The organism is Frigoribacterium sp. PvP032 (assembly GCF_017833035.1).
In the GTDB taxonomy this organism is placed as follows: Bacteria; Actinomycetota; Actinomycetes; order Actinomycetales; family Microbacteriaceae; genus Frigoribacterium.
Window position 1 is genome coordinate 2,449,571 of the sequence record NZ_JAFIBM010000001.1, and the last position, 878,138, is coordinate 3,327,708.

The 878,138-nt window shown below is 72.5% G+C and carries 815 protein-coding genes, 13 tRNA genes, 5 pseudogenes and 3 riboswitches (1 of these 836 cut by a window edge); of the genes and pseudogenes, 303 read left to right on the forward strand and 530 right to left on the reverse strand.

The window, feature by feature from the left end; genetic code table 11:
- Window positions 1–726, forward strand: the 3' portion of a protein-coding gene (locus JOE35_RS11255; protein ID WP_209561141.1) for a YihY/virulence factor BrkB family protein. The gene continues 456 nt to the left of window position 1, outside the view; the window shows 726 of its 1,182 coding nt (coding positions 457–1,182); its start codon lies off the left edge, out of view; it ends in the stop codon at window positions 724–726.
- A gap of 175 nt (window positions 727–901) precedes the next feature.
- On the opposite strand, the gene JOE35_RS11260 is transcribed toward JOE35_RS11255, so the two are convergent.
- Both JOE35_RS11260 and JOE35_RS11265 read right to left on the reverse strand, forming a co-directional pair.
- Window positions 902–4,912 (reverse strand): Ig-like domain-containing protein, encoded by a 4,011-nt coding sequence (locus JOE35_RS11260; RefSeq protein WP_209561142.1) that lies wholly within the window; start codon window positions 4,910–4,912, stop codon window positions 902–904.
- 284 nt (window positions 4,913–5,196) lie between these two features.
- Entirely contained in the window at window positions 5,197–5,622 is a 426-nt protein-coding gene (locus JOE35_RS11265) for a cytidine deaminase (RefSeq protein WP_209561143.1), read from the reverse strand.
- A gap of 105 nt (window positions 5,623–5,727) precedes the next feature.
- Here JOE35_RS11265 and JOE35_RS11270 point away from each other — a divergent pair, with 105 nt between their 5' ends.
- Window positions 5,728–6,348 carry a GNAT family N-acetyltransferase gene (locus JOE35_RS11270; RefSeq protein ID WP_209561144.1) on the forward strand — a complete coding sequence of 207 codons (621 nt, stop codon included), beginning with the start codon at window positions 5,728–5,730 and terminating at the stop codon, window positions 6,346–6,348.
- Here the strand turns inward: JOE35_RS11270 and JOE35_RS11275 are convergent.
- The 6 genes from JOE35_RS11275 to JOE35_RS11300 all read right to left on the reverse strand — a co-directional run bounded on the left by JOE35_RS11275 (window position 6,315) and on the right by JOE35_RS11300 (window position 12,913).
- Complete coding sequence (locus JOE35_RS11275; RefSeq protein WP_307803052.1) at window positions 6,315–7,967, reverse strand: endo-1,4-beta-xylanase; 1,653 nt, start codon at window positions 7,965–7,967, stop codon at window positions 6,315–6,317. The genes JOE35_RS11270 and JOE35_RS11275 overlap by 34 nt on opposite strands.
- Before the next feature lie 161 nt (window positions 7,968–8,128).
- Window positions 8,129–9,028, reverse strand: a complete 900-nt coding sequence (locus JOE35_RS11280; protein WP_209561145.1) for a hypothetical protein — start codon at window positions 9,026–9,028, stop codon at window positions 8,129–8,131.
- Window positions 9,025–9,672 (reverse strand): response regulator transcription factor, encoded by a 648-nt coding sequence (locus JOE35_RS11285; protein WP_209561146.1) that lies wholly within the window; start codon window positions 9,670–9,672, stop codon window positions 9,025–9,027. Before JOE35_RS11285 ends, JOE35_RS11280 begins: the two co-directional genes overlap by 4 nt.
- Window positions 9,665–10,957 (reverse strand): sensor histidine kinase, encoded by a 1,293-nt coding sequence (locus tag JOE35_RS11290; RefSeq protein WP_209561147.1) that lies wholly within the window; start codon window positions 10,955–10,957, stop codon window positions 9,665–9,667. The genes JOE35_RS11285 and JOE35_RS11290 overlap by 8 nt, the downstream gene beginning before the upstream one ends.
- 92 nt (window positions 10,958–11,049) lie before the next feature.
- A complete protein-coding gene (locus JOE35_RS11295) occupies window positions 11,050–11,493 on the reverse strand; it encodes a hypothetical protein (RefSeq protein ID WP_209561148.1) in 444 nt (147 codons plus the stop codon).
- A gap of 94 nt (window positions 11,494–11,587) precedes the next feature.
- A complete protein-coding gene (locus JOE35_RS11300; RefSeq protein WP_209561149.1) occupies window positions 11,588–12,913 on the reverse strand; it encodes an LCP family protein in 1,326 nt (441 codons plus the stop codon).
- Between the two features lie 265 nt (window positions 12,914–13,178).
- Here JOE35_RS11300 and JOE35_RS11305 point away from each other — a divergent pair, with 265 nt between their 5' ends.
- Window positions 13,179–14,063, forward strand: a complete 885-nt coding sequence (locus tag JOE35_RS11305; RefSeq protein ID WP_209561150.1) for a hypothetical protein — start codon at window positions 13,179–13,181, stop codon at window positions 14,061–14,063.
- Window positions 14,064–14,128: 65 nt separating this feature from the next.
- Here the strand turns inward: JOE35_RS11305 and JOE35_RS11310 are convergent, their stop codons facing one another.
- Window positions 14,129–15,760: an aspartate ammonia-lyase gene (locus JOE35_RS11310; RefSeq protein ID WP_307803053.1), complete on the reverse strand. Its 1,632-nt coding sequence runs from the start codon at window positions 15,758–15,760 to the stop codon at window positions 14,129–14,131.
- Between the two features lie 271 nt (window positions 15,761–16,031).
- Here JOE35_RS11310 and JOE35_RS11315 point away from each other — a divergent pair, with 271 nt between their 5' ends.
- Window positions 16,032–17,558 carry an MFS transporter gene (locus JOE35_RS11315; protein ID WP_209561152.1) on the forward strand — a complete coding sequence of 509 codons (1,527 nt, stop codon included), beginning with the start codon at window positions 16,032–16,034 and terminating at the stop codon, window positions 17,556–17,558.
- A 754-nt stretch (window positions 17,559–18,312) separates the two neighbouring features.
- On the opposite strand, the gene JOE35_RS11320 is transcribed toward JOE35_RS11315, so the two are convergent.
- The 3 genes from JOE35_RS11320 to JOE35_RS11330 form a co-directional block, all read right to left on the reverse strand.
- The gene (locus JOE35_RS11320) at window positions 18,313–18,525 is read right to left on the reverse strand and encodes a hypothetical protein (protein ID WP_209561153.1); all 213 of its coding nucleotides are present in this window, start codon (window positions 18,523–18,525) and stop codon (window positions 18,313–18,315) included.
- Window positions 18,522–19,853: an inorganic phosphate transporter gene (locus JOE35_RS11325; RefSeq protein ID WP_209561154.1), complete on the reverse strand. Its 1,332-nt coding sequence runs from the start codon at window positions 19,851–19,853 to the stop codon at window positions 18,522–18,524. The genes JOE35_RS11320 and JOE35_RS11325 overlap by 4 nt, the downstream gene beginning before the upstream one ends.
- Before the next feature lie 114 nt (window positions 19,854–19,967).
- Window positions 19,968–21,515, reverse strand: a complete 1,548-nt coding sequence (locus JOE35_RS11330) for a carboxylesterase/lipase family protein (protein ID WP_307803054.1) — start codon at window positions 21,513–21,515, stop codon at window positions 19,968–19,970.
- A gap of 223 nt (window positions 21,516–21,738) precedes the next feature.
- Here JOE35_RS11330 and JOE35_RS11335 point away from each other — a divergent pair, with 223 nt between their 5' ends.
- Window positions 21,739–23,451 carry a sodium:proton antiporter gene (locus JOE35_RS11335; RefSeq protein ID WP_209561156.1) on the forward strand — a complete coding sequence of 571 codons (1,713 nt, stop codon included), beginning with the start codon at window positions 21,739–21,741 and terminating at the stop codon, window positions 23,449–23,451.
- A 61-nt stretch (window positions 23,452–23,512) separates the two neighbouring features.
- On the forward strand, window positions 23,513–24,841 hold the full coding sequence (locus JOE35_RS11340) for an ABC transporter permease (protein WP_209561157.1): 1,329 nt from the start codon (window positions 23,513–23,515) through the stop codon (window positions 24,839–24,841).
- Window positions 24,842–24,927: 86 nt separating this feature from the next.
- On the opposite strand, the gene JOE35_RS11345 is transcribed toward JOE35_RS11340, so the two are convergent.
- Window positions 24,928–25,233: a hypothetical protein gene (locus JOE35_RS11345; RefSeq protein ID WP_209561158.1), complete on the reverse strand. Its 306-nt coding sequence runs from the start codon at window positions 25,231–25,233 to the stop codon at window positions 24,928–24,930.
- Window positions 25,234–25,389: 156 nt separating this feature from the next.
- Window positions 25,390–25,872, reverse strand: a complete 483-nt coding sequence (locus JOE35_RS11350) for an 8-oxo-dGTP diphosphatase (protein WP_209561159.1) — start codon at window positions 25,870–25,872, stop codon at window positions 25,390–25,392.
- A gap of 71 nt (window positions 25,873–25,943) precedes the next feature.
- Here JOE35_RS11350 and JOE35_RS11355 point away from each other — a divergent pair, with 71 nt between their 5' ends.
- From JOE35_RS11355 to JOE35_RS11370, 4 genes are read left to right on the forward strand one after another with little or no spacing between them, the layout of a single operon-like run.
- Window positions 25,944–26,294, forward strand: a complete 351-nt coding sequence (locus JOE35_RS11355) for a hypothetical protein (RefSeq protein WP_209561160.1) — start codon at window positions 25,944–25,946, stop codon at window positions 26,292–26,294.
- A gap of 52 nt (window positions 26,295–26,346) precedes the next feature.
- Entirely contained in the window at window positions 26,347–27,192 is an 846-nt protein-coding gene (locus JOE35_RS11360; RefSeq protein WP_209561161.1) for a hypothetical protein, read from the forward strand.
- A gap of 44 nt (window positions 27,193–27,236) precedes the next feature.
- The gene (locus JOE35_RS11365) at window positions 27,237–29,345 is read left to right on the forward strand and encodes a S9 family peptidase (RefSeq protein WP_209561162.1); all 2,109 of its coding nucleotides are present in this window, start codon (window positions 27,237–27,239) and stop codon (window positions 29,343–29,345) included.
- A gap of 6 nt (window positions 29,346–29,351) precedes the next feature.
- Window positions 29,352–29,933, forward strand: a complete 582-nt coding sequence (locus JOE35_RS11370) for a DUF1697 domain-containing protein (protein ID WP_209561163.1) — start codon at window positions 29,352–29,354, stop codon at window positions 29,931–29,933.
- 149 nt (window positions 29,934–30,082) lie between these two features.
- On the opposite strand, the gene JOE35_RS11375 is transcribed toward JOE35_RS11370, so the two are convergent.
- Window positions 30,083–30,856 (reverse strand): CYTH domain-containing protein, encoded by a 774-nt coding sequence (locus JOE35_RS11375; RefSeq protein WP_209561164.1) that lies wholly within the window; start codon window positions 30,854–30,856, stop codon window positions 30,083–30,085.
- An 88-nt stretch (window positions 30,857–30,944) separates the two neighbouring features.
- On the opposite strand from JOE35_RS11375, the gene JOE35_RS11380 reads away from it, so the two are divergent.
- The gene (locus JOE35_RS11380) at window positions 30,945–32,300 is read left to right on the forward strand and encodes a hypothetical protein (protein ID WP_209561165.1); all 1,356 of its coding nucleotides are present in this window, start codon (window positions 30,945–30,947) and stop codon (window positions 32,298–32,300) included.
- A gap of 393 nt (window positions 32,301–32,693) precedes the next feature.
- Here JOE35_RS11380 and JOE35_RS11385 read toward each other — a convergent pair whose 3' ends face one another.
- Window positions 32,694–34,451 carry a pyruvate dehydrogenase gene (locus JOE35_RS11385; protein WP_209561166.1) on the reverse strand — a complete coding sequence of 586 codons (1,758 nt, stop codon included), beginning with the start codon at window positions 34,449–34,451 and terminating at the stop codon, window positions 32,694–32,696.
- Between the two features lie 126 nt (window positions 34,452–34,577).
- Here JOE35_RS11385 and JOE35_RS11390 point away from each other — a divergent pair, with 126 nt between their 5' ends.
- On the forward strand, window positions 34,578–34,850 hold the full coding sequence (locus tag JOE35_RS11390; RefSeq protein ID WP_209561167.1) for a mycoredoxin: 273 nt from the start codon (window positions 34,578–34,580) through the stop codon (window positions 34,848–34,850).
- 110 nt (window positions 34,851–34,960) lie between these two features.
- Here the strand turns inward: JOE35_RS11390 and JOE35_RS11395 are convergent, their stop codons facing one another.
- The 3 genes from JOE35_RS11395 to JOE35_RS11405 all read right to left on the reverse strand — a co-directional run bounded on the left by JOE35_RS11395 (window position 34,961) and on the right by JOE35_RS11405 (window position 39,266).
- Complete coding sequence (locus tag JOE35_RS11395) at window positions 34,961–35,356, reverse strand: VOC family protein (protein WP_209561168.1); 396 nt, start codon at window positions 35,354–35,356, stop codon at window positions 34,961–34,963.
- A 177-nt stretch (window positions 35,357–35,533) separates the two neighbouring features.
- On the reverse strand, window positions 35,534–37,666 hold the full coding sequence (locus JOE35_RS11400) for a DEAD/DEAH box helicase (protein WP_209561169.1): 2,133 nt from the start codon (window positions 37,664–37,666) through the stop codon (window positions 35,534–35,536).
- A 334-nt stretch (window positions 37,667–38,000) separates the two neighbouring features.
- Window positions 38,001–39,266, reverse strand: coding sequence for an aminoglycoside phosphotransferase family protein (locus JOE35_RS11405; RefSeq protein ID WP_209561170.1), 1,266 nt, complete (start codon window positions 39,264–39,266; stop codon window positions 38,001–38,003).
- A gap of 94 nt (window positions 39,267–39,360) precedes the next feature.
- On the opposite strand from JOE35_RS11405, the gene JOE35_RS11410 reads away from it, so the two are divergent.
- Window positions 39,361–40,527: an aromatic acid exporter family protein gene (locus tag JOE35_RS11410; RefSeq protein WP_209561171.1), complete on the forward strand. Its 1,167-nt coding sequence runs from the start codon at window positions 39,361–39,363 to the stop codon at window positions 40,525–40,527.
- Window positions 40,524–41,507 carry an alpha/beta fold hydrolase gene (locus JOE35_RS11415; protein WP_209561172.1) on the forward strand — a complete coding sequence of 328 codons (984 nt, stop codon included), beginning with the start codon at window positions 40,524–40,526 and terminating at the stop codon, window positions 41,505–41,507. Before JOE35_RS11410 ends, JOE35_RS11415 begins: the two co-directional genes overlap by 4 nt.
- Here JOE35_RS11415 and JOE35_RS11420 read toward each other — a convergent pair.
- The gene (locus JOE35_RS11420) at window positions 41,482–42,294 is read right to left on the reverse strand and encodes a triacylglycerol lipase (RefSeq protein ID WP_209561173.1); all 813 of its coding nucleotides are present in this window, start codon (window positions 42,292–42,294) and stop codon (window positions 41,482–41,484) included. The genes JOE35_RS11415 and JOE35_RS11420 overlap by 26 nt on opposite strands.
- 24 nt (window positions 42,295–42,318) lie before the next feature.
- Window positions 42,319–42,705 (reverse strand): hypothetical protein, encoded by a 387-nt coding sequence (locus JOE35_RS11425; RefSeq protein ID WP_209561174.1) that lies wholly within the window; start codon window positions 42,703–42,705, stop codon window positions 42,319–42,321.
- A gap of 285 nt (window positions 42,706–42,990) precedes the next feature.
- Here JOE35_RS11425 and JOE35_RS11430 point away from each other — a divergent pair, with 285 nt between their 5' ends.
- Window positions 42,991–43,497, forward strand: coding sequence for a Dps family protein (locus JOE35_RS11430; RefSeq protein WP_209562027.1), 507 nt, complete (start codon window positions 42,991–42,993; stop codon window positions 43,495–43,497).
- Window positions 43,498–43,602: 105 nt separating this feature from the next.
- Window positions 43,603–44,829: an NAD(P)/FAD-dependent oxidoreductase gene (locus tag JOE35_RS11435; RefSeq protein ID WP_209561175.1), complete on the forward strand. Its 1,227-nt coding sequence runs from the start codon at window positions 43,603–43,605 to the stop codon at window positions 44,827–44,829.
- Between the two features lie 83 nt (window positions 44,830–44,912).
- On the opposite strand, the gene JOE35_RS11440 is transcribed toward JOE35_RS11435, so the two are convergent.
- Complete coding sequence (locus JOE35_RS11440; RefSeq protein WP_209561176.1) at window positions 44,913–45,788, reverse strand: SMP-30/gluconolactonase/LRE family protein; 876 nt, start codon at window positions 45,786–45,788, stop codon at window positions 44,913–44,915.
- A gap of 123 nt (window positions 45,789–45,911) precedes the next feature.
- Here JOE35_RS11440 and JOE35_RS11445 point away from each other — a divergent pair, with 123 nt between their 5' ends.
- The 3 genes from JOE35_RS11445 to JOE35_RS11455 all read left to right on the forward strand — a co-directional run bounded on the left by JOE35_RS11445 (window position 45,912) and on the right by JOE35_RS11455 (window position 50,618).
- Entirely contained in the window at window positions 45,912–47,855 is a 1,944-nt protein-coding gene (locus JOE35_RS11445) for a glycoside hydrolase family 15 protein (protein WP_307803055.1), read from the forward strand.
- Window positions 47,855–50,266 carry a phosphoketolase gene (locus tag JOE35_RS11450; RefSeq protein ID WP_209561177.1) on the forward strand — a complete coding sequence of 804 codons (2,412 nt, stop codon included), beginning with the start codon at window positions 47,855–47,857 and terminating at the stop codon, window positions 50,264–50,266. Before JOE35_RS11445 ends, JOE35_RS11450 begins: the two co-directional genes overlap by 1 nt.
- A gap of 76 nt (window positions 50,267–50,342) precedes the next feature.
- Entirely contained in the window at window positions 50,343–50,618 is a 276-nt protein-coding gene (locus JOE35_RS11455; protein WP_209561178.1) for a Rho termination factor N-terminal domain-containing protein, read from the forward strand.
- Between the two features lie 24 nt (window positions 50,619–50,642).
- Here the strand turns inward: JOE35_RS11455 and JOE35_RS11460 are convergent, their stop codons facing one another.
- A complete protein-coding gene (locus JOE35_RS11460; RefSeq protein ID WP_209562029.1) occupies window positions 50,643–51,671 on the reverse strand; it encodes a Ku protein in 1,029 nt (342 codons plus the stop codon).
- Between the two features lie 92 nt (window positions 51,672–51,763).
- Between JOE35_RS11460 and JOE35_RS11465 the strand changes: the two genes are divergently transcribed.
- The 3 genes from JOE35_RS11465 to JOE35_RS11475 all read left to right on the forward strand — a co-directional run bounded on the left by JOE35_RS11465 (window position 51,764) and on the right by JOE35_RS11475 (window position 56,898).
- Window positions 51,764–52,651, forward strand: a complete 888-nt coding sequence (locus JOE35_RS11465) for an SDR family oxidoreductase (RefSeq protein ID WP_209561179.1) — start codon at window positions 51,764–51,766, stop codon at window positions 52,649–52,651.
- 283 nt (window positions 52,652–52,934) lie between these two features.
- Window positions 52,935–55,481, forward strand: coding sequence for an ATP-dependent DNA ligase (locus JOE35_RS11470; protein WP_209561180.1), 2,547 nt, complete (start codon window positions 52,935–52,937; stop codon window positions 55,479–55,481).
- Window positions 55,482–55,503: 22 nt separating this feature from the next.
- Window positions 55,504–56,898, forward strand: a complete 1,395-nt coding sequence (locus tag JOE35_RS11475) for an MFS transporter (RefSeq protein ID WP_209561181.1) — start codon at window positions 55,504–55,506, stop codon at window positions 56,896–56,898.
- Window positions 56,899–56,985: 87 nt separating this feature from the next.
- Here JOE35_RS11475 and JOE35_RS11480 read toward each other — a convergent pair whose 3' ends face one another.
- Window positions 56,986–57,630 carry a MerR family transcriptional regulator gene (locus JOE35_RS11480; protein WP_209561182.1) on the reverse strand — a complete coding sequence of 215 codons (645 nt, stop codon included), beginning with the start codon at window positions 57,628–57,630 and terminating at the stop codon, window positions 56,986–56,988.
- 114 nt (window positions 57,631–57,744) lie between these two features.
- On the opposite strand from JOE35_RS11480, the gene JOE35_RS11485 reads away from it, so the two are divergent.
- The 4 genes and pseudogenes from JOE35_RS11485 to JOE35_RS15670 form a co-directional block, all read left to right on the forward strand.
- Entirely contained in the window at window positions 57,745–58,248 is a 504-nt protein-coding gene (locus JOE35_RS11485) for a DUF4188 domain-containing protein (protein WP_209561183.1), read from the forward strand.
- Between the two features lie 183 nt (window positions 58,249–58,431).
- Window positions 58,432–59,022, forward strand: coding sequence for a GNAT family N-acetyltransferase (locus JOE35_RS11490; protein ID WP_209561184.1), 591 nt, complete (start codon window positions 58,432–58,434; stop codon window positions 59,020–59,022).
- Between the two features lie 68 nt (window positions 59,023–59,090).
- Window positions 59,091–59,174: pseudogene (locus JOE35_RS15665) on the forward strand (DivIVA domain-containing protein); the annotation flags it as partial.
- A gap of 60 nt (window positions 59,175–59,234) precedes the next feature.
- A pseudogene (locus JOE35_RS15670) lies at window positions 59,235–59,348 on the forward strand (DivIVA domain-containing protein); the annotation flags it as partial.
- An 8-nt stretch (window positions 59,349–59,356) separates the two neighbouring features.
- Here JOE35_RS15670 and JOE35_RS11500 read toward each other — a convergent pair.
- Complete coding sequence (locus tag JOE35_RS11500; RefSeq protein WP_209561186.1) at window positions 59,357–59,941, reverse strand: gluconokinase; 585 nt, start codon at window positions 59,939–59,941, stop codon at window positions 59,357–59,359.
- Between the two features lie 260 nt (window positions 59,942–60,201).
- Here JOE35_RS11500 and JOE35_RS11505 point away from each other — a divergent pair, with 260 nt between their 5' ends.
- From JOE35_RS11505 to JOE35_RS11520, 4 genes are all read left to right on the forward strand, one after another.
- Window positions 60,202–60,513 carry a hypothetical protein gene (locus JOE35_RS11505; protein ID WP_133738628.1) on the forward strand — a complete coding sequence of 104 codons (312 nt, stop codon included), beginning with the start codon at window positions 60,202–60,204 and terminating at the stop codon, window positions 60,511–60,513.
- 4 nt (window positions 60,514–60,517) lie between these two features.
- Window positions 60,518–61,267, forward strand: a complete 750-nt coding sequence (locus tag JOE35_RS11510) for a 4'-phosphopantetheinyl transferase superfamily protein (RefSeq protein WP_209561187.1) — start codon at window positions 60,518–60,520, stop codon at window positions 61,265–61,267.
- 102 nt (window positions 61,268–61,369) lie between these two features.
- Window positions 61,370–65,395, forward strand: coding sequence for a Pls/PosA family non-ribosomal peptide synthetase (locus JOE35_RS11515; protein ID WP_209561188.1), 4,026 nt, complete (start codon window positions 61,370–61,372; stop codon window positions 65,393–65,395).
- Between the two features lie 68 nt (window positions 65,396–65,463).
- Window positions 65,464–66,807, forward strand: coding sequence for a M1 family metallopeptidase (locus JOE35_RS11520; RefSeq protein ID WP_307803056.1), 1,344 nt, complete (start codon window positions 65,464–65,466; stop codon window positions 66,805–66,807).
- Window positions 66,808–66,830: 23 nt separating this feature from the next.
- Here JOE35_RS11520 and JOE35_RS11525 read toward each other — a convergent pair whose 3' ends face one another.
- Together JOE35_RS11525 and JOE35_RS11530 are read right to left on the reverse strand one after the other, a co-directional pair.
- Complete coding sequence (locus JOE35_RS11525) at window positions 66,831–67,307, reverse strand: MarR family winged helix-turn-helix transcriptional regulator (protein ID WP_374099724.1); 477 nt, start codon at window positions 67,305–67,307, stop codon at window positions 66,831–66,833.
- Between the two features lie 35 nt (window positions 67,308–67,342).
- On the reverse strand, window positions 67,343–67,630 hold the full coding sequence (locus JOE35_RS11530) for a hypothetical protein (protein ID WP_209561189.1): 288 nt from the start codon (window positions 67,628–67,630) through the stop codon (window positions 67,343–67,345).
- Between the two features lie 116 nt (window positions 67,631–67,746).
- Here JOE35_RS11530 and JOE35_RS11535 point away from each other — a divergent pair, with 116 nt between their 5' ends.
- A complete protein-coding gene (locus JOE35_RS11535) occupies window positions 67,747–68,646 on the forward strand; it encodes an SDR family oxidoreductase (protein ID WP_194613504.1) in 900 nt (299 codons plus the stop codon).
- Between the two features lie 91 nt (window positions 68,647–68,737).
- On the opposite strand, the gene JOE35_RS15675 is transcribed toward JOE35_RS11535, so the two are convergent.
- The 10 genes from JOE35_RS15675 to obgE form a co-directional block, all read right to left on the reverse strand.
- Window positions 68,738–69,484, reverse strand: a complete 747-nt coding sequence (locus JOE35_RS15675; protein ID WP_245186100.1) for a general stress protein — start codon at window positions 69,482–69,484, stop codon at window positions 68,738–68,740.
- A gap of 324 nt (window positions 69,485–69,808) precedes the next feature.
- Window positions 69,809–69,881 (reverse strand) — tRNA-Ala (locus tag JOE35_RS11545).
- Window positions 69,882–69,989: 108 nt separating this feature from the next.
- Window positions 69,990–70,697 carry an AAA family ATPase gene (locus JOE35_RS11550; RefSeq protein ID WP_209561190.1) on the reverse strand — a complete coding sequence of 236 codons (708 nt, stop codon included), beginning with the start codon at window positions 70,695–70,697 and terminating at the stop codon, window positions 69,990–69,992.
- A gap of 63 nt (window positions 70,698–70,760) precedes the next feature.
- Window positions 70,761–71,168, reverse strand: coding sequence for a ribosome silencing factor (rsfS, locus tag JOE35_RS11555; RefSeq protein ID WP_123548626.1), 408 nt, complete (start codon window positions 71,166–71,168; stop codon window positions 70,761–70,763).
- 45 nt (window positions 71,169–71,213) lie between these two features.
- The gene (locus JOE35_RS11560) at window positions 71,214–72,437 is read right to left on the reverse strand and encodes a hypothetical protein (protein ID WP_209561191.1); all 1,224 of its coding nucleotides are present in this window, start codon (window positions 72,435–72,437) and stop codon (window positions 71,214–71,216) included.
- A complete protein-coding gene (nadD, locus tag JOE35_RS11565; protein WP_209561192.1) occupies window positions 72,434–73,069 on the reverse strand; it encodes a nicotinate-nucleotide adenylyltransferase in 636 nt (211 codons plus the stop codon). Before nadD ends, JOE35_RS11560 begins: the two co-directional genes overlap by 4 nt.
- Window positions 73,070–73,086: 17 nt before the next feature.
- Window positions 73,087–73,305, reverse strand: a complete 219-nt coding sequence (locus JOE35_RS11570; protein WP_209561193.1) for a hypothetical protein — start codon at window positions 73,303–73,305, stop codon at window positions 73,087–73,089.
- 34 nt (window positions 73,306–73,339) lie between these two features.
- Entirely contained in the window at window positions 73,340–74,620 is a 1,281-nt protein-coding gene (locus JOE35_RS11575; RefSeq protein WP_209561194.1) for a glutamate-5-semialdehyde dehydrogenase, read from the reverse strand.
- 59 nt (window positions 74,621–74,679) lie between these two features.
- A complete protein-coding gene (gene proB, locus JOE35_RS11580; RefSeq protein WP_209561195.1) occupies window positions 74,680–75,516 on the reverse strand; it encodes a glutamate 5-kinase in 837 nt (278 codons plus the stop codon).
- Window positions 75,513–77,048 (reverse strand): GTPase ObgE, encoded by a 1,536-nt coding sequence (gene obgE / locus JOE35_RS11585; protein WP_209561196.1) that lies wholly within the window; start codon window positions 77,046–77,048, stop codon window positions 75,513–75,515. The genes proB and obgE overlap by 4 nt, the downstream gene beginning before the upstream one ends.
- A 271-nt stretch (window positions 77,049–77,319) precedes the next feature.
- On the opposite strand from obgE, the gene JOE35_RS11590 reads away from it, so the two are divergent.
- Complete coding sequence (locus tag JOE35_RS11590) at window positions 77,320–77,592, forward strand: DUF4031 domain-containing protein (RefSeq protein ID WP_209561197.1); 273 nt, start codon at window positions 77,320–77,322, stop codon at window positions 77,590–77,592.
- A gap of 93 nt (window positions 77,593–77,685) precedes the next feature.
- Here the strand turns inward: JOE35_RS11590 and JOE35_RS11595 are convergent, their stop codons facing one another.
- Genes JOE35_RS11595 through JOE35_RS11610 form a run of 5 tightly spaced genes read right to left on the reverse strand, consistent with a single transcriptional unit; the run spans window position 77,686 to window position 84,837 of the window.
- Window positions 77,686–79,092: a hypothetical protein gene (locus tag JOE35_RS11595; RefSeq protein WP_209561198.1), complete on the reverse strand. Its 1,407-nt coding sequence runs from the start codon at window positions 79,090–79,092 to the stop codon at window positions 77,686–77,688.
- Window positions 79,073–79,921: a TIGR03943 family protein gene (locus tag JOE35_RS11600; protein WP_307803057.1), complete on the reverse strand. Its 849-nt coding sequence runs from the start codon at window positions 79,919–79,921 to the stop codon at window positions 79,073–79,075. The genes JOE35_RS11595 and JOE35_RS11600 overlap by 20 nt, the downstream gene beginning before the upstream one ends.
- Before the next feature lie 52 nt (window positions 79,922–79,973).
- Complete coding sequence (locus tag JOE35_RS11605; RefSeq protein WP_307803058.1) at window positions 79,974–81,029, reverse strand: permease; 1,056 nt, start codon at window positions 81,027–81,029, stop codon at window positions 79,974–79,976.
- A gap of 58 nt (window positions 81,030–81,087) precedes the next feature.
- Window positions 81,088–81,894 (reverse strand): hypothetical protein, encoded by an 807-nt coding sequence (locus JOE35_RS15680; protein ID WP_245186101.1) that lies wholly within the window; start codon window positions 81,892–81,894, stop codon window positions 81,088–81,090.
- Window positions 81,895–81,912: 18 nt separating this feature from the next.
- Entirely contained in the window at window positions 81,913–84,837 is a 2,925-nt protein-coding gene (locus tag JOE35_RS11610) for an Rne/Rng family ribonuclease (protein ID WP_307803059.1), read from the reverse strand.
- 445 nt (window positions 84,838–85,282) lie between these two features.
- On the opposite strand from JOE35_RS11610, the gene JOE35_RS11615 reads away from it, so the two are divergent.
- Window positions 85,283–85,915, forward strand: coding sequence for a vitamin K epoxide reductase family protein (locus tag JOE35_RS11615; protein ID WP_307803060.1), 633 nt, complete (start codon window positions 85,283–85,285; stop codon window positions 85,913–85,915).
- Window positions 85,916–85,985: 70 nt separating this feature from the next.
- A complete protein-coding gene (locus tag JOE35_RS11620) occupies window positions 85,986–86,909 on the forward strand; it encodes a thioredoxin domain-containing protein (RefSeq protein ID WP_209561201.1) in 924 nt (307 codons plus the stop codon).
- 80 nt (window positions 86,910–86,989) lie between these two features.
- On the opposite strand, the gene ndk is transcribed toward JOE35_RS11620, so the two are convergent.
- The 4 genes from ndk to ileS all read right to left on the reverse strand — a co-directional run bounded on the left by ndk (window position 86,990) and on the right by ileS (window position 92,570).
- On the reverse strand, window positions 86,990–87,406 hold the full coding sequence (ndk, locus tag JOE35_RS11625; protein WP_123548247.1) for a nucleoside-diphosphate kinase: 417 nt from the start codon (window positions 87,404–87,406) through the stop codon (window positions 86,990–86,992).
- 75 nt (window positions 87,407–87,481) lie between these two features.
- Window positions 87,482–87,892, reverse strand: a complete 411-nt coding sequence (locus JOE35_RS11630) for a DUF4233 domain-containing protein (RefSeq protein WP_209561202.1) — start codon at window positions 87,890–87,892, stop codon at window positions 87,482–87,484.
- Complete coding sequence (locus tag JOE35_RS11635; RefSeq protein WP_209561203.1) at window positions 87,889–89,292, reverse strand: folylpolyglutamate synthase/dihydrofolate synthase family protein; 1,404 nt, start codon at window positions 89,290–89,292, stop codon at window positions 87,889–87,891. The genes JOE35_RS11630 and JOE35_RS11635 overlap by 4 nt, the downstream gene beginning before the upstream one ends.
- On the reverse strand, window positions 89,289–92,570 hold the full coding sequence (gene ileS / locus JOE35_RS11640; protein WP_209561204.1) for an isoleucine--tRNA ligase: 3,282 nt from the start codon (window positions 92,568–92,570) through the stop codon (window positions 89,289–89,291). The genes JOE35_RS11635 and ileS overlap by 4 nt, the downstream gene beginning before the upstream one ends.
- 282 nt (window positions 92,571–92,852) lie before the next feature.
- On the opposite strand from ileS, the gene JOE35_RS11645 reads away from it, so the two are divergent.
- Entirely contained in the window at window positions 92,853–93,839 is a 987-nt protein-coding gene (locus JOE35_RS11645) for a cation diffusion facilitator family transporter (protein WP_209561205.1), read from the forward strand.
- Window positions 93,840–93,924: 85 nt separating this feature from the next.
- Here the strand turns inward: JOE35_RS11645 and JOE35_RS11650 are convergent, their stop codons facing one another.
- Window positions 93,925–95,121 (reverse strand): LPXTG cell wall anchor domain-containing protein, encoded by a 1,197-nt coding sequence (locus tag JOE35_RS11650; RefSeq protein ID WP_209561206.1) that lies wholly within the window; start codon window positions 95,119–95,121, stop codon window positions 93,925–93,927.
- A 260-nt stretch (window positions 95,122–95,381) separates the two neighbouring features.
- Here JOE35_RS11650 and JOE35_RS11655 point away from each other — a divergent pair, with 260 nt between their 5' ends.
- Window positions 95,382–95,882 carry a GtrA family protein gene (locus JOE35_RS11655; RefSeq protein WP_245186641.1) on the forward strand — a complete coding sequence of 167 codons (501 nt, stop codon included), beginning with the start codon at window positions 95,382–95,384 and terminating at the stop codon, window positions 95,880–95,882.
- On the opposite strand, the gene JOE35_RS11660 is transcribed toward JOE35_RS11655, so the two are convergent.
- The gene (locus JOE35_RS11660; protein WP_209561208.1) at window positions 95,879–96,511 is read right to left on the reverse strand and encodes a TetR/AcrR family transcriptional regulator; all 633 of its coding nucleotides are present in this window, start codon (window positions 96,509–96,511) and stop codon (window positions 95,879–95,881) included. The genes JOE35_RS11655 and JOE35_RS11660 overlap by 4 nt on opposite strands.
- A 90-nt stretch (window positions 96,512–96,601) precedes the next feature.
- Here JOE35_RS11660 and JOE35_RS11665 point away from each other — a divergent pair, with 90 nt between their 5' ends.
- The 4 genes from JOE35_RS11665 to JOE35_RS11680 are packed head-to-tail and all read left to right on the forward strand — an operon-like array spanning window position 96,602 to window position 101,856.
- A complete protein-coding gene (locus tag JOE35_RS11665; RefSeq protein WP_209561209.1) occupies window positions 96,602–98,239 on the forward strand; it encodes an ABC transporter substrate-binding protein in 1,638 nt (545 codons plus the stop codon).
- The gene (locus tag JOE35_RS11670) at window positions 98,217–99,239 is read left to right on the forward strand and encodes an ABC transporter permease (protein ID WP_209561210.1); all 1,023 of its coding nucleotides are present in this window, start codon (window positions 98,217–98,219) and stop codon (window positions 99,237–99,239) included. The genes JOE35_RS11665 and JOE35_RS11670 overlap by 23 nt, the downstream gene beginning before the upstream one ends.
- Window positions 99,236–100,102, forward strand: coding sequence for an ABC transporter permease (locus JOE35_RS11675; RefSeq protein WP_209561211.1), 867 nt, complete (start codon window positions 99,236–99,238; stop codon window positions 100,100–100,102). The genes JOE35_RS11670 and JOE35_RS11675 overlap by 4 nt, the downstream gene beginning before the upstream one ends.
- Window positions 100,099–101,856, forward strand: a complete 1,758-nt coding sequence (locus tag JOE35_RS11680; RefSeq protein WP_307803061.1) for an ABC transporter ATP-binding protein — start codon at window positions 100,099–100,101, stop codon at window positions 101,854–101,856. The genes JOE35_RS11675 and JOE35_RS11680 overlap by 4 nt, the downstream gene beginning before the upstream one ends.
- A 132-nt stretch (window positions 101,857–101,988) precedes the next feature.
- Here the strand turns inward: JOE35_RS11680 and proP are convergent, their stop codons facing one another.
- A complete protein-coding gene (proP, locus tag JOE35_RS11685; protein ID WP_209561212.1) occupies window positions 101,989–103,530 on the reverse strand; it encodes a glycine betaine/L-proline transporter ProP in 1,542 nt (513 codons plus the stop codon).
- Window positions 103,531–103,753: 223 nt separating this feature from the next.
- Between proP and valS the strand changes: the two genes are divergently transcribed.
- Together valS and JOE35_RS11695 are read left to right on the forward strand one after the other, a co-directional pair.
- Window positions 103,754–106,417 (forward strand): valine--tRNA ligase, encoded by a 2,664-nt coding sequence (valS, locus tag JOE35_RS11690; RefSeq protein ID WP_245186102.1) that lies wholly within the window; start codon window positions 103,754–103,756, stop codon window positions 106,415–106,417.
- Complete coding sequence (locus JOE35_RS11695; RefSeq protein WP_209561213.1) at window positions 106,417–106,677, forward strand: hypothetical protein; 261 nt, start codon at window positions 106,417–106,419, stop codon at window positions 106,675–106,677. Before valS ends, JOE35_RS11695 begins: the two co-directional genes overlap by 1 nt.
- Window positions 106,678–107,163: 486 nt before the next feature.
- Here JOE35_RS11695 and JOE35_RS11700 read toward each other — a convergent pair whose 3' ends face one another.
- Window positions 107,164–107,577 (reverse strand): hypothetical protein, encoded by a 414-nt coding sequence (locus tag JOE35_RS11700; protein WP_209561214.1) that lies wholly within the window; start codon window positions 107,575–107,577, stop codon window positions 107,164–107,166.
- A gap of 84 nt (window positions 107,578–107,661) precedes the next feature.
- Window positions 107,662–108,480 (reverse strand): methyltransferase domain-containing protein, encoded by an 819-nt coding sequence (locus JOE35_RS11705; RefSeq protein WP_209561215.1) that lies wholly within the window; start codon window positions 108,478–108,480, stop codon window positions 107,662–107,664.
- Between the two features lie 35 nt (window positions 108,481–108,515).
- Here JOE35_RS11705 and JOE35_RS11710 point away from each other — a divergent pair, with 35 nt between their 5' ends.
- Window positions 108,516–110,558, forward strand: coding sequence for a M3 family metallopeptidase (locus JOE35_RS11710; protein ID WP_209561216.1), 2,043 nt, complete (start codon window positions 108,516–108,518; stop codon window positions 110,556–110,558).
- A 240-nt stretch (window positions 110,559–110,798) separates the two neighbouring features.
- On the opposite strand, the gene clpX is transcribed toward JOE35_RS11710, so the two are convergent.
- The 5 genes from clpX to JOE35_RS11735 form a co-directional block, all read right to left on the reverse strand.
- The gene (clpX, locus tag JOE35_RS11715) at window positions 110,799–112,079 is read right to left on the reverse strand and encodes an ATP-dependent Clp protease ATP-binding subunit ClpX (protein WP_209561217.1); all 1,281 of its coding nucleotides are present in this window, start codon (window positions 112,077–112,079) and stop codon (window positions 110,799–110,801) included.
- 165 nt (window positions 112,080–112,244) lie between these two features.
- Window positions 112,245–112,907, reverse strand: coding sequence for an ATP-dependent Clp protease proteolytic subunit (locus JOE35_RS11720; RefSeq protein ID WP_123548230.1), 663 nt, complete (start codon window positions 112,905–112,907; stop codon window positions 112,245–112,247).
- 40 nt (window positions 112,908–112,947) lie between these two features.
- On the reverse strand, window positions 112,948–113,535 hold the full coding sequence (locus JOE35_RS11725) for an ATP-dependent Clp protease proteolytic subunit (RefSeq protein ID WP_209561218.1): 588 nt from the start codon (window positions 113,533–113,535) through the stop codon (window positions 112,948–112,950).
- A 161-nt stretch (window positions 113,536–113,696) separates the two neighbouring features.
- Complete coding sequence (gene tig, locus JOE35_RS11730) at window positions 113,697–115,019, reverse strand: trigger factor (protein WP_209561219.1); 1,323 nt, start codon at window positions 115,017–115,019, stop codon at window positions 113,697–113,699.
- 62 nt (window positions 115,020–115,081) lie between these two features.
- Window positions 115,082–115,154: transfer RNA gene (locus tag JOE35_RS11735), tRNA-Pro, on the reverse strand.
- Window positions 115,155–115,306: 152 nt separating this feature from the next.
- Here JOE35_RS11735 and JOE35_RS11740 point away from each other — a divergent pair.
- Window positions 115,307–115,377: transfer RNA gene (locus tag JOE35_RS11740), tRNA-Gly, on the forward strand.
- 89 nt (window positions 115,378–115,466) lie between these two features.
- Window positions 115,467–116,246: an SGNH/GDSL hydrolase family protein gene (locus JOE35_RS11745; RefSeq protein ID WP_209561220.1), complete on the forward strand. Its 780-nt coding sequence runs from the start codon at window positions 115,467–115,469 to the stop codon at window positions 116,244–116,246.
- A gap of 27 nt (window positions 116,247–116,273) precedes the next feature.
- On the opposite strand, the gene JOE35_RS11750 is transcribed toward JOE35_RS11745, so the two are convergent.
- Both JOE35_RS11750 and JOE35_RS11755 read right to left on the reverse strand, forming a co-directional pair.
- Entirely contained in the window at window positions 116,274–116,912 is a 639-nt protein-coding gene (locus JOE35_RS11750; protein ID WP_209562036.1) for a response regulator transcription factor, read from the reverse strand.
- 36 nt (window positions 116,913–116,948) lie between these two features.
- The gene (locus tag JOE35_RS11755; RefSeq protein WP_209561221.1) at window positions 116,949–118,346 is read right to left on the reverse strand and encodes a histidine kinase; all 1,398 of its coding nucleotides are present in this window, start codon (window positions 118,344–118,346) and stop codon (window positions 116,949–116,951) included.
- A 182-nt stretch (window positions 118,347–118,528) separates the two neighbouring features.
- On the opposite strand from JOE35_RS11755, the gene JOE35_RS11760 reads away from it, so the two are divergent.
- Window positions 118,529–119,020: a Dps family protein gene (locus tag JOE35_RS11760; RefSeq protein ID WP_123548224.1), complete on the forward strand. Its 492-nt coding sequence runs from the start codon at window positions 118,529–118,531 to the stop codon at window positions 119,018–119,020.
- A gap of 114 nt (window positions 119,021–119,134) precedes the next feature.
- Here JOE35_RS11760 and JOE35_RS11765 read toward each other — a convergent pair whose 3' ends face one another.
- The 5 genes from JOE35_RS11765 to JOE35_RS11785 all read right to left on the reverse strand — a co-directional run bounded on the left by JOE35_RS11765 (window position 119,135) and on the right by JOE35_RS11785 (window position 123,548).
- Window positions 119,135–120,715 carry an amidohydrolase gene (locus JOE35_RS11765; protein ID WP_209561222.1) on the reverse strand — a complete coding sequence of 527 codons (1,581 nt, stop codon included), beginning with the start codon at window positions 120,713–120,715 and terminating at the stop codon, window positions 119,135–119,137.
- On the reverse strand, window positions 120,712–121,335 hold the full coding sequence (locus tag JOE35_RS11770; RefSeq protein ID WP_209561223.1) for an FMN-binding negative transcriptional regulator: 624 nt from the start codon (window positions 121,333–121,335) through the stop codon (window positions 120,712–120,714). Before JOE35_RS11770 ends, JOE35_RS11765 begins: the two co-directional genes overlap by 4 nt.
- A gap of 4 nt (window positions 121,336–121,339) precedes the next feature.
- On the reverse strand, window positions 121,340–122,314 hold the full coding sequence (locus tag JOE35_RS11775) for an Fpg/Nei family DNA glycosylase (RefSeq protein WP_209561224.1): 975 nt from the start codon (window positions 122,312–122,314) through the stop codon (window positions 121,340–121,342).
- A gap of 100 nt (window positions 122,315–122,414) precedes the next feature.
- Entirely contained in the window at window positions 122,415–122,900 is a 486-nt protein-coding gene (locus JOE35_RS11780) for a ribose-5-phosphate isomerase (RefSeq protein WP_209561225.1), read from the reverse strand.
- 21 nt (window positions 122,901–122,921) lie between these two features.
- Window positions 122,922–123,548, reverse strand: coding sequence for a DsbA family protein (locus tag JOE35_RS11785; RefSeq protein WP_209561226.1), 627 nt, complete (start codon window positions 123,546–123,548; stop codon window positions 122,922–122,924).
- Window positions 123,549–123,656: 108 nt separating this feature from the next.
- Here JOE35_RS11785 and pepN point away from each other — a divergent pair, with 108 nt between their 5' ends.
- The 3 genes from pepN (at window position 123,657) to JOE35_RS11800 (ending at window position 127,803) form a co-directional block, all read left to right on the forward strand.
- Window positions 123,657–126,197, forward strand: a complete 2,541-nt coding sequence (pepN, locus tag JOE35_RS11790; RefSeq protein ID WP_209561227.1) for an aminopeptidase N — start codon at window positions 123,657–123,659, stop codon at window positions 126,195–126,197.
- Window positions 126,198–126,337: 140 nt separating this feature from the next.
- Window positions 126,338–127,345 carry a mechanosensitive ion channel family protein gene (locus tag JOE35_RS11795; RefSeq protein ID WP_245186103.1) on the forward strand — a complete coding sequence of 336 codons (1,008 nt, stop codon included), beginning with the start codon at window positions 126,338–126,340 and terminating at the stop codon, window positions 127,343–127,345.
- Between the two features lie 62 nt (window positions 127,346–127,407).
- On the forward strand, window positions 127,408–127,803 hold the full coding sequence (locus JOE35_RS11800) for a globin (RefSeq protein ID WP_209562038.1): 396 nt from the start codon (window positions 127,408–127,410) through the stop codon (window positions 127,801–127,803).
- Here JOE35_RS11800 and JOE35_RS11805 read toward each other — a convergent pair.
- Entirely contained in the window at window positions 127,784–128,449 is a 666-nt protein-coding gene (locus JOE35_RS11805; protein WP_209561228.1) for a hypothetical protein, read from the reverse strand. The two genes, JOE35_RS11800 and JOE35_RS11805, sit on opposite strands and share 20 nt — an antisense overlap.
- A gap of 21 nt (window positions 128,450–128,470) precedes the next feature.
- Here JOE35_RS11805 and JOE35_RS11810 point away from each other — a divergent pair, with 21 nt between their 5' ends.
- A complete protein-coding gene (locus JOE35_RS11810; RefSeq protein ID WP_209561229.1) occupies window positions 128,471–129,343 on the forward strand; it encodes an acyl-CoA thioesterase II in 873 nt (290 codons plus the stop codon).
- A gap of 10 nt (window positions 129,344–129,353) precedes the next feature.
- On the opposite strand, the gene JOE35_RS11815 is transcribed toward JOE35_RS11810, so the two are convergent.
- From JOE35_RS11815 to msrA (JOE35_RS11840), 6 genes are all read right to left on the reverse strand, one after another.
- Complete coding sequence (locus JOE35_RS11815; RefSeq protein ID WP_209561230.1) at window positions 129,354–129,827, reverse strand: thioesterase family protein; 474 nt, start codon at window positions 129,825–129,827, stop codon at window positions 129,354–129,356.
- Window position 129,828: 1 nt separating this feature from the next.
- Window positions 129,829–131,514, reverse strand: a complete 1,686-nt coding sequence (gene ettA, locus JOE35_RS11820; protein ID WP_209561231.1) for an energy-dependent translational throttle protein EttA — start codon at window positions 131,512–131,514, stop codon at window positions 129,829–129,831.
- 27 nt (window positions 131,515–131,541) lie between these two features.
- Window positions 131,542–132,003: a hypothetical protein gene (locus JOE35_RS11825; RefSeq protein ID WP_209561232.1), complete on the reverse strand. Its 462-nt coding sequence runs from the start codon at window positions 132,001–132,003 to the stop codon at window positions 131,542–131,544.
- A gap of 85 nt (window positions 132,004–132,088) precedes the next feature.
- A complete protein-coding gene (locus tag JOE35_RS11830) occupies window positions 132,089–132,682 on the reverse strand; it encodes a single-stranded DNA-binding protein (RefSeq protein ID WP_209561233.1) in 594 nt (197 codons plus the stop codon).
- 113 nt (window positions 132,683–132,795) lie between these two features.
- A complete protein-coding gene (locus tag JOE35_RS11835) occupies window positions 132,796–133,047 on the reverse strand; it encodes a methyltransferase (RefSeq protein ID WP_209561234.1) in 252 nt (83 codons plus the stop codon).
- 61 nt (window positions 133,048–133,108) lie between these two features.
- A complete protein-coding gene (msrA, locus tag JOE35_RS11840) occupies window positions 133,109–133,636 on the reverse strand; it encodes a peptide-methionine (S)-S-oxide reductase MsrA (RefSeq protein ID WP_209561235.1) in 528 nt (175 codons plus the stop codon).
- Between the two features lie 34 nt (window positions 133,637–133,670).
- Between msrA (JOE35_RS11840) and JOE35_RS11845 the strand changes: the two genes are divergently transcribed.
- The 3 genes from JOE35_RS11845 (at window position 133,671) to JOE35_RS11855 (ending at window position 136,154) form a co-directional block, all read left to right on the forward strand.
- Window positions 133,671–134,690: an aldo/keto reductase gene (locus tag JOE35_RS11845; RefSeq protein WP_209561236.1), complete on the forward strand. Its 1,020-nt coding sequence runs from the start codon at window positions 133,671–133,673 to the stop codon at window positions 134,688–134,690.
- Window positions 134,691–134,833: 143 nt separating this feature from the next.
- Window positions 134,834–135,142 carry a hypothetical protein gene (locus tag JOE35_RS15685; protein WP_245186104.1) on the forward strand — a complete coding sequence of 103 codons (309 nt, stop codon included), beginning with the start codon at window positions 134,834–134,836 and terminating at the stop codon, window positions 135,140–135,142.
- Window positions 135,143–135,311: 169 nt separating this feature from the next.
- A complete protein-coding gene (locus tag JOE35_RS11855; protein WP_209561237.1) occupies window positions 135,312–136,154 on the forward strand; it encodes a hypothetical protein in 843 nt (280 codons plus the stop codon).
- Between the two features lie 14 nt (window positions 136,155–136,168).
- Here the strand turns inward: JOE35_RS11855 and JOE35_RS11860 are convergent.
- The 3 genes from JOE35_RS11860 to JOE35_RS11870 all read right to left on the reverse strand — a co-directional run bounded on the left by JOE35_RS11860 (window position 136,169) and on the right by JOE35_RS11870 (window position 136,921).
- Window positions 136,169–136,241: transfer RNA gene (locus tag JOE35_RS11860), tRNA-Arg, on the reverse strand.
- A 49-nt stretch (window positions 136,242–136,290) separates the two neighbouring features.
- Entirely contained in the window at window positions 136,291–136,551 is a 261-nt protein-coding gene (locus JOE35_RS11865) for a thioredoxin family protein (RefSeq protein ID WP_209561238.1), read from the reverse strand.
- Between the two features lie 85 nt (window positions 136,552–136,636).
- Window positions 136,637–136,921, reverse strand: a complete 285-nt coding sequence (locus JOE35_RS11870; protein ID WP_209561239.1) for an oligoribonuclease — start codon at window positions 136,919–136,921, stop codon at window positions 136,637–136,639.
- Window positions 136,922–137,052: 131 nt separating this feature from the next.
- On the opposite strand from JOE35_RS11870, the gene JOE35_RS11875 reads away from it, so the two are divergent.
- From JOE35_RS11875 to JOE35_RS11895, 5 genes are all read left to right on the forward strand, one after another.
- Entirely contained in the window at window positions 137,053–137,490 is a 438-nt protein-coding gene (locus JOE35_RS11875) for a MarR family winged helix-turn-helix transcriptional regulator (protein ID WP_192041219.1), read from the forward strand.
- A gap of 62 nt (window positions 137,491–137,552) precedes the next feature.
- On the forward strand, window positions 137,553–138,758 hold the full coding sequence (locus JOE35_RS11880) for an MFS transporter (RefSeq protein WP_307803144.1): 1,206 nt from the start codon (window positions 137,553–137,555) through the stop codon (window positions 138,756–138,758).
- 97 nt (window positions 138,759–138,855) lie between these two features.
- A complete protein-coding gene (gene orn / locus JOE35_RS11885) occupies window positions 138,856–139,476 on the forward strand; it encodes an oligoribonuclease (RefSeq protein ID WP_209561241.1) in 621 nt (206 codons plus the stop codon).
- Between the two features lie 40 nt (window positions 139,477–139,516).
- A tRNA-His gene (locus tag JOE35_RS11890) sits at window positions 139,517–139,592 on the forward strand.
- A gap of 379 nt (window positions 139,593–139,971) precedes the next feature.
- Window positions 139,972–140,376, forward strand: coding sequence for a metallopeptidase family protein (locus tag JOE35_RS11895; RefSeq protein WP_209561242.1), 405 nt, complete (start codon window positions 139,972–139,974; stop codon window positions 140,374–140,376).
- Here JOE35_RS11895 and JOE35_RS11900 read toward each other — a convergent pair.
- From JOE35_RS11900 to JOE35_RS11920, 5 genes are all read right to left on the reverse strand, one after another.
- Entirely contained in the window at window positions 140,373–140,990 is a 618-nt protein-coding gene (locus JOE35_RS11900; RefSeq protein WP_245186105.1) for an ATP-binding protein, read from the reverse strand. The genes JOE35_RS11895 and JOE35_RS11900 overlap by 4 nt on opposite strands.
- Window positions 140,983–141,777: an energy-coupling factor transporter transmembrane protein EcfT gene (locus JOE35_RS11905; RefSeq protein ID WP_209561243.1), complete on the reverse strand. Its 795-nt coding sequence runs from the start codon at window positions 141,775–141,777 to the stop codon at window positions 140,983–140,985. Before JOE35_RS11905 ends, JOE35_RS11900 begins: the two co-directional genes overlap by 8 nt.
- Window positions 141,774–143,252: an ABC transporter ATP-binding protein gene (locus JOE35_RS11910; protein WP_307803062.1), complete on the reverse strand. Its 1,479-nt coding sequence runs from the start codon at window positions 143,250–143,252 to the stop codon at window positions 141,774–141,776. The genes JOE35_RS11905 and JOE35_RS11910 overlap by 4 nt, the downstream gene beginning before the upstream one ends.
- Before the next feature lie 19 nt (window positions 143,253–143,271).
- Window positions 143,272–143,955, reverse strand: coding sequence for an ECF transporter S component (locus JOE35_RS11915; protein WP_209561244.1), 684 nt, complete (start codon window positions 143,953–143,955; stop codon window positions 143,272–143,274).
- Window positions 143,947–144,057: riboswitch (TPP riboswitch) on the reverse strand. Its footprint overlaps the gene before it by 9 nt.
- A 154-nt stretch (window positions 144,058–144,211) precedes the next feature.
- Window positions 144,212–145,171, reverse strand: coding sequence for an NAD(P)-dependent oxidoreductase (locus tag JOE35_RS11920; protein WP_209561245.1), 960 nt, complete (start codon window positions 145,169–145,171; stop codon window positions 144,212–144,214).
- 150 nt (window positions 145,172–145,321) lie between these two features.
- Between JOE35_RS11920 and glgX the strand changes: the two genes are divergently transcribed.
- From glgX to treZ, 3 genes are all read left to right on the forward strand, one after another.
- Window positions 145,322–147,520 carry a glycogen debranching protein GlgX gene (glgX, locus tag JOE35_RS11925; RefSeq protein ID WP_209561246.1) on the forward strand — a complete coding sequence of 733 codons (2,199 nt, stop codon included), beginning with the start codon at window positions 145,322–145,324 and terminating at the stop codon, window positions 147,518–147,520.
- Window positions 147,517–149,904 carry a malto-oligosyltrehalose synthase gene (gene treY, locus JOE35_RS11930; RefSeq protein WP_209561247.1) on the forward strand — a complete coding sequence of 796 codons (2,388 nt, stop codon included), beginning with the start codon at window positions 147,517–147,519 and terminating at the stop codon, window positions 149,902–149,904. The genes glgX and treY overlap by 4 nt, the downstream gene beginning before the upstream one ends.
- A 136-nt stretch (window positions 149,905–150,040) precedes the next feature.
- Window positions 150,041–151,798 (forward strand): malto-oligosyltrehalose trehalohydrolase, encoded by a 1,758-nt coding sequence (treZ, locus tag JOE35_RS11935; RefSeq protein ID WP_209561248.1) that lies wholly within the window; start codon window positions 150,041–150,043, stop codon window positions 151,796–151,798.
- Between the two features lie 170 nt (window positions 151,799–151,968).
- On the opposite strand, the gene JOE35_RS11940 is transcribed toward treZ, so the two are convergent.
- From JOE35_RS11940 to JOE35_RS11970, 7 genes are all read right to left on the reverse strand, one after another.
- Window positions 151,969–152,775, reverse strand: coding sequence for a polyprenol monophosphomannose synthase (locus tag JOE35_RS11940; protein WP_307803063.1), 807 nt, complete (start codon window positions 152,773–152,775; stop codon window positions 151,969–151,971).
- A 124-nt stretch (window positions 152,776–152,899) separates the two neighbouring features.
- Window positions 152,900–153,616 carry a class F sortase gene (locus JOE35_RS11945; RefSeq protein ID WP_209561249.1) on the reverse strand — a complete coding sequence of 239 codons (717 nt, stop codon included), beginning with the start codon at window positions 153,614–153,616 and terminating at the stop codon, window positions 152,900–152,902.
- Window positions 153,613–154,791, reverse strand: coding sequence for a glycosyl hydrolase family 8 (locus JOE35_RS11950; protein ID WP_209561250.1), 1,179 nt, complete (start codon window positions 154,789–154,791; stop codon window positions 153,613–153,615). The genes JOE35_RS11945 and JOE35_RS11950 overlap by 4 nt, the downstream gene beginning before the upstream one ends.
- Window positions 154,792–154,890: 99 nt before the next feature.
- Entirely contained in the window at window positions 154,891–155,775 is an 885-nt protein-coding gene (locus JOE35_RS11955) for a DUF4397 domain-containing protein (RefSeq protein WP_209561251.1), read from the reverse strand.
- A 98-nt stretch (window positions 155,776–155,873) separates the two neighbouring features.
- A complete protein-coding gene (locus JOE35_RS11960) occupies window positions 155,874–157,877 on the reverse strand; it encodes a hypothetical protein (protein WP_209561252.1) in 2,004 nt (667 codons plus the stop codon).
- Window positions 157,874–159,367 (reverse strand): glycosyltransferase, encoded by a 1,494-nt coding sequence (locus JOE35_RS11965; RefSeq protein WP_307803064.1) that lies wholly within the window; start codon window positions 159,365–159,367, stop codon window positions 157,874–157,876. Before JOE35_RS11965 ends, JOE35_RS11960 begins: the two co-directional genes overlap by 4 nt.
- 87 nt (window positions 159,368–159,454) lie before the next feature.
- A complete protein-coding gene (locus tag JOE35_RS11970) occupies window positions 159,455–160,003 on the reverse strand; it encodes a GtrA family protein (protein WP_209561253.1) in 549 nt (182 codons plus the stop codon).
- A gap of 144 nt (window positions 160,004–160,147) precedes the next feature.
- Here JOE35_RS11970 and JOE35_RS11975 point away from each other — a divergent pair, with 144 nt between their 5' ends.
- A complete protein-coding gene (locus tag JOE35_RS11975; RefSeq protein ID WP_209561254.1) occupies window positions 160,148–161,152 on the forward strand; it encodes an aldo/keto reductase family protein in 1,005 nt (334 codons plus the stop codon).
- 171 nt (window positions 161,153–161,323) lie between these two features.
- Entirely contained in the window at window positions 161,324–161,875 is a 552-nt protein-coding gene (locus JOE35_RS11980; RefSeq protein WP_209561255.1) for a YceI family protein, read from the forward strand.
- 115 nt (window positions 161,876–161,990) lie between these two features.
- On the opposite strand, the gene yidC is transcribed toward JOE35_RS11980, so the two are convergent.
- Window positions 161,991–162,737, reverse strand: a complete 747-nt coding sequence (gene yidC / locus JOE35_RS11985) for a membrane protein insertase YidC (RefSeq protein ID WP_209561256.1) — start codon at window positions 162,735–162,737, stop codon at window positions 161,991–161,993.
- Between the two features lie 63 nt (window positions 162,738–162,800).
- Complete coding sequence (locus JOE35_RS11990) at window positions 162,801–163,112, reverse strand: DUF6412 domain-containing protein (RefSeq protein WP_209561257.1); 312 nt, start codon at window positions 163,110–163,112, stop codon at window positions 162,801–162,803.
- A 136-nt stretch (window positions 163,113–163,248) separates the two neighbouring features.
- On the opposite strand from JOE35_RS11990, the gene JOE35_RS11995 reads away from it, so the two are divergent.
- Together JOE35_RS11995 and JOE35_RS12000 are read left to right on the forward strand one after the other, a co-directional pair.
- On the forward strand, window positions 163,249–163,806 hold the full coding sequence (locus JOE35_RS11995; protein WP_209561258.1) for a TIGR03086 family metal-binding protein: 558 nt from the start codon (window positions 163,249–163,251) through the stop codon (window positions 163,804–163,806).
- Between the two features lie 87 nt (window positions 163,807–163,893).
- On the forward strand, window positions 163,894–165,597 hold the full coding sequence (locus JOE35_RS12000; protein ID WP_209561259.1) for a long-chain-fatty-acid--CoA ligase: 1,704 nt from the start codon (window positions 163,894–163,896) through the stop codon (window positions 165,595–165,597).
- A 20-nt stretch (window positions 165,598–165,617) separates the two neighbouring features.
- Here JOE35_RS12000 and lepB read toward each other — a convergent pair whose 3' ends face one another.
- The 3 genes from lepB to JOE35_RS12015 form a co-directional block, all read right to left on the reverse strand.
- Complete coding sequence (gene lepB / locus JOE35_RS12005; protein ID WP_209561260.1) at window positions 165,618–166,223, reverse strand: signal peptidase I; 606 nt, start codon at window positions 166,221–166,223, stop codon at window positions 165,618–165,620.
- Window positions 166,224–166,248: 25 nt separating this feature from the next.
- Entirely contained in the window at window positions 166,249–167,166 is a 918-nt protein-coding gene (locus JOE35_RS12010) for an oxygenase MpaB family protein (RefSeq protein WP_209561261.1), read from the reverse strand.
- Window positions 167,167–167,320: 154 nt separating this feature from the next.
- Window positions 167,321–168,139: an SDR family oxidoreductase gene (locus tag JOE35_RS12015; protein ID WP_209562125.1), complete on the reverse strand. Its 819-nt coding sequence runs from the start codon at window positions 168,137–168,139 to the stop codon at window positions 167,321–167,323.
- Window positions 168,140–168,275: 136 nt separating this feature from the next.
- On the opposite strand from JOE35_RS12015, the gene JOE35_RS12020 reads away from it, so the two are divergent.
- Together JOE35_RS12020 and JOE35_RS12025 are read left to right on the forward strand one after the other, a co-directional pair.
- Entirely contained in the window at window positions 168,276–169,958 is a 1,683-nt protein-coding gene (locus JOE35_RS12020) for a long-chain-fatty-acid--CoA ligase (RefSeq protein WP_307803065.1), read from the forward strand.
- A 58-nt stretch (window positions 169,959–170,016) separates the two neighbouring features.
- A complete protein-coding gene (locus JOE35_RS12025; protein ID WP_209561263.1) occupies window positions 170,017–171,420 on the forward strand; it encodes a serine hydrolase in 1,404 nt (467 codons plus the stop codon).
- On the opposite strand, the gene JOE35_RS12030 is transcribed toward JOE35_RS12025, so the two are convergent.
- From JOE35_RS12030 to JOE35_RS12050, 5 genes are all read right to left on the reverse strand, one after another.
- Window positions 171,417–171,872 (reverse strand): SRPBCC family protein, encoded by a 456-nt coding sequence (locus JOE35_RS12030; protein ID WP_209561264.1) that lies wholly within the window; start codon window positions 171,870–171,872, stop codon window positions 171,417–171,419. The genes JOE35_RS12025 and JOE35_RS12030 overlap by 4 nt on opposite strands.
- Window positions 171,869–173,335, reverse strand: coding sequence for an NAD(P)/FAD-dependent oxidoreductase (locus JOE35_RS12035; RefSeq protein WP_209561265.1), 1,467 nt, complete (start codon window positions 173,333–173,335; stop codon window positions 171,869–171,871). The genes JOE35_RS12030 and JOE35_RS12035 overlap by 4 nt, the downstream gene beginning before the upstream one ends.
- Entirely contained in the window at window positions 173,332–174,360 is a 1,029-nt protein-coding gene (locus JOE35_RS12040; protein WP_245186106.1) for an SDR family oxidoreductase, read from the reverse strand. The genes JOE35_RS12035 and JOE35_RS12040 overlap by 4 nt, the downstream gene beginning before the upstream one ends.
- A 75-nt stretch (window positions 174,361–174,435) precedes the next feature.
- Complete coding sequence (locus JOE35_RS12045; RefSeq protein WP_209561266.1) at window positions 174,436–175,194, reverse strand: hypothetical protein; 759 nt, start codon at window positions 175,192–175,194, stop codon at window positions 174,436–174,438.
- Window positions 175,195–175,312: 118 nt separating this feature from the next.
- Window positions 175,313–176,020, reverse strand: a complete 708-nt coding sequence (locus tag JOE35_RS12050) for a DedA family protein (RefSeq protein ID WP_209561267.1) — start codon at window positions 176,018–176,020, stop codon at window positions 175,313–175,315.
- 236 nt (window positions 176,021–176,256) lie between these two features.
- Here JOE35_RS12050 and JOE35_RS12055 point away from each other — a divergent pair, with 236 nt between their 5' ends.
- Window positions 176,257–176,580 carry an ATP-dependent DNA ligase gene (locus JOE35_RS12055; protein ID WP_209561268.1) on the forward strand — a complete coding sequence of 108 codons (324 nt, stop codon included), beginning with the start codon at window positions 176,257–176,259 and terminating at the stop codon, window positions 176,578–176,580.
- Window positions 176,581–176,613: 33 nt separating this feature from the next.
- Here the strand turns inward: JOE35_RS12055 and JOE35_RS12060 are convergent, their stop codons facing one another.
- The 10 genes from JOE35_RS12060 to mnmA form a co-directional block, all read right to left on the reverse strand.
- Window positions 176,614–176,994, reverse strand: coding sequence for a DUF3054 domain-containing protein (locus JOE35_RS12060; protein ID WP_209561269.1), 381 nt, complete (start codon window positions 176,992–176,994; stop codon window positions 176,614–176,616).
- Window positions 176,991–177,641 (reverse strand): spermidine/putrescine ABC transporter substrate-binding protein, encoded by a 651-nt coding sequence (locus JOE35_RS12065; protein ID WP_209561270.1) that lies wholly within the window; start codon window positions 177,639–177,641, stop codon window positions 176,991–176,993. The genes JOE35_RS12060 and JOE35_RS12065 overlap by 4 nt, the downstream gene beginning before the upstream one ends.
- Before the next feature lie 191 nt (window positions 177,642–177,832).
- Complete coding sequence (locus JOE35_RS12070; protein WP_209561271.1) at window positions 177,833–178,672, reverse strand: DUF3097 domain-containing protein; 840 nt, start codon at window positions 178,670–178,672, stop codon at window positions 177,833–177,835.
- Window positions 178,665–179,465: a hypothetical protein gene (locus JOE35_RS12075; RefSeq protein WP_209561272.1), complete on the reverse strand. Its 801-nt coding sequence runs from the start codon at window positions 179,463–179,465 to the stop codon at window positions 178,665–178,667. The genes JOE35_RS12070 and JOE35_RS12075 overlap by 8 nt, the downstream gene beginning before the upstream one ends.
- A 37-nt stretch (window positions 179,466–179,502) precedes the next feature.
- Window positions 179,503–181,002: an Asp-tRNA(Asn)/Glu-tRNA(Gln) amidotransferase subunit GatB gene (gene gatB, locus JOE35_RS12080; protein WP_209561273.1), complete on the reverse strand. Its 1,500-nt coding sequence runs from the start codon at window positions 181,000–181,002 to the stop codon at window positions 179,503–179,505.
- Window positions 181,002–182,552, reverse strand: a complete 1,551-nt coding sequence (gatA, locus tag JOE35_RS12085) for an Asp-tRNA(Asn)/Glu-tRNA(Gln) amidotransferase subunit GatA (protein WP_209561274.1) — start codon at window positions 182,550–182,552, stop codon at window positions 181,002–181,004. The genes gatB and gatA overlap by 1 nt, the downstream gene beginning before the upstream one ends.
- 2 nt (window positions 182,553–182,554) lie before the next feature.
- Window positions 182,555–182,854: an Asp-tRNA(Asn)/Glu-tRNA(Gln) amidotransferase subunit GatC gene (gene gatC, locus JOE35_RS12090; RefSeq protein ID WP_209561275.1), complete on the reverse strand. Its 300-nt coding sequence runs from the start codon at window positions 182,852–182,854 to the stop codon at window positions 182,555–182,557.
- Between the two features lie 121 nt (window positions 182,855–182,975).
- Window positions 182,976–184,445, reverse strand: coding sequence for an alpha/beta hydrolase (locus JOE35_RS12095; RefSeq protein ID WP_209561276.1), 1,470 nt, complete (start codon window positions 184,443–184,445; stop codon window positions 182,976–182,978).
- 107 nt (window positions 184,446–184,552) lie between these two features.
- Complete coding sequence (gene ligA, locus JOE35_RS12100; protein ID WP_209562045.1) at window positions 184,553–186,856, reverse strand: NAD-dependent DNA ligase LigA; 2,304 nt, start codon at window positions 186,854–186,856, stop codon at window positions 184,553–184,555.
- 65 nt (window positions 186,857–186,921) lie between these two features.
- On the reverse strand, window positions 186,922–188,043 hold the full coding sequence (mnmA, locus tag JOE35_RS12105) for a tRNA 2-thiouridine(34) synthase MnmA (protein WP_209561277.1): 1,122 nt from the start codon (window positions 188,041–188,043) through the stop codon (window positions 186,922–186,924).
- Window positions 188,044–188,089: 46 nt separating this feature from the next.
- Here mnmA and JOE35_RS12110 point away from each other — a divergent pair, with 46 nt between their 5' ends.
- The 3 genes from JOE35_RS12110 (at window position 188,090) to JOE35_RS12120 (ending at window position 190,361) form a co-directional block, all read left to right on the forward strand.
- A complete protein-coding gene (locus JOE35_RS12110; protein WP_209561278.1) occupies window positions 188,090–189,361 on the forward strand; it encodes an MFS transporter in 1,272 nt (423 codons plus the stop codon).
- Window positions 189,362–189,424: 63 nt separating this feature from the next.
- Window positions 189,425–189,506, forward strand: a tRNA-Leu gene (locus JOE35_RS12115).
- Window positions 189,507–189,611: 105 nt separating this feature from the next.
- Window positions 189,612–190,361: a DedA family protein gene (locus JOE35_RS12120; RefSeq protein ID WP_209561279.1), complete on the forward strand. Its 750-nt coding sequence runs from the start codon at window positions 189,612–189,614 to the stop codon at window positions 190,359–190,361.
- A 130-nt stretch (window positions 190,362–190,491) separates the two neighbouring features.
- On the opposite strand, the gene JOE35_RS12125 is transcribed toward JOE35_RS12120, so the two are convergent.
- The 3 genes from JOE35_RS12125 to murI are packed head-to-tail and all read right to left on the reverse strand — an operon-like array spanning window position 190,492 to window position 192,751.
- Window positions 190,492–191,094 carry a non-canonical purine NTP pyrophosphatase gene (locus JOE35_RS12125; RefSeq protein WP_209561280.1) on the reverse strand — a complete coding sequence of 201 codons (603 nt, stop codon included), beginning with the start codon at window positions 191,092–191,094 and terminating at the stop codon, window positions 190,492–190,494.
- Window positions 191,091–191,837, reverse strand: a complete 747-nt coding sequence (rph, locus tag JOE35_RS12130; protein WP_209561281.1) for a ribonuclease PH — start codon at window positions 191,835–191,837, stop codon at window positions 191,091–191,093. The genes JOE35_RS12125 and rph overlap by 4 nt, the downstream gene beginning before the upstream one ends.
- A 56-nt stretch (window positions 191,838–191,893) precedes the next feature.
- The gene (gene murI, locus JOE35_RS12135; protein ID WP_209561282.1) at window positions 191,894–192,751 is read right to left on the reverse strand and encodes a glutamate racemase; all 858 of its coding nucleotides are present in this window, start codon (window positions 192,749–192,751) and stop codon (window positions 191,894–191,896) included.
- 120 nt (window positions 192,752–192,871) lie between these two features.
- On the opposite strand from murI, the gene JOE35_RS12140 reads away from it, so the two are divergent.
- Entirely contained in the window at window positions 192,872–194,125 is a 1,254-nt protein-coding gene (locus tag JOE35_RS12140) for a nicotinate phosphoribosyltransferase (protein WP_245186653.1), read from the forward strand.
- 49 nt (window positions 194,126–194,174) lie between these two features.
- Here the strand turns inward: JOE35_RS12140 and JOE35_RS12145 are convergent, their stop codons facing one another.
- From JOE35_RS12145 to JOE35_RS12155, 3 genes are read right to left on the reverse strand one after another with little or no spacing between them, the layout of a single operon-like run.
- Window positions 194,175–194,435 (reverse strand): DUF3039 domain-containing protein, encoded by a 261-nt coding sequence (locus tag JOE35_RS12145; protein ID WP_209561284.1) that lies wholly within the window; start codon window positions 194,433–194,435, stop codon window positions 194,175–194,177.
- A 24-nt stretch (window positions 194,436–194,459) separates the two neighbouring features.
- Window positions 194,460–196,025 (reverse strand): ABC transporter permease, encoded by a 1,566-nt coding sequence (locus tag JOE35_RS12150; RefSeq protein ID WP_209561285.1) that lies wholly within the window; start codon window positions 196,023–196,025, stop codon window positions 194,460–194,462.
- Window positions 196,001–197,521, reverse strand: a complete 1,521-nt coding sequence (locus JOE35_RS12155; protein ID WP_245186107.1) for an ABC transporter ATP-binding protein — start codon at window positions 197,519–197,521, stop codon at window positions 196,001–196,003. The genes JOE35_RS12150 and JOE35_RS12155 overlap by 25 nt, the downstream gene beginning before the upstream one ends.
- Window positions 197,522–197,883: 362 nt before the next feature.
- Between JOE35_RS12155 and JOE35_RS12160 the strand changes: the two genes are divergently transcribed.
- The 5 genes from JOE35_RS12160 to JOE35_RS12180 all read left to right on the forward strand — a co-directional run bounded on the left by JOE35_RS12160 (window position 197,884) and on the right by JOE35_RS12180 (window position 201,422).
- Complete coding sequence (locus JOE35_RS12160) at window positions 197,884–198,594, forward strand: phosphocholine cytidylyltransferase family protein (protein WP_307803066.1); 711 nt, start codon at window positions 197,884–197,886, stop codon at window positions 198,592–198,594.
- 64 nt (window positions 198,595–198,658) lie between these two features.
- Window positions 198,659–199,456, forward strand: a complete 798-nt coding sequence (locus JOE35_RS12165; RefSeq protein WP_209561286.1) for an ABC transporter permease — start codon at window positions 198,659–198,661, stop codon at window positions 199,454–199,456.
- Complete coding sequence (locus JOE35_RS12170; RefSeq protein ID WP_209561287.1) at window positions 199,456–200,217, forward strand: ABC transporter ATP-binding protein; 762 nt, start codon at window positions 199,456–199,458, stop codon at window positions 200,215–200,217. Before JOE35_RS12165 ends, JOE35_RS12170 begins: the two co-directional genes overlap by 1 nt.
- Before the next feature lie 9 nt (window positions 200,218–200,226).
- Entirely contained in the window at window positions 200,227–201,015 is a 789-nt protein-coding gene (locus JOE35_RS12175; protein WP_245186108.1) for a hypothetical protein, read from the forward strand.
- 122 nt (window positions 201,016–201,137) lie between these two features.
- Window positions 201,138–201,422 (forward strand): hypothetical protein, encoded by a 285-nt coding sequence (locus tag JOE35_RS12180; protein WP_209561288.1) that lies wholly within the window; start codon window positions 201,138–201,140, stop codon window positions 201,420–201,422.
- Here JOE35_RS12180 and JOE35_RS12185 read toward each other — a convergent pair.
- The 6 genes from JOE35_RS12185 to JOE35_RS12210 form a co-directional block, all read right to left on the reverse strand.
- A complete protein-coding gene (locus JOE35_RS12185) occupies window positions 201,412–201,720 on the reverse strand; it encodes a helix-turn-helix domain-containing protein (protein ID WP_209561289.1) in 309 nt (102 codons plus the stop codon). The two genes, JOE35_RS12180 and JOE35_RS12185, sit on opposite strands and share 11 nt — an antisense overlap.
- 95 nt (window positions 201,721–201,815) lie before the next feature.
- On the reverse strand, window positions 201,816–203,096 hold the full coding sequence (locus tag JOE35_RS12190) for a CDP-glycerol glycerophosphotransferase family protein (RefSeq protein ID WP_307803067.1): 1,281 nt from the start codon (window positions 203,094–203,096) through the stop codon (window positions 201,816–201,818).
- Between the two features lie 60 nt (window positions 203,097–203,156).
- Complete coding sequence (locus tag JOE35_RS12195) at window positions 203,157–204,020, reverse strand: glycosyltransferase (RefSeq protein ID WP_307803068.1); 864 nt, start codon at window positions 204,018–204,020, stop codon at window positions 203,157–203,159.
- A gap of 20 nt (window positions 204,021–204,040) precedes the next feature.
- Window positions 204,041–204,847, reverse strand: coding sequence for a CDP-alcohol phosphatidyltransferase family protein (locus JOE35_RS12200; RefSeq protein ID WP_209561290.1), 807 nt, complete (start codon window positions 204,845–204,847; stop codon window positions 204,041–204,043).
- An 8-nt stretch (window positions 204,848–204,855) separates the two neighbouring features.
- Complete coding sequence (locus JOE35_RS12205; RefSeq protein ID WP_209561291.1) at window positions 204,856–205,899, reverse strand: glycosyltransferase family 2 protein; 1,044 nt, start codon at window positions 205,897–205,899, stop codon at window positions 204,856–204,858.
- 147 nt (window positions 205,900–206,046) lie between these two features.
- Entirely contained in the window at window positions 206,047–207,798 is a 1,752-nt protein-coding gene (locus JOE35_RS12210; RefSeq protein WP_209561292.1) for a S1C family serine protease, read from the reverse strand.
- A 159-nt stretch (window positions 207,799–207,957) separates the two neighbouring features.
- Here JOE35_RS12210 and JOE35_RS12215 point away from each other — a divergent pair, with 159 nt between their 5' ends.
- Window positions 207,958–209,157, forward strand: coding sequence for an aminotransferase class I/II-fold pyridoxal phosphate-dependent enzyme (locus JOE35_RS12215; RefSeq protein ID WP_209561293.1), 1,200 nt, complete (start codon window positions 207,958–207,960; stop codon window positions 209,155–209,157).
- A 25-nt stretch (window positions 209,158–209,182) separates the two neighbouring features.
- On the opposite strand, the gene JOE35_RS12220 is transcribed toward JOE35_RS12215, so the two are convergent.
- From JOE35_RS12220 to JOE35_RS12235, 4 genes are all read right to left on the reverse strand, one after another.
- A complete protein-coding gene (locus JOE35_RS12220) occupies window positions 209,183–210,340 on the reverse strand; it encodes a glycerate kinase (RefSeq protein WP_209561294.1) in 1,158 nt (385 codons plus the stop codon).
- 87 nt (window positions 210,341–210,427) lie between these two features.
- A tRNA-Met gene (locus JOE35_RS12225) sits at window positions 210,428–210,504 on the reverse strand.
- Between the two features lie 155 nt (window positions 210,505–210,659).
- Window positions 210,660–213,563 carry a UPF0182 family protein gene (locus JOE35_RS12230; protein WP_374099706.1) on the reverse strand — a complete coding sequence of 968 codons (2,904 nt, stop codon included), beginning with the start codon at window positions 213,561–213,563 and terminating at the stop codon, window positions 210,660–210,662.
- Window positions 213,564–213,730: 167 nt separating this feature from the next.
- Window positions 213,731–214,834, reverse strand: a complete 1,104-nt coding sequence (locus tag JOE35_RS12235; RefSeq protein WP_209562050.1) for a PDZ domain-containing protein — start codon at window positions 214,832–214,834, stop codon at window positions 213,731–213,733.
- A gap of 105 nt (window positions 214,835–214,939) precedes the next feature.
- Between JOE35_RS12235 and JOE35_RS12240 the strand changes: the two genes are divergently transcribed.
- Window positions 214,940–216,316, forward strand: coding sequence for a zinc-dependent metalloprotease (locus JOE35_RS12240; RefSeq protein ID WP_209561296.1), 1,377 nt, complete (start codon window positions 214,940–214,942; stop codon window positions 216,314–216,316).
- A gap of 589 nt (window positions 216,317–216,905) precedes the next feature.
- A pseudogene (locus tag JOE35_RS16145) lies at window positions 216,906–217,193 on the forward strand (hypothetical protein); the annotation flags it as partial.
- 4 nt (window positions 217,194–217,197) lie between these two features.
- On the opposite strand, the gene JOE35_RS12245 reads toward JOE35_RS16145, so the two are convergent.
- Both JOE35_RS12245 and nudC read right to left on the reverse strand, forming a co-directional pair.
- Window positions 217,198–218,910, reverse strand: coding sequence for an ATP-dependent helicase (locus JOE35_RS12245; RefSeq protein ID WP_209561297.1), 1,713 nt, complete (start codon window positions 218,908–218,910; stop codon window positions 217,198–217,200).
- Complete coding sequence (gene nudC / locus JOE35_RS12250) at window positions 218,907–219,839, reverse strand: NAD(+) diphosphatase (protein WP_209561298.1); 933 nt, start codon at window positions 219,837–219,839, stop codon at window positions 218,907–218,909. Before nudC ends, JOE35_RS12245 begins: the two co-directional genes overlap by 4 nt.
- Window positions 219,840–219,913: 74 nt before the next feature.
- Here nudC and JOE35_RS12255 point away from each other — a divergent pair, with 74 nt between their 5' ends.
- On the forward strand, window positions 219,914–220,909 hold the full coding sequence (locus JOE35_RS12255) for a phosphotransferase (RefSeq protein ID WP_209561299.1): 996 nt from the start codon (window positions 219,914–219,916) through the stop codon (window positions 220,907–220,909).
- A gap of 9 nt (window positions 220,910–220,918) precedes the next feature.
- Here JOE35_RS12255 and JOE35_RS12260 read toward each other — a convergent pair whose 3' ends face one another.
- Both JOE35_RS12260 and JOE35_RS12265 read right to left on the reverse strand, forming a co-directional pair.
- Window positions 220,919–224,206, reverse strand: a complete 3,288-nt coding sequence (locus JOE35_RS12260) for an ATP-dependent DNA helicase (RefSeq protein WP_307803069.1) — start codon at window positions 224,204–224,206, stop codon at window positions 220,919–220,921.
- Window positions 224,203–227,391, reverse strand: coding sequence for an ATP-dependent DNA helicase (locus JOE35_RS12265; protein WP_209561300.1), 3,189 nt, complete (start codon window positions 227,389–227,391; stop codon window positions 224,203–224,205). The genes JOE35_RS12260 and JOE35_RS12265 overlap by 4 nt, the downstream gene beginning before the upstream one ends.
- Before the next feature lie 121 nt (window positions 227,392–227,512).
- Between JOE35_RS12265 and JOE35_RS12270 the strand changes: the two genes are divergently transcribed.
- Window positions 227,513–227,737 carry a DUF3107 domain-containing protein gene (locus JOE35_RS12270; protein ID WP_209561301.1) on the forward strand — a complete coding sequence of 75 codons (225 nt, stop codon included), beginning with the start codon at window positions 227,513–227,515 and terminating at the stop codon, window positions 227,735–227,737.
- Window position 227,738: 1 nt separating this feature from the next.
- Window positions 227,739–228,029 (forward strand): hypothetical protein, encoded by a 291-nt coding sequence (locus JOE35_RS12275; RefSeq protein WP_209561302.1) that lies wholly within the window; start codon window positions 227,739–227,741, stop codon window positions 228,027–228,029.
- 42 nt (window positions 228,030–228,071) lie between these two features.
- On the opposite strand, the gene JOE35_RS12280 is transcribed toward JOE35_RS12275, so the two are convergent.
- Window positions 228,072–228,791, reverse strand: coding sequence for a ferritin-like fold-containing protein (locus tag JOE35_RS12280; protein ID WP_307803070.1), 720 nt, complete (start codon window positions 228,789–228,791; stop codon window positions 228,072–228,074).
- Window positions 228,792–228,878: 87 nt separating this feature from the next.
- Here JOE35_RS12280 and JOE35_RS12285 point away from each other — a divergent pair, with 87 nt between their 5' ends.
- The gene (locus JOE35_RS12285; protein WP_209561303.1) at window positions 228,879–230,345 is read left to right on the forward strand and encodes a DEAD/DEAH box helicase; all 1,467 of its coding nucleotides are present in this window, start codon (window positions 228,879–228,881) and stop codon (window positions 230,343–230,345) included.
- Window positions 230,346–230,541: 196 nt separating this feature from the next.
- On the opposite strand, the gene JOE35_RS12290 is transcribed toward JOE35_RS12285, so the two are convergent.
- Window positions 230,542–231,396, reverse strand: coding sequence for a PHP domain-containing protein (locus JOE35_RS12290; protein WP_209561304.1), 855 nt, complete (start codon window positions 231,394–231,396; stop codon window positions 230,542–230,544).
- 85 nt (window positions 231,397–231,481) lie between these two features.
- On the opposite strand from JOE35_RS12290, the gene JOE35_RS12295 reads away from it, so the two are divergent.
- Both JOE35_RS12295 and JOE35_RS12300 read left to right on the forward strand, forming a co-directional pair.
- Window positions 231,482–232,510 carry an endonuclease/exonuclease/phosphatase family protein gene (locus JOE35_RS12295; RefSeq protein WP_209561305.1) on the forward strand — a complete coding sequence of 343 codons (1,029 nt, stop codon included), beginning with the start codon at window positions 231,482–231,484 and terminating at the stop codon, window positions 232,508–232,510.
- A gap of 75 nt (window positions 232,511–232,585) precedes the next feature.
- Window positions 232,586–234,079, forward strand: coding sequence for an aminopeptidase P family protein (locus tag JOE35_RS12300; protein WP_209561306.1), 1,494 nt, complete (start codon window positions 232,586–232,588; stop codon window positions 234,077–234,079).
- 99 nt (window positions 234,080–234,178) lie between these two features.
- On the opposite strand, the gene JOE35_RS12305 is transcribed toward JOE35_RS12300, so the two are convergent.
- The 3 genes from JOE35_RS12305 to JOE35_RS12315 all read right to left on the reverse strand — a co-directional run bounded on the left by JOE35_RS12305 (window position 234,179) and on the right by JOE35_RS12315 (window position 236,549).
- Window positions 234,179–235,006, reverse strand: coding sequence for a copper resistance protein CopC (locus JOE35_RS12305; RefSeq protein ID WP_307803071.1), 828 nt, complete (start codon window positions 235,004–235,006; stop codon window positions 234,179–234,181).
- Complete coding sequence (locus JOE35_RS12310) at window positions 235,003–235,818, reverse strand: YcnI family protein (protein WP_209561307.1); 816 nt, start codon at window positions 235,816–235,818, stop codon at window positions 235,003–235,005. The genes JOE35_RS12305 and JOE35_RS12310 overlap by 4 nt, the downstream gene beginning before the upstream one ends.
- A gap of 113 nt (window positions 235,819–235,931) precedes the next feature.
- Window positions 235,932–236,549: a hypothetical protein gene (locus JOE35_RS12315; protein WP_209561308.1), complete on the reverse strand. Its 618-nt coding sequence runs from the start codon at window positions 236,547–236,549 to the stop codon at window positions 235,932–235,934.
- A 190-nt stretch (window positions 236,550–236,739) separates the two neighbouring features.
- Between JOE35_RS12315 and JOE35_RS12320 the strand changes: the two genes are divergently transcribed.
- Window positions 236,740–237,792, forward strand: coding sequence for a hypothetical protein (locus tag JOE35_RS12320; protein ID WP_209561309.1), 1,053 nt, complete (start codon window positions 236,740–236,742; stop codon window positions 237,790–237,792).
- Between the two features lie 54 nt (window positions 237,793–237,846).
- Here the strand turns inward: JOE35_RS12320 and JOE35_RS12325 are convergent, their stop codons facing one another.
- Window positions 237,847–238,344 carry a general stress protein gene (locus JOE35_RS12325; protein WP_209561310.1) on the reverse strand — a complete coding sequence of 166 codons (498 nt, stop codon included), beginning with the start codon at window positions 238,342–238,344 and terminating at the stop codon, window positions 237,847–237,849.
- Window positions 238,345–238,415: 71 nt separating this feature from the next.
- Between JOE35_RS12325 and JOE35_RS12330 the strand changes: the two genes are divergently transcribed.
- The 3 genes from JOE35_RS12330 to JOE35_RS12340 all read left to right on the forward strand — a co-directional run bounded on the left by JOE35_RS12330 (window position 238,416) and on the right by JOE35_RS12340 (window position 241,468).
- Window positions 238,416–239,753 (forward strand): magnesium transporter MgtE N-terminal domain-containing protein, encoded by a 1,338-nt coding sequence (locus JOE35_RS12330; RefSeq protein ID WP_209561311.1) that lies wholly within the window; start codon window positions 238,416–238,418, stop codon window positions 239,751–239,753.
- Entirely contained in the window at window positions 239,740–240,282 is a 543-nt protein-coding gene (locus JOE35_RS12335; protein WP_209561312.1) for a DUF1003 domain-containing protein, read from the forward strand. The genes JOE35_RS12330 and JOE35_RS12335 overlap by 14 nt, the downstream gene beginning before the upstream one ends.
- A 64-nt stretch (window positions 240,283–240,346) precedes the next feature.
- Window positions 240,347–241,468: an Mrp/NBP35 family ATP-binding protein gene (locus tag JOE35_RS12340; RefSeq protein WP_307803145.1), complete on the forward strand. Its 1,122-nt coding sequence runs from the start codon at window positions 240,347–240,349 to the stop codon at window positions 241,466–241,468.
- A 250-nt stretch (window positions 241,469–241,718) separates the two neighbouring features.
- Here JOE35_RS12340 and JOE35_RS15890 read toward each other — a convergent pair whose 3' ends face one another.
- Window positions 241,719–241,841: a hypothetical protein gene (locus JOE35_RS15890; RefSeq protein WP_255515952.1), complete on the reverse strand. Its 123-nt coding sequence runs from the start codon at window positions 241,839–241,841 to the stop codon at window positions 241,719–241,721.
- Window positions 241,842–242,085: 244 nt separating this feature from the next.
- Here JOE35_RS15890 and JOE35_RS12345 point away from each other — a divergent pair, with 244 nt between their 5' ends.
- Complete coding sequence (locus JOE35_RS12345; RefSeq protein WP_123548134.1) at window positions 242,086–243,000, forward strand: LysR family transcriptional regulator; 915 nt, start codon at window positions 242,086–242,088, stop codon at window positions 242,998–243,000.
- A gap of 26 nt (window positions 243,001–243,026) precedes the next feature.
- On the opposite strand, the gene JOE35_RS12350 is transcribed toward JOE35_RS12345, so the two are convergent.
- Window positions 243,027–243,428: a Sec-independent protein translocase TatB gene (locus tag JOE35_RS12350; protein WP_123548342.1), complete on the reverse strand. Its 402-nt coding sequence runs from the start codon at window positions 243,426–243,428 to the stop codon at window positions 243,027–243,029.
- Window positions 243,429–243,496: 68 nt separating this feature from the next.
- Between JOE35_RS12350 and JOE35_RS12355 the strand changes: the two genes are divergently transcribed.
- Window positions 243,497–244,123 (forward strand): O-methyltransferase, encoded by a 627-nt coding sequence (locus tag JOE35_RS12355; RefSeq protein ID WP_209561313.1) that lies wholly within the window; start codon window positions 243,497–243,499, stop codon window positions 244,121–244,123.
- Between the two features lie 126 nt (window positions 244,124–244,249).
- Here the strand turns inward: JOE35_RS12355 and JOE35_RS12360 are convergent, their stop codons facing one another.
- The 3 genes from JOE35_RS12360 to dapE all read right to left on the reverse strand — a co-directional run bounded on the left by JOE35_RS12360 (window position 244,250) and on the right by dapE (window position 246,841).
- Window positions 244,250–244,420, reverse strand: a complete 171-nt coding sequence (locus JOE35_RS12360) for a DUF3117 domain-containing protein (RefSeq protein ID WP_123548132.1) — start codon at window positions 244,418–244,420, stop codon at window positions 244,250–244,252.
- 85 nt (window positions 244,421–244,505) lie between these two features.
- A complete protein-coding gene (locus tag JOE35_RS12365) occupies window positions 244,506–245,780 on the reverse strand; it encodes a hypothetical protein (RefSeq protein ID WP_307803072.1) in 1,275 nt (424 codons plus the stop codon).
- Complete coding sequence (gene dapE, locus JOE35_RS12370) at window positions 245,765–246,841, reverse strand: succinyl-diaminopimelate desuccinylase (protein ID WP_209561314.1); 1,077 nt, start codon at window positions 246,839–246,841, stop codon at window positions 245,765–245,767. Before dapE ends, JOE35_RS12365 begins: the two co-directional genes overlap by 16 nt.
- Window positions 246,842–246,912: 71 nt before the next feature.
- Here dapE and dapD point away from each other — a divergent pair, with 71 nt between their 5' ends.
- Entirely contained in the window at window positions 246,913–247,881 is a 969-nt protein-coding gene (gene dapD / locus JOE35_RS12375) for a 2,3,4,5-tetrahydropyridine-2,6-dicarboxylate N-succinyltransferase (protein ID WP_209561315.1), read from the forward strand.
- A gap of 93 nt (window positions 247,882–247,974) precedes the next feature.
- On the opposite strand, the gene JOE35_RS12380 is transcribed toward dapD, so the two are convergent.
- Genes JOE35_RS12380 through JOE35_RS12395 form a run of 4 tightly spaced genes read right to left on the reverse strand, consistent with a single transcriptional unit; the run spans window position 247,975 to window position 252,107 of the window.
- The gene (locus tag JOE35_RS12380) at window positions 247,975–249,270 is read right to left on the reverse strand and encodes a citrate synthase (RefSeq protein ID WP_209561316.1); all 1,296 of its coding nucleotides are present in this window, start codon (window positions 249,268–249,270) and stop codon (window positions 247,975–247,977) included.
- A 16-nt stretch (window positions 249,271–249,286) separates the two neighbouring features.
- On the reverse strand, window positions 249,287–250,390 hold the full coding sequence (dapC, locus tag JOE35_RS12385; RefSeq protein WP_374099725.1) for a succinyldiaminopimelate transaminase: 1,104 nt from the start codon (window positions 250,388–250,390) through the stop codon (window positions 249,287–249,289).
- Window positions 250,391–250,400: 10 nt separating this feature from the next.
- Window positions 250,401–250,727 carry a ferredoxin gene (gene fdxA / locus JOE35_RS12390; RefSeq protein WP_209561318.1) on the reverse strand — a complete coding sequence of 109 codons (327 nt, stop codon included), beginning with the start codon at window positions 250,725–250,727 and terminating at the stop codon, window positions 250,401–250,403.
- 39 nt (window positions 250,728–250,766) lie between these two features.
- Entirely contained in the window at window positions 250,767–252,107 is a 1,341-nt protein-coding gene (locus JOE35_RS12395) for a PIG-L family deacetylase (RefSeq protein WP_209561319.1), read from the reverse strand.
- A gap of 135 nt (window positions 252,108–252,242) precedes the next feature.
- On the opposite strand from JOE35_RS12395, the gene efeU reads away from it, so the two are divergent.
- The 3 genes from efeU to efeB are packed head-to-tail and all read left to right on the forward strand — an operon-like array spanning window position 252,243 to window position 255,708.
- The gene (efeU, locus tag JOE35_RS12400; RefSeq protein ID WP_209561320.1) at window positions 252,243–253,148 is read left to right on the forward strand and encodes an iron uptake transporter permease EfeU; all 906 of its coding nucleotides are present in this window, start codon (window positions 252,243–252,245) and stop codon (window positions 253,146–253,148) included.
- Window positions 253,145–254,338, forward strand: coding sequence for an iron uptake system protein EfeO (gene efeO, locus JOE35_RS12405; protein WP_209561321.1), 1,194 nt, complete (start codon window positions 253,145–253,147; stop codon window positions 254,336–254,338). Before efeU ends, efeO begins: the two co-directional genes overlap by 4 nt.
- A 20-nt stretch (window positions 254,339–254,358) precedes the next feature.
- On the forward strand, window positions 254,359–255,708 hold the full coding sequence (efeB, locus tag JOE35_RS12410; RefSeq protein WP_209561322.1) for an iron uptake transporter deferrochelatase/peroxidase subunit: 1,350 nt from the start codon (window positions 254,359–254,361) through the stop codon (window positions 255,706–255,708).
- A gap of 48 nt (window positions 255,709–255,756) precedes the next feature.
- Here the strand turns inward: efeB and JOE35_RS12415 are convergent, their stop codons facing one another.
- The 6 genes from JOE35_RS12415 to JOE35_RS12440 form a co-directional block, all read right to left on the reverse strand.
- Window positions 255,757–256,284, reverse strand: a complete 528-nt coding sequence (locus JOE35_RS12415; RefSeq protein ID WP_209561323.1) for a hypothetical protein — start codon at window positions 256,282–256,284, stop codon at window positions 255,757–255,759.
- 276 nt (window positions 256,285–256,560) lie between these two features.
- Window positions 256,561–258,471, reverse strand: coding sequence for a translational GTPase TypA (typA, locus tag JOE35_RS12420; RefSeq protein WP_123548121.1), 1,911 nt, complete (start codon window positions 258,469–258,471; stop codon window positions 256,561–256,563).
- Between the two features lie 151 nt (window positions 258,472–258,622).
- Complete coding sequence (locus JOE35_RS12425) at window positions 258,623–260,380, reverse strand: ABC transporter ATP-binding protein (protein WP_209561324.1); 1,758 nt, start codon at window positions 260,378–260,380, stop codon at window positions 258,623–258,625.
- The gene (locus JOE35_RS12430) at window positions 260,377–261,333 is read right to left on the reverse strand and encodes an ABC transporter permease (RefSeq protein ID WP_209561325.1); all 957 of its coding nucleotides are present in this window, start codon (window positions 261,331–261,333) and stop codon (window positions 260,377–260,379) included. The genes JOE35_RS12425 and JOE35_RS12430 overlap by 4 nt, the downstream gene beginning before the upstream one ends.
- Window positions 261,323–262,252, reverse strand: coding sequence for an ABC transporter permease (locus JOE35_RS12435; RefSeq protein WP_209561326.1), 930 nt, complete (start codon window positions 262,250–262,252; stop codon window positions 261,323–261,325). Before JOE35_RS12435 ends, JOE35_RS12430 begins: the two co-directional genes overlap by 11 nt.
- 144 nt (window positions 262,253–262,396) lie before the next feature.
- Entirely contained in the window at window positions 262,397–264,019 is a 1,623-nt protein-coding gene (locus JOE35_RS12440; protein ID WP_209561327.1) for an ABC transporter substrate-binding protein, read from the reverse strand.
- A gap of 379 nt (window positions 264,020–264,398) precedes the next feature.
- On the opposite strand from JOE35_RS12440, the gene JOE35_RS12445 reads away from it, so the two are divergent.
- The gene (locus JOE35_RS12445; RefSeq protein WP_307803146.1) at window positions 264,399–265,130 is read left to right on the forward strand and encodes a CPBP family intramembrane glutamic endopeptidase; all 732 of its coding nucleotides are present in this window, start codon (window positions 264,399–264,401) and stop codon (window positions 265,128–265,130) included.
- Window positions 265,131–265,446: 316 nt separating this feature from the next.
- Here the strand turns inward: JOE35_RS12445 and gcvP are convergent, their stop codons facing one another.
- From gcvP to JOE35_RS12465, 4 genes are all read right to left on the reverse strand, one after another.
- Window positions 265,447–268,380: an aminomethyl-transferring glycine dehydrogenase gene (gene gcvP / locus JOE35_RS12450; protein WP_209561329.1), complete on the reverse strand. Its 2,934-nt coding sequence runs from the start codon at window positions 268,378–268,380 to the stop codon at window positions 265,447–265,449.
- Window positions 268,377–268,754: a glycine cleavage system protein GcvH gene (gene gcvH, locus JOE35_RS12455; RefSeq protein WP_123548114.1), complete on the reverse strand. Its 378-nt coding sequence runs from the start codon at window positions 268,752–268,754 to the stop codon at window positions 268,377–268,379. Before gcvH ends, gcvP begins: the two co-directional genes overlap by 4 nt.
- A gap of 97 nt (window positions 268,755–268,851) precedes the next feature.
- On the reverse strand, window positions 268,852–270,180 hold the full coding sequence (gene gcvT, locus JOE35_RS12460) for a glycine cleavage system aminomethyltransferase GcvT (protein ID WP_209561330.1): 1,329 nt from the start codon (window positions 270,178–270,180) through the stop codon (window positions 268,852–268,854).
- Window positions 270,181–270,411: 231 nt separating this feature from the next.
- Window positions 270,412–270,516, reverse strand: a riboswitch (glycine riboswitch).
- Between the two features lie 144 nt (window positions 270,517–270,660).
- Window positions 270,661–271,116 (reverse strand): SseB family protein, encoded by a 456-nt coding sequence (locus JOE35_RS12465; RefSeq protein ID WP_209561331.1) that lies wholly within the window; start codon window positions 271,114–271,116, stop codon window positions 270,661–270,663.
- 111 nt (window positions 271,117–271,227) lie between these two features.
- Between JOE35_RS12465 and JOE35_RS12470 the strand changes: the two genes are divergently transcribed.
- Complete coding sequence (locus JOE35_RS12470) at window positions 271,228–271,659, forward strand: hypothetical protein (RefSeq protein ID WP_209561332.1); 432 nt, start codon at window positions 271,228–271,230, stop codon at window positions 271,657–271,659.
- A gap of 15 nt (window positions 271,660–271,674) precedes the next feature.
- Here JOE35_RS12470 and JOE35_RS12475 read toward each other — a convergent pair whose 3' ends face one another.
- On the reverse strand, window positions 271,675–272,598 hold the full coding sequence (locus tag JOE35_RS12475; RefSeq protein WP_245186109.1) for a putative protein N(5)-glutamine methyltransferase: 924 nt from the start codon (window positions 272,596–272,598) through the stop codon (window positions 271,675–271,677).
- Here JOE35_RS12475 and JOE35_RS12480 point away from each other — a divergent pair.
- The 6 genes from JOE35_RS12480 (at window position 272,573) to JOE35_RS12505 (ending at window position 278,159) form a co-directional block, all read left to right on the forward strand.
- Window positions 272,573–273,055 (forward strand): FBP domain-containing protein, encoded by a 483-nt coding sequence (locus tag JOE35_RS12480; RefSeq protein ID WP_209561333.1) that lies wholly within the window; start codon window positions 272,573–272,575, stop codon window positions 273,053–273,055. The genes JOE35_RS12475 and JOE35_RS12480 overlap by 26 nt on opposite strands.
- A gap of 44 nt (window positions 273,056–273,099) precedes the next feature.
- Window positions 273,100–273,444: an antibiotic biosynthesis monooxygenase gene (locus JOE35_RS12485; RefSeq protein WP_209561334.1), complete on the forward strand. Its 345-nt coding sequence runs from the start codon at window positions 273,100–273,102 to the stop codon at window positions 273,442–273,444.
- A 213-nt stretch (window positions 273,445–273,657) separates the two neighbouring features.
- Window positions 273,658–274,797, forward strand: coding sequence for a DUF2092 domain-containing protein (locus JOE35_RS12490; RefSeq protein WP_209561335.1), 1,140 nt, complete (start codon window positions 273,658–273,660; stop codon window positions 274,795–274,797).
- 30 nt (window positions 274,798–274,827) lie between these two features.
- Window positions 274,828–275,796 carry an ATP-binding cassette domain-containing protein gene (locus tag JOE35_RS12495; protein ID WP_307803073.1) on the forward strand — a complete coding sequence of 323 codons (969 nt, stop codon included), beginning with the start codon at window positions 274,828–274,830 and terminating at the stop codon, window positions 275,794–275,796.
- Entirely contained in the window at window positions 275,783–276,649 is an 867-nt protein-coding gene (locus tag JOE35_RS12500; protein ID WP_209561337.1) for an ABC transporter permease, read from the forward strand. The genes JOE35_RS12495 and JOE35_RS12500 overlap by 14 nt, the downstream gene beginning before the upstream one ends.
- A 31-nt stretch (window positions 276,650–276,680) precedes the next feature.
- Complete coding sequence (locus tag JOE35_RS12505; RefSeq protein WP_307803074.1) at window positions 276,681–278,159, forward strand: hypothetical protein; 1,479 nt, start codon at window positions 276,681–276,683, stop codon at window positions 278,157–278,159.
- Between the two features lie 17 nt (window positions 278,160–278,176).
- Here the strand turns inward: JOE35_RS12505 and JOE35_RS12510 are convergent, their stop codons facing one another.
- The 7 genes from JOE35_RS12510 to JOE35_RS12540 form a co-directional block, all read right to left on the reverse strand.
- On the reverse strand, window positions 278,177–279,103 hold the full coding sequence (locus JOE35_RS12510) for an acetamidase/formamidase family protein (RefSeq protein ID WP_209561338.1): 927 nt from the start codon (window positions 279,101–279,103) through the stop codon (window positions 278,177–278,179).
- Window positions 279,100–279,855: a GntR family transcriptional regulator gene (locus JOE35_RS12515; RefSeq protein WP_307803075.1), complete on the reverse strand. Its 756-nt coding sequence runs from the start codon at window positions 279,853–279,855 to the stop codon at window positions 279,100–279,102. The genes JOE35_RS12510 and JOE35_RS12515 overlap by 4 nt, the downstream gene beginning before the upstream one ends.
- Before the next feature lie 75 nt (window positions 279,856–279,930).
- The gene (locus JOE35_RS12520; protein WP_209561340.1) at window positions 279,931–281,607 is read right to left on the reverse strand and encodes an ABC transporter ATP-binding protein; all 1,677 of its coding nucleotides are present in this window, start codon (window positions 281,605–281,607) and stop codon (window positions 279,931–279,933) included.
- Window position 281,608: 1 nt separating this feature from the next.
- Window positions 281,609–283,474: a gamma-glutamyltransferase gene (locus JOE35_RS12525; RefSeq protein WP_307803076.1), complete on the reverse strand. Its 1,866-nt coding sequence runs from the start codon at window positions 283,472–283,474 to the stop codon at window positions 281,609–281,611.
- Between the two features lie 5 nt (window positions 283,475–283,479).
- Window positions 283,480–284,358: an ABC transporter permease gene (locus JOE35_RS12530; RefSeq protein WP_209561341.1), complete on the reverse strand. Its 879-nt coding sequence runs from the start codon at window positions 284,356–284,358 to the stop codon at window positions 283,480–283,482.
- Window positions 284,358–285,311: an ABC transporter permease gene (locus tag JOE35_RS12535; protein WP_209561342.1), complete on the reverse strand. Its 954-nt coding sequence runs from the start codon at window positions 285,309–285,311 to the stop codon at window positions 284,358–284,360. Before JOE35_RS12535 ends, JOE35_RS12530 begins: the two co-directional genes overlap by 1 nt.
- Window positions 285,312–285,314: 3 nt before the next feature.
- Complete coding sequence (locus JOE35_RS12540) at window positions 285,315–286,982, reverse strand: ABC transporter substrate-binding protein (RefSeq protein WP_209561343.1); 1,668 nt, start codon at window positions 286,980–286,982, stop codon at window positions 285,315–285,317.
- Window positions 286,983–287,270: 288 nt separating this feature from the next.
- On the opposite strand from JOE35_RS12540, the gene JOE35_RS12545 reads away from it, so the two are divergent.
- Window positions 287,271–287,762 (forward strand): MarR family winged helix-turn-helix transcriptional regulator, encoded by a 492-nt coding sequence (locus JOE35_RS12545; RefSeq protein ID WP_209561344.1) that lies wholly within the window; start codon window positions 287,271–287,273, stop codon window positions 287,760–287,762.
- A gap of 45 nt (window positions 287,763–287,807) precedes the next feature.
- Here the strand turns inward: JOE35_RS12545 and JOE35_RS12550 are convergent, their stop codons facing one another.
- The 4 genes from JOE35_RS12550 to JOE35_RS12565 form a co-directional block, all read right to left on the reverse strand.
- Entirely contained in the window at window positions 287,808–288,488 is a 681-nt protein-coding gene (locus tag JOE35_RS12550; protein WP_209561345.1) for an SDR family oxidoreductase, read from the reverse strand.
- Between the two features lie 165 nt (window positions 288,489–288,653).
- Complete coding sequence (locus JOE35_RS12555) at window positions 288,654–289,493, reverse strand: ABC transporter ATP-binding protein (RefSeq protein WP_245186672.1); 840 nt, start codon at window positions 289,491–289,493, stop codon at window positions 288,654–288,656.
- A gap of 11 nt (window positions 289,494–289,504) precedes the next feature.
- The gene (locus JOE35_RS12560; RefSeq protein ID WP_209561346.1) at window positions 289,505–290,575 is read right to left on the reverse strand and encodes an iron chelate uptake ABC transporter family permease subunit; all 1,071 of its coding nucleotides are present in this window, start codon (window positions 290,573–290,575) and stop codon (window positions 289,505–289,507) included.
- The gene (locus JOE35_RS12565; protein ID WP_209561347.1) at window positions 290,572–291,645 is read right to left on the reverse strand and encodes an iron ABC transporter permease; all 1,074 of its coding nucleotides are present in this window, start codon (window positions 291,643–291,645) and stop codon (window positions 290,572–290,574) included. The genes JOE35_RS12560 and JOE35_RS12565 overlap by 4 nt, the downstream gene beginning before the upstream one ends.
- Window positions 291,646–291,727: 82 nt before the next feature.
- Between JOE35_RS12565 and JOE35_RS12570 the strand changes: the two genes are divergently transcribed.
- Window positions 291,728–292,732 carry an iron-siderophore ABC transporter substrate-binding protein gene (locus JOE35_RS12570; protein ID WP_209561348.1) on the forward strand — a complete coding sequence of 335 codons (1,005 nt, stop codon included), beginning with the start codon at window positions 291,728–291,730 and terminating at the stop codon, window positions 292,730–292,732.
- A gap of 15 nt (window positions 292,733–292,747) precedes the next feature.
- Window positions 292,748–293,668, forward strand: a complete 921-nt coding sequence (locus JOE35_RS12575) for a siderophore-interacting protein (protein WP_209561349.1) — start codon at window positions 292,748–292,750, stop codon at window positions 293,666–293,668.
- 453 nt (window positions 293,669–294,121) lie between these two features.
- Here JOE35_RS12575 and JOE35_RS12580 read toward each other — a convergent pair whose 3' ends face one another.
- From JOE35_RS12580 to JOE35_RS12595, 4 genes are all read right to left on the reverse strand, one after another.
- Window positions 294,122–294,364 (reverse strand): hypothetical protein, encoded by a 243-nt coding sequence (locus tag JOE35_RS12580; RefSeq protein WP_209561350.1) that lies wholly within the window; start codon window positions 294,362–294,364, stop codon window positions 294,122–294,124.
- A gap of 228 nt (window positions 294,365–294,592) precedes the next feature.
- Window positions 294,593–295,186 (reverse strand): MarR family winged helix-turn-helix transcriptional regulator, encoded by a 594-nt coding sequence (locus JOE35_RS12585; RefSeq protein ID WP_209561351.1) that lies wholly within the window; start codon window positions 295,184–295,186, stop codon window positions 294,593–294,595.
- A 121-nt stretch (window positions 295,187–295,307) separates the two neighbouring features.
- Window positions 295,308–296,933, reverse strand: coding sequence for an ABC-F family ATP-binding cassette domain-containing protein (locus JOE35_RS12590; protein WP_209561352.1), 1,626 nt, complete (start codon window positions 296,931–296,933; stop codon window positions 295,308–295,310).
- A 387-nt stretch (window positions 296,934–297,320) separates the two neighbouring features.
- On the reverse strand, window positions 297,321–297,482 hold the full coding sequence (locus tag JOE35_RS12595) for a hypothetical protein (RefSeq protein WP_209561353.1): 162 nt from the start codon (window positions 297,480–297,482) through the stop codon (window positions 297,321–297,323).
- Between the two features lie 123 nt (window positions 297,483–297,605).
- Between JOE35_RS12595 and msrA (JOE35_RS12600) the strand changes: the two genes are divergently transcribed.
- Entirely contained in the window at window positions 297,606–298,160 is a 555-nt protein-coding gene (gene msrA / locus JOE35_RS12600; protein ID WP_192041115.1) for a peptide-methionine (S)-S-oxide reductase MsrA, read from the forward strand.
- Window positions 298,161–298,257: 97 nt separating this feature from the next.
- Window positions 298,258–299,466: a cysteine desulfurase-like protein gene (locus JOE35_RS12605; RefSeq protein ID WP_209561354.1), complete on the forward strand. Its 1,209-nt coding sequence runs from the start codon at window positions 298,258–298,260 to the stop codon at window positions 299,464–299,466.
- Between the two features lie 87 nt (window positions 299,467–299,553).
- On the opposite strand, the gene JOE35_RS12610 is transcribed toward JOE35_RS12605, so the two are convergent.
- From JOE35_RS12610 to ychF, 4 genes are all read right to left on the reverse strand, one after another.
- The gene (locus JOE35_RS12610; protein WP_209561355.1) at window positions 299,554–300,120 is read right to left on the reverse strand and encodes a hypothetical protein; all 567 of its coding nucleotides are present in this window, start codon (window positions 300,118–300,120) and stop codon (window positions 299,554–299,556) included.
- Between the two features lie 176 nt (window positions 300,121–300,296).
- Window positions 300,297–301,211 (reverse strand): patatin-like phospholipase family protein, encoded by a 915-nt coding sequence (locus JOE35_RS12615; protein WP_209561356.1) that lies wholly within the window; start codon window positions 301,209–301,211, stop codon window positions 300,297–300,299.
- 151 nt (window positions 301,212–301,362) lie between these two features.
- Entirely contained in the window at window positions 301,363–301,944 is a 582-nt protein-coding gene (locus JOE35_RS12620) for an LON peptidase substrate-binding domain-containing protein (RefSeq protein ID WP_209562059.1), read from the reverse strand.
- An 87-nt stretch (window positions 301,945–302,031) separates the two neighbouring features.
- Complete coding sequence (gene ychF, locus JOE35_RS12625) at window positions 302,032–303,105, reverse strand: redox-regulated ATPase YchF (RefSeq protein WP_209561357.1); 1,074 nt, start codon at window positions 303,103–303,105, stop codon at window positions 302,032–302,034.
- Between the two features lie 108 nt (window positions 303,106–303,213).
- Here ychF and JOE35_RS12630 point away from each other — a divergent pair, with 108 nt between their 5' ends.
- Both JOE35_RS12630 and JOE35_RS12635 read left to right on the forward strand, forming a co-directional pair.
- Window positions 303,214–303,846: an exonuclease domain-containing protein gene (locus tag JOE35_RS12630; RefSeq protein ID WP_209561358.1), complete on the forward strand. Its 633-nt coding sequence runs from the start codon at window positions 303,214–303,216 to the stop codon at window positions 303,844–303,846.
- A 97-nt stretch (window positions 303,847–303,943) separates the two neighbouring features.
- On the forward strand, window positions 303,944–305,272 hold the full coding sequence (locus JOE35_RS12635) for a DNA recombination protein RmuC (RefSeq protein ID WP_209561359.1): 1,329 nt from the start codon (window positions 303,944–303,946) through the stop codon (window positions 305,270–305,272).
- 5 nt (window positions 305,273–305,277) lie between these two features.
- On the opposite strand, the gene glpX is transcribed toward JOE35_RS12635, so the two are convergent.
- Entirely contained in the window at window positions 305,278–306,270 is a 993-nt protein-coding gene (gene glpX / locus JOE35_RS12640) for a class II fructose-bisphosphatase (protein WP_123548080.1), read from the reverse strand.
- A gap of 147 nt (window positions 306,271–306,417) precedes the next feature.
- Between glpX and fbaA the strand changes: the two genes are divergently transcribed.
- Window positions 306,418–307,446 (forward strand): class II fructose-bisphosphate aldolase, encoded by a 1,029-nt coding sequence (gene fbaA, locus JOE35_RS12645; protein ID WP_209561360.1) that lies wholly within the window; start codon window positions 306,418–306,420, stop codon window positions 307,444–307,446.
- Window positions 307,447–307,537: 91 nt separating this feature from the next.
- On the opposite strand, the gene JOE35_RS12650 is transcribed toward fbaA, so the two are convergent.
- Together JOE35_RS12650 and JOE35_RS12655 are read right to left on the reverse strand one after the other, a co-directional pair.
- Window positions 307,538–308,200 carry a DUF6264 family protein gene (locus JOE35_RS12650; RefSeq protein WP_209561361.1) on the reverse strand — a complete coding sequence of 221 codons (663 nt, stop codon included), beginning with the start codon at window positions 308,198–308,200 and terminating at the stop codon, window positions 307,538–307,540.
- Window positions 308,197–309,273 (reverse strand): 4-hydroxy-3-methylbut-2-enyl diphosphate reductase, encoded by a 1,077-nt coding sequence (locus JOE35_RS12655; RefSeq protein ID WP_374099707.1) that lies wholly within the window; start codon window positions 309,271–309,273, stop codon window positions 308,197–308,199. The genes JOE35_RS12650 and JOE35_RS12655 overlap by 4 nt, the downstream gene beginning before the upstream one ends.
- A gap of 119 nt (window positions 309,274–309,392) precedes the next feature.
- Here JOE35_RS12655 and xseA point away from each other — a divergent pair, with 119 nt between their 5' ends.
- From xseA to JOE35_RS12680, 5 genes are all read left to right on the forward strand, one after another.
- On the forward strand, window positions 309,393–310,682 hold the full coding sequence (gene xseA / locus JOE35_RS12660) for an exodeoxyribonuclease VII large subunit (protein ID WP_209561362.1): 1,290 nt from the start codon (window positions 309,393–309,395) through the stop codon (window positions 310,680–310,682).
- 9 nt (window positions 310,683–310,691) lie between these two features.
- Entirely contained in the window at window positions 310,692–310,937 is a 246-nt protein-coding gene (locus tag JOE35_RS12665) for an exodeoxyribonuclease VII small subunit (protein WP_146904035.1), read from the forward strand.
- Entirely contained in the window at window positions 310,934–311,623 is a 690-nt protein-coding gene (locus JOE35_RS12670; protein WP_209561363.1) for a DUF4245 domain-containing protein, read from the forward strand. The genes JOE35_RS12665 and JOE35_RS12670 overlap by 4 nt, the downstream gene beginning before the upstream one ends.
- Window positions 311,620–312,249, forward strand: coding sequence for a carbonic anhydrase (locus tag JOE35_RS12675; RefSeq protein ID WP_307803077.1), 630 nt, complete (start codon window positions 311,620–311,622; stop codon window positions 312,247–312,249). Before JOE35_RS12670 ends, JOE35_RS12675 begins: the two co-directional genes overlap by 4 nt.
- Window positions 312,250–312,314: 65 nt before the next feature.
- Window positions 312,315–313,709 (forward strand): class II fumarate hydratase, encoded by a 1,395-nt coding sequence (locus JOE35_RS12680; protein WP_209561364.1) that lies wholly within the window; start codon window positions 312,315–312,317, stop codon window positions 313,707–313,709.
- Between the two features lie 136 nt (window positions 313,710–313,845).
- Here JOE35_RS12680 and JOE35_RS12685 read toward each other — a convergent pair whose 3' ends face one another.
- From JOE35_RS12685 to JOE35_RS12700, 4 genes are all read right to left on the reverse strand, one after another.
- Window positions 313,846–314,508, reverse strand: a complete 663-nt coding sequence (locus JOE35_RS12685) for a prepilin peptidase (RefSeq protein WP_209561365.1) — start codon at window positions 314,506–314,508, stop codon at window positions 313,846–313,848.
- Between the two features lie 256 nt (window positions 314,509–314,764).
- Window positions 314,765–316,129, reverse strand: coding sequence for a PhoH family protein (locus JOE35_RS12690; RefSeq protein ID WP_123548072.1), 1,365 nt, complete (start codon window positions 316,127–316,129; stop codon window positions 314,765–314,767).
- Between the two features lie 227 nt (window positions 316,130–316,356).
- The gene (locus JOE35_RS12695) at window positions 316,357–317,484 is read right to left on the reverse strand and encodes an aminotransferase class V-fold PLP-dependent enzyme (protein ID WP_209561366.1); all 1,128 of its coding nucleotides are present in this window, start codon (window positions 317,482–317,484) and stop codon (window positions 316,357–316,359) included.
- 105 nt (window positions 317,485–317,589) lie between these two features.
- On the reverse strand, window positions 317,590–318,378 hold the full coding sequence (locus JOE35_RS12700; RefSeq protein ID WP_307803078.1) for an isoprenyl transferase: 789 nt from the start codon (window positions 318,376–318,378) through the stop codon (window positions 317,590–317,592).
- A gap of 75 nt (window positions 318,379–318,453) precedes the next feature.
- On the opposite strand from JOE35_RS12700, the gene JOE35_RS12705 reads away from it, so the two are divergent.
- Window positions 318,454–319,191: a hemolysin III family protein gene (locus tag JOE35_RS12705; RefSeq protein WP_209561367.1), complete on the forward strand. Its 738-nt coding sequence runs from the start codon at window positions 318,454–318,456 to the stop codon at window positions 319,189–319,191.
- Here JOE35_RS12705 and JOE35_RS12710 read toward each other — a convergent pair.
- Window positions 319,188–319,523 carry a hypothetical protein gene (locus tag JOE35_RS12710; RefSeq protein ID WP_209561368.1) on the reverse strand — a complete coding sequence of 112 codons (336 nt, stop codon included), beginning with the start codon at window positions 319,521–319,523 and terminating at the stop codon, window positions 319,188–319,190. The two genes, JOE35_RS12705 and JOE35_RS12710, sit on opposite strands and share 4 nt — an antisense overlap.
- Complete coding sequence (gene mca / locus JOE35_RS12715; RefSeq protein ID WP_209561369.1) at window positions 319,520–320,413, reverse strand: mycothiol conjugate amidase Mca; 894 nt, start codon at window positions 320,411–320,413, stop codon at window positions 319,520–319,522. The genes JOE35_RS12710 and mca overlap by 4 nt, the downstream gene beginning before the upstream one ends.
- A 78-nt stretch (window positions 320,414–320,491) precedes the next feature.
- Here mca and JOE35_RS12720 point away from each other — a divergent pair, with 78 nt between their 5' ends.
- Window positions 320,492–320,950: a DUF4307 domain-containing protein gene (locus tag JOE35_RS12720; RefSeq protein WP_245186680.1), complete on the forward strand. Its 459-nt coding sequence runs from the start codon at window positions 320,492–320,494 to the stop codon at window positions 320,948–320,950.
- 136 nt (window positions 320,951–321,086) lie between these two features.
- Window positions 321,087–321,581, forward strand: a complete 495-nt coding sequence (gene greA, locus JOE35_RS12725; protein ID WP_209561371.1) for a transcription elongation factor GreA — start codon at window positions 321,087–321,089, stop codon at window positions 321,579–321,581.
- A gap of 124 nt (window positions 321,582–321,705) precedes the next feature.
- Here the strand turns inward: greA and ilvA are convergent, their stop codons facing one another.
- On the reverse strand, window positions 321,706–322,944 hold the full coding sequence (ilvA, locus tag JOE35_RS12730) for a threonine ammonia-lyase (protein ID WP_209561372.1): 1,239 nt from the start codon (window positions 322,942–322,944) through the stop codon (window positions 321,706–321,708).
- Window positions 322,937–324,115, reverse strand: a complete 1,179-nt coding sequence (locus tag JOE35_RS12735) for an AI-2E family transporter (RefSeq protein ID WP_209561373.1) — start codon at window positions 324,113–324,115, stop codon at window positions 322,937–322,939. The genes ilvA and JOE35_RS12735 overlap by 8 nt, the downstream gene beginning before the upstream one ends.
- Window positions 324,116–324,254: 139 nt before the next feature.
- On the opposite strand from JOE35_RS12735, the gene JOE35_RS12740 reads away from it, so the two are divergent.
- A complete protein-coding gene (locus JOE35_RS12740) occupies window positions 324,255–325,493 on the forward strand; it encodes a winged helix-turn-helix domain-containing protein (RefSeq protein WP_209561374.1) in 1,239 nt (412 codons plus the stop codon).
- Here JOE35_RS12740 and JOE35_RS12745 read toward each other — a convergent pair.
- Both JOE35_RS12745 and JOE35_RS12750 read right to left on the reverse strand, forming a co-directional pair.
- Window positions 325,490–326,401 (reverse strand): M48 family metalloprotease, encoded by a 912-nt coding sequence (locus JOE35_RS12745; protein ID WP_209561375.1) that lies wholly within the window; start codon window positions 326,399–326,401, stop codon window positions 325,490–325,492. The genes JOE35_RS12740 and JOE35_RS12745 overlap by 4 nt on opposite strands.
- Before the next feature lie 27 nt (window positions 326,402–326,428).
- On the reverse strand, window positions 326,429–327,010 hold the full coding sequence (locus JOE35_RS12750; RefSeq protein WP_197980644.1) for a LemA family protein: 582 nt from the start codon (window positions 327,008–327,010) through the stop codon (window positions 326,429–326,431).
- A 250-nt stretch (window positions 327,011–327,260) separates the two neighbouring features.
- Here JOE35_RS12750 and JOE35_RS12755 point away from each other — a divergent pair, with 250 nt between their 5' ends.
- On the forward strand, window positions 327,261–329,525 hold the full coding sequence (locus tag JOE35_RS12755) for a hypothetical protein (RefSeq protein ID WP_209561376.1): 2,265 nt from the start codon (window positions 327,261–327,263) through the stop codon (window positions 329,523–329,525).
- Between the two features lie 117 nt (window positions 329,526–329,642).
- Here JOE35_RS12755 and JOE35_RS12760 read toward each other — a convergent pair.
- The 13 genes from JOE35_RS12760 to JOE35_RS12820 form a co-directional block, all read right to left on the reverse strand.
- A tRNA-Leu gene (locus JOE35_RS12760) sits at window positions 329,643–329,716 on the reverse strand.
- An 86-nt stretch (window positions 329,717–329,802) separates the two neighbouring features.
- Window positions 329,803–331,359, reverse strand: coding sequence for an FAD-dependent oxidoreductase (locus tag JOE35_RS12765; RefSeq protein WP_209562062.1), 1,557 nt, complete (start codon window positions 331,357–331,359; stop codon window positions 329,803–329,805).
- Window positions 331,360–331,399: 40 nt separating this feature from the next.
- Entirely contained in the window at window positions 331,400–332,674 is a 1,275-nt protein-coding gene (locus JOE35_RS12770; RefSeq protein WP_209561377.1) for a S8 family serine peptidase, read from the reverse strand.
- 5 nt (window positions 332,675–332,679) lie between these two features.
- On the reverse strand, window positions 332,680–333,285 hold the full coding sequence (locus JOE35_RS12775; protein WP_209561378.1) for a DUF501 domain-containing protein: 606 nt from the start codon (window positions 333,283–333,285) through the stop codon (window positions 332,680–332,682).
- The gene (locus JOE35_RS12780) at window positions 333,282–333,818 is read right to left on the reverse strand and encodes a septum formation initiator family protein (RefSeq protein WP_209561379.1); all 537 of its coding nucleotides are present in this window, start codon (window positions 333,816–333,818) and stop codon (window positions 333,282–333,284) included. Before JOE35_RS12780 ends, JOE35_RS12775 begins: the two co-directional genes overlap by 4 nt.
- A 132-nt stretch (window positions 333,819–333,950) precedes the next feature.
- A complete protein-coding gene (gene eno, locus JOE35_RS12785; protein WP_209561380.1) occupies window positions 333,951–335,231 on the reverse strand; it encodes a phosphopyruvate hydratase in 1,281 nt (426 codons plus the stop codon).
- 105 nt (window positions 335,232–335,336) lie between these two features.
- Complete coding sequence (gene hisS, locus JOE35_RS12790; protein WP_209561381.1) at window positions 335,337–336,581, reverse strand: histidine--tRNA ligase; 1,245 nt, start codon at window positions 336,579–336,581, stop codon at window positions 335,337–335,339.
- 190 nt (window positions 336,582–336,771) lie between these two features.
- Window positions 336,772–337,350 (reverse strand): TetR/AcrR family transcriptional regulator, encoded by a 579-nt coding sequence (locus tag JOE35_RS12795; protein ID WP_209561382.1) that lies wholly within the window; start codon window positions 337,348–337,350, stop codon window positions 336,772–336,774.
- A gap of 330 nt (window positions 337,351–337,680) precedes the next feature.
- Window positions 337,681–338,364, reverse strand: coding sequence for a MazG nucleotide pyrophosphohydrolase domain-containing protein (locus JOE35_RS12800; RefSeq protein WP_209561383.1), 684 nt, complete (start codon window positions 338,362–338,364; stop codon window positions 337,681–337,683).
- A 71-nt stretch (window positions 338,365–338,435) separates the two neighbouring features.
- Complete coding sequence (gene mfd, locus JOE35_RS12805) at window positions 338,436–342,077, reverse strand: transcription-repair coupling factor (protein WP_209561384.1); 3,642 nt, start codon at window positions 342,075–342,077, stop codon at window positions 338,436–338,438.
- Window positions 342,078–342,160: 83 nt separating this feature from the next.
- Entirely contained in the window at window positions 342,161–342,748 is a 588-nt protein-coding gene (gene pth / locus JOE35_RS12810; RefSeq protein ID WP_209561385.1) for an aminoacyl-tRNA hydrolase, read from the reverse strand.
- A gap of 99 nt (window positions 342,749–342,847) precedes the next feature.
- Window positions 342,848–343,483, reverse strand: coding sequence for a 50S ribosomal protein L25/general stress protein Ctc (locus tag JOE35_RS12815; RefSeq protein ID WP_209561386.1), 636 nt, complete (start codon window positions 343,481–343,483; stop codon window positions 342,848–342,850).
- Between the two features lie 238 nt (window positions 343,484–343,721).
- Window positions 343,722–344,258 (reverse strand): gluconokinase, encoded by a 537-nt coding sequence (locus JOE35_RS12820; RefSeq protein ID WP_307803079.1) that lies wholly within the window; start codon window positions 344,256–344,258, stop codon window positions 343,722–343,724.
- 210 nt (window positions 344,259–344,468) lie between these two features.
- On the opposite strand from JOE35_RS12820, the gene gndA reads away from it, so the two are divergent.
- Window positions 344,469–345,872 carry an NADP-dependent phosphogluconate dehydrogenase gene (gndA, locus tag JOE35_RS12825; RefSeq protein WP_245186688.1) on the forward strand — a complete coding sequence of 468 codons (1,404 nt, stop codon included), beginning with the start codon at window positions 344,469–344,471 and terminating at the stop codon, window positions 345,870–345,872.
- Window positions 345,873–345,999: 127 nt separating this feature from the next.
- Here the strand turns inward: gndA and JOE35_RS12830 are convergent, their stop codons facing one another.
- The 5 genes from JOE35_RS12830 to JOE35_RS12850 all read right to left on the reverse strand — a co-directional run bounded on the left by JOE35_RS12830 (window position 346,000) and on the right by JOE35_RS12850 (window position 349,761).
- Entirely contained in the window at window positions 346,000–346,506 is a 507-nt protein-coding gene (locus JOE35_RS12830) for an SRPBCC family protein (RefSeq protein ID WP_209561388.1), read from the reverse strand.
- A gap of 10 nt (window positions 346,507–346,516) precedes the next feature.
- Window positions 346,517–347,494, reverse strand: a complete 978-nt coding sequence (locus JOE35_RS12835) for a ribose-phosphate diphosphokinase (protein ID WP_209561389.1) — start codon at window positions 347,492–347,494, stop codon at window positions 346,517–346,519.
- 41 nt (window positions 347,495–347,535) lie between these two features.
- The gene (gene glmU / locus JOE35_RS12840; protein WP_209561390.1) at window positions 347,536–348,969 is read right to left on the reverse strand and encodes a bifunctional UDP-N-acetylglucosamine diphosphorylase/glucosamine-1-phosphate N-acetyltransferase GlmU; all 1,434 of its coding nucleotides are present in this window, start codon (window positions 348,967–348,969) and stop codon (window positions 347,536–347,538) included.
- A gap of 132 nt (window positions 348,970–349,101) precedes the next feature.
- A complete protein-coding gene (locus JOE35_RS12845; RefSeq protein WP_209561391.1) occupies window positions 349,102–349,596 on the reverse strand; it encodes a hypothetical protein in 495 nt (164 codons plus the stop codon).
- A 93-nt stretch (window positions 349,597–349,689) separates the two neighbouring features.
- A tRNA-Gln gene (locus tag JOE35_RS12850) sits at window positions 349,690–349,761 on the reverse strand.
- Window positions 349,762–349,983: 222 nt separating this feature from the next.
- On the opposite strand from JOE35_RS12850, the gene JOE35_RS12855 reads away from it, so the two are divergent.
- Window positions 349,984–350,577, forward strand: a complete 594-nt coding sequence (locus tag JOE35_RS12855; protein WP_209561392.1) for a MarR family winged helix-turn-helix transcriptional regulator — start codon at window positions 349,984–349,986, stop codon at window positions 350,575–350,577.
- Between the two features lie 115 nt (window positions 350,578–350,692).
- Here the strand turns inward: JOE35_RS12855 and JOE35_RS12860 are convergent, their stop codons facing one another.
- The 5 genes from JOE35_RS12860 to glp all read right to left on the reverse strand — a co-directional run bounded on the left by JOE35_RS12860 (window position 350,693) and on the right by glp (window position 355,434).
- Window positions 350,693–352,507: an ABC-F family ATP-binding cassette domain-containing protein gene (locus JOE35_RS12860; protein ID WP_209561393.1), complete on the reverse strand. Its 1,815-nt coding sequence runs from the start codon at window positions 352,505–352,507 to the stop codon at window positions 350,693–350,695.
- Between the two features lie 76 nt (window positions 352,508–352,583).
- A complete protein-coding gene (locus JOE35_RS12865; protein WP_209561394.1) occupies window positions 352,584–353,144 on the reverse strand; it encodes a molybdenum cofactor biosynthesis protein MoaE in 561 nt (186 codons plus the stop codon).
- A complete protein-coding gene (locus JOE35_RS12870) occupies window positions 353,137–353,652 on the reverse strand; it encodes a molybdenum cofactor biosynthesis protein B (protein ID WP_209562064.1) in 516 nt (171 codons plus the stop codon). Before JOE35_RS12870 ends, JOE35_RS12865 begins: the two co-directional genes overlap by 8 nt.
- On the reverse strand, window positions 353,649–354,191 hold the full coding sequence (gene moaC, locus JOE35_RS12875; RefSeq protein ID WP_209561395.1) for a cyclic pyranopterin monophosphate synthase MoaC: 543 nt from the start codon (window positions 354,189–354,191) through the stop codon (window positions 353,649–353,651). The genes JOE35_RS12870 and moaC overlap by 4 nt, the downstream gene beginning before the upstream one ends.
- Window positions 354,184–355,434 (reverse strand): gephyrin-like molybdotransferase Glp, encoded by a 1,251-nt coding sequence (glp, locus tag JOE35_RS12880; protein WP_209561396.1) that lies wholly within the window; start codon window positions 355,432–355,434, stop codon window positions 354,184–354,186. The genes moaC and glp overlap by 8 nt, the downstream gene beginning before the upstream one ends.
- 38 nt (window positions 355,435–355,472) lie before the next feature.
- Here glp and JOE35_RS12885 point away from each other — a divergent pair, with 38 nt between their 5' ends.
- The 5 genes from JOE35_RS12885 to JOE35_RS12905 all read left to right on the forward strand — a co-directional run bounded on the left by JOE35_RS12885 (window position 355,473) and on the right by JOE35_RS12905 (window position 359,716).
- On the forward strand, window positions 355,473–356,363 hold the full coding sequence (locus JOE35_RS12885; RefSeq protein ID WP_209561397.1) for an MTAP family purine nucleoside phosphorylase: 891 nt from the start codon (window positions 355,473–355,475) through the stop codon (window positions 356,361–356,363).
- 20 nt (window positions 356,364–356,383) lie between these two features.
- Window positions 356,384–357,451, forward strand: a complete 1,068-nt coding sequence (locus JOE35_RS12890) for an NAD(P)-dependent oxidoreductase (protein WP_209562065.1) — start codon at window positions 356,384–356,386, stop codon at window positions 357,449–357,451.
- A gap of 188 nt (window positions 357,452–357,639) precedes the next feature.
- Complete coding sequence (locus JOE35_RS12895; protein WP_209561398.1) at window positions 357,640–358,308, forward strand: glycosyltransferase family 2 protein; 669 nt, start codon at window positions 357,640–357,642, stop codon at window positions 358,306–358,308.
- Window positions 358,305–358,976 carry a DUF2064 domain-containing protein gene (locus JOE35_RS12900; RefSeq protein WP_209561399.1) on the forward strand — a complete coding sequence of 224 codons (672 nt, stop codon included), beginning with the start codon at window positions 358,305–358,307 and terminating at the stop codon, window positions 358,974–358,976. Before JOE35_RS12895 ends, JOE35_RS12900 begins: the two co-directional genes overlap by 4 nt.
- Before the next feature lie 2 nt (window positions 358,977–358,978).
- Window positions 358,979–359,716 carry a bifunctional 2-polyprenyl-6-hydroxyphenol methylase/3-demethylubiquinol 3-O-methyltransferase UbiG gene (locus JOE35_RS12905; protein WP_209562066.1) on the forward strand — a complete coding sequence of 246 codons (738 nt, stop codon included), beginning with the start codon at window positions 358,979–358,981 and terminating at the stop codon, window positions 359,714–359,716.
- 103 nt (window positions 359,717–359,819) lie between these two features.
- On the opposite strand, the gene JOE35_RS12910 is transcribed toward JOE35_RS12905, so the two are convergent.
- Window positions 359,820–360,260: a hypothetical protein gene (locus JOE35_RS12910; protein WP_209561400.1), complete on the reverse strand. Its 441-nt coding sequence runs from the start codon at window positions 360,258–360,260 to the stop codon at window positions 359,820–359,822.
- Window positions 360,261–360,310: 50 nt separating this feature from the next.
- Entirely contained in the window at window positions 360,311–361,657 is a 1,347-nt protein-coding gene (locus tag JOE35_RS12915) for a molybdopterin-dependent oxidoreductase (protein ID WP_209561401.1), read from the reverse strand.
- Between the two features lie 66 nt (window positions 361,658–361,723).
- Here JOE35_RS12915 and JOE35_RS12920 point away from each other — a divergent pair, with 66 nt between their 5' ends.
- The 7 genes from JOE35_RS12920 (at window position 361,724) to JOE35_RS12950 (ending at window position 368,110) form a co-directional block, all read left to right on the forward strand.
- Complete coding sequence (locus tag JOE35_RS12920) at window positions 361,724–363,178, forward strand: glycosyltransferase 87 family protein (RefSeq protein WP_209561402.1); 1,455 nt, start codon at window positions 361,724–361,726, stop codon at window positions 363,176–363,178.
- A 34-nt stretch (window positions 363,179–363,212) separates the two neighbouring features.
- Window positions 363,213–363,698, forward strand: a complete 486-nt coding sequence (locus JOE35_RS12925; RefSeq protein WP_209561403.1) for a molybdopterin-binding protein — start codon at window positions 363,213–363,215, stop codon at window positions 363,696–363,698.
- Window positions 363,695–364,549: a molybdate ABC transporter substrate-binding protein gene (modA, locus tag JOE35_RS12930; protein WP_209561404.1), complete on the forward strand. Its 855-nt coding sequence runs from the start codon at window positions 363,695–363,697 to the stop codon at window positions 364,547–364,549. The genes JOE35_RS12925 and modA overlap by 4 nt, the downstream gene beginning before the upstream one ends.
- Window positions 364,550–364,559: 10 nt before the next feature.
- Entirely contained in the window at window positions 364,560–365,432 is an 873-nt protein-coding gene (locus JOE35_RS12935) for an ABC transporter permease (RefSeq protein ID WP_307803081.1), read from the forward strand.
- Window positions 365,429–366,583 carry a sulfate/molybdate ABC transporter ATP-binding protein gene (locus JOE35_RS12940; RefSeq protein ID WP_209561406.1) on the forward strand — a complete coding sequence of 385 codons (1,155 nt, stop codon included), beginning with the start codon at window positions 365,429–365,431 and terminating at the stop codon, window positions 366,581–366,583. Before JOE35_RS12935 ends, JOE35_RS12940 begins: the two co-directional genes overlap by 4 nt.
- Window positions 366,584–366,725: 142 nt before the next feature.
- Window positions 366,726–367,838: a GTP 3',8-cyclase MoaA gene (gene moaA, locus JOE35_RS12945; protein ID WP_209561407.1), complete on the forward strand. Its 1,113-nt coding sequence runs from the start codon at window positions 366,726–366,728 to the stop codon at window positions 367,836–367,838.
- A gap of 2 nt (window positions 367,839–367,840) precedes the next feature.
- Window positions 367,841–368,110, forward strand: coding sequence for a MoaD/ThiS family protein (locus JOE35_RS12950; protein ID WP_209561408.1), 270 nt, complete (start codon window positions 367,841–367,843; stop codon window positions 368,108–368,110).
- A 174-nt stretch (window positions 368,111–368,284) separates the two neighbouring features.
- On the opposite strand, the gene JOE35_RS12955 is transcribed toward JOE35_RS12950, so the two are convergent.
- Window positions 368,285–369,514: a ThiF family adenylyltransferase gene (locus JOE35_RS12955; protein WP_209561409.1), complete on the reverse strand. Its 1,230-nt coding sequence runs from the start codon at window positions 369,512–369,514 to the stop codon at window positions 368,285–368,287.
- Here JOE35_RS12955 and JOE35_RS12960 point away from each other — a divergent pair.
- Window positions 369,513–371,210 (forward strand): hypothetical protein, encoded by a 1,698-nt coding sequence (locus JOE35_RS12960; protein WP_209561410.1) that lies wholly within the window; start codon window positions 369,513–369,515, stop codon window positions 371,208–371,210. The two genes, JOE35_RS12955 and JOE35_RS12960, sit on opposite strands and share 2 nt — an antisense overlap.
- A gap of 92 nt (window positions 371,211–371,302) precedes the next feature.
- Here JOE35_RS12960 and JOE35_RS12965 read toward each other — a convergent pair whose 3' ends face one another.
- From JOE35_RS12965 to metG, 5 genes are all read right to left on the reverse strand, one after another.
- The gene (locus JOE35_RS12965; RefSeq protein WP_209561411.1) at window positions 371,303–372,241 is read right to left on the reverse strand and encodes a 4-(cytidine 5'-diphospho)-2-C-methyl-D-erythritol kinase; all 939 of its coding nucleotides are present in this window, start codon (window positions 372,239–372,241) and stop codon (window positions 371,303–371,305) included.
- Between the two features lie 13 nt (window positions 372,242–372,254).
- Complete coding sequence (locus tag JOE35_RS12970) at window positions 372,255–372,590, reverse strand: hypothetical protein (RefSeq protein ID WP_209561412.1); 336 nt, start codon at window positions 372,588–372,590, stop codon at window positions 372,255–372,257.
- A 200-nt stretch (window positions 372,591–372,790) separates the two neighbouring features.
- Window positions 372,791–373,630, reverse strand: a complete 840-nt coding sequence (rsmA, locus tag JOE35_RS12975; protein WP_209561413.1) for a 16S rRNA (adenine(1518)-N(6)/adenine(1519)-N(6))-dimethyltransferase RsmA — start codon at window positions 373,628–373,630, stop codon at window positions 372,791–372,793.
- Window positions 373,630–374,604, reverse strand: coding sequence for a TatD family hydrolase (locus JOE35_RS12980; RefSeq protein ID WP_245186111.1), 975 nt, complete (start codon window positions 374,602–374,604; stop codon window positions 373,630–373,632). The genes rsmA and JOE35_RS12980 overlap by 1 nt, the downstream gene beginning before the upstream one ends.
- On the reverse strand, window positions 374,601–376,169 hold the full coding sequence (metG, locus tag JOE35_RS12985) for a methionine--tRNA ligase (RefSeq protein ID WP_209561414.1): 1,569 nt from the start codon (window positions 376,167–376,169) through the stop codon (window positions 374,601–374,603). The genes JOE35_RS12980 and metG overlap by 4 nt, the downstream gene beginning before the upstream one ends.
- 276 nt (window positions 376,170–376,445) lie before the next feature.
- On the opposite strand from metG, the gene JOE35_RS12990 reads away from it, so the two are divergent.
- A complete protein-coding gene (locus JOE35_RS12990) occupies window positions 376,446–377,378 on the forward strand; it encodes a type IV toxin-antitoxin system AbiEi family antitoxin domain-containing protein (RefSeq protein WP_209561415.1) in 933 nt (310 codons plus the stop codon).
- Between the two features lie 369 nt (window positions 377,379–377,747).
- Here JOE35_RS12990 and rsmI read toward each other — a convergent pair whose 3' ends face one another.
- Complete coding sequence (gene rsmI, locus JOE35_RS12995) at window positions 377,748–378,578, reverse strand: 16S rRNA (cytidine(1402)-2'-O)-methyltransferase (RefSeq protein WP_123548018.1); 831 nt, start codon at window positions 378,576–378,578, stop codon at window positions 377,748–377,750.
- Window positions 378,579–378,635: 57 nt separating this feature from the next.
- Here rsmI and JOE35_RS13000 point away from each other — a divergent pair, with 57 nt between their 5' ends.
- From JOE35_RS13000 to JOE35_RS13010, 3 genes are all read left to right on the forward strand, one after another.
- On the forward strand, window positions 378,636–380,378 hold the full coding sequence (locus JOE35_RS13000) for a dolichyl-phosphate-mannose--protein mannosyltransferase (protein ID WP_209561416.1): 1,743 nt from the start codon (window positions 378,636–378,638) through the stop codon (window positions 380,376–380,378).
- Between the two features lie 106 nt (window positions 380,379–380,484).
- Entirely contained in the window at window positions 380,485–381,777 is a 1,293-nt protein-coding gene (locus JOE35_RS13005) for an O-acetylhomoserine aminocarboxypropyltransferase/cysteine synthase family protein (protein WP_209561417.1), read from the forward strand.
- Between the two features lies 1 nt (window position 381,778).
- Window positions 381,779–382,366, forward strand: a complete 588-nt coding sequence (locus JOE35_RS13010) for a CoA-binding protein (protein ID WP_209561418.1) — start codon at window positions 381,779–381,781, stop codon at window positions 382,364–382,366.
- Between the two features lie 7 nt (window positions 382,367–382,373).
- Here JOE35_RS13010 and JOE35_RS15900 read toward each other — a convergent pair whose 3' ends face one another.
- Entirely contained in the window at window positions 382,374–383,834 is a 1,461-nt protein-coding gene (locus JOE35_RS15900) for a right-handed parallel beta-helix repeat-containing protein (RefSeq protein ID WP_209561419.1), read from the reverse strand.
- A 100-nt stretch (window positions 383,835–383,934) separates the two neighbouring features.
- On the opposite strand from JOE35_RS15900, the gene JOE35_RS13020 reads away from it, so the two are divergent.
- Both JOE35_RS13020 and JOE35_RS13025 read left to right on the forward strand, forming a co-directional pair.
- Window positions 383,935–385,083: an acyltransferase gene (locus JOE35_RS13020; protein WP_209561420.1), complete on the forward strand. Its 1,149-nt coding sequence runs from the start codon at window positions 383,935–383,937 to the stop codon at window positions 385,081–385,083.
- A 56-nt stretch (window positions 385,084–385,139) separates the two neighbouring features.
- Window positions 385,140–386,015, forward strand: coding sequence for a sulfurtransferase (locus JOE35_RS13025; protein WP_209561421.1), 876 nt, complete (start codon window positions 385,140–385,142; stop codon window positions 386,013–386,015).
- Window positions 386,016–386,153: 138 nt separating this feature from the next.
- Here JOE35_RS13025 and JOE35_RS13030 read toward each other — a convergent pair whose 3' ends face one another.
- The 12 genes from JOE35_RS13030 to JOE35_RS15700 form a co-directional block, all read right to left on the reverse strand.
- Window positions 386,154–388,202 carry a thioredoxin domain-containing protein gene (locus JOE35_RS13030; protein ID WP_209561422.1) on the reverse strand — a complete coding sequence of 683 codons (2,049 nt, stop codon included), beginning with the start codon at window positions 388,200–388,202 and terminating at the stop codon, window positions 386,154–386,156.
- Between the two features lie 9 nt (window positions 388,203–388,211).
- Window positions 388,212–389,402: a bifunctional 2-methylcitrate synthase/citrate synthase gene (locus JOE35_RS13035; RefSeq protein ID WP_209561423.1), complete on the reverse strand. Its 1,191-nt coding sequence runs from the start codon at window positions 389,400–389,402 to the stop codon at window positions 388,212–388,214.
- Window positions 389,403–389,514: 112 nt separating this feature from the next.
- Entirely contained in the window at window positions 389,515–390,414 is a 900-nt protein-coding gene (gene prpB, locus JOE35_RS13040; RefSeq protein ID WP_209561424.1) for a methylisocitrate lyase, read from the reverse strand.
- Window positions 390,414–392,069 carry an MmgE/PrpD family protein gene (locus tag JOE35_RS13045; RefSeq protein WP_209562068.1) on the reverse strand — a complete coding sequence of 552 codons (1,656 nt, stop codon included), beginning with the start codon at window positions 392,067–392,069 and terminating at the stop codon, window positions 390,414–390,416. The genes prpB and JOE35_RS13045 overlap by 1 nt, the downstream gene beginning before the upstream one ends.
- 13 nt (window positions 392,070–392,082) lie before the next feature.
- The gene (locus JOE35_RS16150) at window positions 392,083–393,081 is read right to left on the reverse strand and encodes a DMT family transporter (RefSeq protein ID WP_209561425.1); all 999 of its coding nucleotides are present in this window, start codon (window positions 393,079–393,081) and stop codon (window positions 392,083–392,085) included.
- A 181-nt stretch (window positions 393,082–393,262) separates the two neighbouring features.
- A complete protein-coding gene (locus JOE35_RS13055) occupies window positions 393,263–394,894 on the reverse strand; it encodes a long-chain fatty acid--CoA ligase (protein WP_209561426.1) in 1,632 nt (543 codons plus the stop codon).
- Window positions 394,895–394,984: 90 nt separating this feature from the next.
- Window positions 394,985–395,911, reverse strand: a complete 927-nt coding sequence (locus tag JOE35_RS13060) for a carbohydrate ABC transporter permease (RefSeq protein WP_307803082.1) — start codon at window positions 395,909–395,911, stop codon at window positions 394,985–394,987.
- A 13-nt stretch (window positions 395,912–395,924) separates the two neighbouring features.
- Window positions 395,925–396,836: a carbohydrate ABC transporter permease gene (locus JOE35_RS13065; RefSeq protein WP_209561427.1), complete on the reverse strand. Its 912-nt coding sequence runs from the start codon at window positions 396,834–396,836 to the stop codon at window positions 395,925–395,927.
- The gene (locus JOE35_RS13070; RefSeq protein WP_209561428.1) at window positions 396,836–398,128 is read right to left on the reverse strand and encodes a sugar ABC transporter substrate-binding protein; all 1,293 of its coding nucleotides are present in this window, start codon (window positions 398,126–398,128) and stop codon (window positions 396,836–396,838) included. The genes JOE35_RS13065 and JOE35_RS13070 overlap by 1 nt, the downstream gene beginning before the upstream one ends.
- Window positions 398,125–399,231 carry a phosphotransferase enzyme family protein gene (locus JOE35_RS13075; protein ID WP_209561429.1) on the reverse strand — a complete coding sequence of 369 codons (1,107 nt, stop codon included), beginning with the start codon at window positions 399,229–399,231 and terminating at the stop codon, window positions 398,125–398,127. The genes JOE35_RS13070 and JOE35_RS13075 overlap by 4 nt, the downstream gene beginning before the upstream one ends.
- A 452-nt stretch (window positions 399,232–399,683) precedes the next feature.
- Window positions 399,684–400,310, reverse strand: coding sequence for a helix-turn-helix transcriptional regulator (locus JOE35_RS13080; RefSeq protein WP_209561430.1), 627 nt, complete (start codon window positions 400,308–400,310; stop codon window positions 399,684–399,686).
- Between the two features lie 157 nt (window positions 400,311–400,467).
- Entirely contained in the window at window positions 400,468–401,013 is a 546-nt protein-coding gene (locus JOE35_RS15700; protein WP_245186112.1) for a hypothetical protein, read from the reverse strand.
- A 140-nt stretch (window positions 401,014–401,153) separates the two neighbouring features.
- On the opposite strand from JOE35_RS15700, the gene hrpA reads away from it, so the two are divergent.
- The gene (gene hrpA, locus JOE35_RS13085; RefSeq protein WP_245186113.1) at window positions 401,154–405,155 is read left to right on the forward strand and encodes an ATP-dependent RNA helicase HrpA; all 4,002 of its coding nucleotides are present in this window, start codon (window positions 401,154–401,156) and stop codon (window positions 405,153–405,155) included.
- Window positions 405,156–405,304: 149 nt separating this feature from the next.
- The gene (locus tag JOE35_RS13090; protein ID WP_209561431.1) at window positions 405,305–406,321 is read left to right on the forward strand and encodes a LacI family DNA-binding transcriptional regulator; all 1,017 of its coding nucleotides are present in this window, start codon (window positions 405,305–405,307) and stop codon (window positions 406,319–406,321) included.
- Between the two features lie 85 nt (window positions 406,322–406,406).
- On the opposite strand, the gene JOE35_RS13095 is transcribed toward JOE35_RS13090, so the two are convergent.
- Window positions 406,407–407,357, reverse strand: a complete 951-nt coding sequence (locus JOE35_RS13095; protein ID WP_307803083.1) for a PhzF family phenazine biosynthesis protein — start codon at window positions 407,355–407,357, stop codon at window positions 406,407–406,409.
- A gap of 155 nt (window positions 407,358–407,512) precedes the next feature.
- Between JOE35_RS13095 and JOE35_RS13100 the strand changes: the two genes are divergently transcribed.
- From JOE35_RS13100 to JOE35_RS13115, 4 genes are all read left to right on the forward strand, one after another.
- A complete protein-coding gene (locus JOE35_RS13100; RefSeq protein WP_209561432.1) occupies window positions 407,513–408,904 on the forward strand; it encodes an extracellular solute-binding protein in 1,392 nt (463 codons plus the stop codon).
- A gap of 84 nt (window positions 408,905–408,988) precedes the next feature.
- The gene (locus tag JOE35_RS13105; protein WP_374099708.1) at window positions 408,989–409,972 is read left to right on the forward strand and encodes a carbohydrate ABC transporter permease; all 984 of its coding nucleotides are present in this window, start codon (window positions 408,989–408,991) and stop codon (window positions 409,970–409,972) included.
- Complete coding sequence (locus tag JOE35_RS13110) at window positions 409,969–410,916, forward strand: carbohydrate ABC transporter permease (protein ID WP_245186114.1); 948 nt, start codon at window positions 409,969–409,971, stop codon at window positions 410,914–410,916. Before JOE35_RS13105 ends, JOE35_RS13110 begins: the two co-directional genes overlap by 4 nt.
- Window positions 410,917–411,036: 120 nt before the next feature.
- The gene (locus tag JOE35_RS13115) at window positions 411,037–412,572 is read left to right on the forward strand and encodes an alpha-N-arabinofuranosidase (RefSeq protein WP_209561433.1); all 1,536 of its coding nucleotides are present in this window, start codon (window positions 411,037–411,039) and stop codon (window positions 412,570–412,572) included.
- A 58-nt stretch (window positions 412,573–412,630) separates the two neighbouring features.
- Here JOE35_RS13115 and JOE35_RS13120 read toward each other — a convergent pair whose 3' ends face one another.
- The gene (locus JOE35_RS13120; protein WP_209561434.1) at window positions 412,631–413,053 is read right to left on the reverse strand and encodes a hypothetical protein; all 423 of its coding nucleotides are present in this window, start codon (window positions 413,051–413,053) and stop codon (window positions 412,631–412,633) included.
- 51 nt (window positions 413,054–413,104) lie between these two features.
- Window positions 413,105–413,764 carry an FMN reductase gene (gene msuE, locus JOE35_RS13125; RefSeq protein WP_209561435.1) on the reverse strand — a complete coding sequence of 220 codons (660 nt, stop codon included), beginning with the start codon at window positions 413,762–413,764 and terminating at the stop codon, window positions 413,105–413,107.
- A 72-nt stretch (window positions 413,765–413,836) separates the two neighbouring features.
- Between msuE and JOE35_RS13130 the strand changes: the two genes are divergently transcribed.
- Genes JOE35_RS13130 through JOE35_RS13140 form a run of 3 tightly spaced genes read left to right on the forward strand, consistent with a single transcriptional unit; the run spans window position 413,837 to window position 417,002 of the window.
- Window positions 413,837–414,610: a class I SAM-dependent methyltransferase gene (locus JOE35_RS13130; protein WP_307803084.1), complete on the forward strand. Its 774-nt coding sequence runs from the start codon at window positions 413,837–413,839 to the stop codon at window positions 414,608–414,610.
- Window positions 414,611–414,633: 23 nt separating this feature from the next.
- The gene (locus JOE35_RS13135) at window positions 414,634–415,704 is read left to right on the forward strand and encodes a hypothetical protein (RefSeq protein ID WP_209561436.1); all 1,071 of its coding nucleotides are present in this window, start codon (window positions 414,634–414,636) and stop codon (window positions 415,702–415,704) included.
- A 50-nt stretch (window positions 415,705–415,754) separates the two neighbouring features.
- On the forward strand, window positions 415,755–417,002 hold the full coding sequence (locus JOE35_RS13140; protein WP_209562074.1) for an aminotransferase class V-fold PLP-dependent enzyme: 1,248 nt from the start codon (window positions 415,755–415,757) through the stop codon (window positions 417,000–417,002).
- A gap of 12 nt (window positions 417,003–417,014) precedes the next feature.
- Here JOE35_RS13140 and JOE35_RS13145 read toward each other — a convergent pair whose 3' ends face one another.
- Window positions 417,015–418,067 carry a LacI family DNA-binding transcriptional regulator gene (locus JOE35_RS13145; protein ID WP_209561437.1) on the reverse strand — a complete coding sequence of 351 codons (1,053 nt, stop codon included), beginning with the start codon at window positions 418,065–418,067 and terminating at the stop codon, window positions 417,015–417,017.
- An 87-nt stretch (window positions 418,068–418,154) separates the two neighbouring features.
- Between JOE35_RS13145 and JOE35_RS13150 the strand changes: the two genes are divergently transcribed.
- The 4 genes from JOE35_RS13150 (at window position 418,155) to JOE35_RS13165 (ending at window position 423,471) form a co-directional block, all read left to right on the forward strand.
- A complete protein-coding gene (locus JOE35_RS13150) occupies window positions 418,155–419,096 on the forward strand; it encodes a carbohydrate ABC transporter permease (protein WP_209561438.1) in 942 nt (313 codons plus the stop codon).
- Window positions 419,096–420,043, forward strand: a complete 948-nt coding sequence (locus JOE35_RS13155) for a carbohydrate ABC transporter permease (RefSeq protein ID WP_209561439.1) — start codon at window positions 419,096–419,098, stop codon at window positions 420,041–420,043. Before JOE35_RS13150 ends, JOE35_RS13155 begins: the two co-directional genes overlap by 1 nt.
- 101 nt (window positions 420,044–420,144) lie before the next feature.
- Window positions 420,145–421,500 (forward strand): sugar ABC transporter substrate-binding protein, encoded by a 1,356-nt coding sequence (locus JOE35_RS13160; RefSeq protein ID WP_209561440.1) that lies wholly within the window; start codon window positions 420,145–420,147, stop codon window positions 421,498–421,500.
- Between the two features lie 192 nt (window positions 421,501–421,692).
- Complete coding sequence (locus JOE35_RS13165) at window positions 421,693–423,471, forward strand: beta-galactosidase (protein ID WP_307803085.1); 1,779 nt, start codon at window positions 421,693–421,695, stop codon at window positions 423,469–423,471.
- A gap of 122 nt (window positions 423,472–423,593) precedes the next feature.
- Here the strand turns inward: JOE35_RS13165 and JOE35_RS13170 are convergent, their stop codons facing one another.
- From JOE35_RS13170 to nrdH, 6 genes are all read right to left on the reverse strand, one after another.
- Window positions 423,594–424,724: a CPBP family intramembrane glutamic endopeptidase gene (locus JOE35_RS13170; RefSeq protein WP_209561441.1), complete on the reverse strand. Its 1,131-nt coding sequence runs from the start codon at window positions 424,722–424,724 to the stop codon at window positions 423,594–423,596.
- Between the two features lie 209 nt (window positions 424,725–424,933).
- The gene (locus JOE35_RS13175; protein ID WP_209561442.1) at window positions 424,934–425,071 is read right to left on the reverse strand and encodes a hypothetical protein; all 138 of its coding nucleotides are present in this window, start codon (window positions 425,069–425,071) and stop codon (window positions 424,934–424,936) included.
- A 397-nt stretch (window positions 425,072–425,468) separates the two neighbouring features.
- Window positions 425,469–426,494 carry a class 1b ribonucleoside-diphosphate reductase subunit beta gene (nrdF, locus tag JOE35_RS13180; protein ID WP_245186116.1) on the reverse strand — a complete coding sequence of 342 codons (1,026 nt, stop codon included), beginning with the start codon at window positions 426,492–426,494 and terminating at the stop codon, window positions 425,469–425,471.
- A 158-nt stretch (window positions 426,495–426,652) separates the two neighbouring features.
- Window positions 426,653–428,764, reverse strand: coding sequence for a class 1b ribonucleoside-diphosphate reductase subunit alpha (gene nrdE / locus JOE35_RS13185; RefSeq protein WP_209562076.1), 2,112 nt, complete (start codon window positions 428,762–428,764; stop codon window positions 426,653–426,655).
- 20 nt (window positions 428,765–428,784) lie between these two features.
- On the reverse strand, window positions 428,785–429,201 hold the full coding sequence (gene nrdI, locus JOE35_RS13190; RefSeq protein ID WP_209561443.1) for a class Ib ribonucleoside-diphosphate reductase assembly flavoprotein NrdI: 417 nt from the start codon (window positions 429,199–429,201) through the stop codon (window positions 428,785–428,787).
- A gap of 87 nt (window positions 429,202–429,288) precedes the next feature.
- Window positions 429,289–429,522 carry a glutaredoxin-like protein NrdH gene (gene nrdH / locus JOE35_RS13195; protein ID WP_123547992.1) on the reverse strand — a complete coding sequence of 78 codons (234 nt, stop codon included), beginning with the start codon at window positions 429,520–429,522 and terminating at the stop codon, window positions 429,289–429,291.
- 364 nt (window positions 429,523–429,886) lie between these two features.
- Between nrdH and JOE35_RS13200 the strand changes: the two genes are divergently transcribed.
- The 3 genes from JOE35_RS13200 (at window position 429,887) to JOE35_RS13210 (ending at window position 432,835) form a co-directional block, all read left to right on the forward strand.
- Window positions 429,887–431,095: an MFS transporter gene (locus tag JOE35_RS13200; protein ID WP_146903824.1), complete on the forward strand. Its 1,209-nt coding sequence runs from the start codon at window positions 429,887–429,889 to the stop codon at window positions 431,093–431,095.
- A 111-nt stretch (window positions 431,096–431,206) separates the two neighbouring features.
- Complete coding sequence (locus JOE35_RS13205) at window positions 431,207–432,037, forward strand: aldo/keto reductase (protein WP_209561444.1); 831 nt, start codon at window positions 431,207–431,209, stop codon at window positions 432,035–432,037.
- Window positions 432,038–432,310: 273 nt separating this feature from the next.
- Window positions 432,311–432,835, forward strand: a complete 525-nt coding sequence (locus JOE35_RS13210) for a ribonuclease H (protein ID WP_209561445.1) — start codon at window positions 432,311–432,313, stop codon at window positions 432,833–432,835.
- A gap of 51 nt (window positions 432,836–432,886) precedes the next feature.
- On the opposite strand, the gene JOE35_RS13215 is transcribed toward JOE35_RS13210, so the two are convergent.
- The 4 genes from JOE35_RS13215 to JOE35_RS13230 form a co-directional block, all read right to left on the reverse strand.
- A complete protein-coding gene (locus JOE35_RS13215; RefSeq protein ID WP_123547988.1) occupies window positions 432,887–433,648 on the reverse strand; it encodes an SDR family oxidoreductase in 762 nt (253 codons plus the stop codon).
- Between the two features lie 118 nt (window positions 433,649–433,766).
- Window positions 433,767–436,352 (reverse strand): RNA helicase, encoded by a 2,586-nt coding sequence (locus JOE35_RS13220; RefSeq protein ID WP_209561446.1) that lies wholly within the window; start codon window positions 436,350–436,352, stop codon window positions 433,767–433,769.
- Between the two features lie 396 nt (window positions 436,353–436,748).
- Entirely contained in the window at window positions 436,749–437,729 is a 981-nt protein-coding gene (locus tag JOE35_RS13225; protein ID WP_209561447.1) for a hypothetical protein, read from the reverse strand.
- A gap of 48 nt (window positions 437,730–437,777) precedes the next feature.
- Complete coding sequence (locus tag JOE35_RS13230; protein WP_209561448.1) at window positions 437,778–437,966, reverse strand: hypothetical protein; 189 nt, start codon at window positions 437,964–437,966, stop codon at window positions 437,778–437,780.
- Between the two features lie 185 nt (window positions 437,967–438,151).
- On the opposite strand from JOE35_RS13230, the gene JOE35_RS13235 reads away from it, so the two are divergent.
- Window positions 438,152–439,093, forward strand: coding sequence for an NAD(P)-dependent oxidoreductase (locus tag JOE35_RS13235; protein WP_209561449.1), 942 nt, complete (start codon window positions 438,152–438,154; stop codon window positions 439,091–439,093).
- A gap of 16 nt (window positions 439,094–439,109) precedes the next feature.
- Here the strand turns inward: JOE35_RS13235 and JOE35_RS13240 are convergent, their stop codons facing one another.
- The 6 genes from JOE35_RS13240 to galU form a co-directional block, all read right to left on the reverse strand.
- The gene (locus JOE35_RS13240; protein ID WP_209561450.1) at window positions 439,110–439,826 is read right to left on the reverse strand and encodes a hypothetical protein; all 717 of its coding nucleotides are present in this window, start codon (window positions 439,824–439,826) and stop codon (window positions 439,110–439,112) included.
- Window positions 439,827–439,927: 101 nt separating this feature from the next.
- Complete coding sequence (locus JOE35_RS13245; RefSeq protein WP_307803086.1) at window positions 439,928–441,496, reverse strand: methyltransferase; 1,569 nt, start codon at window positions 441,494–441,496, stop codon at window positions 439,928–439,930.
- 240 nt (window positions 441,497–441,736) lie between these two features.
- Window positions 441,737–441,812 (reverse strand) — tRNA-Ala (locus JOE35_RS13250).
- A gap of 76 nt (window positions 441,813–441,888) precedes the next feature.
- Window positions 441,889–442,944, reverse strand: a complete 1,056-nt coding sequence (locus JOE35_RS13255) for a DUF3040 domain-containing protein (RefSeq protein WP_209561452.1) — start codon at window positions 442,942–442,944, stop codon at window positions 441,889–441,891.
- Between the two features lie 112 nt (window positions 442,945–443,056).
- Entirely contained in the window at window positions 443,057–443,704 is a 648-nt protein-coding gene (locus JOE35_RS13260) for a GNAT family protein (RefSeq protein ID WP_307803087.1), read from the reverse strand.
- Window positions 443,705–443,715: 11 nt separating this feature from the next.
- On the reverse strand, window positions 443,716–444,609 hold the full coding sequence (gene galU / locus JOE35_RS13265) for a UTP--glucose-1-phosphate uridylyltransferase GalU (protein WP_209561453.1): 894 nt from the start codon (window positions 444,607–444,609) through the stop codon (window positions 443,716–443,718).
- 66 nt (window positions 444,610–444,675) lie between these two features.
- Here galU and JOE35_RS13270 point away from each other — a divergent pair, with 66 nt between their 5' ends.
- From JOE35_RS13270 to JOE35_RS13290, 5 genes are all read left to right on the forward strand, one after another.
- Complete coding sequence (locus JOE35_RS13270; RefSeq protein ID WP_209561454.1) at window positions 444,676–445,254, forward strand: 5-formyltetrahydrofolate cyclo-ligase; 579 nt, start codon at window positions 444,676–444,678, stop codon at window positions 445,252–445,254.
- 39 nt (window positions 445,255–445,293) lie between these two features.
- Window positions 445,294–445,677: an FmdB family zinc ribbon protein gene (locus tag JOE35_RS13275; RefSeq protein ID WP_209561455.1), complete on the forward strand. Its 384-nt coding sequence runs from the start codon at window positions 445,294–445,296 to the stop codon at window positions 445,675–445,677.
- Between the two features lie 85 nt (window positions 445,678–445,762).
- A complete protein-coding gene (gene mscL, locus JOE35_RS13280) occupies window positions 445,763–446,272 on the forward strand; it encodes a large conductance mechanosensitive channel protein MscL (RefSeq protein ID WP_209561456.1) in 510 nt (169 codons plus the stop codon).
- A gap of 183 nt (window positions 446,273–446,455) precedes the next feature.
- A complete protein-coding gene (locus JOE35_RS13285; RefSeq protein WP_209561457.1) occupies window positions 446,456–447,550 on the forward strand; it encodes a glycosyltransferase in 1,095 nt (364 codons plus the stop codon).
- The gene (locus tag JOE35_RS13290) at window positions 447,547–448,527 is read left to right on the forward strand and encodes a hypothetical protein (RefSeq protein WP_209561458.1); all 981 of its coding nucleotides are present in this window, start codon (window positions 447,547–447,549) and stop codon (window positions 448,525–448,527) included. The genes JOE35_RS13285 and JOE35_RS13290 overlap by 4 nt, the downstream gene beginning before the upstream one ends.
- A 27-nt stretch (window positions 448,528–448,554) precedes the next feature.
- Here the strand turns inward: JOE35_RS13290 and JOE35_RS13295 are convergent, their stop codons facing one another.
- On the reverse strand, window positions 448,555–448,806 hold the full coding sequence (locus JOE35_RS13295) for a hypothetical protein (RefSeq protein ID WP_209561459.1): 252 nt from the start codon (window positions 448,804–448,806) through the stop codon (window positions 448,555–448,557).
- A 4-nt stretch (window positions 448,807–448,810) separates the two neighbouring features.
- Window positions 448,811–452,578 (reverse strand): AAA family ATPase, encoded by a 3,768-nt coding sequence (locus JOE35_RS13300; RefSeq protein WP_209561460.1) that lies wholly within the window; start codon window positions 452,576–452,578, stop codon window positions 448,811–448,813.
- 409 nt (window positions 452,579–452,987) lie between these two features.
- On the opposite strand from JOE35_RS13300, the gene JOE35_RS13305 reads away from it, so the two are divergent.
- On the forward strand, window positions 452,988–453,431 hold the full coding sequence (locus JOE35_RS13305; protein WP_209561461.1) for a hypothetical protein: 444 nt from the start codon (window positions 452,988–452,990) through the stop codon (window positions 453,429–453,431).
- Window positions 453,432–453,681: 250 nt separating this feature from the next.
- A complete protein-coding gene (locus tag JOE35_RS13310; RefSeq protein ID WP_209561462.1) occupies window positions 453,682–453,888 on the forward strand; it encodes a DUF1508 domain-containing protein in 207 nt (68 codons plus the stop codon).
- A gap of 145 nt (window positions 453,889–454,033) precedes the next feature.
- Here the strand turns inward: JOE35_RS13310 and JOE35_RS13315 are convergent, their stop codons facing one another.
- Window positions 454,034–454,948 carry a sulfurtransferase gene (locus JOE35_RS13315; RefSeq protein WP_209561463.1) on the reverse strand — a complete coding sequence of 305 codons (915 nt, stop codon included), beginning with the start codon at window positions 454,946–454,948 and terminating at the stop codon, window positions 454,034–454,036.
- 35 nt (window positions 454,949–454,983) lie between these two features.
- On the opposite strand from JOE35_RS13315, the gene JOE35_RS13320 reads away from it, so the two are divergent.
- Window positions 454,984–455,637 carry a DUF4166 domain-containing protein gene (locus JOE35_RS13320; RefSeq protein ID WP_209561464.1) on the forward strand — a complete coding sequence of 218 codons (654 nt, stop codon included), beginning with the start codon at window positions 454,984–454,986 and terminating at the stop codon, window positions 455,635–455,637.
- A complete protein-coding gene (locus tag JOE35_RS13325; protein WP_209561465.1) occupies window positions 455,634–456,599 on the forward strand; it encodes an epimerase in 966 nt (321 codons plus the stop codon). The genes JOE35_RS13320 and JOE35_RS13325 overlap by 4 nt, the downstream gene beginning before the upstream one ends.
- Window positions 456,600–456,618: 19 nt before the next feature.
- On the opposite strand, the gene JOE35_RS13330 is transcribed toward JOE35_RS13325, so the two are convergent.
- Both JOE35_RS13330 and JOE35_RS13335 read right to left on the reverse strand, forming a co-directional pair.
- Entirely contained in the window at window positions 456,619–457,851 is a 1,233-nt protein-coding gene (locus tag JOE35_RS13330; RefSeq protein ID WP_245186117.1) for a DUF418 domain-containing protein, read from the reverse strand.
- A gap of 65 nt (window positions 457,852–457,916) precedes the next feature.
- Window positions 457,917–458,171, reverse strand: a complete 255-nt coding sequence (locus JOE35_RS13335) for a glutaredoxin domain-containing protein (RefSeq protein WP_123547970.1) — start codon at window positions 458,169–458,171, stop codon at window positions 457,917–457,919.
- A 115-nt stretch (window positions 458,172–458,286) separates the two neighbouring features.
- Here JOE35_RS13335 and JOE35_RS13340 point away from each other — a divergent pair, with 115 nt between their 5' ends.
- Window positions 458,287–459,039 carry a YoaK family protein gene (locus JOE35_RS13340; RefSeq protein ID WP_307803088.1) on the forward strand — a complete coding sequence of 251 codons (753 nt, stop codon included), beginning with the start codon at window positions 458,287–458,289 and terminating at the stop codon, window positions 459,037–459,039.
- A gap of 10 nt (window positions 459,040–459,049) precedes the next feature.
- Here JOE35_RS13340 and JOE35_RS13345 read toward each other — a convergent pair whose 3' ends face one another.
- Entirely contained in the window at window positions 459,050–459,592 is a 543-nt protein-coding gene (locus JOE35_RS13345) for a 2-oxo-4-hydroxy-4-carboxy-5-ureidoimidazoline decarboxylase (RefSeq protein WP_209561466.1), read from the reverse strand.
- A gap of 69 nt (window positions 459,593–459,661) precedes the next feature.
- On the opposite strand from JOE35_RS13345, the gene JOE35_RS13350 reads away from it, so the two are divergent.
- Both JOE35_RS13350 and JOE35_RS13355 read left to right on the forward strand, forming a co-directional pair.
- Entirely contained in the window at window positions 459,662–460,564 is a 903-nt protein-coding gene (locus tag JOE35_RS13350; RefSeq protein ID WP_209561467.1) for a carbon-nitrogen hydrolase family protein, read from the forward strand.
- Between the two features lie 90 nt (window positions 460,565–460,654).
- Window positions 460,655–461,965, forward strand: a complete 1,311-nt coding sequence (locus JOE35_RS13355; protein ID WP_209561468.1) for an amidohydrolase — start codon at window positions 460,655–460,657, stop codon at window positions 461,963–461,965.
- Between the two features lie 243 nt (window positions 461,966–462,208).
- On the opposite strand, the gene JOE35_RS13360 is transcribed toward JOE35_RS13355, so the two are convergent.
- From JOE35_RS13360 to JOE35_RS13380, 5 genes are all read right to left on the reverse strand, one after another.
- The gene (locus tag JOE35_RS13360; protein ID WP_307803089.1) at window positions 462,209–463,321 is read right to left on the reverse strand and encodes a BMP family ABC transporter substrate-binding protein; all 1,113 of its coding nucleotides are present in this window, start codon (window positions 463,319–463,321) and stop codon (window positions 462,209–462,211) included.
- A 132-nt stretch (window positions 463,322–463,453) separates the two neighbouring features.
- Window positions 463,454–464,206, reverse strand: coding sequence for a response regulator transcription factor (locus tag JOE35_RS13365; protein ID WP_307803090.1), 753 nt, complete (start codon window positions 464,204–464,206; stop codon window positions 463,454–463,456).
- Window positions 464,194–465,465 carry a sensor histidine kinase gene (locus JOE35_RS13370; RefSeq protein ID WP_209561469.1) on the reverse strand — a complete coding sequence of 424 codons (1,272 nt, stop codon included), beginning with the start codon at window positions 465,463–465,465 and terminating at the stop codon, window positions 464,194–464,196. The genes JOE35_RS13365 and JOE35_RS13370 overlap by 13 nt, the downstream gene beginning before the upstream one ends.
- A gap of 192 nt (window positions 465,466–465,657) precedes the next feature.
- On the reverse strand, window positions 465,658–468,333 hold the full coding sequence (locus JOE35_RS13375; protein ID WP_209561470.1) for a phosphoenolpyruvate carboxylase: 2,676 nt from the start codon (window positions 468,331–468,333) through the stop codon (window positions 465,658–465,660).
- 100 nt (window positions 468,334–468,433) lie between these two features.
- On the reverse strand, window positions 468,434–468,820 hold the full coding sequence (locus JOE35_RS13380; protein ID WP_209561471.1) for a hypothetical protein: 387 nt from the start codon (window positions 468,818–468,820) through the stop codon (window positions 468,434–468,436).
- A gap of 82 nt (window positions 468,821–468,902) precedes the next feature.
- On the opposite strand from JOE35_RS13380, the gene JOE35_RS13385 reads away from it, so the two are divergent.
- Entirely contained in the window at window positions 468,903–469,478 is a 576-nt protein-coding gene (locus JOE35_RS13385; RefSeq protein ID WP_307803091.1) for a GrpB family protein, read from the forward strand.
- Window positions 469,479–469,509: 31 nt separating this feature from the next.
- Window positions 469,510–469,863, forward strand: coding sequence for a DUF2200 domain-containing protein (locus JOE35_RS13390; RefSeq protein ID WP_209561473.1), 354 nt, complete (start codon window positions 469,510–469,512; stop codon window positions 469,861–469,863).
- 27 nt (window positions 469,864–469,890) lie between these two features.
- Here JOE35_RS13390 and JOE35_RS13395 read toward each other — a convergent pair whose 3' ends face one another.
- Complete coding sequence (locus JOE35_RS13395) at window positions 469,891–470,649, reverse strand: NUDIX domain-containing protein (protein WP_209561474.1); 759 nt, start codon at window positions 470,647–470,649, stop codon at window positions 469,891–469,893.
- A gap of 80 nt (window positions 470,650–470,729) precedes the next feature.
- Between JOE35_RS13395 and JOE35_RS13400 the strand changes: the two genes are divergently transcribed.
- A complete protein-coding gene (locus tag JOE35_RS13400; RefSeq protein ID WP_209561475.1) occupies window positions 470,730–471,329 on the forward strand; it encodes an NAD(P)H-dependent oxidoreductase in 600 nt (199 codons plus the stop codon).
- Between the two features lie 166 nt (window positions 471,330–471,495).
- Window positions 471,496–471,990, forward strand: a complete 495-nt coding sequence (locus tag JOE35_RS13405; RefSeq protein ID WP_245186118.1) for an Hsp20/alpha crystallin family protein — start codon at window positions 471,496–471,498, stop codon at window positions 471,988–471,990.
- 218 nt (window positions 471,991–472,208) lie between these two features.
- Here JOE35_RS13405 and JOE35_RS13410 read toward each other — a convergent pair whose 3' ends face one another.
- Entirely contained in the window at window positions 472,209–473,687 is a 1,479-nt protein-coding gene (locus tag JOE35_RS13410) for a cation:dicarboxylate symporter family transporter (RefSeq protein WP_209561477.1), read from the reverse strand.
- A gap of 153 nt (window positions 473,688–473,840) precedes the next feature.
- On the opposite strand from JOE35_RS13410, the gene JOE35_RS13415 reads away from it, so the two are divergent.
- Genes JOE35_RS13415 through JOE35_RS13425 form a run of 3 tightly spaced genes read left to right on the forward strand, consistent with a single transcriptional unit; the run spans window position 473,841 to window position 476,758 of the window.
- Window positions 473,841–474,161, forward strand: a complete 321-nt coding sequence (locus JOE35_RS13415) for a hypothetical protein (protein ID WP_245186119.1) — start codon at window positions 473,841–473,843, stop codon at window positions 474,159–474,161.
- A gap of 27 nt (window positions 474,162–474,188) precedes the next feature.
- Window positions 474,189–475,991 (forward strand): ATP-binding protein, encoded by a 1,803-nt coding sequence (locus JOE35_RS13420; protein ID WP_209561478.1) that lies wholly within the window; start codon window positions 474,189–474,191, stop codon window positions 475,989–475,991.
- Window positions 475,988–476,758: a response regulator gene (locus tag JOE35_RS13425; RefSeq protein ID WP_307803092.1), complete on the forward strand. Its 771-nt coding sequence runs from the start codon at window positions 475,988–475,990 to the stop codon at window positions 476,756–476,758. The genes JOE35_RS13420 and JOE35_RS13425 overlap by 4 nt, the downstream gene beginning before the upstream one ends.
- Window positions 476,759–476,919: 161 nt before the next feature.
- Here JOE35_RS13425 and JOE35_RS13430 read toward each other — a convergent pair whose 3' ends face one another.
- The 8 genes from JOE35_RS13430 to JOE35_RS13465 form a co-directional block, all read right to left on the reverse strand.
- Window positions 476,920–479,154: a glycoside hydrolase family 36 protein gene (locus JOE35_RS13430; RefSeq protein ID WP_209561479.1), complete on the reverse strand. Its 2,235-nt coding sequence runs from the start codon at window positions 479,152–479,154 to the stop codon at window positions 476,920–476,922.
- A gap of 1 nt (window position 479,155) precedes the next feature.
- The gene (locus tag JOE35_RS13435) at window positions 479,156–480,079 is read right to left on the reverse strand and encodes an ABC transporter ATP-binding protein (RefSeq protein WP_209561480.1); all 924 of its coding nucleotides are present in this window, start codon (window positions 480,077–480,079) and stop codon (window positions 479,156–479,158) included.
- Window positions 480,076–481,029 carry an ABC transporter ATP-binding protein gene (locus JOE35_RS13440; protein ID WP_209561481.1) on the reverse strand — a complete coding sequence of 318 codons (954 nt, stop codon included), beginning with the start codon at window positions 481,027–481,029 and terminating at the stop codon, window positions 480,076–480,078. The genes JOE35_RS13435 and JOE35_RS13440 overlap by 4 nt, the downstream gene beginning before the upstream one ends.
- Entirely contained in the window at window positions 481,026–482,006 is a 981-nt protein-coding gene (locus JOE35_RS13445) for an ABC transporter permease (protein WP_146903700.1), read from the reverse strand. Before JOE35_RS13445 ends, JOE35_RS13440 begins: the two co-directional genes overlap by 4 nt.
- A 70-nt stretch (window positions 482,007–482,076) precedes the next feature.
- Window positions 482,077–483,066, reverse strand: a complete 990-nt coding sequence (locus JOE35_RS13450) for an ABC transporter permease (protein ID WP_146903697.1) — start codon at window positions 483,064–483,066, stop codon at window positions 482,077–482,079.
- Window positions 483,067–483,112: 46 nt separating this feature from the next.
- Window positions 483,113–484,816 carry an ABC transporter substrate-binding protein gene (locus JOE35_RS13455; RefSeq protein WP_209561482.1) on the reverse strand — a complete coding sequence of 568 codons (1,704 nt, stop codon included), beginning with the start codon at window positions 484,814–484,816 and terminating at the stop codon, window positions 483,113–483,115.
- Window positions 484,817–485,106: 290 nt separating this feature from the next.
- Complete coding sequence (locus tag JOE35_RS13460) at window positions 485,107–485,985, reverse strand: LacI family DNA-binding transcriptional regulator (protein WP_209561483.1); 879 nt, start codon at window positions 485,983–485,985, stop codon at window positions 485,107–485,109.
- Window positions 485,986–486,074: 89 nt separating this feature from the next.
- Complete coding sequence (locus tag JOE35_RS13465) at window positions 486,075–488,654, reverse strand: glycoside hydrolase family 2 protein (RefSeq protein ID WP_209561484.1); 2,580 nt, start codon at window positions 488,652–488,654, stop codon at window positions 486,075–486,077.
- Window positions 488,655–488,745: 91 nt separating this feature from the next.
- Here JOE35_RS13465 and JOE35_RS13470 point away from each other — a divergent pair, with 91 nt between their 5' ends.
- Together JOE35_RS13470 and JOE35_RS13475 are read left to right on the forward strand one after the other, a co-directional pair.
- The gene (locus JOE35_RS13470) at window positions 488,746–490,068 is read left to right on the forward strand and encodes an ROK family transcriptional regulator (RefSeq protein WP_209561485.1); all 1,323 of its coding nucleotides are present in this window, start codon (window positions 488,746–488,748) and stop codon (window positions 490,066–490,068) included.
- Window positions 490,065–491,096 carry a Gfo/Idh/MocA family protein gene (locus JOE35_RS13475; protein WP_209561486.1) on the forward strand — a complete coding sequence of 344 codons (1,032 nt, stop codon included), beginning with the start codon at window positions 490,065–490,067 and terminating at the stop codon, window positions 491,094–491,096. The genes JOE35_RS13470 and JOE35_RS13475 overlap by 4 nt, the downstream gene beginning before the upstream one ends.
- A 143-nt stretch (window positions 491,097–491,239) precedes the next feature.
- Here JOE35_RS13475 and JOE35_RS13480 read toward each other — a convergent pair whose 3' ends face one another.
- From JOE35_RS13480 to JOE35_RS13495, 4 genes are all read right to left on the reverse strand, one after another.
- Window positions 491,240–492,295, reverse strand: coding sequence for a diacylglycerol kinase family protein (locus JOE35_RS13480; RefSeq protein ID WP_307803093.1), 1,056 nt, complete (start codon window positions 492,293–492,295; stop codon window positions 491,240–491,242).
- A gap of 194 nt (window positions 492,296–492,489) precedes the next feature.
- A complete protein-coding gene (locus tag JOE35_RS13485) occupies window positions 492,490–493,308 on the reverse strand; it encodes a hypothetical protein (protein ID WP_209561487.1) in 819 nt (272 codons plus the stop codon).
- Entirely contained in the window at window positions 493,305–493,898 is a 594-nt protein-coding gene (locus JOE35_RS13490; protein WP_209561488.1) for a sigma-70 family RNA polymerase sigma factor, read from the reverse strand. The genes JOE35_RS13485 and JOE35_RS13490 overlap by 4 nt, the downstream gene beginning before the upstream one ends.
- 135 nt (window positions 493,899–494,033) lie before the next feature.
- On the reverse strand, window positions 494,034–495,230 hold the full coding sequence (locus JOE35_RS13495) for an FAD-binding domain-containing protein (protein WP_209561489.1): 1,197 nt from the start codon (window positions 495,228–495,230) through the stop codon (window positions 494,034–494,036).
- 209 nt (window positions 495,231–495,439) lie between these two features.
- Here JOE35_RS13495 and JOE35_RS13500 point away from each other — a divergent pair, with 209 nt between their 5' ends.
- Together JOE35_RS13500 and JOE35_RS13505 are read left to right on the forward strand one after the other, a co-directional pair.
- Entirely contained in the window at window positions 495,440–496,183 is a 744-nt protein-coding gene (locus tag JOE35_RS13500; protein ID WP_245186120.1) for a CHRD domain-containing protein, read from the forward strand.
- 89 nt (window positions 496,184–496,272) lie between these two features.
- Entirely contained in the window at window positions 496,273–496,932 is a 660-nt protein-coding gene (locus JOE35_RS13505; protein WP_307803094.1) for a class F sortase, read from the forward strand.
- 697 nt (window positions 496,933–497,629) lie between these two features.
- Here the strand turns inward: JOE35_RS13505 and JOE35_RS13510 are convergent.
- From JOE35_RS13510 to glsA, 3 genes are all read right to left on the reverse strand, one after another.
- A complete protein-coding gene (locus JOE35_RS13510; RefSeq protein WP_209561491.1) occupies window positions 497,630–499,117 on the reverse strand; it encodes an Ig-like domain-containing protein in 1,488 nt (495 codons plus the stop codon).
- Between the two features lie 249 nt (window positions 499,118–499,366).
- Window positions 499,367–499,939, reverse strand: a complete 573-nt coding sequence (locus tag JOE35_RS13515) for a YdeI family protein (protein WP_209561492.1) — start codon at window positions 499,937–499,939, stop codon at window positions 499,367–499,369.
- 86 nt (window positions 499,940–500,025) lie between these two features.
- Complete coding sequence (gene glsA, locus JOE35_RS13520) at window positions 500,026–501,021, reverse strand: glutaminase A (protein ID WP_307803095.1); 996 nt, start codon at window positions 501,019–501,021, stop codon at window positions 500,026–500,028.
- 265 nt (window positions 501,022–501,286) lie between these two features.
- Between glsA and JOE35_RS13525 the strand changes: the two genes are divergently transcribed.
- The gene (locus JOE35_RS13525) at window positions 501,287–501,817 is read left to right on the forward strand and encodes a GNAT family N-acetyltransferase (protein WP_209561493.1); all 531 of its coding nucleotides are present in this window, start codon (window positions 501,287–501,289) and stop codon (window positions 501,815–501,817) included.
- 267 nt (window positions 501,818–502,084) lie between these two features.
- Here JOE35_RS13525 and JOE35_RS13530 read toward each other — a convergent pair whose 3' ends face one another.
- The 6 genes from JOE35_RS13530 to JOE35_RS13555 all read right to left on the reverse strand — a co-directional run bounded on the left by JOE35_RS13530 (window position 502,085) and on the right by JOE35_RS13555 (window position 508,389).
- Entirely contained in the window at window positions 502,085–502,849 is a 765-nt protein-coding gene (locus tag JOE35_RS13530; protein WP_209561494.1) for a ThuA domain-containing protein, read from the reverse strand.
- Window positions 502,846–504,051 carry a Gfo/Idh/MocA family protein gene (locus tag JOE35_RS13535; protein ID WP_209561495.1) on the reverse strand — a complete coding sequence of 402 codons (1,206 nt, stop codon included), beginning with the start codon at window positions 504,049–504,051 and terminating at the stop codon, window positions 502,846–502,848. Before JOE35_RS13535 ends, JOE35_RS13530 begins: the two co-directional genes overlap by 4 nt.
- Before the next feature lie 212 nt (window positions 504,052–504,263).
- Window positions 504,264–506,474 carry an NADP-dependent isocitrate dehydrogenase gene (locus tag JOE35_RS13540; protein ID WP_209561496.1) on the reverse strand — a complete coding sequence of 737 codons (2,211 nt, stop codon included), beginning with the start codon at window positions 506,472–506,474 and terminating at the stop codon, window positions 504,264–504,266.
- A 153-nt stretch (window positions 506,475–506,627) separates the two neighbouring features.
- On the reverse strand, window positions 506,628–507,026 hold the full coding sequence (locus tag JOE35_RS13545) for a hypothetical protein (protein ID WP_209561497.1): 399 nt from the start codon (window positions 507,024–507,026) through the stop codon (window positions 506,628–506,630).
- Window positions 507,023–507,610 (reverse strand): hypothetical protein, encoded by a 588-nt coding sequence (locus JOE35_RS13550; protein ID WP_209561498.1) that lies wholly within the window; start codon window positions 507,608–507,610, stop codon window positions 507,023–507,025. Before JOE35_RS13550 ends, JOE35_RS13545 begins: the two co-directional genes overlap by 4 nt.
- Window positions 507,607–508,389 (reverse strand): sigma-70 family RNA polymerase sigma factor, encoded by a 783-nt coding sequence (locus JOE35_RS13555; RefSeq protein ID WP_307803096.1) that lies wholly within the window; start codon window positions 508,387–508,389, stop codon window positions 507,607–507,609. The genes JOE35_RS13550 and JOE35_RS13555 overlap by 4 nt, the downstream gene beginning before the upstream one ends.
- A 125-nt stretch (window positions 508,390–508,514) precedes the next feature.
- On the opposite strand from JOE35_RS13555, the gene JOE35_RS13560 reads away from it, so the two are divergent.
- From JOE35_RS13560 to JOE35_RS13595, 8 genes are all read left to right on the forward strand, one after another.
- Window positions 508,515–509,519, forward strand: a complete 1,005-nt coding sequence (locus JOE35_RS13560; RefSeq protein ID WP_209561499.1) for a helix-turn-helix domain-containing protein — start codon at window positions 508,515–508,517, stop codon at window positions 509,517–509,519.
- A 199-nt stretch (window positions 509,520–509,718) separates the two neighbouring features.
- A complete protein-coding gene (locus JOE35_RS13565; RefSeq protein ID WP_123547932.1) occupies window positions 509,719–510,147 on the forward strand; it encodes an Asp23/Gls24 family envelope stress response protein in 429 nt (142 codons plus the stop codon).
- Between the two features lie 20 nt (window positions 510,148–510,167).
- Window positions 510,168–510,335 (forward strand): DUF2273 domain-containing protein, encoded by a 168-nt coding sequence (locus JOE35_RS13570; RefSeq protein ID WP_369878311.1) that lies wholly within the window; start codon window positions 510,168–510,170, stop codon window positions 510,333–510,335.
- Complete coding sequence (locus JOE35_RS13575; RefSeq protein WP_133738387.1) at window positions 510,332–510,685, forward strand: hypothetical protein; 354 nt, start codon at window positions 510,332–510,334, stop codon at window positions 510,683–510,685. Before JOE35_RS13570 ends, JOE35_RS13575 begins: the two co-directional genes overlap by 4 nt.
- Entirely contained in the window at window positions 510,682–511,263 is a 582-nt protein-coding gene (locus tag JOE35_RS13580) for a DUF6286 domain-containing protein (RefSeq protein WP_209561500.1), read from the forward strand. Before JOE35_RS13575 ends, JOE35_RS13580 begins: the two co-directional genes overlap by 4 nt.
- Window positions 511,260–511,865: a hypothetical protein gene (locus JOE35_RS13585; protein ID WP_209561501.1), complete on the forward strand. Its 606-nt coding sequence runs from the start codon at window positions 511,260–511,262 to the stop codon at window positions 511,863–511,865. Before JOE35_RS13580 ends, JOE35_RS13585 begins: the two co-directional genes overlap by 4 nt.
- Window positions 511,866–512,073: 208 nt before the next feature.
- Window positions 512,074–513,138, forward strand: coding sequence for an Asp23/Gls24 family envelope stress response protein (locus JOE35_RS13590; protein ID WP_209561502.1), 1,065 nt, complete (start codon window positions 512,074–512,076; stop codon window positions 513,136–513,138).
- A 60-nt stretch (window positions 513,139–513,198) separates the two neighbouring features.
- Window positions 513,199–513,600, forward strand: coding sequence for a hypothetical protein (locus JOE35_RS13595; protein ID WP_209561503.1), 402 nt, complete (start codon window positions 513,199–513,201; stop codon window positions 513,598–513,600).
- Between the two features lie 251 nt (window positions 513,601–513,851).
- Here the strand turns inward: JOE35_RS13595 and JOE35_RS13600 are convergent, their stop codons facing one another.
- The 4 genes from JOE35_RS13600 to JOE35_RS13615 all read right to left on the reverse strand — a co-directional run bounded on the left by JOE35_RS13600 (window position 513,852) and on the right by JOE35_RS13615 (window position 515,875).
- On the reverse strand, window positions 513,852–514,253 hold the full coding sequence (locus JOE35_RS13600; RefSeq protein ID WP_209561504.1) for an arsenate reductase ArsC: 402 nt from the start codon (window positions 514,251–514,253) through the stop codon (window positions 513,852–513,854).
- A 141-nt stretch (window positions 514,254–514,394) separates the two neighbouring features.
- Window positions 514,395–514,769, reverse strand: a complete 375-nt coding sequence (locus JOE35_RS13605; RefSeq protein WP_209562088.1) for a CrcB family protein — start codon at window positions 514,767–514,769, stop codon at window positions 514,395–514,397.
- Window positions 514,769–515,251 carry a CrcB family protein gene (locus tag JOE35_RS13610; RefSeq protein ID WP_374099709.1) on the reverse strand — a complete coding sequence of 161 codons (483 nt, stop codon included), beginning with the start codon at window positions 515,249–515,251 and terminating at the stop codon, window positions 514,769–514,771. Before JOE35_RS13610 ends, JOE35_RS13605 begins: the two co-directional genes overlap by 1 nt.
- Before the next feature lie 126 nt (window positions 515,252–515,377).
- A complete protein-coding gene (locus JOE35_RS13615; RefSeq protein WP_209561505.1) occupies window positions 515,378–515,875 on the reverse strand; it encodes a pyridoxamine 5'-phosphate oxidase family protein in 498 nt (165 codons plus the stop codon).
- A 219-nt stretch (window positions 515,876–516,094) separates the two neighbouring features.
- Between JOE35_RS13615 and JOE35_RS13620 the strand changes: the two genes are divergently transcribed.
- A complete protein-coding gene (locus JOE35_RS13620; protein WP_209561506.1) occupies window positions 516,095–516,526 on the forward strand; it encodes a hypothetical protein in 432 nt (143 codons plus the stop codon).
- A gap of 117 nt (window positions 516,527–516,643) precedes the next feature.
- Here the strand turns inward: JOE35_RS13620 and JOE35_RS13625 are convergent, their stop codons facing one another.
- Window positions 516,644–516,883, reverse strand: a complete 240-nt coding sequence (locus tag JOE35_RS13625; RefSeq protein WP_307803097.1) for a helix-turn-helix domain-containing protein — start codon at window positions 516,881–516,883, stop codon at window positions 516,644–516,646.
- Between the two features lie 7 nt (window positions 516,884–516,890).
- Here JOE35_RS13625 and JOE35_RS13630 point away from each other — a divergent pair, with 7 nt between their 5' ends.
- Entirely contained in the window at window positions 516,891–517,301 is a 411-nt protein-coding gene (locus JOE35_RS13630) for a RidA family protein (RefSeq protein ID WP_209561508.1), read from the forward strand.
- An 80-nt stretch (window positions 517,302–517,381) separates the two neighbouring features.
- Here the strand turns inward: JOE35_RS13630 and JOE35_RS13635 are convergent, their stop codons facing one another.
- A complete protein-coding gene (locus JOE35_RS13635; RefSeq protein WP_209561509.1) occupies window positions 517,382–518,209 on the reverse strand; it encodes a phosphatase PAP2 family protein in 828 nt (275 codons plus the stop codon).
- 4 nt (window positions 518,210–518,213) lie between these two features.
- Window positions 518,214–519,095 carry a hypothetical protein gene (locus tag JOE35_RS13640; RefSeq protein WP_209561510.1) on the reverse strand — a complete coding sequence of 294 codons (882 nt, stop codon included), beginning with the start codon at window positions 519,093–519,095 and terminating at the stop codon, window positions 518,214–518,216.
- Between the two features lie 197 nt (window positions 519,096–519,292).
- On the opposite strand from JOE35_RS13640, the gene JOE35_RS13645 reads away from it, so the two are divergent.
- Window positions 519,293–520,468, forward strand: coding sequence for an ATP-binding protein (locus JOE35_RS13645; RefSeq protein WP_209561511.1), 1,176 nt, complete (start codon window positions 519,293–519,295; stop codon window positions 520,466–520,468).
- A gap of 71 nt (window positions 520,469–520,539) precedes the next feature.
- On the opposite strand, the gene JOE35_RS13650 is transcribed toward JOE35_RS13645, so the two are convergent.
- The 10 genes and pseudogenes from JOE35_RS13650 to JOE35_RS13690 all read right to left on the reverse strand — a co-directional run bounded on the left by JOE35_RS13650 (window position 520,540) and on the right by JOE35_RS13690 (window position 528,693).
- Complete coding sequence (locus JOE35_RS13650) at window positions 520,540–521,706, reverse strand: RtcB family protein (RefSeq protein ID WP_209561512.1); 1,167 nt, start codon at window positions 521,704–521,706, stop codon at window positions 520,540–520,542.
- Window positions 521,707–521,842: 136 nt separating this feature from the next.
- Entirely contained in the window at window positions 521,843–521,977 is a 135-nt protein-coding gene (locus JOE35_RS15915; protein WP_280870036.1) for a hypothetical protein, read from the reverse strand.
- Between the two features lie 160 nt (window positions 521,978–522,137).
- A pseudogene (locus JOE35_RS13655) lies at window positions 522,138–522,716 on the reverse strand (XRE family transcriptional regulator); the annotation flags it as partial.
- A gap of 13 nt (window positions 522,717–522,729) precedes the next feature.
- Window positions 522,730–523,962, reverse strand: coding sequence for a PrsW family intramembrane metalloprotease (locus JOE35_RS13660; protein ID WP_209561513.1), 1,233 nt, complete (start codon window positions 523,960–523,962; stop codon window positions 522,730–522,732).
- Window positions 523,959–524,588, reverse strand: coding sequence for a hypothetical protein (locus JOE35_RS13665; protein ID WP_209561514.1), 630 nt, complete (start codon window positions 524,586–524,588; stop codon window positions 523,959–523,961). The genes JOE35_RS13660 and JOE35_RS13665 overlap by 4 nt, the downstream gene beginning before the upstream one ends.
- A 43-nt stretch (window positions 524,589–524,631) precedes the next feature.
- A complete protein-coding gene (locus JOE35_RS13670; protein ID WP_209561515.1) occupies window positions 524,632–525,471 on the reverse strand; it encodes a CPBP family intramembrane glutamic endopeptidase in 840 nt (279 codons plus the stop codon).
- Between the two features lie 217 nt (window positions 525,472–525,688).
- Window positions 525,689–525,760, reverse strand: a tRNA-Arg gene (locus JOE35_RS13675).
- A gap of 153 nt (window positions 525,761–525,913) precedes the next feature.
- Window positions 525,914–526,408: an HNH endonuclease gene (locus JOE35_RS13680; RefSeq protein ID WP_209561516.1), complete on the reverse strand. Its 495-nt coding sequence runs from the start codon at window positions 526,406–526,408 to the stop codon at window positions 525,914–525,916.
- 329 nt (window positions 526,409–526,737) lie between these two features.
- Window positions 526,738–527,736: a C40 family peptidase gene (locus JOE35_RS13685; protein ID WP_209561517.1), complete on the reverse strand. Its 999-nt coding sequence runs from the start codon at window positions 527,734–527,736 to the stop codon at window positions 526,738–526,740.
- Window positions 527,737–528,000: 264 nt separating this feature from the next.
- On the reverse strand, window positions 528,001–528,693 hold the full coding sequence (locus JOE35_RS13690) for a metal-dependent transcriptional regulator (protein ID WP_209561518.1): 693 nt from the start codon (window positions 528,691–528,693) through the stop codon (window positions 528,001–528,003).
- 87 nt (window positions 528,694–528,780) lie between these two features.
- On the opposite strand from JOE35_RS13690, the gene serC reads away from it, so the two are divergent.
- Window positions 528,781–529,893: a phosphoserine transaminase gene (serC, locus tag JOE35_RS13695; protein WP_209561519.1), complete on the forward strand. Its 1,113-nt coding sequence runs from the start codon at window positions 528,781–528,783 to the stop codon at window positions 529,891–529,893.
- A gap of 116 nt (window positions 529,894–530,009) precedes the next feature.
- Here the strand turns inward: serC and JOE35_RS13700 are convergent, their stop codons facing one another.
- Both JOE35_RS13700 and JOE35_RS13705 read right to left on the reverse strand, forming a co-directional pair.
- A complete protein-coding gene (locus JOE35_RS13700; RefSeq protein ID WP_209561520.1) occupies window positions 530,010–530,747 on the reverse strand; it encodes a DUF3027 domain-containing protein in 738 nt (245 codons plus the stop codon).
- A complete protein-coding gene (locus JOE35_RS13705; RefSeq protein WP_123547905.1) occupies window positions 530,740–531,117 on the reverse strand; it encodes a cold-shock protein in 378 nt (125 codons plus the stop codon). Before JOE35_RS13705 ends, JOE35_RS13700 begins: the two co-directional genes overlap by 8 nt.
- Before the next feature lie 93 nt (window positions 531,118–531,210).
- Here JOE35_RS13705 and JOE35_RS13710 point away from each other — a divergent pair, with 93 nt between their 5' ends.
- The 6 genes from JOE35_RS13710 to JOE35_RS13735 all read left to right on the forward strand — a co-directional run bounded on the left by JOE35_RS13710 (window position 531,211) and on the right by JOE35_RS13735 (window position 538,266).
- Complete coding sequence (locus JOE35_RS13710) at window positions 531,211–531,489, forward strand: hypothetical protein (protein WP_209561521.1); 279 nt, start codon at window positions 531,211–531,213, stop codon at window positions 531,487–531,489.
- A gap of 39 nt (window positions 531,490–531,528) precedes the next feature.
- On the forward strand, window positions 531,529–533,388 hold the full coding sequence (locus tag JOE35_RS13715) for a helicase-associated domain-containing protein (RefSeq protein ID WP_209561522.1): 1,860 nt from the start codon (window positions 531,529–531,531) through the stop codon (window positions 533,386–533,388).
- A gap of 44 nt (window positions 533,389–533,432) precedes the next feature.
- Window positions 533,433–535,067, forward strand: a complete 1,635-nt coding sequence (locus tag JOE35_RS13720; RefSeq protein WP_209561523.1) for a DNA repair helicase XPB — start codon at window positions 533,433–533,435, stop codon at window positions 535,065–535,067.
- Window positions 535,064–535,633 (forward strand): hypothetical protein, encoded by a 570-nt coding sequence (locus tag JOE35_RS13725; protein WP_209561524.1) that lies wholly within the window; start codon window positions 535,064–535,066, stop codon window positions 535,631–535,633. Before JOE35_RS13720 ends, JOE35_RS13725 begins: the two co-directional genes overlap by 4 nt.
- A gap of 124 nt (window positions 535,634–535,757) precedes the next feature.
- Window positions 535,758–536,450 carry a response regulator transcription factor gene (locus tag JOE35_RS13730; RefSeq protein ID WP_123355366.1) on the forward strand — a complete coding sequence of 231 codons (693 nt, stop codon included), beginning with the start codon at window positions 535,758–535,760 and terminating at the stop codon, window positions 536,448–536,450.
- A gap of 67 nt (window positions 536,451–536,517) precedes the next feature.
- A complete protein-coding gene (locus JOE35_RS13735; RefSeq protein WP_209561525.1) occupies window positions 536,518–538,266 on the forward strand; it encodes a HAMP domain-containing sensor histidine kinase in 1,749 nt (582 codons plus the stop codon).
- 569 nt (window positions 538,267–538,835) lie between these two features.
- Here JOE35_RS13735 and groL read toward each other — a convergent pair.
- From groL to JOE35_RS13760, 5 genes are all read right to left on the reverse strand, one after another.
- Window positions 538,836–540,455, reverse strand: coding sequence for a chaperonin GroEL (gene groL, locus JOE35_RS13740; protein ID WP_192040916.1), 1,620 nt, complete (start codon window positions 540,453–540,455; stop codon window positions 538,836–538,838).
- A gap of 133 nt (window positions 540,456–540,588) precedes the next feature.
- Window positions 540,589–540,792 carry a cold-shock protein gene (locus JOE35_RS13745; RefSeq protein WP_192040915.1) on the reverse strand — a complete coding sequence of 68 codons (204 nt, stop codon included), beginning with the start codon at window positions 540,790–540,792 and terminating at the stop codon, window positions 540,589–540,591.
- 209 nt (window positions 540,793–541,001) lie between these two features.
- Window positions 541,002–541,616 carry a LytR C-terminal domain-containing protein gene (locus JOE35_RS13750; protein WP_209561526.1) on the reverse strand — a complete coding sequence of 205 codons (615 nt, stop codon included), beginning with the start codon at window positions 541,614–541,616 and terminating at the stop codon, window positions 541,002–541,004.
- A 26-nt stretch (window positions 541,617–541,642) separates the two neighbouring features.
- Window positions 541,643–541,936 (reverse strand): DUF3263 domain-containing protein, encoded by a 294-nt coding sequence (locus tag JOE35_RS13755; protein ID WP_307803098.1) that lies wholly within the window; start codon window positions 541,934–541,936, stop codon window positions 541,643–541,645.
- Between the two features lie 124 nt (window positions 541,937–542,060).
- On the reverse strand, window positions 542,061–543,023 hold the full coding sequence (locus JOE35_RS13760; protein ID WP_209561527.1) for a DUF2332 domain-containing protein: 963 nt from the start codon (window positions 543,021–543,023) through the stop codon (window positions 542,061–542,063).
- A 184-nt stretch (window positions 543,024–543,207) separates the two neighbouring features.
- On the opposite strand from JOE35_RS13760, the gene msrB reads away from it, so the two are divergent.
- Together msrB and JOE35_RS13770 are read left to right on the forward strand one after the other, a co-directional pair.
- A complete protein-coding gene (msrB, locus tag JOE35_RS13765; protein ID WP_209562091.1) occupies window positions 543,208–543,636 on the forward strand; it encodes a peptide-methionine (R)-S-oxide reductase MsrB in 429 nt (142 codons plus the stop codon).
- The gene (locus JOE35_RS13770) at window positions 543,636–544,202 is read left to right on the forward strand and encodes a nitroreductase family protein (protein WP_209561528.1); all 567 of its coding nucleotides are present in this window, start codon (window positions 543,636–543,638) and stop codon (window positions 544,200–544,202) included. The genes msrB and JOE35_RS13770 overlap by 1 nt, the downstream gene beginning before the upstream one ends.
- Before the next feature lie 16 nt (window positions 544,203–544,218).
- Here JOE35_RS13770 and JOE35_RS13775 read toward each other — a convergent pair whose 3' ends face one another.
- Window positions 544,219–544,401, reverse strand: coding sequence for a hypothetical protein (locus JOE35_RS13775; protein WP_123547894.1), 183 nt, complete (start codon window positions 544,399–544,401; stop codon window positions 544,219–544,221).
- A gap of 166 nt (window positions 544,402–544,567) precedes the next feature.
- On the opposite strand from JOE35_RS13775, the gene JOE35_RS13780 reads away from it, so the two are divergent.
- Window positions 544,568–544,641 (forward strand) — tRNA-Thr (locus tag JOE35_RS13780).
- A 50-nt stretch (window positions 544,642–544,691) separates the two neighbouring features.
- Here the strand turns inward: JOE35_RS13780 and JOE35_RS15705 are convergent.
- The gene (locus JOE35_RS15705) at window positions 544,692–545,219 is read right to left on the reverse strand and encodes a MarR family winged helix-turn-helix transcriptional regulator (RefSeq protein WP_209561529.1); all 528 of its coding nucleotides are present in this window, start codon (window positions 545,217–545,219) and stop codon (window positions 544,692–544,694) included.
- A gap of 127 nt (window positions 545,220–545,346) precedes the next feature.
- Here JOE35_RS15705 and JOE35_RS15920 point away from each other — a divergent pair, with 127 nt between their 5' ends.
- Entirely contained in the window at window positions 545,347–546,420 is a 1,074-nt protein-coding gene (locus tag JOE35_RS15920) for an FUSC family protein (RefSeq protein ID WP_209561530.1), read from the forward strand.
- Between the two features lie 135 nt (window positions 546,421–546,555).
- Here JOE35_RS15920 and JOE35_RS13795 read toward each other — a convergent pair whose 3' ends face one another.
- Window positions 546,556–546,807 carry a hypothetical protein gene (locus JOE35_RS13795; RefSeq protein WP_209561531.1) on the reverse strand — a complete coding sequence of 84 codons (252 nt, stop codon included), beginning with the start codon at window positions 546,805–546,807 and terminating at the stop codon, window positions 546,556–546,558.
- Window positions 546,808–546,891: 84 nt separating this feature from the next.
- Between JOE35_RS13795 and JOE35_RS13800 the strand changes: the two genes are divergently transcribed.
- The 4 genes from JOE35_RS13800 to JOE35_RS13815 all read left to right on the forward strand — a co-directional run bounded on the left by JOE35_RS13800 (window position 546,892) and on the right by JOE35_RS13815 (window position 552,530).
- A complete protein-coding gene (locus tag JOE35_RS13800; protein ID WP_209561532.1) occupies window positions 546,892–547,173 on the forward strand; it encodes a hypothetical protein in 282 nt (93 codons plus the stop codon).
- A gap of 428 nt (window positions 547,174–547,601) precedes the next feature.
- Entirely contained in the window at window positions 547,602–548,564 is a 963-nt protein-coding gene (locus JOE35_RS13805) for a 3-oxoacyl-ACP synthase III (RefSeq protein WP_245186722.1), read from the forward strand.
- Window positions 548,561–551,404 (forward strand): alpha/beta fold hydrolase, encoded by a 2,844-nt coding sequence (locus tag JOE35_RS13810; protein ID WP_374099710.1) that lies wholly within the window; start codon window positions 548,561–548,563, stop codon window positions 551,402–551,404. Before JOE35_RS13805 ends, JOE35_RS13810 begins: the two co-directional genes overlap by 4 nt.
- Before the next feature lie 142 nt (window positions 551,405–551,546).
- Entirely contained in the window at window positions 551,547–552,530 is a 984-nt protein-coding gene (locus tag JOE35_RS13815) for an NAD(P)-dependent oxidoreductase (protein WP_209561533.1), read from the forward strand.
- 209 nt (window positions 552,531–552,739) lie between these two features.
- Here JOE35_RS13815 and JOE35_RS13820 read toward each other — a convergent pair whose 3' ends face one another.
- Complete coding sequence (locus JOE35_RS13820) at window positions 552,740–556,228, reverse strand: bifunctional proline dehydrogenase/L-glutamate gamma-semialdehyde dehydrogenase (RefSeq protein ID WP_209561534.1); 3,489 nt, start codon at window positions 556,226–556,228, stop codon at window positions 552,740–552,742.
- 216 nt (window positions 556,229–556,444) lie between these two features.
- On the opposite strand from JOE35_RS13820, the gene JOE35_RS13825 reads away from it, so the two are divergent.
- Together JOE35_RS13825 and JOE35_RS13830 are read left to right on the forward strand one after the other, a co-directional pair.
- Window positions 556,445–557,503: an ATP-binding cassette domain-containing protein gene (locus JOE35_RS13825; protein ID WP_209562094.1), complete on the forward strand. Its 1,059-nt coding sequence runs from the start codon at window positions 556,445–556,447 to the stop codon at window positions 557,501–557,503.
- Window positions 557,500–558,348 (forward strand): ABC transporter permease, encoded by an 849-nt coding sequence (locus tag JOE35_RS13830; protein WP_209561535.1) that lies wholly within the window; start codon window positions 557,500–557,502, stop codon window positions 558,346–558,348. The genes JOE35_RS13825 and JOE35_RS13830 overlap by 4 nt, the downstream gene beginning before the upstream one ends.
- Window positions 558,349–558,421: 73 nt before the next feature.
- Here the strand turns inward: JOE35_RS13830 and JOE35_RS13835 are convergent, their stop codons facing one another.
- Complete coding sequence (locus tag JOE35_RS13835) at window positions 558,422–559,078, reverse strand: TetR/AcrR family transcriptional regulator (RefSeq protein WP_209561536.1); 657 nt, start codon at window positions 559,076–559,078, stop codon at window positions 558,422–558,424.
- A 76-nt stretch (window positions 559,079–559,154) separates the two neighbouring features.
- Here JOE35_RS13835 and JOE35_RS13840 point away from each other — a divergent pair, with 76 nt between their 5' ends.
- Complete coding sequence (locus JOE35_RS13840; RefSeq protein ID WP_209561537.1) at window positions 559,155–560,435, forward strand: MFS transporter; 1,281 nt, start codon at window positions 559,155–559,157, stop codon at window positions 560,433–560,435.
- Between the two features lie 20 nt (window positions 560,436–560,455).
- Here JOE35_RS13840 and JOE35_RS13845 read toward each other — a convergent pair whose 3' ends face one another.
- From JOE35_RS13845 to JOE35_RS13875, 7 genes are all read right to left on the reverse strand, one after another.
- Window positions 560,456–560,692, reverse strand: coding sequence for a hypothetical protein (locus JOE35_RS13845; protein WP_209561538.1), 237 nt, complete (start codon window positions 560,690–560,692; stop codon window positions 560,456–560,458).
- Window positions 560,693–560,704: 12 nt separating this feature from the next.
- Window positions 560,705–560,911 (reverse strand): DUF2945 domain-containing protein, encoded by a 207-nt coding sequence (locus JOE35_RS13850; RefSeq protein WP_209561539.1) that lies wholly within the window; start codon window positions 560,909–560,911, stop codon window positions 560,705–560,707.
- Window positions 560,912–561,037: 126 nt separating this feature from the next.
- Window positions 561,038–561,520, reverse strand: a complete 483-nt coding sequence (locus JOE35_RS13855; RefSeq protein ID WP_209561540.1) for a YdeI/OmpD-associated family protein — start codon at window positions 561,518–561,520, stop codon at window positions 561,038–561,040.
- Between the two features lie 127 nt (window positions 561,521–561,647).
- A complete protein-coding gene (locus JOE35_RS13860; RefSeq protein ID WP_209561541.1) occupies window positions 561,648–562,412 on the reverse strand; it encodes an SDR family oxidoreductase in 765 nt (254 codons plus the stop codon).
- A gap of 152 nt (window positions 562,413–562,564) precedes the next feature.
- On the reverse strand, window positions 562,565–562,969 hold the full coding sequence (locus tag JOE35_RS13865; protein ID WP_209561542.1) for an SRPBCC family protein: 405 nt from the start codon (window positions 562,967–562,969) through the stop codon (window positions 562,565–562,567).
- A 78-nt stretch (window positions 562,970–563,047) separates the two neighbouring features.
- Entirely contained in the window at window positions 563,048–563,290 is a 243-nt protein-coding gene (locus JOE35_RS13870) for a hypothetical protein (protein WP_209561543.1), read from the reverse strand.
- A gap of 192 nt (window positions 563,291–563,482) precedes the next feature.
- Entirely contained in the window at window positions 563,483–564,235 is a 753-nt protein-coding gene (locus tag JOE35_RS13875) for a LysR family transcriptional regulator substrate-binding protein (RefSeq protein WP_209561544.1), read from the reverse strand.
- A 318-nt stretch (window positions 564,236–564,553) separates the two neighbouring features.
- On the opposite strand from JOE35_RS13875, the gene JOE35_RS13880 reads away from it, so the two are divergent.
- The 3 genes from JOE35_RS13880 (at window position 564,554) to JOE35_RS13890 (ending at window position 567,173) form a co-directional block, all read left to right on the forward strand.
- A complete protein-coding gene (locus JOE35_RS13880; protein WP_209561545.1) occupies window positions 564,554–565,003 on the forward strand; it encodes a DUF5997 family protein in 450 nt (149 codons plus the stop codon).
- Between the two features lie 106 nt (window positions 565,004–565,109).
- Window positions 565,110–566,006 (forward strand): neutral zinc metallopeptidase, encoded by an 897-nt coding sequence (locus JOE35_RS13885; protein ID WP_209561546.1) that lies wholly within the window; start codon window positions 565,110–565,112, stop codon window positions 566,004–566,006.
- Between the two features lie 165 nt (window positions 566,007–566,171).
- Window positions 566,172–567,173: an NADP-dependent oxidoreductase gene (locus tag JOE35_RS13890; protein ID WP_209561547.1), complete on the forward strand. Its 1,002-nt coding sequence runs from the start codon at window positions 566,172–566,174 to the stop codon at window positions 567,171–567,173.
- Here JOE35_RS13890 and JOE35_RS13895 read toward each other — a convergent pair.
- Window positions 567,170–568,060, reverse strand: a complete 891-nt coding sequence (locus JOE35_RS13895) for a PfkB family carbohydrate kinase (protein WP_209561548.1) — start codon at window positions 568,058–568,060, stop codon at window positions 567,170–567,172. The genes JOE35_RS13890 and JOE35_RS13895 overlap by 4 nt on opposite strands.
- Window positions 568,061–568,160: 100 nt before the next feature.
- Between JOE35_RS13895 and JOE35_RS13900 the strand changes: the two genes are divergently transcribed.
- Both JOE35_RS13900 and JOE35_RS13905 read left to right on the forward strand, forming a co-directional pair.
- Window positions 568,161–569,132, forward strand: coding sequence for an ROK family protein (locus JOE35_RS13900; protein WP_307803099.1), 972 nt, complete (start codon window positions 568,161–568,163; stop codon window positions 569,130–569,132).
- 156 nt (window positions 569,133–569,288) lie between these two features.
- The gene (locus JOE35_RS13905) at window positions 569,289–570,332 is read left to right on the forward strand and encodes an NAD(P)-dependent alcohol dehydrogenase (protein ID WP_209561550.1); all 1,044 of its coding nucleotides are present in this window, start codon (window positions 569,289–569,291) and stop codon (window positions 570,330–570,332) included.
- 168 nt (window positions 570,333–570,500) lie between these two features.
- Here JOE35_RS13905 and JOE35_RS13910 read toward each other — a convergent pair whose 3' ends face one another.
- The 4 genes from JOE35_RS13910 to JOE35_RS13925 form a co-directional block, all read right to left on the reverse strand.
- Window positions 570,501–571,043, reverse strand: a complete 543-nt coding sequence (locus JOE35_RS13910) for a MarR family winged helix-turn-helix transcriptional regulator (RefSeq protein WP_209561551.1) — start codon at window positions 571,041–571,043, stop codon at window positions 570,501–570,503.
- The gene (locus tag JOE35_RS13915; protein WP_374099711.1) at window positions 571,024–573,030 is read right to left on the reverse strand and encodes an MDR family MFS transporter; all 2,007 of its coding nucleotides are present in this window, start codon (window positions 573,028–573,030) and stop codon (window positions 571,024–571,026) included. Before JOE35_RS13915 ends, JOE35_RS13910 begins: the two co-directional genes overlap by 20 nt.
- A gap of 199 nt (window positions 573,031–573,229) precedes the next feature.
- Window positions 573,230–574,372, reverse strand: coding sequence for an AI-2E family transporter (locus JOE35_RS13920; RefSeq protein ID WP_209561552.1), 1,143 nt, complete (start codon window positions 574,370–574,372; stop codon window positions 573,230–573,232).
- Window positions 574,373–574,455: 83 nt separating this feature from the next.
- Window positions 574,456–575,265 carry a glycosyltransferase family 2 protein gene (locus tag JOE35_RS13925; RefSeq protein ID WP_209561553.1) on the reverse strand — a complete coding sequence of 270 codons (810 nt, stop codon included), beginning with the start codon at window positions 575,263–575,265 and terminating at the stop codon, window positions 574,456–574,458.
- A 31-nt stretch (window positions 575,266–575,296) separates the two neighbouring features.
- Here JOE35_RS13925 and JOE35_RS13930 point away from each other — a divergent pair, with 31 nt between their 5' ends.
- The gene (locus JOE35_RS13930) at window positions 575,297–575,848 is read left to right on the forward strand and encodes a metallophosphoesterase (protein ID WP_209561554.1); all 552 of its coding nucleotides are present in this window, start codon (window positions 575,297–575,299) and stop codon (window positions 575,846–575,848) included.
- On the opposite strand, the gene JOE35_RS13935 is transcribed toward JOE35_RS13930, so the two are convergent.
- Window positions 575,845–576,828, reverse strand: a complete 984-nt coding sequence (locus JOE35_RS13935; RefSeq protein WP_209561555.1) for a thioredoxin domain-containing protein — start codon at window positions 576,826–576,828, stop codon at window positions 575,845–575,847. The genes JOE35_RS13930 and JOE35_RS13935 overlap by 4 nt on opposite strands.
- 276 nt (window positions 576,829–577,104) lie before the next feature.
- Between JOE35_RS13935 and JOE35_RS13940 the strand changes: the two genes are divergently transcribed.
- Complete coding sequence (locus tag JOE35_RS13940; protein ID WP_123547868.1) at window positions 577,105–578,205, forward strand: ABC transporter ATP-binding protein; 1,101 nt, start codon at window positions 577,105–577,107, stop codon at window positions 578,203–578,205.
- Window positions 578,206–578,410: 205 nt separating this feature from the next.
- On the forward strand, window positions 578,411–579,721 hold the full coding sequence (locus JOE35_RS13945) for a DUF4032 domain-containing protein (protein ID WP_146903294.1): 1,311 nt from the start codon (window positions 578,411–578,413) through the stop codon (window positions 579,719–579,721).
- Between the two features lie 116 nt (window positions 579,722–579,837).
- On the opposite strand, the gene rlmB is transcribed toward JOE35_RS13945, so the two are convergent.
- The 4 genes and pseudogenes from rlmB to JOE35_RS13965 form a co-directional block, all read right to left on the reverse strand.
- Window positions 579,838–580,878: a 23S rRNA (guanosine(2251)-2'-O)-methyltransferase RlmB gene (rlmB, locus tag JOE35_RS13950; protein ID WP_146903291.1), complete on the reverse strand. Its 1,041-nt coding sequence runs from the start codon at window positions 580,876–580,878 to the stop codon at window positions 579,838–579,840.
- On the reverse strand, window positions 580,875–582,293 hold the full coding sequence (gene cysS, locus JOE35_RS13955) for a cysteine--tRNA ligase (RefSeq protein ID WP_209561556.1): 1,419 nt from the start codon (window positions 582,291–582,293) through the stop codon (window positions 580,875–580,877). Before cysS ends, rlmB begins: the two co-directional genes overlap by 4 nt.
- Window positions 582,294–582,418: 125 nt before the next feature.
- Window positions 582,419–583,738: pseudogene (gene ispD, locus JOE35_RS13960) on the reverse strand (2-C-methyl-D-erythritol 4-phosphate cytidylyltransferase); the annotation flags it as partial.
- Window positions 583,728–584,210: a CarD family transcriptional regulator gene (locus tag JOE35_RS13965; RefSeq protein WP_043597211.1), complete on the reverse strand. Its 483-nt coding sequence runs from the start codon at window positions 584,208–584,210 to the stop codon at window positions 583,728–583,730. The pseudogene ispD and the gene JOE35_RS13965, both read right to left, overlap by 11 nt.
- Before the next feature lie 135 nt (window positions 584,211–584,345).
- On the opposite strand from JOE35_RS13965, the gene JOE35_RS13970 reads away from it, so the two are divergent.
- Window positions 584,346–584,975: a hypothetical protein gene (locus tag JOE35_RS13970; protein WP_209561558.1), complete on the forward strand. Its 630-nt coding sequence runs from the start codon at window positions 584,346–584,348 to the stop codon at window positions 584,973–584,975.
- Window positions 584,976–585,067: 92 nt separating this feature from the next.
- Here the strand turns inward: JOE35_RS13970 and JOE35_RS13975 are convergent, their stop codons facing one another.
- Complete coding sequence (locus JOE35_RS13975; protein ID WP_209561559.1) at window positions 585,068–585,754, reverse strand: response regulator transcription factor; 687 nt, start codon at window positions 585,752–585,754, stop codon at window positions 585,068–585,070.
- Complete coding sequence (locus JOE35_RS13980) at window positions 585,751–586,941, reverse strand: cell wall metabolism sensor histidine kinase WalK (RefSeq protein WP_209561560.1); 1,191 nt, start codon at window positions 586,939–586,941, stop codon at window positions 585,751–585,753. Before JOE35_RS13980 ends, JOE35_RS13975 begins: the two co-directional genes overlap by 4 nt.
- Before the next feature lie 193 nt (window positions 586,942–587,134).
- Between JOE35_RS13980 and phoU the strand changes: the two genes are divergently transcribed.
- Window positions 587,135–587,788: a phosphate signaling complex protein PhoU gene (gene phoU / locus JOE35_RS13985; RefSeq protein WP_209561561.1), complete on the forward strand. Its 654-nt coding sequence runs from the start codon at window positions 587,135–587,137 to the stop codon at window positions 587,786–587,788.
- Between the two features lie 133 nt (window positions 587,789–587,921).
- Window positions 587,922–588,455: an AAA family ATPase gene (locus tag JOE35_RS13990; RefSeq protein WP_209561562.1), complete on the forward strand. Its 534-nt coding sequence runs from the start codon at window positions 587,922–587,924 to the stop codon at window positions 588,453–588,455.
- 63 nt (window positions 588,456–588,518) lie between these two features.
- Here JOE35_RS13990 and JOE35_RS13995 read toward each other — a convergent pair whose 3' ends face one another.
- Entirely contained in the window at window positions 588,519–589,262 is a 744-nt protein-coding gene (locus JOE35_RS13995; protein ID WP_209561563.1) for a phosphoglyceromutase, read from the reverse strand.
- 41 nt (window positions 589,263–589,303) lie between these two features.
- Here JOE35_RS13995 and JOE35_RS14000 point away from each other — a divergent pair, with 41 nt between their 5' ends.
- On the forward strand, window positions 589,304–590,080 hold the full coding sequence (locus tag JOE35_RS14000) for a class I SAM-dependent methyltransferase (protein ID WP_209561564.1): 777 nt from the start codon (window positions 589,304–589,306) through the stop codon (window positions 590,078–590,080).
- 19 nt (window positions 590,081–590,099) lie between these two features.
- Here JOE35_RS14000 and JOE35_RS14005 read toward each other — a convergent pair whose 3' ends face one another.
- The 4 genes from JOE35_RS14005 to JOE35_RS14020 form a co-directional block, all read right to left on the reverse strand.
- Window positions 590,100–591,215 carry an aromatic acid exporter family protein gene (locus JOE35_RS14005; protein WP_245186124.1) on the reverse strand — a complete coding sequence of 372 codons (1,116 nt, stop codon included), beginning with the start codon at window positions 591,213–591,215 and terminating at the stop codon, window positions 590,100–590,102.
- An 8-nt stretch (window positions 591,216–591,223) separates the two neighbouring features.
- Window positions 591,224–592,372: a folate-binding protein YgfZ gene (locus JOE35_RS14010; RefSeq protein WP_209561565.1), complete on the reverse strand. Its 1,149-nt coding sequence runs from the start codon at window positions 592,370–592,372 to the stop codon at window positions 591,224–591,226.
- Window positions 592,365–593,000 carry an FABP family protein gene (locus tag JOE35_RS14015; protein WP_209561566.1) on the reverse strand — a complete coding sequence of 212 codons (636 nt, stop codon included), beginning with the start codon at window positions 592,998–593,000 and terminating at the stop codon, window positions 592,365–592,367. Before JOE35_RS14015 ends, JOE35_RS14010 begins: the two co-directional genes overlap by 8 nt.
- 214 nt (window positions 593,001–593,214) lie before the next feature.
- Window positions 593,215–593,508: a hypothetical protein gene (locus tag JOE35_RS14020; protein ID WP_209561567.1), complete on the reverse strand. Its 294-nt coding sequence runs from the start codon at window positions 593,506–593,508 to the stop codon at window positions 593,215–593,217.
- A gap of 119 nt (window positions 593,509–593,627) precedes the next feature.
- On the opposite strand from JOE35_RS14020, the gene JOE35_RS14025 reads away from it, so the two are divergent.
- The 4 genes from JOE35_RS14025 (at window position 593,628) to JOE35_RS14040 (ending at window position 596,759) form a co-directional block, all read left to right on the forward strand.
- On the forward strand, window positions 593,628–594,308 hold the full coding sequence (locus JOE35_RS14025) for a winged helix-turn-helix domain-containing protein (RefSeq protein WP_123547852.1): 681 nt from the start codon (window positions 593,628–593,630) through the stop codon (window positions 594,306–594,308).
- On the forward strand, window positions 594,305–595,135 hold the full coding sequence (gene mshD / locus JOE35_RS14030; protein ID WP_209561568.1) for a mycothiol synthase: 831 nt from the start codon (window positions 594,305–594,307) through the stop codon (window positions 595,133–595,135). The genes JOE35_RS14025 and mshD overlap by 4 nt, the downstream gene beginning before the upstream one ends.
- A gap of 91 nt (window positions 595,136–595,226) precedes the next feature.
- A complete protein-coding gene (locus tag JOE35_RS14035; protein WP_209561569.1) occupies window positions 595,227–596,372 on the forward strand; it encodes a hypothetical protein in 1,146 nt (381 codons plus the stop codon).
- A gap of 168 nt (window positions 596,373–596,540) precedes the next feature.
- A complete protein-coding gene (locus tag JOE35_RS14040; protein ID WP_209561570.1) occupies window positions 596,541–596,759 on the forward strand; it encodes a hypothetical protein in 219 nt (72 codons plus the stop codon).
- Window positions 596,760–596,788: 29 nt separating this feature from the next.
- Here JOE35_RS14040 and JOE35_RS14045 read toward each other — a convergent pair whose 3' ends face one another.
- Window positions 596,789–597,409 (reverse strand): TetR/AcrR family transcriptional regulator, encoded by a 621-nt coding sequence (locus JOE35_RS14045; protein ID WP_209561571.1) that lies wholly within the window; start codon window positions 597,407–597,409, stop codon window positions 596,789–596,791.
- Window positions 597,410–597,443: 34 nt separating this feature from the next.
- Here JOE35_RS14045 and JOE35_RS14050 point away from each other — a divergent pair, with 34 nt between their 5' ends.
- The 7 genes from JOE35_RS14050 (at window position 597,444) to pstB (ending at window position 606,129) form a co-directional block, all read left to right on the forward strand.
- On the forward strand, window positions 597,444–598,433 hold the full coding sequence (locus JOE35_RS14050) for a DMT family transporter (RefSeq protein ID WP_209561572.1): 990 nt from the start codon (window positions 597,444–597,446) through the stop codon (window positions 598,431–598,433).
- A 149-nt stretch (window positions 598,434–598,582) separates the two neighbouring features.
- The gene (locus JOE35_RS14055; RefSeq protein ID WP_209561573.1) at window positions 598,583–600,751 is read left to right on the forward strand and encodes an RNA degradosome polyphosphate kinase; all 2,169 of its coding nucleotides are present in this window, start codon (window positions 598,583–598,585) and stop codon (window positions 600,749–600,751) included.
- A complete protein-coding gene (locus JOE35_RS14060) occupies window positions 600,748–601,692 on the forward strand; it encodes an NUDIX domain-containing protein (RefSeq protein WP_209561574.1) in 945 nt (314 codons plus the stop codon). Before JOE35_RS14055 ends, JOE35_RS14060 begins: the two co-directional genes overlap by 4 nt.
- Before the next feature lie 274 nt (window positions 601,693–601,966).
- Window positions 601,967–603,064 carry a phosphate ABC transporter substrate-binding protein PstS gene (locus tag JOE35_RS14065; protein WP_374099712.1) on the forward strand — a complete coding sequence of 366 codons (1,098 nt, stop codon included), beginning with the start codon at window positions 601,967–601,969 and terminating at the stop codon, window positions 603,062–603,064.
- Window positions 603,065–603,203: 139 nt separating this feature from the next.
- On the forward strand, window positions 603,204–604,166 hold the full coding sequence (gene pstC, locus JOE35_RS14070) for a phosphate ABC transporter permease subunit PstC (RefSeq protein WP_209561575.1): 963 nt from the start codon (window positions 603,204–603,206) through the stop codon (window positions 604,164–604,166).
- Complete coding sequence (gene pstA / locus JOE35_RS14075) at window positions 604,166–605,263, forward strand: phosphate ABC transporter permease PstA (protein WP_209561576.1); 1,098 nt, start codon at window positions 604,166–604,168, stop codon at window positions 605,261–605,263. Before pstC ends, pstA begins: the two co-directional genes overlap by 1 nt.
- A gap of 86 nt (window positions 605,264–605,349) precedes the next feature.
- Window positions 605,350–606,129 (forward strand): phosphate ABC transporter ATP-binding protein PstB, encoded by a 780-nt coding sequence (gene pstB, locus JOE35_RS14080; RefSeq protein WP_123547836.1) that lies wholly within the window; start codon window positions 605,350–605,352, stop codon window positions 606,127–606,129.
- 80 nt (window positions 606,130–606,209) lie between these two features.
- Here pstB and JOE35_RS14085 read toward each other — a convergent pair whose 3' ends face one another.
- The 3 genes from JOE35_RS14085 to JOE35_RS14095 form a co-directional block, all read right to left on the reverse strand.
- A complete protein-coding gene (locus JOE35_RS14085; protein ID WP_209561577.1) occupies window positions 606,210–607,121 on the reverse strand; it encodes an anti-sigma factor domain-containing protein in 912 nt (303 codons plus the stop codon).
- Window positions 607,118–607,714, reverse strand: a complete 597-nt coding sequence (gene sigK, locus JOE35_RS14090; RefSeq protein WP_209562097.1) for an ECF RNA polymerase sigma factor SigK — start codon at window positions 607,712–607,714, stop codon at window positions 607,118–607,120. The genes JOE35_RS14085 and sigK overlap by 4 nt, the downstream gene beginning before the upstream one ends.
- 634 nt (window positions 607,715–608,348) lie before the next feature.
- Window positions 608,349–608,978, reverse strand: a complete 630-nt coding sequence (locus tag JOE35_RS14095) for a DNA-directed RNA polymerase subunit beta (RefSeq protein ID WP_209561578.1) — start codon at window positions 608,976–608,978, stop codon at window positions 608,349–608,351.
- A 134-nt stretch (window positions 608,979–609,112) separates the two neighbouring features.
- On the opposite strand from JOE35_RS14095, the gene JOE35_RS14100 reads away from it, so the two are divergent.
- Window positions 609,113–609,185 (forward strand) — tRNA-Lys (locus JOE35_RS14100).
- Window positions 609,186–609,612: 427 nt separating this feature from the next.
- Here the strand turns inward: JOE35_RS14100 and JOE35_RS14105 are convergent.
- Window positions 609,613–610,587 (reverse strand): aldose 1-epimerase family protein, encoded by a 975-nt coding sequence (locus tag JOE35_RS14105; RefSeq protein ID WP_209561579.1) that lies wholly within the window; start codon window positions 610,585–610,587, stop codon window positions 609,613–609,615.
- A gap of 112 nt (window positions 610,588–610,699) precedes the next feature.
- Window positions 610,700–611,587, reverse strand: a complete 888-nt coding sequence (locus JOE35_RS14110) for a DeoR/GlpR family DNA-binding transcription regulator (protein ID WP_209561580.1) — start codon at window positions 611,585–611,587, stop codon at window positions 610,700–610,702.
- Between the two features lie 167 nt (window positions 611,588–611,754).
- Between JOE35_RS14110 and galT the strand changes: the two genes are divergently transcribed.
- Together galT and galK are read left to right on the forward strand one after the other, a co-directional pair.
- On the forward strand, window positions 611,755–612,855 hold the full coding sequence (gene galT, locus JOE35_RS14115) for a galactose-1-phosphate uridylyltransferase (protein WP_209561581.1): 1,101 nt from the start codon (window positions 611,755–611,757) through the stop codon (window positions 612,853–612,855).
- Window positions 612,855–614,123, forward strand: a complete 1,269-nt coding sequence (galK, locus tag JOE35_RS14120; RefSeq protein WP_209561582.1) for a galactokinase — start codon at window positions 612,855–612,857, stop codon at window positions 614,121–614,123. The genes galT and galK overlap by 1 nt, the downstream gene beginning before the upstream one ends.
- A 417-nt stretch (window positions 614,124–614,540) precedes the next feature.
- Here galK and JOE35_RS14125 read toward each other — a convergent pair whose 3' ends face one another.
- Both JOE35_RS14125 and glyA read right to left on the reverse strand, forming a co-directional pair.
- A complete protein-coding gene (locus tag JOE35_RS14125) occupies window positions 614,541–615,434 on the reverse strand; it encodes a bifunctional methylenetetrahydrofolate dehydrogenase/methenyltetrahydrofolate cyclohydrolase (protein WP_209562098.1) in 894 nt (297 codons plus the stop codon).
- A 101-nt stretch (window positions 615,435–615,535) separates the two neighbouring features.
- Complete coding sequence (gene glyA / locus JOE35_RS14130) at window positions 615,536–616,855, reverse strand: serine hydroxymethyltransferase (RefSeq protein ID WP_209561583.1); 1,320 nt, start codon at window positions 616,853–616,855, stop codon at window positions 615,536–615,538.
- A 63-nt stretch (window positions 616,856–616,918) separates the two neighbouring features.
- Window positions 616,919–617,003: riboswitch (ZMP/ZTP riboswitch) on the reverse strand.
- Between the two features lie 103 nt (window positions 617,004–617,106).
- Between glyA and clpS the strand changes: the two genes are divergently transcribed.
- A complete protein-coding gene (clpS, locus tag JOE35_RS14135) occupies window positions 617,107–617,409 on the forward strand; it encodes an ATP-dependent Clp protease adapter ClpS (protein ID WP_209561584.1) in 303 nt (100 codons plus the stop codon).
- Window positions 617,406–617,867, forward strand: a complete 462-nt coding sequence (locus tag JOE35_RS14140; protein ID WP_307803100.1) for a DUF2017 domain-containing protein — start codon at window positions 617,406–617,408, stop codon at window positions 617,865–617,867. The genes clpS and JOE35_RS14140 overlap by 4 nt, the downstream gene beginning before the upstream one ends.
- 63 nt (window positions 617,868–617,930) lie before the next feature.
- Here the strand turns inward: JOE35_RS14140 and JOE35_RS14145 are convergent, their stop codons facing one another.
- A complete protein-coding gene (locus JOE35_RS14145; RefSeq protein ID WP_209561585.1) occupies window positions 617,931–618,116 on the reverse strand; it encodes a PspC domain-containing protein in 186 nt (61 codons plus the stop codon).
- A 257-nt stretch (window positions 618,117–618,373) separates the two neighbouring features.
- Between JOE35_RS14145 and JOE35_RS14150 the strand changes: the two genes are divergently transcribed.
- The 3 genes from JOE35_RS14150 (at window position 618,374) to JOE35_RS16155 (ending at window position 622,388) form a co-directional block, all read left to right on the forward strand.
- On the forward strand, window positions 618,374–619,204 hold the full coding sequence (locus JOE35_RS14150; protein WP_209561586.1) for a hypothetical protein: 831 nt from the start codon (window positions 618,374–618,376) through the stop codon (window positions 619,202–619,204).
- Window positions 619,205–619,449: 245 nt separating this feature from the next.
- Complete coding sequence (locus tag JOE35_RS14155; protein ID WP_209561587.1) at window positions 619,450–621,150, forward strand: ABC-F family ATP-binding cassette domain-containing protein; 1,701 nt, start codon at window positions 619,450–619,452, stop codon at window positions 621,148–621,150.
- Window positions 621,147–622,388: an SGNH/GDSL hydrolase family protein gene (locus tag JOE35_RS16155; protein ID WP_209561588.1), complete on the forward strand. Its 1,242-nt coding sequence runs from the start codon at window positions 621,147–621,149 to the stop codon at window positions 622,386–622,388. The genes JOE35_RS14155 and JOE35_RS16155 overlap by 4 nt, the downstream gene beginning before the upstream one ends.
- A 19-nt stretch (window positions 622,389–622,407) precedes the next feature.
- Here the strand turns inward: JOE35_RS16155 and JOE35_RS14165 are convergent, their stop codons facing one another.
- The 3 genes from JOE35_RS14165 to JOE35_RS15720 form a co-directional block, all read right to left on the reverse strand.
- Window positions 622,408–623,016, reverse strand: a complete 609-nt coding sequence (locus JOE35_RS14165; protein ID WP_209561589.1) for a hypothetical protein — start codon at window positions 623,014–623,016, stop codon at window positions 622,408–622,410.
- A gap of 531 nt (window positions 623,017–623,547) precedes the next feature.
- Window positions 623,548–624,885, reverse strand: coding sequence for an MFS transporter (locus JOE35_RS14170; RefSeq protein WP_209561590.1), 1,338 nt, complete (start codon window positions 624,883–624,885; stop codon window positions 623,548–623,550).
- A gap of 176 nt (window positions 624,886–625,061) precedes the next feature.
- On the reverse strand, window positions 625,062–625,757 hold the full coding sequence (locus JOE35_RS15720; protein WP_209561591.1) for a DUF805 domain-containing protein: 696 nt from the start codon (window positions 625,755–625,757) through the stop codon (window positions 625,062–625,064).
- Window positions 625,758–625,867: 110 nt separating this feature from the next.
- On the opposite strand from JOE35_RS15720, the gene JOE35_RS14180 reads away from it, so the two are divergent.
- The 3 genes from JOE35_RS14180 to JOE35_RS14190 are packed head-to-tail and all read left to right on the forward strand — an operon-like array spanning window position 625,868 to window position 627,073.
- The gene (locus tag JOE35_RS14180) at window positions 625,868–626,263 is read left to right on the forward strand and encodes a DUF2256 and DUF3253 domain-containing protein (RefSeq protein WP_209561592.1); all 396 of its coding nucleotides are present in this window, start codon (window positions 625,868–625,870) and stop codon (window positions 626,261–626,263) included.
- On the forward strand, window positions 626,260–626,634 hold the full coding sequence (locus JOE35_RS14185; protein ID WP_209561593.1) for a DUF202 domain-containing protein: 375 nt from the start codon (window positions 626,260–626,262) through the stop codon (window positions 626,632–626,634). Before JOE35_RS14180 ends, JOE35_RS14185 begins: the two co-directional genes overlap by 4 nt.
- Window positions 626,635–626,647: 13 nt before the next feature.
- Complete coding sequence (locus tag JOE35_RS14190; protein WP_209561594.1) at window positions 626,648–627,073, forward strand: DUF202 domain-containing protein; 426 nt, start codon at window positions 626,648–626,650, stop codon at window positions 627,071–627,073.
- A gap of 108 nt (window positions 627,074–627,181) precedes the next feature.
- Here the strand turns inward: JOE35_RS14190 and JOE35_RS14195 are convergent, their stop codons facing one another.
- Window positions 627,182–627,706, reverse strand: coding sequence for a DinB family protein (locus JOE35_RS14195; RefSeq protein WP_209561595.1), 525 nt, complete (start codon window positions 627,704–627,706; stop codon window positions 627,182–627,184).
- A gap of 159 nt (window positions 627,707–627,865) precedes the next feature.
- Between JOE35_RS14195 and JOE35_RS14200 the strand changes: the two genes are divergently transcribed.
- The gene (locus JOE35_RS14200) at window positions 627,866–629,149 is read left to right on the forward strand and encodes a hypothetical protein (protein ID WP_209561596.1); all 1,284 of its coding nucleotides are present in this window, start codon (window positions 627,866–627,868) and stop codon (window positions 629,147–629,149) included.
- Window positions 629,150–629,255: 106 nt separating this feature from the next.
- Here the strand turns inward: JOE35_RS14200 and bla are convergent, their stop codons facing one another.
- A complete protein-coding gene (gene bla, locus JOE35_RS14205; RefSeq protein ID WP_209561597.1) occupies window positions 629,256–630,245 on the reverse strand; it encodes a class A beta-lactamase in 990 nt (329 codons plus the stop codon).
- A 149-nt stretch (window positions 630,246–630,394) separates the two neighbouring features.
- Window positions 630,395–630,940, reverse strand: a complete 546-nt coding sequence (locus JOE35_RS14210) for an MOSC domain-containing protein (RefSeq protein ID WP_209561598.1) — start codon at window positions 630,938–630,940, stop codon at window positions 630,395–630,397.
- A 78-nt stretch (window positions 630,941–631,018) separates the two neighbouring features.
- Here JOE35_RS14210 and JOE35_RS14215 point away from each other — a divergent pair, with 78 nt between their 5' ends.
- Entirely contained in the window at window positions 631,019–631,978 is a 960-nt protein-coding gene (locus JOE35_RS14215) for a hypothetical protein (protein ID WP_209561599.1), read from the forward strand.
- 46 nt (window positions 631,979–632,024) lie between these two features.
- Here the strand turns inward: JOE35_RS14215 and JOE35_RS14220 are convergent, their stop codons facing one another.
- Complete coding sequence (locus JOE35_RS14220; protein WP_374099713.1) at window positions 632,025–632,600, reverse strand: GIY-YIG nuclease family protein; 576 nt, start codon at window positions 632,598–632,600, stop codon at window positions 632,025–632,027.
- Window positions 632,601–632,675: 75 nt separating this feature from the next.
- Entirely contained in the window at window positions 632,676–632,906 is a 231-nt protein-coding gene (locus JOE35_RS14225; protein WP_209562126.1) for a hypothetical protein, read from the reverse strand.
- Window positions 632,907–633,078: 172 nt separating this feature from the next.
- Here JOE35_RS14225 and JOE35_RS14230 point away from each other — a divergent pair, with 172 nt between their 5' ends.
- The 5 genes from JOE35_RS14230 to JOE35_RS14250 all read left to right on the forward strand — a co-directional run bounded on the left by JOE35_RS14230 (window position 633,079) and on the right by JOE35_RS14250 (window position 636,526).
- On the forward strand, window positions 633,079–634,227 hold the full coding sequence (locus JOE35_RS14230; RefSeq protein ID WP_209561600.1) for a hypothetical protein: 1,149 nt from the start codon (window positions 633,079–633,081) through the stop codon (window positions 634,225–634,227).
- Window positions 634,224–634,925 (forward strand): hypothetical protein, encoded by a 702-nt coding sequence (locus JOE35_RS14235; protein WP_209561601.1) that lies wholly within the window; start codon window positions 634,224–634,226, stop codon window positions 634,923–634,925. The genes JOE35_RS14230 and JOE35_RS14235 overlap by 4 nt, the downstream gene beginning before the upstream one ends.
- 102 nt (window positions 634,926–635,027) lie before the next feature.
- Window positions 635,028–635,474, forward strand: coding sequence for a MarR family winged helix-turn-helix transcriptional regulator (locus JOE35_RS14240; RefSeq protein WP_209561602.1), 447 nt, complete (start codon window positions 635,028–635,030; stop codon window positions 635,472–635,474).
- 60 nt (window positions 635,475–635,534) lie between these two features.
- Complete coding sequence (locus JOE35_RS14245; protein WP_209561603.1) at window positions 635,535–635,975, forward strand: OsmC family peroxiredoxin; 441 nt, start codon at window positions 635,535–635,537, stop codon at window positions 635,973–635,975.
- A gap of 308 nt (window positions 635,976–636,283) precedes the next feature.
- A complete protein-coding gene (locus tag JOE35_RS14250) occupies window positions 636,284–636,526 on the forward strand; it encodes a hypothetical protein (RefSeq protein WP_209561604.1) in 243 nt (80 codons plus the stop codon).
- 16 nt (window positions 636,527–636,542) lie between these two features.
- On the opposite strand, the gene JOE35_RS14255 is transcribed toward JOE35_RS14250, so the two are convergent.
- Window positions 636,543–637,247: an HAD family hydrolase gene (locus JOE35_RS14255; RefSeq protein WP_209561605.1), complete on the reverse strand. Its 705-nt coding sequence runs from the start codon at window positions 637,245–637,247 to the stop codon at window positions 636,543–636,545.
- A gap of 116 nt (window positions 637,248–637,363) precedes the next feature.
- Here JOE35_RS14255 and JOE35_RS14260 point away from each other — a divergent pair, with 116 nt between their 5' ends.
- Window positions 637,364–638,041: an NADPH-dependent F420 reductase gene (locus tag JOE35_RS14260; protein ID WP_209561606.1), complete on the forward strand. Its 678-nt coding sequence runs from the start codon at window positions 637,364–637,366 to the stop codon at window positions 638,039–638,041.
- A 177-nt stretch (window positions 638,042–638,218) separates the two neighbouring features.
- Here JOE35_RS14260 and JOE35_RS14265 read toward each other — a convergent pair whose 3' ends face one another.
- The 7 genes from JOE35_RS14265 to JOE35_RS14295 form a co-directional block, all read right to left on the reverse strand.
- The gene (locus tag JOE35_RS14265; protein WP_209561607.1) at window positions 638,219–640,306 is read right to left on the reverse strand and encodes a hypothetical protein; all 2,088 of its coding nucleotides are present in this window, start codon (window positions 640,304–640,306) and stop codon (window positions 638,219–638,221) included.
- 123 nt (window positions 640,307–640,429) lie between these two features.
- On the reverse strand, window positions 640,430–641,443 hold the full coding sequence (locus JOE35_RS14270) for a glycosidase (protein WP_209562101.1): 1,014 nt from the start codon (window positions 641,441–641,443) through the stop codon (window positions 640,430–640,432).
- Between the two features lie 70 nt (window positions 641,444–641,513).
- Window positions 641,514–642,347: a carbohydrate ABC transporter permease gene (locus tag JOE35_RS14275; protein ID WP_123547795.1), complete on the reverse strand. Its 834-nt coding sequence runs from the start codon at window positions 642,345–642,347 to the stop codon at window positions 641,514–641,516.
- 1 nt (window position 642,348) lies between these two features.
- Entirely contained in the window at window positions 642,349–643,323 is a 975-nt protein-coding gene (locus tag JOE35_RS14280) for a carbohydrate ABC transporter permease (RefSeq protein WP_209561608.1), read from the reverse strand.
- Window positions 643,324–643,328: 5 nt separating this feature from the next.
- A complete protein-coding gene (locus tag JOE35_RS14285; RefSeq protein ID WP_307803101.1) occupies window positions 643,329–644,618 on the reverse strand; it encodes a sugar ABC transporter substrate-binding protein in 1,290 nt (429 codons plus the stop codon).
- Window positions 644,619–644,686: 68 nt separating this feature from the next.
- The gene (locus JOE35_RS14290; protein WP_209561609.1) at window positions 644,687–645,898 is read right to left on the reverse strand and encodes a hypothetical protein; all 1,212 of its coding nucleotides are present in this window, start codon (window positions 645,896–645,898) and stop codon (window positions 644,687–644,689) included.
- A gap of 218 nt (window positions 645,899–646,116) precedes the next feature.
- The gene (locus JOE35_RS14295; RefSeq protein WP_307803102.1) at window positions 646,117–647,223 is read right to left on the reverse strand and encodes a LacI family DNA-binding transcriptional regulator; all 1,107 of its coding nucleotides are present in this window, start codon (window positions 647,221–647,223) and stop codon (window positions 646,117–646,119) included.
- Between the two features lie 211 nt (window positions 647,224–647,434).
- On the opposite strand from JOE35_RS14295, the gene JOE35_RS14300 reads away from it, so the two are divergent.
- Window positions 647,435–648,682, forward strand: a complete 1,248-nt coding sequence (locus JOE35_RS14300; protein ID WP_209561611.1) for an AI-2E family transporter — start codon at window positions 647,435–647,437, stop codon at window positions 648,680–648,682.
- Window positions 648,683–648,694: 12 nt separating this feature from the next.
- On the opposite strand, the gene JOE35_RS15725 is transcribed toward JOE35_RS14300, so the two are convergent.
- From JOE35_RS15725 to JOE35_RS14340, 8 genes are all read right to left on the reverse strand, one after another.
- Complete coding sequence (locus JOE35_RS15725) at window positions 648,695–648,847, reverse strand: hypothetical protein (RefSeq protein WP_245186125.1); 153 nt, start codon at window positions 648,845–648,847, stop codon at window positions 648,695–648,697.
- A 194-nt stretch (window positions 648,848–649,041) separates the two neighbouring features.
- Complete coding sequence (locus tag JOE35_RS14310) at window positions 649,042–649,512, reverse strand: prevent-host-death protein (protein ID WP_209561613.1); 471 nt, start codon at window positions 649,510–649,512, stop codon at window positions 649,042–649,044.
- A gap of 240 nt (window positions 649,513–649,752) precedes the next feature.
- Window positions 649,753–650,136 carry a D-ribose pyranase gene (rbsD, locus tag JOE35_RS14315; protein ID WP_209561614.1) on the reverse strand — a complete coding sequence of 128 codons (384 nt, stop codon included), beginning with the start codon at window positions 650,134–650,136 and terminating at the stop codon, window positions 649,753–649,755.
- Window positions 650,133–651,188 (reverse strand): ribokinase, encoded by a 1,056-nt coding sequence (locus tag JOE35_RS14320; RefSeq protein ID WP_209561615.1) that lies wholly within the window; start codon window positions 651,186–651,188, stop codon window positions 650,133–650,135. Before JOE35_RS14320 ends, rbsD begins: the two co-directional genes overlap by 4 nt.
- A complete protein-coding gene (locus tag JOE35_RS14325; RefSeq protein ID WP_209561616.1) occupies window positions 651,188–652,135 on the reverse strand; it encodes a substrate-binding domain-containing protein in 948 nt (315 codons plus the stop codon). The genes JOE35_RS14320 and JOE35_RS14325 overlap by 1 nt, the downstream gene beginning before the upstream one ends.
- A gap of 72 nt (window positions 652,136–652,207) precedes the next feature.
- The gene (locus tag JOE35_RS14330; RefSeq protein ID WP_146903122.1) at window positions 652,208–653,179 is read right to left on the reverse strand and encodes an ABC transporter permease; all 972 of its coding nucleotides are present in this window, start codon (window positions 653,177–653,179) and stop codon (window positions 652,208–652,210) included.
- 62 nt (window positions 653,180–653,241) lie between these two features.
- Window positions 653,242–654,765 (reverse strand): sugar ABC transporter ATP-binding protein, encoded by a 1,524-nt coding sequence (locus tag JOE35_RS14335; protein WP_209561617.1) that lies wholly within the window; start codon window positions 654,763–654,765, stop codon window positions 653,242–653,244.
- A 2-nt stretch (window positions 654,766–654,767) separates the two neighbouring features.
- A complete protein-coding gene (locus JOE35_RS14340; RefSeq protein WP_209561618.1) occupies window positions 654,768–655,799 on the reverse strand; it encodes a LacI family DNA-binding transcriptional regulator in 1,032 nt (343 codons plus the stop codon).
- A 205-nt stretch (window positions 655,800–656,004) separates the two neighbouring features.
- Between JOE35_RS14340 and JOE35_RS14345 the strand changes: the two genes are divergently transcribed.
- The 4 genes from JOE35_RS14345 to nagA all read left to right on the forward strand — a co-directional run bounded on the left by JOE35_RS14345 (window position 656,005) and on the right by nagA (window position 659,084).
- On the forward strand, window positions 656,005–656,412 hold the full coding sequence (locus JOE35_RS14345) for a DUF1304 domain-containing protein (protein ID WP_209561619.1): 408 nt from the start codon (window positions 656,005–656,007) through the stop codon (window positions 656,410–656,412).
- A gap of 30 nt (window positions 656,413–656,442) precedes the next feature.
- Window positions 656,443–657,336, forward strand: coding sequence for a formyltetrahydrofolate deformylase (gene purU, locus JOE35_RS14350; protein WP_209561620.1), 894 nt, complete (start codon window positions 656,443–656,445; stop codon window positions 657,334–657,336).
- A gap of 153 nt (window positions 657,337–657,489) precedes the next feature.
- Entirely contained in the window at window positions 657,490–657,876 is a 387-nt protein-coding gene (locus tag JOE35_RS14355) for a YrdB family protein (RefSeq protein WP_209561621.1), read from the forward strand.
- On the forward strand, window positions 657,873–659,084 hold the full coding sequence (gene nagA / locus JOE35_RS14360) for an N-acetylglucosamine-6-phosphate deacetylase (protein ID WP_209561622.1): 1,212 nt from the start codon (window positions 657,873–657,875) through the stop codon (window positions 659,082–659,084). Before JOE35_RS14355 ends, nagA begins: the two co-directional genes overlap by 4 nt.
- A 181-nt stretch (window positions 659,085–659,265) precedes the next feature.
- Here the strand turns inward: nagA and JOE35_RS16160 are convergent, their stop codons facing one another.
- Window positions 659,266–660,120, reverse strand: a complete 855-nt coding sequence (locus tag JOE35_RS16160) for a M23 family metallopeptidase (RefSeq protein ID WP_209561623.1) — start codon at window positions 660,118–660,120, stop codon at window positions 659,266–659,268.
- A 458-nt stretch (window positions 660,121–660,578) separates the two neighbouring features.
- Between JOE35_RS16160 and JOE35_RS14370 the strand changes: the two genes are divergently transcribed.
- Complete coding sequence (locus JOE35_RS14370) at window positions 660,579–661,355, forward strand: GntR family transcriptional regulator (protein ID WP_245186126.1); 777 nt, start codon at window positions 660,579–660,581, stop codon at window positions 661,353–661,355.
- Window positions 661,356–661,403: 48 nt separating this feature from the next.
- Here JOE35_RS14370 and JOE35_RS14375 read toward each other — a convergent pair whose 3' ends face one another.
- Both JOE35_RS14375 and JOE35_RS14380 read right to left on the reverse strand, forming a co-directional pair.
- The gene (locus tag JOE35_RS14375) at window positions 661,404–661,865 is read right to left on the reverse strand and encodes a PTS glucose transporter subunit IIA (protein ID WP_209561624.1); all 462 of its coding nucleotides are present in this window, start codon (window positions 661,863–661,865) and stop codon (window positions 661,404–661,406) included.
- Window positions 661,862–662,095, reverse strand: coding sequence for a glucose PTS transporter subunit EIIB (locus JOE35_RS14380; protein WP_209561625.1), 234 nt, complete (start codon window positions 662,093–662,095; stop codon window positions 661,862–661,864). Before JOE35_RS14380 ends, JOE35_RS14375 begins: the two co-directional genes overlap by 4 nt.
- Window positions 662,096–662,305: 210 nt before the next feature.
- On the opposite strand from JOE35_RS14380, the gene JOE35_RS14385 reads away from it, so the two are divergent.
- On the forward strand, window positions 662,306–663,562 hold the full coding sequence (locus JOE35_RS14385) for a PTS transporter subunit EIIC (RefSeq protein WP_209561626.1): 1,257 nt from the start codon (window positions 662,306–662,308) through the stop codon (window positions 663,560–663,562).
- 3 nt (window positions 663,563–663,565) lie between these two features.
- On the forward strand, window positions 663,566–664,354 hold the full coding sequence (nagB, locus tag JOE35_RS14390; RefSeq protein WP_209561627.1) for a glucosamine-6-phosphate deaminase: 789 nt from the start codon (window positions 663,566–663,568) through the stop codon (window positions 664,352–664,354).
- Between the two features lie 251 nt (window positions 664,355–664,605).
- On the opposite strand, the gene JOE35_RS14395 is transcribed toward nagB, so the two are convergent.
- The gene (locus JOE35_RS14395; RefSeq protein WP_209561628.1) at window positions 664,606–666,333 is read right to left on the reverse strand and encodes an AMP-binding protein; all 1,728 of its coding nucleotides are present in this window, start codon (window positions 666,331–666,333) and stop codon (window positions 664,606–664,608) included.
- Window positions 666,334–666,545: 212 nt separating this feature from the next.
- On the opposite strand from JOE35_RS14395, the gene JOE35_RS14400 reads away from it, so the two are divergent.
- Window positions 666,546–667,502 carry a copper homeostasis protein CutC gene (locus tag JOE35_RS14400; protein WP_209561629.1) on the forward strand — a complete coding sequence of 319 codons (957 nt, stop codon included), beginning with the start codon at window positions 666,546–666,548 and terminating at the stop codon, window positions 667,500–667,502.
- Window positions 667,503–667,580: 78 nt separating this feature from the next.
- Window positions 667,581–668,561 (forward strand): NAD-dependent epimerase/dehydratase family protein, encoded by a 981-nt coding sequence (locus JOE35_RS14405; protein WP_209561630.1) that lies wholly within the window; start codon window positions 667,581–667,583, stop codon window positions 668,559–668,561.
- A 150-nt stretch (window positions 668,562–668,711) separates the two neighbouring features.
- Here JOE35_RS14405 and JOE35_RS14410 read toward each other — a convergent pair whose 3' ends face one another.
- The gene (locus tag JOE35_RS14410) at window positions 668,712–669,062 is read right to left on the reverse strand and encodes a hypothetical protein (RefSeq protein WP_209561631.1); all 351 of its coding nucleotides are present in this window, start codon (window positions 669,060–669,062) and stop codon (window positions 668,712–668,714) included.
- 498 nt (window positions 669,063–669,560) lie between these two features.
- Window positions 669,561–670,973: an alanine racemase gene (locus tag JOE35_RS14415; RefSeq protein WP_307803103.1), complete on the reverse strand. Its 1,413-nt coding sequence runs from the start codon at window positions 670,971–670,973 to the stop codon at window positions 669,561–669,563.
- A gap of 116 nt (window positions 670,974–671,089) precedes the next feature.
- Here JOE35_RS14415 and JOE35_RS14420 point away from each other — a divergent pair, with 116 nt between their 5' ends.
- Complete coding sequence (locus tag JOE35_RS14420; protein ID WP_209561632.1) at window positions 671,090–671,494, forward strand: RidA family protein; 405 nt, start codon at window positions 671,090–671,092, stop codon at window positions 671,492–671,494.
- A 28-nt stretch (window positions 671,495–671,522) separates the two neighbouring features.
- Here the strand turns inward: JOE35_RS14420 and JOE35_RS14425 are convergent, their stop codons facing one another.
- The 7 genes from JOE35_RS14425 to JOE35_RS14455 form a co-directional block, all read right to left on the reverse strand.
- Window positions 671,523–672,143 carry an NAD(P)-dependent oxidoreductase gene (locus tag JOE35_RS14425; RefSeq protein ID WP_209561633.1) on the reverse strand — a complete coding sequence of 207 codons (621 nt, stop codon included), beginning with the start codon at window positions 672,141–672,143 and terminating at the stop codon, window positions 671,523–671,525.
- Window positions 672,144–672,394: 251 nt separating this feature from the next.
- Window positions 672,395–673,993 (reverse strand): amidohydrolase family protein, encoded by a 1,599-nt coding sequence (locus tag JOE35_RS14430; protein WP_209561634.1) that lies wholly within the window; start codon window positions 673,991–673,993, stop codon window positions 672,395–672,397.
- Between the two features lie 134 nt (window positions 673,994–674,127).
- Complete coding sequence (locus JOE35_RS14435) at window positions 674,128–675,804, reverse strand: beta-N-acetylhexosaminidase (protein WP_209561635.1); 1,677 nt, start codon at window positions 675,802–675,804, stop codon at window positions 674,128–674,130.
- A gap of 4 nt (window positions 675,805–675,808) precedes the next feature.
- Window positions 675,809–676,795: a carbohydrate ABC transporter permease gene (locus JOE35_RS14440; protein WP_209561636.1), complete on the reverse strand. Its 987-nt coding sequence runs from the start codon at window positions 676,793–676,795 to the stop codon at window positions 675,809–675,811.
- A complete protein-coding gene (locus JOE35_RS14445) occupies window positions 676,792–677,754 on the reverse strand; it encodes a carbohydrate ABC transporter permease (protein ID WP_209561637.1) in 963 nt (320 codons plus the stop codon). Before JOE35_RS14445 ends, JOE35_RS14440 begins: the two co-directional genes overlap by 4 nt.
- 140 nt (window positions 677,755–677,894) lie before the next feature.
- Window positions 677,895–679,217, reverse strand: coding sequence for an extracellular solute-binding protein (locus JOE35_RS14450; RefSeq protein ID WP_209561638.1), 1,323 nt, complete (start codon window positions 679,215–679,217; stop codon window positions 677,895–677,897).
- Between the two features lie 181 nt (window positions 679,218–679,398).
- Window positions 679,399–680,634, reverse strand: a complete 1,236-nt coding sequence (locus JOE35_RS14455) for an ROK family transcriptional regulator (protein WP_209561639.1) — start codon at window positions 680,632–680,634, stop codon at window positions 679,399–679,401.
- A gap of 344 nt (window positions 680,635–680,978) precedes the next feature.
- Between JOE35_RS14455 and JOE35_RS14460 the strand changes: the two genes are divergently transcribed.
- From JOE35_RS14460 to JOE35_RS14475, 4 genes are all read left to right on the forward strand, one after another.
- Window positions 680,979–681,914 (forward strand): ROK family protein, encoded by a 936-nt coding sequence (locus tag JOE35_RS14460; RefSeq protein ID WP_209561640.1) that lies wholly within the window; start codon window positions 680,979–680,981, stop codon window positions 681,912–681,914.
- A gap of 66 nt (window positions 681,915–681,980) precedes the next feature.
- Window positions 681,981–682,454 (forward strand): GNAT family N-acetyltransferase, encoded by a 474-nt coding sequence (locus tag JOE35_RS14465; protein ID WP_209561641.1) that lies wholly within the window; start codon window positions 681,981–681,983, stop codon window positions 682,452–682,454.
- Window positions 682,451–682,843 (forward strand): MGMT family protein, encoded by a 393-nt coding sequence (locus JOE35_RS14470; RefSeq protein WP_209561642.1) that lies wholly within the window; start codon window positions 682,451–682,453, stop codon window positions 682,841–682,843. Before JOE35_RS14465 ends, JOE35_RS14470 begins: the two co-directional genes overlap by 4 nt.
- 34 nt (window positions 682,844–682,877) lie before the next feature.
- Entirely contained in the window at window positions 682,878–683,294 is a 417-nt protein-coding gene (locus JOE35_RS14475) for a hypothetical protein (RefSeq protein WP_209561643.1), read from the forward strand.
- A gap of 145 nt (window positions 683,295–683,439) precedes the next feature.
- Here the strand turns inward: JOE35_RS14475 and JOE35_RS14480 are convergent, their stop codons facing one another.
- From JOE35_RS14480 to sucC, 7 genes are all read right to left on the reverse strand, one after another.
- Entirely contained in the window at window positions 683,440–685,407 is a 1,968-nt protein-coding gene (locus JOE35_RS14480) for an ABC transporter ATP-binding protein (RefSeq protein WP_245186127.1), read from the reverse strand.
- A complete protein-coding gene (locus JOE35_RS14485) occupies window positions 685,404–687,236 on the reverse strand; it encodes an ABC transporter ATP-binding protein (RefSeq protein WP_209561644.1) in 1,833 nt (610 codons plus the stop codon). Before JOE35_RS14485 ends, JOE35_RS14480 begins: the two co-directional genes overlap by 4 nt.
- A 512-nt stretch (window positions 687,237–687,748) precedes the next feature.
- The gene (gene purH, locus JOE35_RS14490) at window positions 687,749–689,422 is read right to left on the reverse strand and encodes a bifunctional phosphoribosylaminoimidazolecarboxamide formyltransferase/IMP cyclohydrolase (RefSeq protein ID WP_209561645.1); all 1,674 of its coding nucleotides are present in this window, start codon (window positions 689,420–689,422) and stop codon (window positions 687,749–687,751) included.
- Window positions 689,419–690,012, reverse strand: a complete 594-nt coding sequence (gene purN, locus JOE35_RS14495; protein ID WP_209561646.1) for a phosphoribosylglycinamide formyltransferase — start codon at window positions 690,010–690,012, stop codon at window positions 689,419–689,421. The genes purH and purN overlap by 4 nt, the downstream gene beginning before the upstream one ends.
- 52 nt (window positions 690,013–690,064) lie before the next feature.
- Window positions 690,065–692,002, reverse strand: coding sequence for a DUF6350 family protein (locus JOE35_RS15735; protein WP_245186128.1), 1,938 nt, complete (start codon window positions 692,000–692,002; stop codon window positions 690,065–690,067).
- 195 nt (window positions 692,003–692,197) lie between these two features.
- Entirely contained in the window at window positions 692,198–693,085 is an 888-nt protein-coding gene (gene sucD / locus JOE35_RS14505; RefSeq protein ID WP_123547757.1) for a succinate--CoA ligase subunit alpha, read from the reverse strand.
- Between the two features lie 17 nt (window positions 693,086–693,102).
- Window positions 693,103–694,266 (reverse strand): ADP-forming succinate--CoA ligase subunit beta, encoded by a 1,164-nt coding sequence (gene sucC, locus JOE35_RS14510; protein ID WP_209561647.1) that lies wholly within the window; start codon window positions 694,264–694,266, stop codon window positions 693,103–693,105.
- A gap of 316 nt (window positions 694,267–694,582) precedes the next feature.
- Between sucC and JOE35_RS14515 the strand changes: the two genes are divergently transcribed.
- From JOE35_RS14515 to JOE35_RS14525, 3 genes are all read left to right on the forward strand, one after another.
- Window positions 694,583–696,319, forward strand: a complete 1,737-nt coding sequence (locus JOE35_RS14515) for a RecQ family ATP-dependent DNA helicase (protein WP_209561648.1) — start codon at window positions 694,583–694,585, stop codon at window positions 696,317–696,319.
- A 104-nt stretch (window positions 696,320–696,423) separates the two neighbouring features.
- Complete coding sequence (locus tag JOE35_RS14520; protein ID WP_209561649.1) at window positions 696,424–696,834, forward strand: ester cyclase; 411 nt, start codon at window positions 696,424–696,426, stop codon at window positions 696,832–696,834.
- Window positions 696,835–696,890: 56 nt separating this feature from the next.
- Complete coding sequence (locus tag JOE35_RS14525; RefSeq protein WP_209561650.1) at window positions 696,891–697,124, forward strand: hypothetical protein; 234 nt, start codon at window positions 696,891–696,893, stop codon at window positions 697,122–697,124.
- Window positions 697,125–697,268: 144 nt separating this feature from the next.
- Here the strand turns inward: JOE35_RS14525 and JOE35_RS14530 are convergent, their stop codons facing one another.
- The 4 genes from JOE35_RS14530 to JOE35_RS14545 form a co-directional block, all read right to left on the reverse strand.
- On the reverse strand, window positions 697,269–697,946 hold the full coding sequence (locus JOE35_RS14530) for an ABC transporter ATP-binding protein (protein ID WP_209561651.1): 678 nt from the start codon (window positions 697,944–697,946) through the stop codon (window positions 697,269–697,271).
- On the reverse strand, window positions 697,943–699,226 hold the full coding sequence (locus JOE35_RS14535; RefSeq protein WP_209561652.1) for a hypothetical protein: 1,284 nt from the start codon (window positions 699,224–699,226) through the stop codon (window positions 697,943–697,945). The genes JOE35_RS14530 and JOE35_RS14535 overlap by 4 nt, the downstream gene beginning before the upstream one ends.
- Window positions 699,223–700,137, reverse strand: coding sequence for a hypothetical protein (locus JOE35_RS14540; RefSeq protein WP_209561653.1), 915 nt, complete (start codon window positions 700,135–700,137; stop codon window positions 699,223–699,225). Before JOE35_RS14540 ends, JOE35_RS14535 begins: the two co-directional genes overlap by 4 nt.
- 62 nt (window positions 700,138–700,199) lie before the next feature.
- A complete protein-coding gene (locus tag JOE35_RS14545) occupies window positions 700,200–700,613 on the reverse strand; it encodes a hypothetical protein (protein ID WP_209561654.1) in 414 nt (137 codons plus the stop codon).
- Between the two features lie 136 nt (window positions 700,614–700,749).
- Between JOE35_RS14545 and JOE35_RS15925 the strand changes: the two genes are divergently transcribed.
- The 3 genes from JOE35_RS15925 to JOE35_RS14555 all read left to right on the forward strand — a co-directional run bounded on the left by JOE35_RS15925 (window position 700,750) and on the right by JOE35_RS14555 (window position 703,326).
- On the forward strand, window positions 700,750–700,875 hold the full coding sequence (locus JOE35_RS15925) for a hypothetical protein (RefSeq protein ID WP_280870097.1): 126 nt from the start codon (window positions 700,750–700,752) through the stop codon (window positions 700,873–700,875).
- A gap of 48 nt (window positions 700,876–700,923) precedes the next feature.
- Entirely contained in the window at window positions 700,924–701,157 is a 234-nt protein-coding gene (locus JOE35_RS14550) for a hypothetical protein (protein ID WP_209561655.1), read from the forward strand.
- Window positions 701,158–701,397: 240 nt separating this feature from the next.
- On the forward strand, window positions 701,398–703,326 hold the full coding sequence (locus tag JOE35_RS14555) for a thioester domain-containing protein (protein ID WP_209561656.1): 1,929 nt from the start codon (window positions 701,398–701,400) through the stop codon (window positions 703,324–703,326).
- Window positions 703,327–703,358: 32 nt separating this feature from the next.
- Here JOE35_RS14555 and JOE35_RS14560 read toward each other — a convergent pair whose 3' ends face one another.
- The 6 genes from JOE35_RS14560 to JOE35_RS14585 all read right to left on the reverse strand — a co-directional run bounded on the left by JOE35_RS14560 (window position 703,359) and on the right by JOE35_RS14585 (window position 711,662).
- The gene (locus JOE35_RS14560; protein WP_209561657.1) at window positions 703,359–707,603 is read right to left on the reverse strand and encodes an FtsK/SpoIIIE domain-containing protein; all 4,245 of its coding nucleotides are present in this window, start codon (window positions 707,601–707,603) and stop codon (window positions 703,359–703,361) included.
- Window positions 707,604–707,761: 158 nt separating this feature from the next.
- Window positions 707,762–708,367, reverse strand: a complete 606-nt coding sequence (locus tag JOE35_RS14565) for a hypothetical protein (protein WP_209561658.1) — start codon at window positions 708,365–708,367, stop codon at window positions 707,762–707,764.
- Window positions 708,368–708,461: 94 nt separating this feature from the next.
- A complete protein-coding gene (locus JOE35_RS14570; RefSeq protein ID WP_209561659.1) occupies window positions 708,462–709,124 on the reverse strand; it encodes a hypothetical protein in 663 nt (220 codons plus the stop codon).
- 556 nt (window positions 709,125–709,680) lie between these two features.
- Window positions 709,681–711,006 carry a hypothetical protein gene (locus tag JOE35_RS14575; protein ID WP_209561660.1) on the reverse strand — a complete coding sequence of 442 codons (1,326 nt, stop codon included), beginning with the start codon at window positions 711,004–711,006 and terminating at the stop codon, window positions 709,681–709,683.
- Window positions 711,006–711,296: a hypothetical protein gene (locus JOE35_RS14580; RefSeq protein ID WP_209561661.1), complete on the reverse strand. Its 291-nt coding sequence runs from the start codon at window positions 711,294–711,296 to the stop codon at window positions 711,006–711,008. Before JOE35_RS14580 ends, JOE35_RS14575 begins: the two co-directional genes overlap by 1 nt.
- Before the next feature lie 72 nt (window positions 711,297–711,368).
- Window positions 711,369–711,662 (reverse strand): WXG100 family type VII secretion target, encoded by a 294-nt coding sequence (locus tag JOE35_RS14585; protein WP_209561662.1) that lies wholly within the window; start codon window positions 711,660–711,662, stop codon window positions 711,369–711,371.
- Between the two features lie 182 nt (window positions 711,663–711,844).
- Here JOE35_RS14585 and JOE35_RS14590 point away from each other — a divergent pair, with 182 nt between their 5' ends.
- Window positions 711,845–712,441, forward strand: a complete 597-nt coding sequence (locus JOE35_RS14590; RefSeq protein WP_245186751.1) for an FHA domain-containing protein — start codon at window positions 711,845–711,847, stop codon at window positions 712,439–712,441.
- A 60-nt stretch (window positions 712,442–712,501) separates the two neighbouring features.
- Here the strand turns inward: JOE35_RS14590 and JOE35_RS14595 are convergent, their stop codons facing one another.
- From JOE35_RS14595 to JOE35_RS14605, 3 genes are all read right to left on the reverse strand, one after another.
- Entirely contained in the window at window positions 712,502–714,925 is a 2,424-nt protein-coding gene (locus tag JOE35_RS14595; protein WP_209561664.1) for an ATP-dependent helicase, read from the reverse strand.
- A gap of 65 nt (window positions 714,926–714,990) precedes the next feature.
- A complete protein-coding gene (locus JOE35_RS14600) occupies window positions 714,991–715,617 on the reverse strand; it encodes a hypothetical protein (protein WP_209561665.1) in 627 nt (208 codons plus the stop codon).
- A gap of 10 nt (window positions 715,618–715,627) precedes the next feature.
- Window positions 715,628–716,614 carry a glycerophosphodiester phosphodiesterase family protein gene (locus JOE35_RS14605; RefSeq protein WP_209561666.1) on the reverse strand — a complete coding sequence of 329 codons (987 nt, stop codon included), beginning with the start codon at window positions 716,612–716,614 and terminating at the stop codon, window positions 715,628–715,630.
- A gap of 243 nt (window positions 716,615–716,857) precedes the next feature.
- On the opposite strand from JOE35_RS14605, the gene JOE35_RS14610 reads away from it, so the two are divergent.
- A complete protein-coding gene (locus JOE35_RS14610) occupies window positions 716,858–717,703 on the forward strand; it encodes a Bax inhibitor-1/YccA family protein (protein WP_209561667.1) in 846 nt (281 codons plus the stop codon).
- Between the two features lie 206 nt (window positions 717,704–717,909).
- Here JOE35_RS14610 and guaA read toward each other — a convergent pair whose 3' ends face one another.
- The 7 genes from guaA to JOE35_RS14645 form a co-directional block, all read right to left on the reverse strand.
- On the reverse strand, window positions 717,910–719,496 hold the full coding sequence (guaA, locus tag JOE35_RS14615; RefSeq protein WP_209561668.1) for a glutamine-hydrolyzing GMP synthase: 1,587 nt from the start codon (window positions 719,494–719,496) through the stop codon (window positions 717,910–717,912).
- Window positions 719,493–719,936, reverse strand: a complete 444-nt coding sequence (locus tag JOE35_RS14620) for a DUF3817 domain-containing protein (RefSeq protein WP_123547737.1) — start codon at window positions 719,934–719,936, stop codon at window positions 719,493–719,495. Before JOE35_RS14620 ends, guaA begins: the two co-directional genes overlap by 4 nt.
- A gap of 108 nt (window positions 719,937–720,044) precedes the next feature.
- Window positions 720,045–720,860, reverse strand: a complete 816-nt coding sequence (locus JOE35_RS14625) for an SURF1 family protein (RefSeq protein ID WP_209561669.1) — start codon at window positions 720,858–720,860, stop codon at window positions 720,045–720,047.
- 89 nt (window positions 720,861–720,949) lie between these two features.
- Window positions 720,950–722,455, reverse strand: a complete 1,506-nt coding sequence (locus JOE35_RS14630) for a cation:proton antiporter (protein WP_209561670.1) — start codon at window positions 722,453–722,455, stop codon at window positions 720,950–720,952.
- A 6-nt stretch (window positions 722,456–722,461) separates the two neighbouring features.
- Window positions 722,462–722,974 carry a cation:proton antiporter regulatory subunit gene (locus tag JOE35_RS14635; RefSeq protein ID WP_233569095.1) on the reverse strand — a complete coding sequence of 171 codons (513 nt, stop codon included), beginning with the start codon at window positions 722,972–722,974 and terminating at the stop codon, window positions 722,462–722,464.
- 231 nt (window positions 722,975–723,205) lie between these two features.
- Window positions 723,206–725,065, reverse strand: coding sequence for a glycerol-3-phosphate dehydrogenase/oxidase (locus tag JOE35_RS14640; RefSeq protein WP_209561671.1), 1,860 nt, complete (start codon window positions 725,063–725,065; stop codon window positions 723,206–723,208).
- Window positions 725,066–725,182: 117 nt separating this feature from the next.
- Window positions 725,183–726,304 carry a GuaB3 family IMP dehydrogenase-related protein gene (locus tag JOE35_RS14645; protein WP_209561672.1) on the reverse strand — a complete coding sequence of 374 codons (1,122 nt, stop codon included), beginning with the start codon at window positions 726,302–726,304 and terminating at the stop codon, window positions 725,183–725,185.
- Window positions 726,305–726,545: 241 nt separating this feature from the next.
- Between JOE35_RS14645 and JOE35_RS14650 the strand changes: the two genes are divergently transcribed.
- A complete protein-coding gene (locus tag JOE35_RS14650; RefSeq protein ID WP_209561673.1) occupies window positions 726,546–727,496 on the forward strand; it encodes a type IV toxin-antitoxin system AbiEi family antitoxin domain-containing protein in 951 nt (316 codons plus the stop codon).
- 87 nt (window positions 727,497–727,583) lie between these two features.
- Here JOE35_RS14650 and guaB read toward each other — a convergent pair whose 3' ends face one another.
- The gene (gene guaB / locus JOE35_RS14655; protein WP_209561674.1) at window positions 727,584–729,086 is read right to left on the reverse strand and encodes an IMP dehydrogenase; all 1,503 of its coding nucleotides are present in this window, start codon (window positions 729,084–729,086) and stop codon (window positions 727,584–727,586) included.
- Between the two features lie 285 nt (window positions 729,087–729,371).
- Between guaB and JOE35_RS14660 the strand changes: the two genes are divergently transcribed.
- The 4 genes from JOE35_RS14660 (at window position 729,372) to JOE35_RS14675 (ending at window position 733,696) form a co-directional block, all read left to right on the forward strand.
- Window positions 729,372–730,739, forward strand: a complete 1,368-nt coding sequence (locus tag JOE35_RS14660; RefSeq protein ID WP_233569094.1) for a branched-chain amino acid ABC transporter permease — start codon at window positions 729,372–729,374, stop codon at window positions 730,737–730,739.
- 11 nt (window positions 730,740–730,750) lie between these two features.
- Complete coding sequence (locus JOE35_RS14665; protein WP_123547729.1) at window positions 730,751–731,737, forward strand: branched-chain amino acid ABC transporter permease; 987 nt, start codon at window positions 730,751–730,753, stop codon at window positions 731,735–731,737.
- 94 nt (window positions 731,738–731,831) lie between these two features.
- The gene (locus JOE35_RS14670; RefSeq protein WP_209562106.1) at window positions 731,832–732,911 is read left to right on the forward strand and encodes an ABC transporter ATP-binding protein; all 1,080 of its coding nucleotides are present in this window, start codon (window positions 731,832–731,834) and stop codon (window positions 732,909–732,911) included.
- A 17-nt stretch (window positions 732,912–732,928) separates the two neighbouring features.
- Window positions 732,929–733,696 (forward strand): ABC transporter ATP-binding protein, encoded by a 768-nt coding sequence (locus JOE35_RS14675; RefSeq protein ID WP_146903628.1) that lies wholly within the window; start codon window positions 732,929–732,931, stop codon window positions 733,694–733,696.
- 457 nt (window positions 733,697–734,153) lie between these two features.
- On the opposite strand, the gene JOE35_RS14680 is transcribed toward JOE35_RS14675, so the two are convergent.
- The 3 genes from JOE35_RS14680 to groES all read right to left on the reverse strand — a co-directional run bounded on the left by JOE35_RS14680 (window position 734,154) and on the right by groES (window position 737,110).
- Window positions 734,154–735,491, reverse strand: a complete 1,338-nt coding sequence (locus JOE35_RS14680) for an ABC transporter substrate-binding protein (protein ID WP_209561675.1) — start codon at window positions 735,489–735,491, stop codon at window positions 734,154–734,156.
- 108 nt (window positions 735,492–735,599) lie between these two features.
- Window positions 735,600–736,640: an EamA family transporter RarD gene (gene rarD, locus JOE35_RS14685; protein WP_209561676.1), complete on the reverse strand. Its 1,041-nt coding sequence runs from the start codon at window positions 736,638–736,640 to the stop codon at window positions 735,600–735,602.
- A gap of 173 nt (window positions 736,641–736,813) precedes the next feature.
- Complete coding sequence (gene groES, locus JOE35_RS14690; RefSeq protein WP_123355202.1) at window positions 736,814–737,110, reverse strand: co-chaperone GroES; 297 nt, start codon at window positions 737,108–737,110, stop codon at window positions 736,814–736,816.
- A gap of 141 nt (window positions 737,111–737,251) precedes the next feature.
- Between groES and JOE35_RS14695 the strand changes: the two genes are divergently transcribed.
- Window positions 737,252–738,439 carry an SAM-dependent methyltransferase gene (locus JOE35_RS14695; protein ID WP_209561677.1) on the forward strand — a complete coding sequence of 396 codons (1,188 nt, stop codon included), beginning with the start codon at window positions 737,252–737,254 and terminating at the stop codon, window positions 738,437–738,439.
- Between the two features lie 54 nt (window positions 738,440–738,493).
- Here the strand turns inward: JOE35_RS14695 and JOE35_RS14700 are convergent, their stop codons facing one another.
- The 6 genes from JOE35_RS14700 to JOE35_RS14725 form a co-directional block, all read right to left on the reverse strand.
- Window positions 738,494–738,922, reverse strand: a complete 429-nt coding sequence (locus JOE35_RS14700; RefSeq protein WP_209561678.1) for a hypothetical protein — start codon at window positions 738,920–738,922, stop codon at window positions 738,494–738,496.
- 635 nt (window positions 738,923–739,557) lie between these two features.
- On the reverse strand, window positions 739,558–739,932 hold the full coding sequence (locus tag JOE35_RS14705) for a DUF4190 domain-containing protein (RefSeq protein ID WP_209561679.1): 375 nt from the start codon (window positions 739,930–739,932) through the stop codon (window positions 739,558–739,560).
- Between the two features lie 101 nt (window positions 739,933–740,033).
- Window positions 740,034–741,128 (reverse strand): tRNA (adenosine(37)-N6)-threonylcarbamoyltransferase complex transferase subunit TsaD, encoded by a 1,095-nt coding sequence (gene tsaD, locus JOE35_RS14710; protein WP_307803104.1) that lies wholly within the window; start codon window positions 741,126–741,128, stop codon window positions 740,034–740,036.
- Window positions 741,125–741,667, reverse strand: coding sequence for a ribosomal protein S18-alanine N-acetyltransferase (gene rimI / locus JOE35_RS14715; RefSeq protein WP_307803105.1), 543 nt, complete (start codon window positions 741,665–741,667; stop codon window positions 741,125–741,127). The genes tsaD and rimI overlap by 4 nt, the downstream gene beginning before the upstream one ends.
- Window positions 741,664–742,338 (reverse strand): tRNA (adenosine(37)-N6)-threonylcarbamoyltransferase complex dimerization subunit type 1 TsaB, encoded by a 675-nt coding sequence (gene tsaB, locus JOE35_RS14720; protein WP_209561680.1) that lies wholly within the window; start codon window positions 742,336–742,338, stop codon window positions 741,664–741,666. The genes rimI and tsaB overlap by 4 nt, the downstream gene beginning before the upstream one ends.
- Window positions 742,339–742,536: 198 nt before the next feature.
- Entirely contained in the window at window positions 742,537–743,283 is a 747-nt protein-coding gene (locus JOE35_RS14725; RefSeq protein ID WP_209561681.1) for an SDR family oxidoreductase, read from the reverse strand.
- 159 nt (window positions 743,284–743,442) lie between these two features.
- Between JOE35_RS14725 and JOE35_RS14730 the strand changes: the two genes are divergently transcribed.
- On the forward strand, window positions 743,443–744,291 hold the full coding sequence (locus tag JOE35_RS14730) for a helix-turn-helix transcriptional regulator (protein WP_209561682.1): 849 nt from the start codon (window positions 743,443–743,445) through the stop codon (window positions 744,289–744,291).
- A gap of 81 nt (window positions 744,292–744,372) precedes the next feature.
- Here the strand turns inward: JOE35_RS14730 and JOE35_RS14735 are convergent, their stop codons facing one another.
- Window positions 744,373–746,829 (reverse strand): right-handed parallel beta-helix repeat-containing protein, encoded by a 2,457-nt coding sequence (locus tag JOE35_RS14735; protein WP_209561683.1) that lies wholly within the window; start codon window positions 746,827–746,829, stop codon window positions 744,373–744,375.
- Window positions 746,830–747,129: 300 nt separating this feature from the next.
- On the opposite strand from JOE35_RS14735, the gene JOE35_RS14740 reads away from it, so the two are divergent.
- The 4 genes from JOE35_RS14740 to JOE35_RS14755 all read left to right on the forward strand — a co-directional run bounded on the left by JOE35_RS14740 (window position 747,130) and on the right by JOE35_RS14755 (window position 755,126).
- Window positions 747,130–748,554 (forward strand): hypothetical protein, encoded by a 1,425-nt coding sequence (locus JOE35_RS14740; protein ID WP_209561684.1) that lies wholly within the window; start codon window positions 747,130–747,132, stop codon window positions 748,552–748,554.
- A 9-nt stretch (window positions 748,555–748,563) separates the two neighbouring features.
- Window positions 748,564–749,232, forward strand: a complete 669-nt coding sequence (locus JOE35_RS14745; protein WP_209561685.1) for a hypothetical protein — start codon at window positions 748,564–748,566, stop codon at window positions 749,230–749,232.
- A gap of 138 nt (window positions 749,233–749,370) precedes the next feature.
- Window positions 749,371–754,089 (forward strand): PKD domain-containing protein, encoded by a 4,719-nt coding sequence (locus JOE35_RS14750; protein ID WP_209561686.1) that lies wholly within the window; start codon window positions 749,371–749,373, stop codon window positions 754,087–754,089.
- The gene (locus JOE35_RS14755) at window positions 754,086–755,126 is read left to right on the forward strand and encodes a glycosyltransferase (protein WP_307803106.1); all 1,041 of its coding nucleotides are present in this window, start codon (window positions 754,086–754,088) and stop codon (window positions 755,124–755,126) included. Before JOE35_RS14750 ends, JOE35_RS14755 begins: the two co-directional genes overlap by 4 nt.
- Before the next feature lie 2 nt (window positions 755,127–755,128).
- Here the strand turns inward: JOE35_RS14755 and JOE35_RS14760 are convergent, their stop codons facing one another.
- On the reverse strand, window positions 755,129–756,115 hold the full coding sequence (locus JOE35_RS14760; protein ID WP_307803107.1) for a glycosyltransferase: 987 nt from the start codon (window positions 756,113–756,115) through the stop codon (window positions 755,129–755,131).
- Between the two features lie 88 nt (window positions 756,116–756,203).
- On the opposite strand from JOE35_RS14760, the gene JOE35_RS14765 reads away from it, so the two are divergent.
- The gene (locus tag JOE35_RS14765) at window positions 756,204–757,136 is read left to right on the forward strand and encodes a glycosyltransferase family 2 protein (protein ID WP_209561688.1); all 933 of its coding nucleotides are present in this window, start codon (window positions 756,204–756,206) and stop codon (window positions 757,134–757,136) included.
- Window positions 757,137–757,163: 27 nt separating this feature from the next.
- On the opposite strand, the gene JOE35_RS14770 is transcribed toward JOE35_RS14765, so the two are convergent.
- The 9 genes from JOE35_RS14770 to glmS all read right to left on the reverse strand — a co-directional run bounded on the left by JOE35_RS14770 (window position 757,164) and on the right by glmS (window position 767,547).
- Window positions 757,164–758,177 carry a glycosyltransferase family 4 protein gene (locus JOE35_RS14770; protein WP_209561689.1) on the reverse strand — a complete coding sequence of 338 codons (1,014 nt, stop codon included), beginning with the start codon at window positions 758,175–758,177 and terminating at the stop codon, window positions 757,164–757,166.
- A complete protein-coding gene (locus JOE35_RS14775; RefSeq protein WP_209561690.1) occupies window positions 758,174–759,769 on the reverse strand; it encodes a lipopolysaccharide biosynthesis protein in 1,596 nt (531 codons plus the stop codon). Before JOE35_RS14775 ends, JOE35_RS14770 begins: the two co-directional genes overlap by 4 nt.
- Complete coding sequence (locus JOE35_RS14780; protein ID WP_209561691.1) at window positions 759,766–760,884, reverse strand: glycosyltransferase family 4 protein; 1,119 nt, start codon at window positions 760,882–760,884, stop codon at window positions 759,766–759,768. Before JOE35_RS14780 ends, JOE35_RS14775 begins: the two co-directional genes overlap by 4 nt.
- Complete coding sequence (locus JOE35_RS14785) at window positions 760,881–762,389, reverse strand: polysaccharide biosynthesis tyrosine autokinase (protein ID WP_209561692.1); 1,509 nt, start codon at window positions 762,387–762,389, stop codon at window positions 760,881–760,883. The genes JOE35_RS14780 and JOE35_RS14785 overlap by 4 nt, the downstream gene beginning before the upstream one ends.
- Before the next feature lie 71 nt (window positions 762,390–762,460).
- Window positions 762,461–763,030: a tRNA (adenosine(37)-N6)-threonylcarbamoyltransferase complex ATPase subunit type 1 TsaE gene (gene tsaE / locus JOE35_RS14790; RefSeq protein ID WP_374099726.1), complete on the reverse strand. Its 570-nt coding sequence runs from the start codon at window positions 763,028–763,030 to the stop codon at window positions 762,461–762,463.
- A gap of 2 nt (window positions 763,031–763,032) precedes the next feature.
- Complete coding sequence (gene alr, locus JOE35_RS14795; protein WP_209561693.1) at window positions 763,033–764,196, reverse strand: alanine racemase; 1,164 nt, start codon at window positions 764,194–764,196, stop codon at window positions 763,033–763,035.
- Window positions 764,193–765,281, reverse strand: coding sequence for an alanine racemase (gene alr / locus JOE35_RS14800; protein ID WP_209561694.1), 1,089 nt, complete (start codon window positions 765,279–765,281; stop codon window positions 764,193–764,195). Before alr (JOE35_RS14800) ends, alr (JOE35_RS14795) begins: the two co-directional genes overlap by 4 nt.
- Window positions 765,278–765,658, reverse strand: a complete 381-nt coding sequence (locus JOE35_RS14805; protein ID WP_209561695.1) for a holo-ACP synthase — start codon at window positions 765,656–765,658, stop codon at window positions 765,278–765,280. The genes alr (JOE35_RS14800) and JOE35_RS14805 overlap by 4 nt, the downstream gene beginning before the upstream one ends.
- A gap of 29 nt (window positions 765,659–765,687) precedes the next feature.
- Window positions 765,688–767,547, reverse strand: a complete 1,860-nt coding sequence (glmS, locus tag JOE35_RS14810; protein WP_209561696.1) for a glutamine--fructose-6-phosphate transaminase (isomerizing) — start codon at window positions 767,545–767,547, stop codon at window positions 765,688–765,690.
- Between the two features lie 114 nt (window positions 767,548–767,661).
- Here glmS and coaA point away from each other — a divergent pair, with 114 nt between their 5' ends.
- On the forward strand, window positions 767,662–768,606 hold the full coding sequence (coaA, locus tag JOE35_RS14815) for a type I pantothenate kinase (protein WP_209561697.1): 945 nt from the start codon (window positions 767,662–767,664) through the stop codon (window positions 768,604–768,606).
- A 46-nt stretch (window positions 768,607–768,652) separates the two neighbouring features.
- On the opposite strand, the gene JOE35_RS14820 is transcribed toward coaA, so the two are convergent.
- The 13 genes from JOE35_RS14820 to infA all read right to left on the reverse strand — a co-directional run bounded on the left by JOE35_RS14820 (window position 768,653) and on the right by infA (window position 780,073).
- The gene (locus JOE35_RS14820) at window positions 768,653–769,690 is read right to left on the reverse strand and encodes a YdcF family protein (RefSeq protein ID WP_209561698.1); all 1,038 of its coding nucleotides are present in this window, start codon (window positions 769,688–769,690) and stop codon (window positions 768,653–768,655) included.
- 59 nt (window positions 769,691–769,749) lie between these two features.
- The gene (gene glmM, locus JOE35_RS14825; RefSeq protein WP_209561699.1) at window positions 769,750–771,111 is read right to left on the reverse strand and encodes a phosphoglucosamine mutase; all 1,362 of its coding nucleotides are present in this window, start codon (window positions 771,109–771,111) and stop codon (window positions 769,750–769,752) included.
- Window positions 771,112–771,136: 25 nt separating this feature from the next.
- On the reverse strand, window positions 771,137–771,622 hold the full coding sequence (gene rpsI, locus JOE35_RS14830) for a 30S ribosomal protein S9 (RefSeq protein ID WP_123547710.1): 486 nt from the start codon (window positions 771,620–771,622) through the stop codon (window positions 771,137–771,139).
- Between the two features lie 32 nt (window positions 771,623–771,654).
- Window positions 771,655–772,101, reverse strand: coding sequence for a 50S ribosomal protein L13 (gene rplM / locus JOE35_RS14835; RefSeq protein WP_146902850.1), 447 nt, complete (start codon window positions 772,099–772,101; stop codon window positions 771,655–771,657).
- 210 nt (window positions 772,102–772,311) lie between these two features.
- On the reverse strand, window positions 772,312–772,794 hold the full coding sequence (locus JOE35_RS14840) for a GNAT family N-acetyltransferase (RefSeq protein WP_209561700.1): 483 nt from the start codon (window positions 772,792–772,794) through the stop codon (window positions 772,312–772,314).
- Window positions 772,791–773,717, reverse strand: coding sequence for a tRNA pseudouridine synthase A (locus JOE35_RS14845; RefSeq protein ID WP_307803108.1), 927 nt, complete (start codon window positions 773,715–773,717; stop codon window positions 772,791–772,793). The genes JOE35_RS14840 and JOE35_RS14845 overlap by 4 nt, the downstream gene beginning before the upstream one ends.
- A gap of 128 nt (window positions 773,718–773,845) precedes the next feature.
- Window positions 773,846–776,644 (reverse strand): ExeM/NucH family extracellular endonuclease, encoded by a 2,799-nt coding sequence (locus JOE35_RS14850; protein ID WP_209561701.1) that lies wholly within the window; start codon window positions 776,642–776,644, stop codon window positions 773,846–773,848.
- Between the two features lie 228 nt (window positions 776,645–776,872).
- Complete coding sequence (rplQ, locus tag JOE35_RS14855; protein WP_209561702.1) at window positions 776,873–777,424, reverse strand: 50S ribosomal protein L17; 552 nt, start codon at window positions 777,422–777,424, stop codon at window positions 776,873–776,875.
- A 50-nt stretch (window positions 777,425–777,474) separates the two neighbouring features.
- Entirely contained in the window at window positions 777,475–778,467 is a 993-nt protein-coding gene (locus tag JOE35_RS14860) for a DNA-directed RNA polymerase subunit alpha (protein ID WP_123547705.1), read from the reverse strand.
- A gap of 188 nt (window positions 778,468–778,655) precedes the next feature.
- The gene (rpsK, locus tag JOE35_RS14865) at window positions 778,656–779,054 is read right to left on the reverse strand and encodes a 30S ribosomal protein S11 (RefSeq protein ID WP_055799944.1); all 399 of its coding nucleotides are present in this window, start codon (window positions 779,052–779,054) and stop codon (window positions 778,656–778,658) included.
- A gap of 44 nt (window positions 779,055–779,098) precedes the next feature.
- Window positions 779,099–779,473, reverse strand: coding sequence for a 30S ribosomal protein S13 (gene rpsM / locus JOE35_RS14870; protein WP_056057338.1), 375 nt, complete (start codon window positions 779,471–779,473; stop codon window positions 779,099–779,101).
- A 193-nt stretch (window positions 779,474–779,666) separates the two neighbouring features.
- Entirely contained in the window at window positions 779,667–779,783 is a 117-nt protein-coding gene (gene rpmJ / locus JOE35_RS14875; protein WP_043593327.1) for a 50S ribosomal protein L36, read from the reverse strand.
- A 68-nt stretch (window positions 779,784–779,851) separates the two neighbouring features.
- On the reverse strand, window positions 779,852–780,073 hold the full coding sequence (gene infA / locus JOE35_RS14880) for a translation initiation factor IF-1 (protein WP_043593329.1): 222 nt from the start codon (window positions 780,071–780,073) through the stop codon (window positions 779,852–779,854).
- Window positions 780,074–780,252: 179 nt separating this feature from the next.
- Here infA and JOE35_RS14885 point away from each other — a divergent pair, with 179 nt between their 5' ends.
- On the forward strand, window positions 780,253–781,518 hold the full coding sequence (locus tag JOE35_RS14885) for an LCP family protein (RefSeq protein WP_209561703.1): 1,266 nt from the start codon (window positions 780,253–780,255) through the stop codon (window positions 781,516–781,518).
- An 8-nt stretch (window positions 781,519–781,526) separates the two neighbouring features.
- Here JOE35_RS14885 and map (JOE35_RS14890) read toward each other — a convergent pair whose 3' ends face one another.
- From map (JOE35_RS14890) to JOE35_RS15095, 42 genes are all read right to left on the reverse strand, one after another.
- Complete coding sequence (gene map / locus JOE35_RS14890; RefSeq protein ID WP_209561704.1) at window positions 781,527–782,360, reverse strand: type I methionyl aminopeptidase; 834 nt, start codon at window positions 782,358–782,360, stop codon at window positions 781,527–781,529.
- Between the two features lie 5 nt (window positions 782,361–782,365).
- The gene (locus JOE35_RS14895; protein ID WP_209561705.1) at window positions 782,366–782,986 is read right to left on the reverse strand and encodes an adenylate kinase; all 621 of its coding nucleotides are present in this window, start codon (window positions 782,984–782,986) and stop codon (window positions 782,366–782,368) included.
- Window positions 782,983–784,305, reverse strand: coding sequence for a preprotein translocase subunit SecY (gene secY / locus JOE35_RS14900; protein ID WP_123547701.1), 1,323 nt, complete (start codon window positions 784,303–784,305; stop codon window positions 782,983–782,985). The genes JOE35_RS14895 and secY overlap by 4 nt, the downstream gene beginning before the upstream one ends.
- A 69-nt stretch (window positions 784,306–784,374) precedes the next feature.
- Window positions 784,375–785,001, reverse strand: coding sequence for a 50S ribosomal protein L15 (rplO, locus tag JOE35_RS14905; protein ID WP_209561706.1), 627 nt, complete (start codon window positions 784,999–785,001; stop codon window positions 784,375–784,377).
- Window positions 785,001–785,186 (reverse strand): 50S ribosomal protein L30, encoded by a 186-nt coding sequence (rpmD, locus tag JOE35_RS14910; protein WP_123547699.1) that lies wholly within the window; start codon window positions 785,184–785,186, stop codon window positions 785,001–785,003. The genes rplO and rpmD overlap by 1 nt, the downstream gene beginning before the upstream one ends.
- A complete protein-coding gene (gene rpsE, locus JOE35_RS14915) occupies window positions 785,186–785,953 on the reverse strand; it encodes a 30S ribosomal protein S5 (RefSeq protein WP_307803109.1) in 768 nt (255 codons plus the stop codon). Before rpsE ends, rpmD begins: the two co-directional genes overlap by 1 nt.
- Window positions 785,950–786,321, reverse strand: coding sequence for a 50S ribosomal protein L18 (gene rplR / locus JOE35_RS14920; RefSeq protein ID WP_123355181.1), 372 nt, complete (start codon window positions 786,319–786,321; stop codon window positions 785,950–785,952). The genes rpsE and rplR overlap by 4 nt, the downstream gene beginning before the upstream one ends.
- 2 nt (window positions 786,322–786,323) lie before the next feature.
- Complete coding sequence (gene rplF / locus JOE35_RS14925) at window positions 786,324–786,860, reverse strand: 50S ribosomal protein L6 (protein ID WP_123547697.1); 537 nt, start codon at window positions 786,858–786,860, stop codon at window positions 786,324–786,326.
- Window positions 786,861–786,866: 6 nt separating this feature from the next.
- Window positions 786,867–787,265: a 30S ribosomal protein S8 gene (gene rpsH, locus JOE35_RS14930; RefSeq protein ID WP_123547696.1), complete on the reverse strand. Its 399-nt coding sequence runs from the start codon at window positions 787,263–787,265 to the stop codon at window positions 786,867–786,869.
- Between the two features lie 141 nt (window positions 787,266–787,406).
- Window positions 787,407–787,994 (reverse strand): 50S ribosomal protein L5, encoded by a 588-nt coding sequence (rplE, locus tag JOE35_RS14935; RefSeq protein WP_123547695.1) that lies wholly within the window; start codon window positions 787,992–787,994, stop codon window positions 787,407–787,409.
- The gene (gene rplX, locus JOE35_RS14940) at window positions 787,994–788,353 is read right to left on the reverse strand and encodes a 50S ribosomal protein L24 (RefSeq protein WP_133738230.1); all 360 of its coding nucleotides are present in this window, start codon (window positions 788,351–788,353) and stop codon (window positions 787,994–787,996) included. Before rplX ends, rplE begins: the two co-directional genes overlap by 1 nt.
- A 3-nt stretch (window positions 788,354–788,356) precedes the next feature.
- The gene (gene rplN, locus JOE35_RS14945) at window positions 788,357–788,725 is read right to left on the reverse strand and encodes a 50S ribosomal protein L14 (protein ID WP_043593350.1); all 369 of its coding nucleotides are present in this window, start codon (window positions 788,723–788,725) and stop codon (window positions 788,357–788,359) included.
- A 34-nt stretch (window positions 788,726–788,759) separates the two neighbouring features.
- Window positions 788,760–789,056 carry a 30S ribosomal protein S17 gene (rpsQ, locus tag JOE35_RS14950; RefSeq protein ID WP_133738229.1) on the reverse strand — a complete coding sequence of 99 codons (297 nt, stop codon included), beginning with the start codon at window positions 789,054–789,056 and terminating at the stop codon, window positions 788,760–788,762.
- Window positions 789,056–789,388, reverse strand: a complete 333-nt coding sequence (gene rpmC / locus JOE35_RS14955) for a 50S ribosomal protein L29 (RefSeq protein ID WP_123547692.1) — start codon at window positions 789,386–789,388, stop codon at window positions 789,056–789,058. The genes rpsQ and rpmC overlap by 1 nt, the downstream gene beginning before the upstream one ends.
- On the reverse strand, window positions 789,388–789,807 hold the full coding sequence (gene rplP / locus JOE35_RS14960; protein ID WP_056259714.1) for a 50S ribosomal protein L16: 420 nt from the start codon (window positions 789,805–789,807) through the stop codon (window positions 789,388–789,390). The genes rpmC and rplP overlap by 1 nt, the downstream gene beginning before the upstream one ends.
- A gap of 2 nt (window positions 789,808–789,809) precedes the next feature.
- On the reverse strand, window positions 789,810–790,589 hold the full coding sequence (gene rpsC / locus JOE35_RS14965) for a 30S ribosomal protein S3 (RefSeq protein ID WP_123547691.1): 780 nt from the start codon (window positions 790,587–790,589) through the stop codon (window positions 789,810–789,812).
- Entirely contained in the window at window positions 790,589–790,981 is a 393-nt protein-coding gene (gene rplV / locus JOE35_RS14970) for a 50S ribosomal protein L22 (protein ID WP_123547690.1), read from the reverse strand. Before rplV ends, rpsC begins: the two co-directional genes overlap by 1 nt.
- A 24-nt stretch (window positions 790,982–791,005) precedes the next feature.
- Window positions 791,006–791,287: a 30S ribosomal protein S19 gene (gene rpsS, locus JOE35_RS14975; protein ID WP_123547689.1), complete on the reverse strand. Its 282-nt coding sequence runs from the start codon at window positions 791,285–791,287 to the stop codon at window positions 791,006–791,008.
- A gap of 12 nt (window positions 791,288–791,299) precedes the next feature.
- Complete coding sequence (gene rplB, locus JOE35_RS14980) at window positions 791,300–792,139, reverse strand: 50S ribosomal protein L2 (protein WP_209561707.1); 840 nt, start codon at window positions 792,137–792,139, stop codon at window positions 791,300–791,302.
- Between the two features lie 19 nt (window positions 792,140–792,158).
- Window positions 792,159–792,458, reverse strand: coding sequence for a 50S ribosomal protein L23 (gene rplW, locus JOE35_RS14985; protein ID WP_123547687.1), 300 nt, complete (start codon window positions 792,456–792,458; stop codon window positions 792,159–792,161).
- Window positions 792,455–793,117: a 50S ribosomal protein L4 gene (gene rplD / locus JOE35_RS14990; RefSeq protein WP_209561708.1), complete on the reverse strand. Its 663-nt coding sequence runs from the start codon at window positions 793,115–793,117 to the stop codon at window positions 792,455–792,457. The genes rplW and rplD overlap by 4 nt, the downstream gene beginning before the upstream one ends.
- A 3-nt stretch (window positions 793,118–793,120) precedes the next feature.
- Window positions 793,121–793,771, reverse strand: coding sequence for a 50S ribosomal protein L3 (rplC, locus tag JOE35_RS14995; protein WP_191330343.1), 651 nt, complete (start codon window positions 793,769–793,771; stop codon window positions 793,121–793,123).
- Window positions 793,772–793,788: 17 nt separating this feature from the next.
- The gene (gene rpsJ / locus JOE35_RS15000; RefSeq protein WP_043593369.1) at window positions 793,789–794,097 is read right to left on the reverse strand and encodes a 30S ribosomal protein S10; all 309 of its coding nucleotides are present in this window, start codon (window positions 794,095–794,097) and stop codon (window positions 793,789–793,791) included.
- Between the two features lie 441 nt (window positions 794,098–794,538).
- Window positions 794,539–795,369, reverse strand: coding sequence for a DarT ssDNA thymidine ADP-ribosyltransferase family protein (locus JOE35_RS15005; protein WP_209561709.1), 831 nt, complete (start codon window positions 795,367–795,369; stop codon window positions 794,539–794,541).
- 115 nt (window positions 795,370–795,484) lie between these two features.
- Entirely contained in the window at window positions 795,485–796,459 is a 975-nt protein-coding gene (locus JOE35_RS15010) for a DNA topoisomerase IB (RefSeq protein WP_209561710.1), read from the reverse strand.
- Window positions 796,460–796,570: 111 nt separating this feature from the next.
- Window positions 796,571–796,783, reverse strand: coding sequence for an Rv0909 family putative TA system antitoxin (locus JOE35_RS15015; RefSeq protein WP_209561711.1), 213 nt, complete (start codon window positions 796,781–796,783; stop codon window positions 796,571–796,573).
- Window positions 796,784–796,956: 173 nt separating this feature from the next.
- Window positions 796,957–798,150 (reverse strand): elongation factor Tu, encoded by a 1,194-nt coding sequence (gene tuf, locus JOE35_RS15020; RefSeq protein ID WP_209561712.1) that lies wholly within the window; start codon window positions 798,148–798,150, stop codon window positions 796,957–796,959.
- Window positions 798,151–798,276: 126 nt separating this feature from the next.
- Window positions 798,277–800,391 carry an elongation factor G gene (gene fusA / locus JOE35_RS15025; RefSeq protein WP_209561713.1) on the reverse strand — a complete coding sequence of 705 codons (2,115 nt, stop codon included), beginning with the start codon at window positions 800,389–800,391 and terminating at the stop codon, window positions 798,277–798,279.
- 84 nt (window positions 800,392–800,475) lie between these two features.
- On the reverse strand, window positions 800,476–800,946 hold the full coding sequence (gene rpsG, locus JOE35_RS15030) for a 30S ribosomal protein S7 (RefSeq protein WP_123547680.1): 471 nt from the start codon (window positions 800,944–800,946) through the stop codon (window positions 800,476–800,478).
- Complete coding sequence (gene rpsL / locus JOE35_RS15035) at window positions 800,946–801,320, reverse strand: 30S ribosomal protein S12 (protein ID WP_043593380.1); 375 nt, start codon at window positions 801,318–801,320, stop codon at window positions 800,946–800,948. Before rpsL ends, rpsG begins: the two co-directional genes overlap by 1 nt.
- A gap of 334 nt (window positions 801,321–801,654) precedes the next feature.
- On the reverse strand, window positions 801,655–802,209 hold the full coding sequence (locus tag JOE35_RS15040; RefSeq protein WP_209561714.1) for a DUF6121 family protein: 555 nt from the start codon (window positions 802,207–802,209) through the stop codon (window positions 801,655–801,657).
- A gap of 155 nt (window positions 802,210–802,364) precedes the next feature.
- Complete coding sequence (locus JOE35_RS15045; protein ID WP_209561715.1) at window positions 802,365–803,150, reverse strand: hypothetical protein; 786 nt, start codon at window positions 803,148–803,150, stop codon at window positions 802,365–802,367.
- Window positions 803,151–803,154: 4 nt separating this feature from the next.
- Window positions 803,155–803,817, reverse strand: coding sequence for a hypothetical protein (locus JOE35_RS15050; RefSeq protein ID WP_209561716.1), 663 nt, complete (start codon window positions 803,815–803,817; stop codon window positions 803,155–803,157).
- Window positions 803,814–804,863, reverse strand: coding sequence for a type IV pilus assembly protein PilM (gene pilM, locus JOE35_RS15055; protein ID WP_209561717.1), 1,050 nt, complete (start codon window positions 804,861–804,863; stop codon window positions 803,814–803,816). The genes JOE35_RS15050 and pilM overlap by 4 nt, the downstream gene beginning before the upstream one ends.
- A 31-nt stretch (window positions 804,864–804,894) precedes the next feature.
- Window positions 804,895–805,740, reverse strand: coding sequence for an A24 family peptidase (locus JOE35_RS15060; protein WP_209561718.1), 846 nt, complete (start codon window positions 805,738–805,740; stop codon window positions 804,895–804,897).
- Window positions 805,740–807,527 carry a hypothetical protein gene (locus JOE35_RS15065; protein WP_209561719.1) on the reverse strand — a complete coding sequence of 596 codons (1,788 nt, stop codon included), beginning with the start codon at window positions 807,525–807,527 and terminating at the stop codon, window positions 805,740–805,742. Before JOE35_RS15065 ends, JOE35_RS15060 begins: the two co-directional genes overlap by 1 nt.
- A gap of 12 nt (window positions 807,528–807,539) precedes the next feature.
- On the reverse strand, window positions 807,540–808,208 hold the full coding sequence (locus tag JOE35_RS15070) for a type II secretion system protein J (RefSeq protein WP_209561720.1): 669 nt from the start codon (window positions 808,206–808,208) through the stop codon (window positions 807,540–807,542).
- Complete coding sequence (locus JOE35_RS15075) at window positions 808,205–809,590, reverse strand: carboxypeptidase-like regulatory domain-containing protein (RefSeq protein ID WP_209561721.1); 1,386 nt, start codon at window positions 809,588–809,590, stop codon at window positions 808,205–808,207. The genes JOE35_RS15070 and JOE35_RS15075 overlap by 4 nt, the downstream gene beginning before the upstream one ends.
- 83 nt (window positions 809,591–809,673) lie before the next feature.
- Window positions 809,674–810,147 carry a type II secretion system protein gene (locus JOE35_RS16165; RefSeq protein WP_209561722.1) on the reverse strand — a complete coding sequence of 158 codons (474 nt, stop codon included), beginning with the start codon at window positions 810,145–810,147 and terminating at the stop codon, window positions 809,674–809,676.
- A 258-nt stretch (window positions 810,148–810,405) separates the two neighbouring features.
- On the reverse strand, window positions 810,406–811,638 hold the full coding sequence (locus JOE35_RS15085; protein ID WP_209561723.1) for a type II secretion system F family protein: 1,233 nt from the start codon (window positions 811,636–811,638) through the stop codon (window positions 810,406–810,408).
- Entirely contained in the window at window positions 811,638–813,521 is a 1,884-nt protein-coding gene (locus tag JOE35_RS15930; protein WP_280870154.1) for a type IV pilus twitching motility protein PilT, read from the reverse strand. The genes JOE35_RS15085 and JOE35_RS15930 overlap by 1 nt, the downstream gene beginning before the upstream one ends.
- Window positions 813,522–813,642: 121 nt before the next feature.
- Window positions 813,643–815,316 (reverse strand): GspE/PulE family protein, encoded by a 1,674-nt coding sequence (locus JOE35_RS15095; RefSeq protein ID WP_209561724.1) that lies wholly within the window; start codon window positions 815,314–815,316, stop codon window positions 813,643–813,645.
- A gap of 325 nt (window positions 815,317–815,641) precedes the next feature.
- On the opposite strand from JOE35_RS15095, the gene JOE35_RS15100 reads away from it, so the two are divergent.
- Window positions 815,642–816,400, forward strand: coding sequence for a hypothetical protein (locus JOE35_RS15100; protein WP_209561725.1), 759 nt, complete (start codon window positions 815,642–815,644; stop codon window positions 816,398–816,400).
- Between the two features lie 47 nt (window positions 816,401–816,447).
- Here the strand turns inward: JOE35_RS15100 and JOE35_RS15105 are convergent, their stop codons facing one another.
- Window positions 816,448–816,987: a GNAT family protein gene (locus JOE35_RS15105; RefSeq protein WP_307803110.1), complete on the reverse strand. Its 540-nt coding sequence runs from the start codon at window positions 816,985–816,987 to the stop codon at window positions 816,448–816,450.
- Between the two features lie 168 nt (window positions 816,988–817,155).
- On the opposite strand from JOE35_RS15105, the gene map (JOE35_RS15110) reads away from it, so the two are divergent.
- Window positions 817,156–817,926 carry a type I methionyl aminopeptidase gene (map, locus tag JOE35_RS15110; protein ID WP_209561726.1) on the forward strand — a complete coding sequence of 257 codons (771 nt, stop codon included), beginning with the start codon at window positions 817,156–817,158 and terminating at the stop codon, window positions 817,924–817,926.
- Window positions 817,927–817,950: 24 nt separating this feature from the next.
- On the opposite strand, the gene JOE35_RS15115 is transcribed toward map (JOE35_RS15110), so the two are convergent.
- The 3 genes from JOE35_RS15115 to rpoB all read right to left on the reverse strand — a co-directional run bounded on the left by JOE35_RS15115 (window position 817,951) and on the right by rpoB (window position 826,695).
- The gene (locus JOE35_RS15115; protein ID WP_209561727.1) at window positions 817,951–819,072 is read right to left on the reverse strand and encodes an N-acetyltransferase; all 1,122 of its coding nucleotides are present in this window, start codon (window positions 819,070–819,072) and stop codon (window positions 817,951–817,953) included.
- A gap of 200 nt (window positions 819,073–819,272) precedes the next feature.
- The gene (locus JOE35_RS15120; protein ID WP_209561728.1) at window positions 819,273–823,154 is read right to left on the reverse strand and encodes a DNA-directed RNA polymerase subunit beta'; all 3,882 of its coding nucleotides are present in this window, start codon (window positions 823,152–823,154) and stop codon (window positions 819,273–819,275) included.
- A gap of 49 nt (window positions 823,155–823,203) precedes the next feature.
- Window positions 823,204–826,695, reverse strand: coding sequence for a DNA-directed RNA polymerase subunit beta (gene rpoB / locus JOE35_RS15125; RefSeq protein ID WP_209561729.1), 3,492 nt, complete (start codon window positions 826,693–826,695; stop codon window positions 823,204–823,206).
- A 349-nt stretch (window positions 826,696–827,044) separates the two neighbouring features.
- Here rpoB and JOE35_RS15130 point away from each other — a divergent pair, with 349 nt between their 5' ends.
- On the forward strand, window positions 827,045–827,902 hold the full coding sequence (locus tag JOE35_RS15130; protein WP_133738214.1) for a spermidine synthase: 858 nt from the start codon (window positions 827,045–827,047) through the stop codon (window positions 827,900–827,902).
- A gap of 114 nt (window positions 827,903–828,016) precedes the next feature.
- Here JOE35_RS15130 and csrA read toward each other — a convergent pair whose 3' ends face one another.
- The 13 genes from csrA to JOE35_RS15750 form a co-directional block, all read right to left on the reverse strand.
- The gene (gene csrA, locus JOE35_RS15135) at window positions 828,017–828,307 is read right to left on the reverse strand and encodes a carbon storage regulator CsrA (RefSeq protein WP_209561730.1); all 291 of its coding nucleotides are present in this window, start codon (window positions 828,305–828,307) and stop codon (window positions 828,017–828,019) included.
- A 125-nt stretch (window positions 828,308–828,432) separates the two neighbouring features.
- Window positions 828,433–829,638 (reverse strand): hypothetical protein, encoded by a 1,206-nt coding sequence (locus tag JOE35_RS15140; RefSeq protein ID WP_209561731.1) that lies wholly within the window; start codon window positions 829,636–829,638, stop codon window positions 828,433–828,435.
- 1 nt (window position 829,639) lies between these two features.
- On the reverse strand, window positions 829,640–831,691 hold the full coding sequence (locus tag JOE35_RS15145) for a flagellar biosynthesis protein FlhA (protein ID WP_209561732.1): 2,052 nt from the start codon (window positions 831,689–831,691) through the stop codon (window positions 829,640–829,642).
- The gene (locus JOE35_RS15150; protein ID WP_209561733.1) at window positions 831,691–832,956 is read right to left on the reverse strand and encodes a flagellar biosynthesis protein FlhB; all 1,266 of its coding nucleotides are present in this window, start codon (window positions 832,954–832,956) and stop codon (window positions 831,691–831,693) included. The genes JOE35_RS15145 and JOE35_RS15150 overlap by 1 nt, the downstream gene beginning before the upstream one ends.
- Window positions 832,957–832,958: 2 nt before the next feature.
- A complete protein-coding gene (locus tag JOE35_RS15155) occupies window positions 832,959–833,678 on the reverse strand; it encodes a flagellar biosynthetic protein FliR (protein WP_209562114.1) in 720 nt (239 codons plus the stop codon).
- Between the two features lie 39 nt (window positions 833,679–833,717).
- Window positions 833,718–833,993 (reverse strand): flagellar biosynthesis protein FliQ, encoded by a 276-nt coding sequence (fliQ, locus tag JOE35_RS15160; protein ID WP_209561734.1) that lies wholly within the window; start codon window positions 833,991–833,993, stop codon window positions 833,718–833,720.
- Window positions 833,993–834,877, reverse strand: a complete 885-nt coding sequence (gene fliP, locus JOE35_RS15165; RefSeq protein WP_245186773.1) for a flagellar type III secretion system pore protein FliP — start codon at window positions 834,875–834,877, stop codon at window positions 833,993–833,995. The genes fliQ and fliP overlap by 1 nt, the downstream gene beginning before the upstream one ends.
- 233 nt (window positions 834,878–835,110) lie before the next feature.
- Window positions 835,111–835,818 carry a flagellar biosynthetic protein FliO gene (locus tag JOE35_RS15745; protein WP_307803111.1) on the reverse strand — a complete coding sequence of 236 codons (708 nt, stop codon included), beginning with the start codon at window positions 835,816–835,818 and terminating at the stop codon, window positions 835,111–835,113.
- Window positions 835,819–835,820: 2 nt separating this feature from the next.
- On the reverse strand, window positions 835,821–836,564 hold the full coding sequence (gene fliN / locus JOE35_RS15175; RefSeq protein WP_209561735.1) for a flagellar motor switch protein FliN: 744 nt from the start codon (window positions 836,562–836,564) through the stop codon (window positions 835,821–835,823).
- Window positions 836,561–837,508, reverse strand: coding sequence for a flagellar motor switch protein FliM (locus tag JOE35_RS15180; protein ID WP_307803112.1), 948 nt, complete (start codon window positions 837,506–837,508; stop codon window positions 836,561–836,563). The genes fliN and JOE35_RS15180 overlap by 4 nt, the downstream gene beginning before the upstream one ends.
- A 46-nt stretch (window positions 837,509–837,554) precedes the next feature.
- The gene (locus JOE35_RS15185) at window positions 837,555–838,604 is read right to left on the reverse strand and encodes a flagellar motor protein MotB (protein ID WP_307803113.1); all 1,050 of its coding nucleotides are present in this window, start codon (window positions 838,602–838,604) and stop codon (window positions 837,555–837,557) included.
- Window positions 838,601–839,425: a motility protein A gene (locus JOE35_RS15190; RefSeq protein WP_209561736.1), complete on the reverse strand. Its 825-nt coding sequence runs from the start codon at window positions 839,423–839,425 to the stop codon at window positions 838,601–838,603. Before JOE35_RS15190 ends, JOE35_RS15185 begins: the two co-directional genes overlap by 4 nt.
- Window positions 839,425–839,820 (reverse strand): flagellar FlbD family protein, encoded by a 396-nt coding sequence (locus JOE35_RS15750; protein ID WP_245186130.1) that lies wholly within the window; start codon window positions 839,818–839,820, stop codon window positions 839,425–839,427. The genes JOE35_RS15190 and JOE35_RS15750 overlap by 1 nt, the downstream gene beginning before the upstream one ends.
- A gap of 277 nt (window positions 839,821–840,097) precedes the next feature.
- Here JOE35_RS15750 and JOE35_RS15200 point away from each other — a divergent pair, with 277 nt between their 5' ends.
- Both JOE35_RS15200 and JOE35_RS15205 read left to right on the forward strand, forming a co-directional pair.
- Window positions 840,098–840,901 carry a YitT family protein gene (locus JOE35_RS15200; RefSeq protein ID WP_374099714.1) on the forward strand — a complete coding sequence of 268 codons (804 nt, stop codon included), beginning with the start codon at window positions 840,098–840,100 and terminating at the stop codon, window positions 840,899–840,901.
- A 122-nt stretch (window positions 840,902–841,023) separates the two neighbouring features.
- Complete coding sequence (locus tag JOE35_RS15205) at window positions 841,024–841,308, forward strand: DUF4190 domain-containing protein (RefSeq protein WP_209561737.1); 285 nt, start codon at window positions 841,024–841,026, stop codon at window positions 841,306–841,308.
- Window positions 841,309–841,614: 306 nt separating this feature from the next.
- Here the strand turns inward: JOE35_RS15205 and JOE35_RS15210 are convergent, their stop codons facing one another.
- From JOE35_RS15210 to JOE35_RS15245, 8 genes are all read right to left on the reverse strand, one after another.
- Window positions 841,615–842,892 (reverse strand): mannosyltransferase family protein, encoded by a 1,278-nt coding sequence (locus JOE35_RS15210; protein ID WP_209561738.1) that lies wholly within the window; start codon window positions 842,890–842,892, stop codon window positions 841,615–841,617.
- 346 nt (window positions 842,893–843,238) lie between these two features.
- Window positions 843,239–844,411 (reverse strand): flagellar hook protein FlgE, encoded by a 1,173-nt coding sequence (locus JOE35_RS15215; RefSeq protein WP_209561739.1) that lies wholly within the window; start codon window positions 844,409–844,411, stop codon window positions 843,239–843,241.
- A 103-nt stretch (window positions 844,412–844,514) separates the two neighbouring features.
- Complete coding sequence (locus tag JOE35_RS15220; RefSeq protein ID WP_123547645.1) at window positions 844,515–844,955, reverse strand: flagellar hook assembly protein FlgD; 441 nt, start codon at window positions 844,953–844,955, stop codon at window positions 844,515–844,517.
- 76 nt (window positions 844,956–845,031) lie between these two features.
- On the reverse strand, window positions 845,032–846,747 hold the full coding sequence (locus tag JOE35_RS15225) for a flagellar hook-length control protein FliK (RefSeq protein ID WP_209561740.1): 1,716 nt from the start codon (window positions 846,745–846,747) through the stop codon (window positions 845,032–845,034).
- On the reverse strand, window positions 846,747–847,538 hold the full coding sequence (locus tag JOE35_RS15230) for a C40 family peptidase (protein ID WP_209561741.1): 792 nt from the start codon (window positions 847,536–847,538) through the stop codon (window positions 846,747–846,749). The genes JOE35_RS15225 and JOE35_RS15230 overlap by 1 nt, the downstream gene beginning before the upstream one ends.
- A 5-nt stretch (window positions 847,539–847,543) precedes the next feature.
- Complete coding sequence (locus JOE35_RS15235) at window positions 847,544–848,062, reverse strand: flagellar FliJ family protein (protein ID WP_209561742.1); 519 nt, start codon at window positions 848,060–848,062, stop codon at window positions 847,544–847,546.
- A complete protein-coding gene (locus JOE35_RS15240; RefSeq protein ID WP_209561743.1) occupies window positions 848,062–849,399 on the reverse strand; it encodes a FliI/YscN family ATPase in 1,338 nt (445 codons plus the stop codon). The genes JOE35_RS15235 and JOE35_RS15240 overlap by 1 nt, the downstream gene beginning before the upstream one ends.
- On the reverse strand, window positions 849,396–850,208 hold the full coding sequence (locus JOE35_RS15245) for a hypothetical protein (protein WP_209561744.1): 813 nt from the start codon (window positions 850,206–850,208) through the stop codon (window positions 849,396–849,398). Before JOE35_RS15245 ends, JOE35_RS15240 begins: the two co-directional genes overlap by 4 nt.
- Before the next feature lie 229 nt (window positions 850,209–850,437).
- Between JOE35_RS15245 and JOE35_RS15250 the strand changes: the two genes are divergently transcribed.
- Entirely contained in the window at window positions 850,438–850,881 is a 444-nt protein-coding gene (locus JOE35_RS15250; protein WP_209561745.1) for a hypothetical protein, read from the forward strand.
- On the forward strand, window positions 850,878–851,270 hold the full coding sequence (locus JOE35_RS15255) for a transcriptional regulator (protein WP_209561746.1): 393 nt from the start codon (window positions 850,878–850,880) through the stop codon (window positions 851,268–851,270). Before JOE35_RS15250 ends, JOE35_RS15255 begins: the two co-directional genes overlap by 4 nt.
- A 590-nt stretch (window positions 851,271–851,860) precedes the next feature.
- On the opposite strand, the gene fliG is transcribed toward JOE35_RS15255, so the two are convergent.
- Genes fliG through flgB form a run of 5 tightly spaced genes read right to left on the reverse strand, consistent with a single transcriptional unit; the run spans window position 851,861 to window position 855,753 of the window.
- Window positions 851,861–852,898, reverse strand: coding sequence for a flagellar motor switch protein FliG (fliG, locus tag JOE35_RS15260; RefSeq protein ID WP_307803149.1), 1,038 nt, complete (start codon window positions 852,896–852,898; stop codon window positions 851,861–851,863).
- Window positions 852,899–852,939: 41 nt separating this feature from the next.
- The gene (fliF, locus tag JOE35_RS15265; RefSeq protein ID WP_209561748.1) at window positions 852,940–854,634 is read right to left on the reverse strand and encodes a flagellar basal-body MS-ring/collar protein FliF; all 1,695 of its coding nucleotides are present in this window, start codon (window positions 854,632–854,634) and stop codon (window positions 852,940–852,942) included.
- Window positions 854,634–854,999, reverse strand: coding sequence for a flagellar hook-basal body complex protein FliE (fliE, locus tag JOE35_RS15270; protein ID WP_209561749.1), 366 nt, complete (start codon window positions 854,997–854,999; stop codon window positions 854,634–854,636). The genes fliF and fliE overlap by 1 nt, the downstream gene beginning before the upstream one ends.
- Window positions 854,999–855,394 carry a flagellar basal body rod protein FlgC gene (locus JOE35_RS15275; protein WP_209561750.1) on the reverse strand — a complete coding sequence of 132 codons (396 nt, stop codon included), beginning with the start codon at window positions 855,392–855,394 and terminating at the stop codon, window positions 854,999–855,001. The genes fliE and JOE35_RS15275 overlap by 1 nt, the downstream gene beginning before the upstream one ends.
- On the reverse strand, window positions 855,394–855,753 hold the full coding sequence (gene flgB / locus JOE35_RS15280; protein ID WP_209561751.1) for a flagellar basal body rod protein FlgB: 360 nt from the start codon (window positions 855,751–855,753) through the stop codon (window positions 855,394–855,396). Before flgB ends, JOE35_RS15275 begins: the two co-directional genes overlap by 1 nt.
- Before the next feature lie 181 nt (window positions 855,754–855,934).
- Between flgB and JOE35_RS15285 the strand changes: the two genes are divergently transcribed.
- Window positions 855,935–856,525 carry a DJ-1/PfpI family protein gene (locus JOE35_RS15285; protein WP_209561752.1) on the forward strand — a complete coding sequence of 197 codons (591 nt, stop codon included), beginning with the start codon at window positions 855,935–855,937 and terminating at the stop codon, window positions 856,523–856,525.
- Between the two features lie 66 nt (window positions 856,526–856,591).
- Here JOE35_RS15285 and JOE35_RS15290 read toward each other — a convergent pair whose 3' ends face one another.
- Together JOE35_RS15290 and JOE35_RS15295 are read right to left on the reverse strand one after the other, a co-directional pair.
- Window positions 856,592–857,233 (reverse strand): response regulator, encoded by a 642-nt coding sequence (locus JOE35_RS15290; RefSeq protein ID WP_209562118.1) that lies wholly within the window; start codon window positions 857,231–857,233, stop codon window positions 856,592–856,594.
- A gap of 71 nt (window positions 857,234–857,304) precedes the next feature.
- The gene (locus tag JOE35_RS15295) at window positions 857,305–859,140 is read right to left on the reverse strand and encodes a sensor histidine kinase (RefSeq protein ID WP_307803114.1); all 1,836 of its coding nucleotides are present in this window, start codon (window positions 859,138–859,140) and stop codon (window positions 857,305–857,307) included.
- A gap of 161 nt (window positions 859,141–859,301) precedes the next feature.
- Between JOE35_RS15295 and JOE35_RS15300 the strand changes: the two genes are divergently transcribed.
- Entirely contained in the window at window positions 859,302–860,825 is a 1,524-nt protein-coding gene (locus tag JOE35_RS15300) for a CitMHS family transporter (RefSeq protein WP_209561753.1), read from the forward strand.
- 122 nt (window positions 860,826–860,947) lie between these two features.
- Here the strand turns inward: JOE35_RS15300 and JOE35_RS15305 are convergent, their stop codons facing one another.
- The 6 genes from JOE35_RS15305 to JOE35_RS15330 all read right to left on the reverse strand — a co-directional run bounded on the left by JOE35_RS15305 (window position 860,948) and on the right by JOE35_RS15330 (window position 866,865).
- Entirely contained in the window at window positions 860,948–861,289 is a 342-nt protein-coding gene (locus tag JOE35_RS15305; RefSeq protein ID WP_209561754.1) for a hypothetical protein, read from the reverse strand.
- The gene (gene fliS / locus JOE35_RS15310) at window positions 861,279–861,953 is read right to left on the reverse strand and encodes a flagellar export chaperone FliS (RefSeq protein WP_209561755.1); all 675 of its coding nucleotides are present in this window, start codon (window positions 861,951–861,953) and stop codon (window positions 861,279–861,281) included. Before fliS ends, JOE35_RS15305 begins: the two co-directional genes overlap by 11 nt.
- Window positions 861,953–863,335, reverse strand: a complete 1,383-nt coding sequence (fliD, locus tag JOE35_RS15315) for a flagellar filament capping protein FliD (protein ID WP_209561756.1) — start codon at window positions 863,333–863,335, stop codon at window positions 861,953–861,955. The genes fliS and fliD overlap by 1 nt, the downstream gene beginning before the upstream one ends.
- A 268-nt stretch (window positions 863,336–863,603) precedes the next feature.
- Window positions 863,604–864,545 carry a flagellin gene (locus JOE35_RS15320; protein ID WP_280870167.1) on the reverse strand — a complete coding sequence of 314 codons (942 nt, stop codon included), beginning with the start codon at window positions 864,543–864,545 and terminating at the stop codon, window positions 863,604–863,606.
- Between the two features lie 140 nt (window positions 864,546–864,685).
- Window positions 864,686–865,507: a sigma-70 family RNA polymerase sigma factor gene (locus tag JOE35_RS15325; protein WP_209561757.1), complete on the reverse strand. Its 822-nt coding sequence runs from the start codon at window positions 865,505–865,507 to the stop codon at window positions 864,686–864,688.
- 401 nt (window positions 865,508–865,908) lie between these two features.
- Window positions 865,909–866,865 (reverse strand): DMT family transporter, encoded by a 957-nt coding sequence (locus tag JOE35_RS15330; RefSeq protein ID WP_209561758.1) that lies wholly within the window; start codon window positions 866,863–866,865, stop codon window positions 865,909–865,911.
- A gap of 107 nt (window positions 866,866–866,972) precedes the next feature.
- Between JOE35_RS15330 and JOE35_RS15335 the strand changes: the two genes are divergently transcribed.
- The gene (locus tag JOE35_RS15335; RefSeq protein ID WP_209561759.1) at window positions 866,973–867,533 is read left to right on the forward strand and encodes a CGNR zinc finger domain-containing protein; all 561 of its coding nucleotides are present in this window, start codon (window positions 866,973–866,975) and stop codon (window positions 867,531–867,533) included.
- Window positions 867,534–867,557: 24 nt separating this feature from the next.
- Here JOE35_RS15335 and JOE35_RS15340 read toward each other — a convergent pair whose 3' ends face one another.
- The 8 genes from JOE35_RS15340 to JOE35_RS15375 all read right to left on the reverse strand — a co-directional run bounded on the left by JOE35_RS15340 (window position 867,558) and on the right by JOE35_RS15375 (window position 877,283).
- Window positions 867,558–869,768 (reverse strand): Ig-like domain repeat protein, encoded by a 2,211-nt coding sequence (locus JOE35_RS15340; protein WP_209561760.1) that lies wholly within the window; start codon window positions 869,766–869,768, stop codon window positions 867,558–867,560.
- A gap of 107 nt (window positions 869,769–869,875) precedes the next feature.
- The gene (locus JOE35_RS15345) at window positions 869,876–870,676 is read right to left on the reverse strand and encodes a DNA-formamidopyrimidine glycosylase family protein (RefSeq protein ID WP_209561761.1); all 801 of its coding nucleotides are present in this window, start codon (window positions 870,674–870,676) and stop codon (window positions 869,876–869,878) included.
- A 173-nt stretch (window positions 870,677–870,849) separates the two neighbouring features.
- Window positions 870,850–872,664 (reverse strand): copper homeostasis protein CutC, encoded by a 1,815-nt coding sequence (locus tag JOE35_RS16170; RefSeq protein WP_209561762.1) that lies wholly within the window; start codon window positions 872,662–872,664, stop codon window positions 870,850–870,852.
- Window positions 872,661–873,740 (reverse strand): asparaginase, encoded by a 1,080-nt coding sequence (locus JOE35_RS15355; protein WP_307803115.1) that lies wholly within the window; start codon window positions 873,738–873,740, stop codon window positions 872,661–872,663. The genes JOE35_RS16170 and JOE35_RS15355 overlap by 4 nt, the downstream gene beginning before the upstream one ends.
- A 35-nt stretch (window positions 873,741–873,775) precedes the next feature.
- On the reverse strand, window positions 873,776–874,708 hold the full coding sequence (locus JOE35_RS15360) for an amino acid ABC transporter permease (protein ID WP_209561763.1): 933 nt from the start codon (window positions 874,706–874,708) through the stop codon (window positions 873,776–873,778).
- Window positions 874,705–875,349 (reverse strand): amino acid ABC transporter permease, encoded by a 645-nt coding sequence (locus JOE35_RS15365; RefSeq protein WP_209561764.1) that lies wholly within the window; start codon window positions 875,347–875,349, stop codon window positions 874,705–874,707. The genes JOE35_RS15360 and JOE35_RS15365 overlap by 4 nt, the downstream gene beginning before the upstream one ends.
- A 162-nt stretch (window positions 875,350–875,511) precedes the next feature.
- Window positions 875,512–876,471, reverse strand: coding sequence for a glutamate ABC transporter substrate-binding protein (locus tag JOE35_RS15370; RefSeq protein WP_245186131.1), 960 nt, complete (start codon window positions 876,469–876,471; stop codon window positions 875,512–875,514).
- Window positions 876,472–876,554: 83 nt separating this feature from the next.
- On the reverse strand, window positions 876,555–877,283 hold the full coding sequence (locus tag JOE35_RS15375) for an amino acid ABC transporter ATP-binding protein (protein WP_209562123.1): 729 nt from the start codon (window positions 877,281–877,283) through the stop codon (window positions 876,555–876,557).
- Window positions 877,284–877,514: 231 nt separating this feature from the next.
- Here JOE35_RS15375 and JOE35_RS15380 point away from each other — a divergent pair.
- Window positions 877,515–878,138: ROK family transcriptional regulator (locus JOE35_RS15380; RefSeq protein WP_209561765.1), on the forward strand; the 624-nt coding region annotated here is incomplete at its 3' end.

Here is an 878,138-nt window from a genome sequence, read left to right on the forward strand (position 1 = left end):
TCGTTCGCCGTCATCGCCGCGCTGCTGCTCGTGACCCCGACGCTCTTCGTGGGCATCGGCGAGGCCGCGGGCTTCGGCGAGCCCTGGTTCACCCTCTACAACGTCGTGAAGTGGCCGGTGATCGCCGCCCTCGCGGTGTTCGCCGTCGCGATGCTCTACTACTTCTCGCCCAACGTGCGGCCGCCGCGGCTGCGCTGGGTGTCGTACGGCGCGATGTTCGCGCTCGTCATCTGGGCCGTCTGCACGCTCGGCTTCGCCCTCTACGTGTCGACCGTCTCGAACTACGACCGCTTCTACGGCTGGCTCGGCGGCGTCGTGGTCGTGCTGCTCTACTCGTACATCAGCAACTTCGTGCTCGTCATCGGCGGCGAGCTCGACAGCGAGGTGCTGCGGATGCGCCAGCTGCGCCGCGGGGTCAAGGCCGAGGAGGTCATCCCCCTGCCGATGCGCGACACCGCCCGCAACCACATCCTCGCGCGCAACAGCGCGTGGGACGTCCGCGTCGGCCGCGCGCTGCGCGAGCGCGCCCTGCGCGAGAACGGCGGGGTGCTCGACGCCGACGAGCTCCGGCACCTGCACGTGCGGGGCGAGCGGCTGCAGGTCACCGACCGCGACCACGCGCACTCGGCGGCGCTCGAGCTCGACCTGGACGGCGACGGCAGCCGGGAGCCGGAGCGGACGCCCGAGGTCGACGCCGCACGTTCGCCCGAGCCGTCCACGTCCTAGTCGCTGCCGCCGCGGCTGGTTCCGGCTAGCGCTCCGGCGCTGCACCCCGGAGTGGACGATGCACCCCGTCGTGTCGGGGGTGCGTCGTCCACTCCGGGGTGTTCCGGCGACGGGCGGACGCGCAGGAGGCGCGGTGCCGGTCGACCGGCACCGCGCCTCCTCGAAGGGGGTCGCGTCAGCTGCGCCGACCCACCCGTCGACGGATGACCAGGGCCGTGCCGAGGACGAGCAGGCCGAGGCCCGCCGCGAGCACGACGCCGAGCGCCGGGCCGGACCCGGTGAACGCGAGTCGACCGTCGTCGGCCGTGACGACCGGCGACGTGCCGGGCTGCCCCGTCCCGACCGAGGGCGAGCCCCCGGAGCCCGAGCCGGAGCCGGCTCCCGGTCCCGTGCCCGGTGCCGTCGGGTCGCCGCCCGTGCCGGGTCCGGTCGGGTCGCCTCCCCCGACGGGCGGGTCGACGGGTGCGGCGAGGATCGTCACGCCCGCGGTCTCGACCGGCTCGGCGTCGACGAACCCGGCCGCGGTCGCCGTGACACGTGCCGTGACGACGCTGCCCTCGGCACCCTCCGGCACCGTGAAGGCACCGGCCAGGACGGCGGCCCTGGTCGACGGGCCGGCCGCGGCAGCCGGGGCGACGGCCTCCCCGTCGACGAACCACTCGACGGTGACGGCCGCGTCGCCGGGGTCGACGTCGACGCTCACCCGCAGCTCGGAGCCGACCCGCGGCTCCCCCACGACGACCGCCGAGGTCGTCGCGACCTGGCGCTCGACGCGCACGGCGTACTCGGTCGTCGTCGATCCGTCCGGCGACGTGATCCGCACCCTGGCGACGCCGCCGTTCGTGGCGTCCGCCTGCGTCGTCGTGACGGTCGACGTCGTGTCGGTCGCGATCGCCGACACGACGGGCCAGCGCGAGCCCTGGGTGACCACGTCGTACGACCCGGCCGCCGGGTCGAAGCCCTCGACCTCGACGCCGTCGACGCGCAGGGTCGCGGCCGTGCTCACCGCCGAGTCGGAGGCGACGGGCTCGAAGAGCTGCACCTCGCTGACGGTGAGGTGGGTGTTCGCGTACGCGTCCATGACGACGCGGACACCCGACGTGCTGACGGTCGGGAACTCCGCCGTCACGACGGGGGCGCCGGCGGTCGGCACCGCGACGGGCTGCGGCGTCTCGTACCCGGGCAGCGGCTGCCAGGTGCCGTCGGCCGCCTGCTGCTGGAGCTGGATGCTCTCGGCCCAGCTGCGGGCAGAGCCGTCCGCGTAGAACTGGACGGCGACCTGCGACACGTCACGCGGTGCGTCGAACGAGTAGGTCAGCGTGCTCTGCGCCGGTTTGCCCGACGACACCCAGTTCGACCAGCCCTTGTCGCCCGACACCCCGTTGCGGGTGCGGTCGGCCGGGTAGCCCGACTCGGTCGACGAGGCCGTGGCCGCGACTCCCGCGTCGGGGGCGAAGTTGCGGAGGGTCGAGTCGGTGACGATCAGCGACAGCCGGGCCGGCAGCGTGCCGCCGTCGACCGTGGCCGTGCCGGTCAGGGGCACGACGCCCACTGGGACGAGGTCGTCGTCGGCCAGGTCTGCGGCGTCCCAGGTGACCGGGACGTCGAAGGTCTGCTCGGAGGCGGCCACCCGTGCGGGCACCGTCTCGGGCAGGGCCGCGACGACGCCCGCCGAGGGGCTGCCCACGGCGACCGTGAGCGACACCGGGTCGGTGACCGTCAGGCCGCCGACGTCGACGAGCGCGGTGACCGCGAACGACTGCCCGAAGACGTCGGTCGCCGTGCCGGTCACCTCGACGCGGCCGGGCGTCTGCCAGGCAGCTGCGTCGACGGCGTCCCAGGTCACCGGCGCCGCGGCCCCGGTGCCCCACGAGTAGCGCGCCACGACCGTGGCGGGCAGCGCAGGAGGCACGCCAGCGTCGGTCCGGACCGCGACGGTCTGGCCAGCGGCCGGCTCGAGGTCACGGACGGCCCAGCGCTGGTTCGCGCCGCCGTTCGTGCCGTACACGCCGACCGGGGCGCCCTCGGCGGTCGACTGGCCGCCGACGTCGAGTGACTGGGCGACGCCGTCGCCGACGAACGAGAAGGTCCCGCCGTCGGTCGTCGTCACCCACCAGCGCGTGGCCGCGTCGGCGGCAGCCGCCGAGGCGTCGACCGCGCGGAGCTCGGTGCCGCGGGAGGTCGCCGCGAGGAACCGGCCGTCGCCCGCCTGCAGGGTCACCCTGCGGACGTCGCCGGACGCGGTGGGCACGGCGCGGGCGGTCCAGGACTGGCCGGCCGCCGCCTCCGTCGTGGTGGCCGAGGAGGCGAGGGCGGGGCCGGTCGAGCCGGCCGCGGCACCCAGCGCCTTGCCGCTCTGGACGCCCACGAACTGGTACTCGTGGCCGTCGACGACTGCGGGTGCGTCGGCGGCGACGCCGGAGACGCCGCTCACCTCGAAGGTCGTGATCGACTTCGCCGGCACGGTCAGGGTCGCGGTCCCGGCGGCGACGTCGACAGCGACGGGCGTGCCGGGCACGACGCCCGTCGAGGTGACCTCGGCGCCCTCGGGAGCCTCGGTGGTCGTGTACGGCGTGACCGACGCCTCCTGGTCGATCGCCCCGAAGCGGGACAGGTCGATCGTGACCGTGCGGTCGACGCTCGTCGTGTTGCGGTGCACGAGCGTGGCGCCGTCGCCGTCGGGGCGCACGGCGGCGGTGGTGTCGACGTCGTCCACGGCGACCAGGCGGTCGCCCTCGTGGATGAACTTCGTGAAGTTGCGGAGCGCGGAGAACTTCGAGTTCACCTCGACCGAGCAGGGCTCGACCGCTGTCGAGTCGCCCCCGGCGTCGGCGACGCGACGCTCGCTCTTCCAGACCTCGGCGCCGTCCTCGGTGAACGGGACGCAGTCGAGGTCGATGAACATCGAGCCCCAGTTGAGGTCCTCGCCCTGCGGCTCCATGTTGTAGAGGTCCTCGACGGGCTGCCAGAGCACCCAGGCGTCGGGCTCGAGCTCGCGCAGGTCGTCCGTCACGCGGCCGGCCATGCCGAGGCCGTTCTCGATGTTCGCCGGGTCCCAGCCGTTCACCCAGCTGCCCTCGATCTCGCTCATCCAGAGCGGCGAGTCCGCCTGCTTGGCGAGGTCGCGGACGCCGAGACGACCGCTCGTGCCGTAGGTGTGCACGTTGAGGCGCTCGACCGCGTCGCGGGTCGCCTGGGGGTACGCCGCCCAGTTCGTGGCGAAGATGCCGGGGTTCGTCTCGTCCATCGCCGCGATGAACGCGTCGGTGGTCGTGCCGGACTCGGCCAGCTCGGCCTGCAGGGCGGCGATCACGCGCACCTGCTGGTCGGGCGAGACGTGCATGCCCTCCTGGCGGCCGGTCGGCTGGCCGTCGCGGATCGTCGTGCCCCAGTAGTTCGTGTTCGGCTCGTTGAACGGGTCGATCGACTCGACCTCGATGCCCGAGGTCTGCTCGAGCTGCTCGGTGACCCGGGTGAGGTAGCTGACGAAGTCGGCCTCCGACGTGGTCCTCAGCTGCTGCGCCGTCGAGTTGAACCCGCCCGACACGTAGCCGCTCTCGGTCATGAAGTACGGCGCCGAGTTGGCGAACGTCTCCCAGTGCGTGATCTGGTCGTCGGCCGCCAGGCGGTCGACCCACCAGCGCTGCGTCGCGTCGGCGTCGAGGTCGTACTGCGAGAGGTCGTCGGCGTCGAAGGCCGCGCGCACGGCCTCGCGGTCGGCGTAGGCCGTGGAGGCGCCTCCGTAGACGCCCGCGCTGCCGTCGGCGTCCGGGGCCCACCAGCCGTCGACCGCGCCGCCGGGCCGCAGGTAGTCGACGACGTCGCTCGCGTTGCCGCCGCCGATGTTGTACCGGGCGATGTTGAGGTCGAGCCCCTCCTCGCCGAAGACGGCCTGGTAGAGGTCCTCGCGGAGCTCCTCGGGGTAGCCGCCGGTCGCGTTGGCGAACCAGACGAGGCTGGTGCCCCAGCCCTGGAACGGGTCGCCCGCGTACCAGGGGTTCGGCGTGAGGGTCACCCCCTCCGCCGCCGCAGCCGCCGCCTGCGCTGCGCCTGCCGTCGTCGCTGCGCCTGCTGGCTCGGCGGTCGGCAGCGCCGTGGCCAGCCCGACGGCGACCAGCGCCGTGGCGCTCGCCCCCGCCAGCAGCCGTGTCGCCGCGCGTCGTACAGATCGTGATCGTCGCATCATCGTCGATGCAGCCCCTCTGTCGAACTGACGGCCGACCCTGACGTCGACCGTGGGGTCGTCGTCGACCCTCTCGTCGACCCTACGATGTTTGCGCAAACACGGCTAGGGGCGGTTCGCTTTCCGTCGCCGGACGCCGGACGCCGGACGCCGCACCCCGCGCGCGGCACCCCGCACCCCGTGCGCGGCACCCTGCACCCCGGATCTCGCACCGGCGGCACCGCGTCCGCCCGGCCTCGAACCCCTCAGTGGACGATGCACCCCGTCCTGGCGGGGTGCATCGTCCACTACGGGGTGCTCCGCGGGCGAGGCAGCTCCGGCTCGGGCCACTCCCACTCCGGGAGAAGGTCGCGGAGCGGTGCCACCCTGCCGTGGCCGAGGACGATCGACGTGTCGAGGTTGGACGGGTCGATCTGCCGGATGAACTCGCGGCAGCGGCCGCAGGGTGCCAGAACCGTGAGCCGGTCTCGGTCGTCCCGCCACACGGCGACGATCCTCGCTATCGCGTACTCGCCGCTCGTCACCATCGAGGCGACGGCCGCGTGCTCGGCGCAGAAGCCGGTGCCCGAACCGGTGTCGATGCAGACGCCCGTGTGGATCGCGCCCGTGGTCGTCTCGAGCGCGGCCGCGACGTCGCCGAAGAGGCGATCGCCCGCCCGATGCGGGTTGATCGTGCGGTGAGCCACCTCGATGAGATCGTCATGGTCCGTCATCGCCCCAGGATAGGCAGGGCCGATCTCTCGGCCGTCCGGTGCTGACAGCCCGGGGCATCCGCCGCTGCTGCGGCTGGCGACTGGCGATGCAGGAGGATCGAGGCCATGGACTCGGACACGGTGACCACTACACCTCGACTGGCGCTACGCCTCCATCGCTCGAGCGATCTGGAGCGGCTCGTGGCGATCCACTCCCGGCCGGACGTCGCGAGGTACCTCCTGCAGGAGCCGTGGACCCTCGAAGACGGGAAGGCACAGCTCGAACGGCGCCTGCTCCGGACGGACCTGGCCGAGCCCGTCGGGGCCCTGGCACTCGTGATCGAGCGTGAGGGCCTGCTGATCGGCACGGTGTCGCTCTGGCGCACCGAGCAGGAACGACGCACGGTCGAGCTCGGCTGGACCCTCGATCCCGAGCACGGAGGCGCCGGCTACGCGAGCGAGGCGGTCGCAGCCGGCCTGCGTCTCGCGTTCGGACAGCCCGACGTCCATCGCGTCACCGCGCAGCTGGACGCTCGCAACACGGCCTCCGAGCGTCTCGCTGCGCGTGTGGGCCTGCGGCGGGAGGCACACCACCGGCAGGACTTCTGGAGCAAGGGCGAGTGGACCGACACCCTGGTCTTCGCGCTGCTCGCGGACGAGTACCGCGCGCAGTCGGGATCCGGTCAGGCGGGCTTCGAGCAGCCGGGCTCCGGTCAGTCCGCGAGCACCGACCGCACCGCGTCGTAGGCGGGCGTCGCCTCGCCGTCGTCGAAGAGCAGGTCGTGGCCCTGCTCCACGCCGTCGTCGTCGACGAAGAAGTCGTACCGGTCGTCCACTCCCCACGTCGTGTACGAGACGCAGGTCTCCGAGCCGAGGCAGGTCGAGAGGATCGTGGCGAACTGCTCTGCCTGGGCGGCCTGCCCCTGAGCGTCCGTGACGTCGTTCTCCGAGATCCGGACGAGCAGCCCGGCGTCCTCGAAGCTGTCGAGGGTCTCGCCGAGGTCGTCGGCCGAGACGGCGTCGGTGTCGAGGTCGTAGACGTGGGCCTGGAGGCCGACGCCGTCGACGTGACCACCCGCAGCGTTCGTGTCGAGGACGAGCTGCCGCAGGGCGTCCTGACGTGGCCCCGGCACGTCGGCGCCGTTCTCGTTGACGAACTGCCGCACGTCCGGGTCCGCGTCGTGGACCGCCTGCGAGACGACCACGGGATAGTCCTCCCCGAAGACCCGCAGCCAGGTGTTCTCCTGCAGCTCCGTCCCCTGGTCGACGTCGAACGGCTCGTTGACGACGTCGAGCGAGTCCAGCCGACCCCGGAAGTGCGTGACCACGGTCGTGACGTAGTCGAGCAGGGCGTCGGCGCTGGCCTGGCGCTCCTCCTGGGTGTCGCTGGGCAGGTCCTGCATCCAGCGCGGCATCGCCTCGGAGAAGGCGATGGTGTGGCCGTGGACGGCGATGCCCTTGCTCTCTGCGAGGTCGAGCAGGGCGTCCGCCTCCTCGAAGACGTACTCTCCCTGGCGCGGGGAGAGCGCCTGCGGCTTCATCGCGTTCTCGGGCGTGAGGGCGCCGAACTCGCCCACGAACTCGTCGGCGTAGTCCACGTCCGAGACGAGTGGGCCGAGTGCCACGGCGGCGCCGACGAGGAACTCCGGACGTGAGCGGGCGGCGAGCGCCTGCAGGCCGTCGGGAGACGGCTCGGCATCGGCGGCCACGGGGCCCGCGGCGGCGAGGTCGCCTCCGGCCGCCGCCGAGGCCGTCAGCGACTCGACCGTGAAGGTCCCCTCTGCGCTCGACAGCCCCAGCCAGAGCTCGCCCGAGCCGAGGACGTCGCCGAGCGCCAGGGTCGACACCGTCTCACCGTCGCTCGTGATCTCGAGCCGATCGCCGCGACGGTCCACGGCGAGCTCGGCCTCGGGATCGGAGATCGTGACGTGCTCGTCCTCGGCCGGCTCGGGGTCGCCCACGTCGTCCGGGGACGAGCCGTCGAAGACGGTGATGCGCAGGTCGTCGCCGCTGAGGGTGAGGTGCAGCCCGGCGGGCTCGAGGCGGAACTCGTCCGCGATCACCGGCGGGCTGCCGAGGAGGGACAGGGTCGCGTCGGCGGTGACATCCGTGAAGGAGGCGCGGAGCGAGAAGTCCTGCACGCCCACCAGGTGGGTCCCCGCGAGGTCCACCGGCGGGTCCGGCCGGCCGCCCCCGCCGTCCTGCTGGACGATGCTCCGGCCGGTCGCGGACACCCGCAGTTCGTCGCCGTCCACGACGACCCCCGGGACCTGCTGCCAGCCCCCGTGCAGCAGGTCGATCACGGTGTCCCGCTCGGGTGCCGGGTCCGTCGAGCTGCAACCGGCCAGGGCGACGCAGAGACCCACGGCCACGACGCTCACGACGCGGCGGCGTCGGACGGACCGGCCCGCCGTCAGCACGCGTCGACCGCGAGGACCGGACTGAGGGGACCGTGTGGAACGTGCGCCGGCATGCCCCCAGTATCCCTGCGCGCATCGCCGCTCGCGGACGGGGGCCGACGGTTCGTCTACGGTCTCGCCTCGAGCAGGAGGCTGCGGACCGCGTCGGCCGTGCGCGCGACGCGTTCGGCTCGCGGCGACGAGAACAACGCCGCGTCGTCGCTCGTGACCACCGCCTCCTCGTGCCACTGCGCGTCGTAGAGGGCCGATCGATAGCCCGACGACACCTGGCAGCCGACGTCGGCCGAGGCGAACTGGCGGCCTGCGTCGGTGACCGGCACGGGCACGGAGTCGACAGCGGGTGTCAGCAACTCCATCGGGTCGTCGGGCAGATCGTCGCTCGACGCGGGCGCGGCCTCCGTCAGGCACGCGCGCCAACGCTCGGCTGCGGCTACCACGTCGCCGTCGGCGAGGGCGTCTCGGCGAGCGACGAGTCTGAGTTCCCGGGCACGGGACTGCACATCCTGGCCGTCGAAGGGCGTCCCCCAGGAGGTGCCGCGCACCTCCGGGAGGCAGCTGTCGAGAGCGCGTCCCAGCTCCGCATCGGCGTTGTGCTGCCGCGCCCAGGTGCTCCAGGCCACCTCGGAGTCGTCGGTGACGGGCCCGTGGCCGAAGCGCTCGGCTCGCTCCGCGTCGAGCGGCGGCACCACGGCCGAGTCGTCGCGCCAGGTGTCCGCGGCGAGGAGGATCGTGGGATCGCGATCGGGAGCCGTGGCCGTCCAGCCCTGCTCGGCGAGGCACGGACGGAGGCGCAGGTCCTCGGCCCACGACTCTGCGTCTGGGGTGACACCGACAGCGGCGTCGAGGGGCATGCTCCACGCCGCGACGTCACGCTGAGGCTGGTGAGGCACAGGCGTCGAGGGCGCTGCCGGCCAGTTCGCGACGGCCACGCCGACGAGGCCGACGGCGACGGCCAGCGCGACTGCGCGGCGGCCGACCGCGGCGGCGGTGCGGGGTGATGACGTCATGCTCTGACCAGTCCTTCCTCATGGGCGAAGACGACGACCTGGAGGCGGCTGCGCAGCTCGAGCTTCGCCAGCACCGCCCGGACGTGCGTCTTCACCGTCGCTTCCGAGACGAAGGACGCCTCGGCGATCTCGGTGTTCGTGAGGCCCTTGGCCAGCAGCAGGAACGTCTCGCGCTCCCGCGGGGTGAGCACCGCGAGCACGTCGGGGCGGGGTCGTGTCGGCGGCGGTCCGAAGTCGCGGAGCAGCTGCTCCGTGTCGCCGACCGCCTCGCCGACCGCCGCCGCGCGGACGGTCGCGAGCAGCACCTCCGGCCGGGCGTCCTTGGTCAGGAACGCGGTGGCCCCGGCGCGCGCCGCGAGGTAGACCGCCTCGTCGTGCCGGATGGTGGTCAGGACGACCACGCGCGGGGCGTCGGCCCCGTCGTCACGGAGGGCCGCAGTCGCGGCGAGGCCGTCGAGCACGGGCATGCGGATGTCCATCAGCACGACGTCAGGCCGTTCGCGGCGGACGAGCTCGAGGCCGGCCACCCCGTCGGAGGCGGTACCCACGCACGTGAGGTCGTCGGTCGCGTCCAGCTGCATGCGGATCCCGAGTGCGAAGAGGGCCAGGTCGTCGACGACGGCGACGCGCACGAGATCAGGCACGGGTCCGGTCCTCACCCGCACCGGACGCAGCACGGGGCAGTGCCCGCTCGCCGACGCCCGTCCCGACGCTGCCGCCGCCGCTGCCACCGAACGGCAGGTACGCCGTGACGACGAAGTCTCCTGCGTCACCTGGCTCCGCAGTGAGCCACCCGCCGCTGATCGCGGCTCGCTCCGCCATGCCGGTGATGCCCGCGCCGGGACCGGCCAGCGAGCCACGAGCGATCAACGGTGTGCCCCCCGACGAGTGCACGAGGAGGGCGAGCCCACCGCCGCGCCAGTCGAGGACGACGGACGCTCGGCTGGCCTGGCCGCCGTGCTTGAGGGCGTTCGTGAGGCTCTCCTGGACGAGCCGGTAGACCGTCAGCTGCTGGGCGGGCCGCAGCCCGGGACGCTCCCCCAGCTCCTCGACGACAACGGTCATCCCGACCCCGCGCATCCGCTCGACCAGGGCGGGCACGTCCGACAGCGACACCAGCTCGTCCCCGGGCTCGGTGATGCGCTCGACGAGACCGCGCACGTCGGCGAGGGCCTCCCGCGCGACACCGCTGACAGCGGCGAGCACGACGTCCACCACCTCGGGCTCTCGGCGGTGCAGCGCCGTGGCTCCCTCGGACTGCGCGACCACGATCGTCAGCGCGTGCGCCACGGAGTCGTGCACGTCGCGGGAGATGCGCGACCGCTCCGCCCCGAGACGCAGCTCGAGGTCCGTCTCCGCGAGGCGGTCCTCCGTCTCCGACAGGACGCTGTCGAGGCGGCGGAGGCGCCCGGCCGCACCGATGCCGTACCCGGTGCCCCAGGCGAGCACCACCAGCCCGACGCCGGCGAGGAGGAGCACCGTCAGCGAGTCGCGGATCGGGTGCGATCCCGAGAACGAGCTCGTCCAGGACGTCCACCTGTACGGCTCGGCGTCGGTCGGGACGGTCATGTTCGCGACGGCCAGGGTCGTGGCCAGGAGCGCGGCGGGCAGGGCGAGGAGGCGTTCTCGTCGAGCTCCGGTCGCGGCGACGACGAGAGCCACGAGGCAGACGGCGAAGTACATCGGCCACGTGGTCTCGCTCGTTGCGGGCGCTATGCCGACGAGCTGCATCGCCGGGAGGACGGCGACCACGGCGAGCGCGACGAGCGGGGCGAACACGCTGAGCCCGATGGCGAGGCCGAGGACGGCCGCCACGGTCACGACGCCCGCGAGCCCGGACCGGCCGGCCTCCGCGATCGTCCAGAGGGCGATGAAGGAGGCGCCACCGGCCGGGGCGACGACGTGAGCGACGAGGCGGAAGGAGGTCATGCACCGACAGTAGGAGCGACGCGGGCGCGTTCCGGCCAGGTCGCGTGAACCTCATCCTGACGAGCGAGGCGCTCAGGACGGACGAAGGCCCTTCAGGACCGGGGAGCCTCCGGCTGCAGGCGCTGGCGGACGTCGTCGACCTGGTGACCCTGCAGCCCGAGCTGGAGGGTCCCGCGATCCGTCTCGACCTCGACGACGTGCAGCGCCGGGTTGACCGACCACAGCTGCTTCTTCGACGGACGCCGTCCCGTGTCCTCACCCACCGCGAGGACCTCGTACTGCGTCGGCGACCCAGAGATGAACCTGACCTGCCACTTGTAAGGCGTGAACACCAGGCGACCAGGCGCCGCGTCCACCCTGCCGTGCTGCCACCGGGTCTCCCCCGCTGGCCGGAGTGCCAGCTCGAGGCGCTGCCCGAACACGCGGCGCCCGATCAGGAGGCCGACGAAGGTCGCTCCCAGCGCCAGGACGAGCGCGCCGGCACCGATCCCGATCAGCACGCCCACGGGGACGGGTTCGTCCGTGGCGACGGTCATGACGATCAGGACGATGCCGAGACCGAGCACCAGCCCGACGCCGATGCTGGCGAAGCGGACGCCCTGCCCCTTGACGAGCGGGGCCTCTGCCCGCTCACTTCTTGACCGCGCAGGTGACCTGGTCCGCGCTCTGGCCGGAGACCGACGAGGGAAGCGGGACCGAGGTGACCGTGGGGGAAGGTGCGGCGGGAGCGCCAGAGGGACCGGTCGTCGGGCCGGTCGTCGTGGGGGTCTGCTCGGCCGTCGGGTCGTCCCCGGCGGCGGACGGCGTCGGTGCTGGCGCGTTCGGGTCCACGATGGCGGACCGGCCCAGGCTGTCCTCGGCCAGGACCACCGGCTGGTTGGCCTGGAGCGTCGCGTTGAGGAGCTCGGCGGCGGTCGCGTCGACGACGACACGGTTCCTGTTGGCCGGGTCGTCGGCGACCGGGTACTGCAGGAACACCATGTCGGACAGGCCGACGGTGTTCACGGCGATGGCGATCTGGGCGAGGGTCGTGGGGCTCGAGAGCGTGTCCGAGAGGGTCATGTTCTCGAACGCGGTCCGCGCCAGGCGGAGGACCTTCGTCGGGTCCGTCAGGGTGCCTGCGGAGACGACCTGTCGGGCGAGCGCGGACATGAAGGTCTGCTGGTTGCTGATCCGGCCGAGGTCGCTCGCGTCGCCGACTCCGTGTCGGGACCGGAGGAACGCTCCGGCCTCCGCGCCGGTGAGGTTCTGCGTGCCGGCGGGCAGGTCGAGGGCGGGCGTGACGTCGTTGTCCTTGATCGGGGTCGCGAGGCACACGTCGACTCCCCCCACGGCGTCGGCCATGGAGACGACGCCGCCGAAGGCGATGCTGCCGGCGTAGTCGATCTGCAGCCCGGTGAGCTGGCTGATCGTGCTCGCCACGCAGGCGAGGCCGTACTGCTCGCCGCCGCGGGCCAGCACGGTGTTGAGCATGGCCTTCGAGGAGGCGGGGGTCGTCTCGCCGGCGTCGTTCGTGCAGGCGGGAACCGGGAGCATCAGGTCCCGGGGGAAGCTGATCACGGCCATGTTCGTGTGGTCCTCGGAGATGTGCACGAGGACGGTCGTGTCGTTGTTGCCGACGCCCAGGCTGGCGGCCTGGTTCGCCGGGTCGTCGAAGCCGGCGCCCTGGTCCTGGCGGGTGTCCGTCGCGACCAGGAGCATGTTCACCTCGCCGGACTGAGCCGTGAGCTCGGGGACGGGATCGGCCGTCACCCCGGGGACGGCGAGCGACACGGTCGGCTTCGCGGCGCCGAGGACCTGCCACGTCGCGATCGCGGCCACGGAGGTGGAACTCACCAGGACGACCGCCAGGGCTGCGGCCAAGCCGCGGACGACCACGCCGGCCGGGCCCCGCTTCTTCAGTCGCCCGTGCCGGGCGACCCCGCCCCGGTTCTCCGGCGCTCCGTCATCGCTCATGTCTGCCCCTCGCCCCTCGCTCCCCTGTCGGGGTCTCCCTGGGCATCATGCCTCATCGCCGTCACGCTCCCCTGACTCCGCGACCGCGGCGGTGCGGTCCACAGCACCCGCACCCGGAGCGGACGGCCGCCCTGGGGCCCGGTGACCGTGTCCGGTCCCTCGCCTGTGGTGACGCCCGAGTGGGCTTGTCCTCCTAGTCGTGGACCGCTTAGCTCATCCCCGTGACGTACGCCGCGCCTCCTTCCACTGGTCCGAGAGCGCCTCGATGAGCATCGACGAGGTGCAGACGCTCCCTGGCAAGACCCTGACGGCCGTGGTGAGCCCCTGGACCGGTCACGACGCCCGCGAGCTGCAGCGGCGTCGGGCCGAGACCGTGTCGTTGAACTCGTCGCACGGGTTCCGCGAGCCGACGCTCGACCTCGTCCGGGACCTGCCCGCGACCGTGACGAGCATCGTCGTGCTCGCTCGCTGGATCGACGACCTCACGCCCCTGTACGACCTCGGTCGTCGCCTGACGTCGCTGCACCTCCACGTGGCACCCGGAGCGACCATCGACCTGAGTCGTCTGCCCGGACTCACGTCGCTCTCGGCCGACTGGCCCACGGTCGAGGGATCGCTGCACGCCGCGACGGGGCTCGACGACCTCTACCTCGGGCACGTCGAGGCCAAGGACCTGACACGTCTCTCCTCGCTCCGGCACCTGCGCCGGCTGAGCATGAAGGACCGGCCGGCCCTGACCTCCCTCGCGGGCCTCGACGCCCTCGAGTCGCTGCGCTCGCTCACCGTCGCGGGAGGCAGGTACCTGGTCGACATCACGGACCTCGCGGGCCCCGTCGGTGGTCGACTCGAGGAACTCGACCTGGACAGCTGCCGACACATCCACGACCTGGACCCGCTGACGCATTGTGGGTCGCTCACCGAGCTCTGTCTGGCCAACATCGGCGACGTCCCCAGCGCCGCTCCGCTGAGGAGCCTCACGGAACTGCGCAGGCTCTTCCTGCACGAGTCGACACGCTTCTTGGACGGCGACCTGAGTGCCATCGCCGGGCTGCCGCACCTGCACACGCTCAGCCTGATGAACCGTCGCCACTACCACCCCGACCGGCGCGAGCTCGAGGCGTCGCTTGCCTCGAGCCCCGACGGGGGCTGACGGCGGGAGCACCGAGCCCCGGCCACATCGGTGCCGCCGGCACCGCGCCTCCTGCGGACCGGAGGTCAGCCCGCGGTCTCGTCGCCCGGGTTGCGCACGCCGGTCGCGTTCGCCGCCCGGGCCACGGCGGCGGCCGGGTCGTCGACGTCGATGACGGGGATGGCGCTCGTGACGGCCTCGAGGCCGGAGAGGCGGGCCGGCGACAGCACCTTCTGGACCTGTTCCTCACTCATCAGGCCCGCCGCGACGACGAGCCGTGCGATCGGCGCGTTCGTCGTGAGCGCCGTGTGCGCGATCGCCGCGGCGGCCGAGTAGCCGATGTAGGGGGTCAGGGCGGTGACGCTGCCGACGTTCGTCTCGACCTGCTGCGTGAGGCGGGCGCGGTTCGCCTCGATGCCGTCGACGCAGTTCACCCGCAGCGTGCGGCAGGCGTACGTCATCCACTGGAGGCTCTGCATCACCGAGTGCGTGATGACGGGCTCGAACGCGTTCAGCTGGAGCTGGCCCGCCTCGGCCGCCATCGTGACCGTCACGTCGGCACCGGCCACGGAGAACGCGACCTGGTTGACGACCTCGGGGATCACCGGGTTGACCTTGCCCGGCATGATCGACGAGCCAGCCTGGCGCGGCGGCAGCGTGATCTCGCCGATGCCGGCCTGCGGACCGGACGACAGCAGGCGCAGGTCGTTGCAGATCTTCGACAGCTTGATGGCGCTGCGCTTGAGGGCGCCGCTCAGCGTCATGAACACGCCGGTGTCGCTCGTCGCCTCGATCAGGTCGGGAGCCGTGACGAGCTCCATGCCCGACAGCTCGCTGAGGTGCCGACGCACGGCGTCCGCGTACTGGGGGTCGGCCGTGATGCCCGTGCCGATCGCCGTGGCACCGAGGTTGATCTCGCCGAGCAGGGGGATGACGTCACGGAGGCGCTGCACGTCCTCGCCGAGGGTGTGCGCGAAGCCGACGAACTCCTGGCCGAGGGTCATCGGCACGGCGTCCTGCAGCTGGGTACGGCCGACCTTCAGCACGTCGTGGAACTCGGCGCCCTTGGTCGCGAACGCCGTGGCGAGCAGGTCGAGCTCGTCGAGGAGGCGGCGGAGCGTCAGGACCATCGCGATCTTCACCGAGGTCGGGTACGTGTCGTTCGTGCTCTGGCTGCGGTTGACGTCGTCGATGGGGTGCAGGTGCGCGTAGTCGCCCTTCGGGTGGCCCATCAGCTCGAGGGCCCTGTTCGCGATCACCTCGTTGCTGTTCATGTTCGTGCTCGTGCCCGCGCCTCCCTGGATCACCCCGACCGCGAACTCGTCGTGCAGCGCTCCCCCGCGGATCTCGACGCAGGCCTGCTCGATGGCGTCGGCCTTGTGGCGCTCGAGCACGCCGATCTCGACGTTCGCCCTGGCGGCGGCCTGCTTGACGAGCGCGAGCGCGATCACGAGGTCGGGGTAGACCGAGATGGGCCGCTGGCTGATCGGGAAGTTCTCGAGAGCCCGCGCCGTGTGGATGCCCCAGTAGGCGTCGGCAGGGACCTCGCGGCTGCCGAGGGAGTCGGTCTCGGTGCGCGTGCTCGGGCCGGCGGCACGTCGCCCCCGCGAGACGGGCTGCTCGCCCGTCTGGTCGGCGGGCCGCTGGTCGGGCCGCCCGTCGAGGTCGTCGGTGCCGGCGTCGTGCCGGTCGTCGGTGCGGGAGCTGTCGGTCGTCACGGTGTCGTGCCTCCGTCGTCGTCGTCGTTCGCCGCCGCGACCTCGTGAGCCGTGACGGTCGGCCGCTGCCGAGCCTACCGAGCCGAGGAGGCGCGGGCCGGGTCGAGCACACATCGTCGACACGTGTCGACCAGCGTCCCGAACCGTGGGAAGCTTCTCGACGCCAGCCGAGTTGCAGCCTCTGCACCGATGGACAGATGCACCTCAGGACCGCAGCGCCGCGTGCCGCCCCACCCGACCGCCGCCCCCGGGCCGCCAGCCGAGAAGACGCATGACCACCACGACGCACGACGACGCCCGCCCCGACGCACCCGAGGGCGACCCCGCGCCCGGAGGCTCGTCGTCGCTCACCCCCGCCGAGCGCCTTCGACTCACGCGGACGCCCGACCCGCGCGTCGTCACCGCGGTGCTCGCCTTCTCGGGCCTCGTCGCGGCCCTGATGCAGATGCTGGTCATCCCCATCGTCCCGTCGTTCCCCGAGCTGCTCGACGCCGACCCTGCCGACACGACCTGGATCATCACCGCGACCCTGCTCGCCGGAGCCGTCGTCACCCCGATCGCCGGCCGCCTCGGCGACCTGATGGGCAAGCGCCGCATCGTGCTCGCCCTGGTGATCGTGATGATCGTCGGGTCGATCATCGCCGCCTCCACGTCGGAGCTCGTGCCCCTGATCGTCGGACGAGCGCTGCAGGGCACCGCACTCGGCATCATCCCGCTCGCGATCAGCATCCTCCGCGACACGCTGCCCGCCGAGCGTCTCGGCGGCGCCGTCGCCCTCGTCAGCGCCACCCTCGGCTTCGGCGGCGCCGTAGGCCTGCCGCTCAGCGCCTGGATCTCGGTCACCTTCGACTGGCACGTCCTCTTCTGGACCGCCGCCCTGCTCGGCGTGGTCGTCTTCGCCCTCGTGGCCTGGCTCGTGCCCGCCAGCACCCTCCGGACCGAGGGCCGCTTCGACCTGCCGGGAGCGATCGGCCTCGCGATCGGCCTCACGGGCGTCCTGCTCGCGGTCTCGAAGGGCAACGACTGGGGCTGGCTCAGCGGCTCGACCCTCGCCTCCGGCCTGACCGGCCTGGGCGTGCTCGTGCTGTGGGGCTTCTACCAGCTGCGGGTCAGCAGCCCGCTGGTCGACCTGCGCGTCGCGGTCCGCCCTGCCGTGCTGCTCACGAACCTCGCGTCCGTGGCGCTCGGCTTCGCGCTCTTCGGCAGCAACGTGTCGCTGCCGCAGCTGCTCGAGCTGCCCGCCGAGACCGGGGTGGGCCTCGGCCAGAGCATCATGGTCGCCTCGCTCTGCCTCGCGCCCTCCGGCGTCGTCATGATGTTGATGGCGCCAGTGGCCGCCCGTGCGACGGCGCGCTTCGGCGCCCGCCTCTGCCTGATCGTCGGCGGGTCGATCATCGTCGTCAGCTACGCGGTCGCGGCCGTCGCCTTCGACCAGGTCTGGCAGATCGTGCTCGTCTCGGTGCTGATCGGCTTCGGCATCGGACTCGCCTACGCGGCCATGCCGACGCTCATCATGCACGCCGTTCCGGCGACCGAGACCGCCGCGGCCAACGGCCTCAATACGCTGATGCGCTCGCTCGGCACGACCAGCGCGTCGGCCGTCGTCGGGCTGCTGCTCACCGCCAACTCGATGCCGTTCGGCGGCGTCTCCGTGCCGACCGAGGCCGGGTTCCGGCTGACGTTCGTCCTCGGCGCGGCCGTCGCCCTGCTCAGCGTGCTGCTCGCGGTCGCGATCCCGCGGCGTGAGCCCGTGTACGCGGACGCGGCGCTGCCGACCGGGCCGGTGCGCACGCGCTGACCCGCGCCTCCTCGACTCTGCGCTGCCTCTGCGCCCCTGCTCTCTCCTCATTCAGGAAGTTCAGTCCTGATCTGCGCGGGCGGGGGCACGCGAGTCCTGAATCGTGCACGAAGCAGGAGTTCACGACGCCCGGGTCCTGAATTGCGTCGGGTCTGAGCGGAGCTCCCGCACGGTCCCGGTTTCTTGCTCCCGCGTTCTGCTCCCGCGTTCTGCTCCCGCGTTGCCGTGCGCTGCGCTGCTGTCCCCGTTCCAGGAACCTCGATCCTGAGAACGCGAGGCGCAGGAGCGCGAGTCCTGAACCGTGCACGACACAGGACATCGCTACGCGTGGGTCCTGGATTGGGAAAGGTCTGAGCGAAGATTCCGCTCGGTCCTGCGTCCTGCTCCCGCCTTGCCCTGCGCTGCCTTGCGCTGCGCTGCTGTCCCCTTTTCAGGAACCTCGCTCCTGACAACGCGTTGCTCAGGAGCGCGAGTCCTGAATTGTGCACGACACAGGAGATCGCGACGCGTGGGTCCTGAATTGTGCGCGGATTGTGAGCAGGCGGCTGCGCACGATGCGGATCGACCGCCAGGCCCCCGAGGAGGCGCTTGCGAGCGAACTCGTTCGAGCGCGCGGCTCCCCGGTGCCACGTAGCCGCCGAGGGCGGGTCAACGTGGTCGAGGGCGGGTCGCCAGCTACCCGCCCTCGGCGCGAGCGACCCGCCCTCGAGCAACAGGCGGGCGGAGGGCGGCAGACGGGCCGGCCGCGACGCGATCAGCGGTGCAGCGCCGGGACGATCAGGTAGATGCCGTAGAGGACTCCGAGTCCGCAGAGCACGAAGCAGGCCCAGCCCGCGACCGTCCGCACGGTGCTGCGGTCGTCGACCGTGAGGAGGCGGAGCCCCAGCGAGTAGACCGTCACCAGTGCGGCGGCGGAGAACAGCGACACCAGCGCGACGGTGACGAATGCGGACCAGTCGATGTTCATCGGGTCGTCCCGTCGTCGGTGCGGTCAGTGCGGTCGGTGCAGTCAGTGCGGTCGCCGCGGTCGGCACGCTCGGCGCGGTCGACGGTCGCCGTCGCGGCGGCGGGCGGGTCGTCCAGGCGCACGAACGGCGCCTCGACTCCCCCGGCGGGAGTGTCGACGCGGCCCTTCTTCTCGGCGCGGCGAGCTCGCCGGCGCGAGAGCACGCTCGTCGCGGCGACGTCCACCTCCATCGCGGCCGACTGGTCGTGGGGGCGACGACGCGAGAGCAGGAAGATCCCGGCGATCACGGCGACTCCGACGACGGCGTCGACCACGAGCCCGACGATGCCCGCCGCGGCGATGAACGCCGCGACGGCGCCGACGGCGGCGCTCGCGGGCAGGGTGATGAACCAGGCGGCGACGATCTTGCCGGCGGTGCTCCACTGGATCTTGGCGCCGCGGCGGCCGAGACCGGCTCCGATGATCGAGCCGCTCGCGACCTGCGTCGTCGACAGGGCGAAGCCGAGATGGCTCGACGCCAGCACGGTGGCCGTGGTCGACGCCTCGGCGGAGAAGCCCTGGGTCGGCTTGACCTCGGTGAGGCCGCCTCCCATGGTCTGGATGATGCGCCAGCCGCCGGTGTAGGTGCCGAGCGCGATGGCGAGGGCGCAGACCACGACGACCCAGAGCGGCGGGCCCGAGCCGGCGCCGAGCGCGCCCGAGGCGATGAGGGTCAGGGTGATGACGCCCATCGTCTTCTGGGCGTCGTTCGTGCCGTGGGCCAGGGCGACCAGCGACGACGTGAAGATCTGGCCGTAGCGGAAGCCGCCCCGCTCGCTCTTGTCGTCCTTGCGACGCGTGATCCGGTAGGCGAGCCGGGTGGCCGTGTAGCCGACGAGGCCCGCGATGAGCGGCGCCAGCAGCGCCGGCAGCACGACCTTCGAGAGCACGACCGAGAAGTCGACCGAGCTGAGGCCCGCCCCGACGACGGCGGCGCCGATCAGGCCGCCGAAGAGCGCGTGCGACGAGCTCGACGGCAGGCCGCGCAGCCAGGTGAACATGTTCCAGACGACCGCGCCGATCAGCCCGGCGAAGATCATCTCGGGCGAGATCTGCACCCCGCCGTCGCCCTCGCGGATGATGCCGCCCGACACCGTCTTGGCCACCTCGGTGCTGAGGAAGGCGCCGACGAGGTTGAGCACGGCCGCCACCGTCACCGCGACCTTGGGCTTCATCGCCCCCGTCGCGATCGGGGTCGCCATGGCGTTGGCCGTGTCGTGGAACCCGTTGGTGAAGTCGAAGAAGAGGGCCAGGACGATGACCAGGACGACGATGAGCGTGAGATCCACCGGGCAACACTCGCACCCCGGTGAACGGCGGTCAACTCGGAGGTGCACGGCACGCAACGAGGAGGTGGACGGCAGGTGTCCGAGGACGACGCGCGCCAGGTCCGCACGCCGGCCTCAGACGTGCGGCACGAACTCCTGCCAGGCGCGGCGGCGGTCGCCGCGCGGGTCCTCCTCGATCCGGTCGACCTCGTCGATGACGAGCGTGCGGCGGCGCTCCGGCTCGTAGGTCGGCCAGTCGGCGACCGCTCCCGTCAGGACGAACTCGACCCAGCGGGCGCGCATGCGGTCGGCCGTGCGGAGGAACGCGCGACGACCGCCGAGCAGGCTCATCGCCCAGCCGAAGGGCGTGCGCATCCGGTCGTACAGCGCCCACAGCTCGAGGCCGTGGAACGCGTCCACCCCGGCGACTCGGAGGATGCGCGGTGCCGCGTCGAACCGGTAGAAGCGCACCGGCTGGTGGCGGGCGTGCCGCTCGGCGACCTTGATCGACGGGAACCAGAACGCGTAGTCGCCGCCGAAGTCGAGGGCCGCCGGGCGGTCGGGCAGCCCCGGGTACAGCTTCTTCAGGGCCTTGCGCGACGGCTTGGCGGTCGCGGCGAAGATCGCGCGGATGCGCGGCTTGGTCGTCGCGAGGATGTCCCGCCGGCCGGTGAAGACCGAGCCCTCGCGGTCGTTCGTCCCGATGATGAGCGGCACCGGGTGGGCCCGGCCCGCCTTGAAGGCGTCGAGGGGCCGCTCCGGCAGCACGTCGCCGTCGATCACCGGGCAGAAGCAGATCGTGCCCGGCTCCTCGTCCGGGGTGCGGAGCTGCAGCTCGGCCGCAGCCCGCACGATCGAGGCGACCGGCGCCTCCTCGAGCATCTGCGCCGCGTCGTCGAGCGAGGTCGACTCGACGTCGTCGTCGCCGACCTGGTGGCTCAGCAGCTCGAGGAACTCGCCTGCCCAGCGCTGCGTGACCTCGGGCAGGTAGACGGCGTTCGTCGGCGAGCTCTGGGCGATCGCCCGGGCGAAGAGGCCGCGGGCCGACGGGACGGTCATCAGGGTCGTGACCGCGTTGCCGCCCGAGCTCTCGCCGGAGAGGGTGACCGCGCCGGGGTCTCCCCCGAAGGCCGCGACGTTGTCACGCACCCACTCGAGCGCCGCGACCTGGTCGCGGAGGCCCAGGTTCGACTCGACCGGGCGCTCTGGCGTCGACCAGTGGGAGAGGTCGAGCCAGCCGAGCGCTCCCAACCGGTAGTTGATGCTCACGTAGACGATCCCGGACTGGCGCACCAGCGTCTCGCCCTGCCTCGGGTACTCGCGCGACGAGCCGACGCTGTAGGCGCCTCCGTGCACGTAGACGAGCACCGGGAGGCGGTCGCCCGGCTGCGAGCCCCTGGGCGCGAGGACGTTGACGGTCAGGCAGTCCTCGTCGAGGGGCGTGCGGCGGTCGACGCCGACGAACTGGCCCCTGTCCTGCGGGGCCGCCGGCCCGAACTCGGCCGCGTCGCGGACGCCCTGCCAGGGAGCGGCCGGGACCGGCGCCCGGAACCGGCGAGCGCCCGTCGGGGCCGCCGCGTACGGGATGCCGCGCCAGGCGAGCACGCCGCGCTCGCGCACCCCGCGGACGAGGCCGCCGGCAGTCTCGCGCAGCAGGGGGTCGTCGTCGGGGGCAGGGGTCACCACCCGACTCTACGAGCAGGAGGCGGACGCTGCGGGCACGGGTCGCTGGCCCGCCACGCACCCGTCGCGCACCCGTCGGCCGCCCGACGACCGTCGTTCATCCGGAGTTCTCCGAGGTGCCGCCTGAGAGACTGGTGAACGACTTCACACACTGCACATCTGCAGGCCCGCACACTTCTGCGGGCCTGCCCAGCCGCGCCGACGGAACGGGGACTCACGCCGCATGGAACTCGCCGAAGTGCTGATCATCCTCTCGGGCTCGCTCCTCGTCACCGGCTTCGCGCGCTGGAAGGGCCTGCCGGCCCCGCTGCTCACGGTCGCCGTGGCGCTCGCCGTGTCCTTCATCCCGGGGGTGCCCGACATCCAGATCGACAGCGAGGTCATCCTCACGGTCGTGCTGCCGCCGCTGCTCTACTCGGCGTCGCTCGACGTGTCCCTGCTGAACTTCCGCGAGAGCCGGGTGCAGATCCAGCGGCTGGGCATCGGCGCGGTCGTCGTGACCGCGTTCGTCGTGGGCGGTGTCGCCTACCTGCTGATCCCCGACATGACGTGGCCGGCCGCCGTGCTCGTCGGCGCCGTCGTCGCCCCGCCCGACGCGGTCTCGGCCGCCGCGATCGGCCGCAAGCTCGGCCTGCCCCGCAAGGTGATGACCGTCCTGTCGGGCGAGAGCCTGATCAACGACGCGGCGTCCCTGACGCTGGTGAAGGTGTTCCTCGCGATCGTGGGGGGCGCCTCCTTGACTCTGTGGGAGGACCTCGGGATCTTCGGCCTCGCGATCGGCGTGGGCGTCGCGGTCGGCCTCGTGCTCGGCTTCGTCGCCCATCGCGTGCGGATGCGCATCGACGACCCCGTGATCGAGAACGTGATCGGGCTGCTGCTGCCGTTCATCGCCTACATCACCGCGGAGGAGCTGAGCGGCTCCGGCGTGCTCGCCGTCGTCGCCGCCGGGCTCTACGTGGGCTTCAACTCGCCCCGCACCGGCTACGCGACCCGCCTGCAGGAGCGCCCGTTCTGGGCCGCGGCCGACGTGCTGCTCGAGGGCTTCGTCTTCGCCCTCATCGGGCTGCAGCTGCGGACAGTCGTCCAGGAGGTGGCCGAGAGCGACCGAGGACTGTCACAGAGCGTCGGGGTCGCCTTCGTGGTCCTCGCGGTGGTGGTGCTCGTCCGGCCGGCCTTCGTCTTCGCCAGCTACTACGCGGCCCGTGTGCTGCGCTACCTGCTGTTGTCGCGCCTCCTGCGGGGGATGCGGCGGGTGCCGGCGCTGCGACGCGTGCGGTACCACCCGCAGCCCCGGCTCGACTGGCGGCAGCTGACCGTCATCTCGTGGACGGGCATGCGCGGGGTGGTGACGCTCGCCGCCGTCGTGTCGATCCCGGCAGTGACGGAGAGCGGGGTGCCCGTGCCGGCCCGCGACACGATGTTCCTGATCGCGTTCGTGGTGACCGTCGGCACTCTGCTGCTGCAGGGGCTGACGCTGCCGGCCGTGATCCGCCGGCTCGGCGTCCAGGACACCAGCCAGCGCGACCGAGACCTCGCCGCCGAGCTCGCGCTCTTCGCGACGAGCACCGCCGAGACGCTCGAGCACGTCGAGGCGCGTCGCGCGGCGTGGACGGCGCAGTACGGCCCCGAGCTGACCGAGCGGGCGATCCAGGCGGCCACGGCGCGGCTCGTGCGACAGAACGACGCACTGCAGCGCGGCGCCGTCGAGGACGCCTCCGACCGGACCGTCACGGGCGCCGAGCGCGACCGCCGACGAGAGGTGCCGCGGGCGATCAGCAAGATCCGGCGCGAGCTGCTCGACAAGCGGCGCGAGGTGGTGCTGCGCGAGCGCGACGCCGGCGCCCTCGACGAGGAGGTCATGCGCCACGTGCTGCTCGGCATCGACGCGGAGGAGCTCGCCATGGACACGAACGCGATGTCGAGCACCCGGTCGTGAGCACGCCTGGCGCGGCCGCCGCCTCCGCGCGTATCGTGACGACGACCGAGAAGGAGCACGCGTGACGTCGACGAAGCCCGAGCCGGGCCGCTTCCGCCGCTGGTACTCGACCCTGCACCCGTCGCTGCAGCTGATCGGCCTGCAGCTCTGGCTGCCGCTGTTCTTCATCGTCGGCTTCTGCCTCTGCTACATCGCCGCCTTCCACGCCCCGCACCCGCACGACGTGCCGATCGCGGTCGTCGGGTCGTCGTCCGAGCTGCAGCAGGCGCTCGACGAGGCCGACCCCGGCGTCTTCGTCGTCCGCGGCGAGACCAGCGTCGAGGAGGCGCGCGAGGCGGTGCGCACCGGTCACGCGGCCGTCGCGTGGGACCCGGCCGACTCGACGATCTACAAGGCGAGCGCACATCAGTACCAGGTGTCCGCCCTCATCCCCGCGATGATCACGCCGGTGCTCCAGGCAGGAAGCGCGACCCCCGTCGTGCAGGACCTCGCGCCCCTGCCTGCCTACGACGAGTACGGCACGGTGTCGCTCTACCTCATGCTCGCCTGGTGCATCGGCGGCTACATGGTCGCGATGTTCATCGGCCTGATGGGGGCGCCGCTGCGGCACCGCACCCGGGTGTCGGTGATCGTCGTCGGCGCGCTGCTGATCTCCCTGATCACGAACACGCTCGCCGGGCCGGTGATCGGCGCGGTGCAGGGGCACTGGGGCGAGCTGGTGCTGCTCGGCTGGGCCTGGATCACGGCCATCGGGCTCACGGTGAACGGGATCAGCTACTTCGCGGGGCGCTTCGTCGCCCTGCCGGCCATGATCGTGTTCGTCTTCCTGTCGATGCCCGCCTCCGGCGGCGCCTACCCGTCGTGGTTCATGCCGCAGCCCTTCGCCTGGCTGAACGCCGTCGTCGTCGGCAGCGGCATCACCGAGATGTTGAAGCGGGTCCTCTACGACGTCGGCCCCGGCTACGGCCGCGGCCTGACGATGCTGATCAGCTACGCCGTCGCCGGGGTCGTGCTGATGATCGTCGGCAAGGCGTGGTGGGAGCGGCGACGCATCCGCCGGATCGTCACGGGACGCACGACGATGTTCGCCGACGCCCAGGCCGCGAACCGCGAGTTCCTCATCAGCGAGCGCGACGACGTGCTCGCGCGGCACGGGCTGGTCGCGACCGACACGGGCAGCATCGACACGGTGCCGGAGGACGAGCGGCGGCGGTACGAGGCGGGCGCGGACGACGGCTCGGACGTCGACGGCGACGTGCACGGCGACATGTTCCTGGGGGCTCCGGGCGGGCTCGAGGACACCGGGCTGGACACGCGTCCGGTGCGCGTCGTGCCGCGGCGGGGCGAGAACGACGGCGAGCGCGACGGCGACCGCGTCCGCGACCGCTAGGAGCGCCGGCCACCGGGCCGGGGACGACGACGGGCCCGTGTGCAGTGCACACGGGCCCGCGTCGCGGTCGGCCGTCGGTCGCCTGGTCAGCGGCTCCCGGCAGCGACCGCAGCCGCTTCGCGCCTGGCGAGCAGGGCCTGTTCGGCGACCCGGTCCGAGTGCGCAAAGCGGACGGCGACGACCGCGAAGCGCGTGAGCACCGCGGCGGTGCCGATCAGGGAGAGTGCGAGTCCCGTGCTCCCCAGCACGGCGCCCACGACGATCGCGGAGATGGCGGCGGCCCACCCGAGGGCCACCACCCATCGCGGTGTCGTCAGGGACAACTCGGCCCACCGCCGCGTGCCACCCGTCGTGCGTGTCGCACGGATGGTGACCGCCTGGTGTCCGCTCATGTCGCACTCTCTCCTGATCGTGTTGATCTGTCACCCGAATGACTCGTCGCGATCGACTGTAGAGATCGCGCCCGGAGCGTGCGTCCCCCTCTTGCGGGGGCACCCGAGAGGGGGCAGAACGCGCCGGAGTCCTCCGTTCTGCGGACCTGCGAGCCCTCAGGAGGCAGGCAGTGGCCGATCGGAGACCACCGTCGCGAGGTCGTCCCCGAAGGTGAACTCGTGCGCCACGTGTCCCCCGGCGAGCACCCCGGGCAGCCAGCGCCGGGCGTCGTCCCACATCTCGCCGAGGGGCAGGTCGGCCGCGTCGTGCCAGGCCGGCACGAGCTCGTCGCTCTCGGCAGGCTCGCCCTGCCAGCGGGTCGTCACGAACACGGAGGAGCGCTGGCTCCACGCTTCGCGGTGGGGGAAGAGGTAGAGCAGCTCGCCCCGGGGGTCGAGGTCGACAGGGTCGACCGTCACCCCCGCCTCCTCGGCGATCTCGCGGACGGCGGCGTCGAGGGCCGTCTCGTGGGGCTCGAGCTTGCCGCCGAGGCCGACGTGGTAGCCGGTGCCGAGGCCGGTCTTCTTGCGGCCGAGGAGCACCTGCGCGACCCCGTCGCGCTCGCGGAGCAGGTACGTGACGCAGACGCGGTAGGGCATGGCGCCCACAGTACCGAGGCCGAGGAGGCGCGGAGCAGGCACCCAGGGACTGCCCGCGTAGGGTCGTCGTCATGTCCGAGACGCCCGACGCACCCCGCGGGGGCGTGCCGGAGTTCCGCGGGGCCGGCCGAAGCCTCGAGGTGCTGCGGGCCGAGGCGCACGACGAGCTGGCCGCCCTGATCGAGCTGCGCTGCCGCGGCGGCGAGGACCCCTGGGACGTGGTGCCGTCGCTGCCGACCGTCGACGAGCAGGTCGTGATCGGCATCCGCGCCGATGCCAGGGGCGTCGAGGGCGTGCCCGTCGCGGGCGGGCTCGGAGCGGAGGACGAGCTGCGGTTCCTCCGCGGGGTGGCGCTGTGGCACCCGGAGCTGTCGCGGGCCGTCTGGTCGCTGATGGGGCGGATCGACGCGGCGTCGCACTGACCGGTCGCGGTGTCCGGCTGGCGCTGTCGGGGGTCGCGGCTAGCGTGGCCGCATGATCTGGAGCGACGTCCTCACCGTGACGCTCGGCGCCTTCCTCGGCGCCGGGGCGGCCTTCGCGTCGAACCTGCTCGTGCGCCTGCTCGAGTCGCGCCGGGCCGAGGCCTCGGCCCTCAACGAGCTGGTGACCGAGATCCACTTCCGGCGGGTGCTCCGTCGTGTCTCGGCGACGCGCAGCCCCGACGCCGCGACGCGTGACCCGGCCTACGCGCACGCCCGGCGGTCCATCGGCGCCCTGCGGGGCGTCATCCGCTCCGCGCGGCGTCGCACGCGGCCGCGATCGACCGCGCTGCCGGTCCTCAACGAGATGACGCTCGCCTGCAACACGTTCCTCGACGACAGCGACGACCAGCCCGATCTCTACCGCCTGCACCTCATGCAGCTGCACGCGCGGCTGAACGCGAGCGTCCGGCGGCTGCGCGACCCGCGCCGTGCGATCGCCGACCTCGAGCCGGGCGAGGCGCACCTCGCGCCGACCGTGGCGGGGCTGCGGGCCCCGACGACCCTGCTGGCGGACGACGGACTCCGGCCGGGAGGCGCGGGTACCGTCGCCCGCATGACCAGCGACGCGCACGCCGACCAGCCAGACCCTCCGGACCTGCCCGACCCCGCCGCCCTGCCCGACCCCGCCGACGTGCCCGACGACGACCTCGACGGCCTCGCCACCCTGCCGGGCGTGCGCACCGCCGGCGGCGCCGAGAAGGCCGGCACCCCCGAGGAGGCGGCCGAGATCCGTCGACAGGAGGCGGCTCCCGACCCGGCCGACAGCGACGTCGCCTCCGACGACTACCCCGACGTGCCCGAGCAGGACGGTCTGACGGGGTCCGACCGCCGGGTCTGAGCACGAGCCGGAGCACGGACGGGCAGCCTGGCTAGGCTGGCTGGATGGCCTCCCTCACCCCTCCCCGCGCCCCGCAGAAGCCCGTCGTCCGCAGCCACCACGGCCACGACGTCGTGGACGCCTACGAGTGGCTGCGCGACAAGGAGGACCCTGAGGTGATCGCCCACCTCGAGGCCGAGAACGCGTACACCGCCCAGCAGACCGACCACCTGGCCGCCCTGCGCGAGACGATCTTCGAGGAGATCAAGGGCCGCGTCCAGGAGACCGACCTCGGCGTGCCGGTCCGTGAGGGCTCGTGGTGGTACTACTCGCGCACCGCGGAGGGCAAGCAGTACGGAATCCACTGCCGCGCCCCGATCTCCGGGCCGGACGACTGGACTCCCCCGGCGATCGCCGCCGATCGTCCCGCCGAGGGCGAGCAGGTGCTGCTCGACGGCAACGTCGAGGCCGAGGGGCACGACTTCTTCTCGCTCGGCAGCTTCGACGTCTCGGCCGACGGCACGCGCCTGGCCTGGGCCGTCGACACGACGGGCGACGAGCGCTACCTGCTGCGCGTCCGCGACCTCGAGACGGGTCGCGACCTCGACGACCGCGTCGAGGACACCGCGCCCGGCGCCGTGTTCGATGCGACCGGCGAGTGGATCTTCTACCCGACGGTCGACGAGGCGTGGCGGCCCGACACCATCTGGCGGCACCGCGTCGGCACGACGGGCGACGACGTCGTCGTGATGACCGAGCCCGACGAGCGCTACTGGATCGGCGTCGGCCTCACCCGCAGCCGCCAGTACCTGCTGATCGAGATGGGCTCGAAGATCACCAGCGAGACCTGGCTGCTGGACGCGACCCACCCGACCGGCGAGTTCCGGGTCGTCTGGCCCCGCCGGGAGGGCGTCGAGTACGAGGTGGAGCACGCCGTGATCGCAGGCAGCGACCGCCTCCTCGTGGTGCACAACGACGGTGCCGAGAACTTCGAGCTCGTCGACGTGCCGGCCGACGACCCGACCTCGACGACCGACCGCCAGGTCGTCGTGCCGCACAGCGCCTCCGTCCGGCTCGAGTCGGTCGACGCGTTCGCCGGGCACCTGGTCGTCGAGTACCGCCGCGAGGCCCTGCCCCGCTTCTCGGTCGTGCCCCTGGGCCCTGACGGCATCGGCGAGCCCGTCGAGGTCGAGTTCGACGAGCCCCTCTTCTCCGCGGGCGCGTCGGGCGGCCCCGAGTTCGCCCAGCCGACCGTGCGGTTCGTCCACACCTCGTTCACGACGCCGTCGACCGTCGTCGACCTCGACGTCCGCAACGGCGAGCGCCGGGTGCTGAAGCGCCAGGTCGTGCTCGGCGACTACGACCCCGCCGACTACCAGCAGGCCCGTGAGTGGGCGACGGCAGCCGACGGCACGCGCATCCCGATCTCGCTCGTCTGGCGTCGCGACGCCGTGCGGGTCGGCGAGCCGGCACCGCTGCACCTCTACGGCTACGGCTCGTACGAGCACAGCATCGACCCGGGCTTCAGCGTCGCGCGGCTCTCGCTGCTCGACCGGGGCGTCGTCTTCGCGGTCGCGCACGTGCGCGGCGGCGGCGAGATGGGCCGCGCCTGGTACGAGCAGGGCAAGACGCTCTCGAAGAAGAACACCTTCACCGACTTCGTCGACGTCGCCGACCACCTGATCGCCGAGGGGCGCACCAGCCCCGAGCTGCTCGTCGCCGAGGGCGGCAGCGCGGGCGGCCTGCTGATGGGCGCCGTGGCCAACCTCGCGCCGGAGCGCTTCGCCGGGATCGTCGCGGCCGTCCCGTTCGTCGACGCCCTGACGAGCATCCTCGACCCGTCGCTGCCCCTCACCGTGATCGAGTGGGACGAGTGGGGCGACCCCCTGCACGACGCCGAGGTCTACGAGTACATGGCGAGCTACACCCCCTACGAGAACGTGCGCGAGGGCGTGCCGTATCCGCGGATCCTCGCCGTCACGTCGCTGAACGACACCCGGGTGCTCTACGTCGAGCCCGCGAAGTGGACGGCCCGGCTGCGTGACGTCGGCGCTCCCGTGCTGCTCAAGACCGAGATGTCGGCGGGCCACGGCGGCGTCAGCGGGCGCTACGAGTCGTGGCGCGAGCGGGCCTTCGAGCTCGCCTGGCTGCTCGACGTGCTCGGCCGCGCCTAGGACTCCGTGGACCACGGCGGGCAGGACCGGATCGGGCTCGACCACGTCGCGCTGCTGCGCGGCATCAACGTGGGGACGGCGAAGCGCGTCCCGATGGTCGAGCTCCGCGCGGCCGCCGAGGAGCTGGGGCACCAGCGCCCGGCGACGTTGCTGAACAGCGGGAACCTCGTGTTCTCCGCCGACCGTCCGCTCGGTGCCGACGACGCCGACGCCCTGCGGGCAGCCGTCCTCGCGCGCACGGGCGTCGACGCCGAGCTCGTCGTCCTGGCAGGCGACGCGTTCGCGCGGATCGCCGCGGCGAACCCGCTGCGCGACGAGTCACGCGAGGCGAAGTCGTTGTCGGTCGCGTTCGCCCAGGCGGGGCGTCCCGTGATCGAGGAGGCGCCTCCTGCGTCCGACCTCGCCCCCGAGCTGATGGTCGTGACGGGCGAGGCGGTCTACCAGTGGCTGCCCGACGGCGTGCTCGCCAGTCGCGTGCCCGCCGCGTGGTGGCGGTCGCTCGCCGTGCCGGTCACCGCGCGCAACGACGCGACGGTGCGCAAGATCGAGGCGCTGCTCGCGTCGCGCCGCCTCGTCGCCTCCTCCTGACGCCTGCCGCCGCCTCCTGAGACCCACCGCCTACTCCTGACCTCGAGGGCGGGTCGGAGTCGTCGAGGGCGGGTCCGCGGCGACCCGCCCTCGACCGTTCCGTGGCTGCGGGATCACGGACCAGCGCGCAGAGTCGGGGACGGGCGGGCTCAGGCGGGCTCGGCTCCGAGGCCTCGGGCGAGCTTCGACCGGGAGGCGGACGGCACGGCGCCGCCGGCGAGCAGGCGCGCCTCGATCGCGTCGAGCAGGGCGTCTCCCGACGCGCCGTCGACGCCGGGCGCGAGCTCCGCCTCCCACTCGCGCCAGCGGCGGACGACGGGCTCGGCGCCGTCCCGGCCCGGCACGGTCGCCGTGACGACGTCGTCGGCGAGCTCCGCGAGGGCCGCACCCTCCGCGTCGAGGAGCGTCGTCGCCGTGCGCGTCGTCTCGAGCACGACGACCGGCGAGACCGGCCGGCCTCCGAGCTGCTCCTCGACCCGGGCGAGCAGCTCGGCGGGGACTCCCTCGTCCGCCGAGCCGAGGGGCGCGTGTACCTCGCGCCGCCCCCGGGTGCTCCCGTCGGGCTCGCCGGTGGTCGAGTCCGCCGCCGAGTGGTCGGCTCCGGTCGCTCCGGGGCCGTCCGACGACGTCTCCTGACCACTCGAGGCCGGGGCGGGCGGCAGCTTCAGGTGCCAGCCCTCGTCGTGGCCGCCCGTCCGGCGGCGCAGCGTGATGCGCGAGCCCAGCAGGAGGTGGTCGTCCGTGTCGTGATAGACGGCACGGAGGTGCGCGGGCGCGGCGCGCTCGACGCGGGCGACCTCGACGACGTGGCCGGCGCCTCCTGCGGGGTCTGCGGGGACCGAGACGTCGTCGAGGTCCGGGACGACCGCCTCCTCGTCGACGTCGTACTTGCGCTCGATCTCGGTCTGCTCGCTGGTGCTCATGCAGACAGTTCTAGTCGGGTGGTCTCCGAGCGTGCCGGGCTCCGAGCAGGCCGGTCTTCGGAGCGGTCAGCGGGCGTAGGGTCGGGGCATGAGCGACGTCGCGCCGACCCTTGCCGGATGGATGGCGCGACAGCGCTGGTACGCCACGAAGGGCAGCACGCCCGCGATCCGGGTGATCGGGTCGTTCGAGGCCGATCTCGACGGCGTCCTCGCGATGACGCTGCTCGTGATCGACGAGGCGCCCGAGCTGCCCGTGCTGTACCAGGTGCCCGTGGTCGCCCGCCGTACCCCGCTGCCCGGCGGCGACGCGGCGTTCATCGGCTCGGCCGACGACCTCTACCTCTACGACGCCCCGCACGACCCCGCGTACGCCCGGCACCTCTTCGAGCTGATGTCGAGCCGCGCCCACGTGGACGGCTCCGACGTCGTCGTCGACGGCACGCCCCTGGTCGAGGCCGGCCGCGTCCGCCGCTCCCGGGTGCTCAAGGGCGAGCAGTCGAACACGTCGATCATCTACGACCTCGAGGGCGGGCCGGTCGAGCACGCCATCGCGAAGGTGTTCCGGGTGCTGCACCACGGCGACAACCCCGACGTCACGACGCAGGCCGCGCTGACCGAGGGCGGGTCGACCAGGGTGCCGACCACGTTCGGCTCGCTGCACGCCACCTGGCCAGACCCGGGCCGCGACCACGGCGTCGCCCGCGGCCACCTCGCCTTCTCGCAGGAGTTCCTGGCCGGGGCCGAGGACGCCTGGCGCGTCGCCCTCGACGCCGCCGGTGCCGGGCAGGACTTCACGGAGTCCGCGAGAGAGCTCGGCACCGCCGTCGCCGAGGTGCACGCCACCCTCGCCGACCAGCTCGGCACGGTCCCCGCCGACGAGACGGCCGTCGCGGAGGCCCTGACCAGCATGCGGCGCCGCATCTCGATCGCTGCCCGTGAAGTGCCGGAGATCGCCGAGCACGAGGAGGCGGTCCTCGCCGTCTACGACGCGGCCGAGTCGCTGACGTGGCCGCGCCTGCAGCGGATCCACGGCGACCTGCACCTCGGACAGGCGCTCAAGTCGCCCAGCCGCGGCTGGACCCTGCTCGACTTCGAGGGCGAGCCGCTGCGGCCGATGCCCGAGCGCTCGCGCGCCGATCTCGTGCTGCGGGACATCGCGGGCATGCTGCGGTCGTTCGACTACGTCGCGGGGTCGCTCGCGCAGCAGACGCCGCCGGTCGACGCGGCTGCCTGGGCGCACGACTCGCGCGTCGCCTTCGTGGACGGGTACATCGCCTCCTCGGGGGTCGACGTGCGGGCCCAGCGCGCACTGCTCGACGCGTTCGAGATCGACAAGGCCGTGTACGAGGCCATCTACGAGAAGCGGAACCGGCCCGACTGGATCGGCATCCCGCTCGCCGCGGTCGCCCGGCTCGTCGCGCGCTCGGGCCGCCGCGCGGGCTGAGCGCCGCGCCGCCGCGCCTCCTCGCCGCCGCGCCGCCGCGCCTCCTCGCCACCTCGCCGCTCCCCTCACGAAGCCGGCGGGTCACAGTCGCGTGCGGCGGGTCACAGTCGTACGCGGCGGGCGGGCGCTGACCCGCCACCGGCGGCAGGAACCCGCCGACATGCTCAGAGCAGACGCACGAGGGCATCACGAAGCCGGCGGGTCACAGTCGTACGCGGCGGGCGGGCGCTGACCCGCCACCGGCGGCAGGAACCCGCCGACATGCTCAGAGCAGCACGCAGCACGACCACGCTCTGCAGCACCAGCAGGTGCGCAGAGCAGTGCCGGTCACGAAGGAGGCGCGGATCCGGTCCCGGGGACCGGCGCCGCGCCTCCTTCGCGCAGGGTGCAGCCCTACGGCCGCGGCACGTTCCGCAGGTTCGAGCGCGCCATCGACACGACCTCGCCCGCTCCTCCGTTCATGACGATCTTCGACATGGCCAGCGAGAAGCCCTTCACCTGCGCCCCCGTGATCGCCGGCGGCAGCGAGAGCGCCTGCGGGTCGGTCGCGATGTCGATCAGCGCAGGTCCGTCGTGCTCGAAGACGGCCTCGAAGCCGTCGCGGAGGTCGCCCGGCTGGTCGACGTGCACGGCGTGGATGCCGATCGAGCGGGCGACGGCGGCGTAGTCGACGTAGGGCACGTCGACGCCGAAGTCCGGGTACCCGTCGACGAGCATCTCGAGCTTGACCAACCCGAGGGTCGAGTTGTTGAAGACGACGATCTTCACGGGGATCTCGTACATCTTCGCGGTGATCAGCTCGCCCATCAGCATCGAGAGCCCGCCGTCGCCGGACATCGAGACGACCTGGCGTCCGGGGAACGCGAGCTGCGCGCCGAGGGCGTGCGGCAGGGCGTTCGCCATCGAGCCGTGCAGGTACGAGCCGAAGACGCGGCGACCGGCCGTCGGCGTGATGTACCGCGCCGCCCACACGTTCGCCATGCCCGTGTCGGCGGTGAAGATCGCGTCGTCGGCGGCGACGTCGTCCAGGATCGACGCCGCGTACTCCGGGTGGATCGGCACCAGCGTCTCGGCCTTCTTCGTGTACGCGCCGACGACGCTGCCCATCAGCTTCTCGTGCTTCTTGAGCGTCTTGTCGAGGAACCGGCGGCTCTTCTTCGGCTTCACGAGCGGCTGCAGCATCCGGAGGGTCGGCAGCACGGCACCGTGCACCGGCACGTGCACCGTCGCCCGACGACCGATCACGGCCGCCTCGACGTCGACCTGGGCGATCTGCGCCTTGTCGCCGTCGGGCAGGAACTGCGGGTACGGGAAGTCGGTGCCGAGCAGCACGAGCAGGTCCGCGTCGTGGATGCCCGCGTGCGCGGCCCCGTAGCCGAGCAGGCCGGTCATGCCCACGTCGTAGGGGTTGTCGTGCTGGATGACGTCCTTGCCGCGCAGGCTGTGCCCGATCGGCGCCCCGACCACACCAGCCAGCTCGATGATCTCGTCGTGGGCGCCGCGACCGCCCTCGCCGACGAAGAACGCGACGGTGCCCGCGGCGTTGATCGCGTCGGCGAGCGCCTGGACGTCCTCCCGGGCGGGGACGAGCTCGGGGGCACGGGTCGTGAGGTGCGGCGGCGTGGCACCCTGGGCCTCCAGCTCGGCGATGTCGCCGGGCAGCGTGACGACGCTGACGCCGTGCCCCGCCATCGTGTGCCGGATGGCCGACGCGACGACCGACGGCGACTGCACGGCCGTCGAGATCATCTCCGAGTAGCCGGAGCACTCGACGAAGAGCCGGTCGGGGTGCGTCTCCTGGAAGTAGTCGGTGCCGATCATCGCGCTCGGGATGTGGCTGGCGATCGCGAGCACCTTCGCGCGGCTCCGGTGCGCGTCGTAGAGGCCGTTGATGAGGTGCAGGTTGCCGGGGCCGCACGAGCCTGCGCAGACGGCGAGCTCACCGCTCATCTGCGCGTCGCCGGAGGCCATGAAGGCCGCCGCCTCCTCGTTGCGGACGTGGATCCAGTCGATGCCGCCCTTCGCCGAGCCGCCGGTGCGGCGCACCGCGTCGACGATCGGGTTGAGGCTGTCGCCGACGATGCCGTAGATGCGCCGGACCCCGGCGGCCACGAGCTGGGCGATGATCTGGTCGGCGACGGTGTCTGCCACGGGGTCCTCCTGGTGCGCGATGGTGTCGGGCGAGCGGTGCAGGCGTCCTCACCCGCGCCTCCTCGACCCGTGTCCTCCCAGCCAACTCCCCCGTCCCTCACCGCCGACCGGGCATAGCCTGGGACCATGACCGACACCGCCACCTCCTACGTCCCCGAAGCCGGCTCCATCACGATCTTCAGCACGTCGTGGTGCGGCTACTGCGCCCGCCTCAAGCAGCAGCTCGGCAAGCAGGGCATCGGCTTCACCGAGGTGAACATCGAAGAGGTGGCGGGCACCGCCGAGATCGTCGAGAACGTCAACGGCGGCAACCAGACGGTGCCCACGGTGATCTTCCCCGACGGCTCGACCGCGACCAACCCGTCGCTCGCCGACGTCAAGGCGAAGCTCGGCCTGTAGCGCTCGTCAGACGCGGGCGCGGACGCAGGCGCGAGCACACACGTCTGCAACGCGAGAACGCCCCGCTCCTCCCTCAGGAGGCGCGGGGCGTTCTGCTGCGACAGGTCGCGTCAGCTCTGCGGTGCGGCCGCGAAGAACTCGATCTGGTTGCCGTCGGGGTCCTTGACCATGAGGGTCGTGCCGAAGTCCGGGTCCTCGAGGTCGGACTCGATGCCGACCGACGCGGCGTGATCCTGCCAGGCGACGACGGCGTCGCGGTCGGCCACGGCGAAGCCGATGTGGTCGAGACCGGGGACGGTCGGGTCGAAGGGCACGGCCTTGCCCTCGGTGTAGGCGGTCACGCCGAGGATCTGGCCGCCGCCGACCGAGAACAGCCGACGGTCGAGCCCGTCCAGCACGATCTGGCCCACGGGCGGTGCGCCGAGCAGCGACTCGTAGAACGCGAGGCTCGCGTCGAGGTCGGACACGGTGATGGCGACGTGGGCGTAGCCCTGGATCTCGGGCATGGTGTGCTCCTTCGGGTGCGTGCGTGTGGTGATCTCCCGACCCAACTCCCGCCTCCTGGGAGGCGTCCCTCCACGGCGGGCGAGTTCGTCGCGTCCGGGCTGTCACGACGGCCCGGGACCGACGAACTCGCCCGCCGCCCCGGCCGATGCAGTGAGCCGGGAACGGCGCGGCCCGAGCTAGTCGGAGAGGGCGTCCGTCAGCAGGGCGACCAGCGCGCTGAGCTGGATGTCGCCCGAGTCGACCACCTCGCTGTCGTCGCCGTCGAGGGCGCGCGCCGCGAGGCCAGCCTTGCTGTCGATCAGCTCGGCGATCTTCGTGTCGATCGTCTGGGCGGCGATGACGCGCCAGGCGGTGACGGGTTCTTCCTGGCCGATGCGGTGCACGCGGTCGATCGCCTGCGTCTGCTCGGCGTCCGTCCACGAGAGCTCGGCGAGCACGACGTTCGAGGCGACCTGCAGGTTGAGCCCGACGCCGGCCGCGGTGAGCGAGCAGACGACGACCTCGACCTCGGGGTCGTTCACGAACGCGTCGATCTGGCGCTGGCGAACGGCCGGCGTCTGGTCGCCACGGATCGAGGCGTACTTGATGCCCCGCTTCGCGAAGGTCTGCTCGGCCGTGTCCATCACGTCGATGTGCTTGGCGAAGAAGACGACCTTGCCGACGTTGCGGGCGAGCTGCGCGGTGTAGTCCGCGGCCAGCCCGGCCTTGGCCTGGCCGATGCGGCGCACCATGCTGAACACGTTCTCGCCGTTCTTGGCGGTCGTCGTGTCCTCGAGCTCCCACTTGGCGACCTGGCGCACCAGGTCGTGGTCGATCCCCTCGACCCGGACCCCGGAGGTGCGGGCCGCGAGCGCTGACCGGTACCGGGACACGAGTCGGCGGGCCAGCTCGCGCTCGGCCTCGCGGATCGAGCGGCCGGCCTCGTCGTCGAGCTCGACGGGGAGGTCGGCGATGCGGCGGGCCGGGATGTCGGCGGCGACGTCTACCTTGCGCCGTCGGACGATGCCGAGGTCGATGACGATCTCGCGGGCGGACGAGAAGAAGCCGGGATCGGCCGGCGTGAGGCCCGCCTCCTCGAGCTGCTCCATGAGCTCGGCGGCGGGCTTCTTGTCGCCGATCCAGCCGAGGAACTCCCAGATCGCACGGAAATCTTCGATGTCGTTGATCAGCGGCGTGCCGGTGAGCGCCATCAGCAGCGGGTGCGCCGTGCGCGAGCGGATGCGCTCCGACAGCTGCAGCACGTGCCGGGACCGCTGCGACTCCTTGTTCTTGATGAAGTGCGCCTCGTCGACGATCATGCCCTTGAAGCCGAGGTCGCCGAGCCAGCCGACGTGCCGGTCGAGCACCTCGTAGTTGACGATCACGACGTCCGCGAAGGCGTCGAGGGTGTCGCCGTCGCCGTGGATCACCGTGGCGGTGCGGGTCGGCGTCCAGAGCTGCACCTCGCGCGCCCAGTTCGTCTTGACGACGTTCGGCACGACGACGAGCAGCGGGTACGCGCCTGCTGCCTGGGCGGCGAGCAGCGACTGGGCCGTCTTGCCGAGGCCCGGCTCGTCGGCGAGCAGGTAGGTGCGGTGGCCCTGGCGCGCCGACTCGACGAGCTGTGCCTGGTGGTGCATCAGCGTCGCGCCGGCCGGGGCGTCGACGGTGGTCGGCTCGGGCAGGGGCATGCAGGCGGACCCGCCGCCGGCGCCGTACTCGAACGACTTGAAGAGCGGGCCGAACAGCTCCCAGTTGGCGAGGCGCACAGGGTGCACCTCGCGGGCGACCTCGGCGAGCGAGAAGTCCGGCGGCAGGAACGGGTTCGCGAGCTGGCGCGAGACGACCGACTGCGGCACGACCTGGCGCTCGGACACAGGGGCGACGGGCGCGGCCTCGCGCACGACGACCTGCTCCTCGGGAGCGAGCTCCATGCCGGCGGACATCTGCATGTCGCGCTTGAGGGCCCTGGCGCTCTCGGAGACGACGGCGTCCTCGCCGAGCAGCGCGATGAGGGAGGTGTCGCGAGCGGCCGTCTTCGCGAGGATCTGAGCGACGCCGTCGAGCCGCTTCATCTGCTCGGCGCGCTCGGAGTCGCTGATCGCCTTGTCGACCTTGACCCTGGCGCGCTCCTCGCGCATCAGCAGGGCGATGACCTGGAACTTCGTGCGGCTGGACGGCTTCACCTGCCCGCGCTGGGCGGCGGCCTCCACCTCGCGCACGGCGCGGGCGAGGACGGGGATGAGCCCGTCGTTGTCCACCTCGCGGCGGCGGTGCTTCTGGGGGGCGGTGCGGGTGCCGCCCTGCTGACGCTGGCCTGGTCGAGCCAAGGCTCCTCCTCGTGGTCGACGCGACGGTCGACGGTGCTGTGTCGTCGAGCGACGACGGGTGGTGCTGCGGTGCGACGCTGCGGCACCGGGCTGGGCCCCGGCCGCTCGTCTGCCTTGCCGGCGCCTGCCCTGCCGGGTGTGTCGTGCCCAGCGCCGGTGACGACGCGACGAGCCGCCGCGGTGCGGACACCGGGGCGAGACGGGACACGGCCGGACGATCTCGGATCGGACGGCGGAGAGGCACGGACGAAGGGACTCCGTCGCCGCCTCCGGCCGGGTCGGACCATCTGTGCCAGATGACGACACGGACGATGCTGCGCGCTAGTTTACGCGCTCACGCACCCGACACGCCACCGGGCGCCGTCGTGTCGCCTGCGGCGTCCGGAACGACGGGCGAGTCGGGCGCCGGCCAGCCGCCGAGTGCGCCCGCGGCGGCACCCAGCAGCTGCTCGGCCTTGCGCCGCCCGGTGTCCGTGCCGAGCGTCGCCTGGCCCCCCGCGTGGGCGAGCAGCTGGGCCGCGACCGCCGGGGCCAGCCGGTCGGCGAGCCCAGGAGCCGCACGCGCCCAGGTGCGGGAGAGCTCGTCCGCGAGACGCTCGCAGGCGCGGGCCTCGGCCTCGTCGCCGTTGCCGCGGTGCCACTGCCCCGTGACGACGAGGTGGGCGACGAGGGCCGCGGCGTCGCGCGCGGGGTGGCCGAGCCCCGCGGTGTCGATGTCGAGCAGGCCGGTGACGTGCCACGGCCGCTCGGGGTCGACGAAGAGCTGCTCGAGGTGCAGGTCGCCGTGGATGACGGCGAGGGCGTCGCCCGTCCAGGTCGCTCGTCGACGCTCGATCTCGCCGTAGAGGGCCTGGATCTCTGGCGCGCGCCCTGGCAGGGCCGTGGAGAGGGTGCCTCGGTGCCAGTCCGCGTGGTCCAGGGCGTCCGACTGGGCCCGGTTCGTGATGTGCACGCCCGCGACGAGACGGCCGAGGTCGACGATCTGCTGCACGAAACGTGGCTCGTCGGCGAGCTCGGCCACGCGCTGCCCGGCCGGCACGCCGGGGACCAGCTCGAGCACGAGCAGCCCGTCGGGACGTGACGCGAGCACCCGGGGCACCGGCAGCCCCCGTGCGCGGAACGCCTCGTGCTGGGCGACGATCGGCGCGACGCGGTCGGGCCGGATGACCTTGAGGAACACCGTGGCCTCGGCCGAGTCGAGCCGGATCACCGCCCGCTTTCCCGGCCGGTAGGCCGCGACGCTGAGCGTCGGGGCGGTGACCACGATGCCGAGCGCGGCCAGGGACTCGGTGACGCGGTCGGGGTAGGTCACTCCGGCGAGCGCGGGGAGGAGCGGGTCGGCCGGGTAGGCCCACACGGCGAGCTGCTGGCCCGTCGACGGGTCGGTGGTGAGGACGCTCGTCGCGTCGGCGGTCGACACGTCCGTGTCGATGAAGGTCAGGACCGTGTCGGAGGCGCCCGCCTCGTCGACCGTGTCGACCTCGTAGCCGTAGAGGAACCCGTGCCCGGAGGGCTCGACCGAGTGGGGCCGGAAGGCGACGACGGTGAGCCCCGAGCCGGCGAACGCCGCGGGGAGCACCTCTGCTGAGTTCGGCCACACGCGTCCAGTAAACCGGTGAGGGGGCCCCCTCGAGCGCCCACGGCGCGGCACGGTTACCCGATCGTGATGCGCGCGCGACGGTATCCTCGGAGGCGTGCACCTCGTCTCGCGCATTCGTCAGACGCGGCGCACCCCTCTGCTCCAGGTCGTCAAGACCTCTGCCGCGGTCGTCGTCGCCTGGTTCGCCTCCGTCGCGCTGCTGCAGCAGCCGCTGCCGATCTTCGCCGCGATCGCCGCCCTGCTGGTCGTCCTGCCGAGCGTCAACCAGTCGCTCGTGCGCGGCCTCGAGCGCAGCGTCGGCGTGGTCGCCGGCGTGCTCATCGCGTTCGCGGCAGGTCAGCTGTTCGGCGCCTCCACCTGGATCGTGCTCGGCATCGTCGTCGTCAGCCTGCTCGTCTCGTGGGCTCTGCGACTCACCCCGAGCAGCGCGAACCAGGTGCCGATCTCGGCGATGCTCGTGCTCGCCATCGGGGCGCAGACCCCCGACTACGCCCTCGACCGGGTGCTCGAGACGATCATCGGGGCCGTGGTCGCACTGGCGATCAACGCCCTCGTCGTGCCGCCCGTGCTGCTCGCGCCGGCCCACCTGGCCGTCGGGCGCCTGACCCGCGATCTCGCCGCCGTGCTGGACGAGCTCGGGGCCGTGCTGTCGACGCCGAGCGACCGCGAGCGCCTCGGCGCCGTGCTGGTGCAGGCCAGGGGCCTGCGCGACCTCCAGTCGAAGGCCGCCGCCGCGGTCGCCGCCGGCGAGGAGAGCCTCATGCTCAACCCCCGCGCGAGCCGGCAGCGCACCGTGCTCGAGGCCGACGCCGCGCTGCTCGTCCGGCTGACGGCGCTCGTGCACCGCGCCGTCGGCATGGCGCGCTCGGTGCACGACAACTACGACGTCGAGCTCGTGGACGACCCGGCCGTGGGGCAGATCGCCGAGGAGCTGCACCGGGCGGCACACGACCTGAGGCTACGGGGCCGCGAGGCGGAGGCCGGCTCGGGCACCGCCTCCTCGGCCCGCGGCTCCTCGGCCCGCGGCTCCTCGGCGCCCGGCTCCCCGGCGCCCGACGCCTCGGGGTCCTCGCCCGACGACCGGCGACTGCGCGGCGAGCCCCCGCTCCCCGGCGAGCGGCCGCTCGACGACGCCGAGCCCGAGGCCCTCGCCCTCACCGCCCCGGTGCGGGTGCTCAGGCCCGACCCCGAGCACTGGGTGCTGATCGGGTCGCTGCTCGAGGACATCCGTCGGGTGCGCGAAGAGATCATCGACGAGTGAGCGGCGGCACGGGGGCGGCCCCGGGTGCACGGTCGGTCCCTGGCGACTCCTACGCACCCTTCGGGCTCGACCCCGAGGAGGCGCGCGACCTGGTCGAGGACGTCGTCGAGACCGCCGACGGCCGGGTGGTGCTGCACAGGTCGGCCGTGCTCGACGACGCGGGCCCGGCGGGCGACGCGGCCCGCGCCTCCGCGACGGTGATGCTGCACGGGGCGGCCGGCTCGTGGACGACGTGGCTGCCGCTGCGCCGTGCCGTCCGCGAGGCCGGCGACGACGCGTCCGCCCTGGCCGGCCCGCTCGTGCTGATCGACCTGCCCGGCTGGGGCGCCAGCCCGGCTCCGGCCGTCGCCCTCGACGTGCACGCGGCGTCGCGGGTCGTGCACGCCGTGGCCGACGCCTGTGGGCTCGACCGCTTCGACCTCGTCGGCCACTCGCTCGGCGCCCTCGTCGCGCTGCACGTCGCCGCGCAGTCGCCCGAGCGTGTCCGGTCGCTCGGGCTCGTCTCCCCCACGACGTTCTCGGCGCTCGAGGCTGCGTCGCGGCCGTGGCGGGGGCTGCGGACGGTGCCGGCGCTCGTCCTGCTGCGGGTCGTGTTCCGGGTGCTGCCCCGCGCCTCCGGCCCCCTGCTCGCCGGGGCCGCACGCATCGGGCTGCTGCGCGCCCTCTCGGCTCCTGTGTTCCGGCACGTGCGCCGGGTGCCGCGGTCGGTGCTCGAGGAATTCGTCGCCGAGATCCGGCCGCGGGCGTTCGTCGCCGCCGTCGCGTCGGGCGTCGGCTACGACACGGGTGCGTGGGCCCGGATCAGCTGTCCGGTGGCGGTCGTCGCCGGCGCGGAGGACGCGTTCGCGCAGCCCGACGACCTGGTGCGGCTGCGCGACCTGCTGCCGGAGGCGCGGACGACCGTGCTCGTCGGCTGCGGGCACTTCGCACACGTCGAACGGCCTCGGGAGACGGTCAGGGCGCTGAGCGCCCTGCGCTGACGTCGCCAGGGTCGACGTCGCCAGGGTCGACCTCGCCAGAGCTGACGTCGCCAGAGCTGACATCGTCTGAGCTGACGTCGCCGCCCTCGACGGCCGCGACGATCATGTCGACGCACTCCGGGTTCCCGAGGGGCCGGAAGTGGCCGTCGACGGGGAACGTGACGTTGACGGCTCCCGGCAGCACGCTGCCCTCGGTGACGTGCGCGTCGAAGCGGGACGCCATCGAGGTGATCCGCTCGTTCGCCTCGAGCTGCTCGGCGAGCTGCAGCAGGGCGGCGTCGCTCGGCGAGAACGCCCGCAGCGCCGGGTTCGGCAGCACCCGCGACCAGCGCGTGCCCGAGAACGGGCTGTTGACGGCGACCATCCGGTCGATGCGCCCGTCGACGTCGGTGCCGACCATCATCGACTTGCCGACCAGGCCGCCCTTGCTGTGGGCGACGACGACGACGCCGCGCAGGTCGTGCGCGTCGAGGATCCGCTGGGCCGCCTCCGCGGTCTCCGGGATCGGCTGGCGGTTGTGGCGCATGCCCGGCACGACGACCACCGGGTGCCCGAGGTCGGACAGGCGCTCGCCGACCAGCCGGAGGTGCCGCCAGGTCTCGTAGACACCGGGCAGCAGCAGCACGGGGGCGCGATCGCCGTGCCGCCACCGGGCAGGCACGACCCGCCCCGACCGCGGCACGAGGTGGACCCGCCAGACGAACGCGTAGTCGGTCACCACGGTCGCGGCGAAGCGCCGGAGGCCGACGCGGCGTCGCCCGCGGCCCCTGGACGGTGCGGAGGTCATGCCCCTGACGCTAGGCCGAGGTGCTCAGGCGACCCTGTGCGCCGTGGCGGCGCCCGCGGAGGCAGGAGAGGTCGTGCCGACGGGCTCGTCGTCGACCCAGACGGGGGCGTCACGGAACTCGACCGCGGCGCGGGACGCACCGAGCGCCCGCTCCCAGCCGGTGCAGATCGACGCCCACGGCGGCGGGAACCGGGCGGCGTCGTCGAGGAGGCGGAGCGCCAGCCGGGCGTGCCCGGCACGGGCTGCGGCACTGGCCGCGTCGGGCAGCGCACCGATCACGTAGCGGACGACGAGGACTCGGTGGTCCCACTCCATCTGGTCGATGTCGTCGAACGCGCCCCAGGCGCTCTCGATCTCGCGGCGCAGCCGCGTCACCTCGACGGACTCGAAGCCCTGCGATCCCTTGCTCATGTGCCCCCCTCAGAGCCGGACGGGCGCCGGTGCCCGTCGTACCGCGACCGGTCGGTCGTGTCGAGAAGATACCACGCCACCCGTTTCGACACAGAGGCCGGCGTCACATGCCGACGCCGCGCCTCCTCCGCCGGGTGTCCCCCGGAACCTGGAACAGCACCCGGCGGGACGGGACTACCGTCCACGACGCACCCTGACCGGTGCGACGCAGCGGCTCGACGGCCGCACGCCCCCACGACTGAAGGAGTCCCCGTGTTCCAAGGATCCCCCGCCCTGCGCGAGTCCATGCAGAAGGTCCTCGTCGACCTCATCGAGCTCCACCTCCAGGGCAAGCAGGCCCACTGGAACCTGCTCGGCAGCAACTTCCGCGACCTGCACCTGCAGCTCGACGAGATCGTCGACGCGGCCCGCGAGTTCAGCGACGAGATCGCCGAGCGCATGCGCGCCGTCTACCTCGTGCCCGACGGCCGCTCCAACACCGTCGCGAACGAGACCAGCCTCGTGCAGTTCCCCGCCGGCCCGGTCGAGACCACCGCGGTCGTCGACTTGATCGTCGACCGCATGTACGCCGTCGTCGACACCATGCGCACGGTGCACGACGACGTCGACGACGAGGACCCCACGACGGCCGACGTGCTGCACAGCATCCTCGAGCGCCTCGAGCAGCTCGCCTGGATGACCGGTGCCGAGAACCGCCACCCCGAGAAGGACGCCGCGTCGTCGGACACGCGCGGACGTGACGAGGACGCGATGGCCGAGGGCCAGGACCGCGTCGGAGCCGTCGCGAACTAGCGACCCGCCGCCCGCTCCTGCGGGCACCACCGACTGGGCACCGCCCCGGAGATCCCCTACGCGACCTCCGGTGCGGTGCCCTTCCCACGACCTGGAGGCAACACCATGACGGACACGAGCAGCACCACCAGCAGCACACCCACCGGCACCGCTCCCGAGGCCTTCGACCACGTCGTCGTGGGCGGGGGCATGACCGCGGACGCCGCGGCGAAGGCGATCCACGAGACGGCCCCCGAGGCGACCGTCCTGATCGTCAGCGACGACGTCGACGAGCCCTACACGCGCCCCGCCCTCTCGAAGAAGCTCTGGATCGACCCCGACTACAGCGAGGCTGACAACGACCTGGGCACCCGCGAGGCGTCGGGAGCCGAGATCCGCCTGCGCACCTCGGTCACCGCCGTCGACCGCGAGGCCCGCACCGTGACGACCGATGACGGACGAACCGTGTCGTGGGGGCGCCTCCTGCTGGCGACCGGCGGCACGCCGACCCGGCTCGACCTGCCCGAGGACGACCGTGTCGTGCACTTCCGCACCGCGGCCGACTACCGGCGGCTGCGCGAGCTCTCGGGCGAGGGCCGCCGCGCGGTCGTCGTCGGCGGCAGCTACATCGGCACCGAGCTCGCCGCGGCCCTCGTGCAGAACGACACCCGCGTGACCCTCGTCACGCCCGACGACGTGCTCGGCGGCTCGGTCTTCCCGGCCGAGATCGCCACGCGTTTCGAGGCGGCCTTCGAGGAGGCGGGCGTCACGCTCGTCAAGGGCCGTCGCGTCGAGAGCGGCTCGGCCTCCGACGCCGGGGTGCAGGTCGTGCTCGACGACGGCTCGTCGCTCGAGGCCGACGCCGTGGCCGTCGGCCTCGGCATCACGCCGTCGACCGAGCTGGCCGAGGCCGCCGGCCTCGATGTGTCGGACGGCATCGTCGTGGACGCCTCGCTGCGCACCTCGGACCCGCAGGTCTTCGCCGCCGGCGACGTCGCCTCCTACCCCGACCGCATCCTCGGCCGTCGCCGCGTCGAGCACGTCGACAACGCCAAGGAGCAGGGGGCGCTCGTCGGGCGCGTCATGGCCGGGTCCGACGAGACGTACGGCCACACGCCGTACTACTACTCGAAGGTCTTCGACATCTCGTACGAGGCGGTCGGCACGCTCGACGCGTCGCTCGAGACCGTCGTCGACGACAAGGGCGACGGCTCGGCCGTGGCCTACTACCTGTCGGACGGTGCGGTGGCCGGCGTGCTGCTCTGGAACGTCGAGGAGGCGCGCGACGCCGCCCGGGCCGTCGTCGCCGAGGGCACGGCCGTCTCGCGCGACGGGCTCGTCGGGCGGATCTGAGCCGGGACGAGGTCTGCTCGAAGGGCCCCGGGGACGCGCACCGCGCCTCCTCGGGGCCCTTCGACGTGGAGTGGCCTGCGGTCTCAGGCCCGCGGGCCGAACAGGAACGGCGCCCGGCCTGCGCGATCGAGGTCGAGCACGAACACGCCGCCGCTGAGGGGGTGCTCGGCGAGCTGGTCGTCGTCGAGCCCCTCACGGGCCGACAGCACGAAGAGGGTGCGGAGGTCGGCGCCGCCGAACCCGATGCCCGTCAGGTTCGGCACGGGGAACTCGACGCGCTCGACGACGTCGCCGTCGCGGTCGAGGTGCACCACGACGCTCTCGCCGTAGATCGCGCCCCAGAACTCGCCGCGCTCGTCGCGGGCGAGGCCGTCGTGCGAGCCTCCCGACGAGAAGGGGACGAGCTCGCCGAGCTCGCCGTCCGCGTCCCACGACGCACGGTAGATCGTCTCGCGCTCGGTGTCGGTGAGGTAGATCTCCAACCCGTCGTCGTTCCACTCGAAGCCGTTGGTGGTCGTGAAGTCGTCGCGCAGCAGCGTGACGTCGCCCGTCGGGCCGACCCTCCAGAGGCCGGCGACCGGGGCGCCGTCGGGGTCGGTGGCGCCGACCACGAACGCGCCGAACGGGTCGCACTTGCCCTCGTTGAGGCGCATGCCCTCCTTGGCGAGCTCGACCGTGGCCATCACCTGCAGCGACCCGCCGTCGTCGTCGGTGAGCACGACCTGGTCCTCGAGGGCGGCGACGAGCCCCCCGCCGTGTCGGCGCTGGAAGCTCGGCAGGGGCGGGTCGACCGGCAGCGACCGGTCACGCAGGCCGTCGGCCGAGGTGCGGTGCAGCAGCCCGGGCGGGATGTCGGTCCAGAGGAGCTCCTGTGCGTCGACGTCCCAGACGGGGCTCTCGCCGAGGGTGGCCCTGGCGTCGAGGAACAGGCGGGGGCGGGGCGTGGTGCTCTCGGTCATCCGTCCCGTCTACGCGTCCGGCCTGGCCGTCGCCTCCTCCCCAGGGGTACGGACGGGGCGCGTTCCGCACAGACCGCTGGCAGGGGCGAGCACGAGGAGGCGCGGGAGAGCACCGTAGACACCGTGACCGACACCCTGCAGAGCGCCCCCGACGACACCGACGACTTCCACGACGACGCCTGGTCGGCTCCCGACCCCAGGGAGGACGGCTACGTCGCCCTGCGCTCGTACGGCGCGATCGGCGACGGCCGCACCGTCGCCCTGATCGCGCGGGACGGCCAGATCGACTGGCTGCCGTTCCCGTCGATGCCGAGCGACCCTGTCTTCTCCGGCATCGTCGACTCCGCCGACGGGGGCCGCGTCGAGCTGCGCCCGGTCGACGACGACTTCGAGGTCCAGCGCGCGTACGTGCCCGGCACGAACGTGCTGCGCACGCGGTTCCGCACCTCCGCCGGCACCGTCGAGGTCACCGACGCGCTCGTGACCGGCGTGGCCGGCCGGCTGCCGTGGGGCGAGCTCGCGCGCCGCGTCGACGGCCTCGAGGGCTCGGTCGAGATGCGCTGGGCGGTCGTGCCCGGCAACGCCTTCGGCACGCACCCGGTCGTCCGGGTCGACACCGTGCACGGGCCCGTGCTCCGCGCGGCGGACATCAACCTCGCGCTGGTCGGCTTCGAGCACGGCCGAACCGACCCCACCGAGCCGGGCGACGGCGACGCGGAGGGGCCGCTCGAGTTCCGGGGGGCGTTCACGACCTCGCCGGGCTCGCGGTCGTTGCTCTGCCTCTGCGGCACCGAGGACGAGCCGCTTCACCTGCCCGACCCCCACGTGGTCGACCAGGGCATCGACCGCACCATCGAGAACTGGGAGGGCTGGTCGACCGAGTTCAGCTGGGACGGCCCCTGGGCCGACGCCGTGCACCGCAGCGCACTCGCCCTGAAGCTGCTCATCTACAGCCCCACCGGCGCCATCGCGGCCGCGGCGACCACCGCCCTGCCCGAGAACTTCACCGGCAAGAAGAACTGGGACTACCGCTTCGCCTGGGTCCGCGATCTCGCCTACACGGTCAACGCGCTGCTGCGCTTCGGGCTGCGCGAAGAACCGCACGCGGCAGTGTCGTGGCTGCTCTCGGCGCTCAAGGCCAACGGCCACGAGATGCACATCTTCCTCGAGCTCGACGGGAGCGTCCCCGGCGGCACCCGCGAGACGGAGTCCGAGGGCTGGCGGGGCATCGGGCCCGTCTACGCCGGCAACCCCGCCGGCGGCCAGCTGCAGCTCGGCGTCTTCGCCGACATCATCGCGGTGATGAGCCAGTACGCCCACGGCGGCAACATGCTCGACGCCTCCACGCAAGATCTGCTGACCGGCTTCGCCGACGACGCGTGCCGTCGCTGGCAGGAGAAGGACAGCGGCATCTGGGAGCTCGGCGACGAGCAGCACTACGTGAGCAGCAAGATGGGCTGCTGGCAGGCGATCGACGCGGCGCTCGGCCTGGCCGAGATCGGTCAGCTGCACCCCACCGACGACGACCTCGAGCACTGGGGGAAGAACCGCGACCTCATCGTCGAGTGGATCGACGAGCACGGCTGGTCGGAGGAGCGCGGCGCCTACCTGATGCACCCCGACAGCGACGCCCTGGACGCCTCGGTGCTGCTGCACGCCCCGAGCGGCTTCGACCGCGGCGAGCGGATGTCCCGCACCATCGACTCCATCCGTGCCGAGCTCGGCGCCGGCCCGCTCGTCTTCCGCTACAGCGGGGTCGACGCCGAGGAGGGCACCTTCGTGGCCTGCGCCTTCTGGCTGGCCTCGGCCCTCGCCTGCGTCGGCCGCATCGACGAGGCCGTCGAGCTGATGGACGAGCTCGTCGTGCAGTCGAACGACGTCGGGCTCTTCACCGAGATGATCAGCGCCGACGACGGGCAGTTCCTCGGCAACATGCCGCAGGGCCTCAGCCACCTCGCCCTCGTCAACGCCGCCATCACCGTCGACGAGATGCGCACCGAGCTCGGCGTCCAGCCGGACGACCGACGCGACGACGACGACGACGCGAACGACCGCCAGGAGAACTGATGACCGCCGCTGCCGCCTCCTCGCCCGCCGCCCCTGCCGTGCCCGCGACGCCGGACGAGCTCCGGCTCGTCGACGCCTGGTGGCGTGCGGCCAACTACCTGACCGTCGGGCAGATCTACCTGCGGGACAACCCGATGCTCGACCGCCCGATCGCGCGGGACGACATCAAGCCCCGCCTGCTCGGCCACTGGGGCACGTCGCCGGCGCTGAGCCTCGTCTACGCGCACCTCAACCGCGTGATCCGCCGCGACGACCGCGACCTGCTCTACGTCTGCGGCCCCGGCCACGGCGGCCCCGCGATGGTCGCGAACACCTGGCTGGAGCGCACCTACTCGGAGCTGTTCCCGCAGGTGCCCCTCGACCGAGACGGCATGCAGGAGCTGTTCCGGCAGTTCTCGTTCCCGGGCGGCATCCCGTCGCACGCGGCGCCCGAGACACCCGGCTCCATCAACGAGGGCGGCGAGCTCGGCTACTCGCTCAGCCACGCCTACGGGGCCGTGCTCGACGACCCCGACCTGGTCGCCGTGTGCGTGATCGGCGACGGCGAGGCCGAGACCGGCCCGCTCGCGACGAGCTGGCACGCGAACAAGCTGCTCGACGCCGTCCACGACGGCGCCGTGCTGCCGATCCTGAACCTCAACGGCTACAAGATCGCGAACCCGACGATCCTCGCGCGCATCCCCGAGGGCGAGCTGCTCGAGCTGATGCGCGGCTACGGCTACCAGCCGATCGTCGTCTCCGGCGGGTTCGACGGCGAGGACCCGATGGTGGTGCACGCCCAGATGGCGGCGGCGCTCGACGAGGCCTTCGCCCGCATCGACCAGATCCAGCAGGAGGCGCGCTCGGGCGAGAGCACGGAGCGCCCGCGCTGGCCGATGATCGTCCTGCGCACCCCCAAGGGCTGGACGGGCCCGAAGGTCGTCGACGGCAAGAAGGTCGAGGGCACCTGGCGTGCCCACCAGGTGCCGCTGAGCGGTGTGCGCGAGAACGACGAGCACCGCGAACAGCTCGACGCCTGGATGCGCTCGTACGGCGCCGACGACCTGTTCGACGAGAACGGCGCGCCAGCCGCCTTCCTCGACGAGCTGCGCCCCCGCGGCGAGAAGCGGATGAGCGCTATCCCCGCCTCGAACGGCGGGCTGGTGCGTCGTCCGCTCTCGCTGACCGACTACCGGTCGCACGCCGTCGAGACGAGCGACGACCGCCGCACCACCGCCGAGGCGACCCGGGTGCTCGGCCGCTGGCTCGCGGACGTCGTGCGCGACAACCCGGCGACCTTCCGGCTCTTCGGCCCGGACGAGACGGTCTCGAACCGCCTCGACCCCGTCTTCGACGTCACGGACCGCGTCTGGGCGGCCCGCATCGAGGAGGAAGACGAGCACGTCGCGCACAGCGGCCGCGTGATGGAGGTGCTCAGCGAGCACCTGCTGCAGGGCCTGATGGAGGGCTACCTGCTCACCGGTCGCCACGGCCTGCTGAACACCTACGAGGCGTTCGTGCACATCGTCGACTCGATGTTCAACCAGCACGCGAAGTGGCTCGAGAGCTCGACGGACATCGCCTGGCGCGAGCCGATCTCGTCGTTCACCTACCTGCTGTCGTCGCACGTCTGGCGCCAAGACCACAACGGCTTCTCGCACCAGGACCCGGGGTTCCTCGACGTCGTCGTCAACAAGCAAGCGCACCTCGTCCGCATCTACCTCGCGCCCGACGCGAACACGCTGCTCGCCGTAGCCGACCACGCGCTGCGCACCACGGACACGGTCAACGTGATCGTGGCCGGCAAGCAGGAGGCGCCGGCCTGGCTCTCGCTGCCCGAGGCGGAGGCGCACGTCACCGCCGGCGCGGGCATCTGGGAGTGGGCGGGCACGGAAGGCGCGCCCACCGACGGCATCGACCCCGACGTCGTGCTCGCCTGTGCGGGAGACGTGCCGACCCTCGAGACGGTGGCCGCCGCGGACATCCTGCGCCAGCGCCTCCCGGACCTCGTGACGCGCGTCGTCAACGTCGTCGACCTGATGCGCCTGCAGGACGCCGACGAGCACTCGCACGGCCTCGCGAGCGACGACTTCGACGCGCTCTTCACGACGTCGCGGCCGGTGGTCTTCGACTTCCACGGCTACCCGACGCTCGTGCACCGGCTCACGTACCGCCGCACGAACCACGACGGCATCCACGTGCGCGGCTTCCAGGAGAAGGGCACGACCACCACGCCCTTCGACATGGCGATGCTCAACGACATCGACCGGTACCGGCTGGTGCTCGACGTGCTGCACCGCGTGCCCGGCCTCGCCGAGGCGCACCCCGACCTCGTCGCCGAGTTCGAGGCGAAGCGCGTCGAGGCCCGCGAGTACGCCTACGAGCACGGCGAGGACCTGCCCGAGGTCGTCGAGTGGGAGTTCGGCCGCTAGGCGTTCTCCTGCACGGGGGCGTGCGCCGGTCCTGCGGACCGGTCGCGCGCCTCCACCCGGGAGTACGGTCGCGGGCATGCCGAAGGACGACGCACCCCCGCAGCTGAAGAACCCCGAGATGTACGAGGCCCTGCGCGACGAGGGCAACTCGAAGGAGAAGTCGGCGCGCATCTCCAACGCTGCTGCTCAGAAGGGCAACAGCGAGGAGAAGGTCGCGGCGAAGGGCGGCCGGTCGGGCTCGTACGACGACTGGACCGTCGACGACCTGCGCGGCCGCGCGAAGGAGCTTGGGCTCAGCGGCTACAGCGACGCCAAGAAGGACGACCTGATCGAGATGCTGCGCGACCACTGAGGTCGCGGCGGCGAGGTCGGCCCGTCAGCTCGCCTTCTTCTCCGCGGCTGGCTTCTTCTCCGCGGCTGGCTTCTTCTTCGCTGCCGGCTTCTTCTTCGCCGCCGGCTCCTTCTTGGCGGCCGTCTTCCTCTCGGCGGGCTCCTTCGCGGCGGGCTTCTTGGCGGCAGGCTTCTTGGCGGCAGGTTCCTTCGTCGCGGCAGGTTCCTTCCTCGCCGCCGGCTTCTTCGCCGGGGCCTTCCTCGCGCCCGACCGGCTGCGCTCCACCGACTGGCGGAGCGCCTCCATCAGGTCGATCACCTCGCCGTCGCCCGATCCGTCGCCGTCCTCGTCGTCGTCGTCCCCCGAGCGGCCGAAGGTCGCGTCCGTGTCGAGCGACTCGCCCTGCTCGAGCTTGGCGTCGATGAGCTTGCGGAGCTCCTCCTGGTAGTCGTCGCCGAACTGCGACGGGTCGAAGTCGTCGCCGAGCGACTCGACCAGGGAGCCGGACATGTCGAGCTCCTTGCCGCTGATCCGCACCTTGTCGTCCAGCACGGGGAACCGCGCCTCACGGACCTCGTCGTCCCAGAGCAGCGTCTGCAGCACGAGCACGTTGCCGCGGACGCGCAGCGCGGCGAGCCGGGTCTTCTGCCGCAGCGAGAAGTGCACGATCGCCGTGCGGTCGGTCTCCTCGAGGGTGCGGCGCAGCAGCACGTAGGCCTTCGGCGACGCCGAGTCGGGCTCGAGGAAGTAGCTGCGGTCGAACATCAGCGGGTCGAGCTGGTCGGTGGGCACGAACTCGAGCACGTCGATCTCGCGCGAGCGCTCCTCAGGGAGCGACTTCAGGTCGTCGGCGGTGATCACGACCGTGCGGTCGCCGTCGTCGAACGCCTTGTCGATGTGCTCGTAGTCGACGACCTTGCCGCAGATCTCGCACTTGCGCTGGTACCGGATCCGACCGCCGTCGGCGTCGTGCACCTGGTGCAGCGAGACGTCGTGGTCCTCGGTGGCGCTGTAGAGCTTCACGGGCACGTTGACGAGCCCGAACGTGATCGCGCCCTTCCAGATCGATCGCATGACGGTCATGTTCCTCCGCATGCGCTCCGAATGACCGCCGTGCGGGTACAAGGCCCGGACACGTCCCCCGCCAGGCGGGCACCGTGGAGCGCATGAGCCAATACGACAAGAAGAACCCGGTCGACCTGTACCCCGCACCGCCGTTCCCGAAGCAGGAGCAGTCGCTGCCGGGCGAGGCCTGGAAGATGGACCCGAAGCCCGACCACGGCGAGACCAGCTACGTCGGCAAGGAGCGCCTCGTCGGCTTCCGCGGCCTCGTGACCGGCGGCGACTCCGGCATCGGCCGCGCCGCCGCCATCGCCCTCAGCCGCGAGGGCGCCGACCTCGTGCTGAGCTACCTGCCCAGCGAGCAGGCCGACGCCGAGGAGGTGCGCGATCTGCTCGAGGGCGAGGGCCGTCGCGTCGTCCTGGTGCCCGGCGACATCTCGGACGAGCAGTACTGCAGGGACCTCGTCGCGAAGGCCGTCGAGGAGCTCGGCGGGCTCGACACGCTCGTCATGGTCGCCGGCCGCATGAAGAGCAACGACGACATCCTCACGCTCACCACCGAGGACATCGACTCGACCATCAAGACCAACGTCTACTCGCTGTTCTGGCTGTCGCAGGCGGTCATCCCGCACCTCGAGCCCGGCTCGTCGATCGTCACGACCGGCTCGGTGCAGGGCACGCAGCCGAGCCCCGACAAGATCGACTACGCGCTGACGAAGGGTGCCATCGGCGTCTTCACCGCGGGCCTCGCGCAGCAGCTCGCCCCCAAGGGCATCCGCGTCAACCAGGTCTCGCCCGGCCCGGTGTGGACGCCGCTGCAGCCCGGCTCGGACGACGCCGAGACCGTGTCGGAGTTCGGCGGCCAGGCGCCGTACGGCCGCCCCGGCCAGCCGGCCGAGCTGGCCGCGGCCTACGTGCACCTCGTGAGCCCTGAGTCGAGCTACACCTCGGGTGCGACCATCACGATCGCGGGGGCCATGCCGGCGGTCTGACCGGCACCGCGCCTCCTCGGCTCCGCTCGCGGCCCGCTCCCCCGTCCAGGCGGGGAGGCGGGCCGCCGCAGTCCGCGGACGCCACCACACACGGTGTGTGCCGCACAGAACACGCCGCGAGCATGATCGAGGTAGCTGCACCCCGTCGAGGGCGGGTCGCCCGCACCGAGGGCGGGTCGCTCGCTACCCGCCCTCGACGCAACGGACCCGCCCTCGACGAAGCGCGCGGGCGGGAGGCGGCGGGTAGGCAGGCAGGCAGGCAGACGACACGAGGAGGCGGCGGATGGCCAGCAAGGGACGCGGCGAGCGCGTGCAGGTCGGCGGGCACACGCTGCAGCTCACCAACCTCGACAAGGTGCTGTACCCCGCGAGCGGCACGACGAAGGCGGACGTCCTCGGCTACTACGCCTCCGTCGCGGAGTGGATGCTGCCGCACGTCGAGGGGCGTCCCGCGACGCGGAAGCGCTGGGTGAACGGGGTCGACGGCGAGGTGTTCTTCGAGAAGAACCTGCCCGACTCCGCACCCGACTGGGTCGCCCGGCACGAGATCGAGCACAAGGACCACGCGAACGTCTACCCGATGGTCAACGACCTCGCGACGCTCACCTGGCTGGCGCAGGTCGCCGCTCTCGAGGTGCACGTGCCCCAGTGGCGCTTCGGCCCGCGCGGCGCGCAGCGGAACCCCGACCGGCTCGTGCTCGACCTCGACCCGGGCGAGGGCGTCGGCCTGGCCGAGTGCGTCGAGGTCGCGCAGCTGCTGCGGCCCCTGCTCGACGGGATGGGCCTCGAGCTCGTGCCGGTGACGAGCGGCAGCAAGGGCGTGCACCTCTACGCGCGGCTCGACGGGAAGCAGACGAGCGCGCAGGTGAGCGACGTCGCCCACGAGCTCGCCCGGGCCGTCGAGGCCGACCACCCCGACCTCGTGCTGAGCACGATGGGCAAGGCCGACCGCCACGGCAAGGTGCTGCTCGACTGGTCGCAGAACAACGGCAACAAGACGACGGTCGCGCCGTACTCGCTGCGCGGCCGCGAGCGCCCGACCGTCGCGATGCCGCGCACCTGGCGCGAGCTGGCGTCGAAGCAGCTGCGGCAGCTCGAGTACACCGAGGTGCTGGAGCGGCTGAGGCGCCGCGGAGATCCCCTGGCCGACGTGTCGAGCGGCACTCCGGTGCCCCCAGGAGAGCTCGGCGACGACATGCGCAACACCGAGTCGCCCGAGCACGAGCACGACGACGACACGGCGACGGGCGGCGACGGAGAGAAGCGCGAGGGGCGCGACCGCCTCGCGAAGTACCGCTCGATGCGCGACGCGTCGAAGACCGCCGAGCCGGTCCCCGCCGCCGCACCGCCGACGAGCGACGGCCGCAGCTTCGTCATCCAGGAGCACCACGCCAGCCGCCTGCACTGGGACTTCCGCCTCGAGCACGACGGCGTCCTCGTCAGCTGGGCCCTGCCCAAGGGCGAGCCGGACGACCCCGGCACGAACCACCTCGCGGTGATGACCGAGGACCACCCGCTCGAGTACGGCACCTTCGAGGGCACGATCGCGAAGGGCGAGTACGGCGCCGGCGAGGTCACGATCTGGGACTCCGGCACGTACGACGTCGAGAAGTGGCGCGACGGCAAGGAGGTGATCGCGGTGCTGCACGGCGAGCAGCGCGGCACCCGCCGGGTCGCCCTGATCCACACCGGCCACGGCGGTGGCAAGGCCGACCGGAACTGGCTGATCCACCGGATGGCGGACGATGCCGCCGACGGCGGCTCGGGCCGGAAGAAGCGCGGCAAGACCGTGATCGGCTCGGGCAGGGGATCCGGTCCCGACCGCGGTTCGAGCACCGGGCGCGCGTCCTCCGACGCGAGCGACGGCGACGCCCCCGACCCCGTCTCCCCCATGCTCGCCGTCGCGGGCACCGCAGCCGACGTCGACGACGACAGGGCGATCGAGATGAAGTGGGACGGCATCCGCGCGATCGCCGTCGTCCAGGGCGGCCGCGTCACGCTGACCAGCCGCAACGGCCACGACCTCACTCCCGCCTACCCCGAGCTGCAGGTGCTGGCCGAGCAGGTCGTCAGCGAAGGAGGCGCGGTGCTCGACGGCGAGGTCGTGGCCGTCGACGAGTCCGGTCGCCCCGACTTCGGGCTGCTGCAGACGCGCATGGGCCTGACGAAGCCGCGCGAGGTCGAGCAGGCCGCGAAGGGAGCGCCGATCCGCTACCTGCTCTTCGACGTGCTGCAGGCCGAGGGCAGGTCGCTGCTGCGGGAGACGTACGACGAGCGTCGGGAGGTGCTCGAGCGGATCGTGACGTCCGGGGGCCCGATCGACGTGCCGGCCGTCTTCGACGGCGACCTGGAGGAGGCGATGCGGACCTCTCAGCGCCTCCGGCTGGAAGGGGTGGTCGCGAAGCGCCGCGACGCGACCTACAGCGCCGGTCGACGCTCGCGCGCCTGGATGAAGCTGAAGCACCACGCGACGCAGGAGGTGGTGATCGCGGGCTGGCGTCCCGGGAACGGTCGTCGCGCCTCCGGTGTCGGCTCACTGCTGATGGGGGTGCCCGGCGACGACGGGCTCGTGTACGTCGGGCGGGTCGGCACCGGGTTCCGCGACCGCGACCTGGACGAGCTGCTGACGGAGTTCAGGAAGGTCGAGCGGAAGACGAGCCCGCTCGTCGACGTGCCCGCCGCCGACGCCGGCGACGCGCACTGGATCACGCCGTCGCGCGTCGGCGAGGTGTCGTTCGCGGAATGGACGTCGACCGGTCGCCTCCGCCAGCCCTCGTGGCGCGGCTGGCGCCCCGACAAGTCGCCCGACGACGTCGTCCGCGAGAGCTGACCGCGAGGAGGAGACTCGGGGGATGACAGACGCCCGCGGCCAGCGCATCGTCCTCGTGGTCGCGGTGCTCGCCTCCTTCGTGGCGTTCCTCGACGGGTCGATCGTGACCGTCGCGCTGCCGGCGATCGCACGGGGCCTGGGCGAAGGAGGCGCGGGCCCGGCGAGCGGAGCCGACCTGACCCTGCAGCAGTGGGTCGTCGACGCGTACCTGCTCGCGCTCGGCTCGCTGATGCTCGTCGCGGGGTCGCTCAGCGACACGTTCGGGCGGGTGCGCGTGCTGCGCGCGGGCCTCGTCGCCTTCGCACTGACGAGCCTGCTCGCGGCGCTGGCCCCCGACCCCGGCCTGCTCATCGCCGCCCGTGCGCTGCAGGGCGTGGCCGCGGCGCTGCTCGTGCCGTCGAGCCTCGCGCTGATCACGTCGACGTTCACCGGGCCGGCCCAGGGCCGCGCGATCGGCTCGTGGACCGCGTGGACCGGCGTCGCTTTCCTGATCGGGCCGCTCGCCGGCGGCGCCCTCGTCGACACGCTCGGCTGGCGGTGGGTGTTCGCCGTGGTCGTCGTGCCGGTGGTGCTGACGCTGCTGCTGATGACGCGCCTGCCCGGCGACGCGCACCGGGGCGGACCCGACCAGCCCGCCCGTGTCGACGTCGTCGGCGCCGTGCTCGCCGCCGTCGGCCTCGCGGGCCCGGTGTTCGCGCTGATCGAGGGCCAGCGCGTCGGCTTCGGCGCCTGGTTCGTCGTCGTGCCGCTCGTCGTCGGCGTCGTCGCGCTCGCCGCCTTCGTCTGGTGGGAGCGGCGAGCGCCGCAGCCGATGATGCCGCTCGACCTGTTCCGCACCCGCGAGTTCGCCGTCGGCAACCTCGCGACGGTCGGGCTCTACGCCGCGATCAGCCTCGGCACGCTGACCATCCCCCTCGTGGTGCAGGAGCTCGCCGGCCTCTCCGCAACCCTCGCCGGCCTCGTCACCCTGCCGACGACCATCGTCTCCCTGCTCTTCTCGACGATGTTCGGCACGCTCGCCGCGACGCACGGACCGCGCCTGTTCATGACGATCGGCCCGCTGATCACGGCGAGCGGGTTCCTCTGGATGCTGCTCGTGCGCGACCCGATCGACGTCTGGTGGCAGGTCGTGCCCGGGGTCGTCCTGTTCGGGCTCGGGCTCTCGGTGACGGTCGCCCCGCTCACCTCGGCCGTGCTGTCGGGCATCTCGCCGGCCCGGTCGGGCATCGCGTCGGCGGTCAACAACGCGATCTCGCGGGTGGCAGGACTGGTCGCAGTCGCGTTCCTGGGCGTCATCGCCGGAGGCGCGCTCACGGTCGACGGGTTCCACCGCGTCGTCGTCGTGGTCGCGGTGCTGCTCGTCGGCAGCTCGCTCGTCTCGTTCGTCGGCCTGCGGGGCACGCGCCGCGCCTCCTAGCGTCGCCGCCCCCTGTCCCGTCCTGTTCCGGGCGTCCCGTCGTGCCACGGCGCGACGCGATGCCCGGGACAAGACGGGACACGGGCCCTAGACCGGAGGAGTCGGCGCCGGCGACCCGCCGACGAGGTCGCCGAAGCGCCGCCACGACGCGTCCTGCTGCGCCAGCCGCCGGAGCGCCAGCAGCAGCGGCTCGACCAGCACCGTCCCCAGCACGACGTACTGCACGGCGGCGTCGACGCTCTCGAGCGGGACCCCGGCGATCTCGGCGTCCGCGACGTCGTGCATGGCCCGCGCGTAGCCGTCGAGACGCTCGGGCGGCAGGTCGAAGCCGGCGGCCTCGAGCCCGTCGACGGCGACCTCGAGCGCGGCGAGCACGGGGCCGTCGCCCGGGTCGACGGTCCAGCCCCAGCGCTCGACGAGGCCGCGCGCCCTGGCGTGGTCGACTCCCTCGGGCGCGGCGGGCGTGACCGCGTGCTGGGCGACGCCGAGCACCTCCCCCACCGAGTCGTGCTCCAGGTCGAGGAACTCGAGCACCCCGCGAGCCCGCGCGACGCTGAGCCCGCCGGGGCCGACCAGGGCCCGCACGAGTCGCAGCCGTCGTGCGTGCTCGTCGCCGTAGCGGGCCTGCGTGGCCGAGGTGCGCTCGCCCTCGGGCAGCAGCCCCTCGCGCAGGTAGTACTTGATCGTCGCGATCGGGACGCCGCTCACGTCGGCGAGCTCGGAGATGCGCATGGGGCCCCCTTGACATTGGATAGCGGCACTCTCCAAGATGGGGGAGCACTGGAGAGCAACACTATCCAATCTCCGGGCACCCACCCGCGGCAGACGCGTCGAAGGAGCGAGATCATGGCCCGTGTCATCCCCGGCAGGACGACCCACCGGCACGAGGGCGAGCTCGTCGTCTTCCTGATCGGCATGAGCGTCAACAAGATCTGGCGGCCCGACCAGTGGCTGCCCGTGTTCGCCGCCATGACCCCGATGATCGTCGAGCTGTTCAGGGACAAGGAGTCGGGGCTCCGCGGCCTGCGCACCACGATCGGCTCGCGAGGGCCGGTGCTGGTGCAGTACTGGGACTCGCTCGAGAAGCTCTACGCCTACGCCGGCTCGGCCGACCAGGCCCACCGCCCCGCGTGGAGCGCCTTCAACCGCCGGGCCCGCAAGGCACCGGGCGCGGTCGGCATCTGGCACGAGACGTTCGTCGTCGAGCGCGCCGAGAGCATGTACGTCGGGATGCCCGCCTCCGGCCTCGCCCTGGCCACGGAGGCCGTGCCCGTCGGCCCGCGCGCCGACACCGCCCGCGCCCGCGCCGCCGCCGGCCGCACCGCGGCCGGCCCCGCCTCCTCCTCCTGAAGCTGCTGCAGCACCATGAACCGCATTCCGAACCATGAACCGCGTTTTTTCGCGGTTCATGGTTCGGAACGCGGTTCATCGCGCAGGCCGATGCCCCGGGAGACGCAGGCCGGGCCCGCAGGAGGCACGGGTCGGGCCCGCAGGAGGCGCGGGTCGGCACGCCCGCTCCGCTACCGTCGACCCGTGCTCACCACCGACCGCCTCCTCCTCCGCCGCTGGCGCGACGCCGACCGCGAGCCGTTCGCGGCGCTGAACGCGGACCCCGTCGTGATGGAGTTCTTCCCCTCGACGCGGACGCGCGCCGAGTCGGACGAGATGATCGACCGCGTCGAGCGGGGCTTCGAGGCGAACGGCTTCGGCCTCTGGGCCGTCGAGCGGCGCGCGGACGGCCAGCTGCTCGGCTTCGTCGGCCTGTCGCGCCCGGCGGTCGACGTGGTCGTCGGCGGCCGCCCGCTCTCCGAGCGCGTCGAGATCGGCTGGCGCCTGCGCCGCGACGCGTGGGGGCAGGGCCTCGCGAGCGAGGCCGCGCGCGAGGTGCTCCGCGACGCCTTCGACCCCGACGGGCTCGCCCTGCCCGAGGTCGTCAGCTTCACCGCCGCGACCAACGTCCGCTCCCGCGCGCTGATGGAGCGGCTCGGCCTCGCCCGCGACCCGGCCGACGACTTCGAGCACCCGGCCCTGCCGCCCGGCCACCGCCTCCGCCCCCACGTCCTCTACCGCGCCTCCCGCGATCGTCCCTCCCCGGACGGCGCTCCCCCGGCGACGGGGTCCTGACCGTCGCGCCGAGGGCGCGACGGACCACGAAGCCCTGGCAGGATCGTCGTGACCAGGAGGGGGAGACGATGAGAGCAGAAGACGTCCAGGCGAAGCGGTTCTCGCCGGTGAAGTTCCGCGAGGGCTACGACATGGCCGACGTGGACGCGTTCCTCGCCCGCGTGCAGTCAGTCATGGCGGCCGACGACGAGGGTCGGACGGGCGCGCCCGACATGATGCCCGAAGACGTCGTGAACGCCCGGTTCACGCCGACGAAGTTCCGCGAGGGCTACCACCAGGACCAGGTGGACGACTTCCTCGACGAGATCGTCGCCGACCTCCACCGTCGCGGCCTCTAGGCGACCGGCGCCAGGCCGAGCAGGCGCAGCACGTCGTCCGCCTCCTCCTCAGGGGTGCGGGTGGCGTCGACGACGATGTGGCGCTCGTCGGCCTGCGGCGGCTCGAGCGTCGCGACCTGCGAGTCGAGCAGCGTCGTCGGCATGAAGTGGCCCGAGCGCTCGGCCATCCGGCCGCCGATCAGGTCGCCGCTGCCCTGCAGGTAGACGAAGACGACGTTGTGCTCGCGCAGCACGTCGCGGTACTTGCGCTTGAGGGCCGAGCAGGTGATGACGCCGGGGACGCCCTGCATCGCGTGCTCGACGATCCACGACGAGACCGTGTCGAGCCACGGCGCACGGTCGTCGTCGTCGAGAGGCTGGCCCGCGGCCATCTTCGCGACGTTCTCGTCGGGGTGCAGGTCGTCGCCCTCGGCGAGGTCCCAGCCGAGGCGCTCGGCGACGAGCGCGGCGACGGTCGACTTGCCCGACCCCGACACCCCCATGACGACGAGCACCGGGTCAGAGTCGTGTGCCGGGTGGCGAGCCGACCCCGGCACGAGCGGGGCCGAGGAGGCGGCGCCCGCGTTCTCGAGGGTCGCCATCAGCGTGCCTCGTCAGCGGCGAGGCGGGAGGGCGCGGGGATCGGGCTCGTCATGTCGTGTCCTCTCGAGGTCGCGACCATGCGATCTCGTCGTCGGATGGGGCTGCGGGCCGCCGATGCCGGTGAGGCGTCGGGGCAGCTCCCTGTGCAATGGTATTACGAATGAGCGCACCGGGCCATCTCGCAGCGACTGGTCGACCGCACAGCAGACCGTCACCTCGCGTTCACGTGCGCGTCGCCCGCCGGGTGCACCATCTCCGCATGATCGCGATCAGCGCCGAGGTGCGGCAGGCCGACGGCATCGACTCCGTCCGCCAGCTCGAGACCAGCCTGCGGCGGCACTGGGAGAGCATCCCCGTGAAGTCGCACCAGTACCTGCTGCGCTTCTGCGACGGCCCCGTGCTCGTCACCGACGAGCTGCGCTCGCTGCGCCTCGACGTCGTCGTCTCGGACGAGCGCTCGGCCGCGCACTTCGTCGAGTCGTTCCGCAGCGAGATCGAGTCGCGGGTCGTCGGCCGGCCCGTCGACGTCCGCTGGTCGCGTCCCGCCGTCGCCCCGCAGCCGCTGCGCTGACCTCGTGACCACCGTCCTGTTCCCGCCGGCACCGGTGTCGACCTGGCTGGTGCCGCTCGACGACACGGCCGACGGCGTCGTCGCGTCGCTCCGGCTCGCGCGGCCGGAGGGCGACCCTGCGTCGTGGCTCGACGCCGACGAGCGGGTCAGGGCCGCGCGGCTGCACGACGCGACCGACCGTCATCGCTGGCTGATCTCGCACGTCGCTCTCCGCCTCCTGCTGGGCGCGTCGCTCGAGGTGCACCCGTCGGCGGTCGAGGTCGTCCGTGAGGCGTGTCCGCGCTGCGGCGGCCCGCACGGCCGCCCGGCGCTGGCGCCCGGCCGACCGCTGCGCTTCTCGCTCAGCCGCTCGGAGGGGCACGCTCTGATCGCCCTCCGCCGCGGGCTCGACGTCGGCGTCGACCTCGAGACCGCGAGCCCGACCCCGGCTGCGACCGCGACGACGGGCCCGTCGGCGTCCGACGGCCTGGCCCGGTGGGTGCGCACGGAGGCGCTGCTCAAGTCCACGGGCGAGGGCCTGGCCCGTGACCCCGACGCCGTGACGCTGCGGCCGCTGGCGCCGGGAGTCTGGGGCGAGCACGACGTCGCGGACGAGACCTACGGGACCGACGAGGACGCCGGGGGCCCCGACGTCGGCCCGGCCCGCACCGTCGCCGACCTCGCGCTGCCGGGGCCGTTCGTCGCCGCCGTCGCCGGCCCGGGGCTCGACCGAGCCCGCGTCCGCGTTCACCTCCCGGTCACCGCGGCGGCCTAGGTTCCCAGGCGACCACGCCGCCCGCCGCGAGCCGCCCCACGACCGGGCAGCCCGCACGACCGGGCAGCCCGCGCCCCCGAGCCCACCCGGAGAGCACGACCGATGCCGGACACCCCCTCGACGCCGACGCCCGCCCCGTTGCCCGCCGAGGCCTTCCTCCGATCGCCGCTCGCGGCCGAGCCGCGCACGCTCGTCGAGGTGCTGCGGGCCACGACCCTCGCGCACCCCGAGGCCTCGGCCCTCGAGGACGAGCGCGGGGCGCTGAGCTACCGCGAGCTCTCCGCGCAGGTCGCGACGGCGGCCGGCGTGCTCGTGTCGGCCGGCGTGCGCCGGGGCGACCGGGTCGGCGTGCGGATGCCGTCCGGCGACCGCCGCCTCCACCTCGCGATCCTCGCCGTGCTCACCGCGGGCGCCGCGTACGTGCCGGTCGACGCCGACGACCCCGAGGAGCGCGCCGCCCTCGTCTTCGGCGAGGCCGACGTGGCCGGCGTCGTCGGGGCCGGCGGCGTCTACCGGACCCCTGGCCAGGGCGACCTCGAGGGCGCGGCCCTCTTCAGCGGGCGGGTGCCGCACGCGAGCACGACGACGGAGGGGGTGCCGTCGGTCGCCGCTGCGGCCCCGCGCCCCTCGGACGACGCCTGGATCATCTTCACCTCGGGCTCGACGGGCACGCCCAAGGGCGTCGCCGCCAGCCACCGCGCCGCGGCCGCCTTCGTCGACGCCGAGGCACGGCTGTTCCTGCAGGAGGCGCCGCTCGGGCCGGGCGACCGGGTGCTGGCCGGTCTCTCGGTCGCCTTCGACGCCTCCTGCGAGGAGATGTGGCTCGCCTGGCGGAGCGGCGCCTGCCTGGTGCCCGCGCCGCGCAGCCTGGTGCGGTCGGGCGCCGACCTCGGGCCGTGGCTCGTGACGCACGGCATCACCGTCGTCTCGACCGTGCCCACCCTCGCCGCGCTCTGGCCGGCCGAGGCGCTCGAGTCGGTCCGCCTCCTGATCTTCGGCGGCGAGGCGTTCCCGTCCGACCTCGTCGGCCGGGTCTGCGCCGACGGCCGCGAGGTCTGGAACACCTACGGCCCGACCGAGTCGACGGTCGTCGCGACGGGCGCCCTGGTCGTGCCCGGCGAGCCCGTCCGCATCGGGGTGCCCCTCGACGGCTGGGACGCCGCCGTCGTCGACGAGTCCGGCCGCCCGGTCGCCGAGGGCGAGGTCGGCGAGCTGATCATCGGCGGCGTCGGCCTCGCGCGCTACCTCGACCCGGCGAAGGACGCCGAGAAGTACGCGCCGCACGACGGGCTCGGCTGGGCCAGGGCCTACCGCAGCGGCGACCTGGTGCGCCTCGAGCGCGAGGGCCTGGTCTTCCAGGGCCGCGCCGACGACCAGGTCAAGGTCGGCGGGCGGCGCATCGAGCTGGGCGAGATCGAGGCGGCCCTGCAGGCGCTGCCGCACGTCGCGGGCGCGGCTGCCGCGGTGCGCACCACCGACGCCGGCAACCAGGTGATCGTCGGCTACCTCGCCCTCGGGGCAGGCGCCTCCCTCGACCGCACGGAGGCGCTGGCCCGGCTCCGGGCGGAGCTCCCCGCCGCGCTCGTCCCGCTCCTCGCCGTGGTCGACGGAGACCTGCCGACGAAGACGTCGGGCAAGATCGACCGCGAGGCACTGCCCTGGCCCCTGCCGGAGCAGGCTGCCGCCGAGACGGGGCTGCGCGCCGACGAGGCCGTCCTCTCCGCCGACTGGCAGGCCGTGCTCGGGCTGCCCGTCGTCGACACTGCCGCCGACTTCTTCGACCTCGGCGGCGGCTCGCTCGCGGCGGCGCAGCTCGTCGCCCGGATCCGCTCACGCGACCCCGAGTACACCGTGGCCGACGTCTACTCGCACCCCCGGCTCGGCTCGATGGCGGCCGACCTCGCCTCGCGGGCCGAGGAGCGGGGCGAGACGGGCGGAGGCGCGGGCTCGGCGGGCGGCGCCGGCACCGGTCGCGACGACTACCGGCGCTCGGCGCCGACGCCCCTGCGCGCGCAGTGGCTGCAGACCCTGCTCGCGCTCCCCCTGCAGACGCTCAGCGGCCTGCGCTGGCTGGTCTGGGCGCTCACGGCGTCGGCAGTGCTGCGGACGGTCGACGGCTTCGAGTTCCTGCCCCGCACCTCCCCGTGGCTGCTGGTCGTCGGCCTCGTCCTGTTCGTGACCCCGCCGGGTCGGATGCTGATCTCGGTCGTCGCCGCGCGCCTCCTGCTGCGGGGCGTCCAGGCCGGCGACCACCCGCGCGGCGGCAGCGTGCACCTGAGGCTCTGGGCGGCCGAGCAGGTGCAGGAGCAGGTGGCCGCCGTCGGCCTCGCGGGCGCCCCGTGGGTCAGCTACTACGCCAGGGCGCTCGGCGCACGGATCGCCCCCGACGTCGACCTGCACGCCCTGCCGCCCGTCACGGGCATGCTGCGGATCGGCCGGGGCGCCTCGATCGAGCCGGAGGTCGACCTCTCGGGCTGGTGGCTCGACGGCGACGTGCTCCGCCTGGGCGCCGTCCGCATCGGCGCGGGCAGCACCGTCGGCATGCGCAGCACGCTGCTGCCCGGCACCCGCATCGGCAAGAACGCGACCGTCGCCCCCGGCTCGGCCGTCTTCGGACGCGTGCCGGCCGGGCAGGCGTGGTCGGGGTCGCCCGCCGCCCGCAGCGGCCGCGCGAAGGCCTGGTGGCCTGCCGAGCGTCCGCCGCGCGCGACCCGCTGGCTGTGGGCCTACGGCGCCTCGTCGGTGCTGCTGTCCCTGCTGCCCGGCGTCTCGCTCGTCGCGGGCGCCCTCGTCGTCGCGGCCGGGATGCGCGGCTCGGCGACCCTGGGCGAGGCCTGGTGGCGCGCGGTCGCCTGGGTCGTGCCCGGCACGGTCGTGGCCGGCGTCGTCGCGGCGGTCGCGGTCGTCGTGCTGGTCCGCCTGCTCGGCGTGGGCGTGGCCGAGGGGACGTGGCCGGTGCGCAGCCGCGTCGGCTGGCAGGTCTGGAGCACCGAGCGGCTGCTCGACCTCGCCCGCACGTACCTGTTCCCGATCTACTCGAGCCTCGCGACCCCGGTCTGGCTCCGCCTCCTGGGGGCTCGCGTCGGCCGCGACGTGGAGGCGTCGACGGTGCTGCTGCTGCCCGTCATGACGACCGTCCGCGACGGGGCCTTCCTCGCGGACGACACCTTGGTCGCCTCGTACGAGCTCGGCGGCGGGCACCTCCGGGTGGCCAGGGCCGAGATCGGGCGACGCGCTTTCCTCGGCAACTCGGGCATGGCCGGGCCCGGACACCGGGTGCCCGACGACGGCCTCGTCGCGGTGCTCTCGGCCGCTCCCCCGAAGTCGCGCCCCGGCTCGTCCTGGCTCGGGTCGCCGCCCGTCCGGCTGCGGCGCACGGTCGCCGCTGCCGACGAGGCGCTCACGTTCCGCCCGCCCACCCGGCTGCGGGTCGCGCGGGCCGTGTGGGAGCTCGGCCGCATCGTGCCCGTCGTCGTCACCGTGCTGCTCGGCACGGCCGTGCTCCTCGCCCTCGCCGGCCTCGCCGCCGCGCGGGGACCGCTGCTGGCGGGGCTCGCGAGCGGACTCGTGCTGATCGCGGCCGGGCTCGTCGCCGCCGTCGTGACCACCGCCTCCAAGTGGGCCCTGATCGGGCGCGTACGGGCAGGTGAACAGCCGCTCTGGTCGTCGTTCGTCTGGCGCAGCGAGGTGGCCGACGTGTTCACCGAGATGCTGGCCGCGCCCTGGTTCGCCCGGGCCGCGACGGGGACGCCTGCCCTCGTGTGGTGGCTGCGCAGCCTCGGGGCCCGCATCGGCCGCGGCGTCTGGACCGACAGCTACTGGCTGCCCGAGGCCGACCTGGTGACGCTCGGCGACGGATCGACCGTCGGACGGGGCTGCGTCGTGCAGACGCACCTGTTCCACGACCGGATCATGTCGATGGACACCGTGACCCTCGACGCCGGTGCCGCACTCGGCCCGCACAGCGTCGTCCTGCCGGCGGCCGTGGTCGGCAGCCACGCCACCGTCGGCCCTGCCTCGCTCGTGATGCGCGGCGAGGGCGTGCCCGACGGCAGCCGCTGGAGCGGCAACCCGATCGGGCCGTGGCGCGAGGTCCGGCACTCCGACTACCACGCGGCCACCTCGTGAAGGCACCTGTCGACGGCGCCGCACCGTCCGACGACACGGCGGCCGACGAGAGCGTGTTCGATGACACTGTGCCCGACACCGCAGTGCCTGCCAACGCAGTGCCCGACAGCTACACGCCCGACAGCGGCGCTGACGACTTCACCGTCGCCTCCTACGACCTCGAGCTCTCGTACCGGGTCGCCACCAACCGGCTCGACGGCCGGGCGACGATCTCGGCGGTGGCGACGGCGCCGCTGCGTCGCGCGGTGTTCGACCTCGTCGGCCTGCGGGTCTCGCGGGTGCGCGTCGACGGCCACAAGGCGCGCTTCAGCCAGAGCGCGACGAAGCTGACGGTCACGCTGCCCGACACGGCGGAGGCAGGCACCCGGTTCAGCACCGTCGTCGACTACTCGGGCCGGCCGGCACCACGCCGCGGACCGTGGGGCGAGATCGGCTGGGAGGAGCTGACGGACGGCGTCATCGTCGCGGCACAGCCGAACGGCGCCGCGACCTGGTTCCCGTGCAACGACCGCCCGGACGACAAGGCCACGTACCGCACGCGGATCGACGTCGAGCACGGCTACCACGTCGTCTGCAACGGCGACCTCGTCTCGCGCCGATCGACCCCCGGCAAGGTCACCTGGACGTTCGAGCAGCCCGAGCCGACCTCGAGCTACCTGGCGACGGTGCAGATCGGGCGCTACGAGTCGCGAGAGCTGGCCCTCGGCACCGACGACGAGCCCGTCCACGGCGCCCTCGTCGGCCCGGCGGACCTGCGCACGCGCATCGACCACGACTTCGGCGCCGTGCCCGAGATGGTGCGCTGCTTCACCGCCTCCTTCGGCCCCTACCCGTTCGGCGGCTACACCGTGGTGGTCACGGCCGACGACCTCGAGATACCGCTGGAGGCGCAGGGCGTCGCCGTCTTCGGGGCGAACCACGCCGACGGGCGGTCGGGCAGCGACCGGCTGATCGCGCACGAGCTGGCGCACCAGTGGTTCGGCAACAGCGTGGGCGTGGCGTCGTGGCGCCACATCTGGCTCAACGAGGGCTTCGCCTGCTACGCCGAGTGGCTCTGGTCGGAGTGGTCGGGAGGCGCGTCGGTCGCGACCCACGCCCGCCGCACCCACCTGCGGCTCGCCCTGCCGACACACGACATCACGGTGGGCGACCCCGGGCCGGACGCGATGTTCGACGACCGCGTCTACAAGCGCGGCGCGCTGACGCTGCAGGCCCTCCGGCTGACGATCGGCGACGACGCGTTCTTCGCCGTGCTGCGGAGCTGGACCGACGAGAACCGGTACGGCGCCGTGTCGACCGACGACTTCGTGCGGCACAGCGTGCGCGTCAGCGGCCACGACGCCGGCGAGCTCGAGCGCTTGTTCGCGGCGTGGCTCCTCGAGCGCCCGCTGCCGCGCCTGCCCCGCGACTGAGCTCGTCTCTCGGCCCCGAGCTCTCAGCTCTCAGCGGCGGCGATCAGCTTCGACATGGTGCGGTGCAGCAGCACCAGCTCGTCGCGAGTGACGTCGAGCCGGGCCATCATCCGCTCGGGGATCGACTCGGCCTGCTCTCGGAGGGCGGCCCCGGCAGCCGTCAGCTCGATGCTCAGCGCTCGTTCGTCCTCAGCGCTGCGCCCGCGAGTGACCAGCCCCTGCGCCTCGAGCCGCTTGACCAGCGGCGACAGCGTGCCAGGGTCGAGCCTCAGCAGCTCGGCCAGGTCGCGGAGCGCCAGCGGCTGCCGCTCCCACAGGGCGAGCATCACGAGGTACTGCGGGTGCGTGAGCCCCATCGGCTCGAGCACGGGCCGGTAGGCGGAGACCACGCTGCGGGAGGCGACCGACAACGCGAAGCAGATCTGGCTCTCGAGCGCGAGCGGGTCGACCGGCGCCGGGTCGGCCGGCACCGGGTCGACCGGCGCCGAGTCGACGGGCACGGGGTCGACCGGCACGGAGGCGCGGTCCGCGGCGCTCACTCGCCTGCGTCCCGAGGGCAGTGCAGCATCGTGCGCGGTCCGGAGCGGTCGACGACGTGCTCGTCCATCGGGCGGCCGCAGAGCGGGCAGGCCCCGCCGTGCTCGGGGGCGACGATCGGAGCCTCGTCGCGGATGCCGAGCTGGGCGCCGCCGATGTAGGGACGCAGCCGGGAGTTCATCCGTTCGACGGCGTCGCCGAACCAGCTGCCGTGCTCGTGCCCGGGCTCGCGGCCCTGCGCATCGCCCTGTTCGTCGCCGTGTCGCCGTGATCTCTTCGTCGCCATGTGCTGAGCGTACCAATCATTGGCACGCCAAGCTATGGCCGAGGAGGCGGCCCCCGCGTACCCCGGCACCCGCTTGCCCTGAGCAGGCGGCCAGCCCCACGGCGTATCACGGGTGCATGACCCGCGATCAGTACACCTTCGACGACCCCCGCACCCGCTACCCCGTGATCAGCCCGGAGGTGCAGCAGCAGCCGGAGCCCGGGCTCCAGTCGCGCATGACGCCCGTCCCCGACCTCGGCGAGGACACCTACCGCGGGACCGGCCGCCTGACTGGCCGCAAGGCGCTCATCACCGGCGCCGACTCCGGCATCGGCGCGGCCGTGGCCATCGCCTTCGCCCGTGAGGGCGCGGACGTCACCCTCTCGTACCTGCCCGAGGAGGAGGAGGACGCCCGCCACGTCGTGTCGCTCGTCGAGGCGGCCGGGCAGAAGGCCGTGGCCGTCCCCGGCGACCTGACCAGCGCCTCCTTCTGCCGCGAGCTCGTGCAGCGGGCCGTCGACGGCATGGGCGGGCTCGACGCGATCGTCAACGTCGCCGGCGTCCAGGTCTGGCAGGAGTCGATCGACCAGATCACGGACGAGCAGTTCGACCGGACCTTCAAGACCAACGTCTACGCGCCGTTCTGGATCATCAAGGCCGCACTGCCGCACCTGCAGCCCGGCTCCACGATCGTCAACACGGCCTCGCTCGAGGCCTACACGCCCGCCCCCGACCGCCTCGACTACGCGACGACCAAGGGCGCGATCAACAACTTCTCGAAGGGCCTGGCGCAGCAGCTCGTCGGGAAGGGCATCCGCGTGAACGTCGTCGCCCCCGGGCCGACCTGGTCGGTGCTGCAGGTGACGCAGGGCGTCGACCCCGAGACCCTGCCCGAGTTCGGCTCGAGCGAGTCGCCGATGGGGCGCGCAGCCCAGCCGGCCGAGCAGGCTCCGGCGTACGTGTTCCTCACCAGCGCCGAGTCGAGCTTCGTCGCGGGCGAGACGCTGAACGTGAACGGCGGGATGGTCACGCCGTGAGGCGCTGAGCCGTCGGGCTCGGTCTCGGCACGACGAAGGGCCCCGCTGGTGCGGGGCCCTTCGTCGTTCGTACGTGTCCGCGAGGCTGCAGCTAGGCGACCTTGCGCCCCTGGGCGAGCACCTGGTGGGCGCGGGCGGAGAGCTCTCCGCGCACGAGGACCTCGTAGCGACCCGCCTCCATGGTCTTGACCGAGGCGAAGTCGCGACGGCCGCGAGTGGCGGCATGTCCGACCGCACCCCAGAGGGCGCCCCACAGGGCTCCGGCACCGAGCGCGATCAGCAGCACGCCGATGAACGCGACCCCGGGGGCGAAGATGCTGAAGAGCAGGCCGAGCAGGAGGCCGAACCACGCACCGCCGGCAGCGCCGCGAGCAGCAGCCTTGCCGGTGGTGAGGCGGCCGGCGACGTTCTCGACCGTGCGGATGTCGTGACCCACGATCGAGACGCTCTCGACGGGGAAGCCCTCGTCGCTCAGCAGGTCGACCGCGGACTGGGCGTCCTCGTAGCGGGTGAAGGTGGCCAGCGTCTGCGGGTGGCCCTCGCCGGCGAAGGCGCCGATGCCCTTGGGGCCGGGGGCGCCGGTCGTCGGGGACGAGGCGGGCGCGCCCTGCTGCGGGGCACCGTAGGGCGCACCCTGCTGGGGTGCGCCGTAGGGAGCGCCCTGAGGTGCGCCCGGAGCGGTCGTCGGCTGGTCGGCCGGCGCGGTCGGGCCGCCGGCAGGGGTCGGCGCGTACTCGCCGTACGCAGGACGGGGGCGGTCCGCACCCGTCGGCGTCCCGGAGGCGCGGGTCGCGTCGTCGTCGGGGACGGGAGTCTGGCCAGGCTGCTCGTTGCTCATGCATGATGTCTACCCCGTCAGCCAGCCGCGTGGAGCCGATGCACAGCGCACGTCCAGATGGACGTTCCCCTCCTGCACCGCCGACCCGCGCCTCCGGCGCTCGCCTGCGCCGGCCTGCGCTCGCGCAGTTCAGGAACCGCGTGCGCCCGAGTCCTGAACAGTGCACGAGTCAGGATCCGCAGTCCTGCACAACACCAACTCAGGACTCACGTTCCTGAATTGAGGGCCGCACCGCAGCCGGCGGCACGGCTGCAGAACGAGAAATGGCCCCACCCGGAGGTGAGGCCATTCGCGGTGATGCTCGGTGTTGCTGTTGCTTCTCGGTGGATCTGAGGGGACTCGAACCCCTGACCCCCTGCATGCCATGCAGGTGCGCTACCAGCTGCGCCACAGACCCAGGAAGTGTTGCTGTCTTGCTCGTGTTGCCGCTGCCGAAGCAACTCGTCAACCTTACTACAGAATCCGAGGCTGCAAGTACACCGGCCGCGAGGCCCGCCACCGCAGCTCAGAGGTGTCGCAGGTACCGCCCCGGCTCGTCCAGGAAGGCCCGCCAGTGCTGCACGAGGTCGAGCTCGCCCCACGTCGTCCGCTCGATGCCCCGCTCACCGAGCTGCAGCACCGACGCGCCGGGAAGCGCCGTGAGCACCGGCGAGTGGGTCGCGCAGACGACCTGCCCGCCGGCGTCGACGACGTCTGCCAGCGTGCCCATGAGCTGGAGGCAGGCCGAGAACGAGAGCGCGGCCTCTGGCTCGTCGAGCAGGTACAGCCCCTTCTCGGCCAGCCGGGCGTCGAAGGCGTGCAGGAAGCTCTCGCCGTGGCTCACGTCGTGGAACCCCGGGTCGCACTTCTCGTACCGCGAGAACATGTCGAGCGCCGTCTCGGACCGCAGGAACCAGCCCTTCGCCTTCCGGCCCACCATGCGGCTGCCGGTCGGCGTGCGACCGAGCGCGAGGACGGCACCCAGCTCGGATGGCTCGAGCTCGGACGAGTACCTGCCGTGCGAGCGACCGCCGCGCACATCGGCACCCCACGCCTCGGCGAGGGCCTCGACGATCGTGGACTTGCCGCTGCCGTTCTCGCCGACGAGGAAGGTCACGGGGGCATTGAGGGACACGCCCGCACCCACGAGCGCCGCGACCGCCGGGACGGTGAACGGCCACTCGTCGGGGTCGACCACCCGCTCATGTGGCACGTGGACCCGGTCGATGATCATGCCGTCAGGGTCGCACGGACCACCGACGGCGGACCCTCGGCGCGAGGCCGAGAGGGTGCCGGGCTAGGCCTCGGACGACGCCGGAGCCGAGGCGGCCTCGGCGGAGGAGGCGGTCACCACGTCGAGCGGGATCGCCGGGCAGTCGCTCCAGAGGCGCTCGAGCGAGTAGTACTGGCGGTCTTCGTCGTGGAAGACGTGGACGACGACGTCGCCGAAGTCGAGCAGGATCCAGCGGCCCTCGGCGCGACCCTCGCGGCGCAGGGTGCGTGCGCCGGCCTCGAGCATCTTGTCCTCGATCTCGCCGGCGATGGCGACGACGTTGCGCTCGCTGCGACCGGAGGCCAGGAGGAAGATGTCGGTGAGGGCCAGCGGCTCGGAGACGTCGAGCGCGACGAGGTCGTCGGCCTGCTTGTCGTCGGCGGCGCGGGCTGCGATCTGCAGGAGCTCGATGGCACGAGGGGTGGCTGTCACGGATTCCTTCGGGGTGGGTCGCCCCGGGACGGGACGACGGCGGCGTCAGCCGCCGAGGATGCCCGTGGCGAACCCGGCGATGACGACACCGATGATACCTGCTCCGAGGACGCCCCCGCCGATCCCGAGGATCAGGGGCAGCCTGCTGGAGGCGGGCTGCGAGGCGGCGAGCACGACCGACCGCGTCGAGGTGTGGGTGCTGATGGCCCGGCTGGCCCTGACGGGGGCAGCGTCGGTCTCGGCGCTCTCGGCGTCGCCCTGCTCGAGCAGGCGGTCGATGTCGGAGTTGTCGATGCGGGCCTGCGAGCCGGTGGCGCCCAGGCTGCGGGGCAGGTCGATGGAGCCGGTGATGATGATCTCGCCCGTGGCGTTGAGGGCCCCGGTGACGTCGGCGACCTGCTGGTCGGTGAGGATCAAGGCGTTCGTCTGGCCCGTGTGGGTGCCGAGGGCACGACCGGGGACGGTGTCGTCGTCGGGCTCGTCGGACTGGGTCGTCCAGTGGCCGACGGGCGGCACGAAGCCGCTCGGCTCGGGGACGGACGCGGGTGCCGGCTCGGCCGCGGCGGCTGCCGGCGCGGACGGCTCGGAGCTGTCGGCGGCGGTCGTGGACGAGGCGGCGGCCGAGTCGCCGTCGACCGGAGTCGACGCGGAGCCCGGACGAGAACCGCCCAGGTCGAGGGGGAACACGGAGGGCGCGGACGTGGGCGCGGCTGCAGGCCCGGAGGACGGCGCAGTCGGCTGTCCGGTGCGACGCGGGCCGGGTGCGCGCCCGTCGTCGTCGACTTCGGGGACTCGGCCGTCGGCGGCGGGGCCCGGCACGACGGACGCGTCGTCGCCGGCCGTCTGCCGCGCGCTGGCCGGGGCGCTCTCGTCGAGCGGCGCCACGATCTCGTCGACCGTGCTCAGGGCGTCGACCAGGCGGCGGCGCGGCTCGGGCCCGGGAGCCTGGAGCGGGACGGGGGCCGACGGCCCGGTCTGCTCGGCACGCTGTGCACGCATCTGCCGACGGGTGAGCCCGTCCGGACCGGCGACGGAGGCCGGAGGAGGCGTGGGTGCGGACGCGGGGACCGGCGCGGCAGCCGGCGCGGACGTCGCAGCTGCCTGCGGGGCCGAGGCCGGGACCGGCCGGGCCGCTGCGGACGCGGGCGACGGGCCCGAGGCGGGGGCGCCTCCTGCGGTCCCCTCGGCGACGGCGCGACCTGCCTCGCGGGCACGTTCGCGCTCGCGGATCTGGCGCCGGGTCAGCGGCTGCTCGTCGGACGTGCTCATGCGTTGCTCCGATACAGGTGGTGCTTGGAGATGTACTGGACGACCCCGTCGGGGACCAGGTACCACACCGGGAAGCCGCGTCCCACCCTGGCACGGCAGTCGGTCGACGAGATGGCGAGGGCGGGGACTTCGAGCAAGCTTACGTCGCTCTCCGGGAGGCTGCCGACGCTGAGGTCGTGGCCCGGGCGGGTGACCGCGACGAAGTGCGCGAGGTCCCACAGCTCGCGGACGTCCTTCCAGTCGAGGATCTGCGAGACGGCGTCGGCCCCGGTGATGAAGAAGAGCTCGGAGTCGGGCCGCTGGGCGCGGATGTCGCGGAGGGTGTCGATCGTGTACGTCGGCCCGTCACGGTCGATGTCGACCCGGCTGACGGTGAACATCGGGTTGGAGGCGGTGGCCACGACGGTCATCAGGTAGCGGTGCTCGCTGTCGCTGACGCCGGACTTCATGTAAGGCTGTCCCGTCGGGACGAACAGCACCTCGTCGAGGTGGAACGACTGCGCGACCTCGCTCGCGGCCACGAGGTGCCCGTGGTGGATCGGGTCGAACGTGCCGCCCATGATGCCCACGCGGGGTCGACGACCGGTGACGAACGCCCCGGGGGTGCTCGTCGCAGGCGTCGTGCCGACCATGCTGCGGTGCCGCCGGGTCAGTGCTGCTCGGGGTGCCCGAACTCGTCGATCGGGCCGGCGTGGTGCGCCTGCGTCGACGCCTTGCGGGGCGAGCGGTTGGCGACGTCGCGGTAGCTCCAGACGACGAAGCCGAGGAACAGGAAGAAGAGGCCGAAGACGGCGCTGATCACGACGGGGGGCGCGATCAGGGGCGCGAGTTCTTCGTGGGCTGCGGCCAGGAGGGCGACGTCGAGCATGGGTTCTCCGTTCCGAGGGGCGATCTCGGACAGTCTAGCCGCGCGTCCGGACCTGGCTGCGCACCTGGCCCTGCCCTCGAACGACCCACTTCGTGCTGGTGAGCTCCGGCAGGCCCATCGGGCCCCTGGCGTGCAGCTTCTGCGTCGAGATGCCGACCTCGGCGCCGAAGCCGAACTCGCCCCCGTCCGTGAAGCGCGTCGACGCGTTCACCATCACGACGGCGCTGTCGACCTCGAGGAGGAACCGCTCGGCCACCGCGTGGTCGTTCGTCAGGATCGACTCGGTGTGGTGCGTCGACCAGCGGGCGATGTGCGCCATCGCCTCGTCGACGTCGGCCACGACGCGGACCGCCAGGTCGAGGCTCATGTACTCGGCGGCCCAGTCGGCGTCCGTCGCCGGGACCGCGTCGGGGAACGCGCGCAGGACGCGCTCGTCCCCGTGCACCGTCACGCCGGAGGCGCGGAGGGCGGCCAGCACCGGCGGCAGCAGGCGGTCGGCCGCGTCCTCGTGCACGAGCAGGGTCTCGAGCGCGTTGCAGACGCTCGGCCGGCTGACCTTCGCGTCGAGGACGACGTCGACCGCCATCTCCTCGTCGGCGGACGCGTCGAGGAACACGTGGACGACGCCGGCCCCCGTCTCGATCACGGGCACGGTCGACTCGCGCACGACGGTCTCGATCAGCTCGGCGCTGCCGCGCGGCACGAGCACGTCGACCAGCCCCCGTGCCCGCATCAGCTCGGCGGCCCCGGCACGACCGTGCTCGTCGACCGTGACGACCGCGTCGGCGGGCAGGCCAGAGGCGACCAGCGCCTCCTGCAGGACGTCGACGAGCACCCGGTTCGTCTCGCGCGCCGCGCTGCCGCCGCGGAGCACGGCCGCGTTGCCGCTCTTGAGCGCGAGGGCGGCGATGTCGACGGTCACGTTCGGGCGGGCCTCGTAGATGACGCCGACGACGCCGAACGGGACGCGCACCTGGTCGAGCCGCAGGCCGTTCGGCAGCACGCGGCCGCGGAGGCTCTCGCCCACCGGGTCGACGAGCCCGGCGACGAGCCGCACGGCGTCGGCCAGCGCCTCCAGCCGGACCTCGTCGAGGCGCAGGCGGTCGCGCAGGGCCTCACCGACCCCCTCCTCGAGCGCGCGCGCCAGGTCGAGCTCGTTCGCGGCCACGATCCGTGGGCCCTCGGCGACGAGCGCGGCGGCGACGGCGTGCAGGGCGGCGTCCTTCTCTGCGGCGGTCAGGGTCGCGAGGCGGACGGACGCCGCCTTCGCGGCACGCAGGGTCTCGGTGAACGACGGGGCGACGGTCGACGACATCCCCGGATCCTACGGCGAGGGGCTCCGCCACCGCATCGACGGCGCCGTCAGCGGCGCCGTCAGCGGCGGGGCGCCGCCGCGAAGAACGTGCCGACCGACGCGCCGTTCAGGGCCGAGGCGACGTTGGCCGCCGACGTGACGAGCACGGGCGTGCCGGCTGCGGCCGCGTAGCGCGCGGCGGCCACCTTCGTGCCTGCTCCCCCGGTGCCGACGCCGGCCGCGCCCGCGTCGCCGAAGGTCACCCCGGCCAGGTCGTCGCCCTGCGGCACGTCGTCGATGCGCACCGCGCCCGGCTCGTGCGGCGGGCGTGTGTAGAGAGCGTCGACGTCGCTGAGCAGCACCAGCACGTCGGCGCCGATCAGCTCGGAGACGAGCGCGGCGAGGCGGTCGTTGTCGCCGAAGCGGATCTCCTGGGTCGCGACCGTGTCGTTCTCGTTGACGATCGGCAGGATGCCCAGCTCGAGGAGGCGCCCCATCGCCCGCTGCGCGTTGCTGCGCGGCGTCGGGTCGGCCATGTCGCCGGCAGTGAGCAGCACCTGGCCCGCGACGATGTCGTGGCGGCGGAGGCTCTGCTGGTACCGGAAGATGAGCACGTTCTGGCCCACCGCCGCGGCTGCCTGCTGCGTGGCGAGGTCGGTCGGCCGCGAGTCGAGCCGCAGGTGCGGCATGCCGGTCGCGATGGCGCCCGACGAGACGAGCACAACCTCGGCGCCGCGGGCGTGGGCACCGGCCAGGGCGTCGACGAGCGGCTCGATCTGGTGGGCGGCCTCGCCGCTGATCGACGACGACCCGACCTTGACGACGATGCGCCGGGCCAGGGCGATGTCCGCCCTGGCGGCGACGACCGGCTCGCCGCCGGGGCGCAGCAGGGTCTCGGCAGGGCCCTCGGCGCTCATCGTTCTTCGTCGCCCTCCTTGACGAGGAAGCCCTCGTCGTCGGTCCACAGTCCGGCGGCGCGCTCTCGCTGAAGCTCGGCACGGGCCTCAGCCTTGGCGTCCATGCGCTCGAAGTAGTCCTCGCGGCGCTGGTTGCGGGTCGGGCGGTCGTTCTTGATCAGGCGCGGGTCCGTGCCGCGGGCCGAGGTCATCAGCTCGGCGGTCGACGTCAGCGTCGGCTCCCAGTCGAAGACGATGCCGCCCTCTGGGCCGATGACGACGGTCGAGCCGGCCTGCGCACCGGCCTTGAAGAGGGCGTCCTCGATGCCGATCGCGTTGAGCCGGTCGGCGAGGTAGCCCACCGCCTCCTCGTTGTTGAACTGGGTCTGCACGACCCAGCGCTCGGGCTTCTGGCCGAGGATGCGGTACACGTTGCCGTACGTGCCGCCCTCGACCTTGATGACGAACGGCTTCTCGTTGACCGCGCGGGGGCGCATGACCAGACGAGGAGGCGCGGGCCGGGCCGCGATCTCGGCGCGGCTCTGCTCGACGACCTCGGCGAGGGCGAACGAGAGGTTGCGGAGGCCCTCGTGGCTGACGGCCGAGATCTCGAAGACGCGGTAGCCGCGGGCCTCGAGCTCGGGCGTGACGAAGTCGGCCAGCTCGCGCCCGTCGGGCACGTCGACCTTGTTCAGCGCGATCAGCTGGGGACGCTCGAGCAGGGGCGTCTGCCCCTCGGGCACCGGGTACGCCTCGAGCTCGCGACGGATGATCTCGAGGTCGGTCAGCGGGTCGCGGCCGGGCTCGAGCGTGGCGCAGTCGAGGACGTGCAGCAGCGCCGAGCAGCGCTCGACGTGGCGGAGGAACTCGAGCCCGAGGCCCTTGCCCTCGCTGGCGCCCTCGATCAGGCCGGGGACGTCGGCGACCGTGTAGCGGGTCTCGCCCGACTCGACGACGCCGAGGTTCGGGTGCAGGGTCGTGAACGGGTAGTCGGCGATCTTCGGCTTGGCGGCCGAGAGCGCGGCGACGAGGCTCGACTTGCCGGCCGACGGGTACCCGACGAGGGCGATGTCCGCGACGACCTTGAGCTCGAGCAGGACGTCGCCCTGCCAGCCGGGAGTGCCGAGCAGCGCGAAGCCGGGGGCCTTGCGCTTGGTCGACGAGAGCGCGGCGTTGCCGAGCCCGCCGATGCCGGCCTCGGCGATGACGTAGCGCATGCCGTGCTCGGTCATGTCGACCAGCTCGTCGCCGTCGACCGTCTTGACGACGGTGCCGAGCGGGACCGCGAGCTCGAGCTCTTGGCCCTGGGTGCCGCTGCGGTGGTCGCCCATGCCGGGGCCGCCGTTGTCGCTCGAGCGGTGCGGCGCACGGTGGAAGCCGAGCAGCGTGGTGACGCCGGCGTCGGCGACGAGCACGATGTCGCCGCCGTTGCCGCCGTTGCCGCCGTCGGGGCCGGCGAGGGGCTTGAACTTCTCGCGCTTGACGGAGACGCAGCCGTTGCCCCCGTTGCCTGCTCGCAGGTGGAGGGTCACGTGGTCGACGAATGTGGCCATGTATCGATCTCTTCTAGCTCTGGTGCCGGCGCGCGCTGCCCCGGGTCTGACGCGCACGGTCGACCGGTGACGGGCCGTGCGGTGGTGCCTCGCCGTCGGCGGACGGAGGCGACGATGGTGTCGAGAGGCCCTGGGTGTCCGACAGGACCTGTGGCCTCGCGGACTCCCGCGGAGCCGGGCGCACCTGGGCCGGGTGAGCACCAACCTGTCATGATACAGGGCCTGTCTGGGCCGGTCAACGCGACGACGACCGTCCGGCTAGCATCGGCCCGTGACCATCCTGATCGACGAGCCGGTGTGGCCCGCGCACGACACCGTCTGGGCCCACCTGGTCAGCGACGCGTCGTACGACGAGCTGCACGCCTTCGCGGCAGCCCAGGACATCCCCCGCAGGGGCTTCGACCACGACCACTACGACGTGCCCGAGTCGCGCTGGCACGACCTCGTCGCCGCCGGCGCGCAGCCGGTCACCGGGCTCGACCTCGCCCGCCGGCTCGAGCGCAGCGGGCTGCGCGTCTCACAACGGGTCAAGCGCGGGCTCTGACCGGACCCGCGGCGCGGCCGCCGGCGCGGGCTCTGACCGCACCCGCGGCGTGGCCGCCGCCGACAGCTGCTGCACCCGCGGCTCCCCTGCGGCTCACCAGGCCGCGGCGTGCCCCGTGAAGCTCGCGACGACGGTCCCGGTCTCGACGTCGACCACCGTCGTGGTCGTCCCCTCCGGCACGGGGTCGATCGTGTAGCTGTAGTCGGTGGTGTCGTCCGCAGAGGCGGTCTCGACGGCCAGGTACTGCCCGTTCGGCGAGACGGAGAAGCCCTCGATCTGCGACGACTCGCCCGCGGGGCGGAACAGCACCCGCGCCTCCTCCTCGTCGTCCAGCACGATGAGGTTGGTGAAGCTGGCCCCGCCGTCGGCCGGCACGGCCACCTGCTGCACGTACTCGGTCGCGGCGACGGCGACGAGGTCGCCGCGGTAGGGCGTGCCGCCCTCGACGGCCGAGAAAGGGATCGGCGTCTGCTCGCCGGTCGCCAGGTCGACACGGAACGCCTGGAGCGCCGTGGCCGCCACGATGCCGCGGCCGTCGAGCGAGACGCCCTGCAGGGCGACGAACGTGCCGAGGGGACGAGGAGGCGCGGTGCCGGCCAGGTCGTACAGGGCCACCTGCTCGTCGCCCGCCTGGGCGACGAGGCTCGCCTGGCCCGGGACGACCGCCCAGTCGAGCACGGACACGGGCTGGCCGGAGAGCGAGAGGACCGGGGCGACGGCGCGCTGGCCCTGCAGCGGCAGCGTGTAGAGCAGTTCCCGCTCGGAGCCCTGCGGCCGCCAGGAGAACGCGAGGGTGGTCGTGGCGGCGTCGGCGCCGAGCTTCGTGATCAGCCCCGTGCCCTCGGGCAGCGGGAGGGTCTCGGCGGCGACGCCGTCGTCCGACACCAGGCTCAGGGTCGACTGCTCGCCGTCGTCGGTCACGACGGCGACGGCCGTGTCGAAGGCCTCGAAGGCCTGGATCCGGGGCGCCGACCAGATCGGGGTCCTGTCGCCGCCTCCGAGGAGGGGGGCCCGTTCGAGCACGTCGTCGGCGCCCTCGCCGCCGTGCACGACTCGCAAGGTCACGGCCGGGTCCGTGCTGAAGGTCGTGCTGAGGGTGGAGTCCTGGCGCTGGTACACGCTCGAGACGCCCTGCACCGTGACCGTGTAGTCGGTGCCGTAGCGCAGCCGGTCCGCGAACTCGACGGCGACCACGTCGCCCGAGGTCTGCACCCGGAAGTCGGCGGCCGGCGACACCGTCACCTGGCCGGGGTCGACGTGGGCGACGGGCTGGTTCGCGAACAGGCGCAGCTGCTGGCCGGACCGGTCCACGACCGCCGTCGTGTCGACCTGCACGTCGGTCAGCTTCGGGCCCTGCAGGTGCGTGAGCACGCCGAACACTGTGCAGACGAGCGCGAGCACGACGACGAGCGCGACGAAGCGACGCCGCTGCCGGGCGTGCCTGTCCGCCTCGTCGAGATCGCCGTCGGCCGCCCAGAGATCAGTAGAGGTAGGGGTCACTCGGCTGGCCGACCTTCTCGAGCTCGTCGGGCACGAGGGCGATCGGGTCGCTCGACGTGCGGCTCGGGTTCGTCTGGAAGCCGCCGGACACGTCGAGCCACTCGTCGGCCGACACCTGGCTCTGCCAGTCGACGAGGTGCACCGGCACCCCGACCGGCTGGGCGTCGACGGCGCAGCAGGTCACGACGAAGCGCGACACGTAGAAGACGTCGGGGTCGTCGCCGGCCGGCACGACGAAGCCGACCACGTCGGCGGTCTTGCCCTCGAAGAACGACAGGTCGCTGGTCTGCCGCAGCAGGCCCGCCCAGTCGAGCACCGAGAACGCCGCGTAGGCGTCGGCGTCGGCCGACGCGGCGTCCTCGACACTGGTGCCGGCGAGGGAGGCGGTGGACGAGTTCACGTCGCGCTGGCCGGCCGTCGCGCTCGTGAGCGTCGCAGGCGGGAGGACGACGAGCGACACGGCGACCGCAGTGGTGACGAGCGTGCCCGCGGCGACGGCGGCGGTCCGGGCTGCGGCACGACCCCGTCGACGCCGCCGCGGGCGCTCGGCGGGGGCACGGAGCTCGTCCTCGAGCGCGTGCGGGTGCCCGTCGTGGTCGTGCCCGTGGTCGTGCCCGTCGCCGTCGTCGCCCGCGTCGCGGGAGGACGGGGCGAGGACGAGGACCCCGAGCGACAGCACCATGCCGATCGCGATCATGATCACGGTGAACACGACGTAGCGCGGGTGGATGTAGAGCACGAGCTGCCCCGTCGCCGACAGCCACAGGGTCGAGATGCCGACGACGAGGGTCAGGAGCACGCCCTGCCAGCGATCGGCGAGGCGGGACACGGCGTCGAGCCGGAGCGGCGTGCGGGAAGCGCCGGGAGCACGGGAGGAGGGGTCAGGCAAAGTAGTTCACCACCAGTCCGATGGCGGCGCTGGTCAACGCCACCACGAGGGTCAGCTGCGCGAGGGTGCGCGGTCGGTACGTCGTGCGGAGCAGGGCGAGCATCTTGACGTCGATGATCGGCCCGAAGACGAGGAAAGCGGCGATGCCGCCGGGCATGAAGGTCGACGCGAACGGCAGCACGAAGAACGCGTCCACGTTCGAGCAGAGGGAGATGACGAACGCGAGCACCATCATCGCGAGCACGGACCAGACCGGGTTGCTGCCGAGCGTGACGAGCACCGAGCGCGGCACCGCGGTCTGGATGCCGCCCGCCACGGCGGCGCCGATGAACAGCGCGGGCATCATCGTCGACATCTCGCGACGGAACAGCTCGACGCTCTCGCGCAGCTTGGAGGCACCGCTGTGGCCGTGCTCCTGCGGCAACGCGCACTCGGCCGCGAACGACCGGGTGAGCAGGCTCTCGGGGTCGGGGTGGCGGCTGTAGAGCCAGCCGATCAGGTTCGCGATCAGGAACCCGCCCGCGAGCCGGGCGACGAGGATGCCGTCGCTCCAGCCGAACGCCTGGTGAGTCGTGATGATCGTGATCGGGTTGAGGATCGGGGCGGCCAGCAAGAAGGTCATCGACTCGGACACGGTGAAGCCCTTGAGCACGAGCCCCCTCGCCAGGGGCACGTTGCCGCACTCGCAGACCGGCAGGAACATGCCGAGGAACGAGATGACGGCACGGCGCAGCAGGGGCTGGCGGGGCAGCCACGAGGTGAAGAAGGCCTGCGGCAGCCACACCTGCACGATGATCGACAGCACGATGCCGAGCAGCACGAACGGCACCGACTCGACGATGACGCTGATCGTGAGGGTGACGAAGTCCTGCAGGGTGTCGGGCAGCAGCTGCGAGCCGAGCGCAGGGCTGGCGAGGCGCAGCACGAGGAGCACCACCGCGATGCCGATCCCGACCGCGAGCAGAGGCCCGCGCCTCGACCGTCGGGCCGGGGCGTGCTCGTGGGCGGCCCTGCGCAGGGCGTCGCGTTCCCGGAGGGGCGCGGTCACCGCTCGTCCCCGTCGTCGGCGGCTCGGCGGAGCACGTCGCGTTCGCGGAGGGGCGCGGTCACCGCTCGTCCCCGTCGTCGGCGGCGGGGGGCGCGAAGCGCGACCAGTCGTCGGCGGCGGAGGTGCCCCGAGGAGGCGTCGGCCGGGTCGCGGGAGCAGGGTCGCGTTCCGGGTGCGCGACTCGGTCCGCGGCCGAGACGGGCGCCTCCTCGACCGCAGGGGTCTCGACCGTCGCGGTCGCGGCGGGTGCGGTCTCGGCCGGTGCGGTCTCGGCGGCATCGTCGAGAGACGGCGTGCCCGCGCGCGACCCGTGCCACGCGACCACCACGCCGACCAGCAGCAGGGCCGTGTCGACGACGCCGGCGGCGAAGGGGATGGTCGTGAGGTACAGCGCGAGGTTGACCCAGGTGCCCCCGCTCAGCGACGCCGCCACGCCGGGAACGATGCCGACCACGGCCAGGGCCACGGTGCCCGCGGCGCCGGCGACGACGCCGTGGCGCAGCACTCTGGGCAGCGGCAGGTCGGGATCGACGGGGCACACCACGAGCAGCACCACGAACGCGACCAGGTAGAACGGGAACGGATAGAGCACGAAGCTGCCGAGGAACTGCCCGACCGGCGTCGCCGTGAAGTCGCTCGGCCAGGGCGTCACCGAGTAGCCGAGCGCCGAGCCCACGAGCGCGGCGAGGCCCAGGGCGAAGCGCGCCACGAGGACGACGCCGAGGGCGGTGGCGGCGGCCAGGAGGCGGCGCCTGCCCTGGTCGGACCGCAGGCCGCGGACCTCGACGACGGCCCGGCGCAGGAACACCGCAGCCCGACGGGACGACCGGTCGGTCGCCGCGTCGGGCTGCGGTGTCGAAGTCACGCTGTCACCCTAGACGAGTCACAGTTCGTCGGAGCTGACCCCCACGCCCAGGATGAACGGCCCGCCCTCGCCCTGCTCGGACGAGTCGGCCGCCGCGGCCGGCGTCGTCGTGCCCGAGCTGGAGGCGCGGCGCGAGCGGCCACGGCCCTGTCCGGGCTGCTTCGGCTCGGGCAGCGCGCCGAGCACGCTGTCGAGGATCTGCTCGGCGTCCTGCGTGCTCATCTTGCGGGGCTCGCGACGGGTCGCGGCCACCGGGATGTCGAGGATCGCGACGGACGCCTCGGGGGTGACCGTGGCGGTCGACGCCGCACGGCGGCTGCCGCGCTTCGCCGGGGCGGCCGGGGCCTCGGTCGCTGCGGGCGCCGCGGCCGCGGCTGCCGGCTGTGCCGCCACGGGAGCGACGTCGGCAACCGGTGCCTCGTCGACGGGCGCCGAGCTCGGCGCCTCGACCGACGGGGACGCCTCGCGGCTCGGCTGGTCGCCCTGCTCGGAGTCGCGCGACCGGGAGCCACGACGGCCCTTGCGGCCGCCACGGCTGCGGCGAGGCTCGTCGGACGAGTCGTCCTGGGCCTCGTCGGGCCGGCTGGACGACACCGACGCCGCGGCGGCGTCGATGGCCGCCTCGACGGCGGCCGCCGCGGTGGCGGCGCTGTCGCTGTCGGCCGGCCGGTCGCCGTCCTCGGCGTGCGCGATCGTGGACGCCGCGATGCGCGAGAGCGCGTTCTTGACGTCGTCGGTGATGGCGTGGGTGCCGGTCGTCGGGTGTGCCGACGAGCCCGCCTGGCCGCCCTGGCCGTTCGAGCCGCGACCCTGACCGCCGGAGGCGCCGGTCGTGCCGCCCTGCTTGCCGGCCTGCGCTCCGCCCCGGCGACGCTGCTCCTGGCCCTTGCGGGGCTGCTGCTCCTGCACGCGTGCGGCGCTGCCTGCCTCGGCGAACGACTCGGCGAGGCCGAGCCCGAGCTTCTTGCGCGTCATCTGCACGAGTCCGAGCGAGGTGACCTCGGCGACCTGGTGCTTGGTGCGGTCACGGCTGAGGCACTCGACCAGGCGACGGAGCACGAGGTCGCGGTTCGACTCGAGGACCATGTCGATGAAGTCGACGACGATGATGCCGCCGATGTCGCGGAGGCGCAGCTGACGGACGATCTCCTCTGCGGCCTCGAGGTTGTTCTTCGTGACCGTCTCCTCGAGGTTGCCCCCCGAGCCGACGAACTTGCCGGTGTTGACGTCGACGACCGTCATGGCCTCGGTGCGGTCGATGACCAGCGAGCCGCCGGACGGCAGCCAGACCTTTCGGTCGAGCGCCTTCTCGATCTGCTCGTTGAGGCGGTACTCGTCGAAGGCGTCACGGTCGCCCTCGTAGCGCTTGACACGGTCGAGCAGGTCGGGCGCGACGGCCGACAGGTACGACTGCAGGGTGTCGTAGGCGTCGTCGCCGTCGATGACCAGCTCGTGGAAGTCCTCGTTGAAGACGTCGCGGACGATCTTGATCAGCAGGTCGGGCTCCGAGTGCAGCTGCGCGGGGGCGTTGCCGACCTCGACCTTGCTGCTGATGTCGGCCCACTGGTTCGTCAGGCGCGTGATGTCGAGGGTGAGCTGCTCCTCCGTGGTGCCCTCGGCCGCGGTGCGGACGATGACTCCCGCGTTCTCGGGGAGCGCCTCCTTCAGGATCTTCTTGAGGCGCGCGCGCTCGGTGTCGGGCAGCTTGCGGCTGATGCCGTTCATCGAGCCGTTCGGCACGTAGACGAGGTAGCGGCCGGGCAGCGAGATCTGGCTCGTGAGGCGGGCGCCCTTGTGGCCCACCGGGTCCTTCGTGACCTGGACGAGCACACGGTCGCCGGGCTTCAGCGCGAGCTCGATGCGGCGCGGCTGGTTGCCGTTCGACAGCGAGTCCCAGTCGACCTCGCCCGAGTAGAGCACGGCGTTCCGGCCGCGTCCGATGTCGACGAACGCCGCCTCCATGCTGGGCAGGACGTTCTGCACGCGACCGAGGTAGACGTTGCCGATCAGCGAGACGTTCTGCGCCTTGGCGACGTAGTGCTCGGCGAGCGTGCCGTCCTCCATGACGCCGATCTCGATGCGGTCGCCCGACGAGCGGACGATCATCTTGCGGTCGACGCTCTCGCGGCGGGCCAGGAACTCGGCCTCGGTGATGACCGTGCGGCGGCGGCCGGCGTCACGGCCGTCACGGCGACGCTGCTTCTTCGCCTCGAGACGGGTCGAGCCCTTGATGCGCTGCGGCTCGGTGATGAGCTCGACCTGGCGCTGCGGGCGCTCGCGACGATCGCCGCGGTCGCTGCCCTGACGCTGCTCGGAGTCGCGCTCCTCGCGGTCCTGCGAACGGCCGCGCTGACGACGGCGCGAGGTGCCGCGCTGAGGCTCGTCACGGTCGTCGTCGTCGCCGTCGTCGTCACGCTGGTCGCGGTCGTCGTCGTCGCGGTCGTCACGGTCGTCGCGGTCGTCCCACTCGTCGTCGTGGCGACGACGCCCCGGCCTGGCCGGCAGCGGGAGGATCTCGGGCGCGTGGAAGATCAGGCTCGTGGTGGTGAGCTGGGCCGGGATGGGGCCCGCCTCGGCGTCGACGGCGGCGTCCGCGTCGTCGACGGGGGCCTCGGCGCGCGGCGGCGCGACGGCCGCGATGTCGGCCTGGACGGCCTCGGTGTCGACCACGGCCTCCGTCTGCGCGGGCCTGGCGGTGTCGATCTCGGTGATGGCGCTGTCGGTGCTGGTGCTGTCGCTGCTGGTCGCGGCCTCGGCCCCGACCTCCTTCTCGCTGGTCACGGGTGAGGCCTCCTGGGCGTCGTCGTTCCGGTCGTGGGGGGCGGTGCCGAGCGCGCGGCGCGCGGTCGTCGCCGGTGCGGGCACCTGGCGCGACAGGAGCCCGGCGAACAGGCCCCTCTTCTTCTTCGGCTGACCGTCTCTGTCGTGTTCGTTCTTGTCCACCACTGCTGGTGTGCTCCTCGACCCGCCGTCGGCATCGCCGTCGCCGGGTGGTCTCGTGTCGTGGCCGGGAGGCGCCCTGCACCTGCCTGCGGCCACCGCGCCCTCTCACGGCGCGCATCGTCAGCGACGTCGCGTTCGGTCAGCCGGAGCCGGCGCCCGTCTCTGCGGGCGTCTCCCCGGATGTCGTTCGTCGACGTCAGGTTCTTCGTTGCTCTGTCCGGAACTGGCTGTCCGGCGGTGGGCGACTGCGCCCTGGCCCGGATCTAGCTGCCACCTGACGGTGTCCGCCCGCCGGGACGGCCACTCGTGGAGGCCGACCTGCAGACGGCCCCGCGGTGCAGCACGGCCCGGAAAGTCTTGATCCCGGGACCTTCGCCCCGCGACTGGCTCGATTATCGCACGCCTCGCCTCGGACCACGCTCTGGACGGTGAGATGATCGTCGTCGTGACCGAGCAGAGAGCGCCTCAGCGCACCCACCCGTCGACGGGTCGACCCGTCGTCGTCCCGGCCGTCCTCCTGGTGATCGCCGGGCTCGTCGGGCTGCTCGGGTCGTTCGCCCTCACGGTCGACAAGTTCCGGCTGCTGGAGAACCCGACGGCGTCACTCGGCTGCGACGTCAACCCGTTCGTCGGCTGCTCGCCCGTCATCAACAGCTGGCAGGCGTCGCTGTTCGGCTTCCCCAACCCGATCCTCGGCCTGGTCGGCTTCGCGGCTCCGGTCGCCGTCGGCCTCGGCCTGCTCGCCAGCGGCAGGTTCGCCCGGTGGTTCTGGATCGCCTTCACCACGGGCGTGTTCCTGGCCTGGGTCTTCATCACGTGGCTGTTCACCCAGACGGTGTTCGTCATCGGCGCCCTCTGCCCGTGGTGCATGCTCGTCTGGTCCGTCACCATCCCGCTCTTCTGGATCCTGCTGGTCTGGGGGCTCGCCCGCGGCGTGACCGTGCCGCACGGCCGCCTCCAGCGGGCCGCCGCGGCGTTCCTGCCGTTCTCGTGGGTCCTGCCCGTGCTGAACTACATCGTCGTCGCGACGGTGATCCTGGTCCAGTTCCCGCTCCTCCTGCCCACCCTGCTCGGCTAGTCCGCTCAGCCTCCCCATGGGGAGGTGCGAGAGGGTCGACGAGGCCACGAACACCGACGAGCGAGGACTCATGACGCCACCAGCCGCACCCGGAGAGACCAAGCGCGAGCGACGGGAGTCGGCCCGCGAGAAGGCCCGTGTCACCCGTGAGGCGGAGGCCAAGCGACGACGCCGCAACAAGTGGGCCCTGCAGGGCGGCCTCGTCGTCGGCGTCCTCGCGGTGCTCGCCGTCGTGGCCCTCGTGATCACGCGGTCCCTGGCGCCGGCGGGCCCCGGCCCCCTGAACATGGCCAGCGACGGCATCGTGCTCTCGGGCGACGGCACGACCGTCTCCGCCGTGCAGACGGACGCGACGCCCGCCGACGGCTCCCCCACCCCGTCCGCCGCGGGCACGGCCGAGAAGCCGAGCATCGTCGTCTACCTCGACTACATGTGCCCCTACTGCGGCCAGTTCGACACCACGAACGCCGAGCAGCTCGAGACCTGGGTCACCCAGGGCGTGGCCGACCTCGAGATCCACCCCCTCGGGTTCCTCGACAACGCCAGCCTCGGGTCGAAGTACTCGACCAGGTCGGCCAACGCCCTGGCCTGCGTCGCGAACTACCAGCCGGACACCGCGCTCGACGTCAACACCGCCCTGTTCGCGCAGCAGCCGGCTGAGAACACGACCGGCCTGACGAACGACGAGCTGGTGACGCTCGTGCAGGGCGCCGGTGCGGACGACCCTGCCGTCGCCTCCTGCATCACCGACGGGCAGTTCACCGACTGGGTCGCCTCCGCGACCGAGCGGGCGCTGAACGACCCGCTGCCGAACTCCGACCTCGCCGCGGTGTCCGCGACGCCCACCGTCCTGGTCAACGGGCAGCAGTACCAGGGCTCGCCGACCGACGCTGCGGCGTTCGCGCAGTTCGTGGCCGAGGTCGCCGGCGGCCAGCCGACCGGCGACACGAGCACGGGCGAGCTGCCCGGCTCGACTGCGACGCCGTCCCCCTGACCGACGCCCTGTCGCGAACGACGAAGGAGGGGCGGTGCCGGTCTCGGAGACCGGCACCGCCCCTCCTTCGTCTCAGACGATCAGAACCACAGAGCGAGCTCGCGCGCGGCGCTCTCGGGGCTGTCGCTGCCGTGAACGAGGTTCTGCTGCACGGCGAGGCCCCAGTCGCGGCCGAGGTCGCCGCGGATGGTGCCGGGCGCCGCGGTGGTCGGGTCGGTCGTGCCGGCCAGCGAGCGGAAGCCGGGGATCACGCCGTTGCCCGCCACGCGGATGGCGACGGTCGGGCCGCTCTGCATGAACTCGACGAGGGGCTCGTAGAACGGCTTGCCCACGTGCTCCTCGTAGTGCTGCGCGAGCAGGTCGCGGTCGGCCTGGACGAGGCGCAGGTCGACGAGTGAGTAGCCCTTCGCCTCGATGCGGCGCAGGATCTCGCCGGTGAGGCCGCGGGCGACGCCGTCGGGCTTGACGAGGACGAGGGTCTCTTGGAGGTCGGTCACTGGTGCTCCTTCGTGTGGGACGGATGGTGGTTCGGGTGGCTGGTGGCTGCTGGCCTGGCGCGCCGGTGCGGGCCGTCAGGGCTGCGGGCCGAAGCGCGCCGCGTTCATGCGGTCGAGCTGCGTCCCCTTGACGAGGCAGTAGGTCCAGATCGCGACGAACAGGGCCGCTACGACGTACATGACGGGGTCGAGCAGCCCGCAGGCGACGAGCCCGAGCTGGACGACCCAGCCGAGCACGATCCCCCAGCGCCAGCGCAGGGTGCGCGACACGAGCAGGATCAGGACGATCGCGCCGAGGCCGCCGCCGAACGCGACGCCGGTGGGCAGCAGGTCGCGGCCGTTGACGACGAGCATGACGAAGAACAGCGACATGGCCTCGAGCACGAGCACGATCGAGAGCAGGCTCTCCGCGGCGCCGCGACGACGGGCCCTGCGGGTCGGGCGAGCGGGGCCGGCAGGCCCCTCAGGAGGCGGTGCCTCGGTCACGAGAGCCCGCCCTCGGACTGCGAGAGCGCGATGACGTCGCCGACCAGCGTGATCGAGCCGGTCACGACGACGCCGCCGGGCTCGTCGCCCTCGGCCTCGTCGGCGAGGTCACGCGCCGTGCGGAGCGCCGACACGAGATCGGTCTCGACGACGACCCGTGCCGCGCCGACGACGCCCACGGCGACGGCGGCGAGCTCGTCGGCGTCGACGGAGCGGTCGGAGCCGCTCTGCGTGACGACGAACTGGTCGACCGTGCCGGAGAGCGCACGCACGATGCCGGCGGCGTCCTTGTCGGCGAGTACGGACAGCACCGCGACGACGCGCCCGAACTGGAAGTAGTCGTCGATCGCCTTGGCCAGGGCGCGGGCGCCGTGCGGGTTGTGCGCCGCGTCGACCAGGATCGTCGGCTCGTTCGCGACGATCTGCAGCCGCCCCGGTGACGTCGCCGCGGCGAGCCCCTCGGCGAGCACGTCGTGGTCGAGCGCCTGGCTGCCGCTGCCGAGGAACGACTCGACCGCGGCCACGGCGACGGCCGCGTTCTGGGCCTGGTGGTCGCCGAAGAGCGGCAGCAGCAGGTCTTCGTAGCGACCGGCGACCCCGCGGATCGTGACGACCTGGCCACCCACCGCCACCGTCGTCGACTCGACGCCGAAGGCGACGCCCTCGACGGCCAGCGACGACTCGGTGAGCTCGGCGGCGCGCTGCAGCTCGGCCAGCGCCTCCGGCAGCTGGGCCGCGCTGACGACGGAGGCGGCCGGCTTGACGATGCCGGCCTTGGTGCGCGCGATGGCCTCGACGGTCGAGCCCAGTCGTGCCTGGTGGTCGAGCGCGATCGGCGTGAAGACGGCGACCTGGCCGTCGGCGACGTTCGTGCTGTCCCACTCGCCGCCCATGCCGACCTCGAGCACGACGACGTCGGCCGGGGCGTCGGCGAAGCACGCGAAGGCGAGCGCCGTCAGGGCCTCGAAGAACGTGAGGGTCGGCTCGCCGGCAGCCGCCAGCTCGGTGTCGACCATCGTCAGGTAGGGCTGGATGTCGTCCCAGTTGGCGACGAGGCGCTCGTCGCTGATCGGCTCGCCGTCGACGACGATGCGCTCGTTGAGGCGCACGAGGTGGGGGCTGGTCATCAGCCCGGTCCGCAGCCCGTGAGCCCGGAGGACGCTCTCGATCATGCGGCTGGTCGACGTCTTGCCGTTCGTGCCGGTGATGTGGATGACGGGGTAGGCGCGCTGCGGGTCGCCGAGCAGCTCCACGGCACGGCGCGTGGCCGAGAGGCGCGGCTCGGGGGCGGACTCCCCCACCCGGGCCAGCAGCTCGTCGTGCACCCGAGTCGCCTCGGCGGCGAACTCGCCGTCGTCGTGTCCGGCGCCGTCGTCCTTCTTGTTCTTCTTCGGGCTCACGCTCGTCGCACCTCCACCGTCACGGCCGAGCCGGAGCCGACCGCGACCTTCCCGTCGCGTCCCGCGACGTCGTCCTGCACGTCGACGACCAGCTCGGTCGTCAGGGTCTCGGCCTGCACCATGTCGCGGTGCGTCCCGAGCGCCGCGGCCGCGACCGCGTCGGTCGTCACGGTCGTCACGACGCGGTCGGAGACGTCGAGGCCCGCGGCCTTGCGTGCCTGCTGCACGGCCCGGACGACGTCGCGGGCCAGGCCCTCGGCCTCGAGCTCGGGCGTCGTCGCGGTGTCGAGCAGCACGAAGCCGCCGTCGCCGACGAAGGCGATCGCGGCCGACGGGTCGTCGACCGCCAGCTCGAGCGTGAACTCGCCGGGCAGCAGCTCGACGCCGCCGACGACGACGTTCTCGCCCGCCGGGGCCCAGTCGCCCTTCTTCGCGGCCGGGATGACCTGCTGCACCTGCTTGCCGATGCGAGGGCCGGCGGCGCGGGCGTTGACGGTCAGCTTGCGGGTGACGCCCCACTCGCCGAGGCTCTCCTCCGTCAGGGGCGTGAACGCCACCTCCTTGACGTTCAGCTCGTCGCGGAGGATCGAGCCGAACGGCTCGAGGCCAGCCGGGTCGGGCGCGACGACGGTGAGGCGCGCCAGCGGCAGGCGGACGCGCAGGCCGGTCGCCTTGCGCAGCGCCAGGCCGGACGACGCGATCGCCCGGACGGCGTCCATCGAGGCGACGAGGGCCTCGTCCTCGGGGAACGCGGAGGCGTCGGGCCAGTCGGTGAGGTGCACGCTCCGACCGCCGGTGAGGCCCTTCCAGATCTCCTCCGTCACGAGGGGCGCCAGGGGCGCCGCCACCCGCGTGACCGTCTCGAGGACGGTGAAGAGCGTGTCGAAGGCGTCACGGTCGTCGCCGGCCCAGAACCGGTCGCGCGAGCGGCGCACGTACCAGTTGGTGAGCACGTCGGCGAAGTCGCGCAGGGCGGCCGCAGCGAGCGGCGAGTCGAGCGCGTCGAGGTGTCGCTCGACGTTGGTCACGAGGAGGCGCGTCTTCGCCAGCAGGTACCGGTCGAGCACGTCGGTCGAGTCGGTCCGCCAGGTCGCGACGAGGCCGTCCGCGACGTGCCGGCCCTCGCCTCCCGAGCTGCCGCCGTCGGCGGCGTTCGCGTACAGGGTGAAGAAGTAGTAGGTGCTCCACAGCGGCAGCAGGAACTGCCGGACGCCCTCGCGGATGCCCTCCTCGGTCACGACGAGGTTGCCGCCGCGGATGACCGAGCTCGACATGAGGAACCAGCGCATGGCGTCGGCGCCGTCGCGGTCGAAGACCTCGGAGACGTCGGGGTAGTTGCGGAGGCTCTTCGACATCTTCTGGCCGTCCGAGCCGAGCACGATGCCGTGGCTGATCACGTTCGAGAACGCGGGCCGGTCGAAGAGCGCCGTCGAGAGCGCGTGCATGACGTAGAACCAGCCGCGCGTCTGCCCGATGTACTCGACGATGAAGTCGGCGGGGGCGTGGGTCTCGAACCACTCCTGGTTCTCGAACGGGTAGTGGACCTGGGCGAACGGCATCGAGCCCGAGTCGAACCAGACGTCGAAGACGTCCTCGATGCGGCGCATCGTGCTCTGGCCCGTGGGGTCGTCGGGGTTCGGCCGGGTCAGGTCGTCGATGTACGGACGGTGCAGGTCGGGCTCGCCCTGCTCGTTCGTCGGCAGGCGGCCGAAGTCGGCCTCGAGCTCGGCGAGCGAGCCGTAGACGTCGGTGCGCGGGTACGCGGGGTCGTCGCTGCGCCACACCGGGATCGGCGAGCCCCAGTAGCGGTTGCGCGAGATGGACCAGTCGCGGGCGCCCGCGACCCACTTGCCGAACTGGCCGTCCTTCACGTTCTCGGGCACCCAGGTGATCTCCTGGTTGAGGTCGCCCATGCGGTCGCGCACGTCGGTGACGCGCACGAACCAGCTCGAGACGGCCTTGTAGATCAGCGGGTTGCGGCAGCGCCAGCAGTGCGGGTAGCTGTGCTCGTAGCTCGCGAGGCGCACCAGGCGGCCGTCGGCACGGAGGCGCTGCACGAGCACCTTGTTGGCCTCGAACACCTGCAGCCCGGCGACGCCGAGCTCGTCGAACATCGGCAGGAACCGACCGGCCTCGTCGACGGAGACGATGACGGGGATGCCGGCGGCGGCGCAGACCAGCTGGTCGTCCTCGCCGTAGGCGGGCGCCTGGTGGACGATGCCGGTGCCCTCGCCGGTCGCGACGTAGTCCGCGACCAGCAGGCGCCAGGCGTTCTCGGTGCCCCACGCCTCCGTGTCGGCGTAGACGTCCCAGATGCGGTCGTACTCGACGCCCTCGAGCTCGGCGCCCGCGAAGGTCGCCGTCACGGCGGCCTGCGCGGCCTCGGCCGACTCGTAGCCGAGGTCCTTCGCGTAGGCGGCGAGCGTGTCGGCGGCGAGCAGGAACACGCTGCCCGTGAGCAGCTGCTGGTCGCCGGCGCGCTCGCCGGGCAGCAGCGCGTGCGGCACCGTCACGTACGAGATGTCGGGCCCCACGGCGAGCGCCATGTTCGTCGGCAGCGTCCACGGGGTCGTCGTCCAGGCGAGCGCCTCGACTCCGGTCAGGCCGAGCGACTCGGCCTTGGCGCCGACGAGCGGGAAGGCGACGGTGACCGTCTGGTCCTGGCGCATCTTGTAGACGTCGTCGTCCATGCGCAGCTCGTGGTTCGACAGCGGCGTCTGGTCGTGCCAGCAGTAGGGCAGCACGCGGAAGCCCTCGTAGGCCAGCTGCTTGTCCCAGAGCTGCTTGAAGGCCCAGAGCACGCTCTCCATGTAGCTGACGTCGAGGGTCTTGTAGTCGTCGTCGAAGTCGACCCAGCGGGCCTGGCGGGTGACGTAGCCCTGCCACTCGTCGGTGTACTGCAGCACCGAGCTGCGGGCCGCGGCGTTGAACGCGCCGATGCCCATCTCGTCGATCTGGTGCTTCTCGGTGATGCCGAGCTGGCGCATCGCCTCGAGCTCGGCGGGCAGGCCGTGGGTGTCCCAGCCGAAGCGGCGGTGCACCTGCTTGCCGCGCATGGTCTGGTACCGCGGGAACACGTCCTTCGCGTAGCCCGTGAGCAGGTGGCCGTAGTGCGGCAGGCCGTTGGCGAAGGGCGGGCCGTCGTAGAAGACCCACTCGTCGCGGCCCTCGCGGGCGCGGATCGACTCCTGGAAGGTGTCGTCGCGACGCCAGAAGGCGAGCACGCCCTGCTCGACGTCGGGGAACCGGGGCGATGCGGGTACCGGCTTGTAGGCCATGGGGGCTCCAGGTGCTGCGGATGTCCGTCCACGAGGACGCCTGCCGAGGGTTCTCGGTCTGCGCGGTACCACCTCGCTTGCCGCCCCTGACGGGACGACCTCTCTGCTGCGGCTGTGACGGGCCTGCCCCGCTCGGGTCTAGTGACGCCTCCTGCCCCAGGTGTCGGGACGGTCGACGCGTTCTGCCGAGTGCTCCCCGGTGATGGCCGGATCAGTGCTCGTCCATCATACGAGCCGAGGAGGCGCGACGCGATCAGCTGCAGGCAGTGCAGAATCGGGAGCATGACACCAGAGCCCCCTGCGGCGGCGCCCGCGGCGACCGAGGCCGGATCCGCGGCGAAGCCGGAGAGCACGACGACGGTGATCGTGGCATTCCTCGCGAACCTGCTGATCGCCGTCGCGAAGACCGTGGCGGCCTTCCTCACGGGCTCCGCCTCGATGGTGGCGGAGTCGGCACACTCGTGGGCCGACACGGGCAACGAGATCTTCCTGTTCATCGCCGACAAGCGCGGCGTCAAGGAGAGGGACGAGGACCACCCGCTCGGCTACGGCAAGGAGACGTACGTCTGGTCGATGTTCGCTGCGTTCGGGCTCTTCACGGTCGGCGCCGTCGTGTCGATCCAGCACGGCATCTCGCAGCTCGGCGCGGCCGAGGAGGCGGAGGACTACCTCGTCAACTACGTCGTGCTCGGCGTGGCCTTCCTGCTCGAGGGGACGTCGTTCCTCCAGGCCCTCCGCCAGGCCCGCGGCAGCGCCAGGGCCGGGCAGGTGCCCACGCTGCGCTACGTGCTGCGGAGCTCGAACTCGACGCTGCGCGCCGTCTTCGCCGAGGACGCCGCCGCCCTGGTCGGCCTGCTCATCGCGTTCCTCGGCATCTTCCTGCACCAGGTCACCGGCTCGGCCGTGTTCGACGCGGTCGGGTCGATCCTCGTCGGCGTGCTGCTCGGCGTCGTCGCGCTGGTGCTCGTCGACCGCAACCGCCGGTTCCTGGTCGGCGAGAGCCCGAGCGACGAGCTCGAGACGACGGTGCTCGAGCGGCTGCTCGCCCGGCCCGAGATCGCCCGCGTCACCTACCTGCACACGGAGTTCGTCGGGCCGAGCCGCCTCTACCTGGTCGCCGCCGTCGACATGACCGGCGACGACACCGAGGAGCACGTCGCCGTCGCACTCCGCCGCGTCGAGCGCGAGCTCGAGGAGCACGACGTCGTCGAGGAGGCGGTGCTCACCCTCTCGACACCGGACGAGCCGAGCCTGCAGCCGCGTCGCTGACCGCGCCCCGCTCGGCCTGCCGACGACGAGGGCCCGCCTCCCGCGAGGAGACGGGCCTCGAGCTCCGGCTCGACCGGACGTGAGGTCAGGCCCGGCGTGCCCTCCTGGCCACGAACAGCGAGGCCCCTCCGAGCAGGACCAGGCCCGCGCCGACGAGTCCGGCCCACGGCGTGGCCTCGTCCGTGCCGGTGGACGCGAGAGCACGAGGCAGGGACGGGACGACCGACCGCGCCGGCACGACGGGCACGACGGCGGTCGCCTCCACGACGGGCAGGACGACCGGGGCGGCCGGAGCAGCCGCGGGCTCGACCACCAGGACGTCGGTCGAGTCGAAGCTCGAGCGCAGCGACGTCGCGAAGCCGTTCGCGTCGAACGACTGCTGTGCGGCGGAGACGCGCCACGATCCGTACGGCATCCAGACCACGTCCTGCCACGATCCGTCCGCGGCGACGAGGGGAGCCTCGTCGTCGTAGCCCCAGGGCACGACGGGGTCCAGCGCGAGCAGGTCGACGTCGATGACCGCACGGGGCGCCCCCGTCCCCGTCAGCTCGATCGCGCCGGTGCTGAAGTCGCCCGAGGAGTACGGGACGCCCACGACGGCGGCCCCCGTGGCCGGCGTGACGAGGACCGGCGCAGGAAGGGGCGCCAGGGCCGGGGCGACGACCCGGCGCTGCACGGAGCCGAGGTCTCGTCCGTCAGGGCTCGTCACCTGGACGGTGACGACGTGCTCGACGGGCACCGTGGACGCGTCGAGGAAGAACGCCTGCGAGATGCTCGTGCCGGACGACGGCTCGTAGCGGCCGCCCCCGCCGGGCGAGCTGCTCATCCTGACCGCGCTGCCCTCCGGCACCTCCGCGGTCACGACGACGCCGGCGGACGGCAGCACGGTGCCGTCGAGCGGGCTCGTGACCGAGAACTCCGTGGGCTCTGCGGCGATCTGTGCCCCAGTGCCCTGCGTGGCAGGTGCCTCGGGGGCAGGCGCTGCCGCCTCCTCCGGCTCGACGACCTCGGGGGCAGGCGCTGCCGCCTCCTCGGGCTCGACAGCCTCGGGGGCAGGCGCTGCCGCCTCCTCCGGCTCGACGACCTCGGTCGGCACCTCGACAGCAGGCGCCCCCGCACCCTCGTCCGCCGCGACCGCGTCCTCGGGAGCGGCGGACACCGCCTCCGTGGTCCCGATCGGCGCCGGCTCGGCCAGCGCGGGCGCAGCCGTCAGGGCGACTCCCCCGAGAGCCAGCGCGACGATCGTCGGAAGCGCGAGCGCGACCGCCTTGTAGTCCTTCATGATGTGTCCGTCCCCGTGGGAAGCAAGGCCGCAGCGCTCCTCCCCACCCCCGGAGCGCCGGCCCCGGCGGCGTCGATGCCTGCCGGTGATCAGAACGTACCGACCCGAGACGCCCCCAGGACGCGCCATGAGCGATCCTCGTCCTCACGTCGGGCAACATCATCCTGGAGAGGTACGGCTGTCGCTCAGCCCGCGTGCGTCCAGGGGACAACGCCCGGCGCCCTCCTAGGGACGCCCTGTATCGTCGGCCCGTGCGCACGATGATCCGACTGGCCAAGGCCAACCCCTCCGCCCTCCGCTTCCTCGTGGTCGGCGGCATCGGCTTCGTGATCACCATGGCGATCAACTACGGGCTCAAGCTCTTCGTCATCCCCCAGCACCCGGTGACCGCGCTGTCGCTCGGCATCATCGTGGCGACGATCGTGTCGTACTGGATGAACAAGAAGTGGTCGTTCGACGACCGCGGCGATCGACACACCGGCCAGGAGATGCTCCTGTTCGTGGTCGTGAGCGTCATCGGCGTGGCCATCAACTCCGCTCCCCTCTACCTGTCGCGCTACGGCCTCGGCTTCGAGGTGCCCCAGGTCTCGCGCACCACACAGGAGATCGCGGACTTCGTCAGCGGCCCCGTGATCGGCACGATGCTCGCGATGGTCTTCCGCTACTGGGCCATGAACAAGTTCGTGTTCCCGAAGCGCGCCCAGCTCGACGACGTGCTGTCCCCCGTCTCGCCCTCGACCGCCTCCACCCCCACGGCCTAGCCCTCGGCGGCTCTCCCGGCGCCCGCGAGGCCGTCGGCCACGGGGGCCAGGGCCTCCGCCACCTCCTGGTCGAGGGCTCGCCTGTGCACGCCGGCCCGCGCCCACGTGACGACGGCCGTGGCCGCCGCGGCCAGCAGGGCCGACGCCGCCACCTCGGCCCTGGCGTCCCCGCGGGGCGCTCCGGCCGTCTCGCAGAGGAACGACGTCAACGTCGCGCGGATCCGGACGAGACGCACGGCCGCCGACGACACGAGGTCGTCGCCGAGCCCCATCGCGTCCGACTGCGTCAGCGCCCACGGCACCCGGTCGGCGGGGTGCGCAGCGGCCAGCTGCACCAGCGCCGACTCGACCCTGCGCACGGGCGAGGCACCAGAGGAGGCGCGGAGCGCGTCGCCGAGGCCGGCCGCGGTCGCGTCCAGGTCGAGCCAGAAGGTGTCCGCCTTCGACTCGAAGTAGTTGAAGAACGTGCCGCGGCTGACCCCGGCCCGCTGGGCGATCTGGTCGACCGTCGTGCGCGACCAGCCCTGCTCGAGGAACAGCTCGGCCGCGGCGTCCGCCAGGACGTCCGCCGACGACCGGCGTGGCCGCCCCGAGGATCGACCGGTGCGGGGTCCCACGTCGCCTGACATGGGGTCCATCATGCCGCTAGACTCGACGGCGGCCTTGTTGTACCGAGTGCAACAAGCAGGCACGTCCCGTCATCCCCCGTTCGGAGCCCCATGCGCACGCGCCCTCTCTCCCTGCTCGCCCTCGCCTCGGCGGGAGCCCTGCTGCTCGCCGGCTGCACCCCGGGCGGCGCTGCCACCGACGACGGCACCCCGCGCGCCGGCGGCACCCTGACCTACGCGACCGGAGACGCCGAGCCCACCTGCCTCGACCCGCACGTCGGCGGGAACTACCCGCAGGCGCTCGTCTCGACCCAGTACCTCGAGTCGCTCGTGTCGAAGGACGCGGACGGGGAGATCGTGCCGTGGCTCGCCGACTCGTGGGTCGAGGCCGACGACGGCCTCAGCTGGACCTTCACGCTGCGCGACGGCGTCCAGTTCACGGACGGCACGCCCTTCGACGCTGCTGCGGTCGCGGCCAACGTGGCGCACCTGCAAGACCCGGAGACGCTCTCGTCGACCGGCTACCTCGCCCTGCAGAAGGTCACGGGCGTCGAGGCCGTCGACGCTCGGACCGCCCGCTTCGACCTCAGCGAGCCCGACAGCGCGCTGCTCGAGTCGCTCACCCAGCCGTGGCTCGCCATGGAGTCGCCGGAGGCGCTGCAGCGATCCCAGGAGGTGAACTGCGAGTCGCCGGTCGGCACCGGCCCGTTCGTGGTCGAGTCCTGGACGAAGCAGGACCGCGTCGTCCTCAGCCGCAACGACGACTACTCGTCGCCGCCTGCCGACGCCGATCACGACGGCCCCGCCCACCTCGACGAGGTCGTCTGGCGCTTCATCCCCGACTCCGCCGCTCGCTACGCGGCCCTCCAGGCCGGCCAGGTCGACGTCATCGACAACGTCCAGCCCGACACCCTGGTCGCCGCCGCGAAGGACGACACGCTCGACGAGATCGACGCGCCCCGTCCGGGCGCCGCGAACCGGATCGAGCTGAACTCGGGCAAGGCGCCCTTCGACGACGAGCGCGTGCGACAGGCCTTCATCACCGGGGTCGACGTGAACGACGGCATCGACTCGCTCTTCTTCGGCACGGCGAAGCGCTCCTACTCGCCCCTCTCGAGCGTCGAGCCGCTCGCGTGGTCGGACGAGTCGCTCTTCGACGTCGACCCCGACGCCGCCGGCGACCTGCTCGACGAGGCAGGCTGGACGGAGCGCGACTCCGAGGGCTACCGCACCAAGGGCGGCGAGCGCCTCTCCCTCGAGTTCCCCGTCAGCACGAACCAGTCGATCCCGGCCGAGCAGTCGCTCTTCGAGCAGATCCAGGCAGGGGCCAAGCAGCTGGGCATCGAGGTCGTGCTCTCGCCGCTCGACCTCTCGAGCTGGTACGGCGCCCTCGCCGCGAACGACTACGACCTGGTGAGCGCCCCGTACACGAAGGTCGGCCCCGACGTGCTGCGCATCCTCTACGACACGGCCGGCATCACGCCTGCCCCGAGCGGCTACTTCGCCAACCTGGCGCAGCTGAGCGACCCGGCGCTCGACGAGCTCCTGACCGACGCCGCTCAGACGAGCGACACCGACGAGCGGGCAGACCTGTACCAGCAGGCCCAGCAGACCATCCTCGAGAGCTACACGGTGCTGCCGCTCTACGACCAGCAGAACCACTACCTCGTGCGCTCGTCCGTGACCGGCGTCCGCGCCCTGCCGCCGGTCTCGGCCGTCACCTTGTATGACGCTTCCCGTACCGACTGAGGCGGGGCGCGACGCGCGGCCGGGCCGCCGCGCACGCCTGACGCGGGCCGCCGGGAGAGGTCGCGTCTCCTCGGCGGCCCGGTGGCTGCTCGGTCGCGTCGTCGGCGGCGTCGTCGTGCTCTGGGCGGTCGCCACGATGGTCTTCTTCGCGATCCGCCTGGTGCCCGGCGACCCGGCCGAGGCGATCCTCGGCGGGCCGGGCTCGCAGGCGTCGGCGGAGGCGCTGGCCCTGGTGCGGGAGCAGTACGGGCTGGACGACCCGCTCCTCCTGCAGTACCTGGCCCAGCTCGGCCGGCTGGCCACGGGCGACCTCGGCACGTCGTACTCGCTGCGCACCGACGTCGGCGCCCTGCTGCTCGACCAGCTCCCCGGCACGATCGTGCTGGCCGCGTGTGCGCTCGTGGTCGCGTGGCTGATCGCGCTCGGGACCGCCTGGTGGGCGACGCTGGGCGGCCGCGTGGCCGCCGCGGTCTCGTCCGGCCTCGAGGTCGTCGCGGCCGCGGTGCCGCACTTCTGGCTGGGCAGCGTGCTCGTGCTGGTGCTCAGCACCCAGCTCGGCCTGCTCCCGCCGGTGAGCACCGGCACGCCGATCGGGCTCGTGCTGCCCGTCGTCACGCTCGCCGTGCCGGTGGCAGGGTTCCTCGGCCAGGTGACCCGCGACTCCCTGCTCGACGCGGCGTCGTCGCCCTTCGCCCTGTCCGCGCGTGCCAGGGGCGAGTCGACCTCCGGGCTCTTCGGACGGCACCTGCTGCGGCACGCCGCGCTGCCCGGCCTGGCGCTCTCCGGCTGGGCCTTCGGCTCGCTGCTCAGCGGTGCCGTCGTCGTCGAGTCCGTCTTCGCCCGGCCGGGTCTCGGCCGCACGCTGCTCGGCGCCGTGACGCTGCGGGACATCCCGCTGGTCACCGGGGTCGCCCTCGTCTCCGCCCTGTCGTACGTCGTGGTCGTCGCGCTCGGCGACCTGGCCGAGCGGCTCGTCGATCCTCGGGAGCGAGCGTCGTGAGCGTCCTGCCGCGCACCCGGACGCCTCTCGCCCGCCTGGTCCACACCCGGCTCCGCGCCCCCGAGCTCGTCGCCGCCGTCGCCCTCTGCCTCGTCGTCGTGGCGGCCGTCGCGCCCGGCCTGCTCGCCCCCGCCGATCCCCTGGCGGTCTCGCCGACGGACGCGTTCACGCCCCCGTCGCTCGCGCACCCGTTCGGCACCGACGAGTCCGGCCGGGGCATCTGGACGCGCATGGTGCACGGCGCCGGCGCCAGCCTGTCGATCGGCGTCGCTGCCACGATCATCGGCACGGGCCTCGGCGTCGTCCTCGGCGTGGCCGCGGGCTTCGGGGGCGGCCGCCTGCCGGGGCGAGTGGCGGACGTGGCGGTGTCGCGCCTCCTCGAGGTCATGTTCGCCCTGCCGGGGCTGCTGCTCGCGCTCGTCGTGATCGCGTTCACGGGGCCGGGCGCCCTGCCCGCGACCGTCGCGGTGGGGCTCGCGACGGCACCGGGCTACGCGCGCATCGTGCGCAGCCAGGTCGTGCGCGTCCGTCGCTCGGCGATGGTCGAGGCGGCCGTCGTGCTGGGCCGCCGTCCGGGCGTCGTGCTCTGGCGACACGTCCTGCCGAACGCGCTCGCACCCGTCGTCGTGCTCGCGACGCTGGGCCTCGGCCAGGCGGTCGTCTGGGCGTCGTCGCTGAGCTACCTCGGGCTCGGGGCCCCGCCTCCTGCACCGGAGTGGGGCGCGATGCTCTCGGCTGGCCGGCTCTACGTCACGAGCGCGTGGTGGATGACCGTGTTCCCCGGGCTCGCCGTCGTGCTCACCGCAGCCTCGGCGACCGTGCTCGGCAGAGGACTCGCACGCCGGGGCGGAGGAGCCTCGTGACCGCCGCCGCTCCCCTGCTCGTCGTCGACGACCTCCGGGTCTCGTTCGGCTCCGGCCCGGTCGTCGACGGTGTCTCGTTCTCCCTCGCGGCCGGCGAGTGCGTGGCGATCGTGGGCGAGTCGGGCTCGGGCAAGAGCGTGACGGCGCGGGCCCTGCTCGGGCTCCCCGGCGGGACGGTCGCCTCCCGCCGTCTGACGCTCGGCGACACGGACCTGGGCAGCCTGCGCGAGGCAGGCTGGCGACGCGTGCGCGGCGCCCGCGTGGGCCTCGTCCTGCAGGACGCCCTCGTCTCGCTCGACCCCCTCCGCCCGATCGGCCGCGAGATCGACGACGCCCTGCGGCTGCACACCCGCCTGACCCCGCGACAGCGACGGGAACGGGCCCTGGAGGTGCTGGCCGAGGTGGGCATGCCCGACCCGGAGGCGCGGCTCGGCTCCCGCTCCGGCGAGCTGTCGGGCGGGCTGCGACAGCGGGCGCTGATCGCGGCGGCCCTCGCCGTGCGCCCCGAGCTGGTCGTCGCCGACGAGCCGACCACGGCGCTCGACGCCGAGGTGCAGCGGGTCGTCGTCGACCGGCTGCGGGCGCTGCGCGACGGCGGCACCGCCGTGCTGATGATCAGCCACGACCTCGGCGTCGTGCGGCGCCTGGCCGACCGCGTGGTCGTGATGCGGGCGGGCGAGGTCGTCGAGACGGGGCCGACGGCCGCCGTGCTCGACGCACCGCAGCACGAGTACACGCGGATGCTGGTCGCCGCCCTGCCGGGCGGTGCGCCCCGCGGTGCGCGGCTCTCCGCGCCGGCCGCTGCCGCCTCCCCGCCGGCACCGACGCCCGCGCCCGCGTCCCCGCCGGCACCAACGCCCGCGCCCGCGCCTCAGGCGCCGCTTCACCCAGCCGTGTCCTCCTCCATGAACCGCGTTCCGAACCATGAACCGGGACATGTCCCGGTTCATGGTTCGGAACGTGGTTCATCGTCGGCGACGCCCGCGTCGGTCGTGCTCGCCGCGAGCGGGCTCCGCCGCGTGTTCGCGGGCCGCCGCGGCGCACCCGACAGGGTCGCCGTCGACGACGTCTCCCTCGAGCTGCGCGCGGGCGAGACACTCGGCCTGGTGGGCGCCTCCGGGAGCGGCAAGACGACGACCGCGCGCCTCCTGCTCGGGCTGGACGACCCTGACGCCGGCACGGTCGAGCTGCTCGGCGAGGCGTGGGCACCCCTCCGCGAACGGGAACGCCGCGCACGGCGTCCGCTGCTCGGCGCGATCTACCAGGACCCGGCGAGCTCGTTCGACCCCCGGCTGCCCGTGGGCCGGCTCCTCGCCGACGCGCTCACGAGCGGCGAGCGCACGCGCGTCGGCGGCGGCGCGCTCCGTCGCGACGTGCTCGCCCTGCTCGACCGTGTCGGGCTCGCGGCCGACCTCGTCGACCGGGGCACCGCTTCCTTGTCGGGAGGTCAGCGGCAGCGCGTGGCCATCGCCCGTGCCCTCGCGCCGCGCCCGCAGGTGATCGTCTGCGACGAGCCGGTGTCAGCACTCGACGTCTCGGTGCAGGCGCAGGTGCTCGACCTGCTCGACGACCTGCAACGCGAGGAGGGGCTCGCCTACCTGTTCATCTCGCACGACCTCGACGTGGTCGGGCACATGGCCGACCGCGTCGCCGTGATGCAGGACGGCCGGGTCGTCGAGCAGGGCCGCACGACAGAGGTCTTCGCGGCGCCGCAGCACGAGCACACGCGGGCGCTGCTGGCCGCGCGTCCCTAGCGCCCTGCGCCGACCGCCGCACCAGCACCCCCCTGGCCGCCGACACCCTCCAGAACCGCAGAGACCCCTCGGCGCGCGCGAGGGTACGCGCGGGTCCGAGGGGTCTCGACGTGCTGGCGAATGCGTGCGGCGCTAGGCCCTCGCCGAGGCCTCGGCCGTCGTCTCGTCGTCGGCCGGCGGGCGCACGACCTGGATCGGCCCCGACTCGGCGAAGGCGAGCGCCCACTCCGACTTCGAGACCTCGCTCGACTCGTCCGAGTAAGCGGCGATCAGCTCCTGGGCCTCGGCGTCGGTGGCGACGGACGGGCCGGAGCCCATCAGCGGCTCGTTGGCCGTCTCCTTGGTGAACCAGACGGCGACGAGGCCGATCACCGCGGCGGCCATCAGGTAGAACGCGGGGATGTCGTGGGCCCAGCCGAAGCCGCGGCCCTCTGCCCAGACGACCAGCGCCTCCGTGGCGAGGGGCGTGGTGCCGCCGAACAGCGAGACGGACACGTTGAACGCGATCGCGAGGGCGCCGTAGCGGATGATCGTCGGGAACAGCGCGGGCAGCGTCGAGGGCATCGTCGAGGTGAACGTGACGAGCACGAGTCCGAGCACGAGCAGGCCCGCGAACGACAGCACGCCGTTGTCGCTCTGCACCATGCGGAGCGCCGGGAACGACAGCACCAGGAACCCGATGCAGCCGGCGAACAGCACGGGCCGTCGACCGAAGCGGTCGCTGAGCCGCCCGCCGAACGTGATGACGAGCATCATCAGCACCATCACGACGATGATGAAGAGCAGGCCGCTGGTGGCGTCGCGGCCGAGGGTGTTGGTCAGGTACGTCGGCATGTACGACAGCAGCATGTAGTCGGTCACGTTGAAGACCAGCACCAGGCCGACGCAGACGATCAGCGCACGCCAGTTCTCGCGGAACAGCTTGAGGAACGGCACCTTCTGGTGCTCGCGCTCGGACGCCTCGGCCTGCTGCTTCTGGAACGCGGGGGTCTCCTCGAGCTTGAGGCGCAGGTAGAGGCCGATCAGGCCGAGCGGCCCGGCGACGATGAACGGGATGCGCCAGCCCCAGCCGAGCAGCGCCTCCTCGCTCAGGCCGAGCTGCAGGGCGGTCACGAGGGAGGCGCCGAGCACGTAGCCGCCGAGGGTCCCGAACTCGAGCCACGAGCCCATGAAGCCGCGGCGCTTGTCGGGCGAGTACTCGGCGATGAAGGTCGCGGCGCCGCCGTACTCGCCGCCGGTCGAGAAGCCCTGCAGGAGGCGCGCCAGCAGCAACAGGATCGGCGCCCAGATGCCGATGGTCGCGTACGACGGGATGAGGCCGATGGCCAGCGTTCCCGCGGCCATCAGGATCATCGTCATGGCCAGCACCTTCTGCCGGCCGATGCGGTCGCCGAGCGGGCCGAAGAACGCGCCGCCGATCGGGCGGACGACGAAGGCCGCGGTGAACGTGCCGAACGTGAAGAGGATGTTCAGGGCGTCGTTCCCTGGCGGGAAGAAGACCTGCGCGATGGTCGTGGTGATGTAGGCGTAGACGCCGAAGTCGAACCACTCCATGGCGTTGCCGAGCGCAGCGGCGCTGACGGCGCGCTTGAGCATCGACTCCTCGACGACGGTGACGTCGTCGGTGGTGAGCTCGCGGCGCGTGGCCTTCGGGCTGTTCTTGCGGGCAGACATGTGTCGGGATACCTCCGGGTGATCGGACGGAGCGCGACCACGGTGTCGGGCAAAACCGGACGAGGCTAACAGAGACCGGCATGTCAGTTCCAGTGCAGTCATCGCAACACTGCCCTGACCGCACCTTTCCGTGCCGCCGCCCGCCCGGTGCGTACACTGGGGCAGTCCCACAACCAGGCGCCTCCCCACCGACACGGCGCCGCCCACAGAACCGGAGCAGCCCATGACGTCACCTATGCCCGAGAAGCCCGCCCTCGAGGGGCTGGAAGCCCGCTGGGGCCAGGCCTGGGAAGAGTCGGGCACCTACCGGTTCGACCGTGACCAGGCGACCCGCGCCTCCGTGTTCTCGATCGACACCCCGCCGCCGACCGCGTCGGGCAGCCTGCACATCGGCCACGTCTTCAGCTACACGCACACCGACGTCAAGGCGCGCTTCGAGCGCATGCGCGGCGCGAGCGTCTTCTACCCGATGGGCTGGGACGACAACGGCCTGCCCACCGAGCGCCGCGTGCAGAACTTCTACGGCGTGCGCTGCGACCCGTCGCTGCCCTACGACGCCTCGTTCACGCCTCCCTTCGAGGGCGGCGACGGCAAGTCGGCCAAGGCCGCCGACCAGGTGCCGATCTCGCGCCGCAACTTCGTCGAGCTCTGCGAGCGCCTCACCGTCGAGGACGAGAAGCAGTTCGAGGACGTCTGGCGGAAGCTCGGCCTCTCGGTCGACTGGACGCAGAGCTACCGCACGATCGACGACCGGTCGCAGGCGATGGCGCAGAAGGCCTTCCTCCGCAACCTCGCCCGAGGTGAGGCCTACCAGGCCGACGCGCCCACGCTGTGGGACGTGACCTTCCGCACCGCGGTCGCCCAGGCAGAGCTCGAGGACAAGGAGGTGCCGGGCGCGTACCACAAGCTCGCGTTCCACCGCACGGACGGCGAGGGCGACGTCCTCATCGACACGACGCGACCCGAGCTGCTCCCCGCCTGCGTGGCCCTCGTCGCGCACCCCGACGACGAGCGCTACCAGGCCCTCTTCGGCACGACCGTCCGGTCGCCGCTCTTCGACGTCGAGGTGCCCGTGGTCGCGCACCACCTGGCGCAGCCCGACAAGGGCTCCGGCATCGCGATGGTCTGCACCTTCGGCGACACGAACGACGTCGTGTGGTGGCGCGAGCTGCAGCTGCCGAACCGTGCCGTGATCGGCTTCGACGGCCGCTTCGTCAGCGAGGCCCCCGCCGCGATCGAGTCGGAGGCGGGTCGCGAGGCCTACGCCCAGCTCGCCGGCAAGACCGTCTTCAGCGCGAAGACCGCGATCGTCGAGCAGCTGACCGCCTCGGGCGAGCTGATCGGCGAGATCCGCAAGATCTCGCACCCCGTCAAGTTCTTCGAGAAGGGCGACAAGCCGCTCGAGATCGTCTCGACCCGCCAGTGGTACATCGTGAACGGCGCCCGCGACGAGGCCCTGCAGCAGTCGCTGCTCGAGCGCGGCCGCCAGGTCGGCTTCCACCCCGACTTCATGCGCGTGCGCTACGAGAACTGGGTCAACGGCCTCAACGGCGACTGGCTCATCTCGCGCCAGCGCTTCTTCGGCGTGCCGCTGCCCGTCTGGTACCCGCTCGACGCCGACGGCAACCCCGTCTTCGACGACGTGATCGTGCCCGACGAGGCGTCGCTGCCCGTCGACCCGTCGAGCGACCCTGCACCCGGCTACGACGAGTCGCAGCGCGGCGTGCCCGGCGGGTTCCAGGGCGAGCTCGACGTGATGGACACCTGGGCGACGTCGTCGCTCACCCCGCAGCTGGCGGGCGGCTGGGAGGCCGACCCCGAGCTCTTCGAGCTCGTGTTCCCGTACTCGCTGCGCCCCCAGGGCCAGGACATCATCCGCACCTGGCTCTTCTCGACGGCGCTCCGCTCGCAGCTCGAGCACGGCACGGTCCCGTGGACGGACGCGTCGATCTCGGGCTTCATCGTCGACCCCGACCGCAAGAAGATGTCGAAGTCGAAGGGCAACGTCGTCACGCCGGCCGCGATGCTCGACGACCACGGCTCCGACGCGGTCCGATACTGGGCCGCCTCCAGCCGGCTCGGCACCGACGCGGCCTTCGACCCGCAGAACCCGAAGCAGATAAAGATCGGCCGCCGCCTGGCGATCAAGGTCCTGAACGCGGCGAAGTTCGTCTACTCGTTCGAGCTGCCGTCGGGCGAGTTCTCGATCACCGAGCCGCTCGACCGCGACCTGCTCGCGTCGTTCGCCGCCGTCGTGTCGACCGCGACCGAGGCGCTCGAGGGCTACGACCACGCCAGGGCGCTCGAGGTCACGGAGAAGTTCTTCTGGACCTTCTGCGACGACTACCTCGAGCTCGTCAAGGAGCGCGCGTACGGTGCGACGACGCCCGCCGAGCAGGCCTCGGCCGTGCTCGCCCTGCGCACCACCATCGACGGCCTGCTGCGCCTGCTCGCGCCGTACCTGCCGTTCGCGACGGAGGAGGTGTGGTCGTGGACGCACGACGACTCCGTGCACCGCGCCTCCTGGCCGACCGCTGCCGAGCTCGGCGAGGTGGGCGCGCCGACCGGCCTGCTCGGCCTCGTCGGCGAGGCGCTGATCGGCGTCCGCCGTGCGAAGTCGGACGCGAAGGCGTCGCAGAAGACGCCGGTCGTGTCGGCGACGATCTCGGCGCCGGCCGCCCAGCTCGAGGTGCTCCGCGGGGCGTCCTCCGACCTGGCCGCGGTGGGCAAGATCCAGTCGCTCGAGTTCGTCGAGGGCGAGTCGCTGGCCGTGACCGCGATCGAGCTCGGCGAGCTGCCGGAGGCGGCTGCTGCTGCCCCGGCTGCGGGTGCGGCTGCGGCTGCTGCTGGCTCCTCGGCCGCACCGACCCCGGCAGCGGGCGCCTGATGCAGCTCGGCACGCGCTGGAGCGTGGGAGGCGCGGCCCCGGCCAGCCTCCCCGCCCCGGTGCTCGGCGCGGTCGCCCAGGTCGAGCGCGAGCTCGCCGACGAGGGCGTCGACGCGTCGTCCTGGCGCTGGACGCTCACGTACCTCGAGCACCGGCCCGTCGTCGAGCTCGACGACGGCACGGTCATCCGTGTCGACGCCGTGACGGGCGAGGCGCACGTGCACGCCCCCGACGACGCCGACGCCTCCGACGAGGACTAGCCCGGCCTCACCTCCGGTACAGCCCCCGTAATTCGAGAGGGATCCGCCCCGCCGAGCCCGGCCTGCCCCGCAGACGGCTCTCGCGGCCGCGGATCCCTCTCGCTTTGCGCCCCCGCGCCCCTGGTCCTCCGCAAATGCCGACCGCTGAGCCCGCTCACCACCTCCAGTACCCGGATCTCCCGCTATTGGACGGGGCGCGGTCGGCATCTGCGGAGCTCTGCCCGCGGGACGTAGGTCAGGCTCCGGGATCCGAATGCGACCCGTTGCCTTCACAGGGGGTCCGAGCATGAGCACGATCCGCAGTTCCTCGGACAGTGCGGTCTGGCCTGAAGACGCACGTGATCATGCCGACCATCGCGATGATGACCACGTACGAGACCGTGCCGCCTCCATCTCCGCCTGACGACCATGCGGCGCTGATGCTCGCGACGATGACGAGCACGCACAAGAAGACAGCCGAGATCTGGAGTTCGGCGCGCGTCATCGTCACACCAGCGAGTAGAACTCGTTCTCGAACCCGACCGTGAAGATGGGGCCCCCTGTCGAACCGAGAGGCACCATGATGGCGGCGCGGATCTGCCACTTGATCCTCTGGTACTCAGCGTTCCTGAGACCTGCGTGGTACACCTTCTGCGCCGCTGCGGACCCCATCGCGTGGTGTGTTCCGCCCACGGCGATGACGCCGAGGATGATCGGGAGGAACGCGATCTCGGTTCCGTTCGCGGGATCATCCACCGCCCCGCCCTCGCCGCGCCCGTCCAGGGCCCGTTCCGTTCCGACTTCACCGGCGGCCGTCGCCACCCTTTCGTTCGCGGATGCGCCTGTCGCACACCCAAGCGTCAGTGAGATTCCCAGGGCCGTGGCCAGCCCGAGTCTCGAGATCTTGCGGATGACTGGCATGTCGTTCCTTCCGATCGAGGGCAATTGTGCGCCCGATCGCAGACTAGGTCACATCTGGAACGATGTATATCAAGTGCGCCGGAATCAGGCGCGGGCGACGATCTCGCCGTGCGGCATCAGCAGCCACCCGTCGGGGGTGTCGCGCCACGCCCGCCAGGCGTCCGCGATCGCGCGCAGCTCGGCGTCGGTCGCGACGCCCTTGGCGATCGCGTCCCCGTGGAACGCCGACTCCGTCGCACGGGCGGCCCAGCTGTCGCCCCACCAGGTCCGCTCCTCGTCCGAGGCGAAGCACCATGAGGAGGCGCTGCTCGAGACCGCCTCGAGGCCGGCCTCGAGCGCCCAGCCCTTGAGGCGCCTCCCGGCATCGGGCTCGCCGCCGTTCCCGCGGTGCACCTGCTGGTAGACGTCCATCCAGCGGTCGAGGCCCGCCGACTCGGGCGCCCAGAACGTGCCGTGGTAGTCGACCTCGCGAGCGGCGACGACTCCCCCGGGCCGGGCGACGCGGCGCATCTCGCGGAGTGCGCCGACCGGGTCCGCCACGTGCTGGAGCACCTGGTGCGCGTGCACGACGTCGAACGTGTCGTCGTCGAACGGCAGCTCGTACAGGTCGGCCGTGACGAACTCCACGTTCTCGACGCCCCTGGCTGCCGCGAGCTCGGCGGCCTGCGCCACGATCCCGGCCGCCGCGTCGACGCCGACGACCCGGCCCGGCGCGAGCCGCTCGGCGAGGTCGACCGTGATCGTGCCGGGACCGCACCCGACGTCGAGCAGCGACTGCCCCGGACGGAGGTGCGGCATGAGGTAGGCCGCGCTGTTCTCGACCGTGCGCCACGCGTGGCTCCGCAGCACGCTCTCGTGGTGCCCGTGGGTGTACGTCGCGCGCGGTGCTGTCGGTTCGCTCATGCGCCCGACCCTAGCGAGCCTCCTAGTGTGGGCTGATGACGAACCCGTTCCTCGAGCCGAGCTCCCTGCCGTACGCGCTGCCGCCCTTCGCCGAGATCACCGACGACGACTGGCTGCCCGCCTTCGAGGCCGGCCTCGAGCAGCAGCGAGCCGAGCTGGAGGCGATCGCGACCGACCCCGCCGAGCCGACGTTCGCCAACACGCTCGAGGCGCTCGAGCGCAGCGGCCGGATCCTCGCCCGGGTCGAGCACGCCTTCTTCGACAAGGCCTCGAGCGACTCGAACGACGTCACGAACGCCCTCGAGCTCGAGCTCGCTCCCCGACTCGCCGCCCACGCCGACGCGATCCGCCTCGACCCGCGGCTGTGGCGGCGCCTCGACGCCCTGCACGCGCGACGCGCCGAGCTCGACCTCACCGCCGAGCAGCGCTACCTGCTCGAGCGCACCGTGGCCGACTTCGTCCGGGCCGGTGCCGCCCTCGGCGATGACGACAAGGAGGCGCTGCGCCAGCTGAACCAACAGCTGTCGACCCTGACCACCCGCTTCGAGAAGGCGCTCCTGGCTGACACGAACGAGCTGGCGGTCGTCGTGCGCGACCCCGACGAGCTGCGCGGCCTCAGCGAGGGCCAGCTCGGCGCGGCGGCCGAGGCGGCACGCGAACGTGGGCTCAACGACGCCTGGGTGGTGTCGCTCGTGCTGCCGACGGGGCACCCGCTGCTGGCGTCGCTCGACGACCCGGGGCTGAGGGAACGCGTGATGACCGCGTCGCTGTCGCGCGGGCGGCGCGGAGGCGAGAACGACACCCGGGCGCTCGTACTCGAGATCACCCGGCTCCGGGCCCGGCGCGCCGTCCTCCTCGGATTCCCCGACCACGCCTCCTGGGTGACGGCCGGTGAGACGGCGGGCAGCCCTACGGCCGTCGCCGACCTGCTCGGCCGGCTCGCGGTGCCCGCGGCCAGGAACGCCGCCGCCGAACTCGTCGACCTCCGCGAGCTCGCTGCGGACGAGTCCTCCGGCACAGACGTCCGTGCCTCCGACTGGGCGTGGTGGGCCGAGAAGGTCCGCGCCCGGCGCTTCGACGTCGACACGACCGTCATGCGCGACTACTTCGAGGCCGACCGGGTGCTGCACGACGGCGTCTTCCACGCCGCCTCCCGCCTGTACGGCCTCGAGTTCGCGGAGCGGGACGATCTCGTCGGCCCGCACCCGGACGCCCGCGTCTTCGAGGTGACCGAGAACGGCGGCGAGCCGGTCGGCCTGTACGTGCTCGATCTGTACACCCGGGACTCGAAGCGCGGCGGGGCCTGGATGAACCCGCTCGTGTCGCAGTCGGACCTGCTCGGCCTGCCCCCGGTCGTCGTGAACAACCTCAACGTCTCGAAGCCCTCGACGGGCTCGCCGACCCTGTTGACGCTCGACGAGGTGACGACGCTGTTCCACGAGTTCGGCCACGCCCTGCACGGTCTGCTCGCCCGGGTGACCTACCCGTCGTTCTCGGGCACGAACGTGTTCCGCGACTTCGTGGAGTTCCCGAGCCAGGTCAACGAGATGTGGATGCTCTGGCCAGAAGTCCTCGAGAACTACGCCGTCCACCACGTCACCGGCGAGCGCATGCCGCAGGAGCTCGTCGAGAAGCTCGTCGCCTCCCGCAGCTACGGCGAGGGCTTCGCGACGAGCGAGTACCTCGCCAGCGCCCTGCTCGACCAGGCGTGGCACACGCTCTCGCCCGAGCAGGCGGACCAGGTCGACGACGTCGAGGCCTTCGAGCAGGAGGCGCTGGCCGCGGTGGGCCTCGACCTCGCGCAGGTGCCCCCTCGCTACTCGTGCACGTACTTCGCGCACACCTTCGCGGGCGGCTACGACGCCGGCTACTACTCGTACATCTGGAGCGAGGTGCTCGACGCCGACGCCGTGGAGTGGTTCGAGCAGAACGGCGGCCTGAGCCGGGAGGCAGGCGACCGGTTCCGCGCGCGGCTGCTCGGCGTCGGCGGGTCGAGGGACCCGCTCGAGGCCTACCGCGACTTCCGCGGCCGCGACGCCCGGGTCGAGCCCCTGCTGGAGCGTCGCGGGCTCGCCTGACCCCCCTCCCGCCCCGCTCGGCCCTGGCCGGCGGGTTCCCGTCCCGGCCGGCGGGTTCCGCTCGCCCCCGGCGGGCGGGCGCTGACCCGCCGGGCACGACGGGAACCCGCCGACATCAGTGGCGGAGGCGTGGTGACCCGCCGGGGAGGGCAGGAACCCGCCGACTTCGGAGCGGGCACACGAGAACGCCCTGGGCCGCGAGGACCAGGGCGTTCAGGAGGTGCGGCGACGGCGCGCGGGCTAGGCCGACTTCTCGATGCGCTCGTCGACGAGGCGGGGAACGATGGTCGGCGCCGCGTTCTCGAGCACGGAGGCGCGGGTCACGACGACCTTGCCGACCGTGTCGTCAGACGGGACGTCGAACATGATCGGCCCGAGCACCTCTTCGAGGATCGCGCGGAGCCCGCGGGCGCCGGTCTGTCGCAGGACGGCAAGATCGGCGATCGACTCGAGAGCCTCGTGCTCGAACTGGAGCTCGACCCCGTCGATCTCGAACATTCGCTGGTACTGCCGCACGAGGGCGTTCTTCGGCTCGGTGAGGATCTGCATCAGCGCGGCCTGGTCGAGCTGCGTCACCGTCGTCACGACCGGGAGGCGACCGATGAACTCGGGGATGAGCCCGAACTTGTGCAGGTCTTCCGGCAGGACCTCGCTGAACAGCGCCGCCTCGTCTTCTTTGCTGTGCAGCGGGGCGCCGAAGCCGATGCCGCGCTTGCCCGCACGGTTCGAGATGATGTCCTCGAGACCGGAGAACGCGCCGGCCACGATGAAGAGCACGTTGGTCGTGTCGACCTGGATGAACTCCTGGTGCGGGTGCTTGCGACCGCCCTGGGGAGGCACCGACGCGACGGTGCCCTCGAGGATCTTGAGCAGTGCCTGCTGCACGCCCTCGCCCGACACGTCGCGGGTGATCGACGGGTTCTCGGCCTTGCGCGCGATCTTGTCGATCTCGTCGATGTAGATTATGCCCGTCTCGGCCCGCTTGACGTCGTAGTCGGCGGCCTGCACCAGCTTGAGCAGGATGTTCTCGACGTCCTCGCCGACGTAGCCCGCCTCGGTGAGGGCCGTGGCGTCGGCGACGGCGAACGGGACGTTGAGCCGCTTGGCCAGGGTCTGGGCGAGATAGGTCTTGCCGCAGCCCGTCGGGCCGATCAGCAGGATGTTGGACTTCGAGATCTCGACCTCGTCCGCGAGCGACTCGGCCGCCGTCAGCGTCGAGGCGGCCCGGATGCGCTTGTAGTGGTTGTAGACCGCGACGGACAGCGCGCGCTTGGCGGCGTCCTGTCCGATCACGTACTCCTCGAGGAACGAGTAGATCTCGCGGGGCTTGGGGAGGTCGAACTCGCTCGCGGGCTCGTCCCCGGCCTCGGCCAGCCGCTCTTCGATGATCTCGTTGCAGAGCTCGACGCACTCGTCGCAGATGTAGACGCCGGGACCGGCGATCAGCTGCTGCACCTGTTTCTGGCTCTTGCCGCAGAACGAGCACTTCAGCAGGTCAGCGCTCTCACCGATGCGTGCCATGCCCGGCCTCCCTACGAGATCGTCGACGCCCCCTGTCGGACGCCGTCCTCCGAGCCTAACCCGATCCCCCGACACTGAGGGACCGACCTGCGGTCCGGACGCGACGGAGCCCCGGGCAGCGTGCCCGGGGCTCCGTCGTCGTGCCGCGGAACGGCGCGTGGTCAGCTAGCGCGTGAGCGCGGGCTGGTTCTTGCGCGAGGTCAGCACCTGGTCGACCAGGCCGTAGGCCAGCGCCTCGTCGGCACCCAGGATGTTGTCGCGCTCGATGTCGCGGTTGACCTGCTCCGGCGTCTTGTTCGAGTGCTTCGACAGCGTCTCCTCGAGCCAGGTGCGCATGCGCAGCACCTCTTTCGCCTGGATCTCGATGTCCGACGCCTGGCCGCCGCTGCTGCCGCCGGTCGCGGGCTGGTGGATCAGCACACGGGCGTTGGGCAGGGCGAGGCGCTTGCCGGGCTGACCGGCGGCGAGCAGGACGGCCGCGGCCGACGCCGCCTGGCCGAGGCACACCGTCTGGATCTCGGGACGGATGTACTGCATCGTGTCGTAGATCGCCGTCATGGCCGTGAAGGAGCCGCCGGGCGAGTTGATGTAGAGCGTGATGTCGCGATCGGGGTCCATGCTCTCGAGCACGAGCAGCTGGGCCATGATGTCGTCGGCCGAGGCGTCGTCCACCTGCACCCCGAGGAACACGATGCGGTCCTCGAAGAGCTTGGCGTACGGGTCCTGGCGCTTGTAGCCGTAGGCCGTGCGCTCTTCGAAGCTGGGGAGGATGTACCGGGAGCTGGGGGTCTGCAGTCGGCCTGCGCCGCCCATCATCGGGAGTTCCATGAGTGTGTCTCTTTCTCTGCTGACGATCGGGGAGGGAGGTCTACGACTGGTCCGTGCCGGCGCCGCCGACGACGTCGATGGCCGAGCCGCGGATGTGGTCGACGAAGCCGTACTCCAGGGCCTCCTCGGCGGTGAACCAGCGGTCGCGGTCGCCGTCCTCGTTGATCTGCTCGACGGTCTTGCCCGTCTGGGCCGCGGTGATCTCGGCGAGGCGCTGCTTCATCGAGAGGATGAGCTGTGCCTGCGTCTGGATGTCGGAGCTGGTGCCGCCGAAGCCGCCGTGCGGCTGGTGCAGCAGCACGCGCGCGTTCGGCGTGATGTAGCGCTTGCCCTTGGTGCCGGCGGTCAGGAGCAGCTGGCCCATCGAGGCCGCCATGCCGATGCCCACCGTCACGATGTCGTTCGGCACGAACTCCATGGCGTCGTAGATCGCCATGCCCGCGGTGATCGACCCGCCGGGCGAGTTGATGTAGAGGTAGATGTCCTTCTCGCTGTCCTCAGCGGCGAGGAGCAGGAGTTTCGCTGCGATCTCGTTGGCGTTCTCGTCGCGCACCTCAGAACCGAGCCAGATGATGCGGTCCTTGAGAAGTCGGTCAAAAACACTGTTGGGCAGTGTCACGTCGGCCATGGTGGAGCTCCCATTCGTTGTCGCTTGTCGTCGAATCTATCCGGTGGGGCGCACGGGTTCCGGGCTGTTCGCCCACGGCAATAACTTCCGCCCCGCACGACGGAGGGCCGGGTGCAGAAGCACCCGGCCCTCTCGACTCGTCAGCGACGCGTCAGCTCAGCTCACGCGTGGTCGTGACCCTCGTGGTCGTCGTCGCCGCCGACGCCCGCGGTGGCGGTGAAGGCAGACAGGTCGACCTCGTTGCCCTCGCCGTCGACGACCTTGGCCTTCGACAGCACGACCGCGAGGGCCTTGCTGCGGGCGACCTCTCCCACCATGGCCGGGATCTGGCCGTTCTGGTCGAGCACCTTGATGAACTCGCCGGGCTCCATGCCGTACTGGGCGGCGCCCTGGATCAGGTACTGGGTCAGCTCGTCCTGCTCGACCTTGACCTCTTCCTTCTCGGCGATCGCGTCGAGGAGGATCTGGTTGCGGAAGGCCTTCTCGCTGCTCTCGGTCACCTCGGTGCGGTGCTCAGCATCTTCGAGGCGGTTCTCCTGCTCGAGGTGACGGTGCACCTCGTCCTCGACGAGCTTCTCGGGCACGGGGATCTCGACGGACTCGAGCAGCTTCTCGACGACCTGGTCGCGAGCCTGGGCGCCCTGGCCGAACGTCTTCGACTTGGCCAGCTGCTCCTTCAGGTCGCCCTTGAGCTCGTCGATGGTGTCGAACTGGCTGGCGATCTGCGCGAAGTCGTCGTCGGCCTCGGGGAGCTCGCGCTCCTTGACCGCGGTGACGGTCACGGCGATCTGGGCGGTCTCGCCCTCGCGGTCCCCGCCGAGCAGCTTCGACTCGAAGGTGGTGCTCTCGTCGGCGGTCAGCGACTCGAGGGCCTCGTCGATGCCCTCGATGAGCTCGCCTGAGCCGAGCTCGTACGACACGCCCTGGGCGGTGTCGACGGTGTCGTCGCCGATGGTGGCCGTCAGGTCGATCTGGACGAAGTCGCCGGTCGTGGCCGGGCGGTCGACGGTGACGAGGGTGCCGAAGCGCGTGCGCAGGTTCGACAGCTCCTCGTCGACCTCGTCGTCGCTGATCTCGACCGAGTCGACCGTGAGCTCGATGCCCTCGTAGTCGGGCAGGTCGAAGTCGGGACGCACGTCGACCTCGACGGCGATGGTCAGGTCGCCGGAGAAGTCCTTCACGTCGGGCCAGGAGACGACATCGGCCTCGGGGCGACCCAGGACGCGGATCTCGGTCTCGGAGACGGCCTCGCGGTAGAACTTGTCGAGGCTCTCGCTGACCGCGTGGTTCAGGACCTCTTCACGACCGACGCGCTGGTCGATGATGGGCGGCGGCACCTTGCCCTTGCGGAAGCCGGGGATGTTGATCGACTCCGCGATGTGGCCGTAGGCGTGCGTGACGCTGGGCTTGAGCTCGTCAGGGCTGACGACGATGTTGAGCTTGACGCGCGTGGGGCTGAGCTTCTCAACGGTGGTCTGGACCAATGTGGGGCTTCTCCTGTGTTGGTTGTGCTGAACTCACGTCCGAGACAGCAGGTAGACGATCGTCGGGGCGACAGGACTCGAACCTGCGATCTTCCGCCCCCAAAACGGACGCGCTAGCCACTACGCTACGCCCCGTATATCACCTGTCACGACGAGCTCCGTTGGTCCCGTTGAGGTCGGGTGGAGACAAGCCTCGTAGGAGTCTAGCCGACCTGACGGGCGCCCGTGCGGGGCCGGTCGGAGACATGCCCTATAGTTGGCAGCACCCATGTGGCGCAGGTCACTCCGGGGATGTAGCTCAATGGTAGAGCCTCAGTTTTCCAAACTGATGGCGCGGGTTCGATTCCCGTCATCCCCTCCGAATTCTCGTCTGCTGCCCCCGAAGAGGGGATGCCTGCAGCTGCGGCTTGGTCGTGAGCCGCCGCGGGGATGCCTCATGATCTGAGGATGGATCGCGCGAAGATCGCCGGGGCCGCGCTCGCGGCGGCGGGCCTGGCCCTGCTCGCGACGGGGTGCAGCGCCCCCGCGACCACCGCCTCCTTCGGGTCTGCCCCGGCCTCTGCCCCGCAGGCCGCCGCGTCGGCCGTGCCCGGCGACCACGCGGCCGACGAGGACCGAGACGCCGTGCGCGTCGCGATCGTCGGCGACTCGCTGACCGCCGGCGGCGGGCGACTGCTCAGCGACGGCCTCGACGCGAACACGTGGATGACGTACGCGCGCGGCGACGGCGTCGAGTGGGTCGGCGGGTACGCCAAGGGCGGCAGCACGATCCAGGAGCAGGCCGCGGTCGTGACCCCGGTCGCCGACGTCGACGTGCTCGTGCTGATGTCGGGCACGAACGACGTGCGCAAGGGGATCGGCTTCGCCGAGTCCGCGGCCTCGTACGACGCGGTCGTCGCCACGATCGCCCCTCGGCACGTCGTCGTCGCGGCCATCCCGCCCTACGACCGCTCCCCCGCGGCCGCCGCCGTGTACCAGCGCGCCCTCGAGCGGCACGTGCTCGAGAAGGGCTGGACCTGGACCGACCCGTGGGGCTTCGCCCGCGACGGCCTCGTCTTCGCGGCAGGCACGTCGCCCGACGGCATCCACCCCACGACGGCCGGCTACCAGCGACTGGGCGAGTCGCTCCGCGAGACGATCCTCGACGTGGGCGACCCGCGCGACGACCTGCTGCAGGCCGGACCCGCGGTCGACGACGCACCGGCAAGCACGTCCGCGACGAGCTAGGGAACCACTCGTCGCCGTCGCCGCGAGCTACCGCTGCAGGAACGCGAGCACGGCGAGCACCCGACGGTGGTCGCTGCCGCTGTCCTCGAGCAGCAGCTTCTGGAAGATCGAGGTGACGTTCTTCTCCACCGCGCCGGTGCCGATCACGAGGGCCGCGGCGATGGCGGCGTTGGTGCGCCCCTCGGCCATCAGCCCGAGCACCTCGCGCTCCCGGGGCGTCAACGCGGCGAGCGGATCGCCCCGACGCCCGAGCAGCTGCGAGACGACCTGGGGGTCGAGCACCGTGCCGCCGTCGGCCACCCGGCCGAGCGCGTCGCCGAACTCGTCCACGGAGGCGACCCTGTCCTTGAGCAGGTAGCCCACCCCTCCGCTGCCCGCCTCGAGCAGGTCGCGGGCGTAGGCCACCTCGACGTACTGGGAGAGCAGCAGGATCCCGAGGCCGGGACGGCGGCGCCGGGCCTCGATCGCGGCACGGACCCCCTCGTCGGTGTGGGTCGGGGGCATGCGCACGTCGAGCACCGCGACGTCCGGCGCCTTCTCGTCGAGCTGGGCGAGCAGGGAGTCCGCGTCGCCGTAGGCCCCGACGACGTCGGCCCCGATCTCGTCGAGCAGCCGGACGAGCCCCTCGCGGAGCAGCACCGAGTCGTCCGCGACGACGACGCGCAGGGCGGGGGTCACAGGTCGCTCGGGCACCCCGTCAGTCTAGGGAGCAGTCGGCTCGGCCTCGGCGGCCGAGTCGTCGACGAGCGGGATGCTCACCGTGACGATGGTCGGTCCGCCTGCCGGGCTGGAGATGTCGAGGAACCCGCCCAGGCCGACGAGGCGTTCCTGCACCCCGGCGAGGCCGTGCCCGTCGCGGAGGCCCGCGCCGCCGTGTCCGTCGTCGGTGACGACGAGCTCGAGCAGGGTGCCCCTGCCGTCGGGCGCCGTCCGCGTGCGCAGCGCGAGGTCGGCCGAGCTCGCGGACGAGTGCTTGCCGGTGTTGGTCACGAGCTCGGAGGCGATGAAGTAGGCGTTCCGCTCGATGTCCGCGGGCAGCACGACGTGGGCGGGGACCCGGTTCAGGAGCGCCGTCGGTATGACGGCCCGGTCGACGAGGGACTCGAGCGCCGCGACCAGCCCCCGGTCGAGCAGCAGAGGAGGCGCGAAGCCGCGGGACAGGGCGCGCAGCTCCTCGAGGGCCTCGCGCGACTGGGCCCGCGCCTCCTCGATCAGGGCCTTGCCCTTCTCCGGGTCGGAGTCGACGGCCCTGGCCGCCGCGGCGAGGTCCATCTGCAGCCGGACGAGGCGCTGCTGCGGCCCGTCGTGGATGTCGCGCTCCAGGCGCCGGAGGGCCGTGCCCTCGGCGGACAGCGCCGCGGTGCGGGAGATCTCGCGGTCGGCGAGCTCGACGGCGAGCTCGTCGCTGCGGAAGCCGCCGAGCATGGCCGCCGCGATCGCGTGGTGCATGACGACGAAGCCGTGCACGACGAAGGGCATCAGCAGCACGACGCCGGCGAGCACGACGGCCCCCAGGAGGAGGAGCAGCAGCCCGGCGCCGCCCCCGAAGACCGTGTGCAGGCCGTTGCCGCCGGGCACGCTCCCGACGACGACGCCGCCGAAGACGAACAGCAGGGCGGGGCCTGCGACCAGCAGCACGATGACGGTCGTCGTGAGGGCGGCCGCGGCCGGGAACACGACGAGGCCGTAGAGCAGGTAGAGCCAGTAGTGCGGGTTCGCGAACGCCGACAGCGCGCGGACCGCCCGGTTGTCGGAGCGGCCCCAGGTCGTGTTCGGCGTCCAGTCGACGGGCCGCACCGGCCGGTCGATCGCCCAGCGCAGGCGGATCACCTCGAAGGTCCCGAACCAGCGCGCCAGCCACAGGCTCGCGAAGACCACGAGGGCGAGGAAGACGAACCCGACGACCGAGTTGTCGGCCTGGCCGAGCGAGCGGAAGAACAAGGTGGAGAGGCCGCCGATCACGACGACCAGCACGGCCGAGAGCGCGACGTAGCCGAGCTCGCGGGGCAGCGCACGCCAGCGACGCCCGTAGCCGCCGGGCGGGGCCGGCGGCGAGAGGTAGGGGTTCGTGGGGGCGCTGATGGTGCTCTCCTGGGTCATGCCTCGAGCCTCGCGGAGGCGCGGGCCAGGACCCATGGTGCCAGCGCCCGAGAGACTGGTGGGGTTATCCCCCGCACGGGGAGGTGAGGCCAGGCTGCCCTCGGTGAGCCGAGCCTCAGCTTGCTTGCGGAATTTCCTCAGCCCTCTACCGTGGGGTAGATCGTCTAGGAAAGGACACCGCCATGACCGACGCCACCACCATCACCGTCCCCCAGGGTTCCGTCGACCCCGACGTCGCCGCCGGCGTCGCCCAGTTCCTCAGCCCGATCGTGACCGACCTCACGGCGCTGTCGGTCAACGGCAAGCAGGCGCACTGGCACGTCCGCGGCATCGCGTTCGTCGCCGTGCACGAGCTGATCGACGTGGTCGTCGACCACGCCCGCGAGTGGGCCGACCTCGCCGCGGAGCGCGTCGTCGCCCTCGGCCTGCCGGTCGACGCCCGCATCGAGACGGTCGCCGCCAAGACCAGCATCCCGACGACCTCGCCCGGCTTCAACCAGATCGACCGCACGATCGCCGAGCTGGTCGCCCAGATCGACGCCTCGCTCGTCGCCGTCCGCACGGCCATCGACGAGCTCGGCGAGCTCGACGCGTCCAGCCAGGACGTGGCCATCGAGATCTCCCGTGGTCTCGAGAAGGACCGCTGGTTCCTCGCCGCGCACGTCGCCGGCTGAGCCCGCCCCTCCTGACGAACGGAGGCCGTCGCCCCTCGGGGCGGCGGCCTTCGTCGTGCGCGGTCCCGTCCTGACTCGGACACGGGGCCGGGGCCGGGGCCGGGGCCGGGCACCCTAGAGGGCGCGGTGCGTGAACCTGCCTCCGAGCAGGGTCGCCGAGACGACCATCGCGCGCAGCCCGTGGTCCGTCGCGGTGAGCGGGTCGGCCTCCGTCACGACCAGGTCGGCCGCGGAGCCGATCTCGACGCTCGTCCGGCCGCCGGTCGACGCGGCGAGAGCCGTCCGGGCTGCCAGTCGCTGCTCCGGGTGCCACGGGTCGCGGCCGTCCCTGGCACGCCAGACGGCTGCCGCCATCGCCACCCAGGGGTCGAGCGGCGCGACCGGGGCGTCCGAGCCCAGCTGGAGGCGCACCCCTGCCTCGGCGAGGCTCCCCCAGGCGTACGAGCGCCCGGTGCGGCCCGCCCACAGCCGGTCGGCGACGTCGCGGTCGTCCATGGCGTGCTCGGGCTGGACGCTCGCCACGACGCCGAGCCGGGCGAAGCGGGCGACGTCGTCGGGGTCGAGCAGCTGCGCGTGCTCGATCGAGCCGGCGCAGCCGACCTCCTCGAGGGCGTCGAGGGCCGACGCGTTCGCCGCGTCGCCGATCGCGTGCACCGCGGGCACCAGGCCCGCCGAGGAGGCGCGTCTCAGGTAGGCGACGAGCGCCTCCTTCCCGTAGGTCGCCACGCCCCGCGCCGCGGGGTCGCCCTCCATGCCGACGTAGGCGTCCCGGCACCACGCGGTGCGGGTGCCGAGCGAGCCGTCGGTGATGATCTTGGCCGGCCCCATCTCGACGAGGCCGTGCGTGCCGGGGATCACGTCGCCGGTGCGCAGGCCGCGGTCGACGACCTCGTCGAGGTCGGCCGGGTAGACGCCGGCCCGCACGCGGAGGCACGTCGTGCCCGCCGCCACCCTGCGGGCCCAGCGGTCGACCGAGAGGGTCATCTCGAGGTCGACGATCCCCACGACGCCTCTCGCGGCGGCGGCCTCGGCGGCCTCGCCCACCCACTCGTCGAGCTGGTCCTCCGAGACGGCGCTGACCGCGGTGCTCACGGCGAAGGCGTCCGCCTCGCGCAGCAGGCCCGTCGGGTGGCCGGCGTGACCGTGGGCCGCGAGGGCCCGGGAGTCGAGCCAGACGGAGTGCAGGTCCTTGCTGACGAGCACGACGGGGACGTCGCCGGAGACGGCGTCGAGCAGGGCCCTGGTGGGCTCGTCGGCCCAGAGCGCGTCCTGGAACCCGTAGCCGATCAGGGGCTGCCCGGGCGCCGGGGGCTGCGAGCGGAGACGCTCCCCCACGAGCGACGCCGCCTCGGCGGCCGACCCGGCCGCCGACACGTCCAGGCGACGACGCACGAGCGCCCACTGGTCCATGTGCACGTGGGAGTCCCAGAGGCCCGGCCCGAGCCACCGGCCGTCGAGGTCGACGACCTCGGCGGCCCCGCCGACCTCGGCGCCGTCGACGACCGCGAGCCCCCGGCCGATCTCGGCGACGACGCCGTCGCGCAGGAGGACGTCGACGCGATCGGCGTCGACGGAGCTGTGGACGCCGGTGAGGCGGGCGTTCCTCAGGAGCACGGGGGGCGCCTCCTCGGGCCCGCTGCCGGTGCCGGCGCCCTGTCCGGAGGAGGTCCCGGCACTCTGCTGGCTGCTGCTCATCGGTCGCGGACCCGACGCATCTCGGCGGCCAGGGCCGGCTGCGCGTAGTGCTCGCCGTGCTCGAGCTCGTCCACGATGCGGTCGACGACCTCGGGCGCCTTGTTCTGGCTCAGCTTGGCGCGCGCGTCGAACCGGGTGACCCGCAGCCGGATGCCGACGGTGCCCTTCGCCACACGGCGCGAGCCCTCCTCGTCGAGCGTGAGGGTCGACGGCTCGGGCATGACGCGCTCGAAGTGGTCGACGAGCTCGCCGAGCACGCGGAAGTTCTCGTCGTCCGACAGGATCTCCGGCGTGCCCCAGAGGTGCGCCGTGACGTGGTTCCAGGTCGGGATGATCTGCTCGGCGGGGTACCACCCCGGCGAGACGTAGCCGTGCGGGCCCTGGACGATCACCATCACCTCGGCGGTGCCCAGCTCGAGCGAGCGCTCGTCGGGCCGGCCCACGTGGCTGACCAGCACGATCGCGTCGGGGTCGGCACGGTCGTCCTCGAGCACGACCGGGTAGTGCGACGCGACGATGCCCTCCGCGGTCGAGGCCACGATCGTGGCCCACGGGTTCTCGCGGATCAGCCGTCTGACCTCGTCGACGTCGGACTGGACGAAGTGCGGAGTGTGGCGCATGGGCTCAAGTCTGGTCGACCGGGCACCAGTAGAGCTTCCGACCCGCGGCCATCTCCATCACGATGTTCGTGCCGCAGACCCGGCAGGGCAGGCCCTCGCGGTGGTAGACCCAGTGCCGGTCGGCCCGGCTGCGCAGTGCCTTGGCGTGCTGCGCCTTCGTGAGGCCGTCCATCGTCATCATCTGGCCGAGCTCGACGCCGCTGCGGAGCAGCTTGGTCCAGTCCTTGTAGATCGCCTTCAGCACGTCCTCCGGGACCTGGTTGCCGGGGGTGTGCGGATCCAGCCGAGCACGGAAGAGCAGCTCGGCACGGTAGATGTTCCCGATGCCGCTCACGACGCTCTGGTCCATCAGCAGCAGGCCGATCGGGGTGCGCTTCTTGCGCACCGTCGTGACGAAGCGGTCGCTCCCCTTCCTCGGCGAGTCGACGAGGGGGTCCGGGCCGAGCTTGGCGATCGCCGTGTCGACCCCGGCCGCGTCGAGCACCTCGCACTTCGTGGGGCCGCGCAGGTCGCCGACGGCCGTGTCGGTGAGCAGGCGCACGCGCACCTGGCCGACGGGCTCGGGCGGGAACGACTCGATGTCGTCCTCGGCCTTCTCCTGCTCGGCCATCCGCACGCGGCTGCGACGCGGTGCCCCGATGCTCGCCATCGAGTCCTCGCCGTCGTCGTCGGGGGCGTTCTCCGCCTTGCGGGTGCGGGCCCTGCGCGTCCGCGACTCGGCCATCGAGTGGCCCGTGGCGATGTCGCCCGCGAAGTCCCACGCCCCGTAGAGGCCGAGGTGCACGTGCAGCCAGAGGCCGTTGTCGAACTCGAGGAACATCTGCTTGCCGACGGCCTTGGCGTCGACCATCGTCGCGCCGTCGAGCTTCTCGGCGCCCGCGGCGAACCGCCCTTGGGGCGAGCTCACCTCGCACCGGCTCCCGACGAAGGTCTGCTCGAACTGGTTGGCGATGCGGTGGACGGAATGGCCCTCGGGCACGGCGGCACCTCACTGGCTGGGTGGATCGGCCGTGGCCGGTCCGACGGGGGACGACGGAGCGGCGGGGCCCGGAGGCCCCGCCGCTCTCGACGTTACGTCGTCAGTCGACCGGGTGCCCGGCGATCGCCCCGGTGGTCTCGTACTCGCCGACCTGGGCGATGCGGCGGACGTGGCGCTCGTCGTGGCTGAAGGGCTCCGCGACGAACGCGTCGATGAAGGCCAGCGCCTCCGCCTCCGTGTGCTGCCGCGCGCCGATCGCGATCACGTTCGCGTCGTTGTGCTGACGCGCCAGCTTCGCGGTCGAGTCGTTCCAGACCAGGGCGGCGCGGACCCCCTCGACCTTGTTCGCGGCGATCTGCTCGCCGTTGCCTGAGCCGCCGAAGACGACGCCGAGGGCCTCGTGCCCGGCCTGCTGGTCACGGACGACGGCGCGGGCCGCCGCGATGCAGAACGACGGGTAGTCGTCGAGCGGCTCGTAGCTGGTCGGACCGTGGTCGGTGACGTCGTGGCCGGCGTCGGAGAGGTGACGGATGACGGTCTTGCTGAAGTCGAGACCGGCGTGATCGGTCGCCACGTGGATGCGCATGGTGACGATCCTAGGACGGCCTCAGTCGAAGATCGGACCGACCGTGCGCGTGCGCTTGATCTCGAAGAAGCCCGGGTAGGAGGCGGCCGCGACGACGCCGTCCCACAGGGTCAGCGCGACCTCGCCCTTCGGCGCCGGCGAGATGACCGGGCCGAAGAAGGCCGTGCCGTTCACCGCGATCACGGGGGTCCCGACGTCCTGCCCCACCCGTCCGATGCCGTCGAAGTGGCTCGCGCGCATCTGCTCGTCGTACTCGTCCGAGTCCGCGTGGGCGGCGAAGTCCGCGGGCAGGCCGACCTCGGCGAGCGCGCCGGGGATGACGACGTCGGCGTCGGTCTCGCCGCCCGGGTGGATGCGGGTGCCGAGGGCGTCGTAGAGCGGCTTCACGATCTGCTGGCCGTGCAGCTCCCCGGCGGCGGTGACGAGGCGGGTGTAGCGGAGCATCCGCGCGAAGGCCGCCCTGTACTCGTCGCTCACGTCGTTGTCCTCGTTCAGCACCGCCAGGCTCATGATGTGGAACGTCACGTCGAGGTCGCGATGACGGGCGACCTCGTCGACCCACCGGCTGGTCATCCAGGCCCAGGGGCAGGAGGGATCGAACCAGAAGTCGACGGAGGTGTGGGGCGCGGGGGCGACGGTGTCTGTCATGCCCCCAGTGAACACCTCCCCGCGAGCACCCCGGCGTCGGGGGCCCGGTCTAGGCTCGTCCGGGGACCACGAGTCCCGCAACGACACCTCAAGACGGATGGAGCAAGCGTGCCCGGAGAGAACCTGACCCGACTCGAGGCGCAGGAGCGCAAGAGCGTCGTCGACGTGCAGTCGTACGAGATCGAGCTCGACCTGACCCGCGGGGCCGAGGTCTTCGGCAGCTCGACGACGGTCCGCTTCACCGCGACGCCCGGTGCCTCGACGTTCATCGACGCGCTCACGCGCACGGTGCACTCGGCCACGCTGAACGGCACGGCGCTCGACGTCGCCGCGGTGAACGACGGCGTGCGCATCCAGCTCGACGACCTGGCCGCCGAGAACGTGCTCGAGGTCGTCGCCGACGCCGAGTACACGAACACCGGCGAGGGCCTGCACCGCTTCGTCGACCCGGTCGACGACGAGGTCTACCTCTACTCGCAGTTCGAGGTGCCCGACAGCCGCCGCGTCTTCGCGGTCTTCGAGCAGCCCGACCTCAAGGCGACGTTCCAGTTCACCGTGACCGCCCCCTCCCGCTGGCAGGTCGTCTCGAACCAGCCGACGCCCGAGCCCGCGGTCGACGGCGAGGTCGCCACCTGGGCGTTCTCGCCCACCCCGGTGCTCTCGAGCTACATCACGGCGATCGTCGCCGGCCCCTACGACGTCGTGCGCAGCGAGCTCACGAGCTCGGACGGCCGCACGATCCCCCTCGGCATCTTCACGCGTCGCTCGCTCACCGAGTTCCTCGACGCCGACTACGTCTTCGAGAAGACGCGTCAGGGCTTCGCGTACTACGAGGAGAAGTTCCGCTACCCGTACCCGTTCGACAAGTACGACCAGCTCTTCGTGCCCGAGTTCAACGCCGGCGCGATGGAGAACGCGGGCGCCGTCACCTTCGTCGAGACCTACGTGTTCCGCAGCAAGGTGACCGACGCCATCAAGGAGCGCCGGGTCGTCACGATCCTGCACGAGCTCGCCCACATGTGGTTCGGCGACCTCGTCACCATGAAGTGGTGGAACGACCTCTGGCTGAACGAGTCGTTCGCCGAGTGGGCGTCGACCATCTCGACGGCCGAGGCCACCGAGTGGACCGAGGCGTGGACGACGTTCCAGGCGATGGAGAAGAGCTGGGCCTACCGCCAGGACCAGCTCCCGTCGACGCACCCCGTCGTCGCGACGATCAACGACCTCGAGGACGTCCAGGTCAACTTCGACGGCATCACCTACGCCAAGGGCGGCTCGGTGCTGAAGCAGCTCGTCGCCTGGGTCGGAATCGACGCCTTCTACGCCGGCGTCGCCGCGTACTTCCAGAAGCACCACCACTCCAACACCGAGCTCCGCGACCTCCTCGTCGAGCTCGAGGCCACCTCGGGGCGCGAGCTCACGAGCTGGAGCGAGAAGTGGCTCGAGACCGCCGGCGTCAACACGCTGCGTCCCGAGATCGAGACGGACGCCGACGGCGTCATCACCTCGTTCGCCCTCCTGCAGGAGGCGCCGGCCGACTACCCGACGATCCGTCCGCACCGCCTCGCGGTCGGCCTCTACGACTTCGACGGCGACGCCCTGGTGCGGACGCACCGGGTCGAGATCGACGTCGACGGCACCCGCACCGACGTGCCCGAGCTCGTCGGCCAGCGCCGCGGAGCCCTCGTGCTCACCAACGACGACGACCTCGCCTACGCGAAGATCCGCCTCGACGAGCAGTCGCTCGCCACCGCGATCGAGCACCTGTCGGCGATCTCCGACCCGCTGGCCCGTGCCCTGGTGTGGGGCTCGGTCTGGGACGCGACGCGCGACGCCGAGACCTCGCCCTCCGACTACGTGCGCCTCGTGCTGTCGAACATCGCGAGCGAGACCGAGTCGACCACGATCCGCACGACGCTCACGCAGCTGGTGCAGGCCGCGCGCAGCTACGTCGCGCCGTCTCGCCGGGCCGAGGTGCTCGCCGAGGTCGGCGACCGCCTCCTCGAGCTGGCGAAGGAGGCGGAGGCCGGGTCGGACGCACAGTTCCAGTTCGTGAAGTTCCTCGCCGCCGCAGTGTCGACCCCGGCGCACGCCGAGGCGCTCCGCGCCCTGCACGACGGCTCGCTGGCTCTCGACGGGCTCGAGGTCGACACCGACCTGCGCTGGGAGCTGCTCGAGGGCCTCGTGCTCGTCGGCGCCGCCGACGAGGCCGAGATCGACGCAGCACTCGAGGCGGACAACACCGCCAACGGCGCGCAGGCAGCCGCTCGGGCCCGCGCCGCGATCCCCACGGCCGAGGGCAAGCTCGCCGCCTTCGCGTCGGTCGTCGACAGCGCCGAGCAGCCGAACGCCATCGTGCGCGCGACCGCCCAGGGCTTCCAGCACACGAACGACCCTGCCGTGCTGCGGCCCGTGGTCGAGCGCTACTTCTCGTCGCTCACGGGCATCTGGGAGTCACGCAGCTACCACATCGCCGACACGCTCGTCTCGGGGCTCTACCCGGCCGGGCTCGCCGACCAGCAGCTGGTCGAGACGACGCGCGCCTGGCTCGACGCGAACCCCGACGTGCCGGCGCTCCGGCGCATCGTGATCGAGAGCCTCTCCGGCGTCGAGCGCGCCCTCCGCGTGCAGGCGGTCGACGCGCGCTAGCCACGGGGCGCGGGCGTCCCTCGGGACAGCGCGCGCCTCCTGCGTCACCGTCGGACGGCGGGCCCTGTTCACAGGGTCCGCCGTTCTCGCGTCCAGGCTGCTCTCGGTCGGCGTCGGCGGCTCGTGCGAAGCTTGACGGGATGATCGACTTCCTCGCTGCGGCGCCCACCGACAATCCCCCCGTCGAGTTCGACTGGGCGGCCTTCTGGACGATGTGGGGCGTGCCCATCCGCATCCTCGCGATCATCGTCGTCGCGGTGCTGCTGAGGGTCGCGCTGCACTTCATGATCCGCCGCGTCGTCGACCAGGTCGTCAGCGGCATCAAGCGCAAGCAGAACGTCGACGACACCCAGGCCCTGATCGCGTCGCCCCTGCAGGCGGTCCGCGTCGTGCAGCGCACGCGCACCCTCGGCAGCGTGCTCAACAACGTCGTCACGGTGCTGATCGCCGGCGTCGCGCTCGTCCTCGTGCTCGGCGAGCTGAGCTTCGACGTCGTCGCCATCGTCGGCGCGGCCAGCGTCGTGGGCGCCGGCCTCGCCTTCGGCGCGCAGAACATCGTGAAAGACCTGCTCAACGGCATCTTCATGGTCGCGGAAGACCAGCTGGGGGTCGGCGACGTCGTCGACGTCGGCCCGGCGACCGGCGTGGTCGAGGCCGTGGGCATCCGCGTCACCCAGATCCGCGACGTCAACGGCGTGCTCTGGTTCGTCCGCAACGGCGAGATCCTCCGGGTCGGCAACATGTCGCAGGGCTGGACCCGGGTCGTCATCGACCTCGCCGTGCCCTACGAGGCGGACGTCGACGCCGTCCAGGAGGCGATGCTCAAGGCCGCCACCGACATGGCGGCGCTGCCGAAGTGGGGGCGCAGCATGATCGACTCTCCCGAGATCTGGGGCCTGCAGTCGATCGCAGAAGAGCACGTCGTCATCCGCATCGTGTCGAAGGCCCGCTCGTCCGAGCGCGACAACGTCGACCGCGAGCTCCGGTCGCGCCTGAAGAAGGCGACGGACGAGCTCGGCATCACGCTGCCGTCCCTCAGCAGCGTCGTCCTCACCGGCTTCGACGGCGCCTCCTCGGTGCAGGGCGCACGCCCCCCGCAGACCGTGCCCACCCCGCACGTCCGACCCACGAAGGGCAAGCGCTCGTGACAGATCTCCCCGTCGGCCCGCCTCCTGCGGGCTCGTCGCAACCGATCACGCTCCGGAGCGGCATGGGCCGCGACGACGCCCAGGGCAACTTCTGGCAGCAGATCGGCGGGCGAGCGACCTTCGAGCGACTCGTCCGTCGCTTCTACGTGGGCGTCCAGACCGACGACGTGCTCTGGCCGATGTACCCGGAGGGCGACCTCGAGGGCGCGATCCAGCGTCTCGCCGGGTTCCTCGAGCAGTACTGGGGCGGCCCGACCACCTACAGCGACGAGCGTGGCCACCCGCGGCTGCGGATGCGGCACATGCCGTTCACGATCACGCCGGAGGCGCGGGACAGGTGGCTGCACCACATGCGCACCGCAGTCGACGAGCTCGAGCTCTCGCCCCTCCACGACGCGACGCTGTGGGCCTACCTCGACCGGGCGGCCCACGCCATGGTCAACGCGCCCGGCGCTTGACCAGGACGTGCCCGCGCCCGGTCGTCAGCCGGGTCCAAGCACCTGTCTCGTAGAGCGAGACGGCCTCGCCCTCGCCGAGGAAGCCGAGGCTGAGGGCTGCGAACGCAGCACCGGCCGGGACGGACTCGACGCCGTCGACCGGACGGGACCACACCTCGGACCGCACACGGTGCACGATCTGCTCGCCCGCGTTCTCGGGCAGGGCGGAGGCGATCTCGTCGATCCCTGCCGTCGCCGCGGCGTCCAGCGCCTGGGCGTCGGCGGCGCCCTGGGGCACCCAGCCCCCGCGGGGCGGCGAGATCGCGGCCCAGGTGACGGTCGCGACCTCGATCGGCAGGGTGACGGTCACCGGTGCCGTCGGGTCGACCACGTCGTTCTGCAGCCGGACAAGCCGCTCCTTCAGGGATCGGACGGGCACCACCGCGTCGAACTCGGGGGCGTCGTCGAGCTGGAAGGTGCGGAGGCCCAGCACTGTCGGGCTCGAGTCGAGCAGGCCCAGCGGGTAGAAGACGGCCGCGTACACGGCGAGGACGCCGGAACCGGCGACCAGGCGCACGGAGCCGTCCTCGACACGTCCGGCACGGCCGAGGAAGGTCGCGAGGTCGCTGAGGGACAGGGAATCAGGGAGGGCGAATGTACGGCTCATCGGCCCCCTAAACTACATCGGATGAGCGCCGATCCCCTGCAGAACCTGCTCGCCACCCTCGACCTCGCGCCGGCCGGCATCGTCGGCGGACAGGACGTCTTCACCGGCACGTCGCAGCCCGAGCCGCTCGGCCGGGTCTTCGGCGGCCAGGTCATGGCGCAGGCGCTCGTCGCCGCCCAGCGGACCATCGTGGGCGACCGCCCGGTCCACTCGCTGCACGGGTACTTCCTCCGCCCTGGCGACCTCACGATCCCCATCACGTTCACGGTGGACCGCATCCACGACGGTCGTTCCTTCGCCACCCGCCGTACTCAGGCGTCGCAGGACGGCCTGCCGATCTTCTCCATGATCGCGTCGTTCCAGACCCCGGACGACGGCCTCGAGCACCAGGTCGCGATGCCCGAGGGGCTGCCCGAGCCGGAGGACGTGCCGAGCGACGCCGAGCTGCTCGGCGCCGTCGACCACCCGATCGCCCAGGCCTGGGCGGCCGACCGCGCCTTCGACATGCGCCACGTGCCGTCCCCGGTCTACTTCAGCGTCGAGGGCGCCAGGGTCGAGCACCAGGCCGTGTGGCTGCGGGCTACGGGCGCCCTGCCCGACGACCCCGACCTGCACCGCGCCTCCCTGCTGTACGCCAGCGACTACACGCTGCTCGAGCCGATCTACCGCCGCCACGGCGTGCCGCTCGTGACGCCGGGGCTCAAGGTCGCGAGCCTCGACCACGCGATGTGGTGGCACCGTCCGGCACGCGTCGACGAGTGGCTGCTCTACGTGCAGGAGTCCCCGACCGCCGTCGGCGGGCGCGGGCTGTCGCTCGGCCGGATCTACGACCGCTCGGGCACCCTCGTCGCGAGCGTCGCCCAGGAGGGGATGGTGCGGGTCCCCCGCTCCTGAACCGGTCGGGCTAGCGACGTCGGAACGTCAGGGGCTCCTCGACGAACGGCGTCCAGGCGGCTCGCTCGTCGTCGGTGATCCGCCGTGGCGTGCCGGAGGCCGTGTCGACGAGGACGATCGAGGTCGACGCCCTCGTGTAGAGCACGGCCGGCTCGACCGCCGCGGGCGACCAGACCTCGTAGCAGACCTCGAGGCTGGCGCCCCCGAGACGGCCGATCCAGATCTGCACGTCGAGCGGCGCCCGCAGGTACGGCACGGGCACGAGGTACTCGAGCTCCTGACGGGCGATGAGCGTCATCGTCGCGGCGTCCGGCCGGCCGTCGAGCACGGCCGCGCCCGAGGTCTCGCCGACGGTGCCGTCCGAGACCCAGAACGCGTCGATGCGCGCCTCCTCGAGGAGGCGCAGCATCGACGCGTTGTTCACGTGCCGGTAGGCGTCCAGGTCGCTCCAGCGGACCCTCGTCGGCACGTGCAGGCGGGTCATCTCAGTCGCGCGTCAGCTTGCGGTACGTCGCGGAGCTGGGCTTCGCCGCGTCCGCGCCCAGGCGCTCGACCTTGTTCTCCTCGTAGGACTCGAAGTTGCCCTCGAACCAGTACCAGTTGGGGGTGCCGTCGTCGTTCAGGCCCTCCCACGAGAGGATGTGCGTGGCGATCCGGTCGAGGAACCACCGGTCGTGGGTGATGACCACGGCGCAGCCGGGGAACTCGAGCAGCGCGTTCTCGAGGCTGCCCAGCGTCTCGACGTCGAGGTCGTTGGTGGGCTCGTCGAGCAGCAGGAGGTTGCCGCCCTGCTTGAGGGTCAGCGCCAGGTTCAGGCGGTTGCGCTCACCACCGGAGAGCACGCCGGCCTTCTTCTGCTGGTCGGGGCCCTTGAAGCCGAACTGCGAGACGTAGGCCCGCGAGGGGATCTCCGTCTTGCCGACCTGGATGTAGTCGTGCCCCTCGGACACCACCTCCCACAGGTTCTTGTTCGGGTCGATGCCGCCGCGGCTCTGGTCGACGTACGAGATGTCGACCGTCTCGCCGACCCGGAGGTCGCCGCCGTCGAGCGGCTCGAGGCCGACGATCGTCTTGAAGAGCGTGGTCTTGCCGACGCCGTTCGGGCCGATGACGCCGACGATGCCGTTGCGGGGCAGCGTGAAGGTGAGGTCGTCGATCAGCACGCGCTCGCCGAACTGCTTGCGGAGCTTCTTCGCGTCGATGACCTGCGAGCCGAGGCGCGGCCCGACCGGGATCACGATCTCCTCGAAGTCGAGGACCCTCGTGCGCTCGGCCTCGGTCGCCATCTCCTCGTAGCGGGCGAGGCGCGCCTTCGACTTGGCCTGGCGGCCCTTCGCGTTGCTGCGGACCCACTCGAGCTCGGAGGAGAGGCGCTTGGCGAGCTTCGCGTCCTTCTTGCCCTGGACCTGCAGGCGCTCGCCCTTCTTCTCGAGGTACGTCGAGTAGTTGCCCTCGTAGGGGTAGAGGCGACCGCGGTCGACCTCGGCGATCCACTCGGCGACGTGGTCGAGGAAGTACCGGTCGTGCGTCACGGCGAGGACGGCGCCGGGGTACTTGCTGAGGTGCTGCTCGAGCCAGAGCACGCTCTCGGCGTCGAGGTGGTTGGTGGGCTCGTCGAGGAGCAGCAGGTCGGGCTTCTGCAGCAGGAGCTTGCAGAGCGCGACGCGGCGCTTCTCGCCGCCCGACAGGTTCGCGACCTCGGAGTCGCCCGGGGGCGTCCGCAGGGCCGACATCGCCTGCTCGAGCTGCGAGTCGAGATCCCACGCGTCGGCGGCGTCGATGTCCTCCTGCAGGGTGCCCATCTCGGCGAGCAGCGCGTCGAAGTCCGCGTCGGGCTCGGCCATCGCGGCCGACACCTCGTTGAAGCGGTCGAGCTTCTGCTTGATCGGGCCGACGCCCTCCTGCACGTTCTCGAGGACGGTCTTCGTCTCGTCGAGCTCGGGCTCTTGCATGAGGATGCCGACGGTGTAGCCGGGCGAGAGCTTCGCCTCGCCGTTGCTGGGGGTGTCGAGCCCGGCCATGATCTTGAGGATCGTGGACTTGCCGGCTCCGTTGGGGCCGACGACGCCGATCTTGGCGCCGGGGATGAACGACATGGTCACGTCGTCGAGGATCAGCTTGTCGCCGACCGCCTTGCGGGCACGGACCATGGAGTAGATGTATTCGGCCATGCCCACGAGTCTATCGGTGGGGCGCCGTCACCAGTCGATCGTGCGGGTGGTGCCGACGAGGCAGGAGCCGGTGCCGAGGACGGGCGCCACCTCGCTGGCGAACCCCGTCGCGCCCGTCTGCCCCACGAGGCAGTCGGTGCCCCAGAGCACCGAGAACTGCACGGTGTCGGCCGCACGCCCTATGGACGTCGAGTCGGGCGTCACCTGCATGGCGGCCTTGTCGAAGCCGGCTGCGGCGAGCGTGTCGACGATCGTCCTGCCGTCACCGGCGCCTCCGCCGTCGAGGTGCCGCGACACGGTCAGGTCGAAGAAGGCCTTGGCCTCGTCGGTCGTCGACTCGGCCGTGAGCGAGGGGTCGGGCGCTGGCGTCGCGCCGTCCGCGGTGGGCGTCGGGCTCGGGGCCACCTCGTCGGACGTGCAGCCGGCGAGGGCGACGGCGACGAGCACGACGACGCCCGCGCGCAGGGCGGCGAGTGGGAGACGGGTCACTGGGGGCCTTCCTCGGCGGGCCCGGTCAGGGCCGAGACGATCCTACGACGCGGACCCGGACCTCACGCCGCCGCCCTCTGGCGGGTCAGAAAGGAGGCACGCCCACCCGGGCGACCGCGTCTGCGGGGTCGCCGTCGCCGGGCTCCTCCGCGGCGCCGGGCGACGCAGGGCCTCGCTCGTCGAGGGCGGGGCTGTCGTCAGCAGCCCAGCCGGTCGGGGCGGCGGGCGAGGAGGCGGGCGTCCCGACGCCGGGGGCGGTCGCGGCGTCGCCCGCCGCGCCTCCTGCGGCCGCGTCGGGACCGGCCGAAGGCGCGGCGGCGGTCGACGTCGACCGGACGAAGGCAGAGCGGCCCCAGCGCAGGTCGTGGCCGATCGCGTCCGCGTCGACCTCGACGGTCGTGCCCGACTTGTCGCCGGCCTCCCACGCACGGACCCGCAGGCGACCGAGCACGACGACCCGCTCGCCCTTGTGGAGGCTCTGCCCCGCGTTGGCCCCGAGCGCTCGGAAGGCGGTGACGGTGTACCAGTTCGTGTCGCCGTCGACCCACTCGTCCTTGACGCGGTCGAAGCGCCGGTGGGTCGAGGCGAGCCGGAAGCTGGCGATGTCGAGGCCGGCCTCGGTGGTGACGACCCGAGGGTCCGTGGCGATGATCCCGGTGAGGGTGATGGTGTCTGTCATGCGGGGAGTCTCACGGGACCGAGCCGGTGCGCGGGCGTGCACCGCGCCTCCTTGTGGAGGGGGTGCCTCGCCCGTCGCGCCGGGGAGGGACGAGCATCGTCGCCCCTCGAGCCTCAGTGCTCGTGGAACTCCGGGTACTCGGCACCAGGGCCGAGGGCGGCGAAGAGCGCGCTCTTCGCCACGGCCAGGGTCGGGTACTCGCCGCTCTGCCCTGACCGACCGGCGAGCCGGACGGCGAAGCCGTCGCCCGTGCGCCCGATCGACCCCACCGTCCCGGCCGGGCCCACGGCGACCCAGGTCTGGCCGGAGGACTCCCCGGCGGCGTTCGTGCTGGTCGTGCTGCTCGTGCTGGTGTGGTCGCTCATCGTCGAGCACCTCTCTCTGTCGGTTCTCTCGTGGCGCCCCGGACAGCTGCGCGGGGCACGTTCAGGTCGCGAGCACCCACCTCGCGAAGCTCTTGCGGACCTTCGTCACCTTGGGCAGGGCGACCGCGGTGCAGTACCCCTGGCCCGGGTTCTTCTCGAAGAAGTCCTGGTGCTCGGGCTCGGCCTCGTGCCACGGACCGAGCCGCTCGATCGTCGTGACGACGCCTCCGCCCCACGTCTCGGAGGCACGGTCGCGGGCCGCCTCGAACAGCTGGACCTGCTCGTCGTCGGCCGCGAACATCGCCGACCGGTACTGCGTGCCGACGTCGGCGCCCTGCCGGTCGAGCTGCCTCGGGTCGTGCAGCGTGAAGAACACGTCGAGCACGACGTCCGTCGGGAGGACCTCGGGATCGAACGTCACCGCGACGGCCTCGGCGTGCCCGGTCGTCCCCGTGCAGACGTCGTCGTACGACGGGTGCTCCGTTCGGCCGCCGGTGTAGCCGGACACGACCGCCGAGACCCCGTCGAGCGTGCGGAAGACCGCGTCGAGGCACCAGAAGCAGCCGCCGGCGAGCACGAACGTGGTCATGTCGGCGAGGGTACTCCCGCCCTAGGCTGACGACATGAGATCACCCTTCACTCCCTACGTCGCCGACGACGAGCGGTACTCGAAGCTGGACTACGTCCGCACCGGGCGCAGCGGCCTCAAGCTGCCCCGCATCTCCCTCGGCCTCTGGAACAACTTCGGCACCGACCGCGCCCTCGAGACGCAGCGCGACATCGTGCTGCGCGCCTTCGACCGCGGCGTCACCCACTTCGACCTCGCGAACAACTACGGGCCGCCCTACGGCTCGGCGGAGGAGCAGTTCGGCCGCATCCACGCCGCGAACCTCGTGCCCTACCGCGACGAGCTCGTGATCTCCACCAAGGCCGGCTACGACATGCGCCCCGGGCCCTACGGCGACGGCGGCTCGCGCAAGTACCTGCTGAACTCGCTCGAGGCCAGCCTCGAGCGCACCGGACTCGACTACGTCGACGTCTTCTACTCGCACCGCCCCGACCCCGAGACGCCGATCGAGGAGACGATGGGCGCGCTCGCCACGGCCGTGCATCAGGGCAAGGCGCTCTACGCGGGCATCTCGAACTACGGCCCCGAGCAGACGCAGGCGGCGATCGACGCCCTCGCCGACGAGGGCGTGCCGCTGCTCATCCACCAGCCGCGCTACAACATGTTCGACCGGGCGCCCGAGAAGGGGCTCTTCGACACCCTGCTCGAGAACGGCGTCGGCTCCATCGTCTTCTCGCCGCTCGCCGGCGGCCTGCTGACGAACCGGTACCTGTCGGGCAAGGCCCCTGCCGGGTCGCGTGCCGCCGAGGGCCGCTGGTTCACCGAGGACGCCCTGGACGAGACCTACCTCGAGCGCGTCCGCGGGCTGAACGAGATCGCGGAGGCGCGGGGCCAGTCCCTCGCACAGCTCGCCCTCACCTGGGTGCTGCGCCAGCCCGCCGTGACGAGCGCGCTCATCGGCGCGTCGTCGGTCGCGCAGCTCGACGACAGCCTCGACGCCCTGCACGGGTCGGCGCTGAGCGACGACGAGGTCGCGGCGATCGAGCCGTTCGCGGTGGACGGCACCGACCGCTGAGACGCGCCGGCCCCGCACGGGTCCTGCGACAGCACGCAGCCCGCTCCCCTCGGGGAGCGGGCTGCGTCGTCGATGTCGGTGGTCGTCCGTAGCGTCGTGCTCGTCCTCGACAGCATCGGCCGGATGACCCTCAGGAGCACGACGTGACCCTCACGAGCACCACGACCATCAGCCCCGTCGACACCCGCGCGCCCGCGCCTCGCCGCACCTCCGGAGTCGCGCCCGAGCCCCTCACCGAGACCCGCGGCGGTCTCCGCCTCGTGCAGGTCCGTGACGACCTCGCCAGGGTCACCCGGGCGGGCGGCGAGGTGCTCGGCTACGTGGAGCGGCTCGACGACCCGCTCGGCGACCGCTGGCGCGCCAAGCGCTTCGTCGCCCGTGAGCGCCGATTCGTCGAGATCGGCGAGTTCTGGAGCCGGTCGGACGCCACGGACTGCTTCCGCTTCGCCTGAGCACGCTGAGCGGCGCGCGGGCGGGGTCGTCGACTTGCCCCGGAACGTCGGCTGCAGTGGCCCCGAGCGACGTTCTCGGGCAACTCGATCCTCGGTCGCATGCGACACGCTCGGCTGCCCTCCCGTCCGTGCCCGCTCGACCTTCGACCTCAGCTGTAGAGTTCGCCGCATGCAGTGGTGGAACAGCTTCGTGGAGTGGGCGTCGTCGGACGCCGGGTGGCGCATCGTCTCGGGGGCCGTGGTGCCCTTCGTGGCCATCGTCCTGGCGGGCGTGATCGCCGCCCTGATCGGCCGTGCGGCCATGCGACGCGTGGTCGCGATGCACGACGACGAGGCGAAGGCCACGGCGGTCGCCGGCATCGTCTCGGCCGCTCGCAAGGCGGCGATCTGGAGCTCGCTCGGGCCGGAGGAGCGCGCCTACGCCGACCACCTCGCCCAGGAGAGCGAGGTGCGACTGCGCCTCCTGCCCGTCTCCGGTGCCGGCACGGCGGCCAGCTGGGCCGAGCACGAGATCGCCGAGCTCAAGCGGAACTCCGCCAGCTTCAGCTACGACTCGGGGCACGCCCTCGACGAGCTGCGCGACCGACTGATCGAGTGGCAGGCCAAGCCCGGGCGTGCGAAGAAGCTCTTCAGGGCAGACCTCGAGCGGTGGAGCTACGAGGAGGCGGACGTCGACAAGGGCCTCGACGCACGGCAGAAGGCCTGGGACGCCGAGCAGGCGGCCGCGGCGTCTCGCGGCGCACGACCCACCACGTCGGCGCAGCCCGCACAGGTCGCACAGCCCGCGCAGACGGGTGCGCCGGCCTACGAGCAGTGGCGCGCGCCGGTCTCCCCTGCGGGCCGTCCTGCTGACGAGCCGACCCCGGCTCGCGAGACCGCTGCCGAGACCCGCACCACGATGGTCGCGACCCAGTCGCCGGACGACGACACGGACTCCGACCCGGACACGACGTCGTACGGCCAGCAGGTCAGCGCCCAGGACGTCCGCCGTCGGACGACGCCTGACGCCTGACCTTCACGTCACGGTGCCCTCGGCAGGAATCGAACCTGCGACCAAGAGATTAGAAGGCTCCTGCTCTATCCGCTGAGCTACGAGGGCGTGCCCCCACGATAGCGCGTGGGCTCGGTCCGCCCGGGCGGCGACGCCGTCAGACCGCGAGGGCCAGCGCGCTCAGCACCTGGTCGAGCCGCGGTGCGCCCGCCGCACGGAACACCTCGGTGCCGCCGTCCGTCAGGACGACCATGGTCGGCGTGCTCGTGATGCCTCGGGCCTCCGCCTGGTCGGGGCGCGCGGCGACGTCCGCCTCGTCGACCGCCAGGGCAGGGACGAGGGCCTGCGCCTCGGCCACGACGGCGCGGGCCGCGTGGCAGGGGGCGCAGAACGCGCACGTGTACAGCTCGAGCTTCATGGCCAGGACAACGAGGAGGCGCCGGGGAATGTTCCCCGGCGCCTCCTCGTGTCGCGTCGTCTCCCTGCGGAGCCGACGGCCTGCCTCAGTTGTCGAGGTCGTCGTTGCGGTCCTCAGGGTCGTCGACGGGGTCGCTGTCCTTCACGTCGAGCGAGTAGTGCACCTGCAGCTGCTCGCCGACCATCTTCGCCTCGCCTGCGGTGTAGACGAAGCCCGTCTCGAGGCCGTCGATCAGGACGTAGTCGACGATCTCCTCGTCGTAGGAGCCGTTGGTGCTGATGCGCGTGTCGGTCCGGCCGTCGCTCGGTCCGCCCTCGAAGAAGACGACGTACTCGGATCCCTCGGCCACGGTGGGCTTGCTGTCTGTCATGGAGCCGTTCTACCAGGGGGCACCGATCCCGCGCCCAGCTTGGGCGCGCCTCCCCCGGGATCCGCCCACCGACGGGGTCGCGCGAACCATTCATATTGCCAAGCTATATAGATTGGCTATACACTTGCGGGATGACTTCACAGCCGACCGACATCCTGGAGAACCTCCTGACGTCGACCCATCGCCTGACGCGGATCGCCGCGCAGGAGACCGGCCGCACGACCTCGCCCGCCGTCTGGCGCACGCTCTCGATCCTCACGACCGACGGCTCGATGCGCGTCGGCGACCTCGCCAGGACGAGCCGCGTCAGCCAGCCGACGATGACCAAGCTCATCCACGGCCTGGCCGACGACGAGCTCGTCCGCCGCATCGCCGACGTCGACGACTCCCGCGCCTGGCTCATCGCCATCACCCCCAAGGGCACGGAGGCGCTGGCCGAGTGGAAGGGCCAGCTCGCGACCGCGCTCGGCCACCTCTTCGACGACCTCGACGACGACGAGTGGCGCGTGCTCGACCACGCCGCCCAGCTGCTCAGCACCCGCGTCGCGTCCGAGGCGGTGTCCGCGTGAGCGCCGCGAGCCACGACACGGCCGCAGGCACCGGCACCGGCACCGGCACCGCGAAGCCGAGCATCCTCAAGCAGCCCACCGCCGTCTGGGCCATCGCGTTCGCGTGCGTCGTCGCCTTCATGGGCATCGGCCTCGTCGACCCGATCCTGCCGGCCATCGCCGAGTCGCTGAAGGCGACCCCGACACAGACCGAGCTGCTCTTCACCAGCTACCTCGCCGTCACCGGCATCGCGATGTTCTTCACGAGCTGGGTCTCGAGCCGCCTGGGCGCCAAGAAGACCCTGATGATCGGGCTCGCCCTGATCGTCGTCTTCGCCGTGCTCGCCGCCACGAGCGGCGACGTGTGGGAGGTCATCGGCTTCCGTGCCGGCTGGGGCCTCGGCAACGCGCTCTTCATCTCGACCGCCCTCGCGACGATCGTGGGCGCCGCCTCCGGGGGCACCGCCTCCGCCATCATCCTGTACGAGGCGGCGCTCGGCCTCGGCATCGCGATCGGGCCGCTCATCGGCGGCCTGCTGGGCTCCGTGAGCTGGCGCGGGCCGTTCTTCGGCGTCACCGTGCTGATGGCGATCGCGTTCATCGCCATCGCCGTCTTCCTGAAGGGCGGAGCGATCGAGAGGCCGACGCCCACGAAGCTGTCCGCACCGTTCCGCGCCCTGGCCGTCCCCGCCCTCGGCACCCTCGCGGCGACCGCGTTCTTCTACAACATCGGCTTCTTCGTGCTGCTGGCGTACACGCCGTACCCGCTCGGCTTCGGCGCCATGGGCATCGGCCTGACCTTCTTCGGCTGGGGCGTCGGCCTCGCGATCACCTCGGTCTGGGTCGCCCCGCTGCTCACCGCCCGGATGAAGCGGACGACGGTGCTGCGCATCGCCCTCCCCCTGCTCACGCTCGACCTGCTGGCGGCGGCGCTCTTCGTCGGGACGCCCGCGGCCCTGGTCGCCTGCGTCGTCGTCGGCGGCCTCGTCCTCGGCGTGCTCAACACCGTGCTCACCGAGAGCGTCATGGAGGCGACCGACCTGCCCCGGTCGGTGGCGTCGAGCGCGTACTCGGCCGTGCGGTTCATCGGCGGCGCCATCGCCCCGCCGGTGGCCACGCTGCTCGCCGACACCATCGCGCCGAGCGCCGCGTACGTCTTCGCCGCGGCGAGCGTCGCGGTCGGACTCGTGATCATCATCGCCGGGCGACGCGCCCTCCGCCGCGTCGACGACGGGCCCGAGTCCGCGCGCGTCGAGGCCGAGGCGATCTCGGCCGGCGAGGTCTCGTAGCCGCTGCTCGCCCGCCCTGCCCGGCCCGCGCCTCCTCGATCACCAGACGAGGAGGTGCGGGCCGGGTCGTGTCGGAGGCCCGGACTAGAGTGGCGGCATGGCTACGACGAACGACCGACTGGTGTGGATCGACTGCGAGATGACGGGTCTCGACATCGCCGTCGACGAGCTGGTCGAGGTGGCCGTCGTCGTCACCGACTTCGACCTCGTGCCCGTGCACCCCGGATTCACCATCGTCATCAAGCCCGACCAGTCCGCCCTCGACAACATGGGCGACTTCGTCACCGAGATGCACACGACCTCCGGGCTCATCGACGAGATCCCGAACGGCGCGAGCCTCGCCGAGGCCGAGTACGAGGTGCTCGAGTACATCCTCAAGTACGTCCCCACCGAGCAGCACGCCCCCCTCGCCGGCAACACGATCGGCACCGACCGCGCGTTCCTCGCCAAGTACATGCCCCGCGTCGACGGCCACCTGCACTACCGCAGCGTCGACGTCTCCTCCATCAAGGAGCTCGCCCGCCGCTGGTTCCCCCGTGTCTACTTCAACGCGCCCCAGAAGCACGGCGGCCACCGCGCCCTCGCCGACATCCTCGAGTCGATCCGCGAGCTCGAGTACTACCGCCGGGCCGGCTTCGTCGCCGACCCCGGCCCGACCACCGAAGACGTCCAGGCGATCTCGAAGGCCGTCGTGGACGAATGGGCGCCCCGGCTGTAGTAGAGTCTTCTCGTTGCGATCGCTCCGGCAGTCGCGCATGGTGGGTATAGCTCAGCTGGTAGAGCGCCTGGTTGTGGTCTAGGAGGCCGCGGGTTCAAGCCCCGTTACTCACCCCAATGGAAAAGTCCTGCCCTACTCGGCAGGGCTTTTCGGGGTTTTCGGCGCCTTCTTGTCTGCGACGCTTCGCGTCGAAGACGTCGGGGGTGGCCGGGCAGGTGCATCGGTGGCCGGGCGGAGGGCAACGTCGCTTCGCTTGTTGCGCCTTCGGCCGAGAAGCTACTCGGGAGCGACGAGACGGCGCGATGTTCCGCGGGGGTTCGTCGCTTTCGCGGGGGTACTTATTCGCGGGGGTACTTGGTGGCCGCAGGCGCGGCACCGGGACGCAGTGATCTGGCGAGGGCGGGTCGATTGCGGCGAGGGCGGGTCGGTCACTACCCGCCGTCGGCGCAGGCGACCCGCCGTCGGCGTCCAGGGGGTCTGTGGGACGCTGGGCTCGTGGACGACGAGAGAGCTGAGAGCGCTGAGGCGGCGGCGGCAGCGGGCATCGACCCGGCGACGCTGAGCCTCGCGCGGTTCGACGAGCTCGTCGTGGCCGAGCTTGACGAGCTGCCCGACGACATGGTCGACGGCCTCGACAACGTCGTCTTCGTCACCGACGACCGCCCCGAGGACGGCTCCCTCGACCTGCTGGGCCTCTACGACGGGGTCGCCCTGACCGAGCGCGGCACCTACGGCTTCGGCGAGCTGCCCGACCGGATCATCCTCTACCGCGAGCCGCACCTCGCCGTCGTCGACACCGAGGACGAGCTCCGCGACGAGATCCACGTCACGCTCGTCCACGAGATCGCCCACTTCTACGGCATCGACGACGCCCAGCTGCACGAGCTCGGCTGGGCCTAGCCCGCCGAGCCGTCGGCGCGTTCCCCGATCGAGTCGCCGAGCCTGACGTCCACGACGACGTCGGCCAGGCCGCGTGGGTCCTCGGCCGCGAGGTGGCGCTCCTCCTGCTCGGCCCAGACGTCCCACCACGGCTCGTAGGTCGCCCCGTCCCGGCGCAGCGCGCGGGCTCGCCGGGTCGAGTCGTCGAGCTCCAGCCAGACACGCAGCGTCGCGAGGGCCGAGGAGGCGCGGGTCAGCGCCCCGGCGCCCTCGACGACCACCGAGACGGCCGGGTCGAGCGTCCGCCGCTCCCCCGGCACGCCATGCTCCCAGTCCCACGTGGTCCACCCCGGGTCCGCCGCCGCGAGGACGAACGACTCGACGATCCGCGATGCGGCCTCGAGCCCGTGCCAGCCCGGGTAGACGTCGTCGAGGTGGACGAGCTGCACCGGCCCGAGGCGGTCGACCGGCCAGGCAGCGACCAGGCGGCGAGCCAGCGTGGTCTTGCCCGAGCCGGAGCGGCCGTCGATCAGCACGATGACGCGCGACCGGTCGACCCGCGCCTCCTGCGCCCGGCACAGCAGGTCGACGACGACGTCAGGAGACCGTCGACCAGGTGACCGTCCGTCACGCAAGGACGAACTCCCAGGTCCCCGCGAGCACCGCGCTCGTGACCGCAGCCGCGGCGATCAGCACGCCGATGGCGAGGAGCACGGCGTCGCGGAGCCCCACGGTCGACGGCCGGGCCCAGGTGCGCGAGGTGTCCGAGCCGAAGCCCTTCGCCTCCATGGCCGTCGCGAGCTTGCTGCCCCGGCGCACCGAGAGCACCAGCAGCGCGAAGGCCTGCCCCGCGAGTCGACGAGCGACGGCGACCGGCCCGCGCGCGTCCGCGACGCCCCGGGCACGACGGGCGAGTGCCAGCTGACGCCAGTCGTCCGCGAACAGCCCGGCGAGCCGGAGGCCCGCGAGTCCGCCGAGCACGAACCGGGCCGGCAGCCGGAGCACCTGCGCGAGGCCGTCGGCGAGGTCGGTGGGGTCTGTGGTGGCGAGCAGGACGATGCCGGGGATGCCGACCGCGAGGATGCGCAGGCCGATCGCGAAGGCGAGTGAGACGGACCCCTCCGTCACGCTGATCCACCAGAACTGCAGCAGCACGGCGCCGTCGTCCCGGCCGTAGAGGGTCGTGACGACGATCGACATCGGCGCGGCGACCCACAGGGGCGCGGTGCGGCGCAGCAGCTGTCGTGCCGACAGTCCCGCCCAGGGCAGCAGCAACAGCTCGAGCCCGAGCGCCACCCCCGCAGACACCCAGTCGATCGAGAGCAGCAGCACCACCGAGACGACGAGCGCGGCGAGCAGCTTCGCGACGGGGTTGATCCGCCCGACGACGCGGTCGGTCTCGATCGCCTCGAGCAGGCTCATCGTGCAGCCTCGGCGACGACAGGTCGTTCGAGCACGAGGACGTCGTCGGCCAGGGCCTCGACGAACTCGGCGTCGTGCGTCACGGCCACGATGCTGCGTCCCTCGTCGACGAGCCCCGCCAGGAGGGCGACGAGCTCCCGCCAGGTGCGCGCGTCCTGCCCGAAGGTCGGCTCGTCGAGCACGAGGAGGCGCGGCCGGGAGGCGAGGACGGTCGCGACCGACAGGCGCCGCTTCTCCCCTCCCGACAGCGTGAACGGGTTGGCACCGGCGAGGTGGTCGAGCCGGAGGCGCGCCAGGAGCTCGTCGACGCGCTCGGCGACCTGCGCGGCCGGCTCGCCGAGCGCCTCCGGCCCGACCGCCAGCTCGCGCCGCACGGTCGGGGTGAGGAACTGGTGCTCCGGGTCCTGGAACACCGTGCCGACGCGGGTCAGCAGCTCGCGCGAACGCCAGCGGACGGGCACGCTGCCGGCTCCGGCAGCGAGCTCGGGCGTGGCGTGCAGCTCGCCCGCGACGGGGGCGAGCAGACCGGCGAGGGTCAGGGCGAGCGTCGACTTGCCCGCGCCGTTCGCGCCCGTGACGGCCAGCGTGCGGGAGTCGTGGACGGTCAAGTCGACGCCAGAGGCGACGGCACGGCCCCGCGGGCCGCGGTGGCCGACGGCCAGCCCGGCTGCCTCGAGCAGCGGCCCCCGCGAGGAGGCGCGGTGTCGGACGGGCGGCTCGGGCACGACCCCGGGGACCCACACCCCCGCCTCCGTGAGCCGACCTCGCTGCCGGTCGAGCACCTCCTCGGGAGCCCCGTCCGCGAGCACGCCGCCGTCCGCGGCGAGCACGACGACGCGGTCGACGACGGGCAGCCAGACGGAGACGCGGTGCTCGACCACGACGAGCGTCGCCCCGGTCCGCTCGGCGACCCGGGCGACGGCGTCGCGCACCTCGACGACGCCGCCGGGGTCGAGGTTCGCCGTCGGCTCGTCGAGCAGCACGAGCCCCGGGCGCATGGCCAGGGCGCCGGCGAGCGCGAGGCGCTGCTTCTGCCCGCCGCTGAGCTGGGCGGTCGGCCACGAGCGCGGCAGGTCGAGCCCGACCGCGTCGAGGGCGTCGTCGACACGGCGCCAGGTCTCGCCGCGCGGCACTCCGATGTTCTCGCAGCCGAAGGCCACGTCGTCGCCGACGCGGGCGAGCACGACCTGCGAGTCGGGATCCTGCAGCACCAGGCCGACGCGGCCGCGCTGCTCGGCCGGCGGCCGCCCGTCGACGAGCAGCTCGCCGCGGGCGTCGCCCTCGTCGTCGCCGCCGAGCACGCCGGCGAGCCCGGCGAGCAGCGTCGACTTGCCGGCCCCCGAGGCACCGAGCAGCAGCACGCGCTCGCCCGGCTCGACGACGAGGTCGAGCTCGGACACGGCCGGGCGGAGACGGCCGGCGTGCCGCCACCCCCAGCCGCGGGCGTCGACCCTGGCGCCGGAGGCGGTGGTCACGTCGTCGACGGCGTGCCGCTCAGACTCGCGCCTCGGCCGACCGGCCGGAGGCGAATCGGCTGAGGGCGCCGGTGCGGGCGAGCCCGCGAGCGGCGAGCCAGGAGAGGGAGCCCGCGAGGACGACTCCGGAGGTGACGGCGCTGATGCCGTAGACGAGCTTGTACTCGAGGGTCGTCGCGGCGATCGACGAGAGCGACGTGTCGAGCAGGGCGACGGCGAGGCCGGCACCCGCACCGGCGAGCATCGAGACGTGGAGGCGCCAGGACGAGTAGAGGAACGCGGCGAAGACGAGCTCCGCACCGAGACCCTCGACGACGCCCCAGATGAGCGTGGAGAAGCCCCACTGCGTGCCGATCAGCATCGACACGACGGCCGCCATCACCTCGGTGTAGACCGCGGCGCCCGGCTTGCGGATGATCAGCCCGCCGAGCACGCCGGCGAAGAGCCAGCCTCCCGACAGCAGGCCCGAGAGGCCGGGCGTGAAGGCCAGCAGGTTGCTGAGCGGCTCCCACGCGAGGCCCCAGGCCCAGAAGACGACGCCGCAGGCGACGCCGATCACGCTGGCGACGACGATGTCGACGACGCGCCAGCGACGCGACGGCCTCGGCGATCTCTGCGACCTCTGCGACCTCTGCGACCCCGAGGCTGTGGGGCGATCCTGGCGATCGGGCTGAGCCTCGTTCGCGGACACGGAAACAGACATGTTCTCTCCTCCCTGCGCTGGCATGATCCAGATCAGGTTCGACGGTCGAAGCGTGGATCGCTTCCTCTCAGCCCGGATCACCGGACTCCCGTGTGTGTGCCGCCGAGCATAGCGCCGCTGCGGCCCGGCCGCGTGGACGGGCGTTCGTCACAGATCAGGAAGAGAGCGCTCGCGCCTCCTGAGCTGTGCACGGTTCAGGACGATCGGCACCTCCGTTGCGGGGATCAGGCGCGATCTTCCTGAATGAGGAGGCAGGTCAGGCGAGGGTGAGCTGGCCGTCCGCGCGCAGCCACTCGAGGCCCTCGACGATCGCCTCGACCGACGTCCACCGCGGCGCGTAGCCGAGCAGACGGCGCGCCTTGTCGATGCTCATCGAGTGGCTGCGCGACAGGTGCTCCCATGACGCGTCCGCCGACTCGGGGCTGCGCTGGGCTCGGAAGTCCTCGAACGACGCGACCGTGAGGTGCGCCTCCTGCCCGAAGGTCCTCGCGACCTGCTCGGCGAGGCCGCGCAGGGTCACCGCGCGCTCGCTGACGACGTGGAACGACTCCCCCACGGCCTGTGCCGGACGCTCGACGGCCCGCTGGAATGCCTGCGCGACGTCGTCGGCGTGCACGTGGTGGACGGTCTCGAGCCCGAGCCCCGGCATGACGACCTCGCGGCCCGCGGCGAGCGCCTCCCACACGTCGAGGTCGAGGTTGCCGACGGCGTTGATCATCGGCCAGCCGGGCCCGGTGATGTGCCCGGGGTGCAGCACGGCGCTCTGCACGCCGCCGGGCCGTCGCGACTCGGCGAGCAGCAGGCGCTCGATCTCGGCCTTCTGCGTGCCGTACTCGCCGAACGGCGTGCGCCGCGCCTCCTCTGTGACCGGCACCTCGGCCGACGGGCCGTGCACCCAGATGGTGCCGCAGTGCAGCAGCACGGTGCCGCTGCCCCGCAGCGCCTCGACGAGCGACAGGGCGGAGGCGGGCGTGAAGCAGATCAGGTCGACGACGACGTCGGCGTGCAGGTCGGCGATCGCCCGCCCGAACGAGCCGTCGGCGTCGCCGGCGTCGCGGTCGAGCTGCACCCGCTCGACGCCCGACCAGGCGGCGTGCTCGCGGTAGGGCGCCGAGGTGCCGCGCGACACGGCGACGACGTCGTGCCCGGCGAGCACGAGCCGGGGCACGAGGTAGCCGCCGACGTGGCCGGTGGCGCCGATCACGACGACCCTCACGACGAGGCCTCGACGAGGAGGCGCGGGCGGGGGTCGAGGACAGCTGCCGTCGTCGGCAGCGCTGCGGTCGTCATGCCCCGACGCTAGGCGCGGCGGCCCCGGTGCGCCCGCTGCCCGTAGGCTGACGTGGTCCACGACCCGGAGGTCCGATTGCACACCTGGCCAGGCAACCCCTACCCGCTCGGCGCCACCTACGACGGCAGCGGCACCAACTTCGCGATCTTCAGCGAGGCGGCCAGCAAGGTCGAGCTGTGCCTCTTCGACGCCGACGGCGCCGAGACGCGCGTGCCCCTCACCGAGGTCGACGCCTACGTCTGGCACGCCTACCTGCCGACGGTGCAGCCCGGGCAGAAGTACGGCTACCGCGTGCACGGCGACTACGACCCCGCGACGGGCTCGCGGGCCAACCCCGCCAAGCTGCTGCTCGACCCCTACGCCAAGGCCACCTGCGGCGAGATCGACTGGGACGAGTCGCTCTTCGCGTACCACTTCGGCGACCCCGACTCGCGGAACGACGACGACAGCGGCCCGCACATGATGCTCGGCGTCGTCATCAACCCGTTCTTCGACTGGCAGGGCGACCGCCCCCCGAAGTACAGCTACGACGAGACCGTCATCTACGAGGCGCACGTCAAGGGGCTCACCGAGACCCATCCCGACATCCCCGAGGACGAGCGCGGCACCTACGCCGGCGTCGCCCACCCGGCGATCATCGAGCACCTCAAGAAGCTCGGCATCACGACCCTCGAGCTGATGCCCGTGCACCAGTTCGTGCAGGACAACACGCTGCTCGAGAAGGGCCTCAGCAACTACTGGGGCTACAACACCATCGGCTTCTTCGCGCCGCACGCGGCCTACTCGGCCACCGGCGACATCGGCCAGCAGGTGCAGGAGTTCAAGACGATGGTGCGGGTGCTGCACGCGGCCGGCATCGAGGTCATCATCGACGTCGTCTACAACCACACGGCCGAGGGCAACCACCTCGGGCCGACGCTGTCGTTCAAGGGCATCGACAACGCCGCCTACTACCGGCTGATGGACGGCGACGCCAAGCACTACATGGACTACACGGGCACCGGCAACAGCCTGAACGTCCGTCACCCGCACTCGCTGCAGCTGATCATGGACAGCCTGCGGTACTGGGTGACCGAGATGCACGTCGACGGGTTCCGGTTCGACCTCGCCGCCTCCCTCGCCCGCGAGTTCTACGAGGTCGACCGGCTGTCGACCTTCTTCGAGCTCGTGCAGCAGGACCCGATCGTGTCGCAGGTCAAGCTGATCGCCGAGCCGTGGGACGTCGGCCCCGGCGGCTACCAGGTCGGCAACTTCCCGCCCCAGTGGACGGAGTGGAACGGCAAGTACCGCGACACCGTCCGCGACTTCTGGCGCGGCGAGCCCTCCACGCTCGGCGAGTTCGCGAGCCGCATCACCGGCTCGGCCGACCTCTACGAGCGCGACGGCCGCCGACCCGTCGCGAGCATCAACTTCGTCACCGCGCACGACGGCTTCACGATGCGCGACCTCGTCAGCTACAACGACAAGGTCAACGACGCGAACGGCGAGGGCGGCGCCGACGGCGAGAGCCACAACCGGTCGTGGAACAGCGGCGTCGAGGGCGAGACCGACGACCCGCAGGTGCGGGCCCTCCGCGAGCAGCGCCAGCGCAGCTTCCTGGCCACGCTGCTGCTCAGCCAGGGCGTCCCGATGCTGCTGCACGGCGACGAGCTCGGACGCACCCAGCGCGGCAACAACAACACGTACGCGCAGGACAACGAGATCAGCTGGATCGACTGGGAGGCGGCTGACCGCGAGCTCGTCGAGTTCGTCGCCGAGGTGATCAAGCTGCGGCACGACCACCCCACGTTCCGTCGTCAGCGCTACTTCAACGGCCGCCCCGTCACCCGGGGCGAGGGCGAGCCCCTGCCCGACATCGTCTGGCTGACGCCCGAGGGCGACGCCATGCAGGAGGGCGAGTGGAACGAGTCGTACGCCAAGGCGATCGGCATGTTCCTGAACGGCGACGGCATCAGGGGCCGCGACCAGCGCGGCGGCCGCATCACCGACGTGAACTTCGTCCTGTACTTCAACGCGAGCGCCGAGACGGTCACCTTCGTCCTGCCGCCCGACGAGTACGCCGAGGGCTGGGAGGTGGTCGTCGACAGCACCGTCGCCGCGCCTCCGCCCCCTGCCCAGTCGGCCCCGCGCACGCCGACCGCGACGCGCGCCGCGACCACCACCCAGCCCCCCAGCACGCCGCAGGTCCCTGCCGCGCTGCTCGCCGGCGACCGGCTCCCCGTGGCGGGCCGTTCCCTCGTCGTCCTCCGAGCCACGGCCGAGGAGCACGCGTGACCCGACACGACCACCCCCGATCCACCTACCGGCTGCAGATCAGGGCGGGCTTCGACCTGTTCGCAGCGGCCGACCAGGTGCAGTACCTGCGCGACCTCGGCGCCGACTGGGTCTACCTGTCGCCCGTGCTCGAGGCCGAGCCCGGCAGCGACCACGGCTACGACGTCGTCGACCACAGCCGGGTCGACCCGGCTCGCGGCGGCGCGGCCGGCCTCGACGCCTTGTCCGAGAAGGCCCACGGCGCCGACCTGGGCGTGCTCGTCGACATCGTGCCGAACCACGTGGGCGTCGCGACCCCGAAGGCCAGCACCTGGTGGTGGGACCTGCTGACGCACGGTCGGGACAGCAAGTACGCCGACGCCTTCGACATCGACTGGGCGGCTGGCGGCGGCAAGGTGCTGCTGCCCGTGCTGGGCGAGCCCGCGGGCCCCGACGGCCGGATCGAGGGCCTCGAGGTCGTCGACGGCGAGCTGCACTACTACGACAACGTGTACCCGATCGCGCCCGGGACGCTCGGCGACGCCGCTGATGACGCCGCCGCCGTGCACGCTCGCCAGAACTACGAGCTCGTGCACTGGAAGCGTGCCGACACCGACCTGAACTACCGCCGCTTCTTCGCGGTGAACACCCTCGCCGGCATCCGCGTCGAAGAAGGCTGGGTGTTCGACGAGTCGCACGCCGAGATCGGCCGCTGGTTCCGCGAGGGCCTCGTCGACGGGCTCCGCGTCGACCACCCGGACGGCCTGGCCGACCCTGGCGGCTACCTCGACCGGCTCGCCGCGCTGACCGGCGGCGCCCACGTGCTCGTCGAGAAGATCCTCGAGGGCGACGAGCGTCTCCCTGAGGACTGGGCGACCGACGGCACCACCGGCTACGACGCCCTCGCCGACCTCGACCGCGTCTTCGTCGACCCGCGCGGCGCCGCCGCGCTCGACGGCCTCGACTCGCGCCTCCGCGCCGACGACGACAGCGCACACTCCCCCGCGGACGGCGACGCCCGCGCCTCGGACGAGGCGGTCGACTGGCAGCGCATGATCCTCGGCACGAAGCGCGGCATCGCCGACGGCATCCTCGGCAGCGAGATCCGTCGCCTGGCCCGCCTGGTCTCGGACGACGGCCGCGCCGACGAGCAGGTCGTCGACGCGCTCGCCGAGCTCGCGGCGGCGTTCCCCGTCTACCGGAGCTACCTCCCGCAGGGTGCGGACCAGCTCGCGCGCGCGGCCGAGGTCGCGACCGAGAGCCGTCCCGACCTCGCGGAAGTGATCGCCCGCGTCGTCGCCGTCCTCGCCGACGAGGCCCACCCGGCCTCCGTCCGCTTCCAGCAGACGAGCGGCATGGTCATGGCGAAGGGCGTCGAGGACACGGCGTTCTACCGCTACAGCCGCCTCGCGACCCTCACCGAGGTCGGGGCCGACCCCGCCGAGTTCTCTCTGACGCCCGCCGAGTTCCACGCTCGCCAGCAGGCCCGCCTCGCCGAGCGTCCGTTCGGCATGACGACCCTGTCGACGCACGACACGAAGCGCAGCGCCGACGTGCGCTCGCGCATCACCGTGCTCTCCGAGATCGGCGACGAGTGGACCGCGACGCTCGAGCGCCTCCGCGACCTCGCCCCGATCGGCGACGGCCCGTTCGAGAACATCCTCTGGCAGAGCGTCGTCGGCGCCTGGCCCGCCTCGCGTCAGCGCCTGCACGACTACGCCGAGAAGGCGAGCCGCGAGGCGAGCACCTCGACCACGTGGACGGACCGCACCGCCGAGGCCGAGGCCTTCGAGGAGCGCATGCACGCGGCGATCGACGCCGTCTTCGACCACGAGGAGGTGCGGCACGAGATCGAGAGGATCGTCGACGTCGTCCGCGCCCCCGGTCGCAGCAACTCGCTCGGCCTGGCGCTGCTGCAGCTGACCGGCCCGGGCAGCCCCGACGTGTACCAGGGCGGCGAGCTGTGGGACCACTCGCTCGTCGACCCGGACAACCGACGCGAGGTCGACTTCGCGCTGCGCCGCCGCCTCCTCGACCAGGTCGCGGCCGGCGAGACGCCGCCGGTCGACGAGACCGGTGCGGCGAAGCTTCTCGTCACGCACCGGGCCCTGACGCTGCGTCGCGACCGGCCGGAGCTGTTCACGCGCTACGGCGCCCTGCCGGTGTTCGGCGACCAGGTCGACTCGGCCGTGGCCGCCGACCGGGGCGGTGCGCTGACGATCGCGACGCGCCTGCCCGTCGCCCTCGAGCAGGCGGGGGGCTGGGGCGACACCGTCGTCCTCGTCCAGGGCCGCCGCTGGCGCGACGTGCTCACCGGGCGCGTGCACGAGGGCGGGCGCCTGCGCCTCGCCGACGTGCTCGACACGTACCCCGTCGCGCTGCTCGTCCCTGCTGAAGAGCAGTAAGGACGCCGCAGGGCACGAACAGCCGCCGTCCGCACGACTACCGTCGACCCCCTGCGGGTCGGCGGTTCGTCGTCCCGCCCGCAGTCACCCGACCACCTGCACCTTTCCCCCACCACCACACCTCCCGAGGAGACCGATGAGCGTCTACGACGTCTGGGCACCCACCGCGACCACCGTGCAGCTGCACCTCGACGGCGACGTGCTGCCGCTCGAGCACGAGGCCTCCACCGGGTGGTGGCGCGCGGCCGCCGACCTCGACCGCTCCCCCGGCCACCGCTACGGGTTCCTCGTCGACGACGGCGAGACGCCGCTGCCCGACCCGCGGTCGCGGCGGCAGCCGGACGGGGTGCACGGCCTGAGCGAGACCTGGGACGGCGACTCCTTCGACTGGACCGACGCCTCCTGGACGGGTCGTCAGCTCGCCGGCGCGGTGATCTACGAGCTGCACGTCGGCACCTTCACGCCGGACGGCACGCTCGACTCGGCGATCGAGAAGCTGCCGCACCTGGTCGAGCTGGGCGTCGACCTCGTCGAGCTGCTGCCGGTCAACGGCGTGAACGGCCGCTGGAACTGGGGCTACGACGGGGTCGACTGGTTCACGGTCACCGACAACTACGGCGGCCCCGACGCCTACCAGCGCTTCGTCGACGCCGCGCACGCCGCCGGCCTCGGCGTCGTGCAGGACGTCGTCTACAACCACCTCGGCCCCTCGGGCAACTACCTGCCCGTGTTCGGCCCGTACCTGTCGAGCAAGCACGCGAACACGTGGGGCGACAACGTCAACCTCGACGACGAGGGCTCGCACGAGGTGCGCGAGTTCATCCTCGACAACGCGCTGATGTGGTTCGAGCGGTTCCACGTCGACGCCCTGCGGCTCGACGCCGTGCACGCGCTCGTCGACGACAGCCCCGTGCACCTGCTGCAGGAGTTGGGCGAGCGCACCGCCGCCCTCAGCGCCCACCTGAGCCGCCCGCTGACGCTGATCGCCGAGAGCGACCTCAACGACGCACGGCTCGTCACGCCGCGTGACGGCGGCGGCTTCGGTCCCGACCACCGGCAGGGCTACGGGCTCGACGGGCAGTGGAGCGACGACTTCCACCACGCGCTGCACGTCGCCCTGACCGGCGAGACGAACAGCTGGTACGCCGACTTCGCGTCGCTCGACTCGCTCGCGAAGGTCGTCACGAAGGGGTTCTTCCACGACGGCACCTGGTCGTCGTTCCGCGAGGCCGACCACGGCCACCCGGTCGACGTGGAGCACATGCCCGGCTGGCGTCTCGTCGTCGCGAACCAGAACCACGACCAGATCGGCAACCGGGCCGTGGGCGACCGCCTCGCGGCCACCCTCGACGACGGGCAGCTGCAGATCGCGGCCACACTGACCCTGACCTCGCCGTACACGCCGATGCTGTTCATGGGCGAGGAGTGGGGCGCGTCGACCCCGTGGCAGTTCTTCACGTCGCACCCGGAGAAGGAGCTCGGCGAGGCGACCGCGAAGGGCCGCATCGCCGAGTTCGCGAAGTCGGGCTGGGACGAGTCGGTCGTGCCCGACCCGCAGGACCCGCAGACGTTCGAGGACTCGAAGCTGGACTGGTCGGAGCTCGGGCGCGGGCGCCACGCCCTGCTGCTCGATGCCTACCAGCAGCTCACGGCGCTGCGCCGGGCCGAGCCCGAGCTGACCGACCCGCGCCTCGGGCTCACCTCAGTCGAGCACGACGCCGAGGCCGGCTGGTTCGTGATGACCAGGGGCACGATCCGGGTGGCCGTCAACTTCGGGACGCAGGAGGCGCGGCCTGGCGTGCGCGCCTCCTCCGTCCTGTTCGCCAGTGACGACTCGATCGCGGCCGGCGCCGAGCTGGTGCTGCCGCCGCACTCTGTCGCGGTGGTCCGCTGACCGCTCCGCACGAGCCGCACGGGCCTCACGGCCGAGGGCGGGTCGCCTGCTCCGAGGGCGGGTCGTTCGCGACCCGCCCTCGAGCACGGCGACCCGCCCTCGACGTTGTTGACGACGTCCGCACGGCCGGGGCTGACCACCCCTGCCGTGCGGACGGTGCCGCCTCCCTGCTAGCGCGCCTGCGCGTGGCGCACGACGGGCCCGACCCGGTGCGACGTCGCGCGGACGCTCGGCAGGCGACGGTGTCGCACGACCAGCTCGACGAGGGCACGCCCTCGTCGGCGGAGACCCCAGAGGGTCACCTTGGTCAGCGACTCCCTGACGATCGAGCCGCTCATCTTCGAGGCGCCGTGGACGCGCTCGGTGAACGTGATCGGAGTCTCGACGACCCGGAGGCCCGCCTGGAGGGCGCGCCAGAGCAGGTCGACCTGGAAGCAGTAGCCACGCGACTCGACGGCGTCGAGGTCGATGCGGCGGAGGGCCGAGGCCCGGAACGCGCGGAACCCGCCCGTCGTGTCGGCCACGCGGATCCCGAGGGCCCCGCGGGTGTACCAGCTGCCGCCGCGGCTGAGCAGCTCGCGCCGCAGCGGCCAGTTCTCGACCTCGCCGCCCGGCACCCAGCGCGAGCCGAGCACGAGGTCGTCGTCCGAGAGCAGGCCGAGCATGCGGGGCAGGTCCTCGGGGTGGTGCGAGCCGTCGGCGTCCATCTCGACGATCGCGTCGTAGCCCCGCTCGAGGCCCCAGGCGAAGCCTGCGAGGTAGGCGGCGCCGAGGCCCGCCTTCTCGGTGCGGTGCATCACGTGCACGCGGGGCTCGCGGGCGGCCCAGTTGTCGGCCAGGGCGCCGGTGCCGTCGGGCGAGCCGTCGTCGACGACGAGCACGTCGACGGCGGCGCCGGACGCGAGGGTCCTGCTGACGATCATGTCGAGGTTCTCCCTCTCGTCGTAGGTGGGGATGATCACGAGCGCGTCGTTCACGGGGTGGTCCTTTCCGGTCGGGTCGGAGAGAAGGGCGGTGCGGGTCGGGTGAGGGAGGTGCGGTGCCGGCCGGTGCGTCGGGTGCGTCGGCCGCAGGGGCGTGCGGTGGAGTCGGTCCGGGGCGTCAGCTCGTCGGCACGAGGTCGGCGAACACGATGAGGTTGTCGACGTAGTGCCCGGTCGAGCGGTCGAACGTGCCGTCGCAGGTGATCAGCCGCAGGCTCGGCGTCGGCGTCGAGCCGTAGACGTCGCTGGTCGGGAACGTCGCCTTGGGCGTCCGCTCGCTGCCCGTGACGCGGAAGGTCTCGACCGTGCCGGTGGACAGGGTCACCTGGATCTCGTCGCCGACCGCCAGCTTCGCCAGGTCGACGAAGACGGCAGGTCCGCTGCCCGAGTCCACGTGGCCGGCGATGACGGCCGGTCCGACGGCGCCGGGCACGGTGCCGTCGCGGTACCAGCCCGCCGAGTCCCACGCCTGGGGCGGGTCGAGCTCGCCGGCGGCTCCGAGGCCGAGGTCCTCGAGTCCCGAGTCGACCCCGATGGCCGGGATCTGCACGCGCTCGGGCGTCGCCCCCGCAGGAGGCGCGGTGTACGACTGCGCCGCCGGGTCCTGGAACGAGCCAGCGGCTCCGCTGCCGGGGTCGGCACCCGTCGAGGCGGACGACGTCGGCTCGGCGGTGGCCGCCGTCGAGGCCGGACCCTGCGCGTCCGCGCCGGCCCCGCCTCCTCCCGGCTGCGCCGCCACGGCGGCGACGGTCGCGCCCCCGGCGAGCAGCAGCACGGCCGCGCCGAGCGCGATCGCGGCACGACGGTGCGACGAGACGAACTGCGAGACGCTCATCGGGACACCGCCAGGGGCGAGCAGGCTCCGAGGGCCGAGCCCTCGCCGTCGAGCTGCAGGGCGGCCAGCGCAGCCCAGGCCGCGCCGTAGTAGGTCGGCGTCGACTGCGCGAGCGCGTCGGCTCGGCCGAGGTCCTCCGCGGCGGCGTCGGGCTCGCCGGCGCTGGCGAGCGCGGCGGCACGGGCGGCGTAGGCGAGCGGGCTCTGGTCCTGGCCGACCTGCTGGCCGCCCAGGTCGAGCTGCATCGGCAGGTCGGGGTAGCGCTGCAGCACGGGTGCGAGCCGGGCGGCGAGCGCGACGTCGACCGGGTCGCACGACTCCGCGTAGCGGAGCGCGAGGCGGCCGGCGTCGTAGCTGTACTGCACGGTGCCCGACGAGCCGTCGGCGCTCGGCAGCGGGACGACGGTGCCGTCCTGCTGCACCTGCGCCCAGTCGCTCGGCAGCGCCGTGGCGGTCAGCACGTTCGTGGTGACGGCGCGCGAGCCCTGCTCGAGCTCGGCCCAGCGGGGGTCTCCGCTGGCCTCGCCGAGCTGAGCGAACGCGGCCGGCGCCGCGTAGGAGGGGTTGTACGACCACGGGCCGGAGCCGGCGGCCCAGGGGCCGGGGAGCAGGATGCGCCCCACGTCGGTGCTGGCGGTCATCTCGTCGAGCACGTCCGACCCGAGCTGGACGCCCTCGGCGGTCCAGGTGGGGCGGTCGAACGACTTCCCGGCGACCACGAGGGCCCTGGCGGCGTCGACGTCGGCGTCGCTGGCGGGCATGTCGTCGACGACGGCGCCGTCGGCCCAGCGCCAGGCGAGCAGTCCGTCCGGCCTGACCAGCTCCTCCTTCGTCCAGTCCCAGATGGCGGCGAAGCGGTCCTCGTCGCCGACGGCCGCCGCGACGAGCATGCCGTAGGCCTGTCCCTCGCTGACGGTGTCGTCGCCCTGGTCGCGTCGCACGACACGGCCGTCGTCGTCCACCCACTCGTCGAGGAAGTCCTGGCCGATCTGCGTGGCGGTGCGGGCGTCGGGAGTGCTGTCGCCGGTGCCGGGGTCGCTGCTCTCGGCAGGCCCCCCTGCGGTGCGGTCGGGGGCGCCGCCGGGTGCTCCGACGACGAGGAGGGCGATGCCGGCGGTCACGGCCACTGCCGCGACGACCACTGCGGCGAGCAGTGCCTTCGTCTTCTTCGTCATGTCGTTCCTCTGAGGGTCTCGGTGTGCGTCACGGGGTGCTGCGGGCAGGTCCGGAGGAGGAGCGGCGACGATCGTCGCTCACCGCGCCTCCCCGGCGCCTCAGGCTCCGAACCAGCTGCGGACGGTCGCCCAGAATCCAGCAGGCTCGTCCTTGACGGGGTGCTCGGCGAGGTAGCCGCCGCCCGTCTGGACGCCGCCCACGGGGGCCTGAGCCGTCGCCGCGCTGTCCACGACCGGCACGACGGTGAGGCCGCCGGTCGAGTTGTCGAGCACGAACAGGGTGTTGATGCTGCCGGCCGCGAGGTCGACGTCGCTCTTGCCGGTGACCTTCTGACCCGTCAGGGCCAGGCTCCAGGGGCCGGCCGCGACCTCGGCGTAGCCGCTGGCGCTGCCGAAGCTGGCCTTGTCGGCGATCGTCGTGCCGGTCGTGGTCGACACCGAGACGTCCTTGCTCACCGTCGCGGCCTGGAACAGGCGCACCTTGGCCTGGCCGTCGGTGGGCGGCGTGAGGTCGTCCTTGACGACGCGGGTCTCGAGGTCGTCGTTCGGGCCGTAGGCGAGGGCCGTGATCGGCTGGCCGCTGTCGACGGTGACGTTCGTCGTGATGACCGGCTTCGTGTCGGCGGGCGCGTCGGCGGCGGTCATCGAGACCACGTAGGTGCCGGGCGTCAGCGCCTGGTAGGGGCTGACCTGGCCGAAGGTGACGTCGTCGAGGTCCATGACGACCTGGCCCCCGGCGAGGGAGGTGAGGGTCACGTCGACCGACTTGGTGTCGGGCGAGAGGTGGCCGACCCGGACCCAGCCGTCGCCCTCGGCGGCGTGCGCGGGCGAGGCGCCGACGAGCGAGCCGGCGAGGGCGACGCCGGTCGCCGCGGTCAGCGCGAGGACGGTCACGAGACGGCGCCTCGGGGCGGTGGTCGAGGAGGCGACGGCCGCGTCGGCGGTGCGTGCGGTGCTGCTGGTGCTGCTGTGGAGTGGTGCCATGAGGATGGTTCCTTTCCGGTCGGGTGCCGCGTCCCTGGGGGCGCGACGGCGGTGAGGAGCGGTGCCGGGGGCCGTGCGCACGACCCCCGGCGAGGTGGTCAGTCGGACAGGACGCCCGACGGGGCGACGGCGGAGAACGTGATGCGGAGTCCGTCGCCCTGCGGCTCGATCGAGGCAGGCTCGTAGGTGTCGCCGAGTCCCCGGAGGAGGGCGTCGAGCTGCGCGACGGTCTCGCCGCCCTGCGGCGTGACGTCGAACTGGCGGAACACGGACTCCTGCTCGCCCGGCAGGGCTGCCGGGTCGGCGACCGAGATCGGGGCCACCGCCGCGAGCTGGCCGAGCACGATCAGGGCGCGGGGGTCGAGACGACCGTCACGTAGGGCCTGGTCGAACGTGGCCGACACCTGCAGGGACGGGTTCTCGGCGAGCTCGGCACCGGCGGCGGACCGCGCGGAGGCGGAGGCGGCGGCGGAGCGCTGCGCCTCGGCGGCGCCGTCGCTGTCGATGCGGCGGACGTTCACCTGCTGGTCCCCGTCGCCGAAGGACGCGACGACCGTCGAGCTCTCGAGGGCTGAACGGACGTCGGGCGACCCTGCGCCCGAGGTCCGGACCGACTCGGTCTCGAACAGGTAGTCCGAGTCGCGCCAGCCGTTCGGCGACTGCGCCTGGACGGCGCCGTCGGTGTCGATCTTGTAGAACCAGATCACGTTGTCCCTGGCGAAGCCGGCACGGACCAGGTCGACCCACACCGCGTCGTCGACGAGGAGGCGGCTGTCCTTGGGGACGTTGGTCTCGACCCAGGTCTCGGCGTTGCGCATCGGCGCGTCGAGGTCGGAGTCGAGGAACCCGCGCAGCTGCACGGCCCACAGGGGCACCAGGGCGACCACGGCGGCGACGGTGAGCGCGATCCAGGTGACGGAGCCGGTGCGGACGGCTGCCGTCGACACGGCACCGGACCGGCGTGCGCGGACCGACTTCACGGCGGCGTCGGTGACGGCGGCGATCAGGAGCGCCGCGAACGGCAGCAGCATGATCACGTAGGGCACCGGCAGGTAGCCGCCGGGACGGAACATGAACGCGATCAGGAAGACCATCATCACGGCGATCGGGCGGACCCGCTTCATGAAGAGGCCGACGACGGAGGCCAGGGTGCCGACCACGATCAGCACCTGGTCGAGCTGCCACCACTGCGAGACCGTCGCGAAGAAGAGGCTGCCGGTGTCGAACACCGAGCCGCTCGCCTCGCGGGTCGCGAGCTGGAACTGGATGCCCTCGAGCAGGCTGACGCGGCCGGCGCCCGGCAGCAGCTCGCCCTTGACCGCGGCGAGCGCGACGTAGCCGAGGCCGACGAGCACGAGCAGGCTGCCCGCGATCGAGAGCGTGTAGCGGCGGGTCGACTTGTCGGCGCCGCGCCACATCATCCAGGCCAGGAACGGCAGGGCCAGCAGGTACGTCTCCTTCGAGAGCACCGCGATGCCGAACGAGACGGAGGCGGCGGCGAAGCCGGCGAGCTGGTAGCGCTTGCTGAGGGCGAAGACGAACGCGGCCAGGAGCCACGGCGTCGCGACGTTGTCGAGGTAGACCGTCCGGTGGAACTGGAGGGCCAGCGGCGACACGGCGAACACGAGGCCGGCGACGGCCGCGGCGGGGCGGCTGAGGCCGAGCTTGCGGGCGAGCAGCCAGAGCAGGGCGACGGCGACGACGGTGAAGGCGAGCATCGCCTCACGGCCGGCCAGCACCGCGACGTCGTAGCGGTCGAAGGCGCCGGTCAGGGCCGTGTAGGCCGAGATCTGCAGCCAGCCCACCGGTGGGTGGTCGTACCAGTAGGTGTAGTGGGCGAGCTCCCCGAGGTTCTGCACGGCCCAGGCCTGGGCCGTGTAGGTGCCCTCGTCGTCGATGCGCTGCGGCGAGCCGGCCATGTTGAAGGCCTGCACGACGGCGGCGATCGCCATCAGGGGCAGCAGCCAGACGAGGCTGGCGCCGTGGCGGCGGAGCCACCCGGGCCTGCGCTCGGGTGCCTGCTGCGGAGTCGTCGCAGGACGACGGGGCGCCGAGGCGATGCGGTCGTCGACCGTCGTCGGACGGTTCAGCGTGCTGGTCATCGGTCACCTCCGGTCATGGCGAGGGCGGGCTCCTGCTGGGAGGCGCGGGGCGCCTCCTGCGAGGCGGGGGTCTCGGCGGGGCGGTGGGCCCCGGTGTGCTCCGTCTTCTCCCAGGCGTTCATGCCCCGGATCTGACGGAAGACGGCTCGCACGGCGGCGAGGGCGAGGAAGATCTGGTACGGGATGAGGCCCCAGATCAGGCGGAAGTAGTCGCGCGCCCTGACCTTCTGGCCGTAGGTGCGACCGAACTCCCGGAGTCCGGTGAACTCGACGGCCAGCAGCACCAGGGTCGGCGCCAGCGGGATGAACGAGACGAGCGCGATGGCCGTGGGGACCTTGATCGTGAAGATCAGGATGACGGAGATCGGGATCAGGAGGCCGGTGGCCGCCTGGATGAAGGGCATGGTCAGCAGGTAGCGGGCCATCAGGCGCTGACGCAGACGCGGCAGCTTCTTCCACTCGCCCTTGCCGTAGACCTGCATGAAGCCCTGGTTCCAGCGGGTGCGCTGCTTGAGCAGCGAGACGAACGTGCCGGGGGTCTCTTCGCGGGTGACGACCTCGGGGCTGTAGGCGACGACGACCTTCGCGCCGGCGCTCGACAGGCGGACGCCCAGCTCGCAGTCCTCGGCGAGGCACTCGGCGTCCCAGCCCTCCGACCAGTCCAGCCAGTCCTTGCGGACGAAGACGGTGTTGCCGCCGAGCGGGATGAACTTCTCCTTGGCGTGGAAGTGCAGGCGCGAGCGGAACCAGAAGTAGTACTCGAGCACGTTGCGGAGGCTCCACCAGCTGGACTGGAAGTTCATCAGCTGCACGCCGCCCTGGACGACGTCGGCGTCGGTCTCGCTGAAGCGCGAGTCGACCAGCGTCAGGAGGCGGGGGTGCACCTCGTCCTCGGCGTCGAACACGCCGACGATCTCGCCGCGCGAGGTCTGCAGGGCGAGGTTGAGCGCCTTGGGCTTGTTCTTGGGGACGCTCGAGTCGACCACCACGCGGATCAGGTCGGGGTGGCGAGCCGCGGCCTCACGGGCGACGCGCTCGGTGCCCGGGTCGTCGTGGCCGACGATCGCGATGATCTCGAAGTCGGGGTGGTCCTGCAGCGCGAGGCGGTCGAGGGTCTGGCCCATGACCTCCTCCTCGTGCCGTCCGGGGACGAGCAGGGTGAACGAGTGGCGCGCGTCGAGCGGGTCGGAGCTGAACTGGCTGCCCTCGAGGTTGTCCTTCGAGCGCCAGGCGTGGAGCATCCACCACAGCGTCGAGACGGCGACGGCGGTCAGCAGCAGCGACACGAGGACGAGGGACGAGTAGCCGATCCACTCGAAGGGGCTCCAGTCGGGCAGCGAGAAGCCCGAGAGAGCCTCTCCCGCACCGGAGCCGGTGCCGCGGTTGGGCACGAACTGGTCAGGGCTCGTGGGTGCCTGCGGCGTCAGCAGGGGCTGGGGCTCGCCGGCGGCGAGCAGGGAGTGCACGGGGTGCGTCGGGTCAGTCGACACGGTCGTTCTCCTGTCGGGTGAGGGTGGGCGATGGTGTCCGGATCACGACGGTCGGGTGCCGCGAGCGGGGTGGTGCGGGTGGTGCGGTCAGCGGGCGTCGGCCGTGGCCGGCGCGAAGACGAACCAGCGGTAGGCCACGTAGCGGAACGCCGTGCCGAGCACGAGCCCCACGCCGTTCGCCGCGATGTTGTCGGCGAGCTGGCTGGTGTGGCCGAGCACGTAGTGCGACACGAAGAGGCACAGGGAGGCGATGGCCAGCCCCCCGACGTTCACGAGGGCGAAGACGACGGCCTCCTTGAGCACGGCCCGGCCTCGGTCGGCACGGAACGTGAGGTACCGGTTGCCGAGCCACGCGACGGCGGTCGCGATGATCACCGAGATCACCTTCGCGCCGATCGGCTTGTCGTCGAGCAGGGTCACGCGCAGCAGGTTGTACACGCCGACGTCGACGACGAAGGCGATGCCGCCGACGAGGCCGAAGGTCGCGAGCTCGCGGAGACGGCTGGCCACGCGCACCGAGACGGCGGCGCGGGCGGGCACGGAGGACGTCGCCGAGGAGGCGGCGGCAGGGTCGACGCCGGGAGCGTCGGCCGGTCGGGTGGTCACCCTCTCGTCGAGGGCAGTGGCGTCGGGCATGACACCGGTTCGGGGGCCCCCCGGAAGGGGGTTTGCCTGGGGTACGACGTTGTGTGCTGGTTGCCAGGTTGACGTCACGTGCTGTTCACACGGCCGTCCCGGCTGTCGCTCGCCTCGCGCCCGGGACGCGCGTAGCGTGGGCCCATGGAATTCAGATACCTCGGACACAGCGGTCTCAAGATCTCTGAGATCACCTACGGCAACTGGCTGACGCACGCCTCCCAGGTCGAGAACGACGTCGCGACGCAGTGCGTCCGCGCCGCCCTCGACGCGGGCATCTCGACCTTCGACACCGCGGACGCCTACGCGAACACGGGCGCCGAGACGGTGCTCGGCGCGGCGCTCGCCGGCGAGCGCCGTGAGTCGCTCGAGATCTTCACGAAGGTCTACTGGCCGACGGGCCCGGCGGGCCACAACGACACCGGCCTCAGCCGCAAGCACGTCCTCGAGTCGATCGACGGCTCCCTGAAGCGGCTCGGCACCGACTACGTCGACCTCTACCAGGCGCACCGCTACGACAGCGAGACCCCGCTCGAGGAGACGATGCAGGCCTTCGCCGACGTCGTCCGCCAGGGCAAGGCGCTGTACATCGGCGTGAGCGAGTGGAACGCCGAGCAGATCCGTGCCGGCCACGCCCTCGCCGAGAAGCTCGGCGTGCAGCTGATCTCCAACCAGCCGCAGTACTCGATGCTCTGGCGGGTCATCGAGCAGGAGGTCGTCCCGGCGAGCAAGCAGCACGGCCTGAGCCAGATCGTCTGGTCGCCCGTCGCCCAGGGCGTGCTGACCGGCAAGTACAAGCCCGGCGCCGAGTTGCCCGCAGGCAGCCGCGCGACGGACGAGAAGGGCGGCGCGAACACCATCAAGCGCTTCCTGACCGACGAGGTCCTCACCGGCGTCGCCGCACTCGAGCCGATCGCCGCCGACCTGGGGCTCTCGATGGCCCAGCTCGCCATCGCCTGGGTGCTGCAGAACGACAACGTCGCCTCGGCGATCATCGGGGCCTCGCGCCCCGAGCAGGTCGCCGACAACGTCAAGGCGGCAGGCGTCACCCTGCCCGCCGAGGTCATGACGGCGATCGACGAGGCGCTCGGCGACCTCGCCGAGCGCGACCCCGCCAAGACGGTCTCGCCGGCCGAGCGACCCGCCTGACCTGCTCGGCCGACCTCCCGTGACGACGCTCCCGATCTCTTGCCAGGGATCGGGAATGTCGCGCGGGAGGATGCGCTTGCATATACTCGTACCGACCTTCGGTGACACGTCACCGATCTAGATCTCATCGAACAGCTCATCGAACAGCCCACAGAACAGCAGGAGAACACCATGGCCATCACCGCAGAGAAGATCCCCGCCGGCACCTGGACCCTCGACCCCACGCACAGCGAGGTCTCGTTCAGCGTCCGCCACCTCGCCATCAGCAAGGTCAAGGGCTCGTTCGAGTCGTTCGACGCCTCGCTCGTCACGGACGAGGAGCACACCGCCAGCAAGGTCACCGCGTCCATCGACGTGGCCTCGGTCAACACGAACCAGAAGGACCGCGACGGCCACCTCCAGACCGGCGACTTCTTCCTCGCCGAGGAGCACCCGAAGATGACCTTCGTCTCGACCAGCATCGAGGAGAAGGGCGACGACGCGTTCCTCGTGCACGGCGACCTCACCCTCCGCGGCGTCACCAAGCCCGTCACCCTGAAGAGCGAGCTCGGCGGCCTCGTCGTCGACGGCTACGGCCAGACCAAGCTCGGCTTCTCGGCGACCACGAAGATCGACCGCACCGAGTTCGGCGTCACCTGGAACGCCGCCCTCGAGGCCGGCGGCTTCACCCTCGGCAACGACGTCACCGTCACGCTCGAGATCCAGTTCGTCCTCGCGCCGTAGTCCACGCCGCACGCACGACGCGCCCCCGGGCGCGACCGTGACCGGAGGGCCCGCACCTGCACTCGCAGGGGCGGGCCCTTCGTCGTGCCCGGCGCCTCCTCGCGTCCGCTCCTCCCTACGCCAGGACCCGGCGGAGCAGCGCCCTCTCCCCCAGCGTCCAGGCCGCGCTCGTCACCATGTAGAGAGCGGCGGCGAGCGGGACGAACGCCGCGACGACGACGGTGACGAAGGGCAGCACGCGGGCCGCCGTCGCGAGGCCGGGCAGCGCCTCCTGCCCGGACGTCGCGGCCGCCGGGCCGGCCGCCCGCAGGTCGGCCCGGCGTCTCAGCTCGACGACGACCGCGAGCACGACCAGCAGCACCACGAAGGGCCAGACGGCGCCCGCCGCGAGGCCGCCGACGACGGCACCGGCCGAGCCCACGAGGGAGGCGCCGAGGGCCGCCCCCGCCAAGGCGTGCCCGAGCAGCGCGTTGGCGTGCCCGGCGATCACGGGGTGCGAGAACAGCGACCAGACGGCGGTCAGCACCGGGGCCTGGGCGAGTGTCGGCAGGCAGCCCGCCAGCGGCGACACCTTCTCCGACGTGTAGAGCGCCGCGGTCGCGCGCTGCAGCGCCTGGGGGTCGCGGATGCGCCGGCGCAGGTCGGCGAGGGCGGGGGCGAGTCGGCGGCGGCCGATCTCGGCGCGCACCTGCGACACCCCCACGGGCACGAGCAGCACCCGCACCAGCAGGGTCAGGAGCACGACGGCGAGCGCGGACGACGAGGCGCCGGCGAGGGGCTCGACGAGGTCGCTCAGCGCGACGACGACGGTGTGCAGGCCGTCGAGGACTACGGCGACGGGCGGGAAGGCGGACAGGTCCATGGTGGTGTTCCTCACGGCAGAAGGGGGATGGTCTCTTCTGGCCGTCGGGCACCGCGGAAGCGGTCAGACGGCCGGGAGGAGCCGTCCCGGTGCCCGTGCGCGCACGTGTCCGTCGGCGTCGGGGTCGCGGGCGAAGACGAGGAGGCGCACGTCGGCGCCCTCGGTCAGCACCGTCCCCGGCACGGCCGCGCCCAGCCCCGCGAGCGCCAGCACCGCGCGGGCGACGACCACGATCGCCAGCACCGCGGCGGCGCCGACGAGGCCGACGACGACGGCCGCGGGCAGCGACCCGCCGTGGCCGACGGCGAGGCCGGTCACGAGCGCGAGCTCGAGCGGCGCGAGGACGCGCACCAGCAGCTCGAGCAGGGAGGTCATGCACCCGACACTAGAGGACACGCCGGGGCGCCCGGTAGGTACGCTGACGGCGGACCTCGCATGCCGCGGCCTTCCCTGGGAAGGCTCGCGCGCCTCCTGCGTTGTCACCGTCACACCTGCTCCGAGGAGGACCCGCATGGCTCACGACTGGATCACCCTGCAGCACCGGGCGCACGCCGAGTTCGCGCGCCGCGTCGAGGCGGTCACCGACTGGGACGCCCCGACGCCCGACACCGAGTGGGCCGTGCGCGATCTCGTCCGCCACGTGACCCGCGAGCAGCAGTGGGTGCCCGTGCTGCTCGAGGGCGGCGACCCCAGCGAGGCGCAGGCGTCGGTCGAGCCCCTCGGCGACGACCTCGTCGACGCCTGGCACCGGTCGTCGCGCGCCGCGGCCGAGGCGTGGCGCGAGGCGGACCCGGACGCGTCGGTCCGGCTCAGCTCGGACGTCGTGCCCGTGCACGAGTACCTCGCCGAGCAGGTCGCCGACGTCACCATCCACGCGTGGGACCTCGCCCGGGCGATCGGCTCCGACGAGGAGCTGGACGACGACCTCGTCGCCGCCGTCTGGTCGGTCTTCGAGCCGCAGCGCGACGCCCTGGAGGCCTCGGGCCTGTTCGCCTCGCCCGTGCCCGTCGACGACGACGCCCCGATGCTCGTGCGCCTGCTCGCGCTGACGGGCCGCGACGCGCGCTGACGCAGGCCGCCCCCTCCCGCCGACGCAGAGCATGCGGAGCGGGCGCCCTCGCAGGTCGCCCGGACCTCGGGATGGTTCGATGTCGGCATGACCGCCGACGCCGAGTCCGACGCCCGCCCCTGGCTGCACAGCTACGCCCCGGGCGTCCCCGCCGACATCGAGCCCGTGACGGGCACGCTCGTCGACCTCATCGACGACGCGGTGGCCGCCCACCGCGGGCGGGTCGCCCTCGAGTTCTTCGGGCGCGAGACCAAGTACCGCGATCTCGGCGACGAGATCGACCGGGCCGCCGAGGGCCTCCGCAAGCTCGGCGTGACGGCAGGCGACCGCGTGGCGATCCTCCTGCCGAACAGCCCGCAGCACGTCGTCGCCTTCTACGCCGCGCTCCGCCTCGGCGCGGTCGTCGTCGAGCACAACCCGCTCTACACCGACCGCGAGCTCCGCCACCTCTTCGAGGACCACGGAGCGAAGGTCGCGATCGCCTGGGACAAGCTCGTCGGGCGCCTCCGCGACCTGCCAGGCGACCTGCGCTTCGACACGGTCGTCTCGGTCGACGTGACGCGCGGCATGCCCCTCGGTACCCGGCTCGCCCTCAAGCTGCCGATCCCCGCCGCGCGGAAGTCGCGCGACGCGCTCACCGCACGCGCGGTCGGCGACGTCACCTGGCCTGACCTCGTCTCGGGTCGTCCGTTGAAGAAGCGCCACCCTCGTCCCGCCCTCGACGACGTCGCGCTGCTGCAGTACACCAGCGGCACCACCGGCTCCCCGAAGGGCGCCGTGCTGACCCACCGGTCGCTCCGCAGCAACGCCGAGCAGGGCCGCGCCTGGGTGCAGGGGATCGTCGAGGGAGAGGAGACGGTCTACGGCGTGCTGCCGTTCTTCCACGCCTACGGCCTGACGCTCTGCCTCACGTTCGCGATGCGGATCGGCGCGCGTCTCGTGCTGTTCCCCAAGTTCGACGTCGACCTCGTGCTCAAGGCCGCGGCGAAGCACCCGCCGACCTTCCTGCCCGCCGTGCCGCCGATCTACCAGCGCCTCGCCGAGGCCGCCGAGCAGCGCGGCGTCGACCTGCGCAGCGCGCGGTTCGCCATCTCCGGCGCGATGAACCTGCCCCTCTCGACCGTCACGGCCTGGGAGCGGGTCACGGGCGGCATGCTCGTCGAGGGCTTCGGCCTCACCGAGACGTCGCCGGTCGCGCTCGGCAACCCGATGGGGCCGACCCGCCGCCCCGGCACCGTGGGCGTGCCCTTCCCCTCGACCGAGGCGCGCGTCGTCGACCGTGACGACCCCGATCCCGAGCGCCCCGTCACGCCGGGCGCCGCGGGCGAGCTGATCCTCCGGGGGCCGCAGGTGTTCCGCGGCTACTGGAACCGTCCCGACGAGACGGCGGAGGCGTTCCTGCCGGGCGGCTGGTTCCGCACGGGCGACATCGTCAGCATGAGCGCCGACGGCTACGTCACGATCGTCGACCGCATCAAGGAGCTGATCGTGACCGGCGGCTTCAACGTCGCCCCGTCCGAGGTCGAGGAGGCGGTGCGCGGCGTCGCCGGCGTCGCCGAGGCCGCGGTCGTCGGCCTGCCCCGTGAGGGCGGCGGCGAGGACGTCGTCGCCGCGATCGTCGTCGAGCCCGGCAGCACGGTCGACCCCGAGGAGGTGCGCGACCACTGCCGCGAACAGCTCGCGGCCTACAAGGTGCCCCGTCGCGTCGTCGTGGTCGACGAGCTGCCCCGGTCGCTGATCGGCAAGGTCCTCCGCCGCGAGGTCCGCGACGCCCTCATCGCCGCCCGCTGACGTCGGGCCTCCTCCTCGGTCTACAGCACCGCCCAGCGGCCGAGCGGCCAGAAGACGACCGTCGCGCGGCCGACGACGTGGTCGAGCGGCACGAAGCCCTCGTAGGGGCCGGTCACGTGCGACCGCGAGTCCGCTGAGCGCTCGCGGTCGTCGCCCATCACCCAGAGCGCGCCGTCGGGCACGGTGACGTCGAACGGCGCCAGCGACGCCGGGTCGCCCTCCGGCACGTCCAGGTACGGCTCGTCGAGCGGCTCGCCGTTCACGAGCAGGCGCCCCGCGGAGTCACAGCACGAGACGGTGTCGCCGGGGAGGCCGATGACGCGCTTGACGAGGTCGTCGCCCTCGGCCGGGCCCAGCCAGCCGCCCGGGTCCTCGAAGACGACGACGTCGCCGCGGTGCAGGTCCATGACGTCGGGCACGAGCTCGTTCACGAGGATGCGGTCGCCGATCAGCAGGGTCTGCTCCATCGACGCCGACGGGATGAAGAACGACCGCACGAGGAAAGTCCGCACGCCCCACGACACCAGCAGCGCGACGAGCACGATCACGACGAGGTCGCGCAGCCAGCGCAGCCCGCCCGCCCGCCGGGTCGCAGGAGGCGCGGCGGCGTCAGCAGGATCGGTCACGCCCCCATCCTCCCCCGTGGCGGATCTACGCCGCGGCCTTCCGCAGGCGCTCGAGCCGCGCGAGCGAGTGCTCCTCGGCCACGGGCTTGTCGCCGAGGACGCGGCCGATCGCCCCGAGCATCAGCCCGGCGGGCCGCGTGGTCGGCAGGTCGACGGGCCCGACGTGCGGCGAGCGAAGCCCGAGCAGCTCGCGGAACCGAGGCTGCAGCGTCCCCACGGCACCGTTGAACAGCACCGGGTAGCCGACGCGCAGCACCGGGAACAGGGGCGGCCGCTTGATGAAGCCCACCACCTCCTCCGTCCTGGCGGTGCGCTCGAGGATCCCGCGCCGGTCGAAGTCCATCAGCTGCTCCTGCATCTCGGCGACGGATCGAGGCGGGTCGACGACGCCCATCAGCTCGCCGGCGGTCGCCCACTCGCGCACGTACGCGTCGGGACCACCAGGCACCTCGCCCTCGCCCCACGCCAGGTACGCGGCGAGGAAGGAGTCGGCGAAGGCCATGTGCACCCAGCTCAGCAGCTCGGGGTCGTTCGCCGCGTAGTCGTGCGAGACGCCGTTCCGGTCGTCGTAGCTGCCCACGACCTTCGTGTGCAGGCGGCTGACCCACCGGGAGGCGTGGGTCGCCGCCTCCTGGCTGCCGTAGGTCACGGTGTAGATCCAGCGGATGGTGCCGGCGAGGCGCCCGAGCGGGTCCTCGCGGAACCGGGAGTGGTCGTGCACGCCGGCGAGCGCCCCGGGGTGCAGCGCCTGGACGAGCAGGGCCCTGACCCCGGCGAGGATCGCCGTGTTCGAGCCGTGCACCGCCCAGACGGCAGAGCCCGGCGGGAAGAACCCGGCGTCGTCGCCCTTCTCGAGGTCGGTGACCCACTGGGGCGTGCCCGTGTACTGGCCGTTGAAGGTGTACTGCAGGCGGGCGCGGAGCGGCTCGGTCAGGGCGGGCATCCTCCGATCATGCGCCGCGGGGGCTGGGCGCCTGCTCCCGGCGACCGTCGACGTCTCGACGTCGAGTCAGTCCGGCCGATGCTGCCCACACGCACCGCGCCTCCTCGTCCTGGTGTCGAGACGAGGAGGCGCGGGTGGACGAGGCAGGGAGGCGTCAGTTGCCGTGCGCCTCCTCGGCGACGGGCTGCCACTCCTCCCAGAGCGCGAGGCGCGACTCGTAGTCCTTCTTCGCGATGCCGAGCGGCGCCTTGCCGAAGAAGACGCGGAGGGGCGGCTCGTCGGCGTCGACGACCTTGAGGATCGCCGTGCGGGTGGCCGTGGGGTCGCCGGGGTCGGCGGCCGACGGGCGCTTGGACGCCGCTTCGCGCACCTCGGCGTAGGCCTCGTTCTCGTCGCTGCGCGAGGCGGACGGGCCAGACCAGTCGGTCGAGAAGCCGCCGGGCTCGACGAGCGTGACCTTGATCCCGAAGCCGGCGACCTCCTGGGACAGCGACTGGCTGATGCCCTCGAGGGCCCACTTCGAGGCGTGGTAGATGCCGACCGTCGGGAACGCGCTGATGCCGCCGATGCTCGAGACCTGCACGATGTGGCCTGAGCCCTGCTCGCGCATGATCGGCAGTGCCGCCTGCGTGACCCAGAGGGCGCCGAAGAGGTTCGTCTCGAGCTGGCCGCGCGCCTCCTCCTCGGTGATCTCCTCGACCATGCCGAAGTGGCCGTAGCCGGCGTTGTTGACGACGACGTCGAGACGGCCGAAGTGCTCGGCGGCCTGCTGCACGGCGGCCACGTCGGCGGCACGGTCGGTGACGTCGAGCTGGAGGGGCAGGAACGTGTCGGGATACTGCTCGACGAGCGCGTCGACCGCCTCCAGCTTCCTGGCCGTGCCGGCGACGCTGTCGCCGCGCTCGAGGGCCGCCTCGGCCCACTCTCGGCCGAAGCCCTTCGACGCGCCGGTGATGAACCAGACCTTGCTCACGGTGTTCCTCTCGTCGTGTGGTGTCGCGCTCTCGCGCGGTCGCGCTGTCGGGAGCGCGGGTCCACTGAACGCCTGGCCTCCCCGACGCGCGCACAGCCAGCTCGGAGGGTGCGCATCTCGGCCTAGAGTGGTCGGTGTGACCATCGACACCGCTCGTCCCTGGCTGGCCTCCTACGCTCCCGGCGTCCCGCACGACATCGAGCCCGTCACGGGCTCCCTCCTCGACATCGTCGAGGGGACGGCTGCCGAGTACCCGAAGGCCGTGGCGCTCGAGTTCTTCGGCGCGACCACCACGTACGCCGAGCTCGTCGACCAGGTGACGCGTGCCGCCGAGGGCCTGCGCAAGCTCGGCGTCCGGCACGGCGACACCGTCGCCCTGGTGCTGCCGAACAGCCCCCAGCACGTCGTGGCGTTCTACGCGGTGCTGCGCCTCGGGGCGATCGTCGTCGAGCACAACCCGCTCTACACGCCGCGCGAGCTGCGCCACCAGTTCGAGGACCACGGCGCGAAGATCGCCATCGCGTGGGACAAGGTCGTCGGGACCCTGCAAGATTTTCCGTCCGACGTGGCCCTCGACTCGATCGTGTCGATCGACGTCACGCGCGGCATGCCCCTCGCCACGCGCACCGCCCTCCGCCTGCCGATCAAGAAGGCCCGTGAGTCCCGCGACCGGCTCACCACGACCGTCCGCGGCACCGTCCCGTGGGAGAAGATCGTCGGGTCGTCCCGCATCAAGGCGAAGCACCCCCGGCCGGACACGTCCGACCTCGCGGTCATCCAGTACACGAGCGGCACCACCGGCACGCCGAAGGGCGCCCAGCTGACGCACGCGAACCTGCTCTCGAACGCGGCACAGTCCCGCGCCTGGGTGCCCACGATCACGCGCGGCGACTGCACGGTCTACGCCGTGCTGCCGATGTTCCACGCCTACGGCCTCACGCTCTGCCTCACCTTCGCGATGAGCATGGGCGCGCGTCTCGTCCTGTTCCCGGCCTTCGATCCGGCCCTCGTCCTCAAGGTGATGAAGAAGCGGCCGCCGACCTTCCTGCCGGCGGTCCCGCCCATCTACACGCGCCTCCGCAAGGCCGCCGACGACGCCGGGGTCTCGCTGAAGGGCGTCGAGGTCGCGATCTCGGGGGCCATGCCCCTGTCGGCCGAGGTCGTCGAGCCCTGGGAGGAGCAGTCGGGCGGCTGGCTCGTCGAGGGCTACGGCCTCTCGGAGTGCTCGCCCGTGCTGATGGCCAACCCCGTCGGCCCGACCCGTCGCGCCGGCACCGTGGGCCTGCCGCTGTCGAGCACCGAGGTGCGCGTCGTCGACCCCGAGGACCCGACCGTCGACGTGCCTGCCGGCGAGAGCGGCGAGCTGATCGTGCGCGGCCCCCAGGTGTTCAGCGGCTACTGGCGCAAGCCCCAGGAGTCGAGCGAGGTCTTCGTCGACGGCGACTGGTTCCGCACCGGCGACATCGTCACGATCGACCCTGACGGCTTCGTCCGCGTCGTCGACCGCATCAAGGAGCTGATCATCACCGGCGGCTTCAACGTCAGCCCGTCCGAGGTCGAGGAGGTGCTGCTCCGTCACGAGGGAGTCGCCGAGGCCGCGGCGGTCGGCCTGCCGTCCCCCGGCGGCGAGCAGGTCGCGGCCGCGATCGTGCTGCACCCGGGTGCCGAGGTCGACGTGCAGGCGCTCCGCGCCTTCGCGCGGCAGCACCTCACGCCCTACAAGGTGCCGCGTCGCATCGTCGTCGTCGACGAGCTGCCGAAGTCGCTGATCGGCAAGGTGCTGCGCCGCAAGGTGCGGGACGAGCTCGCCGACCGCTGAGCCGGCTCGACCCGACGTCGCCGCCGTGGCGTCGCCGACCGGCGCTAGCCTCGACGGCATGACCATCGACGCTCTGCCCACCAGCACGCCCTCCGCCGAGGGGATCGACGCCGCCGGCGTCGAGGCCTTCCTCGACGGGCTCGAGTCCACGCCCGGCGTCGAGCCGCACAGCATCGTGCTCGTGCGCCACGGCTCGGTCGTGACGCAGGGCTGGTGGGCACCGTACTCGGCCGACCGGGTCCACCTGCTCTACTCGCTCAGCAAGAGCTTCACCTCCACCGCGGTCGCCCTCGCCGTCGACGAGGGCCTGCTGGGCCTCGACGACACGGTGCTCAGCCACTTCCCCGAGCTGGACGCCGACGTGACCGACCCGCGCAGCCGGTCGATGCGCGTCCGGGACGTGCTCGCCATGTCGAGCGGCCACCACGCAGAGGCCCTCGGCCGCGCGCTCGAGGCCGACCCGGCCGACCTCGTCCGCGGGTTCCTCCTCACGCCGCCGGAGGCCGAGCCCGGCTCGGTGTTCGCCTACAACCAGCCCTGCACGTACGCGGTCGCCGCGATCGTGCAGCGCGCCTCCGGCCTGTCGCTCACCGAGTACCTGCGCCCCCGGCTGTTCGAGCCGCTCGGCATCGGGCACGCGAGCTGGCAGCGCGACGGCAGCGGCCGCGAGATCGGCTTCAGCGGCCTGCACGCTCAGACCGAGGCCGTGGCGCTGCTCGGCCAGCTGTGGCTGCAGCGCGGCATGTGGCAGGGCCGGCAGCTGCTGCCCGTCTCCTACGTGGACGAGGCGACCCGCGTGCAGGTCGCGAACCCCGACGAGGCGAACGCCGACTGGAGCCAGGGCTACGGCTTCCAGTTCTGGATGGCCCGGCACGGCTGGCGCGGCGACGGAGCCTACGGCCAGTTCTGCGTCGTGCTGCCCGAGCACGACGTCGTGCTCGCCCTCACCGGCCAGACGGTCGACATGCAGGCCGTCCTCGACCTCGCCTGGCAGCACCTCCTTCCCGCCTTCGACAGCCCGGGCGACGCGGCGGCCGACGACGCGCTGGCCCGCCGGACGGCCGCACTGGGGCTGGCACCGCTCGAGGACGAGGCGAACGGGTCTGCGGAACTCCGCGCCGCCTCCTTCGCGCCGACGTCGTCGAGCGAGCAGCCGTCGCTGACGTCGGTCGAGGTCGCAGGCGACGGGGCGTCGTGGCGCCTGCTGCTGCACGAGGGCGACGACGTGCTCGACGCCGAGGTGGCCCTCGGCACGTGGACCGTCACCGACGCCCTGGCGGTCACCGCTGCCCGGCGCGGCTCGGCGCTGCACGTCGACGTGGTGTTCGTCGAGACGCCGCACCGTCTGCACCTCGTGCTCGAGGGCGGCGCCGCCGACGTCCGGTGGGAGACGACGCCGCTGCACGCGCCGGCGCTGAGCCAGCTGAGGGCCCCGCGCGACGGCGAGACGGCCCCGCTCTAGCTAGGCGAGACGCGGTCGCGCAGGCGGCCCTCGGCCAGCCACGCCAGGCGCCGCAGGGTCTCCCGGTTGCGGATGCCGAGGGCCGGGTCGAGGACGGCGTCGGGGACGAGCGCGCCCGGCCCGGTGACCGCCTCCTCCTCCATCACGACGAGGCAGCCGCCGGTACGTTCGAGGACGGTCAGCGTCACCTGCGCCTCGCCGAGCGGCCAGCCCCTCGCCCGGAGGACCGCCCGGTGCGGCGGGTGCCACACCAGCACGCTCGTGGTGTCGTCGACGACGAGCGGCCAGACGCCGAACGAGTGGTGGATCCGCGCCCCGACGGCCGGCCACGTGAGCTCGACGTCGCGGATGCGCGAGGCGCCCACCACCCAGCTCGGGTAGAGCCAGCCGTCGCTCAGCACATCGAAGACGTCGCGCGGCGACGCCTCGAAGAACCTCTGATCGCGGCTCACTGGGTCGCCCCTCCGTCGGGCCCCAGCCGGGGCAGGTGGTCGATCCCGAACTCGTGGCGCAGCGCGCTCAGCGCTGCGTAGGCGCCTCCCATGCCGTGCACCGACGGGCCGGGGGGCACGGACGAGGAGGCGAGGTACGTCCCGGGGACCGGCGTGCGCCACGGGTCGGTCGAGACCACCGGACGGGCGATCAGCTGGCGCATCGTGGGCGCGCCGGAGGCGATGTCTCCCCCGACGTAGTTCGGGTCGTGCTCCTCGAGGTCGGACGCCGTGTGGGCGCGCGAGGCGAGCACGAGGTCGCGGAAGCCGGGAGCGAACCGCTCGATCTGCTGCGTGACGGCCTCGGTCATGTCGACGGTGCTGCCGTTCGGCACGTGGGCGTAGGTCCAGAGGGCGTGCTGCCCGGCGGGCGCCCGGGTGTCGTCGACCACGCCGGCCTGCACCGCGAGCACGAACGGCTCTGCGGGGTGCACGCCGCGGGCGACGTCGCGCTCTGCGCGGGCGACGGCGGCGCGGTCGCCGCCGAGGTGCACGGTCGGCGTGCGGCGGAGCTCCTCCGCCTGCCAGGGCACGGGACCGCTGAGGGCGAAGTCCACCTTGGAGGCGCCTCCCCCGTACCGGAACCGCTCGAGCCGGCGTCGGTACCCGGCCGGCATCTCGTCACCCGCGATCGCGATCAGCTGCTTCGGCGTCACGTCGAGCAGGCGCACGGACGCGTCGAGCTGGCGGAGGCTCGTGACCTCCACGCCGGTCTCGATCACCCCCCCGTGTGCTGTCAGGTCGTCGGCGAGCGCGTCGGCGATCGCCTGGCTGCCGCCGCGGGGCACGGCCCAGCCGACGCCGTGGCCGTGCACCGCGAGGGCGAGGCCGGCAGCGGACGCGCTGAGGCTCGGCATCGGGCGGATCGCGTGGGCCATCACGCCTGCCAGCAGTGCCCGCGCCTCCTCGGTGCGGAGCCCGGCGTCCCACCACGGGCCGGCCTGGTGCAGGATGCGCAGGCCGAACTCGAGGGTCGTCCCGAGATGGCGCGGCACCTGGAGGATCGGCGAGAGGGTGAACTGCGACAGCTCGGGCTCGAGGTCGACCAGGCGGGAGAACATCCGGTGCCAGGTGGGCCCGTCGACGCCGAGGCCGTCGACGGTGCGGTCGAGGTCGCGGTACGCGACGCCCGCCGTGCCGCCGTCGAGCGGGTGGCCGTACGAGACCTCCGGCACGATCATCTCGACCCGCTGCTGCAGCCCCCAGCGACGGAAGAACCCGGAGGCCATCGCCATGGGGTGCACGGCAGAGCAGATGTCGTGACGGAACCCCGGCAGGGTCAGCTCGGCGGTGCGGGTGCCGCCGCCGATGGTGTCGGCCCGCTCGAGCAGCTGCACGCGCAGCCCTGCCCTGGCGAGGACGACCGCCGCGGAGAGGCCGTTCGGCCCCGCCCCGACGACGACCGCGTCGAACGCCGCCGTCACGGGCGGCGCCTGCTGCCGGCGACGGCCCGCACCAGGGCTGCGCCCGCGCCGACGGCGCCGGCCGCGGCGAGCGCGTAGCTGACGCCGCGGTTGCGGGTGTACCAGACCTGGGGGCTCGTCGAACGGGCCTGGTCGTCGAAGATGCCGTGCGCGCCGTGGTCTCCGGCGACGGGGCTGTACAGGTTGTCCGGCCACATCGGCTCCGACTTCTCGGGCGCCTGCTGGCCGCTGTAGCCGGTCTTCGCGAGGTAGACGTCGAGCCAGTTCGCCACGAACCGGTTGCCGAGCACCGTCATGACGGTCGGCTCCCCGATCCACGAGCGTCGACGCGGCTTGTCCGCGACGTCGGCGATGGCGCGCGCGCCGACCTCGGGCTGGAAGATCGGCGGCACGGGCTTCGGGTGCTCGGGCAGGCGCGACCGGACCCAGTTGAACTGGATGGTGTTCAGGGCCGGCATGTCGACGGTCGAGATGACGACGCTGCTGCCGTTGTGGATCAGCTCGGTGGTGACCGACTCGGTGAAGCCCTGCACGGCGTGCTTCGAGGCGCAGTATGCGGCCTGCAGCGGGATGCCGCGGTGCGCGAGCGCAGAGCCGACCTGGATCACGTGCCCCTTGTCCCGCGGTGTCATCCGCGACAACGCCGCACGTGTGCCGTTGACGAAGCCGAAGTAGTTGACCTGGGTGGCGCGCTCGAAGTCGTCGGGGTCGGTCTCGAGGAACTCCCCGAAGACGCCCACCATGGCGCAGTTCACCCAGAGGCCGATGTCGCCGAGCTCAGCCTCGACGCGCGTCGCCGCGGACTCGACCTGCTCACGGTCGGCGACGTCGGTCGAGAGGCCCAGGGCCCGTCGACCGGCGGCACGGACGTCGGCGACGGCGCCGTCGAGCCCTTCCTGACCACGCGCGAGCACGGCCACGTCCCAGCCCCGGTCGGCGAGCTCGCGCACCACGGCCCGGCCGAGACCCGCACTGCCCCCCGTCACGACGGCGATGCGAGAGATGGTGGGGTCGAGCTTGCTCATGGGTCTCCTCAGACGGTCTGCGACGGGGTCGTCGGGGTGCGGGTGGTCGACGGTAGTCCTGGTCGGGACTCCTGCTCAGATGTCGAAGTCGCCGAAGTCGCCGCCACCGCCGAAGTCTCCTCCGCCGAACCCGCCTCCGAAGTCTCCTCCGCCGAAGTCGCCTGCCGCGCCCGGGTCGCCGCCGGTGGCGTCGCCGCCTGCCAGCTGCGGATCGGAACCTGCGTCGGCGCCGGCGTCCGCACCTCCGTCGGTGCCCCCGTCGCCGTCCGGACCGGCGTCGCCCGCGTCGCCGCCGTCAGCCGTCGCGTCGCCGCCGTCGGGCAGGAACGAGCTCACGAGAGCCGAGCCGATGACGTAGCCGGCGACCGTGCCGAGCAGCGAGCCGCCGATGATCGACCCCATGCCGAGGCCTGCGCCAGGTCGGCCCTGTGCCTGGCCGCCAGCGCCCTGCGCGCCCGGCTGGCCGCCTCCCAGGGTCTGCTCGAGGGTGCCGGGGCGACGCAGCTCGGAGCGCGTGGCCGCCTGCGCCAGCGAGCCCGCGTCGTCGCCGCGGGGCTGCTCGCCCTGGGGCGACTGCCGGCTGAGCTCGTCGAAGACCGTGCGGCGCTGCTCGGGCGTCAGCGTCGCGAACGCCTCGGCGTGCACCTGCTCGATCGTCTCCGGCGGCGCGGTGCGGAGCAGGTAGCGGTAGCGCTCGACGGCGATCTCGTCGTCGGTCCGCTGACCGGCCTGCTGCGGGGCACGTCGCTGATCAGCCTGCGGCGCCGTCTGCTGCTGCTGCGGGACGCCGCCCTGCGGGTCGTCGCGTCCGAGGAGCTTGTCGAGGAATCCCATGGTGTGCCGTTCCTTCCGGTCGCCCGGGTGCCTCCCGGGCCTCCGACAGTACGGACGACCCGCTCGGCGCGCCTGGACGGGTCGTGGGGATCCGCTCCGAGCGCGCCTCGGTGCGGGGTCAGCCCTGGGGCCGCCCGGCCCTGCGGCGTCGGCGGACCGCCCGGACGACGAGCCAGACGACGACGCCGGCGATCGCCGCGTAGACGGCGTAGTCGAGGTACTTCGCGTAGCGGTCGATCAGCTCGTACTGGGTGCCGAGGGCGACGCCCAGCCCGATCAGGAGCGTGTTCCACAGGCCGCTGCCGATGATCGTGAACAGCGAGAAGGTGACCAGCGGCATCCGGTCGGCACCCGCGGGCAGCGAGATCAAGCTGCGCACACCGGGGATGAACCGTCCGAAGAACACCGCCGACCGCCCGTGACGGTGGAACCAGCCGGCGGCGGCGTCGAAGTCCTCGCGGTCGACGAGCGGCAGCTTCGAGAGCCAGCGGATGCTGCGCTCGAGGCCGAGCACGGCTCCCAGCCAGTAGAGGACCAGGGCGCCGACGTACGCACCGAGCGTGGCCGTGGCCACGAGGAGGACGACGTTCATGTCGCCGCTGCCCGCGAGCGCGCCGGCCAGCGGCAGGATCAGCTCGCTCGGGATCGGCGGGAAGACGGTCTCGACGAACGTGAGCAGGCCGACGCCCCACTCGCCGGCGGCGTCGATGACGCGTGAGGCGATGCCGACGATCCCGTCGCTCTCGGTCAGCGAGCCGGGCGCACCGGAGGCGGTCGAGGCAGCGGGAGCAGCGAGGAGGAGCGGGCTGGCGGCGATGGAGGTCATGGGTCCCTGGGTCGGTTCGTGGCCCGTGAGGGCTCGGATCGGCTCGTCGAGCATGGCAGGGACGGCTGGGGACAGCCCCGGACTCTGCACATCGTGCACGACCGCCCCGCACCTGCACGCGGGGACACGACCGGACGAGGAGTGTCCGTGTCGGGGGTGCACTGTAGGTTGGCTCAGACCGCTCCGCTCGTCCGAGTCTCGGTGCGGCACGGACGACAGGAACGAACGGGTACACCATGGGATCGTTGATCTACGGCACGTCGAGCATCGAGATCGAGTTCGACGACAGGACGCTCGAGCACCTCCAGATCGTGATCGCCACCAAGCTGCGACGACGCGAGTCGTTCTTCTTCTCGTGGCGCGACACGCTCAAGGTCGGCGACGGCCGCAGCAGCATCTGGCTCGACGCCGGCATCCCGCTGTACTTCAAGTACTCGGGCGGCCGTGTGCCGACGATCAGCCGCGAGTGGCTGGCGGAGCTGACCGCCTCCTCCAACAGCTCGTCCGGGCTGGTGCTCACCGACGAGCCGAGCCTCGACAACTCGGCCAAGCGCAAGTAGCGGCCGCCGGCCGCTGGGCCGCTGGCTGGTCCCTCAGCGACGCGAGCCGCGTGCGCGACGGCCACGAAGCCTCGCGAGCGCTCGCCAGCCCAGCAAGAAGGTCCCGAGCACCACGACCGTGACGATCACGAAGCTCACCGCGGTGCCCTGACCGCTGATCACCCTCAGCACCATGCCGACGACCACCGTGGCAGGCCACACGAGCAGGCCGGAAGTCAGGGCGGGCAGCGACCGCCCTCGCACCAGCACCAGCGCCCACCCCACGACGAGACCGGCGGCGAAGGGCCACAGCGTGGTCAGCACCCCGACGAGCGCGGAACCCTCGTCGTGGCTGCGGCGCCCGATCAGGACGAACGCGACCACGAGGACGAGATCGGCGACGAAGGCCCACCACGGCGACCTGCGCGAGGTCATCGGGGCTGCTCCAGGGTGCGCGACAGCTCCGCGAGGAGGTCGTCGACCTGGGGCTCGACGAGACGCGCCAGCGCCTCGGCGATCCGCTCGCGATGGCCGGCGACGGCGAAGCAGAGCGCCGTGCCGACCGCTTGCGCGTGCTCGTCGGCGAGGGCCAGCTCGCGACGGAGGGCCTGCTTGGCCTGCTCGGTGAACTCCGGCTCGGCCGCCGCCTCCTCGTCGGTCCCGCCCGCAGGAGGCGCGTCCTCGGCTGCGAGGCCCGCCAGCGTGAACAGGAACGGCTGGGTCGGGTCGGGCTCGGGGTCGACGTCCAGGCCGTCGAACTCCGGCGCCAGGTCGGCCTCAGGTCGGTACCCGTCGGGCTCGCCCGCGGCGGCGCGTCGCAGCTCGCGGTCGACGAGGGGCAGGTTGCGGGTCGTGTAGGTGTCGACCTCGGCGTCGACGATGTGCCGGAGGCGGTTGAGCAGCGCGTGCTGGACGGCGTGCGGCACGTCGTGGTCGAGCCCCGCGGCGATCGCGACCGGGGAGCCGAAGCAGGTGCGGCAGACCCGGGTGCGGCCGCGGGCGGTGCCGATCCGCCAGCGCGGCAGCCAGCGCAGCCAGGCGTCGACCGCCCCGCGCACCTGCCCCTCGATCGAATCGGCCATGCGACGAATCTAGGGCGCGGAGCCGTCCGGGGGCCGCTGCCGTCGGGCGATTCCCGCAGCTCCGCCGTCGCAGGGATCAGGAACGAGCCCGGACGCAGTCCTGATCCGTGCACGGCTCAGGACGATCGTGCCCCTCCTCGCGGGGATCAGGACAGGTGTTCCTGAATGAGGAGGAGCGTAACAGCAGGGCGTCAGTCGACCGTGACGAAGTCGATCAGCTGCTCGACGCGGCCGAGCAGGGCCGGCTCGAGGTCGCCGAACGTCCGCACACGGCCGAGGATGCGCTGCCACGCGGCGGCGATGTCGGCCTGGTCGTCGTGCGGCCAGCCGAGGTGCTCGCAGATGCCGTGCTTCCACTCGACCGAGCGGGGAACGGTCGGCCACGCCTCGAGCCCGAGGCGGCCCGGCTTGACGGCCTGCCAGACGTCGACGAACGGGTGCCCCACGACGAGCACGTGCGCGCCGGACGGCCCCCGGGCGATCGACTCCGCGATGCGGCTCTCCTTCGACCCGGTCACGAGGTGGTCGACGAGCACGCCCACCCGGCGCGTCGCGGTCGGCCGGAACTCGGCGAGCACCTCGGCGAGGTGGTCGACGCCCTCGAGGTACTCGACGACGACGCCCTCGACCCGCAGGTCGGCGCCCCACACCTTCTCGACGAGCTCGGCGTCGTGCCGCCCCTCGACGAAGATCCGGCTCTCGCGCGCGACCCGCGCCCTCGCCCGGTCGACCGCGAACGAGCCCGACGCCGTCCGGGCGCGGCCCTGCGGCGTGGCCCTGGGCACCCGGAGCGCGACGGGCGAGCCGTCGATCAGGAACGACCCGCCGAGCGGGAACGCCCGCACGCGGCCCTTCCAGTCCTCCAGCTCGACGGTGCCGGCCTCGACCCGCACGACCGCTCCCGTGAAGCCGCTCCGCACCTCCTCGACGACGAGGTCGCGGACGGCGTCGGTGGGCGTGGGCGCCGCCGGGGCCGCGCGCTTCTTCCAGTCGCCGCTGAGCACGTCGTGTCCGTATCGATCGTCATCCACGGGGCGGTCCTCCTCGGTTCGGTCGGGGCTGGTAGGGGCGAGGCGGGCCCTTGCCGTCGGGATCGCCGCCGGTGGCTCGGCTGGTCGTCGGCCGGCGTGCCGGCGCACCTCGCGACGGCACGGGCGTCGTCGCGCGCGGGCCGGGAGCGGCTCGTGCCGGCGTCGCGGTCCCGGCACGGGCAGGGGTCGTCGCGCGGGCGGGCGTCACGGCGGGCCGGGCGACGGCGGCCGGGCCCTCGGCGTCACCCGCGGCCCCGGACCTGGCAGCCGCCGTCGGGGCGACGTCGCCGTCCACGGCGAAGCCGAGCCCGAGGGCCCACGCGAACCCGCCGACGACGGTCAGCACGTAGAGGCCCGAGACGAGCAGCGGCAGCCACCAGGTCGCGAGCGGACCGTCGCCCTGACCGCCGATCGCCAGCACCACGAGGGCCGTGACGAACCAGACGGCCGTCGCGAACGCGCGTGCAGCCCAGCGCGCCAGTCGCAGGCGCAGCTCCCGACGGTGCGGCTGCGCCTTCCAGTGCTCGGCGTGCGGCACGAGCAGGTGCCGCACCGGCGTCCACGCGAGCGCCGCCGCCGTCACGAGCCACGCCAGCACGAGGCCGACGAGCAACGAGGAGGCGATCAACACGAGATCGGAGCGGCTGGCAGCCAGCCCCGTGGCCCCGTCCCGGAGGTGCACGACCGTCACGCGGTCGGGCAGCAGCTGCGAGGCGGTCACGAGCACGAGCGCCGCCGCGGCGAGGGCGAGGCCCATCGGAGCGGCGGCACGGAGCAGAGGCGGCACGGTCATCGCGACCGGGCCGCCTCTGCGGCGTCGAGGTGGGTGATCAGGCCTGCGCCCTCTCGAGCACGAGCTCGCGGACGCGCGCGGCGTCCGCCTGGCCCTTCATCGCCTTCATGACGGCGCCGATGACGGCACCGGCCGCCTGGACCTTGCCGTCGCGGATCTTCGCCAGCACGTCGGGCTGCTGCGCGAGCGCCTCGTCGATGGCGGCGATGAGCGCGCCGTCGTCCGAGACGACGGCCAGGCCCCGCGAGGAGACGACCTCGGCGGGCGACCCCTCGCCGGCGACGACGCCCTCGAGCACCTGCCGGGCGAGGCGGTCGGTCAGCTCGCCGGACTCGACGAGGGCGATCAGCTCGCTCACGTGCAGGGGCGACACGAGCGACGACGGCTCGACGCCTGCCGCGTTGGCGGTGCGGGCGATCTCGCCGGTCCACCACTTGCGGGCCGCCTGGGGCGACGCGCCGGCCGCGACGGTGTCGACGAGCTCCTGCAGCAGCCCCGAGTTGACGACGTCCTGGAACTCCTGGTCGGCGAAGGCCCACTCGGCCTTGAGCCTGCGGCGCATCGCGACCGGCGCCTCCGGCAGGGCCAGGCGGAGCTGCTCGACGAGCTCGCGCGACGGGACGACGGGCAGCAGGTCGGGCTCGGGGAAGTAGCGGTAGTCGTCCGCGTCGCTCTTCGGGCGCCCGGCCGAGGTGCGCCCCGTGTCCTCGTGCCAGTGCCGGGTCTCCTGCGTGATGGTCCCGCCCGCGGCGAGGATCGCCGCCTGACGCTGGATCTCGTGGCGGACCGCGCGCTCGACCGACCGGAACGAGTTGACGTTCTTCGTCTCGGTGCGCGTGCCCAGCTTCTCCTGGCCGTGCGGTCGAAGCGACACGTTGGCGTCGCAGCGCAGGTTGCCGCGCTCCATCCGCGCCTCGCTGACGCCGAGGCTCCGCACGATGTCACGGATGGTCGAGACGTACGCGGCGCCGAGCTCGGGGCCGAGGGCGCCCGCGCCGATGATCGGCTTGGTGACGATCTCGACGAGCGGGATGCCGGCGCGGTTGTAGTCGACGAGCGAGTACTCGGCGCCCTGGATGCGCCCGGTCGAGCCGCCGACGTGCGTGAGCTTGCCGGCGTCCTCCTCCATGTGGGCCCGCTCGATCGGCACGTGGAACACGGTGCCGTCGGGCAGCTCGACCTCGACCTCGCCCTCGTAGGCGATCGGCTCGTCGAACTGGCTGACCTGGTAGTTCTTCGGGTTGTCCGGGTAGAAGTAGTTCTTGCGGGCGAAGCGCGAGCTCTCGGCGATCGAGCAGCCGAGGGCGAGCCCGAGGCTGATCGAGTAGGTCACGGCCTGCTCGTTGACCACCGGCAGCGAACCCGGCAGCCCCAGGTCGACCGGGGTCACGTTCGTGTTCGGCTCGCCGCCGAAGAAGTTCGGCGCGTCCGAGAACATCTTGGTCTTGGTGCCCAGCTCGACGTGCACCTCGAAGCCGAGGACGACCTCGAACTTCTCGAGCGCCTCGTCGTAGTCCATCAGGTCTGCCTTGGCCATCAGATGACTCCCTCGGTGGCGGCGGTCTGCTCGGTGCTGCTCAGGTCGGGAGCACGCGAGATGAGCGTGTGGCCCCAGCCCTGCTCGAGCAGCTGCTCGACGGCGGCGCCGTAGGTGTAGAGGCGGGCGTCCTCGCGGGCGGGCGCCATGAACTGGAGACCCGTCGGGAGGCCGTCCTCGTCGGCGAGGCCCATGGGCACCGTGATGCCGGGCACGCCCGCGAGGTTGGCGGGGATGGTCGTCAGGTCGTTCAGGTACATCGACAGCGGGTCGTCGGTCTTCTCGCCGAGCGGGAACGCCGTGGTCGGCGCCGAGGGCGAGACGAGCACGTCGACCTTCTCGAACGCGGCCGCGAAGTCGCGCTGCACGAGCGTGCGCACCTTCTGCGCACTGCCGTAGTAGGCGTCGTAGTAGCCCGCGCTCAGGGCGTACGTGCCGAGGATGATGCGGCGCTTCACCTCGGGGCCGAAGCCGGCCTCACGGGTGGCGGCCATGACGTCCTCGACGGTGCCGCGGCCCTCGGGCACGACGCGCATGCCGAAGCGCACGGAGTCGAACTTCGCGAGGTTGCTCGACGCCTCGGCCGGGAGGATCAGGTAGTAGGCGCTGATCGCGTACTCGAAGCTGGGGGCGTCGATCTCGACGACCTCCGCACCGGCGGCCGTCAGCAAGGCGAGAGCCTCCGCGAAGCGCGCCTTGACGCCGGCCTGGAAGCCGTCGCCGGCGAGCTGACGGACGACGCCGACGCGCACGCCCTGCAGGGCGCCCCCGGCCAGGCCGCGGCGGGCGGCGTCGGCGAACGACGGCCACTCGTCGCGCAGCGAGGTGGAGTCGCGGCGGTCGTGGCCCTTGATGACGTCGTGCAGCAGCGCCGAGTCAAGCACGGTGCGGCTGACGGGGCCGACCTGGTCGAGCGAGCTCGCGAGCGCGATGGCGCCGTAGCGGCTGACGCCGCCGTAGGTGGGCTTGACGCCGACGGTGCCGGTGACGGCGCCCGGCTGGCGGATCGATCCGCCGGTGTCGCTGCCGAGGGCCAGGGGCGCCTCGAAGGCGGCGACGGCCGCGGCCGAGCCGCCGCCGGAGCCCCCGGGCACGCGGTCGAGCGACCACGGGTTGTGGGTGGGGCCGTAGGCGGAGAACTCGGTCGACGAGCCCATCGCGAACTCGTCCATGTTGGTCTTGCCGAGCGGCACCAGGTCGGCGGCGCGCAGCTTCGCCACGACGGTCGCGTCGTACGGCGGCACCCAGCCCTCGAGGATGCGGCTGCCGGAGGTGGACGGCATGTCGATCGTGCAGAGCACGTCCTTGACGGCGATGGGCACGCCCGCGAGCGGCCCCATCGCGTCGCCGGCGGCGCGGCGACGGTCGACGTCGGCCGCCGTGGCGAGGGCCTGGTCGCTGACGTGCAGGAAGGCGTGCACGTCGCCGTCGACCGCGGCGATGCGGTCGAGGTGCGCCTGGACGACCTCGACGGACGAGACGTCGCGCGAGGCGAGGCGGCTGCTGAGGTCGTCCGCGCTGAGGCGGATGATCGAGGAGGAGTCGGCCACGGCTACTGCTCCTCGCCCAGGATGGCGGTCACGCGGAACCGCGAGCCGTCGTGGTCGGGCGCGCCCGAGAGCGCCTGCTCGACCGTGAGGGTCTCGCCGACGACGTCGTCGCGGAAGACGTTCGTCAACGGGATCGGGTGGCTGGTCGCCGGGACGTCGTCGGTCGCGACCTCGGACACCTTGGCGACGTTGTCGACGATCTGCCCGAGCTCCCGGGTCATGGTGTCGATCTCGTCGGGGGTGAGGGCGATGCGGGCGAGACCTGCGAGGTGCTCCACCTGTTCGCGCGTGATTTCAGACATGCTGCTCCGTCACGTGGTTCGTCTGGGGTACCGCGGCTGGGGGTACCCGACGATCTTACGGGGCCGCGCCCGGCCCGGCAGGCCCCGGCGACTGCGCCCCGGCGGTCGCGTCCGGCGGGCGTCAGTCCCGCACGTACAGCTCCTGGGGCCGCACGAGCGAGAGGTCGGGCGCCTCCGGGGCGACCGGTCGCGGCTCGCCGGGCTCGCCGTCGACGAGGTCGCCGCGGCCGAGGCCGACGAGGGCCGTGCTGCGCAGGGTCTCGGTGCCGGGCACGAGGTAGGAGTTGTGGCCGTGGGCGGCGGCGAGCGCGCGTCCCGTGTAGCCGTCCGCGCCTCCCCCGGTGTGCAGCAGGACGGCGCCGAAGCCGGCGGTGCCGGGGTCGGCGCCGAAGTACCCGCTGCCGGCGACGGGGTCGAAGCTGCCCGCCGCCGCGTAGACGTCGTGTCCGGTGACGTCGAGCAGGGCCGCGGACGGGACGACGCTGCCCGGCGAGCCGAGCAGCACGAGGGAGTCGACCGACACGGCACCGGAGGACAGGGCGAGCGTGGCCGTCGTCGAGCCGTACGAGTGGGCCACGACCGTGACCCTGGCCGGCGAGGAGGCGCGGGCCGCGTCGAGCCCGGTGATCGCGTCCCCGAGGCGGACGGCCCCGGCCCTCGCGAGGTCGAGCCCGTAGACGTTGGTCAGGTCGGGGGTGCGGTAGCCGAGCCAGGCCACGACGGCGACCTGGTCGAGCCCGCTGCTGTCGGCCCGTGCCAGGAGGTACGTCCAGGAACGCTGCTCGTCGTAGAGCTCGCCGGCCGTGTCGGTCCAGTCGACGAGCTGGCTGCCGACGGTGAAGAACATGCCCGGCACGAGCACGCTGACGTCGTCGGCCGTGTCGAGGTCGCCGACCGAGACGGCCGCGCGCCCTGGCAGCACGGTGTCGAGCGCGACGAGGTACCGGTCGGCGTCGCCGGCCGCACGGCCGCCGAGGGCCGCGGCGACCTGCCCGAGCATGGCCGCGCGGGCGTCGTCGTCCTGTCGCTCGTCCGTGGTGCCCCTGCGTTCGTCGACGGCGGCGCGCGCCGCGACGAGGAACAGCCGGTTCGCCTCGTCCCGGGTCGTGTAGGGCACGCCCTCGAGGTTGCCGACGAGACCGGGCACCCGGGCGACGAGGGTCAGCTGGCGCGACGGAGTGAGGCCGCCCCACCAGGACGCGACCTCGGCGGCGGTCCGGACGGAGGCGACCGCGTCGACGAGCGCGGCCGTGTCGTCGCCGGAGGCGTCCGTCGAGCGGGCGAACTCGTCCAGTTCGTCCTCGCTCGCCGTGGCCAGCGCGTCGAGGCACCCGGCGGGCGACGCTGCTCCGCAGACGTCGGCCAGGACCGGGGACGACCTCGCCTGCGGCACGGCCGGCCTGGTCCGGCCGGTGACGGAGACGGAGACGACCTGGTCGTCGGCAGATCCTGCGTCGCGGTCGGCCGTCGAGGGCTCGGTGCGCGCCTCGGGGCTGACGGCGCCGTGACCCGTCGCGGGCTCGACGATCGGCACCACGACTCCGGAGAGGTGGATCGATGCGGACAGGATGGCTGCGGCGAGGAACAGCACGTCGGGTCTTTCCCTCTCGTGCGCACCCGAGCCACGACCCCCTACAGCCCCGGCCGATGCGCGCCCTCATCGTAAGAGAGCGAGGTGCCGCCTGACCAGGGTTTTCGTCAGTCAGCTGAGGATTCGTCCCCCGAATCGGGGACAGCGAGCCCCGCTGGGCCCTCCTTAAGGAGGACAGCGAACTCGGCGGCGTCGATGATCCGGACGCCGAGCTGCTCGGCCTTCGTCAGCTTCGACCCGGCGCCGGGGCCGGCGGCCACGAAGTCGGTCTTCTTGCTCACGCTGTTGCCGGCCTTGCCTCCCGCCGCGAGGATCGCCTCCTGCGCGCCCTCCCGGCTGAAGCCCTCGAGGCTGCCCGTCGCGACCACGGTCAGACCCGACAGGACTCCCCCGGCCTCGACGGCCGCACCGGGGCCCGGGTGGTCGGGCGTCGTGAGCTGCACGCCCGCGGCGGCCCAGCGCTCGACGATCTCGACGTGCCAGTCGACCTCGAACCAGTCGCGCAGGGCGTCGGCGATGATGCCCCCGACGCCGTCGACCGCCGCGAGCTCGTCGCGGGTCGCGGCACGGATCGCGTCCAACGAGCCGAAGTGGCCGGCGAGGGCCCTGGCCGCGACGGGCCCGACGTGGCGGATGCTGAGGCCGACCAGGATGCGCCAGAGCGGGCTCGTCTTCGCCTTCTCGAGGTTGGCGAGCATCTCGATGGCCGTCTTGGACGGGACGCTCGTCTCGTCGCCGGCGAACTCCGCGGCGTCGGCGTCGAACGAGCCGTCCTTCTTGGCGCGTCGGCGCCGGAACGGCGTGACGAGCTTGGGCACGCCGTCGGCCTCGAGCTTCTCCATGCCCGTCTCGGAGTCGCGCACGACGACCTTGACGGGGAAGATGTCGCTCATCGTCAGGTCGAACAGCCCGGCCTCGGTGCGGAGGGGCGGCGTCGACGGCTCGACGGGCTGCGTCAGCGCCGCCGCGGCTACCTCGCCGAGGCCCTCGACGTCGAGCGACCCGCGCGAGGCGATGTGCTCGACGCGGCCGCGCACCTGCGCAGGGCAGCTCTCGGCGTTGGGGCAGCGGAGGTCGATGTCGCCCTCCTTCGCGGGCCGCAGGGTCGTGCCGCACTCGGGGCACTCGGTCGGCATGACGAACTCGCGCTCGCTGCCGTCGCGGAGCTCGACGACCGGGCCGAGCACCTCGGGGATCACGTCGCCGGCCTTCCGCAGCACGACGGTGTCGCCGATGAGCACGCCCTTGGCCTTGACCACCTGCTGGTTGTGCAGGGTCGCCTGGCGCACCTCGCTGCCCGCGACCTCGACCTTGCGCATCACCGCGAAGGGCGTGGCACGGCCGGTGCGGCCGACGCTCACGACGATGTCGAGCAGCTCGGTGTTGACCTCTTCTGGCGGGTACTTGAAGGCCGTGGCCCAGCGCGGCGCCCGGCTCGTGGCGCCGAGCTCGTCGTGCAGCGCCAGGTCGTCGACCTTGACGACGATGCCGTCGATCTGGTGCTCGACGCTCGACCGGCGCACCCCGTAGTCGCGGATGAACTCGGCGACCTCCGGCACGGTGTCGTAGACCCGGTGGTGCGTCGAGATCGGGAGCCCCCACGAGGCGAGCAGGTCGTACACCTCGCTCTGGCTGTGCACGTCGGTGTCGCGCTCGAGCTCGCGCACGGGCCACGCGCCGATCCCGTGCACGAGCATCCGCAGGCTGCGCAGGCGAGCGTCCATCAGTGCGCGCTTCTCGGGGCTCTTGCCCTCGGCCTTCTGGCGGAGCGAGCCTGCCGCTGCGTTGCGGGGGTTCGCGAAGACGCGCTCGCCTGCCTCGCGCTGCCGCGCGTTGAGCTGGTCGAACTCGGCGACGGGGAAGAAGATCTCGCCGCGCACCTCGACGATCGGCGGGTGGCCGGTGCCCTCGAGCCGCTCGGGGATCGTGCCCATGGTCAGCACGTTGCCCGTGACGTCTTCTCCCACGACGCCGTCGCCGCGGGTCGCGGCCGTGACGAGCACGCCGTGCTCGTAGCGGAGGTTGATGGCCAGCCCGTCGATCTTGAGCTCGCAGAGGAACCGCACGCGCTCGGCTCCGGCGTCGCGCTCGACCTTGCCGGCCCACTCGGCCAGCTCGTCGTCGCTGAAGACGTTGTCGAGGCTGAGCATGCGCTCGGCGTGCTCGACGGGGGCGAACTGCGTGGTCTCGGCCCGGCCGCCCACGGTCTGCGTCGGGCTGTCCGCCTTGAGCAGCTCGGGGTGCTCGCCCTCGAGCTCGGCGAGACGCCGCACCAGCGCGTCGTAGTCGGAGTCGGACGCCGTCGAGGCGTTGCCCTCGTAGTACTGGTCGCGCAGCTCGAGCACACGCGACGTGAGCTGCTCGACCTCGTCACGCGCGGCGGCGAGGTCGTCGGGCGTCGCCTCCGGCACGACGTCCGTCGCGACCGACCCGTCCGCCGCGTTCGTCGCGGCTGCGTCGGCCGCGGGCCCGTCGCTCACGGCACGGGGACCGGAACGGCGCTGACCGTCCGGTCGATCGTGCACTGGCCGAGCACGCGGGTGCCGACGTAGACGACGGCGGTCTGCCCGGGGGCGACGCCGCTGAGGGGCTCGTGGGGAGTGATCACGAGCTCCGTTCTACCCTCGACCACCGACACCCGCGCGACGGCGGGGACCGGGTCGGCGTGCGCCCTGATCTGCACGTCGCAGTCGAACGCCGTCGTGGGGTCGACCGGCGCGCGGCCGGCCCACGTGTACGAGCCGCCGGCGATCTCGGCGATGTCGAGCGCCTCCTTCGGGCCCACCACCACCGTGTTGTCGACCGGTCGCACCTCGAGCACGAAGCGGGGCTTGCCGTCGTCCGAGGGGAACCCGACGTTCAGGCCCTTGCGCTGCCCGACCGTGAACGCGTGTGCGCCCTGGTGCGTGCCGATCGTCGCGCCGGAGCGGTCGAGGATGTCGCCCTGCTCGGCGCCGACGCGCTCCGCGAGCCAGCCCCTCGTGTCGCCGTCGGGGATGAAGCAGATGTCGTGGCTGTCGGGCTTGGCCGCGACGCTGAGGCCGCGGGCGGCCGCCTCGGCACGCACCTCGGCCTTCGACGGCGTCGCGCCGAGAGGGAACATCGAGTGCGCCAGCTGCTCGGCCGTGAGCACGCCGAGCACGTACGACTGGTCCTTCGCCCACGCGGAGGCGCGGTGCAGCTCGCGCTCGCCCTGGTCGTCGGTGACGATGGTCGCGTAGTGCCCGGTGCAGACCGCGTCGAAGCCGAGCGCGAGCGCCTTCTCGAGCAGGGCGGCGAACTTGATGCGCTCGTTGCAGCGCATGCAGGGATTCGGCGTGCGGCCTGCCGAGTACTCCGCGACGAAGTCATCGACGACGTCGAGCTTGAAGCGCTCGCTGAAGTCCCACACGTAGTAGGGGATGCCGATGACGTCGGCGGCGCGCTGGGCGTCCATCGAGTCCTCGATGGTGCAGCAGCCGCGGCTGCCCGTGCGGAGGGTGCCGGGCATCCGGCTGAGGGCGAGGTGCACCCCGACGACGTCGTGGCCGGCCTCGACCGCCCTGGCCGCGGCGACCGCCGAGTCGACGCCGCCGCTCATCGCTGCGAGGATCTTCATCCGTCAAGTGTAAGCAGCCGCGCCGCGGGCATAGTGTGGCGGAGCCATGACGTCGACGCCCTCCCCTGCCTTCTCGTTCCGGTCGGTCGCCCTGTCGGCCTTCCTCCCTGCGGCGTTGTTCGCGATCGGCGAGGGCGCGATCATCCCGATCATCCCTGTCGTCGCGAGCGATCTCGGGGCGACCCTGCCGTTCGCCGCCTTCGTCGCGGCGCTCATCCTGGTGGGCGAGCTGATCGGCGACGTCCCGAGCGGCTGGCTCGTCTCGCGCATCGGCGAGCGCACCGCCATGATCTCCGCCGCCCTCGTGAGCATCGTCGGGCTGCTCACCTGCGTGTGGGCGCCGAACGAGTGGGTCCTCGCCGGGGGCGTGCTGCTGATCGGGCTCTCGACGGCCGTCTTCGCCCTCGCACGGCACGCCTTCATGACGAGCTTCGTGCCGGTCGAGGTGCGGGCGCGGGCCCTGTCGAGCCTCGGCGGCGTCTTCCGGCTCGGGTACTTCGTCGGGCCGTTCCTCGCGGCCGGCACCATCCACCTGACCGGCTCGACCCAGTCGGCGTTCTGGATCCACGTCGCCGGCTGCCTCGGCGCCGCCGTCGTGCTGCTCGTGCTGCGCGACCCCTCCGAGGTGCTCCGCGAGCGCCGGGCGGCGGCGGCGGTCCCCGTCGACGCGCCGACCCCGGGCGAGGCCAAGGTCGCCAAGGAGGCGGAGGGCCTGTTCCGCACGCTCGCCCGCCACCGCGGCGTCCTCGTCAAGCTCGGCAGCGGGGCTGCCCTGATCGGAGCGATGCGGGCCGGCCGCCAGGTGATCCTGCCGCTCTGGGCCGTGAGCATCGGCATCAGCGCCCCGCAGACGGCGCTGATCATCGGCATCGCCGGCGCCGTCGACTTCGCGCTCTTCTACACGAGCGGCCAGATCATGGACCGCTGGGGCCGCCTCTGGAGCGCCGTCCCCTCGATGGTCGGCCTCTCGATCTCGTACCTGGCCCTGTCGTTCACGCACGACCTCGACGCCCGGGTCGGCTGGTTCGTCGCCGTGGCGATGTTCATGTCGCTCGCGAACGGGATCGGCAGCGGCATCCTCATGACCCTCGGAGCCGACCTCGCCGACCGGGCCGATCCGGCCCCGTTCCTCGGCGCCTGGCGCTTCACCGGCGACGCGGGCAGCGCGGCCGCTCCGCTGCTGATCTCCGGGCTCACGGCGGTCGTCTCGATCTCGCTGGCCAGCGGGGTGATGGGCGTGCTGGGACTCGTCGGGGCCGTCATCCTGCTGCGCTACGTGCCGCGGTACTCCCCGCACGTGCCGCGCGAGCTGCGCTGACGCCGAGCCCGCGCCTCCTCGTGCTCGTCGGGCCCGTGCTCGTCGATACACTCGGTCCTGCCCGCGGGAGTGGTGAAACTGGCAGACACGCAGGATTTAGGTTCCTGTGCCTTCGGGCGTGAGGGTTCAAGTCCCTTCTCCCGCACGACACACGCGATCAGCACGGTGCTGTCCAGGTGACGAAGGTCACCGCCGACCCTGCACCGAGCGCGAGTACCCTGAGCCTCCCGGCACCTCGAGAAAGAGACCCATGCTGCCCCTGGCGACCATCTCGTGGCTCGACCCCGAGTACCTCCTGTCGGCGTTCGGCCCCTGGGCCGTGCTCGGCGTCTGCCTGCTCGTCTTCGCCGAGACCGGGCTGCTGATCGGGTTCCTGTTCCCCGGCGACACCCTGCTGATCATCACGGGCATCCTCGCGGCGACCAACCCCGGCGCCCTCGGCCTGCCGATCTGGCTGATCGCGATCTTCATCGGGATCGCCGCCTTCGCCGGCGGCGAGCTCGGCTACCTGATCGGCCACAAGATCGGGCCCCGCATCTTCGAGCGCAAGGAGAGCGGGCTGTTCAGCAAGGCGAACGTCAACCGGACGAACGCGTTCTTCGAGCGCTTCGGCCCGCTCGCCGTGATCATCGCCCGCTTCGTCCCCGTCGTCCGCACCTTCGCGCCGATCATGGCCGGCGTCGGGCACATGAGCTACCGGCGCTACTCGCTCTACAACGGCATCGGGGCGATCGTCTGGGGCTTCGGCGTCACCATGCTCGGCTTCGGGATCGGCCACATCCCGCCCGTCGCCGACTTCGTCAGCTCGTACATCGACCTGATCCTGCTCGGCGCGGTGCTCGCGACCCTGATCCCCGTGGCGATCCACTACCTCCACGGCGTGCACACGGCCAAGAAGCACGAGGCCGACGGCACCGCCCCCGACGCGCAGGTCGACACCTCGGCCGTCGAGTCAGCACCCGCCGAGGTCCCCACCGGCCAGACGCCGACCCAGGCCTGACCGCCTCCTCATTCAGGAACATCGATCCTGATCCCCGCGGATCAGGTGCCGATGTTCCTGTCTGCTGCAGCGTTCAGGAAGCCCGGCGAGCCGCCTCCTGGATCAGCCACGCCCGGTCCGGCGGCGGCGGTCAGCCCGCGAGGGCCGCCACGTGCGGCGCGATCGCGCGGAACGCTCGCGAACGGTGGCTGACGGCGTTCTTCTCGTCCGGGGTGAGCTCGGCCGCGCTGCGGGTCTCGCCCTCGGGCCGGAAGACCGGGTCGTAGCCGTGTCCGCCCGTGCCGACCCGCGCCTCCAGCACCTCGCCCGGCCACTCGCCTTGCTCCACGAGCTCGCGGGCGGCGACCGTGCCGTCCGCCGACGCGGGGACGACGAGCGCCGCCGCGCAGGAGAAGTGGGCGGAGCGGTCGGCCGCGCCGACGAGGTTCGCCAGCAGCAGGTCGATGTTGTCGTCGTCGTCCCGCGTGCCGGCGTACCGGGCCGAGTGGATGCCGGGCGCGTCGCCGAGGGCGTGGGCCGAGATGCCGCTGTCGTCCGCCAGCGCCGGCAGCCCGGTGTGGGCCGCCGCCGCCCGGGCCTTGATCAGCGCGTTCGCGGCGAAGGTGTCGCCGTCCTCGACCGGCTCGGGGCCGTCGTAGGCGACCAGCTCGACGCCGGGCGCGGTCTCGGCCAGCAGCAGCCGCAGCTCGCGGACCTTGCCCTGGTTGTGCGTGGCGATGACGACCTGCGTCACGCGCCCAGCACCTCCTGCTGGAGGGTCGTCAGGTCGGCCCCGCCGGCGACGGCCAGGTCGAGCAGCTCGCCGAGCTCACGACGGTCGAAGGGCGCGCCCTCGGCCGTGCCCTGCACCTCGACGAACAGGCCGGAGCCCGTGACGACGACGTTCATGTCGGTCTCCGCGCGGACGTCCTCGACGTAGGCGAGGTCGAGCAGCGGGACGCCGTCGACGATGCCCACGGAGACGGCGGCGACGCTGTCGGTCAGCGGAGTCGCCTTCTGGGCGATGAACTTCTTCTCGCGGCCCCACTCGATCGCCTGGGCGAGCGCCACGTAGGCGCCCGTGATGGCCGCGGTGCGCGTGCCGCCGTCGGCCTGGAGGACGTCGCAGTCGAGCACGATCGTGTTCTCGCCGAGGGCCTTGGTGTCGACGACCGCCCGCAGGCTGCGCCCGATCAGCCGCGAGATCTCGTGGGTCCGACCGCCGATCTTGCCCTTGACGCTCTCGCGGTCGTTGCGCGAGCCCGTGGCGCGCGGCAGCATCGCGTACTCGGCCGTGACCCAGCCCTTGCCCTTGCCGGCCAGCCAGCGCGGCACCCCGTTGGTGAAGGAGGCGGTGCACAGCACCTTCGTGTCGCCGAACGACACCAGGGCGCTCCCCTCGGCCTGTGCGCTCCAGCCCTTCTCGATGGTGACGTGCCGCAGCTGGTCTGCGCGGCGGCCGTCGGCGCGGACGAGGTCGGTGGTGGTCTCGGTCATGGTGTCTCCCCTGGTCGGGTCGGTCTGGTCGGTCTGGTCTGGTCCATCTGGTCAGGTCAGGTGCGCGGGCTGCCCGCGCGCAGCCCGTCCGGCAGCTCGATGGCGCCGGTCTCGAGGTGCCCGACGCGCGACACCTCGGGCCCGAGGAAGCGCTTCGCGAGCCTGAGGAAGGCCCCCTCGTCGGCGCCGGTGGCCTCGAACTCGTACCGCGGGACGCTGTCGGCGGGCGCCTCGAGGTCGTGGTCGACGAGGGTGCGGTAGACGTCCGCGGCCGTCTCGTCCGCGCTCGAGACGAGCCGCACCTCCGGCCCCATCACGTACTGGATCGCCGCCGACATCAGCGGGTAGTGGGTGCAGCCGAGCACGAGGGTGTCGACGCCGGCCTCGCGGAGCGGCGCGAGGTACCCGGCGGCGACCTGGCGGAGCTCGGGGCTCGAGGTGTCGCCCGCCTCGACGAACTCGACGAACCGCGGGCACGCCTGCGTGAAGAGCTGCAGGTCGGCGGCCGCCGCGAAGGCGTCCTCGTAGGCGCGCGAGCGGACGGTGCCCTCGGTGCCGATGACGCCGATGCGCTTGTTCCGCGTCCGGCCGACGGCGGACCGGACGGCGGGCTGGATCACCTCGACGACGGGGATCCCGGCACCCGTCGTGTAGCGCTCGCGAGCATCGCGGAGCACGGCCGCCGAGGCGGTGTTGCAGGCGATCACGAGCAGCTTGACGCCCTGGGCCACGAGGTCGTCCATGACGGCGAGCGCGTACTCGCGCACCTCGGCGATGGGCTTCGGGCCGTAGGGAGAGTGGAGGGTGTCGCCCACGTAGAGCACGGACTCGCGCGGCAGCTGGTCGATGATCGCCCGTGAGACGGTCAGGCCGCCCACGCCGCTGTCGAAGACTCCGATGGGTGCGTCCGTCACGGTCGTCGAGCCTACCCGGACGGAGGCGCGCCGCAGCCGGGTGCCCTGGTCGCGACGCCCCGCCCCGCCTAGGGTGGGCTCGTGACCAGTGCCCTGCTGACCGACCGCTACGAGATCACGATGGTGGAGGCGGCCCTCAAGGCCGGCACCGCCGACCGACGATGCGTGTTCGAGCTCTTCGCCCGCCGCCTCCCCCAGGGTCGCCGCTACGGCCTCGTGGCCGGCACCGGGCGCTTCCTGTCCGAGCTGACACAGTTCAGGTTCGGCGACGCCGAGCTCGCCTGGCTGCGCGACGGCCACGTCGTCGACGACCGCACCGTGGACTGGCTCGCCGACTACCGGTTCTCGGGCGACATCCGCGGCTACGCCGAGGGCGAGGTCTACCTGCCGGGCTCGCCCCTGCTCGTCGTCGAGTCGACCTTCGCCGAGGGCGTGCTGCTCGAGACCCTCGCGCTCAGCGTCTTCAACTACGACTCCGCCGTGGCCAGCGCCGCCGCCCGCATGGTGTCGGCGGCCGACGGCAGGCCGCTCGCCGAGATGGGCTCGCGCCGCACCGGCGAGCGCAGCGCCGTGGCGGCGGCACGAGCCGCCTACATCGCGGGCTTCCGCGCCACGAGCAACCTCGAGGCAGGGCGCACCTGGGGCGTCCCGACGATGGGCACCGCCGCGCACGCCTTCACCCTGCTGCACGACAGCGAACGAGAGGCCTTCGAGGCCCAGGTGGCCAGCCTCGGGCCCGGCACGACCCTGCTCGTCGACACCTACGACATCCCGGAGGCGGTGCGGACGGCCGTCGAGGTCGCCGGCACCGGCCTCGGGGCCGTCCGCATCGACAGCGGCGACCTGCCGGCACTGGTCTCGCAGGTGCGCGGCCAGCTCGACGACCTCGGCGCCACGGGCACGAAGATCACCGTGACGAACGACCTCGACGAGTACACGATCGCGGCGCTGCGCGCGGCGCCCGTGGACAGCTACGGGGTCGGCACGTCCGTGGTCTCGGGCTCTGGCCACCCGGCCGCCGGGATGGTGTTCAAGCTGGTCGCCCGACAGGGCGGCGACGGCGAGTGGGTGTCCGTCGCGAAGAAGTCCGCGGACAAGGCGACGATCGGCGGCCGCAAGGCGCCGGTGCGCGTGCTGGTCGACGGCGTCGCGACGACCGAGCTCGTCCGCATCGGCGACGGGACGCCCGGCGACGGCGAGGAGCGACCGCTGCTCGTCCCGCTCGTCACCGGCGGTGTCGTCGACGAGCGCTGGACCGGGCCGCAGGGCGTGCAGCGCGCCCGCGATCACCGTCAGGCCGCTGTCGACGAGCTGCCGCCGAGTGCGTTCCGCCTCGGGCGTGGCGACCCCGTGCTGCCGACCGTCTACGAGTGAACGGGCGCCGTCGGCCGCCGGTCCGCCCCTGCCTGAGGGACGGTGCGGACTACTCGGACTTCATCTTCTCGTAGACCTCTTTGCAGGTCGGGCACACCGGGAACTTCTCGGGGTCGCGTCCCGGCGTCCACTTCTTGCCGCAGAGCGCCTTGACGGGCTTGCCGCTCAGCGCGGACTCCATGATCTTGTCCTTCTTCACGTAGTGCGAGAAGCGCTCGTGGTCGCCGGGGTCGACCGCGTCCTCGGTGAGGAGCTTCTCGAGCTCGCGGTCCATGACGTCGAGTCCGCCGCCTGTCTGTGTGTCGCTCATGGCGACCATCGTACGTCGTCGACGTCAGCTGCGCAGGGTGAAGGCCAGCAGCTCGGGCGCCCGACGCGTGAACGTGCGCGAGCCGATCGCGACGCCGACGACGAGCACGACGACGCCGGCCCCGAGACCCGTGACGAACGACCAGGTGTCGGCGCCTTCCTGCCCCTGGAGCAGGTACCGACCGGCGAACCAGAGCGACGGGGAGGTCGCCAGGACGGCCCCGCCGATCATCGTGACCTGAGCCGCCACCGAGGCGCTGCCGTGCGCCTGGGGCTGCTGGAACGGGTCGTCGTGGGGACGGACCGCCGCGTAGGGCATCGCCGCCGACACGACGCTCGACAGGCCGAGCCCGCTGAGCAGCAGCCCGGCGGAGACGCCGATCTCGGGCAGCAGCGCGCCCCAGTCGCCGAACAGCCAGGTGGCCACGACGGAGCCGAGCACGACGAGGGGCACCCCGATGAGCAGAGGAGGCGCCAGCCGGCCCACACGGTCGGCCAGGCCCCGCGTGCCGGCCGCGACGTGCAGCCACAGCGCCGTGCTGTCGTACGCCACGTCGTTGTGCGGCAGGAACCCCAGGAGGAGGCACATCAACGGCACCGGCACGAGCGCCAGCCAGTGCCAGCTGATCCCCGCGATGCCGAGCGGCACGACGAGGAGGGGCAGGATCGGGATGATGACGAGAGACATCCGGTAGCGGGCGTCACGCATCCAGTAGGTCAGGCTCCGTCCCGCGACGGCCCCCGTCGGGCTCGCCCTGACGAACTCGAACCAGCCGAGGCCGGCTGCGTCGTCGGCGACGTCGGGCTCCGGCTGGTCGACGAAGGCCCTGGCGACGAGCGCGCGCCACGCGAGCCAGAGGGCGACGAGGGTGACGACGGCGACCACGAGGTCCGCGACGACCCTCCCCGTCTCGCCGACCGCGGCGTGCCCCGGCAGGGCCAGGGCGGCGCCGAACGGGGTCCAGGCGAGCACGTCGGCGACCACCCCGCTGGTCCGGCCGCCGGGGAGCGTCGAGCGCACCAGGTCGATGACGAGCGGCACGAGCAGCACGGCGACCACCACGCCTCCCGCGGTCAGGAACTGACGGGCCCGACGAGTGGTGAGGACGACGCTGTTGATCGTCGCCGCGACCAGCGAGGCCAGGTAGGCGGTGGCGCCGGCGAGCACCACGGCGAGGACGGCGAGCGAGGCGATGCCCTGGCCCTCGCCCCACGAGCGCACGTAGCCGGGGGCGACCGCGACGAGCGCGAGCACCGGGAGCCCGACGGCTCCGCCGAGGGCGAGGCCCACGGCCGCCGCCCCCTCGGGCACGCCGAGGACGGCCAGCCTGCGGGGATCGCTCCACGGCGGCCGGACACGGGAGAACGGCAGCACGCTGTAGCCGATGACGACGAGCGCCCCCGCACCCACCACGAGGGCGCGCACGTCCGCCAGCGGATCGTCGCGGAGCGAGCCCGCGAGGGCGGAGACGGCGAGGGAGGCGCCGAGGACGAGGAGGACCGACACGACCGTGACGAGCAGTCGGCGCGGCTCGTGCCGCACCGTGTTCGCGATCGTCTGGAGCCTCAGTCGGAGAAGCTCTGCAACCATTCCATGCCCTCCGTGACGGCTCGGCCGCCGGCCAGCTCGACGAACGTCTGCTCGAGCGACCGGCCCGCCCTGACCTCGTCGACGGTGCCGCTCGCGAGGACGTGGCCGTCGACGATGACCGCGACGCTGTCGCAGATGCGCTCGACGAGGTCCATGCTGTGGCTCGAGAGCAGCACCGTGCCGCCGCCGGCGACGTAGCGCTGGAGCACGTCGGTCACCGTCGCCGCCGACACGGGGTCGACCGACTCGAACGGCTCGTCCAGCACGAGCACCCTGGGCGAGTGGATGACGGCCGCCGCGAGGGCGATCTTCTTCGTCATGCCGACCGAGTAGTCGGCGACCAGCCGGCCGAGGGCGTCCTGCAGGCCGAAGGCGGCCGCCAGGTCGGCCGAGCGCTTGCGGGCCGTCGCGCCGTCCAGGCCGCGGAGGGTCGCGGAGTAGTAGAGCAGCTGGGCGCCGGTGAGGCGGTCGAACAGCCGGAGGCGGTCGGGCAGCACCCCGAGCGCGCGCTTGGCCGCGGCGGGGTCGGACCAGACGTCGGAGCCGAGCACCGACACGGTGCCCTCGTCCGGGCGGAGCAGGCCGGTGACGATGGAGAGCGTCGTCGTCTTGCCCGCGCCGTTGGGGCCGACGATGCCGTAGAACGACCCTGCCCTGACGTCGAGGTCGACGCCCTCGACGGCGACGGTGCTGCCGTACCTCTTCACGATGCCCTTGATCGAGAGGACGACCGGTCGTTCGGCATCGTCCGCAGGAGGCGTCGCCGCCTCGTCGGGACCCGCCACGTCGTCGACGGCGTCGGCCTCGCGGTCGCCGGCGTCCGGCGCGGGCTGCTCGAGGACCTCGTCCACGGCCCCTGCCGGCACGACGTCGTCAGCCGGGGTCTCGTCGGGCACCGTCTCGTCGGACACCGTCTCGTCGGACACCGTCTCGTCGGACACCGTCTCGTCGGGCACCGACTCGTCCGGCAGCGTCTCGTCGGGCACGGTCTCGTCAGACGCCGTCTCGTCGGGCACCGTCTCAGCGGACGCCGTCTCGTCGGAGACCGCCTCGTCGGGCAGCGTCTCGTCGAGCTCGGCCACGGCCTCCTCGGCGAGGGCCGCCTGCTGTGCGGCGACCTCGGCGGCGGCGGCTTCCTCTGCCGCTGCGGCGGTGGCGGCCGCCGCCCGTGCACGGGCGTTCGCCGCCCGCGTCGCCGCGGCCTTCTTCGCCGCGGCCGATCGATCAGCGGCCGTCCGTGTCGACGCGGGCTTGCGGCCGGCGGACGTGGTCCGGGGGCTCCTCGGGGCGGCAGAGGCGCCTCCGCGGGTCGGGGTCCGGTCTCGTGCTGCCCCCGCGCCCCGGCCGGGCTCGTCGACCGTCGCCACCTCGTCCGGTACGCCCGTCGGCGTCGCCTCGTCGTCCATCTGATCCCCCCGGTGAAGCGTGTCCCCGCCGCTGCGCGTCGGCTCGTCGGGGTGCAGGGCACCCTCCTGGTCGTCGCGCGCGGAAGCCATCGCACCACCGTACCAAGCGCGGCGGCCCGGCACGCCCGTCGCGAGGACCATCACGAAAGGGACACGACCGCGATCGGACCTGCCGCTCGAGGACTGCTCGCTGTAGTCTGGGCGAGCACGACGACGTGTCCACATCGAGTCCCGAGGGTGAACGCCGCCCGAACACCAGACGGAGAGGCGCCAGAGACGGCGCCTGACCGCACCTCCCGGGGCACGACCCAGAAGAGCGATTCGACACCTGTCGAGACCCGGGGCCCGCCCCACGGATCACCGATCCGACGTCGAGGCGGCGCACCGCGACGGCCCCACCGCCGGCCGGCACGGCACGACAGGCAGACAGTCAGCCCCACGAGGAGACAGACGTGAGCAAGACAGACAGCACCAGCCCCCAGATCGTGATCCTGGCCGCCGGCCTCGGCAGCCGCCTCGGTCGTTCGCTGCCCAAGGCGCTCACCGAGCTCAGCGACGGCCGCACCATCATGCAGCAGCAGTTCGACAACATCCGTTCTGCCTTCGGGCCCGACGCACGCATCACCGTCGTGGTCGGCTACAAGTTCGAGCACATCGTCGAGGCCTTCCCCACCGCCTCCTTCGTGTACAACGAGCAGTACGACCAGACGAACACCTCCAAGAGCCTGCTGCGCGCGCTCCGTGCCAGCACGTCGGGCGGCGTCCTGTGGATGAACGGCGACGTGGTCTTCGACCCCGAGGCGCTCCGCCGGGCGGCGCGTCAGGTGCGCGACGAGCAGTCGTTCGTCGCCGTCAACACGTCCAAGGTGTCCGACGAAGAGGTCAAGTACACGACCACCGCCGAGGGCTACATCGCGCAGCTGTCGAAGCAGGTCGTGGGCGGCCTCGGCGAGGCCGTCGGCATCAACTTCGTCGCCAAGGCCGACAAGGCCGTCCTGATGCGCCAGCTCGCCAAGGTCGACGCCCAGGACTACTTCGAGCGCGGCATCGAACTGGCCATCGAGCAGAACGGGCTACTCTTTGAGCCCGTGGACATCTCCGACCTCTACGCCGTCGAGGTCGACTTCGCCGAGGACCTGGAGCGCGCGAACCTCTTCGTGTGACCGGGGCCGGTCCGAACAGACCGAGCCCAGCCGGCAGGGGCGTCCCCCGACACCGAGGACATCCGTGAGCACAGCCCTGGCCGATCGCCCCCGGCGCACCGGGGCCGCCCGCTATCGCCAGACGCTCTGGCTGCTCACCAGTCGCGACCTCAAGGTCCGGTACTCGACGTCGGCTCTCGGCTACGTCTGGTCGATCCTCGACCCGCTGGTCATGGCGGGGATCTACTTCTTCGTGTTCCAGGTGGTCTTCAAGCGCTCCGTCGGCGAAGACCCCTACATCGTGTTCCTGCTCAGCGGGCTGCTCCCGTGGATGTGGTTCAACGGCGCGGTGTCCGACAGCACCCGGGCGTTCATCCGCGAGGCGAAGCTCGTGCGGTCTACCAAGATCCCCCGCACGATCTGGGTGTTCCGCCTCGTCGGGTCGAAGGGCATCGAGTTCGCCCTCAGCCTCCCGGTCCTCGCCCTGTTCGCGATCCTCGGCCAGGCCGAGCTGCACTGGCAGGTGGTGTTCCTGCCCCTCGCCATGGTCATGCAGACCGTGCTCGTCGCCGGCGTGGGCCTGATCGTCGCCCCGTTGGTCGTGTTCTTCCGAGATCTCGAGCGCGCCACCAAGCTCGCCCTCCGGTTCCTCTTCTACGCGTCGCCGATCATCTACGGCACGAACGACCTGCCCGAGAGCCTGCACGTCCTCGCTGCGTTCAACCCCCTCAGCGGGATCTTCGGCCTGTACAGGTCCGCCTTCTTCCCCGAGCAGCTCGACCTGCTCGAGGCCCTCGTCGGGGGCGGCATGTGCCTCCTCCTCCTGGCCGTCGGCCTCGGGGTGTTCCGTGCCAGCGAGCGCGCCGTGCTGAAGGAGATCTGATGGCTCCCGCCGCCGACCAGCCCGTGATCCGCGTCGAGGGAGTGGGCATCCGCTTCCGTCGCAACCGGCGCGGCCGCCGCTCGTTCAAGGACCTCTTCTCCGACTCGGGTCGGCGGTCCCGCCCCGGGGAGTTCTGGGCCCTGCGCGACGTCTCCTTCGACGTCCGCGCCGGCGAGGCGATCGGCGTGGTGGGCCGCAACGGCCAGGGCAAGTCGACGCTGCTGAAGCTCGTGGCGGAGGTCATCCTCCCCGACACGGGGTCCGTCTCGGTCTCAGGAGGCGTCGCTCCCCTGATCGAGATCACCGGCGGCTTCGTCGCCGACCTCACCGTCCGCGAGAACGTGTACCTGACGGCGGGCCTCCACGGCATGCGCCGGGACGAGATCGACGAGCGCTTCGACGAGATCATCGAGTTCGCCGAGATCGCCGCGTTCGTCGACACTCCCTACAAGCACCTCTCGAGCGGCATGAAGGTGCGGATCGCCTTCGCCGTGATCTCGCGACTCGAGGAGCCGGTCATCCTGGTCGACGAGGTGCTAGCGGTGGGCGACAAGGCGTTCCGGGAGAAGTGCTACGGGCGGATCGAGCAGATGCTCGCTGACGGCCGCACCCTCTTCCTCGTCTCGCACAACGAGCGCGACCTCAAGCGCTTCTGTGCCCGCGGTCTCTACCTCGACAAGGGTCAGCTCGTGTTCGACGGCCCGCTCGACGAGGCCCTCGCCCGGTACGCCTCCGATCATCCTCCCCGGCCCGCGGCGTAGCATCCGGTGATGCCCGATCGCCACTTCTCGCCCCGTCCCGCCGAGGACGATCTCGTCCCCGCAGCCCCCGGAACCAGGCCCCCCGAGTCGTACAGCGCTGCGGCACCGGGCTCCGAGGTCGTCGACTCGGCGTGGCTGCGTCGGCTGGACCGCCTCCTCGCAGTGCAGCGCCCCGTGGTGGTCAAGCACGTCGCGGCCCTCCGGCGGCGACACCGCAAGGCAGATCCCGCGAAGCTCATCCGCATCCTCGAGCGCGAGTACCTCACCGCCGTCACGTCGGGCGGTGCCGCAGTGGGGGCGAGCGCCGTCATCCCCGGTGTCGGCTGGGGCATCTCACTCGCTCTCTCCGGTGTCGAGACCGCCGGGTTCCTCGAGGCGAGCGCGCTCTTCGCCCAGTCGGTGACCGAGGTGCACGGCATCGCCGTCACCGATCCGGAGCGTGCTCGCGCGCTCGTCATGACGATGATGATGGGCGCGCCCGGCGCCACCCTGGTCCGCCAGTTCGCCGGGGAGGCGCTGGGCACCGCTCCCGCCCGCAGCGCGTTCTGGGGCGAGCTGGTCACGCAGAAGCTCCCCAAGACGGCCATCAGCGGGCTCACCGACACCGTCCGCAAGCACTTCGTCCGTCGGTTCGCCGCGTCGCAGACCGCGACCATCCTCGGCCGAGCCGTGCCGTTCGGCATCGGAGCTGTCGTCGGCGGCACCGGCAACCACCTGCTGGGACGGAAGGTCGTGGCGAGCGCGAGGGACGCCTTCGGGCCGGCCCCCGCCTCCTTCCCGATCGAGCTCGGCGCCTGACGCGCCGCCCGGCGGCGACCGCCGCGACGCCGGCGAGCGGCGCCGGTGTGGCTCCTCCCCCTGTCGGGCGCCGTCCACAGGGCGGAACGAGGACGGTCGGAGGTCGGTCCTAGCGTCGCGGCATGACCGTGACAGCCCCCACCGCCTACAGCGTCCCCTTCCGACTCGACCGCTCGCGCGGGCCGCGCATCGTCCGCCTGGTCAACGAGGGCCACGAGGTGGTGTCGTCCCTGCGGGTCACCCTGCTCGGCTCGGGCCTCCTGGTGCCCGTCTGCAGCAGCGCGCTGCGTCCCGGCCAGTCGATGGCGCTGAGCGTCATCGGGCCCGAGCTCGTCGCGAGCTCGATCGCCGTCGTCCGCTGGTTCCGACCGTCGAGGGAGGAGTACCTCTGGCGGTTCAGCTTCTGACGGCGCGGGCGCGACGCTCCGCCACGTACTCGGCGGCCGAGAAGGCCTCGAGCACGGGCGGGAGGTGCTCACCCGACATGCCGCCGACCAGCACGGCGGGATCGACTCCGAGCACCGCCGCGAGTCGGACGATCGTGTGCAGCACGGGGTTGCCGACACCGCGCTCGATCTTGCCGTAGTTCGACACGTTCATCCCTGCGAGGTGGGCGACCTCGTCCTGGCTCAGCCCGAGGCGCTGGCGCTCGACACGAACTCGTTCACCGAAGAGGAGGGCAGCAGGAGACGACGGATCGGGCATGCCTCATGGATACGCCCACCGGTGGTACGAGTCCAGATCCCGGACGCCTGGATGCCAGGTGCACGAGCGCTACATGCCTCGACGCGGCCCGTGCCTCAGAGGGAAGCTGCGCTCCCTGAGGCCTCGGTTCCTGGGTCGTCGGCTCCGGAGGCGTCGGCGCGTCGGGCGAAGTCGTCCCTCCGCTCGACGAGCTGGTGCACCGCGTCCTCGAAACGCGCCGTGGCGGCCCCGGGGGTCGTGTCGCCGAAGTAGTGCCGGACCCAGTGGTCGAGGCGCCGCCGCGCCTCGGGATCGTCACGGACGCGATCGACGACGTCGACGACGTCGCCGGCCTCCGCCGCGTCGAGCCACTCGGCAGCACCGAGGTAGCCCCGTTCGTCGACGTCGGCCTCGGCGGACGCCGGCCTGGTCACCACGAGGGGCCTGCCCGTGGCCAGGCGGTCGTAGATCATCGCCGAGACGTCGGTGATCGCGACGTCGGCCGCCGTGAGCTGCCAGCCGAGCTGCGGACTCGTGTCGTAGATGTGCCCTGCCCCGGGCGCCGCTGCGTTCGCGGCCTCGATCGCCGCGACGACGGCCACGTGCGCGCGACGGTAGTCGCGGTCGACCACCCCGCTGCGAGGGTGCGGTCGGTAGACGAGCCGATGCCGCCCCGACGCCAGGAGCGCCTCGGCCAGACGGACTCCGTGCGTCGCGATGGACCCGTAGGTCGCCGCCGGGCGGTCGCCCTCCCACGTCGGGGCGTAGAGGACCACGATGCGGTCGTCCGGCTCGAAGGGAGGAGCCCCTGCCGCGTGGTCGGCCTGCGGTCGCCCGATCTGCACGGCTCGCCGGTCGAGGTCGTAGTCCCAGAGGGCGAGCTCGAGCCGCGCGCGGGCCGCGTCGCCGGCGATGAACGCGTAGTCGTACGCCTTGAACTGGTTCGTGGTCATGTACATCTTGTCGCTCTCGCCGTGGTTGACGAAGACGTGCCACATGCGCCCGTAGCGCATCATCTGGAAGTTCTTGGCGTTCTGGTTGACGTACAGGGTCATGGCGAGGGGGTGCGACTCGACGAACTCCTCGAGGTCCACGACCTGGCGCGCGTAGACGACGGGGACGGGCGACTCCTCGAGCAGGGTGAGCATGGCGCCGGGCGAGCGCGCGACGATCGCGACGGGAACGGTCTTCGCGAGGTGGGCCAGCGGTGCGTACCACTGGCGGATCTGGTACATGTTCACCGCGGTGTCCGCGAAGTACACCGCGACGCGGACGGTGCCTGCTGCCGGCCGACGCCCGTCGTGGCCGAGCCGTTCGAGGCGCCGGCGCTGCCGCCGCGACTTCCAGGCACGCGCGGCCAGTCCCCTGGCGAGCGTGATGTCCCGTTTCAACGGCACGAGGGATCCTCCTGTGGTACTGGTGTGCCCGACGACCGTCGCGCACCGAGCTGTTCCAGGCTAGATCACCGGAGGGCGGCCAGCCCTGGACATGCGCAGGACCGTTGCCCAGCCGATGGACCGACGTCCGCCGGGAGACGTGCGCCAGCCCTCGACCCAGCCGCCGGCCCAGGCTCCGAGGCGGGCAGGCGTCGTAGCCCAGCGCAGCACCTGCACGGCCGTCCAGCTGGCGACGTAGACGGGCACGAGCGGCCACGGCAGGTTCCGCTTCGCGAGCCAGACCCGGTTGCGGGCGTTGAGCCGGTGGTACTCGGCGTGGCGGGCCGGGTCGATGACGGGGTGGTGAGCCACGAGACCGCCCTCGTAGCGCACCCGGAGCCCCTGGGCCCAGACCCGCCACGCGAGCTCGATCCCCTCGTGCGCGTAGAAATAGGGCTCGCCCCAGCCTCCGCAGGCGTCGAAGACCCGACGGGGCATCACCGTGGCGCCCTCCCAGACCGAGAAGACGTCACTCGACTCGGCAGGGTCGCCCTTGCGCAGCCGTGGGATCCAGCGTCGGGGCGACGACGCCCCCGACGCGTCGACGACGCGGGGCTGCACGAGCCCCACGTCGCCCTCACGCTGCATCAGGGCGACGGCGTCTGCCAGGAAGGTCGGGGACGGGACGCTGGCGTCGTCGTCGAGGAAGAAGACCCACTCGCCCGTCACGCGCTCCGCCCCGCGGTTGCGGCCTGCGGGGATGCCGACGTTCTCGGGGAGCGTCAGGACCGAGACTCCCTCGGGGACCGGGCCGGGGCCCCCGCCGTTGCCGACGCAGACGACGTCGACCTCGACGCCGACCTGGGCCAGGACGCTCTCGAGGCCACGACGCAGGTCGTCAGGCCGACGGCCCTGCGTCAGGCTGACGACCCCGACCCGTGGCACAGAGCCGGTCGTCGGCGCGGTCAGGAGCGGACCCTCTTCGATGCCATGATCGCCACGAAGTGCCCCACCAGCGCGACCACGGACAGCGGCAGCAGCAGCGACACGAGCACGCGATCCGCCAGCGGCTCGCCGACGACGAGCCCGACGAGGGCGGCGACGAAGGCGAGCATGGTGAGCTCGACGGAGTGGTACAGCCTGTGGAAGGGGACGAAGCGAGCCGCCGCGCGGAGCTTCGAGAGCATGCGGCCGCTGGGCACGGTCGCGCCCCCGCGCTTGTCCTCGAGGCGGGTCAGCCCGGCGTTGGCACGGGCCACGTGCACCATGTCGTTGAGGGCCTTGTTGAGGACGATGACGAGGGCGAGCGCCGTGCCGAGCGTGGTCCAGAGCCAGTCCGCAGGCACGTCGAACGGCCAGCCGGCCGCCCGCACGCCGAGCGCCACCGGGATGAGCGCCTCGGTCGAGTAGTGCCCGACCTTGTCGAGGAACACGCCGGCCGGAGAGCTCGTGCCGCGCCACCGGGCGACCTCGCCGTCGCAGCAGTCGATCAGCATCTGCAGCTGTCCGAGGACCAGGGCGAGCATCGCGCCCCCGATCCCGGGCACGAGGAGCGCGGCCGCGGTGGCCCAGCCGGTGAGGATCATGAGCCCGGTGACGCCGTTCGCCGTGACGCTCGTCTTCAGCAGCCACCACGTGAGGTAGGGCGAGACGTCGCGCAGGTAGAGCGAGGCGGTCCAGTGCTCGGCGTTGGCACGGCTGCGGACCTCGGGCGGCTGGGCCACCCGTCGCAGCTCGGCGATGGACGTGGGACGCGTGGGCAGCGCGGTCATGGCGTGAGCTATCTTCCCGTGTGCGCGGTGATGTTCCCCGTCAGGTCGAGGAACCCCGCCACGAAGCCGAGCCCCCAGCCGAAGTGGATGGAAGGCAAGACTACGAGAAACCACAGTCGTGTGCGGAGGCCGTCGCCGCGAGCCACGAGCAGGGCCGCGAGCACCACGAAGGCGACGTAGAGGCCAGGCACGACGAGCCCGAGCAGCGCCCACGCCGCCGCGGTGCCCGTCAGCGCCCCGACGATGCCCACCAGCCCCGCGAGCACCCCCAGGACGACGCCCACCACCATCGTGGGCGGCACGAGGTAGCGGAGGGTGTTCGCCTTCGGGAACCGACGCGCGAGTTCTCCGCGCCACAGGCCGGTGGCGACGAACTGACGGGCCAGCTTGCGGAGGCTGGGCCGCGGCCGGTACGTGACGACCAGGTCGGGCGTGAACCACACCGTCCCCCCGGTGGCCCGCAGTCGGCGGTTGAGCTCCCAGTCCTGACCGCGCTTGACGCCCTCGTCGAACAGGCCGACCTCGAGGAGGCGGTGGCGCAGGAACACGCCGAGGTAGGCGGTCTCGGCGGGCCCCTCCGCGCCTCCGACGTGGTGGGGGGTGCCGCCGAGTCCGACGCGGCTGCCGTAGGCACGGGCCACGGCCTTCTCGAAGGGCGTGCGCCCCTCGGCCAGCATGATGCCGCCCACGTTGTCGGCGCCGCTGCGACGCAGGGCGTCGACGGCCCGGCGCGTGTAGTCGCGCGGCAGGACCGAGTGGGCGTCGACCCGCACGGTGATCGGGTGGACGCTCGCGCGGATGGCGACGTTGAGCCCCGCCGGCGTCGAGCCGACCGGGTTCGCCAGGCTGCGGATGCGGGGATCCGCGGCCGACATCGCCGCGACCACCTCGTTGGTGCGGTCGACGCTCGGGCCGAGCGCCAGGAGGACCTCGAACGGCCCCTCGTAGTCCTGGTCGATCAGGCTCTCGACCGCCGCGCGGATCTCTCGCTCTTCGTTGAGCACGGGCATGACGTAGGACACGCCGGGCGCCGGGCTGTCGGGAAAGGTCATGGAGGGGCCTCGGGATGCGGCGCTGACGCGCTGACGGACGAGACCGGAGCCCCGCGGAGATCCCGCCGAGCCTACCAAGGCCGAAGGGCGGGCCGGGGCAGCAGGTGCCCTGGCCCGCCCTGAGGAGGAGCGGTCTCGTCCCCGAGGTCAGCTCGTGAGCGTGTCCAGGGTCACCTGGGCGGTCGCCTCCGCACCGTCGCGCACGTACGTCAGCTCGGCGGTGGCGCCCCCGGCGAGGAACCGGACCTGGGCGGTCAGGTCGGTGCGGCTCGTGACGGCGATGCCGTTGAACTCGGTGACCACGTCGCCGGCCCTCAGGCCCGCCTCCTGGGCCGCGCCTCCCTGGCTGATCTCGACGATCAGCGCACCGACCCGGTCGGCGCCCTGTGCCGTGGCGGCGTCGTCGACGCTCGCGCCCAGCAGGCCGTGCGTGGCGCTGCCGTTCGCGATGATCTCCTTCGAGACCCGCTGCACGAGGGCGGAGGGGATCGAGAAGCCCACGCCGATGCTGCCCGACGACGAGCCCGAGCTCGCGATCGCGACGTTCAGGCCGATCAGGTCGCCCTTGGAGTCGAGCAGCGCACCGCCCGAGTTGCCGGGGTTGATCGACGCGTCGGTCTGGATGACCGGGAGCGAGATCACGCTGCTGGCCTGGTTCTGGGTGCTCCCGTCGCCGTTGTTGAACGAGAAGGGGCCTTGGCCGTTGTTGTCGCCCTGGTCGCCCTGGTCGCTGCCGTCGCTCGGAGCGGCGGAGGACTGCACGGTGATGCTGCGGTTGAGGGTCGACACGATGCCGTCGGTGACGGTGTTCGAGAGCCCGAGGGGCGCGCCGATCGCCACGGCCGTGTCGCCCACGTTGAGCTTCGACGAGTCGGCGAACGTGATGGGCTTCAGGCCCGTGGCGTCGACCTTGAGCACCGCGAGGTCGACCGTGGGGTCGAGCCCCACGACCTCGGCGGGCAGGATGTTGCCGTCGCTGAGGGTGACCGTGACCGTGCCGGAGGCGCTCGCCCCGTCGAGGGTCACGACGTGCGTGTTGGTCACGATGTAGCCGTCGTCGGAGACGATGACGCCCGACCCCGTGCCGCCAGACGACCCGCTCGCGACGTTGATCGTGACGACGGACGGGGTGGCCTTCGCCGCGACCGCCGTGATGGCCGTGGCGTCGTCGTAGTCGTTGACCGTGAGCTCACGCGACGGACCGCTGGAGGCGGTCGTGCCTCCGCGGCCGTCCGCGACCACTCCGCCGACGACCCCGCCGAGCGCGCCGCCGGCGATCAGGCCGACCGCGAGGGCCGCCGCGAGGACGCCCTTGCCGCCACGACGCTTCGTCGTGGTCGTGGCCGGGGGTGCCCAGGCCCCAGCGCCCTGGGGGACTCCACCGGCGACCGGGCGCCCGAAGGCGTCCGTCTGCTGCTGCTGCGACGACGCCTGCCCGAACTGGTTCGCCTGCGGGGACGAGCCTGGCTGCTGGTAGGAACCGGGCTGCTGCTGCTGGGGCGCGGCCTGCTGGTACGAGGCCGGCTGCTGGTACGACGCAGGTTGCTGGTACGAGCCGGGCTGCTGGTACGAGCCGGGCTGCTGGTACGACGCGGGCTGCTGGTACGAGCCGGGCTGCTGGTACGACGCAGGCTGCTGGTACGACGCAGGCTGCTGCTGCTGCTGCTGGTACGGAGCAGGCTGCTGCTGGGGGGCAGGTCGCCCGTCGGCCGATCCGGCGCGGGCGGCGGCCTCGTCGGCGAGGGAGCCCGGCGTGCTGCCGGGCAGGGGCGGGGCGCCGAACGTGACGGTCGGCTCCTCGGCGGGGCCCCCGGTCGTCGGCGCCTCGCGGGTCGCGTCGGCGTCGTGGTCGTGGTCGGGACCGACGTGGTCGTCCGCGCCTCGGGGGGTCTCGTTCATGAGGGTGTGCTCCTTCCAAGCCCCGCCAGCCTGGTCGCGCAAGCTGTGCAGCGCATAAGACCCGCCTGGGAGCGGGCTGCGGTCAGCTTATGCGTCCGCCCGGTGGATGCAGCCCGTCGCCCTGGACGCGACCGGCCGTGCGGGTACCGTGACAGCACCATGACTGCACCTGCCCCCTGGGAACGCGCCGCCCGCGGCGCGATGTTGCTCGACGGCGCGGGCCGTGCCGCGCCCACCGTGTTCGCCGAGATGTCGGCCCTGGCCGCCCGTACCGGGGCGATCAACCTCGGCCAGGGCTTCCCCGACGAGGACGGACCGCCGGCCGTGATCGAGGCCGCCCACGCGGCCCTCGACGGGGGCCTGAACCAGTACCCGCCCGGTCGCGGCAGGCCGGAGCTGCTCGAGGCAGTCGCCGAGCACCAGCGCCGGTTCTACGGCATCGACCTCGACCCGGCACGCGAGGTGCTCGTCACGGCCGGCGCGACCGAGGCCCTGGCCGCGACGATCCTGGCCCTGGTCGACGACGGCGACGAGGTCGTCACCCTCGAGCCGTTCTACGACGCGTACGGAGCCGTGATCGGCCTCGCGGGCGGCGTGCACCGCACCGTCCCGATGCACGGGGCCGAGTTCGCCGTCGACCACGACGAGCTCCGGGCGGCCTTCTCGGACCGCACCGCGCTGGTCGTCGTCAACGACCCGCACAACCCCACCGGCACCGTGCTCGACGCGGCGACGAGGCAGCTGGTCGTCGATCTCGCCCGCCGACACGACGCCGTCGTCGTCACCGACGAGGTCTACGAGCACCTGCTGTTCGACGGCGCAGCCCATGTGCCCCTCGCGACCCTGCCTGGTGCGGCGGACCGCACCCTGAGCATCTCGAGCGGCGGCAAGACCTTCAGCACCACCGGCTGGAAGATCGGCTGGCTCACCGGCCCCGAGCACCTCGTCTCGAAGGTGATGACGGTGAAGCAGTACCTCACCTTCGTCAACGGCTCGGTCTTCCAGCCCGCGATCGCCGTCGGCCTCGGGCTGCCCGACCAGTGGTTCGCCGACCTCGCCGCCGGGCTGCAGCGCAAGGCGGAGCTCCTGGCGGACGGGCTCGTCGCCGCCGGGTTCACCGTCTCCCCCTCCCGGGGCGGCTACTTCGTCGTCGCCGACGCGGCCCCGCTCGGCTTCTCGGACGCCGCCGACCTCTGTCGCCGCCTGCCAGAGCTCGCCGGCGTCGTCGGCGTCCCCGTGAGCGCCTTCTGCCACGAGGAGGCGGCGGTCGAGCACGCGTCACGCATCCGGTTCGCGTTCTGCAAGCGCACGGAGGTGCTCGAGCAGGCCGCGAGCCAGCTGGCGGCCCTGCGCGTCTGAGGGGCAGGCAGGGCGCCTCCTCGGCTCAGGCGCCGACGTCGCCCGGGGCGTCCTCGTCACTAGAGGCGTTCGGGTCGTCCCCGTCGCTGCGGGCCGTGGCGCGCGCGGCCAGCAGGGCCCCGGCCTCGACGAGCCACCGCCGCGGGTCGGCCGTCGAGCCGGCCGTCCCCCCGGCCAGCACGGACGTGTCGACGACGTCCGCGAAGCCGGCCGTGCCGGCAGCCACCTGGCCTGCCACGAGGGCGACCGGTACGTCGTGGGCGTGAGCCGAGGAGGCGACCCACGAGACGAGCTTGCCGCCCGCCGTCTGCTCGTCGAACCGGCCCTCCCCCGTGACGACGAGGTCGGCGGCCGTCACGAGGCGGTCGAGCCCCACGATCTCGGCGACCGCCTCGGCGCCGGAGACGACGGTCGCGCCCCAGAGCAGCATCCCGAAGCCCGTCCCGCCCGCGGCCCCGGCGCCCGCCGCCGACGGATCGGCGTCGACGAGCACGGCGAGGCCCTCGAGCGCGCGCTCGAGGGCGAGGACGTCGTCGGGGGTCGCACCCTTCTGAGGACCGAACACGGAGGCCGCTCCCCCGGGCCCGAGCAGCGGGGCCGTGACGTCCGACCAGATCTGGACCCCGCCCACGGGAAGGGGCCTGAGGCCCGACAGGTCGACCCGCACGGTCGCGGCCAGCCCGTGCGAGCCGTCGACGACCGGCTCGCCGAGCGAGTCGAGGAGGCGCGCGCCGAGCTCCGTCAGCACCCCGGCACCGCCGTCGGTCGAGGCGCTGCCGCCCAGCCCGACGACGAGCCGCCGGGCCCCCGCGTCGAGCGCGTCCGCGAGGACACGGCCGAGGCCGCGCGTGTGGGCGTCGTACGGCGCCGGCGTCGCCATCAGCCCCAGGCCGCTCGCCGAAGCCAGCTCGGCCACGGCCGTGCCGTCGGGGAGCATCAGCCAGGACGCGGTGACGGGCCGGCCGTCGGGCCCGGGGACCTCGAGCCGGTGCCGCGTGCAGTCCGGCAGAGCCGCCTCCACGGCGTCCAGGGTGCCTTCTCCGCCGTCCGCGAGAGGGAGCTCGGCCACGTGGTCGCCCGGGCGGACGGACCGCCAGCCCTCGGCGACGGCGGCGGCCACGGTCGCGGCGCTCGCGCTCCCCTTGAAGGAGTCGGGCGCGACGACGACGGCGAGTCCTGGCACAGGGACACCCTGGCACACGAAGACGATGCACGTGGAAACGACAGAAGCCCTGATCTGATGATCAGGGCTTCTTTCGTCGTGCTGCGTTGGTTGCGGGGGCAGGATTTGAACCTACGACCTCTGGGTTATGAGCCCAGCGAGCTACCGAACTGCTCCACCCCGCGGCACGAGAAGAAACTTATCACGGGATCCCACGCCTCACAAATCGAGGCCGCGAGGCGCGTCCCACGGGCCCTTCGCGGCTCCCCGGGACTGCACGAACGACGACGGCCGCTCCTCGACGAGTCGAGGAGCGGCCGTCCTCATGACGTCGGGAGGGTCACTCGCCGCTTGCCGCGACCGCGTCCTCGAGGGCCGTCTGGAGGCGCTGGTCGGCCTCGGCCGCCGCCACCAGGTCGTTCGACGCGTACGCCGCCGCACGGTCGTCCAGGGCGGACTGGGCATCTGCCAGCGCCGCGTTCAGCGCCGCGTTGCCGGTGGTGCCTGCTCCTGCGTCGGGCGCCGGGGTCGCCGTGCCGGGGTCGGTCGTGCCCGAGTCGGTCCCCGTGTCGCCGCCCGTCGCCGTGCCGTCATCGGTCTCGGGCACGTCGTCGTCACCGGCGACTGCTCCCGAGTTGCCGCCGAACAGCGAGTCCAGGGCACCGTTGAGGGTGTCCTCGAAGGCGATCTTCTCGCCGAACGAGACCAGCACCTTCTGCAGCACCGGGTACGACGTCTCGGAGTTCGACTTGACGTAGATCGGCTGCACGTACAGCAGGCCGCCGCCGACGGGGAGCGTCAGGAGGTTGCCCCGCACCACGCTCGTGTCGCCTCGCGTGAGGAGCGCCAGCTGGTTCGCGACCGCCGTGTCGGTGTTGAAGTTGTTCTGCACCTGGCCCGGGCCGGGGACCGTGTCGGTCTTCGGCAGGGTGAGCAGGGACAACTTGCCGTAGTCGGGTGAGATCTCGCCCGGCGTCGAGCCCGCGTCGGCGTTGGCGGCCAGGTAGCCCGTCAGCACGTTCCTCGCGTTCTCCCCCGACTGCTGCGGGATGTACGTCGAGTAGATGGAGAAGGCCGGATCCTGGTCGGGCAGCTGCAGCGTCAGGTAGTAGGGCGGCTGCAGCGGCGGGCTGGCCGCGTTGCTCGTCGGCTCGTTGGGCGTGACCCACGCGTCGTCGCTCGAGTAGAACGAGTCGGCGTCCGTGACGTGGTACGTGCCGAGGATGGCGCGCTGCACCTTGAACATGTCCTGCGGGTAGCGGACGTGCTGCATCAGCTCGACGCTCATGTCGCTGAGCGGGCTGACCGTCGACGGGAAGATCTTCTCCCACGTCTTGAGCACCGGGTCCTCGGTGTCCCAGGCGAAGAGGTCGACCGATCCGTCGTAGGCGTCGACCGTGGCCTTGACCGAGTTGCGGATGTAGTTGATCTCGTTCGACGCGTAGACCGGGCGCTCGGTGTAGGTGTCGGCGATCGCGTCGGACAGGGCCTGGGGGTTCGAGTACGGGTACTCGCGCGTGGTCGTGTACGCGTCGACGATCCACTTGACCTTGCCGTCGACCACGGCCGGGTACGGCGCGCTGTCGATGGTCAGGTACGGCGCGACCTTCTGGACGCGCTGCGCGGGATCGCGGTCGTAGAGGATCTGCGAGCCGTCGTTGACCGCGTCGGAGAGGAACACCTGCTCCGACTGGAACTTGATCGCGTAGATGAGCTTCTTGAAGGCGCTGTCGAGCTTCGGCCCGCCGTCGCCGCTGAAGGTCGTCGTCTGGTTGGTGCCGTTGTCGTTGCTGCCCGACGGGTAGTCGAGCTCGATGTCGTCGCCGCCGTCGCCGCCGACGATGGAGTACGCGGGCGACTCCTGGCCGAAGTAGATGCGGGGCTCGTACTCGTCCGCGTCGCCCAGGGCGCCGTTGACGGGGATGCCCGACTCGAGGAACACGGGCTGGCCGTCGGCCGAGCGCTGGTTGCCGTAGGCCGCGACGACCCCGTAGCCGTGCGTGTAGACGAACGTCGTGTTGTAGGGCGTCGCGGAGCTGCCGAGCTGGTCGGTGTTGAGCTCGCGCACGGCGATCACCGTGTCCTGGGTGGCGCCGTCGATCGTGTAGCGGTCGACCGACAGCTGCTCGGGGAAGCTGTAGTACTGGCGGTACTGCTGCAGCTGGGCGAAGGCGTCCGTGACCAGGGCAGGGTCGATGATGCGGATGTTCGCGGTCGTGACCGCGTCGCCGGCGAGGGCGCCGGCCCCGGCGTCGGAGACGGCGTCGTACGGCTGCTCCTCGACGTCCGCGACGCCGTAGGCGTCCCGGGTGGCCTGGATGTTCCGGTCGATGTACGTCGACTCGACCGTGCGCTCGCTGGGCTCGACCTGGAACCGCTGCACGATCCACGGGTAGATGCCGCCGACGATGATGCTGATGATGATCAACGCCGCGGTGCCGATGACCGACAGGCGCCAGCGACCGATGATCGCGGTCACGACGAACAGGACCGCGACGACCGCGGCCGCGAGGGCCAGGATCTGCTTGCCGGGGATGCCCGCGGCGACGTCGGTGTACGTGGCGCCCGTGATCAGCTTGTTGGTGCCGTCGGACAGCGTCGCGTACTGGTCGAGCCAGAGGCTCACGCCCTGGAGCAGCAGGTAGACGGCCGCGGTCACCGCGAGCTGGATGCGTGCGACCCGCGAGATGCGGACGTCACGGCCAGAGAAGCGGAGCGCGCCGTAGAGGTAGCTCGTCGCGAGCGCGGCGATGCCGCTGATCAGCACGACCGCCGAGGCGAAGCCGACCGCGCCCTGGTAGAAGGGCAGCTCGAACACGTAGAAGCCGATGTCGAGCCCGAACTGCGGGTCGGTCTGGCCGAAGGGCGTCCGGTTCAGCCACTGGAGGGTCGTCTGCCAGTTCGTCGACGTCGCGATGCCGGCGAAGAGGCCGAGGACGACGGGCACGCCGATCACGACGACGCGGCGCAGGGGCTCGATGACCTGCTGGTAGCGGTCGAGCTGGGAGTTGAGCTTCGCGTAGACCGGTCGGAACCGGAAGGCGACCTCGATGCTCACCCACACCGGCACGGCCATGGCGACGAAGCCGACGAAGAACATCACGGCCCCGGCGAGCCACTGTGTCGTCAGCACGTTGGCGAACCCCAGCTGGTCGTACCAGAGGTAATCCGTCAGGAGCGACGAGAAGATGAAGAAGGCGATGACCAGGGCGGCGAGGACCGCCACCGTCACCAGGACGGGCAATCGGGGCGAGCGTCGTACGGGTCGCGACGATGCAGGTGACGTCAAGTGGTTGCTCCTGGATCAGGGGACGTGGACGGCCATCCTACGGGGGCCGCTCCCGAACAGGCTGCGAGCCCGCCCATCGTCCTCGGCACGTCCATGAGGGAGCTGGACGCGCCTCCTCGTGCCTACTGCGCCGAGCAGGTGGGCAGGGCCCCGGTGTCGCGGCCGTCGGCCACCGTCTCCAGCGCCGTCACCGCGTCGTCCAGGGTCGCGACCGAGTAGACGTCGAGCCCGTCCGGCACGTGGCCGACGACCTCGTCGCAGTTCGAGCTCGGCGCGAGGAACACCGTGGCGCCGGCGTCGCGCGCGCCGTAGAGCTTCTGGCGGATGCCGCCGATGGGGCCGACCGTGCCCGAGGCCGTGATGGTGCCGGTGCCCGCGACCCGCTTCCCGCCGTTCAGCTCGCCGGGCGTCGTCTTGTCGATGATGCCCAGGGCGAACATCATGCCGGCGCTGGGGCCGCCCACCTTGTCGAGCCGGAGCGTGACGTCGAAGGGGAACGTGTAGTCGACGCTGACGCCGACCCCCAGCAGGGAGGTGCCCTGCACCTCCTGGGGCGTGATCCGCTCGGTCTCGCGCTGGCCCGACCTCTCGACCACCACCTCCGCCGGGGACGAGGCCCCGTTGTCGGCCACGATCGAGCGCAGGGCGTCGACGTCGCCGTTCGTCGTCAGGTCCTCGCCGTTGACGCTCACGACCACGTCGCCCTCCTCGAGCACGCCCTCGGACGGCCCGCCGGGCGAGACCTGGCTGACCGTGACCGTGCTCGGGACCTGGTAGCCCTCGTGCACGAGGGCCGCGGCGATCGCGGACTTCTGCGAGTTCTGCATGTCGACGGCGTTCTGCTCGTCGACCTGCTCGTTCGAGACGCCCGAGGGGTAGATGGCCTCGACGGGCACGACGGCTCGGCTCGGGGAGAACCAGGAGCCGACGACCTCGATCCAGCTCGGACGGACCGACTCGTTGCCCTGGACGCTCACCGTGAGGAGGTCGAGCGAGCCCGCCGTGGGGTAGGTCTCCGCCCCGTCGACGGTGATCAGGGGAGCGTCCTCGCCCTCGTACTCGGCCGTGCCGAGGGTGTCGAACACGGGGCCCGGCTGCTCGATCAGGTAGGGCGACGGGATGAAGGTGAGCGCCAGGCCGGAGACGAGCGCGACGCCGAGGAGGGACCAGCCGAGCCGGGCAGGACGTCGACCGCCCGCGGAGGCTCGGGTCGGGGGCGTGAACATGGCCACGGGCGTTCCTCTCGCTGTTCGCCACGGGCGCAGCGAAGGACCCTGGGGCATCGGCCGGGATCCAGGCTGTTCCTGCGGCCACGAGCTAGCGTAGCCACCATGACCGATGATCCGCAGCGCGAGCCTGAGGACGAGTTCCGCGACATGCTCCGCCAGTTCCTGTCCGGCGACTCCGAGATCGACCCGTCGCAGCTCGCAGGCGCGGCGGGCCTCCCGAACGACCCGGCATTCGTGGCGCAGCTGATGAGCCAGCTGCAGTCCGCGGTGGCCCGCAGCGGCGACGGGATCGACTGGTCGGTCGCGACCGAGCAGGCCGCCTCCGTCGGCACGCAGTCGGCCGTCGCGACCACCGCGGCCGACGAGCGGGCCCTCGAGCAGGCGTTCCACGTCGCGGCCCTCTGGCTCGACGACGTCACCTTCGTCTCCGAGCTCACGGTGGCGCCGCGCCTCCTGACGCGCGCCGAGTGGGCACGGCTCTCCATGCCGGTCTGGACCCAGCTCGCCGAGCCGGTCGCCGAGTCGATCGCCGACTCCCTCACGAACGTCCTCCGCGAGCAGGCGCCCGAGGAGATGCAGCAGCTGCTGGCGGGCGCCAGCCAGGTGATGCGGAGCGTCGGCGGCACCCTGTTCGCGATGCAGCTCGGGCAGGTCGTGGGCCAGCTCTCGACCGAGGTGGTGTCCGGCGGCGACGTCGGCATCCCGCTCCTCGACGACCAGCAGGCCGCGCTGGTGCCCCAGAACGTCGCCGCCTTCGGCGAGGGCCTCGACATCGAGACCGACCAGGTGCAGCTCTACCTCGCCGTGCGCGAGCTCGCGCACGCCCGCCTCTTCCGGCACGCGCGGTGGCTGCGCCTGCACCTCATCTCGTCCATCCGCGAGTTCGCCCAGGGGATCCGCATCGACACGGCCAGGCTCGAAGAACTGGCGGTCGACTTCGACCCCTCCGACCCGGGCGAGCTGCGTGACGCCCTGGCCAGCGGCGCCCTGATCCCCCCGAAGACGGACGAGCAGCTCGCCGCGCTCGGTCGCCTCGAGACGACGCTGGCGCTGATCGAGGGCTGGGTCGACGTCGTCACGGCCCAGGCCACCGCGCGGCTCCCCCGCTCCGCCGCGATCGCCGAGACGGTGCGCCGCCGTCGGGCCGCGGGCGGGCCGGCCGAGTCGGCTTTCTCCACCCTCGTCGGCCTCGAGCTCCGCCCCCGCCGGCTGCGCGAGGCGGCGGCCATGTGGTCGGCAGTCTCGGAGGCGGTGGGCGCCGAGCAGCGCGACGCCCTGTGGTCGCACCCGGACATCGTGCCCACCAGCGCCGACGTCGACGACCCGCAGGCGCTGATCGCGCGGCTCACCTCGAGCGAGCCCGCGTTCGACGACGTCGACCAGGCCATCGAGGACCTGCTGAACGACACGAGCGACGACCGTCCCCGCGAGGCGGAAGACGGCTCGGCCGACGAGCCCGGCTCCTCCCCCGCCCCCTGACGCCCGCCCGGTCGACCGGGCACCTGTGGACAACCACGCCTCGACGCGAGGCGTGGTCCAGTCTCGTCGGGTGCCCCACCTCTCGCCCCTCCGTCTCCCTCCCCGTGCGCCCGTGGTCTGGCGTGACCCGTCGACCCTGCAGATCGGGGTCGAGCACGTGCACGCGGTGGTCGACCACGTGACGACGGGCCAGGCCGAGTTCCTTGCCGCGGTCTCGTCGGGCCTCGGCGTCGGGGGCATCTCCGCCGTGGTGGTCCAGGTGGGCTGTGACAGGTCGGAGGCCCTCGCCCTGGTGCGGCGGCTCGGTCCCGTCATCGGGGGCTCCCCCACGAACCAGCCCGAGCCGGCGCGTCGCCCCGTCGTCCGGCTGGCCGGGCACGGTGCGTTGGCCGACGAGGTGGGGCGCCTCCTCGAGTCCTGCGCCGTCGGCGTGCTGGCCGAGGACGGCGACTCGGCCGCGGCGGCGCGCGGACCGGCGGACGACGCTGCGGACGGCGCGAGGGCCCACGTCGGCGTCGTCGTCGGCGGGCTCGTCCCCGACCCCGTCGTCACGAGCGAGTGGCTCCGGCGAGACGTGCCGCACGTCCTCGTGCGCGTCGGGGACCGCTCGGTCCGCGTCGGGCCGGTCGTCGTTCCCGGGGCCACTGCCTGCGCTCGGTGCCTGCACCTCCACGACGGGGACGACGACCGTGCGTGGCCCGCCATCGCGGGTCAGCTGGCGGCCCTCCCGGTCGCCTCGCCGCCCCTGCTGGTCCTCCGCGACGCGGCGGTCCGGACCGTCCGGCGCGTCCTCTCGCTGACGAGCACGGACGGGGTCGGCCACGGCCGGGGCGGCGTGGGGCCGGCAGAGGTCGTCCGCATCGAGCTCGACACCCTCGAGGTCAGCTCGTCGGTCGTGCAGCCCCATCCCGACTGCGGGTGCGGAGCTCCTCCAGGAACCGGCTCGGTCGGCGCTCGCCGCCACGGCCCTGCCCGCTCGGCGCCCATGAGAGGCGCAGGCGCTCCCGCGCACGCGTGATGCCGACGTAGAGCAGGCGACGCTCCTCGTCGATCGCCTCCAGCCCCTGCGCGTAGCTGATCGGCACGAGGCCCTCGCTGAGGCCGACCAGGTAGACGCTCCGCCACTCGAGGCCCTTGGCCGAGTGCAGGGTGGCGAGGGTCACCGCGGCCATGGTCGGCTCGTGCTGTCCGGCCTGCCTCGCGAGGAGCTCCTCCACGAACTGCTTCAGCGTCGTGCCCTCCGGCGACGCCTCGGCCAGGCCCATCAGGGCGTTCAACGACTCCCACCGGTCGCGCAGGGCGCCGCGCTGCTCCGGTGCCTCCTGCGTCCAGCCCAGCGAGCGGAGCACGTCGCTCACTGTCTTGAAGAGGGGCTCGCCGATGATGCTGACCGAGGCTCCCTTGAGCATCATCACCGCCTCCTTGACCTCACGGAGGTCGAAGAACCGTGCGGCGCCGTGGATGCGCGTCGAGACGCCGACGTCCGCCAGGGCGCGCTCGAGCGCCGCGGCCTGCACGTTGACCCTGTAGAGCACCGCGATCTCCTCGGGGGCGACGCCGCTGGCGATCTCGTCGGCGATGGTCTGCGCGACGCCTCGGGCCTCGGCCATGTCGGTCGGGTACTGCACCACAGGCGGCACAGGCCCCGTCGACTCGACCGCCGGGTGAAGGTGCAGCGCGCCGGGTCGGCCGCGCATCAGCTGGTTCGCGGTGTCGACGATCTGACGAGACGAGCGGTAGTTCTGCTCGAGCCGGACGACGGTCGCGTCGTCGTAGCGCGAGCCGAACCCGAGGAGGTAGTCCGCCGAGGCGCCGGCGAACGAGTAGATGGTCTGGCTCGCGTCGCCCACGACGCAGAGGTCGTTGCGGTCGCCGAGCCAGAGCTCCAGGAGTTCTTGCTGCAGCGGCGAGACGTCCTGGTACTCGTCGACGACGAAGAACCGGTACTGCTCACGCACCTGCTGCGCCACGCGCGGCTCGAGCTGCATCATGCCGACGGTCGCCAGGAGGACGTCCTCGAAGTCGAGCTGCCGCCGCTCGTCCTTGATGTCCTCGTAGGCACCGTGCAGGTCGACGGCCTTCTCCACGGTGAGCGACTGGGGCAGGTTCCGCGAGTGCGCCTTCACGGCGTACTGCTCGACCGTCAGGCGGGACACCTTGCGCCACTCGATCTCGCCGGCGGTGTCGCGCAGCGACGCCGTGTCGAGCTTCAGGCCGACCCGCTCGGCCGCGTGGGCCAGGAGCTTCCCCTTGCTGTCGATCAGCCGCGGCATCTGCCCGCCCATCGTCTGAGGCCAGAAGTACGAGAGCTGCGACAGCGCCGAGGCGTGGAAGGTGCGGGCCGAGACCCCGCCCGCCCCGAGCTGACGGAGGCGCCCCCGCAGCTCGGCCGCGGCGCGCGACGTGAACGTGAGCGCCATCACGCGCCCCGGCGCGTACACGCCGGTGGCGACGCCGTAGGCGATGCGATGGGTGATGGCCCTGGTCTTGCCGGTGCCGGCCCCCGCCAGCAGGCAGACCGGTCCGAGCAGGCGCCTGGCCGCTTCACGCTGCTGCTCGTCGAGGCCGGCGAGCAGGGTCGCGGCGTCGCTCACTGGTCGAGCTCGGCGCCGAACCAGTCCTCGATGATGGCCCGGGCGATGGAGGTGCGACCGGGCAGGAGGACCTCGCCGAGCGACGCGGCGAGCTCGTCGCGGCTGAACCAGCGGAGGTCGAGGATCTCGGCGCCGTCGGGCTCGAGGGTGCCGGGGTCGTCGACGTCGACACGGGCCGTGAAGCCCAGCATCAGGCTGGCGGGGAAGGGCCACGGCTGAGAGCCCACGTACCGGGGGTCGACGACCTTCACGCCGCTCTCCTCGAAGATCTCGCGCTGGACCGCGTGCTCGAGCGACTCGCCCGGCTCGACGAAGCCCGCGAGCAGCGACCACCGGTTGGACTCCCAGAGGGCGTTCGAGCCGAGCAGGAGGCGGTCGTCGGCGTCCGTGACGCCCACGATGATCGCCGGGTCGGTCCGGGGGAAGACCTCGTGGCCGTCGTCGGCGTCGCGGCCGACCCAGCCGGCCTTGTCGCGGACGAGGGGACGCCCGGTGCGCGGCGAGAAGCGGTGGGAGTCGTGCCAGTTCGCGAGCGCGACGGCCTCGACCGCCAGGCCGGCGTCGCGGTCGCTCAGCCGGGTGCCGAACATGCGGACGCTGCCCCAGTCGTCGTCGGCCGCCGACAGCTGGGCGGAGGCCTCGTCGTCGAGCAGTGCGGCGACCAGGGGCGTGCCCACGGGTTCGGCCGCGGCGGGGTCGAGCGAGCGCCCGAGGTAGAGGTAGCCGCTCGCCTCGGGGACGTCGCCGGGGGGCAGGAGGGCGAGGCGGTCGCCGCCCGCCATCAGCAGGCGCGTGCCCCAGACCGGGAGCACGCGCGTGCCCTCGGCGGCGAGCAGCTCGGGGATGGCGTCGGGTCGTTCTCTGGTGAGGTAGTCACGGTCGACCTGGTGACGAGCGAGGGGCAGCCGGGACGTGAGCGGCGAGGACATCGGACGACCAATCATCGCGAGTTGACAGCGTGGCGAACGGCGGAGCACCGGACACTGCGGCCTACCCTGAGGGCATGGCCAGATCTCACCTCACTCTAGCCGCGTTGGCCACGGCCGCCGTCGCCGACCTCGACGTGCGCACGACCTCCCCGCACGGCTCGTCGACCGGCGACGTCGACTCCGCGCTGCTCACGACGGGGGCCGGCGACGACCTCATCGTCCGTGTCCCGCGATCGCAGCGCGCCGAGGCTCAGCAGTCCGCCGACCTCGTGGCGCTGCGGGCGCTCAGCGCCGGCGTCCGCGGGCGCCTGCCCTTCGCCGTCCCGTCCTACCGGGGCCAGGCGCCCGTCGGCCGGACCCGCGGCATCGTCTACGACTTCATCCAGGGCACGCACCTGCGCACGGCCCAGGTGACCGGCGGCTCCGGCCTGCCCACGGCGCTCGGCCGGGGCGTGGCCGCGATCCACGCCCTGCCCACCAGCTTCGTCACCGACGCCGGGCTCACGAGCCACACGCCCTTCGAGGCGATGCGCTCGACGGCCTCGCTCGTCGACCGTGCTGCCTCCACCCGGCTGCTGCCGGCCGCCCTGCTCGAGCGGTGGGAGGCGGCGATCCAGGACCACGTGCTGTGGCAGTTCCAGCCCACCGTCGTCAACGGCTCCCTCGACGCGGCGTCGTTCCTCGTGGTCGACGGCACCGTCACGGGCGTCCTGGGCTGGCAGGACCTGCAGGTCGGCGACCCTGCCCGCGACCTCGCCTGGCTGCTCGGCGCCGGCCCCGAGGCCGTCGACGCCGCCTTCGCGGCCTACAACGACGCGCGAGGCACGAGCGACCACCAGCTGCGCCGCCGCGCCACCCTCTACCGCGAGCTCGACACGGCGAAGTGGCTGCTGCACGGCACGGCGACGAAGAACACCGCCGTGGTGGACGACGCGGTGGGCATGATGGCCGCCCTCGTCGACCGGCTGCAGTCGCCCGACGGGGTGTCGATCTCGTCGGACTCGACGGCCGCGCTCGACCTCGACGGCGTCGAGGAGCTGCTCTCGACCACCGAGCGCCGGCACGGCTGACGCCGCGCGCTAGCCGCCCGCCTCCACCTCGTCCCAGAGCGCCGCGAGCTCGTCCCGGCTCGCGATGTGCCGGGGCTCGACCACGACGTCGTCGGCCACGAAGTAGAAGGCCGCGTCGATGTCGGCCGCGGGCACGCCGCGGAACGCGGAGTACGCCTCGCGGTAGAGGGCCAGCTGCAGCTGCCTCAGCTCGAGGTCGGCGTCGTCGGCAGGGGCGCGACCGGTCTTCCAGTCGACCACCTGGAGGCGCCCCTCCCGCTCGAAGACCGCGTCGATCTTGCAGATCACCGTTCGACGGCCGAGCGGCAGGTGCACCTCGAGCTCGACGTCGACCGGCTCGAGCCGGGCCCAGGGAGACCGCTCGAAGGTGGCCTGCAGCTCGCCGAGACGGCGGGCGTCGTCGGGGTCGACGAGGCCGTTCCCGCTGCGCTCCTCGTCGTCGTCGAGGTCGAGCTCCGGCCGCCAGGCGTCGAGCAGCTCGGCTCGGCCTGTCGGGCGGTAGCGCCGCTCGACCCACTCGTGGAACAGGGTGCCGAGGCGCGTGGCCCGGTACGGACGCTCGGGCAGCGGGCGACGGAGGGCCGAGGCCACGCCGGACGGGTCGCTGACGTAGTCCTTGAAGCGCGACGCCGGGATGCGCTGCGGCAGGTCGATGCTGCCGGACCGCCGACGGATCGCCTCGCGCTCGAGCAGCAGCAGGTCGATGTCGTCGGCCCAGGGCCCAGTGTCGTCACGGCGGCGGGCCGCCGCGTCGCCGGTGCCCTCGCCCGCGCCGTCGCCGATGGCGTCGCCGGGCTCCGCCTCTTCTCGGGCCCGCAGGGTCCTTCCGACCCGCACGGCGGCGAGCTCGACCCGGGCGCGCCTCGGGCCGAGGGGGTCGACCGGCCAGGCGAGCTCCCGTGACGACTGGGCCAGGGGGTCGAACTCGTCGTCGGGCCCGGCCGGCACCGCCTCGGCCGGGACGAGACCCGCCTCCACCAGCTCGGCCAGGTACCGGCTCGGCTGCCGGGGCTTGACGGTCGACGACCAGAACGAGCCGCTGAGCAGCAGGGCCTCCTTAGCCCGGGTGAACGCGACGTACGCCAGGCGTCGCTCCTCCGAGAGGTGCCGTCGCCGCAGGTCGTCCTTGAAGGTCGCGAGGCGCTGGTCGAACTCCTTCTGGTCGTCGACGGACCGCCAGGCGAGGTCGGGCAGCTCGGCGGCGTCGCCCCGGAACTCGAAGGGCAGCTCGCCGAAGCCGAGCCAGCCGACGCCCTCGCGGGACGTGCCCGGCAGCTCGCCCTCGACGAGGCGCGGCACCGCGACGAGATCCCACTCGAGGCCCTTCGACCCGTGCACCGTCAGCAGCTGGACGGTGCCGGGCTCGCCGTCGTCCGACCTCGGCCCCATGTCGTCGCGCCGCTCGGCCGCGGCGAGCCAGGCGAGGAAGCCGCCGAGGGCCGCGTTCTCGTCGGCCGCGACGTAGCCCGTCAGCTCGTCCTCGAAGGCCTGCAGCCACGCGCCGCCGTGCCCCTGTCCCGTGGCGGCCGCGACCTCGACGTCGAGCAGCATCTCCTGCTGCACGAGCGTCACGAGATCGACCAGGTCGAGGCCCGTGCGTCCGCGGAGGAACGCCAGCTGCGAGCCGAGGCGTCGCATCCTGGCGAGGCCCTCCTCGCTGAGCCCCCGGAGTTGTCCGTGGCCGTCGGGCGCGGTGGTGACGAAGTCGAGTGCGTCGACGACCGACCCGTGCTCGCCCGCCGCGACGGACGCGCGGAAGCCGTCGGCGACCTCGTCGGCGAGCACCTGCTGTGCGTGGTCGTGGGCGAACAACCAGGAGGCGACGGAGCGGAGCGCGGCGACGTCGCGCAGTCCGATGCGCCACCGCGCCCCCGTCATGAGGCGGATCAGCTCGGAGCCGGCCGAGGGGTCGTGCAGCACCCGGAGGCACGACACCAGGTCGACGACCTCGGGCCGCTGCAGCAGCCCGCCCACGCCGAGGACCCGGTACGGCACGCCGTGGGCGGCGAGTGCCTCGACGAAGGCGGGCATCGTCTTCTTCGACCGGAACAGCAGCGCCGCCGTCCGCGTCGACGGCACGCCGTCGACGGCGGGCGCGTCGGCCAGCTCGCGGGCGAACCAGGCCGCGACCTGCTCGGCCTCGCCGGGCAGGGTCTGCTCGAAGATCGTCTCGACCCTGCCGGCGGGAGCTGCGGGCCGGGCGCGCAGCTCGCCGACCGGGACCTCGGACGCCGCCGCGAGCTCGGCCACCACGACGTTCGCCGCGTCGAGCACGCTGCGCGAGTTGCGCCAGCTCGTCGAGAGGCTGTAGACCGCGTCGGGCTCGGCGCCGAAGTCGACGGGGAACCGGCCGAGGTTCGCCGCGGAGGCGCCACGGAAGCCGTAGATGGACTGGTGCGGGTCGCCGACCGCCATCACGCCCGTGGTCGCGAAGAGGCGCGACAGCAGGCGCGTCTGGACGACGCTCGTGTCCTGGTACTCGTCGAGGAGCACGACGCGGAAGCGCGCACGCATCGCGTCGACGACCTCGGGCGCGGTCTCGCAGACGTCGAGGGCGAGCGCCACCTGGTCCGAGTACTCCACGAGGCCCCGCCGCGCCTTCTCGTCGGCGAACTGCTCGGCGAGCGCGACGAGCGGCGGCAGCGCCGACACCGCGGCGACCGCGTCGGCGACCGACTTGTAGGCCGATCCCTTGGCGGAGGGCAGGCCCGCGAGGTCGAGGAACCGGTCGCTGAGACGGAGCACGTCGTCGCCGTCGGCCACGTTCTCGCTGAGGGCTCGGCTCAGCCGGAGCACCGCCTCCGTCAGGGAGTCGACGCTGCGCCCGAGCCCGGCGAGGCGCTCGTCGCGGCTCGACACGACCAGCGAGCGCGCCAGCTGCCACGCCGAGGCCTCGCCCAGCACCTGCGACTCGGGCTCCCGGCCCACGCGGAGGGCGTCGTCGCGGAAGACCCCGTTCGCGAAGGCGTTGTACGTCGACACGGTGGGGACGTCGAAGGGATCGGGGTCGTCGCCCAGCAGCCCCGCCTCGCCGAGCTGGCGGATGCGCCTCTCGATCCGCTCGCCCAGCTCGCCGGCCGCCTTGCGCGTGAAGGTGAGGCCGAGCACCTGCGACACCTCGACGTGGCCGTTGGCGAGCAGCCAGACGACCCGGTTCGCCATGGTCTCGGTCTTGCCGCTGCCGGCGCCCGCGACCACGAGGGCAGGCACGAGCGGCGCCTCGATGACCGCCTGCTGCTCGCGCGTGGGCTCGGGGAGGCCGAGCCGCAGCGCGACGTCGACGGCGGACAGGCTCACGAGCTGACCTCGCCGACCACGTGGATGCGGCAGGAGCCGCCCGACCGGCCCTCGCAGTGCTCGTCGAGGCGGGCCAGGAACACCTGCCCCGCCATGCCCTCGGCGGCGGTCTCGACGCGGTCGCGGAACTCCCTCAGCATCTCGGCGTCGAAGGCAGCCTGGGCGGGCTCGCGGTAGAGCTTGCCCCGCACCCCGGAGGAGACGACCACGAGCTTCGCCCCGCCCGGCGGCGTGCCCTCCGGCACGGCCTCGATCGCGCCGTCGGCCAGCGCGAGCTGGTAGCTGCCGAGCTGCGGGTGGGCCGCGATCGCCGAGGACGACGTCGGCGCGGCCCGCCCGGTCTTGAGGTCGACGATGACGGCGGCCCCGTCGCGGGTGCGCTCGACCCTGTCGATCGAGCCACGGAGGCGGGCGGGACCGGTGTCGAGGGTGAACGACGACTCGGCGCCGATCAGCTCGCCGCCCGACTGCGCGAAGTCGCGCAGGTAGGAGGCGAGGCTCTCGGTCATCTGCCGGGCCCGGCGCTTCTCCGCCTCGGCGATCCAGGGGGACTCGAAGTCGAGCTCGTCCCAGCGGGCCTCGACCGCCTCCCACAGGGCCTCGACGTCGGTGTCGACGGCGTGCTCCATGACGGAGTGCAGCACCGTGCCGATGCCCATCGAGGCGTTCGGCGCAGAGCCGCCGAACCGGTCGACGAACCAGTGCAGCGGGCACTCCTCGAACGAGCCGAGCTGTGACGGCGACACCCCCACGTGGGCCTCGGGCTCGGCCAGGTCGACCAGGGGCTCCGACGTGCTGGGCTCGGCGAGGCCGTACCACTCGCCAGGGTGCGCCCCGGCCACTGCGGCCGCTGCGAGGCGGGCCAGGCCGGCCGTCGCGGACTCGACCCTGCCCTGGTGGGTCGACTCGACCACGACGTGCCGCAGGTGCCCCACCAGCCCCCTGAGCGACAGCGGATGCCCCGCGGTCGGCGACGGCGCGTCGCCCGGCAGGAGCCGGAAGAAGACGGAGGGTCCCTCGTCGTCGTCGGAGGTGCAGGACAGGACGACCTGGCGACGCGCCCGGGAGACCGTGAGCGCGAACATGCGCAGCTCGTCGCTGAGCACGGCGGCGCGCGCGTCGACCGTCGCGGGCACGTCGCCGGGGCCCTGGCCGGCCTGCGCCGCCTCGACGAGGTCGTCGGGGCCGAGCAGTCCGCCGCGCACCCGGAGGTTCGGCCACACGCCGTCCTGCAGCCGGGCCGCGACGACGACGTCGACCTCGAGGCCCACCGCGGCGGACGGGGTGCAGACGAGCACAGACTCGGCGGACGCCTGCGGCGAGAGGGTGTCCTCGGGGACCTCGGCCCCGAGGAGGGCGTCGAGGAAGCCTGCCGCCGGCGCCTCGGGAGTGCGCTCGACGAAGCGCTTGGCGGCCGTGAAGAGCGCGACGACGCCGTCGAGGTGCCGATCTGCCTCGGCCGCCACGATGCCCCGGCCTGCGGCACGGGTGCTCCACTCGCGAGCGAGGCCGCTGCGGTCCCACAGCCCCCAGAGGACTTCTTCGATGCTCGCCCCGGCCGCCGCCTCGCGCCGCGCGCCGTCGAGGCTCGCCGCGAAGCGGCCCGCCCTGGCCGCCGGCCTCGAGTCGATGGTCGCGAAGCGCCCCGGCCCGGCCAGCGCCTCGACGAGCAGCGCGTCGGCGGAGCGCGTGCCGCCCCCGGCGAGCTCGTCGGCACGCAGGGCGAGGCGGAGCCGACGGAGGGACAACGCGTCGAAGCCCGCGAGCGGGCCCAGCAGGAGCTCGCTCGCCAGGTCGGCCGTCAGCTCGTCGCGACCGACGGCGACGGAAGCGGCCAGCAACAGGTGACGCGCGCCGTGCTCGTCGCGGACGGCGCGGCCGGCGATCGAGGTACGTGTCGGCACGTCGGCGAGCTGGAGGCCGCGGGCGACGCCGGGCACCTGGCCGCCGCTGCGCACGACGACCATCATGCGCGACCAGGGGACGCCGGAGACGAGGTGGTGCTCGCGCAGCACCCGGGCCACGGTCGAGAGCTCGTGCGCGGGGCTGTCGGCCTGGACCGAGAGCACAGGGGGGACGCGACGGCCGGGCTCCCCCACGTGACCGGGCCCCTCGGTGCCCTTCGTGGCGGGCGTGCCTGCCCCGGGCCGGCCGGGCTCAGCTGCGTGCTGTCGCCCGGCGCCGGCCGTCCCGATGCGCGCGGTGACGCGCTGCACCAGCTCGCGGAGCGGCGGGTCGTGCCGGTGCGCGGTCGACAGCCAGAGCGTCTGCGCGTCGGGCAGCCCGAGCCGCTGGCCGAGTCGGCCCAGCACGTCGGGACTGCCGCCGCGGAACGCGCTCGTGGCCAGATCGGGATCGCCGAGGGCGATCACCGCGATCCCGCGCCGTGCCAGGGCACGGAGCAGGGCGACCGTCGACTCCGTGGCCTCTTGGGCGTCGTCGACGAGCACGGCGCGGAGCCCGTCGACGACCGGGGCGGTCTCGCCGCGGTCGAGGGCCGCCACGGCCCAGTCGACGAGCTCGGCCGAGTCGAGCCGACGGCCCGGCATGGCGTCGACGACGGCGTGGTACTCGTCGACGAAGTCGGCGACGGCCGCCCACGCCGGACGGTCGCGGACCGCCGAGAGCCGACGCAGGTCGTCGGGCGAGAGCCCCTGTTCTGTCGCGCGCATCATCACCTCGCGCAGCTCGGTGCGGAACCCCCTCAGCACGCGGACCCGAGGGCCGAGCTCGTCGGGCCACCGGGGGCCCGTGCCGTCGGCCTCGTGGCCCTCGAGCAGCGAACGGACGACCGAGTCGTGGTCGCCGCCGGTCAGCAGCGCCGGGGGCTCGGCCCCGGCCAGGCGGGCGGCGTGGCCCACCACGTCGAAGGCGAGCGAGGAGACGGTGCGCGCGAGCGGGCCGGGGGTCGGCACGTCGAGCCGCGCCGCCAGGACGTCGCGGAGGCGCGTGGCCGTCGTGCGGGACGGCGTCAGCGCAGTCACCGAGCCGGGCGCCCAGCCACGGGTCTCGAGGCGGTCGGCGACGAACTCGACCAGCGCGGTCGTCTTGCCCGTGCCCGGGGCGCCGATCACCGCCGCGGAGACGCCGTCCGCCAGGTCGAGCACCGCCCGCTGGGACGCGTCGAGGTCGACGGCGGGCCGCGCGTCGGTGCCCGACACGGGGCGGAAGGAGGTCGTCACCATGCTCTCGACGCTAGCTGGTGCCGCCGACACCGAGCAGCGACGCCCCCTGGTCCCGCCGCGGCGCTTGCGCTCTCGGTGAACGCGCGAGGCCGTGTCCGGCCGGGTCGGATATCGTGACGACGTGGACATTCGCATCGGCATCACCAACAGCCCCCGTGAGATCAGCTTCGAGACGTCGCAGACCGCGGCAGAGGTCGAGGCCATCGTCGCCGGCGCCCTCGACGGCGGCAAGACCTACGTCACCCTCGCCGGTTCCAAGGGCAAGACGTACCTCGTTCCCACCGCCTCCCTGGCCTACGTCGAGGTCGGCTCCGACGAGAACCGCCGCGTCGGCTTCGTCAGCTGACATGGAGCTGCTCTTCGTCGTGCTCGGCGGCGCGCTGCTGGGCTTCGTCGCCCACTTCGCGCTGCCTGCCCACGACACCCGCGGGGTGCTCCTCGCTCCTGCGGCCGGCGCGGCCGTCGCGGCCGTCGTGTGGGAGGTCCTCCTCCTCGCCGGCCTGCGGCCCGACGGCGGCTGGATCTGGGTCGTCGCGCTGCTGCTGTCGGGCGTCGCGGCGGTGGTGGTCTGCCGCGTCGCGGCGACCGTGAGGAGGCGCCGCGACGGCGACCTGCTCGCTCGCCTCACCCGAGGCTGACGGCGCCGGGGCGCAGAGGCGCAGAAGCGCCGGGCGTGGAGATCAGGCCGTGAGGCCGAGGGCGTCCATCCGGCGCGTGTGCGCCGCGACGAGCTCGGTGAAGACCGGCTCGAGACGCTCGTCGTCGGCCGACTCGTGCGAGGCGGAGATGGCCGCTCGCGCCACGAGCAACGTGTCGCCGACGAGGCGACGCCCCCAGAGGGCGAGCCGGGAGGCGAGCTGCGGGTCGTCGTCGATCGCCGCCGACAGCTCGGCCACGATCGCCGGCTCGTCGTCGCCTGCCTCGAGCACGCGCACGATGCGGTCCCTGTGGTCGGAGGAGAGCCCTGCCGCCAGCCGCACGAACACGTCGTTGAGCAGCCCGGCAGCGACGTAGGAGGCGAGGATCGCCTCGTGCCAGTCGGCGCCCTCGGTGCGGCGCCGGAACTCGTCCACGGCGTCGCGGTGAGGCTCCATCGAGGCCGTCGGGTCGCCTCCTGTGCGCTCGATCTCGGCCAGCAGGCCGCGGTGCCGGTCGAGCGTGCTGCCGGCGACACGGGCCGTCATGCGCTGTGCGCGGACGTGCGGCGCCGAGGCGGCGGCGCGGCCGAGGCCCTCGAAGAGCGACAGCTCGAGGTACGCGGCCTGGCCGAGGTACACGTCGAGATCGGGGGTGAAGTCGCCGAGCTCGACCCGGTTCACGGGCACCACCTTGGAGGCGGGCCGCGGCCACTGGATGGACGGGACGCCGCGCTGAGACCTCCGGCCCTTCCATGACACCACGCCGCAAGCTTACGGGGTCCGGGGGTCGCGACCGCACGACGGGCTAAACTGTCCGCGATCCGCCTACACATGAGACAGGGCAACTACGTGACTTTCACCGATCTTCAGATCGACCAGGACATGGTCGACGCACTGGCTGCGAAGGGGATCCTCGAACCGTTCCCCATCCAGACCCAGACCATCCCGCTCGCGCTCTCCGGCCAGGACATCATCGGCCAGGCCAAGACGGGCACCGGCAAGACCCTCGGCTTCGGCCTCCCCATCGTCCAGCGCATCGGCCTCTCCCCCGAGCCCGGCGTCAAGGTGCTCGTCGTCGTCCCCACGCGCGAGCTGTGCGTCCAGGTCGCCGAGGACCTCGAGGTCGCGACGTCCAACCGCGACACGAAGGTCGTCAGCATCTACGGCGGCAAGGCCTACGAGGGCCAGGTCGAGCAGCTCAAGGCCGGCGCCCAGATCGTGGTGGGCACCCCCGGGCGCCTCCTCGACCTGGCCGGCCAGCGCCTCCTCGACCTCAAGGGCGTGCAGGAAGTGGTGCTCGACGAGGCCGACAAGATGCTCGACCTCGGGTTCCTCAGCGACATCGAGAAGATCTTCCAGCAAGTGCCCGCCACGCGGCACACCATGCTGTTCTCGGCGACGATGCCCGGCCCGATCGTGGCCCTGGCCCGCCGCTTCATGACGAAGCCGATCCACATCCGCGCGACCGACCCCGACGAGGGCCTGACGCAGGCGAACATCAAGCACGTCGTCTACCGGGCGCACTCGCTCGACAAGGACGAGGTCATCGCGCGCATCCTCCAGTCCGAGGGCCGCGGCAAGACCGTGGTCTTCACCCGCACCAAGCGCGCCGCCGCCAAGCTGGTCGAAGAGCTCAACGACCGCGGCTTCAACGCCGCCGCCGTGCACGGCGACCTCAACCAAGAACAGCGCGAGCGCGCCATGGCGGCTTTCAAGGCCGGCAAGAAGGACATCCTGATCGCGACCGACGTCGCTGCCCGCGGCATCGACGTCAACGACGTCACGCACGTGATCAACCACACCGTGCCCGACGACCACGACACCTACCTGCACCGTGCCGGCCGCACCGGCCGCGCGGGCAAGACCGGCATCGCGGTCACGTTCGTCGACTGGGACGACCTGCACAAGTGGGCCCTGATCAACCGAGCCCTCGACATGGGCCAGCCCGAGCCCGTCGAGACGTACTCGTCGAGCCCGCACCTCTTCGAGGACCTCGACATCCCCGTCGGCACGAAGGGCCGCCTCAAGTCGGCCCCGAAGGCCGCCGTCGAGGGAGGCGCGGCGACGGCCCGCGAGCGCAACCCCGGCTCGCGCAGCCGGTCCCGCGGCGCGGAGGCCGACTCGGGTCGCCGTGGCGGCGAGGCCGACTCCGGTCGCCGCGGCGGCGAGCAGTCCTCGCGCCGCGACCAGGCTCCCCGTCGCGACCAGGCGCCGAGCGAGGCCCCGGCAGCTGCGCCCGCCGGCGACGGCGAGGCCCCGCGCCGCCGCAGCCGGACGCGCCGCCGCCGCCCGGCCGGCGACGCGCCCACGTCGTAGCCCCGGCTCGCGTTCCCCGAGGAGGCCCCGCACCGTCACGGTGCGGGGCCTCCGTCGTCGCACGGCCGCCGATGCCGCTCCCGCGTCTCCGAACGCTCGAGGGCGGGTCGCCGGCGTCGAGGGCGGGTCGCCGCGGACCCGCCCTCGACGCAGACGACCCGCCCTCGGCGAACCACGAGGGGCAGCGGCCGAGCGGTCAGCCCTCGACGGGGCCCCAGCCGGTGGCGGCGTCGACGATGCGCGCCAGCTGCTCGGGGTCGGTGCTGTTCTCGCCCAGGCGGTTCGGCTTGCCCGTCCCGTGGTAGTCGCTCGACCCCGTCGTGATGAGGTCGTGCCGGGCCGCGAGCTCGCGCAGGCGCTCGGCGCCCGCCTCCGTGTTCTCGCGGTGCCGCACCTCGACGCCGAGCAGTCCCGCCTCGACGAGCTGGTCGAACGACCGTGCCGAGATGTTCGTGTCGCGTCCGCGCGTGGCGGGGTGCGCGATCACGGGCACGCCGCCCGCCGCGCGGATGAGCCGGATGGCGTCGATCGGACTGGGGGCCTCGTGCGGCTCGTAGTAGCCGGAGCGCCAGTGCAGGATGCCCGCGAACGCGGCGCTGCGGTCGGGTGCGAGGCCCTTGGCGACGAGAGCGTCCGCGATGTGCGGCCGTCCGAGGGTCGCTCCGGGGGTCGACTGTGCCAGGACGTCGCCCCAGTTCACGTCGTAGTCGGCGGCGATGCGCTCGACGATGCGCTCGGCGCGGTGCAGGCGGCTGTCGCGCAGGCGCGCCGTCTCAGCCACGAGGGCCGCGTCCTCCGGGTCGAAGAGGTAGGCCAGCATGTGCACGCTGTTCATGCCGAGCCGCGTGCTCATCTCCATGCCCGGCACGAGGGTCATCCCGGTGCCCGCGACGGCCCGCGTGGCCTCCGACCAGCCCCCGGTCGAGTCGTGGTCGGTCAGCGCCACCACCGCGAGGCCCGCTGACGCGGCCGCGGCGACGAGCTCGGCGGGGGTCTCCGTGCCGTCCGAGACGCTGCTGTGGGTGTGCAGGTCGATCGGGCGGTGGGACATCCCTCCATCGTAGGCCGACGTCGGTCCGGCCCGCCCGGGCGTCCTCCGTGCACAGGACGGGCGGTCGCCTATGCTCGGTCCCGCCATGATCCGTCGTCTCGTCGCCTTCGTCCTCGTCCTCGCGGTCGCCGCCGCCCTGTTCGTCGCGCTCTGGCCGCAGCAGCTCGACCTGCAGCGGACCTGGCCGCTCGCCCAGCTCGTCTCCTTCCGCGGGGCGGCAGCAGCCGTCGCCGGCGCGCTGGCCGTGGTCCTCTTCGTCGTCGGGATCGCCGCCCGCCCCCTGCGGTCCATCGCCGCCTCCCTCGGGGTGCTGCTGCTCGTCTTCGGCGCGGTGTCGATCGGCGTGGCCGCCGCCAGGGGCCTCGGCCGGGACGACTTCGTCGAGGCGCTGCCGACCGACCTCACGGTCGTCGTCTGGAACACCGAGGGCGGTGCCCCGGGCGCCGAGGCGATCGCCGGGCTCGCCGTCGAGGAGGGCGCGGAGATCGTGAGCCTGCCCGAGACGAGCGCCGAGGTCGCGACGGCCGTTGCCGAGGCGATGGGCGCCGCCGGCCTGCCGATGACCGTCAAGACGGTCGAGTACCCCGACGTCGACGGCTCGAAGCCCACCTCGCTCCTGCTGGCCGCGGGGCTCGGCGAGTACACCGTGGCCCTCGCGGAGGACGGCTCGGCCGTCGAGACCACCCCGCTCATGCCGTCGGTGGTCGCGACCCCGGTCTCGGGCACGGGCCCGACGATCGTCGCCGCCCACCCCGTCGCGCCGACCACCTCGCAGATGGACGCCTGGGACTCGGGCCTCAGCTACCTCGCCGAGGCCTGCACCGACGGGAACGTCATCATGGCGGGCGACTTCAACGCGACCCTCGACCACATGGCCGGCCTGGGCACCGCGGGCGGCGCACTCGGCCGCTGCCGTGACGTCGGGGTGACCACCGCCAACGCCGGCCTCGGCACCTGGCCCACCGACCTGCCGCCGCTGCTCGGCACCCCCATCGACCACGTCCTCGCGACGCGTTCGTGGATGCCGACCGGCTACAAGGTCGTCACCGACCTCGACGAGGCCGGGACCGACCACCGACCCGTCGTCGCGCAGCTCACCATGACCGGCGCCTGACGCCCGGCCCCTGACGCAGGCCGCCCCACGCCGCACCGGGTTGGACGCCCCGCGACTTCGCGGGACAATGGCGGGATGGACGCACAGAAGGCACCCCGTGCCACCACGAACCGATCGACGACCCCCCGCTCGGACTCGTTCAAGGACTACATCTCGTCCCGGTGGGCCGATCGCGACGAGGTGATGCCCGCCGCCCGTGAGGAGGCCGCCTACGCGGCCGCCCGCAGGGCTCGCCTGTCCGAGCTGCACCGAGGCGAGCGCCTCGTCGTGCCGGCGGGACGCGCCAAGGTCCGCTCGAACGACTGCGACTACCCGTTCCGGGCGCACTCCGCGTTCGCGCACCTCACCGGCTGGGGCTCCGCCACCGTGCCCGGCTCGGTGCTCGTCCTCGAGCCGACCGACGAGGGGCACGACGCCACGCTCTACTTCCGGGCCAGCGCCGGCCGAGAGTCCGACGAGTTCTACGCCGACCCCGAGATCGGCGAGTTCTGGACGGGGCCCCGCCCGTCGCTGGCGCAGGTGGGCGCGGACCTCGCCCTGGCCACCCGCGAGCTCGCCGAGCTCGACGCGGTCGTCGCCTCCTCCTCCGCCGCCACCCTCGTGCTGCGCGAGGCGGACCCGGAGCTGACCGCGCGCGTCGACGCCGTCGTCGCGGCCGCGGCCGACGCGAGCGGCCTGGCCGGCACGGACGCCGACGAGACGTCCGTCGACGTCGACGTCCTGGCCCGCGACGCCAGCGAGCTGCGCCTCGTGAAGGACGCGTGGGAGGTGGCCCAGATGCGACAGGCCGTGGCCGTCACCGGCCGCGGCTTCTCGGACGTCATCGCCGACTTCGAGGACATCGTCGCGCACCCCCGCGGCGAGCGCCTCGTCGAGGGCACCTTCAACCGTCGCGCCCGAGCCGACGGGAACACCGTCGGCTACGACACCATCGCGGCCGCCGGCGACCACGCCTGCGTGCTGCACTGGACCCGCAACGACGGCCCCGTCGCCGACGGCGACCTGATCCTGATCGACGCCGGCATCGAGCTCGACAGCCTCTACACGGCCGACATCACGCGCACCCTGCCGGTCTCCGGCCGGTTCAGCGACGTGCAGCGACTCGTCTACGAGGCGGTGCTCGAGGCGGCCGACGCCGCGTTCGCCATCGTGCGCCCCGGCATCGCGTTCCGCGAGATCCACGCGGCCGCGATGCAGGTCATCGCCGAGCGCACCGCCGAGTGGGGCTTCCTGCCCGTCAGCGCCGAGGAGAGCCTCGAGCCCGACCACCAGTACCACCGCCGCTACATGGTGCACGGCACCAGCCACCACCTCGGCATGGACGTGCACGACTGCGCCGCCGCCCGCCGTGATCTCTACCTCGACGGCGTGCTCGAGCCCGGCATGGTGTTCACCATCGAGCCCGGGCTGTACTTCCAGCCCGACGACCTCACGGTGCCCGAGGAGTTCCGCGGCATCGGCGTCCGGATCGAGGACGACATCCTCGTGACGGCCGACGGTGCCGAGAACCTGTCCGTGGGCATCCCGCGCACGGTCGCGGACGTCGAGGCCTGGATCGCCCGCCCGTAGCCCCGCGTCCACGCACGAGAGCCCCGGTCCCCCTGAGGGGCCGGGGCTCTCGTGCGTCCGGGCACGACCTGGCAGGAGGCGCGGGCCGAGCACCGAGCGTCAGTCGCGCCCGGCGCCCGCCTCCGAGTCCGTGCTGTCCAGGTCTCCGGCGGGCCCCGCCAGGTCGTCGCCGCGTCGCCTGCTGGTGACGAGCACGACGACCACGGCCGCGAGGGCCAGCACGACGATGCCGATCCCGATGCCCACGACGAGGCCGAGGTTCGACTCGTCCGCGTCGGCAGGCTGGTCGGAGGCCCCGGCGGTGGCGTCGTCGGCCGGGCCGGCCGAGGCCGACGGGGCCGCGGCGCTCGTCGACTCCGCGCCTCCTGGCTCGGCGGATGCCGTGGGCTGCCCACCGGCCTCCCCTGCCGTGCCCTCGTCCGACGTGTCGCAGACGGGCCGGGCGGCCGCGCCCTCGGCGACGGTCGCCCCGGCGGGCGGCGCCCAGGTGAAGGGCAGCGACGCCGACACGGTGTGCCCGTCGGCCGAGACGGCCTGGTAGGTCATCGTGTAGTCGCCCGCGGCGCCGAGCGCGACCCCCGTGCTGAGGGTGGGCCCGCTGCTGGTGGAGCAGCCGTCCTCGAAGTGCCGGCCGGAGGCGTCGGTCACCTCGAGCACGTTCGACGAGCCGGTGCCCGACAGGTCGAGGACGACGTCGTTGAAGGTGATCGACGCCTCGGTCAGCTCGGTGGACTGCGTGCTGCCCTCGGCGGGCGTGCTGCTCACGACGTAGTCGTGCGCGGACGCGGACGAGACCGGTGCGAGCGCGAGCAGGCCCGCCGCCCCGACGCCGACGACGCCGGCCGCGAGCGCCCCGCGGACGGGACGCCTGAAGGGACGCTGGCCGCTCACCGGGCGACGCGTCGTGGTCGAGGAGGCGCGGATCACCGGCGCTCCCCCGCCGCGTCGGTCCCTGGCCGGGTCGCACCCGCGACACGCGGTCGTCGGGTCAGCGCGACGACGCTCACGACGAGCGCGACGGCGCCGAGCGCGAGCCCGCCGATGCCGAGGCCCACGGCGACCGAGTCCGAGGCAGAGCCGGAGCCGGCGTCGCCGGACGACGAGTCGTCGCCCGCAGCGACGGCTGCGTCGTCCGAGCCGCCCGACATGTCGTGGCCGCCGTGCTCGTCGGCGGGCGGCGCGTCCTCGACGTAGAGCACAGGGGCCGGGAACTCCGGCTCCTCGCCGGAGGCGGGCGTCTCGTCCGCCCAGTCGACGACCGTGCCGTCCGAGTAGGTCTGGTGGGCGGGCAGCGTGATCGACCCGGTCTCGGGCACGGCCCCCGCGGAGATCACGAACTGCTGGAACTCGCCAGGGCCGACCTGGGTGCCGGGGTCGGCCGTCCAGGTGACCTCGGTGGGCGCCTCCGTCACGGTCGCGCCGTCGATCTCGACGGGCTCGGGCAGGGCGCTCGTGGTCACGACCGTCGTCCAGCCCGGCAGCGGCTGGTAGGTGACCGACGTGAAGGGCGTGTCGGTCGGCAGGTCGACGGTGAGCCCCACCGTGCCGGCCGTGGCCGACTCGGTCGGCACCTTGAAGGTGAGGGTGGAGTACGAGCCGGCGTCGACCTGTGCCGGGTTCACCCGGACGTGCGCCGATGCCGCGAGGGGCGCGGCGAGCGTGAGGAGGGCCGCGGCGCCGAGGGCGGCGCCGACGCGCGCGGCGACGGCCGGGCGCGAGGAGGAACGTGTCGTGGTCATGGTGGTGGTCCTGTCTGGCCGCGCGACGGCGGCCGGTGTCGTCTGGTCTGGGCTCCGTCGTCGAGCGGACGACGGAGTGCGTCCCGGCGTCGGTGGCGACGACGGGGCGGGGATCAGACGGGCAGGGGCGGACCGCGGAGAGGCCGGGCGCCGATCGCCCGGAGGGGCGGCGCGCGCCGACCGGGCAGGGCGAGGACGGGACGGAGGCGCGGACCGGTGCTGACGGGCGGCACCGTCCCCGAGAGCGCACGCCGCACCCGGGCGAGACCGTCGGCGGCCATGAGGGCCAGTCGCTCGAGGCAGTGGGCGCCCCAGCGCAGCCCGACCACGGTGACGAGCGCGGCCGCCGCGTGGGCGGCCCACATGAGCCCGCCGGCCATCGCCATCTGGTGCCCGCCCGACGCGGCGAGCAGGTCGGACGCACCGGCCGTGACGACGAGCGGCGAGTGGTGCCCGCCCACGGAGGAGGCGCCCGAGCCCGCGGCGCCGCCCAGCGAGAACAGGAGGTGGAACGCGAGCTGGCTGGCGGCGACCGAGACGGCGAGCCGGAGGAGCGAGGCGCGACGACCGGTCAGCGCGATGCAGAGGGGCACCGAGAAGGCGAGCGCGAGCACGACCCCGAGCGTGCCGGGCTCGGCTCCGCCGCCCGCGACGTGCGAGAAGGCGGCGACCACGACGGAGAAGCCGGCGGTCAGCCAGCCGCGGACGAACCGCGTCCATCTCGGGGCCATGGCGCTCTCTCGGGGTCGGGGACGGTCGCGCCAGTTTACCGGGGGTGGAGGACGCCGACCGGCGGCTGCGGGCGAGGTGCGTCGACGCCGAGCGACCTGGCCCGCTGCGGCGGTCTGCGGCTGCGGGACAGCGGGTCACGGGTCCGCAACGATCCTGCACGGCCGGCCGACCGCCTCCTACGCTCGGCCCATGGAGCGGGGACGCAGGACGATGACGACCGGGGCGGCGCTCGTCGTGCTGCTGGCGACCGGCGGCTGCGCCCTCGACAGCACGGCGCCGCCGAGGCCCGTGGCCGAGGTCGTCGAGGGTGCGCCCGACTGTGCGCTGAGCACCGACGCCTGGATCGTGCCAGGGCCGGGCGACGCGCCGTCGGCCCCGCCGCCTCCCCTGGCCGGGTCGGTGCCGGACGGCTTCACGCCGGTGTCCGCCGTGCGGTGCGCCTGGTCGACGGACAGCGTCGACGACGCCGAGGGTCGCTGGTCCGCCCGCCGGGAGACGACCTGGACGGAGGGGCTCGACCGGGTTCTCGCCGCCCTCGCCGTGCCCGACGAGACCGGCGGCTCTGGCATGTGCACCGCCGACATGGAGATCGTGCCCGACCTCTGGCTGACCTCCGCCGACGGCCGGTCGATGCGTGCGGCCTGGCCTGTCACGCCCTGTGGCAAGACGCTGCCCGGCACGCACGACGTCCTCGAGGCGCTGCCCGTCGAGGACGAGCGCCTCGTGCGCGTCACCCACGTCCAGAGCCGGGCGGCGCTCGACGCCGGGTGCAGCATGCAGGCCTCCCTGCCGTGGATGCTCGGCGGCTCGGGGATCGTGACCGAGCTGCCCGGCCCGGACGACCTCGACCGCGCCTGCGTGTACGCGGTCGACCCGCCGCTCCCGGACCCGACCGCGCCGGCCGACAGCCCGTTCGGCGCCGGCGACGGCTCCGGCTCTGCGGCCGCGCCGGGGACGATCTCGAAGTCGGTCACGAGCGGGACGTCCACGCGGGTCGTGCCGCTCGCGGAGGGCGTCGGGGCCCGGCTGGTGCTCGCCGCCGGGCAGCCGTCGACGCCCGGGCTCGAGCAGTGCGAAGTGACCGCGACGTCGTTCGTGACGTTCCCCGAGCACGTGCCGGGCGCCTCCCTGCCGGCGGACCCCCGCCTGACCGCCGAGCTGGACGGCTGCGGGCGGCTGCTGACGAGCGACGGAGGCGCCAGGCCCTTCCCCGAGGAGATCGCGGCGGCGCTGCGAGGCTGACAGGACCGACCGGACCGACCGACCGGCTGGCCGGCCGGCGTGCGCGCGGTCGCGTCAGCGCCCGGTCTGCGGCTCCGCGAGGATCTGCTGGGCGCGGTGGGTCAGCTCCGGGTCGACGACGATCTGGTAGCTGCGGGCGAGCACCTGGTGGGTCGAGGTGAAGTCGCGGCGACGGCGGCTGATCGCGAAGCTGGCGAGGCCGTAGAGCATGCCGAAGCCGGCGCCGATCAGCGAGGCCGCGAGGATCGTCGTGACGGAGGCGGTGTCCGGCGAGAAGAGGAGCATGACGGCCCCGAAGAAGACGCCGATCCAGAGGCCGGTGACCGCGCCCGCGAGCGCCGCGCGGCCGTAGGTGAGCCGCCCGGTGACGCGCTCGACCGTGGTGAGCTCGTTCCCGATGATGGCGAGCTGCTTGATGGGGAACTCGGCGTGCGACAGGCGCTCGACGACCGCCTGGGCCTCGGGGTAGCTGGCGTACGTCCCGAGGACGTCGCCCCTCGGCAGGGTCGGGATGCTCGGCGCTCGGCGGCCCCACGGGCTCGGGTTCGTCATGAGAGCAGTGAAACACGTCGACCCGGGCGACAGCACGCGGCACGGTCGGGCTGAGCGACTAACTTGGAGGCGTGAGCGCCACCAGAGTCTTCGTCGCCCGTCTCGCCGGGTGCTCCGTCTTCGACCCCGCCGGCGACAAGGTGGGCAAGGTCAGGGACGTCCTCGTCGTCTACCGCCGTGACGACCCGCCGAGGGTCGTCGGCCTGATCGTCGAGGTCCCCGGCAAGCGTCGCGTGTTCGTCAGCATCGGCCGCGTCACGAGCATCGGCTCGGGGCAGATCATCACGAGCGGCACCATCACGCTGCGTCGCTTCGAGCAGCGCGGCGGCGAGACCCGCGTCATCGCCGAGATGCTCGGCCGCAGGGTCTCGCTGCGTCGCGACGGCGGCCGCGCCGTCGTCGAGGACGTCGCGATCGACGAGGTCAGCGAGGGCGACTGGGAGATCGGGCAGCTGTTCCTGCGGCGCCCCAAGACCACGCCGTCGCCGTTCGGCAAGGGCCCCACCGCGTTCGCCACGTGGGACGAGGTGACAGAGGAGAACGAGCCCGGCGAGGCCCAGAGCGCCGAGCACCTCATCGCCGCCTACTCCGACCTCGTGCCCGCCGACCTCGCCAACACGCTGCTCGACCTGACCCCCGAGCGCCGCCTCGAGGTCGCCTCCGAGCTGTCCGACGACCGTCTCGCCGACGTGCTCGAGGAGCTGCCGGAGGACGAGCAGGTCGAGATCTTCTCGCAGCTCGACGACCAGCGCGCCGCAGGCGTGCTCGACCAGATGCAGCCCGACGACGCCGCAGACCTCATGTCCCAGCTCGGCGACGAGCGCAAGGAGCAGCTGCTCCAGCTGATGGAGCCGGAGGAGGCGGACGACGTCCGCATGCTGCTCAGCTACGACGCCGACACCGCCGGCGGGCTGATGACCACCGAGCCGGTCATCGTCTCGGCCGACGCGACCGTGGCCGAGGGCCTCGCCCTCATCCGTCGCCACGAGCTGGCACCGGCGCTCGGGGCCGCCGTGTGCGTGACGCTGCCGCCGTACGAGCCGCCGACCGGGCGGTTCCTCGGCATGGTGCACTTCCAGCGGATGCTCCGCTACCCGCCGAACGAGCGGCTCGGCACGCTGCTCGACCAGCAGCTCGAGCCCGTCCACGTCGACGCGACCGCCCTCGAGGTCACCCGGGTGATGGCGACCTACAACCTCGTCAGCGTGCCCGTCGTCGACGCCGCCCACCGCCTCGTCGGGGTGGTGACCATCGACGACGTCCTGGACCACGTGCTGCCCGACGACTGGCGCAGCAACGACCAGGACAGACCGCTCAGCCGCTCTCGGTCACGCGCCCGCCGCGCCCCCCTGACCACCACCCCGACCACGCCCACGACCCCGAGGAGGACCACCGGTGGCACGCGATAACCGCAGCACGGTCCGCCTCGACTCCCCCAAGGGCCTCCGCACCCGCGTCCTCCCCGGCAGGAGGCGCGCGGGCCGCGACCGGTTCGGCCGCGCCACCGAGGCGATCGCGCGGGCGATGGGCACGCCGCAGTTCCTGCTCGCCCTCACGGGCTTCTGCGTCCTCTGGATGGTCTACAACACGACGGCGCCCGAGAGCATCCGCTTCGACAGCGCGGCCATCGGCTTCACGGCGCTGACGCTGATCCTGTCGCTCCAGGCCTCGTACGCGGCGCCCCTCATCCTCCTCGCGCAGAACCGCCAGGACGACCGCGACCGCGTGCAGTTCGAGCAGGACCGCCAGCGCGCCGAGCGCAACCTCGCCGACACCGAGTACCTCGCCCGCGAGGTCGTCGCCCTGCGCATCGCGATCCGCGACATGGCCAGCAAGGACTTCATCCGCGCCGAGCTGCGCAGCCTGCTGGACGAGATCGACCGTCGCGAGGACGAGTCGACGGCGGCGAGCAGCACGGACGACGCGTCTCGTGGCTGACGTCGGCACCGGGCTCGCGGGAGGCGCCTCCTCGGCTGCCGGCACGAGCTCCGCCGCCGATCGCGTGCGCACGGCGCTCGGCTCGGTGCTCGACCCGGAGATCCGTCGACCGGTCACCGAGCTCGACATGATCGGCGACGTGTCGGTCGACGCGGCGGGCGCGGCGACCGTCGCCGTGAAGCTGACCATCGTCGGCTGCCCCGCGGCCGACACCATCGAGCGCGACGTGCGCGCGGCGACCGCCTCGGTCGACGGCGTCACGGACGTGACGGTCGACGTCACCGTCATGACGAAGGAGGAGCGGCACGCGCTCACCGAGAAGCTCCGGGCCGGCAGGGGTGCCCGCGTGCAGCAGTTCGGGCCCGACTCGTTGACGCGCGTCATCGCCGTCACCAGCGGCAAGGGAGGCGTGGGCAAGTCGACCGTGACCGCCAACCTGGCCGTCTCGCTCGCGGCCCGCGGCCTGTCGGTCGGCATCGTCGACGCCGACGTCTACGGCTTCAGCATCCCGGGCCTGCTCGGCCTCGTCGGCCCGGACGGCGCCGCCGTGAAGCCCACGCAGGTCGACGACATGATCCTGCCGCCCGTCGCCCACGGCGTGAAGGTCATCTCGATCGGGATGTTCGTCGACGACTCGTCCGTCGCGGTCGCCTGGCGCGGCCCCATGCTGCACCGCACCATCCAGCAGTTCCTCACCGACGTGTTCTTCGGCGACCTCGACGTGCTGCTGCTCGACCTTCCGCCCGGCACCGGCGACGTCGCCATCTCGGTCGGGCAGCTGCTGCCCCACGCCGAGGTGCTCGTCGTCACGACGCCGCAGCCCGCGGCGGCCGACGTCGCCGAGCGCAGCGGTGTCGTCGCCCGCCAGACCGGCCAGCGCCTCCTCGGCGTGGTCGAGAACATGGCCGGGCTGGCCCAGCCGGACGGGACCGTCCTCGAGCTGTTCGGCACGGGAGGCGGCGCCGAGACCGCACGCCGCCTCTCGGCCGGGCAGGAGGCCGAGGTGCCGCTGCTCGCCAGCGTGCCGCTCAGCCTCGGGCTGCGCGAGGGCGGCGACCTCGGCGCCCCCGTCGTCGTCGCGGCGCCGGAAGACCCCGCGGCGCGCGTCATCGACGCTCTCGCCGGCATCCTCGCGGTGCGGCCGCGCAGCCTCGTCGGCCGACGGCTCGGCCTCAGCGTCAGCTGACGCGTCGGTCGAGTTGCCCCGGATGGTGCCCCGCACACGAACGGAGCAGCGATCCGGGGCAACTCGAACCTCGCGACATGCGGCGCCCGGGTGCACGAGAGGCCCCCGTGCGCGTGCACGGGGGCCTCTCGGGTGTCTCGTTCGCTCGCCTCTCGCGGGCGGCCGCGCTCAGGAGGAGACGCGACCTGCCCGCCTGCGCGTCATCGGTTCCAGCACGGACCGACGACGGGAGGAGGCGGCGACGAGCCGACTAGGACCAGCGGGTGAAGGTGCGGGTCGGGATGGCGCGGTAACCGTCACGGGCGACCGAGACGACGGATCCGACGATGCCGATGCTCGCGGCGACGGCCAGGACGATGATTCCGATGAACATTTTCTTCTCTTTGTCTGCGCTGTCGCGCGGTGTGGGCAGGACGATCGACCGCCTCCCGGACCGGATCGTGCGGGGGCACGACGACAGGTCTGGCAGGCGGTCGGTCAGCCTCGTTGCGGATGCTCGGGACCAGGTCGACCGAGCGGAGAGGGCATGGGGTCCCTCTGATGACAAGATCAAGTGTGCGCCTCGACAAAGGGAAGCACAACCATGCTTTTCTACCGTGACACCGTAGAATCGCTACATGGACGTCAAGAGGCTCGAACTGCTCAGGGAACTCGCCGAGCGGGGCAGCATCGCCGCCGTCGCCAAGGCCACGCACCGCACGCCGTCGGCCGTCTCGCAGCAGCTCAAGGTGCTCGAGAAGGAGGCCGGGGTCGCCCTGACCGAGCGCGTGGGCCGCGGCGTCGTCCTCACGGGCTCGGGCCGCGTCCTCGCCCAGACCGCCACCGACGTCGCCGTCGCCCTCGAGCGCGCGCAGGCGGTCTGGGCCGACTTCGTCGCGACGCCCCAGGGCGAGGTCACCCTCGCGACCTTCCCCACCGGCGGCCAGATGCTGCTCCCCGGGCTGCTCCGCACCATCGCCGAGACGCCGGGGCTGACGGTCGTGGCGACCGACCACGACCCGTCGATCCTCGAGTTCGCCGACCTCGCCGCCGACCACGACGTCGTCGTCGCGCACTCCCCCGACGGGCGCGCCTGGCGCGGACGCGGGCTGGTCACGGTCCCGCTGCTCACCGAGCCCCTCGACGTCGCGCTGCCGGCCGACCACCGCCTCGCGGGACGGGCCTCGCTCTCGCCCGGGGACCTCGAGGGCGAGACGTGGATAGGGGTCCCGACGGACTTCCCGTTCGAGTGGGTCTACCGCGAGATCGAGCGCGTCACGGGCAGCCCCGTGCGCGTCGCCCAGCGCTTCAGCGACACCAAGGTCACCGAGTCGCTCGTGGGCGCCGGCCTCGGCATCGCCGTGCTGCCGCGGTTCACCGCGAAGGAGGCGCGGGACGACATGGTCCTGCTGCCCCTCGAGAGCATCCGGGCCGTCCGCTACGTCTCGGTGCTGATGCGTCGTGACCGTGCGGAGCGACCGTCGGTGCGACGGGTCGTCGACGCCCTGCGGGCCGAGGCCTCACGCGTCGCCGCGCTGCACGGCGGAGTCTGAGGGGACGACACCGGCGGGCAGGTCGACTAGGTCGCCTCCGCGTCCCACGGGGGGACCTCGCCGACGGCGAGCGGCTCGGGCGCCGGGCGCGGGCCCCCGCCGGGGAGGCCGACGGACACCGCGGCCGCCGTCGCCGGGGCCATCGCCCCCGACACCGGCTTCGTGGCCGCCTCGGGGGCGTCGAGCAGGGCGTCGCGGATGATGCGCCGGGGGTCGTACTGCCGAGGGTCGAGCTTCTGCCACTCGACCTCGTCGAACTCGGGCCCCATCTCGTCGCGCATGCGGGCCTTGGCGCCGTTGGCCATGTCGCGCAGGCTACGGACGAGCTGGGCCAGCTTGGAGGCGTAGCCGGGCAGGCGCTCGGGGCCGAGGAGGAAGACGGCGAGCACGCCGATCACCAGCAGCTTGTCGAACGTCAGACCGAACAGGGACACGCATGCAGACTAACGTCTGCCCCCGACAGCCAGCCCCTAGGCTTGGGCACCGAGGAGTGAGTGTGTCGCAGATCGAATCGAGCTGGAAGTTCGCGGAAGAACTCGTGACGGAGAGCGGACCGCTGGCCGAGGCCCGGCAGCATTCCCTCGAGGTCGGGGTCGAGGCCGTCTCCCCCGCCGTGGGCGCGCAGCTGGCCGTGGCCACCGCCTCGTCGCGGGCCAGGAGCATCATCGAGATCGGCACCGGCGTCGGCGTCAGCGGCCTCTGGTTGCTCACCGGTGCGCCCGACGCGACCCTCACCTCCATCGACCGCGAGATCGAGCACCAGCAGGCCGCCAGGGACGCCTACCTGCGCGGCGGTGTCCACGCCGCCCGCGTGCGGCTGATCACGGGCCGTGCGGCCGAGGTGCTGCCGCGCATGAACGAGAACAGCTACGACGTCGTCTTCGTCGACGCCGACCCCGGCTCCGTCATCGAGTACGTCGAGCACGGGCTCCGCATGGCCCGCCCCGGCGGCCTCGTGCTCGTGGCGCACGCCCTGTGGCACGGCGCGGTGGCCAACCCCGCCCGGCGCGACGCGACCACGACCGGGTTCCGCACCCTGCTCACCGAGGTGTCGACGTCCCCGGCCGTGATCAGCTCGCTGTCGACGGCGGGCGACGGGCTCCTCCAGCTCGTCAAGCGCTGACGCCTCCGGGCCCGGGGCTCTGGGTCCGGCACCCTGGGCCCGGCACCCGCACGTCGGCGCTCGCACGCCGACGCCCCGCCAGCCAGTTGGCCGACGGGGCGTCGAGGGTGATGCGGGAGGTCGTGCCTAGTCGCCGACGACGTTCGCCAGCGCGTCGTGGAGCTCTCGTGCTTCGTCGTCGTTGACCGACACCACGAGGCGGCCGCCACCTTCGAGCGGAACACGCACGATGATGAGACGGCCCTCCTTCACGGCCTCCATAGGCCCGTCGCCGGTCCTCGGCTTCATGGCTGCCATCAGATAGTCCCCTTTCGCGAAGATTCAGATCCCATTATCTGTGATTCTCCCGCTGAGACCTAAACAAGAGGAGGCGTCACGTCGCTCACGGCGGCGTCCAGTCGTAGCCGTCCACCCACCAGCACCAGTCGATCCAGAGCCACTGACCCGCCACGAAGAGCAGGACGATCCCGATCCGCCAGGCCCTCGAGCGCGGCAGCGCGAGCACGCCGAGCAGCGGGAACAACGGCATCAGCAGGCGCCACGTGCTCGACTGGGGGAAGAACACGGCGAGCAGGTAGAGCGCGTAGGCGAGGCTCCAGAGCCGCAGGTCGACGCCGAGGCGTCGTCCCCACGGCCCGAGCAGGAGCACCCCGAAGACGATCAGCGAGATCACCAGCAGAGCCACCCCCAGACCACCCGGGAACCACCAGTTCGCACCCTCGATCCAGGGCGTGAACGGCACGAGCGGGCCGTAGCCGATGTACGCCGAGCGCCAGGCGAGCTCGGTCTCGGTGTACGCGTCGAGCCTGCCGGTGACGAGACCCGCGACGAGCAGCCAGCCGACCCCGAAGACGGCGGTCGAGACCGTGGCGATCCCGGCGGCGAGCATCTCCCGACCCGGGAACGGGTCGTCGCGTCGGTGCCACCAGCGCCAGATCGTGTGCAGCCCCAGCGCGAGCGCCAGGGGCAGGGCGCCCGGTCGCGTGAACGACATGACGAGCACCACCGGCAGCATCGCGACGTAGCGCCGCCGCAGGAGGAGCAGCAGTGCGGCACACAGCAGGAAGAGGAACATCGACTCCGCGTAGGCCACCTGCAGCAGCGGGGACAACGGCGAGGCGCAGAAGAGCACGACGCCGAAGAGCGCCGTGCCCTCGGGCAGCACGTGCCTGAGGAGCTTGTGGAACAGCAGCGCCGTGCCGCCGGCGAAGGCGGTCGAGACGACCACCGCCAGCGTCGCGAAGGAGGCGCCGGTCAGCTCCATGAGACCGCGGACGAGGAGAGGGTAGGCCGGCATGAACGCCCACGCGTTCTCGGCGACGTGGCCCGTCTCGGTGAGCGGCAGGGTCGACGGGTACCCGACCGCCGCGATGATGTAGTACCAGTGGCCGTCCCAGATGCTGGCGAAGCTCGCGTAGTCAGGGCTGGCCAGGGTCCAGGCGTTCGCGCCCTGGCGCTGCGCGAAGCTGACGAGCAGGGCCGTGCTGACGATGCGCGAGACGGCGAAGACTCCGAGCACGCGGGCCCACCACGGCAGCAGCCGCCAGCGCACGGTCAGCCGGCGGCGCACGTCGGCGCCGCGCGAGCCCGGACGGAGCGACGACGCCGGACGGGCCGACGTCGCCGGGGACGGCCTCGTGGTCAGGCCGTCAGCCACGCCCGCAGTCCGCGCTCGTTGTCGGTGATCTGCTGCACGGGCACGCGCTCGTCGTCGTGGTGGGCCAACAGCGGGTCGCCGGGGCCGTAGTTGACTGCGGGCACGCCCAGTGCGGAGAACCGCGCGACGTCGGTCCAGCCGTACTTCGGCTTCGCCTCGCCGCCGACCGCCTCGAGGAACTGCCGGGCGAGCGGCGCGTCCAGGCCGGGACGGGCGCCGGGCGCGAGGTCGACGATCGTCACGTCGAAGCCGGCGAACAGCTCGCGCACGTGGGCGACGGCCTCGTCGGCGCTGCGGCTCGGCGCGAAGCGGTAGTTGACGTGCACCATGCACTCGTCGGGGATGACGTTGCCGGCGACGCCGCCCGAGATGCCGACGGCGTTCAGCCCCTCGCGGTACACGAGCCCGTCGACCTCGACCTCGCGGGCCTCGTACGCGGCGAGCACGTCGAGGATCGGGGCCGCCGCGTGGATGGCGTTCGAGCCGACCCACGAGCGGGCGCTGTGCGACCGGGCCCCGAACGTGCGGATCTCCGCCCGCAGGTTGCCGTTGCAGCCGCCCTCGACCTCGCTGCGCGTCGGCTCGCCCAGGATGGCGAAGTCGGCCTCGAGGAGGTGCGGGTGCAGCCGTGCGAGCCGGCCCAGCCCGTTGAGGGCGTCCGACACCTCTTCGTGGTCGTACCAGACCCACGTGACGTCGACCAAGGGCTCGGTCAGCTCGACGGCGAGACGGAGGTGGACGGCGCTGCCTGCCTTCATGTCGACGGTGCCGCGGCCCCACAGCCACTCGACGCCGTCGTCGTCGGTCTCGTAGCGGGTCGGCAGGTTGTCGTTCAGCGGCACGGTGTCGATGTGGCCCGCGATCACCACGCGGCTCGGACGACCGAGCTCGGTGCGCGCGACGATCGCGTCGCCGTCGCGGAACAGCGTGAGGTGGTCGTGGCCCTCGAGGGTCTGCCAGATCGAGTCGGTCACCGCCTGCTCGTTCCCGGAGACGGACTCGACGTCGCAGAGCTGGCGGGTGACGTCGACGGCGGACACGCTCAGGTCGAAGGGCGGCATGGACCCGAGTGTAGGGCCGGTGCCCGGCAGGTCGCCGGGCGGCGCCTCCCCCTCGCCCTACGATCGAGGGCATGACCTCGGACTCCCCCGCCGCCACCCACGCCCACGGGTACGGGCTCGCCACCGTCGCCAGCGACGGCAGCACGCTCGACACCTGGTTCCCCGCCCCGTCGCTCGGCCGCCTGCCCGCCGACCGCGACCCGGCCCTCGTGCCCGCCGAGATCGCGGACGCCGCCGGGCCGGACGCGCGCCGTGGCGTCGACCTCGTCCCCGTGACCGTCGAGATCGAGCTGGGCGCGCCTCCTGCGTCCACCCCCGACGCGTACCTGCGGCTGCACCTGCTCAGCCACCTTCTCGTCGCGCCGAACACCATCGCCCTCGACGGCGTCTTCGGCCACCTGCCCATCGTCGTGTGGACCAACGCCGGCCCGGTCCACCCGGACGACTTCACCCGCCTGCGCCCGTCCCTGCAGCGGGCGGGCATCGCGACGACCGGCATCGACAAGTTCCCGCGGATGCTCGACTACGTCACGCCCGACCGCGTGCGCATCGCCGACGCCTCACGCGTGCGCCTCGGCGCCCACCTCTCGCCCGGCACCACGGTGATGCACGAGGGCTTCGTCAACTTCAACGCGGGCACCCTCGGCGCCTCGATGGTGGAGGGCCGCATCTCGCAGGGCGTCGTCGTCGGCGACGGGTCGGACATCGGAGGCGGCGCCTCCATCATGGGGACCCTCTCGGGAGGCGGCACCCAGCGGATCACGATCGGCGAGCGCGCCCTGCTCGGCGCGAACGCCGGCATCGGCATCGCGATCGGCGACGACACCGTCGTCGAGGCCGGCCTCTACGTCACGGCGGGCACCAAGGTCGTCGTCGTGGGCGGCACGCCGACGAACGACGGCAAGCAGCAGACCGTCAAGGCCGTCGAGCTCTCCGGCCGTCCCGGCCTGCTGTTCCGCCGCAACTCGGTCACCGGCGCCGTCGAGGTGCTGCCCCGCAAGGGCCACGGCATCACGCTCAACTCGCAGCTGCACGCGTAGCCGCGACGACAGGACGGGCGGGTCCGTCGTCCCCGGGTCGTCGTCGACGCCCGGTCACGCCGGACCCGCCCGTCTGCGCTGCTGGTGCCGCTGCTAGCGCTGCGGCCAGTCGCGCTGGGTCTCGCCCAGGTACAGCTGCTGGGGGCGGCCGATCTTGGTCGCCGGGTCCTGGTTCATCTCACGCCAGTGCGCGATCCAGCCGGGCAGGCGGCCGATGGCGAACAGCACCGTGAACATGCGCGGCGGGAAGCCCATCGCCTTGTAGATCACGCCGGTGTAGAAGTCGACGTTGGGGTAGAGCTTGCGCTCGACGAAGTAGTCGTCGGCGAGGGCGATGTCCTCGAGCTCCATGGCGATGTCGAGCAGGTCGTCCTTGACGCCGAGGGCCGCGAGCACCTCGGTCGCGCTCTCCTTCACGAGGCGGGCACGGGGGTCGAAGTTCTTGTAGACCCGGTGGCCGAAGCCCATGAGCTTGACGCCGTCCTCTTTGTTCTTGACCCGCTCGACGAAGCGCTCGACGCCCTGGCCGCTGTCGCGGATCTCGGCGAGCATCGTGAGCACGGCCTCGTTCGCGCCGCCGTGCAGCGGGCCGTACAGCGCGCTGATGCCGGCCGAGATCGACGAGAACATGTTCGCCTGCGTCGAGCCGACGAGGCGGACGGTCGACGTCGACGCGTTCTGCTCGTGGTCCTCGTGCAGGATGAGGAGGCGCTCCAGAGCCTTCGAGAGGACAGGGTTCACCTCGTACGGCTCGGCCATCGTGCCGAAGTTCAGCTTGAGGAAGTTGTCGACGAAGCTGAGCGAGTTGTCGGGGTAGAGGAACGCCTGGCCGAGGCTCTTCTTGTGCGCGTAGGCGGCGATGACCGGCAGCTTCGCGAGCAGGCGGATCGTCTGCAGCTCGACCTGCGCGGGGTCGCTGACGCTCATCGAGCCCTCGTAGAAGGTGCCGAGGGCACCCACGGCGCTCGAGAGCACCGACATGGGGTGCGCGTTGTGCGGCAGCGCGTCGAAGAACCGGCGGAGGTCTTCGTGCAGCAGGGTGTGGCGGCGGATGCGGGCGTCGAAGTCGGCCAGCTCGTCGGCCGACGGCAGCTCGCCGTAGATGAGCAGCCACGCGGTCTCGAGGTAGGTCGAGTTCTCGGCGACCTGCTCGATCGGGTACCCGCGGTAACGCAGGATGCCCTCGTCACCGTCGATGTAGGTGATCTTCGAGCGGGTCGCGGACGTGTTCACGAACCCGGTGTCGAGGGTCGTGTAGCCGGTCTGCTTGGTGAAGCTCGAGATGTCGATCGAGGAGGCACCCTGGGTGCTCGGCACGATCGGGAACTCGGCCGTCCCCCCCGGGAACTGCAGCGTGGCCTTCTGGGCGTCGTTGGCAGGATCAGTCACCCTGTCACCCTACCGGTCAGCCCCGGAGGCGCTCCACGGCCGCGGCGATCCGCTCGTCGGTCGTCGTCAGCGCGACCCGCACGTGGCGCCCGCCGTCGACGCCGTAGAAGCTGCCGGGCGCGACGAGCACGCCGCGCTCGGCGAACCAGTCGACGCTCGCCCAGCTGTCTTCGTCACGGGTGACCCAGAGGTACAGGCCGGCCTCGCTGTGGTCGATGCGGAAGCCCGCGGCCTCGAGCGCGGGTGCCAGGGCAGCCCGCCGGGCCCGGTAGCGCTCCTTCTGCTCGGCGACGTGCGCCTCGTCGCCGAGGGCGACGCGCATCGCCTCCTGCACCGGGGCAGGCGGCATCAGGCCGGCGTGCTTGCGGACGGCGAGCAGCTGGGCGATCACGTGGTCGCAGCCGGCCACGAAGCCGGCCCGGTAGCCGGCGAGGTTCGACTGCTTGCTGAGTGAGTAGACGCTGACGACGCCGCGCAGGTCGTCGCCGACGACCCGCGGGTCGAGGATGCAGGGCGTCGGGGTGTCGGCCCACTCGCCCTCCCAGCCGAGCTCGGCGTAGCACTCGTCGCCCGCCACGACGGCCCCGAGCTCGCGGCCGCGCGCCACGACCGCACGCAGGTGCTCGTGGTCGAGGACGGCGCCGTCGGGGTTGCCGGGGCTGTTCACCCAGATCAGCCGGGTCGACTCCGGCCACTCGGCGGGGTCGTCGCTGGCCAGCACGTCGGCGCCGACGAGGGCGGCCCCGAGCGCGTAGGTCGGGTAGGCGGCGACGGGGTGCACGACGGTGTCGCCGGGGCCGAGGCCGAGCCAGAGGGCCATGCCCGCGATCAGCTCCTTGGAGCCGATCGTGGGCAGGACGTTCGCGTCCTCGAGGCCGGACACGCCCCTCCTGCGCTCGTACCACTCGGCGACGGCCGCCCGCAGCGCGGGGGTGCCGGCGACCTGCGGGTAGGCGTGGGCGTCGGTCGCGGCGGAGAGCGCCCTGGCGACGACCTCGGGGGTGGGGTCGACGGGCGAGCCGACCGAGAGGTCGACGATGCCGCCCTCGTGCCGACGGGCGACGGCGGCCGCCGCGGCGAGCGAGTCCCAGGGGAAGTCGGGCAGCGACAGCGCCACGATCGCTGCGGGCCTAGGCCTGTGCGCCCTGCGGGGGCAGGACGGAGATGACGGGGTGGTCCTTCGCGATGACCCCGACCTTGGCCGCGCCGCCGGGCGAGCCGATCTCGTCGAAGAACTCGACGTTGGCCTTGTAGTAGTCGGCCCACTTGTCGGGCAGGTCGTCTTCGTAGTAGATCGCCTCGACGGGGCAGACGGGCTCGCAGGCGCCGCAGTCGACGCATTCGTCGGGGTGGATGTAGAGCGAGCGTTCGCCCTCGTAGATGCAGTCGACGGGGCACTCGTCGATGCAGGCACGGTCTTTGACATCCACACAGGGCAGTGCGATCACATACGTCACGTTCGGGGGGTTCCCTTCACCTCGGGCAGAGGGTCCAGCCTAGCGCGCCGTCGGCTGGGTGCCGGCGGACGAAGCCGACGAGGGGTCGGAGGCGGCGTCCGACGAGGAGGCGGTGGCCCCGCCCACGGGACCCGCGCCCCGCTGCGGCAGGGTCGGCCAGGCGATCACGACCATCGCGATCAGAAGGGGCCCGAAGGTCCACGCGTAGCCGGGGCCGTTGGCCGGCACGAGCGCCGAGCCGCCCGCGCCCGGCTGAGACAGCAGCGCGGCGGCGCCGAGCAGGCCGAGCGCGACCGCGACGGCGACGACCCGGGAGCCGAAGAGGAGGCGCATGCCGGCCAGCAGCGCCGCGGCCATGACCAGCGACAGCACGAGCCCCGACCAGATCGGAGTGCCGGCGACGGTGACGGTGCCCTGGTGGGCCACCGTGCCGAGGGCCCCGAAGACGGCTCCCGCGGCGAGGGTGAGCACCGTGGTCGCCACGCGGCCGCCGGTGGTCATGTCGGCGAACTCGGAAGCACCGGCCGGGCCGGACGCGCGGGAGTCGGGCTCCGGCACGAAGCGGAACGACTCGCTGGTGGCCACGGGCTGGACGGCGCCGTGGGGGAAGCGGATCCCGGCCGCGCCATGCGGCAGGTCGACGACCTCGACCTGCGTGCGGTAGCGGCGCAGCGCCGCCAGGCGGCGAGCGGTCGAGGCTCGGACGTCGACGGTGCGGACGGACCCGTCGGCGGCGAGCGCCTCGGCCTCGGCGCCCGTCGCCTGCTCGGCGCCGGCGACGACCGCGAAGAAGGGCACCTCGGCCAGGCGGGCGACCCGCACCGCGGCGCGGTTGGCCCGCACGTGGTCGGGGTGGTGGTAGCCGCCGTCCTCGTCGTAGCTGACGATCGCCGTCGGCCGCACGGACTCGACCACGGCCTGCAGGTCGGACACGATCTCGCCGAACTCGGCGGCGCAGAAGGCGGCGCCGTGCAGGTCGGGGGTCGGACCGGCCACGCCGTCCGAGCGCCAGACCATGCCGCTGTCGCGGTAGACCCGGGCGGCGAGCCCGTGGGTGCGCGCCTCGGGGTCGCCGAGGAACCGGTGGTCGCGGACGCCGAGGTCGCGCATGGCCTCGGCGATCTCGCCCTCGCGGTGGGCGGCGAGGGCCGCCTCGTCGCCGCGCAGGCGGGCCAGGTCGTCGGGCATGACCTCGCCGAGCTCGCCGCGGGTGCAGGTGACGATGGTGACCTCGGCGCCGGCGTCGACCAGGGCGGCGATCGTGCCGCCCGTCGCGATGGTCTCGTCGTCGGGGTGCGCGTGCACGAACAGGACCCGCTCGGCCCGCAGGGCGGAGGGCTGGCCGGGGCGGGCATCGGAGGCGGAGCCGAAGTACGTCATCACTGGACAGGATATGCCGCGCCGCACTATGGTCGGTCCGGCCCGGGAAGCTGGTGAGGTTAGCCTAACCAAACTACCCGGACCGGTGGCGGTCCGCCCCACCACCGCAAGCCCCTCTCTCGAAAGCCGTCGCCCGTGCTCGCCAACTACCTCATCGGACTCCGCGAGGGCCTCGAGGCCGCCCTCGTCGTCGGCATCCTCATCGCCGCCGTCGTCAAGCTCGGCCGCCGCGACGTCCTCCCCCGCCTCTGGCTCGGCGTCGCCGCCGCCGTCGTCCTCTCGCTCGGCCTCGGCGCCGTGCTCACCTTCGGCGCGTACGGCCTGACGTTCCAGGCCCAGGAGATCATCGGCGGCGGCCTCTCGGTCGTCGCCGTCGGGTTCGTCACCTGGATGGTGTTCTGGATGGCCCGGACGGCACGCAGCATGCGCGGCGAGCTCGAGTCGAGCCTCGACCGCGCGATCGCCGGCGGCGCCTGGGCGGTCGTCGCCCTCGCCTTCCTGTCCGTCGGACGCGAGGGCATCGAGACCGCCCTGTTCGTCTGGGCCACGGTGCAGTCGACGGGCGGCGGCGAGGCGCCGGTCGTCGGCGCCCTGCTCGGCATCCTCACCGCCGTCGCGATCGAGGTCGCGATCTACCGCGGGGTCGTCCGCCTCGACCTGCGCCGCTTCTTCACGGTCACCGGGTACCTGCTCGTGCTCGTCGCGGCCGGGGTGCTCGCGTACGGGATCGGAGACCTGCAGGAGGCGGGCGTGCTGCCGGGCCGCACCTCCCTCGCCTTCGACGTCAGCGCCGCCGTGCCCCCGACGAGCTGGTGGGGCACCCTGCTGCAGGGCCTCGTCAACTTCACCCCGACGCCGAGCTGGCTGCAGGCGGGCGTCTGGCTCGCCTACCTCGCCGTCGTCGTCCCGCTGTTCGCCCGCGCCACCCGTGGCCGTGCGCCGCGTCCCGCGGAGGCGACCACCGCCTCCTCGTCCGGCAGCACCGCCACCTCCCCCACCGACCGTCCCACCACCCGCACGACCGCAGGAGCACCCCGATGACCCCTCGCCCCCTCGCCCTCGTCTCCGGCGCGGCGCTCGTCGCGCTCGCCCTGACCGGCTGCGTCGCGAACTCCCCCGGCGGCGCCGCCACCGCCGGCGCGACCGTCGTCACGGTCGACGGGAACGCCGACGCGTGCTCGCTCTCGGCCACCACGGCACCGAGCGGTCCCGTCACGTTCACCGTCACCAACACGGGGGACGACAACACCGAGTTCGAGCTGCTCGCCTCCGACGGCCTCCGCATCATCAGCGAGAAGGAGAACATCGGGCCGGGCACCAGCGCCTCGATGACCGTCGCGGTGCAGCCAGGCGACTACGTCACGGCGTGCATCCCCGGCCTCGTCGGCGAGGGCGTCCGCGCACCGTTCACCGTGACCGACTCGGGCGCCGACGTGACCCCCGTGGGCACCGAGAAGGAGCAGGTCGACGCCGCGGCCGCCGCGTACCTCGGCTACGTGAAGGACCAGGTCGGCCAGCTCGTCCCCGCGACCCAGGCCTTCCTCGACGCGTACACGACCGGTGACGACGCCCTCGCCCGCAGCCTGTACCCGACCGCCCGCGCCCACTACGAGCGCATCGAGCCCGTCGCCGAGTCGTTCGGCGACCTCGACCCGAAGATCGACTTCCGCGAGGCGGACGTCGAGCCCGGCACCGAGTGGACCGGCTGGCACCGGATCGAGAAGGACCTCTGGCAGCCGACCGCCGACGAGAACGGCGGCGAGGCGTACACGCCCCTCACCGCGGACGAGCGCACCCGCTTCGCCGACCTGCTCACGTCGGACACGGCCGAGCTGCAGTCCGCCGTCACGGCGAGCGGGTTCTCGATCAGCATCGACACGATCAGCAACGGCGCCGTCGGCCTGATGGACGAGGTCGCCACCGGCAAGATCACCGGCGAGGAGGAGATCTGGTCGCACACCGACCTCTGGGACTTCCAGGGCAACCTCGAGGGCGCCCGCGTCGCCTACGAGGGCGTGCGCGACATCGTCGCCGAGAAGGACGGGGAGCTCGTCGACCGCATCGACACCCGCCTCTCTGCCCTCGAGCAGCTGCTCGCCTCGTACGGCAGCCTCGAGACCGGCTACCCCTCGTACACGGAGCTGACCGACGCCGACAAGAAGAAGCTCAGCGACGCCGTCAACGCCCTGAGCGAGCCCCTCAGCGAGCTCACCTCGACGCTGGTCGGCTGACGGGTGCGCGAGGGCGGACGATGACGGACGAGGAGGCGCGGGGCGCGACGGGCGAGACGGCCGCGGCCGACGACACCACGGGCCGCGGCGGCGCGTCGCGCGGGCTCTCCCGACGAGGGCTGCTGGGCCTGATCGGCACGGGGGTCGGCGCGGGTGCCCTCGGCGTAGGGGTCGGGGTCGGCGGCGACCGGGCCCTGCAGGCCCACGCGCAGGGCACCTCCGGCGCCGCGGCACGCTACCCGTTCGCCGGCCGGCACCAGTCCGGAATCACCACCGCGGCCCAGGACCGCCTGCACTTCGCCTCCTTCGACATGGCCGCGGGCACCACGCGGCGCGACCTCGTCGAGCTGCTGCAGGACTGGAGCGCCGCCGCCGCCCGTCTGACCCAGGGCCTCGACGTCAGCGAGACGGGCGCGACCGGTGGCTCCCCGCTCGCGCCGCCCGACGACACCGGGGAGGCGACGGGCCTGCCCGCCGCCGGCCTCACGGTCACCATCGGCTTCGGCCCGACCCTGTTCACCGACGCCACGGGGGCCGACCGGTACGGCATCGCCTCGCAACGGCCCGCCGCCCTCGTCGACCTGCCGCACTTCTCGGGCGACCAGCTCGAGGAGGCGCTGACCGGCGGGGACCTGTGCGTCCAGGCCTGCAGCGACGACCCGCAGGTCGCGGTGCACGCCGTGCGCAACCTGTCGCGCATCGCCTTCGGCCGGGCGTCGCTCCGCTGGTCGCAGCTCGGCTTCGGCCGCACCTCGTCGACGACCCGCGGCCAGTCGACGCCGCGCAACCTGTTCGGCTTCAAGGACGGCACGGCGAACCTGCGCGCCGAGGACGGCGCCGCCGTCGAGCAGGGCGTCTGGGCCGCCGGCAGCGACGGGGCCGGCTGGATGGACGGCGGCTCGTACCTCGTCTCGCGCAAGATCCGCATGACGATCGAGACCTGGGACCACGCCTCGCTCGCCGAGCAGCAGACGGTCGTCGGCCGCGACAAGGGCGAGGGCGCGCCCCTGTCGGGCGGCTCGGAGTTCACGGCCCCCGACTTCGCCGCCGTGGCGGCGGACGGCTCGGGCCCGGCCATCGCCGTCGACTCGCACGTGGCGCTCGCCCACCCGGACCAGCACGGCGGGGCGACCCTGCTGCGCCGCGGCTACAACTTCGTCGACGGCAACGACTCGCTCGGGCGACTCGACGCCGGGCTCTTCTTCATCGCGTTCCAGCGAGACCCTCGCCGACAGTTCGTGCCGATCCAGACGGCGCTCGCCCGGAACGACCGGATGAACGAGTACCTCAAGCACGTCGGCTCGGGGATCTTCGCCGTGCCGCCGGGGGCGAGCCAGGGCGGCTGGGTCGGCGAGACCCTGCTCGGGTGAGGCGCGCCTCCTGCGGGGGGCCGTGGCGTGACCGGAGCGGCCGCTCGGCTAGACGGGCGTGACGACGTAGGTCGCGATCACGGCGCCGTCGGACGACTGCGTCGTGAGCGTGAGCAGCACCCGCCACGTCGGGCCCGTGAAGGTGCCGAGCGCGGTGTCGCCGTCGACGTTCACGCCGCTGGCCGTGTAGCCCGCGCTCTCGAGCTGCGTCTGCGCCGTGGCGAAGTCGTCGAGGCTGCCGACGGTCAGCTGGGCGACCCAGCCGGTGCCCTCTGGCCCTGCTCCCCCGCCGCGGACCGTGCCGTCGAGCAGCGGCACGTCGGTCGGGAACGAGTCGGGCAGGGTGCCGTCGGTCGAGACGCTCGCTCCGCCGAGCACGTCGCCCACCGCGTCCTCGACGGTGCCGCGGACGCTCTCGACGCCCTGGTCGACGGCGCTGCCCACGATGTTGTCGACCATCGAGCCCTCGCCGCAGGCCGTCAGGCCGACGACGACCCCGCCGGCCAGCAGCAGGGCCGAGGCGGAGCGGACGAGACGGGTGCGGGGAGTGCGGGCGGTGCGGGTCAGCGTGGTCACGGCGACGACCGTAGCGCCCGCCGCTGTGCGGCACCGTGGAACGTGCGCCCCCTGCACGGCACCACCGCGCGTTCTCGTCGAGGGCGGGTCGCCTGCGTCGAGGGCGGGTCGCCGGCTACCCGCCCTCGGTGACGACGACCCGCCCTCGACGTACCCGGCGCTCTCTGCCGGGTACGTGGACGCGCTGCGTGGGCAGACAGCGAAGGAGGCGCCCCGCGCTGGTGCGGGGCGCCTCCTTCGTGACCTGGCCGGGTGGGCCCGATCGGGTGTCGCTCGTTACGCGTTCTGCTTCTTGAGGCGAGCCGTGCTGCGCTGGCGGGCGCTGGCGTCGAGCTCGACCTTGCGGATGCGGATGGCGTCGGGGGTGACCTCGACGCACTCGTCGTCACCGGCGAACTCGAGGGCCTCCTCGAGCGACAGCACCTTGGAGGGGGTCATCGACTCGAAGTTGTCGGCAGTCGACTGACGCATGTTGGTCAGCTTCTTCTCCTTGGTGATGTTGACGTCCATGTCGTCGGCGCGCGAGTTCTCGCCCACGACCATGCCCTCGTAGACCTCTTCGGTCGGCTGCACGAAGAACGTCATGCGCTCCTGCAGGTTGATGATCGCGAAGGGCGTGACGACGCCGGAGCGGTCGGCGATGATCGAGCCGTTGGTACGGGTCGAGATCTCGCCGGCCCAGGGGCCGTAGCCGTGGCTGATGCCGTTGGCGATGCCGGTGCCGCGCGTGTCGGTGAGGAACTGCGTGCGGAAGCCGATCAGGCCGCGCGAGGGGACGATGAACTCCATGCGGACCCAGCCCGAGCCGTGGTTCGCCATGTTCTCCATGCGGCCCTTGCGGGCGGCCATCAGCTGCGTGATCGCGCCGAGCCACTCGTCGGGCACGTCGATGGTCATGTGCTCGAACGGCTCCTGGAGCTTGCCGTTCTCGTCACGACGGGTGACGACCTGGGGCTTGCCGACGGTGAGCTCGAAGCCCTCGCGACGCATCTGCTCGACGAGGATGGCCAGCGCGAGCTCGCCGCGGCCCTGGACCTCCCACGCGTCGGGGCGTCCGATGTCGACGACCTTGAGCGAGACGTTTCCGATCAGCTCGCGGTCGAGCCTGTCCTTGACCATGCGGGCGGTCAGCTTGTGCCCCTTGACCTTGCCGATGATGGGCGAGGTGTTGGTGCCGATCGTCATCGAGATGGCGGGGTCGTCGACCGTGATGGTCGGGAGCGGCCGCACGTCGTCGGGGTCGGAGAGGGTCTCGCCGATGGTGATCGTGTCGAAGCCAGCGACCGCGACGATGTCGCCGGGGCCCGCGCTCTCGGCCGGGTAGCGGCTGAGGGCCTTCGTGATCAGCAGCTCGGTGATGCGGGCGTTCGCGACGGTGCCGTCGGCCTTGACCCAGGCGACGGTCTGGCCCTTCTTCAGGGTGCCGTGGAACACGCGGAGGAGCGCGAGGCGACCCAGGAACGGCGAGGCGTCGAGGTTGGTGACGTGCGCCTGCAGCGGGTGCTCGTCGTCGTAGGTCGGCGCGGGCACGTGCGTGAGGATCGCGTCGAACAGCGGCTCGAGGTCGTCGTTGTCGGGCAGCGAGCCGTCGGCGGGCTTGTTGACGGACGCGGCGCCGTTGCGGCCGGACGCGTAGACGACGGGCACGTTGAGGATGGCGTCGAGGTCGAGGTCGTCGACCTCTTCGCTCAGGTCGCTGGCCAGGCCGAGGAGCAGGTCCTGGCTCTCGGCGACGACCTCGTCGATGCGCGCGTCGGGGCGGTCGGTCTTGTTGACCAGCAGGATGACGGGGAGCTTGGCTGCGAGGGCCTTGCGGAGCACGAAGCGCGTCTGGGGCAGGGGCCCCTCCGACGCGTCGACGAGCAGCACGACGCCGTCGACCATGGACAGACCGCGCTCGACCTCGCCGCCGAAGTCGGCGTGGCCGGGGGTGTCGATCACGTTGATGGTGATCGGGCCGTCGGTCGCGTGGGCACCGTTGTAGAGCACCGCGGTGTTCTTCGCGAGGATCGTGATGCCCTTCTCGCGCTCGAGCTCGTTCGAGTCCATCATGCGGTCTTCGGTGTCGAAGTGCGCGTCGAACGAGTTCGTCTGCTTGAGCATGGCGTCGACGAGGGTCGTCTTGCCGTGGTCGACGTGGGCCACGATCGCCACGTTGCGCAGGTCGCTGCGGATGGCAGTCGCCATGGATGAATTCCTTACGAGAAGAGTCAGGGGGAAGTGGTCGAGACGAAGCCCGGCGAGAACAGTCTACGGCACGTGGTAAAGGGGCCCTCCCCCGTGCTCTCGGCACGGGAGGAGGGCCCCCTCACGGGCGGGCTGCCCGGGTGTCAGCGGCTCAGCGGCCGAACTCGAACTGCGCGCCCGGGATGGCCTCGAGCAGCTCGCGGGTGTACTGCTGCGACGGGTTCGCGAAGATCTCGTCGGTGGTGCCCGACTCGACGATGCGGCCCTTCTGCATGACGCAGACGTTGTCGGCGATGAGCCGGACGACCGCGAGGTCGTGCGTGATGAAGAGGTACGTCAGGCCCAGCTCGGTCTGCAGGTCGGTGAGCAGGTCGAGCACCTGCCCCTGCACGAGCACGTCGAGGGCCGAGACGGCCTCGTCGAGCACGATCACGTCGGGCTTGAGCGCGAGCGCCCTCGCCACGGCGATGCGCTGACGCTGCCCGCCCGAGAGCTCGCCCGGGTAGCGGTTGACCATCGAGACGGGCAGCGACACCTGTTTCAGCAGCTCGTGCACACGGGCCTGACGGCTCTTGTGGTCGCCGATGCCGTGCGTGACGAGCGGTTCGGCGATCGTGTTGCCGACGCTGTACATCGGGTCGAGCGAGCCGTACGGGTCCTGGAAGACCGGCTGCACGCGGCGACGGAACCCGAAGAGCTCCGAGCCCTTCAGCGCCCCGACGCTCTGGCCGTCGATCTTCACGGTGCCCGAGGTGATGCCCTCGAGCTGCAGCACCAGCTTGGCCACGGTCGACTTGCCCGAGCCCGACTCGCCGACGAGAGCCGTCGTCGTGCCGCGCGGGATCGAGAACGAGACGTCGTCGACGGCCCGCAGCTCGGTGGTCTTGAAGCCGCCCTGGCGGATCGCGTAGACCTTCGAGAGGTTCTCGACCTTGATGAACTCGGCGTTCGTGCGGCCGAGCTCCTCGCGCTGACGGGCACGGGCGATCAGGTCGGCGTCGTCCGCGCCCTCGTCGCTGACCTCGCCCGCGTGGCTGTGCGTGGGCTCGATCGTCGACTGGATCCGACGGCTGGCGAGGCTCGGCGCCGCCGCCACGAGGCGCTTCGTGTAGGGGTGCTGGGGGTTGGCCAGGATCTCCTTCGAGGGACCGGACTCGACCACGCGGCCCTTGTACATGACCACGAGCTTCTCGGCACGCTCGGCCGCCAGGCCGAGGTCGTGCGTGATGAAGAGCACCGAGGTGCCGTAGTCGCGCGTCAGCGTCTCGAGGTGATCGAGGATGCGCCGCTGCACGGTCACGTCGAGGGCCGAGGTCGGCTCGTCGGCGATGAGCAGCTTCGGGTGCGACGAGAGGCCGATGCCGATCAGCACGCGCTGGCGCATGCCGCCCGAGAACTGGTGGGGGAACTGCTTGAGGCGCTGGTCGGCGTCGCCGAGCCCTGCCTCCTGCAGCACCTCGATCGCTCGCTGCCGCACCGCCTGCTTGCCCGTGGCGACGCCGTTCGCACGGATCGCCTCCTCGACCTGGAAGCCGATGCTCCACACGGGGTTGAGGTTCGACATCGGGTCCTGCGGGACGTAGCCGATGTCGCGACCGCGGATCGCCTGCATCTCGGCGGCGGAGGCCTTCGTGAGGTCCTTGCCCTCGAAGAGGATCTGACCGCCCGTGACCTCGCCGGTGCCGGGCAGCAGGTCGATGATCGAGGTCGCGGTGGTCGACTTGCCCGAGCCCGACTCGCCCACGATCGCGAGGCGCTCGCCCGGCATCATGGTGAAGTCCACGCCGCGGACGGCGTCGACGTAGCCGGACTGCGTGCGGAAGCCGATCTTCAGGCCCTTGATCTCGAGCAGGGGGGTCGCGCCGGAGGCGGTGGACGCCTGGGCGGGTCGGGTGGAGGTGTCGCTCATCGACGGGCCCTCGCCTTCGGGTCGAGGGCGTCGCGCACGACGTCGCCCATCATCAGGAACGACAGCACCGTCACGCTCAGCGCGGCGGCCGGCCAGATCAGCGGCATCGGGGCGACCCGCAGGGACGACCGGGCGGCGTCGATGTCGTTGCCCCAGGACATGACCCCGCTGGGCAGGCCGATGCCGAGGAACGACAGCGTGGCCTCGGCCACGATGAACGTGCCGAGCGACACGGTGGCGACGACGATCACCGGGGTGATCGCGTTCGGCACGACGTGGCGCAGGAGGATGCGGAACCGCGAGACGCCGAGCGCCGTCGACGCCATCACGTAGTCGCTGCTCTTCGCGCCGAGCACCGAGCCGCGCATGATGCGCGCGATCTGTGGCCAGGCGAACAGCGACAGCACGAGGGCGACGGTCAGCGGCGTGCGCGAGGGCAGCACCGACATGAGCACGATCGCGCCGAGCACGGTGGGGATGGCGAAGAAGATGTCGCCGATGCGCGAGACGATCGCGTCGAGCCAGCCGCCGTAGTAGCCGGCGAGCGAGCCGATCACGATGCCGACGATCGTCACGATGACCGTGGCGAGGAGGCCGACGGTCAGGGAGGCGCGGGTGCCGTAGATCACCCGGGCGTAGACGTCGAGGCCCTGCAGGGTGAAGCCCATCGGGTGACCTGCCTCGGGGCCGCCGTTGCTCGAGCGGAGGTTCGCGCCCGACGTCGGGGACGTCGACGTGAACAGCTGCGGGAACACCGCGACGACGATGACGAGCAGGATCAGCACCGCGGAGATCCAGAACAGCGGGCGGGTCTTCATCGCGTCCCACGCGTCGTTCCAGCTCGAGCGGGGCTTCTCCGACTCGTCGACGGCGTCGACGGCCTTGAGCGGGGTGTCCTCGAGCGGCGCGACGTAGTGGTCGGGCGAGAGGCCGGGGGTCGGGTTACTTGGCATAGCGGATCCTCGGGTCGAGAACGGCGTAGAGCAGGTCCACGAGCAGGTTGGCCAGCATGAAGATGATGACCATCACGGCGACGAACGACACGACGGTCGGGCCCTCGCCGAGCTGGATGGCCCGGTAGACCGTGCCTCCCACGCCCTGGATGTTGAAGATGCCCTCGGTGACGATCGCGCCGACCATGAGCGAGCCGATGTCGACGCCCAGGTAGGTGATGACCGGGACCAGCGAGTTGCGCAGGATGTGCACGCCCACGACACGGCGGCGGGACAGGCCCTTGGCCGTTGCCGTGCGGACGAAGTCGGCGCTCATGTTCTCGGACACGGAGGCGCGGGTGAGCCTCACGATGTAGGCGAACGACACGGACGCCAGCACGATGGCGGGCAGGACGAGCTCGTTCCACGGAGCCTGCGAGCTCACGGTGGTGCGGAAGAGGCCGAGCTGGATGCCGAACACGTACTGCAGCACGAAGCCGATGACGAACGTCGGCACCGAGATGAGCAGCAGGGACACGACCAGCGCGCTGTTGTCGAAGACCTTGCCCTTGCGCAGGCCGGCGACGAGGCCGACCAGGATGCCGGCGACGGCCTCGAAGAGGAGGGCCAGCATCGCGAGACGGAAGGTGATCGGGAACGCCCGGACCAGCTCGTCGATGACCGGACGACCGGAGAAGGTCGTGCCGAGGTCACCCGTGAACAGCCCGCCGATGTAGAGCAGGTACTGCACGATGAACGGCTGGTCGAGGTTGTACTGGGCGCGGATGGCCTCGATGACCGCCGGGCTCGGCTGCTTCTCGCCGAAGAGCGCCGCCACGGGGTCGCCCGGCAGGGCGAAGACCATGAAGTAGATGAGGAACGTCGCCCCGAAGAAGACGGGGATCAGCTGGAGGAGGCGCCGGCCGGTGTACCAGAGCATCAGGCCGCCTCGGATTTCTGCGCGTGCATGGATGTCGCAATCGTGTGGAGGAAGGAGGTGGACGCCCTTCGGGGGGCCCGGGACAGGATGACCTGCCCGGACCCCCCGGGGACGAGGAGAGAGGCTACGCCGCTCTCGGTGCTGCTAGCCCTTGGTGACCTCGTAGAAGAGGGGCACCGAGTTCCAGCCGAACTCCACGTTGTCGACCGTGTCGGCCCAGACGCCCGTGACGTTCGAGTACCACAGCGGGACGACGGGCAGGTCCTGGAAGAGGACCTCCTGTGCCTGCTGGAAGTCGGCGGTCGCGTCCTCGGGCGAGGACGCCGCGGCGCCCTCGGCGAGCAGGCCGTCGAACTCGGTGCTGGTGTAGCGGCCGTAGTTCGAGCCGGCACCGGTCTGGTACAGCGGCGAGAGGAAGTTGTACAGCGAGGGGTAGTCGGCCTGCCATCCGGAGCGGAAGGCGCCGGTCATGGCGTCGTTGTCCTCGTCGTCGAGCAGCTCGGCGAAGGTCGGGTAGGACTGGCCCTCCGCCTTGATTCCGAGCGTGTCGGAGATGCTGTTCGTCGCGGCGTCGACCCAGTTCTGGTGGCCGCCGTCGGCGTTGTAGGCGAGGGTGAACGTCGTGTCGCCGTAGGGCGAGATGGCGTCGGCCTCGGCCCACAGCTCCTTGGCCTTGTCGGCGTCGTACGTCAGGACGTCCGAGCCCTCGAGGTCGTCCGAGTAGCCGTCGATGACCGGCGACGTGAAGTCCTTCGCCGGGGTGCGGGTGCCCTGGAAGATGACGTCGGTGATGTCGTCGCGGTTGATCGAGAGCGAGATGGCCTGGCGGCGCAGCTTGCCCTCCTCCGTCGTGCCGTCGAAGTGCTCGAGGTACTGCGGGATGGTGAACGACTGGAAGATCGCCGCGGGCTGGTTCACGTAACGGTCCGCGAAGTCGCTCTGGTAGGAGGCGAACTGGGCGTCCGGCACCTGGTCGAGGATGTCGAGGTTGCCCGACAGGGCGTCGGCGTAGGCCGCGTCCTGCGTGGTGTAGAACGTGATCGTCAGGCCGCCGTTGACGGGCTTGCGCGGACCGTCGTAGTCGGGGTTCGTGACGAGCTTGATGTCCTGGTTGTGGGTCCAGGCGCCTTCGCTCTCGAGCATGTACGGGCCGTTGCCGACGGGGTTCTCGCCGAAGGCGTCGACGTCGTCGTAGAACGACTCGGGCAGCGGCGAGAAGGCCGAGTAGCCGAGGCGGAGGGGCCAGTCGGCGGCGGGCGCGGACAGCTCGACCGTGAACTCGGTGTCGCTGACGACCTCGAGCTGGAGGTCGCTGTCGGCCTCGGCGTCGTAGCCCGCGATGTTGTCGAAGAAGTACGAGGCGCTCTGGGCGTTGGAGACCTGAGCGGCCCAGTTCCAGGCCTTCGTGAACGACTCGGACGTGACCGGCGTGCCATCGGTGAAGGTCTGGCCGTCCTTGAGCGTGATCGTCCAGAGCTGGTTGTCGTCGGACTCGATCGACTCGGCGGCGTCCATCTCGGACTCGCCGTCGGCGTTGTACGAGACGAGGCCCGCGAACACGGAGTCGATGATCTTGCCGCCGCCGACCTCGGTGGTGTTCGAGGGGACGAGCGGGTTCTGAGGCTCGTTGCCGTTGGTGGTGATGATGGCACTGGAGTCGCCCGAGCCGCTGTCGCCCGAGTCCCCACCGCTGGCGCAGCCCGTGAGGACGAGTGCTGCCGTCCCCACGACGGCGATGGCCCCGAGGCCCATGCGCGTCTTCTTCAATGTTCCTCCTGATGCGGGAAAGGACGCGGCGGGGCCCCCATGAGCCTCGCCGCGTTGGATGCAGTCACCCTAAGCACCGCACTCAGCCATCTCCAAACCCCTGGGAGAACGGTTACACGACGGAAACCAACTCGCCGTTTCTTTGCGTCAGCAGTCGATCCGTTGCGCGGCAGCCGCCGGAGGCGCAAGGATCCGCTGCGAGAAATCAGACAGCTGCCGGGTATCATCCGCAGCCGACCAGGGCGTCCCGTACGATCGGCGCGTGAGCGACAGAGACGACACGCTACCGCCAACGCCGGCGCCTACGCCACGGGACGGCGGGGCCGGCCCCCTCGACACGGGACGGGTCCGAACCGGCAGGGCGCGCCTCCGGGTCGAGATCGCGATCGTGCTCGGCCTGTCGCTCGGCGCCTCGGCCGTCTACTCGGTGCTGTCGATCGCCAACCGGCTGACCCGGGACGAGGCGCTGTCGCAGCAGACGGCGACGCTGAACTCCTCGCTCAGCGACCGCCCCGTCTTCGACCTGATCTACCAGCTGGTCGGCATCGCCGTCGACCTCGTGCCCGTGGCGCTCGTGGCGTACCTGCTCTGGAACGAGGCCCGCCCGCACCTCGGCCGCCTCGGGGTCGACTTCTCGCGCGCCGGCCGCGACGTGCTCGGCGGCGCAGGGCTGGCCCTCGCCATCGGCATCCCGGGCATCGGGCTCTACCTCGTCGGCAAGGCCCTCGACCTGACCGTGACCGTGGTGCCGACCGACCTCGCGGCCGAGTGGTGGACGGTGCCCGTGCTGCTGCTCTCGGCGCTGCGGGCGGGCGTGACCGAGGAGGTCATCGTCGTCGCCTACCTCTTCGCCCGGCTGCGCGACCTGGGCTGGCGCACCTGGCCGATCATCGTCGCGGCAGCGCTGCTGCGCGGCAGCTACCACCTGTACCAGGGCTTCGGCGCCTTCGTCGGCAACGTCGTGATGGGGCTGGTCTTCGGCTGGCTCTACACGCGGACCGGCCGGGTGCTGCCGCTCGTCGTCGCGCACCTCCTGATGGACGCGGCCGTGTTCGTCGGCTACCCGTGGGCCGCGACGACGTTCCCGGCCGCCTTCGGCCTGCCCTCCTAGGAGGCGCCTCCACGGCCACGGCACCTGGCCGACCCCGGCCAGGCGGCCAGCCCGACGCGGATCCGTTGCGACCTCGTCGCAGGCACGCACTCCCCCTTGACACCCGTCCGGGGGACGCGTCTCATGGTCGGTGCGGCGCGAGGCGTCGTGCCAGTTCCACACGCACCACCTCGATCGTCTCCCGGGTGCCGCTCGGGACGGTCCCCGTCACGCGAGCGCCCTCCGCGCCGCTCGGGGACCGGCACCCGCGGAGACCACGGGGGCGCCGCCTGGCCGCTGACGGGATCAGCAGCCGGACGGCGCCCCGCTCCCGTGCCTAGGCGAAGGCCTCGACCGGCGGGCAGGCGCAGAACAGGTTGCGGTCGCCCCAGGCCTGGTCGATGCGGCGGACCGGCGGCCAGTACTTGCCGCGCACGAGCGTGCGCACCGGGTAGACCGCCTCGTCGCGGCTGTACTCGCGGGTCCACTCCCCCGAGATGACGGACTCGGCCGTGTGGGGTGCACCTCGAAGGGGGCTCGACTCGGCGGTGAAGCGGCCCGACGCCACGTCGGCGGCCTCGCCGGCGATGGCGATCATCGCGTCGACGAAGCGGTCGATCTCGGCGAGGTCCTCGCTCTCGGTCGGCTCGACCATCAGCGTGCCCGCGACCGGGAACGACATCGTCGGCGAGTGGAACCCGTAGTCGATGAGGCGCTTGGCCACGTCGTCGACGGTCACGCCGGTGGCGTCGCGGAGCGGTCGCAGGTCGAGGATGCACTCGTGCGCGACGAGCCCGTTCTCGCCTGCGTAGAGCACCGGGAAGTGGTCGCGCAGCCGCGCCGCGACGTAGTTGGCCGAGAGCACCGCGGCGCCGGTCGCCGCGGCGAGGCCCTCTGTGCCCATCATGCGGACGTACGCCCAGCTGATCGGCAGGATGCTCGGCGACCCGTAGGGCGCGCTCGACACGGGCACGCCCGCGTGGGCGAGTCGCTCGCCTGCCGCGGCGGGCGAGGCGCCCGTGCGGCGGTCGGCCTGCTGCGCCAGGGGGTGGCCCGGCAGGTACGGGGCGAGGTGGGCCTTGGCCGCCACCGGTCCGACACCGGGACCGCCGCCTCCGTGCGGGATGCAGAACGTCTTGTGCAGGTTCAGGTGCGAGACGTCGCCGCCGAAGTCGCCGAACCGGGCGAAGCCGAGCAGCGCGTTGAGGTTCGCGCCGTCGACGTACACCTGGCCGCCGGCCGCGTGGACGGCGTCGGTCACCTCGCGGATGTCGTGCTCGTAGACGCCGTGCGTCGACGGGTACGTGATCATCAGCGCCGCGAGCTCGTCACGGTGCTGCTCGACCTTCGCCCGCAGGTCGCCGAGGTCGACGTCGCCCTGCTCGTTGCAGGCGACGACGACCACGCGCATGCCCGCGAGCACCGCGCTGGCGGCGTTCGTGCCGTGCGCGCTCTGAGGGATGAGGCACACGGTACGGGCCGTGTCGCCCGCCGCGAGGTGGAAGCCGCGGATCGCGAGCAGGCCCGCGAGCTCGCCCTGGCTGCCGGCGTTCGGCTGCAGCGAGACGGTGTCGTAGCCGGTGACCTCCGCCAGCCAGCCCTCGAGCTGGCCGATCATCTCGAGGTAGCCCTCGACGTCGGAGGCCGGCGCGAAGGGGTGCACGGCCGCGAACTCCGGCCAGGTCACGGCCGCCATCTCGGTCGCCGCGTTGAGCTTCATCGTGCAGCTGCCGAGCGGGATCATGCCGCGGTCGAGCGCGTAGTCCTTGTCGGCGAGGTGCTTCAGGTAGCGCATCATGCTGGTCTCGCTGCGGTGCGTGCGGAAGACCGGGTGCGTCAGGTAGTCGGAGGTGCGGCGGAGGCCCTCGGGCAGCACCTCGTCGCGCTCGTCGACGGACGGCGCGGCCTGCAGCGGGACGCCGAGCACAGCTGCCACCGCCTCGACGTCGTCGCGCGTCGTGGTCTCGTCGAGCGACAGCCGGATGCAGTCCTCGTCGACGGCCCAGAGCAGGTAGCCGCGGTCGTGCGCGGTCCGGACGATCTCGTCCGCCCGTCCGGGCACGAAGACCTGGAGCGTGTCGAAGAACACGTCGCTCTCGAGCTCGAGGTCGCTCGCGCGCACGGCGGCCGCGAGGTCGGCCGCGTGCGCGTGGACGCGGGACGCGATGTGCCGGAGGCCCCACGGGCCGTGGTAGACCGCGTACATCGAGGCCATCACGGCGAGCAGCACCTGGGCGGTGCAGATGTTCGACGTCGCCTTCTCGCGGCGGATGTGCTGCTCGCGGGTCTGCAGGCTGAGGCGGTAGGCCGGGTGGCCCTCCACGTCCTGCGAGACGCCGACGAGACGGCCGGGCAGCTGGCGCTCGAGCCCCGTGCGGACGGCCATGTAGCCGGCGTGCGGGCCGCCGAAGCCCATCGGCACGCCGAAGCGCTGGCTCGTGCCGACGGCGACGTCCGCCCCGAACTCGCCGGGCGGGCGGAGCAGGGTCATCGCGAGCAGGTCGGCGGCGACGACCGCGAGGCCGCCGGCGGCGTGGACGGCGGCGACGACCGCCTCCGGGTCCCAGACGCAGCCGGAGGCACCCGGGTACTGCACGAAGACCCCGAAGGCGTCGGGGATCTCGGCGGGATCGACGCTCGAGAGCTCGAGCTCGACGAGCTCGATGCCCACGGCCTCGGCGCGCCCCGCGAGCAGGGCCTTCGTCTGCGGCAGGGCGTCGGAGTCGACGACGAAGACGTCGGTGCGTGCCTTCGAGGCACGACGGGCGAGCAGCATGCCCTCGACGACGGCGGTGCCCTCGTCGAGCATCGACGCGTTGGCGGTGGTGAGGCCGGTCAGCTCGGAGACCATGGTCTGGAAGTTGATCAGCGCCTCGAGCCGGCCCTGCGAGATCTCGGGCTGGTACGGCGTGTAGGCCGTGTACCAGCTGGGGTTCTCGAGCACGTTGCGCTGGATCACGGCGGGCGTGACGGTGTCGTAGTAGCCGAGCCCGATCATGCTGCGCGAGGGGCGGCCGCGGTCGGCGAGCGCACGGAGCTCGGCCAGCGCCTCCTTCTCGCCGATCGGCGCCGGCAGCACCGAGGCGTCGACGGGCTCGGCGTGGATGCTGTCCGGCACGGCGGCACGGACGAGCGACTCGACGCTGTCGTGCCCGAGCAGCTCGAGCATGGCCGCCTGGTCGGCGGCGGTGGTGCCGACGTGGCGGTCGACGAAGCCGGTGGCGGCCCGGTCGGACCAGTCGCCGAAGACGGACCCCTGCGCGTCGCTCATTCGGCGGTGAGGGCGACGTACTCGTCGCGCGAGAGGAGGGACAGGCCGTCGGTGCTCGACAGGGTGATCTTGATCAGCCAGCCCTCGCCGAACGGGTCGCTGTTGACGAGGTCGGGGCTGTCGACGACGGCCTGGTTCGCCTCGAGCACGGTGCCGAGCGCGGGGGCGTAGAGCTCGCCGACCGACTTGGTCGACTCGATCTCGCCGACGACCTTGCCGGTCTCGACCTCGGTGCCCTCGGCGGGCAGGTCGACGTAGACGACGTCGCCGAGCTTCTCGGCGGCGTAGTCGGTGATGCCGACGGTGGCGGTGTCGCCGTCGATGAGCAGCCACTCGTGCTCGGAGGTGTACTGCAGGGCGGTGAGATCGGTCATGGCCGGTCCTTTCGAGGAGGCAGGGGCGCCGAGGAGGCGACGGCTGGAGCTTCGGCTGGGGGGAGGAGGGTCGAGGAGGCGGTCGTGCGGGAGCAGGTCAGGAACGCTTGTAGAACGGCAGCGACACGACGGACGCGGGGATCGCGGTGCCGCGGACGTCGACGGCCAGCGCGGGGCCGCGGTCGACGACCTCGGGGTCGACGAACGCCATGGCGACGGGGTGGCCGAGGGTGGGCGACAGGGCGCCGCTCGTGACCTCGCCGACGACGGTGCCGTCGTCGGTGACGACCGCGTAGCCGGCCCGTGCGGCACGGCGGCCCTCGAGCGTGAGGCCGACGAGCACACGGGCGTCGGGGGCAGGCTCGACGCCCGCCTTGCCCACGAACTCCTTCGAGGTGTCGACCACGCGGCCGAGGCCGGCCTGGGCGGGGCGGACCTCGAGGCCGAGCTCGTGGCCGTAGAGCGGCATCCCGGCCTCGAGCCGGAGGGTGTCGCGGCTGGCCAGCCCGGCGGGGACGAGGCCGCGCGGGCCGCCCGCCTCGGCCAGGGCGCCCCACAGCTCGGGTGCGAGCTCGGGCGCGAGGTAGAGCTCGAAGCCGTCTTCTCCCGTGTAGCCGGTGCGGGCGATCAGCACGGGGGCGTCGTCGAAGGTGCCCTGGAGCACGCGGTAGTAGCGCAGCGTCGACAGGGGCGCGTCGGGCTGCAGCCGGTCGGCGGTGACGAGCTCGTCGAGCACACCCTCGGCCGCGGGGCCCTGGATCGCGATGAGCGCGGTGTCGTCGCTCTCGTCGTCGACCGTGACGTCGAAGCCGTGCGCCCGGCTCGCGAGGGCGCCGAACGCGGCGTCGCGGTTCGAGGCGTTGGCGACGACGAGGTAGTCGTGCTCGTCGAGGCGGTAGACGACGAGGTCGTCGACGATGCCGCCCTCGGGGCTGAGAAGCAGCGAGTACTTCGCCCGGCCGACCGCGATGGTCGAGAGGGTGCCCGCGAGCGCCGCGTCGAGGAACGCCCCGGCGTCGGGCCCGACGACGGCGATCTCGGCCATGTGCGACAGGTCGAACAGCCCGGCGGCGGTGCGCACCGCGTGGTGCTCGGCCAGGTCGGAGCTGTAGCGGACCGGCATCTGCCAGCCGGCGAAGTCGGTGAAGCTGGCGCCGGCGGCGACGTGGACGTCGTGGAGGGGGCTGAGCCGCTCCTCCTGCTCGTCGGCGACGGCCTCCGCGTCCACCGCGTCGACGAGGTCGAGGGGCGCACCGTCGGCGGTCGCGACGCCCTCGGTGCCGTCGTCGGCGAGCGGCAGGTCGCCGGTCGTGGTGTCGGGGCCGACAGCGTCACGCACGTCGGCGGCGTCAGGCTGTTCAGCAACACCGTGCTCGGCGTCGTCGGGGCCGGGGGCGGCGGGCAGGTTCGAGGATGCGTCGGACATCTGCGGACTCCTGGGTGGACGGCCCGGCACCAGGTGACTCGGCCGGGATCGGCGTCGTGCAGCACCTGCACGACGGGGACGCGCACGGCACGGCGGAGCCGTGGTCGTGCACCCCCTCTGTCATGGGCCTGAGAGCTTCGTCGGCCGCGAAGGCCGACTTTCACCGTGGGCGAGGAGGCGGTGCCGGCGACGCTCGCGCGCCTGCAGGTGCCCCCTGCTTTTCAGAGTGGCCAGTCCGTCGCGGTACGCGGTACCTGAGAGATTGGCGGGGAGCTTGCTCCTTCGGTGCCCGGCGGCGCAGCATCGTGCGCTCCGGGGCTCTCCCGCGACGTGTTCGTGGCCCGGTGTTCTGTTGTGGCGCTCACCCTACAGCGGGCGTGTGTCAGCGGTGTTTCGGGTCGAGACGACGAACGCCCCGGCAGTGGTCACGGTCGGGGCGTCCTGGTGGTCCTGGCCTGCTCGGCGGCGAGGCCTGTGCGCCTAGGAGGCAGGCTGCGCGGGCTGCCCGGGCTCGGGCGAACCGGCGGCCTGGTGCGCGGCGACGAGCTCGCGCACGTCGTTGGCCAACTGGGCGACGCCCTCGGGGAGCATCTCGAAGCCCTCGCTGTTGCCGGGGTTCACGACGAGCCCGGTCTGCGCCGGGATCGCCTGGACGAGCTCGGCCGCGGGGATCGTGGCCTGGTACTCGGCGACGCCCTTGACCTGCTCGCCGATCATGTCGGAGTGGGTGAAGGCGGCCAACATGGGCGTGCCCTCTCGGTCGAACAGCACCGGCTGCAGGTCGTTCAGGCTGTCCTGGGCGTCGACGGCGGTCGCCACGACGACCTGCGCGTTGACGAACTCGGCGAGGACGGCGTTCATGTCGCCCTCTCCTGCCTGTCCCTTCCTGATGGCCTGCTCGAGGGCGGTCGGTTCGCGGTTCTCTGTAGCGGTCATCGAACCAGCTTGCACCCTCGACCTCCGTGGCGCCTCCGTGCGGTTAGTCTGAGCGTCCTCGACCTCCGCCGGCGACCCGCCAGCGCCCGTCCCGTCATCCTGGAGCGCTCCGTGCCCACCAAGACCGCCTCGCTGGTCACCGCCGCCCTCGCCGTCACGCTGCTGCTCGCGGGCTGCGCCGGCACGGACGCCGAGCCCGGCGCCGCCTCGCCGAGCGTCGTGACGACGACGGGGCCGGACGCGACCGCGACGCCGCTGCCCACGACGACTCCCCCCGCGCCGTCGACGGCAGAGGCGCACGAGGCCCCTCCCGCCTGGGACGCCTGCGTCGCCGCGGTCAGGGCGGAGTACCCCGACCTGCCCCCGCTCGACGACGTCTGGGCCTACGAGGAGGCGGACGTGCGCGACTCGGACTCGGGCGCGGTCGCCGAGGTGCGGTTCGGTCACCTCGCCGACGGCAGGGTCGAGGCGGCGTTCACCTGCCAGATCTCGGGGACGCCGGAGTCGCCCGTGGTCGACCTCGTCTCGCCGGTCGACATCTAGGCCCGTCGCCCCGGATCAGGCGAGCGGTCGCGTCGCGCGCACGGCGGTCGCGTCGAGGTCGTCGTCGCGCTCGACCGACGTGACGAGGCCCGCCGCCGCGAAGAGGGCGGCCGTGGCCTCGGCCTGGCGCTCGCTCGTCTCGATCAGCAGCGTCCCCGTCGGCGAGAGCCACTCCCCTGCCTCAGCCGCGATGCGGCGGTGCAGGTCGAGACCGTCGTCGCCGCCGTCGAGGGCGAGCGGGGACTCGTGCACGCGTGCCTCGGGCGGCATCGTCGCGATGGCCGCCGTGGGGACGTAGGGCGCGTTCGCGACGAGCACGCTGACCCGGCCGCGCAGCCGCGACGGCAGCTCGGCGAAGAGGTCGCCGCCGACGACCGTCGCCCGGTCGCCGAGGTTGCGGCGGGCGCAGCGCACGGCGACGGGGTCGAGGTCGGCGGCCACCACCTCGAGCCGCGGACGGCGACGCAGCAGGGCCGTGGCGACGGCGCCCACGCCGCAGCAGAGCTCGACGACGACGGGAGCCGTGCCGGAGGCGAGCGCCGCGTCGGCGAGCCGCACGAGGAGCTCCGTGCGCCGGCGCGGGACGAAGACGCCCGGCTCGACGACGAGGCGGAGCCCGTCGAAGGCCGCCCAGCCGAGCACCTGCTCGAGCGGCTCGCCGGCCGTGCGCCGGGCGACGAGCGCCTCGAGCTCGGGTCCTGCCGCGGTCTCGAGCAGGAGGCGCGCCTCGTCCTCCGCGAAGACGCAGCCGGCCGCCCTCAGGCGCGCGACCACCGCCTCCTCGTCGGACGCCCTCGCGCCGTGCCCCGCCGTCTCGACCACGGGGCCAGCGTAGGGGCCGCGTCCCGCGGCGACGCGCTCCCGGCGCGGTCCCGACGCGCTGTCGGCGGCGGCGCGTAGGCTCGCCTCGATCATGAAGCCGCTGACCGAGACCGACATCCGTGAGTCGTTCGTGAACGCCCTGCCGGGCGACCTCGACCGGCTCCCCATCCCCGGACTGCACGAGATGCTCTGGGACGACCGCGAGTTCCTGGGCTGGCGCGACCCGCAGGCCCACCAGCGCGGCTACATCGTGCACTGGATGGACGACCGCCCGGTCGGGCTCGTCGTCCGGTCGTCCGGCTCGTCGCTGCGACCCGGCATCGCCGCCATGTGCTCGCTCTGCCACTCGCCTCAGCCAGCGACGCAGGTGCGCCTCTTCAGCGCGCCCAAGGCAGGCGACGCGGGTGCCAACGGCGACACGGTCGGCACCTACATCTGCGAGGACCTCGCCTGCTCGCTGCTGATCAGGGTCGCGCCTCCGCACCTGAACCCGCCCGAGCAGATCGAGCGGCGTGCCTCCGGCCTCGCCGAGCGTGTGCAGGGCTTCACCGCGACCGTGATGAAGGCCGCCTGACCGGGCCTCCTGCACCTCCCCCACGAACGAGAGCGAGCAGCACCATGTCCGTCGTCAAGATCAACGCCATCCACGTCCCCGAGGGCTCGGGCTCCGAGCTCGAGTCGCGCTTCGCCGCCCGCAAGCACTCGGTCGACGGCGCTCCCGGCTTCGAGGGCTTCCAGCTGCTGCGTCCCGTGTCGGGCGACGCCCGCTACTTCGTCGTGACCACCTGGGCCGACGAGCAGTCGTTCCAGGACTGGCAGGCGAACGGCGCGGCCGCCGCGCACGCCGGGCCTCCTGCGGGCCACGGCGCGGCGGCGGGCCAGGGCAGCGAGGGTGCCGAGGCGCCCCGCCGTCCCGTCGCCACCGGCGCCGACCTGCTCGAGTTCGAGGTCGTCGACCTCTGAGCTGACCCGGGCGCGCGCCTCGCACCCCCGAGTGGACGATGCACCCCGACATGTCGGGGTGCATCGTCCAGTTCGGGGTGTCTCGCCGGGCGGGCCGACGTCGCTCGACGTCGAGCGACGCCGGCCCGGGTTCCCAGTGGTCTCCAGGGTCGGCGCGTAGCCTGCCGTCCAGTCGCGACCCGCCCCGAGCCGCCACGAGAGGCACAGGACAGCATGGACAAGGCAGCACGCACCCCCTCGACGCGATCGAGGTCCGCACGGTGGATCCCCGCCCTCGTGGTCCCGGCCGCCGTCGTGGCCGTCGGCATCGTCGTGCCGTCCATGGCCGCGAACGCCGAGGTGGTGCTGCCCGAGAAGACTCCCCAGCAGGTCCTCGAGCTGGCCGCGTCGAGCTCCGGCGCCTCCTTCTCGGGAACGGTCGAGCAGACGAGCGACCTGGGCCTGCCTGACGTGTCGAGCTTCCAGGGCCAGGGCGGCAGCGGCGGGGACGCTACGAGCGACGCCCTCGAGCTGCTGACCGGCAGCCACACCGCAAAGGTCTTCGTCGACGGCACGGACAAGCAGCGCGTCCAGGTCGTCGAGGACCTGGCCGAGCGCGACGTCGTGCGCGACGGCGACAGCGTCTGGACCTGGGACTCCGAGTCGAAGGAGGCGTCGCACCTGACGCTGCCGGACGCGAGCGGCGCCGAGGTCCCCACCGCCCTGCCCGACGGCACCGCCGTGCCGCAGACCCCGGCCGAGCTCGCCTCGGCCCTCCTCGCCGCCGTCGAGCCCACCACGACCGTCACCGCGACCGACAACGTGAAGGTCGCCGGCCGCACCGCGTACCAGGTGGTCCTCACGCCCGACGACCCGGCGACGCTCGTCGGCAGCGCGACGCTGACCGTCGACTCCGAGACGGGCGTTCCCCTCAAGGTCGTCGTCGCCGCGAAGGGGCAGTCCGACCCGGCCGTCTCGGTCGGCTTCACCTCCGTCGACTTCAGCGCCCCCTCCTCCGACGTCTTCGCCTTCACGCCGCCCGCGGGCGCAGACGTGACCGAGGTCCCCGCGCCCACGGGCGACGACGCTCGGACGCATCACGCCGACGGCCAGGCGACGGAGAAGACCGTGCTCGGCTCTGGCTGGAGCACGATCGTCGGCCTCGCCCCCTCCGCTGCCGCCGCAGGTGCCTCGGCACCGACCGGTGACGCCGCTGACGAAAGCTCGGCCCTGCTCGACCAGGTGCTCACCCCGGTCGACGGCGGCAAGGTGCTGCAGACCTCGCTCGTCTCCGTGTTCGTCGGCGACGACGGTCGCGTCTGGGCGGGCGCCGTCGACGCGGACGCCCTCCAGGCAGCCGTCGCCGCGCAGTGATCGCCGCCAGTGACCCCCGGGGCTGATCCGGTGCTGGACGACGGCCTCGCCGTCCAGACCACCGGCCTCGGCAAGACCTTCGGACGCCAGCAGGCAGTGTCCGAGCTCGACCTCGCGGTGCCACGGGGCAGCGTCTACGGCTTCCTCGGCCCGAACGGCTCCGGCAAGACGACGACGATCCGCATGCTGCTCGGCCTCACGAGCGCGACGAGCGGCTCGATCCGGGTGCTCGGCGGCGCGATGCCCGACCGGGCCCGCGACGTGCTGCCTCGCGTCGGCGCGCTGGTCGAGGGGCCGGCGTTCTACCCCTTCCTCTCCGGGCGCGCGAACCTGATGCGCCTCGACTCCGGCGACCGTCGGGCTCCCGGCGGCACCCGGAAGGCCCGCGTCGCGGCTGCGCTCGACAGGGTCGGCCTCGGGCACGCCGCCGACAAGAAGGCCCACGCCTACTCCCTCGGCATGAAGCAGCGCCTCGGCATCGCCAACGCCCTGCTGATGCCGCGCGACCTGCTCGTGCTGGACGAGCCGAGCAACGGCCTCGACCCGCAGGGCACGAGGGAGGTGCGGGGCCTGATCCGCTCGCTCGCCGACGACGGGACGACCGTGCTGGTGTCGAGCCACCTGCTGGCCGAGGTCGAGCAGATGTGCACCCACATCGGCGTGATGAGCGCGGGGCGACTGCTCACGCAGGGCACGCTCGACGACCTCCGGTCGCTCGGCACGCACCGGGTGCGGCTGCTCACTCCCGATCCCGACCTCGCCCGCGACGTGCTCGTCCGGCTGGGGCTCGTGCCCGACGAGTCGCCCTCGACCGGCTCCGCCCCGGCGGAGGGGGCGCACGTCGAGGCCGACCTGACGATCGAGGGCCTCGCGCCAGAGGCGATCGTCGCGGCGCTCGTCGGCGCCGACGTCCGGGTCCGTGGTTTCGAGGTGTCGGGCGCGAGCCTCGAGGACCGCTTCGTCGACCTGACCGGGGAGGGCTTCGATGTCGCCGGCTGAGCCGAACTCGACCGAGGTCCAGGAGCGTCGCGGCTCGGGCCTTGCGCTGCTCGGCAGCGAGGTCGTCGTCCTCTTCCGCCGTGTGCGGACCATCGCCCTGTTGGCTGCTCTCGCGCTGATCCCGATCCTGCTCGCCGTCGCCGTCCGTGTGACGACCGACGACGCGGGCGAGGGAGGCCGCGGTCCCGCGTTCCTCGGGGACATCACGCAGAACGGCCTGTTCGTCTCGCTCACGGCCCTCACGGTCGCGATCCCGCTCTTCCTGCCGCTGACGGTGGGCGTCGTCGCGGGCGACACGATCGCGGGCGAGGCGAGCCTCGGCACCCTGCGGTACCTGCTCGTGACCCCGGTGGGCCGGGTGCGCCTCCTGCTCGTGAAGTACGCGGGCGCCGCCCTGTTCTGCCTCGTCGGCACGCTCGTCGTGGTCGTGGTGGGGGCCATCGCGGGCGCCGCCCTCTTCCCGATCGGGCCGGTCACCTTGCTGTCGGGCCAGACGATCGGCCTGGGCGACTACGCGGGCCGCATGGTGCTGATGGCCCTCTACGTGACGATCTCGCTGCTGGGGCTGAGCGCGATCGGGCTCTTCGCCTCGACGCTCACCAGCGTGCCGGTGGGCGCCATGGCCGCGACGATCGTCCTCTCGACCGTGGCGCAGATCGTCGACGCGCTGCCGCAGCTCGACTTCCTCGACCCGTGGCTGTTCACCCACTACTGGCTGGGCTTCGCCGATCTCTTGCGTGATCCGATCTCGTGGAGCAACTTCGCGGACAACGCCCTGCTCCAGGCGGGATACATCGCCGTCTTCGGCGCGCTGGCGCTCGGCCGCTTCACCACGAAGGACGTCCTGAGCTGAGGCAGGGCGCACGTCGGTCTACCGTGGATCGGTGATCTCCCGACGACGCCTCCTCCCTGCCGCCGTGCTCGCCGCCGGCGCCCTGCTGACCGTCACCGCGTGCACGGCGTCCGCGCCCGAGCCCGAGCCGGTCGAGCTCACGGTCGCCACGCCGGAGGCGGCGGTCGCGACCGCTGCCTCGGGCACCGCAGCCGAGAGGGCCGTCGAGACCAGTCGCGCCCTGTGGAGCAGCGCGCCGGTCGTCGTGCTCGCCCCGGGCGACGACCCCGACGCCGTCGCCGAGGCTGCGCAGCAGGGCGAGCGACTCGGTGTCCCTGTGCTGCTCGACGCGGGTGAGCTCGACGCGGCCGGCCTGGTCGCCGCCGAGGTCGACCGGCTCGGCGCCGACACCGTCGCCACGGTGGGTGACGACCTGCCCGCGATCGCCGGGACGGAGGCCGCACCGGCCGCCGACGTCGAGGTCCCCCCGGCGCGCGACGCCGACTCGTCCACACTCGTCGTCGTGTCCGGCACGGACGACGCCGCGGCCTCGGCGACCGCACGGGCGGCGGGTGCCGAGCTGCTGGCGCTGCCCGAGGGCGTGACCGACCTGCAGCAGGACGCGTCCGTCGTGAGCGCGATGGGCGCCTCCGAGGCGGACGGCACCCTGGTCGTCGGGTCCGCGTTCGCCGGTGTCGGCCACCTCGACTGGTCGGTCGCCGCCGCACGGTCGGGTGCCGAGCTGCCGGGCGGCGGGCAGCGGTTCTTCCCCGACCGGCGCTTCGTCGCCCTCTACGGAGCCCCGGGGACCTCGGCACTCGGCGTGCTCGGCGAGCAGGACGTCGCCGCCACCGTGCAGCGCGCCGCCGAGACGGCCGCGAGCTACCAGGCGTCGTCGGACCGGCCCGTGGTGCCGATGCTCGAGCTGATCGCGACGGTGGCGGCGGGCGACGCGGGGCCGGACGGCGACTACTCGAACGAGCTCGACCCCGAGCGCCTGCGCCCGTACGTCGAGGCCGCGGCCGCCGCCGGGCAGTACGTCGTGCTCGACCTGCAGCCCGGCCGCACGGACTTCCTGACGCAGGCCCGCCGGTACGAGTCGCTGCTCACCGAGCCGAACGTCGGTCTCGCCCTCGACCCCGAGTGGCGCCTCGCACCGGACCAGGTGCCGCTCCGGCAGATCGGCGGCGTCGACGCCGCCGAGGTGAACGGGGTCTCCACCTGGCTGGCCGACCTCGTCGACGCGCACTCGCTGCCGCCGAAGTTGTTCGTGCTGCACCAGTTCCGGTCGAGCATGCTGCGCGACCGCGCGGCGATCGAACTGAGCCGCCCCGAGCTCACGACCCTCGTGCACGTCGACGGCCAGGGCTCCCAGCCCGACAAGCAGGCCACCTGGCGGGCTCTGCACGACGGTGCGCCCGCGGTCGCCTGGGGCTGGAAGAACTTCTACGACGAGGACGAGCCGATGCTCACGCCCGAGCAGACGATGACCGAGGTGTCGCCGGTGCCCGACCTCGTGACCTACCAGTAGGAGGCGCCCCGCCGGTCTCAGAGGCCGAGCGCGCCCGTCGGCAGCAGCGCGTGCACGCCCCAGGTCTGGTTCGCCACCTGGGTGACGCGCAGGTCGACGACCGCGCTCGCGAAGGCGAGGGCGGTCGCTCTGTCGACGGAGAGCAGGGCCGCGAGCCACGTGACCATCGCGTCGAGGGCGTCGCCCGTCGCCACGTCGAGGTCGGCGTCGAAGCCGAACGTGATCCGCCCCGCGGGGGTCTCGGCGTGCACGCTCGAGAGCGGGCGCTCGTCGACCAGGTCGATCCGCACCTCCGTCGTCATCGGGCACTCGATCGCCGTGCCGCCGACCTCGCCGTCGCCCTGGGCCGCGTGGCCGTCGCCGAGGTACAGGAGCGCGTCGTCGACCTGCACCGGCAGCCACAGGGTCGACCCGGCCACGAGCTCGCGGCAGTCGACGTTGCCGCCCGCCGTCGTGCGCGGCGGCGTCGTGGAGTGCTCGCCCGGCTCGGCCGGCGCCACGCCCGTCACGCCGAGGAACGGCGCGGTCGGCACGGTGAGCCCCCGACTCTCGGTGGCGACGCCGGCATCGGCGTCGATCTCCCAGAGCAGCCAGGCGGGCGGGACGTCGGCCAGGCCGAGCCGCGTCGTGACCGGCGTCTCGCGGCCGCCTGCGACCGTCCAGCCCCACTCCCCCGGCCGCAGGTCGACGAAGGTGACGCCGAGCATCTGGCCGGGGCGCGCGCCCCGGACCGCGACGGGGCCGGTGAGCGCGTGGCCCCGCGCCTCGGGGAACAGACGAGGCCGCACCTCGCCGGGCGTCCGCTGGCGCTCGAGGTGCCCTGAGGCGTCGAGGGAGCCGACGACGAGCTCGTCGCCGGGGTCGACGGTGAGCACGGGAGCGTGGTCGCGGGAGTAGACGTCGTTCGTCGTCTCCGTGCTCGGGTCGAGCCGGTGCCGTGTCACGCGGCACCGCCGGCGGCGGGCACGGGCGCGGCACGGAGCTGCTCGACGACCTCGGCCGGGGCCGTCCGGCCCAGGTACCCGACGCGCGACTCCCGCACGTGCCGCCCCATCAGCTCGGCCGCCCGCTCGGCGTCGCCCGCGTCGATCGCGGCGAGGATGACCCTGTGGTCGGGCCAGAGCCGCTTGCCGCGGGAGAACTCGTCGAGGGCGTAGAGCCACTCGATCTTGCGCGACAGCTGCCGCAGCAGCGTCGCGAGCGTGCTGCTGCGGCTGAGCTCGGCGATGCCGATGTGGAACCGCTCGTTCAGGTCGACCAGCCGGTCGAGGTCGTCCCGGGCGACGGCGTCGTCGCCCTCGTCGAGCAGCTGCTCGAGCGACCGCCGCACGCGCCGCCAGTCGTCGTCCGCGTCTGCGCCGCCGCCTCCGCCGCCGGCACCGCCGGCACCCTCGTCGCCCCCGCTGCTGAAGCGCGCCCTGGCCCGGCCCGCGGCACGCCGCGCGGTCGAGATCTCGAGCGCCTCACGGACGGCGAACAGGTCGTCGGCCTCGTCGAACGGGATCTCGGCCACGCGCGACCCGACGTTCGGCCGGGACTCGACGAAGCCCTCGGCCTCGAGACCGCGGAGCGCCTCGCGCACCGGCACCCGCGAGACGCCGTAGCGCTCGGCGAGCGCCGCCTCCGTGATGCGCGTGCCCGGCTGCAGCACGCCCTGGACGATGTCCGCTCGCACGGCGTCGACGACGCTCAGCACGCGTGCCCCCTGGTGGACGGGGCGGAGCACTGCGAGACACGACGGGACGGGCCGCGGCCCGCACGACGGGGTCGCTCAGACAGCGAGGCTGGCACCGGGGATCGCTCCTAGGAGGTGGTGGGTGTACTCGTCCGTCGGGGCGAGGAACACGTCGTCGACGCTGCCCCGCTCGACGATGCGACCGCGTCGCATCACCACCACACTATGGGCGATCTGGCGCACCACGGCGAGGTCGTGCGTGATGAACAGGTAGCTGAGGCCGAGCCGGCCCTGCAGCTCCGCCAGCAGCTCGAGGATCTGCTCCTGCACGAGCACGTCGAGGGCCGAGACGGCCTCGTCGCAGATCAGCAGCTCTGGCTCGAGAGCGAGCGCCCTGGCGATGGCGACGCGCTGGCGCTGGCCGCCCGACAGCTCGTTCGGCCGGCTCTGCGCGACCGAGCGCGGCAGGGCCACCTGGTCGAGTAGCTCCGCGACGCGGGCGCGACGGCCTGCGCGGTCGCCGACCCCGAAGATCCGCAGCGGCTCGTCGATCAGCCGCTCGACGCTGTAGGTGGGGTCGAGCGAGCCGTACGGGTCCTGGAACACGGGCTGCACGCGGCGCCGCAGGGCGCGACGGGCGGCGCCCCGGCTGGCGGTGATGCCCTCGCCGTCGATCAGCGCCGTGCCTGACGTGGCCGGCTCGATCCCCAGCACGATGCGCGACAGAGTCGTCTTTCCGGAGCCCGACTCGCCGACGACCGCGGTGGTCGTGCCGCGGGGCACCTCGAACGAGATGCCGTCCACGGCCCGGACGGTCTCGCCCCGACGGCCCCGGAGGCGGTACTCCTTCACGAGGTCCGTCACGACCAGGATCGGGTCGGCCCGCGCCTCCTCGGCCCCCTGCTGCCCGTCGCCGACGGGCTCCTCGGCCCGGAGCGCCGCGGCGGCGGCCACGGTCGGCGCAGCCGCCACGAGGCGCTTCGTGTACTCGTGCTGCGGGTCGAGCAGGATCTGCCGCGGCGTGCCCTGCTCGACGACGCGGCCGTCGAGCATGACGACGATCCGGTCGGTCCGGTCGGCCGCGACGCCGAGGTCGTGCGTGATGAAGAGCAGGGAGGTGCCGTGCGCGTCGACGAGCGTCTGCAGGTGGTCGAGGATCTGGCGCTGCACCGTCACGTCGAGCGCGCTGGTCGGCTCGTCGGCGATGAGCAGCTCGGGGTCGCGGGCGAGGGCCACGGCGATCAGGACGCGCTGGCGCATGCCGCCCGAGAACTCGTGCGGGTACTGGCCCGCCCGTCGCTCGGCCTCGGGGATGCCTGCCTCGGTCATCAGCTCGACGACGCGTCGGCCGACGGCGGAACGGCCGCGCGCGCCGCCCGCACGCAGGGCGTCGGCGATCTGCGCCCCGACGGTCATCGAGGGGTTGAGGTTCGTCGACGGGTCCTGCGGCACGAGGCCGATGCGGGCGCCGCGCACGGAGCGCATCCGCGCCTCGCCGGCACCGGTCAGCTCGTCGCCGCCGAGGTGGACGGTGCCGCCGGTGACGTGCCCGGCACCCGGCAGCAGCTGCAGCACCGCGGCGACGACGGTCGACTTGCCCGAGCCGGACTGGCCGACGATCGCGACCCGCTCGCCGCGGGCGACGTCCAGGTCGACGCCGTGCACGACGTCACGGTCGCCGAACGCGACCCGCAGGCCGCGGACGGCGAGCAGGGGGGCGTCGGCCGCGTTCGTCGTCGGGCTCGTGCCCTGCGTCTCCGCACCGGTCGTCATCTCAGCGTCCTGCGGCATAGGCCTGCGCTCCTCGGGGGTTGGCGGCGGCGCCCAGCACGCCGGTCTCTGGATCTCGGGTGACGCTCGACAGCCGGCCGAGCGACCAGTCTCCCGAGCGGGTGACGACGTGCCCGCGGGCCTCGAGCCCGGCGATCAGCTCGTCGCCGAGGCGGTCCTCGACGACGACGCCGCCCGGCGTCCAGGTGCGCGGCCAGAACGAGCCGGGGAACGACGTCGTGTGCAGGGCCGGGGCGTCGACGGCCTGCTGCGGCGTCCAGCCGCCGACGATCGTGCGCAGCAGGTACAGCAGCTGCCACTGGTCCTGCTGGTCGCCGCCGGGCGAGCCGAGGGCGACCACCGGCTGGCCGTCACGCAGCACGAGCGTCGGGGTGAGCGTCGTGCGGGGCCGACGGCCCGGCTCGAGCGTCGAGGCGGTCCCCTCCTCGAGCCAGCTCATCTGGAGGCGGCTGCCGAGGCAGAAGCCGAGCTCGGGGACGGTCGGCGACGACTGCAGCCAGCCGCCCGACGGCGTCGCCGAGACGACGTTGCCCCAGCGGTCGACCACGTCGATGTGGCAGGTGTCGCCGCGGGTCTCGCCCGTCGGCGCGACGTCGGGCTCGGCGCCCGGCTGACGGGCGTCGTCGGTCGGCACGGCGACGGGCGCCGCGGAGAACGAGCCGACGGTGGGCTCCCCCACGCCGGCGCCGGGACCGGCCACCTCGTCGTCGGTGCGGAGCCTCGGGAGGCGGCCCGCGCCTCCTGCGCCCCCGGCCTCGCCCGGACGCAGCTCGTGCGACGCGGTCGACCCGATGAGCGCGCGACGCTCGGCCGCGTACTCGGCCGACAAGAGCCGATCGAGCGGGACGTCGCGGTCGCCGTACCAGGCCTCGCGGTCGGCCATCGCGAGCTTCAGCGCCTCGACGATCGTGTGGGCGCCCTGGACCGTCGACGGGTCGAGCAGCTCGTCGGGCAGCGGGTCGAGCATCGCCAGCACCTGCAGCAGGGCCGGGCCCTGCCCCCAGGCGCCGGTCTTCGCGACGACGTGGCCGCGGAACTCCACCGTCGTCGCCTCCTCGGTCGAGGCGCGGAAGGCCGCCAGGTCGGAGGCGCGGATCACGCCCGCGTGTTCGCCTCCCGTCGAGTGCCGGTGCGGCGTCCGCACGAACGCGTCGATCGACGTCGCGACGAGGCCCTCGGCCCACTCGGTCCGTGCGGCGTCGATGCGGCCTCGGCGGTCCGCGCCTCCTGCGGCCACGAGCCCGTCGAGCACCCGGGCGTACGCCTCGTTCGTGACCATCGCGCCCGGCGCGGGCGGGGCGCCGTCGACGAGCCATCGGTCGGCCGAGCTCGGCCAGTGCTCGACGAACAGCTCCGCGACCGCGCCGATGGTCTCGGTCACGCGTGCGGTGATCGGGTGCCCGTCGCGGGCGTAGCCGATGGCGTAGGCGAGCACGTCGGCGAGCTCCCAGGTGCCGTGGTCGCGGAGCAGCAGCAGCCACGCGTCGACCGCGCCGGGCACGGCAGCGGCGAGCGCGCCCGAGCCGGGCACGAGGTCGAGGCCCTCTGCACGGTAGTGCTCGACCGTCGCCTCGGCGGGTGCCGGGCCCTGTCCCATCAGGACGACCGGCCGCCCCGGCTCGTCGGCCGTCGCGAACACGCCCGTCATGTCGCCGCCCGGGCCGTTCAGGTGCGGCTCGACGACGTGCAGCACGAACGCGCCGGCGACCGCCGCGTCGAACGCGTTGCCGCCGCGCTCGAGCACCGACTGGGCCGAGGCCGTCGCGAGCCAGTGCGTCGAGGCGGTCATGCCGAAGGTGCCGCGGAGGTCGGGCCGGGTGGTGAACGCAGGAGGTGCGGTGTAGGTCACGAGGATCAGGTCCGTTCGCGGGAGGTCGGGTCGAGGGCGTCGCGCAGCGCGTCGCCGACGAGGTTGAAGCCGAGGCAGATGACGGCGATGGCGAGGCCGGGGACGACGGCGGCGAACGGGGCGTTCGACAGGTACTGCTGCGCGTCGGAGAGCATGATCCCCAGACTGGCCGTCGGCGGCTGGATGCCGAGCCCCAGGAACGAGAGCAGCGCCTCCCCGATCACCGCGACCGGCATGATGACCGTCGCCTGCACGATGATCGCCGAGACGCAGTTCGGCAGCACGTGGGCGAAGATCACCCGCAGCCCGGTCGCGTCCATGGTGCGGGCGCTCAGCACGAAGTCGGTCGAGCGGATGCGCATCGTCTCGCCGCGCACCACGCGGATCATGGTGGGGATCTGCGCGATGCCGAGGGCGACCACCGCGTTGCCGAGGCTCGGCCCGCTGATCGCGGCGAGCGCCACGGCGATGATCAGGAACGGGAACGCGAGCATCACGTCGGTCAGGCGCGAGACGATGGCGTCGAGCCAGCGCCAGTAGCCCGCGATCAGCCCGAGCGGGGTGCCGACCACGACGGCCAGCACGACGCTGAGCACGCCGACGACGAGCGAGACGCGGATGCCGTAGACGGTGCGCGAGAGGATGTCGCGGCCGAGGTCGTCGGTGCCGAGCAGGAACCCGACCGTGCCGGGCAGCTGGAACGGAGTGTCGAAGTGCACCTCGGCCGGGCCGTAGGGCGCGATCAGGGGCGCGGCGATCCCCGCCACGAGCACGACGAGCAGCATCACGCCGCCCGTGACGCCGAGCTTGTTGCGGCGCAGCTGGCCCCAGACGCGGCCCCTGTCGGAGCCGAGCTCGTGGGCGGTGGGCACGAGGACGGTCATCAGGAGGCTCCTCCGACTCGGATGCGCGGGTTGAGGACGCTGTAGAGCACGTCGACGACGAGGTTGATCAGGATGTAGCCGAGAGTGATGACGAGCACGACCGCCTGCACCACCGGGTAGTCGCGGGTGAAGACCGCGTCGAGGGTGAGCTTGCCGAAGCCCGGCAGGGCGAAGATGCGCTCGGTCACGACGGCGCCCGAGATCAGCCCGCCGAGCTGCAGGCCGACGATCGTGACGACGACGATCATCGAGTTGCGGAGCCCGTAGCGGAGCAGCACCCGGCCCCGCCCGAGGCCCTTCGCGCGTGCCGTCCGGACGTAGTCGGTCGTCATCGTCTCGATCATCGACGCCCGCGTCTGCCGCATGATGACGGCGGCGAGGGAGGTGCCGAGGATGAGGGCCGGGAGGGTCAGGTGCACGAGCGCCTGCCACGGGTCCTCGGTCACGGGCACGTACCCGGAGGCGGGGAAGATGCCCAGCCCGACGGCCAGCCACAGGATGGCCAGGATGCCGAGCCAGAAGTTCGGCACGCTCAGGCCTACGAGGGCGGCGGCGTTGGCCATCCACTCTGGCCAGCGGCCGCGCCAGCGCTCGGCGACGACGCCCAGGGCGACGCCGACGAGCACGGCCACGACGATGGCGTAGAGCGCGAGCCACAGGGTGACCGGCAGGGTCGCGCCGATCAGGTCGGCGACGGGGGTGCCGGTGCGGGTCGACTGGCCGAGGTCGCCCCGGAGGAAGGCGCCGACGAACCGGAGGTACTGCACGACGAGCGGGTCGTCGAGCCCGAGGTCGGCGCGGATCGCCGCGACCTGCTGCGGGCTCGCCTCCTCACCCGCCAGAGCGAGGGCAGGGTCGCCCGGCAGCTGCCGGACGCCGATGAAGACGACGACGGAGGCGAGGACGAGCGTCACCGCCGACTGCCACAGGCGGGTGAGGAGGTAGCGCGCCATGGCTCAGCTGGCCTCGACGAAGGCGGCGGTGCTGAGGCGCACGACGCCGTCGGCGAAGGTGGAGACGCCGGCGATGTCGTTCGACAGCGCGGTGAGGCTGCGCACGCGGTACAGGTAGATGATCGGCGAGTCCTCCTGCACCTTCTCGACGACCTGGCCGTAGAGCTCGGCCCGCTCGTCGACGTCGGTCGTCGAGGCGGCGTCGCTGAGCAGCTCGTCCACCTCGTCGTCGCTGTAGCCGCTGTAGTTGTTGCCGGCGCCGGTCGACAGGAAGCTGAACATGTTGCCGTTGGGGTCGATGCGGCCCGACCAGCCGAGCTGCAGCGCCTCGAAGTCGCCCTCGGTCTGCACGTCGAGCAGCGTCGAGTACTCGACCGGCGTGATGGTCAGCTCGAAGCCGCCCTCGGCGACCTGTGCCTGCAGCGCCTGGGCGAAGCGCACGGTGTCCGGGTTGTTGCTCACCTGCATGTCGATGGCGAGGGGAGTCTCGACGCCCTCGTCCTCGAGCATCTGCATCGCCGCCTCCGGGTCGTAGTCGGGGCAGGCGTCGCTGGCGTCGGTGGCGAAGGGGCTGCTCGGCGAGATCGGCGAACAGGCGGGGTCGTAGAGGCCGCCGAAGACGGTCTTCACGAGGGCCTCTCGGTCGATCGACATCGACAGGGCCTGGCGCACGGCGGCGTTGCTCGCCAGCGGGCCGTCGAGCTGGACGGGGTCGGTGCCGATGCCGTCCTGGTTGCCGATGTTGACGGTCAGGCCCTGGTAGCCCAGCGAGCCGACCTCGAGCACGGTCAGCGAGTCGTCCTCCTTGAGCGTGCCGACGTCCTGCGTCGACATCGAGTCGGCGACCTGCACGTCGCCCGACTGCAGGTTCGCCGCACGGATGCTCGCGTCGGTGATGATGCGGTAGGTGATCGTGTCGAAGTGGGCCGACTCGGCGTCGTAGTAGAGCGGGTCGCGCTCGACGGTGATCGAGGTCTGCGGCACGCGCTCGACGAACTTGTACGGGCCGACGCAGACGGGGGCGTCGCCGAACGCGTCGCCGGCCGAGGCGAGCGCCGTGGGCGACATGACCATGCCCGCGCGGTCGGCGAGGGCCGCCGTCAGCGGGGCGAACGGCTCTGAGTAGGTGACCTCGACGGTCTCGTCGTCGACCGCCGAGATGCCGGTGATCGGGCCGAGCTCGCTGCGGCGCGACGAGTCGTCCTTGTCGAGGCCGCGCTGCAGGGTGCCGACGACCGCCTCCGCGTCGAGCGGGGTGCCGTCGGCGAACACCGCGTCGGTGCGCACGGGGAACGTGACGGTCAGGCCGTCGTCGCTGACCTCGGGCAGCTCCGTGGCGAGCATCGGGACGATGTCGCCCTCAGCGTCGATGTCGTAGAGCTTCTGGCACATCGTCTCCATCACGTAGCGCGTGTAGAGGGACGAGGAGGTGGTGGGGTCGAGCCGGTCGGGCTCGGCCGAGAGCGCCATGACGAGGTCGCCGCCCTCGACGATCGCCTTGTCGCCGATCGGGGCGGACGAGATGTCCTCCCGGCTGCTCGTGGCGTCGGTGTCCGCCGTCTGGACCTGCTGGCACCCGGTCGCCACGAGGGCGATGCCGAGGGCTGCGGCCGGCAGCGCGAGCGCGCGACGCCGGGCGGCCGGTCGCGGGGAGTGCGAGGTCAGAGGCATGTGTGATCCGATGCTCGGGGTACGGGAGAGAGTGGATTGAATGCAATCAGACCCGATGACGCGATCTTGTATACAACTTGTTACGGACGTGTAAAACGTGCCCCGGACGAGGGGGCGCTGTGCTCGGGGCGGCGGTCGAGCGGCCGTCGGCGGCTGACGTAGCCGGCCCTGGGGGCGGCGTCGCCGGCTCTGCGGGGCGGCGTCGCCGGCTCTGCGGGGCGGCGTCGAGGCGACCCGCACCTTCGAGGGGCATGATCGGGGGTGCCCCCTGCCCGAGAGGACTCCTGCGTGAACACCAACGACGAGGTCGACCTGATCATCGACGCCTGGGCGCGCGTGCGGCCCGACATCGACTTCGCAGCGCTCGACGTCTTCTCGCGGCTCCGCCGCATCTCCCGACGGCTCGACCGGGTGCGTGCCGAGGCGTTCCGGCGCTCGGGCCTCGAGATCTGGGAATTCGACGTCCTGTCGACCCTGCGCCGGGCCGGCGAGCCCTTCGAGCTCAGCCCCAAGGACCTCGTCACGGCGACCATGGTCACGAGCGGCACGATGACGAACCGGCTCGACCGCCTCGTCGAGCGCAGCCTCGTCGAGCGCCGTGCCGACCCGCGCGACGGCCGCGCCGCCCTCATCCGCATCACGGAGGCGGGCGTCGACCTGGTCGACCAGGCCATGCTCGACCTGCTCGAGGCCGAGCACTCGCCGCTCGGGTCGCTCACCCGTCAGCAGCGCGACCAGCTGGCCGACCTGCTGCGCGAGCTCGGCACCGGCTTCGCCTGATCCCCGGCGGACCAGCCCTGACGGGACCAGCCCTGACGCGCCCGGTCAGAAGCTGGTGCTGGGGAGGTCCTTCTCGCCGTCGACGATCGCCCGGACGATGCGCGCCGCGACGGCGTCGGGGTCGAGCCCGGTCGGGAAGCTCGGCGCCTCGCCGGTGATCGGACGCGTGGCGAGCCCGGTCTCCGTGTGCCCGGGGCGTGCGTCCACGAGGCGGACGCCGCGCCTCCTGAACTCGCGGGAGGCGGCGCTCACCCACGCGGCCAGGCCCGCCTTGGCCGCGGAGTACGCGGCCATCCCCGCGGTCGGCGACTCCGCGACGACACCGCTGATCGTGACGGCGAAGGGCTCGCGTCCGGCGGCGGCGGACGCGGCGAGCGCCTCTGCCCCGTCACGGAGCAGGCGGACGGGCGCCAGCAGGTTCGTCTGCACCAGCTCGTCGAGCGCCGCGTCGCTGACCGCGTCGGCAGGCCCGAAGGCGACGACGCCCGCCGCGACCACGATCCCGTCGAGCTGGCCGTGGGCCTGCAGCGCCGCGGCGACGAGCGACGCCCCGCCGCCGGGCTCGCGGAGGTCGGCGACGTAGGCGTCGGGGCCTGTGAGCGCCCCTCCGGCACGTCCGGCCCGCACGACGACGGCCCCCTGGTCGGACAGCTGAGCGGCGATCCGGGAGCCGAGGCCGCCCGACGCCCCGGCGACGAGCACGACGGCTCCCTGCAGATCGGTCATGCCCGGAGCGTACGCGCGGCGCCCGGGCTGTCGCCCGGCCGGGCGCCGGAGCACGGGCCAGCCCACTGAGCGACGTGGAAGCGACAACACGACGCAGGACCCCGCGTCGCTTCGTCGCTTTCGCGCAGCTTCCGCGGAGATCCTCGGCCCGAGACCCCGCGCGGCTCAGCGCCGCCGGCGCGGCACGACGAGCGGCGTCCCGGTCACCGGGTCCGGCACGACGAGGCACGGCAGGTCGAAGACCTCCTCGACGAGCTCGGCCGTGAGCACGTCGGCCGGGGCGCCGGTCGCGACGACCTCGCCGTCGCTCATCACGATCAGGTCGGTGGCGTAGCGCGCGGCCTGGGCCAGGTCGTGCAGCACGGCGACGACCGTCGTGCCCTGCTCGTGCAGCCGCGCGAAGAGGTCGAGCAGGTCGTACTGGTGGGCCATGTCGAGGTACGTGGTCGGCTCGTCGAGCAACAGCACCGAGGTCTGCTGCGCGAGCGCCATCGCGACCCACACGCGCTGCCGCTGCCCGCCCGACAGCTCGTCGACCGGCACCTCGGCCAGGTCGACGAGGTCCGTCTCGGCGAGCGCGGTCGCGACGGCCGCGCGGTCGGCGTCCGACCACTGCCGGAACATCCCCTGGTGCGGGTACCGCCCCCGCGACACGAGCTCGCCCACGGTGATGCCCTCGGGAGCGGTCGACGACTGGGGCAGCAGGCCGACGGTGCGCGCCGCCTCCTTCGCGGGCACCTTGGCGAGGTCGCGGCCGTCGAGCAGCACGGCACCGGACCGGGGGGCGAGAAGGCGCGAGAACGCCCGCAGGAGGGTCGACTTGCCACAGGCGTTGGGCCCGACGATGACCGTGAACGAGCCGTCGCGGACCTCGGCGTCGATCGACGCCGAGACCGTGCGGCGGTCGTAGGCGAGGTGCGCGCCGCGGGCGGCGAGCCGCGGCACGGCACCTCCCGGCGTGACGGGCTCGGGCGTGACGGGGTCGGGCGTGACGGGGTCGGGCAGGGCGGGTGCTGTCACCGGGTCCTCCGGGATTCTGCGACCAGCAGGCTGATCAGGTAGGCGCCGCCGATCACGAGCGTGACGAGGCCGACGGGCACGGGCGTGGTGGTGACGTGCTGGGCGACGACGTCGGCGACGAGCAGCAGCAGGCCGCCGACGAGGGCCGCGCCGAGCAGCGGGACCCCGGCCGAGCGCACGACGCGGCGGGCGAGCTGCGGAGCGGCGAGCGCGACGAAGATGATCGGCCCCGTGCTGGCCGTGACGACGGCGGTGAGCGCGACGGCGACCACGACGAGGGCTAGACGTGTGCCCTCGGCGCGGAGGCCGTGGGCGCGGGCCGCGTCGTCGCCGAGCTCGAGCTGGCGGAGGGGTCGAGCCAGGCCCGCGACGAGCAGGGCCAGCACCGCGATCAGCACGGCGGCGGGCACGAGCTGCGGCCAGCCCACGAGCGCGAGCGACCCGGCTCCCCAGAACGACGCGGACAGGGCGACCTCGGCCTGCGCGCGCAGCAGCAGCCAGCTGTTCACCGAGTGCAGCAGGGCCGTGACGGCGATCCCGACGATGATCAGCCGCAGCCCGTGCACCCCCTTGCGCCACGCGAGCAGGTAGACCACGAGCGCTGTCGCGAGGCCGCCGGCCAGCGCGCCGAGGGCCGTGCCGACGGCGGAGGCGGCGCCCGCGGTGATGACGAGGATCGCGCCGGTGTAGGCGCCGGTCGAGAAGCCGATCACGTCGGGCGAGCCGAGCGGGTTGCGGGTCAGCGACTGGAACACCGCCCCGGAGGCGCCCAGCGCGGCCCCGAACACGAGCGCGGCGAGGACGCGCGGCAGCCGCCACTGCAGCACGATCGTCGACGCGAAGCCGTCGCCGCCGAGCAGGGCGTGCAGCACCTCCGGCGGGCTGAGCGGGTAGTCGCCGAGGCCGAGGGCGAGCACGGCGACCACCACCGCCACGAGGGCGAGGACGGCCGTGGCGACGGCACGACGGCCGCGGGGCCGGAGGCGGGCGAGGCCGGAGCCGGGGCCGGGGCCCGGGGCCGGACCGGAGCCGGGTCGGAGACGGCTCCGCAGGTCGAGATCGCTCATCGCGCGCCACCCGTCATGCGGCGGGCCACGACGATCAGCACGGGCGCCCCGATCGCGGCGGTCACCAGGCCGGCCGCGAGCTCGCCGGGAGGCGCGACGACCCGCCCCAGCACGTCCGCGAACAGCAGCAGCACCGGCCCCAGCAAGGCGCTGAGCCCGATCGTCCACGGCTGGCTGGCGCCGACGACGCCGCGCGCGGAGTGCGCGACCATCAGCCCCAGGAACGCGATCGGCCCGACCACGGCCGTCGCGCCTCCTGCGAGGAGGGTGACGACGACGAGGGCGGCCACGCGCACGAGGGGCACCGAGACCCCGACGGAGGAGGCGTGGTCGTCGCCGAGGGACACCGCGTCGAGGGGACGCGAGACCAGCAGCGCGAGGACGATCCCGACCACGACGAAGGGGGCGACCGTCGCGACCGGGCCCCAGCCGCGGTCGGCGAGCGAGCCGACCTCCCAGGCGCGGACGGCGTCGAAGCGGCGCGGGTCGGCGAGCACGATCGAGGAGGTGATGCCGCTCAGCACGGCCCCCAGGGCGATGCCCGACAGCGTGAGCCGCGCGGGGCTGCCGCCCGACCGGCCGGCTCCCCCGACGAGCGAGACCGTCACGGCGGCGAGGGCCGCGCCGACGAACGAGAACCAGAGCCAGCCGCTCGCGGCGGTGACCCCGGCGAACCCGACGGCGATCGAGACGGCGAGCGCGCTGCCCGCCGTGACGCCGAGGATGCCGGGGTCGGCGAGGGGGTTGCGCGTGACGGCCTGGACGACGGCGCCGGCCACCCCGAGGCCGGCCCCGGCCACGAGGGCCGCCGCAGTGCGGGGCAGGCGCAGGTCGAGCACCGCGGCGACGTCGGCGGGCGCGACGCCGGCCGGTGCGGCGCCGCCGGGCAGCAGCCCGCCCAGCACCCTGACCACGTCGCCGAGCGCGACGGGACGGGCGCCGACGGCGAGGCTGAGGAGGAGCGCGACCGCGAGCAGGACGGCGGCGACGACGAGGCCCGCGACCCTCCGGCGGGTCCGGGCGGCGGCCCGCGGGGCCCGGACGACGCCGGGCGGGGTGGTGGTCGCCATGCAGATGAGCTTAGGCTAACCTCACCTGGGTCTCGCCCCGACGCGAGCCAGCACCCCGCCCCCGAATCCCGAGGACACCCCCATGCGCTCCCCCGTCACCCTCGTCGCCGTCCTGGCCGCCTCCTCCCTCGCCCTCGTCGGCTGCTCCGCCGGCACCGGCAGCTCCGACGACGCGGCCACCAGCGGCCCCAGCGTCGCCGCCGGCACGTTCCCCGTCAGCGTCGACACCAAGTTCGGCGAGGTCACGATCGACCAGCAGCCGAAGCGCGTCGTCGCCCTCGGCTGGGGCGACGCCGAGACGGCGCTCGCCCTCGGCGTGCAGCCGGTCGGCGCCTCCGACTGGCTCGCGTTCGGCGAGGAGGCCGACGGCGTCGGCCCCTGGGCCCAGGGCCTGTACGACCAGTCGCCCGAGATCATCGGCACCCTCGAGCCCTCCTACGAGGCGATCGCGGCGCTCGAGCCCGACCTCATCCTCGACACCAAGGGCTCCGGCGAGCAAGACCGCTACGACCGCCTGTCGAGCATCGCGCCGACCGTCGGCGTGCCCGAGGGCGGCGACAACTACCTCACCGACTTCGAGGACCAGCTCGACCTCGTCTCGACCGCCCTCGGACTCGAGGACGAGGGCGACCGCCTCGTCGACGAGAGCGAGTCGGCCGTCGAGGCCATCGCCCAGGCGCACCCCGAGTGGGACGGCCTGACCGTCACCGCCGCCACCAAGACCAGCGAGGGCTGGGGCGCCTACGTCGAGGGCAGCGAGCGCGTCGACCTGCTCGAGGAGCTCGGCTTCGAGCAGAACCCCGCGATCGCGGCCCTGACGCCGAACTCGGGCGGCTTCTCGGTGACGATCTCGTCCGAGCAGCTCGACGTGATCGACGCGGACGTCATCGTCGCGTTCCCGATCTACATCGACACGACCGAGATCACCGACGACCCGCAGTGGAAGGCCGTGCCCGCCGTGCAGGCCGGCCACGACCTCGTCATCGACGGCGACGTCTCGGCCGCGTACTCGCTGAGCAGCGCCCTCTCGCGCCAGTACGCCCTCGACCAGCTCGTGCCGCTGCTCGAGACCGCGACCCAGAGCTGACCTGAGGAGTCCCCCGTGACCGACGCCGCCGCCTCCTCCGCACCCGCCGCCGCCACGCCCGTCGCGCCTGCCGCTGCAGCCGGCAGCGCTGCGACCCGGCCTGCTCGCCCGGTGCGCGCCCAGCACGTGTTCGTGGTCGAGCGCACCGAGCGCCTGTCGCCGCACCTCGTGCGGGTGCACCTCGGCGGCGAGGCGTTCGACGGGTTCGTCGAGGCCGGGGCAGATCAGCTGGCGGCCACCGACCGGTACGTGAAGCTGCTGCTGCCCCCGCGTCCCCACCTGGGGCTCCAGCCGCCGTTCGACCTCGACGAGCTGCGCGGACGCCTCGCGGCGGACGAGCTGCCGGTGCGTCGTACGTACACGATCCGCTCGGTCGACGCCGACGCCCGCACGATCGCCGTCGACTTCGTGGTGCACGGCGACGAGGGCGTCGCCGGGCCGTGGGCGCTCGCTGCCCGGCCCGGCGACCTGCTGCAGATGTCGAGCCCCGGCGGGCTCTGGTCGCCGTCGGACGACCCGGACCTGCCCGACCTGCTGCTCGGCGACGACTCGGCCGTGCCCGCGATCGCCTCAGCGCTCGAGTCGATGGGACCGGACGCACGCGGTCTGGCGTTGATCGAGGTCGAGGGCCGCGCCGACGAGCTCGAGCTCGCCCGGCCGGAGGGGGTCGAGCTCCGCTGGCTGCACCGCGCGGGAGCTCGTCCGGGAAGCGCGCTGCTGACGGCCCTGCGGGGCCTCGAGCCGCCGACGACGCCGCTGCGGGCCTTCGCACACGGCGAGCGAGGCGCCATGAAGGAGGCGCGGGTCGTCCTGCACGACACCTGGGGCCTCGACCGGTCGTCGCTGTCGCTCAGCGCCTACTGGGCGCTCGGTCGCGTCGAGGATGCGTTCCAGGCCGAGAAGCGCGAGCCCGTCGGGGCGCTGTTCGCCGACTGACGCCGTCGGCGCCCACCGTCCACACCCTTCGGAACCGCCGAGACCCTCCTGCGCGCAGGAGGGTCTCGGCGGTTCCGGAGGGTCCCGACGGGACAGGCCCGGCTGCCGGCCGGCGACGGCAGCGCTAGGAGGCCGTGGGCTCGCGGAGCACGCGGCGGACGAGGTCCACGAGCGCCTCGGGCGGCAGTGCCGCCAGCTCGGCGGCGGTCACGCGGCGTCCTGGGCGGAGATCAGCGAGATGACGTCGATGGCCTCGGTCGCGACGGACAGGTGGTCGACGGCGGGGACGGGAGTGAACGGGGACTGGGTCACGGTGGTGCCTCTCGGGTGAGGGGAGCTGAGGGGGCGGCCACGACGCCGGGGTGGCGGGTCGGGGCCGAGAGCGTCGCGGTGGCGACGGCCGGGCGGTGCCGGCGGGAGGAGCCGTCGTCCGGACGGACGACGACGGGGGCGCTACGCGCCGGGCGTGGCGAAGAAGTCGCCGTAGGTCAGCTCGGCCGTGGCGACCGGGACTGCGGGGCGGGACGCCCTAGCGCCACGCCGGTAGGAGCCGATGCGCACGGGCACGGCGCCGGGGGCGGTGGTGTAGCTGCTCGTCCCGCGGGGAGCGAGCGACGAGCGGGTCGCCGGTGCGGGCACCTCACGGACGTGGAGGAGCGTGCGGGCGGCAGTTCGGACAGGATCGATGATCGTCATGGGACACGGCCGTGATCTGAGGCGTAGCTGGCCTCGCGTCAACCGGGTGCACAGCGCCCCGCGAAGGACCACCAGGATGTTGGCGGCGTATCGGCGGAGGGCGCCGGAGGGGAAGATCCGGTACCCCGAAGGTATGCCCCAGCGACGGCTGTACCTAATGCACGAAGCTAATCGAGCGAGGAACATCGCAAAGCGGATAGACCACGAGCCGGCCGTCGCGCAGACCGCTCAGGAGGCGGCGGGCCCGGCGTCGAGGATCTCGGCGACCGCGTCGAGCAGCGTCGTCAGCCGCGTCCGCTCCCTGGTCGAGAGGGTCGCGGCCAGCTCGGCCAATGCCCGGTCCGCCTCCCGGGTGGCGTTCTCGAGCAGCTCGCAGGTGCTCGGCGTGAGGCTGAGGATGCGCTGCCGCCCGTCGGCCGGGTCGTCGGTGCGCAGCACGTGGCCCAGGGCGACGAGCCGGTCGACGATGATCGTGGCCGCCGCGCTGGTGACGCCCAGCTGGTGGGCGATGTCCTTCGCGTGGGCGTTCGTGCCCTTGGCCTCGCAGTGCTGGATCAGCGTCACGGCGGCCAGGTCGTTGCCGCTCAGGTCGAGCTGCTGACGGAGCTGCAGGGCGAAGGCGATGTCCGCGTCGCGGACCCGGCGCATCCGGGCCAGGATCTCGCTCGCGGCGTCGGTCGGCGCTCGCTCCTCGAGGAGCGGCATGCCGGTGCCGACCACCTGGGCGTTCCGCAGGGCGGGCTGGGAGTCGTCGGGCCCCTCCTGGGCGTCGGGGGCCTGGGGCGGGAGGGTGTCGGCGGCGTGCGGTGCGGGGGTGGCCATGACGGCCTCGCTTCTGGGTGTCGGTGCTCGCGAGAGGGGAGTCTCCACGACAGACCTGACTGGCGCAGCTCACCCAGTCAACACCCCCGGAGCTCCCGACGCGGACCGGCGGGGGCGAGACTCAGGAAGCGCCGACCTCGAGCTCCCCGACCGCGGCGCCCTCCGCGCCGAAGACGACCCGGCGGTTGCCGACCTTCTCGCTGAAGAACCGGTCGTGGCTCACCACGACGACGGCGCCCGGGAAATGCACGAGCGCGCGCTCCATCACCTGGGTGCTCGCGAGGTCGAGGTGGTTGGTCGGCTCGTCGAGCAACAGCACGGAGGCGCCCGACAGGAGGCACTGCGCCATCGCCACGCGCGCCCGCTGACCACCGCTCAGCGCGCCGATGCGCTGCTTCACGTCGGCCTCCGAGAACTGGAACATGGTGAGGAACCGCCCGACCGACTTGCGCGTCGCCGTCAGGGCGAGGCTGTCCGGCATGGCGTTGACGGCGTGCGTGACCGTGTCCTGGTCGTCGAGGTCGGCGAGCACCTGGTCGTACGAGACGACCCTGGCCCCGCCGGCCCAGTCGACACGGCCCCTGTCAGCTCGCTCCTCGCCCGCCAGGACGCGCAGCAGCGTGCTCTTGCCGCTGCCGTTCGAGCCCGAGACGACCATCCGGTCGCGGCGACGCAGCTCGAACGACACGTCGTCGAAGAGCACGCGGTCGCCGTACGACTTGCCGAGCCCCTCCACGCGGCAGAGCACGTCCTTGACGTGCAGGCCGCCGTAGATCTCGGTGATGATCTGGTCGACCGGGCGAGGGGCGCGCTGCTTCTTGATCTTCGCGAGCTCCTTCGTGAGGCCGCCCGCGCCTCCTGCCTTCGCGGCCTTGGCGACCTTGACCGCCTCTCGCCGGTCGGCGATGCCCTCGGACTCGAAGGCGAGCAGCTCGGACTCGTGCGCGAACTGCTGCTCGATCGTCTTCAGCCGGAACTGCTTCTGCACGACGTACTCGCCGAAGTCGCCCGGGTACTCGTGCAGGTGGAACGCCTCGACCTCGACGATGCGCGTGACGACCGCGTCGAGGAACTGCCGGTCGTGCGACACGACGACGGCGGCGCCGCGGAAGTCGCGGAACCACTGCTCGAGCCACTCGACGCCGGCCACGTCGAGGAAGTTCGTGGGCTCGTCGAGCAGCAGCACGTCGGGCTGCTCGAGCAGGATCTTGGCCAGGGCCGCGCGGTTGCGCCAGCCGCCCGAGAGGTCGTCGATGGGCAGCGAGCGGTGCTCGTCGGTGAATCCGAGCGTCGTGAGGGCCGTGTCGATGTGACGCGGGTAGTCCCAGCCGTCCTGGCGGTCCATCTCCGCGAACAGCTCGGCCTGGCGGTCGATCAGACGCGTCAGCTCGTCGCCCTGGTCGGGGTCGACCGCGACGACGGCGATGGCGGTGTCGATCTCGGCCAGCTCGGCCTCCATGGCCCTGACGCCCTCGAAGAGTCCCTGGAGCACCTCGGTGACCGTGGCGGTGCCGTCGAGCTCGCTGAACTGCGAGAAGTAGCCGATGCGGGTGCCCGGCTCGACCGTCACCGTGCCCGTGTCGGGCTGCACCTGCTCGAGCACGAGCTTGAGCAGCGTCGACTTGCCCGAGCCGTTGCGGCCGATCAGGCCGACCCGGTCGCCCTGCTCGAGCCGGAAGAACGCCTCGCGCAGCACGGGGGCGTTCTCGAAGCGGACGGAGACGTCGTGCAGTCGGATGAGGCTCATCCGACGATCATCCCAGGGCGGAGGGGCGACGAGGGGCGCAGGAGGCGCGGGCCGCGTCCGCGAGGCCCCTCACGACTGCGCGAAACGGACAGGCCGTCGTCCGGGCGCGCCGCGCAGAAAGCCCTGGTGGCGCCGCGACGCTAGACGCTCTACCTAATTCGGGGGCTGTGACCAGGGCTTTTGTGATTCGCGAACTCAGGCGGAGCGTCGTACCGTGAGGGCAGGCCGGGACGTCGTGAACCCCCGGTCAGGTGTCTCGCGGAGCGTCGATGAGCTTCACGGCAGGGCTGCGCTCCCGAGGCACCACTCCCCCGACGACCAGGCCGGTCACGGTCTCGGTCGATCGATCAGGCGCGGTCGATCAGGCGCGGTCGATCAAGCCCGGCCTCAGCGGCCGGTGCGGTAGCCCGAGGCCGGGCCGGGACGGCCCTTCGCGGCGGCGCGGCGCTCGAGCACGCCCGACAGGACGGGCGTGACCAGGGCGATGACGATCCCGACGATCACCACCACGGATCCGAGGACGATCAGGGCGATGATGAAGGACTCCATGTCCCGATCCTCCTCGGGGCGAGGCAGCGACGCAAGCTCCGGGGCACAGACTGCACGCCGTGCACAGCCAGCACTCGGCCCGGCCACACGGCACTGTCGGACGTCGGGCGTAGATTCCCCAGCATGAACGACATCGCACCCGACGCCTCCCCCTCCACCGGCACCACCGAGCGAGCGGTCCTCGCCGGCGGCTGCTTCTGGGGCGCGCAGCAGCTGCTCCGTCGTCGACCCGGCATCGTCTCGAGCCGCGTCGGCTACTCGGGCGGCCACACCCCGAACGCCACCTACCGCAACCACGCCGGCCACGCCGAGGCCGTCGAGATCGTCTTCGACCCCTCGGTGATCAGCTACCGCGAGCTGCTCGAGTTCTTCTTCCAGATCCACGACCCGTCGACGAAGGACCGCCAGGGCAACGACATCGGCGACAGCTACCGCTCGGCGATCTTCTACACGTCGGACGAGCAGCGCGCGACCGCGCTCGACACCATCTCCGACGTCGACGCCTCCGGCCTCTGGCCCGGCAAGGTCGTCACCGAGGTCGAGGCCGTCGGCGACTTCTGGGAGGCGGAGGAGGAGCACCAGGACTACCTGGAGAAGCTCCCCAACGGCTACACCTGCCACTTCGTGCGCCCGGGCTGGGTGCTGCCGAAGCGCGAGCAGGAGTCCGTCGCGAGCTGATCTCGCTCGTGGCCTGACGGCGATGCGCGGCACCGCCTCTCGGGGTGACGACGAGGGCGGCGACGACGAGGGCGGCAGCACCTGGTAAGCAGGGTGCATGCCCCTCGACGTCGCCGCCCTCCGCTCTGCCTACCCGTCCCTCTCTTCGGGCATCGCCCACTTCGACGGACCGGGCGGCACCCAGACGCCGCGGGTCGTCGGCGAGGCGATCCTCGCCGCGATGACCGGCCCCACGTCGATCCGCGGCACGAGCACCGTCTCCGAGCGCAACAGCGAGTCGACGGTGCAGGCGTTCCGCGCCGCCTACGCCGACTTCCTCGGCGTCCCGTCGGCGGGAGTCGTGCACGGACGCAGCGCCACGCAGCTCACCTACGACTTCGCGCGCCACCTGTCGGCGTCGTGGGGTCCCGGCGACGAGGTCGTCGTCTCGCGCCTCGACCACGACGCGAACATCCGGCCCTGGATCCAGGCCGCCGAGGCCGTCGGGGCGACCGTGAACTGGATCGAACTCGACCCCGCGACGGGCGAGCTCGACCTCGAGTCGGTCGCCGTCGCGATCACCGGCCGCACGCGTCTCGTCGCGGTGACCGCCGCCTCCAACCTGCTCGGCACGCAGCCCCCGGTCGCGGCCATCGCCGACCGGGCGCACGCCGTCGGCGCCCTCGTCTGGGTCGACGCGGTGCACTTCGCCGCGCACGAGCTGGTCGACCGGGCCGCGCTCGGCGCCGACTTCGTCGTCTGCTCGCCCTACAAGTTCGCGGGTCCGCACTGCGGCGTGCTCGGCGCGGACCCCGAGCTGCTCGAGAGCCTCCGGCCGGCGAAGCTGCTGCCGTCGACCGACGTGGTACCCGAGCGCTTCGAGTTCGGCACGCTCCCCTACGAGCAGCTCGCCGGGGCGACGGCCGCGGTCAACTTCCTGGCCGGCATCGCACCCGGGGACGCGACCGGGCGCAGGGAGTCGCTGGCCGCCTCCTTCGCCGCCGTGCACGAGCACGAGACGGCGCTGCGCGTCGCGCTGGAGGAGCGGCTCGCGCGGGTGCCCGGCCTCACGGTGCGCTCACGGGCGGCTCGCCGAACGCCCACGCTCTACGTGACGATCGAGGGCCGCTCGATGCGCGAGCTCGCCGCGCACCTCGCGACGCGCGACGTGCTGGCGCCGGCAGGCCACTTCTACGCGATCGAGGCGTGGCAGGCGATGGGCCTCGACGACGAGACGACCGGCCTGCGCGTCGGCCTGGCGCCGTACACGGACCAGTCCGACGTCGACCGCCTCGTCGCCGGCGTCGAGGAGTTCGTCGCGGGCTGACGCCCTGACGACCGCGAACCGGCACGTACTGCTCTGCGGGCTGGGCCCAGGAGCAGTTCGCGCCGGTTCAGCGCCGGTAAGGCGGGGTCAGGCCTGGAGCTTCTCGATCAGCTGGGCCTTGGTGAGGCGCGAGACGCCGGTGGCGCCCTTGTCGGTGGCGAGCTGACGCAGCGAGACGAGGGTCTGGGCGTGCAGGTCGACGTGCGCCTCCGAGCCGTCGTGCGCCGTGACCGTGGTCTCGTCGGCGTGCGGAAGCGGCGGCGTGTAGGCCGCGCTCGGGCCCTTCGGCGCGCTGGTCGTCGGGACGACGGACTTCAGCGCGACCTCGGCCTCGACCTGCTCGTGCGACTTGGTGGGCTTGGGGGCACGGGCTGCGGGCGTCTCCGCGGAGGCGGCCGTCGCCTCCTTCGAGGCGCCCTTGGAGGCACTCTTGGTCGCGCTCTTCACGGCCTTCTTCGTCGCCTTCTCGGCGTCCTTGATCTTCTTCGCGGCGGAGTCGAGGGCGTCGTCGGCCGAGCCACGAGCCTTCTTGGTCTTCTTCGCGCCGTCCGCCTTGGCGAGCGCCTTGACGCCCTTGCGCGCGTCGACGACGGCGTCGAGAGCGGAGTCGAGCGCCGCGGTCGCGGCCTTCTGGAGCTTCTTCGTGCTGGCCACGGGGCCTCCTCGGTTCGGGTGCGGGGTACACGTCAGCCTGGCACTGGTCCAGCCGGGCAGCAGCCCGCTCGGAGGCGTCTCCCAGTGAGCACGAAGCACCTCGGAGTGGACCATGCACCTCGAGACGACGGGGTGCACGGTCCACTCGGGGTGTCCCAGGCCGGGCGCGGAACGGCTCAGGCGCCTGCGCCGGTGCCGGTCCAGAACTCGCGGACGGCCTCGACGACGCCCTCGGCCTGACGGCGACCGGCCTCGGCAGCCGGGCCGCGGTTCGCGCTCGAGAGCGAGTTGGCCCCGAAGGAGGCGAGGCTCTCGGCATCCGCCTCGATCACGAACACGGGCCGGTCGGCACCCATGCGCGTGGAGACGACGCCGGGCAGGGTCGGGCCGAGCGGTGACTGCGCCAGCTCCGGCCCGCACGAGAGCACGAGCACGCGCTCGGCGGCGTCGGCCACGTCGGCGTTGGTGCCCGAGCGGATGCCGCCGTCCATGGTCGGTCGCCCGTCGACCTCGACCGTCGGCCAGACGAGCGGCACCGAGCAGCTGGCCGCGACCGCCACGTGCAGGGGCACGCCGGAGGCGGCGGTCAGCACCCGGAACTCGCCGTCGGTCGCGTCGACGGTGCAGATCGCGAGCGCACCCTCGGGCCAGGCGGCGTCCGCTCCGAAGCGCTCGCGCATGGCCGTGACCAGCTCGGGCTCGTCGCCGGTCACGGGCACCTGCCGGGCCAGTGCGCCCAATCGGGCCCGCGCCTCCTCGGCGTTCGTCGCCCCCTGGATCGCCTGGCCGATGCGCTGCATGAAGTCCTCGCCGTCGAGCGCGGCCTCCGGGGTCGCCGCGGCCGGCACCAGCTGCTCGGCGTACGCGTCGGCGACGCCGCTCCCGCCGAGCCGCAGGGTGGTGCCGACGACCGAGCCCGCGGAGGTGCCGACGACCAGGTCCGCGTCGCCGAGCGGGATGCCTGCCTCGAGGAGGCGGGAGAGCACGCCGAGCTCCCACGCGATGCCGGTGATGCCGCCGCCGCCGAGGACGACGGCCGTGCGGGGGCCGGCCGAGGCCGGGGAGCTGGTGGGGGCTGCTGTGTCGGTCATGGGACCTCCTGGTGAGCGTGACGGGAACCGACCCACGCTACGACCGGCGGCAGGCACGGCACTCAGCCCGTGCCCACCCTCGGCGGAAGGCACGTCCTCCCAGCGTGAGTTGCCGCTCGACCCCAGAGGTGGTGAACGGTGGTGAGGAGCCTCACTCGGCGGACCAGAGCTCCTCGGCCTCGAGGACCAGATCGATCAGTCGACGCAGGAGACCCCCCGCGGTCGTCGACCTCAACAGGGTGTATCTGTCGTAGTCACCCAGCGGGGCGATCGCTGCCAGTTGCCAGACGGCTGCGACTGGATCGTCCGACAGCTCGATGTCGTCATCCGACTGGGGCCCCGCGGCGCGAACGACCAAGCGGCGGACAGCTGCTTCGGCCTGGTCCCGCAGGGGTGCGAGCTTCTCAGACCACTCGAGATCCGGCAGGACCGAGAGCTCGGCCCGCGGGAACGGATCCTCGTCGACCCAACGTTCGACCGTGAACCGCCGGGTCCCCAGGCCGGTGATGAACAGGTCGTCGGCGCCCGCGGCGGCGCTCACGAGACGCGCCATCGTCCCGACCGAGGCGCGCTGGTCGCCACCCCCGGCTTCTGATCCGCGCTCGATGAGGACGACGCCGAACTCGGGTTCGTCCTCGTCGAGCAAGCGGCCGACCAACGTGAGATACCGAGGCTCGAAGACACGCAGCTGGATGGGCACGAACGGGAACAGCACTGATCCCAGCGGGAACATCGGTGAGACGGCCATGACCCAGTCAAGCACCGCGGACAAGAAGTTCACAGGCGCCCAGAGAGCCCTCGTCCACACCGCGAAGAACGCCTAGTTGTTGAAGCGGAACTCCACCACGTCGCCGTCCTGCATGACGTACTCCTTGCCCTCGATGCGGGCCTTGCCGGCCGAGCGCGCCTCCGCGATGGAGCCGGTCTCGACGAGGTCGGCGTACGAGATGACCTCGGCCTTGATGAAGCCCTTCTCGAAGTCGGTGTGGATGACGCCGGCGGCCTGGGGGGCCTTCCAGCCCTTGCCGATGGTCCAGGCGCGGGTCTCCTTCGGGCCTGCCGTGAGGTAGGTCTGCAGGCCGAGGGTCTCGAAGCCGATGCGGGCGAGCTGGTCGAGGCCGGACTCGTCCTGGCCGGTCGACGACAGCAGCTCGGCGGCGTCCTCCGGGTCGAGGTCGATCAGCTCGGACTCGATCTTCGCGTCGAGGAACACGGCCTCGGCCGGGGCGACGAGCGCGGCCAGCTCGGCCTTCTTCGCATCGTCCGTGAGGATCGACTCGTCGACGTTGAAGACGTAGATGAAGGGCTTGGCGGTGAGCAGGCCGAGCTCGCGGATGGGCTCGAGGTCGATGCCGGAGGCCGAGAGGGCCTCGCCGCGCTGCAGCGCCTCCTTGGCGGCCACGGCCGTCTCGTGCGTGAGCGGCTCGACGCGCTTGAGGCGGAGTTCTTTCTCGTAGCGGACGAGCGCCTTCTCGACGGTCTCGAGGTCGGCGAGGATCAGCTCGGTGTTGATCGTGCCCATGTCGCCCTCGGGGTCGACCTTGCCGTCGACGTGCACCACGTCGGGGTCGACGAAGCCGCGGACGACCTCGGCGATCGCGTCGGCCTCGCGGATGTTCGCGAGGAACTTGTTGCCGAGCCCCTCGCCCTCGCTCGCGCCCTTGACGATGCCGGCGATGTCGACGAACGACACGGGCGCCGACAGGATCTTCTCCGAGCCGAACAGGCCCGCGAGCACGGGGAGGCGCGGGTCGGGCAGGTTGACGATGCCGACGTTCGGCTCGATGGTCGCGAACGGGTAGTTCGCCGCCAGCACCTGGTTCTTGGTCAAGGCGTTGAACAGGGTGGACTTGCCGACGTTGGGCAGTCCGACGATCGCGATAGTGAGAGCCACGGTCAGCCATCGTACCGGCGCGCGGCCGGGCAGACCTCCGGGGCGCCCCCGACCGCAGGAGGCGCGGGTCGGCCCGGCAGTGTCCGAGGCCCGTGACACGATGGTGCGATGCCCATCGACTTCACCGCGATCGACTTCGAGACCGCGAACTCGAGCAGCGCCTCCGCCTGCTCCGTCGGCCTCGTCAAGGTCCGTGACGGCGTCGTCGTCGACAAGGTCGGCTGGCTGATCAAGCCGCCGGCGGGGCACGACACGTTCCTCGAGTGGAACACCCGCATCCACGGCATCCGGGCCGACGACGTCGTCGACGCCTTCGAGTGGCACGAGCAGTTCGACCTCATCGCCGACTTCGCGGGCATCGACGTCTTCGTCGCCCACAACGCCGGCTTCGACATGGGCGTCATCAAGGGCGCGTGCGCCGCGACCGGGGTCACTCCGCCGTCGTGGGCCTACCTCTGCAGCCTGCAGGTCGCCCGCAAGACCTACGCCCTCGACTCGTACCGGCTGCCGCTGGCCGCGGCGGCCGCCGGGTTCACGGGCTTCTCGCACCACGACGCCCTCGCCGACGCCGAGGCCTGCGCGGCCATCGTCGTGCACGCGGCGCAGTTCCACGGGGCGGACGACCTGCGGCAGCTCGCCGACACGGCCCGCGTCAGCATGAAGCGGCTCACGCCTGCGGCCCCGCCCGCCGACGCGGCGGCCCCGGCCGCGGCGCCCCGACGCCGCGTCGTCTTCCGCTAGCCGCCCGAGCCGCCCGAACCCGCCGAGCCCGCCCGAGGTCACCGGGGCGCGGCGCGCGCTCTCGGCCGGTGTCGGCGGCTGCTGCGACACTGCCGCCATGACCTCACCGCTCCTCCTCGTGGCCCTCGTCGTCGTCGCGCTCGGGGTCGGCACGGCCCTCGGCGTGCTGCTGTCCCGCTCCCGTGCCGCCGAGGCCACGGCACGCCTGTCCGCCGACGCAGCCGCGGCCCGCGCGACCGTCGACGGCTACCGCGAGCGGCTGATCGACCTCGACGAGCAGCACCGACGCGAGGTCGCCGGGCAGGAGGCACGGCTCCGGGAGTTCCAGGACAGGCTGCGTGACGCTCGCATCGCCGAGGCGGAGCGGGCCCGTTCCGAGGGCCAGGTGATGACGGCGCTCAGCCCGGTCGCGCAGAGCCTCGCGGCGGTCCAGGCCAAGGTCGCCGAGCTCGAAGAACAGCGGGCCCACCAGTACGGCACGCTCAGCGAGCAGCTGCGCAGCGCCGTCGCCTCGGAGGAGCGGCTGCGGAGCACCGCCGAGTCGCTGGCCTCCGCGCTCCGGTCGAACAGCACGCGGGGGGTCTGGGGCGAGACGCAACTGCGCAACGTCGTCCAGGCCGCCGGTCTCGTCGAGCGCGTCGACTTCGACCTGCAGAGCAGCATCTCGAGCGATGCCGGTGCCGGCAGACCGGACATGGTGGTGCACCTGCCCGGCGGCAAGAACATCGCCGTCGACGCCAAGGTGCCGTTCGCGGCCTTCCTCGAGGCGAGCGCGATCCCCGCCACGGCCGTCGGGGAGGAGGCCGCCCGACGGGACGTGCTCGTCCGGCAGCACGTCAAGGCGCTGCGGGCCCACGTCGACGCGCTCTCGGCCAAGACCTACTGGGCGGGGCTCGAGTCGTCGCCCGAGCTCGTCGTCGCCTTCATCCCGAGCGAGTCGCTCGTGTCGAGCGCCCTCGAGGCGGACCCCTCCCTGATGGACTACGCGTTCCAGAAGCGCGTGGCGCTGGCGTCGCCCGTCACCCTCTGGTCCGTCCTCAAGACCGTCGCCTTCAGCTGGCAGCAGGACGTCGTGACGAACGAGGCGAAGGTCCTCTTCGACCTCAGCCGCGAGCTGTACGGCAGGCTCGCGACGATGGCCGGCCACGTGGACAAGCTCGGCCGGTCGCTGCGCGGCTCGGTGAACGACTACAACCGCTTCGTGGGCTCCCTCGAGCGCACCGTGCTGCCGTCGGCACGCCGGCTCAGCATGCTCGACGAGACCAAGTCGCTCACCTCGCCGACCGTCGTCGAGGAGCTCCCCCGAGACCTGACGGCCACAGAACTGACGACCGCCCTCGACGCTGACCGTGAGGTCGAGGCGTCGAGGGCGGCGGCCGACGAACGTGAGCCCAGCCAGGCGACCTGGACCGAGCGCGCGAGCTAAGAGGACTAAGCGGTCTCGCCGTACCACTTCGAGACGAGGTGGTCGGCCTCGACCCGGCGGATGGTGCCCGAGTGCGAGCGGAGCACGATGGACGACGTGCGGATCATGCCCTGCTTGCGCTTGACGCCCGCGACGAGCGCGCCGTCGGTGACGCCGGTCGCGACGAAGTAGGCGTTGTCGCCCTTGACGAGGTCGTCCTGGTCGAGCACGCGGTCGAGGTCGTGGCCGGCGTCGATCGCCTTCTGGCGCTCCGCGTCGTCCTTCGGGGCGAGGCGCGTGAGGATGAGGCCGCCGAGCGCCTTCACGGCGCAGGCCGTGATGATGCCCTCCGGGGTGCCGCCGATGCCGACGCACATGTCGATGCGCGAGTCGGGACGGGCCGCGTTGATGCCGCCGGCGACGTCGCCGTCGAGCAGCAGGCGGGTGCCCGCGCCGGCGGCGTGGATCTGCTGGATCAGGTCGGCGTGGCGGGGACGGTCGAGCACGGCCACCTGGATGTCCTCGACGGCGAGGCCCTTCGCGTCGGCGAGCGCACGGATGTTGTCGCCGACGGGCTTGTCGAGGTCGATCACGCCGATGCCCTCGGGGCCGGTGACGATCTTGTCCATGTAGAACACGGCACTGGGGTCGAACATGCTGCCGCGGTCGCTGACGGCGATCACCGAGAGGGCGTTCATGCGGCCGGCGGCGGTGAGGCTCGTGCCGTCGATGGGGTCGACGGCGATGTCGCAGGCGGGGCCGAAGCCGTTGCCGACGTGCTCGCCGTTGAAGAGCATCGGCGCCTCGTCCTTCTCGCCCTCGCCGATCACGACGACGCCGTCGAAGGCGACGGTGCCGAGGAACTTGCGCATCGCGTCGACCGCGGCGCCGTCGGCGGCGTTCTTGTCGCCCTTGCCGATGAACGGGGCGCTGCGGATCGCGGCGGCCTCGGTGGCCCTCACCAGCTCCATGCCCAGGTTGCGGTCGGGATGTGAGTAGAGGGTTCCGGAGTCAGCCATGCTCCGGAGCCTACTCGGGAGCCGCCTCCTCGACGGTCCCTGCACGGACGTGCACACACGTGCAGGCCCCCCGCTGCCCGGTCCGCTCCTGAAGGCCCTGACTAGGGTGGGATGCGCAGCCCACACGCCATCATCGAAGGAGATCCGATGCCCGTCGCAACCCCCGAGCAGTACGCCGAGATGCTGGACAAGGCGAAGAACAAGGGGTTCGCCTACCCCGCGGTCAACGTGTCGTCGTCGCAGACGATCAACGCCGTGCTGCAGGGCCTCACCGAGGCCGGCAGCGACGGCATCATCCAGGTCACCACGGGCGGCGCCGACTACTTCGCCGGCCAGACGGTCAAGAACCGCGCCGCCGGAGCCATCGCCTTCGCGAAGTTCGCCACCGAGGTCGCCAAGAACTACCCCGTCACCGTCGCGCTGCACACCGACCACTGCCCGAAGGACGCCCTCGACGGCTTCGTCCTGCCCCTCATCGCCGCCAGCGAGGAGGAGGTCAAGGCCGGTCGCAACCCGCTGTTCCAGTCGCACATGTGGGACGGCTCGGCCATCCCCCTCGACGAGAACCTCGAGATCGCCCAGCAGATGCTCAAGCGCACCGCCGCGATCAACGCCATCCTCGAGGTCGAGATCGGCGTCGTCGGCGGCGAGGAGGACGGCATCCAGCACGAGGGCTCGAACGAGGCGCTCTACACGACCGTCGGCGACGTCACCCGTGCCGTCGAGACGCTCGGCCTCGGCGAGAACGGCCGCTACATCGCCGCCCTCACCTTCGGCAACGTCCACGGCGTCTACAAGCCCGGCAACGTCAAGCTCCGCCCGGAGCTGCTCGGCGAGATCCAGCAGGGCATCCAGGAGCGCTTCGGCACGGCCGAGAAGCCCCTCGAGCTCGTCTTCCACGGCGGCTCCGGCTCGTCCGACGCCGAGATCCGCGAGGCCGTCTCGAACGGCGTCGTCAAGATGAACCTCGACACCGACACCCAGTACGCCTTCAGCCGCTCGATCGCCGACACGGTGCTGAAGAACTACGACGGCTTCATCAAGGCCGACGGCGAGGTCGGCAACAAGAAGCAGTACGACCCCCGCGCCTGGGGCAAGGTCGCCGAGTCGGCCATGGCCGCCCGCGTGGTCGAGGCGACCCGCCAGCTCGGCTCGTTCGGCCAGTCGGGCAGCTGACCCGCACCTCCTGACGCGACACGAGAGGCCCCGCAGCGACGAGCTGCGGGGCCTCTCGTGTCGGCATGGACGACGCGCCGGCGGGATGCCCCTAGGAGGTGGGGCGTGCGCTGTCGAGGAGCGACTGCACGAACGCCGCGTCGCCCAGGAACACCGACAGCACGAGCACCATCTGCACGATCGTGACCACTGCGCCGGCGGCCAGCGGGACCCAGAAGGTCACCTTGCCGGCACGCAGGCGGCGGACCGTGAGCACGATCATCGGCACGAACACGACGAGCGACACGATCGCGATCGCCCCGCCGGCCTGCTGCAGCGCGGCCTGTCCGGTGAAGTCGTCGACGGGGTAGCCCTGCGCCGAGAACGCCGACAGCAGCGTCCTTGAGAAGCCCGAGACGAGCACGATGTTCGAGATCACGTTGTAGCCGGCCAGGCCGAGCAGGACGAACGTGGCGACACGGTCGACGCGCCGTCCGGTGCTGAGCACGGGGGCCGACGTGGGTGGCCCCTGGTACGGCTGCGCGCCTCCTGCGCCCTGGCCCTGCTGCGGGTGCTGCGACCACGACGTGGGCTGCTGCCCTGTCGGCACCGGCTCGCCCTGGCCCGCAGGAGGTGCGGCGTCGGCCGGCGGGACGGGGTTGACCCAGCCCTCTGGCGCGTACTCGCCGTACCGAGGACGCGGTCGCGGGTCACGCCGAGCCGCTGCCGCCGCGTCGCCGTCGCGGCCGCCGTGCTGGTCGCGGTCGTCGCTCATCGGGCGGTGCGTCCGCCGAGCGCGCGGGTGTCGGTCTGGCCCTGGGCGTCCTTGCGGAGCTCCTTGGGGAGGGAGAACATCAGGTCCTCCTCGGCCGTGACGACCTCGGACACATCGCCGTAGCCGGCGTCGGCGAGGTCGTCCAGGACCTCCTTGACCAGGACCTCGGGCACCGACGCGCCGGAAGTGACGCCGACGGTCTCGACGCCGTCGAGCCACTCCTGCTTGATCTCGCTCGAGTAGTCGACGCGGTAGGCGGCCTTGGCCCCGTGCTCGAGGGCGACCTCGACGAGCCGGACGCTGTTCGAGCTGTTCGCCGAGCCCACGACGATGACGAGATCGGAGTCGACGGCGACCTTCTTGATGGCGACCTGGCGGTTCTGCGTGGCGTAGCAGATGTCGTCGCTCGGCGGGTTCTGGATGGTGGGGAAGCGCTCGCGCAGGCGGCGGACCGTCTCCATCGTCTCGTCGACGCTCAGCGTCGTCTGCGAGAGCCAGACGAGGTTGTCGGGGTCGTCGATGACGAGGTCGTCGACCTCTGCCGGGTTCTGCACGAGGGTGGTGCGGTCGGCGGCGTGGCCCATCGTGCCCTCGACCTCCTCGTGGCCGGCGTGGCCGATGAGGATGATGTGGCGGCCCTGCGAGCCGAAGCGGACGGCCTCGCGGTGCACCTTGGTGACGAGCGGGCAGGTGGCGTCGATGGCCTGCAGGCCGCGGTCGGCGGCGCCCTTGACGACGGCCGGCGAGACGCCGTGCGCGCTGAAGACGACGTGCGAGCCCTCTGGCACTTCTTCCACCTCGTCGACGAAGATCGCGCCCTGGCTCTCGAGCGTCGACACGACGTGGACGTTGTGGACGATCTGCTTGCGGACGTAGACGGGCGACCCGTAGTGCTCGAGCGCCTTCTCGACGGCGATCACCGCACGGTCGACGCCGGCGCAGTAGCCGCGGGGGGCGGCGAGCAGCACCCGCTTCGTGCCGTTGACGGGGGTGTCCCGTAGCCTGTTGCGCAGCGCAGGGACGCGCGGAGTCGGGAGGTCGACGGCGATGGCGCCGTTCGTGATGTGTGCCACCCGTCGATGATAGGCGTGACGACTGGTCGCGTTCTGGGAGGCCCGCCTCGACGGCTCGCGCTCCGTGTCCTGCCCTCGCCCCTGCCCCTGTCCGCGCACCGACCTGAGGACGCCCCCGCATGACGATCGTCACCCCGCCGCCCACCGCCGACGCGCCCTGGCCTGTCGGCCTGCTCGCGGGCAAGGTGCGCGACTGGATCGACCGGCTCGGCACGGCGTGGGTCGAGGGGCAGATCACCCAGTGGAACGTCTCGGGCGGCAACGTCTACGGCAAGCTGCGCGACCTCGAGCAAGACGTCACCGTCTCGTTCTCGATCTGGTCGAGCGTGAAGTCGAGGGTGCCCGCCGACCTGAAGCAGGGCGACCGCGTGATCGCGGCCGTCAAGCCGAACTACTGGGTCAAGGGCGGCTCGCTGACCATGCAGGTCTTCGACATGCGCCACGTCGGGCTGGGCGACCTGCTCGAGCGCCTCGAGCGCCTCAGGGCGCAGCTGACCGCCGAGGGCCTGTTCTCCCCCGACCGCAAGAAGCGGCTGCCCTTCCTGCCGCAGTGCATCGGGCTCGTGACCGGCCGCGACAGCGACGCCGAGAAAGACGTGCTCCGCAACGCCCAGCTGCGCTGGCCCTCGGTCTCGTTCCGCGTGGTGCACGCGGCGGTGCAGGGCGACCGCTCGGTGGGCGAGGTCACCGCCGCCGTGCAGCAGCTCGACGCCGACCCCGAGGTCGACGTGATCATCGTCGCCCGCGGCGGCGGCGACTTCCAGAACCTGCTCGGCTTCAGCGACGAGTCGCTCGTGCGGGCGGTCGCGGCGTGCCGCACTCCCGTGGTCAGCGCGATCGGGCACGAGGCCGACCGCCCGCTGCTCGACGACGTGGCCGACCTGCGGGCGTCCACCCCCACCGACGCCGCGAAGCGCGTGGTGCCCGACGTCGGCGAAGAGCTGTCGCGCGTGCAGCAGGCCCGCTCGCGCATCGGGGTGCGGCTGAACCAGATCGTGTCGACCGAGATCGACCGGCTCGAGCAGGTGCGCAGCCGACCCGTGCTCGCCTCGCCCCAGACCCTCGTCGACGTGCGTGCCGACGAGATCGTCCGAGCCGTCGCCCGCGGCGAAGAACTCCTCTCCCGGGCCGTCGAGCGGGCGCACACCAGGGTCTCCGAGCTGACGGCCCAGCTGCGTGCGCTCTCGCCCCAGGGCACCCTGCGGCGCGGCTACTCGATCGTCCAGCTGCCGGGCGGCGGAGTGCTCCGCGACCCGGCGGACGCCCCCGAGTCGACCGAGCTGGTCCTCACCCTCGAAGGAGGCGCGCTGCAGGCCGTCAGCACCGGCGCCTCCTCCCCAGGCCCCGCCTCCTCCCCGTCCTCCTCGTCGTCGAGCGACGCCGCCTCCCCTGCCAGCACCTCTCGTTAGGATCGACCCGTGGCACAGTCCTCCTCCCCCGCACCCTCCGCGTCCGCTCCCGCCGACGTGGCGTCCCTGAGCTACGAGGAGGCGCGCGACGAGCTCGTGACCGTCGTGTCCGAGCTCGAGCAGGGGGCCTCGACCCTGGAGCGCTCGCTCGCCCTGTGGGAGCGAGGCGAGGCCCTCGCGCGCCGCTGCGAGGAGTGGCTGCTCGGCGCTCGCGAGCGCCTCGAGGCCGCCCGTCGACAGGCGCCCGCCGAATGACCGACCCCGGACCCCGCACGAACGACCCCGGGCCTCGCAAGAAGCAGCCGCGGATCGTGGCCGAGCTCGGACGCCCTGAGACGCCGGACGAGACCGCACGCCGCAAGGCGGAGAACACCCGCAAGCACTACGCCAACCAGACCGCCGTCAACCTGACGCTGTCCATCGTCGCGTCGCTGGCCGTCGTGCTGTTCCTGGTGCTGGTCGTCGTCCGACCGAGCGGCACCGTCAACCGCCAGGAGATCGACTACCGGTCGGTGGCGCAGAGCGCCGAGAGCAACGTCGACGTGCCGCTCGCCGCCCCGGACCTGCCCGACGGCTGGACGTCGAACCGCGCGGACATCTCGACGGGCACCGCCGACGGCGTCGCCACCTGGTACGTCGGGCTCATCACGCCCACCGAGCAGTTCATCGCGCTCGAGCAGGGCGTCGACGCCAACGCGACGTGGGTCGCCAACGCGGTGCAGGCCCGACCCGCCACGGGCGCGGTGACGATCGCCGGGCTCGACTGGCAGGTCTACGACCGCCGTGACGGCGAGAGCCCCGGCAACTACGCCTACTCGATGACGACCACGGTCGACCGCAGCTCGTACGTGCTGCACGGCACGGCGGGCGACGTCGAGTTCGAGCAGCTCGCGACCGCCCTGGCCGAGCAGCTGGCCGACCAGACAGGAGACCAGTCGTGACCGATCCGCTGACGCCCGGACGCGCGTGGGAGCGCATGAAGGCCGGCAACGAGCGCTTCGTGACCGGAGCTCCCCAGCACCCCCACCAGGACAGCGATCGACGCGCGCTGCTCGCCGGCGGGCAGGAGCCCGTCGCGGCCCTGTTCGGCTGCGCCGACTCGCGCCTCGCCGCCGAGATCATCTTCGACGTCGGCCTCGGCGACCTCTTCGTCGTGCGGAACGCCGGCCAGGTCGTCGGCGACACCGTCATCGCCTCGCTCGAGTACGCGGTCTCGGTGCTCGGCGTGCCGCTCATCGTCGTGCTCGGCCACGACAGCTGCGGCGCGGTCGCGACGGCCATCGACTCGCTCACGAGCGACGCGCCTCCCGGGTCGCGGTTCCTCGGCGACCTGGTCGACATGATCGTGCCGAGCGTCCGACGGGCGACGATCGCACTCGAGCCGGGTGCGGTGCTCGACCCGCGCGCGGTCGGGGCGCTGCACATCCAGGCCTCGGTCGAGGCGCTGGTGGGCCGGAGCGCGCTCATCTCGGCCGCCGTGGCCGAGGGTAGGTTGACCGTGGTCGGGGCGAACTACGCGCTCGCCGACGGCCGCGTCGACCCGTCGATCATCATCGGTCGACTCTGACGCCGCGGGGGCGACCGGCTCCCGTGACACCGCCCCACGAGGGCCGAAGGAAGGACGATGACGTCGTGACCACAACCGAGTACCGCATCGAGCACGACACGATGGGCGAGGTGCGGGTCCCCGCGGCCGCCCTCTGGCGTGCACAGACCCAGCGGGCCGTCGAGAACTTCCCCATCTCGGGAGCCGGCCTCGAGGCGGCGCAGATCGTCGCACTGGCGCGCATCAAGCGGGCTGCCGCCGTCGTGAACGGCCGACGAGGCATCGTCCCCGCAGGCGTCGCCGACGCGATCGTCGCCGCGGCCGACACGATCATCGGCGGGCAGCACCACGACCAGTTCCCCGTCGACGTCTTCCAGACCGGCAGCGGGACCTCGTCGAACATGAACATGAACGAGGTGCTCGCCACCCTCGCCGGCACGGTCGACGGCGTCGAGGTGCACCCCAACGACCACGTCAACGCCTCGCAGTCGTCGAACGACGTGTTCCCCACCTCAGTCCACGTCGCCGTCACCGGCGCGCTGCTGCACGACCTGGTGCCGGCGCTGGAGCACCTCGCCGAGTCCCTCGAGCGCAAGGCCGCCGAGTGGGCCGGCGTCGTCAAGGCGGGTCGCACCCACCTCATGGACGCGACCCCGGTCACGCTCGGCCAGGAGTTCGGCGGCTACGCCCGGCAGATCCGCCTCGGCGTCGAGCGCGTGCAGGCGACGCTCCCCCGCGTCGCCGAGGTGCCGCTCGGCGGCACCGCCACGGGCACCGGCATCAACACCCCCGTCGGGTTCCCGCAGGAGGTCATCTCCGTGCTCGCCGACGACAGCGGCCTGCCCGTGACCGAGGCGCTCGACCACTTCGAGGCGCAGGGCGCCCGTGACGGCCTCGTCGAGGCGTCGGGAGCCCTCCGTGTGCTCGCCGTCAGCCTGACCAAGATCAACAACGACATCCGCTGGATGGGCTCCGGCCCGAACGCCGGCCTCGGCGAGCTGCACGTCCCCGACCTGCAGCCCGGGTCGTCGATCATGCCCGGCAAGGTCAACCCCGTCGTGCCCGAGGCCGTCCTCATGGTGTCGGCACGGGTGATCGGCAACGACGCCACGATCGCCTGGGCCGGCGCCTCCGGCTCGTTCGAGCTCAACGTGGCCATCCCGGTGATGGGCACCGCCCTGCTCGAGTCGATCCGCCTCCTCTCGAACGCGACCCGGGTGCTCGCCGACAAGACCGTCGACGGTCTCGAGGCGGACGTCGAGCGCGCCCGCGCCATGGCGGAGTCGTCGCCGTCGATCGTCACGCCGCTGAACCGCGTGATCGGCTACGAGGCCGCGGCGAAGGTCGCGAAGCACGCCGTGGCGCAGAAGATCACGGTGCGCGAGGCCGTCGTCGACCTCGGCTTCGTCGAGCGCGGCGAGGTCACCGACGAACAGCTCGACTCGGCACTCGACGTGCTGAGCATGACCCGCCCCGGCTGAGCTGCACCGCGCCGCAACGCACCGCACCGCACCGCGTTCCGTGCACCGCACCCGATCTAGACGAGGTGCAGTGCACGTGACGCGGTGCGACGTCTGCGACTGACAGGCGGCCTGGGCGAACCGGCCACCGGCGTGCTCACGCAGCGTCGAGGACCGTCGACGCGGCGACGACCGCGAGCCACCAGCTGACGAGCATCACGGGGCCGAACGGGATGGCGACGCGGCGCGGAGGCGTGCCGTGTCGGCGGGTGAGGACAGCGGCCACCCCGTGCACTCCCCCGAGCAAGGCCACCGCCACGAGCCAGGCGAGCGGGGCCGACGGAGACACCAGTTCCGCGACCACGACCCCGACACTCGCGAGCTTGGCATCGCCCGCACCGAGCCCGCCGGCGTGCACGAGCGGGACGCACGCGGCGAACACGACGAGGCCGAGGAGGCACGCCCACGCCGCCTGCGTCCCCTCGCCGCCCGCCCCGGCCAGCACCACACCTGCCGCAGCTCCGATCAGCACGACGAGCACGAGGACGTTCGGCAGACGCCGCTCGGCGACGTCGACCCGGACGAGGGCACCGGTCACGGCGGCGAGTCCCGACGCGGCGATCGCCGCGGGCAGGGACAGGTCCAGCGCCGCGACCAGGCCCAGCAACGCGAGCCCCGCGACGACGTCGATCCGCGTCGGCCTCCGACCCCGGCGCGGTGCCGGGGCCGAGTCGTCCCCCTCGTGGTCCCCTCCGTCCCGCCCGCGGTCGCCGTCCCGGCCGTGCTCGTCCGGGCCGTGCTCGTGGTGCGTCGTCGTCATTCAGCGACCCTGACGCCCTCGTGCACCGCGCCTCCTGCGGTCGCCCCGCCCTTGTGGGCGATCTCGCCCGGGCTCCGCCAGTGCAGGAGGGACCCTCGCCCGTCACCACTGCCGATCCGAGCCAGAGCAGGCCACGCGCAAGTTGCCCCGAACGGCTGCCTCGGCGCGTCGGAGGCAGCGATCCGGGGCAACTCGTTCGTCGCCGCGTCGACCCTCCGGGTGGCCGGGTGGCGGCCACCCGGCGGGTCGCTGCGCGCTAGGCGAGCTCGTTCGACTCGAGCAGCTCCGTCACGAGCGCCGCGATCGCCGAGCGCTCCGAGCGCGTCAGGGTCACGTGCCCGAACAGCGGGTGGCCCTTGAGCGTCTCGATCACCGACGCGACGCCGTCGTGGCGCCCCACCCGCAGGTTGTCGCGCTGCGCCACGTCGTGGGTGAGGACGACCCGGCTGTTCTGTCCGATCCGGCTGAGCACCGTGAGCAGCACGTTGCGCTCGAGCGACTGGGCCTCGTCGACGATCACGAACGCGTCGTGCAGCGAGCGACCCCGGATGTGCGTCAGCGGCAGCACCTCGAGCAGCCCCCGCTCGACGACCTCGTCGAGCACGTTCTGCGACACGATCGCTCCCAGGGTGTCGAAGACCGCCTGCCCCCAGGGGTTCATCTTCTCGGCGGCGTCGCCGGGCAGGAAGCCCAGGTCCTGACCGCCGACGGCGTAGAGCGGCCGGAACACCATGATCTTCTTGTGCTGCTGCTTCTCGAGCACGGCCTCGAGGCCGGCGCAGAGGGCGAGCGCCGACTTGCCGGTGCCCGCGCTGCCGCCGAGCGAGACGATGCCGACCTCGGGGTCGAGCAGCAGGTCGATGGCGAGCCGCTGCTCCGCCGAGCGGCCGTGCAGCCCGAACACGTCGCGGTCGCCGCGCACGAGCCGCGCCTCGCCCCGGGCGGTGACCCGGCCGAGCGCCGAGCCGCGGTCGGAGTGCACGACGAGTCCGGTGTTCACGGGGACGTCGGCGAGGGCACGGGAGCTGATCGTCTCCTTCTCCCAGAACGACGCCATCTGGTCGCTCGAGACGTCGAGCTCGCTGAGGCCGGTGTAGCCGCTGTCGACCACCTGCTCGGCGCGGTACTCCTCCGCCGCGAGGCCGATCGACGCCGCCTTGACGCGCAGCGGCAGGTCCTTCGAGACGACCGTCACGGCCAGCCCGTCGTTGGCGAGGTTCGAGGCCACCGCGAGGATGCGCGAGTCGTTGTCGCCGAGCTGGAGGCCAGAGGGCAGCACCGACATGTTCGAGTGGTTCAGCTCGACGCGGAACGAGCCGCCCGACCCGACCTCGACCGGGAAGTCGAGACGGTCGTGCGCCACGCGCAGACCGTCGAGGAGGCGCAGCGCCTGTCGCGCGAAGTAGCCCAGCTCAGGATCGTGGCGCTTGCCCTCCAGCTCGCTGACGACCACGACGGGCAGCACCACGTCGTGCTCGGCGAACCGGAAGATCGCCTGGGGGTCGCTGAGCAGGACGGACGTGTCGAGGACGTAGGTGCGCTGATCGACCGCGGTGCGGGGCGTGCCCGCCCGACGGTCTGCTGAGGTGCTCTGCTGGTCGGCCCGGGTGTTGACGGTCACGACGACTCCATCTCCGAGCGACGAGGCACTCGGTACCTTCGGCAGGACGGCCGCGGAGCAGTCGCGAGGCGAACTTTCGTGGCCGTCTCGACCGGGCTACTTGCCCGATGAGCCGAACCTACGTCGTGCCCCCGACACGCACCAGCCGCGCCGCGCCGTGTCGTGTGACGATCAGGTGAACGACCCTCAGGTGCTGGTCGAGGGTCTGCGCCCCGGCCGCCCGGCCGTCAGTACGAGATCGAGCTCCCGTACGACATCAGCGCCTCGCGGAGCAGCCCGAACGAGTCCTCCCCGTTCGACACGTGGGTGCTGAGCCGCACGCTCGTGCTCCGCACCGTCGCGCTGACCCCGTGGTTCAGCAGCGAGGCCGTCAGCGCCGTGAGGTGCTGCGGCTCCGGCTCGAGCACGACGATGCCGGCGCGTTCCGACTCGACGCGCGACGAGGTCACGGGCACGGCGAACTCGTCGGCGAGGTCGATCAGCCGGGTCGCACGCTCGGCGACGGCCCCGGCGACGGGACGGATGCCGACGGCCGCGATCTCCTCCAGCGACGTCGCGAGGCGCGCCTCCGCGATGGGGTCGGGGCGGGAGAGCTGGAACGCGGCGGCGCCCGGGGCCGGCTCGGCACCGTGCTCGTACGAGCCGCCGAGGGTGATCTCCGAGCCGTGCACGCCGCTGAACACGGGCGTGAGGTCGGTCAGCGCGCGGTCGCTGAGGGCCATGAAGCCCGTGCCCCAGCCCGCGCGCAGCCACTTCTGGCCGCCCGTGACCAGCACGTCCGCGACGCCCCAGGGCGCGTCGACGACGCCGAAGCCCTGGATGCCGTCGACGATCAGCAGCCGGTCGCCGATGACCTGGCGGATGCCCTCGAGGTCGGCGAGGTAACCCGTGCGGTAGTCGACGACGCTGACGGCGACGGCGGTCACCGACGGCGTCAGGTGCTCGCGGAGCACCGCAGGGGTCACGGCCTCGTCGGGCACGTCGAGCCACACCGTGTCGAGCACGCGCAGGGCCGAGGAGGCGCGGGTCGCGGCGAGCGGAGTCGTCGGGTACTCCCGCGGAGACAGGGCGAGTGCGCCCGTCAGCCCGAACAGCGTGTGCATCATGCCCTGGCTCGTGCTCGGCTGGAACACGACGTGGTCGGTCGGGAACCCCGTCAGGGCGGCGACGGCCCGTCGGGCGCGCCCGGCCTGCTCGTCGAGGGCGACGACCGAGCCGTGCCGGGAGCGCGACTGGAGCTCGGTCAGGGCCCGCGCCTCCTGCACGACGCCCGTGCCCATCGGGCCGAACGAGGCGAAGTCGAACCAGCCCGCCTCGTCGGCGAAGCCGGCGGCGAAGTCGTCGATGGTGCTCACGGTGGTGCTCCTCGGATCAGGGTCCTCCACCGTACCCGGCCCGAGCGGTCGAGGGATCGACGACCCGAGGCAGGAGCCCCGAGGGCCGACGAGCCCCGCGCCGGGTCAGCTGCCGTAGCGGCGGTGCCGGAGGGCGAAGTCGCGCACGGCCCGGAGGAAGTCGACCTCGCGCAGGTCGGGGTAGAGCGCCTCGACGAAGTAGAACTCGCTGTGCGCGCTCTGCCAGAGCATGAAGTCGCTGAGGCGCTGCTCGCCCGACGTGCGGATCACGAGGTCGGGGTCGGGCTGTCCGCCGGTGTAGAGGTGGTCGGCGATCAGCTCGGGCGTGAGGACCTCGGCGAGCGCGTCGAGGGTGCCGCCCGCCGCGTCGTGGGCGCGGACGATGCTCCGCATCGCGTCGGCGATCTCGCGCCGGCCGCCGTAGCCGACGGCGAGGTTGACGTGCAGCCCGCCGTGGTCGCGCGTGCGCTCCTCCGCGGCGGTGAGCGAGGCGCACAGTCCGTCGGGCAGGTCGTCGGTCGAGCCGACGTGCTGCACCTTCCAGTCGCGCTGGTGCGACAGCTCGTCGGCGACGTCCCCGATGATGCCGAACAGCTCGGTCAGCTCGTCGGAGGCGCGGTTGCCGAGGTTGTCGGCCGACAGCAGGTAGAGGGTCACGACGCGGATGCCTAGGTCGTCGCACCAGGCGAGGAACTCGCTGATCTTCGCGGCGCCCGCGCGGTGCCCGTGCGCGGCGGTCTCGAGCATGCGGGCCTTGGCCCAGCGGCGGTTGCCGTCGACGATCATGGCGACGTGGTGCGGCAGCTCGGCCCCATCGAGCTCACGGCGCAGACGGCGCTGGTACAGGCCGTACAGCAGGCCGCCAGCCACGGGAGGCCGTCGAGGACTCTTCACGTGCCCAGGTTAACCCACCTGGGCGGTCCCGAGGGTCCCAGCAGCTGTGGGGCCGCCTCCCCTACGCTCGCCCTCATGAGCACCTCCTCGCCCTCTCCGGTCGCCGACGACGGCGGCGCGGAGCTGCCGAACATCCCCCTGCTCGACGACGCGCTCGCCTACCCGTCGATCGAGCGCAAGCCCACGTGGCGCGGCTGGATCCACGCGGGCACCTTCCCGGTCGCGATCGCGACGGGGATCGTGCTCGTCGTGCTCGCCGACGGCGCGGCCGCGACCTGGGCCTGCGCGGTGTTCATGACCACGTCGCTGCTGCTCTTCGGCATCTCGGCGACCTACCACCGGTTCCCGTGGAGCCCGCGCGCGAAGATGTTCCTGAAGCGGCTCGACCACTCGAACATCTTCTTGTTGATCGCCGGCACGTACACGCCCATCGCCGCGATCGCCCTGCCGCCGGGCAAGTCGGCCCTGCTGCTGACGCTCGTCTGGACGGCGGCGGCCTTCGGCATCGCGTTCCGGGTGTTCTTCATCCACGCGCCGCGCTGGCTCTACGTGCCGCTGTACATCCTGATGGGCGTCGGCGCGCTGGGGTTCCTGCCCGACCTGGTCGCCGCCTCCGTGCCGATGACGGTGCTCGTGCTCGTCGGCGGGCTGCTCTACATCGTCGGGGCGGTCTTCTACGCGCTGAAGCGCCCGAACCCGGCACCCGGCCGGTTCGGGTTCCACGAGCTGTTCCACGCCTGCACCGTGCTCGCGTACCTCTGCCACTGGACCGGCATCCTGGTCCTGGCGCTGAACGCCCCCGCCTTCGCCTAGGGGCCGGTCGGCCGATCGCGACGGTCGTCGTCGCCGAGCTGCGGCCGCGGCTCGTCGTCCAGCCCCGCGGCGGCGGCGTCGGCCTCGGCGCGCTCGGCCTCGATCTGCTCGCGGACCTCGCCGCGGTAGCGGGTGCGGCGGACGCGACGCGTCATGTCGACGATGATCAGCACCGTCGCCACGGCGACGAACGCGATGGCGACGAAGCCCCACACGCCCGGCGTGACGTCGACATCGGGCACGGTCGACGGCGGCAGCGTCGCGTCGGGGGTCGACGGCTGCGAGAGGAGGCGCACGGCCGCGGTCAGCACGAGGTCACCTGCAGCGCTCATCGGGCCTGCACCCCCACGAGGCCGGTGTCGGGGTCGGTGACGCCGGCGAAGAGGTCGGTCTCGGGCACCGGCGAGTCGACGCGCGACTCGACCAGCTGGAAGTCCTCCGTGGGCCACGCGGCGACCTGGAGGTCGTGCGGCCAGAAGAAGAAGGCGCTGTCGAGCGGCACCTGGCTGGCGTGCGCGCGGAGGGCAGCGTCGCGGACCGGGAAGAACTCGGAGACCGGCACGTGCGTCGTCGCGAGGTCGGGCCGGTCGCTGAAGCGCTCGAGCATCTCGGTGAGACGCTCGATCAGGGGCGACTCCGGGTCCTCAGCCTTCAGGTGCGTGATCATCGCGCCGACGCGGCCGGCGCTGAACATCCGGTCGTAGTAGACCTTGTCGATCTGCCAGGGCTCGCCCGCGGCCGGGTAGCGGGCGGCGTCGGACGCCGCCCGGAACGCCTCCATCGAGATCTCGTGGGTGCGGATGTGGTCGGGGTGCGGGTAGCCGCCGATCTCGTCGTACGTGACCAGCACCTGGGGCCGGAACCGGCGGATGACCGCGACGAGCGGCTCGGCGCTGATCTCGAGAGGGATCGTGGCGAACGAGTTGACCGCGACCGGCTCGCCCTCGGCCGGCAGGCCGGAGTCGGCGTAGCCGAGCCAGAGGTGCTGGATGCCCATCGCCTCCTGCGCGGCACGCATCTCGTGCACGCGGAGGCCGGCGATGTCGCGCTCGGCGTGGGCGCGGGCCTCGAGCTGCTCGTTGAGGATCGAGCCCTGCTCGCCCCCCGTGCAGCTCACGACGAGCACCTCGGCACCGAGGCTGCGGTAGTAGGCGTAGGTGGCCGAGCCCTTGCTGGACTCGTCGTCGGGATGGGCGTGGACGGCCAAGAGGCGCAGGGTCACGGGTTCCTCGCAATTCGTGCAGGGCAGACGTTGCTACCCTCAGGACAAGGATAATCGGACGGAGTCCCCGTGGCGTCCATGCCCCCCGCACCATCGCCGGCTGCAGCACCCGAGCAGCCCGTCGGCCAGCCGCGCGACGGCGCCTCGGCCCGGCTCGACGCCCGCTACGGGCGCAGCACCGGCACCCGTCGGCGCGGCCGCCTGACCGCGATCGTCGTCGCCGCCTCCTTCGTGGTCGTGTTCGCCGCGTGGGTCGTCTTCGCCGCCTTCGACGGCGACGGCTCGAAGCTCGAGAGCACGGACGTCGGCTACACGGTGCTCGACGACCGCGCGGTCGACGTGCAGTACACGATCAGCACGCAGCCGGGCACCGAGGTGAGCTGCGCCGTGCAGGCCCAGAACCAGAAGTTCAGCATCGTGGGCTGGAAGGTCGTGCACCTGCCGGCCTCGCCGACGCACTCCACGACCTACACGACCTCGCTCGCGACCAGCGAACGCGCCGTGACAGGGTTGATCTACGAGTGCTGGCTTCCGTAGACTGCGCGGACACCCACGAGACCGGCCACTCGGCCGGTCTCCTTTTTTCGGTGGGCGTGCCCCGACCGGGCGCGCGGCTCCCGCTCCCGCGGACAGGGCCGCCGCACGCGCAGGCCGCCGCACGGACGGAGACACCATGAGCCAAGACAACGACGCCACCACCTGGCTGACGCCCGACGCCCGCGACCGCCTCCAGGCCGAGCTCGAGACGCTGAGCGGCGAGGGCCGGGCCGAGATCGTGGGCCGCATCGAGGCCGCTCGCGAAGAGGGCGACCTCAAGGAGAACGGCGGCTACCACGCCGCGAAGGACGAGCAGGGCAAGATCGAGGCGCGCATCCGCACCCTGATCAACCTGCTCAAGCACGCGACCGTCGGCGAGTCCACTGCCGCCGACGGCATCGTCGGCCCCGGCACCGTCGTGACCGCGACGATCGCCGGCGACCCCAGCACGTTCCTCCTCGGCAACCGCGAGATCATCGCGCCGGGCAGCGACCTCTCGGTCTACAGCGAGACGAGCCCGCTCGGCCAGGCCATCAACGGCGTCAAGGTCGGCACCACGACCAGCTACACGGCGCCGAACGGCAAGGAGATCACGGTCACCGTCAGCGCGGTCGAGACCTACGTCCCCTGATCCTGACCCACCCGCGTGCCGTGACCGGCCCGGGGCCCTGCTCCCCCACGACGGGAGCGGAGCACGACGGAGGCCCCTGCTCGCCTGAGCAGGGGCCTCCGTCGTGCGTCCGGAGCGTGAGCGCCTAGAAGTCGACGTTCGGCTCGAAGCCGGCCTCGCGGAGGCGCCGGAGGACGTCCTCGACGTGGTCCGGCCCACGGGTCTCGACGCTGAGCTCGAGCTCGACCTCGCTGATCTGCAGGCCCCGCTGGTGACGGGTGTGCAGCACCTCCACGACGTTCGCGTTCGCGTCGGACAGGATCTGCGAGACACGGGTGAGCTGCCCAGGACGGTCGGGCAGGCCGACACGGAGCTTGAGGTAGCGCTCGGCGGCGGCGAGGCCGCGGCTGATGACGCGCTCCATCATCAGGGGGTCGATGTTGCCGCCGCTGAGCACGATCACCGTCGTGCCGAGGTCGCGCACCTGCTCGGTCATCACGGCGGCGACGCCCACGGCGCCGGCCGCCTCGACGACGAGCTTCGCGCGCTCGAGCAGGACGAGCATGGCCCTGGCCGTGTCGTCGTCGCCGACCGTGACGACCTGGTCGACGGTCTCGCGCACGATCTCGAAGTTGAGCACGCCGGGCCGGGCGACGGCGATGCCGTCGGCGATGGTCGGCAGGGCCGTGATGTCGGTGCGGACGCCGCTCGCCATCGAGACCGCGTAGGGAGCGGCGTTGGCCGCCTGCACCCCGATGACGCGGACCGTGCGGCCGGTCCGCGCGTTCTGCTGCTTCACCGCGCTGGCGACGCCGGCGATCAGCCCGCCGCCGCCGATGGGCACGATGATCGTGTCGACGTCGGGCACCTGCTCGAGGATCTCGAGGCCGAGGGTGCCCTGGCCCGCGACGACGTCGGGGTGGTCGAACGGCGGGATGAGGGCCGCGCCGGTGCTCGCCGCGAACTCGGCGGCCGCCCGCAGCGCCTGCTCGACGTCGTGGCCGCTGAGCACCACGTCGGCGCCGTACTCGCGCGTCGCCTGCAGCTTGGGCAGAGCGACCCCGACGGGCATGAAGATCGTGGCGGCGATGCCCAGCTCACGCGCGGCGAACGCCACGCCCTGGGCGTGGTTGCCGGCAGAGGCCGCGACGACGCCGCGCGACTTCTCGTCGTCGGTCAGCTGGGTGAGGCGGTTGTAGGCGCCCCGGATCTTGTACGAGCCGGTGCGCTGCAGGTTCTCGCACTTGAGGTGCACGGGCGACCCGAGCAGCTCGGCGAGGAACCGCGAGCTCTCCATCGGCGTGACCCGGGCCACGCGCGAGACGCGTTCTCGCGCCTGCTCGATCTCGAGCAGCGTGGGACCGGCGATCGTGAGGTCAGACATCCGTGGCCTTTCCGGGCGAGGTGACGTCGGCGGACGTCGGACGGGTGCCCGTGCGCCACGAGCCCCTCGCGACATAGCCGATCATGACGTTGAGGACAGCGATGACGGGCACCGCGAAGAGAGCGCCGGGGATGCCGGCGAGCAGGGCGCCCGCCGCCACCGCGAAGACGACGGCCAGGGGGTGCACCTTGACGGCGCTGCCCATGACGAAGGGCTGCAGGAGGTGCCCCTCGATCTGCTGGACCAGGATCACGACCGCGAGCATCAGGAGGGCGACGACCCAGCCGTTGTAGACGAGCGCGATCACGACCGCGATCGCCCCGGTCGCGACGGCGCCCACCACGGGCACGAACGACCCGAGGAACACCGCGATGGCGATCGGCGCGACGAGCGGCAGCCCGAGCAGCAGGGCGCCGAGCCCGATGCCGACGGCGTCGACGAACGCCACGAAGATCTGCACCTTGACGAAGTTCGTGAGCGTCAGCCAGCCGGCCCGCCCCGCCCCGTCGACCGCGTCGCGTGCGGCGCGCGGGAAGAGCCGCACGAGCCAGCGCCAGATCTCGCCGCCGCCGACGAGCAGGAAGATCGTCGTGAAGAGCATCAGCACGAGCCCGGCGCCGACGTGGCCGGCCGTCGAGCCGATGGACAGCGCGCCGCGGAGGAGGGGCTGGCTGTCCTGTTGGAGGGCCGCCACCGCGTCGCGCACGTATCCGTTCAGCTGCCCCTCGGTGAGGTGCAGCGGCGACGCCAGCAGGAAGTCCTTGAGCTCGCCGTAGGAGGCGACGGACCGATCGCGCAGCGCCGGCCACCCGTCGACGATCTGCAGCACGACGAGGGTGAAGAGCCCCGCGACGACGACCAGGAAGCCGACGAGGCTCACGACGACCGCGACCCACTTCGGCCAGCGGTGCCGCTGCAGCCAACCGGAGAACGGGACCAGCAGGGCCGAGACGAGCAGCGCCACGAGGAAGGGGATGACGATGATGCGGAGCTGGATGACGAGCCAGACGAACACGGCGACGACCGCCACGACGAGCAGGACGCGCCACGACCACGCACCGGCGATCACCATGCCACGCGGCACCGACGGGTCGGGCGCCCACCCTGCGGGGGCGCTCGGGTCGGTCACCTTCTCTGCCGCTCCCCGCGGGAGCCTGCTGCGGCGCATCATGCGCTCAGTGTAGGGCTGGCCCGGTGGTGTTCCGCCCTGCCCTCCATGCCCTCCGCGGCATATGCCTGGCCTGCGTCCGACGTGATCTCAGGAGGCGCCCCGACCGTCGCGTGTCGGTCGTCGCGGCTAGCCTCGGATCGTGCCCCGCGACCGCCTGTCTCCTGCCCTCGCCCGCCGCGTCGCCCTGGCGGCACAGGGTCTCGGCCGTCCGACCGCGGCCCCGGGCTCGACTGCCGTGGGCACCCGTCAGCTCACCGGCCTCGTCGACCGGCTCGGCCTGCTGCAGATCGACTCGGTGAACGTCTTCGAGCGCAGCCACCACCTCCCCGTCTTCGCCCGGCTGGGCCACTACGACCGCGACGCGCTCGACCGGCTCGTGTTCGCGCCGAGAGGGCGGTTCGTCGAGTACTGGGCGCACGAGGCGGCGATCCTGCCGATCTCGACCTGGCCTCTGATGCGCTGGCGCATGCGCGACCACGACGACCGCTGGCGTGCCGACGAGGGCTCCTGGCTCTCGACGAAGCCCGAGATGGCGCGTTGGCTGCTCGACGAGATCCGCGAGAAGGGCCCGCTGCCCGCGAGCCTGGTCGAGCACGACGCCGACCTGTTCCCGTCGCCGACCCGCACCGGCCCGTGGTGGGGCTGGGGCGACGTCAAGCGCGGTCTCGAGGCGCTGTTCCGGGTGGGGGCGCTCGTCAGCGCCGGCCGCCGCCGCTTCGAGCGCGTCTACGCCCTGCCAGAGCAGGTGCTGCCCGACGCGGTGCTCGGCGTCGAGGTGGACCGGGCAGAGGCGCACCGTCAGCTGGTCGCCCACGCGGCCCGCGCCTCCGGCGTCGCCACCGCCTCCGACCTCGCCGACTACTGGCGGCTCAAGGCGGCCGACGTGGCGCCGGCGCTCCGCGAGCTGCACGATGCGGGCGTCGTGCGGCCCGTGACGGTCGACGGCTGGGCCGCGCCCGCGTGGCTGCACTCCGAGGCGCGGCTGCCCCGCCGTGTCGAGGCCGACGCCCTGCTGTCGCCGTTCGACCCCGTCGTGTGGCACCGGCCCCGGGCCGAGCGGCTCTTCGGGTTCCGCTACCGAATCGAGATCTACACGCCGCAGGCGAAGCGGGTGCACGGCTACTACGTGCTGCCGGTGCTGCAGGACGACCAGCTCGTCGCCCGCGTCGACCTCAAGAGCGACCGGCAGGCGGGCGTCCTGCGTGTGCAGGCCTCGTGGCGCGAGCGCGACCTGCCGGTCGACGTGGATCGTCTCGCGGCGCTGCTGGGCCGGGCGGCCGCCTGGCAGGGGCTCGGCGGGGTCGAGGTGGTGCCGAGGGGCGACCTCGCCGCCGAGCTCGGGCCCGCCGTCGAGGCATCGGGCTCGGGCTCGGGCTAGAAGCGCGACGCGTTCTCGCGCAGCCGGGCCACGCGATCGGCGAGCGGCGGGTGCGTGCTGAAGAGGCGGTCCATGACGCCCGGCTTCATCGGGTCGCTGATCCACAGGTGCGACATCGAGGTGCTCTGCTGCTGCATGGGGCGACCGTGGGCGCCGAGCTTCTCGAGCGCGCTGGCCAGCCCCTCGGGGTGGCGGGTGGTGAGCGCCCCGGTGGCGTCGGCGAGGTACTCGCGCTGGCGGGAGACCGCCGCCTGGACGCCCGCGGCGGCGAGCGGCGCGATGATCATCGCGACGAGCCCGAGCACCAGGAAGACCGGGTTCGAGCCACCACCTCCCCCGTTGCCGTTGCCGTTGTTGCTCCGCCCCCCGGTCAGGGCGCTGAGGAAGGACATCCGCATCAGGACGTCGGCCAGGAACCCGACGGCGACGACCAGCCCGAAGACCATGGTCGAGACGCGGATGTCGTAGTTCTTGACGTGGCCCATCTCGTGCGCCATGACGCCCTGCAGCTCGGCGTCGTCCATCAGCGCGAGCAGGCCCGTCGTGGCCGCCACGACCGCGTGCTCCGGGTCACGCCCGGTCGCGAACGCGTTGGGCGCGGGGTCGACGACGACGTACACCTTCGGCATCGGCATGCCCATGGTGATGGAGAGGTTCTCGACCGTGCGCCAGAGACGGGGCGCGGTGGTCGCGTCGACCTCCTGCGCATCGCTCATCGAGAGCGCCTGCCGGCCCGCCGCGAAGTACTGGATCAGCGCGTAGACCGCGGCGCCCACCAGGACGACGAACCCGATGGAGGGGCTGTTCCAGAGCGCGGACGCGGCGAAGCCGAGCGCGCCCACGATCAGCAGGAAGATCAGGACGATGAAGACCGTGTTGCGCTTGTTCCGCGCGATGGCCGAGTACATGGCGAGGGCCCTGGTGGAGGCGCGGCGCTAGAACTGGACGCGCGGCGGCTCGGCGATGGCCGACGGCTCGGCCACCTCGAAGAAGTCGCGCTCGGTGAAGCCGAGGCGCTTCACGAACAGGGTGTTCGGGAACGTGCGCGTCTTGGTGTTGAACTCCCGGACCCCGCCGTTGTAGAACCGGCGGGCGGCCTGGATCTTGTCCTCCGTGTCGACGAGCTCGGACTGCAGCTGCAGGAAGTTCTGGCTCGCCTGCAGCTGGGGGTACGCCTCGGACACGGCGAAGATGCTCTTCAGCGCCGTCTGCATGTGCCCCTCGGCGGCGGACGCCTCGGCGGGCGTCTGCGCCCCCAGGGTCTCGGCCCGCGCCTCCGTGACGTTCTGGAACACCTTCGCCTCGTGGGACGCGTAGCCCTTGACGGACTCGATGATGTTCGGGATCAGGTCGGCTCGGCGCTTGAGCTGGATCGTGATGTCGCTCCACGCCTCGTCGACGCGGACCTTGAGCGTGACGAGGCTGTTGTAGGTCGACCAGAGGTAGATGCCGGCGATCACGACGAGCAGGACGATGATGCCGACGGCGACCAGGGTGGCGATGAGGGCCGGTTGCATGGGTGGTGACTCCTTGGGGATACGGCTCGGGTGGACGCGTCGCGGTCGTCCTCAGGATGCCTGTCGAGGGTCACGTCGATGCGTGGGCCACTATAAATGCGCTGGATGGGGGCTCCGTGTGGACAGGGCGTCTTCGGGGGGAACTCTCGACATCACCTGTCGTGCGTCGGTCCGCACGCCGGGCCGCACGCGCGAACTGGTCCGCGCGACCGATTGACAGGTCCCTCGACAGCGTGCTGAATGGGGAGCAGTGCTCGACTCCACGATCCTCCGCTCGCCGCGTCCCGCCTCCGTCGCCGGACGCGCTCTCGGCGACCGCCGACGCGGCAGGCGCGCCCGTCTCACCTGGGTGCTCGCGGTCGGCACCCTGCTCGCCGGCCTCTCCGCCGCGCTGGGGCCGGTCGGGCCGGCGGAGGCGGCAGGGTCTCCCACGCAGTCCCCCGCTCCTCAGCTCGGCGCGCCCACCCCGACGCCCGACCCCACGACGCCGCCGGCACCTCCGACGGAGCCGACCGTGCGGCCGGTCGCCGACAGCTCCACCGGGGCGGTGCTGGTGCAGGGCGAGGCGACCCCGGCGGCCCGGGTCAAGGTCGCGCTGACGGGCAACGGCGCCTACCGCGAGCTCTGCCCCTCGGCGACGACGTCCGCGAGCGGCGCGTGGAGCTGCTCGGCCACCGTCCCTAGCGGTGCCGGCTGGACCGCCGTCGCGACCGATCTCGACCACACCGACCTCGATCAGGCGACCTCTCCCTCCTTCTCGGTGCTCACGGCTCCGACCATCGGCTCCGGCCTGCTCGTCGGCGCCAAGCTCGACGGCACGGCCTTCCCCGGCGCCGCGGTGACCGTCACCTCGGGCTCGGGAGCCACGGCCACGGCGACCGCGTCGTCCGACGGCAGCTGGGTCGCCGTGCTGCCCGCGGCGACCTTCCCCTCCGGCCGCCACGACGTGCGGGCCGTCCAGTCGTCGTCCGCCGTGCCGGACGTCCCCGTCTCCGCCACCTCCCGGTCCTCGAGCGTCACCGTCGACCGCGACGCCCCCGCGGCCCCGGTCGTGACCAGCCCCGCTGCGGGCCAACGGGTCGCCGCCCTGCCCCTCGCCGTGTCGGGGACGGGCGAGGCCGGGGCCCTCGCGACGGTCTACGTCGACAGCACGCCGGTCTGCCAGGCCACGGTCTCGGGCGGCGGGGCCTGGTCGTGCAGTGCCGGGGGCAGCGAGCTGGCGGACGGCGACCGCCTGGTGCAGGCGGCCCTCGTCGACCCGGCGGGCAACTTCGGCCCGCCGAGCGCCGCGGTCCGCGTCACCGTGGGCGCGGCGGCGGCCGCCGTCCCGACCGCGCCCGGTGCGACCCCGACGCCGCGACCGGGGGCCACCTCGACGCCCTCGCCCGGCGCCGCGCCTCCGTCGAGCCCCTCCACGGCACCGTCCGACGACGGGTCGTCGGCCCCTGCGCCCCCTGCGGGCCCCGACGGCGGAGGAGGCGGCGGCACGGCCCCCGGCACCGGTCAGGACCCGCAGACCGGGACCTGGGCGACCGCGACGACGTTCGGGGCCGATCTGCCCACCCTCGCCCAGACGCTCGGCGGCCCGGTCTGGCCCCTGGGCGCCGCGGTCGCGCTGCTGTTCCTCGTCCTCGTCGCCGGACCGTCCCGGCTCGCGGCAGCAGCGGCCAGGGGCCGGATCCGCCCTCGGACGGCGCGTCTGACCGGCCGGAACCGCACGTCCGAGCTGCCCACCTCGTTCAACCGGGGCACCGTCGACCCGCGCGTCGCGGCCGGCCTCGCCCTGGCTGCCGGCGCCGTCGCCATCGCGGTCGCCGCGGGCGTAGACGGGCAGGTGCAGTACGCGCGGCTCCTGGGAGGGATAGTCCTCGGCCTCGTCGTGCTCAACGGCCTCGCGGTGGTCCTGCCCGCGGCGCTGGTCGCCCGGCGGCTCGGCCTCTCGCTGCGCGTCCGGATGTCGCCCGGCCTGCTGCTGGCCGCCGTGGTGGCCTGCGGTGCGACGCGGCTCTTCTCGCTCGACCCCCCGCTCGTCCTCGGCGTGCTGCTCGTCGGGACGCTGGGCGTCGTGCACCACGGAGGCGGGCACACCGTGGAGACCGGTCGCACGCCGAGCGGTCGCGACCACGGCATCGCCGCCGCGGTGCAGCTCGCGGCGACCGTCGTCGTCCCGGCCGCGGCCTGGCTGCTGCACGGGCTCGTCGACGCACCGGGTGCCTGGCCGCAGCTCGGGCGCGAGGCCCTGGCGACCGTCTGCCTGGCCGGCCTCGGCTCGCTGGTCGTCCAGCTGCTGCCGGTCGGCTCGCTGCCGGGACGACAGGTGTGGGCCTGGTCGAAGCCCGCCTACGCGGTGCTGGCCGTCGTGGGGGTGTCGGTGGCCGCCGCCGTGTTCGTGGGCGCCCCCTCCTCGTCGTTCCCCCTGCCCGCACTGCTGGTGGTGAGCCTGGTCGCCGCGCTGCTGGCGGTCGCCGCCTGGCTCTGGACGAACTACGTGGAGCCGGCCCGCCGCACCCTCTAGCCCCGGCTTGACGGCTCGCGAACCGTCACGAAGTGCTCCCCCGGCGGCCCACGACAGCCGTTCCCGCCGGCTCACGCCCGACGGGTGGAGGGCGGAGACGAGAAGGAGGAGCCAGGGTGCCCCCGCAGGGATTCGAACCCTGACTGAAGCGATTTTAAGTCGCCTGCCTCTGACCGTTGGGCTACGAGGGCGTGGCCCCAGCCTACGATCCGCGCCGGGGACGACGACGCCCGCCGCGCTGGGGGTCAGCGGGCGGGCGTCGTGAAGGCTGGTCGGCTCAGTCGCTGGTCGACAGCGAGCCGCGCCCGGCGTCGGCAGCAACCGCCGCCTCGTCGTCCTTCTTCACGGCCGGCTTCTTGGCGGCCGGCTTGCGGGCGGGTGCCTTGCGGGCGGGCTTCTCGGCATCGCCCTCGGCGGGCGCGCCCTTCTCGTCGGCCGGGTTGGCGTAGGCCGGTCCGGGCTCGCCCGCGGCCTTGCCGATCTCGGGCGTCGCCGGCGCGGCGGGCTCCGCGACGGCGGCCTTCGGACGAGACGCGAACTCCTCGAAGGCGGCACGGGGACGCTCGCGGTTGTCGAGCGAGACGATGTCGCGGCCGAGCCACATGTTGTTCCACCAGCCGGTGGCGACGCGGAACTTGCGCTCGAAGGAGGGCATCGCGAGACCGTGGTAGCCACGGTGCGCGGCCCAGGCCGGCAGGCCCTTGAGCACGAACTTGCCGCTCTGGAACACGCCGACGCCGACGCCGAGCCCGGCGACCGCGCCGAGGTTGTCGTGACGGTAGTCGGCGACGCCCTCGCCGCGCAGGGACGCGGTGATGTTCTTGGCGAGGTGCTTGCCCATGCGGACGGCGTGCTGGGCGTTCGGCACGCAGAAGCCGCCGACGCCCTTGCCGGTCAGGTCGGGCGTGGCCGCGACGTCGCCGCAGGCCCACGCGTCGGGGACGACCGTGTCGCCGTCGACGACGCGCAGGTCGGCCTTGACGGTGATGCGCCCTCGTTCCTCGAGGGGGAGGTCGGTGCTGCGGACCATCGGGTTGGCCATGACGCCAGCCGTCCAGACGATCAGGTCCGACTCGAACGACTCGCCCGTCGAGAGCTCGATGACGCCCCCGACAGCCGACTTGAGCTGCGTGTCGAGGTGCACCGTGGCGGCGCGCTCGGCGAGGTTCTTCAGCACCCAGTGGCTGGTCTCGAGCGACACCTCGGGCATGATGCGGCCCATGGCCTCGACGAGGTGGAAGTGCGTGTCGTCGATGGTGAGCTGCGGGTACTTCTTCAGCAGGTCGCTCGCGAAGCTGCGCAGCTCGGCGAAGACCTCGATGCCCGCGAAGCCGCCGCCGACGACCGTGACGGTCAGCAGGCGGTCGCGTGCCGCGCCGGCAGGCAGGTTGGCCGCCGCCGCGAAGTTGGTGAGGAGCTTGTCGCGGATCGCCGCCGCCTCCTCGATGGTCTTGAGGCCGATGGCCTCGTCGGCGACGCCCGGGATCGGGAACGTGCGCGACACGGCACCGGCGGTCATGACGACCTGGTCGTAGTCGACCGTCCACGGGTCGCCGACCTCGGGCGTGATGGTGGCCGTCTTGGTGGCGTGGTCGACCTTGGTGACCTTGGCCGTGACGACGTTGGTCTTCTTGAGGTGACGACGCAGCGAGACGACCGCGTGACGCGGCTCGATGGAGCCGGCGGCCACCTCGGGCAGGAACGGCTGGTACGTCATGTACGGCAGCGGGTCGACGATCGTGACCTCCGCCTCCCCGGCGCGCAGCCACTTCTCGAGCTTCCAGGCTGTGTAGAAACCGGCGTAGCCGCCGCCGACGATCAGGATCTTGGGCACAGGGGTGAACTCCTCGAGGTGGTGGGGTGGCACGACGACTTTACTCCTGCTCGTGTCGTCGCCTGAACTGGCGGGCCGCGCCCGCCCCGACGGCGACGAGCGCCGCGCCGAAGACCGCGAAGACGATCAGCGGCAGCCCCGTCGAGCGCATCGACTCGACGGTCGGGAGCAGCGCCCTGAGGGGGTGGTCGCCGTCGCTCTGCGGCGTGGGCACCGGCGCGGGCTCGACGGGAGCGACCGCCCCCGCGGTCGGCGCGGGGGCGTCGGCTCGGCGGTGCACCCTGATCCACTCGGCGAGGTCGCCCATGGGGTTCGCCGTGACGGGGGCGACCGTGCTCTGGACGGCGGCGGCCGCGTCGACGAGCCCGTAGCCGTAGAGCGGGTCGGGCAGCGAGCTGCCCCTCGGATCGGCGGTCGAGACCACCCGGTTGATGACGTCGGCGGCCCCGAGCTCGGGGTGCGCGCTCCGCACGAGGGCGACCATGCCCGCGACGAGCGGCGTCGCGCCGCTGGTGCCGCTCCAGCTGTAGTGCACGTCGCCAGGGCCCACGCCGACGAGCTTCTCGCTCGGGGCGGAGACGCCGATGGTGATGCCCTGGCTCGAGGCGTCGAAGCTGGCGGCCCCCGACCTGTCGACGCCGGCGACGGTGAGGACACCCGGCATGGTGGCCGGCGCGCCGACCTCGGTCGTGCCGCTGCCCCGGTTGCCGGCCGCCGCGACCACCACGACGTCCTCCTCCTGCGCGTGCAGGAACGCCTCGTCCCAGCTCGTCGGCCAGTCGAGGGTGTTGCGGGTCAGGGACATGTTGATCACGTCGGCGCCGTGGTCGACGGCCCAGGTGACGGCGTCGGCGATCTGCTGGTCGGAGTCGACCGCACCGGCGCCGAACCCCACCGAGATCGACAGGAGGTCGGCCTCGGGCGCGACGCCGACCACGCCGTCGCCGGTCGCCGTGCCTCGTCCCGCCAGCAACGAGCCGACGAGCGTGCCGTGGGCAGGGTCGTCCGAGCCCACGGGGCTCTGCCCGTCGGCCGAGCCCTGCCCGGACATGTCCGTGCCGCCGACGACGGCCCCCTGCAGCTCGCGGACCGAGCCGTCGACGCCCGTGTCGATCACGGCCACGGTGACGCCCGCCCCGCGCGTCGTCTGCCACGCCTGCTGCACCCCGTAGTCGGCCAGCCAGTACTGGGCGTCGCGGATGCTGTCGGCCGATGCGACCCCCGCCGGCGCGAGGGCGAGGCCCGCAGCCGTCGCCACCACGAGCAGGCTCGTCGTCAGCGCCCTGGCCGCCACGCGCCCCCCGGTGCGGCGCACCTGCCTCAGCCTGCCTCGGGCGGAGCGGAGGAGGCGCTGGTCGCGTCGCGCGCACCGGTCGCGCCGCCGACGTCGGTCGCTGCCGAGTCGAGCCCGCTCTCGCCCAGGTAGTCGCCGCAGCGGCACACGTCGGGGCTCCAGCTCGAGCGCTCGACGGCGAGGTCGCCGAGCGGGTTCACGCCGGGGCCCGCCGAGAGGGCGTGCCCTGCGAGGGCGTGCAGGCACTTGACGCGCTCGGGCATGCCGCCCGCCGTCACGTGCGCGATCTCGGCCACGTGCTCGATGCCATCGCGGTCGGCGAGGTAGGCGTCGTGCGCGTCGTGGTACCGCCTCCTGAGGTCGTCGTCCGAGGCGAGCAGCTCGGTCATCTCGGCCATGACGCCGTTCGCCTCGAGGGTCGAGATCGCCGCGGTCGCACCGGGGTGGCACAGGTAGTAGAGCGTCGGGAACGGCGTGCCGTCGCCGAGGCGCGGCTTCGTCGCGACCACGGTCGGGTTGCCGCAGACGCAGCGTGCGGGGATGCCGATCACGTCGCGGGCCGGGCGGCCGAGCATGGCGGTGACGAGCTGCACGTCCCGCTCGCTGACGGGCTCGAAGGGAGGGGTCGTCACGGGGTGCCGCCTGTCGTGGAGGACGGCAGGGGCGCGCCGCCGATGTCGGGCGCGACCAGCTCGGTCGCGGGCTCGTCGCTGAGGCCCGCGTCGATCACGGACGACATCATCGCCGCGACCCAGTCGACCTGGGGGGTCTGCAGTGTGTCGCTGATCGGTGCCTGCGAGGGCGTCGTCGCGTCGGCGCCCGTGCCCATCACGAGGTAGCTGTACTCGCCGGGGTAGACGTAGAGCAGCCGGTCTCGGGCCTGGGCCTCGATGTAGGCAGGGTCGCTCCAGCGCGCGACGTCGCCCTGGAGGTCGTCGACGTCGTCGCGCTGGTCACGCACGTCCTGCTCGAGCGACGCGATCTGCTGCTGCTGCTGGACCAGGGTGCGGAGGGACGGCGCGAGCACGACCACGAAGAGCACGAGGATCACGAGCATCAGCAGGCTGAAGCCGGAGAAGCGGATGCTGCGCAGCCAGCCGCCCGCGGCGGTCTCGCGCGACGCGAAGGCGACGGGCACACGTCGGGTCGGGGACTCACGGGGCATGCACCCGAGGGTAGACGACCCGCGAGGGGGCAGGGTCACGGAACGCCGAGAGGCCCGCTCCCCAGGGGGAACGGGCCTCTCGTGCGGGGACCACGTCGAGGACGCGGGCCCGCGGGGTGCAGGATCCTGGCGCTAGGCCGAGAAGCGCGGGAACGCCGAGTAGCCGGCGTACACGGCAGCGTCGCCCAGCTCCTCCTCGATGCGGAGCAGCTGGTTGTACTTGGCGACGCGCTCGCTGCGGGCCGGGGCGCCCGTCTTGATCTGCCCGGCGTCGGTGGCGACCGCGAGGTCGGCGATCGTCGTGTCCTCGGTCTCGCCGGAGCGGTGCGACAGGACGGTCGTGTAGCCGCTGCGCTGCGCGAGCGAGACGGCGTCGAGCGACTCGGTCAGCGTGCCGATCTGGTTGACCTTGACGAGGATCGAGTTCGCGGCGCCGGCGGCGATGCCGCGGGCGAGTCGCTCGGGGTTCGTGACGAACAGGTCGTCCCCGACGATCTGCGTCTTCGAGCCGATCTCGCTCGTCAGGTGCGCCCAGCCCTCCCAGTCGTCCTCGTCGAGCGGGTCCTCGATGGTGACGAGCGGGTAGGCCGACACGAGGTCGGCGTAGTAGCCGGCCAGGAACGCGGAGTCGCGCTTCTCGCCCTCGAACGTGTACGAGCCGTCGGAGTAGAACTCGCTCGAGGCGACGTCGAGGCCGAGCGCGATGTCCTTGCCGGGGGTGAAGCCGGCCTTGGTGATCGCCTCGACGAGCAGGTCGAGCGCGGCGCGGTTGCTGTCGAGGTTCGGCGCGAAGCCGCCCTCGTCGCCGAGGCCCGTCGACAGGCCCTTGGACTTCAGCTCGCTCTTGAGGGCGTGGTAGGTCTCGGCGCCCCAGCGGAGTGCGTCGGCGAACGACGTCGCGCCGATCGGCAGGATCATGAACTCCTGGATGTCGACGTTGCTGTCGGCGTGCGAGCCGCCGTTGATGACGTTGAGCATCGGCACGGGCAGGGTGTGCGCGTTCGGGCCGCCCAGGTAGCGGAAGAGCGGCAGGTCGGCCGAGTCGGCAGCGGCGCGGGCCACGGCGAGCGAGACGCCGAGGATGGCGTTCGCCCCGAGGCGCGACTTGTTCTCGGTGCCGTCGAGCTCGATCATGGCGGCGTCGACGAGGCGCTGGTCGGTCGCGTCCATGCCCTCGACCTCGGGGCCGATCTCGTCGATCACGGCGGCGACGGCCTTGAGCACGCCCTTGCCGAGGTAGCGGTCCTTGTCGCCGTCGCGCAGCTCGTAGGCCTCGAAGGCCCCGGTCGATGCGCCCGACGGGACGGCCGCGCGCGACACGGTCCCGTCGTCGAGCAGGACCTCGACCTCGACCGTGGGGTTGCCCCGCGAGTCGAGGATCTCGCGTGCGCCTACTGCGTCGATTTCTGCCACGGATGAACTCCTTAGTCGTCGATGTGCGTGCGGGGCACGCGGTCGTGTCGATCCTAGCCGCGCGGGCCGACGCCGAGCGGGGGCAGGGGCCATGCCCGGCCGGGCTCAGCCCAGGGGCCGCACCTCGAGGTCGTCCAGGGCCTCTCCCCCGCGCACCGCGACGAAGCGCCGGAACCCGGCGGCCGCGAGGGCATCGAGCTGGCCCCCGACGTTCTTGGCCCGCTTCTGCAGCCGGACCCGCGCCTCCCCTCGGGACACCAGCGCCCTCTGCAGGGCCAGCAGCTCGACCGGGGCGACCGCCTTGTCGTGGAGGACGACGAGGCCGTCGTCGTCGGCGTCGTCGAGCTCGACGAGGTCGACGATCCGCTCGAAGCCGAGGGAGAAGCCGGCCGCCGGCACGTCGGTGCCGAGGAACCGCCCGATCATCCCGTCGTAGCGACCGCCCCCGCCGAGCGAGTACGAGAAGTCGGGGTGGGCGACCTCGAAGATGGTGCCCGTGTAGTAGCCCATTCCGCGCACCAGGGTCGGGTCGAGGACGAGGTCGACCTCGGGCAGGGCCGCACGGAGGGCGAGCAGGTCGCCGAACGCCTCCTGGTCGAGCCACGCAGGAGGCGGGGAGGCGGTCGCCGAGTCCCAGGTCGCGTCGCCGAGCTGGGCGAGCTGGTCGGCGATCCCCGGGACGTCCACGCCGATCGAGGCGAGCTGGGCGGCGACGCCCTCGACGCCGATCTTGTCGAGCTTGTCGATCTCGAGCAGCGCACGGTCGTGCAGCTCGGTCGGCACGCCCCAGTGCGAGAGAACGCCGAGCAGCACACGCCGGTCGTTGACCCGGATGGTGGTGCCCTCGAGGCCGAGCGCGGCGAGCACGGCCGTGGTCGCGGAGATCAGCTCGATCTCGGCCAGCTGGCCCGCCTCGCCCAGGATGTCGATGTCGCACTGCACGAACTGCCGGTAGCGCCCCTTCTGCGGCTTCTCCGCGCGCCAGACCGGCGCGATCTGGACGCTGCGGAAGACCGTCGGCAGCTCGGCTCGGTGCGAGGCGTAGAAGCGCGCGAGGGGCACCGTGAGGTCGAACCGGAGACCGAGGTCGGCGAGCTCGAGCGGGGACGCGGCCGCCCGCAGCGCCTCGTCGTCGAGACCGCGACGCAGCACGGCGAAGACCTGCTTCTCGTTGTCGCCGCCGAGGCCCGAGAAGAGGTACTCGCTCGACTCGACGACCGGCGTCTCGATCTCGTCGAAGCCGTGCGCCCGGTAGACCTCGCGGACGACGGAGAGGACCCGCTCACGGCGGCGCTTGTCGGCGGGCAGGAAGTCTCTCATCCCGCGCGGCGGGGTCACGTGTGACGGCATCCGACCATCATCCCAGAGCCCACCATCGACAGGATGCGCCCCGACTTGCCCATATGTCACATTGCGCGTACCGTCATCCGTGCCGGCGGAACGAATCGGGTTGCGCGCCGTCGGCCTGGTGCCTGCCATCCCTGCGGCGAGGCACCGAGACGGGCCGGGTCCCCCGCCCGGCCCGTCCTCCCCCGCCGAGTCAGCGCTGCGCGAGCGCGACGAAGCGCGCACGAGCCGATGCCGCCAGCTCGGACGCCTGATGGACGTCACCCGACAGCACGGCGTCGAGCTGCGCAGCCCACGACACGGCCACGAGCTCCCGAGCCGCCCGTTCAGCATTCGCAGGCGGGACGCCCCTGCCCGTGAGCCACGGGGCGAGATGGGCCCGCCAGCGCTCGGGGGCCCGGCGGGCCGCCCCCTGCTCGTCGCCGGCCACCACCTCGAGCAGCGCCGCCTCCGTCTCGAGGCGACGGAGATCACGACCACGGTCGCTGACCGCAGTCGCCCAGGCGGTCGCCAGGTGCGCCTCGAACGCCGCAGGGTCGAGCGGCTCGACGTCGACGGCCAGGAGGTCGTCGTCACGGGCCACGACCGCCCGGACGATCTCGGCCACGAGCTCCGCCCGGTTGCCGAAGTGGTACACGAAGACGTACGTGCTGACCCCGAGGGCGTCGGCGAGGGTGCGGAAGGACATCGTCGCGAGCGATCTGCCCCTGAGGTGCTCGACGATCTGGCCGAGCAGCTCGGGCTTGCGAGAGGGATCCGGCTTGCGAGGCATCGGCGGCGCTCCTTCGAGTGCCGGCCAGCCCCGCCCTGCGCGGCCCGACCGGTCGTACCGGACGATAACAGAGACGATCTGCCCGTTCGGAGACCTCAGGACCGTGAGACGACACGGTCTGACTTTGACATATCAGCCGACACAGGTTACATTTGGCCAATCGTCATGGTGCTCGCTCTGGTCTGATCCCCGGAACACGCGGGCTCCGTGACGGTGGTGTGGTCAGGTGTCGATTCGTGGCGAGACTCCCGTGTCTTCCCAGGCGCGCGAGTCCCCCGTCGACGTGGCCACGCACGGGCGCCTCCCTGTTCGGGTCAGGGAGGCGCCCCCTCATGTCTCGCGAGCCCGGAGCAGGCCCTCTCGCTCGCGGACTGCCCGGCGGAGTGCGCGCTCGGCGTCGATGCCTGCACGACCGGCCGTGTCCACGACGGCGAGCAGATCTCGTCCCCAGCTCAGCTCGACGTCGGCGTCGTCGGCGGCGCCGGCGGCGTCCGCGGTGTGCGCGCCGACGTCGGCCGGAAGCGCACCCGCCGCGACTCGCCTGCTCTCGAGCTTCTGCGCCCTGGACAGGGCAGGCAGCCCCCGGGGCACGCCGTCGTAGGCGCTCGTCCTGCTCGACTTCTCGACGGCCTTCGCGGCGCTCCAGAGGCGCACGATGTCGTCGACGTCCGCTGCGTTCTCGCCCCCGAAGACGTGCGGGTGCCGACGCACGGTCTTGAGCCGGACGTCGCGCACGACGTCGGCCAGGTCGAAGGCGTCGCCGGAGGCGCGGGCCGCCAACGCCGAGTGCAGGACGACCTGGTAGAGCACGTCGCCCAGCTCCTCCCGCCGGTCGTCGGAGGAGCCGACCTCGATCGCCTCGACCAGCTCGGCGCACTCCTCCACGAGGTAGGTCACGAGCGACTCGTGCGTCTGCGCGCGGTTCCACTCGCAGCCGCCCTGGTCGGCGAGCAGGGCCTCGACCACGTCGGACAGCTCTCGGACCTCGGCCTCGAGCCCTGTGTCGTCGTGCACCGCTCCTCCTCGTCTGACGACCGGTGTCGTCGTGGTGGGGCGGGCGGCCACGAGGGCCGCCCGGGGGGGGGTCAGGCCGTGGGCGCGACCCCGTCGACGGCGGGCCGCGGCACCTCGGCGCCGTAGATGGCCGTCATCAGCTGCTCGACCCAGAGGATGAGCTCGGCGTCGGCCAGCCCCACGCCGTGCCGGACGGGCAGGGGCACGCTGACGGAGTTCGTCTGGCCGAACCAGCGGGCGCCCGGGTACAGGCGCTGCAGGCGCACCTGCATGCTGTCCGCCAGGTCTGCCCCGGCGACCCGCAGGTTGCTGCCCATGACGACGACCTCGCTCAGCCCGGCCTTCTGCGCCGCCCGTCGGAGGCGGGAGACCTCGATCAGCGCGAGCACCGAGGCGGGCGGCGTCCCGTAGCGGTCGGTGAGCTCGTCGAGCACCGAGTCGATCTGATCGTCGCTGGACGTGGGAGCACTGGCGGTCGACAGCTTCTGGTACGCCTCGAGCCGCAGGCGCTCGCTCTCGACGTACTCGTCGGGGATGTGCGCGTCGACTGGCAGCTCGAGTCGCAGCTCGGTCTGGCCCTCGGCCACGTCGCCGCGGAACGCGCCCACCGCCTCGCCGATCATGCGGAGGTAGAGGTCGAAGCCGACGCCCGCGATGTGGCCGGACTGCTCGCCGCCGAGCAGGTTGCCCGCGCCGCGGATCTCCAGGTCCTTCAGGGCCACCTGCATGCCGGCGCCGAGCTCGTTGTTCGCGGCGATCGTCTCCAGCCTGTCCTGCGCGGTCTCGCTGAGCGGCTTGTCCGGGTCGTAGAGGAAGTACGCGTAGCCGCGCTCGCGGCCTCGGCCGACGCGGCCGCGGAGCTGGTGCAGCTGGCTGAGGCCGTACTTGTCGGCGCGGTCGATGATGAGCGTGTTCGCGTTCGCGATGTCGAGGCCGGTCTCGATGATGGTCGTCGACACGAGCACGTCGAACTTGCGCTCCCAGAAGTCGACCATGACCTGCTCGAGGGTGGACTCGGCCATCTGGCCGTGCGCCACCGCGACCCGCGCCTCCGGCACGAGCTCGGCGATCTCGGCCGCGACGCGGTTGATGCTCGAGACGCGGTTATGCACGAAGAACACCTGGCCCTCGCGCAGCAGCTCTCGCCGGATCGCCGCCGCCTTCTGCCGGTCGCCCTCGGGCCCCACGAAGGTGAGGATCGGGTGCCGGTCCTCCGGCGGCGTCGCGAGCGTGGACATCTCGCGGATGCCGGTCACGGCCATCTCGAGCGACCGAGGGATGGGGGTGGCCGACATGGCGAGGATGTCGACGTTCGTCTTGAGCTTCTTCAGGGCGTCCTTGTGCTCGACGCCGAACCGCTGCTCCTCGTCGATGATGACGAGCCCGACGTCCTTGTAGGCGATGCCCTCGCTCAGCAGCCGGTGCGTGCCGATGACCATGTCGACCGTGCCGTCGCCGAGCCCCTTGATCGTCTCCTTGCTCTCCTTCGCGGACTGGAACCGGCTGAGGCTCCTGAGGTGCACGGGGAACCCGGCGAAGCGCTCGCTGAAGGTGTCGAAGTGCTGCTTCACGAGCAGGGTCGTCGGCACGAGCATCACGACCTGCTTGCCGTCCTGGATCGCCTTGAAGGCGGCACGCACGGCCACCTCGGTCTTGCCGTAGCCGACGTCGCCCGAGAGGAGGCGGTCCATGGGGATCGGCCGCTCCATGTCGGCCTTGATCTCGTCGATGGTCGTCAGCTGGTCGGGCGTCTCGGCGAACGGGAACGCCTCCTCGAGCTCGCGCTGCCACGGGGTGTCCGGCGGGAACGCGTGCCCCTTCGACGCCATCCGCGCCGAGTAGAGCTTCACGAGCTCGACCGCGATGTCGCGGACGGCCCGGCGCGCCTTGCTCTTCGCCGAGGCCCAGTCGCTGCCGCCCATCTTGCTGAGCGACGGCGCCTCGCCGCCGACGTACCGGCTGAGCAGGTCGAGCTGGTCGGTGGGGACGTACAGCTTGTCGCCGGGGTAGCCGCGCTTCGACGGGGCGTACTCGAGCACGAGGTACTCGCGGTTGTTCTTGACCGCGTTGCGGCCGCCCGACGAGACCTCGCGGCTGGTCAGCTCGAGGAACTTGCCGATGCCGTGGGTCTGGTGCACGACCACGTCGCCCGGCTTGAGCTGCAGCGGGTCGACGACGTTCTTGCGCCGGCTCGCGAGCTTCTTGACCTGGCGCGAGTCGTAGTTCGCCGACCGGCCGTAGAAGTCGCTCTCGCCGAGGACGGCGATCTTGGCGGACGGCAGCTCGAAGCCCGCCTCCACTCCCCCGGCGACGAGGTGCACGACGCCCTGCTCGAGCTCGTCGGGCAGGGCGTCGACGAGGCGCGCGGCGACCCCCTGCTCGGCGAGCACGTCGCGGGCCCGCTCGACGAGTCCGGTGCCGCGCGCGGTGACGACGACGCTCCAGCCGTCCTGCACCCGGCCGACGACGTGGTCGAGGGCGCCCTCGGCGTGCCCGCTGAAGCTCGGGACGGGAGCAGCCTCGACCCGCACGTAGTCGCCTGCCGCCTGGGCGGCCTCGACGTCGGTGAGGACCTCGCCGGAGTCGAAGCCGCTGAAGGTGAACCACGCACGGTCGCCGGCGGCTGACCGCAGGTCGCGGAGGGCGAGGAAGTCGCCGGCGTCGAGGTCGATCGGCGCGGCCGCGCCGGCCGTCGCGGCGTTCCAGGCCGCGGACAGGAACTCGCGGTTCGTCTCGGCGAGGCTCTGTGCCCTGGACTGCACGCGCTCGGGCGAGAGCACGGCCACGGAGGCGCCCGCCGGCAGGTAGTGGGTGAGCGGCACGAGACGGTCGACCAGGGCGGGCGCCAGCGACTCCATGCCCTCGACCGGGATGCCCTCGGCGATCTTGGCGAGCATCTGGGCGATGCCCGGGAACTCGTGCTGCATCTCTCGCGCGCGCTGGCGCACCGGCGCGGTGAGCAGCATCTCGCGGCTCGGCGGCAGCTCGACGGTGCTGACCACGCCCTCGAGGCTGCGCTGGTCGGCCACGGAGAAGTTGCGGAGCTGATCGACCTCGTCGCCGAAGAAGTCGACCCGCACCGGGTGCTCGGCCGTCGGCGGGAACACGTCGAGGATGCCGCCGCGCACCGCGAACTCGCCGCGACGCGTGACCATGTCGACCCGGGCGTAGGCGAGGTCGACGAGCCTCAGCGCGATGGCCGAGAGGTCGTGGCCACGGTCGCCGATGGTCAGGACGACCGGGTCGATGTCGGCGAGGTTGTCGGAGACGGGCTGCAGGGCCGCACGGACGCCCGCGACGACGACGAGTGGACGCACGGCGGACCCGGCGCCGGCGCCGCCCGCGGAGGCTGCGGCTGCGTCAGCCTCGGCCGACCAGGCAGCCAGGCGACGGAGCGCGTGGATGCGCTTGCCCACCGTCTCGGCGCTCGGGCTGAGTCGCTCGTGCGGCAGCGTCTCCCACGCGGGGAACTCGATCACCTCGGCGTCGGGGACGTAGCTGGCGAGGGACAGGCGGACGGCCTCCGACTCGCGACCGGTGGCGGTGACCACGAGCATGGCCTGGGGCCCGGCGCGTCTGGCGAGCAGCCCCGCGAGGAGCGGCACGCGCAGGCCGTCGACCACCGAGAAGTCGGTGCTGCGGTCGGCCCGGTCGAGGGCAGAGGAGTACGTGGAGGCGCGCGAGAGCGCCTGGATCAAGCCCGCGAGTATCACCCGACAAGGCTACTCGGCACCGCCGACACTGTGCTGGTCGGGTGCCGTGCTGGCCGACACTGTGCCGGTCGGCACCGTGCCGGTCAGGCCTTGGCGGTGTGGAACTTGAGCTGCGCCGCGGTGAGCCCGTCCGAGACGATGAGCTCGACCGCGTCGGCGGCGTCGCCGAGCAGCAACGGCAGCTCTCTGCGCTCGGCCGACGAGAAGGACTTGAGCACGTAGTCGGCTGCGGGCTGGCGGCCGGGCGGTCGACCGATGCCGACGCGCACGCGCAGGAACTCGTTCGAGCCGGTGGCGGCGATGATGTCGCGCAGGCCGTTGTGGCCGCCGTGGCCGCCGCCCTGCTTGAGCTTGATCGAGTCGAAGTCGATGTCGAGCTCGTCGTGCACGACGATGAGCCGCGACACGTCGAGGTCGTAGTACTTGAGCAGCGCCGCCACGGGCCCGCCCGACAGGTTCATGAAGCTGCGAGGAGCGGCGAGGACGAAGCGGGGACCGCCCGGCTGGGTGCGGCCCTCCGCCACGCTCGCGTTGGTGCGGTGGTTCTTGAAGCTCGCCGACAGGCGGTGCGCCAGCTCGGCGAGCACCATCTGACCGACGTTGTGCCGGGTGCCGGCGTAGTCGGGCCCGGGGTTGCCGAGCCCGACCACGAGCCACTGCGAGTCGTCCACGGGATGGTCCTCCTCGGGAGACACGGCGGGGCTGTCAGGCGATCGGTGTGGGTGCGGGTGGTGCGGGTGGTGCGGGTGGTGCGGGTGCTTCGACCCGTACTACTCGGAGCGCTCTTCGTCCTCGATCGAGGGCACGTCGCCCTCGGCCTCGGCTGCCTCGCCCGACTCGTCGTCGACGGCGTCCGTGGTGAGGTCGAGCTGGGGGACGGAGACGCTCGTGATGAGCACCTCGGCGTCGGTGACGAGCGCGGCGCCCTCGGGGAGGACGACGTCGGAGGCGTGCACCTGCGCGCCGTCCTCGAGGCCCTCGATCGAGACGACGACCGACTGCGGGATCGCGGTGGCCGACACCTCGAGCGTGATGGCGTTGAGCTCGACGACGTGGATCGTGCCGGGAGCGGACTCGCCCTCGATGTGCACGGGGACGTCCACCTCGACCTTCTCGCCCTGACGCACGACGATGAGGTCGATGTGCTCGATGACCTGCTTCACCGGGTCGCGCTGGATGTCCTTGACGAGGGCGAGCTGCTTCGTGCCCTCGATGTCGAGCGTGATGAGGGCGTTCGAGCGACGGGTGATGAGCATCGTCTCGTGGCCGGGCAGCGTGACGTGCTGCGGGTCGGTGCCGTGACCGTAGATGACCGCCGGGATCTGGTCCTTCGCGCGGATCTTGCGGGCCGCGCCCTTGCCGAAGCTGGTGCGGACGAGAGCGGACAGGGTGTTGTCGTCAGCCATGGTGTCTCCGTTTCTGCGGGCCTCGCGGCCCGGGATGTGTGGGGGTCGATGTCAACTCGAACGCAGATCGCGTGAGGAGGGACCTCGCAGCCGTGGGGACGATGTCACGAGACCGAGTGCCTGCCTACCGCGTCGATAACGGGTGCCGGAGCACCCCTCGCCGAAGTCGACCCCCACGTTACAGGCCGCCCGGGCGTGTCGCCAACCCGGGGGCGAGCTGGGGCCCTCGAGAGCGCGCTCAGCGCCCCCGGAGCTCGACCAGCGCCTCCGCCACGATCTCGTCCGGACCGGCCGAGACGTCGACGTCGGACCCGGGCTCGTCCTCGCCGAGCGGCTCGAGGGTCGCGAACTGCGACTCCATCAGCCCGGGCGGCATGAAGTGACCCTTGCGGGCCTTCTGCCTCTCCGCCACGAGCTCGCGCACACCGGTCAGGTGCACGAACCTGAGGCGCGGGTCGCCTCCCCTGAGCACGTCGCGGTAGCTCCGCTTGAGGGCAGAGCAGGCGACGACGACGCCGTCCTCCCCCGCGTCGCGGATGCGCTGCGCGACGATCTCGAGCCAAGGGGCACGGTCGTCGTCGTCGAGGGCGTGGCCGGCTGCCATCTTGTCGCGGTTCGCCTTCGGATGCAGGTCGTCGGCGTCGACGAACGGCACGCCGGCGGTGCGGGCGAGGAGCTCGCCGACCGTGGACTTGCCGGAGCCGGACACCCCCATCACGACGACGGGCGGGATCTGAGCGGGCTGCGGGGTCGCGGGCTGCGGAGTCTCAGGCACGGGGACCTCTCGGTGTCGGGGACGGCGGCGTCCCGACCAGCGTAGACGCGCCTCCTCGTGTCGTCCGCGCCCTGCCAGAGCCTGTCAGCGGCGCAGGCCCGAGGCATAGTCTGCGAGCGTCATCGACCGCAAGGAGGCACCGTGACCGACCACGGAGAACAGTCCACCCCCACCGCCCAGGCGAACATCGGAGTCGTCGGCCTGGCCGTCATGGGCTCGAACCTCGCCCGCAACCTCGCCAGCCGCGAGGGCAACACCGTCGCCGTCTACAACCGGTCGCCCGAGCGCACCGACACCCTCATGAGCGAGCACGGCGACGCCGGCTTCGTCGCCTCGAAGTCGATCGAGGACTTCGCCGCCTCGCTGCAGAAGCCGCGCACCGCGATCATCATGGTGCAGGCAGGCAAGGGCACCGACGCCGTCATCGACCAGCTCGCCGACCTCTTCGAGGAGGGCGACATCATCGTCGACGGCGGCAACGCCAACTTCCAGGACACGAGGAGGCGGGAGGCAGCTCTCAAGGAGCGCGGCCTGAACTTCGTCGGCGCCGGCATCTCCGGCGGCGAGGAGGGCGCCCTCAAGGGCCCGTCGATCATGCCCGGCGGCTCGAAGGAGGCGTACGAGACGCTCGGCCCGATCCTCTCGTCGATCGCCGCGGTCGCCGAGGGCGAGCCCTGCGTCACCCACATCGGCTCCGACGGCGCCGGCCACTTCGTCAAGATGATCCACAACGGCATCGAGTACGCCGACATGCAGCTCATCGCCGAGTCGTACGACCTGCTCCGTCGCGTCGGCGGCCACGAGCCGGCCGACATCGCCGCCGTGTTCGAGGAGTGGAACGAGGGCGAGCTCGAGTCGTACCTGATCGAGATCACCGCAGAGGTGCTGCGCCAGGTCGACGCCAAGACCGGCGGCCCGCTCGTCGACTCCATCGTCGACGCTGCCGGCTCGAAGGGCACCGGCGTCTGGACCGTGCAGAACAGCGTCGGCCTGGGCGTGCCCGTCGGCGGCATCGCCGAGGCCGTCTTCGCCCGCGCCGTCTCGTCGAAGCCCGACCAGCGCGCCGCCGTGCAGGCGACCCTGCAGGGCCGACCCGAGGTGCAGGATGCGGGCGACGGCTTCGAGGACGACGTGCAGAAGGCGCTCTACGCCTCGAAGATCGTGGCCTACGCCCAGGGCTTCGACGCGATCATCGCGGGCGCGCTCGAGTACGACTGGGACATCGACAAGGGCGCCGTGGCGAAGATCTGGCGCGGCGGCTGCATCATCCGCGCGCAGTTCCTCAACCGCATCGTCGAGGCGTACGAGAAGGACAGCACCATCGCGACCCTGCTCGAGGACGACTACTTCGCCGCCGCCGTCCGCGACGGCGAGCAGGCCTGGCGCCGCATCGTCGCCAAGGCGGCCCTCTCGGGGATCCCCGTGCCCGGGTTCGCTTCGGCGCTGTCGTACTACGACTCGCTCGCGTCGGAGCGCCTCCCCGCCGCCCTCATCCAGGGACAGCGCGACTTCTTCGGCGCGCACACCTACGAGCGGGTCGGCGAGGACGGCGTGTTCCACACGCTGTGGTCGGGCGACCGCTCGGAGATCGAGACGGAGCCGTCGACGCACTGACGTCGGCGCGACTCGACGCCGGGTCGCGGTGTCGCAGGCGAGAAGGGACGAGGCAGGCGCAGGACCGCGCCTGCCTCGTCCCTTCTCGCCGTCGGCGCGGCCGTGCGGCCGCGCGCGGACCGGGCGGTCAGTCGGCGGGCGTCGCGCCGGGCAGCGTCGCCGTGGCGGCGGCCAGCACGAACGGGTCTTGGCAGCCGCGGGCGTAGCCCCGGATGCGGCGGTCGATGTCCCGTTGCAGGACGACCGCGCCGACGCGCTCGGCGATCGGTGCCAGCCACGACGGGCGGCAGGTGAAGTTGTAGCGCCAGGTGGCGGCGGTGCTGCCGGGGTCGCCCTCGACCGGCTTGAAGCGCCACCCGCCGCCCATGCGGGCGAAGAACCACGGGCCCGTCGTCATCGCGAAGCCGACGTTGGTGGGCGGGGCGAACGAGACGTACTCGCTCTCCATCCGGAAGCCGAAGCGCTGCACCGTCAGCGTGCGGACTCCCTTGGCCGGCCGCGTGGCGCCGTCGAGGAAGTGCTGGTGCCGGATGAACGGGTCCCAGCGGAGCCGCGCCTCCCCCGTCGTCTGCGACACGGCGAAGGCGAGCTCCGGGGTGACGGGGACGACGCAGCGCGACTCGACGACGGGCACGAGATGACGCCTACGCGGCGCCGTCGAACATCGACGTGACCGAGCCGTTGTCGAAGACCTCGTGGATCGCACGGGCGATCAGCGGGGCGATCGGCAGGATCTCGAGCTTGTCGAACTTCTGGTGGTCGGTCAGCGGCAGGGTGTCCGTGACGACGACCGAGTCGATGAAGTCGCTGCTGAGGATCTCGGGCGCCGGGTCGCTGAAGACCGCGTGGGTGGCCGCGACGACGACGCCGATCGCGCCGGCGGCCTTGAGCGCCTCGGCGGCCTTGACGATGGTGCGGCCCGTGTCGATCAGGTCGTCGACGAGCAGGCAGACGCGGCCCTCGACCTCGCCCACGATCTCGTGCACGGTGACCTGGTTCGGCACCAGCGGGTCGCGGCGCTTGTGGATGATGGCGAGGGGCGCGTCGAGCTTCTCGCTCCAGATGTCGGCGACGCGGACGCGGCCCATGTCGGGCGAGACCACGGTGAGGGTGCTGTTGTCGAGCTTGGTGCGGAAGTGCTCGAGCAGCACTGGCATCGCGAAGAGGTGGTCGACGGGGCCGTCGAAGAATCCCTGGATCTGGGGAGCGTGCAGGTCGACGCTCATGATGCGGTGCGCGCCGGCGGCCTTGAACAGGTCGGCGACGAGACGGGCCGAGATCGGCTCGCGACCACGGCCCTTCTTGTCCTGTCGGGCGTACGGGTAGAACGGCGCCACGACCGTGATGCGCTTCGCCGAGGCGCGCTTGAGGGCGTCGACCATGATCAGCTGCTCCATGAGCCACTCGTTGATCGGTGCCGAGTGCGACTGGATCACGAACGCGTCGGCGCCGCGGACGCTCTCGTCGTACCGGGCGTACAGCTCGCCGTTCGCGAAGGTGCGGGCGTCGGTCGGGATCAGCTCGGAGCCGAGCTCCGACGCGATCTGGTTCGCCAGGTCGGGGTGCGCACGCCCCGAGACCAGAACGAGTCGGTTCTCGCCGGTGATCTTGATTCCGGACACGTCACTCGCTCTCCGGCCCCTGGGGGCCAACCCGACAGGGGTCAGTCGGTCGTTCGTTCGGCGCGGGCGGCGGCCTCGGCCGCCGCGGAGCCGGGGCGGTTCGCCTCGACCCATCCGCTCGCATTGCGCTGTGGGGCGATGCTCAACGCCAGCGCGCCGGCCGGTACGTCCTTGCGGACGACCGTCCCTGCGCCTGAGTACGCTCCGTCGCCAATCCTAACGGGGGCGACGAACACGTTGTGCGACCCGGTGCGCACGTTCGACCCGACCTCGGTGCGGTGCTTGTTCACCCCGTCGTAGTTCGCCGTGATGGTGCCGGCGCCGATGTTGCTGTCCGTGCCGACCTCGGTGTCGCCGATGTAGCTGAGGTGCGGCACCTTCGAGCCCGCGCCGATCTCGGCGTTCTTCGTCTCGACGAAGGTGCCGATCTTGCCGCCCTCGCCGAGCACGGTGCCGGGACGCAGGTACGAGAACGGCCCCACGGAGGCGCGGGCCCCGATCACGGCGAGGGTCGCGTCGGTGCGCTTCACGACCGCGCCCTCGCCGACCTCGGTGTCGACGAGCGTCGTGTCGGGACCGACCACGGCACCCGCCGCGACGTAGGTGGCGCCCTTCAGCTGGGTGCCGGGCAGCAGCTCGACGTCAGGGCTGAGGGCGACGTCGCGGTCGATCCAGGTGGTCTGCGGGTCGACGATGCTGACGCCCTCGCGCTGCCAGTGCTCGACGATGCGGTCGTTCAGGCGGCGGGCCGCCGCGGCGAGCTGCACCCGGTCGTTGATGCCCTCGAGGCGCCAGGTCTCGTCGACGGCACGGGCGGAGACGCGCTCGCCGGCCGCGGTGAGCAGCCCGACGACGTCGGTCACGTACTTCTCGTTCTGCGTGTTGGCCGAGCCGACGCGGGGCAGATGGGTGCGAAGTGCCGCGACGGTGAAGGCGTAGGTGCCGGAGTTGATCTCGCGCAGCTGCCGCTCCTCCTCGGTGGCGTCCTTGTGCTCGACGATGCGGTCGACGTCGCCCGACGAACGGCGGACCACGCGGCCGTAGCCGTGCGCGTCGGGGAGGACGGCCGACAGCAGCGTCGCGGCCGCCGCCTCCTCGCGGTGCTGCTCGAGGAGAGCGCCGAGGGTGGCGTGGTCGAGGAACGGCACGTCGGCGCTGACGACGACGACGTCGCCCTCGAAGTCGGCGGGCAGCGCCTCGACGGCCTGCTCGACGGCGCGGCCGGTGCCGGGGATCTCGTCCTGGTCGACGATCACGGCGCCGGGCGTCGTCTCGACGATGCTCGTCACGACCAGGTCACGCTCGTGCCGCACGACGGCGACGAGGTGTTGCGGCTGCAGCGCCCCCGCGGTCTCGAGCACGTGCTGGATCAGCGGCAGGCCTGCCAGCCTGTGCAGCACCTTCGGCGTCGAGGACTTCATGCGCGTGCCCTGCCCTGCGGCGAGGACGACGACGGCGAGGCTGCGTTCGGGCATGGTGCTCCTAGAGGTGGGGGCGTGCGGCGATCATCGGCGATCCTCCCACGGCGTCGCAGGAGGCGCAGGTCGGCCTCGCGTGCCCGGTGCGGCAGGGCGGGGCGGAGGAGCGGAGGCTGTGGAGGGGAGACGTCAGCTGCGGGCGGCGCGCACGACGGCCGCGGTGCCGCCGATCGTCACGGCGTCCTCGAGCAGGGCGACGACGAGGTCGGGCAGGCCGGTCTTCTCGACGAGGGCCTTGCGGCCGAGGTAGCCGGCGAAACTGCCGACGACCGCGCCCGCGGCACCGACCAGGGCGCCCTGGACGCCGCGCTCAGCACGGAGGTCGGTGGTGCCCATCGCGAAGCCCACGACGGCACCGGCGGCGATCCGACCGAAGATCGCGCCGCCCGAGATGCGGCTGGGCGTCGAGGGCAGCTTGTCGCCGACGAGCTCGCCCGCGCCGGCGGCCACGAACACGGCACGGCCGACCGACGAGCGGAACACCGCCCACTCCTGCCAGCTGCCGGTGAGGGTGCGGCTGTCGCGGCTGAGGGCGAGGGCCGCGAGCGGCGTGGCCGAGCGGGAGCCGGTGAGGACGCCGAGCAGTGCGGCGCGGGCGAGCGGGGAGAGCGTGGTGGTCGACATGGCCGCAGGCTACCGAGGGCGGCGGCCGCCGGTCCGGATCGGACTCCGGGACCAGCGCCTCCTGCGGCCCCCTGCTGCTCGTCGGCCCGTCTGCTCCGCCACCAGGATTCGAACCTGGACCTAACAGCTCCAAAGGCTGTCGTGCTGCCGTTACACCATGGCGGACCGCGCTCGCGGCGCAGGGTCGATTCTGTCAGACGCCGCCCGCGCCGTCGCTGCCGCCGCCGCCTGCCGCCGGCGCCCGCTGCCGCCGCGGCCGCCCGCTGCCGCTCCACTTCTCGTCGAGGGCGGGTCAGCGTCGTCGAGGGCGGGTCGGCGCGGACCCGCCCTCGACCACGCTGACCGGCCCTCGACGTGTGGGAGGAGGAGCGCTGCCATGATGTGCAGATGCCCGAGGCCGATCGACACGACGCGCACGCGATCCGCGACGCCGCCGAGGCGGGGAGCGCCGGCACGGTCCGCGACGCCTCCGAGACCACGAGCACCGGCGAGCCGCGCGACGAGGTCGACCGGATCGTCTCGGCCTGGTCGCACGAGCGGCCCGACCTCGACTTCGCCCCGCTGCACGTGCTCTCGCGCGTCGGCCGCCTCGCCAAGCACCTCGACCGAGCCCGCCGGGACGCCTTCGTCGCCAGCGACCTCGAGCAGTGGGAGTTCGACGTGCTCTCCGCGCTCCGCCGGGCGGGCGGGCCCTACGAGCTGAGCCCGAAGGCCCTGCTGCAGCAGACGCTCGTCTCGAGCGGCACCATGACGAACCGGATCGACCGGCTCGTCGCACGCGGCCTCGTCGAGCGGCGCACCGACCCGAACGACGGTCGGGGCGTCCGTGCACGACTGACCCAGGCAGGAGGCGACGCGGTCGACGCGGCGATCGAGCGCCTCCTCGCTGCCGAGCGCCGCCTCCTCGCGGACCTCGGCCCGGCCGACGAGCAGCGGCTCGGCGACCTGCTGCGCCGCCTCAGCCTGACGCTCGGCGACTGACCCGGCTGACCCGCGCCAGTCGGCGAGTGGTCAGTTGCTGTCGCTCCACGCCTCCGGAACGACACGAACTGACCACTCGGCCGGCTAGCCCGCCAGCCCGCCACCCCGCAGCCAGCTACGCGAGCAGCTCGCTCAGCTCGAGCCAGCGCACCTCGAGCTCGGCCGTCTTGTGGTCGAGCGCGGTCAGCTTCGCCTGCAGCGCCGCGAGGCCGTCGAAGTCCGACTGGTCGAAGCCCGCGAACTGCTCGAGCAGGCCGCTGCGCTCGGTCGCCGACTTGGCGAGCTTGCGGTCGATCGACCCGAGCTCCTTCTCGGCGTTGCGCTTCTCGGCGCCCGACAGGCCCGAGGCGGCAGCCGCGGCGGCGACCGACGACTGCGCGCCCTGCACCGCGGTCGGCCGGTCGGTCGCGCCGCCCTGGGTGTCGGTGGCCTGCTTGCGCAGCGCGAGGTACTGGTCGACGCCGCCGGGCAGGTGCCGGAACTGCCCGTCGAGCACCGCGTACTGCTGGTCGGTGACGCGCTCGAGCAGGTACCGGTCGTGCGAGACGACGAGCAGGGTTCCGGGCCAGCCGTCGAGCAGGTCCTCCATGGCGGCGAGCATGTCGGTGTCGAGGTCGTTCGTGGGCTCGTCGAGGATGAGCACGTTCGGCTCGTTCAGCAGGATGAGCAGGAACTGCAGGCGGCGCTTCTGCCCGCCCGACAGGTCCTTGATGGGCGTCTGCAGCTGCGCGCTGGTGAAGCCGAGGCGCTCGAGCAGCTGCCCCGGCGTCATCTCCTTGCCGGCCGTGACGTAGGAGGTGCGCTGCCGGCCGATCAGGTCGTTCACCTTCTCGTTCGCCACCTCGTGCAGGTCGGCGAGCTGCTGGTCGAGGATCGCGAACTTGACCGTCTTGCCCTGCTTGACCCGCCCCTCCGTCGGCTGCAGCTCGCCCGTGACGACCTTCAGCAGCGTCGACTTGCCGGCCCCGTTGACGCCCAGCACGCCGGTGCGCTCGCCGGGGGCGATGCGCCACTCGACGCCGTGCAGCACCCGCCTGTCGCCGAACGAGACACCGACCTCGACGAGGTCGACGACGTCCTTGCCGAGCCGGGCGGTCGCCATCTGCGACAGCGCGACGGTGTCGCGAGCGGGCGGCTCGTCGGCGATCAGCTCGTTCGCCGCGTCGATGCGGAACTTGGGCTTGGTCGACCGCGCCGGGGCGCCGCGACGGAGCCACGCCAGTTCTTTCCGCATCAGGTTCTGGCGCTTCGACTCCGACGCCGCGGCCGAGCGGTCGCGCTCGACGCGCTGCAGCACGTAGGCCGCGTAGCCGCCCTCGAAGGGCTCGACGATGCCGTCGTGCACCTCCCACGTGTCGGTCGAGACCTCGTCGAGGAACCACCGGTCGTGGGTCACGACGACGAGCGCGCCCGAGGAGGGAGACCACCGGCGACGGAGGTGCTCGGCCAGCCAGGCCACGCCCTCGACGTCGAGGTGGTTGGTGGGCTCGTCGAGGAACAGCACATCCCAGTCGCCGACGAGGAGGCGCGCGAGGGCCACCCGACGACGCTGGCCGCCCGAGAGGTCGCCGAGCCGCGCCTCCCACGGGATGTCGGTCGCGAGGCCGGAGATGACGTCGCGGATGCGGGCGTCGCCCGCCCACTCGTGCTCGTCGCGGTCGCCGACGATCATGCGGCCGACGGTGTCGTCGTCGGGCAGCACGTCGCGCTGGTCGAGCATGCCGATGGTGAGGCCGCGGCGGGTCGTGACCCTGCCGTCGTCGGGCTCGAGGCGACCGGCGAGCACGGACATCAGGGTCGACTTGCCGTCGCCGTTGCGGCCGACGACGCCGATGCGGGAGCCCTCGTCGATGCCGAGGGTCACCCCGTCGAGGACGACCTTGGTCGGGAATTCGAGCTTGAGGTTCTCTGCGCCTAGTAGGTGTGCCACCCAACGAGCGTAGGCGACGGCGGCTGACCGGCGGGACCGGGCCGCCCACGGCCCTCGCGGAGCCGTGCGCCGACGCTCAGCCCAGCGAGGCCGTCCACTCGTCGGGGCCGTCCGTGAACGCCTGGCGCTTCCAGATCGGCAGGCGCTCCTTGACCAGGTCGACGAGCGCCGCGCAGGCGTCGAAGGCCTCGGCCCGGTGAGGCGAGGCGACGGCGCAGGCGAGCGCGACGTCGCCGATGTCGAGGTCGCCGACGCGGTGCTGCACGGCGATCGTGACGGCGGGGTGCTCGGCAGCGATCTGCTCGGCGACCGCGCCCATGACGTCGCCGGCCGACGGGTGCCGCTCGTAGTGCAGAGCGGTCACGTCGCGGCCGCCGTCGTGGTCGCGGACGACGCCCTCGAACGTCACGACCGCCCCGGAGGCGCGGCTCTCGACGATCAGGGAGCACTCCGCTGCCGACAGCACCGTCTCGACCACCTCGGCGAGCAGCACGCGCCCGCTGGGGCCGGTCGGGGTCGCCACCGCGTCGGGGTCCCCTCCCTCGGCCTCGAGGACGGCGTCGGCGGCTGCCTCTTCTCCCGCGGCACTGAGGGCAGGGCCCTCGCCGGGTCGTGCGCTGTCGAGGGAGTCAGTCATGAGCGCCTCCGGAGAGCTGGTCGAGCAGGTGGTCGATCAGGGGGTCGAGGACGGCGAGGCCGTCGCGCACTCCCCCGCGGGAGCCGGGCAGGTTGACGACGACGGTACGGCCGGCGACCCCGGCGAGGCCTCTCGAGAGCACGGCCGTGGGGGTTGCTGCGGTGCCGCGCCTCCTCAGCTCCTCGGCGATGCCGGGGATCTCGCGGTCCAGCAGCGGAGCGGTCTGCTCGGGGGTGCGGTCGGTGGGCGTGAGGCCGGTGCCGCCGGTGGTGAGGACGACGTCGACGCCCTGCGCGACCGCTGCGGCGAGCGCCTCGCCCACGGGGGCTCCGTCGGCGACGACGACCGGCTCGTCCGCCAGCCAGCCGCGGGCGGCGAACCAGTCGCGGATCACCGGGCCGGTGAGGTCGGGCGACGTCCCGGCGGCGGCTCGGGTGGAGGCGACGACCACGACGGCGCGCCGCGGGCCCCCGGCAGGCTGCTCGGCGGCGGGCGGCGTCGTCGTCATCTCGCCCACGCCCCGCTCTTGCCGCCGCTCTTCTGGAGCACCTTGACGTCGCCGATCACGGCGAGGTGGTCGACGGCCTTGATCATGTCGAAGAGGGTGAGGGCCGCGACGGTGGCGGCGGTCAGCGCCTCCATCTCGACTCCCGTGACGCCTCGGGTCCGGACGCGCGCGACGACGGTGACCGACGCCTCCTCGGCTCCGGTCTCGGCCCCGGCGTCGGTCTCGAAGTCGACCGTGATCGCGCCGAGCGGCAGGGGGTGGCAGAGCGGGATGAGGGCCGGCGTCTGCTTCGCGGCCATGATGCCGGCGATGCGCGCGGTGCCGAGCGCCTCGCCCTTGGGCAGCGTGCCGTCGACCAGGCGGGCGACGACGTCGGGCCGTGTCGTCAGCACGGCCTGCGCGGCGGCTTCGCGGCTGGTCTCGGCCTTGCCCGTGACGTCGACCATGTGGGCCGATCCGTCGGCCCGGACGTGGGTGAGGTCGCCGACCGGCTGCTGCCCGGTCGACGCGGGCGGGGCGCCGTGCGCATCGTCACTCATCGAGCGTCCAGACTACGACCTCGTCGCCCTCGTCGAGCCGGTCGACGCCGACCGGCACGTGCACGAGCACGGTCGCCGCGGCGTGCGCGGCCAGGAGGTGCGAGCTCGGGCCGCCCACGAGCACGACCCGTCCGTCGACGTCGAGACGCCCCCGCCGGAGCTGGTGCTTGCCGACGGGCGAGTCGGCTGCCTCGCCCATCGGCGCCGTGCGGTGTCGGCGCGGCTCGCCGACGCCGGTGGCGTCGTGCAGCACCGGCCGCAGGAACGCCTCGAACGAGACGAGCGCGCTGACCGGGTTCCCCGGGAAGCAGACGACGGGCAGGCGGCGGTCGTGCACGGCGATCGTGCCCCAGCCCTGCGGGCCGCCGGGCTGCATCGCCACGTGCCCGAAGACCACGCCCGCCGTCTCGAAGGCGTCGCGGACGACCTCGTACGCGCCGGCGCTGACGCCTCCGGTCGTCAGCACGAGGTCGACCGACCCGGCGTGCCGGGCCACGACGGCGAGCAGCGCGTCGGCGTCGTCGGAGACGCGCTCGACGACCACGTCGGCGCCGACGTCGACCAGGGCGGCAGCGAGGCCGGCGCCGTTGGCGTCGTGGATCGTCCCGGGCACGAGCACGGCACCGGGCGCGCTCAGCTCTTCGCCCGTCGACACCAGCAGGAGGCGCGGGCGGCGGACGACCTCGACGGTCGCGAGCCCGGAGGCGGCCAGCACCCCCCAGCGCGCGGGGGTCAGCACCGTGCCGGCGCGCAGCAGGACGCTGCCGGCGGAGACGTCGCTGCCGGCGGCGCGGACGAAGGTCCCCTCGGCCACGGGGCCCTGCAGGACGACGCGGGCGCTGCTGCCCGCGGCGGGGAACGCGGCCGGGTCGGCGCGCTCGATCGGGACGACGGCGACGGCGCCCTCGGGGACCGCGGCGCCGGTCATGATCGGCGCGGCGGTGCCGGGGCGGAGGGCGGGACCGGTACGGCCTGCCGGGATCGGGTCGACGACCACCAGGTCGAGGTCGCCGGAGCGGGCGGCGTCGGGGGCGGCGAGGGCGTAGCCGTCCATCTGCGAGTTGGCGAAGGGCGGCAGGTCGAGCGGCGCGACGACGTCGGCGGCGAGGACGCGTCGGCGGTGCCGCTCGGGCTCGGCCGCGATGCGGGCCGGGTCGACGGGCAGCGACTCCACAGGTCGCAGCGCCAGCGCCTCCTCCACCAGTGCCCGGACGACGCTCTGGTGCTGCTCGACTGTGCGCACGGGTTCCTCTCACGGCGGTCGTCGATAGCGTAGCGAGCGTGACCGACACCTCCTCTTCCCCCTCGTCCTCCGGCCTCCCCCGAGTCGACGTCGCCGTCATCGGCGGCTCCGGCCTCTACTCGCTGTTCGCGCCCGGCACGGCGACGAGCCACATCGTCGAGACCCCCTACGGGCCGACGTCGAGCGAGGTGACGATCGGCGAGATGGGCGGCAAGACCGTCGCTTTCCTCACCCGCCACGGCAAGGGGCACTCGGTGCCCCCGCACCGCATCGACTTCCGAGCGAACGTCTGGGCGCTCGCCTCGCTGGGCGCGAGAGCGGTCGTGTCGTCGTCCGCCGTGGGCGGCGTCAGCCCCGAGTACCCGCCGGGCACCATGGTCGTCACCGACCAGTTCATCGACCGCACCTGGGGCCGCCCCGACACCTTCTTCGACGTCGAGGGCGGGGTGCAGCACCTCGTGGCGGCCGACCCGTTCGACCCGGTGCTGCGCGCCGCCGCCGTCTCGGCCCTCGAGGCCCAGGGCGAGCCGTTCGCCCCGACCGGCACCTGCGTCGTCATCCAGGGCCCGCGCTTCTCGACCCGGGCCGAGTCGCTCTGGTTCCGCGCCGCCGGGGCGCACACGATCAACATGACGATGTACCCGGAGGTGCCACTCACGCTGGAGCTCGGCATGGGCGCCGTGAACATCTCGTTCGTCACCGACAGTGACGCCGGCCTCGCGCCCGAGGAGGGCCAGGAGGGCACCGACGGCGACGCCGTCAGCCACCAGCTCGTGATGGAGCGTCTCGCCGCGGCCCAGCCGCGCATCGTCGCCGCCATCGAGGCGATCGTCGCGGGACTCCCGGCCGACTACGCGCCGCGTGAGCTGGTCCCGGCGGCCGCGACCGCGGCGGTGCTCGCGCGCCCCGTGCGCTCGGCGACGTCGTGAGCGACGCGACGGGCGCCTCCGTGGCGCCGGGGCTGCTGCTCGTGACGGGCGGCGCCGGCTTCATCGGCTCGGCCGTCGTCGTTCAGGCCCTCGACCGCGGCTGGTCGGTGCGGGTGCTCGACTCGCTGCGCCCCGACGTCCACGGCGGTCCGCCGACGCTCGACCCCCGGGTCGACTTCGTCCACGGCGACGTGCGCGACGCGGCGGTCGTCGACGCGGCGCTCGTCGGCGTCGACGCCGTCTGCCACCAGGCGGCCAAGGTGGGCCTCGGCGTCGACTTCCAGGACGCCCCCGACTACGTCGACAGCAACGAGCACGGCACGGCCGTGCTGCTCGCCGCGATGGACAGGGCGGGCGTCGACCGGCTCGTCGTCGCCTCGTCGATGGTCGTCTACGGCGAGGGAAGCTACCGAACGAGCGCGGGCGAGACCGAGCGACCGGCGCCGCGCCGCATCGCCGACCTCGACGCGGGCGTCTTCGACCCGCGCGACGCCGACGGCCAGCTGCTCGAGCCGCAGCTCATCTCGGAGGACGCCCCGCTCGACCCCCGCAACGTCTACGCGATCACGAAGCTCACGCAGGAGCACCTGTCGACCTCGTGGGCCCGCAGCACCGGCGGTCGTGCCGCCGCCCTGCGGTACCACAACGTCTACGGGCCGGGCATGCCGCAGAACACCCCGTACGCCGGCGTCGCGTCGCTGTTCCGGTCGGCGCTCGAGCGCGGCGAGGCGCCCCGCGTCTACGAGGACGGCGCCCAGCGACGCGACTTCGTGCACGTGCGCGACATCGCCTCGGCCAACCTGGCGGCCCTCGACTGGACGGGCTCGCAGCAGCCCGACTCGTTCAGGGCCTTCAACGTCGGCAGCGGCACCGTGCACACGATCGGCGAGATGGCGGAGGCGCTGGCCCGCGAGGCCGGCGGGCCCGCTCCCGTCGTCACCGGCCAGTACCGCGCGGGCGACGTGCGCCACGTCACGGCGTCGTCGGCCCGCCTCCGGGACGAGCTCGGCTGGAGCCCGGCGGTCTCGTTCGAGGAGGGCATGCACGAGTTCGCGACGGCCCCGTTGCGCGCCGCCGTCGGCAGCTGACGCCGCGCCTGCACGTCTGAGGGACGGCACGGGCCAGTTCGTCGCCGACGGTCCGTCGACACGGACCGTGCGCGACGGACCCGCCCGTCCTCCAGGCCCAGGGAGGCCGGGAGGACCGAGCAGGGTCGGCACCCCCCGTCCGGGGCAGGCTCGGCCCCTCCCAAGGCGGCGTCCGTATCGTCGACAGGATGAGCAGTCCCCAGGTCGACGTCGTGCTCCCCTGTCTCGACGAGGCAGGGGCTCTGCCCTGGGTGCTCGGACGCCTGCCGGACGGGTGGCGCGCGATCGTCGTCGACAACGGCTCGACCGACGGCTCGGCCGACGTCGCGAGGCAGCACGGCGCCCTGGTCGTCGAGGAGGCGCGCCGCGGCTTCGGCGCAGCCGCCCACGCCGGCCTCGAGGCCGCCACCGCGCCGTACGTGGCCTTCTGCGACGCCGACGCCTCGATGGACCCCGCCGACCTCCCGACGCTCGCCGCACCCGTCCTGTCGGGCGAGGCCGAGCTCGTGCTGGGGCGTCGGCGACCGACGACCCGCGGCGCCTGGCCGTTCCACGCCCGCGTCGCGAACCGCGTGCTCGCCCACCTGATGCGCCGCGCCTCCGGCGTCGCCCTGCACGACCTCGGCCCGATGCGCGTCGCCAGCCGCGAGGGACTGCTCGGCCTCGGGCTGCTCGACCGCCGGAGCGGCTACCCGCTCGAGATGGTGCTGCGCGCCTCCGAGGCAGGCTGGCGCATCCACGAGCTCGACGTTCCGTACTCGCCCCGCGTCGGCCGCAGCAAGGTGACCGGCACGATCCGCGGCACCGCCCGGGCCGTGGGCGACATGTCGCGCCTGCTCAGGGAGGCAGGCCGATGACGACCGTCGTGGTGATCTGCAAGGAGACCCTGCCGGGCAAGGTCAAGACGCGCCTGCACCCTCCCCTGAGCCTCGAGCAGGCCGCCGAGGTGGCGGCCGCGGCGATCCAGGACACCCTCGCCGTGGTGCGTCAGCTGCCGGCCACCCGACGCGTCCTGCTCTTCGACGGCAACCGAACGCCCCCCGGCTCCGAAGACTTCGATGTGATGCACCAGATCGGCGGCGGCCTCGACGCACGTCTCGGAGCCCTCTTCGACGAGGTAGACGGCCGCACCGTGCTCGTCGGCATGGACACCCCACAGCTCACGGTCGCCGATCTCGCCCCTGCCTTCGACGACCCGGCCGACGACGTCGACGCCTGGTTCGGCCCGGCGAACGACGGCGGCTTCTGGGCCCTCGGCCTGGAGCGGCCCACCGGCGACCTGCTCCGCGGCGTCCCGATGTCGCAGGACGACACCGGTGCCCACCAGCTGCGCCGCCTCGCCGCGGCCGGCCTCCGAGTCAGGACCCTGCCCGAGCTCGTCGACGTCGACACGATCGACGACGCCCGGCTCGCGGCCGCCGCCGGGCCCGACACCCTCTTCGCGCAGGCCCTGCGCCGACTCGACCCCATCACCGCAGGCAGTCCCGACGCCTCCCGGCCCACCCCCGAGGAGACCCTCTCGTGACCATGACCGCCGACCCCCAGCCCACCTTCGGCTCCGGAGGCGCGGAGCCGTACGCCCGCGCCCTCCGCCGCGAGGGACGCCTCCAGCTCGTCCGCTCCCCCGGCACTGACCGCCAGGGCTCGCGCCCGGTCGACAGCGTCCGTGACGCGGCGGACCACACCGCCGCGGACCACACCGCCGCGGACCTCGACGCGTTCGACGTCGCCCGCTGGAGCCGCGGCGCCGACGTCGCCGACCTCAGCACCATCCTCGACGCCTCCTCCGTGCTCGACATCGGCTGCGGCCCCGCCCGGATGGTGCGCGCCGCCGTCGACCGCGGGCTCGGCACCCTCGGCGTCGACGTCAGCGTCACCGCGGTCGCGATGGCCGTCGACGCCGGGCTGCCCGTCGTGGCGGGCTCGGTCTTCGACGCGCTGCCGGGCGAGGGGACGTGGGACGTCGCCCTGCTGCTCGACGGCAACATCGGGATCGGCGGCGACCCGACCGCGCTCGTCGCCCGCGCCTCCTCGGTGGTCGCCCCCACGGGGTCGGTAGTCGTCGAGACCGCGGCCGACCCGGCGGTCGACGTCGCCTACGACGCCCAGGTCGTCGACGAGCAGGGCCGCGCGAGCGCGACGTTCCCGTGGGCCGAGGTCGGCCGCGAGGCGCTCGGCCGGCACGCCGCCGCCGCGGGCCTGCGCGTGTCGCAGACGTGGTCGGTCGGCCGCCGCACGTTCTGCCGACTCGTCCGCGCCTCCTAGGCCGCCGACCGACGCAGAAGCGACGAACCGACGTGGGAAATCACGTCGGTTCGTCGCTTCTGCGTCGTCCCGGGCTCTGGCCCCGCCCGGGCGACCGATCGGGTCAGGCCGCGCGGCGCGCCTCGCGACGGCGCGCCAGCACGGTCCACACGACCACGGCGAGCGCCGTGACCACGGCGACGACCAGCCAGGCCACCCCGAGCCGGACGCCGTAGTCGAACGGCAGGACGGTCTCGTTCTTCGTCCCGCGGGCCTTGGCGATGATCTCGGGCACGACGACGAGGGACAGCACGACGCCGAGGACGACCCCGACCTGGAGGATGGCGAGGACGGCAGGGCGGATCCGCCGACCGGTCCGGCCGAGGAGGACGGCCACGCCGGCCACGAGCGGGGCGATGATCGCGTCGTGGGCGATGACGCCGCCGATCAGCCAGACGAGCAGCCCGCCGTAGCGCGTCGGCGACACGGTCTCGGTGAGCACCCAGCCGCCGAGGCCGATCAGGGCGACGCCGACGAGGAGGAGCACCGCCCGGGTCACGCGCACTCTGCGTCCCTTGGAGGCGGGGACGGCAGGAACGGCCGACGAGCGCGTCATCAGATCACCTCGATCAGGCTGAGCCACTTGGTCTGCAGGACGCCGGGGCGCCCGGGGGCGATCATCCGGGCGGGGTAGCCGTGCTCGATGTCGAGCCGTCCGCCGTTCACCTCGAGGGCGACGAGCGTTGCGGGGTCGGTGGCGTACTCGGGGCCCATCAGCATGACCCGGTAGCCGCCCTTCGCCTCCAGGCTCGTGACGCGCAGCGACCGGTCGGCGGGCGCCCCCACGAGCGCCATCAGCTCGACCAGCCGCGGGCCGCGCCAGTGCGCGGTCTGGCTCCAGCCCTCGACGCACGAGATGGGGAGGCGCTCGTCGCCCTGGGCCATCGCCTCCAGGTCGGCGGCGGTGAAGGCCATCGTGCGCTCGCCGTGGGCGATCGTGAGCTGCCAGTCGGGGTCCATCGCGGTCTCGAGCACCTTGGCCGCCGAGGCGGTCCGGTTGACCGGCAGGTCGTTCGGGCCGATGCCGCGCTGGCGGGGGCCGAAGGCGTTGAGCGGCTGCAGCGGCGTGAACGACTGGCCGGCGGTCAGCGCGACGACGCCGACGGTGGAGGCGCCGACCGCGCCGAAGAAGCCACGACGCGACACGCGAGCGCGGGCAGGGTCGCGCTCGGGCTCGCGGGCGTCGTCGATCCAGCGCGTGACGCGGCCGACCAGCCCCCTGGGCTGTGGCGCGTCGGTCGGCGCGGCGCCAGCGTCAGGCTGCGAGGTCGAGGTCGGAGCCTCGTCGCGGCGCATCCGCGCGAGCTCGCGCACGGCCTCGTGCTCGGCCCGTGCCGGGTCGAGCTCGCCCGCAGGCTCGACGAACCGGCCCTCGGCGTCGTAGCTGTCGCGGGCCCGCCAGTAGCGCGTGATCAGCGGCAGCTTGACGGCGATGTGCACCGCCAGCGACCCGATGATCACGAACGACAGGGCGAAGTGCACCTGCTTGAACGGGAACGGCCACGGGTACCACTGGTACGTGTTGAGCAGGCCGGTGACGAGCTGCAGCACCGACGTCGCCACGAACAGGGCGATGGAGGCGCGCTCGAGCACCTGCACCGGGTGCCGCACCGGAGGGTGCTGGAACAACTGCGGGAACACGGCGTGCAACTTGCCGAGCAAGAGCGGGATCGACGCGATGCCGGCCGTGATGTGGATGCCCTGCGTCACCTGGTAGAGCCACACGGGCGAGGTGGGGAACCGCATCCACGAGGCGGGCTCCTGCAGGAAGTGGCTGTAGAGGCCGGTGAGCAGGCAGATCAGGAACGCCGCGCCGAGCAGCCTCCCGAGCACGGTCGCCGAGCGCGCGTTCCGCACCGGCGACGACGCCGCGGTGCGGAGGGTGAGGAGCAGGCGTCTCATGGGCTTCATCTCGGCTCGACGTGCGCGGTCGCGGACTCCCAGGCCGGTGTCGACCAGACTGGACAGGTGCGTACTCTATTCGCGGCCGTCGCCGTCACCGGATTGGCGGCGTCCGTGGCGTGGGGCGTTCTCGAGCTCGGATTCCTGCGGGAGGAGCTCCGCGCCTCCTACGTGGTGTGGACGGCGGTGTGCTGGGCCTTCTTCGTCGTGGCCCTGCTGCTGCTGCGTCGGGTGCCCGCCAGGGCGGTCACGGCGCTCGTGCTCGCGGGCACGGCCCTGGTCGGCGGAGCGGCCCTGACGGGCGACCCGAACACGAGCACCGACCCGGCGCGCTACGCCTGGGACGGCATCGTCCAGGTGAACGGCATCTCTCCCTACGCGCACACCCCCGACTCGGGCGAGTTGCGCCACCTGCGCCCCGACTGGATCTTCCCGGAGGCGGCGCCCTTCACCCGGGACGACGGCACGATCGGCGAGCGGTGCAGCCAGCCCGACCGGCAGATCCACCGCGCCTACGACACCGAGACCGGCGACGTGGTCTGCACGGCGATCAACCGGCCGGAGGTCCCGACGATCTACCCGCCCGCCGCCGAGCTGTACTTCGCGGGGGTGCGGGCCCTCGTGGGTCCAGAGGTCGGCTTCCTCCCCCTGCAGCTCACGGGCGCGCTGCTCGTGTTCGGCACGACCGTCGCACTCGTGGTCACCCTGCGGCGTCGCGGCCTCGACCCGCGCTGGGCCGCGCTCTGGGGCTGGTGCCCGCTCGTCGTCGGCGAGGGGATCACCAACTCGCACGTCGACCTGCTGGGGGCAGTGCTCGTCGTCGCGGCCACCCTGCTCGTCGCGACCGGTCGCCGCTGGCGCGGCGGCATCGCCCTCGGCGCGGCCGTCGCGACCAAGCTCATCCCGGCGATCTCCGCCCCTGCCCTGCTGCGCCGGCAGCCCGCGAAGGTGGTCGTGGCCTCGATCGTCACGTTCGCCCTGCTCTACGTGCCGTACGTCGCGACGACCGGCTGGCAGGTGCTCGGCTACCTGCCGGGCTACCTCACGGAGGAGGGCTACGAGGACGGCTCCCGCTTCGTCTTCATGTCCGCGTTCATGCCCGAGGCGTGGACGACGCCCGTCGTCGCGCTGCTGCTCGCCGTCACGGCCGCGCTCGTCTGGGTGAAGACGCCGGTCGACAGCCCCTGGCTCGGCCAGCTCGTCATGATCGGCGTGGTGCTCGTCGCCGTCAGCCCGCGCTACCCCTGGTACGCCCTACTGCTCGTGCCGTTCGTCGCGCTGACGGGGCGGTGGGAGTGGCTCGCGATCCCGCTCGCCCTGCTCGTGCGGCAGCTCGAGCCCTACATGGCCCTGCAGCGGGCGTCGCTGGCGACCGCGGTGCTGGTCATCCTGCTCGTGTCGATCTGGCGGGCCGGGCCGGGGTGGTCGGAACGCCTGGCGGGCGTCGTCGTCACCGACGCACGTCGAATGCGGCGCCTCATGACTCGCCGAACCGCAGCAGCGGGCCTTACTGGCGATTGATGCCGTGCGTGCGGAGTTCGCCTAGGCTCGGGGCATGAGCGAGACCCTGTACCGCGTCAGCGAGGCCGCCGCCCTGGTCGGCGTCTCGGACGACACCGTGCGCCGGTGGGCGGATGCCGGACGGCTGGCGCTCGTGCCGGGCCCCGGCGGGCGCCTCGCCGTCGTCGGCTCGGAGCTGGCCCGCGTCGCGAGCGAGCAGGCGGCGCACGCCGCGCCTCCTCGCGGCGGTGCGGGAGGCGACGCCTCTGGCGCGGTCGTCAGCGAGCGCAACCGGTTCACGGGCATCGTCACGGCGATCGTCCGCGACACGGTCATGGCGCAGGTCGACGTGCAGGCCGGGCCGTTCCGCGTCGTGTCGCTGATCAGCAGGGAGGCAGCCGACGAGCTCGGCCTCGAGGTCGGCAGCCCGGTGGTCGCGAGCGCGAAGGCGACGAACGTGAGCGTGACGCTCGGCCGGCTGGGCGAGACGGCACCCACGAACGACGACCACGACGAGAACGAGAACGAGAACGACCGATGACGATCCTCAGCCGCGGCACCCGCGCCTCCTCTGGTCGCCCGCTCCTCGCGCGCGTGCCCGCCGCCCTCGCCGCCGGCGCTGCCGCGCTGCTCGTGCTGAGCGCCTGCTCCTCGGGAGGCGCGGGCGACGACCCGACCGCGTCCGACACGGCCGTCGCGAGCCCGACGGACGCCCCGACCGGCGAGATCACGGTGCTGGCTGCCGCCTCCCTCACCGAGACCTTCGACGCCCTCGCGGCCGACTTCGAAGACGCCAACCCGGGGACGACCGTCACCGTCAGCTACGGCGGCAGCTCGGCCCTCGCCCAGCAGATCGTCGCCGGGTCGCCCGTCGACGACTTCTTCAGCGCCAGCACCGCCACCATGAAGACCGTGACCGACGCTGGCCTCGCCGAGGGCGAGCCCGAGACGTTCGCGCGCAACGCCCTGGAGATCGCCGTCCCCGCCGGCAACCCCGGCGACGTGACGTCGCTGGCCGACCTCGCCTCGCCCGACGTGAAGGTCGCCCTCTGCGCGGCCGAGGTGCCCTGCGGGGCCCTGGCCACGACCGTGCTCGAGGCAGAGGGGGTGAGCGTCGCCCCCGCGACGCTCGAGCCCGACGTGAAGAGCGCCCTGACGAAGGTCGAGCTCGGCGAGGTCGACGCCGCGCTCGTGTACGAGACCGACGTCGCGGCGGCCGGCGACTCGGTCGAGGGCATCGAGGCCGGCGACGCGTCCACCCCGACGACCTCGTACCTGGCCGCTCGCCTCGCCGACGCTCCGAACCCCGAGCTCGCGGAGGCGTTCCTCGACTACGTGCTGTCGTCGACCGGCCAGGACGCGCTCGCCGATGCCGGCTTCAGGGTCGGCTGACCTGGGCGCCGTGGGCCTTCCTCCCGACCAGCGTGACCGCAGGCTGCTGCCTGATCGGCGCGTCCCGCGTGATCGACGTCAGCTGCGCGACCGGCGCCTGCCCGTCGCCGTCCTCGTGCCTGCGCTGTTCGGGCTGGCGCTGCTCGTGCTGCCGGCCGTGGCGCTGCTCGTGCGCGCCCCGTGGTCGACCCTCGGCCAGCGGCTCGCGAGCGAGACCGTGCTCGACGCCCTGCGGGTGTCGGTCACGAGCGCGCTGCTCGCGACCGCGATCAGCCTGCTGCTGGGCGTCCCGCTGGCGTGGCTGCTGACGGCCAGCGACGCGTGGCCGGCAATCTGGCGGCGCCTCCTGCGAGCCGTCATCACGGTGCCGCTCGTGCTGCCGCCCGTCGTCGGCGGCATCGCCCTGCTCTACCTGCTCGGGCGCAACGGGCTGCTCGGCCGCCCGCTCGACGCGGCCCTCGGCATCACGATCCCGTTCACGCTCGCGGCCGTCGTGATCGCACAGACGTTCGTCGCGATGCCGTTCCTGGTGCTCAGCGTCGAGGGAGCGCTGCGCGGCGTCGACCGCGGGCTCGACGACGCGGCCGCCTCGCTCGGGGCGTCGCGCTGGTACGCGTTCCGGCGGGTGACGGTGCCCCTGGTCGCCCCCGGCGTGAGCGCGGGAGCCGTGCTCTGCTTCGCACGGGCCCTCGGCGAGTTCGGGGCGACGATCACCTTCGCGGGGACGTTCCCCGGACGCACCCAGACCCTCCCGACGAGCGTCTACCTGGCGCAGCAGAGCGACCCCGAGAGCGCCGTCGCGATCTCGCTGCTGCTGCTGGCGGTCGGGGTCGGCGTGCTGTTGCTGCTGCGTGACCGGTGGCTGACGACGGGGACGCGGTGAGCGGGGACGGCGCGGGCGAGGGCGAGCTCGGCCGAAGCGGTGGGGGCGGCGTGGGCGAGGGCGGGCTCAGCGCTCAGCTGCGCGTCGCCCGCGGCTCGTTCGCGCTCGAGCTCGACCTCGACGTGGCCCCCGGCGAGGTCGTCGCCCTGCTCGGCCCGAACGGCGCGGGCAAGTCGTCGGCGCTCGGGGCACTCGCCGGGCTGCTGCCCGCTGACGGGGCGCGGGTCGTCCTCGACGGACGCCTGCTGGACGGGCCAGGTGCAGACGACGGGCCGGTCGCCCGCGTCCCCGCCCGCGACCGTCGTGTCGGCACCGTTTTCCAGGACCACCGCCTCTTCCCCCACCTCAGCGCCCTCGAGAACGTCGCCTTCAGCCCCCGAAGCAGGGGGGTCTCGGCCCGCGCGGCCCGCGAGCTGGCACTGGCCGAGCTGCGCAGGGTCGGCCTCGGCGACCTCGCGGGACGCCGCCCGTCCGAGCTCTCCGGCGGCCAGTCGCAGCGCGTGGCGGTGGCGCGCGCGCTGGCGGCCGACCCGCGCCTCCTGCTGCTCGACGAGCCGCTGGCGGCCCTCGACGCCGAACAGCGACCGGCCCTGAGGGCGGCCCTCGCGGACGTCCTGCAGGAGGTGCGGGTCGCGACCCTGCTCGTCACCCACGACCCCGTCGACGCCGTCGCGCTCGCCGACCGCGTCGTGGTGCTCGAGCGCGGCGTCGTGGTGCAGCGCGGGACGCCGACCGAGGTGCTCACCGATCCGCACACCTCGTACGTGGCGTCGCTGACCGGCGCGACCGTGTGGACGCCGGCCGAGACCGCGGCGACGGCCTCCGGGGCTCGTGCCCTGCTGCCGGGCGGGCTCGTCGTCTCGTCGGAGCGGCCGCTCGCGGACGGCCCTGCGCGGGTGTCCGTGCCGGTCGACGCGGTGACGCTGACAGGACTCGACGGGCCTGCAGGAGGCGCGGCGCCCGTCCCGATCCCGGCGCGCGTCGTGAGCGTCGAGCAACGCCTCTCGCGGCTGGCCGTCACGGTCGTCACCGACCAGGGGTCGCTCTCGGCCGTCGCGGAGCTGCCTCTCGCGACCGCGGACGGAGCCCGGCTGCGACGCGGCGACCGGGTCGGGCTGCTGCTCGACCCTGCACGCGTCACGATCGCGTGAGTTCGTGAGCGCCGGGGCCGTACTGCGTGATGAACCGCGAACCGAACGATGAACCGCGATCTTTCGCAGTTCATCGTTCGGTTCGCAGTTCTTGCCGACCGACAGCGCGGCGGCGCACGGCGACGTCGCCTACGCTCAGGGGATGACGGTCTCGCTCGGTCTGCCCACGATCCCCCGGCGCCTCGCCGCGGGCGAGACGGCCGGGGCGAGCGCCTCGCTCCCCGCGCGTCCCGGCTCGGACTCGGCCCCCGGCCTGCTCGACCGCTTCGGCCGGACGGCGACCGACCTGCGCGTGTCGCTCACCGACCGCTGCAACCTCCGCTGCACCTACTGCATGCCCGCCGACGGCCTGCCGTGGCTGCCCAAGGACCAGGCCCTCAGCGCCGACGAGATCGTCCGACTGGTGAGCATCGGGGTGCGCGACCTCGGCGTCCGCCAGGTGCGCTTCACCGGCGGGGAGCCGCTGCTGCGCGCCGATCTCGTCGACATCGTGCGGCGGGTCGCCGAGATCGACCCGCGGCCGGACATCTCTCTCACGACCAACGCGATCGGCCTCGCGCAGCGTGCCCGCGCCCTGGCCGACGCCGGGCTCGACCGCATCAACGTGTCGCTCGACTCGCTGCACGCCGAGACCTTCGAGACCCTGACGCGCCGCCCGTTCCTCGACAAGGTGCTCGCCGGCGTCGACGCCGCGGCGGCCGCGGGCCTCACCCCGATCAAGATCAACGCCGTGCTGCTGCCCGGGGTCAACGACCACGAGGCGGCCGACCTGCTCGCCTGGTCGCTCGACCGGGGGCACGAGCTGCGCTTCATCGAGCAGATGCCGCTCGACGCGGACCGGACCTGGCACCGCGCCTCCTTCGTGACGGCCGACGACATCCGAGGCCGTCTGGCGGAGCGCTTCGTCCTCAGCCCGCACGCCGCACCGCGCGACGGTGCACCCGCCGAGCGGTTCGACGCGGTCGGCCTCGGCGCGGAGGCCCACCTCGTCGGCACCGTCGGCATCATCGCGTCGGTCAGCGAGCCGTTCTGCGGCGACTGCCGTCGCACCCGCCTGACCGCCGAGGGAGGCGTGCGCAGCTGCCTCTTCGGCGACGCCGAGACGGGGCTCCGCGACCCGCTGCGCGCCGGGGCGAGCGACGCCGAGCTCGCCGACCTCTGGCGCGGCGCCATGTGGGCCAAGCCGGCCTCGCACGGCATCGACAGGGACGACTTCGTCCAGCCCGTCCGCACCATGAGCGCCATCGGAGGCTGACCGTGACCCGCACGACCCTGAGGTTCTTCGCCGCCGCCCGCGCCGCCGTCGGCCGTGACGAGCAGGTCGTCGAGGTGCCGGACGGCGAGAGCGCGACGATCGGGCGGCTTCTCACCGAGGTGCGGCCCGTCGAGGGCACGTCGGCGGCCGACTGGCGCGACGTGCTGCTGCGCTGCTCGTTCCTGGTCGACGGGCTCACGACGCGCGACCGCGAGCAGGTCGTGGCCGACGGCGACGTGGTCGACGTGATGCCGCCCTTCGCCGGCGGGTGAGCCGGGGATGCTGGCTGGGCCCGGCCGGCCAGCCCTCCCTGAATCCGAGACAGATCCGCGATCGCGGGGCCGTTCTGCCCCGCGCCTGGCACTCGCGTGAGGCGGATCACTCTCAAATTTCGAGGCTCACCCTGGCGAGAGCGGGGCGGGGCGCGGGAGGCGGCTCGCCGCGGGTCAGGGGCGGGCAGCCGAGGAGGCGCGCAGCTGCCAGCCGAGCATGCCCCCGTCGAGCACGGCGACGTCGAACCCGTCCGCGACGAGCAGCTCCGCGGCCGCCCGGGCCCGCGGGCCGCGGGCGCAGTACGCGATGACGGGCAGCTCCGGATCGAGCTCGGGCCGCTGACGGGTGCGGACGCCGAGACCGGCCGCGAGGACATCGCCCGGCAGGTGCGCGAAGTCGTGCTCGTCGGGCTCCCGCACGTCGAGCAGCGTGAACGCGGCCTCGCCGGCGTCTCGTGCCGCGAGCAGCTCGGCGAGCTCGTCGGCGGAGACGTCCGGGCTGCGGGTGCCGGTGGGCTGGGCCGCGAGGGACTCGCCAGAGCCGGCCCGCGCCTCCTCGTCGGGAGTGCTCGCCGCAGCCCGCGCAGCAGCCCGTGCGTCGGCACGCGCCGCGGCACGGTGCGGCGCCCGTCGGAGGCGGCTCTCGCGCCACGAGGCCGTGCCCGCGTCGATCGTCACGACGCGGCCGAGCAGGGGCTCGCCGACGCCGGTCACGAGCTTGACGACCTCGCTGGCCATCACGGAGCCGACGGTGCCGCAGAGCGGCCCGAGGACCCCGACGTCGGCACACGACTCGTCCCAGCCGCCTGCCGGCGGCGACGGGTGGAGGTCGCGGTAGTCGACGTCACGGCCGTCGGGGGCGGCGTCCCAGAAGACGCTGACCTGGCCGTCGAGCCGGGCGACGCTGCCCCAGACGACGGGCAGGCCCCTGGCAGCGGCCTCGTCGGCGACGACGTAGCAGGTGTCGAACGAGTCGCTGCCGTCGACGACGACGTCGTACCCGTCGAGGATCGCCGCGGTCTCGGTCGTCAGGCGGACGGGGTGCACGACGACGTGCGTGTCGGGGGCGGTCGCGCGCACGCGCTCGGCCGCGATCCGCGCCTTGGGCAGCCCGACGTCCCCAGGTCCGAAGAGCACCTGACGCTGTAGGTTCGACCGGTCGACGACGTCGTCGTCGACCACTCCCAGCGTCCCCACACCCGAGGCTGCGAGATATTGGACAGCCGGAGATCCCAGACCGCCGGCGCCGACGACCAGCACGCGAGCCGCGCGCAGTCGGGCCTGGGCCTCGAGGCCGAAGCCCGGCAGCCGCACGGTGCGCGACCAGCGCTCGTCGGCCTCGTCCGTGGCCGCCGGCCCCGACGGGCCCGACGCGACCGAGACGAGAGGGGGCAGTGACGACATGGCAGACCTCCGGAGAACGGCCGCGGACGACACGACCCCGCCCACAGTAACCCGCGCCCCCGACGGCGAGCAGCCGCCGACGCGCTCGTCGCTCGCGCGCCTCCTGGGCCGTCGTCACGTCGACGCGGTGCTGATCGGCGTGCTCGCGACGCTGGTCTCCGGTGCCTTCCTCTGGGTGCCGTCGGTCTGGTACGACGAGGCCGCGACGGTCGTCTCCGCCACCCGCACCTGGGGCCAGCTCTGGGCCATGATCCACACCGTCGACCTCGTGCACGCCGCCTACTACGCGTTCATGCACCTGTGGTTCGACGTGTTCCCGTACTCGCCGACCTCGCTGCGGGTGCCGAGCGCCCTCGCCACCGGCGTCGCGGCCGGCCTCACGGTGTCCCTTACCCGCATCCTCGTGAACCGGCGCACCGCCGTGGTCGCCGGCCTGCTCTTCGTCCTGCTGCCGCGCGTGACATGGATGGGCGGCGAGGGCCGCTCGTACGCCCTCTCGGCGCTCTTCGCCGTCGCGCTCACGCTCGTGCTCGTCGTGGCCGCCCGGCGCACCGCCGAGGACGGCCACGCCCGCACCCGTCGGTCGATCGCGCTCTGGTGGGTTGCCTACGCCGTGCTGGCCGTCGTCGCCTGCGCGTTCTTCCTGTACATCGCCCTGCTCGTCGTCGGGCACGCCCTCACGATGCTCGTCCGGGTGCTGCGCGACCGACGCGACCACGCCGCCGAGCGGGCGGCCGTCGACGAGTGGGCCCGCACGGGCGCCGTCGCCGTCGTGCCCGAGCCGGGCTCCCGCTCCGGCTCCGTGCGGTCGTCGCGCCGGGCCCTGCTCGGCTGGTTCGCCGGGGCCGGGGTGGCCGGCCTCGCGAGCCTGCCGCTGGCCTGGTTCATCGCGTCGCAGAACAGCCAGGTCAGCTGGATCGAGCGCCCAAGCTTCAGCACGCTGCGCGGCGTGCTCGTCACGCAGTGGTTCCAGGGCAACGAGAACTTCGCCGTCTTCGCGCTCGTCTGCGCCGGCGCGACCCTCGTCGTGCTGGCGCTGCGCCTCGTGCCCGCCGCGCGGGGCTTCGCCGAGGTCGTGCTGCCCTGGATGATCGTGCCGACCGTCGGCCTCGTGGGCGTCTCGCTCGTCGTCGACCCGCTCTACTCGCCGCGCTACCTGACCTTCGGCACGCCCGCCATCGCGATGACGATGGCCGTCGCGATCGCGGCGATCCCCTGGCGTCGCGTGATCGCACTGGTGCTGCTCGTCGCCGTCGTGCTGACCTCGCCGTCGTACGTCGAGCAGCGACAGCCCGAGGCGAAGGACTCGTCGGCCTGGGACCAGGTCGCCGACCTCGTCGCCGGCGAGCGGGCGACCGAGGCTCCCGGCACCCGCGAGGGCGTCGTCTTCGGGCCCGTCCGACGCCACCCCAAGGCGACGTCGCGCATCATCCAGGACACCTACCCCGAGGCGTTCCGCGGCATGTCCGACTTCACTCTCGAGACGCCCGGCTACGAGACCGACGGCCTCTGGGAGACCCAGTACCCGCTCGGCGACGTGCTCGACCGCACCGACGACCTCGACGTCGTGTGGCTCATCACCAGCGACAAGCAGGACTGGCGGCCGCGCGTCACCGAGCAGCTCGGCTCGGTCGGCTTCACGCTCGACGAGGAGTGGGGCCTGACCCGCACCAACGTGCTCAAGTTCACGCGCTGAGGCGACGCGAGCCGAGGAGGCGCGGATCGGCCGTGCGGACCAGGCCGCGCCCCCGAGGGCGCGAGCGGCGAGCGAGGCCGCGCCCGCGCCTCCTAGTCGGTGATGACGCGGGCGCCGTGCACCGGACCCGTCGCCCGCACGACCGTGAGGCGGGCCGCGCTGAGCGCTATCTGCAGCTCGAGGGCCCCGTCGAGGTCGGGCGCCAGGAACGCGACGGTCGGCCCGGAGCCCGAGACGATGCCGGCGAGCGCGCCGTTGCCCTCGCCGAGCTCGAGCACGCGGCCGAGCCCCGGCTCGAGGTGCAGGGCCGGCGCCTGGAGGTCGTTGTGCATCACGTCGGCGAGCAGCTCGGCGTCGCCCGCCCGGAGCGCCTGCAGCACGCCTGTGTCGACCACGGGCTGACGCACCGGCGTGATGTCGCTCGAGTGGCGCAGCCGGTGCTCGTCGAGCTCACGGTAGACGGTCGGCGTCGACAGCCCGAAGTCGGCCAGGGCCAGCACCCACTGGAACTGCCCCTTGGCGAGGGCCGGGCTGAGCTCGTCGCCCCGGCCGGTGCCGACGGCGGTGCCGCCCGCGAAGGCGAACGGCACGTCGGCGCCCAGCTCGGCCGACAGCTTGAGCAGGTCGTCGCGGCCGAGTCCCGTGCCCCAGAGGGCGTCGCAGGCCAGCAGCGTCGCGGCCGCGTCGGCCGAGCCGCCGCCCATGCCCCCGGCGACGGGCACCGCCTTCTCGATGCTGAGGTCGACGCCGCCCCGGTAGCCGGTGGTCGCCGCGAGGAGGCGGGCGGCGCGCACCGCGAGGTTGCTCTCGTCGGTCGGCACCCCCGAGACGTCGACCCCGGGGCCTGCAGTCACGCGGACGGTGAAGTCGTCGGCCCGGCGCGCGCGCACGTCCTCGTAGAGGGACACCGCCTGGTAGGCCGTCGCTAGCTCGTGGTAGCCGTCGTCCTGCAGGTCGCCGACTGCGAGGAACACGTTGATCTTGCCCGGGGCACGGGTGTGGACCACGGTCGGGCCGGCCACGGAGCTCATGGACCCAACCTAGTCAGTTCTGTCGGTCCCCCATGACCCGGAACGCCCTCGTCATCGCCTCTCGAGCAGGCTCGACGCGCTCGGGCAGCCGGAGGCGGCTCTGCGTGAGGCTGACTGCGCACTTGCCCGCGGCACCCGGCGAGACCCGGAGCTCGAGGCGCACGTCGCCGTCGAGGCGCCAGCGGGCCGTCGGGTGAGCCGCCGAGCGGCCGGTCTCCTCCGGCGCTCCCCCGGCGAACTCGGCCAGGCGCTCGACGGCGAGGTCGAGCAGCTCGAGGGGCTCGCCGCGCAGGCTGCGGCTGACCGCGACCGCGAACGTGCCGTCGGGCTGCTGCCCCGGCAGGGGCATGCCGCGCGCCTGCTCGTAGCGCACCGTGATCGACTGGGCCCACCAGTCGGCGACCTCGTGCTCGTCGACGAGGAGGCGCGCGATCTGCGCGTGGGACAGCCGCGTCGCGTCCGCCCCGTCGAGCAGGGCCAGCCACTGCTCGATGCTGCGACCCGTGCCCGAGGCCAGGCGCGCGTCGCTGATGACCGCGGGTCGCTGGCTCAGCGCGTCGCCCGGGCGAGTGCCAGGAAGTCGTCGACGGTCAGCTGCTCGCCGCGCTCGGTCGGCGAGAGGCCGGCGGCCACGAGGGCGTCGGAGGCGGCGGCCGACGAGCCGTAGACGCTCGACAGCGACTGGCGCAGCATCTTGCGGCGCTGCTGGAAGGCGGCGTCGACCAGCTCGAAGACCGCGAGCCGTTCTTCTTCGGTGCCCCGCGCCTCCTTGCGGTCGAAGGCGACGAGGATGCTGTCGACGTTCGGCACCGGCCAGAAGACCTGGCGGCTGACCTGGCCCGCCGTCGAGAACTCGCCGTACCAGGCCGCCTTGATGCTCGGCGAGCCGTAGATCTTCGAGCCGGGCTCGGCGGCGAGGCGCAGCCCGACCTCGGCCTGGACCATGACGAGCCCGCGGGTCAGGGTCGGGAAGTGCTCGAGGAAGTGCAGCAGCACCGGCACGCTGATGTTGTAGGGCAGGTTGGCGACGAGGTGCGTCGGCGCCGAGGGCAGCTCGACGACGCGCATGGCGTCGTCGACGACCACCGAGAGATCGGCCGCGGGCTGCAGCAGCGACACCGTCGTCGGCAGCTGGGCGGCGAGGCGCTTGTCGATCTCGACGGCGACGACGTGCGCGCCGGCCTCGAGCAGGCCGAGGGTCAGCGAGCCGAGGCCGGGACCGATCTCGACGACGGAGGTGCCGGCCGAGACACCGGACGCGGCGACGATGCGCCGCACCGTGTTGGCGTCGTGGACGAAGTTCTGGCCGAGCTTCTTGGTCGGCTGGATGCCGAGCACGTCGGCGAGGTCGCGGATCTCGGCGGGGCCGAGCAGGGTCGAGCGCGACATCAGCCCTCGACCGTCACGGGCTCGTCGGTCCACGAGCCGTAGACCAGCTCGGTGTTCGACGAGATCTGCGCGGCGAGCATCGAGACGTCGGTGCCGATCGTCTCGGCCATCGACCGCAGCGTGTGCGGGATGAGGTACGGCGCGTTCGGCCGCCCGCGGAACGGCGTCGGCGTCAGGTACGGGGCATCCGTCTCGACCATGACCAGGTGGCGCGGCAGCTGCACGAGGGCCTCGCGGAGCGGCGCGGCGTTCTTGAACGTCACCGTGCCCGCGAACGAGGCGTACCAGCCGTTCTCAGCGAGGATGCTCGCCAGCTCGGGGCCGCCGCTGAAGCAGTGGAACACCGTGCGCGCCGGGGCCCCGAGCTCGAGCAGCAGGTCGACGACCTCGTCGTGCGCGTCACGGTCGTGGATCTGCAGGGCGAGGTCGTGCTTCTTCGCGATCTCGACGTGCCGGGCGAACGACTCGAGCTGCGCGTCGCGGCCCTCCGCGCCAGTGCGGAAGAAGTCGAGGCCCGTCTCGCCGACGGCCCGCACGCGCGGGCGTGCCGCGAGCTCGTCGATCTCGTCGAGCGCGTCGGCGAGCTCGCCGCGGGCCGCGAGGAGGGGCGCCTCGTTCGGGTGGATCGCCACGGCGGCGAGGACGCGGGGCTCGCGGGCGGCGATGTCGGCCGACCAGCGCGAGGTCTCGAGGTCGGTGCCGACCTGGACGACGCCGCGGATGCCCACGCTCGACGCGCGGTCGAGGTGCTCGCGGTAGTCCAGCGCGTTCTGACCGTCGGCGATCTCGAGGTGCGTGTGGTTGTCGTACACGGGCACGACGAGCGCCTGCGGGCTCGGCGGGTAGGTCAGGTCGCGCGTCTGCCCGCCCGACTCGGTGGAGGAGCGGTGACGGACGTGCGTCGGCGCCGCGTCGCCGCGGCTGCTGCCGCTGCGCTCGTCGCTGCCGTCGCCGCTGCGCTCGTCGGTCATCATGCGGCCGGCTCGGGCTGCTCGATGCGCGGGAAGAGCCCCGCGGCGAGGGGCTGCACGGTCGGGGCGCTCGACCACTCGGCGGCACGGTCGACGGGCTGGCTGGTGAGCTCGCCCTGGCCGATCGCCTCCCACAGGGTGCGGGTGGCGGTGGGCATGAACGGCGACAGCAGCACGGTGAGCGTGCCGAGGCCGCGGAGGGCGGTGGCGAGCACGGTCGCGAGGCGCTCGCGCTGGTCGTCCTTCTTGGCGAGGGCCCAGGGCTCCTGCTCGGTGATGTAGCCGTTGAGCACGTCGACGAGCTCCCAGATCGACGAGAGGGCCTCGTTGATCGCGAAGCGGTCCATCGCGCCGTCCGCGGCGGCCGTGACGCGCAGCTCGGTCTCGCGGACGGCGAGGTCGGCAGAGGTCAGCTCGCCCGCGACGGGCACGGTGCCGTCGAAGTAGCGGGTGATCATGGCGATGACGCGCGAGGCCAGGTTGCCGAAGCCGTTCGCGAGCTCGGCCTGGTAGCGGGCCGAGATGTCCTCCCACGAGAAGTTGCCGTCTTGCCCGAAGGTGATGGCGCGCATGAAGTAGTAGCGGAACGCGTCGGCGCCGAAGACGTCGGTGATCTGCTGCGGCGCGATGCCGGTCAGCTTCGACTTCGACATCTTCTCGCCGCCGACGAGCAGCCAGCCGTGGCCGAAGACGGCCTTCGGCACTGGCAGGCCCGCGGCCATCAGCATGGCGGGCCAGATGACGGCGTGGAACCGCGCGATGTCCTTGCCGACGAGCTGCACCGCTGGCCAGCGACGGTCGAACTGCTCGTCGTCGACGCCGTAGCCGATGGCCGTGACGTAGTTGAGCAGCGCGTCGAACCAGACGTAGACGACGTGCTTCTCGTCCCACGGGACCTTGACGCCCCAGTCGAAGGTCTGACGCGAGATCGAGAGGTCGCGGAGCCCCTGCTTGACGAACTGCACGATCTCGTTGCGGACGTTCTCCGGCTGCACGAAGTCGGGCTGCGACTCGTAGAGGTCGAGCAGGCGCTGCTCGAAGTCGCTCATCCGGAAGAAGTAGTTGCTCTCCTTCAGGAGCTCGACGGGCTTCGAGTGGATCGCGCAGACCTGCTCGCCCTCGAAGGCCCCGGTGCCGTCGACCAGGTCGGCGGGCTGCTTGTACTCCTCACAGCCGACGCAGTAGTAGCCCTCGAACTCGCCCTGGTAGATGTAGCCGTCGTCGTGGAGCTTCTGCAGGAACCGCTGCACGCCCTTCTCGTGGCGCTCGTCGGTCGTGCGGATGAAGTCGTCGTTGCTGATGTCGACCGTCTCGAGCAGCGGCTTCCAGGACTCGGTGACGAGCTTGTCGGCCCACGCCTGCGGCGTGACGTCGTGGCTGGTCGCGGTGCGGAGGATCTTCTGGCCGTGCTCGTCGGTGCCGGTGAGCAGCCAGGTGTCGTCGCCGCGCTGGCGGTGCCAGCGGGCGAGCACGTCGGCTGCGACCTCGGTGTAGGCGTGGCCGATGTGCGGCACGTCGTTGACGTAGAAGATGGGCGTTGCGATGAAGAAGGAGTCGCCGGCGGGCATGGGCTCCATCTTAGGTGCGGCCGCCGACGCCGTGACGCGGCCCGCGCCTCCTCGGCTGCCGCCCTCTTCGCGCACTCGAGGCCACCTCCGTCCCCTCTCTGGGTTCGGCGGGTTCCTGTCGCCCGCGGCGGGTCCGCGCTGACCCGCCGGGCACAGCGGGAACCCGCCGCACCTCCTTTCCGCATCGCTTCTCCCCATGCCTGCCGTCGCGCGGATCGTGCACAGCTGCCCTGCCGGGGCCGCGCGTCGCGTCGCGCCGGCCGCCACGATCGCACCGTGGACTCCTCCGATCTCGTCATCGCGACCTCGCGTCAGCTCGCCCGGCGCGGGGTCGACAGCTCTGCGCTGTCGAGGCTGACCGCTCGTGGAGAACTGATCCGGGTGTCGCCGGGCGCCTACGCGGAACGGACGGCCTGGGGCGAGCTGGGCGACAGGGACAGGTTCGTCGCCGTGGCCCGCGGCATCGTGGCGACCCGGCCCGGCGAGCTGCTGATCAGCCACCGGTCCGCGGCCGTGCTGCACGGACTCCCCGTCGTCGGCGGCCTGCCCCGACGGCTCGACTCGCTGCGGTCGGACGTCGGCGGCGGCCGGTCGGAGACGAGCATCGCTGCACACCGGTCGGCGGTGCTGTGCGAGCCCGTCGAGCTCGGCGACTTCTGCCTCACCTCGCTCGAGCGGACCCTCGCCGACGTCGCGCTGGCACATCCGCTCGTCGTCTCGGTCGCCATGCTCGACCACGCGTTGTTCCACGGGACGACGACGCTCGAGGCGGTCGAGGCCGAACTCGAGCCGAGGAGGCGGCACCCTGGTTCCAAGAGGGCCCTCGCCGCGCTCGGGGTGGCCACCGCCGGCTCGGAGTCCCCGCTGGAGTCACTGGTGCAGGTGCGGTGCTTCGAGGGCGGGTGGGAACGGCCCGAGCAGCAAGCCCCGCTCCCGCTGCTCGGCGGACGGCGGGCGTTCGTGGACTGCCTGTGGCGAGGGCGCACGCGGAGGGCGGGGCCGGGCCTCATCGTCGAGGCAGACGGCCGGTACAAGTACGGGCCGACCGCGCAGCTCATGACCGGGGACGAGCACTGGAAGGACAAGGTCCGTGAGGACGACCTCCGCGAGCAGGGCTTCGACTTCCGCCGTCCGACGTGGGACCGGGCCTGGAGCCGCTCCCAGTTCGAGGCCATGATGCGGGGCACAGGCGTACGCCGCACGCTCTGAGGCACCGGCCTCCTCCACGTCCGGGTCCGGGGCCGGGTCCGGGTCCGGGTCCGCGTCCGTGCAGTGCACGCCCGAAGTCGGCGGGTTCCCGAAGCCGACGGCGGGCTGCAGCTGGAGTCGGCGGGTTCCCGAATCCGACGGCGGGCGGGCCCTGACCCGCCACGGGCCACGGCAGCCCGCCGCCTCTCGAGGACTCGGCAGCACGACGTGCTCATGAAGTCGGCGGGTCGTAGTCGCCGACGGCGGGCTACAGCCGGAGTCGGCGGGTTCCCGAAGCCGACGGCGGGCGGGCCCTGACCCGCCACGGGCCACGGGAACCCGCCGACATGGCAGCCAGGAGCAGAGATGCTGTCCAGCCAGGGGCAGGGGTCAGGAGGGGCGGGGGGCCTTGGCCGCGAGGGCCGCCTGGTAGAGGTCGCGTCGGGAGAGGCCGGTGGCGGCCGCCACGTCGGTCGAGGCCTCCTTGAGCCGGGCCCCGTCGGCGACGAGGGCCTGCACCTGCGCGAGGCCCGCCGCCAGGTCGAACTCGCGCTCGGGGGCGCCCTCGACCACGACGCAGATCTCGCCGCGCACGCCCTCGGCGGCCCAGGAGGCGAGCTCGGAGGCGGAGCCGCGCCGCACCTCCTCGTGCAGCTTGGTCAGCTCGCGGCAGACGACGACGCGACGGTCGGCGCCGAGTGCCGTGACGACGTCGCCGAGCGAGTCGCCGAGCCGGTGCGGCGACTCGAAGAAGACCATCGTGCGGCGCTCGTCGGCCAGGGCCCCGAGCACGCGGAGGCGGTCGCCCTGCTTGCGCGGCAGGAACCCCTCGAAGCTGAAACGGTCGGTGGGGAGGCCCGACACGGCGAGCGCCGTGAGCACGGCGGAGGGGCCGGGGATCGCCGTGACCGTGACGCCCGCAGCCGCTGCCGCCTCGACGAGGGGGAAGCCCGGGTCGCTGATGGCGGGCATGCCGGCGTCGGTGAGGACGATCAGGTCGGCCGTGCGGGCCAGCTCGACGAGCTCCGCCGCCTTCTCGCGCTCGTTGTGCTCGTGCAGGGCGATGAGGCGGGGCCGGTTCTCGACGCCGAGGGCCCGCATCAGGTGGATGGCGGTGCGGGTGTCCTCCGCCGCGACGACCTCCGCGTTCGTCAGCGCCTCGACCAGCCGGCGGGAGGCGTCGCCCAGGTTTCCGATGGGGGTGGCGGCGAGGACGATCATCGGCCCATTCTCCCCTGGCCGGGCCGTCGCCGACGACGGGCCGAATACGATGGCCGGATGAGCAGCCAGGGCGATCGGGAGTTCGACGCCCTGGTCGACACTGCGACCACCGGACAGACCGGACAGACCGGACAGATCGGACAGACCGGACAGACCGAGCAGGCCGAGCAGGCCGAGCAGGCCGAGCGCAGCGAGCACACCGAGCACCCCGAGCCCGCGCCGGCCCCCGCAGCGCCCCGCCCGCTCCTCCGCGTCGACAGGTGGTGGGGCCGCCTCCTCTCCACTCCGGCCCGGCGCCGCGCCTGGGCCTGGGGCGGCCCGCTGGTCGTCACCCTGCTCGCGGCGGCGCTCCGTCTCTGGGACTTGGGCCGCCCCGGCACCCTCGTCTTCGACGAGACCTACTACGTCAAGGACGCCTGGAGCCTCTGGAACCTCGGATACGAGGGCTCGTGGCCGAGCGACTACGACGCCGCCTTCGCGGCCGGCGGCGCGGACGGCTACCTGGCCGCCCCCTCCTTCGTGGCCCACCCCCCGCTCGGCAAGTGGCTGATCGGCCTCGGGATGTGGGCGCTGGGGCCCGACGACCCGGCCGGCTGGCGGATCAGCACGGCAGTCGCGGGCATCGTCGCGGTGGCGCTCGTCGCCGTGATCGGCACCTACCTGTCGCGCTCGACCCTGGTCGGCACGCTGGCCGGCTTCTTCATGGCGATCGACGGGCACGCGATCGTCATGTCGCGTGTCGCGCTGCTCGACAACTTCGTGATGCTGTTCGGGCTGCTCGCCTTCGGGGCCGTGCTGCTCGACCGACGGCAGAGCGCGAGAGCGCTCGACGCCTGGCTCTTGAGGAGGCGCGCCGCCGGTCGCGACACCGCCTGGGGCCCGTCGCTCTGGGGCCGCCCCTGGCTGGCGACGGCCGGGCTGATGTGCGGCCTCGCGACGGGCGTGAAGTGGAACGGCCTCTACTTCCTCGCCGTCTTCGCCGTCTACACGGTCGTCGTCGACGTGCTCGCGCGCCGTCGGGCGGGCGTCGAGTTCTGGCTCTCTGGCACGTTGTTCCGCCAGGCGCCGGTCAGCTTCCTGCTCACCGTCCCGATCGCTGCCGTCGCCTACGTCGCGAGCTGGACGGGCTGGTTCGTCACCGACGGCGGCTACTACCGCAACTGGGTGACCGAAGGAGGCGAACGCTGGTCGGGCGCCCTCGCCTGGGTCCCCGACACGGTGCAGAACTGGTGGCACTACGAGGCCGGCGTCTACGCGTTCAACGTCGGCCTGCAGACACCGCACTCGTACGAGGCGAACCCGTTCGGCTGGCTGCTGATGCTGCGGCCCACGAGCATGTACTACCAGGGGCTCGACCAGGGGCAGGGCGCCTGCGAGGTCGCCCGCTGCGGGATGGCGATCACCTCGATCGCGAACCCGTTCATCTGGTACGCGGCCGTCGCGGCCTGCGCGTACCTCGTGTACCGCCTCGTCCGCCGCCGCGAGTGGGAGGTCGGGGCCGTGCTGGTCGGGATCGCGGCGGGCTACCTGCCCTGGCTGGCGTTCTCGGGCCGCACGGTCTTCCAGTTCTACACGATCGCCTTCGAGCCCTACCTGCTGCTCGGGCTGGCCGGGGTGCTCGGCATCGTCCTCGGCCGCCGCACCGACCATCCCGACCGGCGGCTGAGCGGCATCGTCGTCACGGGCATCGTGGTCGTCGTCTCGATCGCCGTCACCATGTTCTTCTACCCGCTCTGGACAGCGCAGCTCGAGGACTGGGACTTCATCCGGCTGCACTACTGGATCCCCAGCTGGAAGTAGCGTCGCCCCCTGGTCGTCCCTCCCCCGTCGAGGAGGCGCTGCTCGCTCTGTGTAGTCGCGTTACGTCACGAGGCGTCCTGTGACGCCCAGCGGCTAGCGTGGCCGCATGGCAGATCGTGACTACGGCTTCCGCACGCGTGCGATCCACGCGGGCAACGTCCCCGACTCGGCGACCGGTGCGCGTGCGCTCCCGATCTACCAGTCGAGCGCCTTCGTGTTCGACGACACAGAAGACGCGGCGGCGCGGTTCGCGCTGCAGAAGTACGGGAACATCTACAGCCGTCTCGCCAACCCGACCACCGCCTCCTTCGAGGAGCGCGTCGCGAGCCTCGAGGGCGGCCTGGGCGCCGTCGCGACCTCGAGCGGGCTGAGCGCGCAGTTCATCACCTTCGCCTCGCTGGCCGGCGCGGGCGACCACATCGTCGCGAGCGCCGCCCTCTACGGCGGCTCGGTGACGCAGCTCGACGTCACCCTGCGGCGCTTCGGCGTCGAGACGACCTTCGTGCAGTCGAGCGAGCCCGCCGACTACGCGGCGGCGATCACTCCCGCGACCAAGCTGCTCTTCGTCGAGACCGTCGCGAACCCCTCGGGCGAGATCGCCGACCTCGAGGGCCTCGCCGAGGTCGCCCACGCCGCCGGCATCCCGCTGATCGTCGACTCGACCATCGCGACCCCGTACCTGAACCGTCCGATCGAGTGGGGCGCCGACGTGGTGATCCACTCGGCGACGAAGTTCCTCGGCGGGCACGGCACCACGCTCGGCGGCGTCGTCGTCGAGTCGGGGCGCTTCGGCTGGGACAGCGAGCGGTTCCCGCTCTTCGACCAGCCCGTGCCGAGCTACGGCGGGCTGAACTGGTCCGGCAACTTCGGCGAGTACGCGTTCCTCACACGACTGCGGGCCGAGCAGCTGCGCGACATCGGGCCCGCGCTGGCTCCTCACTCCGCCTTCCTGCTCGCACAAGGCGTCGAGACGCTGCCGTTCCGGATGCGCGCCCACGTCGAGAACGCGCGCGAGGTCGCCGAGTGGCTCGACGCCGACCCGCGCATCGAGCGCGTCCGCTGGGCCGGCCTGCCCGAGCACCCGCACCACGAGCGCGCGGGGAAGTACCTGCCGGAGGGCCCCGGCTCGGTCTTCACCTTCGAGCTGGCCGGCGGGCGCGCCGCAGGCAAGACCTTCATCGAGTCGGTCGAGCTCGCCAGCCACCTGGCCAACATCGGCGACGCGAAGACCCTCGTCATCCACCCCGGGTCGACGACGCATGCCCAGCTCAGCGAGCAGCAGCTCGTCGATGCCGGCGTGCTGCCGGGCTCGGTCCGGATCAGCGTCGGCATCGAGGACGCCGCCGACATCATCGACGACCTCGACCAGGCGCTCAGCGCCGCGACGAAGGAGGCGTGACATGAGCACCAGCACCGGCACGGACGGCGACACGGTCACGACGCAGCTCGCCAACGGGCGCACCTGCGAGCTGCCGTCGAGCTCCCCGCTCGCGAAGCTGCTGAAGTCGCAGCGCACCTGGGTCGGGCCGGACGCCCGAGCCCGGCAGGCCATCCTGCGCTCGGCGAAGAGCGTCGCGATCGTGGGCGCCTCGCCGAACTCGACCCGCTCCTCCTACTTCGTCGGCACCTACCTGCAGCAGTCGAGCGACCTGCGCGTCTACTTCGTGAACCCGCGGGCCGACGTCATCCTCGGCGAGAAGGCGTACCCCGACCTGGCGTCGCTGCCCGAGGTGCCCGACATCGTCGACGTGTTCCGCAAGGCGAGCGACATCCCGTCGGTGGTCGACGACGTGCTGGCGAGCGGGGCCCGGACGATCTGGGTGCAGCTCGGCATCTGGAACGAGGACGCGGCCCGCTACGCCGAGGCCCAGGGCCTCACCGTCGTGATGGACCGCTGCATCAAGGTCGAGCACGCCCGGTTCAACGGAGGCCTCAACCTGATGGGCTTCGACACGGGCGTCATCTCGTCGCGGCGATCGGGACGCTGAGCCCGGGTCACCGCGGGTCGCCCACCACGAAGGTGGAGTCGGCCTCCCGCCCCGGGCCGGTGCTGAACGACTCTGACCGCTGGACGGTCCACGGGCCGTCCCACACGATCGGACGGCCCCGCGGCTGCACCACGACGTTGTCGTGCGAGGACAGCCCGGACGGCAGGACCGCGGTCGCGCCCGCCCCTGCGCCGACGTAGTAGACGGCGTCGCGGCTCGACCCGAACACATTGCCCGTCACCTCGATCGAGACGGGCGTCTCGAGCTCGTAGAAGACCACGTGGCTGCCGCGGCCGACCTGCTGGGCACGCGCGCCCCACCCCAGGCCCACGTCGTGGCAGACGTTGTCGACGAAACGGCAGTCGAGCACGCCGGGCGACGCCGGCCCTCCCCGCGTCCACACCTCGAACGCCTGCGTGCACCGCAGCACGACGTTCTGCTCGAAGACGATCGCGGACCACGGGCCGTCCCAGCCCTGCACGGTCGTCGCGGTGTCCCAGCAGTCGGTGATCACGCACCGACGCACCGTGACCCGCTGGCCGGCCTGCCAGATCTGCACGCCGTTGCCGTAGCGGCCGGCCCCCGGCAGCTCTGAGCCTCCGACGTGGCTCACGGTGCAGTGCTCGATCAGCACGTCGTGCACCCCGGGGCCGTCGTCGTAGCCGTGGGAGCCGGTGCCCACGAGGTGCAGGCCGCGCAGCACGAGCTGGGAGACGCCCAGCACCAGGGGGTCGTCGACGGCCGCCTGGACGCTGCCGAGGGTGTCCGGTCGCGCGTCGCTGCGGACCGTGAGCACCGTCGACCCCGCGGGGGACGCGAACTCCCACTGGCCGCGCAGGTCGGCCACGGACCCCCGTCGGTAGGCACGGATCTCGTCGTTCACCTTGAGGAAGCCCACGTTCGCCGTGGACGACGACGCGTCCCCGAGCCAGTCGCTGCCTGCCCCCGTGGCGGCCAGGTCGACCTGCCACCGCCCCGAGCCGGGGGCCGTCTCGCGCCAGCCGGCGGCCGTCGGGGTCTTGAAGGCCGACACACGCGGTGCGCTGCCCGTGCCGTAGGCAGCGATCGTGAGGAGGCGGTCGTCACCCTGGGCAGGCTCCCGCGGGCGGAGCACTCCGGGGTGGACGCGGCCCCGCGCGAGCAGGACGGTGTCGCCGTGCCGCACCTGCTGCTCGGCGAAGGCGAGGTTGAGCCTGGCCAGCGACCGCCACGGTCGTGTCGGCGAGAGACCGTCCGCGTCGTCGGAGCCGGACGGGTGCACGTGGAAGGTGCGGCCGGGCGCCGCGTCGGGGGCCGGCGGGGAGGCGGAGGCGGGACCGGCCGGGAGCACGGCGTCGGCGAGGCCGGCAGCGGCGGCCGCGGCGCCCGCCGCCGCGAGCGCGCCGAGGAGACCGCGGCGAGTCGGGCCCTGCGGCGTGTCGGCGGGGACGGCTGCGCGGGGGGCACCGGACGAGGCATCGAGGGTCACGCCGTCGACCGTAGTGCATACATGCCTGCATGCTGTGGCATGTAGCCAAAGAGACCAAGGCATGTAGACACGACACGTTGCCGTGGTCCATATTCGACACATGACATCCAGGCAGCCGACCTCCCCGCTGACCCTCCGGCTGGCCCGTGGCGGGGCCTTCGACTCGCTCCGGTGGTTCGCCGCGATCGCGGTGGTGGTCCTGCACGCGAGCTCGGCCCTCGGGGTCGAGGTGCTCTGGGGCGGCGTCGAGTACGCCGAGCCGATCATGGTGTTCTTCACGTTGACGGGCATGTTCGTCTACGCGTCGGCCGTCTCGACCTGGTCGCGGACAGGCTCCTGGCGCACCTACGCCCGGAACAGGTGGCTCCGCGTCGCCCCCGCGATCGCGGCGTTCGCCGTGGCCACGCCCCTCGTCCTCGTCGCCGTCGGCGCCGCCTCCCCGTCGACGCTCCTGTCGCCCGAGCTCGTCGTGTGGCTCGGCGCAGCCGCCCTGCTCGTGCCCAACTACGACCCCTCGATCTGGTCGCACATCGGCAGCGGCTCGATGAACGGCCCGCTCTACACGGTCCCCGCCGAGATGAGCTTCTACCTGCTGGTGCCGTTCCTCGTGCTGGCTGCACGCCGGTTCGGCTTCTGGCGCATGATCGGCGCGATGGTGGTCGTGAGCGTCGTCGGCGCCTTCGTCACGAACCAGGGCGGGCCCCTCGTGCACGAGGTCTTCCACCACCTGTTCCTCGAGCGGGCCGCCTACTTCACGACGGGCATGGTCCTCGCCCGTGTCGGGTCCGCCGTGCCCCTGCGCTGGTGGATCGCACTCGTCGCCCTGGCGGCCCACGTGGGCCTGCGCACCTATCAGGACCACGGGCCCGACACCGGCGTGCTCGCCTGGTCGCAGCACACGTTCAAGCCGCTGCTCTGCGCTCTCCCGATCGGCTACCTCGTGCTCTGGGCCGGCGTGAGGCTCCCCGCGTTCCTGGGGCGCGTGACCGCGACGCTCGGCGACTGGAGCTTCGGCACGTACCTCTGGCACTCCGTCGTCCTGAACCTCGCCCTGTGGTGGGGAGCCCGGGGGTCGGGACTCGCGCTCGTCGCCGTCCTCGTCGTCAGCCTCGCCTGCGGGGCCGTGTCCTGGCGACTCGTCGAACGCCGCTTCCTGGCCCGCAAGCAGGTCAGCCTGCGGGGGCGGACGGACGACGTCGACCGGCCGGGTCCGGCTCCCGGCCCCGTCGACGCGCGACCCGTCGCGTGACGCCCCGTGAACGCGTCCCGGGAGCGATGACGGGGGCACCCGCTACCGTGGCCCGCATGTCCCCCGTGATCACCTCCCCCCTCGTCTCCAGCCAGTGGGTGGCCGACCACCTCGGTGCCGACGACATGGTCGTGGTCGACGTCTCGGTGCTCCCCGTCCGCGACAGCGAGGGGGCGGCGACCGGTCGGTTCACGACGGGCCGCGGCGAGTACCTCGAGCAGGGGCACGTCCCCGGGGCCGTGTTCGGCGACCTCATCCACGACCTCAGCGACGACCGGGCGGCACTCCCGTTCACCCGGCCCGACGTCGAGCGCTTCGCCGAGGCCGCCGGCGCCCTGGGCATCGCCGCCGGCACGACGGTCGTCGCCTACGACTCGTCGGGCGGCCCGTGGGCTGCCCGGCTCTGGTGGCTGCTGCGCGCGGCCGGCCACGACGACGCGGCCGTCCTCGACGGGGGCTTCTCCGCCTGGGCTGCCGAGGGGCGTCCCGTCGACGTCGGAGCCGTCGAGCCCGAGCCGTCCGTGTTCGTCGCGCAGGAGCGACCGGGGCTGTGGGTCGACAAGCCCTACGTCGAGGCCGTGGTCCGCGGCGACGAGCGGGCGGCACTCGTCTGCGGCTCACCCCGGGCCGAGTTCGACGGCGTCGCGGGCGCGCGTCCCCGGCTGGGCCACATCCCCGGCAGCGTCAACGTGCCGTCGACCGAGCTCGTCGGCCACGACCTGCACTTCGCCGAGACCGAGCAGCTCGAGGCGGCGTTCGCGCCGGTGCTCGAGGCCGAGAAGGTCGTCGTCTACTGCGGCCAGGGCATCGCGGCCAGCGCGGACGCCCTCGCGCTGGTGCTCGTGGGGCACGACGACGTCGCCCTGTACGACGGCTCGCTCGACGAGTGGACGGGCGACGACGACGCCCCGCTCGAGGCGCTCGCGGCCTGACCTTCGGCGAGGCGCGACGCGGTCGTCGCCGCCGCCGCCGGTCGAGGGCGGTCGAGGGCGGTCGAGGGCGGGTCCCCCGGGTCGAGGGCGGGTCGCGCGGAACCCGCCCTCGAGCCGGGCGACCCGCCCTCGACGAGGTCAGCCGTCCAGGGCCTGCGGACGAGCCTGCTCGGCGAGGTCGCGGTCGAGTTCCTCGACGCCCGTGACGGGAAGTCGGCAGACGAAGTCGTGGCAGAGGTACGCGGTCGCGTGGCCCTGCACGGCGGTGCGCCCCGCGAAGAGCTCGAAGCCAGCGTCCGCCAGCGCCACGGCGGAGTCCTCGTCGACGACGCCCACGAGCACGCCGGGCCCGAGGGTCCGCCGAGCCCGCGCACCGAGGTCGACGGCGGCCGCCGGGACGGCCGGAGCAGCGGGCGCAGACGCAGCCGAGAGCTCGCCCTCGACCTGGGCGACGACGGCCGGTGAGATCACCGACGGCTCGACGACGAGCAGCTGCGTGGACGGCGCGGCGAGCTCCGCGAGCAGCGAGAACGTCGTCCCGTACGCGACGGGCGAGTCGAGCGCCGCGTCGGCGGCCGGGCCGACGGCCCGCTCGGCGGCTCGACGCCAGCGGGCATCACCGGTGAGCCGGTGGAGCGTCAGCGCCGCGGCAGCCGCCGCTGCGACCCCGGACGGGTAGGCGCCCTCTGACGGGTCGGCGGCGAGCGCCGTCCCCTGCGCCCGCAGCACGGGATCCGCTCCCGCCGGCGCCGCGAAGGGCGCGGCCGTGTCGTCGTCGGTGACGCACGCCTCCATCAGCGACCGCGCGGCCACGGCGTACCGGGGCAGGCCGGTGGCGAGCGTCAGCTGCAGCAGGCCCTCGGCGAACATGCCGTGGTCCTCGAGCGTGGCGACCGCCTCCGACACCCCGGTCGACGAGGAGGCGCGCAGCAGCCGACCGTCCGGGGTCACGTGATCGTCGAGCAGGACGTCCGCGGCCCTGCGTGCCGCGGCCACCCAGTCCGGGCGGTCGTGCCGTGCCCCGGCCTCGGCGAGCGCCGCGATCGCGAGCCCGTTCCAGCCCGTGAGCACCTTGTCGTCGACCGGCGGAGCCTCGTGCCGCGCGCGCTCGGCAGCGTCGAGGGCGTAGTACCCGCCCTCGACCCGGCGACCGTCGATCGTGCTCTCCGAGTCCTGAGCCGACCCGAAGGCGCCGCGCGGCGTGCGGAGACGCGCGAGCAGGAACTCCGCGATGCCGGCCGCGACCCCGAGCGGCGCGGGCGTGGTCGCAGGGGCGCGACCCGCGCCTCCTTCGCCCTCGACCGAGTCGACGTGCCGCGGCTCGGCCGGCTCGAGCAGGGCCAGCCGCGAGTACGCGGTGAGCAGCAGGGCGTTGTCGTAGAGCATCCGTTCGTAGTGGGGATCGCCCCAGTCGCGCCGGGTCGAGTAGCGGAAGAAGCCGCCCTCGACCGGGTCGCGCAGCGGGGACGCGGCCATGCGTCGCAGGGTGCGGGAGGCGAGGGCGAGCGACGGACGGTCTCCCCCGGTGCCGAGCCCGAGCAGTGCCAGCTGGGCCGGCGCGACGGGGAACTTCGGGGCGCCGCCGAACCCGCCGTGCTCGACGTCCTCGGCGGCGGCGACGCGGGCCGCCGCGTGCGAGAGGGCGGCGGCGGTCGGCAGCTCGACCGAGCCGCCGGCAGGAGGCGCCGGCTGGGCCGCCAGCGCAGCCGCCACCCCTCGAGCGGTCGCGTCCACCTCGCCGCGGCGGCTCGTCCACGCCTCGGTGACGGCGTCGAGCACCTGCCGGAACGCCGGGTGGTCCTGGACGGGCTGCGGCGGGAAGTAGGTCCCCGCGAAGAAGGCCTGCCCGGCGGGCGTGGTGAAGACGGTGAGCGGCCAGCCGAGCTGCGGGGTGAAGGCGGAGGCGGCGGCGAGGTAGCTGGAGTCGACGTCGGGGTGCTCCTCCCGGTCGACCTTGATCGCGACGAAGTGCTCGTTCAGGTGCGCGGCGAGGTCGGGATCGCTGAAGCTCTCACGGGCCATCACATGGCACCAGTGGCAGGTCGAGTAGCCGATCGAGACGAGCACGGGCACGTCTCTGCGGGCCGCCTCGGCGAAGGCCTCGGGGCCCCACGCCCACCAGTCGACGGGGTTGCCGGCGTGCGAGCGCAGGTACGGGCTGACGGCGTCGGCGAGTCGGTTCGTCATGCCTCCACGCTAGGCGCGTGCGTCGGCGCCCGGCACGTCGCGCAGCGCGGGGCCGTCGTAGTGCGACAGCGGCCGGATCATCGAGTTGGCCTCGCGCTGCTCGATCACGTGGGCGCTCCAGCCGAGCACCCGCGACGCGACGAACAGCGGCGTGAACACCGCCGTGTCGAATCCCATCAGGTGGTAGGCGAAGCCCGACGGCCAGTCGACGTTCGGCTTCAGTCCCTTGCGCTCGAGCACCCCCGCGGCCAGCGCGTCGTAGACGGCGGCGAGCTGGTCGACCCGGGCGTCGCCGGAGGCGCGGGCCCGGTCGACGAGGCCGGCCAGCGCCTCCTCCATGGTCGGCACCCGGCTGTCGCCGTTCTTGTAGACGCGGTGCCCGAAGCCCATGATCTTCTCCCGACGCGAGAAGGCGCCGTCGAGCCAGGCGGCGGCCCCGTCGGCCCCGCCCTCGTCGGCGACGCGGACGAGCAGCTCGAGCGCCGCCTCGTTGGCCCCGCCGTGCAGCGGGCCCTTGAGGGCGCCGACCGCGGCGACGATCGACGAGTGCAGGTCGCTCAGCGTCGACGCGACGACACGAGCCGTGAACGTCGACGCGTTGAACGAGTGCTCGGCGTAGAGCACCATCGACGTGTCGAACGCCCGGACGTCGAGCTCGTCGGCCTCGCGCCCGAACACCTGCCGGAGGAAGTCGGCGCTGTAGCCGAGGTCGTCGCGAGGCTGTACGGGAGGCAGGTCGCGCCTCCTCCGCTGGTCGTACGCGATCACGGCGGGCAGGGCACCGAACAGCCGCGTGGCGAGGCGACGGGTGTCGGCGGGGTCGTGCTCGCCGGGGGCGCTGCTCGGCTCGGGCCCGGCGGCGCCGAGGGCGCTGATCGCGGTGCGGACGACGTCCATAGGGTGCGCCGACGTGGGGATCAGGTCGATGACGTGCTGCAGCCCCGGCGCGAGGGGGCGCGCCGCCCGCAGCTCGGCGTCGAACGCGGACCGCTGCTCGGGCGTCGGCAGCTCGCCGTGCAGCAGGAGGTACGCGACGTCCTCGATCTCGCACGAGGCGGCGAGCTGCTGCACCGGGTACCCGCGGTAGAGCAGGGAGTTGCTGGCCGCGTCGACCGACGAGACCGCGGTGCGGTCGACGACGACGCCGGCCAGGCCCTTGTGCAGCTCGGGTGCGGGAGGTGCGGTGAGGGTGTCGCTCATGGTCACTCCTTCGTGAGGTGAGGCGATGTGGGCCGGCGGCGGTGCCGGCAGGTGGTGCGGGTGGTGCTGGTGGTGCGGGTGGTGCGGGTCGAGCTGCTGGTCGTGCTGCTGCTCAGCGCTCGACCGTGAAGTCGAACACGCCGCCGTCGAAGGCAGAGTAGCCCTCGTAGTCGACGAGGTCGTAGAGATCGGCGCGGTGCTGCATCCTGTCGAGGAGGCGCGCCTGGGTCCCGGTCGCGGCGAGCTCGTCGAGGCCCCGTCCGGCCTCGCCCATGGCGAGCCGCAGCAGCGTCACCGGCCAGATGACCATCCGCACCCCGGCGCCGAGCAGCTGCTCGGTCGTGTGCAGCTCGCCCTTGCCGAACTCGGTCATGTTGGCGAGGACCGGCACGCCGACCGCCTCGGCGACGGCCTCGAACTCGGCCAGGCCGGTCAGCGCCTCCGGGAAGATCGCGTCGGCACCCGCGTCGACGAGCGCCTTCGCCCGGTCGACGGCCACGTCGAGACCCTCGACCGCGCGGACGTCGGTGCGGGCCATCACGAGGAAGTCGGGGTCGCGGCGGCCCTCGACAGCGGCGCGGACGCGCTTCACGGCCGTGTCGAGGCCGACGACCTGCTTGCCGTCGAGGTGCCCGCAGCGCTTCGGGTTGACCTGGTCCTCGACGTGCAGGCCGGCGAGCCCCGCGTCCTCCATCGTCTGCACCGTACGGGCGACGTTCATCGGCTCGCCGAAGCCCGTGTCGGCATCGACGAGCGTCGGCAGGTCGGTCATCCGGGCGATCTGGCCGGCCCGGGTCGCGACCTCGGTCAGCGTCGTGAGCCCGATGTCGGGCAGCCCGAGGTCGGCCGCGACGACAGCGCCCGAGACGTAGACGCCCTCGAACCCCTTCCGCTCGATCAGCCGAGCGCTCAGCGGGTTGAAGGCGCCGGGCAGGCGCACGAGCCGGTCGCCCACGAGCGCCTCGCGGAGCCGTCGGCGCTTCTCGGCCGGGGTCGTCGTCGAGTACAGCATCAGAACAGCCCGTCGGGCGAGGCCGCGTCGACCTGGTCGAGCGTGCCGGGCAGGGGCGTGAGCGTCAGCCCGGCGAGCTCGTGTGCCTCGAGCGTCCGGAGGCGCGTCGCCAGCCCCAGGAACCGCTCCACCTCCTCCTGCGCCAGCACCCCCTCTGCCAGCGTGCGGAACTTGCGCACGTAGTCCTCGCGGACGAACGGCCGGGCGCCGAGCGGGTGCGCGTCGGCCACGGCGATCTCGTCGACGAGCCGCGACCCGTCGGTGAACTCCACCTCGATGCGACCGCCGAACGCCTTCTCGGCCGGGTCGGCGGAGTGGTACCGCCGGGTCCACTCGGCGTCCTCGGCGGTCGTGATCCGCCTCCAGAGCTCGACGGTGTCGGGACGCTGCGCGCGCTCGGGCGCGTAGCTGCGCTCGTGGTGCCACTCGCCGTCCTGCAGGGCGACGGCGACGATGTAGGGGATCGAGTGGTCGAGCGTCTCGCGGCTGGCGGTCGGGTCGTACTTCTGCGGGTCGCCGGCGCCCGAGCCGATCACGACGTGCGTGTGGTGGCTCGTGTGCAGGACGACGCTGTGCACCGCGGCCGGGTCGCGCAGCTCGGGACGCTCGCGACCGAGGCGGCGGGCGAGGTCGATCCAGGCCTGCGCCTGGTACTCGGCCGAGTGCTCCTTCGTGTAGCTGTCGAGGATCGCGCGCTTGGCCTCGCCCGGCCCCGGCAGCGGCACGGAGTAGCGCGCCTCGGGTCCGTCGAGCAGGCGGGCGATCACGCCGTCCTCCCCCTCCCAGATCGGGCTCGGGCTGGTCTGGCCGCGCAGCGCCCGGTCGATCGCCTCGATCGCCTGCTTGCCGGCGAAGGCGGGCGCGTAGGCCTTCCAGGTCGAGATGAGGCCCTTGCGCGACTGCCTCGTGGCCGTGGTCGTGTGCAGCGCCTGCGCGATGGCCTGGGCGGTCCGCTCGACGTCGAGGCCGAGCAGCGCCGCGATGCCGCCGGCCGCGCTCGGGCCGAGGTGCGCGACGTGGTCGATCTTGTGGGCGTGCAGGCTGATCGCGCGGGCGAGGTCGATCTGCAGCTCGTAGCCGGCCGCGATGCCGCGGACCAGCTGCTCGCCGTCCGCGCCGACGTGCTGCGCGACGGCGAGCACGGGAGGGATGTTGTCGCCGGGGTGCGAGTACTCGGCGGCGAGGAAGGTGTCGTGGTAGTCGAGCTCGCGCACCGCGACGCCGTTGGCCCAGGCGGCCCACTCCGGCTGCACGCGGAGCTCGGGGTCGAGGCCGAAGACGGTCGCGCCGGCCCGGGGGCTGCGGGCGTCCGAGCTGGCGATGCCGGTCGGGCCCGCGGCGTGCAGGGTGCTGTCGGGGCGGTCGGCGGTGTCGGCGGGGCTGTCGCCGTGTCCGCTCACGCCGGAGCCGGCTCCGGCGTGCCGGGTGCGGTGCTGCAGCCGTGCGGCCGCCTGTGCCCTGGCCGCGGCGACGGGCGCCCGGCCGAGGCTCGCGACGGCGACGGCCGCGTTGTCGATGACGCGGTTGACCACCATCTCGGCCACGTCGTCGTCGACCGCGACGGGGTCGACCGCGACGGAGGCCAGCCGATGGGCCAGCTCGTCGTGCCGCGCGAGCGGGTCGTCGGAACGGTGGACGTGCACCTCGTTGAGCATCACCCGACCCACCCTAGGCGTCGGAGCCGACCGCCCGTCGAGGCCCCTCGGGCCCCGGCGGGGGCGGCTGCGGTGGGCGCGGCTGCCGCGCCGTGACGACGGCCACGACCCCGGCGAGCACGAGCCCGAGGCCGAGCCAGCCGGGCGGGGCGAGCCGCTCCCCCACGACGAGCACGGCGAGCAGGGTCGCCACCACCGGCTCGAGCAGCGTCACGGTCGTCGCGCGCGAGCTCGACACGGTGCGGAGCCCCGCCCCGAACAGCAGGTACGCGACGAACATCGGCCCGAGCGCGAGGTAGAGGTGCACCCCGACGGAGGTGCTCGTCTCGACGATCGGGGCGCCCGTCAGCAGCAGCACCGGCACGAGCACGACGGCCCCGACGCCGAACTGCGCCGCCATCGAGCCGCGCGCCGTGTGCCCGAGGTCGAGGAGGCGGCCTGCCGTGTACGTGTACGTCGCGTACGCCAGGCCGGCGAGCAGGCCGAGGGCGACCCCGACCAGGAACGTCGACGTCGGCTGCAGGCCGGCGGCCGCAGCCTGCCCGGGCCCTGCGACGAAGCCGGGGTCGACGTCGCGGGGCTGTTCGTCGTGCCCGAACGCCGCGAGCAGTGCGACTCCGACGACGGCAGCGCCGGCCGAGGCCGCCCAGCGTCGGTCGAGGCGTCGCCGGCGGCCGGCCGGGTCGAGCAGCCGCTCGAGCAGCGCGGCGAAGAGCGGAGCGGTCCCGAGCGAGACGACGTTGCCGACGGCGACCCCGGCCAGGGACATCGACGAGTAGAACGCGAGCGGGTACGCGACGACCGCGAGCGCTCCAGGGACGATCCAGCGCCAGGAGGCGCCGCCTCCTCGGAGCACCGCCGCGGCCTGCCTCGGCGCGGTCAGCGCGAGCAGCAGTCCGCCGACGCACATCGTCGCCGCGCCCGTCGCGAGCGGGCTGACCGACGCCGGCAGCAGGCTCGCCGCCGTGCCGGTGGTGCCCCAGAGCAGTGCCGCGAGCACGATGCCGATCACGCGCCGATCGTACCGACCCGTCCGCTCGAGGGCGGGTCGCGGTCATAGAGGGCGGGTCGCCGCGGACCCGCCCTCGGCGACACGGACCCGCCCTCGACATTCGGCGCGAGCATTCAGGGCGAGCCGGACGCGCTGGGCGGGGTGTGCCCGAGTGCGCCGGGGGCGACGGGGGCGCGCGCGGTCAGGACGGCGCGACCGCCGCCTCCTGCACGCCGAACCTCGCGACCAGGTCGCGCTTCAGCACCTTGCCGCTGGGGCCGAGGGGCAGCGCGTCGACGACGTGCACCACGCGGGGGAACTTGTACGCGGCGATCTCGTCCGAGACGAAGGCGACCAGCTCCTCGGGGGCGACCGTCGCGCCGGCACGCAGCACGACCGCCGCCTCGATCTCCTGGCCGTGCGTCTCGTGCGGCACGCCGAACACGGCGGCCATGGTCACGTCGGGGTGCTGGGCGAGCACCTCCTCGACCTGGCGCGGGTACACGTTGTAGCCGTTGCGGATGATCATGTCCTTGGTCCGGTCGACGACGGTGAGGTAGTCGTCGTCGTCCTTCGTGCCGAGGTCGCCGGTGCGGAACCAGCCGTCGACGATCGCCTTCGCCGTGTCCTCTGGGCGGTCGAGGTAGCCGTTCATGAGGTTGTGGCCGCGGACGACGATCTCGCCGATCTCGCCGTGCGGCAGCAGCACGATGCTGTCCTCGACCGAGGAGTCGGCGATCTCGACGTCGACGCCCCAGATCGGGGTGCCGATCGTGCCTGGCCGCGGGGGCCTGCCGACGTGGTTGAAGGTCGCGACCGGCGACGTCTCGGTGAGCCCGTAGCCCTCGTGCACCGGGGCGCCGTAGACCTGCTCGAACTTCGCCAGCACGGCGAGCGGCAAGGAGGCGCCGCCCGAGATCGCGTACCGGAGCGGCGGCCGTGCCTCCGACCGCGTCGCGGCGTCGAGCAGCGCCATGTACATCGTCGGCACGCCCATGAAGACCTCGCAGCCGTGCTCGACCATGGCCGCGAGCGCCGCGTCGCCGTCGAACTTCGGCAGCATGACGATCGTCGCGCCGGCCCGGAACCCGGTGTTCATGGTGCAGGTCTGCCCGAAGGTGTGGAACAGGGGCAGGGCGCCGAGCAGCACGTCGCCGCGGCGCATGTCGAAGGTGCTCATCAGGTTCGTGTCGACTTGCTGCAGCAGCGCGAAGTGCGAGCCCTCGGCGCCCTTCGGCTGACCGGTGGTGCCGCTCGTGTAGAGGATCGTCGCGGTGTCGAACGGGTGCCGCGGCACGTAGGTTGTCAGAGGCTCGGCCTCGGCCGCGAGCGCCTCGAGCCGTTCGGGCGCCGTGGGCACGACGGCGGTGCCCGCATCCGTCGCAGGAGGCGCGAGCACCGTCACGACGTCGACTCCCGCCAGCTGCGCCCCGGCCGCTCCCTCGGGCAGCAACGGCGCCGCGCAGACGAGCAGCGACGACCCGCTGTCGCGCAGCACGTACTCGATCTCGTGGCGCTTGAGCAGCGCGTGCACGGGCACGACCACGGCCCCGAGCGCGAGGGTCGCGTAATAGACGCGGGCGAAGTCGGCGACGTTCGGGACGAGCATCGCGACGCGGTCGCCCTCGCCGACGCCGCGGGCGCGGAGGGCCCCGGCGTAGGCGAGCGACTGCTGCCAGAGCTCTCGGTAGGTGGTGCGCTGCGGGCCGACGACGACGGCGACGTCGTCCGGGTACCGGGCGGCCGCCTCGCTCAGGATCGCGGCGACCGAGGCCGTCGCGTGGCCGGTGGGGCTGGCCGTGGGTGCGTTCGTGACTGTTGTCTTCGAGGTCATGCCGGGTGTGCTCCGTCTCCGTTGACGAGTGGTCCTGGTCGGATCATACGTCCCGTGACGGGGAGCCCGGCTGGCGCGGGCCGGCCGCCGCTACCGCACCCCGCTGCGGACGAAGCCCTGCACGAAGAACCGCTGGAACGCCAGGAACAACGCGACCATCGGCAGCACCGAGATGACGGCGAGCGCCATGATGCCGTTGTAGTCGGGGTTGGTCTGGCCCTTCAGGTAGAGGAGCCCGACGGGCAGCGTGTAGAGGTCAGGGTCCTTGAGGGCGATCAGCGGCCAGGCGAAGTCGTTCCAGCTGCCCAGGAGGGTGAGCAGCACGAGCACGGCGACCAGCGGACCGCTCAGCGGCAGGACGATGAGGGTGAACACCCTGATGGGGCCGGCACCGTCGAGGCGGGCGGCCTCCATCAGCTCCTGCGGGATGCCGAGCATGAACTGGCGCGCGAGGAACACCCCGAACGCCGTGGCTGCCGACGGGAGGATCACCGCCCAGTAGGTGCCGTAGATCTCGAGCCCGTTCACCAGCCGGAACTGGGCCACCATGATCGCCTGCACCGGGATCATCAGGGTCGCGAGGAACACGAGGAACACCGCCGTGCGGCCGACGAAGCGGAGCTGCGCGAAGGCGTACCCGGCGAGCAGGCTCACGACGACCGTCAGCACGGTGACGAAGACCCCGATGACGATCGAGTTGCCGAACCACGCGCCCACGGGGTACCGCTCGAGCACGCCCTCGAAGTTCTCGAGGGTCAGGGCACTGGGCAGGAGGCGCAGGCCGCGTCCGAAGACCTCGCCCCGCGGCGAGAAGGCCACGACGAGCATCCACACCAGCGGGAACGCGACGACGACGGACGCCACGACGGCGACGACGGTGCGGAGGGCGACGAAGCCGCCGCGGCGACGTGGTCGCCTGCGCGGGGCACGGACGCCGGCCACCCGGTCGGCGCCGCGGACGGTGCTGCGGGGTGCGCCGGCCGCGGGGGCGTCGGCGAGGGACTGGGGCGTGGTCACGATCGGGTCCTCGTCATTCGGTGAGGTCGCGGGTGCGGTTGGTGCGCCACTGCACGACGGTGAACGCCAGCGTGACGACGAGGATCACGACGCCGAGCGCGGCGCCGTAGCCCTGCTCGCGGATCTGGAAGCCGTTGCGGTAGGCGTAGGTGCCGAGCACCGACGTGGAGTAGCCGGGGCCGCCGCCCGTGAGCACGAAGACGAGGTCGAAGACCTGGAACGACGCGATCACGTTGAGCACCAGAAGGAAGAACGTCGACGGCCCGACGAGCGGCACGGTGATGGAGCGGAAGCGCTGCCAGGCACCGGCGCCGTCGAGCTCGGCGGCCTCGTGGAGCTCGGGCGAGACGGACTGGAGGCCCGCCAGGTAGATGATCATGTTGAGGCCGACGCGCAGCCAGATCATCGTGACGATGACCGAGACCATCGCGAACGCGCCGTCAGACTGCCACGGCACCGCCCCGAGCCCGAGGGCGCGCAGCACCTTGTTGACGAGGCCGTTCGCCTCGGTGAACAGGATGACGGCGATCATCGCGCTGGCGACGCCCGAGATGACCATCGGGAGCACGAGCATGGTGCGCCAGGTACGTCGCGCGGGCAGGACGCCGTCGAGCAGGACTGCGAGCCCCAGTCCCAGCGCCATCTCGACCGGCACGGTGACCACGGTGAAGAGCACCGTGTTGCCGAGCGTCTGCCAGAAGACGGGGTCGGCGACCATGCGGGCGTAGTTGGCGCCGCCCACCCACTCGGGGTCGCCGAAGCCGCGGGTCTCCTGGAACGACAGCTGCACGGCCCAGAGGATGGGCACGAGGAGGAACACCGACAACAGCACCAGGTTCGGCCCGATGAAGGCCCAGCCGACCAGGTTCTCCCGGAGGCGGGCGGCGCGTCGTCCGGGACGGCGCGCACCCGACAGCGCGGTCATCAGTCGGTGGCCTGGCCGACGGCCTCGTCGATGGCGCTCAGGGTGTCGTCGACCGACTGCCCCTGCGTGAACGCCGCCTCGAGCTGGTCCTGCATCGCGACGGTGATCTCGGCCAGGTACGGCGAGGTCAGCTGCTTGACGTCGCTCGGCTCGATCGTCGTGGCCTGGTCGACGAAGACCGGCATCACGTCGGGACGCACGGCGAAGTCGATGGACGAGGCGTCGATGTCGGTCCGGGTCGGCAGCTCGTTGGTCGCGGCGCAGAACTCGGTCATCGCGTCGGCGGAGGCCATGAAGTTCAGGAACTCGGTCGCGAGCTCGCCCTGGTCGGTGTCGGCCGTCGCGACGAGGGCGTTGCCGCCGAGGTCCGTGGCCCCGCGCTCGTCGACCGGCATCGGCACGGCCGTCCAGTCGAAGTCGGTGTCCGCGAGCTCGGGCACGAGGAACGACCCGACGAACGCCATGGCCGTCGTCTGCTCGCTGAACTCCGTGTCGGCGTACGACGTCGACTTCACGCTGCTGCTCGGCGCCACCCACCCCTGCTCGAAGAACGACTGGGTGAAGCCGAGCGCCTCTGCCGCCTCGGGAGAGTCGATCTCGCTCGTCGTCCCGTCGTCGGCGAGCAGGGCGCCGCCGGCCTGGAACAGCCAGCTGAGCCAGCGGGGCGTGCCGCCCTGCTGCCAGTTCACCCCGAACGGGTACTGGTCGGCGGGGAGGGTCGCACGGAGCTTCGTCGCGACCTCGCCGAACTCGTCCCACGTCCAGGCGTCCGCCTGGCTCGTCGGCAGGTCGGTGACGCCGGCCGCGGCGAGCAGCTCGGTGTTCACGAGCAGCGCCGAGACGTCGGTCTGGTGCGGGACCCCGTAGGGCGCTCCGTCGTACGAGACGGCCTCGAGCATCGCCGGCTGGAACTGGTCCTCGTCGTCGATCTGGCCCGTGAGGTCGAGCAGCTGGCCCTGGCTCGAGTAGACGCCGAGGTTGCCGTAGTCGACCCGGAAGACGTCGGGGGCGTCGCCCGTCGAGAGCTGCGCGTCGATGTTGGAGAACATCTGGTCGTAGGGCACGACGTTGAGGTCGACGGTGGCGCCGTCGTGCTCGCTCTCGAACTGGGCGACGAGCTTCTCGAAGCTGTCCTGCTCGGACTCGCTGGCCCAGGTCGTGAAGGTCAGTGCGCCGTCGGCGTCGTCGTCGCCGCCGCCCGTGAAGCCGCTGCAGCCCGAGAGGCCGGCGGCGAGGGCGAGGGTGGCCGCGGCGGCGGCGGTCGTGCGTCGGGTGGTGCGTCGGGTCGTCATGTGCGTTCTCCTGGCGTCGGTGCGGTGCTGATCCGTGCTGTGGTGATCGGTGCCGGCGTGGGGCGGGCCAGCCGTTCCTCGACCAGCGACACGAGTCCGCGGGGCCCGAGCAGGTCGTCGAGACCGGCTCGTACCCCGACGGGGTCGCCGTCGTGCTGCGGAGAGTGTGCTCCCTCCAGGGCCGAGAAGACCGCCGTGACGTCCTCGAGTGCGCGGACGCAGCCGAAGCGCGTGATGCGGTCGTCGTCGAGCCGCACGTCGTCGCCGTACCCCGCCCGGAAGGCGGCACGGTGCTCCGGCTCGACCGGCAGGCCGGGGAGCACGCCGAGCTCGACGAGCACGAGGTCGACCTCACGCGGCGCGACCGTGGCCTCGTCGAGGTCGATGAGCCAGGGGCGGCCGGCAGGGTCGACCACGACGTTGCCGAGGTGGGGGTCGCCGTGGCAGGACACGCGGGTGGTCGTGCTCCGCGCCTCCTTCAGGTGCAGGGCGGTGGTCTCCAGGCGACGCAGCCGGTCGCGGTGGGCGTGCCACAGCTCGGCCAGCTCGGGGTCGACCCCTGGCGCCTGGCTCGCGCCGACGAAGCGGGCGTCGAGGTCGCGGAGGCGCACGCGGGCCCGTCGGCCCGTCCGCTTGACGCCGGCGCGCAGCGGGGCGACGGCCGAGGGAGGCGGCTGGTCGTGCACCCGGCGCACGACGGCCCCCAGCTCGGTCCACTGGTCGAGGTCGAGACCGCGGCCCTCTTCTGCGGCGTCGTCGCCGAGTATCCAGGGCGAGACCGAGACGAGCAGGCCGTCGCGCTCGGCCCAGTGGTCGCCTGCCCGTGTGGGCAAGGGGGCGACGACGCCGGAGTCGGGACCGAGGGCGGCGGCGAGCGCGAGGCCGAACCGGCAGTCGCGCCGGGTCGCCTTCACGGCCCATTCGCCGCCCGAGCGGTCGCGGACCTGCCAGACGGCCGCGTCGGGGTCGAGCCCGCCCACGATCAGCAGCTCGTCGACGACGTCGAGCCCCCACGCGTCGAGGGAGGGCGGCGCCGAGGCAGGCGGCAGGGACGACGGCAGGGGCGACGGCTGTGACGGGAGCGTCGGGTGAACGGCTGACACCGGCTCATCATCGTCCGGACCGCCGACATCGGCCCGCGCCCGATGCAGGACACTCGGCCCTGGGCCACTCGGTCGGCACCGGGAAGGGACTTCGCTGCTTCGAGACTGCCCCGTGGCCCTGGAGTGTCGTGGGAGGGGAGGGGACTCGCTGCTGAGCCTGATCCGTCACGAGACGGATAAGCGTGCCCTCGGACCTCAGCGGCTCGCAGCCTGATCCGTCACGAGACGGAACACGACCAGGGCACCCCTGCCTGATCCGTCACGAGACGGAACACGGCCAGGGCACCCCTGCCTGATCCGTCACGAGACGGAACACGACCAGGGCACCCCTGCCTGATCCGTCACGAGACGGAACACGACCAGGGCACCCCTGCCTGATCCGTCACGAGACGGAACACGGCCAGGGCACCCCAGCCTGATCCGTCACGAGACGGAGCACGGACAGGGCCGCGTCAGTCGAGGTCGCTGCTGCCGTCGGCGTCGTCGCTCCAGTGGCTCCGGCCGACGCCGCGGGCACTGAGGTCGAGTCCGTTGCGTCCCCGCCTGGCGTCCCGTGGTGGCGGCACCGGATCGCCCGGCTCCCTCAGGACGACGTCGCCCGACCGGATCCGTCGAGCCATGACGGCAGGACCGGCGCCCAGCTCTCGGCATGACGTGCCCTCGTCCCAGGCACTCCGTAGCTCGTCGAGGCCGGCGCCGACGAGATCGAGCCAGTCGTCGCGCAGGTGGTACCAACGCCGGGGACCGTCCTGCTCGACGACGACGAAGCCCGATTCGAGGAGAACCCCGAGGTGCTGGGACACGCTCGACCACCCCACGGCGCGTCGCTCGTGCAGGATGCTCGCGAGGTCGCCCGACGTCTGCCGACCGATCGCGAGCACCGCCACCAGTTCTCGCCTCGTCACGTCGCCGAGGACCTCGAACGGGTGCATCGCCCGTGCTCCAGCCGAGCGGCGACGCGGGCGTCCACGACGCGCCGTGGACGACGCGTCGCGGCCGTCCTGCTCGTGGCCGGGCGGCCCGTCGTCGCGGCGAGGGGCCGCGTCGGCGTCGAGAGCAGGACGGTTCAGGTCGTCCATGTTCGCTCCGTCTCATGACGGATCAGCAGTCGCGGCACGACCGCCCGCGGCACGTTCGCTCCGTCTCGTGACGGAACAGCCAGAGCGCGTTCACACCCCCACTGCGCAGAGCCCACAGGACGCCGTGGCAGCGCGCCGACGGAGAGGACGCCCTGCCTCACTCTGCGGCGAACGGCGAGCCCGGCTGCCCGAGCGTGCCCTCGGCCACCCGTCGCGCGTGGCGGCGCCCGGCCTCGGACGCGCGGAACTCGTCGACGCCCCGCAGGCCTGACCGGCGGCCGTCGCGCGCGGCCCAGGCGGCCTCGAGCGCGTCGACGAGGTCCTGCTCCTGCTGCGCGTCGCCGGCGTCGCGCACCTCGGAGACCGCCTCCGCGAGCGCGTCGAGCAGCTCGCACGACCGCCGCTCGGCGACCGAGAGCACCGTCTCGGCCCCTGCCGCCGCACCCGGCGGCGGCTCGCTCGCCTCGACGAACCCTGACGCGACCAGCAGCGCGACACGCGACGCGACGAACGCGGGGCCGCCGGCCGAGGGCCCGAGCCGTCGCGACACCTCCGCCACGAGCTGCGAGGCCGCGCGGGTGCCGTGCTCGAGCACGTCGAGCACGCAGACGCAGAGCGGGTCGCTCATGACGGCGAGCGGGGAGGCCGCCCCGAGGGCGACGGCGGACGGGGAGGCGGCGAGGAGGCGGTTCGTGAGGGTCATGGGAGCGAGGCTGCCTGCCTCGCCGGCCCGCGCCTCCTCGGGTCGACCGCGACTGGGGACGAAGCCGTGGACGTGAGCCCACGGGGAGGGACCACTGCGGGGAGCGCTCCCCAGCCCGGGCGGCTTACGATGGAGGGCTCATGTCGCCCACCATCACCTATCCCCCCGAGCTGCCGGTCAGCCAGAGACGCGACGACATCGCCGCCGCGATCCGTGACCACCAGGTCGTCATCGTCGCGGGGTCGACCGGCTCGGGCAAGACGACGCAGCTGCCGAAGATCTGCCTCGAGCTCGGCCGCACGAGCATCGGGCACACGCAGCCGCGCCGCATCGCCGCGCGCACCATCAGCGAGCGCATCGCTGAGGAGCTCGGCGAGGAGGTCGGCGGGCTCGTCGGCTACCAGGTCCGGTTCACGGACAAGGTCGGCGCCGACACGCAGATCAAGCTGATGACCGACGGCATCCTGCTGAACGAGATCCACTTCGACCGCGAGCTGAAGCGCTACGACACGATCATCATCGACGAGGCCCACGAGCGCAGCCTCACCATCGACTTCCTGCTCGGGTACCTGAAGCAGCTGCTGCCCCGGCGCCCCGACCTCAAGCTGATCATCACGAGCGCGACGATCGACCCCGAGTCGTTCTCGCAGCACTTCGACGGTGCGCCCATCGTCGAGGTCTCAGGCCGCACCTACCCGGTCGAGATCCGGTACCGGCCGCTCGTCGCCGACGACAGCACGGCCGACGACGACCGCGACGTCGACGACCTGGACGGTCTCGATCTCGACGACGCCCCGGCCCCGGCTCGCCAGGCTGCGCGACGCGACGACTCACGCCGTGACGACGGACGCCGGCGTGGCGAGCCCGGCCGCCCCGGCGCCGCGGCCCGACGGGCGAAGGAGGCGCAGGCCGGCGACCCGAGGCAGCGCGCCGACGACAAGGACTACCTGCAGGGCATCAACGAGGCCCTCGACGAGCTGGCCGGGGAGAGCTCGGGCGACGTGCTCGTGTTCCTCAGCGGCGAGAACGAGATCCGCGACGCGGAGGACGCGATCCGGGCGCGGAACCTGCCGCAGACGGAGGTGCTGCCGCTCTACGGCCGCCTCAGCGCCGCCGACCAGCACCGCGTCTTCCAGCCGAGCTCGACCGCGGGCACCAGACGTCGCATCGTCCTCGCGACGAACGTCGCCGAGACCAGCCTCACCGTGCCGGGCATCAAGTACGTGATCGACGCCGGCACCGCGCGCATCAGCCGTTACTCGACGCGCGCCAAGGTGCAGCGCCTCCCGATCGAGGCGATCTCGCAGGCGAGCGCGAACCAGCGCTCGGGCCGGTCGGGCCGCACGAGCGACGGCATCGCGATCCGGCTCTACAGCGAGACCGACTTCGAGAAGCGCGACGAGTTCACCGAGCCCGAGATCCTCCGCACGAACCTCGCCGCCGTCATCCTCCAGATGATCTCGCTCGGCCTCGGCGACATCGCGGCGTTCCCGTTCCTCCAGCCGCCCGACAGTCGCGGCATCAAGGACGGCCTCGACCTGCTGCGCGAGCTCGGCGCCGTGACGCAGGGCGGCCAGATCACCCGCGTCGGCAAGCAGCTGACACGCCTGCCGATCGACCCGCGCCTCGCCCGCATGGCCGTCGAGTCGAAGGTGCACGGCACCACCCGCGAGGTGCTCGCGATCGTCGCGGCGCTGAGCATCCAGGATCCCCGCGAACGTCCGCTCGAGCGTCGTGCCCAGGCCGACGAGGCGCACGCCCGCTTCAAGGACCCGCAGGGCGACTTCATGACCCTGCTCAACCTCTGGAACCACCTGGAGGACAAGAAGGACGAGCTCACCGGCAACGCCTTCAAGCGCCTCTGCCGCGACGAGTTCCTCAACTACCTGCGCGTGCGCGAGTGGCAGGACGTCTACCGGCAGCTGCTGCGCGCGGCGAAGCCCCTCGGCCTGCACGTCGGCGAGCGCAGCACGAACCCCGACGGCGTGCACCGCAGCCTGCTCGCCGGCCTGCTCAGCCAGATCGGACTGCTCGACCCGCAGAAGAAGGACTACGTCGGCGCCCGGCAGACGCGGTTCCTCGTGTTCCCCGGCAGCTCGCTCGCGAAGAAGCAGCCCGCCGCGATCATGAGCGCCGAGCTCGTCGAGACGAGCCGCCTGTTCGCCCGCGTCAACGGCGCCATCGACCCTGCCTGGGCCGAGCCGCTCGCCCCCGACCTCGTGAAGCGCAGCTACGGCGAGCCGCACTGGGAGAAGAAGCAGGGCTCGGTCGTCGCCTACGAGCGCGTGACGCTCTACGGCGTCCCGATCGTGCCCAGGAGGCGCATCCAGTTCTCCCGGATCGACCCCGGCTACGCCCGTGAGCTCTTCATCCGGCACGCGCTCGTCGAGGGCGACTGGGAGAGCCGCCAGTCGTTCGAGAAGGCCAACCAGCAGCTGATCCGCGAGCTCACCGAGGTGGAGGAGCGCACCCGCCGTCGCGACATCCTCGTCGACGGCGACGCCGCGTTCGAGTTCTTCCAGCGTCGTGTGCCGGCCGAGGTCACGAGCACCCGCGACTTCGAGGGCTGGTGGCGCAGGGCGAAGCAGGAGACCCCCGACCTCCTCACCATGACCGCGGCCGACCTGCTCGGCGAGGACGAGCCCGACGTCGACGAGGCCGGGTTCCCGAGCACGTGGCGGCAGGGCGACCAGACGCTCACCCTGCGCTACAAGTTCGAGCCGGGTGCCGACGACGACGGCGTGACGGTGGTCGTGCCCCTGCCGCTCTTGGCGCGCCTCCGGCCGGCCGGGTTCGACTGGCAGGTGCCTGGACTCCGCGACGAGCTGGTCACCTCGCTGATCAAGTCGCTTCCGAAGCAGATCCGCAAGAACGTCGTCCCCGCCGCCGACTGGGCGTCGAAGATCACCGCCGAGCTGCCGGCCGAGCCCCCGCACGACGTCGCGGAGTCGTTCACCGCGACCCTCGCCTCCGTCATCAAGAAGCTGACGTACACGCCCGTCGACGCCGCCGACTTCGATCTCGAACGGGTGCCCGCGCACCTGCGCGTGACGTGGGCGGTCGTCGACGAGCGCGGTCGCACGGTGGGTGCGGGCAAGTCGCTCGACGAGCTGCAGCACCGGCTCAGCGACGACATGCGCGAGTCCGTCGCACGGGTCACCCAGGGCCAGGGCGCAGGGCAGGGCGCAGGAGGCGCGGGTCGCGGCCGGCGAGGACGCGGCGGCCCCGAGGGCGGTCGCCCCGACGCCGCGACCGCCGCCCCCGCGAACGCCATCGAGCGCGGCGGCCTCACCTCGTGGGACTTCGACGAGCTGCCGACCGTCGTCGACACGCGGCACGGCGACACCGTGATCCGGGCGTACCCGGCGCTGGTCGACGAGGGAGCCTCCGTCGCGATCCGCCTGATGGCGACGCCCGCCGACCAGGCCCGCGAGACGCCCAGGGGGGTGCGCCGCCTGCTCATGCTCGCCGTGCCGAGCCCCGTGGCCTACGTGCAGCAGCACCTCACGGCGCCCGAGAAGCTGATCCTCGCGACGAGCCCGTACCAGAACACCTCGGCGCTCTTCGCGGACTGCCTCGTCGCGGTCGTCGACGACGTGCTGCACCGGGTCAAGCCCGACGGGCAGCTGTACACGAAGAAGGAGTTCCTCACGGTGCGCGACCGGGTGTCGGGCGCCGTGATGGACCAGATGTTCCAGACGGTGTCGCTCGTGGCCCGCACCCTGACCGCCGCCCGCGACGCGGACAAGGCCATGAAGGCGGCGACGAACATGTCGCTGCTGACGGCCCTGACCGACATGCGGCAGCAGCGCGACCGGCTGGTGTACCCGGGCTTCGTCTCGGCGACCGGTCTGCAGCAGCTGCAGCGCGTGCCCGTGTACCTCGTCGGCATCACCCGCCGCACGGCGAAGCTGCTCGAGGCGCCGTCTCGCGACCGGGCGTGGCTGACCGAGGTGCAGCAGGCGACGGAGCGCTACGAGGCGGCGGGCGGGACGTTCCCGCCGGCCGAGGGGGCGCCTCCTGCGCTCGTGCGCGCCCGGTGGATGCTCGAGGAGTTCCGCATCAGCCTCTTCGCCCAGGACCTGCGGCCGAGCGAGAGCGTGTCGCTGCAGCGCATCGTCAAGGTGCTCGCCTCGGCGTAGCCGCCTGCCCGGCCCTCGCGCTGCGTGCGGCACCCCGTAGTGGACGATGAACCCCGGAACGACGGGGTGCATCGTCCACTTCGGGGTGCGCGGCAGCGACCGCCGCGGCCGGTGGCGTCCGACGTGCGACGCGGCACTAGCCTGGGCGGATGCGAGCGACGGTCAAGGACGTGGCCGCCCGGGCGGGCGTCTCGCCGAAGACGGTCTCGAACGTCGTCACGGGGGCGGTCAAGGTCAGCGCCGAGACGCGGGCCCGCGTCGAGGAGGCGGTGGCCGCGCTGTCCTACGTGCCCAACCTGAGTGCGCGCGGGCTCCGCAACGGTCGCACCGGCGCCATCGCGCTCGCGTTCCCCGACCTGACGACGCCGTACAGCGCCGAGATGTCGCACTGGTTCGTCGAGGTCGCGCACGAGCGCGGCTGGTCGGTGCAGCTGGAGCAGACGGGCATGCGGCCCGAACGCGAGCGCGAGCTGCTGCTGCGGGGCAAGGAGCACCTCGTCGACGGGCTCGTGCTCAACCCGGTGAGCCTCGACGAGAGCGCCATCGTCGGCGCGGAGTCGCTGCCGCCGGTCGTCGTGATCGGCGAGGTCGAGCAGAGCCTCGTCGACCAGGTCAGGGTCGACAGCGTCGCCGCCGCCCGCGACATGACCACCCACCTGATCGCGCTCGGGCACCGGCGCATCGCCGTGCTCGGCAGCTCGGGCGACGGCTTCGACAGCGCGACGGCCCGCGCGCGCACCCTCGGCTGGCAGCAGGCGCACGAGGCGGCAGGGCTGCCCGTCGACCCTGCGCTGCGGTGGTCGTGCCGGTCGTGGTCGCCTGAGGCGGGCGCCGCCGCCGTGCGCGAGCGGCTCGCCGCCGACGGCCCGCCGGACGCGCTCTTCTGCTTCACCGACTCGCTCGCGATCGGCGCCGTGCACGCCCTGTGGGCGGCGGGGCTGCGGGCCCCCGACGACGTGTCCGTCGCCGGGTTCGACGACATCGCCGACGGACGGTTCACGCTGCCGCCGCTCACGACGGTGCGGCTCGACAAGCGGCTCTTCGCCGAGCGCACGCTCGAGCTGCTGGCGGCGCGCATCGCCGACCGCGACCGCCCCCCGGAGCTCGCGATCATCCCGCACGAGATCGTGCGCCGAGAGAGCACGGCGGCGGTGCGCGCGAGCTGATGTCCGGACCGCCCGAGCTACGCCCCTGGACCAGCGCCACGCCCCTCGATCCAGGGGCGTAGCGCTGATCCGGGGGTGCAGCTCGTCAGGCCTCGACGGGGCTGGCCGTGCCGCTGACCGTGATGCCGCCGACCTCGGGCACGTCGACCGTGAGCAGGCTCGGACGTCCGACGTGCCTGCCCTGGCGCACAGTGAACCGTGCAGGAGGCGCGAGCAGGCCGACAGCGCGCAGGTACGCTCCGAGGGCGGCGGCGGCAGATCCCGTGGCAGGGTCCTCGGTGACGGCGCCGACGGGGAACAGGTTGCGCGCCTCGATCGCGGACGACCCGGTGCCGGCCCGTCGGGTCGAGCCGTCGGCGGCGAGGCCGAGATCGACGCCCTCGGTGCAGACGACCGTGACGGTGCCCGACCAGCCCTGCCGGTCCATCAGCTCGCGCACCGCGCCCGGGTCGAACCCGAACGCGTCGAACACCGCGAGCGACCGCAGGGCCACGACCGGGTGCCAGTTGCCGGCGAACGCCTCCGTCACCGGCCACCCCGGATCGACGTCGTCACGCACCAGCCCGAGCAGGCCGAGCAGCTCGTCGGCGACCGCGACGTCGAGCGGCCGCGTGCGCGGCTCGACGCTGGTGAAGGAGGCGCGCAGCACGCCCTCTCCCCCGGCCCCCGCCTCCTGCGTGGTCTCGATCACGACCGGACCGACGGCCGTCTCGAAGCGGAACGCCCCGCGGCCCCGCGCCTCGGCGAGTGCCACGGCGGTCGCGATCGTCGCGTGCCCGCAGAACGGCACCTCGGCGATCGGCGAGAAGTAGCGCGTCCGCACGACGCGGTCGTCACCCCCGACGGCTCCGTCGACGACGAAGGCGGTCTCCGCGTAGCCGACCTCGGCGGCGATCGCCTGCATCTGTCCCTCCTCGAGCGTCGACGCGTCGAGCACCGCCCCCGCGGGGTTGCCACCGCCCGGCCCGTCCGCGAACGCGGTCAGCCGCAGCACGTCGGTCGAGGAGGCGGTCGTCGGCACGCGGGGAACGGTCACCGCACCACTGTCCCGGTGGACGCCACCGTTGGCAAGGTCCACCCGGCAGCCGCCGGTCGCTCCGGGCCGATGCGCGACGACCTGCCTGCTACCTCTTGCGCTTCAATTACAACGATGGAATAGTGCGAGCAGTCACACGTCACGAAGGAGTGAACATGACCCTGCCCGACCACCCCGCCCGCAGGCGCAGCACCAGCAGCACCCAGGCCGGCCCACCCGGCACCGGCTCGGGCCTCAGCCGCCGCGGAGTCCTCGTCGGCGGCGCGGCCCTCCTCGGCACCGCGTTCGCGGCCACCGCGCTCTCAGGCTGTGCGACCGGCGCGACCACCGCCTCCGGCGCGACGGTCGAGCAGCTCAAGTTCTGGCACCTGCTGAGCGGAGGCGACGGCGTGAAGATGTCCGCCCTCGTCGACCAGGCCAACGAGCAGAATCCCGAGTTCCACGCGACGCAGACCGTGCTCGCCTGGGGCACGCCGTACTACACGAAGCTCGCCATGGCGTCGGCCGGCGGCCGCGCCCCCGACGTCGCGATCATGCACGCCTCACGCGTGCCCGGCTACGCGCCCGGCGGCCTGCTCGACCCCTGGGACATCGAGAAGCTCGCCTCGTACGGCCTCCGAGAGGAGGACTTCGCGCCCGCGGTCTGGAACGCCGGCTTCAGCGGCGACCAGCTGTTCTCGGTCGCGCTCGACTCGCACCCGTTCATCCTGCTGTACAACACCGACATCGCCGCCCAGGCCGGTGCCCTCGGCCCCGACGGCCAGCTGGTCGAGATCACGAGCCCGGAGCAGTTCCTCGAGGTCGCGAGCGCGATGCAGGCCGTCACCGGCAAGCACGGCGCCTCGTGGGGCTACCTCAACGACGGCGCCCAGCTCTGGCGCATGTTCTACACGTTCTACAAGCAGCAGGGCGCCGAGATGGTGCTGCGCGAGGGCGGGACCGTCGAGTACGACGAGGAGGCGGCCGTCACCGCCCTCGAGTTCATCCAGCAGATGACCGACGGCACCGTCATGGCGGAGGCGAGCGACATCCAGTCGGGCATCGCCGAGTTCGTCTCGGGCGAGAGCGGCATGCTCTTCACCGGCGTCTGGGAGGTGCCGAGCGCCGCGGCGTCGGGCATCCCGTACGACGCGAGCATGATCCCGACGCTCTTCGGCACGCCCGCCGTCTACGCCGACTCGCACGCGTTCGTCCTGCCGCGCCAGAGCACGGTCGACGACGCCAAGCGCGAGGACGTCTACAAGATGGTCTCGACCATCTTGAAGGACTCGATCTCGTGGGCCGAGGCCGGGCACATCCCCGCCTACGGCCCGGTGGTCGACAGCAGCGAGTACGCCGACCTGCTCCCGCAGGCGCACTACGCGGAGGCAGCCGAGTACCTCAACTACGACCCGCCCGCCTGGTTCACCGGCTCGGGGTCGGACTTCCAGACGTACTTCCTCGACAGCATCCAGTCGGTCGTCCTCGCCAAGGACGACGCGGCGACCGGCATGAAGCGGTTCGTCGACCGGGTCAACACGCAGCTCGGCCGCCCCGCCCCGGTGTGATCAGCACCACATGACCGGCACGACCCGCACCCGCACCTCCTCCCCTGAACGACCTGTCCTGCACGACGACGAAGGAGTCGATCTGTGACGACCACCACGGTCAAGACCCCGGCGGTCCCCGCCGACCGGAGCCCGGCTGCTGCAGCCGGCAGCCGCAGCGGCACCCGCACGGGCACCCGAATGCGCCCCGGTGCCCACAAGGAGAACCGGATCGGCTGGGGCTTCGCGGCCCCGTTCACGATCCTGTTCGCCCTGTTCCTCGTGTGGCCCCTCCTGCACGGCCTCTACCTCAGCTTCACGGGGCAGAGCCTCACGGGCCAGGGCGGCGAGCTGATCGGCTTCGCCAACTACGCCGAGGCCTTCGCCGACGGAGCCATGTGGCGCTCGATGCTGAACACGTTCTGGTTCACGATCCTCAGCACGATCCCGCTCGTCGCGGTCGCGCTCGTGCTCGCGCTGCTGGTCAACACCGGCCTGCCGGGCCAGTGGCTCTGGCGGCTCAGCTTCTTCCTGCCGTACCTGCTGGCGTCGACCGTGGTGTCGCTGTTCTGGGTCCAGCTCTACAGCCCGACGCTCGGCCCGATAAACAACGTGCTCGCCACCCTGGGGCTGCCGCAGCCCGCCTGGCTGCAGGACCCGGACACCGCCATGATCGCCGTCGTCGCCACGACGGTCTGGTGGACTGTCGGCTTCAACTTCCTGCTGTACCTCGCGGCGCTGCAGAACATCCCCGACCAGCAGTACGAGGCGGCCTCGCTCGACGGCGCCGGCCGGTGGCGCTCGCTCTGGTCGATCACGATCCCGCAGCTCGGCCCCACCACCGGCCTCATCGTCATCCTGCAGGTGCTCGCGTCGCTCAAGGTCTTCGACCAGATCTACCAGATGACCAACGGCGGGCCGGCGGGCACGACGCGCTCCACAGTCCAGTACATCTTCGAGTCGGGCTTCACCGGCTACCGGTTCGGCTACTCGAGCGCCATCTCGTACATCTTCTTCGCCGTGATCGTGGTCATCTCGATCGCCCAGTTCTCGATCACGGCCCGCAACCGCAAGGGAGCCCAGCGATGACCGCACCTGCCGTCGCCCCCGCCGCAGCGCCCGGCGGCGACCTCCGAGCACCCACCGCCGACCGCGGACGACGCCCGAGCCGAGGAGGCGGCAGCCACGGCCACGCACCCGGCAAGCAGCGCTTCGGCCTGATGGGCGTCGTCAGCATCGTGGTCCTCGTCGTGATGGCCGTGCTCTGGCTGCTGCCGTTCCTCTGGTCGCTGGCGACCTCGTTCAAGAGCGAGGCCGACGCGGCGGCGACGCCGCAGACCTGGCTGCCCGCGGGCGGCTTCACGCTGCAGGCCTACCGGGCGATCCTCGAGCAGGGGAACATCCCCACCTGGCTCTTCAACAGCCTGCTCACGTCGATCGCCATCACGCTGATCGTCGTGGCGACGTCGGCCCTGGTGGCGTACGCGTTCTCGCGGCTCGACTTCCGCGGCAAGAAGTGGCTCTACGTGGCGACCATCGCGTCGATCATCATCCCGCCGCAGGTGCTGATCGTGCCGCTGTTCTACCAGATGCTCGCCTTCGACATGGTCGACACGTACTGGGGCATCATCCTGCCGCAGGCCATCGCGCCCGCCATGGTGTTCGTGCTCAAGAAGTTCTTCGACCAGGTGCCGATCGAGCTCGAGGACGCGGCCCGCGTCGACGGCGCAGGACGCATCCGGGTGTTCTTCACGATCCTGCTGCCGCTCTCGCGGCCCATCCTCGGAGCGGTCTCGATCTTCGTGTTCATCGGCGCGTGGAACAACTTCCTCTGGCCCTTCATCGTCACGAACGACGCGTCGCTGCTCACGCTGCCCGTCGGCCTGCAGACCATCAAGAGCGCCTACGGCATCCAGTACGCGCAGAACATGGCCGCGGCGATCCTGGCGGCGCTCCCCCTGATCCTGGTGTTCCTGTTCTTCCAGCGACAGATCATCAAGGGCATCTCGACCACCGGCTTCGGGGGGCAGTAGCGACCAGCGCCTCCTCGCCCCCGGCCGGCGCCTCCTCGATCCGCACGCCGCGCCTCCTCGACCGAACCACCCCGACCGACCACCCGCCAGCACGCCGCTCCCCCTCTGACTAGGAGAACCATGACCACCGCCCGCATCACCGTCGACCGCGAGTTCACGATCGGCTCCGTGCCGCGCCGCCTGTTCGGCTCGTTCGTCGAGCACATGGGCCGGTGCGTGTACACCGGCATCTACGAGCCCGGCCACGAGACCGCCGACGAGAAGGGCTTCCGTCGCGACGTCCTCGCCCTCACGAAGGAGCTCGGCGCGACCGTCGTCCGCTACCCCGGCGGCAACTTCGTCTCCGGCTACAACTGGGAGGACGGCGTCGGCCCGGTCGACCAGCGCCCCCGCCGCCTCGACGGCGCCTGGCACACCGTCGAGTCGAACGCCTTCGGCCTGCACGAGTTCGTCGAGTGGTCGAAGCTGGCCGAGGTCGAGGTGATGGAGGCCGTCAACCTCGGCACCCGCGGCGTCGACGCGGCGCGCGAGCTCGTCGAGTACGCGAACCACCCCGGCGGCACGGCCCTCAGCGACCGCCGCATCGCCAACGGCGCGGCCGACCCGTTCGACATCAAGCTCTGGTGCCTCGGCAACGAGCTCGACGGCCCCTGGCAGATCGGCCACAAGACCGCGACCGAGTACGGCCGCCTCGCCCAGGAGGCCGCCAAGGCGATGAAGTTCGTCGACCCGACCATCGAGCTCGTCGCGGTCGGCAGCTCGGGCCGCGGCATGCCGACCTTCGGCACCTGGGAGCACGAGGTGCTCACCCACGCCTACGACGAGGTCGACTACGTCTCGATGCACGCCTACTACCAGGAGCACGACGGCGACGCGACGAGCTTCCTCGCCACGGCGGTCGACATGGACGCCTTCATCGAGGAGGTCGTCTCGACCATCGACGGCGTCAAGGCCGCGGGCAAGCACGACAAGCAGGTGCACATCTCGTTCGACGAGTGGAACGTCTGGTACCAGACGGGCCTCGACACCGACGACCAGCCGCACAACGTCTCGAAGGGCTGGGTCGAGCACCCGCGCCTGATCGAGGACACCTACAACGTCACCGACGCGGTCGTCGTCGGCACGTTCCTCAACTCGCTGCTGCGCCACGGCGACCGGGTCAAGATCGCCAACCAGGCACAGCTCGTCAACGTGATCGCCCCGATCCGCAGCGAGCAGGGCGGGCCCGCCTGGCGCCAGACGATCTTCTGGCCGTTCGCCCGCATGGCGGCGCTGGCCCAGGGCGAGATCCTGCGCACCCAGGTCACCAGCGACAAGATCGACACCACGAAGTACGGCGACGCCGACCTCGTCGACGTCAGCTCGACGTGGGACGAGGAGACCGGGCGCGTCGTGTTCTTCCTGGCGAACCGCGGACTCGAGGAGGCGGCGGACGTCGAGCTCGTCCTCCGCGGCTTCGCGGACGCCCGGGTCGTCCGCTCCGAGGTGCTGGCGGTGCCGGAGGGCGGCGACCGCTTCACCGCCAACACCGTCGAGGCGCAGGACGCGGTCGGCCTCGTGCCGCTCGACGGCGTCACGGTCGACGGCGGCAGCGTCCGCCTGAGCCTGCCTGCCCTGTCGTGGGCAGTCGTCGAGCTCGAGGTCGCGAAGGCCTGACCCGTGCCGCACGAGGGCCCGGGCGCACGTCGCGCCCGGGCCCTCGTGCGTACGGCAGCTACTTCTTGCGCCGCGGGAACAGCCGCGAGATCGAGTCCCGCACCGACTCCTCGATGGTGTCGCTGAACGAGTTCGAGAACGACAGCGAGTCGCCCGAGGCCGAGGCGGCCGTCATCGACGCGATGACGGCCTGGCCGTGGTGCGCGCGGGCCTCGCGTGTGCTGGGGAAGCCGAGGCCCTGGGCGGCGGCGAGGCTCTCCAGGAGGCCGACCCGCTCCTCCTCGGGGCGTCCGGTCGCGGCGGCGAGCTCTCGTGCCGCGTCGTCGTCGACGCCGTCGGCCACCCACTGGGCGGCTCGGCCGGGCAGCTCGCCGGCGGCGAGCATGCCGATGACGCGCTTGGCCTCGTCGTCGCGGATCTCGGCGCGGGCGACGGCGACGTCGCGGGGCGTGGTCTCGGGAGTCGGGGTCTCGTCAGGCACTCTCCACCTTAATCACACGACGCCGGGGGCGACCTCCCCCAGAGCGGGCCGTCAGCTGTAGAGCCGGACCGGCACCGCGTCCTCGGCAGCCGGCGTCGGCAGGGCGTCGAGCTCGTCGCCGACGCCGCTGACCGCGCGCTCGATCCGGCGCTTCTCGTCGACGCTCGACCGGATCAGCGGAAGGCCCCTGGCGATGGCGGCGCGGATGCGCTCCTGCAGCAGCGGAGCCGTCACCCGCCGGTCGGTGAAGTCGCTGGCGTGCGCGTAGACGCCGAGGGGCAGCGTCAGCGCCTGGAAGAAGCCGAACAGGGGCCGCAGCGAGTGCTCGAGGATCAGCGCGTGCCGCTCGCTCCCGCCCGTCGCGGCGAGCAGCACCGGCACGTCGACCAGCGCGTACTGCTCGACGAAGTCGAAGAAGTGCTTGAAGAGCCCCGTGAAGGAGGCGCGGTAGACCGGCGAGGCCGCGATCAACAGGTCGGCGCCCTCGACCGCACGGAGCTCGCGCTCCACCCGCTCGTCGAGCTGGTCGCGGGTCAGGGCGCCGGCGAAGAGCGGCCCGAGCTCGCTGACCCGGATCACGTGCCGCTCGATCGGCAGCACGAGGGCGAGCTCGTCGAGCACGGCGTCGACGAGCGCGTCGGTCTTGGAGGGAGAGCTCAGCGTGCCCGACACGGCGACGACACGGAGCGGCTGCGGAGGTGTCTGCGTCATGCAGGCCATGGTGCTCCGGAGGCGGCCCGTAACGAAGCCGTGTGACGCCGTGAGTCATGCGACAGTGGTCGCGTGAACCCGACCACGCACGCGCACGGCTTCGATCCGGCCAACCCCCTGACCCCCTTCGCCTCCTCGTTCGGCCAGGCGGCCGACGTCTACGAACGGGGCCGCCCCTCCTACCCGGCCGAGGCGGTCGAGTGGCTGCTGCCCCTCGGCGCCCGGCACGTCGTCGACCTCGGCGCGGGCACCGGCAAGCTGACCCGCGTGCTGCTGCCGCGGGTCGAGCAGGTGACCGCGGTCGAGCCGAGCGACGGCATGCGCGCGACGCTCGAGCAGGCCGTGCCCGAGGCCCGGTCGCTGGCCGGGTCGGCGGAGTCGATGCCGCTCGACGACTCGTCGGTCGACGCCGTCTTCGTGGCTCAGGCCTGGCACTGGGTCGACCCGCGGGCCGCCGTCCCCGAGGTCGCCCGCGTGCTGCGCCCCGGCGGCACGCTGGCCCTGCTGTGGAACATCCGCGACGAGACGGTCCCCTGGCTGGCGGAGCTGTCGCAGGTGATGCACTCGCCCGCCGAGCGCGACATGTCGTCCGACGCGCCCACCGTCGGCGAGCCGTTCGCGCCGATCGAGCGCCGGGACTTCCCGTGGGTGCACGAGCTCGGCCGGGACGAGCTGCTCGCCATGATCGCCTCTCGCAGCTACGTCATCACCCTCTCGGAGGACGACCGCGCCCAGGTGCTCCGCGACGTCGGCCAGCTGCTCGACACGCACCCCGACACCCGCCGCGCCGAGCTGATCCGTCTGCCGTACGTGACCCGCGCGAGCCGCGCGCTGCTGCCCGGCTGAGCCGCCGGCCGTACGGTGGGAGCATGCAGCAGGAGGCGCGACTCGTCACCGTCGACCGGGTCTGGTCGGGCAGGTGGCACGGCCCGAGCGTCGTGCGCGTCTCGCCGACCGCGATCCACCTCGTCGGGGCGGTCGACACCGGCCACGGCGAGCACGCGGAGCTGCCGCACCTCCCCGGCACCCTGTTCTCGCCCTTCACCGACTCTCACGTGCACCTCGGCCTCGTCGACGCGGAACAGCTCGTGCGCGGCGGCGTCGGCCGCGTCCTCGACCTCGGCTGGAGCCCCGACGTCGCCGCGCTCTGGCCCGAGCGCGGCAGGGTCGACCCTCGCTGGCCTGAGGTGCAGGTCGCGGGCGGCCTCCTCTGCCCTCCCGGCGGCTACCCGTCGCGGGCGGGCTGGGCACCCGACGACGCGTCCGTCGTCGTGGCCGACGCCGCCGACGCCGAGCGGGCCGTCGTGCGGATGCGCGACCTCGGCGCCTCCGTCGTCAAGCTGACGCTGAACAGCGACGTGGGGCCCGTCTTCGACGACGACGTCCTGCGCGCGATCGCGGCCGCGGCCGACCGGGTCGGGCTGCTGACCGTCGCCCACGTGCAGGGCGCCGGACAGGTGCGCCGCGCGCTCGACGCCGGCCTGCTCCGGTTCGCGCACACCCCGTTCAGCGAGCGGCTGCCCGACGACCTGCTCGACCGAGCGGCCGACGGCACGTGGATCAGCACGCTCGACATCCACCGCACCGAGGGCGAGCCTCGAGGAGGCGCGGCGCAGGAGGTGGCGATCGCCAACCTCCGAGGGTTCCGCGACCGGGGCGGCCACGTGCTCTACGGCACCGACCTCGGCAACGGCGACCTGCCGGTCGGGGTGAACGAGCGCGAGCTTCGGGCGCTGCAGCGCGTCGGCCTCGGCCAAGAAGCGCTGCTCGCCGCCCTCGGCAGCGACGACTCGCTCGACGCGGGGCAGGACGGCGCACACTGGACACCGCGCGCGTCGTGGGTGCCGCAGCCGCCGCCCGACGACGAGCGCGACGATCCTGCGTGGCTGGCCCGCGCCTCCGTCCTCACCGCCTCGACCCTGCAGGAGCTGCTCTCGTGACCACCGCCTCCGACTCGCCCGCCTCGGCCACCGCCACCACCGCCTCCTTCGTGCCGGCCGCGCCGCCGGTCGACCCGGCCGAGCTCGACGACCCGCTCGCCAGCGCCCACCGCGACGCGGCCGACCCGCTCGCGCACCACACGGCGCTCTTCCTGCCCGCCGGCGACGTGGTCGCGTACCTCGACGGCAACTCGCTCGGCCGGCCGATGGCCGCGACGCCCGCCCGGCTCGACGCGTTCGTGCGCGGCGACTGGGGCACGCGCCTCATCCGCTCGTGGGACGAGCGCTGGATGCAGCTCCCCACCGAGCTCGGCGACCGGATCGGCGCGGCTGCGCTCGGCGCCGCCCCCGGGCAGACGGTCGTGGCCGACTCGACGACGGTGCTGCTCTACAAGGCGATCCGCGCCTCCTTGGCGGCCCGTCCCGACCGCCACGAGATCGTCATCGACGACGACCAGTTCCCGACCGACCGCTTCGTCGTCGAGGGCATCGCCCGGGAGCGCGGCGCGACCGTGCGCTGGCTGTCCGTCGACGAGACGCGCGGGGTGACGCCCGAGCAGGTCCGAGAGGTCGTCGGGCCCGACACCGCGGTCGTGCTGGTCAACCACGTCTCGTACCGGTCGGGGTTCCTCGCCGACCTGCCCGCGATCACCGAGATCGTGCACCAGGCGGGCGCGCTGCTCGTCGCCGACCTCTGCCACTCCGTCGGCGTCGTGCCGACCGAGCTCGACGCCTGGGGCGTCGACATCGCGGTCGGCTGCACCTACAAGTACCTGAACGGCGGGCCGGGGGCGCCGGCGTTCCTCTACGCCCGTGCCGACCTGCTGCCCGAGCTCGAGCAGCCGGTGCAGGGCTGGATGGGCGCGGCCGACGTGTTCGCGATGGCCGAGGGCTACGTGCCCGACGCGGGCATCCGCAAGTTCATCAGCGGCACCCCGCCCGTCGTCGGCATGCTCGCGATGCAGGACATGCTCGACGCGATCGAGGAGGCGGGCCTCCCGGCGATCCGCGAGAAGTCGCTCGCGCTCACCGACTACGCGTTCGACCTCGTGGACGCGTGGCTCGCGCCGCTCGGCGTCACGACGGCGACGCCGCGCGAGCACGAGAGCCGGGGCAGCCACGTGACGGTGCGGCACCCGCGGTTCCGCGAGGTCGTCGCGACGCTCTGGCAGGAGGGGGTGGTGCCGGACTTCCGCGGCCCCGACGCCCTGCGCATCGGCCTCTCGCCGCTCAGCACCACCTTCGACGAGGTGCGCGTCGGGGTGGCTGCGATCCGCGAGGCGCTGCAGCAGGGCTGACCCGCGCCGGGCTCAGCCTGCAGGCGCCGGCCCGGCGCTCTCGCGCACCACGAGCCGCGTCGGCACGATGCGGTCGCCCGACGGCTGCCGCCCCTCGAGCAACTCGAGCAGCACGCGCATCGAGCGGGCGCCGATCTCGCCGAAGTCCTGGTGGACGGTGGTGAGCGGCGGCCAGAACGAGCCCGACTCGTCGGTGTCGTCGAAGCCGACCACGCTGATCTCGCCCGGGATCGACCGGCCGCGCTCGTGCAGCGCGTGCATGACGCCGAGCGCCATCTGGTCGTTCGCGGCGACGACCGCGGTCACGTCGTCGCGGCTGGCGATCGCGTGGCCGAGCCGGTGGCCGGAGGCGGTCGTCCAGTCCCCCTTGAGCGGCGCCTCCGGCTCGAGGCCCGCGTCGCGCATCGTCGCGTGCCACGACGCCGACCGCCGGGTCGCCGAGTACGACGTGTCCGGACCGGCCACGTGCACGATGCGCGTGTGCCCGAGGTCGATCAGGTGCTGGGTCGCGAGGCGGGTGCCCTGCTCCTGGTCGGTGTCGACCACGACGAAGGGCTCGCCGGCGTCCGAGTCGATGATGACGACGGGCAGCCCGCTCGGGATGATCACGTCGGCGCGGTCGAGCATGTGCGCCTCGATGATGATCACCACGCCGTCGACCGCCTCTTCCTGCAGGCGGCTGAAGGCCCCGGCCACCTCGCCCTCGGTGGGCTGGGCGACGGGCATCAGCGTGATCGTGTACCCGGCGCCGGAGGCGGCGGTCACGATCGCGTCGAGGGTGCGCATGTTCCCGAGGGTCGACAGCGTGAACATGATCACGCCGACGCTGCGGAACCGACCCGTCTTGAGCGCCCGCGCCGCGCTGTTCGGCCGGTAGTCGAGCGCGGCCATCGCGTCGAGCACCTTCTGCCGCGTGCCGTCCTCGACGTTCTGCGCGCCGTTCGAGACGCGGGAGACGGTCTGCGACGAGACCCCGGCGCGTGCGGCGACGTCGGCCATCGACACCGTGCGGGTGCGAGCAGCGCGTCGAGGTGCCGACTTGATTTCGGACGGCGGAGGTGTCATGGTTGCGAGCATCCCAGATGTTTACGTAAACACACACCCTCCCGGGCAGCGTGTTCACGGCTCCTCACCCCGATGAAGTGGATGGACATGACGACGTTGTCGACACCCGCGACCCGCTCGGAGGCGACCGCACCGGCGCCCCGCAGCAGCTCGCAGATCCGTCGCGACAAGCGACGATGGACCGGCTGGGGCTTCGTGCTCCCGTTCCTCGTCGTCTTCGCGCTCGTGCTCGTGGCCCCGGTGGTCTACGCGATCTACCTGAGCCTGTTCCAGGAGCAGATGATCGGCGGCAACTCGTTCGTCGGCGCCGACAACTACCTGCGGGCCCTCACCGACCCGAACTTCTGGGACGCGCTCGGCCGCGTCGCGCTGTTCCTCGTCGTCCAGGTGCCGATCATGCTGGTCGTCGCCCTGGCCGCCGCCCTCGCGCTCGACTCGGCCCGGCTGCACTTCACGGCGTTCTTCCGCATCTCGATCTTCCTGCCCTACGCCGTGCCCGCGGTCGTCGCCGCCCTGATGTGGGGCTTCATCTACGGCAACCGCTTCGGCCTCGTCGGCAACCTCGAGGACGCCACCGGCTGGGACCTCCCCGACCTGCTCTCGCAGAGCTGGGTGCTCGCGTCGATCGGCAACATCGTCACGTGGGAGTTCGTCGGCTACAACATGCTGCTGTTCTACGCCGCCCTCCGAGTCATCTCGCCCGACCTCTACGAGGCCGCCGAGCTCGACGGCGCCGGCCCGTTCCGCATCGTCCGCAACATCAAGCTGCCCGCCATCCGCGGCGCGATCGTCATCGGGATCATCTTCTCGATCATCGGCAGCTTCCAGCTCTTCAACGAGCCGAACATCCTGCAGACGCTGGCGCCGAACGCGATCAGCACCTTCTTCACCCCGAACATGTACGCCTACAACCTGTCGTTCGCGGGCCAGCAGTTCAACTACTCCGCCGCCATCGCAATCATCATGGGCGTCCTGACGATGGTCGTCGCCTACGTGGTCCAGCTCGTCGGCACCCGGAAGGACAACTGATGTCGACCCTCACCGGATCCCCGGTCGCCGCGCCCGACGCGGGCACCCCCACCGTCACCCCGAACCGTGTCGCGACCGCCCGCAAGCGCCGCGCCGGCGCCCCGCGCGACAAGCGCAGCGTGCTGCTCACCGTCGTGATGGCCCTGCTGCTCGTCTACTCGGTGCTGCCGCTCTTCTGGCTGCTGGTGAACTCGACCAAGACGCAGGAGGCGCTGTTCAGCTCGTTCGGGCTCTGGTTCAGCGGCGACTTCGCCCTCGTCGACAACATCAGGGGCGTCTTCACCTACGGCGACGGCGAGTTCGTCCGCTGGCTCGGCAACACCCTGCTCTACGTGGTGGTGGGCGCAGGAGGCGCGACCCTGCTGGCCACGCTGGCCGGCTACGGCCTGGCCAAGTTCGACTTCCCGGGCAAGAAGGCCGTCTTCGCGGTCGTGCTGGGCGCGGTCGCCATCCCGGGCACCGCCCTCGCCGTCCCGACCTTCCTCATGTTCAGCCAGCTGGGCCTGACCAACACCCCGTGGGCGATCATCCTGCCGTCGCTGATCAGCCCCTTCGGGCTCTACCTGATCTGGACCTACGCCGTCGACTCGGTGCCGACCGAGATCCTCGAGGCCGCGCGCATGGACGGCTCGAGCGAGCTCCGCACGTTCTTCACCATCAGCCTCCGCCTCCTCAGCCCCGGTCTCATCACCGTGCTGCTCTTCTCGATCGTCGCGACCTGGAACAACTACTTCCTGCCGCTGATCATGCTGAGCGACTCGCGCTGGTACCCCCTGACGGTCGGCCTGAACCAGTGGAACGCGCAGTCGACGACCGTCGGCGGCGACCCGATCTACAACCTCGTCATCACGGGCTCGTTCCTCGCGATCATCCCGATCGTCGTGGCGTTCCTCTTCCTCCAGCGCTACTGGCAGTCCGGCCTCTCGGCCGGCGGCGTCAAGGCCTGACCCGCGTCGGCGCTGCCGACCCGCCCCTCCTCGTCCCCTCCCGCAGCACCACAGCCCCTCCCCCATGTTCCACCTCCACGATGAAGTGAAAGGCACCACCCATGTCCCGTAACCTCCCCCGCACCGCGAAGCGCGTCGTCGCCCTCGGTCTCGGCATCGCCCTCGCCGGCTCGCTCGCCGCCTGCTCGTCCGGCTCCGGAGGCGGCGCCAGCGCCGACACCGCGACCAGCGACGAGCTCGCCGCGGCCCTCGAGGAGAAGTCCTCGATCACGGTGTGGGCCTGGGCCCCCGCCGTCGAGCCCATCGCCGAGGCCTTCGAGAAGGCGCACCCCGACATCACCGTCGACGTGCAGAACGTCGGCACCGGTGCCGACCAGTACACAAAGCTGCAGAACGCGATCAAGGCCGGCAAGGGCGCCCCCGACGTCGCCCAGGTCGAGTACTTCGCCGTCCCCCAGTTCTCGCTCGGCGACTCGCTCGCCGACCTCAGCGGCTACGGCTACGGCGACCTCGAGGACGACTTCACCGCGTCGACCTGGAACTCCGTCACCGACGGCGACGCCGTCTACGCCCTGCCCCAGGACTCCGGCCCCATGGCGATGTTCTACCGCCAGGACGTCTTCGACAAGTACGGCATCGCCGTGCCGAAGACCTGGGACGAGTACCTCGCCGCGGCAGAGACGATGCACTCCGCCGACCCGAACCAGTACATCGCGGGCGACACCGGCGACGCCGGCTTCACGACCAGCATGATCTGGCAGGCCGGCGGGCACCCCTACTCGGTCGACGGCGACACCGTGTCGATCGACCTGCAGGACGAGGGCGCCAAGAAGTGGACCTCGACCTGGAACACCCTCGTCGAGAACGGCTCGCTCGCGCAGACCCCCGGCTGGACCGACGAGTGGTTCCGTGCCCTCGGCGACGGCTCGATCGCCACGATGCTGACCGGCGCCTGGATGCCCGGCAACCTCGAGGCGCAGGCCGCCGACGGCTCCGGCCAGTGGCGCGTCGCCCCGATGCCCCAGTACGAGGAGGGCGACACCGCGACCGCCGAGAACGGCGGATCGTCGATCGCCGTGATGGAGCAGTCGCAGAACAAGCTCGTCGCCGCCGAGTTCGCCAAGTTCGCCACCGCCGAGGAGGAGGGGCGCCAGATCTCGTTCGACGCCGGCGGCTTCCCGTCCACCACGGCCGACCTCACCGACCCCGCGTTCCTCGCCGAGGCCCCCGAGTACTTCGGCGGCCAGAAGATCAACGAGGTGCTCGGCCAGGCCGCGCAGGACGTGCTGCCCGACTGGCAGTACCTGCCCTTCCAGGTCTACGCGAACAGCATCTTCAGCGACAGCGCGTCGTCGGCCTACACCAACGGCACCTCGCTCGACCCGGTGCTCGAGGAGTGGGCGAAGGCCACCGCCTCGTACGGTGAGCAGCAGGGCTTCACGGTCGAGACCAAGTAGTCCCGGCACCCCGCACCACACGCACGCACGACCAGCACCACACGCATCACCAGCAGCACCGCAGCACCGCCTGACCACCGCAGCGGGGAGGCGCGACCGACGTCGCGCCTCCCCGTCGCCACGTCTCCCGCCCCCGCGCCCCACCGGAGGAACACCATCAGCAGCAGCACCGCCCCCACGAGCACGCGCTTCGTGATCGGCCCCGACCACTTCGAGCTCGACGGCGCCCCGCACCGGGTCGTCGCCGGAGCCCTCCACTACTTCCGGGTGCACCCCGACCAGTGGGCCGACCGCATCCACAAGGCCCGGCTGATGGGCCTCAACACCATCGAGACGTACGTCGCCTGGAACGCGCACTCCCCCCGCCGCGGCGACTTCGACACGAGCGCCGGGCTCGACCTCGGGCGGTTCCTCGACCTCGTGGCCGCCGAGGGGATGCACGCGATCGTGCGCCCCGGCCCCTACATCTGCGCCGAGTGGGACGGCGGCGGACTGCCCGGCTGGCTCTTCGACGACCCGGCCGTCGGAGTCCGCCGAAGCGAGCCGCTCTACCTCGCCGCGGTAGACGAGTTCCTCGAGCGCGTCTACGAGATCGTCGTGCCCCGGCAGATCGACCACGGCGGGCCGGTCGTGCTCGTCCAGATCGAGAACGAGTACGGCGCGTACGGGGACGACTCCGGGTACCTGCGGCACCTCGTCGACCTGACCCGCGCCTCCGGCGTGGTCGTGCCCCTGACGACGGTCGACCAGCCGACCGACGAGATGCTCGCGTCGGGCAGCCTGCCCGAGCTGCACAAGACCGGGAGCTTCGGGTCACGCGCGGAGGAGCGGCTCGCGACCCTGCGCCGGCACCAGCCGACCGGGCCCCTGATGTGCTCGGAGTTCTGGGACGGCTGGTTCGACCACTGGGGCGAGCACCACCACACGACACCGGTCGAGGAGGCGGCGCGCGAGCTGGACGCACTGCTGACGGCGGGCGCGTCGGTCAACATCTACATGTTCCACGGCGGCACGAACTTCGGCTTCACGAACGGCGCCAACCACAAGGGCACGTACCAGTCGCACGTGACCTCGTACGACTACGACGCTCCCCTCGACGAGGCCGGCTGGCCGACGGACAAGTTCTTCGCGTTCCGCGACGTCATCGCCCGACACGCGCCGGTGCCCGACGAGGTGCCGGCGCGGCGGTCGCCGTCCCCCGTGCTGACGACGACGTTCGACCGGAGCGTGCGCCTGGGCGACGTGGTCGGGGACGACCGCGCCGACGGTGCCTGGACGGGAAGCGACGACGTGCCCACGATGGACGCGCTCGGCAGCTACCGCGGCTTCGCCCTGCACCGCGTCGACCTGCCCGCCAGCGACGAGCCTCGCGTGCTGTCGTTCGCCGGGGTGCGCGACCGCGCCGTCGTCTCGGTCGACGGCCGTCGCGTCGGCGTCCTCCAGCGCGACCAGCACGAGCGCGCGATCACGGTGCCGCCCGGCCGCGTGCTGGAGGTGCTGGTCGAGGACCAGGGACGCGTCAACTACGGCGTCCGCATCGGCGAGGCGAAGGGCCTGATCGGGCCGGCGCTGCTCGACGGCGCCCCGCTGACCGGCTGGCGGAGCACGCCGCTCGACCTGGCGGCGGTCGTCGCGACCCTCTCCGGGGACGCGACCGGCGCCTCCTCAGAGTCGAGATCGGACACTGTCGTCAGGACACTCGACGGCCCCGTGTTCGCGCACGCGACGGTGACGCTCGACGAGCCCGCCGACCTGTTCCTCGACACGCGGTCGTGGGGCAAGGGAGTCGCGTTCGTCAACGGCTTCGCGCTCGGCCGGTACTGGACGCGCGGACCGCAGCACACCCTCTACGTGCCCGGCGAGCAGCTGCGTGCCGGCGACAACGACCTCGTCGTGTTCGAGACGGGCGCCGCGGCCGCACCGGTCGTGTCGTTCGTGGCCGACCCCGACCTCGGGCACACCGAGCAGTAGCCGTCGCTCGCGGGCCCTCCCCGCCGGGTCGTCGGCCAGGAACGCCGAGTTGCCCCGAACTGCTGCCTCCCGTCGTGCGAGGCAGCAGTTCGGGGCAACTCGCGCTCGCGTCAGCGTCAGCGTCAGCGACGACGGGCGGCGCCCGGGCGACGGAACTGGCCCGTGGCGACGAGCACCGCGACGAGCAGCACGGGCACGATCCACCCCGACCAGCCGAGGATCGTCCCCTGCACGAGGTCGATCCTCTCGCCCGCCGCGGCGAACAACAGGTACGAGCCGGCGGCGGCGTTGAACGCGCCGTGGGCCAGCGCAGCGGGCCAGACGCTCGCAGAGCGCAGCCGCAGCCACGAGAAGACCGCGCCGACGACGACGCACATGCCGGTCATCATCAGCACGGCGAGCCAGCCCGGGGTCTCGACGCCGTAGTTGTAGCCGAGCAGGATCAGAGGCGTGTGCCAGAGTCCCCAGACGGCTCCGCTGACCAGCACGGCGGGCGCAGTGCCGAGGGGCAGGAGGCGCGGCAGCAGGAAGCCCCGCCAGCCGAGCTCCTCCCCCAGCGCGGGCACGGTGTTGACGAACGCGCCGATCGGGATCGAGACGAGCTGCAGCGCGACGAGCAGGGCGATCGGCGGCAACGGACCGGGGTCGCCGAGGCCGGCGGCCGCCTGGGACACCTGCTGCTCGGTGAGCTCGCGGAAGGCCGAGAACCCGGTGACGTCGGCGGGGTAGAAGCCGAGCGCGGCGCCGATCGGCAGGGCGACGAGCACGAGCGCGACGGGCACGACGAGCGCGAGGCCGAGGTAGGCCGACAGTCGGCCCACGGGGCGCAGCGGCCACAGCCCGAGCGACCGCGGGATCGACGCCGGGCGGTCGACGAACCGGCTGACGACGAGGGCCCCGATCGCCGGTGTCGCCATCATCGCGACCGCGCAGAGGCCGAGCAGCGGGCTGGCGAGGCCGTCGCCGAGCCAGAGCGGCAGGCAGACCAGCCAGGCGAGTCCGAACGAGATCAGCACGAACGCGGCGATCGGCCACCACGAGACCCGCGGTTCGACGACGATCGAGCCGGTGGAGGCGTCGGCCGAGTCGGCAGACAGGTAGCGGTCACCGGCGACATGCGCCGCGACCGGTTGCCACTCGGCGGTCGTCGACTCGTCGAGGTCGCACGCGTCGGCGGCGAGGTCGTCGACCTGCTCACCCCCGGGCGCCGTCCAGCCGTTCGCGGGCCGCGGGGAGGAGGGGTTCGTCGTCATCGGTGCTCCGTCGGTCAGCTCGGGCCTCGTGGCAGGGTCGCCTCCATGGTCGCGTCTGCGGCGGAGCCGCACCTCCCCCGACCAGCCGACCCGTGCCTCCTCCGCTCGGCCGCCTCCTACAGCGTGGGCATCCGACAAAGAAAGAGCGGTGCTGGTTTGCACCAGCACCGCTCTTCTGTGACCGACCCGACCCTACGGTCGGGGCGCACTTACTTCTTCTTGCCAGACCGCGCCTGTGACAGGGCGCTTGCTGCCACGGACTTGGCCCGCTCACCGGAGCGGCCATCCCGCAGGATGCCGCTCGCTTGCTTGGCGACGGACGGGCTCGTCTGCTTCTTGTTGGTCATTCCAACTCCTCAGTTCGTTGCGTGGTGATCGAGACAGACCCCGTTGAGTGCTGAACGAGATCTGCCTCGAGAAGGGTCGCTAGTGCGACTTCTTCGGCTGGATACGGATCGTCTGGCGAACCGTGATGCGGATACGGCGCGTGGCCATGTCTGCATTCCTCCCCAAGCTCCGCTGACTCACACCCGGCGGCAGATTGCAAGATTGCAATCTGGCAACGCCACTCTTACGCTGAGGAAGTTCCGACCAAAGAACATCCACCGCAAGGTGGGAGCCTTGTCCCGCAGAAATCTTCTGCGGTGGCGAGGCTTTCTTGTTTTCCGTCACCGGCTTTGACTGCGGCGCAGTCAGGTCCAGTTCCGGATATTCACTATTGAGTTTTGTCGGCTGGCTGACGGGCTAGAAGTCCCAGTCCTCGTCTTCGGTGTTCTCGGCCTTGCCGATGACGTACGACGAGCCCGACCCCGAGAAGAAGTCGTGGTTCTCGTCGGCGTTGGGCGAGAGCGCCGACAGGATCGCCGGGTTCACGTCGGTCGTCTCCTTGGGGAACATCGGCTCGTAGCCGAGGTTCATCAACGCCTTGTTGGCGTTGTAGTGCAGGAACTTCTTGACGTCCTCGGTCAGGCCGACGGTGTCGTACAGATCCTGTGTGTACTGGATCTCGTTCTCGTAGAGCTCGAACAGCAGGTTGAACGTGTAGTCCTTGATCTCCTGCTTGCGCTCCTCGGAGGCGCCCTCGAGGCCCTTCTGGAACTTGTAGCCGATGTAGTACCCGTGCACGGCCTCGTCGCGGATGATGAGGCGGACCAGGTCGGCCGTGTTGGTGAGCTTCGCCCGCGACGACCAGTACATCGGCAGGTAGAAGCCGCTGTAGAACAGGAACGACTCGAGCAGGGTCGAGGCGACCTTGCGCTTCAGCGGGTCGTCGCCCGTGTAGTAGTCGAGGACGATCTGGGCCTTCTTCTGCAGGTTCGGGTTCTCGACCGACCAGCGGAAGGCGTCGTCGATCTCGGGCGTCGACGCGAGGGTCGAGAAGATCGACGAGTAGCTCTTGGCGTGCACCGACTCCATGAACGCGATGTTCGTGTAGACGGCCTCCTCGTGCGGGGTGATCGCGTCGGGGATGAGGCTGATCGCGCCGACGGTGCCCTGGATCGTGTCGAGCAGCGTCAGGCCCGTGAACACGCGCATGGTGAGCTGCTGCTCCTCGGGCGTGAGCGTGTTCCACGACTGCACGTCGTTCGACAGCGGGATCTTCTCGGGCAGCCAGAAGTTGTTGACGAGGCGGTTCCAGACCTCGACGTCCTTGTCGTCCTGGATGCGGTTCCAGTTGATCGCGCTGACCGACTTGATCAGCGGGATCGCCCTGCCGGTGGCGTGCACCGGGTCGCCGGCGACGCTGTTGATCTTGTCGGTGATGGTCATGTCGTCTCTTCCGTCGGGTGATGCCGTGGATCTCAGTTCAGGAGGCGGGGGCCGGTCGTCGAGACCGGCCCCCGCCGGTGGCCGCGAGGCCTAGAGCATGCAGTGCGCCGCAGGGGCGGCGGCCGTGAATCGCAGGAGCGGCGATGCACTGACTAGCACTACAACATGCACGAGACGCAGCCGTCGACCTCGGTGCCCTCGAGTGCCAGCTGGCGCAGACGGATGTAGTAGATCGTCTTGATGCCCTTGCGCCATGCGTAGATCTGGGCCTTGTTGATGTCGCGGGTCGTCGCGGTGTCCTTGAAGAACAGGGTCAGCGAGAGGCCCTGGTCGACGTGCTGCGTGGCCGCGGCGTAGGTGTCGATGATCTTCTCGGGGCCGATCTCGTACGCGTCGGTGTAGTACTCCAGGTTGTCGTTCGTCATGAACGGCGCCGGGTAGTAGACACGGCCGAGCTTGCCCTCCTTGCGGATCTCGATCTTCGACGCGATCGGGTGGATCGACGACGTCGAGTGGTTGATGTACGAGATCGAGCCGGTCGGCGGCACCGCCTGCAGGTTCTGGTTGTACAGGCCGTGCTGCATGACGCTGGCCTTGAGCTGACGCCAGTCGTCCTGCGTGGGGATCGCGACGCCCGACGCGGCGAAGAGGCCGGCCGCGCGCTCGGTGGCGGGCACCCACGCCTGCTCGGTGTACTTGTCGAAGAACTCGCCGGAGGCGTACTTCGAGTCCTCGAAGCCGCCGAAGGTCACGCCGCGCTCGATGGCGATGGTGTTCGAGGCACGCAGGGCGTGGAACAGCACCGTGTAGAAGTAGATGTTCGTGAAGTCGATCGCTTCTTCGCTGCCGTAGTGCACGCGCTCACGAGCGAGGTAGCCGTGCAGGTTCATCTGGCCGAGGCCGATGGCGTGCGACTGGTCGTTGCCGACCTCGATCGAGCGGACCGACTGGATGTGGCTCATGTCGCTGACCGCGCTGAGGCCGCGGATCGCGGTCTCGACGGTCTTGCCGAAGTCGGGGGCGTCCATCGAGAGCGCGATGTTCATCGAGCCCAGGTTGCACGAGATGTCCTTGCCGATCTCGTTGTACGACAGGTCTTCGTTGAACGTGGTCGGGGTGTTGACCTGCAGGATCTCCGAGCACAGGTTCGACATGTTGATGCGGCCCTTGATCGGGTTCGCCTTGTTGACCGTGTCCTCGAAGACGATGTAGGGGTAGCCCGACTCGAACTGGATCTCGGCGATCGTCTGGAAGAAGTCGCGCGCCTTGATCTTGGTCTTCTTGATGCGGCCGTCGGCCACCATCTCGCGGTACTTCTCGCTGACCGGCACGTCGCCGAAGGGGATGCCGTAGACCTTCTCGACGTCGTACGGCGAGAAGAGGTACATGTCCTCGTTGTTCTTGGCGAGCTCGAACGTGATGTCGGGCACGACGACGCCGAGGGACAGCGTCTTGATGCGGATCTTCTCGTCGGCGTTCTCGCGCTTGGTGTCGAGGAACCGCATGATGTCGGGGTGGTGCGCGCTCAGGTACACGGCGCCGGCACCCTGGCGGGCACCCAGCTGGTTCGCGTAGCTGAAGCTGTCTTCCAGCAGCTTCATGACGGGGATGATGCCCGACGACTGGTTCTCGATCTGCTTGATCGGTGCGCCGGCCTCGCGGATGTTCGAGAGCGAGAGGGCGACGCCGCCGCCGCGCTTCGACAGCTGCAGCGACGAGTTGATGCCGCGCGAGATCGACTCCATGTTGTCCTCGATGCGCAGCAGGAAGCAGCTGACGAGCTCGCCTCGCTGGGCCTTCGCGGTGTTGAGGAACGTGGGGGTGGCTGGCTGGAAGCGGCCGCCGATGATCTCCTCGACGAGGTCGATCGCGAGCTGCTCGTCGCCCTGGGCCAGGCCGAGGGCGGTCATGACGACCCGGTCCTCGAAGCGCTCGAGGTAGCGCTTGCCGTCGAACGTCTTGAGCGTGTACGAGGTGTAGTACTTGAACGCGCCGAGGAAGGTCTGGAAGCGGAACTTCTTCGAGTACGCGAGGTCGTTCAGGCGCTCGATGAAGGCGAAGTCGTACTGCTCGATGGTCGCGAGCTCGTAGTACTCGTTCTCGACGAGGTAGTCGAGGCGCTCACGCAGGTTGTGGAAGAAGACCGTGTTCTGGTTGACGTGCTGCAGGAAGTACTGCTTCGCCGCCTCGCGGTCCTTGTCGAACTGGATCTCGCCCGACGGTCCGTACAGGTTGAGCATCGCGTTGAGCGAGTGGTAGTCCATGCCCATGCCCTGCCCGGGTGCTGCGATCACTTCGAGATCGTCGACTGCTGCGTCCAAAATTCTTCCAATCCGTTCTGTACTGCTGAGACGTCGTCCGGGGTGCCGAAGACCTCGAACCTGTAGAGCAGGGGCACGTCGCACTTGGCGGCGACGATGTCGCCGGCCAGGCAGTACCCCTCTCCGAAGTTGGTGTTGCCCGCCGCGACCACGCCTCGGATGAGGCTGCGGTTGCCCTCGTCGTTGAGGAACCGGATGACCTGCTTCGGGACGGCGCCTCTGCCCTCGCCGCCGCCGTAGGTCGGCAGCACGAGGACGAAGGGGTCACGGGCGTGGAGCGGGGCGTCGGAGGGGAAGAGCGGGATCCGCTCGGCCGGCACCCCGAGCTTCTCGACGAAACGGTGCGTGTTCCCCGAGACGCTCGAGAAGTAGATGAGATGGGTCACGGTGACGACCGCCTCCTCTGCTCGTGGTGCTGTGCCTCCGGCGACGGGAGCGGGCCGCGGCCCGGCCCCGTCACGAGGAGGCGCGGGTCAGGAGACGCGGGCCGCGAGGCCGGCGATCTTGTCGGGACGGAAGCCGCTCCAGTGGTCGTCGTCGGCGATGACGACGGGCGCCTGCAGGTAGCCGAGCGCCTTGACGGTCTCGAGCGCGGCGTCGTCGGCGGTGACGTCGAGGACTTCGTACTCGATGCCCTTGTTGTCGAGGGCGCGGTAGGTGGCCGTGCACTGGACGCAGGACGGCTTGGTGTAGACGGTGATGGCCATGGTGATCCCCTGTGGTTGCTCTGGTGTGGTCGTGCTGGTGGCGAGGTTGCGGTGGTCTCTGGTGGCCTGGACACGGTGTGCCCTGGCCGACCACTCGATACTACATCTAGTGGCCGACACTGGCGCCTGCAACTAGATGCGGTGTTACAGGCGTGTAGTTCCGAGACGGGAGTTCTCCACAGGAGTTCCCCCAAGTTCTGCACAGATCTGGCGGAGTTGCCCCCAGGATCAGGCGGTTGTGCACATGTTCGTCCCCACCTCCGACATCGGCGCGGGGTCGTCCCCACTTCGGGGCCACGGCGTGTCGCGGCGTGTCGGGAGGGGACTGCCGGAGTCCCCCGCGCCTCCGTAGACTCGACCTCTCGTGAGCACCTATTCCTCCCTCCTGAAGACCCCCGGCGTCGGGCGCATCATCGCGGCCCAGCTGACCGCGCGGTTCCCCTTCGGGATGCTCTCGCTCGCGTTCCTGCTGCACGTCGAGCACGTGCACCACTCCTACGCGGCAGCCGGGCTCGTGCTCGCCGCGACGAGCATCGGCCAGGCGATCTCCGGGCCGCTCACCAGCCGCTGGATGGGCCGGTGGGGCATGCGCCCGGTGCTGCTGCTGACGCTCAGCGTCTGCCTCGTGACGATGCTCGCCTTCACCGCGTACGACTTCTCGGTGCCCGCCTTCATGGCGCTCGGCTTCGTGACGGGGCTCAGCGTGCCGCCCGTGCAGCCCGCCGTCCGCACCATCTACCCCAAGATGGTCAACTCGTCGCAGCTGACCCCCCTGTTCTCGCTCGACGCCTCCGCCCAGGAGATCATCTGGGTCGCCGGCCCGGTCATCACCACGTTCGTCGGCACGCAGGTCGGCACCCGCGAGGCGATCTGGCTGGCCGCGCTGTTCCTCGTCGGGGGCGGCATCTGGTTCATCGCCTCGCCCGAGGTCGGCCGGGTGCGCATCCCGCGCAGCAAGCGCTCGTTCGGCAAGGTGCTCGCGCGGCCCACCGTCCTCCTCGCCACCGTCGCCGGCTTCCTCCTGATCGGCGCGTGCGCCGCCGTCGAGGCCGGCGTCGTGGCGCTGTTCGGCGAGGGCAGCGCCGACTCCGGCATCGCCCTGGCCGTCTTCGCTGCAGGGTCGCTCGTCGGCGGCCTCGCCCTCGGGCACGTGCCGGTCGGCCCCTGGGCGCTCGGCCGCCGCCTGGCGATCGTCTTCGTCGGCATGGTGCTCGCGATCTTCGCCACCGGGCTCCTGCCGATCAGCGGTGCCCTGCTCGTCGCCGGCGTCGGCATCGCGCCCGCCCTCGCCGTGATGTTCGCCATCGTCTCGTCGAGCGTGAAGTTCAGCGACACGGCCGAGGCCTACGGCTGGGCGGGCACCGGCCAGCTGATCGGCTCGGCCCTCGGCTCCGCGATCGCCGGCTTCTGGATCGACCGCATCGGCGGCCAGGGCGGCCTCGTCGTCGCCGCGGCCTTCGCCTTCGTCGGGGTCGTCGTGGGGCTCGTGTTCCATCGTGCCCTGCCCGACCTCCGCGGCCGCGACGCGAGCCCGCTGCCCGACACCGAGCCGGTCCCCGTCCAGGCGAGCTGACCCGCGCGTCCCGGCCCGCGCCTCCTTCTCGTCGCCCGGCCCGCGCCTCCTTCTGGTCCCCGGCCTGCGCCTCCTCGGCCCGGTCGTGACCGCGGATGGGAGGATCGGGACATGTCCGACATCACCGTCCCGTCCGTCGCGCTCTCCGACGGAGCCCGCATCCCCCAGCTCGGCCTCGGCGTGTACAAGGTCGCCGACGACGAGGCACGCACCGTCGTCGCCACCGCGCTCGAGCTCGGGTACCGCCACGTCGACACGGCGTCGTTCTACGGCAACGAGGTCGGCGTGGGGCAGGCGCTGCGTGCTTCAGACGTGCCGCGGGACGAGGTCTTCGTCACGACCAAGGTGTGGAACACCGAGCAGGGCTTCGACGAGACGCTGCGCGCGTTCGACGCGAGCCTCGAGCGGCTCGGCACCGACCACGTCGAGCTCTACCTGATCCACTGGCCCGCCCCCACACAGGACAAGTACGTCGAGACCTGGCGGGCCCTGGAGCGCATCGCCGAGGAGGGGCGGGCACGGTCGATCGGCGTCAGCAACTTCCAGGTGCACCACCTCGAGCGCCTGCTCGGCGAGACGAGCGTCGTGCCGGTCATCGACCAGGTCGAGGCGCACCCGTGGCTGCAGCAGCACGAGCTGCGCGACTTCTGCGCCGCCCGCGGCATCGCCGTCGAGGCCTGGTCGCCGCTGGCCCGAGGTCGCGTGCTCGACGATGCGTTGATCGGCCGGATCGCGGCGAAGCACGGCGTCGAGCCCGCGCAGGCGGTGATCCGATGGCACCTGCAGCAGGGGCTCGTGGTGATCCCCAAGACCGTGAACGCACGGCGGCTGGCGTCGAACCTCGACGTGTTCGGCTTCGAGCTCGACGAGGACGACCTCGCCGCGATCGCCGCCCTCGACAGCGGCGAGCGCTCCGGCTCGCACCCCGACCAGGTCGGCTGACCCCTCCCCCCTCCCCCCTCCCCCCTCCCTCCCTCCCTCCCTCCCTCCCTCCCTCGAGTCGGCGGGTTCCCGTCATGTGCGGCGGGTCCCTGTCACCTCCGGCGGGCTCCCGTCACGTGCGGCGGGTTCCCGTGCCCGCCGGCGGGCCGTCTCTGACCCGCCGCGGGCGACGAGAACCCGCCGACATCGAGCGGCAGCACGAGGAGGCGCGGGTCGAGGGGCGCGCCCCGCTCGCGTACCGTGGTGGGCGCACATCTCGAGCAAGGAGCACCCATGACGATCGTCGCCGCCGCTGACGGATCCGCCCTCGGCAACCCAGGGCCCGCCGGCTGGGCCTGGTACGTCGACGACGACCGCTGGGCCGCGGGCGGCTGGCCCCGCGCGACGAACAACCAGGGCGAGCTCACCGCGGTGCTCGAGCTGCTGCGCGCCACAGCCGACGCCGGCGAGCCGGTGCACATCCTCTGCGACAGCCAGTACACGATCAAGGCCTGCACCGAGTGGATGCCCGGCTGGAAGCGCAAGGGCTGGCGCAAGGCCGACGGAAAGCCCGTGCTGAACGTCGAGATCCTCAAGGAGCTCGACGACGCGCTCGCGGGGCGGAAGGTCACCTTCGAGTGGGTCAGGGGCCACGTCGGACACGAGATGAACGAGGCGGCCGACGTCCGCGCCCGAGGTGCCGCCACCGCGTTCCAGAACCGCACCGACGTGCCCGCCGGCCCCGGCTGGCCCGGCGCCCCCGTCGCGACGACGTCGCCGGTCGCGGCGCCGCCCGAGCCGCCCGCCACCCTCTTCTAGGCCGCCCGCACGGCACTGCACAAGGGCAGCGCAGCCCAGTGCAGCAGCGCGCTACATCGAGGGGTGCGTGCTGGACAGCCCGCCGTCGACGACGAACTGCGCGCCGGTCGAGAACGCGGAGTCGTCCGAGGCGAGGTGCAGGGCGAGCCCGGCCACCTCCTCCGGCATGGCCAGGCGACCTCGGGGGCTCATCGTGCGGAACGCGTCGAGCAGGGCGGGTTGCGCCTCGACCTGGCGGCGGAACAGCGCCGTGTCGGTCGGGCCGGGGTGCAGGGAGTTGATGCGGATGTCCCAGCCCTCCTGGGCGGCGTGGGCTGCGCTCGAGCGGGTGAGGCCCACGAGGGCGTGCTTGCTCGCGGTGTAGGCAGCGTCGTCGCCGAAGCCGAGGAAAGACGTGGCCGGCGCGAGGTTGATGATCGAGCCGCCCGAGCGCTCGGGGTTGGCGCGCATCTGCTCGATCGCGAAGCGCGTGCCGAGCATGACGCCCGTGACGTTGACCGCGAAGACCCTGTTCCAGCTCTCGAGCTGGGTCACGTCGATCGACTGGCCCGAGACGATGCCCGCGTTGTTGACCAGCACGTCGAGGTGCCCGTAGTGGTCGGCCACCCTGTCCATCACGCGCTTCCAGTCGCCGCCGTTGGCGACGTCGTGCTGGATGAACTCGGCACCCGCCTCGGCCGCGACGGCCGAGCCGTCGAGGATGTCGGTCGCGACGACCTGCGCGCCCTCGTCGGCGAACCGGCGGACGATGGCCTCGCCGATGCCCGAGGCAGCTCCCGTGACGATCGCGACTTTTCCGGACAGGCGAGACATGGGTCCTCCTCGGGGAGCTCGGCGACGGGTCGCCGGGGGCGGTGCGCCGGAGGATCGCTCCGGGGTGACGGTGTGACGGTGTGACGGGCTGCCGGGGTCGGTCGGGCCGCCGACAACGTTACTCCTCGACGACCATGCCCCCGGTGCCGCCGCCCCCGGCGCGCTCGGAGGCCGGGCCGACGGCGGTGACCGTGACCACCGCCTCCCCCCGCTCGTCGCTCGACGCGAGGTCGACGACTGCCGAGATGCCGAAGTCGTGGTCGCCGTCGGGGTCGGCGAGGATCTGCCGCACCCGCCAGACGGTCGGCAGCTGCTCGATCTGCAGCATGTGCGGCCCTCGCGCGTCGGTGTCGGTGCCGATCGTGTCGTACTCGTCGAAGTAGCGGTCGAGCGCCTGGCCCCAGCGATCGGTGTCCCAGCCCGAGGAGGCGTCGAGCTGACCCAGCCCCTCGGCGTCGTCGCGGGCCATCAGCTGCACCCTGCGGAACATCTCGTTGCGGACAGCGATGCGGAACGCGCGGTCGTTCGCCGTGAAGCGGCGGAGCACCGGGGGCACGATCTCGTCGTGCGCCTCGACCTCGCGGGGGTTCAGCATCTCCTCCCACTCGTCGAGCAGGCTCGAGTCGACCTGGCGCACCAGCTCGCCGAGCCACTCGATCAGGTCGGCGAGCTCGTCGGTCTTGGCCTCGTCGGGCACCGTCTGGCGCAGGGCCCGGAACGCGTCGGAGAGGTACCGCAGCACCAGGCCCTCGGAGCGGGCCAGGCCGTAGAAGGCCACGTAGTCGCCGAAGGTCATCGCGCGCTCGTAGAGGTCGCGCACGACCGACTTCGGGCTGAGGGCGAAGTCGCCGATCCACGGCTGTGACGCGGCGTACGTCTCGAACAGCGCCGTCAGCAGCTCGTCGAGCGGCTTCGGCCAGGTGACGTGCTCGAGCAGCTCCATCCGCTGGTCGTACTCGACGCCCTCGCGCTTCATCTCGGCCACGGCCTCGCCGCGGGCCTTGAACTGCTGCTGCGAGAGGATCGGGCGCGGGTCGTCGAGGGTCGCCTCGACCACCGAGACCACGTCGAGCGCGTAGCTCGGCGATCCTTGGTCCAGCACGTCGAACGTCGCCAGCGCGAACGGCGAGAGCGGCTGGTTCAGGGCGAAGTTCGCCTGGAGGTCGACCGTCAGGCGGATGGTGGGCGCACCTCCGTCGGGGCTCTCCTCCTGCACCACGACCTCGGCGGTGCGGAGCGTGCGGTAGATCGAGATCGCCTGCCGGGCCATGGCGTACTGCGCGGCACGGGGCTCGTGGTTGTCGAAGACGAGCGAGCGCACGTTCGCGAAGACGTCGCCCCCGCGGCCGATGACGTTGAGGAGCATGGCGTGCGTGATCTGCATGTGCGACACCAGCGCCTCCGGCTCGGCGGCGATCAGCTTGTGGAAGCTCGGCTCGCCCCACGAGACGAAGCCCTCGGGTGCTTTCTTGCGGACGATCTTGCGCTTCTTCTTCGGGTCGTCGCCCGCCTTCTCGATCGCCTTGAGGTTGTCGATCTCGTGCTCGGGCGCCTGCAGCACCACGGTGCCCGAGGTGTCGTAGCCGGCTCGGCCCGCTCGGCCCGCGACCTGGTGGAACTCGCGCGCCGTGAGCTGCCGCATCCGGGTGCCGTCGAACTTCGTCAGCGCCGTCAGCAGGACGGTGCGGATCGGCACGTTGATGCCCACGCCGAGGGTGTCGGTGCCGCAGATGACGCGCAGCAGCCCGCGCTGGGCCAGCTGCTCGACGAGGCGCCGGTACTTGGGCAGCATGCCCGCGTGGTGCACGCCGATGCCCGAGCGCACCAGGCGGCTGAGGGTCTTGCCGAAGCCGGTGCTGAAGCGGAACCCGCCGATCAGCTCGGCGATCTCGTCGCGCTGCTCACGGCTGGCGACCTTGATGCTCGACAGCGCCTGGGCACGCTCGAGCGCGGCGGCCTGCGAGAAGTGCACGACGTAGACGGGGGCCTCGCCGGTCGACAGCAGCTCCTCGACGGTCTCCTGCACGGGGGTCTGCGCGTACGAGTAGTGCAGCGGCACCGGGCGCTCGACGCCGGTCACCCGGGCGACGGGCCGACCGGTGCGGCGCGCGAGGTCGTCGACGAGGCGCGTCACGTCGCCGAGCGTCGCCGACATGAGGAGGAACTGCGCCCGGTCGAGCAGCAGCAGCGGCACCTGCCAGGCCCAGCCGCGCGACTGGTCGCCGTAGAAGTGGAACTCGTCCATCACGACCTGGTCGACGTCGGCGTCCGAGCCGTGGCGCAGCGCCAGGTTCGCCAGGATCTCGGCCGTGCAGCAGATCATCGGCGCGTCGGAGTTCACCGACGAGTCGCCCGTGACCATGCCGACGGCCTCTGGCCCGAACAGCTCGACCAGGGCGAAGAACTTCTCGCTGACCAGGGCCTTGATGGGCGCCGTGTAGTACGTCCGCTTTCCCTGGGAGAGGGCGACGAAGTGCGCGCCCGCGGCAACGAGCGACTTGCCGGTGCCCGTCGGGGTGCTGAGCACGACCGAGGCGCCGGAGACGAGCTCCATCATCGCCTCGTCCTGTGCGGGGTACAGCGGCAGGCCCCGGCCCTCTGCCCACTCCGCGAAGTCGGCGTAGGCCGCGTCCTGGTCGTACGACTCGGGCCCCGGGCGCTCGGGCAGCAGGACGGACAGCGGTGCAGAGGGAGCGGGCGACATGATGTGTCGATCCTGCCCCATGCCGCCGACAGCGACGCCAGGCGGGCCGGAGGCGGTCGATGCGGCGCCCCGGTCGGCGCGGGCCCGCTGGGACGGGGCCCCGGAGACAGCACACGCCCCCGGGCCGAGCAGGGCTCGGCCGGAGGCGTGCGGCGCGCCCTCGGACGAGGCCGGGCGGGATCGGATCAGGAGACCACGCTCGGTCGCACGTCGACGATGACGGGCGCGATGTGCCCCGGTAACCAGCCGGTGAGCACATTGCACCATAGCTCGCGTCCACCCGGGCAAGTGGGGTGATCGACGGGTGATTCATGCGTTCGACTAGAGATCCGACAGGAACTGGACAGCCCACCGACCCCGAGGCTCGACCGCAGCCCACGACCTAAGACCGCGACCTCAGAGCGCGACCTCCGGATCGACCCGCAGGTCGTGCACGTCGTCCAGCACGGCAGGCCGCAGGTCCCGGAGCACGGCCACGGCGTCGTCGTCCCCGAACGACCCGGTGAGGGACACCGCCCCGTCCTCGAGCCGGACCACCCAGCCGCCGGCCGAGGCGTCCGCGAGCACGTCCGCGCCGAGGGCCCGGCCGACCACGGGGCAGGCGGGCGCGGCCGTCCCGCACGGGGCGTAGGTCTCGACGTCCTCCGGCGCGACGAAGCGCAGGTCGTAGTAGGCGTCGGGCACGTCGCCGGTGACCGACCCGTCGTCGTGCACGACCTCGTCGCCCGGCGACACGTACGAGTACGCGAGGTCTGCGTACTCCCCCGGCAGGGTCACGCTGCGGAGCAGGTACCCGGGCAGGGGCGAGGCCGGCGACGTGGCCGGCACCAGCACGGGCCCCGTCCAGGCCGCGTCGAACCCCGCCTGCTCACGGGAGGCGCGGAGCCCGCCGACTGCCAGGGTCACCAGGACGGCCACGAGGCCGACCGCGACGACGTACCCGACCCAGCGGGCACGCACGACGCCGGTCGCCGCGGCAGGCACGCTCCAGAGGAGCGGCAGGAGGACCCAGGCGAGCGGCCTGACCCCCACGAGCTCGATCACCGGGGCGGCGACCGAGCCGATCACCCCCACGCCGAAGGCCAGGAGGAGGAGGCCGAGGCCCGCGGAGAACAGCCCGGAGAACCGGGGGCCGCGTCGACGACGTCGGACGGCGAACAGGACGACGAGCGCGGCGACGAGACAGCCCAGGAAGACGCCTGCCGCCACCCCGAGCACGAGGGCGCCGAGGCCCTCGAAGCCGGTCTCGTCACCGGAGGCGACCGCGCCGACGACCAGGACCACGAGCAGGGCCGTGGCGCACCCGGCGGCGAGCCCGCCCGCGACCGCGACCAGCGAGCGGCGCACGGTCAACCTCGGTCGGTCGTCGTCGGACATGTGCGGCCCCCGTCGCTGTGGTCCCGGGGATGTTAGCGCAGCGGGACGTCAGCGCAGCGGGACGTGCCCGCCGAGCGTGTCGTCGACCTGCTCCACAGCGCCCTCGAGGGCGGCGTCGTCCGCAGCCGAGCCGGCATGCTCCTCGACGGTCGCCGGGTCGTCGCCGTGCACTGCGGCGGCGTCGTGGCGGGGGTCGACGTCGTGGTCTGCGGGATCGTGGGCCTGGGTGTCGCTCATGGGGCGCCTCCTCGTGTCGTCTGCCGCCGCGAGGGCGGCCAGGGGACCGGACGGCCCCGTCCCGCACGACCGTACCCGCGCCTCCGTCGCGCACGTCCAGCGCCGACCGCGCACGCCAAGCGCCGACACGGTAGACAGAGAGGAGGCGCAGCGAGCGCCCACCCGATCCAGGAAGAGTGCAGACGATGTCGTCATCCACCCCGTCCCCCACAGCCCTCCGCGTCGCCGTCACCGGAGGCAGCGGCAAGCTCGGCCGCGCCGTCGTCCGCGACCTCGCCGACCACGGCTGGGAGGTCGTGCTGCTCGACCGCGTGCCGAGCCCCGACCCGGTCGAGGGCGTCACCTACGTGCAGGTCGACCTGTCCGACTACGGCCAGGTGCTGCAGGCGCTCACGCACGTCGACGACCGCTACGACTCGATCGACGCCGTCGTCCACCTCGGCGCGATCCCGGCTCCCGGCCTCGTGCCGAACGCGACGCTGTTCCACAACAACGTCACCGGCAGCTACAACGTGTTCGCCGCCGCGCGCGCCGCCCACATCCGCAACGTCGTCTGGGCCTCGAGCGAGACGCTGCTCGGCATCCCCTTCGACCTCGACCCGCCCTACCTGCCCCTCGACGAGGAGTACGCGGTCCGGCCCGAGTCGTCGTACTCGCTCGGCAAGGCCCTCGACGAGGAGATGGCCCGGCACTTCACCCGCTGGGACCGCCAGCTCAAGATGATCGGTCTCCGCTTCTCGAACGTCATGGACGACGGCGACTACTCCGAGTACCCGTGGGACGAGACGCCCGAGAAGAAGACCTTCAACCTCTTCTCCTACATCGACGCCCGCGACGGCGCGCAGGCCGTCCGCAAGGCCCTCGAGAGCGACCTCGTCGGCTTCGAGGCGTTCATCATCGCCGCGACCGACACCGTCATGAACACGCCCACCGCCGTGCTCGCGGACCAGTTCTGGCCGACCGTCGAGCGCCGCGCCGCCGTCGAGGGCACCGACTCGCTGCTGAGCAGCGACAAGGCCCGCGACCTGCTCGGCTTCGTCCCCGAGTACAGCTGGCGCACCTGGGGCGACCGGGTCGGCAAGCAGGAGGCGGCAGCCGCGGACGAGACCGGCGACGACGACCTGTAGCCCGTGACGGGTCGCCTCAGCAGAAGTCCTTGAGGGTCGACGTGCTGCGGATGACGTCGATCGTGCCGTCGGTGCTGTGGACGGAAGCCCCGTGCGGGCTCCACTCGCCGTCGGAGATCTGCTCGGTGCGGTCGAGGTCGTAGACGATGCCGAGGCTGCGCTCGGGTCCGGGCGAGAAGTCGTCCTTGACCGTCGCGTCCGTCTCGGCGTCGAGCGTCGCGACCGGGTCGCCGACGGCGAGGCCCCCGGTGGTCTCGATGCGGACGCTTCTGCCCTCCGGGGTCTCGATCGCGGCGTCTCGGGCCGTGAACGTCAGCGTCCCCTCGTCGGTGTAGAGGTCGGGAGTCCCGATGTGCGTCGCCGTGCCCCAGCCCCAGCGGGTCTGCGCGGGACGGCAGTGGCTGTCCTCGAGGCCGTCCGACCGGGGCTCGCCGAGCACACGGGTGAGCAGGGCCACGGCGTCGTCGAGGGGAACGGCCGCCACGTCGAGGGCCGCCAGCTCGGACTCCCCTCGACGGAGCGACAGCCCGGCGGACGTGACGACGATCGTGTCGACCGAGGCGAGCTCGTCGACCTCCTCCGGCGCGGGAGTCGACGTGCTCGTCGGATCGGACGAGGGACTCGCGGTCACCGTCACCGTGGGAGCCTCCCCGACCGTGCTCCCCCCGGCACACCCCGCCACCGACAACACCAGCGCAGCGGCCACGACCGCGATCCCCCCGAACGACCTCATGACCGAGACGCTACCTGCCGTGGCGTCGCCCCGACATCACAGATCGGCAACGACTGTCGTCGGCACGGCCGTCCCTGCCCGCACGCGTGCCGACGCCCTCCTCAGGCGCGCAGCATCCCCGTCGTCACGAGCTCGCGCACCTGCGGCAGCAGCTCGCTCGTGAGCGCGGCCTCGTCGGCCTCGAGCAGGTGGGCGAGCGCGCCGACGATCGCGCCGACGCTCAGCTCGCCGTCGCAGGCGCCCACCAGCGCCGAGAGGGCCGTGCCCGACTCGACCGACCGGGCGAAGCCGCCTCCTTGCCTCAGGGTGATGACCGTGGGGTCGTCGTTGCCCGGCCAGTAGTGCCGCTCCTCGGTGACGTCGCCGGCGACCGTGAGGCGGGCTGCGAGCAGGGCGTCGTCGCCGAGGGGGCGCAGCAGGTCGAGGGCGTCGAGCGTCGCCCCGAGATGGCGACCCAGGCCGACGTCGTTCGAACCCAGGCGCCCGAGGAGGCGCTCCGTGCGCACCACGGGCTCGGTCGTCGGATCGTGCGGTCGCCGGAGCGTGACGTAGCCGAAGCCGACCTCGACGACGCCCCGCTGCTCGAAGTCGCCGAGCCAGGCCTCGTAGAGCCGCTCGAAGTCGGCGCTGCCGCCGCGGGTGCCGCCGTCGCGGATCCAGGTCTCGGCGTAGGCCGTCGGGTCCTGCAGCTCGCGCTCGACCACCCACACGTCGAGCGGGACGTCGCCACGGGCGACCCAGTCGGCGACGGAGTAGGCGCCGCGCTTGCCCGGTGCCGCGTCCGCGCCTCCCGTCTCCCAGTTTCCGAGCAGCTGGGCGACGCCTCCCGGCGACAGGTGCGAGCCGACCTGCGCCACGACCGACGCGACGAGGTCGTCGCCGACCATCCCGCCGTCGCGGTACTCGTACTCGGGCACGCCCTCGACCCGGGGCGTGATGACGAACGGCGGGTTGGAGACGACATGGTCGAAGAGCTCGCCCTCGACGGGCTCGAACAGGCTGCCGAGCCGGAACTCGATGCCGTCGACCAGGTTGAGGGCGGCGTTGAAGGCCGCGAAGTCGAGGGCGCGCTGCGAGATGTCGGTCGCGACGACCCGGCGGGCGTGCCGAGCGACGTGCAGCGCCTGGATGCCGCAGCCGGTGCCGAGGTCGAGGGCGCTGTCGACCGTCCGCGGGATCATCAGCCCGGCCAACGTGGCCGACGCGCCGCCGATGCCGAGCACGTGGTCCTCACGGAGCGCACCGCCGAGGGCGAGCTCGCCGAGGTCGGAGGCGATCCACCAGCTGGCCTCGCCCGACGCGTCGACGAAGGCGTACGGACGCAGGTCGACCAGCGCGTGCACCTCGTCGCCGACGACCTCGAGCAGGCCGAGGCTCACGGCACCGTCCGCGCCCAGGGTCGGGAGCGCCGCCTCCACGTCGGCGACCGGCTGGTCCAGGCCCAGGATGAACAGCGAGGCCAGCGTCGCTGCCGGCCGGAGGGCCGGCACGCGGGAGGCGCTCCTCACGAGCGCGCGACGCGCGGCCACCCGCTCGCCCCGGAAGAGCGCCGCACCGGCGCTCGCACCCCAGGCGTCGGGCCCGGTCAGCCGGTCGACCGTGAAGTCGGAGGACGCGAGGTCGGCCCGGAGGCGCGCGAGCAGGTCGGGGTCACGGGAGTCGAGGGGCACGCCTCCATCTTCGCGGACGCGCGGGGCGTTCCCGGCCGAGGGCGGGTGTTCTGGGTCGAGGGCGGGTCGCCGAGGACCCGCCCTCGACCCGGATGACCAGCCCTCGAGCATCACGAGCTGCGGAGGACGGCGGGGAGCTCCGCTGCGGGAACGACGAAGGCCCTCCCGCGCGGGAGGGCCTTCGTGGTGATGCGGTTCTGGTGATGCTGTACTGGTGATGGCGTACTGGTGATGCCGTACTGGTGGAGCTAAGGGGATTCGAACCCCTGACCTTCTCATTGCGAACGAGACGCGCTACCAACTGCGCCATAGCCCCAGGACCTGCTCGGCAACGATAGCACCCGAGGAGGCGCCGGTCCGAATCGACGCGACGCCCGCCTCCTCGAGGCGGTTCAGACCGCGCGTCGGCGCTCGAGCGCCTCGTCGAGGCGGAAGCTCGGCTCGCCCAGGTCGTCGACGATGCCCATGCGCGCGAAGCGGCTGGGGGCGGCCGGGGGCGTCGGCGAGGCAGCGGCAGCAGCCGCCGGCTGGGCGGCGGGCGACTGCGGTCGTGCTGACGTCGGGGCGACCCGGGGCGCCGACAGGGCGGCCTCGGCCCGGGCGGCCTCGCGGAGTGCCTGGTGCTGAGCCAGCTGGGACTCCCTCAGCGCCTGGACGGATCTCTCCGACTGACGTCGCAGGTCGTCCGCGGGCGACTCTGCGGCGGGGGACGACTCGCCTGCCGTGTCGGCGGGCCGTACGGCAGTCCGTGCAGCAGGTCGCTGGCGACCTCGTCGCAGGTACAAGGGGGGCGGCACGGGGACCGGGGTCCATTCCCGCGACTCCTGCTCGACCTCGACCTCAGGGTCGGCGAGCGACGACGAGAAGTCCCTGAGCGGCTGGCCCACGCGCGGGGCGGTGGCGACCTGACGCCGCGCCCTGGCACGGGACACCGCCGCGAGCTGGGCGAGCATCGCGACCGCTCCGGCCCCGAAGGCGAGCCCGGCGACGGAGGCGACCCAGAACGAGGTGGCAGCGCCGGCGACGATCGCGACGACGCCGAGGACGAGCACGACGGTCGAGACGAGCCGGGAGCGACGGAGGCGGCGGGCGGCCAGCGCGGGATCGTGGTCGGCGGCGCGGAGCACGGGTGCCGCCGCGGCGAGCTCACGGGTGACGGCACGCTGGCGGGCGGCCTCGTGGGCCCGGCGGAGAGCCTCCCGCTTCGCCTCCTCGCGGGCCAGGATGCGCTGGGCGTCCGCGACGGACCTGGCGTTCGCCTCGATGCGCACCTCCTCGGGCAGCTCGGCGGTCTGCGCGAGGATGCGGAGGGTCTGCTGCAGGCGGACCGCGTTGCGCTCGGTCGCGAGGTACTCGCGGCGGCGCTGCCAGGTGGGCACGAGGTAGACCAGCCAGAGCACGGCGACGAGCGCCAGCACGAGGCCCCCGCCCCACGACCCGATGTCCATGCTGACGAGGGTATGAGCGGACGCACGGCGCGTCGGCCATGTCGCGGGGTGTGTCTCCCCCAGATGCGCGCGGATCCGAGCCTGCTCCGAGCCGGATGCGGCCCGGGGCCGACTAGAGCGGAAGCTGTCGCTCGGCCTCGGCGAGCGCCTCGGGGGGCACGCTGCCCTGACCGGCCGGGACCGTGCCCGACCGCCAGCGGTGCAGGACGCCCTCGGGCACCTCCTCGGCCACCAGGGCGAAGCAGAAGTGGTCGCGCCACATGCCGTTGATGTGGATGTAGCGGCGCCGGAGCCCCTCGTAGCGGAAGCCGAGCTTCTCGACCACGCGAAGGCTGGGGCCGTTCTCCGGGCGGATGCAGATCTCCATCCGGTGCAGGCCGAGGGCACGGAAGCAGTGGTCGGTGGCCAGGGCGACCGCGATCGGGGTCGCGTCGTTGCCGGCCGCCGACTGGGTCACCCAGTAGCCGATGGTCGCCGAGCCGAGCGAGCCGTAGGTGATGCCGCTGACGTTGAGCTGGCCGACGAAGCGACCGTCGAGCTCGATCGCGAAGGGCAGGCCGAGGCCGGCACGGGCGTTGACCTGCAGGGAACGGATGCTGCCGCGGACGTCGTGGCTCGTGAACCCGTTCGGGTTCGTGGCCTCCCACTGGCGCAGCCACGAGCGGTTCTCGGCCAGCGCCTGGTCGAGGTCGCGGGTGTCACGCAGGCGGAGGGGCCGGATGACGACCCGCCCCTCCGCCAGCGTGGGGATGCTGCTCACGTGGTGGTCGCCTACTCCAGCCCTGCCGTGAACTCCTTGAGCCACGGGCGGAGCTCGTCGCCGAGGTCCTCCCGGTCGCTCGCGAGCTGCACGATGGCTTTGATGTAGTCGAGCTTGTCGCCGGTGTCGTAGCGACGACCGCGGAAGACGACGCCGTAGACGCCGCCCGTCCATTCTTCGGCGCTGGCCATCTTCATCAGCGCGTCGGTCAGCTGGATCTCGCCGCCCTTGCCCGGCTCCTGCTTCTCGAGCACGTCGAAGACCTCGGGGCGGATGACGTAGCGGCCGATGATGGCCAGGTTGCTGGGGGCCTCGCCCTGCGGGGGCTTCTCGACCAGGCCGGTGATCTTGACGACGTCGTCCTCGTCGGTCTCCTCGACCGTGGCGATGCCGTAGAGGTGGGTCATCGAGGGGTCGACCTCGAGCAGCGCCACGACGGTCGCGTTCTTCTCGCCCTGCACGTCGATCATGCGGGTGAGCAGCGGGTCGCGCGCGTCGATGATGTCGTCGCCGAGCAGGACCGCGAACGGCTCGCGGCCGACGTGCATCTTGGCGCGGAGCACCGCGTGGCCGAGGCCGAGCGGGTCGCCCTGGCGCACGTAGTGCATGTCGGCCAGGTCGGTCGACTGGTTGACCTTGGCGAGCTTGTCGTGGTCGCCCTTCTTCTTCAGGGTCTCCTCGAGCTCGGACACGTGGTCGAAGTGGTTCTCGAGTGCGTTCTTGTTGCGCCCGGTGATCATGAGGACGTCGGTGAGGCCCGCGTTCACGGCCTCTTCCACGACGTACTGGATCGCCGGCTTGTCGACGACGGGGAGCATCTCCTTAGGCATTGCTTTGGTCGCGGGGAGGAATCGGGTACCCAGGCCGGCGGCGGGGATGACTGCTTTGCTGATCGTGAAGCCCATGCCGCTCAGCGTATCCACCCGCGGCGCTCCGCGGGGGGCACATTTCCTGCCCGTACCATCGGGGACATGACGGACGAGGTCGGCAACGCCAAGCGCGCACTCCGGGCGGAGCTGCGACAGCGGCGCCGCAACCAGGGCGACCACGCCCGCGAGCAGGCGACGGCGGGCCTCACGAGGCACCTGGTCGACCTCGCGTCCGGGCTCTCCGTCCGGTCGGTCTCGGCGTACCTCTCCACCGCAGACGAGCCGAACACCCGCCCTTTCCTCAACTGGGCCTACGAGAACGACGTGCGCGTCCTCTTCCCCATCTCGCGCCCGGACGGGCTGCTCGACTGGGCCGTCGGCGACGGCGAGACCGAGACGCTCGGGCTCTTCGACCTGCCCGAGCCGGTCGGCGAGGTGCTCAGCCCCATGGCGATCAACGACGTCGACCTCATCATCGTGCCCGCCGCCTCCATCGACCACACGGGCATGCGGATGGGCTGGGGCCGCGGCTACTTCGACAAGACCCTCGGATCGATGGAGAAGCGACCGCCGGTCTATGCTGTGGTGTTCGATTCCGAGTACGTGGAAGAGGTGCCGCGCGAGCGTCACGACCAGCCCGTCGACGGCGTCGTCACCCCCAGCGGCATCCACGAGTTCTGAGCTCGCGGGCCGCCTCCTCGACCCCCAGCTAGGACGCCCGTGCCCACCTACTCGTACCGCTGCACCGAGTGCGGCAACGCCTTCGACGTCGTCCAGTCGTTCACCGACGACTCGCTGACGGTCTGCCCCGTCTGCCAGGGCGTGCTCCGCAAGGTGTTCAGCCCGGTGGGCGTCACCTTCAACGGGTCGGGCTTCTACCGCACCGACTCGCGCAGCGGGGCCGGCTCCGCCTCGTCGTCGTCGACATCGTCGTCGTCGTCCGACAAGAAGACCTCGGGCACCGAGAAGAAGAGCTCAGGAGGCGGCGCCTCGTCGGGCGGCTCGGGCACGTCCTCGAGCGGGTCGTCGGGGTCCTCCGGGTCTTCGGGATCGTCCTCGGGCGGGTCGCCCTCGGGCGGCTCGAGCAGCTCCTCCTCGTCCTGAGCCCGGCCCCGGTCTGCGGCGCTCCGTGAGGAGTGGTTGAGTTGTCGGCGACGACGACCACCCCTCGACCCGAAGGAGCGCACCTGTGAAGGGCTTCAAAGAATTCGTCCTGCGCGGCAACGTGATCGACCTGGCTGTCGCCGTGGTCATCGGAGCCGCGTTCACCGCCATCGTCACCTCGCTCGTGACCAACATCTTCAACCCGCTGATCGGTGCGGCGTTCAACGCGTCGATGCTCGACGAAGCCCTGATCGTGAGCATCCCCACGGTGAACGGCGGCGCCGACGCCGAGCTGAAGTTCGGCGCCGTCATCGGTGCGCTGATCAACTTCGTGATCATCGCGGCCGTCGTGTACTTCTGCCTCGTGCTGCCCGTCAACAGCCTGCTCAAGCGCACCTTCGCGAAGCAGTCCGACGAGACCGTCCCGCCCGCGGACGTGCCGCCGACCGACGTCGAGCTGCTCAGCGAGATCCGCGACCTGCTACGGGCACAGTCGGGCATCGACTCGGCCTCGACCGGCCACGGCAGCCACGCCGCCGACCCGACCCCGAGCGGCAGCGTCAACATCGGGAACGGCCCGCTCGGCAGCCGCTGACCTCGCCCCCGGATCTCCCCCGCAGTTCCCCTCGAAGGCCCCTCGACCTCATGGTCGAGGGGCCTTCGTCGTCGAGGCCCGATCCAGCCATATCTGAATATCAGTTGCGATGGATGATATTCTGCATTAGCATCGCAGCATCCGACTGGCTGGTCGGAGTCCGTCGACCACGAGGTGACGCCCATGCCACGACCCCGGTCCCTGCGGATCGTGCCCGAGCTCCGCGCCGTGCACGTCGAGCGCCATCGACTCGGCACGCCGGCCGAGCTCCTGTACCTCGACGCCGGGTACGACCTGCCGGGCACGAGGTTGCTCCCCGGCATCGAGAAGATGACCATGGCAGCGGCTCTCCGGCGCTTCGCGACCACCGAGGCCGAGGTCCTCGAGGTGCCCGAGCCGCTCTGGCTGCGGTTCTGGCCCCGGCACGTCGCGCTCGTCGCCGGGTTCCGCCTCGCGGGCCTGCTGCGCGGACGGCGCCACGAGGTCTGTGCCTACGCGATGGAGAACAACTCGGTCGACGTGCTCGTGCGGGGCGGGGGCCGTCTGCCCTCGTTCGCGGTCACGGTGGTCGCCGCGCTCGTCGGGGCCATCGCACGGCTCGGCCTCGACCGCATCTGCTACGCGAGCCCCGCTGCTCGCGACACCTACGCCCGTCTCCCCTTCGTCGCCGCCGTGCCGTCCACGCTCGCGCTCGAGCTGCCCGAGCCCGCTCCCTGTCCTCGTGCCGCTGCCCCCCTCAGGGCGGTCTTCCTCGGGGTCCTCGACGAGCGCAAGGGCGTGCGAGAGCTCCTCCTGGCGTGGCCCGCGGTCGAGCAGGCGGTGCCGGGAGCGGTGCTCGACCTGATCGGTGCGGGGCCGCTCTCGGACGAGGTGCACGAGTGGGCGGCCGAGGCGCCCGCGACGCGGCGCCTCCTGGGCGGCATGCCCCACGCGGCGGTGCAGGCAGCCCTCGCGACGGCCTCGGTGCTCGTCGCCCCGTCCGTGCCCGAGGGGCGCTGGATCGAGCAGATCGGCCTCCCCGTCAAGGAGGGCCTGGCCGCCGGCGCGACGATCGTCACGACCCGGCAGACCGGCCTCGCTCCCTGGCTCGCCGAGCACGGGCACCACGTCGTCGACGCCGACCGTCCGTCTCTCCCCCGACGACTGTCGGCCGCGCTCGAGTCGGCCCTGCGACACCCGCTGCCGCGTGACGAGGTCCGCTCCTCGCTGCCCGCCCGTGACGGACGGCTGACCGCCGACGCCTGGCTGCACGGCGACCGGATCGGCGCCCTCGCGTGAGCTCGCCGACGACGCTGTGCTACTCCGACCCCATCCCCACGGTGCTCACGCACTTCCGGCGCGAGCTGGCCGAGACCCTCGCCGGGGGCGGCGCCGATGCCTCGCGGGCGCACTGGTCCCGTCCCGTCGAGGGCCTGCCCGGCCCGGGCGGGGCCCTTCGCATGGGGCTCAACTGCCTGTACAACACGACGCGTGCCCGGCTGACCAGAGGTCCGGTGCTGCAGCTCTGGCCGAGCCTCGGACTCCTCGAGGCCCGGGGCTGGGCGTCCCGGCGCCATCCGCGCTGGGTGCTCTTCCACGACCCGACGCCGCTGCGCCGCCAGCACGGGTTCTCGGAGCGCTCCCGCCGATGGGCCCGGCGCGCGCCCGCGGCGTCGCGCCCCACGCTCGTGGTGCTGAGCCGCGCCGCGCTCGACGTGGTGCGCCGCGAGCTGCCCGCCCACCCCGCCGTCCTGACGATGCACCCGATCCTCGACGAACAACGACTGACGCCCAAGACGTCGCGCCCGTCGGTCGTGGTGGCCGGCCAGTACAAGCCGGCCCGGGACCTGGAGTTGCTCGCCCAGCTCGGTCCGCGCCTCCGTGACGCCGGCTGGACCACGACCATCGTCGGCAGGGGCTGGCCGCCGGTGCCCGGCTGGGACGTCGACGACCGCTTCGTCCCCGAGGACGAGCTCGACGACCTGCTCGGGGCCGCCTGGGCTCTGCTGCTTCCCTATCGCGAGTACTTCCAGTCGGGCGTGGCCGTCCGTGCGCTAGAGAACGGCACCCCGACCGTCGGCGAGTCGACGTCGTTCCTCGACGATCTCCAGCCCGCCCACAAGCGGCTGCGGGTGCCGGTCGGCGCCTGTGCGGAGGCATGGCTCGAGGCCCTGTCGCACGTCACCGACGACCCGTCGGCGGCACAGGAGGCCTTCGTCGACTACCGCGAGCGAGCGCGGAAGTCGTGGGGCGCCGTGTTCGGCGACCCGACCTGACGACCCGACGGGTGCGGACGAGCCTCCTCAGCCCCAGTGCGGCGGCACGTCGTCGCGCAGCTGCCGGTCGTTCTCGCCCGAGGAGTGCCGAGGAGGCTCGGGTGCGGGTGCAGGATCGCTGCCGGGCACCGGGTCGGTCGAGACCCGTCGCCCGCCGCGACGCCGCACCACGAGCGGGGCCGGCGTGACCGTGTCGACGACCGCAGGGTCGTCGACGGACGGCGCCGCGCCTCCTGCGGGGACCTCGTCGGGGCCGTGCAGACCCGTCGTCGCCGGCACCGGGTCAGAGCCGGTTGACGTGCTGGCGGGCCGACAGGGTCGGCACCTCCTGCGTGCGCGACCCGTCGATCCCGAGCACCTCGGCCACCCGTGCGGCCACGGAGTCGGGGTCGGTGAACAGCTGGAACGCGTGCACCCGCACGTAGTGCCAGCCGAGCCTGCGCAGAGTCTCTGGCCGGGCCCGCAGCGACTCGCGGAGGCTCGTGCGCGACAGCGTCGTGTCGGTCTCGATGGTGACGCAGACGCCGTCGTGCGCGGCGACCAGGCCGAGCTTGCCCCGGTGCCCGAGGGCGACGGGGATGCCCTTCGCCTCGAGGCGCCGGGCGAGGTCGACGAGCATCGGGTCGGAGTCGTCCGGCACGTGCTCGGCGCTGGTGCGCGCCTGCACCTCGGTGAGGATCTCGGACAGCGCGACGGTGCCGTGGCCCATGCGTCCGCCGTCGATGTCGGCGGGCTGGAAGCAGGTGACGATGATCATCGAGCGCCGGGCGCGCGTCATCGCGACCGCGAGCAGGCGCTCCCCGCCGGGCTGGCCGAGCGGGCCGAAGTCGCTGAGGACGCGGCCGTGCGGGGTGCGTCCGTAGCCGATCGAGAAGATCACGTGGTCACGGCTCTGCGCGACGCTCTGCTCGAGCGTGGCGACCATGAAGGGCTCGCCGCGGTCGCCGACGACGAACTCCGTGAGGTCCTTGTGGCCCGAGACCGCGGTGAGCACGGCCTGCTGCACGCGCACGGCGTGCTTCGCACTGGCGGTGATGACCATGAGCGACTCGGCCGGCCGGGTGCGCGCGTGCTCGACGACGAGCGAGACGACGCGGTCGACCTCGGCGTCGACGCTCTCGACGGCGCCGGACTCGGGGTCGGGCACGGCCGTGCCGCCCGAGACGTAGTCGAGCGCGATGCTGCCGTGCCCGAGGAAGCTGCCGGCCCACGGCAGCGACTCGATGCGCCCGCCGTAGAAGCGACGGTTGACCAGCTCGGCCAGGTCTTCTCCGCCGGCGCGGTAGCTGCGGGTCAGCGACAGGGTCGGGAGCAGGGTCGAGAGACGCGCGAGGGCGCTGTCGGCGTGCAGGGCGTCGAGCTCGGCCTCGTCGTGGCGCGGCGGCTGCTTGCCCGGCGTCACGGCGACGTCGAACTCCGACGGCGTCTGGGTGACCGGGTCGCCGAAGGCCACGGTCTGCTTGCCGCGGCGGATCGCCCCGACGTTCTCGGCGATGGTCGTCGCACCGGCGTCGACGAGCACGACCGTGTCGAACGGCACCGTGTCGGCGATGGTGTGCACCTCGTAGGGCGAGGCCAGCCAGACGGGGGCGATGGCGCGCGACAGGTGCGGCGCGGCGTCGTGCAGCAGGCGGGCCGTCAGGTGCGGCTGACGCAGCAGGGCCTTCAGGGCCGACGCCTCCTCCGGCCAGTCGACGAGCCCGATCTTCCAGTTCTCGGCGAGCTGCCACCCGAGCAGCTGGGCGCTGCCGGCCGCGTGGGCCTCGTCGACCAGACGGAAGTCGGCCTCGAGACGGTCGAGCATGGCGGTGTTCGCGCCGAGCAGCGCGCGGTCCGCCTCGAGCAGCGACTCGAGGGCCGAGCGCCACCAGGCGAGCTCGAGCTCGGCGGCGACCTGCTGCTCGGGCACGTGGCGGTTCGCGAGGTCCGTGATCAGGGGCGCCAGCTCGAGGTCGCGCAGGGTCGTCATGAGCTCGGTGCGCTCCTGCAGGTTCTGCAGCACGTCGCTCTCGGCGGCCAGGTCGCGCAGCTTCGGGCCCAGCTCGGCGACGCCGATCTCGGTCAGGCTGTCGTCGCCCCGCAGGCCGAGGGGCGCGTCGAGGCGCTCCAGGTCCTGGCTGACCTGCTGGTGCAGCACGTGCGCGTCGGCGATCCCCGTGGGGACCTCGGGCGGCGTGCCCGCGACGACGTAGCGCTGCCAGGCGATGCGCTGCTGCTGGATGCGCTGCAGGGCACTGTGCAGGTCGGCGATGTGCACGCCGGGCCGCACGTACTCCTTCGCGAGCTTCTTCAGGCGACGGCGGTTGGCGCTCGACATGTCGGGCGCCTCGCGCTTCGGCGCGGTGGCCGCGACGAGCTCGGCGACCGAGCGGTCGAAGACCACGGGCTGGAACTTGTCGAGCGTGTCGCGGATCTCGATCAGGAGGCGCAGGTAGACGCCCAGCTCGGCCACCGACTCGAAGGGGCGCATCCGGGTGCTGCCGATCACCTCCTGCGCTCGCTCGAGCAGGCGGGGCAGGTCACGGTGGTGCAGGTTCTTGGCCAGCTGGTGCGCGTCGCCGGCACCGAACGAGTCGGTGAAGCGGGCGCCGTACCAGGGCGAGTCGCCCGGGCCGTAGCGGAACTCGCCGAGGTTGGCGGCGTTCACCATCGTCTCGGCGACCCGGCGACGGCCGTCGACCATGGCCTCGACGCTGCGGCGGCTGAGGCGTGCGGTGGTCGCAGGAGGCGCGGGCAGCAGGGCCAGCCGCGACAGCTCCGTGAGGCAGTCGAGCACCGAGACGCGGAGGCCGTCGTCGCGTCGGCTCAGCGCCCCGCGGTAGTCGACCAGCACCTTGCGGAGGCGCACGAGCGCGTCGTCCACCTCGCCCATCTGCGGGTGGGTGGCCTTCTCGTCACGGCTGATGGCACGGATGACGTCACGGCGCAGCGTGGTCGGCGAGACGGCGACGCCGGGCAGGCCGATGTCGGCCAGACGGGCCGTGATGCCCCTCAGGGAGGCGCGGCGTGCGCTCACGACGAGCACCCGCTTGTTCTGCGACACCAGCCGGCCGATGGCGTTGACGATGGTCTGCGTCCCGCCCGTGCCCGGGAGGGTCTTAACGACGACGGAGGCGCCGGCCGCGATCTGCGCGACGACGTTCTCCTGTTCGGGGTCGGCGTCGAGCAGCAGGGTGTCGGTCTCGGGGCTGCGCTCGTCCTGGGGCGTCGCCGTGGTCGGCCGGTACCCCTCCTGCACCTGGCGGATCGCCATGGCGTTGCCGCCGAGCGCGTCGAGCACCGGGTGGCCGAGCTCACGGGCGTCGAGGGCCATCTCGGTCGAGACCTCGGCGAAGGTCGACACGACGAGGCGCGGCTGCACGGTGAACCAGTCGAGGTGCGCCGTGAGGCCGCGGAGGCGGTCGATCACGGGGTTGGGGGTGAACGCGCCCTCGCGGCTGGCGAGCGCGACGAACGCGTCGGCGTCGAGCGAGATGTCGAACTGGTCGTGCAGCGCGTCGGCCAGCGCCGGGTTGAGGAACGGCTCGCCGAGGAGCTTCACCTCGAAGTCGCGACCGTGGCGGCGGATCGCGAGCGGACGGAGCAGCACGGGCGCTCGGTGGTCGACCCCGGCGAACGACCAGGCGGCCACGCCGATGGCGAGGTGGACGGCGTCGATGCCGCGGACCGTGCTGAGCTCGAGGCCCTTCGCGGCGATCTCGCCGGCGGCGACGCGGGCGGTGCGGAGAGCGAGGTCGTCGCGGATGAGGCTCGACAGCAGGGTCGTCTTGCCGGTGATGAACTGGGCCAGGCCGCCCGGGTGCGTGGTGCTGAGCTCGATGCGGGCGCGCTGCTCGTCACCGAAGTGCAACAGGGTGGAGGTGCCGCCGACGACGCTCAGCTGGTCACGCCAGCCGGTGCGCGACGGCTCGGCCACGTTGCCCACGGCCAGGCCGGGGTCGCCGAGGCTGACCGTGCCGGGCGAGGCCGCTCCCCCGGGCGCGCCCGTAGGGGCGACGTCGGGACCTGTCCCGTCGTCGCCGTCGTCATGCTGTCTGTCGGCGCGCCACACACGGCCACCTTAAGCCGTCGTCACCGTGATCTGCCTCAGGACGGGCGGGTCGGCGGCGACTGGACGATCGCCTCCTGCACTCACGGTCGCCGACACGGACGCCGGCGCATGCGAACGACAGGTGTCGCCATGTCATCGACTGTGCTGTAAAGCATGATGCGATGCGTGCTGCACATCATGGTGACACGTCTTCATGTTTGCTGTCTCCCAGGGCCCAGCTGTGCTGCGCCGCGAGCTCGCATGGTCACCAGACGAGTGACAGGGCACTCGTCGTCACATATTTCTATCTATATCTACTCGTGCGACACGAGACTGCAGTACGGTCGGCGTCAACGGTCCTGTGGTGACGACGGATGCGCCGTCACCATGTGATCGCTCCCCCGCCCTCCCCACGACCGGAGAACACCACATGCCCTTCGAGCAGAAGTACACCGACGAGACGCGCGAGCAGTCGCTCGCCCGAGTTCTCGAACGCCGCGAGGCCGAGCCCGGCAACCGTGCCATCATCCGCGAGACCGCGGAGCAGTTCGAGGTCGGCGAGCAGTCGCTCCGCGGCTGGATCCGCGCCTGGGAGAAGGCGAACGCCCCCGCAGCGTCCGTCATCGCCGAGGAGGCGGCCGACACCGCCGAGGACGGCTCGGCCGTGCGCGGCGACGCCGACGCGCAGGACGAGCCGGTCGCCGCACCGGCGCCGCGCCGCGGTCGCCCGCCCGGCAGCACCAACAGCAACAGCGCCAAGGGCGGCGACCAGGCGTCTGCCGATCGCGTCGCCGAGCTCGAGGCGGAGGTCGCGAAGCTCCGTCGCGACCGCGACACCCTCAAGGCGGCCATCGGGGTGCTCGTCGGCGACTGACCAGCACCGGCGCAGACCAGCACCGGCGCAGCCGGGTCACGGGCCGCGGCGAGCGCGGCGGCAGCGGGGGCTGCTGCCGGGCTCGCCGCGGCCTCGTCCACGGTGTGGCGTGCAGGGCGCACAGCACGACGTGCTCGCGCGTCGTGCTGTGTCATGTCGCGGCTCCCGTGACACGGACGAAACACGCGCTGCCTATGCTGACGCGACGCGGAGCGCGCAGACGCCGCTCCCCGGACGCGAGGAGGACGCCATGGCCGGCAAGTTCATCGTCACGCAGGGCGAGTCGGGCGAGTACCGCTTCGTGCTCACCGCCGCGAACGGCGAGGTGATCGCGACCTCGGAGGGCTACCGCCAGAAGGGCTCCGCGCTCAACGGCATCGACTCCGTGCGCCGCACCGCGGTCGACGCGATCGTCGACGACCGCACGCTGGTGCCCTCGCCGACGCACGCCGACTGACCCGCGCCTCCTCGGAGCGCTCCCCATTCAGGAAGACGTGTCCTGAGCTGCGCGGCGGGGGGACTCTGCGTCCTGAATCGTGCACGGATCAGGAGAACGCGGCAGCAAGTTCCTGAGTCAGCCAGCCTGAGTCAGCCGGCCTGGGTCAGCCGGGCTCGGCCCCCGTCGCGACGGGGCGGTCGGGGTCGGACGACCACGCGCTCCACGACCCGGGGAACAGCACGGGGTCGAAGCCGGCGACCGTCAGCGCGACGGCGGCGTGGGCGGCCGTGACGCCCGAGCCGCAGTAGACCGCGACGGGCTCGCCCGGCCGGACGCCCGCCTCCTCGTACCTCGCGCGCAGCGCCTCCGGGCCGAGGAAGAGGCCCGACTCGTCGAGGTTGCCCGACGTCGGGACGCTCACGGCTCCCGGCACGTGCCCGGCCCGCGGGTCGACCGGCTCGACCTCGCCGCGGTACCGCTCCCCCGCGCGGCTGTCGACGAGGATGCCGCGCGACGGGAAGTCGGCGGCCTCGTCGGCGTCGATCGTCGGCAGCTGGCCTGAGGCGAGCACGACGTCGCCGGTCGCGGGTCGCACGTCCCCGGTCTCGAGCGGCAGTCCCGCCGCGGTCCAGGCTCCGAGCCCGCCGTCGAGCAGTCGCACGTCGTCGAGGCCGGCGGCCCGCAGCAGCCACCACGCCCTGGCCGCGGACTGTCCGCCCAGGTCGTCGTAGACCACGACGGGCTCGCCCTCGCGCAGTCCCCAGCCCCGCGCGGACCGCTGCAGCGCGTCGGTCGCGGGCAGGGGGTGACGCCCCTCCGTCGGCGCCAGGCCGTGCCCCGCGAGCTCGGACCCGAGGTCGACGTAGACGGCACCCGGCAGGTGCCCCTCGCGGTGGGCCGGCCGCCCGTCGGGACGGTCCAGCCGCCAGCGCACGTCGAGGAGGCGCGGCGGACGATCTCCGCGCAGCGACCGTTCCAGCTCGGCGACGGAGACGAGGGGGTGCGGCGCGGCGTCGCGAGCACCGGCGGAGTCAGCATCGTCGGTGGCGGCGGCGTCGGCAGGGTCGGCGGTGTCCATGCCGCGAGGGTAGCCGCCGGGCCTAGGCTCGGGTCGTGCCCGACGCCCCTGCCCCGCAGTCTCCGTGGGAGGCCGCCGCGGGCGAGGCGCTCTCGGGACTGCACCCGCGCCTCCTGCCGTACTTCAGGGCGATCCCGGCCGGCTCGGTCGGACGCGGCGAGGGCGTGTTCGCCCGCGCGGGCACGCCTCGCCGCTGGCTCTGGCCCGTGCTGTGGGTGCTCGGCCGCCAGGGCGTCCTCTTCGCCGCCTGGCAGCACGACGTGCCCTTCACCGTCACGAACCGGCCCGGCGTCGACGACGCGGGTGCTCCCGTCGTCCGCGCGGTCCGCACGTTCCGCTTCACGTCCGGCGAGCGCCGCATGGTCGACGCCGTCACCGCGACGCCGACGGGCCTCGTCGACCACCTCGGGCACCGGAGGCGCTGGTCGGCCGAACTCGTCGCGAACACCCGCGACGGAGCCCTGGTGATGACGTCCGGCACCATGCGCCACCGCGTCGGACGCCGTTCTCTCTCGCTGCCCGCCGCCGTCTCGCCGCGCGTCTCGCTGCGCGAGGAGTTCGACGAGGCAGCCGGGCGCCAGCGGGTCTCGGTGACCCTCGACGCGCCGATCGTCGGCAGGATCTACGAGTACACGGGCCACTTCGACTACACGGTCGAGCCCGACGACACAGGGGGAACATCATCGTGACCGACCACATCGTCATCGCCGGGGCGTCCGGCTTCATCGGCCAGCACCTCGCCGCAGCGTGGCGTGCCCGAGGCATCCGCGTCAGCGAGATCGGCCGCTCCGGCCCCGACGCACGCTGGGGCGACACCGCCGCGATCACCCGCCTGCTCGACGGCGCCGACCTGCTCGTCAACCTCGCGGGCAAGAGCGTGAACTGCCGGTACGGCCCGGCGAACCGGGCGGAGATCATGCGCTCACGGGTCGAGACCACCCGCGAGCTGAGGGAGGCGGTGCTCGCCTGCGCCGCGCCTCCTCGGCTCTGGCTGAACTCGTCGACCGCGACGATCTACCGGCACGCCGAGGACCGCCCGATGACGGAGTCGACGGGCGAGCTCGGGAAGGGCTTCTCCGTCGACGTCGCCACGAGCTGGGAGCGCGAGTTCTTCGCGGGCGAGCTGCCGGGGACCCGCCGTGTCGCTCTGCGCATGGCCATCGTGCTCGGCGACGGCAGCGCGCTGGTGCCCTTGATGAACCTCGCCAGGGCGGGGCTCGGCGGGCCGCAGCTCGACGGTCCGTGGCCGGCGACGCGAGCGCGGCTCGCAGCCGGCACCCACCACCACCAGGGCGCGGAAGGCGGCCGCCAGAAGTTCAGCTGGATCCACGTGGACGACGTGCTCGGCTCGATCGAGTGGCTCCGCGAGCACGACGAGGTCGACGGGGTCGTGAACCTCTCGGCGCCGAACCCGAGCGACAACCGCACGATGATGGGGATCGTCCGCCGGGCGGTGGGGATGCCGGTCGGGCTGCCCGCGACCCGCTGGATGCTCGAGCTCGGCACCGCCGTGCTGCGGACCGAGACCGAGCTCGTGCTCAAGAGCCGCTGGGTCGTGCCCGAGCGGCTCGTCGAGGGCGGCTACACGTTCGTGCACCCGCACCTCGACGAGACCGTGAAGCAGATCGTCGCGGAGCGCCGCCGCCGCTGAGGCGCCCGCTCGGGCCCCCTCAACGGCCGTAGGTCAGGCGGCGCAACACCCACTCGGCGGGGCCCTGCCGGCCGGCCCGGTCGAGCAGCACCGCGACGACGACCGTGACGAGCCAGACGCCGACGGCGATCAGCGAGATCGACAGCGTCCCCGCGCCCACCCCGAGGCCGAGCGCCCACGGCTTCAGCAGCAGCACGAAGAGGACCGACTGCAGCAGGTAGCAGGTGAGCGACCGCCGGCCCACCGCGACGAGCGCCCGCACCGCCGCCGAGGTGGGGACGAGCACGGAGGCGGTCCGCGCCTCCTGCGCACCGACCCACCAGCCGACGAGGCCCAGCAGGGCGAGGGCGCCGACCACGCCGGTGGCGCCGTGCAGCACGCCGAGCAGGTACAGCACGACGGGGCCGGGCTGCCAGACGCCGATCGTGGCGAGCACGAGCGGGAGGGCGCCGAGCACGCTGACGGGGAACCCGACGAGCGTGAGGCGGCGCAGCAGCGGCAGGTGCTCGGCGGGGCACTCGAGGACGCGGCGCCGTCCGAGGAGCGTGCCCAGCACGGCGATGGGCAGGAGCATGCCGACGGTGAGGGGCGCGGTGAAGATCAGCCCCACCAGGGCGAGGAGGCGCCAGAGGGCGTCGCCGAGGACGGTGCCGACCTCGATCGGCAGGCCGTCGATCTCGCCGGGGCCGCCTCCCGCGAGACCGTCCTGGCCGGCCACGGCGAGGAACACCACGAGAGTCGACCAGCCCACGATCCTGAAGGCCCGGTCGCTCGCCGCGAACATGGCCGCGAGCACCAGCCCGAGCAGTCCGTAGCTGAGCAGGATGTCGCCCTCGAAGAGGAACACGACGTGCAGCGCCCCGAGCACGATCAGCCAGAGGCTCCGGCGCAGGAGGAGCGCCCTGGCCCTGGCACGCGGCACGCCGCGCGCGGCCTGGCGCTGCACGAGCACCGTGAAGCCGTAGGCGAAGAGCAGCGTGAAGAGGGGGAACGAGCGGTTGTCGACGAACGTGCCGACGAGCACGTCGGCCACGTGGTCGCCCGTGCTGCCGTCCACCGGACGGGCCAGCGGACCCGTGACGCGGTCGGTCACGTAGTACACGCTGTTCGCGAGCGCGATGCCGAGCAGGGCGATCCCGCGGAGCAGGTCGGGGGCGATGAACCGGCCGGCCGCGGCGACGGGGCCGCTGTAGGCGACGGTCTCGCCAGCGAGGTGCGGGGCCACGGGGGCGGGATGCGGCATCGACGTCATCCGTCCAGCGTGGCGGGTCGGTGCCCGCTGCGCCTCAGCCGCTCGGCCGACCCCTCAGGCAGACGTCAGTCGAGGGGGAGCTTGGCGGAGAGCTCGGCGTCGGACGGCTCGACCAGATGGCTGCCGTCGGGGAACACGACCACGGGGATCTGCGTGCGGCCGCTGATCGCGAAGGCGCGGTCGGCCCCGTCGTCGACCGACTCGAGGTCGACGTAGTCGTAGGCCACGCCCTCGCGGTCGAGCAGCGCCTTCGAGCGGCGGCAGTCACGGCACCACTCGGCGCCGAACATGAGGATGCGGTCGGGGGCTGCGTCGGACATGCGTCCATCGTACGCTCGGCACCTCAGCGCTCCGCTCGACACCTGTCGCCCGGAGAGCCTCCGTGCGGCCCTCGTGCCCGATGGGATACTGGCGGCTCACCACGAGAGGACCGCCGTGAGACGACTGCGCGACGACCAGCCGAGGATGCACCTCGTCATGATGCTGACCCTGACCTTCTCGACGGGCATCGTCGACGCCGTCGGCTACCTCGGCCTCGACCGCGTGTTCACGGCGAACATGACGGGCAACGTGGTCATCCTCGGCATGGCGATCGCCCAGGCCGACGGCCTGCCGATCCTCGGGCCCGTCATCGCCCTCCTGACGTTCCTGCTCGGCGCGGCCCTCGGGGGCCGCCTGCTGCGCGGCGCCCGGGTCGGCTGGTCGGGCCGCAGCACCGTCACCTTCTCGAGCACCGGCGCGCTCCTCGTCGGCCTGGGCGTCGCCTCCTTCGTGGCCACCCCTGAGGAGGGCACCCCCTGGGCGTACACGGTCACGGGGCTGCTCGGCCTCGCCATGGGCCTGCAGGCAGCGAGCGCCCGTCGGCTCGCCGTGGCCGACGTCACGACCATCGTCGTCACCTCGACCATCGTCGGGCTCGCGTCCGACTCGCGCCTCGCCGGGGGCGACGGGACCCGGGCCGGTCGTCGCGTCCTCGCGGTGCTCGCCATCCTCGCCGGCGCCGCGGCGGGGGCACTGCTGCTGCGGGTCGACATCGGCGTCGGCATGGCGGTCGCGGGCGGCCTCACGATGTTGGTCGCGCTGACGGGGCACCTCCTGCGGGCCCGGCGTGCCGAGCTCGCCGCGGCGGCCGGGGCAGCAGCAGCCGAGGAGGCGGCGGCCGCGTCGACAGGAGCCGCGACGAAGTAGGGACGGCGGGTCAGGCGAGCGGCTGCACGGGCGACGCCGTCTCGGCGCCCCGGCCCGTCTCGGCCGTCCGGTCGGAGAAGACCTGACGGAGGCGGACGAGGGCGATCTCGACCAGCTGGGCCCCCACCTCCTCCTTCTCGGCCTCGTCGTCGAGCTTGAGGCGACGGTCGAGCTCGGCGACGACCTCGTCACGGCTGCGGCCGGCGGTGCGGATGACGAAGGCGCGACCGAAGCGCTCCTCGTACACCGCGCCTCCCTCGGCCAGGGCCTTGACGAGCTGGGGGTCGTCGGTCTCGTGGGCGGCGCGTTGCTCGCGACGCTCGTACTCGTCGGCGCCAGCGTCGCCGGTCGCGGGATCGGCGACGAGGTCGTGCTGCTCGAGCGCCTCGTCGACCTCGGCGGGGGTGAGCGACGCGCCTGCGCGACGCGCGACCTCGAGGAGGGCGTCGACGTCGGCGAAGGGAGCCTCGCCGGCCACCTCGTCGACCCAGCGAGGCACGGACAGGGCGGTGGCCAGCCGCTCGCGCAGCTCGCCTTCGGGGAGGTCGATCATGCCGTGAACTGTATCCGGCGGCGGGCGGACCGGCCCCGGCACGGCGCCGGGCGTGGCTAGGTTGGGCGCATGCGCATCGCCCTCGCCCAGATCTGGAGCACCCGCGACCCGGCCCGCAACCTCCGTGAGGTCGTGCGGGCAGCCGAGGAGGCGGCGGCCGCGGGAGCCTCGCTGGTCGTGTTCCCCGAGGCGGCCATGACCGCGTTCGGCTCCGACCTGGCCGCGGCGGCCGAGCCGCTCGACGGGCCCTGGGGCTCCGCCGTCCGCCAGCTCGCGGGGCGGCTCGGCGTGACGATCGTCGTCGGGACGTTCACGCCTGGGCAGGACGGGAAGGTGCGGAACACCCTCCTCGTGGCGGGGCCCGCCGGCGAGCAGCTCGCGAGCTACGACAAGGTGCACCTCTTCGACGCGTTCGGCCACGCGGAGTCCGACTCGGTCGAGGGCGGCGACGAGGCCGTCACGGTGGGCGTCGGCAGCGGCGTGGGCGTCGACGGCGACGGCGGTCGCGGGGTCGTCCTCGGACTGGCCACCTGCTACGACGTGCGGTTCCCCGCGCTGTTCCTCGCGAACGCCGGGTCGGGCGCCGAGGTCAGCGTCGTCGCCGCGTCGTGGGGCGACGGGCCGGGCAAGGTCGAGCAATGGCAGCTGCTGACACGCGCCCGCGCGGCCGACAGCACGACCTTCGTCGTGGCCGTCGGGCAGGCCGACCCCGTCGCGGTCACGGCGGCGGCCAGGGCCTCCGGCGACGCCGAGACGGAGCGTGACGCGACGGCCGCCGCCGCCAGCGCGTCGCCGACCGGCGTCGGGCACAGCCTCGTCGCGTCGCCCCTCGGGGCCGTCGTCGCCGAGCTCGGCGCCGAGCCGGGAGTGCTCGTCGTCGACCTCGACCTCGACGAGGTCGCGACGGCACGGCGCACCCTGCCCGTGCTCGCGAACCAGCGCTTCGCGGTGGCGGGTCGCCCGGGGAGCTGACGCCGCACCTCCTCGGGGGGTGTCGGTCGGCGGGCGGGCTGACGCCGCACCTCCTCGTGGGGTGTCGGTCCGCGGGCCTACGGTGGGGCCATGACTCGTTCGCAGCAGCCGCCCTCCGTCGTCGTCGCGATCACCGGCGGGCGTGTGGTCCCCGTCGTGGGCGAGCCGGTCGACGGCGGCACGGTGCTGATCCGCGACGGCGTGGTCGAGGCCGTGGGCGCGGCCGCTGACGTCGAGGTGCCCGCTGGCGCCCGGGTGGTCGACGCCACCGGCCGGTGGGTGCTGCCCGGCTTCGTCGAGGCGCACGGCCACGTCGGCATCAGCGAGGAGGCGAACGGGCCCGTCGGCAACGACACCAACGAGATGACCGACCCGAACACCGCCGGGGTGCGGGCGATCGACGCGATCGACATCGACGACGAGGGGTTCCGCGACGCGCTCTCTGGCGGCGTCACGAGCGTCGTCGTCAAGCCCGGCAGCGGCAACGTGATCGGCGGCCGCACCGTGGCGATCAAGACGTGGGGCAGCCGCACGATCGACGAGCAGGTGATCAAGGGGGCGGTGAGCGTCAAGTCCGCGCTGGGCGAGAACCCGAAACGGGTCTACGGCAGCCGCGACGCCTTGCCCTCGACCCGGCTCGGAGTCGCGTACGTGCTGCGGCAGGCCTTCGAGGACGCCCGGTTCTATGCAGCGTCACGCGCGGCGGCGGCGGTGGCGAGCGAGCCGTTCCGGCGCGACCTCCGGCTCGAGACGCTCGCCGACGTGCTCGACGGCACCCTCGTGTGGGACCAGCACGTGCACCGGCACGACGACATCGCCACGGCGATCAGGCTGTCGGAGGAATTCGGCTACCGCCTCGTCGTCAACCACGGCACCGAGGGGCACAAGCTGGCCGACGTGCTGGCCGAGAAGGGCATCCCGGTGATCTTCGGGCCGATGCTCACCTCGCGCACCAAGGTCGAGCTGCGCGACCGGGCCATCTCGAATCTCGCCGCTCTCGCACGCGCCGGCGTCACGGTGGCCATCACGACCGACCACCCGGTCGTGCCGATCAACTTCCTGGTGCACCAGGCGTCGTTCGCGGTGAAGGAGGGGCTCGACCCCGTCGTCGCGCTCGAGGCGCTGACGATCAACCCGGCACGCATGCTGGGGCTCGACGACCGGGTGGGGGCACTGGTGCCCGGGCTCGACGGCGACGTCGTCATCTGGTCGGGCGACCCGCTCGACGTGATGAGCCGCGCCGAGCACGTGCTGATCGCCGGGGCGACCGTGTACGAGTGGGATGCGGCAGCGGGGCGCGGCCGGACAGTCGAGCGGTCGGAGCGGTTCGTCGCGGCGGCTGCCGCGGCTGCCGCGGGGCGCGGCGGCCGCACGCGCGGCCGGCGGGCCAGCCGGCCGTAGGCCAGGGATGGTCGCGTCTCGACGGGACTCGGCTCGACTCGACTCGACTCGACTCGACGCGACTCGACTCGACGCACGAGAGCGCATCGCAATGCGAGAGAGATCCGGCCGGCCGCGACCCTCCCCGCTGGCATCTCGGTCGCCGGCCAGCCGGATCACTCTCGAATTACGGGCACGGAACAGGCGCAGAGGCGAGCCCGGTCGGCCAGGGCGCGACGGCCGGGTCCCGCGGGCGGCGACCGCCTACGGGGCGTCGGGCGAGTCGACCTCGACGGTGCCGGCGACGATCTGGTCGCGCAGGGCGTCGACCTCGGCGGCGAGGTCGGCCGGCACGCTCGACTCCAGGTCGTGGAACGGCGCGAGGCCGACGCCCTCGTTCTCGAGCGTGCCGACGTAGGGCTCGTTCGTGAAGCTGTCGTCGGTCGTCGAGACGGCGATCTCGCGGACGGCCTGCTCGGTGTCCTTCAGCACGGAGGTGAGCAGGATCGGGCGGTACGCCTCGGGCAGCGTGTCCCAGCCGTCGTTGTCGACCCAGATGACGCTCACTCCCCCGGCGTCGAGCGCGGCGGAGGCGGCGCCCTCGCCGACCTGGCCGGCGACGGGCATGATCACGTCGGCACCCTGGTCGATCAGCGCCTGGGCGACCTGCTTGCCCTTGTTGACGTCCTCGAAGTCGCCGGTGAACGAGCCGTCGCGGGCGACCGGGTCCCAGCCGATCAGACGGACGGAGGCCCCGTGCGCGGCGTTGTAGGCGTCGACGCCCTGCGCGAAGCCGTCCATGAAGAGGGTCACGGGGGGCTGGTTGCCGCCGCCGAAGGTGCCCACGGCGCCGGTCTTCGAGACCCCGGCCGCGAGGTAGCCGGCGAGGTACGACGCCTGCGCCGTGTCGAAGAGGATCGGCTTCACGTTGTCGCCCTCGACGGTCTCGTCGACGATCGCGAAGTCGACGTCGGGGTTCGCCGCGGCCTGCTCCTCGGTGGCGGCGGCGAGCTCGTAGCCGACGGTCAGGACGAATCCGCAGCCGGACTCGACGGCCTGGGTGACGTTCGGCGCCAGGTCGGTCTCGGAGGTCGAGACGAGCACCTGCGAGGCGACGCCGTCCGCCTCGGCGGCCTGGAGGCCTGCCCAGCTCGACTGGTTGAACGAACGGTCGTCGAGACCGCCCGAGTTCGTCACCATGCGGGCGCAGTGCGCCGCGGTCGTCGCGCTGCCCCCGTCGTCCGACGGTGCTGACGCGCACCCCGACAGCAGGACGAGCCCGGCCAGGCCCGCTGCGGCGCCGAGGAGGCGCGGGCGCGCGGAGCGGGACGACGAGTGTGACAGGACGGGGACGGGCACGGCGGCACGGACAGACACGACGGATGACCTCCTGGACGGCGAGCGGACGCTGCTCTGGCGATGATCATGGCACCTCCCCCGCTCGGGCACGGTCCCGTGACCGCGACCGGGCCCAGGCGGTGTCGAATCGTGACCTGAGGAGGAGCGGCGTCAGTCCTCGGGGAGCCCCGCCGCCCGGGCCAGCAGCGCGAGCTGGACCCGGCCGTCGACGCCGAGCTTGTCGTAGGCGTGGCCGAGGTGGGTCTTCACGGTCGCGACGCTGACGTACAGCTCGGCGCCGATCTGCGCGTTCGAGCGGCCGCGGACGACGCCGCGCACGACGTCGGCCTCGCGGGCGGTGAGCAGGGCGAGACGGGACCGGGCCTCCGCGGCCGCGGCCGCCGCCTCCTCGGCACTGCCGTCGACCGGCTGCACGGGGACGGACGCCGTCGCGGCTCCGATCACGCGGTCGAGCACGCTCGGCGAGAGGGTCGAACGGCCCTGTGCCGCCGCGAGGACCGCGGCGACGAGCTCGGCCGGAGGGGTGTCCTTGAGCAGGAAGCCGCGGGCGCCGAGGCGGAGCGCCCCCAGCACCATTTCGTCCGCGTCGAAGGTCGTCAGCACGAGCACCGCGAGGTCGGGTCGACGCCGGAGCTCGAGCTCGGTCGCGGCGAGGCCGTCTCGGCGGGGCATGCGGATGTCCATCAGCACGACGTCGGGCACGGTCTCGGCGATGACGTGCTCGGCCTCGACGCCGTCGGCCGCCTCGCCCACCACCTCGACGGACGGCTCGCCGCCGAGGATGAGGCGGAGGCCGGTCCGGACGAGCCTCTCGTCGTCGACGAGGACGACACGGACGGGCGCGGGGGCGGGCGTGCGGCCGGCGCTGCCGCCGCTGCCGGTGGCGGTGTTCAGCGGGTCCACGGCAGCCTCGCCTCCACGACGTGCCGGTCGGCCGTCGAGTCGACCGTCAGGTGCCCGCCGACGAGGCGGGCTCGCTCAGCCAGCCCGTCGAGGCCGTGACCGGAGCCAGACCCGGCGGCGACTGCCGCCACCACCGGGTTCTCGACGCGGATCACGAGCTCGCGCCCTGGACGGCCCTGCAGCTCGACCGTCACCGGCTGCCCGGGCGCGTGCCGCCGGGCGTTCGTCAGGCACTCCTGCACGATGCGGAACGCGTGCCGGCTGATGGTCGTGGGAGGCGCCTCCTCGCCCCTGCTGCGGTCTGGTGCGTCGTCTGCGGGGACGAAGTCGAGCGAGCCAGGCGGCAGGGCCGACTCGAGCTGGACCACGGTGCCCGCGGACCGGGCCTCGTCGAGCAGCGCGCCGAGCCCGGCGAGCGTCGGCTGCGGCGGGGCCACCGCAGTGCTCGCGCCCCTGCCGCCCGGGGCAGGGTCGCGCAGCACCCCGAGCACGTCGCGCAGCTCGGTCAGCGCCGTCCGGGCGTTCTCGCGGATGACGCCCGCGGTCGCCCGCGTCTCAGCCGGGTCGAGGTCGTCGCGGTACTCGAGCGCCCCGGCGTGCAGGGCGACGAGCGAGAGCCGGTGGGCGAGCACGTCGTGCATCTCGCGGGCGATCCGGGTGCGCTCGTGGTCGCGGGCCTGGGCCAGGCGGAGGTGCTCCTCCTCCTCGACGAGGCGGGCACGCTCGCGCAGGCTGCGGAGCAGCTCACGGCGACCGCCGATGTAGAGGCCGACGACGACGATCAGGGCCGTGACGACGACGACCGCGACGAGGGTCTGCCAGAGCGGGAGGACCGGCTCGGAACGGAAGTACAGCACCTCGCCGAGGACGCTGGCGACGACGAAGGCGACTGCCGCAGGGATGATCTCGACCGCCCGACGACGGGTCGCGAGCGACACGAGCATGAGCGACGCGGCGCACGACGCGAACGGCGAGATGCCCGCGAGCACGACCGCCACCAGGGTGAGGACGAACGGGGCGCGGTGCCGGAGCGGCAGCAGCACGAGCACCGTGAGCCCGACGAGCACGTCGAGGAACACGAAGAGGCCGAACAGCGGCTCGGCATCGCGGACACCGGCCGGGTCGCCGAACCAGACCGCAAGCGACACGACCAGGCCGAGGACGAGCGCGACCAGCAGCCGCCACGTCTCGCCCCACGCGCGGGCCCAGCCACGGGGTCTGCCGTCGGTCGCCGTGGCGGTGGTGGTCTCGGTGCTCATGCTCCGAGCGTACGGAGGGGGCGCCTCCTCGGGGATCGACCGAAGGTCGGAGGTGGGCCCGACGGCCCGAGACCGCGCCAGTTCGGCGTGCAGGAAGTCCGTCGACGCGGTTCCTGCGTCGTGCACGCCTCAGGAACATCGGTCCCCCCGCCGCGAGGTGCAGGACCGATGTTCCTGAATGGGGAGGAGAGGTCAGCCCGTGTTCTGCAGGCCGGCCGCGATGCCGTTGACGGTGAGCAGCAGGAGGCGGTGGTCGGCGTCCGCAGGGTCCTTCTCGACCGAGCGGCGGATGCCCCGCAGCGCGCGCAGCTGCAGCAGCGACAGCGCGTCGACGTAGGGGCTCCGGAGGCGCACCGAGCGGCTCAGCACCGGTCGCCCCTCGAGCACGTCGCTCGACCCGCTCGTCGCGAGCACCCACTCGCGGGTCAGCGCCATCTCGGCGAGCACCCGGTCGGCGAGGTCGTCGCGCTCGGCGAGGCCGAGGTAGCGGCGGGCGATGTGGTCGTCCGTCTTCGCCAGCGACAGCTCGACGTTCTTGATCATGGTGCGGAACAGCGGCCACGCCTCGTACGCCTCGCGCAGCACCTGCACGTCGCCGACCGCGGCGAGCGCCGAGCCGAGGCCGTACCAGCCGGCGAGGTTGATGCGGGCCTGGGTCCACGCGAACACCCACGGGATCGCCCGCAGGTCTTCGAGCGACTCGACCGAGAGGCCGCGCCGTGCGGGACGCGAGCCGAGCGCGAGCAGGCCCACCTCCTCCATCGGGGTGACCGTGGCGAACCAGGTGGCGAACCCGTCTGCCTTGACCAGGCCGAAGAAGGCGTCGCGCGAGGCGGCGTCCATCGTGGCGGCGAGGGGGGCGAAGCGCTCGGCGGAGGCGGCGTTCGCGGCGGCCGTGGACGGCGTCGACGCGTGCAGCGTCGCGGCGGCCATCTGCTCGATGTGGCGGGCGGCGATCACCTTGTTGCCGTAGTTCGCGAGGATCACCTCGCCCTGCTCGGTGATCTTGAACCGGCCCTCGACCGACCCGGGCGGCTGGGCGCGGACGGCCTCGTGGGCCGGTCCGCCGCCGCGGCCCATCGAGCCGCCGCGGCCGTGGAACAGGGTCAGCTCGATGTCGTTGCTCCGCGCCCACTCGGCGATGCGCGCCTGCGCGTCGTAGAGGGCGAAGGTGGCGCTGACGGGGCCGACGTCCTTCGACGAGTCGGAGTAGCCGAGCATCACCTCGAGCTTGCGGCCGGTCGCGGCGAGACGGCGCTGCACGGCGTCGGTCTGCAGGGCCTCGTCCAGGATGCGCGTGGACGCCTCGAGGTCGGCGAAGGTCTCGAACAGCGGGATGACGTCGAGCACCGGAGCGGCCTCGACCGAGCCGAGGGCCAGCTCGGCCAGCTCGACGACGTTCGCGAGGTCGGCCGACGACTGGGTGAACGACACGATGTACCGGGAGGCGGCACGACGCCCGAAGCGCTGCTGCAGCTCGGCCACGGTGCGGAACACGTCCAGCACCTCGACGGTCTGCTCGCTGAGCTCGCCGCCAGCGCGCGCCTCCTCGAGGGCGGTGCGGTGCACCTGCGAGTGCTGGCGCACCTCGAGCTCGGCGAGGTGGAAGCCGAACGTCTCGACCTGCCAGACGAGGTTCTGCAGCTCGCCGTTGGCCGCGCGGTGGGCCCCGGCCGCACGCAGCGACGCCTGGACGGTGCGGAGGTCGGCGAGCAGGGCGTCGGGTCCGGCGTAGGCGAGGGCCTCGACGCCGCGTCGGGTGGCGTCGATCCGCTCGGCGACGAAGAGCAGCACCCGGCGATGGGTCTCGTTGGGCGAGCGGATGCCGATGCGCGAGGCCGTGTCGGGGTCGAGCGCGCGCTGCTGCTCGGCGAGCTCGCGGACGCCCGCGTCGGCCGGGGTGTCGGCCTCGTCGAGGGTGAGCGTGCCGCCGATCCGGCTCGCCGCGCGGTGCAGGCCGAGCAGCACGTGCTCGGACGCGATCTCGGCGGCGGCACGGGTGACCTCGGCGGTGACGTGCGGGTTGCCGTCGCGATCGCCGCCGATCCAGCTGCTGAAGCGCATGAACGCCGGGGCGGCCACCGGCTGGCGACCTGCCGCGTCGCCGTTCAGGCGGTCGTCGAGCACGCGGTAGACGTGCGGCACGACCTCGAAGAGCGTCTGGTCGAAGACGTTCATCGCGGTGCGGACCTCGTCGAGCGGGGTCGGGCGCGTGGTGCGGAGCGGCGAGGTGCGCCACAGCACGTCGATCTCCTCGAGGAGGCGGCGCTCGGTCTCGAGCAGGTCGGCTGTGCTCTGCGCGGCGTCGCGCTCGTCGAGCAGGTCGCTGATGCGGCGGATGGTGCTCGCGACCGCACGACGGCGGGCCTCGGTGGGGTGCGCGGTGAAGACGGGCTGGAACCGCAGTGCCTGCAGACGTGCCGACGCCTCCTCGGCCCCCAGCTCGTCGACGAGCCGCTCGACGGCCGCGGGCAGCGAGTCGGCGCGCTCACGGCGGCGGCGCAGCACGCGGACGCGGTGGTGCTCCTCGGCGAGGTTCGAGAGGTGGAAGTAGACGGTGAACGCCCGAGCGACCTGCTCGGCGCGCTCCTGGTCGAGCTCCGCGACGATCTCGCCGGCGCGGTCGACGGGCTCGGCCGAGTCCGTCTTGCCGGCGTGGCCCGCGGCGGCGTCCTCGTAGGCGGAGATGACGGCGGCGCGGAGCCGCTCGACGTCGGCCAGCAGGTCGGGGCCGCCGGCCTCTGTGAGCACGCGCCCGAGCAGGCTGCCCAGGAAGCTCACGTCGGCACGCAGGTCCGTGTCGACCGCCCCCCTGACGTCGTCTCGGCTGGCTCCGTCGGGTCGCTTGGCGGTGTCGGTGTCGGTCACGGGACCATCATGGACGAAAGCGGGGTCGGATGACGCCGTGTGCCGCCTCCGGCCCACGAGGGAATTCGCACCCCGGCCCGGGCCCCCGCCCGGGACCGGGTCAGAACCAGCGGTGCAGCAGCTGCTCGAGCACGTTCTTCGCGACGCCGACGGGGCCGCTCGCGGGCTCGCCGTCGTCCTTGCCGACCGCCCTCAGGAGCGCGGCCTGCGCCTCCTCGTAGTCGTCGGCGTCGTCCTCGTCGAAGTCGGCGGGGGCGTCGCTCCGGGCAGCCGCGAGCGCCTCGAGCTGCGCGACGCTCCAGCGCATGCCGACGGGCTGCGGCGCCGACTCGATCAGCTGGTGGATCTCGAGGTCGGAGCGCCTGCCCCGAGGGTCGGCCGCGGCCCGGATCAGGTCGGTGAGCCCCTGCAGGCTCGCCTCCGAGCTGCGCGCCGCCTGCACGCGTCGTGCTCGGCTGCACAGGTCGTAGAGCAGTCCCTCGTCCATGGTCGTCTCCCCCGCTCGTGGATCTCGAGCATGGCAGGTCGTTCGGCTGCGGCCCAGGCGACCCGGCTGCGAGGATGGTCCCGTGACCGACGAGCCCCGCCCCCGCCGCCGCGCCGACGTGACCGAGGTCGACCTCGTCGGCGGCCCCGAGGCCGTGGCGGTCACGCTGCACGACTACGACCCGCGCTGGCCCGAGCTCTACCGCGAGCACGAGCGGCGCATCGTCGACGCACTCGCGACGACCGGCACCCGCGCCGACGTCGAGCACATCGGCTCGACCTCGGTGCCCGGGCTGGCCGCCAAGCCGATCGTCGACGTCGTCGTCGCGGTCGACGACGTCACCGCCGAGGAGGACTGGCTGGAGCCCCTGCTCGCCGCCGGCTACCTGCTGCGTGTGCGCGAGCCGGGACACCGGCTGGTGCGCACGCCCGAGCGCGACGTGCACGTGCACGTGTACGACCGCGGGGCTCCTGCGGTGGCCGAGTACCTCCTCCTGCGCGACCACCTGCGCCGTGACGACGACGACCGCGCGCTGTACGAGCGGACGAAGCGTGACCTGCTCGCCCGCCACTGGGACGACATGAACGACTACGCCGACGCCAAGACCGACGTGATCACCGCGATCAGGGGCCGGGCGAGGGAGGCGCGCGAGGGCTGACGGGGGCGGCTCGCGCAGCTACGCTGCCGCCATGGACCGCAACGGCCGCATCTTCGACACCGCGTTCGCCGACGTCTACCCGCTCTACGTCGCGAAGGCCGAGCGGAAGGGCCACACGCGGGCCGAGGTCGACACGGTGATCTCGTGGCTGACCGGCTACGACGACGCGCGGCTCGCCGGGCACCTCGCCGCGCGCACGACCTTCCGCGACTTCTTCGCCGCCGCCGAGCTGAACCCCAGGGCCTCGCTCGTGACCGGCGTGATCTGCGGCGTCCGCATCGAGGAGCTCGACGACGAGCTGATGCAGCAGATCCGACGCCTCGACAAGCTGGTCGACGAGGTCGCGCGCGGCCGCGCCATGACGAAGGTGCTGCGCGAGGGCTGAGGTCGCCGGCTGGGCTGGCCGAGCCCGCTAGCCGAGGCCGCCCGTCGTGAGTCGGCGGAGTGCCGCCCACTGCAACAGCATGATGGTCTTGCCGTCGACGATCCGGCCGTCGTCGACCATGGCCAGCGCCTCGGCGAACGACAGCTCGAGCACCTCGATCTCCTCGCCCTCGTCGGCCACTCCCCCGCCGGCGCTCGTCCGGTCGGCGGGGCTGTACTCGGCGGCGTAGAAGTGCACCCGCTCGGTGACGGATCCCGGGCTCATGTAGGCGTCGAACACGTGCGTGAGCGCGCCGACCTCGACGCCCAGCTCCTCGCTCGCCTCGCGACGGATCGCCGTCTCCGGGTCGTCCTCGTCGAGCAGGCCAGCGGCGGCCTCGACGAGCATCCCGTCCGGGTGGTCGTTGACGTACGCCGGGAACCGGAACTGGCGGGTCAGCAGGACGGTGTCGCGGGCAGGGTCGACGAGCAGGATCGTCGCGCCGTTGCCGCGGTCGTAGGTCTCGCGCTGCTGCGTCGTCCAGGCCCCGTCCCGTCCGCGGACGTCGAAGGTGGTGCGCCGCAGCACGTGCCAGCCGTCGGAGGTGACCTCGACGTCGCGCACCACCACGTCGGGGTTGCCCTCGAGGTCGCGCCCGACCGTGTCGAGGCCGGTGCGACCGCGACCGTCGGGCCGGTCCCGCTCGCCGGGTGCCGAGGGCCGCAGAGGCCGCAGAGGCCGAGGTGGGATCGGGGACGTGTCCGGGGACGTGTCCGGGGACGTGTCCGGGGACGGGGACGTGGTCATGGCGCTCCTCCGTGGGCCAGGTGGAGGACCCCACTCTAGGAGGCGGCGGGAGGCCAGCCCGAGCCGCTTGACTGGGCCTCATGAAGACGCTCATCGTCACCGCCCATCCTGACCCCGAGTCGCTCACCGCCGGCATCGCCGAGCTGGTGCGGGCGGCGCTGGAGCCCGGCGAGGTCGAGATCGCCGATCTCGCCGCCGAGGGCTTCGACCCGCGGTTCGGCGCCGCCGACCGTCACACCTACCGGGTCGGCGGCGAGTTCCCCGACGACGTCGCAGCCGAGCACCGCCGTCTCGACGCCGCCGACCACCTCGTGCTCGTCTTCCCCGTCTGGTGGTGGTCGATGCCGGCCCTGCTCAAGGGGTGGATCGACCGGGTGTTCGTGAACGGCTGGGCGTTCGACGTCGACGGCGCCGAGGGCGGCACCGGGATGCGACGCAACCTCGGCGGGCTCACGATCCACCTCCTCCTCGTGGCCGGCGACAGTGCCTCGACCTACGAGAAGCACGGCTACGAGCAGGCTCTCGAGACGCAGGTCAGGCACGGGATCGTCGACTACGTCGGAGCCCGACGCGGCATCACGGCGTGGGTGCACAACAGCGAGCGGGACGACGCGGAGGGCCGACGGATCGCCGTCGAGGAGGCGGTGGCCCAGGTGGCCGCATCCGTGCGGGGAGCCTGACGCACCTCCGGTCGCGGCTCCGAGCGATCTCCGAGCGGGATCTGAGCGATCTCCGAGCTACGGGCCGCGACGGCGTCCTAGCATCGAGTCACCGAGTTGAGCCACACCGACTCAACTCTTGACACGACACCGACTCCGTCACGGAAGGGGACTCTTCATCATGGCCATGACCTTCGATCCTTTCACCGAGCTCGACCGCCTCGCCGGCAGCCTGCTCGCGACGCGGCAGGGCCCGCGGCAGATGCCCGTCGACCTGTACCGCGACGGCGACCGCTACGTGCTCTCCGCCGACATGCCGGGCGTCGACCCCGGCAGCGTCGACGTCGACGTGGACGGCCAGGTGCTCACCGTCAAGGCCCAGCGGACGGCCGACGCCCGCACCGGCGCACAGTGGCTCGCGAAGGAGCGCCCGCACGGCTCGTACCTTCGCCAGTTCAGCCTGGGCGAGGGAGTCGACGCGAGCGGCATCTCGGCGCACTACGACGCCGGCGTCCTCTCGATCGTCATCCCGGTGACGCAGAAGGCCGCCCCGCGCCGCATCGAGGTGACGACCAGCCCGGCGACGGCCGTCGAGACGGCGTCTGGCTCGGGCATCGGCACGACGCAGGCCGGGTCCGAGTCGACTCGCACCGGTGCCGACACGGCGTCGACGAGCGCGTAGGAGGCGCGGGTGAGCACGTTCGCGCTGCAGGCACTCGCCGAGACGGTCGGTGAGCACCGGCCGTACTGGGACCCGTCCGCGGACGACGACGGCTGACCCGTCCAGGCGTCCCGCCCTCAGGCACCCCGTAGTGGACGATGCACCCCGTGGTCACGGGGTGCATCGTCCACTGCGGGGTGCTTCGCGGCGGCGACGGCGACGGCGGCGGCGGCCGCGCCTCAGCGGCGCGAGACCCGCTCGTCGCCGCCGACGATCGTCCGCACCGTGTCGGTCGAGATGCGCTCGTCGCGCGCCGGTCCCGTGGTCTCGGCCGCCGCCTCCTCGGCACCGGCCCCTGAGGCGGCTGCGTGGGCCGCGTCGCCGTGGCCGTCGGCGCTCATCGTCGACTCGTCGAAGGGCGACCGGCCGCCGAGCACGCGCTCGACCTGCTCCTTGTCGACCTCGCGGGTCCAGGTGCCGACGAGCAAAGTCGCTACGGCGTTGCCGGTGAAGTTCGTGAGGGCGCGGGCCTCCGACATGAAGCGGTCGATGCCGACGATGACGCCGACCCCGTCGACCAGGTCGGGGCGGTGCGCCTGCAGGCCTCCGGCGAGCGTCGCGATGCCGGCACCGGTGACCCCTGCGGCGCCCTTCGAGGCGATCATCATGAACAGCAGCAGCGAGAGCTGCTCCCCCACGCTCAGCGGAGTGCCCATCGCGTTGGCGATGAACAGCGACGCCATCGTCAGGTAGATCGCCGTGCCGTCGAGGTTGAACGAGTAGCCGGTGGGCACCGTGATGCCGACGACGGGCTTCGAGACGCCGAGGTGCTCCATCTTCGCGATGAGGCGGGGCAGGGCCACCTCGCTCGACGAGGTCGACACGATCAGCAGGTACTCGCGGCCGAGGTAGCGCATGACCCGGAAGATGTTGATGCCCGTGACGAGCTTCAGCACCGTGCCGAGCACTCCCGCGACGAACACGATGCAGGTGACGTAGAACGCGATCATCAGGGTCGCGAGCGCGACGATCGCGGCGACGCCGGTCTCGCCGACGACGGCCGCGATGGCGCCGAACGCACCGATCGGGGCGACCCACATGATCATCGCGAGGATGCGGAACACCAGCACCTGCAGGTTGCGGACCCCCTCGAGGATCGTCGCGCCGCGGGCGCCCATCCGCTGCAGCGCGAAGCCGACGAGCAGGGCCACGAAGAGCGTCTGCAGGATCGAGCCGCTGGTCAGCGACGAGACGAGCGTCTCGGGGATGATGCCGAGCAGGAAGCCAGCGGTGCCGCCCGCCTCCGCGCTGACCGGTGCCTCGTAGCCGGTGCTGCCGACCATCAGGCCCTCGCCCGGGTGGATCAGGTTGCCGACGACCAGGCCGATCGCCAGCGCGAAGGTCGACATCGCGATGAAGTAGCCGAGCGCGAGCCCGCCGACCTTGCCGACGGTCGCCGCCTTCGCGATCGAGCCGACGCCGAGCACGATCGTGCAGAAGATCACCGGCGCGATCATCATCGAGATCAGCGACACGAACGCGGTGCCGATCGGCTTCAGCTGCACCGCCACGTCGGGTGCGGTGAGGCCGACGAGGATGCCGGCCCCGACCGCGACGATCACGGCGATGTAGAGCCAGTGCGACTTCTCGATCCGCCGGAGGCGCGAGAGGGGCGAACGGTGGATCGTGTCGTCTCGGGGGGAGGGCGTCGTTGCCATCGGTGGTCCTCGTGCTCGTGACCGGGACGACGTCGTCGCCGGTCGGCGGGTGGATCGGGCCAGCATGACCTCGGTGCGCCCGGGGCACGAGCTTGCGTTCATAGTGTTCGCGGCGGACTCGGGTGTGTCTGCGGCGGTCGCTAGGGTGGCGCCATGACCGACGACGACGTCACCGTGAAGACCGTCCAGCTGCGCCGCTACGAGCTCGCCCCCGGGGTGCTCGACGACTTCGTCGCCTGGTTCGGCTCCCGGCTGGTGCCGGCCCGCACCTCCTCGGGCTTCACGATCGAGTTCGCGTACGCCGACCGCGACGTCGACGAGTTCACCTGGGCCGTCAGCGCTCCCGGCGACGCCGACGCTTTCCTGGCGCTCGAGGCGGAGTACCTGGCGTCCGAGGCCCGTGCTGCGGCCTTCGCCGGAGAGCCGACGCGGGTCGCCGTGTCGCACGTGCGGCTGGTCGAGCCCGTCCTCTAGGGGCGGACCTCGAGGGAAGCCCGGACGATGCGCCGCGCCAGCATCGCCACCCGCCTCTTCGCCCTGCAGGTCGTCGGGGTCGTCGTGCTCGCCCTCGTCGCCGGGGCGTGGCAGTGGACGAGCGCGCGTGCCGACACCGAGCGTGCGGCAGCCACCCGCTGCACCGCCCTGGCGACCTCGATCGCCGACAACCCGTTCGTGCTCGAGGCCCTCGACACGGACGACCCGTCCGCGTCGCTCGAGCCGTACGCGCTCGACCTGATGCGCGACACGGACACCGACTTCGTCACCGTGATGACGCCCGACCGCACGCGCCTCACGCACCCTGACCCCGCCGAGATCGGCCAGCCGTTCATCGGCACGATCGCCCCTGCGCTCGCCGGGCGGCCGTTCACCGAGACCTACTCGGGCACGCTCGGGCCGTCGGTCCGCGCCGTCGTGCCGGTGCGCGACGACGACGGAGCGGTCGTCGCCCTCGTGGCGGCCGGCGTGACCGTCGACAGCGTGTCCGCGGCGCTCGGCCAGCGCCTCCCCCTGCTCGTCGGCGGGGCCCTCGCGACCGTGGCCCTCGGCGCGCTGGCGGCGTGGCTGCTCAGCCGACACCTCCGGCGGGTGACCCGCGGCCTCGGCGCGGAGGAGCTCGGCCGGGTCAGCGACCACCACGAGGCGGTGCTGCACTCGGTCGGCGAGGGGCTCGTGCTCGTCGACGACCAGGGGCGGCTGACGCTCGCGAACGACCACGCGGCGCTGCTGCTCGGTCTGCCGTCGCTGGTCGACGACGTCGCGAGGCGGTCCGTGCCGGTGGCGGAGCTCCCGCTGCCGACGTCGCTCGCCGTGCTGCTCGCCGGTGGCGACGAGGCCCAGGACGAGGTGCACGTCGCCGACGACCGGGTGCTCGTCGTGAACCAACGGGTCGCCGCCGCGCCGGGGGCAGTCGGCGCAGGGCGGGGCGGCACAGGAGGCGCGGGTCGGGCCGGCGCAGGAGGCGGGGGTCGACGCCTCGGCACCGTCACCACCCTGCGAGACCACACCGAGCTGCGGCAGCTGACCGACGAGCTGCGCACGATGAGCACCCTGTCGGAGGCGCTGCGCTCGCAGACCCACGAGTTCGCCAACCGGCTGCACACGATCGTCGCGCTGATCGAGCTGGGCCGCGCGGACGAGGCCCTCCGCTTCGCCTCGGACGAGCTGGACCTCGGCCAGGTGCTCGCCGACCAGGTCGTCGCTGCCGTCGACGAGCCGGTGCTCGCGGCCCTGCTGCTCGGCAAGAGCGCCCAGGCGCGCGAGCGCGCCGTCGAGCTCGAGCTGAGGGTGTCGCCCGACTTCGGCACGCCGCAGGTGCCGGTGCGCGACCTCGTCACGGTACTCGGCAACCTCGTGGACAACGCGCTCGACGCGGCGGCACCGCGCTGGGCGGGCGCGGGGGCGGGTACCGACGCCGACGTGGAGGCGGACGCCGCGAACCGCGTTCCGAACCATGAACCGCGAAATGACGCAGTTCATGGTTCGGAACGCAGTTCATCCCGCCCCGCGACCGTGAGAGTCGTGCTCGAGCGGCCGGCGCAGGGCGTCGTGCGGATCGCGGTCTCCGACAGCGGCCCCGGGCTGCCCGAGGGGCGCGACGTGTTCGAGCGCGGCGTCAGCACGAAACCCGGGGGCACCGGGGGGCGCGGGATCGGCCTCGCGCTGGTGGCCCAGGTCGCGCGGCGGGCGGGCGGCACCGTCGACGCCCGCTCGACGGAGCACGGCACCACGATCACGGTCGACCTGCCCGAGCCCGGGCACGAGCACGAGGACGGCGACGACGAGGAGGCGGTGGTGCGGTCGTGACCGGCGCCTCCTCGGCCCTGCCCCTGCCCCCGGCTCCGCCGCCGGTGCGGGTGCGGGTGCTCGTCGTCGACGACGAGCCGCTCACGGCGGAGGCGCACGGTGCGTACGTCACGCGGCTCGACGGCTTCGAGCTCGTCGGAGTGGTGCACGACGGCCGCTGCGCCCTCGACCGGCTGCGACAGCCAGGGGTGGACCTCGTGCTGCTCGACCTGACGCTGCCCGACATCCACGGGATCCAGCTCTGCCGGGCGCTGCGAGCGGCCGGCTCGACGGTCGACGTCGTCGCGATCACGGCGGTGCGCGACGTCGCGGTCGTCAAGAGCGCGGTGTCGCTCGGGATCGTGCAGTACCTGATCAAGCCGTTCGGCTTCGCGACCTTCGCGGAGCGGCTCACCGGCTACCTCGCGTTCCGCCGCGGGCTCGACCAGGGCGAGGGGCAGGTCACCCAGACCGAGGTCGACGCGAGCCTCGCGACGCTGCGGACGGCCGCGGCCCCGTCGCTCGCGAAGGGCATCGCGCCGGAGACGCTCTCCGCCGTCGTCGAGGCGCTGCGGGCGGCGTCGGCCACGCCGTCCATGGCTGCCGACGACATGCAGGGGCAGCCCCGAGGAGGTGCGCTGTCGGCCGGCGAGGTCGCCACGGCCGTCGCGGTCTCGCGCGTCACGGCCCGTCGCTACCTCGAGCACCTCGCCGACGCGGGCCAGGTCGACCGCGTGCCCCGGTACGGCGCGCCGGGCCGGCCCGAGCACGAGTACCGCTGGCGCTGAGCTGGCGGGTTCCCCGCGCCCGCGGCGGGTCCGCGCCCGGTGCGGCGGGTTCCCGCCGCCCGCGGCGGGTCCGCGCCCACCCGCCACCGGCTACGGGAACCCGCCGACATCGAGAGAGCCGCGTGCATGCTGCGCCCCGTGGTTCGCAGGAGGCGCGGGGCTCAGCCGGCCGTCAGGCGGAGGACGCGCGCCGTGGGGCCGGTGACCTCCACGACCACCGTGAGCTCCGCCTCCTGCGGGTCCCAGGTCCACGACCAGCCCGCGGGGTCGGCCGGGAAGAACGGCTCGACCCGCACCTCCTGCCCGCGCAGCCCCGGCAGCGGCAGGACGACGCGGTCGTCGTCGCCGGAACAGCGCCAGACGCTGACGTGCGTCACGGCGTCCGCTCCGACACCGGCAGCCGCTCCAGCACCAGAACCCGCACCCCCCGCGGTCAGCGCCAGCGCCGCCCACGCGTCCTCCCACGCCGGCAGCCCGAGCGGCCACGACGGCACCGCGCGCTCGATCGACCCGAGCACCTCGCGGTGCGCCACGACGGCGGCGCGCACGACGTCGCGCTGGGCGGCGTCCATCCGGTTGAGGTGCCCCGAGAGGTACATCCGGCCGAGCACCGCGTTCACGAGCGAGAACGTGAAGAGCTCGGGCTCCATGCCGGCGTGCGGGTAGGCCCAGTGCCCCGCTTGCTCCGGCAGCAGCGCGGCGGGAGCGGCGGCGGCGATGGTCGCGTACATCACCGGGTCCTGCTGGTCGGAGGTCGACTGCACGTGCAGCCGCGACATCATCGCCCAGTCCATCCGCATGGCGCCCGAGGCGCAGTTCTCGATCAGGAGGCGCGGGTGGCGCTCCTGGACCTCGTCCAGCCAGGCGAGCAGCGCCCGCGAGTGCTCGAGCAGGCCTGCGCCCGGTGCGAGCCCGTCGGCGTCGGTGCCCGGGCCCGTCATCGTGTTGTAGTCCATCTTGAAGAAGCCGACGCCGTGGTCGCCGACGAGCCGGTCGACGACCCCGTCGAGGTGCGCCCGCGCGGCGGGGCTGCGCAGGTCGAGCAGGTGCCGCCCGTGGTCGGCGACGCGCGCGCCGCCTCGCGTGAAGAACGCGTCGTCCGGCAGGGAGGCGGCGAGCGGCGACCGCACGCCGATCACCTCGGGCTCGAGCCACAGCCCCGGCACCATCCCCCGCTCGCGGATCCGGTCGAGCACCTCGTCGATGCCGCCGGGGAACCGGCTCGCGGCGGGCTGCCACTCGCCGACCGTGTCCCACCAGTGGCCCTCGGCGTACCAGCCGGCGTCGATGCAGAAGTAGTCCGCGCCGACCTCGGCCGCGGCGTCGATCAGCGGCAGCAGCTTCTCGGTGGTCGGGTCGCCCATCAGCGTGTTCATGTAGTCGTTGAAGACGACGGGCAGGTCGTGGTCGACCTCGCGCACGAGGCGCGTGGCACGTCGCTGGGCCGTCATCGCGGCGAGCACCTCGTCGATGCCGCCCGCGGCCACGGCGAGGGAGGCCGGCGCGGAAGTGAACACCTCGCCGGGGCGGAGCACGAGGCTCCAGTGGTTCTCGGGGTCGGTCGGCCCGGAGAGCAGCAGGTAGGCGCCGTGCCGGGTCTCGCCCAGCTCGAACAACCAGGGCCCGGCGTGCTCGACCTGCCAGGCGAGCGCGGCCGAGCCGTCGCGGGCGAGCAGGGCCGCCGTGGGCACGGCCTCTCCGCTCGACCACGAGCCGCGGTCGCCGACGACGAGCCGCGTGCGCGGCGGCTGGTGCTGCACGTCGCGGTCGATGCGCGCGAGCCCGGCCTCGCGCAGCGGGGTCGTCGACCAGCGGCTCTCGGCCACCCAGTCGTTCGCCGCCGTCGCGAGGGCGAAGGCGTCGACGTCGTCGTCGCGGCCGAGGAACGCCCCGGTCGCGATCGTCGACACGGCGTCGAGGGTGAGCGGGGAGGCGCTGGGGGCGAGGCCGACCTCGGTGTGCGTGCGGAACGCGGGCACCGCCTCCTGCGCCTCGAAGACGCTGGTGACGACGAGGCCCGACGCGTCGTCGCGCTGCTCGATCCGCAGCTGCGCCGTGCCGTCATCGGCGACGCGCGCCTCGTGCGACACGTGCCGGAGGGCCGCGCCGAGCACCGTGTCGACGTGTCGGAAGCTGCCGGGGAACCGCCCGTGCCCGAACGCCGACACCTCGACCAGGGCCTGCAGGAGGCGGTCGGGCACGTCGCCCTCGTCGCCCGGCCAGAGCGCGGGTGCGACGGCACCGGAGCCGGTGCCCTGATCCGGCACCGCCCCAGACGCCGCCCCCGACACCGCGGGTGCGCCCCCGGGCTCGATCGCGATCAGCGCGACCGGCGCGTCGTCGGGCAGGGCGAAGGTCAGGTGCAGGGCCCCGGTGCCCCAGTGCAGCAGCCGCACGTCAGCGCACCGCGGCCTTCGCGGCGAGCGCGTCGCCGGCCGGGGCCGATCCTGCCTGCACCCACGCCCCCGCGTAGTGGTCGAAACAGATCGAGTTGTCGATGCTCGCGCGGTCGGGCGCCGACTCGTCGCTGACGACCTTGCCGACCCGCTCGGGGTCGGGCGCGGCGAGCGCGAGCAGCTTCGTGTAGTCGTGGTGCGGGTCGAGGATGACGTCGTCGGCCGGCCCGCGCTCGACGACGCGGCCGCGGTAGAGCACGAGGATCTCGTCCGAGAAGTGCCGTGCGGTGGCGAGGTCGTGGGTGATGTAGAGCACGGCGAGGTTGTCCTCGCGCTGCAGCCGGCCCATCAGGTTGAGCACGCCGAGGCGGATCGAGACGTCGAGCATCGAGACCGGCTCGTCGGCGATGAGCACCTGGGCGCCGGGAGCGAGGGCGCGGGCGATCGCGATGCGCTGACGCTGGCCGCCGGAGAGCTCGTGCGGGCGACGGGCGGCCATGTCCTCGGCGGGGCGCAGGTTGACGCGCTCGAGCATGTCGAGCACGCGCTCGTGCGTCTCGAGCCGCCCCTTGGTGCGGCGGTGGATCTTGAGCGGCCGCGCGATGTGGTGCTCGATCGAGTGGAACGGGTTCAGCGAGGCGAACGGGTCCTGGAAGACCATCTGGACGTGGCGGCGGTAGACCGAGCCCATCACGGGCGTGCCGTCGTCGAGCGTGACGTCGATCTTGCCGGAACTCGGCTTCTCGAGCTTCGCGAGCATGCGTGCGATGGTCGACTTGCCCGAGCCGGACTCGCCCACGAGGGCGACCGTGCGGCCGGGCAGCAGGTCGAACGACACCGAGTCGACGGCCCGGAACGCTTCGCGGCCGATGCCCTTGCGGACCGAGAAGTCCTTGGTCAGGTCCCTGACGTGGATGCTGGTCATCGCTGGTCCTCCAGGTCGTCGGGGTCGGGCAGCACGATGGTGCGGGTGTCCTGCTCGACGGGCGACCCCTCGTCGACGCCGGTGCGGATGAACGCCCCGCGCGAGCCGCTGAGGCTCGGGAACGAGCTGAGCAGGCGGCGCGTGTAGGGGTGCTGGGCGTCGGCGTAGATCTGCTGGGCGGTGCTCAGCTCGACGATCTCGCCCTGCAGCATCACCGCGATGCGGTCGCTGATCTCGAGCAGCAGCGGCAGGTCGTGGGTGATGAACACGACGGCGAAGTCGAGCTCGTCGCGCAGCCGGACGATCTCGCGCAGGATGTCGCGCTGCACGACGACGTCGAGGGCCGTGGTCGGCTCGTCCATGATCATGATCTGCGGCTCGAGCAGCATCGCCATCGCGATCATCACGCGCTGGCGCATGCCGCCGGACAGCTCGTGCGGGTACGAGCGCAGCCGCACCGGGTCGACCCCGACGCGCTCGAGCACCTCGGCCGCCCTGGCACGCCGCTGCGCCTTGCTCATCTGCTTCTCGTGCGTGACGAGCACGTCGTCGAGCTGGGTGAGGATCGTCGTCACCGGGTTGAGCGCGTTCATCGCGCCCTGGAACACCATCGACAGCTTCGACCAGCGGAACGCCCGCAGCTCCTGCTCGCCGAGGGCCAGCAGGTCGACGTCGGTGCCGTCGCGGTCGTGGAACGTGATCGACCCCGTGGCGATGCGCGCCGGGGGCTTGTGCAGCCGGTTGATCGCGTAGGCGAGGGTCGTCTTGCCGCAGCCCGACTCTCCCGCCAGCCCGAGGATCTCGCCGGGCGCGAGCGTCAGGCTCGCCGACTTGACGGCCGTGACCGGGTTCTCGACCTCGTAGACGACCGTGAGGTCGTCGATGGTCAGCACCGCGTCGCGACGGGTGCGGGGCCGGGACGCTGTGGGCGCCTCCTGCGTGGGGGTCATCGGGAGGCCTTCTTCGCGAGACGGGCGCGCTTGCGGTGCAGGCGCACGTTCTTGAGCTTGGGGTTGATGATCTCGTCGATCGAGAAGTTGATCAGCGAGAGGCCGGTGCCGAACAGGGCGATGATCAGGCCGGGAGGGCCGAACCACCACCAGGCGCCGAGCGGCAGGGCGAAGCCGTTCTGCGCGTAGAACAACATCGTGCCGAGGGTGGACGAGTTGGAGGCGCCGAGGCCGAGGAAGGACAGGCCCGCCTCCCCGAGGATGGCCGCGATCACCGCGAAGACGAACTGCGACGCGAGCACCGGCAGCAGGTTCGGCAGGATCTCGACCGAGATGACCCGCCACGGCTTCTCGCCGGCGACGCGGGCCGCAGCCACGTAGTCACGGCTGCGGATCGACAGGGTCTGCGCCCGCAGCACGCGGCTGGACGCTGCCCAGCCGGTGATGGCGAGCACGACGCCGATGGTCCAGAGGCCGCGCTGCTCCTGGGGCACGAAGCCCGAGATCACGATGACGAGCGGCAGGCCGGGGATCACGAGGAACACGTTCGAGAAGAGCGAGAACGCCTCGTCGGTGAAGCCGCCGATGTAGGCGCCGAGGATGCCGAAGAAGGCCGACAGGGCCGTCGCGAGGATGCCGACGATCAGGCCGATCTGCAGTGAGCCGCGGGTGGCCCAGGCGAGCTGGGCGAAGACGTCCTGCCCGGTCTGGGTCGTGCCGAGGAGGTGCTGGGCCGACGGGCCGGTCAGGCCGATGTCACGGATGACGGTCGGGTCCTGCACGAAGAACGGGCCGACGATGCCGAAGAGCGCGATGGCGCCGACGAGGCCGAGCCCGGCGGCGAGCCACGGGGTCATGGTCGGCAGCATCAGCCGCCAGGCGGAGCGCCTCGGCTTGCCGAGGTCGGCGGCCTCGGCGGCGAGCTGCGAGGTCGAGTCGACGACCGTGGTGGTCGTGTCGGGGGCGACGTTCGTCATGGGTGCTGCCTCCTGCTGATGGTGCGGCGGGCGACGCTGGTGTGGCGGCCCAGGCCGGTGCGGCGGGCCATCAGCTGCGCGCCCGGGTGCGGGGGTCGATGATCCCGTAGAAGAGGTCGACCACGAGGTTGGCGCCGAGCACGGCCAGCGTGATGAACAGGAAGATCCCCTGCATCAGCGCGTAGTCGTTGTTCGTGACGGCCGAGAGGAGCTTGCCGCCGATGCCCGGGTACGAGAACACCTGCTCGGTGACGATCGAGCCGGAGACCACGAAGCCGAGCGAGATGGCGAAGCCGGCGACGCTCGGCAGCACCGCGTTGCGGGCCGCGTAGCCGCGGAGGATGCGGCCCTGGCTGAGGCCCTTCGCCTGCGCCGTGAGCACGTAGTCCTCCGACAGCGTCGACACCATCATGTTGCGCATGCCGAGCAGCCAGCCGCCGATCGAGGCGATGACGATCGTGAGCGCCGGCAGGAACCCGTACTCGATCGCCGACGAGATGAACTGCCAGTTCAGCCCCGGGTCGAGCACGACGTCGTAGCCGCCCTGCGAGGGGAACAGCCGCAAGGAGGTGGCGAGCACGTACACGAGGATCAGCGCGAGCCAGAAGTAGGGCACCGCCGCCAGCAGCGTGGTGGCCGGCACGAGCGAGTCGAGCCAGGTGCCCGGCTTCCAGCCGACGAACGCGCCGAGCAGGACGCCGAGCGCCGCGCCGATCACGGTCGCCAGGCCGACGAGGACGATCGTCCAGGGCAGCGACGACCCGATGACCTCGGTGACCGGGGTCGGGAAGTAGCCGACCGAGATGCCCAGGTCGCCCTTGAAGATGTTGATCAGGTAGTTCCAGTACTGCACCGGGAGCGGATCGGAGGAGTCGCCTCCGAGGAGGAGCTCGTACGCCTTGCGGGTGTCGGGGGTGACGATCCCGCCGCGCTGCTGCAGCTTGGCCAGCAGGATGTCCACCGGGTTGCCCGGCAGCAGGCGCGGGATCAGGAAGTTGATGGTCAGCGCGGCCCAAAGGGCGACCGCGTAGAAGCCGAGCTTCCGGACGAAGTAGTTCACGTGTCCTCACCTGTCCTCACGACGACGAGCTCCTCCTCCGCCACGGCTACTCGCCGACCGGCTTCAGGGACTTGAAGATGATCGAGTTGTCCGGCGAGGCCCAGATGGCGGGGAACGCGTAGAGGTCGTCCATCGTGGGCCAGCCGGTGAACTTGGACGAGTGGTACTCGCTCGTCGTGCCGCCGGTGAGGACGGGCACGTAGGGCATGTCCTCGACGATCGCCTGCTGGATCACGTCGAACTGCGCCTGGCGCGCCTCCGTGTCCTCGGGGTTCGTGGCCTTGAGCGTCTCGAGGGCCGCGTCGACCGCGGGGTCGCTGAAGCGGGCCATGTTCGTCGGTGCCGCCTCGCCGACCGCCGCCGTGTAGGCGGTGTTGAAGTACTGGTCGTAGAGGTAGTACGGGTCGGACGCGGCGCCCTGGCCGAGCGAGTCGATCGCGAGCTGGTAGTTGCCCTTGCTCTTCTTGTCGGTCCACTCGTTCCACGACGACTGCGAGGCGGTCAGCGAGATGCCGGCGGCCTTCAACTGCTGGCCCATCGTGTCGATCGCGGTGATGTAGTCGGTCCAGCCGGTGACGACCTCGACGGTGAGCTTCAGCTCCTGGCCGTCCTTGGCGTAGATGCCGTCGGAGCCCTTGGCGTAGCCGGCGTCCTCGAGCAGCGACGAGGCCTTGTCGAGGTCGGGGGCCGACGGGGCGACGGGCTCGGCGACGGCGCTCGAGATGAGGTCCTCCTGCGTGCTCGTCAGCGCGAACGTCGGCGACACCTCGCTGGCGGTGTCCTGGAACGCGAGGGAGTTCACCTGGTCGCGGTTCAGGGCGTAGTAGATCGCCTGGCGGACGGCCGGGTCGGTCTGGGGGCCCTCGCAGCCGAGGTCCGCGTTCGAGCAGGTCATCAGCGCGACCTGGTTCTGCGGGATGGTGACGGCGTCGTAGCCGGGGTAGTTCTTCGAGACGTTCTGGATGTCGGGCACCGGGCCGGTCTGCCAGTCGATCGTGCCGGCAGCGAGCGCATCGGCACCGGCCGTGTTGCCGGACAGCGACAGGTAGCGGACCTTCTTGACCGCGGGCTCGCCGCCCCAGTAGCTCGGGTTGGCGGCCAGCGTGAAGGCCTGCGCCTTGAAGTCGTCCATCGTGTACGCGCCGGTGCCGACGGGCTCGGCGATGACGTCGGTCGTGGGGTCGATGTCGCTCCACAGGTGCTCGGGCACGATCGGCGTGCGGCCGAGCAGGGCCGGGCCGGTCACGAACGCCGGGTGGTCCCAGGTGAACGTGACGTGGGTGTCGTCGGCGGCGGTCACGGCACCGTCGAAACCGTTGGTGTTGATCGAGGGGGTGTCGAGCAGCATCTCGAAGGTGAACACGACGTCGTCGGCCGTGAAGGCCTCGCCGTCGGACCAGGTGGCGTCGTCGCGCAGGGTCACGTCGAGCTGCGTGCCCTCGTCGTTCCAGGTGTACTCGCTGCCGAGCAGGGGCTCGTAGGCCTCGGTGTTGACGTTGGTGACGAAGAAGAGCGACTCGTAGATCGCGCCGATGCCGCCGATGGAGGACGGCGAGTACGGGTTGAAGTTGATCTGGTAGTCGCCGGCCTGGCCGGTGTAGACGACGAGCGTGTCGCTCGGGCTGCTTGAGCCCGAGCCGCCGGCGGAGCAGCCGGTGAGGCCGAGGGTCAGCGCGGTGGCGGCGGCTGCCGCCCCGATCGCCCAGGCCCTGCGGACGGGCCGGGGGCCCGTGGTTGCGCGGAGGAACATCGTTGATCCTTTCCCAGGGCGCGACCACTCGGGGCAGTCGACGCCGACTTCGTTGTCACAGGCGGGCTGGGCCGCGCTGTCGGGTCATTGTTACCCGACTAAATTAAGTCCGTCAAGTTTGTGGGAGCAAGCCTCAGGAACTGTGACCGGACCGTTGCCGGTCGACGGCAGGCGACGAGGAGGCGCGATTCAGGAACGAGGGCGGCTGCGGTCCTGAGTCGTGCACGGATCAGGACGGCGCCTCCCCCCGTGGCGAGGATCAGGACCAATGTTCCTGAATGAGGAGCAGGTCAGCGGCGGGGCGGGGCGGTGGTGCCGCGGACGACGATCTCGCTGTCGGGGGCGCGGACCAGCATCGACGGTCGCCCGTCGAGCATCGCGAGCACGGTGCGGGTCGCCGACTCCCCGAGCGACGGCACGTCGCGGCTGACCACGGACAGCGGGGGCGTCGCGAGCTGGCAGAGGGGCGAGTCGTCCCACGCGAGCAGCGAGAGGTCGTCCGGCACCGAGACGCCGAGGTCGGCCGCGGCAGCCAGCCCGCCGACCGCCATCGCGTCGTTGTCGTAGACGATCGCCGTGGGCCGCAGCGGGCCACTCAGCAGCCGGCGGGTCTGCGCCTCGCCGCTCGCCTCCGAGTAGTCGCCCGGCAGCACCAGGCCGCTCGCGCCTCCTCGTCCGACCGTGAGGTCGAAGGCCTCCGAGCGAGCGCGGGTGTGGCCGAGCTCGACGGGGCCGCTGACCCGGCCGATCACGTAGTGGCCGAGACCGACGAGGTGCGCGACGGCCTGGCGCATCGCCCCGCGGTCGTCGACCTCCACGGTCGAGACGCCCCCGCCCTGCGGCTCCTGGCCGAGGACGACCGTGGGCAGGCCGAGGGCGGCGAGCACGGGCAGTCGCGGGTCGTCGTCGACGAGGTCGGCGAGCACGACGCCGCGCACCCACCCCTGGTCGGCCCAGCGGCGGAAGCACGCGAGCTCGTCGTCGTGGTCGGCCACGAGCTGCAGCAGCACCGTCGCCCCTGCGCGGGTGGCCGCTGCCTCCATGCCCGCGAGGAACGCCGTGTGGAACGGGTCGATGCCGAGGCTGAAGGGCGCCCGGCGCTGCACGAAGCCGATCGCCGGGAGGGAGGGAGGCGCGCCGGCCGTGCCGGCGCCCACGGGCTGGGACACCACTGCAGTATCGACCATCTCGGGCGTGACGGCCGACCTCTGCAGCCGAGGAGGCGCCTCCTCCGTGACGGAGCCGGTGAGGACCCCGGTCAGGGTGCCACCGCCAGCAGCAGCCCGTTCGCGTGGCGCAGCACGGCCCGGCCGGCGAGCGCGTCCGGGTCGAGGCTCAGGGCACCGTGTCGACCCGCGACGCGGAACGTGGTCGACTCGCCCGCCAGCAACGTGACGAGCCCGCTGTCGACGACGGCGCGCGGGTCGACCACGTCGACGAGCAGGGTCACGTCGCGTGCGTAGCTGCGCGCCGTGACGGTGACCAGCCAGGCGTCGCCGTCGCGGGCGACCTCGGTCGTGACGGGGTCGGGGTCGAGCCGCTGGTCGACGACCTCGGCCGCGTCCCAGAGCGCCCGACCGGAGCCGAAGCCGGGCACGACGGCGACGAGCAGCTCGGCGACGGGGTCGAGCGCGTCGACGAGCGTCGGCGGCACGGCGAGCTCGACGCTGCCCCGCGCGTCGACGGCCGCGGGCACCACGACCTCGTCGAGCACGTCGCCCGCGAAGGTCGTGCGGCGCAGCACGACGTCGCCCGCCCACGCGTCGTCGACGTCGTTGAGCAGCACCAGCGCGAGCGAGTCGCCGCGCGGCTGGATCGTGGCCAGGCGCGGCGAGTAGCAGTCCCGCAGGGCGAACCAGAGCGGCTTGCGGTGCTCGGCGAAGTCGACCGCTGCCCACGAGGTGACCGGCCAGTCGTCGTTCAGCTGCCACACGATCGTGCCCGTGTTCAGCGGCGCCAGCGACCGGAAGTGCTCGATGCCGAAGCGGATCGCGGCGGCCTGGTTGAGCTGCGTGGCCCAGTGCCAGTCCTCGATCGTCGCCGGTGCCGGCAGGTGGCCGCGCATGCCGCGCTCGAGCTTGAGGTTGCCCTCGTCGGCCTTCTGGTGCACGAGCATCTCGTGGCCGTACGGGTCGAGCGGCTCGTCGTGCACCGACCCGACGAGCGTCGACCAGGCGGGCGGGCCCTGGAACCCGAACTCCGAGACGAAGCGGGCCGGGTAGTCGCGGTAGGCCGTGTAGTCACGCTGGTTCCAGACGTCCCAGATGTGCATCGTGCCGTGGCGGTGGTCGTTCGGGTGCACGTCGTCACCGGCAGCCGCAGGGTCGGCGAACGAGTACGGGCTGCCCGGCGAGTACGCACGGGTGCCGTCGAGCTCCGCGACGAGGCGCGGCAGCAGGTCGAGGTAGTAGCCCTCGCCCCAGGTGCGGCCCTGCAGGTCGGCCTTCCAGCCCCAGTCGACGAAGCCCCAGATGTTCTCGTTGTTCCCGTTCCAGATGATCAGCGAGGGGTGCGGGCTGAGCCGGGTGATCGCCTCGCGGGCCTCGGCCTCGACCTCGACCGCCAGCCAGTCCTCCTCGGCGTAGGCCGCGCAGGCGAAGAGGAAGTCCTGCCAGACGAGCACGCCGGCCTCGTCGCAGGCGTCGTAGAAGTCGTCCGACTCGTAGATGCCGCCGCCCCAGACGCGCAGCAGGTTCATGTTGGCCTCGGTCGCGTCGGCCACGCGGCGCCGGTAGCGGCCGCGGTCGATCTCGGTGACGAACGCGTGGTCGGGGATCCAGTTCGCCCCGCGAACCTGCACGACGCGCTCGTTCACGAGCACGACGAAGGGGGTGCCGTCGGCGTCCGGCGTCGTGTCGACGCGCACGGTGCGGAAGCCGACCCGCGAGGCCCAGGAGGCGGTCGCCCGGTCGGGCGCACCGCCTCCCGCGCCGTCGCCCGCGGGCGTCGCGGTCACGGAGACGCCGTACAGCGGCTGGTCGCCGTGGCCGAGGGGCCACCAGAGCCGCGCGTCGGGGACGACGAGCGCGAGCGCGGCGTCGGCCGTGCCGGCCGCGACGACGACGCTCGCGTGGGCGACGCGGTCGCCCTCTGGTGAGGTCACCTGGACGACGAGGTCGTGGTCGCCGGTCGTGACGCCGTCCCACTCGAGCGCGACGCGGGCGTCGAGGGTGCCGGTCGTGCCGGTGGTGCCGGTCGTGCCTGTCGTGCCGGTCGTGCCTGGCGTGCCGTCCACTCGGACCAGAGGCCGCACCGAATCGATGCGCACGCCCGACCACGAGTCGAGCCCGATCGGGCGCCAGATCCCGGCACCCGCGACGTCGACGCCCCAGTCCCAGCCGAACGAGCTGGCCTGCTTGCGCAACGTGTTGAAGGGGTGGTGGTTGACGTGGGGCAGGGCACCGTGGCGCAGGACCCGGGCCTCGACCTCGGCGACGGGCGCCGCGAACGTGACGGTGAGGGCGTTCTCGCCCTCGACCAGCGCCTCCCTGACGTCGATCCGGTAGCTGCGGTGCTGGTTCTCGGTCTCGGCGACGACCCTGCCGTTGAGCTCGATCGTCGCGACGGTGTCGAGGCCGAGCGCGACGAGGTCGTGCCGGGCGGACCCGTCGTCGTGCCAGGTGAACGTGGTCGAGAAGCGCCACGAGGTGTCGCCGATCCACTGCTGCGCCGACTCGGCGTCGCCGTCGAACGGGTCGCTGATCAGGCCGGCGGCGAGGAGGTCGGTGTGCACCTGGCCGGGCACGGTCGCCGGGACGCGTCGGCCGACGACGCTCTCGGGCACCGGGCCGGTCACGGCCTCGACGGTCCAGTTGGCGTGCAGGGGGGAGAAGGCCATGGTGTCCCTTTGCGTCCAGGGGTCTCCGACCCCTTCGTCAAACGGCCTAAGTAAGCCGTCTGGACCCTAGACTAAGCGCTGGAGGTACCACATGGTCAACCCGCGCCTGCTCTCGAGCGCACCGACGAGCCGCGGGCTCGCCTTCGACCTGATCCGGTCGCAGGGCCCCATCAGCCGGGTCGAGCTCGCCGAGCGCACCGGGCTGACGCAGGCCACGATGTCGAACGTCGTGCGGCAGCTGATGGTCGACGGGCTCGTCGTCGAGGCCGGCCGCCGCGAGTCGACCGGGGGCAAGCCCCGCACCCTGCTCAGCATCGACCCGCTCGCCCGCTTCGCACTCGGCGTGCAGCTCGGCGCCGACGCGGTCACGGTCGTGCTCACCGACCTCGGCGGGGCGATGGTCGGCCGCCTCCGCACCCACGGCGTCTACGGCGAGGCGCCCGACGCCGCGGTCGCGCGCATCGCCGCGGTCGTCGCCGACTTCCTCGGCGGGCTCGGCGTCCCCGCCGAGCGGGTCGCCGGCCTCGGCCTCGTCACCCCCGGCCCGATCGACCTCGAGCACGGCAGCATCCACGGCGCTCCGCCGTTGGAGGCGTGGGCAGGGTTCCCCCTGGTCGACGCGTTCCACCGCGCCACCGGCCTGGCGGTCGTCCTCGACAACGACGCCACCGCGGCCGCCATCGGCGAGTTCTGGGGCGGCTCCGTCGCCGACTCGGCCGCCCACTGCACCGTCTACTACGGGGCCGGCATCGGGGCGGGCATCGTGCTCGACGGCGTCGTGTTCCGCGGGGCCAGCTCGAACGCGGGCGAGCTCGGCCAGGTGATGAGCCGTGCGCCGGGGCCGTTCCTGTCGAACACGACCGTCGAGAAGCTCGCCGGTCCGGTCGGGGTCGCCCTCCGGGCCCGGGCCGCCGTCGCTGCCGGACGCGAGGCCGGCTTCGCCCTCACCGGGCTGACCGACCCCTACGCCGACTTCAGCGTCGTCGCCACGGCCGCCGTGCACGGCGACCCGCTCGCCCTCGAGCTGATCCGCGACTCGGCCGAGCACCTCGCCGCGGCCGTCGTCTCGATCGCCAACGTGCTCGACCTCGACTCGATCGTGCTCGCGGGGCCGAGCCTCGCCATCGCCGGTGCCCTCTACCTCGAGGCGGTGCGACGACGCGTCGACGAGGACTTCTTCGCCCAGGCGGCCCACGGCGTCAGCGTCGAGCTGTCGGCGTACGTGGCCGACGCCGCCGCCGTCGGCGGGGCCGCGCTCGTGCTGCAGCGCGAGATCGTGTCCCGCCCGGGCGGCGGCGCGCCCGCGAGCCCGTCCGCACCCGCCAGCCCGTCCGCACCGGCCAGCCCGTCCGCACCGGCCAGCCCGTCCGCACCGCCGACTCCCCCTGCACCGTCCACCCCGGAGGCATCATGACCAGCTCGTCCTCGTTCGCCTTCCCCGAGCCGACCGCGACCCCGCTGCGCGGCGGACCCGCACTCCGCTGGGGCGTGATCGGCACCGGCGAGATCGCGGGCGACTTCACCGACGCCCTGCACGCGCACACCGACCAGCGGGTCGTGGCCGTCTCGTCGCGCACGCTCGACAAGGCCGAGCGGTTCGCCTCCTCCCACGGCGTCGCCACGGCGGTCGAGGGCCAGGAGGCGCTGGTCGGCCTGGCCGAGGTCGACGTCGTCTACGTCGCCACGCCCCACACCAGCCACGTGCCCGACGCGCTGCTCGCGATCGCGGCCGGCAAGCACGTGCTGGTCGAGAAGCCGTTCGCGACGACGACGGAGGAGGCGGACCGCCTGATCGCCGCCGCCCGGGCGGCCGGCGTGCTCGTGATGGAGGCGATGTGGACGCGGTACGTGCCGCACAGCACCGTGCTTGCCCGGCTGCTCGCCGACGGCGCGATCGGCGACGTCCGGCTCGCGACGGCCGACGTGGCGTGGGCGAACGACCTGTCGTCCGGCGGGCGGATGGCCGATCCGTCGCTCGGCGGCGGCGCGCTGCTCGACATCGGCGTCTACGCCGTGTGGTTCGCGCAGTTCGCGATCGGCCGGCCCGCCGAGGTGCGGGCGACGGGCACCACCCGTGCCGACGGCGTCGACCTGGAGGCCGCGATCGCGCTCCGCACCGCCGAGGGCCGCGTCGGCACCGCCGTCACCAGCTTGCTGACGACGTCGCCGGGCCTCGGCACGATCAGCGGCTCGACCGGCACGGTGCGGATGCTCGAGCACCTGGTCTTCCCTGCCTCCTTCGAGCTGGCCACGGCCGGCGGCACGGCGACCTGGCACGACCCGTCGGTGCTGCGCGGCCGCGACGGCCTCGCCTACGAGGCGACGGCGCTGGCGGCGTTCGTCGCCGAGGGCCGCACGGACTCGCCGCTGCACTCGCTCGACGACGCACGGTCGGTGACGGCCGTGCTCGAGACGACCCGCGCCTCCTTGACGGTGGTCTGAGGCCGCCGGTCGGCACCTGGCCGACCATGGCCGCCCCCACCGGAGCACGGGCGAGTTCGTCGCGAACGGGCGGTCGTGACGGCCCGCGCACGACGAACCCGCCCGGAGTCCCGGAAGGCAGCCCGTCGGGCCCCTCAGGCTCCTTACGAGCGGGGCACCCGCACGGTCAGCCCGCCCGGCTCGATCCAGGTGCGGAAGCCCGTGGCGACGCCGAAGCCGTCGCCGTCGACCTCGATGTCCTCGGGCGCCTTCAGCTCGACCTCGATCTGCTTCGCCTTGACGTAGCGCAGCGCCTCGTTCTCGGTGCCCGGCAGCTTGTCGGCGAACGGCAGGCGACGGACGACGCCGTTCTCCCAGAAGACCTTGTAGAGGATGTGCGCCCAGCCGCGGACGCCCTTCGGACGCAGCAGCAGGATGTCGAACAGGCCGTCGTCGATCGCCGCGTCGGGCAGCAGCACGATGTTCGCGGGCAGGGCGCCGCAGTTGCCCACGATGATCGTGTGCGCGTGCATGTCGCGCTGCTTGCCGCCGTCGATCTTGTACCTGAACACGAGCTGGTTCTCGTCGCGGAGGGTCGCGACGAGCGCCTTGACGTAGGCCAGCCAGCCGACCTTCTTCTTCAGGTCGTCGTCGGTGTTCGCGAGCATCTTCGCGTCGATGCCGAGGCCGGTCATCACGACGTAGACGTGCTCGCTCGACGAGCCGTCCTCGCGGCGGATCTCGAGCATGCCGAGGTCGATGTCGCGGTCCTCGCCCGAGAAGGCGGTCTCGAGGGAGTTGTCGAGGTCCTCGAGGGTGAGCTTGAGGTTGCGGGCGAGCAGGTTGCCCGTGCCGCTCGGCAGCAGGGCGAGCGAGGCGTCGGAGGCGTGCACCGTCTCGGCGACCGCCCGCACGGTGCCGTCGCCGCCGGCCGCGATGACCATCGTCGCCCCGGCTTCGAGGGCCTCGCGGGCGGGGCCCTGGCCGGCGTCGTCCTCGCTCGTCTCGAACCAGAGCGTCGTGCCCCAGCCGGCGGCGCCCTCGGCACGGGCGACCGCGGCCTTCACCGCGTCGAGGTCGATCTTGATCGGGTTGTAGACGACCGCGGCGACCCGTGTCGCCTGGGACGACGCGGAGTCGGTCGACGCGTCGGTCGAGGAGGCGGTGGCGGCGTCGGCTCCGGACGTCACGGGGGGCGTCGGGTCGGTGTCAGTGGTCACCCGTCGATGATGCCACCGCGACGGCACGGCGGGCCCGGACGGGTGTCCGGCGCAACTCCGGAAGCCGCGGCGCCTGACTCCTGAATCGTGCACTGATCAGGACCGCGAGTCCTGCGCACTGCGAACTCAGGACCCAGGTTCCTGAATGAGGAGAGCGCTGAACGGCGTGGGGCGGGCGGCGCAGGAGGCGCGGGTCAGGCGTCGACGGAGGGGACGGAGGCGGTCGCGATCTCGGCGCCGTCGGCACCGCGCACCTCCACGGAGACGACGTGCTCGCGCAGCACCGCCGCGTTCATCCGGCAGTCGATCGTCACGTCGGTGCCGAGGAACGTGCCCGACTCGTGCTCGACTCCCGCGTCGTCGACGACGACGACAGAGAACGCGTCGCCGACGGGCAGCCCGTCCACGGTCAGCACGGTCTCGGTGCCCCAGGTGTGCGCCACGAGGTCGCCGTCCACTGCGACGCCGGAGGGCTCGCCGCCGAAGGCCACGTGCTCCACGGCGCCGAGGGTGCCGGGCGGGCCGGCGACGTGGGCGTCGCGCGGCGTCGCGGCCAGCACGCCGCCGCCGACGCCGACCGCGACGCACGCGGCTGCCCCGAGCACGGTGAGGGCGATGCGCCGCGAGCGGCGGGGGCGCAGGGAGACCACCGTCGCCGCCGCCGGAGCCGCGGCCGGACCGCTCGAGGCGACCGCCGCCTCCTCGGCTCGCTCGTGTCGGAAGTCGGGCACGTCTCGGGAGTCAGGTTCGGCGTGGGCCACGGCCGACTCGATGCGCTCGCGCAGTGCGGCGTCGACCGCGGCGTCCTGCCAGGTGCCGACGGGCTCGAGCCGGGCGACGACCCCGCCGAGGGAGGCGATCTCGTCGTCGACGGTCGGGTCGACGACGCGCAGGGCGTCGAGCTCGACGGCCTCGTCGGGCGACAGGTCGGAGGCGAGCGCGGCGGCGATCAGCTCGGCGCGGCGGTCGGCGGCGGGGTCGGGGCCGGCGGGGTCGGACGTGGGGTCGGTCACGAGCGGTTCTCCCCGTCGTCGAGGTGGTTGCGGAGGGCACGCAGGGCGTAGAAGCAGCGCGTGCGGAGGGTGGCGACCGGGACGCCCGACAGGTCGGAGAACTCCTGGTAGCTGAGCCCGGTCAGGTGGACGGCGACCACGACCTCGCGGTGCTCGTCGCTGAGCCGTGCGAGCCCCTCGACGATGCCGAGGCGCTCGAGCGGGTCGGTCGCGGGGGCCGCCTGCTCCGGCGCGTGCTCGTCGGGCACCAGCACCGGGGTGCGCTGACGGGCGCGGTGCACGTCGAGCACGACCCGCCGCTCGATCGCGAACAGCCAGGTGCGCGCGCCGCCGCGAGCAGGGTCGAAGGAGGCGCGGGCACGCCAGGCGCGGAGGAACGTCTCCTGCACGCAGTCCTCGGCGAGGGGGCGGTCACGGAGGGCGTTGACCGCGAAGCCGAGCAGGGCCGAGCCGTGCTCCGCGAAGGCGGCGGACACGTCGAGGCCGGTCGAGGTGCTCGGCGCCGCGGAGCCGGGAGACGAGGGGCCGGGCGTCGGCTGGCTCATCGTGCTCCCCTCCTGCGTGACGGGACGCGTCAAGACGAGCGACATCCGGCTCCTCTCAGCCTACGGGGCGGCTCCCGGCGGATCACCGGAGCTCTCGGAGGGGAGTACGTCGGGGAGCCCGCGCGCGTTCACCGACGCGACCGGTCTCGTCTGCTGCGCCGCGCCTCCTCGGCGTCGACCTCAGGACTGGCGGACGAGCGACGGGATCTTCTCGCGGAAAGGGAAGAAGCCCCTCGAGGCATGCGGCCAGGCGACGCTGTCCCAGCGTCGCCGCACCGTGACCAGGGCGATCCCCTCGGCCTCGAGCACGGGACGGAGCCGCCCGAGCCGCTCGTGGACAGGGCCGATCGGCGCGTAGGGGACGACCACCGCGTCGAGCCCCTCCGACCGCGCCCAGCTCACGACGGAGCCGGGCTCCGCGTCCGCGAGCACCTGGGCTGACCGTCCGCCCGCGTCCCGGGTCCGCTCCGCGGCGTCCTCGACGGCGGCCGACGTGAAGGCGGCCACGGCGTCCGAGACCCCGGCGGGGGAACGCCCGCCCGGTTCCGCGTGCACGGCCGCGGCCGCCACGTCGCCGAGGAGCCCTGGACGCTCGGCGAGCAGGCTCGTCGCCTCGAGGTCCTCCTCGTGCAGCAGCAGCCCCGCGCGGTCGCCGACGACCCCCACGACGTCCTCCGGCTCGAGGGGGGTCCGGGACGGGAACGGCTCCTCGTCGAGCGCGCGGGCCGTCGTGGCCAGGCCGCTCGGCGAGAACCGACCGTCGGTGAAGCGGGAGATGTTCGAGGCCGTCGCGAGGTACGTCTTGCCCCTGGTCTGCAGACCGGCCACCCACCTCCACGACAGGGTGTTCGAGGCGGCGTCGCCGTCGAGCAGGTGCCGGTAGAAGAAGTCGGCGCCGAGCTGCCAGGGAAGGCCGAGCGTGAACACCCAGATGCTCGCGAACCACATGCGCGTGTGGTTGTGCAGGTACCCGGTGTCGACGAGCTCGCGCACCCAGGCGTCCATCGCGTCGATGCCGGTCCGCCCCGCGACCGCGGCCTCGTACCCGTCGGGCAGCTCACCCGCGAGCAGGTCGCGGACCTCGACCCGGTACCGCCGCCACACCTCCGGGTTCTGCTCGAGCCAGCCCTTCCAGTAGGTGCGCCAGAACACCTCCTGCACGAACTTCTCGGCTGCCCTGGGCGTGTGCTCGTCGAGGACGGCGCCGACCACCTCCTGCTCCGTCAGGAGGCGGTGGCGAAGGTACGGGGACAGCCCGGAGACGTTGCTCCGCGAGGGCCCGAGGTCGAGGTTGCGGTCGCGGGCGTAGGCGCCGCCGGCGCGGGGGACGAAGTCGTCGAGAGCGTCGAGACCGGCGGCTCTGGTGGGGATGGACACCTGCCCATCATGCGACTCGCGGTGTGGCGGAGGCTGACCACGACCGCCTCGCCGCGCCCCGCCGAGGTCTCGTCAGAACTTTCTCGGATCTCCGGTGAACGCCCGACGGGTCGTCGCCGTAGGCCCTCGTGACAGGCGTCGTCCGACCGGGCGGCGTGACGCGCCGCCCCGACGGGCCGGCGTCCACGAGAGGCAGAGGAAGCATGACGATGAAGCGTTCCGTCCGACACCTGACCATCGGAGGCGCGGCCGCGGCCGCCGCCACCCTGATCGTGGCCGCGCCCGCCGCGGCCGAGACCACCGTGCCAGAGCCCAGCTCGTTCACCAGCGCCTACACGGTGATGGCGACGCCCGACCAGGTCATCAACAACGACGGCGTTGCCGTCGCCGGCGAGCCGGGGGCCACCGGCACCTTCGACTTCCGCATCAACTCGGACACCGAGGTGATCTGCTACGACATCACCCTGACCGGCGTCACCGGCGACTACCAGAGCCCGGCGAAGACGGCGACGCACATCCACCAGGCCGCTGCCGGACAGCCCGGCCCGCCGCGCATCGCGTTCCCGAACCCGACCGACGCGGACGGCGACGGCGTCCGCGAGGCCAGCGGCTGCCTGCAGGGCCCCTTCACCACCGGCGTCACCAACGACGCGGGTGCCGACACCGGCACCGGCTTCACGCTCGCGCAGATCGAGGCGGACCCGGCCGGCTTCACCGGCGACTCGCACACGGCGGCCTTCGCTGCGGGCGTCGTCCGCGGCCAGCTGACCCAGGTGCCGGTCGGCGGCGTCGACACCGGCGCCGGCGGAGCGGCCTCGGCCGTCGCCGCGGGCACGTCCGCGTCGTCCAGCACGGACAGCGGAGCGCTCGTCGGCGCCGCCGCGGTCGGCGGGCTCGTGCTCGTCGGAGCGACCGGCCTCGTGCTGCGTCGTCGGGCCGCCGCACGGGCATGACCCCTCTGGTCGGTGCGCGTCGCACGGGCGGCCCCCTGCGGGGAGCCGCCCGTGCGGCGCGCCCTGGCACACCCGGGCGCACGCAGCGGGTGCCGGCGGGCCTCGGGCTCGGGCTCGGGCTCGGGCTCGCCGCCGTCCTCGCGCTGACGGGGTGCGCGTCGGGGATGGCCGAGCCCTTGCCGTCGAGCTCGCCGCGCGCGGAGGCGAGCGGTGCGCCGTCCTCCCCCGCGCCTCCTGCGATGCCGTCGCCTGGGTCGCCGTCGCCGTCGCCTGCTTCGCCGGCGCCCGCGCCCGCCTTCGGGATCGGGGCCGAGCCTGCCCGAGTCTCGGTCCCGGCCATCGAGCTGGACGAGCCCTTGATCGGGCTCGGGATCGCCTCGACCGGCGCCATGGAGGTGCCGGTCGACGCCGACGAGGTCGGCTGGTTCACGGGAGGCGGACGTCCCGGTGGTCGCGGCCCGACCGTGATCGCTGCCCACGTGGACTCGACCACGGGCCCGGCGGTGTTCTTCCGTCTGTCGGAGCTCGTTGCCGGCGACGAGGTGACCGTGACGACCGTCGAGGACGCCGCGGTGCGCTACGTCGTGGACGAGGTCGTGGACGTGCCCAAGGCGGAGTTCCCGACCGCGCGGGTCTTCGGAGCCCAGCCGACCGACCAGCTGCGGCTGATCACCTGCGGCGGGGTCTTCGACCCCGGCTCGGGCCACTACGACCAGAACCGCGTCGTCTTCGCGTCGCCCGCCGCCTGACCGCGTCCGCGCTGCCGCGTGCGCGCTGCGCTGCGTCCGCTGCGCCGCGTGTCCGCTACGCCGCGTGTCCGCGACGCCGCGTGCGCGCTACGCGGCGTGTCCGCTGCCCCACGTACGCGCTGCGCCGGCACGCCTGCCTGTCCGTCGGCACGCCCGCACGCGTTGCGCCGAACGAGCTCTCGCAGCGAACTCCGTCGAGGGCGGGTGATCCGGGTCGAGGGCGGGTCGGCGCGGACCCGCCCTCGACCCGGATGACCCGCCCTCGGCCCGAGGACACGGGAAAGTCGCGCGCCGAGATGGTCCGACTCGCCGACTCACGCGAGGAGGCCTGCCCGACCGAGACACGCCTGCCGCAATTCAGGATGCCGCGGTCACGGGCTCCTGAATCGTGCACAGGTCAGGACTCCGACTCCTGAGCCCGCGGAAATCAGGACTCGCGTTCCTGATGAGGAGAGCCGAGAGCCGAGAACGTGCGTCGCACCCGCACCCGCACCCGCACGGACGCGCAGACCGGCACCGGCGGCAGTTCCCGTCGAGGGCGGGCCAGCGCGGTCGAGGGCGGGTAAGCGCTGACCCGCCCTCGACAGCGCTGACCCGCCCTCGGCAGAGGACACGTGTCGTCGGCGACGACGGAGGGCCGGACCGCTCACGCGACCCGGCCCTCCGGTGCCTCCAGGGGAGGCGCCTCCGTCGAGGCTCAGCGGCGACGCGTCCTGCGGTGCGCCGTGACGACGAGCGCCGTGCCGACCGCGGCGAACAGCAGCGCGATCAGCGCCGGGGCGAGGGACTCGCCACCCGTGAACGCGAGCGACGAGTCGGACGAGCTCGGCGACGCGGGCTGACGCGTCGGCGACGTCGCGCTCGGCGTCACGGGCGTGACGGCGGTCGCGGCGGGCGTGATCGCTGCAGGCGTGGTCGTGACTGGCGGCACGACCGCCGGAGGCGTCGTCACGGGAGGCGTCGTCACCGGGGGCGTGGTCACGGGCGGCGTCGTCACCGGGGGCGTCACGACCGGCGGCACGTCGGTGCCGTCGGCCTGGCCTCCGGCGCTGGCCTGGCGGGTGACCGTCTGCGCCGGGAACGACTCGGGCGTGGCGCCCTCGGTGCGGCTCAGCACGGTGACGGCGCCGTTCGAGAAGCTCTGGGCCGAGCCCGTCCCGGTGGCGGCCGCGAGGTCGACGGGTGCGACGAGGCGGTAGAAGTGACCCTCGGGCGCGGCCGGCCAGGTGACGGTGACCTGGCTCTGGCTGCAGGCCACGGAGGAGGAAGGAACGGCGAGGGCCTCCGTCGTGCCCGGCACGTTCAGGCCGGCGGCGTCGGACTGGCGGTCCTCGAACCTCAGCGAGCTGCAGGCGAAGGTCCAGGTCTGACCGGCCGGACGGGTGTCCGTCGTCGTGGCGGCGACGAACGGCCCGACGGGGGTGTCGACGCGGTACTCGAGGGCGCCCAGCGGGTTCGTGCGGCCCTGGTCGGACCGGGTGAAGACGCCGCGCTTCGACGCGGCGAGGTGGGTGCCGACCTGCGCCTGCGGAGTCACCTCGGTGGTGAAGGTCGCACCGCCCTCGACGACGGAGGTGAAGGGCGAGGCGCTGCCGGCCGGGGTCCTCTCGGCGTCGAAGCCCGACTCGATGAAGGCCGATCCCCTGACGCCCGTGTGCGTCTCGACGAAGTCGGTGAAGGTCACCACGAGTCGGACGTTCGCGGGGGCGCCGTTCGCGGCCGTGGTCTTCACGAGCACGGCGTTCGCGACGATCTCGCCGGTCGCGAGGTCGAGCACGGGGAACGTGTCGGGCAGGTCCTTCAGCCGGGGGCTGAGCTGGACCGTGAAGCTGTCGCCGGCGACGGCGTCGGCCGGCACCGTGAAGTCGAGCGTCGTCGTGACCGAGGCGTCCTGTCGCGGCGTGGTCGGGCTGACCACGATGTCGGTGACGGCACCGGGCAGGTTCGCACCGGGGGTCGGCGCGGCAGCGGCGGCTGCGGTCGCCGCGACGGGCTGGGCGGCGGAGGCCGGAGCTGCGGCGCCCAGGGCGAGGCCCCCGGTCGCGAGCGTCAGGGCGATCGCCGCGGCCAGGCCCGCACGGCGGTGAGGCCGGTGCAGGGACGAGGAGGCGACGGGCGCCTCCCGCAGGAGGGTCGAGGTCGGGAGGAGGCGCGGATCGGCGACGATCCCACGGGTTCTGGGCATTCGGGTGCTCTCTGTCGGGGCCCGCTCGGGTGGGGCGACGGCGCGACGAGCCCGCGGACACGCCGGTGGGTGGCCGGCGGGGCGTTCGGGTGGAGCTCGCCGCGGCTGACGCCGCGGGACTCTGGAATCTAACCCCCCGGACGGGGGTGTCGGCCCGTTCGTCCTCCGATGGTCACCCGTATCGGCGGTGAATCCACCCGCGACGGGTGAGCACCGACCCCCAGGACGAGGGCTCGGGGAACGGCCCCGTCAGCGGTAGTGCTGCTCGCCGCGCGCTGCCTTCTCCACCACGTCGCGGACGCGCGCCGCCCGTATCGCCGGCGTCTTGATCGACGCGAGCCGGAAGAAGACCCGGAACCGCTCCGTCTTCGTCAGCCCGGCGAAGAACGCGGCCGCTGCGGGATCGGCGTCGAGCGCGGCCCGCAGGTCGTCGGGAGCGACCGCGTCACGTTGCCGGTACGCGGCGTCCCACCGGCCGTCGGCCTTCGCGCGCTCGACCTCGGCGAGCCCCGCCGGCCGCATCCGCCCCTCCTCGACCAGACGGGCGACGTGCTCGCGGTTGATCTGCGACCACGGGCTGTTGCGGCGCCTCGGCTGGAACGCGGTGAGCATGTAGTCGTCGTCGAGCCGCGCGCCCTGCCCGTCGATCCAGCCGTGGCAGAGGGCGACGTCGAGCGCCTCGGACCAGGTCATGCCGGGCGCGCTGCTCGTCTTCTTGCGGAGCTTCAGCCGCACGCCCACGACGTCGTCGGTCGAGGCCAGCCAGTCCCACCACTGCTCGACCGTGAGCTCGAGCACGGGCTTGTCGGCGACGCTGACCATGGGGCGAGGGTAGCGGGAGCCGCCGACAGCGGCGGGCCTCGCGGCGGGTCAGCGGGTCAGCGGTCAGCGGGTCAGCGGGTCACGGGTCAGCGGCGCGCGCTGTCGAACGCGTGCAGCCCGAGCTCGCTGCTGAGCCGCTCCATCAGCACCGCTCCGCGGACGCTGGTGCCGAGCTCGTCGAGCGGCGGGCTGTACGACGCGGCGCCGAGCCGTCCCGGCGACGAGAGGACGAGCGCGCCCGAGACGCTCGACTTGGCGGGCACACCGACCTGGCGCATCCACCGGCCGGAGCCGTCGTAGACCCCGCAGGTCGCCATCACCGACACCACGTCGCGGGCGATCGCCGCCGAGACGACCTGCTCGCCGGTCACCGGGTTGCGCCCGCCGAGGGCGAGGGTCGCCCCCATGACGGCGAGCGCCTCGGCGTCGACGAGCACCGCGCAGGCACGGGCGTAGGCCGAGACGGCGTCGTCGGCCCCGACGTGCAGGGTGCCCTCCGAGCGCATCAGGTGCGCGAGGGCGTGGTTCCGGTCGCCGAGCAGCATCTCGCAGCCGGCCACGTCGTCGTCGACCTCGAGCTCCCGCCCCGCGAACGCGCCGAGGCCCCGGAGGGTCCGCTCGGCACGCCCGTCCGCGTCGCCGCCGTCGACGAGCGCGGCAGTGAGCAGGGCTCCGGCGTTGACCATGGGGTTCGGCGGACGCCCCGTGCCGCCCTCGAGCTTGATCGCGTCGAAGGCCTCGCCCGTCGGCTCGATGCCGACCGCGTCGATCGCCGCACCGTCGGTGTCGGCGAGCGCGAGGGCGAAGAGGAACGGCTTGACCGCCGACTGGATCGAGAACGCCTGTCGCGCGTCGCCCGCCGCCGTCACGGAGCCGTCGGGCCGCGCCAGCGCGATGCCCAGCCAGCCCGGGTCGGCCTCGGCGAGCTGCGGCACGCTGTCGTCCACCTCGCCGCCGCCCACGTCGCGGACGCCGTCCAGCAGCGCGGCCAGCCGCTCGTGCAGGTCGTCGTCGCGTGCTCCGCCGGCTCGTCGCGGGGAGGTGGCCGAGGAGGCGCGGGTCGAGGAGTCGGGATCGGTCACTCGCCCATCCTCCCGCGCCTCCTGCCTGCCGTCCCAGGCAGGCTCGTCGCACGATCCTTCCCCTCCCCTCTCCCCTCCCCCTCGCGCTCGCGCTCCCCTCTCCTCTCAAATTTGCGCGTGATCCGTCGGTCGACGGCGGGCGCGACCGCTGAACTGCGCCGAAGAACCGCGGATCACTCTCGCTTTCGGCTGCCGAGCTGAGCTGAGGTGCTGGGCCGCGGCGGCTCACCCGGCGCGACTGAGCCGCGTCGGCCAGACTGGGCTGGTGAGCACCCCGCACGACTCCGTCGAGATCCGCGCCCTGCCCTACGACCACGCCGACGTGCAGCGGCTCGTCGAGGGGCTCCAGCAGCTCTACGTCGAGCTGTACGGCGGACGCGACGACAGCCCGATCGACCGGTCCGAGTTCGAGCTGCCGCGCGGCACGTTCGCCGTCGCCTACGACACGGCGGGCGACGCGGCGGGCGACACTGCCGAGGGCCCGGCCGGCGACGCACCGGCACCGGTCGCGATGGGCGCGTGGCGCCTCCTGCCCGACGGCCGCGCCGAGCTCAAGCGCATGTTCGTCCGACCCGACCAGCGCGGACGCGGGCTCTCCCGGCTCGTGCTGAGCTGGCTCGAGCAGTCCGCCCGCGAGGCCGGCGTCGTCGACATGGTGATCGAGACGAACACGGTGCACGCCGAGGCGATCCGCCTCTACGAGTCGGTCGGCTACGCGCCGATCCCCGCCTACGGGCACTATGCGGACGAGCCGGAGACCGTGTCGCTCGGGCGGTCGCTCGCCGAGCGCGACTGAGCCGGACACGGCCGACCCAGCCCGCGCCTCCTCGGCTCGCCGGCCCTCGGCCCCGGGGCTCCAGGGCTCCGGGTCCGGGTTCCGTAAAGCGAGAGACATCCGACCGTGAGGACGCCCCGGAGGCGGGCGCCGGGCCCGCCTCGGAGCGGATCACTCTCAAATTACGGGGGGGGGGGGGGGGGGGGCACGCCGCGCTGCGGGACTGCAGGGCTGCGGGCGGGGCGCTCCGGAACCGCAGGCGGCGACCTGCGCCCCCCTCGACGCGGCTCAGCCCTGCTCGAACCAGCCGCGCGGGTGCATGTCCGCGGTGAGGTCGCGCCGCGACTGGGTCGGCCGCGCCCAGCGCACGCCGTTCGCCAGCACCCGCCGGATCTCGGGCTGGTGGTACACCGGGTACTCCTGGTCGCCGGGCGAGAAGTAGAACAGCTTGCCGAGCCCGCGCCGCCAGGTCGCCCCCGAGCGGAACACCTCGCCGCCCGTGAAGGTCGACAGGAAGATCAGCTCGTCCGGCGTCGGGATGTCGAAGAACTCGCCGTAGGTCTCCTGCTCGGGGATCACCAGCGGGTCGGGCACGCCCTCGGCGATCGGGTGCGTCGGCGCCACGGTCCAGACGAGCTCGCGCTCGGCCTCGTTGCGCCAGCGCAGCGAGCAGGTGGTGCCGAGGAGGCGCGTGAACGGCTTCGAGTAGTGCCCGCTGTGCAGCACGATCAGGCCCATGCCCGCCTGCACGTGCCGCACGACGCGCTCGACGACCTCGTCTGCGACCTGCTCGTGGGCGATGTGCCCCCACCACAGCAGGACGTCTGTGGCGGCGAGCCGCTCCTCGGTGAGCCCGTGCTCGGGATCGGCGAGGGTGGCCGTCGAGACGTCGACCTCGTCGCCGAGCAGCTCGACGAGGCCGTCGGCGACAGCGCCGTGGATGCCGTGCGGGTAGTTCCGGGCGACGGTCTCGTCACCCCGGGTCTCGTGGACGTTCTCGTTCCAGACGACGACCCGGGTCGGGGCGGCCGAGTTCGCTGCTGCGGCGCTCATCGGACGCCCCCCTCGGAGCCGGAGCCGGAGCGGACGGTCGCCTCGACCTCGTCCTGCGGCACCTCGACCTCGCGGCCCTGCTCCGCCGAGGCGTAGATCGCGTCGACGACGCGGCTGCGGTGCAGCGCGTACTCGCCGTGCCGCCCCTGGTAGCGGGCCTCCCCGCCCTCGGGCGCCGCGCCTCCTGCGCCCGACCGCACCGAGGCGATGAACCCCTCGATGACGGTGCGGTGGTGCCCGGCCGGCACGTGGACGGCCGGCCGCGTCTCGGCGGGCTGGCCGAGCACGTCGGAGTAGAGCGTCAGCGTGCCGTCGGTCGCGTAGTCGTCGACGTGCAGGCGTGCGCCGCCGGTGGCGCCGAGCAGCTCGACCTCGATGTCCTCGTGCACCTTCGAGTACGAGGCCCACGACGCCTGCAGCAGCAGGCTGCCGCCGTCGTCGAGGCGGAGCAGCGCGCTCGAGAAGTCCTCGACGTCGAAGGCCGACCCGGTCGGGGCCGACGAGACGCCGTAGACCCGACCGCCGCGCCCGGCCGCGCCGAGGACGCCGTACGCGACGGCGGAGACGCTCGTCACGCGGGGCTCGCCGAGCAGGTGCAGGGCGATGTCGAGCACGTGCGAGCCGAGGTCGATCATCGGGCCGCCGCCGGACGCCTCCTTGTTCGTGAACCACGAGCCCATGCCGGGCACGCCGGCCCGCCGCATCCAGCTCGCGCGGGCGTGGTAGACGTCGCCGATCGGGTCGTCGGCCAACCAGTCGGCGAGGAAGGCGACGTCGGCCCGGCGGCGGTGGTTGTAGGCGACCTCGAGCACCCGGTCGGCGTCGCGCGCGGCTCGGACCATCTCGGCGGCGAGGTCGCCGGTCGTCGCGAGGGGCTTCTCGCAGAAGACGTGCTTGCCTGCGCGCAGGGCAGCCATCGCGATCGGGTGGTGCAGCGCGTTGGGGACGCCGATCGAGATGACGTCGAGGTCGACCATCGCGACGACGTCCTCCCAGTCGGTGACCAGCCGCTCGACGCCGTAGGCGCTGCCGAGCTCCTGCAGCCGGGCCTCCTCCTGGCCGGCGAGCGCGACGACTCGTGCGCCCGGCAGGGACGAGAACGCCTCGAGGTGCGTGGAGCCGGCGAAGCCGAGGCCGATCACCCCCACACGCAGGTCGCTCGGGTCGGCAGGGTCGGTCGGGCGGGTCTGGTCGGACGTCATCGTTCCCTCTCGTCGTGCGGCGCTGCTCGCGGTGCGTGCTGGTCCGGCGGCCGTCCGACGGACGCGACGCAGCGCCATCCCCTCCACCGTACACAGCCGCCGGGACGGCAAATGCCGACCGGCGAGGGTCGACCCGCCGCTCACGTTCTTCGCCACGTGGCGTGTCGGACCCTCACGGTCGGCATTTGCGGAACGGCCGCAGCCGCGCGCTGCTACAGCGTCGCGAGCGCCGCGTTCAGCGTCGCCGACGGCCGCATCACGGCCTCCGTCGCGGCGGCGTCCGGGTGGTAGTAGCCGCCGATCTCGACGGCGGTGCCCTGCGGCGCGATCAGCTCGGAGACGATGGTCTCCTCCTGCCCGCCGAGCGTCTCGGCGAGCGACGCGAAGGCCGCCGCCAGCTCGGCGTCGTCGGTCTGGGCAGCGAGCTCGTCGGCCCAGTACTTCGCGAGGAAGAAGTGGCTGCCGCGGTTGTCGATCGAGCCGAGCTTGCGGCCGGGCGACTTGTTCTCGTCGAGGAACGTGCCGGTCGCGCGGTCGAGCGTGTCGGCCAGCACCTGGGCGCGGGCGTTGCCGGTCGAGGTGGCCAGGTGCTCGAAGCTCACGGCCAGCGCCAGGAACTCGCCGAGGCTGTCCCAGCGCAGGTAGTCCTGGTCGACGAGCTGCTGCACGTGCTTCGGCGCCGAGCCGCCGGCACCGGTCTCGAACAGGCCGCCGCCGTTGATCAGGGGCACGACCGACAGCATCTTGGCCGAGGTGCCGAGCTCCATGATCGGGAACAGGTCGGTGAGGTAGTCGCGCAGCACGTTGCCGGTGACCGAGATCGTGTCCTCGCCGCGGCGGATGCGCTCGAGCGAGAAGGCCATCGCGTCGACGGGCGACAGGATCTCGATCTGCAGGCCGTCGGTGTCGTGCTCGGCGAGGTAGCCGCGCACGAGCCCGATCAGGGTCGCGTCGTGGGCGCGGGTCTCGTCGAGCCAGAAGACGGCGGGCGTGCCGCTGGCACGGGCGCGGGTGACGGCGAGCTTGACCCAGTCGCGGATCGGGACGTCCTTCGTCTGGCAGGCGCGCCAGATGTCGCCGGTCGCGACCTCGTGCTCGATCAGCACGTCGCCGGCCTCGTTCAGCACGCGGACGGTGCCGTCGGAGGGGATCTCGAAGGTCTTGTCGTGCGAGCCGTACTCCTCGGCGGCCTGGGCCATCAGGCCGACGTTCGGCACGGAGCCCATCGTCGCGGGGTCGAACGCGCCGTTGGCCCGGCAGTCGTCGAGCACGGCCTGGTAGATCCCGGCGTAGCTGGAGTCGGGGATGACCGCGAGCGTGTCGTGCTCCTCGCCGTCCGGGCCCCACATGTGGCCGGAGGTGCGGATCATCGCGGGCATCGAGGCGTCGACGATCACGTCGGACGGCACGTGCAGGTTGGTCGTGCCCTTGTCGGAGTCGACCATGGCGAGGTCGGGCCCGTCGGCGATGCCCTGGTCGAAGGCGGCGCGGATCTCGTCGCCGTTCGGCAGCGAGGCGAGCCCCTGCAGGATGCCGTTGAGGCCGTTGGCGGGGTCGAGCCCGGCTGCGCGCAGGTCGTCGCCGTACTTCTCGAACACCTGCGGGAAGAACGCCCGGATCACGTGCCCGAAGAGGATCGGGTCGCTGATCTTCATCATCGTGGCCTTGAGGTGCACCGAGAACAGCACGCCCTCGGCCTCGGCCCTGGCGATCTGCGCGGCGAGGAACTCGTGCAGCGCCGCGACGTGCAGCACCGTGCCGTCGACGACCTCGCCGGCGAGCACGGGGATCGACTCGCGCAGCACGGTGGTCGACCCGTCGGCGCCGACGTGCTCGATGCGCAGCACGTCGTCGGCAGGCATCACGACGGTCTTCTCGTTCGAGCGGAAGTCGTCGACGCCCATGGTCGCGACGTTCGTCCCGCTCTCGGCGGTCCAGGCGCCCATGCGGTGCGGGTGCTTCCGCGCGTAGTTCTTGACCGAGAGCGGCGCACGGCGGTCGCTGTTGCCCTCGCGGAGCACCGGGTTGACGGCGCTGCCCTTGACCTTGTCGTAACGGGCCTTGACGTCGCGCTCCTCGTCGGTCGAGGGCGAGTCCGGGTACTCGGGCAGGTCGTAGCCCTGCCCCTGCAGCTCGCGGACTGCGGCCTTCAGCTGCGGCATCGACGCCGAGATGTTCGGCAGCTTGATGATGTTGGCCTCCGGCGTCTTCGCCAGGGCCCCCAGCTCGGCGAGCGCATCGCCCTGTCGCTGCTCGTCGGTGAGCCGCTCCGGGAACTGGCTGATGATGCGTCCGGCCAGCGAGATGTCGCGGGTCTCGACGTCGACCCCCGCGGTGCGGGCGTACGCCTGGACGATGGGCAGGAACGAGTAGGTCGCCAGCATCGGCGCCTCGTCGGTGAGCGTGTAGATGATCGTGGCCATGCGGCAGGTGCTCCTCTGGTGTCGCGCGTGCGTGCGGTCGCCCCCACGGTACTCGGCGGGGGTCTCTCGACATCAAGATACATGCCGCCTCCGACACCGGCCTGAAGAGCCTGCAGGAGGTGCGCGAGACGACCGAAGGAGGCGCGGCCCGCCTCAGCGAGGCAGCGGCGACTCGATCACTCGCGAGGTCGCCGACACGACGACCTCGACGCCGGGGAGCTGCCCGCCCGCGCGGTCCTGCAGCACCGCGGCGACGCGGGCCAGCGTCACCGGCGTGGGCGTGCCCACGTCGGTCGCGACCGAGGCGGCGACGCTCAGCACACCCCCGGTCAGGACGACGTCCACGAGCCCGCGGGGCCCGCCGCCGTCGATGCCGTCGGCCACGGCGGTGATCGCGGCGACCACGACCGGACGGGCGTCGAGCACCTCGACGACGCCCTCGACCCCGCGCAGGGCGTCGGTCAGGTCGAGCGAGAGATCGTCCAGCGACACGTCGTCCAGCGGGGCGTCCTCGACCGGCTGGTCGTCCAGGGCAGGGTCCTCGATGCTCATCGCGCGCCTCCTTCGTCCAGCCACACGTCGTCGACGACGACGTGCACGGCAGCGACCTCCAGCTCGGTGTGCAGCGCGAGGGCCGAGACGGCCGCCGCGCGCAGGGCGCCGGCCGCCTCGCGCAGCGGGACGCCGTACCGCGCGGTCATCGTGAGCGTCACCACGATCGGGGCGCCCGCCTCCGTGACGTCGCCCTCGAGCTCGCTCGACCGCACGACGACGCCGTCGACGGCGTCGCCGACCTGACGGAGCAGCCCACGGACCGCGGCCTCGGTCACGCCGAGGCGCACTCCGGGATCGGGGTGCCGGAGGGGGATCTCGCGTCCGCCCACGACCTCGGCCTTGATCGAGTCGATCAGCCCGGTGATCCAGGTGTCGTCGCGGGACGGCAGGCGCGACGCCTCGTCCTCGAGGGCCGAGAGGGAGAGGCCGCGGACCCGCTCGAGTGCCCGGAGCGCCAGCCGGCACTCGGCGCTCGCCTCGATCTCGGGGTCGCGGGGAGACCGGCCGCGGTCGAGGTAGTCCTCGAGCTCGTCCAGGGTCCGGCCGTCCACGAGCTCGTCGTCGACGTCGTGGTCGCTCATCGCCAGGCCTCCATCTCGTGGAGCAGGAACTTGCGGGCCCGGGCGATCTGCCCGCGCACGGTGGACACGGGGAGCTGCAGGGCCTCGGCGATCTCCGCGTACGACCAGCCGCCGGTCTCCCGCAACAGCCAACACCGTCGCTGGTCGAGCGGCAGCTTGTCGAGAGCGGTCCACATGGCGTCCAGCTGCAGCCGCGACTCGACGACGCGGTCCGGCGCCGCGGAGCGGGACGCCGGGGCGTCGTGGGCGTCGATGTCGTCGTGGTCGCGCCGGACGCGAAGGCGGTCGATGCTCTTGTTGCTCACGATCCGCATCAGCCAGGGACGCAGCCGGGACGGGTCCTCGAGGTCGGACAGGCGCCTCCACGCGGTGAGGAACGCGTCCTGCACGACGTCGTCCGACTCGAGGTCGGTGCCGAGCAGCCGTCCGGCGTAGACGCGCATCAGCGGGCCGTGCCGGCGGGCGACGACCTCGAAGGCGTGCACGTCGCCGTCGCGGGCCCGCACCGCGAGGGTCGCGTCGGTCGCGGACGAGAGCGGGTCGACGACGGGCTCGGGGCCAGGGGCCTCGTCGGGCGTCGCGGTGCCGGAGATGACGCCCTCCTCCGGCTCGGCCCTGCGGCCGAGGTCACGGCCGTCGCGTCTCCGAGGATGCCACCGCGTGCGGCGCGGGCGTCCACCACTGGCCGATGCCCGAGTGGGCGGGTGCGGCGAGGCGCTGCCGGCGCGACCCTTCTGCCCCTGTTCTGGGGCGCCTCCTCGACCAGTCGATCCCCCCACGAGTGCCGAAGATCCTTCATGTCCTGTGGATCTGTGACGTTCTCGCCCCGGCGGACGTCTTGAAGGTGCACGAGCCCCTCACCAGGAGGCGCGCGCAGCAGGGCAGAGCACTGAGAGGACCACGCATGACCACGACGAGCACAGGACCCGTCACCACGGCGCGACCCACCACCGACGCCGACGCCCCGATCCCGTTCCGCCGCTCGGAGGAGGGCGGCGACGACCTCGGAGAGGCGGCCGCCCGGCTCGAGGAGCTCTACGGCGGTCGCCGCTTCCGGGTGCGCACCAGCACCGAGCCGTTCCGCTGGCGCTACGCGTCGGCCGGCGACGACCGGCTGAGCCTCCGCACCTCGACGATCACCGGCCACCTGCAGGGCGACGTGCCCTGGTCGACCGAGTACGTGATGTCGTGGTTCCGGCACGGCAGCGGCACGCTCTCCAGCCGCGGAGGCTCGTTCGCGAGCATCGGCGGCGAGCCGTTCCTGCTGCCGGCCGAGACGTCGTTCTCGTTCACGCTCACGCCGCACCGCAACTCGCTGGTGCACGCGTCCGCCGAGTTCCTCGAGCAGGTCGCGACCGAGCGACACGGCGGCCCGCCCCAGCGCGTCCTCTTCCAGCCGGGGCCCACGCTGTCGGCCGAGGCCCTCGCCGCCTGGCGCACCAGCGTCTCGGGCGCCACGGCCGCCGTCGTCGACGAGGACGTCCCGCCGCTGACCCGGCTCGACGGGCAGCTGACGTTCGCGCGGGCGATGCTCGACCTGTTCCCGTGGCGCGCCGTCGACGTGCCGCGGAGCATCCGCACCCCGCGCACGGCCCGGCTCCGCGAGGCCGCCGAGTACGTGCACGCCTACGCCGACCAGGCCATCACCCCCGCCGACGTCGCGAACGCCGTGGGGATGCACACCCGCACCCTGCAGCAGGCGATGAGCACGCATCTCGGCATGTCGCCGACCAGCTACCTGCGACAGGTGCGGCTCGACCGCGCCCACCGCGAGCTGCTCGACGCGTCGCCCCGCGAGGCGCTCGTCTCCGAGGTGGCGCGGCGCTGGGGCTTCGGCAACCTGGGCCGCTTCTCGGCCGCCTACCTGGCCCGCTTCGGCGAGTACCCCCGCGACACCCTGGCCCGCTAGGGCCCCCACGAACCAGGGAGGCGACGGCCCTCGTCCAGAAAACGAGCCCCGCCTCCCCGGATGCTGAGAGCAAGCTGAACGACCGTGACACCCCCAGCCCTCGATGCGTCTGAATGATGAGTCCCACACCGGGGCCCCAGATGACCACCCGGTCGTCCACACGAACAACCCACGCACACCACGAACTGAGGAGCACCACATGACCAACGTCGCCCCCGCCACCAACTCCGTCGCGAAGCACACCTCCGACGCCGCGGGCAAGAACACGATCGCCGACGGCGTCGTCTCGAAGGTCGCCGGCATCGCCGCCCGCCAGGTCCCCGGCGTGCACGACCTGGGCAACGGCGCCGCCCGTGCCATCGGCGCGATCCGCAACGCCATCAACCAGCAGGACCGCGGCCAGGGCGTCTCGGTCGAGGTCGGCGAGAAGCAGGTCGCTGCTGACATCGTCATCGTCGCCGAGTACCCCGTCGACCTGCAGCAGGTCGCCGACGAGGTCCGCTCGTCCGTCACCGACGCCATCTCGCAGGTCGTCGGCATGGAGGTCACCGAGGTCAACGTCACCGTCTCCGACGTGTACATCCCCTCCGAGGACGACAACGACTCCGACGACAGCCGCGTCCAGTGATGACTGCGACGAACAGAGGCATGCTCGTCGGCGCGGTCCTCGCGCTGGCGGCCCTGCAGTTCGGCTTCGGAGGCCTCCTCCTGGTCGCCCTCGCGATCGTGATCGGCTACTTCGTCGGTCGCTTCACCGAGGGCAAGCTGGACGTCCGCGGTGTCGCGGACGCCCTCCGCGGGCGGCGGTCCTCGTGACCGCGGCGGTGACGGCCGACCAGGCCTCCCACGGCCGCACCGTGATCACGTCGCGCGCCGTGCGCCGTGTGGTGTCGGCCGTCACCGCGGAGGCACTGGACGCCAAGGCGTCCGACGTGTCCGTGGAGCTGACCGACCGTGACGGCGGGCTCACCCTCGTCGCCAAGGCACCCGTGCGCATCACGCCGCTCGGCCTGCCGAACCGCGCGTCGGGCACCCTGCTGGACCGGCTCACGTCGGCCCAGTCCACCATCCGGGAGCGAGTCCTGAAGCTCACCGGCACCGAAGTCGAACGCGTCGACCTGCAGATCACCGGCGCCGAGCTCAGCCAGAGGAGGCGGGTCTCATGAGCACCAGCACCACCTACGGCCGCATCCTCCGCCGGGAGACGCACTCGTCGAGGTCCGGCATCGCCGTGACCCTCGCCGTGCTGCTCATCCTGGTGTTCGCCTGGATCGGCACCGAGTCCGTGCTCGCCGCCGTCGGCACCGCGCCCCTGCTGGTCGCTCCCGCCGACGCTGCGTCCGCGGTCCTCGGGGCAGCCGGCGCACCGGTCGGCATCCTGACCGCGATCGGCGCCGTCGTCGCGATCATCGGCCTCGTGCTGATCGTCGTGGCGTTCGCACCCGGTCGACGCGGTCGCCGTGCCGCCGGGGCCGACCGCACCGCCGCCGTCGTCGACGACCGGGTCATCGCCCGCTCGCTCGCCCGCACCGCCAGCTTCGCCGGTGACGTCCACCCCGACCGGGTGAGCGTCAGCGTCGGCAAGAAGGTCGCGCTGGTCGAGATCGACCCCGTCACGGGACGAACCGCCGACCTCCGCAGCATCGAGGAAGCGGTCCGCGACGAGATCTCGGGCTACGACTACACCCCGGCGCTCCGCCCTCGCGTGAAGTTGTCCAAGAAGAAGGGCAAGGTCGGCCGATGAACGACACCAACCGCGGGCTCAACCGCTTCGTCGTGTTCCTCGTGGGCCTCGTGCTCCTCCTCGCCGGCGCTGCCGTCGCGGTGGGCGCCCTCTGGCCCGACGTGCAGCAGACGGTCTCGGACGGCGCGTCCGACGCGGAGGGCCAGGTGACGGACGCCCTCTCGGGAGGCCAGGTCTGGATCCTCTGGGTCGCCGCAGCTGTCTGCGCCGTGCTGATCGTGCTGCTCGTCGCGTTCATCGTCCGTCAGGGCGGCGGCCGCACGAGCACGCTGATCGACCTCTCCGAGTCGGACGGCAGCCACTCGCCGACCGGCGGCCACGTGGTCGTGGACGCGAAGGTCGCCGCGAACGTGCTCGAGGAGGCCCTGTCGAACACGCCGGGCGTCCTCGCCGCCGACGTCGTCGCGTTCCGCGTCAAGGGCGAGAACGTCCTCCGCGTGACCGTGGACGCCCGCCGCGGCGCCTCGCCGGTCGACCTGCGTCGCGCAGTCGACGAGGCCGTCGTCCGCTGGGACGAGCTGCTCGGCACGGTCACCCCGGTGGTCGTGCAGATCAACGGCGGCCTCCGCACGCAGATGTCGTCGGCCACGCGCCTCGACTGACGCCGCAGCACCCCGCACCACCCCGGACGGCCCTCGCTCTCACACGAGGGCGGGGGCCGTCCGCGTCCCGCCAGGGACGCCCGCGTCGACCTCGGCCACCAGGCCGACCTCGACCACCCCGTCGCCCTCGACGCCCGGGAGCAGCCACCGGCGCTCCCCCCAGACTCCGGACCTCGCGGTCCGCACCCTCCAGGAAGGACGGCCCCTCGTGACCGACTCCGCGCACCACGTGACCCCCATCGACCTCGACGACGCAGGCCCCGCCGAGGCGGAGACGCCCGAGCAGGCCCTGCACCGCATGATCGCGGTGACCGCCCTCGGCACGACGGGCGTCCACAAGCTCGGCACCACGGCCGCCCGCGTGGCCGGTGCCCTCCGCACCGCTGTCGGCGCCACCTCCACCCCCGGCATCCGCACGAGCACCACCGACGCCGGCCTGCTGGTCGAGGTGTCGGTCGTGGCCGAGTACCCCGCGAAGGTGACCGACGTCGCCGACCACGTCCGCACCGCCGTCCAGCACGCCGTCGGCCAGGTCGGGGACGAGGCCGTCACGGTCGACGTGGCCGTCACCGACGTGCACGGCCCGTTCGACGAGGCCGACGAGGCCCGTCGTCAGGCCGCCGCCGAGAAGCGCAAGGCCGCCCTCGCCGATGCCCGCGACTCGGCGAAGGCCAAGGCCGGACAGGTCCGCGACACCGTCGCCGACCGCGCCGGCCAGGTGGGCGACGCCCTGAAGGAAGGGGCCGACAAGGCCTCCGACACGATCCAGGAGAAGGCCGCCCAGGTCGCCGACAAGGCGGACGAGGTCCGCGTGGCCGCGTCCGACAAGGCAGACGAGCTGGGCGACCAGGCGAGCCGCAAGGCCGACGAGCTCGGCGACCAGGCGCGTGACCTCCGCGACGAGGCGAGCCGTCGCGGCGACGACGCGGCAGCGAGCGCAGGAGGCGCGGCCTCCGACGCGAAGGACGCTGCCGGCGACCTGCTGGACGCCGCCCGCACCCGCGCCGCCGACGCGCTCGACTCCCTCTCGGACGCCTCCGACCGGGCCGGCGACGAGCAGGACCGCGACCGTGCCGAGACCGCGAGCGACGCCTCCTCGTCGACCCGCACCTCCTCGACGGGCTCGGACGCTGCCTCGGACGACGTCGTCACCGACGTGCCCGACGGGACGACCGTCACGGTCACCGTCGAGGACGGCGACACGACCGTCGTCGTGGACACGGCGGACGACGCTCGCCGCGACGGCGACGACCAGGGCACCTCCGCCCGCTGATCCGCTGCACCTGGCCCGCAGCACCTGACCCGCACCACCTGACCGCGAGAGGCGACGACGATGTTCGGACGCACCACCATGTCCACCCGACGGGCCCGGCCCCGGGCCGTCTGGGCGGCGCTCGTCACCTCCGCGGTGCTCTGCTTCCTGATCGTCGTGGGGGTCTTCGTGCCCGTCCTCGGCCTCATCGGAGCAGCGGACGGCGGCACCGCCGGGGCGCTCGACGTGCCGGTCGGCTCGATCGCCGCGGCGGCCGTGATCGGCTACCTGCTCGCGGTGGTGCTGCTGGCGCTGATCCTCGTGGTCCGCAACGGCGCGCTCGCCTGGGTGCTCGGGGTCGCCGCCGTGATCTCGACGCTGCTCGTGTCGCTCTGGCCGCTGCTCGCGACCGCGCTCGCGGGCGTCGACCAGGCGCGCGACGTCGGACCCTTCATCCAGGAGCTGCTGCAGCGCTTCAGCTGATCTGCTGCGCTCCTCCTCCGCACCGCCGCTGCGTTGCTGTACCGCTGCTGCGTCGCTGTACCGCTGCCGCGTCGCTCATTCTGCCGAGGGCGGGTCGCCGGGCTCGAGGGCGGGTCCTCCGTGACCCGCCCTCGGCGCAGGCGACCCGCCCTCGACGTGGTTCGCGCGCGCGACTCGGTGCCGCGGCTCAGCAGCGCAGCGGGTCGGCCCAGCGCAGCGCGGCGCACCGCGGCGCAGCAGCGCAGCTCAGCTCAGCGCTGGAGCTCGGCGAGCAGCAGCTCGACGCGGCCGCGGATCTCGTCGCGGATCGGGCGGACGGCCTCGATGCCCTGACCGGCAGGGTCGGCGAGCTCCCAGTCCTCGTAGCGCTTCCCCGGGAAGATCGGGCACACGTCGCCGCAGCCCATCGTGACGACGACGTCGGACGCGTGCACCTGCTCGGTGGTCATCAGCTGCGGCACGGCCGTCGAGATGTCGATGCCGACCTCGGCCATGGCCTGCACGGCGACGGGGTTGATGCTCGCACCTGGCTCGGACCCGCCCGACCGCACCTCCACGGCGCCGTCGGAGAGCGAGCGGGTGAAGCCCGCGGCCATCTGCGACCTCCCCGCGTTGTGGACGCAGACGAACAGGACGACGGGCTTCGGGCTCATGCCGTCATCCTGGCCGACGCACCTCGCCCGTTGCTGAGGGCGGGTCCTCTGCGTCGAGGGCGGGTCCGCGACGACCCGCCCTCGACGCAGACGACCCGCCCTCGACGAGATCCACACGTGCTCGCGACGCAGACGGCGAGCTCAGGCCGAGCCGAGCAGCACGCCGAGCACCCCGGCGCCGACGGCGAGCACCAGCACGCCGAGACCGTAGACGATCCCCGGCCCCCAGCGCCGCTCGGCCAGCAGCCGCACCGTCTCGACGCTCGCGGTGCTGAAGGTCGTGTAGCCGCCCATCAGGCCGCCCCCGAGCACGAGCAGCCACTCCGGTGCGAGAGCCGAGGAGGCGGCGAGCCCGGTGAGCAGGCCGAGCACGAACGAGCCCCCCACGTTCACCACCGCCGTGGCGAGCGGCAGCCGCGTCGACACTGCCGCGCGGACGGCGCCGTCGACCACGAGCCGCAGCGCTGCGCCGACGCCGCCGGCCAGCGCCACGACGACGAACAGCCAGGGCGCGATCACGAACGACCCCGGCGGCCGCGCGCGAGCACGGCGCCGAGCGCGATGCCGCCGCCCGCGGCGAGCGCCCCGACGACCACCGACCCGACGGCGTACGCGACGGCCACCCCCGCGTGCCCGTCGAGCAGCAGCCCCGTGTCGACGGCGAGCGCGCTGTAGGTCGTGAAGCCACCGAGCACGCCCGTGCCGACGAACAGGCGGAGGTCGCGGCGGCGTCCGCGGTCGGGCCCGCGACGGAGCAACGTCTCGAGCAGCAGCCCCAGCGCGAACGAGCCCACCACGTTGACGACGCCGATCGTGACGGGCAGACCGTCGGCAGCCGCAGGGAAGGTCAGGGCCAGTGCCTCCCGGGCCCCGGTGCCGAGGGTCCCGCCGACGAAGACGAGGCCGAGCGACCGCCAGCGCAGGTGCACCGGCCGGGCCGACGCCTCCTCGTCTCGCAGGTCGCCGTCCCCGGGTTCGGCCGGCGGCGGTGCGGTCACGCGTGCCTCCCCGGTCTCGTGCCGACGGGCGCGGCACCTCGGCAGTCAACCACGCACGAGGGCCCCGGGTCGGCGACGACCAGGGGCCCTGCACGAGCGAGCTGCTGCTGTCGCTGTCGCTGTCGCCTAGAGCTCGATCTTCTGGTTGTCGGCGTCCAGCGCGTCGCCGGTGACCTTCGACTTGACGAACGAGAGGGCCGAGGCGACCTTGCCGCCGGGGCTGTCCCAGTACTCGGCGCTGTCGGCGGAGAACTTGACGAGTCCGACAGTCGGGTCGGACGGGCCCTCGGGGAACCACGCCTCGACGCGGCTGTTCCACAGCTGCTCGAGCTTCGAGTGGTCGTCGACGACGGCTGCGGTGCCGGCGAGCGAGACCCACGAGTCGCGGGCGCTGAGGGTGACGCCGACGGTGTCCTTGCGCTGGAGGTGCGCGACGGCCGTCGAGCCGAGGCCGACGATGAACCAGAGGTCGCCGTCGAACTCCGTCTCCTGCAGCGTCATAGGGTGCCCGACGAGGGCCCCGTTCTCGTCGATGGTGGTGAGCATCGCGAAGTCGAAGTCGCCCAGCAGCTTCGCGAGCTTGGCGACGTCGTCGTGATGGGTGGTGCTGGTGCTGTCGGCCACGAGTGGCTCCTTCCGTCCGTCGGCCTGGGGCCGACACGAGTCGAGCGGGGGGTGGTGCTCCGCCCACACTGCTCCCCCGGGCGCCCCGGATGCACGGCTGCCGACGCGGGACCTCGGAGACCGTTCCCAGCCGGGTGCGTGTCTGCCGCGTGGAGGAGCCGCGACGTACGCTGTCCGTGCACGCTGCCCCACGCACGTCCCCCGGCGCGAAGGACTCCCATGCGACACGACGGTCACCCCGACGACCTGCCTGCCGACCTGCCAGAGGGCGGTCCGGCGACGGGTCCCGACGAGGAGGCGCGCGAGACGGGGCGGGAACGGCCGGTGACCGACGCGGTCGCCCAGGAGGCGCCTCCTGCGTCCGACCTGGACGCCTGGTCCGAAGAGAGGCACCGCGAGCTCGAGCTGTACCTCGAGCACGACCGCGAGGTCGAGGCCCTGCGGCAGCGGGAGCTCGCCGCCGCCGAGCGCGAGCGCGCCGCGCGTGCCGCCCGCCTCCGCGAGGCCGAGCTGCCGCCGGAGCTGCGCGACCTGGACGACGACGACTGGGTCCCCGGGCGTCGCCGCCGTCTCGTCATGGGCACGTCGCGGGTCGTCGCGGCGATCGCCCTCCTCGCGGTGCTGGCCCTGGCCGTCACCGCGGTCTTCTAGGCGGCTCGCACCTCTTCGACTCCGGGCATCCGGGCAGCTCGGGCACCGGGCAGCTCGGGCACCGTCGAGTGAACGGAACACCGCCGAAGTGGGCGGTGCCCGGTTCACTCGGCGGCGCTAGAGGACCTCGGCGTCGTAGCGGGCGCGGGCGCGTTCGACCTCGGGAAGGTTCCGGCTCGTCCAGGTCAGCAGGGCGTCGACCAGCTCGTTGAGCGAGTCTCCGATCGGGGCGATGCGGTACTCGATGGCGACGGGCCTGGTCTGCAGCACGACGCGCTCGACCATCCCGTTGCGCTCGAGTCGTCGGAGCGTGGCCGTCAGCGACTTCTGGCCGACCGCGGGCACGACCCGGCGCACCCCTGAGATGACCGTCCAGACCCTGAGCCCCGAGGGCATGTTCCAGCCAGTCCCCTACGACCACGTCTCGATCGCGACCGGCTCCCGGCATGTGCACGTCGCGGGCCAGATCGCCCGCGACGGCGAGGGCCGCCGTCTGTTCCCCGGCGATCTCGCGCGGCAGGTGGCCCAGGTGCTCCGGAACGCGCACCGCGGGCTCGCCGCCGCCGGGGCCGACTTCTCGGACGTCGTCCGGCTCCGCTTCTTCCTCACCGGCTCGACGCCCGCGATGTTCGCCGACTTCACGGCCGGCATCGCGCTGGTCGCCGACGAGCTCGACCTGCCGACTCCCCTGCCCCCGGTGTCGGCGATCGGCGTCGACTTCCTGTTCGAGCCCGACGTGCTGGTCGAGCTCGAGGCGTACGCGATCCTCGACTGAGGGGGCCTAGCCCAGCGCGACGACTCGAGGGCGTGCTGGGCCGGGCCGAGCCGGGCCGATGCCGGGGTGGGCCGAGTCGGCTACTCGCCGATCTCGTCGTCGTCCTGCGCGCTGAGGTAGAGCCGGTGGCTCGTGATGATCAGCGAGAGCCAGCCGGTGCCGGTCACCCAGCCGACGGCGACGTCGGTGAACCAGTGTGCGCCGAGCAGCACCCGCGAGAGACCGACGGTGACCGCAGCGGCGGCGGCCCCGCCGATGACGGCCACCTGCGGGCCGTTCTTCTCCTGCCGCAGGGCGACGAGGTACGCGAGCACGCCCAGGATCGTCGTCGTGTTGAGCGTGTGTCCGGAAGGGAACGACGGCGACTTCTCGAACGGCGGGATCGCCTCGTGCCGCGGCGGGCGGTTGCGGGCGATCAGCTTCTTGCCGATCACCGTCATGGCGAGCGACCCGGCCCCGGCGGCGACGATCAGGGTCACCGGGTTCGCGCGCCGGTCGCGCACCCCGAAGGCCACGGCCGCACCGACCGTGAGCGCGGGCATGGCGATCGGGCCGAACACGTGGGCGAGGGTCGCGGCGGCGCCGTTGACGACGGGAGAGCGGAGCGCCTTCGCCTTCTCGAGCGCCGGTCGGTCGAGGCGTCCGATGCCGTCGCGATCGGTCACGCCGTCGTAGATGTAGGCGGCACCCACGGTCGCCGCCGCGAGGATGCTCCCGCCGACGGCGAGCGTGGCGACGAGCGCGCGGCGAGCACCGACGCGCTTCGCGATCTCTCGGTGCTGCGAGGCGAGCCGCCGGCCCGCCGGTGTCCGCCACTCGGTGAGGTCGCGGGGCCCGATGCGGCGGTCGGGTCGACTGCCACCGACGGCGGTCGGACGTGCGGTTGCCGAGCTCGAGGTGCGGGTCATCTCGTCAGTCTGACCTGCTCGGGCCCTGGGCGGCCCAGTCGTCGTAGCCGACGACGCCCGAGAAGTCCGGCCCGCCGCCGGATGCGACCGGCAGGAACGAGCCGTCGTCGTACCGCGGCCACTGCAGCATCCGCTGCCCAGGGCGGGCGTACGCGGTCGCCGGGGGCCGGAAGCCCTCGGAGGAGGGGCCAGTCAGGGACACGGACGCCGGCGCAGTCCCACTCGCAGTCACCGACGCGGGTGCTGGGCCAGGCGCGGGCCCCGACGGCCCTGCGAAGAGCTGGTACCCGAGCGGCACGAGCACCGTGCCGAGGGCGTCGAGCACGGCGACGACCCCCACCGCGCGCCAGTACGGCTCGCCGGGGTCGAGCGACGTGAACAGGAAGGGCAGGGTCAGCAGCACCGCGAGCGTGGCCACGAGCACGAGGGTCACGCTCGTCACGACCGACATGACCGGGTAGCGGAGACGCGCGCCGGTGGCCAGCACGAGGTGCACGTGCAGCAGGGCGACACGGGCGATCGAGGCGACGACGAGCCAGCCCCCGAAGCCGTCGAAGGCCGACCACGGCTCGTAGGCGTACGGGTCGGCGGGAGCCCGGTCCGGAGCCCAGATCTTGACCATGCCGGCGACGAAGAGGTAGATCGAGACCGCGAAGCTGACGAGGGCGAACGGCGTGCTCCGCTTCGAGGACACGTCAGCGTCGTACCAGGAGAACAGGGCGAAGGCGGTGAAGAGCACGGCGGTCGCGATGAGGCGCCACGAGGTCTCGCCGAAGGTCGCGGTGGCGATCGACACGATCGCGACGACGGCAGCGACCACGAGGGAGGCGATCACCACTCGCAGCATGATCGGTCGGACGCGTCCGAACGGGAACGTGGTCGTCATGGGCAGGTCTCCTCGGTGTCGGCGATCGACGTGACCACGACCCTGGCACGAGATCCCCGCCCGGCATGCTCCCCCGAACGAGTCCCGTGCAGAACGCGCCCGCGCACCGGGCTGGGGACGAGCGACGACGATGCCGAAAGGCGCTCTGCGCTTCGTTACGAATTGCTATATTATAGCAATTCATCACGAGGAGACCTGTGCCCCTGAACCCGTTCACCCCTGGCGCCGGCACACGGCCCTCCATCTTGATCGGCCGCGAGCCGCAGCTCGCCCTGGTCAGCAACCTCGCCGACCTGGTCGAGGCAGGTCGCCCGTCCAACCCTGTGGTCTTCACGGGTCTCCGAGGGGTCGGCAAGACCACGCTCCTCCACGAGGTCGGCGCCGAGCTCCGGCGTCGTGGCTGGCTGGCCGGCTACTACGAAGTCCGACGCGACGTCGAGCCAGGCGCAGCTGTGCGGTCGATCGTCCGTGACAGCGCAGATCTCGCCCGAGGCAAGCTGCGCAAGGCGCTGTCGGCCGGCGGCCACTCGATCGACGGCATGACGCTGACCCTCGGCCCTGCGGGCTTCGGCTTCACCGTGCAGTCGGCCGGTGCACGCGACGAGGCTGCCGACCCCTACCCGGAGCTCGTCCGGTTCCTGCGCGTGCTCGGCCGCGACGCCCGTCAGGGCGGCGTCGGCGTCGCTCTGCTCGTCGACGAGCTCCAGGTCTTCCGGAAGCGGGACGTGGCCGTTCTCGTCCAGGCCCTCTCGGCTCTCAAGGACGAGCCGATCGTGCTGATCGGCGCGGGCCTGCCCTACCTCGCGTCCGAGCTCTCGAAGGCCAACACGTACGCTGAGCGGTTCCGGTACGAGCTCATCGATCGACTGGACCAGTCCGACGCCGCCGCCGCTGTCGTCGATCCGGCGCTCACCCTCGGGACGACGTGGGACGCGGCGGCCCTCGAGCGGGTGCTCGAGCTGGCCGACGGCTACCCGTACTTCCTCCAGCTCTACGCGAGCGAGTCGTGGGACGCGGCGGCCGGCGCGGCCCGCATCGAGACCGAGCACGTGGAGGCGGCGATCCCGGCCGTCCGGCGCCAGCTCGACGCCGGTCTCTACGCCGCCCGGTACGACCGCTTGTCGGAGCGGGAGCGAGAGTACGTGGACACGATGGTCACCGTCGCCGACGCGACCTGCCCTGACATGGTCGGCTCGCCACGCGTCGAGTCCGGTGCCGTGGCCGACGAACTGGACAAGTCGCTCTCGCAGCTCGGCACGACCCGAGATCGCATCATCCGCAAGGGGATCATCCACTCGCCCGCCTACGGCCTCCTCGAGTTCTCGGTCCCTGGCTTCGCCGACTACGTCCGCCGCCGTACGGGCCGAGCCTGACCGGGCCGAACGAGCCGCAGGAGGTGCGGACCGGGTCCCGATGACCCGGCCCGCACCTCCTGCGCGCCCTGCTAGTCGCCCTTCACGTTGACGATCTGCCGCAGCGTGTGGCGGATCGTCACGAGCTCGGCCGCGTCGGCCATCACCTGGTCGATCGGCTTGTACGCCGCGGGGATCTCGTCGAGGAAAGCGTCGGTGTCGCGGTACTCGATGCCCTCCATCGCGGTGCGGAGCTCGTCGTGCGTGAACTTCTTGCGGGCGGCGCTGCGCGAGTACGCCCGGCCGGCGCCGTGCGGCGACGACTCGAGGGCGACGGGGTTCCCCCTGCCCTCGACCACGTAGGAGGCGGTGCCCATGCTCCCGGGGATCAGCCCGGCCTGCCCCGCCCGCGCCGAGATGGCGCCCTTGCGGCTGAGCCAGACGTCCTTGCCGAAGTGCCGCTCGCGCTGCGTGAAGTTGTGGTGGCAGTTGATCCGCTCCTGCTCCTGCACGGGCGAGCCGACCCAGTCGGCGAACTGACGCACCACCCTGTCCATCATCTCCTCGCGGTTGAGCAGGGCGAATCGCTGCGCCCAGCCGAGCTCGACGATGTAGCGGTCGAACTCGGCCGTGCCCTCGACCAGGTAGGCGAGGTCGGGGTCGGGCAGCGTGATCCACCACGTCTTCATCGCCGCCTGGGCGATCTCGATGTGCGCCTGGGCGATCTTGTTGCCGACGCCCCGGCTGCCCGAGTGCAGGAACAGCCAGACCGCATCCGTCTCGTCGAGGCTGACCTCGATGAAGTGGTTGCCGCTGCCCAGCGTGCCGAGCTGCAGCTGCCAGTTGCGGGCGTACGAGGCCGGGTCGAAGCCGGCCGCGGCCGCGAGCGCCTCGAGCTCGGCGACGCGCGGCTCCGCGGTCGCGACCACCTTGCGGTTGTAGGCGCCGGCCGAGGTCGGCACGGCCCGCTCGATCTGCTCGCGCAGCGGCTTGCGGTCGGTCGGCAGGTCGGCCGCCGTGAACTGCGTGCGCACGGCGATCATGCCGCAGCCGATGTCGACGCCGACGGCGGCCGGCATCACGGCGCCGAGCGTCGGGATCACCGACCCGACGGTGGCGCCGAGGCCCAGGTGGGCGTCGGGCATCAGTGCGAGGTGCGGGTAGATGAACGGCATCGTCGACGTCGTCCTGGCCTGCTGCGCGGTCTTCTCCTCGAGCAGGCTCGCCCAGCTGAACAGCCGGGCAGTGATCTTCTCCATGGTCCTCTCGGTCCTCTGTGGGGTGGGGGTGTCGTCGTCCGGGGCGGACGGACGCACTCCGACCCTGCAGTGTCGGTGGATGCGAGAGATGCGCCCCGGCCCTCGTGGGCGCGGGGCGTCGGGTGACGCGGGCGGCCTACGAGAGGGTGTCGAGTTCGAGCACGGGCTGCTCCTGCTGCTCGTGCAGTGGGTGCTGCACGAGATACCAGGCAGGGTCACGGCCGTCGAGGAGGCGCGGTGCACGGATGTCGGTCAGTGTGCGGTTCGACACGTGCGGTCCTCTCTCTCGGGGTGCTCGACGTCGACGAGGCGACGGGCGTGCCGACTGTCGGCACGAGAGGCGACAGTACAGCCCGGGCGTGTCGCTGTCCACATCCCGGGCGTGTCGCGGCGTCGGCGACGGCCGGCAGCCGGCAGCCGGCAGCCGACGGTCAGCGATCGGCGCGGGCGTGCCGGTCGAGGAACGCGAACACCTCCGAGTCGTCGACCCCCGGGAACGACCCCGTCGGCAGCGGCGACAGCACGTGCGCGTGCAGCCGCGCGCTCGGCCAGTCCCTCCCCTGCCACCGGCCCCGGACGTCCCCGTCCGGGCGGGTGCAGCAGGCCTCGTCGGGGCAGGTCGACGTCGTGCGCAGCGTCGTCTCGCGCCCCCGGAACCACGCCGCCTCGCGGAACGGCACGCCGAGCGTGATCGAGAAGGCGTCCGCACCGGTCGACCCGGTCTGGGTCGAGCACCAGAAGGTGCCCTCCGGCGTGTCCGTGTACTGGTGCAGCTCGGTCCTCCGGTTCTGTCGGTCGAACGCTCCGCGTGCGCTCCAGCGTCGGCAGACGACCTGCCCCTCGACCGCGCCCGTCACGTCGGCGGGCAGGCGCAGGCCGTCGTTCGCGTACGCCTTCTGCAGGGCCCCGTCGTCGGCCACGCGCAGGAAGTGCAGGGGCATGTCGAGGTGCGTCGTCGCGAGGTTCGTGATCCGCAGCGCGGCGGACTCGTGGGTGGTCCCGAAGGCGTCGGTCCCGGAGCGCTCAGCTCGCCGCTCCCCCTCGGATGCGCTCCAGGTCGTGCCGCACACGGTCGGCGCATGTCCCGTCCGCATCGGGCACGGCATGTGCAAGGTCGCCGACGGCACGGAGCAGGGCGCCCCGAGCGCGCCTCTCCTGCCAGGTGACGCCGCGTCGGACGAACCTCCGCCTGGCGTGGCGCGTGCTGCACGCGGCGTCGGATTCCTCTCGGGTGATGACGCCCGTGGCCACCTCAGGGGCGAGGACGGTCCGCATGTCGTCCTTCTCCGGCCGCACCGCGAACCGGAAGACCAGGACGACGGCGACACCGACGGCAGCCATGATGCCCAGCTCCAGGACGATGCTCCAGTCCACGAAGGGGCCCAGGATGCCGCTGACGCTGTCCCACGCACTGTGGAAGAGCATCGCGAGCAGCATCAGACCGACACCGGGCAGGACTCGTCGCCGCTGGGCGGGGCTGCCGATCAGGAGGAACAGGCCGGTGGCGAAGATCGCCGAGTAGGCGAGGTGCCCCGCGACGCCGGTCACGAGGCGGAGGACGAGGACGAAGAAGGCGGAGCGGAAGGGGTCGGTCCCGAACTGCGCGCCAGCACTCTGGGTGACGTAGAGCAGATCCTCGACGACCTCGAAGCCGAGTCCGATGAACGCCCCCAGGATGAACGCGTCGAAGGTGGTGCGGATGACGCGTGACGCGAGCGTGATGAGGAGGACGAGCCCGATGCCCTTGGAGAACTCCTCGGTGACGGGGGCGGTGAGCCCGGCGCCCCAGTCGGCGGCGAATGCCTGGCCGAAGTTCTTGCCCCACAACGTCAAGACCGCGTCGTTGGCCTGGATGGCGAAGAAGAAAGTGGCCGCGAGGCCTCCCCACACCACGGCGTGCACCGCGAGCGCGGCAGGCAAGGTCGAGTAGCGGTCCATCGTGTGGGTGATCCACCAGCAGAGCGCGGCGTAGAGCGCCAGCATGAAGCCGTCGATCACGACCGTGGAGGCGAAGGGACGCGCGGCACTGCCGAACACGGTGGCGGCGTGCCACGCTCCGCCCAGCGCGAGCACCCAGAAGACCCAGAAGGCCGCGTTGCGAGGCTGGTAGACCGTGAAGCGCTCGCCCCAGCCGGATCGTGCGACGACTTCGGCCCGTGCGTCACGGAGGAGCCTGAGCTCGGCAGTCGACACGGCGGCAGCGGCACGAGAACCGTCGTCCGCACGTCGGCGCGGCCAGAAGTCCAGGCGGATCATGCGGGCACCTCCACGACCTGGATGCTCGACAGTGCGGCGCCGATCAGGTCCGCCCTGGTCGTCGGGGTGTCCGCCGGTGTGCGGACGACTACCTCGATGCCGACCCCGTCGACGGTGAACGCCGCGATCGCGCCGTCCGCGCCGACGTCCTGGAACTCGCTGATCACGCCAGGGATGCCCGACGCGGTCGTCAGCGAGCTCGCTGCGCCCCTGATGGCCATGGCGCTGTCGCCCCGGTCGATGTCACGGATCTGTTCGAGCAGCTGCTCGGGTGTGCCCGAGAAGTCGTCGGCGGTGACCGAGATCGAGGTGGACCCGGTGAACACCGCCGCCGTGTCGGGGTAGCTGCCTCCCGCGGGCAGCGCGTCGGTCAGGACACCCTGGCTGATCCCCCAGCCGGCCGGGGGCGTGAACTGCACGCCGGTGCCGAGGGTCATCGTCTGCCCTGCGGGGACGGTCTCCTCGTAGGACACCAGGGAGTCGACCCAGGGGATGCCCCAGTGCATGACGGCCGCGGAGGCCAGGACGATTCCGGCGGGCAGCAGGGTCTTCGGGTCCATGCCGGCGAAGCGCCGGTCGGCCGGCACCCAGCGGTCGACGCTCTCGTCAGTGGTCGAGGTCGTCATCGACGTGTCCGATCTCTTCGTGGTGCGTCTCGCTCAGATCGGGTCAGGCGAGGCGACCACGATCTACCGGCGCAGGCTGCCGGTGATGTGCCGCACGGCGTTCGGTCAGGAGGAAGACGACGAGCAGGACGACGCCGACGAGGACGAGGACGATGTTGCCGAGCTGGGCCAGTGAACCCACGCTGCTCTGCAGCGGGTAGGCGCCCTGCATGAAGACGCTCGGGTCGGTGCTCGCGTGCAGCAGTATCGGAGCGATGATCGTTCCGGTCACCCGCAGGGCGAGGTACATGCAGAGGCCGAAGAAGAACGTGTAGAGCATCTGCAGCACGGTGGGGACCAGCGCCTGACCGGTGAAGAGGTTGGTCGCGTGCAGCAGCGAGAACAACGCCGCGGAGACGAGCCCGACGGCGAGCTCGGAACGGCCGGCCGATCGCATGACGCGGACAACGTACCCACGAGTCAGCACTTCCTCCGAGAAGCCGATGACCAGTCCCGCCAGGAGCCACGCGGCGGCCCAGTCGAAGCCTGCAGCGTCGTAGTCGATGCTCGCGAAGCGCAGCACGTTGAAGAGCAGCACGACGGCGACGGCGATCCACATCCAGCCTCGGCCCGGGACGTCCTGCCGCGCGAAGAGGCCTCTCAGCCAGCCCAGGCTGGCACCGAAGCCGACCAGGATCAGGCTGCCGATCAGGACCGGGACGACGATGAGGACGAGGACGTAGCTGGCTGAGCCGGCGTCGCCGATGAACGGCACGAACGGGGCCATGAGGAGCGACGCGGGCTCATAGATGGCGAGGTAGCCGACGGCGAGGATCAACGCCTTCCACCATCGACCCTGCTCCCAGAACCGCGTCCACCCTGATCGTGCAGCAGCTTCTTCCATGATCCATCCCTTGGTTGAGGTTCAGTCAACCATCAGCTTCGGGGACGATTCAAGTTGATGTCGGGGGGGGCGAGGGGGGGGCGAGGCGAGGATCCGTCTCCGCGGTGCTCTCCTGCGTGCCGATCATGGTCGAACGGCGCAGGCACAGGCGCAGGCGCAGGCGCCCGACGGGGAGACACGGCCCAGAAGGGGTGCAGTGAGCGTCAGCGAAGGGGGGTGCCCCTGGAGGGACTCGAACCCCCAACCCTTTCCTTAGGACGGAACTGCTCTTCCATTGAGCTACAGAGGCTGACCGGGTGAGTCTACCGAACCCGCACCTCCTGCTGCCCGCCCCTCCTCGGGACGCCGGAGAACCTCGTTCCGTTCAAAGAACCGCGTTGCACAGTAGTTCTTTGAACGGAACGTGGTTCGCAAGGGCAACCCGGCAGCTACGGCGCACGGCTCACGCCGCGGCGAGGAACTCGTCCCACTCCGCCTGCGGCCGGTCGGTGCCGCGCACGACCCAGCCGACGCCGTGCGGCGCCTTCGGCTGCCAGCGCAGCGTCCAGCCCATCTCGGCCGGCGTCCGGTCGCTCTTGACGTTGTTGCAGCGGAGGCAGCACGCGACCAGGTTCTCCCAGCTGTCCGCGCCTCCTCGCGACCGCGGCTGCACGTGGTCGATCGTCGACGCCGACCGGCCGCAGTACGCGCAGTGGTGCGCGTCGCGGCGCAGCACCCCGCGGCGCGAGACGGGCACGGTGCGGCCGTGCGGGATGCGGACGTAGCGCGTCAGGACGATCACCGACGGGCGGTCGTAGGCGAACCCGGCGCCGAGCACGGGGTGGTCGGCGTCGGCCGAGACGACCGTCGCCTTCTGGGTCATGACGAGCACGAGGGCCCGACGGAACGACACGACGGCGAGGGGCTCGAAGCCGGCGTTGAGGACGAGAGTGCGCATGCTTTCCCTTTCGAAGCACCCTGGACGGCTTCCAGGGATTCGACTGCTCTCGGGGCAGCGGGGGCCAGCAGGCCGCCGGGACGAGAAAAGCACCGTCACGGATGACGGTGCTCTATCGAACGGCGGTGTGTCGTATGTGCTCGTGCGACAGCGCACCCATGGTGCGGGTGGCTGTCGTGCGGCTCATGTGACGCTCCTGGTCTCAGCGGAACTCCGAGATCGCCAGGTTAACCCGCGAGAGCCGCCCTGCCTAGGGGCGGGGCGGCTCTTCACTGCTCGTTCACTGCTGCCCGGCCGACAGCCGAGACGAGGAGGCGCGCAGCAGTCCCCTAGACGGCGTAGCGCACGTAGTGCACCGCGCTGGTCCAGAGCGGGCGCACGCTGACGAACCCGCCGGGCTTCGGCGCGTCGAGGATCATCCCGTTGCCGGCGTAGAAGCCGTCGTGCGAGCCGTCGTTGAACACGACGACGTCGCCGGGGCGAGCCTCGGCGGCCGAGATGGTCGTGCCCAGTGCGCCCTGCCGAGGGACCGAGTGCGGCAGCGAGACGCCGAACTTCGCGTAGACGTACATGATGAAGCCCGAGCAGTCGAAGCCCGCGGGCGTGGCGCCGCCGAAGACGTAGGGCGTGCCGACGTACTGCAGGGCGGCCTGGTAGACGGCTGCCTGGCCCGTCGAGCCGGACGACGCGATGGCCTCGGTGGCCATCGAGCGCGACGACGTGCCGACGGAGCCCGCGGTGCCGGCGGAGGCGGACGACGACGTGGCTGCGGCAGCTGCGGCGCTCGCACGGTCGGCCTCCTGCTGCGCGGCGAGGGCCGTGGCCGCCGCTGCGGCGTCGAGGGTGGCCTGCGACGTGGCCGACCAGTCGGCACGGGTGGCGTCGGCCCCCGTCGCTGCAGCGTCCACGGCGAGCGTCTGGCCACCGGCCACCCTGGCGTCCGTGGCGGCGGCGGCTGCTGCCTCGCTCGTGGCCGGCTCGTCCTGGTCGAGTGCGAAGGCGGGCAGCGCCACCGTGCCGAAGAGCCCGGCGGTGACGGTCATGACCGTCACGCTGACGACGCTGCGACGGACGGACAGGCGCGAACGGGCGGCGGGCACGGCGGCTGCGGTCGCCGAGGCGTGGTGCTCGGCGGCACGGCGAGCGATGAGCTCGGACCGCAGCACGCGACGTGCGGCGGGGGCAGCCGACGAGCCGCGACGCCCGGAGGCGGCACCTGCGGCAGCCGCCTCGGCACGACGGAGGGAGGCGCGGGTGGGGAACTCGCCGGAGTCGGCACGCTGGGCTGCGCTGCCGCCTCCTTCGGGGGGAAGAACGGGAGTGGTCAAGAGGTCGGGTCTCCTGCGTCTCGTCACCCTAGGGAGGTGCTCCGTCCGACGTCAGATCGCCTTCTCGCGGCAGGAGACGGATGCACGAGACGTCCTGCCACGGGCCCCACGGCCGGATTCCTGGCTCGGGGACCCTGCGACGTTACGTCATCCCTGCCGAGAAATCATCCTCGAGAGGGACATTCGTCACGAATTGGTAACATCCATTGCGTCAGCAGTGCGCAAGCCGTACGCGTCCTGGGAACGAGCCCTGCGAAGGAGGCGTCAGGCCGACACGTAGATGTGCTGCGCGACCTCGGTCGGCAGCTCGAGACCGTCGTCGTGCCCCTCGACGCGCACGAGCACGTAGGCGCCTGCGGAGGTGATCGTCGCGACGCCGCCGGGGAGGACCCCCGCGTCCTGCAGCTGCTGGAGCAGCTCGGGCTCGAACTGCACGGGCTCGGCGAGACGCCGCACCGGACGGGTCACGCCCTCGGGGTTCTCGGCGAGCACCTGCACCAGGTTGACGACGCCGTCGAGGAACCGGCCGGCGGGAGAGTCGCCCAGCTCGTCGAGCCCGGGGATCGGGTTGCCGTAGGGCGACTCGGTCGGGTGGTCGAGCATCTCGAGCAGACGGCGCTCGACCTGCTCGCTCATCACGTGCTCCCACCGGCAGGCCTCGTCGTGCACGTAGGCCCAGTCGAGCCCGATCACGTCGGCGAGGAGGCGCTCGGCCAGGCGGTGCTTGCGCATGACGTGGGTCGCCTTCGAGCGGCCGTCGTGCGTGAGCTCGAGGTGGCGGTCGCCGGAGACGACGACGAGCCCGTCGCGCTCCATGCGCGCGATCGTCTGCGACACCGTCGGGCCGGAGTGCCCGAGTCGCTCGGAGATGCGGGCCCGCAGGGGCACGATGTTCTCTTCTTCGAGATCGAGGATCGTGCGCAGGTACATCTCAGTGGTGTCGACGAGATCGGTCAACAGGGGCCTCCCGGTGGAACGCGTGGACTACCTCGCCAGCCTACCGGCTGCTCGGGGACGCCCGTGCCGCGTCACTAGGATCGTGCCATGGCGGACCTCTCGATTCCCACTGACCTCCTCCCCCGCGACGGGCGCTTCGGCTGCGGCCCGTCCAAGATCCGGGGAGCACAGCTCGAGCACCTCGTCACCTCGGGCGCGACGATCCTCGGCACCTCGCACCGCCAGCCGCCCGTCAAACAGCTCGTCGGGCGCGTCCGCGCCGACCTGACCGAGCTCTTCCGCCTGCCCGACGGCTACGAGGTCGTGCTCGGCAACGGCGGCTCCACGGCCTTCTGGGACGCGGCCGCGTTCGGCCTCGTCGAGAAGCGCGCCGAGAACCTGTCCTTCGGGGAGTTCGGCTCGAAGTTCGCCAAGGCCGTCGCCGCCCCCTGGCTCGAGGCCCCCGTCGTCCGCACCGCAGAAGGCGGCTCGCGCAGCGAGATCGAGGTCGTCGAGGGCGTCGACGTCTACGCCTGGCCGCACAACGAGACCTCGACCGGCGTCATGGCACCGGTCGCACGCGTGGCCGGCGACCCTGGGGCCCTCACCGTCGTCGACGCCACGAGCGCCGCGGGCGGCATCGACTTCGACGCCTCGCAGGCCGACGTCTACTACTTCGCGCCGCAGAAGAACTTCGCCTCCGACGGCGGTCTCTGGTTCGCCCTCATGTCGCCGGCGGCGATCGAGCGGATCGAGCGGATCGCCGCGAGCGGCCGGTACATCCCCGAGTTCCTCAGCCTCAAGAACGCCGTCGACAACTCGCGGCTCGACCAGACGCTGAACACCCCTGCCCTCACGACGCTCCTGCTGCTCGAGGACCAGACCCGCTGGATGCTCGACAACGGCGGCCTCTCCTGGGCCGACGCCCGCACGCGCGAGTCGTCGTCGGCGCTCTACGACTGGGCCACCGCCTCCGAGTACGCCACGCCCTTCGTCGTCGACCCGACGCACCGCTCGCAGGTCGTCGCCACGATCGACTTCGCCGAGTCGATCGACGCCGCCGCGATCGCCGCGACCCTCCGCGCCAACGGCATCGTCGACACGGAGCCGTACCGCAAGCTCGGCCGCAACCAGCTGCGGGTCGCGACCTTCACGGCCATCGAGCCCGACGACGTGCGCCAGCTGATCCGCTCGATCGAGCACGTGGTCGGCGCCCTCTAGGCACCGCCCCCGGGCAAGGCAGAGGCCCCGACACCAGCAGGTGTCGGGGCCTCTCCCGTGGCCTTCGGACCAGACGTCAGGGCCGAGCCGAGGAGGCGCGGGCCAGGCCGGTCAGGTCAGCGGCGTCGACGAGGCAGCGGGTCCTCGTCCTCGCCGTCCCAGTCGTCGCCGTGCGAGTCGTCGTCGGCGTCCGCCTCCGGGTCCGCGGCGGGCACGACGGGTTCGTCGGTGTCGCCCTCGTCCTCGTCTTCGTCGGAGTCGTCCTCGTCGTCGTCCAGGTCGTCGATGTCGACACCGTCGACATCGCCGCCGTGGACCGGCCGGGGGCCGTCGTCCTCGTCGGTGTCGTCGTCCTCGGTGTCGTCGTCGTCGTCCGAGTCGTCGTCCTCGTCCTCGGAGTCCTCGTCGTCGGGGTCCTCGTCGTCCTCGGAGTCCTCGTCGTCGGGGTCCGCGTCGCCCGCCTCCTGCGCCTGCATCTCGGCGAGGCGATCGGCCCACGGCACCCAGTCGGGCGCGATCAGGGAGTGGTCGCCGGGCAGCAGCTCCACCTCGAGGACGGTGGGCTCGGAGCCCTCGACCTGGGCGACGCTGACGGTCCAGAACCAGCCGGGGTAGCCGGGCAGCAGGGTCGCGAAGCGGACGGAGACGACCCCGTCGACCTCGTCGACCGGCGGCGCCTCGGCGCCGATGGTCTCGTCCGGGGTGATCTCGAGCAGGGCGGTGCGGGCCAGCCCGGCGAAGGGCGACGTACGGGGCCCCTCGGTCGCGGCGACCTCAGGCGTGACGGCGGCGCCGGTCGTCGAGTCGGCGGCGGGCATCGAGTCGGCGTCAGGCATCGAGTCGGCGTCAGGCATCGAACTGGTCCGCGACGGTGCGCAGGAGCACGGCGAGCTTGGCGCCGTTCTGCGGGTAGCGGCCGTGGCGCAGGTCGCCGCCGGCCTGGTCGAGCACCTTGACGAGGTCCTCGACGATGACGGCCATGTCGTCGGCGCTGCGTCGGCTGCGCTTCACGAGGCTCGGCGCGGCCTCGAGGACGCGCACGGACAGCGCCTGGGCGCCCCGCTTGCCGTCGGCGATGCCGTACTCGAGGCGGGTGCCGGCCTTGACGCCGACGGTGCCGGCGGGCAGCGCCGACGCGTGCAGGAAGACCTCCTGGCCGTCATCGCTGCTGATGAAGCCGAAGCCCTTCTCGTCGTCGTAGAACTTGACCTTGCCGGTGGGCACGATGTGACTCCTCGTGGGTGGGGTGTGCGACCTGAGCTCAGGCCGCGAGGTGCGGGACCGCCCTGCCCGGCGGTCAGCCACTATCCTGTGGAGGTGGCAGACAAGAGCGAGCAGAACGCACCTCAGGGCGTCCATCGTACTGAACGCGTGCTGATCGTCATGATGATCACGATCGTCGGGCTCTCGATCGCGGCGTTCGTCGCGCGACTCGCGGGCCAGGTCGTCGGCGTCGACGACTACTCGGGCGGGGTGTGGCCGATGGTCACGATCCTCCCGCTCATCGGGCTGCCGCTCGCGATCCTGCTGATCATCGCGTCGGTGGTGGTCGGGATCGTCCGGCGCGGCAGGGCGAGTCGCGACACCACACGGTAGACGCAGCACGGCGCTGCTCACCACCAGGAGGCCATGCCCATGTCCAGTGCACTCGACCTCGCGGGCGTGCTCCGCTCCTCCGCGCCCGACGACCTCGTCCGGCTGCTGTCCTCACGGCTGCTCCGCGCCTCCTCGGTGAACGACGCCTTCGACCTCGCCGACACCCTGCTCGACCCCTCGTCGGTGCGCGACGCGCTGACCCACCTCGACCGCACCGAGCTGCTCGTGCTGCACGCCGCCCGCACGCCGGGCGACCTCGACGCCCTCGTCGGGCGAGTCGACGCCGTCTTCGACATCGGCCGTGGCGCCGTCGCCGTCGCCGTCGACCACCTCGTCGAGCTGTTCCTCGTCGTGCGCCAGGGCGAGGGGGCGGCCGCGAGCGTCAGCACCCTCGACGGCGTGGGCGACCGCCTCGACGACGACCCTGCCCTCTCGCCCGACAGGCTGGGCGCTGAGCACCCTCCCGTGGTGCTCGAGGCCGTGGCCGACGTCGACCGCGACGCCACCGACGCCCGCTCGGCCGAGCGGCTGTACGCCGTCGTGATCGAGGTCGCCGAGATCCTCCGGGCGCTCGACAGCTCCCCGGCCCGCGAGCTGGCCAAGGGCGGGCTCGCCCTGCCCGAGGTGCGACGCCTGGCCGAGGCCGCCCGTCTCGACGTCGACGACGTCCCGACCGTCGTGGCCATCGCCTCCCGCGCCGGCCTCGCCGCCGCCGGCCCCGACGGCGTCGCCAGCACGCAGGAGGCGGCGGCCTGGCTCGCCTCCTCGTGGCCCGACCGCTGGGAGTCGCTGACCCGCGCGTGGCTGGCCTCGCTGCCCGCCGAGATCCTCGCGGTGCTGCACGAGCGCGTCGAGACCTCGTGGGGCGAGCCGCTCTCCGAGTACGCCCGCTGGGCCTACCCGGCCGGCGACGCCTGGATCCCCGAGCGGCTCGCGGTCTTCGCCAGGGCAGCAGAGCTGCTGGGGCTGACGAGCGGCCAGGCGCCGACGCGGGCGGCGATCTCGCTGCTGCGCGAGGGCCCTGAGGCGGCGAGGGCCCGCGTGGCCGACCTGCTGCCCGACGCCATCGAGCAGGTCTACCTGCAGCACGACCTCACCGTGGTCGCCCCCGGCCCGCTGGCCCCGGGGCTGGACGCCCGCCTCCGCGTCATCGCCGACGTCGAGAGCGCCGGGCTCGCCGCCACCTACCGCATCACCGAGGGCGGCATCCAGCGCGCGCTCACCGCCGGCGAGACGGCCGACAGCCTGCGGTCGTTCCTCGAGGGCATCAGCCTGACCGGCGTCCCGCAGCCGCTCGACTACCTCCTCCAGCAGTCGGCCGAGCGCCACGGCCGGTACCGGGTCGAGCGCGTGGTGGGCAGCGCCGACCTGCCGGCCGGAGCGGTCACGGTCGTCAGCTCCGACGAGCGGGCGAGCGTCGACACGCTCGAGGTCGACCACGCCCTGGCGCCGCTGGCGCTGCAGCGGGTCGACGCGCAGCGCGTCGCGACGACCTTCGACCGCGACACCGTCTTCTGGGCGCTGAGCGACGAGCGCTACCCCGTCGTCGTGGTCGACGACGGCGGCGAGGCGACTCCCCCGGCGCGACGGCGCCTGCACCGTCCCACGCCCGTCCCGCCGCGAGACGCCGTGCGCGACATGGTCGAGCGGCTCTCGGCCGGCAGCGAGGCCAGCAGCGAGACGACCGACCGGGCCTGGATCACGCGCCAGCTCGACGCCGCGGTCAAGGGCCGCCTGACGGTCACCATCGCGATCGCGATGCCGGACGGCAGCACGAGCCACCTCCTGATGGAGCCGACCGGGGTCGGCGGCGGTCGCGTGCGCGGCCGCGACAAGAAGTCCGACGTCGAGCGGACGCTGCCGCTGTCGCACGTCGTGTCGGTGTCGAGCTCGGACTGACGACCAGGGGCCGCCCCCAGGCAGCGCGCCTAGACTCGACCCTCATGACCGGCCCCCTGATCGTGCAGAGCGACCGCACCGTCCTGCTCGAGGTGGCGCACCCTCAGGCTGAGGACGCGCGCCACGACCTGAGCGTGTTCGCCGAGCTCGAGCGAGCCCCCGAGCACGTGCACACGTACCGCATCACGCGCCTCGGCCTCTGGAACGCGCGCGCCGCGGGCCACACCGCCGACGACATGCTCGGCACGCTCGAGAAGTACAGCAAGTTCCCCGTGCCGCAGAGCGTCACGGTCGACGTGGCCGAGACGGTCGCGCGCTACGGCCGCATCGTGATCGAGCGCGACGGCGACACGCTCGTGCTGCGCGGCACCGACGACGCGGTGCTCCGCGAGGTCACGCGCGTCAAGAAGATCGGCGAGCTGCTCGGAGTCCGCCGCAGCGACACGGTGTGGGAGCTGCTGCCCTGGGCGCGCGGCGAGATCAAGCAGCAGCTGGTCAAGCTCGGCTGGCCCGCAGAGGACCACGCCGGCTACACGCCCGGCACCCCGCACGCGATCGAGCTCGACCAGACCGACTGGCAGCTGCGCGGCTACCAGCAGCAGGCGATCGACGAGTTCTTCTCGGGCGGCTCGGGCGTCGTGGTGCTGCCCTGCGGCGCCGGCAAGACCCTCGTGGGCGCCGGGGCGATGGCCGCCGCCGGCACGACCACCCTCATCCTCGTCACGAACACGGTCAGCGCACGGCAGTGGCGCGACGAGCTCCTCAAGCGCACCTCCCTGACGGAGGACGAGATCGGTGAGTACTCCGGCTCCGTGAAGGAGGTCAAGCCGGTGACGATCGCGACCTACCAGATCCTCACCGCGCGCCGTGCGGGCAAGTACACGCACCTCTCGCTGCTGGACGCCCTCGACTGGGGCCTCGTCGTCTACGACGAGGTGCACCTCCTGCCGGCCCCGGTCTTCAAGCTGACGGCCGAGCTGCAGGCGCGCCGCCGCCTCGGCCTCACCGCGACCCTCGTGCGCGAGGACGGCCGTGAGGGCGACGTGTTCAGCCTGATCGGCCCCAAGCGCTTCGACGCCCCCTGGAAGGAGATCGAGGCGCAGGGCTACATCTCGCCCGCGAGCTGCTTCGAGGTCCGCGTCGACCTGCCCCAGCAGGATCGGCTCGAGTACGCGGCCGCCCCCGACGACGAGCGCTACCGCCTCGCCGCCACCGCACCCGCCAAGCTCGACGTGGTCAAGCACCTGGTCGCACGGCACGAGGGCGAGCAGATCCTCGTGATCGGCCAGTACCTCGACCAGCTCGACCAGCTCGCCGAGGTGCTCGACGCCCCGACGCTGACGGGCGCGACGCCGATCGACGAGCGCGAGCGCCTGTTCCAGGCCTTCCGCACCGGCGAGATCAAGGTGCTGGTCGTCTCGAAGGTGGCCAACTTCTCGGTCGACCTGCCGGAGGCGACGGTCGCGGTCCAGGTCAGCGGCTCGTTCGGCTCACGGCAAGAAGAGGCGCAGCGGCTCGGACGTCTGCTGCGGCCGAAGAAGTCGGGCCTGCCCGCGTCGTTCTACACGCTCGTGAGCCGCGACACGGTCGACCAGGACTTCGCGCAGAACCGCCAGCGGTTCCTCGCCGAGCAGGGCTACAGCTACACGATCCTCGACTCCCCGGTGCTGGCCGCGTGAGCGGGTCCGACCTGGGGCCCGGCGACGTCCCCCTCGGCGACGACGAGCTCTGGCGCGACGGCCTGCGCCGCGTGTTCCTGGCCGACCAGTCGCCGTGGGCGGCCTTCGGGCCGTTGGTCGCCTCCCTCGACCACGAAGCCGTCGAGTACACGGGACAGCGCTCGCGCACCGCTCCGTGGGACGACACGGTCGTGGTCTCGGTCGAGCGCACCTACGAGGTGCAGGGCGGGCTGCACGCCGGCGCCAGCCTGAGCGTCGTCACCTGGACGCGTGACCCCGAGGTCCTCGAGCGCAGCGACCTGCTCGCGGGCTCCCCCGTCGTCGACCACCTCTACGCCGGCCTCAGCGCGCTCGGCGAGCTGGACGACGCCGAGGAGGCGCGGGTCGTCACCGCGCCGGTCGAGCGGTTCCCGGGATGGGAGATCGCCCGCGCCTCCGGCTACACGGCCGTGCTCGAGCAGCGCGACGGCGTCGCCTTCACGCTGGCCGTGCCGGACGAGCTGCTCGAGCTCACGACGCGCATCGCTCTCGTGCCCAACACCGAGTGGGGCGACCCGGTCCACTGACGGCCTTCTGACGGGCCACTGACGGGTCGCTGACGGGTCACTGACGGCCTGCACGCTGCTGGCGTGCGGCGCACGTACTCACGACTCACAGGGAACACCGAGGGCGCGGACAGATACTGGGGCCATGAGCGACGGCCCCAAGATTCTCATCGTCGATGACGAGCCCAACATCCGCGACCTGCTGACCACCAGCCTCCGGTTCGCCGGCTTCGCCGTGCGTGCGGTCGGCAACGGCGCGCAGGCGATCTCGGCGGTGCTCGAAGAAGAACCCGACCTGATCATCCTCGACGTGATGCTGCCCGACATGAACGGGTTCGGCGTGACCAAGCGCCTCCGGTCGTCGGGCTACACGTCGCCGATCCTCTTCCTCACGGCGAAGGACGACACGGAGGACAAGATCACCGGCCTCACCGTCGGCGGCGACGACTACGTGACCAAGCCCTTCAGCCTCGACGAGATCGTCGCCCGCATCAAGGCGATCCTGCGACGCACCATGAACGAGGACGAGGACGCGATCATCCGCGCCGGCGAGCTCACCATGGACCAGGACACCCACGAGGTGACGATCGGCGAGACGGCGATCGAGCTCAGCCCGACCGAGTTCAAGCTGCTCCGCTACCTGATGCTCAACCCGAACCGCGTGCTGTCGAAGGCCCAGATCCTCGACCACGTGTGGGAGTACGACTTCAACGGCGACGCCGGCATCGTCGAGAGCTACATCTCGTACCTGCGCCGCAAGCTCGACCAGTTCTCGGCCGAGCCGATCATCCAGACGAAGCGCGGCTTCGGCTACATGCTCAAGGCCGCCAAGGCCTGACGCGGAACGACCACCGGTGGCGCCGGGGGGCCTCGGCTCCCAGGCGCCACCGGTATCTTCGCTTCTCATGCACGAACGCCTGTCGCAGTGGTGGAACGAGATCTCCATCCGCACCAAGATCACCGGGATCACGGTCACCTTGGTGACCCTCGGCCTGCTGGTGGCGGGTCTCGGCACCATGACGGTCCTCAGCACGTACCTCTACGGCCAGGTCGACCTGTCGCTCAAGTCGGCGGCCGAGAGCTTCACGGCCGCGTCGCCCAGCGCGACGAACGCCCAGTCGTGCACCGTGACCTTCGGCGCGACGAGCAGCAGCTTCGTCGCCCTCTTCCGTGAGGACGGCACGCGGATCTGCGACAACGCCGACGAGCTGCAGGGCGGCACGGGGCCCGACCTCTCGGCCGTCGACCTGCCGAAGGCGGGCAGCACCGCCGAGCCGATGAGCGTGTACAACTCCGACCACGACCAACAGTGGCGCATCTACGCCTTCGACAAGACGCTGACGCAGCGCGACCAGACGACCGGCGTCGTCGAGCAGATCGACGCCACGATCGTCACCGGCACCAACCTGGCCAGCACCAACGCCGTCATCGGGCGCTTCAGCGGCATCTTCCTGGGTTTCGGCGTCTCGGTCATCGTGCTCGGCGCCGCCCTCACCCGCCTGCTCGTGACGTCGACCTTCTCCCCGCTGCGCGACGTGGAGGCCACCGCGGCCCGCTTCGCCGACGGCGACTTCAGCCAGCGACTCGACTCGACGACGCCCAACACCGAGGTCGGCAGGCTGAACCGCTCGCTCAACACGATGCTCAGCCGCATCGACTCGGCCTTCGACGACCGTTCGCGCACCATCGACCAGATGCGGCGATTCGTCGGCGATGCCAGCCACGAGCTCCGCACCCCGCTCGTCAGCCTCCGCGGCTACGCCGAGCTCTACCGGATGGGCGCCCTGACGAAGCCGGAGGACGTCGCCCAGGCGATGGACCGCATCGAGAAGGAGGCGATCCGGATGGGCGTCCTCGTCCAGGACCTGCTCGCCCTGGCACGTCTCGACGAGTCCAAGCCCCTCGAGCTCGGCCCGGTCGACCTGGTCGCCATCGCCCGCGACTCCGCCCTCGACACGATGGCGTCCAACCCGGACCGGGACATCGCGGTGGTCGTGCACGACCCGGTCGTCAACGCGGACGCCGACGAGGTGACGGTCGCCGTCCCGCCCGCCTCGCCGGACGACGCCGCGGCCGTGCAGGCCGGATCGACGGGAGCGATCTCGTTCGCCGGAGCGACCCTCGCGCGCCTCCGTGGGCTCAGGGCTCGCGCGGTTCGAGCGGGCGAGACCGTGGGCGACGAGCAGTCGGGCGACCCGGCAGGTCACGGCCCGCAGGCGCCGGCCGTGGTGCTCGGCGAAGAGAACAAACTGCGTCAGGTCATCACCAACCTGATGGGCAACGCGATGCGCTTCACCGAGCACGACAGCCCGATCGAGCTCGCGGTGCAGTCCGACCCCGGCCGTGGGGTCGCGACGATCGACATCGTCGACCACGGCGAGGGCATCCCGCCCCAGATCCGGGAGAAGATCTTCCAGCGCTTCTGGCGAGCAGACTCGTCACGGACCCGCGACACCGGCGGCTCGGGCCTCGGCCTGGCGATCGTCTCCGGAATCGTGTCGGCGCACGGCGGCAGCGTGGACGTCTTCGACACCCCAGGAGGCGGTGCTACCTTCCGTGTCGCCCTGCCGCTCTTCCCGGACGTCGGCGGCGCCGGGGTCGCTGCGGGCGCTGGTGCTGGCGCCGAGCAGGCGCCCGCGACGCCCGCCTCCTAGTACCCCAGGCTCTCCACCCGTGATCCGAGAGTGATCTGCGTCGCCGAGGCCGCAGTGCCCAGTCGCCGAGGCGCGCGCCGCCCGGATCACTCTCGCCTTGCGACCCCAGGCCCCTGAGAAGGTGCGGCGCAGCCGCGGCCCCTCCCCGCTCACGCGCCCCACCCGTAATTCGCGCGCGACCCGCCCTTCGGGCGCCGCGCCTCCTGGACGGAGACCGAGTCCGCACGCGGATCACTCTCGAATTACGGGGTCTGCGCACATGCCGACCGGCGAGCCTCCTGTAGCGGAGAATCCGGGTACAGCAGGGCCCACGCGCACGCAGCGGTCGGGTTCTGCTGCGCGCCGCACGAACGTGCGGCCCGCGGCACCGCGCAAGCCGACCTGCGCGCACGCAACAACGGATTTTCCCGCTGTTGCGAGGCGTGAAGACACCGCGTGGTCGGCATTTGCGGAAGAACACCCACGCGCACGCGCGTGGGAACGCCGAAGGGCGGCTCCCCCGGAGGAGAGCCGCCCTTGCGGTGTGACGGTGCAGCAGCGCAGCAGTACAGCAGCGCTGCAGGCGCGGACTAGAAGTCCATGCCGCCCGAGGGGTCGCCGGCCGGGGCCGGGTTGCGCTCGGGCTTGTCGGCGACGACGGCCTCGGTGGTCAGGAACAGACCAGCGATGGAGGCGGCGTTCTGCAGGGCAGAGCGGGTCACCTTGGCCGGGTCGATGATGCCCGCGGCGATCATGTCGACGTACTCGCCGGTCGCGGCGTTGAGGCCGTGTCCGACGGGCAGGCTGCGGACCTTGTCGGCGACGACGCCGGGCTCCATGCCCGCGTTGAAGGCGATCTGCTTCAGCGGAGCGTCGATCGCGACGCGCACGATGTTCGCGCCGGTCGCCTCGTCGCCCTCGAGGTGCAGCTCGGCGAGAGCTGTCTTGCCGGCCTGGATGAGGGCGACGCCACCACCGGCGACGATGCCCTCCTCGACGGCTGCCTTCGCGTTGCGGACGGCGTCCTCGATGCGGTGCTTGCGCTCCTTGAGCTCGACCTCCGTGGCCGCGCCGGCCTTGATGACGGCGACGCCGCCGGCCAGCTTGGCGAGGCGCTCCTGGAGCTTCTCGCGGTCGTAGTCGCTGTCGGTCGCCTCGATCTCCGAGCGGATCTGACGGACGCGGCCCGCGATCTGCTCGGGGTCGCCGGCGCCCTCGACGATGGTCGTCTCGTCCTTCGTGATGACGACCTTGCGGGCACGACCGAGCAGGTCGAGCGTCGCGTTCTCGAGCTTGAGGCCGACCTCTTCTGCGATGACCTGGCCACCGGTGAGGATGGCGATGTCCTGCAGCTGGGCCTTGCGGCGGTCGCCGAAGCCGGGGGCCTTGACGGCGACCGACTTGAAGATGCCGCGGATCTTGTTGACGACCAGGGTCGCCAGCGCCTCGCCGTCGACGTCCTCGGCGATGATGAGCAGCTGCTTGCCGCTCTGGATCACCTTGTCGACGACGGGGAGGAGGTCCTTGATGTTCGAGATCTTCGAGTTGACGATGAGCACGTAGGCGTCCTCGAAGACGGCTTCCTGGCGCTCGGGGTCGGTCACGAAGTACTGCGACAGGTAGCCCTTGTCGAAGCGCATGCCCTCGGTCAGCTCGAGCTCGGTGCCGAAGGTGTTCGACTCCTCGACGGTGACGACGCCCTCCTTGCCGACCTTGTCGATGGCCTCGGCGATGAGCGCGCCGATGGTGGGGTCGGCGGCGGAGATCGAGGCGGTGGCCGCGATCTGCTCCTTGGTCTCGATGTCCTTCGCGTCGGCGAGGAGCTGGGCCGAGACGGCCGCGGCGGCCTTCTCGATGCCGCGCTTCAGCGAGATGGGGTCGGCGCCTGCGGCGACGTTGCGGAGGCCCTCACGGACGAGCGCCTGGGCGAGCACGGTGGCGGTGGTGGTGCCGTCGCCGGCGACGTCGTCGGTCTTCTTGGCGACCTCCTTGACGAGCTCGGCACCGATCTTCTCGAACGGGTCGTCGAGCTCGATCTCCTTGGCGATGGAGACGCCGTCGTTCGTGATGGTGGGGGCGCCCCACTTCTTCTCGAGCACGACGTTGCGGCCGCGCGGGCCGAGCGTGACCTTCACCGCGTCGGCCAGGATGTTCAGGCCGCGCTCGAGGCCACGACGGGCCTCTTCGTCAAAAGCAATGATCTTAGCCATGTGTTTCCTCGTCCCTCCCGGACGTCATGAAGCAGAAGCATTGGCACTCACCAACGGCGAGTGCCAGGGACGATTCTGGCACTCTCACCTATGGAGTGCAAGTGAGCCTGCACCTCACGACGCCGGTCGGGGGTCAGGCCAGGCGGACGCTCTCCGCCTGCGGGCCCTTGTCGCCCGTGCCGACCTCGAAGACGACCGCCTGGCCCTCCTCGAGGACCTTGTAGCCGTTCATGTCGATGGCCGAGTAGTGCACGAAGACGTCCTGCCCGCCCTCCGTCACGGTGATGAAGCCGTAGCCCTTCTCCGCGTTGAACCACTTGACGGTGCCCTGTGCCATGGTGCTGCTCCCCTTGCTGTTCGCTGCACGCGGCGGTCGTGCCGCGCGCAGGGGTCGTGCCGGTGCCGACCAGGACCAGATGCTAGCCAGGGCAGGCAGGCCCGCAGAAGCCCTCGGCGCGGGGTTAACCCGTCAGAAGTGACGAATTCACACGTTCCGCAACGGGGCGGCAACACGTCCGCAACGGGACGGCAACGGGGAGGTGCCCCTCAGGACGCGTAGTCCGCCCCGAGCACCACCGTGACCGACGAGTCGGGGAACGCGTCGCTCAGCTCGACGGCGGTCGTCCCGAGGTCGCGCGCCACGCCCAGGGCGACGGCCTCGTCGGCCTCGTCGGCGTAGTAGACGATCGTCGTCGTCACGGTGCCGTCGGCGTTGCCCTGCCCGGCGACGGTCCAGCCGGTCTCGGCGAGGGCGAGCGACGCGCGGCCCGCGAGCCCGCTGGTGGTCGTGCCGTTGAGGACCGTGATGGTCGTGACGTCCGGGTCGACGGAGTCCGGGTCCGCGGGGGCGACGGTCTCCGCGGGAGTCGTCGGGGCGGCCGTGTCGTCGGTCGCGGCGTCGCCGGCGTCGTCGCCCGAGCCGTCGGACGGCGTGCCGGAGCCCGCCTCGGACGTCGCGTCCGACGTCGGCGAGACGAACTGGAAGCTGTCGTTGGCGACGCCGAGGTAGACGACGCCCGAGCCGACGAGGACGCCGACCGCGAGGGCGCACCACGCGAAGACGACCCAGCCGCGGCCTCGGCGCGCCTCGGCGCGGTGGGCCCCGACCCTGTCCAGGTCAGCGGGCACCTCGTCGAATCGGTCGCGGGGGTGTTTCGCCATGGTGTGGTGTCGGTCTTCCGTGTGGGTCAGCGGTCGGTCGGCCCGAACGAGCGGGCGGCCCTGGCCCGTGAGCGCTCGTCGCGCAGTCGCAGGAGCCTCCCCACGAGCATGGGCGAGTAGGCCAGTGCAGCAGGTCTGTCCAGCAGGGAGCCGAGCATCTGCTGGTAGCGCGCGGTGGTGAGGCCGAGCTCGCGCCGCACCGCCGCCTCCTTCTGTCCGGGCGAGGCGGGGGCGCGCTGCTCGAAGTCGAGCAGGGCGCGGTCGCGCTCGGACAGCGCGCTCGTGCGCACGTCTCCGCTGCCGGTGCCCTCGTCGCCCACTGCCCTGCCCCTCTCGGTCCCGGTCAGCTTAGGGGCGGGCGACGGAGCAGCCGGGGAGGCGCGGGGCGGTTCGCCGGGTCGGCCCGCGTCGCCAGCAGGTCGTCAGCAGGTCGTCAGCAGGTCGTCAGCCGGTCGTCCACAGACGGGTGCCGTGGGCGTCGCCCACCGCGAGCGCGCGCCCGTCGAGGGCGAGCACCGCGAACGCCTCGTCGCCCGGGACGCCGTCGGGCACGACGACGGGCACGTCGTGCAGCAGGCCGCGCCGCTCGTACGAGATCCACCGGGCGCCGAGACCCCGCACGGTGTCGACGAACTCCTGCCGCCGACGGCCGGGCAGGTAGACGAGGGTGCCGGTCGAGACGACGACGAGCGTCGCGTCGCGGGGCGCCTCGGCCGCGAGCCGCGCGAGATCGTCGACGGCGTCGCCCCGTTCGACCCGAGGAGGCGCGCCCCGGGCCACCGAGACCGCCTGCGCCAGCAGCGCGGCCCGGTCCGTCGCCCCGGGCGGCAGCAGCGCGTCGAGCCAGCCCACGTCCGCGGCCGAGCGCACGTCGAGCGGGTCGAGGTCGAGGCCGGCGCGCCAGACGACCTCGGGCAGCCGCACCTCGCTGAGGTCGCCGTGCACGGCGACCTCGAGCTGCACCGGGCTGTCGGCATCGCCCCAACGGACCTCGCCGGCACGGTGCCCGTAGCGGTCCGGCAGCAGGCCGAGGCCGGCCGAGGCGCCGACCTCGAGCAGCGCGACCGGGCCGTCGACCCGGGCGAGCGCGAGCGACACCGGGCTGGTCCGCCGCACGTCGTTGGTCTGGGTCAGCCGCCGCCCGAGCTCGTCGACGAACCGGTCGGGGTGGTCGAGCAGCCAGCGCCGCAGCTCGGGCCAGGGGCCGAGGGGCGCACCCAGCCACCTCGCGACCGCGAGCACGAGCGCGGGCTGGCGCCGCGCCTCCTCGGCTCGCTCGACCAGCGCGAGCACCTCGGCGTCGGCGGCGATCGCCCCGGCGGCCGCCGACCAGAGCGGGGAGCCGTCGAGCAGGACGGCGTCCGCGTAGGCGGCGAAGCGGTCGGCGAGCGTCGGGGGCTGGGGCACCGGCCGAGTCTCGCACCCCCGTGAGGCAGGACATGTCAGCCGGCCCTGTGAGCCAGCACCGAGGAGGCGGTCGCCCGGAATGAGCGTCGGCGGCACGGTGTTCAATGGAGAGTCCCCGACGAGCAGGCTGAGACGCCTGCGAGTCCCCCCTGACGCAGAGGAGTGCACGATGGCGAACGAGCCCGTGTCGTACCAGGTCGAGAAGTCCGACGAAGAGTGGCGTCGTGAGCTCGACCCCGAGGCCTACCAGGTGCTGCGCCAGGCGGCCACCGAGCGCCCGTGGACGGGCGAGCTGCTCGACGAGAGCCGTGCCGGCACGTACGCCTGCGCTGCCTGCGGCGCCGAGCTCTTCAAGAGCGGCACCAAGTTCGACAGCGGCTGCGGCTGGCCGAGCTTCTACGAGTCGGTCGACCCGAAGGCCGTGCAGCTGATCGACGACAACTCGCTCGGCATGGTCCGCACCGAGGTCCGGTGCGCGAACTGCGGGTCGCACCTCGGCCACGTGTTCCCCGACGGCTTCGGCACCCCGACCGGCGACCGGTACTGCATGAACTCGATCTCGCTCGACTTCAAGGCCGAGGGCTCCGCGACCGACGACCAGGCCCAGGCCTGATGGGCGCCGTCGCCGACGCTGCCCGCCGGCGACGGTCCCGCTCGAAGGTCACCGACGACGCCCCCTCGCACGAACAGCTGCTCGAGCTGGTGCAGGCGGCCGCGACCGTGGCCGACCACTCGTCGCTGCGACCCTGGCGCCTGATCGAGCTGCGGGGCGACGACCGGCTGCTGATCGGCCGCGGACTCGCGGAGGCGAGCGGCGCCGACGGCAAGTCGGCCGACAAGCTCGAGCAGAAGTCGCTCAGGGCACCGCTCGTCGTCGCCGTCGTCCTCTCGCCGGTCGAGAGCCGCAAGGTGCCCGAGTGGGAACAGGAGAGCGTCGCCTCGGGCGTCGCCCACCTGCTGTCGCTCGTGCTCGACGACGAGGGCTGGGGCGTCTTCTGGCGCACCGGCACCGACACCCGGCACCAGGCGGTGCACCGGGCCCACGGGCTGGCGCCGCACGAGAAGCTGCTCGGCTGGCTCTACGTCGGCGGACGCACCGAGCGCGACGAGAAGCCCCGCAAGCTGCTCGAGCCCGGCCGCTTCGTCAGCGCACCGGGCTCGGGATCAGTCTCGGCCTAGGCCGGGCCGCCCGCTGCTACCAAGACTTGCGGCTCTGCCCCACGACGGTGATCGGCAGCCAGAACGAGCCGGTCATCAGCACGATGCCCGCGAAGAAGACGAAGGCGTTGGGCTCGTCCTGCCCGAACGAGTACGCGAAGAGCGCGAAGCTCGCGAGCAGCAGGATGATCGAGCCGATGGCGGTCAGGACGTTGGTCATGGGAGCTCCTCGTGGTCGGTGCCCGGGGCGAGCGGGCGCGACCGCACGGGTCGCTGCAGCTCCTACTTCACCACTTCCCCCGGGTCAGCGCCAATCCTGCGTGACGTGCAGCCCGGCAACGCGCCCGTCGCACCGCCGACGTGCGGTCGGTAGGATGGTCGAGCCCGCCGCCTTGGCGCAGTCCGGTAGCGCAGTGCTCTTGTAAAGCGAAGGTCGTCGGTTCGAATCCGACAGGCGGCTCCCCCGGCCCCGTCCCGCCCCTCGGCGAGGCGGGGCCTTCTCCGTCCTGCTCAGCCCCGGCCCTCGAGGTCGAGCAGCATCGACCGGAGCCCCGCGGTCACCGCGGCGACGGCCACGGGGTCGAGCGACGTGGTCATCGCCGCCTCGGCCGCGAGCTGGACGTCGAGCACCTCGTGCAGCAGCTCGCGCCCCCTCGTCGTCGGCGAGACGAAGTAGCCGCGGGCGTCCGCCGGGTTGTCCGAGCGCTCGACCAGGCCAGCGGCCGTCAGCCCCTTGAGACGCTTCGTCACCGCAGGAGGCGACAGCAGCGTCTGCTCCGCCAGCCGCCCCGGCGAGGTGGGCACGTCGGTGCGCACCAGCGCGGCGAGCAGGTCGAAGTCGGCGCGGCCGATGCCGTGGTCGCCCAGCAGCTCGTCGCTGCGGCGCTGGATGATGCGCGCGAGCCGGGTGATGCGCCCCACGACGAGGACGGGCGACACGTCGAGGTCGGGCCGCAGCCGGCTCCACTGGTCGTGGACGAGGTCGAGGGCGTCGGTCACGGCGCGCGGCTCGTCGTCGTCGTGGGTCGGATCAGTCACGGGTGCATCCTACTTTGATTCACGGGTAAACTACTTTCCGTGCGCGATCCGGTCGCGCCGATCGCCACGCCCCCGATCACCCGCAGCCCCCGACGACGTGCGCTCCCGACGAGAGGACCTCTCGACCGTGCCGTCACGCCCGACCGTCACCACCACCTCCGGCAGCCCGTTCCCCCGTCCGCGCGACCTGTTGCGCGTGGGGCCGCACGCCGGCGCCCACGTGCCCGCGCTCCGCGTGGCCGTCTCCGTCGTGCTGCCGCTCGCCGTGCTCGTCGCGATCGGCCACGCCGAGTGGGCGCCCTACGCGACGTTCGGCGCCTTCGCCTCGGCGTTCGGCCGCGGGCTCGGACGGGTGCAGCGCCTCGGCATGCAGCTCGAGGCGGGCGCCCTGCTCGTCGCGGCGGTCGTGCTCGGCACCGCGCTCTCGGCGGCGTCGCTGCCCGCCGTCGCGCTGGTGCCGGTCGTGGCCCTCGTGGCAGGGCTGGCCTCCGTGGTCGCCGACGTCCGCGGCTGGAACCCGCCCGGCCCCCTCTTCCCCGTGTTCGGGCTCGGTGTCTGCGCGTTCGTGCCGGCGGTCCCGTCGAGCATCGCGGTCGCCGCCGTCGTGTCGTCGCTGAGCGTGCTGCTCGCCCTGGCGACCTCGCTCGTCGGCCTCGCCCGACGGTCGGGCCGGCGGGCACTCGCCGAGCCCGGCGCCCGGACCCTCCGACGCCCCGTCGTCGCCGTCGACCTGCGCCGGGCGCTCCTGCACGCCGGGGTCTGCCTCGTGGCCTCGCTCGCGGCGGGCCTGCTCAGCGTCGGCCTCGGGCTGCAGAACCCGTACTGGGCGATGGTCTCCGCCGTGGTGCCCGTCGTCGGACGTGCGACCTCGGGTCAGCTGCTGAGGGCCGGCCAACGCCTCCTCGGCACGGTCGTCGGGCTGGGCCTCGCCGCGCTGCTGCTCGTCTGGCAGCCGAGCGCCGTCGCCCTCGTCGCCGCGTTCGGCGTGCTGCAGTTCGCGACCGAGCTCGTCGTCGCCCGCAACTACGGCCTCGCGCTCGTCTTCATCACGCCGATGGCGCTCGGCATGCCCGCGATCGGCGGAGCGCCGGTCGACGTGGCCGCACTGGTCGCGGCCCGCGGCGCCGACACGGCGATCGGGGTCGGCGTCGTCGTGCTCGTGCTGCTCGCGACGCACCGGCTGCGCAGCGCACCCGCCTGAGGCAGGGCCCGGCTGAGGGAGTGTCCGGCTGTCGCATCGCGTTCCGAGCACCACGTCACGTCGTGGCGGGACGCGATGCTCGGAACGAGATGTGGCGCGGCGCGGGCTGCCCTAGGAGGCGCGGTGCAGGCTGCCCTAGGAGGCGTCGGCCTGGGCGCGCGCCCGCCGGTCGCCCCGCGACCACCAGACCAGGTCGGCCACGCCCTGCGCGACGAGCAGCACGGCGACGACGCAGACGATCAGCGTGATCGTCTCGACCGGACCGCCGGAGGTGAGCGTGAGCAGCTGCACCACGAGCCCGAGCACGCCGAGGACGATCTCGAAGACGGGCGGCAGGACGGAGCCGGTCTTCGTCAGCGTGAACCAGGGGCGGCGGAGTTCGCTCATGAGGCGAGTCTAGGGACGACGTATCCTCGACCGAGCCGCCGCCAGGGCGGCACGACACGACTCGACAGCTCACAGGAGGCCATCGTGAGGACCCGGCAGGTGCACGTCGACCCCGACGTGCCCAACTGGCTGATGACCAAGCAGGGCGGACTCGTCCGCCCGGTCGTGACGGTCGTCTCCGCCGGCCTGCTCGCGGCCAGCATCCTCACGAGCCTGCTCGTCGGGGGCGGCAGCCTCACCGTCGTCGCCGTCGTGCTGCTGCTCGTGGCCGTCGCGGTGACCGCCTGGGCCGTCGTCGACGTCGTCTGGTGGACCGTCGGCGGTCGCCGGCGCATCGTCCGGCTCCCCCGCGACCCGGGCGCCTGAGGCCCTCCGCCCGCTGAGACATGCTCGGGAGGGCATGTTCGTGCCCCGCGATCCTGGCAACCGCACAGAGAACTGCGCCGTAAACTCGACCGATGCACCCGACCGGTGCTCACGATCTCCCGGCTGCCGACGACCACAGTTCGTCGCCCGAGCCGGTGCACACGCCCGAGACAATTCGACAGGGAGTCCCGTTGACAGGACACGCCACGACAGGCGCGGCGCCCACCGACGCCGCCCTCTTCGGAGCCGACGCCGCGACCCTCGAGGCCGACGCGATGGAGCGGGACGCCGCGGAGCGCGAGGCCGCGGAGCGCGAGCCCGCCGCCGTCGCCGCCGCACGAGATGCCGACGCCCCGGTCCCCGCCGTCGGCGCGGGCAACGCCACCACGCGTCACCGCAACGTCGCACTGCTCAGCGTCGCCAGCACGATGGCGACCCGCGTGACGACCTCGGCCAGCATCGACGAGAAGCTGCGCCCCGTGCTCAAGCGCCTCAAGCTGCCCACCGGCCTGCTGCAGCGCGTCGCGGGAGTCGACGAGCGCCGCAACTGGGCCGAGGGCCAGAGCTTCGACGAGGCCGCGATCGATGCTGGCAGGCGCGCCCTGGCCGAGGCGGGCGTCCGGCCTGACCAGGTCGGCCTGCTGATCAACACCTCCGTGACGCGGCCGCACCTCGAGCCCTCGGTGGCCGTCCGGCTGCACCACGGCCTCGGGCTGCCCTCGTCCGCCACGAACTTCGACATCGCGAACGCCTGCCTCGGCTTCGTCAACGGCATGACGCTCGCCGCACAGCTGATCGACGCCGGCCAGATCGACTACGCCGTGATCATCGACGGCGAGGACGCCGACGACGTCCAGGTCAACACGATCGACCGCCTCCTCACCAAGGGCTACGAGCGCGACGACTTCATGAGCGAGTTCGCGAGCCTGACGCTCGGCTCCGGCGCCGCGGCGGCCGTGATCGGACGTGCCGACCGCCACCCCGAGGGGCACCGCATCCTCGGCGGCGTCACGCGTGCGGCGACCGAGAACTACGACCTCTGCGTCGGCAGCGTCGACGGCATGTTCACCGACGCGAAGGCCCTGCTCAAGCGCGGCATGGAGCTCGTCGTCTCGGCCTGGAAAGAGGCAGCCCGCGACTGGAACTGGCAGCGCATGGACCGCTACATCATGCACCAGGTCAGCGACGTGCACACCGGCGCCTTCGTCAAGGCCGCGGGCATCGACCGCAAGCGCGTGCCGCTCACGTACCCGACCCTCGGCAACGTCGGCCCGGCGTCGATCCCGATCACCCTCGTCGAGGAGTCGCGCACCCTCTCGAAGGGCGATCGCGTGCTGCTGATGGGCGTCGGCTCCGGCATCAACACCGCGATGATGGAGCTCGCCTGGTGAGTCGCCTGCCCTCGGCCGCGCGGGCGACGTCGCCCGCGACGCTCCCCCCGGCCGGGCTCGAGGGCCTCGACCCGTCGTGGTCGCGGCTGGTGACCGTGCCTGCTGGAGGCGCCGAGCGCGTCGACCGCACCTGGCACCTCCTCGACAACGGTCCCGCCCTCGAGGCCCTCGGCGTCGAGCCCGTCGGCACCGTGCTCTGCGTGCACGGCAACCCGACCTGGTCGTACCTCTGGCGCCGCCTCGTGGCGCAGGCGACCGAGGCCGCCAAGGCCGGGCGACCCGCCTGGCGCGTCGTCGCCGTCGACCAGCTCGACATGGGCTTCTCCGAGCGCACCGGCGTCGAGCGGGGCCTGCCGCAGCGGGTCGCCGATCTCTCCGCGCTCACCGCCGAGCTGGGCCTCGACGGGCCCGTCGTCACCCTCGGGCACGACTGGGGCGGCGTCGTCTCGATGGGCTGGGCGGTCGACCACCCCGGTCAGCTCGCCGCGGTCACGATGCTCAACACCGCGATCCACCAGCCGGCGGACGAGCAGATCCCCGCGCCCTTGCGCCTCACGCTCGCCCGGGGAGTCCTCGGCCGGGCGACCGTGGCGACGACGGGGTTCATCGACGTGACGCTCGGGCTCGCTCGGCCCACGCTTCCGGACACCGTCCGCGCCGGTTACAAAGCCCCCTACCTCTCCGCCGACCGGCGCGGCGGCGTCGGCGGCTTCGTGGCCGACATCCCGGTCGACCAGCGGCACCCGAGCCGGGCCGAGCTCGACCGGATCGCGGGCGGGCTCCGCGACCTGACCGTGCCGAGCCTGATGCTCTGGGGCCCGCGCGACCCGATCTTCGGCGACCGCTACCTGGACGACCTCGTCGACCGCCTCCCGCACGCCGACGTGCACCGCTTCGAGGGCGCCGGGCACATGATCGCCGAGGAGGTCGACTACGCCGCGGCCGTGCTGACCTGGCTGGGCGACCGGTTCCCCGACGGGCCGAGCCGCGCCTCCTCGTCCGGTGACGACGCAGCGCCGACGACCGAAGCACCGACCCCGGATGCGCCGACGCCCGCAGCACCGGCACCCGTCGCACACGCCGAGGAGGCGCTCGGCACCCCCCAGGACCGCCCGCTCTGGTCGTACCTCGAGTCCCTCGCCGACAGCACCGAGGCCGCCCTGATCGAGATGGTGCCGCACGGTGCCGCCCGCGGCTCCGAACCGCGCCGGGTCAGCTGGCGACTGCTGAGCAGGCGCGTGCACGAGCTCGCGCTCGGCCTGCGCAAGCACGGCGTGCGAGCGGGCGACCGGGTGTCGCTGCTCGTGCAGCCAGGGGCAGACCTCACCGCCGTGCTCTACGCCTGCGTGCGGATCGGGGCGGTGGTCGTCGTCGCCGACGCCGGTCTCGGCGTCCGCGGGCTCACCCGTGCCGTGCGCGGCGCCTGGCCCGACCACGTCATCGGCCAGCTGCCCGGACTGACCGCGGCCCGTGCTCTCGGCTGGCCAGGACGCGTCGTCTCGACCCAGCGCCTCTCGCCCGTCCTGACGCGCACGCTCGGCGTCGAGACCTCGCTGCCCGAGATCGCCGCCCTCGGCCGCCGTGCCCACGAGGCCATGGCCGAGCTGCCAGGGGCACCTCCTGCCGAGGCACCCGCCGCGATCCTCTTCACGTCCGGCTCGACCGGGCCTGCCAAGGGCGTCGTCTACCGTCACGGCCACCTGACCGCGCTGCGGGACGCCCTCGCTGACCAGTACGGCGTCGGGCCCGGCACCGGCCTCGTCGCCGGCTTCGCGCCCTTCGCGCTGCTCGGCCCCGCGCTCGGAGCGACGAGCGTGACGCCCGACATGGACGTCACCTCGCCGCGCACGCTGACCGCCCGCGCCGTCGCGGCCGCGGCCGAGGCCGTCGACGCGACGGTCGTGTTCCTCTCCCCCGCCGCGCTGACCAACGTGGTCGCCACCGCCGACGAGCTCGACGACTCCGGTCGCCGTGCGCTCGCGGGCGTGCAGACGTTCCTCTCGGCCGGCGCCCCCGTCTCGGCATCGCTGCTCACCGCCGCGGGCGACCTGATGCCCGGAGCCGTGCCGCACACCCCCTACGGCATGACCGAGGGGCTGCTGATGACCGACGTCACGCTCGACGAGGTCCGCGAGGCCGCCAGCGACCCGTCGGCGAACGGGGTCTGCGTCGGGCGTCCCGCGCCGACCGTGCAGGTGCGCGTGGCTCCCCTCGACGAGGCGGGACGCGCCTCCGACACGTTCTCCGACGCCGCGGGCGTCACCGGCGAGATCGTCGTCTCCGCACCTCACCTCAAGCACGGCTACGACCGGCTGTGGCTGACCGACCGGGCCAGCGTGCGCGGCGTGGCCGACACGACCGGCGAGGCCGGTGCTGCAGTCGGGACCGACGCCTCCTCGGCCGGGTCGTCCGGTCGCTGGCACCGCACCGGCGACGTCGGGCACCTCGACGAGCAGGGCCGCCTCTGGGTCGAGGGGCGCCTGCCGCACGTCGTGACGACCGCCTCCGGCCCCCTGACCCCGGTCGCGGCCGAGCAGGCCGTCGAGTCGCTCGCGGGCATCGCCCGGGCAGCTGTCGTGGGTGTCGGACCAGCCGGCACGCAACAGGTCGTCGTGGTCGCCGAGGCCGCGCCTGCCGTGCGTCGTCCGGGGCTCGCCTCGGCCGAGCTCTCGGCGTCGGTCCGTGCTGCCGTCCACGGCGCCGTCGGCCATCGCGTCGCCGCCGCGCTCGTCGTGCCGGTGCTGCCGACCGACGTGCGCCACAACAGCAAGATCGACCGCGCTCGTCTCGCGGCGTGGGCCGAGTCGGTGCTGTCGGGCGGACGGATGCGCCGCCCGTGAGGGTGCTCGCGTCCCTGCGCGTTCCCGCGCGCACCGGGCGGGCGGGTTCGTCGTCGGCGGGCCGTCGTGGTCGCCCGTGCGCGACGAACACGACCGTTCACGCAGGCTCCGTGCCTGCCGCACCTGCCGAGGAGTCGCACCCGTGAGGGTGCTCGTCACCGGCGCGAGCGGCCTGCTCGGCGGCGCCGTCGCCCGCGCGGTCGCGGCGGCCGGGCACGAGGTCACCACCTTCCAGCGTCGGCCCTCAGGCGTCGCCGGGGTGCGCGACGTCGCCGGCTCGATGACCGACACCGCTGCCGTCTCGGCCGTGGTCGAGGGGCAGGAGGCGGTGGTCCACCTGGCCGCCAAGGTCTCGCTGGCGGGCGATCCCGCCGAGTTCGAGGCCGTCAACGTCGGGGGCACGAGCTCCCTGCTCGACGCGATGCGCGCCTCCGGCGTGGCCCGCCTCGTCTTCGTCTCGTCGCCCTCGGTTGCCCACGGAGGCGCCTCCATCGTCGGCGAGGACGCTGCGCCGGCATCCCCCTCGCGAGCACGCGGCGACTACGCCCGCACGAAGGCCGCGGCCGAGCTGCTCGCCCTGGCTGCGGCGACGGACGACCTGCGCGTCGTCGCCGTCCGGCCGCACCTGGTCTGGGGCCCTGGCGACACGCAGCTCGTCGAGCGCATCGTCGAGCGCGCCCGGCAGGGGCGGCTGCCGCTGCTCGACCACGGCGCCGCCCTGATCGACTCGACCTACGTCGACAACGCCGCCTCGGGCATCGCCGCCGCGCTCGAGCGGGTCGACGCCGCCTCGGGCCGCGCCTACGTGATCACGAACGGCGAACCGCGCACGGTCGCCGACCTGATGGCGGGGATCTGCGCCGCGGGCGGTGCACCCGTGCCGCGCCTCCGGGTGCCGGCCGCGGTCGCCCGGGCCGCGGGGTCGCTCGTCGAGCGCGTGTGGGCCGTGCGGCCGGGGGCCGACGAGCCGCCGATGACGCGGTTCCTCGCGGAGCAGCTCTCGACCGCGCACTGGTTCGACCAGCGACGCACGCAGCACGACCTGCAGTGGACGCCCGAGGTCTCGGTCGACGAGGGCCTCCGCCGCCTCGCCGCCTGGTACGCCGCGGGCAGCCCCGCCGTCTGACGCGCGCGCCCTGGCGCACACGCCCGCACGCCCGACGATCGAGTTGCCCCGAATTGCTGCCTTGCCACGCGCGAGGTGACCGTTCGGGGCAACTCGTCCGCGCCCACGGGCACACCCGCACGACCCGGGGATCGAGTTGCCCCGAATTGCTGCCTCGCCGCGCGCGAGGCGACCGATCGGGGCAACTCGCACGGTACGGCGGGCGGCGACTAGATGACCGCGTCCGACCAGGGGTCGGGGTTGCCGAAGCGGTGCGCCGTGATCGACACGGCCTGCTCCCGCAGGAACGGCAGCAGCTCGAGCCGCCCGGTCGGCGTGACCGCTGCGGCGAAGACCGCGACCGCCGGGTCGCCGCCGAGCGCGTCGGCGAGGGCCGAGGAGGCGGCTCCCGCGTCGTCAGCACCGGTCACGAGGCGCACGCGCTCGGTCCGCAGCCCGCCCGAGCGAACTCGCTCGTGCCAGGCGTCGTCGCTCTCGACCCTGATCGCCCCGACGCCGAGGCCGAGCGACGACACGAACGCCTCGGGCAGGGCCGTGGCGACGGAGGCCGTGAACGGCGAGCCCGAGCGGACGCCGGCGAGGAGCACGCGGACGACGTCGGCGAGGGAGGCGCCCTCGGCAGCGCGCACCGTCACCGCGAGCGGGCGGTAGCGCAGGAGGTCGCGCTCGAGGCCGAGCTGGCTGACGTCGCGGGCGACGCCGAACTCCGCCTGCCAGAAGTGCTCGTCGGTGGCGACGGCCGCGGCGACCAGGTCGGCGTCGGCCCCGAGCGACGGGGTCGCGGCGCGCAGGGCGGCGGCGACGGCCTTCGCGGGCAGCGCCTCCTGAGAAGCAGCACCGGCGAGCGTCGTGGGCTGCCACGAACCGAGGTGCACGAGGTAGTTCGGGCCGCCGGCCTTGGCCCCGGCGCCGACCGACGACTTCTTCCAGCCGCCGAACGGCTGACGACGGACGACAGCGCCGGTGATGCCGCGGTTCACGTAGAGGTTGCCGGCCTCGACGCCGTCGAGCCAGGTCGTCAGCTCGGCAGGGTCGAGGGTGTGCAGCCCGGCCGTGAGGCCGTAGTCGGTGGCGTTCTGCAGGGCGATCGCCTCGTCGAGGGTCGCGGCGGTCATGACGCCGAGCACCGGTCCGAAGTACTCGGTCAGGTGGAACTCGCTGCCTGCCGCGACTCCGGCGCGCACGCCGGGCGACCAGAGGCGGCCGCTGTCGTCGAGCTGGCGGGGCTCGACGAGCCACGACTCCCCCGCGCCCAAGGTCGTGAGGGCGCGCTCGAGCTTGCCCGAGGCAGGCTCGATGATCGGGCCCATCTGGGTCGTGGGCTCGGACGGGTACCCCACGCGCATCGTGGAGGCCGCGTCGACGAGCTGGCGGCGGAACCGCTCCGAGCTGCCGACCGAGCCGACGAGGATCACGAGGCTCGCCGCCGAGCACTTCTGCCCCGCGTGACCGAAGGCGGACTTGATCACGTCGGCGGCCGCGAGGTCGAGGTCGGCGCTCGGCGTGACGATGATGGCGTTCTTGCCGCTCGTCTCGGCGAGCAGCGGCAGGTCGGTGCGCCAGCTCGTGAAGAGCGCGGCCGTCTCGAAGGCACCGGTGAGGATCACCCGGTCGACCGAGGGGTGCGAGACGAGGTGGCGGCCGAGGTCGCCCTCGTCGACGTCGACGAGCCGGAGCACGTCTCGGGGCACGCCGGCCTCCCACAGCGCCTCGACCATCACGGCGCCGCAGCGCTTCGCCTGGCCGGCGGGCTTGACGACGACGCTGCTGCCCGCGGCGAGCGCGGCCAGGGTCGAGCCGGCGGGGATCGCGACGGGGAAGTTCCACGGCGGGGTGACGAGCGTCAGCCGCTCGGGCACGAAGTCGGCGCCGTCGACGACGTCGAGTTCTTCTGCGAGGTGGGCGTACCAGTTGGCGAAGTCGATCGCCTCGCTCACCTCGACGTCGCCCTCGGCGACGGTCTTGCCGGTCTCGCTCGCCGCGACCTCCATCAGGTCGGCCCGTCGGGCGGCCAGCGTGACGGCGGCGGCTCGGAGCACCTCGGCCCGGCCCGCGCCTCCTCGTGCCGCCCAGGCGGGCTGGGCCGCGACCGCTCCGGCGACGATCTCGTCGAGCACGGAGGCGTCGGTCACCCGAGCCTGCTCGATCAGGTCGACTCCGAGCACCGAGTCGACGGAGCGGCGCTGGATCTCGCGGCCCCAGGTGCGGTTGTCGGCCTTGGCGGGGTCGGTGTCGGGCTCGTTGTCGAAGCCGCTGCCGGCTTCGCGGGGCCGGAGCGCCTGCGCGCCGTCGAGCCGGCTCTGCACGCGGTGCGGGGCCGGCGCCTCGACGTCGACGTCAGCGAGCGAGGCGAGGAAGCGGCCCTTCTCGCGCTCGAACATCGCCTCGTTCGAGGCCAGCTCGAAGACGGCCGACATGAAGTTCTCGCTCGAGGCGTTCTCCTCGAGGCGGCGGATCAGGTAGCTGATGGCGACGTCGAACTCGCGCGGGTGCACGACCGGCGTGTAGAGCAGCAGCCCGCCGACGTCGGCCTTGACGAGCTCGGCCTGCCCCTCGGCCATGCCGAGCAGCATCTCGAACTCGACCCGGTCGCCGACGCCGCGCGCCTCGGCGAGGAGGTGCGCGAAGGCGATGTCGAAGAGGTTGTGGCCCGCGACGCCGATCTTCACCGCGCGCGTGCGCTCGGGCGTCAGCGCCCAGGCGAGGACGCGCTTGTAGTTCGTGTCGCTGGCCTTCTTGGTGTCGTAGGTGGCGAGCGGCCACTCGTGCACGACGGCGTCGACGGTCTCCATCGCGAGGTTCGCGCCCTTGACCACGCGGACCTTGACGGAGGCCCCGCCCGCGTCGACCCGTCGGGTCGCCCACTCGGTCAGGCCCTGCAGCGCGCCGAGCGCGTCGGGCAGGTAGGTCTGCAGCACGATGCCTGCTTCGAGGCCCTGCAGCTGCGGCTGGTCGAGGAGGCGCGTGAAGACCGCGATCGTCAGGTCGAGGTCGCGGTACTCCTCCATGTCGAGGTTGATGAACTTGGGCTCGCGCGAGCGGGCGGCCAGCTCGTAGAGGGGCGTGAGCTTCTCGACGACGCGCTCGACGGTCTCGTCGAAGGCCCACATCGAGAGCTGGCTGACGATCGAGGAGACCTTGATCGACACGTAGTCGACGTCGTCGCGCTCGAGCAGCGCCCGGGTGCCCGCCAGGCGGTGCTCGGCCTCGGCGTCGCCGAGCACGGCCTCGCCGAGCAGGTTGAGGTTGAGGCGCGTGCCCTCCGCCTTGATGTTGCTGATGGCCGCGCCGAGCTTCGCGGGCCGGGCGTCGGCGATGAGGTGGCCGACCATGCCGCGCAGCACGCGTCGGGCGACGGGCACGACGACGCCGGGCAGCACGGGGGCGACGACGCCGCCGACCCGGACGGCGCCGCGCATGTACCAGGGCAGGAAGGCGGGGACCTGCGACGCGAGGCGCGACAGGTTGCGGGCTGCCACGCTGAGGTCCTCGGGGCGGACGACCCGGTCGACGAACCCGATGGTGAAGGCGAGGCCCGACTCGTCCTTGAGCACCTGCGCCAGCAGGTGGGCCGAGTCGGTGCTGGGGGCCGACGAGGCCTCGTGCGCCCACCGGCGGGCCAGGGCGACGGCGTCGTCGCCGATCGACTCGGGGAGAGCAGCAGCTGCCGGCCTGGCCGGCTGGTCGATGGTGGTCATGCGGTCACGATAAGTCCGGAACTTGCCAGGTGGCAAGGTTTGACACACGACCGTAACGTGGCGGCCTGCTCGTGCCTCCTGCACAGGCGACCGACGCCTCCTCGGCACGGCCTGCGACCGACCCGTCCTCTGGTGGGCGGGCCTCGCGGCTGGTACTTTCACCACGTCGCCGAACCAGGGGGTCCGGTGACGTCACCCCACGTCGGAGGCGCGCAGATGGCGATGATCGAGGCCTCGGGCCTGACCAAGACGTACCGCTCGAAGTCGGGCCCTGTCCACGCCCTGACCGGCTTCGACCTGAGCGTGCCCGAGGGCACGGTCAAGGCGCTGCTCGGGCCGAACGGCGCCGGCAAGACCACGGTGGTCAAGATGCTGACGACCCTCGAGGTGCCCGACGCGGGCACGGCGCACATCAACGGGATCGACGTCGTGGCCGACCCGCAGGCGACCCGCCGCACCATCGGCGTCTCCGGCCAGTACGCGGCCGTCGACGAGAACCTCACCGGCTTCGAGAACCTCGACATGATCGGCCGGCTCTACCACCTGGGCACGAAGGTGTCGCGCGAGCGGGCCCGCGAGCTGATCGACGTCTTCGACCTGTCCGCGGCCGGCGACCGCCCCGTCAAGGGGTTCTCGGGCGGCATGCGGCGACGCATCGACCTGGCGGGCGCGCTCGTGACGAACCCGCGGGTGCTGTTCCTCGACGAGCCGACGACCGGGCTCGACCCCCGCAGCCGCCTCGCCCTGTGGGACATCATCACCTCGCTCGTCGCGGGCGGCACCACGGTGCTGCTGACGACGCAGTACCTGGAGGAGGCGGACCGGCTGGCCGACGACATCGCCGTCATCGACGGCGGCCGCGTCATCGCCGAGGGCACCGCCGACCACCTCAAGGCCCAGGTGGGCGGGCACCGCCTCGTCGTCGCCCTCGTCGACGAGGCCCGTGCGGGCCAGACGCTCGAGGTGCTGCGGCGACACGGCGACGCCGAGCCGACGCTCGGCAGCGACGGCCGGCAGGTCGAGGTCGCCGTCACCGACGGCCCGACCGCCCTGCAGCGCACGCTCGCCGACCTCGGCGCCGCGGGCATCGAGCTGCACGACGCCGGCATGCGCCGCCCCACGCTCGACGACGTGTTCCTGCAGCTGACCGGGCGCAAGGCCGGCCCTGACGACGACGCCGACCCCGACACGGGCTCGGTTGCGACCGGCGGCCGGGCGGGCCGGGCAGGCCGTGCCGCTCGCCGCGACGAGAAGAAGAAGGAGGCGCGGCGATGACCGCGACGACGAGCGCCCTCGCGCAGACCCTCACGCCCCTCGGCCCCACGGGGATCGGCACCTGGGCCTCCGACGGCTGGACGGTGACGAAGCGCAACCTGATCAAGGTGAAGCGCTCGCCCGACATGTTGATCTTCGCCGTGCTGCAGCCGATCATGTTCGTGCTGCTCTTCAGCCAGGTCTACGGCGGCGCGATCGCCGTGCAGGGCACCGACTACACGCAGTTCCTGATGGCCGGCATCTTCGCCCAGACCGTCGTCTTCGGCTCGACCTTCTCGGGCGCCGCGATGGCGCAAGACCTGAAGGAGGGGATCATCGACCGGTTCCGCACCCTGCCGATGAGCCCCTCGGCGGTGCTGATCGGGAGGACGAACAGCGACCTCGCGCTCAACTCGATCTCGATGGTGATCATGATGCTCACCGGCCTCGCGGTCGGCTGGCGGGTGAACACGCCGCCGCTGATGTTCCTCGGGGGCATCGCGCTGCTGCTGCTCTTCAGCTACTCGTTCAGCTGGGTGATGGCGCTGCTCGGCATGAGCGTCAAGACGCCGGAGACGATCAACAACGCGTCGTTCATGATCCTGTTCCCGCTCACGTTCATCTCGAACGCCTTCGTGCCGAGCGACACCCTGCCGACGGTGCTGCGGGTCTTCGCCGAGTGGAACCCGGTGTCGTCGCTCGTGCAGGCCGCCCGCACGTCGTTCGGCAACCTCGGCGACACCCCCGTGCCTGACATCTGGACCCTGCAGCACCCGTACGTCACCGTGCTCGTCGGCCTCGCGGTCATGCTCGTCGTCTTCGTGCCGCTGAGCATCCGCAAGTTCCAGCGCATCAGCGCGAAGTAGGCACAGCCCAGCGCATCAGCGCGGGGTAGGCACAGCCCAGCGCATCAGCGCGGGGTAGGCACAGCCCAGCGGATCAACGCGAAGTAGCCGCGGCCACCTCGTTGCGCACGGCCTCGTCGAGCTGCTCGGTCGGCACCGTCACGACCGTGCCGATCACGAGCCGCATCAGGTCGGCGACCTGAACCTCGTCGCGCCGGTACAGCCACTGCAGCTGCAGGCCGTCCTGCACGGCCAGCACGACGCGGGCCGCCGACTCGGCGGTGAAGCCGTCCCGCAGCCAGCCGCGCGCCTCCGCGACGGCGAGGTACGCCGAGGTCGACCCGATGATGCGGTCGTAGTGGTCGGCGTAGTAGTCGTGGGCCGGGTGATCGGTCGACGTGGCCTCGGCCGACGCCGTGATGAACAGCGAGATGACGGCGGGCACGTCGACGTTGTACTCGGCGAGCGCGACGAGCTCGGCGAGGCGCATGCCGCCCTCGTCGTCGAAGTGCTGCCGGAGGCGCTCGTCACGTCGACGGAGGACGGCCATGAGTAGCTCGTCCTTGGTCGCGAAGTAGTGCATCAACGACTGGTGCGAGACGCCGCAGCTGCGGGCGATCTCGCGCAGCGAGGCACCGTGGAAGCCGACCTTGCCGAAGACGGGCAGGGCCGCCTCGAGGATCGCCTCGCGCTTGGCGACGCCCTTGCGGTAGCGGCCTGGCGGGGCGGCGGGCTCGTCGAGTGCGGACATCGGGGCCAGCCTAGGGCGGGCGGCGATCGGTCGCACCGCCTCCTGGTCCCCCATGAGCCGAGCGTAGGCTCGCCGCGTGAGGTGGTCGCTGCTGCGCATCCCGGCGTTCCGCGCCCTGTGGGTCGGACGTCTGCTGTCGTGGGTGGTCGGCGGGCTGGCCCCTCTCGCCCTCGTCTTCGCGGCCGTCGACCTCGGCGCGGACGCGACGCAGCTCGGCCTCGTCGTGGCGGCTCGCGCGGTGCCGAACGTGGTGCTCGTGCTCGTGGGCGGCGCCCTCGCGGACCGGCTGCCGCGGCGCCTGGTGGCCACCGCCTCCTCGGTGGTCTCGGCCGCCTCCCTGGTGGCTGCAGGGGTGCTGCTGCTGACGGGGCGCGAGACCCTGGTGACGCTGGCCGTCGCGGCCGCCCTGACGGGCGCCGCCGCCGCGTTCTTCGGACCGGCCTCGAGCGCGATGCTGCGCGACGTGCTCGTCGAGCCCCTCGTCCGCGACGGCACCGTGCTGGCGCGCATCAGCATGAACGTCGGCCTGATCGTCGGCACGGCCGTCGGAGGCGCGCTCGTCGGCGTCGCGGGGACGGGCAGCGCTCTGCTGGTCGGCGCCGGTTTGTCGGTGGTGGCCGCGCTGGCCTTCGCACGCGTCCCGCGCTCGGTGACGGGCGCCTCCGGCTCGGGGTCGCTGCTGCACGACCTGGGCTCGGGGATCGGCTTCGTGGCGCGGTCGCCGTGGCTGCGGGCGACCCTGGCGCTCGCGTTCGTGCACCAGCTCAGCTTCGCGGGCGGGGTGCAGGTGATCGGGCCGCTCGTGGCGGACGAGTCGTTCGGCCGCGTGCTGTGGGGCTTCGCCGGCGCGGTCCAGACGCTGGGCCTGGTCGTGGGCGCGGTGTGGGCAGGCAAGCTCCGCGGACGCCTGCGCCTGGCGGTCGCGTGCCTGGCGACGTCGGCGCTGGTGCTGCCCCTCGTGCTGCTCGCGGGGGCGCACCTCGACCAGCCGGAGGTGCTGGACGCGCCCTACGTCGATCCGCTGCACTGGGCGTTCTGGCTCTGCCTCGGCCTCTTCGTGTCGAGCGTCGGCCTCGAGCTGTTCACGGTCCCGCTCGACGTGGCGATCCAGACGCTGGTGCCGCGGGCCTACCTCGGCCGGGTCTTCGGTGCGCTGACGCTGGCGACGCTGGCGGGCATCCCCGTCGGCGAGCTCGTGGTCGGGCCCCTGGCCGGTCGCTTCGGCACGCCATCCGCCCTGCTGGTGCTGGCGGGCCTGATCGCCGTCGTCGCCGTGGCGGTCGCCGTCAGCCCGCGGGTGCGCCGGATCGACGCACCCGCGGCCCAGTCGGCCGACGAGCGGGTCGGCCAGGAGTAGCTCGACGAGGAGCCGTCCGATCAGCGGTAGTCGCCCCGCGCGATCGCCTCGGCGTACTTGCGCACGTCCGGGCCGGGCTCGTAGTCGATGAACCGGCCCTTCAGGCGCTCGTTCAGCGAGGCGAACGCGGGCTCCCAGTCGTCGCCCTCGTGCTCGGCCGCGACCTCGCGGACGGCGTCCTGCAGCACGCGGTCGGCGTCCGTGAGGATCTTGTCGCGGGCTTCCTGGTTCCAGGTGACGTCGGTCAGATCTGCCATGGTGCTGGTCCCCTACTTCTTCTTCGAGAGGGCCGACTCCTTGTGAGCCGCCTCCGCGTCGGTCTTGTCGCTCTTCACGATGAAGTACGGCTCGTCGTCGGACGCCTTGAACTTCTGGCCGTCGAACTGGAACTCCTTCACGCGCTTGTCCACCACGGTGCCGTGGGTCTCGCCCTGCGGCGTCTTCCACGTCACGTGGTCGCCCTTGCTGAACGTCATCGTGCCTCCTCAGGCTGTCGGATGCGCTGGACGGTACCCGCGCCTCCTCGGGCCTTCCCGGGCGGGGCACAGGCAGGGCGCGCCCCGGGGTCGGTCCCGCTGCGTGAGCCTGCCGGGTCGGCTGCGTCAGCTGCGCAGCGCGTCGAGCGCGGCGGTCACGCGTCGCTCGCGCGTCACATCGGTCTTCGCGTCGGCGATCGGCAGCGTCAGGGCCGCCTGCCTGCTGGGCGAGAGGGCGTCGAAGGAGGCGCGGAGGGCGTCGTCCCCGGCCCACGCCTCGGCGAGCGCGGCGGGTACCTCGACCACCCGGGGCTCCGTGTCGAGCACCAGCGTCACCTCCACCTGCTGGCCGCCGACCAGCCCGGAGGCCCGCCGGTGCTCGGCGCTGAGCGACACGAGGGACCGGCCGCCCATGCTGCCCACCGTGTTGCGGTACGTGTAGGGCTCGGTGGGGGCGTCGCCGGTGCCGTGCACCGTCACGACGACGGCCGGGCGCTTCCCGGCGCCGAGCACCGCGAGCTCGTCGGGCGGCACCACGAGTCCGGTGACGCCCGGGCGGGCCTCGAACACGACGGTGGGGAAGGTGACGGGAGGCACGGAGTCGGTCATGGGCAGAGGGTAGGGCGCTCGCGCGTCCGCGGGGAAGGGGCGCAGACGACGAGGCGGCGCCTGCGGGACCGCGGCCGCGCCTCCTCGACCCTGACCGCGCCTCCTCGTCCTGGCCCGCGCCTCCTCGTCAGACGGAGATGCCGCCGTCGGTCGTGATGAGCTGGCCGGTGACCCAGCGACCCTCGGGCGACATCAGGAACCGGACGGTGCGCGAGACGTCCTCGGGGGTGCCGAGGCGGCCCGTCGGCTGCAGCGCGGTCAGCGTGCGGCGGGTGTCGTCGTCCATCCAGCCGGTGTCGACCGGTCCGGGGTTGACGGCGTTCGACGAGATGCCGAGGTGTGCCAGCTCGCGGGCGGCCGCGATCACGATGCGGTCGAGCGCGCCCTTGCTCGCGCCGTAGGGCAGGTTGTGCACGGTGTGGTCGCTCGTGAGCGCCACGACGCGGGCGCCGTCGGGCAGCTCGTCGAGGGGAGGCAGCTGCTCGGCCAGCCCCTTGATGCACAGCCAGGCGGCGCGCGTGTTGACGGCGAAGTGCCGGTCGAAGGCCTCGACGGAGGTGTCGAGGATCGACGAGTCGAAGCTCTGCGAGTGCGACAGGACGAGTCCGGTGACGGGGCCGAGGTCGGCGTTCACCTGAGCGAGGAGGCGGACGGGGGTCTCGGCGTCGGAGAGGTCGGCCTGGTACACGCGGGCCCTCCGGCCGAGGCACTCCACCTCAGCGACCAGCTCGGAGAGGTCGCCAGGGCGCGCACCCCAGCTCATGGAGTCGTCGTACGGGTCCCAGGTGGCGAGGGCCAGGTCCCAGCCGTCGGCGGCGAGGTCGCGGGCGATCGCGCGGCCGATGCTCTCGCGCCGTCCGGCGCCGGTCAGGAGGCAGGTCTTCGTCGACATGCAGCCAGCGTAGGGGGCGGGTGGCTCGCTCTCGCTCTCGCTCTCGCTCTCGCTCTCGCGGCGATCGAGTTGCCCCTTCTTGCTGCCTCAGGCCGCGCGAGGCAGCAAGAAGGGGCAAGTCGCACGTCTCGGCGCGAGCTCGTCGAGCAGGGTCAGCCCGCGAGCTCGTCGAGCAGGGCGGCGAGCCGGTCGAGGTCGCGCCCGACGGCCTCGACGTCGGCCGCGAAGTCGGCGTCGGAGGTGCCAGGCCGCCTGAACAGCGTGAACACCACCTCGCTGCCCTGGTCGTTGGCCAGCACGCGGAGGGGGTTGTGCACGACCGTGCCGTCGGGGAGCGTCACGTCGTGGTCGAGCACGCCGAGCTCGACGGGCCCGGTGAACGCCACCTCGACGACGCCCATCGGCGAGTCGGCGAGCCACCGCCCGGCCTCGTGCCGGACGCCGCTGCTGAGGCCGGTCGCCCACGACGGCAGCCGAGCCGGGTCGCCCGCGACCCGCGCGACGGTCGCGACGTCGTGCTCGATCGCGCGGGAGACGTGCACGGCGGGCCAGGTCATGCGGGGACGGTACCAGCGCGGCCGGCGCTCCGCCACGTCGCCGGGGGCGTCGTCACCGGCACGGCAGAACTGTGGGAGCTAGTGCCCGCGCCGCGCCTGCCAGCGGTTGACGAAGAACACCACGATGCCGACGACGGCCAGCACGACGCCCATCACGAGCCAGACGGGGTCGTCGCCCGGGCTGCGTCCGACCAGCGCCCGGACGACGAGGAACAGCCCGACCACGACCGCCACCCAGGGCATGACGTCGCGCAGGGGGTTGAACCGCAGACGCCGGAACCGCCTCGGGACGGTGTCGTCGCCGTCGCTGCTCTCGCTCATGCCCGCCAGCATGCCAGCCCGGTCGGGCTGGCGGGGCTCGTCCTGTGTGGTTCGGGGCCGCGCCTCCTCGTCATCCAGGAAGCTGCGACGCTCCGGTCCTGATCCGTGCACGGATCAGGAGGCAGAGTCCCCCTGTCGCGAAGATCAGGACTCGTCTTCCTGAATGAGGAGGGGCGGGTCAGGAGGGGCGGGTCAGCGGCCGCGGCGCGGGCGGCTGCGGCCGGTGCCGCGCTGCGGCCCGCCGCGACCGCCGGGCGGCGTCTTCTTCTGGCCTAGGCCCGAGCCGCGACCGCCGGCCGCGCCGCCCTTGCCGGGACCCTTGGCCTTCGCGGCGGGCGCCTCCTGCGCGTCGTCGTCGCGCCTCCTCGACCGGCTGCTGTTGCGGGTGCGTCCGCGGACGACGCCGATGAAGTCGTCGATGTCGTCGTCGAGCTCGCCGATCGGCCAGACGAGCGCGATCGTGGTCGGGCGCACGTCGGAGAGGAACCGGTGCGTCACGCCCGAGCGTCCGTGCAGCCTCGCGAGCGACTGCGGCATCACCGCGACGCCGGAGCCGGTCGCCACCACCTCGATCGCCTGGGCCTCGTCGAGCGCGGGGTCGAGGTCGTGCCGCACCTCGCCGGCCAGGTCGTCGAGCGAGAGCTCGTCGTCCTTGCCCGCGGCGGCGAGGGGGTGTTCCTTGCCGAAGCAGACGACCGCGCGCTCGTCGTAGAGCGCGATGGACGAGAAGTCGTCGCCGAGCGCGAGCGGCAGCCGGGCGAGCACCATGTCGACGCGGTCGTCGCCGCGCAGCACGTCGAGCACCTCTGTCACGTCGCCCGTCACCTCGACCACGTCGAGGGGCAGGTCCGCGCGACGCTCCTCCCAGAGCCGCGACCACTTCGAGAGGGTCACGCCTGGCACGAAGCCGATGCGGAAGGAGGCGCGGCTCGGCTCGGTCGTCATCGCGCCAGGCTACCGGGCAGCCTGCGTCCCGCGGCCCGGGGCCGACCCCGCGCGCCTGCTCACGCCCCGCCACCGCGGCCGCTGCTCCGGACCCCGCGCCCCCGCACCCCGCACCCCGCACCCCGCCTCCGCCTCCGCTCGCCGGCTCCCCCACCTCGAACAGTCGAGGCCACACGGGCGCGGAACGGGAGGCGGCGCAGAGCAGGAGGCGGTGAGGACGAGGAGGCGGCGCGGACGGTGGGCACGGGCGACTCGCGCTTCTCCACAGGCACGGCCCGCGGCCCCGGCCCGCCGTCGCCCGGGCGGTACCCTTGCGGGATGACCTCGGAGACCCCCAGCGGCAAGAGCCCGCAGACCCTCAAGCCCTTCACTGCCGCGAAGAAGCTCGGGGTGCACCTGCCGGCGACCCCCGAGTCGTTCCAGGCCACGCCCGTCACCCGCGAGGAGTTCGCCGAGCTGACCGCGAACCCGCCCGAGTGGCTCGCCGAGCTCCGCCGCACCGGCCCGCACCCGCGGCCCGTGGTCGCGCAGAAGCTCGGCATCACGATCTCCGGCCTCGCCCGTGCCGGTGTCGACGACGCGCTCACCACCGACCAGATCCACGCCCTCCTCGAGGAGATGCCGCAGTGGCTCGTCACCGAGCGCGCCAACCTCGCCGAGGTGCGCGACGAAGAGCTGCGCGTCAAGGAGCGCGACGCCGGCCGTGCCGTGCTGCGCGCCGAGCGCGAGGCCGCCGAGAAGGCCGAGCAGGAGCGCCGCGGCCTGTAGTCCCCGCCGCCGGGGCCGAGTCCCCGCAGCCGGGGCCGCCGTCGAGTCCGTCGCGCGTGCCAGACCCGGCGCGCCCTGGCCCGGCCGAGCCACTAGCGTCTGACCCATGTCCTTCAACGACGACACCCGCATCGACAGCAGCAAGGTCAAGCGCGCGGGCCGCGGCCGCACCACCGGCATCGCCGCGGGGGGCGTCGGCATCGTCGGCGTCATCGTCGTCGCGCTGATCAGCCAGTTCACCGGCGTCGACCTCTCCGGCCTCGTCGGCGGCGCACAGGTCGGCCCCGCGCAGCAGGTCGAGGGCGAGTCGCTCCAGGGCTGCTCGACGGGAGCCGACGCGAACGCGAACATCGACTGCCGCATGGCAGGGGCCGCCGACTCGCTCGACACCTACTGGGCCTCGGCCGCGCCCGAGGTCGGCATACAGGGCTACGCCAGCCCTGAGTTCTTCCTCTTCACCTCCTCCGTCGACACCGGCTGCGGGGGCGCGACCAGCGCGACCGGTCCCTTCTACTGCCCGCCCGACCGGGCGCTCTACGTCGACACCGACTTCTTCGACCAGCTGCGCGAGCAGTTCGGCGCCTCGGCCGGCCCGCTGGCCCAGATGTACGTCGTCGGGCACGAGTGGGGCCACCACATCCAGCAGCTGAGCGGCTCGTTCGACCGGGCCGACCGCAGCCAGACGGGCCCCGGCTCCGACACGATCCGGCTCGAGGTGCAGGCCGACTGCTACGCCGGCGCCTGGGTGGGCTCCGCCACGACGATCCAGAACGAGTACGGCGAGACGTTCCTCGAGCCGGTGACGCGCGAGCAGGTGGCCGACGCGCTCAACGCGGCCGCGGCCGTCGGCGACGACCGGATCCAGGAGGCGTCGGGCGGCCGCGTGGACCCCGACACCTGGACGCACGGCTCGGCCGAGCAGCGCACCCGCTGGTTCGAGGCCGGCCGCGCCGGCGGCCCGACGGCCTGCGACACCTTCAGCGTCCCCACGAGCGAGCTCTAGCCAGGAAGGCGGCCGCATCGCCCGTGGGGCGAGCTGGCCGCAGTGCGAGCTGGCCGCAGGGCGAGCTGGCCGCAGTGCGAGCGCTCGGCAGAACTCCCAGCCGGTTCTCCGCCCGGCAGCACCTCCGCAGGAGCAGACTCTGCTCACGTCGCGAGGAGGCACGCCATGGTCAAGACAGGCAGAGCAGTGGAGTACGACCGGTACGGGGACATCGACGAACTGCACTTCGTCCCCCAGCAGCTCCCGGTCCCGGCCGACGACGAGGTCGTCGTCGAGGTCGTCTGCGCCGGGCTCAACCACATCGAGAACTTCACGCGGGCGGGCGACTTCCAGGACCGCCTCCCGCAGACGTTCCCGGCCCACCAGGGCTCGTGCTTCGCGGGCATCGTCAAGAAGCGCGGCTCCGCGGTGCGCGATCTCGCGGTCGGTGCCGAGGTGATCGGCCACGCCGTCGGCGGCGGCGCCCACGCCACATGGATCACCGTCCCGGCCACAGCCGTCGTCCGCAAGCCGAGCAGCGTCTCGTGGGAGGTCGCGGGCGGGCTCTACCTCGCCGGCGCCACGGCCTACGACATCGTCCGCTCGCTGCACCTCGGCGAGGGCGACGTCGTCGTCATCACGGCCGCGGCGGGCGGCGTCGGCCACATCGAGTGCCAGCTCGCCCTGGCCGCCGGCGCGAAGGTGATCGGCACCTGCAGCCCCGGCAACCACGACTACCTGCGCCAGATCGGCGTCACGCCCGTCAACTACGGCGAGGGCCTGCAGGAGCGCATCGAGACGGCCGCGGGCCGCCCGGTCACGGCCTTCATCGACAACTTCGGCGGCGACAACCCCGCGCTCAGCACCGAGCTCGGCGTCTCCGCGTCACGGTTCAGCTCGAGCGAGCACCGCCTCGACGTCGAGATGCGCTTCATCACGGCCGAGCGCGACGACACCGAGCCGTCGATGATCCTCGCGGCGCTGGCGAAGCTGATCGCCGACAACAAGGTGCGGGTGCTCATCTCGGGCTTCTACCCGTTCGACAACATCGCGCAGGCCTACGAGGACCTGGCCGAGCACCACTCCCGCGGCAAGGTCGTCGTCGGCATGCAGCCCGTCGAGACCGGCGCCCGCTCGCACTGGTACCTGTCGGCGAAGGCTCGCTCGCTGGCCGAGCAGCGCGGCTAGGGCCGGCGCAGCAGCGCGCCCGGTGCGCGCACTGTCGCGGCCGCGACGCGCATCGCGTCCGTGAGCGCCGCCTCCCAGTCGACGCTGCCGGGAGCAGTCGACTGCGCCAGCAACGACGCGACGACGGAGGCGAACGTCGCGTCGCCCGCGCCCATCGTGTCGACGACGTCGCCGTCGAGCGCCGCGATGCCCTGCCGCAGCGGCTCGTGCCCGGCGAGCGTCAGGCTGGCCCCGTCGGAGCCGCGCGTCGCGAGCACTCCCCCGGCGCCCGCGGCGAGCAGCGCCTCCTGCCACTCGTCGAGCGTGCCGCCGGCGACCAGCTCCGCGTCGTCCTCGCCGACCTTGACCAGCAAGGAGGAGGCGGCCGCCCGGGCGAAGCCGGTCGCGAAGGCCTCGGGGTCGCGCAGGAACCCGGGGCGCGGGTTCGGGTCGACGACGAGCCGCGGCGGCTCGGCCCCGACGGCTGCGAGCAGCCGCTCGGTCAGCCGGGCGTCGTCGAACGGGTACGAGCTGACGGCCACGAGCGGCGCGACCGCGATGGCGGCGAGCTGGGCGTCGCCGAAGTCGAGGCCGCGGGCGACGGCCGCGTCGCTGAAGGCGTAGGTCGGCTCGCCGTCGACGCGCTCGCTGACGGCGCGGCCGGTGCCGAGCGGGTTCGTCGTGGCCACGAGCTCGACGCCGTGCTCGGCCAGGTGCGAGCGGATCGACGCCCCGTCGGCGTCGTCGCCGACCGAGGCGAGCAGGGTGGTGGGGACGCCGAGCCGGGCGAGCCCGACGGCGACGTTGAGGCCGGCGCCGCCGACGTGGTCGTCCGAGCCGGAGGGGGTGCGCAGCTCGTCGATGAGCGCGTCGCCGATGACGACGACGCGGCGTGCAGACTGGTCCATGCGGACACCCTACGGGCGCGCACGGACGTCGACTCACCGGACGCCCGTCGTGCGGCCGGTCGCCCCTCGCCCCGGCCGGGCTCCGCACTACGCTGGCGCGGTGACTGACTACGCTCTGGCCGTCGACGTCGGCGGCACCAAGGTCGAGGCCGCGCTCGTCGCGGCCGACGGCGTCCTCTCCCCCGGCAGCCGCGACCGCCGCCCCACCGGCCACGACTCCACCAGCGACCAGCTCGCCGACGCCGTCCGTGACGTCGTGCGCCACGCGCTCGCGGCGCTCGGCGACGGAGACGTGCTGGTCGGCGCGGGCATCGGCAGCGCCGGCCCGGTCGACCTCGTCGAGGGCTCGGTCTCGCCCATCAACCTGCCCGCCTGGCGCGGCTTCCCGCTGCGCGCGCTCGTCGCGGAGCTGCTGGCCGAGGCGAGCCGCGGCGCTGGCGCCCCCGCAGGCACCGGCTCCGCCGACCTCCCCGTGACCCTGCGCCTCGACGGCGTCAGCCTCGCCCTCGCCGAGCACTGGGTGGGCGCCACCCAGGGCGTCGACAACGCCGTCGCGATCACCGTGTCGACGGGCGTCGGCGGCGGGCTGATCGTGAACGGCCGCCTCCTGTCGGGGGGCACCGGCAACGCCGGCCACATCGGCCAGATCCAGATCGCCGACCGGCCGGCGGGCGAGAACGCCTGGGCGGCCACCCTCGAGGTCATCGCCTCGGGCCCCAACGTCGTGCGCTGGGCGCAGCAGCAGGGCTGGCAGGGCGAGCGCGGCGAGGACCTCGCCGCCGGCTACGTCGCCGGAGACGTGATCGCCGTCGCGGCCGTCCGCCGCTCGGCCAACGCCGTCGGCGAGGCCATCTCGTCGGTGACGACCCTGCTCGACCTCGACGTCGCCGCGATCGGCGGGGGCTTCTCGCGCGTCAGCGACGACTACCTCGACCTGGTCAGGGCCACCGTCGAGGAGGCGCCCGTCAACGGCTACGCCCGTCGCGTCCGCGTCGTCCGCTCCGGCCTCAGCGACGAGAGCCCGCTCGTCGGGGCCGCCGCCCTCGTCTGGCAGGCGGACCTGCTCGGCTGAGCCCACGCCTCCTGCGGGCCCGCCTGTCGTGGCCGCCCAGGCTGGGAGCCGTTGTCGGAGGCCGGGAATAGGCTCTTTCCATCCCCACGACGACGTCGGGATCCCGCGCGCCCGCACCCGGGTGCGCACGACCCGCCACCACACGGAGGTATCTCCATGCCCACCACCGTCCCCGTCATCCAGACCCCCTCGGCCGGCGCGCCCTTCGAGCGCTCGACCGTCCAGCTGCGCGACGTCGGCCCGAACGACGTCCAGATCGACATCGCCTTCGCCGGCGTCTGCCACAGCGACATCCACCAGGCCCGCGAAGAGTGGGGCAAGGCCATCTTCCCGATGGTGCCCGGCCACGAGATCGCCGGCGTCGTCACCCAGGTCGGCTCCGACGTGTCGAAGCACAAGGTCGGCGACCGCGTCGGCATCGGCTGCTTCGTCGACAGCTGCCGCGAGTGCGAGAACTGCCTCGCGGGCGAGCAGCAGTTCTGCGTCAAGGGCAACGTGCCCACCTACAACGGTCGCCAGTACTCGGGCGAAGAGACCTACGGCGGCTACGCCAAGCAGATCGTCGCCGACGAGAACTACGTGCTGTCGATCCCCGAGGGCATCGCGCTCGACGAGGCCGCGCCGCTGCTCTGTGCCGGCATCACGACCTACTCGCCGCTGAAGCACTGGGGCGCGGGCCCCGGCAAGAAGGTCGCCGTCGTCGGCATGGGCGGCCTCGGCCACATGGCCGTGAAGATCGCGCACGCCATGGGCGCCGAGGTCACCGTCATCAGCCAGACGCTCTCCAAGCAGGAGGACGGCCTGAAGCTCGGCGCCGACCACTACTACGCGTCGAGCGACCCCGACACGTTCAAGCAGCTGCGCAGCTCGTTCGACCTGATCATCAACACGATCTCGGCCGACATGGACATCGACGCGTACGCCCGCACCCTCCGCCTCAACGGCACGATGGTGTTCGTCGGCCTGCCCGAGAACCCGCAGTCGTTCAGCGCCGGCTCCCTCATCGGCGGCCGCCGCAGCCTCGCCGGCTCCAACATCGGCGGCATCCCCGAGACGCAGGAGATGCTCGACTTCTGCGCCGAGCACCACATCGGCGCCGAGATCGAGACGATCAGCGCCGACGACATCGACGACGCCTACGAGCGCGTCGTCGGCAGCAAGGTCCGCTACCGCTTCGTGATCGACACCGCCACGATCTAGCGCTCGCCGCCACGCCGAAGGCCCCCTCCCGACCGGGAGGGGGCCTTCGGCGTCGCCTGCACCCGACCCCGATCACGTGTCCGGGCGACTTCGTCGCATGCGGGCGGTCACGACCGCCCGTCTCGGACGAACTCGCCCGCGGAGCAGCCCCGAGGAGGCGCGGGTCGCCTACCGCGGGTCGGCGGGCGTGTTGAAGCGGTGCAGCCACCCGGCGAACTCGCCGAGCTCGTCGTCGGTCCAGCCCTCCACGTGGCTGCGGAACACGGCGCGGTTCTCGTGCCGCACCTCCAGCATGCGGGCCTCGGCGCGGTCGGTGCTGCCGAGCGTCATCACACGGCCGTCGGCGGCGTCGGGCACGACGTCGACGAAGCCCGCCTCGCGGAGCAGGGCGACCTGGCGGCTCACGGCGCTCTTGTCGAGGGCCATCGCCTTGACGATGTCGCCTGCCGTGCAGGGCTGGTGCTTCATCACGTAGCGGAGCACGTAGAACGCGGTGGGCGGCACGTCCGGGTCGAACCGCGACGCGGCGGCGGCGATCGTGCGCTTCGCCTCGACCATCATCGAGCCGATCTCGTCGACGACGCTCGCCATCAGGCCCTCGCGCCCGTCGTCGTCCGGCCCGGGAAGGCGCGGTGCGGCGGCGGCGCCGACCGGGCGCGGTGCGTCGAGCACCGCGCCCGCGGGCGTGCCGTCATCGGTCGGCTGCGACATCCTTCTCCTCGACCAGGGACGAGAACACCGGGCTCTCGGCCAGTTCGTCGTCCGACACCGGATGGCCAGCCACCTCGGCGGCACCGGTGGCGATGATCGTGTCGATGGTACCGGTGCCCGTCGTGGCGTGGGCGTGATGACGACGCCCGCCCGAGGTCGAGGCCGTGGCCGTAGCCGAGGCCGTAGCCGAGGCCGAGGCCGAGGGCTCCCGCGCGTCGTCGCCCTGGTCGACGGGCGACGTGGGCGCCGGCGTCGACACGCCGTCGGTCGTGGTGGCCGGTGCGCTCGACACGGACGGGGCGAGCCCTGCCGTGGCCGCGACGCCCTTCTCGACCGCCGAGGCGTCGTCGTCAGGGGCGGCACCAGCACCAGCAGCACCAGCACCGTCGCCCGACGCGGCAGCCCGCTGGATGCCCGTCTTCGTGCCGAGCTCGACGTTCGGCAGCAGGCAGACGAACACGATGGTGATGACGGCGAGCGGTGCAGCGATGAGGAACACGTCGGCGACGCCCTGGCCGTAGGCCGACTCGATGATGGTGCGGATCGGGCCGGGGACGGTGCTGAGGTCGGGGATGCTCGTCGAGCCGCCGCTGCCGAGCGCGCTCGGGTCGACGCCGGCGTCGGTGAGGCCGTCCGTGATGTAGCCGGAGACCTTGGTGCCGAGCACGGCGCCCATCACCGAGACGCCGATGGTGCCGCCGAGGCTGCGGAAGAACGCGACGCTCGAGGAGGCGGCGCCCACGACGCTGACGTCGACCGAGTTCTGCACGACGAGCACGAGGTTCTGCATCACCATGCCGATGCCGAGCCCCATCATCGCCATGAAGACGGAGACGATCGCGAAGTTCGTGTCGTACTCGATGGTCGACATGAGGAACAGGCCGGCCGCCAGCAGGATCGACCCGACGATCATGTAGGGCTTCCACTTGCCGTACTTCGAGATGAGCGCGCCGGCGACCATCGACGAGATGAGCAGGCCGAGCACCATCGGCAGGGTCAGGATGCCCGCCATGGTGGGCGACTGGCCGCGGGCCAGCTGCATGTACTGGCCGAGGAACACGCTGGTGCCGAACATCGCGACGCCGACGCTGAGCGAGGCGACCACCGCGAAGGTGAAGGTGCGGTTCTTGAAGAGCGTCAGGGGGATGATCGGCTCCTTCGAGCGGAACTCCACGACGACGGCCAGCGCGAGCAGCACGGCCGCGCCGACGCCCATCAGCCAGCTGGTGGTCGAGTTCCAGTCGAACTGCTTGCCGCCGAGCGACACCCAGACGAGCAGCAGCGAGACGCCGCCGGCGATCAGGCCGGCGCCCCAGTAGTCGACCACGACGGCCTTCTTGGGCTTCGGCGGCAGGTGCAGGGTGCGCTGGATGACGATGAGCGCGGCGACGCCGACGGGCACGCCGACGAAGAAGTTCCAGCGCCAGCCGATCGAGTCGGTCAGGACGCCGCCGAGCAGCGGTCCGCCGATGGTGCCGACGCTCATCACGGCGCCGAGGTAGCCCATGTACCGGCCGCGCTCACGCGGGCTGATGATGTCGCTCATGACGACCTGCACCAGGGCGGTGAGGCCGCCGGCGCCGAGGCCCTGGAACACGCGGAAGGTGATCAGCGTCGCGGTGTTCTGCGAGAACCCGGCCGCGACCGACGCGAGCACGAAGAGCACCAGCGCGACCTGCAGCAGCACCTTGCGGTTCGTGAGGTCGGAGAACTTGCCCCAGAGCGGCGTGCTCACGGTGGTCGCGAGCAGCGTCGCCGTGATGACCCAGGTGTACGAGGTCTGGCTGCCGTTCAGGTCGCTGACGATGCGCGGCAGCGAGGTCGACACGACGGTCGACGACAGGATCGCCACGAGCATGCCCATCAGCAGGCCCGACAGGGCCGTGAGGACTTCGCGGTGGCTCATGCCGGGCGCCTCGCCCGGTTCGTGCGGCGCCGCGGGCTTCGTGCCCGCGCCCGCCGATGCGGTGGTGGTGGTCTGCGACAAGGTCGGCTCCGTGGTGACTCTGAGATGTGGGGGCCCGGACGTCGTCGGCCAGGTAGTTGTAGAACCACAACCATACGCCTCAGTTGACGATCTGCAACCACTTTCGTGCAGATCGCGCATGTTTTTTTGACCGAGCGCACGCAGGAGGCGCGGTGCCCGTCGAACGGACACCGCGCCTCCTGCGCGCACCAGCGGCGAGCTAGCGGACCTCTTCGGGTCTCTTCTGCCGGAACATCTCGGCCGGCTGGTCCGGGCCCTTCCAGACGCCGACGATGCCCCAGGCGACGGCGGTCAGCGGCACGGCGATCACGGCGCCGACGATGCCGCCGAGCACGGTGCCCGCGGTCAGCGCGACCAGGATGACGAGACCGTGCAGGCGCAGCGTGTGGCCCATCAGCACGGGCTGCAGCAGGTTGCCCTCGAGCTGGTTGACGAGCACGACCACCGCGATGACCCAGATGGCGTCGATCGGGCCGTTGGCGACCAGGGCGACGAGCGCGGCGAGGATGCCGGCCGCGGTCGCGCCGACGAGCGGGATGAACGCGGTGAGGAACACGACGACGGCCAGCGGCAGCGCGAGGGGCACGCCGATGATCCAGAGGCCGATGCCGATCCCGATCGCGTCGACGGCGGCGACGGTGGCCGTGCCGCGCACGTAGCCGCCGAGCGTCTGGACGGTCTTGTCGCCGATGCGACGGGCGCGGGCGTACTGCTGGCCGCGGAACGGGCGGAGCATGAACTCCCAGATCGCGGGCCCGTCCTTGAGGAAGAAGAACAGCACCACGATCATCAGCACGAGGCCGGTGGCGAAGCTGCCGACCGCGCTCGCGCCGGCGAGGGCGCCCGAGCCGAAGGAGGCGCTGGTCACGAAGTTCACGACGGTGTCGCGGACGTCCTCGATCTGCTGGTCGGTGATCGAGAACGGCAGCGTCGTGATGAAGTCCTGCAGCTGGCCGATGCCCTTCTGCGCGGACGAGACGAGCGACGAGGCCTGGTTCTCGACGGCCCAGACGACCAGCCAGCCGACGAGGCCCAGGACGCCGAGGATGCCGACGAGGGCGATCAGCGTGGCGAGCAGCGAGGGCACGCGTCGGTGCCGCAGCCACGACACCACCGGGTGCATCGCGGACGCGAAGATGAGGGCGAGCAGCACCGGGATGGTGACGAGGCTCAGGGTCTTGAACGAGTAGATGAGGCCTGCGGCGACCACCACGACGACGATGATCTGGATCGATCGCGTCGCGAGGCGGCCGAACGGGTCGCCCCACTGGTTGGCCTGGGTGGCGACTGCCTGCGCGGCGTCGGCCGTCGCGTCGCCCTCGCGGCTGCGGAATATGGCCACGTGGTGTCCTCTTCGTCTCGGTGCGCCGGTCTCGGCGGCACGGGTCGTCGACCCCAGCGGTCGACCGCACCCATCGAACCGCGTCAGCGTGCCCGGGGGCCGGATCTCGCCCGGCGTGCCCCCGCAGGGTGCCCGCCCGCCATGCTCGCGCGGAGCGAGAACGGGTCGCGGCGCCACCAGCGGACGAACGGCACGCCGTCCCGCCCGTGCACGGCGAACGACCGCACGGCGCGCGTGCTGCGCAGCCACTGTCGGCCGCCGCGGGCGAACGGGCGGGCCGAGATCGACGCGACCACGTCGCGCCGCCACACGATGCGACCGGGCTGCCCGAGCACGAGGTCGCCGAGGTGCACCGCGAGGTCCATGTCGTCGTGCAGCCCGACGTCGCGCCGGTGCACGTCGGCCCGCACCGCCTCCCAGGCCGAGCGCCGCATCATCATGGTCGAGCCGAAGAGCGGCCAGTGCGCGAGGCCTGCGCCGACGAGCACGTGGTATGCCCCGACGTAGCCCAGCGACAGGATGCGCTGCAGGCCCATCGGGGCGTCGTAGAAGCGGGCGCCGGTGCTCGCCGCGACCGCCTCGGGATGCTCGTCGAAGGTGCGCGAGAGCTCTTCAACCCAGGTGCGCGGCAGCACGCTGTCGGCGTCGCAGCGCCCCACGAGGTCGCCGAGCGCGCCGTCGTAGCCGGTCGACGCCGCGGCGGCGATGCCGACGACGGGCTGGTGCAGCACGCGGGCGCCGGCGGCCAGGGCGACGGCGACGCTGTCGTCCGAGCTGCCGTTGTCGACGACGACGACCTCGTCGGGCAGCACGGTCTGGCGGGCCAGCGACCGCAGGCAGACCTCGAGGTGACGTGCGTCGTCACGGACCGGGATCACGACGGAGACACGCACGGCCCCATCCTGCCCGCCTACCCTGGGCGCCATGAGCACCTCCGTCGTCGTCGTGTCCGACACCCACGTCCCGCAGAAGGCCAAGGCCGTGCCCGCGGCCGTGTGGAGCGCGGTCGAGAGGGCCGACGTCGTCGTCCACGCGGGCGACTGGACCGGCGTGCCGCTGCTCGACGAGCTCGAGGCCAGGGCGCGCCTCCTCGTGGCCGTCTGGGGCAACAACGACGGCGACGACCTGCGAGCCCGCCTGCCCGAGGTGGCCCGCACGACGATCGACGGGGTCCGCCTCGCCGTCGTGCACGAGACCGGACAGAAGGAGGGGCGCGAGACCCGGATGGACCGCGCCTTCCCCGAGACGGACCTGCTGGTCTTCGGCCACAGCCACATCCCGTGGGACACGACCACCCCGGCCGGCCTCCGGCTGCTCAACCCCGGCTCGCCGACCGACCGCCGACGTCAGCCGCGGGCCACGTACCTCACGCTCACGCTCGACGCCGGCGCGGTGCGCGACGTCGCCCTGCACGAGCTGCCGCTGCGCGCCGACGCGCTCGACGGGGTGCTGCCGCACCCCCGCATGACGACCTAGCCGGCGGGCGTCTCGGCCGGCGCCTGCTCGGCGGGCGTCTCGGCGGGGGCCTCGGGCGACGGCGTCGGGGTCGCCGTGGCGGCGTCCGCGTAGCTGTTGCCTGCGGCGGTCACGACGAAGTTGCGGAACTCCTCGTTGGTGAAGGGCTGGCTGAACTCGTACTGCTGGCCGTTGACGAGCACCGTCGGGGTGCCGCGGAACGACTGGACGTTGCTGTTGGGCAGCGGGCCGTCGAGGGCGCGCTCGGTGGCGGCGCCCACCCACGACGCGAACTCCTGGTCGTCGATGCACTGCGTGATCTGCGAGGCCGAGGTGACCCCGTCGACGCCGGTCGCGATCTCGGCCAGGCGGGCGTCGTCGAGGCCGCGCGTGCCCTCTTCCGGCTGGTTCTCGAACATCGCGGTGTTGAAGTCGAAGAACGAGTCCGGCGAGTAGTTCGCGACGCACGCGGCGGCGTTGGCGGCCCGGTTCGAGTACTTCGTGCCGAGCGAGCTGTTCGTGAGGATCGCCACCGGGTGGTACTCGACCGTGGCCGCGCCCGACGAGACGAGGCCGGCGATGTACTCGTTGTTCGCCTCTTCGAAGCCGCCGCAGATCGGGCAGAGGTAGTCGAGGTAGATCACGATGTCGACGGTGTCGGACGACGCGGTCGTCTCGGTGGCCGTGGGCTCGTCGTCGGCGCCGAGGGCAGGGGTCGTCTCGGCCACGAAGTCCTGGCCGATGCGGATGCCGTCGCTGGCCATGTTGGCGGGGCCCGGGCCCGCGGGACGGATGCTGTTGGTGATCACGACGACGACGGCCACGACGATGGCGAGCACCACGACGACGAGGCCGCCCTGCAGCAGCCACCGGCTCGTCTTCTGGCGCCGCTTCTGCTTCTTGCGGGCGAGCTGGGCGCGCTCACGGGCGGCTGCGCGGCGCTGGTTCTTGGTCGCGTTCTTGCTCAGCGGCTCGGAGCCTGAGGGGCCGATGTCAGTCATGGAACGGTTCTCCGATGCGCGACGAGGTCGCGGTCGCGTCGTAGGGGGCTGAACGGGCCCGAGGAGGTGGAGGGCCCGGTCGATGGTACGAGCGCGGACTGGGAAAAGTCCAAACAACCCGTGGCCGGATCGTGACTCCGTGGCCCCCGGAGAGGTGGGGATGAGTCACCTCCTGTGGCATGCTGTGCAGAGTGGTCACTGCTGACCCAGGGTGATCACCAATCCGTTCACGAAGGATCGTCCGGCACGTACCTGCCGGTGAAGGAGAAATGAATCATGGCGTCTGTGACGTTCAGCAAGGCAACCCGTCTCTACCCCGGCTCGACCCGTCCCGCGGTCGACGCGATCGACCTCGAGGTCGCCGACGGCGAGTTCCTCGTCCTCGTGGGCCCCTCTGGCTGCGGCAAGTCGACCACCCTGCGCATGCTCGCCGGCCTCGAAGAGGTCAACAGCGGCGACATCTTCATCGGCGACCGCAACGTCACCGACGTCCCCCCGAAGGACCGGGACATCGCGATGGTGTTCCAGAACTACGCGCTGTACCCGCACATGACCGTCGCCGAGAACATGGGCTTCGCGCTCAAGATCGCCGGCGTCGGCAAGGAAGAGCGTGCCACCCGCGTCCTCGAGGCGGCCAAGCTGCTCGACCTCGAGCCCTACCTCTCGCGCAAGCCCAAGGCCCTCTCCGGTGGTCAGCGTCAGCGCGTCGCCATGGGCCGCGCCATCGTGCGCCAGCCGCAGGTGTTCCTCATGGACGAGCCGCTGTCGAACCTCGACGCCAAGCTGCGCGTGCAGACCCGCACCCAGATCGCCTCGCTCCAGCGTCGTCTCGGCGTCACCACGGTCTACGTCACGCACGACCAGACCGAGGCCCTGACCATGGGCGACCGCATCGCGGTCCTCAAGGACGGCGTCCTCCAGCAGGTCGGCACCCCCCGCGACCTGTACGAGAAGCCGCAGAACGTCTTCGTCGCCGGCTTCATCGGCTCCCCCGCGATGAACCTGCTGCCCGCCGACGTCGTCGCCGGCGGCATCCAGTTCGGCACGGCGGTCACCGCCGTCGACCGCGACACCGTCGGCCAGGCCAACGGCACGAGCGTCACCATCGGCGTCCGTCCGGAGGACGTCGTCGTCAACACCGCCGGCGAGGGCCTCGCGGTCACCGTCGACGTCGTCGAAGAGCTCGGCGCGGACGGCTACCTCTACGGCCACACCGAGGTGAGCGGCCAGCGCGTCGACATCGTCGTGCGCGTCGACGGTCGCAACCACCCCAAGCTGGGCGAGACCATCCACATCACGCCCCAGGCGCACCACGTGCACGTCTTCGACACCGAGTCGGGCGAGCGCCTCGGCGACAAGGCCGTCGTCAGCGCCTAGCGACACCCTGATCGGCCCGTCGAGACCGTCCGGAGCAGCGCTCCGCACGCCTCGGCGGGCCGTTCGGCTGTCCGCGGCCGCAGCTCCTGCGTGACTCGGCCCGCGCCTCCTGCGACACTGGCTCCAGCCGTGCGTCCGTCTCTCGTCAGACCGCCGGCTTCTTCGCCCGCACTCCCCCGGTCCCGCCACCCCCTCGAAAGCGACCATGAGCGACTCCCTCAACATCACGTCCGCCACGGCCGACCCTGCCCTCCTCGACCTGCCCTGGGCGCTGCCCCTCGACGAGTGGCCCGACGACGCGATCGCGACCCTGCCGAAGGGCATCTCGCGGCACCTGGTCCGCTTCGCGCACCTCAGCGGCTACGTCATCGCGATCAAGGAGACCTCGGGCGAGATGGCCCGCGGCGAGTACGAGATGCTCCGCACCCTGCAGCGGATGGACATCCCCTGCGTCGACCCGCTCGCCGTCATCACGAACCGGCACGACGTCGACGGCAGCCTGCTGAACCCCGTGCTCGTCACCCGGCACCTCAAGTTCTCGCTGCCCTACCGCGCGCTCTACTCTCAGACCCTCCGGCCCGAGACGGCGACTCGCCTCGTCGACGCGCTCGCGCTGCTGCTCGTGCGCCTGCACGTGATCGGCTTCTACTGGGGCGACGTCTCGCTCTCGAACACGCTGTTCCGCCGCGACGCCGGCGCCTTCGCCGCGTACCTCGTCGACGCCGAGACGGGCAAGCTCTACCCGGGCGGCCTCTCGAACGGACAGCGCGAGAACGACCTCGAGGTCGCCCGCGTCAACATCGCCGGCGAGCTGCTCGACCTCGAGGCCGGCGGGCGTCTCGACGACAACCTCGACGCCGTCGACGTGAGCAACGGCATCGTCGCGAAGTACCGGAGCCTGTGGACGGAGCTCACCGGCAGCGAGACCTTCGACAGCTCGGAGCGCTGGCGCATCAACGACCGCGTCGAGCGCCTCAACGACCTCGGCTTCGACATCGAGGAGCTGGCGATCAAGACCACCGAGGGCGGCACGCAGGTGCGCATCCAGCCCAAGGTCGTCGACGCCGGGCACCACTCCCGGCGGCTGCTGCGCCTCACCGGCCTCGACGTCGAGGAGAACCAGGCCCGCCGCCTCCTGAACGACCTCGACGCCTACCGCCTGCGGACCGGCCAGATCGACGCCGACGAGGAGATGGTGGCGCACGAGTGGGCCGCCCGCGTCTTCGAGCCCGTCGTGCGGTCGATCCCGCGCGAGATGCGCGGTCGCCTCGAGCCCGCCGAGGTGTTCCACCAGCTGCTCGAGCACCGCTGGTACCAGTCGCAGCAGGAGGGCCGCGACGTGCCGATCGCCGAGGCGCTGACCTCGTACATCAACGACGTGCTGCGCCACCGTCGCGACGAGCGCACCGTCATCGCCCCCGCCACCGAGTCGATCCGGCTGCCCGACGCCGACCTCGACGGGGACGACGACGAGGCCGAGGACGACGAGCTCGAGGACTGGCGCGCGAAGGTCTGACGACCGCCCCCTTCAGCCGAACACCCCGTAGCGGGGTGTTCGCGTGTGACAGGCGACGCGAAGGAGGCGCGGTGCCGGTCTGACCGGCACCGCGCCTCCTCTGCGGATCGCCGGCGCTACTTGCGCTCGGCGCGCAGCTTCGAGATCTCGTAGAGCGTCACGCTCGCGGCCATGCCGGCGTTGAGCGACTCGACGGCCGTCGTGATCGGGATCGACACCACGGCGTCGCAGGTCTCGGCGACGATGCGAGAGAGGCCCTTGCCCTCGCTGCCGACGACCACGACGAGCGGGCGGTCGGCGAGCTCGAGGCCCGGCAGCATGACGTCGCCGCCGCCGTCGAGGCCCAGCACGAACACGCCCTGCTCCTTGAACGACTTGAGCGTCTGAGTCAGGTTCGCCGCCATCGCCACGGGGATGCGCGCGGCGGCGCCCGCCGAGGTCTTCCAGGCGGAGGCGGTGAGGCCGACCGAGCGGCGCTGCGGGATGATGACGCCCTGGCCGCCGAACGCGCCGACGGAGCGGATGATCGCCCCGAGGTTGCGCGGGTCGGTGATGCCGTCGAGAGCCACGAAGAGAGGCGTCTGCTGCCGCTTGACGGAGGCCTCGAGCAGGTCGATCGGGTGCGCGTACTGGTACGGCGGCACCTTGAGGGCCACGCCCTGGTGCACGGAGTCGGGCCCGGTCAGGCGGTCGAGCTCGGGACGCATGACCTCGAGCACGGGCAGCCCGCGCCGGGTCGCCAGCGTGAGGATCTCCTTCGTGCGGTCGTCCATCTCGATGCGCGCGGCGATGTACAGCGTCGAGGCGGGGATGCGTGTGCGCAGGGCCTCGAGCACCGAGTTGCGGCCGGTGACCATCTCGCTGTCGTCCGCCGTCTTCGGGCGACGACGGGGCGCCTCCTGCCCGCCCCGGCCGGCCACGGCCGACCCGGCGCGCGGGCCGTTGCCGGCACGGCCGCGGGCGGCGTCGAGGCGCTCGCGCGCCGCCTTCGCCTTGCCTGCGGGGTGGTAAGGACGGTCCTCCGCCGCGGGCGTGGGCTTCTTGCCCTCGAGCGCCTGGCGCCCCTGGCCGCCGCTGCCGACCTGCTTGCCCTTGCTGCCCTTGCGGACGGCGCTGCTGCTCGGCCGCCCCTTGTTCGCTCCGCTGGTGTTCTTCACTGTTCGAGGCTCCAATGCGACCCGCTGGGGGTGTCTTCGATGGTGATGCCGGCGGACGCCAGCATCTCGCGTACGCGGTCGGCCTGCGCGAAGTCGCGCGCGGCCCTGGCTTGCTGACGCTGTGCGAGGAGGGTCTCGACGATGGTACCGAGCGCGCGGTGCGCGTCGCCCTCGTCGGCTCCGCGCCACTCCGGCGCGAGCGGGTCGACGCCGAGGACGGCGACCATGGCCTGCACGCGCTGCCACTCGCGGGCGGCTGCGTCGAGGTCGCCGTCGTCGAGCGCGGAGTTGCCGGTGCGCACGGCATCGTGCAGCACCGCCAGCGCCTGCGGCACGTTGAGGTCGTCGTCCATCGCCTCGGCGAAGTCGTCGGGGACGACACGCGCCCCGACGCCGACGAAGCGGGTGCCCGCCAGGCGACGCCCGGCACGGGAGAGGAACGTCTCGATGCGGTCGAGGGCGGCCTCCGCCTCGAGCAGCGCGCCGTCGTGGTAGTCGATCGTCGACCGGTAGTGCGCCGAGCTGAGGAACCAGCGGACGACGACGGGACGCGCGGCGGCGAGGAACTCGCTGGCGAAGATGGAGTTGCCGAGCGACTTCGACATCTTCTGGCCCTCGACGGCGACGAGGCCGTTGTGCAGCCAGTACGAGGCGAAGTCGTCGCCGGCGGCCGTCGACTGCGCGAGCTCGTTCTCGTGGTGCGGGAACCTCAGGTCGAGGCCCCCGCCGTGGATGTCGAACGCGCTGCCGAGGTAGCGGCGCGACATCGCCGAGCACTCGATGTGCCAGCCGGGACGACCGTCGCCCCACGGCGACGACCACGCGGCGGACGCGGGCTCGTCGGCCTTCGCGCCCTTCCAGAGGGCGAAGTCGCGGGGGTCGCGCTTGCCGCGGGGGTCGGCGTCCGCGGCCGGCGCCATGTCGTCGAGGCCCTGGTTCGTGAGGGCACCGTAGGTCGGCCAGCTGGCCGTGTCGAAGTACACGTCTCCCGAGTCGTCGGGTGCGACGTACGCGTGCCCCTTCTCGATCAGCGTCGTGACGAGCTGCTGCATCTCGGTGACGCTCGCGGTCGCCCGCGGCTCGTAGGTCGGGGCGAGCACGCCCAGGGCCTGGTACCCGGCCGTGAACTCGAGCTCGTAGCGGTACGCGCGCGCCCACCATTCTTCATCGGTGCCGCTCGCCAGCGCGAGGATCTTGTCGTCCACGTCGGTGACGTTGCGCACCAGCGTCACGTCGAGCCCGCGGTAGGTGAACCACCGGCGCCACAGGTCGTAGACGAGGGCGCTCCGGAGGTGGCCGATGTGCGGCGACGACTGGACCGTCGGCCCGCAGACGTACAGCCCGACCTTGCCGGGGACGAGGGGGACGAAGTCGACGAGCGCCTGCTCGCGCGAGTCGTAGAGGCGGATGGTCACGCGGATCGGTCCGTTTCGGTGGTGTCGGGCTGGTCGGTCTGGTCTGTCTGGTCTCGCTGGACGTCGGTGCCCGTCGTCGAGTTGCCACGAGGAGGCGCGGTCCGCTCCCGAGGCTCGACCACCGACACCAGCGCGGTCGCGATCGCCGTCACGCCCTCCCCGCGTCCGGTGAAGCCGAGCCCGTCGGTGGTGGTCGCGGAGACGCTGACCGGCGCGCCGACGACCTCGATGAGCCGCGCCTCCATCTCGAGGCGGCGGGCGCCGACGCGGGGACGGTTGCCGATGACCTGGACCGCGACGTTCACGACGTCGAAGCCCGCGTGGGTGAGGCGCTCGAGCGCCGCGGTGAGGAACACCTCGCCGCCCGCGCCGGCGAAGCGCGGGTCGGAGGTGCCGAAGACGGAGCCGATGTCGCCGAGGCCGGCGGCCGAGAGCAGGGCGTCGACGATCGCGTGCGCGACGGCGTCGCCGTCGCTGTGCCCGGCGAGGCCGGCCTCACCCGGGAAGTGCAGGAGGCCGAGGTGCAGCGGCTCGGCAGCGTCGAAGGCGTGCACGTCGACGCCGAGTCCGGTGCGGAGGCGGTCTGCCGAGGCCCGGGAGCCAGCGACAGGTGCGGCGGCGGCCGGGTAGGCGGCGCGATCGGCGGCGCGCTCCGCGACCAGCGTCTCGGCCCGGCGGAGGTCCCAGGTCGTGGTGATCTTGAACGCGGCGGGATCGCCGGCGACGACGACGACCTCGTGGCCGGCCGCGGCGAAGAGCGCAGCGTCGTCGGTGAACTCGGTCACCACAGCAGCCTCGGTGGGCACGGCGCGCTCGGCGACAGGGCTCCCGACGGCCGCCGCGTAGGCGGCGTCGAGCTCGGCTCGCGGGAAGCCCTGCGGGGTCTGGACGGCCACGAGCTCGGAACGGTCGACGGTGCCGACGACCCGACCCGCGCCTCCTGCAGAGACCTTCTTGATGGTGTCGGTGACTGGCAGGCCGGGCACGACGCCGTACCCGGTGGACTCGACCGTCTCGGCGACGAGGTCGAACTGCGCGGTGGGGGTGAACGGACGCGCGCAGTCGTGCACGAGCACCGTGCGGACGCCGGGCGCGACGACGGCGAGGCCGAGTGCGACGGACTGCTGGCGGCTGTCGCCGCCGACGACGACCGTCACGTGGTCGGCGGCGACGCCGGCGACGCCGTGCACCAGGGAGGTGGCCTCGTCGACGAGCTCGGCCGGCGCGACGACGACGACGTGCGTCGGGACGGACGAGGCGAAGACCGCCTCGAGCGAGCGCTCGAGGATGCTGCGGCCGGCGACCTCGACGAACGCCTTGGGGCGGCCCTGCGCCAGGCGGGTGCCGCTGCCCGCCGCTACGACGACGACCGCGCGGACGGTGCCGCCGAGGGGTGAGACCCCGGGGGCGCCGACCGCGCGGTCGTCGGTGGTGCTAGGAGGCAAGAACCTCGTCGAGGACGCTCGACGCCTTCTCTTCGTCCGTCTTCTCGGCGAGCGCGAGCTCGCTGATCAGGATCTGGCGGGCCTTGGCGAGCATGCGCTTCTCGCCGGCGGACAGCCCGCGATCCTGGTCGCGGCGCCACAGGTCGCGGACGACCTCTGACACCTTGATGACGTCGCCGGACGCGAGCTTCTCGAGGTTCGCCTTGTAGCGGCGGGACCAGTTGGTGGGCTCTTCGGTGAAGGGGGCACGGAGCACGTCGAAGACGCGGTCGAGCCCTTCTTTGCCGATCACGTCGCGGACGCCGACCAGGTCGACGTTGTCCGCGGGTACTTCGATGGTCAGATCACCCTGGGTGACGCGAAGCTTGAGGTACAGCTTCTCTTCGCCCTTGATGATCCGCTTCTTGACTTCAGATATGGTCGCGGCCCCGTGATGGGGGTAGACGACGGTCTCTCCGACCTCGAACTGCATGAATCAGGCTCCGTTCTGCGGCACCCAGGATAACATGCGCGTCCCTCGGCCAGGCATGCCTGAGAAGCCGGGGTGCACGGCATCGCCTAGGCTAGACGAGAACCCTTGCCGTGAACTGGAACCTGGAGGTCACCCGTGCGAGTCGGACCTGTGCTCGAGACGAACTCGACGGTCGCCCGTGCGCGACGCTTCTCCCGCGGGGCCGCCGTCACCGCGACCGCCCTGGCCGTGGTCACCATGGTCGCGGGCTGCAACTTCATCAGCCCCCAGCGCACCACCAAGATCTACGACGCGAGCGACGGCACGAGCATCACCGTCGGCGACGTCAAGGTCCGCAACGCGATCGCCCTGACCGACGACGGCGCCGAGGCGAGCCTCGTGATGACCGTCATCAACGACAGCGACGACGCCGTCCAGGTCGCGTTCCAGTACGAGACCGAGTCCGGCGACGAGACGCAGACCGTCGAGGTCGACGCCCGGTCGCAGGTCGACCGCGGCACGAGCACCGACGTCGACCAGCTCGTGATGAGCGACCTCGACGTCACGCCCGGCCAGCTGCTGCCGGTCTTCGTCCAGTACGGCACCGAGACGGGCAAGATGCTCCAGGTCCCCGTGCTGACCGGCGCCCTGCCCGAGTACGCGACCCTGCTGCCCACCCCCACGCCGAGCGGCGCGACGGCCGAGCCCGGCGAGTCGTCGACCCCGCTGCCCGAGAGCGACGTCCAGGAGGCGGAGCCCAGCCCGTCGGCCACCGCCGACCGCTAGCCCCGGCTGCAGCACCAGAGCTGCACCACGACGAAGGCCCGGCCCCTGCAGATGCGGGGCCGGGCCTTCGTGTCGCAGCGACGACCGGGGCTCTAGGCCTCGATGCGGTAGCCGAGCCCGCGCACGGTCACGAGCGCCTTCGGCTCGGACGGCACCGGCTCGATCTTCGAGCGGATCCGCTTGATGTGCACGTCGAGGGTCTTGGTGTCGCCGAAGTAGTCGGAGCCCCAGACGCGGTCGATCAGCTGCCCCCGGGTGAGCACCCGGCCGGCGTTGCGCATCAGCAGCTCGAGCAGCTCGAACTCCTTGAGCGGCATCGCGACGTCATCGCCGCGCACGGTGACGACGTGTCGCTCGACGTCCATCCGGATGTCGCCTGCCTCGAGCACGCCGTCGGCGAGGTCGTCGTCGTCGTCGACCCTGCGGCGCAGCACGGCGCGGATGCGCGCGAGCAGCTCACGCGTCGAGTACGGCTTCGTGACGTAGTCGTCGGCCCCGAGCTCGAGCCCGACGACGATGTCCACCTCGCTGTCCTTCGCGGTCAGCATGACGATCGGCACCTGCGACTTCGACCGCAGCACGCGGCAGACCTCGGTCCCGGGGATGCCGGGGAGCATCAGGTCGAGCAGCACCAGGTCGGCGCCGGTCTTGTCGAAGGCGGCCAGCGCGGAGGGGCCGTCGTCGGCCACCGTGACGCGGTAGCCCTCGCGCTCGAGGATGAACGCCAGGGGCTCGCTGAGCGACTCCTCGTCCTCGACGATCAGGATGTGGGTGGTCATCGGATATCGGTGTCTCCTCGTGTGGTGACCGGGATGGGGACGCTGCGGGTCTCAGGACGGGTCTCGACCTGGGGCAGACGGACGGTGAAGGTCGACCCGCTGCCGACCTGGGACCAGACGCGTACGTCGCCGCCGTGGTTCTGCACCACGTGCTTGACGATGGCGAGGCCGAGACCGGTGCCGCCTGTGCGTCGCGAGCGTGCGGGGTCGACGCGGTAGAAGCGCTCGAAGACGCGCTCGAGCTCGTCCTCGGGGATGCCGAAGCCCTGGTCGGTGACCGCGACCTCGACCGAGCCGTCACCGCCAGAGGCCAGGCCGATGCCGACCCGCGAGCCGTCCGGCGAGTACGCGATGGCGTTCGCGACGAGGTTGTCGACCGCGGTGACGAGCATGGCCTCGTCGCCGAGCACCTTCGCGCTCTTGCCGCCGCGGACGATGAGCTCGACGGACCGCGCCTCGGCGACGACGCGGTTGCGGTCGACGGCCGTGTCGACGACCGACCGCAGGTCGATGGTCTGCGACGACCCGAGCGCGTCGACGGCCTGCAGCCGCGACAGCTCGATGATGTCCTGGGTCAGACGGCCGAGCCGGTCGGCCTCCTGCGTGAGGCGGCCCGCGAAGTGGCGCACCCGGTCGGGGTCGGCCGACGCGGCGTCGAGCGCCTCGGCGAGCAGCCCGACCGCGCCGATCGGCGTCTTCAGCTCGTGGCTGATGTTCGCGACGAAGTCACGGCGCATGTCGTCCAGTCGCCGGCCCTCGGTGTGGTCCTCGGCGAGCACGAGCACGTAGCGGCCGCCCACGGCCGCCGCCCGCACGCCGAGCTCGATGGTGGCCTCGGAGCCGGGGAGGCGCGCGAGGGTGAGCAGCGCCTCCTGCGGCTCGCCCTCGTGGCGGACGCGGCCGACCATCGCCTCCATCTCGGGGTGCACGAGGTGGTGCTGCACCGAGACGAGGCCGAGCTGCGTGGCCGCCGCCGAGGCCTTGAGGACGTTGCCGGAGGGGTCGACCACCATGCCGGCGGACTCGAGGGCGTCGAGCACGGCGTCGATGCCGTCGGGCAGCGTGCTGTCGACGAGGGCCGCGACGCGAGCGGCGCGGTGCTGCGCCGCCACGACGACGAGCACGATCGCCGCACCCACGACGGCGCCGAAGAGCAGCGACGCCGGCACCAGCCAGGCGGAGTCCATGCGGTCGACTTTAGTGAACAGCAGGGGGCCGGATCGACCGCCCCCTGCCCGAGCGCTGTACTTTGGTGACTGTTCAGTCGCTGGGCACCAGTCGTTAACCTCCACCCGAGAGAGTCGTCTGGAATGTGCGGGCGACGTCGTCTGCGGCACGGGCGCACACCCGCCCCGACACCACGAGAGGTCCCATCACCACATGCGCGAGGTATTCCAGCAGGAGCTGCAAGAGGTGCAGGAGCGCCTCGTCGAGATCGCGGGCCTCGTCGCGATCTCGATCGACAACGCCACCACCGCCTTCAACGAGTCGAACGTCACGCTGGCCGAGAAGGTCATCGCCGACGACGACCAGATCGACCAGCGCGCCATCGCGCTCGACGAGCTCGCGATCGACATCCTGGCCCGTCAGAACCCCGTCGCCCGCGACCTGCGCATCGTCGTGAGCGCCCTCCGCATCAGCTCGTCGCTCGAGCGCATGGGCGACATGTCCGAGCACATCGCCCAGCTGGCGCGCTACCGGTTCCCCGAGAAGGTCGTGCCGAAGTCGCTGCGCCCCACCTTCAAGGAGCTCGGCGAGCTCGACGTCGCGATCGCCCACAAGCTGACCGAGCTGCTCACGACGGAGGACGTCCGCCTCGCGGAGGAGATCCGCAACGACGACGACCGCATCGACGAGCTGCACCTCAGCGTGTTCGACAAGGTGCTCGGCGAGACCTGGAAGGGCGCCGCCGTCGACACCGTCGACTCGACCCTCGCGTCGCGCTACCACGAGCGCTTCGCCGACCACGCGGTGTCGATCGCCAAGAAGGTCCAGTACCTCGCGACCGGTGACTGGGTCGTCCCCGAGGCCTGACCTGCCGTTCGCCTCTCCTCATTCAGGACGATCAGTCCTGAGTCGCGCAACTCAGGTGCCGAGAGTCCTGAGTCGTGCACAGTTCAGGAGGTGCCGGCCGTCACCTCCTGAATTGCACGAGAGGATGGTGGGCATGGCTTCCGTCGCGATCCTCGTCAACGGTCTTCCCGGATCGGGCAAGACCACCCTCTCGGCCACGCTCGCCGGCGTGCTCGGCTGCCCCCTGCTGGCGAAGGACCCGATCAAGGAGGCGCTGGCCGACCTGGCCGGGCCGATGATCGCCCCCGAGGCGCTCGGCACCATCGCGATGGACACGGTCTGGGCAATGGCGGCCGAGGTCGAGGCCGGCGTGGTCGTCGACTCGTTCTGGCACCGGCCGCGCGACCTCGAGCTCGCCCGCGCCGGGGTGTCGCGGGCCGGTTCGCCGCGCACCCTCGAGGTCTGGTGCGACGTCGACCCCGACGTGGGGCTGCAGCGCGTCGTCGACCGGCTCGCCGCCGGAGGGCGTCACCCCGCGCACGGCACGGTCGAGTCGACCCGAGCGTCGTGGCCCGAGTGGGCCGAGGCGGCCGCGCCGCTCGGCGAGTGGCCCGTGCTGCGGGTCGACACGAGCACACCCGTCGACGTCGACGACCTCGTGATGAAGATCAGCGAGCAGTTCGTCTAGGCACGACGCAGTCGAGGCCGCCACGATCGCTCGTGACGGCCTCGACGACTCAGCTGGGTACGGCTACTTCTTGCCCTGGGCCGCGACGGCCGCGGCTCCGGCGGCGGCGGCCTCCGGGTCGAGGTAGCGCGCCGGCCCGGTGGGGCGGAAGTCGTCGTCGAGCTCGTAGACGAGCGGGATGCCCGTCGGGATGTTCAGCTCGGAGATCTCGTCGTCGCTGATGCCGTCGAGGTGCTTCACGAGCGCGCGCAGCGAGTTGCCGTGCGCGACCACGAGCGTCACGTCGCCGGCGGCGAGGCTCTGGGTGATGTCGCTCTCCCAGTACGGGATCATCCGCTCGATGACCAGGGCGAGCGACTCGGTGCGCGGAGCGTCGACGCCGAGCTCGGCGTACCGCTTGTCGTGGGCCTGCGAGAACTCGCTGTCGTCGTCGAGCGGGGGCGGCGGCACGTCGAACGAGCGGCGCCAGGTCTGGAACTGCTCGGGGCCGTACTGCTCAAGGGTCTGCGCCTTGTCCTTGCCCTGGAGCGCGCCGTAGTGGCGCTCGTTGAGGCGCCAGGAGCGCTTCACGTCGATCCAGAGGCGGTCGGCTTCTTCGAGGGCGATGTCGGCGGTCTGGATCGCGCGCGTCAGGCGCGACGTGTAGAGGATGTCGGGCAGCAGGTCGTGCTCGCGCAGAAGCTCGCCCGCGCGCTTCGCCTCGGCGCGCCCCTGCTCGGTGAGCCGCACGTCGACCCATCCCGTGAAGAGGTTCTTGGCGTTCCATTCGCTGTTGCCGTGTCGCAGGAGGATGAGCGTCGAAGTCATGCCTCCAGCGTATCGCTGCGCCCCGGTGCGAGACTTGGCCCATGCCCGTCGGATCCGTCACCCGCGGCACCACCGGCACCAACCGCCTCCGTCGGGTCGACCGCTGGATAGCCGCCCACCCGGCGCTGCGCCGAGCCGGCGACCCGCTCGTCGTCGACCTGGGGTACGGGGCGAGCGCGACCACGCCCCTCGAGCTGCACCAGCGCCTCCTCCTGGCCCGCCCCGACGTCGAGATCGTGGGCATCGAGATCGAGCCGGAGCGAGTCCGGCGGGCGCAGCTGTCGGCACGGCCCGGCGTCAGCTTCCGGCTCGGGGGCTTCGAGGTGCCGCTCGACGGCGGCCGTCGCCCTGCGGTCATCCGCGCGTTCAACGTGCTGCGCCAGTACGACGAGTCGCAGGTCGCCGCCTCGTGGGCGCTGATGACGTCGCGCCTGCAGCCCGGCGGCGTGCTCGTCGAGGGGACCTGCGACGAGATCGGCCGCGTCTCGAGCTGGGTCGACGTCGACGAGGAGGGGCCCCGCACGTTCACGATCTCGCTGCGGCTGGCCTCGCTCGAGCTGCCCTCGATCGTGGCCGAGCGCCTGCCGAAGGCGCTGATCCACCGCAACGTCGCGGGCGAGCGGGTGCACGACCTGCTCGTCGACCTCGACCGCGCGTGGGCCGTCGCGGCTCCGCTGTCGGTCTACGGGCCGGTGCAGCGCTGGGTCGCGACCGTCGAGGGGCTCCGTGCCGGCGGCTGGCCGGTGCTGCACGGCCGGAGACGGTGGCGGCTCGGCGAGCTGACGCTGCCGTGGGACGCGGTCGCACCGCGCGCCTGACGCTCGGACGGCCTGAGCCTCAGACGTCCGCGAGCCGACGCCGGGCCTCGGCGTGGTCGAGCCCCGTCGCCATCAGCAGGTCGATCACGAGCGGCCGCATCATCAGCACGACCATCGACTCGGTGACGGGCGCTCCGGGGGCGACGACCGAAGGGTCGAGGCGGGCCGCCACCGCGCTGAGGGCGTCCCGGGCGACCGGCACCCGCTCGACGTCGTCGACGGACTCGCCCAGCACCGCCACGGCCCGTCCTGTGCTCTCGACGACGTCGGCGAGGCCCAGGCGGTCGCGGCCGTCGCCGACCGCGGTGTCTACCCGCCGGGCGATGACGCGCAGGTTGCGGACGGCGAGGTCGACGTCCTGCCGCAGCTCCTGCTGCTGCCGCAGGTACGGGAGGCGCGAGCGGAGGAACGGGGACAGCCGCGAGATCGAGACGGCCGACTCGAGCGTCGAGGCCCAGTCGTCGAGCAGGGGCTGGGTGGAACGGAGGCGGCGGAGGGCCTCGTCGGCCCGGCGGACGTCGTCGGAGCGGAGGGCCTCGACCAGCGCGGCGAAGGCGCCCGCGAGCTCGGCGAAGAGCCTCCGGGCGTCGAGGCGGACGAGGCGGATCGGGTCACGGGGCACGATCGCGGTGACGGCGAGGGCGACCGCTCCCCCGACGGCACCGTCGATGCTGCGGACGAACGGGCCGCCGTCGGGGTCCGGCAGCAGCATGACGAGCATCGCCTGGGTCGCGGCAGCGGCGGCGAAGCCCGCGCTCGGCGACGCGAACCGCGCGACGGCGAGCACCACCAGCAGCACGACTGCGACCTGCCAGAGGCCCTTGCCGAGCACGAGCAGCATCACCTCGCTCAGCGCGATGCCGATCAGGATGCCGACGGCGTTCTCGAGCACGACCTTCGGACGCGCGTCCCTGGCGAGGCCGAGCGACGAGATCGTGATGGTGACGGCGAGGAGGGGCACGGCGTGCCCGAGGCCGTAGTGGGCGATCGAGTACGACGCCGTCACGGCCACGACGATCTGGACGATCGCGGGCAGCGCCGCCAGCGTGCGCCGCGCGGAGGTCCGGACGTCGAGGGCCCGGACGTCGAGCGCAAGGGGCCTCAGGGCACCGCGCGGCTCGCGCGGCCCGCGCACCACGTCGGCTAGCGGCGGACGGCCCCCAGGCGCGGCAGCCGGGGCACACCGGCTGAGGCGCCCGCGGAGGCCGGCACGATCGTCTGCGGGGAGGCGGCGACGACGATGTCGGCCGAGAGGACCGCGAGCGGCGCGGTCTCGTCGGTGGTGCGCTTGACCAGCGCGAGGGCGATCGGGCCGAGCTCGTGGTGCACGGCCGACGAGGTGACGTGGCCGACCTCGCGGGTCGTGTCGGCGGCGAGCACGACCGGGTCGCCGTGCGCGGGCAGCACCGAGTCGCTGCCGTCGAGGTGCAGCATCACGAGACGGCGGGGCGGGTGCCCGATGTTGTGCACCTTGGCGACCGTCTCCTGGCCGCGGTAGCAGCCCTTGGCGAGGTGCACGGCGCTGCGCATCCAGTCGAGCTCGTGCGGGATGCTGCGCTCGTCGACCTCGGTCGTGAGGCGCGGGCGCCAGGCCTCGATGCGCAGGGCCTCGAGCGCGAGCGTGCCCGCGACGGGCACCGAGGAGGCGGCGAGCGCGTCGAGGTCGGACCGTGCGACGAGCGTCTCCCGGGCCGTCCACTCGCGGCCGGGGTGGCCCTCGGCGTCGGCGTACGAGTGGCCGCCGACGGCGACCTCCGACCACGGGTCGACCCAGACGACCGGCACCCCGGCGGGGGCGAGCACGGGCACGGGCAGGTCGATCTCGCCGAGCGAGCCGATCGTCGCGACGTCGGCGGTGCGGTCGGCCACCTCGACGCGGAGCATGAAGCGCATCCGGTCGAGCCAGGCGCGAAGGGGCTCGGCCTCGGGGAGGTCGACGAGCAGCCAGGTCGTCTCGCCGTCGTCGACGACGCGGGCCGCGTGCTCGAGGCGCCCGTTGGCGTCGAGCAGCAGCGTCTCGGTCGAGTCGCCGGGGGCGAGGCCCGTGAGGCTCTGGCTGGTCAGCGAGTGCAGCCAGGTCAGCCGGTCCGGGCCCGTGACGGTGAGGACTCCCCGGCTCGACAGGTCGACGACCGCGCGGCCGGCGGCCAGGGCGCGCTGCTCGGCGACGGGGGTGCCGTAGTGCGCGGCGACGCCCGTGCCGTCGTCGACGAAGCCGTCCCGGGCGGAGAACGACGAGACGACGGCGGCGGGAGAGTCGTCTGCGGCGGTTACCGTGCCGTCGTCAGCCAACGCGGGCCAGCCGACCCGACGCGTGCGTGCGCAGCTCTTGCCCGAGCGCCGCGACGTCCCACGCCCAGAGGAGGTCGTTCTCGACGAGGCCGTACATGCGGGTCGCCGCCGAGTACTCCTTGGCGTTGCTCGACCGGAGCACCGCGTCGGTCGAGAGGTCGATGCGCGGCCCCTTGACCCGGCCGAGATAGAGCTCGTTGACGCCGGTGGGGTGCACGAGCTGGACCTCGAGGCCGAACCCGTCGTCGGGGCGGCGGAGGATCTCGACGGTCTGTGCGCTCGAGTACGGCGCGACGCCCTGGCCGGGCAGCATGCCGGGCCCGCGGTCGCCGACCTCGGCCGGTCGCTCGAGGCGCCAGAAGCCGGTCTCGCTCGCCAGCGGGGTGCGCTCGTCGTCGAGCTCCCACGAGAACGAGCTGTAGTTCAGCCAGGGCGCGCCGTCGTGGCTGAAGCTGACGCGCTGCCCGAACTCGTGGGTGCGGCGCACGGCGGGCGGCTTGCCGTCGACGGGAGCGTCGGGGTCGCCCTCGCCGATCTTGTAGTCGACGACGCCGGTGCCCTCCCAGACGCCGATCAGCCACGACAGCGGGACGAGCTCGGCCGGCAGGTCGGTGGGGATGTCGATCACGGGTCTAGCGCTGTCCCTTGAACAGCTTGACCAGCACGACGACCGAGACGAACGCGATGGCGAGCGACGCGAGGCCGAGGAGCCCGATGTAGAAGATCTCGAGGGCGAGCAAGGAATCCATGCCGCGAGCCTACCCGGGGGGCGACGAGATGGACAGGCGGGGGAGGCGCGGTGCCCGCAGCGTCGAACGACCTGCGTCGGCGAGCGGCCTGCGTCAGCGCAGCAGCGCGACGACCCCGGTGGTCGCCGCCAGCAGCACGAGGCTGCCGCACAGCGCCAGCATCGTCCGCGAGACGAGTCCGTCCTTCTCGCTCGCCGCGAGCTGCAGGACGAAGGTGAGGAGGATCGACCCGCCGAGGGCCAGGGACAGCCAGGTGTAGTGGTCGTCCCCCGTCGTCGTCACGGCGATGACCACGCCGGCGACCAGCGCGAACAGCCAGACGGGGACGATGGTGACCGGCTTGAGGCGCACGAGACGGCTCGGGGTGCTGTCGGGTGCTGTGCTCACTGGGTCGTCCCTCGTTCGTGACCTGCGCCTCCTGCCCTAGCATCGGGGTGGTCGGGCTGGTCGTGGCGGTCGTCGCGCTTGTCCTAGGCTGTTCGACAGTACATTCACTGGAGGTCCGTGTGGCACAGCTGTTGGTCCTGACCTCTGCCGGCTCCTCCGACGTGCTCCCCGCGCTCGCCCTGCTGAGCCACCGTACGCGGCAGATCCCGGCCGAGCCCGCCCAGCTCGTCAACGCACCGTCGAGCGACCTGATCTTCGTCGACGCCCGCGTCGACCTGGCCAGCGCGAAGTCGCTCTGCAAGATCCTGCGCACGACGGGCGTGACGGTGCCGCTCGTGCTGGTGCTCACCGAGGGCGGCCTGACGGCCGTCAACCACGAGTGGGGCGCCGACGACGTCGTCCTCGAGACCGCGGGCCCCGCCGAGGTCGACGCCCGCATCCGCCTGGTCGTCGGGCGTCTCGCGCAGTCGCAGACGGGCTCGAAGATCCACGCGTCCGGCGTGGTCATCGACGAGGCCAGCTACTCGGCCAAGGTGCACGGTCGGCCGCTCGACCTCACGTTCAAGGAGTTCGAGCTGCTCCGCTTCTTCGCCACGCACCCCTCCCGCGTCTTCACGCGCGAGCAGCTGCTGAGCGAGGTCTGGGGCTACGACTACTTCGGCGGCACGCGCACCGTCGACGTGCACGTCCGTCGCCTGCGCGCCAAGCTCGGCGACCTCGAGTCGCTGATCGGCACGGTCCGCAACGTCGGCTACCGCTTCAACGTGTACGACGACGAGCCGGGCGCGGTCGTCCGATGACCTCCGAGGGCGAGCCGGCCGAGCTGGACGCCGCGGGCCTCGAGGCGCTGGCCCGGGCGGCGCAGGCCGTCGACGGCAGCCCGCCGGTCAACGACCAGGCGCTCGTCGAGGCCCGCACGGGCGAGGCGCGCCTGCTCGGCGACGAGCACGCCGCCGCGGTGCTCCGGCCCGGCGAGGTCGAGCTCGTGGTGCACCCCGACCACCGGCGACAGGGGCTCGGTGCGGCCCTCGCGCGACGCGTCGTCGACGAGACGACGGGTCCGCTCGCCTTCTGGGCGCACGGCGACCACCCCGGCGCACGGGCCCTGGCCGCGCAGCTGGGCCTCGTCGAGACGCGCCGGCTGCTCCAGCAGCGCGCGCCGGTCGAGCGACGCACGCCGCGCCTCCGTGACGGCGACCGCATCGCCGCCTTCCGCCCCGGCGTCGACGACGCGGCCTGGCTCGACCTCAACGCCCGCGCCTTCGCCGACCACCCCGAGCAGGGCTCCCTGACGCAGGCCGACCTCGACGCCCGCGAGGCCGACGACTGGTTCGACGCCGGCGACCTGCTGCTGCTCTGGCGGGGCGACGAGCTGCTCGCCTCGTGCTGGCTCAAGCTCGAGGCCGGCCAGCCGGGCGAGTTCTACGCCGTCGCCGTCAGCCCCGAGCACCAGGGCGAGCACCTGGGAGGCGCGGTGGTCGACGCCGGCCTCGCCCGCCTCCTCGACAGGGGCGTCACCACCGCCGCCCTCTACGTCGAGGGCGACAACGCCGCCGCGCTGCGGCTCTACGCGGCCCGCGGGTTCGTCGACCACGCCGTCGACGTGCAGTACACGCTCACGCGCTGACGCCCCGGCGGGTCACGCACCCTGCGAGAGCCTCAGGCGCCGACCAGGGCGGCGGTAGTGTTGGCCGGTCACGACTGACCAGGGGGACCAGATGAGCGACGACGCACTGCCGCAGGCCGAGGGCCAGACCTCTCCGGAGGCGCGGCAGCAGACCGCGTCGAAGCCCGGTCAGGAGACGTCGTCCTCACCGTCGCCCGCCCCGGGCGGGCGTGGACGTCGCGGCTGGAGCCGTCGCCGCACGCTGCTGGTCGGCGGGGCCGCCGTGCTCTTCGCGCTCGGCATCGTCGCCGCCGTGGTCGTCGGCCGCACCGCCGCCACGCACCAGCCGCAGGCCGCCGTCGTCGCGTACCTCGACGCCGTGCAGCAGGGCGACGTCGAGCAGGCGATGTCGCTCGACGGGACCGAGGTCGGCGACGACGACGTGCTCCTCACGAACGACGCCTACGCCGGCGCCACGGACGGCGTGACGGGCTGGCGCGTGACCGGCTCGCGCGTCGAGGGCGACTCGGCGGCCGTGTTCGCCGTCGTCCAGCAGGGCGGCGAGGCGGGCGCCGTGTACGACCAGCAGTTCACGCTCGAGAAGGACGGCACCGACCTGCTCTTCTTCGACCGGTGGACGCTCACGCCCGTCGAGCTCGGCACCCTCACCGTGCAGGTCGGCGCGCCCGACGCCGCCGTCGTGACGGCGGCCGGGGTGGAGGTGCCGCACGCCGGCGCCGAGGGCGACACGGTCGAGCTGCGCGCGTTCCCCGGCAGCTACCCCGCCACGCTCGACGGGGCGGGCGCCTACGAGGCGGACGACGTCGTCGGCATCGCGACCGGCGCCTCCTCGACCGGCAGCCCCGCCACGCTCGTCGCGTCGCTGACCGACTCGGGCCAGGCCGCCGCCCGTGCCGCCGTCGACGGGTGGCTCGCCGCGTGCGTCGCCAGTCCCGACCTCGCCCCCGCCGGTTGCAGCTTCCAGATCGTCAACGAGCCGACCGGCTACACGCTGTCCGAGCAGAAGTGGACCCTCGAGACGGCGCCGGTCTACGAGGTCGGCGAGTGGTCGAGCCAGGGCTGGCGGGTCGACGCCACGACGGAGGGGTCGGCGACGTTCACGTCGTCGCTCAGCGACGGTGCGGGCGGCACGGGCACGTTCAACTCGGTCGGCGCGGTGCGCGTGCCGATCCAGGGCGTCATCTCGGACGTCACGGCCGAGGGCGCGACCTTCACCTCGACGCTGCTGCAGTACTGACGGCGGCGGGCGCACCGGGCCCTCGGGGCACTCGCCGGGGTACGTGCCGGGGTACGTGGCGGCTCGCCGCAGGCCTACTCGGAGCTGCACCCCGACCTGGCACGCCGCTCACAGCCTGAGGGAGTGGATTGTCGTCATCGGATCGTCCACGACCTGCAGGAGAACACCATGAACCCCGTCAAATTCATCTCGGACCTCGGCGTCAAGAGCGACCACGCCTACTGGGGCGGCTTCGCCTCCATCGTGATCGCGCTCGTCGCGTGGCTCGCCTCCCAGGGCAAGGACTCCAACGACAAGGCGCAGTCCGACCGCTGGGGCATCTTCATCGGCCACTGGGCGCCCACCTTCTTCGCCCTCGGCATCGCCCTGAAGCAGGAAGAGAAGTAGGCAGCTCCCCTCAGGGCGGCACGCTCAGCTCAGGAGGCGGCCCCGGGTCGTGAGACGCGGGCGAGCAGTGCCGCGGCGAGCTCGCGGGCGGCCTCGACCGGCCGGGGGAACGTCGCCATCCCGAGCGTGACCAGGGCGCCCTCGTGCAGCAGCATCAGCTGCCGCGCGAGGGCGCCTTCGTCGTTGCCTCCGAGCCCCGCCTCCGCGAGGAGGCCGCCGAGCAGCTCGAGCATCCAGCGTTTCTGCCGCGTGAGCTCGGGCAGCACCGGCCCGCCGTCGTCCGGGCCGCCGACCTCGGCGCGCGCGTTGATGACGCCGCAGCCCTTCGGCGAGTTGTCGGCCGACCAGGTGAGCGTCGCGTCGAAGACCGCGAGCACCCGCTCGGGGCCGGGCTCGGGCGTGCGCGCCAGCTCGGCGGCGAGGTGGGCGCGCCACCTCGCGTCGCGGTGCTGCAGGTACGAGACGACCAGCGCCTCCTTCGAGCCGAAGCGGTCGTACAGGGTCTTCTTCGTGACGCCGGCCGCCTCGGCGATCGTGTCGACGCCGACGGCGTGCACGCCGCGGTCGTAGAAGAGGTCGGAGGCGGCGTCGAGGAGGCGGCGCGCACCGGGCGTGAGGAGGGGCAGCTCGGGTGCGGTGAGATCGACCATGCACTCGACTATACCTATCTGTATAGTCACGAGCATGACTAAACCGATCGGTGTACTCGATGAGCAGCGCGCAGACAGGCCGGAGCGCGCAGACGGGCCGGGCCGGACGAGACGTGCGTCCGCCGTCCTCACGGTGCTCGCCGCAGCCGCCTTCGTCCTCGCGTGGAGCTCGGGCTTCACCATCGCGGCCGTCGCGACCGTCGACGCGCCCGCGACGACGCTGCTGCTCTGGCGGTTCCTGCCGCTGGCGGCGCTGCTCGTCGTGGTCGCCGTCGCCAGGGGCCGGCTGCGCGGCGTGCCCGTCGTCGAGCTCCGACACCAGGCCGTGATCGGCCTGCTCGCGCAGTTCGGCTACGTGGTGTTCGTCTACGCGGCCGTCGGCGCCGGGGTGGCGACCGGCAGCACGGCCCTGGTCGACGCGGTGCAGCCTCTCGTCGTGGCCACCCTCGTCGGCCCGCTGCTCGGGCTGCGGGTGCGGGGCGCGCAGTGGGCGGGGCTCGGCGTCGGGGCCGCCGGCGTCGTGCTCGTCGTCGGCTCGCAGCTCGGCGGGTCCGACGCACCGGCCTGGGCGTGGGCGCTCCCGGCGCTGGCCATGGCCAGCCTGATCGCCGGCACGCTCGTCGAGCGACGCGGCGGGGCGGAGCTGCCCGTGCTGACGACGCTGACCGTGCACGTGAGCGTGACGGCCGGGGCGCTCGTGGTGCTCGCGGCGGCGACCGGGACGCTCGTGCCGCCTCCGTCGCCGTCGTTCTGGGCCGCGACCGTGCTGTCGGCACTGGTGCCGACCCTCGCCGCGTACGGCCTGTACTGGTGGCTGCTGCGCCGGCTGGGCGTGACCGCCCTGAACGCGCTGCTCTTCCTGGTCGCGCCGACCACCGCGGCCTCCGGCGCGTTGCTCCTCGGCGAGCCGCTCACGGCGTGGACCCTCGCGGGCTTCGTGCTCAGCGGAGCCGGTTCAGCCCTCGTGCTGACGAGCGGACGAAGGAGGCGCGCACCGGCCGGCGAGGCCCTCGCGACCCCCTGAGGCGCCCCTGCCGCTCGCCTGCCGGGGCCTGTTCCGCGCGTCCGCGACGCCTCCGCCGCGCCTCCTCCACAGCCGCGGGGCCTGGCCTCGTCACCAGCCGTTCACGTCAGGGGGACGTCGGCGGCCACCAGGGGTGGCACGATGGTGCGATGGACAGCGAACCACGCGTCGACGGCGCCGGCGTCACCCCCGATTTCCTCGACGACTTCGACGAGATCGTCAGCTTCGAGGAGGGCACCCTCCCCGCCGAGCGGTACCTCGACCGAGAGCTCAGCTGGCTGGCGTTCAACCAGCGCGTGCTCGAGCTCGCAGAGGACCCGACGACGCCGCTGCTCGAGCGCGCGAACTTCCTCGCGATCTTCGCCAGCAACCTCGACGAGTTCTTCATGGTGCGCGTCGCCGGCCTGAAGCGGCGCATCGCCACCGGGCTCGCCGTGCCGACGAACGTCGGCCGCGGCCCGAACGAGGTGCTCGCCGACATCAACGCCAAGGCGCACGACCTGCAAGAGAGGCACGCACGCGCGTTCCTCGACCTGGTCAAGCCCGACCTCGACGACGCGGGCATCCACATCGAGAAGTGGTCCGACCTCGAGGAGGCGGACCGCGTCCGCATGCGCGAGATCTTCACGGAGCAGATCTTCCCCGTGCTGATGCCCCTAGCCGTCGACCCCGCGCACCCCTTCCCCTACATCTCCGGCCTTTCGCTGAACCTGTCGGTGCGCGTCCGCAACCCGAAGACGATGCGCCAGGAGTTCGCGCGGCTCAAGGTGCCGCAGATGCTGCCGCGCTTCGTGCAGCTGCCCGACAACGACAGCGGGCGCGTGCGCTTCATCCCGCTCGAGGACCTCATCGCGAACCACCTGCAAGACCTGTTCCCCGGCATGGAGGTCGTCGAGCACCACGTGTTCCGCGTCACCCGCAACGAGGACGTCGAGGTCGACGAGGACGAGTCGGAGAACCTGATCCAGGCGCTCGAGCGCGAGCTGCTCCGTCGGCGCTTCGGCCCGCCCATCCGCCTCGAGATCACGGACGACATGGACCCGGTCACGCTCGAGCTGCTCGTCCGCGAGCTCGACGTCACCGACCAGGAGGTGTACCGGCTGCCGGCGCCCCTCGACCTCGCGGGCCTCTTCGAGATCACGAAGATGCCGCGTTCCGACCTGAAGTACCCCAAGCACCTGCCCCAGACGGCGCTGCAGCTGCAGCCGACCGAGCCGAACATGAAGCCCGACATGTTCGCGAGCATCGCCCGGCAGGACATCCTGGTGCACCACCCGTACGAGTCGTTCGCGACGAGCGTGCAGGCGTTCCTCGAGCAGGCGGCGGCCGACCCCAACGTCCTCGCCATCAAGCAGACGCTCTACCGCACGAGCGGCGACAGCCCCATCATCGAGGCGCTGATCGACGCCGCCGAGTCGGGCAAGCAGGTGCTCGCCCTCGTCGAGGTCAAGGCGCGCTTCGACGAGCAGAACAACATCACCTGGGCCCGCAAGCTCGAGAAGGCCGGCGTGCACGTCGTCTACGGCCTCGTCGGGCTCAAGACCCACTGCAAGCTCGCGCTCGTCATCCGCCAGGAGAAGGGTCGGCTGCGGCACTACACGCACATCGGCACGGGCAACTACAACCCGAAGACCAGCCGCATCTACGAGGACATGGGCCTCTTCACCGCCGACGACCAGGTCGGCAAGGACCTGACGCGCCTCTTCAACGAGCTGTCGGGCTACGCGATCGAGAAGAAGTTCAAGCGCCTGCTCGTCGCGCCGCGCTACCTGCGCCGCGGCCTGCTCAAGCAGATCCAGGGCGAGATCGAGGCCGCGCAGGCCGGTCGCCCCTCGGGCATCAAGATCAAGATCAACTCGATCGTCGACGAGCAGATCATCGACGCGCTCTACAAGGCCAGCCAGGCCGGCGTGCCGGTCGACGTCTGGGTGCGCGGCATCTGCACCATCAAGCCGGGCAAGCCCGGCCTGAGCGACACGATCCGGGTGCGCTCCGTCCTCGGCCGCTACCTCGAGCACTCGCGCCTCTTCTGGTTCGCGAACGACGGCGACCCGCAGGTCTTCATCGGCAGCGCCGACATGATGCACCGCAACCTCGACCGCCGCATCGAGGCCCTGGTGCGCCTCACGCAGCAGGACCACCTCGACCAGGTCGCCGAGCTGTTCGACCGCGCGATGTCCGACGAGACGGCGTCGTGGTGGCTCGAGAGCGACGGCACCTGGACACGCCACGCGCGCGACGCCTCCGACGCCCCGCTCGCCGACATGCAGAACGTGCTGATGAAGCAGATCACGCAGCGCCGCCGGGCCAGCCGGTGAGCACGGTCGCCCCCACGACGATCGTCGCCGCCGGCGCGGTCTGCTTCCGCCTGGTCGACGGCAAGGCGCGCGTGCTGCTCATCCACCGTGAGCACCACGGTGACGTCTCGCTGCCCAAGGGCAAGGTCGACCCCGGCGAGTCGACGCCGCAGACCGCCGTCCGCGAGATCCGGGAGGAGACGGGCTACCGCGTGGCCCTCGGCGCTCCCCTCGGCACGGCCGAGTACGTGATGCCCGGCGGCCGCGACAAGATCGTGCACTACTGGGCCGCCGAGGTCACCGACGAGTCGTTCGCGGCCGCCGGGCGCTTCACGCCCAACAGCGAGGTCGCGGCGATCGAGTGGGTCTCGGTCGAGAAGGCGCGCGCGAAGCTGACCTACGAACGAGACGCGGAGGTGCTCGACCGGTTCGCCGACCGGGTCGCGTCGGGCGCCGCGCGCACCTTCGCCCTCGTGGCGCTGCGCCACGCCAAGACGACGTCGCCGGGCGAGTGGACCGGCTCGGACGCGACCCGCCCGCTGCTGCCGCAGGGCCGCCGCCAGGCGAAGTCGATCGCGCCCGGCATCGCGGCCTGGGCCCCGCAGCGACTGATCAGCAGCACGGCCGCTCGTTGCCTCGCCACCCTCGAGCCCCTGTCGGCGCTCACGCGCGTCGGGGTGAAGCAGACGGACTCGATCAGCCAGGACGCGTTCGACCGCCACGACGACGACGTGCCCGGCGTCGTCGCGAAGCGCCTGAAGAAGCGGGTCCCGGCCGTGTTCTGCACGCACGCCCCGGTGCTGCCCGAGCTCGTGCGCCAGATCGCCGCCGCGACCGTGGGCGGGCACCGGCTCGACCTGCGCCGCGCCTCCTCGCTGAGCCCCGGCGAGTACACCGTGCTGCACGTGTCGTGCTCCGACGCCGCCCTCGTGGCCGTCGAGACGCACGGCCCCGTGCTCTAGGCCGGACGCCGGTCAGCCCTAGCGCCCCGTGGCCCTGCCGCGGGGCGCGAGCTGTGCCGCGATCGATGTGGACACGGTGGGCCCGGGTGCGCGGCGGGTGATCCTGGCCCGACCGGCGGGCAGCGGCGGGCACGCCCGGCCGATGTTCCCCCCGCGTTAACCTCCCGTTCACCATCGCAGACGACCGTGGTTAACCGCCCGACGTAGCGTCTCGCAACGGGCCAGCACCGGCCCCCCAGCACCCCACAGCACCACATCCCGAAAAGGAACCTCTGTGAACTTCAAGCGCACCGGCAGCATCGTGGCGATCGCCGCGGTCGGCACCATGCTCCTCGCGTCCTGCGCCTCCAACGAGGCCGGCTCCGGCACCTCGACCGAGGGCGCCTCCTCCGACCTCTCCGGCACGATCGCCGGCATCGGCGCCTCGTCGCAGCAGGCAGCCCAGGAGGCCTGGGTCGCCGGCTTCCAGACCGCCAACCCCGACGTGACCGTCAACTACGACCCGCAGGGCTCCGGCGGCGGCCGTGAGAGCTTCATCTCCGGCGCCGCGGCCTTCGCCGGCTCGGACCGCGCGTTCAAGACCGACGAGATCTCGTCGAGCACCTTCGCGGGCTGCACGCCCGACACCGGCATCGTCGAGCTGCCCGCCTACGTCTCGCCCATCGCGGTCGTCTACAACCTCGACGGTGTCGACGAGCTCAACCTCGCCCCCGCCACCATCGCCGGCATCTTCGCCGGGACGATCACCTCGTGGGACGCCCCGGAGATCGCGGCGGACAACCCCGACGCCGACCTCCCCAGCACGCCCATCACGGCCGTGCACCGCTCGGACGACTCGGGCACCACCGAGAACTTCACCGACTACCTCAACAAGACGGCTCCCGACGTGTGGACCGCCGAGGCGGACGGCGTGTGGCCCTTCGAGACCGGCGAGGGCGCGAACCAGACGTCGGGCATGATCGACGCCGTGACCAACGGCACCGGCACCATCGGCTACGCGGACGCCTCGCGCGCCGGAGACCTCGGCGTCGCGAAGATCAAGGTCGGCGAGGAGTTCGTCGAGTACTCGGCCGAGGCCGCCGCCGCCATCGTCGATGCCTCCCCTGAGGAGGAGGGCCGGACCGAGGGCGACATCGCCATCGAGCTCGACCGCACCTCGACCGAGGAAGGCGTCTACCCGATCGTCCTCGTGAGCTACCTGATCGGCTGCGAGTCGTACGAAGACGCCGAGCAGGGCGCGCTCGTGAAGTCGTACTTCGAGTACGTCACGAGCGACGAGGGCCAGCAGGTCGCGGCCGACGCCGCCGGCTCGGCTCCCATCTCGAGCACCCTCTCGGGCCAGGTCGCCGACGCGATCGCGCTCATCAAGTAGCACCCGCCACACCGGGCCCGGGACCGCACGCCGTGCGGTCCCGGGCCGTCTCCCTGACAGGACACTGCAGCATCCGCACCACCGGCAGCACCCGCACAGCCACCCGAGCACCGATGACCCACCCGGAGGACCTCGTCCGATGACCGCCCCCGCATCGACCGCCACGAAGGTCAGAGCACCTCGTGCGCCGCGTCGCCCCGCAGACAGGATCTTCTCGGGCAGCACGATCGTCGCCGGCGGTCTCATCCTCGCCATACTCGCCGCCGTCGCGCTGTTCCTGATCGTCCAGAGCGTCCCCGCCCTCACCGCAGACCCGTCGGACATCTCCCTCTCGGGCTTCCCCGACTCGTTCTGGCAGTACGTCGGACCGCTCGCCTTCGGCACGGTCTACGCAGCGGCGCTCGCCCTCGTCATGGCCCTCCCCGTGGCCATCGGCATCGCGCTCTTCATCTCGCACTACGCGCCCCGCCGCCTGGCCGCGGGCCTCGGCTACGTCATCGACCTTCTGGCCGCCGTGCCGTCGGTGGTCTTCGGCCTGTGGGGAGGCATCGTCCTCGCGCCCGCGGTCCAGCCCGTCTACTCGTGGATGACCGACAACCTCGGCTGGTTCCCGCTCTTCGCCGGTCCCGTGTCGGGCACCGGCCGCACGCTGCTGACCGCCTCCATCGTGCTCGCGGTGATGATCCTGCCGATCATCACCGCGCTGAGCCGCGAGGTGTTCCTGCAGACGCCGACCCTGCACGAGGAGGCGGCCCTCGCGCTGGGTGCCACCCGTTGGGAGATGATCCAGGTGGCGGTCCTGCCCTTCGGCCGCCCCGGCATCATCTCGGCCTCGATGCTCGGCCTCGGCCGGGCCCTCGGCGAGACCATGGCCGTCGCGCTCGTGCTGTCGCCGGCGCTCGTCATCAACCCGGCGATCCTCACCTCGACGAACTCGTCGACGATCGCCGCCAACATCGCCCTGAGGTTCCCCGAGGCGCACGACATCGGCATCAACACCCTCATCGCGACCGGTCTCGTCCTGTTCGTCATCACGCTGGTCGTCAACTCGATCGCCCGCATCGTCATCAACCGCCGCAAGGCCTTCTCCGGAGCGAACTGATGGCCACCACCACCCAGGACCGTCCCCGCACGGCCAGCCGCACCGTCAACACCCTCACCACCGGACGCCTGCCCAAGGGCGCGCCGCTGGTCATCCTCGCCGGCAGCTGGGCGATCATGCTCGTCGTCTTCGGCCTGCTCCAGGCCGGCGGCGTCACCGAGACCTTCAACTGGGTCGCCGCGATCGTGCTCGGCACGATCCTCTACGCCGCGCTCGTGTTCGTCATCTCGATGCAGGTCGAGGGCATCCGCCGCGCGAAGGACCGCGTCGTCACGACCCTGGTCAGCGCCGCGTTCATCCTCGCGCTGATCCCGCTCATCTCGGTCCTCTTCACCGTCGTGACCTCCGGCGCGGCTCGCTTCGACGGCGACTTCTTCGCCATGTCGATGCGCAACGTGGTCGGCGCGGGCGGCGGCGGGCTGCACGCCCTCACCGGCACCCTGCTGATCACGGCCCTGGCCGCCGTGATCTCGGTGCCGATCGGTCTGCTCACGGCCATCTACCTCGTCGAGTACGGCCGCGGCCGCCTGGCGCGCGCGATCACCTTCTTCGTCGACGTCATGACGGGCATCCCGTCGATCGTCGCCGGCCTGTTCGCCTACGCCCTGTTCGTGATCTTCTTCGGCGAGGGCGTCCGCATGGGCGCCGCCGGCTCGGTGGCCCTGGCCGTGCTGATGATCCCCGTCGTCGTGCGCAGCACGGAGGAGATGCTCAAGCTCGTCCCGAACGAGCTGCGCGAGGCCGCCTACGCGCTCGGCGTGCCGAAGTGGCTGACGATCCTCAAGGTCGTGCTCCCCACCTCCATCGCGGGCATCACCACCGGCGTCATGCTCTCGATCGCCCGCGTCATCGGCGAGACGGCCCCGCTGCTCATCACCGCCGGCTTCACGGCGAGCATGAACTACGACCTGTTCGACGGCCGCATGCAGTCGCTGCCGGTCTTCGCCTACAGCTCGTACGTCAGCCAGGGCACCGACGCCACCGCCTACATCGACCGCGCGTGGACCTCGGCCCTGACGCTGATCCTCATCGTCATGGCGCTGAACCTGCTGGCCCGCCTCATCGCGCGCCTCTTCGCCCCCAAGCTCGGCCGCTGACGGCCACGCGCCTCCTCGTCCCTCTTCCCCCCGCGTCTCCGCACCCGACACGCAGCACGACGCCGCACCTCACCGAAGGAACCTGAATGTCCAAGCGCATCGAGGTCAAGGACCTCAACGTCTACTACAGCAAGTTCAAGGCCGTCGAGGACGTCAACATCACCATCGAGCCCCGCACCGTCACGGCCTTCATCGGCCCGTCCGGCTGCGGCAAGTCGACGTTCCTCCGCACTCTGAACCGCATGCACGAGGTCATCCCCGGCGCCTACGTCGACGGCGAGGTGCTGATCGACGGCAACGACCTGTACAGCCCCGGTGTCGACCCCGTGCTCGTCCGCCGTCAGGTCGGCATGGTGTTCCAGCGCCCGAACCCGTTCCCCACCATGAGCATCCGCGACAACGTGCTCGCCGGCGTGAAGCTCAACAACCGCCGCATGGGCAAGGGCGAGCAGGACGACCTGGTCGAGAGCTCGCTGCAGGGCGCCAACCTCTGGAACGAGGTCAAGGACCGCCTCGACAAGCCCGGCTCCGGTCTCTCGGGCGGCCAGCAGCAGCGTCTCTGCATCGCGCGCGCCGTCGCCGTCTCCCCCGACGTGATCCTGATGGACGAGCCCTGCTCGGCCCTCGACCCGATCTCGACGCTGGCCATCGAGGACCTGATCGAGGAGCTCAAGCAGCAGTACACGATCGTCATCGTGACCCACAACATGCAGCAGGCCAGCCGCGTCAGCGACAAGACGGCCTTCTTCAACATCGCCGGCACCGGCAAGCCCGGCAAGCTCATCGAGTACGACGACACCGCCACGATGTTCTCGAAGCCCAGCGTCCAGGCGACCGAGGACTACGTCTCCGGCCGCTTCGGCTGAGCCCGGCACGACGTGAAGGAGGCGGCCCACCTGCTGGTGGGCCGCCTCCTTCGTCGTGTGGTGCGGTGGCGCTGTCTCGGCTACGCGGCCTGCACGGCCATGATCGGGTCGCTCGTGGGCTGCTCGGAGCCGCCGGCGGGCTCGACCGTCAGGCCGATGGTGTCGCCGGGCTTCATCTCGCCCTTGAGCACCTTGGTGACCGTCGAGTCGGTGTCGGTGTCGAACGTGCCGGCGGGGACGGCACCGTCGGCGCCGATGTACCAGAGCTCGTACGTCTGGTCGCCGGGCAGCGACGTGAGGCCGTCGAGGACGACCGCCGAGCGCTTGAGCTCGTTCGACCAGACCAGCGTCGCGGTGCCGCCGGTGCTGACGTCGGTGACCGTGCGCTGGAAGTCGCCCGCCGCGTAGATCTCGTCTATCGAAGAGGCCGTGGGCCCCTGCTGCTGGCTCGGGCCGGTGACCTCGGACAGCAGCGCGCCTCCTCCGAAGAAGAGCGCAGCGGCTGCCGCGGCGACGCCGAGCATCGCGACGGGACGGGTGAACCAGCGGGCACGGGCGGCACCCGTCGGCTCGATCACCCTGGCAGCGGTCTCGGACTCGCTCGGCTCCATCTCGGGGACGGCGTGGCGGCCGGGGCGGGCGATCTCGTGGTCGTCACCCGCGCCTCCTGCGACCTGGGCCGCTGCCGGCGTCTGCGAGGCAGAGTCGGAGGTGGTCTGGGCGGGCAGCTGAGGCAGCCCGACGATGGCGTCCATGATGCTCGCGCGGAGGGCGGCCGAAGGCATCACGGGCGGTGCCGCGTGGGCGAGCAGCAATGCGGTCTCTCTCAATTCGGTCACTTCCCTTCTGGTGCTCTCGGACTCCTCCAGCAGAGTCTCGAAGTCGTGTCGTTCGTCGTCGCTCAGGGCGTCGAGTGCGTAGGCACCCGACATCGCCTCGAGCGAGTCGTGGGGCGGGTTGCCGCCAGTGGTGGAGTCGTCGCGGTAGGTCACGATGCCACTCCCATCTCGTCGCGCAGGCGGATCATGCCGTCGCGCAACCTCGTCTTGACGGTGCCGATCGGCACCCCCAGCATCGCGGCCACCTCGCTGTGGCTGTAGCCGCCGTAGTACGCCAGCCTGACGGCCTGGCTCTGGAGCTCCGTGAGTCGTCCCAGTGCACGCTCGACGCGCTCGTGCTCGATCCGGATCTCGACGGACTCGGTGACCGAGTCGTAGCCGGGCTCCAGGTCGCGCACGCCGATCTTGAGGTCTCGGTCGCGGCCGGCCTGCGAGGCGCGGACACGGTCGACGGCCCGGCGGTGGGCCATCGTCAACATCCAGCTGGAGGCGCTGCCCCGGGTGGTGTCGAAGCGAGCGGCGTTCTGCCAGATCTCGAGGAACACCTCCTGGGTGACCTCCTCTGACTGCGAGTGGTCTTTCAGGAGCCGCTTGATCAGGCCCATCACACGGGGTGCGGTCTGGTCGTACAGCTCGGCGAAGGCCACTCGATCGGCCTGGGCGACCTTCACGAGGAGCTCGTCAGGTGTCGACGCACGCGCCTCTTCCTGGGGAGTCTCGATGTCATGGGTCACGAGCTTCAGCATGTCAGGGTTCACCTCGATCCGCTCGTGTCGGGTTGACCGTCACAGGATCGTGACGGGTTCGTGCTGGTGTCTCGGTCGTTGCTGGTGGTGCGAAGTCGTTCTGGTCGAGCTGGTCCTCGCTGGTGTGAGTCGCTCCCCCCGCCCGGTGACCGTCTGGGATGGCGTTCAGGCCCGGGCCGAGCGGAGGGAACGACCGCGTCGTCCCGCCAGTCAGGGCGGCGGGAAGTCAGCGGAGGATCTCTCGATCCCTCACGCTCATGGTTCGGCACCGGGGGGCTGCCGGTTTGGGCGACTTTGCCTCAGGTGCAAGGAGCCTCCGGCACGGGCTGCGCCTGCACGGTGGCCGAGTGGTCACGAACGGTCGGCCTCGGTACCGGAGAGCACCTCTTCGGACCACTCGGCGGCGGCCGTCGACGGAGTGCATCGATGAAGTGCACGGCCCCGGCTGGCCCGAGCGGGGATGGTCACGCTCGGTGCGGGGAAGAGGGTGTCGAGCCGCAGGAACGCCTCTCGGCGCGAGGCCGCTCGAAGCGGCTAAATTTGGAGCCCGGGGTTTCTACGGCCCGACAGTGATCGAGTCTAACCGCCGTCGCCGAGCCTCGCACGGGCGTTCGCCGGGTGCGAACGCGGAGCGTCAGTCGAGGCTGCCGTCGCGCCAGAGCGCAGCGCAGGCGGTGAGGTCGACGCCGAGCTCTGAGAGGCGGAGCGCACGCCGGGTCAGCGTCGAGGCGAGGTCCGAGCCGATCGTGTCCTGCTCGTCGGCCACCGTCGTGGCGCCGGCCGCCGCCAGGCGGCAGAAGGCCGCGCCGCGCTCGAGCGCGACCGCGAAGTCGCCGTCGAACACCCCGCGGAGGATGAGGTCGGCCAGCGCGAGCACCTCGGCCGGGGTCGCGGGCGTCGGGGCCCCGGCGACGATCGGGTCGATGGTGGTCGACGTCTCGACGCCGCGGTCGAAGAGGTACGTGACCTCCTCCGGCGCCTGACGGATGACCGCGCGCACGAGGTAGATCCGCCACAGCGCGCCCGGCAGGGTGTGCGGAGCAGCCCGGGCCCACAGCTCGGCGACGACGTCGATGCCGTGCTCGTCGCTGAACGAGACGAGCCGGTCGAGGATCTCGGGCTGCGGGTCGTGCTTCACCCTCGCGACGAGGGCGGCGGCCGACTCGTGCGCGATCCGGTTCACGGTCGCCGGGTCGTCGCCTCCCTGGAACGCCTCGAAGGCGGCGCTGGGGAACTGGGTCGGGCGGTGGAAGTCTCTGGGCATCGCCTCGACGATACGCGCGTGCACCGACAGCGGCGTGTGCGCCGGGCCTCGTCCGGCTGCGTCGCCCACAGCCGCGAAGGAGGCGCGCTGCCGGCCCGCGAGGACTCCCCCGATCCCGTATCGTTGACGCTCGAGGGCCTCTAGCTCAGTTGGTAGAGCATCGGACTTTTAATCCGCGGGTCATGGGTTCGAGCCCCATGGGGCCCACGACCTCGGGAGGCGGCGTCCGGCACGGCCGGTGCGCCGCCTCCTTCGTCGTCGGGACGAGCGCGGACGTGGCTGCAGCGCCGACGCGGGAGACGAGCGTGCCCCCGACCGGCGGAGCCAGCGGGGGCACGGTGCACCAGGAGCGGCTCCGGTCCCCGGATCAGGTGGGGATCGGCGCACGGACCTCTCGGCGACTTGTGTCCGGTAACCAGCCGAACGGATACACGTTAGCGCCCGAACTGGCAGATGCGGACGTGTGGCAGGACCGCTTGCGCATACTGGACAACAGGTCAGCGGGTCGGTTTCACCGGACGGCACGTGTTGCGCAACCGCAGCGGCGCCCCCGTCGACGCCTCCGAAGCAGCAAGCCACGCGATGACGACAAGACGACGCGGAACACCACGTCGCTTCGTCGTCGTCGCGTCGCCTAGGCCCGAGCCGAGCCGCCAGAGGCGCCCGCGGCCCCCGCGGCAGCCTCGACCCGACGGATGCCCCACGCGGCCGTCCACGTCTCGCCCGGCTCGAGCCAGACGAGCCCCTCGCCGGTCGCGAGCGCGTTCGGCGGCGCAGTCATCGGCTCGACCGCGACGGCGAGCCCCTCGACCCCCGCTCGCGGGAAGTTCCGCGGCGTGAACACCTGCACGTACGGGAACGCCTCGTCCTGCCACAGCTCCGTCGCCGTGCCGTCGGGCGCGGTCAGCCGCGTGCGTCGCACGCCGTCAGCACCGGGCTGCACGTCACGGAATGGCGCGTCGAGGTCGAGGTCGCCGAGCCGGGGCCCGCCACGGAGGTCGGCCGACGTGCCTGCCACGGGCGACGTGCCGGTCGGGATGCCGCGTTCGCTGACCTCGTACCGGGTCGCCGCCTCCAGCGTGATCGTCAGGGTCGCCGGGTCGTGCTCGCCGACGCGCAGGAACGGGTGCGAGCCGACGGCGAACGGCGCCCGCGACGCACCGACGTTCGAGACGGTGTGCACCACCCGCATCCCGTCGGCGACGAGCTCGTGGCGCACCGTCGTCTCGAGCGTGGAGGGCCAGCCGTGCTGCGGGAACACCGTCGCCGCGAGCGTCACCGCGTGCGGCTGCACGTCGACCGCCCGGTACGCCGTCCAGCGGAGCAGACCGTGGCTCGCGTTGCCCTTGGCCGGCTCGGTGAGGTCGAGCTGCAGCTCGCGGCCGTCGAGGGTCCAGCGGCCGCCGTCGACGCGGTTCGGCCAGGGGAACAACGTGATGCCGCACGCCGACGGCGGCGTCTCGTGCTCGGCGAACGTCTCGGTGAGCGCCTCGCCGTCGACGGCGAGCGCGCGCAGCCCGGCGGCGACCTCGGTCACCGTCGCGGTGACGACGCGACCGTCCGCCTCGAGCCGCAGCTCGTGCTGGTGTCCGGAGGGTGGAGTCGGCATGGTCGTCCCTTCGTCGTGAACGTCGCGACCGGCATGAGCGTCGTCGCAGGAGGTGCGGGTGCGGACTGCAGGAGGCACGGCCGTGCCGGTGGCCGGCACCGCGCCTCCTGCGTCAGCCTGCCAGGTCGTCGTCGGCCCCGTCCGGGTCGGCTGCGGCACCCGTGTCCGGACCGATGGCCGGCCCGCCCTCGGGCTCGGCGGGCAGCTCGGCCTCGACGACCTCGAGCCCGGCTCGTCGAAGGGCATCGACCTGTCCGGCGTCGGCGTCCGCGGTGATCAGCGCCTCGAACCGGTCGAGCGGGCCGATCACGCCGAGGTGCGCCTCGCCGAGCTTGCTGCCGTCGGCCACGATGTACGAGCGCCGCGCGGTGGTGGTCATCAGGCGCTTGAGATCGGTCTCTGGCAGGTTGACGTTGGTCGCGCCGTGCTCGGCGTGCACGCCGGTGCAGCCGATGAACGCGAGGTCGGCGGTGATCGAGCTGAACACGCTGGTCGCGAGCGGGTTGACGAGGGAGTGCTGCAGCGGGCGGAGCGTGCCGCCCGAGACGATCACCGTGAAGCGCGGCACCGCCTGCTCGAGGGCGAGCGCGATCGTCAGCCCGTTCGTCACGACGACGACCCCCTCGAGGTCGTGCCGGTCGAGCAGCGCCAGCGCGATCTGCGTCGTGGTCGTGCCGACGTCGATCACGACGCAGTCGCCCGAGCGCACGAGCGCGGCGGCTCGGTCGCCGATCGCCTTCTTGGCGTCGGTGCCGACCGCGCTCTCCTCCTCGAAGGGGCGCTCGACCGGGCGCTCGACGGAGAGGGCGCCGCCGTGCACCCGCGACAGCAGGCCCTCGGCGGCGAGGCTCTCGAGGTCGGTGCGGATCGTCACCTCGGAGAGGCGGAACTCACGCGCCAGCTCGGCGGTCGAGACGAACCCGCGGCGGCCCACGATGTCCGCGATGCGGTCGCGACGACGCTCGCCGGGCAGCGGGGCGTCGACGGGGTTGCGGGTCACCCCCTGATCTTCGTATGCTTTCACCTGCTTTCGCAAGCGCAAGTCGCGGGGGCGTCCGCAGGTCCCACCCCCGCCCCGCAGGTCCCACCCCGCCCCGCAGGTCCCACCCCCGCCCCGCAGGTCCCACCCCGCCCCGCAGGTCCCACCCCGCCCCTCTAGGAGGCACCATGGCGTCCATCGCCATCCGCCCGACGACCCTGGCCGACGGGCGCGAGCTCATCTACTTCGACGACGCGGACACGACCCTCGGCGCCGAGCGCCGCGCCGATGCCCGCGTGCTCGACCCGCGCCCCGAGACCGCCTCGATGCGGCAAGATCCGCTCACCGGCGAGTGGGTCTCGATCGCCGCCTCCCGTCAGAACCGCGTGTTCCTGCCGCCGGCCGAGCTCGATCCCCTGGCCCCCGCCTCCTCGACGAACCCCTCCGAGATCCCCGACCTGTACGACGTGGCCGTCTTCGAGAACCGCTCCCCGTCGTTCGGCCCGACCCTCGACGGGCCCGACGCCCCCGCGGGCCTCGCCGACCTGGCCGAGGTCGGCCTCGGGCGCACCCGCCGCAGCGTCGGCCGATGCGAGGTCGTCTGCTTCAGCCCCGAGACCCACGGCTCGTTCGCGGGGCTCAGCGACTCCCGTGCGCGCACCGTCGTCGAGGCGTGGGCGCACCGCACCGAGGCCCTCTCGGCCCTGCCCGGCGTCGAGCAGGTGTTCCCGTTCGAGAACCGCGGCCAGGCCATCGGCGTGACCCTGCACCACCCGCACGGGCAGATCTACGCCTACCCCTACGTCACGCCGCGCACCTCGGCGCTGCTGCGGAGCATCGAGGCGTACGGCCCCGACCTCTTCGCCGACCTGCTCGAGAGCGAGCGCAGCGGCCCGCGCGTCGTCCTCGCCGGCGAGCACTTCACGGCCTTCGTGCCGTTCGCCGCACGCTGGCCCATCGAGATCCACCTGCTCCCCCACCGCCACGTGCCTGACTTCGCGGGCCTGACCAGCGACGAGCGCGACGAGCTCGCGGTCATGTACAAGCGCCTCCTCACGGGCCTCGACGCCCTCTACGGCGACGAGACGCCCTACATCGGCGCCTGGCACCAAGCCCCCGTCAACGTCGGACGAGACACCGTCCGCCTGATGCTGCAGATCACCTCGCCGCGACGTGCCGAGACGAAGCTGAAGTTCCTGGCAGGCTCCGAGGCCGCGATGGGAGCCTGGGTGGGCGACCTCGTGCCCGAGGTCCAGGCCGACCGACTGAGAGAGGCGATGACGCGCTGATGAGCACCCCCACCCCCGACGCCGCAGGAGGCGCGGGTCGCGCCGCCGACACCGGCTCCGCCTCCGAGACCGCCGGTCCGGCCCGAGACTTCGGCTCGGTCTTCGACACCCCCGTCGCTGGTCGGTGGTCAGCGCCGGGACGGGCGAACCTGATCGGCGAGCACACCGACTACAACGACGGCTTCGTGCTGCCCTTCGCGATCGACCGCCGCACGGTCGTGACCGTGGGCGTCCGTGACGACCGCCTCCTGCGCGTCGCCAGCACCTTCGACGAGGGAGTCCACGAGATCTCGCTCGACGAGCTCGACCCTGCCCGCATGGACGGCTGGTCGGCCTACGTCTTCGGCATCGCCTGGGCACTGTCGGTGGCTCCGTCACGTGCCGCGTCGCCGTCGTTCGCGGCGGCCGGCGGCGACCTGTCGACCATCGACCTCTCGGCGGTGCCGGGGCTCGACCTCTTCGTCACCTCCGACGTGCCGGTCGGCGCGGGGCTGTCGTCGTCCGCCGCGCTCGAGTGCTCGGTCGCCGTCGCGATGACCGAGCTCTGGGGCCTCGACATCAACCGCGCAGCCCTCGCCGCCGTCGGCCAGCTGTCCGAGAACGAGGCCGTGGGCGCGCCCACGGGCATCATGGACCAGTCCGCGTCACTCCTCGGCCAGGCCGACTCGGCCGTGTTCCTCGACTGTCGCAGCCTCGACGCCGACGTCGTCGACCTGGGCTTCGACGCGGCCGGCCTCGAGATCCTCGTCGTCGACACGCACGTCGAGCACGCCCACGCGACGGGCGGCTACGTCGACCGCCGCACCTCGTGCGAGCGCGGCGCCGAGGCGCTCGGCGTCAGCTCGCTGCGCGACCTCGACGTCGACGACCTGACCCGCGCCTCCGACGTGCTCGACGACGAGACCTTCCGGCGCGTGCGCCACGTGGTCACCGAGAACCAGCGCGTGCTCGACACCGTGCGCACCCTCCGCACCGAGGGCGCCGTCGGCATCGGCGCGCTGCTCGACGCCTCGCACGTGTCGATGCGCGACGACTTCGAGATCTCGGTGCCCGAGCTCGACCTCGCCGTCTCGACCGCGCAGGCGGCCGGTGCCGTCGGCGCGCGCATGACCGGGGGCGGCTTCGGCGGCTCGGCGATCGCGCTCGTCCGATCGGCCGACCGCGACACCGTCGCGGCCGCCGTCACCGCGGCATTCGCCGAGGCCGGCTTCACGGCTCCGACCGTGTTCACGGTGCACCCCGCAGAGGGCGCGCGCCGCGACGCGTAGCGCGACCCGCACGCTCGACCTGGCCCGCTCGTCCCCTCTGGGGCGGGCGGGTTCGTCGTGCGCGGAGCCAGCCCGACCTGCGCACCTGTGTCAGCATCACGCCCGGCGGGCGGGTTCGTCGCGGGCGGTCGACAGCGACAGCCCGGCGGCGACGAACTCGCCCGGGTCGCGCGAGCGCAAGCGCGACCTACGCGACAAGGGACGAAGTGCGGCCGGTCCCGAGCGCACGTCGACCCTTCTCAGGCACTTCCCGTGCGCTGCGGACCGCGAGAGCCACGCGCCGCCGCCGCCGGGACCGCGACCGCGACCGCGACCGCGAAACACCCTTGGAGGGACAGAACACTGCCGGGCCCGGGCGCGTTTCGTCCCTTGGAGCGTGTTTCGCGGCGGGCGCCGGGCGCCGGGGTGCAACGCAGCTCAGGCGACGCGCTCGGCGGCCTCCACCACGTTGGCGAGCAGCATCGCGCGCGTCATGGGGCCGACTCCCCCGGGCACCGGCGACAGCGCCCCCGCGACCATGGCCACGTCAGGGTCGACGTCGCCGCGCAGCTTGTACTTGCCGGTCTCCTCGTTCAGGACGCGGGTGATGCCCACGTCGATCACGGTCGCTCCGGGCTGCACCCAGTCCGGCTTCACCAGGCCGGCCACCCCCGCGGCGGCCACGACGATGTCGGCCCTGCGCACCTCCGCGGCGACGTCGGCCGTGCGCGAGTGCGTCAGCGTGGCCGTCGCCTCCAGCCGCGTCAGCAGCAGCCCGAGGGGGCGTCCGACTGTCAGCCCCTGGCCGACGATCGTCACGTGCGCGCCGGCGATCGGCACGTCGTAGGCCCGCAGCATCGCGACGATGCCACGCGGCGTGCAGGGCAGGGGCGTGTCGATGGACCCCTTGCCCCCGGGCACGGCGAGCACGAGCTCGCCGAGGTTGACGGGGTGCAGGCCGTCGGCGTCCTTGGCGGGGTCCATCAGCTCGAGCATGGCTGTCGGGTCGATGCCCTCGGGCAGCGGCAGCTGGATGATGAAGGCCGTCACGGCCTCGTCCGCGTTCATCGTCTCGATCGCGGCGCGGATCTCGGCCTCGGAGGCCGTGTCGGGCAGGTCGATGCGGATCGACTCGATCCCCACCTCCGCGCAGTCGCGGTGCTTGCCCGCGACGTACGACAGCGAGCCGGGGTTCGCCCCGACGAGGATCGTTCCGAGCCCCGGCGCCGTGCCGCGCGCCTTGAGGGCGTCGACGCGCTCGCGCAGGTCGGCCTTGACCGTCGCCGCCAGCGCGGTGCCGTCGATCTTCACGGCACTGCCCGGCCCGGCGATCAGGGGCCGTCCCTGCGCGTCGGCCTCAGGGCCGGCCGGCGACACTGCGCCGGCCGGCTCAGAGGACGAGGAGGCGCTGGTCGCGTCGACCACGCCCGCGCTCACGCGTAGAGCGGGAACGCGTCGGTCAGCGCCTTGACCCGCGCGGCCAGCGCTGCGATGTCGGGCTCGGGCATCAGCGTCGCGGCGATGATGTCGGCGACCTCGGCGAACTCGGCGTCGGCGAAACCGCGGGTCGCGAGGGCGGACGTGCCGATGCGGACCCCGGAGGTGACCATCGGCGGGCGAGGATCCCACGGGACCGAGTTGCGGTTCACGGTGATGCCGACCTCGTGCAGGAGGTTCTCTGCCTGCTTGCCGTCGACCTCGCTGGCGCGCAGGTCGACGAGCACGAGGTGCACGTCGGTGCCCCCGGTGAGCACGTCGACGCCTGCCGCCTCGGCATCGGCCTGCATGAGGCGGGCGGCGAGGGCCTGGGCGCCGCGGATGGTGCGCTCCTGGCGGTCCTTGAACTCGGGCTCGGCCGCGAGCTTGAACGCGGTCGCCTTGGCGGCGATGACGTGCATCAGCGGGCCGCCCTGCTGCCCGGGGAACACCGCCGAGTTGAGCTTCTTGAAGAGCGGCTCGTGGTTCGAGAGGATCACGCCCGACCGAGGGCCGGCGAGGGTCTTGTGCACGGTCGACGAGACGACGTGCGCGTGCGGCACGGGCGACGGGTGCAGGCCGGCGGCGACGAGCCCGGCGAAGTGCGCCATGTCGACCCAGAGGTACGCGCCGACCTCGTCCGCGATGGCGCGGAAGGCCTCGAAGTCGAGCTGGCGGGGGTAGGCCGACCAGCCGGCGATGATCACCTTGGGCTTGTGCTCGATGGCCTGGCGGCGCACGACGTCCATGTCGATCAGGTACGTCTCGGGGTCGACCTCGTAGGCGACGGCCTTGTACATCTTGCCGCTGAAGTTGAGCTTCATGCCGTGGGTCAGGTGACCGCCGTGCGACAGCTCGAGGCCGAGGATGGTGTCGCCGATGTCGGCGAGCGCCGCCAGCACGGCGGCGTTGGCCTGGGCGCCCGAGTGGGGCTGCACGTTGGCGAAGTCGGCGCCGAAGAGCGACTTGGCACGCTCGATGGCGAGGTTCTCGGCGACGTCGACGAACTCGCAGCCGCCGTAGTAGCGGCGACCCGGGTAGCCCTCGGCGTACTTGTTGGTGAGCACGGAACCCTGCGACTCGAGCACGGCACGCGGCACGAAGTTCTCGGACGCGATCATCTCGAGGTAGTCGCGCTGACGTCCGAGCTCCTGCTCGAGGACGGCCGCGATCTCGGGGTCGACCTCGCTCAGCGGGGCGTTGAAGGTCGAGGGCAGCTTCTGGCCGGCGGAGCTGGCCTCGGCGGCGCTGGCGGTGGACTCTGACTGGATCGTCATGGCGGGTCTCTCTCTACACGGTCACGGGACGAGGGCGGCACGAGGTGCCGGTTCTTCAGGTGGTGAGGTGGCCCAGGCGTACGGCCACGTACCGTGTGTGCGTCGCTCCCCGATGGTGACCATCTGAACGCCAGTCGCGACGGGTCGATCATAACTCGGGCGGCTGGGCGGATGCGAGACTGGGACGCGCCTGCAGGCGCCGGCAGACCAGACGGTTCGTTCTGTCGGGCGAGCCGTGGCACGCTGGTGGGGTGACGCAGACCCTCGACGACACGCTCACCGGGACCGAGACCGGTGAGCGCCTCCTCGTCGCGCCCGACGTCCCCTGGGTCGTGCTCGTCTGGGACGACCCCGTCAACCTGATGTCGTACGTGAGCTGGGTGTTCCGCAGCTACTTCGGCTATGCGGCCGCCGAGTCCGAGCGCCTCATGATGCAGGTGCACACGACCGGCCGAGCCGTCGTGGCCACCGGGCCCCGCGAGGCGATGGAGCGGCACGTCGAGGCGCTGCACGACTTCGGCCTCTGGGCGACCGTCGCGAAGGCCGACGAGTGATCCCGTTCCGGCGCCGCGGCGACGACCTGCTGCTCGACCTGCCCGAGCACGAGGCGAGGCTGCTCGGCGACCTCGTCGCCCAGCTCGTGACCGTGCTCGAGAGCGGCGACGCCGACGACCCGGCCGTGGCGCGCCTCCTTCCCTCCGCCTACCCCGACGACGAGGAGGCGGCGGCCGAGTTCCGCAGGTTCACCGCCGACGACCTCACCGCCCGCAAGCTGGCCAACGCGCGACGGGTGCTCGACGACGTCGCAGCGCCGACCGCCGAGCGGCTCGACGTCGCCGGGCAGCAGTCGTGGCTGCGGACGCTGACCGACCTGCGGCTCGTGCTCGGCAGCCGCCTCGGCGTCACGGCAGACGGCCCGTCACCGAGCGACGACCCGCACGTGGTCGTCATGCACGACGTGTTCGACTGGCTCGGCTACCTGCAGGAGAGCCTGGTGCAGACGCTGGGCTGAGCCCTTCGCGGAGGGTGGTGCGAGACCCGATCCGCCCTGGGCTGCGACCGGTCCTGTGAGCGGCTAGCGCCCCTCCTTCGGGAACACCACCCAGAGCACGAGGTACAGCAGCACCTGCGGGCCGGGCAGCAGCAGCGACAGCACGAACAGCAGCCGCAACAGGAACGGGCTGAGGCCGAAGCGGTTCGCGAGTGCGGCGCAGACTCCGGCGATCACCTTGCCGCGGCGGGGACGAGTGAGGGTAGCCATGGCCCCACCCTGCCAGCCCGGGCTCGCCGCGGGCTGGGCTCGCCGCGGGCCTCCGTCGAGGGCGGGTGTTCCGGGCTGAGGGCGGGTCGCTGGCTGCCCGCCCTCGAGCCGGAACACCCGCCCTCGACGAACGAGGAGGTGCGGCACACGAGCGCAGGAGGAGCACCACTGCCAGGATCGAGGCGCCGAGGACGTCACCCGCGGCGGACGACTAGGGGGAATTCGTGGGGAGCACGCCGGACCAGCATCAGCCACCGATGCCGCACGATCGGCAGGAGGAGTGGCACCGGGAGCCTCGCGCGCAGCCGCCGGCCGACGTGCTCCGCCGGCTTGCTCCGTCGCCGCCGCTCGCGCCGCCCTCGGTCGACCGGCTGGTGCTCGCCGTCGCCGCGCTGCCCGTCGGCGTGGCCGCATCCCTCTTCGGCGGCGTCACGCCCGGCCTCGTCATCTTCTGGGCGGTGGTCGCCGTGTTCGCCGGCGTGGTGACCGGCAGCCGTCCGCACCGCCCCGACGCCGTGCGTCTCTCGATCACGGTCGGCGTGCTGCTCGTCGTGCCGACCGTCTCGCCTGGCCTGCCTGAGGCGTGGAACGTGCTCACCACCTCCGCCGGGGTGTTCTGCGGCGCGACGCTCGGCAGCGTGCTGCGCGCGCGGGCCGACGCCCGCGCCGTCCGCGAGCTCCCTCCGCCGACCCGGCCTGAGGACGTGCCGGGCCGGACCGTGCTCCGTCTCGAGACGGACCGCCTCCGGTGGGAGGTGGTCGACCCGTCCCGGCGGATGCTCGAGAAGGCCGTCCGGAGGCTCCGCGACCAGCAGGCCCACCAGGTGGAACTGCGGCGAGGGCCGGCGGGCATGTTCCTCCTGCGGGAGCGCGCCACGCCGTACTTCGCGCTGCAGGCGGACGACGCGGCGGAGGGGCAGTGGCACGAGACCCTGGACACGGAGACCGAGCCCGTCGAGGGGCAGCCCCACCCGCGCCTCCTCGGGGCTCGTGAGCTACGACGGCGCTCGCTGGCGGCGGCCGTGCACTTCGCGGAGACGGGCGAGCGGACGCCCGAGCTGCCGTGGGGCCCCGTGCGCCCGCGCTGAGCCGAGCCGAACTGGTCGAGGGCGGGTGTTCCGGGCCGAGGGCGGGTCGCTGGCTACCGCCCTCGACGTGGAAGACCCGACTTCGGCCGGATTCAGGAAGTCGGGCGGCGTCGTTCCTGCACGGTGCACCGTTCAGGACTCGTCATCCCCCCGGTGCGCGGATCAGGACAGATCTTCCTGAATGAGGAGGGGAGGAGGCGGCACACGCGATCGCCGGGGCGACGGCGGGCTGGGAAGATGGCCCGATGAGCGCTTCACTCGTGGCCAAGGGCCTGGCCGGCGGCCACGGGCACCGCACCCTCTTCGACGACCTCGACCTGACCGTCGCCCCGGGCGACGTCGTGGGCGTGGTGGGCGTGAACGGGGCCGGCAAGTCGACGTTGCTGCGCCTCCTCGCGGGGGTGGACGAGCCGCAGGGCGGCAGCGTCACGCTGAGCCCCGGCGACGCCTTCGTCGGCTGGCTGCCGCAGGAGCACGAGCGCGTGCCCGGCGAGACCGTCGCCGGCTACATCGGCCGCCGCACCGGCTGTACGCAGGCCGCCGCCGAGATGGACGCCGCCGCCGCGGCCCTCGGCGAGGTCGACGCGCCCCCGCGCGCCGACGGGCTCGACCCCGCCGACGTCTACTCGACGGCGCTCGAGCGCTGGCTCGCGAGCGGTGCGGCCGACCTCGACGACCGCCTCCCGCAGGTGCTGGCCGAGCTCGGCCTGGCGACGGCGACCGGCGAGCCCGGCACGGCCGCCGTCGGCCCCGACAGCCCCATGACCTCGCTCAGCGGCGGCCAGGCGGCGAGGGTCGGCCTCGCCGCCCTGCTGCTCAGCCGCTTCGACGTCGCCCTGCTCGACGAGCCCACGAACGACCTCGACCTCGACGGCCTCGAGCGGCTCGAGCGCTTCGTGCAGGGCCAGCGCGGCGGCGTCGTGCTGGTCAGCCACGACCGCGAGTTCCTCGCGCGCTGCGTCACGAAGGTGCTCGAGCTCGACCTCGCCCAGTCGTCGAACCGCGTGTTCGGCGGCGGCTACGACTCCTACCTCGAGGAGCGCGAGACGGCCAGGCGTCACGCCCGCGAGGCCTACGACGAGTTCGCGGACAAGAAGGCCGACCTCGTCGGCCGAGCCCGCACGCAGCGCGAGTGGTCGAGCCAGGGCGTCCGCAACGCGATGAAGAAGGCTCCCGACAACGACAAGATCCGCCGCAAGGCGTCGGCCGAGTCGAGCGAGAAGCAGGGCCAGAAGGTCCGCCAGATGGAGAGCCGCATCGCCCGCATGGAGGAGGTCGACGAGCCCCGCAAGGAATGGCAGCTCGAGTTCACCATCGGCTCGGCACCGCGGTCGAGCGCCGTCGTCGCGACGCTCAGCGGCGCGGTGTTCCGCCAGGGCGAGCCGGGCGACGAGTTCGTGCTCGGTCCCGTCTCGCTGCAGGTCGACGGCGGCGACCGCATCGGCATCACCGGCCCGAACGGCGCGGGCAAGTCCACGCTGCTGCGCGGCCTGCTGGGGCGCCAGGCCCCGAGCGAAGGAGGCGCCAGCCAGGGCGCGAGCATCGCCGTCGGCGAGATCGACCAGGCCCGCGCACTGCTCGCGGGCGCCGTGCCCCTGGCCGACGCCTTCGAGGCGCTCGTGCCCGAGCTGCCCCAGGCCGAGGTGCGCACCCTGCTCGCCAAATTCGGGCTGAAGGCCGACCACGTCTCGCGCCCCGTCGACGAGCTGTCGCCCGGTGAGCGCACCCGCGCCGGCCTCGCCCTGCTGCAGGCGCGTGGCGTCAACGTGCTCGTGCTCGACGAGCCCACCAACCACCTCGACCTCGCCGCGATCGAGCAGCTCGAGCAGGCGCTCGAGTCGTACGAGGGCACCCTGCTGCTGGTCACGCACGACCGCCGGATGCTGCAGACCGTGCGGCTCGACCGTCAGTGGCGCGTCGAGGGCGGCCGGGTGACGGAGTCGTGACCCGCGCCTCCTCGACGTCGCCCCTGTCGCGGCGCGGCCTCCCCGTCGCCGGGCTGCTCGCGGTCGCCCTGCTGCTGACGGGCTGCACCGGCGGCGGGCCAGGACCTGACGACGGGTCGACGCCCACCTCGACGGGCGGCGCCGCGACGTCTCCCGACGGGGGCACCGGCACGAGCACCGGGTCGGACGACGCCTGGGCCGCCTGGGACGCCGCCCTCGCCGACGTCGACGGGTCGCCCGCCCGGTGGCTCGCGGTCGGCGACTCCCTCACGGAGGGGCAGGGCGCCTCCTCGGTCGGCTCCCGCTGGATCGACCTGACCCGCGACGCGCTGCGTGCGGCCCACCCTGTGGACGGGGTCCCGGGCGGAGTCGGCTACCGTCCGGCGGTCTTCGCGACCTACGGCCCCGACTCCCCCTGGGGCGACTGGGCGACCGACCGGCAGGGCGGCGTCGACCTCGACGGCACCTCGCCCGCGCTCGGCTTCCGCAGCCTCGAGCTCGAGCCCGGCGCCGAGGTGACCTGGCCGGTGACGGGCACCGACGTCGACCTCTGGTGGGCAGGAGGCGGCGGCTCGTTCACCTGGGACGTCGACGGCACCCGGCAGGGCAGGGTCGACACGGGCGACTCGGCCGCGTCGTCGTCGGTGACGCCCGTCGAGGGACTCGACGCCGGGCCGCACACCGTCACGGTGACGGCGGCGAGCGACGAGCGCTCCGACGAGCCGGTCGTGCTGCACGGCCTCGCGACCTTCGACGGCGACCGGGACCGCGGCGTGACCCTGTACGACTCCGCACGGTCGGGCGCCACGACCGGCACCTTCACCGACGACCTGGCGGGCTGGCTCGAGGCGGTGGCCGCGGCCGAGCCCGACGTCGTCACGATCACGCTCGGCGCCAACGACCTGCGCGGCAGCAGCCCCGAGGAGTTCGCGGACGGCTACCGCGACGTCGTCGAGGGCCTGCAGGCGCTGGACGCGGCTCCCTCGATCGTGGTCGTGGACGAGTTCCCCGTCGCGGCCGGGCTGGCCGACACCGGGCAGGCGCCGATCGCCGACTACGCCGCCGCGCTCGACGAGGTCGTCGACGAGACCGGCGTCGTGTCGGTGTCGCTCGGCGACGCACTCGCCAGCACGGGCGTCACGGACCTGCGCACCCTGCTGTCGTCGGACGGGCTGCACCCGAACGACGCCGGCCAGCGCACGATCGCCGGTTTCATGACGGGCGTGCTCGCGCGCTGACCGTGCTGGCCGTCAGGCGCTAGTTGATCAGCGAGAACGCGGCGTCGAGGGCCTGGTCGGCGTCCAGCGAGGTCTCGGTCGTCGCCGTCGCGGTGACGTTGAACAGGCCGTGCGTCGTGATGACCGTGCCCCCGTTCACGAGGATGCCCGTGCTCTCGCCGGTCTGCGTGAAGGCCCTGCCGTCGAGGTCCGCGGCACGGCTGTCGTCGACAGCCGTGACGCCCTCGGTCGCGGCGACGGTGTCGGCCTGCTCGGCGATGGTGTCGGCGTCGAACTCCTGCACCTGGGCGACCGCGATGACCGCCTGCACGGCGCTCGCGTCCGTGGTGTCCTCGGTCGACGAGGCCCACGAGCACTGGAACCCCTCGTCGGTGGCGGTGCTCTCGTCACGGAGCTCGAGGCCCTCGACGGCCGAGCCGAGCGTCTCGCCCACGGCCTCGCACGAGTCGAAGGCGACCATGGTGCCGGGCTCGCCGTCACCCGTCGCGTTCGTCGCGCCCTGGCTCGCCTCGTCGTCGGGGTCGCCGCCGCCCGTGCAGCCGGTCAGGAGCAACGCGAGCGCCAGCGCACCGGAGGCGGCGGTCGCCACGGCCCTGCGCGAGCGCGTCGTCGAGATGGTCGGTGTCATGGGTGTCTCCCCCGGGGACTCGCCGCCGGCTCCCTGCGCCGACGGGTCGTGCCACCCTATCGACGGCCTCCGACAGCTGCTCCGGGGACCGGACCGCACCTCCTCGTGCCCGCCCTGGGCCGCCCTGGGCGCCCTGCCCACGACGCTGCTCTGGCCGCTGGGCGCAGGCCCGGAGGCGTGTGCGCCTGCTCACGCGCCCTCACGGCGACCAGCGGGTACCGTCGAGCGTCCACCGACGATACGGAGTCACCCATGGCCTCGCTGCTCCGCAGGCTCGCGCCCCTGCTCATCCCCATCATCATCCGCAAGTTCCAGAACCGGAAGGGCGGCGGAGGCGGCCAGACCGGCTCCGGCACCGGTCGCCGCCGCTAGGCGCGCACTCGCGTCGGCGACGTCCGCAGGTCGCCGCCGCACCATGAACCCCGTTCCGAACCATGAACCGCGAACATTCGCAGTTCATGGTTCGGAACGGGGTTCTTCGTGCTCGGCGACGTCACGCGCGGTCCGCTGCGCGCGGGCCGCCGCCGCGAACTAGCGGCGCGCGCGGGCGACCAGCACGCGGTCGGTGACGACGACGGCCACGAGCACCACGGCGGCGATCCCGACGTAGAGCAGCGGCAGCGTGTCGAGCCCCGACCCGTCGAGCACGAGGGCGCCGATCAGCGCGCCTCCGCCGATGCCGGTGTTGAACGCGGTCGTGTAGAAGGCACTGGCGATGTCGCGGTGCTCCTCGGGGCTGACCTGCAGCATCTTCGTCTGGAACAGGGGCGGCAGGGCGCCGAACGTCACGCCCCAGATCACGAAGGCCACCAAGGAGGGGCCCGGCTGCCCCTCGAGCAGCACCAGTGCCAGCACGGACACCACCACGATGCCCACCCCGACCGGGATGCTGACCCGCGGCCGCTTGCCGAGGAACCAGCCGACCATCAGCAGCCCCACGCCGCCGGCGATGCCGAAGGCGAAGAGCGCGACGCTGAGGCTCGACTCCGCGATGCCCGTCGAGCGCAGCAGGTACGGCGCGATGTAGGTGAAGAACGAGTAGTGGCCGACCATGAACACGGCCGTGATCAGGCAGCTGAAGACGATGCCCATGACCGAGGGCGGCGGCAGGTGCCGCGACGCGGTCGGGGTCGAGCCCGTGAGCGTCGGGACGCTGCCCGTCGCGGTCGAGGCGGCCAGCGCCTCCTCGGAGTCGCCCGCAGGCCGGGCCGTGTGCGTCGACGGGACCGGCGGCAGCAGCCGCCACACCAGCAGCGCGCCGAGTGCCATCGCCCCGGCGAGGATGCCGAACGCGGCACGCCAGCCGAGCGCCTGGCCGAGCGCCGTGCCGAGCGGCACGCCGAGCACGAACGCGAGGGTGCCACCGCTCATCGCGACGGCGAGCGCACGCCCGACCTGCTCCCGCGGCACGAGGTGCGCGGCGTACGCGCCGCCGATCGCCCAGAACATGCCGTGCGCCAGCCCGCCGAGGATCCGCGTCGCGACGACGAGCTCGTAGGTCGGCGCGATCGCCGTCAGCGCCGCGCTGATCGCCAGCACCGTGATGAGGCCGACCACGATGAGGTGGCGGGGCAGCTTGCGGGTCAGGTGCGTCAGCCCGGTGCTGGTGAGCACCACGGTGAACGCGAACACGCTGACGAGCAGGCCGATGCTCGACTCGCTCACGCCGAGCTCGCCGCTCATCTCGGGCAGCAGGCCCGTGGGCAGCATCTCGCCGGAGATGCTGAGGAACGTCGCCACGGCGAGCGCGAGCAGCCCGGCGAGGGGGAACTTCGCGGGGGTGGAGGGGCGACCCGTCGAGGAGGCGCGGGTCGCGGGAGAAGAAGAGGTCGAGGTCGTCGAGGGACGACCCTGGGCAGCAGGTGTCATGGGAGGGTCTCGGTCAGTCGGCGGGCGCCGTTCCCTCGACCCGAGGTGCCGTGGCTCCCGTGGCGCTGATGCAGTTCAGCGGCGCTGGGGGCCGGCTCGGCGGGGAGGATGGTGATCCCGACTGCGCGCTGTCGTGCACGCCCGGGGCCGCACGTGACGCGCGACCGTCGTTGATCCTACCGGCCGCCCTCGGACGGCGCCAGAGCCCCCTCCGCACCCGGCCGGTCGGCACCTGGCCTGTCGAGGTGCGCCCGGTCGAAGCGCACGCCCACCGGCTTCGAGCGCTGCGCCAGCAGCACGAGCACGACGAACGACAGCACCGGCACCAGCACGGCGCCGAGCGCCCACCACGCGGAGTGGTCCGCGTCGTGGAGCCGCCGGATCGCGAGGGCGACCATCGGCGCGAGGGTGAGGAGCGACCACACCGTCCAGATCACGACGGAGGCGCCGCCCGCCGGGGCGCCGGAGGTGTCGTTCCACGAGAACAGCGGCACCGTGCCGAGGAGCCCCGGGCCGAAGGGGCCTGATGGCAGCTGGAGGTCACGGGTCCGGCCCTGCAGGAGCGGCACGGCGAGCAGCAGCACGGCCGCGACGACGGTCTGCAGCAGCCACGTCCACCAGAACTCCGAGCGGCTGGCTCGCCCCGTGGTGGTCAGCCGGGTGACGGCCCGGGCGCAGGCGATCCAGGGCCTCGCGCCGAGGACGGGGCCGGTGACGGTCAGCGAGTCGGGCAGTCGGATGCGCGCGCCTCCTCGAGTCGGACGGCCGTGGCCGTCGTGGTCGTGCGGCGGCCCGGTCGGCGCCGTCGCCCACTCGACGCTACCGAGAGCAGACCGCTCTGTCGAGGGCGACCGTCGGACGGCACCCTGCACGGCCGTGTCACGACGCGTTAGCGACGAACCTCCGCGGAAGATCGCGTCGGTTCGTCGCCATCGCGTCGGTTCGTCAGCCACGCGTCAGCCGCGAGGCGCAGCATGGCGGGGTGAGCACGCCCGACGAGAAGACCTGCCGCTCGTGCGGCCGCCGCATCGAGTGGCGCAAGAAGTGGGAGTCGAACTGGGACGAGGTCGCGTACTGCAGCGACGCCTGCCGCCGCCGCAAGGTCACGGCGCTCGACCGCCAGCTCGAGGAGCGCATCCGCGAGCTCCTGGCCGCCCGCGCCGCGACGTCGACGATCTGCCCGTCCGACGTCGCCCGGTCGATCGCCCCCGACGACGAGGCCGCCTGGCGCGACCTGATGGAGCCCGTCCGACGGGCCGCCCGACGACTCGTCGCCGCCGGCGAGGTCGACATCACGCAGGGCGGCTCGGTGGTCGACCCGTCGACCGCGAAGGGCCCGATCCGCATCCGCCGACGTCGCGCAGGAGGCGGTCGGTGAGCTCACGGGACGACGACCGCCGGTTCCCCCGTCGCGTCTACGGCACGGGGCAGGAGCCCGACGTCCGGTTCAGCCTCGCCAACGAGCGCACGTTCCTCGCCTGGGTGCGCACCTCGCTCGCCCTCGTGGCGGGCGGCGTCGCCCTCGAGGCGCTCGGCCTCGGCCTGCAGCCGGGGCTGCGGCTCGCGGCGTCGCTCGTGCTGATCGTCGCAGGGATCGCCGCCCCCGTGCAGGCGTGGGTCGGCTGGGCCCGCACCGAACGTGCCCTGCGGGCCGACCGGCCGCTGCCGTCGGCGCCGCTGGCGCTGCCGCTCGGCGTCGCGGTCGCGGTCGCCGGGGTGCTCGTGCTGCTCGGGGTCGTGCTGGCGTGAGCGACGTGCGGGCATGAGCGACGCACCGAACGTGCCCGACGGACCGTGGGACCAGGGCCTGCAGCCCGAGCGCACCGCGCTCGCCTGGCGCCGCACCGGCCTGGCGCTCACCGTCGGGTCGCTGATCGGGCTGCGGGTGCTGCCGCCCCTGCTCGGCCCGGCGGCGTACGTGCTGGCCGGGCTCGGGGTGGTCGCGTCGCTCGCCGTGCTCGCGGCGGCACACCGGCGGTACCGACGGGTGCACCGCCTCCTGCTGGCCGCCGCCCGTGACGCCAGGGGCCCCGACGACGACGACCGCGACGACGGCCGTCGGGACACGGCCAGCTCGCCCGACAGGGTGCCGACGACCGGGGGCGCGCTGCCCGCAGCGACCGCCGTTCTCGCGCTGGCGGCCGGCCTCGGCGCGCTCGTCGTGGCGCTCGGGGCCGGGACCCGCTGACCGGACGCGACCGCCGCCTCCTGCGGTCGCCGTGTCGCATCGGGTCCCGAGCGTCGCGTCACGCCGCGACGGGACGTGACGCTCAGGACGTGATGCGACAGCCGGGGATCAGCCGGCGCGGCGGACGTCGTGCAGGTGGTGCAGCGGGTCGTGCACGAAGTACAGGCCGAGCGTCTCGACCGTGAACGCGGCACCGTCGCTGCGGAGCCCGGTGCGGTGCACCTGGTCGGCGGGCACCTCCTCGAAGCGGCGGGCGACGACCTCGGCGGCGGCGAGCAGCTGCTCGGCGACGACTGCGGGGTCCTGCCCGGCGTAGTCGTCGTCGAGCGCCGTGGTGTCCTGGTCCCAGTTCGCGAAGGCGGGGGCGTCCTCGCCGAGCATGCGCAGGAGGCGGCCGTCGAAGACCCGGAACACGTCTCGCACGTGCGCGCCGTACTCGAGCGGCGACCAGGTCGCGTCGTCGGGGCGCACGCGCACGTCGTCGCGGGCGAGCTCGGCGGGCCACGCGGCGGCGTTCGTGCGGACCAGCCCGGGGACGTCGCGCAGCTCCACCTCCGCGGCGTCGTAGCCGCACTCGCTGCAGGGCTCGTCGAGCACCCAGGTCCAGTTCTTCGTGTCGGGGACGATCGGCATCCCCCGACCGTAGCCACCCGCCGAGGAGGCGCGCGACGGAGATCCTGCCGACCTGCGTCGAGCGAGCGCCACGGTGGGACGGGACGGGCGGGCGAGCGCAGGAGGCCGGCCGGCTCGACCGTGTCGGCGGCCTGTCCTAGGATCGCCCGAGGGGGGAAGATGACGAACGATCAGACACCGGGGCCGCACGACGACGACGTCCAGGGTGACGCCGCGGGGCGCGACGAGCGCGACGGCACGGGGAACGACGCCGAGGTGCCGGCGCGGCCGACGACTCGGCCGACCGAGGTGCAGCCCGCGGCCGCTCCTGCGGACGACGAACCGTCGTCCTCGACGAGCGCGAGCCCAGGCGCGGGCCCGCGCCTGGTGCCGTGGACGCACCGCCCCACGACGTCCGAGGGCGCAGCCGGGTCGACCGCCGCCTCCTCGGGGCACGCTGGCGCGACCGGTGCAGGCACCGGTACTGGTGCTGGTGCTGCAGCCGCGACTGCCGACGCAGGCGACGACGACGACGAGCCCGAGCGGCGCCGGATGCGCCCCGCGGTGGTCCTGGCCGTCGTGGGCGGAGCTGCGGTGGTCGCCGTGGTGCTCGGCACGGTCCTCGCCTTCACCGACGGCAGCCCCCTGGCGTCAGGAGCCCCGGCGACGACGACCGAGCCTGCCTCCACCACCTCGACGAGCGCACGTCCGAGCACCCCGACCGTCAGCGCCACACCCACTCCGACGGCGACGCCGTCCGAGACGCCTCGCGCCGCGACGCCTCCCCCGCAGGAGGCGGTCGAGGCGCCGTACGTCACCTCGGTCGCGGCGGGGACGGTCGTCGCCGAGGCCGACGTCCGGTCGCCCAAGGGCAGCATCTCGTTCCACTACCGGGTCGTGGCGGTCGGCGACGGCACCTTCTCGACCGAGTGGTCGGGCTACACCTCGACCCTTCCGGTCACGGTGCAGGCCGCGTTCTTCGAGATCGCGCCCTCCGTCGGCGACGGCCTGACCTCGTCCGGCGACGGCGTCGCGCTGCTCGGCGGGGCCACCACCTCGCCGACGTCGGGCTCGGCTCTCCTGCCGATCGGCCAGCCCTCGTACCTCGGCACCCTGGTCGTGTCGACGGCGGAGGCATCGGCCGACGTGCCCGTCGAGATCGCCACCGGCAAGGTGCTCGCCGTGGCCCCGGTGCGCTGGTCCGTTCCCGCCAAGTCGACCAACATCGCCCCGGCCGACTCGGGCGTCGCGACGTTCGCGGAGGGGACGGTCACCGCGACCACGCCGAGCGGCGCGCCGAAGCGCTACCTCGTGGCCCCCGGCGACCTGACCGACGTGGTCGCCCAGCGGTTCGGCATCTCCGTCGCGGCGCTCATCTACCTCAACCAGGGCCTGCAGGTGCTCGACGCCGAGCAGCACCTCTACGAGGGCACGACGCTGCTGCTCGACCCGGACAGCCTCTAGGGGGCTGGCCGGCCGAGTGGTCAGTTCGGGTCCTCCCGAGGCCCGTCGGCGACCGGAACCGACCACTCGACGGGCACGAGCACGGGTCCGGGCCCAGCACGTCCGGTCAGGACGGCGTAGGCAGGGCCCCCAGCACGATCGCGGCAGCGCGGGCGACGAGCGCGTCGTCGTAGCGGGCGGCGGGGTCGTTCCGCGTCGTGAGCACGGTGACCACGACCGGCGCCCGGCCGGGAGGGGTGACCACCGCGACGTCGTTGCGGATGCCGCCAGCGCCTCCTGACTTGTCGGCCACCACCCAGCCGTCGGGCGCACCGGCGCGGATCAGGGTGTCGCCGGTCGCGTTGCCGCTCATCCAGTCGAGCAGCAGCGCCCGGTCCGAGTCGTCGAGCCAGCCGCCGTCGAGCAGCGCCACGAGGTCGGCGGCGAAGGCGGCGGGCGTGCTCGTGTCGTCGGTGCTGCCGGGCTCGATCGTGTTGAGCTCGGGCTCCCGGTCGACGACCTCGGTGGTCGTGTCGCCGAGGTCCTGCAGCCCCTGGTCGAGGCCGGCCGGCCCGCCGATCCGGTCGAGGACGACGTTCAGCGCCGTGTTGTCGCTCTGCCGCACGGCCGCCTCGGCGAGCTGCGAGAGAGGCAGGCCGTCGGCGACGTGCTCGCTCGTCAGGGGCGAGTAGCCGGCCGCCTCGACGTCGGCCGCGGTCCAGGTGACGACCTCGTCGCGCTGGTCGACGGGGACGTCGTGCAGGAACTGGGCGGCCGCGAGGGCCTTCAGCGACGAGGCGTAGCCGAAGCGCTCGTCGGCGCGGTGCGAGACCGTCGCGCCGTTGCCCGTGTCGACGACGCTGATGCCGACGCGTGCGTCGAACTCGGCCTCGAGCGCGGCGAGGTCGTCGGCGACGTCCCCGGAGACGTCGACGGCCGTGGGCGTCGCCGTCGACGACGGGCCGGGCGTCGTCATCGGGGGCCCGGACACGCCGTCGGACGGCACGGTCGGCTGGCTGCAGCCGCTGACGACGGCGCCGACGAGCACGGCCGTGGCCAGCGCCGCCGTGGTCGTGACGACGTGGTTCCGGGTACGGGTGGTTGTCCTGGTCCTCATGGGGCTCCTCCTGATGTGCCCTCCGCCCCGACCGCGGTCGCGACCGGGCGGAGACGACTCGGACAGCTTGGCCGCCGACTCGTCCGCTCGACGGCGGACGACACGAGGAGGCGCGGAGTTCGTCCCCGAGGACGACCCCCTCTCCGACCTCAGACCGGCTGCAGGGCCTCGTGCTCGCCCTCGGGCAGCTCGACGCCGATCTCGTCGCCGGGGGCGACCCGCCCGCCGACGCGCACCACGGCCATGACGCCGGCCTTGCGCACGACACGGCCGTCGTCGGCCTTGGCGACGAGCTCGCGCATCAGCCCGGCCTCGAGCCCGTCGATCTGGACGCACGGGTTGCGCAGCCCGGTGACCTCGACGACGGCGTCGGACCCGAGCCGCAGCCCCGTGCCGCGCGGCAGCCCGAGCAGGTCGACCCCGCGCGTCGTCACGTTCTCGCCGAGCTCGCCGGGGGCGACCTCGAAGCCGGAGCCGCCCACCTCGTCGAACAGCTCGGCGTGGACGAGGTGCACCTGGCGCAGGTTCGGCTGCGAGGGGTCGCGGACGACCCGCGACCGGTGCTGCACGGTGGCGCCGGCGTGGGCGTCGCCCTCGACGCCGAGCCCGGCGACCAGCACGATCTCGTCGACCACCGGCTTCGAGAACCGGTGCTCGGGATCGCGGCTGACGGAGACGACGGAGGCGGAGGTCATGTCCCCATCATGCGTCGTGACGGGCGCCGGGTCGAGGGGGCGCCTCCTGGTGTCGGTGGCGCGTCGTAGCGTCACGGCATGGCCGAGCCGATCGAGAGCTGGTGGGCCCGCCGTCAGCGGTCCCGCGCCGCCGAGGTGCCCTACGCGCCCGGCGCCTACCGCGACGCGTGGGCGCGCTACCCCGTGCTCGTGCGGCAGTACCGGCCAGAACACAACCGGGGGCTGTTGCTCAGCCAGGTGCCTCCCGCGGCCGACGTCTGGCTGACCTGGCTCTGCGACGTCGGGCACCTCTTCGTCGCGACTCCCGACGAGCAGCGGCACCGGCCGGGGCGCGAGCGACGGCGCTCGTCGTGGTGCCCGACCTGCGCCGAGCTCGCGTCGCCCAGGCGGCTGCCCGCCGTCCCGATGGATCCCGCGCCGAAGCGTCCACGTGAGGTCGCCGCTCCGCGGCCCGGACCGGTCGTCGACGGCGGCGAACGAGCTGCCCTGCTGCGACGCGTCGGGATGTCGTCGCCTTCCGCGCCGCCGGCCCCGCGGGCACCCCGCACAGCCCGTGCCCCGAGGAGGCGCGACCAGGTCTGCGACCGCACCCCCGACCTGCCGGTCGGCGAGGCGTTCTCGAGTGCGTGCGCACCGCCTCCTGCGTCCGCCGTCGAGGAGCAGCTGCGAGCCGACCTCTCCGCAGCCATCACGTTCACCGCGGGCGTCAACGCGGTGCGCCTCGCGCGGCCGTTCTTCGAGCACGTCGAGGCGTGGCCCGACGTGCTGCTGCCCGAGCTGCGCGTCGCGGTCGAGTACGACTCCACGGGCCGACACGGGCTCGAGCACGTCGGCCACCGCGAGGAGGCGGACCGCCGCAAGGACCGTGCGCTCCGCTCCGCAGGGTGGGAGGTCGTCCGCGTCCGCACCGGCGGCCTCGAGGCGCTCGGCCCGCACGACCTGGTCGTCCCCGGGCTGACGCGGAGCACGGTGCCGCAGCTGCTCGACGTGTTCCGCACGGTGCGCGGCGACCTCTACGTCGACGCCTGGCTGCGCTGAGCGGTGCCCGCGCCCGCGGCTGCACCTGCGGCGGCGGCGGCTGCCGTCAGCCGCGGAGCGCGAGGGCCTCGCTGCGCCAGCGGTCGTACGTGTGCCACGGGTCGTCCGAGCCGGCCCGGAGCGACGCCGCGTGCGCGAGGAGCTCGGGCGCGGCCGCGAACCACTCCGTGCGGGCGAAGCGGTGCTCGGCGAACTGCACGTGGCGGCGGTGCTCGACGAGCCGGTCGCCCCGTTCGAACGCGAGCAGGTCGTCGTGCCAGATGCGGGCCAGCCGACGGCGCGGGTCGGACGAGGTGCCGATCTTGACCCGGTCGTCGAAGCGGAGGTAGTAGACGACGTCGACCCGCGGCGGCGGGAGCTCGCCGTCAGGCGAGTCGCCGTGCCGCCACTCGCAGACCGCGCAGAGCCAGCCCGACGGCCAGTGCACCCCGAGACGCGAGCCGCAGGCGACGCACGGCGACGGCAGCAGGTCGGTGAGGCCGTGCTCGCGCTCCGACCAGTCCGCAGCGGCGTCGAGGTGCCGCGCGCACAGCCGGACCGGCGCATCGGACGCGACCGGACGACCGCAGTCGCCCGCGAGGCAGACGAAGGAGGCGCCTCCTGCGTTCGTCGACCTGCTCACGTCGTCACCGTAGGTCCCGCCCCCGACATCGGGGCTGGTCGCCGACGTGTCGCCGCGGGTCGCCGACGTCGCGGCTCAGTCCCGCGTGTGCGCCTCGCCCCCGCCGGGACGCACCTTCGCGGTGTCCGCGACGTCGATGCGGGTCACTCCGTCGGCCCGCTCCTCGGTGGTGATGCGGGGGGCGGCGTCGGTCTCGTCCGACTTCGGCGCACGCGTCAGCTGGTCGTGCCGCTTCTCGTCGGCCGTCATGCCCGTGGGGTCGTCGTGGCCGGTGGGGTCGTCGTGCTCGGTCGCGTCGCTGCTCATGCGGACGAGGCTACGCCGCCGCCGCATCGGGTTCCGAGCATCCCGTCGCGCTGCGACGAGACGCGGCGCTCGCGACCTGATGCGACACGACGCGCGCACCTCGCCCGCAGCTCACCCGCACCCACCCGGCGGCCGCCGTGCCCCCCGAACGCGGGCCGTCCACACTAGGACCGTGACCGACGACGACCACCGCCCCGCGTCCGCCCCGCCCGCACCCACGCCTGCCGGTGTGACGGCGGAGCAGACCCTCCGCACCGAGCCTCACGGCCCGCGCCCCGACCACGTGGGCGTCGTCGCCTTCGTGCTCGCCGTGCTCGTCACGACGGGCGTCCAGATCGGCGGCACCGTCCTGCTGGTCGTCCTGGGGCGGGGCGACGGCATCGGCTCCCTCCTCGTCGCGTGCCTCGGCCTCCTCCTCCTCGCCGTGCCGCCCCTCGTGCTCGGCGCCGTGCTCGCCGCGTGGGACCTGTCGACCACGGACGACGGACAGCGGCGACACCGCAGGTTCCTCTGGTCGGTCCTCGGCGCCCAGGTGGTCGGAGCCGGCCTGGTGGTGGGATCCGCGACGGCGACGGGGTCGCCTGTCTGGCTCGTCGCCTCCTTGATCGCGATCGGTGCCGTCCTCATGGTCGTCGCACTCGTGGCGGGTCCCGCCCTCGGCGAGCGCGCCCGCCGACGAGCTGGCGAACTGGACGGCCCGTCGACCTGGAGCAGCGTGGCTCCGGCCGAGATCCGGCGCGCCGGCCGGACGGTGGCGCTCACGTTCGCACTGACTTTCGTGCCGGTCGCGGTGGGCCTGTCGTTCGTGCCGACGGACGACGACGACACCACCTTCCTGCTCGTCGCGGCCGGCCTCGCTTTCATCGCCGCCTCCGTGGCCTGCGTCGTCATCTCGCTGAGGATGCAGCGCCAGTTCGTCGCCCTGCTCGGACGCGACCAGGACAGGGCACGGCGGATCGGACGCGCTGTGCTGAGCCGTCGCGCCGTCGACCTGAGCCCCGACGAGGAGCGGCTGTCCGCGCAGTGGGCCTCGCTGAGCGCCGTGACGCTGCCCGTGCAGTTCGCACAGACGGAGCTCCTCTTCGCCGGCCTCGTCAGCCAGCAGCTGGTCCAGGCCCTCGGCGACGACGACGGCTTCTCGACCTTCGCCCGCGTCCTGGTCGTCGTGATGGCGATCGGGATGATCGCGTTCGTCCCCGTGTTCCTCGTCCGCATCCGTCGCGTGCGCCGATGGGCAGCCGCGCGGGCGAACCTGCTCGTGCCCGCTGGCCCCGCTGATCCCGCCGCACCGACCCGCCCTGCAGTCGGCGAGCACCCGTGACCGGGCTGCGCACGGAGCCGTTCCCCACTCGTCGGGACCTAGGCCGCCGCGGCTGGGACGAATGGCGGACCGGCGTCGGGCAGCTCCTCACGCCGCGTCGAAGTCTCGTGCTCGCTGCGGCGGCGCTCGTCGTCGGCTCGGCGGCCGCCCTGGGGATCGACCGCCTCCTCTCGGGCGTCGACCCGCTCGGCTGGTCGGGCGCGGTCAGGGCGGTCGCGGCGCTCAGCTTCGCCTCGATGGCCGTCGCCTTCGTCGTCCCGGTGGCCGTCGGCCTCTGGCTGCGACGTGAGCGTCGGTCGCTGGCGCCGGTGTCGTGGCGGGACGACCGGCTCGTCGTCGACTACTCGAGCGAGGGCGCGCCGGAGCTTTCCGCGACCCTGGCCCCGCGCCTCCTCGCCTCGGCCCGGAAGCAGCGGCTCGGGCACGTCGGGATGCTCACGATCGGCCTCGGCATGGCCGCCGCGTTCGCGGTCGGCCTCGTCGGCGTCATCGCGATCACCATCGTGGAGGGGTTCCCGGGCCTCAGTTTTGCCGGCGCCCTGCTCTCGGCCGTCAGCCTGCCGTTCACGACGGTCGTGAGCCTCGAGGCCCTGGGCCGCACCGCCGTCGCGCTCGACCTCGCCGAAGCACACCCCGCCGCGGCGCACCCCGCAGGCATCGAGTTGCCCCGGGATGCTGCCTCCCCCCCGTCGAAGTGAAAGATCGGGGCAACTCGATGACCGACGCGGGGCCCCGGAGGCGCCTGCCATCGGATTGATTGCCCACAACTAAGTTGCGCGCAATGTGCTAACGTCGAGCTCATGACCGCGGCCGCCCCGACCACCCCCCTGCTCGACGAGCAGATCTGCTTCGCGCTCTACGCCGCGTCGCGGGCGCTGACCACCCGCTACCGCGAGCTGCTCGAGCCGCTCGGCATCACCTACCCGCAGTACCTCGTGATGCTGGTGCTGTGGGAGCAGGGGCCGACCGGCGTCTCGGGACTCGGCGAGCGCCTCCACCTCGACTCGGGCACGCTGTCCCCCCTGCTGCGGCGACTCGAGGCGCAGGGGCTCGTCACCCGCACGCGAGTGCCCGACGACGAGCGCAGCGTCCGCGTCGAGCTCACCGCCGACGGCGAGGCGCTCCGGGCCTCGGCCGCCGGCATCCCCGCGAGCATCTGTGCGGCGACCGGCCTCGACCCCGCGGCGATCGCGGCCCTCACGGCCCAGGTCGGCGAGCTGGGCGACAGCGTCCGCGCCGCCTCCTAGACCGCCCGCAGCCCCCGCTACTCCACCGACTCCCCCATCCCCACACGAAAGAAGGACACGATGCCCACTCGCACCTCCCGCACCGCATGGAACGGCAGCCTCGAGACCGGCGAGGGCCAGGTCGAGCTCTCGAGCTCGAAGCTCGGCACCTACGACGTCTCGTTCCCGAAGCGCGCCGCCGACGACGCCAACGGCTCGACCAGCCCTGAAGAGCTGCTCGCGGCCGCCCACTCCGCCTGCTACGCCATGCAGTTCAGCGCCGTCCTCGGCCAGGCCGGCGGCACGGTCGAGGCGCTCGACGTCAAGGCCGACGTCTCGCTCGGCCCGGACTCGGCCGGCGGCTTCAAGCTCACCGGCATCGCCCTCACCGTGCGCGGCGAGGTCTCGGGCATCGACGAGGCGCAGTTCCAGGCTGCCGCCAAGGACGCCAAGGAGACCTGTCCCGTGAGCAAGGCGCTGACCGGCGTCGAGATCACGCTCGACGCGACGTTCGAGGGCTAGGCAGCACCCGCCGGCGTCAGCCGGTACGAGCGACCAGGCCCGCTCCCCGCGACCGCACACGGATCACCGTGGTCGGCCGGGGGGCGGGCCCCGTCGTGTGGCTGATCCGTCACGTACCTGATCCGTCGCGTACCTGATCCGTCTCGTGACGGATCAGGCCTGGCACGGGCCCGGGTGCTGCCGCAGCGCAGCCCCGATCTGGGGCCAGGCCGGGGCCAGTCACGAGGAGGCGGCACTCCGAACCCGAGACGACGACGCAACGCTCGGGCACGGACGACCGGGCGCTCCCTCCACGGAAGGCCCCGACGATGCACGACGAGACGCGCCCCACGGCGACCCCCACCTGCCCCGACTGCCACGGCCCGGCGCGACTCGTCGACAACCCGTACTACGGCTCCGGACTGAGCGTGCACCCGTGGGTGCTCACCTGCACGGCCTGCTCGTCGTCGACGTTCGTGCCGCGTCAGGAGCCGCGCACCCGGTCGGTCCCGTGCCCGGTCCGCGGCCGCAGCGCGTGGGCGCGACTCGCCGCACGGCTAGGCCGACGCTGACCCGTCCGTCCTCGGCTCAGCGCAGCCGTCCGACGACGCTCTCGTCGAGCCCGTCGAGCAGCGCCGCCACGTCGTCCCACACCTCGACCGCGCCGGCCTCGGTCAGCGACGCGCGCGACGTCCCGCCCGAGCGGACGCCGACGCAGGTGACCCCGGCACGACCGGCCGCCTCCACGTCCCAGACCGCGTCTCCGACCATCACCGCGTGGGCGGCGTCGACACCGGCCTTCTCGAGAGCCCCCTGCACGATGCCGGGGTCCGGCTTCGCCGTCTCGGCGTCCTCGGACGAGGTCACGGCCCACAGCGCGCCCTCGACGTCGAGCAGGTCGCGCAGCACGGCCAGCTCCTCCTCGGGGGCGCTGGTCGCGAGCACGACCCGGTGGCCGCGGCGCGTGAGCTCGTCGAGCAGCTCGGTCACCCGGACGAACACGTGCAGGTCGGTGTCGCCGTGGGGCAGGTAGTGCGCGGAGTGGCGCTCCTTCGCCTCGTCGCCCCGCGCCTCCGCGATCTCGTCGCCCAGCAGGCTCGCGAGCAGCAGCGTGGAGTCCTCGCCGATCGCCTCGTGGATCCGCCAGCTGTCGACCGGGTGCCCGATGTCGGTGAACGCCTTCGACCAGGCGTCGACGTGGGCGTAGTTCGAGTCGACCAGCGTCCCGTCGATGTCGAAGAGGACGGCGGTGGTCGGGGCGTCGGTCGAGGAGGCGTGGGTCGCGTCGGTCATGCCTCCACCCTGTCCCTGCAGTGACTGCACCGACCGCCCCTCCCCCGGCTGGGCGCTGCCTCCGAGCCTCCTGGGAGCGGGAACACCTGACCGCCTCGCGGGCGTTGGCTGATGACATGACTACGTACGGAATCATCGGAGCAGGCAACATCGGCAGCCAGGTCGCCAGGGCGCTCATCGAGCACGGCCACGACGTCGTGATCAGCAACTCGCGCGGGCCGGAGACCCTGACCGACCTGATCGCCGACCTGGGTGACAAGGCGCGTGCCGCGACGTCCGAGGAGGCGGCGGAGGCTGGCGAGGTCGTCGTCGTCACGGTCCCGCTGAAGAACTACGAGCAGGTGCCGGTCGCCCCCCTCGCCGGCAAGGTCGTCATCGACACCAACAACTACTACTTCGAGCGCGACGGCCACATCGCCGCCCTCGACAACGGCCTCGACACGGTGTCGGGCATGCTGCAGCGCCACCTGCCCGAGAGCAAGGTCGCCAAGGGCTTCAACCACATCATGGCGAAGGACATCACCACCGACGGCAAGCCCGCTGGCACCGAGGGCCGCCGTGCGCTCGCCACGTCGAGCGACTTCGAGGAGGCCGCCGAGCTCATGCAGCGCCTCTACGACGAGATCGGCTTCGACACCGTGAACGTCGGCCCGCTGAGCGACAGCTGGCGCGTCGAGCGCGACCAGCCCGCCTACGTCGTGTCGCAGACCCGCTCCGAGCTCGTCGAGAACCTGGCCAAGGCCACGCGCGCGACGGCGACGAACGAGCCGGCGCCGCACGCCGACGAGGCGTAGCCGCAGCTCACCTGCAGGAGGCGCCCCGCACCTCCTGCAGGTGCACCGCCTCATGCGTGTGTGACAGGACGCCACGAACCGCGTTCCGAACCATCAACCGCGATAAAACGCGGTTCATGGTGCGGAACGCGGTTCTTCGTGCATCCAGCGCGTGCGGGTCGGGGACGTGCGACCCCGCTAGCGCGTGACGGCGACGAACCCGCCGCCGCGCACCAGCACCACCGACTGGCCCGACACCGTCCGCTGCGACACGAGCGCCCCGCGCGAGTCGTAGCTCGCGACGGTCGACCGCGCCCCGCGCACGCCGACCGTGGTGGGCAGCGGCAGCTTCGAGGTCGACGAGACGAGCTCGGTCGCCCGTCCGCCGGCCCCGGTCAGCGCGAGGCGCTGCACGAGCGGCCGTACGATCAGCGCGTCCACCGTCACCGGCTGCGACCCGCGTGCCGTCACCGTCACGGACGTGGCACCCGGCCCGACCGGGATCGGCAGCGTCTGCGGCAGCAGCGCCCCGGAGGCGGCGGTCACGCCCTGCGCGCCGACGCGTGTCGTCAGCGTGCCGAGCGGCACCCGTCCGGCCTTCCAGGTCGAGGTCGACACGACTCCCTCGGCACCGAGCAGCACCGGCTCCACGTGGCGGAGCCCCGACCCGGCAGGCACCGGGATCGTGGCGCTCTGTCCCGGCTGCAGCGTCAGCGCGGCGCCGCCGCTGTACTGCGACTCGCCCGTCCACGCCGAGTCGGGGGTGACGACGGTGCCGGTCGTGGGCGACGCGCCCTCGGCCTCGATCGTCGTCAGCCCGTCGCGTGACGCGACCGCGGTCGACGCCTGTGCCAGCGCCGACACGTCGGGGGCCCCGTCCAGCGCGATCATCGACAGCAGGCCGTGGATCGTGCTCTCGGCCCCGCTGTTGCGGTTGACCGAGCCGTCGGCCTGCACCCCGTCGTTCGTCACGCCGGTCGCCGGGTCGTAGACCGGCTTGCCCGAGCGGTTCGTGCCGAAGTACCAGCTGGCCGCGACGGCGGCCACCTGCCGGAAGCCCGCCCCGCCCGAGGCGTCCGCCACGGCGAGCGCCGACTGCAGGCGCGAGTCGGCGCCGTAGGCGATCTGCGTCTGGTCGACGGGAGTCGGGTACCACGCGTTGTCCGGCCCGCTGGCGGTCAGCAGGGTCGTCGTGAAGGAGGCGGTGTCGACGACCGCAGGAGCCAGCAGGTCGCTGCGCCCCAGCACAGTCGACGCGCGAGCCAGGGCCGCGGGCATCTGCGACGCCCACGAGTGCCACATCGAGCGCGAGTTCGTCCACGGCAGCACGGCGCCGTAGGGCCAGGTCTGCGGGTCGCCCGACGCCATGCGTGCCACGCCCTCGGCGAGCTGAGTCGTCGCGGTGCGCACGACCGCGTCGTCGGGGGCGACGGCCACGTACGAGCTGAGGCCGAGCACGGCCTCGGCCGTGGCGTCGGCGCCGTCGACGATCAGCCACGCGGGCACCTTCGTGCCGTCGGCGACGTCGTACTGCCCGTAGCGCGAGAGCGTGTCGCGCTGCAGCGCGGTCACGCCGAGCTGGAGGCGCTGCTGCAGGAACGCGGCGAACTCCGGGTCCTCGTCGCGGAACGCCGCGTAGCCCTCGCCGAACGCCCAGATGCTGCGGGCGAGCCAGTAGCTGTTGCCGCTGTCGGAGGGGTCGGGCAGCTCGACCGGGACGGGGCTGCGGTTGAACGTGCCGTCCGGCTGCATCCACAGCACGACGTTGCCCGAGGCGGGGCCGGTCGTGGTCTGGAAGTACGCCGTCGCGCGCAGCAGCTCGTACGCCTTGTCGCGGCTCGCCTCAGCGCCGGTCTGCTGCCAGTCGCGCAGGTAGACGACCGCGGCCCGCGACACGTCGTCCGAGTTGTATGCGCCCTGCCCCCAGTAGCCCGTCGCGGTGTCGAGCGGACCGCCGCCCACGCGGGCGAACGTGCCGCCGTCACGGGCGTCGGCGTAGGTCCACGGCAGGGTCAGCGTCGGCTCGCTGTCGAGGCGGTACGACGTGTGCCCCTCCTCGGCCGCGGGCGTCGTCTGGTCGAGGAGGAAGTCGAGGTGCGCGAGGTTCGTCAGCGGCGCGGGCGCCGCGGCGGCCGTCGGCGCGGCAGCGCTCGGCGCAGCCGGCGCAGGTGCCGCAGGTGCCGCAGGAGGCGCGGCGGACGCCGGCAGCGCCCCCGTCACCCCCAGCGCGATCGCGGTCGTGGCGGCCAGGGCGAGCCCGGCCCATCGTGAGGTGCGTGCGGTCATCGTCGACCGCCTCCTTCTGTCTCGTCGTGCATGGTCGTCGAGTTGCCCCGGGATGTCGGGTCGACTCGTTTCAGGTGACGTTTCGGGGCAACTCGCCCGCAGGCGCAAGCGCAAGCGTGTGCGTCAGGCGCGGTCGAGCCGGGCGACGCCGATCTTCGAGTCGGCCATGCCGTAGAAGACGAACGGCACCCCGTCCACCTCCTCGATCGCGGTGGGGAACACCACGTTCGGCACGATGCCGTCGCGCTCGTCGGCGGTCTCGGCCTCGAGCAGGGGCACGGCCGAGCGGGTCACGACGCGGGACGGGTCGTCCGCGTCGAGGATCATGCCGCCCGCGGCGTAGTTGACGTTCTGCTGCTGGGCGAACACGTCGTCGATGACGCCCGTGACGCCGTGGTGCAGCAGCAGCCAGCCCTCCGGCACGCGGCGCGGGGGCGGGCCGCCGCCGATCTTGAGCTCCTCGAAAGGGAACTCCGGCCCGGCCACGGGGCGGTGCTGCCCCCAGCGGGCCAGGGCACGCTCGTCGGCCGCGACCGCGTCGACGGGCACGTAGCTGATCCAGATCGAGTGTCGGCCGTCGGTCACGCCGGCCGGCAGCGGGCTGCCCTCGCCCGGCACGGTGGCGCCGATGTGCCACATCGGCCGGTGCAGCACGGCGAAGCTCCGCACGCCGTCGGGCGCGGTGACCGGCGACGGGAAGAACGTCGTGTCCTTGTTGTGGAACAGGCCGAGGTCGGTGTCGAGCTCGTCGACGTAGTCGAAGGTCACGGGCCCGAGGCGGCGCCACTCGCGCAGGTCGTCGCTGACGGCGACGGCCGTGCGGGGGCCGAGCGGGCCGTACGCGACGTAGGTCATCACGTGCAGGCCGAGCTCGTCGACCCAGGTGACGCGCGGGTCCTCGACGCCCGAGTGCGTGGCGCCGCGCTCCCAGCCGCGGTCGGGGGCGAGGACGACGCCCTGGCGCTCGACGCCGACGGGCACGCCGTCGTCGACGAGCACGCGGGCGAGGCCGACGCGCGAGACGTTGCCGGCGGCGACGAGCCGCGGCAGCAGGTACAGCTCGCCGTCGGGCCCGCGGCCCGAGCCGGGGTTGAGCACGCCCTCGGCCTCGAGCGGCTCGTCGGGGTCGGGCACCATGACGACGCCGAGGCGCGTCAGGCGGTAGGGGAACGGAGGAGGTGCGGTGTCGGTCACGGGGGATCTCCTGTCAGCCCTTCACGCTCGAGCCGACGTCGGTCGAGATGAAGTAGCGCTGGAACACGATGAACAGCAGCACGACGGGGGCGGCGAGCACGACGGCTCCGGCCAGGGTCGCGCCGAAGGGGTTGGCGGCGGTGGCGGCGACGTTCGAGATGTAGTTCGCCAGCGAGACGGCGAGCGGCTGCATCGACGCCTCCTTGGTGATCAGGAACGGCCAGAGGAACTCGTTCCACGGCCCGATGAACGTCAGCAGCAGGGCCGTGACGAGCGCGGGGCGGACGAGCGGCAGGGCGATGTTCCACAGCAGCCGGAACTCGCCGGTGCCGTCGATCCGTGCCGCCTCGAACAGCTCGCGGGGCAGCTGCAGGAAGTACTGCCTGAAGATGATCACCGCCGTCGAGTTGATGGCGAACGGCAGGATCATGCCGAGGTAGTTGTCGCTCAGCCCGTAGTTCCGCGCGATGAGCACGTACAGCGGGATGACCAGCAGCTGGAACGGCACCACCTGCACGAGCAGCGCGAGCGCGAAGGTCACCCCGCGTCCCCGCCACTGCAGCACGGCGAGCGCGTAGCCGACGAGCACCCCGAACACGACGGTGCAGATCAGCACCCCTGCGGTGAAGATGCCCGAGTTGACGAGCCCCGTGAGCAGCCCGATGCGGCTGTCGATCGCGGCGTAGTTCTCGAGGGTGAGGTTCGACGGGTGCGGGAACGCGCCCGCGACGGTCGGGTCGGGCCGGGCCTGCAACGAGCCGATCACCATGTAGTAGAACGGGAAGAGGAACGCGAGCGCCCCGAGCGCGAGCACGACGCCTCGCAGCGTGGTCTGGGTCCTGGACATCTCAGTCCTCCTTGCCGCCGGCGAACCGGTTCTGCAGCAGCGCGATGATCAGCACGAGCACGACGAGCACGACGCCGATCGCGGCCGCCTGGTCGGGGTTCCCCTGCTCGATGCCCTTCTGGTACATCAGCAGCACGGGCGAGGTGGAGGCGCCGTTCGGGCCGCCTCCGCCGGTGAGCAGGTACGGCTCGGTGAACAGGTTCGCCCCGGTCACCGTCGACACGAGCAGCACCAGCACGGTCGCGGGGCGCACCCCGGGCACGGTGACGGTGAAGAACGAGCGGATCGGCCCTGCACCGTCGCTCGACGCCGCCTCGTAGAGCTCCTTCGGCACGTTCTGCAGCGCCGCGAGGTACAGCAGGATGTAGAACCCGAGCTGCTTCCACGTGACGAACAGCGCGATCGAGGGCATCGCCCAGGCCGAGTTGATCAGCCACGACGGCGACGGCGCCAGCGGCCCCAGCACCTGGTTGACCAGGCCGCTCCCGTTGAAGAGGAACAGCCAGACGGCCACGACGGCGACGCTGGCCGCGAGGTACGGCACGTAGAAGGCGACGCGGAGGAAGCCCTTGAAGTGCGACACCTTGTCGAGCGCCGACGCCAGCACCATGCTCAGCACGACCGTGAGCGGCACGTTGATGACCAGGAAGATCCCGACGTTGCCGAACGACCGGAGGACGGCCGGGTCGGTGAACGCCGTGACGAAGTTCGCCAGCCCGACGAAGGGCCGGTCGACGACTGCGCCCGGCGCCGTGAAGAAGTAGTCGTGGAACGCGATGTAGACCGCGTACACCAGCGGGTACGCGAAGACCGCGAGCACGAATATCAGGTACGGCGCGCTGAGGAGCAGGCCGAGCGGGTTCTTGCCCAGCAGCGAGCCTCGCCCGCGGGCCTTCCGACCCGAGGAGGCGGGGGGCGCCTCCTCGGGTCGGCTGCCGGTGACCGGGGCGGTCGCCCCGGCACGGAGGGAGGACACGGGTCTCAGCCCTGGGCCGCGAGCTCGTCGACCTTGTCGGCCGCGTCCTTCAGCGACGATCCGACGTCGCCCTCGCCGAAGATCACGCTCTTTGACCACGCGTCACGGAACGCCTGCAGCTCGGCCACGGTGTTCGGGCCAGCCGGCACCTCGATGGTGCGGGCAGCCTGGTCGCCGAAGAGCGCGTACGACGGGTTGGCGTCGAAGTAGTCGGAGTAGGTCGAGGCGAGGTCGGTGCGGATCGGCATCTGGCCCGTGGTCTCGAGCAGGGCGCGGTCGGAGTCCTCGCTGGTCGAGTACTTCAGGAACTCCCACGCCGTGCCCTGGTTCTCGCACGCCGTGTACATGCCGACGTTCTTGGCGTCGCTGAACGTGTAGGTGTCCTCCGGGCTGGTGCCGTCCTTCGTCGGCACCGGAACGGCGCCCCAGTTGACGTCCTCGTACACGTTGACGGCCCACGGCCCGACGATCGACATCGCGGCCTCGCCGTCGGCGAAGCTGTCGCCCGTGTACTGCTCCTGGCCGGCCAGGCCCTGGTCGTAGAGGTCGCGCCAGAAGCCGGCGACGTCCTCGCCGGCCCCGTCGGCGAAGGTGGCCTTGCCGTCCTCGACGAGGCCCGTGCCGCCGGTCTCGGCCGCGTAGAGCGGCATGAAGTCGAACTGCGACTGGAAGAACTCGCTGGTCGGCGCGGGGTGGATCGCGTAGTCGGAGACGCCGGCGTCGACGAGCGTCTTGCTCGTCGCGAGGAAGTCGTCGTAGGTCGACAGCTCGGGGTTCTCGGCGTCGAGCCCGGCCTTGGTGAAGAGGTCCTTGTTGTAGAAGATCATCACGGGGTTCGACTTCCAGGGCAGCTGGTAGTACTTGCCGTCGGCGTCCTGGTACTGCTCGGCGAGGTCGCCGCTGCGGTCCTCGATGTACTTCGCGCCGTCGTCGAAGCTCGACAGGTCGACGAGGCCGCCCTGCTTCTGGAACTGGCCGACAGCGCTCGGGGCCGTGTTGTAGACGAGGCAGGGCGCGTTGCCTGCCGTGATGGCGGCGCCGATCACTTCTTCGCTCGACTTGCCGGCCGGGATCTCCTGGCCCTTGACCTGCTCGTCGGGGTGGTCGGCGTTCCAGGACGCGACCGTGGCCTTGCCCCACTCGACCTCGGACTCGTTGTTCGAGTACCAGATGGTGATGGGGCCCTTCGCGGTGAGGGCGTCGCCTCCGCCGCCTCCCCCGCCGCCCGAGCAGGCGGTCAGGCCGAGGCCGGCGAGCAGGACGGTGGCTCCGATGAGTGCTGTGCGTCGTTGCACGGTGTTCTCCTTGGGTTCGGGTGGTGCGCTGCGGTGCAGGGGTCGTGCGGGTGAGGGTGTCGTGCGGGTCAGGTGGTGGGGGCGTCGGTCGTCGACGCCTCGCGGTAGACGTACAGGTCGCGGCGGCCAGGAGGCGCGTCCCAGCCCTGAGTGAAGGTCCAGCGGCCGTCGACCCGGCCGAGGCCGCCCCAGCAGAGCGAGCCGCCGGGCGTCAGGGCGAGCTGCTCGAACGGGCGCTCGACGTCGTAGAGCGCCTGGCTCGCGGCGAAGCGGCCCTCGGCGTCGTCGTGGAACACGTCGAGCACGAGACGCCCGTCGCCGGTGACGATCGCGGCGGCGACCTCGTGCAGGTGCCCGCCGACGCTCGACAGGTCGAGGTACGGGGTCGGCTCGAAGCGCCAGGTGCGCATGTCGTCCGACCGGCCGACGTGCAGCACCCCGTCGAAGCCCTCGCTGACGAACATCAGGTACTCGCCCCCGACGCGGACGGCGTCGCCGTGCTCGTCGCGCGGGATGACGGCGCCCTTCGCCCACAGGCGCGTCTGCTCGGGGTCGGCGATCGGGCCGAGGCGCTCCCAGGTGACGAGGTCGTCGCTGACGGCGAGCATCATGTCGCAGCCGACCGCCTCGACGGGGTAGCCGGCGCTCGGGAACGCGGCCCGCGCCTCCTCGGTGATCGGCCAGATGCCGTTGTAGAACAACCAGAAGCGGCCCTCGGCACGGTAGACCTTCGGGTCCTCGGTGCCGAGCAGCTCGAGGTCACGGGTCGGGCGGACGACCGGGTTCGCCGGGTCGTCGACCCAGGCGGCGCCGGTGTCGGTGCCGGAGTCGGCCAGTGTGCGGGTGGCGTGGCCGATGCGGCTGCCGAGGCTCTCCTTGACGGGCGAGGCGCGGTAGAAGAGGTGCAGGACGCCCTCGTGCTCGATCATCGTCGGGTTGTAGAGCGACGAGCTGGTCCAGCCGATGCCGTCGGGGTCGTCCCACTGCTGGTCGAGGGTGAACGTCAGGGCAGGGTCGGCGGCGAAGGGGCCGACGGCCCAGTCGGGGCGGTCAGCACCGTACGCCGCCTCGCCCGAGAAGGTGAGCTGGGCGAGCGCGCTCGTGAGTGCGTTGCGGTGCGCGAGCGCGTCGTCGAGCACCTGCCGGAGGCGGTCGCGCGTCAACGGGACGAGGTGCGCCTCAAGGGCGGTCGCCCCGGTCGCGTCGCGGTCCGCGCTGCCTGCTGGCACGGCGGCGGCTCGGGCGAGGTCGCGGGCGGCGGTGGTCGTCGCGGGGTCCATGGGCACCAACTTCGTCGTCGGGTGGCTGTCTACATCTACCGAAACGTTTCGGTAAAAGTGAAGCTAGCACGGAGCCGCGCGGAGCGTAACCCCGCCCCTTCACGAACCGCGCGGGCTGGAGAACCTCGTTCCGTTCAAAGAACCGCGTTGCTTCGAGGTTCTTTGAACGGAACGAGGTTCGGCGAGCAGCTCCGCGGAGCGGCGGCGGCGAGACGGCGTCAGCGCGGGGCGGGACCGGTGGAGGCGCGGACCAGGAGGCGCGCCGGCTCGATGTCCGCCTGCGCGACAGCGGGCACCGCGGAGCCGGCACCGGGCGAGGCCGCGGGCACTGCGTCGGGGCCCTCGACGGCGGCGAGCAGCAGCCGCGCGGCCTCCGCCCCGAGCAGGCGCGGCGCCGTCGTCAGCGTGGTGAGCGCCGGTCGCACGTAGGTGCCGAGCTCGATGCCGTCGAACCCGGCGACGCTGATGTCCTCGGGCACGCGCACGCCGCGGGCGTCCGCCTCCGCCATGAACCCGATCGCGGCGAGGTCGTTGGCGCAGAACACGGCAGTCGGCCGGTCGCGGCGGCCGGCAGCGCCGTCGCCGGCGCCCACGTCGCGAGCAGCGCCGCCGCCCAGCAGCTCCGCCGCGGCACGCCGTCCGCCCTCGTACGTGAAGTCCGCCTCGACGAGCACACCGGGGTCGCATCCCGCGGCGACGAGCGCCTCGCTCCAGGCCTCGACCCGGTGCACCGCGTGGACGAAGCGCGCCGGCCCCGCGACGTGCGCGAACCGTCGGTGCCCGAGCGACACGAGGTGGGCGACGAGCTCGTGGACGCCCGCCGAGACGTCCTGGTGCACCGCGGGCAACGGGAACCCGGGGGCGGGGTTGACCCCGACCGCCGGCAGCCCGAGCTGCTGCACGAGGGCGACGCGCGGGTCGTCGACGACGAGCTCGTTGAGGAACACCCCGTCCACCCGACGACCGGCCGCGAGACGCCGGTAGCGGTCGAGGGTCTCGTCGGCGGCCGAGCCCATCTGCAGGATGAGCGCGTAGCCGCGCGGGTCGAGCACCGACTCGAGACCGCCGATGAAGCTGCCGAAGAACGGGTCGGACTCGAGCACGAACGGGTCGCGGTGCACGACGAGCCCGACGCTGAAGGCCCGCTTCGCGCTGAGCGAGCGCCCTCGGACGCTGGGGACGAACCCGAGGTCGGAGGCGGCCTGCTTGATCCGCGCGCGCGTCTGCTCCGAGACGCCGGGGCGGTCGTTGAGCGCGCTGGAGACGGAGCTGATCGCGACACCTGCCCTGGCGGCGACCTCGACGATGGTGACCCTGTCCGTCACGTCGCGCCTCCTCGTCGTCGGCCTCGCCGTCGGTCGGCCTGTCGCTCGCGTCCTCGACATCCGTCGGGACCCGTCGATGCTACGGCAGCCCCGTCGCGCCCACCTCGCTCGGCAGCACGCTCGCCTCCTCGCTCGGCCGCACAGCGCACGTCCACGCCCGGATCGGCAGAGTCACAGCCCACTGATAGCCGACCGACCGGAGACTCCGACCATGGACCTCCCCTGGCGCCGCCGCAGCGCGACGACCGACCCGACCACCTCGACGACCTGGGCCGCTCCCGGCGAGCCCGGCGCGCCTCCTCGTGTCCTCACGACGACCGCAGCCGAGGAGGCGCTTGCCGGCTCCCCCGGCCGCGCCCTCGCACCCGGCGCGGTCCCGCCGGGCATGCTCGTGGCCGGCGCCTGGGGCTGGCGTCTGCTGGTCGTCGCGGCGTGCCTCGCGGTGCTCGGCTGGGTGATCTCGCGCCTCGAGGAGATCGTGGTGCCCCTGCTGATCGCGATCCTGATCTGTGCGCTGCTGCAGCCGGTGGTCCGGCTGCTCACCCGGCGACGGGTGCCGCACTGGCTCGCGATCGTGGTCGCCCTGCTCGCGCTCGTCGTCGTGGTCGGCGGCCTGCTCGTGCTCGTCGTGACCCAGGTGCGTGCCGGTGCGGGCGACCTCAGCGACAAGGGCATGGCGGCGTACGACAGCCTGCGGCAGTTCCTGCGGACGTCGCCGCTGAAGCTCACGGACGGAGAGTTCGACCAGTACGTCGGCCAGGCGGGGCAGGCGCTGCAGGACGCGAGCCAGCAGATCCTCAGCGGAGTCGCGGCGATCGGCTCGGCGGCGGGGCACCTTGTCGCGGGCGGGCTGCTGACGCTCTTCGCGACGATCTTCCTGCTGATCGACGGTCGGGGCGTCTGGCACTGGGTCGTCCGCCTCTTCCCGCGGGCGGCACGTCCGGCCGTCGACGGAGCCGGCCAGGCGGGCTGGCAGACGCTCACCTCGTTCGTGAAGGTGCAGGTCGTGGTCGCCGCGGCGAACGGCATCGGGATCGGCCTGTTCGCGTTCTTCCTCGGGCTGCCCCTGGCGGTGCCGATCGCGATCCTCGTGTTCCTCGCGTCGTTCATCCCCGTGCTCGGCGCGATCGTGACGGGTGCCCTCGCCGTCGTGCTCGCACTCGTCGTCGCCGGGCCCGTCCAGGCGCTGGTGATGCTCGGCGGCGTGCTGCTCGTGCACCTGCTCGAGGCGCACGTGCTGCAGCCCCTCGTCATGGGAGGCGCGGTCAAGGTGCACCCCCTCGCCGTGGTCTTCGCCGTGGCGGCGGGCTCGCTCGTGGCCGGCATCCCCGGAGCCCTCTTCGCCGTCCCCACCGCCGCGACGGTCAACGTCATGGTCAAGTACGTCGCCTCGGGCCGCTGGAAGGCGCGGCGCGAGGGCCCGCTCGCCGTCGACGGCGCCCCGCCCGCGGGCGCCTGACGCCGTCGCGCTTCACTTCGTCTGGTTCGGGTGTGCCGTGAAGACGTCGATGACGACGATGACGACGACCGTCCTCTGCTCGACGTAGTACCAGATGCGCGCACCGCCAGTCAGCTCGTACTGCCACCGGTCGTGCTCGACGCCGTCACGGACGATCGTCGCCAACTCGCCTCGGAGCTGGTGGCATCGAGGATCAGATGTGCACGGCGCCGTGGTCAACCGATCCCACGCGTCGACGGCCGCGTTCTTCTGGGTCGCGACGACGTCCCGCCACCCGGTCTCAGCTGAGCGGGTGCCGAATCGCAGGACGTGCTCCGTCGTCTTGACAGGCCTCGGGACCCCGGCGGCCTTCTTCGCCATCAGCCGCGCGGGTCGGCCACGACCGGCGCGTCGGGCAGCCAGTCGTCGACAGCCCCGCGGCCTGCCGCGACTGCCTTCGCGGTGTTCATCCACGCCGTGATCTCGGTCAGGATCCGAACGGGCTCGTTGACGACGAACGCCCCCCTGGCCGTCTCGATGATCGTCCGGGCACAGACCTCTTGGTCAGCGGGGCTCAGCAACTTGATCCACGGCAGCTGACGTGACAGGCGGTCGGCCAGCGAGCCGTCGTCGTCCAGGGAGACGGCGATGAGCTGGGCTGCGACCTCGAGCACACGACGGTGCACGAGCGCCTCGCGCTTCGTGACCAGCAGCAGGGCCTCGCCGTCGCGACGCGTCACCTCGACGGGGCCGTCCTCGGCCGCGGCGAAGACGGCCGCCGAGTGCCGGGACAGGTCCGACGACCGCACGACGTGCGAACTCGGGACGAGGGGGGCAGAGGTGACGCTCATGCGGACATCGTATTCCGATCACGTTCTGAAGTCGAGAGGGGCGACGACGGGACCAGTGATGAGCCGAGCCCTGGCCCCCCGCACCGCGCACCCCCGGCACCGTCCCCGTGATTTGCGCGCGATCCGCCGGGGCCGAGCCCTCCGGCCCGGGAACCACGGGCCGCTGAGACGGGATCACTCTCGCTTTGGCCGACCACCCCTGACCACACCGCAGCGCGGCGCAGCTCAGCTCAGCGCAGCTCAGAACGGCACCCCGCAGCGCAGCACCACGTTGGCGTACGGCGTCGCCTCGCCCGTGCGCACGAGCAGCCGCGCCCGCCCGCTGAGCGCCTTCAGCTCGTCGTGCGAGACGTGCGAGACGTCGTCGAACCGCGCCGCGATCTGCTCGCCTGCGGCAGTGCCGACGCTCTCGTCCGCCGCCGTGCACGCCTCGAAGACCGCATCGGCCAGCAGCGCGTCGAGCACCCCGGCGAACGACGGCAGGCCGTGCACGACCGCGAGGTCGACCACCGGCACGCCGGCCGGCAGCGGCAGGCCGCAGTCCGCGACGACCACGAGGTCGCCGTGGCCGAGGCCGCTGATCGCGGCGTTCAGCTGGGCGTTGAGGATCCCGCCGCGCTTCACGCCCGCACCTCCAGCGCCGTGACCTGCTCGTCCGTCGACGGCAGCTCGTCGTCGACGCCCGGGTACGAGGGCTGGGTGCCCGCGGTCGTGACCGAGTAGGCGCCGACGCGCACCGCCTCCTGCGCGGCCTCGAGCAGCGACGACCCGGCGGCGAGCGCGGCGCTCAGGGCGCCGACGAACGCGTCGCCGGCTCCCGACGAGTCGACGGCCCGCACCTGCGGGGACGGCACCGACCACGAGCCGGAGGCGTCCGAGACGAGCGCGCCGGCCGCACCGCGCGTGAGCACGACGGAGGCGACGCCCAGCGCACGCAGCTCGCCGACGACGGCCGCGTCAGCGCCAGACGAGGAGTCCGACGAGGCAGCAGACGCACCCGACGAGGCAGCAGCCGGGGAGGCGCCCGTCGAGTCGTCCGACGCGTCCCGCCCCGCGAGGCGCTCGGCAGCCTCCGGCGCGACGAGCTCGAGCAGCAGGCGCCCCTCGTGCTCGTTGAGCACGAGCGGGTCCGCGAGGCGGACGACCTCGGCCGAGACCGCCACGACGGGTGCGAGGTTGAGCACCAGGCGCCCCGTGGCGAGCCGTGCAGCGCGCTCGATTCCCGAGACGGGGATCTCGCCCTGCAGCACGACCACGGCAGCGCGGGAGACGACGTCGGCGTGCCGCGCCACCGCCTCCTCGTCGACCGACGCGTTGGCGCCGGGCACGACGACGATCGTGTTCTCGGAGTCGGAGCCGACGCTCACCACGGCGAGCCCGGTGGGGCCCTCCGTGACCGCGACCCGTTCGACGTCCACGCCGCTCCCGACCAGCAGCGGCAGCGCCGCCGACGCGTGCACGTCGTCGCCGACCGCGCCGATCATGGTCGTGGCGGCACCTCGACGGGCCGCGGCGACGGCCTGGTTGGCGCCCTTGCCGCCGGGCAGCAGCGTCATCGACGTGCCGATCAGCGTCTCGCCGGGGAGGGGGAGGCGGTCGACGGTCACGACCTGGTCGACGTTGATCGACCCGACGACGACCACGCCGGCGCCGGCCACCTCAGCAGAGCCGTGCATCAGGAGAAGTCACCCACGTTCTCCTTCGTGACCGTGATGACCTCGACGGCCTGGTCGGAGGGGCCGTCGTCGCCCTCGCCTCCGTCGATCGCCTTGACGGCCTGGTCGACGGCCAGCGCGCCGAGCTCGCCCGGCTGCTGGGCGATGGTGCTCGACATCGTGCCGGCCTCGATGGCCTTCAGCCCGTCCTCGGTGCCGTCGAACGCGGCGACCTTCACGTCAGTGCCGGCACGCGAGCCGAGCGCCTGGATCGCGCCGAGGCCCATCTCGTCGTTCTCGGCGAAGACGCCGACCGCGTCGGGGTGCGCCTGCAGCAGGTTGGTCGTGACGTCGAGCGCGGTGGCGCGGTCGAAGTTGGCGGTCTGCTGCGCGACGACGGTGATGCCGGGGAACTCGGCGATGCCCTTCGTGAAGCCCTCGCCGCGGTCGCGGCTGGCGGAGGTGCCGGCGACGCCCTGCAGCACGATGACCTCGCCCTGCTCGCCGATCGCCTCGGCCAGCGCCTTGGCGGCCTGCTCGCCGCCGGCGACGTTGTCGCTCGCGACGAACGACGCCACGTCGGCGCCGTTGACCGCACGGTCGACCGCGACGATGGGCACGCCGGCGTCGTTGAGCTGCGAGGCGGCGGGGCCGGCAGCGTCGCTGTCGACCGCGTTGAGGATGACGGCGTCGGCGTTCGACGCCGCGGTGGCCAGCTGGTTGCTCTGCGTCGCCGAGTCGTTCTGCGCGTCGACGACCTGCAGGTCGACGCCCTTCTCGTCGGCCTCGGCCTGCGCGCCGTCGCGCAGCTCGACGAAGAACGGGTTGTTGAGCGTCGACAGCGACAGGACGACCGTGGGGCGCTCTGCCTCCCCTGCGGGGGTGCGGTTGCAGCCGGCGGTGCCGGTGACGACCACTGCGACGACGGCGGCGACGGTGGCGGCCTTGCGGAACGAGGAAGACTTCATCGTGTGTCCTTCGGTGGGGTTCTGGTGGTGCGGGTGGGGTTCAGGGGAAGTGGGGTTCAGGGGAAGTGGGCGTCACGCGCTGCGCGTCTTGCGGCGCAGCACGTCGACGCCCACGGCGAGCGCGATGACGAGGCCGATGACGACCTGCTGCCAGAACGACGTGACGTTGAGCAGGTTCAGCCCGTTGCGGATCACGACGAGCACGAGGGCGCCGATGACGGTGCCCGAGATGCGGCCGACCCCGCCGGCGAGGCTGGCCCCGCCGATGACGACGGCGGCGATCGCGTCGAGCTCGTAGCCCGCCGCGGCCTGGGGCTGGGCGGAGTCGAGGCGGCCGGCGAGCAGCAGGCCGGCCAGCGCGGCGAACAGGCCCGCCAGGCCGAAGACGGTGACGACGATCCGCTTGACGGGCAGGCCCGACAGGCGGGCCGCCTCCGCGTTGCCGCCGACCGCGTACATGGTCCGGCCGATGACGGTGCGGTTGAGGATGAACGACGCGATCGCGGCCGCCACGACCAGCACGATGACCGGCACGGGCACGGGCCCGACGTTGCCGCCGAGGAACGACACCGCGGCGGGCGTCGAGATCGGGCGGCCGTCGCTGACGACGAGCGTCAGGCCGCGGGCGACGCTGAGCATCGCCAGCGTCGCGATGAACGAGGGCAGCTTGCCGTAGGCGCTGGCGAAGCCGTTGACGAGACCGGCCACGAGACCGGTGGCGAGGCCGACGACGAGGGCGAGCCCGCCGGGCAGGCCCGCCGTCGCGAAGGTCCAGCTCGACACCATCGCCGACAGGGCGGCGACCGAACCGACCGAGAGGTCGATGCCGCCCGCGACGATGACGAAGGTCATGCCGAACGCGAGCACCGCGACGGTCGACACCTGGATGCCGATGTTGAGGAGGTTGCGGCCGGTCAGGAAGTCGGGCGTCGCGATGAAGAGGGCGAGGCAGAGCACGACGAGCCCGACGAGGGCGCCGTTGGCGGCGAGGAACGCCTTGATGTCGAAGGAGCGTCGCTGCGCCTTCACGGTGGTGGTGGTCATGGGTGTCTTCCTGCTCGGGTCTGGTTCGTCGGGTCGTGGTGGGGAAGCGGCGCGCGGGCGCGTCAGGCGGCGTCGGAGTCCGGGACGTCGCGGGCGGCGAGCGTCATCAGCGCGTCCTGGGTGGCGTCGGCCGCGGCGAGCTCGCCGGCCACGACGCCGTCGCGCATGACGATGATCCGGTCGCTCATGCCCATCACCTCGGGCAGCTCGCTGCTGACCATGACGACGGCTCCGCCTGCCGCCGTGATGGTGTTGATCAGCTCGTAGATCTCGACCTTGGCGCCGACGTCGACGCCGCGGGTCGGCTCGTCGAGCAGCAGCACCGTCGAGCCGGCGATGATCCACCGGCCGAAGACGGCCTTCTGCTGGTTGCCGCCCGAGAGGGCGCCGATCGGCTGGTCGATGTCGCGCATCCGGATGCGCAGCCGGGCGGCGACCGCCTGGGCACGCTCGCGCTGTCCCGTGAAGTCGACGAGTCCGCCCCTGGCGCTGGAGGCGAGGGTCGCGTACCCGAGGTTGTCGTTGACGGAGGCGCCGAGCACGAGGCCCTGGCCCTTCCTGTCCTCCGGGACGTGCCCGATGCCCGCGGCGATCGCGCCGGCGACGTCGCCCTTCCTCAGAGCCCGACCTCGGACGCTCACCGTGCCTGACGAGTACCGGTCGACGCCGGCGATCGCGCGGACGACCTCGGTGCGGCCCGCGCCGACAAGACCGGCGATGCCCAGCACCTCCCCCGCCCTGACCGTGAACGACACGTCCCGGAACCGATCGCCGGTCAGGCCCGAGACGACGAGCACGTCGCCCGCGCCGTTCTCGGCGCCGGGTCCCCGGGGGTACTGCTGGTCGATGTCGCGGCCGACCATCAGGCGCACGAGCTCGGGCTCGGGCGTCGACGCGGGCACCTCGGCGACGAACCGTCCGTCGCGCAGCACCGCGACCGTGTCGCCGATCTCCGCGATCTCGTCGAGGTGGTGGCTGATGAAGAGCATGCCGACGCCGCGGGCCCGCAGCTGCGCGACGACGGCGAAGAGCTGCTCGGTCTCGTGCCGGGTGAGCGCCGCCGTCGGCTCGTCCAGGATGAGGATGCGCGCGTCGATGCTCAGCGCCTTCGCGATCTCGACCAGCTGCTGTCGCGCGATGCCGAGCTCGGCGACCTTCGTGTCGACGTCGACGTCGAGCCCGATCAGCTCGAGCGCGGCGCGCGCCCGACGCTTCAGCTCGCGTCGGTCGACCATGCCGAAGCGGGTCGGGAACCGGCCCATCATCACGTTCTCGGCGACGCTGAGCGACGGCACGAGGTTGAGCTCCTGGTGGATGGTGGCGATGCCGAGCTTCTCGGCCGCGAGGGCGCCGGGCAGCGAGACGGGATCGCCGTCGACGAGCACGCGGCCGCCGTCGGGCTGGTAGACGCCCGACATCATCTTGATGAGGGTCGACTTGCCTGCGCCGTTCTCGCCGAGCAGCACCTGCACCTGACCGGCGCGCACGTGCACCGTGACGTCGTCGATGACCCGGACGGGCCCGAACGACTTGCTCACGCGGTCGAGGGTGAGGAGGGGACGATCGTCGCTGATCGAGGTGGTCATGGTCAGTTCCTGCCGAGTGGTCGGGACGGGGTGGGGACGGGAGAGGACGAGGAGGCGCGGACGACGAGCTCGCTCGGCAGCGTCACCGAGTCGGGACGCCGTCCCGCGATGACCTCCTGCAGCAGCTCGACGGCGCGGCGCCCCATCTCGTCGACGCTGTGCGCGATGACGGTGAGGGCCGGGTCCAGCAGCGAGAACCACTCGACGTCGTCGAAGGCGACGACGGCGACGTCCTCGCCGATGCGGAGGTCGAGGCGGTGCAACATCGCGATCGCGCCGACGGCCATCAGGCTGTCCGCGGCGAGGATCGCGGTCGGCGGCTCGTCGAGGCTGAAGAGCGCGTGCACGCCCTCCGAGCCGCTGGCGCTCTGGAAGTCGCCGAGGTGCACGAGGGCCGCGTCGTCGCTGAGGCCGCTCTCGGCCACCGCGCTCGTCCACGACTCGAGCCGCTCGCGGCCGGTCGAGACGCTCTGCGGGCCGGCGATGTAGCCGACGCGCACGTGGCCGAGCTCGGCGAGGTGCCGCACGGCCGCCCGGATGCCGGGGCCGCTGTCGGTGGTGACGCTCGGCACGTCGACGCCAGGGATGGTGCGGTCGACGAAGACGGTGGGCACGTCGCGAGTCAGCAGCGCGTCGATGCTCGCGGAGTCGCCGCCCTGCGGGGCCACGATCACGCCGTCGACGCGGCGCGAGATGAGCGTGTCGAGGTAGCGGTCCTGCTGCTCGCGGTTCTCGTTGGCGTTGCCGAGCAGCGTCACGTAGCCGAGCTCGAGCAGGCCCTGCTCGATCGTGTGCGCGAGGTCGGCGAAGAACGGGTTGCGGACGTCGGAGACGAGCAGCCCGACGGTGTCGGACCTCGTCGAGCGCAGCGCCCTGGCCTGGGCGTTGGGGCGGAAGTCGAGCTCGCGGACCGCCTGCTCGACCTGCTGCCGCGACTCGGCCGACGTGGCCGGGTTGCCCGACAGGACCCGCGACACCGTCGCCGGGGAGACCCCGGCGCGCTGGGCGACGTCCTTGATCGTGACAGCGGTCATCAGCTACTCCGTCGTGAGCTCGGGTGGTGCGGCAGGTAGCCCTGCGGTGGTGGCACTGGTCCATGGAATCGATTCCATGGAACCGATTCCATGGAACCGATTCCATGACGGTAGCCGCGACCGCCCCGACTGTCAACTGCGCCCGTCGCGTCGCCGCCGCCCACTCGCCTCCCGGCCAGCGCACCCGCGGGCCTAGAGTCGGCACATGATCGTCGCCCTCGTCGCCGCCTCCCTCGCGGCCCTGCTGCACGTGTACATCTTCGTGATGGAGTCCGTGCTCTGGACGACCCCGCGCGTGCGCGCCACCTTCGGCATCACGAGCGACGCCCAGGCCGAGCACACGAAGCCGCTCGCCCTGAACCAGGGCTTCTACAACCTGTTCCTCGCGATCGTGACGATCGTCGGCGTCGTGCTGGTGATCGCAGGAGGCGTCGGCCCGGCCCCCGAGGCCTCCCCCGCCGGCCTCGCCCTCCTCCTCGCCGGCACGGGGTCGATGCTCGCCGCCGCCCTCGTGCTCGTCGTCACCGACCGCAGCAAGGCGCGCGCCGCCGCGACTCAGGGGCTGTTCCCGCTCGTCGCGCTGCTCGCGCTCCTGGTGTCGGCCGTCGCGTAGCCGACCCGACCCGCGCACTACCCTGGGCTGGTGACCGACCCGACCACCGCCTCCTCGGCTGCCGCCCCCGCCGCGCCGACGACCCACTGGACCCTGACGCTCGTCTGCGACGACGCCCCCGGCATCGTGCACGCGATCAGCGGAGCGGTGGTGGAGGCGGGGGGCAACATCACCGAGTCGGCCCAGTTCTCGAGCCACGACACCGGCACCTTCTTCATGCGGCTGCAGGTCGAGGCGCCCGGCGAGCGCGCTGCGTTCGAGGCCCGGCTCGCCCCCGTCGTCGAGCGCTACGGGATGCAGCACGAGCTCGACGTCGTCGGCCGGCCGATCCGCACGCTCGTGCTCGCGAGCAAGGCGGCGCACTGCCTGAACGACCTGCTGTTCCGCCAGCGCGCCGGCCAGCTGCCGGTCGAGATCCCGCTCGTGCTGGCCAACCACCCCGACCTCGGCGAGCTCGCGGAGTTCTACGGCACCCGCTTCGAGCACCACGCCGTCTCGGACGCCGAGAGCAAGGCCGCCTTCGAGGCCCGTGTACTGCAGGTCGTCGACCGGTACGACATCGAGCTGGTGGTGCTCGCCCGCTACATGCAGATCCTCAGCCCCGAGCTGTGTGCGGCGCTGGAGGGGCGGGCGATCAACATCCACCACTCGTTCCTGCCCGGGTTCAAGGGCGCGAACCCCTACCGACAGGCGCACGCACGCGGCGTGAAGCTGATCGGGGCGACGGCGCACTTCGTCACGAGCGACCTCGACGAGGGGCCGATCATCGAGCAGAACGTCGTCCGGGTCGACCACACCCGCAGCGCGCCGGAGCTGATGGCGATCGGCCAGGACGAGGAGAGCCGCACGCTCACCCAGGCGGTCCGCTGGTTCGCCGAGAACCGGGTGCTGCTCGACGGCGCCCGCACCATCGTCTTCCGCTGAGCCGCCGCCCGGCCCCGCCTCCGCCCCGTCCCCGCCCCGTCTCCGGCCGAACACCCTGCAGTGGACGATGCGCCCCGACACGACGGGGTGCATCGTCCACTCCGGGGTGCAAGGAGGCGCCACGCACCTGGCGCGCGGTCGTACGCTGGCACCGTGACCCCGACCGACGCCGCGACCGCCGACCACCGTCCGCCCGCAGGTCGCCGTCCGGCCCCCTTCGAGCTGCTCCGCTTCGCGGTCGAGCTCTTCGCCCTCTTCTCCCTCGCGCTGTGGGGCTACCTGGCCTGGGCGTGGCCGTGGCCGGCCCTCGCCTTCATGATCGGCGCGCCCGGCTTCGCCGTCGTCGTCTGGGCGCTCTTCCGCTCGCCCCGCGCCGTGGTGCCGACCGACCGTGTCGGCCGAAGCCTCGTCGAGATCGCCGTGATGGGCGCGGCTGCGATCGCCTGGGCCCAGCTCGGCCACCCCGTCGTCGCGGTCGTCTTCGCCCTGGTCGCCGCCGTCACCGGTGTCGTCGCCGCCCGCCGGGAGGACCGCGCATGAGCACCACCCTCTTCACGAACGCCCACGCCGTCGACGCCACGGGCGAGACCGAGGGCTTCTGGATGCTCGTCGACGGCGACGTCATCGTCGCGACCGGCAGCACGGCCGAGCAGGCCTTCCCCCTCGAGGCACCTGGTCGGCACCGGGACGGACGAGACGGACTGGGAGGCGCGCTGCCGGTCGCCGACGTCGTGGTCGACCTCGACGGCGCCCGCCTCACCCCCGGACTCGTCGACCTGCACACCCACGGAGGAGGCGGTGCCAGCCACGACGGAGCTGCGGACGAGATCGAGCGCGGCCTGGCCCTGCACCGCTCGCACGGGACGACCCGCTCGCTGGTGAGCCTCGTCGCGAACCCGATCGACCGCCTCCGGGGCTCGCTCGAGACGATCGCCGAGCTGCGACGGCGCGATCCGCTCGTGCTCGGCGCCCACCTCGAGGGGCCGTTCCTGGCGCCGCACCGCAAGGGCGCGCACGCCGAGCAGCACCTCGCCGTGCCCTCGCCACAGAACGTCGACGCCCTGCTCGGGGCCGTCCCCGGCGTCGTGCGCCAGGTGACCCTGGCACCCGAGCTGCCCGGCGGGCTCGACGCCGTCGAGCGGATCGTCGCCGCCGGAGCCGTCGTCGCCGTCGGCCACACCGACGCGGACCACGACCTCGCGGTCGCGGCATTCGACCGCGGCGCGACCATGATGACCCACGCGTTCAACGCGATCGCGGGCATCGGCCACCGCGAGCCCGGCCCCGTCGTGGCCGCGATCAGCGACGACCGGGTGACGATCGAGCTGATCCTCGACGGCGTGCACGTGCACCCGGAGGTCGTCCGCATGGTGTTCGCCTCCGCCCCCGGCCGCGTCGCGCTGATCACGGACGCGATGTCCGCCGCGGGCTCGGCCGACGGCGACTACCTGCTCGGCGAGCTCGCCGTGACCGTCAGCGACGGCGTCGCGGTGCTCGCCGGGACCGACACCATCGCCGGCTCGACCCTCACTCAGGACGCCGCCCTGCGGCTCGCCCTGACCGGTGCCCAACAGTCGCCGATGTGCGCCGTCGAGGCGTTGACGACGGTCCCCGCGAAGGCGATCGGCGAGGAGGAGCGGATCGGCCTGCTCGCTCCCGGCTACGTCGCCGACGCGGTCGCGTGGACGGACGACTGGCACGTGTCGCGCGTGTGGGCCGCGGGGCGCGAGCTGACGGACGGTCGCTGAGCCGCCTCGTCGCGCGCCGCTCGACCGTGATTCGGGAAACGAGGCGTCTGAGTTCCTGAACCGTGCACGGTTCAGGACCGCGCCTCCTGCGCAGTGCGAACTCAGGACTCATCGTCCTGAATGAGGAGAGACCTGGACGCGCAGAGTGGCGGCGCGGGGCGCGGGGCGCAGGGCGCGGGAGCTAGAGCGTGCGGCCGGCGTTGGCGTCGAGCCAGGCGCGCGGATCGACCTGGGTCGAGCCGCCGATCAGCACCTCGAAGTGCAGGTGCGCTCCGGTGGCGACGCCGCTGCGGCCGACGAGGCCGACGAGCTCGCCGACGGCGACCTGCTGGCCGACGACCAGCGGGCTCGAGCCCACGACCATGTGCGCGTAGAGGGTGCTGATCTTCTGTCCGTCGATGACGTGGTCGATCACCGCGTACTGGCCGAACTGCGCGTGCAGGCCCGACGTGCGGACCGTCCCGGCGGCGACGGCGCCGATGGGCGTGCCGCTCCCCGGGGTCATGTCGAGGCCCATGTGCATGCTCGAGCACGCGGCGCACGGCGCGGCGCGCGGGCCGAAGCCCGAGCTCAGCACGACCGTGCCGGGGAACGGCCACCGGATGTCGCCCGTGCCGGAGTTGACGATGGTGCCGCCGCCCGCCGCGACGCCGCCGTTGCGGGTCGACTGCGCGTTCGACGTGCCGGCCTCGGGCGTCGGCGCGACGACCGGGGGCGGGGGCGGCGGAGGCGGGGCGTCCTTGACGACGAACGCGTCGCGCTCCGAGACGGTGAGCACCACGAGCGACGCGGCGAGCGTCTGGCCGGGGACGGGAGCCGCGGCCGAGGTCTGCACGACCGAGCCGCCGAGGTCGCTCGCGGTCGCGGGCGTGACGTTGGACGAGAAGAAGAGCCCGCTCGCCAGGAAGGCGACGGCGGGCACGGCGGCGGCGCGAAGACGGCGGGCGGCCTTCGACATGGTCGCGCGGGCGACGGGCGGTGCGGACGGTGCGTGAGAGGACGAGGAGGCGCGGGCCGGCGACACGAGGACGGGCACGCGGCGAGGACGCACGGCCACGACCGCGCGAGAAGAGGACGACGCAGCCGCGGCGACAGCCGACGGAGCAGTCGCCGCAGACGGAGCGATCGGAGCCGGAGCCGGAGCCGGAGCCGGGGCCGGGGCCGAGGATCCGGACGCCGCAGCGAGCGCAGCTCGCTCACGCGCCAGGGCCTCGCGCCGGGTCAGCGGAGCGCCAGGCTCGACCGGGGCTGCAGGCTCGACCGGGGCGGCGTCGGACGCGCTCACGGGGCCGTCACGAAGGGGCCGGGGCTGTCGATCACGGTCCTCCTCGCTCCACGGGTCCCGTCGAGTGTAGGCCAGGGTCGTCCGACGCACCAGAGGCCACGCCCCGGCCGCGGGCCAGCGCCGACCGGGCAGGGGTGCGTACTCTCAGGAGGAGACAGCTAGGTCATGACCGGACGGGACCACCGCCTCCGGCCCGACGAGGACAGGCGATGATGCACGTGATGGGGCACGCGACGAGGCACGAGACAGGTCAGCAGATCACCGACGGGGCCGTGCCCAAGCACGAGCAGCTCCGGACGATCCTGCAGCGCCTCGCCGCCGACGAGCTGCCCGCCGGCGCCGCGATCCCCAGCGAACGCCAGCTGATGGTCGACCACGGCGTCAGCCGCATCACGGTGCGCCAGGCGGTCGGTCAGCTCGTCTCCGAGGGCTGGCTGACGCGCGTCCGCGGCAAGGGGACCTTTGTGGCCCACCGCGCGGTGCAGTCGACCCTGCGCCTCAACTCGTTCACGAGCGAGATGACCTCGCTCGGCCACCGTCCGAGCACCGTGGTGCTCGTGCGTGACGAGCGGGTCCCCGCTCCCGAGACCGCGGCGGCGCTCGGCCTCGGCCCGGGCGAACCGGCCCTGCACGTCAAGCGCCTGCGTCTCGCGGACGGCGAGCCGGTCAGCATCGACGACGCCTGGTACCCCTCCGCCCGGCTGCCGGGGCTGCTCGACCGCGACCTCAGCCTGTCGCTCTACCGCCTGCTGGCCGACGAGTACGACCAGCCGGTGACCCGGGCGACCCAGACCGTGGCCGCGCGGGCGGCGCCCGTCGACATCGCCACCCTGCTGGGGACGCCCGACGGTGCACCCGTGCTCCACTTCGAGCGGGTGTCGTTCTCGGGAGACGAGCCGATCGAGCGGTCCGAGAGCTGGTACCGGTCCGACCGGTACCGCCTCACCATGCAGGTGACGTCGGCAGACGAGCCGGCAGCCGTCTGAGACCCCGGCAGCATCCGCCGAGGCGGCGCGCGCCCGGCCAGCACCCGCTCAGAAGCTGAAGAGCGGCGACCGCGCCTCGACGTCGGTGCCGACCGACTCCTGGGGCACGCTGTCGGGAGCACTGTCGAGCACGACGACGGGGCACACGGCCGAGTACCCGGCAGCCGCGACGACGGCAGGGTCGAAGCGGACGACGACGTCGCCGGCCGCGACGGTCGCTCCCTCGGCGACCGCGAGCTCGAAGCCCTCGCCGCCGAGCTTGACCGTGTCGATGCCGACGTGCACCAGCAGGCCGGTGCCCGACTCGTGCACGACCGCGAAGGCGTGCGGGTGCAGCTTGACGATCTCGCCGTCGACCGGCGAGACGACGTCGACGAGACGACCGCCCGCAGGAGGCGCGCTCGGCTCGATCGCCACGCCCGCTCCCACGAGCTGGCCGGCGAACACCGCGTCGGGGACGTCCGCGAGCGAGACGACCCGGCCTGTGACGGGGGCGAGTGCGACGGTCACGGCAGGAGGTCGTTGATGTCCTCGGCGAGCGAGTCGGCGATCGTGCCGACGATCACCTGGACGCTGCCGCCGGCGCGGACGACCGCGGTCGCGCCCGCGGCCTTGAGGGCCTTGTCGTCGACGAGCGAGATGTCCTTCACGTCGGTGCGGAGGCGCGTGATGCAGCCCTCGATCTCCTCGATGTTGTCGGCGCCGCCGAGTCCGTCGATCATGGCCTGTGCTTTCGACATGAGCTGTCCTCCTTCGTCGTGGCGCTCGAGCCCGAGCGCACCGCCTAGTTGACACCACCGGCGGGTCTGAGGAAACTACCACTCACTGGTCATGACCGGACAGGACCGGCCGACCCGCACCTCCTGCCCCAGGGCCCTCGCCTGCCCCGACGATCCGTCGTGGCGTGGGCACCTGCTGCACGACGCCGCGCACCGACGAGAGGACCACTGATGACCACGAGCGAGACCACGGCCACCGCGCCGAAGAAGGGCTCAGCCGCCTTCGCGGTGCTGCAGCGCCTCGGCCGCAGCCTCATGCTGCCGATCGCCGTGCTGCCCGCCGCCGGCCTGCTGCTGCGCCTCGGCCAGCCCGACCTGCTCGGCGCGATCCCCGGCTTCGAGACCGGCGGCTCGGTCATCAGCGCGGCCGGCAACGCGGTCTTCACCTGGCTGCCGCTGATCTTCGCGGTCGGCATCGCGATCGGCTGGGCGAAGAAGTCGGACGGCTCGACGGCCCTCGCGGCGGTCGTCGGCTACATGGTCATCGACGGGGTCTTCACGGCGATGTCGCCGCTGGTGCTCGCCGGTGAGACGACCGCCGCCGGCGACCCCGCCGTCATCAACTACGGGGTGCTCGGCGGCATCGTGATGGGCCTGCTGTCGGCGATGCTCTGGCAGCGCTTCTACCGGACGAAGCTGCCCGACTTCCTGGGGTTCTTCTCGGGTCGCCGCCTCGTGCCGATCCTCACGGCCGTCACCGGCCTCGTGGTCGGCGTCGTCATGTCGTTCATCTACCCGCTCTTCAACTCGGCCCTCACGTGGATCGGCACGGCCGTCGCCGCGAACGACGTCGTCGGCGGCGGCGTCTTCGGCGTGGTCAACCGCCTCCTGATCCCGACCGGCCTGCACCACATCCTCAACAACGTCGTGTGGTTCCTCGTCGGCGACTACACCGGAGCCGACGGCACCCTGTACCGCGGCGACCTCACCCGCTTCTTCCAGGGCGACCCGAGCGCCGGCGTCTTCATGACCGGCTTCTTCCCCATCTTCATGTTCGCCCTGCCCGCCGCGGCCCTCGCGATCTGGCGCCACGCCCGCCCCGAGAAGAAGAAGCTCATCGGCGGCATCATGCTGTCGACGGCGCTCACCGCGTTCCTCACCGGCATCACCGAGCCGCTCGAGTTCTCGTTCATGTTCGTCGCCTGGCCGCTCTACCTCATCCACGCCGTCCTGACGGGCACGTCGATGGCCCTGGTGAACGCGCTCGACATCCACACCGGGTTCTCGTTCTCGGCCGGCCTGATCGACTACGTCCTGAACTTCAACATCTCACAGAACTCGATCTGGCTGATCCCGATCGGCCTCGGCTACGCCGTGATCTACTACGTCGTCTTCAGCTTCGTGATCAAGAAGTGGAACCTCAAGACCCCCGGTCGCGAGGACGACGACGTCTCGGCCGAGTCCGCCGACGCGGCGACGAAGGCCTGACGCGTGGAGATCGTCATCGTCCGCGACGCCGCCGAGGCAGGCCGCGTCGCCGCCCTGAAGATCGCGTCCGTCGTCGAGCGGAAGCCCGAGGCCGTGCTCGGCCTCGCCACCGGCTCGTCGCCCACCGGCATCTACGCGTCGCTGGCGGCCAGGGTGCAGGCGGGCGAGCTCGACTTCTCGCGCGCCTCCGGCTTCGCCCTCGACGAGTACGTCGGCATCCCGCTCGAGCACCCGGAGAGCTACGCGTCGGTGATCCACCGTGACGTGGTCGAGCCGCTCGGGATGGACCCTGACCGCGTGCGGGTGCCCGACGGTCGCGCCGACGACATCGAGGCGGCTGCTGCCGAGTACGACGACGCCATCGCGGCCGCGGGCGGGATCGACATCCAGATCCTCGGCATCGGGGCGAACGGGCACATCGGCTTCAACGAGCCGACGTCGTCGTTCGCGTCGCGCACCCGCATCAAGACGCTCGCGCCGCAGACCCGCGCCGACAACGCGCGCTTCTTCGACGACCCCTCGCAGGTGCCGACGCACTGCATGACCCAGGGGCTCGGCACGATCCTCGACGCCCACGAGGTCGTGCTGGTCGCGGTGGGCTCGTCGAAGGCCTCGGCCGTCGCGGGCATGGTCGAGGGGCCGCTCTCGGCGATGTGCCCCGGCAGCGCCCTGCAGCTGCACCAGCACGCGACGATCGTCGTCGACGAGGAGGCGGCGGCGCTGCTCACCCTCGCCGACTACTACCGCTACACCTACGCCAACAAGCCGGCCTGGCAGCGCTTCGAGCGCTGACCTCGGTCGCGCACTGAGCCGGTCTGGAGCCCTCGCATTCAGGAACATCTGTCCTGATCCAGGAGCCGGCCCTCCTCATTCAGGAAGATCCCTCCTGATCGCTGCCGCGCCTCCTTGCAGCACTCAGGAGGCGCGGCTCGCTCGTTCCTGAAGCGTGCACGGATCAGGACCGCGAGTCCCCCCGCTGCGCGGATCAGGCAAGAAGTTCCTGAATGAGGAGGGGGCGCATCAGCCCCGAAGGAGGCGCGGCGTCAGCCCCGCAGGTCGGGGAAGTCGGCGTCGCGCCACTCGGAGGCGAGGCGGTCGCCCGACCGGGCCGCCGCCTCCTCGCGCTCGCGCAGCTCGACCCGGCGGATCTTCCCCGAGATGGTCTTCGGCAGCTCCTCGACGAACTCGAGGCGGCGCACCCGCTCGTAGGCGGGCAGACCGGTGCGCGCGTGGGCGAGGACGGCCCGGGCGGTCTCGGCCGTCGGCTCCCAGCCGGCGGCCAGCGTCACGTACGCCTTGACGATCGCGAGCCGCACGTCGTCGGGAGCCGGCACGACGGCCGACTCGGCGACCGCGGGGTGCTCGATCAGCACGCTCTCGACCTCGAACGGCGACACCTTGTAGTCGGACGACTTGAAGACGTCGTCGGTGCGGCCGACGAAGGTGATCATGCCGTCGGCGTCGCGGGTGGCGACGTCGCCGGTGTGGAACAGGCCGTCGCGCTGCGCCACCGCCGTGCGGGCCTCGTCGCCGAGGTAGCCCGCCATCAGGTTGACCGGACGGACGCTGAGGTCGAGGCAGACCTCGCCCGCGTCGCCGACGACGCCCGTCGCCGGGTCGACGAGCACGACCTCGACGCCCGGCAGGGGGTGGCCCATCGAGCCGGCCTTGACGACCGACCCGGGCGGGTTCGCCACGATCGCGGTCGTCTCGGTCTGGCCGTAGCCGTCGCGGATGTCGAGGCCCCAGGCCTGCTGCACGCGCGAGATGACCTCGGGGTTGAGCGGCTCCCCCGCCGACAGCGCCTCGCGGAGCGCGACGGGTCGCTCGCCGAGCGACGACTGGATCAGCATCCGCCAGACGGTCGGCGGCGCACAGAACGAGGTCACCTCGGCCCGGTCGAGCTGCTCACGCAGGGCCGCGGCCGAGAAGCGCGCCTGCTCGTGCACGAACACCGTGGCCTCGGCGGTCCACGGCGCGAAGAAGAGGCTCCACGCGTGCTTGCCCCAGCCCGGCGACGAGATCGTGAGGTGCACGTCGCCCGGACGCACGCCGATCCAGTACGTGGTCGTGAGGTGCCCGACCGGGTACGACGCGTGCGTGTGCACGACCATCTTGGGCTTGCTCGTCGTGCCCGAGGTGAAGTACACGAGGCACGGGTCGCTCGTCGCCGTGGCGACGACGGGCGCCGTCTCGGAGGCGCGGCGCGAGTCGTCGAACGACGCCCACCCCTGGCGCTCCCCGCCGACCACGATCCGCCCCACGCCCTCGGCGATGTCGTCGAACTTCGGCGCATCGGCGACCGCCGCCACGACGTGCCGGACGAGCCCCCGCTCGACCCGGTCGGCGAGGTCGTGCGGGGCCAGGACGACGGAGGTGGGCAGGATGACCGCACCGATCTTCATGATCGCGAGCATCGCCTCCCACAGCTCGACGCGGTTGCCGAGCATGAGCATGACGTGGTCGCCCTGCGCGACGCCGCGCTCGACGAGCCACGAGGCGACCTGGTCCGAGCGGCGGCGCATCTCGTCGAACGTGACCCGGTGGTCGACGCCGTCCTGGTCGACGATCCAGAGCGCGACACGGTCGTTGCCCTGCGCGATCACGTCGAACCAGTCGCGGGCCCAGTTGAACGAGTCGCCGACGTCCGGCCAGCGGAACGCGGCACGGGCCGCCTCGTGGTCGCCGGCATGTGCCGACAAGGAGTCTCGGGCGGCGCGGAACGCGGCGGTGGACGGCTTCTCGGCGGCGGGGGCTGCGGCAGGGACCATGTCCCCATGATGCTCGCCCGCCCATGCCGAGCGCGGCATGCGGCGCCGTGCTCCGCCGTCGGCCGGCCGGGCGGCACGGCCTCTTCTCCGCTCGAGGGCGGGTTGCCGTCGCCGAGGGCGGGTCGCGGACTACCCGCCCTCGGCGACGGCGACCCGCCCTCGACGGATCCGCACGGAGGGTCGCGGGCGAGCGCCTCTGGGAGGATCGGAGGATGAGCGACCTCACCCGCACCTCCTCGTCCGACGCCGCCGCATCCGCATCCGTCGCCGCTCCAGCATCCGCACACGCCTCCGCCGCCTCCGCTCCCGCCGCCTCCGGACAGCGGCGGGTCGCGCTCGAGATCGCCGTGACGTCGCTCGCCGGCGCCCGCACCGCGCTGGCCGAGGGCGCCGACCGGGTCGAGCTCTGCACCGCACTCGAGATCGGCGGCGTGACACCGTCGCAGGGCCTGACGGAGGCGGTCGTCGCGACGGGCGTGCCGGTGCACGCACTCGTCCGGGCGCGCGGCGGCGACTTCGTCTACGACGAGGGGGACCTCGTCGTGATGGAGCGCGAAGTCCGCACCCTCGTCGCTGCCGGCGTCGCCGGGGTCGTCGTGGGGGCGCTGCGGGGCGACGGCTCGCTGGACGTCGACGCCGTGGCACGGCTCGTGTCGGCCGCACGCGACGCGGCCGCAGCCCGTCCGGCAGAGCTCGGCGGAGACCGCCTCGAGGTGACCGTCCACCGCGCCGTCGACCGGGCGGCCTCGCCGGTCGACGCCGTCGCCGCCCTGGCCGCGCTCGGGGTCGACCGGGTGCTGACCTCAGGAGGCGCCTCCCGGGCACGAGACGGGCTCGCGTCGGGCGTGCTGCCCGACATGGTCGCGGCGGCCGGCGGCGTCGAGGTGATGGCCGGCGGCGGCGTCCGCATCGACGACATCGCCGCCCTCGTGGACGCAGGCGTCGCCGCCGTGCACCTGTCGGCGTCGACGACCGCCACGACCGCCGCAGCCGGGACGGCCGTGGACGGGGACGGCCGGTCGCTCGTCTCGCTGGGCTCGGCGGGCGCGACCGACGCGTATGCGGTGACCGACGCCTCCGTCGTCCGGGCCGCGCGCGCGGCGGTCGACGCTGCGGTCGATGGTGCACGCGACGTCGCACCGCGCACGCCCGCGCCTCGCACCCCCTGACGAACCCGGGCGCCCCTGCCCGGCGAGGCTGGCCAGCCTGGCTGGCCCGGCCCGACCGTGAGCGTGCACAGTGGAGCGATGACGCAGAAGTCCCTCCTCGTGGTCGGCGGCACCGGCCAGATCAGCGCCGCGTGCGTGCGCGAGGCGGTGCGCGGCGGCTGGTCCGTCTCGGTGCTCAACCGTGGCAGCACCGCCAGCCGCCCCCTCCCCGACGAGGTCGAGCCGATCGTCGCCGACGTCCGCGACGAGGAGGCGCTGGTCACGGCCCTGGCAGGCCGCCAGTTCGACTCCGTGGCCGACTTCCTGACCTTCACCCCCGACGAGCTGCACTCGATGCTCCGTGTCGTGGTGCCGCACGCCGACCAGTACGTGTTCATCGGCTCCGCCTCCACGTACCAGAAGCCGCCCGCCGCGCTGCCGATCTCGGAGTCGACCCCGCTGTTCAACCCGTGGTCGCCGTACGCCCGCGACAAGATCGCCTGCGAGCGGCTGCTGCGCGACGAGCACCTCGCAGGCCAGGTCCGCGCCACCGTCGTGCGCCCGTCGCACACCTACGACCGCACGCACGTGCCGCTGCTCGGCGGCTGGACCGTCGTCGAGCGGATGCGTCGCGGAGCCCCCGTCGTGCTGCACGGCGACGGCACCTCGATGTGGGCGATGACCCACGCGGACGACTTCGCGCGGGCGTTCGTCCCGCTGCTCGGCGCCCCCGAGGCGTCGGGCGAGGCGTTCAACATCATGTCGTCCGAGCTGCTCACCTGGAACCAGATCGCGCGCTGCCTCTCGGACGCGGCCGGCGGGTCGCTGCACGTCGTCCACCGCACGACCCACGACCTGGTCGCGTCGGCGCCCGAGTGGGACGCCGACCTGCGCGGCGACCGCAGCCACCCCGCCCTGTTCGACTCGTCGAAGGTCCGCGAGGTCGCCGTCGGCTGGGAGCCGCGCGTGCCCTTCGCCGAGGGTGCCCGCCAGATCGTCGCCTGGCACGACGCCGACGCGTCGCGGCGCGTGGTCGACCCCGGGGTCGACGCCCTCTACGACCGGCTCGCCGCAGGCTGACGGTCGGCCCGGCCGATGCCGCGTGCGCGGGCAGGACGTGCGCAGCCGTCGGTGCGGTTCGTCAGGGCGGCGACGCTCGGAGTGCGGGCGGGCCCGTCGTGGGCGGACCGTCGTCACCGCCCGCTCACGACGAACTCGACCGGGCTGACGTCAGCGGCGCTGGCCGCCGGGCAACGGGCGGGGCGCCGATGGCTCAGCGCAGCCGGTTCCAGGCGTCGACGCCAGCTCGTCGCCGATCGTCTCGCGCGCCCCCGACGGCGCCCTGAAGCTGCGCACGCCGGTCGGAGCCGGGTCGTCCGAGGCCGACCGGGCGGCGACGAGGGCGTCCCGCCCGACGGACGTCCCGCCGGGCGGGAGCACCACCTCGACGTCCGCGGACAGCTCCCGCGACGCCAGGCTCTCGGCCCAGGTCGCGTAGACCCGTGAGGCCGGGGCGTCGTCGACACGGCGCACGACGAGGGTCGGGAGCACGTCGTCGAGGTCGAGGTCGATGCCCGCCACGTCGGGGTCGCCGGCGGCCTGCTCGACGAGCGCGAGGGAGGCGTCGAGGCGTCGTCGTCCTCGGGCAGCGCCACCCCGCCGGTCGGCCCGTCCACGGTCAGCGCGAAGCGGTCGTCCGGCCGGGAGTCGGTGAAGTCGCGTGCTGCCCGCGCGACGCGGACCACGTCGTCCGCCCCGGCGTCGTCGGCCAGGACGATCGTCGCGACGCCGACGGACTCGCCCGAGAACGGGTTCACCGGGTTCGTGAGCTCGGACGAGGTGTCCACGACGTCGACGACGCCGTCCTGCGCCCGCGACCACTCGTCCAGGTCACGGAGCGGCCCGACGGAGTCGGGGAAGTACACGCACCCGCCGAGCAGCAGCGCGATCGTGGCGGCCCCGGCGATCGTCGCTCCGGCACGTCTCGAGACCGCCCCCGTCGTCATGCTCCGACCCTGGCCGTCGGGCTGGCGACGCCTGCACGCCCGACGTGCTCCGCAGGCTCGGGACCGGGGACGTTCAGAAGCGCGTCAGCCAGGTGCCCTCGACGACGGGGGGCTGCTCGCGGCTGGCCGTGCCGCCTCGCACCAGCGAGAGCTCGCGCCACTGCGACAGCGTCGTGCAGGGGTGCGAGACGCCGAGGCGCACCAGGTCGCCCACGGCCAGCTCCGAGGAGGCGCCCAGCCGGAGGAACGCGTGCTGGTCGTTCAGTGCGGTCACCACGGCACCCTCGAGCACTCCGTCGAGGCGCGTCGCCGACGTGTCGTCCGCACCGCCTCCCGCGGTCGGTCGCCAGGCGTCGAGGGGCAGGGGCAGGCCCTCGTCGTCCGCCGTGTCGCGACGTCCGACGTTCAGCAGGGCGAGCTCGGGCTCGGGTCGCGAGATGACGCTCGCCCAGAGCCCGATGGCGGGCAGGAACGACTCGCGGCCCGTGACGCCGTCGATCGGCGGGGTCGTGTCGCGGGCGAACGGCGTCAGCCGTCGGTAGAGGTCGTGGTCGTGCGCGACGTACGAGCCCGAGCGGAGCACCACGCGAGTCCGTCGCCCGCGTGTCCCGGCGGGGTCGTGTCGCTCGGCGAGCACCGCGACGACGCGCTCGAAGTAGACGCTGCCTCCCGCGCTCACGACGACGTCGCCGCCGCCGGCGAGCCACGGCTCGAACGCCGCGGGGTCGATCGCGTCGAGCAGCTCGAGCACGGTGCGCAGGTAGTCGTCGACCAGCTGGATGCCCGCGGGGTCGACGTCGTGCGTCAGGGCTCCCTCGTAGCCGGTGACGCCGGCGAGCACGAGGTGCGGCGACGCGACGACGGCGTCGACCACGGCGAGCGCCTCGGCGACGGTGCGGGCTCCGGTCCGGCCGACGGGCGAGCCGATCTCGACGAGCACGGCGAGCGGCGGCACGGCGGGGCCGGAGGCGCCGGCGCCGGATGCCGCGCCGGCGTCGGCGTCGGCGTCGAGGCCAGCGTCGGCGTCGGCGTCGAGGCCAGCGGCGGCCTCGACGGAGCTCGAGGCCCGGGCTGCTGCCCGCGCGAGCGCCTCGTCGGCGAGGCGCACGGCCTCGGTCGAGTCGACCCACATCAGCACGCGCGTCGACCCGGGGTCGGCGGCGAGGGCGACGAGCGCCTCCTCGTGGAAGGTCGTCCCGGCGAGCACCACGTTCCGGACGCCGGCCTCACGCGCCACGGCCGCCTGGAACGCCGTCGCGACCGTGATGCCCCAGGAGCCCGCGTCGAGCTGCCGCCGCCAGATGTCGGGCGACATCGTCGTCTTGCCGTGCGGCGCCAGGTCGACTCCGGCCGCCCGGCACCACCCGGCCATCGTGCCGACGTTGTGCTCGAGGGCGTCGAGGTCGACCGTGAGGACGGGCGTGGGGAGGCGCAGCAGCGGCACCGGCCGGTGCCCGCTCGCGAAGGTGGCCTTGGACGTCTGCACAGGGTGTCCTCTCGTCGTGGCACGGGGCGGTCTCCCGATAGCTTTGCAGGGCAGCCCCACCGACACGACATCCCCGTCGACACGACATCCCCGCCGAGACAGAGACGAGACCCCCTGTGAGCGACAAGACCCAGGTGATCACCACCGGAGCCCCCACCCCCATGCCGATCTTCTCGCAGGGCGTGCTGAAGAACGGGTTCCTCGCCGTCTCCGGCCAGGGCCCGCAAGATCCGGCGACGGGCGAGTACCTGTTCCGCGGCGACCTGACGGCGCAGACCCTGCGCACGCTCGACAACGTCAAGGCGATCGTGGAGGCGGCGGGCGGCGCCGTCGACGACGTCATGTCCCTGCGCGTGTTCCTCACGCAGCGGAGCGACTTCGCCGAGATGAACGCTGCCTACGAGACCTGGGTCCGGGCGAACGTCACCAGCGGCGTCTTCCCCACCCGCACGACGATCTTCGTCGAGCTGCCGAACGAGGCGATGCTCGTCGAGATCGACGCGCTCGCCGTCCTCGGCTGAGCCCGCCGTCCGGCGTCGGCGCCCACGCCTACGCCCCGGTGAGCACCGCAGTCCGGCGCAGCCAGGTGTCGTCGCCGAGCTGAGCCAGCATGAACCGGGCCACGTCGGCGCGCGTCACCTGCGTCGACGCGCCGTCGGCCAGGTGCTCGGACGCCACGACGTCTCCCGTCGCGGGGTCGTCCACGAGGCGCGTGGGGTAGACGAGGGTCCAGTCGAGGCCGCTGGCGCGCACCTGCGCGTCGGCCGCCTCCTTCGCCTCGTAGACCTTGCCGAGCACGGTGTGGAAGAAGATCTTCTGGAGCGCGCTGGCGTCGCCCTCCGAGTCGCCGACGCCGAACGCCGAGCAGACGACGAGCCGACGGACGCCCGACGCCTGCATCGCGGGCAGCAGCGCCTCGCCCACCTCGACCTCGACGGGGTGCCGCACGCGGCGTGAGCCGACCGCGTTCAGGACGGCGTCCTGCCCCACGACCGCCTCGGCCACGTCGTCGACGGAGGTGGCGTCGCCGACGAGCACGCGCGCATCGTCGGCGTCGTCGAGGGCGGCCTCGTCGCGCACCAGCACCGTGACGTCGTGACCGGCGGCGAGCGCCTGGCGCAGCAGGTGCGACCCGACTCCCCCGGTGGCTCCCAGCAACAGCAGCTTCATGGTGTCTCCTCGTCGTCCTGCGCACGTCGAGTCGGGTGTCGGCGAGCTGGGTCGAGCGAACACCTCCGGGTCGTGACGTGGCCGTGAGCGGCCTGCGCGTCCGGCGGGATCCCGTCGGAGCAGGCGGCGACGACGCCCTACGACGCTCGACGACGTGGAAGCGACGAGACGACGCGGGAGATCACGTCGTCTTGTCGCTCCCGCGTCGCTTCCTGTGGGCGCCCGCCGTCAGGCGCACCCTGCGCCCGCTGTCAAGCGGGCCCCGCGAGCTCGCCCGCGACGAGCTCGCCCGCGACCCAGACCCCGCGCACCCCCGACGGCGACCGTCGAGGCTCCGCGTACGTCGCGCGGTCGGCGTACGCGCGAGGGTCGACGAGCTGCAGGTCGGCTGCGGCTCCGGGTACGACCCCCACGGGCGTCGAGGAGGCGACGGTCCGGAAGCGGCGGTGCGCGGCCACGCTCATCCGGTGCACCGCCTCCTCGCGGGTCAGCACCGCCGCCGCCCCGGTGCCGGCGTACACGTCGAGCAGCCGTGCGAAGGTGCCGTAGAGCCGCGGGGGCACGGTGCCCGACTCGCGCGGCAACCCGTCCGAGCCGACGAGCGTGTGCGGCCAGGCGAGAGCGGTGCGCATCCCCTCGAGGTCGGTGTGGAAGACGATCACGGTCAGCGCGCCCCGCTCGGCGAGGACGAGATCGGCGAGCACCTCGAGCGGTTCGCCGCTGAGCTCGACCGCGATCTCGGCGATGCTGCGGCCCTCGAGCCCGGCGTGCTCCGGCCGGGCGAAGCCGGCGAGCAGGATGCGCGCGGGCCCGATCGCCGCCCACTGGTTCTCGAGCGCCGTGCCGGGCCATGGCTGCTCGAGCCCGGCGAGCACCGCGGCACGGGTCGACGGGTCGCCGAGCGCCTCGAGCAGGCTCTCGACCCCGCGGTCGGCCGTCGAGGGAGGGAAGAGGGACGCCACCGTCGTGCTCCCCGCGTCGTACGGGTAGACGTCGGCGGAGATGTCGAGCCCCCGCTCACGCAGGTCGTCCAGGTGCTCGACGATCGCGCCCATGCCGCCGACGTTGCGCGGCCCGGTCACCTTGAGGTGGCTGACGTGCACGCGAGCGCCCGTCTCGAGACCGAGCGAGGCGAGCTCGTCGACGGAGGCGCGCAGCCCGTCCGCCTCGTTGCGCACGTGCGCGACGAGCAGCCCGTCCCGGGCCGCCACCTCCTGTGCGATCGCCAGCAGCTCGGCCCGGTCAGCGGCGTCGCCTGGCGCGTACATGAGGCCCAGCGATACGCCGAGCGCGCCGGCGTCGAGGGCCTCGCCGACCGCGCCCGCGATGCGCGACGTCTCGGCAGCGTCGGCAGCGCGCCGACCCATCCCGAGCACGGAGGCGCGGACCGGCGCGTGCGGCACGAGCGCCCTGGCGTGGATGCCGAGCGGCTCCCGGGCGAGCGTCTCGACGTAGTCGCCGAAGGTCGGCCAGCGCCGGTCGGGGAACGGCCCGAGCACGGGCAGCGAGTACTGCTCGAGCGAGCGGTCGGGCGGATCGGACCGCGGCGGGGACGGCGCCACGCCCTGGCCGCAGTTGCCGACGATCGTCGTCGTCACGCCCTGGGCCGTCTTCGGCGTGATCCCGCCCGGACGGAACAGCGCCGCGTCGTCGTGCGCGTGCACGTCGACGAACCCGGGCAGCACCTCGAGGCCGCGGCCGTCGAACTGCCGGTCGGCGTCCACGACGGACGCGCCGGCACCGGGGCCCACGGCCGCGACCACACCGTCGCGCACGACGACGTCGGCGACCTGCGCCGCGCCTCCTCGACCGTCGTGGACCGTCGCCCCGGTGATGACCGTCGTCGACACGGGTTCTCCTCACTCAGGAACGGGCGCGTGCACGTTCCTGATCGCTGCACGGTTCAGGACTCCCGCTCCCTCCCCCGCGCGGATCAGGACAGATGTTCCTGGATGAGGAGAGAGACGGGCGGGCGGGGGCCGGGTCAGGCGATGTTGGCCGTGACCTGGGCGATGTACGCCGCGCGATCCTCGCGCGAGGCCGGTCGGCCGGGCACGCCCGGACGCGTCTGCCACGGCAGCGGACCCGACGCCCTGTGGTACTCGACCCCCGCGGCCTCGAGGCGCAGGAGGTGGTGGTCGAGCCGTGCGGAGAAGCCCGCGAAGTCCCGGGGCGCGTCCGACCAGAGCACGTCGGCCACCGCGCAGAGCCGGGGGAAGACGAGGAAGTCGACGGTGCGGGGAGAGTCCATGTGCTCGGTCCAGACGTTCGCCTGGCCGCCCAGCACGTGCCGCGCCTCCTCGGCGGTCAGCTCGGCCGGGACGGGCTCGAACGCGTAGACGTCCTCGAGGCCGAGCACGATCGAGACCGGGATCGGCTCGTCGGGCGAGTCGGACTGGCGGTAGTCGAGGTACACCTGGTCGTCGGGGCAGGCGACGACGTCGTAGCCGAGCCGGGCGGCGGTCACCGCGCCGGTCATGCCCCGCCAGGAGGCGACGGTCGCGCCGGGCGACATGGGTCGCGCACCAGCCGCGCCGTGCCCCTCCAAGATCTCGTCCCAGCCGAAGGTGCGGCGGCCGGCGGCGGTCACGTGCTCGTCGAGCTGGCCGATGAACCAGGCCTGCAGCTGCTCCTCGTCGGCGAGGCCGCGCTCGCGCATCAGCTCCTGGGTGCGAGGGTCCGCCTCCCACTGGGCCTTCGGGCACTCGTCGCCGCCGATGCCGATCCAGGTGCCGGGGAACAGGTCCATCACCTCGGTCAGCACGTCCTTGTAGAAGTCGACGGTCGACTGCTCGGTGTTGAGCACGTCCTCGAAGATGCCCCACTCGGTGCCGACGGCGATCTGTCGCGGCTCGGGCACGGGCGTGCCGCCGACCTCGACCGCGCCGACGCCGAGGTGCGGGTAGGCCGTGATCGCGGCCATCGAGTGACCGGGCACGTCGACCTCGGGCACGACGGTCACGTGCCGCGCGGCCGCGTACGCGACGACCTCGCGGATGTCGGCCTGCGTGTAGGAGCCGCCGTGCGGACGGCCGTCCTGCGTGGCGTCGGGGCCCGCACCGACCTGCGACGACGCACGCCAGGCGCCCACCGTGGTCAGCCGGGGGTACTTCAGGATCTCGATGCGCCAGCCCTGGTCCTCGGTCAGGTGCCAGTGCAGCGTGTTGAGCCGGTGGGCCGCCATGAGGTCGATCAGGCGCATCACGTCGTGGGTCGGCATGAAGTGCCGCGCCACGTCGAGGTGCATGCCTCGCCAGCCGAACCGGGGCGAGTCGGCGATGTCGACGGCCGGCACCGACCACTCGACTCCCTCGACGAGCGAGCGACGGAACACCTCGGGCGGCAGCAGCTGCCGCAGCACCTGGGCGCCGTAGAAGACGCCGGCCGTCGAGCCGCCGGTGATCCGCACGCCGGCCGGCCGGACCTCGACGCGGTATCCCTCGTCGTCGAGCGCGGGGTCGAGGTCGAGCGAGATGCCGGCGCCGTCGCCGTCGCCCTCACGCAGGGGCAGCCCGGTCGCGGGACGCAGCACCGACTGCAGCCAGGCGACGGTGCCGGCGAGCTCGTCGGGCGCCGAGACGCGGGTGGCGGAGTCGAGCAGGTACGCGCCGGAGGCGGTGGCCAGCTGGTCGACACGGGGCAGCAGCAGGGGGTCGGTCACGGTTCTAGCCCTTCACGGCGCCGGCGGACATGCCCGACACCAGGTTGCGTTGGATGATGACGAAGAAGACGACGACCGGCAGCGAGAACAGCACGCTGGCCGCCATCTGCCCGCCGGAGTCGGTGCCGGTGTTCTGCGAGACGAACGACGCCAGCCAGACGGGCAGCGTGTACATCGACTGGTCCTTCATGAACGTGTAGGCGATGATGTAGTCGTTCCACGCCGCGATGAAGGCGAAGATGCTCGTCGCGATGACGCCCGGCGCCACCAGCGGGAACAGGATGCGCGTCAGCACCTGCCAGGTGTTCGCCCCGTCGAGCTGGGCCGCCTCCTCGATCTCCATCGGGATGGCCACGAAGAACCCGCGCATCACCCAGATCGAGAACGGCAGCACCGTCGCGATGTACGCGAGCACGAGGCCCGCGTAGGTGCCGAGCAGCCCGATGCTGTTGAAGATCAGGAACAGCGGGATGAGCAGCGCCGTCGTCGGCAGCATCTGCACCGCGAGGATGACGATCATGATCGTGCGGCGACCGCGGAAGCGGAACCGCGAGAGCGCCGCGGCGGCGAAGAAGCCGAGGATGATCGCGAGCAGCACCGTCGCGATGACGACCACGGCGCTGTTGCGGAGGTTCACCAGGAACCCGCTCTGCGTGATCGCGACGACGAAGTTGTCGAGCGTCGGGTGCTGCGGCAGGAAGAGAGGAGTCGACGTCATCGACTCCGACCGCGGCTTGAACGCCGTGTTGACCATCCAGTAGACGGGGAAGATCCAGACCGCGCTGAACAGGGCCGCGAGCGAGTTGCTGAACCAGCGGGGCCTCCTGCGGCGACGCGCCCGGCGGACCGGCGTCGCGCCTCCTGCGGGGCCGTCGGACGAGCCAGAGGCGGGGACCGCGGAGGCAGGGACGGCCGAGTCGGCGGCAGCCGCCGTCTCGGAGGGGCCGTCGGTCGCCGAGGCGCCGACTCCGGTGGGGACTGTCGTGGTCACAGGTCTTCTCCCGAGCGGATCAGGTTGCGGATGTAGAACGCGGTCAGGCCGAGCAGCAGCAGGGTGGTGACGACCGAGATGGCGGCGCCCTGCCCGATCTCGAAGCCGACGAACGCCGTCTTGTACATGAAGACGCCGAGCGTCGACGTGGCGTCGTCGGGGCCGCCCTGCGAGACGAGCCAGATCTGGTTGAAGACGTTGTAGTCCCAGATGATCGAGAGGATCGTGACGAGCAGCAGGGTCGGCTTCAGGAACTGCAGGGTGACGTCGCGGTAGACGCGCCACTCGCCGGCACCGTCGAGACGAGCCGCCTCCTTGTACTCGGGCGACACCTGCGTCTCGGCGGCGTAGAGGGTCAGCGCGATGAACGGCACCGCCTGCCAGACGATCAGCATCCAGATCGACGTGTACGACAGCAGGGGGTCGTTCGACCACTGGGTGTCGGTCATGTCGCCGAAGACGCGCAGCTGGGTGAGCATCCAGTTGACGACGCCGTAGCCCGGCTGGAACAGCCAGTTCCAGACCAGCGAGGAGGCGACGTTCGGCATCGCCCACGCGAAGATCAGCACGACGGTGACGACGTACCGCATGCTCGTGTGGATCCGCGTCAGCAGGTGCGAGACGCCCATGCCGATGACGACGCTGCCGGCGACCATCGCCACGGTGAAGAGGACGGTGCGCAGCAGCGACCACCAGAAGTCGCTGTCGGTGAACAGCGTGACGTACTGCTGCAGGCCGACCGACTCGTAGGCGCCGGTGAAGAGGCTGCGCTGGTCGTAGTTCGTGAACGAGGTGAAGACCAGGAACACGATCGGCGCGACCATCACGACGAGCAGGACGATGCCCGCAGGGCTCAGCAGCCAGAGGGGGGCGAGCTGACGCTTCTTCCTCGGCCTCGGGGCCGGCCCGCGCGGGGCCTCCTGGCGGGGCGGGGCGGGCGGCGCTGTCGTGACGGCCATGGCTGCCTCCTGGGTCGGGACTCAGAGCTCGGGTCGAGCGTGTTCGGGTCGAGCGTGGTGGTGCCGGCCGGGCGACGCACGTCCTGCTCGTGCGTCGCCCGGCCCTGTGCCGCGGGCTGCTTCCCCGCGGGGGCTGCTCGTTACTTGTTCAGCGCGTCGTCCGTCGTGCCGTCGAACGACTCGGCCGCGGCCTCGGGCGACTTGCTGCCCGACGCGACGCTCGAGAACAGGTCGTTGATGCTCAGGTCGCCCTCGAGAGCAGCCCAGTTGCCGCTGGCCGGGGTGGCCTTCGAGTTCAGCGCCGCCGAGAAGAAGCCCTCGTCGATGTCGCCGAGCGTGCTCTGCGCCGCCTCGATGCCGTCGGTGCTGTTGGGGATCCAGCCGTCGTTGCCGTAGACCCAGTCGCTCTGGATCTCGGGGCTGGCCGCGATCTTGACCCACTGCAGCGCGAGGTCGGTGTTCGCGCTCTTCGCCGCGATGCCCCAGTCGGAGCCGCCCAGCATGACGGGCTGCGACTCGCCGGACTTGCCCGGGAACGGGAAGGTGCCGAAGCTGTCGTCCGTCAGCGCGGGATTCGCCTCCTTGATGAGGTCGATCTTGCCGTTGGTGCCGAGCATGGCGCCGGCCTTGCCGTCGGCGAAGATCTGGTCCTGGTTCGGCACGTCGGTGTCGAGCGTCTGCGAGGCGCCCGTCGAGTACGTGTTCTGGAACTCCTTGAAGTCCTCGAGGCCCTGCTGCGCCTCGTCGGACGACAGGCCGGCCGACCAGGTGCCGTCGTCGCCCTGGGTCGCGATCTCTCCGCCGGCGTCCCAGACGAACTGCATGCCGGCGTACCAGTACGCGCCGGGCATGTAGAAGGGCGAGAAGTCGCTCGCCGGGTTCGCTGCCGCCAGCGCGTCGAGGTCGGCCGTGAGCTGCTCGTAGGTGGTGGGCTCCTCGGTGATGCCGGCCGCCTCCCACATGTCCTTGTTGTAGATGACGGCGCGGGCGCCCGCGAAGCCGGGGACGCCGTAGAGCGAGCCGTCGACCGTGGCGGGCTCCTCGAGGCCGGTGAGCCACTCCTGGCCCTGGGCGAGGTCGTCGGAGTAGTCGGTGAGGTCGAGCAGGGCGCCGTTCTCGGCGTAGCTCGCGACCTGGGTGTTGCCGAGGTCGAGCACGTCGGGCGGCGTGGACGTCGCGAGGGCGGTGCTGATCTTCGTGGTGATGCCGTCCCACTGCTGGGTCTGCACGTCCACCTCCGCGCCGGTCTGCTCGGTGAACTCGTCGTTGATCGCCTTGATGGTCTCGTCGGTGTAGTCGCCCGTCATGACCCAGACGGTCAGCGTCTCGCCGTCGCCCTTCGTGGTGGGCACGGTCTGCGGCCCGTCGCTGCTGCCGCCTCCTGCCGTGCCCGCGCTCGAGCAGGCCGTCAGGGCCAGGGCGGCCGTGAGGCCGAGGGCCGCGACCGCTGTGTGACGTGTCATTCGCATTGTGTCTCCTCGTGGACGGGGCGGCGGTGCCGCGGGGCGTTGCTGAGAGTGGTGGTGGTCGAGCAGGTGCGTGCGGTGCTGGTGCGGGTGGTGCGGTCTGTGGTGGATCGGGCGGCGGGGGTACCTGGGGAGGGACGGCCGGTCGCGCGGCCGGGCGTCCTCCGCCCGGGCGTCGTCACGAGACGCCCAGCTCGGCCGAGAGCACGAGCGACGCGGCGCCGAGCACGGCCAGGTCGCGGTCGTCGCCCGCGTAGCGGAGGACGAGCCCCTGGCCGACCGCCGCGAGGGTGCGGGCCCTGACGGTGTCGAGGGCCGCGCGCAGCAGCACGCCGTCGAGCAGCTCTCGGGGCCCCGAGAGCACTACCTCGTCGAGCCCGAGCGCGCTCACGACGGGCGCGAGCACGAAGCCGAGGTCGCGGCCCGCGGCGTGCAGCACGGCTCCGCGCGAGCCGGGGTCGACGGCGAGGAGGCGGGCCGACAGCCCCGGCGCCGCGAGCGACACCTCGAGGCAGCCGCGTCGACCGCAGGCGCACACGTCGCCCGCCTCGTCGACGGTGACGTGCCCGATCTCGCCGGCCGAGAAGCGGTCGCCCTCGACGAGCGCGCCCCCGACGATGAGGCCGACCCCCACGCCGTGCTCGATGGTGATCACCATCAGGCTGCGCGACGGGTCTCGCTCGGCGTCGCCGAACGTGTGCACCCCGAGGGCGGCGAGGTTCGCGTCGTTGCCGACGTGCACCGGCACGCCCGTGCGGGCGCTCAGCCTGGCTGCGAGCGGCAGGTCCCACCAGCCGAGGTGCACCGCAGTGCGCACGACGCCCTGGTGGTCGACGATGCCGGGCGTGCCCACCCCGACGCCCAGGAGGCGCGTGGTCGTCAGCCCGGACAGCTCGTCCACGAGACGCTCGGCCAGCGCCACGGCCGCCTCTCCCGTCGCGCCGTCGATGTCGACGCTGGCCCGGCCGACGACCTCGCCGCGGACGTCGACGACGGCGCCGGAGAACCGCTCGGCCGACGAGAGGTCGAGCGCGAGGATGTGGAACGAGTCGGGCCGGATGCCGACGAGCGTCGCGGGCTTGCCGACCCGGGCGTCGCCGCGCAGCCCGAGCTCGGCGACCACGCCGTCGTCGGCGAGTTCCTGCACGATGCCCGAGACGGTCGGCCGGGTGAGCCCGCTCTCGCGGGCGAGGTCGGCACGGCTCATCGAACCCTGGTGCCAGAGGGTCTGCAGCACGAGCGCACGGTTGCGGGCCCTGGTGTGCTGCGGGAGCGACTTCGCGGTGACGCGGAGGGTCGAGGAGGCGCGCTCGGCACCTGCGGGAGCGGCGGCGGCAGCGGAGTGGCCGGTGACGGCGCGGGGGGCGGCTGCGCGGGGGACGGCTGCGGCACGGGGGGCGGCTGCTCGGGGCACGGTCGCCTCCTCTCGTCTCGGGCGTCGCCGACCGGGGCCTCGAGAGGCGTGCGCCGTCTCGTGGTGCGAGACGGGCCCGGCAGCGTTGCCGTTTAGTAAAAATGCCTTACAAACACGTTGTCAAGGCTGGTGCGGTGAGTTTACGAGCAGGAAACACGCCTGGTCAATAGCGGAAATATGCCCGGGATCATGGGGTTCTCGTGCTTGCTGCCACGCGGTTAGTAAGCTTTACTAACGAACATGAGCAGGCCCGTCACCGCCGCACCCGGCGCCGTCGCCGTGTCCTCGCCGGTCACGCACGAGGCCTGGTTCCGCCCTCGTGCTGCGGTCTCGGGGGCACGTCCGTGAGGCTCGGCCTCGACATCGGCGGCACGAAGATCGACGCCGTCGCGGTGGACGACGACCGAGGCCCGGCCCGTCCGGTGCACCGCGTGCGACTCGCCTCCGGCTTCGGCGCCGACGAGGTGCTCGGCAACGCGGTCGAGGCCGCGCAGCGCCTCTCGGCCCTCACCGGCGTCCCGCTCGGCGGGCTGGCGTCGGTCGGCGTGGGGGTGCCCGGCGTCGTCGACGCCGCCACGGGCAGGGTCGGCCACGCCGTGAACCTCGGCCTCGTCGACTCGGCGCTCGGCACAGAGCTGGCGCATCGCCTCGGGGTGCCGGTCCGGGTCGAGAACGACGTCAACGCCGCGGCGCTCGGCGCGTGGCACACGATGTCCCTGCAGGGCTCCGTCGCCTACCTCAACCTCGGCACGGGCCTCGCCGCCGGGCTCGTCCTCGACGGCCAGGTGCGCCGCGGGGCGCAGGGCGCCGCGGGCGAGATAGGCCACGTCCCCGTCGACCCGGTGGGCGCCTGGTGCGCGTGCGGGCAGCGCGGCTGCCTCGAGACCGTGGCCTCCGGCTCGGCGGCGGCCCGCCTCTGGCCGACCACCGCCCTGCACCCTGCCCGCGCCCTGCTCGACGCCGCGGCCGACGGCGACCACCTGGCCGTGCAGGCCCGGCGCACCCTGGTCGACGGGGTCGCGCAGGCGGTCCGGCTCCTCGCACTGACGGTCGACGTGCAGACGATCGTCGTCGGCGGCGGGATGAGCGCGCTCGGCGATGAGCTGATGGGGCCGGTGCGCGAGGCGCTCGCCGACCAGGCCGCCGCCTCCTCGTTCATCGCGTCGCTCGACCTCGCGTCGCGCCTCGTGCTGCTGCCCGCCGGGCTGCCGGCTGCCGCCGTCGGCGCCGCCATGGCGGGCGCGGCCGCCGACCCCGTCGCGGTCGCAGCGACCGGCTGAGGGCGGCCGTCCACATCCTCCACCGGACGGTGGTGCCGGGCAGGGCTGCGCCGTTACCCTGAGGCCATGTCGGACCTGCGCCTCGAGACCCTGTCCGCCGCCACCGTCGTGGCGGCCAACAACCTGACCCTGAAGCCGGGCCAAGAGCAGTACGTGGCCCCGGTCTCGCACTCGATCGCCGAGGCCTACGTCAACCCGACGACGGCGTGGCCCCGCGTCGTGCTCGACGGCGACGAGGTCGTCGGCTTCATCATGGGCAACTTCGACGCGGATGCCGACGACGAGAGCCTCCGCAGCTGCATCTGGCGCGTCAACGTCTCGGCCGAGCACCAGGGCCAGGGCGTCGGGCGCTTCGCGATCCACGCCCTCGCCGGCGAGGCGCGCAGCCGCGGCTTCGACACACTCACCGTCATCTACGAGCCGGGCGACGACGGCCCAGAGCGCTTCTTCGCCCACATCGGCTTCGAGGTCGTCGGCGAGACGCCCTACGGCGAGCACCTCGCGGCGCTGACGATCAGCCCGACGCCGCACGGAGAGTGACCGCCGCGGCAGGCTCGCCCGACCCGGGCTCGTCCGAGTCAGGCTCGCCCGGCGACGACTTCGTCTCGCGCGTCGTCTCCGTCGTCGAGTCCGTGCCGGAGGGGCGGGTCATGTCGTACGGCTCGGTCGCGGCCGCCGTCGGCTCGCGCTCGTCCCGGGGCGTCGGCAAGGTGATGGCGCACACGGGCTCCGACCTGCCGTGGTGGCGCATCGTGAAGGCCTCAGGGCACGCCCCAGAGGGGCACGGCCAGAGGGCCCTCGAGCACTGGCGTGCGGAGGGGACCCCGCTGCGCTGGTCGCGGTCGGGCACCGTCCGGGTCGACCTCGAGCGCGCCTCCTGGTCGCCCGACGTCAGCCTGGGGGACGAGCCGGTCGGCACCTTCGGCTGACGCGCTCGACACGACGGAGCGCTTCGATCGGAGCATGCCCTCGCTCACCCGTCTCGCCGCCGCGGCCGCCGTCGCCGTCGTCGTCTGCACCGCCGCCTCCTCCTGCTCGGCACTGGGTCTCGGCTCCGACGAGAAGTCGTGGGAGTTCGACCGGTACGGCGACGCGCCGAAGGCCGGCACGCGCTCGTTCGTGCTGGACGCCTGGGTGCCCTCCGACGCGGTCGACATCCGCGCCGTCGCACGTCGCGAGGCACCCGAGGAGGCGGTCCTCACGTTCCACAGCGCCGCCTCCCCTGCCGACGGCGCGGGCTGCGCCGTCCTCGAGCCCGTGACCGACGCCCCGCCCCTGTCGCCCGACTGGCTGCCAGGCTCGACGCCCACCGCGGGCTGGAGCTGCGGCGACTGGACCGTCGTCGCGGACGACGGCACGGTCTGGGCCTGGCGCGGCTGACGCCCGTCGCGCACGATTCAGGAACACGCTCGCGACACCTCCTGAACGGTGCACCGTTCAGGAGCGCGGCTCCCCCCGCCGCGCAGCTCAGGACGAATGTTCCTGAATGAGGAGGAGGGGGCGGGGGGGGCGAGGGCGGCGGCGGCTACACGAGCGAGTCGCGCCAGGCCGCGTGCAGCTGCGCGAAGCGCCCGGTGCCCGCGATCAGGTCGGCGGGCGTGCCGTCCTCGACCACGCGGCCGTGCTCCATGACGAGCACCCGGTCGGCGATCGCGACCGTCGACAGGCGGTGCGCGATGATCACCGCGGTACGGTCGGCGAGCAGGGTCTGCAGCGCCTCCTGCACCATGCGCTCGGACGGGATGTCGAGCGACGCGGTGGCCTCGTCGAGGATGAGCACCGCCGGGTCGGCGATGAACGCGCGCGCGAACGAGAGCAGCTGGCGCTGCCCGGCCGAGACACGACCGCCGCGCTTGTTCACGTCGGTGTCGTACCCGTTGGGCAGCGCCACGATGAACTCGTGGGCGCCGACCGCGCGGGCGGCCCGCTCGATCTCGTCGCGCGTCGCGTCGGGCTTGCCGAGCGAGATGTTGTCCGCCACCGAGCCCGAGAACAGGTACGCCTCCTGGGTGACCATGACGATCGCCCGCCGCAGGTCCTTCGGGTGCAGGTCGCGCAGGTCGACGCCGTCGAGGGTCACGCGGCCGCGCGTCGGGTCGTAGAACCGCGACATGAGCTTCGCGAGAGTCGACTTGCCGGCGCCGGTCGAGCCGACCAGGGCGATGGTCTGCCCCGCGGGCACGTCGAGGTCGAACTCGGGCAGCACGACCGTGTCGGCCGAGTACGCGAACTCGACGTCGTCGAACACCACGGCTCCCTTCGCGTGCCGCAGGTCGACGGGCGACTCGGGGTCGGGCACGCTCGGCTGCTCCTCGAGGACGCCCGAGATCTTCTCGAGCGCCGCCGACGCGGACTGGTAGCCGTTGTAGAACATGGCCATCTCCTCCGCGGGGTCGAAGAAGCGCTTCGCGTACAGCGCCGCCGCCAGCAGGGCGCCGATCTCGAGCGAGCCGTCGATCACCCTGAAGCCGCCGAAGAGCACGACGGCCGCGAGGGTGGCGTTGCCGATCAGCACCAGTCCGGGGTCGAACGTGCCGAACAGCGTGAACACCTTCGAGTTGGCCTGGCGGTACTCCTCGACGTAGCCCGCGTACTCCTTCTCGTTGCGCGCCTCCTTGCGGAACGCCTGCACCGCCCGCATGCCCGTCATCGTCTCGACGAAGTGCACGATGACCCGGGCGCTGGCGACGCGCGTGGCACGGAACAGCTTCTGCGAGCGCACCTGGAACCACCGCGTGAGCAGGACCAGCGGGACGAGCGCGACGGCGAGCACGAGCCCGCTCGGCGCGTCGAGGCTGACCAGCGCGATCGCGGTGAAGCCCATGTAGAGCAGGCCGGAGACGAGCTGGTTGATGCCCGAGTCGAGCAGCTCGCGGATCGAGTCGAGGTCGCTCGTCTGGCGCGAGATGATCCGCCCCGACGTGTACGTCTCGTGGAACTCGAGGCTGAGCCGCTGCGTGTGCAGGAACAGACGCTTGCGCAGGTCGAACAGGATCGCCTGGCTGATCCGCGCCGACAGCACCGTGTACTGCGCCATCAGCACGGCGCCGAGCACGCCCGTGACGAGGTAGACCACGACCACGAGGATCGCCGGTGCCCAGTCCTGACGGTCCATCAGGGCAGGCAGGGCGGTGTCGATGCCGAACGCGATCAGCGCGGGGCCGGCCACCTGGGAGGCAGTGCTGACGATGACGACGACCGCCATCAGCGCCAGCCGCCAGCGCAGCGGACGGATCAGCGAGCCGAGGAGGCGCAGTGAACGACGACGGAGCCGCTTGCTCTCGGCCTTCGTGAAGTCGTCCCGCTCCTCGCCGCGGACCCCCTGCGTCGTCGAGCCCTGCTCGGCGCGCTTCTCGGCCGGGGTGCGACCGTCGAGGGCCGCGTGGGCGGGGCCGCCCCCGGTGCCGTCGACCATGCCGTCGTCACGGACCGCGCCGTCGCGCGCGTCCTCGCTGCGGCGCGTGGCCTGGTCGTGCGTCGTCTGCTCGGTCATGCCAGCACCTCCTCTCGGGCGGGGGTCGTGTCGTCGTCGAGGGACGAGATCACCCAGCGGTAGTGCTCGTTCGTGGCGAGCAGGTCGGAGTGGGTGCCGACCGCGGTGACCCTGCCGTTCTCGAGCAGGGCGACGCGGTCGGCGAGGGTGACCGTCGAGGGACGGTGCGCGACGATCAACGAGGTCGTCGACGCGAGGACGCGGCGGAGGCCGGCCTCGACCCGCGCCTCGGTGTCGACGTCGAGCGCCGACAGCGGGTCGTCGAGCACGAGGATCGCGGGTCGTGCCGCGACGGCGCGGGCCAGGGCGAGCCGCTGGCGCTGCCCGCCGGAGAGGCTCAGCCCCTCTTCTCCGACCCGGGTGTCGACGCCGTCGGGCAGGCGTTCGACGAAGTCGGCCTGCGCGATCTCGAGGGCCTCGCGCATCACGCGGTCGGCCTCGACGGGGTCGTCGGCGAGGTCGGGGCGGCCGAGCAGCACGTTGTCGCGGACGGAGGCGCTGAACAGCGTCGCGTCCTCGAAGGCCATGCCGACCAGTCGGCGCAGCTCTTGCCGGGACAGGTCGCGCACGTCGACGCCGTCGATCCGGACGCTGCCGCCCGTCACGTCGTAGAGGCGCGAGACGAGCGCGAGCAGCGTCGTCTTGCCCGAGCCGGTGAGCCCGACGAGCGCCATGGTCTCGCCCGGCTCGACGACGAGGTCGACGCCGTTGACCAGGTCCGGGTACTGGGCCTGGCTGTCCTGGTAGCGGAAGTGGGCGTCGGCGAACTCGAGCCGCCCCTCCGGCGCCTCGATCGTGACCGGCTGCTCGGGGTCGGTGATCGCGTTCTCGCTGTCGAGCACCTCGAAGAACCGGTCGGCGGCCGTGCGGGTGTCGAAGGTCATCGAGAGCAGGAAGCCGATCGACTCGACCGGCCAGCGCAGCACCGTGGCCGTCGCGAAGAACGCGAAGAGCTGCCCGACGGTGAGCTGGCCGTCGGCGGCGAGCCAGATGCCGCCGAGCAGGCAGAGGGCGAAGGCGACGTCGGGCACGAGCAACAGCCAGAGCCACAGCCGGCTGATCGCCTGTGCCTTCTCGATCTCGGTGCCGCGCAGGTCGTCGGCCTGCTTCGCGAACTCCTCGAGCGAGTGCTTGCCGCGGCCGAAGGCCTTGAGCACCCGGATGCCGTGCACGCTCTGCTCGACGCTGGTCGCGAGGTCGCCGACCTGGTCCTGGCTGCGCCGCGCGACGATCGAGTAGCGCTTCTCGAACGCGAAGCTGACGAAGAACACGGGCATCGACGCGACCATGAAGAGGAGCGCCAACGCCCAGCTGTAGAAGAAGAGCACGGCGAAGCCGACGACGATCGTCAGCAGGTTGACGACCAACAGGACGAGGCCGAACGCGAGCCAGCGGCGGATCAGCGAGAGGTCGCTGACCGACCGGCTGAGCAGCTGGCCGCTCTGCCAGCGGTCGTGGAACGCCACCGGCAGGTCCTGCAGCTTCGCGTAGAGCGAGTTGCGCATCGACGCCTCGACGTGCGTGCTCGGCGTGAGCACGAGCCGGCGTCGGAGGCCGATCATGATCGCCTCGACGATGCCGAGGCCGAGCACGACCGCGAAGGCCGGCCACACCTGGGCTCGGTCGCCGCTCGACAGGGGGCCGTCGACCAGCAGCTGCAGCACGGCGGGGATGAGCAGGGCGACGACGGCGGCGGCGAGCGCGGCGACGGCGCCGAGCACGATGCGCGGGATCGCCGGCTTCGCGTAGGGCTGGAGACGCATCAGGGCGCGGAACGTCGACGGGCGACGCTGCGTCGCGGACGGGCTGGGAGGGGACTTCGGAGACATGGCTGATCCAAGTGTCGTGATCTGGAGCGTCGACGGCGTCGTGGCGGCTGTCGACCGGGGAGGGAGTCGCGGCCCGGTGCCCTGGGCAGGGCACGGCGGCGACCCTGATGTGGAGCGCTGGGAGCGCTCGGGTGGAGGAGGTGCGGTGCCGGTGGCGAGCCCGGCCTGCGTTCCGCTCGGCCTAGCCGACGAGGGTCCGGGCTGCCCCGCGGGCGGCGACGGAGGTGGGGGAGGCAGGCACGAGGGCACCGGCGGGGGCCGAGGCCACCGTGGTCAGCGTCGTCGAGTTCATCGTGTCCTCCTGTGCAGGTCGTCGTTCGTCCGTCATGTCAGTCGCGAGCGACCGGCTGTGAGCAGCTTTTCAGGATATGTGTGCTGACACCTCCCCCGCAAGGGCGAGCCTCGGGAACATGCACGACAGGTGTGACGGCGGTAGGCGACAGGCGCGGGGCGGCGACGACGAACGCCCCGGCCGTGCGGGCCGGGGCGTTCGTCGTCTTCAGGTAGGCGGCTCAGTGGAAGAAGTGCCGCTCGCCCGTGAAGTACATCGTGACGCCCGCGGCAGCGGCAGCCGCGACGACCTCGTCGTCACGGATCGACCCGCCGGGCTGGACGACCGCGCGCACGCCCGCGTCGAGCAGCACCTGCAGGCCGTCGGCGAACGGGAAGAACGCGTCGGAGGCGGCGACCGAGCCGCGGGCCCGCTCCCCCGCCCGCGTCACGGCCAGCTGGCACGAGTCGACCCGGTTGACCTGGCCCATGCCCACGCCCACGGAGGCGCCGGCGTCGGCCAGGAGGATCGCGTTCGACTTGACCGAGCGGCAGGCGCGCCAGGCGAACTCGAGGTCGGCGCGCGTGGCGGCGTCGACCTCCTCGCCCGCGGCCAGGGTCCAGCCCTGCGACGAGAAGCCGTCGAACGAGTCGACCTGCTGCACGAGCAGGCCGCCCGAGATCTGACGCGCCTCGACGGTCGGGCGGGCGAAGTCGGCCGGCAGCACGAGCAGCCGGATGTTCTTCTTCGTCTGCAGCAGTGCCAGCGCGTCGGGCTCGAAGGCGGGGGCGATGACGACCTCGGTGAAGATGTCCTTCACCGTCTCTGCCATGGCCAGCGTCACCGGGCGGTTCGCCGCGATGACGCCGCCGTAGGCCGACACGGGGTCGCACGCGTGTGCGCGTCGGTGCGCGTCGGCGATCGCGTCGACGGCGTCGGCCGAGGCCACGGCGATGCCGCACGGGTTCGCGTGCTTGATGATCGCCACGGCCGGCTCGGCGAAGTCGTACGCGGCACGCAGGGCCGCGTCGGCGTCGACGTAGTTGTTGTACGACATCTCCTTGCCGTGCAGCTGCTCGGCCTGCGCGATGCCCGCGCCCTCGGGCGAGGCGTAGAGCGCCGCCTGCTGGTGCGAGTTCTCGCCGTAGCGGAGCGTGGCCTGACGGTCGCCCTCGAGGGTGACGTGCTGGGGGGCGTCGAACGCCGTCGACCCGGCCCGCGCCTCCTCGGCTGCGGTCGTCGAGTCGGCACCTGCAGCGGCACCGGCCTCGTGCTCGGCACGTACGCCGACGTTCTCGGCGAACCACGCGGCGACGGCCGTGTCGTAGGCGGCGGTGTGCGCGAAGGCCTCGCCGGCCAGGCGCTGTCGCTGGGCGAGCGTCGTGCCGCCGAGCGTCAGCGACTTCACGATCTGCGGGTAGCTGGCGGGCGACACGGCGATCGCCACGTTCGCGTGGTTCTTGGCGGCGGCGCGGACGAGGGCCGGCCCGCCGATGTCGATGTTCTCGATCACGGCCGGGGCCTCGGCACCCGACGCGACCGTCTCGACGAAGGGGTAGAGGTTGACGACGACGAGCTGGAACGGTGCGATGTCGAGCTCGGCGAGCTGCTGCTCGTGCGACTCGAGGCGCAGGTCGGCGAGCACACCCGCGTGGATGCCGGGGTGCAGCGTCTTGACCCGGCCGTCGAGCGACTCGGGGAACCCGGTCACGGCACTCACGTCGGTGACGTCGTGGCCGGCGTCGCGGATGGTCGACGCGGTCGAGCCGGTCGACACGATCTCGACGCCCGCGGCGGCGAGCGCCTCGGCCAGGTCGAGCAGTCCGGTCTTGTCGCTCACGCTGATGAGGGCGCGACGCACGGGGACCGCGTCTCGGTCTCGATGCAGGCTGGGGTCGATCTGGTGGCCGCTCATGCGGGTCTCGTCTCCTCGAGGTCGGTCGTTCCGTCGGCGATCTCGCGCACGGTCTGCACCAGCAGCTCGCGCTCGACGATCTTGATGCGGTCGTGGAGCGACGACTCGTCGTCGCCGGGCAGCACGGGGATGCGCCGCTGCGCCAGGATCGGGCCGCTGTCGACGCCGGCGTCGACGACGATCACGCTCGCCCCGGTCTGGTCGACACCGGCCGCGATCGCGTCCCTGACGCCGTGCGCGCCCGGGAACTCGGGCAGGAACGCGGGGTGGGTGTTGATCAGGTGCGGGCTCAGGGCGTCGACGACCCCGACCGGCAGCAGCCGCATGAAGCCGCTCAGCACGACGAGGTCGGGCTGCCACTGCCGGATCTGCGCCAGCAGCTCGTCGCCCCACGCGGCCCGGTCGTCGAAGCTCGAGAACGGCACGGTGAAGGTCGGGACGCCGAAGTGCTCCGCGTGCTCGAGTCCGTCGGCCTCACGGTCGGCGCCGACGGCGACGACGCGGGCGGGGTAGCTGTCGTGGTGCGCGGCCTCGAGCAGGGCACGCAGGTTCGAGCCGCCACCGGAGATGAGCACCACGAGCTTCAGCACCCGGCAAGCCTAGTGGCCGGGGCGCACGCCCCCGAGGCCGAGGAGGCGCGGGTCAGCGGTCGAGACCGCGGACCGGCTCCGTCTCGTCGCCGTCGTGCCCCGAGGCGGGCCCGTCAGCGGTCGACCCGAGCCTGCGCCACCACGGCGCGGGGCCGTCGCGTTCGTCGTCGTGCTCCTCGCGGTCGCGGTCGCGATCTCGGGCGCGCTCGCGCTCACGCTCACGCTCACGGGCGATGCGGTCACGGTCGTCGCGGTCGCGAGGGTCGGTGGGCGCCGCCTCGACGACGGCCGTCTCGCCCGTCTCGGCGTCGCTGCCCGACGCTGCCGACTGGCTCGCCCGGATGACCGGGACGTCGCCGACGTCGCCAGCGGTGTCGGTGTCGGTGTCGGTGTCGACCGCGCCGGCGGTGTCGGCCGAGTCGCCTCGGTCACGGTGGGGACGGAGCCGTCGCAGCCGTGCCGCGAGTCGCTCCCGCCGACCGGCCGAGCTCGTGCCGCCGAGTCCTTCTCCGCCGCTGCCCGCGTCGACGAGGGGGTCGGCTCCGAGGTCGGTCGTCTCGTCGTCGGGGCCCGGCCCCGTGACGATGCTGGCCCCGCCGGTGCGCCTGCCGCCGTCGTGCTCGGCTGTCAGGGCGGACGAGGTGACGGCGCCGGTCGACGACCGAGACCACGAGGACGTTCCCGACAGCACCGGCTGCGGGCCCGTCTCGACGTCGTCGGCCGGACGCGCGCCTCCTGCAGGGGCTGCGGTCGTGTCGTCGTCGTGGCCGATGAAGCTCCGCAGCGAGACGACCATGGCGAGCACGGAGGGCACGGCGACCTCAAGTGCCGCGAAGGCGCCCACCAGCAGCGGGTCGGGCCCCACGTGCGCGAGTCGACCGGGCCCTGCGGCTCCGGACGCCGACCAGGCGAGCAGCCCGAGGAGCGCGCCGGCGACGACGCCGCCCACGACCCCGACGAGGACGCGGCGCAGCACGTCGGCCGACCCGGCCTCGCCGAGCAGCCGCTCGATCCGCGGCCGGAGCAGCGTCGTCACGACGAAGGCAGCGACGACCGGCACGAGCAGCCCGACGAAGGCGAACGACGAGGAGGCGGTCGGCAGCGCCCCGAGGAAGGGCACGGCAGGCATCGGCCCGACCGAGGTGCCGAGCGGCGAGACGCCCGAGCCGGTGCCGAGGGCAAAGCCGGGGCCGACGAACCAGGAGGCAGCCCAGACGACGAGGTCGGGCAGCAGGGCGAGCTGGCCGAGCGTCAGCGCGATGCCGCCGAGCAGCCCGGCGTGCGCGCCTTCGTACAGGGTGATCAGCTCGCCGTAGTGCGTGAGCATCAGCACCCCGACGACGACGCCCGAGACGGCGAGCACGGCGGCCGCGCTGGCCGTGCCGATCCGCAGCCCCGCGGCGGCGACGACGCGGGCGGTCCGGGGCGCGCGGGCGACGAACGAGAAGATCGCGCCCGTGACGGGGTCGGCCGGCTCGCCGCGACGGCGCCGGGTGACCTCGGCCATCGCGACCACGGGGACGGCGTAGACGAGCGTCGGCAGGACGACGCCCTGCCACAGGACGGGTGAGGCGAGGGGGTGCTGGGCGGTGGCGGTGACCAGCAGGCTGAGCAGCGCGAAGACGCCGATGGTGCTGAGCACCCCGATCACCCGGTGCGCCGTCTCGGCGACGGCACGACCGGCACGGATGCCGAGCAGCACGGTCAGCACCGAGAAGCCGAGCGCCGCGATCGTCACGGCGAAGGGGGCCTCGGCACCCGGGACGCCGGAGGCGGCAGCGGTCGCGGCCCCGAGCTGCAGGTCGAGGTCGACGCCGTGCCCGACGAGCCAGATGTCGACGGCGGCACGCCAGAAGACGATCCAGTCGATCTGCAGGCCGTACTGGAAAGCCCACAGGAGGCTGAGCACGACGACGGGCAGCCCGACGCCGATGCCGACGACGAGCAGGGCCTCGAGCGCGGCGAAGACGGCGGTGACAGGGCGGTTCATCGGGCACGACTGTACCGCCGGGCCGCTGGGCGGCGGACGTGCCGTGCCGTGCGTCCGGCGTCCCGTGCGCCGGGCAGTGCCGCGGATGCACGAAGGCGGGCGTGTGCGTCGACCACGGTCCGTCGTGACGGACCGGGCCGGACGAACACGCCCGCCCAGGAGGCGCGGTGCCGGTCACGGCACCGCGCGACGACCTCAGAGGGCCGCGTACACCTCGCGCAGCAGGGCCGCGGTCTCGCTCGGCGTCTTGCCGACCTTGACCCCGGCGGCCTCGAGCGCCTCCTTCTTGGCCTGTGCCGTGCCCGCCGAGCCGGAGACGATGGCGCCGGCGTGGCCCATCGTCTTGCCCTCCGGCGCGGTGAAGCCGGCGACGTAGCCGACGACCGGCTTCGTCACGTGCGCCTTGATGTAGTCGGCCGCGCGCTCTTCGGCGTCGCCGCCGATCTCGCCGATCATGACGATCGCCTTGGTGTCGGGGTCGGCCTCGAACGCCTCGAGGGCGTCGATGTGCGTCGTGCCGATGACGGGGTCGCCACCGATGCCGATGGCGGTCGAGAAGCCGAGGTCGCGCAGCTCGAACATCATCTGGTAGGTCAGGGTGCCCGACTTCGAGACGAGCCCGATCGGGCCGGCTCCGGTGATGTTCGCCGGCGTGATGCCGACCAGCGACTCGCCCGGCGTGATGATGCCGGGGCAGTTCGGGCCGATGATGCGGGTGGCGCCGCCCTTCGACTTCGCCAGCGCCCAGAACTCCGCCGCGTCCTGTGCGGGGATGCCCTCGGTGATGACGACGACGAGAGGGATGCCTGCCTCGACGGCCTCGACGACGGCGTCCTTCGCGAACGCCGGCGGCACGAAGACGATCGAGACGTCGGCGCCGGTCTCGGTGATCGCCTCGGCGACCGTGCCGAAGACCGGGAGGGTGACGTCGCCGTGCGTGACGGTGGTGCCGGCCTTGCGGGCGTTGACGCCGCCGACGACCTGGGTGCCCGCCTTCAGCATCAGCGCCGTGTGCTTGGTGCCCTCGCCGCCGGTGATGCCCTGGACGATGACCTTGCTGTCCTTGTTGAGGAAGATCGACATGGTTCTGCTCTGTCCCTTTACTTCGAAGCCAGTTCGGCGGCCTTGTCGGCGGCCTCGTCCATGGTCGCGACGACGGTGACCAGCGGGTGCGCCGCCTCCGCCAGGATCCGTCGGCCCTCGTCGACGGCGTTGCCGTCGAGGCGGACGACGAGCGGCTTGGTGGCCGCATCGCCGAGGATCTCCAGCGCCGAGACGATGCCGTTCGCCACGGCGTCGCAGGCGGTGATGCCGCCGAAGACGTTGACGAAGACGCTCTTGACCTGCTCGTCGCCGAGGATGACGTCGAGGCCGGCGGCCATGACCTCGGCGCTCGCTCCGCCGCCGATGTCGAGGAAGTTGGCGGGCTTGACGCCGCCGTGTGCCTCGCCTGCGTAGGCGACGACGTCGAGGGTCGACATGACGAGCCCCGCGCCGTTGCCGATGATGCCGACCTCGCCGTCGAGCTTCACGTAGTTGAGGCCCGATGCCTTGGCCTTCGCCTCGAGCGGGTCAGCCGCGTCGGCGTCTTCGAGGTCGGCGTGGCCGGGGTGACGGAAGTCGGCGTTCTCGTCGATCGTGACCTTGCCGTCGAGGGCGACGATGTCGCCCTGCTCGGTCAGCACGAGCGGGTTGACCTCGACCAGCGTCGCATCCTCGCCGGCGTAGACCTCGTACAGCTTGACGAGCACGGGGGCGACCTTCGAGACGAGGTCGTCGGGGAACCCGCCGGCGCGCGCGATCTCTTCTGCCTTCGCGAGGTCGATGCCCGCGAGCGGGTCGACCTCGACGCGGGCGAGGGCCTCGGGCTTCTCGACGGCGAGCTGCTCGATCTCCATGCCGCCCTCGACGCTGCAGAGCGAGAGGTACGAGCGGTTCGCACGGTCGAGCAGCACCGAGAAGTAGAACTCCTGGGCGATCTGCGCACCGCCGGCGACCATGACGCGCTTGACGACGTGGCCCTTGATGTCGAGCCCGAGGATCGCCTCGGCCGCGGCCTCCGCGTCGTCAGGGGTCTTCGCCACCTTGACGCCGCCGGCCTTGCCTCGTCCACCGACCTTGACCTGGGCCTTGACGACGGTCACGCCGCCCATCTGCTCGGCTGCGGCTCGCGCCTCCTGCGGGGTGTCGGCGACGACTCCCGGCAGGACGGGCACGCCGTAGGACTCGAACAAGTCCCTGGCCTGGTACTCGAAAAGATCCACGCTGTTCTTCCAATCCGCATCGCTGCGCCAGTGCTCTGGAGGGGCTGCCGACCGAGTCGGCACCGGCCTCGTCGCCCACCTCGCGTCTGTCTCGACGTCGGGACGAACAGGCCTCGGCCAGCCTAGCGCCTGGCCTCCGGGCCCCTCCCGGGTGCGTGCCCAAGGAGGCGCGGAGGGGTAGGGTCCCGGCCCCGGGGTACGGCAGGGGAGGAGTCACTGCCGATCGCCTGTGGACGACGCGCGTGTCGGTGGCCCCCGGCATCGTATGGATCGTCTCGGCGCATCTCGGTGCCGGGACGCACCACGAGGACTCCGCATGACCAGCACCCGCACCGCCCGCAGCGCCCGCACCAGCACCCGCACCGCCGCCCGCAGCACCCGCACCGCCCGCAGCACCGACCGCGACCGCATCGCCGACGTCGCCGCCCGCCTCTTCGAGTGGGACGACTTGAAGCCCGCCCAGCTCGAGGCGGTCGAGTCGCTGCTCGCGGGCCGCGACACCTTCGGCATCATGCCCACGGGCTTCGGCAAGAGCGCGATCTACCAGGTCGCGGGCGCGCTGCTCGACGGCCCGACCGTCGTCGTCTCGCCGCTGATCGCGCTGCAGGCCGACCAGGTCGCGGGGCTCGTCGGGCACCCCGACGCCCCGCCCGCCGTCGACGTCAACTCCGGCCACACCGACGACGAGAACGACGAGAGCTGGAGGCGCGTCGACGCCGGCGAGGTCACCTACGTGTTCCTGGCCCCCGAGCAGCTGGCCCGCGACGAGACGGTCGAGCGGCTGGCGCGCGCGGGCGTGTCCCTGCTGGTCGTCGACGAGGCGCACTGTGTGTCGTCGTGGGGCCACGACTTCCGGCCCGACTACCTGCACCTGGGCGAGATCGTCGAGCGGCTGGGCCGCCCGCCGGTGCTCGCGCTGACGGCGACCGGCTCCGGACCGGTGCGCGACGAGGTTATCGAGCGGCTGCGGCTGCGCGACCCGCTCGTGATCAGCCGCGGCTTCGACCGCCCGAACCTGTCGCTCGCCGTGCACCGCCACGAAGACGAGGCCGAGAAGCGCCGCGCGATCGTCGAGCAGGTCGCCGAGCTCACGACGCCGGGCATCGTCTACGTCGCCACCCGCAAGGAGAGCGAGCGCTACGCCGACGAGATCGGCGAGCGCTGCCCCGACCGCACCGTCGAGGCGTACCACGCGGGCCTCCGCTCGGCTGAGCGGGGTGCCCTGCACGAGCGCTTCCACGCCGGCGAGATCGACGTCATCGTCGCGACGAGCGCCTTCGGCATGGGCATCGACAAGCCCGACGTCCGGTTCGTCGTGCACGCCGACGTGCCCGAGTCGCTGGACGCCTACTACCAAGAGATCGGTCGGGCCGGGCGTGACGGCGAGCCGGCCGACGCGACCCTGCACTACCGGGCTGAGGACCTGTCGCTGCGGTCGTTCTTCGCGGCGGGGCTGCCGTCACGAGCCGAGCTGCGGCGGGTGCACGAGGCGATCCGCGCCTCCTCGGGTCCGGCGAAGCGCAAGGTGGTCACCGAGGCGACCGGGCTGAAGCCGCGGCAGGTCTCGCGACTCGTCGACCTGCTGCTCGAGGCGGGCGTGGTCGCCGAGACCAAGACGGGCTACGAGATCACGACCGACCTCGCGTCGAAGGAGGCGGCGGAGCAGGCGCGCCAGGTCGCCGAGGGACGCGAGCGGGTCGAGAAGTCGCGCATCGAGATGATGCGCACGTACGCCGAGTCGCACGGCTGCCGGCGGCGGTTCCTGCTCGGCTACTTCGGCGAGGAGGCGCCGGAGCGTTGCGGCAACTGCGACGACTGCCGCACCGCTGCGGCCGAGCCCGACCGCCCGGCAGACACCGAGGAGGCACGGGTCGACCACCCGGAGCACGCTCCCCTCTTCGACCCCGACACCCGCGTCGCCCACCCGGCCTGGGGCGAGGGCACGGTGATGAGCACCGAGGGCGACCGCATGACGGTGTTCTTCGAGGGCGAGGGGTACAAGGTCCTGGCTCTGGAGGCGGTCGAGGAGCACAACCTGCTCACGGCCGTCTGAGCACGATCCCGGCGCTCGTTCCCTGTGAAGCTCCGCAGGGGCCGGGGCACGGGGCGGGAGTAGACGGGAACCACCTGACACACACGAGAGACACGGAGAACGAGATGTCGAAAGACAAGAACGTCGCCACCCAGCAGCTGATCGGCGAGATCCTGACCGCCCGCGAGATCGACCGACTCGGCGCGGGCTTCCACGCCGCCGTCGTCGACCACGACCCGGCGCCGGGCGCACCTGCGGGCGTCGAGGGCATCAAGGCGTTCTGGAGCGACTTCTTCACCGCTTTCCCCGACGCGGACCTGGGCGTCGAGACCCTCGTCGCCGACGACGAGAACGTGACCGCCGTCTTCACCATCAAGGGCACCCACACCGGGCCGTTCCAGGGCCACCAGGCCACGGGCAAGAGCTTCACGGTGCGCGGCATCCAGGTCGGTCGCTTCGACGACGACGGCCTGCTCGTCGAGCGCTGGGGCGCCACCGACGAGGCCGGCCTGATGCAGCAGCTCGGCCTGGCCTGAGCCTCTACCCCACCCGCACCACCGCACCACCGCACCACCGATCGGAAGGACGCACCATGAGCGACACCCAGACCCCCGCATCCTCGGGCGACGAGCCCTACGACGACGAGACCCAGTTCGAGGAGAGCCAGCAGATCGTCACGAACGACGCGGTCGCCGGCGAGACCGTGCTGCCGGGTCTCGGCGACGGCAACGACGGCCCCACGGGCGGCTCGCCGCGCGAGGCCGAGCCGAGCCTGGCCGAGAACGACCTCGACGACGAAGACGTCGACCTCGACGAGACCGAGTAACGCGCCACCTCGCGATGACGATGCCCGCCCACCGCACCGCGGCCGGCGGGCGTCGTCGTATCCGATGTGAGCCGGGGTGATGCGCTGACGTGCTCGGCCACTCCATCCATCGACACCCCAAATCGGCAGGTCGAAGCTCGCAGATCAGCGGCCGTGACCGAGCTCACGAAGGCGACGGTCTGCCACCGTCACTCGTCGGTGGCAGGCTGCGGCCACCCGTGGGCTGTGGGTGGCGATGATGAAGCTGGTTCCGCTCTCCTGCAGAGAAGCGAAGAGATCGAGGATCTCGCCTTCGGTGTCCTCGTCTAAGGCGCCGGTGGGCTCGTCAGCGAGGATCAGGGCCGGACGTCTGACGATCGCCCGTGCGATCGCGACACGCTGGGCCTCCCCACCAGAGAGCTTGGTGACCTTGTTCTTGCCCATGCCCGCCAGCCCGACCATCGCGAGGGCCTCTCTCGTCTGGCGTTCCGGCTGTTCCAGTCCGCGGGCGCCGAAGAGGACATTCCGCTCGACGGTGAAGTCGTCGAGGAGGTCGTAGGACTGCGCGACCAGACCGATATGCCTTCGTCGGTGGTCGGCCATCGGATCGAGGCCCTTCGGCAGAGCAGCGCCGCGGAAGACGTATTGTCCGTCGTATCGACCGTCCAGGCCCGCGATGATCCGGAGCAGCGTCGTCTTGCCGCTCCCGCTCCGCCCGAGCAGGGCCACCGAACGCTCGTCAGCCCCCATGGCAAAATCGAGGCCGTCGAACAGCTGTCGCACGGAGCCGTTGGGCTCGCGCACGGTCTTCGTGAGGTACTGCAGCGCGAGGAGTTCGGTCACGGTTCGCTCCTTGGACGGTGGCGGATGGTGTGGGTGAACTGCGTGCGGCGGCGCAGGAGATCGACGGCCCCCAGCAGGGCGATGAGCGTCAGGCAGAGTGTCCGCGTGGACGAGTCCTCGTGGGGAAGCAGGTGCGTGGCTGCGAGGAACACCGCAGCGAGGCCGGCGTACTCGACGGCAACGATGGTCAGCGCTGCTCGTTCGAGGTCGCTGCGGCTCTGGCCGAGCTCCCAAGCGATGCGGATTCGTCGTTCTCTGCGTCGGGTCGCGCTGCTCGTCAGGATGCCACTCATCACGAGAGCTGCCGCCGCAATGAGGCACTCGACGGTCAGCACCAAGGCGAAGTTGTCGTGGACGAGCGCGCGGACCGACGCGAACTGCGTCAGGTAGCTCGGCACGCTCAACAACGCGTACTGATCGAAGCCTGATGACGTCGCTGCGCCCTGCAGTGCCCTGAACACCGCGCTGTCGGGCTGGCCTCGTTCGACGGCGATGTTGGCGTGCAGCATCGCGAAGGCGAGGATGCCGTAGAACTCCGGATCGGACTCGGCCGCCCCGGTGATGCTCTTCGGGTAGGGAACGACGAGGTGGTCGTCGAGGAAGTAGTTGATGTCGCCTTGGTAGAACATCGAGGCGCTGGGCGAGAGAAACCCCACGACCCGCATCTGGGTGGGCTTGAAGTAGTAGTCCGCGGCGAGGCGGTCGCCGACGGCGTAAACACCTTCGTAGTCGGCCCCGAGGAGCACCGGGATCGTGTCGCTCTCGTAGTCCACGGCGGTCCAGTCCAGCTCGGTGTCGTCCTGACCTGCGAGGTTGTAGAAGTCAAAGGCGGCCTCGTTCAGCTGCACAGATTTGACGTTCACGACCTGCTTGCCCAGGACCGGATCTTCGTAGGGCCCCTGCACTGTCTCCTGGGTTCCATAGCCCTGCTCGAACGTCTCCCCACCCGCGAAGTCCGCGACCGGCATGCCCTGATCGAATGCAGAGAGCAGCCGAACGCCTGCCGGAGCGTCCTGCTGGAGAGAGTCGTAGAACGTGGTGACCTTCTCGATGTTCACCAGGGATTCCAGGTATTGCTCGAACAGAGCGGGGTCCGTCAAACCATCGGTCAGGCCGTACATGTCGACCCTCGCGGAGTCGTCGAAGCTCTGGCTGACCGCAGCCTGGGTCGACTGGGAGAAGGTCACCACGTTGTAGAGGCTCGTCGCGAGGAAGGCGAGCACAAGGATCTTCGCCACGAGCCGCACGTAGGTGCCACGCAGCAGTGCCCGCGCGTTCATCGGCGCCTCCCCCACAGGGATGCTGCGAGCGCACCCGCAGAGGCGACGATGCTCAGCGCGAGCGGGACTCCCGCTGCGGCCGCGAACTCCGGCGCCGAGCGCATCGCGCCCGCCGAGGCCAGCGCAACGCCCCAGACCGTGACGAACACTGTCCCGGCGCATGAGGCGAGAGGGAGAACGCTCGACATCAGCACGCGCGAGCCTCGAGAACCGAGCCGGTACTCGAGGGCTGTGACAGGCCTGCGGAAGCCCGCGATGAGCAGCCCGGAGGCGCCTGCACCGAAGATCGTGAGCCCCCACCCGCAGAGGATCACGATCGGTGAGACGTAGTCGATGTTGGTGCGCTGATCTGTTCCCCCGCCCACCGGTTCCGCTGCCCCCGCCCTCATGCCGGGCAGAGCCTGGGCGTCGCCCTCGACGTCGACGATGACAGGCCCGTCGACGACGAGGTCCCTGTCCTGCAGCAAGACATCCCGGGCGAGGCCGCTGTCAGCACGGACACCGAGTCGGCCGATCACCATGAACGCCTGCCCCTCGTAGTCGACCCACTGCCGCCCCTCGTCCGAACGCGTCTCCACCTGGTGGCCGACGAGCGCCACGCGCTCGTCTGTGGCGCGCATCTGCCGTCCTTCGTGGATCGGCAACGACTCAGGTCGGCCCAGCGTGCGGACCACCCGGAGGTGGCCGCTGCCGTCGAGGTCCTGGAACAGACGGCCGGTGAGAGGTGTCCCGTCGAACCCTGCTCGATCAAGAACATCGGCCGAGTCGAGCCTCTCCGCAGTGGCGCTGTAGAGGTTTCCTCCCTCCAACGAAACGGCAGTGCGGATGGTGGTGTAGACGCTGATTCCTGAGCCGAGGGCGCTGAACAGTGCCAGGAGCGCCATGCTCAGTACGAGCTTTCGACGGTTCATGACGTCTCCGAGCGGCTAGAAGTGAACGGGCGGGAGGGCAGATGCCATTCCGCCCTACGGTCCTACCGGCCGTAGTAGGACTTCGCTGAGCCCTTGCCGTGGGTGCGGTTCGCCACGAACCACGGAGACGTGGCCTGCGTGCCGCTCGTGCCCCATTGACGACCCGAACTGGTGAGCACCGTGCTGCCGCTCTCCATCCGAGCAGTCGTGTAGTGGCGCACGCCAACCCACGTCGTCCACCCTTTTGCGCGCTTGATCGTGGTCCCGTTGACGACCCTCTCCTCAGCTGCACCCCGGTGATTCACTGCCGCTGGCGCAGCCGACTTGCGGGCAGCCTCGGGACTGGACGAGGTCGAGAACGAACCCGTGTTCTCGTCCCAACCGCCCAACTCAGCCGCACTGGAAACACCAGCCGGAAGAGCAACGGCACTGATAGCGATTGCAGCAACGGCGATCGACATCCTCATTTTCTTCATTGCGATCCTCGATCTTGATTGTCGGAAGGAGCAAAGGTGACTCGTCGCATCTGACATGAGGTCGTGCGGCAATCGAGACCGAACGACCCGTCGTAGCCAGGCGAGAAGCCCGCTCTCGCGCACCACTCTCTCAGCATTGACATATCTCACACAAGCCCCTCGCGGCATCCAGGTCGGTCGCTTCGACGACGACGGCCTGCTCGTCGAGCGCTGGGGCGCCACCGACGAGGCCGGCCTGATGCAGCAGCTCGGCCTGGCCTGAGCCGCTCCCTCACCCGCAGCACCGCACCACCGATCGGAAGGACGCACCATGAGCGACACCCAGACCCCCGCAGCCTCGGGCGACGAGCCCTACGACGACGAGACCCAGTTCGAGGAGAGCCAGCAGATCGTCACGAACGACGCGGTCGCCGGCGAGACCGTGCTGCCGGGCCTCGGCGACGGCAACGAGGGCCCCACCGGCGGGTCGCCGCGTGAAGCCGAGCCGTCCCTGGCCGAGAACGACCTCGACGACGAAGACGTCGACCTCGACGAGACCGAGTAGCGCGCCACCTCGTCGAGGCGCCCGCTACCCGGCCTGAGGCATTGCCTGGCCGACGCGAAAGCGACGAACTTCCGTAGAACATCGCGGAGGTTCGTCGCTTTCGCGTCGGTACGGGCGGCCACGGCCGCTGCTGAGGATGCCGGGGTCTCCTTCCTCCCCTGGAGAGGTCTCGGACCAGGTCGTCCACAGATCGAGGAGGTGGGCGAGACTCCCCGGCCCGCGCCCCGTCATCGTCGTCGCATGACACCTCAGACCACCTCGACCAGACCCTCGCGGCAGCTGCTCCTGCCCCTCCTGCTCCTCCTCGTGGCGGTGCTCGTGGCACCGCTCGCCTTCGCCTCCCCGGCCAGCGCCGTGGCGTCGACCGGGCTCGGCACCGGCTACATCTGGCGAGGTGACGGCGTCTCGTACCTCGGCACGTACCTCCTCGCCGACGGGCGCAAGGCCTTCTGCCTCGAGGCAGGCAAGACGTCGCCGGTCGGCAACGAGTACGACACGGCCACGGGCGCGGACGTGTTCCCGATCTCGAGCGAGGACCACGCGCGTCTCGCCTACATCGCCCGCACCTGGGCGGGCACCGATGACCAGGACACCGCGGCCGCGGGCCAGCTGGCCGTGTGGAGCATCACGGGCCTGGCCGGCCAGACCGCCCGCTACTACGCGGGCCGCGCCAACGAGCGCTGGCCGATCGTCCTCGAGAAGATGCAGCAGATGCTCGACGAGTCCACCCGTGAGGCCTCCACCTCCGTCTCGGCCTCGCTGGCCGTCGACCTGCAGCCCGACGGCACCGGCACGCTCCGCACGGACGTCGTCGTCGACCGTGTCACCGGCGGCCCGACCGTCCTCGAGCCGACGTTCGCGGGGGCCGTCTCGTTGACCGGCGCCGTCTTCACCGACGGCACCGCCGCCTCCTCGGCACGGAACGGCGAGACGATGTCGTTCCGGGCGACGGGCGACCTCCCCGAGATGACCGTGGGAGTGGAGTCACGGTTCGACGATCTCCCCTACGGCCGCGTGATGACCGTCGGCAGCAGCGCCGCGGGTTCGCAGATGATCCTGTTCTCCGGCGGCGCGAGCGTCACGGCGACCGGCACCGCGAGCGCCAGCGCGTTGTCGCCTCTGCCCTTCCGTCCCCGTGTCTCCACCGTGACCAGCGACACCGTCGCGGAGCAGGGTGCGGTGCTCACCGATCAGCTCACGCTCGCCGTCGAGCCAGGTGACGGCCTCCTGTCGGAGTGGGGCCGCATCGTGGTCGACGGAGGCTGGGCGCCCATCCCGGTGACCGTCCGCAGCCGCCTCCTCGGCCCGTTCTCCGAGCGTCCGGTCGAGGCCGCTGACTGGCCCGCCGACGCCCCTGTGGTCTGCGACGTCGAGGTGCGCGTGGTGGAGGGGCCGGGCACCTACACGACGCCGGGCTGCGAGCTGCCCGGCGGCGGCTGGTACACGTGGGTCGAGTCGATCGACCCCGCCGACACGTCCGTCGAGGACGGCCGCGATCGGCTGCGCGGCTGGAAGTCGCCCTTCGGCACGGCCACCGAGACGACCGTCCTGCCCTGGTCCCCGCGCATCGACACCGCGATCGTCGGTGCCTCGGTCGTCGAGCCGGGCGCCTGCGTCAGCGACGCCCTCCTGGTCTCCGGGTGGAACACCGAGGTCGAGGAGGTGGTGGTCGACACGCTGCTGATCGGCCCGTTCGCCGAGCTGCCCGCCGAGGGCACGGAACTCGGCGACGTCGACGGCCTCGAGCGTGACGGTCTCGTCGCGGGACGCGTCTCCACCACCGTGAACGGTGACGGGCTGGTCGAGACGGCCTGCCTGCCAGTGGCGGAGGTGGGCGACTATGCCTTCGTCTACACCTCGGAAGGCACGCCCGCAGGCACCGAGGGGCACCAGGTCGTCCCTGCGTTCGCCGACACCCGGGTGCACGACACCGAGTCGTTCCGGGTCGAGGCGCCCGTCGACACGCCCGTCGAGACCGAGGCGCCAGCAGTGCCGGTCGCGCTGGCGTTCACCGGCACGGACCTCGGCGGCCTGGCCCTCGGGATCTCGCTCGCCGGCGGGTTGCTCATCGCAGGCGGGATCGCCGGGCACGTCGTCCGACGTCGACGCCACGCAGCCTCCGGGCGGTCTGCAGAGCTCGGCCCTGACGTGGCGGTCGACCTGCCGTGACGACGCCGGGGCAGGGCAGCGGCACGTCACGGTCACGGAGCCGGCACCTGAACGGGCTGGACGACGCCGTCGCCCACGTTGACCTGGGCGGTGCCGACCCTGGGGCGCACGGACAACGAGCTGCGCGGCACGACGACTCCGATCAGGTCGCCCTCGGCGGGCACCTGCGGGCTGAGCAGGGCCCCGCAGCGGCCCCGACGCAGGTCGACGTGCCAGCCGGTGAAGCCGAGGGCGAGCTCGGCCGCGGAGCCGCCGGCGACCAGGCCCTGTCCCCGCTCCGCACACGACGACACGAAGGTCGCCAGCCAGTTCGCGGCGGGACAGTCCCGGAGCTTCTCCGCGTCGTCGACGACCAGCACCCGGCGGCGCCCTCCGGCGTCGAACCACGGGGCGAGGTCGTCCTCGTGCACTGTCGCCGTCGTGACGAGCGCGAGGACTCCGGGGACGGCGGCGAGGTGCCTGAGCGGCGACGCACGCGGAGCGACGACGACCAGCTCGACGCCCTGGGCGAGGAGGGACCGGGCGATCGTCGTGAGGACGGTGCTGCGCCCGCTGCGGCCCGGTCCCGCCACGAGGAACGTCCCCGCCCCTGCTGCCAGGTCGGGGCCGACGACGCCCATGTCGTCGCCCCCGAGCCCCACCATCGCGAGCATGGCGTCGGGCCCGAGCTCCGGCGAGCGCCGCCCCCAGGCCTCGTCGAAGCCCACGGGGCCGTCGAGTCGCTCGAGCCGGAACGGCCGCCGGTCCCGTGCCACGTCCCGGTCCCGTTCGGTCGCGGCGGCCCCGCGGATCCGCAGCGAATCGCCCTGGGCGCTGGCGGCCGCGTCGACGGCGAGCAGCGCGACCTGGGTCTCGACGGCCGTGTCGGCGGTGAAGCCTCGTCCGTCGCCGACGCGATCGGGCAGGGCACGGGGCGAGAGGCCCGCGAGTCCGTAGTCGGACCGGTCGGAGAGACGGAGGACCAGCTTGTCCTGGACCAGCGTGCCCAGTCGGCCGGTGATGAGCTGTCGGTCCCCTGTCACGACGACGTGCACCCCGGCACCCGCTCCCTCCCGCAGCAGGAAGGTCACCTGCTCGACGGGCTCACCGTGGTCCAGCTCCCCGAACGACGCGGTGAAGCCCTCCCACCGGTCGATCATGACGACGAGGTGCGGCAGACGTGCGGCGTGGGGAGCGGCGCGACGTTGCTCCACGACGTCGCCGTGCCCCTGCCGGGCGAGGACGTCCTGCCGACGGAGGGTCTCCTGCACCAGCCGCGACAGCAGGCGCCTGGCACGGTCCACCTCGGTGCGCTGGACGACGGCGCCCGTGTGGGGCAGGGCCGTGAGCGGCAGCAGGGCACCGCTGCCGCAGTCGATGCCGTACAGGTGCACGTCGGAGCACGAGGTGAGGTCGGCGATCGAGGCGGCCAGGGCCCTGAGCGCCTGCGAGCGCCCCGACCGGGGCGAGCCGACGACGAAGAGGTGGCCGGTCGAGTCGAGGTCGAGGACCGCCGGCCGTCGGAGCTGACGGGCGGGGTGGTCCTCGAGCCCGAAGGGCAGCGGCGAGACTGCGGCCGAGTGTCCGCTCGACGGCGGCGTGCTGAGCTCGTCCAGCAGGACGATCGCGGGCAGCGCGTCGAGCCACGGGCGGTGCGGGAGCGGGCCGCCACGCAGCACGTGCGCCGCAGAGGCTGCCGCGACGAGCTGCACGAGGTCCGTGACCTCATGGGAGTCGGCGCGCGCCTCCTCGGGGGGCTGCTGCGGAGCCGACCCGGTCGTCGCCCACGACGGGCGACAGCTCCAGATCGGTCCGTCCGCCGCGACGGCGGCACCTGGGGCTCGACCGCCGACGCGCCCGGCCTGGAACGGCAGCAGGGCCCCCGCGCCCAGGCGCACGAAGGCTCGTCCCGGGGTCGACGCCGAGATGCCGGACGCGTCAGGCGCGTCGATGACGTCGGTGCTCTCGGCGGGGTCGGTCACCCGCAGCGCCACCCTCAGGGCCGTGTTGGCACGGATGTCCGCCGAGACCACGCCCGTCGGCCGTTGGGTGGCCAGGACGAGGTGGATGCCGAGCGACCGGCCGCGCTGGGCGACGTCGACGAGGCCCGTCACGAAGTCGGGGAGCTCGCGCACCATCGAGGCGAACTCGTCGATGACGATGAGCAGCCGGGGCAGGGCGGCGGCGACCTCACCGCGGGCCACCAGCTCCGCGTGGTCCTCCACGTCCTTGGCGCCCGCCTCCGAGAGCACGACCTCGCGGCGGTGCAGCTCCGCCCGCAGCGAGGTCAGTGCCCGCTCGACGAGGTGCCCGTCGAGGTCGGTCACCATGCCGACGGTGTGCGGGAGGGACGCGAAGTCGCGGAAGGCCGCCCCGCCCTTGTAGTCGATCAGCACGAAGGCCATCGCGTCGGGCGCGTTCGTCGCGGCGAGCGACGCGACGAGGCTCTGCAGCAGCTCGGACTTGCCCGATCCCGTGGTGCCCGCGACCAGGGCGTGCGGCCCGTCCGCGCGCAGGTCGACGCCGAAGGGCCCGTCGATGCTCTCGCCGAGCAGCACGCGGGTGCTGGGGCCGAGGCGACGCCAGCGCGCCAGGACGGACGGCCCGTCGGGCTCGTCCAGGTCGAGGACGTCGAGGAGGCGAGAGGTCGTGGGCAGACCGCCGGCCGCGCCTCCGTGCTCCACCTCGACGATCGGTGCGACGGCCCGTGCCGCCGCGTCGTGCCACCCCGCGGGCAGCTCGTCGGCGAGGACTTCCTGCACGCTGGCCGTGCGCTGCGCCGCGACCCGGTGGCGGTGCGCGCCGGCCGACACGACCGCCACGCACTCCTCGGGCAGGGACCGCTCGTCGACGTCGAGGCAGATCGACCACACGCGCACCGAGGGCCCGTCCGCGAGGACGGACACGAGCCCGGGCAGGGCACGCAGCCGTCGCGCGCCGTCGACGACGACGACGACGTCCGGCACGTCGGGTGCCGGGCCCCGCGAGTCCCGAGCCGCGCGCCGACGCGTCTCGATGAGGGTCGTCAGCTCGGCGAGGCGCCGCGCGACGCCCTCGGCGTCGTGCCCGACACGGGTCGAGCACGACGCCGACCCGGCCGGACGCGCGTGAGGGAGCCACCGGAGCCACGACCAGTGGTCTGCACCCGACGCCGACGTGAGCAGCACCACCTCGACGTCCCGGGGGCTCTGCAGCACGCCGATCTGGGCGACCAGCCAGGCTGCGAGCGGCCGTGCGTGGTCGTCCGGCCCCGCGATGCCCACGACGCCGCACCCGGGGAGGTCGAGGGTCACGGGGACGGCGTGCGCCTCACGAGCGACGGTCCGCAGGTGCTCCAGCTCACGCGGGTCCTCGATGGTGACGCCTGAGGGGTGGTCAGCCGTCCCGACGCGGAGGGTCAGGTGGTCGGGGTCCGACCGCCGCCGCTCCCACAGCCGGGCACGACGCCGGAGGGCGGCGTCGAGCAGCGTGGCGGCATCGGGGCAGCTGGCCCGCAGCTCGTGCTCGAGACGGTGCACGGCCTCGTCGGCGGCGGCCACGACGGAGGCCTTGGCGACCTCGTGCTCCGCGAGCCGACGACGGTGGGTGACTCGTCCGTTCTTGCGGTCCGACACGTAGTTGGCGATCAGCACGACAGGCGACATCAGCCCGAACGCGAGATACGTGAGATGGCCGAACACGCCGACCATGACGCCCGCCATCGCCAGGGGGGCGAGCGCAGCCACGATCGGCAGCGGGCGACGACTCGGCGCCTGGGGCTCGGCCGGGAGACGGAACGCCCTCGCCGGCGACTCCGGCAGGAGTCGCGGCGGCCGTGCGAACTCGAGGTGCACGCCGTCCGGCGAGAGATGGAGCGCGGCGCCGGGGAGGCGTCCGGTGACCACGGCGAGGAGCACCTCCCCGACGCGGACGACGGAGGACTCGTCGAGGACCACCGGCTCGACGAGCGGGCGGCGGTCGACGGCGACGACGGGGCGCCCGCCGGGTCGGTCGCGGTCGGACGCGGTGGCCGGCTCAATGGTGAAGGTGCCTGCCCCGTCGAGGCGCAGGACCGCCGCGAACGGGGGCACGTCGGCCAGGCGGATCGTGGCCCGAGGCGAGGAACCGATGACGGACGCACCCGCGTCGACGACGAAGAGGGTCCCCGCACCCCGACCTCCGACGATGCGGACGCTGGCGGTGTCGTCGGGCAGCGGCGATGCCGAAGGAGGTGCGCCCACGGTCAGCAGGCTCCCCTCCTGCACCTGCCCCTCCGCCACCCGTGCGGAGGGGGGCACCAGGCGGCCGTCGACGGTCACCCGCGGCAGCTCCGCCCCCGACCGGGTCAGGTTCGGAGCTGGGCGCAGACGCGGGAGCGCCGACTCGACAAGCTCACGGACGGTCGTCTCAGGGCCGACCTCCCAGGCAACGTCGGAGCTCCGGCCGGTCATCGCGTCGTGGATGGTCGCCGTGAGCCTCACTCGGCGAGGACGACGCTGATGCCGTCGATGAACTCGTCGACGACCGGCAGCAACACGGGCACGTTCTCCGGCGATCCCAGTTCACACGCGATCCTGAGGTCGAACGGTCCCGAGCGGAAGGCTGTGACGACGGTCGCCGAGAGCTCTCCCGCCACGTCAGCGTGGAGGATGCCCCGGACTCCGGCGCCGAGCCCCGCGGCGGTGACGTCCTGCAGGGCGGGCGGCTCGAGGACGTCGAGATCGGTGTCCAGGACGAGTCGCCGCAGCACGTTCTCCCGCCCGTCGCGGCTGTAGCCGTACTGGACGCGGAGCAACGGGATCTCGCTCGTGACGGACGGCAGGTGGAGGTACTTCAGCTCGTCCTCGTCCTGCCAGTCGGCGAGGTGCTCGAGCGCGCGGGTGAGCCAGCGCTTGCTCGCCCTCGTCGTGCCGAGCGACCTCGTGCAGACGTCGCGCACGGTCGCGGCGACCCACGTGCGTGCGCCGTCGTGGCCGGCGTGGGGCCACGACGGCGGCAGGCTGATCCACCTCGTCGCGTCGTAGCCGACGAGGATCTCCCTCGGAGCGGCGTCGCCCGTGGGGGCAGGTGGTGCCTCGGTCATGTTCTGGGCCTCCGGTTCGGCGGGGAGTGGCGTGTCCTGCTGGAGCGGTGGGCAGGTGGGCCGGTGGGCCGGGGTGACGGCCGGTTGGTGGTCGTCACGCGGTGGGCCGATCGGTGATGAGCCGGCCCGCCTCGTCACGCCACCGCACGGTCGTGAGGACCGCCTCGAAGAGCTCCACGAACGCGTCGGCGACCTCGCGCCGGGCCGGGGTGTCGCCCCCCGTGTCGGCGACGACGGTCAGGACGATCGAGACGAGCAGGTGATCGTGGCCGACCACCCGGGCGAGGACGGCTCTCCGCCGGAGCGCGTGCTCGGGCCCGGGCCCGGCCGGCGCCGGCCTGTCGAGCTCCCAGGTGACGGCAGGATCGCCGCCTACGTCGACCCCTGTGGCTCCCGCGGCGATCCGAGCCAGCAGCAGCCGGTCGAGGTCGCTGTGCGGGCCGGGGACGGTCGGCACCGCGGCGAAGACGATGCTGCAGGCCACGCCCACGTCGGGCACGGCACCGCAGGTGACGAACGAGTCGAGCACGGCGTGGTGCTCGTCGGCTTCGCCGACACGGCGGAGGGCGTCGACGAACCGCGTCTCGAACCCGTGACCCGCATCGACGTCGACGTCGCCGAGCTGGTCCTGCACGAACGCGAGCGCTGCCGCCGGGCTCGCACCTCCCGGGATCCGCACGAACCCCGGCGGCACCACCACCGAGTAGGAGGCGCCCACCGCGCCGGAGGACCGGCTCACGTACCGCGCCCCGCTCACGGTGCTTCTCCTCGATTTGTCGCCGGCCCCGGAACGGCCGGTCTGCCACGTCGGCTCCGCCTGCCTCCCACTGACGCTCTGACCAAGCGAGTCAGACCCACTACGGCGACGGCGACAGCAGCGACCAACTCGATCAGCCCTGGCACGAAGGAATCGCGAGGCCATTCAGGCGTCCCCCAGAAGCTGAGGGAGAAGACGACGGACCAACAACCGGACAATCCGAGGTAGAGGGCAACAAAGCCCGACCTCAAGGCGTCGCTGAGACCCTGAGGCCGCCAGATGACGAGAGCAGCCAATGCAAGGAGCAGGGGCAGACTGATCCAGAACGTCACAGACGGCACGATGAACGGTGGCCAGCCCGGCGACGTCGACATCACGTCACCCTCAAAGGGAGATGTGCGGCCACGAATCGTGGAGCTGAGTGCGATGCACGTGAAGATCAGTCCGGTACCGAGGTACGTCAGTCCCGGCAGGACTATTCCGACGCTGGCCAGGCCACCCAGCAGGCGCGAGAGCTCGTCGGATCGATTCCGAGGGCCCTGATGACGTCCGCTCATCACCACGCTGCAGCCGTTGACGGTCGTTCATCGGCTGAACCTCGTGTGCGAATGTCGTCCGAAACCTGCATGACCGCGTCACTTGCCGCGCGGACAAGGCCTGCGCCGTTGAGCACACGCGCGACGTCGAGCTGGCGACGGATGCTGGCGACAGTCTCCAACTCGGCGGGAGACCAGCCGGGGCGACCAGGCTGCAGAAAGCCTCGCAGCTGAGCCGCCACGTCGTCGCCTAGGGACTGCCACAGCCGAGGTGCCCCGAAGCCCGGTGCGGCTCTCTCGAGGGACCGCTGGACCCACTTGCTGGCAAAGGCCGGAGCGTACCCGTCAGCTATCAAGCTGGAGACTCTCCGGGCCTGCAGGCCGCCAGCCGCGACCTTGGCGGAGCCCACGAGAGCCGAGCCCATGCCCATGGTCGCGACTGACAACGCGCTGAGCCCCAGTTCGAGAAGGGAAGCCGTGCCTGCAGCAGTTCTCGCAGCCGTGAGCAGGAAAGCCAGACCGAGGGCTATCGCTCCGAACACACCTAGGCCGGGGACCACGAAGCCCACGAGTGCAAGGGCGTTCCCCACAAAACCGAGCACGTCGACGACCTGGGCGATCCAGGCGTCGTTCTCCTGCATCCACTCCTGGAACGGCTCGAAGCCGGGCGCGAGGACGTCTCGGAGGGCCGAGCCCTCCCAGGCGGAGGCGATGCTGTCCCCGGCGTCGCCGACGACAGCCCCGACGGAGTGGACCACTCCGCCGAGGTCGTCCCAGAAGGAGTCGCGGAGACCGTCGTCCGTGGCGTCGTCGATCTGCGCGATCGCGACGACGGCGGCGGCCCCGGCAACGGCGTGCGCCGCGCCCGCTCGACGGGCGCACTCCGTGATGCGGTCGCGCGCCTCCTCACGCCTCGTGTGCTGTGCCGCCGCCCACTCCTCGTACTGGTCCTTTGCCGGGCCCGGTGGCTCGATCATGGCCGCCCCCTCGTACTTCGTCACGAGGCTGTCGGCCGCGTCGAAGTCGTCCCGAGCCCGCTCGTGGTCTCGCACTGCGGGGCGCGACTGGTCGAGCGCCGTCGCCAGTGACTCCGAGTAGGCCCCGAGGGCCCTTCCCGTGTCGGCGTAGCGCCCCCTCGCGGCTCTGAGGTCGGACTCGAGAACCGCCGCCTTGCGCATGAAGGCGTCGACTGCGTCGCTGCGAGCTGATGCGGCGTCGAGCGAACGGAGCGACGTGGCGGCGGACCCGATGGACTCGGCGGTGAGGGCGAAGCGCCGCGCCATCTGCGCCACGGCCACGGGGTCGCCGGCCACGACGACAAGGGGGGTCGCCCAGGAGTACGCCATCAGGAGTCTCCGCCCAGCGACGCAGCGAGCTTCGCCTCGACGTCGTCGAACCCGACCGCGATGCCGAGCGCAGCCTCGCCCAGGTCGCCGATGGACTCGGCGAGGTGGCGTCTCGTGTCGTTCCACTCGGCCGAGAACGAGCGGACGCGCTGCGCGAGACCGACGTGGCCGCAGGCATCCGCGTCCGCTGCGTCGTCTCGGCTCGACTGGAAGGCGGCCGAGACCTCGCCGAGCGTGGTGAACAGCGAACGCAGGTCGCCGGTGTCGACCGTGAGGCTCGATCGAGCCATGTCATCTCCTCGTCGGGGGAAGGGGCCGTCCCGCCGACGAGGCGAGACGGCCGTCCGTCATGGGGCCGCTCGTCAACCGAGGCTGCTGGCGAGCTGCTCGTCGGTGCTCTGGAGGGCGTCGGCTGCTCCCTCCAGGAACCCGGCCATGCCCTCGATCGCCTGGATGGTCTTGCTCGCGCCGCTCGTGAACGCGGCGTAGGACGCGTCGAAGGCCTTGGACGACCGGTCGGTCACGAAGCCCGAGCCGACAAGGGTCTCGATCTGCGACTTGAGCTGACTCAGCTGGTCCTCGATCGTGCGCTGCCCGTTGCGGAGCTGCGTCGCCTGGGTGCGGATCTCGTCGAACGTGACGGAGACGTTGGCCATGGGTGGGTCCTCTCTTCGGCGGCCCGAGCTGGGTCGACCGGCATTAACATGTCACACGGACAGAGGGTCCACGGATCCATCCACAGGCAGGAGACGAGATGACGGAGAGAGCGCGGCTGTGGAGGAGGCGACGTCGGCCCCTCGAGGACCGACCTGAGCTCACCGAGGAGGCGGTGGCAGTGATGCGCGAAGAGGGCACGCTGTCCAGGGTCACCCGGCTCCCCGTCGCGACCGACACCTCGTCGGCACTCGTGCTCGAGCCCCTGCCCCCACGTGCGACCGCGACCGCCGCCCCGCCCTCTGCCCGTGCCCCCGCCCCGGCCCCTGCCTCTGCCTCTGCCTCTGCCTCTGCCTCTGCCGTGGCTGTCGCGCGCCAGATCCCACAGGAACTCTGCCTGGCGAACGGGTCCCGGGCTCGCATCACGCCTGCCGGCCTGGTAGTCGGCCGCCGTCGCCGCGCAGGGTCTGCTCGTGACGACACCCCGTCGACCGGCGACGCCGCCCCGTCGCCCCCTCGTCTCGAGGTCCACGACCCTACGAGGTCCCTGTCACGCGAGCACGCGCGACTCGAGCTCGGGGACGACGGCATCGTGAGCGTCGAGGACCTCGCCTCGGGGAACGGCACGACCGTGCAGCGACCTGACGGCACGACGACGGCGCTCGTCCCCGGCACCGCGGTCGCGCTGATGCCGGGTGACGTCCTGCAGATGGGCGCCGTCGTCGCCTCGCTGCGGGACGCGACGCCTCGCGCTGGCCCCGGACACCGGGCCGACGACTAGGCCCCAGGCAGGGGCGGCGGCGGTGTCCCCGCCGGTCGCAGCCGTGGCCCGGGCCTCGGCCTAGACCTTCTCGATCGGTGCGACCTTGATCAGCAGCTTCTTGCGGCCGGCCGTGTCGAAGAGCACCTCGGCGATGCGGCGGGCGCCCTCGCCGGTGACGGCCATGACGCGGCCCTCGCCGAAGTCGACGTGCGAGATGCGGTCGCCGGTCTCGAGCACCAGGTCGCCGTTGTCGCGCACCGTGCCGGTGACGCGGTTGGCCCACTCGGTCTTCGGCTTCGTCTTCGCCGCCGCCGTGGCGCGGTCGTAGCTGCCGCTGCCGTAGCCGCCCGACGCGCGCGGGGTCGCCCCGCGGTTCGTGTCAGGGCCGCCCTCGCGACGCGCGTTGAGCGCCCGCGGCTGGGTGCCTCCCCGGCTGTTCGCCATGCCGGGCGACTGCTTCCAGTCGATCAGCTCGACCGGGATCTCTTGCAGGTAGCGCGACGGCATCGCCACGTTCACCTCGCCGAACTGTGCACGGGTCATCGCCAGCGACAAGAAGAGCTGCTTGCGGGCCCGCGTGATGCCGACGTAGAAGAGCCGGCGCTCCTCAGCAGGGCCGCCGGGCTCGCTCGCCGACATGCGGTGCGGCAGCAAGTCTTCTTCGACACCGGTGAGGAAGACGGCCTCGTACTCGAGGCCCTTCGCCGTGTGCAGCGTCATCAGCGAGACCGTGCCGCTCGAGTCGTCGAGGTCGTCGGCCGCGGCGACGAGCGTCACCTCGGTGAGGAAGTCGAGCAGGGTGCCGTCGGGGTTGTTCCGCTGGAACTCCTTCGTGACCGCGACGAGCTCGTCGATGTTCTCGGCACGCGCCTCGTCTTGCGGGTCCCTCGACGCCCGCAGCGCCTCCACCAGGCCGCTGCCCTCGATCAGCCGGGTGAGGATCTCGTGCACCGGTGCCGTGTCGGCCGTCGCCTGCACCTCGTCGAGCAGGGTCGCGAGACCGGTGATCGCCCCGGTCACCTTCGGGCCGAGACCGAGCTCGCGCGCGTTGCGCATCGCGTCGCGCAGGGGCGCCTCGCGCTCGTCGGCCCAGCGCTGCATCGCCGTCTCGGTCGCCGGGCCGATGCCGCGCTTCGGCACGTTCATGATGCGTCGCAGCGCCATCGGGTCGGAGGGGTTCGCGACCGTGATCAGGTACGCCATCGCGTCCTTGATCTCGGCACGCTCGTAGAACTTCGTGCCGCCGAGCACCCGGTACGGGATGGCCGAGCGGATGAAGATCTCCTCGAGGGCTCGCGTCTGCGAGTTGGTGCGGTAGAAGACCGCGACGTCTTTGTAGGCCGTGCCCTGCTCATGCAGCTTCGCGATCTCGTCGGCGACGAACTGCGCCTCGTCGTGCCCGGTGTAGCCCGTGAACCCGACGATCTTGGCACCCTCGCCGACCGTCGTGAACAGGTTCTTGGCCTGCCGGTCGAAGTTGTTCGCGATGACGGCGTTGGCCGCGTCGAGGATGTTCTGGGTCGAGCGGTAGTTCTGCTCGAGCAGCACGACCTTCGAGTTCGGGAAGTCACGCTCGAACTCGACGATGTTGCGGATGTCTGCCCCGCGGAACGCGTAGATCGACTGGTCGCTGTCGCCGACGACCGTGAGCGACGCCCCGGGGATGCGGCCGCTGCCGTCGCGCATCGACTGCACGAACTGCCCGCCGCGCTCGAGGGCGTCGACGTGCTCGGGGTCGACAGGCCGCGTGAGCTCGCGGATCAGGGCGTACTGGGCGTGGTTCGTGTCTTGGTACTCGTCGACCAGGAGGTGACGGAACCGCCGCTGGTACGTCGCCGCCACGTGCGGGAAAGCCCTGAAGAGGAACACCGTCTGCGAGATCAGGTCGTCGAAGTCGAACGCGTTCGCCTGCTGCAGCGACCGCGTGTACTGCCGGAAGATCTCGAGGAACATCACGTCTTGCGGGTCGCCGGCGTTGATCTGCCGCGCGTACGTCTCGACGTCGCTGAGCTCGTTCTTGAGCTTCGAGATCTTGCCGGCCGCCTGGCTGACGGTGAAGCCGAGCGAGTCGGCGTCGAGCTGCTTGAGGATGCGCTTGAGCAGCGCCTTCGAGTCGGCCGAGTCGTAGATCGTGAAGCTCTTCGTGAAGCCGAACTGCTCGGCCTCGCGGCGCAGGATGCGCACGCACGCCGAGTGGAACGTCGAGATCCACATGCCCTCGGCCGCCTGGCCGACGAGCTGCTGCACGCGCTCGCGCATCTCGGCCGCGGCCTTGTTCGTGAAGGTGATGGCGAGGATCTGGCTCGGCCAGGCCTCGCGGGTCGCGATGAGCCCGGCGATGCGGCGGGTCAGCACGCTCGTCTTGCCCGAGCCGGCACCGGCGACGATCAGCAACGACTGCCCGCGGTACTCGACCGCTTCTTTCTGCTGAGGGTTCAGCCCCGCGGTCAGGGGATCACCGGCAGAACCGGAAGCGTCAGAGGGCTCGAGCACGATCGTCATGGCGCGGCCAGTCTAAGCCGGGCCCCCGACATCGGAGCCGGTCCCTCACCAGCTCGACGAGCAGGTCAGAGCGGCACGCCCGCTGCCCACCCCAGGAAGGCGTAGAGGCCCATCTGTGCGCTGGCGGCGAAGAAGACGACGTACCACGTCCCCCGCGGCGCGCTGGTGCGCACGTGGTCGAAGAGCCGGCTCGGCCACGGCGCCCGGAACGGGCGTGGGGGCGCGAGCCAGCGCTCCGGCCGTGGCGGCAGTCGCAGGGCCTCGTCGGGGTGCAGCCGCCGCTCGTCGCCCGTGTGCACGGGCGTGAAGAAGAAGCCCACGAAGCGCACGCCGGTGAGCAACCAGTCGACCTCGAGGTCGGAGTCGGGGAGGTGCGGTGAGCGTCCCGTGCGCTGGGCCACCGCCTCCTCGTGTCGTCGTGTGCGGACGCGCGCGATCCAGACGGCCGGCACGACGCTCGTGCTCAGGACGGAGCTCACGGTGAGGCCGCACATCATCGCGGCGAAGGGGCCGGCGACGAACAGGCCCGCACCGGTGCCCTGCGCAGCCGAGACGGGCCCCGCCACCACCAGCACGGCCCAGAAGACAGCGACCGGCACCTGCACGAGGGTGAGCACGAGGGCACCGAGGCACGCGACGACCGCCCGCGCGAGCAGCACCTCCGAGCGCTGCCACCACCGGTCAGCGCTCACGACCTCGCCCTCACAGTCCCTCGCGCACCGCGACCGCACGCTCGGGGTGGTCGGCGAAGACCCCGTCGAGGCCCAGCGCCATCAGGTCGGCGAACTCCGACTCCCAGTCGCCCTCCGCCTCCTTGCCGCCGGCCTGGCGGTTGCCCTTGGCGAGGAACGCGTTCTCGATCCGCAGCGTCCAGGCGAACACGTCGAGACCGACCGCGTGCGCACGGTCGACGAGCTCGGGCCGGGTCTCGCCGGAGGGCCGCAGCAGCATCGCCTTGTCGAACGAGACCCCGTGCAGGCCCTCCTCGACGAGGGCCGTGAGCGACGACTCGTCGAGCTGGTCGGCGTAGGTCGGCGCAGCCGAGCCGAGCCGGGCCACCTGGTCGGCCGCCGAGCCCGCCTTCTCGACTAGCCAGACGAGGTCGCCGCCGACTCCCCTCTCGCGGAGCTGCCACAGCACGGTCTGCTCGAAGCTCTCGAGGGTGAGGCGCGAGTCGTCCGCCCAGCCGTGCTCGGCCAGCTCGGCGGCGACCAGCTCGTCGAGGGGCAGCCCGAGCGACTCGAAGTGCTGGGCGTGCTTCACCTCGGCGACGAGGCCCACTTCGCGCGGAGCGTCGTCGAGCAGGCGCAGCAGGTCGCTCAGCCGCTGGATGCCGCCCTCGCCGTCGTGGGCGGCACTGAGCGGACGGAGGTGCGGCAGACGCTCCCGCACCGTGAGGGTGCTGAGCTCGTCCCAGGTGAAGTCCTCGGTGAACCAGCCCGCCACCTCCTTGCCCTCGATCTGCTTCGTGGTGCGCCGGTCGGCGAACTCCGATCGCTCGGCCACGTCGGTCGTGCCCGAGATCTCGTTCTCGTGCCGCAGCACCAGCACGCCGTCGCGGGTGGGCACGATGTCGGGCTCGATCGCGTCGGCCCCCAGCTCGATGGCCAGGCGATAGGCCGCCTCCCCGTGCTCGGGCCGGTGCCCGCTGGCTCCGCGGTGGGCGATGACGAGGGGGCGAGGCGACATGGCAGCCACGGTAGCGGCGACGGGTGACGGACGAGGAGGCGCGGCGTCGGCAGACCGCTGCACCTCGGCCCCGAGACGGTGCAACCCTGCAGCCGGTGCACGTTCGCCTGCCGCGAATACGGGCCTCATCAGGCAAATCCCCAGCCCTCCCCTGGCCGACACCCGTTAGCCTCTTCCGTACGGCGACGCAGCACACAGCACCTCGCGTCGCGACCACGTCTCACGACCAGAAGAGGAACTCCCTTGGCATTCTCGAATCCCGGCTTCAGTCAGTCGCCGGCCTTCTCGGAGAAGGGCGCCGCCGTCATCCGGCAGGAGCGCGCCGCTGCGGGACAGCGCCCCGTCGAGTACAACGGCATGACCGCCGAGCAGCTGCAGGATCTGTACACGCAGCCCGCCGCCGGCCCCGTCGAGACCGACCGCATGACGTACGAGGACACGATCACGAAGACGGTCATCGCCTTCGCCGTCGTCGCCCTCGGTGCCGCCGTCGGCTGGTTCATCCCGGCCCTCGCCATCGTCGGCGCGATCGCCGGGTTCGTCCTGGCCCTCGTCAACATCTTCAAGAAGCGCCCGTCGGCCGGCCTCGTGCTCGCCTACTCGGCAGCCCAGGGCCTGTTCGTCGGCGGCATCTCGTCGATCTTCGAGGCGCAGTTCGACGGCATCGTCACGCAGGCGCTGCTCGCGACCGCCTCGGTCTTCGTCGTCACTCTGCTGCTGTTCCGCAGCGGCAAGGTCCGCGCGTCGGCCAAGGCCACCAAGATCTTCATGATCGGCATGATCGGCTACGCCGTCTTCTCGCTGCTCAACCTCGGCCTGATGGCCTTCGGCGCCAACTCGAACCCCTGGGGCCTCCGCGGCACCGACATCCCCGGCACCAACATCCCCATCGGCTTCGTCCTGGGCATCCTCGTGATCCTCATGGCCGCCTACTCGCTGGTGCTCGACTTCACGAACATCAAGACGGGCGTCGAGCGCGGCGCCCCGCGCATCTACGGCTGGTCGGCCGCCTTCGGCCTGGTCATGACCGTCGTGTGGCTGTACGTCGAGATCCTGCGTCTCCTCGCCATCCTGCGAGGCAACGACTAGCAAGACCGTGACACCAGGAGGCGGGGCTCGTTCCGAGAGGGACGGGCCCCGCCTCTCTGTGTCCCGGGCCAGCCACCCCGGCCTCGCCGGCCTCGCCGGCCTTGCGAAGGCAACCCCACGCAGAAACGACAAAACGACGCGGAACACCGCGTCGTTTTGTCGTCATCGCGTCGCTTCCAGCCCAGGAGGCCGGAGGCGACGCGGCGTCACTCCCACTCGATGGTGCCCGGCGGCTTCGAGGTGACGTCGAGCACGACACGGTTGACGCCGTCCACCTCGTTCGTGATGCGGTTCGAGATCTTGGCCAGCACGTCGTAGGGCAGGCGCGTCCAGTCCGCCGTCATGGCGTCCTCGGACGAGACCGGGCGCAGCACGATCGGGTGGCCGTAGGTGCGGCCGTCGCCCTGCACGCCCACCGAGCGGACGTCGGCGAGCAGCACCACGGGGCACTGCCAGATGTCGCCGTCGAGGCCGGCGGCGGTCAGCTCGGCGCGGGCGATGGCGTCGGCGTGACGCAGCAGCTCGAGTCGCTCGTGGGTGACCTCGCCGATGATGCGGATGCCGAGGCCGGGCCCGGGGAAGGGCTGGCGGCCGACGATGACCTCGGGCAGGCCGAGCTCGCGGCCGATGGCGCGCACCTCGTCCTTGAAGAGGGTGCGGAGCGGCTCGACGAGCTCGAACTGCAGGTCCTCGGGCAGGCCGCCCACGTTGTGGTGGCTCTTGATGTTCGCCGTGCCCGTGCCGCCGCCGCTCTCGACCACGTCGGGGTAGAGCGTGCCCTGCACGAGGAACTTCACGCCGGACTCGCCCTCGGCCGCGGCCTCGAGCACCAGCGCCTCGGCGGCGCCCTCGAAGCTGCGGATGAATTCGCGCCCGATGATCTTGCGCTTCTGCTCGGGGTCGGTCACGCCCGCGAGCGCGTCGAGGAACTGCTGCTCGGCGTCGACCGTCACGAGGCGGACGCCCGTCGAGGCGACGTAGTCCTCCTCGACCTGGCGACGCTCGTCGGCACGCAGCAGGCCGTGGTCGACGAACACGCAGACGAGCTGGTCGCCGACCGCCTCGTGGACGATGGCGGCCGCGACGGCCGAGTCGACGCCTCCGGACAGACCGCAGATCACGCGCGACGAGCCGACCTGCTCGCGGATGCGGGCGACCTGCTCGGCGATGACGTTGCCGCTGTTCCAGTCGGCGGGGATGCCGGCGGCACGGTGCAGGAAGTTCTCGAGCACGGCCTGGCCGAACGACGAGTGCTTGACCTCGGGGTGCCACTGCACGCCGTAGAGCTTGCGGGCGTCGCTCGAGAACGCGGCGACGGGGGTCGCGGCGCTCGACGCGAGCACGTCGAAGCCCTCGGGCGCCTTCGAGACCGAGTCGCCGTGGCTCATCCACGTCGTCTGCGAGGTCGGCTGGCCCGACAGCAGGGTGCTGTCGCCCGCGGCGAGGGTGACGTCCGTCGCGCCGTACTCACGCTGACCGGTGCGCGTGACCTCGCCGCCGAGGGCCTTGGCCATCGCCTGGAAGCCGTAGCAGATGCCCAGCACGGGCACGTCGAGCTCGAGGATCGCGGGGTCGAGACCCGGCGCGCCCTCTTCGTAGACGCTCGACGGGCCGCCGCTGAGCACGATGCCGACGGGGTTCTTGGCCGCGATCTCGGCGGCGGTGATCGTGTGCGGCACGATCTCGGAGTAGACGTTCGCCTCGCGCACGCGCCGGGCGATCAGCTGCGCGTACTGCGCCCCGAAATCGACGACGAGGACGGGGCTCTGGGCCGTCTCGGTGGCTTCTGTCACGCGGGGGCTCCCTGGGTGCTGGGGGTGGGCTCGGCGACCAGCGCTGCGTGCTCACGCATCGCCAGCTTGGTCATGTGGCTCTCGACGAAGAACGAGAGGAAGGGCACGACGCCGCCGAGCGCGATGATGATGAACCGCGAGAACGGCCAGCGCATCAGGCTCCAGAGGCGGAAGTCGGCGAAGAGGTAGACGACGTAGAGCCAGCCGTGCGCGATCAGGATCGCGGTCGACAGGTTGAAGCCGGTGGTGATCGAGTCGACGGGCACGAGGAACCCGCCCTCGCCGCCGAGCTGCATCTCGAGCTGCAGCGGCGTGTACTTGAAGGCCATCTCGAAGACGAGCAGCAGCAGCATCACGCCGGTGACGTAGGCGGAGATCTTGTAGAACTTGACGGCACCCGGGATCTTCGGGATGTCGCGTTGCCGGGGCTTCAGGGGCATGGCCTCGATCCTACCCGCGGAGGCGGCAGGGCCAGGGCGGGGTCGGTCGTCGTCGAGGCAGCCGACCGAGCACAGGAGGCGCGGGTCGGGGAGCGCGGGAGGAGCAGGTCAGGAGGCGGTCTCGGCCTCGAGCCGCGCCTCCTCGGCCTCGTCGACGTCGCGCTCGAACCGGTCGCGCACCAGGCGGAACCACAGGAAGATGGCGAAGCCGGCGAACACGACCCACTCGATCGCGTAGAAGACGTTCAGCCAGTTGAGCGAGCGGTCGCTCTCGGGAGCGACCGAGTCGATGGCGGCGAGGCCGTCGACCGGGTCGGCGGACACCACGTAGCCGGAGTAGACGTCGCCGTCGAGGTCGGTCCACTCGTTGACGAGCATGGGCACCGAGACGACGTTCTCGCGGCCGCCGCGGAAGTCGCCGTCGGAGGGCTGGTCGCTCGGCATGTACCGGCCCGTCACCGTGACCGTGCCGGTGGGGGCCGCGCTCTCGGCGGCCTCGGCGCCGCCCTCGTCGCTGCTCCAGCCGAGGGCCACGACGACCGACGACCCGTCGACCTCGTCGACGAGACGGCCGATCAGCCACGAGCCGGGGTCGCCGCCGTTGTAGCGGTCGACGACGACGCGGTAGTCGTCCGGTGCGAACTGACCGGTGACCGTGACCATCTGCCCGCCGACGCGGTCGAAGAACGACGACTGCGGGTCGACGACGTCGCTGAGCACCTTGACCGTCTCGGTCTCGGGGTTGACCTCTTGCCCGCTCTCGACGCTGCGCTCGATCTGCCAGTGCCCGAGCCAGGCGAAGATGCCCGAGATGACGAGGCAGAGGGCGAGCATCGCGATCCAGCGGGGCCGCCGGGCGACCTCCCACATGGAGGCGGGCACGTCGACGTCGCTCGAGACGGGTGGGTTCTCGGTGCGGGTCACGAGCCCGATGGTACCTGCGCTCCCGCGGGAGCCTGCTGGGTGTCGGTGGCTCTGCGGCCGGTGGGGCCGCCGACCGACATGGGGTGCGGTCAGTACTCGGGGTCGCGCTGGCGCGTGGCCCTCTGGTCGGACTGCTGCCCGGCCTGCTCGGCGAGGATCGCCGCGCGGGCGCGGTCCTGTTCATCGAGGTCGTCGTACTCGTCGGCCTCTGCCGCCGCTGCTGCCGTGGCCGCCGCCGCGGCACGCTCGCGGGTGCCGAGCAGCGCCTCCTCGTCTGCGTCCACGCCGGCGTCGGTGTCGGTGTCGGCGCCCCTGCGCGACGCACCCGGCTCGTCCCCGGCGAGCGCCGCCTCCATCAGGGCGATCTCCTCGGAGTGCCGAGAGTCGCGTTCGAGGCGCCGCGCCTCTGCTGCCTCGCGCTCCGCCCGTCGGCGCGTCCGCAGCACGACCCCGCCGATGCGTTCGGAGTTCGAGGCGAGCACCGGACCGAGCACGGCCATGATCAGCACGTAGAGCCCGGCGAACGGCTGCAGTCGCTCGTCGAGCCCCGCCCCGGCCGAGAGCGTCGCGAGGATCAGCGCGAACTCGCCCCTGTTCTGCAGGATCACGGCGGTGTTGATGCCCGCCTGCGGCCCGAGCTTGTTGAGCCAGGCGACGAACTGGCCCGCGATCACGTTCAGCGTGATCGTGATGCCGACCGCGATCGCGACGGGCCCGAGCACGCTCGGGAACAGCGACGGGTTGAGGCCGAGGCCGAAGTTCAGGAAGAAGAAGGCGCCGAAGACGTCGCGCATCGGCAGGGCGAACTGCTCGACCCTGTTGCGGTACCGCGTCGCCCCGATGATCAGGCCGATGAGGAAGGCGCCGATCGCGTCGGTCACGCCGAGGATCTCGCCGAGGCCGGCGAAGAGCACGGCGAGGCCGAAGAACAGCACCGTGAAGAGCTCGTCGTCACGGGTCCGCATGAGCTTCGAGACGACCGCGCCGCCCCATCTCGCGACGGCGAACATGGCGACCAGGAACGCGAACGCGACCACCAGCTTGAGCACGACGGGCAGGGGGTCGGTCTCGCCGCTGAGCACCACCGACACGATCGCCAGGTAGATGGCGATGAAGATGTCCTCGACGACGGTGACGCCCAGGATCATCGGCGTCTCGCGGTTCGCGAGGCGGTTCAGCTCGATCAGCAGCTTCGTGACGATGGCGCTCGACGACGTCGCGGTCATGCCGGCGATGATCAGCGCCTCACGCGTGCCCCAGCCGAGCATGAAGCCGAAGACCAGCCCGACGCCCATGTTGACGGCGATGTAGCTGCCGCCCGACACGATCAGGCGGCCGGCATTGGAGAAGAACTCGTCCTGGTCGAACTCGAGGCCGAGGTTGAACAGCAGCAGGATCAGCCCGAAGATCGCGATCAGCTCGATGTTGTGCGAGTCGAAGCTGATCGGGAACCAGCCGGTGTTCGTGCTCGCCAGCAGGCCGACGATCATGTAGATCGGGATGGACGGCAGGCCGATGAGCTTGCCTGCCCGGCCCAGCCCGTAGGCGATCAGCAGCAGGACGCCGAGGACGACCAGCTCCTCACCCAGGTGCACCGGCGATCAGCTCCCGGGCGGGGCGTCGACCGGGCTGCGGTGGCGCAGCTCGCCCGTGCGGTACCAGGCGAAGGCCTTGGCGACCTTCTCGGGGCTGCCCGCCACGACGAGGGTGTCGCCGGGGAACACCTTGAAGTCGCCCGACGGCGCGGGGTTCGCCGCGTCGCCCCGCACGACGGCGACGACCGTGAGGCCGACGACGCCCTTCGCGCCGAGGTCGCCGAGCGGCTGGCCGGCGATGTGGTCGTCGTAGTCGACGGTGAACCAGTCGATGCTGAGGCCGGGGATCTGGTCGAGCGCCGACAGCGACTCGGTGATGCGCGTGCCGCCGAGCAGCTCGGCGAGCGTGTGCGCCTCGTCCTCGCTGAGGCGGAGGGACACCTTCTTGACGTCGGCGCCGTCGGCGTCGTCGCTGAACGTGATCAGGTCGCTGTGGCCCGACCGATGCGTGATGACGCCGCACTTGCCGCCGTCGTCGGTGACGAAGGTGTGCAGCACGCCCACACCGGGGAGCTTCACTCGACGCACATCAGCCATGGTCCGACTCCAGGTCACTCAGGGGCAGTCGTCTCAGCTTAGCGACGGGCACGGACGCGGACACCGGGCTGCTCATGCGGTGGACAACCCGCGCCCCTCCCCCGGTGTTCCCGGGACGACGCCGCGTTCTCGGCGGGCGGACGCAGGAGGCGCGGTCCCCGACCAGCGGGCACCGCGCCTCCTGCAGCCTGGTCGCCTCGCGACCTCGTGGTGCTAGCTCGCGCGACCGCCCGGGGCGTCCGCCGACGTGTCGTCGGCCGGGGTCCCCGCGGGCTCGACGACGTCCTCGCCGGGCTTCGGCGCCCCGCCCTGGTCGGCGCCGGGCACGACCATGTCGTCCTCGTCGAAGCCGAAGGTGATGTCGGGCGCCTCGAGGCGGACCCGGTCGGCGGACTCGTCGTCGGGCTCGAGCTGGCTCGCGCGCTCTGCCGCGACGCGCTTGAGGTAGTTGCCGACCTCCTCCTCGGTCTCGGCGTCGGACCAGCCGAGCACCTCGGCCATCAGCTTCGCGGCCACGGGAGCGGCGGACTCGCCCCTGTCCCACGCCTCGATCGAGATTCGGGTCCGCCTCGCCAGCACGTCTTCGAGGTGGAGCGCGCTCTCGTGGCTGGCCGCGTAGACGACCTCGGCCCCGATGTAGTCGTCGGCGCCCGGCAGTGGCTCGGCCAGCTCGGGACGCTCGCGCACCAGCGCGAGGACCTCGTCGGTCAACGTGCCGTAGCGGTTCAGCAGGTGCTCAACGCGCACCCGGTGCACGCCCAGCTGCTTCGCGATCTTGCCGCGCTTGTTCCAGGCGGCGTGGTAGCCCTCGGCGCCGAGCAGCGGGATCTCCATCGTCGTGCTCTCGGGAATCCGGCCGTCGAGCGCGGCGACCGCCTCGTCGATCGCGTCCTCGGCCATCACGCGGTAGGTCGTCCACTTGCCGCCGGCGACGACCACGAGGCCGGGCACCGTGTGCGCGACGATGTGCTCACGCGACAGCTTCGACGTCTGGTCGGACTCGCCGGCCAGCAGGGGCCGGAGACCGGCGTAGACGCCCTCGACGTCGTCGCGGGTGAGGGGCACGGCCATCACCTTGTTGACGTGCTCGAGGATGTAGTCGATGTCGGCCGCCGTCGCCGCCGGGTGCGCCTTGTCGAGGTCCCAGTCGGTGTCGGTCGTGCCGACCAGCCAGTGGCGACCCCACGGGATGACGAACAGGACGCTCTTCTCGGTGCGGAAGATCATGCCCATGTCGGAGTGGATGCGGTCGCGGGGCACCACGAGGTGCACGCCCTTCGACGCGCGGACCTTGAACTGGCCTCGCTCGCCGACCATGGCCTGGGTGTCGTCCGTCCAGACGCCGGTCGCGTTCACGACCTGCTTCGCGCGGATCTCGAAGTGCTCGCCCGTCTGATAGTCGTGAGCCTTCACGCCGACGACGCGCTCGCCGACCTTGACGAAGCCCTCGACCCGCACGCGGCTGGCGGCGTGGGCACCGTAGCTCGAGGCGGTACGCACCAGCGACGAGACGTAGCGGGCGTCGTCGACCTGGGCGTCGTAGTAGGTGAGGCCGCCCACGACCGCGTCCTTCGAGAGGCTCGGGATGGCGCGCAGCACCTGCGTCTTCGTGAGGTGGCGGTGGTGGGGCACCCCGGGCGGCCGACCGCCCGTCCAGCTGAAGATGTCGTACAGGGCCATGCCGGCGCCGATGTAGAAGCGCTCGTAGACCGGCTTGCTCAGCGGGTAGAGGAACCGGACGGGCTTGACGAGGTGCGGCGCGAGCCGCTGCAGCAGCAGGCCGCGCTCGATCAGGGCCTCGCGCACGAGACGGAAGTTGAGCTGCTCGAGGTAGCGGATTCCGCCGTGCACGAGCTTCGACGAGCGGCTCGACGTGCCGGAGCCCCAGTCGCGCGCCTCGACGATGCCCACGTTCAGGCCACGCGTGACGGCGTCGAGAGCAGAGCCTGCCCCGACGATGCCGCCCCCGATCACGAGGATGTCGAGCTCCTCGGTCTTCAGCGCCTCGACGGCGCGCTCGCGCTCGTCTGGCCCGAGCTTCGCGGAGAGGGATTCGGTCGCGGTCGTGGCCATGCGGTGCCTCCATCGTCGGAACGGTCGCGGGCCCGAGGACCCGTGCATGCGACCATCCAACGCCCGATCGGCTGGCAGCGCCAGGTGAGATCGGGGTGCCTGTGGAGGCGGCGGCGCCTAGTGCGGCTGGTAGGGAGCGACGACGACCTCGCTGCGCTGGAACTCCTTGAGGTCGCTGTAGCCGGTCGTCGCCATCGACCGGCGGAGCGCGCCGATGATGTTGGCCTGGCCGTCGACCGAGTCCGCCGGCCCGTAGAGGATCTTCTCGAGGGTGCCCACCTGGCCCACGTGCACACGACGACCACGCGGCAGCTCGGGGTGGTGCGCCTCGGCGCCCCAGTGGTACCCGCCGCCGGGCACGTCGGTGGCGCGTGCGAGCGCGGCCCCCAGCATGACGGCGTCAGCGCCGCAGGCGACGGCCTTGACGATGTCGCCCGAGGTGCCGAGCCCGCCGTCGGCGATGACGTGGACGTAGCGCCCGCCCGACTCGTCGAGGTAGTCGCGACGCGCCCCGGCGACGTCGGCGACCGCGGTCGCCATCGGCGCGTGGATGCCCAGGGAGGCGCGGGTCGTGCTGGCCGCGCCGCCGCCGAACCCGACGAGGACGCCCGCCGCGCCCGTGCGCATCAGGTGCAGCGCCGAGGTGTACGTGGAGGCGCCTCCGACGATGACCGGCACGTCCAGCTCGTAGATGAACTTCTTGAGGTTGAGCGGCTCGGTCGTCTTCGACACGTGCTCGGCCGAGACCGTCGTGCCCCGGATGACGAAGAGGTCGACACCGGCGTCGACGACCGTCTGGTACAGGTCCTGCGTGCGCTGCGGGCTGAGCGAGCCGGCGACGGGCACGCCCGCCGCACGGATCTCGGCGATGCGCGCCGTCACGAGCTCGGGCTTGATCGGCTCGGCGTAGATCTGCTGCATGCGGGCGACCGTCTCGTCCTCGGGCAGGTCGCGGATCTCCGCGAGCACCGCCTCCGGGTCGTCGTACCGTGTCCAGACGCCCTCGAGGTCGAGGACGCCGAGGCCGCCGAGCTCGCCGATGCGGATGGCCGTGGCCGGGCTCACGACCGAGTCCATCGGCGCCGCGATGATCGGCGACTCGAAGTGGAACGCGTCGATCGACCAGCTCACGGACACGTCCCGAGGGTCGCGGGTGCGCCGGCTCGGGACGATCGCGATGTCGTCGAACGCATAGGCGCGGCGCGCGCGCTTGGAAACGCCGATCTCTACCTCAGTCACGCCGCAACCCTACCGGAGGTGCGGCGCGAGCCCCCGGGCCCCGCCCCGCCGCCTGTCCGCAGCCTGCGCCGCCGCGCCCCGCGTTCTCACCCGAACGGGACGACCTGCCCAGGGGCCCAGCGCCGAGACGTCCCGTTCGCGGCAGCAAGTCCTTCCTCCCCCGGCCGCGACGGGACACCGTCCGTCCCCAGCCCCGAGAGCTCGGGTCGAGGTCGGACCGCGCTTCGGGCACGGTGGGCGCATGGACGCCGCCGTGACCCCTCACCTCGTCCTGTCTGCAGAGCTGACCGCCAGCGGACAGGACGACCGAGCGCTGGCGCGCGCCTGCCGAGCAGGATCGCTGACGCGGATCGGCCCGGGCGCCTACGTCCCCTCCCCCGAGTGGTCGACCTTCGACCCTCGTCAGCAGCACCTGCACCGCGCCGTGGCCGTGCAGAGGAAGCGGCGGCGGGGGCTCGTCCTGTCCCACGAGACAGCGGCGATCGCGTGGGGCCTTCCCTCCTGGGGCTGGCCACGTGGCCCCGCGGAGTTCGTCGACCCCGGCGGCGGGGCTCCGCGCAGCGAGCACCTGGTCCGCATCAGGGCGGCGGCCCTGGGGCAGGAGGACGTCGTCGACCTCGACGGGGTGCTGGTGACCTCGATGCGGCGGACCGTGCTGGACCTGCTCACGACCCGAGGGCGGCAGCAGGCGGTCGTGCTGGTCGACGACGTGCTGCACCGCGGACGTCTCGAGCGAGCAGAGCTCGCCGACCTCATCGGGTCCCGCCCGAGCGCCCGCGCGAGGCGGCGGGCTGCCTGGGCGGTCGGCTTCGGCGACGCCGGCGCAGAGTCTCCGGGCGAATCGGTCAGCCGAGTGTGCGCCCACGATTCCGGACTCGTCGCGCCCGTGCTGCAGAAGGAGTGCCGGGACGCGGACGGGCTCATCGGCTACGCCGACTTCTTCTTCCCGGACCCCGCGTGCCCAGAGAGGGGCAGCCTGGGTGAGTTCGACGGCGAGGTGAAGTACCTGGGCGGAGCCCACCGCGCCGGCCGGACGCCGGAACAGGTCGTGCTCGACGAGAAGCTCCGGGAGGATCGCCTCCGTGCCATGCCGACCACGGTCGGACTGGCACGCTGGACCCGGCACGACCTCGCGCGGCCGGGGCGGCTCGCGCAGCTCTTGTTCGCGGCCGGGACAGCACGTCGACGGTGAGGAGCGACAGGAAAGGGACGATGTACCGGCGGGCCCGCCGGTACATCGTCCCTTTCTCGTTACCTTCCCCCGGCAGGGGCGGGGCGGCTAGCGGCGGTAGTTGGGCGCCTCGACGACCATCTGCAGGTCGTGCGGGTGGCTCTCCTTGAGGCCGGCCGCCGTGATGCGCACGAACTTGCCCTTCATCTTCAGCTCGTCGACCGTGCGGCCGCCGACGTAGAACATCGACTGGCGCAGGCCGCCCGTGAGCTGGTAGACGACGTTGCCGAGAGCGCCGCGGTAGGGCACCTGGCCCTCGACGCCCTCGGGGATCAGCTTGTCGTCGGTGGGGACGTCGGCCTGGAAGTACCGGTCTTTCGAGTACGACGTGTTCTTGCCGCGGGTCTGCATGGCCCCGAGCGAGCCCATGCCGCGGTAGTTCTTGAACTGCTTGCCGTTGACGAAGACGAGGTCGCCGGGGCTCTCGTCGCAGCCGGCGAGCAGCGAGCCGAGCATGACGGTGTCCGCGCCGGCGACGAGCGCCTTCGCGATGTCGCCCGAGTACTGCAGGCCGCCGTCCGCGATGACCGGCACGCCGGCCTCCCGCGCGGCGAGCGACGCCTCGTACACGGCGGTGACCTGCGGCACGCCCACGCCGGACACGACACGGGTGGTGCAGATCGAGCCGGGGCCCACGCCGACCTTGATGGCGTCGGCGCCGGCCTCGATGAGCGCCTCGGCGCCCGAGCGGGTCGCGACGTTGCCGCCGATGACGTCGATCGCGGCGAACGACGGGTCGGCCTTGATGCGCTTGATCATGTCGAGCTCGCCGGCGCTCTCGCCGTTGGCGGTGTCGACGACGAGCACGTCGACGCCCGCGTCGCGGAGCGCGCAGGCGCGCTTCCAGGCGTCGCCGAAGAAGCCGATCGCGGCGCCGACGCGGAGACGGCCCTCGTCGTCCTTCGTGGCGTCGGGGTACTTCTCGCTCTTGTCGAAGTCCTTCACGGTGATGAGGCCGCGCAGCTTGCCGGACTCGTCGACGAGGGGCAGCTTCTCGATCTTGTGCTGGGCGAAGATCGCCACGGCAGAGTCGGGGTCGACTCCCTCGGAGGCGGTGATCAGCGGAGCCTTCGTCATCACGTCGCGGACGAAGGTCGTCTGCATCTCGAAGGGCGACACGAAGCGCATGTCGCGGTTCGTGATGATGCCGACGAGGGTGCCGTCCCGCTCGATCACCGGCAGGCCGGAGACGCGGAACTGGCCGCAGAGGGCGTCGACCTCGGCCACGGTCGCGTCCGGAGACGTCGTGACGGGGTTCGTGATCATGCCCGACTCGCTGCGCTTGACCTTGTCGACGTGCGCCGCCTGGTCTTCGATCGACAGGTTGCGGTGGATGATGCCGATGCCGCCCTGTCGGGCCATGGCGATCGCCATGCGCGACTCGGTGACCGTGTCCATCGCGGCGGAGAGCAGCGGGACGGCGACGCGGATGCGCTTGGTGAGGCGCGACGAGGTGTCTGCCTCACTCGGGATCACGTCGGTGCGCCCGGGGAGGAGCATGACGTCGTCGTACGTGAGTCCGATGAATCCGAACGGATCCGGCTGGTCCATGAGTCCCCTTCGAAGGAGCGAGTGAGGTGGGAGGAGGGAGCACCGGATCGCCGTCGACCCCGGTGATCGATCTTAACCCGGCCCGCGCCTCCTGCATTCCTGTCGTCGCGAGCCCCCGACACGCCGAGATCCGGCCAGAAGGACACGATTCGGTGACGAAGTTTCGACTCTTGCCTGTGTCCTGCACGAAACACGGCCGACACACAGCGAAAGTATCTTCACCAACGACGGTGAGCCAGCGGCACCCGGGGCATCGCCCCGACTGGCACCTGTCCAGGAGGTTCCGTGAAACCCGACACGACCATCGCACCGCGCGCGCTGCGGCCTGCCCTGATCGTCACCGTCCTCGCGCTGTTGCTCGGCCTCGCCGGCTCCTTCGTCTCGGTGATGCTGGCGCCCGCCGCAGCCCACGCGTCCGGCGGTGCCACCGCCTCGTGCACCGTCGACCCCGCGACCGGCTGCATCCAGGGCAGCATCCGCACCTCGGAGGGCGAGCCCGCGAGCGGGGTCGTCCTGCAGGTCGCCGGCCCCGGCGGCTTCGAGCAGACGGCGGAGGTGGACGGCACCGGCCGCTGGGCGCTGCCCGTCACCGAGGCCGGCCAGTACACGGTCACCCTCGACACCGACTCGCTGCCCGACGGCCAGTTCCTCACCAACGCGGAGCAGGACGAGCGGATGGTGAACGCCACGCTCGGCGCCAACGCCGGCGTGATCTTCCAGCTCAGCGAGACCGAGGGCGCCACCACCGGCGGCGCACAGGCCTCGTCGTTCAGCTGGGACCGCGTCGCACAGCAGTTCGCGTCCGGCATCCGCCTCGGCCTCCTGCTGGCCCTCGCGGCCATCGGCCTCTCGCTGATCTACGGCACCACGGGCCTCAGCAGCTTCTCGCACGGTGAGCAGGTCACCCTCGGCGGGCTCCTCGCCTACGTCTTCGCGAACCAGCTCGGCATGAACATCTTCCTGGCGGCGACGCTGACGGTGGTCATCTGTGCCGCGACCGGGTTCCTGCAGGACGCGGCGATCTGGAAACCGCTGCGGAAGAAGGGGCTCAGCCTCACCCAGCTGATGATCGTCACGATCGGCCTCTCGATCGCGCTGCAGTACGCGTTCCAGTACTTCTTCGGCGCCGCGACGGTGCGCATCCAGACGGCCAACCCGACGACGATCACGCTCGCCGGGGTCACCCTGACCGTGCAGTCCTACGTGGCGATGGGCATCTCGATCGTCGTGCTCGTGCTGACCGGGCTGTTCCTCACCAAGACCCGCACCGGCCGCGCCACCCGCGCCGTCTCGGACAACCCGGCGCTGGCCGCCGCGTCCGGCATCGACGTCGACCGCATCATCCGCCTGGTCTGGACGCTGGCCGCCGGCCTCGCGGGCCTCTCCGGCGTGATGCTCGGCCTCGTGCTCAACGGCGTCAACTGGATGACCGGCCTGCAGATCCTGCTGCTCATGTTCGCGGCCGTCACGCTCGGCGGACTGGGCACCTCCTTCGGGGCGCTCGTCGGCTCGCTCATCATCGGCGTCATCGTCGAGCTCACCAACCTGGTGCTCCCGGGTGACTTCAAGTACGCCACCGCACTGCTCATCCTGATCGTCATCCTGCTGTTCCGGCCGCAGGGCATCTTCGGTCGCGCCGAGCGGATCGGTTGAGGGGAAGAACCATGGACTACGTCATCGACCTCATCCGCCAGCTCACCGGCGAGGCGCTCGCCCCGACCACCGCGGCGTTCGCGCTCGCGGCCATCGGACTCAACATCCACTTCGGCTTCACCGGCCTGATCAACATGGGCCAGGCGGCTTTCCTGCTCGTCGGCGCCTACGGCTTCGCGATCTCGCTCGTCAACGGCCTGCCCCTCGGGCTCGCCGTGCTCATCGGCCTCGCCGGCGGTCTCGTGTTCGCGCTGATCCTCGGCGTGCCGACGCTGAAGCTCAGGGGCGACTACCTCGCCATCGTGACCATCTGCGCCGCGGAGATCATCCGCATGGTCGGCCGCTCGAGCATCCTCACGGACGTGACGGGCGGCTCCAACGGCATCACGGGCTCGTCCTACCGCGACCCCTTCACCGCCCTGTCGCCGCTGCCCGACGGGCAGACCACGATCCTGTGGTTCACCTACGACAACAACGGCGTCAACGGCTGGTGGATCCGCATCGTCGCCTGGGCGCTCGTCGCCCTGCTCTGCCTCATCGTGTTCCTGCTCAGCCGCAGCCCCTGGGGCCGCGTGCTCAAGGGCATCCGCGAGGACGAGGACGCCGTGCGCAGCCTCGGCAAGAACGTCTTCTCGTACAAGATGCAGGCGCTGGTCTTCGGAGGCGTGATCGGCTCGTTGGCGGGCATCATCTACGTGCTGCCCTCGTCGGTGCAGCCGGACGCCCTCGGCCGCTCGACGACGTTCTTCATCTGGACGGCCCTGCTGCTGGGAGGCGCCGCGACGGTGTTCGGACCGGTGCTGGGAGCGATCCTCTTCTTCGTCGTCCGCCTCCTGATCCGCACCCTGGCAGGCGACTTCATCCCGGCGAGCATCATGAGCAACCAGCAGGCGGACCAGTTCTCGTACGTCCTCGTCGGGATCGCCCTGATGTGCCTCATCATCTTCCGCCCGCAAGGGATCCTCGGGAACAAGAAGGAGTTGTCGTTCAGTGTCTGAGACGAACACGTCGAGCCCGACCTCGGCGAACACGACGAGCACGACCGGCACGACCGGTCGGCGCGACAAGCCCGGCTACGACTACGACCGGCAGGTGCTGCGCGGCAAGCTCAGCAGCGTCGAGCGCACCCCCGGCTCGGCCAAGCCCGACTCGATCCTCACCGTCGACAACGTCGTCCGTCGCTTCGGCGGCATGACCGCCGTCGACGTGCAGCACGTCGAGGTGCAGCGCGGCGCCATCACCGCGCTGATCGGCCCGAACGGCGCCGGCAAGACGACCTTCTTCAACCTGCTGACCGGGTTCGACAAGGCGTCGTCGGCACCGACCACCTTCAAGCGCGGGGCCGACACGGCCAAGTGGGTCTTCGACGGCAAGCCGATGGGCAACGTCGGCGCCGCCAAGGTCGCCCGTGCCGGCATGGTGCGCACGTTCCAGCTGACGAAGGCGCTCTCGCGCCTCACCGTCATGCAGAACATGCTGCTCGGCGCCCGTGACCAGCCCGGCGAGAACTTCTTCGTCGGCATCGTGCCGCCGCTCTGGCGTGCCCGCGAGCGCGAGATCACGGACAAGGCGGAAGACCTGCTGCACCGCTTCAAGCTGCACGAGAAGAAGGACGACTACGCGGGCAGCCTCTCCGGCGGCCAGCGCAAGCTCCTCGAGATGGCCCGTGCCCTGATGAGCGACCCCGAGATGATCATGCTCGACGAGCCGATGGCCGGCGTGAACCCGGCCCTGACGCAGTCGCTGCTCGGCCACATCCAGAGCCTCCGCGACGAGGGCACCACCGTGCTCTTCGTCGAGCACGACATGCACATGGTGCGGCACATCTCCGACTGGGTCATCGTCATGGCCGAGGGCAAGGTCGTGGCCGAGGGCCCGGCCGACACGGTGATGGACGACCAGGCCGTCATCGACGCCTACCTCGGCGCGCACCACGACACCGACCTGGGCGACGACTCGCTGCTGACGGACGCGGTGCTCGAGGAGCTCGAGCAGGAGGTGGCGGCCGAGGACGCGGCACGCGCGGACGACGCGACCAGCGCCTCCCCGACCACCGGCTCTGCCGGCACCGGCGGCGGGACGCCCGGGCGCGACCTGCCCGGCTCCCCCGACCCGTCGACCCCGGCGGCCACGAACGCGGCCGACGGCCAGCAGAGCGGAGACAAGCGATGAGCGCCTCGACGACCGAGATGCACCCCGGCACGGAGAAGTTCGCCGGCATCGAGCCGATCATGAACGCCAGCGACCTCACCGCGGGCTACCTGCCAGGGGTGAACATCCTCAACGGGTGCGACCTGGTCTGCTACCCCGGCGAGCTGATCGGCATCATCGGCCCGAACGGCGCCGGCAAGTCGACGCTGCTGAAGGCCCTGTTCGGCCTCGTCAAGATCCACTCGGGCAGCGTCACGCTCGGCGGCGAGGACATCACGAACCTCAAGGCCAACAAGCTCGTGCAGGCCGGGGTCGGCTTCGTCCCGCAGACGAACAACGTGTTCCCCTCGCTCACCATCGAGGAGAACCTGCAGATGGGGATGTTCCTGCGCCCCAAGCTGTTCGCCGAGCGGCTCGAGTACATCTACGACCTGTTCCCCGTGCTCGGCGACCGCCGCGGCCAGCGTGCCGGGTCGCTCTCGGGCGGCGAGCGCCAGTCGGTCGCCATGGCCCGCGCGCTGATGATGGACCCGAAGGTGCTGCTGCTCGACGAGCCGTCCGCCGGCCTCTCGCCGGTGCGCCAGGACGAGACCTTCATCCGCACCCGCCGCATCAACAAGGCCGGCGTCTCCGTGATCATGGTCGAGCAGAACGCCCGCCGTTGCCTGCAGATCTGCGACCGCGGCTACGTTCTCGACCAGGGGCGCAACGCCTACTCGGGCACCGGCCGCGAGCTTGCGGACGACCCCAAGGTCATCGAGCTCTACCTCGGCACGTTGGCGAAAGACGTCAACGAGTCGCACTGACGCGCGTACGAGGAAGGCCCCGCACGATCTCGTGCGGGGCCTTCGTCGTGCGTGGGGGCGCGGGGCGGGGCGGGGCGGGGCGGGCGTGCCGGTGACGGGGCCCGTTGCGGCCGTGCTGCACCGCGCCTCCTACGCTGTCTGCCGCTGGCTGAGTGCACCCGCCGCGGCGCCCGCACCGAAGCGAGACAGATGCTCTGAGACGGCCCCGTAGATGCTGACTCCGCGGCGTCGTGCAGTCCGGATCACTCTCAAATTACGGGGGGGGCGAGGCAGGAGCGGGGCAGCGTCGAGGAGGCGCCTCCCGGGCACGGAGGAAGCCGCGAGCACACAGGGTGCCCGCAGCCAGAAGGGCCCTGTGTGCAGAGGCAGAGACGCCCGAGCACGTGCAGGACCGCCCGGCACGCAGAGAGGCCCCGGTGCCGCAGCACCGGGGCCTCTCTGTCAGGCAGGGGCCGTGTTACTCGACCTGGCCCTCGACCGCCGTCTGGTAGACGGGGACGTTGCTGTCGTCGAACTTGTAGATGCCGATGAAGGCGCTCGACGGGTCGTTCTGGTCGTCGAACGCACCGATGCCGGAGGGACCGGTGTAGTGGATGTCGTCCCCGGCCTCGATGGCCGTGACGCAGTCCGCGAAGGTGCTGCACTCGGTGCCCTCGTCAGCACCGGACACCGCGGCCATGTTGGCCTGGATGGTGCCCGAGTCCGTGCCCCCGCCCTTCACCGCGGCGAGCGCGGCGAGGATGACGGCGTCGTAGGACTCCTGTGCGTACGAGTAGTCGGCCAGGGCCGAGCCCGCGGTGCGCTGGTAGAACTCGGCGAAGCGCGACTGCAGGTCGGTCGACGGGAACGCACCGGGGATGGTGCCCTGGGCGCCGGCGAGGGTGCCCGGGTCGAAGTCCTCGCTGTAGTCGGCCGTGTTGCCGTCGGACATGTAGACCGTGCTGATGTCGGCGCCCTGCGAGATGAGCTCGGGGACGATCGACTTGGTCTCGTCGAAGGCGAGGATGACGATCGCGTCGGGGTTCGTGGCCAGCGCGGCCGTCACCTCGGACGAGAACGTGGTCTGGCCGGGGGGGAACTCCTGGCCCTCGCCGGAGGCGCCGTAGACGACGGTGCCGCCCGAGGCCTCGATCGACTCCTGGACGGAGTCGCGCAGGCCGGTGCCGTAGGTGTCGTTGAAGACGAGGAACGCGACGTTGGCACGACCGTCGTTGACGATCTGCGTGCCGAGCGCGCTGCCCTGGACCGAGTCCGGCGGAGCGGTGCGGAAGTAGTACGACGAGTAGCCGCTGAGCGAGGTCGCCGTGTTGGCGGGCGAGATCTCGACGATGCAGGCGGCGGTGAGCTGGTCGATGACGTTGAGCGTGACGCTCGACGACTCGGCGCCGATCGCGACCGGCACCTTCGCGTCGATCAGCTGCGTCGCTGCGGCGCTCGAGACGGTGAGGTCGTTGCTGTCGCCGGAGTCGGTGGCGGGGTCGATGGTGACGTCCTGGCCGAGCACGCCGCCGGCGGCGTTGATGTCCTCGACGGCGAGGCCGACGCCGGCCTCGGCGGGCGGGGCCAGGTAGGCGAGCGTGCCCGTGTTCGGCAGGATGGTGCCGATGCGGAGGGCGTCCTGGCCGGGGCTGCTGGGCGCCTCGCAGTTGGCCGCGGGGTCGGCCTTGGTCGTCGACGACGCGGACGAGGAGGGGTCGTCGCTCGGGGAAGAAGAGGTTGTGGAACAGGCTGCGAGCAGAACGGAGGCGGCTCCTGCGAGCGCCAGGGCCCTCAGCCCTTTGGTGGATCGGATCATCCGTGGTCCCTTTCATGAAGCGCGTACAGCCGGACCGACACTAGGTGGACGGTCCCCGCGATTGAGAAGAAACTAGGGGCGGAATGTTTCCTGCGTGTGTTCTCCTCGTCACCCCGTCGTTTCGTTAGCAATTCGTGACATCGACTCAGCACCTGCGACGCGCTCGTCGGAGGTGCCCTCAGGGCGGTCGTCGGCACGGTCGGCCGCCAGATCCCGCGCCCGGTCGGCCGCGCGGCCCCTGGCCCGGCCGCTGCGGCTGGTCAGCACCATGTCGGTCGTCAGCACGATCAGCGCGACCCAGACGATCGCGAAGCCGACCCACCGGCTCGTCGGCATCTGCTCGTGCAGCAGCACGACGCCGACGACGAACTGGAGGACGGGCGCGAGGTACTGCGTCAGCCCGATGGTCGCCAGGGGGAGGCGACGCGCGGCAGCGGCGAACAGCAGGAGCGGCACGGCCGTCACGATCCCCGAGCTGATCACCGTCAGCGTGTGCACCAGGCTGACGGAGCCGAAGACGACACCGCCGCCGATGCCGGTCACGGCCAGCACGACGAGCGCGATCGCCGCGAACGGCGCCACCGCCATGGTCTCGAGCGTCAGGCCGCTGACGGCGTCGACCCTGCCGCCCATCTGCTTCTTGACCAGGCCGTAGGCCCCGAACGAGAAGGCCATGATCAGCGACGGCCACGGCACCCCGCCGGTGCCGACCGTGATGACGACGACGGCCACGGCGCTCAGGCCGATCGCGACCCACTGCACCGGCCGGAGGCGCTCGCGCAGCACCAGCACCGCCAGCAGCACCGTGACGATCGGGTTGATGAAGTACCCGAGGGCCGCCTCGACGACGTGCCCCGCCAGGGTCGCGACGATGAAGGTCGTCCAGTTGACGACGATGAGCACGCCGGCCAGCGCCATCGTGCCGACGACGCGACCCTGACGCAGGAGGGCCAGGAACGCCGGGAACCCTCGCGTCACGGCGAGCAGCACGACGCAGAACGCGAGCGAGAACAAGATGCGCCACGAGACGATCTCGAACGGCCCCGACGGCGACATGAGCAGGAAGAACACCGGCAGCACGCCCCAGAGCCCGTAGGCGCTGACGGCGTAGGCGAGACCGCCCGACGAGGAGGTGCGGGGACGGTTCACGAGAGCGCTCTGCGGTTCACGAGACGACTCTAGGGCGGGCCGCCGTCACCGGACACGGCCACTCCTGCCACGCTGGCTCGCTCTGCTGCCGTTCCGCCTGCGCAGCCTGCCCGGGCACGACGAAGGCCCCCGCCTGGGCGGGGGCCTCCGGATGGAGCAGGTGCGTCGTCTGCCTAGCGGACGATGACGGCGAGCACGTCGCGCGCCGAGAGGACGAGGTAGTCCTCGCCGGCGTACTTGACCTCGGTGCCGCCGTACTTGCTGTAGATGACCTTGTCGCCGACTGCGACGTCGAGCGGCACGCGGTTGCCGTTGTCGTCGATGCGACCCGGTCCGACAGCCACGACCTCGCCCTCCTGGGGCTTCTCCTTGGCGGTGTCGGGGATCACGAGGCCGGAAGCCGTGGTCTGCTCGGCTTCGACCTGCTGGATGACGATGCGATCTTCGAGCGGCTTGATGGAGACCGACACGGTTGACCTCTGCTTTCTCGGAACTTCGTAGAACGTGGGCTGGCACTTGCCACGTGCGAGTGCCAGATCAACTGTAGAGCCGAACTGGCACTCGGTCAATCCGAGTGCCAGAGTCGGGCGGGGATGGGCGAGACTGGGGTCATGGACACCGCTGAGCTTCTCGACGTGCTCTCGCCCGAGGGGCTCCGACTGCTCGACTCGCTCCCCCCGTGGAGCGCGTCGGACGACGTCGTCGCGTCGGTCGCAGCCCTCCGCCGACAGGGCCACTCCCCCTCACTGGTCGCCGCGGTGCTCAGCCAGTCCCGGCTGCGGGCCAAGGCCGTCGCGAAGTTCGGCGACTTCGCCAGCCGCATGCTCTTCACCGAGGCCGGTCTCGAGCAGGCCACGCGCCTCCCCGTCGCCGCCCGTCACGCCGGCCGTTACCGGGCTGCAGGGCTCGGCAGCGTCGCCGACCTGGGCTGCGGCATCGGCGGCGACGCGCTCGCCCTCGCCGCCCTGGAGCTCGACGTGCTGGCGGTCGACCGCGACGAGGTCACCGCGGCCGTCGCCTCCTACAACCTGGCGCCGTGGGCGTCCTCCCGCGTCGTGCAGGGCGACGCCGCGACGGTCGACGTCGGCGACGTCGAGGGCGTGTTCCTCGACCCGGCGCGCCGCACGGCCGGGCACGCCGCGACGAGGCGGCTGGCCGACCCGGCCGACTGGTCGCCTTCGCTCGACGTCGCCTTCGGCTGGGCCGAGCGGCTGCCGACCGGCGTCAAGCTCGGCCCCGGCGTCGATCGCGAGCTGCTGCCCGTCGACGCCGAGTGCCAGTGGATCTCCGTCGACCGCGAGGTCGTCGAGGTCGGCGTCTGGTTCGGGCCGCTCGCCCGTCCCGGCGTGGGCCGGGCCGCGCTCGTCGTGGGCGCGCACGGAGCGGCCGAGCTGACCGCTCCCGCCGACTCCGACGACGTCGAGGTGGGGGAGCTCGGCGAGTACCTCTACGAGCCGGACGGCGCGGTCATCCGAGCCCGCCTGATCGGCGACCTCGCCCGACGGCTCGGCGCCAGGACGCTCAGCCGCGACATCGCCTGGCTCACCTCGGACGAGGCGGTCGAGACGCCGTTCGCGCAGGTGTTCCGCGTGGTCGAGACGTTCCCGCTCGACGAGAAGACCCTGAAGCGCGAGCTGCGCACGCGCGGCATCGGCCGGCTCGAGATCAAGAAGCGCGGCGTCGACGTCGACCCCGCGACCTTCCGCAAGCGGCTCTCGCTGCAGGGCACGCACTCCGCGACGCTGGTGCTGACCCGGGTGGCCGGCCGCCACGCCGCGCTGCTCTGCGAGCGGGTCTGACGATCGCCCCTCCCGAGGCCGGGCCCGTGAGGGCCAGCCCCGAGGAGGTGGGGGTCAGGACTGCCCGTAGCCTCCGTCGAAGGTGCCGGAGGACCCGCCGGGCACGCTCGCGAAGAAGACCCCGATCGCGACCCAGATGATGACGGCGAGGGCGATGCCGGCGTAGCCGACGATGATGCCGGGGAGCCAGAGCCGACGCGCGTGCCCCTCACGGCGGCTGGCGATGTGCCCGAGCACGACCGCGGCGATCGAGAACACGACCCCGGCGCCGAAGGTGACGAGCACCGCCAGGACGCCCACGAGCGACCCCACGAGCGAGAGGATGCTGAGGACGCTCGAGGGCCTGGTGGCCCCGGCGGCGGCGTAGGGCGAGTAGGCCGCGGCATAGGGCTGCTGCGGGGCGCCGTAGGGCAGCTGCTGCTGCTGCGGAGCGCCGTACTGCTGCTGCTGCGGGACACCGTACTGCTGAGGCTGCGGGGGCATGCCGTACTGCTGAGGCTGCGGGAGCACGCCGTACTGCTGAGGCTGCGGGGCGCCGTAGGGCTGCGCCGGCTGCTGACCCGGCTGGCCGTAGACGGGCCGCGGCGGAGCCTGCGGCGCACCGTACGGAGCCGACGCCGGAGGCTGCGGCGCACCGTACGGAGCCGACGCCGGAGGCTGCGGCGCACCGTACGGAGCCGACGCCGGAGGCTGCGGCGCACCGTACGGAGCCGACGCCGGAGGCTGCGGCGCACCGTACGGAGCCGACGCCGGGGGCTGCGGCGCGGACGGCGCGGCGCCCGGAGCGACGAACGGGTGGTGCGAGGGCTGGGGCGCAGGCGGCTGTGAAGCGGCGCCCGGGAACGCGGTGGGCGGCAGCGGCGGCGACGAGGCCGGGCGGTCGTGGCCGCCCGGGACAGACGAGGGAGCGGAAGTGGGGGCCGGCTGCTCGGAGTTCGGGTCGTCGGTGGCCATGAGGAGCCTTTCGCGTGCGGGGCTGCTGCGGACGAGTCGTGCGGTCGGCACGCTCAGGATGCGGGAACGGGGCCCGCGCCGGTGAGCGCGGACCCCGTCATGCTATCCACCGAGTCGATGAAGGAACTCAGGACCCCGATGCGGACTCGACGCCCGCAGACACCTCAGTAGGTGTTGTACTCGCTGATTCCGGTCGAGGCGGCGGCCGCGACGAAGATGATGATGAAGATGGTCGCGATGATGAACAGCGCCACCGCGACGTAGCCGAGGATCAGGCCCCACAGGGCCATGCTGCGGCCCTCTTCGCCGGTCTTCTTGATCTGGCTGAGCGAGATGTGGCCGACGACGATGGCGCCGATGCTCGCGATGCCCGTGAAGAAGCCGGCGATGCCGAGGATCAGGGCGACGAGCGCGAGCGAGTTGCGCTGGGCCGGGGCGCCGTAGCCGCCGTTCGGCGCCGGGGGCGCCTGGTACGGGTTCTGCTGGTAGGCGTCCTGCTGGTAGGGCTGGCCCTGGGGGGCCGGGTTCTGGTCGGTCATGTCCGGGGTCTCCTTGGTCGTGAGGCCCCCACCTTAGCGCGAGGGGCACGCGACGGCCCGGCGGGGCACGGCACCTGTGGACAGCCGAGGAACGGCTGTGGTCAGACCTGGACGACCGTCACCGGCAGCGTGGAGTCCGCCCCGAAGTCGAGCGGGGACGGTGCCCGCCCGCGCGAGACCAGCTGTGCGCCGAGGGCCGCGATCATGGCGCCGTTGTCGGTGCAGAGCGACAGGGGAGGCACGCGCAGCTCGACTCCGGCTGCGGCGCAGCGCTCCTCGGCGAGCTGCCGCACGCGGGCGTTGGCGACGACGCCCCCGCCGAGCAGGAGGCGCGGCACGCCGAGCTCGGCACAGGCGTCGAGCGCCTTCGTGAGCAGGACGTCGGCGACCGCCTCGCGGAAGCTGGCGGCCACGTCGGCGACCGGCACCTCCTGCCCCTCGTCTCGTCGACGTTCGACCCACCGTGCGACGGCGGTCTTGAGGCCGGAGAAGGAGAAGTCCCACCGGTGCGCCGCTCGGTCTTTCGGGAGGGTGAGCCCGCGGGGGAACCTGATCGCGGCAGGGTCTCCCCCGGCGGCGACGCGGTCGATGTGCGGCCCGCCCGGGTAGGGCAGGCCCAGCAGGCGCGCGACCTTGTCGAACGCCTCGCCCGCCGCGTCGTCGATGGTCTCGCCGAGCAGCTCGACGTCGTCGACCAGGTCGCGCACGTGCAGCAGGGAGGTGTGCCCGCCGGAGACGAGCAGGGCGACGGTCGGCAGCTCGAGGTCGCTGCCGTCGTCGCGCAGCACGTCGGCGCCGACGTGCCCGACGAGGTGGTTGACGGCGTAGAGGGGCTTGCCCGTCGACAGGGCTAGCGCCTTGGCCGCGCCGACCCCGACCATCAGCGCGCCGGCCAGCCCGGGTCCGCTCGTCACCGCGATCGCGTCGACCGCGTCGAGCGTCAGCCCCGCCTCGGCGAGCGCCGCACGCAGGGCCGGTTCCATCGCGTCGAGGTGGGCGCGGGCGGCGACCTCGGGGACGACGCCGCCGTAGCGTGCGTGCTCGTCCATCGACGACGAGATGACGTTGGCGAGCAGCTCGGTGCCGCGCACGATGCCGACGCCGGTCTCGTCACAGCTGGTCTCGATGCCGAGCACGACGGGCGCGCGGCGCACGTCGGCGTCGGCGACGGCCGAGGAGGCGGTGGTCTCGGTCACTGCAGCTGCTCGCTCTCGCTCGTCTCGGTCGTCGTGCCCGCGAGACCGCCGGTCGCGCCCGCGGGCTCGGTCGTGGTCGCGGGCACCCGCAGCCGCATGACGACCGCGTCGACGCCGTCGGGCATGTAGTACCGAGGCCGGACCGCGATGCCCTCGAAGCCGAGCGACTCGTAGAGGCCCTGCGCAGTCGGGTTGTCGGCGCGCACCTCGAGGAACACCTCGCGGACGCGGCGCCGCCGGGCCTCCGCGATCATCTGGCCCATGAGCGCCCGCCCGAGACCGGCCCGCCGCGCCTCGGGCAGCACGGCGATCGTCTGGACGTCGGCGTCGGGAGCCCCCGGCAGCACCATCAGCCCGCTGTAACCCACGATGCGGGTGTCGTCGCCGTCCGGCGTCGCGACCAGGTAGAAGCCGTCGCGGGAGGCGAGCTCGTGCTCCATCCCCTCACACGACCAGGCGTCGTTCGCGAAGACCGACGTCTCGATCGCCATGACGCCGTCGAGGTCGTCGACGGAGGCGCGACGCAGCCGGAAGCTCACTGGCTGACCGTCTTGGGCCGGGCCGCCGGCGTCACGTCCGGCTCGCGCAGGTAGAGAGGAGCGGCGTCGGCGAACGGACGGCCGTGCTCGAAGAGCCGCTCGGCCAGCATGCCGAGCGCGCCGGCCGAGACCACCGTGTCGTCGGGGTCGGTTCGAGGCCAGGCCGAGGAGGCGCCGGTCGCCTCGTCGAGGAGCGCCGGCACCACGAGCGCGGGCCCGCCGACCGACACGGGGAGGCCGTCGTCGTCGAGACCAGACCAGGCGGTCCACGCGACCTCGCGGCGGCGCGCGTCGGTCACGACGACGAGCGGGGAGTCGAGCCGGCCGCCGGCGTCGGCGACCGACCGGCCCGCCTCGACGCTCAGCCGCTCGAAGGCGATCGCGTCGTGGCTGCCGACCGCGAGGCAGGGCACGCCGGCGCCGAACGCGTAGGCACGGGCGGCGACGATGCCGACCCGGAGCCCCGTGAACGGGCCGGGCCCGACGCCCGCGACGACAGCGCTGAGGTCGTGCGGCGCGACCCCCGCCTCGGTCGTCACAGCCAGGATCAACGTGCCGATCACCTCGGCGTGCCGACGGGTGTCGGCGACGGACCGCTCGGCGAGGACCCCTCCGTCGCGGTCGACGACGGCGACGGCGGTGCCGGCTGAGGTGTCGATGGCCAGGATCACGAGGTCAATCGTAGGCGGTGCCGCCGACACGACCCGCGCCTCCTCGGCTCGGATCAGGCACCCGGCGCGTCCGGCGCGCCCGGCGCGCCCGGATCCAGGAAAGCGGCTGCGCGACTTCCTGATCTGTGCACGACTCAGGACTGCGGGTCCCTCCCCTGCGCAGATCAGGACTGGAGTTCCTGAATGAGGAGGCGCGGGTCAGCGGTGCTGCGAGAGGAGCGCGAGCACGTCGGCGTGGCGCCCCTCGGCCTCCGCGTCGCGGAGGAACCGGACTCGCTGCACGAGCACCTCCTCGACGTCGGGCTGCTGCTCGAGGATCTGCACGGTCTCGTCGAGGAACTCGTCGAGGGGCATGGCCGACTCGTCGTCCTGCTGGCCCATCAGCGTCGTCTGCACGGCCGGCGGCACGAGCTCGACGACCTGCAGGGGCGTGTCGGCCCACTGCACGCGGAGGCTCTGCGTGAACGAGTGCACGGCGGCCTTCGTGGCCGAGTAGGTCGGCGTCACGGGCAGGGGGACGAAGGCGAGGCCCGACGAGACGGTCATCAGCACACCGTCCGGCTTGGCCGCGAGCCAGGGGCCGAACGCGGCCGCGGTGCGGATCGTGCCGAGCAGGTTCGTCGTGACGATCGACTCGGCGACGTCCAGGTGGGCAGGGTCGCGCAGGTCCTCGGGGAGCATGATGCCCGCCATCGTCACGACGACGTCGAGGTCGGGGTGCTCGCGGGTGACGGTCTCGAACGCTGCGCGGATCGACTCGGGGTCGGCGACGTCGAGCTCGACGGCGTGCACGCCGGGGTGCGTCGCGACGATCTCGTCGAGCAGCGCGCGGCGGCGGCCGGCGACGATCACGGTGTCGCCGCGGGCGCTGAGGCGCTCGGCGAGGCCGAGGCCGATGCCCGACGTGGCTCCGGTGATCAGGACGGTGTTCCCGGTGGTCTTCATGGTGTCTCCTCTGTCGACCGGCCGTGGTCGAGCGGCCGTCGGGGCGCGGCGCCCCGTCGCGGTCCAGCCTGCGCCGCGCCTCCTCGACGGGGAAGGGAGCGCCTATCGGGGGAGCGCCGGTCCCTGGTCCGCTGCGCCCTCGGGGGCGAGGATGGGCGCATGGACCGTCCCGGACTCGCCGAGTTCCTCCGCGCACGCCGCGAGGCGCTGCAGCCCTCCGACGTCGGCCTGCCCGCCGGCGCCCGCAGACGCACCGCCGGCCTGCGCCGGGAGGAGATCGCGGCCGTCGTCGGGATGTCCGCCGACTACTGGGCCCGCCTCGAGCAGCGCCGGGGCCCGCAGCCCTCCGACCAGATGCTCACGGCCATCGCCCGCGGGCTGCGCCTCGACCTCGACGAGCGCGACCACCTCTTCCGTCTCGCCGGCCACGAGGCTCCGCGCCGCGCCCGGCGCTCGCAGCACGTCAGCCCCGGTCTGATGCGAGTGCTCGACCGCCTCGACGACACCCCGGCGCTCGTCATCACCGAGCTCGGCGAGACGCTGGCGCAGAACAGGCTGGCCACCGCCGTGTTCGGCGACGGCACGGGCTGGACGGGTCTCGACCGCAGCGGCGTGCACCGCTGGTTCGCCCACCCGGAGGCGCGCGGCCAGTACCCGGGGCGCGACCACGAGCACCAGGGCCGGCTCCAGGTCGCGCAGCTGCGCGTCGCCGCGTCGATGCCCGATCCTGACCCGCTCGCGGCACGTGTCGTGGCCAGCCTGCTCGCGACGAGCGACGAGTTCCGTCGCTACTGGGACCTGCAGGAGGTGGGCAGCCGATTCGACGAGCACAAGACCCTGCAGCACCCCGAGGTGGGCGAGATCGAGGTGCACTGCCAGGCGCTGTTCACCGAGGACCAGTCGCAGGTGCTGCTGGTGCTCACCCCCGTGCCCGGGTCAGGCGCCGCCGAGGCGCTGGCGCTGCTCGGCGTGGTGGGGGCACAGCGGTTCAGCGCGGCGCACGACTGAGGCGACGGGACCTGGTGTCCCGCCGCCTCCTCCCGCTGCCCGTCAGCCCTGCATCAGGGGCTGCCGATCAGGAGCTGCCGATCAGAAGGCGCCGATGCGCCTCGCCGTGCCGGGCTGGCCGACGAGCGCCGCGATGTCGGCGGGGAGCGACGCGGCGATCCCGACCGACGACGTCAGCAGGCTGACCATGGAGCCGAGGCCGAGCGCCGATCCCGTCTCGACGTTCCGCCACGAGGGCTTGGCGGCCGCGATCGCGGCGACCGAGTCGAGCCGGGTGACCGTCTTGTTGTCGCCTGCGCCCCAGCCCAGCAGGGTCGCCTGGGCGGTCGTCACGCGCTTGTTGAATGCGTTGCCCGTGACGACGATGCCCATCGAGTCGGCCGAGCGGCCCGTCTTGTTGTCGAGGACGTAGACCTGGAACCGACCGCCGCTGCCGAAGGCGTTGTTCGCGACCGTGATGTCGCCGGTCACCCAGCTCATGGTCGGGTCGGGGATCGGGCGTCGTCGGTCCTGCCCCGTGGCCGCGGTGGCCTGGCGGCGCTCGTCCTGCAGGATCTTCACGCCGATGTCGCTGAAGCCGCCGATCGAGTTGTTGTAGACGCGCACGTGGTCGGTGCCGATGATCTGCAGGCCGACCTTGCCGCCCGTCACCGTGTTGTCCGCGATGACCGCCTTGCTCGACAGCTCGAGCTGGATGCCCGTCCACTCGTTGTCGACGACCGTGTTGCCGGTGATGGTCACGTCGTAGACGGACTCGTCCAGCCACAGCCCGGAGCTGTAGTTGCGGCTGATGTCGTTGCCGGACACCGTGACGTCCCTGGCACGCGTGATCTTCACGCCGCCGGAGACCGGGGTCTCCTTGAACCGCTGCCAGTTGTTCTCCCGGACGACCGAGTCGGTCAGGCGGAGCCCGTACGAGGCGTTGCTGCCGATGCCGAGCATCCCGTTGCGCTCGACGGTCAGGCGGCTGAGGCGGCCGTCGTTGTTCTCGATGTTGAGGCCGATCATGGCGTTGTCCCTGACGACGAGGTCACGGGCCGTGGCCCCGACGTTGCCGAGCCGGACCGCGCCGCGGTCGGAGTCGAGGGTCGCGTAGCGGCGCACCCCGAAGCCCTGCAGGGTCGTGCCGGGCGACTGCACCCAGATGGCCTGCGTCTTGTTGCTCACCCGCAGCTCGTGGCCCGCGGGGTCGCTGCCGATCAGGACCCGCCCGGTGGTGGGGTCCGTCGCGAAGGTGCCCGGAGCGAGCTGCGCGGCGGTCACCTGCGTCAGCTGCGCGCCGTCGAGGAACACCTGGTCGGGCTTGGCCGCCAGGGGGAACGACGGCGAGAGGAAGCGGGGGTTGTCGGCGATGCCGAGCACGGCCGACGACGGGAAGAAGGACCACGGGGTGCTCCACGACGAGCCGGAGCGCTGCCACGACGTCACGGGCACCGAGCCGTCGAGCCACACGGCCTCGCGCGGGTAGGACTGGATCGTGATCGGCTTGCCGAACGGGACGACGACGCTCTCGTTGTAGCTGCCCGCGCGGAGCACGACCGTCCCGCCGGACTTGGCCGCGGCCACCGCCGCCCCGAGGGTCCTGAACGGAGCGGCCTGGCTGCCGGCGGCACGGTCGTCGCCGCCGGGCGCGACGAAGAGGGCGCCGGACGGGACCGGGTAGGAGGCGGTGCCCACCGAGGCGGAGCCCTGCGACGCGCTCGGCGCGGGCGCGGGCGCGGGCGCAGGCGCCGGAGCAGGTGCGGGTGCGGGTGCGGGTGCCGGAGCAGGGGCCGGTGCGGGAGCAGGCGCCGGGGCCGGTGCCGGTGTCGGCGTCGGCGTCGCGTCCTGCGGGGACTTCGTGACGACGAGGTCGTCGAAGCTCGTGGTGACGGCCACCGTGTTGCTGCCGCTCGCGTACTGCCAGATGCCGACGGCGCCCGCCTTCGCGAGACGGGCCGAGCTCGCGTCGGTGCGCGTCAGCTGCCACGCCGGCTCGCTGCTGCCGAGCCAGGCCTTGCCCTTGAGGCTCACGGTGGAGGTGCCGGTCGCCTGGAAGAGCACGGTCAGCTGCGACCCCTTGGTCACGGTCTTGGGCAGGGCCACTCGCCCGAGGTCGGTCTCGCCGGACGTCGTCACCCGGGTGAGCGCGAGGGCGACGGAGCCGGATCGACCCAGCTCGACACGGCCGCGGTAGGCGGAGCCGTCCGCCTGGCGGCGCAGCTCCCAGCCCTGGTAGAGCGCGGCGGCCGAGTTCGGCAGGGTGATTCGCTCCCGCACGGAGACGTCCTGCACCGAGACGCCGGCCAGCGTCGCGGATGCCGAGGCGCTCGCCGGCAGCTTCGTGATCGAGGAGACTCCGCTGCCCACGGCGAAGCTGGTGGCCGAGCTCGTGGACTTGGTCGTCCACGCGCCTCCCGCGTCCGCCTTGCCCCAGCCCTTCGCGACGACCCGCGACGACTTGTCGGAGGCGGCGGTCGAGGTGGCCGCGGAGGCACCGGTCGTCGGCACGAGGACGCCGGCCAGGAGGATCGCCGCCATCCCCGCTGTGGCGACCACGGCACGAGCCTTCCGGCGCGTCGGAACGGACTGGGGCGGGGAGGCGTCGAGCATCGGCGCTCCTTTCGTCGGGTGGGGCTTCGGTGCGAGGCGTGCCCCCCGGAGGGGGGCTTGCGGGGGCGAGGCGACAGCGAGTCGGGAGGGGCACTCAGTGAAGACAAGAACGAATACTCATACATCTACCCCCGTTCTGCAACGGGCCGTGAGCCCCCGAGCAGGTGCCCTCCGTCCGGGTGCCCTCCTCTCGGGGGGCGCTCCGGCCCCTCCTGGACACGCCCGGTCGTCGCCTAGAGTTCACGCATGACGCAGTCCGCGACCGGCTCGGCGCCGGCGGCGACCGTCCGGCGTCGACGACCCCGCGCCTCCTCGTCGGCACCGTTCCGGACCCTCGACGGCACGGCCGACGGCCCCTTCGGAGCCGCGAGCGACCCCCGCCCCTGGGTCAGGGCCCTGGCGGCCGTGGCACTCGTCGCGCTGGGGACCCGCTGGACCCTCCCCCAGAACCTGCAGGTCGGCTTCGTGGTCGCCGCCGTCCTCCTCCCGGTCTGGTGGGGGGCGATGCGCAGGCAGCGCGGCGGCGTCACGCTCCTCGCCGTGGCCGCCGCCGCCGCGGCCGCCGGGCTCTGGCTGGGCCTCGCCAACGCCGGCGACCACGAGGTCGACCCTGCGGCCGTCCTGCCCGCGACGATCACGCTCGTGGGGACGGTCGCCAGCGTCGGCCTGTTCGTCTGGGGCCGGGAGGTGCTGCGGCCGGAACGTGCGGCCCTGTGGTTCGGGATCGGCCTCGCCCTGGGCTTCAGCTCGGACACCACGCTGTTCGCCACCAACCCCTGGAAGTTCGGCTACGCCCTGCCCGTCACCGTCATCGCGCTCGCGATCGCGGCGCACCTCGGCCGTCGGTACGAGCTCGCGGTCCTCGCCGTGCTCACCGTCGTCGCGGCGCTCAACGACTTCCGCTCGGCCTTCGGGCTGCTGCTGCTCGCGGCCCTGCTCGTCTTCGCCCAGCTCGCGATCGTCCGACCCCATCGGCGCCCCTCGCCGGCCGCGGTGCTGGCCGGCCTGACGGCCCTCGGCGTCATCGTGTTCCAGCTCGGGCAGGCGCTGATCCTCGACGGGTACCTGGGCGCCGCCACCCAGGCCCGCAGCATCGAGCAGCTGCGCGTCTCCGGCTCGCTGATCCTCGGCGGACGACCAGAGCTCGCCGCCACGGTCGCCCTCATGGAGCACCACCCGTGGGGCTTCGGCGCAGGGTCCGTCCCGACGCCGGCGGACGTGCTCGTCGCCAAGGAGGGCATGAGCAGCATCGGCTACCAGCCCGACAACGGCTACGTCGAGAGGTTCATGTTCGGCGGCCACATCGAGCTCCACTCGATCTTCGGCGACCTGTGGGCGCAGTCGGGGATCCTCGGCCTCCTGCTGGTCTCCGTCATGCTGCTCGTGCTCACCGTCGGCGTCGCCCGCCGCATCTCCGAGGGCACGGCGAGCGGAGTCCTGCTCTACTCGGCGGCACAGAGCGCGTGGAACGTGTTCTTCGGCCCCTTCTACACGTCGTTCCCCACCCTCGTCATCGCCCTCGCCCTGGCGTTCGTGCCGGTCGCCGGCCGCGCTCGCCCCCGCGCGACGCGACTCGGACGGATCGGCGCTGCCGCGCCCGGTGGCTGGCATGCTGGCCGGGGCCGCGGACCTGTCGACACGCAGGGCCTCGCGACGCCCGACCCGACCTAGGAGCACCCGATGTCGTCACCCGACGAGACGCCCCCCACCTCGACCGCCGACACCTCCCGTCGCCGTGGGCGGATCATCGCCGTCGCCGTGGGGCTCGTGGCCGTCGCGGCGGTCGTGCTCGCCCTCGTGCTGACCGGTCGAGGCGACGACTCACCCGGCGCGGGCGGCTCCCCCGAGCCGTCGGCCGGCTCGTCGTCGGCCTCGTCGACGGGCGGCGGGACGGCGAGCGCCGAGCCGACGGACGGCCCCGCCGACGAGCTGCCCGCAGCCGGCCCCGACACCCCTGAGGCACCACCCGTCGCCTTCGACGAGTCGCCCACGGTCCTGACAGGGGTGACGGCGAGGGTGAAAAGCGTGACGGCGGTCGACGGGGACGCCACCCTGCCCGGCGAGGTCGCGGGCCCCGCAGTCCTGGCGGAGCTCGAGCTGACCAACGACTCCGGCACGGCGATCGACCTCTCGACCACCGTCGTCAACCTCGCCTACGGAGCCGACCGCATCCCCGCCAACACGTTCTCCACCGGGACTTCTTCGTTCGTCGGCTCACTGGACACCGGGAGTTCAGCCACCGCCTCCTACGTCTTCGCGGTCCCGACCGACGAGCAGGACGTGCTCCGGCTCACTCTGGACTACGCGGTCGACGTGCCGGTCGTGGTCTTCGAGGGCGCCGCCTCCTGACCTCGTGGCCCCAGAACGGGGGCCACTGTCCCCCCTTGTGGGGACCTTATAGTCACTATGCCGCCGGGACCCGAATCCCGAGAGCACCGCCGATGCCCGACACGTCGGCGGGACACCCGACCCGAATGAGGCACCCGCATGGGCACATCCGTCTCGTCGCGCCTTCGCCTCACGGCGATCGCTGCTGCGTCCGCCGTTCTCCTCTCGGCCCTGACCGGCCTGCAGCCGGCCTTCGCCGACTCTGCCCCCGCAGACCCGGCCTCGCCCGCGACGCCTGCGACGGTGACCGCGGACGCGCTGCCCACGCCGCAGATCGACGGCTCGGTCTTCTCGCAGGTCGTCGTCGGGAACACCGTCTACGCGGCCGGCAAGTTCACGAAGGCACGACCGGCCGGCTCCGCACCCGGCGTCAACGAGGTGCCGCGCAGCTACGTGCTGGCCTACGACATCACGACCGGCGCCTTGTCGACCACCTTCGCCCCCGTCATCGACGGTCAGGTCAAGGCCCTCGCGGCCTCCCCCGACGGCAAGCGCCTCTACATCGGCGGAGCGTTCACCAAGGTCAACGGCGTCGCCAAGTACCGCCTCGCCGCCCTCGACCCGACCACCGGCGCCCTCGTCACGAGCTGGAACCCCGGCACGAACGCCACGGTCAACGCGATCGCGGCCGTGGGCCCGAACGTCTACGTCGCCGGCGTCTTCTCGAGCATCGGCAAGGACACCCGCACCAGGGCCGCCGCGGTCACCGCCTCGAACGGGACCAACCTGCCCTGGGCCCCGCAGATCGCCGGCGGCGACGTGCTGGCGCTGGTCGCGAGCCCCGACGGCTCGAAGATCGTGCTGGGCGGCTCGTTCAGCTCCGTCAACGGCTCGTCCGCCCCCGGCTACGGCCTGGCGATGACCGACCCGACCTCCGGGGCGAACCTCCCGTTCCAGGCGAACGACGTCGTGCGCAACGGCGGCGGCCAGGCGGCGATCTACAGCCTGAGCGCCACCGCGAACGGCGTCTACGGCTCCGGCTACACCTTCGGGGGCGGCGGCCGGCTCGAGGGAGCGTTCAAGTCGACCTGGAACGGCGACCTGGTCTGGGTCGAGGACTGCCACGGCGACACCTACTCCGTCGCGGCGAACAGCACCGCCGTGTACATCGCGGGGCACCCCCACTACTGCGGCAACATCGGCGGCCAGCCGCAGACCACCCCGTGGACGTTCCAGCGCGCGATGGCCTTCAGCGACGCGGCCACGCAGACCATCACGAACGACCCGATGGGCTACTACAACTTCGCCGGCACGCCCGCCCCGAGCATCCTCAACTGGTTCCCCGACTTCGGCACCGGCAGCTACACCGGCCAGAACCAGGGCCCCTGGAGCGTCGCGGCCACGGACAAGTACGTCGTCTACGGCGGCGAGTTCCCCACCGTCAACGGCAAGGCCCAGTACGGCCTGACCCGCTTCGCTGTCTCCAGCATCGCTCCCAACAAGGAGGGGCCGATCGCCTCGGGCGCCCTGTTCAAGCCCACCCTGGTCTCGCTCGAGTCCGGCAGCGTCCGCGTCGGCTGGGAGTCCAACTGGGACCGTGACAACGCGAACCTGAGCTACGCGGTCTACCGCGACGGCAACCTCACGACGCCGGTCTACACGACCACGTCGGCCTCGACCTTCTGGAAGCGCCCGGCCATCGGCTTCATCGACAAGGGGCTGGCTCCCGGCAGCGTCCACAACTACCGGATCCGGGCCACCGACCCGCTCGGCAACACCGTCCTCGGCGACACCGTGACGGTGACCGTGTCGGCCACCGCGGCTTCTCCGTACCAGCAGCGGGTCGCCGCGGACGGGGCGACCGCCCTCTGGCGCCTGGGCGAGAAGACCGGCTCGACGGTCTACGACTCGGTCGGGTTCGACGACCAGCAGGCCCTCGCCGGCGTGACGCGCGGGGCAGGCGGGCAGGCCTCGACCGACTCCGACGGCGCGAGCAGCTTCTCGGGCACGGACACCGGGCTCTCGTCGACGGCCTCGCCGATCGCCGGGCCGCAGACCTTCTCGGTCGAGGCCTGGTTCCGCAGCACGTCCACCACCGGCGGCAAGATCGTCGGCTTCGGCAGCAACCGCACGGGCGCGTCCGGCTCGTACGACCGCCACCTCTACATGGACCCGCAGGGCCACGTGTCGTTCGGCGTGTACCCGAACGCGAGTCGGATCATCACCAGCCCGACGGCGCTGAACGACGGCCAGTGGCACCAGGTCGTCGGGACGCTGAGCTCGGCCGGACAGTCGTTCTACGTGGACGGCAAGAAGGTCGCCACCGACTCCGGCACGACCGGCGCCCAGGACTACACGGGCTACTGGCGCATCGGCGGGGACAACAACTGGAACGGCGCCCCGTACTTCCAGGGCGACATCGACGACGTCTCCGTGTACCCGACGGCGCTGAGCGCCGGACAGGTCGACGGCCAGTGGGTCGCCTCCGGCCGGGTCAGCAAGCTGCCCGCAGCGCCTGCTGACGCCTACGGCGCCCGGGTGTTCCAGGACGCCCCTGAGGCCTACTTCCGTCTCGACGGCGACAGCTCGACCGTCGCCGCCGACTCGTCGCCCGTGGGGACCAACGGCGTGGTGAGCGGAGGGGTCACGACCGGAGGCGCCTCGGCCGTGGCGTCGGGCTCCGGCAGCTCGGCGGCCTTCGACGGGTCGACGGGCGGCGTCGCGACGACCACGTCGTACGACGCGCCGAACAGCTACTCGCTCGAGACCTGGTTCAACACGACCACGACCTCCGGCGGCAAGCTGATCGGCTTCGGCAGCTCGCAGACGGGCTTCAGCGGCAACTACGACCGGCACGTCTACATGGAGCAGGACGGCCGCCTCCAGTTCGGCATCTGGACAGGTCAGATGAACCTCGCGAGCAGCGCCGCCAGCTACAACGACGGCCGCTGGCACCACGTCGTGGCGACGCAGGGCACCGACGGCATGAAGCTCTACGTCGACGGCGCCCAGGTCGGGTCGAACCCGACCACCGCCTCCGACGGCTACCGCGGCTACCTCCGCCTCGGCGGCGACAGCTCGTGGAACTCGGGCTCCGGCTACTGGGCCGGCAGCCTCGACGAGGCCGCCGTCTACGCCCGTCCGCTCGACGCGTCGACCGTGGCGCAGCACTGGGCGCTCGGCGCCGGCAAGCCGAACGCGGCCCCCACGGCTGCCTTCACCTCGGCGGCCACCGGCCTCTCCGTCGCCCTCGACGGCAGCACCTCGAGCGACGCCGACGGCCGCGTCGCCTCGTACAGCTGGGACTTCGGGGACGGCAGCCCCGCCGCCACCGGCTCGACGCCCTCGCACGCCTACGCCGCCGGCGGCACGTACGTCGTGACCCTGACGGTGACCGACGACCACGGCGCGGTCGGCACGTCGACAGCGAGCGTGACGGTGACGGCACCCCGCGTGAACGTCGCGCCCGCCGCCTCCTTCACCTCGACGGTCGACCACCTGGCCGTCGCGGTCGACGGCTCGGGCTCGACCGACGCCGACGGCCGCGTCGCCTCGTACAGCTGGGACTTCGGGGACGGGTCGGCAGCAGCGTCCGGCGCGAAGACGGACCACGTCTACGCCGCCGCGGGCACCTACACGGTGACCCTCACGGCGACCGACGACGAGGGCGCCGTCGGCACCTCGACGGGGACCGTCACGGTCGCCCCGGCGCCGCCCGCGAACCTGGCCCCCACGGCCTCGTTCACGAGCAGCGTCGCCGGCCTCGCCGTGTCGGCCGACGCCTCGGCCTCCGCCGACGCCGACGGCACCGTCGTCGCCTGGGCCTGGACGTTCGGGGACGGGGCCACGGCCTCCGGCCGGACCGCCTCGCACTCGTACGCCGCTGCCGGCAGCTACCCCGTGACCCTGACGGTCACCGACGACAAGGGCGCGACGGGGACCTCCACGGCCACCGTCACGGTCGCCCCGATCCCGAACGCGGCCCCGACGGCCTCGTTCACGACGGCGACCGACAAGCTCTCGGCGACCGCCGACGGGCGCGCCTCGGCCGACAGCGACGGCACCGTCGCCTCGTGGGCCTGGGACTTCGGCGACGGGAGCACGGCGACGGGCAGCACGGCGAAGCACGACTACGCCGCCGGCGGCACCTACACGGTCACGCTCGTCGTGACCGACGACAAGGGAGCCACCGGCACGCGCTCGGCCACGGTCACGGTCACTGCACCTCCTGTGGTGACGGCGATCGCGCAGGACGGCTTCGGCCGCTCGGCGACGAACGGCTGGGGCTCCGCCGACGTCGGCGGCGCCTGGACGCGCACGGGCCAGGCCTCGCAGTACGGGGTCGCGAACGGCGTCGGCACCCAGTACCTGGGCGCCGCCGGCTGGAGCACCTCGATGGCGCTCACCGGCGCCGCCGCGACCGACAGCGACCTGCGCACGACCGTCAGCCTCGACAAGGCGGCCACCGGCGGCGGCACGTTCGTCTACGTCACGGGCCGCAAGGTCGCGACGAACTCCGAGTACCGCGCGACCCTGCGCTACCGCTCGGACGGACGCGTCGTCGTCGCGCTCAACGCCTACAAGGGCACGTCGACCAACGTGACGCTGGTGAACGAGACGCTGGTGCCGGGAGCGGTCACGCCGGGCGCCAAGGTCAACGTGCGCCTCGAGGTCAGCGGCACCGGCACGACGACGATCCGGGCGAAGGCCTGGCTCGGCGGCACGCCTGAGCCCACGGCCTGGACCGTCTCGACGACCGACACGTCCGCGGGCCTGCAGGCCGCAGGGTCGGTGGCCCTCGGCGCCTACGCCTCCGGCACCGCGACCAACGCCCCGCAGACGGTCTCGTTCGACGACCTGGGCGTCTTCAAGCCGTGACCGACGCCGTCCCGGAGCCCGCGAGGAGGCTCGTCGTCCAGCAGTCGTTCCCACGACCGCGACCGACGACGAACCCCTACCTCGTGATGCTCCGGGACGCCGTGGGCGCGGTGCCGGGAGTCGAGGTGCGCACCTTCGACTGGAAGGGCGCCCTGCTCGGCCGCTACGACGTCTTCCACGTGCACTGGCCCGAGATCCTGGTCTCGGGCCAGAGCCCGCTCAAGGCCCTGGTGCGACAGGGGCTGACGGTGGCACTCGTCGTCAAGTTGTGGGCGACGCGCACCGCGATCGTCCGCACCGAGCACAACCTCGAGCTGCCGACCGGCATCTCGCGCCGGGAACGAGCGCTGCTGCGCTGGATCGAGCGCCGCACGACCCTGTGGGTGCGGCTGAACGCCGAGACGCCAGAGCGCACTGGCGCCCTGGGCGCCCTCATCCCCCACGGCCACTACGTGGACTGGTTCTCCCGCTGGCCCTGGCCCGACCGCGAGGCCGGCCGTGTCTCGTACTTCGGCTTCATCCGCCGGTACAAGGGCGTCGACGGCCTGCTGAGGGCCTTCCGCGGCGTGCGGGGCGACGACCGGCGGCTGCACGCGGCCGGCAAGCCGTCGTCGCCCGACCTGGCGAGGGGGCTCGAGGAGCTCGCCGCCGACGACCCTCGGGTCAGCCTCGACCTGAGGTTCCTCGACGACGAGGCCCTGATCGAGACGGTGCGACGGGCCGAGCTGGTCGTCCTGCCGTACCGCGAGATGCACAACTCGGGAGGCGTCCTCACCGCCCTCTCGCTCGGCCGCCCCGTGCTGGTCCCGGCGAACGAGGTCAACGCCCGCCTGGCCGACGAGGTCGGCGCCGGCTGGGTGCAGCAGTACGCCGACGACCTCGACGCCGCCGACGTCGAGCGCGCGCTGGACGCAGCGTCGCAGCTGGCCGACGACGACGTGCCCGACCTCTCGGCCCGCGACTGGGACCGAGCCGGCGAGGCGCACGTCGAGGCGTACCGTCGCGCGGTCGCCGCCGTCAGGCGGGGCCGAGCGTGACGTCAGCCGTCGACGCGGCCGTACTCCCGGTACCCCGCGCCCCACGCGCCCGCGACCATGCCGGCGCCGCGGGCGATGGTGCGCACGCCGCGGGCACGCTGGCCGAGCGAGCGGACGACCGTGCCGAGCACCAGCCGCGCGACGCCGCCTGCGACCCGCACGGCGCCCCTCGCCGTGAGCCGGAGGCGCGTCGCCAGCCGAGCCGGACCGCCTGCGGACAGCATCACCGACGTCAGGCCCCAGCCGTTGCCGCTGCTGTACGCCCGGCGCACGACCCAGCGCCGCGTGACGCGGTGAGCAGGCACGACGTCCGTGACCACGGCCTCCGCGCACCACAGGATGGTGCCGCCAGCCGCGACGAGGCTGCGGGTGAAGAGCGTGTCCTCCCCGCCGAGCTGCCCGAGCGCCACGTCGAACGACAGGCCCTGACGACGGACCTCGGCGAGGTCGAGCAGCAGGTTGTTGGTCGCGGCCACCTCGACCGCCGTGCCGGTGGGCAGACGGCGACGGACGAAGAAGCGCCCCTCGACGATGAACGGCTCCGGCTCGACCTCGTACTCGCTGCGCACGGGGCCGACGACCGCGGCGGCGCCGGTCTCGGCCTGCAGCGCGAGCAGGGCCGCGAGCCACGGCTCGGACGGGCGCTCGTCGTCGTCGATGAAGACGAGCAGGTCGCTCCCGGCGCACTCGTCGAGGGCCCGGTTGCGGGCCGACGCGATCCCGGGCGTGGCCTCGACGACGTAGTCCACGGTGACGGGCCCGGCGTCGTCGCCAGGGGCGGTCGCCGCGAGCGCCGCCGCCTCGACGCGATCGCGTCCCGTCCCGCTCGCGTCGTTGTCGACCACGAGCACGCGTGCCTCGACGCCGAGCGCCCGCACGCCGCGGGCCTGCTCGACGAGCAGCGGCAGCACGGCGTCGAGGTCGCGGGGCCGTCGGAAGGTCAGCACGGCGATCGTCAGGAGGCGCGGTGCGGTCGGGTCGGTCGTCACGGGCCCCAGCATGTCAGGTCGGCGACCGGCGCCGGGTCGCGCACCGCGCCTCCTGCGGGTGGGCGGGGGACGAACCGTGGGTGACCCCGTGAGCCGCACCTCGCTGGCCGGCCTGTCGGTGGTCGTCGTCAACTACGGCTCGGCCGACCTGCTGCGGCAGAACCTCGCGCCGGTGTCCCGTGTCCTCGACGACCTCGTCGTGGTCGTGGTGGACAACTGGTCAGGCGCCGCCGAGCGCGCCCGCGTGGCCGAGCTCGCGACGGCCGAGGGCTGGCTGCTCGTCTCACCCGACGGCAACGAGGGCTTCGGCACCGGCGTGAACCTCGGGGTCGCGCGGGCGCGGGCGGCGGGCGCGCGCCACCACGTGCTGCTCAACCCCGACGCCGTCGCCGACGCGGCCGCCCTCGCAGCGCTGCTCCGCGCCTCCTCGTCCGAGCCCCTGACGATGAGCGCGCCCACGGTGCTGCGCCCCGACGGCAGCCTCTGGTCGGCCGGCAGCGACCTCTACCTCGACGACGGGCGCATCCGCTCGCGTCGCCGCCGGCTCGAGGGCGCACGCGTCGAGGAGTGGCTGAGCGGCGCCTGCCTCGTGCTGAGCGACGAGCTGTGGCAGCGCTGCGGCGGCTTCGACGACGACTACTTCCTCTACTGGGAGGACGTCGACCTGTCACGCCGCGTCGTGGCCGCAGGAGGCGCGCTGAGGCTGCTGGAGGACGTCACCGTCGTCCACGCCGAGGGCGGCACGCAGGCGGTCGACGGCGCCGAGAGCTCGGGCCAGGCCAAGTCGGCCGGCTACTACCGCTACAACATCCGCAACCGGCTGCTCTTCGCCGCGAAGCACCTCGGCGACGACGACCTCCGCCGGTGGCGCCGCGTCACGCCGCGGATCGCGTGGGAGGTGCTGCTGCAGGGCGGCCGACGACAGTTCGTGCGGTCGCCCGGCACCCTGCTCGTCGGCCTCCGTGCCGTGCTCGAGGGCAGGCGCGTCGTCGCCGCCGAGCTGCGTCGCCGACGCGCCTGAGCTGAGCGCAGGCGGCGGGCCGGGCCCTCAGCGGCCGACGAACTGCGCCAGCGACGCCGCCAGGTGCCGCGTCGTCAGGCGCTCCTCGACCGCGGCACGACCGGCGGCGCCGAGGCGGCGAGCCTCGTCCTCGTCGCCGAGCAGCCGCAGCACGTGCGCGGCCAGCGCCTGGGCGTCGCCGACCGGCGCGAGCAGCCCGGTGCGCTCGTGCTCGACGTAGTCCTCGATGCCGGGGGTGTCGGTCATCACGACCGGCCGGCCCGTGGCCATCGCCTCGAGGCTGACGGTCATGCCCGACGCGTGCAGGTTGTCGCGGGTGGCCACGGCCACGACCGACGACCGCGCGTAGAGCTCGGCGAGCTCGCGGTGCGAGACGTGGGGCACCACGGTGACGCCCTCCGGCGGAGCCGTGTCGCTCGTCGTCTGCACCATCAGCTCGACGTCCGGCCGCTCGGCGTGCACCCTGGCGAGCGCCGCGAACAGGGTCGCCGGGTCGCGGTCGCGGTCGCCGCCGACGCTCAGCACCATCGGCCGCGCGGGCCACGGCCTCGCTGCGAAGAAGTCGGCGTCCACCCCGAACGTGAAGAACCCGACCGGCGGGCCGTCCTCGCCGACGAAGCGCCGCAGCGGCTCGACCTGGCCCCGGCTGATCACCCACAGCCCGCTCATGCGGCGCAGCACGTCGCGCATCCGCCCGACGTCCTGGCCGCGCTCGACGCGGTCGGTCACCCAGATGACGCCGGTGTACATCTCGTCGTGCGCCGTCATGAGCAGCATGCGGCGGGCGACGTTCTCGTCCCACGTCACGCCGATGCTCGCCGCCGAGCCGGACGAGCCGGACGAGGAGGCGCGGCGCGGCAGCAGACGGTCGCGCAGCACCTGCAGGCGGCCGGGCTCCCCCACGGACCCCACCGTCGCCTGGGGGTCGCTCTCGCGCAGCGCCTCGAGGCCGTACGGCCAGGCGCCGGGGCGACGCCCTGCGGCGTGGTCGGCGGCCCAGCCGGCCACGTCTCGTTCGCGGGCGAACAGGACCTCGATCATCGCGCCTCCTCGTCGTCGTCTCGCCGTCGTCGATCGTCAGGCCGGTGCTGGTCCTGACCGTGCCTGTCCGGGACGCGCTCGTCCGCAGCCTGCTCGGCGACGGCCCGCTCGGCGAGTGCCTGGTCGGTCGCGGTCTCGTCGCCGCGCTGCTCGTCGACGTCGAGACCGGTCGCCTCGACGTCCAGGTCCCTGTCGGCGGCCGCGACCGCGGCGGCGTCGTCCGCATCGGGGTCGTCCGCCCCTGCGCCGCCGGCGACAGCCTCGGCACGACGGCGTCCGAGATCGCGCGAGACGTACCATAGGTTCGGCACGAGCTGGCAGAGCGCGACCGAGATCGCCGACCCGAGCACGGGCCCGGCCGCCCCGACCTGCCCGATGAACCACCACGAGAGGCCGAGGTTCAGGGGCACCATCAGGACGATGGGCAGCACCTGGAAGACCAGCCCGGTCTTGTCGGTCATGTACATGCCGACCGGGTACTTCGCCGCCTGCAGGCCGACGAACACCACGAAGCCGACGAGCATCCAGCCGTCGAGCGAGATCGCCCCGTCCGAGACGAAGTCGACGAGCAGGGGGCTGATCACGGCGAGCGCCGTGCCGAGCACCAGGCCGCCGAGCAGGAACCACAGGGTCGGCACGGTCGGCGACTCGATGCGGCCCGCCGAGCGTGCCGCGGCGTACACGGGCCAGAGCGCGATGCCCGCGGCGGCGACCGTCTGCAGCACGATGCCGAACAGCTGCGAGGCGAGGTTGTACTGGGCGAGCTCGTCCGGCCCCGCGAGGTGGCTGAGGAGCAGTCGCCCGGTCTGCATGGCCACCGGCAGGGCGATCATCTGCACGAGCATCGGCCACGCCAGGCCCAGCGCGGGCACGCCGCGGTAGCTGCGCACCCGGGGCACGAGCTTCACTGCGGCGCCGATCTGCGGCGAGAGGGCGCGGGCGGCGACGATCAGGCAGATCACCGAGACGAGGCTGTTGGCGACGTACGAGATCACGGCGAGGTAGCTGCCGACGGGCACGCTGAACATCACGGCAGAGCCGATCGCGAGCAGCATGAAGGGGGCGACGACCGCCTGGCTGGCGACCTGCGTGCTGGTCTTCTTCAGTCCGACCAGGATGCGCTGGCCCACGGTCAAGGGGATGACGAGCCCGAACACGGCGAGGCAGAGCCCTGCCGCGAGCGAGCCGCCGTCGGGAAGCAGCCCCTCGCCGAGCAGCGCCGGCCACCAGCCCGCCAGGGTGATCAGCGCCGCGACGGCGACCATGATGCCGCCCGAGACGAGCAGCACCCTGAAGGCGGTGACGATCGAGCGCTTCACGAAGTCGTCCGTCCGCACCGACGACGACCCGGCGACGGCGTTGATGACGATCGCGGCGATGCCGAGGTCGGCGAACGGCAGGAGGGTCGGGAACGTCGACAGCAGCCCGTACTGCGCGTAGGCGTCGGTGCCGAAGTTCTGGATGATCATGCGGCTCGTGATGATGCCGAGCACGCCGGACAGCCCCATCACGACGACCTTCATCGCGGCGGTCGAGCCCACGGCCGCCATCGCGCCGCCGCGGCGGGGCCGGGCCGAGCCGTCCACGCTCACGACCGGCCCTCGCCCGCGAAGAGCAGGTCGTCCGCGGCGAGGCGGCCGTCACGCTCTGGCAGGTCGGCGAGCACGGAGTCGGCAGTCCGGCGCGCATCGAGCGCGGTGCCGATCGACCTGGCCAGCACGCTCGGCGAGGCAGGGTCGTCGTGGGCGACGACGTGTCCGTGCGCCTCCAGCCACTCGGCGAGGCCCGTCTCCGTCGTCGTGACGGCCGTGCAGCCGTGCGAGAGTCCCTCGACGAGGGGCAGGCCCACCTGCTCACGCCAGGTCGGGCTCGGCTGGGACCAGAGCACGAGCACCCGGGACGCGTCGAGCACGTCGTGGATGCGGCTCCGCGCGGGGTCGACCTCGACGGTGACGGAGTCGTCGACGTCGGCGAGCGCGAGGGCGTCCGACTCGAGGGGCCCCTTGCCGAGCAGCACGAGGCGGGCGTCCGGGTGCTCGACGCGCACCGTCGGCCAGGCGGCGAGCAGCACGGGCAGGCCCTTGCGCTCGGCGAAGGCGCCCACGAACACGACGGTCGGGGGTCGCACCCCGCCGCCGCGCGCCTCCGGGTGGCGGGTCGGCAGCGCAGGGACCGTCTCGGTCGACGTCCGAGGCGAGGCCGGGCCGAGGAGGCGCGCGTAGGTCTCGCGGGCCGAGTCGGTCCCCGAGACCACCCGGTCGAGCCGGCGCCAGACGACCCGCGCCAGCACCCGTTCGCCGCGTCGACGGAGACGGGTGCGGAGCCGCGGCGCCGTGGCGGACGCGAAGGGGTCCGCGTTGCCGATGAGGTAGCTCACGACGGTGACGCGACGACGGGTCAGCACGCGGCGCACCGCCAGCCCGGCGAGCACCAGGGCGGTTGCCGGCAGGCTCGACGTCATGAGGGGCTCGTTGACCTCGAGCACCCGCACCCGTGACCGGCCGACCAGCCAGGCAGCCCGGACGGGCCCGGCCTGCACGAGGTCGAGGCCCACGGTCAGGCTCTCGTCGAAGTCGTACCGCGTGACGCGGTGCACGATGCTCGCGGGCGCGAGCTGGTGGGCACGCTCGAGGTGCGCCGTCCTCAGCGACTCGTAGAGCCGGACTGCGGGGAGCCGGGGCACGCTGCCGCCGCGGGACGGGCTCACGACCCGGCGCCGGACGGGCGGGCCTTCCCGCGTCCTCGGACGCTGGCCCGGGCGCCGTCGTCGGCGGACGAGACCGGCTCGTCTCCTGCCTGTGCGGAGGACGCCGCGGCCTGGTCGGCCGTGAGCGCGCGCTCGCGCCGTCGCAGCTCTGCCGGTGAGGGCGCAGGGCGGGACGGCGTGGCCGCAGTCGCCGTGCGCGCCTTGCCTGCCCTGACTCCGTCGAGCACGATGCCGACGATCGGGACCTGCACGGCCTGGAGCTCGTCGACGGCCTGGACGAGGTCCCGCCGCAGGGAGCGGCCCACGGTCGTCACGAGGACGACGCCGTCCGTCATGCGTCCGAGCTCGAGGGCGTCGGACGAGCTCACCACGGGAGGGGCGTCGACGACGACGACGTCGTAGGCGTCGCGGGCAGCCTCGAGCAGCTCGGCCGTCGCGGCGGAGCTGATGACGGGGCTCGGGTTCGGCGGCACCTCGCCGGAGGGCAGGAGATCGACCCCCTCCCGCCACTCGACGACCGCCTCCGCGAGCTCACGACGACCGAGCACGACGTCCGTCAGGCCGACCTCGTCGCTGACCGCGGCCACCGACGCCAGGCCGGGGCCGCGCAGGTCGGCGTCGACGATCAGCACGGAGAGGCCCTGCTCGGCGAAGGCCAGCGCGAGGTCGAGGGCGAGCGGCGCCCGGCCGCCCTCGTCGTGCGCCGAGGACGACGACAGGGTGATCGATCGCACTGCGGCGTCGACGTCGGCGAACTGGATCTGCGCCCTGACCCGACGGAAGTCGTCCGAGGCGACGCCCCGCGGGTCGACGGCGAGGGCGTTCTGGCCGAGCGGCCGTCGGCTGATCGAGCCGAGGACCGGCGCGAGCCGCAGCTCGTCGACCTCGCGCGCCGAGCGGAGCCGGGTGTCGAGCACGGAGCGGAGCAGGGCGAGCGCGACGCCGAGGGCACCGCCCGCGACCAACCCGGTGAGGGTGATCAGGCGCCGGTTCGGGCCGACCGGCGACTGCGGGGCGGTCGCCGTCGCGACGGGCGTGACGGAGAGCGTCGAGACGCCCGTGGAGTTCTCCGGCGAGAGACGGCGGGCCTGCTCGGTCAGGGACGCCGTGACGGCGTTCGCCACGGTGGCGGCCTGCACGGCGTCGCCGTCGACCACGGCGACGTCGATGATGACCGTGTTCAGCGGGTTCTCGGCGGTGATCTGCCGAGCCAGCCGCGCGGGCGTCGTGTCGAGGTCGAGGTCGGCGATGACCGGCCCCAGCACGGCCGACGTCGTCGCCAGCCGGGTGTAGCTCTGCACGAGGTTCTGCGTGTAGGTGGAGCCCTGCAGCAGCTCGGTGGGGCTCGCGCCCTCGGCGGCGGCGACGAAGACGCTGCTCGTGGCGCGGTAGCTGTCGGGCTGCGTCTGCGACCAGCCCCAGCTGCCGATCGCCCCCACGATCGCCAGGACCACGACGAGTGGCCAGCTGCGGACGAGGGCGCGCCAGTAGTGCTGTGGATCCATTGCCGACACTCCCGGGTACGAGGACGAATCTGCCGAGCATACCCGTCAGCAGCGTGCCGCTCGTCCCCCCGTCAGGGGAGCAGGGCCGGCACGTCCTGCCACCGCGGCCCGTGCGCCGTCACAGTGAGGTGCCTCGGCTCGTCGGGCACGTCGTCGGGGTCGCGGTCGCCCTCGTCGCCAGCCCCGCCCATGCCTCCGTCGTCGAGGCCGTGGCCCACGCCGGTCGAGCCGGCGCCGGTCGGCCGCTCGATCACGACGTCGAGCCACGACTCGGCCACGCCGTCGAGCAGCCCGGCGCCCCACTCGACCACGACGACCGAGCCCTCATAGTCGAGGTCGAGGTCGTCGAGCTCGTCCGCTCCGCCGAGACGGTAGGCGTCGACGTGCACGAGCGGCACGCCCGACTCGCTCGGGTGCGTGCGCGCGAGCACGAACGTGGGGCTCGCCACCTGTCCGCGCACCCGGAGCCCGGCGCCGAGGCCACGGGTCAGCGTGGTCTTGCCGGCGCCCAGCGGCCCCGTCAGCACCAGCAGGTCGCCGGCACGCAGCAGCCCGGCGAGCCGCCTGCCCAGCGCCTCCGTCGCCTCGGTGTCCACGAGGTCGCCGGTGAACAGCACCCGGCCCGCAGGAGGCGGCGGCACGGTCACGAGGACGCCCCGGCGGCCGTTCCCCGGGCGGTCCTCCCCAGGTAGAGGCGCGGCACGCGCGCCCCGATGCAGCACGAGACCTCCTCCGGGATGCTGTCCGTGAGGTCGGCCCACTCGCCGATGGTCAGCTCGCCGTCGTCGCCGGGGCCGAACAGCAGCACCTCGTCGCCGACCTCGACCACGTCGTCGCCGACGTCGACGAGGAACTGGTCCATGGCGACGCGGCCCACGATCGGGTAGCGACGGCCCCCGATGGTGACCGGGGCCGCCCCCTGGGCACGGCGGCTCACCCCGTCCGCGTAGCCCAGGGGCACGAGGGCCAGCGTGGTGTCGCGCTCGGCCCGCCAGGTGTAGTCGTACGAGACCCCGGTCCCGGCCGCGACGCGCTTGACGCGCACGACGCGCGCGCCGAGGGTCAGCACGGGGCGGAGCCCGCGGTCGGCGGCGGTCACGCCCTCGGTCACGGGGTTGCCGTAGCCGTTCGAGCCCATGCGGACCATGTCGAAGCGTCGCTCGGGGTGCTCCATGCCGGCCGAGCTCGACGACATGTGGCGCTTCTCGAACGTCGCGCCCAGCGCCTCCGCGTCCTCGAGGGCCTTGCGGAACACCAGGGAGGCGGCGTGGTCGTCGGCCTCGCTCGTCTCGGAGACGTGCGAGAAGGCCCCCCGCAGGCGCACCGTCCCCTCGTCGCGGAGCTCGACGGCGCGCGCGACGAACGCGGGCCAGTCGGCGGGCAAGCAGCCCTCGCGGTGCAGGCCCGTGTCGATCGTCAGGTGCACGAGGGCCTCGTGCTCATGGCCTGCCGCACGAGCCGCGGCGGCGAACGACTCGAGCTGCTCCATCGTGGAGACCCCGAGGTCGACCCGGAGGCGCACGGCGGCGTCCCAGTCCTCGTCGGGGCCCAGCTGCCAGGCGAAGAACGACGCCTCGTCGCCGACGCCCGCCCGGCGCATCTCGTACGCGGGCCGCGGCTCGACCGTGCCGAACCAGCGGATCCCTGCGGCGAGCGCCTCGGGCACGATCACGTCGGCGCCCAGAGAGTAGGCGTCGGCCTTGACGATGGCGAGCACCTCGACCGGCGCCATGCGCTCGATCAACGACGTCAGGTTGGCGCGGTAGGCGGCGAGGTCGATCGTCGCGCGGCGCAGCCAGGCCGTCATGTGGTGCTCCTCGGGAGTCGTGCGGAGAGCGAGGCGACGACGTCCCAGGTGATGCTGCCGGAGGCGCGCGCCCAGTCGTCGGCGCCCTGTCGCCCGAGCGCCGGGTCGCCGAACACGACGACCTCGTCGCCGACCTCGACGGGGTCGTCGCCGACGTCGATCACGAGGGCGTTCATGGCGATGCGCCCGCGGACGCGGTAGGTGCGCTGGCCGATCGTCACCGACGCCCGGTCGCTCGCCGCGCGGTCGATCCCGTCGGAGTAGCCGACGGGGACGACGGCGATGGTGGTGTCGCGCTCGGGGCGGAACAGATAGCCGTACGAGACGCCCTCGCCGGCGGGGACGCGCTTGATCGACGTCACGGGGGCTGTCATCGTCAGCGCCGGTCGGAGGCCGAGGTCCGCCGACGTGCGGTCGGGGAACGGGCTCAGCCCGTAGGCGGCCAGCCCGAAGCGCACCATCGTCGTGTGCGAGCCCTCGTAGTGCAGGGCCGCCGCCGACGCCGCGAGGTGCCGGAGCGGCGGCTCGATCCCCCGCTCGCCGAGGGCGGCGGAGGCGCGGAGGAAGGAGGCGAGCTGCAGCCCGTCCTCCTCGGGCGACGTGTTGGAGAGGTGGCTCATCAGCCCCTCGACGGGCAGCTCGTCGCGGAGCTCGGCCGCCCGGTCGAACAGGGCCGGCCACTCCGACTCGACGGCGCCGTTGCGGCTGAGGCCGGTGTCGACGCAGAGGTGCACGGCGCGCACGCCCGCGGCCGCGGCGGCCTCGAGCTGCGCCAGGTCGGAGACGGCGGGGGTCACGTCGTGCAGCGCGGCCTGCTCGAACGTCTCGCCGGGGGCGTGCAGCCAGGCGAGCACGGGCGTCGTGACGCCCGCGCGGCGCAGCTCGAGCGCCTCGTCGAGATCGGCGACGCCGAGCCAGTCGACGCCGGCGGCGGCGAAGGCGCGGGCGCTGTCGACCGCGCCGTGGCCGTAGGCGTTCGCCTTGACCACGACCATCACGCGGGCCGAGCCTGCCCTCGCACGGAGCACTCCGACGTTGTGGGCGAGTGCTGCCGTGTCGACGGTCAGCCGGACGTCCTGCGTCACGTGACCACCTCGCCCTCGGCGATCACGTACGCGACGGCCACCCCGCCGTCGTGGCTGAGGGACAGGTGGAGGCGCGCCACGCCCCGCGAGTCGGCCAGCGTCCGCGCGCCCCCCGCGAGCACGAGGCTCGGCGCCCCGTCGGGATCCGACTCGACGACGACGTCCTGCCAGCGCACGCCGGCCGAGCCGCCCAGGGCCTTGATCAGCGCCTCCTTGGCGGCGAACCGCGCCGCGAGCGACTCGACGCGGCGGGGCGATCCGTCGCCCAGCACCAGCTCGGACTCGCCGAACAAGCGGGCGCGCAGGGCCGGCGTGCGGTCGAGCGAGCCCGCGAAGCGCTCCAGGTCGACCACGTCGACCCCGATGCCCACGATCACGATGTGCGGAGGTGTGTCATCGGCGCCCGCTACTCGACGGTTACCGACTTGGCGAGGTTGCGCGGCTGGTCGACGTCGAGGCCCTTGGCCGCCGCCAGCTCCATCCCGAAGATGTGCAGCGGCACCACGGCGAGCAGCGACTCGAACAGCGGGGCCGCGAGCGGGATGTGCAGCACCTCGTCGGCGAAGGGCAGCACCGCGGCGTCGCCCTCCTCGGCGATGGCGATGACGCGGGCGCCTCGCGCGCGGATCTCCTGGATGTTCGAGACCACCTTCGGGTGCAGCGAGCGCGGGTCGCGAGGCGACGGCACGATCACGAAGACGATCTGCCCGGGCTCGATCAGCGCGATGGGCCCGTGCTTCAGCTCGCCGGCGGCGAAGCCCTCGGCGTGGATGTAGGCGAGCTCCTTGAGCTTGAGCGCCCCCTCGAGTGCGATCGGGTAGCCCACGTGGCGGCCGAGGAACAGCACGGACCTCGTGTCGGCCATCCAGCCCGCCAGGGTGCGGATGCGCTCGGACGACTCGAGCACGCGCTCGATCTTCTCGGGGACGGCCTGCAGGTCGGCGACCTGGACGGCGATCTCGTCGGTGCTGAGCGTGCCGCGCAGCCCCGCGAGGTGCAGCCCCAGCAGGAAAAGCGCGGTGCCCTGCGCGAGGAAGGCCTTCGTCGAGGCGACGGCGACCTCGGGGCCGGCGTGCGTGTAGATGACCGCGTCCGACTCGCGAGGGATGGTCGAGCCCTGGGTGTTGCAGATCGACAGCACCTGCGCGCCCTGCTCGCGGGCGTACTTGACGGCCATCAGCGTGTCCATGGTCTCGCCGGACTGGCTGATCGAGACGACCAGGGTCTTCTCGTCGAGCACCGGGTCTCGGTAGCGGAACTCGTGGGCGAGCTCGACGTCGACGGCCACCCGGGCCCACTGCTCGATGGCGTACTTGCCCAGGATGCCCGCGTAGGCCGCGGTGCCGCAGGCGATGACGATGACGCGGTCGACCGTCGCGAGGCGGTCGGCCACGCCGTCGAGCTCGCTGAGGGAGACGACGCCGCCCGAGACGCGGCCGAGCAGGGTCTTCGCGACCGCCTCGGGCTCCTCGCTGATCTCCTTCGCCATGAAGCTCGACCAGCCGCCCTTGTCGGCGGCCGAGGCGTCCCAGTCGATCTCGAACTCGGTCGTCTCGACGGGGAGGCCGTCGAACCCGACGACCTCGACGGAGTCGGGACGGATGGTGACCAGCTGGTCCTGTCCGATCGACATGGCGCGACGGGTGTGCGCGACGAAGGCCGCGACGTCGCTGCCCAGGAAGTTCTCGCCGTCGCCCAGGCCGATCACGAGCGGCGAGTTGCGACGGGCCCCGACGACGACGCCGGGCTGGTCCGCGTGCACGACGAGCAGCGTGAAGGCGCCGTCGAGGGTCGCGACGACGGTGCGCAGCGCCTCGGCGAGGTCGCCGGTGGCGCGGTACGCGCGGGCCACGAGGTGCGCCGCGACCTCGGAGTCGGTCTCGCTGAGGAACTCGACGCCCTCGGCCAGCAGCTCTGCCTTGAGCTCGGAGAAGTTCTCGATGATGCCGTTGTGGATGAGGGCGAGCTTGCCGTCGTCGGCGAGGTGCGGGTGCGCGTTCTCGTCGGTCGGGCCGCCGTGCGTGGCCCAGCGGGTGTGGCCGATGCCGGTCTGGCCGTCGCGCAGGGGGGCGGCCCCGAGGTCGTCGACCAGCACCTGCAGCTTGCCGGCCGCCTTGCGGCTGTCGAGCACGCCGTCCGCGCCGATCACCGCGACGCCGGCCGAGTCGTAGCCGCGGTACTCGAGTCGCTTCAGGCCCCCGAGCAGCACCTCGACGCTCTTCTCTGCGGCACCGGCAGAGCCGACGTATCCCACGATTCCACACATGCAGACGATCCTAGGGCGTCGGCGCTGGCCGGTCGGCGAGGCCCGGGGGCGTGCCCCGCAGCCTCGCGGGCGCGCCCCGGGGCACCGTCCGGCCGACCGGGTAGCCTCGGGCCCATGGCCGACGCGAGCTCCCCGACGACCCACGCGACGCCGTTCGTCGAGATCCACCGCGACGCCTGGGCCGACCTCGCCCCTGCCACGCGCCTCCCCCTGACCGAGACCGAGATCGTGCAGCTGCGCGGCCTCGGCGACCGGCTCGACATGCGCGAGGTGCAGGACGTCTACGTGCCGCTCAGCCGCCTCCTCAACCTCTACGCCGCCGGTGCGCGCAACCTGCACCGGGCCACCAGCGACTTCCTGGGCGAGCGGGCGCAGCGGACCCCGTTCGTCATCGGCGTCGCGGGCTCGGTGGCCGTCGGCAAGTCGACCGTGGCGCGCCTCCTGCGAGAGCTGCTGAGCCGGTGGGACGACACGCCCCGCGTCGAGCTCGTCACCACCGACGGGTTCCTCTACCCCAACGCCGAGCTCGAGCGCCGCGGCATCATGGACCGCAAGGGGTTCCCCGAGTCGTACGACCGCCGGCACCTGCTGCGCTTCGTCTCGCAGGTCAAGAGCGGCGCGGAAGAGGTGCGGGCGCCCTTCTACTCGCACACGAGCTACGACATCATGCCGGGGGCCGAGGTGGTCGTCAGGCGGCCGGACATCCTCATCGTCGAGGGCCTCAACGTGCTGCAGCCCCCCGTCGCGGGGCGCCTCGCCCTCAGCGACCTGTTCGACTTCACCGTCTACGTGGACGCGCGCACGGGCGACATCGAGAGCTGGTTCGTCGACCGGTTCCTCGCGCTGCAGAAGAGCGCCTTCACGCAGGAGCGCTCGTTCTTCCACCGCTTCGCCGACATGGACGAGCCCGAGGCGCGGGCGTTCGCCTCGACCGTGTGGCGCTCGGTGAACGAGCCCAACCTGATCGAGAACGTCCTCCCGACCCGCTCGCGCGCCACGCTCGTGCTGCGCAAGGCCGCCGACCACAAGGTCAGCTCGGTCCTGCTCCGCAAGATCTAGGGGCCCGCAGGAGGCGCCGGCCGGCACCACGGCCCGCCGCCGGTCGTCACACCGGCAGGAACGACACCACGGTCAGCAGCGCGACGAAGGCGACGACGGCGCCGATCGCGGCCGCGTTGAGGCGCTTGTGCTCGACCATGATCGCGACGTACTCGCGGAGGAAGGCGCTGGGCACGTAGTACGCGGCCGTCGGCGAGCCCACCACCTGTGCGTCGCTGCCGACCGCCCTGGCGAGCAGGGCGGCTCGCAGCACGTGGTAGTCGTTGGTGACGACGAGCGTGCTGCCCCCGCGACCTGCTGCGTGCTGCACCTCGCGAGAGAGCACGAGGTTCTCGCGGGTGCTCGTGGACGCGGTCTCGGGGTGCACGTCGGACGGGTCGGCTCCGTGGGCCAGCAGGTACTCGGCCATGGCCTCGCCCTCCGGCCGCGGCTCGTCGGAGCCCTGCCCGCCAGAGGGCACCAGGATCGGCCGGGTCGTCCCCACCGGCACCGACCGGTAGATCGCGAGGGCCCTGTCGAGCCGGCTGCGCAGCAGCGGGGGCACCTCGCCGCGGATGAGCCCGGAGCCGAGAACGACCAGCGCGTCGGGACGGTCCGTGTGGGGGTGACGGCTGTAGACGAGCGAGTAGAGGCCGAAGGCAGCGAAGGTCGCCGCGGCGTACAGGCAGGCGAAGAACACGAGGACGCCGAGCGACACCAGAAGCGTGACGACCGGCGACGGGAGCGTCGTCCTGGCCGGGACGAAGATCAGCGACAGGGCGGCGGCGGGCAGCACCACGAGAGCCAGTCCCGCGAGGAGCGACAGCAGGTTGCCGATGCTCCGCCCCTCGAGGCGGAGCATCGTGACGCCGTTGGCGACGAGGAAGACGGCCAGGACCAGGATGAGGACGCCTGCGAGCGCGAAGCCGGCGAGGACGAGCAGCTGCAGCAGGGAACTCGCCGCGGCGAGCTCGAGCACGCCGGCGAGCAGCAGCGACCCCAGGGCGCCGACGAGGAACACTCCGTTGCGCAGCCTCCGGGCGTCACGCCGCCGGCTCACCACGTAGAGGACGGCGAACACGGCAGCCGGCACGAGGAGGGTCATGCGCCCATCGTGCACGACCGGCGACGACTGGGCACGACGGGCGGCGGCCCGGACGGTCGCTACAGGGCGAGTCGCTCGCGGACCACGTCGGCCAGCGCGTGCGCGACCCGGTCGGCGGTCTCCTGGTCGGCGGCCTCGACCATGACCCGCACGACGGGCTCGGTGCCCGACGGGCGGAGCAGCACGCGACCCGAGTCGCCGAGCTCGGCCTCGAAGGCGGCGACCGCCGCGGCGACGCCCTCGTCGCCCGCGAGGCGCTCGCGGTCGACGCCCTCGACGTTGATCAGGATCTGCGGGAACACCGTCATGACCTGGGCCAGCTCGGCGAGCGTCTTGCCGGTCTCGGCCATGCGCGCCACGAGCGAGAGCCCCGTGAGGATGCCGTCGCCGGTCGTCGCGTACTCGCTGAAGACGATGTGGCCGGACTGCTCGCCGCCGAGGCTGAAGCCGTGCTCGTTCATGTCCTCGAGCACGTAGCGGTCGCCGACACGTGTCTGGCGCACCGTGATGCCGTGGTCGGCCATCGCGCGGATCAGGCCGAGGTTGCTCATCACGGTGGCGACGAGCGTGTCGTGCGCCAGCTTGCCGTGCTCTTTCTGGGCGACGGCGATGATCGCCATGATCTGGTCGCCGTCGACGACCGCGCCCGTCGCGTCGACCGCCAGGCAGCGGTCCGAGTCGCCGTCGTGGGCGATGCCGACGTCGGCACCGTGCTCGAGCACGGCGGCGGCGAGGTTGTCGAGGTGGGTCGAGCCCACGCCGTCGTTGATGTTCATGCCGTCGGGGTCGGCCCCGATCAGCGTGATCTTCGCGCCCGCGTCGGTGAAGACCTCGGGCGAGACGGCCGAGGCGGCGCCGTGGGCGCAGTCGAGCACGACGTGGATGCCGTCGAGGCGGTTCGGCAGGGCACCGAGGAGGTGCAGGACGTACCGGTCCTCCGCGTCGGCGAAGCGACGGATGCGACCGACGTCGCCCCCGACCGGCATCAGCTGCGGCTCGCTCATGGCGGCCTCGATGCGGTCCTCGACCTCGTCGGGCAGCTTCGTGCCGCCGAACGCGAAGAACTTGATGCCGTTGTCGGGCGCCGGGTTGTGCGAGGCGCTGATCATCACGCCGAAGTCGGCGCCGATGTCGTCGACGAGGAACGCCGCCGCGGGGGTCGGGATGACCCCGGCGTCGAGCACGTCGACGCCGGAGCTGGCCAGGCCCGCCGAGACGGCGGCGGTGATGAACTCCCCCGAGATGCGGGGGTCACGAGCGACGACGGCCACCGGCCGTCGACCCTCGGCACGACGCGCCTCCGCGTGGTGCCCCTTCGTGAGCACCACCGCGCTCGCCTGGGCGAGGCCCAGGGCGAGCGCGGCGGTCAGCTCACGGTTGGCAAGTCCCCGAACGCCGTCGGTACCGAAGAGTCGCGACATCGCGGACCTGCCCCCGTCGTGGTTCTTAGCGCTTCGAGAACTGCGAGGCCTTGCGGGCCTTCTTCAGACCGGCCTTCTTGCGCTCGATGACGCGAGCGTCACGCGTGAGGAAGCCGGCCTTCTTGAGGGTGGCGCGGTTGTTCTCGCGGTCGATCTCGTTCAGCGTGCGCGCGATGGCGAGGCGCAGCGCGCCGGCCTGGCCGGAGGGGCCGCCGCCGGTGACCTTGACGGTGACGTCGTAGGCGCCGAGCAGGTCGAGCACCTTGAACGGGTCGTTGATCAGCTGCTGGTGCAGCTTGTTCGGGAAGTACTCCTCGAGGGTGCGGCCGTTCACCACGAAGGTGCCGGTGCCGGGCACGAGGCGCGCGCGGGCGATGGCCTCCTTGCGGCGGCCGACGGCCGAGCCGGAGACGTTCAGGACGGCGCGGGGCGTCGCCTGGGCCTCGGGAGCGGAGCTCTCGGTGGTGAAGCTCTCGGGAGCCTGGTCGATGGAATCTGCGATCTGAGCCACTGTGTGGGAGTCCTTAAGTCTGAAGGCGGACGCTACTGGGCGACCTGGTCGAGGGTGTAAACCGTGGGCTGCTGAGCAGCGTGGGGGTGCTCGGCACCCGCGTACACCTTCAGCTTCTTGATCTGGGCACGGCCCAGCGAGTTCTTCGGCAGCATGCCGCGGATGGCCTTCTCGACGGCGCGCGTCGGGTGCTTCTCGACCATCTCGGAGTAGGTCGTCGCCGTCAGGCCGCCCGGGTAGCCCGAGTGGCGGTAGTAGAGCTTCTCGGCCAGCTTGGAGCCGGTGAGGGCAACCTTGTCGGCGTTGATGACGATGACGAAGTCGCCCATGTCCATGTGGGGGGCGAAGGTCGCCTTGTGCTTGCCGCGCAGCAGGGCTGCCACGTGCGAGGCCAGACGGCCGAGGACGACGTCGTTCGCGTCGATGATCAGCCACTGCGGCTGGACGTCAGCCGGCTTGGGAGAGAAAGTGCGCGTCACAGTAGTGCTGCTTCCTGGTCGAGGTGAGGTGTCCGTGAATCCCGCTCCGTTGCCGTTGTCGCGGCGATGTCGCGAGAACGAGTCAGGTGGAGGGCTCAACTTCGGGCGCCGCGCGCAGTTGCGCAGGCACCAAGGGTCGACGATACCCGACACGCCAGGAGGCGTCAAACGGTCGTGGTCGGACGGGCGGCCGTGCCGGTCCGCCTCGCCTCAGGAGGCGCCGAGCGCCGTGAGCGCGCCGCCGTCGAGACGGAAGGTGGTCCACTCGTCCATCGACGCGGCGCCGAGCGACCGGTAGAAGCCGATCGACGGCTCGTTCCAGTCGAGGACAGCCCACTCGACCCTGGCGAGGCCCCTGGCCACCGCCTCCTGCGCCAGCCTCGCCAGCAGGGCCCTGCCGTGGCCTGTGCCCCGGTGCTGCGGCGCGACGTAGAGATCCTCGAGGTGGATGCCGTGGACGCCCTCCCAGGTCGAGAAGGTGAGGAACCAGATCGCGAGGCCGGCCAGCTCGCCGGGCTCGTCGCCGTCGACCACGAAGGCGAAGACCGCGGGCGCCTCGCCGAAGAGCGCCCGCTGGAGGTCGCCCTCCGTCGCCCTGACGGCGTCCGGCTCCTTCTCGTAGACCGCGAGCTCGACGATCAGGCGCAGCAGCTCGGGGACGTCGGACGGGACTGCGGGGCGGGGAGCGCTCATCCGTCGAGGCTAGCGGCCGACCTCTTGACCTGCGTGAGCACGACGCGTGCCGCGACCTCGTCGTCGGGCGGGTAGCCGACCTCGACCATGGTGAGGCCCGTCGCCGGCACCACCCGGAACTCGCCGTTGCGCGCGGCCTCGCGACGGACGCCGACGGCTCGGTGCTCGGGCATCGCGCCCTCCCCCACCGCGACGCAGGCGCCGACGAGGTTGCGGACGAGGTTGTGGCAGAACGCGTCGGCCTGCACCGTCGCGACGAGCACGCCGTCGTCGTCGCGCCGCCAGGTGAAGTGCTGCAGCTCGCGGATGGTGGTCGCGTAGTCGCGGTGCCGGCAGTAGGCGGCCCAGTCGTGCAGCCCCACGAGCCCGGCGGCCGTCGCGCTCATCAGGTCGAGGTCGAGCAGGTGGTCGTACCAGAGCGTGTGGCTGCGCCTCGTCGGGTCGCGCTCGGCCCCGCGGTCGGCGATGCGGTACTCGTAGCGCCGCCAGAGCGCGCCGAAGCGCGCGTGGAAGCCGGGAGGCGCGAGGCGCGCACCCGAGACGACGATCTCGTCCGTCGAGCCGGCCAGCCCGTTCAGCCGCCGGGCGAGCACGGTCGGCGCGTCCAGCGGCGACCGGTCGACCATGCCCCGGTGCGGCCGCTGCAGCTGGGCGATCTGCTCGTCCGTCAGGTCGAGGTGCACGACCTGGCCGCGCGCGTGCACGCCGGCGTCGGTGCGGCCGGCGACCGTGACCGTGGGCACGTGCTCGTGGCGGCCGAAGAGGGTGCGGAGCGCGGCCTCCATCTCGCCCTGGACCGTCCGCCGCCCCGGCTGCTCGCTCCAGCCCGAGAACGCCGTGCCGTCGTAGGCCACGGTGAGCCGGACGCGGGTCAGGCCCGCCTGCACGAAGGCCGGGTCGTCGAGGGCCGGGGCGTTCGTCACGGGGTCGATCCTACGGGGGCCGGGGCGCGCCTCCTCGTCGCCCCGGCTGCACGACGCCGACGGCGGTCGCGGCACGGTCTCCCGTGTCGCGACCGCCGTCGGGCAGCCCGCCCGTCAGCGCGGCGTCGTCAGGCCCCCGAGGAGGCGCGGCGACGGCGGACGAGGATCGTCCCGCCCGCGGTCAGCAGCGCCAGCGCCAGGGCGACCCACGCCGCGATCGAGTCCGAGCCCGTGTAGGCGAGGCCGTCGGCCGTCGGCGCCTGGCCTGCCGGGACGGCACCGCCGGGAGCGGCGGGCGCGGCCGGGTCAGCCGGGTCGGCAGGGTCGGCCGGGTTCGCGGGATCGGCCGGGTCGCCGGGCGTGCCGGGCAGGCCCGGCTCCGTCGGGTCGACCACGTCGGCCAGCAGGTCGAGGCCCACGACGACGGGGTCGTGGTCGCTCGCCCGGAACTGGTCCGGCTGCCAGAGCTGGACCGCGTTGTAGTTGAAGCGGCTGTACTCGAGGCCGACGGACTCGCCCGAGTTGATGTTCCAGATGTCCACCCCGGAGACCGTCTCGAGGGCGGCGGGCGAGGCCAGCACGTGGTCGAGCGAGCCGCTGAGGCCGCTGAACACGTAGCTGTACTCGCCCGTCTCGGTCGAGCCGAGGTCGGTGTAGCCGGCCGTGCGGAGCACCTGGATCGGGTCCTCCTCGCTGTAGGCGTTGAAGTCGCCCAGCAGGAACACCTTGTCGGTGCCGGCCACCGCCTCCTGCGCCGTCGCGAACGCCGCGAGGGCCGTCGCCTGGTTGACGCGCGAGGCGTTGGAGGCGCCCTGCCCGTCGCCGAGGTCGGCGTCAGGGCCGCTTCCGCTGCCCTTGGACTTGAAGTGGTTGGCGATGGCGAGGAACGTCGAGTCCGCGTCGCCGCCCACCGGCCGGAAGGCCTGCGAGAGAGGCTGACGAGCGTTGCTGAACGCCGGCGAGCCCGTGAGGATCGTCGACTGCCCCGTCGTCTCGACGGCCGCCTTCTTGTAGATGAAGGCCAGACGGATGACGTCCTCGTTGGCGGGGCGGGCCTCGGGGGCGGGCGACGGCACGAAGGCCCAGACGTCCGACCCGGCGGCGGCGTTCAGGGCACGGACGAGCGTGTCGACTGCCTCGTCACGGTCCTTGCCGAAGCGGGCCGAGTTCTCGATCTCCTCGAGCGAGACGACGTCCGCGCCGAGCGCGTTGATCGCCGTGACGATCTTGACCTGCTGACGGGCGAGGCTCTCGGCGTTCGCGGCGCCGCGCGCGTCGCAGCCGCTGTTCACGGTGAGGGGCGCGCCCGCACGGTCGCGGTAGAACGTGCAGCCGGGGACGCTGTCACCGGTCGTCGTGAAGTAGTTCAGCACGTTGAAGCTCGCGAGCGAGATGTCGCCGCCCACGTCGCGGGGCCGGTCGGTGCGCACGTTCTCGAAGGTCACGGGAAGTTCCGCGTACGCGGTGTCGCCGGTGATCCGACCGGTCGGCTGGTACTTCCACGCCGAGTTGCGGAAGTCGAGCACGACGGGGTCGGTGAACGAGACCGACGCGCCCACGCTGACCGGGTGCTCGTTCGAGAGCCACGGCACGGGGATCGACTGGTTCGCCGCCGTGAAGAAGTTCGTCGTGGCGCCGTCGTCGAGGGTGACGGCCCGCGCGGCGTTGTCCGCCACGACTGCCGCCGCCTCGGCGCTGCCGGGGGTCGCGACCTCGGTCGGCTGGATCAGCGGACGATCCCCGACCGCCAGCTTCACCTCGCCGTACTGGTTCGTCGTGTAGGTGTCGGCCACGGTGAACTCGCCCTGGGGCAGCACGAGCATGCTCTCGAGCGACTCGCGCTGCGCGTCGGTCGCCGGGAAACCGACGGTGGCGGGCAGCGGCGCGACGGCGGGCTCGTCGAGCACCGTCAGGGAAGACGCGCCGGTGACGGTGACCTGGGTCAGGCCGAAGAACTCGGTGACGGCGCCCACGACCTCGACGTGGTCGCCCGGCTCGACGAGGCCCGCGGTGGAGGCCGAGTAGACGAAGACCGCGTCGGAGGAGAGATGGGTGCCGAGGTCGAGCGCGCCGCCGGTGCCAGGGGTCTGGATGACGTAGCCGTTCAGGCCGCCGGTCGGGTAGGTCGCGGTGACGACGCCGCGGGTGGTCACCGTGCGGCCGGCCCACGGGCTGACGTCGGTGGCGCCCTGCAGCTCGGCGATGGTGACGTCGGCCTCGCTGACCGGGTCGGGGACGGGCACCGGGTCGGTCGGCGTCGTGCCGCCTCCCCCGGAGTTCTGGGGGGTGATCTGGGACTGCTGCACGAAGTCGGCCGAGTTGACGTCGGTGTCGACGAAGTCGGTGCGCACGTAGGAGGTGGGGGTGCTGTTGCCGGAGCCGACCTCGGCAGCGCTCGTCTCGAACACGGTGGCCACGCCGTAGCCGAGAGCGTCGACGACGCCGGGCGTCGTGGACGACACGGACCCGACGGGCAGCGTCAGGGGCGCGGTCGCGTCGGAGAGGACGACGACTCCGCTCGCGCCGGCCGGGTTGAGGGTGGTGACCGCGTCCGGGGTCGGCAGCGGGGCGCCGTTCGCCGCGTTCGAGGCCATCTGCACGAGGTAGTGGCCGCCGGGGGCGATCGAGCCGGAGAGCGCCGCGGGCGTGAACGCGCCCGTGCCGGTGGCCGACCGGTACTGGAGCGACCAGCCCGCCAGCGAGACGGAGGCGGTGGTCGGGTTGTACAGCTCCACGAACTTGTTCGCATACGGGGCGTTCGCGCTGCCGCCCTTGGCGTACAGCTCCGAGATGACGACGCCGGCGTCGTCAGGGGCTGCGGAGGCGGCGGCGGGGACGAGCGGGCCGAGCAGGACGGCGAGGCCGGCCACCAGGGCGACCGCCCTGGTGGGGACGTGTCGGGGACGGTGCGGGGGTCGGGACGGCATGAGTTCCTTCAGCAGGGAGAACGGGGACCCTGTGAACCTAGGCGGGACGCGGGCCCGGCTGGTTTCCGTCACGTGTCGTCTAGGTGAACGACACCTGTTCGGGGGACGCGCATGTCGGCAGGATGCCCCACCGGCGACCTGGCCGTGTCCTGGGGCGACGACAGAGGGCCCGTCACCTCGCGGTGACGGGCCCTCTGCCGGTGGTTCTTCTGACTAGTTGTCGTCTGACTACTTGTCGTCCGACTTCGCGGCGGCGTCGGTCTCGACCTCGTCGGCGGCAGCCGTCTCGGTCTCGGCCTCGACGGGCTCGCTCTGCTCGATCGTCTCGGTCTCGTCGACCGGGGCCTCCGTGGGCTCCTCGACGGGCGCGGCGGCCGGCGTGGCCTTCGAGCTCGACGACGACTTGACCTTGGGGGTGACGGGCTCGAGCACGAGCTCGATCGACACCATCGAGGCGTTGTCGCCCTTGCGGAAGCCGAGCTTCGTGATGCGGGTGTAGCCGCCCTCACGGTTCTCGACGAGCGGCGCGATCTCGGTGAAGAGGATGTGCGCGGCGTCCTTGTTGTTGCGCAGCGTCTGCATCGCACGACGACGCGACGCGAGGTCGCCCCGCTTCGCGAAGGTGACGAGGCGCTCGGCGACGGGACGCAGGCGCTTGGCCTTCGTCTCGGTCGTCTTGATGCTCTTGTGCTCGAAGAGCGAGGCGGCGAGGTTCGCGAGCATCAGGCGCTCGTGAGCCGGTCCGCCTCCGAGGCGGGGACCCTTGGTGGGCTTGGGCATGGTGGTTGGTTCCTAGCTGTCGAAGATGGAGGGCGTCGGGCGGACGAGACCTAGTTGGTCTCTTCCTCGTCGTAGCCGCTGTAGAAGTGGGCTCCGTCGAACCCGGGGACCGTGTCCTTGAGCGAGAGGCCCAGCTCGACGAGCTTGTCCTTCACCTCGTCGACCGACTTCTGACCGAAGTTGCGGATGTTCATGAGCTGCGTCTCCGAGAGGGCGACGAGCTCGGACACCGTGTTGATGCCCTCGCGCTTCAGGCAGTTGTAGCTGCGGACCGACAGGTCCAGGTCTTCGATCGGGGTCTGCAGCTCGCTGGAGAGGACGGCGTCGACCGGCGCGGGGCCGATCTCGATGCCCTCGGCAGCGGTGTTGAGCTCGCGCGCCAGGCCGAACAGCTCGGTCAGGGTGCGACCGGCCGACGCGATGGCGTCGCGCGGCGTGATCGCCGGCTTCGTCTCGACGTCGACGACCAGGCGGTCGAAGTCGGTGCGCTCACCGGCACGAGTCGCCTCGACGCGGTAGGTGACCTTGAGCACGGGCGAGTAGATCGAGTCGATCGGGATCTGGCCCGCCTCGCTGAACTCCGCGCGGTTCTGCACGGCCGAGACGTAGCCGCGGCCACGCTCGATGGTCAGCTCGAGCTCGAACTTCGCCTTGTCGTTGAGCGTGGCGATGACGAGCTCGGGGTTGTGGATCTCGACGCCGGCCGGAGCCGAGATGTCGGCGGCCGTGACCTGGCCGGCACCCTGCTTGCGCAGGTAGGCCGTGATCGGCTCGTCGTGCTCGCTCGAGACGACCAGCTGCTTGATGTTGAGGATGACCTCGGTCACGTCCTCCTTCACGCCGGGGACGGTCGTGAACTCGTGCAGCACGCCGTCGATGCGGATGCTGGTGACGGCCGCGCCGGGGATCGACGACAGCAGCGTGCGACGCAGCGAGTTGCCGAGGGTGTAGCCGAAGCCGGGCTCGAGGGGCTCGATCGCGAAACGCGAGCGGAACTCCGAGATGTTCTCCTCGGTGAGGGTGGGGCGCTGTGCAATGAGCACTGTGGGTTCCTTTCGGCGGAGAGTCCGCTATATGACTCTCGGCGGTACGACAGGGTGGCTGGCCCGTCGGTCTCTTGAGTTGTGGGTGCCCCGTGCGATGGACGCAGGAGGCGGTGGTGACGCGGTCGAGCCCGCCGCGCCTCCTCGCCCCGCGAGGGGAGGAGGAGGCACGACGGGCGGCAACTCAGTTAGACGCGACGACGCTTCGGCGGGCGGCAGCCGTTGTGCGCCTGCGGGGTGACGTCGTTGATCGAGCCGACCTCGAGGCCAGCGGCCTGGAGGGAGCGGATCGCGGTCTCGCGACCCGAGCCCGGGCCCTTGACGAAGACGTCGACCTTCTTGACGCCGTGCTCCTGCGCCTGACGCGCAGCCGACTCGGCCGCGAGCTGCGCGGCGAACGGGGTCGACTTGCGCGAGCCCTTGAAGCCGACGGCGCCGGACGAAGCCCAGCTCAGCACGGCACCCGAGGGATCGGTGATCGACACGATGGTGTTGTTGAACGTGCTCTTGATGTGGGCCTGGCCCACTGCGACGTTCTTCTTCTCTTTGCGGCGGGGCTTGCGCGCGGCCGACTTCGGTGCTGCCATTTTGATCTCCTACGAACCTAGAGGCGTACGGCGGGAGCCGGGGCCTAGCGAGCCTTCTTCTTGCCGGCGACGGTGCGCTTCGGGCCCTTGCGGGTACGCGCGTTCGTCTTGGTGCGCTGGCCGCGCACAGGCAGGCCGCGGCGGTGGCGGATGCCCTCGTAGCTGCCGATCTCGACCTTGCGGCGGATGTCGGCGGCGACCTCGCGTCGGAGGTCTCCCTCTACCTTGAAGTTGCCCTCGATGTGGTCGCGGAGCAGGACGAGCTGGTCGTCCGTGAGGTCCTTGACGCGGATGTTGCCGTCGATCTCGGTCTCGGCCAGAGTCTTGAGCGCGCGGGTGCGGCCGACTCCGTAGATGTAGGTCAGTGCGACTTCGACGCGCTTGTCGCGCGGGATGTCAACGCCTGCTAGACGTGCCATGGTGGCTTCTCCTCAGAGAGTGGTGGAGGTGTGACGCAGCACCGGTGCCCGGGCCTCCGCCCGGGGTGTCCCCCGCCGGCCGTCGCGCTGGGCGACGTCTCGACGAGTTCTGGTGCTGCTCGTGGGGTGGTGCTGTGGGGCTCGGAGCCCCGGCTGCTGCTGACCGCTCACGCGGCCGGAGCATGTCCGCCGACTAGCCCTGACGCTGCTTGTGGCGGGGGTTGCTCTTGCAGATGACCATGACGTTGCCCTTGCGGCGGATCACCTTGCAGTGCTCGCAGATGGGCTTGACGCTGGGGTTGACCTTCATCGTTGTTTCCTTGATCTCGCTGGCTTCGTGCCCCGCGGGTGCGCGGGGCCGTTCCTTTCCAGCACGCCCTACTTGTAGCGGTAGACGATCCGGCCGCGGGTCAGGTCGTAGGGGCTCAGCTCGACGATCACACGGTCTTCGGGGAGGATGCGGATGTAGTGCTGACGCATCTTTCCCGAGATGTGGGCGAGAACCCTGTGACCGTTGGTCAGCTCGACGCGGAACATCGCGTTGGGCAGAGCTTCGATCACAGCTCCTTCGATTTCGATGACACCGTCTTTTTTGGCCATGGACTCACAGTCGCTCAGAGTTGGGGGTGTTGGTCGTGCGGGCAATCGGCGCCCCGGGCACACAGATGTGGCCTGGGAACACCAAAGATCGATCCTAGGTGATGCCGCTACACTTCAGCAACCCGCCCGTCGACCCGACACGCCGAGTCGACGACGATGACGCCGACCAGGAGCTCCGCATGCCCCAGCAGACACGTACGCCCGGCCGCCGAGGGGCCGCCCGTCACGGTCGGCTGCGACGCCGGGGGCCGGTCCGCGCACTGGTGACCGTGGTCGCGAGCGCGCTGGCGGTGCTGTTGGTGAGCGGCGCCTCCTTGGCTGCGATCACCGCCCAGCAGCTCACGTCGTCGGTCACGTCGGTGGCCCTCGGCAACGCGACCGCGGCGCCCGACGAGATCTCGGCGATGCCGGGCGGCGCGAACATCCTGCTGATCGGCAGCGACCAACGCGATCCTGGCAGCGCGGTCGCAGCCGGTGTCGTCGACGGGGTGCGCAACGACGTCAACATCCTCGTCCACCTCTCCGAGGACCACTCGCAGCTGACGGCCGTCAGCTTCCCCCGGGACCTCATGATCGACCGGCCGGCCTGCACCGGCGACGACGGCACCGCCCACCCCGCCGCGTCCTACCAGCAGTTCAACACCCTCTACGGCTCGGGTGGAATCAACTGCACGGTCGCGGCCGTCGAGAGCATGACCGGGCTCAGCGTCTACTACGCGGGGATGATCACCTTCGACGGAGTCATCGAGATGTCGAACGCGCTCGGCGGCGTCGACGTCTGCGTCACCCAGCGGATCCGCGACACCGACACCGGGCTCGACCTGTCCGCCGGCACGCACTCGCTGCAGGGGATCGACGCGCTGCAGTTCCTCCGCACCCGCCACGGCGTCGGCGACGGCAGCGACCTGGCGCGGATCAGCTCACAGCAGGTGTTCCTCTCGTCGATGATGCGCACGATCATCTCCGGCGGCACGCTCGGGAGCCCGACGACGCTGTACAAGCTGGCCTCCGCGGCCCTCGGCAACATGACGCTCTCGTCGTCGCTGAGCTCGCCCGACACGCTTGTGTCGCTGGCGCTCTCGCTCAAGGACCTGACTCCTGCCGACATCGTCTTCGTCCAGTACCCCGTGGTCGACGACCCCGACCAGGCAGGGCGGGTCGTCGCCTCCGAGTCCGACGCCGCCGTCCTGGAGGCCGCGCTGCAGGGCGACCAGAAGTTCACCCTCGGCGACCAGACCGAGGGACGAGGCTCCACCGTCGACGAGTCCGCAGCGCCTGCCCCCGAGACGGACGCACCGGCGCCCGCCGAGTCGACCAGCGCCGCGACCGACACCTCGACCGACGTGCCGGTGGAGCCTTCGCCGGTGACGACGACCCTGCCCTCGACCATCACGGGCCAGACGGCAGCCGAGGCGACGTGCTCGGTCGGCTCGTCGCGGGGCTGACCCCGGTGTCAGGCGATCGGGACAGGCCGGACGCCGAGGGCCGCGAGGCCTGACGCTCCGCCGTCGTGCGCGGTCGTCACCCAGATGCCACCCTGGTGGACCGCGACGGAGTGCTCCCAGTGGGCCGCGTCCGAGCCGTCCACGGTGGCGACCGTCCAGTCGTCGTCCCGTGTGACCGTGTCGGCGCCGCCGAGGGTGACCATGGGCTCGACGGCCACGACGAGGCCGTCCCGTACGGCCGGGCCTCGGCCCTTCACCCGGTAGTTGAACACGGGAGGATCCTCGTGCATCGACCGGCCGATGCCGTGCCCGGTGTAGTCCTCGACGATGCCGAACTCCCCGCGGGACTCGACGTGTCCCTCCACGGCGTCGCCGACCTCGTTCAGGTGGCGCGCACCCGCCAGGGCAGCGATGCCGTGCCACAGGGCTTCTTCCGTCACCTCGGAGAGCCGCCGGCGCTCTGCCACGAGGTCGGGCCGGTCGGGATCGTCGAGGACGAAGGTGCGGGCGCTGTCGCCGTTCCACCCGTCGACCTCGGCGCCGCAGTCGACCGAGACGACGTCGCCTGGCTGCAGGACGCGCCCGCCGGGGATGCCGTGGACCACCTCGTCGTTGACCGACGCACAGATGGTGTGGCGGTAGCCCGGCACCAGCATGAAGTTGGGGACCCCTCCGCCGGCACGGATCGTGCGCTCGGCCACGGCATCGAGCTCTCCTGTGGTGACCCCGGGCCGGATGATCGCCGCCACGGCGTCGAGGGCCTCGGCGGTGAGGACTCCCGGTCGCACCATGAGCCGGAGCTCGTCGGGAGTCTTGTAGATCCCCGGCCTGCGGAACGACACGTCGCTCAGGAGGCGGAGGCGGTGGGCCGGAAGCCAGCGCCCACGAGAGCGCCGTCGATGCGCGACGCGACCTCGTCGATCGTGCCGAGCCCGTCCACCTCGACGAGCAGGCCGCGATCGCGGTACGTCTCGATCAACGGGGCGGTCTCGCGGAGGTAGACGTCCTGCCGGTGGCGGATCGCCTCCTCCGTGTCGTCGGAGCGCCCCTGGTCGAGGGCACGTCGGCGCAGGCGCTCGACGATCTCGTCACGGTCGGCGACGAGCTGGACGACAGCCGCGAGGGCTTCTCCACGACCGGCGAGGAACTCGTCGAGGAACTCGACCTGCTGCACGGTGCGCGGGTAGCCGTCGAGCAGGAAGCCCTGCTCGGCGTCGGACTCGGCCAGGCGGTCGCTGACGAGCTCGTTGGTGAGGCTGTCCGGGACGTAGTCGCCGGCGTCGATGATCGCCTTGACCTTGAGGCCGAGATCGGTCTCGCCCGCGACGTTCGCCCGGAAGATGTCGCCGGTGGAGATGGCCGGGATGCCGAACGACTCCGCGATGCGCACCGCCTGGGTGCCCTTGCCCGCGCCGGGCGGGCCGACGATCAGGAGGCGCGGTGCCGGGCTGGACTGTGCACCGGTCATCGGAGGAGCCCCTCGTAGTGCCGCTGCTGGAGCTGCGAGTCGATCTGCTTGACCGTCTCGAGGCCGACGCCGACGATGATCAGGATGCTCGCGCCTCCGAAGGGGAAGTTCTGGTTTGCGCCGACCGTGGCCAGGGCGATCAGCGGGATGAGCGCCACGATGCCGAGGTAGAGCGAGCCGGGCAGGGTGACCCGCGTCAGGACGTAGTCGAGGTACTCGGCGGTCGGACGACCGGCACGGATGCCGGGGATGAACCCGCCGTACTTCTTCATGTTGTCGGCGACCTCTTCGGGGTTGAAGGTGATCGCGACGTAGAAGTACGTGAACCCGACGATGAGCGCGAAGTAGACGGCCATGTAGAGAGGGTTGTCGCCCGAGGTGAGGTTCGCCTCGACCCACGAGACCCACGCGGCCGGGGCCGTGCCGTCGGTCGGCCGGTTGAACTGCGCGACGAGGGCAGGCAGGTACAGCAGCGACGAGGCGAAGATGACGGGCACGACGCCGGCCATGTTGACCTTGATCGGGATGTAGGTGTTGTTCCCGCCGTAGGTCCGTCTGCCGACCATGCGCTTGGCGTACTGCACCGGCACCCGTCGCTGCGACTGCTCGACGAACACGACGGCGGCCATGATGACGAGCCCGACGGCGATGACCATCAGGAAGATCTCGAAGCCACGGGCCTGGGCGATGCTCCAGAGAGCCGTGGGGAAGCGGGCCGCGATCGAGGTGAAGATCAGGAGCGACATGCCGTTGCCGATGCCGCGCTCGGTGATGAGCTCGCCCATCCACATGATGAGGCCGGTACCGGCGGTCATGGTGATGACCATGAGCAGCACGGCGTACCAGGCGTCGTTCGTGATGAGCTGCTGGCACTCGGCGGCGCCGGAGCCCGCGAAGAGCGTGCCGGAGCGCGCGACGGTGATGAGGGTGGTCGACTGCAGGATGCCCAGCGCGATGGTGAGGTACCGCGTGTACTGGGTCAGCTTGGCCTGGCCGGACTGGCCCTCTTTGTAGAGGGTGTCGAAGTGCGGGATCACCACGCGCAGCAGCTGCACGATGATCGACGACGTGATGTAGGGCATGATGCCCAACGCGAACACCGACAGCTGCAGCAGTGCGCCGCCGCTGAAGAGGTTCACGAGCTCGTAGAGGCCCGACGTGCCCTGGCTGCCGGCGAGGCAGAGCTGCACGTTCTGGTAGTCCACGAACGGCGCAGGGATGAAGGACCCCAGCCGGAAGAGCGCGATGATGCCGAGCGTGAACCCGATCTTGCGGCGAAGGTCGGGCGTGCGCATGATGCGCGCGACAGCTCTGAACATGGTGGGCCTCCCGGTGTGAAGGATAGACGACTGAAGGGGGTGGCCCTGACGGACCACCCCCTCAGGGCATTACTTGGTGACGGATCCGCCCGCGGCGACGATCTTCTCTTCGGCAGAGCCGGAGACCTTGTCGACCGCGACGGTCAGCGCGACGCTGAGGTCGCCCTGTCCGAGGACCTTGACCTTCTCGTTCTTGCGGACGGCGCCCTTGGCGACCAGGTCGCCGATGGTGACCTCGCCTCCCTGGGGGTAGAGCTCGCCGAGCTTCTCGAGGTTCACGACCTGGTACTCGACGCGGAACGGGTTCTTGAACCCGCGCAGCTTCGGAGTACGCATGTGCAGCGGCATCTGGCCGCCCTCGAAGCCGACCTTGACCTGGTACCGGGCCTTCTGGCCCTTGGTGCCACGTCCGGCCGTCTTGCCCTTCGAGCCCTCACCGCGTCCGACGCGGGTCTTCGCCTTCTTGGCACCGGGAGCCGGGCGGAGGTGGTGCACCTTGAGCACCTGCGGACGCGCGACGTCCGACGAGGCGGCCGGGGCCGACTTCGTGGTGGACGTCGTGGACGCGGCGGCCTTGTCGGCAGCCGGCTTCTTGGCGGCGGCCTTGGGGGCTGCAGCCTTGGTGGACGTCGCCTTGGGGGCGGCGGCCTTCTTGGGAGCGGCCTTGGCGGCCGGCTCCTTCTTCTCGTCAGCCATTAGTCAATCTCCTCGACCTTCACGAGGTGAGCGACCACGTTGACGTAGCCACGGTTCTGCTTGGTGTCCTCGCGCACGACCGAGTGGCCGATGCGCTTGAGGCCCAGGCTCCGCAGCGTGTCACGCTGGTTCTGCTTCTCGCTGATTACGGACTTGATCTGGGTCACCTTGAGGTTGGCGGCCATCAGGCACCTGCCTTCTCGGTCGCGGCGGTGCGCGCTGCGTCCTCTGCACGCTGCAGGAACGCCGGCATCACCTGGTCGATGTCGAGGCCACGACGGGCCGCGACGGCACGAGGCTCCTCGAGGAGCTTCAGCGCGGTGACGGTCGCGTGCACGATGTTGATCGTGTTGGACGAGCCGAGCGACTTGCTGAGCACGTCGTGGATCCCGGCGCACTCGAGCACGGCGCGGACGGGACCGCCGGCGATGACACCGGTACCGGCCGAGGCCGGACGCAGCATGACGACGCCGGCAGCAGCCTCACCCTGCACGGGGTGCGGGATGGTGTTGCCGATGCGGGGGACGCGGAAGAAGTTCTTCTTCGCCTCCTCGACGCCCTTGCTGATGGCGGTGGGGACCTCTCGGGCCTTGCCGTAGCCGACGCCGACGAGTCCGTTGCCGTCGCCGACGACGACGAGCGCCGTGAAGCTGAAGCGACGACCGCCCTTGACGACCTTCGACACGCGGTTGATGGTGACGACGCGCTCCAGGAACTGGCTCTTGTCGTCACGGTCGCCACGGCCACGGCCGCCGGCGTTGCGGTCTCCGCGACCCTGTCCGCCGCGACGGTCGGTGCGACCGCCCTCGCGGTTGTTGGACTCCGAGCCGGCAGCCGTCTCGACGGGGCGCTCGACGACGGCCTCGGCGGGAGCCTTGGCGGCCTCCGTCGTGGCCGCGGCCGGAGCCTCGGCCGGGGCCTCGGGGGGAGTGGTGTTCGTAGCGTCGCTCACAGGTTCAAACCAGCCTCTCGGGCGCCTTCGGCGATGGCCGCGACGCGTCCGGCGTACTTGTTGCCGCCGCGATCGAACACGACGGCCTCGATGCCCGCGGCCTTCGCACGCTCGGCGACGAGCGCACCGACCTTGCGGGACTTCGCGGTCTTGTCACCGTCGAAGGTGCGCATGTCGGCCTCGAGGGTCGACGCGCTGGCGACGGTGAAGCCCTTGCTGTCGTCGACGACCTGCACGAAGACGTGACGGGCCGAGCGGGTGACGACGAGACGGGGGCGCTCTTCGGTGCCCACGACCTTCTTGCGCAGGCGGGTGTGACGGCGCTTGGTGGCTGCCGACTTGGACTTTCCTCGTGTACCGAGACCCATGATTACTTACCTGACTTTCCGGCCTTGCGGCGGACGACCTCGCCGGCGTAGCGGACACCCTTGCCCTTGTAGGGCTCGGGCTTGCGCAGCTTGCGGATGTTGGCGGCGACTTCGCCGACGGCCTGCTTGTCGATGCCGACGACCGTGAGCTTGTTGTTGCCCTCGACCGTGAAGCTGATGCCCGCGGGCGGCTCGACGGTGATGGGGTGCGAGTAGCCGAGCGCGAACTCGACGTTCGAGCCCTTGGCCTGCACGCGGTAACCGGTGCCGACGACCTCGAGGCCCTTGGTGTAGCCCTGGGTCACGCCGATGATCTGGTTGGCGATCAGGGTACGGGTCAGGCCGTGCAGCGCACGCGACTCACGCTCGTCGTCGGGACGCGTCACGACGACGGTGCCCTCTTCGAGCTTGGCTTCGATGGGGCTCTTGACGACGAGCGCGAGCTCGCCCTTCGGGCCCTTGACCGAGACGGCCTGGCCGTCGATCTTCACGTCGACCCCGGCAGGGATCGAGATGGGGAGTCTTCCGATTCGAGACATGGCGGGTTACCACACGTAGGCGAGGACTTCTCCGCCTACGCCCTTCTTCTCGGCCTCACGGTCGGTCAGCAGACCGGAGGAGGTGGACAGGATCGCCACGCCGAGGCCACCGAAGACCTGAGGGATCTCGGTCGACTTCGCGTACACCCGGAGACCGGGCTTGGAGACGCGCTTGATGCCCACGATGGAGCGCTGGCGGTCGGGGCCGTACTTCAGGTCGATCGTGAGGGTCTGGCCCACGCGGGCGTCCTCGACCTTCCACGACTCGATGAAGCCCTCGCGCTTGAGGATCTCAGCGATGTGGGACTTGAGCTTGCTGCTGGGGAGCGAGACGGTCTCGTGGTGAGCCGAGTTCGCGTTGCGCAGTCTGGTCAGCAGGTCTGCGACCGGATCTGTCATCGTCATGCGGTTGATCTCTTCCTCATCCGGTTTCGACATCCGGTACACCGGGTGCCGACCTCGATGATCGGGCGGCCACGGAGCGATTCTCCGTGACCTCAGGGGAACGGTCGGCAACTCCGATGAGGAGTTGCCGACCGGACGATCTTAGTTGGCCTGGTCGGCCGTGCGGAACGGGAAGCCGAGAGCCTTGAGCAGAGCCCGGCCCTCGTCGTCGTTCCGAGCCGTGGTCACGACGGTGATGTCGAAGCCACGGACACGGTCGATGCGGTCCTGGTCGATCTCGTGGAACATGCTCTGCTCGTTGAGGCCGAACGTGTAGTTGCCGTTGCCGTCGAACTGACGGTCGCTGAGCCCGCGGAAGTCGCGGATGCGGGGCAGGGCGAGCGACAGCAGGCGGTCCAGGAACTCCCAGGCACGGTCGCCGCGCAGCGTGACGTGCGCGCCGATGGCCTGGCCCTCACGCAGCTTGAACTGCGCGATGGACTTGCGGGCCTTGGTGACCTGGGGCTTCTGACCCGTGATGGCGGTCAGGTCCTTGATGGCGCCGTCCATGATCTTGCTGTCGCGAGCTGCCTCGCCGACACCGGTGTTCACGACGATCTTGACCAGGCCGGGGACCTGGTGGACGTTCGTGAAGCCGAAGTCGCTCTTCAGCTGGGGCAGGATCTCGGCGCGGTACTTCGCCTTGAGGCGGGGCAGCGCGGCCGGCGTGCTCGTGGTGGTGTCAGTCATCAGAGGTTCTCTCCCGACGCCTTGGCGTAGCGGACGCGGACGGTCTTGGTGACGCCGTTCTTCGTGACCGTCTCTTCGCGGAAGCCGACGCGGGTCGGCTTCTTGGTCTTGGGGTCGACGATCGCGACGTTCGACACGTGGAGCGGAGCCTCGTGCGTCTCGATGCCACCGGTCTTGGTGCCGCGCTGCGTCTGGCCGACGCGCACGTGCTTCGTGACGAGGTTGACGCCCTCGACGACCACGCGGTTGCGCTCGACGAGGACCTCGAGGACCTTGCCCTGCTTGCCGCGGTCGCCGCCGCGGGCCTGGGTCGCCCCGGTGATGACCTGAACGAGGTCACCCTTCTTGATGTTTGCCATGACTTAGATAACCTCCGGCGCCAGCGAGATGATCTTCATGAACTTCTTGTCGCGAAGCTCGCGACCGACCGGTCCGAAGATACGCGTGCCACGGGGGTCGCCATCGGCCTTCAGGATCACTGCGGCGTTCTCGTCGAACTTGATGTAAGAGCCGTCCGGACGACGGACCTCTTTCTTGGTGCGAACGATGACTGCCTTGACGACGTCACCCTTCTTGACGTTGCCGCCGGGGATCGCGTCCTTGACGGTCGCGACGATGACGTCACCGAGTCCGGCGTAACGACGGCCGGAGCCACCGAGGACGCGGATGGTGAGGATCTCCTTCGCGCCGGTGTTGTCGGCGATCTTGAGGCGGGATTCCTGCTGAATCACTTCTGTCTCCTTCTACGCGAGCAGACCGCGAGGCCTACTTCGCCCTCTCGAGGATCTCGACCAGGCGCCAGCGCTTGGTGGCGCTGAGCGGACGGGTCTCGCTGATCACGACGAGGTCGCCGACGCCGGCCGCGTTGGCCTCGTCGTGGACCTTCACCTTGGAGGTGCGGCGGATGACCTTGCCGTACAGGGGGTGCTTCACGCGGTCCTCGACCTCGACGACGATGGTCTTGTCCATCTTGTCGCTGGTCACGTAGCCGCGACGGGTCTTGCGGTAGCCGCGGACCTCGACGGCTGCCGAGTCGACCTCGGTCTTGTTCTCGGTGGCCATTACTTCTCCTCGGCAGTCTCGACGGTGTCGGCGGCGGGCGCCTCGTCGGCGGCGGCAGCCTTCTTGGTCGACTTCTTGGTCGCCTTGGGGGCGGCCTCGACCGGGGCGGGGGTGGCACGGATGCCGAGCTCGCGCTCACGCAGGACCGTGTAGATGCGAGCGATGTCGCGCTTCACGGCACGCACGCGGCCGTGGTTCTCGAGCTGACCGGTGGCCGACTGGAAGCGCAGGTTGAACAGCTCCTCCTTGGCCTTCTTCAGCTCGTCGACGAGACGCTCGTCTTCAAAAGTGTCGAGCTCGACAGGACGGAGCTCCTTGGAACCGATCGCCATTATGCGTCGCCCTCCTCGCGCTTGATGATGCGTGCCTTGAGGGGCAGCTTGTGGATTGCACGAGTGAGCGCCTCCTTGGCGATCTCCTCGCTGACGCCGCTGAGCTCGAAGAGCACGCGACCCGGCTTGACGTTGGCGACCCACCACTCGGGCGAGCCCTTTCCGGAACCCATTCGGGTCTCGGCGGGCTTCTTCGTGAGGGGACGGTCGGGGTAGATGTTGATCCAGACCTTGCCGCCACGCTTGATGTGACGCGTCATGGCGATACGAGCGGACTCGATCTGACGGTTGGTCACGTAGGCGGGCGTGAGTGCCTGGATGCCGTACTCACCGAAGCTGACCTTGGTGCCACCAGTGGCCTGGCCGGTACGGCCGGGGTGGTGCTGCTTGCGGTGCTTGACACGACGGGGGATAAGCATGGTTACGCCTCAGCTCCTGTGGTGGCGGGTGCCTTCTGCTCGCGGGGGGCGCGGTCGCTGCCCCCGCGACGTGCACCGTCACGGTCGTTGCGGCGCTCGGGGCGAGACGACTTCTGGTTCGCCTGCTCGCGCGCGAGCTCCTTGTTGGTGATGTCGCCCTTGTAGATCCAGACCTTGACACCGATGCGACCGAAGGTGGTCTTGGCCTCGTAGAAGCCGTAGTCGATGTTGGCGCGGAGGGTGTGCAGGGGCACGCGGCCCTCGCGGTAGAACTCCGAGCGGCTCATCTCGGCGCCGCCGAGGCGACCCGAGACCTGGATCCGGACGCCCTTGGCGCCGGCGCGCTGGGCGCCCTGGAGGCCCTTGCGCATCGCACGACGGAACGCCACACGAGCAGCGAGCTGCTCGGCGATGCCCTGTGCGACGAGCTGAGCCTCGGCCTCGGGGTTCTTGACCTCGAGGATGTTCAGCTGGATCTGCTTGCTCGTGAGCTTCTCGAGGTCGCCGCGGATGCGCTCGGCCTCGGCGCCGCGACGCCCGATCACGATGCCCGGACGGGCCGTGTGGATGTCGACGCGGACGCGGTCACGGGTGCGCTCGATCTCGATCTTGGCCACGCCGGCGCGGTCGAGCGAGGTCTTGAGCAGCGTGCGGATCTTGATGTCCTCGGCGACGTAGTCGCTGTAGCGCTGACCGGCCTTGGTGCTGTCGGTGAACCACCGCGACACGTGGTCGGTGGTGATGCCCAGACGGAAGCCGTACGGGTTGACTTTCTGGCCCATTACTTGCTCGCCTTCTTCGTAGCAGCGGCAGCCTCGACCTCATCCGGCGTCGCGAGGACGATCGTGATGTGGCTGGTGCGCTTCAGGATCTGGAAGGCACGGCCCTGGGCACGCGGCTGGAACCGCTTGAGGGTCGCACCCTGGTCGACGAATGCACGGCTCACGTAGAGGTCCTGCTCGTCGAGGTAGCTGTTGTCCTTGTCCGCCTTGACCCGAGCGTTGGCCATGGCCGACGCGACGAGCTTGTAGACGGGCTCGCTGGCGCCCTGGGGCGCGAACTTCAGGATGGCCAGGGCCTCGAGGGCCTGCTTGCCGCGGATCAGGTTGACGACGCGACGGGCCTTCATGGGGGTGACGCGGATGTGACGCACGCGTGCGATCGACTCCACCATTTCTCTCCTCCTTACGTCGCCGCGTTAGCGGCGACGACCCTTCTTGTCGTCCTTCACGTGGCCGCGGAAGGTGCGGGTGGGCGCGAACTCGCCGAGCTTGTGGCCGATCATGCTCTCGGTCACGAACACGGGGATGTGCTTGCGCCCGTCGTGCACGGCGATGGTGTGTCCCAGCATGTTGGGGACGATCATCGATCGGCGCGACCAGGTCTTGATGACGTTCTTGGTGTTGGCCTCGTTCTGCGTGACGACCTTGCGAAGCAGGTGGTCATCGACGAAGGGGCCCTTCTTAAGACTGCGTGGCATCTTCTACAACTCCTACTTACGCTTCTTGCCAGCGTTACGACGGCGGACGATGAGCTTGTCGCTCTCCTTGTTGGGGTGGCGAGTGCGGCCTTCTTTCTGGCCCCACGGGCTGACCGGGTGGCGTCCACCGGAGGTCTTGCCCTCACCACCACCGTGCGGGTGGTCGACGGGGTTCATGGCGACACCACGCACGGTCGGGCGGACGCCCTTCCAGCGCATGCGGCCGGCCTTGCCCCAGTTGATGTTCGACTGCTCGGCGTTGCCGACCTCGCCGATGGTGGCGCGGCAGCGGGCGTCGACGTTGCGGACCTCGCCCGACGGCAGGCGGAGCTGCGCGTAGGGGCCGTCCTTGGCGACGAGACGCACCGAGGCACCGGCCGAGCGGGCCATCTTCGCGCCGCCGCCGGGCTTCAGCTCGATCGCGTGGATGATGGTACCCACCGGGATGTTCTTGAGCGGCAGGTTGTTGCCGGGCTTGATGTCGGCGCCGGGACCCGACTCGACGACGTCGCCCTGCGACAGCTTGTTCGGCGCGATGATGTAGCGCTTCGAGCCGTCGACGAAGTGCAGCAGTGCGATGCGCGCCGTGCGGTTGGGGTCGTACTCGATGTGAGCGACCTTGGCGTTGACGCCGTCCTTGTCGTTCCGACGGAAGTCGATCACGCGGTACTGGCGCTTGTGGCCACCACCGATGTGACGCGTCGTGATGCGACCGGCGTTGTTGCGTCCACCGCTCTTGGAGAGCGGACGGAGCAGCGACTTCTCGGGCGTCGAACGCGTGATCTCCGCGAAGTCGGCGACGGACGAACCGCGGCGACCAGGAGTCGTGGGCTTGTACTTACGAATAGCCATTTTGTTTTCCCTCCGAGCCCTAGCCGACAGCCGTGAAGATGTCGATGGAGCCCGACTTGAGCGTCACGATGGCGCGCTTGGTGTCCTTGCGCTTGCCGGTGCCGAAACGGGTGCGACGGGTCTTGCCGACGCGGTTCAGCGTGTTGATGCTGTCGACCTTGACGTCGAAGATCTTCTCGATGGCGAGCTTGATCTCGGTCTTGTTCGACCGCGGGTCGACGATGAAGGTGTACTTGCCCTGATCGATCAGGGAGTAGCTCTTCTCGGAGACGACGGGCGCGATGATGACGTCGCGGGGGTCCTTGCCGTAGCCGCTCATGCGGAGGCCTCCTTCTTGGTCTTCGAGGCGACGAAGCCGTCGAAGGCGCTCTTCGTGAAGACGATGTCGTCGCTGACGAGGACGTCGTAGGCGTTGAGCTGGTCGAACGTGATCACGTGGACCGTGGGCACGTTGTTGACGCTCTTGCGGGTCAGCGCGTCGTCGCGGTCGATGACGACGAGGACGTGCTTGCTCGACGAGATGGTCGACAGGAGCTCGAGGGCGACCTTGGTCGACACCGTGTCGGCGACGAAGCTCTCGACGACGTGGACGCGGGCGCCGCGGGCACGGTCAGACAGAGCGCCGAGCAGAGCAGCGGCGATCATCTTCTTCGGGGTGCGCTGCGAGTAGTCACGCGGCTGCGGACCGTGGACGATGCCACCGCCGGTCATCTGAGGAGCACGGATCGAGCCCTGACGAGCGCGGCCGGTGCCCTTCTGCTTGAAGGGCTTGCGGCCGGCACCGGAGACCTCGCCGCGACGCTTGGTCTTGTGCGTGCCCTGACGAGCGGCAGCCTGCTGGGCGACGACGACCTGGTGGATGAGCGGCACGTTCGTGACGACGTCGAAGATCTCGCCGGGCAGCTCGACCGTGCTGGTCTTCACGCCCTTGGCGTCGAGGACGTCCACCGAGGTGGCCGTTGCGTTGATGGTGGCCATGAGCTACTTCCCCTTCACGGCGGTGCGGACGAAGACGATGCGGCCACGAGCACCGGGAACGGCGCCCTTGACGAGCAGCAGACCCTTCTCGGCGTCGACGGCGTGCACCGTGAGGTTGAGGATGGTGACGCGGTCGCCACCCATGCGACCGGCCATGCGCATGCCCTTGAAGACACGGCTGGGGGTCGACGAAGCACCGATCGAGCCGGGCTTGCGGTGGTTGCGGTGCGCACCGTGCGAGGCGCTGACGCCCTTGAAGTTGTGACGCTTCATGACACCGGCGAAGCCCTTGCCCTTGGAGGTGCCGACGACGTCGACCTTCTGGCCGGCCTCGAAGGTGGCGGCCGTGAGCTCCTGGCCGAGTGCGTACTCGGCGGCGTCGGCGGTGCGGACCTCGGTGAGGTGGCGGCGGGGAGTGACGCCCGCGGCGTCGAAGTGGCCCGTGGCGGGCTTGTTCGACTTGCGGGGGTCGATGGGGCCGGCCGCGATCTGGACGGCGCTGTAGCCGTCCTTCTCGAGCGAGCGGATCTGGGTCACGACGTTGGGAGCGATCTCCACGACGGTGACGGGGACGAGCTTGTTGTTCTCGTCCCAGACCTGGGTCATGCCGAGCTTCTTGCCCAGGAGGCCCTTGACGTTCTTGGTGCTGCTGATGGTCATGGTCGCCTCCCCTAGAGCTTGATCTCGATGTTGACGTCGGCCGGGAGGTCGAGGCGCATGAGCGAGTCGACGGCCTTCGGCGTCGGGTCGACGATGTCGATGAGGCGCTTGTGCGTGCGCTTCTCGAAGTGCTCGCGCGAGTCCTTGTACTTGTGGGGCGAACGGATCACGACGACCACGTTCTTCTCGGTCGGCAGCGGCACGGGGCCGACCACCGTGGCGCCCGCGCGGGTGACCGTGTCGACGATCTTTCGCGCGGAGGTGTCGATGACCTCGTGGTCGTACGACTTCAGCCGGATGCGGATCTTCTGTCCCGCCATGTGTGACTCTCTCTCGTTCGGACGTCGCGCACCTCGGGGGCCGCCTGACGCTGTTCGCTGGGCGAACATCTGGCTCTACACGATCTCCGAGGGCTGTCGCCCTCGCGTACCGCTGTTCTGGTGTCAAGCCATCTCGGGAACGATGCGGGCGGCCGCCCGACGGGATTCCGCGCGAGAGGACCTCGGGGAGGTCATCATCGTGTCCACCGTCGCGCAGAGCTCGGCCCTGGCGGTGTTCCTGTGTGAGATGTGTCCTGCTACCCGCGGCCCAGACGTCTTGCGTCTGTGCACTGCCTGGCAGTGATCCGGCACTCGCACGTGGCGAGCTCGGAATGTTGAACTAGACGATTTTGCCACACCCGAGCACATGCTGCAACCCGGGCGTGTCGCGGATGTCCTCCGCGCTGTCGAGGGGGCCCGTCAGGCCCCCTGCGGCGTGCGTCAGGCCGTCTCGGCGGGGCGAAACCACGGCGGGTAGACGGCCACGCGAGGCGCGGCGCCGCCAGCTTCGACGAGCAGCTGCTTGACCCGGTCGCGCATCTTGTCGTGCGGGACGCCGATCAGCATCACCGACTCGAGCGGGACGGCGTGCGGCACGAGCACCTCCGGCTCGAGCAGGTCGGGGTCGGCCAGCGAGAAGCGACGCACCATCGAGGAGGCGGCGTCGACGCCGGCCGCCGAGCGGACCCCCTGCACCGCGGCGTCGCGTTCGGTGACGACGAAGTCGTCCTCGAGGGCGGTCACGGGCACGACGAGCATGACGAAGTCGGTGGCCTTGGCGCCGCGGGCGGCGTCCGACCACTCGTAGCCCTCCGCCCCGGAGCGCAGCACGTCCCACGCGGAGGCGTGCGGCGAGAGCGAGAAGGGCACGTGAGCCGCGACGGGGGCGCCGGAGGCGGTCGTCACGGAGGCGCGCAGGGCCCGCGTCGCCTCGGAGCTCACGTCGAGCACGGGAGCCGCCTCGGCGGCGGGGACGAGCTCGCCGGCGGCGAACAGGGCCGGCAGGTTGCTCACGTGGGTCCAGTGGTAGACGCGCTGGGCCTCGAAGGCGGGTGCGACGCGGGCAGCGGACTGCGCCGCGACGGCGACGGCCGCAGAGTCACGCGCGAGCGCCGGCGTGCTGCGCAGCGACTCGGGCTTGCGCGACGGCGCGCGGCGCTTCGTGACCAGGGTCCGAGCCTGCCCGTCGGCGTCGAGCAGGGGCTCCCGCTTGCGCGGCGCGCAGATGTCGCACAGCTCTCGCTCGAAACCGTGGATGCACTCGTCAGTCACTGCAGTTGGTCCTCTCGAGCGCCCGACTCGAACGGACGCAACCCTCTACGGTACGTCATGGGGCCACCCGCTCGCGACCGCCTGCGGGACGACCACGCGCCTCCTCGGCTGCGGGTCAGCGGAAGAGCAGCGACCGCACCTCGGTCTCCGCCGACCCCAGGCGGGCAGGATCGATCGTCTCGCCGTGCAGGTAGGCGTCGACGAGGCGCGGGTCGACGTACGAGGAGCGGGCGACGGACGGGGTGTTGCCGAGGACGTCGGCGGCGTCGCGCATGGCCTGGGCGACGGCTCCCTTCCTCTTGCCGACGCCGGCCTGCGGGCCCGTCCGCGCGAGGCTCACCGCGGCGGCGACCGTGCCGTGCAGGGTGCGGAAGTCCTTCGCCGTGAAGTCGTCGCCCGCGCGGAGCTTCACGTACTCGTTGATCTCGGAGGCGTGCAGCGGCCGCCAGGGAGATCCCGCCTCGGGACGCCAGGCGAGCAGCCGCGCCCGGCCGCCGCGTTGCTTGCAGCTGCGCACCACCGTGGCCAGGTCGGCGTCGCGGATCTCGCTGTCCCAGTCCTGGCCGCTCTTGCCGGGGAAGGCGAGCGACACCACGTCGCCGGACACCTTCGCGTGCGCGCACAGCAGCGTGCTGAGGCCGTGGCTGCCGTGCTGCTCCGCGTAGCGCTCCGACCCCACCCGCAGTGAGCCCGTGTCGAGCATCCGGAAGGCGGCGGCGAGGGTCCGCTCCCGCACCGGTTCGTCGAGGCGGAGGTCGAGGGTCACGAGACGACGCGCCGCAGGCAGGGACTCGGCCAGGGCGAGGGCCCGGTCGAACTTCAGGCGGTCCTTCTGCTCACGCCAGGTCGGGTGGTAGATGTACTGGCGACGCCCTGCACCGTCGACGCCCGTGGCCTGGATGTGGCCGTTGGCGTAGGGAGCGATCCAGACGTCGGTCCAGGCGGGCGGGATGCCGAGGTGATCGCACCGCTCGCGGAGCTCAGGGTCGGTGACCGTGACGCCGTCGGCGTCCCGGTACGAGAAGCCCGCTCCGCTGCGGACGCGGGTGAGGCCCGGCGAGCTCGAGTTGGTCCTGCGGAGGCGCGGCATCAGTCGATCGAACCACCGCGACCGGGCAGGTGGTCGCACAGGGCAGGTGATCGGGCCGGGCACGAGCGACGCCCCGCCCCTGAGGGGGCGGGGCGTCGGGGAGGACCGGGGCTACTGGTCGCCGACCTTCTTGTCGGCCTGCTCCTTCGCCTGGGCGATCTTGTCGCTGTACTTGCCGCCGGTGGCCTTGTCGGCGGCGCCGGCGACGGCGTCGAGGATGCTGTCGCTGATCCCCTCGGCCTTCTCGCTCTTGAGGGCGTCCTGGACCTTGCCGTCCTTCAGGAACTCCTGGGCCTTCTTGGTGATGTCGTCGAAGCCTGCCATGGTGCGCCTCCTCTGGGCCGGCGTCTCCGGCTCGGGACCACTCTGCCTCGAACTGGCGATCGGCGCACCCCCTCTCGCGACCGCCGGACACGACGAGAGGGGCCGAGCCCTTCCGGGCCCGACCCCTCTCGGGTGTTCAGGTGGTGCTGGTGCTGGTGTGGCTAGAGCTGGTGCTACTTGATGATCTTGACGACCGTGCCGGCACCGACCGTGCGGCCACCCTCACGGATGGCGAAGCGCAGGCCCTCTTCCATGGCGATGGGCTGGATCAGCTGAACGGTGATCTCAGTCGTGTCGCCGGGCATGACCATCTCGGTGCCCTCGGGCAGCGTGATGACACCCGTGACGTCGGTGGTGCGGAAGTAGAACTGCGGGCGGTAGTTCGCGTAGAACGGGTTGTGACGGCCGCCCTCGTCCTTCGAGAGGATGTAGACGTTCGCCTCGAACTCGGTGTGGGGCGTGATCGAGCCGGGCTTGACCACGACCTGGCCGCGCTCGACGTCCTCGCGCTTGGTGCCACGGAGGAGGAGTCCGACGTTCTCACCGGCGCGCGCGTCGTCGAGGGTCTTGCGGAACATCTCGATGGCGGTGACGGTCGTCTTGGACGACTTCTCCTTGATGCCGACGATCTCGACCTCGTCGTTCGGCTTCAGGATGCCGCGCTCGACACGACCGGTGATGACGGTTCCACGACCGGTGATCGTGAAGACGTCCTCGACGGGCATGAGGAAGGGCTGGTCCGTGGCACGGACGGGCTCGGGGACGTTCTCGTCGACCTGGTCCATCAGGTCGGCGACCGTGGCGGCCCACTTCTCGTCGCCCTCAAGGGCCTTGAGAGCGGAGACCTGCACGACGGGGGCGTTGTCGCCGTCGAAGTCCTGGCTGGAGAGGAGCTCGCGCACCTCGATCTCGACGAGCTCGAGGATCTCCTCGTCGTCGACCATGTCGGACTTGTTCAGGGCCACGACGATGTAGGGCACGCCGACCTGGCGGGCGAGCAGGACGTGCTCACGCGTCTGGGGCATCGGGCCGTCGGTGGCGGCGACCACGAGGATCGCGCCGTCCATCTGAGCCGCGCCGGTGATCATGTTCTTGATGTAGTCGGCGTGACCGGGAGCGTCGACGTGAGCGTAGTGACGCTTCTCCGTCTGGTACTCGACGTGCGAGATGTTGATCGTGATGCCGCGCTGCTTCTCTTCGGGCGCGTTGTCGATCTGGTCGAAGGCCGACGCCTCGTTGAGGGTCGGGTACTTGTCGTGCAGGACCTTGGTGATCGCCGCGGTGAGCGTGGTCTTGCCGTGGTCGACGTGACCGATGGTTCCGATGTTGACGTGCGGCTTGGTCCGCTCGAACTTGGCCTTAGCCACTGTGGGTCCTCCTCAGGACTCGGTTGCAGTGGGGCCGGGGGCCGGGTCGATGACCCGGCCTACCGGACACTGCGGATTGGTGTGTGTACATGTTACGCGGTCGAGGAACGGCCGCGAGATTCGGGACTATTCGCCCTTGTTCTTCTGGATGATCTCCTCGGCGACCGCCGAGGGGACTTCCTGGTACGACTCGAACGTCATCGAGTAGACGGCACGACCCGAGGTCTTCGACCGCAGGTCGCCGACGTAGCCGAACATCTCCGACAGCGGCACGCTGGCCCGAACGACCTTCACACCACTGGCGTCTTCCATCGACGAGATCTGCCCGCGTCGCGAGCTGAGGTCGCCGATGACGTCGCCCATGTACTCCTCGGGCGTACGCACCTCGACCGCCATGAGCGGCTCGAGGAGAACGGGCTGGGCCTTGCGAGCCGCCTCTTTGTAGGCGATCGACCCAGCGATCTTGAAGGCCATCTCCGACGAGTCGACGTCGTGCGCCGCACCGTCGAGGAGCAGTGCCCGGACGCCCACGGTCGGGTAGCCCGCGAGGACTCCGACCTGCATGGCGTCCTGGATGCCGGCGTCGACCGAGGGGATGTACTCCCGCGGGACGCGGCCACCGGTGACCTTGTTGACGAACTCGTAGGTCGACTCGGCCGTGACCTCGTAGGGCTCCAGGGCGATCTGGATCTTGGCGAACTGACCCGACCCACCGGTCTGCTTCTTGTGGGTGTAGTCGTAGCGCTCGATGCCCTTCTTGAGCGTCTCGCGGTAGGCCACCTGGGGCTTGCCGACGTTCGCCTCGACGTTGAACTCGCGCTTCATGCGGTCGACGAGGATGTCGAGGTGGAGCTCGCCCATGCCCTTGATGACCGTCTGGCCGGTCTCGACGTTGAGCTCGACGCGGAACGTCGGGTCCTCCTCGGCGAGCTTCTGGATGGCCAGCGAGAGCTTCTCCTGGTCGGCCTTCGTCTTGGGCTCGATGGCGACCTCGATGACGGGCTCGGGGAACGTCATCGACTCGAGCACGATCTGCTCGGACGGGTCGCACAGCGTGTCACCGGTGGTGGTGAACTTCAGGCCGATGACCGCGTAGATGTGGCCGGCGGTGACGCTGTCGACCGGGTTCTCCTTGTTGGAGTGCATCTGGAAGATCTTGCCGATGCGCTCCTTCTTGTCCTTGGTCGAGTTGATGACCTGGGCACCCGACTCGATCGAGCCGGAGTACACGCGGACGTAGGTGAGGCGACCGAAGAAGGGGTGCACCGCGACCTTGAAGGCGAGGGCCGAGAACGGCTCCGTCGACTCGGGCTTGCGGATGATGACCTTCTCGGCGTCGCGGACGTCGTGGCCCTCCATGGGAGGCACGTCGAGCGGCGAGGGGAGGTAGTCGATGACCGCGTCGAGCATCGGCTGGACGCCGCGGTTCTTGAAGGCGGAGCCACAGAAGATCGGGTACAGCTCGCTGTTGACCGTCATCTTGCGGACGGCGCCCTTGATCTCGGCGATCGTCAGTTCTTCGCCGCCGAAGTACTTCTCGAGCAGCACGTCGTCCGACTCGGCGACCGTCTCGAGGAGCTTGGCGCGGTACTCCGCGGCCTTCTCCTTGAGGTCGTCCGGGATCTCCTCGATCTCGTACTTCGCACCCAGCTCGACGTCTCCCTTGGAGTCGCCGCGCCACGTCAGCGCACGCATCTCGACCAGGTCGACGACGCCCTCGAACGAGGACTCCGAACCGATCGGGAGCTGCATGACGAGGGGCTTGGCGCCCAGGCGGTTGATGATCGTGTCGACCGTGAAGTAGAAGTCGGCGCCGAGCTTGTCCATCTTGTTGACGAAGCAGATGCGGGGCACGTCGTACTTGTCGGCCTGACGCCAGACGGTCTCTGACTGGGGCTCGACGCCCTCCTTGCCGTCGAACACGGCGACCGCGCCGTCGAGCACGCGGAGCGAACGCTCGACCTCGACCGTGAAGTCGACGTGGCCGGGGGTGTCGATGATGTTGATCTGGTTCTTGTTCCAGAAGCACGTCGTCGCAGCGGACGTGATGGTGATGCCGCGCTCCTGCTCCTGCGCCATCCAGTCCATCGTGGCCGCACCGTCGTGGACCTCACCGATCTTGTGGGTGATGCCGGTGTAGTACAGGATGCGCTCGGTCGTCGTCGTCTTGCCAGCATCGATGTGCGCCATGATGCCGATGTTGCGGACCTTGTTCAGGTCGGTGAGCACGTCCTGTGCCACAGGTTCCTCCGAAGGGGTAGGTGGGGAAAGCGGGAGCCGAGGAGGCGCGGTGCACGTCGTGCGCACACCGCGCCTCCGTGGCTGTTACCAGCGGTAGTGCGCGAAGGCCTTGTTCGCCTCGGCCATCTTGTGAGTGTCCTCACGGCGCTTGACAGCGGCGCCGAGGCCGTTGGAGGCGTCGAGGATCTCGTTCATGAGGCGCTCGGTCATCGTCTTCTCGCGACGAGCCTTGGCGTAGGTCGTGAGCCAGCGGAGCGCGAGCGTGTTCGCGCGGTGCGGCTTGACCTCGACGGGGACCTGGTAGGTCGAGCCGCCGACGCGGCGCGAACGCACCTCGAGGGTGGGGCGCACGTTGTCGAGCGCCTTCTTCAGCGTGACGACGGCATCCTGGTCGTTCTTGGCGGAGACGCCGGCGAGAGCACCGTAGACGATGCGCTCGGCGAGGCCCTTCTTGCCGTCGAGGAGGATCTTGTTGACGAGCTGGCTGACGATCGGCGCACCGTAGACCGGGTCGGCGACGACGGGGCGCTTGGGCGCGGGTCCTTTACGAGGCATTACTTCTTGTCCTTCTTCGCACCGTAGAGGCTACGAGCCTGCTTGCGGTTCTTCACGGCCTGGGTGTCGAGGGCGCCACGGACGATCTTGTAGCGCACGCCGGGGAGGTCTTTCACACGACCGCCGCGCACGAGCACCATCGAGTGCTCCTGCAGGTTGTGGCCCTCGCCGGGGATGTAGGCGGTGACCTCGGTGCCGTTGGAGAGCTTCACACGGGCGACCTTGCGGAGCGCGGAGTTCGGCTTCTTGGGGGTGGTGGTGTACACGCGGGTGCACACGCCACGCTGCTGGGGGTTGGACCGCAGGGCGGGGGCCTTGGTCTTGACGACCTTCGGCGTGCGTCCCTTGCGGACCAGCTGCTGGATGGTTGGCACTGGTTCTCCTTGGTTGCGCTCTGCTCTCGGCCGGTGCTGCGCCGTGCAGTGCTCTGCTCTGTCCGACCGGATGGTCGGCGTCCTCGTCTCGTCGGGACCTGGCCCAGATGAGGCCCTGCCCCGCCCGGCGACCGCTGCGTGACGAACACGCTGAGCAGCTGGGGGACGGTGTGACCCTGCCCGTACCGGGTCGTCGACCGTGGTACGAGCGGGATTTTCGGGCGCGCGATGAAGCGCACACCGATAGAGCATAGCTTCGGCCAGGGGGTTAATCAAATGTCTCCGGGCCGGGGCCGGACGCCCACGGCGAACGGCCGGGCGCCTCCTCGGCCCGTCAGCGGGCGGGCTCGGCCCGCGAGACCAGCAGCGTGCCGAGCACGACCAGCGCCGCGCAGACGACCGCGCCGAGCACGAAGGGCGAGAGCGCGTAGCGGGCGGCGAAGAGCACCAGCCAGACGGCCTCGCCGCGCACCACCGCGTAGCCGACGCTCCCGACGAGCAGCATCACCACCCAGACGGCGGCGGCCGCGGAGACGACGGCGGGCCAGGGGCTCGGAGGCGCGGGTCGGGGACCGGGGACGCCGCCGCCCTCGTCTCCGGGGCGCGGACCCCGACGGGCCGGGCGGGCGTCGGGCAGGGGCTGGGCGGGGAAGGTGCCGCGCACCTCCGGCGCTCCCCCCTCGCGGGCGTCCGCGAGCGCCGCGGAGCGCATCAGGGCGAGGAGGACGACGATCAGGGCGGCACCGCCCATGGCCGGGCCGAGGAAGGGGCCGGCGTCGGCCTCGGTGATGACGTCACGGTCGAGCAGCAGGCTCTCGAAGCCGGCCGTCGCCACGAGCAGGGCGCCGAAGAGGACGCTCGCCATCAGGGCGTAGACGGCACGGGTCATGAGCAGAGGCTACGCCGCGGGGTGGATCCTGAGGCGCCGATCGCCTCCCCCCGCGTCAGCTGTGCGGGCGACTTCGTCGTCGACGGGCGTGCGCGTCAGCCCGTCGACGACGAACCCGCCCGCCTGCCAGAGCACAGGAGGCGCGGGTCAGCTGGTCAGCGACCGCTGGCGGTCGTGTCCGTGCCCGCGTCGGTGCCCTCGGCCTGCGTCGGCGCCGTCGTGGTGGCGTCGCCGTCGGCGGGGGCGGTGTCGCCGTCCTGCATGACGAAGACGAGTCCGCCGACCGTCCAGGTCTGCGCGCCCGCGGCCGCGGCCGCGCTGTCGGCGCCCTCGGCAGACTCGGTGCTCGAGATCGTGGTCACGAGGAACAGACGCGAGCCCTTCTGCAGGCGGTCGACGAAGTCGAGTGCCTGGTCGTACGAGCCCTGGATGTCGACCGTGACCGCGATGGTGGAGAAGTTGGCCGCGGTGACGGCGGGGTCGGTGAAGGTGGTGGGCGCGGTCGGCCCGGCCGCCGCTGCCGGGGCGGCAGCGTCAGCATCGGCGCCCTCCGTCGTCGCCGCGTCGGCCACGGGAGCGGCAGCCGACGCGGGCATCTCGTACGAGACGGCGTCAGCGGTGGTGAACGACGTGACCGGCACACCGGCAGCGTCGGCCATCTCGTCGAGCTGACGGATCAGCTCGGGCATGTCGGCAGCGTCCGGCACGGAGGCACGACGCGCGTCGCGATCGGCGGTCAGGGTCGAGAGCTGGTCGTTCTCGGCGACGAGCTGCGCGAGCGTGGCCCTGAGGCCCTCGTTCTGCGTCTCGATCGAGGTGCGCTGGTCGGCCGCGGCGGACGCTGCGGAGAGCTGGGGCTGCACGCCGAGCAGGAAGCCCAGCGCGAGCACGGCCACGCCGGTCAGCGCGGCGACGATCATCTTGAGGCGGTTGCGGTCCACGAGGTCACTCGCCTTCCTTCGGAGCGAAGCGGTTCGAGAACGCGCGCTGGTCGATGTGCATGACGACGGTCGCCGCGTAGACGCCCTCCTCGAGGGCCACCGTCCCGGGGGTCGCGTCGGTGTACCCCGGCAGGGTGGTCAGGCCGTCCAGCCAGTCGGGGACGCTCGGGAGCGTCTCGCTCTGTGCCGTGAAGGTGACCGTGCCGATGCGGGTCCCCTGGAGGGGCGTCTCCGACTGCGTGTAGTCCGCGATCGGCGAGGCCTGGTCGATCGTGATCGTCGAGATGGTCACGCCGGCCGGGAGGGTCGCCTGGATCTGCGCCAGGTACGACGGCCAGGCGATCTCGGTGGCGCCCGCGACGGCCTGGGCGGCCGTGAGCAACGTGATGTCCGTCTTGGTGTCGCGCACCTCGGTGTACTTGCCCTGCTCGAGCAGCAGCTGCTGCGTGTCGGACTGGGCGACCAGCAGCTCGTCCTGCGCCTCCATGGAGCGCAGCGTGGCACCGCCGACCGCGATGCCGGCGACGGCGGCGACGCCGACGACGCCCATCCACGCCCGGCGGACGGCGACGCCGCTGCGGCGCTCCGCCCGGACCTCGGGGGGCAGCAGGTCGACGCGGGGCAGGCCCCCGACGACCGCCGTGGCGGTCTTCTTCGTGCGGCTCATGCGGCGCTCCCCAGTGCGAGCCCGAGGGCCACGGTCATGTCGGAGGCGCGCCCGCGGAGGGCCGCCTCGTCGACGTTCTTGCCGAACGCGACGGTGGCGAACGGATCGGCGACGACCACGGGCAGGCGCGTCACCTCGGACAGGGCGTCGGGGAGACCCGGCAGCAGGGCGCCGCCCCCGGCGAGGACGATCTGCGAGATCGTCTCGGTCGAGCGGGTGTTGACGAAGTACTGGACGGTGTTGCGGAAGCTGCCGAGCAGCTCGTTGACCGACTCGAAGATCGCGGCCGACGAGGCCTGCTCCTCGGCGTTGGTGATCACGGTGCTGAGGCCTCGTTCGCGCTTGACGGCCACCGCCTCCTCGACCGAGATGCCCCGCTTGGCCATGATCGCCTGCGTGACGTCGTCGCCGCCCGAGGGGATGATGCGGACGAACTGGGGCACGCCGTCGGTCGCGACGATCACCGACGAGGTGCTGTGGCCGATCTCGATCAGGGCGACGGTGCCGGTGAGGCCGGGACGGTTGATCAGGAGGCGCGTGTTCGCGAACGGGATGAGGTCGACTCCCATGGTCGACAGCCCGGCGAGCTTGCTGGCGCGCACGTTGCCGAGGACGGCGTCCTTGACGGCGGCGATGAGCAGGCCGTTGAGCACGGGGCCGTTCTCGCCCTCGCTCTCCTTGTAGGGGTAGAAGTCGAGCAGCGCGTCGGCGACCGGCACCGGCAGCATGTCCTGCACCTGGAACGGCAGCGACTCGCGGATCCGCTCGCGCGACGCCTTCGCCACGGTCAGGTCACGGGCCAGCACGCGCTGGTTGCCCATGCCGAGCACGACGTTCTTGCTCTTGAAGCCGCCGGTGCTCCAGAGCTGCTTGAGGGCGCTGGCCACGGTCTGGGGCTCGAGCACTTCTCCGCGGCTGGCAGCGCCGTCGCTGAGGGCCATCTCGGAGAAGCGGACGACGGTGGGGCGCGGCTTGTCGACGTCGGCGACCTCGACCGCGCGGAGCGATCGGCTGCCGATGTCGATGCCGACGATGTTCTTCGTCATGGGGTGGTCTCTTTTCTGCGTGAGTTCGGGCTCACGCGAGGGTGAGGAGCTGGAGGTAGGAGGCGGCGACGATGCCGCCGACGAGCACGCCGGCCCAGGCGCCCGCGAGCATCCAGGGGCCGAAGGGGATGCCGCCGGTGCGCTGGGCACGACGGGTGGCGAGCAGGACGATCGAGAACAGGCCGCCGAGCAAGAAAGCGGCGAAGGCGCCGACGACGAGCTCGCCCCAGCCCAGCCAGCCGAGCCAGAGGCCCAGCACGCCGGCGAGCTTGACGTCGCCGAGGCCCATGGCCCCCGGCTTGACGAGGGCGAGGGCCAGGTAGAAGACGAACAGGGCGACCATGCCGACTACGCCGCGGAGCAGCGCGTCCCACTCCCCCGACAGGGCCGAGGAGGCGCCCAGCAGCACGAGGCCGACCGCGTACGACGGCAGCACGATCGCGTCGGGCAGCCGGTGGTGCTCGACGTCGATGATGGCGAGCGCGACGCTCGCGCCGGCCAGCCAGAGGAACGCGACGAGCTCGAGCAGCGCCGCGACGAGCGGGGCGGCCTCGGTCGGGACGTCGCCGAGCGGCCAGATGCGGGCCGCCACGACCACGAAGAACAGGCCCGTGGCGAGCTCGACGATCGGGTAGCGGGCCGAGATGGCCGTGCGGCAGCTGCGGCAGCGGCCGCGCAGGGCGAGCCAGCTGAGCACGGGCACGTTGTCCCTGGCCTTGATCGGCGTGTGGCAGCCGGGGCAGGCACTCGGCGGCGTCGAGATCGACATGCCGGCGGGCACGCGGTAGACGACCACGTTGAGGAACGAGCCGATCAGGATCCCGCCGAGGCCCGCGGCGAGCGCTGCGACCGACCAGGCGACGAAGGAGGCGGGCATCAGCTGGTCCTCCCCGCGGACGTGAACGCGGCCTTGACCTCGGTCGTCGTCGTGACGCCGTACTGGGTCGTGACGGGGCTGATGAACTTGGGCGGCGAGAGGTACTTGAGGCGGGCGTCGTAGACGTAGTTCTTGACGTAGCCGTTGCTGCCGCTGCTCACGACGCCGCGGAACCGCTGCGCGAGGGCCCCGTTCAGGTTGAGCGTGCCCCGGCGGCCCCCTCGGTCGAAGTTCTGCACGAGCAGGCTGTGGTCGACGGAGATGATCGCGGCGTCGACCCGGCGCACGCTCGTCGCGGAGCCGGGCAGCACGGGGGTCCAGGTGGTCGTCGGGTTGAAGATCGTTCCGCCGACCGTCTTCTTCATCGGGTTGTAGATCCAGGCCGTGCCGGCCGGGGAGAGCCCGAGGATGTCGGTGCTGGCGTTGTCGTACTTCACGTCGCCCGTGATGTACATGTAGTTCTTCGAGGCGACCGTCATCTTGCCCGAGAAGGTCCCCTCGACGAAGACGTCGCCGCCGCGGGCGTCGTAGGCGCAGGCGCCGTCGCCGGTGACGTCCTCGGCGGGTGCCGTCTCGCCCGAGCGCGGGTAGCCGACGCCGTTGGCGTCGCACTTGCCCGCGGGCACCTGTGCCGTCGACGTGTAGTTCTTGTTGCTCGTGGCGCCGGGGACGTCCTGGACGTAGATCAGGTTGTTGTCGAGCACGGGGACGGTCGCGCCGCCCGCCGACTTGAGGTCGGAGATCTTGCCGCACATGTCCGGGGTCTTGCCGTCGGTGTCGTTGTCGCCAGCGGTCTGGGTGAACTTCGTGAGGGGCGACTTGATGGTCATGAAGCCCGGCGTGGGTCCGAAGACGATCGAGGTGGGCCCCGTGTAGAGGCAGCCGGGCGAGAGGATCTCGGAGCCCAGGTCGTAGCGCGTCTCGCGCTTCTGGGTGAGGTTCGTGGCAGGCATGCCGATGGACGACCGGAAGGTGGGCTGGGTGTCGCTGCCGGGGAAGTCCTGGCCGGTGCACAGCACGTCGTTCGAGTTGCGCTTGATGTAGTTGACCCCGTCGCGCAGGCCCGTGTTCGAGGTCGTGACCGTCTTGAGGAACTTGGCGTCGCAGATGCGGATGGCGTCGTTGGAGTGCACGTCCCCGTCGAGCACGTCGCCGCTGCCGAACGCGAGCTCGCCGCAGTCGTTCGTCTTGACGCGTCCCTGCGCCACGTACTTGCGGCAGGTGGCCGGGCTCGTGCCGACCTGCTCCGGGTCCCTGTCCTCGTAGTCGGTGAAGTACAGGTAGTCGATGAAGCCCTTCTGGCGCACGTCGGCGACGACGGAGCGGGTGACGGCCCCGACCTTGCCGGTCGAGCGGATGCGCATGGTGCCCGACGCGAGGTACGCACTGCTGTCGACCTCGTAGCGGTACGAGGCCGTGCCGCCGCTGCTGGGCACCTCGGCCCACGACCCGGCGGCCGTGCCGAGCTGGAAGGCAGGGTTGGCCGTCGTCGGCGCCACGAGGCCGGGGCTGGCCGCGCTGAAGGGCGCGTCCTTGTTGCCGTAGCGGTAGTAGTTCGTGTCGTTCGAGAGCCGCGCCTGGTAGTCCTCGACGCCGGCGTAGGCGGCGGACAGGGCCCCGGCCCAGTCCTGGTCGGTGTCCGCCTTCTTCAGCCCGCCGACCGCGACGGTCAGGGCGGTCGCGGCCAGCACCATGATGAGCATGCCGAAGATCAGCACGACGGCCATGGCCATGCCACGGTCGGCATCGTCACGGCCGAGGCCGAGTCGTCTGCGGATGAGCTGCACGGTGCGTCCTGTCTAGCGGGGGAGGTTGGGGGTGCCGATGGTGTTGACGAGGGTGACGCCGTTGTCGGCCGCGTTCGTGGTGCTCTTGATCGCCAGGGTCACCTGGACGAACGCGACGCGTCGCAGCTGGGCGTCGTCGAGACGACCGGTGGAGCCCGGCGTCAGGACCACCTTGTTCTTGTCGAGGTAGGCGAAGAGGGGCTTGGTGGCGGAAGCTGCCACGGGAGCCGTGAGCAGCCTCGTCGCGCTCGTGCCGGTGAACTGCCAGTAGGACGTGCCCAAGCGGACTGCCTGGGTGCGCACCTCGCGCAGCTTGCGACCGGCGTCGAGGTCGTAGGTGACCAACACGGGCTTCGTCTGGGTGTCGGCGAAGTTGACCGACGTCGACACCGTGAACATCTCGCTCGAGGCAGCCTGGAACGCTGGCCGGTCGGGGGCGCTCGGCTGCTGCTGGTCGACGGCGGAGCGGACGGTCTGCGCGAGGGCGTTCATGCCGTTCGACGACTCGCGCACGTTGACGTCGACCGTGCGTGCCGTGCTCGTGGCCCGTGTGAGCGAGAGGACCGTGCCCGAGGTGACGGCGAGCACGATGCCGAGGATCATCATCGCGACGATCAGCTCTACCAGTGTGATCCCTTGGTCCCGACCCGCTGCCGCGAGGCGACGCCGGAGGGCGGTCACGGTGCGCTCCGGGGGTCGACGGTGACGACGTTGCCGCCTCCCAGCAGGCCGAGGAGGGCCTCGACCAGGTTCGCCGAGCTGTAGTTGGCGTTCTCGTTGGAGCTGCTCGAGAGGCTCCACGTCCCCGGGGGAAGGGCGACCGACACCGTGTTGCTGTTCGCCGGGATCCGGAAGGTCAAGGTGGTCCCCAGGGCGCAGCCCGGGTCGCCGTTCGCCTGGGCCGTCGTGGCGGCCGTCGCCCGCACGAACAGGTCGCTGGTCCTGACCTTCACGGGCACGGTCACGAGGTTGACGCTCACGTCGCGGGCGACGTTGTCGACCGTGTAGTCGGGAGCGACCGCGGGCCGCGCCTTGCCGGTGCGGCGATCCGTGGCGGTGGGCCACTCCACCGGGTTCGGCGACTTGCAGGTGCCGCCCGCGGTCCCGGCCTTGGCGTAGGTGCCGCCGAAGACCTGGTAGCCGGACGACTGGGGGTAGAGGTACTGGACGTCGGCCGGCGCCGTGACCACGGAGCGCGTGGAGGCGCTCACGAAGGTGACGGCCTGGTTCGACGCCCTGATGGCCGAGCCCGACGCCCAGGTGAGCTGGTACTGGTCGGCTCGCGCGTAGTCGAACTTCGCGTTCGTCGAGCTGCCGGAGCCGAGGGTGACCTGCTGGGACGGCGCCCGGTTCTGGTCAGGCGACACCCAGACCTCGCCGTCGGCACGCGACAGCGTGACCGTGTAGGTGCCGGGGGCGACCTTGATGGCGAACGCGCAGCCGTTTCGATCGGTCGGCGCGGGGACCGAGACGGCCTCGAGGGCCTTCGCCGTGTTCGGCGTGACGTCGGCCGCCGGTGTGACCGTGGCGGTGACGCCCTTGACGCCGGCGCCGGTCTGGTCGGTGACCGAGACGAGGATCGTGCCCGTCGTGGCGTCGTAGATCTTGCCGTCGGGCGAGAGCACGGTGTCCGCACGCACGGGCTGCGTGGTCGAGCGCATCCCCGACCAGGTGACGGTGACGTTCACCCGCTTGTAGAAGAGCGAGCCTGCGCCGGTCGCGCCGGTGAGGCACTGGCTGTCGACGCCGCCGGAGGTGACCCAGTTGACCTCGCGGACGACCGTGAAGTCGGTGCCGTTGATGCCGGGGTAGCTGGTGGTGGCGCCGTCGAGCAGGGTGGCGTTCGCCGCGCGGGCGAGGTCGATCTCCTGTGCGGCGAGGTTGGCGGCGACCTCACGGCCGCGGTTGTCGCTGGCCATGGACAGCGAGAGCCCGACGGCCAGGATCGACCCGGTGGTGATGAGCGCGAAGACCAGGAGGGCGATGACGACCTCGATGATGCCGAGGCCGGAGTCGTCGCGGAGGGAGGCAGGACGCAGGCGCTGCGCGAGGGGCTGGAACATGGTGGGTCACCTCCCGGTCGGGTTCGAGGGTGGGTCAGGAAGATGCGGCCGGAGCGAGGTCGAGCCCCGCTCCGGCCAGCCGATCAGGATCCGGCGGTCTTGGTGAAGACACCCGCCGAGCAGGTTCCCTGTGCGGTCCCAGCTGCGTCCGTGGTACCGAAGGTCTTGCCTGTGGTGCTCGTCGTCTGGATGCAGAACTTGTCCTTCGTGGCGTTCAGCGTGTACGCCAGAGCCGTGGTGTTGTCACCCATGCTCGCGCCGGCGCTGACGAGATCCGAAGCGATGTCGGCCTGCTTGGTGGCCGAGAAGGCGGCCGGAAGGGTGCCAGTGCTCGACTGGACGCTGATGATGGCGGTCTTGACGTTCGTCGCGTCCGACTTGACGCCGCTGTCCTTGGCGTTGTTCGTCACGTTGAGGTACACGGGGATGGCGATCGCGGCGAGGATGCCGATGATGATGACGACGACGAGGAGCTCGATGAGCGTGAAGCCCTTGTCCTTGTCCTGAGCGAGGTTCTGGCGGCGGGCGGAGAGCTTGCCCATGAGTGCGAAGTACATGACTGGTCCGTTCGAGATCGGGTGCGGGAGAGGTGATCGGAGGCGGTCACGTCGTTCCCGCCGGAGATGACTCTCCCAGCCCTCGAGACCCACGAGAATCCCGCAGACGGGGGGTTTGTGCCCGCGACACGGCCCCAGTCCGGGTCCCCCCCGAACGGGCAGAACCCCTGTTCAGGGGTCATTGCGTAAGCAACAGGCGTCGCGCACAGCGGAGGGCCCGACCATCGGTCGGGCCCTCCGGGCAGAACGGTGTCGCGACTACTTGATCAGCGCCGTGATCTGGAAGATCGGCAGGTACAGCGCGACGATCATGCCGCCGACGACGACGCCGAGGAAGGCGATCAGCAGCGGCTCGATCAGGGCCGTCAGCGACTCCGTGGTCGACTTGACCTCTTGGTCGTAGAAGTCCGCCACCTTCTCGAGCATCGTCTCGAGCGAGCCGGCGTCCTCGCCGACCGAGATCATCTGCGTGACCATCGGGGGGAAGACCCCGGACGCCGTCAGGGGCGCGGCGATGGACTCGCCCTGCCGCACCGACTCCGCGACCTCGACCAGCGCCTCCTCGAGCACGTAGTTGCCCGAGACCTCGCCGACGATCCGCAGGGCGGTGAGGATGGGGACGCCGGCGCCGATCATGTTCGAGAAGTTGCGGGAGAACCGCGCGATCGCGATCTTGCGCAGCAGCTCGCCGAACACCGGCAGCTTCAGCTTGAGCGGGTCGAGCTTGGAGCGCACCTTGACGGAGTTCTTGTTCGTCTTCCACCAGATCGACCCGCCGATGCCGCCGACGATCAGGATCGGCAGCACGATCGGCATGGCCTGCGACGCGTAGACCAGCATCATCGTCGGCAGCGGCAGCTGCCCGCCGAGGTTCGTGAACATGTCCTGGAAGATGGGCACGATGAAGGTCAGCATGATGACGACCGCGAGCAGCGACATGACGAGCACGACGACCGGGTAGGTCATCGCCGACTTGATCGTCGACCGGAGCGCCACCTCCTTCTCGAAGTTGTCGGCCGTCGACTCGAGCGCCTTGTCGAGGAACCCGCCGACCTCGCCGGCCCTGATCATGTTGATCATCAGGGGCGGGAAGTGCTTGTCGTGCTTGCCGACCGCGTCGGAGAACGAGACGCCGGTCTCGACGTCGTCGCGCACCTCCTGCATGACCTTCTGCAGCGTCTTGTTGTCGACCTGGTCGGCGAGGATCGTGAGGGTGCGCAGCAGCGACAGGCCGGACGCGATCATGGTCGCCATCTGGCGCGACATGACCGCGATCTCCTTCATCTTGACGCCGCCGCCGCCGAGGCCGCCGATCGAGATCTCGCGCTGCAGGCCGGTGCCGTCGCTCGCCGCGGCGATCGAGATGGGCTGCACGCCCATGGTGCGCAGTCGGGTGACGACGGCGCCCTCGCTGGAGGCGTCGACCTTGCCCTTGACGACCTTGCCGGCCGAGTCGCGGCCCTTGTAGGCGTAGGCGGTGCTGGTGGCCATCAGTTGCTCCCGATCGAGAAGGCGTCGCCGAAGTCGATGCCGGCGTCGAGGCCGACCGTCTCGGACTTGTTGATCACACGGGTGACGAGACGGTCGAAGCCCTCGGCGTCGTGCACCTTCTCCATCGCCGCCTTGTGCGTGACGGCCCCGGTGTTGACGAGGTCGGCCAGCTTCTGGTCCATCGTGTGCATGCCGAGGTCGCGCCCCGCCTGCATCGACGACGCGATCTGGTACGTCTTGCCCTCGCGCACGAGGTTGCCGATGGCCGGGGTCATCATCATGATCTCGGTCGCGACGACACGGCCCTTGCCGCCGGCCTTCGGCAGCAGCGTCTGGCAGACGACGCCCTGCAGCGTCGACGCGAGCTGGGTGCGCACCTGATCCTGCTGGTGCGGCGGGAACACGTCGATGACACGGTCGATCGTCTGCGCGGCGCTCTGCGTGTGCAGGGTCGCGAACACGAGGTGACCGGTCTCGGCGGCGGTCAGCGCGACCGAGATGGTCTCGAGGTCGCGGAGCTCGCCGATCAGGATGACGTCCGGGTCCTGGCGCAGCACGTGCTTCAGCGCGTTCGCGAAGCTGTGCGTGTCGTGGCCGACCTCGCGCTGGTTGACGATCGCCTTCTTGTGCTGGTGCATGAACTCGATCGGGTCCTCGACCGTCACGATGTGGTCGGCGCGCGTGCGGTTGACCAGGTCGATCAGGGCGGCGAGGGTCGTCGACTTGCCCGAGCCGGTGGGGCCCGTGACGAGCACGAGGCCGCGGGGCAGCTTCGCGAAGCGACTGACGACCTCGGGCACGCCCAGGTCGGCGAGCTGCTTGATCTCGGTCGGGATGAGACGGAAGGCCGCGCCCATCACCCCGCGCTGCTGGTAGAAGTTCACGCGGAAGCGCGACTCGTCGGACAGCGAGTAGGCGAAGTCGAGCTCGAGGTGCTCGTCGAACTGCGCCTGCATGGTCGGGGTGAGCAGGCTGGTCAGGGCGGCGGAGACCGTCGGGGCGTCCCAGGGCTCACCGCCGGCGAGGGCCGGCTGCAGACCGCCGTCAACGCGGAGCGTGGGGGCCGCGTCGACCGTGACGTGCAGGTCGGAGGCACCCTGCAGCACGACCTCGCAGAGGGCCAAGATGAGCGCCGGGTGCGCGACCGTGCGGGCGTGCTCGTGCAGCTCGATGCCGGGTCGGGACTCGACCTGGTCGGTGGCGGGCGCCTCCTCGGCGGCGTGCTGGGCGCTGGACGGGGCGAACGACGGGACGCGCAGCAGGCCGCCGTCGCCGAGCTGGGGCGAGGCGGGCGCCGGTGCGTGAGCCGGTGCAGGCGCGGGCGCTGCGGCCGCGGCGGTGGGGGCCGGCGCTGCGGCTGCGGCTGCGGGCAGGACGGGCGAGGTCGGTGCGGCCGACGAGATGTCGGGCGACGAGGGGGCCGAGGAGGCGGCGGCCGGGGCGTCGATGTCGACCTCGTCCGCGAGGTACGCCGGCATGAAGGCCGCGCGACGACCCGTGCCGGGCTCGGGCTCGGCGACGGCGGGGCTCATCGGGGCGAACTGGGCGGCCGGGGTCTCGAACTCGTCGAAGCGGGGGTCGCTCCACGGGGTGCGCGCGGCCATGCCGCCGCCCTCGAGGGCGCTCGCGAGCCGTGCGGCGCGACGGCTCGTCGGCGCGGGGGTGGGGCTCCAGCCGAGCACCGCCTCCCCGCCTGCGTCGTCCATCGTGTAGACCGGGCCGCGGTCGTCCTCGTCGATGTGCGGCGCCAGGGTCGCGGGTGCCTTCGGCAGCTCCCACGAGTTCGCCGGGGTCTGCGTGCTCAGGTCGTTGCCGGGCGTGCCGGGGGTCCAGCCGTCGGCCGGGTCGACCTGGTCGGGGATCTCGAAGACGTTGTCGCTCATGCGGGCGTTCCCTCGGGTGCGGTGCGGCGGGCGGTACGGACGGGTGCGGTGCGGACAGGTGCGGTGCGGGCGGACGCGGTGCGGACGGGTGCGGTGCGGGAGCAGGTGCTGCGGCCCGCGCTCACGCGACGACCCGCAGGATCTCTTCGACGCTGGTCAGGCCGAGCTTCGCCTTCGCCCAGCCGTCGTGGCGGAGGCTGACCATGCCCTGCTCGGTGGCGACGCGGGCGATCTCGGCGCTCGACGCGCGGGAGACGGCGAGGCGCTCGATCTCCTCGGAGACGCTCATCACCTCGTGCAGGGCGATACGGCCGCGGTAGCCGGTGTTCGAGCACTGCGCGCAGCCGACGGGCTGGTAGACGAGCGGCGCGGGCTCGTCGAGGCGCACCGGGAACCGCAGGTGCTCGAGCTGGCGCGGCGTGTACGAGGTCGGCGTCTTGCAGCGGTCGCAGAGGCGGCGCGCGAGACGCTGGGCGACGACGCAGTCGATGGCGCTGCCGACGAGGAACGGCTCGATGCCCATCTCGGTGAGGCGGGTGATGGCGCTCGGGGCGTCGTTCGTGTGCAGGGTGCTGAGCACGAGGTGGCCGGTCAGCGACGCCTCGATGGCGATCTGCGCCGTCTCGTGGTCGCGGATCTCGCCGAGCAGGACGACGTCGGGGTCGGACCGCAGGATGCTCCGCAGCGCGCCGGCGAAGGTGAGGCCCGCCTTCGGGTTGACCTGCACCTGGTTGATGCCGTCCATCCGGTACTCGACCGGGTCCTCGACGGTGATGACGTTGATCTCGGGACGCGCGACCGCGTTGAGCGTCGTGTAGAGCGTCGTCGACTTGCCCGAGCCGGTCGGGCCGGTGACGAGGATCATGCCGTAGGGCTTCGAGTACGACGCCGCGTAGACGTCGAAGTTGCGCTCGAGCAGGTTGAGGTCACGGAGGCTCATCGACGTGTTCGAGTTGTCGAGGATCCGCATGACGACCTTCTCGCCCCACACCGTCGGCAGGGTCGCGACGCGCAGGTCGATCTGGCGGCCGCCGTGGCGCACCGACATGCGGCCGTCCTGCGGGCGACGGCGCTCGGCGATGTCGATCTCGCTCATGATCTTGAGGCGCGAGATCACGCCGTTCTGGATCGCCTTCGGCGCCGGCTGCATCTCGTGCAGCACCCCGTCGATGCGGTAGCGGATGCGCACGTCGTGCTCGGCCGGCTCGATGTGGATGTCGGAGGCGTGGTCGGTGATGGCCTGGCTGACGAGCAGGTTGACGAAGCGCACGATCGGCACGTCGTCGTCGGGGCCGGAGGAGGCGATGTCGGCCTGGGCGGACTCGACCGCACTGGTCTCCTCCTCGAGCGTCGAGGTCAGGTCGTTGAGCTCGTCGTCGGCACGGAGGTAGCGGTCGAGCGCGGCCTGCAGGTCGGCGCGGTCGGCGAGCACCGGCTCGACGCCGATGCGCAGCGCAGCGCGCACGTCGTCGATCGCGAAGACGTCGCCGGGGTCGGCCATCGCGAGCAGGAGGAGGCCGTCGCGCACCGCGATCGGCAAGACGCTGTGCCGGCGGCAGACGGCGGCGGGCACCATCGTCACGGCGGCGCGGTCGACGGGGTAGTCGACGAGCTCGACGAAGTCGACGCCGTTGGCCTGGGCCCTGGCGCGGGCGACCTGCGCGGGGGTCACGGTGCCGGACTCGAGCAGCTCCCTGATGGACGCCTCCTCGTCGGCGCCCCGGCGCCCCACGCGGTCGAGGTGCTCCATGGGCAGCAGCCCGTGCAGGATCAGGATCTCGGTCATCGAAGCCACGGGTGCATCTCCTCGGTACGCGCGCCCGGCATGTCGGGGTCCTGGCGGCAGGTCGTCGGGAGTCGTCCCGAGCAGTCGCCACGCTACGGCGAGGGCGCTCGCCCGACACGTCCCAGTGAGGGTGCCCCCCGTCTGCGTCACAGCCCCTCCGGCAGGGCCGAGGAGGCGCGGCGACCGCCCCGGAAGGGGGTGGCCGTCGCCCAGAAGAGGGGGTGGCACGCCGTCGGACGCGACTGCTCTAGTGGACGACGGCGATCCTGGGCCCGACGACACGTCCGGCCCAGTTCCACGGATGGAACCCGCCGATCCCTAGGAGCCCCGCACGATGCACGGTCACGAGACGACGTTCGAGCCTGCCCGGACCGCGTCGGCGGCCCCGCAGGACCCCCCGACATCCGACGCCGGCAGCCCCGGGACCACCGGCATCACCCTGCCCGCGTTCGGCTGGACCGGCGTGGCCATCGCCCTCCACCGCCTCCAGCAGCAGCCGGCCGGGTCGATCGTGGTCGTCCACCAGGCAGGCCGGCCGCCGCTCGTCGTCGACGTCGAGTCGAACGCGTACTGGTGGGACGCCCCGCTGGCGACGTTCCCCGCCGAGCCCGTCGACGTCGAGGTCGTCGTCGAGGCCGCGGATCCCGCCGACCGGGCGACGCGCGCCCCGGGCGCCGACCTCGACGAGCTCCTCTGGCTCATCGGGAACCACTCGTTCCCGGGCGAGCTCGCCTGGTGGCTGCAGCGTGACGACCGCTACCAGCTGGTGCGCTGGCCGAGCTTCACCGCGCTGCCGCACACCCCCGAACAGCTGCGCATGACCGCGGTGCTCGTCGACGCCTCCCTGCCCGTCGTCGAGCTGGCGAGCGCCACAGGGTCGGACCCGGCCGAGGCCCGCCGCCTCGTCAACGCGTTCAGCCTGATGCGGCTGCTGCGCGCCGAGTCGCCCGAGCTCGCTGGCGCCGGCGCCGGCGCTGGTGCTGGTGCTGGTGCCGCCAGCTCGTCCGGCTCGGCTGCACCGGCCGTCGTGCCTGCGCCCCAGCGACGCCGCGCCGGCCTGTTCGCGCGGCTCCGCGACCTGCTCGGCCTCTGACCGCGCGCAGACGATGCCGTCGGCTCTCGTAGCCGTACGGCGAGGGCCTAGTCGAGGAGGCGCTGGTACAGCACGTGCTCGCGCCACTCCCCCGCGATGCGGAGGTAGCCCGGCGCCGTGCCGTACTGCTCGAAGCCGGCGGAGGCGAGCACGGCCCGCGACCCCGCGTTGTGCGGCAGGGCGCTCGCCTCGAGGCGGTGCAGCCGGAGGTGGGCGGCCGCGAGGTCGACGACGACGGCCAGCGCTGCCTTCGCGAGGCCCTGTCCCGTGCGCTCACGGTCGACCCAGTAGCCGACGGCCGCTTTCTGCAGCGGGCCGCGGACGATCTGGTTGAGCGCGATCGTGCCGACCACGCCGTCGCCCTCCATCAGGTGGAACGGCTGTTGCTCGCCGGCGTCGGCCGAGCTGATGCGTGCCTTGAGCATCGCGAGCTGGCCGGCGGGCTCGAAGAACGACGGCGCGCGCTCGGGATCCCAGGGGGCGAGGTGCTCGCGGTTGCGCCGGTGCGCGTCGGCGAGGGCGGCGGCGTCGCCGACCCGCGCCTCCCGCAGGAGGACGGTGTCGGTCAGGGCCTGCTCGAACTGCACGATCCGACCCTAGGGCGTGCCCGGGTCGGGTGCCGCGCGGCCGGTGCCGCAGGCGTCGTGGGACGTCGTGGGCGAGGGCCCACGCCCACGGCGTCCCTTCTCGCCTACGCCGTAGCATTGACAGGTCAGTTGTCCCGCCGCCCGCCGGCAGACCCGAGGAGACGCCCCGTGATCGAGATCTTCAGCCCCGCAGAGCTGGGCCGTGCCCGCGACTCCGGAGCGCTGGTCGGGCACATCCTGCACACCGTGTCGCAGCGCGTCGGGGTCGGCACGAACCTGCTCGAGATCGACGAGTGGACCCGCGAGATGATCGTGGAGGCGGGCGCAGAGTCCTGCTACGTCGACTACGCGCCGTCGTTCGGCCGTGGACCCTTCGGCCACTACATCTGCACCGCCGTCAACGACGCCGTGCTGCACGGCCTCCCGCACGACTACGCCCTTCGCGACGGCGACCTGCTGACCCTCGACCTCGCCGTCGTGCTGAACGGCATCGCCGCCGACTCGGCCCTGAGCTTCGTCGTCGGCACCTCGCGCCCTGCGGGCAGCACCGAGCTGATCGAGACGACCGAACGCGCCCTGGCCGCCGCGATCGCCGCGGCCGTGCCCGGAACGAAGATGGGCGACGTCTCGTACGCCATCGGCTCGGTGCTGACCGAGGCGGGCTACCCCGTGAACGTGCAGTTCGGCGGCCACGGCATCGGCTCGACCATGCACCAGGACCCGCACGTCGCCAACATAGGCCGCCCCGGACGCGGCTACAAGCTGCGCCCCGGCCTGCTGCTCGCCCTCGAGCCCTGGGTGATGGCCGACACCGACGAGCTCGTCACGGACGACGACGGCTGGACCCTCCGCAGCGCGACCGGCTGCCTCACGGCGCACAGCGAGCACACCGTCGCGATCACCGACGACGGCGCGGAGATCCTGACCGTCCGCGGCTGACCCGGCGGGCGGCCTGCGGGCAGGTCAGTACTCGCGGAGGTAGGCGGCACGGCGGCCTGCGACCGTGAAGCCCGCATGCTCGTAGAGGCCGACAGCGCCCGTCGGGCTCGTCGAGTCGACGTCGAGCACGCAGAGCTCGAAGCCCTCGTCGGCCTGGCGGGCGAGGGCCGTCGCGAGCAACGACTGCGCGAGGTGCCGGCCGCGCCAGGCCCGCCGGACGCCGACGTAGTCGACGTGGGCGCTGCGGCCGCCGTGGGCCGGCCACTGCTCGGGCTCGACGGTGGTCAGCACGAAGGCGACCACCTCCTCCTCGCCGTCGTCGCCCCCGGCGACCGCCACGAACGACAGGTCGGGACGGAACGTCGCCGCACCGACGAGCATCCGCCACACCTCGGGCGAGCTCGCCTGGCTGCCCCAGTGGTCGACGAACGCCTCGTTGCGGGCCAGCCGCGTCGCCTCCTCCCGGTCCGCCGAGTACTCCTCGAGCCTCACCGCGGGGTCGAGGGGCACAGGCTCGACCGGACGGGTCAGGTCGCGGCTCAAGGTGCTCCACCACCGGGCCGGGCCGAAGCCCTGGCGCTGCAGCAGGGCCGCGTGGCTCTCTGCCTCCTGCTCGACGCCCGCCGCGAGGACGGCCGGCAGGACGTCGTCCGAGACCGACAGGTGCTGCTCGCCGCGCAGCCGCTGCCACTCGACGAGGTCGCGTCCGAGACCGAGACCCCGCCTGCGCGGGTCGACGCCGCCGTCGACGGACACGCGCACGACCGACTCCCGCACCGGCCAGAGGAAGCTGAGGCCCCAGGCCACCAGCTGCCCGTCCGGCTCCTCGGCGACGACCGAGTCGCGCTCGAGGTCGATGCCCGGCATCTCGAGCAGCTGCCGCATCGACGACAGCGAGGTCACGTGCAGCGGGTGGTCGCGCGTCGCGACGCGACCGTCGAGCGCGTGCAGGGCACCGAGGTCGACGAGGGTCGCCGGGCGCCAGCTCAGCCCGTCGCGGTCACGAGGGAGGGGCGCGTCCGGCCTCGGGACCCGGGCGCTGACGGGCTCGGCGACCGAGTCGAGCCGGACCCCTGCGGCGGCCTCGCCGCGCGCGACGGTGGGCTCGACGGGCACGGACGACTGCGTGTGCTGCTCGGTGCTCATCGGTCCATACTGCCTGGTCTCGGAGGCGGGCCGCGAGCCGACCGGCCCGGCCCGCGCCTCCTCGTGGGTGCTCGGACCGACGGCGCCCTGACCGACGACGACGGGCCCCGTCCCTCGCGTGGTGCGAGGGCCGGGGCCCGTCGTGGTGCTGGTGACTCGGCCGACCGTCAGACCCGGGGGTCGTCAGGCCGGTCTCGTCGTCAGTTGTAGGTGCCGGGGGTGAAGTCGTCCGACGAGAACGAGTCGAAGTCCACGAAGCTGAGGTCAGCCTCGGTGAACGACGCGTCGTCCGTGAACACGCGGTTGGGGTACCGCTCGGCCTTCGCCTCTTCCGTCGCCTCGACCGAGACGTCACGGTAACGCGACAGTCCGGTTCCGGCAGGGATCAGCTTCCCGATGATCACGTTCTCCTTCAGACCGACCAGGGGGTCGCTCTTGCCCTCCATCGCAGCCTGCGTGAGCACGCGGGTCGTCTCCTGGAAGGAGGCGGCCGACAGCCACGACTCGGTCGCGAGCGAGGCCTTGGTGATGCCCATGACCTCCTGGCGGGCGGACGCGGTCCGCTTGCCCTCGGTCAGCGCCGCACGGTTGATCTCGTTGTACTTCGACCGGTCGACGAGCTCACCGGGGAGCAGGTCGGTGTCGGCGTGGTCGACGACGGTGACCTTGCGGAGCATCTGACGGACGATGACCTCGATGTGCTTGTCGTGGATCGGCACGCCCTGCGAACGGTAGACGTCCTGGACGCCGCCGACGAGGTGCTGCTGCACCGCACGGACGCCCTTGACTCGCAGGACCTCCTTCGGGTCGACCGCACCGGCGATGATCTGCGCACCGAGCTCGACGTGCTGACCGTCCTCGACGAGGAGGGTCGAGCGCTTGAGCACGGGGTAGATGACCGGCTCGTCGCCGTTGTCGAGGTTCAGGATGACCCGTCGGGCCTTGTCCGTGTCCTCGATCGTGATGCGACCGGCACCGTCGGCGATCGGGGACGCACCCTTGGGGGTACGTGCCTCGAACAGCTCCGTCACGCGGGGCAGACCCTGCGTGATGTCGTCGGCCGAAGCCGAGCCACCGGTGTGGAAGGTGCGCATCGTCAGCTGCGTGCCGGGCTCGCCGATCGACTGGGCCGCGATGATGCCGACGGCCTCGCCGATGTCGACCAGGTTGCCGGTCGCGAGCGAGCGGCCGTAGCACTGGGCGCAGACGCCGACCGCGGCCTCGCAGGTGAGCACGGAACGGACCTTGATGGTCTCGACCCCTGCCGCCACGAGCTCGTCGATCAGCACGTCTCCGACATCAGCGCCGGCCTCGGCCAGCACGGTGCCCTCGGCGTCGACGGCCGCGGCCGCCAGCGAACGGGCGAACACGGTGTTCTCGACGGTCGCGTCGCGCACCATGACGCCGTCGGCGTCGGGTGCGGCGATCGGCATCTCGAGACCACGCGAGGTCCCGCAGTCGTCCTCACGGATGATGACGTCCTGCGACACGTCGACGAGTCGACGGGTCAGGTACCCCGAGTCGGCCGTACGGAGGGCCGTGTCGGCCAGTCCCTTGCGGGCACCGTGCGTCGCGATGAAGTACTCGGCCACCGACAGGCCCTCGCGGTACGACGAGATGATCGGGCGGGGGATGATGTCGCCCTTCGGGTTGTTCACGAGGCCTCGCATGCCGGCGATGTTGCGCACCTGCAGCCAGTTGCCACGAGCACCCGAGGTGACCATGCGGTTGATCGTGTTGTCGACCGGGAAGTTCGCCCGCATCTCGGCGGCGACCTCGTTCGTGGCCTCCGTCCAGATCTTGATCAGGTCCGCACGACGCTCGGCGTCGCTGATGAGGCCCTTGTCGAACTCGGACTGCACCGCGGCGGCCTGCTTCTCGTAGCCCGCCACGATCTCCGGCTTGCGCGGAGGCGTGAGGACGTCGGAGAGGGCGACCGTGACACCGGAGCGCGAGGCCCAGTAGAAGCCCGCGTCCTTGATGTTGTCGAGCGCAGCGGCGACGGCGACCTTGGGGTACCGCTCGGCGAGGTCGTTGACGATCGTCGAGAGCATGCCCTTGTCGGTCACCTGCTGGACGAACGGGTAGTCCGCCGGCAGGTTCTCGTTGAAGAGCGCGCGACCGAGGGTCGTGTCGAGCAGGATGTCCTGTCCGACCTCGTAGCCCTCGGGAGCCTCGCCCTCGGCGAAGTGCACGCCGTTCATGCGGATCTTGGCCATCGCGTTCAGGTCGAGCGTGCCCTGGTCCTTGGCGAGGATCGCCTCGGACACGGAGGAGAAGGCACGGCCCTCGCCGACAGCGCCCTCGGTGACCGTCGTCAGGTAGTGCAGGCCGATGATCATGTCCTGTGCGGGCAGGGTCACCGGTCGGCCGTCGGACGGCTTCAGGATGTTGTTCGACGCGAGCATCAGGATGCGCGCCTCGGCCTGGGCCTCGACGGACAGCGGCAGGTGCACGGCCATCTGGTCACCGTCGAAGTCGGCGTTGAACGCAGCACAGACGAGGGGGTGCAGCTGGATGGCCTTGCCCTCGACGAGCTGGGGCTCGAACGCCTGGATGCCCAGACGGTGCAGCGTGGGCGCGCGGTTCAGCAGCACGGGGCGCTCGCGGATGATCTCCTCGAGGACGTCCCACACCTGCGGGCGCGAACGCTCGACCATGCGCTTGGCGCTCTTGATGTTCTGAGCGTGCGACAGGTCGATCAGGCGCTTGATCACGAACGGCTTGAACAGCTCGAGCGCCATCTGCTTGGGCAGACCGCACTGGTGCAGCTTGAGCGTCGGGCCGACGATGATGACCGAACGACCCGAGTAGTCCACGCGCTTGCCGAGCAGGTTCTGGCGGAACCGACCCTGCTTTCCCTTGAGCATGTCGCTCAGGGACTTCAGGGCGCGGTTGCCGGTGCCCGTGACGGGACGGCCGCGGCGACCGTTGTCGAAGAGCGCGTCCACCGCCTCCTGCAGCATCCGCTTCTCGTTGTTGACGATGATCTCGGGGGCACCGAGGTCGAGCAGTCGACGGAGGCGGTTGTTGCGGTTGATGACGCGACGGTAGAGGTCGTTCAGGTCGGACGTCGCGAAGCGGCCACCGTCGAGCTGCACCATCGGGCGCAGCTCGGGCGGGATCACCGGCACGACGTCGAGCACCATCGCTGCGGGCGAGTTGCCCGTGGCGAGGAAGGAGCTGACGACGCGCAGGCGCTTGATCGCGCGGATCTTCTTCTGGCCCTTGCCCTCCGAGATCTGCAGGTGCAGGTTCTCGGCCTCGGTGGTCAGGTCGAAGCTCTCGAGGCGCTTCTTGATGGCCTCGGCGCCCATGTGGGCCTCGAAGTACATGCCGAAGCGGTCCTGGAGCTCGTGGAAGACGGCGTCCTCGGGCTTGAGGTCACCGACCTTCAGCGTGCGGAAGTCCTCCCACACGCGCTCGAGGCGGTTGATGTCCTCGTCGAAGGCCTTGCGGGTCTGGCCCATCTCCTTCTCGGCGACGTCCTTCGCGCGACGCTTCTGGTCGCTCTTCGCACCTTCTTCTTCAAGGGCGGCGAGGTCGTCCTCGAGCTTCTGCAGGCGGTCGGCGATGCGCGTGTCGCGCTGCGTCTCGAGCTGCTTGATCTCGAGGCGGAGCTCGTTCTCGAGACCGGGCATGTCGGCGTGCCGGCCCTCGTCGTCGATCGAGATCACCATGTAGGCGGCGAAGTAGATGACCTTCTCGAGGTCCTTCGGCGCCATGTCGAGCAGGTAGCCCAGACGCGACGGGACGCCCTTGAAGTACCAGATGTGCGTGACGGGGGCGGCGAGCTCGATGTGGCCCATGCGCTCACGGCGCACCGACGACTTCGTGACCTCGACGCCGCAGCGCTCGCAGACGATGCCCTTGAAGCGGACGCGCTTGTACTTGCCGCACGCGCACTCCCAGTCACGCGACGGCCCGAAGATCTGCTCTCCGAAGAGGCCGTCCTTCTCGGGCTTCAGCGTGCGGTAGTTGATGGTCTCCGGCTTCTTGACCTCACCGTGCGACCAGGCACGGATGTTCTCGGCCGTGGCCAGGCCGATCCGCAGCTCATCGAAAGTTGTTGCTTCGATCAAAATTCAGTCCCTTGTCAGATGTATCGACGTGTCGTTGTGGGAAGGGGGCTTAGATCTCGTCGACGTTCGACGACTCGAAGCGGGAGGAGATGTTGATGCCCAGCTCTTCGGCGGCACGGAAGACCTCGTCGTCCGTGTCGCGCAGGCTGACCGTCTGGCCGTCGGCCGAGAGGACCTCGACGTTCAGGCACAGCGACTGCATCTCCTTGATGAGGACCTTGAAGCTCTCGGGGATGCCGGGCTCCTGGATGTTCTCGCCCTTGACGATCGCCTCGTAGACCTTGACGCGGCCGAGGATGTCGTCGGACTTGATCGTCAGGAGCTCCTGCAGCGCGTACGCAGCACCGTAGGCCTCGAGGGCCCACACCTCCATCTCGCCGAAGCGCTGTCCGCCGAACTGGGCCTTGCCGCCCAGGGGCTGCTGCGTGATCATCGAGTAGGGGCCCGTCGAGCGAGCGTGGATCTTGTCGTCGACGAGGTGGTGCAGCTTCAGGATGTACATGTACCCGACGGAGATCGGGTTCGGGAAGGGCTCTCCCGAACGACCGTCGAACAGCATCGTCTTGCCCGACGAGCCGATCAGGCGGTCGCCGTCACGCGTGGGCAGCGTCGAGTCGAGGAGACCCTCGATCTCGCGCTCGGCGGCGCCGTCGAACACCGGGGTGGCGACCTTCGTGCCGGGAGCCGCGCTGAGCGCCTCCGGCGGGAGGTTCTTGGCCCACTCCTGGATGCCCTCGACGTTCCAGCCCTGCGCCGCGATCCACCCGAGGTGGATCTCGAGCACCTGGCCGAAGTTCATTCGACCGGGGACGCCCAGCGGGTTCAGGATGATGTCGACCGGCGTGCCGTCCGCGAGGAACGGCATGTCCTCGACGGGCAGGATCGTCGAGATGACGCCCTTGTTGCCGTGACGACCGGCGAGCTTGTCGCCCGCGGTGATCTTGCGTCGCTGCGCGATGAACACCACGACGCGCTGGTTGACGCCGGAGCCGAGCTCGTCGTCGCCGTCCTGCGAGTCGAAGACCTTGACGCCGATGACGGTTCCCTGCTCGCCGTGAGGCACCTTCAGGGACGTGTCGCGGACCTCGCGGCTCTTCTCGTTGAAGATGGCGCGCAGGAGGCGCTCCTCGGCCGACAGCTCGGTCTCGCCCTTGGGCGTGACCTTGCCGACGAGGATGTCGCCGGGGCGGACCTCGGCACCGATGCGGATGATGCCGCGGTCGTCGAGGTCAGCCAGCAGGTCGGGGCTGACGTTGGGGAGGTCACGGGTGATCTCCTCCTTGCCGAGCTTCGTGTCACGGGCGTCGACCTCGTACTCCTCGATGTGGATCGAGGAGAGGGTGTCGTCCTTCACGAGGTTCTGCGACAGGATCATCGCGTCCTCGTAGTTGTAGCCCTCCCACGGCATGAACGCGACGAGCAGGTTCTTGCCGAGCGCGAGCTCGCCGTTCTCGGTCGCGGGACCGTCGGCGATGACCTCGCCGACCTCGACGCGCTGACCGGCGTCGACGATCACGCGGTGGTTGTAGCTGGCGCCCTGGTTCGAGCGGTCGAACTTGCGCAGGTAGTAGTCCTGCGTGCCGCCCTCGTCGAGCTGGACCGTGACGACGTCGGCCGAGACCTCGGTGACGACACCCGCAGCGTCGGCGGTGACGACGTCGCCGGCGTCGATGGCCGTGTAGCCCTCCATGCCGGTGCCGACCAGGGGGCTCTCGCTGCGGACCAGCGGGACGGCCTGACGCTGCATGTTGGCGCCCATGAGGGCACGGTTCGCGTCGTCGTGCTCGAGGAACGGGATGAGCGAGGTCGCGACCGACACCATCTGGCGCGGCGAGACGTCCATGTAGTCGACCTCGTCCTTGGCGACGAGCTCCACCTCGCCGCCCTTCTTGCGGACCAGCACCTTGTCGTCGACGAAGTTGAAGTCGTCGTCGAGCGGGGCGTTGGCCTGGGCGACGACGAACTCGTCCTCTTCCGAGGCGGTGAGGTAGTCGATCGTGGTGCTGACGTTTCCGCCGTTGACACGACGGTAGGGCGTCTCGATGAAGCCGAACGAGTTGATGCGGGCGAACGACGCGAGCGAGCCGATCAGGCCGATGTTCGGGCCTTCCGGGGTCTCGATCGGGCACATGCGGCCGTAGTGCGACGGGTGGACGTCGCGGACCTCGACGCCGGCGCGCTCGCGGCTCAGGCCACCGGGGCCGAGCGCGCTGAGGCGGCGCTTGTGCGTCAGGCCCGACAGCGGGTTGTTCTGGTCCATGAACTGCGACAGCTGCGAGGTGCCGAAGAACTCCTTGATCGCGGCGACGACGGGGCGCACGTTGATCAGGGTCTGCGGGGTGATCGCCTCGATGTCCTGCGTGGTCATGCGCTCGCGGACGACGCGCTCCATGCGGGACAGGCCGGTGCGGACCTGGTTCTGGATCAGCTCGCCGACCGCGCGGATGCGACGGTTGCCGAAGTGGTCGATGTCGTCGACGTCGAGGCGCAGCTCGACGGCCTCGCCGTCGCGGGTGCCGTCGATCGTCTTCTGCTCGGCGTGCAGCGAGACCAGGTACTTGATCGTCGCGACGATGTCGTCGACGGTCAGGACCGAGTCGCCGAGGGGCGCGTCGATGCCGAGCTTGCGGTTGATCTTGTAGCGACCCACCTTGGCCAGGTCGTAGCGCTTCGGGTTGAAGTAGAAGTTGTCGAGGAGCGCACGCGCGGCCTCGGCGGCGACCTGCTCGCCGGGACGGAGCTTGCGGTAGATGTCCTTGAGGGCTTCTTCCTTCGTGAGGATGGCGTCCTTCTCGAGGGTGGCCTCGATGGACGCGAAGCCCTGGAACTTCTCCGTGATCTCTTCGCTCGTGAGGCCGAGGGCCTTGAGGAAGACGGTGACGCTCTGCTTGCGCTTGCGGTCGATGCGGACGCCGACCTGGTCGCGCTTGTCGATCTCGAACTCGAGCCAGGCACCGCGGCTGGGGATGACGCGAGCCGAGTAGATGTCCTTGTCGGAGGTCTTGTCCGAGGCGCGCTCGAAGTAGACGCCGGGGCTGCGGACCAGCTGCGACACGACGACGCGCTCGGTGCCGTTGATGATGAACGTGCCGCGCTCGGTCATGAGGGGGAAGTCGCCCATGAAGACCGTCTGGGTCTTGATCTCACCGGTGAGGTGGTTCATGAACTCGGCGTTGACGTACAGAGGGGCGGCGTAGGTCTTGCCGCGCTCCTTGCACTCGTCGATGGAGTACTTGGGGTCTTCGAGCTCGGGAGCCGTGAAGCTGAGCTGCATGGTCTCGCCGAGGTCCTCGATCGGCGAGATCTCCTCGAAGATCTCCTCCAGGCCGGAGTGCAGCGCGAGGTCGGTGCGACCCTGCTCGGTCGCCTCGGCGAGGCGGGTCTTCCAGATGTCGTTGCCGACGAGCCAGTCGAAGCTCTCGGTCTGCAGCGCCAGGAGGTCGGGGACCGTCAGCGTGTCGGTGATCTTGGCGAACGAGAGGCGCGATGCGCCACGGCCGTTCTTGGGCGAGTTGGTGGATGCGGTGTTCGCAGCAGCCAAGGAAGTTACCTCCGTGGACCCCGTCGGGTCATCACTGTCGGACAGTATGAGTGGGTGGTGAACGGCCCTCCCGGGAACCGTCGGCCGCGCGGCAGGGTCACTGGACCGTGCCGGAGGCCGAGACCGAGGACGCCCCCGCCGCGATATTCGGGGGACTGTCTCGGATGTGCGTCGTCGACCGAGATATGACGACGGGACGCACGAGGGAGCGCAAAGGTCAATACTATGCAGCCGGGACACGCCTGGCAAGCCCTGTCGTTGACCTCGGGGCTGACCTCCGGTATAACGCAGGCGGTGCCGCGGAATTCCGGCCGCGCCTCGTCGTCGGGAGGGGTGGGAGGATCAACGCATGGCCGCACCCCACGACGACCCGCCCGCCGAGGTCTCGATCGGAGCGGGCCTCGCCCGCGTCGACGAGGACAGGCACCGGCCCGGCTCGTTCACCCTCGTCGTCGACGGCACCCCCCAGTCGCACGTCGACCTCGACGACCCGACGCACCTCGCCTTCGAGTACGTCCGCCGCATCGGCCACGCGATCGACCTGCTGCCGGAGGGGCCCCTCACGGCGCTGCACCTCGGCGGCGGCGCCCTCACGCTGCCCCGCTACGTCGAGGCGACGCGGCCCGGCTCGCGCCAGCAGGTGATCGAGCTCGAGGCCGACCTGATCGCGCTGGTGCGCGAGCGGCTGCCGTTCCCGAGGGGCGCCTCCATCAGGCTCCGCTACGGCGACGCCCGAGAGGTGATGGAGAAGCTGCCGGCCGGGCTGCGCGGCTCGGTCGACCTGCTCGTCGTCGACGTCTTCGGCGGGTCGCGGATCCCCGCCCACGTGACGAGCCTCGAGTTCTACACGGCCGCCTCCTCGTTCCTGTCGCCCACCGGCATGCTGATCGTGAACTCGGCAGACGGGGCGGGTCTCGCCTTCGCCCGCGGGCAGGCGTCGACCTTGTCGACCGTCTTCGAGCACGTCGCCGCCGTCGCCGACCCCGCGACCCTGAAGGGCAGGAGGTTCGGCAACGTCGTGCTGATCGGCTCGCCCTCGCCGTTGCCCACCGACCGCATGCCGCGGCTCTACTCGTCGGACCCGCTGCCGGCCAAGGTCGTGCACGGGCGCGAGCTGCGCGACTTCGTCGCCGGGGCTCCGGTCGTCACGGACGCGACCGCCGTGCCGTCGCCGGAGCCGTCGCGGAGCGTGTTCGGGAGCCGCTGAGTCGCTGCTCGCTGCTCGCCATCGCACCGGGTCCCGTGCAACGCACCGGTTCTAGACGCGGTGCAGTGCACGAGATGTGGTGCAGTGTCCCGGCGGGCGACCGGACAGCGGAGGCTACTGGTCGGCGCGGGAAGCGGGCGCCGGGGCTGGGGCTGGGGCTGGGGCTGGCGCTGGGGCGCCGAGGGCGGCACGGAGGCGGGCCTCGGCGTCGGCGGCGGAGGTGGCCCCGGCGGCCTCGACGTTGGCCTCGGTCACGGCCTTCACGACCTCTTCGCGCTGGATCTTGACCCCGCGCGGGGCGTCGATGCCGATGCGCACGCCGTCGCCACGGGAGTCGAGCACGGTGATGACGATGTCGTCACCGATGAGGATCCGCTCCCCGACCTTGCGCGTCAACACCAGCATCCCCCCACCTTAAGGGTGGAGCACCACGACGCGGACACCTAGTTGCCCCGGAACGCTGGTCGGGAGGGCTCGGAGCAGCAGATCGGGGCGACTCGTCCGCTTCCCGGGGCGGGCGGGCGGGCGGGCTAGGCGCGCCAGCCGACGGGGACGCCGAGCAGGTGCACGGTGCCGGGCGTGGAGGTGTCGTCCTCGCCGACGACGGCGACGGCCGCCACCGGCTGCACGGCACGGACGGCCTCGACCCAGCGGGCGGTGTCGTCGTGCTTGCGCCCGACGTCGACGGCGACCCAGATCTGGTCGGCCGCGATGGCCTCGAGGGCGGCGGGCGCGGCGGCGTCCCACGCGAGGGCGGTGACGACGGCCGAGTCCTCGTGCACGCCGGTCGCCCTGGCGAGGATCGCCCCGCGACGATCGGCGGCGTCGACCGAGCGCAGCCCGAACGACGTCGCCATCTGGGCGGCCACGCGGAACGCGTCGCCCGGACGCCCGACGACGACCACGAGGTCGCCTGCCCCGCGCAGCACGGCAGGGGCGGGGCGGTCGCCCGCGTCGCCGGGGGCGAGCGCCGAGGGGGCAGCCGAGGAGGCGGCAGCCGCGGCGAGGAACGCGGCGGCGGTCGTCAGGGGGCCGGCGGGCGCCTCCTCGGCGTGGGGCACCTCGACGGCAGGGGCCTCGGGGGCGGCGATGCCGTTGAAGGTGAAGTCGTCCATGATCTCGGCGAACGCGTCGGTGCGGGTCGAGAGGTCGGCGGCTGCCGCGGCGACCGCGGGCGAGGGGACGGCCGCGGACGACGCCGCACCCGCGGCCGAGGACGCGGCAGCCGCCGCACGCGCGGCACGGCGGGGGCTCGCGACCGGGAGCGGCTGCCCGGTCGAGGCCGCAGCAGCGGCCGAGGTAGCCGCGGCAGCGGCGGCAGCAGCGGACGCGGGCACGGCCCGCACGACCCGCGGGGCGGCAGCGTCGCGCCCGGCCAGCACGTCGTCGAACGGGTCGCGCTGCGCGACCCCGCCGCCCTGCACGCCGCCGCCGCCGCCCTGCGCGGCACCGCCGCCCTGCTCGAACCCGTCGGCGGCGTCCGCGTCGGCGAGCAGCGCCGCGATCCCGGCCCGCGAGGCCGGCGGCGTGATCGTGATGCGGGCCGTCGGCACGTCAGTGCGCGGGTCTGGCACCTCGACGGTGACCTCGTAGTGCTTGCGGGCGAAGACGCCCGCGACTCCCCCGACGGTCACCTTCTGGGCCGCGACGATGCGCGCCCCGGGGCCGTGCACGGCGCGGACCTCTGCCCGCAGCGCCTCGAGCGACTCGCCGCTCATCATCGTCCGCGTGGGCACGTCAGATCGCCGTGATCGGGTCGGCGGCGCGCACGACGCCCACGGTCTCGATGGTCGAGCCGGCGGCGGTGGCCTCCTGGTACGACAGCACCGGCAGCCCGCCCTGCTGAGCGGAGACGAGGCGGTGGATGGCCGGGCGGAGCGCAGGGGCGCAGACGAGCACGGCGCTGAGGCCCTGGGCCTCGACGGATGCGACCGACTCGCGCAGCGAGCCGAGCACCTGCTCGACGCGGTGGCCGTCGAGCAGGATCTGGGTGCCCTGGTCGGACGGCCGCAGCCCCTCGAGCATCGACTGCTCGAGGCCGGGGTCGATCATGATGACGCGGAGCACGCCCTGGTCCAGGTGGCGCGCGGTCAGGGCCGGCCCCAGGGAGGCGCGGGCCGCCTCCACCAGGCCCTCGGGGTCGGTCGAGACCTTGGCACGGAGGGTCAGGCCCTCGCAGATGCGGCCGAGGTCGTTGATCGGGACGCGCTCGGCGAGCAGGCCCTGCAGCACGCGCTGCAGCTCGGCGAGCGAGAGCATGCCGGGCACGAGGTCGTCGATCGCCGAGGCGTTGACCTGCTTGAGGCCCTCGGTGAGCACCCGGACGTCCTCGCGGCTGAGCAGCCGGGCGGCGTTGTCGGCGATGATCGACGACAGGTGGGTGACGAGCACCGAGACCCGGTCGATCACGGTCGCGCCGGTCATCTCGGCGCTGTGCCGCATCTCGGCGGGCACCCACTTGCCGGCGAGGCCGAAGACGGGCTCGACCGTGGCCGTGCCGGGCAGGCCGTCGAGCTGGTCGCCGAGGGCGAGCACCGAGCGGGCCGGGGCGACCCCGCGGCCGGCCTCGACGCCCGCGATGCGGATCGAGTAGGTGGAGGGCGGCAGGTCGACGCTGTCGCGGGTGCGCACCGGGGGCACGACGATCCCCATGTCGACGGCGATCTTGCGGCGCAGCGCCTTGACGCGGCCGAGCAGGTCGTCCGACGACCCGCTGACCATGTCGACGAGGTCGGGCGCCAGCAGGATCTCGAGCGCGTGCACGCGCATCTGCTCGAGCAGGTCCTCGGTCGTGTCGGTGGGGGCAGGAGGCGCGGCGAGGGCCTCGAGGGCCGCCTGCGCCTCCTCTGCCTTCGCCTTGGCCGCCAGGCGCTGCGAGATGACCAGCAGCCCGGTGCCGATCACGAGGAAGGGGACGATCGGCATGCCGGGGATGAACCCCATGCCGATCGCGGCGACGCCGGCGATCATGATCGCGATGCGCGACTGCGAGAGCTGCGTGGCCGCCTGCGACCCCATGTCGCTGTCGGCGCCGGAGCGCGTCACGATCATGCCGGTGCTGACCGCCATCAGCAGCGCCGGGATCTGCGTGACGAGGCCGTCGCCGATGGTGAGCAGGCCGTAGTGGTTCAGCGCCTCGCCGATCGCCATCCCGTTCTGGATCGCGCCGATCGCGACGCCGCCGACCAGGTTGATGACGATGATCAGGATGCCCGCGATCGCGTCGCCCTTGACGAACTTCGAGGCGCCGTCCATCGAGCCGTAGAAGTCGGCCTCGGCGCTGACGGCGGCGCGGCGCTCCTTGGCGACCTCGTCGGTGATCAGGCCCGCGTTCAGGTCGGCGTCGATCGCCATCTGCTTGCCGGGCATGGCGTCGAGGGTGAAGCGGGCGCCGACCTCGGCCACGCGCTCGGCGCCCTTCGTGACGACCACGAACTGGATGATCACGAGGATGCAGAAGATGACGGCGCCGATGATGATCGAGCCGCTGACCGCGACGTGCCCGAACGCGGCGATCACGTCGCCCGCGTAGCCCTCGCCGAGCACGAGGCGCGTCGACGCGACGTTGAGGCCGAGGCGGAACAGCGTCGCGACGAGCAGCAGCGACGGGAACACCGAGAAGTCGAGCGGCTTCTTCACGAACAACGTCGTGAGCAGGATCACCAGCGCCAGCAGGATGTTGAGGATGATCAGCACGTCGAGCAGCGGCGCCGGCACGGGCACGACGAGCAGCAGCACGATCGCGACGACGCCGACCGGCACGGCGAGCTTGGGGAGTGTCTTCTTCATCAGGCGGTTCCTCCGGTGGCGGCGGGACGGGAGAGCAGGGGTGCCGGCGAGGCGGCGGCGGGGGCCGGGGCGGGGCCAGGCGGGGGAGGCGCGGTGCGGGCGGCGCGGATCGCGCGCGGCACCGCGTCGGGGGCCAGCGACTCGGGGGCGAGCACGCTCGACACCTCGTCGGCCGTGGTGGGCCGGGGGTTCGCGTGGGCACGTCCGACGGCGGCTGTCGCGCCGCGCGCCTTCAGGGCCATCACGAAGGTGAGGACGCGGGCGACCGGCGTGTAGAGGTCGACGGGGATCTCCTCGCCGAGGCCGCACGAGGCGTGCAGCGCACGGGTCAGGGGCACATCGGCGACCATCGGCACGCCGTCGGCCTCGGCCTGCTCGCGGATCTTCGCGGCGACGGCGCCGGCGCCCTTCGCGACGACGCGGGGGGCGGCCTTGCCGGGCTCGTACTTGAGGGCGACGGCGTAGTCGGTCGGGTTGACCATCACCACGTCGGCGTCGACGATGGCGCCCATCATGCGGTTGCGGCTCATCGCGAGCTGGCGCGAGCGGCGCTGCGACTTGACCAGCGGGTCGCCGTCGCTGCTCTTGTGCTCGTCGCGCACCTCCTTCTTGGTCATGCGCGTCTTCTTGCGGTTGCGGCGCATGACGACGAACACGTCGGCCGCCGCCAGGAGGAGGCCGGCCACGATGGCGGCCTGCAGCAGCACCGTGGTGCCTGCCGCCGCCTCCTCGATGATCGCCGAGACGCTGAGGCCGCCGCCGCTCATCAGGACGGGCAGGAGCCCCTGAACGGCCATCCACAGGACGAGGCCGACGACGGCGGTCTTGATCAGGGCCTTCGCGCCGTTCCAGAGGGCTTGGGTGCCGAAGGTGGTCTTGAGGCCGTTGAGCAGGTTGAACTGCTCGTAGTTGCCGGTCATCCGCTTGACGTGCACGCCGCCCTGCACGACGGCGGTGGCGAGCACGGCCACGCCGACGACCGCGAGCATCGGGCCGATCGTGCCGGCCATCGAGCCCACGCCGCCGCCGAGCAGCTGCAGCACGGTGGTGTCGTCGGGGTGACGGATCACCTGGCCGATCGAGAAGAGCTGGTCGGTGCCGGCCTCGGCACCGCGCTGGATGGTGCTGGGGATCATCACGGCGGCCGCGCCGACGCCGACCCACGCGCTGAGGTCTTGTGAGCGCGAGAGCTGGCCCTTCGAGCGGACCTCCTTCATCCGCTTGTCAGTGGCTGCCTCGGTGCGCTCGCCGGCGTCGTCCGCCATCGCTACCTCACCCCCAGGACCATGTCGGCCGCGTCGCCGGTGAGGCCCTGCACGACGCCGGGCAGGGCGAGGAACACGCCGCCGGCGAGCATCACGGTCATCAGGATCTTGAGCGGGAAGCCCATCGCGTAGGCGTTGAGGGCCGGCGCGACGCGGCTGAGCAGGCCGAGCCCGACGTCGGCGAGGAACAGCACGACGCAGAGCGGGCCGGCGATCTGCAACGTCGCGAGGAACATCTGCGAGACGCCGTTCGTCATCAGCTCGACGGGACGCGAGAGGTCCATGCCGAGGCCGAGCGGGAACGCGTCGAACGAACGGGTCAGCCCGCCGATCAGCACCTGGTAGCCGCCGCTCGCGAACATCAGCGCGAGCGCCGTCATCTGGAACAGCCGCGTGAACTGCGCGCCGTTGATCATCGACTGCGGGTCGAAGGCCTGCGCCAGCGTGAAGCCGCCGAACAGGTCGATCAGGCTGCCCGCCGACTGGATCGCCGCGAACACGAGGAAGACGAGGAACCCCAGCACCGCGCCGACGACCAGCTCGAGCACGAGCGCCAGCACGAAGCCGCCGGTGTCGAGCGACTCGTAGCCGGGCGCGACGCGCGGCGCCACGGCGAGCGCGAGGCCGACGCCGAGCATCGCCTTCACGCGGCCGGGGAACGCCCGGTACGAGAAAGGAGGCGCGATGACGATGAAGGCGGTCATGCGCACGGCGGCGAGCATGGTCGCCTCCAGCCAGCTGAGGTCGATCGACACGGCGGCCTAGCCCCCGCTCAGGAGCTGGGGGATGCGGTCGAAGACCATGGTCGTGAACGAGACCATCTCGCTGATCATCCAGTGGCCGCAGACGATCAGGGCGATCCCGACCGCGACGGCCTTGGGCACGAACGCGAGGGTCACCTCCTGGATCTGCGTGATCGACTGCAGCAGCGAGATCGCGAAGCCGACGACGAGCGAGGTGATCAGCACGGGCGCGGCGAGCTTGCCCGTGATGAGCAGGGCCTGCATCGACAGGTCGAGGACGGCGTTGGAGTCCATCAGGCACTCACCTGGTAGCTCTCGATGAGGCTCGTGATGATGAGCCCCCAGCCGTCGACGAGCACGAACAGCAGGATCTTGAACGGCAGCGAGATCATCACCGGCGGCAGCATCATCATGCCCATCGACATCAGCGCGGCGCTGACGACGAGGTCGATGACGAGGAACGGGATGAAGATGACGAACCCGATGATGAACGCGGCGCGGAGCTCGCTGATCATGAACGACGGGATCAGCGTCAGCATCGGCACGTCGGCCTGGCTGGCGGGGTTCGGCTGGTCGGCGGAGCGGGTCATCAGCGCGAGGTCCTCCTCGCGGGTGTGCGCCAGCATGAACTCGCGGAGCGGCGCGGCCCCGGCGTCGATCGCGCCCTGGAAGTCGAGCTGCCCGTTCAGGTAGGGCTGCACGGCGTCGTCGTTGATGTGCCCCAGGATCGGCGCCATGATGAACAGGCTCAGGAACAGGGCGAGGCCCGCGAGCACCTGGTTCGGCGGGATCGACGGCAGCGCGAGCGCGTTCCGCGTCATCGCGAGCACGACGAAGATCTTCGTGAACGACGTCATCATCAGCAGCAGGGCCGGCGCGACGCTGAGCAGCGTGATGCCGAGCAGGGTGACGATCGCCTGGCTGGGAGCTCCGTCGGGGCCGTTGATGTCGATGTTCAGGCCGCCGGTGCCCGTGCCGTCGGTGACGGTCTGGTCGGACTGCGTGAAGTCGGGGGTCTCGCCGGTGGTGGCGCCGGTGCTGCCGGTCGAGCCGTCGGTGGTGCCGGTGCTGCCGGTGCCGGTGCCGGGCTGCGCGGGGGCGGTCGGGGACGTGGGGGCGACGGGCGCGGCGGAGGCCTGCTGGCCGATCAGCATGACGAGCCCGGACGCGACGACCATCGCGAGCAGGGCGACGACGACCGCGCGGGCGAGACGGGTGTCGGCGAAGCGGACGGGTGCGGCGCCGACGGCGGGGGCGCCGAGGCGGGCGTGCCGCAGCGGGGCGCCGCGGAGACCGTCGCGCAGCGTCGGGCGGACGCGCTGCCGCAGGGCGGCGACGAAGACCGGGGCGAAGGAGGTGCGGGTCGCGCGGTGCGCGGCGGTGACGGTCGCGCGGTGCGCGGCGGTCCCGCTCATCCGGCTCGACCGGCGCGGACGGCGGCGGCCGCCTGCCGCCACGTCGCGGGCGCGAGGATCGACCCCTCGAGCGCCTCGGCCGAGCGGCCGCGGGCGCGCTCGCGCGGGTCGCGCGCGCCGCCGCTGCCGGCGCCGCCGCGCGTCGCCGCGCGACGCTCCGCCCCGCGCGGCCGCAGCAGCGGAGCAGCGATCGAGTTGCCCGAGAACGCTGCCTCGGCCGCGTCGAGGCGACCGATCGGGGCAACTCGTCCGGCGGCGAGGGAGGAGTCGGCGGCGAGGACCGCGTCGAAGCTCGGGGTCGCGGAGGGGGCCGGCGCGGGGGCGACCGACGCGAGGGGGACGATCGGGGTGACCCGCGCCTCCTGCGGGGCCGGCTCGCGCGCGACGACGGGAGACTGCAGTGCGGGGGCGGCACCGACGGGCTCGAGCGCGACGACGGCGGGCTGGGCGGCGGGCGCGTCGGCCGCGGCGAGCACGGTGATGCTCGCCTCGGTCACGCCGAGCACGAGGCGCTCGCCCTCGACGTCGACCACGACGACGCTGGCCTTGGCGCCGATGCCCTGACGGGCGACGATCGTGACGGGGGCCGAGGCGCGGCCGCCACGGAGACCGCCCTTCGCGAGGCGCTTCTGCAGCACCCACAGCAGGGCCAGCACGACGCCCAGCGAGAGGGCGACGCGCAGCGCGACGAAGAGCGTGTCCACGATCAGGCGACGCCGTCGGCGACGTCGAGGATGCGGGTGATGCGGATCGCGTAGTCCTGGTCGACGACGACGACCTCGCCGTGCGCGATCAGGCGGCCGTTGAGCAGCACGTCGGCAGGGGCGCCGGCCGAGCGGTCGAGCTCGACGACGGCGCCGGGCTCGAGGCCGAGCACGTCGCGGACCGACATGCGGGTGCGGCCGATCTCGACGGTGAGGGCCATCTCGACGTTGTTGATGCGTCCGAGGTTGCCGGCGCCGAGCGGCGCGGCGGAGGCAGGGGCGGAGGAGGCGGACGAGCTCGACGAGACGAGGCCGACGGTGCCGTCCTCACGGAGGCGCACGGCGAACCAGCCGACCGTCTCGCCCGCGGCGGTGAGGTCGAACACGACGGTGGAGTGGTCGGCGAACAGCGCGTCGGCCGACTCGAGCCGGCTGTCGCCGAGCACTCCTGCGCCGAGCACCGAGGTCGCGGCCTCGAGGGCCGGGCGCAGCACGTCGACGACCGAGACGAGGGGCGAGTCGGTGCCCGCGGCGGCGGCGACCTGGTCCATGTCGGCGAGCAGCAGCGCGGTGTCGGCCGAGAGCGAGCCGACGAACGAGGTGACGACTGCCGAGGAGGCGGTGCTGCGGCGAGCCTGGGCGGTCGCGGCGTCGACGGGCACGGCCCGCAGCGGCACGGGCGTCGGCAGCTGCGCGACGAGCGCCTCCGCCGCGGCGGTGTGCAGGGTGATGGTCGTGCCGGTCATGAGGTTCCTTCTTCGGCGCCCGTGAGGGAGGTGGAGACGACGATGCCCGCGAGGCGCGACCCGGCGGAGCCGACGGCGGCGCGGCCGACGACCTGGCCGTCGACCGTGATCGCCAGCGGGCGCGACTGCGGGTGCGGCAGGGGCAGCACGTCGCCGACGGCGAGGTCGAGCACGATGCTCGGCAGCACCGCGGCGGGGGCGAGGCGGAGCGCGACGTCCACGGGAACCGACGCGAGCTGGCCGCCCAGCAGGCGACGCACCTCCGCCGGGTCGACCGCGGACTCGGACTCGCCGAGCTGGGGCAGCAGCACCTCGGCGGGGATCGCGACGGTGCCGGCGGCGCTGCGCTCGCCGACCCGGATGTCGAACGAGGCGACGATCATGAGGTCGGACTTCTGCGCGGCCTGGGCGAACTGCGAGTTGTACTGGAAGCCGCCGACGACGATCTGGGCGACGAGCAGGTTGCCGAACGAGTAGCGGAGGTCGTCGAGGGCGTCCTCCATGAGACGCCGCACGAGGGCCTGCTCGATCGGGGTGAAGGTGCGCTCCCGCACGGTCGCCGGGCGGGTGCCGCCGAGCATGTGGCTGACCCAGCTGAGCGCCGCGGAGGTCGGGAACTGGATGACGGCCTTGGGCGTCGTGCCCTCGATGCCGCACAGCACCATCGCGGTCGTCGCCGGCAGCGAGGCGGCGAACTCGTCGTAGGTGAGCACCTGCAGCTGCTCGCAGGTCACCTGCGACAACACGCGCACCTTGGCGGTGAGCTGCGTGCCCCACTGGCGGGCGAAGGTCTCGAACGCGAGCTCGAGGGCCCGCGAGTGCTCACGGGGCAGCGTCGTCGGACGACGGAAGTCGTAGATCTCGACCTGCCTCGGCGGGCGCGGCGCAGCGACGGCCGTGGCCGGTGCGGGCGTGCCGGGGGGCAGGGTCTCGAGGAGCGTCACGACGGGCACTCTCGGCCCGCGCCTCCTCGTCGTTAGGTGCCGGTCGTCAGTGGCCCCCGGACTGGGCCCCCTCGGCGTGCGCGTCCTCGGAGCCGTCGTCCGACTTCTCCTCGGTCTTCTTCTCGGTCTTCTCGGTCTTCTTCTCCGTGGTCGTCGTGGTCGCGGCGGCGTCCTCGACGGCGGGCGGGCTCTCGGCCGCGGCGTTCCTGCCGGCCGTCACCGCGCCTCCTGCGCCCTCGGCCGCCGCCTGCAGCTGGGGCAGCAGCGCGCTCACGTCGTCGGACTGGTTCGACAGGACGACGATGTCGACCCGCCGGTTGGTCGCGAAGTCGGCCTCCGTGCCGCCCGTCGAGAGGGGGCGGGACGAGCCGAAGCCGACGGCCTGCGCGTGCTCGACCGGGAGGCCGCCGCGCTCGACCAGGTCACGCAGCACCTGCGTGGCACGGGCGGACGACAGCTCCCAGTTGGTGGCGTAGGGAGCGGTCGAGCTGCGCTGGTCGGCGTGGCCCTCGATGGAGACGTCGTGGCCGGCGCCGCGGAGGACGGGCGCGATGGCGTCCATCACCCGGCGCGCGGTGTCGCTGAGGTCGGCGCTGTTCGTGCCGAAGAACGTCTCAGAGCCGACCAGCCGCACCGTGAGGCCGCGCGCGTCGGTCGTGAACTGCACGTCGGCGGTGAGGCCGGAGCCGGCGAGGCCCGCGGCGATCGCCTCCTTGATGGCGGTGAGGTCGTCGAGCTCGGCCTGCGCCTGCGCGAGCTCCTCGGCGGTGCCGGCCGTGCCGCTCGCGGAGGCCTTGCTCATGTCGGTCTCGTCGCCGGTGGAGTAGCCCTGGCCCTCCGGCGTCACGTCGTTGACCGTGACGACGGTGCCCGACGCCGTGTCGACCTTGCCGACGTCGGTCTGGCCGAAGCCGGTCGCGAGCGAGTTGCGCAGGGCGATGTACTTGTCCTGGTCGACGCTCGACATCGCGAACAGCACGATGAACATGCACATGAGCACGGTGACCATGTCCATGTACGAGGCCAGCCAGCGCTCGTCGGGGTGCTCCTCCTCGGCGTGGCCCTTCTTCTTGCGGCCGCCGCGCGCGCCGCTCACGCTGCGAGGCCCTGGTCGTCGGCGCCGGCCCCCGCCTTGGCGCCCTTGCCTGCCTTGCCTGCGCCGGCCTCGAGCGAGTGCACGGGCACCATGGCCTTGAGGCGCTCGCCCAGGAGGCGCGGCTGGCTCCCGGCCTGGACGGCCAGCACGCCCTCGATCAGCAGCGTCATGCGCGCCTCGTCGAGGTCGGCCAGCTTCTTCAGGCGACCGGCGAACGGCAGCCAGAGGAAGTTCGCGCTGAGCAGGCCCCAGAGGGTCGCCACGAACGCCGCCGCGATCAGCGGGCCGAGCTCGTCGGGCGAGGCGAGGTTCTCGAGCACGTGGGTCAGGCTGACCACCGTGCCGATGATGCCGACGGTCGGGGCGTAGCCGCCCAGGCTGTTGAAGAACTTGCTCGCCGTGCGGTCGGCGGCGAGACGCGACTCCATCTCGTCCTCGAGCAGGATCCGCAGCTCCTCGCCGTCGGTGCCGTCGGCGATGTTCTGCAGGGCGCCCTTCATGAAGGGGTCCTCGACCTTCTCGGCCTCCGCCTCGAGCGAGAGCAGGCCCTCGCTGCGCGCCTTCTCGGCGAGCGCCACGATGTCGTCGATGACCGACTGCGGCGGGATCACCTTGCCCGTGAAGGCGTGCGGGATCTTCTTGAAGCTCAGCATCGCGTCCTTGATCGTCGTGCCGGCGATGCCGACCGCGATCGTGGCGCCGAAGACGAGCAGCATCGGCGCGGGCAGCAACAGGCCCTCGACGTGGACGCCCTCGAGCTTGATCATCCCGAACAGCGCGCCGAACGCGAGCAGGATGCCGATGATCGTCGCCGGGTCCATCAGCGGGCTCCGGTCGGTGCGGGCGCGGGCGCGGTGGCGGTGGCGGTGGCGGTGCTGGCCGTGGGGGTCTGCTCGGCCGGGCGGAGGGCGCTGACGAGACCGCCGCCTCCTTCGCCGCGCGAGCCGCGGACGATGCCGAGCTGCGGGCCGGTCGACGTCCGGCTGCCGAGCGGCTGCGTCGCGGGGGCGACGAGGTCGGGCGCGTCGTAGGCCAGGGAGACGATGCGGGCGCGGTAGCGGGCGATCATCTCGATCACCACGGCCATCGGCTCGGTGACGATGTACTTCGCCCCGTCAACCATGATCAGCGTCGTGTCGGGCGTCTCGTGGATGCGCTCGATCAGGTCTGGGTTGACAGCGAATCTGCTGTCGTTGAGTCGCGTGACGACGATCATCGGCCCGTCCTAGGTCTGTGTCTCCCGCCACCGTCCGTGGGGCGGGCGAGCTGCTCGTCCTGAGCTGCTCAGGGGTGACTATCGGCAGGGGGCCGGGCGTCGTTAGGTGCGGGTCGTGGTGCGGGTCGGGTGCCTCCGCGGGAGCGACAAGACGACGCGGAAGATCACGCCGTTTCGTCGCTTTCGCGTCGGGACCGACGGCCGCGGGAGGGGAGGACGCAGCGCAGGAGGCGGCAGGCGACACATGCGCGCAACAGCGGGCTGGCAAGATGCTGCGGTGACCGACACCCCCGCGAACGACGGCACGCGCGACGCCACCCCTGTCGCCCGGCCCTCCTCCCCTGCTTCACCTGCCCCCGCCACCGGCTCGACGCCCGTCTACTCGACTCCAGAGTCCACCGGGCCGGATGCCGCCCTGTCGCCCGACACGGCGACCCCGCTGGTCGACGACCCGGCCCTGACCGAGACCGCCGCGACCGTGGACGCCAACCGGCACAGCCTGGTCGAGAACGTGATGGGGGTGGTGACGGGAGTCTTCATCGCCTCCTTCGGGCTGTTCCTGCTCAAGGTGAGCGGGGCCGTCTCGGGCGGCACCGCCGGCATCGCGCTGCTGCTCGACTACGCCGGGCCGCTGTCGTTCGGGGCGTTGTTCATGCTGGTGAACGTGCCGTTCTTCGCTCTCGCGGTGTGGAAGAAGGGGCTCGCGTTCACGCTGCGGACCGTGCTGACCGTCGGCATGGTGTCGGCCATGTCGTACCTGCACCCGGCCGTGTTCCACATCGACGACATCGACCCGGTCTACGGCACGCTCGGCGGAAACCTGCTCGTCGGGGTGGGACTGCTGATCCTGTTCCGCCACGGGGCGAGCCTCGGGGGCATCAACATCCTCGCGCTCGTGCTGCAGGAGAAGCTCGGCTGGCGGGCCGGCTACGTGCAGATGGCCGTCGACGTCGTGATCATCCTGTTCTCGCTCACCGTCGTCTCGCCCTGGATCGTGCTGCTGTCGGCCGCGGGTGCCGTGGTGCTCAACCTCGTGCTCGCCCTCAACCACAAGCAGGGGCGATACCTCGGTCGCACGTGACCACTTCGGGGGTGATCTGGGGGTGAACCGCTCTCAGGTCGGACACAGACTCGAGAAAGTCTCTACCTTGGGCGTCGGGCCGACGACCGTCGAGGCCACCCCGCTCTAGAGGAGTCACGACCATGACCTACGACCAGAACACCCCCGCCACCACGGCCCCCGGCGCATCGGCCAAGTTCAACACGCTCGCCATCGTCGGCTTCGTGCTCGCGTTCGTCGTCAACATCGCCGGCGTCGTCGTCAGCTTCATCGCCCTGTCGCAGATCAAGAAGACCGGCGAGCGTGGCCGCGGCCTCGCCATCGCCGGCATCATCATCGGTCTGCTGTCGATCGTCTTCGGCATCGTCTACATCACGGTGCTGCTGCCCATGATCATGGAGCAGGTCGGCAACGTCCCCACTTACTGATCTCTGCGAGACCGCCTGCAGGAGGCGCGGTGCCCGTTCGACGGGCACCGCGCCTCCTTCGTGTCGGAGGGTGTCGTCAGGCGGCGGAGGCGGAGGCGCGGGTGCGGGCCCGGCGGCTCCACAGCTCTCCGATGATGATCAGGACGGCCGCGACGCCGCGGGCGCTGGTGGTGACGATGGTCATGGTGGGGCTCCTGTCCTGTGCGCGACGGTCACGGCCGAGGTCACGGCCGACATGATCGACGCGTGCGTTGCGACGACGCTACGGGCGACGTTCCACGGACACCTCCGCCACGCGAACGAGATCTACGGCGGCCAGGCCGTCCAGAGGAGGACGATCGCGACGACCTGGAGCGCGAGGCCGGTGACGATCGTGACGACCACGCGCCTCCTCGTGGCCGACAGCTGCGGGTCGCCCAGCAGCGGTGCGAGCGGCATCAGCATCCGGAAGCTCGACTGCTGCGGCAGGAACACCGCGACGAGGTAGGCGACGTACCCGATCGCGTAGGTCTGCAGCTCGAGGCCGAGACGCTGCGACCGACGGACCAGCCCGAGCACGACCGCCGCGAGCAGCAGCACCACGGCCACGACCCCGAGCCAGCCGGCCATCGCCTCGCCGAAGCGGAACCACGGCGTGAAGGGGACGAAGCCGTCCGATCCGATGTAGTCACGCCACCACGACGACTCCGTCGCGAAGTAGCCGTCGCGCTCGCCGGTGACCGCGGCCACGACGACCGGCCACGCGAAGCCCGCCGCCGTGACGATCAGCCCTGCCGCCCAGATGCGGACGTGCTCGGCGAGGGGCGTGGGGGCGAGCTCGGGGTCGTCCTCGTTCTCCGCCCGGCGTCGGGCTCGGCGGCTCCGCACCAGACGCACCAGCCAGGTCAGGCCCAGCGCGGCCGAGAGTGCCAGCCCGCCCGGGTGCGCGAACGACGCGAGCACGCCGAGCACCGCGAACCAGGCCCACCGCCGCGCCGTCATCGCGAGCAGCGCGCCGAACATCAGCAGCAGGAACAGCGACTCCGCGTAGGGCACCTGCAGCATGAACGACATCGGCGCGACGCAGAAGAAGACCGCACCCCAGAAGGAGGCGCGGGCACCGAACCGCGTCAGCATCAGCCGGTGGAGCACCAGCGTCGCACCGGCTCCCGCCAGCACCGCCACGACGATCGCCGCGATCAGCCAGTCGCCGCCGACCACCGGCCGCACGACCCGCACCAGCGCCGGGAAGAGCGGCATGAACGCCCACGCGTTCTTGACGACCTGGCCGTCGTCGTTCCGCGGCAGCTCGGCGGGGTAGCCCTGCTCGGAGATCTCGCGGTAGAAGACGGCGTCCCACGACGAGAGGTAGCCCGCGAAGCCCGGGCCTCCGTCGTGCTGTGCCCAGGTCGCAGTCGCCGTGAGCGAGTGGACGGCAGCGAGGAACAGCGTCGTGACGAGGCGCGAGGCGGCGTACACGCCGAGGAGGACGAACGTCGTCGCGAGGCCGGGTCGCAGGCGGGGCCGGGGCCGGTCGGGGGTGCCAGTTCGCGGGGCGGACGGCTCCGGGCGCGTGCTGCGCCGCGCCTCCGTCCCCGTCGTCATCGATCTTGTCTACCCGGCAGGCGCTGGGAGGGCGGGCCGCCGTACCCCGCGCCCCCGCGCCCCGCACTCGGAGGTGCGGGCGACCCGCCGACATCGGAGTGGACACGTGCGGGTGCGGCTGGGCGTGGAGGTGCGCGCCCGCCACGGAGACCGGCCCCAGCTGGACCCTCGGGACCCGCGCAGGCCCGCGGGCGCGCGCGAGGGTGCGCGCGGGTTCGTGGGGTGCGGGCGCGGGCGGGCGGGCACGCGCGTGCGGCGGCAGGTGCGAGACGAGACCGCAGGAGGCGCGGGCCGGTCTCGAGGACCGGGCCCGCGCCTCCTGCGCTGCGGCTGCAGCAGCGAGCGGCTAGCGCTTCAGGTTGGTGAGCTCCTGGAGGACCTCGTCCGAGGTGGTGATGATGCGGGCGTTCGCCTGGAAGCCGCGCTGGGCGACGATGAGGTTCGTGAACTCCTGCGAGAGGTCGACGTTGCTCATCTCGAGCGTGCCGCTCGAGAGCGAGCCGACTCCGGGCGAGCCGGGGACGCCGAGCGCCGCGTTGCCCGAGTTCGCCGTGGCGCGGTAGCCCGACGAGCCGGACTTCTCGAGGCCGCCCGGGTTGGCGAAGGTCGCCAGCGCGATCCGGCCGACGGCGAGCGACTCGCCGTTGCTGAACTGCCCGACGAGGGTGCCGTCCTTCGAGAGGCTGAAGCCCTTGAGCGTGCCGGCCTCGCGACCGTTCTGGTCGGTGACGGCGACGGTGTTCAGCGCCGCGAAGCCGGTGATCTTCGACAGGTCGACGGCGATGCCGCCGACGGTCAGCGAGCCGGCGCCGTTCTGGGCACCGTCGGTGAAGGTGAGGGCGGTGCTGCCGGGAGCCCCGACGCCGTCGGTGCCGGTGACGTTCCAGCCGCCCGCGGTGCGCGTGAACGACAGCGTCAGCGTGCGCTCGGTGCCGAACGCGTCGTAGACCTTCGAGTCGCGCGTCAGGGTCTCGCCGACCGCGGTCTCGGACGGCAGGTTGCCGGCGACGTTCGCCCCGGTCGTGGCGGTGGCCGGTGCCGCGCCGTTCAGGGGCAGCATGATGTCGCCCACCGCGCCTCCGTCGTTGACGACGCCGTTCGTGGCGGAGTAGCCCTGCACGATCTTGCCGTCGGCCGAGACGAGGCGGCCGTCGGCGTCGAAGTCGAACGCGCCCGCACGCGTGTAGACGGTGTCGTTGCCGAGGCGCGTCACGAAGAAGCCGTCGCCCGAGATCATCAGGTCGGTCGCCTTGCCGGTCGCCTGCGCCGAGCCCTGGGCGAAGTTCGTCGAGATGCCCGCGACCTGCACGCCGAGGCCGACCTGCGCGGGGTTCGTGCCGCCGATGCCGGTCTGCGGGCCTCCGGCGCCCTGGGTCATCTGCGACAGGGTGTCCTGGAACTGCGTGGTCGACGACTTGAAGCCGGCGGTGTTGACGTTGGCGATGTTGTTGCCGGTGACGTCGAGCATGGTCTGGTGCGACCGGAGACCGGAGATGCCGGAGTAGAGGGAGCGGAGCATGGGAGCTGCCTTTCGGACGGAGCTGAGGAGGCGCGTCCTGCGCGGAGAGACCGGTCGCGTCCTGCGTCCGGGGCGGTGCTGAGAAGTGCGGGGGGGCGAGTCGCTAGGCCTTGGGCGTCGCGGTGATGCCGGAGATGAGATCCAACGCGACCTCCTTCCCGCCGACGGTGACCTTGGGCACGGACTCGGCGAACGAGACGCTCGTCGCGGTGCCGGTGACGGCCTTGCCGTCGGGGCCCGTGTAGCTGACCTCGCGACCGACCAGGGCCGACGCCGAGGTGCGCATCTGCAGCGAGAAGCCCTCGTTCGCGGTCGTCGTCTGGTTGGTGATCTGCTCCATCATCGCGAGCTGCGTGGTCTGCGCCATCATCGCGTTGGTGTCCATCGGCGACGACGGGTCCTGGTTCTTCAGCTGCGTGACCAGCAGGTTCATGAACATCTCGCCGTCCATGGCGGTCTTCGTCGTGCGCGCCGACGACGACTGCTGGGCGGCGGCCATCACGGTCGGGTCGACGGTTCCGGAGATCTGGTCGATCGAGGGCATCTGCTGTGTCTTCCTGTGGAGGGGAGGTGCGGTGAGAGCTGTGGAGGGGTGGTATCGCTGGCGGCGGGCCGTGCCGCTAGGCCAGCACGTCGATCGAGACGGTCGGCGACGAGGAGGAGGAGCGGTGCAGCCCGCCCGCTCCGGCGGCGGCCGCGAGGGCGCCGGCTCGGAGGCGATCGGGGTCGGGGTCGTCGCGACGGGCACCGTCCCCGCGGTCGCGCGACCCGGCGGTCTGCGAGGCGTCGCGCTGTGCGGAACCGTCGCGCGCCTCCTGCTGTGACTGCTGCGCCGCGCGCTGGTCGAGCAGCCGCTGCTGGTCGGCACGGTCGTCGGACGGCTGGTTCTGGCTCGAGAGATCGACGCTCGCCTGCAGCCCGGCTCCCCCGAGGTCGCGGCGGAGGTCGGGCAGGATCGCCCGCACCGCCTCACGTCCGGCGTCGGTCGGGGCGAACATCTCGACGTGCATGCCGTGGGCTCCGACGTGGGCCCTGACCGTGACCGGGCCGAGCGCCTCGGGGCTCACCGTGACGGTGACGACGTGCGTGCCGGCACCGGCGGCCGCGAGCGAGAAGAGGGGGCGCGCGAGCTGCTGCCCGAGGGGCGCCGGAGCCGCAGGAGGTGCGGCGGCAGCCGTGGGGGCCGCCGCCGCTGTCGGAGCGGCCGGGCCGAGCGGCGCGACGACCGGCGGGGCGACGGGCAGGGCAGCGGTCGAGGTGCTGGTGGTGGCGCTCGTGGTGGTCGTGGTGGTCGTCGCGACGCCCGCGTCGGCGACGAGGGCGCGGTCGGCGGCGGTCGGCGAGGAGGCGGTCGCGAAGGCCGCCGGGACAGCTGTCGGGCGTGCGGACTCCGTCGCGGGCGCCGCCTGCGGCAGCTGTCCCGGTGTGGTCGTCGAGGACGCCGCGAGGACACCGGGCGTCGTGGGCGACGTGGACGACCCGGAGGTCTGCGGCCAGCCGCCGGTCGCCGCACCGGGCGAGCTGACCACGCCGGTCGCGGCCACGTCCGAGGCGGCGGCCGGGGTCGACGTCGCGGTCGCGGCCGACGTCGCGGATGCCGTCATGTCGACCAGGCCTGCGGGCTCGTCACGACCCTGACCCTGCGAGGGCTCGACGGTCGGCGTGTCGAGGAGGGTCGCGCCCAGGGCTGATCCGTCACGAGACGGATCCGCGACCGATGCGGCCTGCGCGAGGGCCGCCTCCTGCGGGGACTTGCCCTGCGTCGGGACGGGCGTGCCCGGAGCGACTGATCCGTCACGAGACGGATCGATGCTCAGGGCGGCCGGGTCGAGGGCTGATCCGTCACGAGACGGATCAGGGGTCAGCGCCGGATCGAGGGTCAGCGCCGGGAGCGAGGCCTGGTCGGCGATCGCGGGGAGCGGAGGGGTCGCTGATCCGTCAGCGGACGGATCAGCCCCAGGAGGGACAGCGACCGAGGAGGGAGAGGCGCCGAGCCCGGCGGCGAGCGCCGCCTGGAGGGACGTCGCCCCCTTCGGGGACGCTGCCTGTTGAGGGTGCTCGGCGACACGATCCTGGGCCCCGCGCTCCTGGGGTCCCGCAGCAGCGACCGGGCCCCCGGCGACGGCCGGTGCTGCACCGGAGGCCGGGGTCGAGGTCGGCGACGGGTCGCGCGGGGCGATGGACGACATCGCCTCGCCGAAGCCCGCGGCGGAGTGACCGACCGACGAGCGCCCCGCGGGCGGCCGCCCGACCGGCGAACGATCGGGCCCCGAGGAGGCGTCAGCCCGGCCGGCAGGACCGGGGACGACGAACGGCAGGGTGCGGAGGACGCTCATCAGGCGGCCCCTCCGCTCATCATGCGCTGGAGCGCGGCGGTCATCAGGTCGGTGGAGCCGGACCCGCCGGCGGCACCGGCGCCGGCGCCGGCGCCGGTGCCGGTCACGCCGAGCGACGACGCCAGCGAGGCCAGCGAGGTCGCCGAGGCGGACGCGGCAGCGGCGCTCCCGGTCGCGGGCACGACGCGGCGGATGGTCGCGAGGTCGGAGTCCTTGTACCAGTTGTCGACGATCTGGACGTCCTTGCCGGGACGGGGCGCGTGCAGCACCTTGCCGTCGCCGATGTAGATCACGATGTGCCCCTCGCCCTTGGCGACGAGCAGGTCGCCCGGCTTCGCCTCGGCGAGCGACGGCACCTCGGCGCCCATCCGGGCCTGGTCGGGGACGACGCGCGGCATCGAGACGCCGAGCTCCTTGAACACGGTCTGCACGAGGCCCGAGCAGTCCATGCCGCTCGCGCTCTCGCCGCCGAAGACGTAGGGCACGCCGAGGTACTTCCTCGCGCCGCTGACGACGTCGGCGCCGGTCGCGCCGCTGCCGGTCGCGACGGAGCCCTTGACGGCCGCCACGGAGGGGGTCGTCGCGAGGCCGCCCGCGGCATCTGCGGCGGAGGTCGCGCCTGCGCCGGTCGTGCTGGCGAGGGCGTCCGCGAAGGCGCCGGCCGAGGTCGCAGAGGTGCCCGACCCCGCGGAGGCGGCGGCCGCCGTGCCGAGCAGGGACGACGCGCGCCCGCTCCGCAGCTGGTCGATCTGCGTCCTGATGTCGTCGATCCGGGACAGGACCTCGCTCACGGGGCTCACTGTGCGCCTCCTGGCGTCGGGGTCGGGGTCGGGGTGCCCGCGGGCCGGGCAGCATCGGCGGCAGCAGCAGCAGCAGTCGAGGAGGCGGCGGCCTCGGCCTCGCGCACCCGCCACGACTGGCCGGCGATCTCGTCGAGGGCGGCCTGCTCGGTGCGGAGGTCCTCGGCGGCGGCCTCGACCGCGTGCGCGGCCTCGAGCTTCTCGAGGCCGATGGCGGCACGGCGCGCGGCCTGGAACTCGGCCTGCGCCTCGTCGGCCTCGGCACGGCGACGGGCCGTGACCGCGTCGAGCTCGGCGAGCATGCCCCGGCTCGAGGCGCGGGAGGCGGCGATCGCGCTGAGCATGGCGGCGTCCGTCACCTGGGCGGGCCCGTCGTCGAGGGTGCGCTTGGCGGCGAGGCGGCGGTCAGCCGCGTCGCGGAGCCGGTCGTTCGCCTCGGCGAGGCGTCCGGCGGCCTGGTCCTGCTGGGCGTGCCGCAGCCGCAGCAGCCCGAGGAGGGAGAACGTGCGGGCCATCAGGCACCCCCGAGTCGGGCGGTCAGCTGGGCGAGCCCGGCCCACGAGGCGGCGGTGTCGGCGCGCTCGTCCATGCTCTGCTGGAGGAACGCGTCGATCGCGCCCTGGTGGTCGACGGCCGCGTCGACGAGCGGGTTCGTGCCTCGCTGGTACGCGCCGACGTCGAGCAGGTCCTGCGCGGCACGGCGCGCGGCCATCACCTTGCGGAGGCTCGTCGCGGCGGCGCGCTGCTCGGCGGTGGTCACCTTCGAGGCGACGCGTGAGACGGAGCCGAGCGCGTCGACCGACGGGAAGTGCCCGGTCACGGCCAGCTTGCGGTCGAGCACGACGTGGCCGTCGAGGATGCTGCGGGCCGCGTCGGCGACGGGCTCGTTGTGGTCGTCGCCGTCGACGAGCACCGTGTAGAGACCGGTGACGGAGCCGACGCGGTCGGTCCCGGCGCGCTCGAGCAGCTCGGCGAGCACCGAGAACGTCGACGGCGGGTAGCCACGGGTCGCCGGCGGCTCGCCGACCGACAGCCCGATCTCGCGCTGCGCCATGGCGACGCGGGTCAGGGAGTCCATCATCAGGACGACGTCGGCGCCCTGGTCGCGGAACGACTCCGCGATCCGGGTCGCGACGAACGCGGCCCTGAGGCGCATCAGCGCCGGCTCGTCGCTGGTCGACACCACGACGACGGAGCGGGCGAGCCCCTCGGGACCGAGGTCGTCCTCGAGGAACTCGCGCACCTCCCTGCCTCGCTCGCCGACGAGCGCGATGACGCTGACCTGCGCGTCGGTGCCGCGCGCGATCATTGACAGCAGCGACGACTTGCCGACGCCCGATCCGGCGAACAGGCCGACGCGCTGCCCGCGCCCGACCGTCGTGAGCGTGTCGAGCACGCGGACGCCGAGCTGCAGCGGGGTGTCGATCCGCGCACGGTGCATCGCCGAGGGGGTCTCGTGGTGCAGCGGGACGAGGTCGACGGCGGCGCCGTCGTGACCGCGGAGGGGGCCCCCGCCGTCGATCGGGCGCCCGAGGCCGTCGAGCACCCGACCGAAGAGGCCGGTGCCGGTGGGGACGAGGAGGGGGCGGCCGGTCGAGCGCGCCGGCGTGCCGGCCGTCACGCCCGTGAGGCGGCCGAGGGGCATGCAGCGGAGGCCGTCGGGGGTGGTCGCGACGACCTCGGCGAGGGCGGAGGTGGTGGCGCCGATCTCGAGCACGTCGCCGACCGCGGCGTCGAGGCCGCGCACGGTGATGCCGAGCCCGACGGCGCTGACGACGCTGCCGACACGCTGCGGGCGTGCGGCGACGCGTGCGGCGGCCAGCCGGGTCTCGACGGGGGCGGTCGGGGTCACGAGGCCCCCAGCAGAGCGGTGCGGGCACGGTCGAGAGCCGTGACGAGACGGGCGTCGACGAGGCCGTCGGGCAGGTCGACCTCGGCGTCTCCGCGGGCGAGCCGGGCGTCGGCGACGAGCGGCACCGAGGAGGCGGCGGCCGCGTCCCCGAGGGCGGCCAGGTCGGCCGGGTGCAGGCGCACGCCGACGACCAGCGTGCGGTCGAGCCCGTCGAGGGCTCGGGCGACGGCGGCGCGGGCGGTGCGGCCCTCGCGCGGGCCGGCGGGGTGGGCGGCGGCGGGCCGGGCCGGCGCGGGCTGCTCGTGGGCAGGCTCTGACGCCGCGACCTCGTAGCCGACCACGGCCGAGGCGAGGTCGAGCGCGGTCTGGACGAGCACCTCCTCGGACTCGGCGAGCACCGGCGCGACCCGCTGCCGCAGCGCCTCGGCTGCGGCGTCGAGAGCGCCGAAGGAGGCGGCCAGCGAGCGCTCGAGACGCGTCGTGGCCTCGGCGTGCTCGGCCTCCATCGCGACGCGGCGGGCGGCGAGGTCGGCCTCGGCGGCACGCAGGCCCGCGGCGTAGCCGGCCGCGTGACCGCGAGCCTCGGCTCGTGCTGCGCGCGCGGCGGCGTCGGGGTCGGCGTGGGGAGAGAGATAAGCGGAGGGGAGACCGGCGCCGCGGGTGCCGAAGGTGCCGGCGTGACCGGAGTCGAGTGCGTGGGCGGTCGTGGTCGACCCGGACCGCGCCTCCGTGAGCGAGGGGTAGACGACGCGCGAGAACGACTCCGGGGCGGAGATCGTCTCCGGGGCGGAGATCGCGGGATCGAGCATCGACGGGCCGTTCAGACGGGGGGAGGGCTGTGCGGCCGATCCGTGGCCAGGGGTCGAGCGATCCGTGCTCGAGTGCGACTCTCGGCACGGATCGGGGGGCGCGTAAGGCGTTGCCCCGAACGGGGGCAGGGCGCGCGGTGCGGAGCGCGTCTCGGGATCGATTGGAAAGTACTTGCTTAATTGGAAAGTACTTCCTAGGGTGGGAGCACATCGACGAGAGGACGAGACCATGACCGACCAGACCAGGCTCCCCACGCCGGACGAGGCCCGACGGCTGCTGGCCGAGGCCGACTCGACCGGGCGCCACGCCACCGCTCGGGCTGGCTGGCCGGGAGTCGCCGTGCTGCTGTCGCTCGGCTCCGTGCTCTCGCTCGGCACGCTCGCCCTCGGGCTCACGACGGGGACGAACTACTTCGTGGCGATGATCGCGCTGTTGGTCTGGATCGGGGTCGTGGTGGTGTTCCAGCTCGCGTTCCTCAGGTCGCACCGGATCGGGTTCGGCCGCCGCTGGGGCCTCTACCTCGGGGTGATCTTCGCGATCTACGTCGTGGCGATGGTCGTCGTCGGCTCGTCCCAGGGCCAGGACGTCGTCGGCACCTGCGTCCTGGCCGCCGCGCTGATGGTCGTCTCCGTCGCCGCGGCGACGCACGAGGCCCGGCAGGCGGAGCGATGAGCGGCGACGGTGCGGGGTCGGGCCCGGGCCCGGGCCCGGGCCCGGGCTCGGGGTCGGGGAGCGTCGCCGGTGCGGGGGGCGACGGCACGTCCCGCGGTCCGCACCCGCGCCTCCGGCTGTCGGAGACCCTGCACCAGCCGGTGCGGTTCTCGATGGTGGCGGCGCTCGCGGCGGCCGACCAGCTCGACTTCAAGGACCTGCGCGACGCCGTCCAGGTGACCGACTCCGCGCTGAGCAAGCAGATCAGCACGCTCGAGGTCGCGGGGTTCGTGAAGGTGTCGAAGGGATTCGTCGGCAAGCGGCCGCGTACCTCGCTCAAGCTGACGCCGGAGGGGCGAGCCGCCTGGACCGCGCACCTCGCCGTGCTGCGCGAGATCGCCGCCGGCTAGGACCGCGGCTGGCGTCGCTCCTCGCGTCGCCTCGCCTCGCGCCGCCATCCGCCTGCGCCTGCCGCCATCCGCCTGCGCCTGCCGCCTGCCGCCTGCCGCCTGCCGCCTGCCGCCTGCAAAGCGAGACACATCCTGCCCAGACCGGCCGCGCCTCCTGGGCTCGATGTCCATCGCACCCCGGATCACTCTCAAATTTGAGAGTGATCCGGTCGCGAGCCCAGGAGGAGCGGTCCGAGCAGCGCGGGACCCCACAGAACCCGACAGAACGAGCCCGGAACGCGCTCTAGTATCCGGATATCCCCGTATTGCAGCCTCACCGGTCGGCATTTCCCGACCTGAGCGAAGGAGGCGCGGGCGGCGCAGCGAACGACGCCACAGAACCCGACAGAACAAGCCCGGAACGCGCTCTCGCACCTGGACATCCCCGTATTGCGGCCTCACCGGTCGGCATTTGCCGACCGGGCAGTCGCCGTCGCAGTCGCAGAGCGAGACAGATCTGCTCCTGCGAGGGCACGGGACCGGGCAGGGCTGGGCGCTCGCAGCCGGATCACTCTCGGATTTCGAGGTGAGCAGCGGCACGGTTGCGCGGGCTACTCGACGAGGGCGTCCTCGTCGGCGCGGTGGATCGTTATGGTGCCGAGCGCCTCGAGCTCGCGGATGGCTCGCACGACCTCGGCCCGCGCCTCCTCGACCTGCGACTTGCGGACGGGCCCCATCGACTGCAGCTCGTCGTCGAGCAGCTCGCGGTTGCGCTCCGAGACGTTGCCGCGGATGACCTCGGTGACGGCGGCGAGCGCCCCCTTCATCGCGGTCGCGAGCACGGCGGCGTCGATCCCGCGCAGCACCTGCTGGATGTCACGCGACTCGAGCTTGACGATGTCCTCGAAGGTGAGCATCCGCGAGCGGACCTCCTCGGCGAGCTCGGGGTCGCGCTCGTCCAGGCCGTCGAGCAGGGCGCGCTCGGTGGCGCTGTCGCTGCGGTTGATGATCTCGACGAGCGGCTGGATGCCGCCCACGACCTCGACCTGTTCGCGCGGGGCGACGACGGCACCAGCGCGCACCTTGAGGGTGGTCGCGACGATGCCGACGGCCTCGGGGGTCGCGGTGCCCATCGTGGCGATGGCCTGGGCGACGTCGGTGCGGGCGGCGACGTCGAGACCGGCGAGCACGGCCGAGGCCTGCTGCGGCCGCAGGTGCGCGAGCACGAGGGCGATGGTCTGCGGCAGCTCGCCGTCGAGCAGGGTGATGACCTGGCCGGGGTCGGCCTCGTCGAGGAACTCGAAGCTCTTGCCCATCGCGTTCGAGGCGAGGCGCTCCATGACGCCCGCGGCGCGCTCCGAGCCGAACGACGCCTCGAGCAGGCCGACGGCGACGTCGTGCCCGCCGCGGCGCTGGTAGCGGCCCGAGCGGGTCAGGTCGTGGAACTCGGCAATGGCCGACTCGGCCACCGCAGGGTCGACGCGGCGCAGCTTGACGATCTCGGCCGTGATCTCCTCGGCCTCCTCCTCGCTGAACTGCTTCATGACGACGGCGGCGTGCGCCTGCTCCATCTGCATGAGGATGACCGCGACCTTCTGCGGCCCCGTCAGCGCCGGGCGCGCGACAGGTGCACCGAACGCGGCAGGCACGCCGAACGCCTGCGTCGGGGTCAGGTCGGCCGCGGTCGCGCTCACGACTGGACCCGCTCGTCCATCAGGCCGCGCAGCAGCTCGGCGGTCTTCTCCGGGTCGCGCTCGGCGAGAGCGTCGATCTCGGCGCGGCGGCGCTCGGCCGACACGTACTCGGGCGAGGGCTCGGGGGCGGCGACGGGCAGGGCCACGGTGGCGGCCTCGTCGGCGAGCAGCTGACGGCGGGAGGCGGCGCCCGCGTCGTCGAGGTCGAGCCGCATGGTCGCGTCCCAGGTCTGGGCCGGGTTGCCGGCCGAGAGCTCGCCGAGGTCGACGTCCTCCCGGTCGTGGCGCTTGTTCTTCTTCGCGAACACGATCAGCCCGACGATCAGGGCGATCACGATCAGCGCGGCGATCCCGACGGTGCGGATGGTGCCCCACATCGCCTCGGAGGCGGCAGCCGCGTCGGCTGCGGCGAGCGCCGCCTTCGCGGCGTCGGCACCCTCGGTGTCGAAGTCGACCAGCGCGACCTCGACGGCGTCGCCGCGCGCCGCGTCGATCCCCGCGGCGTTCCGCACGAGGTCGTTGATGCTCTGCATGTTCACGCCGGAGGCCGCGTTCGCGTCCAGCGCGACCGACACGGTCTGCCGGCTGACGCCTCCTGCGGGCACGCTCATGGTCTCGGTGACCTTGTCGACCGCGTTGTTCTTGGTGGCGGACTCGTTGACGTAGCCGTCGTCGCCGGTCGCCGTCGGCGTGCCGGCCGCGGCCGCGCCCGTGCCGGTGCCGTTCGGCACGGCGATGTTGTCGGGGCCGAGCACGCCGGTCGAGCCGGCGCCGCCTGCTCCCGCGGAGCCCGCGCCGTACTGCTCTGTCGTGCTCGACTCGTTCAGGGCGATCGGGCCGCTGGTGGGCTGCGCGAACGACTCGGTGACCTTCGTGCCCGAGCTCTGGTCGAGGTCGGCGGCGACGATCACGGACGACTTGCCGGGGCCGACGACCTTGTCGAGCATCGTCTGCACGGCGGTCTGGACCTTCGACTCGTAGTCGCTGACCTGGTCGCCGGCGCCGCCGACGGCTCCGGTGCCGACCTGCGAGAGCACGGCGCCGGTCGAGTCGGTGACGGCGACGTCGGTCGTTGCCATGCCCTCGACGGAGGCGCTGGTCAGGTTCACGATGGCCTGCACCTGCTTGCTGGTGAGGGTCGCGCCGCCCTGCGTCTCGACGAACACGGACGCGGTGGGGTCCTCCTGCTCGGCGACGAAGACGGACTCCTCGGGGATCGCGAGCTGCACGCTGGCGGTCTTCACGCCGTCCATCGCCGAGATGGTCTTGGCCAGCTCTCCCTCGATGGCGCGCTTGTAGGTGACGTCCTGCTGGAACTCGGACGAGGTGACGCCCATCGTGTCGAGCAGCGAGTAGCCGCCCTGGCCGCTGGTCGAGGGCAGGCCGGCTGCGGCTGCGGTGAGGCGCTCCTGGTAGACGTGCTCCTCGGGCACGAGGATCGTGCCGCCGCCCGCGGTCAGCTCGTAGGGCACCCCGTCGGCCTTGAGCTGCTCGACGATGGCGCTCGCGTCGGCGGGCTCGATGCCGCTGAACAGCGGCGACCAGCTCGGCTTCGTCAGCCAGCTCACGAGGGCGACCGTGCCGAGCACGAGCGCGGCGATCAAGATGACCGCGATGGTCTTCTGGGCGACGGAGAAGCCGCCCATGGTCGCCCGCATCCGGGCGAGGGAGTTCTGCACTGCGGTCGGCATCAGGCCTGCATCCTCATGATCTCGGTGAAGGCGTCGACGCCCTTGTTGCGGACGGCGGCGACGAGCTCGAGCGTCACCTGGGCACGGGTGGCCGCGATGGTCGCGTCGTGGATGTCGGTCAGGTCGCCGGTGACGGCCTTCACGGCGAGCGTCTTGGACTGGCTCTGCAGCTGCTGCAGGCCCTCGACCGCGCCGACCATGCTCGACCCGAAGGCGGCACCGGAGGCGCTGGCGGCGCCGGTCGTGCCGGTGACGGAGGAGGCGCCTCCTGCGTTCCCGACCGCACCGCCCTGCAGCAGCGCGGACACGTCCGCGTAGCCCGACGGCGCCACCGCGCCGACGGCGGGGATCCCCCCGACCGGCATCAGCCGCGGCCGATCTGGAGAGCGGCCTCGTAGGCGGTCTTGGCACGGTCCACCACGGCGGCGTTCGCCTGGTAGCCGCGCTGGGCCATGATCAGGTCGGCCATCTGGGCTCCCAGGTCGATGTCGGGCATGCGCACGTATCCCTCGGCGTCGGCGAGCGGGTGGTCTGGCAGGTAGGTGACGCGGCCGGCCTCGCTGCCGTAGCGGTCGGCCTTGACGAAGACGCCGCTGGTGCCGGCGCCCTCCTGGACCTCGACGTAGCGGGCCTGGAACGCGGTGTCGTCCATCGACTTGACCGTGTCGACGTTGGCGATGTTGTCGGAGACGGCGTCGAGCCACTTGCGGTGCACGGTCAGGCCGGTGCTCGCGATGCCGATCGCGTCGAAGGCCGTCATCAGCCCATCCTGAACGCGGCGCGGACGCTGGTCAGCTCGCCGTTCATCGCCTGCGTGGCGAACTGGTAGCGGAGCACCGTGTCGATGTTCGACAGCGTCTCCGTGTCGAGGTTGACGTTGTTGCCGTCGAGCCGCGTCGGCTCGAGCGAGCGCTGCGTGGTCGCCTGCACCTGGCCGGCCCCCTGCACGCCGCCGCCCTGGGCGACCGACCGGCCGAGCGCCTCCTCGAACTGCACGCGCTTGGCCTGGTAGCCGGGCGTGTTCACGTTCGAGATGTTGGCGGCGATGGTCTTCTGGCGCAGCGAGAGGCCGTCGAGGGCGCTCTGCAGCGCCGCCTGGGTCACGGATTCGATCGGCATTGGTGCCCGTCCGGGGTGTGGTGTGGTCTGGGGGCCGATCCGTGGCCGAGGGGTCGAGCGATCCGTGCTCAGGGCGCTCTATCGGCGCGGGTCGGGGGTGCGTAAGGCCGCGCGGGCCGCGTGCCCCCGGAGTGGGGGCGCGTGCGGTGCGCGTGCGGGGCGGGCGGACGAGACTGGGGGCATGACCAAGACGATCGGCATCTTCCTGTTCGACCAGTACGAGGAGCTCGACGCGATCGGCCCGTGGGAGGTGCTCTCGTACTGGACGAAGGGGCACCCCGGCGACGGCTGGGAGGTGATCACGTTCGGCGACGCTCCCGGGCCGGTCACCGCCGCGAAGGGCCTGCGCGTGCTGCCCGACACCACGATCGACGAGCTGCCGCAGCTCGACGTGCTGATCTACCCCGGCGGCAAGGGCACCCGTGCCCACCTCGACGACGAGGAGCGGCTCGAGTGGGTGCGACAGCAGGCCGAGACCGTGCCGCTGATGACGAGCGTCTGCACCGGCGCCCTCGTCTATGCCGCCGCGGGCCTGCTCACCGGCCGGGCCGCCACGACGCACTGGGGGTCGACCGTGCTGCTCGGCAGCCTCGACCCGACGATCGACGTGCGCGAGGACGAGCGCTTCGTCGACGACGGCGACGTGATCACCTCGGCGGGGGTCTCGGCCGGGATCGACATGGCGCTGCACCTCGTCATGCGTCTGGGAGGTGCGGCGCGAGCCAAGCAGGTCCGTCTCGGCATCGAGTACGTCCCGCAGCCGCCCGTCTGACCTCGCGAGTTGCCAGTCGGCGGGGTCTCGCACGACTCAGAGGCCCGCGAAGTGGCAACTCGGGGGTCAGCGGCGCTGGTAGCGGTGCTCGGGGCGGCCGGTCGCGCCGTAGCGCAGCTGCATCGCGAGCTGCCCGTCCGCGCTGAGCTGTGCCAGGTAGCGCTGCGCGGTCGCGCGGCTGACGCCGACCTGGTCGGCCACCTCCGAGGCCGAGACCTCTGCCGAGGAGGCGACCACCGCCTCCAGCACGGCCTGCTCGGTCGCCGAGCGCGAGCGGGAGGAGGCGCGCGCATCTCCCGAGTGGAGGATGCGCTGGGCACGCTCCACCGCCTCCTGGTCGGTGCCGCCGTCGAGCACGTGCCGGAACCGCAGCCAGGAACGCAGCCGGTCGACGAGCAGCTCGGCGGCGAACGGCTTGATCAGGTAGGCGAGGGCTCCGCGGCGGAGGGCCGTGCGGATCGTCTCGCCGTCGGACGCCGCGCTGAGCACGAACGCGTCGACGTCGAGCTCGCGGAGCAGGTCGAGCCCGCGGCCGTCGGGCAGGTACAGGTCGAGCAGCACGAGGTCGACGTGCTCACGGGCGACCACCCGGCGGGCCTCGGCGACCGTGCCGACCGGCGGCAGCGCCCGGAGCTCGGGCTGCGCGTCGACCTGGGCGCGGTGCACGTCGGCCACGAAGAAGTCGTCGTCGACGACGAGCACGGTCAGCGGCGCGGGCGCGGCGGCGGGTACGGGTGCGGGGATGGGTACGGGTGCGGGGATGGGTGCGGGGGCGTCGGTCACGGGGTGCTCCTCGGGATCGGGGTAGGGTCGAGGTCGCTGGCAGGGTCGGTGCCGACCGGGTCGACCGCGCCGACGAGGCGGGCGCAGAACACGGCGCCGTGCCCGTCGCCCCGGGGCGACGCGAGCCAGACGTCGCCGCCGGCGCGGCGCGCGATCTCGCGCGAGAGCGGCAGCCCGAAGCCGAGCCCGTGCACGCGGTCGGGATCGAGGTCGAGGTCCCGGTCGGCGTCGGCGCACGGCCCGGGGTCGCGGGCGGCCTCGGCGTCCGCCCGTCGCTCGAACACGGCGTGCTCGTCGTCGACCCCGCGGCCGGAGTCCATCACCGAGAGGTGCAGGTCGCGTCCGTCGTCGAACACCTCGACCTCGACCCAGGCCGGGGAGGCGCCGCCCGCGACCGCTGCGCGCACCGCGTTGTCGACGAGGTTGCCGAGCACGGTCGTCACGTCTCCGGGCTCGACCACGGAGCCCGACACGAGCGTCTCGGGGCCGAGCTGCAGCAGGACCCCCTTCTCTGCCGCCTCCACCCCCTTCGCGCCGAGGAACGCCTGCAGGTGCGGCTCCGTCAGCCGGTCGGCGTGCTTCACGGGGTAGCGCAGCGGCCCGTGCTCGAGCACGTCGGCGAGGTACTGCTTCGCCTGGTCGACCCGCCCGATCTCGAGCAGCCCGCTGACCGCGTGCAGCCGGTTGGCGAACTCGTGCCGCTGCGCGCGCAGCGCCGTCGTCATCGCGCCCACCGCGTCGAGCCGGCGGGTGAGGGCCTCGACGGCGGTGCGGTCGCGCAGCACGGCGACGCGGCCGAGGTCGACCCCCTCGCGGCGCACCGGCCGCACGTCGACGAACAGCACGTGCGGCCCGACGACCAGCGTCGTCGAGTCGGGGCGGGCAGGGCCGCGGCCGAGCAGCGCGACGAGCGGCTCCGGCAGGTCGAGCTCGCCGAGGAGGCGCCCCACGGCCCCGTCGCCGAGCCCGAGCAGCTGCGCCGCCTGCTCGTTGCACACGCTCACGCGCCCGTCGCGCGCGACCGCGAGCACCCCCTCCCCGACCCCGGCCAGGACGGCCTCCTGGTTCTGGACGAGCGACGCGAGGTCGTCGGGCTGCAGCCCGAGCGTGAGCCGGTCGAGACGCCGCCGGATCAGCACGGACGCGACGACGCCGAGCCCGAGCGCGAGCACGGCGACGGCCGCCACCGGCAGGCTGTCGCGGAGCAGCGTGTCGTAGACCCTGGCCGGGGCGTAGCCGACGCTGACCTCCCCGACGACCGCGGCCCGGTCGCCTGCAGCAGCATCGGCCTCGTAGATCGGCACCTTCGCGCGGGCGGAGTCGCCGAGGGTGCCGCGCTCCCACGAGACGGTCTCCTCGCCGCGGAGGGCCGCGTCGGGGCTCGTGCTGACGACCTCGCCGATGCGGTCGGGGTCGGGGTGCGCGAGGCGGACCCCGCGGTCGTCGGTGACGACGACGAAGAGCGCCCCGGTGCGCTGCTGCGCCGCGACGGCCGTCCGCTGCAGGTCGCCCCCGGCCAGCACCTCCTCGTCCAGGGCGGTGCCGTCCACGCTCAGCCGGGCGACCTCGGTGCGGACGTCGACGTCGCTCGCGACGCTCTGCGCCACGGCGAGCGCCGTCGACTCGGCCTCGCGCTCGAGGCGCTGCACGGCGATGCCGACGAAGACGGCGCTGGTGAGCAGGACGATCGCGGTCACGACGGCGAGCTGCAGCAACAGCACCTGCGTCGCGAACCGGGTGCGCCGGCGGGGACGCGGCGCGGGTGCGGTCACCGCCGGCCTCGCGGTCGCGCGCGTCGCGGCGGGCACCGCCCGTGAGCTGTCGTCGGTCACGTCCGCCAGCGTAGGCGGCGATCGAGGAGGCGCGTGAGCAGAACGCGCAGAACGCGGCCAACGTGCGGAACGGCCCCAACGCGCAGAAGCAGGACGCGCCTCCTCGTGCCCGGCTAGCGTGCCCGGACGCGCCACCGCGCCCGACGGACGAAGGAGTCCTGATGCTCGTTGTACTCGGCTATCTGATGGTCCTCACCTTCATGGTGCTGATCATGACCAAGCGGCTCTCGCCGATGCTCGCCCTGATCATGGTGCCGACGATCTTCGGCCTCTTCGCCGGCGCGGGGCTCGGCATCGGCGACATGGTGATCGAGGCGATCGGCGACCTGGCCCCCACGGCCGCGCTGCTCATGTTCGCGATCATGTACTTCGGGCTGATGATCGACGTCGGGCTGTTCGACCCGCTGGTGCGGCTGATCCTGCGGGTGACCGGCAACGACCCGGCGAAGGTCGTGCTCGGCACGGCGCTGCTCGCCGGGGCCGTCTCGCTCGACGGCGACGGCTCGACGACGTTCATCGTGACGACGGCGGCCATGCTGCCCATCTACCTGAAGCTCGGCATGAGCCCGGTGGTGCTGACCTGCGTCGCCGGCCTCGCGAACGGCACGCTGAACATCGTGCCGTGGGGCGGCCCCACCGTGCGCGCCGCCGCCGCCCTCGGCGTGCAGCCGAGCGAGATCTTCGTGCCGCTCGTGCCGTCGCTCATCGCGGGCCTCGTGCTCGTGTTCGTGTTCTCGTGGCTGCTGGGGCTGAGCGAGCGTCGACGCCTCGGGACGCTCGAGCTCGGCGGGTCGAAGCTGGCCGCTGCGGCGTCGGCGATGTCGCCCCTCTCGCAGGAGCTCGCGACCGCCTCGCGCGGCGGCGGGACCGGCACGCCCGGCGTCGGCGTCTCGATGTTCACCAGCCCGACCGTCGCCCTCGGCGTGCGCGGCGGGCGGGCCGACGGCTCGCGGGCCGACGGGCCCGGCGAGCGCGCGGTCGACAACCCCGGCGGCAGCGCGAACGGCTCCCTCGGCGGCGGCGTCACGATGGCCGACACGATGCTCGACCCCGACCGCCCCACGCTGCGGCCCCGGATGATCTGGTTCAACCTCGTGCTCACCGTCGCCGTGATGGTGCTGCTCGTCGCCGACCTGTTCCCGCTCGCCTACGTGTTCATGGTCGGGACGGCGGTCGCGCTGCTCGTGAACTTCCCTCGCGTCAAGGAGCAGTCCGCCGAGATCGTCGCCCACGCCCCGAGCATCGTCGGCGTCGTGTCGATGGTCTTCGCGGCCGGCGTGCTGATCGGCGTGCTCAACGGCACGGGCATGGTCGACGCGATGGCCCAGTGGCTGGTCGACGTGATCCCGACCTCGATGGGGCCGTACCTGGCCGTCATCACGGGGGTGCTGAGCCTGCCGCTCACGTTCTTCATGAGCAACGACGCCTTCTACTTCGGCATCCTGCCGGTGCTCGCGCAGAGCGGCGCCGCGTTCGGCATCGACCCGGTCGAGATGGCCCGCGCGTCGGTCGTCGGACAGCCCGTGCACCTGCAGAGCCCGCTCGTCCCCGCGATCCTGCTGCTGGTGAGCCTCGCGAACGTCAACCTCGGCGACCACCACAAGAAGGTGCTCTGGCGCGCGGCGATCGTGTCGCTGGTGATGCTCGCCGTGGCGATCGTGGTCGGCGTCATCCCCTGGGGCTGAGGACGCGCCTCCTCGGCGGTCTCGCCCGACCGGACGCCGAGTGGTCAGGAACGGTCCTGCATCGCTCCCCGAGCGACCCTTTCTGACCACTCGCTACCCCACCGGGCCGGGGGCAGGGCGCGTCAGCCGGTGGCGTCGAGGTAGACCGGGCGCTCGGGCTCGTGCGAGGACTCGACGCTGCGGACGGCCCCGAGGTGCGCGAGCACGGCCTTGCGGGCGGCGTCGAGCCGGGCGAGGGCCCCGCGCTGCACGCCAGCGACGGCGGCAGCCCGGTCGGCGAGCTCGGCGGGCAGCGGGCCGAGGCCGGCCGGCGGAGTCCACACGCCGGACACGCCCGACGCGCCGGACACGCCGGTCACGCCGGTCACGTCGGCGACGGCCTGCGGGTCGCGACCGGCGACCGCCTCGAGCTCGTCGAGGGCGGCGAGCCAGGCGGCGTGGGTGCGGTCGGTCCTAGGCGACACCGAGCTCGCCCCCGAGAGAGGTCGAGGAGGCGTTGGTCGCCCCGTAGCCGGAGGTCGCGGCCCCGAAGGCGGCGACCCCCACGGGCAGCGGCGAGCCGGCGCCGGGCTGCGACGCCGTCGGCGAGGCCGGAGCCGCGGACGGGAACGCCGACGCGGCGAACGCCGGCGCGGCCGCGGCCGGAGCAGCGGCGCCGGCACCAGCACCAGTCGACGCGGGCGTACCGGCGCCGCCGGCCATCCCGCCGCCGAGCGACGTCGCGGCCTCGTGCCACGCCTGGCGGAGCGGCTCGAGCAGCCCGGTGACCTCGCGGGTCAGGGCCACGTCGCGGTGCACGTTCGCGTTGACGAGCGCCGTCGAGGTGTAGCTGTAGAGCGCCAGCAGCCCCTCGCCACCGTCCCACACGTCGACGCGCAGCGACGAGGTGAGCTCGGCGATGATCGCCTGGGCGTGCAGCAGCTGCTCGGAGGCGGTCGCCCACTCCTGGCCGACCTGGGCCTTCTCGGCGCGGGCGAGGTCGAGCAGCAGGCGGTCGTAGAGCATCGTGACGAGCTGCACGGGCGTCGCCGAGAGCACGGCCTGTTCCGCGTACTCCGATCGCTGGCGCTGCACGACGGCGGTGGGCTGGGAGGCGGCGGCGAACGCCGCGAAGGAGGTGGCGTCCATCAGCTGCTCTTGTTCAGGCTCGAGATCTGGCTGCTCAGCCAGCTCTGCTGCGCGGTGAGCGAGCTGAGCGCGACCTCGAGGGCGGTGTAGGTCTTCTGGAGCTGGGTGCGACGCGACGACAGCCGGTCGTCCCAGTTCGCGATCTGGGCGGTGAGGTCCTTCACGACCGACTGCTGGCCGGTGATGATCTTCGTCAGCGTGCCGTCGCGCTTGTCGGACGAGCTCGTCGCCGCGGACTCGACGCGGCCCGCGAGCTCGGAGAGGGTCGCCTGCACCTTCACGGGGTCGGCCGCGAGCGCCGCGGAGAACTTCGCCTCGTCGAACTCGAACGCCCCGGTCTTCGTGATCGAGATGCCGATGCTCGAGGGCGAGACTCCGCCGATCGGCGCCGACATCGCGGTGGTCATCTTCTGCACGACGTCGCGGGTCGTCGAGCTGCCGGTGAAGGTGCCCGACGTGACCGTCACGGCGCCGGAGGCGCTGGTCGAGGTCGACGTCGCGCTCTTCGACGCGATGAGCGAGAGGATCCCGTTCAGCCCCGACACGAGGTCGGAGGCGACCTTCGACGAGGCGGTGCCGTCGCGGGCGACGGTGAGCGTGACGGGGTCGGTGCTCGGCGCCGTGACGGTGACCGAGACGCCGGGCAGCAGGTCGGCGAACGTGTTCGTCGCGCTCGTCACGACCTGCTCGGCGGCGGTGCCGGCCCAGAGGGTGACGGAGGCGTCGCGCGCCTGCTTGACGACGGCGGCGCCGGGGGCGGCGAGCAGGTCGGGGGCGGTGCCGTCGGCCACCTCGGCGGCCGTGCCCTGGTGCACCGTGAAGCCGCCCGCGGCGCCGGTCGTCGCCGAGGTGAGCTGCAGGCGGTACGTGACGGCGCCGTCGGCGTCCTTGCCGGACGCGACCTTGACGGCCTTGACGCCCGCCTCCGACGCGTTGACGGCGCGCACGAGGTCGTCGAGCGACGAGGAGGCGCTGGTCACCTCCACCGCCTTGCCGGCGGCCGAGGTGAACGTCAGCGTCGCGGGCGACGTGGCCCAGGCGGTCATCGAGGCGGTGACGCCGCTCATGGCCTGTGCGGTGGAGCCGACCGTGAAGTCGATCGAGCCGGGCAGCGCGGTCGCGGTCGTCGTGGCCGTGACGGCCTTCGCGCTGCTGGTCGCCGTGAAGGCGGCGAGCGAGTCGGCCTTGGCGGTCTTGCCGGCGAGCGTCGCCAGCTCGGCGACCTTCGAGTTGAGGCCCTGGAGCGCGGTGACCAGCGCCTGGTTCGCGGTCGCCTTGTTCTTCAGGATCGTCTGGGGCACCGCCTCCGCCGCCATCAGGCCGTTGATCAGCGTGGTGGTGTCGAGCCCGGAGACGAGGCCGTCGATGCCGAACGAGGCCATCGGGTGCTCCTTCGGGGACGGGGGCGGGCGGGTGCGGGAGGTGCGGAGGAGACCGAGGGATGCAGGAGTTCGGGGGGTGGTGCGGTGCGGCGAGAGGCGCGGTCGAGGTCGTCGTCGACGCTCGGGATGACCGAGGGCCGGGACGCAGAGGATCAGCTGCTGCGTCCCGACCACCGGTCGTGAACCGTTCGCTCCCGAGGGAGCCGAGCTCAGGTGGTGTCAGGCCCCCGCTGGGATCGGGGACCGTTCATCCGCCGGTCGGTGACGACTAGCGGAGGAGCGACAGCACGCCCTGGGTGCTCTGGTTCGCCTGTGCGAGCATCGCCTGGCCGGCCTGGCTGAGGACGTTGGATCGCGTGTACTTGACCATCTCCTCCGCCATGTCGACGTCGCGGATGCGCGAGTTCGCCGCCGTGAGGTTCTCCTTCGCGACGTTGGTCGACGCGATGGAGTGCTCGAAGCGGTTCTGCACGGCACCGAGGTCCGAACGAGCCGACGAGACCTTGGCGATCTGGGCGTCGATCTCCTTGATGGAGGCGAGCGCGTCAGCGGCCGTGTCGAACTTGAGCGCACCGGTGCGGGTGCCCTCGACGGCGGGCTTGCCGGGCGTCGCAGGCGTGGGGTCGCCGTTGGCGTCCGTGCCTGCGGGGGTGCCGGGAACGGCCGGCGTGCCGCCGGAGACGGTGCCGCCGATGGCCGTGGCGACGTCGCCGACGTTGATCAGCTTGACGTTGATCTGGTCGTTGGCGGCGGTGCTGCCGGCGCCGACCTGGAAGGTCAGGCTCTTGTCGGCGCTGAGCAGGTCGATCCCGTTGAAGTTGGTCGAGCCGGAGAGCCGCGTGAGCTCGTCCGACAGGGCCGTGACCTCGGTGGTGATCGCCTTGCGCGCGTCGGCGTTGTTCGAGTCGTTGCCGGCCTGGACGGCGAGGTCGCGGACGCGCTGCAGGATGGAGTGGACCTCGTTCAGTCCGCCTTCAGCGGTCTGGACGACGGAGATGCCGTCCTGGGCGTTGCGCGCGGCCACCGTCAGTCCGCCGACCTGCGAACGCAGGCCCTCGGAGATCGAGAGGCCGGCCGCGTCGTCAGCGGCACGGTTGATGCGGAGGCCCGACGAGAGCTTCTCCAGGCTCTTCGACAGGTCGTTCTGCGTGGCGTTCAGGTTGCGGTAGGTGTTGTTCGCCGCGAGGTTGGTGTTGATCTGCATGCCCATGGTGTTTCCTCTTCCGTGACTGGGTGGTGTTCGTCAGCCCGTCCGTGGGCTGACACCGGCTACTATCGGCCGGTCGCCGGCACTCGTTAGCCGAGTGCCGAAGTTTTCCTGGATCCGTCGCGCGAGACGACGGCGGGCCGTCAGACGGCGGCGCTGAAGCCCTCGACGGCCGGCTCGCGCACGGCGCGGGCGATGCCCACGGCGGCGTTCGTGGCGACCTTCGAGAGGTAGGCGCTGCGACGCGCGTGCGCCGTCTTCGAGACGGGCACGAACTCGGCCTGCTCGTCGTCCGCGTAGTGGGCGGCGAGCGCGTCCCTCAGCAGGCGGACCGCCTCCGTGCGCTGCTGCGAGACCGCGCTGTGGGTGATGCCGAGCTCGGCGGCGACCTCGGTGACCGTGCGGTCGCCGAAGTAGACGGCCTCGACGATCAGGCGCATGCGCTCGGGGAGGGCGTCGACCGCGGCGCGCACGTAGCGGCTGCGCTCGCTGGCGAGGAGGTGGTCGCCGGGCATCGGGACGTCGGCCGCGAGGTGGTCGGCGACGGTGTCGTCGAGGGTCGAGACGGTGCGGGCAGCGTCGGCGAGGGCGCTCGACGCGGTCTGACGGTCGACGCCGAGGGCACCGGCGATCTCGTCGACCGAGGGGGCGCGTCCCAGGGAGGCGGTCAGCGCCTCCTGCGTGGACAGCGTCTCCTTGATGCGCTTGCGGGTGCCGCGGCTGGCCCAGTCGCCGGAGCGCATGTCGTCGGCGAAGGCGCCGACGATGCGGGTGCGGGCGTAGGCGCCGAACGGGATGCCGAGGGTGGGGTCGAACGCGTCCGCGGCCTGGACGAGGGCGACGGCGCCGACGCTCGCGAGGTCGTCGCGCGACAGGTGGGTGGCGCGGGCGCACACCTCGCTGACGAGGTAGCCCACCAGCGGCAGGTTCTCGACCACCATGGCGTTGCGTTCGGTGCGGTTCATCCGGTGCTCCCAGCAGGACGGGGGCCTGCGCGGGGCAGGCCGGTTCAGGTTCCGGGCGCAGCGATGAGCCCTCTGATCAGGGCTGGTTCGTCGGTGCGCTCGATCGTTGCGTTCGCGGGCAAGCGAGGCGGTCTGGCGTGGTGTGTGGTGCGGCGGCTCGGACTCCGTGGACGTCGGGCCAGGGACTTCGGGTCTCCCGGCCCGGCGGATCTCCTCCGCCGTGCAAGAGCAAACTTATCGACCGGCTGGGAACCGTATAAGGGGTGCGCTGTCCCCAGTGAGGGGGCGCGCACGGCGCGCCTTCGGGGGGTGCCGGACGGCCGTGGCCCCCGGGCTGGGGCGGCGCCGCAGTAGCGCGGGAGGTGCGTGAGCCGATAAGGCGAGGGGACGACGAAGGCGCGTCAGGCGGCCGGTGCCGCCGCCAGCACCTCGGGCGCCGGGCTCGGGTCGTCCGAGCCGGCGTCCGACCGCACGGCCACGATGCCCGCGACGATGAGGACGCCCCCGACGAGCTGCCACGCGGTCAGCGCCTCGTCGAGCAGCACCCACGCCCAGGCTGCTGCGGCGGCGACCTCGAGCAGGCCGACGAACGAGGCCAGGCGCGACCCGAGCATCGAGCTCGCCGTGATGCTCGTCGCGTAGGCGACGGCGGTGGCGACGACCCCGATCACCAGCATCGGCACCCACCAGGCGACGACCCCGCCGAGCACCACCACGTCGTCGGCCGACGCGGTGAAGGGCACGAGCCCGGTGAGGCCCAGCAGCCCGAGCAGCGCCGACCCGACGAGCAGGCCGGAGGCGGCCAGCGCGACCGGGGGCAGGTCGCCGGACGGCTGCGCCGCGATGACGAAGTAGCCCGCGCAGCAGATCATCGCGAGCACGCCGAAGAGCAGGCCGAGCGGGTCGAGCGCTCCCCCGCCGCCCGGCGACACGACGAGCACGAGCCCGGCGGCGGCGACCGCGGAGCCGATCAGGACGACCCCGGCCGGTCGACGACGCGACACCGCCCACGCGACGGCGACGAGCAGCAGGGGGGCCATGTACTCGAGCAGGATCGCCGTCCCGACGGGGATGTGCTGGATCGCGGCGAAGTAGAAGACCTGCGTGCCGGCGACGCCGACCACGGCCATGCCGAGCACGCGCCGACGCGCCCGCCAGATCGGTCGGAGGTCGAGGCGCAGCGCCGCGAGCGCGACCGGAGCGAGCAGCGCTCCCCCGACGAGGGCGCGCAGGGCGACGGCGGCGACGGGGCTCCAGCCGGAGGCGAGCAGCGGCTTGACGAAGGGGCCCGACACCCCGAAGGAGGCGGCGGCCACGACCGCGACGATCAGTCCGGTCGTGAGGTGGCGGCGATCCACGGCTGCTCGTTTCGTCGGGGGGCACTGTGCCATCGAGGACACAGTGCCATCAGGGACTAAAAGGTGATGAGCCCTGACAGTAGACTGGTCGCGAGTAAGGAGTCAATGTGCTTTTCGCCCCTGACACGGAAGACGTGCTCGAGTTCGACGCGACCATCCTCAACACGGCCGCCCGAGCCACCCGCAGCGGCGTCGACCAGCTCGCCACGACCGACCAGCTGGCCGAGCTGATGACGCGCTTCGGCTTCTCGGGCCGGTTCGACGGTGACGAGGCCGAACTCGAGGCGGTGCGGCGGGCCCGCACGCGCCTCCGTCAGCTCTGGACCCTCGACCGCGACGCCATGGTCGAGGCCGTGAACGAGCTGCTCACACGGCTGCAGGCGGTGCCGCGGCTAGTGCGGCACGGCGACCTCGACTGGCACGTGCACGCCACCCCGCAGGAGGCGCCGCTCGCGGACCGCATCCTCGTCGAGGCCGCGATGGCCCTCGTCGACGTCGTCCGCACCGACGAGACCGGACGCCTGCGCGAGTGCGCGGCGGACGACTGCGACGGGGTGCTGGTCGACCTCTCGCGGAACGCCTCCAAGCGCTTCTGCAGCGTGCGCTGCAGCAACCGCGTGAACGCGGTCGCGTTCCGCGAGCGGCGCGCCGCCGACCCGCTCGCGTAGCGGGCGCGGCAGGCCGTCAGGCCGTCAGGCCGTCAGACGGCTGCGGCGGCGTGCCGCGACCAGCACGACTCCGGCGGCGGCGAGCGCGAGGCCGAGGGCGCCGGCCGTCCAGGCGACGAGCGACGATCCCGTGAAGGCGAGGCGCGCCTCCTCGTCGTCGGCGACGGGCGCGGCCGCCACGGGTGCCGACGTGGCGGCCGGCACCGCGGGGGCTGCGGGATCGGCGGGCGCCGGGACCGGCGCAGCGGCCGTGCCGATCCGGAACGACGTCGACGCCTCGGCGGCCGCGTAGACCGCGTCGCCCGAGTAGGCCACGGTCACCGTGTAGCTGCCGTCGGCCAGGTCGGGGACGATGCAGGCCACGGTCGGCAGGGTCACCGTGCAGAGGGTGGTGGCTCCGGTCGAGAAGACGACGGTGCCGGTGGCGTCCGCGGGCAGCCCCGTGACGCTCAGCTGCGCGTCGCCGTCGACGACGACCGCGCCGGCAGCGAGGGTGACGGGGGTGGTGACGACGACGAACGAGCCGAGGTCGGCCCGGGTCGGCTCGTGCGCGGCGTCGGCCTGGTCGTAGTCGACGCGGACGGCGGTCGACGGGTCGGCGTCGGACGTGCACGTCGCCGTGGACGTCGCTCCCGACGCGGCCGGCACGAGGTCGGCCTCGCAGAGCAGCTGCTCGGTGGCCGAGTCGACGAACTCGACCGTGCCGAGGGGCGGCGTCGGGTCGGTCGCGGCGGCCGAGGCGAGGTCGGCGGTGAAGACGGTGGCCAGGCCGGTGGTGCCCGGCGTCTGCCGGCCCGACGACGACGTGACGACCGTGGGCTCACGCACTGCCGAGACCTCGAGCTGCGACGTGGCCGCGGCGGAGTCGGTCGACGACACGGTCGTGAGCACGGTCAGGACCCCCGCGGCGTCGGCGGACGCCGTGTACGGCACGGTCAGGACCGGCAGGGAGGCGCCCGCCGCGAACTCGGGAGAGGGCACGACGGTGCAGGTCACGGTCTGGCCGGAGACGGTGCACGTCCACCCGGTCGCCGCGGTCGGCAGCGTCGGGGTGAGCCCCTCGGGGAACACGAGCGTCGCCACCACGGGCTCGCCCTCGGCGCCGCCGTCGGCGCTGACCGACGCCGCGACGCTCACGGTCGAGCCGCGGGTCGGCACGACGGTCGCGCTGCCCGACGTCGTCTGCGCGAGCACGGGGGCAGGGCCGGCGAGGGTCGTCGCCCGGGCGTTCGCGATCTCGTGGTAGTCGGTCGCACCTCCGGTGCCGCCGGTCCAGCCGAAGGTGAGCTTGTAGGGGACGCCGGTGGTGGGGTCGTACCAGGAGGGGTCGGTCGACGAACCGAGGAGGGACGGCAGGGCGCCCCGGGCGACCGTGGGTGCGCTGTCGCCGATGCCCTGGACGACCACGACGTAGCTGCCGGCGTCGACCTCGAGGCCCGACGCGGTGCTGATGGCGGCGTCCGACGGGTTCACGGCGACCTCGACCGGGACACGAGAGGCCTCGTCACGGACACCGGTGGATCCCCGCAGGAGCCCGTCGACCTGCGTGCTGCTCAGGACGCAGTAGCCCGCGGACCCGTTGCCCGGTCCGCGCAGCGTCAGGGCGTTCGGGCCCACCCCGCGGACCGGCTCGCACGAGCTGCCGTTGAAGGCGGGGTTCGCGAAGTTGCCGTACCAGTCGAGGCCCACGCCGAGGTAGGCGTTCGCCAGCCCCTCCTGGCCGGACTCGGGCAGCGCGCTGTAGCCCAGCGCACCGCCGACGCCGCCGAGCCGCGTGGGCACGTGGGGGTCGAACGGATCGGTCGCCGCGAGGTAGAAGGTCAGGCCGTCGGCGCCGCTGCCGCCGTACTGCCACGAGTCGAAGGCGACGTCGAGCCCCTGCGCGGTCGGCACCGCCACGGTCGACCCGACTCCGCCGGACTGGCTGCCGCCCGTGTCCGTGAGGCGGAGCGCGCCCGAGCCCTCGGGGTCGTTCGCGAAGCCGCACCCGGGGATCGGCGAGGCGGCCCGGTCGATGCCCGCGGTGAGGCACGCCACGTTGCCCGACGGCGTCTCGGGCAGCAGGAAGTCCGGACCGGCCGAGGCCCCGCCGAAGCTCTGGTCGAGGAACACGGTCTGCGCGGGCGGGGCCGCCTGGGCGGCACCGGCCCCGGCGAGGAGCAGGGCCCCGGCGACGGTGGTCGCGGCGAGCCCGGCGGCGGCACGGCGGAGGATGGGGGAACGGAGAGGGCGCATCGGGATCCGGCTTCGTCGGGTGGTCTCGCTCGTCGAGACGTGCTGAGAGTAGAGGACGAGAGGCGCATACCGCCAGGTATCGGCGTGTCGTGTCGGCGGCCGTGCGCTCAGCGGACCGGCTGGCAGCTCGGGCACCACCAGGTGCGGCGCCGGCCGGGGTCGTCCGCGACCTCGGCGCGCACGAGCACGGTCGTGCCGCAGCGCAGGCACGGGCGCCCGGCGCGCCCCGCCACCCAGTGCCGCTCGCCGCGCCGCGTGTTCCCCGTCGTCGTCTGGAACATCCCGGGCACGCGCACGGACGCCTGCAGCCCCCGCGCCGCGACCCGCACGAGCGCTGCCGCGTCGACCGCGCCCACCGGGGTGAACGGCGAGACCCCGCGCAGGAAGCAGACCTCGTTCGCCCACAGGTTGCCGAGCCCGGCCAGCACCCGCTGGTCGAGCAACACGGCCGCCACCGTGCGGCCCGGGTCCGTCGCCTCGACCCGTCGCCGGGCCTCCGCCGGGTCCCAGTCGTCGCGCAGCGGGTCGGGCCCGAGGTGGCCCACCACGGAGCGCTCGTCGCGGGTGTCGAGCAGCTCGACCACGGGCAGGTCGAGGCCCCATGCGGTGGAGCCGGCGTCGGTCTGCATCCGGACCCGCGCCTCCTGCGCGACCGCCGTGGGCAAGCGCCGACCGGGCCGGGTGATCGTCCACGAGCCCTGCATCCGCAGGTGCGTGTGCAGCGTGCGCCCGTTCGCGAAGCGCGTGAGGAGGTGCTTGCCGTGGGTGTCGTGCTCGGCGATGACCCAGCCCGCGAAGGACGTGCCCGCAGCATCGCCCGACCGGAGCTCGCCGCTCGTCAGCCATTGACCGTCGAGCGACGCACGGAGGCGCGCTGCCAGTCGGAAGACGCTGTCACCCTCGGGCATGTGGTCAGGCTAGGCGTGGCCTCCGACACCGGCTCGCGCACGGCCGGACCACCCGCACGACTCAGGAAGTTCAGCCCGTCGACTCCTGGCTCGTGCACGGTTCAGGACCGCGCCTCCTCTCCTCGCAACACGCAGGAGCCATCTTCCTGAATGAGGAGAAGAGCGCACGCGGCTCACTCGGCGAGCAGGGCCGCCCGCGACCACGAGTCGACGACGCTGCCCCGGCCGCCGGCGCGGAACGCCAGCACCGCGGCGCCGATGCGCCCGCCGTGCGTGCCGAGCTCGGACAGTCGCACCTCGGGCGCGGCCCGCCAGGCCAGCCCGGCCGCGAGCTCGGCCCGCAGCGGATCGACGAGGGCGGCGCCCGCGCGCGACACTCCCCCGGCGAGCACGATCACCGCCGGGTCGACGAGCAGCGTGAGCGACGTGAGGCCGAGCGCGAGCGCCCGGACGCCGTCCGCCCAGACCCGGTCCGCGACCGCGTCGACTCCGGTCCCGACGCCCTCGACGCCCCCGACCCGGGCGACGACGGCCGCCGTGTCCAGCCCGGGCAGGCCCCCGAGCGCCGCGTAGCGCCGGGCGACGCCGGCCCCCGACAGGTACACCTCGAGGCAGCCGCGTTGACCGCAGGTGCAGGCCTCGCCGCCCGGCACCGCGGGCACGTGCCCGAGTTCGCCGGCAGCGGTCAGCGCCCCGCGCACGGCGTGCCCGCCGCTCGTGATCGACGCGGCGACGCCGGTGCCGATCGCGACGAGCACCGAGTCTGCGACGCCGGCCGAGGCGCCGAACAGGCTCTCGGCCAGGCCGCTGGTCCGCACGTCGTGGTCGATCTCGACGGGCACCCCGAGCTCGGCCGAGAGGATCGGCCCGAGCGGCACGTCGGTCCAGCCGAGCGTCGACGCGAAGAGGACGACGCCGCGCTCGGCGTCGACCATGCCCGGCGTCACGACTCCGACCCCGACGACGTCGTGGCCCGAGGCACGTGCCGCGGCCCGCAGCCCGTGCAGCAGGCCGACGACGAGGTCGATCGACTCCGCGCCCGTGGCCCCGGCCGAGACGGAGAGGGAGAGGACCGTGCGCCCCGAGTCGTCCACCACCGCCCCCTTGAAGGAGGTGCCCCCGATGTCGACCGCGACGACGGCGGACCGGGACGGGGCCGGGTCGGGCACCGCGCCTCCTGCGCTCTCGACGTCCGTGGCGTCCGTGGCGTCCGTCACGTCCGGATCGAGGGAGGCGCGCCCCACGGCCGCGAGGAACTCCGCGACGACGGCAGGGTCGGTCCGCAGCGTCCCGTCCCCGCGCGGCGACGGCGACATCGCCCGCAGGTGCACCGAGGAGGCGCCGGTCGCGGCGAGCAGGGAGCCCACGCCCGCGGCGCGGACCCCGCCGCCGACGAGCACCTCGGGGGCGTCGGCGCTCGCGGCGGACCGCCGCACGAGCTCGGCCAGCACCTCCGCGCCCTCGGCCGCGGTGCCCGGACCGCCCGCCGTCAGGACGCGGCGCACGCCGAGGGAGTGCAGCACGTCGTACGCGGCGAGCAGGTCGGGCGTGGCGTCGATCGCCTTGTGGAACGTGACGGTCAGCGGCCCGGCCGCGGCGAGCAGTCGGCGCATCGCCGGCACGTCCACCTCGGAGGCGGCGGTCAGGGCCCCGAGGACGACGCCGACCTCAGCGCTGCGCCCGTGCTCGGTCGAGGCCGCGTGCGACGTCGAGTGCGCGTGCGCGAGCGCCGCGATCGCCTCGAGGTCGGCGCACATGACGTCGAGCTCGCCGTCGTCGTACGAGAAGTCGCCGCCGCGCGGGCGGACGATCACCTGCACCCCGACGTGCCGCACGGCCCGGAGCACCGAGCGGACCAGCCCGGCGCTCGGGGTCGTCCCGCCCTCGAGCAGGTCGGCGCAGAGCTCGATCCGGTCGGCGCCGGACCGGTCGGCCACCAGCGCTCCGTCGAGGTCGTCGACGCAGAGCTCGACGACGACGTCCGTCACGAGAGGTCGACCCCGGCGCCGCGTGCCCCCGCGACCCACGCCGCGACGTCCGCCCCGACCCGGATCTCGCCGACGGGCACCCCGCCGCCGAGCACCGGCAGCGCGGTCAGCGACCCGGCCCCGGAGACGTCCACCCCGAGCGCTCCGAGCACCTCGAGCGCGACCAGCGTCGTCGCCCGGGGGCTGCCGTCGACGACCTTCATGGCGACGGCCTCGCCGGTCGACGTGGCCATCCCGATCACGCCCTCGGCGCCGCCCTTGGCGAGCAGACCGGGCACGCGGGTCATCGCGTCGCTGTTGGCGTGGGCGTTCCCGCCCACGTAGAAGGGGTGCGCGCGCATCGCGTCGGCGACGCGACGGGCGTTCGACCCCGCCGACGCCGTGACCAGCGCCCGGAACGACCGCGCCAGCCCCTCGACGGTCGTGCTGAAGAGGGGCGCGCCGCAGCCGTCGACGGCCGTGGCCTCCACGGTCGTGCCGGCCACCGCCTCCAGCGTCCGGCGGACGAGTTGCTGCAGCGGGTGGGCAGGGTCCAGGTAGGAGGCGGTGTCCCAGCCCGCGGACACGCACGCCAGCAGCATGGCCGCGTGCTTGCCCGAGCAGTTCATGCGGACGCGCGACCGCGTCTCGCCGTCGCGGATCAGCCGCTCGCGCGTCGCCTCGTCCTCGGGCCAGTCGACCGGGCAGCCGAGTGCGGACTCATCGAGCCCTACCCTCGCGAGGATGCGGCGGACGACCTCGACGTGGGCGTCCTCTCCCGTGTGGCTGCCGGCCGCGATCGCGAGCTCCTCGCCGTCGAGGTCGGCCCCGGCCTCCAGGCAGGCGAGCGCCTGCACGGGCTTGGTCGTCGAGCGCGGCAGCACCTGCGTCGCACCGCTGCCGAGGTCGGCGGCGACGCGCCCCTCGGCGTCGAGCGCGACCAGCCAGCCGAGGTGGCGGCTCTCGACGACGCCCGAGCGGACGACGACGGCGAGCTCGGCGAGCGACGCGGCGGGGGCTGACGGTGCCGCAGGGCTGGTCGGCGTCGGCGTCGGCGTCGGCAGGCCGTCGGCACGGGGAGGGAGGGAGGGGGCCACGGTGGTGCTCCTTGGTGACGGGAGGGAAGAGGAGGTCAGTCGAGCGCGGGCGCCGAGGCCGGCGCCGGCACGGGAGCCGCCGCGCGCCGGGGGCTGCGCCGCGACGGTCGCGCCCTCAGCCGGGCGGCGAGCGTCGACAGCGCCCCGTTGAAGACGAGGTAGACGAGCGTGACGACGAGGAACGTCTGGATCAGGAGGTGGTTGAACGACGACAGCACCTGGCCGCGGTACAGCAGCTCGGTGAAGGCGACGATGTAGCCGAGCGAGGTGTCCTTGACGAGGCTGACGAGCTGGGTCACGAGCGACGGCGTCACGAAGCGGAGCGCCTGCGGCAGCACGACGAGCCGGGTGGTCTGCGCCGACGAGAGGCCGAGGCTGAGTCCCGCCTCGCGCTGGCCGCGCGACAGCCCGAGGATCCCGGCGCGGACGATCTCGGCGAACGCGGCCGAGTTCGCCACGGTCAGCGGCACGACGAGCTTCCAGATCAGCGGCAGGTCGAGGCCGAGCTGCGGCAGCCCGAACAGCATCAGGTAGATCAGCAGCAGCACCGGCACGGTGCGGGCGACCTCGATGTACGCGGTCGACAGCCAGCGCAGCGGGCGACGCGGGCTCAGCCGCCCGAGCGCGAGCAAGAGGCCCAGCGCGCCGCCGAGCACCGCGACGAGGGCGGCGGCCTGGATCGTGCCCCAGAGCCCCACGAGCAGGTACTGCCAGATCGGCCAGGAGAGGAACGGCGTCCAGCGGTCGGCGTCGAGCTGCCCGCGCGAGCCGAACTGGACGAGACCGGCCGCGACGAGCCCCGCGAGGGCGAGCACGACGACGACCGACCAGAGCCGGATGGCGCGTCGCGTCCGCGGGCCGGGCTCGTCGTAGAGCGAGACCGTGGGAGCCCTGCGCACGGACGCGGCAGTGCCGGTGCCGGTGCCGGTGCCGGCAGGACGGGAGGAGGAGCTGGTCGGCGCGGTCATCGGACGATCGCCGCCTTTCGTTCGAGGCGTCCGGCGCCGAGGCCGATGACGAGGGCGCGGGCCATGTAGACGAGGCCTGCGGCGGTGAAGATCAGGATCGGCTGCGCCTGCACGAGGTTCAGCTTGTTGACGGCGCTGGTCAGCTCGACGACGCCGACGGCCGCGGCGAGCGCCGTGTTCATCGTGAGCGCGATCATGACGTTGCCGATCGGCTGGACCGCGGCGCGCAGCGACTGGGGCAGCACCACGAGCCGGAGCGTCTGGCCGAGCGTCAGCCCGAGGGCCCTGCTCGCCTCGATCTGGCCGTTGCCGACCGTGTTCACGCCGCTGCGCACCGCCTCCGCGACGTAGGCGGCCTCGTAGAGGGCGAGCACGAGCACGGTCGTCGGCGCCAGCGGCATGATCAGCCCGGCGTCGGGCAGGGCGAAGACGGCGAGAATGAGCAGCGCGAGCAGCGGCACGTTCACGAAGAACTGCGTGTACGCCCAGGCGGCGCCGCGCAGCACGGGCACCGGGCTGATCCTGGCGGCGGCGACGAGCGTGCCGAGCACGAGCGCGCCGACGCCGGCGACGAGCGCCATCACGATCGTCGTGCCGAGCGCCGTGAGCAGCGGCCCTGCACTGTCGACGAAGAAGTCCATGGGGTCTTTCGGGCCGAGGGCGGGTGGAGCGGCGGTGAGGGGAGGTGCGGTGAGCGGCAGACCGCAGGAGGTGCGGCTACGGCGACGGGGCCGGGTGCCGGCCGGTCGTCAGGTCGCCCCGACGGCCGGCCGGCGCACCGGCGCCGGCAGCCCGCGGCCGGGCTAGGAGCCGGGGACGGAGCCGATCTCGGGGGCGTCGGGGGTGTCCGACTCGACGGCCGCGCCGAGCGTGGCGTCCCAGACCTTCGCCCAGGTGCCGTCGTCCTCGATCTGGACGAGCCAGTCGTTGATGAACGCCTTGAAGTCGGCGTCGTCCTTGGCGAGCCCGATGCCGTAGGCCTCGGTCGTGAAGGGCTGGCCGACGACCTTGATCGAGTCGTCCGACGCGGCGTTCGAGGCGAGCAGCGTGAAGTCCTGCACGTACGCGTCGCCGCGGCCCTGCTTGAGGGCCTGCATCGCCTGCGGGTCGGTCGCGAACGACACGAGCGTGGCGGTCGGCTGCTCCTCGGGCACGGCCGTGACGGCGGGCGTGTTGGCGCCGACGATGACCTTCTTGCCGCCGAGGTCGTCGATGCCCTCGATGTCGTCGTTGTCGGCCTTCACCGCGACGGCGAGGCCGGACTCCAGGTAGGGGCCGGCGAACGAGATCTGCTCGGCCCGCTCCTCCGTGATCGTGTACGTGTTCAAGACGACGTCGACGGTGCCGTTCTGCAGCAGGGCCTCACGGGTCTCGGAGGCGGGCGGCACGATCTCGACGTTCGGCTCGCCGAGGATGTAGATGGCGAGCAGCTTGGCGAGGTCGGCGTCGAAGCCCTGGACGTCGTCGGGGTTCGACGGGTCCTGCTGCGAGAGCAGCGGCGCGTCGAGGGCCTCGCCGACGATCAGCTTCCCGCGCTCCTTGATCTTCGCCATCGTCGAGTCGGGCAGGATGTCGGCCGCGTCGGCGACGACCGCGTTCGCGTAGACCTCGTCGAGGGCCGAGGCGGCCGAGGAGGCGCTGGGGTCGGCACCGGGCACGGCCGAGCTGTCGCTCGAGCAGGCCGCGAGGCCGAACATCGCGACGACGGCGACGGCTGCGGGGACGACCCGACGCAGGCGGAGGGGGGAGGGGGAGGTGCGCAAGGTGGTGCCTCTCTTCGATGGGGCTGCTGCGGGAGGTGGTGCTGCGGGAGGTGGTGCTGCGGGAGGTGCGGAGGGGGAGGAGATCAGTGGGTGAGGATCTTCGACAGGAACGCCTTCGCCCGGTCGGACTCCGGATGGTCGAAGAAGGTGGCCGGGTCGGCCTGCTCGACGATGCGTCCGTCGTCCATGAAGACGACGCGGTCGGCGGCGCGACGAGCGAAGCCCATCTCGTGGGTGACGACGATCATCGTCATGCCCTCGGCGGCGAGCGAGACCATCACGTCGAGCACCTCGTTCACCATCTCGGGGTCGAGCGCCGACGTCGGCTCGTCGAAGAGCATCACCTTCGGGCGCATGGCGAGCGCGCGGGCGATGGCGGCGCGCTGCTGCTGGCCGCCCGAGAGCTGGGCGGGGAACGCGTCGGCCTTGTCGGCGATGCCGACCCGGGCGAGCAGCTCGAGCCCGTGGGCCTGGGCGTCCTTCTTGGACTCGCCCCGCACGGTGATCGGCGCCAGCGTCACGTTGTCGAGGATCGTCCGGTGCGCGAAGAGGTTGAACGACTGGAACACCATGCCGACGTCCGAGCGGAGGGCCGCGAGCGCCTTCCCCTCCTCGGGGAGCCGCACGCCGTCGACGAGGATCTCGCCGCTCGTGGTCGTCTCGAGCCGGTTCAGGCAGCGGCAGAGAGTGGACTTGCCCGAGCCGGAGGGACCCACGACCACGACGACCTCGCGCGGGGCGACGCTGAGCGTGACGTCCTTCAGGACGTGGTGCTCCCAGAAGTGCTTCTGCACGTCGCGCATCGTGATCATGTCGATCGCGCTGGTGCCCGAGCTGGTGCCTGAGGCGGTGCTGTCCACGCTGGTGCCGCTTTCTCGAGAGGTGCGGCAAGGGGGCCGCGTCGCCGTCCGGTGAGGTCGTCGTCCATGTGGGACGGGAACCTACTGTGCGATTGTTACACGTATATTTCGATCAACTTCGTGCAATAGTGGAGCAACGCGACGGACCTGACCAGGTTCGCGACCGATCATCGCGAGGGGCCCATGACTACGACCGAGGCGTTCTACGCCCCTCCCCGCCACACGCCCCAGGCCGTCGAGGTGCTGCGTCCGCTGAGGGCGGGCACCGCCAGGTCCCGCGCCGACCTCGCCAGGGTGACGGGCCTGTCGCCCTCGACCGTCGCCTCCCGCGTGGAGGACCTCATCCGCCTCGGCCACGTCGTCGAGACCGGCGAGGGCGAGTCCCGGGGCGGTCGCCGGCCGCGGCGGCTGCAGCTCCGCGGCGACGCCGGCCTCGTCGGCTGCGTCGACCTCGGCGTCGACCGCGCCTCCTTCGGCCTGGTCGACTACGCCGGCGTGCTGCTCGCCGAGCGCCACGTGGCCCTCGACGTGGCCGAGGGGCCGACCGCGGTGCTCTCGGCGTCGCTGGCGCACCTCCTCGACATGCTCGCCGGGCTCGGCGACACGGGGCACGCGCGGCTCAGCGGCCTGTCGGTCGGCGTGCCCGGACCCGTCTCGACCGCGACGTCGCGCATCGTCTCGCCCTCGCGCATGCCCGGCTGGAACGGGATCTCGGTGGCCGAGGTCGTGCGGCGCGAGCTCGACCTGCCCGTCGTCGTCAACAACGACGCCAACCTCATGGCGGCCGGCGAGCTCGTGGCCGAGGGC

What these genes read in the sequence shown, in the direction of transcription:
- JOE35_RS12895 (WP_209561398.1), top strand. Translation starts at nt 357,640, where the DNA reads ATGAGCAGTCCCCAGGTCGACGTCGTGCTCCCCTGTCTCGACGAGGCA.
- JOE35_RS12535 (WP_209561342.1), bottom strand. Translation starts at nt 285,311, where the DNA reads ATGGCGCGCTACCTCCTCACCCGCCTGTGGCAGTCGGCGGTGACGCTC.
- JOE35_RS15250 (WP_209561745.1), top strand. Translation starts at nt 850,438, where the DNA reads ATGACCGACCAGACCAGGCTCCCCACGCCGGACGAGGCCCGACGGCTG.
- clpX (WP_209561217.1), bottom strand. Translation starts at nt 112,079, where the DNA reads ATGGCACGCATCGGTGAGAGCGCTGACCTGCTGAAGTGCTCGTTCTGC.
- nagA (WP_209561622.1), top strand. Translation starts at nt 657,873, where the DNA reads ATGAGCACCACCCTCTTCACGAACGCCCACGCCGTCGACGCCACGGGC.
- JOE35_RS13620 (WP_209561506.1), top strand. Translation starts at nt 516,095, where the DNA reads ATGCGACACGACGGTCACCCCGACGACCTGCCTGCCGACCTGCCAGAG.
- JOE35_RS12870 (WP_209562064.1), bottom strand. Translation starts at nt 353,652, where the DNA reads ATGACGACGACGCCGCCCGCCGCCGAGCAGCCTGCCGGGGGCCCGCGG.
- rpsS (WP_123547689.1), bottom strand. Translation starts at nt 791,287, where the DNA reads ATGCCACGCAGTCTTAAGAAGGGCCCCTTCGTCGATGACCACCTGCTT.
- JOE35_RS11260 (WP_209561142.1), bottom strand. Translation starts at nt 4,912, where the DNA reads ATGATGCGACGATCACGATCTGTACGACGCGCGGCGACACGGCTGCTG.
- JOE35_RS13270 (WP_209561454.1), top strand. Translation starts at nt 444,676, where the DNA reads ATGACGGACGAGGTCGGCAACGCCAAGCGCGCACTCCGGGCGGAGCTG.
- JOE35_RS12745 (WP_209561375.1), bottom strand. Translation starts at nt 326,401, where the DNA reads ATGTACTCGGCCATCGCGCGGAACAAGCGCAACACGGTCTTCATCGTC.
- JOE35_RS13825 (WP_209562094.1), top strand. Translation starts at nt 556,445, where the DNA reads ATGGCGATGATCGAGGCCTCGGGCCTGACCAAGACGTACCGCTCGAAG.
- JOE35_RS12970 (WP_209561412.1), bottom strand. Translation starts at nt 372,590, where the DNA reads ATGCCCCTGCCGGGGCAGCAGCCCGACGGCACGTTCGCGGTCGCGGTC.
- JOE35_RS13030 (WP_209561422.1), bottom strand. Translation starts at nt 388,202, where the DNA reads ATGACGAACCGACTCGCCGACGCCGTCAGCCCGTACCTGCGCTCGCAC.
- JOE35_RS11295 (WP_209561148.1), bottom strand. Translation starts at nt 11,493, where the DNA reads ATGACCGTCGCCACGGACGAACCCGTCCCCGTGGGCGTGCTGATCGGG.
- JOE35_RS12060 (WP_209561269.1), bottom strand. Translation starts at nt 176,994, where the DNA reads ATGACCTCGCGCAGGTCGCCGTGGTGGGCCTTCGTCGCCGATCTCGTC.
- JOE35_RS12565 (WP_209561347.1), bottom strand. Translation starts at nt 291,645, where the DNA reads ATGGCGACCACCACCCCGCCCGGCGTCGTCCGGGCCCCGCGGGCCGCC.
- JOE35_RS14320 (WP_209561615.1), bottom strand. Translation starts at nt 651,188, where the DNA reads ATGCACGGCTCTGCTGAGGTGGCCGGCGCCGGCGTGGTCGTCGTCGGG.
- JOE35_RS14640 (WP_209561671.1), bottom strand. Translation starts at nt 725,065, where the DNA reads ATGGCCACGACCGCGACCGAATCCCTCTCCGCGAAGCTCGGGCCAGAC.
- JOE35_RS15700 (WP_245186112.1), bottom strand. Translation starts at nt 401,013, where the DNA reads ATGACCCTCACGAACCGCCTCCTCGCCGCCTCCCCGTCCGCCGTCGCC.
- JOE35_RS13435 (WP_209561480.1), bottom strand. Translation starts at nt 480,079, where the DNA reads ATGACCAGCATCCACGTCAGGGACCTGACCAAGGACTTCTCGGTCCGC.
- JOE35_RS14270 (WP_209562101.1), bottom strand. Translation starts at nt 641,443, where the DNA reads ATGGTGCCCGACCCCGACGAGCCGCTCGAGGCCGAGGGCGTGCTCAAC.
- gatC (WP_209561275.1), bottom strand. Translation starts at nt 182,854, where the DNA reads ATGTCTGAAATCACGCGCGAACAGGTGGAGCACCTCGCAGGTCTCGCC.
- JOE35_RS12235 (WP_209562050.1), bottom strand. Translation starts at nt 214,834, where the DNA reads ATGTTCACGCCCCCGACCCGAGCCTCCGCGGGCGGTCGACGTCCTGCC.
- rpsM (WP_056057338.1), bottom strand. Translation starts at nt 779,473, where the DNA reads ATGGCACGTCTAGCAGGCGTTGACATCCCGCGCGACAAGCGCGTCGAA.
- JOE35_RS14485 (WP_209561644.1), bottom strand. Translation starts at nt 687,236, where the DNA reads ATGTCTCCGAAGTCCCCTCCCAGCCCGTCCGCGACGCAGCGTCGCCCG.
- JOE35_RS14665 (WP_123547729.1), top strand. Translation starts at nt 730,751, where the DNA reads ATGGACTACGTCATCGACCTCATCCGCCAGCTCACCGGCGAGGCGCTC.
- JOE35_RS13305 (WP_209561461.1), top strand. Translation starts at nt 452,988, where the DNA reads ATGCCCTTCGAGCAGAAGTACACCGACGAGACGCGCGAGCAGTCGCTC.
- JOE35_RS11875 (WP_192041219.1), top strand. Translation starts at nt 137,053, where the DNA reads ATGACTTCACAGCCGACCGACATCCTGGAGAACCTCCTGACGTCGACC.
- JOE35_RS13905 (WP_209561550.1), top strand. Translation starts at nt 569,289, where the DNA reads ATGCCCACCACCGTCCCCGTCATCCAGACCCCCTCGGCCGGCGCGCCC.
- JOE35_RS14445 (WP_209561637.1), bottom strand. Translation starts at nt 677,754, where the DNA reads ATGGCCGTCACGACAGCGCCGCCCGCCCCGCCCCGCCAGGAGGCCCCG.
- JOE35_RS12000 (WP_209561259.1), top strand. Translation starts at nt 163,894, where the DNA reads ATGACCGCCGACGCCGAGTCCGACGCCCGCCCCTGGCTGCACAGCTAC.
- mshD (WP_209561568.1), top strand. Translation starts at nt 594,305, where the DNA reads ATGACCTCCGAGGGCGAGCCGGCCGAGCTGGACGCCGCGGGCCTCGAG.
- JOE35_RS14045 (WP_209561571.1), bottom strand. Translation starts at nt 597,409, where the DNA reads ATGGTCGATCTCACCGCACCCGAGCTGCCCCTCCTCACGCCCGGTGCG.
- JOE35_RS14730 (WP_209561682.1), top strand. Translation starts at nt 743,443, where the DNA reads ATGGACCGTCCCGGACTCGCCGAGTTCCTCCGCGCACGCCGCGAGGCG.
- ileS (WP_209561204.1), bottom strand. Translation starts at nt 92,570, where the DNA reads ATGGCCTACAAGCCGGTACCCGCATCGCCCCGGTTCCCCGACGTCGAG.
- JOE35_RS13045 (WP_209562068.1), bottom strand. Translation starts at nt 392,069, where the DNA reads ATGCTCAACGAGGTGCACGTCCACCGTTCCGACGACCCGCTCGCGCGG.
- JOE35_RS13530 (WP_209561494.1), bottom strand. Translation starts at nt 502,849, where the DNA reads ATGAGCGCCGCAGCAGCGAACTCGGCCGCCCCGACCCGGGTCGTCGTC.
- JOE35_RS14745 (WP_209561685.1), top strand. Translation starts at nt 748,564, where the DNA reads ATGTCGTCACCCGACGAGACGCCCCCCACCTCGACCGCCGACACCTCC.
- JOE35_RS11905 (WP_209561243.1), bottom strand. Translation starts at nt 141,777, where the DNA reads ATGAGCCTGCTCGAGGCGATCGAGACCGACCGCGTCGTCGGGCGGATC.
- JOE35_RS13680 (WP_209561516.1), bottom strand. Translation starts at nt 526,408, where the DNA reads ATGCGCACTCTCGTCCTCAACGCCGGCTTCGAGCCCCTCGCCGTCGTG.
- rplW (WP_123547687.1), bottom strand. Translation starts at nt 792,458, where the DNA reads ATGAGCGGCTACGGCAAGGACCCCCGCGACGTCATCATCGCGCCCGTC.
- JOE35_RS14040 (WP_209561570.1), top strand. Translation starts at nt 596,541, where the DNA reads ATGAACCCCGTCAAATTCATCTCGGACCTCGGCGTCAAGAGCGACCAC.
- JOE35_RS15375 (WP_209562123.1), bottom strand. Translation starts at nt 877,283, where the DNA reads ATGATCACGATGCGCGACGTGCAGAAGCACTTCTGGGAGCACCACGTC.
- JOE35_RS13830 (WP_209561535.1), top strand. Translation starts at nt 557,500, where the DNA reads ATGACCGCGACGACGAGCGCCCTCGCGCAGACCCTCACGCCCCTCGGC.
- JOE35_RS12255 (WP_209561299.1), top strand. Translation starts at nt 219,914, where the DNA reads ATGGCCAGATCTCACCTCACTCTAGCCGCGTTGGCCACGGCCGCCGTC.
- JOE35_RS15215 (WP_209561739.1), bottom strand. Translation starts at nt 844,411, where the DNA reads ATGCTCCGCTCCCTCTACTCCGGCATCTCCGGTCTCCGGTCGCACCAG.
- JOE35_RS13745 (WP_192040915.1), bottom strand. Translation starts at nt 540,792, where the DNA reads ATGGCACAGGGCACCGTCAAGTGGTTCAACGCGGAGAAGGGCTACGGC.
- obgE (WP_209561196.1), bottom strand. Translation starts at nt 77,048, where the DNA reads ATGGCCACATTCGTCGACCACGTGACCCTCCACCTGCGAGCAGGCAAC.
- pstA (WP_209561576.1), top strand. Translation starts at nt 604,166, where the DNA reads ATGGCCACCACCACCCAGGACCGTCCCCGCACGGCCAGCCGCACCGTC.
- JOE35_RS12570 (WP_209561348.1), top strand. Translation starts at nt 291,728, where the DNA reads ATGCGCTCCCCCGTCACCCTCGTCGCCGTCCTGGCCGCCTCCTCCCTC.
- JOE35_RS13885 (WP_209561546.1), top strand. Translation starts at nt 565,110, where the DNA reads ATGTCCTTCAACGACGACACCCGCATCGACAGCAGCAAGGTCAAGCGC.
- JOE35_RS13715 (WP_209561522.1), top strand. Translation starts at nt 531,529, where the DNA reads ATGTCCAGTGCACTCGACCTCGCGGGCGTGCTCCGCTCCTCCGCGCCC.
- moaA (WP_209561407.1), top strand. Translation starts at nt 366,726, where the DNA reads ATGACGGTCTCGCTCGGTCTGCCCACGATCCCCCGGCGCCTCGCCGCG.
- JOE35_RS12180 (WP_209561288.1), top strand. Translation starts at nt 201,138, where the DNA reads ATGACCGTGACAGCCCCCACCGCCTACAGCGTCCCCTTCCGACTCGAC.
- JOE35_RS15325 (WP_209561757.1), bottom strand. Translation starts at nt 865,507, where the DNA reads ATGAACCGCACCGAACGCAACGCCATGGTGGTCGAGAACCTGCCGCTG.
- JOE35_RS11710 (WP_209561216.1), top strand. Translation starts at nt 108,516, where the DNA reads ATGACGAACCCGTTCCTCGAGCCGAGCTCCCTGCCGTACGCGCTGCCG.
- JOE35_RS14370 (WP_245186126.1), top strand. Translation starts at nt 660,579, where the DNA reads ATGATGCACGTGATGGGGCACGCGACGAGGCACGAGACAGGTCAGCAG.
- JOE35_RS12395 (WP_209561319.1), bottom strand. Translation starts at nt 252,107, where the DNA reads ATGACGTACTTCGGCTCCGCCTCCGATGCCCGCCCCGGCCAGCCCTCC.
- JOE35_RS13310 (WP_209561462.1), top strand. Translation starts at nt 453,682, where the DNA reads ATGGCCGGCAAGTTCATCGTCACGCAGGGCGAGTCGGGCGAGTACCGC.
- JOE35_RS13070 (WP_209561428.1), bottom strand. Translation starts at nt 398,128, where the DNA reads ATGACGACCCGACGCACCACCCGACGCACGACCGCCGCCGCCGCGGCC.
- JOE35_RS12150 (WP_209561285.1), bottom strand. Translation starts at nt 196,025, where the DNA reads ATGGTTGCAGAGCTTCTCCGACTGAGGCTCCAGACGATCGCGAACACG.
- JOE35_RS12540 (WP_209561343.1), bottom strand. Translation starts at nt 286,982, where the DNA reads ATGCCTCTGACCTCGCACTCCCCGCGACCGGCCGCCCGGCGTCGCGCG.
- serC (WP_209561519.1), top strand. Translation starts at nt 528,781, where the DNA reads ATGGCGGACCTCTCGATTCCCACTGACCTCCTCCCCCGCGACGGGCGC.
- JOE35_RS13730 (WP_123355366.1), top strand. Translation starts at nt 535,758, where the DNA reads ATGAGCGACGGCCCCAAGATTCTCATCGTCGATGACGAGCCCAACATC.
- JOE35_RS13535 (WP_209561495.1), bottom strand. Translation starts at nt 504,051, where the DNA reads ATGACGTCCGACCAGACCCGCCCGACCGACCCTGCCGACCCGAGCGAC.
- JOE35_RS13395 (WP_209561474.1), bottom strand. Translation starts at nt 470,649, where the DNA reads ATGACCACGTCCCCGTCCCCGGACACGTCCCCGGACACGTCCCCGGAC.
- csrA (WP_209561730.1), bottom strand. Translation starts at nt 828,307, where the DNA reads ATGCTGGTGTTGACGCGCAAGGTCGGGGAGCGGATCCTCATCGGTGAC.
- JOE35_RS14450 (WP_209561638.1), bottom strand. Translation starts at nt 679,217, where the DNA reads ATGACACGTCACACAGCGGTCGCGGCCCTCGGCCTCACGGCCGCCCTG.
- JOE35_RS12360 (WP_123548132.1), bottom strand. Translation starts at nt 244,420, where the DNA reads ATGGCAGCCATGAAGCCGAGGACCGGCGACGGGCCTATGGAGGCCGTG.
- JOE35_RS11455 (WP_209561178.1), top strand. Translation starts at nt 50,343, where the DNA reads ATGCCGAAGGACGACGCACCCCCGCAGCTGAAGAACCCCGAGATGTAC.
- purH (WP_209561645.1), bottom strand. Translation starts at nt 689,422, where the DNA reads ATGAGCGGCCACCAGATCGACCCCAGCCTGCATCGAGACCGAGACGCG.
- JOE35_RS13650 (WP_209561512.1), bottom strand. Translation starts at nt 521,706, where the DNA reads ATGGAGAAGATCACTGCCCGGCTGTTCAGCTGGGCGAGCCTGCTCGAG.
- JOE35_RS15150 (WP_209561733.1), bottom strand. Translation starts at nt 832,956, where the DNA reads ATGGCGGACGACGCCGGCGAGCGCACCGAGGCAGCCACTGACAAGCGG.
- JOE35_RS14675 (WP_146903628.1), top strand. Translation starts at nt 732,929, where the DNA reads ATGCACCCCGGCACGGAGAAGTTCGCCGGCATCGAGCCGATCATGAAC.
- JOE35_RS13515 (WP_209561492.1), bottom strand. Translation starts at nt 499,939, where the DNA reads ATGGTCAGCGTCGCCGACAAGCCCGTGCTCGAGCTCACGGTCGAGCAG.
- JOE35_RS13910 (WP_209561551.1), bottom strand. Translation starts at nt 571,043, where the DNA reads ATGTCGCAGCCGACCGATGACGGCACGCCCGCGGGCGCGGTGCTCGAC.
- JOE35_RS13335 (WP_123547970.1), bottom strand. Translation starts at nt 458,171, where the DNA reads ATGTCCGACGCAGCCCCCGACCGCATCCTCATGTTCGGCGCCGAGTGG.
- JOE35_RS13580 (WP_209561500.1), top strand. Translation starts at nt 510,682, where the DNA reads ATGAGCACCAGCACCACCTACGGCCGCATCCTCCGCCGGGAGACGCAC.
- JOE35_RS11780 (WP_209561225.1), bottom strand. Translation starts at nt 122,900, where the DNA reads ATGCGCATCCACGTGGCGACCGATCACGCCGGTCTCGACTTCAGCAAG.
- JOE35_RS13805 (WP_245186722.1), top strand. Translation starts at nt 547,602, where the DNA reads ATGGCGACCCGCGTGACGACCTCGGCCAGCATCGACGAGAAGCTGCGC.
- JOE35_RS13865 (WP_209561542.1), bottom strand. Translation starts at nt 562,969, where the DNA reads ATGACCTGGCCCGCCGTGCACGTCTCCCGCGCGATCGAGCACGACGTC.
- JOE35_RS13215 (WP_123547988.1), bottom strand. Translation starts at nt 433,648, where the DNA reads ATGTCTCGCCTGTCCGGAAAAGTCGCGATCGTCACGGGAGCTGCCTCG.
- JOE35_RS11795 (WP_245186103.1), top strand. Translation starts at nt 126,338, where the DNA reads ATGATCGACTTCCTCGCTGCGGCGCCCACCGACAATCCCCCCGTCGAG.
- JOE35_RS12140 (WP_245186653.1), top strand. Translation starts at nt 192,872, where the DNA reads ATGGTGGAGGCGGCCCTCAAGGCCGGCACCGCCGACCGACGATGCGTG.
- JOE35_RS12325 (WP_209561310.1), bottom strand. Translation starts at nt 238,344, where the DNA reads ATGACGAACCCGAGCCCGTGGGGCCGCCGAGCGCCGAGCATCCCGACC.
- JOE35_RS14680 (WP_209561675.1), bottom strand. Translation starts at nt 735,491, where the DNA reads ATGATCCGATCCACCAAAGGGCTGAGGGCCCTGGCGCTCGCAGGAGCC.
- JOE35_RS11645 (WP_209561205.1), top strand. Translation starts at nt 92,853, where the DNA reads ATGACACCAGAGCCCCCTGCGGCGGCGCCCGCGGCGACCGAGGCCGGA.
- JOE35_RS11620 (WP_209561201.1), top strand. Translation starts at nt 85,986, where the DNA reads ATGACGCCACCAGCCGCACCCGGAGAGACCAAGCGCGAGCGACGGGAG.
- JOE35_RS13230 (WP_209561448.1), bottom strand. Translation starts at nt 437,966, where the DNA reads ATGAGCGACACCCAGGCCCACGATCCCGCAGACCACGACGTCGACCCC.
- JOE35_RS14340 (WP_209561618.1), bottom strand. Translation starts at nt 655,799, where the DNA reads ATGACCGCTGTCACGATCAAGGACGTCGCCCAGCGCGCCGGGGTCTCC.
- pilM (WP_209561717.1), bottom strand. Translation starts at nt 804,863, where the DNA reads ATGACGAAGAACATCGTCGGCATCGACATCGGCAGCCGATCGCTCCGC.
- moaC (WP_209561395.1), bottom strand. Translation starts at nt 354,191, where the DNA reads ATGAGTGACGATGCGCACGGCGCCCCGCCCGCGTCGACCGGGCAGCAG.
- JOE35_RS14385 (WP_209561626.1), top strand. Translation starts at nt 662,306, where the DNA reads ATGACCACGAGCGAGACCACGGCCACCGCGCCGAAGAAGGGCTCAGCC.
- JOE35_RS11320 (WP_209561153.1), bottom strand. Translation starts at nt 18,525, where the DNA reads ATGAACATCGACTGGTCCGCATTCGTCACCGTCGCGCTGGTGTCGCTG.
- JOE35_RS13160 (WP_209561440.1), top strand. Translation starts at nt 420,145, where the DNA reads ATGTCCCGTAACCTCCCCCGCACCGCGAAGCGCGTCGTCGCCCTCGGT.
- JOE35_RS12530 (WP_209561341.1), bottom strand. Translation starts at nt 284,358, where the DNA reads ATGACCGTCCTCGTGCCCACCGCCCACGAGCTCGGCTCCGACAGGGGC.
- JOE35_RS15225 (WP_209561740.1), bottom strand. Translation starts at nt 846,747, where the DNA reads ATGAGCGTCCTCCGCACCCTGCCGTTCGTCGTCCCCGGTCCTGCCGGC.
- JOE35_RS15075 (WP_209561721.1), bottom strand. Translation starts at nt 809,590, where the DNA reads ATGTTCCAGCCCCTCGCGCAGCGCCTGCGTCCTGCCTCCCTCCGCGAC.
- JOE35_RS12010 (WP_209561261.1), bottom strand. Translation starts at nt 167,166, where the DNA reads ATGCCCGCCCTGACCGAGCCGCTCCGCGCCCGCCTGCAGTACACCTTC.
- fliS (WP_209561755.1), bottom strand. Translation starts at nt 861,953, where the DNA reads ATGGACGCCACCTCCTTCGCGGCGTTCGCCGCCGCCTCCCAGCCCACC.
- JOE35_RS11500 (WP_209561186.1), bottom strand. Translation starts at nt 59,941, where the DNA reads ATGGCGACCCTCGAGAACGCGGGCGCCGCCTCCTCGGCCCCGCTCGTG.
- JOE35_RS11530 (WP_209561189.1), bottom strand. Translation starts at nt 67,630, where the DNA reads ATGGCGACGAAGAGATCACGGCGACACGGCGACGAACAGGGCGATGCG.
- JOE35_RS13990 (WP_209561562.1), top strand. Translation starts at nt 587,922, where the DNA reads ATGGCTTCCGTCGCGATCCTCGTCAACGGTCTTCCCGGATCGGGCAAG.
- JOE35_RS12750 (WP_197980644.1), bottom strand. Translation starts at nt 327,010, where the DNA reads ATGCAACCGGCCCTCATCGCCACCCTGGTCGCCGTCGGCATCATCGTC.
- JOE35_RS14585 (WP_209561662.1), bottom strand. Translation starts at nt 711,662, where the DNA reads ATGGCCAACGTCTCCGTCACGTTCGACGAGATCCGCACCCAGGCGACG.
- galU (WP_209561453.1), bottom strand. Translation starts at nt 444,609, where the DNA reads ATGGGCTTCACGATCAGCAAAGCAGTCATCCCCGCCGCCGGCCTGGGT.
- JOE35_RS13065 (WP_209561427.1), bottom strand. Translation starts at nt 396,836, where the DNA reads ATGACCGCGCTGTCGGGTGCGCGCCGTCCCGGACGACGCGCCGCCCGC.
- JOE35_RS12480 (WP_209561333.1), top strand. Translation starts at nt 272,573, where the DNA reads ATGAAGCCGCTGACCGAGACCGACATCCGTGAGTCGTTCGTGAACGCC.
- JOE35_RS14345 (WP_209561619.1), top strand. Translation starts at nt 656,005, where the DNA reads ATGATCGTCGCCCTCGTCGCCGCCTCCCTCGCGGCCCTGCTGCACGTG.
- JOE35_RS16165 (WP_209561722.1), bottom strand. Translation starts at nt 810,147, where the DNA reads ATGTACTTCGCACTCATGGGCAAGCTCTCCGCCCGCCGCCAGAACCTC.
- hisS (WP_209561381.1), bottom strand. Translation starts at nt 336,581, where the DNA reads ATGCCGTCACACGTGACCCCGCCGCGCGGGATGAGAGACTTCCTGCCC.
- JOE35_RS13110 (WP_245186114.1), top strand. Translation starts at nt 409,969, where the DNA reads ATGACCGCACCTGCCGTCGCCCCCGCCGCAGCGCCCGGCGGCGACCTC.
- JOE35_RS12955 (WP_209561409.1), bottom strand. Translation starts at nt 369,514, where the DNA reads ATGTCGTCACTGCCCCCTCTCGTCTCGGTCGCGTCGGGCCCGTCGGGG.
- JOE35_RS12320 (WP_209561309.1), top strand. Translation starts at nt 236,740, where the DNA reads ATGGAGCGGGGACGCAGGACGATGACGACCGGGGCGGCGCTCGTCGTG.
- JOE35_RS13570 (WP_369878311.1), top strand. Translation starts at nt 510,168, where the DNA reads ATGCTCGTCGGCGCGGTCCTCGCGCTGGCGGCCCTGCAGTTCGGCTTC.
- JOE35_RS12240 (WP_209561296.1), top strand. Translation starts at nt 214,940, where the DNA reads ATGACCGATGATCCGCAGCGCGAGCCTGAGGACGAGTTCCGCGACATG.
- JOE35_RS15205 (WP_209561737.1), top strand. Translation starts at nt 841,024, where the DNA reads ATGACCTACGACCAGAACACCCCCGCCACCACGGCCCCCGGCGCATCG.
- JOE35_RS13995 (WP_209561563.1), bottom strand. Translation starts at nt 589,262, where the DNA reads ATGACTTCGACGCTCATCCTCCTGCGACACGGCAACAGCGAATGGAAC.
- JOE35_RS11755 (WP_209561221.1), bottom strand. Translation starts at nt 118,346, where the DNA reads ATGACCCAGGAGAGCACCATCAGCGCCCCCACGAACCCCTACCTCTCG.
- proB (WP_209561195.1), bottom strand. Translation starts at nt 75,516, where the DNA reads ATGAGCGCCGAGGGCCCTGCCGAGACCCTGCTGCGCCCCGGCGGCGAG.
- JOE35_RS11305 (WP_209561150.1), top strand. Translation starts at nt 13,179, where the DNA reads ATGAGCATCGACGAGGTGCAGACGCTCCCTGGCAAGACCCTGACGGCC.
- JOE35_RS11570 (WP_209561193.1), bottom strand. Translation starts at nt 73,305, where the DNA reads ATGCTCGACGTCGCCCTCCTGGCCGCAGCCCACGAAGAACTCGCGCCC.
- JOE35_RS15235 (WP_209561742.1), bottom strand. Translation starts at nt 848,062, where the DNA reads ATGGCCCGCACGTTCTCCCTCCTCGGGCTGCTGCGGCTGCGGCACGCC.
- JOE35_RS14840 (WP_209561700.1), bottom strand. Translation starts at nt 772,794, where the DNA reads ATGAGCGCTCCCCGCCCCGCAGTCCCGTCCGACGTCCCCGAGCTGCTG.
- JOE35_RS11300 (WP_209561149.1), bottom strand. Translation starts at nt 12,913, where the DNA reads ATGAGCGATGACGGAGCGCCGGAGAACCGGGGCGGGGTCGCCCGGCAC.
- JOE35_RS12900 (WP_209561399.1), top strand. Translation starts at nt 358,305, where the DNA reads ATGACGACCGTCGTGGTGATCTGCAAGGAGACCCTGCCGGGCAAGGTC.
- JOE35_RS14310 (WP_209561613.1), bottom strand. Translation starts at nt 649,512, where the DNA reads ATGAGCGTCACCTCTGCCCCCCTCGTCCCGAGTTCGCACGTCGTGCGG.
- JOE35_RS13100 (WP_209561432.1), top strand. Translation starts at nt 407,513, where the DNA reads ATGACCCTGCCCGACCACCCCGCCCGCAGGCGCAGCACCAGCAGCACC.
- JOE35_RS12670 (WP_209561363.1), top strand. Translation starts at nt 310,934, where the DNA reads ATGACCGACCCCGGACCCCGCACGAACGACCCCGGGCCTCGCAAGAAG.
- JOE35_RS13795 (WP_209561531.1), bottom strand. Translation starts at nt 546,807, where the DNA reads ATGAGCGAACTCCGCCGCCCCTGGTTCACGCTGACGAAGACCGGCTCC.
- JOE35_RS11265 (WP_209561143.1), bottom strand. Translation starts at nt 5,622, where the DNA reads ATGACGGACCATGACGATCTCATCGAGGTGGCTCACCGCACGATCAAC.
- JOE35_RS14330 (WP_146903122.1), bottom strand. Translation starts at nt 653,179, where the DNA reads ATGACCACCACCACCGTGAAGGCGCAGCGACGCTCCTTCGACATCAAG.
- JOE35_RS15340 (WP_209561760.1), bottom strand. Translation starts at nt 869,768, where the DNA reads ATGCGCCCTCTCCGTTCCCCCATCCTCCGCCGTGCCGCCGCCGGGCTC.
- flgB (WP_209561751.1), bottom strand. Translation starts at nt 855,753, where the DNA reads ATGCCGATCGAATCCGTGACCCAGGCGGCGCTGCAGAGCGCCCTCGAC.
- JOE35_RS14245 (WP_209561603.1), top strand. Translation starts at nt 635,535, where the DNA reads ATGCCCACTCGCACCTCCCGCACCGCATGGAACGGCAGCCTCGAGACC.
- JOE35_RS11435 (WP_209561175.1), top strand. Translation starts at nt 43,603, where the DNA reads ATGACGGACACGAGCAGCACCACCAGCAGCACACCCACCGGCACCGCT.
- JOE35_RS13880 (WP_209561545.1), top strand. Translation starts at nt 564,554, where the DNA reads ATGACCTCGGAGACCCCCAGCGGCAAGAGCCCGCAGACCCTCAAGCCC.
- JOE35_RS15320 (WP_280870167.1), bottom strand. Translation starts at nt 864,545, where the DNA reads ATGGGCATGCAGATCAACACCAACCTCGCGGCGAACAACACCTACCGC.
- JOE35_RS14425 (WP_209561633.1), bottom strand. Translation starts at nt 672,143, where the DNA reads ATGAAGCTGCTGTTGCTGGGAGCCACCGGGGGAGTCGGGTCGCACCTG.
- JOE35_RS12615 (WP_209561356.1), bottom strand. Translation starts at nt 301,211, where the DNA reads ATGACCGACACAGCAGCCCCCACCAGCTCCCCGGCCTCGGCCGGCCCC.
- JOE35_RS11670 (WP_209561210.1), top strand. Translation starts at nt 98,217, where the DNA reads ATGACGCTTCCCGTACCGACTGAGGCGGGGCGCGACGCGCGGCCGGGC.
- JOE35_RS11290 (WP_209561147.1), bottom strand. Translation starts at nt 10,957, where the DNA reads ATGACCTCCTTCCGCCTCGTCGCTCACGTCGTCGCCCCGGCCGGTGGC.
- JOE35_RS11515 (WP_209561188.1), top strand. Translation starts at nt 61,370, where the DNA reads ATGCCGGACACCCCCTCGACGCCGACGCCCGCCCCGTTGCCCGCCGAG.
- secY (WP_123547701.1), bottom strand. Translation starts at nt 784,305, where the DNA reads ATGTTCAGAGCTGTCGCGCGCATCATGCGCACGCCCGACCTTCGCCGC.
- JOE35_RS15285 (WP_209561752.1), top strand. Translation starts at nt 855,935, where the DNA reads ATGACCAAGACGATCGGCATCTTCCTGTTCGACCAGTACGAGGAGCTC.
- JOE35_RS13965 (WP_043597211.1), bottom strand. Translation starts at nt 584,210, where the DNA reads ATGCAGTTCGAGGTCGGAGAGACCGTCGTCTACCCCCATCACGGGGCC.
- JOE35_RS13225 (WP_209561447.1), bottom strand. Translation starts at nt 437,729, where the DNA reads ATGTCCGACGACGACCGACCGAGGTTGACCGTGCGCCGCTCGCTGGTC.
- JOE35_RS11535 (WP_194613504.1), top strand. Translation starts at nt 67,747, where the DNA reads ATGACCCGCGATCAGTACACCTTCGACGACCCCCGCACCCGCTACCCC.
- JOE35_RS13600 (WP_209561504.1), bottom strand. Translation starts at nt 514,253, where the DNA reads ATGAGCCCGAAGCCCGTCGTCCTGTTCGTCTGCGTCCACAACGCGGGG.
- JOE35_RS15155 (WP_209562114.1), bottom strand. Translation starts at nt 833,678, where the DNA reads ATGCTCGCCGCCGTGCGCATGACCGCCTTCATCGTCATCGCGCCTCCT.
- JOE35_RS13475 (WP_209561486.1), top strand. Translation starts at nt 490,065, where the DNA reads ATGACCAGCTCGTCCTCGTTCGCCTTCCCCGAGCCGACCGCGACCCCG.
- JOE35_RS14695 (WP_209561677.1), top strand. Translation starts at nt 737,252, where the DNA reads ATGGACACCGCTGAGCTTCTCGACGTGCTCTCGCCCGAGGGGCTCCGA.
- JOE35_RS13410 (WP_209561477.1), bottom strand. Translation starts at nt 473,687, where the DNA reads ATGGCAACGACGCCCTCCCCCCGAGACGACACGATCCACCGTTCGCCC.
- JOE35_RS14525 (WP_209561650.1), top strand. Translation starts at nt 696,891, where the DNA reads ATGAGCGACACCCAGACCCCCGCATCCTCGGGCGACGAGCCCTACGAC.
- JOE35_RS15100 (WP_209561725.1), top strand. Translation starts at nt 815,642, where the DNA reads ATGCACGGTCACGAGACGACGTTCGAGCCTGCCCGGACCGCGTCGGCG.
- JOE35_RS11395 (WP_209561168.1), bottom strand. Translation starts at nt 35,356, where the DNA reads ATGCCCGAGATCCAGGGCTACGCCCACGTCGCCATCACCGTGTCCGAC.
- rplP (WP_056259714.1), bottom strand. Translation starts at nt 789,807, where the DNA reads ATGCTTATCCCCCGTCGTGTCAAGCACCGCAAGCAGCACCACCCCGGC.
- JOE35_RS13390 (WP_209561473.1), top strand. Translation starts at nt 469,510, where the DNA reads ATGGACCGCAACGGCCGCATCTTCGACACCGCGTTCGCCGACGTCTAC.
- JOE35_RS14895 (WP_209561705.1), bottom strand. Translation starts at nt 782,986, where the DNA reads ATGACCGGTGCACAGTCCAGCCCGGCACCGCGCCTCCTGATCGTCGGC.
- JOE35_RS11870 (WP_209561239.1), bottom strand. Translation starts at nt 136,921, where the DNA reads ATGACAGACAGCAAGCCCACCGTGGCCGAGGGATCCGAGTACGTCGTC.
- modA (WP_209561404.1), top strand. Translation starts at nt 363,695, where the DNA reads ATGACGATCCTCAGCCGCGGCACCCGCGCCTCCTCTGGTCGCCCGCTC.
- yidC (WP_209561256.1), bottom strand. Translation starts at nt 162,737, where the DNA reads ATGGACCTGTCCGCCTTCCCGCCCGTCGCCGTAGTCCTCGACGGCCTG.
- gcvP (WP_209561329.1), bottom strand. Translation starts at nt 268,380, where the DNA reads ATGAGCGACGCGCAGGGGTCCGTCTTCGGCGACTGGTCCGACCGGGCC.
- gndA (WP_245186688.1), top strand. Translation starts at nt 344,469, where the DNA reads ATGGGCTCGAACCTCGCCCGCAACCTCGCCAGCCGCGAGGGCAACACC.
- fliE (WP_209561749.1), bottom strand. Translation starts at nt 854,999, where the DNA reads ATGCCGGTCGGGGGGATCCCCGCCGTCGGCGCGGTGGCGCCGTCGGGC.
- JOE35_RS14290 (WP_209561609.1), bottom strand. Translation starts at nt 645,898, where the DNA reads ATGGACCCCGCGACGACCACCGCCGCCCGCGACCTCGCCCGAGCCGCC.
- JOE35_RS13405 (WP_245186118.1), top strand. Translation starts at nt 471,496, where the DNA reads ATGACCTTCGATCCTTTCACCGAGCTCGACCGCCTCGCCGGCAGCCTG.
- JOE35_RS11810 (WP_209561229.1), top strand. Translation starts at nt 128,471, where the DNA reads ATGAGCGCCGATCCCCTGCAGAACCTGCTCGCCACCCTCGACCTCGCG.
- JOE35_RS14725 (WP_209561681.1), bottom strand. Translation starts at nt 743,283, where the DNA reads ATGAAGACCACCGGGAACACCGTCCTGATCACCGGAGCCACGTCGGGC.
- JOE35_RS11835 (WP_209561234.1), bottom strand. Translation starts at nt 133,047, where the DNA reads ATGAGCGACCACACCAGCACGAGCAGCACGACCAGCACGAACGCCGCC.
- JOE35_RS13890 (WP_209561547.1), top strand. Translation starts at nt 566,172, where the DNA reads ATGGTCAAGACAGGCAGAGCAGTGGAGTACGACCGGTACGGGGACATC.
- JOE35_RS13500 (WP_245186120.1), top strand. Translation starts at nt 495,440, where the DNA reads ATGAAGCGTTCCGTCCGACACCTGACCATCGGAGGCGCGGCCGCGGCC.
- JOE35_RS12155 (WP_245186107.1), bottom strand. Translation starts at nt 197,521, where the DNA reads ATGGCTTCCGCGCGCGACGACCAGGAGGGTGCCCTGCACCCCGACGAG.
- JOE35_RS11995 (WP_209561258.1), top strand. Translation starts at nt 163,249, where the DNA reads ATGGCTCACGACTGGATCACCCTGCAGCACCGGGCGCACGCCGAGTTC.
- JOE35_RS13940 (WP_123547868.1), top strand. Translation starts at nt 577,105, where the DNA reads ATGGCGTCTGTGACGTTCAGCAAGGCAACCCGTCTCTACCCCGGCTCG.
- JOE35_RS14195 (WP_209561595.1), bottom strand. Translation starts at nt 627,706, where the DNA reads ATGCCGATCGTCCCCGACACGAAGAACTGGACCTGGGTGCTCGACGAG.
- JOE35_RS14705 (WP_209561679.1), bottom strand. Translation starts at nt 739,932, where the DNA reads ATGACCGACCAGAACCCGGCCCCCCAGGGCCAGCCCTACCAGCAGGAC.
- rpmC (WP_123547692.1), bottom strand. Translation starts at nt 789,388, where the DNA reads ATGGCGATCGGTTCCAAGGAGCTCCGTCCTGTCGAGCTCGACACTTTT.
- guaB (WP_209561674.1), bottom strand. Translation starts at nt 729,086, where the DNA reads ATGGACCAGCCGGATCCGTTCGGATTCATCGGACTCACGTACGACGAC.
- JOE35_RS14105 (WP_209561579.1), bottom strand. Translation starts at nt 610,587, where the DNA reads ATGCCGACTCCACCCTCCGGACACCAGCACGAGCTGCGGCTCGAGGCG.
- JOE35_RS14650 (WP_209561673.1), top strand. Translation starts at nt 726,546, where the DNA reads ATGGACGCCGCCGTGACCCCTCACCTCGTCCTGTCTGCAGAGCTGACC.
- JOE35_RS12430 (WP_209561325.1), bottom strand. Translation starts at nt 261,333, where the DNA reads ATGCCAAGTAACCCGACCCCCGGCCTCTCGCCCGACCACTACGTCGCG.
- JOE35_RS14050 (WP_209561572.1), top strand. Translation starts at nt 597,444, where the DNA reads ATGACTAAACCGATCGGTGTACTCGATGAGCAGCGCGCAGACAGGCCG.
- dapD (WP_209561315.1), top strand. Translation starts at nt 246,913, where the DNA reads ATGACCTCGGACTCCCCCGCCGCCACCCACGCCCACGGGTACGGGCTC.
- galK (WP_209561582.1), top strand. Translation starts at nt 612,855, where the DNA reads ATGAGCACCCCCACCCCCGACGCCGCAGGAGGCGCGGGTCGCGCCGCC.
- JOE35_RS12300 (WP_209561306.1), top strand. Translation starts at nt 232,586, where the DNA reads ATGGACGCACAGAAGGCACCCCGTGCCACCACGAACCGATCGACGACC.
- greA (WP_209561371.1), top strand. Translation starts at nt 321,087, where the DNA reads ATGAGCCAAGACAACGACGCCACCACCTGGCTGACGCCCGACGCCCGC.
- JOE35_RS12735 (WP_209561373.1), bottom strand. Translation starts at nt 324,115, where the DNA reads ATGATGCGCCGCAGCAGGCTCCCGCGGGGAGCGGCAGAGAAGGTGACC.
- coaA (WP_209561697.1), top strand. Translation starts at nt 767,662, where the DNA reads ATGGCCGACGCGAGCTCCCCGACGACCCACGCGACGCCGTTCGTCGAG.
- glmU (WP_209561390.1), bottom strand. Translation starts at nt 348,969, where the DNA reads ATGCCCGAACGCAGCCTCGCCGTCGTCGTCCTCGCCGCAGGGCAGGGC.
- JOE35_RS13440 (WP_209561481.1), bottom strand. Translation starts at nt 481,029, where the DNA reads ATGACCCCCACGCAGGAGGCGCCCACAGCGTCCCGGCCCCGCACCCGT.
- JOE35_RS13850 (WP_209561539.1), bottom strand. Translation starts at nt 560,911, where the DNA reads ATGACGTTCAGCAAGGGCGACCACGTGACGTGGAAGACGCCGCAGGGC.
- JOE35_RS14770 (WP_209561689.1), bottom strand. Translation starts at nt 758,177, where the DNA reads ATGATCGAGGTCCTGTTCGCCCGCGAACGAGACGTGGCCGGCTGGGCC.
- JOE35_RS13775 (WP_123547894.1), bottom strand. Translation starts at nt 544,401, where the DNA reads ATGACCAACGTCCTGACCGCCATCGGCTCGATCATCCTGCTGCTCGCG.
- JOE35_RS13895 (WP_209561548.1), bottom strand. Translation starts at nt 568,060, where the DNA reads ATGGACCAGTCTGCACGCCGCGTCGTCGTCATCGGCGACGCGCTCATC.
- JOE35_RS15010 (WP_209561710.1), bottom strand. Translation starts at nt 796,459, where the DNA reads ATGCCGCGCCTCCGCAGGACCAACTCGAGCTCGCCGGGCCTCACCCGC.
- JOE35_RS14535 (WP_209561652.1), bottom strand. Translation starts at nt 699,226, where the DNA reads ATGAACGCGCGGGCACTGCTGCGTGGCACCTACGTGCGGCTCGTGGCG.
- JOE35_RS11725 (WP_209561218.1), bottom strand. Translation starts at nt 113,535, where the DNA reads ATGGCCGACGTGACACTGCCCAACAGTGTTTTTGACCGACTTCTCAAG.
- proP (WP_209561212.1), bottom strand. Translation starts at nt 103,530, where the DNA reads ATGTCTGCCCGCAAGAACAGCCCGAAGGCCACGCGCCGCGAGCTCACC.
- JOE35_RS13020 (WP_209561420.1), top strand. Translation starts at nt 383,935, where the DNA reads ATGACATCCAGGCAGCCGACCTCCCCGCTGACCCTCCGGCTGGCCCGT.
- JOE35_RS11760 (WP_123548224.1), top strand. Translation starts at nt 118,529, where the DNA reads ATGACCGACGCCACCACCATCACCGTCCCCCAGGGTTCCGTCGACCCC.
- JOE35_RS15050 (WP_209561716.1), bottom strand. Translation starts at nt 803,817, where the DNA reads ATGAGCCGCACGAAGAAGACCGCCACGGCGGTCGTCGGGGGCCTGCCC.
- JOE35_RS11420 (WP_209561173.1), bottom strand. Translation starts at nt 42,294, where the DNA reads ATGACCTCCGCACCGTCCAGGGGCCGCGGGCGACGCCGCGTCGGCCTC.
- JOE35_RS13315 (WP_209561463.1), bottom strand. Translation starts at nt 454,948, where the DNA reads ATGGACACCGCCGACCCTGCCGACGCCGCCGCCACCGACGATGCTGAC.
- JOE35_RS14210 (WP_209561598.1), bottom strand. Translation starts at nt 630,940, where the DNA reads ATGACCTCCGCCTCCGTCGTCTCCGTCAGCCGCGATCCCGAGCACCGG.
- JOE35_RS13255 (WP_209561452.1), bottom strand. Translation starts at nt 442,944, where the DNA reads ATGGACATCGGGTCGTGGGGCGGGGGCCTCGTGCTGGCGCTCGTCGCC.
- JOE35_RS15115 (WP_209561727.1), bottom strand. Translation starts at nt 819,072, where the DNA reads ATGAGCACCGAGCAGCACACGCAGTCGTCCGTGCCCGTCGAGCCCACC.
- JOE35_RS13350 (WP_209561467.1), top strand. Translation starts at nt 459,662, where the DNA reads ATGCGCATCGCCCTCGCCCAGATCTGGAGCACCCGCGACCCGGCCCGC.
- sigK (WP_209562097.1), bottom strand. Translation starts at nt 607,714, where the DNA reads ATGCTGAAGCTCGTGACCCATGACATCGAGACTCCCCAGGAAGAGGCG.
- JOE35_RS14200 (WP_209561596.1), top strand. Translation starts at nt 627,866, where the DNA reads ATGACGAACGATCAGACACCGGGGCCGCACGACGACGACGTCCAGGGT.
- JOE35_RS12465 (WP_209561331.1), bottom strand. Translation starts at nt 271,116, where the DNA reads ATGACCGCTACAGAGAACCGCGAACCGACCGCCCTCGAGCAGGCCATC.
- JOE35_RS15365 (WP_209561764.1), bottom strand. Translation starts at nt 875,349, where the DNA reads ATGGACTTCTTCGTCGACAGTGCAGGGCCGCTGCTCACGGCGCTCGGC.
- JOE35_RS11655 (WP_245186641.1), top strand. Translation starts at nt 95,382, where the DNA reads ATGATCCGACTGGCCAAGGCCAACCCCTCCGCCCTCCGCTTCCTCGTG.
- JOE35_RS15360 (WP_209561763.1), bottom strand. Translation starts at nt 874,708, where the DNA reads ATGACCGCGCCGACCAGCTCCTCCTCCCGTCCTGCCGGCACCGGCACC.
- rpsK (WP_055799944.1), bottom strand. Translation starts at nt 779,054, where the DNA reads ATGGCAGCACCGAAGTCGGCCGCGCGCAAGCCCCGCCGCAAAGAGAAG.
- JOE35_RS15930 (WP_280870154.1), bottom strand. Translation starts at nt 813,521, where the DNA reads ATGAGCGACAACGTCTTCGAGATCCCCGACCAGGTCGACCCGGCCGAC.
- msuE (WP_209561435.1), bottom strand. Translation starts at nt 413,764, where the DNA reads ATGACGCAGACACCTCCGCAGCCGCTCCGTGTCGTCGCCGTGTCGGGC.
- JOE35_RS14740 (WP_209561684.1), top strand. Translation starts at nt 747,130, where the DNA reads ATGACGCAGTCCGCGACCGGCTCGGCGCCGGCGGCGACCGTCCGGCGT.
- JOE35_RS12025 (WP_209561263.1), top strand. Translation starts at nt 170,017, where the DNA reads ATGACCATCGACGCTCTGCCCACCAGCACGCCCTCCGCCGAGGGGATC.
- JOE35_RS11945 (WP_209561249.1), bottom strand. Translation starts at nt 153,616, where the DNA reads ATGAGCGTCTCGCAGTTCGTCTCGTCGCACCGTCGTGCCGCGATCGCG.
- JOE35_RS12265 (WP_209561300.1), bottom strand. Translation starts at nt 227,391, where the DNA reads ATGGTGACGACCTCCTTCCGCCCCGTGTCGGGCACCGACGCGCGGCCC.
- groL (WP_192040916.1), bottom strand. Translation starts at nt 540,455, where the DNA reads ATGGCTAAGATCATTGCTTTTGACGAAGAGGCCCGTCGTGGCCTCGAG.
- rpsH (WP_123547696.1), bottom strand. Translation starts at nt 787,265, where the DNA reads ATGACGATGACAGATCCGGTCGCAGACCTGCTGACCAGACTGCGCAAC.
- JOE35_RS14165 (WP_209561589.1), bottom strand. Translation starts at nt 623,016, where the DNA reads ATGACACCGACCATCTCGACGACGCGCTCGCGCAGGGCCGTGGCGACC.
- JOE35_RS14595 (WP_209561664.1), bottom strand. Translation starts at nt 714,925, where the DNA reads ATGACGATCGTGCTCGAGCCCTCTGACGCTTCCGGTTCTGCCGGTGAT.
- JOE35_RS14155 (WP_209561587.1), top strand. Translation starts at nt 619,450, where the DNA reads ATGAGCGCTTCACTCGTGGCCAAGGGCCTGGCCGGCGGCCACGGGCAC.
- JOE35_RS14225 (WP_209562126.1), bottom strand. Translation starts at nt 632,906, where the DNA reads ATGAGCAGCGACGCGACCGAGCACGACGACCCCACCGGCCACGACGAC.
- JOE35_RS12590 (WP_209561352.1), bottom strand. Translation starts at nt 296,933, where the DNA reads ATGAGCCTCATCCGACTGCACGACGTCTCCGTCCGCTTCGAGAACGCC.
- JOE35_RS13400 (WP_209561475.1), top strand. Translation starts at nt 470,730, where the DNA reads ATGAAGACGCTCATCGTCACCGCCCATCCTGACCCCGAGTCGCTCACC.
- JOE35_RS11815 (WP_209561230.1), bottom strand. Translation starts at nt 129,827, where the DNA reads ATGACCCGCCTGCACGTGCCGACGAGGGTCCGCTGGAGCGACCTGGAC.
- JOE35_RS14820 (WP_209561698.1), bottom strand. Translation starts at nt 769,690, where the DNA reads ATGACCCTCCTCGTGCCGGCTGCCGTGTTCGCCGTCCTCTACGTGGTG.
- JOE35_RS13860 (WP_209561541.1), bottom strand. Translation starts at nt 562,412, where the DNA reads ATGTCGACGAAGACCTGCCTCCTGACCGGCGCCGGACGGCGCGAGAGC.
- JOE35_RS13635 (WP_209561509.1), bottom strand. Translation starts at nt 518,209, where the DNA reads ATGACCCGCACCTCGAGCTCGGCAACCGCACGTCCGACCGCCGTCGGT.
- rplV (WP_123547690.1), bottom strand. Translation starts at nt 790,981, where the DNA reads ATGGTGGAGTCGATCGCACGCGTGCGTCACATCCGCGTCACCCCCATG.
- nrdE (WP_209562076.1), bottom strand. Translation starts at nt 428,764, where the DNA reads ATGGGCATGGACTACCACTCGCTCAACGCGATGCTCAACCTGTACGGA.
- JOE35_RS11460 (WP_209562029.1), bottom strand. Translation starts at nt 51,671, where the DNA reads ATGCGATCGATCTGGAAGGGCGCGATCACGTTCGGGCTCGTCAACGTG.
- JOE35_RS11440 (WP_209561176.1), bottom strand. Translation starts at nt 45,788, where the DNA reads ATGACCGAGAGCACCACGCCCCGCCCCCGCCTGTTCCTCGACGCCAGG.
- JOE35_RS12215 (WP_209561293.1), top strand. Translation starts at nt 207,958, where the DNA reads ATGACTGCACCTGCCCCCTGGGAACGCGCCGCCCGCGGCGCGATGTTG.
- JOE35_RS11660 (WP_209561208.1), bottom strand. Translation starts at nt 96,511, where the DNA reads ATGTCAGGCGACGTGGGACCCCGCACCGGTCGATCCTCGGGGCGGCCA.
- JOE35_RS12425 (WP_209561324.1), bottom strand. Translation starts at nt 260,380, where the DNA reads ATGAGCGACACCTCCACCCGACCCGCCCAGGCGTCCACCGCCTCCGGC.
- JOE35_RS12780 (WP_209561379.1), bottom strand. Translation starts at nt 333,818, where the DNA reads ATGCCCCGTGAGTCCCCGACCCGACGTGTGCCCGTCGCCTTCGCGTCG.
- JOE35_RS11450 (WP_209561177.1), top strand. Translation starts at nt 47,855, where the DNA reads ATGACCGCCGCTGCCGCCTCCTCGCCCGCCGCCCCTGCCGTGCCCGCG.
- JOE35_RS13345 (WP_209561466.1), bottom strand. Translation starts at nt 459,592, where the DNA reads ATGATCGACCTCCCCGAAGGCGAGCTGCGCGAGCGGCTGGCCACCGCC.
- JOE35_RS15735 (WP_245186128.1), bottom strand. Translation starts at nt 692,002, where the DNA reads ATGAACCGCCCTGTCACCGCCGTCTTCGCCGCGCTCGAGGCCCTGCTC.
- JOE35_RS13010 (WP_209561418.1), top strand. Translation starts at nt 381,779, where the DNA reads ATGAGCACCAGCACCGGCACGGACGGCGACACGGTCACGACGCAGCTC.
- JOE35_RS12490 (WP_209561335.1), top strand. Translation starts at nt 273,658, where the DNA reads ATGGACAAGGCAGCACGCACCCCCTCGACGCGATCGAGGTCCGCACGG.
- JOE35_RS14885 (WP_209561703.1), top strand. Translation starts at nt 780,253, where the DNA reads ATGCCCCAGCAGACACGTACGCCCGGCCGCCGAGGGGCCGCCCGTCAC.
- gcvT (WP_209561330.1), bottom strand. Translation starts at nt 270,180, where the DNA reads ATGTCCGACGCATCCTCGAACCTGCCCGCCGCCCCCGGCCCCGACGAC.
- JOE35_RS11430 (WP_209562027.1), top strand. Translation starts at nt 42,991, where the DNA reads ATGCAGAAGGTCCTCGTCGACCTCATCGAGCTCCACCTCCAGGGCAAG.
- JOE35_RS14250 (WP_209561604.1), top strand. Translation starts at nt 636,284, where the DNA reads ATGCACGACGAGACGCGCCCCACGGCGACCCCCACCTGCCCCGACTGC.
- rplD (WP_209561708.1), bottom strand. Translation starts at nt 793,117, where the DNA reads ATGGCCACCATCAACGCAACGGCCACCTCGGTGGACGTCCTCGACGCC.
- JOE35_RS12855 (WP_209561392.1), top strand. Translation starts at nt 349,984, where the DNA reads ATGCCCGAGGCCGATCGACACGACGCGCACGCGATCCGCGACGCCGCC.
- JOE35_RS14215 (WP_209561599.1), top strand. Translation starts at nt 631,019, where the DNA reads ATGGCCGAGCCGATCGAGAGCTGGTGGGCCCGCCGTCAGCGGTCCCGC.
- JOE35_RS11865 (WP_209561238.1), bottom strand. Translation starts at nt 136,551, where the DNA reads ATGAAGCTCGAGCTGTACACGTGCGCGTTCTGCGCCCCCTGCCACGCG.
- rpsJ (WP_043593369.1), bottom strand. Translation starts at nt 794,097, where the DNA reads ATGGCGGGACAGAAGATCCGCATCCGGCTGAAGTCGTACGACCACGAG.
- JOE35_RS12980 (WP_245186111.1), bottom strand. Translation starts at nt 374,604, where the DNA reads ATGATGACCGACGAGCGCAGCGGCGACGGCAGCGACGAGCGCAGCGGC.
- JOE35_RS12040 (WP_245186106.1), bottom strand. Translation starts at nt 174,360, where the DNA reads ATGAGCAAGCTCGACCCCACCATCTCTCGCATCGCCGTCGTGACGGGG.
- JOE35_RS14170 (WP_209561590.1), bottom strand. Translation starts at nt 624,885, where the DNA reads ATGACACCTGCTGCCCAGGGTCGTCCCTCGACGACCTCGACCTCTTCT.
- JOE35_RS11425 (WP_209561174.1), bottom strand. Translation starts at nt 42,705, where the DNA reads ATGAGCAAGGGATCGCAGGGCTTCGAGTCCGTCGAGGTGACGCGGCTG.
- JOE35_RS15040 (WP_209561714.1), bottom strand. Translation starts at nt 802,209, where the DNA reads ATGACCCGTGCCGTCTACGCCCTGATGGCGAGCGTCCTCTTCGGCGCC.
- JOE35_RS14335 (WP_209561617.1), bottom strand. Translation starts at nt 654,765, where the DNA reads ATGACCACCTCGATCAGCGACGATCGTCCCCTCCTCACCCTCGACCGC.
- JOE35_RS13415 (WP_245186119.1), top strand. Translation starts at nt 473,841, where the DNA reads ATGACCGACGACGACGTCACCGTGAAGACCGTCCAGCTGCGCCGCTAC.
- nadD (WP_209561192.1), bottom strand. Translation starts at nt 73,069, where the DNA reads ATGGTCGGCACGACGCCTGCGACGAGCACCCCCGGGGCGTTCGTCACC.
- xseA (WP_209561362.1), top strand. Translation starts at nt 309,393, where the DNA reads ATGACGATCGTCACCCCGCCGCCCACCGCCGACGCGCCCTGGCCTGTC.
- JOE35_RS11745 (WP_209561220.1), top strand. Translation starts at nt 115,467, where the DNA reads ATGGATCGCGCGAAGATCGCCGGGGCCGCGCTCGCGGCGGCGGGCCTG.
- JOE35_RS13975 (WP_209561559.1), bottom strand. Translation starts at nt 585,754, where the DNA reads ATGACCACCCACATCCTGATCGTCGAGGACGAGGAGTCGCTCAGCGAG.
- JOE35_RS13945 (WP_146903294.1), top strand. Translation starts at nt 578,411, where the DNA reads ATGAGCGACTCCCTCAACATCACGTCCGCCACGGCCGACCCTGCCCTC.
- JOE35_RS11315 (WP_209561152.1), top strand. Translation starts at nt 16,032, where the DNA reads ATGACCACCACGACGCACGACGACGCCCGCCCCGACGCACCCGAGGGC.
- JOE35_RS11830 (WP_209561233.1), bottom strand. Translation starts at nt 132,682, where the DNA reads ATGACAGACACCATCACCCTCACCGGGATCATCGCCACGGACCCTCGG.
- JOE35_RS13510 (WP_209561491.1), bottom strand. Translation starts at nt 499,117, where the DNA reads ATGCCCAGAACCCGTGGGATCGTCGCCGATCCGCGCCTCCTCCCGACC.
- JOE35_RS13025 (WP_209561421.1), top strand. Translation starts at nt 385,140, where the DNA reads ATGTCCCCCGTGATCACCTCCCCCCTCGTCTCCAGCCAGTGGGTGGCC.
- JOE35_RS12905 (WP_209562066.1), top strand. Translation starts at nt 358,979, where the DNA reads ATGACCGCCGACCCCCAGCCCACCTTCGGCTCCGGAGGCGCGGAGCCG.
- fliF (WP_209561748.1), bottom strand. Translation starts at nt 854,634, where the DNA reads ATGCCGACCGCAGTGCAGAACTCCCTCGCCCGGATGCGGGCGACCATG.
- valS (WP_245186102.1), top strand. Translation starts at nt 103,754, where the DNA reads ATGACGTCACCTATGCCCGAGAAGCCCGCCCTCGAGGGGCTGGAAGCC.
- JOE35_RS12720 (WP_245186680.1), top strand. Translation starts at nt 320,492, where the DNA reads ATGCCCCCCGCACCATCGCCGGCTGCAGCACCCGAGCAGCCCGTCGGC.
- JOE35_RS11970 (WP_209561253.1), bottom strand. Translation starts at nt 160,003, where the DNA reads ATGCCCGACGCCACTGCCCTCGACGAGAGGGTGACCACCCGACCGGCC.
- JOE35_RS11365 (WP_209561162.1), top strand. Translation starts at nt 27,237, where the DNA reads ATGGCCTCCCTCACCCCTCCCCGCGCCCCGCAGAAGCCCGTCGTCCGC.
- JOE35_RS12200 (WP_209561290.1), bottom strand. Translation starts at nt 204,847, where the DNA reads ATGACCGCGCTGCCCACGCGTCCCACGTCCATCGCCGAGCTGCGACGG.
- JOE35_RS13660 (WP_209561513.1), bottom strand. Translation starts at nt 523,962, where the DNA reads ATGATCCGCCTGGACTTCTGGCCGCGCCGACGTGCGGACGACGGTTCT.
- JOE35_RS15255 (WP_209561746.1), top strand. Translation starts at nt 850,878, where the DNA reads ATGAGCGGCGACGGTGCGGGGTCGGGCCCGGGCCCGGGCCCGGGCCCG.
- JOE35_RS11350 (WP_209561159.1), bottom strand. Translation starts at nt 25,872, where the DNA reads ATGCCCTACCGCGTCTGCGTCACGTACCTGCTCCGCGAGCGCGACGGG.
- JOE35_RS14055 (WP_209561573.1), top strand. Translation starts at nt 598,583, where the DNA reads ATGGACAGCGAACCACGCGTCGACGGCGCCGGCGTCACCCCCGATTTC.
- JOE35_RS11480 (WP_209561182.1), bottom strand. Translation starts at nt 57,630, where the DNA reads ATGCGCATCTCCGAGCTCGCCGACGTGAGCGGCGTCCCGATCGCGACG.
- JOE35_RS13080 (WP_209561430.1), bottom strand. Translation starts at nt 400,310, where the DNA reads ATGGACGACCTGAACCGTCCTGCTCTCGACGCCGACGCGGCCCCTCGC.
- dapE (WP_209561314.1), bottom strand. Translation starts at nt 246,841, where the DNA reads ATGCCGCCCTTCGACCTGAGCGTGTCCGCCGTCGACGTCACCCGCCAG.
- nrdH (WP_123547992.1), bottom strand. Translation starts at nt 429,522, where the DNA reads ATGGCCATCACCGTCTACACCAAGCCGTCCTGCGTCCAGTGCACGGCC.
- msrA (WP_192041115.1), top strand. Translation starts at nt 297,606, where the DNA reads ATGAACGACATCGCACCCGACGCCTCCCCCTCCACCGGCACCACCGAG.
- JOE35_RS11550 (WP_209561190.1), bottom strand. Translation starts at nt 70,697, where the DNA reads ATGATCATCGACCGGGTCCACGTGCCACATGAGCGGGTGGTCGACCCC.
- JOE35_RS11470 (WP_209561180.1), top strand. Translation starts at nt 52,935, where the DNA reads ATGGCCAGCAAGGGACGCGGCGAGCGCGTGCAGGTCGGCGGGCACACG.
- JOE35_RS14480 (WP_245186127.1), bottom strand. Translation starts at nt 685,407, where the DNA reads ATGACCGAGCAGACGACGCACGACCAGGCCACGCGCCGCAGCGAGGAC.
- JOE35_RS13420 (WP_209561478.1), top strand. Translation starts at nt 474,189, where the DNA reads ATGCGCCGCGCCAGCATCGCCACCCGCCTCTTCGCCCTGCAGGTCGTC.
- phoU (WP_209561561.1), top strand. Translation starts at nt 587,135, where the DNA reads ATGCGCGAGGTATTCCAGCAGGAGCTGCAAGAGGTGCAGGAGCGCCTC.
- JOE35_RS13090 (WP_209561431.1), top strand. Translation starts at nt 405,305, where the DNA reads ATGCGAGCGACGGTCAAGGACGTGGCCGCCCGGGCGGGCGTCTCGCCG.
- JOE35_RS15245 (WP_209561744.1), bottom strand. Translation starts at nt 850,208, where the DNA reads ATGCTCGATCCCGCGATCTCCGCCCCGGAGACGATCTCCGCCCCGGAG.
- JOE35_RS11955 (WP_209561251.1), bottom strand. Translation starts at nt 155,775, where the DNA reads ATGGCACCACTCCACAGCAGCACCAGCAGCACCGCACGCACCGCCGAC.
- JOE35_RS13145 (WP_209561437.1), bottom strand. Translation starts at nt 418,067, where the DNA reads ATGACACCTCCGCCGTCCGAAATCAAGTCGGCACCTCGACGCGCTGCT.
- JOE35_RS15220 (WP_123547645.1), bottom strand. Translation starts at nt 844,955, where the DNA reads ATGCCCTCGATCGACCAGATCTCCGGAACCGTCGACCCGACCGTGATG.
- ettA (WP_209561231.1), bottom strand. Translation starts at nt 131,514, where the DNA reads ATGGCCGAATACATCTACTCCATGGTCCGTGCCCGCAAGGCGGTCGGC.
- JOE35_RS12845 (WP_209561391.1), bottom strand. Translation starts at nt 349,596, where the DNA reads ATGTCGACCACCACGCTCTCCCCGCTCGCCCGCGCCGCACTGCTCGGC.
- JOE35_RS11980 (WP_209561255.1), top strand. Translation starts at nt 161,324, where the DNA reads ATGGCCATCACCGCAGAGAAGATCCCCGCCGGCACCTGGACCCTCGAC.
- rplF (WP_123547697.1), bottom strand. Translation starts at nt 786,860, where the DNA reads ATGTCTCGAATCGGAAGACTCCCCATCTCGATCCCTGCCGGGGTCGAC.
- JOE35_RS14190 (WP_209561594.1), top strand. Translation starts at nt 626,648, where the DNA reads ATGAGCGACGCACCGAACGTGCCCGACGGACCGTGGGACCAGGGCCTG.
- JOE35_RS12120 (WP_209561279.1), top strand. Translation starts at nt 189,612, where the DNA reads ATGCTGCCCCTGGCGACCATCTCGTGGCTCGACCCCGAGTACCTCCTG.
- glpX (WP_123548080.1), bottom strand. Translation starts at nt 306,270, where the DNA reads ATGGCTGACTCCGGAACCCTCTACTCACATCCCGACCGCAACCTGGGC.
- JOE35_RS11345 (WP_209561158.1), bottom strand. Translation starts at nt 25,233, where the DNA reads ATGAGCGGACACCAGGCGGTCACCATCCGTGCGACACGCACGACGGGT.
- JOE35_RS12630 (WP_209561358.1), top strand. Translation starts at nt 303,214, where the DNA reads ATGCCCATCGACTTCACCGCGATCGACTTCGAGACCGCGAACTCGAGC.
- JOE35_RS12170 (WP_209561287.1), top strand. Translation starts at nt 199,456, where the DNA reads ATGGCTCCCGCCGCCGACCAGCCCGTGATCCGCGTCGAGGGAGTGGGC.
- JOE35_RS15345 (WP_209561761.1), bottom strand. Translation starts at nt 870,676, where the DNA reads ATGCCCGAGGGTGACAGCGTCTTCCGACTGGCAGCGCGCCTCCGTGCG.
- JOE35_RS11270 (WP_209561144.1), top strand. Translation starts at nt 5,728, where the DNA reads ATGGACTCGGACACGGTGACCACTACACCTCGACTGGCGCTACGCCTC.
- JOE35_RS12045 (WP_209561266.1), bottom strand. Translation starts at nt 175,194, where the DNA reads ATGGGATTCCTCGACAAGCTCCTCGGACGCGACGACCCGCAGGGCGGC.
- fliD (WP_209561756.1), bottom strand. Translation starts at nt 863,335, where the DNA reads ATGGCCTCGTTCGGCATCGACGGCCTCGTCTCCGGGCTCGACACCACC.
- nrdF (WP_245186116.1), bottom strand. Translation starts at nt 426,494, where the DNA reads ATGACCATCACCGACAAGATCAACAGCGTCGCCGGCGACCCGGTGCAC.
- JOE35_RS12075 (WP_209561272.1), bottom strand. Translation starts at nt 179,465, where the DNA reads ATGACCGTGCCGCCTCTGCTCCGTGCCGCCGCTCCGATGGGCCTCGCC.
- rplX (WP_133738230.1), bottom strand. Translation starts at nt 788,353, where the DNA reads ATGGCAAACATCAAGAAGGGTGACCTCGTTCAGGTCATCACCGGGGCG.
- JOE35_RS13545 (WP_209561497.1), bottom strand. Translation starts at nt 507,026, where the DNA reads ATGAGCATCGAGGACCCTGCCCTGGACGACCAGCCGGTCGAGGACGCC.
- JOE35_RS12185 (WP_209561289.1), bottom strand. Translation starts at nt 201,720, where the DNA reads ATGCCCGATCCGTCGTCTCCTGCTGCCCTCCTCTTCGGTGAACGAGTT.
- JOE35_RS13175 (WP_209561442.1), bottom strand. Translation starts at nt 425,071, where the DNA reads ATGACCAACAAGAAGCAGACGAGCCCGTCCGTCGCCAAGCAAGCGAGC.
- JOE35_RS12550 (WP_209561345.1), bottom strand. Translation starts at nt 288,488, where the DNA reads ATGACCGATCTGCAGGGAGCCGTCGTGCTCGTCGCCGGGGCGTCGGGC.
- JOE35_RS13355 (WP_209561468.1), top strand. Translation starts at nt 460,655, where the DNA reads ATGACTCGTTCGCAGCAGCCGCCCTCCGTCGTCGTCGCGATCACCGGC.
- typA (WP_123548121.1), bottom strand. Translation starts at nt 258,471, where the DNA reads ATGGCGACTGCCATCCGCAGCGACCTGCGCAACGTGGCGATCGTGGCC.
- JOE35_RS12865 (WP_209561394.1), bottom strand. Translation starts at nt 353,144, where the DNA reads ATGACTGACTCCCTCGACAGCGCACGACCCGGCGAGGGCCCTGCCCTC.
- JOE35_RS13820 (WP_209561534.1), bottom strand. Translation starts at nt 556,228, where the DNA reads ATGACCACCATCGACCAGCCGGCCAGGCCGGCAGCTGCTGCTCTCCCC.
- JOE35_RS13470 (WP_209561485.1), top strand. Translation starts at nt 488,746, where the DNA reads ATGGTCAACCCGCGCCTGCTCTCGAGCGCACCGACGAGCCGCGGGCTC.
- JOE35_RS11700 (WP_209561214.1), bottom strand. Translation starts at nt 107,577, where the DNA reads ATGCCAGTCATCCGCAAGATCTCGAGACTCGGGCTGGCCACGGCCCTG.
- JOE35_RS12620 (WP_209562059.1), bottom strand. Translation starts at nt 301,944, where the DNA reads ATGTTCCCGCTGGGATCAGTGCTGTTCCCGTTCGTGCCCATCCAGCTG.
- JOE35_RS15275 (WP_209561750.1), bottom strand. Translation starts at nt 855,394, where the DNA reads ATGACGGCCTTCGACGCGATCGGCATCGCGAGCACCGGCCTGACCGTG.
- JOE35_RS11280 (WP_209561145.1), bottom strand. Translation starts at nt 9,028, where the DNA reads ATGACGTCATCACCCCGCACCGCCGCCGCGGTCGGCCGCCGCGCAGTC.
- JOE35_RS14145 (WP_209561585.1), bottom strand. Translation starts at nt 618,116, where the DNA reads ATGGCTACCCTCACTCGTCCCCGCCGCGGCAAGGTGATCGCCGGAGTC.
- JOE35_RS12585 (WP_209561351.1), bottom strand. Translation starts at nt 295,186, where the DNA reads ATGGCCACCCCCGCACCGCACGCCGCCGACACCCTCCCGCCCCAGGCC.
- JOE35_RS13560 (WP_209561499.1), top strand. Translation starts at nt 508,515, where the DNA reads ATGACCACGACGAGCACAGGACCCGTCACCACGGCGCGACCCACCACC.
- JOE35_RS13155 (WP_209561439.1), top strand. Translation starts at nt 419,096, where the DNA reads ATGTCGACCCTCACCGGATCCCCGGTCGCCGCGCCCGACGCGGGCACC.
- JOE35_RS14240 (WP_209561602.1), top strand. Translation starts at nt 635,028, where the DNA reads ATGACCGCGGCCGCCCCGACCACCCCCCTGCTCGACGAGCAGATCTGC.
- JOE35_RS13370 (WP_209561469.1), bottom strand. Translation starts at nt 465,465, where the DNA reads ATGAGCACCGAGACCACCACCGCCACGGCGACCGACGGCAGACCCCGT.
- JOE35_RS13770 (WP_209561528.1), top strand. Translation starts at nt 543,636, where the DNA reads ATGGGCGCCGTCGCCGACGCTGCCCGCCGGCGACGGTCCCGCTCGAAG.
- JOE35_RS12520 (WP_209561340.1), bottom strand. Translation starts at nt 281,607, where the DNA reads ATGACGACCGGTGCGGAGACGCAGGGCACGAGCCCGACGACGAACGCG.
- JOE35_RS12965 (WP_209561411.1), bottom strand. Translation starts at nt 372,241, where the DNA reads ATGAGCTCCGTGGCCGGCCCGACCGTGGTCCACACCCGTGCCCCGGGC.
- JOE35_RS12650 (WP_209561361.1), bottom strand. Translation starts at nt 308,200, where the DNA reads ATGAGCGACGACCGCGACCAGCACGGCGGCCGCGACGGCGACGCGGCG.
- JOE35_RS14255 (WP_209561605.1), bottom strand. Translation starts at nt 637,247, where the DNA reads ATGACCGACGCGACCCACGCCTCCTCGACCGACGCCCCGACCACCGCC.
- JOE35_RS14395 (WP_209561628.1), bottom strand. Translation starts at nt 666,333, where the DNA reads ATGGTCCCTGCCGCAGCCCCCGCCGCCGAGAAGCCGTCCACCGCCGCG.
- JOE35_RS14150 (WP_209561586.1), top strand. Translation starts at nt 618,374, where the DNA reads ATGCCGCACGATCGGCAGGAGGAGTGGCACCGGGAGCCTCGCGCGCAG.
- JOE35_RS15145 (WP_209561732.1), bottom strand. Translation starts at nt 831,691, where the DNA reads ATGAAGAAGACACTCCCCAAGCTCGCCGTGCCGGTCGGCGTCGTCGCG.
- JOE35_RS13240 (WP_209561450.1), bottom strand. Translation starts at nt 439,826, where the DNA reads ATGAGGTCGTTCGGGGGGATCGCGGTCGTGGCCGCTGCGCTGGTGTTG.
- JOE35_RS13750 (WP_209561526.1), bottom strand. Translation starts at nt 541,616, where the DNA reads ATGGCGAAACACCCCCGCGACCGATTCGACGAGGTGCCCGCTGACCTG.
- JOE35_RS11800 (WP_209562038.1), top strand. Translation starts at nt 127,408, where the DNA reads ATGGGCCGCGACGACGCCCAGGGCAACTTCTGGCAGCAGATCGGCGGG.
- JOE35_RS14620 (WP_123547737.1), bottom strand. Translation starts at nt 719,936, where the DNA reads ATGCCCCTGAAGCCCCGGCAACGCGACATCCCGAAGATCCCGGGTGCC.
- JOE35_RS13700 (WP_209561520.1), bottom strand. Translation starts at nt 530,747, where the DNA reads ATGCCTGACGCCGACTCGATGCCTGACGCCGACTCGATGCCCGCCGCC.
- JOE35_RS14750 (WP_209561686.1), top strand. Translation starts at nt 749,371, where the DNA reads ATGGGCACATCCGTCTCGTCGCGCCTTCGCCTCACGGCGATCGCTGCT.
- JOE35_RS11390 (WP_209561167.1), top strand. Translation starts at nt 34,578, where the DNA reads ATGACCGACACCGCCACCTCCTACGTCCCCGAAGCCGGCTCCATCACG.
- msrA (WP_209561235.1), bottom strand. Translation starts at nt 133,636, where the DNA reads ATGACCACGTTCGTGCTCGCCGGCGGCTGCTTCTGGTGCCTCGACGCG.
- gatB (WP_209561273.1), bottom strand. Translation starts at nt 181,002, where the DNA reads ATGGCCAAGGCAGACCTGATGGACTACGACGAGGCGCTCGAGAAGTTC.
- JOE35_RS11720 (WP_123548230.1), bottom strand. Translation starts at nt 112,907, where the DNA reads ATGGAACTCCCGATGATGGGCGGCGCAGGCCGACTGCAGACCCCCAGC.
- JOE35_RS12065 (WP_209561270.1), bottom strand. Translation starts at nt 177,641, where the DNA reads ATGGCCGATTCGATCGAGGGGCAGGTGCGCGGGGCGGTCGACGCCTGG.
- JOE35_RS14605 (WP_209561666.1), bottom strand. Translation starts at nt 716,614, where the DNA reads ATGTCGCCTCGCCCCCTCGTCATCGCCCACCGCGGAGCCAGCGGGCAC.
- JOE35_RS11785 (WP_209561226.1), bottom strand. Translation starts at nt 123,548, where the DNA reads ATGACAGACACCGTCGCCCCCGCGCCCCACACCTCCGTCGACTTCTGG.
- JOE35_RS14260 (WP_209561606.1), top strand. Translation starts at nt 637,364, where the DNA reads ATGACTACGTACGGAATCATCGGAGCAGGCAACATCGGCAGCCAGGTC.
- galT (WP_209561581.1), top strand. Translation starts at nt 611,755, where the DNA reads ATGGCGTCCATCGCCATCCGCCCGACGACCCTGGCCGACGGGCGCGAG.
- prpB (WP_209561424.1), bottom strand. Translation starts at nt 390,414, where the DNA reads ATGCTGTACTCGACGACGACCCCGGCCGAGAAGCGCCGACGGCTCCGC.
- JOE35_RS14580 (WP_209561661.1), bottom strand. Translation starts at nt 711,296, where the DNA reads ATGGCTCGATCGAGCCTCACGGTCGACACCGGCGACCTGCGTTCGCTG.
- JOE35_RS11705 (WP_209561215.1), bottom strand. Translation starts at nt 108,480, where the DNA reads ATGAGCGAACCGACAGCACCGCGCGCGACGTACACCCACGGGCACCAC.
- JOE35_RS12210 (WP_209561292.1), bottom strand. Translation starts at nt 207,798, where the DNA reads ATGAACGAGACCCCCCGAGGCGCGGACGACCACGTCGGTCCCGACCAC.
- JOE35_RS11845 (WP_209561236.1), top strand. Translation starts at nt 133,671, where the DNA reads ATGAGATCACCCTTCACTCCCTACGTCGCCGACGACGAGCGGTACTCG.
- rph (WP_209561281.1), bottom strand. Translation starts at nt 191,837, where the DNA reads ATGACCGAGACCACCACCGACCTCGTCCGCGCCGACGGCCGCCGCGCA.
- JOE35_RS12960 (WP_209561410.1), top strand. Translation starts at nt 369,513, where the DNA reads ATGGCAGACCTCCGGAGAACGGCCGCGGACGACACGACCCCGCCCACA.
- JOE35_RS11335 (WP_209561156.1), top strand. Translation starts at nt 21,739, where the DNA reads ATGGAACTCGCCGAAGTGCTGATCATCCTCTCGGGCTCGCTCCTCGTC.
- JOE35_RS13205 (WP_209561444.1), top strand. Translation starts at nt 431,207, where the DNA reads ATGTCCGACATCACCGTCCCGTCCGTCGCGCTCTCCGACGGAGCCCGC.
- rsmA (WP_209561413.1), bottom strand. Translation starts at nt 373,630, where the DNA reads ATGTCGCGCTCGACCCTGCTCGGCCCCGCCGAGATCCGCGACCTCGCC.
- JOE35_RS12345 (WP_123548134.1), top strand. Translation starts at nt 242,086, where the DNA reads ATGGACGTCAAGAGGCTCGAACTGCTCAGGGAACTCGCCGAGCGGGGC.
- JOE35_RS15750 (WP_245186130.1), bottom strand. Translation starts at nt 839,820, where the DNA reads ATGATCGTCGTCACGCGACTCAACGACAGCAGATTCGCTGTCAACCCA.
- JOE35_RS12175 (WP_245186108.1), top strand. Translation starts at nt 200,227, where the DNA reads ATGCCCGATCGCCACTTCTCGCCCCGTCCCGCCGAGGACGATCTCGTC.
- JOE35_RS13870 (WP_209561543.1), bottom strand. Translation starts at nt 563,290, where the DNA reads ATGAGCGAGAGCAGCGACGGCGACGACACCGTCCCGAGGCGGTTCCGG.
- JOE35_RS14515 (WP_209561648.1), top strand. Translation starts at nt 694,583, where the DNA reads ATGACCAGCACCCGCACCGCCCGCAGCGCCCGCACCAGCACCCGCACC.
- JOE35_RS13000 (WP_209561416.1), top strand. Translation starts at nt 378,636, where the DNA reads ATGAGCAGCCAGGGCGATCGGGAGTTCGACGCCCTGGTCGACACTGCG.
- JOE35_RS12205 (WP_209561291.1), bottom strand. Translation starts at nt 205,899, where the DNA reads ATGACCTTTCCCGACAGCCCGGCGCCCGGCGTGTCCTACGTCATGCCC.
- JOE35_RS14575 (WP_209561660.1), bottom strand. Translation starts at nt 711,006, where the DNA reads ATGGCGTACTCCTGGGCGACCCCCCTTGTCGTCGTGGCCGGCGACCCC.
- JOE35_RS11650 (WP_209561206.1), bottom strand. Translation starts at nt 95,121, where the DNA reads ATGAAGGACTACAAGGCGGTCGCGCTCGCGCTTCCGACGATCGTCGCG.
- rpsG (WP_123547680.1), bottom strand. Translation starts at nt 800,946, where the DNA reads ATGCCTCGTAAAGGACCCGCGCCCAAGCGCCCCGTCGTCGCCGACCCG.
- JOE35_RS13490 (WP_209561488.1), bottom strand. Translation starts at nt 493,898, where the DNA reads ATGTCGCTCGTCTTGACGCGTCCCGTCACGCAGGAGGGGAGCACGATG.
- JOE35_RS12055 (WP_209561268.1), top strand. Translation starts at nt 176,257, where the DNA reads ATGGGATCGTTGATCTACGGCACGTCGAGCATCGAGATCGAGTTCGAC.
- JOE35_RS14785 (WP_209561692.1), bottom strand. Translation starts at nt 762,389, where the DNA reads ATGGATCCACAGCACTACTGGCGCGCCCTCGTCCGCAGCTGGCCACTC.
- JOE35_RS12315 (WP_209561308.1), bottom strand. Translation starts at nt 236,549, where the DNA reads ATGGCCCCGAGATGGACGCGGTTCGTCCGCGGCTGGCTGACCGCCGGC.
- JOE35_RS12275 (WP_209561302.1), top strand. Translation starts at nt 227,739, where the DNA reads ATGGAGCTGCTCTTCGTCGTGCTCGGCGGCGCGCTGCTGGGCTTCGTC.
- gcvH (WP_123548114.1), bottom strand. Translation starts at nt 268,754, where the DNA reads ATGACCGATCTCACCGCCCTGCAGTACACCTCCGAGCACGAGTGGCTG.
- rpsQ (WP_133738229.1), bottom strand. Translation starts at nt 789,056, where the DNA reads ATGGCCACCGAGAACAAGACCGAGGTCGACTCGGCAGCCGTCGAGGTC.
- pstC (WP_209561575.1), top strand. Translation starts at nt 603,204, where the DNA reads ATGACCGCCCCCGCATCGACCGCCACGAAGGTCAGAGCACCTCGTGCG.
- JOE35_RS12635 (WP_209561359.1), top strand. Translation starts at nt 303,944, where the DNA reads ATGACCTCACCGCTCCTCCTCGTGGCCCTCGTCGTCGTCGCGCTCGGG.
- JOE35_RS14475 (WP_209561643.1), top strand. Translation starts at nt 682,878, where the DNA reads ATGCCCTCGCTCACCCGTCTCGCCGCCGCGGCCGCCGTCGCCGTCGTC.
- JOE35_RS15890 (WP_255515952.1), bottom strand. Translation starts at nt 241,841, where the DNA reads ATGTTCATCGGAATCATCGTCCTGGCCGTCGCCGCGAGCATCGGCATC.
- JOE35_RS14325 (WP_209561616.1), bottom strand. Translation starts at nt 652,135, where the DNA reads ATGAAGTCTTCCTCGTTCCGCAAGGCCGCCACCGTCGCCGCCGTCGTC.
- rpsC (WP_123547691.1), bottom strand. Translation starts at nt 790,589, where the DNA reads ATGGGCCAGAAAGTCAACCCGTACGGCTTCCGTCTGGGCATCACCACC.
- JOE35_RS12475 (WP_245186109.1), bottom strand. Translation starts at nt 272,598, where the DNA reads ATGTCGGTCTCGGTCAGCGGCTTCATGATCGAGGCGAGCCTACGCGCC.
- JOE35_RS11360 (WP_209561161.1), top strand. Translation starts at nt 26,347, where the DNA reads ATGATCTGGAGCGACGTCCTCACCGTGACGCTCGGCGCCTTCCTCGGC.
- JOE35_RS13235 (WP_209561449.1), top strand. Translation starts at nt 438,152, where the DNA reads ATGTCGTCATCCACCCCGTCCCCCACAGCCCTCCGCGTCGCCGTCACC.
- rpmD (WP_123547699.1), bottom strand. Translation starts at nt 785,186, where the DNA reads ATGGCCGCCAACCTCAAGGTGACCCAGATCAAGTCCGTAATCAGCGAG.
- JOE35_RS13835 (WP_209561536.1), bottom strand. Translation starts at nt 559,078, where the DNA reads ATGTCCGCACTCGACGAGCCCGCCGCCCCGCCAGGCCGCTACCGCAAG.
- JOE35_RS13540 (WP_209561496.1), bottom strand. Translation starts at nt 506,474, where the DNA reads ATGGCCACGATCATCTACACGCTCACCGACGAGGCGCCGATGCTGGCG.
- fliP (WP_245186773.1), bottom strand. Translation starts at nt 834,877, where the DNA reads ATGGTCGTCGCGTCCGGGCTCGTCATGCTGATCGGCCAGCAGGCCTCC.
- JOE35_RS11665 (WP_209561209.1), top strand. Translation starts at nt 96,602, where the DNA reads ATGCGCACGCGCCCTCTCTCCCTGCTCGCCCTCGCCTCGGCGGGAGCC.
- JOE35_RS14465 (WP_209561641.1), top strand. Translation starts at nt 681,981, where the DNA reads ATGTCGGACCTGCGCCTCGAGACCCTGTCCGCCGCCACCGTCGTGGCG.
- JOE35_RS12915 (WP_209561401.1), bottom strand. Translation starts at nt 361,657, where the DNA reads ATGAGACGCCTGCTCCTCACCCTCCGCACCGCGGCGTCGTCGCCGGTG.
- JOE35_RS12815 (WP_209561386.1), bottom strand. Translation starts at nt 343,483, where the DNA reads ATGGCTGACGACAACACCCTGTCCGCTCTCGTCCGCACCAGCTTCGGC.
- JOE35_RS14035 (WP_209561569.1), top strand. Translation starts at nt 595,227, where the DNA reads ATGAGCGACGACGCACTGCCGCAGGCCGAGGGCCAGACCTCTCCGGAG.
- rplB (WP_209561707.1), bottom strand. Translation starts at nt 792,139, where the DNA reads ATGGCTATTCGTAAGTACAAGCCCACGACTCCTGGTCGCCGCGGTTCG.
- JOE35_RS13055 (WP_209561426.1), bottom strand. Translation starts at nt 394,894, where the DNA reads ATGACCTCGAAGACAACAGTCACGAACGCACCCACGGCCAGCCCCACC.
- JOE35_RS11975 (WP_209561254.1), top strand. Translation starts at nt 160,148, where the DNA reads ATGGAATTCAGATACCTCGGACACAGCGGTCTCAAGATCTCTGAGATC.
- JOE35_RS13735 (WP_209561525.1), top strand. Translation starts at nt 536,518, where the DNA reads ATGCACGAACGCCTGTCGCAGTGGTGGAACGAGATCTCCATCCGCACC.
- efeB (WP_209561322.1), top strand. Translation starts at nt 254,359, where the DNA reads ATGACGGACGAGGAGGCGCGGGGCGCGACGGGCGAGACGGCCGCGGCC.
- JOE35_RS11805 (WP_209561228.1), bottom strand. Translation starts at nt 128,449, where the DNA reads ATGAGCCGTACATTCGCCCTCCCTGATTCCCTGTCCCTCAGCGACCTC.
- JOE35_RS13220 (WP_209561446.1), bottom strand. Translation starts at nt 436,352, where the DNA reads ATGTCGCCCGCTCCCTCTGCACCGCTGTCCGTCCTGCTGCCCGAGCGC.
- JOE35_RS12925 (WP_209561403.1), top strand. Translation starts at nt 363,213, where the DNA reads ATGAGCGAGACCCTGTACCGCGTCAGCGAGGCCGCCGCCCTGGTCGGC.
- JOE35_RS13930 (WP_209561554.1), top strand. Translation starts at nt 575,297, where the DNA reads ATGAGCACCTCCGTCGTCGTCGTGTCCGACACCCACGTCCCGCAGAAG.
- sucD (WP_123547757.1), bottom strand. Translation starts at nt 693,085, where the DNA reads ATGTCGATCTTCCTCAACAAGGACAGCAAGGTCATCGTCCAGGGCATC.
- JOE35_RS12110 (WP_209561278.1), top strand. Translation starts at nt 188,090, where the DNA reads ATGACGTCGACGCCCTCCCCTGCCTTCTCGTTCCGGTCGGTCGCCCTG.
- JOE35_RS13980 (WP_209561560.1), bottom strand. Translation starts at nt 586,941, where the DNA reads ATGGACTCCGCCTGGCTGGTGCCGGCGTCGCTGCTCTTCGGCGCCGTC.
- JOE35_RS11575 (WP_209561194.1), bottom strand. Translation starts at nt 74,620, where the DNA reads ATGTCGTCGACCGTCGCCCCGTCGTTCACCGAGACCCTGCGTGCCGCG.
- JOE35_RS12485 (WP_209561334.1), top strand. Translation starts at nt 273,100, where the DNA reads ATGTCCGTCGTCAAGATCAACGCCATCCACGTCCCCGAGGGCTCGGGC.
- JOE35_RS13665 (WP_209561514.1), bottom strand. Translation starts at nt 524,588, where the DNA reads ATGACGACCTCGACCACTGACGAGAGCGTCGACCGCTGGGTGCCGGCC.
- fbaA (WP_209561360.1), top strand. Translation starts at nt 306,418, where the DNA reads ATGCCCGTCGCAACCCCCGAGCAGTACGCCGAGATGCTGGACAAGGCG.
- JOE35_RS11465 (WP_209561179.1), top strand. Translation starts at nt 51,764, where the DNA reads ATGAGCCAATACGACAAGAAGAACCCGGTCGACCTGTACCCCGCACCG.
- JOE35_RS11475 (WP_209561181.1), top strand. Translation starts at nt 55,504, where the DNA reads ATGACAGACGCCCGCGGCCAGCGCATCGTCCTCGTGGTCGCGGTGCTC.
- JOE35_RS11485 (WP_209561183.1), top strand. Translation starts at nt 57,745, where the DNA reads ATGGCCCGTGTCATCCCCGGCAGGACGACCCACCGGCACGAGGGCGAG.
- JOE35_RS13330 (WP_245186117.1), bottom strand. Translation starts at nt 457,851, where the DNA reads ATGACGTCGATGCCGCATCCCGCCCCCGTGGCCCCGCACCTCGCTGGC.
- JOE35_RS14555 (WP_209561656.1), top strand. Translation starts at nt 701,398, where the DNA reads ATGACACCTCAGACCACCTCGACCAGACCCTCGCGGCAGCTGCTCCTG.
- metG (WP_209561414.1), bottom strand. Translation starts at nt 376,169, where the DNA reads ATGCCCGCCGGCGACTCCTTCTTCATCGCAACGCCCATCTTCTACGTC.
- pstB (WP_123547836.1), top strand. Translation starts at nt 605,350, where the DNA reads ATGTCCAAGCGCATCGAGGTCAAGGACCTCAACGTCTACTACAGCAAG.
- JOE35_RS12685 (WP_209561365.1), bottom strand. Translation starts at nt 314,508, where the DNA reads ATGACGACGACGCACCACGAGCACGGCCCGGACGAGCACGGCCGGGAC.
- JOE35_RS13720 (WP_209561523.1), top strand. Translation starts at nt 533,433, where the DNA reads ATGACCGGCCCCCTGATCGTGCAGAGCGACCGCACCGTCCTGCTCGAG.
- JOE35_RS13170 (WP_209561441.1), bottom strand. Translation starts at nt 424,724, where the DNA reads ATGACGACGAACCCCTCCTCCCCGCGGCCCGCGAACGGCTGGACGGCG.
- JOE35_RS14540 (WP_209561653.1), bottom strand. Translation starts at nt 700,137, where the DNA reads ATGAACCGTCGAAAGCTCGTACTGAGCATGGCGCTCCTGGCACTGTTC.
- JOE35_RS14380 (WP_209561625.1), bottom strand. Translation starts at nt 662,095, where the DNA reads ATGTCGAAAGCACAGGCCATGATCGACGGACTCGGCGGCGCCGACAAC.
- JOE35_RS15060 (WP_209561718.1), bottom strand. Translation starts at nt 805,740, where the DNA reads ATGCCCGCCTCCTTCGTCGCCTGGTCGGTCGCAGCGCTCGCCGCGGGC.
- alr (WP_209561693.1), bottom strand. Translation starts at nt 764,196, where the DNA reads ATGACGGCCTGGCTGCGCCGCGCGACGATCGACCTCGCCGCCTACCGC.
- JOE35_RS13210 (WP_209561445.1), top strand. Translation starts at nt 432,311, where the DNA reads ATGACGATCGTCGCCGCCGCTGACGGATCCGCCCTCGGCAACCCAGGG.
- JOE35_RS15210 (WP_209561738.1), bottom strand. Translation starts at nt 842,892, where the DNA reads ATGACGACGGGGACGGAGGCGCGGCGCAGCACGCGCCCGGAGCCGTCC.
- JOE35_RS15015 (WP_209561711.1), bottom strand. Translation starts at nt 796,783, where the DNA reads ATGGCAGGCTTCGACGACATCACCAAGAAGGCCCAGGAGTTCCTGAAG.
- JOE35_RS12605 (WP_209561354.1), top strand. Translation starts at nt 298,258, where the DNA reads ATGCCCCTCGACGTCGCCGCCCTCCGCTCTGCCTACCCGTCCCTCTCT.
- JOE35_RS12595 (WP_209561353.1), bottom strand. Translation starts at nt 297,482, where the DNA reads ATGGAGTCCTTCATCATCGCCCTGATCGTCCTCGGATCCGTGGTGGTG.
- JOE35_RS11765 (WP_209561222.1), bottom strand. Translation starts at nt 120,715, where the DNA reads ATGAGCAGCAGCCAGCAGAGTGCCGGGACCTCCTCCGGACAGGGCGCC.
- glyA (WP_209561583.1), bottom strand. Translation starts at nt 616,855, where the DNA reads ATGACGATCCAGTCAGAGTCCACCGCCAGCGCCGCCGAGGCCAGCTCC.
- JOE35_RS15130 (WP_133738214.1), top strand. Translation starts at nt 827,045, where the DNA reads ATGGCCGCACCCCACGACGACCCGCCCGCCGAGGTCTCGATCGGAGCG.
- JOE35_RS13640 (WP_209561510.1), bottom strand. Translation starts at nt 519,095, where the DNA reads ATGACGACCACGTTCCCGTTCGGACGCGTCCGACCGATCATGCTGCGA.
- JOE35_RS11855 (WP_209561237.1), top strand. Translation starts at nt 135,312, where the DNA reads ATGCAGTGGTGGAACAGCTTCGTGGAGTGGGCGTCGTCGGACGCCGGG.
- JOE35_RS13285 (WP_209561457.1), top strand. Translation starts at nt 446,456, where the DNA reads ATGCCACGACCCCGGTCCCTGCGGATCGTGCCCGAGCTCCGCGCCGTG.
- JOE35_RS14700 (WP_209561678.1), bottom strand. Translation starts at nt 738,922, where the DNA reads ATGCCCCCGCAGCCTCAGCAGTACGGTGTCCCGCAGCAGCAGCAGTAC.
- fliQ (WP_209561734.1), bottom strand. Translation starts at nt 833,993, where the DNA reads ATGGACTCCAACGCCGTCCTCGACCTGTCGATGCAGGCCCTGCTCATC.
- JOE35_RS14095 (WP_209561578.1), bottom strand. Translation starts at nt 608,978, where the DNA reads ATGCCCAGAGACTTCCACCGCCCGACCCAGTTCCCCAGCGCCGCCTTC.
- infA (WP_043593329.1), bottom strand. Translation starts at nt 780,073, where the DNA reads ATGGCCAAAAAAGACGGTGTCATCGAAATCGAAGGAGCTGTGATCGAA.
- orn (WP_209561241.1), top strand. Translation starts at nt 138,856, where the DNA reads ATGGCTACGACGAACGACCGACTGGTGTGGATCGACTGCGAGATGACG.
- JOE35_RS11695 (WP_209561213.1), top strand. Translation starts at nt 106,417, where the DNA reads ATGCAGCTCGGCACGCGCTGGAGCGTGGGAGGCGCGGCCCCGGCCAGC.
- JOE35_RS13875 (WP_209561544.1), bottom strand. Translation starts at nt 564,235, where the DNA reads ATGACGACCGAGCCGAGCCGCGCCTCCTTCCGCATCGGCTTCGTGCCA.
- JOE35_RS15675 (WP_245186100.1), bottom strand. Translation starts at nt 69,484, where the DNA reads ATGAGCAACGAGCAGCCTGGCCAGACTCCCGTCCCCGACGACGACGCG.
- JOE35_RS11960 (WP_209561252.1), bottom strand. Translation starts at nt 157,877, where the DNA reads ATGACCAGCACGCTGAACCGTCCGACGACGGTCGACGACCGCATCGCC.
- JOE35_RS14590 (WP_245186751.1), top strand. Translation starts at nt 711,845, where the DNA reads ATGCGCGAAGAGGGCACGCTGTCCAGGGTCACCCGGCTCCCCGTCGCG.
- glmS (WP_209561696.1), bottom strand. Translation starts at nt 767,547, where the DNA reads ATGTGTGGAATCGTGGGATACGTCGGCTCTGCCGGTGCCGCAGAGAAG.
- fliN (WP_209561735.1), bottom strand. Translation starts at nt 836,564, where the DNA reads ATGACCGGCACGACCATCACCCTGCACACCGCCGCGGCGGAGGCGCTC.
- JOE35_RS14265 (WP_209561607.1), bottom strand. Translation starts at nt 640,306, where the DNA reads ATGACCGCACGCACCTCACGATGGGCCGGGCTCGCCCTGGCCGCCACG.
- JOE35_RS15300 (WP_209561753.1), top strand. Translation starts at nt 859,302, where the DNA reads ATGCTCGTTGTACTCGGCTATCTGATGGTCCTCACCTTCATGGTGCTG.
- JOE35_RS13855 (WP_209561540.1), bottom strand. Translation starts at nt 561,520, where the DNA reads ATGACCGACTCCGTGCCTCCCGTCACCTTCCCCACCGTCGTGTTCGAG.
- rsmI (WP_123548018.1), bottom strand. Translation starts at nt 378,578, where the DNA reads ATGATCGTCCTCGCCGCCACCCCCATCGGAAACCTGGGCGACGCCTCC.
- rplO (WP_209561706.1), bottom strand. Translation starts at nt 785,001, where the DNA reads ATGGCTGACGAGAAGAAGGAGCCGGCCGCCAAGGCCGCTCCCAAGAAG.
- JOE35_RS13935 (WP_209561555.1), bottom strand. Translation starts at nt 576,828, where the DNA reads ATGACTGACATCGGCCCCTCAGGCTCCGAGCCGCTGAGCAAGAACGCG.
- JOE35_RS11950 (WP_209561250.1), bottom strand. Translation starts at nt 154,791, where the DNA reads ATGACGAAGAAGACGAAGGCACTGCTCGCCGCAGTGGTCGTCGCGGCA.
- JOE35_RS13005 (WP_209561417.1), top strand. Translation starts at nt 380,485, where the DNA reads ATGGCAGATCGTGACTACGGCTTCCGCACGCGTGCGATCCACGCGGGC.
- JOE35_RS12050 (WP_209561267.1), bottom strand. Translation starts at nt 176,020, where the DNA reads ATGACCTCCATCGCCGCCAGCCCGCTCCTCCTCGCTGCTCCCGCTGCC.
- JOE35_RS14275 (WP_123547795.1), bottom strand. Translation starts at nt 642,347, where the DNA reads ATGTCCAGGACCCAGACCACGCTGCGAGGCGTCGTGCTCGCGCTCGGG.
- JOE35_RS12560 (WP_209561346.1), bottom strand. Translation starts at nt 290,575, where the DNA reads ATGAGCGATCTCGACCTGCGGAGCCGTCTCCGACCCGGCTCCGGTCCG.
- JOE35_RS14850 (WP_209561701.1), bottom strand. Translation starts at nt 776,644, where the DNA reads ATGCCGTCCCGACCCCCGCACCGTCCCCGACACGTCCCCACCAGGGCG.
- JOE35_RS12705 (WP_209561367.1), top strand. Translation starts at nt 318,454, where the DNA reads ATGAGCACCTCCTCGCCCTCTCCGGTCGCCGACGACGGCGGCGCGGAG.
- JOE35_RS15190 (WP_209561736.1), bottom strand. Translation starts at nt 839,425, where the DNA reads ATGGACCCGGCGACGATCATCGGCATCCTGCTCGCGTTCGGCGCGCTG.
- treZ (WP_209561248.1), top strand. Translation starts at nt 150,041, where the DNA reads ATGAGCGTCTACGACGTCTGGGCACCCACCGCGACCACCGTGCAGCTG.
- JOE35_RS13565 (WP_123547932.1), top strand. Translation starts at nt 509,719, where the DNA reads ATGACCAACGTCGCCCCCGCCACCAACTCCGTCGCGAAGCACACCTCC.
- JOE35_RS11375 (WP_209561164.1), bottom strand. Translation starts at nt 30,856, where the DNA reads ATGAGCACCAGCGAGCAGACCGAGATCGAGCGCAAGTACGACGTCGAC.
- JOE35_RS13135 (WP_209561436.1), top strand. Translation starts at nt 414,634, where the DNA reads ATGCAGCAGGAGGCGCGACTCGTCACCGTCGACCGGGTCTGGTCGGGC.
- efeO (WP_209561321.1), top strand. Translation starts at nt 253,145, where the DNA reads ATGACCCCTCGCCCCCTCGCCCTCGTCTCCGGCGCGGCGCTCGTCGCG.
- JOE35_RS14520 (WP_209561649.1), top strand. Translation starts at nt 696,424, where the DNA reads ATGTCGAAAGACAAGAACGTCGCCACCCAGCAGCTGATCGGCGAGATC.
- JOE35_RS12500 (WP_209561337.1), top strand. Translation starts at nt 275,783, where the DNA reads ATGTCGCCGGCTGAGCCGAACTCGACCGAGGTCCAGGAGCGTCGCGGC.
- JOE35_RS12580 (WP_209561350.1), bottom strand. Translation starts at nt 294,364, where the DNA reads ATGACGATCATCGATCCTGTCCGAACTGCCGCCCGCACGCTCCTCCAC.
- JOE35_RS12145 (WP_209561284.1), bottom strand. Translation starts at nt 194,435, where the DNA reads ATGAGCGACACACAGACAGGCGGCGGACTCGACGTCATGGACCGCGAG.
- JOE35_RS12295 (WP_209561305.1), top strand. Translation starts at nt 231,482, where the DNA reads ATGATCCGTCGTCTCGTCGCCTTCGTCCTCGTCCTCGCGGTCGCCGCC.
- JOE35_RS13150 (WP_209561438.1), top strand. Translation starts at nt 418,155, where the DNA reads ATGACGACGTTGTCGACACCCGCGACCCGCTCGGAGGCGACCGCACCG.
- JOE35_RS13585 (WP_209561501.1), top strand. Translation starts at nt 511,260, where the DNA reads ATGAACGACACCAACCGCGGGCTCAACCGCTTCGTCGTGTTCCTCGTG.
- JOE35_RS14000 (WP_209561564.1), top strand. Translation starts at nt 589,304, where the DNA reads ATGCCCGTCGGATCCGTCACCCGCGGCACCACCGGCACCAACCGCCTC.
- JOE35_RS11355 (WP_209561160.1), top strand. Translation starts at nt 25,944, where the DNA reads ATGTCCGAGACGCCCGACGCACCCCGCGGGGGCGTGCCGGAGTTCCGC.
- rplE (WP_123547695.1), bottom strand. Translation starts at nt 787,994, where the DNA reads ATGACTGACACCACCACGAGCACGCCGGCCGCGCTGCCCCGCCTCAAG.
- JOE35_RS11915 (WP_209561244.1), bottom strand. Translation starts at nt 143,955, where the DNA reads ATGTCTGTTTCCGTGTCCGCGAACGAGGCTCAGCCCGATCGCCAGGAT.
- JOE35_RS14400 (WP_209561629.1), top strand. Translation starts at nt 666,546, where the DNA reads ATGAGCGACCTCACCCGCACCTCCTCGTCCGACGCCGCCGCATCCGCA.
- glmM (WP_209561699.1), bottom strand. Translation starts at nt 771,111, where the DNA reads ATGTCGCGACTCTTCGGTACCGACGGCGTTCGGGGACTTGCCAACCGT.
- rplR (WP_123355181.1), bottom strand. Translation starts at nt 786,321, where the DNA reads ATGGGTCTCGGTACACGAGGAAAGTCCAAGTCGGCAGCCACCAAGCGC.
- hrpA (WP_245186113.1), top strand. Translation starts at nt 401,154, where the DNA reads ATGTCGCCCACCATCACCTATCCCCCCGAGCTGCCGGTCAGCCAGAGA.
- rplQ (WP_209561702.1), bottom strand. Translation starts at nt 777,424, where the DNA reads ATGCCCAAGCCCACCAAGGGTCCCCGCCTCGGAGGCGGACCGGCTCAC.
- JOE35_RS14545 (WP_209561654.1), bottom strand. Translation starts at nt 700,613, where the DNA reads ATGAAGAAAATGAGGATGTCGATCGCCGTTGCTGCAATCGCTATCAGT.
- JOE35_RS13670 (WP_209561515.1), bottom strand. Translation starts at nt 525,471, where the DNA reads ATGGAAGAAGCTGCTGCACGATCAGGGTGGACGCGGTTCTGGGAGCAG.
- JOE35_RS11560 (WP_209561191.1), bottom strand. Translation starts at nt 72,437, where the DNA reads ATGAGCACGTCCGACGAGCAGCCGCTGACCCGGCGCCAGATCCGCGAG.
- JOE35_RS13455 (WP_209561482.1), bottom strand. Translation starts at nt 484,816, where the DNA reads ATGTTCCTCCGCGCAACCACGGGCCCCCGGCCCGTCCGCAGGGCCTGG.
- mnmA (WP_209561277.1), bottom strand. Translation starts at nt 188,043, where the DNA reads ATGAAGATCCTCGCAGCGATGAGCGGCGGCGTCGACTCGGCGGTCGCC.
- nudC (WP_209561298.1), bottom strand. Translation starts at nt 219,839, where the DNA reads ATGTCCTCGCCGCTCACGTCCCGGCTGCCCCTCGCTCGTCACCAGGTC.
- JOE35_RS12310 (WP_209561307.1), bottom strand. Translation starts at nt 235,818, where the DNA reads ATGACCACGACACGTTCCTCCTCGCGCCCGGCCGTCGCCGCGCGCGTC.
- JOE35_RS14300 (WP_209561611.1), top strand. Translation starts at nt 647,435, where the DNA reads ATGGACCTCCCCTGGCGCCGCCGCAGCGCGACGACCGACCCGACCACC.
- JOE35_RS13845 (WP_209561538.1), bottom strand. Translation starts at nt 560,692, where the DNA reads ATGGCAGATCTGACCGACGTCACCTGGAACCAGGAAGCCCGCGACAAG.
- JOE35_RS12710 (WP_209561368.1), bottom strand. Translation starts at nt 319,523, where the DNA reads ATGAGCGCTGCAGGTGACCTCGTGCTGACCGCGGCCGTGCGCCTCCTC.
- ilvA (WP_209561372.1), bottom strand. Translation starts at nt 322,944, where the DNA reads ATGTCTGACCTCACGATCGCCGGTCCCACGCTGCTCGAGATCGAGCAG.
- JOE35_RS14565 (WP_209561658.1), bottom strand. Translation starts at nt 708,367, where the DNA reads ATGACCGAGGCACCACCTGCCCCCACGGGCGACGCCGCTCCGAGGGAG.
- JOE35_RS11505 (WP_133738628.1), top strand. Translation starts at nt 60,202, where the DNA reads ATGATCGCGATCAGCGCCGAGGTGCGGCAGGCCGACGGCATCGACTCC.
- JOE35_RS12795 (WP_209561382.1), bottom strand. Translation starts at nt 337,350, where the DNA reads ATGCCTCGCAAGCCGGATCCCTCTCGCAAGCCCGAGCTGCTCGGCCAG.
- JOE35_RS13595 (WP_209561503.1), top strand. Translation starts at nt 513,199, where the DNA reads ATGTTCGGACGCACCACCATGTCCACCCGACGGGCCCGGCCCCGGGCC.
- JOE35_RS13550 (WP_209561498.1), bottom strand. Translation starts at nt 507,610, where the DNA reads ATGAGCGACCACGACGTCGACGACGAGCTCGTGGACGGCCGGACCCTG.
- JOE35_RS12435 (WP_209561326.1), bottom strand. Translation starts at nt 262,252, where the DNA reads ATGCTCTGGTACACCGGCCGGCGCCTCCTCCAGCTGATCCCCGTCTTC.
- JOE35_RS11380 (WP_209561165.1), top strand. Translation starts at nt 30,945, where the DNA reads ATGAGCGACGTCGCGCCGACCCTTGCCGGATGGATGGCGCGACAGCGC.
- JOE35_RS13115 (WP_209561433.1), top strand. Translation starts at nt 411,037, where the DNA reads ATGACCACCGCCCGCATCACCGTCGACCGCGAGTTCACGATCGGCTCC.
- JOE35_RS14405 (WP_209561630.1), top strand. Translation starts at nt 667,581, where the DNA reads ATGACGCAGAAGTCCCTCCTCGTGGTCGGCGGCACCGGCCAGATCAGC.
- bla (WP_209561597.1), bottom strand. Translation starts at nt 630,245, where the DNA reads ATGAGGACCAGGACAACCACCCGTACCCGGAACCACGTCGTCACGACC.
- rpmJ (WP_043593327.1), bottom strand. Translation starts at nt 779,783, where the DNA reads ATGAAGGTCAACCCCAGCGTCAAGCCCATCTGCGAGCACTGCAAGGTG.
- JOE35_RS13380 (WP_209561471.1), bottom strand. Translation starts at nt 468,820, where the DNA reads ATGGACGAGGGACTGCTCTACGACCTGTGCAGCCGAGCACGACGCGTG.
- JOE35_RS13035 (WP_209561423.1), bottom strand. Translation starts at nt 389,402, where the DNA reads ATGAGCGACACCCTCACCGCACCTCCCGCACCCGAGCTGCACAAGGGC.
- JOE35_RS13445 (WP_146903700.1), bottom strand. Translation starts at nt 482,006, where the DNA reads ATGACGAACGTCGCCCCCGACACGACCACCACGGTCGTCGACTCGACC.
- JOE35_RS11990 (WP_209561257.1), bottom strand. Translation starts at nt 163,112, where the DNA reads ATGACCTCCCTGCTCGAGCTGCTGGTGCGCGTCCTCGCGCCGCTCGAG.
- JOE35_RS14550 (WP_209561655.1), top strand. Translation starts at nt 700,924, where the DNA reads ATGAGCGACACCCAGACCCCCGCAGCCTCGGGCGACGAGCCCTACGAC.
- JOE35_RS12290 (WP_209561304.1), bottom strand. Translation starts at nt 231,396, where the DNA reads ATGTCCCACCGCCCGATCGACCTGCACACCCACAGCAGCGTCTCGGAC.
- JOE35_RS15085 (WP_209561723.1), bottom strand. Translation starts at nt 811,638, where the DNA reads ATGGCCACCAGCACCGCCTACGCCTACAAGGGCCGCGACTCGGCCGGC.
- JOE35_RS13465 (WP_209561484.1), bottom strand. Translation starts at nt 488,654, where the DNA reads ATGGCCTTCTCCCCCCTGCACGCCAACTGGACCGTCGAGGCCGTGACC.
- JOE35_RS13630 (WP_209561508.1), top strand. Translation starts at nt 516,891, where the DNA reads ATGACCGTCCAGACCCTGAGCCCCGAGGGCATGTTCCAGCCAGTCCCC.
- JOE35_RS11770 (WP_209561223.1), bottom strand. Translation starts at nt 121,335, where the DNA reads ATGCGCCACACTCCGCACTTCGTCCAGTCCGACGTCGACGAGGTCAGA.